Raw genomic sequence first — 922,746 nt, 5'->3', positions numbered from 1 at the left:
CATTCGCGAGGAGCTGGCCAGACGCCGGATCTCCCGGCAGGCGCTGGCCGAGCAGGCCAAGCTTAGTCTGTCGACGCTGGAGAAGGTTTTAGGCGGCCGCCGGCCGTTCACCTTGGCGACGACGGTCCGGCTCGAGCAGGCGCTGGGTGTGTCCTTGCGCAAGAGCGCCGCCGTGGTGACGCCTCCCGCCGCAAACGACGTCGCGCCCGACAGCCTCGGCTCCTATGCGCATCGCGCGGTGACCTGGCTCGAGGACGTCTACATCACGCTGCGCCCGTCCTTCGGCGACAAGGATGCGATCTTCGCCTACCGCACCGAGATCGTCTGGGAGCCGAAAGTCCCCTCGTTGGTGTTCCGCGAGGGCGAGCGTACCGATACCGCCTATGAGCACACCGGCGAGGTCGCCGTTCCCCATCAGTCCGGCTTCATCTATCTCGTCATCATCAAGCATGGTCAGCACCGTGTGATCACGGTGTCGCGGCCGACGGTCGCCGGCGAGATGTACGGCATCATCTCGACGCTCCGCGCCGGCCCCGGCTCGCAGCTGACGCCGATCGCCGCGCCCATCGCCTATGTGCCGATCAGGAACATTCCAAAACCGTCTTTGGGACGCGTCGCGCCCGGCGATGCCAACTATGAGCTGTACCGAAAGCACCTGCGTCGCACGGTGGAAGAGCCGTTCGCGCTGTTCCTGCCGGCCTAGGTTCACCCGCGGATAAAGAGATGGCGGCCTCGCGGCCGCCATCTTTCGTGCGCGGACCATGCGTCGCGAGCTAGCCGCTCGGGTCGGCGCTGATGATGTCGCCGAACAGCTCCCACTGGCCCTTCTTGAACCGCCACATCTTGAGCTGCTCGATCGGCGCGAAGTCCGTGGACGAGGTGTTGATCTTGATGCCGGGGATCAGCGTGTCGGGGACGAAGTCCTTCAGGCTGGCAGCCTGCTTCATCACGTTCTCACGGGTCAGATTGTCGCCGGACTGCTTCAGCACCTGCACCATTGTCTGGGCCGCAGCATAGGCGTAAACCAGATTTGCGTCGGAGATGTTTGCGCCGGGCATGTACTTGTCGATGAAGGTCATGAATTTCTTCATGCCCTCGTCGTCCTTCCACTGCGGATCCGAGGCATCCTTCAGATAGCCGGCCGACAGCACGCCTTCGGATGCCTCGAGGCCGGCCGGCTTCATCACCGCGCCGATCGACACCGAAACGTCGGTCATCAGGTGCATCGGCTTCCACTCGAGCTCCGCGATCTTCTTGATGGCTTGAGCTGCGAATTTAGGAGTCGCGATGTTGACGAAGACATCGGCGCCGGTGCCCTTGAGCTTGACGATATGGGCGTCGATCGAGGGCTCCGAGGTCTCGTAGCTCTCTTCGGCCACGATCATCTTCGACGCCTTGTCACCGAACACGTCCTTGATGCCGGCGAGGTAGTCCTTGCCGAAATCGTCGTTGGCATAAAAGATCGCGACCTTCGCGTCCGGCTTCTCCTTCAGAATGTATTTTGCGAAGATCTGGGCCTCGACCCGGTAGCTGGGCTGGAAGCCCATGGTCCATGGAAAATTCTTCGGGTCGTTCCACTTGCTGGCGCCGGTGGCGAGGAACAGCTGCGGTACCTTCTTGGTGTTGTGATATTTCTGCACGGCGGTCTGGGTCGGCGTGCCCAGCGCGTTGAACACCAGGAACACCTCGTCGCTCTCGATCAGCTTGCGGACCTGCTCCACGGTCTTCGGCGGTGAATAGCCGTCGTCATAGGAAATCCAGTTGATCTTGCGACCGTTGATGCCGCCCTGGTCGTTGATCATCTTGAAATAGGCTTCCTCGGTCTTGCCGATGATGCCGTAGGCGGACGCAGGCCCCGAATAGGCCTCGACATTTCCGATCTTGATCTCGGTGTCGGTGACGCCGGTATCGTATTTCTTCTGCGCCTGGGCGCCCTGGACCGAGAGCAATGTCAGGGCGGCAGCCGCGGCGAGCAGGGAGAGTTTCTTGTTCTTCATGGAAATTCCTTGGGGTTTCTTGTTGGCTGGGGCAGGCACTTCAAAAAGGAAAAAGCGCCCGCAAGGGGCGCTTCGATCAGGCGATGGCGACTTTCCTGTCGACCTCCGAGGCGACGGAGAATTCCTTGCGCAAGGTCGGCTTGTGGATCTTGCCGGTGGCGTTGCGCGGTAGCGCATCGACGAAGCGGATCTGGCGCGGACATTTGAAGCGGGCCAGATTGGCCGCGCAATGCGCGAACACATCCGCCTCGGTCAGCCGCTGGCCCTGTTTGACGGCGACGATGGCAAGGCCGACCTCGCCCCATTGCGGATCGGGAATGCCGATCACGGCGGCTTCCGCGATCGCGGTGAGCTGGTGCAGGACGTTCTCGACCTCGGCCGGATAGACGTTCTCGCCGCCGGAAATGTACATGTCCTTCCAGCGGTCGACGATGTAGTAGAAGCCTTCCTCATCGACGCGGGTCGCATCGCCGGTATGCAGCCAGCCGTCGGTGAAGGAGGTCTTGTTCGCCTCCGGCCTGTTCCAGTAGCCCGGCGTGATGTTCGGCCCGCGAACCCAGAGTTCGCCGAGCTCGCCGACATCGGCATCGCTGCCGTCGGGCCGCACGATGCGTACCTCCGTGTGCAGCACGGGCTTGCCGGCGGAGCCTGCCTTGCGTGCCGCATCCTCGCGATCGAGCACCAGCACGGCCGGCGAGGTCTCGGTCATCCCGTAGCCCTGCTGCAGGGCGACGCCGCGCGCCTCCCACACCTTCAGGAGCGGCACCGGCATCGGCGCGCCGCCGACACCGCCGACGATCAGCCGGGACAGATCGGTGGTCGCGAACGCCGGATGCTGTGCCATGAACTGGTAGATCGCGGGCACGCCGAAGAACACGTTGATGCCCTGCGCGGGATCGTTGATCAGGCCGAGCGCCGTGCCGGGATCGAAGGCGCGCATGATCATGACCGTGCCGCCGGCATGCAGCACCGGATTGGTGTAGCAATTCAGCCCGCCGGTGTGGAACAGCGGCAGCACGGTGAGCAGCACCGAGGCCGGCCCGATGCAGGCGGGGCCGCCGAGATTGACGCAATTCCAGAAGGTCATGCCATGGGTGATGGTCGCGCCCTTCGGATGCCCCGTCGTGCCCGACGTGTACATGATGGTCGAGATATCATCGAGCGTGACCTCCTCGATCTGGTCGAGCGGCTTTGCGGCGGCGATGCCGGCCTCATAGCTGTCGCCCGGGCCAAGCAGCAGGCTGGTCGCGACGTTGCAGAGCTTTGCGACGCTGAGCGCGGTCTCGGCCAGATCGGTATCGTGGATCATCACCTTCGGTGCGCAGTCGGCGGTGATGAACTGGAGTTCGGGGACGGTGAGGCGGGTGTTCAGCGGCACGAAGATGGCGCCTAACCGGCCGCAGGCGAACTGCACCTCCAGCGTATCGGTCGTGTTCAGTGCCAGCACGGCGACGCGGTCGCCGCGCGAGACCTTCAACCCGTGACGCAGGAACGAGGCGAGGCGCGAGACGCGGGCGTCGAGCTGCGAATAGCTGAAGCGGCGTTCGCTCGCGAGATCGATGAGCGCGACCTTGCCGGGCGTGCGGCGGCCATGGTGGGCGATCCAGTCGTAGTAGCGAACGGCCAAAAATCCCTCCCTCGGCGGTCTTGTGCCGCCTGTATCCTCTTGCCGGGCACCATGCCCGGCGTGGCCGCGAGGGCCAGCCGGAGTTTGTGCACCACGTCTTTTTTTTGATTTGGAGTTGGCCTGCGAGGGACGAAAATCGTCTTGCGTTGAGTTGCTAGGTCGCAGGCTGCGGTGAAGCGGTTCCCCAGTCAGCCACTCTGCGCAAGTGAACGGCAAATGTTCCAGCCATGGTGGACGCGACGAATCCGCCAACAGGGCGAGACCACGATGAAGAGCCTGTTCTATACCGCCGAGCACGACGCCTTCCGCGACGTCATGCGCCGCTTCGTCGAGAAGGAGATCGGCCCGTTCGCCCATGAATGGGACGAAGCCGGCGAATTTCCGCGCGAGCTCTATCGCAAGGCCGCCGAAATCGGCCTTCTGGGACTTGGATTCCCCGAGGAATATGGCGGCATCGCCGCTGACCAGTTCATGAAGATCGTCGCCAGCCAGGAACTGGCGCGGGCCGGCGCCGGCGGCGTCAGCGCCAGCCTGATGAGCCACACCATCGGCTCGCCGCCGATCGCGCGCGCGGCGCGGACCGAGGTGAAGGCACGCGTGCTGCCGCAGGTGCTGTCGGGCGAGAAGATCTCCGCGCTCGCGATCACCGAGCCGGGCGGCGGCTCGGACGTTGCAAACCTCCGCACAAGGGCGCGGCGCGATGGCGATCACTACGTCGTGACCGGCGAAAAGACGTTCATCACCTCGGGCGTGCGCGCCGATTACCTGACCGTTGCGGTACGCACCGGCGGCGAGGGCGCCGGCGGTGTCAGCCTGCTCCTGATCGAGGGTGATACGCCCGGCCTGTCGCGAACGAAGCTGAAGAAGATGGGCTGGTGGGCCTCCGATACCGCGACGCTGCATTTCGACGACTGCCGCGTGCCGGCCGAGAATTTGATCGGCGAGCAGGGCCAGGGCTTCAAGATCATCATGCGGAACTTCAACAGCGAGCGGATGGGCATGGCGGCGAGCTGCACGGCCTTCGCCCGCGTCTGCCTCGACGAAGCGATCGCCTACGCGAAGGAACGCAAGACCTTCGGCAAGCCGCTCGCCCAGCACCAGGTCATCCGCCACAAGATCGTCGACATGGCGCAGAAGGTCGCCGCAAGCCAGGCGATGCTGGAGATGCTGGCCTGGCGGCTGGAGCAGGGCGAAAGCCCGGTCGCCGAGATCTGCATGATGAAGAACCAGGCCACGCAGACCATGGCGTTCTGCGCCTCGGAAGCCGTGCAGATCTTTGGCGGTGCCGGCTTCATGCGCGGCATCAAGGCCGAGCGCATCTACCGCGAGGTCAAGGTCAACGCCATCGGCGGTGGCACCGAGGAGATCATGAAGGATCTGGCATCGCGGCAGATGGGGTTGTGACAACCGTCGTCCCGGGGCGCGCGAAGCGCGAACCCGGGACCTCGAGATGAGTCCAACAATATCGAGATTCCGGGTTCACCCGCGTTGCGGGTGCCCCGGAATGACGAAGGGGATAAAATGCTATTCACCGCCGACCACGACGACATCCGCCGCTCCCTGCAGAAATTCATCGCGAACGAGATCAATCCTCACGTCGATGAATGGGAGAAGGCCGACATCTTCCCGGCGCATGAGCTGTTCAAGAAGATGGGCAGTCTCGGCTTCCTCGGCCTGAACAAGCCGGTCGAGTTCGGCGGCTCGGGCCTCGACTACTCCTACGCGCTGATGATGGCTGAGGAGCTCGGCGCCATCACCTGCGGCGGCGTGCCGATGGCGATCGGGGTGCAGACCGACATGGCGACGCCGGCATTGGCGCGATTCGGCTCGGACGAGGTGCGGCGCGAGTTCCTGGCGCCGTCGATCTCCGGTGACTACGTCGCCTGCATCGGCGTCTCCGAGCCCGGCGCGGGCTCGGACGTCGCCTCGATCAAGACCGCTGCGCGCGCCGACGGCGACGATTACGTCATCAATGGCGGCAAGATGTGGATCACCAACGGCACCCAGGCCGACTGGATCTGCCTGCTCGCCAACACCGGCGAGGGGCCGGTTCACCGCAACAAGTCGCTGATCTGCGTGCCCATGAAGAGCAAGGGCGTCACCGTCGCACGCAAGCTCGACAAGTTGGGCATGCGCTCGTCCGACACCGCGCAGATTTTCTTCGACAATGTCCGCGTGCCCAAGCGCAACCGGATCGGCGAGGAGGGCAAGGGTTTTACCTACCAGATGATCCAATTCCAGGAGGAGCGGCTCTGGGGCGCGGCGGCCTGTTTGAAGGCGCACGAATACATCATCGACCAGACCATCGAGTACACCCGCAACCGCAAGGCCTTCGGCCACAGCATCCTCGACAACCAGGTCGTGCACTTCAAGCTCGCGGAGATGCAGACCGAGGTCGAGCTGTTGCGCGCGCTGATCTATCGCGCCGGCGAGCAGCTGGTCGCCGGCGAGGACGTGACGCGGCTTGCGACCATGGCCAAGCTCAAGGCCGGCCGGCTCGGCCGCGAGCTCACCGACGCCTGCTTGCAATATTGGGGCGGAATGGGCTTTACCAACGAGACGCCGGTCAGCCGTGCCTATCGCGACAGCCGCCTGACCTCGATCGGAGGTGGCGCCGACGAGGTCATGCTGATGGTCCTGTGCAAGATGATGGGTACGCTGCCCGGCAGCCATAAAGTTTGAGCATGATCTTGTCGGAAAACCGCTTCACACTTTTCCGGATCATGCTCTAGGGGAAATGCATCATGATCACGCTCTATCATTGCGACGCCGCGCGCTCGTTCCGTCCGCTCTGGATGCTGGAGGAGATGGGGCTGCCGTACGAGTTGAAGATGCTGCCGTTCCCGCCGCGCGTCTTCGCCAAGGATTATCTTGCGCTCAATCCGCTCGGCACCATTCCCTTCATGATCGACGGCGAGACCAGGATGACCGAGTCGTCCGGCATCTGCCACTATCTCGGCATCAAATATGGCCCGACGCCTCTGATGGTCGGGCCTGAGGATCCCGCCTATGGCGCGTTCCTGAACTGGATGTATTTTTCCGATGCCACGTTAACCTTCCCGCAGACGCTGGTGCTCAGATACACCCAGCTCGAGCCGGAGGAGCGCCGCAATCCGCAGGTCGCCACCGATTACGCAAAGTGGTTCCTGGGACGGCTGCGCGCCGTTGAGGCAGCGACCGCGAATGCCGAAACCTTGTGCGCCGGCCGCTTCACCGCCGCTGATATTGTCATCGGTTATGCGCTGCGCCTCGCCGATAGTATCGGCCTCGCCAAGGACTTCGGGCCAAATGTCGCAGCCTATTGGGCCCGCCTGCAGCAGCGCGACGGCTTCAAGCGCGCCGTTGCTGCGGAGCAAAAGGCCGGCAAGGAACAGAATATTGCGCCGCGCGTGAGGGCGTAGTGGTCGTCCCGGCGAAGGCCGGGACCCATACTCCCAGGGAGATGTTTTGCGAAGACTGGTCATTCAGGACAGGGTTCACCCGCATCGATAGACCGCGCGGTATGGGTCCCGGCCTTCGCCGGGACGACGAAAGTGATGGTTCCGGGCGCGGCTCCTTGCTCCCGGAATGGTAATTTTTTGCGCGTCCATGACAGCGCTATCCCGTCGTGACAGCGCCCAAATTTCCGCTAAGGTGACCTCCGTCCGCAGCGGCCAGAGAGCCGCGCGAGGAGGAGCCCAATGGAATATAACGGTCGCGAATCCGACCATCTGATGCTGATCACGCCGGAGCGGGTGTTTTATGCGGGCCTGCTCGGTCGCCCCCGCAAGCGGACGCCCGGCTGTTGCCATGTCTACGTGGCGGTGAAGGGCAATCTGCACCTGACCATCGACGACGCCCTCGCCACCTGCGAGCTGTTCGTCACCTTGCCGAACCAGCGGCATTCCATCGCCAGCGACTACCGCACTGCGATCAGCGTGACGCTCGAGCCCGAGAGCATGCCGGATGGCGTCATCGAGGCCCTGGCCGAGCGGCTGACCGGACCCGATCGCGCGGTCTACGCCCGCAAGATTCTCGCCGCCTACGCGCTGCTGCGCCAGCGCCGCTATGGCGACATCACCACCGCCGAGTTCGACGAGATGTGCTTTGGCGAGGCGCTGCCGCGCCGCGTGCTCGACCCGCGCGTGATGCGCGCGGTGGCCCGCATCGAGCGCTTCTCCGGCGAGCCTGTCACGGCGGACACCTGCGCCACCGAGGCGGGCCTCTCCGCCTCGCGTTTCCTTCACCTGTTCAAGGAAGAGACCGGCATCTCGTTCCGCTCCTTCCGGGCCTGGAAGCGCGCGCGGCATCTGCTGCACTTCGCCAACCAGGACCTCAACCTCGCCCATCTCGCGCAGGACATCGGCTATCCCGATTCCACGCATTTCAGCCACTCGATCCGCCGCTTCTACGGCCTGAAGCCGCGCGCGATCTTCGTCGGCTCGCGCGATCTTGCGATCTATCGCAGCACCGAGACGGTGCGGCTGGCTGAGGCGAGCTAGCTCCGCTCTCGTAGGGTGGGTTAGCCGAAGGCGTAACCCACCACTTATGCCTCTGCGGAAACCAAAGAGGTGGGTTACGCCAGCGGACTGCACTTCGTGCAGCCGCGGGCTAACCCACCCTACGATTCCTCATTTTCTTCAGCTTCTCCGCGCAAGAAGCCGCATGTCGCGCGTCACATGATCGCAAGCGTTGAATTCTCAACGTGCGAGACATTTTTGGCATGAGCGACAAGGCCGTCATCACCTGCGCGCTGAACGGCGTGCTCACCGACCCGAAGCAGCACAACGTGCCGGTGACGCCCGAGCAGATGGCGCGCGAGGCCAGGGCTGCGTTCGATGCCGGCGCGTCCATCATGCATATCCACCTGCGCCAGCAGGCGCCGGGCAAGGGGCACCTGCCGTCCTGGGAGGTCGCGGTCAGCAAGGAGATCCAGCAGGCGATCCGCGAAGCCTGTCCCGGCGTCATCATCAATCACACCTCGGGCGTGTCGGGGCCGAATTACAGCGGCGCGCTCGACTGCATCCGCGAGACCAGGCCGGAGATCGCCGCCTGCAACGCCGGCTCGCTGAATTACCTGAAGGTGAAGGCCGACAACAATTGGGCGTGGCCGCCGATGATGTTCGACAACGCGGTCGAGAAGGTGAAGGACTATCTCGACGTCATGAACGCCGTGGGCACCATCCCCGAATTCGAATGCTTCGACGTCGGCATCGTCCGCTGCGTCGGCATGTACCACCAGGTCGGCATGTACAAGGGCCCGCTCGAATATAATTTCGTGATGGGCGTCGCCTCCGGCATGCCTGCCGATCCCGAGCTGCTGCCGATCCTGATCAAGCTGAAGCGCCCCGAGGCGCACTTCCAGGTCACCGCCATCGGCCGCGAAGAAATCTGGCCGCTGCATCAGCGCTGTGCCGAGCTCGGCGGTCATTTGCGCACCGGTCTCGAGGACACCTTCTATCTCGCCGACGGCAAGAAGGTGACCTCGAACGGCCAGCTCATCGAAGCCGTCGCCGCCTGCGCAAGGCGCGCCGGCCGCGAGATCGCGAGTCCCGCTGAGGCGCGGAAGATCTTTGGGACGAATCGCTGAATGTAGCCCCAGCCGTCATTGCGAGCGAAGCGTAGCAATCCAGAGTGCATCCGCGGAAACAGACTGGATTGCTTCGTCGCTTCGCTCCTCGCAATGACGGGTAGGATAGAGTCATGTCCATTCTCGAAAACACCATTTCCCCCGGCAGCGCCGGCTACCACGCCAACCGCGACGGCATGCTCGCGCTGATCGACCGCATGCGCGCGCTGGAAGAGCGCACGCGTACGGCATCCGCCGCGGCGAAGGACCGCTTCCACAAGCGCGGGCAGCTACTGCCGCGCGAGCGCGTCGCGCTGGTGCTCGATCCCGGTGCGTCCTTCATCGAGCTGTCGACGCTCGCCGGCTACATGTTCGACGTGCCCGATCCCAACAAGAGCGTGCCGGGTGGCGGCGTCATCGCCGGCATCGGCTTCGTCTCCGGCATCCGCTGCATGGTCAGCGCCAGTGATTCCGGCATCGACGCCGGCGCGCTGCAACCTTATGGCCTGGATAAGACGCTGCGGGTGCAGGAGCTCGCGCTGGAGAACAAGCTACCTTATGTCCAGCTCGTCGAAAGCGCCGGTGCCAACCTCCTGCGCTACCGCGTCGAGGATTTTGTCCGTGGCGGCAACATCTTCCGCAATCTCGCGCGGCTCTCGGCGGCGGGGCTGCCGGTCGTCACCGTCACGCACGGCTCCTCGACCGCGGGCGGCGCCTACCAGACTGGTCTCTCCGACTACATCGTCATGGTCCGCGGCCGGACCCGCGCCTTTCTTGCCGGGCCGCCGCTGCTGAAGGCCGCGACCGGCGAGATCGCGACCGAGGAAGAGCTCGGCGGCGCCGAGATGCACACGCAGATCTCGGGCCTCGGCGATTATCTCGCCGAGGACGATCGCGACGCATTGCGCATCGCGCGCGAGATCATGGCGGCGATGGAATGGGAGCGGCCGGGCCGGGCGGCTCCAGAGTTCAAGCCGCCGCGCTACGACCAGGACGAGCTGCTCGGCATCATGCCGATGGACCACAAGCGCCCCGTCGACATGAAGCAGGTGATCGCCCGCATCGTCGACGATTCCGACTTCACCGAGATGGCGCCGAATTACGGTTCGGCCACGGTATGCGGCCATGCCCGCATCGAGGGCCAGGCGATCGGCATCATCACCAACAACGGCCCGCTCGATCCCGCCGGTGCCAACAAGGCGACGCATTTCATCCAGGCCTGCTGCCAGACCCGCACGCCGATCCTCTATCTCAACAACACCACCGGCTACATGGTCGGCAAGGCCTATGAGGAAGCCGGCATGATCAAGCACGGCTCGAAGATGATCCAGGCGGTGACCTCGGCGACGGTGCCGCAAATCACCATCTATTGCGGCGCCTCGTTCGGCGCCGGCAATTACGGCATGTGCGGCCGCGGTTTCCATCCGCGCTTCTGCTTCTCCTGGCCCAACGCCAAGACCGCCGTGATGGGCGGCGAGCAGGCCGCCGAGACCATGGCGATCGTGACCGAGGCCGCCGCGGCCCGCCGCGGCAAGCCGATCGAGAAGAACAGGCTGGACGCCATGAAGGCTGAGATCATCGGCGTGTTCGACGGCCAGATGGATGTGTTCTCGACCAGCGCGCGCGTGCTCGACGACGGCGTGATCGATCCGCGCGATACCCGCGCGGTTCTCTCCGAGGTGCTCGCGATCTGCCGTGAGGGCGATGCACGGGCGCCTCAGCGCATGCAGTTCTCGGTGGCCCGCCCATGAGGAACGGATCAGTGCATCATCGGCCGTTCTTCAAGGTTTTGGTCGCCAATCGCGGCGAGATCGCATTGCGCGTGATGCGCAGCGCGCGGCGGCTCGGCTTGGGCGTCGTTGCGGTCTATTCCGATGCGGATCGCGATGCGCTTCACGTGAAGCAAGCCAATCAGGCCGTACGCATCGGCGAAGCTTTGCCGGCCCAATCCTATCTCAACATCCCCGCGATCATCGCCGCGGCCAAGGCGAGCGGCGCCGATGCGGTGCATCCCGGCTATGGCTTCCTCGCGGAGAACGAAGACTTCGCGCAAGCCTGCAAGGATGCCGGCCTCGTCTTCATCGGCCCGTCGCCACAGGCGATCGAGGCGATGGGCAACAAGGCCGGCGCCAAGGAGATCATGAAGAAGGCCGGCGTGCCCTGCGTGCCCGGCTATCAAGGCGCCGATCAGGGCGACGTGGTCATGCTCGCGGAAGCCAAAACAATCGGCTTTCCCGTGATGATCAAGGCGGTCGCCGGTGGCGGCGGACGTGGCATGCGGCTCGTCGCCGATGCGGCGTCGTTCCCCGACGCGCTGCGCAGCGCGCGGTCGGAAGCGAAGGCAGCGTTCGGCGATCCCACGGTCATCCTCGAACGCGCCATCCAGAATCCCCGGCACATCGAGATCCAGGTGTTCGGCGACAGCCACGGCAATGCCATCCATCTCGGCGAGCGCGACTGCTCGGTGCAGCGGCGCCACCAGAAGCTGATCGAGGAGGCGCCGTCCCCCGCGGTCACGCCCGAGCTGCGTGCAAAGATGGGCGAGGTCGCGGTATCAGCAGTGAAGGCGCTGCGCTATGAGGGCGCTGGTACGCTGGAGTTCCTGCTCGACGAAAGCGGCGAGTTCTACTTCATGGAGATGAACACCCGTCTCCAGGTCGAGCATCCCGTGACCGAGGCGATCACCGGGCTCGATCTCGTCGAGCTGCAGCTGCGTATTGCGCGCGGCGAGCCGTTGCCGGTGAAGCAGCAGGACATCCGCTTCACTGGCCATGCCATCGAGGTGCGGCTCTGCTCGGAAGACGCCGCGCAGGATTTCATGCCGCAGTCCGGCCGCATGGCGCGCTGGCAGGTGCCTGACAGCATTCGCGTCGAGCACGCGCTGCAATCGGGCTCGGAGATCCCGCCGTTCTACGATTCCATGATCGCCAAGGTGATCAGCCATGGCGCGAATCGCGAGGAGGCGAGGGGCCGGCTGATCGTCGGCCTCGAGCAACTCACCGCGTTCGGTGTCACCACCAACCAGGCGTTCCTGATGTCCTGCCTGCGCCATCCCGGCTTCGCCAGGGGCGAGGCGACGACGGCCTTCATCGGCGCGCACCGCGACGAGCTGCTGGCACCGCGCGCGAACGCCGCATTCGACATGGCGCTGGCGGGCCTGCTGCTCTACGTCACCAACCCCCGCGCCCCGTCATGGCAAAGCGGGCGGAGCCTCGCCGCCGCCTTTCCGCTTCCGGCGAAGATCGAAATCGCCGGCCACGCGCACGAGCTCGACGTCACGCGCGAGCGTGATGGCAGCTACACCGTCGCCACCGACGGCCGGCAAGACAAGTTCGAGATTGACCAGCTCGATCCCGACGCGATCCGCTTCCGCCACGACGGTGTCATGGACAGCGCCAAATTCCTGCGCGACGGCGACCGGCTCCACCTCCAGCACCGCGGCATTCCGCTCGCCGTCACCGATCTCACCCTCGCCGCGCCGAAAGCGGCGGCAGCGAATGGCGGCGACGGCAAGGTCCGCGCCGCCATGAACGGCCGCGTCGTCGCTGTCCTCGTCAAGCCGGGCGACCGCGTCACCGCCGGCCAGCCGGTGCTGACGCTGGAAGCGATGAAGATGGAGCACGTCCACAAGGCCGGTATCGATGGCGTGATCGCCGCGATCGACGTTGCCGAGGGCGAGCAGGTCACGACGGGCCGGATCGTCGCGGAGATCGGGGCCGGGTAAGCGCGGCGCAAATGCGGTATCGTAGGGTGGGCAAAGGCGCAAAGCGCCGTGCCCACGAAAGGCCAGCGATCCTATGCGCGGGATCGTGGGCACGCTCCGCTTTGCTCACCCTACGGCACCTCCCTCGGTCGCGAGATCCGGAACTCAAATGATTTCAATGAGGTACATCTCGGGAAGTGTCAGTCGCGGCCTCTATTGAACAATGTTCATTTACATGATAGTAATGAACTATGTTCAATTTAGCTGGAGCCGAGCATGTTGCGTGCAAATGATCCCGCCCAAGCGAGCGATGCCATACTCCGCCCGGTGTCCCGCCATTTCTCGCTGGGCGCCCCGCAGCTCCGCGAAAGATATCTGGCAGCGGCACTCTTCGTCCTCACCCTGGCAGCGCTGTTCGGGCCGGCATTACCCGCCGCCGCGTGGCACATCCCGCACTTCGTCGACAGCCGCCCCTGGCTGGGTGTCCCCAACGCCGGCGACGTGCTGAGCAATCTTGCCTTCCTCGCGATGGGCGTCTGGGGCTCGGAGCGGCTGCGCGGCCGCAATGATGCACCTGTAGGCGCAAGTTGGTTCTTCGTGGGACTGATCCTCACCTGCCTCGGCTCCGGCTTCTATCATCTGGACCCCGACATGCCGCAGCGGCTCGTGGCCGACCGTCTCGGCATGGCGGTGGCGTTCGCGGGCTTCCTCGGCATCGCGGCCAGCGAGCGCATCAGCACGCGTGCAGGCGAGGCGGTGCTGGTGCTGATGATGGTCGCGGGCCTGCTCGCGGCCTGGGTGGCGCGCGTGAATCTCACGCCATGGGTGGTCGTGCAGTTCGGCGGTATGGCACTCGCCATGGGACTGGCGTTGACGCGCCCCCGGCCCGGTGCGCTTGGCGTGCCGCTCGGTGGCGTGATTGTCTTCTACGTGCTGGCCAAGCTTTTCGAGCTCGGCGACGCGACCATCTTCGAAGCGACCGGACATATCGTCTCGGGCCACACGCTCAAGCACCTCGCCGCCGCGCTGGCGGCCTGGCCGGTGATCCGGGCGTTGCGCGATCGTAGGGTGGGTTAGCGCAGCGTAACCCACCACTTCTGTCACCGCGGAGACCAAAGAGGTGGGGTACGCCCCGCGAACTGCGCGATGCGCAGTTCGCAGAGCTAACCCACCCTACGCAGTCGCGTTGCTTCGCCCCGTCCCCTCATTGAGCAAGCACGCCACCTGATGCCCGTCGCCTGCATCCAGCAACGCCGGCCGCTCCGTCTTGCACCGCTCCATCGCGAACCGGCAGCGCGTGTGGAATGCGCAGCCTGACGGCGGATTGACCGGGCTCGGCACATCGCCATCGACCAGCGGTGCGAGCTTCTTCGCGAGCGGGTTGGCGATCGGCACCGAAGCGAGCAGGGCCTGCGTGTAGGGATGCCTGGGATTGCGGAACAGCTCGTCCTTGTCGGCGATCTCGACGATGCGGCCGAGATACATCACGGCGACGCGGTGGCTGATATGCGCGACCACGGCAAGGTCGTGCGCGATGAAGAGATAGGAGAAGCCATGCTGGCGCTGCAGGTCGATCAGGAGGTTGATGACCTGCGCCTGGATCGAGACGTCGAGCGCGGACACCGGCTCGTCGCAGACGATCAAGCGCGGCTCGAGCGCGAGCGCGCGTGCGATGCAGATACGCTGGCGCTGGCCGCCCGAAAACTGATGCGGGAAATTTTGCATCTGGTCGGGCCGCAGGCCCACTTGCTCGAACAGCCTCGCGACGCGCGTCTCCAGCTCCTTGCCGCTTGCAAGCCCGTGCACGACCAGCGGCTCGCCGACGATGTCGCCCGCGGTCATGCGCGGGTTGAGCGAGGCAAAGGGATCCTGGAACACGATCTGCATCGAGCGGCGGTGCGGGCGCAGCGCCGTCTTCGAGAGGTGTGTGATGTTCTCGCCGTCGAGACGAATTTCTCCGGAGGTCGGCTCGACCAGCCGCAGCACGCTGCGCGCCACCGTCGACTTGCCGCAGCCGGACTCGCCGACGAGGCCCAGCGTCTCGCCGGCGCCAAGCGAGAACGAGACACCGTCAACCGCATGCACGGTGCCGACCTGCCGGCGCAGCACGCCGGCCCGCACCGGGTAGTGCTTTTTGAGGTCGGTGACTTCGAGCAGCGCCTCGCTCATGCCACCTCCGCCACTTCTTCCGCCCGCCAGCACGCCGCGAGATGGCCGCCGCCCCAATCGGCGAGCGGTGGATATTCGGCCTCACAGCGCTTGATCGCGAGCTTGCAGCGCGGCGCGAAGGCGCAGCCCTTCGGCAGCCGCACCAGCGAGGGAACGGTGCCCGGAATTTCGTTGAGCCGCGCTTGCACGGGAACGCCGGAGGCCGGCACGGCGGGGATCGAGGCCATCAGGCCGCGCGTATAGGGATGCTTTGGTGCTGCGAACAACGCTTCGACGCTGGCTTCCTCGACTTTACGCCCCGCATACATCACGATCACGCGCTGCGCAGTCTGCGCGACCACGCCGAGATCGTGCGTGATGAGGACGAGGCCGGTGCCGAGCTCCTTCTGGAGGTCGAGGATCAGCGCCAGAATCTGCGCCTGGATGGTGACGTCGAGCGCAGTTGTCGGCTCGTCCGCGATCAGCAGCGCCGGCCGGCACGCCAGCGCCATCGCGATCATCGCGCGCTGGCGCATGCCGCCGGACAGCTGATGCGGATATTCGCGCGCACGCCGCGCCGGCTCGGGGATGCGCACCAGCCGCAGCATCTCCACGGCGATGCCCTGCGCTTCCTGCGACGAGATGTTCCGGTGCAGCCGCACGGCCTCGACGATCTGGTCGCCGATCCGCATCACCGGATTGAGCGAGGTCATCGGTTCCTGGAAGATCATGGAGATGCGATTGCCCCTGACGGCCCGCATCTGCGCTTCATCCAGCGCCAGCAGGTCGGTGCCTTCGAGCGTCACGGAGCCGCCGACGATGCGGCCGGGCGGATCGGGCACGAGCCGCATCAGGGACAGCGCAGTGACGCTCTTGCCGCAGCCGGATTCGCCGACGATTGCCAGCGTCTCGCCGCGCTTCACGGTGAAGGAGACGTCGTCCACCGCTTTGAACAGGCCGGAGTTGGTGAAGAACACGGTCTTCAGGTTCTTCACCTCGAGCACGATGTCGGATTTCTGTGCCATCAGCCGCGCTGCCGGGGATCGAGGATGTCGCGCAGGGCGTCACCGAACAAATTGGCGCCGAATACGGCGAGGCTGATCGCGATGCCGGGGAAGATCACCAGCCACGGCGCGGTGCGGACGTATTCGGCGGCGGATTCGGACAGCATGCGGCCCCATGACGGATAAGGCTCGGGAATGCCGAGGCCGAGGAAGGAGAGCGAGGCTTCGGTCAGGATGGTCGAGCCGAGCTGGGCGGTGGCGAGCACGATCAGCGGTGCCAGCGTGTTCGGCAGCACGTGGCGGAGCGCGATGCGCATCTCGCTCATGCCGATCGACTTGGCGGCTTCGACGAACGGCTGCTCGCGCAGCGCCAGCGTGTTGGCCCGGATGACGCGCGACACCGTCGGAATCAGCGGAATAGCGATGGCGATGATGACATTCGGCAGTGTCGGGCCGAGGGCCGCCGTCATGATCAGGGCAAGCACCAGCAACGGCAGCGCCTGGAGCACGTCGGAGACGCGCTGGAACACCAGATCGACCCAGCCGGAGAGATAACCGGAGGTGAGCCCGACGATGACGCCGATCGTGCCGCCAAGCGCGGTCGAGCCGATGCCGACGGCCAACGAAATGCGCGCGCCGTGGATGATGCGGCTGAACACGTCGCGGCCGAAGGAATCCGTCCCCATCCAGTGCGCCAGACTCGGGCGCGCCAGCGCGCGGGCCGAATCGACCGTGAGGGGATCATAGCGCGCGATGAAATCGGCGAAGATGGCCGTGAGCACGAACACCGTCATGATCACGAGCCCGGCCGCGCCCAGCACATGCCGCTGCGCCATGAACAGCACGCGCCGCCACCCGCCGGTCGCATGCGCCCCGGCCCGCCTCAGTTCAACCTCGAAGTCGATCGCGGCCAAGCTGGTCTCCTAATCCGTGTACCTGATGCGCGGATCGAACACCGCGTAGAGCATGTCGACGGTGAAATTCGCGAACACCACCACGACCGCGATGAACATCACGAGGTTCTGCACGATCGGATAGTCGCGCCAGCGGATCGCCTCGACCAGGAAGCGCGCGACGCCGGGGATGTTGAACACGGTCTCGGTGACGATCAGGCCGCCGATCAGGAACGCCGCCTCGATGCCGATCACGGTGATGACGGGCAGGATCGCGTTCTTCAGCGCGTGATGATAGTTCACCGCTGCATCCGATGCGCCCTTCGCGCGCGCGGTGCGGATATAGTCCTGCCGCAGCACCTCCAGCATCGAGGAGCGCGTGATGCGCATGGTCAGCGCCGCGCTGCGGAAGCCGACGGCGGCGGCCGGCACCGCGTAGGTCGCGAACGCCTCGAGCCAGGTCTTGGGATTGGGATTGAAGATCGGGATCTGGCCGAACATCGCCACCGCAGCGGTGAGGATGAGCAGGCCGAGCCAGAACGAGGGCAGCGACAATCCGCTGAGGCTGACGACGCGCAGCGCGTAGTCCAGCCGCGTGCCCTGCTTCACGGCACTGATGACGCCTAGGGGAATGCCGATCGATGCCGAGAACAACAGCGCCAGCCCCGCGAGCCGCGCCGTGATCGGAATCCGCGGCAAAATCTCCTGCAGCGCGGGCTTCTCCGACACATAGGAGTAGCCGAAATCACCGCGCAGAAAACCGCTGATCCAGTGCCAATATTGCACGATCAGCGGTCGGTCGATGCCGAGCTCTTTCTCCAGGTTGGCCTTGTCGGCGGGATCGACATAGCCGGCCGCGGCGAACAGGATGTCGACGATGTTGCCGGGCACGATGCGCAGCAGGAAGAAGATGACGACCGAGATCCCGAACAGGGTCACGAGCATCAGGAACAGGCGCCGCACCAGATAGGCAAACATCCTTTCGCCTCCTGCCGAACCCGTCAGCCGCCCGCGCTACTTGTCCATCCAGACATCCTCGTAGCGGTAGCCATTATACGAGCTGTTCGACATCACGGTCACGCCCTTGACGTAGGGCTGCCAGCAGGTGCCGGTGCGGGCGTGGAAGATGATCGGGCGCGCCACGTCCTCCTGCAGCTTCTTGTCGATGTCCCACACCAGTTTCTTGCGTTTGGCGATATCGGTCTCCTGCGACTGCACGTCGAACAGCTTCTCGATCTCCTTGTTGCAGTAGTTGGTGTAGTTGCGCTCGGAGCCGCAGGAATAGTTCTCGTAGAAGGACTGGTCGGGATCGTCGACGGCGTTGCCGGTCAGGTTGAGCCCGAGCATGTAGTCCTTGCGCGCGATCTTCGGGAACCAGTTCGCGGTCTCGACCACGTCGAGCTCACCGTCGATGTAGATGCTCTTGAGCTGGTCGATCAGGATCACCGCGGGATCGCGATAGACCGGGATGTTGCGGGTCGAGATCTTGACGGCGAGGTGCTTGTCCGGCCCGTAACCGGCCTTCTGCATCAGCTTTTTCGCCTCCTCGCGGTTGGCCTTCACGTCGGGGCCGTAGCCGGGAATGGTTTCGAGCATCTCCTTCGGCATGCCCCACAGCCCGTTCGGCGGCGGCAGCAGCGTGCCGCCGACATCGCCCTGGCCCTCGAACATGATCGAGATGAACGCCTTGCGATCGAGCGCCAGCGCCATGGCGCGGCGGATGTCGATATTGTCGAACGGCGGCGCGCTCGAATTGACGATGATGTTGGTGGCGACATTGTTGGGCTCGACCACGCAGACCGCGTTCGGCGCCTGCGACTTCACGTCCTTCAAAAGCGGAATGCTCACCTCGGTCGGGAACGTCATATCGAACTTGCCGGCGACGAAGGCGAGGATCGCGGTCGAGCGGTTCGGGATGATGGTGAACTCGATGCCGTCGAGATAGGGCCGGCCCTCGCGCCAGTAATCCGTGTTGCGCGTCAGCTTGATCGATTCATTTGCCCTGAACTCGACGAATTTGAACGGGCCGGTGCCGATCGGATGCGTGCGCATGTCGCCCGGCGAGACGTGGCAGGGATAAACCGGCGTGTAGCCGGAGGCGAGCAGCGCCAGCAGCGAGGGCTGCGGCCGCTTCAGGTTGAACGAGACCTCGAAATCGCCGTTGGTCGAGATGTCGTTGACCTGCTCGTACCAGGTCTTGCGCGGGTTCTGCCGGAACTTCTGCTGCGCCTTGCCCATCAGCATGTCGAAGGTGCATTTGACGTCGGCCGAGGTGAACGGCTTGCCGTCGTGCCATTTGACGCCCTGGCGCAGCTTGAAGGTCAGGGTCTTGTTGTCGCCCGCCCAGGCCCAGCTCTCGGCGAGTTCCGGAATGATGTTGTCCATCCTGTTCTGCGCCTCGTCCTGCTTGTAGATGACGAGGTTGTTGAACACGGGCATGAAGGGAACATTGAGCGAGTAGGTCGCGCCTTCATGGATCGAGGCATTGCCGGGGCTGTCGCGATGATACATCCGCAGGATACCGCCCTGCTTAGGCTGGCCGGCGAATGCAATGGTCGAAAACGCTAGCAAAGATAGCGCCGCCGTCGCGGCGAGCGCCCGCACGCTCCGCATCCTCGTCCTCCCTGGACATTAGTCTCTTGGGCCTTTTCCGGCCTGTTTGTCAGGACGATAGCGAGGCAGGTGCAGCGAGGCAACGGGCAAGGGCAGCCGCGCTCTCGGCAATTCGGATGACGTAAGGCCGCAGGTTTCACTCTCTCACAATGTGAGAGTGCAGGTGCGAAGGGGATGGTTCCTGGGTGGACGCTGCCAAGCTGTGTCGACAAACACAGCTGTCGGGATTGGCAGCGCCCACGCCCGATAGTTCACGCGGTATGGGTCCCGGCCTGCGCCGGGACGACACTGAGTGTTGTCGCGCCAGCCTGCGTCACCTCACACAATCCGCGACGTCTTGTTCCCCCAATACCGATCCCGCAGCAGCCGCTTGTACAGCTTGCCGGTCGGCAGCCGCGGCAGTTCCTTTTCGAAGTCCACCGAGCGCGGCACCTTCTGCCGCGACAGCGACTGGCCGCAGAACGCGATCAGCTCTTCTGCGAGCGCCTCGTTCGGCATCACGCCCGGCAGCGGCTGCACCACCGCCTTCACCTCTTCGCCGAGATCGGGATTGGGCACGCCGAACACCGCGGCATCGGCGACCTTCGGGTGGGTGATCAGCAAATTCTCGCATTCCTGCGGATAGATGTTCACCCCGCCGGAGATGATCATGAAGGTGGCGCGGTCGGTCAGATACAGGAAGCGGTCGGCGTCGACATAGCCGACGTCGCCGACCGTGCTCATGCTGCCATCGGCCGAGCGCGCCTCCTTGGTCTTCTCCGGATCGTTGAAATATTCGAACGGCGATCCCGTCTTGAACCACACTTGCCCGGGCGTCCCGGTCGGGCACGGATTCATGTTCTCATCGAGGATATGGAGGTCGCCGAGCAGCACCTTGCCGACGGTGCCGCGATGCGCCAGCCATTCCTCGCTGTTGCAGGCGGTGAAGCCGAGACCTTCGGTGGCGCCGTAATATTCGTGGATGATCGGCCCCCACCATTTGATGATGTCGTCCTTGACCAGGGCCGGGCAGGGCGCCGCGGCATGGATCGCGATCTCCAGCGAGGACAAATCGTAGCGGTTACGCACCTCCTCCGGCAGCTTCAGCATCCGCGAGAACATCGTCGGCACCAGCTGGGTGTGGGTGATGCCCCATTGCTCGACGAGCTGCAGATATCGCTCGGGATCGAAGCTCTCCATGATGATCACGGTGCCGCCCATGCGGATCGTGAGATTGACGGCAGCCTGCGGCGCCGAGTGGTAGAGCGGCGCCGGCGAGAGGTAGACCATGCCCTCGCGGTAGTGCCACAGCTTGGTCAGGAAATCGAACAGCGGCAGATTGTGCTTTGGCGGCTCCTCCGGCAGCGGCCGCAAGATGCCCTTCGGCCGTCCCGTCGTGCCCGACGAATAGAGCATCGCCGTGCCGAGCCATTCGTCCGCAATCGGCGTCTTCGGCATATCGGCAGTGACATCCGCGAGACCGACGATGCGCTCGCTCTCTCCTGGACCATCGGCGACGATGCAGAGCTTGACCTCGGGGCAAGCCTTGATCGCCTCGCGCGCGATGTCGAGCTTCGCTGCCGACGTGATCAGGATCTTCGACTGGCTGTTGACGAGGAGATAGGCGAGCTCGCCCGGCGTCAGGAAGGAGTTGATGCAGGTGTAGTACAGCCCGGACCGCTCGCCCGCGCCGCAGGCCTCGAGATAGCGGGCATTGTTCTCCATGAAGATCGAGTAGTGGTCGAGCCGCTTCAGGCCGTGATTGCGGAACAGATGCGCGAGGCGATTGCTGCGTGCTTCCAGCTCGCGATAGGTGACGGCCTCGCCGGTCGCCGCCATGATGAAGGCGGGCTGCAGCGGACGCAGGCGGGCATGGTGACCAGTGTACATCTATCCTCCGGCTTGGATCATGCGGCGAGAAACAGGATTTCCTTGATGTCGGCGGGGCCGTCGATCTTGCGCGGGTTGCGCGGAATCCAGTTCGTGCGCATGGCCTGCTCGGCGATTCCGTCGAAATGCTCCGGCAAGACGCGCACGTCCGCGAGGCTGCGCGGCATGCCGAGGGAGCGGATAAAGGCATCGAGCACGTCGGCGGCATCGTGGCCGGGAAAGCCCATCGCGGCGGCGACGATCATCTGCCGCTCGGCATTGTCGCGCCCATTCCAGCGCATCACCGCCGGCAGCATGACGCAGGAGGTGTGGCCGTGCGGCACGCCGAAGGCCGCGCCCAGCACGTAGCCGATGCCGTGGCTCGCGCCCATCGGCACGCCGGCGGCGAGCGCGCCCATCGACAGCCAGGTTCCGATCTGCGCATCCATGCGTGCGTCGAGATCGGATGGATCGGCCTTCACCCGCGGCAACGCATCGGCAAGCATGGCAAGTCCCTTGACCGATTGCGCATCGGCGTAAGGATGCGTCTCGCGCGAGCAGATCGCCTCGACGCAATGGTCGACGGCGCGGATGCCGGTGGAGAGAAACAGCCATTCCGGCGTGTGCACGGTGATCGCGGGGTCGAGGATGGTCGCGCGCGGAACGGTGAGCGGATGCCGCAGCATCTGCTTCACGTTGGTGCTGCGGTCGGTGACGCCGGCGATCGATGAGAACTCGCCGCCGGCAATCGTGGTCGGCACGCTGACCTGGCGTACTGTCGGCGCATTCATCTCGGGCGCGACACCCTTGTGGACGCGGATGCGCTCGATCCCGTCGATCGTGTCGATGCCGTTGGCAAGGCAAAGCTGCACCGCCTTGGCCCCATCAGTGATCGACCCGCCGCCGACGGTGACGATCAGATCGGCGCCCACCTCGCGCGCCGCGCGAGTGGCTGCGATCACCGCCTCGCGCGGCGTGTGCGCCGGCATGGCGTCGAACAGGCCGGCGCAGCGGGAACCCAAAGCTCGCTTGATCTTCTCGATTTCGTCGGTCTGCCGGTTCAGCGTCCCTGAGACCATCAGGAAGGCGCGGCGCGCACCCAACCGGTCCATCTGCGCCACGATCGCGCCGGCCGCCGGATGGCCGAACACGACCTCCTCGATCGCGCCGTAAACGACACGTCCCTGGTACACGCCTGTCCTCCCCGGACAATTCGTCTTGTTTTGTAAGGAGAAGTCTAGCCGAGCGCCCGCTGCCCGTCATGCGCGAAGACGCTGGCCCGTTTCCCTACCCTCCCCTGGAGGGGGAGGGTCGATCGCGCGAAGCGCGAGCGGGGTGGGGTGATCTCTCCACACGAACAGTGCCCGAGTGGAGAGATCACCCCACCCCGCATCGCATTCCGCGCGCTCCATGCGTTGCGACCCTCCCCCTCCAGGGGAGGGTGGCAGCGCAGCGCGAGAATCATGCGCGCCATTCATGAGCCCCGCGCATAAGTCCAATCGAGTCTTGCCCACTAATCGGTGCGCGCGCGGCCGGCTAACTCCCCTGTCAACCCGCCATCCGGCCAGGGCGCTCGTGCGGGCATTGCGCGCGCATTGGTCTTGAAGTGTTCATCATTGCCGCCCATCCTGTGGGGCCCGCGCGAAGGCGAACACCCTGCTTTTTCCGCGGTTTTTTGAGTGAGGACCTGGGATGACTGGACCGGACGGAAGCGAGCGATTTGTCAAAAAGCACGATTTCGTTCAGATGCGGCATTACGCAATAGCGGGCGTCCTCGCGGCTTCATTCGCCCTCGCCGGTTGCGGACAGCCGACCTCGCAGGCCGCCGCGCCGCCGCCCGCGCCGGTGACGGTCGCCCAGCCGGTCAAGCGCACCGTCACCGATTGGGATGAGTTCACCGGCCGCTTCGAGGCGGTCGAGGAGGTCCAGGTGCGCCCGCGCGTCGGCGGCTTCGTCAATTCCGTCGAATTCCAGGACGGCGCCATCGTGCGTCAGGGCGATCTGCTCTACGTGATCGACCCGCGCCCGTTCGAGGCGGTGGCCGAACAGGCCGACGGCCAGCTCTCCGACGCCCGCGCCAAGGTCGAGCTTGCCAAGCGCGAGCTCGACCGCGGGCTCAACCTGGTCCAGACCAGTGCGGTCTCCGAGCAGGCCGTCGACCAGCGCCGCCAAGCCTTGCAGGCCGCGCACGCTGCGGAGACGCAGGCCGCGGGTGCGCTGAAGGCCGCGCGGCTCAATATCGAGTTCACGCATGTAACCGCGCCGCTCACCGGCCGCGTCAGCCGCCATCTCGTCAGCCCCGGCAATCTCGTGCAGGGCAGCGATACCGGCACCTCGACGCTGCTCACCTCGATCGTCGCGCTCGACCCGATCTACGTCTATTTCGACATGGATGAGGCGACCTTCATCAAATACAGCAAATTGTGGTTCGCAGGTAAGCGCCCGAGCTCGCGCGATACGGCAAACCCGGTGCAGGTGACTCTCGCCGGCGAGACCAAGCCTTCGCATGAAGGCACCATCAACTTCCTCGACAACCGCCTCGACGTCTCCACCGGGACGCTGCGCAGCCGCGCTGTCATCAAGAACACCGATCTGTCGATCCTGCCCGGCCAGTTCGGTCGCGTCCGCCTGATCGGCAGCGCGCCCTACGAGGCGCTGCTGATCCCCGACGTCGCCGTTGCGACGGACCAGTCCCGCAAGATCGTGTTCGTGGTCAAGCCGGATGACACGGTCGAAGCGCGCCCCGTCGTGCTCGGGCCGCTCGACGAAGGCCTGCGCGTGATCCGCGAAGGCCTGAAGGCGGACGATCGCGTCATCGTCAACGGCATCCAGCGCGCCCGCGTCGGCGCCAAGGTCGCTCCGCAGACCGCGCAAGCCCCGGCTGGTGGCAAGTCATGAATCTCGGCCGTCTCTCCATCAATCAGCCCATCCTGGCGATGGTGCTGTCGATCGTGCTCTTGATCGTCGGCGCGCTCGCCTACACCACCTTGCCGGTCTCCGAATATCCGCAGGTGGTGCCGCCCACCGTCGTCGTCACCACGCAATATCCCGGCGCCTCCGCGCAGACCGTGTCCGACACGGTCGCCGCTCCCATCGAGCAGGAGATCAACGGCGTCGAGGACATGCTGTATCTCTACAGCCAGGCGACCTCGAACGGCCAGCTCACCATCACCGTCACCTTCAAGCTCGGCACCGATCTCGACAAGGCCCAGGTGCTGGTGCAGAACCGCGTCGCGATCGCGCAGCCGCGCCTGCCGGAAGAAGTCCAGCGCAACGGCGTCACCACGCGCAAGAACTCGCCCGACATCCTGATGGTCGTGTTCATGCTGTCGCCCGACGACACGTTCGACCAGCTCTACATCTCCAACTATGCGTTGCTCCAGGTCCGCGACCAGCTCTTGCGCATCGACGGCGTCGGCGACATCCAGATCTTCGGCGCCCGTGACTATTCGATGCGGCTGTGGCTCGATCCCGACCGCATCGCCAATCTCGGCCTGACCTCCACCGAGGTGCTGGCGGCGATCCGTGCCCAGAACGTGCAGATCGCGGGCGGACAGATCGCCGAGCCGCCGATCGCCGACCGCGCCTTCCAGCCGAACCTGACGTTCACCGGGCGGCTCAAGGACCAGAGGCAGTTCGAGGACATCCTGATCAAGGCCGGCTCCGACGGCCGCACGGTGCGGCTGCGCGACGTCGCCCGTATCGAGCTCGGTGCGCTCGCTTACTCCACCAACAGCTTCCTGCTGCGCAAATCGGCGGTGGCCATGCTGGTGACGCAGCGGCCCGGCTCGAACGCGCTCGCGACCGCGAAGCACATCTCCGACACCATGACGAAGTTGAAGGAGAGCTTTCCGAAGGGCCTCGACTACAATATCGGCTACAACCCGACCGAGTTCATCGCGCAGTCGGTCCACGAGCTGATCAAGACCATCTACGAGGCGATGCTGCTCGTGGTCATCGTCGTGCTGGTATTCCTGCAGGGCTGGCGGCCGGCGATCATTCCGATCATCGCGATCCCGGTCTCGCTGGTCGGCACTTTCGCGGTGATGGCGGCACTCGGCTTCTCCATCAACAATCTCACGCTGTTCGGCCTCGTGCTTGCGGTCGGTATCGTGGTCGACGACGCCATCGTCGTGGTCGAGAACGTCGAGCGTCATCTCGAGCACGGCCTGAGCCGGCGCGATGCCGCGCTCAAGACCATGGAGGAGGTCGGCGGCGCGCTGGTCTCGATTGCGCTGGTGCTATGCGCGGTGTTCGTGCCGACCGCGTTCATCGGCGGCATTTCCGGGCAGTTTTTCCAGCAATTTGCCGTCACCATTGCGGTCGCGACCGCGATCTCCTGCTTCTGCTCGCTGACGCTGTCGCCGGCGCTGGCCTCGCAGATCCTCACCCCGCATGAGGAGAAGCGGCCGCCGGCGAGCTGGAATGTCATCGCGCGGGCGTGGGGTGCCTTCACCGGCGTGTTCAACCGCGTGTTCGACCGGCTCTCGCACGGCTATGCCGGCCTTGCCAATTTCGTGATCCGGCATTCGGTGGTGATGCTCCTTATCTACGTCGTGCTGATCGGCAGCGCCGGTTGGCTGATCGTGACCACGCCGCAAGGCTTCATCCCGGCGCAGGATCGCGGCTACGTCATCATCTCCGTGCAATTGCCGGGCGCGGCTTCGCTGGCGCGCACCACGGAAGTCGTGCGCGAGATCGAGCGGATCTCGCTGGATACGCCCGGCATCGTCCGCGTCGCCGCCTTCGCCGGCTTCTCCGGTGCGACGCGCACGCAGGCCGGCAACGCGGCGGCGCTGTTCCCGGTGTTCGACGAGCCCGAGGTGCGGATCAAGAAGGGATTGACTGCGAACGCCATCACGGTCGAGCTGCGCAAGCGCCTGTCCGCGATCCAGGGCGCCTTCATTATCGTGATTCCGCCGCCGGCCGTGCCTGGCATCGGCACCGGCGGCGGCTTCACCATCCGCATCCAGGACCGTCAGGGCCGAGGGCCTGAGCTGCTCGCCGCGGCCACCGACGAGCTTGTCGCCGCGGCGCGCAAATCGCCGTCGCTGCTCGGCCCCACGGTGTTCTCGCCATTCTCGGCCAACACGCCGCAACTCTTCGTCGACATCGACCGCACCAAGGCGCAGAAGCTCGGTGTGCCCATCGCCAACATCAACGACACGATCCAGACCTATTTCGGATCGACCTATGTCAACGACTTCAACCTGTTCGGCCGCACCTACCACGTCACCGCGCAGGCTGATTTCCCGTTCCGGAAAGAGCCAAGCGACCTCTCGCGCCTGCGCACGCGCAACGCCTCCGGCGACATGGTGATGCTCGGCAGCGTGGTCGAGTTCAAGGACGTCTCGGGCCCGGACCGCGTTGCGCGCTACAATCTCTATGCGGCGTCCGAGCTGCAGGGCGAGCCGGCGCCGGGCACCAGCTCGACCACCGCGCTCAACACCATCAAGAAGCTCGCCGACGACACTCTGCCGAGCGGCTTCACCTTCGAATGGACGGATCTGTCCTATCAGCAGATCACCGGCGGCAATGCCGGCCTGCTCGTGTTCCCGATCTGCGTGCTGTTCGTCTATCTCGTGCTCGCCGCACAATATGGCAGCTGGACCCTGCCGTTCGCGGTGATCCTGATCGTGCCGATGTGCCTGCTGGCGGCCACCATCGGCGTCCGCATCATGGGACAGGACGTCAACATCCTGACCCAGATCGGCTTCGTCGTGCTGGTGGGACTGGCGGCGAAGAACGCGATCCTGATCGTCGAGTTCGCGCGCGACATCGAGAACGAAGGCAAGCCGCGGCTGGAGGCCGTGATCGAAGCCTGCCGCTTGCGCCTGCGGCCGATCCTGATGACCTCCTTCGCCTTCATCCTCGGCGTGTTGCCGCTGGTGATCTCGACCGGCTCCGGCTCCGAGATGCGCCAGGCCGTCGGCGTCGCCGTGTTCTTCGGTATGATCGGCGTCACCCTGTTCGGGCTTCTGTTCACCCCGATCTTCTATGTGGTGGTGCGGAACCTCGCCGAGGGGCGGCGGGACAAGAAACCGGAGGTGGTGGCTCCTTAAGTGCAAGTGGTGGCCACCGGCATATCCTCACTCGGCGCTGTCGTCCCCGCGCAGGCGGGGACCCATAACCACAGGGCGGAGTTTGGGGCGAAGCTGGTAACTCCTAGTCTTCGTCAAACCTCTCCCTGTGGTTATGGGTCCCGGGCTCGCGCTGCGCGCGCCCCGGGACGACAGCCGTTGTTTGGCCGGTCGCCCTTCATACTAACGACCAACATGCAATGGGTGGGCACGCGCGGGGTTCTTCCCTAATATCCGCGCGATTTCAAAACAGAACACTGCTGGGAGCTAACAGAATGAAATCACCCCTTTTGGCCGCCGTCGCAACCTCGGCCCTGCTGCTGGCAGCGCCGGCCTCTGCGCAAGGCGTCAAGATCGGCATCCTCAACGACCAGTCCGGCGTCTATGCCGATTACGGCGGCAAATGGTCGGTCGAAGCGGCCAAGATGGCGATCGAGGATTTTGGCGGCGAGGTGCTCGGCCACAAGATCGAGCTCGTCACCGCGGACCACCAGAACAAGCCTGACCTCGCAAGCTCGATCGCGCGGCGCTGGTACGACGTCGAGAACGTCGACATGATCACGGAGCTGACGACCTCATCGGTCGCGCTCGCGATCCACGAGCTCTCCAAGGAAAAGAAGAAGGTCGACATCGTCGTCGGCGCGGCAACCTCGCGCCTCACCGGTGACGCGTGCCAGCCCTACGGCTTCCACTGGGCCTACGACACCCGCGCGCTCGGCGTCGGCACCGGCGGCGCGCTGACCAAGGCCGGCGGCGACACCTGGTTCTTCCTCACCGCCGACTACGCCTTCGGCTACGCGCTGGAGAAGGACACCAGCGAGATCGTCGCCGCCAATGGCGGCAAGGTGGTCGGCTCGGTGCGCGTGCCGCTCAACTCGTCGGACTTCTCCTCCTTCCTGCTGCAGGCGCAGAGCTCGAAGGCGAAGATCGTCGGCCTCGCCAATGCGGGCCTCGACACCACCAATTCGATCAAGCAGGCGTCCGAATTCGGCATCGTCGCCAGCGGCCAGAAACTCGCCGGCCTCTTGATGACGCTCGCCGAGGTGAACGGCCTCGGCCTGCAGGCCGCGCAAGGCCTGGTGCTGACCGAGGGCTATTACTGGGATCTCAACGACAAGACCCGCAATCTCGGCGAACGCTTCCTCAAGCGCACCGGCCGGATGCCGAGCATGATCCACGCCGGCACCTATTCGGCGACGCTGAGCTACCTGAAGGCGGTCAAGGCCGCCGGCACCAAGGATCCGGAGGCCGTCGCCAAGAAGCTGAAGGAACTCCCGGTCAACGATGACTTCGCGCAGGGCGGCAAGGTGCTCGAGAACGGCCGCATGGTCCACGACATGTATCTGTTCGAAGTCAAGAAGCCCTCGGAGTCGAAGAAGCCCTGGGACTATTACAAGCTGCTCGCCACCGTCCCCGGCGACAAGGCCTTCTTCACCGCCAAGGAAAGCGGCTGCCCGCTGACGAAGTAGGTCGGTGGGCCAAAGCTAGCGCCACAAACTCCAATGTCGTCCCGGCCTAGCGCGCAATTGCGCGCGGGGGCCGGGACCCATAACCCCAGGGAGAAGTTGTGGCGCGAGCTGGCAACTCAGAGCCTTCGCCAAATTAAATCCTGTGGCTATGGGTCCCGGCCTTCGCCGGGACGACGGCGGAATGTGTGGTGACATCGTTGCCTCACACCAACCGCAACACCACCGCGCCCAGCGCCCCCGCCCACAGCGCAATCGCGGCCAGCGCCTGGATCGCAAAGCCCGGGCCGCGTTTTGCGGCGGCCTGCGAATACCCGATGAAATAGACCATGCGGCCGATGATCCACACCGCGCCGATCGCCGCTGCAATGACATCGCTGATATAGATCGCGAACAGCCAGAGCGCCGGCAGGACAATCGGCATCCATTCCAGCGTATTCGCCTGGATGCGGAAGGCGCGCTCGAAATCCGGATGCCCCGATGTCGCCGGCACCTTGATCCCCGTCCTCGACCGCGCGCGCGAGACGTTGATGGTGACGAAGAAATAAAACGCGATCGCCAGCAGCGTGACGAGGGCGGTGAGGTGATACATCGCGAATTTCCCCAGAGCGTTTTCGAGCGAAGTGGATACCGGTTCGCGTAAAGAAAACGCGTCAAAACTGGAATCCAGACCGCGCCTCAATACCCGGTCAGCTCGAGATAGCCAACGCCGTCATGCGTGCCGGCAAAGCTGATCGGCCCTTCCCAATAGGAGAAGCCAGTCCCCATCCAGGCGTTCGGATTGAGCGGCTTGCACAGGATCGAGAACGAGCGCGAGGGGATCGCGATCTGCCACTCCACCGGCAGCTTGCGCCCCGCAACCTCCGCTGTTGCCTTAGGCATCATCTGGATATCGCCACCCGCAATCATCTGCGTCTCACCCGTGGCGCTGATCCAGTTGCCGAACGGATAATCTTTGCCATCCTTCTGCCGCAGCCGGTACAGCATCAGCTTGTCGCCGGATGCAAGATGCAGCGACAGCCAGTCCCAGCCGGTCTGGTCGGCGTCGAGCGGTTGGCTGCTCCATTCGCGGTCCATCCAGGCCTGGCCTGTGACATCGACCGGCTTGTCATCGATGCTGAGCGTGCCGCGCGCGCGGTAGAACGGCTGGCTGTAATAGTACGACGCTTGTCCGCGCTCCGACTTGCGGCTGTAGCCGCGATCGCCCTGGAGCACCACCGGACGATCGGCCTCCAGCGTCAGCGCGTAGCTGAAGTCGGTGCCGGAAGCTTTCAGCGTCAGCGGTGCCAGCGTGCGATCGTCAGTCCGCTCAGATCCCTTCATCTCCCAATCGTCGATCCAGGCCGCAAACGGCTTTGCCGTGACGCCGGCCTGCCCAATGCCGCCGCGCGAAAACACTTCGCTGAAGCGATGCGTGCCGGCGCGCGTCACCGCCGCATGCGCCATCCAGATCTGCTGATTGGCCCAGCCCTCGCCCTGCGGCCCCGGCTGGGCCGCCTGGCGAAACAGCGTCCATTGCAGGCCGCAGGCCGCGCCGCTGCTGTCGACGAGGTTCGCCGTGAGATACCACCACTCAATGCGAAACTCCGGATGCGGGCCGTGATCCCCAGGGAAGTCGAACGTCTTTCCCGGCGTAACCTTCGCGAATCCATCGGCGGTCACGCCGAGCCCGGCATATCCTTGCGCCCTCGCACGGTGTGCAACAGCGAGTGCGGCGATGCCACCGGCAAAGGCGCGCCGCGAGATTTTGTCAGCGCTCATTGGCAAACACCTTGACGAGGTTCGCCGGCTGCATCCGCGCCAACCGTAGCATCGGCAGCAGCGCGGCAAGCAGGGAGGCCAGCAGCGCGACCGCGACCAGCTCCACCAGCTGCAGCGGAAACACGTGGAACGGCAGCCGCCAGCCGAACGCTTTCACGTTCACGATCGCAATCAGGCACCACGCCACCAACAGTCCGAGCGGCACGGCCAGCAGCGCCGTGAACAGCGCGACCGACAGCGTCTTGGTCAATTCGATCGCGGCGAGGCGCGGCCGCGTCAAGCCGATCGCCCACAGCGGGGCAAGCTGCGGCAGCCGGGAATTCGCCAGCGTCAGCAGGCTGGTCAGCAGCGCGATGCCGGCGACGCCGAGCGTGAACGCATTGAGGGCCGAGGTCACCGCAAAGGTGCGGTTGAAGATGCGGATCGATTCCGCCTTCACCGTCGCCTGGTCGGCGACGCTGCGGTCGTCGAGCGCAAACTGCTTCTGCAACGCCGCGATCAGGCCGGGGATCTTGTCGTGCGCGACGATCAGGCCGATCCGTGTCTGCGGCGTCTGCGGAAAATGCCGAATCAGCGCCGCGACATTGACGGCGAGCTGGCCCTTTGGATTGCCGTAATCGGCATAGATGCCGACGATGTCGAGCTCCCAGGTCCCGCCCGGTGCCGGCACCTCGATCACGTCGCCGACGCGGACGTTGAGGCGGCGGCTCAGCTGCTCGCTGATGAAGGCGGCATTGCCCGGTACGAGTTGCGTCCATGCGCGCGGCGCGGTCTCCAGCAGAGGCCAGCGCTCGCGATAGAGCGCGTGATCGGGCAGGCCGAGCAGCTCCACCGGCTGGCCCTGAACTTGAGTCTCGGCGCGCCCGCCCGACAGGATCGCCTGCACGTCGCTGCGCTCCTTCAGCCAGTTTCGGATCGCGACGCCTTGCGCGTTATCGGAGGCGCTGATGTAGACGTCGGCCGCGAGCCGCCCGTTGAGCCAGCCGATGAAGGTGCGGCTGAAGGTTTCCACCATGGTGGACACCCCGACATTGACGGCGAGCGCCAGTAGCAGTGCCATCAGCGCAAGCGACAGCCCCGAGAGCTGCTGCCGGCTGTCCGCCCAGAACCACAGCGCGATCGGCCCGCGCGCGCTGCGCTGGCCCAGGAGCAGGATGATGTCGAGGAACGCCGGCAGGATCAGCGCAGCGCCAAGCATCAGCGCTGCCAGCACGCCAAAGCCCGCAATCAGCGACACGCCGTAATGAAGCAGCAGCAGCGCGACCGCGAACACGGCGCAGGCGGCACCGCTTTGCAGGATCAGCCAGCGGCGCTGCCGCTGCTGCCAGGCACGCGGTTGCGCCGTCGCCAGCACTGGCATCCTGATCGCCTTGATCAGGCTGGTCGCCGCCGCAACCAGCGCGCCGGCAACGCTGATGCCGATGCCGGCGAGCCACCATTCGCCGTGCAAGCTGAGCTGTCCCGGGATCTGCGCGCCATAGAGCCCGCGCAGCGAGGCCGCGACATCGGGCAACAATGCGGCCGCGATGAAATAGCCGCAGACGAGCCCGATCAGGCCTGCGACCAGCGCCAGCGCCACCAGCTCGATCACCAGCACGGTGTTGACCAGCCTTGCCGAGGCGCCGCAGGCCCGCAATGTGCGCAGCATCGGCAGCCGCTGCTCGAAGGCAAGGCCCACGGCCGAATTGACGATGAAGAGGCCGACGAAGAACGAGAGCAGGCCGAAAGCGGTGAGGTTGAGATGGAAACTGTCGGTGAGACGCTCCAGCTCCGTCTCTGCATTCGGCTCGACCCGCTGCAATTGCTCGCCGACGACGCTCGCGAGCGGCAACGGCCTGCCCTTCGGCTTGCCGATCAAGAGCCGCGAGACCTGATCCGGCTTGTTCAGCAGTCGCTGTGCCACGCCGATATCGACCACCAGCACGTCGGGCACCAGCTGCGGCAGCACGCGCAGCGGCGGCAGTTTTGCGCCGCTGCTGATTGGAGGTGTCGCGCCTTCCGTTTCCTGCAAATCGCTCAGCGTCTCCTTCGCCACCAATGTCTGGCCGGGAGGCGCAACAAAGCTGCGCAAATCCGAGGCACCAAGGCGCGGCGCATTGCCGACATCGACCGGCAGCGTCACGGGCTCGATGCCGAGCAGCCGCACCGAACGTCCGCCCACCTGGACGCGTCCCTCCAGTACCGGTGACACCGGCCAGCCGGCGCGGCGGAGTTTTACGAACAGCTCCTGCGGGAACGTCGCTGCGTTGGGCGCCACCAGCATCGCCGTGCGCACGCCGCCGAAGGTCGCCGCGGCGCGGTCATAGGCGTTGCGGGCCTGCTGGTTGATGGCCTGCACGCCGCTCCACAGCGCGGTCGCCGCGATCAGCCCGATCAGCAGCGTCGCGAACTGCATCCCGTGGCGCCGCCAATGGCTCAGGAGCACCGCGAGCACCCAGAGCGCGCGCCTCATGCGATTCGTCCCGCGTGCAAGGTGAGGTGCCGGTCGAGCGTTGCGGCCAGATGCAGGCTGTGCGTCACCATCAGGAAGCCGCAGCCGGTGCGCGTGACGAGGTCGCGCGTCAGCGCCAGCACGTCCTCGGCGGTGTCCTCATCGAGATTGCCGGTCGGCTCGTCCGCGAGCAGCAGCGACGGCTTCGTCGCCAGCGCCCGGCCGATCGCGACGCGCTGCTGCTGGCCGCCTGACAATTGCTCGGGATAACGCTTGAGCAGGCCGCCGAGCCCGAGCCGCTCGGCCAGCTCCTTGCTCCAGGCCGCGTCGTGCCGGCCGGCGATCCGCGCCTGGAAGGCCAGATTGTCGGCGACCGACAGGCTCGGGATCAGGTTGAACTGCTGGAAAACCAGGCCGATCCGGTCGCGCCGGAGCTCTGCGCGCCCCGCGTCCGACAGCTTGGTGACCTCGACGTCCTCCAGCCGGATCGAGCCGCCATCGGCGGCGTCCAGCCCCGCAATCAGGTGCAGCAGCGTGCTCTTGCCGCTGCCGGATTCCCCGGTCAGCGCGACGCGTTCGCCGGCCCTGAGGTCGAGGTCGACGCCGCGCAGCACGTGGACCGGCTCGCCGGCCGAGGAGAAGGTCTTTGAGAGGTTTCGGATGCTCAGCAAGATCAATGCGCCGTACGGAATTTAACTCAATGCTGCGTAGCACACCTGTCGTGGAATTGCCGGGGTTGCGTTGGCTTTCAAGCCGTTGTTAGCTCCCAAGACGGCCAAATCAAAAAGTGCCGACAATAAAGACATACGGGGAGAATGATGAGCGCTCAGGGAACGCCCGAAATGGGCAGGACGGCAGGGGACTCCAAGGGTTTGGCAAAGCCAACGCCAAAGGGCGCCTGGACCGTTACATTTCTCCTCTTTCTCTTCATGGTGGTGAACTTCGCGGACAAGATCGTCGTCGGTCTCGCCGGCGTGCCGATCATGACCGACATGAAGCTCAGCGCCGAGCAATTCGGCCTGCTCGGGTCGTCGTTCTTCTTCCTGTTCTCGATCTCGGCCATCGTGGTCGGCTTCATCGTCAACAAGGTGCCGACGCGCTGGGTGCTGTTGACGCTGGCGGTGATCTGGGCGCTGGCGCAGTTCCCGATGGTCGGCACCGTCTCCTTCACCACGCTCCTGATCTGCCGCATCGTGCTGGGCGCCGGCGAAGGTCCGGCCTTCTCGGTTGCCGCGCATGCGATCTACAAATGGTTCCCCGACGAGAAGCGCACGCTGCCGACCGCGATCCTGTCGCAAGGCTCGGCCTTCGGCGTCATCCTGGCGGTGCCGGCGCTGAACTGGGTCATCGTCAACCACTCCTGGCACTACGCCTTCGGCGCGCTCGGCGTCGTCGGCCTGATCTGGGTCGCGGCATGGCTCGCGCTCGGCAAGGAAGGCCCGCTGGAGGACACGCAGGTTCTCGCCGTCACCGAGCCGAAGATTCCCTATGTGCAGCTCCTGACCTCGCGCACCTTCCTCGGCTGCGTGATCGCGACGTTCGGCGCCTATTGGGCGCTGTCGCTCGGCCTCACCTGGTTCACGCCCTTCATCGTCAAGGGGCTCGGCTTCTCGCAGAGCCAGGCCGGCTTCATCTCGATCCTGCCCTGGGTGTTCGGTGCCACCATCGTCATCCTCACCGGATGGATCTCGCAGGTGATGATGGCGCGCGGCTACACCACGCGTATCTCGCGCGGCGTGCTCGGCTCCGTGCCGCTGATCATCGGCGGCCTGATCCTCGCCACGATGGGGCATGTCGAGGGCGCCGGCCTGCAGATCGCATCGCTCGTCGTCGGCTCCGGCCTGTGCGGCGCGATCTATGTCGTCTGCCCGCCGATGCTCGGCGAGTTCACCCCGGCCTCGCAGCGCGGCGCGGTGATCGCCATCTACGGCGCGCTCTACACGCTCTCGGGCATCATCGCGCCCAGTGTGATGGGCACCGTGATCCAGCGCTCCGGCAGCATGCTCGACGGCTACCTGACCGGCTTCACCATCAACGCGGTGGTGATGGTCGGCTCCGGCGTCATCGGCCTGCTGCTGCTCTGGCCGAACACGGAAAAGGCGAGGTTGACCCGTGGTGCGGCAGCGCAAGGAGCGCCGTTGAAAGGCGCGGTGTCGCCGACGTAAGGGGCGCTTAAGAAGCCTGCCACAAACACAATCGTCGTCCCGGCGAAGGCCGGGACCCATACGCCGCAGCAATCGTTTTGCGAAGACTCGGAGTTACGAGCTTCGCCCCAAACCACTCCCTGTGGTTATGGGTCCCGGCCTTCGCCGGGACGACACTGAAAGTGAGGCGCGGCTTTCGCGCCTCACATGTATCCCACAGCCCTAGCTCGCCACCCCCTGCGCCCCCCGAATCAACTTCCCCGGCCGCCGCCCCGTCGCCTCGCCATGCCGCCGCGTCACGACGCCCGACACGATCGTCGCCTCATAGCCGTCGACATCCTGCAACAGCCTGCGACCGCCGACCGGCAGGTCGTAATGCACCTTCGGCGGATGCAGGTGCAGCCGATCGTAGTCGATCAAGTTGACGTCGGCCTTGTAGCCCGGCGCGATCAGCCCGCGATCGGTGAGGCCGACCGACAAGGCCGTCTTGCGCGACTGCGCGGCGACTACGAACGGGATCGACAGCTTCTCGCCGCGCGTGCGGTCGCGCGTCCAGTGCGTCAGCAGATAGGTCGGGAAGCTCGCATCGCAGATGATGCCGCAATGCGCGCCGCCGTCGGACAGGCCCGGTACCGATTGCGGATCGATCAGCATTTCGCGCGTCGCATCGAGATTGCCGTCGGAATAGTTGAGGAAGGGCACGTAGAGCATGCCGCGGCCCTCGTCCGAGAGCATCGCGTCGTAAGCGAGCTCTTCCGGCTGCCTTCCCTGCTTGCGCGCCTGCGGTCCCAGCGCGTTCTCCGGCGGCTGCTCGTAATCGGGGGGATCGCCGAGCAAAAACATCTTGTCGTAGTTGGGCCGGAAGAACAGCGGATCGTCGGTCGCGGTCGCCGTCTCACTGAGGATCGCCTTGCGCACCTCACTCTGATGCAGCCGCGCCAGCCTCTCCCCAAGCGGCAGATGCGCGATCGCCTTGTAGCTCGGATGGGTCTGGAACGGATTGCGCGACAGTTCGAGCCCGAGCAGCAGGCCCACAGGGCGCGCCGCAATCTGCGCAGTAATGGAGAGGCCGCGCTTGGCCGCCGCATTGATCTCGTCCAGCGTCTGGCGCCAGCGATTTGGCGATTTGTCGTTCTGCGTGATCGAGAACGAGATTGGACACTTCGTTGAGTCCGCAACCCGCAGCATCATCGGCAAATCTTCGTGAATGGTGGAGAGGTCGAGCACGAATTGCAGCACGCTGCGGCCCTGCCGGTGCATGGCGCCGGCAATCGCGGTGAGCTCGTCCTCGCCGGCCTTCAGGGTCGGCGTGAAATCGCCGGTCGAGGTGCGGTGGTTGAGTGTGCGCGAGGTCGAGAAGCCGAGCGCGCCGGAGCGCACCGCCTCGCCCGCGAGCCTGGCCATCGCCGCGTTGTCTTCCGCCGTCGAGGGATCGCGGCGCGCGCCGCGCTCGCCCATGACATAGACCCGCAGCGCCGCATGCGGCAGCTGCGCGCCGACATCGATGTCGAAATCGCGCCTGGAGAGCCAGTCCATGTAATCGGGAAAGCTCTCCCAGGCCCAGGGAATGCCGGCGCTCAAGACCGGCTCGGGAATGTCCTCGACGCCTTCCATGAGCTGGATCAGCCGGGTGTGGTCGGCCGGCTTGCACGGCGCGAAGCCGACGCCGCAATTGCCCATGATCGCGGTGGTGACGCCGTTCTGCGAGGACGGCGTGATGTCCTGACTCCAGGTGACCTGCCCGTCGTAATGGGTGTGCACGTCCACGAAGCCCGGCGTCACCAGTTTTCCGCGCGCGTCGATCTCTTCTTGTCCCTTCGCAGAGACCTTGCCGACCTCGCTGATCCTGCCGCCGGTGATGGCGACATCAGCCTCGAACAGCTCGCCGCCGCCGCCGTCCGCAACAGTGCCGCCGCGGATCACGAGATCAGGGGTGCTCATGGTGTTTCTTCCCGTTTTGTTGTTTGTTTTGTCGTCCCGGCGAAGGCCGGGACCCATAGCCACAGGATTGAGTTTGGCGAAGACTGGCAATGACCAGCTCGCGCACAACTGCCTTGGTGAGTATGGGTCCCGGCCTTCGCCGGGACGACACCTGAATTTCTAACTACGCCTTGGCTTGCGCCCGCCGCTCCGTGAACGGAGAAAGCACCACCGTCGCCAGCATGAAGATCACCGACGCGCCGAACACCCAATGCGGCGCGCTCTGGTCCATGATCCAGCCGAACAGCAGCGGTGAGACGATGCCGCCGAGATTGAAGCCGGTGGAGACGATGCCGAAGGCGCGGCCCGCAGCGCCGGCAGGCGCGGCATTGCGCACCAGCATGTCCCGCGACGGCGCGATCACGCCGGAGAGGAAGCCTGCCGTCGCCATCGCGGCGGTCAGGGCCCAGCCGGGCAGCGCGACCAGCGCGATCAGCAGCACGAGTGCTGCGTTCACGGCAAAACAGGCGGCGGCGACATAGCCGTGGCGCTCGGTGTGGTCGGCGAGGAAGCCGCCGGCGAGCACGCCCGCGGCGCTGCAGCCGAGGAACGCGGTCAGCATGACGTTGGCCGAGGAGTAGGAGGCGCCATAACCGCTCATCAGCGCGACCACGCCGAAATTGTTGATGCCGGCGACCGACAGGCTGAGCAGCATGAACAGCACGGTCAGCATCATCAGCGCCGGCGTGACGACGGCCTGCTTCGGCGCGTTGTCCGCGCCGGGCTTCTTCTTGTGCGCGCCGGCATCGGGAATGTTCATGGCGATCAGCAGCAACGCCACCAGCACGGCGATCGCCCCCGACGCGATCAAAGCACCGGTGCCGCCTGATATCGTGACGAGCGCTGCGACGATCGCCGGTGCCACCGCGCCGCCGAGAAAACCCGCAAAGGTGTGAACCGAGAAGGCGCGGCCCATCCGCGCCTCGTCCATGTGCTCGGCCAGGATGGCGTAATCGGCGGGGTGATAGACGCTGTTGGCGAGCCCGAGCAGCACGGCGCAGGCGATCAGCGAGGCGTAACTCAGATGCAGGCCGAGCAGGATCAGCGCAAAGCCGCCGAGCGTCAGCCCGGCCAGCAGGATCTTGCGCGCGCCAAAATGGTCGACGAGATAGCCGGTCGGCGCCTGCGTCAGGCCGGACACCACCGCGAACACGGTCAGCGACAAGCCGAGCTCGATATAGCCGACGCCGAGCTTCTCCTTCAGGAACGGGAACAGCATCGGCAGGACCAGCAGATGGAAATGGCTGACCCAATGCGCGATCGAGATCCCCGTCAGCGTGCGCAGCGCATTGTCCGCCTTGCCTTGTTGCGGTGCGGCGAGAACGTCGACCATTGCAGTTCCGTTTCACTCCCGATGGACGGGCAAACTATCGGGGAGGGCGGTTATTTGTCCATGAACGCAGGCGCATGGCAGGTAGCGCGGGCGGGGCTCCCGTCGTCCTGGTGAAAGCCAGGACCCATTACCCCAGGGAGCCGTTTGGCGGAGGAACGTCGTCCGGTACTGCGACCGATCAAGATCGAGAGATCACGCGGTATGGGTCCTGGCTTTCGCCAGGACGACGGTTGAGAGCGTGCCAGAGCCGAGCCCCTCACAACGGCTCGTCATCCGCCCCATATCGATCACGCTTCGGCGTTGCGATGTCGCCGTCCTCGTAATCGTCGTCGTCGATGGCGCGCGGCGGCGGTGGCTTCTTCGCCTTGTCGTCCGCTGATTTGGGCGGCTCGCCCGGCTTGGCGGTCTTGTTGGCAGTCTTGGCCATGGCTGGTCCCGGATGGTGATGCTGCATCCGAATCTACCTGCACAATATGTGCGGTTCCTGACTTATCTCAAGGGACGCGACGAGACCGTCAGTGCACGATCGGCCCGCCCGCCTTCTTCCAGGCATCGATGCCGCCGGCGATATGGGCGGTGTTGAGCAGGCCAGCGTCCTTGGCAGCCGCGACCGCCATCGCCGAGCGTTCGCCGAAGGCGCAGAAGAACACCACGCGGCGCCCCGTGGCGGCCGCGACCTCGCGCAGCATGCCGCCGGGCTTGAGGCTCTCCTCGACCGAGGGATAGGGCGTGTGCAGCGCGCCTTCGAGCATGCCGTGCTTCATCCGCTCATTGGTCTCGCGCAGATCCACCAGCAGGATGTCGGGCCGGTGGAGCGAGCGGATCGCCTCGACCGCGCTGAGCGCGCGGCCCTCCTTCTCCAGTTCCTCCTGATGCAGGCCGACCCGCATGTTGGCGGGCACGGCCACGTCCATCATCTTCGGGTTGGGCAGCTTCAGGTTCGCCATCAGCTCGATATATTCGTCGACCGAGCGCACCTGGAGCCGCGGGTTGTAGCGCTTCTCCTCGCCGATGGTGGAGACGGTGTCGCCCTTGTAGTCATGCGCCGGAAACACCATCGTCTCGTCGGGTAGCTTGAGCAGGCGATTGAAGATCGACTCGTACTGCGCGCGCGACGAGCCGTTCTGGAAATCGGTGCGGCCGGTGCCGCGGATCAGTAGCGTGTCGCCAGTGAAGACGCGGTCGCCCATCAAATAGGAATAGGAATCGTCGGTGTGGCCCGGCGTGTACATCACGTCGAGCGACAGGCCCTCGATCGTCACCTTGTCGCCGTCCGCGACCCGCATCGCCACTACGTCGGCCTTGGTCTGGTCGCCCATCACGGTCATGCAATGAGTGCGGTCGCGCAACTCGCCGAGTCCGGTGACGTGGTCGGCATGCAGATGCGTGTCGACTGCCTTGACCAGCTTGAGGTCGAGCTCGCGCAGCAGCTGGCAATAGCGATCGACCTTCTCCAGCACGGGATCAAGGATCAGCGCCTCGCCGCCGGGGCGGCTGGCGAGGACGTAGCTGTAGGTGCCCGAAACGCTGTCGAAGAGCTGGCGGAAGATCATGGCAGGACCCGGCTTGGAACTGATGTCCAAGATTCTACTACGGCATGGGTCGGAAAGAGAAGCAATTCACTGTGTGAATGGTAATATTTGGAAGATTTTTATTCCCCGCGAAGCGAGGACAGGCGCCACACACTCAGTGTCGTCCCGGCGCAGGCCGGGACCCATACCGCGTTATCCTTCGGGAGGGGCGGTGAGAGTACCGAACGACGGATCTTCGCCAAACTCCTGCCTGGGAGTATGGGTCCCGGCCTTCGCCGGGACGACAGCGGAGGGTGTAGCCAAGACTACGGCCGCACCACCGTGTACCCGTTCTCCGCCAGGAACAGGATCTGCCCGACCCCCACCTGCACCGGCGTCGCGCCCGGGATGAACTCCGGCCGCTTGCCGGTCTCGCGCTCGAGCGTGTCCACCGTGTTGAGGCAGATGTCGAAGCGCACGCCCTGGGCGATCAGGCTTTCGACCTGCTTGCGGCGCTCGCTGCCAGCGAGCAGCAAATCGATGCCGGGGCCGAACGCCACCACCTCGATCGCGACCTTGTCGGGATCGTAGGCCTTCAGCAGATTGTTGGCGACGCTCAGCACCAGCGCCTGCTTTTTCGCATCGCCGTCGGAGAGCTGGAGCACGATCTTGTGCTCGGCGAACGGCTTGTCCTGGGGCGGCACCTGCTGCGCCGACGCCGGCAGCATCGCGGCCCAGCCCAGCAGCGCCAGCAGCATCGCGCGAAGCGCCTGCAACCGCATCATTCTATCCCGCAATGCCCGGGTTGCCGTCGACACCTTTCAGCGCGATGCCGGTGCCGAGCCGCTCCTGAAGCATCCGGCCCGAGCGCAGATATTTGCCGACGACGTCCCACACCGGTGCGCCCTGCCGGCCGTTGACCGAGGCCCAGCCTGCCACCTTGTAGCGGTGGCTGGCGCTGATCGCCTTGCCGCCATCGAGCCTCAGCTCCGAGATGCGGCTGCCGATCGCATCCGTCGGCGTGCAGGTGTAGCTGAGCCCGCCGGCGCGCACCATGTCGCCGCCCTGCTGGTAATAGGGATCGGCGTTGAAGAGATTGTCGCAGACATCTTCCAGCACGGTCTTGATCTCTGCGCCGGTCATCTCCTGCACGTAGGTCTCGGGATAGGTGATCGCGGTTTCCGCGAGCAGATCCTCCATGGTCAGCGCCTGGCCCGACAGCGCGGTGACGCCCCAGCGGAAGCCCGGCGACAGCGCGATCTCGGCATCGAGCTCGGTGCGCAGCGCGGTGCAGATCACCTCGTCCATGGGGCCGGTGAAATTGCCGCGGCGATAGAGCAGGCGGTCGGGCGTCGCGATCTTCTCCGACCAGTCGGAGACATGCGGCGCGCGAACCCGTCCGATCAGCTCGGCCATCGCTGGATCGGGCTTCAGGAGCTCCGAATAGACCGGCAACAGGCGATACCTGACGTCGCTGACCTTGCCCTTGTCGAGCGCGAGATCGAGCACGCCCAAAAATTTTCCGTTGGAGCCGGCATTGGTGACCAGCGTGGTGCCGCCCGCGTTCTTCACGGCGATCGGCTGCGGCACGGCATCATGGGTGTGTCCGCCGAGGATGACGTCGATGCCGCTGACGCGGCTGGCGAGCTTGAGGTCGACGTCCATGCCGTTGTGCGACAGCAGGATGACGGCATCGACCTTGTCGGTGCCGCGCAAGGCATCGACATGCTTCTGCAGCTCCTCCTCGCGGATGCCGAAGGTCCAGTCCGGCGTGAAGCGCTTGGGATGCGCGATCGGGACGTAAGGGAAGGCCTGGCCGACGATCGCGACGCGATGACCGCCGAGCTCCTTGATGAAAGAGGGCTTGAACACGCGCCCGGTCGCGGGGTCGAAGGCGCGGGCGTCGTTGAACGCGGCTTCCTCGGTCAGGAACACGTTCTGCGCCAGAAATTCGCCCTTGAAGCGCTCGAGATTGTCGCGCAGCACCTGCTCGCCATAGGTGAATTCCCAATGCCCGGTCATCGCCTCGATGCCGAGCAGATTGGCGACCTCCACCATGTCGCGGCCCTGCATGACGTTGGCGAGCCCGGTGCCCTGCCAGAGGTCGCCGCCGTCGACGAGCAGCGAATCCTTCTCGCCGACATCGCCGCGCAGGCGGTCGACCAGGGTCTTCAGATGGGCAAAGCCGCCGAGCTTGCCGAAGCGGCCCGCGGACTTCTCGAACTCGAAGCAGGTGAAGGCATAGGCATCGGCGCTGTCGGGCCTGATGCCGAACCGTTCCAGGAAGGCGCGTCCGACCAGATGCGGCGGCCGTCCCGCCATCTCACCGATGCCGATATTGACGCTGGGTTCGCGGAAATAGACCGGGTTGAGCTGCGCATGCGCGTCGGTGATGTGCAGGATCCGCGCATTGCCGAACCGTTCGAGCTCGTAAATGCTTGCGGTCTCAGTGCCGCGCGCAAGCCGGGGCAGGCTGAGCGATGCGGCGGCAAGACCTGCCCCCTTCAGGAAATCGCGGCGGCGGATGGCCATCTCGAATCTCGAATTCTCCGCGCCCCTTCAACGACGGTCCGACAGTTCCAATAGGCCCAGTCTAGCGGATTTCCATCGCCTTCCAGGCTTCTTTTTCGGACGTCGCCTGGAAGATCGACGCCTTCGCCAGCGCTTCGGCTTCCTTGGCTGCGGCCAGCGCGCGGTCGAAATCGCCGCCGTCGGCCGCCTTCTTGGCGGCTGCCAGCGCAGATACGGTCACGGTCCACTGGTTGCGCATGCCGGCTGCCTCCTTGGAGGCGGCCTCGGCGGCGGCATAGGCCGCCTTGTAGTCCGCCTCGTTTGCCGCGCGCGCGGATGGCGCAAGGCTCAGGGCGACCAGCATGGCGAGAGGAAGTGACAGCTTCATGGCCGCGCTCCCGGTCCCGAAATCGGCAGGCCGTTGGCGACGTAGGACAGGAAATATTCGACGTCGCGATATTCATCCGCCTGCGGCTCCAGCGGAACCGCGCGGGTCTGGCTGTTGCAGGTGACGAAGCGGCGGCTGGTCGTGCCCATGCCGCTCCATTCGGAGCGGTAGATCGGCATCGCGTTCAAGATGCCGAGCGCCGGCGCCAGGATCTCGGCGCGGATGCGCTCGCCCGGGCTCTGCACATGGCAGCTCGCGCAGGAGAAATTCATCTGGCCGCGGCGTGTGTAGAAATAGCGCTTGCCGTTCTCGAACGCCGCGAGCGCACGGGGATCATCGGGGATCTTGATGTCCATCAGCTTGCCGCGCGAGGTGTAGGCCATGTAGGCGGTCAGTGAGGCCATCTCGTCCTTGACGTAGGAGTAGGGTGCTTCGCCATTGGCCTCGCGGCAGCGGTTGAGCGCGAGCTCCAGCGTGACGACCTTGCCTTCCTTCTCGTCAAAATAGGGATAGTTCTGGCGGATGCCGATGCCGCCGTTCGGGAAACAGTCGGCATAGGACTTGCCGTTCTTGAACGGGGTCGAGAACATCTCCTTGCCGGCATCGAGCGCGAACTCGTAAGGTGGGAATTCCTCCTTCTCCTGCCACTGCCGCTTCATGTCCTCGTTCATGGAATAAGGACCGTTGACGAAATCCTCGTGCTTCACGTTCGGAAACTTCTGGAAGAAGAAATTCTGAAACGCTTTTGCGTCGGCGACAGGGTCGACCTTGTCGGCCGCAACCACGCCTGCAGAAGTCAGCACGAACGCGACCAGCGCGGCGCTGAGCGGGCCAAGCAGGAGGGGGATGCGGGGCTTCATCACGCGATCTTCGCGGAGATCGTGTCCGAGCCGCCCTTGTTGTCGGTCCAGGAGATCTTGAGCTCGTCGCCCTTCTTCGCGCCCTTGAAGCTGAACTTGACATAGGGGTCCTTGGAGACCGCGGTGCCCCAATCGGCGACGAACACGTCCTTGCCGTTACATTCGAACTTCAGCTGCTGGATGAAATGCGCAGGGATCACCTCGCCCTTGGAATCCTTGACGAGGCCGGTGTCCATGGGGTGCTGGATCAGCGCCTGCACCTCGGTGATGTCGCCGTTGGATGTTGCGCGCACGCGAATGCTGGATGCCATGTCGAACTGCCTCGCTTAACCGCCGCACCCGCCGACGGTGACCTTCACTTCCTTGGTCGCACTGTAGAGCTTGCCGTCGGCTTCCACGATCGCGGTCACGTTGGTGGTCTTGGCCATCTTCAGCCGGTTGGCAACACCAGGCAGCGTGCCATCAGGAATTTTGTAGGAAGCGGCCAGCGCGAACGGGTTCTCGGCGACGAAGAACGAGATCGAGGTCACCTTGTCGAGCGTCGTCGTCACCGAGATCGGCACCACGCCGCCATTCTCGGCAATCTCGGGAGCGTCGAGCTTGACCTTGTCCGAGGGCTCGGCGGTCTTGCCGTAGAGCGCCTTGATCGCGTCCGCCTCGTTCTTCAGCTTGAACGCCTCGTCCGGATATTTGTCGTTGGCTGCGGCGTGCGCGGGTGCGGCTGTGAACGGCAGATTGCCGAGGCCGAGCAGCGCGACGGAGGCCGCGCCCTGAAGGATCAGGCGCCGCGTCGGATGAGGGCCGGTGGTCGTGGTCATCTCGGGTCTCCTGGGCCGCCGGCCGTTACAGGGTCTGCAGGAAATCAACGATCGCGCTGATCTCCTGTTCGGTCAAAATCCGGTTCCGGCCGAACGGCGGCATCATGGTCTGGGGATTGCGCTTGGTCTCGTCGAAGATGATCGCCACCAGCTCGTTGCGATCAGGGTATTTTGATTTGATGTCCTTCAGCTCGGGGCCGATCGTTCCCGGCAGGTCGCCGCCCTTGATGACGTGGCAGGTCAGGCAATTGCCCTTGCCGCGGTCGAAGGCGAGCTTTTGGCCCTCAGTCACGGCGGATTGCGCCCGCGCCGGGCTGGCGAGGCCGGCGGCGATGGCCAGCAGGATGAACAGGACGGGCGTCCGGACAAGAGCGGTCAAGGCGTCATTCCGAGGCGTTATGGCGATGATCTCGATCGCGGAAATAGGAGCGTTCCAAAGCACAAAGGGCCGCCCCTGACAATCAGGACTATGCACGCGGCTAAATGGAGTTAATATCTTCCGCATTGCAACTGAAGAGATTATTTGTTCGGTCGATTTGGCCCCAGGAGTCCCCAGGCGTTAAGATCGTGGGTGCGGGCCGGCTGTTTCGAGGCGTTTGGGCGCTCATCCTGTTTTCATCGCGTTCTCGTTTTTTCAAGGGGACCTCACTTGGCTGAATATGTCGTCGAATTTGGCAGGGACGGCGGACGGGTCGAGCCCGACGGCCGGCTCGATGCGCCGGCCTTTCATCGCAATCACGAGCCGATCTGGGCGGCGCTGGAGAAGCATCTGGCTGGGCTGACCGGCAATGTGGTCGAGGTCGGCAGCGGAACCGGCCAGCACGTGGTCCATTTTGCCCGGCATACGCCCGGCCTGATCTGGTGGCCCAGCGATCTCAACCAGCGGCATGTGAAGAGCATCGAGGCCTGGCGCGTCCATTCGGGCCTGCAGAACATCCGCTCGCCGTTGCGGATCGACCTTACCGATCCCGACTGGTGCCCGGAGATGAAGAGCGGACAGGGGCCGAGCAGCCTTGCCGCCGTGTTCTGCGCCAATGTCATCCACATCGCGCCGTGGACCGTGGCCGAAGGCCTGTTCGCCGGCGCCGGACGATACCTGCGCGCCGACGGCAAGCTGTTCCTCTATGGCCCGTTCAAGCGCGACGGCAAGCACACCGCGCTCAGCAACGCCGTGTTCGACACCTCGTTGCGCGAAGGCAATCCCGACTGGGGCGTGCGCGACATCGGCGACGTCGAGAAGCTGGCGAAGGCGGCAGGCCTTCGCCTCGTCGACACGATCGAGATGCCCGCGAACAATCTGACGCTGGTGTTTGCGCGAAGCTGAGGAGGCGGCGCGCTCCCTCCCCCGCTTGCGGGGGGGGGTTGGGGAGAGGGTGCTTCCGCAAGCGAGAACCCCCAAGAGGAGAAAGCCCTCACCCGCCGCGCGGGACGATGCTGCGCATCGCCCGGGCGCGTCGACCTCTCCCGCAAGCGGGAGAGGTAACTCATCCCGCATGCCGTGCGACGAATTCGGAAATGAGAGCTGTCGTCTCTGCCGGGCGCTCCAGGCTCGGCAGATGCGCTACGCCGGGCATTTCACGCCCTTCCGCGCCCGGCACGACCGCGGCGACAGCGGTCCTGAACGTAGGGGAAGTCGAGGTCGCCCCACGTTACGAGTGTCGGCACGGCGACATCGCCGAGCCGGTCGAAGAAGGGCCGAATGTCGACATCCGTTCCGAACGGCGGCGAGCGAAGCGCGATGCCGTTCATGTCGAGGAACAGATCGCGCGCGGGACCTGTGACGCGGCCTTCGTTCGCCAGCGCTCCATCCAGCAGGAGGCGCGCCTTCAACGCGTTCAACCGATCGAGATCGCCGGATGCCTCCGCCTCTTTCGATTGCGCCATCAGACTTGCGATGTCGGGCGTGTAGGTCGGATCCGGCGCGCCGGCGACATTGGGGGCGATCAGGACGAGCGCACGAACGCGCGACTTGTGACGGATGGCGGCATCGAGTGCGATGCGGCCGCCGAGGGAGCAGCCGACGAGAATTGCGGGCTTGCCGTCTGCGGTCGCCTCCAGCACCGCCATCAGGTCCGACAGGGCGGAAAAGTTTTCCGGCTCGGCACACGTTTCGCCGAACCCGCGCCGGTCATAGGCGATCGCCTTGTGGGTGGCGCCGATCGCATCCAGTTGGGCGCGCCACATGCGCCGGTCGCACACATTGGCATGAAGAAAGACAATTGCGGTGCCGTCGCCCACGATTTCGGTCGCGAGCCTGGCGCGACCAGACGCAATGAATGGCATGTTCGTCCCCTCAGCCTTCGCCGTCCTTCCAGCCGATCTTCTCTTTCAAGAACCGGAAGCCGAGCACCTCGAAACCGGCGCGCTCCCTGTTGTCCTTGCCGTAGCCATGGCCGCCTGCGGCCGGCTCGTAGAACCAGGCCTCATGGCCCATCGCCTGGAGCTTGGCCGCCATCTTGCGCGCATGGCCGGGGTGGACGCGGTCGTCGCGCCGCGTCGTCGCGATCAGGATCGGCGGATAGGCCTGGCCGGCGTTGACGTTGTGATAGGCGGAGTAGGTCTTCAGCCACTCCCACTCCTCCGGCTTGTCGGGATCGCCATATTCCGCGATCCAGCTCGCGCCGGCGAGCAGCTTTGTGTAGCGGCGCATGTCGATCAGCGGGATGGTGCAGAACAATGCGCCGAAGCGCTCGGGGTAGCGCACCAGCATGTTGGTGATGAGAATGCCGCCGTTCGATCCGCCTTGCGCGGCGATGCGCTTCGCGCTCGTCACGCCGCGGCGGACGAGGTCGGCGGCGACGGCCGCGAAATCGTCATGCGACAGCTTCTTGCCGGCGAGGCGCCCGGCATCGTGCCAGCGCGTGCCGAACTCGCCGCCGCCGCGCAGATTCGCCTGCACCGTGGTGCCGCCGCGCTCCAGCCACAGCTTGCCGAGCGAGGCGTTGTAGTACGGCTTCACGGCGACGGCGAAGCCGCCATAGGCGCTCATGAAGACCGGCGCATCGCCGGTCTCTTTTGCGGGGCCGGTCAGCACATAGGGAATGCGCTCGCCGTCAACAGAGATCGCCTCGTGCTGCGTCACGACGAGGCCGTCGGCGGTGAACGTCTTCGGCGCCTGCTTCAGCACGGTCGGGCTTGCGACGCCGCGCGCGATCAGCAGCAGCGACGGCGGCGTCAGCGGGTCCTGCACATTGGCGAGCAGATCGCCGTTGCTTTCGGACGGATGCCGATCGAGCGCCCAGACGTCGACGACGCCGATCTGCGGCAGGCCGGGAAGCGTCTCGCGGCTCCAGCCCGTAGCGGATGGCGTCCAGATCTCGAATTGCGGTTTGAGTTCGTCGAGAATCGACAGCACCAGCTTTCCTGCGGCCCAGAACAGGCCTTGCAAGGCGCGCCGCGGCGCAGGCTCGAACAGGACGACAAAATCGCGGCTGCCGGCGAGGAACGCGGAGAGCGAGATGCCGAGCACGGTGTCGGTGGCATAGGCGCGGCCTCCGGCCGTCCAGTCCTTGCGCAGCTTGATCGCGAACCAGTCGCCATGCGCCTGCATCCAGACGCCGGTCGGCAGGTCGAGCTTCGTCATCGTGCCGGCGGCATCGCGCAGCCAGATGGCGTGATTGAAGAAGTCGATCTGGTCGATGATCCAGGTGCGCGGCGCAGGTCCCGTGTCATCGACGCCGCCGTAGATCACCATGTGATCGTCCGTGGTCTCCGCGATCACCTCGGCCTGTTCGACCTTCTGGCCGCGCCGCCACAGGCGAACCGTTCGCGCATATCCCGAGCTCGTCGCCATGTCATTGCCATGGGCGCTCGACAGCAGCAGCGTGTCGGCATCGAGCCAGTCGACGCCGCCCTTGGCCTCCGGCAGCCTAAAGCCGTCCGCAACGAAGCTCCTGGTGGCGAGGTCGAACTCCCGCAGGGTGACGGCGTCGCTGCCGCCACGCGACAGGCTCAGGATGGCGCGCGAGCTGCCGGGCATCGTGGCGATCCCGCTCAGCAGCCAGTCCTCGCCTTCCTTTGCCGCGAGCTGGTCGATATCCAGCATGGTCTCCCACACTGGTGCGGCTTTGCGAAATTCCGCCAGCGTCGTTCGCCGCCACAGGCCGCGCGGATTGCCGGCGTCCTTCCAGAGATTGTGCAGGTCGGTGCCGCGGCGGCTGACATAGGGAATGTTGTCGGGACGATCATAGATCGCCGCGAGGGTATCGCGATCGCGCGCGAAGGCCGCGCCGCCGAACGCTTGAAGCGTCAGCTCGTTCTGCCGCTCGACGAAATCGAGCGCCTGCCTGCCTTCGATCTCCTCCAGCCACAGCCAGGGATCGTCGTCGGGAGCGCTGAGCGTGGGCCTGTCGTCGACGGACATGAACGAAACTCCGTAAAATTCGCGGCGGATAGGATTTGATCGAGCGCAAGCCGTCAAGGGCGCGCGTCGCTATCATCCAACTGATTGCGTCAGAGGCATGGCCCGCGCCCGTTTGCGTCGGTTGCCCGTCCTTCCGCGCCCCTCCATAGTGCCGGGAATCAACAAGGCCCTCGAAAGCCTCAAATGCCCTTGGGGCGGAAGTGCCGATGCTGGACGTAACTGCAGCCAATGAGATCGCCGCCGATGCCCGCGTGCGTGCCAATGTGGTGCGCCTTGCCGCCGCGCAGGCGCTGACCGGCGCCAACTCGGCGGTCATTTTCGCCACCGGCGCGATCGTCGGCGCCACGCTTGCGCCCGACATGTCGTTCGCCACCGTGCCGATCTCGATGTATGTGGTGGGGCTTGCCGCCGGCACGCTGCCGACCGGCGCGATCTCGCGCCGCTTCGGCCGCCGCGCCGCCTTCATCACCGGCACGGGTCTCGGTACGTTCACCGGCTTGCTCGGCTCGTTCGCGATCCTGCGCGGCTCGTTCGCGCTGTTTTGTCTGGCGACCTTCCTCGGCGGCCTCTACGGCGCCGTTGCACAGTCCTATCGCTTCGCGGCCGCCGATGGCGCCAGCGCGGCGTATCGCCCCAAGGCGGTGTCCTGGGTCATGGCCGGCGGCGTGTTCGCCGGCGTGCTCGGTCCGCAGCTCGTGCAATGGACCATGGACGTCTGGCAGCCTTATCTGTTCGCCTTCAGCTTCCTGGTGCAGGCCGCCGTAGCCTTGGTCGCGATGGGCATCGTCGCCGGCGTCGATATGCCGAGGCCCGCTCCCGCCGATCTGCATGGCGGCCGGCCGCTGCTCACCATCGTCAGCCAGCCGCGCTTCATCGCGGCGGCGCTGTGCGGCGTGATCGCCTATCCCATGATGAATCTGGTGATGACCTCGGCGCCGCTCGCCATGAAGATGTGCGGCCTCAGCCTTTCCGATTCCAATTTCGGCATTCAGTGGCACATCGTCGCGATGTACGGTCCGAGCTTCTTCACCGGCGCGTTGATCGCCCGCTTCGGCGCGCCGAAGATCGTCGCCGCCGGCCTCCTGCTGGAAGCGGGCGCCGCCACCATCGGCCTCTCCGGCATCACGGCGATGCATTTCTGGGCCACGCTGATTGTGCTCGGTGTCGGCTGGAATTTCTCCTTCATCGGCGCCTCCGCGCTGGTACTGGAGACGCACCGCCCGCAGGAGCGCAACAAGGTCCAGGCCTTCAACGATTTCCTGGTGTTCGGCATGATGGCCATCGGCTCGTTCTCCTCCGGGCAATTGCTCGCCAATTACGGCTGGTCCGCGGTGAACATGGTGGTGTTCCCGCCTGTTATGCTCGGCCTTGCCGTGCTCTCGCTGGTCTCCTGGGCGAAGCGCCGCAAGGCGCGGCTCGAGGCGGCGATGGGTGAGTTCCCCGACGCGGTCTAGATTGGCGGGAGGCTGTCAGCAGTGTCGATGCTTCGATCGCCGTCGAAGTGATTTTCGGAAGTCGCGTTGTTACATGATGCTCGTCATCGACAGGCGAGCGTGAAACCAGGCGCTTGCGGGGGAACCTCAAGGAGAAGCGCAAATGCTCGACAACCCCCGCCATACGGTTCCCGTCGACGAATCCTCGCTCCGCTACGAAGGCTGGCGCATCGTCGCGGTCTGCTTCCTGCTCGCCACCTTCGGCTGGGGGCTCGGCTTCTACGGCCAGAGCGTCTATGTCGCCGAGCTGCAGCGCGCGCGGGGCTGGCCGGCCTCGCTGATCTCCTCCGGCACGACGTTCTTCTATCTGTTCGGCGCGCTGCTGGTCGTCTTCGTCGGCGAAGCCGTGCGAAAATACGGTCCGCGGCTCAGCCTGATCGCCGGCACGCTGGCGATGGCGGCCGCCGCGGTCGCGATCGGCGCAGTGCGCGAGCCCTGGCAGCTCTATCTCGCCGACGCCGTGCTCGCCTTCGGCTGGGCCGGTACCAGCCTTGCCATGATCACCAACACGATCAGCCTGTGGTTCGACCAAAAGCGCGGCATGGCGATCAGCCTCGCGCTCAACGGCGCCAGCTTCGGCGGCATCGTCGGTGTGCCGCTGCTGGTGACGCTGATCGGTCATGTCGGCTTCGCCAGCGCGATGTACGCTGCCGCCGGCGCCATGCTGGTGCTGCTCGTGCCGGTGATCCTGCTTCTCGTCGGCCGCCCGCCCGATCTTCACGGCTGGCAGGCGGCGGCGAAGGAGAAGCCGCAATCGTCGACGCAGATCCGCGCCTGGGCGCTGCGCGACGTCGGCTTCCTCACGGTGACCATTGCCTTCGCCCTGGTGCTGTTCGCGCAGGTCGGCTTCATCGTGCACCTGATCTCGTTCCTCGATCCCGTGATCGGTCGCGAGCGCGCCGCGGTTGCCGTCGCAGTGCTGACCGCGATGGCGGTGGTCGGCCGCGTGCTGTTCTCGCTGGTGATCGACCGCCTCAACCAGCGCCTCGCATCGGCGCTCTCGTTCCTCAGCCAGGCCGCAGCGCTCCTCGTCGTCATCAACCTGCACAACGACTATGTGCTGATCGCGGCCTGCGCGGTGTTCGGCTTCTCGGTCGGCAATCTCATCACGCTGCCGTCGCTGATCGTCCAGCAGGAGTTCGACAGTGCTTCGTTCGGCGTGCTGATCAGCCTCAACACCGCGATCAACCAGGTGACCTATGCGTTCGGCCCGGGCGTTGTCGGGGCCTTGCGCGATTGGTCCGGTGGCTACGTGCTGCCATTCTATCTCTGCATCGCGCTGGAGGTGGTGGCGGCCGCGCTGATCATGGTGCGGGGGAAGCCCAAAGCGAAGCTCTCGTAGGGTGGGCAAAGGCGCAAAGCGCCGTGCCCACGCATCTGTCTCTATATCGCGAGATTTGGTGGGCACGCTCCGCTTTGCCCACCCTACGGCATCGCGCCTGGCGCCGTCGCGACACCGCCTCAACACACTCCGTCATTGCGAGCGCAGCGAAGCAATCCAGACTGCCTCCGCGGCAAGATTCTGGATTGCTTCGCTGCGCTCGCAATGACGAGGAGAGAGCGGAGTTTAACCCTCCCGCTGCCGCAACAACGCCTCCACATCCAGCCGCTTGGTGAACATCGCGAGCTTGCCATCCGGCCCGAACGGCCATTGTTCGCGCGGCTTGTCCCAATACAGCTCCACGCCGTTCTGGTCCGGATCGCGCAAGTACAGCGCCTCGCTGACGCCGTGGTCGCTCGCGCCGTCCAGCGCAATCCCTGCCGTGAGCACCCGGTGCAGCGCATCCGCCAGCGCGGGGCGCGTCGGATAGAGGATCGCAGTGTGGAACAGGCCCGTCGTGCCCGGCGGCGGCGGCGAGCCGCCCTTGCTCTCCCAGGTGTTGAGCCCGATGTGGTGATGATAGCCGCCGGCCGAGATGAAGGCCGCGCCCGAGCCCATCCGCTGCATCAGCTCGAAGCCGAGCACGCCGCAATAGAAGCCGAGCGCACGATCGAGATCGGCGACCTTGAGATGGACGTGGCCGATCCTTGTGCCGGCGGCGACGGCCTGGGTTTGCGACATGGGAATGCTCCGTTGAAACCATCCACATAAGGCCGGCTCCGGGGCCGCGCTACGGGCTGATCCCGAAACCCATCGTTTCCGAACGGGAGACTAAGCGAGCTCCGACACCTCGCCCTCGGGCAGGCCGAATTCAAACGTGTTCAGCGTCATCGACACCAGCGTGTAATAGCCGCACAGCCCGATCACCTCGACGACGCCGCGTTCGCCGAGCAGCTTCACCGCCTCATCATACAAACCCTTCTCGACGCCGTGTCCTTCATGCAGCGACTTCGCGACGTCGTAGATCATCTTCCCCTTGGCATCGTCGAAGTCGGGCGTGCGGCGATCGCGGATGGCGTCGATGATCTCAGGGTCCATGCCGCCGGCGAGGGCCAGGCGCTTATGCGCATACCATTCGTAATGCGCGGTCCAGTGCCGCGCCGTCACCAGGATCGCGATCTCCGAGAGCTTTGCCGGGAAGATCGTGTCGAAGCGCAGCACCTCGCCGAGCCGCGTCGCGTGGCGCGCCATCTCCGGGCTGCCGAGCCAGGCCATCATCGGAGCCGGCGGCTTGCCGCGCTTGCCGGCAATCGACTCGTCATAGGTCTGCCGCTGGCTCTCGTTCATTTCGCCAGGCGAAAGAAGTTTCAGGCGCATTCTGGTTTCCTCTTTGTTTTCAAGCACCGCCATGGCGGCGACTATAGCCGAATGCGGCTCGCGGAAGTGGTTGAATTCCGCAGGAGCTTGGCCCAGAGTCGCACCCAACAAGTCGATTTTGAGTGATGGAAACGACCAATGACTGACTCTCAAACCAGCGATTCTGAAACCGCCGATCTCGAAACATTCCGCGTTGAGACGCGCGCCTGGCTGGAAGCCAATTGCCCGCCGGAGATGCGCAAGCCCGCAACGTCGGACGCCGACGTGTTCTGGGGTGGGCGCAACGCAAAGTTCTCGTCCGAGCCGCAGCGCATCTGGTTCGAGCGCATGCGCGACAAGGGCTGGACCGTGCCGGACTGGCCGAAGGAGTATGGCGGCGGTGGCCTCAGCGCTGCCGAGCACAAGGTGCTGCGCGCCGAGATGGCCAGGATGGGCGCGCGGCCGCCGCTGTCGAGCTTCGGCATCTGGATGCTCGGGCCGGCTTTGCTCAAGTATGGCAATGAGGCGCAGAAAAAGGAGCATCTACCAAAAATCGCCGCGGGCGAAATTCGGTGGTGCCAGGGCTATTCCGAGCCGAACGCCGGCTCCGATCTCGCCTCGCTCCAGACCCGCGCCGAGAGCGACGGCGATGATTTCCTCATCACGGGCTCGAAGATCTGGACGTCCTACGCCAATTACGCCGACTGGATCTTCTGTCTCGTCCGCACCGATCCCGCGGCGAAGAAGCACGACGGCATCAGCTTCATCCTGTTCGACATGACCTCGAAGGGCGTCTCGACCAAGCCGATCCTGCTGATCTCCGGCTACTCGCCGTTCTGCGAGACCTTCTTCGACGGCGTCCGCGTGCCGAAGTCGCATGTGGTCGGCACCGTCAACCGCGGCTGGGACGTCGCAAAATATCTGCTCCAGCACGAGCGCGCGATGATCTCAGGGATGGGCGAGCGCGGCGTCGGCCGTCCGCTCGGCCAGATCGCGGCGGATTCCGTCGGCTCGGATGCGCTGGGGCGGCTCGATGATGCCATGCTACGCGGCCAGATCGCGAGCTTCGACGTCGACGAGGCCGCGCTCGCGGCCTGCGCCGAGCGCGCGGTCGATCTCGCCAAGGCGGGGCAGGCGCATCCGGCGTTCTCCTCGGCGATGAAATATTACGGCACCGAGCTCAACAAGCGCCGCTACGAGATCCTGATGTCGGCCGGCGGCGTCGATGCGCTGGAATGGGAGAGCGAGCGCTCGAAGCAGGGCGCCCGCCCGCGCGCCTGGCTGCGCACCAAGGCCAACTCGATCGAGGGCGGCACCACGGAGGTGATGCTCGGCATCGTCGCCAAGCGCATCCTGGATCTGCCGGGGGCGTGAGGCACGCTCTCACAACCCGTCATTCCGGGGCGCCGCGATAGCGGCGAGCCCGGAATCCATAACCACCAGTCGGGAGTATGGATTCCGGGCCTGCGCCTGCGGCGCATCCCTGAATGACGAAGAAGATAGATTTCGAATCGGAAGCAAAGCACATGGCCCTCGTCCTCACCGAAGAACAATCGATGCTCCGCGACTCCGCGCGCGGGCTGATCAGCGACAAGGCGCCGGTGTCGCACCTGCGCCATCTGCGCGACTCCAAGGATCCCACCGGCTTCTCGAAAGAGCTGTGGCAATCCTTCGCCGAGATGGGCTTCGCCGGCCTGCTCGTGCCGGAAGAATTCGGCGGCAGCGGCCTCGGCTTCATGGAAGCCGGTGTGCTCATGGAGGAGATCGGCCGCACCTTGATGCCGTCGCCCTTCCTCGCCACCAGCGTGGTGGCGGCCTCCGCGCTGAACCGCGGCGGCAGCGCCGCGCAGAAGTCGGAATACCTGCCGAAGATTGCAAACGGCTCGCTGCTCTCGACGCTGGCCATCGACGAGGGTGCCAAGCATCGGCCGCTGCAGACCAGCCTGCAGGCCGTGCGCGCCGGCAACGGCTTTAAACTGTCCGGCGCCAAGGCACTGGTCGTCGACGGCCATGTCGCTGACTTGCTCATCGTCGCCGCACGCACCGCAGGCGCGGCCGGCGAGCGCGACGGCCTGACGCTGTTCCTGGTCAACCCCAAGGCCAAGGGCGTTGCGATCGAGCGCACCATCATGGTCGACGCCCACAACGCGGCGCGGATCGAGCTTGCCAATGTCGAGGTTACCGCCGACAGCGTGCTCGGCGAGGTCGATCAGGCAGCCAGCCTGCTCGACGGCGTGCTCGACATCGGCCGCGGCGCGGTCGCCGCCGAGATGGTCGGCCTCAGCGACGAGGTCTTTGGCCGCACCGTCGAGTACCTCAAGAGCAGAAAACAGTTCGGCAAGCTGATCGGCGAATTCCAGGCGCTGCAGCACCGCGCCGCCGAGCTCTATGTCGACATCGAGATCACCCGCGCCGCCACCATGAAGGCGCTTCAGGCGCTGGATGCGGATGTGGTCAGGGCCGCCTCAGCCGTCGCCGTGGCTAAGGCGCGCGCCGGCACCACCGCCACCCGCGCGGTGCAGGAAGGCGTGCAGATGCATGGCGGCATGGGCATGACCGACCAGTTCGACATCGGCTTCTTCATGAAGCGCGCAAGGGTGTGCGAGGAGCTGTTCGGCGATGCGAACTACCACACCGAGCAACTGGCGCGCGCGCGGGGGTATTGAGGTCGGGGCGGGGAGAGCGCGTAGCCCGGATGAGCGCAGCGACATCCGGGAATGCCGCGGGCGGTGGTCCCGCATATCGCTTCGCTCATGCGGGCTACGGCGGTAACGCGAGCAGCGCGCCTCATCCTCGGTGTCGTCCCTTCGCCGGGACGACACCGGAGAAAACCCCTACCGCATCGGCGGCGCGTACTGCACACCGCCCGCGTTCCACAGCTGGTTCATGCCGCGCGGGATCTTCAGCTTGGACTTCTCGCCGATGTTGCGCTCGTACATCTCGCCGTAATTGCCGACGGTGCGGATGATGCGGACGACCCAGTCCTTGGTGAGGCCGAGCTGCTCGCCGTAATTGCCCTCGGTGCCGACGAGGCGCATCACTTCCGGCTTTTTCGACTTCAGGGCCTCGTCGATGTTCTCCGAGGAAACACCGAGCTCCTCGGCGTTGATCATGGCGTAGAGCGTCCACTTCACGATCATCATCCAGTCGTCGTCGCGCTGGCGCACGACCGGGGCGAGCGGCTCCTTGGAGATCATGTCCGGCAGGATCATGTGCTCGCCGGGCTTCGACAGGTTCAGCCGCAGCGCGTAGAGCTGGGAGACGTCGGCTGAGAGCGTATCGCACTTGCCGGTGTCGTAAGCCTTCACCACGTCGTCGAGCTTGTCGAACTTCACCTCTTCATACTTCATGTTGTTGGCACGGAAGTAATCCGCGACGTTGAGCGCCGTCGTGGTCCCGGTCTGCACGCAGACCTTGCTGCCGGTCAGGTCCAGCGAGGTTTCCTTGTTGCGCGAACGCGGCAGCATGAAGCCCGCGCCGTCGTAATAGGCGACCGCCGGGAAATAGAGGTCGTAGTCGAGCTCGCGCGCCATGCTCCAGGTCGAGTTGCGCGAGAGGATGTCCACCTTCCGGCTCTGCAGCTCCTTGAAGCGCTCGCTGGCGTCGAGCGCGACGAACTTCGCCTTGTTCGGATCGTTGAAGATCGCCGCCGCCACCGCGCGGCAGAAATCGACGTCGAAGCCGGTCCAATTGCCCTTGTCGTCGGGGATCGAGAAGCCCGGCAGGCCCTTGTTGACGCCGCACAGCACCTCGCCGCGGCGAACCGTGCGCTTCAGGGTGCGGGTGTCGTAGAACTCGTAGATGATGGCGAGGACGCCGACCAGTACGGCGACCGCGAGCCCGATCAGCAGGCCGCCTCGAAAAGTGCGCATGATGTCTCTCTCTCTCGAAATAATCGGGAAAAGGAAATGGGAGGGGGCAGAGCATGATCGGTGCGATCATGCTCGAATCATAGCCCTTAGAGTTCGGGCTTCTGCCGGATCACGACCTTGGTGCCGACAGGGACGCGATCGTAGAGATCGGCGACGTCGTTGTTGACGAGACGGAAGCAGCCCGAGGACACCTTGGTGCCGATCGTGTCGGGCCGGTTGGTGCCGTGGATGCGGTAGACCGTGGTGCCGAGATACATCGCGCGGGCGCCCAGCGGATTGCCGGGGCCGCCGGCCATGAAGCGCGGCAGATAGGGCTGGCGCTGGATCATCTCCGCCGGCGGCGTCCAGTCCGGCCATTCCTTCTTGTTGGTGATGGTCACCAGCCCCTGCCACTGGAAACCGTCACGGCCGACGCCGATGCCGTAGCGGATCGCGCGGCCGCCGGGCTGCACCAGGTAGAGATGCCGTTCGGCGGTCGAGACGATGATCGTGCCCGGCGCTTCAGTGGTGCGGAAGTAGACGACCTGCTTCTGCCATTCCGGCTCGAGTTGATAGGCGTCGTCGGCGATCAGGCCCGGCTCGTCGCCGCGGTCCGGCTGCTGGGCGGAGGCGTATGAGGTGGTCAGAACCAGGCTCAGGGCCGTGATGAACGCCCCGGTCAGGCGACGATAATCCGTCATTTCAAGCTCTCCCCGCTGCCACAGCGCAAATCATTCGGAACCATCAAATCTCAGGGGCATGTTCATGGCAAGTTAATGGCGCGCGCGGCTGATATGTCACGAGAATGCTTTGGTTTTTTGACGGGCCGGGGCAATGCCACAAACAGGGGATGGCGCGAAAAGCTTAGACCGGTACCGCCGTGGTGGTGGGCTCCCTCTCCCGCTTGCGGGAGAGGGTTGGGGAGAGGGTGCTTCCGCAATGGGACACTCCCCAAGAAGAAAGAGCCCTCACCCGGCGCTACGCGCCGACCTCTCCCGCAAGCGGGAGAGGCTCAGACCGAACTCGCGGTGAGATCAACTTCGACAATTGGCGCTAGATGCCAGCTAGATCTTGTTGCTCTCCGGCGCGATCCCGAGCCGCCGCACGATTTCGGTCCCGACGGCGCGGGCCTCGAGCCGCGAGCCGATCCGGGGGCTGCGAAAGCGTCGCCCCGAGCGCAGGCGGATCGTGACGATGCAGTGCTCGTCCTCAGAACGACCGCGGCGGTCGACGGTGATCGTCTTCACCTCGTGTCCCCTGATGTGATCCGTGCGCGGCGTGCCGTCGCCCCACAGGCGCTCGACGCGGATATCGCCCTGCCGGATCACCCAGAATGCGCCGGTTGCGAGGTTGGCGTATCTGTAGACCGCGAACGCCGCGAGCGCGCCGAGCGGCAGCAGCAGGATATCGACATGGCTGGGCGGCCATCCGCGCCAGAGCTTGTAGGCGTAGGGCACGGCGGACAACGCGATGGCGATCAACGCGACGATGCGGATGTCCCGCGCGGAAAACGCCTCGAGCGGCTCGCCCAGATGCATCTCGGGATTGCTGGCATCGAGCGGATTGCTGGGGGCCTCGACATTGGGGACGTCGAACTGCGCGGCGATGCGTGCCACGGTGTCATGAACATGCGTGACGTCGGAGATCGGTGGCGACGTCAGGCGTTCTCCCGAGACAAGCGTGAACACGAGTTGGAAGCGGGCCTTCACCCGCTTGCTGCCGGGAACCTGCAGTCCGCTGATCTCGTCCTTGGTGACGATCCGCGTCTGCAGTTTCCCGAAGGGACGCTGATGCCCGATCAGGATCTCGTGAGCCGTGATGATCCACACCACCGCCGGCGCCATCATGATGCCGACGACGAACCCGGCTCCCACCAGCAGTGCCACCACCGAGATGACGATCTCCAGGGTGTCGCGCGTGAACAGGCCCGGCGTGAAGCACAGCGCGACGGCCGCCGCAAAGGCGGACATGACCAGCCGCTGCGCGATCGAGGAGCCTTCACGAAGGCGAATGTCGGTGCTGGTGTGCGCGTCGGCCATTGCGGGCGGCTGATTCCGATGGCGCGAAACTCCACGGACGGGTCCGTGGAGTCAAGCAACAAGGTGTTAGGCGAAACCAGCCGCGCGATGCCGACGGCACTAGCTGCTGGCGTTCAGCAGCCTTGCCACGGTGCGGTCGATCTCGTCGTAGCGGCCTTCGCCGGCGTGCTGGAACACGATCTTGCCGCTCTGGTCGATGATGTATTGCGCCGGCCAATACTGGTTCTGGTAAGCGTTCCAGGTCCTGGAATCGTTGTCCTGCGCCACCGGATAGGTGATGCCGTGGCGCTTCAGCGCGGCCTGCACGTTGGAGGCCGAGCGCTCGAACGGGAATTCCGGCGTGTGCACGCCGACCACGACGAGACCCCGGTCCTTGTACTTGGCGTAGAGGTCGGTGACGTGCGGCAGCGTGTTGACGCAGTTGACGCAGCCATAGGTCCAGAAGTCGACCAGCACGACCTTGCCGCGCAGGTCGGAAAGGCTCAGCGGCTTCGAGTTGAACCAGTTGGTGATGCCGGTGAAGTCGGGCGCGGTCTGCTGGCTCGCGGCGGCGGTGACGATGGGCGTCGCGCGCGCGGCCTCGTCGCAGATGCCGGGGATGACGGCGCCGGTGACGGTGATGCCGATCAGTGCAGCAGACATTGCGAGCAGTTTGAGAGTCATGGAAGCGTCCTCCGGTGAAGTTCTGGTGGATGATCACAGGCCGATCTGGCCGGTGGGATAGAAGCCGGTGAGCCACGCCACGATCAGCGTGTCGTACTGGAAATAGGCGGCGACCGCGAAGGCGATCACGACGACGCCAAAGCCCTGCTGCAGGCGCGGCGAGATGCGCGCGAGGCTGCGCACGCGCGTGGTCGCGGCCTGTCCGCCATAGGCTATTCCCAGCATCGGGATCGCGGCACCGATGGCGTAGGCGACCAGCAGCGTGCCGGCCCAGGCAAGGTTCTTCGAGGTCGCCACCAGCGTCAGGATCGAGCCGAGCACGGGGCCTGCACAGGGCGTCCAGACCAGGCCGAGCGTGGTGCCCAGCACAAGCCCGCCGAGCGCGCCCTCGCGCTGCACGCCGCTCGAGCTGCCGAGATCGAGCCAGCCATTGAGCCGGATCGACAGCCACTCGAACGGCGCCGGCCACAGCATCAGCAGGCCGAAGCCGAGCAGCAGGATCGACGCCGCCTCGCGCAGCACGTTCGGATCGAAATCGAACAGGCGCGTCAGCGCACCGAGCAGCAGCGCGACCGCGGAGAACGAGACGACGAAGCCGAGCGCGATCATCGCGGGCCGCAAGTGCCCCGCGCGCCCGATCGAGGCGCCGAGCAAGATCGGCAGCATCGGCAGCGTGCAGGGCGCGGCGATGGTGAGGATGCCGGCAAGGACGGCGAAGAGAAGCTCGAGCATGGCGCACTCGTGATGGAGGTCACGAGGCAGTTCGGAACGGATGCGTCAGGCGTTACGTGGCGTCACGGCTTCGTGACGAAGTGGGGACGTCGTCGAGACGGCAGTGCGCTCCCTCCCCCGCCCGCGGGGGAGGGCTGGGGAGAGGGTGTATCCACAACGGGGCAATCCCCCAGAGGAAAGAACCCTCACCCGCCGCACTCTGCGAGTGCGTCGGCCTCTCCCGCAAGCGGGAGAGGCGGGAGCCCGCGGTCAGAGCCTGAGCCCCAAACACAAAACGACCCGGACGGGGGCATCGTCCGGGTCGCTGGAGGTCTTGGGAGGTTTAACGAAACCGTATGTGAGCTTTATAGGGGGGAAGTTTTTCCGCCTGATGTTGTCGTTTGTTTCAATTGTTTCATCGGCGGTAACGCTTCCGTGTCCAGGGATAGGGCCGAAATTGAGGTTCTATCCCTTTGAAATCATTGTCCTTACGCGGCGAAACGGTCGACGCCGGCGCCCTTAAGCAAATCGGCGAGTTGCTTGCGGGCGTAGAACATCCGGGTCTTCACCGTGCTCTGGGGGATGCCGATGATCTGCCCGACCTCCTCCACCGACTTCTCGTGGTAGTAGACGAGGTTGATGATCTCGCGATGCGCGGGCGACAGCTTGGCGACGCAGGCGCGCAGGATGGCGCTGGTGTCGCTGCGGTCGAGCGAGGTCTCCGGCGTATCGCAATCATCGGGGATCTGGCGCACGTCCTCCTGGTCGATGTCCTCGAAGCGGCGCTGGCGCATCGCGGTCAGCGCCTTGAAGCGGGCGATCGAGAGCAGCCAGGTCGAGACCTGCGAGCGGCCCTGGAATTGGCCGGCGGTGCGCCACACGTCGAGGAACACCTGGCTGACCAGATCTTCCGCCGTGGTGGCGTCGCGCACGATGCGCAGGATGAAACGGTAGACCCGCACATTGTGCCGGCAATACAGGATGTGCATCGCGGTCCGGTTGCCGTCGGCAATGCTTTCGAGAAGCATGTCGTCCGAAGTCGCCTGAGCGGCAATGATGCTCTGGCTGGCCTGGGCGTTGATGGCGATGACGTTCGGCATGGACTTGGCTCCCCGTAGCGCCGCAACCGAGCGGCGTTTCCTTGGACCAAAGTGTTAATCAGCCACCGTTTCGGGACGTCTGCGCGAAAAGCGGAAAATGGTTTCGTGCGCCGCCAAATTGTTTCGTCGGACAGGGCGCGACGAAACATTCGGGGCAAAAAGTCGTGGAATTTCAATATACGGGAAATACGGGGTGGGGGATTTTGACGCGGACGGAGCCGAGGGGAACGTATTTCGGGGGATTGCGTTCGGTCGGGCCGCGCCCACCACTGTCGTCCCGGGGCGCGCGCAGCGCGAGCCCGGGACCCATAGCCACAGGATGCAGTTTGACGAAGACTCGGAGTTGCCGGCTCGGCGTCATAACCACTCCCTGTGGTTATGGGTCCCGGGCTCGCTTCGCGCCCCGGGACGACGGCGGTGGGTGCGGCCCGCGCCCCTACGCCTTCTCGCCCCCCGGCGAGAACAGATAGCCGCCGCCGCGGATGGTGCGGATCACGGCGGGCTTGGCCGGATCGGGCTCGATCTTGCGGCGGATGCGCATGATGCGCAGATCGACCGCGCGGTCGAAGGCTTCGGCGTCGCGCGCATTGGCGAGCTCCAGCAGGCGCTCGCGCGACAGCACGCGCTTGGGATTGGCCGCGAACACCTTGAGCAGCCCGAATTCGGATGCGGTCAGCGGATGCTCGTTGCCCTCGTCGTCGCGCAGTGCCTGCGCTTCGAGGTCGAGCCATTTGGTGCCGAAGCGCACCAGCTGGTCCTTGTCGGATTTCGCCGCGGCCTCTGCCGCGGCGGCCTTCACCGGCGTGCTCCGCCGCAGCACCGAGCGGATGCGCGCCATCAATTCGCGCAGCTCGCAGGGCTTTGCCACGTAGTCGTCGGCGCCGAGCTCGAGGCCGACGACGCGGTCGATCGGGCTCGCGGTCGCCGTCAGCATGATCACGGGCACGTTGATGCGGCTCTTGAGGTCGCGGATGATCGAGAGCCCGTCTTCCTCGGGCATGTTGAGATCGAGCACGACGAGATCGGGCATGCCGCCCTGGATCGCGGCGCGGAGCGACTTGCCGCCGTCGCACAGCGTCACGGTGAAGCCGTGCATCTTGAGGTAATCGCCGACCATCTCCCGGGCCGGGGCCTCGTCGTCGACAATCATGATGTGCTGGCTTTGGGTCATGGTCTCTAGATCACGGCATCTCGGTCGCAGGGAGGGTGATGGTGAAGGTCGAGCCCTTGCCGGGGCCGTCGCTGTCGGCGGTCACCTCGCCGCCGTGCATGTCGATGATACGCTTGACGATGGATAACCCAAGCCCCGTCGAGCTCTCGCCGGCGGTCGGCTTGGCGGACAGTCGCTGGAACCGGCCGAACAGGCGGCCGAGATCCTCCGGCGACAGGCCGGCGCCCTCGTCGCTGACGCGGACGATGGTGTCGCTGCCCTCATGGAGGACCGCAACGCCGATCTTGCCGCCGATTGGCGAGTATTTGATGGCGTTGCTGATGAGATTGTCGATCGCCTCGCGGATGCGGTCGGTGTCGCACATGGTGACGATGTTGGGCGGCGCGGTGACGCTGATCGCCTGCTGCTTGTTGACGGCGAGCGGCTGGTTGGCCTCGGCGACCTCCTTCACCAGCGCCGCGACGTCGACCGGCTCGCGGCGGATGGTGATGTCGAAGGCATCCGCCATCGCATCCGAGATCAGATGGTCGACCATCGTGGTCAGGCGCTTGGTGGCGTCGCGGATGTGGTCGACCTGGGCGACCACGCCGCTTGCCGACGCGCCGGTCGAGATCAGCTCCTTCAGCATCTCGGTGCGGCCGAGAATGACGCCGAGCGGGTTCTTCAGGTCGTGCGCGACGGTGCCCAGGATCTCATTCTTGAAGCCGTTGGCGCGCTGCAGCCGCAGCCATTGCGCCGACAGGCGGCGGTTGGCCTGCATCAGGGCGCGGGTGCGCTGGGCGACGCGGTCTTCCAGCTGGGTGTTGGCGTCCTGGAGCTGCTGATAGAGGATGACGTTGTCGAAGGCGATCGAGAGCCTTGAGGAGAAGATCTCGACCAGCGAGCGGTCGGTCTCCGACAGCTCGCGCTCGGCCTGCAGCAGCACCACCACCTCGCGGCCGGAGCCGGTGCGCAAATAGATCACGCTGCGATGGTCGGCGAATTCGTTCTTGCGGCGCTGGAACGCGGCCTCCACCATCTCGCGCAGCTCGGGGTCGAGCGCCTTCGACGACGTGGTGCCGATGAAGCGGCTGTAGCAGCCGCTGCCGGCGAGCACCGACAGCTCGGGGTCGATGCCGCCATTGTCGCGCAGGACCAGTATACCGGCGCAGTCGACATTGAGCAGCGAGGCGAGCTGGGTCAGCACGCCCTCGGCGAGCCGCTGCATCGACTTGAAGTCGTACAGCGTGGACGCCGCGTCGATGATGATCTCGAGCCCGCGCCGCGTCTGCACCATGCGCTCGAGCTGCTGATAGGAGCGCAGCGCCGCGGTCAGCGAGGTGAACAGCTTGTCGGCGGTCAGCTCGGTCTTGGCCTTGTAGTCGTTGATGTCGTACTGCACGATCACGCGCCGCTCGGGCGCCTGGCCGGGCTGGCCGGTGCGCAGGATGATGCGCACGGTCTCGTTCCTGATCTCGTTGCGGATGAACTCGACCAGCTCGAGCCCGGCCACATCCGTCTCCATGATGACGTCGAGCAGCACCGCGGCGATGTCGCTGTGCGCGGCCATCAGCTTGCGGCCTTCGGCGGCGGAATAGGCGGAGAGGATCTCCAGGCTCTGGCCGTTGAGGCTGTAGTCGGACAGCGCGAAACGGGTGCCGTCATGCACGGCCGGATCGTCGTCGATGACGGCGATCTTCCATTTCCGTGCGTTCTGGTCCTCCGACGCGGTACCGGTGTCGTCGATCAGGTGGAGGACATCGTCCTGTTCGGCCATTGAGAAGTCCCGTCAATCTCTGTGCTTTGCGCGCCGCCCTTGGCGACCCGGGGCATGATAATGCGAAAAGTGGTGCCTTGTCCCAGCTTGGATTCCAGCATCATGCGACCGCCGAGCTGCTGGGTGACGAGGTTATAGACGATATGAAGCCCGAGTCCCGTGCCACCTTCATTGCGCCGGGTGGTAAAGAATGGGTCAAAGGCCTGGCGCTGCACGTCCGGGGTCATGCCGGCCCCGTCGTCGGTGAAGATGATCTCGATGTCGTCGGCCCCGCGCGGCCGCGCCGAGATCGTTATGGTGCCGGCGCGCCCGTCGGCGAAGGCATGGTTGGCGGCGTTGAGGAAGAGGTTGGTCAGGATCTGGCCGTAGGAGCCGGGATAGCCGTCCAGCAGCAGCCCCTCGGGCACGTCGACCTCGAGCGTGATCGGCGAGCGCTTCAGCACCGGCCTTAAGCTCGCGATGATCTGGTCGGTGGCTTCGCTCAATGAGAACTGCCGCCGCTCGGCATGGGAGCGGTCGACCGCGACCTGCTTGAACGACTGGATCAGCTCGCCGGCGCGGGTGAGGTTGGCGACGAGCTGCTGCGAGGCGTCGCGCGAGGACTGCACGAACTCCTCCAGCTGCGAGCGGCGCAGGCCGCCGTCGCCCCTGAGCTGGGCCTCGAAGATCTCGGTCCGCCGGGCAAAGCTGGAGGCGACCGTCAGGCTGATGCCGATGGGGTTGTTGACCTCGTGGGCGACGCCGGCGACGAGACCGCCGAGCGCAGCGAGCCGCTCGGCATCGATCAGGTTCTGCTGTGCGGTATTGAGCTCGAGCAGCGCGCTCTCGGCCTTCTCCTTGGAGGCGCGCAGCTCGTCCTCGGTCTCGCGCTTGGCGATGGCGTTCTCGCGGAACACCTCCACCGCGCGTGCCATGGCGCCGACCTCGTCACGTGCCTTGGTGCCCTGCACCTCGCGGTCGAGGTTGCCGAGCGTGATCGCGCGCATCGCCGCCATGATCTGCTGCAGCGGCAGCCGGATCGACAGCGCGATCAGCACGCCGGCGGTGAGAATGATGCCGAGGAAGATCACCGCGATCGACAGCACCCGCCGCGAGATATCGGCCAGCGTGCGGTCGAAGGTCTCCTGCGCCTTCTGCTCGCGCTGGCGCATCTTGGTGGAGAGATCGTCGATGGCGCCGATCGCCTCGGCCTGGCTGGCGTCGATGGAGTTGCGCAAGAGCTCGGTGCGGCTCGTCAGCTGCTCGGAGAGTTTTGCGAAGCCCTCGCGTAAGGACGCGGTGCGGGCGCCGAGCCGTTGCAGCGCCATGCGCTGGAGATCGTTGTCGGCGAGATCGATCATGACGGGAATGGTCTTCTCGATCGTCTCGGTATGGCGGCGCGCATCGTCGGCGGCGCCCGCCGACTGCGACAGATAGTAGGAATTGGCCGCGACCAGCATCGCCGTGAAGGCCTCGCGCGACTTGCCGAGCGAGGGCCAGATCAGCGCGTCGCGATGTCCGGTGGCGCCCTCGATGATGGAATAGAGCCCGGCCATGTCCCTGGCCGGGCCCTGCACCTGGTCCTCATAGGTCTTCGCGATCGTGGCCTGCACGCTGCGCAGCTCGCCGAAGCCGTTGAGGAAGCGCTCGGTGGTGCGCTCCAGCTCCTCGACCGAGCCCGACAGCATCGGGTCCTTGGCGGCGCGGTTGCTCAGCGTGCCCAGCACCGCCTCGCGCAGCAACAGGATCTCGGCGAACAGGTCCGGGCTCGGCTGGTTGATGTAGCGGTGGATCAGATTGTGCAGCCGTCCGGTCTCGCTCTCGAGCAGCGCCAGGATGCGGTCGGATTCGCGCACCTGGCGCACGTCGTCCCAGGCCGAGCCCAGCACCAGCGAGCCGTTCCAGATCAGCGCCACCAGCACCACCACGACGGCGGAGTTCAGCGCCGCGATCGACAGGATGCGCCAGCGGATCGGGACGGCCCGGAGCGCGCCGACGAGCCGCGCGCGCAGCCGCCCGATCGGGCCGGGCGGCCTGTCTGCGTTCTCGCTGTGTCCAAGCGCGGGCAACGGGCCTCACTCCACCTTGCGAATGCGTTCGATCAGTATGGCCGCGGCGGGATCCTGGGCGGCCCTGGTGTAGATCGCGGCCATGGCGTCCTCGAACGGCTTGCGGTCGATATCCCTGACGATGCTGACGCCGGCCGCTTGCGCCTTGCGCTGCGATTGCCCCTCGAGGTCGCGCCACTTCTCGCGCATGAACCGGCTGGAGCGCCGCGCAGCCTCCCGGAAGATGGTCTGGTCCTCCGCCGAGAGGCTGCGCCAGGCCTTGAGCGAGATCACCAGCACCTCCGGGCTCATCGTGTGCTCGGTCAGCGTGTAGTGCCCGGCGTGCTTGTAATGGTCGGTCGTCACGAAGGATGGCCAGTTGTTTTCGGCGCCGTCGATCAGGTGATTGGCAAGCCCGGTGAGCACCTGCCCATAGGGCATCTCGACCGGTTCGGCGCCGAGCGAGCGGATCATCTGGCTCATCAACTCCGACTGCTGCACCCGGATCCGCAGGCCCCGGAGGTCTTCGATGTTCCGGATAGGGCGGACACCGTTGTAGATCGACCGTGCCCCGGAATCGTAGAAGCAGAGCCCGACGAAGCCGTAGGGCTCGAAACTGTTCAGGATCTCGCCGCCGATCGGCCCGTCCAGCACGTTCTGCATGTGCTCGATGGACCGGAACAGGAACGGCATGGCGAGCACGTTCATGGCCGGAACGAAATTGCCGATCAGAGCGACATTGGTCCGGTTGAGGTCGATCGCGCCGGCCCGGGTCTGCTCGATGGTCTCCTTCTCCTCGCCGAGCTGGCGGGAGTGGAACACCTTGACCTCGTGCCGGCCGCCGGTGCGCTCGGCGATCAGGGCGCCCATGTAGCGCAGCGCCTGCACGGTCGGGTAATCCTCGGTCTGGGTGTCGGCGGCGCGGAATTCGCGCGCAATGGCGTCCGTCGCGCAGAGCGCGAGCAAAAGCGCGACGAAAACCACCCCGGTCCGCGAGAGTTCGGCACGGCTCAACACTGGCACACTCAGCCCCTTAGTGGTGGAGTCTATGGCGGGAGCAAAAGGTTCAACGCAATCTAGCAGATGGTTAAGGGAAGGCCATCCCGCGCCGGGCCCGCGGGCTGATTGTGCGGCGCGGCCGCCTCTCATTCCCGGTTGAAACCGTAAATGCCGCGCCTTAAGCAGGAGCAGCCGCCTTTCGTCGTGCGACACGGGAAGAGCCATCGTGACGTCAGCATCGCGCCTTTTGCAGATCCTCGCCGTCTTCGCTTTGGTCGCGCTGGCCGCGCCCGCGCGCGCCGCCACCGACATTGCGCTGTGGCACGCGATGTCCGGCGAGCTCGGCCGGCAGCTGGACAAGCTCGCCGCCGACTTCAACGCCTCGCAGCCGGATTACCGCATCGTGCCGGCTTACAAGGGCAGCTACACCGAGACGGTGACCGCCGCGATCTTCGCCTTCCGCTCGCGCAGCCAGCCCGCCATCGTCCAGGTCAACGAGGTCGCCACCGCCACCATGACCGCGGCCAAGGGCGCGATCTATCCGGTGTTCAGCCTGATGCGGGACCAGGGCGAGCCGTTCTCGCTCAACGACTACCTTCCCGCGGTCTCCGGCTACTACACCGACGCGGCCGGCAATCTCTTGTCGTTCCCGTTCAATTCCTCGACGCCGATCCTGTACTACAACAAGACCATGTTCCGCGACGCCGGCCTCGATCCGGAGGCGCCGCCGAAGACCTGGCCCGAGCTCGGGCTAGCTGCCAAACGCCTGCGCGACCGCGGTGCGCCGTGCGGCTTCACCACGTCCTGGCCGTCCTGGATCCACGTCGAGAATTTTTCCGCCTTCCACAACCTGCCGCTCGCAACCCGCACCAACGGCTTTGCCGGCCTCGATGCCGAGCTGACCATCAACAATCCCGTCATCGTCAAGCACGTCGCCCAGCTCGCCGAGTGGCAGAAGAGCAAGCTGTTCGACTATGGCGGCCGCGGCCAGTCCGCCGAGCCGCGCTTCCAGAACGGCGAATGCGGCATGTTCATCGGCTCCTCGGCGACGCGTGCCGACATCAAGGCGAATTCGAAATTCGAGATCGGCTACGGCATGATGCCGTACTGGCCCGACGTGAAGGACGCGCCGCAGAACTCGATCATCGGCGGCGCCACGCTGTGGGTGCTGCGCGACCGGCCGCGCGAGGAATACAAGGGCGTGGCGCGGTTCTTCGCCTATCTGTCGCAGCCCGGCGTGCAGGCGGCCTGGCACCAGAACACCGGCTATTTGCCTGTTACCCGCGCCGCCTTCGAGCTGACGCGAGCGCAGGGCTTCTACCAGCGCAATCCGGGCTCGGCGATCTCGTTCGAGGAGATCACGCTGCATCCGCCGACGGAGAACTCGAAGGGCATCCGGCTCGGCTCCTTCGTCCTGATCCGCGGCGTGATCGAGGACGAGCTGGAGCAGGCCTTTACCGGCCAGAAGAGCGCGCAAGGAGCGCTCGATTCCGCGGTCGAGCGCGGCAACAAGCTGCTGCGCCAGTTCGAGCGCGCCAGCCCGGAGCGGTAAAGGCGTGTTGCGATCAGAAATCGCTGTAACCGCGAGCGCAGTGCGCTCCCTCCCCCGCCTGCGGGGGAGGGTAGGGGAGAGGGTGTCTCCGCAATGGGGCACTCCCCAAGAGGAGAGAACCCTCACCCGCGCCTTCGGCGCGACCTCTCCCGCAAGCGGGAGAGGCGCACCGCCTGCTTCGCGCGAATGACTATCGTTCCATCGCAAAAGTTGCCGGCTTTCGCCGACGTAGAGAGCTTTCGCGCCTTCCGCGCCGATCCCCCGCAATGGCTTCCGATCGCGCTCGGCATCGCGCGTAGCCATGGTCTCGACGTTGGCGCGCCGCACGTCTTTGCGACCGGCACCAATCTCGTGGTCGGCCTCGGTGAGCGGCTGATCCTGAAGATTTTTCCGCCGCTGCTCCGCTCGCAATTCCTCTCCGAGCGCAGTTCGCTGACGCAACTCGCCGGCCGGCTGTCCTTGCCGATCCCCGAGATCGTCGCGGAAGGGGTGCGTGACGGCTGGCCCTATCTCGTCATCACCCGCCTTGCCGGCACGCTCGGCTCGGAGGTGTGGCCGTCCCTGGCGGAAGACCAGAAGGAGCGCGTGCTGCGCCAGATCGGCGAGACCATCGCATCGGTGCAGCGCGCCCCGCTCGGACCGCTCGCACATATCGAGCCGCGCTGGGCCGATTTTATGCGCGCCCAGATGCAGGGCTGTCGCGCGCGACATGAACGCCTGGGTCTCGCGCCGAAGTTTCTCGAAGGCCTCGACGATCTCCTGCGCGATGCGGTCGCGCTGATTCCGATGGACGCGCCGCCGGTGATCCTGACCGGCGAATACATCCCCGAGAATTTCCTGCTCGCCTGCGATGACGGCACATGGTCGCTCAAAGGCCTGTTCGACTTCGGCGACGTGCGCGCCGGCTGGCGCGACTACGACCTGCTCGGCCCCGGCGCCTTCATGGCGGCGGGCCGGCCGGGGAGGGTGAAGAGCCTGCTCGAAGGCTTTGGCTATACGAAGCCGGACTATGCGCTCAAGCGCCGCCTGATGGCCCTGATGCTGCTGCACCAGGCGAGCGATCTCAACAGCCACATCTGCATCGAGGGCTGGCAGGAGAGGACGGATGATCTGGTTGAGCTGCAGGACTTGATCTGGGCGGAGTGACGACCCCAGCCGTCATTGCGAGCGCAGCGAAGCAATCCAGACTATCTCGGCGGAAAGATTCTGGATTGCTTCGCTGCGCTCGCAATGACGAGGTTGAGGCAGAGAGCCTGGATCTTCTCGCGCGCCTCGCAAATTGGTGACAAATCAGGCTGCTGAATAAAGCGGCCTATTATATAATCAAAATCGGAGCTTTGTATGCAAACCTCGAGGCTACTCGAAAAGATCCCCGCGGCTAAATCTCAATTATATGATTACAAATCAACTGCTTAGGCGTGGTGTAAGCTTCCCTTAAGCCTTGGCACGAACCTTGCGAATCCAGTTCCAACCAGAAACTTTTGTGTTGGAGCGATTTCATGAAGCGCCGCGATTTCCTCAAGTCCGTTTCCGGATTGGCCGCAGGCGCGGCGCTTCCGGCCATGCCGTCCGTGATCTCCTCCGCCAGGGCCGATGCGCGCTCGGAGACGCTGCTGATCGTCTCGGAAGGCGGCCCCAACAATCTCGACATCCACGGCGTCGGCACCAACGTGCCCGGCTATGAGGTGTCCTGGAATTGCTACGACCGGCTGATCAGCCACGAGATGAAGAGCGGCCCCGGTGGCGTGCCCTATTACGACCGCGACAAATTCAAGGGCGAGCTCGCCGAGGACTTCAAGATCGACGACATGTCGGTCACCTTCAAGCTGAAGAAGAACGCCAAATTCCACGACGGCGCGCCGGTCACCGCGAAAGACGTGAAATGGTCGCTCGACCGCGCCGTCAGCGTCGGCGGCTTCCCGACCTTCCAGATGAGCGCGGGCTCGCTCACGAAGCCCGAGCAGTTCGTCGTGGTCGACGATGCCACCGTGCGCGTCGATTTCGCCAAGAAGGACCGTCTGACGATTCCCGATCTCGCGGTCATCGTCCCCTGCATCGTCAATTCCGAGCTGGTGAAGAAGAATGCCAGCGAGAAGGATCCCTGGGGTCTGGAGTTCACTAAACAGCAGACCGCGGGCTCCGGCGCCTACAAGGTGACCAAGTGGACTGCCGGCACCGAAGTGATCATGGAGCGCAACGAGGATTGGGTCGGCGGTCCGCTGCCCAAGATCAAGCGCGTGATCTGGCGCATGGTGCCGCAGGCCGGCAACCGCCGCGCGCTCTTGGAGCGCGGCGATGCCGACATCTCCTATGAGCTGCCGTTCAAGGACTTCCAGGAGATGAAGGCGAACGGCAAGCTCAACGTGGTGTCGCTGCCGTTCTCCAACGGCATCCAGTATATCGGCATGAACGTCACCAAGCCGCCGTTCGACAATGTCAAGGTGCGGCAGGCGATCGCCTATGCGCTGCCGTACCAAAAGATCATGGACGCCGTGCTGTTCGGCCTCGGCAATCCCATGTTCGGCGCGGCCAAGGACAAGGCGACCGAGGTCGCCTGGCCGCAGCCGCACAAATACAACACCGACATGGAGAAGGCGAAGGCGCTGCTCACGGAAGCCGGCTACGCCAACGGCTTCGAGACCACGATCTCGTTCGATCTCAACTTCGCAGGGGTCAACGAGCCGCTCTGCGTGCTGGTGCAGGAGAGCCTCGCCCAGCTCGGCATCAAGACCACCATCAACAAGGTGCCCGGCGCCAACTGGCGCACCGAACTCAACAAGAAGGAGATGCCGCTCTTCACCAACGTGTTCTCGGGCTGGCTCGATTACCCCGAGTACTTCTTCTACTGGTGCTATCACGGCAACAATTCCGTCTTCAACACCATGAGCTACAAGTCGGCGGAGATGGACAAGCTGATCGACGGCGCGCGCACCGCCGCCGCGACCGGCGACACCGCGACCTACGACACCGACGTGAAGGGCTTCGTCGACCTCGCCTACGCCGACGTCCCGCGCATCCCGCTCTACCAGCCCTTCGTCAACGTCGCGATGCAGAAGAACATCAGCGGCTACCAATACTGGTTCCACCGGAGGCTCGACTATCGCGCGATGGCGAAGGGGTGAGACATGATTGGCGCGAGCGATATGTCCGCGTCTTTCTGGGCATCGTGGTCGAGTGAGGTGAGCACGCTCTGCAGGCTCCCTCCCCCCTTGCGGGGGAGGGTTGGGGAGAGGGGTAGCCACGAACTCAGACCTCTCCCGGGGCCACCCCTCTCCCTAGCCCTCCCCCGCAAGGGGGGAGGGAACGCAGCAACGCTCGCGGCTAGCAGCGTGCCCAACACGCGCACGAGGAACTCATCATGCTGACCATGATCGGCAAGCGCCTGATGTTTGCGATTCCCTCGCTGATCGGCGTCGTCATCGTCACCTTCCTGCTGACGCGTGCGCTGCCCGGTGATCCCGCCGCGTACTTCGCCGGCCCCGCGGCGACGAAGGAAGCCGTCGAGCAGATCCGGAAAAAACTCGGCCTCGACAGGCCGCTGATCGAGCAGTTCTTCCGCTACACCAACGACCTCGCCCATGGCGATTTCGGCAATTCGCTGACGACGGGCCAGCCGGTCGCCGCCGAGATCCGCAACCGCCTGCCGGCTTCCGCCGAACTGACACTGCTCGGCCTCATCGTCTCGATCGTCATCGCCATTCCGCTTGGTGTGCTGGCGGCGACACGACCGGGGTCATGGGTCGACCATCTCTGTCGTGTCACGACGACGGCCGGCGTGTCGCTGCCGGTGTTTTTCACCGGCCTCGTGCTGGTCTATGTCTTCTATTTCCGCCTCGGCTGGTCGCCCGCGCCGCTCGGCCGCCTCGACGTGTTCTACAGTGCGCCGCCGACAATCACCGGCTTCTATCTGATCGACACCCTGATCGCGCGTGACCTCGAGGCGTTCCGCTCGGCGCTGAGCCAGCTCATCCTGCCCGCAACGACGCTCGCGATCTTCTCGCTGGCGCCGATCGCGCGCATGACGCGCGCGTCCATGCTGGCGGTGCTCGCCTCCGAATTCGTTCGCACCGCGCGCGCCAGCGGCCTGTCGCCGGCGACCGTCATCGTCACCTATGCCTTCCGCAACGCGATGCTGCCGGTCATCACCACGCTCAGCATGGTGTTCTCGTTCCTCCTGGGCGCCAACGTGCTGGTCGAGAAAGTGTTCGCCTGGCCCGGCATCGGCTCCTACGCAGTGGAAGCGCTGATCTCGTCGGACTTCGCACCGGTGCAGGGCTTCGTGTTGACCATGGCGGTGATGTACGTGCTGCTCAATCTCGTGATCGACATTCTCTATGGCGTGATCGACCCGCGCGTGCGGCTGGAGGGCTAGCGCATGATGATCGCGTCTGGTTTCAGCCGTGCGGATGGTGCGCTCCCTCCCCCGCTCGCGGGGGAGGGCTGGGGAGAGGGTGTCTCCGCAATCGATAGCCCCCAAGAGGAGAGAGCCCTCACCCGCGCCTTCGGCGCGACCTCTCCCGCAAGCGGGAGAGGTGAAGCAAGCTCCCGGCTCGTCGATTCGTCCCAACTTCATGAAGCTCCAGGAGTGAAACCATGAGCTCCGTTGCGCCTGCTGTTGAACCCGTCGGTCCCGCACGCACTTCGGGACTGGTCGCGATCCTCGAACAGACCCGCTACGTTCTCAGCGAGAACAAGGTCACCGGCTTCGCCTTCGCGCTGCTGATCGTGATCCTGATCGCCGCGATCTTCGGCCCCTATGTGGTGCCGTATGATCCGCTCGCCTCCGACACGGCGGCGGCACTGAAGCCACCCTCGGCCGCGCACTGGTTCGGCACCGACCAGTTGGGCCGCGACATCTTCAGCCGTGTCGTGGTCGCGACGCGGCTCGATACGTTCATCGCCATCGCCTCGGTCGTGCTGGTGTTCCTGATGGGCGGCCTTGCCGGCATCGCCGCAGGCTATTTCGGCGGCTGGACCGATCGCATCGTCGGCCGCATCGCCGACACCATCATGGCGTTCCCGCTGTTCGTGCTGGCCATGGGCATCGTCGCCGCGCTCGGCAACACCGTGCAGAACATCATCCTCGCCACCGCGATCGTGAACTTCCCGCTCTATGCCCGCGTCGCGCGCGCCGAGGCCAATGTCCGCCGCAATGCCGGCTTCGTGCAGGCCGCGCGGCTCTCGGGCAACGGCGAATTCCGCATCCTGCTGGTGCACATCCTGCCGAACATCATGCCGATCATGATCGTGCAGATGTCGCTGACCATGGGCTACGCCATCCTCAATGCCGCGGGCCTGTCCTTCATCGGCCTCGGCGTCCGTCCGCCGACGGCGGAATGGGGCATCATGGTCGCCGAAGGCGCCGGCTTCATGGTCTCGGGCGAATGGTGGATCGCGCTGTTCCCGGGCCTTGCCCTGATGATCGCCGTGTTCTGCTTCAACCTCCTCGGCGACGGCCTGCGCGACATCGTCGACCCCCAACGGAGGACGTGATGGCTGTTCCCGGGTCGAAATTCATCAGTGAAATCAATCCCTTTCTACTGTGTATGGGGTTGTTTTCGACCTTTTTGATTGGCAGGCACCGATGACCGCCCAGCCGCTCCTCGACGTCCAGGACCTCACGGTTGAATTCACCACCCGCCGCGGCATCGTCAAGGCGGTGCAGCACGTCAACATCTCAGTCGCCAAGGGCGAGACGCTGGCGATCGTCGGCGAGTCCGGCTCCGGCAAGTCGGTGACCTCCTACGCCGTGATGCGCATCCTCGACCGCGCCGGCAAGATCGCCGAGGGTTCGGTGATGTTCTCCGGCATCGACGTGAAGGCTGCGACCGAAGACCAGATGCGCGACCTGCGTGGCCGCGAAGTCTCGATGATCTTCCAGAACCCGCGTGCGGCACTGAATCCGATCCGCAAAGTCGGCGACCAGATCGAGGACGTCTTGCGCACCCATGTGCAGCAGGCCCAGGTCGCCGACCACGGCGAGAAAGCGATCGAAGCGCTGGAGCAGGTCAAGATCGCCCGCCCGCGCGAGCGCTACCACGCCTATCCGTTCGAGCTCTCCGGCGGCATGTGCCAGCGCGTCGTCATCGCGCTCGCGCTCGCCTGCAATCCGCAGCTGCTGATCGCGGATGAACCGACGACGGGTCTCGACGTCACTACGCAGAAGGCGGTGATGGACCTGATCGTCGAACTGACAAAACGCCGTGCGATGTCCACCATCCTGATCACGCACGATCTCGGCCTTGCCGCCGCCTATTGCGACCGCGTCGTGGTGATGGAGAAGGGCCGGGTGGTCGAGACCGCCAAGGCCGCCGACATCTTTGCGAGCCCGCAGCACCCCTACACCAAGAAGCTGATGCGCGCGACGCCGCGGCTTGGTGTGAGCCTGCGCGATCTGTTGCCGGAAGAGGAGATCGCGTCTCCGTCCGCATCCGTCATGGCCGGGCCTGAGCCGGCCATCCATCACGCCTCGCAAGATGGCGCGAAGAGCGAGACGCCCCTCCTCCTCATCGACAAGCTCGTCAAGGAATATCCCCGCCAGGGCGCCACCGCTGTGCTCGGCAAGCTGTTCAGCCGCAAGCCGCCGGTCGAGCCGGACGTGTTCCGCGCCGTCGACGGCATCAGCTTCACGATCGGCCATGGCGAGAGCGTCGGCTTGGTCGGCGAATCCGGCTGCGGCAAATCGACCACGTCGATGATGGTGATGCGGCTGCTCGACCAGACCTCCGGCCTGATCCAGTTCGACGGCGAGGACATCGGCGGCATCCAGCCGGCCGCGTTTGCCCGCCTGCCGCAGCGCAGCCGCATCCAGATGGTGTTCCAGGATCCGACTGACAGCCTCAACCCGCGCTTCACCGCCGCGCGCGCCATCGCCGACCCGATCATGCAGCTCGGCGACATCAAGGGGCGCGACGCGCTCCGCGCCCGCTGCGAGGAACTGGCGACCATGGTCGGTCTGCCGCACAATCTGCTCGACCGCTTCCCGCACCAGCTATCCGGCGGCCAGAAGGCCCGCGTCGGCATTGCCAGAGCGATCGCGCTGCATCCCAAGCTGGTCATCCTGGACGAGCCGACCGCGGCGCTCGACGTCTCGGTGCAGGCCGTCGTGCTGAACCTGCTGCAGGATCTCAAGGCGCGGCTAGGTATGAGCTACCTGTTTGTCTCTCATGATTTGAATGTGGTGCGCTTGTTGTGCGATCGTGTCATTGTGATGCGGACGGGGCGGATCGTCGAGGAAGGCTCTTCCGAGCAGGTCCTCAGCGATCCCCAGGACGACTACACCAAGGAGCTGCTGACGGCGATTCCGCATCCGCCGTTGCCGGTGCACTGAGAGACTGTTTGGGAGCGTGATGGCCGAGCCGCTGGACGATTATATCGACGCCGTATCGAAAGCGCTGGCGCTGCCGGTCGAGGAGGCCTTCAGGCCAGCGGTCCGCGCCAATCTCGAAGTGTCGCTGCGGCTCGCCCGCCTCGTCGATGAATTCGCGCTGCCGGACGAGACCGAGCCGGCGCCGATCTTCACCGCCTGACGCTGCCATGACCGCCAAGCCAGAGATGAAGGCTGCCGACATCGCGAAAGCGGTGGCCGGCGGCCAATTGTCCGCGCTCGCCGCCACTGAAGCCGCGCTCGCGCGGATCAAGCAGCACGACACGGTCCTCAACGCCTTCACCGACGTCACCGCCGAGCGCGCCCGTGCCAAAGCGCGCGCGATCGATGCCGACATCGCCGCGGGCAAGAAAGTCGGCCCGCTCGCCGGCGTGCCCTTCGCGGTGAAGAACCTCTTTGACGTCGCTGGCCTCTCGACGCGCGCAGGCTCGAAGATCAACCGTGACCTCGCGCCGGCCAAGCGCGATGCGACCCTGATTGAACGCATGGAAGCCGCCGGCGCCGTCCTCGTCGGCGCGCTCAACATGGGCGAATACGCCTACGACTTCACCGGTGAGAACATCCATGACGGCCCCTCGCGCAATCCGCATGACACGACGCGGATGAGCGGCGGCTCCTCCGGCGGCTCGGGCAGCGCCGTCGGCGGCGCGCTGGTGCCGATTGCGCTCGGCTCCGACACCAACGGCTCGATCCGCGTGCCGGCCTCGTTCTGCGGCATCTTTGGCCTGAAGCCGACCTACGGCCGGCTGTCGCGGGCGCGCTCATTCCCGTTCGTGGCGAGCCTCGATCATCTCGGCCCGTTCGCGCGCTCGGTCACCGATCTCGCGCTGGCCTATGACGCGATGCAGGGAGCGGATGCAGACGACGGCGCCTGCACCACGCGCGGGTTGGAGCCGACGCTGCCGCTGCTCGCCAACCCGATCTCAGCCCTGCGCGTCGCGATCGCCGGCGGTCACTTCCAGAAGAATGTGTTTCCGGAAGCCGTCGAAGCCGTCAGCCGTGTTGCCAAGGCGCTGGGTGCAACGCAAGTGGTCGATGTCCCCGAAGCATCGCGCGCCCGCGCGGCGGCTTATGTGATCACCACCACCGAAGGCGCCTCGCTGCATCTCGACCGCCTGCGCAAGCGCCCGAACGATTTCGATCCGGCCGTGCGCGACCGGTTGATCGCGGGGGCGATGGTGCCTGCGCCGATGGTCGATCGCGCGCAAAAATTCCGCCGCTGGTATCGCGCGCAACTCGCCGAGATCTTCAGATCGGTCGACGTTCTGATCGCGCCGGCGACGCCGTGCACCGCGCCAAAACTCGGCCAGGTCAATTTCAATCTCGACGGCGTTGAATTGCCGGTGCGTGCCAATATCGGCATCCACACCCAGCCGATCTCCTTCATCGGCCTGCCGGTCGTTGCCGTGCCGGTGCCGCTCGAGCCAATGCCGATCGGCGTGCAGATCATTGCCGCGCCCTGGCGCGAGGATATTGCGCTGCGTGTCGCATATGCCCTGGAACAGATGGGCGTCGTATCCGCGCCCGCGCCGAGAGGATTCTGAAATGGAGATCGATCTCCCCGAGGTGATCGCGGAAGTCAAAGCCGCGTTCGAGCGCTATGAGCAGGCCCTCGTCAGCAACGACGTCGCCGTGCTGGGCGAACTGTTCCGCAACGACCCCCGCACCCTGCGCTACGGCATCGGCGAGAACCTCTACGGCTACGAGGCGATCTCCGGATTCCGTGCCGGCCGCTCGCCGGTCGGCCTGAATCGCCGCACCGCGAAAACCGTCATCACCAGCTATGGCCGCGACGCGGCCGTGGCCTCCACCTTGTTCTATCGCGACACGGCGCCCGGCAAGGTCGGCCGGCAGATGCAGACGTGGATTCGTTTCCCGGAGGGCTGGCGTGTCGTCGCTGCCCATGTCAGCATCATCGACGAGCCGAAAGAGACCTGACCGAATGACGCTTGACGATCTTCCGCCCGGGACACTGCCGGCCGAGCCGGTGGTGCCCCGCGTCGACCGGGCACTGCCGTCGGTGCAGAAGGTCACGCGCGCCGAGGAGCTGCGTCTTCAGCTTGCCGACGAGATCGTGCGTGGAACCCTGGCGCCAGGCTCGCCGCTGGACGAGACCGACATCGCGCGGCGCTTCAGCGTGTCGCGAACCCCGGTGCGTGAGGCGCTGCGGCAACTGGTGGCGAGCGGCCTGGTCGAGGCGCGGCCCCATCGCGGCGCGGTGGTCGCGCAGCCCTCGATCGACCGTTTGAAAAGCATGTTCGAGGCGATGGCCGAGCTCGAGGCGCTGTGCGCCGGCCTTGCCGCCGAGCGCATGTCCCCCGCCGAGCGCCATGCGCTCGAGGCCGTCCACGAAGAGCTGCGGCTCTTGAGCTACGCCGGCAATCCCGAGCGCTTCCACGAGGTCAACGAGCGCTTCCACAACACGATCTATGCGGGCTCGCAGAACGGCTACATCGCCGAGATCACGCTGGCGACGCGCGTGCGCGTACAGCCGTTCCGCCGCGCCCAGTTCCGCAACCTCGGCCGCCTCGCCAAGTCGCAGGCCGAGCACGACCGCGTCGTCGTCGCCATCATGCGCGGCGACAAGCAGGGCGCCGCCGCCGCGATGCGCGCGCATATCGAATTGGTGCGCGGGGAGTATGAGATCTACGCGGTGTCGGTGTAGGGCCGCACGCGCGGTGCCGTAGGGTGGGCAAAGGCGCAAAGCGCCGTGCCCACCATCCCTTAATTGATGGTGATGGTGGGCACGCTTCGCTTTGCCCACCCTACGAGACCTAGGCCGTGGCCGCTTCCGCCATGAACTTCCGCCAGCCGCCGTACGCGGTGATATCTCGCGCCTCGCCCAGCACCTCCGGCTCGACGAGAAATCCCTTCACGCTGCGGCCGTCGGCGAGTCTGATCGTGCCGATCGCCATCGGCGCGGGAATCGCGTTGACGAACTTGCCGAAGGCGGACGACGACAGCGACCAGATCTCCAGCTCGATCGACGCGCCCTTGCCGGCTTCCACGCGCAGCAGGCCCGGCTTCGGCGGCGTGGTCTGAAGCGCGTAGAGCTTGTAGTCCGGCGCCGTCTTTGTCGCCTCGATCAGCTTTCCGCTCAACGCCTTCAACTCGCCGTTCAGCGCCATCCCGGACAGATGCGCGCCGACCACTGCGATTGGAATCTCGTCGACGCTGCCTGCAGGGAGCGGGGCGAGCGCAGACTGCGCGACGCCGTTTGCACCAACTGTCAGCTTCGTATCCGCATGGAACACTCGGCCGATGCTCGCAAGCAGCGCATCGCGTCCGGCCGGCGCGAGCAGCGTGATGCCGAACGGTACGCCGTCGCTGCGCATTGATGCCGGCACCGCGAGGCCGCAGAGGTCGAGCAGATTCACAAAGTTGGTGTAGGTGCCGAGCCGGCTGTTGAGCTCGATCGGATTGGCGAGCACCTGCGCGGTCGTATAGGCCGTCGGGGCAGTCGGCAGCACCAGCGCGTCGATGTTCGCAAACGTGCGCTCGGCGATCTTGCGCAGGCCCTGCAGGCGATAGAGCGCGGAGAAGGTCTCCGCCGCGGTCAGCCGCGCGCCGGCCGCAGTGATCTCGCGTGTGACTGAATGGATTGCGTCAGGCGCGGACGCCAGCAGATTCTTGATCACGAGATAGCGCTCGGCGACCCAGGGACCTTCATACAGCAGCCGCGCCGTCTCGTAGAACGGCTCGAGGTCGAACTCGACCAGATCAGCGCCAAGCGCGGTCCAGCGCTTCAGCGCATCGCCGTAAGCAGCTTCCGCCTTCTTGTCGCCGAAGAAGATCAGCTGTCCGTTGCGCGGTACGCCGAGGCGCAAATTCGCAGGGAACGGCGTAAGCGCGCCAAGCGGCCGGTCGCGCGAAAAGGGATCGGCCTGGTCGGGGCCGGCCATCACCGACAGCGCGAGCGCAGAGTCGTCCACCGTCAAGGCGAACACCGAGATGCAGTCGAGCGTGCGACAGGCCGGCACGAGGCCCGCGGTCGAGATCATGCCGAGGCTCGGCTTCAGCCCGACAATGTTGTTGAGCATCGCCGGCACGCGACCCGAGCCGGCAGTGTCCGTGCCGAGCGACAGTGGGACCAGCCCGGCGCCGACGGCGCTCGCCGATCCCGAGCTCGATCCGCCGGGAATGAGGTCTTCGCGAATTGAATTCCTGGGGATGCCATAAGGCGAGCGCACGCCGACGAGGCCGGTTGCGAACTGGTCGAGATTGGTCTTGCCGATGATGATGGCGCCCGCCGCGCGCAGGCGCTCCACGGCGGTGGAGTCATGCGTCGGGGTGTAGGAGAAGGCGGGACAAGCGGCGGTGGTCGGAAAGCCCAGCGCGTCGATATTGTCCTTCACCGCGACCGGCACGCCATAGAGCGGCAGGCTGGCCGCATCCGCGCGGGCGGCGAGCTTCTCGGCTTCGGCGATCGCATCCTTCTCGTCGCGCAGGCTGATGAACACGGCCGGATCGTTGTGGTCGCGGATGCGCTGGTAGGTCCGTGCGATCGTCTCTGCCGGCGTCATCGTCCCCGCGCGATGCGCGGCCACAATCGCGGCGATCGTTTCAGGCTGCTCAGCCCCCATGGCGTCCAAACTCCGGCAACATGCTTCACCCGGATTGAAGCAAGCGATGTGCCATTGTGTACAGAATCCGGGCAGAGCGCGTGCGCCGGATATTATCGTGGGATCAGTGAGTTGGGGGATATTTCGGCGGCACGGCAGGTGGCCGTGCCAGCGCCCTGTTACGGGCATCTGCATAAATATTGGGCGGGTTGGATCAGGTGAAGCCCGCGAGGATCCGAAGCAGCTGCTCCCGGTTCTCCTTGCCGATCTTGGCCTCGACATTTCGCTCGTGCTCGGCCGCCAGCCGCTTGAACTTCGCCAGCGCGGTGGCGCCCTGCGCGGTGAGGTGCAGCGCATGGGAGCGCCGGTCCGCCTTCGACTTGACCCGCTTCACGAGCTTGCGCTGTTCGAGGCTGTCGAGCAGGTGCACCAGCCGCGCGCGCTCGATGCCGAGGCGCTTTGCCACCGCCATCTGCGAGAGGCCGGGATTGGCGCCGATCACCGTCAGCACCGAATATTGCGTCGGTCGGATGTCGACATCGCCGAGCGTTCTGATGAAGTCCTGGAAGATCCAGATCTGGAAACGCCGCACCGCATAGCCCGCGTGGCCGACCAATGCGTCGAGGCCGATCTCCTCGGCGTCATTGCGCCGCACTGCGCCGTTGGTGGATCGTTTGCGCGGGGACGTCTGGGCTGCACTGGCTGTCACGTGGTGTCTCCTGCCGCGCAACCCTAGCGCCCGCCGGCGTCGAAGGAAAGATTGTTGTTGACGACAACAATTGTCATGCCCGACATTATGGCCAAAGCGGTCCGGAACGAGGCTGCGGCCGACCCGGCCTTCCGGGCGAGGAGGAAACCATGACAACCGCACCACGCGGTGACGCGTCAGATCTGTTCGCTGCGCCGAAAACCGTCGCCGACCATCGCGCCGACGGCAGCATCGTGTTGCGCTCGCCGGAACCCTTGCGCGAGAGCGCCCGCTGCATCGGGGACTGGCTGGAGCATTTTGCGCGGCAGACGCCCGGCAAGATCTTCCTCGCCGAGCGCGGCAATATTGAAGCGCCATGGACCACCGTCACCTACGCGCAGGCGCTGCGGCAGGTGCGCGGGGCGGCGTCATGGATCCTCGCGCAAGGCCTCAGCGCGGACCGCCCGCTCGCGATCCTCTCCGACAACAGCATCGACCACGCGCTGCTCGCGCTGGCCGCCCAGCATGTCGGCGTGCCATCGGCGGCGATCTCGCCAGCCTATTCGCTGATGTCGAAAGATTTCGACAAGCTCAAGAGCATGATCGCGCTGCTGGAGCCGGGCGCGATCTATGTCTCCGCGACCAAGCCGTTTGCGGCCGCGCTGGCTGCGATCAAGCCGCTGCACAAGGCGCAGGTCATCAGCGGCAATGCCGATGACGCCGATGTGCTCGCGTTCCGCAGCATCGCGGCAACGCCCGAGACCCCCGACGTCGCAAGGGCCTTCGCCGCAGTGACGCCGGATACGATCGCAAAATTCCTGTTCACCTCGGGCTCGACCGGTACGCCGAAAGCCGTCATCAACACCCAGCGCATGCTGACCTCGAGCCAGCAGGCCAAGGCGCAGACCTGGACCTTCCTCGATCAGGCGCGCGGCGATCTCGTCATTCTCGACTGGCTACCCTGGAGCCATACGTTCGGCGCCAATCACAATTTCAACCTCGTGCTGCGCAATGGCGGCTCGCTCTATATCGACGGCGGCAAGCCCGCGCCCGGCCTGTTTGCGACGTCGCTTGCCAATCTGAAAAGCGTGATGCCGACGGTCTATTTCAACGTGCCGCGCGGTTTCGACATGTTGATCGCGGCGCTGCGCGGTGAAGAAGATCTGCGCCGCCGCTTCTTCAGCGAGGTGAAGTTCGCCTTCTATGCCGGCGCGGCGCTGCCGCAGAATCTCTGGGACGCTCTCGAAGAGCTCTCCGTCGAGACCGTCGGCCGTGCGCTGCCGATGGTCTCGGCCTGGGGCTCGACCGAAACCTCGCCGCTCGCCACCGATTGTCATTTCCTCGCCGAGCGCTCCGGCAATATCGGGGTGCCCATTCCCGGCACCGAGCTGAAGCTCGTCCCGTCAGGCGACAAGCTGGAGGTGCGCGTGCGCGGCCCCAACGTCACGCCGGGCTACTGGAAGGCGCCCGAGCTCACCAAGCAGGCGTTCGACGAGGAGGGGTTTTATCTCATCGGCGATGCGGTGAAGCTTGCCGATAGCGCGCGGCCGGAGCGCGGCCTGTTCTTCGACGGCCGCGTCGCGGAGGACTTCAAGCTCAATTCCGGCACCTGGGTCAGTGTCGGCACGCTGCGCGTTGCCGGCATCGCCGCGCTGGCGCCGCTCGCGCAGGACATCGTCGTGTCGGGTCACGGCGGCGACGAGGTGCGCTTCCTGGTGTTTCCGAACATCGCGGCCTGCCGCGCCCATGCCGACCTGCCCGAGACGGCAGCGGTGAGCGATGTGCTGGGGCATGCCAAGGTCCGCAGCGCGATCGCGCAGGGTCTCGCAAAGCTGAAGCAGCAGAGCGCAAACTCCTCCGGCCATGCCGCACGCGCGCTTCTGCTCGCCGAGCCGCCATCGGTCGACGGCGGCGAGATCACCGACAAGGGCTACATCAACCAGCGCGCGGTGTTGACGCGGCGGGCGGATGCGGTGACGCGGCTGAATGATGATGCGTCGGCGGAGTGGATCGAGCTGTAAAGGGTAGAGGCTCTCTCCGTTCAAAGGCCCTCGTGCCCCGGACGCAGCGCAGCACGAAGTGATGCGCTGCAGAGCCGGGGCCCATTTGTCCTCGTGGGCGCTCCAGCCGGGACACGAGAGCTTCCAACCAACTAAGCCAGCCACCCTGTCGCATTATCGTGCCGATTCTTTTGTTGCCTAAGCAACTAATTTGTGCGAACCGTTCCAGACGAGGACGACGGCGGAGGAACTGTCGCGTCCGATCTCGGAGGAAACAATGCTCGGCAGGAATGGTGCCGCGGGCAAACGCGGGCGCATGCCTGAAGACGTCAGCACGACGCGCCCGCGGCGCGGCGCGTCAGCTGTAGCTGCTGTCGGTCACGGCGCCGAGATTCTCGTGCAGCCGGCGAAGCAGGTCGATCAGCACCTCGCGCTCGTCCTTGCTCAGGCAGGACAACAGGCGCCGCTCGCGCTCGAACGCCGCCACGATCACCTTGTCATGCGTGGCGCGGCCCCTTGCCGTCAGCGCGATCGAATGGGTGCGGCCGTCGTTGGGATCGGTGCGGATCGAGATCAGCCCGCGCTTCTCGAGACCCGCGAGCGTCCGGCTCACCGGGCCCTTGTCGAAGCCGATGACGTGGCAGATGCGCGAGGCGGGAATGCCGGGCTCGATCGCCAGCAGCGACATGATCCGCCATTCCGTGACGTTGACGCCGAACTGCTTCTGGTAGAACGCGGTCGCGCTGTTCGAAAGCTTGTTGGCAATGAAGGTGATGAACGCCGGTACGTAACGCTCGAGGTCGAGCGTCGGCCCCGCATCCGTGGGCGCGGGCTTCTGGCGGGCTCTGGTCGAGGACGGCGGCATATCGGGTTTCTGACTCGCGGCGTGCCGAAAGACCTAAGGGCAAGCGCCGCCCTTTCACAAGATCAAAATGAGGGAGGACTTCAATGAGCGCACCCGGCTCCGCCGTATCGGGCGTCCCGCATCTCGACGTCGATCCCTTCGACATGAAGTTTTTTGCCGACCCCTATCCCACGCATCAGCTGCTGCGGGAGGCGGGGCCGGTGGTCTATCTCGACAAGTGGAAGGTCTACGGCGTGGCGCGCTATGCCGAGGTCCATGCCGTGCTGAACGATCCCGCCACCTTCTGCTCCAGCCGCGGCGTCGGCCTGTCCGACTTCAAGAAGGAGACGCCGTGGCGGCCGCCGAGCCTGATCCTGGAGGCCGATCCGCCTGCGCACACCCGCACCCGCGCCGTGCTGTCAAAAGTGCTGTCGCCGACGGTGATGAAGCAGGTGCGCGACCGTTTTGCCGCCGCGGCGGAGGAACGGGTAGACGCGCTGATCGACAAGCGCAGCTTCGATGCAATCACAGACCTCGCCGAGGCCTATCCGCTGTCGATCTTTCCCGATGCGCTCGGGCTGAAGGCGGAAGGCCGCGAGCATCTCATTCCCTATGCCAGCGTCGTATTCAACGCCTTCGGCCCGCCCAACCAGCTGCGCCAGGAGGCGATCGAACGTTCGATGCCGCACCAGGCTTATGTCGCCGAGCAATGCCAGCGCGAGAACCTTGCGCCCGGCGGCTTTGGCGCCTGCATTCATGCACAGGCCGACGAGGGCGCCATCACGGCCACGGAGGCCCCGCTATTGGTGCGCTCGCTGCTGTCGGCGGGCCTCGATACCACCGTCAACGGCATCGGCGCGGCGGTCTATTGTCTCGCGCGCTTCTCCGATCAGTGGCAGCGCCTGCGCAATGATCTCTCGCTGGCGCGCGGTGCCTTCGAGGAGGCGGTGCGGTTCGAGAGTCCGGTGCAGACCTTCTTCCGCACCACCACGCGCGAGGTCGAGCTGTCAGGCGCGCGGATCGGCGAGGGCGAGAAGGTGCTGATGTTCCTCGCCGCCGCCAATCGCGATCCCAGGCGCTGGGACAGTCCTGACAATTACGACATCACCCGCCGCACCTCCGGCCATGTCGGCTTCGGCTCCGGCATCCACATGTGCGTCGGCCAGCTCGTCGCCCGCCTCGAAGGCGAGGTGATGCTGACGGCGCTGGCGCGGCGCATCGCGAAGATCGAGATCACGGGCGAGCCGAAGCGCCGCTTCAACAACACGCTGCGCGGGCTCGACAGCCTGCCTGTCACCATCACCCCGGCCTGACGAGGAGTCTTGATGCCCGCCATCACCTTCATTCATTCCGACGGCAAGTCCGACCGCATCGAGACCTCGCGCGGCGAGAGCGCCATGCAGGCCGCGACCCGCCACGGCCTCGACGGCATTTTGGCCGAATGCGGCGGCAATGCCATGTGCGCGACCTGCCACGTCTATGTCGACGAGATCTGGCTCGCGCGCCTGCCTGCGGTCACCGATGACGAGGACGCGCTGCTCGACGGCACCGCCGCCGAGCGGCGTCCGAACAGCCGGCTGTCCTGCCAGATCCACATCACGCCCGAACTCGACGGGCTGGTGCTGAAATTGCCGGAGCGGCAGGTCTGAATTTCGATGTGCCGGCAACGACCGGCAGCCAACAAACAGGGGAGGGAATGATGAAGCATCTGAAGTGGACGCTCGCGCTGGCCGCGAGCCTGGTGACCGGTGCGGCGAATGCCGAGATCTCGGATAACGTCGTGCGCATCGGCGTGCTCAACGATATCTCGGGCATCTTCCAGGACACCAATGGCATGGGTTCGGTCGAGGCCGCGCGCATGGCGGCGGAGGATTTCAACGGCGGGGCTAAGGGCATCAAGGTCGAGATCGTCTATGCCGATCACCAGAACAAGGCCGACGTCGGCAATGCCATCGCGCGCAAATGGCTCGACGTCGAGGGCGTCGATGCCATCGTCGATGTGCCGAATTCGGCCGTCGGCCTCTCCATCAACACGCTGCTGCGCGACAGCCGCATGACCTTCCTGGCCTCGTCCACGGCAAGCTCGGATCTCACCGGCAAGGCCTGCTCGCCCAACACCATCCAGTGGGTCAACGACACCTGGGCGACCGGCAACACCACGGCAGCCGCCATGGTCTCGCGCGGCGGCAAGGACTGGTACTTCCTCACGGTCGACTTCGCGCTCGGCAAGGGCATCGAGTCGGAAGCGCAGAAATACATCGAGACGCATGGCGGCAAGGTGATCGGCTCGTCAAAACATCCGCTCGGCACTTCCGATTTCGCGTCCTTCCTGTTGCAGGCGCAGAGCTCGAAGGCGCAAGTGATCGGGCTGGCCAACGCCGGAGGCGACACCATCAATGCGGTGAAGCAGGCCGCCGAGTTCGGCATCCAGCAGAGCGGGCAGAAGCTCGTCGCCTTCCTGCTCTTCATCAACGATGTCCACGGCATGGGCATCAAGGTCGCGCAGGGCCTCCAGCTCATGGAAGCCTTTTACTGGGACATGAACGACGATACCCGCGCGTTCGCCAAGCGTTTTGCCGCACGGCCCGGCATGAACGGCAAGATGCCGAGCGGCAATCAGGCCGGCGTTTATGCTTCCACGCTCGCCTATCTCAATGCGGTTGCGGCCACTGGCAGCGACAATGCCAAGGACGCCGTGCCCGAGATGAAGAAGTTCAAAGGCAAGGACAAGCTGTTCGGCGACACCACGATCCGCCGGGACGGCCGCGTCGTGCATCCGATGTACCTGTTCGAGGTGAAGAAGCCGGAGGAGTCGAAATATCCGTATGACTATTACAAGCTGGTCTCGACGATCCCGGCGGACCAGGCGTTCCGTCCGCTGGCGGAGGGCGGGTGCGAGCTGGTGAAGTAGGGGCTCTTCGCCTCTCCCCGCGTGCGGGGAGAGGCCGACGCGCTCCGAGCGATGCGGAGCATCGTCCGGTGCGTGGCGGGTGAGGGGGAGCTTCCGCGAGTCAGATGTTTGCGGGAACGTCGATCTTTCGACACGTCATTGCGAGCGCAGCGAAGCAATCCAGAATCCCTCCGCGGAAAGACTCTGGATTGCTTCGCTGCGCTCGCAATGGCGATGCGGAAATATCGATGAACTCCACTCTCACTGTCTCCGCGGAGAGATGCCCCTCACCCCAACCCTCTCCCCGTAAGAACGGGGAGAGGGGGAAGAGGCGGCCTACACCACTTTGCTCGACCCCTGCGTGATCAACCGCGCCGCTCGCTGGTCTCGCGAGTAGATCCAGAGCCAGCTCAGGGCGACGCTGAGACGGTGGCGGAGGCCGATCAGGAAGTAGATGTGGGCGATGCCCCAGATCCACCATGCGATGGTGCCGCGCAGCTTGACCTTGCCGAAATCGATGATCGCGAGCCGCTTGCCGATCTGCGCGAGGTTGCCGGAATGCTTGTAGCGGAACGGACCCGTCGCAGCGCCGCGCAGGCGCGCCTTGATGGTTTCGGCGACATGTCGGCCCTGCTGCTTGGCGGCCGGTGCGATGCCGGGCACCGGCTTGCCGTCCCAGGCGTTGATGCTGACGGTGTCGCCGATCGCGAAGATCTCGGGATGGCCTGGGATCGTCAGGTCGGCCTCGACCTGCACACGCCCGGCGCGATCGGCCGGCGCGCCCAGCCATTCGGCCGCGGGCGAGGCGCGTACGCCGGCGGCCCAGATCCTGGTCTTTGCCTCGAGCAGCTTGCCGCCGAACACGACGCCCTCGCGGTTGATCTCGGTGACGGCCTGTCCCAGCACGACCTCGACGCCGATCTTTTCCAGCGAGGCCTGCGCGTAAGCCGACAGCTCGTCGGGAAAGCCGGCGAGCACGCGCGGGCCGGCCTCGATCAGCACCACGCGCGCCTTGTGGGTGTCGATGTTGCGGAAGTCGGCGGGCAGGGTGTGATGCGCCATCTCGGCGATGGTGCCGGCGAGCTCGACGCCGGTCGGGCCGGCGCCGACGATGACGAAGGTCAATCGCGCGGCGCGCCGCTTCGGATCGGTCTCGCGCTCAGCGCGCTCGAACGCCACCAGGATGTGCCGGCGCAAGGTGGTCGCATCCTCCAGCGTCTTCAGCCCCGGCGCCCATGCCTCCCATTCGTCATGGCCGAAATAGGCGTGCCGCGCGCCGGTCGCGAGCACCAGCGTGTCGTAGGGCACCTCGCTGCCGTCGTCGATCAGCACGCAGCGCCGCTCGGCATCGACGCCGCTCACGGTGGCAAACAGCGTCGTCACCTCGCGCCGGTCACGCATCAAATGCCGGATCGGCCAGGCGATCTCGCTGGTCGCGAGCGAGGCAGTCGCGACCTGGTAGAGCAGCGGCTGAAACAGGTGGTGGTTGCGGCGGTCGATCAGCGTGATCTCGACCGGCGCACCCGCAAGTCGGTAGGTCGCCTCCAGCCCGCCGAAGCCGGCTCCGACGATGACGACGCGATGGGGATTTGTGGCCATGATGCACCCTCGAATCTCGCTGCTGCTCACCTTCATTTAAGTGCGGATCGGACGCCGCGGTCCAATAGCCGTCATCAATCGCCGCATAGGCCGGATGTATCGATCTGGCGCGAAAAAGCGCCGCAGGCTTGACCCGGCCTTGGCCGAAGTAAGTAGCATTATATTTCTTGCCATCCTCGATTGGGGCGAAATATGGTGCAGGGGCAGGCGCTGAGCCATTGGCGGCTCGACAGATTTTGCGTTCAATAGAGACAGACCCGGGGCGGCGATCACCCCGTTTCCGGGATCAATAATAAGGAGGGGAGTGGTTATGAGGACGGCATTCTGGCTGGCGGGCGCAGCGGCGCTGGTGCTGGCGAGCCCGGCATTCGCCGGCGACACCATCAAGATCGGTTTCGTCTCGACCTTCAGCGGCCCGACCGCCGTGATCGGCAACGACATGCGCAATTCCTTCGAGCTCGCGCTAGATCATCTCGGCCGCAAGATGGACGGCAAGCCGGTCGAGGTGATCTACGAGGATGACGGCCAGAAGCCCGATGTCGGCAAGCAGAAGACCGAGAAGCTGGTGCAGTCCGACAAGGTCGACTTCATCGTCGGCTACATCTGGTCGAACGTGCTCTTGGCCTCGCTCAAGACCGCCGTGGATTCGAAGACCTTCCTGATCTCGGCCAATGCCGGGCCGTCGCAGCTCGCCGGCGAGCTCTGCTCGCCTTACGTGTTCTCGACCTCGTGGCAAAACGACCAGACCCCGCAGGCCATGGGCCTCTACATGAACCAGAAGGGCGTCAAGAGCGTCTTCCTGATCGGGCCGAACTACGCGGCCGGCAAGGATATGCTCGCGGGCCTCAAGAACACCTTCAAGGGTGAGATCAAGGGCGAGGAATACACGGTCTGGCCGAGCCAGCTCGACTTCTCGGCCGAGCTCTCCAAGGCCCGCGCTTCCGGCGCCGAGTCGATCTTCGTGTTCTATCCCGGTGCCGCCGGCGTGCAGTTCCTCAATCAATATGCGCAAGCCGGGCTGAAGAGCACGATGCCGCTCTACACCGCCTTCACCGTCGACGAGCTGTCGCTGCCGCTGCAGAAGGAGAACGCGTTAGGGGTGCCCGGCGCGCAGGAATGGGTGAATGACCTGCCCAACGAGCAGAACAAGCGCTTCGTCGCCGACTACCGCAAGAAGTACACCGGCCTGCGTCCGACCTATTACGGTGCCCAGACCTATGACGCCGCCCAGCTCATCAACAGCGCTGTGGTTGCGGTGAAGGGCGACACCAGCAAGAAGGACGCGATGAAGGCCGAGATGGAGAAGGCCAACTTCAAGTCGCTGCGCGGCGCGTTCAAATACGGCAACAATCACATCCCGGTGCAGAGCTTCTATCTCCAGGACGTGGTCAAGGATGCCGATGGCCAGCTCGCGCTGAAGACGGTCGCGACGATCGTCGAGAACGACCAGGATCGCTTCCACGACAAGTGCGCGATGAAGTGAGCTGATGCTTCTTCCTCTCCCCGCATCCGCCTACGCTAAAGCTTCGGCGGACAAGCGCGGGGAGAGGCGAAGGCCTAGACCCTTGGCATGCTGACGGGGCGCACCTCGCGGGCCTGCGCTGCCAGCCTGATGCCGGCATTAGCGGCGCCAAAGCCCTGATAATTCCTGCGCTCGACGATCTCGAAGAAGAAGCGCTCGTCGAAGATGTGGGTGTAGACCTGGAAGAACTCGCTGTCGCCGTCGCGGTCGTAGAGGATGTGGTTGGCGCGCAGCTGCGCCATCAGCTCCGGAGCGAGGTCGTATTTGGCTTCGATGTCGTCGTAGTAGTTGTCGGGGATATCCAGGAAATCGGCGCCGCGCTTGCGCATCGCGGCGACGGTGGCAAAGATGTCCCGGCACGAGAACGCAACGTGCTGCACGCCTGAGCCAAAAAACTCCGAGATGAAGCGCGCCGGCAGGGTGCGGTTGGCGGAGGAGCCGTTGAGCACGAAGCGCAGGCTCTGGTCGGCGTTGATGATGGCCTGGCTCTGCACGAGGCCTCTGGGGTCGGCGATCTCCATCTGCGGCAGGCGCTTCAGGTCGAGGATGCCGGTGTAGAACAAGAGCCAGGACAGCATCTCGTCGTAAGGCATCGACTGCGCGATGTGGTCGACGGCGAGCAGGGCATCGGCGCTTGCGTCGCTCGGCACAGGTTCGAAATCGGTATCCCAGTTCTTGCCGGCCTGATCGAGGAAATAAAGCAGGCTGCCGCCGACGCCGTGGATCGCGGGGATCTCGAGCTCGCCCGGCCCGACCGGCTGGTAGAAGGTGCGCGCTTTCAGCGTCTCGGCCCGCTGCATGGCGAGGCCGGCATTGTCGACGTCGAGCGCGATCGCGCAGACGCCGGGGCCATGCGTCACGTAATGCGAATGTGCAAAGCCGTCGGTCTCGCAATTGATGACGAGCTCGATCTGGCCCTGCGACCAGCGCTCCACCGCCTTGCTGCGGTGCTTGCCGCTCCTGCGGAAGCCGAGCTGTGAAAACAGCCGGGCAAGCTCGCCCGCCTTGCTCTCGTTGACGGCAAACTCGATGAACCCCGTGCCGCGGCTCTTCGCCTTCGGCGCCAGCGGCTCGCCGGCAAATTTGGGCCAGTCCGGCACCAGCTGGTCTTCCAGCAGGATCAGCGAACGCAGGCCGTCGACCGCGGTCTGCGCGGCCGAGCCCGCGCGGAACTGGTCGTTGAAGATCTCCAGCGACAGCGGCCCGGCATAGCCGGTCGCCGCAATCGCTTGCATGAACTCGCCGACCGGCAGGTCGCCCTGGCCGGGGAAGGAGCGGAAGTGCCGGCTCCATGAGAGAATGTCGAGCTCGAGCTTCGGCGCGTCGGCGAGCTGGACCAGGAAGATCTTGTCGCCGGGAATCGAGGCCATGGCGCGGGTCGGAAAGCCCGGCGCCAGCGCATGAAAGCTGTCGAGGATGACGCCGATCGCGGGATGATCGGCGCGGCGCACGATCTCCCAGGCATCGCGGTAGTCGTTGACGTGGCGGCCCCAGGCCAGCGCCTCGTAGCCGACGCGCAGGCCACGTTTCGCAGCGCGCTCGCCGAGCTCGCGAAAATCGTCCGCGGCGCGGTCGATGCCGCCGAGCGAGGCGGGCGACACGTTGGAGCAGATCAGCAAGAGATCGGTGCCGAGCTCCTGCATCAGATCGAACTTGCGCTCCGCGCGGGCGAAATTGCGCGTGCGCTGCGGCTCCGGCATGCCCTCGAAATCGCGGAACGGCTGGAACGCGCAGATCTCGAGATTGAGGTCCTTGCACAGCTTTGCGATGTCGCGTGGACCTGCGCCGAACGACAGCAGATCGTTCTCGAAGATCTCGACGGCGTTGAAGCCGGCGGCGGCGATGGCGCGGAGCTTTTCGTCCAGCGCCCCCGAGAGAGAGACGGTCGCGATCGAGCGCTTGTTCATGCTGCCTGCTCCATGATCCGCCCCGGTGAAATTGTCTGGCCCGTGCGCGCAGCCTCGCTGACGGCTTCGACGACGGCGAGCGTTCCCATCGCGTCCTCGGCCGTGATCAACGGCTGCTCCTCGCCCCTGATCACCGCGCAGAAATGCCGGAGCTGCTCCACCAGTGGATCGAACGCCGGCGGCGCAATGGTCTCGCGCGACAGCGGCGCGTACCAGCCGGGCTGTTGCGCATAGGACCACAGTTCCATATTCGGCACGGAGAGCGATCCTCCTGTGCCGGAGAAGATGTAGCAGGGCTGATCCTGCCTGGGATAAGCGGGATTCTCTCCCGAGGAGAGCTCCCAGCTCCACGGCGCCGGCGTCGCATCCGACACGGTCACCGTCCCCAGCGCGCCACTCGCAAAGCGCAGCAGCAGCGCGGCGGTGTCCTCGACGGCGAAGCCCCGAACCTTGTTCGAGGTCAGCGCCTGCACCTCGGTGATCTCGCCGCAGATGAAGCGGAGGTTGTCGATGTCGTGGATGAGGTTGATGAGCAGCGGTCCGCCGCCTTGCTCGCGCCGCCACGCCACCTCGAAATAGTCGTCGGGCTTTTTGAGCAGCCACAGACCGACCACGGCGGTGAGCTGGCCGAGCTTGCCGGTCGTCACGGCCTCGCGCGCGGACTTGATGATCGGATTGTGCCGGCGGTGATGGCCGACCAGCATCGGCACACCGGTGCGCTTGACCGCGGCGCAGAGGCGCTGTGCGGTGGCAACCGTCTCCGTCACCGGCTTTTCGATCAGTGCCGGCACCCCCGCCGCCGCGCAATCGAGCGCCATCGGCAGGTGCAGCGTGTTGGGTGAGGCGATGACGAGGCCGTCGGGCTTCTCCTGCTCCAGCAGCGCGTGGTGGTCTGCATAACAGGCCACCTTGCGGGCTTGCGCATACTCCCTCGCAGCAGCCGAGGGGTCGGCAATGCCTGCGAGCTCGCAGTCCTGTGAGGCCTCGATCAGCTCGATATGGCGGCGACCGATCAGGCCGGCGCCGGCGACCGCAATGCGCATTGGCGCGCTCATGCCGCACTCTCCTCCATGGTGCCCCCCAGGAACAGTTGCCCGATGCGGGGATCATTCAGGATGCGCTCCGCCTTGTCGACCATGCGGGTCTGGCCGAGCTCGAGCACGATGCCGATGTCGGAGATCTCCAGCGCCGAGCGCGCATTCTGCTCGATCATCAGGATGGTGACGCCGCGGTCGCGCAAGCTCCTGAGGATGTCGAACGTCTGCTGCACCATCAGGGGCGACAGGCCGATCGAGGGCTCGTCGATCAGCACGAGCTTCGGTTCGAGCAGCAGCGATCGGGCGATCTCGAGCTGCTTCTGCTCGCCGCCGGAGAGCGTCGATGCCTGCTGTGCCGACTTGCGGCGCAGCGCCGGAAACAGATCGAGGGCTGCCTCGATCCGTTTGGGCAGGTCGATACCTTTCCCGGCCGAGACCCCGCCAAGCTCGATGTTGCTGCGGACAGAGAGCTCCGGGAAAATATTGCGGCCCTGCGGCACGTAGCAGATGCCGGCATTGAGCAGCGCGCGCTGGCTCAAGTTGGTGACATCGCGATTCGCGAAAGTGATCTTGCCTTCGCGCAGCTTGAGCAGGCCGAAGATCGCCTTGAACACGGTGGATTTGCCGGCGCCGTTGGGGCCGATGATGGTGGTGATGGTCGCCGGCGGCACCGAGAATGCGGTGCCGTTCAAGATCGTCATCTTGCCGTAGCCACCGACGAGATTGTGAACCGAGAGGATCGGATCGCTCATGGTCGGTCCCTCAATGCCCTAGGTAAGCTTCGATCACGGCGGGGTTCTTGCGGACCTCGTCGGGGCGTCCCATCGCCAGCACCTTGCCTTCCGCCATCACCATCACGCGCGAGCACAGCGACATCACGAACTCCATGTTGTGCTCGATCACGACGAAGGTGGCGTTCTTCTCGCGGTTGATCGCGACCAGGCGTTCCTTCAGGTCCGTCAGCATCGACGGGTTGACGCCGCCGGCGGGCTCGTCGAGCAGCACCAGGCGCGGTCCGCCCATGAACGCCATGGCGGCATCGAGCAGTTTTTGCTGGCCATAGGAGAGGCCGCCGGCGGGCTCGTCGGCGAGATGGTCAAGCTTGAAGAAGCCGATCATCTGGTTGGCTGCGCCCGTCAGCCCTGCATCGGAGCGGCCGACCAGGCGCGAGGCCATGTTGCCCTGGTGCTCCTGCCCGGCGAGAATCAGGTTCTCGCGCACCGAGAGTTTGGGGAAGACCTGCAGGAGCTGGAAGGTGCGGCTGACCCCGAGCTTGTTGAGCTCGGACGGGCGCAGGCCGGTGACGACCTGTCCGTCGAGCTTCACCTCGCCGCCCGATGGCGTCAGCTGGCCGAGGATGCAGTTGAACAGCGTGGACTTGCCGCAGCCGTTTGGGCCGATCAGGCCGAGGATCTCGCCCTCGCGCACATCGAAGCTGACGCCGTTGACTGCGTGAATGCCGCCAAAGCTCTTCTTGATGTCGGTGACTTCGAGGACCGCGCTCATTGCACCGTCTCCAGGCGCGACTTGGCGACGGCGCGCAGCGCAGAGGCCGCCTTCGTGCGCCGCGCCGCCATGTAGCGATCGAGGATTCCCAGAATGCCGGTCGGCGACCAGATCAGCAGCAGCATCACGGCCACCGCGTAGAGCATCAGGTAATAGCCTTCAGTGAAGCGCAGCCATTCCGGCAGCAGCACCGCGATCATCGCGCCGAGAAAGGGGCCGAAATAGAAGCCGGCGCCGCCGACGATCACCATCATCAGCAGATCGAGCGAGAGCGACAGGTTGAAGGGAACAGGGTCGATATATTGCGTCAGCGGCGCATAGAGCGCGCCGGCGACGCCGCCGAGCGCCGAGCCGATCGCGAACGCCATCAGCGTGTAACGCCGCGTGTCGATGCCGAGCGACTGGGCGCGCAAGGGATTCTCGCGCAGCGCCATGAAGGCGCGGCCCCAGGGCGAGCGGATCAGCCACCACACCGCCAGCGACACGAGTCCGAGCGAGCCGAGGCAGACATAGTAGAACGGCAGCGGCCTGTTGGTGGCGAAGCCGAAGATGTGAGGACGTGGAATGTTGGAGATGCCGTAGATGCCGCCGGTGAGCCAGCTCTCGTTGCGGAACACCAGGAAGGCGAGGGTGGAGAAGGCGAGCGTGACGAAGGCGAGGTAGTGGTGCTGCACGCGCAGCGCGGGGTAGCCGAGCACCCAGCCGACCGCGAAGCTCAACGCGATCGCGACCAGGATCGCGGCCGGCAGCGGCCAGCCATGGGTGGTCATGATCGCGGCGGCATAGGCACCGATGCCGACGAAGGCGCCCTGCGCCAGCGAGACCTGGCCGGCATAGCCGAGCGTGAGGTTCAGCCCCATCGCAGCGATGCTCATCACCGCCCATTGGCTCAGGATGAACAGGCCGTAGCGGTTGAAGTTCATGGGGACGACGATCAGCGCGGCGATGACGGCAAGGCCGAGCGCGATCTTCAACGGTCTGGCGAAGCCGCTCATACGGTGCGCTCCTCGGCGCGGCCGAGCAAGCCCTGCGGCCGGAACAGGATGACGGCGATCAGGAAGATCATCGGCACGGCGGCGCGGTACTGCGTCGAGACATAGGCGGCCGCGAGATTGTCGAGCACGCCGATCAGGAGGCCGCCGGCAATCGCACCGCGCACCTGGTTGAAGCCGCCGACGATCGCCGCGATGAAGGCGGCCTGGCCCAGCACCTCGCCAGAGGAGAATTTTGCGAGGTAGATCGGCGTGATCAGCAGCGAGGCCAGCGCGACCAGGAAGGCGTTGATCAGGAAGGTCAGGAGGATCATGCGTTCGACGGGGACGCCGATGATGCGCGCCACCGTCGGGTTCTGCGCCGCCGCCTGCATCTGGTGGCCGAGCGAGGTGCGGTTCAAGAGCGTGGTCAGGCCGAAGACCGCAAGGATGGCGACGACGAGGACGCCGATGCTTTGCAGCGAGACGGCATGGCCGAGGATGGAGATATCGCCGGTCGGCACGATCGACGGGAAGGGCGAGGCCTCCGCGCTGAAGAACTGCTTGACGGCTTCCTTGATGCCGATGGCGAGCGCCATGGTCGCGATCGCCAGCGGCAGCACGCCATGACGCATCATCGGGTCGACCAGCAGCATCTTGAAGGCAAGGCCGAGCAGGATCATCGACATGAGGATGCCGAGGATGATCGCGAGCCAGAACGGCGCGCCCGCATGCATCGCCGCCAGCATCAGGAACGCCGGCAGCATCACGAACTCGCCTTGCGCGAAATTGATGGTCTGCGAGGTCTGCCACAGCAACGTGAAGCCGACCGCGACCAGCGCATAGATCGCGCCGGTGGCAAGTCCCGCGACCAGAAGATCGAACAGATTGGACATTTTCCCCTCTCGTGTCCCTCGTTCCGTTCTGTCGTCTCCCTCTCCCCGTTCTCCTTCTTCTCCCTCTCCCCGTTCTTACGGGGAGAGGGTTGGGGTGAGGGGCTGTCTCCGCGAACTCGATTGTCACCGTGATCGCGGAAGCGGCCCCTCACCCCGCCCTCTCCCCGCGAAGGGCGGGGAGAGGGAGACGAAAGATCTCTCCCCGCGAAGAGCGGGACGAGGGAGAAGGGCGGCGCCTCACTTCACCTTAGGCAGAACCTGCTTCACGACCTGCTTGCCTTCGACCACCTCGACCAGAAAGCTCTGGCGGTCGATGTCGCCGGTGTCGCTGAAGGTGACGTCCATCAAAATGCCCGGCTCGTCCGCGGCCTTGATGGTGAGACCGTGAAGCGTGTCGGCGAACTTCTTCGGATCGACCTTGCCCATCTTCTCGGTGGTGGCCTTCACCATGTAGACGGCAAGGTAACCCTTCAGGCCGTTATGGTCAGGGACGTAATTGTACTTCTTGGAAAACTTTTCGCGGAACGCCTTGATCAGATCGACCGGCGCGTCGGTGGTGAGGCCGACATGGCCGCGCGCGCCGTTGGCGGCATCGCCGGCGAGCTCGATCACCTTCTGGCCGATCAGCGTGGTCTCGCCCATCAGCGGCGCGGTGACGCCCTGGCGCTTCAGCTCTTTCAGGATGCGCGCGCTCTCTTCCTCGTTGAGATAGACGAACACGGCGTCGGGATTGGCGGCTTTGATCTTGCCGACGTCGGCGGCGAAATCGGCCTGGCCCGCTTCGGTCGACAGATCGGCAACCACCTTGGAGCCGAGCCGGTCGAGCTCCTTCACGACGACGTCGCGGCCGCCGCGGCCAAAGTCATTGTTGACCCAGACCACCGCGACGGTCTTCGCCTTCATCTCGTCGTGAATGTATTTTGCGACCTTCGGCATCGACGATTGCTGGCCGAACGAGGTGCGGAACAGGAACTTGTTGCCGGCCTGAGTCAGCTCGGCGGCTTCGCCGCCCATGATCTGCGCGATGCCGGCTTCGGCCGCGAGCGGCGCGGTCACCTTCACCGAGCCGGAATAGCCCGGCCCGAGCAGCACATAGGGCTCGGCGTCGAGCGCTTTCTGCACCTGGGCGCGTGCCACGCCGGGGTTGGATTGCGAGTCGGCGTGAGTGACCTCGAGCTTGCGGCCGAGCACGCCGCCCTTGGCGTTGATCTCCTCGATCGCGAGATCGATGCCGTTCTTCCAGTTGGTGCCGACGGTGGCGCCGCCACCCGAGAGCTCGGCGACGTCGGCAAGCTTGATGGCCTGGGCGTGGACGCCGGTTGCAGTCGCGAAGGCAAGCAGGGCGCCCGCCAGAATGGTCGATTTCATGGTCTCTCCTCCCATTGTCGTTGATGTTGTCCGCGGCCTTGTGTCCGGCCGCTTCCGTTACGCTGCGTGATAGGCCGAGCTTCGTGCCGCCATCACCTCGTCGAATGCCTCTCCCATGACTTCGGTCGATGGGGCAAGGCCGGTGAACAGTTCGAACGCGTCGGCGGCCTGGTAGATCGCAAGTTCACGCCCGGTCATGATCCGCGCGCCCTTGGCCCGCGCCGCGGCCAGCAGCGGCGTGATCAGCGGCGAGTACACGGCGTCGGCGACCCACAGGTTTTCGCGCAGCAGCGAGGCTGGGACCGGGGTGTCCCGGTTCGGCAGCATGCCGACCGGCGTGCCGTTGACGAGGCCGGTTGCGCCGGCAAGCGCGTCTTCCACGCTCGTAGCCACCCGCGCGCCGCCATGCCGGGCCAGCAGCGCGGCGAGTTTTTCGGCGCGCGCCGGCTCGCTGTCGAAGATCCGGAGGTCGGTCACTTTCAGGCTCGCCAGCGCAAAGGCGATCGCCTTGCCGACGCCGCCGGTGCCGATCACGGCCACTGCATTTCCGGAAGACGCCAGCAGCGGTGCGACGGCGCGGGCAAAGCCGGTCGTGTCGGTGTTGTGGCCGATCAGCCGGCCGTCTCTCACGACGACGGTGTTGACCGCCGCCATGGTCGCAGCAGTCGGCGCCAGCTCGTCGAGCAGCGGCACCACGGCCTCCTTGTAGGGAAAGGTGACGTTGACGCCGGCAAAGCCGAGCCGCCGCACGCCCTCAAGCATCATGGCGAGACCGGCCGCATCGGCGCCGGCCACCTCGATCAGCTGGTAATGGCCGCGCAGGCCGAGCGCTTCGGCGGCGCGCTCATGCATGGCAGGGGAGGCGGAATGCGCGATCGGCGCGCCGATCAGGCCGGTGAGGAGCTTCTTGCTGGCGGCATATCCGCGCTTCGACATGGTTCGCTATCGTCTCGTTGGGAGCGTTCGGTCCCGGCCATTAGCGGGGAAATCCGCACAATTCCAAGGGGCCTCCGAGGGGGACGATAGACTTTCCCCCGCCTAACACAATTACGCTTTTGTCCTGCAAACCTAACATCATGTTATTTCTTCCGCGCGCGCCCGGCGGCCGCCTTGCCGTTGCCGCGGGACGGCTCGACCGCGCGCATCTCGGCGCGGAGGGATTCGATGAAGTACTCGACGTGAAGCGACAGCGGCGCGCCGCGCTTCACCGCGATATAGGTGTCGAACCGCGTCGGCTCGGTGATCTTCAACAGCTCGATGCCGGGATAGCCGCCATGGGCCACGGTGAACTGGTCGATGATGGCGATGCCGAGGCCCGCCTTCACCAGCGCGCAGACCGTGGTGCCGAAGCGGGCGCGGATGGTGATGTTGTAGTCGAGCCGGTTGCGCGCAAAGATCCCGGCCATGATCCGGCCGTAGGGATCGTTTGGATCGATACCGATCAGCGGATAGCGGGTGATCTCGGCGGCTGAGACCTGCTTGCGGCCGGCGAGCTCGTGGCCCGGCGGCACGATGCAATAGAGTTCGCCTGAGGCGAGCGGCAGGAAGTCGAGCCCGGAATGCTCCAGCCGGTAGCTCATCGCCACGCACTCGCCGCGGCCGAGCAGGAGATAGTCGATGGCCTCCTCGAGCTTGAGGATGTTGATGTCGATGCCGAGATCGGGATAGCGGCGCCGGACGCGCTCGATCGCGCGCGGCACCATCACCTGCGAGATGCTCGGCACCGAGCCGATGCGCAATTCCGAGAGGCCGCCGCGGCCGATCTTGGAGATGATCTCGGAGAGATCGTCGACCTTCTTGTAGACGCCGTTGATCTGCTCGAAAATGTTCTCGGCTTCCGGCGTCGGGAAGTAGCGGCCGTTCTGGCGCTGGAAGAAGCGGATGCCGAGCGAGCGCTCGGTGTATTTGACGAGGCGGCTGATCCCCGGCGCCGAGACGTTGAGCAGCTTCGCCGCGCCGCCAATGGTGCCCGTCACCATCACGGCACGGATCACTTCAACCTGGCGCAGCGTCATCATGGTCTTGAAATGTCCTTGGCATCCGAAAAACGATCGTGGCGGCGATCATCTCATGAGAGCCGTGCTGTCATCCAGCGGCAAGTGTGTCGATGTAGGGAGGAGGCTAAGTCTCTCTCGTGTCCCGGACGCGCTGCAACGCGTTTAGCGTTGCGGCGCAGAGCCGGGACCCAGAAGGCCAGAGAGGAAGTTGCGGATGGATGGGCCCCGGCTCTGCAGCGCATCGTCGAAGAGACGCTGCGCTGCGTCCGGGGCACGCAAGCGCGGCCGGTTTATCACCCTCTCCGCAAGGGGTGAAGGAAGCCCAACTTCTCTTTCAGAGTGTTTCGACTAAAATCTGCGCGTTCAGATGGAAGGGCGTCCTCGCGCGATCTGTTGCGTCGGCTTCGCTTGCTGCAACTGCGTTTTAGCTCGCAGGGCCCTCGGGCAAAATGTTGCCCGCCAACTTCGCGCGCTCGCTCTGCAGCACCTCGCGCGCGAACTCGATGATCTTCTGCTTGTTTGCCGTTTCGCGCACGGCGAAAAACACGCGGTTCAATTCCAGGCCGAGCACGCTGTTGAGGGCGATGTTCTCGTCGTCCATCGTGATTTTCCCGCTTTATACGCCTTTAGGTGTAACTTGACGTCACTTCTTCCACAAGTAGATTAAAGCCTTGGAGCAGGTCGCTACCGGTAAACTACGGGACCAGCGAATTGAGGCAGCCCTCGAATACGTGCTATACCTGCCGGTGTGGGTCAGGGAATGCACCGATGTCCGCCGTAGACTATGGCCGGGAGGCGCTCGACTTCATTGAAGGTCTTGGGGCTTATCGCAAGGTCCCAGACGCCATGAATGCGCTTGAAGTCGCCTTCGGTCGCTTCGGCTTCGAAACCATCATCGTGACGGGGCTGCCGAATCCCGATCAGCGCTTTGCGCAGATGGTGCTCGCCAAGCGCTGGCCCGCGGGCTGGTTCAGCCTGTACACCCAGAAAAATTACGATCGCGTCGACCCGGTGGTGCGGCTGTGCCGGCAATCGGTCAACCCGTTCGAGTGGTCGGAAGCCCCCTATGATGCCGAACTCGAGCCTGACGCGGCCGAGGTGATGAACCGCGCCGGCGATTTTCGCATGTCGCGCGGCTTCATCGTGCCGATCCACGGGCTCACCGGCTATGAAGCCGCGGTGTCGCTCGGCGGCGTTCATCTCGACCTCAATCCCCGCAGCAAGCCGGCGCTGCACCTGATGGCGATGTATGGCTTCGACCACATCCGCCGTCTGCTCGAGCCGGCGCCATATCCCTCGACGCGGCTCACCCCGCGCGAGCGCGAGGTGATCTCGTGGGCCTCGCAGGGCAAGTCGGCCTGGGAGATCGGCGAGATCCTGCACATCACGCAGCGCACGGCCGAGGAGCATCTTGCAACCGCCGCGCGCAAGCTCGGCGCGGTCAACCGCACGCATGCAGTGGCGCTGGCGATTCGCGGCAAAATCATCAATCCGTAAGCGACGTACTGGGAAATTTCCCAATATCGAACCTGCGTCTTTTGGCAGATTCTTTCCCCCATTGAGGCTGAATGGGGGTTTTCATGATTCACGCAATTTCCGCAGTCAATCGCCACCTTTACGAGGACGTGCTCGAACAACATTTCAGGCTGCGCCACGATATCTTCGTCGAGGAGCGGCGGTGGGAGACACTGCGCCGGCCCGATGGCCGCGAGATCGATTCCTATGACGACGAGGATACCGTCTATCTGCTTGCGCTGGAGGGCCGGCGTGTCGTCGGCGGCCATCGGCTCTACCCGACGACCAAGCCTTCGATGATGAGCGAGGTCTTCCCGCATTTGGCCGCGGTGCGCGGTTGTCCCGCAGATCCCTTGATCTGGGAGTGGTCACGCTACTTCGTCGTCCGCGACCGCCGCGACGGCGCGCTCAACCTGCAACTGATGGCGGCGGTGCAGGAGTTCTGCCTCAATCAGGGAATCGCGCAGGTCAGCGCGATCATGGAAACCTGGTGGTTGCCGCGCTTCCACGAAGCCGGCTTCGTCGTGACGCCGCTCGGCCTGCCGGCCCTGGTGGAGAACGCGTGGACCATGGCGGCCACCATCGACATTCGTCGGCAGACGCTCGATGCCCTGCATGATCGCATCGGCATGGCTTCGGTCGTGCAGCAGGACGGCCCGCTTCTGGACGCCGTCGCCCGTGCCAACCTCTGCGGTCTTGCTGCCGCGCAACGAAAGAGCGCCTGAGATGTCGAACATGATGCGGGACAGCCAGATCATGGCGCAAACCCAGGACGAGAACCTCGGCTACATGTCCGACATGGCGCTCGAGCTGGCGCAGATGGCGGAAGACTCCGGACTGACGACGCTCGCCTATCTGTTCCGGATGGCGGCGCTGGAGGCTTCGACCGTCAACAGCGTGCTCGCCGAGCCGGAGGATTTTCCTCAGCAGATGACGTCGCACTAGACGCATCCTTGCTTCATTCAACGACGTTCGCACCCTCTCCCCGGTCGGGGGGAGGGTGATGTCATTTGGGTGCGGCAGCTTGCCCCATCCTGCGCGGCAGCCTTTTTGCATTGCGAGGCGCGCCTCGGTCTCATGTGCCGGGATGCAACAAAGTGCATGTTTGGTGTCGAATCGCTCTTGCCTCGGAACGATACTGCCATTACCCATTTTTCCGCCTTGATGAGGCAGGGGGAGCTCTTTCACTGATGGCGACTGTGTTCGAACATCGGCGCGCGTCCGTATGCGCCTGAAAGAGTTTTGATGCTGCTCGTCGTCGAACAGTTTTTGAACGGATTGCAGTTCGGCCTGCTGCTGTTCCTGCTCGCCGCCGGCCTGACGCTGGTGTTCGGGATCATGGATCTCGTCAACCTCGCGCACGGCTCGCTCTACATGATGGGCGCCTATTTCGCCGCGACCTTCGCGGCCTGGACCGGCAGCTTCCTGCTGGGTGCGCTGATGGCGTTAGGGGCCACGCTGGTGCTCGGCATCGTGCTCGAGGTGACGGCGCTGCGGCATCTCTACGGGCGAGACCATCTCGACCACGTGCTGGCGACGTTCGGCCTGATCCTGTTCTTCAATGAAGCCGTGCGGCTGATCTGGGGCCCGGCCGGCCTCGCGCTGCCGCTGCCGGCCTGGCTCACCGTGCCGGTGCCGATCCTGCCCGGCATTCACTATCCCGCCTATCGGCTTGCCATCATCGCCGTGGCGCTGCTGGTCGCGCTCTTGCTCTATCTCGGCGTGATGCGCACCCGCATCGGCATGCTGATCCGCGCCGGCGCCTCCAACCGCGAGATGATCGGCGCGCTCGGCATCAACATCAAGCTGCTCTACACGCTGGTGTTCGGCTTGGGGGCCGCACTCGCCGGGCTGGCTGGCCTTATGCAGGCGCCGATTCTCACCGTGCAGATCGGCATGGGCGAGAACATTTTGATTCTCGCCTTCGTCATCATCGTGATCGGCGGCATCGGCTCGATCCGCGGCGCGTTCCTGGCCGCGATCTTCGTCGGCATGATCGACACGCTCGGCCGCGCCTTCCTGCCCAATCTGCTGCGGCAGGTGTTGAGCGGCGCCGCGGCCTCCACCGCCGCGCCCGCGCTGTCCTCCATGCTGATCTATCTCCTGATGGCGATCGTGCTGGTGGTGCGGCCGGAGGGGCTGTTTCCGGCCAACCGTCGATGAAGAGTTTGAGCGTGAGCAAGGCCGTCACGGCCCTGATGCTGGCGGGCCTCGTGCTGCTGCCGCTCTATTCGTCGTTGTCCGGCAACATCTTCATCATGACACTGTTCACCCGCATCGTCATCCTGGCGCTGGCGGCGGCGAGCCTCAACCTCATCATGGGTTTTGGCGGCATGATGAGCTTTGGTCACGCTGCCTATCTCGGCATCGGCGGCTACGCCGTCGGCATGCTGGCGCAGGAAGGGGTTGGTTCCGGCTTCATCCAGTTCCCGGTCGCGCTCGCGGCGTCCGCGATCTATGCGCTCGTGATCGGCGCGCTCTCCTTGCGCACCCGCGGCGTCTATTTCATCATGATCACCCTGGCCTTCGCGCAGATGGCCTACTACGTCGCCTCGGGTCTGGCGCGCTATGGCGGCGATGACGGCCTCACCGTCTACAAGCGCAGCGATTTCTCCGGGCTGATCAACCTGTCGGACCGCACGCAGTTCTATTATCTCTGCCTCGCCTGCCTCTTTGGCGTGATCTTCCTGATCTGGCGCATCGTCAATTCGCGCTTCGGCCTCGTCGTGCAGGGGCTGCGCTCCAACGAGCAGCGCATGCAGGCGATCGGCTTTCCCGCAAAACGCTACCAGCTGGTCTGCTTCGTCATATCCGGCACGATGTGCGGCCTCGCCGGCGCGCTGCTCGCCAACAACACCGACTTCGTCAGCCCGGCCGTGATGTACTGGACGCGTTCCGGCGATCTCATGGTGATGGTGATCCTCGGCGGCATGGGCACGCTGTTCGGCCCGATCATGGGCGCGGTGGTGTTCCTGCTGCTGGAAGAGTTCCTGTCGCAGATCACCGAATATTGGGCGCTGATCATGGGGCCGCTGCTGCTGCTGATCGTGCTGTTCGGCCGTGGCGGCATCATGGGCATGCTTGGGAGGGCTGGCCGTGGCTGAACCCTTGCTCCGCGTCGAAAAGCTGGTGCGCCGTTTCGGCGGCATCGTTGCGACCGACAACGTCTCGCTCGACGTCGCGGCCGGCGAGCTGCATGCCATCATCGGCCCGAACGGCGCCGGCAAGACCACGCTGATCAGCCAGCTCACCGGGCACCTCGAGCCGCATTCCGGCAGCGTCTCGCTGGCGGGGCGCGACATCACCTATTTGCCGGCCTATCGGCGCTGCGCGCTGGGACTTGCGCGCTCGTTCCAGATCACCTCGCTGCTGCTTGACTTCACCGCCGCGGACAATGTCGCGCTCGCCGCGCAGGCGCATGCCGGGACCTCGTTCCGCTTCTTCGCCAATGCGCGCAAGGAGAAGGGTCTGCGCGATGCCGCGCACGCCGCGCTCGACCGTGTCGGTCTCGGCCATCGCGCCGATGTCGTGGTGAACAGGCTCAGCCATGGCGAGCGGCGCGAGCTCGAGCTTGCGGTCGCGCTCGCGAGCAAACCGAAGCTGTTGCTGCTCGACGAGCCCATGGCCGGGCTTGGTGTGACCGAATCGCAGCGCATGGTGAAACTGCTTCAGGAGCTGCGCAAAGAGGTCTCGATCGTGCTGGTCGAACACGACATGCCTGCGGTGTTCGCGCTGGCCGACCGCATCTCGGTGCTGGTCTATGGCCGCGTCATCGCCTCCGGCGATCCGGCCGCGATCCGCGCCAATGACGAGGTCAAGCGCGCCTATCTCGGCGATCAGCATGTGGTGACGCATCATGGCTGACACGCTGCTCGAGGTCGACGGCATCGAGACCTGCTACGGCCTGTCCCAGGTGCTGTTCGGCCTGTCGCTGTCGATCAGCTCGGGCGAGATGGTGTCGCTGATGGGGCGCAACGGCATGGGCAAGACCACGACCATCCGCTCCATCATGGGCCTGACCCCGGCGCGATCAGGCGCGATCCGTTTCGCCGGCGCCGAGGTGCGGCAGCTTCCGTCCTACCGAATTGCAAAACTCGGCGTCGGCCTGGTTCCGGAGGGGCGGCAGATCTTCCCGAACCTCACCGTCCGCGAAAATCTTGTCGCCGCCGCCGCTGACCGTTTCGGCAGCCCTAATCCATGGACGCTGGCCGCGATCTACTCCTTGTTCCCGCGGCTCGCCGAGCGCGCCGCCAACATGGGCAACCAACTCTCCGGCGGCGAGCAGCAGATGCTTGCGATCGGCCGCGCGCTGATGACCAATCCGAAGCTGCTGATCCTGGATGAAGCGACCGAAGGCCTCGCGCCGCTGATCCGCGAAGAAATCTGGAACTGCCTGTCTCTGCTGAAGAGCCGCGGACAGTCGATCCTCGTCGTCGACAAGAACGTCGACCATCTCGCCCGCATCTGCGACCGCCACTACATCATCGAGCGCGGCAAGACGGTGTGGAGCGGCACGTCCAGCGAGCTGATGGCCGAGCCGGATCTGCAGCACAAATATTTGGGTATTTGAGCCCCACTCCAGCAGCGTCGTCATTGCGAGCGCAGCGAAGCAATCCAGAGTCTTTCCGCAGAGGGATTCTGGATTGCTTCGCTGCGCTCGCAATGACGGAAGAGATAGACGAGATCTCTCACCAATAAATCCCATGCCGATGCAGCTCGCGGATCACGCGGGCCTCGGTGGAGGGCTGGCGGCGCTTGGCTTTGGCCGTTTCAGTCGCGCTCCTCGTCACCGGTGCGGTCGTTGGCGAAGCTGGCGCTGCGGTGGTCGGGGTTGCCGCTGTTGTGGGAGCGGGAGCCGCCACCGGGGCTGTCGACGCCGGCGCGGTCGTTGCCGTCTGGACATTCGGAGCCTGCGCTGCCCGGGGGCCTGGGTCGCCTGCGGCGGGACAGGTGCCGTCGTGGCCGGCTGCTCCGCCTGCTGGTTCGCACTGCTGGCTGCCAGGCTCAGGCTGCGCGAACCGCCGGCATAGGCCTCTGTTGCGAGCAGCGAGATCGCTGCGATCAGGATCAGCTTGCGCATGGCAAACTCCGTCATCTGGTCAATCCGTCTTACCCAATTCGCGAGCTACCTGTGGCTAGCGCGCGAGGCGGTGCAGGCCGATCTCGATCAGGGTGGCCCGGCAGGACAGGCGATAGATCAGGCTCACCAATTGACCCCACATGACCGAACTCCGTTGTTGATCACGAAGGGACTCTAGCCCCGTCGTCTTTCCAGCGGTTTTCGCCGGGCGACGTAAATGGCTTCGTCGGACGGCGGCGGCATGTCGTCGGAACGGGCGGGACGAAGTCGTCTCACAGGGCTGTGAGGGGCGGGGGCTGCGGAGCGATAGCCGTGTTGAGCGAACCAGACGATGTCCGTTGCGATCACCCCATATCAGAGGTAGTAAGGGCCGGGGGTCTTCGCGGAAGATCATTTGGGAAAATGTCACCGCGCGAGCATGACATCGCAACCTGACGGGAATTCTCATCGTCTGCGCTGGAGAGCCGGCCTGTTGCTGCTCGTCGTCCTGCCTTTCCTCCCGGAATTGGTGATATTGCTCACCTCTCTCTTCGCCGGTCTGTCGGGATGCCGGCCCGCCAGCGATGCTGGCTGTCCGATCGGCAATTCTGCGGCGGAGATCATCCGTCATGCGCTGGATGCCGGTTTTGTGGTGGGCTCCCGCTTTGGCGACGGCCTCGCCGTGTTGTGGCTCGCGGCCTGCTGCTGGCTGATCACGCTGGGGTGGGCCCGGTTATGGTCCCGATTGCTGCTGGCGTTTGCGGTCAGTCTCGTCTGCGCATTCGTCCCCTATTTCGGCCCGATGCTTTCGATCAGCCATCTCGTCAATCCCAAATGCTCACCCAACGAGGGAGGCGTGGGTGACTGCATCGTCTATGGCGGCGATGTCGGCGGCGTGGCGCACCAAGTGGTCGGCCTGGGCTGGAGGATTCTCGAGGGCGCTCCGATCGCGATCGGGATATTCGTTGTCTATGCCGTCGTCGCGGTGGTCACCGATCTGCGTGCGAGGAGGCAGGCTCTCCGGTCCCCAGCTGATTCTCTTGACCGGCCTCCCGCTTAGCCGGTCTTCACGCGATATTGCCAAAAAAGGGCGGCTATGGTCTCATGCAGCCATAGATTGTCGTTATATATTTGGAGACGTTGCCATGCGGTTTCGTTTCGCAGCATTTCGGGTCATTTTTGCCAGCGCGGGTGCCGCCATCTGGCTTTCGTCGGTTCAGACCGCCGCGGCTCAGTCCAACGATCCCGACATTCTGGCAGCCTATGCCTACAGATATGCGGACTATTACCTGCCTTATGCCATCCAGTCGTCCACGGCCTACAAGCCGGTCGGCATACTGAACACGATGCGTGATGCCGGCCTCGGCGAGGAAGTCGATTACGCGGTCCAGAATGCGATTCCGGCCACGCAGGAAGATCTCAGGGGATACGCGCGGAAGATATTCAAGCCGTGGCGCTATCAGTTCGGCAGCGAATCTTACCTCACTTGCCTCGATCCGGCGGACGAAGCCTGCAAGGCAGCTTACGCTAGGCGCGGCTGGGATTTTGGCAGCGGCCCGACATACCAGGTATGGGCTCGGACGCGTGCGGCTGCGCGCAGCTCCTGCAGCGAAGTTAGCATTGCGTTCCGCGGCACCGTCGGGCTTTCCGGAGGCGACTGGTACTCCAATCTCAGCCGGTTCGGTTCGCCCTACGACGACTATTATAAGCAGCTCCAGCGCAACGTGGACACGATCATGAAGCAGATCCAGAATCTGGACTGCTACAAGCGGGCTGCCAGGAAGCCGCAGATCGTTTCGACGGGGCACTCGCTTGGTGCAGGCCTCGCGCAGTTCGTCGCGCTTGCGACCAGGTCCGGCGGTCCTCGGATCGCCAAGGTGCTCGCGTTCGATCCATCCCCTGTGACCGGCGCGCACCTCGTCAACAAGCTGCTTCTGACCGAAAACGTCCAGGGCCTCGTCATCGACCGCGTCTATGAGACCGGAGAAGTCCTGTCATATGCCCGCGCCGCCGTTCAGGAATATCCGCAGGCAAGGTCACGCTGCAATCCGCAGGTGCGAACGGTCGAGGTCAAGGCTGCACGTGGTTCGTCCATCGGACTGCATGGAATCGAGCTGCTCGCGACCAACCTTGCGGACCTCACCTACAACGAAGGCAATTCGTTGGGGTACCGCGCGCCGGTCACGCTGGTTGGTGGCTGCGACGTCATCTATCGTCCCGATACGGACGAGCAGTTGATCGTGCGCGGCGGCAACCAGCGAGAAGTCGGGTTGCGACGCGTTTACGCGCGAGGTGCCGGCCGGCTCGTCGCTACGAATCAGGCCAATCCAGCGCTGCGCGCAGGCGTGACACGGGCCGGCTTCCGCCAGCCGAATGGTGAGCCGGGGACCCGCATGGGGTCCGGCCCGACCGCCACTGCGTTCGCCCTTGCGGCCGGAGGCGTACCCAGCTTCACGCCGCTGCCTCGTGCAGAATGACGGGAGCTGATTGCTGACTCAGAACATCTCGAAATATTCGCGATGCTCCCAGTCGGTGACCTCGGCCAGGAAGCGGTCGATCTCGGCGTTCTTGATGTGGGTGTAGTAGTCGACGAACTCAGCACCGAACTTTTCGCGGAAGAACGGGTCGTCCTTCAGTGCGGCGACCGCATCGCGCAAGCTCTTCGGCAGCAACGGCGCCTTGGTCTCGTAGGGCGTGTCGGCCGAGGGGCCGGGATCGAGCTTGCGGTCGACGCCGTCGAGGCCAGAGAGAATCTGCGAGGCCATGTAGAGGTAGGGATTGGCGGCGGGCTCGCCGATCCGATTCTCCACGCGCGTGGCGGCATCGTTGGCGCCGCCGAGCACGCGGATCATCACGCCGCGATTGTCGCGGCCCCAGATCGCGCGGTCCGGCGCCAGCGAATATGAGCGGTAGCGCTTGTAGCCGTTGATGGTCGGCGTGGTGAACACGGTGGACGCGCGGGCGTGGTCGAGCAGGCCCGCGAGGTAGGACTTGCCGAAGGCGCTGAGGGGCTCGCTGCCGTCTTTCGCCATGAACTGGTTCTCAGCCGTCGCACGCGAGACGATCGACTGGTGCAGATGCCAGCCGCTTGCGAACACGTTCGGCAGTTTCGGCCGGCACATGAAGGTGGCGTGATAGCCGTGGCGGCGGGCGATCTGCTTCACGGCGCTGCGGAACAGCACCATGTTGTCGGCGGGCTCCAGGCCTTTTCTCGGCGCGAAGGTGAATTCGCACTGGCTCGGCCCGAACTCGACTTCGACCGAGCGTAGCGGCAACCCCAGCGCAACGACATCGCGTCGAAGAATCTCCAGCACCGGCTCCATCTGATCGAAGCGCTGTTCGGTGAGATATTGATAGCCTTGGCTGAGCAGGCTCACCGACGGCGGCGTGCCCGGCTGTCCCGCGTCCTCCGCGCGCATATGCGGGTCGTCGAGCCTGAAGATGTGGAATTCGACCTCGAGCCCCGCGACGAAATCGTAGCCGCGCGCGCCGAGCCCATCGAGCACGCGCTTGTAGAGCCCGCGCGTCGCGAAAGGCACGGGACGGCCGTCGTTGAAATAAAGGTCGCAGAGCACCCAGCCCGTGGTTGGCGCCCAGGGCAGCACGCGAAACGTGGTGGGATCGGCAACCATCAGCACATCAGCCGCGCCCTCCATCTCCTTCATGCCGAACCCGCCGCCCGATGTGAACACCGGAAACACCGTGCGGTGCGAGGTGTCTTTCGCCAGCATGGTCGTGGTGATGGAGCAGCCGCTCTCCAGCGAGGCGATCGCTTCCGACGCGATGATGGTCTTGCCGCGCAAAATGCCGTGCTGATCGGGGAAGGCGAGGCGGATGACCTCGAGGTTCCTGTCTTCGACGATGCGACGCATGCGCACCGCGGCGTCCTTCTGCTCATCCGACCACAGCGCATGGCGCGCGACGAAAGTCACTTTGCTACTCCTTCAGTCGTGAGGCGCGAAGCATGCGCCACATTCTCCGTCATTGCGAGGAGCTCTTGCGACGAAGCAATCCAGAGTCCCTCCGGAGAGGCAGTCTGGATTGCTTCGCTGCGCTCGCAATGACAAGGATAGGCCGTCACCCTTACTCCGCCGCCGTCAGCCGGTGCACGTTGTCCGCGATCTCCTTCGGCACCGGCGCGGTCCACGGTGCGCCGCGGCGGCGCTTGACGTCGACCTCCATCCAGTAGGTCTCCCAGCCCCGCGTCGGCCCGATGCCGTCCATGGTCGCCGGCCCCTGGATGCTGCGCGCATTGGCCTCGTCCAGGAACAGCATCGGCTTCTCGCCGCCGGAAACCTTCTCGATCTCCTGCCGCAGCAGGCGGCGATATTGCACGATCGCCTTGTCGCTCGAACCGAGATGCTCCTTGGTGCGGTCCTGGATCGCGCCCATCGATTCCACCGCCCACTGGTCGTGGACGTTGATGTCGGTGCCCATGCCGGTATAGGTCGCGGTCTGCTGCTCGTGCGGATCGAAACCGTAATCGTTGCTGCGGTTCTTGCGCGAGACGTAGTCGGGCAGCTCATAGAGCTCGAGCCGCTGGTCGCGCATCTTCTGCTTGTCGACCGGGTTGGTGTAGCTGGTGAAGATCGCGTACCAGTAGCAGTTCTCGTCGTCGACAGGGACGTGCCACTGCGTGATCGTCATCTCCGTGCTCATGGGAATGACGAAGCCGTGCGGAAACAGCTGGTTGGTGACGCGCACATGGGTGCGCTCCTCGTCGATCTCGCGCAGCGCGATCAGCCGCAGGCCATATTCGGTGTGCTCGACATTGATGATCGGCCGGTCGTATTCGCGCAGGATCTTCGTCATCGGCAGGTCGGAGCCGGCGGAGGCGCCGCGGAACTGCTTGCCATAGGCGGTCGAGGTGTCCTCGTCCTCAAAGAAGCGATGCAGATAGGAGGCGTGGGCGGGATCGATGCCGACTTCGAGCGCCTGCAGCCAGTTGCAAGCCATGTGGCCCTTGAACGCGAAAGTGTGCGTGCCGGGCGCGACGAAGCAGTCGATCTCCGGGAATGCGGGCGGCTCACCCTCGCCGAGATAGGCCCAGAGGATGCCGCTCTTCTCCACCACGGGATAGGAGCGCTGGCGGATGTTCCGGCAGAGCTTTGAATCCTTCGGCTCGGCGGGCGTCTCGATGCACTGGCCGGTGGCGTCGAACAGCCAGCCATGGAAGGCGCAGCGCAGGCCGCCATGCTCGAGCCGTCCGAAGGCGAGGTCGGCGCCGCGATGTGCGCAGTGGCGGTCGATCAGCCCGTAGCGTCCGGTCTCGTCGCGGAACAGCACCAGATTCTCGCCGAGAAGCCTGACGGGACGGATCGGCCGCGCGCCCTCCAGCTCGTCGACCAACGCCGCCGGCTGCCAGTAGCTCCGCATCAGCTTTCCGCAGGGGTCCTTCGGCCCGGTGCGGGTGATCAGGTCGTTCTGCTCCTGGCTCATCATGGCGAGTGCATCCTTTGTGGAGTGGCGTTTGTTCGCCTATTGAACGAATGGGCGAATTATGACATGCCTTGGAAAGGCAGCAAGCACTATTTTGCAGGATTGTCCCTGAGACCATGCCCAAGCTGAAGCGGAGTGAGACTGACGAGCGGGCGACGGATTTCGTCGAGGCCCTCGACCGCGGCCTGCGCCTGCTTCAATGCTTCGGCACGACCGCAGGCCCGATGACGCTGAGCGATCTTGCCCGCGCTGCCGATCTTCCGCGCGCGACGGCGCGGCGCATGCTGTTCACGCTCCAGCGTGGTGGTTTCGTCAGTGGCGACGGAAAACTGTTCTCGCTGACGCCGCATGTGCTGACGCTGGCGGCGTCGTACCTGCGCTCCAGCCAGCTCGTCACGGTGCTGCAACCGGTGCTCGATCGCGTCGCGACTGCGGCGAACGAAATCTCCTCGCTCGCGCTGCTCGACGGCGACGACGTCGTGTTCGTTGCGCGCAGCAGCCCGGCGCGCATGTTTTCGGGTGGGCTGGAAATCGGCTACCGCCTGCCGGCCTTCTGCACCTCGGTCGGCCGCGCCATGCTCGGCCGGCTCGACGATGCCGATCTCACCGCGCGCCTGACGGCGATGAAGCGGGAGGCGCTGACGCCGCAGACGGTGACAGACCCGAAGGCGCTGCTCGCGCGCATCACCGCCGACCGTGCGCTGGGCTATGCGCTGGTCGACCGCGAGGCTGAGCCGCATTTCCGCTCGATCTCGGTCCCCGTCCGCCGCTACGATGGCGTGATCGTCGCCGCCATCAACATGGGCGCCCATGTCGACCGCGTGCCGGCGCAGGAACTGATCGACCGCTTCCTGCCGCTGCTGCGTGAGGGGGCGGAAGCGGTGCGATCGCAGCTGCTGTAGCCCCCGTAGCCCGGGTGGGCCAACGGGTCGGCGCGAAGCGCCGCCCGATGACAGGCTCCGTGATACCCGGGAAGCGGTCGCGAGACCCGGATGTCGCTTCGCTCATCCGGGCTACGGGACTATAATGCGCTCCACACAAGACTAGGGAGCACGCCATGCAACACACCATGGTTCCCAGTGATCGCGTGCAGCACGTCACCGTCTATGGTTGTGACGGGACGAAGCTCGGCACGATCGAGCGGTTGATGCTCGACAAGGTGAGCGGAACGGTCGCCTACGCCGTGATCAAGACCGGCGGCCTGCTCGGCACTCATCACCATTATCCGGTGCAGTGGAGCGCGCTGAAATATGATCCGGCCCGCCAGGCCTTCCAGGTCGAGCTGACGTCGGAGCAATTGAGCAGCGGCCCCTGCGAGTTCGATGGCGAGGAGTTCGATTGGGGCGACCGCTCGCGGCCCTACCAGCATCCGAATTACTGGTCGATCTAGCGGTGCGGCAGTTTGTAGCCCGGATGGAGCGCAGCGAAATCCGGGATCTCACGGCAGGCGAGACCTTCCCGGATTGCGCTTCGCTCCATCCGGGCTACGGGCCATCACCGGTTGCGCATCCAGTCGGCGAGGCCTGATATCGCGCTATCGAGATCCTTCCGCGCGGCGCTGTCTGTCACCGTCTCCTCCATCGCGCCACGCATGCAGAGCATCCACGCATCGCGCTCGGCGTCCCCGATGGCAAAGCCGATATGGCGCTGTCGCAGCCGCGGGTGTCCCTTCTCGGGGGTAAAGAGCCGCGGGCCGCCGGTCCATTCGGTGAGATAGCGCTTCAGCACGTCCCGGATCAGGCCGAGGTCGGCCGCATGCATGGCGCGGATGATTTTCGCTTCCGGCAGCGTGTCCATGCGGTCGTAGAAGCGGTCGACGAGACGATCGATCGTGGCGCTGCCACCGATCCGCTCGAACATGGAGATTGCGACGTCGCTATCGGTCATCATGGATCCCAGGGCTTGCTATTGGGCGTTGATATAGTGGCATCGCGACGCGCCTACAAACTCTACTGTCGTCCCGGCGAAGGCCGGGACCCATAACCACAGGGAGAAGTTTTGCGAAGGCTAGTCGTTCGGGATTGGCAGCGCGCGCAATCGATGGATCACGCGGTATGGGTCCCGGCGTTCGCCGGGACGACGGCGGAGTGTGCCGCGAGAGATTGCCCTACAGCGCCACACTGCGCAGCCCGAAGCTACGGGCTTCGTTCTGCAGCACCGGCCGCACCGCATCGATCAGGCGCGCCGCCGCGGCATCGACCGACAGTCCTGCCGTATCCACCACTGCGGTTGCGCGCGAATACAGCGGCTCGCGGCTGAGCAGGATGTTGCGCAGCTCCGTCATCGCCGAGCGATCATCCGCCATCGGGCGCAGGTCGCCCTGGCGGCGCACGCGGGCCATGTGCTCCTCGGGCTCGGCCTTCAGCCAGATCGTGTAGAAAGACGACAGGATCTGGTCGAAGGTCAAGGGCTCGGAGACGATGCCGCCGCCGGTCGCCAGCACCATCAGCTCGTTGCGCGCGAGCAGTTGCTGCAGCGCCGCCTGCTCCATACGGCGAAAGCCTTCCTGGCCGTAGAGCGCAATGATCTCGGCGACCGAGAGCCCGTTCTGCTGCTCGACCTCCTTGTTGAGCTCGACAAAGCTCCAGCCGATCTTCTTCGCCAACATCCGCCCAAGCGTCGACTTGCCGGCGCCGCGCAGGCCGATCAGCGCGATGCCGCAGAACGGCGCGCGTCGCGGCGCGGACGCGCTGCCGCCAGTGAGCAGATCCTTTGCCTGCGCGATCTGCGCCGGCGTCGCCTTGCGCAAGAGGTCGCGAAACATCTGCCAGTCCGGCGTCGGGTCGGTTGAGGGAAGCAGGTCTTCGAGATGCGCGCCCATCGCGCCGGAGACGCGGCGCAGCAGCACGATGGAGACGTTGCCCTTGCCGCTCTCGAGCTGCGCGATATAGCGCTCCGAAATCCCCGATACCTTGGCGAGCACTTTTCGCGACATGCCGCGCAGCGCGCGCATGGTGCGCACACGCTGGCCGAGCTGTTCAAGGAAGCGGGATTCGGCGTCGGGACTGTCGGTCATGAGCCTTCTTTGCAGGTGTCCTGCGGCGCGTTTTAATGAAACATAGTGCCTGCTGGCATTGACAGCAAGCCGCCGGAGTGTCTTTCTATGAATTATAATTCTAAATTCGGGAGAGATGTCCGTGAGCGAGGGATCCTATAACGCGGTGACCTGGCTGCTCGACCGTAACGTCGAGGAGGGGCGTGGCAACAAGCTCGTCTTCGACGACACCGTTTCGCGGCTCAGCTATGGCGAGCTCCAGCAACAGACCCGGCGCGCCGCCAACATGCTGCGCCGGCTCGGCGTCCGCCGCGAGGAGCGCGTGGCGATGATCATGCTGGATACGGTCGACTTCCCGATCGTGTTCCTGGGTGCGATCCGCGCCGGCATCGTGCCGGTGCCGCTCAACACGCTGCTGACGGCGGATCAGTACGCCTACATCCTCGCCGACTGCCGCGCGCGGGTGCTGTTCGTGTCGGAGGCGCTGTATCCGGTCATCAAGGACGTCGTCGGCCGCATGCCGGATCTCGAGCATGTCGTGGTGTCCGGCGCCAAGCAGAACGGTCACAAGCAACTAGCTGAAGAGATCGCAGGCGAGAGCGACCAGTTCACCACCGCCGCGACGCACCCCGATGAGCCCGCGTTCTGGCTCTACTCGTCGGGCTCGACCGGCATGCCCAAGGGCGTGCGCCATCTGCATTCGAATCTTCAGGCCACCGCGGACACCTACGCCAAACAGGTGCTCGGCATCCGCGAGAGCGACGTGTGCCTGTCCGCCGCAAAACTGTTCTTCGCCTATGGCCTCGGCAACGCGCTGACCTTTCCGATGTCGGTCGGCGCCAGCGTGATCCTCAACAGCGAGCGGCCGACGCCGGCGCGCATGTTCGACCTGATGAACCGCTACAACCCCTCGATCTTCTACGGCGTGCCGACGCTGTTCGCGGCCATGCTCAACGACGAGACCATGAAGAGCGAGCGCGGCGGCGGCGTCTTGCGCATCTGCACCTCCGCCGGCGAGGCACTGCCGGAATCCGTCGGCAACAACTGGAAGGCGCGGTTCGGCGTCGACATCCTCGATGGCGTCGGCTCGACCGAGCTGCTGCACATCTTCCTGTCGAACGCGCCCGGCGACATCAAATACGGCTCGTCCGGCAAGCCGGTGCCGGGCTACGCGGTGCGGCTCGTCAACGAGGCCGGCCAGGACGTGGCGGATGGTGAGGTCGGTGAGCTCCTGGTCGATGCGCCCTCGGCCGGCGAGGGCTACTGGAACCAGCGACACAAGAGCCGCCGCACCTTCGAGGGACCGTGGACCCGCACCGGTGACAAATACATCCGCGACGCGGATGGGCGCTACACCTTCTGCGGCCGCGCCGACGACATGTTCAAGGTCTCCGGCATCTGGGTCTCGCCCTTCGAGGTCGAGAGCGCGCTGATCACGCATCCGGCAGTGCTGGAAGCCGCCGTCGTGCCCGAGGCCGATCCGGAAGGACTCTTGAAGCCGAAGGCCTTCGTCGTGCTGCGCCCCGGTGCGAAGACGACGGAGCTGCAGGAGACGCTGAAGGAGCACGTCAAGCAGAAGATCGGCCCGTGGAAATATCCGCGCTGGATCGACGTGGTGGAGTCCCTGCCGAAAACGGCAACGGGGAAGATCCAGCGGTTCAAGCTGCGGGAAGGGACGAATTGAGTGTGCGAACTGCACTTGCTTACCCTCCCCTGGAGGGGGAGGGTCGGCACGCGATCGAGCGCAGCGAGATGCGTGACGGGGTGGGGTGATCTCTCCACGCGGGCACTGCATCTGCGGAGAGACTGTCACCCCACCCCGCTTCACATCTTGCTACGCTCGCTGTGAATCGACCCTCCCCCTCCAGGGGAGGGTGGGCATCTCGGCCTTGGCTAGGAATGGGACTTCGACCATGACCAACCTCACCCCCACCGGCTTCCTCAGCATCGGCAGTGCCAGCCTCGAATACAAATGGCTCGCGCCGCTGGCCGCCGACGCACCCATCGTCGTGATGCTGCATGAAGGCCTCGGCTCGGTCGGCCTCTGGGGCGACTTCCCGGAAAAACTCCAGCAGGCGACCGGCGCCGGCATCTTCGTCTATTCGCGTGCGGGCTACGGCCAGTCGAGCCCGGTCACGCTGCCGCGGCCGCTCGATTACATGCAGCGCGAGGCGCTGGACGTGCTGCCGAAGCTGCTCGACGCGATTCAGTTCAAGCGCGGCCTGTTGCTCGGCCATTCCGACGGCGCCTCGATCGCGACGATCTATGCCGGCGCGCATCAGGATCATCGCCTGAGCGGCCTTGTGCTGATCGCACCGCATTTCATCGTCGAGGACATCTCGGTGAAGTCCATCGCCGCGATCAAGACGGCTTACGAGACGACCGACCTGAAGCCAAAGCTCGCGCGCTGGCACAAGGACGTCGACAACGCCTTCCATGGCTGGAACGGGGCCTGGCTCGATCCAAAATTCCGCGACTGGGACATCTCGGAATATCTCGCCTACATCCGCGTTCCCGTCATGGTCCTGCAAGGTGCAGGCGACCAATATGGGACATTGCGCCAGGTCGAAATTGCGCAGGAAGAGTGCTATTGTCCGGTCGATTTTAAAGTCATTTCAGACGCGGGCCATTCCCCGCATCGTGAAGCGCCGGGGGCGACGCTTGACGCGATTGAGCAATTTGCAAGAGCGGCCCTGCGCGACGACCAGGGACTTCAGGGACACGCCGCATGACTATGCGGAGGCACATCTGTGAATGTGCCTTCACATGCAAGCGGTCCGCTGCCGTGGCCGCGATGGGCCTACGTGCCGGGCGAGACCGGCGGCGTTGACGCCGATTACGAGACGCTTCGTCTGGCAAAGGCGCTGGTACCCTCGGCCTTCCGCGGCTACGTGCCGGCGCGGCATCCGGCGCTGCGCTACGGGCTCGCGCTCAACGACCGCGGCTATTTCTGGGAATCGCAGGAGGTGCTGGAGGCCGTGTGGGCCGCAGCGCCGCAAGGCGGCCGCGAGCGCATTCTGCTGCGCGCCTGCATCCACATCGCCAACGCGAATCTGCGGCTGCGGATGCAGAGGCTGCACTCGGCCGCGCGGCTGTTCGGTGATGCGCAGGCCGAGCTGCGGGCGCTGAGCACGCGCAAGGCGGCCGCCGGCGGCGACGGCTTTGTCGAGAGCTTTCCGATTCCGGCGCTGACCGCGCTGCTGCAGGCCAAGCTCGGCCGTCCCCAGCTCTCCAAGGCCGACTGGATTGCGCTTGGCGCTATCGTGCGGTCCTAGCAATCCGCATGAAACAAAGTGCATGCATGAGCGGTTAAGGGCTAGACGCCTTCCAAAAGATGCACTATTGTGCATCTAAAGGTAAACGCCAGAACGCATAATCAAGCTCAAGGGTGGCCCATGGCCGGGGAAGATCGGCGCCTCGCAGGCGGCGCGACATTCATCGATTTCCAGACCGAACCGTCCCGCTACAAGCACTGGAAGCTCGCGGTCGACGGCGATGTCGCGACGCTGACCATGGACGTCGACGAGAATGGCGGCCTGTTCGAGGGCTATCAGCTCAAGCTGAATTCCTATGACCTCGGCGTCGACATCGAGCTCGCCGACGTGGTCCAGCGGCTGCGCTTCGAGCACCCGGAAGTGAAGGTCGTGGTGATGCGCTCCGCCAAGAACCGCGTGTTCTGCGCCGGCGCCAACATCCGCATGCTCGCGGGCTCCACCCATGCCCACAAGGTCAACTTCTGCAAGTTCACCAACGAGACTCGCAACGGCATGGAGGATTCGTCCGAGAATTCCGGCCAGCGCTTCATCACGGTCGTGAACGGCTCGGCCGCCGGCGGCGGCTATGAGCTGGCGCTCGCGACCGACCACATCATCCTCGCCGATGACGGCTCGTCTGCTGTCGCGCTGCCCGAAGTGCCGCTGCTCGCGGTGCTGCCGGGCACAGGCGGCCTCACCCGCGTCGTTGACAAGCGCAAGGTGCGCCGCGACCACGCCGACTTCTTCTGCACCATCGAGGAAGGCGTGAAGGGCAAGCGCGCCGTGCAGTGGCGTCTCGTCGACGAGATCGCGCCGAACTCGAAGCTGGAAGGCAAGATCGCCGAGCGTGCCAAGGAGTTCGCGGCGGCCTCGAAGCGCAAGGGCACCGGCAAGGGCATTGCGCTTTCCCCGCTCAAGCGCATCATAGGCGAGAGCGGTATCCAATACGGCTTCGTCAGCGTCGACATCGACCGCGCCGCTCGCATCGCCACCATCTCGATCAAGGCCCCCGAGGCCGCGCCGCCCGCCGACATCGACGGCATGATGGCGCAGGGCGCTTCGTTCTGGCCGCTCCAGGTCGCGCGCGAGATCGACGACGCCATCCTGCATCTGCGCATCAACGAGCTCGAGATCGCGATGCTGGTGTTCAAGAGCCATGGCGACCGCGCCCATGTGCTCGCGCACGACGCCTTCCTCGAAGCCAACAAGGCGCACTGGCTGGTCAACGAAATCAGGCATTACTGGAAGCGTGTGCTGAAGCGCATCGACGTCACCTCGCGCACGCTGGTGACGCTGGTCGAGCCCGGCTCCTGCTTTGCCGGCACGCTGGCCGAGCTCGTCTTCGCCGCCGACCGCTCCTACATGCTGATCGGCACGCGCCAGGGCGACAACCGTCCGCCGCCGTCGATCGAGCTCTCCGCGATGAATTTCGGTCCGTACCCGATGAGCCACGGGCTGACCCGGCTGGAATCGCGCTTCCAGGCCGATCCCTCCGACGTCGAGCGCGCCGAAGCAACGCTCGGCACCGCCCTCGATGCCGAGCAGGCGGAAGAGCTCGGCCTCGTCACCTTCGCGCTCGACGACATCGACTGGGACGACGAGGTCCGCGTGTTCCTCGAGGAGCGCGCCAGCTTCTCGCCCGACAGCCTCACCGGCATGGAAGCGAGCCTGCGCTTCGTTGGTCCCGAGACGATGGAATCAAAGATCTTCGCCCGCCTCACCGCCTGGCAGAACTGGATCTTCCAGCGCCCCAACGCGGTCGGCGAGGAAGGCGCGCTGCGCCGCTACGGCAGCGGCCAGAAGCCGAAATTCGATATGACGCGGGTTTAACGATCTTCGTGTCCCGGGCGCGGCGCAGCGCGAAGCGGTGCGACGCAGAACCGGGACCCACACAGACCGAGCAATAGGTCCCGGCTCAGCAGTGCAGCACTTCGCGCCGCACTGCGTCCGGGACAAGAGAGCGCAAGGAGCACGGCCATGAACATGAACATCATGAACGTCGACTACTCGACCAAGATTCCCAACAACGTGAATCTCGCCGAAGATCGCCAGGTGCTCAAGGCCCTCGAAGGCTGGCATCCCGGCTACATGGACTGGTGGAGCGACATGGGGCCGGAAGGTTTCCAGGAATCGCTGGTCTATCTGCGCACCGCTTACTCCGTCGATCCGCGCGGCTGGGCCAAGTTCGACTATGTTCGCATGCCCGACTATCGCTGGGGCATTCTCCTTGCTCCCCAGGAAGAAAATCGCGTCGTTCCCTTCGGCGAGCATTATGGCGAGCCGGCCTGGCAGGAAGTCCCCGGCGAGCACCGCGCCATGCTGCGCCGCCTGATCGTGATCCAGGGCGACACCGAGCCGGCCTCGGTCGAGCAGCAGCGCCATCTCGGCAAGACCGCGCCCTCGCTCTACGACATGCGCAATTTGTTCCAGGTCAATGTCGAGGAAGGCCGCCATCTCTGGGCGATGGTCTATTTGCTGCAGAAGTATTTTGGCCGCGACGGACGTGAAGAAGCGGATGATTTGCTGCGCCGCCGCTCCGGCGATGCCGACGCGCCGCGCATGCTGGGCGCCTTCAACGAGGCGACGCCGGACTGGCTGTCCTTCTTCATGTTCACCTATTTCACCGACCGCGACGGCAAGATGCAGTTGCACTCGCTGGCGCAGTCGGGCTTCGATCCGCTCTCGCGCACCTGCCGCTTCATGCTGACGGAAGAAGCGCACCACATGTTCGTCGGCGAGACCGGGATCACCCGCGTCGTGCAGCGCACCTGCGACGCCATGCGCGAAGCCGGCATCACCGATCCCACCGACATCGCCAAGGTCCGCGCGCTCGGCGTGATCGATCTGCCGACCATCCAGAAGAAGCTGAACCTGCACTATACGTTGTCGCTCGACCTGTTCGGCTCGGAGGTCTCGACCAACGCGGCCAACGCCTTCAACGCCGGCATCAAGGGGCGCTATCACGAGACCCAGATCGAGGACGATCACCAACTCAAGAACTCCACCTATCCGGTGCTCAAGCTGATCAACGGCGAGGTCAAGCTGGTCGACGAGCCGGCACTGACCGCGCTCAACATGCGCCTGCGCGACGATTACAGCCAGGACTGCGTCAAGGGCATGCTGCGCTGGAACAAGGTGATCTCAACCGCGGGCTACGATTTCAAGCTGACCCTGCCCAACGTCGCCTTCCACCGCCACATCGGCGAGTTCAAGGACGTGCATGCCACGCCCGACGGCATCCTGATCGACGATGCGACCTGGGCGAAGCGCAAGGACGAATGGCTGCCCTCGACTGCCGACGGCGACTTCATCACCTCGCTGATGCAGCCCGTCACCGAAACCGGCAAGTTCGCGTCCTGGATCTCGCCGCCGAAGGTGGGCATCGACAACAAGCCGGGTGACTTCGAGTACGTGAAGATCGAGTCGTAGGCGGTCCTTCACCTCTCCCCGCTTGCGGGGAGAGGTCGGATCACATCGTAGATGTGATCCGGGTGAGGGGGTACAGGTGCGGCGACAATCTCCCGTGGGGAGAGAAGCCCCTCACCCCAACCCTCTCCCCGCAAGAGCGGGGCGAGGGAGCGCACCGTCCGCGCCGCAAACAGCGCGCCGCCTACCCCGCGATCTCCAGCCCGGCATTCGCATACACCACGCCGCCGTCGACGGCGATGGTGTTGCCGACCACGTAATCGCCCGCGCGCGAGGCGAGATAGATTGCGACGCCCGCCATATCCTCGTCGGTGCCGATCCGCCGTGCCGGAATGCGCTTGGCGACCTCGTCCGCATGATCGCGTGCGGCGCGGTTCATGTCGGATTTGAATGCGCCCGGCGCGATCGCGGTGACGTTGATGTTGTCCTTGATCAGCTTCGTCGCCATGCGCCGCGTCAGGTGGATCACGGCGGCCTTGCTGGCGGCGTAGGAGTAGGTCTCGCTCGGATTGACGAAGATGCCGTCGACGGAAGCGATATTGATCACCTTTGCCGGACGTTCTGCGCTGGCGGCCGCGCGCAGCGGCTTGGCCAGCGCCTTGGTCAGGAAGAACAGCGACTTGACGTTGAGGTCCATCACCTTGTCCCAGCCGCTCTCGGGGAATTCGTCGAACTCCGCGCCCCAGGCAGCGCCGGCATTGTTCACGAGGATGTCGAGCTTCGGCTCCAGCTTGGCGATCTCGGAGGCCAACTTGTTGCAGCCTTCGACGGTGGAGATGTCGATCGGCAACGCGATGCATTCGCCGTCATATTGCGCGGTGAGCTCTTGCGCGGTTGCCTCGCACGGTCCCGCCTTGCGCGCAGTGATGTAGACCTTCGAAGCCCCGGCGCTGAGGTATCCCGCCGCGATCATCTTGCCGATGCCGCGCGAGCCTCCGGTCACGAGCGCGACGCGGCCTTTGAGCGAGAACAGATCGTTGAACATGGTTCCTCCCTTGGTTGCCGTCCGTTGTGGGCGGGGCGGGGAGGGAGTCAATCCATCGTCGTCCTGGCCTTCGCCAGGACGACGGCTGAGGGTGTGGCGATAGCGGAGGCGATTAAGCCGCCGCGATCCGGCGAAAGCCGTTCCACATCGCCGTTGCTGCGCCCGAGGTCAGCACCGGCAAAATCCGCGTGTCCTGGTAGTTGCCGTTGAGCGAGACGCGCGGCAGCGCAGTCATGTGGCCGGCGTTCTCGGCGAACAGCATGCCGGGCCGCGTCGTCACCGCGGTCTTGAATCCGGCGGAAGCGGCAAGCGCAAATTCACGCTCGCCCGCGGCGTCGCGGTCACCATAGGGATAGGCGAAATGCAGCACGGGACGCTCCAGCGCCCGCTCGATCCGCATGCGGCTCACGGCCATCTCCTGCGCGGCGATCTCTTCCGCCTGCTTGGCGAGATTGCAATGGCTGATGGTGTGCGCGCCGATCGTGACCAGCGGATCGGCGGCGAACCTCTTCATCTCGTCCCAGGACAGGCAGAGGCTGCGGCACAGCGCTTCCATGTCGACACCGTGCCTGGTGCAGAGCGCCGCGATCTCGCGGGCCAGATCATGCTCGCCGGGCAGCGCGCGCAGCCAGTCGTGCAGGCGGTCGAACGTCGCCTGCTTCGCCGCCGGCGTCGTCGCATCGAGCCGTAGCGCGGAATGGCCGATCTCGACCTCGATCTGCTCGGCCCTGGCGATCACGGCCTCCAGCGCGGTCCACCACAGCCGTCCGGTGCCTTCTGCGAAATCGCTGGCGACATAGACCGCCAGAGGCGCGTCAAATTCGCGCAGCACCGGCAGTGCATAGTCCAGATTGTCGCGATAGCCATCGTCGAGCGTGAAGGCGGCGAAGCGGCGGTCGAACCGGCCCTGCACCAGCCGCTCATGCAGCTCGTCCATGCTGACGATGTCGATGTCGCGCGTGCGCAGATGGCTCAGCGTGGCGCGCAGGAACTCAGGGGTGACTTCGAGATGCCGGTTCGGCTGGAACGCGTCCTCGCGGGCGGGCCTCACGTGATGCAGCATGAAAATGGCGCCGACGCCCGAGAGCAGTGGACGCAGCAGATGGTGCGCACCACTGAAGTAGAGCGCCCCCAGCCCGGCGCGGATCACGTTGTTGCGGAGTTGTTTCATTGCAGGCTGGCCGACCCCCGGGCATTCCGCCCTCAACTCTAAGGAAGGACCCTTGAAGAAAAAGTTATTCCAATTGTCCACGCGGGGCCCTCGGAAGGGCACGATTTCCGGTTTGACAGCCCGCCAAGGGTTTGTTTTGTCTCCGGTTCCAGAGTTCGGGTCGTCGAATGCAGAAGCTTTTCAGGTGGGCCAGCAAATGGTGGCCGGGGTTGATTCCCCTGGTCGTCATGTGGGGATTTGCGGCCTGGAATAATACCTTGCCGGTCGAGGCGGATTTGTCCGCCCGCAGCTCGGCGGCGCTAAAGGATACCGTTCTGGACAAGACCCGGATCGCGGTGGACGGCCGCGACGTCAGTCTGGCCGCGGACGCCTTTTCCGAGGAGGGGCGTCGCGATGCGGTGATGGCGGTCGAGCTCGTCCCGGGCGTGCGCCTGGTCGACGACCGGACCCGCCTCGTTCCCGAGGCCAAACCCTTCGTCTGGAATGCCGAGCGCGACGTGGTGCGGGTGACGCTGTCGGGTTCCGCCCCCCTGCCGTCGATGAAGGCCCGCCTGACCGAGGCGGCGCGCAAGGAGGTCGGCGGCGTCGAGGTGGCCGATCAGATGGGTCTTGCACGCGGCGCGCCGCCGCGTTTCGAGGCGGCCGCGATGCTGCTGCTCGACCAGATCGGCAAGCTCAAGGACGGCAAGATCACGATATCAGATACCAAGGTCAATCTGTCGGGCATGGCGCGCGAGCTCGGCGGTCGCGAGGCGATCGCGGCCGCGCTGAAGAATCTTCCCGAGGGGTTCTCGATCGCCGCGAACGAGATCAAGGCGCCGCCCTACATCTTCCAGGCCTACAAGGATCCGGTTGCCGCAACCGTGACGCTGACCGGCTACGTCCCCGACAACAATGTCCACGGGGCGATCGCCACCAGCGCGTCGCGAAAGTTCTTCGGCGAGAAGGTCGTCGACAATCTCAAGGCCAGCATCGGCGCGCCCGCCTCGTTCAACCCCGCCGTGGTCGCGGCGCTCGGGGCGCTGTCGCGGCTGTCGACCGGCACGCTCGTCGTCTCCGACCGCGAGGTGAAGCTGTCGGGCGATGCGCTCTATGAAGGCGCCGCCAACGACATCCGCGCCGGCCTCGGCAAGGATTTTCCCAAGACCTGGCAGTACAAGCCGGAGATCACAGTGAAGCCGGCGCCGGGCCCGGTCGACGGCACGGTCTGCCAGCAATTGTTCTCCGAGCTTCTTGGCAAGGGCAAGATCCGCTTCGCGGCCAAGCGCGCCGACATCGATCCGGACTCCGCCGGCATCCTCGATCATCTGATCGAGACGGCACTGCGCTGCCCTAACGCCAATATCGAGGTTGCAGGTCACACCGATGCCGACGGCGAGGATTCCTTCAACCAGGCGCTCTCCGAGAAGCGGGCGCAGGCGGTGATCGACTACCTGGTCAAGGCTGGCCTGCCCGCCAGCCGTTTCAGCGCGGTCGGCTATGGCGCGACGCAGCCCGTCGCCGGCAACGACACCGATGACGGCAAGGCCCAGAACCGCCGCATCGAATTTCTGGTGAGGTGACGATGCCCTATCTCGTCTCGTTCCATATGGGCTGGCTGATCGGTTCGGTGCTGCTGGGCTTCTGCATGGGCTGGATTTCGGTGGTCCAGCGCGGCAACGGCACCTCGAAGGTCACCGCGCGCTGGCTCGCCTTGCTCGCCGCGGGCCTGGTCGCGGCCTCGTTTGCCCATGTCGTTCCCGGCCGCTTCGGCTACTGGCTCGACCTCGGCCTGATCATGTTCGCCTGCTACCTCGTCGGCTGCACCATCGGCGCCTGGCTGCGCGACCGGGTGGTCGCGCGGACCGCGCCGCCGGCCTGAGACGTCGGTTCGCCCGGACAGCCCCTCGACATCGCGTAAATCGCCCGGCTGGCACGACAATCGTCGAAGCGCGATGTCACGCTTGACAATAATACGTACTCATGCCCAAGCCCTCGCTCAAAGACGCCATCCTCCACGCCGGCCTGAAGGTCATGTTCCGCACCGGCTATCACGGCACCAGCGTGCGCGACGTCACCGCTGCTGCGGGCGCGCCGCAGGGGTCCTTCACCAACCATTTCCGCTCCAAGGAGGCGTTCGCCTCGGAGGTGCTCGACCGCTATTTCGACGTCACAAGAGGGCTGGTCGCCGAAGCGCTAGAGGACGCCTCGCTGACGCCGCGCGCGCGGCTGCGGCGCTACCTCGACATCATCACCGGCCGTCTGGAGGCCGATGGCTATGGCCGCGGCTGCCTGATCGGCGATCTCAGCCTGGAGGCATCAGGCAGCAGCGAACTGCTGCGTGTGCGTCTCACAGAAATCTTTGCGGAGTGGCGTGCGCCCTTCGCCGCCTGCATCGCCGATGCACAGACACGCGGGGAGATCGCATCCGATTTCGAGCCCGAGGAGCTCGCCGACTTCCTGCTCGCGTCCTGGCAGGGCGCGATCCTGCGCATGAAGGTCGACCGCAATCCCAACGCGCTCGAACGCTTCAAGACCATCGCCTTCAAAACCGTGTTCAAGGAGATGACATGAGCAAGCCAGCCGAGATCGAAATCCGAAACGCATCAATCCTGGGAAGCAGCATGGCCTATCGCGAGACGGGCGCGAAGGATGCGCCGATCGCGCTATTCCTGCACGGCAATCCGACGTCCTCGCACATCTGGCGCAACATCCTGCCGCTGGTGGCGCCGGTCGCGCATTGTGTCGCGCCCGACCTGATCGGCTTCGGTCAATCCGGCAAGCCCGACATCGCCTATCGCTTCTTCGATCACGTCCGCTATCTCGATGCGCTGATCGACGGGCTCGGCGTCTCCTCGGCCTATCTCGTCGCGCAGGACTGGGGCACAGCGCTCGCCTTTCATCTCGCCGCGCGCCGGCCGGACTTCGTGCGCGGCCTTGCCTTCATGGAGTTCATCCGGCCGATGCCGACCTGGCAGGACTTTCACCACACCGAGGTCGCGGAGGAGCAGGACCACGCCGAGGCGGCGAGGGCTGCGTTCCGCAAATTCAGGACGCCGGGCGAGGGCGAGGCCATGATCCTCGAGGCCAACGCATTCGTTGAACGCGTGCTGCCCGGTGGCATCGTGCGCAAGCTCAGCGACGATGAGATGGGGCCCTATCGCGCGCCATTCACGACGCCGGAGAGCCGCCGTCCCGTTCTCGCCTTTCCCCGCGAGCTGCCGATCGCAGGCGAGCCTGCCGACGTCTACGCGACGCTGCAATCCGCGCATGCCGCGCTCGCTGCCTCGTCCTATCCAAAACTGCTGTTCTCGGGCACGCCCGGTGCACTCGTCGCTCCGGAATTCGCCGAGCGGTTCGCTCGCTCGCTGAAGCATTGCGCGCATGTACATCTCGGAGCCGGGCTGCACTTCCTCCAGGAGGATCATCCCGAGGCGATCGGCCGCTCCGTCGCCGGCTGGATTGCCGGGATCGAGGCAGTGCGTCCGCAGCTTGCGGCGTGACGGAGACGACCTTCTGAACCTCTCCCGCTTGCCGGAGAGGTCGGCATTCGGCGGCCAGTTGGCCGCCGTTCTGGAACAAGCCGAGGTCTCTCCTCTTGGGGATTCTCGATTTCGGAGACACCCCAACCCTCTCCCGCAAGCGGGAGAGGGAGTGCACCTCCGCCGTGGCGTGGGCTAATTTCCGGAATCGGAATGCTGCGCTGCAGTGCACCAGCAAGCCCCGTGCACAACGCGGCCCTTCGCCCCTCTTTCAACAGGCCGGCGCGGCCCATAGATTGATTTCGGCTTAAGGCGTGAAGGAACATTGTGCGGCCGAAATCATCAAAACTTCATGGCGACTGCGCAGGATTGCCACGGAGATTCGCGTCAAGCCTTGCCGCCGAAAGCGCCAAACCGTGCACCGGGAGCTCGCAACCTGCCTAAAACATTGAATGCACGTGTTTTTGTTCGAATTGCCGAATTCCACTCCGCGCCGAAACGCGCTAGTGGAGAGGCGGGGGGCATGCGCGATGCCGGAGCCGGCGGTGAGGGGCCGTCGAGCGCCTGTGCGTCGTTCGCCCATTCGCCGGCCGTCCTGGCCGCTGAAGTGTTGTTCGAGGTCTAGATGCTGGAAGCCATACGCAGGGCGATGACGTTTCTGCGCCAGAAGCAAATCCTGCATAAGCTTGGCGTTGTGATCAGCGTCGCGGTCATCGGCATCGCTTGCTATGTGCTCTACCACATGCTGCGCGGCATCGATGTCAACGAGGTCCTCGAAGCGATCAAGAGCACCGAGCCGAGCCAGATTGCGATGGCCGCGCTGTTCGTCGCTGCCGGCTATTTCACCCTGACCTTCTACGACCTGTTCGCCACGCGCGCGATCGGTCACGCCCACGTGCCCTACCGCATCAACGCGCTTGCCGCCTTCACCAGCTATTCGATCGGCCACAATGTCGGCGCCAGCGTCTTCACCGGCGGCGCGGTGCGGTATCGCATCTATTCGGCCTACGGGCTGAACGCGATCGATGTCGCCAAGATCTGCTTCCTCGCCGGCCTGACCTTCTGGCTCGGCAATGCCGCCGTGCTCGGCCTCGGCATCTCCTACCATCCGGAGGCGGCCGCCTCGATCGACCAGCTTCCGCCCTGGCTGAACCGGACGCTGGCGCTGATGATCATCATGGCGCTTGTCGCCTATGTGGTCTGGGTCTGGACCCAGCCGCGCGTGGTCGGCCGCGGGCCCTGGACCGTGGTGCTGCCGGGCGGACCGCTGACGCTGCTCCAGATCGCGATCGGCATCATCGACCTCGGCTTCTGCGCGCTGGCGATGTACGTGCTGGTGCCGGACGAGCCCAATCTCGGCTTCGTCGTGGTCGCGGTGATCTTCGTCTCGGCCACCCTGCTCGGCTTTGCCAGCCACTCGCCCGGGGGCCTCGGCGTGTTCGACGCCGCCATGCTGGTCGGCCTCTGGCAGATGGACCGGGAAGAGCTCCTCGGCGGCATGCTCCTGTTCCGCGTGCTCTATTATCTGTCCCCCTTCGTCATATCTGTAATCTTGCTGACGTTTCGCGAAGTTATAATCGGTGCCCGATCGAAGCGCTTGCAACAGGCGGCGCTCAAGCTCGACCCCGGCCCGGCGCCTGAAGCCGCCTATGTGAGAGAGCGCAGCGACGGCGGCGTCTGACCGGCGCCAAGCCTTTAAGATAAGGCCCCTAAGACAAGGCCGTTAGGACACGTCCTCCAGGAGAAGCCCGCCCGATGGCGATTGACGCCCCTTCTTCTCCCGCTGCCCAGCCCTGGTCCGACCGGCTGCGGCACTCGACCATCATCCTGATCGCCGCGGCGCTGGCGCTGTCGGTGGTGGTCTCGCTCGGGGAATTGTCGGCGCTGCACGCCATTGCCGTGTTCCTCTGCATCGCCGCCGCGGCGCTGATCCCTTGGCGACTGCACGATCCCGCCGCCTCGCGCGACGATGTCAGGCGCATCAACCCGGTCGAGAGCGCCGCGGTGGCCGCGGTCGTCGCCGGCATGCCGGATCCGGCCGTGCTGCTCGACCGCGCCGGCCGCGTCATCCATCTCAATGCCGCAGCCGCCCAGCTCGCGCCGGCGCTGCGGCGGAATGAGCTTGCCCAGTTCGCGCTGCGCTCGCCGGAGATCATCACGGCGCTGCGCGAGTCGATCGCAACCACGGAGCCGCGGCGCGCGACCTATCTCGACCACGTCCCGGTCGATCGCTGGATGGAGCTGATCATCACGCCGGTGCCGGTGCCGACCTCGTTCGGCGGCGCCGACAAATGCATGCTGATGACGTTCCACGACCAGACGCCGCTGCGCCGGGTCGAGGAGATGCGCGCCGACTTCGTCGCCAATGCCAGCCACGAGCTGCGTACGCCGCTCGCCGCGCTGTCGGGCTTCATCGACACGCTGCAGGGCCAGGCCAAGGACGATCCCAAGGCGCGGGAACGCTTCCTCGGCATCATGCACAACCAGGCCACCCGCATGGCGCGCCTGATCGACGATCTGCTCTCGCTGTCGCGGGTCGAGCTGTCGGCCCATGTCCGGCCCGACACCCTGGTCGACCTCTTGCCGATCATCCGCCAGGTCGCCGACGGGCTGGAGCCGCTGGCGCGCGAACGTCAGGTCGAGGTCGAGATCCATCTGCCGGAGCCGCCGGTGATGATCGCGGGCGACCGCGAGGAGCTGCTCCGCCTGTTCGAGAACCTGATCGAAAATGCGCTCAAATACGGCGCCTCGGGCGGACGCGTCATCGTGTCGCTGACATCAAGCGCCGCCGCTGATGGAACTCAGGAAATCCGGGTCATGGTCCGCGATTTCGGCCCCGGCATCGCGCCCGAGCACCTGCCGCGGCTGACCGAGCGGTTCTACCGGGTCGACGTCGGCGACAGCCGTTCGCAGGGCGGCACCGGGCTCGGATTATCGCTGGTGAAACATATTCTTAACCGTCATCGCGGCCGGCTTTTGATCGAAAGCGTGCCCCGGCAGGGGGCTACCTTTACCGCCTGTTTTCCCCAGGCGAAGCCCCCGGTTCAGATCTGAAACTCAAGCGATTTCAATCGCTTGGTGGTGTCATCCGACTGTCACGAAACCTTCGTAAAAGCACAGCCGACCGCTCCTAAAGGGGCGGGCGCGGGGAGCGCGATCGGGCGCGGATGGCGCTTCGCTCCCCTGTATGGAGACCAGCATGAATTTCATCAAAACGATCGTCGCTGCCGGCTTGGTCGCCGCAACGACGACGGCGGCCTTTGCTGCCGATATCACGGGTGCCGGTGCGACCTTCCCGTTCCCGATCTATTCCAAGTGGGCTGACGCCTACAAGAAGGAGACCGGCAACGGTCTGAACTACCAGTCGATCGGCTCGGGCGGCGGCATCAAGCAGATCCAGGCCAAGACCGTGACCTTCGGCGCCAGCGATGCGCCCCTCAAGGCCGAGCAGCTCGAGAAGGACGGTCTCGTCCAGTGGCCGATGGTGATGGGCGCCATCGTTCCCGTCGTCAACATCGAAGGCGTGAAGCCCGGCGAGATGGTGTTCGACGGCGAGACGCTGGCCAGCATCTATCTCGGCAAGATCACCAAGTGGGACGACGCCGCGATCAAGAAGCTCAATCCGAATGTGAAGCTGCCGTCGGAAGCCATCACCGTGGTTCGCCGCTCGGACGGTTCGGGCACCACTTTCAACTTCACCAACTACCTGGCCAAGGCCAGCGCGGACTGGAAGAGCAAGGTCGGCGAGGGCACCGCGGTCGAGTGGCCGGTCGGCGTCGGTGCCAAGGGCAACGAAGGCGTGTCGGGCAACATCAGCCAGACCAAGAACTCGATCGGCTACGTCGAGTACGCCTATGCCAAGCAGAACAAGCTGACCTACACCGGTCTCGTCAACAAGGCCGGCAAGCCGGTGCAGCCGACCGTCGAGGCCTTCCAGGCGGCCGCCTCCAACGCCGACTGGGCCAAGGCGCCCGGCTACTACGTCATCCTGACCGACCAGCCCGGCGACAAGTCCTGGCCGATCACCGCGGCGACCTTCATCCTCATGCACAAGGAAGCCACCGATAAGGCGGCCTCGCAGGAAGCCATCAAGTTCTTCCGCTGGGCCTTCAAGAACGGCGGCAAGGCGGCTGAAGAGCTCGACTACATCCCGATGCCCGAAGGCGTCGTGACCCTGATCGAGAAGACCTGGGCTGCCGAGATCAAGAGCTAAGTAGAGCTCTCGTGTCCCGGACGCGGTGCGGCATGAAATGCCGCTCCGCCGAGCCGGGACCCACAAGCACTAGGCCCCGGATCAGCGGCGCATCGCTTCGCGCTGCACCGCATCCGGGGCACGGGACCGCCACCAACAACAAGCGTATAGAAATAACGGGTACAGGGGATCGGCGTGGCTGAGATGGCTGTCGAGAGCAACGTAATTGATGCCGCCGGACCGTATGATCGCGCCAAGGCCTTGAGCGCGTTCAAGCTCGGCGATCTCACTTTCTACTGGATCACGCGGCTGTCCGCGATTTCGGTGCTGCTGATCCTCGGCGGCATCATCATCTCGCTGATCGTCGGCGCCTTCCCGGCGATGAAGGAGTACGGCATCTCCTTCCTGTGGACGCAACGCTGGGCGCCGTCGGCCGATCCGCCCGTGCTCGGTGCCCTCGGGCCGATGTACGGCACGCTCGTCACCTCCTTCATCGCGATGCTGATCGCCATCCCGGTTGGTCTGGGCATTGCGATCTTCCTCACCGAGCTGTGCCCGCAATGGCTGCGCCGCCCGATCGGCATGGCGGTCGAGCTGCTCGCCGGCATCCCCTCGATCATCTACGGCATGTGGGGCTTCTTCGTGCTGGGCCCGTTCCTGGCCAACACGTTCCAGCCCTTCATGATCAAGATCTTTGACGGCGTTCCTGTGCTCGGAGCGATCTTCGCTGGTCCCCCGTCCTATCTCAGCCTGTTCAATGCGGCGCTGATCCTCGCCATCATGGTGCTGCCCTTCATCACCTCGATCTCGGTCGACGTGTTCAAGACCGTGCCGCCGGTGCTGAAGGAAGCCGCCTACGGCGTCGGCTGCACCACTTGGGAAGTCGTCCGCAGTGTGGTGATCCCCTACACCCGCGTCGGCATCATCGGCGGCGTCATGCTGGCGCTGGGCCGCGCGCTCGGCGAGACCATGGCGGTGACCTTCATCATAGGCAACTCGTTCCGGATATCGTCCTCGATCTTCGCGCCCGGCACGACGATCTCGGCGGCGATCGCATCCGAGTTCGCCGAGAGCGACGGCCTGCACCAGTCCGGCCTGATCCTGCTCGGCCTCTTGCTGTTCGTGCTGACGTTCTTCGTGCTCGCGGCCGCGCGGCTGATGCTGCTGCGTCTGGAAAAGAAGGCGGGGAAGTGACATGAACCCGATCTACGTACGTCGCCGCCGCAAGGACATCATCGTCCGCGGGCTCTGCATCGGTGCCGCCGCTTTCGGCGTCACCTGGCTCGCGCTGATCCTGATGACCCTGCTCTACAACGGGCTGGCAGGCCTGAACCTCGAGATATTCGTCGCGGACACGCCGCCTCCGGGCTCGACCGAAGGCGGTCTGCGCAATGCGATCGTCGGTTCGATCATCATGACCGTGATCGGCGTCGGCATCGGCGCGCCGCTCGGCCTGTTCGCCGGCACCTATCTCGCCGAATACGGCCGCAACGACCGCCTGACCTCGGTGATCCGCTTCATCAACGACATCCTGCTCTCGGCGCCCTCGATCATCATCGGCCTGTTCATCTACGGTGCGGTGGTGGTGCCGATGCGCGGATTCTCGGCGATTGCGGGCGCGCTCGCGCTCGCCGTCATCGTCATCCCGGTGGTGTTGCGCACGACCGAGGACATGCTGCTGCTGGTGCCGAACGCGCTGCGCGAGGCGGCCTCCGCGCTTGGCCTGCCGCGCTCGCTGGTGATCAAGCGTATCGCTTATCGTGCGGCCCGCTCGGGTCTCATCACCGGCGTGCTGCTTGCCACCGCCCGCGTCGCCGGCGAGACCGCGCCGCTGCTCTTCACCGCGCTGTCGAACCAGTTCTTCAGCCTCGGCCTGAACAAGACGATGGCGAACCTGCCGGTCACCATCAACAACTTCGTGCAGAGCCCCTACGCCTATTGGAAGCAGCTCGCCTGGAGCGGCGCGCTGCTGATCACGATCACCGTGCTTGCCCTGAACATTGGCGCGCGCATCCTCGGCGCCGAGAGGACTGCAAAATGACCGATCTTTCCGTATCCGTGAGTTCCAACGCCCATCTGGCCTCACAGCAGCCGCTGCCGGAAGCGCCCGCAAAGGTGACGGTGCGCAACCTCAACTTCTATTACGGCGAGCACCACGCGCTGAAGAACATCAACCTGACGCTCGGCGCCAACCGCGTCACGGCGTTCATCGGCCCGTCGGGCTGCGGCAAGTCGACCCTGCTGCGCATCTTCAACCGGATGTACGACCTCTATCCGGGCCAGCGCGTCACCGGTCAGCTGATGCTCGACCAGACCAACATCCTCGACCCCAAGCTGGACCTGAACCTGCTGCGCGCCCGCGTCGGCATGGTGTTCCAGAAGCCGACGCCGTTCCCGATGACGATCTACGAGAACATCGCCTTCGGCATCCGCCTCTACGAGAAGATCTCGAAGTCCGAGATGGACGACCGCGTCGAGAAGGCGCTGCGCGGGGGCGCGCTGTGGAACGAGGTCAAGGACAAGCTCAACGCCTCGGGCCTGTCGCTCTCCGGCGGCCAGCAGCAGCGCCTCTGCATCGCCCGCACCGTCGCGGTGCGGCCTGAGGTGATCTTGTTCGACGAGCCCTGCTCGGCGCTCGATCCGATCTCGACCGCCAAGGTCGAGGAGCTGATCCAGGAACTGTCCGAGAACTACACGATCGCGATCGTCACCCACAACATGCAGCAGGCGGCGCGCGTCTCCGACAAGACCGCCTTCATGTATCTCGGCGAGCTGATCGAGTTCGACGACACCAGCAAGATCTTCACGTCGCCGAGCGACCGGCGCACGCAGGACTACATCACCGGCCGGTTCGGCTGAGGAGACGCGACATGGCTTCTGAACATACCGCAAAGGCCTTCGACACCGACCTCCAGGAGCTCACCCGCCTGGTCGCCGAGATGGGCGGCATCGCCGAGCGCATGATCGTCGATTCCGTCGACGCGCTGATCCGCCGCGACGTCGCGCTCGGCCAGCGCGTCGTCACCATCGACGCCGAGCTCGATGCGCTGCAAAAGAAGATCGAGGAGCGCGCTGTGCTCACCATCGCCCGCCGCCAGCCGATGGCGGTGGATCTGCGCGAGATCGTCGGCGCCATGCGCGTTGCGACCGATCTCGAGCGCATCGGCGACCTCGCCAAGAACATGGGCAAGCGCGTCGCCGCGCTCGATGCCGACTTCCATCCGCTGAAACTGTTCCGCGGCCTGGAGCACATGACCGACCTCGTGCAGCAGCAGGTCAAGTCGGTGCTTGACGCCTATGCCGCGCACGATCTGCCGGCGGCGATGGCGGTGTGGAAGGGCGACGAGGAAGTCGACGCCATCTGCACCTCGCTGTTCCGCGAGCTCCTCACCTACATGATGGAGGATCCGCGCAACATCTCGTTCTGCATCCATCTGATGTTCTGCGCCAAGAACATCGAGCGGATCGGCGACCACGCCACCAACATCGCCGAGACCGTGTTCTACATGATCGAGGGCCAGGCCATCACCGACAAGCGGCCGAAGGGCGACATGACGACCTTCGCCACGACGGTCCCGAATACCTGAAGACTTAAGGAGCGACGACAACCATGGGCGCACGCATTATGGTGGTTGAGGACGAGGAAGCTCTCACCGAGCTTCTCCGCTACAACCTCGAAGGCGACGGCTATGACGTCGAGACGGTGATGCGCGGCGACGATGCCGACACCCGCCTCAAGGAGCACATCCCCGACCTGATCGTGCTCGACTGGATGCTGCCGGGCCTCTCGGGCATCGAGCTGTGTCGGCGGCTGCGCACCCGTCCCGAGACCAAGCAGCTTCCCATCATCATGCTCACCGCGCGCGGCGAGGAGAGCGAGCGGGTGCGCGGGCTTGCGACCGGCGCCGACGACTACATCGTCAAGCCGTTCTCGGTGCCGGAGCTGCTGGCGCGCGTGAAGGGCCTCCTGCGGCGCGCGAGCCCTGAGCGGCTCGCCACCGTGCTCGCCTACGGCGACATCGAGCTCGATCGCGACAAGCGCCGCGTCGCGCGCTCGGGCCGGCCGATCGATCTCGGCCCGACCGAATATCGCCTGTTGGAGTTCTTCCTGGAGCATCCCGGCCGCGTGTTCTCGCGCGAGCAGCTGCTCGACAGCGTCTGGGGCCGCGACATCTACATCGATGAGCGCACCGTCGATGTCCATATCGGCCGCCTGCGCAAGCTGCTCAATCTCGGCCGCGAGCAGGACCCGATCCGCACCGTCCGCGGCGCCGGCTATGCGCTCGACGATCGCTTTGCGAAGGCGGAGCAGACGTAAGCTGGTTTAGAGAGCTGCCGCCACAACATCGGTGTCGTCCCGGACAAGCGTGAGCGCAGATACGGGACCCATAACCACAGAGCGTAGTTGTTGCGCGAAAGGGTAACTCCGAGTCCCCGTAACCACATCTTGCGGTGGCTATGGGTCCCGGATCTGCGCGCGCTTGGGGCGCGCTTGTCCGGGACGACATCGGGTATTGAGCCGTCATCGTGTGACGGCTGCTTCTTGATCTCAGAACAAACTCAGCGCGTGCCAGGCTTCGCCGGTGCGCGACGGCGGTCCGCCGCGGGCTGATACGCCACGCGCGAGTGCTGGGCGCAGTAGGGCAGGCCCGATAGCGCCTTGCCGCCGCAGAAGAAGAAATCCGGGCTCGAGGGATCGCCGACCGGCCAGTGGCAGGTCGCCTCGTTCAGCTCGAGCAGCGACAGCCGCTGGCTCATCGGCACCACGTTGTCGTAGGTCACGGGTTCAGCCTCGACCTCGACCTCGAAGGCCTGCGCCAGCGCGGTGTTGCCGCGTGCGATGGGGCGGCTGACCCGCATCATGTGCTGAGCCGGACGCGCCTTGCGCGGCCGGGGAGCTGCCGATGAGGGGCTCTTGGCGCGGCCGGACAGGCCGAGCCTGTGCACCTTGCCGATCACGGCATTACGGGTCACGTTGCCGAGCTCGGCTGCGATCTGGCTGGCCGACAATCCGGCCTCCCAGAGCTTTTTCAGCTGCTCGACGCGATCGTCGGACCAGGTCAAAACCGTCATTGCACCCTTTCCCTCGCCGTGCGGCTGCCGTCCTGGCGCCTTGCGGCGAATGCCTAAGCCTCGAAAAACCCGTGCCGCCAGAATCCCTTAAGGCTCGCCGGGCGTAACCAGAACGCCCGAACGTTTACGCCGGTACATGAGGACTTAGAGGATCAGAACTGCTGCACGAGATGTCGTATCTGACAAGCCAAACGCTACAATATGGCGTGACTCACGCGCAAGAGTCAGCCGACTCGCTTCCACATGTTCCGTGGCAAAAACCCCGCAAATCCGGCACCGCAAGACTACGGATTCAGCGTTTCGCGGGGCTTTCGGGCGGCATTGACACCCGTTCTACCCGGCATAAGATAGTGTCACGTGCCGCCCTTAAAAGGCGGCACGTTTCGTTTTCCGGGCCGGTCAATGGTGCGCTGCGTGAGCGCGTTCAGGCCGTCCGCAACATCAAGTGATCGTCATGACTAACAGCGCCGCGCCGCATTTGCTCCCCGTTTTCGCCAGGGCCGACCTCGGTTTCGAGCGCGGCGAAGGCTGCTGGCTGATCGCGACCAATGGCGAGCGCTATCTCGATTTCACCTCGGGCGTCGCGGTGAACGCGCTCGGCCACGCCCATCCCGCGCTGGTCAAGGCGCTGCAGGAGCAGGCGACCAAGCTCTGGCACATGTCGAACCTGTTCCAGAGCCCGGACGGCGAGAAACTCGCCGCGCGTCTGTGCCAGGAAAGCTTTGCGGACTTCGTGTTCTTCTGCAATTCCGGCGCCGAAGCGCTGGAAGGCGTGATCAAGCTGGTCCGCCATCATCACTTCTCCAAGGGCCAACCGGAGCGCTACCGCATCATCACCTTCGAGGGCGCCTTCCATGGTCGTACGCTGGCGACGCTGGCCGCGACGGGATCTGCAAAATATCTCGAAGGGTTCGGTCCGCCGATGGACGGGTTCGACCAGGTCCCGCACGGTGACATCGAAGCCGTGAAGAAGGCGATCGGTCCGCAGACTGCCGGCATCCTGGTCGAGCCGATCCAGGGTGAGGGCGGCGTGCGCTCGTCGACGCCCGCCTTCCTCAAGGCGCTGCGCCAACTTTGCGACGAGAAGGGCCTGCTGCTCGCCTTCGACGAGGTGCAGACCGGCATGGGCCGCACCGGCGATCTCTTCGCCCATCGGCGCACGGGCGTTACACCCGATGTGATGTCGCTCGCCAAGGCGCTCGGCGGTGGCTTCCCGATCGGCGCGGTGCTGGCGACCGCGGAGGCGGCGGCCGGCATGGGCCCCGGCTCGCACGGCTCGACCTTCGGCGGCAATCCGCTGGCGATCTCGGCTGCCAATGCCGTGCTCGACGTCATGCTCAAGCCTGGCTTCTTCGACCACGTGCAGAAGATGTCGCTGCTGCTCAAGCAGAAGCTCGCCTCCGTGATCGATCGTCACCCTGACGTCGTCAGCGAGGTGCGTGGCGAGGGCCTCTTGATCGGCATCAAGGCCGTGGTGCCCTCGGGCGATCTCGTTGCGGCCCTGCGCAATGAAAAACTTCTGACGGTCGGCGCCGGCGACAATGTCGTGCGCTTCCTGCCGCCCTTGATCGTCACCGAAGCCGAGATCGAGGACAGCGTCGTGCGGCTGGAGCGCGCCTGCGCTGCGATCTCGTCCAGCCAGACCAAGCGGGCGGCAAGCTGATGAGCAAGTCGCCGAAGCACTTCCTGGATATCAACGAGCTGCCGTTGTCGGAGCTCAAGAGCATGCTCGACGCCTCCTCCGCCATGAAGGCGAAGCAGAAGGCGCATCAGCCGGTTAAGCCGCTCGAAGGCAAGACGCTGGCGATGATCTTCGAGCGTCCCTCGACGCGCACCCGCGTCTCGTTCGACGTCGCCATGCGCCAGCTCGGCGGCGAGCCCATCATGCTCACCGGCGCCGAGATGCAGCTCGGCCGCGGCGAGACCATCGCCGACACCGCACGCGTGCTGTCGCGCTATGTCGATGCCATCATGATCCGCATCCTCAACCATGATGCGCTGCTGGAGCTTGCGGCGAATGCGACCGTGCCGGTCATCAACGGCCTGACGCGGCGCTCGCATCCCTGCCAGGTGATGGCGGACCTCCTCACCTATCAGGAGCATCGCGGCCCGATCGAGGGCCGGACGGTGGCCTGGACCGGCGACGACAACAACGTGCTGGCGTCCTGGGCACATGCCGCCGAGCGCTTCAAATTCCAGCTCAATGTCGCAACGCCCCCGGAGCTCGCGCCGAAGAAGGCGATGCGCGACTTCATCAAGGCCACCGGTGCGCCGATTGTGCTCGGCACCGATCCCGAGGCCGCCGTGAAGGGCGCCGATTGCGTCGTTACCGACACCTGGGTGTCGATGGGCGACAAGGAAGGCGAGCACCGCCACAACGTGCTCAAGCCCTACCAGGTCAATTCGAAGCTGATGTCGCTGGCCAAGCCCGACGCGCTGTTCATGCACTGCCTGCCCGCCCATCGCGGCGAGGAGGTCACAGACGAGGTGATCGACGGCCCGCAATCGGTCGTGTTCGACGAGGCCGAAAACCGCCTGCACGCGCAGAAGGGCATTTTGGCCTGGTGCTTCGACGCGGTGAAGTGATTCAGTTGTCGTCCCGGCCTAGTGCGCAATTGCGCACGGGGGCCGGGACCCATAACCACGAATATCGGTTTGGCGAAGACCGCGGGCCTCCGCTTGCCCGCCACAAGAGAGATCACGCGGTATGGGTCCCGGCCTTCGCCGGGACGACACCTAATTTGCGGTATCGTTGTGCAATCATAGCGACCTCCGGAACACTCCCCCCTTCCATTCCCCGCTCTCCGACCCCAGATAAAGCGCCATGGTTTTCCAATCCCCTGACATGAAAACCGGGCCTGAAGGCCCGGTTCGCGCGCCATCCGCCGTTCCGGTCGACGACGCCGTGCTGCCCTACGAGGTCGACGCGCTCGACGTGCGCGGCCGCCTGGTGCGGCTTGGCCCTGCGCTCGACGACATCCTGACCAAGCACGATTATCCCGCGCCCGTCGGCAAGCTGCTCGGCGAGGCCATCGTGCTGGCGACGCTGCTCGGCTCGGCGCTGAAATTCGAGGGCCGCTTCATCCTCCAAGCCCAGACCGACGGTCCGGTGTCGTTCCTGGTCGTCGACTACAAGGCACCGGATCATCTGCGCGCCTATGCCCGCTACGACGCCTCGCGCCTCGGCACGGCGAACGATTCCGGCACGCTGCTCGGCCGCGGCCATCTCGCCATGACCATCGACCAGGGTCCCGACATGAGCCGCTACCAGGGCCTGGTCGCGCTCGATGGCGGCAGCCTGGAAGACGCCGCCCACGAATATTTCCTGCGCTCCGAGCAGATCCCGACCAAGGTGCGTCTTGCGGTCGGCGAGGAGTGGCGCAGTAGCGACGGCGGCAAGCATCGCTGGCGTGCCGGCGGCATGCTGATGCAGTTTTTGCCGAAGGCGCCGGAGCGCGCGCGGCAGGCGGATCTGCATCCCGGCGATGCACCCGACGGCGCCGAGGTGCACAGCGTTGCCGAGGACGACGCCTGGGTCGAGGCGCGCTCGCTGATCGAGACCGTCGAGGACGTCGAGCTGATCGATCCCGAGCTCTCCGGCGAGCGGCTGCTCTATCGCCTCTTTCACGAGCGCGGCGTGCGCGTGTTCAATCCGCTGTCCCTGAAGGCGCAATGCTCCTGCTCGCGCGACGCAGTCGCGTCCATGCTGAAGAGCTTCTCGCCCGACGACCGCGCTGCGATGGTCAAAGACGACAAGGTCGTCGTTACCTGCGAGTTCTGCTCGTCAGTCTACCAGTTCACGCCGCACGAGGCGGGCGTGGAGAACGCGTAGCAGGGCGGTGCCGTAGCCCGGGTGAGCGAAGCGATACCCGGGAATCCGCTCGCAAAGATCCCGGATGTCGCTTCGCTCATCCGGGCTACGAACTATCACCGTCACCCTGAGGTGCTCGCCTCTTCGGCGAGCCTCGAAGGGCGACGGCCCGGCTGCATCGGGGCCGTTCATCCTTCGAGGTCTCCAAGCGGCGCGGTGCGCCGCATGGCTCGCACGTCAGGATGACGGGTTTAGCAGAGCGCATTGCACGCAATTGGGCAGGTTGAGCCGTGGAGTAACGGCACCGCCAGCGTGCCCCTAGTTCAACACCCGCTTATTGTCCGGGCTGTCCAGCGAGAACGTCGGCACGTCGATCTCGAAGCGCTCGCCGGTTTCGCTGACCATCTGGTAGCGGCCGGTCATGAAGCCGGAGGCGGTCGTGAGCGGCACGCCGGAGGTGTATTCGAACCGCTCGCCGGGGGCGAGCGTCGGCTGCTCGCCGACCACGCCCTCGCCCTTGACCTCCTGCTGGCGGCCGGTGGCGTCGGTGATGATCCAGTGCCGCGTCTTGAGCTGTACGGTCTCATCGCCGGAATTGGTGATGACGATGGTGTACGACCAGAAATAGCGGGAGCGGTCGGCCGACGACTGCTCCGGGACAAAGTTCGGCTCGACGGTCACTTCGATCTGGCGGGTCACGGCGCGGTACATGGCTGCCATCATACCGAAATCCGGCGCCGGAACCAAACCCCGGCGGCAGTTTTGGCGACATCGTGCCGCCAGAATTGGCGAGGAAGTACTCCCCCAAGGGAAGACTCCCTAAGGGAAGACACCCCCATGTGATCCGGCCGCTTTGCGAGATGACGGCTGGACCGGTACACTCCTTCAACGTCGCGATTTGGGTGAGGGTTTTTAGGCCCCGATGACCATTGCCGACCAAGTGACGGGATCGACCATCGCGGGAACCGCCAAACCTGCGGAGCCGCGTGCGGCCGCCATCACGCTGCCCGCCATCGGCGAGCGCGAGCTCCGCCTTGACCTGTTCCGCGGGCTGGCGCTGTGGCTGATCTTCATCGACCATCTGCCGACGAGCCTGCTGACCTGGTTCACGATCCGCAATTACGGCTTCAGCGACGCCACCGAGATCTTCATCTTCATCTCCGGCTACACCGCCGCCTTCGTCTATGGCCGCGCGATGCTGGAGGGCGGCGTCGTCATCGCCACCGCGCGCATCCTGCGGCGGGTCTGGCAGATCTATGTCGCGCACGTCTTCCTGTTCACGATCTTCCTCGCCGAAATCTCCTATGTGGCGACCAGATTCGAGAACCCGCTCTACACCGAAGAGATGGGGATCATGGACTTCCTCAAGCAGCCCGACGTCACCATCGTGCAGGCGCTGCTGCTGCGTTTCCGTCCCGTCAACATGGACGTGCTGCCGCTGTATATCGTCCTGATGCTGGCGCTGCCCGTGATCCTGTGGTCGATGCGGTGGAAGCCCGACGTCACGCTCGGCCTTTCCGTCGTGCTCTACGCGGTGACCTGGGAATACGATCTCTACTTCTCCGCCTATCCGAACGGCTTCTGGGCCTTCAATCCGCTGGCCTGGCAGTTGCTCTTCGTCTTCGGTGCATGGTGTGCGCTCGGAGGTGCGCGGCGCATGTCGCGTATTTTAGCGTCGCCGGTAACGATGTGGATCTCGATCGCCTATATCGTGGCGGCGTTCTACGTGACGCTGACCTGGTATCTGCCGCAGCTGTCCCATCTGATGCCGAAGCGGCTCGAGCAGTGGATGTATCCGATCGACAAGACCGATCTCGACGTTCTGCGTTTCACGCATTTCCTGGCGCTGGCCGCGCTCACCGTGCGCTTCCTGCCGCGCGACTGGCCGGGTCTGAAATCGCAGTGGCTGCGGCCGCTGATCCTGTGCGGCCAGCATTCGCTCGAGATCTTCTGCCTCGGCGTCTTCCTCGCCTTCGCCGGTCATTTCATCCTGGCCGAGGTCTCCGGCGGCGCAGCCATGCATGCGCTGATTAGTCTCTCCGGAATCCTGATCATGTGGGGCGTTGCATGGGTGATTTCGTGGTACAAACGCGTGGCTGACAAGAGCGGTGCGAAAACCAAAAACGCCGTCGGCAACGCCGATCTGGCGGGAGGGGGCTGATGAAGGCGAAGGTTCTCCTGAGCCTGATCCTGCTATGCGGTGGCCTCGCCGCGCCCCAGGCGCGCGCGGGCGATGCTGCGCCTGCCGCGCCGGCCGTGCCCGCAGCCTGCGAATTGCCGTCCTATCTGCTCACCAGCGAAAGCCAGCTTCCCAAGGTCGCCGAGGCCGTCAAATCAGGCAAACCGCTGGAAATCCTGGTCATCGGCAGCCGCTCGACCACGATTCCGGCCTCGGAGGATGCGTCCTATCCGGCGCGCATGCAGGCCATCCTGAAGGACAAGCTGCCGCCGTCGGAGGCCGTGCACGTCTCCGTAGAAATACAGAGCAAGAAAACGGCAGAGGAGGCCGCCACCACCTTCGTTAAGCTGATGGAAGCAAAAAGGCCTACTTTGGTCATCTGGCAGACCGGGACCGTGGATGCTATCCGAGCCATCGATCCCGACGATTTTCGCGGTGCTGTGACCGAAGGGGTTGCCGCGCTGCAAAATGCAGGGGCTGATGTCGTGTTGATGAACTTGCAGTACAGCCCGCGGACCGAGACCATGATCTCGGTGCCACCCTATCTCGACAATATGCGGGTGGTGGCGCAGGAGCATGACATTCCGCTGTTCGACCGTTTCGCGATCATGCGGCAGTGGAATGACCAGGGTCAGTTCGACCTGTTCAGCCCGTCCCGCGGGCCGGAGCTGGCGAAACAGGTCCATGATTGCCTTGGCCGGGCGTTGGCACAATTTGTGTTTGACGCAGCCCATCTGGGGCCGGCCCAGCAGCAAAATTGAGGTCTAGCGTTAATGAGTTCTCTCCGCCCTTTTTTCCCGACGGCATCGCTGGCTGCGACCGCAGCGGCAGCGCTGCTGTTGCTGACGCCGGCGTCGCAGTCGCGCGCGCAGGCACAGGCCGCGCAGGCGACGCAAGCACCGGCGCAAACCGCTAATCCCGCTCCCGCTCCCGCTTCGCGTTCCCAGACCACGGTCGCCGTGACGTCCCCCGAGCAGCGCGGCATCACCTCGCGCGCCATCGACAAGGTGAAGCAGGTCGCGAAATCCGCCGGTGACATCTTCAGCCGCGTGCCTTGCCTGCCGCCGAAGGGCGGCTCGAAGGCGATGGGCTCGCTGCCGCATGTCGCTGCCAAGCTCGTCGCCGGCAAGCCCGTCGTGATCGTCGCATTCGGCTCGTCGTCGACCGCCGGCTATGGCGCAAGCTCGCCCGATTTCAACTATCCGAACCGTCTCGCCACGCAGCTGCGCCGGCACTATCCGACCGCCGACATTACTGTCGTCAATGCCGGCGTCGGCGGCGAGGACGCGCCCGAGATGATGAAGCGCCTTCAGACGCAGGTGATCGACGTGCATCCAGACATGGTGATCTGGCAGGTCGGCACCAACGCCGTGCTGCGCAATCTCGATCCAGGTGATACCGCCAAGCTCGTCGAGGACGGTATCTCCCGCATCCAGGCCGCCGGCGGCGCCGACATCGTGCTGGTCGATCCGCAATATTCGCCGGCCGTCAATCAGCGCGCCGAGAGCGCCGGCAAGATGATCAAGCTGCTCGGCAAGGTCGCTGAGCTCCGTAAGGTCGGCATCTTCCCGCGCTTCGAGGTGATGCGCGACTGGCACGAGAACCAGTCGATCCCGGTCGAGAGCTTCGTGATCGCCGACGGCCTGCACATGAACGATTGGGGCTACGCCTGCTTCGCCCAGCTGCTCGGCGACGACATCATCCGCTCCGTCGGCCAGATCAAGTTAGGGGTGAACGTGCCGGCGGATGTGCGGACGTATCGGCCGATGTAGCAAGGTGCCGTAGGGTGGGCAAAGGCGCAAAGCGCCGTGCCCACCATCGCTCAGTGATACGAAGGAAGAAGACGTGGGCACGCTTTCGCTTTGCCCACCCTACGAGACCGCCGTCGCCTCACGCCTTCTCCAGCGCCGCCGTCAGATCCTCGATCAGATCATCCGCGTGCTCCAGCCCCGCCGAGAAGCGGATGAAGCCCTCGCTGATGCCGAGCGCGGCACGGTCTTCCGGCTTGAGGCGCTGATGCGTCGTGGTCGCCGGATGCGTGACGAGACTCTTGGCGTCGCCGAGATTGTTCGAGATCTTCGCAAGCTTGAGCTCGTTCAGCACGCGGAACGCGGCCGCCTTGCCGCCCTTCACCTCGAAGCCGACCAGCGTCGAGCCGCCGCGCATCTGCTTCTTCACCAGCGCCGCCTGCGGATGATCGGCGCGGCCAGGATAGACCAATCGCGAAATCTTCGGATGACTCGCCAGCACTTCGGCGACGCGGCCCGCGGTGTCGGTCTGCGCGCGCACGCGCACGCCCAGCGTCTCCAGGCCCTTGAGCAGGACCCAGGCGTTGAACGGCGAGATCGACGGGCCGGTCTGGCGCATGAAATTATGCAGGTGCTCGGCGATGAAGGCTTCCGATGACAGGATGATGCCGCCCAGACACCGGCCCTGGCCGTCGATGTGCTTGGTCGCGGAATAGACGACGACGTCGGCGCCCAGCGCGAGCGGGCTCTGCCAGATCGGGGTTGCGAACACGTTGTCGACGACGAGCCGCGCGCCGCCGCCGTGCGCGATCTCGGCGATGCCGGGAATGTCGAGCACATCCAACGTCGGGTTGGTTGGGCTCTCCAGGAAGAACGTCTTGGTATTGGGCCTCAAGGCCCGCTGCCACTGGTCGAGATCGGCCCCGTCGACCAGCGTGGTCTCGATGCCGTAGCGCGGGAGCAGGTCCTGAATCACGTAGAGGCACGAGCCGAACAGCGCGCGCGAGGCGACCACGTGATCGCCGGCTTTCAGCGGCGCCAGGATCGCGGTCGTCACCGCGGCCATGCCGGTTGCCGCCGAGCGGGCCGCTTCGGCGCCCTCGAGCTCGATCATGCGGCGCTCGAACATCGCAATGGTCGGGTTGGAGTAGCGCGAATAGATGAAGCCGGGGTCCTCGCCCTTGAACCGCGCCTCGCACTCCTCGGCGCTGTTGTAGACATAGCCTTGCGTCAAAAACAGCGCCTCCGACGTCTCGCCATATTGCGAGCGCAGGGTGCCGGAATGGACGAGGCGGGTTTCGGGGCGGTAAGTGGCAGGCGACTTCGACATAGGACCCTCCGACATGACCGTTTCGTCGAAAACGGTCACAAAAAAACCGGCCTGGACAAATCCACGGGCCGGGATCACAGAGGTCCCCGGCCTGTTTAGCGACTTATTTAACGTGGCTGCAAGCCGGCCGGCTCAAATCACCACGGGATAAGTGATGCTCATATTCCGCAATGGCCTTTCCGTCAAGGCGTCCATCGGATAGCCGTAAAAGGCTAGTATTTCCCGCATGTCCGGATGCGTTTGACCCCTGACGAGGACCCCCGGTTGAGCTTCACGATCGCCGCCGACGCCAATGGTATCCTGCCCGACCGCATGATCGCGGCGATGGCGAAGGCAGGTCTCATCCTGCCCGCATACGATTTCGTCGAAAGCCAGATCCAGCCGGCCAGCCTCGATCTGCGTCTCGGCGACATCGCCTATCGCGTCCGTGCCAGCTTCCTGCCGGGGCCGGGCGCCACGGTGGCCGAGCGCATCGACGAATTGAAGCTGCACGAGTTCAGCCTTGCCGACGGCGCGGTGCTGGAGACCAACTGCGTCTACATCGTGCCGCTGCTCGAGAGCCTGGCGCTGCCGCCCGAAATCGTCGCAGCGGCAAATCCGAAAAGTTCGACCGGCCGGCTCGACGTCTTCACCCGCGTCATCGCCGACGGCACCCGCCGCTTCGACATGATCGGCGCCGGCTATCACGGCCCGCTCTATGCCGAGATCAGCCCGAAGACGTTTCCGGTGCTGGTGCGCGAGGGCTCGCGCCTCAGCCAAGTGCGCTTCCGCACCGGCGACGCGATCCTCAACGCCGACGAGCTCGATGCGCTGCACGCCACCGAGCGCCTCGTCGACATCGACGATGCCGATCTCTCCGGCGGCGTCGCCGTCTCGGTCGATCTCTCCGGCGAGAAAGCCAACGGCTTCGTCGGCTACCGCGCCAAGCGCCACACTGGCGTCGTCGACGTCGATCGCCGCGCCGGCTACGCGGTGGAGGATTTCTGGGAGCCCATCTCGGCCCGTCCCGATGGCAGCCTGATCCTGGATCCCGGCGAGTTCTACATCCTCGCCTCGAAAGAAGCGGTGCAGGTGCCGCCCGATTACGCCGCGGAGATGGTGCCGTTCGATCCCTTGGTCGGCGAATTCCGCGTGCACTATGCCGGCTTCTTCGATCCCGGCTTCGGCTATGCCGGTGCGGGCGGGCTAGGATCGCGCGCGGTGCTCGAAGTGCGCTCGCGCGAGGTGCCGTTCATCCTCGAGCACGGCCAGATCGTCGGCCGCCTCGTCTACGAGAAGATGCTCGCCCGGCCTGACGCGATGTACGGCCAGCGCATCGGGTCCAACTACCAGGCGCAGGGCCTCAAACTATCGAAGCATTTTCGGGTGTAGCCGCCCATCACCGGGAATCTGCGTGAAGGCTGACGCAGCGCAGGTTGGACGGGAGGTGGATCGTCGAACGGCCCGCCTGAAGTCTCGCCTGGCGCCTTATCGTCCCAGCGCCAGCAACGTACGCGCCGCGACATCGGCGCTCAATCCCCAGACGATTGCGCTCAGATAGTCCGTCACTGGATTGGCGCCGAATGTTTGCGAGCCGTTGAGATAGATCGCCTCGAAGCCGATGAACGCGACGAGCAAGATGGCGGCGAACTTCAGGAACACCTGAAGCTTTGGCGCAACCTTCGCGCGGAATGCCACTAGCTGTTGCTGAAGCCGGGATCCCGGCGACAGTTGCTGCGCCTGAGCCTTCGGGCGCGGGCCTGCGACGTCGTCGGCGGCCTGGTCCTGGTCGTTCGCCGGTAATGTCTCAGCGGCGAGCAAGGCTGTCTCGATGGACGCCACCGTCGGACGTATGTCCTCGACGTCGCTCAACCCCAAGATGCTTCCCCTCAGCGCAGAGATGCGGGCCAGGATTCCATTATTTCGGAGGGTTTCGGCGCGGTCGCTGAGCCGGACCAGTCGCTCTGTCAATGCGATGCGCGCGTCGGCGGCGGTCGCGAGCGTAAGAATTGCGTCGAACTGGCCGCTCAGAAATTTCGTTCTCAAGTCGTCGAGGGTCGGTCCAAGCCATTCCCTGAAGTCCGCCCGGACTGTTTGCGCGCGTGCTTCGATCTCGAAGATCCTGTTCTGAGCCGAGACGATCTTGCTGCCGCGTTCATTGGACCACTTGGCAAGATGGCCGAGCAGAACGCCGATCAAGACCAGGAACAGAACAGTCCAGGGATTGCTGCGGACCGAAATATCCACCGGGAGCAGCAGCCGGCGCTGCCCCCCGTTCAGGACGATCTCGCCTGTGCCGGTATATTTGCCCGGTGCGGAAGCTGAAGTATCGACCGAAAGCACCGCACCTTGCTTGGTGGGTCGAAGCTCGGCCGTCCCGATCAGCGGTCCCTGGCCTCCTTCCGCCATCAACTGCACGCTGCCACTCGTCCCCGTCACCTCCACGCCTTCGGGCAGTCCCGGGATGGTTATCGGAAAGCTCCCCTCCGCCGGACGTTGGGCAAGCAATGCAGACCAGGGGAGGACCGCCGACGCGGAAGTCATCGGCTTGCTCAACGTGGCTGGCTGCATCGCGATCGGCTGCGCCGCGGGAAATTGGACGGTAAGTTTCAGTTTGATCGTTTCAGTCGGCTGGCCATTGACGCGGACCGCGATCTCTCCGGAAAAGATGCCGTATCGGGACGGGAGCGAGTTGATCGCGATTTCAAAGGCTGAGATGCCCGTCACTTCGGTCTTCGGCGGAGCCAGCGGAGTGATGCGGACTTGCCCGCCATCGATCAAAGCCGCTGGAAGGCCTGCCGGGGCCGAGCGTGCCAGATCCGTGGTGACAAACTGGATGGTCGGCGTGCCTGTCGTTTGAAACCGGATGGTCCGCGTTTCGCTCTGCTTGCCGGACTCGCCGACGATCTCGATCGGTGATGCTCCCAGAAATTGGGCAGTGCCATCCGAAGCCGCCGCGACATATTGTGCATCGCCCCAAGCGCACGACAGAGCAACCAATGCTGTTCGGTAGAACCCGCCCATGAGGCCCCTCATCAATGGCGACACCACGGCATAGTATGTAGTAGAATGAGCCGTGGCGCACAACCAAAGAGAGCGCCATGTTAGAATCCATCATTTCCTTCAAACGAGGTAATATTGCGATGGCGCCTCCATTCAAGCAGCTGCAACCGACCGAATTCGTGCACGTTGTCCAGCAGTTCGGCTGGCAGCCTGCGAAAACTCTTATTCACATGCATCATACTTGGCGGCCGAACCATAGCCAGTATCACGGGGTCGGCTCGATTCAGGCGATGTACGACTATCACGTCAACACCAACCACTGGTCCGACATTGCCCAGCACGTGTCGCTTGCGCCAGACGGGACAATCTGGACGGGCCGCCCCTGGAACATGTCACCCGCCAGTGCAGTTGGCTACAACAGCTCGCGCGTTTTCATGTTCGAGACGATCGGCGATTTCGACCAAGGCAAGGATCCGTTGACGGGTGCCCAACTCGACACAGTCGTCCTCGTTATCGCGACGCTGATGAAGAAGTTCGATCTGAGTGCATCGGCGTTGAAATTCCACAACGAGATGTCCACCAAGAGCTGTCCGGGAAGCGCGGTATCCAAGCAGGACATTCTCGACAAGGTCGGCGAATTCATAAATGCTGGCGGAAGCAATGACGTGGCGTCGGTGCTGTCGGAAACGCGCCGGGCGGAAATCTTCGAGGCGATCGGGGCCGGTGCCGCGCAGGCGGATGCGATGCCGGAGGATGCCGGAGAATTGCCTGAGCACGATCCGGCCTACGAGGCGGCGATCTTGAACTCGCTGCCGCGGTAGAACGATCTGTTGCGACATCGGGACGCATCGTCGCGCGCGATGCGCTCCCCTGGAGCATTGATGTACCGTGGAAATCACCGGGACCCTGCGCGTGACTGATCGTGGCGAAGTCGGCGCTTTGCGCGGCATCGTCCGGCTTGAAGATGTGACGCTTGCTGATGCGCGTTCCCGGGTGATCGCGACGGGACCGATCGTGTTGCAACAGGGAGAGGACGAAGGTCGTTTCAGCATATCGATCCCCGACGACATCGAGCGGCGGGCGCAGTACATCTTGAGCGCGCGCTTGGAAGGAGAGCACCTGCAAACCGGACGGGCATGCGTGTTCGGAACCGTCGTTGCTTATCCGTGGCAGCCGCATGATCCGCCGCAAGACCATCTGATTGTTGCACGGCGCTGGACGCGTCAATCTAATTGAGAAGAAGTGGCGGGCTGCATGCCCAGGTTGCGCGTCATCCGAAATCGGTCTAGTGTCGGGGGCGCTGAAATTTGAAGGGCGCAGAGCATAATTTGAAAAAAGAGGTTGTCCCGTGGCTGATAATGCGGAGTTTGTTTCGGGCACTCAGGTGAAGACCGCCTTCGTGAAGATTCACGGTGCTGGTGTCCGTCCAGTGCTCTATGTCGAGATCGACGGGCGGGCGCGCGCCGAGGGCTGCATCGATCTGGGTCCGACACAGGAGGTCGAGGCCACCTCCAGCCAAATTCGCGAGAACGCCGCCGCGACTGCGGCCGGCTTCCAGACGTTCGGTGTCGGCATCAAGGAGCTGCGCTTTCGTTGGCCGGACAAGACCGTGCCCTACACGATCGCCCCCAACTTGCCGAACCAGGATCGGGTGACGGATGCCATTGCTCATTGGCACGAAAAGACCAAGATCAAGTTCGTCAAGCGAACCAACGAGACGGATTTCGTGACATTTCGGCCGGGCAGCGGGTGCTCATCCTCGGTCGGCAGGCAGGAAGGGCAGCAGTTTGTCACGCTCGGGCCGGACTGCACGACGGGCAATTGCATCCATGAGATTGGCCACACCGTCGGATTGTGGCACGAGCAGAGCCGGCGGGACCGCGATCTGTTCGTCCAGGTTCATCTGGAGAACGTGATGCCCGGCATGGAGCACAATTTCACCCAGCATCTGAACGACGGCATCGACCTCGGGGGGTACGACTACGCCTCGATCATGCACTACCCGAAGAACGCATTTTCCAAGGATGGAAGCGCGACCATCGAGCCCGTCTTTGGTCAACCCGAGATCGGTCAGAGGCTCGGCTTGAGTGTCGGAGATATCGAGGCGGTCGAGAAATTGTATCCCTAGCGCGAGGCGGCCGCGACAATGTCGCGGCCGCCGACGCGGTCAGCAGCTAAAGCATGATCCGGAAAAGTGCGAAGCGGTTTTCCGGAAAGATCATGCGCAAACAACAACCTAAAGCGCGATGATGATTCATCCAAATCTCATCGCGCTTTAGTTCTGCTCGGACGGAAGGCGGAGCAGCGTGAACACCTGATTGGCGTCGACCTTCAATGCGACGTTCGTCACCGACTCGTACATCTGGCGTGCCTCGGCATCCTTTTCGCTGAAGGAGTAGAGGCCTTGCTGCAGGTGCTGCACGCCGGCGATAAAGAACGGAATTCCCTTTCCGTAGGCCTTCTTCAGGCTGGTGAGCGCCTCATCGAGTTCTGACTTCGATCGGGCCGTTTTCAGCAGGTACGCGGCCTGAATGACGTTTCCATCCGGCAGCCAGGCAAATTGCGACAACAGCCCAAGCCACTGCGTCCACTGCTCGCGATTGCTATCGGCCAAGCCGGCGATGGCAACGTAGCCTGCTGCGCAAGCCGCGAGCGGATTTCGCTTGTCTGCGAGCAGGGAATTGATCAAGCCGGTTTGACTGGCCTCGGCCAGTACGGTGGACGCGCTGCCGATCTTGTTGCTGTTGAGATACATCAGCAGGCCGCCGAGGCTCGGATCCTGGACCACGACGGTCGTCCGGCCGGCTGCTGACGCGCCTGCCTCGCGCAGGACTTCGATTGTCACGGGGGTCTTGTCCGGGTCCGGCTCGAACGCCCATGGAATCGGAAGCAGGATGACGTCGACGCCATCGCCGCGCCGCATCGCAGCCAGGCAACGAAGCGGCAGCGCCCCGCGGGGTGTCCCGACGATGCTCTTTTGATAATCAGACTGAGTAACCTGCCAGAGGCTCAGCGCGCGATCATCCTTGCGCACGAACGAGCAACCCGGATAGGGCGATGCAGATTTCCGCCATTCGGTCCATGCCGCATGGGAGCGTAGCGTGCTCCACAGCGCGGTCCCATCGGACGGGTTCGCCTGCAGGAGCTCGAAATCCGCGGTCGTGGGCTCTGCTGTGGCATTAGCTTCGGCCGGGTCGTCTCCGGCCGCCGGCGCTGCGGACGCTCCTTCAAGCAGCGCCTTGACCCGCACGTGGAGTTGCCGGAGATGGCCGGCGGCCCATCCGATGACCGTTGGACTGATGTCGATCCTGACATCCTTGGACTTGGCCGCCTTGGAAATTTTCCCCGCAATATCCTTCAGGAATTCTTCGTATTCCTTTTCAGACGGTACGTTCCCCGCGAGCCGCTGCCAACTCAACCACTCGTGGGGCGAAGCCGCGGGCTCGAACACGACGGGGACTTCCGCCGCGTTGTCTGAGACCTCCTGGGTCTTCGACATCACCTCGCCGGAGGGAAGTCGCGCCTCGATCCGGTAAGTCCCGGGCGGAACGTCCACCCGCCGAAAGCCCGTTGCGCCAGCCGGTATGACCACTTCCTGCTCGAACGGTGCCTCCGGAAACTTCCCTTGAAAATCCTTTATCTGCAGCACGTCGGCGACGACGCCCAGTTCGAGGTCCGTGCCAAGGTTCTTCTTGTCGAGCCTGATGTCTAAGCGTCCCATGTCGAGACCTTCAGTAGCACGTTGGAGAACGTGGGCCAGACGACCTCGGTGACTTCGGCGAGCTTGTTACCCGCGATCTGACTTGCGCGGAACACGTATTCGCCGGGTGACAACATCGTGAGGCGATCGCTGATCGTCCGTGGCGGCGGCGCACCGCGAAGCGCGGAAATCACGGCGTTGGCGCGATGTGCCTCGTCGTCCAGCCCGACATAGACCGGTATTTCAGGGTCATTCGCCAGTTTGCGAAGGCGGATCCTGGCGGTTCTGTTGGCGTCGGCGTTCTGCTGGAGACTTCCTGCTCCGACGAGTGCCTGGTTCTGGAGATCGGTCAGCGCTTCAACCATTCGATGAGTCGTAACGTACCAGTCCTGTCCTTCCTTTTTCGCGCTTGCGCCTCTCAGGGCAAGGATGAAGGCGCTGGCGCACAGGCTCGGCTCGTCGGGCCGGCCGAGCGCCTTGCGGTCGATTTCGGTGGAGAACACCGGACATTGCTGCATCGGCTCGTTGATGCCAAGTCGGATATCCCGATCGACGGCGAAGATGCGTTGACCGCCCTGTTGATTCCACTCGGCGATCTCGGGGGTTGAACGGCACGCGTCGAACAGCAGGAACTGGGTGCTTGGTATGCGGCATTCGAGCCCCAGCACGAAATTCGTATAGTTCAATGCGCCGCTCATGGGGTCGTTCTTGTCCTGCCCATAATCTCGCATCAAATAGAGATTCTGCGTTCCACCACTGAGCCCGTGACCGCAGAAATAAAGGATGACGCGGCTTTTCGGATCAACGTCGGCCCGCTCGATCCATGCCGCGATCGCATCGCTGACGTCCTTGATTGTCCCGTTCGGTACAATCCGCAGTCCGAGGTTGCCCTTATCGAAGGAGGCCGGTTGAGGCTCCGAGAGGACGAGGGAAACGCTTGCCAGCGGCAGTTCGCTGCAGTCGAAATGTTGGATAAACCAGGTGGCAATTGCCCTGGCCGAAACAGGCGGCGAACTGAGCTGTTCCAGGTCGAGGTGGTGCTTGGTGAGCGGACCGCTGCCGCCCTTCAAATAATCATAAGTGCCGATGCCGATTGCGATGACGTGGGTCCCCGGTCGTCCGCCCAAGTCAACCTGATGCACCAGCGCCGTATCAGCGGGCATGCGCGATCATCTCTAATTTCAAAGGTCATGGCCGGTCGGCGGACCGCCGCCAAGATAATAGTGAGCTTAAAGTACCCGCGCCAGTTGAGTTCTTATGCCTGCGAATGTCAATCCTACGATGCGGTCAGACGCCCCATCCATCGAGATCGGGCCATCGTCGCCCCAGGGTGGCAGGCCCGACACCGGCTCGCCACCCCTCGTTTCGGTCACGTAACGGCACTCAGGTAGACATTCCATCCGAGTTGAGCGTCAAGGGCGGGCGTGTAGATCCCGTCACTGCGATTGCCCAGTGATCGCTGCTTCGCGTGCAGGGCTTCGGCCGTCGCTGGACCCAAATCGCCGTCGTTGGATTGCCCAAGCTGCGCCTGCAGCGCAGCCACTCGCGGGCTCGTCGATCCGAATCGAAGCCTGCGCATTGCGCGGACCTCGGGATCGGCGAGAGAAAGATTGCGCCGGCGCGCGTCGGACGCTTGCAGGGCTTCCTGTCCGGTCAGCAGCACATAAATAAAGGGCTTTCCGGGATCGCCGTCGCCATCGGTCAACCCCGCCGAGCGGCGGAATCTCGCCCAAGGTCCGGAATGGGCCCCGGATGAGGTCGCGCTGCCAACGACCACCTGACACCCGAACGATGAAAACCAGCTCGTCTCGCTGGAGAACGACGGATGGATGTTGTCGCCTGGAGCCGTCTTGTGCACCTTATCGGTGCTCTCGTAGATCAGGTCATCTTCGGACCGGCGAACGATCACGATGCGCTTTTCGGATATGGATTTGCGCAGCAGGAAGCAGCCAGGTCGGCCGTTATGCTCCCCGCAAATGTACCGATAAAAGCCGGTGGCAAGCAGGTTGCCTGACTCCTGCGTCTGGAACCAGGATACAACCGCCTCTGCATTCGGAACAGTGGACGCCGGATACACTGCAATCTTGCCAAGTTGCCGATCCCAAACGCCCATCACGCATCGGATTTCGTGATGGTTGGGCCTGAGGTTCTTCAGAATGACCTCATCGCGCCAGCTGCCATCGCTGCTCGATCCGCCTTGCACGATCCCCGCACCGCGCAAGCCGAACAGAACGGGCGTGCCGCCGGAATCCTGCACAGGAAAATCGTTGAGGGTGCAAAGCAATTCCAGATCCGCGGCCGTGAACGAGAACTGCATGCCGACCGGCAGGCCCGCGCCGAGATGCGCGTAGTCGCATGAGCTGGCATCCGAAGCCCAGGAGACGCCGGATTCGCGATCGACTCTGCGCGCCGCGGCGTCTGCGGTTTCTCCATTCCGTCGAAGGGCAATCGCGTCCTCCGTGCGATCGACCCAAAAATCCTCATCGCTTGGCTCGGCCGCGACCACGTAAGTCGCGTCGGCCATCGTGTCGAAGACGTTGCGATATTCCTCGAACAGGTCGAGGACCTTCGCCACATAGTTTGGATTTGCGGACGGGGGCGCCCAGATCGGCCCGATGAAATTGATGAAAGCTTCGGGAGTGGCGGCGTGCTGCCGCCACCCATGATAGCTCGGATGACGATCCAATCGAAGCCAGTAGCCGGCGACAAAGTTCTGAAGCGATGCGAATGCGCAATAAAACTCGCCGCCATCATGCGCATTGTACCATACTTTACTGGCGACGTCGCTCATGAACGGGCGCCACTTCATTCCCGCGAAATTGAGATGATTCTTCGCGAGTAGAGAGGCGCCATGACCCGACTCGAGGGCCCATTGGGCGAAGGTGATCGCTTTCAGATGCGGATGCTCGATGCTCATTGCGGCATAGGCCGCGCGCAGCGAGTCCCAAAGGCCGGTGTCCGCGGGCGCGTCCGCCGTAACGGCGTCGGCCGACGGCACGGGCAGGCCGACGAAGGTTGCAAAAGCGTTCACGACCGCCTCGGCGAGACCGTCCTTGCGGGCAATCCCCAGGGAGGCATCTTCCATATTCGAGCCGAAGAACGGCTCGATCAGGGCCGACGGTTGCACTTCATTGGTCAGGCTGAGCACGCCGCGCCCTTCGACGTTGGCGTCTTTCAGTCCGCGATCGAGCGTGCCGGTACGGCCATAAAGGGCGACCATTCGGTCCTGTAGCGCTCGCGCCCACGGACGCGAACCTTGCCGTCCGAACAGCGTTTCGCTTCCGCGCGCGGTGGGCCCCGCGGAGTTGAAATGAAGCTCGATCGAGGCCTGTGGTTTCCACTCCGCGGCAAGACGATACGCCTCGCGAATACCGACGCCGCCATTCTCCCGGCGACGAAATGTCTTGACGCGAATCTGGCGCGTGTTCGCAATGGCCTCAATTCGTGCGGCAAGATCCTCGTTCCAGAAGTATTCGGCGCGCCCCTGCTCAGCCGTGCTCGGAAAAGGAGGCGACAGCCCGATTGCGCCCTTGTCCGTACCTTCCGAGCTGTGGCCGATGATGATCGCAAGTCCCTGCGGCGCGGCGTCCGCCGCCGGCGCATCGTCATCTGACGGCGCCGGCGCATCGGGGGCGCTCGACAGGCCTTGCAGATCCGACATGAGCTCGTCCAGATACCGCCTGCGTTGCGATATCTCGACAGCGAGCATCTCTGCATCTGGTGCGACGTCGCTCGCCGCTGTTTCCTTCGCAATCAGTTCCTGCCGTAGCCGGGCGATCAAATCTCGCAGTTCATAAATATCGGCTTCGCGTGACATGGCTAATGCTCCAAATTAAAACCGCCCCCCGCAACCTCGTAGACGGCAATGCTATCACAAATTGTGTGACAGGAAATAGATGCATTCGCGGCTGCGTCGAAAGGCGCGCCTGATCTGACGGCAGTTCGGGAATGTGACGCTGTCGCCGTCGAGGACGTCGTCGGCCGGACAGGGCATGCGGCTGAGGCGGTCTTTCCTCTCTCAATTGCGTTCTATTCCCTGCAATGACACACTCGATCGCAACAACGATCGGGAGTGAACATGACCACCGCGCTGGACACCGCGCACGAAGCCCAATGGAAGCGCTGGCGCGCGGTCGCCGATCTCTATCACGCTTACTTCACGGGACTCATCCTCACCGTCGTCACGCGCCGCGGCACGGCGGATGCGGCGGAGTTCGTTTTCCGCGTCTTCCGCCGTCAGCAGCAGGAGCGCTTCCTGCCGGGCTTGCAAAAGCTCGGGCTCAGCCACCTGCCGCCGGCGGTGGCTGCTGCGCAATATCACTATCTCTCCAACTGGATCGGCGGCGTCCACGTCGAATACATGTATGAGAGCGACCGCAAAGCCTGGATCCGCTATCCGCCGCCGCGCTGGATCTGGAAGGGCACCGCGATCTGCGGCGTGCCGGGCGAGGTCTCACGCGCGATGCTGCGCGGCTGGCACGCCAACAACGGTGTCGCGCTCGGCGATCTCCGCCTTGGCTTCGTCTGCACCAAGCAGAGCGTCGACGGCCAGGACGGGCTCGAAGGTTACTACCACCAGTACGACCATCCCCTCGAGCTGGACCAGCGCCTGGTGTTCGCGCGGCATCTGGAGGCGCCGCTGTTCGACGCCAAGACCGCACCGGCATTGCCGGTTGAGAGCTGGCCGAAACCGCGGCTTGAAAAGGCCTATCGCAACTACGCGATGGAATATGTCCGCACCGCCGCGCCCGTGATGGTGCAGCTGTTCGGTCCCGAGGACGCAGGCTACCTCCTGCACCTCACCGGCAAGCTGATCGGCATGCAATATTTCGACGAGGTCGCCGCGGCGCTGTCGATGACCCGCGGCGGCGCGGGCGAGTTCGCATCGTTCCTGAACGCGCTGTTTGCTGCGCAGGATGATGCGGCCGAGATGGCGCGGTCCGAAGGCACATTCGTAATCCGCCAGCAGAGCTGGAAGCTGATGGACGACGTCGCCGACTATCACCGCGCCTGCGCAAAGGTGCTGGAGGGATTGTTCGAAGGCCTTGCCGCCGGATGCGGCCGGCACATCGGCGTGCATCTGCGTCCGACCCCGGGTGGTCGCCCGCCGCTGGTATGGGCGATCGAATAAACGCCAGCGGCGCGGCGGGTTTCGCCTCTCCCCGCAAGCGGGGAGAGGGAGAAATTGAATTCCACCTCTTGAAATGCGCTGCCGCAGGGCACGCCTGCACCTAGCGCAGGAGGAATCGGCAATCGCCGTGCTAACAAGCCCCTGCCGCGCCCCGCGCGCGAAGGAATTGATTGGCACACCAAGTGATTGCCGCGCCGCAAATGGCGCCTGCGTCCGGGGGAGGACATGTCCGACATCGCCGAGATCCCGGTCGATGAGCAAGAGCGTCCGCTGCCGCCGCCCCCGCGTCCCGTGAGGAGCGCGCTGGTGGACGGGCCGATCCTGCGCACGCTGCTCTCCCTTGCCTGGCCGAACGTGATCGCGCTGTCGGCCGGCACCTGTACGGTGATCGCGGAGACCTCCTATATCGGCCGGCTCGGCGTCGAGGCGCTGGCCGCCATGGCGCTGGTGTTTCCGACAGTGATCCTGACCATGACCATGTCCGGCGGTGCCATGGGCGGCGCGGTGGCATCCGCCATCGCACGCGCGCTCGGCGCCGGTGACCGCGACCGGGCCGGCACGCTCGCGGTGCATGCGATGCTGATCGGCATCAGCTTCGGCCTCGTCTTCATGCTGGGCATGCAGATCTTCGGGCCCAGGGTGCTCGAAATGCTCGGCGGCCGCGGCGATGTGCTGACGCATGCGATCGCCTACACGCAGGTGTTTTTCGGGGGCGCCGTGCTGCCCTGGCTGCTCAACACCATGGCGGGCATCTTGCGCGGCACCGGCAACATGAAGCTGCCGTCGTTCCTCATCCTCAACTCCGCGGCCTGGCAGATCGTGCTCGGCGGCACGCTCGGCCTCGGGCTCGGCCCGGTGCCGCAGCTCGGCATGCGCGGCGTCGCGGCCGGCGCGCTGATCGCCTACACCATGAACATCGGCATCATGGGCTGGTACCTGTTCTCCGGCCGCGCGCGGATCGCATTGAGGCTGCGCGGCCTGCGCATCCAATGGGCGATGTTCTTCGACATCCTCAAGGTCGGTGCCATCGCCTGCTTCTCCCCGCTGCAATCGGTGCTGACGATCTCGATCTTCACCCACATGCTGGCGAAGTTCGGCACCGCGATCCTCGCCGGCTACGGCGTCGGCGCGCGGCTGGAATTTTTGCTGACCTCGATCGCGTTCTCGTTCGGCATTGCCTGCGTGCCGATGGTCGGGATGGCGATCGGCGCGGGCCGCATCGCGCGGGCCCGGCGCATCGCCTGGATCGCCAGTGCCGCGGCTTTCGTGGCCGTCGGTGCGCCGGCATGCCTCGTTGCGATCTTCCCCGATCTCTGGGTCAACATCTTCACCGACAGCGCGGCCGTGCGCGCGGCGAGCCACCAATATCTCTCGACGGTCGGGCCGTTCTACGCGTTCTTCGGCCTCGCAACGACGATGTATTTCTCCTCGCAAGGCGCGGCGAAGGTGATCGGCCCGGTGCTGGCGCAGACCGCGCGGCTGATCTACATCTCGGCGGTCGGCTGGTGGCTGCGGACGCACGAGGCCACCGCGCAGAGCTTCTTCTGGCTGGCCGCGAGCTCGATGGTCGTGCTCGGCCTGCTGTCCTGCTCGAGCGTCGTGCTGACGCGCTGGGGCCCACGCGAGGGCAAGCCCGCGATCACGCCGGCTCTGTCGGGCGCGGCCGATTAGGACACGTTCGCCGGATTTTTGTTTCTAGATGTTTCCGTCGGCTGCCTGGCAATGAAGGGTAACCGAAGCGGTGCCATGCCGAAGGCTCCGCGCCAGCTCCTGGCGACAATTTCGCCGCGAGTTCATCAGCACGGAAAGCCACCATGACCTCGATTTCGGCGCTCTCCTCCCACCATCGCCACTCATCGCCGTTGCAGCGATTGCAGGACGAACTGCAGGGGGAAGTCAGTTCCGGCGCGGTCAGCTCCTCCGATCAGACGGCGCTGTCGTCCGCGCTCAGCGACATCGATTCCGCCCTGCAATCGAGCAGCGCGAGCGATCAATCCAGCGGCAGCAGATTATCTCCTGACGCGTTCACGTCGAAGATCGACGATCTCATCCAGCAGGAAGTCTCGAACGGCAAGCTGACCGACGAGCAGGCGACCGAGCTGCAAGGCGTGTTCAAGGCGGCGTTCTCTCACGGTCCGGGTGGACCTGGCGGAGCAGGTGGACCGCCGCCCGGGCCGCCGCCGGATGGCGGCGCTTCGGCCAGCAGTACCGACAGTTCGTCGAGCCGCAATCCGCTGGTGGATTTGCTTCAGCAATTCCTGCAGTCGCTGACGAGCTCGCTGACGGATTCGACCTCGTCCAGCACGACGGGATCGAGCGACACGACGACCGCGGGCAGCGCGGATGGTTCGCCAAGCAGCGCGTCGGCGACGGAGCTGCTGCAGCAATTCCTTCAATCACTGAAAGACTCGCTCGCGGATTCGACCTACAGCGCGAAGGGATCAGGCGATACGACGAACGCGGGTGACCCTTCGCTGTCCGGCGTCCTGCTCAACGACCGCATCTGAAACCGGCGGCGCCCCATCCGCCGGCTAGGTGCAACCATCCTTCGTCCCCCGCGAAGGGTGGTTGCCTCGTTGCCAGAGCTGCCGACCCGCGTCAGCGATGCCTGTGACGGCGATGGCTGCCGCCGCCGACATTGGCGAGCCGCATCAGTTGCGGGATCATCGCCATCATGTCGCCGCCGCCCATGCCGCCGAGCCCGGTCGGCATATAGCCGCCTCCGCCTATCGACGCGTAGCCGCCGTAGTTCGGAGCGCCAAAGCCGCCGCCGAGATTGCCGCCGCCCATCATGCCGCCGAGCCCGCCGCCGCCGTTCTCCATCATGCGGCTCATCATCGGGCCCATGGTCTGCATCAGCATGGCGAAGCGGCGCTTGCCCATCTTCGCCTTCATCATCTCCAGCATCGGCGCCATCTGGGTCATCATGTCCTCGCCGCCGGCACCTCCGCCGCCGAGGAACTGCGCCTTTGCCGGCACGCTCGACATCGAAAACAGCAGCAGCACGGCGGCTGCCTGACAGATCACCTTGTCCGCACCTCTCATGGCATGCTCCTCGCGTGCGTGGCGCCGCCGGGAGAGCGGGGCCAACCGGACGCACGCGGGCATGGTTACGGATGGCGAGGGCGCGGCTCTGTGAAAAACATCACGCAAGCGAGCATGATCCGGACCCGCAGGGCCGCGTTAGCGCAAAGTGTGCAGCGGTTTTCCGAAAAGATCATGCTCAAATAGAGAGCTACGCAGGCGGGAATGCCCTGTGGATCGCGGCGACGGCCTCCTTCGTCTGGCCCTGGACGTAGGCCGAAAGCTCGTTCGGCAGCATGTCGATGATCCAGACCAGCCGGCACCGTGCATCGCCCTCGGCGATCACCTGCACAGAGGCGCTGTAATGCTTCAGCCGCTCATTGTTGATCGCATAGACGAGACGCTGCCGCGCATCGTCGCAATCGACCAGCACCTCGCGCGCGACGGAGCCGTTGGCGAAGGTGACGATGCGCGCATCGCCGTCGAGCGTGCACGCCGTGACGAAACCCGGCGCCAGCCGCTGCGGCAGCGCGCCGAAATCGCGCACGGCGTCCCAGACGTCGCGCGCGGGGACGGGGAGGGGGATGTCGTTGTGGATGGAGGCCATGGGAGTTTCCTTGATTTCGATAGGTCGTCGCCACAAACACCGTCATTGCGAGCGCAGCGAAGCAATCCAGTGATGTTTCCGCGGAAGCAGTCTGGATTGCTTCGTCGCAAGAGCTCCTCGCAATGACGGAGCGAGTGGCTAGAGCTCACACACAAACCGCCTCGACATTGTTGCCATCAGGATCGATCAAAAACGCCGCGTAATAAGTCGGGCTGTAATCCTTACGCGGCCCGGCGCCGCCATTGTCGCGGCCGCCGCTCTTCAGCCCTTCGCTGTGGAACGCCTTGACCGCGTCATGATCCCCGGCGCGAAACGCGATATGCGCGCCATCGGCTTTCCGGCCCTTGTTCAGATGCAGCCACAGCCCCGGCTCACCCTTCGGCCCGAACCCGGCATAGCCGTCGCCGCTGGAGCACAGGACGTAGCCGAGCGGCGCCAGCACCGCGGTGTAGAAGCGCGTGGCGGCGTCGAGGTCGGCAACGCGCAATCCGATGTGGTCGTACATGATCGTCTCCATTGCAAAGCGCGCCGCAACTGGCGCGCGCCGGAGACGACCCTAGTCAGTTGAGGGCAACCCGCTCTTGGAGAATCTTGCGCATCCCCTTCGAGGCCTGCCGGAACTTGGTCGGCGACACGCCGGCGGCGCGATGAAAAGTGCGGACGAAATTGGAGAGGTCGCCGAAGCCGACGTCATAGGCGATGTCGGTGACGGCGATGTCGTCCTCAGTGAGCTTGCGCGCGGCATGGCGCAGCCGCGAGCGCACCAGGTATTGATGCGGGGTGACGCCAAGCACGGCCGAGAACAGCCGCAGGAAATGGAACGGGCTGAGGCCGGCCTGCTTTGCTGCCTGTTCGAGGTCGAGCTCGGCATGCGAATTGTCGTCGATCCACAGCGCGGCTTCGACGGCACGGCGGCGGTCTCGCGCGGTCGGCGTGGCCGGCTTGCGCGCCTTGCCCGAAACCGCGTCGATGAAACGGCCCGCAAGAATTTGCCCGATCTCGTCGAGACCCAGGTCGCTGTTGCCATCTGCTGCCGTCTGGGCGAGCTCCCCCAGCACCATCAGCTCGGGCAGCGGCGGTGTCGCGCCGACCCGCCAGATCTCGCGCCGCCCGCCGAGGGCATCGACCAGGTCCTCGCTGAAGAAGAAGCCGAGGCAGACGTCGCCGCTGACATGCTCGTGCGTGCAGGTGTATTCCTCGCCGGGGGCGCCGATCAGCATCGAGCCCGCCACCAGCTCGAAGAAGCCGGCGCGGCAATGGCAGCCAAAACTGCCCGAGCGGACATAGGCGATGGAATGCCCGGTGCGGCACTCGGCAAATGGCGTATCGTCCGGTCCCGCATCGCAGCGAAACTCGGAGACGGTGATCGATCGGGTCGTCAGCAGCGTGGTGGCATCCATGCCACCTATCTAGGTAGACGGCCTCGTCGGAGCAACGGGCAGCAGCACCTCGAACAGCGTCTTGCTGGCGACCGGCTGGGCGCCCTCCAGCGACAGCAGCCGCCGCTTGGAGATCACCCCGCCGTAAGGCGAGATCCGGCCGGTGTAATTGCCGGCCTCCAGTACGCGGTGGCAGGGCACGATCAGCATGTAGGGATTTTTCGCAATCGCCTGCGCCACCGAATGCGCGGCGCCTGAGGCGCCAAGTGCCTTGGCGATCTCGTGATAGGTGCGCGTCTCCCCGCGCGGGATCGTGCAGGTGTATTCATAGACCCGCCGGTTGAAGCCGGGCACGCCGCCGGCATCCAGGCTAACGTCGGAAAAATCGGGATCGTTGCCCTGCAGCAGGCCCACGATGCCCTCGATTGCAAGCTCGGTATTGAGCGGAGGCTGCTGCTCGCGCGCCTCGGGATGAGCCTGGAAAATCCGGCGGCGGGTGTCGATCTCCCGCGCCTCCGGCAATTGCACGGCGACCACGCCGGTGCTGCTCCAGATGATGCCGCAACGGCCTATCGCTGTGTCGAATATCGTGTAGCCACGCCCCACCATGCACACGCCCCACTCAGTGCACGCTTTTCCCCGACGGGTCGATCATAACACCGCCACAATCCGGCGCACCCAAAATCTTATCAGGACGTTAACAACTGTCCGGGCAGACGCGCCAAATCGCTTGGCGGGAGGCGCCGTCTCGGCTAATCAGGATGGGCGCGAGCAGCGCACAAGCGGGCGTAGTTCAATGGTAGAACGGCAGCTTCCCAAGCTGCATACGAGGGTTCGATTCCCTTCGCCCGCTCCATCCCAAAAATCCGCATTGATACAAGACGTTATGTGGCTTTCGAGGGACCTAAATTATTTCACGTAGCCTAACGCTGTACAACACGCGTACAAATTTAGTGCGGATTCTGCGGTGGAACGTTGTCTCAGCTCCGAAGACTTCGAGCATTTGCTTATCAGGCCGAGCGCGTCGAACGCTGGCTGGAAGCGCAACGAACCACAAGTTCGGGCCGAAACGTCGAAAGGCTTCACCATCCTCGGGCCGTACGGCATCAATGTTCGAACTTCGCTCGCACTGAGCGACATGACGGCATCATGGATACGGAACGACCGCCGCGCAGCGGTTAGACCGGCAATCGGGTTGGAAAGAAGTAAAGTCAGTCCATCATCATCGAAGGTTGGTAACTCTTATTGCCGCGCCGATCGAAATCGTACTCGTAGACGACGCAAGGCGCGATCGCCTGGTGCTGCTGGCCGAGATAGAAGAGCAACGCGTTCGGCGCAGCCGCGAAGATGTGCGCGACAATATCGATGTCGTTGCCCTTGAGCGCGCGTAGATGGTTTGCGATCGACTCGGCAAGCGCCGCCGCGTGGCCGCCACCGAGCACGCTGCGCTGGCTCGGACCCAACGCAAATTCGATGAGTCGGCCGACCCTCGGCAGCGACGCGAGGCAAAAAGCGCGTGCGGCTGCCTCCGCGGACCGCGCGACGCTGATCACTATCGCAATCTCCGGTCCGTCGCCGAACACGTGCTCATCGATCTGAAACTCTGGCGCCCCGTTCTCAGACTCGTCATCGGCACGCCACAGGGCGGATCCTCCGCGGAAACCTTTCTGAACGAGTTCGACCGACACGCCCGACTTCAAATTCAGTACCGAACCGGCGATGAAGGCGACCGATGCATGGGCGTCGAGAATAAGTCGCAGCTTCGGGCGCTGGACGACCTTCGCGCGCAGGAAGCGATCGACCTGTGGACGGATGTCGCGCTGCCAGTCGAGATCGTCGCGGAGATAGCGCTGTTGGAACGAGTCGGTCAGCACCAGCGTGTTGTCCGGCGAGGCACCGACGATGTCCGCCGCGGGTCCGAGGAACGACCGCACGGCGACCGGCAGATGCGGATCTCCTGCGGCCACCACTTCGGCCAGCATGGATTCGTCCTTGCAAAGCTGCCGGAAGGTCTCACGAGTAAACGAATTGAGGCCGCGCTTCTTGAGCGCACGGGCGAGTTCGTCGAGCCGGAAGTCGGAGTTGGTGGGCATCGTTGTGATGACCCCGACCGTCCTAGCGCGCAGGACGATCTGCTCCTTCAGTTCCTCGAGCGAACGATACCCTTCGAAGATGCGGAAGCCAGTCAGGACCTCGCGGAGCGCATCGTTGTCGGCGAGGCCGAGGTGCTCGCGCCACAGTTTGCGGACCTTACCCATCCTGCTGCCGTCGGTCTTCGTCCCGTCGAACAGCTTCTCGACGATTAGTGACCGGTCGATGCCCGATACGAGATAGCCAAGCGGATCATCGTCCCTGATGCGGTAAGTGGTGAGGAAGGAGAAGCAGGCGCCGCGACCAGCCTTCTTCCGCGCTTCAGCGAGGCGCTGGAGGATGGAGAACGTCTTCGCGCCTATGAAGTCGGGATCGACGAGGTCCTCGTAGCCGAAGCGGCCGCCGGTCTCGACGTGCCACTTCACCTGGTGGTAGTCGGCGGTGATGCGTTCGGGTCCCGATCGCACCACCGCCGGATCGTAGCGGACGACGACGTCGTCGAAAGCCTTGGGGCCATCGGCCTCAAAGGCCACTTCGACGATGCACGAGGTGTCGTCCAGCAAATTGAGCGCGTTCTCCCAGAAGACGCGCGCCTGATAATTATCGCCGTGCCATCTCGGCAACACCGCGTCAGCCATGTCTTGCTCCCGGATGGTGCTTCATGATGGGCTCACGAGACCGGAAACTTGGGGCCGAACAGCGCGCGCCAGGCCTTGAGCGAGTCGCCCTGGCGGCCCTTGCGGGCGAGATCGATGGCGAAGGCGGCTTCGCCCTCGGCCGCGCGCAGCAGGTCGCGCGCACGCTGCTTGCGCGCCTGATTCATGCCGTCGCTGATCGGCGGCCCCAGCCCCGCCGGGTCCGGCCAGTTGTCGAAGACCCGGTCGGCCAGCGTGGCGAAGAAGGCTTGGATCTCCCGGTCGAAGCTGCCGCCGAAGCCGCCGTGCAGCACCTCCAGCGCCATGACCTCGATCAGGAAGGACGGCTTGACCGGCTTCTCGCCGTGCTTCGGATTGTTGTTCCAGTATTTGACCATGCGGACGAGACCCTTCCATTCGCTGGAGTAGGCCTGATGGGCCGCCGTCGCCTTCTCGGCATGCGTCTTCGGGTTCGTCCTGATCCATTTGCCGAGGTCCTTGTCGGGGATCTCGTAGTCGTCGCCGGCGACGAAGGCCGGCACCGCGTCCACGCTCATGATCCGGTAGTCGGTGTTGTCGTCGGCGTCGACATGCACGCCGAAGTCGATGTTGATCGACCGGCCCTGCTTCTTGACCGCCTTCGCGCCGTACTTGTCGACCAGCGCGTCGTTGAAGTCGCCGAGAACCACCGACGGTTCCTTGTCGCGGTAGTCGTGCTTGTTCGGGTTCAGCACGAAGAAGATGTCGACGTCCTTGAGCGGCTTCGTCTTGGTCCACCGCGCGTAGGAGCCGGTGAGGAAGTCGTTGCTGATCGAGAACTTGGTGTCGAGGTACTCGCGCACTTCCTTCTCGCGCGACGAGGCGTTGTCCTGCTCGCGCTGGTTCAGCTCGAGCTTGCTCTTGAATTTGCGGAAAGCTTCGTTGGTCGTCAGCATCAAGGCCTCCTCAGGTACGACGTGCTGCCGCTGAGGCTGCCGTGGCCGATGGTGGTGCCGAGGCTGTGCCGCACCATGCCCTCCGTGGAGCGCGCCGCGGCCTTGCTCCAGCCGGCGATATCCTGGCGCCCCGGCTTCGTGTTCAGACGCAGTTCGTATTTCGCTTCGCTCGGCGCCAGGCCGGCCTTGCGGATCGCGTATTTCAACTGTTCGGTGTCGGTCCAGAAGCTGCCGTCGCCGCCGTTCCAAGCGTAGGAGATCTCGATGCTCCATTGGAAAAGGAGCACGCCCGTGCGCGGATGGTAGATGTCGAGCATGACCCGCTCGAGGTCGCCGGAGCGGAGCCAGCCATCGACCCCGCGCATGTGCAGATCCCAGTCGTTCACGAACTCGGAGGGGTCCAAGCCGCTGAGGCGGATGATGTCCTTCAAGCTCTTGAGGATATTCTCGGCCACGTAGGTGACCGAGTGAGTGTGCGAGTAGACGTTTACGGCGACGGCGGTCATGATTCGCGCAATCCCTTCAGGTCGGGGACGAGCGAAAGCCGGGCCGTGGCCGTGGCCGGTTCGTCCTGGTCGGCGGCAACCGGCGCGTCGAGTTCGCGCACCGTGACTCTGGTTCCGTGCTTCTTCAGCGCCCGCTGCACCCAGTCGAGCTCGTCGGCATGGCAGGGGAGGGAGACGGCCCAGTCGCCCTTCAAGGCGTCGTAACCGAGCGCGGCTTCGTTGGCGTCCGAACCGTCGACCGCATCGTCGTCGAAGAGGCAATAGACGCGGGTGCGCGGGCCGTCGCAGGTGGCCACGATGGCATGATCCTTCGGCGAGCGGTCCGAGATGATGCTGGCTGCGATGCCGGCGACTGCCGTCAGCTCCTTGCGGGCGGAATGCGTGGCGCCGGGTGCGAGCACGTCCACGATCGCGCTCCAGGTCGAGAGGGCGTCGCGGGCGGGGGTGGCGGCGAAGGTGCGGCGGGAGACGGTGCTCATGGTCAACGCTCCGCCGCCGAACGCGCGGCGTTCGCGGCCTTGGCCGCCGCGAGGATCTGCGCGAGGGTGACATTCTCCGGATGCAGCGCCGTCTCCGGATCGGTCGCGAGCGCGCTGGCGACCATCTTGCGGATGGCGCGGCCGTCGAGCCCGACGCAGGCGGCGGCGCACTCCGCGAAGCCGGGCGCACTGGCGAGTCTGGCGACCGCGGGATAGGTCGCACTGAGCCCGGTCAGGCAGTCCTTGAGGATCTGCGCGCAGGCCTCCTTCGAGGGGAGCGGAATCTCGACGATCAGGTCGCAGCGTGACGTAAACGCGCCGTCCACCGCACGCGGGAAGTTGCTGGTCGCGACGAACAGCAGGTTCGGATAACGCTCCGCGAGCGCGTCGAGTTGGACCAGGACCGCGTCGGTGGCGCGGTGCACGTCCACCGGATTGGCGTCCATGCTCAGCTTCGCGCGGTCCACGGCGAGCGTCTCGACTTCGTCGAGCAGGACCACGACCGGTCCCTCGGCCGCGGCTTCGGCGATGGCCTGGCCGAACAGTTCAGTGACCGCGCGCTGGCTCTTGCCGAGGGAGGAGCTTGCGAGCTGATGCGGCTCGACCTCCATCAGGCGGAACTTGCCGCCGGGAAACGCCTTGGCAACGCGGTGGGCGAGGCCGCGGGCCAGCGAAGTCTTTCCGGTGCCGGGCGGCCCCACCAGCAGGATGACGCCATGCAGAGGCAGCACGGTCCGCGAGACCTTTTCACGGACGGTGAAATTCAGGATCGCCTGGGCCGTGAGTTTGTCCTTGATCCTGGCGTCGAGGACAATCGAGCTCCAGAGGACGCCGAGCTGGTCGTTCGGGAGGGGAAGGATCCGCTGAACGCCCTTAGGCAGTTCGATTTCAGCGGGAGGAACCTTGAACTGGGCCGTCACGTGAACCTCCGCTGTTATTTCTTGTTCGGACGCTGGGTCAGCGCCGAGCCCGCCGCGGCCTTCGCGACTTTGCTGCTCTTGGGGTCCCGGAGGACCTTGGAAGCGGCGCTAGCCGCCTTTTTGCTGGTGACTTCCTGATTCGATCTGCGCTTCGCCATTGTGTTTCCTCATGTTTTGCGCCCGTCTCTATTGACGGGAGGTTCGTCAATGGGGATACTAACTACACGAGAATAGTTTTGATGTCCATATAGTTTCGATATGTATCGACATCAGGAGGTCGAGTTCGATGACAGAAGGCGCTGCGGTATTAAGGTGGGGGGTCGAACGGCGGCTCGAATTCATAGAGTTTCGGTTGTTCTGGGAGGGGGGGGTCAATCGCGCGGACATTATCGAGATGTTTGATGTCTCCGTCCCGCAGGCGTCGAAAGATCTGACGCTCTACCAGGAGCGCGCGCCGCAGAATGCGATCTACGACAAGAGAGCCAAGCGCTACGTCGCAAGCCCGCAATTCGCGCCGGTTTTCCTTAAGCCGGATCCGGACAACTATCTGTCACGCCTGCGCGCAATCGCTGAGGGCCTTACCGAACCTGGCCAGTCGTGGATTGCCAATCCGCCGCACATGGATATCGCACTGACTCCACGACGCGAGGTCGATCCAATGGTGCTGCGAGCAGTCATCGATGCGGTCCGCGAGAACCGCTCTATTGAAATCTACTACCAGTCAATGAACCCCGAGCGTGACAATGCGATATGGCGCCGAATGACGCCCCATGCTTTCGGCTATGACGGGCTTCGTTGGCACGCGCGGGCATTTTGTCACCTCGCCAACAAGTACAAGGATTTTCTGCTGCCGCGGATACTCGAAACCAGGGATGCTGGCGAACCGGGGGGCGGCGACGTCGGCGACGATCTGTGGCGAGACATCTTCGACGTGGAGATTGGACCGCATCCGGCGTTAACCGCGAACCAACAAGCTGTTGTCGCCAAGGACTACGGCATGACGGGTGGATGCGCGATATTGAAGGTGCGCTATGCAATGCTGTTTTATGTGTTGAAGCGGCTTGGGTTGTTGGGGGATGCCACCAAAGCAAGTCCGAAGACGCAGCATATCGTTGTGCTCAACCGTGAAGCGACGGAAGCTGCACTGGAGCGGGCTGAACTTCAGCTTTGATGCTGGGAGTTTCTGCAGGATATTGCAGGAGATAGCGACGAAATTCTCATGCCGAGCAGCTTCCGCTCAAGGTGAGCCAGGCTGCCTTGGGAGGGAGCGTCGCAGCAAAACTACGGATTGATTAGGCCCCTATCAAGCCGATGGTATTAGTTGGATGCTCGTCTCTAAGTTGCTAGAGATCGGGATGGGCATTGGGGGCCAGCCAAATGAATAATGACCAAAGCGTCTACGACGTATTGCAACCCACCATTCAAGTTCCGCTTCTAGCAACTCCAAGCTGGGTGGCGACCAATATCGGAAACATCCAGCCTTCCGACATTCGCCACATCTCGGAAAAGTGCCGCAACCTTATTGCCGACTGGCCCGAAGGAAAGCTCGACCACACCAGATTCGTTGAGCAGGCTCACCGCGCGTTGGGCATTCCGGGAGGGATTCGCCTACTCAACACGGCTCAAAAAAAGAGAAAGCTGTTTGAGCCAATTTTTGATAGAGCCATCGAAGTCCTGCGTCAGGCCAGTCGGCTCAAAGAGTTCAAAGCGCGGGCCTCGCGGCCAGGCGCAAAGGATGAAGACGTTACAATCTTCATCGCCGAGATCCTGATCGCAAAGGAAGAGGCGGAGCTGCTCAAGGATTTTACCTTGGCCGCAGTGTTGCGTGGCCGATTGAGCGCCGAGGCTATAACTTGGAACGACGATACCGAGGTCTGGCACGATATACTGAGGTATGCACGTGACTATCAAACGCAACGATCGGCAAAGTCCGTTTCCGAGGCAAGTGAGGGCGGTAACGCTATCGATTCCGTTGTCGATGTCGCGCAGGAAGATGAAGCAGCCGAGATTTGCACAATCGAGGACGTCGAGTTCTCTTGGTTTCAAGAGCTGGCCTGGTTCGCAGACCTAACGGGCGCCGAGAAGCCCGATATTGCATTCGCGACGAACCTTCTCGAGCGAGCAAACGCGCTCCTTGCTCGTGCGAAGCAACACAGCGAGCTGAAGGTTAGCGCTGATCTTAAGGTTCAGCTTGCATTCAAGGCCCTCCTCGCTGTCGTTCCAGATCCGGACGCAGCGGAAGGTGCGTTCGACAAGCCATTGCTCAACTCATGGCTGAAGCTGTCGAGCGAGCGCAGATTTTCCGATGAACAGGCGTCGGAAATTGCCTTGATCGTGGCCAAGATTGGCGCGTTGGCAGACGAATGGAAGCAGCAGCGAGCAGCCTATGAGGCCGCTGTGCGAGAGTATCTGGCTGCCGCCGTGACTCGCCGTGCCGAACTAGATGGTCCGATGCGCGATGGCCAAAGTCGCTTGGTGGAAATTGCGAATGGCAGTGCGGCGCTTACCGAGCAGCTCGGTGCGATTGTTGTTCCCCAAGGCGAGCCGGTTTCGCCTTTTTCGACCGAAGCAGAGACGGCTCCTGTCGAGGCTTCAGAAGATGAACCGTCGGAAGCTCAGCCGCTCAAGTCGATGAAAGACGTCGAAGATCAGCCAGGTGTGGCGGCCCTGGTGGGCCCGATAGAGCCCCCGCCGTCTGATGCGACCCCTGAACTGGTCCTGCAGGGCTGGAGCGCCCTCAACGAGCTCAGTGCGCGAGGACGCCACGCGCTGGCAAGCCAGCTAGCCGAAGCGCTAAAGGAACTGTATCCGAGCTCCGTCGAGGATGTTGATCTGGATGTCTACAAACTTCTCGCGCTCACGACTGCGGCGCAAGAAGTCGTCGACGTGCCACCAGAGCCAGTAATGAGCTGCTGCCTCGCCCTTGCGGCTCATACGCTGGACATCCATTGGCACGCTGGCTCAAGGGAGCGGGCCACGCTCCTGTATCTGCTGTCGGGCTTGCTTTTTCCGGCGTTGTTTATGCCAGCATCAACGGCACGAAATGCCGTCAAGCGCCATATTCGAGGAAAGTTTGGGTCCGCCGCACCGCTGCACAGGCTCGTAGAGCACTTGTCGGAAGCAGATCGATACAGCACGATGTTGGTCCCCGAGAGCCTGTCCAAGGCTGATCAGCAAGAGTTCTGGAGAAAGCGCCTGGCGACGCTGCAAGCAACAGCCGCCGACTGGAAGAATAACGAAGAGATCTATCACGGCTTCGGCAATTTCAGGCCGGCTGAAATTGCGTGGAACGCTATAATGGACACGAACCGAGGCTTCATCGGGAAGGTTATGCGGGCCTTCGCGGGGACGGGCGAGCGAGCCGCTGAACAGCTCAGGCTCACAATCGGAATTCTTCGCCAGAACAACATTGATGATCTTATCGAACAGAGCGGAGCGCCTAAGCTTGCTCACCGGCTTGAGGGGCGCGCCCGAAGCAACCTTCTACACAATCTATCGGCATCTACTGCTTTTCTCGAAAGGTGCCTGCGACATCTGCAAAGAGCGCCGGCCAAATCGAGTGGAAGTGTTAGCTCCGGGGTGGATGGTTTCACCGGGATGCTTCGGGAGCACCTGCTTCAGGCTCAGGGCTTTCTGAAGCTACACAATGCCGAGACGAATGTCGAGCGAGCCGCCTTGCGTGTTGCTCGGAGTGCGATTGATCGACTCGTGCGGATGTTCGATGAGTACAATCCGCCGACTTTGGACGTGCCGCTGGACAGGTGGCTTGGACGGGAACTACTCCTGATTCCAACCCTTCGTTTCTCAGGCGGCTGGGATCCCGATCCGAATGACAAGCAGGCGCTGATAGAGGGCGCCATTAAATTAGCGGAGCGCGGGCCGGAGCCGTTGCTCGAGCAGTTCGATCGAGCCTTTCAGGAACATATGGTTGCCGGGTCCCATATTCCGACAGGACGAATCATCAACGAGCTCGAGACGCTCGGTATGTCCAAAGCCGAACTGTCCCTCAAGCATACGCGACGCGACGAGGATGTACGTGATCTGCGTGGAGAGTTAGGCGGGCTGCAAGCAACGGCTCGGGACCACATCAATATGGCCATCGCGCTCAATGTCATCAATGACGTGGAAAAAAGAGCGCTTGAAACCCGAGTTCGCGGAATTCGAGTGGATCGATTGCCAATTATGGACATGAAATCCGACGACATCCTTGAGCAACAAAAGGGGCGCGGCAGCATCGCGGCGGACTTTCCCGCCGCCAGGGACACGCTTGTGGGGGTGGAACAGCAATTAGACGAAAAGTTCGAAACCGTACGCGCCCAGCTCAAAGAGAGTGTCGAGAAGTTGGCATCCGATGGGCTTGCAAAGCCGGTTGCGGTCGACAGGATCAACAAGCTTCTCGAAGCCAAGGACATCATTACCGCAAACGAATATCTGCGGCTGCTGCGCGACGGAGAGGATCTTCCCAGAGACTCGCGCGCGAATGCCACTCTATTCGACTACATGAATGGCTTCTTGCCAAACCTAGAACGCGAGTTTAGCTCAAACCGACAGAAAATCATCGATACCGCCTTGGCGGTTTTGAAGCGGGAGGCCGATCCAATTCCAGGCCTATTCGAGCTCGGCTCTATGACGGCTGCCCAGCGTGAAGACGCGACTCGAATGCTCGAAGCTTGGTGCGACATTCGCACGTCAAACGATATTGCATCTGCAATCGAGCGATTGTTCGTGGGCGGCTTGAGCTTCGATGTCAAACAAGTAGACGACCTGAAGGGGACAGGTAGATCATTCCGCTACTACCTTTCCTCCTCTCGCCTTTTGGTGCCAGATGGGTTCCTCGTTCCCCTGTTTGGATCCGAAGCTAACGGCAACTATCTCGTCGAAGTGCTCAGGGGGCAGCTCAAGACGATCGAGCTGTTCCAGCATATGCAGGGCGACGCCGCTAAACAGCGCGCCACATTCCATCTATATACGAGCATTCTTGGTTATGCCGATCGAGTGGAGCTCGCACATCGAGCGCATAATCATGGCTACCAGAGCATCGCTGTCGACGACGCATTGATTGCCTATCTTGCCTTCATTCAAGGAGACAGGCTGGCGGCATTTTTCAATATTTCCAGCGCGTTCATTCGCTACAATCCGTACAACGAAATCACGCCACTGCCTCCCGAGATGTTCTACGGCCGTGCGGAACAAAGACGTGAGATACTTGCTCGCCGAGGAGGAAGTCTGGTGTTCGGCGGCCGGCGTTTGGGTAAGTCGTCATTATTGCGCGACGTTGAACGGAAAGAGCACAAGCCACACGAAGATGTCTATGTGAAGTGCATCGATATCAATGATATCGGACAGACGAATGAATATGCGTCGCGATTTTGGCAAAGGCTGGCTTCCGAGCTTCGCGATGCCGGGGTCAGCGTTCAGCCCGGCAGTATTTCGGATGATGACGTTGTCGACGATATTCGGAAGTTCTTGTCGGGAAAGAGCTCGCGACAAATCATTCTGATGCTCGATGAGACCGATGTTTTTCTTCTGGCGGAAGAAGAAAATAAATACCGCAATGTTGTGCGGCTAAGACAGCTTCTCGAAGGGACGGAAGGTCGCTTCAAAGTAGTCATGGCCGGTCTTCATAATGTCCAACGGACCGCGACTACCCCCAATCAAAGCCTCGGTCATTTGGGAACGCCGATTTGTATCGGACCGTTCGTGGACAAGGACAGAAACGAAGGTCTTAGGCTCGTAACCGAGCCGTTGGCGGCATTAGGTTTCGAATTTCAATCCTCTACTCTGCCGCTTCGAATTCTTTCGCAGACGAATTACTATCCGGCATTGGTCCAACTCTATTGTCGCGAATTGCTGAATCACCTGTTGAAGACCAACAAGCAAGATCGCGGAGGTCCCCCTTTCGTGATCGTTAGCGAGGATTTGGAAGCGGCCTACAAGAATCAGACGCTTAGCGAAGAGATAAACAAGCGCTTCCGGCTGAGCCTGGATCTCGACGATAGGTACAAGCTGATTACGCTCGTAATAACGAATGCTGCGATAGAGCAGACCGGATTCGGTGCCGTCGCTCCTCCCATGAAGCCGGATGAGGTTGGACGGCTTTGCCTAGGATGGGCTCCAAAGCTTTTTGAGAATCGGACGCCCGGAGCGTTTCTCGCGCTTCTTGAGGAGCTCGTCGGTCTCGGCGTGCTGTCACAGCAGGGTAGAGAAGGTTTTGTGCTGAGATCTCCCAACTTGGTCACAATGCTTGGTTCCAAGGATTCGATCAGCGAAGAATTGTTGCAGTTTGAGAGTCGCGAGCCGCTCAATCGCGATCGGAGTACGCAGCGCCGCATGCTCGATGTTACTCGTGGAGTGCCGTCGCCTCTGACGCCGGCCCAAGAGTACCGCCTCATGGAGGCAGACTCGTCTCGTATTTCGATTGTTATTGCGAGTCCGGCAACCGGACTAGACAACGTGGAGCGAGCACTCCAGTCGATCCGGCCCGATAGTTCAGTCGAGGTCATGCGTGTGCGAAACGTCGACGAGTTGCTGCGAAAGGCCGCAGGCCGGGGACGTTCTTCACTCGCCGAAACTCGTGTCGCTCTCGTTCCGAACACAATTTCTTGGGACATGTCGTGGGTTCGGCGCGCAAACGCTTCTGCTGACGAACTTCGCGAACGAAACGTGCGAATTGTCTTCGTGGGTGCCGCGGCTCAGGCGCGGATTCTGGCCGAGCAACCCAACCTGAGCGACGAAGTCGGACTCGAATCGGTAGAGCTTTGGTCCGAAAGCACGTTCCGTTCATATCTTTTGGAACGAGAGCGGCGGGATTGCGATATCCCGGGGCTTCGCACTCAGCTGCTTGAGGCGGCCGGTTATTCCGGCGAGGGAGTGTACCGCTTAGTGAATTCGCTGCAAGAGCGAGGCGAAAATGTCGATATCGCGGCAGATGAGGTAAAGAAGTATCTCGCTCGCCGTCCGGGACTGTTGAGCAACTTTGGCGTCTTGCCAGATCTAGAGCCGATATTTGTTTCAATTGCTGGTTGGTCGCCGATCAGCGAAGGCGATCTAAAGGTGATTGTTGACGAGGAGTTCGCTGGAAAAGCGCCGATGTCCCTCGATGGCTTGGTCCGATATGGCAACTGGATGGGCGCGCTTTTCCAAATAGGATCCAGAATCTCCGTCAATCCGCTCGTTAAGGATCAGCTGAGCCGCCATGCAGACTGAGCTGGGGCGAATATGGTGGGCCCTCCCGGGCCCACATAGCTTTATTTCAGACGTCGTGGATGCTCTTGAAGAGGGCCGCTCCATTATCTTGGCGTTGCCCTCTACGGCTCCAACGGGCTTGCACGGGCATTTAATTGCAAATGTCGATCTGCGCGGGACCTTGGAGTGGAAGACGGTAGATCTCTCTGGTGCGGGCAGAGTAGCGCAGATATTGGCGAACGAACTCATTCCATTGGCGCGACGGCCACCCAGAGCATTCGCCAATGACATTGTCCTTGATCCCGGACTCCAAGCTACGGTCGTCCAACTCACCGGTATTGAACAAGGGGGGAGGTTCAAGGAGTTTGTAGCTTTCCTTGCCGAGTTCCTCAGTTGTGTTCGCAAGTCAGCTCGGTCGAAGCGCGCGACGCCGCGTTTGCTGTTCGATTTGCCCAAGGCGCTCTTGCGAAATCCCCAGATCGGATCGGACATTGACACGATCCGGCTCTTCGAATGGGCTGGGCGAGTGCGACCGTCCGATATGCAGCTCTACGTCTCTACTCGAATGCAAGGAAGGAGTGGACTCGGGCCAACTAACCTACTCGAACGAATCGTCGTCGAGTTTGCCGGCTGGGATTCTAATTTGGCTGACGAACTGTCGAAATGGTCCTCCACCGATCTATTGCACCCTCTCGTCGGATTACAAAAGCTCGCCAGAAATAGGGATATGCGAGGGCTTTCCTGGCAGGCAGGTACCCAGGACATGTTTGGGGCACGCAGTCTTTCTCACATTCTCTATCATGTCGCGACTGAAGATCATGAAGAGATCACAAAGCGGCTTTGGCGCGCCCACGTCTCGGAAGTGTTCCCTTGGCTTGAGGAAATGAGGGCGCATCTCATCGATCGTTTTCGTAGCGCCATCAGGCTGCCCCATGTGCTTCAGAACGACGAAATCATACACGACGCAGATCTTCTCGAAATCGGACAACTCCATTGGAATCTACGGCACTTGGCGCGGCTTCCTGATGAGCGGCTAACGCTGGTAAACTTATGTAAACTTGCTCGCAATGATTTGGCTCACAGACGTCCTGTCGAGACCAACAGACTACAGTTGCTCGACCACGAGTGGAAACAAGCTCTAGGTAGATAAAACGACGCACTGCGCGGAGTGCTATCACCCGCTTGACCAGGCCTTGCCAGGTCCTGCAATCTGCGGTTTTAACGGGAGTGGGACTCCATTGACATCAGTAAGGCAGAGGCTTCTCGCGGATCGGAAGGCGTTGCTCGACCTGGGCACGCGCAATCGGCTGATCAACATCCCGCTGAGAACGAAGAATATTCGCGCCATCGAGATCGTTGACGAGAAGACGTCCGAGGTGTTTCGCCTCTTGGCGGAGGGCAAACGCTTCACCTTCCTGCCAACCGATCAGGCCTCCGCGGACAACTCGGTTTCGAACGCACTGCCGCAGCCGGCTGAAACAGGACTTCAAGCACGCCACACCGACAAGCGCCTCCAAACGAAGCTGTCGCCCGAGGCGCTACAAAAGCGTCTCTTGGATATTTGGTATGACGCACGGACCCTCGAGGAGGAGCAGGGCGTCAACATCCTCTACCTCGCTCTCGGGCTCCTGAGGTGGTTCGAAGACGATAAGTCCGAGGTTGAGCGCCTCGCGCCCATTGTCCTGTTACCAGTACGTCTAGAGCGCAGCAGCGCTGCCGACCGCTTTCATCTGGTATCGAGATCGGAGCCGCCTTCGCCGAATTTGTCGTTACAGGCAAAGATGGACGGCGAGTTCGGTCTCAAGATCGACGACTTCGGTGACGAGGACGAAGTGGATATCGCTGGCTACCTGGCCGGCATCGCTGAGACCGTTTCCGGCAAATCGAGATGGGAAGTTCGTCCCGATGCCATGGTTCTTGGCTTCTTCTCGTTCTCCAAATTCCTCATGTACCGGGACTTGGATCCAGAGAATTGGCCAGCCGACGGATCGTTGGATCTGCATCCTTCGATAGAAGGGCTCTTGCAGGACGGATTTGAAGCTCCCGAGCCAATCGTTGCGGACGATGGCAAGATCGACCCGATCATTCTTCCCGTCGCAATGAATCATGTGATCGACGCCGACTCATCCCAAACCGTTGCGATCGAGGAAGTAGCGCGCGGTCGCCACTTGGTCATCAAAGGACCGCCTGGCACGGGTAAGTCCCAAACGATCACGAACATCATTGCCGCTGCGGCCGCGCAGGGACGCACCGTATTGTTCGTGGCGGAGAAAATGGCCGCACTCGACGTCGTGCACCGCCGCCTAAGAGACTCGGGCCTGTCGTCGCTCGCATTGGAGCTTCACTCAAGCAAGGCGAACAAGCGCGTACTGCTCGAGGAGTTAAAGCGTGCTCGAGCCGGATCCGCTCCGGCTCCGCGAGGGGAAGCCACGCTGATCCAGCGGCTGACGGACAGCCGTGACAAGCTGAATGCGCATGCCGATATGATGCATCGAGCTCACGAACCGAGTGGGCTGACCCCGTTCCGTTTGTTGGGGCATCTGCTCGGCATCCGGGACTCTTCTGGGAAGCCCAACTTTGCTTTGGATACTCCTGAAGCATGGACGCCGCTGGACTATGAAACGCGGCGAGAGCTAGTTTGTGAGCTTGCCGAAAGGATTGCCTCAGATGGTCCTTCGCCTCAGCACCCTTGGCGGGGAGTGGGGCGAGATGCCCTTGATCCGAGCGAGATGCAGAACTTGCGCGACGCGATCGATGGGCTCGCAACGAGTCTCATGAGCCTCGTTGTCTGCGCGGAACGTGCGAGCAGTTTGTTCGGGGTGTCAGTCCCGGGAACCTTCGGTGAGATGGCAAGGTTGCTTAAGATTGCGCAGGCAACCGCAGCCATGCCGGAATGCGATCGCGGAGCGTTCGGCGGCGCGGCCTGGGCGCGCGCCGAGGATGTCGCTGAAATCGTGGAAAAAGGCGAACGCTTCTCCAGACTTCGCAGTACCTTCGATGCGGCATTCGTTGAGTCTGCCTGGGCAGCATCACTCGATCAATGTCGGGCGACTGTCGCGGCGAAAGGCCGGTCGTGGTTTCGGATACTTAGCTCTCGCTATCGCGAGCAGATTTCGCTGTTGAAGTCGTATCTCAAGGTCCCGCTGCCGAAGAACGTGGAGCAGCGTCTTCTGCTGATCGATGGCCTCATTTCGGCGCAACTCGCGAGGCGATCTTTCGAGGAGCTCCAAGAGGCAGGCCAAGCGGCCTTTGGTACATATTGGCGTAAGGATAAGTCCGACTGGGCGAAACTTGGTGCCCTCACCTCTTGGTGGTGCGCTTTCCCAAAGGAAGGGCTTCCGGAGGATGGGCGCGAGCGGATAACTGGCCTGACGCTGACGACTGAAGATAGGAGCTCTTTCGCTTCGTTCCAGGAAAGCTTCGAGGCTGCTAGGTCTAGCCTCGCTTATTTGACTAGCTCGCTTCAACTGGACTTGCATCGCATTCCGCTCGAAGCGGGCGACGGCATGTCTGTCGGGGCTCTCGTCGAAACTGTGACGGGATGGCGGAAATCTCCTGAACGGATCACGCGATGGATTGCGTTCATGGACCGAGTCCGACATGCGCGGGAAAGTGGTCTGGGCTCGCTGGCCGAGGGCATTCTCGATGGTTCACTTTCAGAAGCCACGCTGCTCGCGACCTTCGAAAGATCGTATTTTGAGGCCATGCGGAGCGTGAGTTTCGCAAATAATCCCGACCTCAGACGTTTCGATGGCGAAGTTCATGGGCGCCTTGTCGAGAGCTTTCGCAAGCTCGATATGGAACGTATGCGGCTCGCGCGCGATCAGATTGCACATGAACATGCGTCGGGCCTGCCGCGAAACGGAGGCGGTATTGGTGCATTAGGCGTTTTGAACGGTGAAATCGCGAAGAAGCGGAATCATCTTCCAATCAGGCAGCTGCTCGAACGCGCCGCTCCCGTTATCCAGCAGATCAAGCCGATCTTTCTGATGAGCCCGCTCTCGGTAGCTCAATTCCTGAAGCCTGGCTCAATCTCGTTCGATCTCCTTGTTGTAGACGAGGCATCGCAGATTGAGCCCGTAGATGCCCTCGGTGCTGTCGCACGATGCCGACAGATGGTCGTCGTCGGTGATGAACGACAGTTACCTCCGACGCGGTTCTTCGCGAAACTAACGGGCAACGACGAGGAGAGGGACGAGGACGAAGACGTCACCTTCCAAGCGAAGGATGCCGAGAGCATCCTGGACCTGTGTCTTGCAAAGGGGCTACCGCATCGGATGCTTAATTGGCATTACCGCAGCAAGCATCAGTCCCTTATCGCGGTGTCGAATAAACAGTTCTATGAAAGCCGCCTCTTCATCGTGCCGAGTCCGTATGATGCGGTCGCCGGGATGGGGCTGAAGTTCAACTACAATCCTGATGCCCACTACGATCGCGGGAACACTCGAGCGAACCCGAGAGAGGCCCGAATCGTCGCCGAAGCCGTAGTTAGCCATGCTCGCGAGACCCCCAACAGAAGCTTGGGCGTTGCAACGTTCTCCGTAGCACAGCGTCAAGCAATCCAGAATGAACTCGAACTCTTAAGGCGCGAAGACCCGGACACCGAGGATTTCTTCGGGCGAAGCACGAGCGAACCGTTTTTTGTAAAGAACTTAGAGAACATTCAGGGCGATGAACGCGATGTGATCTTCATCTCCCTTGGGTACGGTAGGACAAAGGAAGGCTTCATTTCCATGAGCTTCGGTCCTTTGAACTCGGATGGGGGCGAACGTCGTCTGAACGTCTTGATCTCGCGTGCCAAGCTGCGCTGCGAAGTCTTCTCGTCGATTACCGGCGACGACATTGACCTCTCGCGTGCGAAGGGGCGCGGCGTAGCGGCCCTCAAGATGTTTCTTTCATTTGCGCAAACGGGAAGGCTCGGTCTCGCGGAGGAGACCGGTCGAGATGCTGACTCGATCTTCGAAGAGCAAGTGGCAGCTGCCATTGCTAATTTGGGTTACGACGTGAAGAATCAAATCGGGACAGCCGGTTTCTTTGTGGATTTGGCCGTGGCCGATCCGGAGAAGCCCGGGCGCTTTGTGCTCGGAATCGAATGTGATGGTGCGCAATACCATTCATCTCGCTCTGCGAGGGACAGGGATCGCCTGAGGCAGAACGTTCTTGAGGCGCATGGGTGGGTCCTGCATAGGATTTGGTCTACCGACTGGTTCCTTCGGCCGGAAGAGGAGACCGCAAAGGTCGTGCGCGCCATTGAAGCCGCGAAAGTCCATTGGCGCGAGGCCGATGAACGGGCCGCCGATTCCGTTTCTGCAGTCCCCATTCGCTTTACGGCGCATGAGGAGGATGATGTCGATGTGGTCGTGGCGGAGGTCGCGACCGAAAAGGCGGATATTCCTTCTTACGAAGAGGCGAAGTTTTCGGTCAACCGCCAACGAGAGCCACACGAAACCCCGCTTCTCGAAATGACGAAGTACGTTGTCCGCGTCGTTTCCGTTGAAGGACCCATCCACGAGGCGGAGATCGTAGTGCGCATCCGATCGTTGTGGGGACTGGCACGAGCCGGAAGCCGTATCCGCGACGCCGTATTGGCTGCACTGAAGGCCGCGAAGCGCAAGGGCGAGCTGGTCGGTGGTCCATTCTATTCCTTGCCTGACCAACAAATCGTCGTCCGGGACCGAGGCGAAACCGGCTCTAACACCCTGCGGAAGCCCGAATACCTCCCGCCTGCGGAGGTGAAGCTCGCAATCACTCAGGTGGTGGCCGAAAACTTCGGTGCCGCGCAAGACGAGCTCGTTCAGGCAGTCGCTCGGTTATTTGGCTTTGGCTCCACAAGTGCTCAACTACGCGAAGTCGTCGAGGGCGCGGTCGCTGAACTCCTCGACTCTGGCCAGCTGCGGCTAGACGGCCGCATGATTTCGCGTGTCCCCGTCGAATCGATCTCGCCGTGAGTTCAGGTAAGCTAACCAGACTTAACATGGGCACGCCGCTCATCCGTATTCCCGGCGACGTGGGAGGACATCATGATCTGGGGCAAAAAGTCGGGCGCGCCGCCGGCGGTTCCACCGCCGCCCGCTATTCCTGAGAAGCCCGAACGATCGCCAGACCAAATTATCTCGGAAATGCTCAGGGCCTATCAGGAGCATTTTTATGAGACGGCGAAAGGCGCACCGAATGAGAACGCTGCGCAAGCGAAGAGGACTGTCGAGCGCGCTCGTCGCGTCATTTCCGATAGCCGCATAGGGTATTCGATTTGCTGTCTCATTGGAGAGGTGAAGCATGGCCGGCGTGGATTAAAAACGGCAACCTCCCTACGCCGCCTTCCTTCCCTGCGACGAATATCTTCGGCGACATTGAAGCGGTCGACGGATACCCGCCTCATAGGAAGGTCATCGTTCACTTCACTTATTCGGGCATTCCATTCACTCTTATTTTCGTCGATGAGGGTACCTCGCCGTATTCCAGCGACGGCACACGCTACGGCAAGGCAGAATTTCTCGTTGCCAGCGATCGAGTACTCGGCATCGATATTTCGGCGAAGTACGACCCAAATTGGGATTCGTGGACATTCTCAGATGTGTTTGCGTTTTCGCCTGGCGATTGGATGAAGTACCTCGTTGAAATCGCGGCGCTCATTGACGCGCACCAGACGCGCAGGCATGACGGCTTCTTTGATGACGACGCCATTCGGCGCGCTTCTCAGATCAAACTTTAGATGGCCTACAGTAACATTCGCACGGTTGCTCGTTCGCTACGGCGGTCTGCCGCCTCAGCGCGCTCTGCCAAGCAAGGTTTCGGCAGTTCGACTAGCGCAAGCTGGCACCACGATGGAGGTAGCCGCCACCGGCCTGGTCACCGGGCCGGGCCCGATGGATCCTCCATCTCCCGTGCCTCGAGTTCGGGGCAAACCTATGTCTATCGATGCACGGTTTGTAGAAAACTGTTTGAGCGCAAGAGCCAGGATTCCACTCTGAGGCCACACAAGAACCCGACAGGATTCCAGTGCTACGGCACTTATGGGACGTATGTCCGGACGAAATACTAATTCGGTGTTACGGGGCCTTGTTTGGACCTTCGCCGGGGCCACAAGCCCGTCGAAGTATCAACGAACTACCTGGACGCCCAATCGACGCGACCGGACGTCATGTAGACAATCGCGCCACGACGGGAGCCGATTGCCTCGAGGTAGCGCTCGAGTTGCTGTCTGTAGGTTGCCCGATCGGCTTCCTTCGGAGCGACGTCACTTTTCCAATCGAAGACGACGACACGGCCATCTTCGTCCTGTGCGACGGCGTCCGCGCGCCCGGACACCAGATGATCGAGATCTCCTAAAGCGGCGGCGTGGATCGGGACTTCCGCGACGAGGCTGCTCCGAAATGGCTTGATCTCCGGTAGCTGCAAGGTCCTCAGAGCGGTGGTGGCAAGCTCGGCTAGATCGAGAGAGGCGCCCGATTGCGACATCGACGAAAGCTGGTCTCGCAATAGCGCCGCGCGCGCAGCCGCGGCATCTTGGCTCTCCTCCAGCTCGCCGGTGATCAGTTCTTCCATCAATTTGTGCAGAAGAATGCCGCGGACCCGCCCGCCCTCCAAAACGAGCGCGGGACTGAGTGGTCCCTCTTCGGCTGTTTCCGCAGGGAGGCGTTCGGTTACCACGTCCGGATCCCCGTCGCTCGGCGTGATCCATCGGATGCGCGGTGAAGCTTCGAGCCGCGACTGCTCCTCGGCGAATATTTCCGAGCTTTGGTGGTTTGCGATGGCGAGTGGTGCGACGATCGGGGTCCGAGGAAGGCGAGCGACGTCCAACTCGGGGACCGAGTCCAACTTAAAATCCAACAGCTTCGCCCAGGAAGCATCGTTGCTCCAGGTGAAATCCGGGATGATCAACGACTCCATCGCCCTCGTGCACGCCACGTAGAGAAGGCGCAGGTTCTCGTTTCGCTTTTCGGTCTCCTCGGCCAGCAAGGCGTCTCCGAGGCTCGGGGGCACGACCTGGCCCAACGCCCAATGCAGGCTTTCGTCCCGGCGCCGATAGACGAAAGTCTCGGCTCTGCGGGGCATCGACGCCCGGTTGATCGGGATGACGACCGGCCACTCGAGCCCCTTGCTGCTGTGAACGGTGACGATCTCGATGGACTGGCCGTCGGCTTCAACCATTCCCTCAGGCGAGCCGGATCCGCTCGACCAGTCGTCGTCGATGTCTCTGGCAAACTGTAGGAAGCCGCGCACGCGATAGCTCCGCGCACGCTCGACCAGCCCGTCGATGTTGGCGAGCGACCTCGCTGCCTGATCGGCACTGCGTGCCGCAACGATGGCGCGCACGCGCAGCCGTTCGATCGCCTCGGCGAGGATCAGCGCGGGCGTGGTGCCACCGATCCGAACTCGGAGATCGCGCAGCACGCTCAGCACCTCGCGCGCGACGGGGTGATGGACGGCGCCCGGGTCGGTCCCCAAAGAGAGTCCGACGATCTCCTCCCGATCGTCAGTCGGCGGGAGACTAGCGGTTATGTCCAAGAGCTCCTGCTCGGTCAGTCCAACCAGCGGCCCTCGCAGCAATGCCCCGAGCGCTAGAGTATCGCGCGCGTCGGCCAAGGCGCGGACCAGCGCCACCAGATCCTGCGCCTCCTGCCTCCTGAAGAGGTTTTTGCCCGCTTGCGAGGCGAAGGGCAGGCCGGCTTCCTCCAGCGCTCTCTCGTATCTCCACAGGTCGGTCGAAACGGGCGTGAGCAGCGCGATGTCGCCCGGGCCGAGCCGCCTGGTCTCGCCATCGTTAAGTCTCAATTCGACATTGCCGATCAGGCGCGCGCAGACTTCGGCGACGGCACGGGCCTCCTCGTCCCGCGAACCGTCGACTCGCGTCTCCGGCGGCAGATGCACAGACACCTTGGCTACGCAAGGCAAGCCATGCGCAGCTTCCGTCCGCGTGCTCCGAAGGGGAACGTAACCGGCTTCCTGAGAGGATAGCCGCTCCTCGAAGCAGCGGTTGATGTGGTCGAGAATCTGGCCGCGCGATCGAAAGTTTGCCGTCACCCGCAGAATGTTGTCGGGAAGCTGAACCTCGATGGCTTGTCGCACCGTCAGATAGGTCGCAAGATCCGCGCCCCTGAAGCGATAGATCGCCTGCTTCGGATCCCCGACGATGAAAAGATGCCCGGGTCGCAACGATCTCAGGTGCCACGCGGTGGACTCCTCGCCCGAGCCGCACAGCAGGAACATGATTTGCGCTTGAACTGGGTCGGTATCTTGAAATTCGTCGACAAGGATACGGCTGAACCGCTCGCTGGCGGTGTTGCGCACGACTTGATAGTCGCACAGCACGTCACGGCACGTGAACAGTAGGTCGTCGAAATCCAGAACGGCCGCACGCCTCTTGAAGGCCGCGTATTCGGCGAGCACCTCGTCGAGCTCCGCGGAGAATGTTCCGATGATCGCGGTAGCGATCCGGCCCATCAGGGCGCCGTACGCGCTACGGCAGTGTGCGTAGTACTCCTCTGCCTGGTGGGCCAGGCGATCGCCGGCCTCGCGTCCGGCAGCTTTCCGCCATATGGCGCGTCGCTTGTAGTCGCGAAGGTCGAAGGAGCCCTTGCGCATGATCGGCAGCCACGCCGGGTGAGCCAACGCCCAGAGCCGTTCGAAGTCGGGCAGAGGATCAAAGCCTCCTCGAAAGTGCGTGACGAGTGTCTCGAGAGAGACGATGTCCGGATCCGCCTCGGGTGGCACGTCGACGTGATCGCACCAGCGGCGGAACTCGCGTACGCTTTCGGCGAAATCGACGTCGGCAGTCGGGTCCAGATCCGGGAGCAGTGGCCGCGCAGCGCGATAGCGTCGCCGGAAGCGCGCGAAGCTCCGCAAGAGTTCTTCGGCGCCAATGGGGTCTCTTCGCGCGATCGATGCGATGGGATCATCGCTCGCAGAAACCGTTGTGTCGAGTCGGGCGCGAAACCATCCGTCGAAGATTGCATCAAATGCGAAATCGGCCTGATCGGCATCCAGAACCTCAGCGCCCGGGTCGATCGCTGCCTCGACGGAATAGGTGCGGAGCAGATCGTGGCAGAAGCCGTGGATTGTCCCGCACGTCAGCTCGTCGAGCCGCTCGGATGCGGCGCGCAGCACCGCCTTCTGATCCGCGGTCGGTCCATCCGGAAGGCCCAGTCGGAGTTCGTGTGGGACGTTACCGGCGAGGATGCAGTCTAGATACCAGGCGATGCGCTGACGTAGTTCGCCTGCCGCAAGCTCGGTAAACGTGATCGCGGCGATCGAGCGCGGATCTGCGCCGGCGGCGAGGAGCATCACAACGCGACCAGCCAAGAGCGAGGTCTTGCCGGTCCCCGCGGCGGCTTCGACCAGTAAGCAGGAATCCAGCTCGACGAGAGCCCTCTGCCGGGCGACGTCGTCGACCTGACCCGTCATGGCTTGCTCCAGAAACGGGCCAGGCTCTCACCGGCCTTGTTGTAGGCAATGAGCTTGCGCCTTTCGTAGCCGGGAGACGCCGGTAGAGCCAGTCGCAGATCGTTCGATCGGTCGAAAGCGAGCCGGCCCGGTACGGTCGCACCGCGCAGGAGCATGGCGACGGCGACATTGATGAATTCTGCGATTTGCTCGATGGCGGCGTCCAGATCCTGGAGCCTGAGAACCAACGTCTCGCCACCGAGATAGAGCAGCCTGGCGACGATCTGCGGATCTTCCTTCAGCAACTGGCGGCACGCGAGACCGTACAGCGCGCGTTGTAGCTCGGAGCCGCCTCCGATCACGATGCGGCCGGCGTTCCTCGGAGGTGCGCTCGTCTTGTAGTCAGTGACGCGGACGGCGGAATGGTCGCTCCGCAGGTCCAGACGATCGATGGTGCCACGTAAGGTGATCGGCGTTCCCGGCACCGCGACCGGGATTCTCGGATCCCAAGGCAGCTCACGCTCGACGGCGAAATCCTCGGGCTGACCGAAGGGGACTTCGGTCCAGCTGCGGGTCCCGGTATCCGAGATATCCTTGCGCAGCAGGCCGACCGACGCCAAGGAGGCGCCGAAGTCGACGGTGTTACTCCACAAGAGAAGCGGAGGCACGTGGCCTTCGAGAGGCCAGCTTTCGCGCACCGTGCGCGCGGCCTCGCGGAGGGCGAATTCGATCTCCTCGTCCGACGCCCGAGCGTAGCCAGGTTGGGGTTCTAGCGCGTCGACCGCGCGCCGAAGCAGTTCATGCACCAGCTTGCCGAATTCGTCGGGCGCTATCGTGAGTGGCTGCTCGCGATCGCGCGGGGTCCTCCACCCGAGACCATAGCGCCAGATGAAGCCCAGCGGATCGCGCAACAATCTCTGCAACGACGTCGGAGATTGCACGCGCCCTATCGCCTTCACGACGATCGGATGGTCGGCGCCGAACTGACCATCGTTTGGCGTGAGCTGCCCAAGATGCCAATTGCGCCAGCACCTATCGGCCGATGCGATCCTGTCGACCTTCGCAGCTTCGTCCGGGCGGGCCATCAGCCGGTCTGACTCGCTCCAGGCGTGCTCCGGCACGCTCGCCCTCGAGAGCGGCGTCTCGCGAGCGTTCTGCAGCAGCGGACTTCGGCCGAGGCGGGCACCCAGCGCACTCCGGCGGCTGCGCGACAAGACGATGCCCTTCGAAGTACCTTCGAGGATCACGCGAAAATGCCTGCGATCGGCCTTCGCGACCGGGTCGGCGTCGAATTCGTCCGTCGACAGAACATGATCGGGCACGATTGAATCGTTCCCCGAGTGTCGGGGCCAACTCCTGTTCGTCAGTCCCGGCAGACGGACGTGCGCGCGCGGCGCGGCCGAGAGATCGCGCGCGGTGCACCAGACGATCGAGTCGGCGGCGTCGTTTTCGGACGCGAACCGCGCATTCTCCAAAGAAAGCTCGATCGCTTCGGGCGGTGCGCTCCGCAGGGCCGCTTCCCAAAGCTGCAGAGCGCGCGAGCGCAGGAAATGGTCTGCAGCGCTCTTCGCCGCCGAGATTCCCTTCGCCAGCACTTCGAGGAGAGGCAGGACTGTCTGCGCGCCGGCCAGGGAGGGGTCCTTCAGCGCGGCCGCGGAAATAGCTCGCCGCCAATCTTCCGGGCGCGCCAACGTCGCTCCATGGGGAAGAGACGCGAGCCATCGCTGCGGAAGCGCGTCGAGAGACGTGCCTTGGCCGCGGCACAGGGAAATAAGCCGTCGCATCCGCTGCTGGTTCAGGCCGTGCAACAGGACGTCGGCGAGCGCCGCGCACCGCTGGCCGTCCCGCGTCGATAGCGCGGGAATCCCGTGCGGGAAATGCAGGTTCAGTCCTGCGTCGGCGGCCAAGGCGCAGAAATGGTCGTCCCAGGATACTGTGCCGGCCGAAGCGATCGCGATCTCGTGCGGCCTTGCCGCACCTGACACAATCAGACAACGCGCCCAGCGCAGCGCTTCGACGACCTCATGGTGCGGATCGGCGCAGGAGATGGCGGTTATCGTGGGCTCCCGATCGGATGTCGCCGGTCGGATGATGGTCCCCGCGAACCACTGCGTCTCGGCATGTCTGGGCGCATGCCATTCGACCGGAACCTCCTTCGCGAGCGCGTCGATCAAGGGACGCCAGACCGGTGCCACAAAGGAAAGACCTTCGATGGTCACCGGACCGACCGTGCGTGCGGCGTAATGGATCCGCCCGAGCGCTGCATTCCGCAGATCGTGCGGCGCCAGCATCGCTACCGGCAGATGTCGTCGGATACGTTCTTCGATCAGAGCTAACTCGCCGAGCCGGATATTCTCCGCGTAAGCTTCCGCGCGGAGATCTATGTCGGCATCCCACAGCTTGCGGAGGCTCCTCGATAGGGCCCGGGTCATGCCCGGAAGGTGCCGGACGCTCTCCAGTTCGCCGAAGCCGCCCTCCGCGAGCGCATCCTGGACCGCGAGATCGAGATGTTCCGGCGTGATCGGCGTCGTGAAGCCGCCGGCCAGCCTCGCAGCGAGCAGCGGTAGCGTCCAGATTTGAAGGCCGCAATCGCTTTCGCGCGCTGCAGCCGCGCGGCGCATCTGAAACGCGAGCGCTCCCCCAACGACGACAGTTCGCACCCGAAACGTGACGTCCACCATGGCATCTCCTTGCCTTGTCACCTTCCGCCAAAATGCAGTGAATTTGCAACCGCCCTCCAACTTGCGATGCTGATTTGGATCCGATCCACGCCCCGGACCATGATGCAGGATTCGGGATCATCGCGCCGAACGACATTCAACTCGTACGCAGCGGCGAGGGAGCTAGCGCACGTAGCCTCAACCGGACGATCGGGCCAGATCAATGTCTGTCGATGACCGTGCCCTGGTCGACATGGACGACCAGATCGGATGGATGGACCATCCGCGACGTATGGTCGATAGGCGGTTCAGGACGCGCCTGTCCCGGGCAAGCTGACGAGCGTCCTTATTGCGCAAAGTCTGGATTGGCTCAAAGGGGATCGGATGTCTGACGAGGGGCTCATCGCTTGGCGCGAGCGGTTCGGCGGAGCGTCCGCCTTCGCGATGCCTCATTGCACGGCGGCTTAGATCGCTTCTGCTCTTTGTCGACGTGGTACTTGCGGAACGCGCGAACGGCGGCGACATGTTGGCCGGCTGAAAAGCCCGTCGAGATGACGCGTCGCCCGTCCATGATGTGCCAGGACTCTCCGCCGTTTTCGTCGCTGCGCACGGACATCACCAGAAATTTGGGTTTCTGACGTCTCGTCATGATCCATTCCTCTCACCAGATCCACTGGCCCGTTGGTTACGTTATCGCTTTCTAGACCGACTAGCCGGGGGCATTGAGTCAAGGCGATGCCATTAGGGGAGCGGGGAAAACTCCGGACGGCCCCGGTTGCAGGCGGCGAGTGCCGCGAAAAGTCGTCCGCCAAGAGGAGGCGCACGGACTCAGGAAAGGTGGGTTGGCGAAATAGGTGCACAGAATACGTCATAGCGTATTTCATACGTTATAGCGTGTTTTGCTGGCCCGTACGAAATGCATCATCCTGCCGGATGAAGCGGCGAAATCCGGCCCACACAAAGCGGCTGCTTGCACGCAATTTGCGACAGCATCGCCTGCAAAAGTCCTGGTCGCAATATGACCTTGCCGACGCTTCGCGCCTGCGCCAGGCGCTGATCAGCGGGCTCGAAGCCGGAACGGCAAATCCGACATTGCAGTCGCTGGACAGGATCGCGATCGCACTCGGTCTCGAGCTCGCAGAATTGATGACGCCGCCCGGGAAGGTCCTGGTGGACATGCCAAAGAGGGAGCCCGAAGTGCCGGCCCAGGAACGCCTGGGCAAGAAGAAAAGGCGCGGGCTTGCTAGCTCCGACCGCCAATGAGTGACCGTCTTCGGTGAGACTGGCAATCGCGCCCCGGCACTTTTCAGGAGCCTTATCCCGAGCCGGCCTTGATCGCTTCAGCGGCGCCGGCAGGAAGGCGTCGATCTCGGCATCGGATCAGGCTGATGGTGCCGGGCCTCGACTTCAGGAAGTCGGATGGATTTGCTATCATCTGGACGGCTGCAATACGCGGAGAAGTCGCCATGACCACCGGGCCGGAACTCTTCCGGGAATAATGCTGTCGCCTGAGACGGGCGAGATTCTGACCCATGGCGTGCGGCCATTTACGGTCACCTATAAGGGGCGAAGCTTCACCGTGGATCTGCCGGGCTACTATCCGCGTGGGGATGGCGACGGCGTGCATGTCGGTGACGACATGGCTGTAGTCGACCGTGCTCCAGACGCTCGCTGTCTCGACCAATGGTCATGCCCGCAATGATTAGAGCGAAGACGAAAGCGCAAGGTAGTGGCGCAGGGCGTCGCGGACGACGAAGAGGACGCCCCGGCAAAAGCAGTCGCATCGGCCCGGGAATGCCTCACCACGGCGCTGGGGAAGCTGCTGCCCTAGGACGGCTGGATCGGTGCGCCCGAGCGTGCCTTAGGCCGCGTCCAGCCGTTGGTCGGGCGGCGCCTGCGCCATGCCGTTGGTCGGGCAGCGCCTGCGCCATCTTGACTACTGCTTGATCGGTTCAGCGCGACGTAACCCTGCCAATCTTCTTTCCGAGCATTTTCAACCGAGAATTTTCGGGAACTACAATCTGGCCTGCTTGGGGCTTGATCAGATCAAAATGTCCGTACCTATCAACCAACACGAAGATTTCTCCCGCCACGGCCGTTCGGGCGGACGTGTCGACGATAATACGGTCGGCACGGTTCAAACCTTCCACCTCCAACCCGGGCGCCACGATGATGGTTGCCGGCAAAGACCCGCCGAGGACCTCTGCGACATACCGGTGGGGAAACGACCACATGTGTTCTTGAGGTGCATCTGCCAGACTGCCAGACGCGAGGCCCCGGAACAGATGCCGTCCCGCAATCTCCGGAACCATATCTGCCTTGGGCGTCTTCTGGGCGGCGGACCGGACCGGCGGAACGACCTTCCGGACCTCAGCAGTCGCGCCGATCGCGGGCAGCAGGTGGCTCAGGTTCGCCAGGGCGACTTTGTCGGACTCGCCGTATGTATCGATGATCGATGGCAATTGCCGCTCGATCTCCGGCGGGTAGCCCGACGGTAGGGCACCTGTTGTCAACCATTCCGGGCTCACGCGAAACGCTTCGGCGTACAGTCGCGCCATTTTGTCGGAAATAGAATTCTGGCCGGTCTCGTGCGCGCTGAGGGTGGTGCGCATCAACCCCGTTGCCTTAGCCGCGTCGGTAGTTGAGCGGAACCCCGCCAAGCGCCGCGCGAGCCGAAGCCGGCGGCAGGATGAAGCAGCGGGATCGTTCTTGGCCCGCTCCGCCTTGCGCTCCATCTTGTTTCGGAACAGGGCTTCTCGGACCGGGTCCACGGTCGGCCCGTCGCCGATTGCCCGGAGCAGCCATTGAGCGTTAACCTTGAAAGCAGAAGCATAGATTTTGGCAGTCTCATCGTGCAGATAGCGGGTAGCAGTCTCGTGGGCGCAGTAGGTCGCGGCCGACCACCCGAAGTGGAGCGCGGCCGCGCGGCCCGACTTAAAGCCGGCCTGCTTCCGGGCGGCCTGCAACCGGTTCGCCATTGATGGGTCGCCGAGATAGGCCCCGCTCATTCGTCGCTTTCTCCTGGCGCGACGTTTAGCAGATTGGCCATCGGCAGTGAGCGGATTGAAGGGTCTTCCAACGGGAAGATGCGAGTTCGTTTGCTGCGGTCCGATCACGATCGATCTCCCGCCAAAAACCAACCAAATAGCTCATAAATCATTGATTTTCCTAACCTCACGTGTATTCACCGGTGAATCCGTGAGGTTAGGAAATGATCGATTTTGCTGGGTTTTTGGCCCGTGGGGCTTGCTCCAAAACGGTCTGAACGGGCCTGATATGAGATGATCTCGGCACCAATTGGCTACCAAGATTTCGACTGTCACAAAACTGTCATAAATTGATTTAGTGCCTGCACTGCAGGGGTTTCTTGAGTGCAGGCGCGCCTGCGGACCTTGATCTCAGCCGTCTTTATGATGGTCGCCCGAGCGCTGACGCGCGGAACTGGCTCGAACGCCATCTGGGACGAGCCGGCCGCCAGGTTGTCCGACCGGACCACCGACCGTCGAACCCTTGGCCGTCAATGTGCGAGATCACGAGGAAGGCCCGGCACCTCGGGGATGCCACCGGGCAAGGACGAGCCACCATCACCCGTGAAGCGGATGACACGGATCCTCGATCGGATGGGTAGGAGGTGCGGGCCTCTCGACTCGTAGTTTTACCGCTGCCAGTGTCGCTATCCAGCTTTCGGGATCATCGCCAACTCGCCTCGGTCGACTTCGACGGCAATGGATGCCGATTTAGGACGGCCGCTGCGGCCGTCCTAGAGAGGCTCGATAAAGGATGGTCAATGGCCGGGCCCGCCGACACCGTAGGACGCCGGCCTGAGAACGCCGAGCGGCTATTGCTTCCTTCGACGCGGGCGGAACGACGGTCTACGAATGCCAGCCTGCTTCATCGCTCGCAGTAGTTCGTCCGTGTTGGCCAACACCCCGCGCTCATCGCGCAACCAGACGACTATCTCCTTGTACGTGGCAGCTGGCCGGACCTTGAAGAACTCTCCGAGAGCATATTCATGGCCAACAAGTAAATGCTGCTGTGGCTTAATCAGATCGAGTTTGCGCAGAAACTTTTGGATCGCAGTGTCGGACACCGCGACACCGTGTTCGCTACGGAGCAACGTGGCGAGCGCGAAGGCATCGTGATCCGGATTTTGTGAGAGCTTTTCGCGCAACAGGGGCTCATATTTGGCGAGGTTGGGGCCTCGGGGCGCTGTCGGCAGCTTGATGTCTTCCTTCGTTGCGAACTTCCGGATTGACGAGCGCGTGAGGGCCACCCCGTGCTCTTTGAGCATCCAGGCCTGCAAATCACCTCCGTCCGAATCTGGAGCTGCGCGCATGCGCGCAGCAAGAATCTTCTGGACCGATACCGTTCGCAAGGTGAGGAGGGTCGATGCAGCGGAGGAGTTTCCGTCCCGAACGTCGTAGATGTATTTAGTGTTGATGCCGTAGTGTGCGGCGATTTCCTTCGGCTTCTTTCCTGACGACAATGCCGTTTGCACCGCCTGCCGCAGTTCGAGCGGATAGGACGTCCCGGGGACCTTCAGTGCGGCATCGAGATCGTTCCTTGCCTCACGCGACAAACGCGGAAAGTGTGGATCGGCATGCAGGCGCGCGGCGGGGCCCGGCCACTTGAGCATACCGCGATCGAACTTCCCTACGGGATGGGTCTCCTCAAGGAAGCAGAGCTTGGCGCGCAAATCGGTCGGAGGGTCCGGCTCCATCCAAAACCGTTGGAGGCGGCCAGTCAGGGCACGAGCCATGATATCCTCGCCCGAACGGGCCCATCCTTCGAACGCCTGATGGAGGGCCATTCCAAGGCTCTTGCACGGAAAACCGTGATTCTTCGTCATCCACGCGAATTGTCCCAGTATCCCGTTCACGATTATCGGATTGCCGTTGCGATCCACGAAGAGATGGTCGACGCCAGCGCGGCGCTTTGCTGCCTTTCGATAGCGTTCGATGACGACCTTGGCGATCGCCAGGACGGGCATCGTTCTCGGTGCGCGGTGATGACCACCGGACAATTCGACCTCGTCTTGATGGCCATTCAGCCATTGCGAGCATTCGATGCGAGTGATTTCAGCCATAGTGGCTCCGCAGCACACAATCATCGCGCAAAGCGCGGGGCCGCGAAGCCCGATGGCTTCCTCGGTGCCGGGTTGTCGCCAAATCACCGGATCGAAGAGGTCGAGCAGGTCCTCCTTTGCGAAGATGCCCGTCCGGATGAAATGCGGGGCGATCAGTCCCGTCAGCGGATACATTGAGGTGATGCCGATCGTTGGGAATAGCCCGCGCGATAGCGGATGGGGAGAAAATTTCGCCGCATCCGGAGGGATGCGGCCATTGAGTGCGCGCCGAAGCCGATGCCGCTGGCGAAAGTTCTCGCTACTTCTGCCGCGCACGACCCTTGAAGGGGCGGTCGTACGGCCGAACCCGGTCGTCGGGAGCCGGATCATGATGGTGGATGTTGCGCAACTTCCGGCGCGAGACGCGGTCGTTGAATTCGCTCATCGCGCTAACACGGCTGTCCCGACCCCAGTGCACATAATGGCTCAGCAGCGTTTCGGCCGTCGTGCCGAGCATCTGCTCCGCGGCTGCCAACGAGATACCGCGCTGATACGCCCAGCTGACGGCGGTGTGCTTCAGCGAATGGACCGTCACGTCGCGCGAGACGCCCGCGTCGTTGCAGAGCTTGCGGAACTGGATGTTCAGGTAGCTCTCATAGTTGCCGCCGACCGAGGGCCGGATCAGATACTTGTGCACGGGCTCCTTGCTGATAGTGCCGTCCGGCAGGATATAGCCGTCCTCGCGCCCCCATGCGCGGATGAGGTACTTCAAATCCTCCACGATTTCGGTGGAGGGGCGGGCTTTCAACGTGTCGATCTCGGCGAGTCCGCGGCGGTGGATCCAGCCGTCTCCTTCGGCATCCGCGACGACGCAGGGGAGCTTCATCCGGCTGCCCCACGCCAGCGACAGCATCACGTCGTGCCGGGTCCCGGTGCGGATGATGAAGCGGATTAGTCGCGCAAGGTGCTTACGCTTGGCCACGTTTTCGGGGGCGACCCTGCGGGTCGTCACGACCGTTCCATCGGGACGGACGATGTCCTTCGTCATCCACTCGCCGCGCTCGTAGTCCCACTTGTAGCCCTTGCATGCGAGGAGCAGACGAGCGACCTCCTGCCGGCGCAGCCAACGTGCCGGGTTCTTCGGACCTGGCTTCGGCACGTGGATGTTGAGCACCCAGAAACAACCGTGGCGTTCGGGATACGATCGCACGGCGTACCTCAGCAGCCGCAGCAGCTGGGTAGCGGTGGTCTCGGGATTCTTCCGGAGGATGTGCGGGTTGGCATCGTAGAACGCGTTGCGTTCGTCGATGTACTGGTTCTTAAAATCAATCGACATCTGCATTCGGTATTCGGAAAGCGTTTTGTCTCCGAAGAAGCGGTTCAAGATGACCGACTGATATTCGACCGCGGCGGCGCGGCGGCGCTGGCCGCGGGTCTTGGCCGACTTGTGGACGTTGTCGACGTGGTCCGCGATGATGGTCGCGAACTTGAGCGAACCGGGCAGAACACGGCCGAGCAGTTCGTTGAGCTTACGCGCCTTGTGGCCCTCGAGATACCGCTGCGCACGGGCCGGCTGGTCCTCGCGGATGCCCGTGCTTATGGCGCCGTCGCGATCGACCACGTAGTAAATGCCGAGCTTCTTGCGGCGCTTGCTCTTCTGCGAACGGCGAGGCGCCCGCAATTCGAGGCGGGCCTCGAGCGCCGCGGTACCACCTTCTGCGCCGCGGTTAAGCGCCGAAGCAAAATCAAGCAGCGGGTTCTCGCTACCACGTAGTTCCGTGGTCTTGCGAGCGGGACGGATTTTCATAAGTTCTCTCCTATTGTTGCAATGTGACTGTAAATCGCTCGTGTCGATTGCCATCCAAAGACCTTTCTGACAATGACGGCTGAGCTAGCGGCACTGTGGATTGCGGGGACAGCAGGAGCCTCTCAGGCTCCGAACCGAAGGGCGCGGGCGTCCGGATTCTGCACTTTCGATCGGTTTTCCAAGTACTTGGAGGCCCGTCGTCGGAGGGGGCGGTCCTCTGGCGCTCTCCGACTAGCCGCGATTGATGCGTGCGGAGGAGGCGAAGAGAGGCGGTGATGCCGAAGACCCCGCCTCCGTCGCGTCGGCGGACGCCCGCGATTCGACGGATCTTGGCGTACAGACGTGAAGCGCACTCAGTGCCCGCTTTGTGGTGAAAAGCTTTCGCGCGATCTCGGAAACCGGCAAGCGGCCGTCGCGGACTGCTGTTCTCAGCGTGTCCTCGCTCAAGGGCCCGTCCGGCCAGAACAGCGCCGCCGCCTCGCTAAGCGTCATCAGTTCGTCTTCGTTCCAGGTGGCCGGATCCGGACGGGCGCAAACGCGCGCCGGTGGCGTACCCTTATGCTGCGTCATCTGAATCTCCCGAATGATCGTAAACTGGTTGGATTTCGCCTTCGCGAATACTGTGGACCCTCGCAGGATCATGGCTGGCCCGAGGCTTGCGGCGGCCGCCGCTGGCGATGCCAGTCTTTCCGCGAGACCTTGCCAGCTGGTGGTGATGCGCAAGCCAGGATTCGGCCAGTCCTGTCCGCTTGATGCGCGCAAGGTGCATGCGTCGGAGCGCATGCGACAGCACCAGCGCGGCGCTCGCGTTCTCGAATGCGCAGTTGAGAAGTAGACTCATTGCCAGATCGACGCGCCCCGAGATTCGAAACGGTGGCCTGAGGCGCAGCACGATGCCGACCACGGCGCCAGCATCGCCCGCGATGGCCGCCTGCCATTCAGGGAAGATCGACCCAATCTTCGAGATACCGTTTGCAAGATTCGCGCGCCGCCGCCGATCAAAGGCGTTCGGCGGCAGTTGGCGCCAATAGCTGAAAGCGTCTTCTGCGCCCGGTCGCCGATCACGGCGACCTTGCCCTCGCGCGTGTTGCTTGTGTTTTTGTTGCATCAGATAAGCTCCTTGTCGGTGACGCCGTAATCGAAAACTCGAGCCACGCCGGGCCTCGCCATGCCACGCCGGGTCACGCCCCGCCACGCGAGGTGGAAGACTAGTTCGCGTCAATCTCCTCGACGCGGAAGCGGCCGAACTCGGGACGGTTGTCACCAAGTCCGTGCGGTCCCGCCAGGCGGAAGAACTCGATCAACTCGGCGCGGTTGACCATCGAGGGCAGGTAGGTGGCGCTGACGCGCGCGCTCCAGTCCGGAAAGCACGGACGCGTTCGCACCGTGAGCGCGTCACGCACGCGCACCATCTGGCGATGGCGAAAGCGCTGGTCCGTCCACAGGTCTGACAGCGCGGTCGGCCCGTCGTAGTCGAGCAGAGCCGGCCCGTCCGCCAGGAACGAGGCCTTGGCGACATTGCCCTTCTTTCGGCGCTTGGCGCCGTCCACCAGCACGGCCTTGAGGCAATGCGGTGGCAGGCATGGCCGACCATCGGCGAGCCACAATCCGCCACGCCACTCCAATTCTGCGATGCGCTCGTAGTCCGCATCCGTCTTCACGCGTTTGGAGGTGATAGCGGCAATCGACTTCGTCAGCGCATCAAGCGGATCAGCAAGCCTTGCGGAGTGCATCAGCATGGGACCGACCCCTACGAGTTTCAATGCGATACGTTCGACGCTCATGTGATGTCTCCTTCATCGAACAGAGGTTGTGCGAAATGCACCCAGGCGTCCTTTGCCTCCGGAAGGGCGGCGCTCGCGTAGCGGCGCGCCCGCAGCATCGACGTCACGCCGAGATGGCATTCGCTGCAGAGCGCGATGAGATCACCGTCGATTTCATGGCCCAGACGCTCATAGGTCCGATGATGGACCTCGATCCTTGCGCCGGTCACCGCCGCGTTGGGACACAGTCTGCAGGCAAAGTTTGCGGCCACGAGTTCACGCAAGCGCGCCGGATTGTTGCGCCAGGCCGCGCTCGTCATGTAGGCGATGTAATCCATCAGGCCCTAGGGCAGCCCGGTGCCAACGTCTGCGCGCACCGACGCTCACTTGCACATCGGATGCTTCGTCAGGAGCTCCCTGATCGCCGCGCGGCCGAGATATCCCGTTACTTCCAGTCGGCCCGCAACGGCTTCGACGGTATCCCGATTGTCCGTGATCAGGCGTCGCGCACGCTCCATGCAGCGATCGAGACGCTGCCTGATCAGACGGGTCACCGCGATGTCAGAGGGAAGAAACTCGGTTGCGTGCTTTGGAAAATGCACCACGCCAAACGCGCCAAAACCGAACCGCAGCTCGATATCAATCGCGGCCTGTGTTGCCCGTGAGAAGTCGCAATCCTCACCGATGCCGCTGCCGGCTGTCGCGCCGGGCCGCCCAAGGATTATCTCCTCGGCGGCGCGGCCGCCCAACAGCGCGGTGATGTAGTTTTCAATGCCGCTCTCGGTTTGCGAATTGGCGCGTGAGATATCGAGGACAGTGGCGCCGCCGCGATCCAGGATCGCCAATGTCTTGGCCTCGAAGACGTCCAGGGCGTGACCAACCACCAGATGTCCGGCCTCGTGGACGGCGCAGGCCCGTCGGGTAACGTCGGGCATGACGTCGCGCCCCGACCTGATCTCGGTCAGAAGATCATCGATGATGAGATCGCGGCGCTGGCGCCGCGCGCGTGATTTCGCGCGTCGCACCCAGGCTTCGACATCAGCCCCGGTCTTGCCAGCCGCGACCAGAGCTGCCGGCATCAGGTCAACGTCAGAAAGTGCCTCTGGTCCGAGATGGAAGCGAAAGATTAGGGCGAGCGTCTCGATATCGGGCAGCTCGATCTCGATCGTACGATCCAGCCGGCCGGCGCGTTTGACGGCGGGGTCGACGTGGTGCGGATGGTTGGTGGCCGCGATCACCACCACGCCGGGTCTGTCCTCGATGCCGGACAGCATCTCGAGCAGTAGATTGACGATCTGCGTCCAATATTCACGATAGTCCGAGCCAAGGGTTTCCCGGTTCGAGATACCGTCGATCTCATCAATAAACAGGATGCAGGGCGCAAGCCGTCGTGCGTGCTCGAACGATTTCTTGATCGCGGCCAGCGTGCCCGAAAGGTAAGCGGACGCATTCCAATCGGCGACCGAGGTGGCGACCAGCGCGACTTGAGCGGATTTTGCCAGCGCGCGGGCAAATTGCGTCTTGCCGACGCCTGGGGGGCCGGCGAGCAACAATCCTTTCTCGACGCAGTCCCAGGGAAGCCTGCCGGCCCTATATTCGCGCAGGTCGTTGACCAGATCGAGCCCCCATTCTCGCGCGCTGCCATAACCCGGAAGGTCCTCCAAACCCGGGCCTCGATGATCAAAATAGGATTTGGTCGCGACGGTCCTCTCGAGGCGCTCGACGCAGTCATCCGGATCACGGTCGGTTCGGATGGCCAGTGTGAGATCCGCGAACTCGATCGCGCGCACCAGTTGCTCGTCGATAGGCGCGATGGGGGGCGACCGGTCACGGCTTCGATCACCAACGCGATGGCCGAGGTGTCGAGCGCGGCGAGCGCAAGATGATGGTCGGATGCGCGGAGCAGGTCGCGCGGTAGGTGGCGGCGCGGATCGGGCGCGACCCCGAACACGGGGGCGCCCGCGTGCAGGGCTTCCGCCACGACGTCGTTGCCGCGCTCGGCCTTGTGCTCGGTTGCCGTGCCATCCCTGGCGATGAGCAGGACCGGACGGGCGTGACGATCCTCGAAGGTCCGCTCGTCACACACTTTTGCCCCGCTCCCGAACGCACATGTCTTTAAGACCTGCCCGACCAGTGAAACGGCCTCGGAGCCCAAAACCGCGAGCGATACGACCGGCGAGCCGCGCCGCAGTTCTCGCGTCAGCCCCTCGATCGGCTCGATGGTGCGCGCGACGAGAATTGCTGCCGCTGCAAGATCAGCCCGGATCGAGGACCGCGGGTCGGTTGCCGGCTTGCTCGATAGTTCGTCGATCAGCCGCTCGATCGGATCGGTAGGGTCACCGCTGCGCAGCAGTGGCTTCGAGGCGGTGCACGCCTCCACAGCCAGCATGTCCAGATATGCGCGGCCGAGCAGGTCGCGTGGGCGCTGCAGATGCAGGTTCATATGTCGCTCCCGGTCCTAATGTGGACAAGTGTTTGGCCGGCCAACATCGGCTGGCGCTTCACAAACGAAGCCTTGCGGCGGACCGGCGTACCGGCCCGCGATGTTGGGGCCTCCACGGTTGAGCCTAGATGGAGCGCACCATCGTCTGCGGCCCGAGGGGGCCTTCGCGAACGTCGAGTTCGAGGAGGCCTTCGCAACTCAAGGCGCAGACGGCCGCAACGAGATTGCAGCTCACCGGTGCACGCTGGCGGAGTTCGTGGATCTGCTGCGGGCCGTCGTCGCATAGTGCCGCCCCGATCCTCAATCGGTCGTGGATCGGGACCTGGAAGTGCTCGTAGGACCAGACTTCATGCACGTTGGAGTAGATTGGTTCGCGCCGGACGTCGGCCGCGTCACGCTCCAGAAGCCGTAAGCCGCTCGCCGCGAGCTGTTCGGCGAGGACTGCGGATGAGGCTTGCGATCTCTGGGGCCGGACCTGGCACACGTTGAGCAGGAATTCGCCGTCGATTTTGTGTAGCACCACGCCGGTCAGCGCGGGCGGCTTACCATAAGGGTTCGGGGCCGCCCGATAGTGGATCGCGCGAACCGTCGGATCAAGGCTCGCCTCCCTGAGCGCGTCACGCTGCAGGAGACTTTCGAGGGGAACGGCGACGGTGCACTTCGGGCCGAAAAAAAGCGGCTGGGTTGCCTTGCGAAGGACTTGCTTGCGGACGACTTGACGTTGCGGGAAAGGATGACCGTGTTCGGGACGGCGATGATCGATGAACATGGGACGCTCCTGCTTTTTGGTTGACCAATCGAAGCAACGCGTGCGGCGCGGATCGAAAGGCGCACAAAGCTTGTCGCGATCGCTCGTGAGCGTCGCGGCGGCAGCGAACGTAAGGAACAAGCGCGTGATTGCGAAGGTAACAAGAAGGCTTCACACTGCCGGTGAAGAGCGGTCCGCAGGCCGCTGTTGCGGTGGCCAATAGTTCGGGGACGGCGGTTGGCCCGATGGCTGAAGTAATGTGATACGTTATATAGTATCCTAAAAAATTACGCCGAAGATATGGCGGCGGACTCTATCGCGACAAAAAATGCGGCCTACGACGCCGCGGGCTAGGAACGACGCGGAAGCCGGACGAAGCCGCCCCGGTTGCAGCCGAGTAACTCGCAGCGGGCTCGATAGTGGGCTTCAGCCTCGTTCCGGTCGCGCTGCAGGCGGTAGAGGTCGTCGTCCTCGATCTCAACCGACGGCTTCGAATGCACCGCCCGGACGATCCGGCTTTCGGAGGGAACAACACGCAGGCGTCACGCAAAAGCGAAGTTTTCCAACCTCCTCGACGCACTTTTGAAGGCGCGGGCGCTGGCGAGATGGCCTGCGGCGTGGGCAACCCGTGTCCAGAGATCGTCGGAAGGTCTAACGCCGCGCACGATCCCGCGTTGCATGGCGACGACATCACCCCTGTTCGACACTACGATGTCCGCATCAAATCGGAGTTGGTCGATCACACGGCCGTTTTCACTGACGACAACCTCGATCACGGAGTCCTCTGGGTCAAAGGGGTGGAGTGGGTGCATAGGCGCGCCGCATCCGCCTTTCCTCTCTGGCGTGTCATTAGACATGTGGATACGTTATAAAGTGTCAATACCACAAAAATGGCGGATCTGGTCATGGTAATGGACGGACGGCCTTGGCCTCTGGGGCGAACAGGGCGTCCAGATCGACCTGAAGGGCGATCGCGATCTTCAGTAGCGAGTCCAGGGTCACGTTCGCTTCGCCGAGCTCGATCTGGCTGACTAAGGCCTGTCGGACACCGGCGCGATCGGCCAGATCACGCTGACTCATCCGCGAGCTACGACGCAGCTGTCTGATCCGGCGGGCCAGACGGTCCCGGAGCACGGACTGAGTCTTGAGGAAGGATTCGGATATGGCCACGTCCGCTCCGGACTTCTATCCAATGGGCGCAGGCGACGCTATACCTAGTGTGCCATCCGGGGCGTCGCGATTCCAGCCCTCCGGGTAGCCAAGGATTCGAGGTCTGCCCGCAAAATACGGGAAAACAGAAATCGTATTGATGGTTGCCGACTGTGCGTCAGGCGTCGCACCGCCTCGCTCGAGGAGCGATTCAGCGGGGCGGCAAATGAACTTCAGAGGAAACACATGGACGAAACGGACCTACGCCGATGCTCTGGCCGCGATCGATACCGCAACCAATAAGGTGATCGCCAACGTGCCGATCGGCCAGGCGCCGCAGGCGATCGCCTATGTGCCGAATGCCGTGCCCGATCCCGATGACCGCCAGAACCTGCAGACCCTCGGCGTTGCCAGGCAGGTCGTGCACCTTACGTTGGCGCCGAAGGAAGGAGCGAAGGGCGGCAAGGCGCCGACGAGCGTGTCGCTGTTCGATCAAGGCCTGATCCAGATCCTGCAGGCCTCGGCCACGGGACTTGAGCCGAAGCAGAAGTATGTGCTGGCTCTCGCTGAGCATGAAGATGGCTGCGGCTCGTTGCAGCCGTTGGCAGCCTTCATGACCAATCCGGCTGGATCTGCTATCGTCAATGCCGCAGGCCCAATCCGCAGATCGTCGACCAGACGTCCAGGACGGACAAGCGATACCTGGTCATTGTGTCAGGCGAAGTGGCGAAGCCGGGCGAGCCTGTCCAGGTGGAGGCGCGCTGAGCGCGGCGGAGCAACGGGCAGCGCTCGTCCTGATCACCATCTTGCGTGTGGAGGGCACCATAACGCTGTCCTCCAGAGACGGATTGAACACAGAACGCGCAAACGAAATGGCTTCGTGCGCGTTGCCGGCCATCGACGTCAGGGAGCGCAAATGAAGGCCACTGGACGAGGTCCCGTGCCTGCAAACTGAAGACGTTTTAGACGAAGTGGGATACTATACTGTCCAAGGGTTGGCAGTAATGGCCGCGCAGGCCAGAAGTCTGGGTTTTTCGCTCGTGTTTGCGACCCAAGATATCCCGGCGATGCTTCGCAATGACGACAAGGAAGCGAAGTCGATGATCGCCAATACGACCACCAAAATCTTCATGCGGGTCGAGGAAACGGAGATGACGGCAAAGCTCGCCGTAGACTCCGCCGGCAAGGGAAGCTTCGCCCGGGTGGGGGGCTTTGCCGCCAAGTCGGGAGAGTTCGCGACCCCCTACCTGGACAACATGGAAGCGCGCTTCGAGGAGCAGGAGCGCATCACGGTGCGCAATCTGCGCGCGCTCGGCGTCGGCGAGGCCTACGTCACCTGGCGCGACAGCGTGTTCAAGGTGAAGACCTTCCACGCTCACCCCGAGGGTGAATACGGCATCGACCTGAAACAGCTGCAGCTCCGCGCCAACCACTTCCTCGCCTTCACTAAGCCGACCAAGGAAGAGGTCAAGAAGATCGGCGTTCTGGTCGACGTCGCTGAGCGTCTCGACGATCCACGGTTCGCCCAGATCATCGAGAAGCGGGCCAAGGATGAGCGTGCCGCGATCGTCAAATTGGCTAACGAGAGGCGGGATCCCACGAGCTTGCGCAACGAGATTTCGGCCGGCTCGGTGGCCTTTCTGCGCGCAGCGTATGGCAACGGAAGGAGGGCAAGCTCGACCGATCTGGTCACCGCCGGTGCCGTCTCGATTGCAACCATCTGTCAGGCGATGCAAAAGCAAGGCGACAAGTTCGCTCACGAAGTCCGGGCTGTACAGGGCTTGTCGACGGCCGGCCCGGCTCGGTCCGGACGAGCCCGAGCTCCATCCTTGGCTCCGGGGTTGGTTAATCCGGCCTCCCGGCCAACTCCGCGTTCGCCCGACCTGCCGCCCGTGTTCGAGGCGCTGCGGATCAAGGTCCCGACCGCACCACCGCCACCGGACGCATTCGACGACGATCGGGATGATGAGCCACCGGGGCCGGATGACGACTGCGAGGAGAACCAGACGGTGTCCCTAGCCTCCGCCCTGGAGTCCTTCGGTTCGCCCGAAGCCCGGCGCGAAGCGGTCAACTCGGGAGCGCCGTCCCGGATGAAGGAGGTCGAGCACGGTATCTCGGTCGACAACGTCGCTACGACATGGCCAAAAAAATGCAGAGCAACGAGACGACGCTGCATTTCCTGGCCGCGCTCGACTTCGAGGGAGAGCCCGGGGCGGACGCCGTAGACGCTGCACTCGACGAGGCCGCAACCGGAGCTGATGAAACCCTGTCGCCGCTAGCGAGTCCGCCGACCGAGGTCACGGCCGCCGATCTCGAGCGCGCGGACATCGCGTCGGCGCGGGCGGCGCAATGGATCGATCGCGCGGAATGTCCTAGGCCTTCCGCCGCGTCGGCGGCACCGGAGGAGTTCGAGAAGCATCTTGAGGCCGGCAACGTCGATGCGATGACCGGGGCCTTCCTGGCGGACCTGCTCGAAGACTAATAGTTGGTCGTGTCATCGACTAAAGATCAAAAGGCAAGACTCTGACCGACATGAGGGCGCTTGTTCGAAAAGGCGGAGGAAATGGTCTGTCACGCAAGCGAGCTTGCGGCTGACGTAGTAGCTCACTGTGCGTCTGAAGGCCCGATCGTCGGCCCGAGGCCAAGGAGCTTCCCAACGGCGCCATCGTCGCCACGCTCGACAAGGTCCAAACCGATCTCCTCCAGAAGATCGCAGCCGCTGGTAAAAGTATCGAGACCGCCGTGAAGGACGCAGTTAAAACGATTGAGACGATAAAGACGGAATGGACGCCGAAGCATACGGCCACCAACGAACTCTATCAAAAGACGCTGAGAGAATTGAAAGCCGCGGGGCACGACGCCGGCAAGTTCGTGCAATACAAGGATCAACTTGAGCGGTTACACGCCTGCGGCACCGGGCATAGTTCGTCCCCTATGGCGCCGCTAAACTCCTGAAATCATTTGATCCAAAATGGATATGGGCGAGGTCCGAAGGGGGGTTACCAGGTAGAGTATGCTCCCCTAAAGCCGCATGCGCCAACGACCGCAAAAATGCAGTCAAAATGGGCCTTTCCAGGATCCTTTGGCAATCGAACAGGCTGGCGATGCTGGCGGCGAGTACCATCCCTGAGCTCGACAATGCGCGCTTGATCAATTGCGACATGTGACACATGCTAGGCGATACATGACGCGAGGACTACTATGACTGCAGCGGCCGAGAAATCGGCTTCAAAGGGGCCAAGCACTGATCTGCAGAAAGTGGCCGATTTGCTCGGCGGGCCGCGTATTCTGTCGCGTCGCATCACAAGCAACCTCGACGCCCACGAACTGCTGCTGAACGGCCTGCCAGGCTCCGCGCTGATCCACTTCGTCCGTCACCTTCTCTTCATTCAAACGGACTCGCTGGAAAACGCCTTCGGAATGAGCCTTCGCACCTTTCAGCGACGTAAGGACGCTCCGAACAAGCCGCTCAGCCGGGCGCAAAGTGGGCGGACTTGGAAGTTTGCTGAAATCCTGACCAAGGCCACGGACGTGTTCGGTTCGCAGGAAGAGGCAGAGCAGTGGCTCGAGCGTCCGGCCATCGGTCTTGACCAGCGCCGCCCGATCGACCTGCTTGCCACTCCAGCAGGCATCGAGCTCGTTGAACAATACCTCACACGCCTCGCACACGGCGTCTATGCATGACTGCGGCGCCAGTCGAAGTGCGTCCCCTAATCCCCCTGCAAGTCGTTGGAATCGCATGCGCTGACTTTCTCGCGTCGATGCGAATGTTGACGGCTGCCGAGCAAAGTACGCCCCCTATCGAAAGTCATGCTCCCGATTGACCTAAGCCGCAACACTTCCACTCGCGGAAATCAGCAAATCCGCCGGAATATGGAAACGTTCGCGCAGACGCTTCACCATCGTCATGCTCAATTCGCGCTTGCCGGACATGACCTCACTGACGCGACTCGCAGTGCCCAGAAGCGGCACAAGATCAGCGCGCGTCAAACCATGTTGCTCCACCAGATAGGTCAGCAAATCGGGCAACGGCGGCGCTTTGCGCGGCCAGCGCGCGCGTTCATACGCCTCGATAAGGCGAGCCTGCGCCACCATGCGCGCTCGATCGGCAGCCTCGTTAGATTGCATCAGCTTGCCGACAAGCGCCTTGGCCGCCTCATGATCGGCCTGGTTCTGGATAATTATCAATGTTGCCTTCATCACACCGTCTCCGCGTCCACCTTGTCATAGTCTTCATGACTGCCGAAAAAGCGGATCATCAACACACCATCACGATATTGAACCATGGCGATCAGGCGGTAGTCATTGGCCTTGATGTTGAACACCACACGTCCGCCTTTCAGGATGCTCGCCTTGGGATGCGATCGCTTCACCTGTTGCGGCGTCCGCCAGTCCGAAGCCTCGGCAATCGCCAGCCATGCCCTGTATTGAGCGCGCGCCGCATCGATGCCCCGATGACCAGAGCGCTCGGCAAAATAGCGCTCAACAATGTTCGTGCCGATCACCAGCATGAAAGGATACTACCGTCGATTTCCCAAAAATGGAAGAGGGTATTTCCATTTTTGGGAAAATCATGTCGCCCGCCGATAGCAAGATCGTCTTGCACTCGGGCTAATTCACGATTCGTTCGGTTCTCACTATTCGATCACCGTTTTCCCGCGCGAAGTTCGCAGGTAGCGAAGACTCTCGCGCGTACGCGAATCTCACGACACCGTCCCGTTCAATTGAGGACGCCCGGCGTCACATTCGCGCCATGGCGGTTCGTCAGGAATCATTCGTCAGGAATCAAATGTCTATAACCCGCGGTGAAAAAAGCCGTTCGGACTGAGACATTAAGCGCTGCCTCCACTGTCTTCCTTCTCACCGGTCGCCACGATTTTGAGGGCACCGTCTGGCATCGGACGCTGCAACGCCTTCGCGTCGTCCCAGGAGGCGCGCATCCAAACGTCGTACTCTTCGGCCGTGGTGAGGATCACTGGCATCGCTTTTGGATGCACGCGTTCCACTTCGATGTTCGGCTTACAGGTCAGGAAGCCGAATATATCGGCTGTGACCTCGCCTTCCTTCGCCTTGCGCACCGAAGTCCAGTTCGTCCAGATGCCTCCGAACGCGAGCAGCGGACGGCTCTCATCCGTAGCAAACCACACCGGCACCTTCTTGCCGTCGATGGTGTCGTATTCGCTGAAGCTGGTGAACGGCACCAGACAGCGATTGTCTGGGCCGAGCCACCGCTTCCAATGCTTGCTGCTGGTGTTGCGGATGTTGGTCGTGCCGCTGTCCGGCTCCATCCGCAGCAGCTCTTTGAAGTCCACCGTCTTGCCCGTGGCTTCTAGTTTCTCTGCGCGTTTCCTCGTCGCATCCATGAGCGCCTGCGCCGACGAAGGCATGCCCCAACGTGCCATCACGAGCTCGCGTCCCTCGGCCCCGTTGCGAACGATCGGCGCTCGGTAGTCCGGGAAGATGCCCGGCATCGACGGCAGGTTTCCGACGCGGCTGTTCAGCGCCCCGAACAAGCGGCGGATCGCATCTACATTTTTGGTCATCGAATAGAGATTGCACACAGTCAGGTCTCCGGAACGGCTAGGCGGGAGCGCGATGCGAGTTGCAGAAGGGTAGCTGAAGGCCGGCGACCTGCTTTGCTACATTTGCTGCAGCGGAGGCGGCTCGCCAAGTCATGGACGAATGTGGTCGGTGGATGGCGCAGCGCCGCTAGGTCGACGTCTCGCCGGGTTTTGCACCGCGAGCACTCGATCTCAAGCCAGGCGTAACCGCCGTTGATGGCCTGATCGACGGTCGGCGATGGGTCGATCGGTCCTCCGTCGGCCCACATCTTCTCATTCCACGATTCGCAAAGCAGCTTGTCGGCCTGTCGGATGAGGGTCTCGCCCTTGGCGCGGGCTTCGGCAGACTGGCCAGCGAGAATCGTCGTCATCGTGCGCGCTCTGCCCAATTCCTTGGTGAGCGCCTTGCGGTCGCCGCCGCTGAGCGGCGTCGGGTGATGCTTCGGTGCCATGGCAGCATCCAGTTCCGGCCGCGCCGGCGACTACTCGAACGTAGGCCAGCAGCCGTCTTCCTCGTGGCGCCCGGTCCGCTGCGTGCAGGTGTGGTCCAAGAGTCGCCGCCCGACATCCTTCCAGAGCGCCTCCCGACCATAGAGGCGGACGGCATCGACCTTCTGAATCTCGACGATCCTGGCGCAGCGCCGGCATCCCACCCTCAGAATATGTTGAGGAATTTGGCTCAGCCGCAGGGCCCCTCCGGAGGGTCCCGACCTGCTCTCTGCGCGAGGGTCGTCCAGAAGCGCCTGCCAGTATTCCGGCGGCAGATCAGCTTCCGGAGCCAATCCGGGCTCCCGAGGCACGTTTCTGCCGACGAAAGCGGCCATCTTATCCATCTCCTTCGGGTTCGGCATGCGCCAGCTCACGGGTCGGTCCGTCATGCCTTAATAGAACATAACAGGAACAAAAGAGTCGATAGCCGGCGTGAAAAATATCCTCTTGGGGGCCCGTCCATGCTGTCGGAACCATGCCCTGTCGTTCGTCTTGAATCCGAGCCGTCCCGAACTGGAGTTCTGCGTAACATGGCCCCGAGAGCCAACTGGAAAGGCTTCTTGCGTCTGTCGCTCGTCACCTGCCCGGTGGCTCTCTACCCGGCGACATCGGAATCCGAAAAGATCTCGTTCAATCAGCTCAATCGAGCGACCGGTCACCGGATCAAGTACGTGAAGGTCGACGCCGATACCGGTGACGAGGTCGCGAACGAGGACATCGTCAAAGGCTACGAACTCGACAAAGGACAGTACATCGAGGTCACCAAGGAGGAGCTCGAGGAGCTGGCGCTGGAGTCGACGCGGACCATCGAGATCGACGAGTTCGTCGACAAGGCAGACATCGACCCGCGCTATCTGATCCGTCCGTACTACCTGCGACCCGACGGCAAGGTCGGTCACGACGCCTTCGCGGTGATCAGGGAGACCATCCGGGAGATGGACAAGGTGGCGATCGGCCGCGTGGTTCTCACCAACCGCGAGCACATTATTGCGCTCGAGCCAATGGACAAAGGCCTGGTCGGCACGCTGCTGCGCTATCCGTATGAAGTTCGCAGCGAGCAGGAGTATTTCGACGAGATCCAGGACGTCAAAGTCACCAAGGACATGCTCGACCTCGCAAGGCACATCGTCAACCAGAAGACGGGCACGTTCGACCCCGACAAATTCGAGGATCACTACGAGACCGCGCTGGTCGACCTGATCAACCAGAAGCGCGCAGGCAAGACCATCCGCCCGAAGGAGCGGCCCAAAGGCGAAAACGTGGTCGATCTGATGGAGGCGCTACGTCAGAGCGTCGGTCGGGAGGGAGCACCGGCGAAGGCGGCAAAGCCCGCTAAGAAGCGGCGCAACGCGACGGTGGCCCAGAAGGAGATGTTGATGTCGATCCAAGGCAAGAAGCCGGCGAAAGAAGCGGCGGCGAAAAGGCCCGCGGCGGGCCAGCGCCGGAAGTCGGCTTAGACCTTGATGTCCGGGGCTCCGGCGGTGCATCAGGAAGCCGCGCCCAACGCGCGATGGGGTGCTTCGACCGGACGCATCGATGACCTTCACGATCGGCATCATCTCGGATACGCACGGCCTGCTTAGGCCGGAGGCTGTTCGCTTGCTGGCTCAAGTCGACCACATTATTCACGGCGGCGACATCGGCGATCCCGACATCATCACAGCGCTGCGGAGACTTGCCCCCGTAACGGCGATCAGGGGGAACATAGATACTGGCGAGTGGGCCACCGAATTTGCCGAAACCGAGTTCGTACGGCTTGCCGGACGGCCGTTCTACGTTCTGCACGACCTCAACGCGATGCGGATCGATCCCGTAGCTGAAGGCATCGATGTCATCGTTTCTGGCCACTCTCACATTGCGAAAATCAACACCGTAGACGCTGTGCTCTACGTGAATCCCGGCAGTGCCGGACGTCGCCGCTTCAAGCTGCCAATCACGCTTGCGCGCCTCGAAATCACGCCCGCCGGTCTGAAACCGATCATCCACGATCTTGAAGTTGGATAAAGCCACGCCGCTCGCACGTTCAGACAGGCGAAACTTTCGGTGCCGTTCCGGCGACCTGGGCGTCGAGCCAACCGTGGACCGATAGACGCGGTTCGGGCTTCATGCGCCTCGCATGCAACCAAATTTCCGTGTCGACTTCGCTCTCGTGGAACCGAGCCTCAATGTGACAGGATGCCCTCATTGTTTTGACATATTGTCACATTACTGATGACGAAGTGGCAAATTGGATTTCCTGTGATGACACACATTCAGCTAGCTGAAATCCTGACCTTCCTTGGTCTCGATCTGGCCGAGGCGGCGCAACTGATGGGGGTTTCGACGCGAACGCTTCGGCGATGGTTGGAGGGTGAGGAAATCCCTGGTCCCGCCCAAGCCGCCCTTCGTGCATGGCACCAACTCCACTCGCGGCATTTAGCCTGGAAGCCGGACGCGATTTCCATCTTCGAGAACGATCAAGCCCAACTTGAGCGGGCGCGACTGCATGCGCGGGAGGTGAGCGGGCTTATCAAAGCAGTCGAGGCTCGTGGTGGGCCAAAAAATCCTTGGTCAGTCAATATCGCGAAGGGCGCCGCAACGTTCGGGCCCTTTGAGATCGGCTTTTATCATCTGCAAAACGGAGGCTTCTCACTCAGCGGCTACCGCCGCAAAGACAGCTCGCCGGATCTCGTACGCGACAAGCCTTATCTGGAAGACGCCGCTTACAGCATCGGCATGGCTTTCTCAAAGGCCGCTGAAAGCCAGGCCGCTTTGCGGAACGTTGCGGAGTACGTCCGAAAGCATTCGACCGCGTTTGTCGTCGATGGTCCGCAGCGTCTTTCGGCCACGGAGTCCAAGCGCCGCCAGCGGGATATCGAACTAGTCGCCAGCAAAATCGACGATCTGGCAGATCTGTCTGGCAAGGGCAATGCGAACCATCTCCAGTTCGAGGAACTCCTGAACCAACTTCACGACCTCGGGTTCTTTCCAACGATCGAGCTGGTATCGGCCGTTGCGAAGTCCATGGTCTAACCAATTGCGGGGAATCGAGTGATGGTTAGAGATCTCGGCACTAGGGGAGAAAACGCATTCCTCAGTTGGTGTGAGCCCGAAGGCTTTCACGCGCAGAAATCACAAGTCGACCGCCTCGGGTGGGATTTCTTGCTTGAGAAAGAGCCTGTGCGGGGGAAAGACCGACCTCCCGACTCGCAAAACGACCTCCCGAAATTTCTGATCCAAATTAAAGCGACCGAGAAGAGTTCTGAGCCTCCCAGGATCAAGCTTTCTGCGCTCAAACTGTGCATCAGCGTGGGGTCCCGACGCCGATCGGCATGATAAGCCACTGACATCATTGATCCGGGCGGGGTCATTTCAGCGCGCCGATTCACATCCCAGGGGCATGCAGCCAGACGTCGTACTCTTCGGTCGTCGTCAGGGTCACCTTCATTGCCTTCGGATGGATGCAGCCTACCAGGCATTCGATACCGGCCGTTGTGATCGCCGCGGCGCTTCTTCGCTGCTTGACCTATTTAGTTCGGATCCAAACGGACGTGCCCGGCTCAAGGCCTGCCGGCTCTGTCTCCGGGTCGAGGCGCAGGCGAAGCGTGTTGCGGTCATGATCGCCAATGACCCGCTCGGCCTGCCAGGTGGCAAAGACTCCGAGCGGCCGCAGTTCGTTAACGACGGATCTCATCACGCCGTCGGCACCGTTCCGCATCACACTCACCGTTTCTCCTATCGTGAGGCGCTTGAGATGATCTTCGCGCACATTGAAGGAGAGCCACTGCTTGCCCGCCGCCTCGACCATCAGGATCGGCTGGCCGGCGCGAACGTTCTCGCCCACCTCGGCGGCGATGACGCTGACCGTGCCGTCTGCGGGAGAGCGCAGCACCATCTTGTTGAGCCGGCGCTCGAGCACGGTGACGGCGGCGGCCGCGGCCTGCACCTGCGCATCGGCAATGGCGCGCTCCTCCCGGGTCGGACCCGCCACCGCCGCATCGTAATTGGCCTGGGCCTCCGCGACGTCGGCACGTGCTGTCGCTACGTCGTTTTCGGCCTGGTCGAGCGACTGCTGCGATTCGAAGCTTTGCCGTGCGAGCGTGCTGGTCCGCGTGAGCTGCGCCTGCACATAGTCGAGGCGGGCGCCTGCCTTGGCGATGGCGGCCTTCAGGGAATCGACCTGTTCGCGGCGGATGCCGGCATAGACGTTGTTACGGCTTGCGACGGCGGACGCGAACGCGGCACGCGCCTGGTCCGCCTGCGCCGTCAACTCAACTGCCGAGAGCCGCGCAACGACGTCGCCTCCCTTCACATGGGCGCCTTTCTCGACCGCGATCGAGGCGAGCTGGCCGTTGACCTCCGGCTCCACCCTGACCTCGGTCGCCCGCACGACGCCGACGATGGCCGCGGGCAGTTCGGAGTGACGCGTGGCATAGATCAGTGCGGCCGCGACGAGCGCGAGCGGAATTGCGAGGAAGGCGGCAGCTCTAACGTTGGGCATGTCCCTGTCCTCTCTTGACGGCAAATGCCGAGATCACCGCGAGCGCGAAATAGCCGAGCGCCAGGCACCACAATGCGAGCCAGTCATGCGCAACCTCCCAGATGCCAGCCCCTAGCTGGTTGATGCGCACGAGGCCGTCGATCGCGGAGTCGGCCGGGAACAACCGGCCAAACGCAAGGGCGACGTCCGGGATCGCTTCGCGTGGCCACGCAAAGCCGGCCATGAAGAACTGCGGCAGGCTGGTCGCCAGCAGCAGAATGGTTGCGTTCTCCGGCCGCGTGAACCAGGCTCCGACGGCCTGACCCATGAAACTCGTCGCCAGTAGGAAGACGCTCGCGAACGCGAGGATTTGCGGAAGGTGGCCGAGCGTCGAAAAACCGTAGATGCGGGGCAGCACGATGACGTAGAGCGCGAGCGCAGGAAGATAGACGGTCAGATGCGCGATGCCGCGGCCGAGCACGCCGGCAAAGGCTGAGCCTCCCGCCGCCAGCGCAGTGCCAGTCAACATCGCCGCGCCGATCAGCAAGGTCTGCTGCAGGATCAGGATGAACGCCGCCGGAACGACGTAGCTCGCATAGCCGCCTACAGGGTTGAAGATCGGCTGCAGCAGCACATCGGCCGGGCTCGAGCTCGCGAGCTTCGCCTTGACGAGGCTTCCATCGGAGCGCGCGCCGCGCGAAACGAGCTCGGACGCCAAGGTTCCGATGGCGGTGGCGACGCCGCTGGCGCTCGATCTGAAGATGAACAGATAGGTTGCATCGGCGTAGACTGGGACGTGGGCGGTGATGCCCTTGAGCACATCGCGCTCGGTGTTGGGCGGAATCTCGACGGCGGCAAAAGCCTGCCCGCGATCGATTGCGTTGCGCGCTTCGGCAAGCGTTCGGGCGCGAACCGTCACGCTCAAGGCGCCGCTCGCATCCAGTGTCTCGACGATTTGCCGGCTGAGATCACTGAGATCGTTGTCGACGACCGCGATGGGAAGCTTACGAAGGATCTGGTTCAGATAGGGTTGTGGATAGTAGATGCCGTAGACCAGGGGAGCGAGAAACAGCAGGCTGAAGGCGCTCCGCGTTCGCAGCACGCGGCGCCACTCTGCCTTGAAGGCACCGCCGATGCCCGCTGGCGCTTCTTCTGTTTCGGTCGGCTCGGTAGTTCGCGCCGTTGCAAACCAGCCCTTACGGGTGACGTTGGCCATGCGCAGCCATGCGAGGCCGGCAAAGAGCAGAGCGAGACCGGCAAGTGCGGCGAAGGGAATGGCGGAATCGGCGATCGGCAATCCCCGTGCGGCCTGTCCGAGCAGGACAGCCATGTACCAGCGCAGCGGCAGGATCGAACTCCAGGTCTGCGCAAAGGCATTCATGCCGATGGTGGGAAAGCCGACGCCTGCGTAACCGAATGCAGGAGAGGCGATCAGACCTGCAAGTCCCAATCCGGTCGCGAGATCACCGACCAGAAGCTGGAGCAGGGCGCCAAGCGACAGATAGGCAATGATCAGCAGCGAGGCCGCGGCGCTCATCAACGGCAGGTCGCCCTTGAAGGGGATTTCAAGCACACCCTCGAGGAATAGCGGCTCGGCCAGCACGATCAGAAAGAAGATGCAGAACAGCGGTGCGAGCTTACCGGCGAGCGCGACGAGCGGATCTCCGCCGGCGCTCTCGAGCCAGGCTCGCACGTCGCGGCGGCGGAATTCGGAGCCGACCGAATACCCGGCGGCAAGCGTGATCACGACATGAATGATGGTCGGCAGCAGGGCGCGCAGCAGAAACTGCGCATAGTTCTTTTGCGGATTGACCAGCGCCATGGTCTCCGCCTTGAGCGTTCCCAAGGACGCCGGTGCAGGCGCAGCGCGGCTGGCGGGAGCGGCCACTGCCGCCGCGGCGGAGAGCGAATCGCTCAGGCCCGAAGACGCGATGCCGGACGGGGTCAGGAACTGCTGGTTGTAGAAACCGAAGACCTGCGGGCGGCGCGCGGCCTGCAGGTCGCGCTCGAAATTCGGTGGGATATAGACGGCCGAAATCGATCTGCCGGAGCGTATGTCCTGCACGGCCGTGGAGAGTGTGCCGGAGCGGTCGACGATCTTCAGGCTCGGAGACGCCGCGACATATTCCGCGAGGGCACGCGAGGCGTCCGACTTGTCCTCGTCGACGACTGTCACCCCGAGCCCGCGAATGACTGGGTGACTGAAGACGGTCGTGAGAACCACGAACGCAAAGAGAGGCACGCCGAAGATCAGGAGCAGCGCGACGCGATCGTGAAACAGCCAGCGGCACTCGCGGCGCGCGACCAGCAGGAATCCGGGCTTTGGCGCCGATGTCATTGCCGCGACCGCCAGTCAAGATAGGCGCTCATTCCAGGCCTGAGCTCGGGTACCGGCTGGACCGGGTAGGCGCGGATCGAAAACGTCCGCAAATCGAAATCGCCGGACGCACGCGTGGCGCGCCAGCTTGCATATTCGCCCTTGGTTGCGATGAGCTTGACCTCGACCGTGACGCGTCGATCGTTGAGGGCAGGTACCCGGACGTCGAAGTGGTCACCGACCTTGAGGCCTTTGACGAGATCCTCGCGAAGGTCGAAATGAATCCAGACGTCGGCGAGATCGATTAATGTCACGAGCGGCACGCCCGGGGATACATACTCACCAGGCTCGATATTGCGCTGGTAGACCTGGGAAGCGACCGGAGCGTAGACAACAAGTTGATCGATGACGGACTGGACGCTTTGGATATCGGCGTTGGCCTTCTCGACATTGGCCTTCGCGATCGCCCGTTCTTCTTTCGTGTAGCCGTTGACCGCCTGCTCGTAGGCCGACTTCGCTTGGTCGACTGCGCGCTCGCTTTCATGCAGCGCATCGGTCACTTGGTCGAGGCGGGCTTGCGGCGCATTGCCTTGCTCGGTCAGGGTATGCGTGCGGTCGAAGGTCTTCTGAGCCAGCACCAGCGCTGCCTGCGCGCGCTCCATTTCCGCCTTACGCGCGATGATGGTCTCGACGCGCGTTCCGACCAGGACGTTGGCGAGTTGGGCATCCGCAACAGCCTTTGCCGCTCGCATCTGCTCGTGTTTGGCCACTGTCTCGGGATTGTCGATCCGCACCAGGACCGCGCTCGCAGGAACGTTCTGGCCGCGTTGGACGGGTATCTCCTTGACCCTGCCATCGACACGGGCCGCGATGTCCAGTCGCGTTGCATCGGCTTCGCCCTGCACCAGCAGCGGTTCCGGTCGCAAGAGATAGAAGGCCGAAAGCGCCACGACGCCGATTGCGACGAGGCCGACGATGATCGACGGCACCCCTGTCGGACTGCGCACGGCCTCCGCCTTTGCCTCGCTTGGCGTGCTCTGCTCTTTGTCATCTACGGACGGCATGTCCATGCCAAACGTCCTTCCGCTACAGCAGTGGCTGTTTCTCTGTCGTTGCCGTCAGGCCGCAAGCCTCGGGATCTTGCCGGCTTGCAAGGCGCGATGAATCGTCACCGCACCTGTTCGTGTCCGACTTCCGGCATGACGGCGCCATTCTCCATCGCCTGGCTCGGTGCAACCTTCCTGGAGACCGAGAGATTGATGTCGGAGATTCCGGTGTTGTCCTGGAGCATCTTCCAAGGGGCCTGGACGAGCCTGGTCTTCAGCTCAGGCGCGCGGCCGGTGCGGATGGTCCCGATGATCGAGGCGATCGGCGAAGGGTTTTCCGCGACGTAGGCGTGACCTCGCGGATAGGTCAAAAAGATCGAGTGGACCAAATTCGCCGGAACCTGATTGGTGGTCGTATGGATGCGAACCAGCTCGGCAGCTATGAACTCCCGCTGCTCGGCGGACAGCAAGCCATCCGGTGTCGTAACCGTGTAGAGCGGCATGCGCTATTTCCTCGTGGTCCCGGCACGCATCGATCGCGCGACGGGAGAACCCTCATCTCTCGGGGATCAAACACCAGGGAGATTCCCTCAGCTTGGACGTCCTTGTCGCGGCTAGGCTAATATTGCGATCGAGTCTTAGGCGATTAGCTTCGCCTGGCCGTCCAGTACCCCGAGCAGCGCGCAGATCCGGAATAGCCGCTCCAGAGCCCCTGACCGGCTTCGCCGGAAAGCCGACCGATGCCGGAGGCGTATTTGTCATGAACGGTGACCGATGCGCGGACCGCACCAGATCGCGCGACATTGCCCCTGAACTTGACGAGGTTCGGATGCGTCACGATCCCATCGGAAATGTTGACCGAGAAGCTGCAGCTCTGATCGCAGGTACCGTTCTGTGTCACGAAGACGAGATCTCAGGCGCCGTCGAAGTTCGAGCGAGCCTGGGCACCGGAATTCATGACCACGAGACAACCAACAACTGCCATCCAGCGCACGAGCTTCATCATAAGGCCTCCAAATTGATGGCGCTTGGTCCAATTCGCCAATCGGCCCGCAGACTATTGGAAGCGTGCGACGGCGGGATTGTCGAAGTCTGCTGCAATGATGGGGGATTCCGCTCGGCTTCATCGAGAGCCGAGGATCAACTCAGTGACATCTGCGCCGCGCTGGAATGGAGCGTCGGGCCCCGCGGCGATCGCGAGATAGCCCGACGACTGGCGAACGTCGCTGCCATTCTTGGTCAGTCGCCTGAGCGAGCTGCCACGGCGTCAGATCCAGGTACTGAGGAAATACTCGACTGGCCCAGAGCCGGCGAGCGGCTCGTGTCGCCGCAATTGGCTACAAATCCGCGCAAACCTCTCCAAGCCTGATCTCCTGGCGACGTGCATGCTCGGGCCGAAAATGGTCGTGGAAGGTGACGCCATGAGCGGCGATCGGGATGGTGCTTACACGACCCGTGCCGCCCTGCACGGCCGCGGTGGCGAGGTGTGGAGATGGTGAGGGAGAACTTGCTCTGATCAGCGCATTCTCGCCCGACAGGCGACCGGTCACAGGGCATTGCGCCGGCCGCATTCGAAGTGTCAATTTCGTCAAACAGGTGCTTCCCGACATGAACGACCGATTCAAACGAGGCCAGCGTTGGCTGGCGTCCCTCAGGCGAGGACGCCTGCGTCTGGCCTTGTTGAGCGTTGTGGCCGCTCCTCTTCCCTCCCTTGCGCAGGGGACGCCGGAGGAGCGACGGGCGTGTACACCCGATGTGTTCCGTCTTTGCAGTGCCTTCATCCCTGACGCCGATGACATAACGTTATGTCTCAGGCAGAGACAGCGGGAGCTCAGCGACGCATGTCGCCAGGTAATCGGGGCAGGGATGAGCTCATCCGACGGCGGAACGGTCGAAGGGCGGCGGCGCAGTCCAAGATAGGACGGGCGGCGCGTGCCGGACCGTGTCGAAGGATCGCTATTCGGCGCTCGTGACGCGGCAAGAACGTCCTCTGCACCGCAATACGGTTCAAGATGCGACCGGACAGCCGCGATATCGGGGGCCGGCCGGGAGCGCTTGGGTCCGAAGCGAACGCAGTGCTTGCGGTCATAGCTGACGACTTAGCGCGTAGGCTACATTGAAGGGCGAGAGCCGCCGCGCCTCGGCCAAAGCTTCGCCCACCCGCAACCGCCCTTCATTGATGCGACCTGTGCAGACGAGTGCTCGGTAGTAGTACAGTCGAACGGAGACGTACGGGTCTTCTGGCGAAGGTACGAAGGCGCGAAGCGCCGGATCCCACAAGGAAATGGCGTCTTCGCAATGGGTGCATGCGTCAGCGAATCTACCGGAAGCGGAACAAAAGACCCCGCTCGCATGGAAACCGCAATGCTTCCATTTTCGGATCATTGCGGAGCTGGCCCTGATGGCGCAGCCCTTCGGCGAGCGATTCCGCTTGGTCGAGTTCGGCTCGCACGTAACGGTAGACAAATTGGCCCCAGAGGACCGGTCCAAGTTGTGCTGGTCGGTTTAATTCCTCACAAAGTTGGCGGGCGCGGGCATAGGCCTCGCCAGGCTCGTCTGCGGAATATCCCTTGATCGTTGCGAGCGCGTGCCCGAGCTCGATCCGCAGGTCAAGCTCGCGCTCCTGGCGCGCCGGGCCGTCGGGCAGGCCTGGCAACAGGTCGAGGCCCTTGCGGAGCTGCGCCACCGCCTCGGTCATCGCCCATCGGGCGATGGCTTGCCTTCCAGCCTTCAGCCAATAGTCGACGGCCCTCTCGATGAACTCGGAACTCCGCTTCGGCATAATGGCGCGCCAGGACCTCAGGCTGTGCCTCCCCGATCTCCGGGAATTGCCTTTCCATGGTCGCAGCGATGCGGCCGTGGAGCTGCTGGCGGCGGCTTCTCAGCAGAGTGTCGTACGCAGCATCCTGAACGAGCGCATGCTTGAAGGTGTACTCCACATCTAGTGTCGTGCCTCGAGGAAAGATCAGCTCCGCGGCGACCAGTTTGGCGAGTGCATCGTCGAGCTGCCGCGGCGGCATTTCCGCAACAGCGCAGCCGCACGACGGCCATGCCCCTAGGGTCGTGGAACATGAGGTCGCCGATGCCGGCACGGTCCGACAGCGGGCCCTACGACCATCTGCTCCGATTGCGACGACATCAGGCGCGCGTTCTTCGACCACGATCGCTTGGAGAGCTTTAGTTGCGTTGAGCGGTCCAGTACCCTGAACAGCGCGAACTTCCCGAATAGCCGCTCCATGTCCCGCGGCCGGTATGGCTCGAAAGCCGACCTGAGCCGGATGCATGCTTTTCGTGGACCGTCACCGAAGCGCGAGCGGCGCCCGACCGTGCCACGTAGCCTCTGAACTTCACCAGATTTGGATGGGTGATGATTCCGTCGGTGATGTTGACGGAGAAGTCATAGGTTGGGTCGCACGAACCTCTCTGCGTCACGAAGAGGAGGTCCCAGGAGCCGTCGTAGGCAGAAACAGCCTGCGCCGCGGAGGTCAGGGCAACAAGGGAGAATGCGGCGGTCATGCAGAGCAAGGAATGTTTCATCGTCATATCTCCGAAGTCTGGTCGGCTTTGTCGGGGATATATGGGATTGAAACGCTGGAGGCTTGTTCAAAACTGCTTCAATCGTTGGCGATCGATCATACCTCGATCTGATCGCGACCACATCTTGGGACGATAGCTTCGCGACACCCCTCACCTCATCCTGAAACCGGACTGGTGGCTCGGGCCCAACAAAGAGAGGGACAAGCATGGCACTATCATTCAGATCGATCGTCGTATCCACTCTGGTACGCGCAGTTGCTTACGCCACGATCGCAACGCCGGCTTCGGCGCACACCTACAAATACTTCCGTAGGGACGTTACGTCATTCATGGAGCCCTGCAGCTTTGACACTCTGGCCCAGAGTCACGCTATGTCCTCGCGGTGGCGATTGCTATCGTGATCCGCTCTTGAGCGATGCGATCGGCTCCTGTGTTCACACGCCGAATCGCGCCCTTACGCGGCTGTGCCGAGCAAGAGTAACCGAGCCTCCGCTGCCACCAGGATAGCGTATTGCCGCACCCGCGACCCTTGCCCGGTGGCGGGCGCTGTGTTTTCTGATTCGAGCGCGCAGCGCGTATGTCAAAGGCGCCCTAGAACTCGTTGCAGGCAGTTCGCCAACGTCTCCGCCTCAAGCGGTTTGCGAAGAAAGCAACACGCTCCGCTGGACATCGCTTTTTCCTCGATGCCAGGTTCGGCGCGGGCGGTGATCATGATCACCGGCAGCGAGCCGTGGAGCGCGCTGAGCTCGCGCTTCAGTTCAAAGCCGTTCATTCCGGGCATCTGAATATCGGTAATGGCGCAGGCATATGCTTCGAGATTGCTCGATGCGAGAAAATCCTCGGCCGACGCAAAGTCGCGCACGTCGTAGCCCAGCGAGCGAACGAGGCCAACCAATGCCTCGCGCATGGAGGCGTCGTCGTCGATGATCGAAATCAGCTGATCGGCCATTCGCTGGTCTCCTTGCGAGGTGGCCGCCGGGCGTAGCACATATACATAGGTGAGCGTTCTCAACGTGTCCTGTTCTTCAACGTATCCGCCATGCGGACCAGATCCGCCAGCGAGCGGGCTCCCATCTTGCGCATCGCCGCGCCGCGATGGATTTTGACCGTCACTTCGCTCAAACCAAGTTCGCCAGCGATCTGCTTGTTCATCCTGCCCGCTGTCACAAGGGCCATCACTTCGCGCTCCCGCGGAGATAGCGTTGTATAGCGATCGGCAATGGCGATCGTCTGGCCCACGGCGGCCCGCCGGGTCAGGTCCCGATTGATCGCTGCCGTCACCGCGTCGATCATGTCCTGATCGCGAAACGGTTTAGGCAAGAAATCGACCGCGCCTGCTTTCATGGCTCGAACCGACATCGGAATGTCGCCGTGTCCGGTCATGAGGATCACGGGCAAGTTTATGCCAAGTCCGGCCAGCCCTTCCTGGAAGTCCAGCCCGTTGGTTCCGGGCAGCCGGATGTCCAGAACGATGCACCCCGGAGAGTCCAGGCCGTCCGACTTCAGGAAATCCTGGGTTGAACCGTAGGTTCGCGCCTCCAGTCCCACAGAGCGGAGCAGGCTTTCGAGCCCGCTGCGCATCTCCGCATCGTCATCGACGATGTGCACGACGGGAAGCTCCTCTGGCGCGTTGGGCATACGTGGATCCGGGCAAGTGAGAGTACGTTTCCTTAGCACGGCCAGGCCATCAAGATCATCACACCAAGGTATGATCGAGTGGAGGCCTGCTGTCCTCCGGCCACCCGCGGCGCGGGCTCAGACCTTGGTGTGATGCGCTCAGACGCATGCACGATTGGCGTTGTTTGGGACTGCAGCCATCCTTGACATCGACCAAGGCGACGGACTTCGCATCGGTAAGTCAGCGCCAGGTAAGCGGCACAAGATACAGGAGCGGCTGATGTTGAGAGCGATGGACGACCTGGACAGCGAAGGTTTCGGGCATTCTATTCTGCCGGTCATCCTCCAGGCGGAATCTGAATTGTCGGTGCCGCAACTGCTGCCGTCCGGCACGATGGTGTCGACGGGATTTGCTCGTGGCGGACTGCCTCCCAGGGTGCTGCGGCGGATTCGCGAGCATATCGAGGGCCACATCGACCAGCGGATTACCGTGGAGTTTCTGGCCGGACTGGCAAAACTGTCGGTCTGTTACTTCGTGCGGGCCTTCAAGCAGTCCATGGGCATCACGCCTCACGACTACCTGATCCGCCAGCGCGTGGAGAGGACCAAGCGGCTGCTCGCCGGCACCGACATGCCGCTGTCCCAAGTCGCACTTGCCGCGGGCTTTGCGGACCAGAGCCACTTTGCCCGGCGCTTTCGTCAGCACGTCGGAATGTCGCCGCGCGATTATCGGTGGTCGAGTCCCTAGCCGGCAGCCGCCGACGCATCGTCCTGCTGCAGGACAGGGAGACGGATCTCGAACAGGGCTCCCGATTGCTTGCCGGATGTCGCGGAGATAGATCCTCCGTGGCTCTCCACGATCGACCGGCTGATCGAGAGTCCCATCCCCATCCCGTCGGCTTTCGTCGTATGGAAGGCGCTAAAGAGATGGTCGGCCATCTTTGGATCGATTCCGGTTCCGGTGTCCTCGATCTCCAGGACGGCCATTCGGGAATTCGACTGCCCATATGACGTCCTGGACGTGATGGACAGACGCCTTGTCCTGCCTTCGATCTGCGACATCGCGTGTATGGCGTTGACGACGACATTGATGACGACTTGCGCAAGCTGCACACGATCGCCAAGCACGAACGGGGCGGGCGCCTGAAGATCAAGCCTGAGCGCCACATCATTGTTATGCATCTCGCGCTCTACGAGCGGGATAACGTCGGTAACGATGTCGTTCAAGGTGAGGGCCGTATGGGACGGATTGCTCTTGCTCGCCAGGGCGCGAAGGCGGGCAATGACCTCACTCGCACGTCGCCCGTTGCCGATCATCCGCTCGACCGCTCGGCGAACTTCTTCAAGATTTGGTTCGTCGCGCAAGAGCCACCGCAAGCCGGCTTCGCCGTTGGTTACGATGGCCGCGAGCGGCTGGTTGACCTCGTGCGCAATCGACGCGGTCAATTCGCCGAGTGTGCTGACACGGGTGACGTGCTCCAATTGACTACGTGCATTATACAGCGCGTCTTCCGCGCGCTTCTGCTCCGTGATGTCGCTGTTGGTCTCCATGGTGGCGACCGGGCGTCCCAGTTCGTCCCGTTGTACTGCCCAACGGCTGGCAACCCATATTTCACTGCCATCGCGTCGGGTGTGAATGAGTTCACCTTGCCAGCGGCCGGGATCATTTGGCTGCTCGAGTTGACCGGTCGACGGTGGATGCTTTGTCTTCAGCAAAGTGTCGACGTTCTGCCCGAGCGCCTCTTTTGAGGGCCAGCCGTAGAGCTCCTCGGCGCCGGCGTTCCAATAGGTAATGATATCGTTTCGATCCCGCACGAAGATGGCATCATGGGTCAAATCGAGAAGGGCTGCCTGGGCGATCAGGTTTTCCGCGGCTTCCCGGTTTCTCAGCGCGGCTACTGTTGATACGCCGATCGCGCAGAGGCCGATCAACGCGCGCAGCGCTGGTCCGCTTCCCAAGGACTCCCCGTGAACGATCGCATAGCTCAGAACAGTCAGCAGGATGCAGACGGCGGAGACAAGCATGATGCCGCGCCGACCGAGGAAATCCGCTGAAGCAATGACTACGACGGCGTACAGCACCGCGATCGCGATCTCGAGCGGCGCGAAGGTGTCGAATGCGAAAACGACCGCCACGCCAAAAAGCATGAGGGCGACTGGGAGGCCGGTTGGCCTGTTTATGATTCGAGATAGTCGGTCCGGCATCGGTCGATCGGTAGCGTTCTGAGAGTCTGCCTACGGGCGGAGCATCCAGTGTACTGGGGGACGGCCGGCGGCCGTTTGTCCTTGCACGCTTCTAATTGCACGTTCGTGCTGCAACTCGTCGCGTTTGGGCGAGCCACGACATCAAACAGCAAGAATCTTCAAATTATCGCATGGCTTTTCAAGTTATGGAACTCCTCTGCCCAAGCATTCGGCGCAATAGCTCCGGCGTTGCGAGCTTGGAATCGGCCAGCGTGACCGCCGCAGGGGAAGGCCGCCGACCCGAAAATTCACGAACACTCTTCTCCTAACCGCAAGAACAGACAAGCCGACGCAAGGCGAAGAAATCAATTGCGGTGCGCTTCGATCAAGTTGCCGAAGCGACCACCGCCGTTGCGTCGGAGCGTGCGGTCCCCCTCGCTCCGTTGAGAGGCCTCCTTGGGTCCCCCTCCCAAGGAGGCCCTCTGTCGGGACGCGAAGGAGGAGCGATGCGTTCCGAATAATCGTGCGGCGCTTCGTTTAGGAAAGATCGCAGATGGTGATACCGCTTCACATATGGGGACATGCGCTGCGCATCTTGCTAGCGGCGGTAACCGCGCTCTATGTAGCGTTCTGGCTGCAACTCGGCGGCGCATCGTCGGCCGCGGTCACCGTCGCCATCCTGGCGCAGCCCACGCGCGGTGCGGCATTGTCAAAAGCCGTCAACCGGATTGCCGCGACATTCATCGGCGCCGCGATGTCAATCGTGATTGCCGGCCTCTTCCCGGGCGAGCGCGTCGGCCTGCTTGCCGCTTTCATCCTCTGGATATGCATTTGCGTTTTCGTCGGAAGCTACTTCCGCGGCTTTCGCGCCTATGCCGCCGTGTTGTCCGGCTACACCGTTGCGATCATTACGGTCGTCAATATCGACACCCCGCAAAGGGTGTTTACCACCATGACCGATCGTGTGGCCGCGATCACGATCGGCATCCTTTGCGTGACGCTCATCAACGATCTCTTCGGTTCGCCGCCCGTGTGGCACGGGCTGGATCGCCGGATAACCCAGGCCTGGCAGGATGCGCGTGGCTGGGCGCGCGACGTGTTGGCCGGAGCCGAGGACAATCCGGAAAGGGCGGCGCTGTTGCTGGCGCAGATTACCGGCTTGAGGGATGAGGTGGATATCGTCGCTCACGATATGGCGGATGGAAGACACCGGGCTGCTGGTGCGCGCAGCGCGTTGCTGGCACTGGTCGAGATTGTGCAGCAGGTTCGATTGCTGAGCTTGCACGGGCGCGGCGATCTCTTGGCCATAACCATACGGAACCAGTGCCTGGCCGCGCTCGATACCGGTCGATCGCAGGCACTGACGTTTCTTGCCATGCTGCGCGATTCCGAACTGTCGCGCCCCGACGTCAGCATCGCCGCGGTCGGGCAGATACAGCAGGCCGTTCGCTGCGTGGAGGCAATGGATCAGCTCGATGACGGACGGTCGTCCCTGCGTGAAGGCCGCGTGCCGGCTCGCGACGTGCGGTTGCCCCATCGCAAGGAATTCTTCTTTGCCCTGCGAAACGCGATGCGTATCGGAGCGGCAGTGTCGGTCGGAGCGCTGTTGCTCGTACTTGCCGGCTGGCCGGATACGATTGTGGTTTTGACGATCACTGCAATCCTGTGTGCCTTGAGCACGACGATGCCAGATCCATCGAAATTCACGGTGGCTACGATGGTCGCCTTCGTGCTCGCGGCCGTCAGCGCCGATATCGTCCGTTTCTATGCGCTTACGGGGTCACAGGACTTCATCAGGCTTGCGATTTCGATCGCACCGGTGATGATTTTTGGCTGCCTTCTGAGCGTCAATCCGAAGATCGCCGGCATCGGGGCGATCATGAACATCATTTTTCTGGTCCTGTTGGCACCGTCCAACCCGCAATCGTTCAACCCGCTCAGCTTCTTCTCCCAATGCATGTTCGTGGCGCTTGCCCTCGCCATCGTGTTTCTGGCCTCCCGCCTTGTGTGGCCGGTATCGGAGCTCGACAGGCAATGGGCCGTCGTCAAGGCGACGAAGCGAACGCTGGCGGCGTCTTCGGCGGGCAGCGGAGCGTACAGCCTGCCGGCGCTGAGCATCGCGCAATCCACGCGAATTTCCGAATACGTCGCTGCAACGACCGGCAAACGCGGGTCGCATCGGGAACTGCTGAGAGCGCTTCTCTCGACCAACGACCTGGCACTCGCGTCGGTTGCGGCCCGCGTTCATCTGGAGCAGTCGGACGATCCGGCGATCCGCGCCAAGCTTGCTCCGCTGCAACGCGCTCTCCGGTCCGGGAATAGCCGGAGAGTCTACGCTGGCGCGCGATCGATTCTTCGACGTGTGCGGGAAGGTGGGGCCGAACTGCAGGAGGCGCTGCTGTCCGCGACAACCGACTTATGGTCTGCCGGCCTGGTACTGGAGCGGGAGGGGCGCAGGATCCGGCATTTCTCCAGCCGCGGCTTCATGGGCAAAGGAGAGGGGCAATGAGCTTGGCGTCAGCGGGAAGAAAGCGCGTCGTGATCAGCGTTTTCCGATATCTCACGACCGGGGTGCTCGTCGTGGCGGCGCTCGTCGCCGCGCGCTATGGCTGGCACCTCTACGTGACCTCGCCATGGACGCGCGACGGCATGGTCCGCGTGCAGGTCGCGAACGTGGCGCCGCAGATTTCCGGCCAGATCGTCGAGGTGCTGACGCATGACAACCAGCATGTCCACAGGGGAGACATCCTCTACGTCATCGAGAAGTTCGATTTCGAAGTTGCGCTGGAAAACGCGAAAGCAACCATTCTGACCCGCGAGGCCGACCTCGAGGTCAAGCGAGGGCAGAACGCCCGACGGGCGGCCCTCAGCACATTGTCGACCTCGATCGAGACCAAGCAAATCTTCGACGGCAACGAAAAGATGGCGGAGGCCGCCCTTGCCAGCGCCAAGGCCGCGCTCTCCCAGGCTGAGATCAATCTTCAGAGGACGGAGGTTCGCTCGCCCGTCGACGGCTATGTCACGAACCTCCTGATGCGGGTCGGCGACTATGCGCGGGCCGGCACGCCCAACGTTTCAGTGATCGATGAAAATTCCTACTGGATTGACGCCTATTTCGAGGAGACCAAGCTTGTCAATGTCCACGTCGGGGACGAGGTCGAGGCGGGTCTGCTCGGATATGACGCGTCGGTCGCGGGCACGATCGAAAGCATCACGGGCGGCATCAGTGCGGCGAACGCAGCAAACAGCACGCAGGGATTGCCGAACGTCGATCCAATATTCACCTGGGTTCGTCTGGCAAAGCGTATACCGGTACGGATCAGGATAAGCCACGTTCCCCAGGGTATGCCACTCATCGCGGGAATGACCTGCAACGTTTCCGTTGTCGGAGCCAAACCGGCAGCGGCACCGAAACCCGATCAGGGAATCTTCGATCGACTCATTAGCCGACTTGGGTGAAGCCGATGCATGCGCCAAGGGACATTGATCTTGGAGGTGTTTTGGTTGATCCCTTCGTGAGATACCTGTTCTTCGCCCTGGTCATCCTGATCGTCGTCCGGTTTGTCATCGGGCGCCTCGGATTGCGCTCGATGTTCGCCAATCCGCCCCTTGCGGAGGCGGGTCTCTACGTGTGCATCCTCGTGAGCCTGATGGCATATTGGCTGTGAACGCCAGTCGCGGCGTGCCCGGATCATCCATTTGATATTGTTGAGGTTATCTCTTGTTGCGCCGCAATTAATGATTCAGAACGCTACTTAACAAGCTAAACCGGATGGTTTGCACCATGCTTCTCTCGGGCTGGGACGCACGTCGAGGGATTGACCATGGAAGAGTCTCAAAGCACCGCGCAGCAATTTTGGCCGACTGGTCCCGAGTTCAGCTACCTGGCCGGAAGCCTCGCCGAGCTCCTCGACGTGGCCAGGCGGGAATTTGAGCACGATCGCGAGGTTGCGAAGGCGTCGCTGGCCGCCGCTTCGACCATTTTGCAGTCTGAGATCGAGCGTCACTCGGGTGCAAAACGGTCCAGGGCCGCCGGACTGGTCGGCTGGCAGATCACGCGGGTACGAATCTTCATCGATAAAAATCTGCATCGGACCATTCATACGCGAGACCTCAGTGCTGTCGCGAGGCGAAGCCCCGCACACTTCTCGCGGTCTTTTAAGCTGACCTTTGGGGAACCGCCACATGCCTATGTGGTCAAGAGACGATTGGAGAAGGCCTGCCATCTGATGATGACCAGCCCGGATTCGCTGAGTGAAATCGCGCTGCGCGTTGGATTTTCGGATCAGGCGCATCTATGCAGACTGTTCAGGCAGGCCTTTGGGCAAAGTCCAGCCAGTTGGCGACGCGAATTTGAGGTGCAGTAGAGAGGTCGACATCGGTCCGCCTCCATGGGTGTGCGCGTGGCCGATCCCGAGCGGGATTATCTTCGCGATGACGGTGGGCTTGATCTTACCGCGACTGCTGTTCGAGCACTCTTTGCCGGCGCCTGAATGAAGCGACAAGAATGTTCTAAGGAACGCAGCACCGTTCAATAGCCGTTGTGAACGATCCGATAAGAACGAATGGCTGGGACAACGATCGGGTGCATCATTGAGCACAGTTCTGACCAAATCCTTCCCGCCGGAAAAACCGGCAGAAGCCAAGGCCGCTCTCCGCAAGAGGCGTGTCGTCATCGCCGGCGGGGGATTTGCCGGCATCGCGGCAGCGCGCGCGCTGAAGCATTCCGACATCGAGATCCTGCTGGTCGACCGGCGCAATCACCATATCTTCCAGCCGCTGCTGTACCAGGTCGCAACCGCGGTGCTGGCGCCTGCCGAGATTGCCGCGCCGTTCCGCCAGCTCGAGGCGAAGCAAAAAAATCTCAGCGTGTTGTTGGCCGAGGTCACTGGCATCAATGCGGCGGCTCGCACGATCGAGGCGACAATTCCAGGCGCCGGCAGCCGCAAGATCGAGTACGACTTTCTCGTTGTGGCCGCCGGCATGCGCCCGAGCTATTTCGGACATGATGAGTTTGCCCGGTTCGCACCGGGGCTGAAGAACCTCAACGATGCCGAGACCATCCGAACCAAGATCCTGGGCGCCTTCGAACTGGCCGAATCGACCAGCGACGAGGAGGAACGCGCACGCCAGATGACGTTCGTGCTCGTGGGTGCCGGCCCGACCGGCGTCGAGCTGGCCGCCTCGATCGCCCAGCTGGTTTCGGTGACGCTGCGCAGGAATTTTCGCAACATCGATCCCGCCAAGAGCCGGATCCTGTTGCTGGATGGTGGGACGCGGGTCCTTCCGACCTTTGCCGAATCGCTTTCCAGAAAGGTCGCCAAGCGGCTGAAGAAGCTCGGCGTCGAAGTCATGAACGGGGTGAAGGTCGAGAAAGTCGACGAACAGGGCGTGATTGCTGCCGGCGAACGGATTGCGAGCGCTACGGTGCTCTGGACCGCCGGCGTTGCCGCTTCACCGGTTGTGAAGATGCTCGGCACCACCATGGACAGGGCTGGACGCGCCCTGGTCGGTCCCTTCCTGGAGCTCCCTGAGTCACCTGACGTCTTTGTGGTGGGCGATGCCGCCGCGATGACCCAGGACGGTCATCCCGTGCCCGGCGTGGCGCAAGCTGCGATCCAGCAGGGACGCTTTGTAGGGCGGTTGATTGCCCGCCGGGTCAGGGGACGCAAGGAAGGCCGTCCCTTCCGCTATCGGAGCAAGGGCAACATGGCGGTGGTCGGCAAGAACTTCGCCATCCTTGAGGCCGGCTGGCTTCGCACCGGCGGCTTCCTGACCTGGCTGGTCTGGGCCGCGTTGCACGTGCTGTCGCTGCCGCAGCTGCAGAACCGGTTCCGGGTTCAGACGCAATGGTTTTGGTCGTATGTCACCGGACAGCGCAGCTCGCGCCTGATCTCGGAGGCGCCTCGGCCGCCGGCGTCCCGCTAGCTATCGGCGAGGGGGGCCGTGGAAGCTTCGATCACCTCCGCCTTGGCCGCGCTGGCTGGCACCACGATCGGCGGCTTGACGAGCGTGATCGCCAACTGGCTGAACCAGAAGAATCAGGTTCGCGCCCAGTGGCTGCACTACGAGAGGAACCGGCGGCAGGTCCTTTACCGGGATTTCATCGAGGAAGCCTCGAAATGCTACATCGACGCCCTCCAGCACGATGAAGCCGACATTTCCGGTCTTGTCGGCCTCTATGCGAAGCTGAGCCGGATGCGCGTCTCGTCCTCGCAGCCGGTCGTGCATTGTGCAGAGGGGATCGCTCGAAAGATTCTCAACACCTATCTGGAGCCGGACAAGAGCTTCGTTGAGCTGCGCGACATGGCGATCAACGGTTCGATCGACCTACTGCGCGAATTCAGCAATGCCTGTCGCAAGGAATTCGACGAGTTGCGCGCCAGAGAGTTTTGAATCCCGGCCATTCCAGACCAAACAAAATGCGGGCCCGCCGGGGGAGGCGATCCCGCAATCAAACCAGCACTTGCATGGTCAAGCGATGATGACAGATTTGGTCTTCGTGAAGTCCGGCGCACGCTTCTCCATGAACGCCGTCAGCGCTTCCTTGGCGTCGGCCGAGCGGACCTGCGCGCTGAACTCCTCGTTCTCGGCCTTCATTGCCGCCAGGATCTGCTGACGGAACGGCTGCCTGATCTGGCGCTTGCTGGCTTGCAGGGCGCCGGCGGGCTTGGCGGCCAGCTTATGTGCCGTCGCCGTCGCCACGGACAGGAGATCCTGATCCGGGACGACCTGGGTGGCGAGACCCAACTCCAGGGCACGCCTGGCATCGTAGCGCGCCCCCAGCATCACCAGCTCGGCGGCGCGCAGATGTCCGACCCTGGCCGGAACGATCGAGCTCGAGCCGAACTCCGGCACTAGGGCGAGATTGATGAAAGGCATCTGGAATTTCGTGCTTTCGCCGGCATAGATGAAGTCACAATGGAGCAGCATGGTGGTGCCGCCGCCGATGGCGGCGCCGTGGACCGCCGCGACGATCGGTTTGTCAAAGTCGATCAGCGCGTGCATGAGCTGCGATTGCGGAGACTCTCCCGGGCCTGGCGGCTTCTTCAGGAAGTCCTCGATGTCGTTGCCCGCGCAGAAGGCGTCTCCGGCGCCATGCCAGAGCACGACCCGGGTGACCTCGTCCCTGGCTGCCTCCTTCAGAATGTCAGCGAGGGCCACGTACATGCCCGAGGTCATCGCGTTCAGCTTTTTCGGACGGTTCAATTGGATGCGTAGGACGCTTGCGTCGCGCTCATGGAGGATGTCACTTATGTGGCCTCCTGTTCAGAGCTGATAGTTGGCGGATGACGATGCGAACTCAGGGGCGGGTGCGCTCGACCCAGCTTGCAAATGCTTCCATGAACTGCCCCAGGAATTTCCGGGTGCCGTCATTGACGAACTCGCCGCGTTCGTCGAACAGCTTGTCCGCATGGCCGATATAGGCTTCGGGCTGTTGCAGGATCGGCACGTTCAGGAACACGAGCGACTGCCTCAGATGGTGATTGGCGCCGAAGGCCCCGATCGCGCTCGGAGAACAACTGACAATCGCGCCGGGCTTGCGGTCCCATACGCTGCTGCCATACGGCCTGGAACCAACATCCAGGGCATTCTTGAGCGCGGCCGGCACCGAGCGGTTATACTCGGGGGTGACGAACAGAACCGCGTCCGCCGACTTGATGCGCTGGCGAAACGAGGTCCATTGCGCAGGCGGATTTGGGTCGAGATCCTGATTGTAGAGCGGCAGTTGCCCGATCTCGACAATGTCGAGTTTCATCGAAGGCGGTGAAAGCGACATCAGCACCTTCGCCATCATTCCGTTGATCGAATTGCCCCGCAGGCTTCCGACCAACACGGATACGCTCGCCGATCTTGCCATAGTCGTTCTCCAGGATAGCGTGATGAAGCTGTGGCTACGCCACCTGTTGCTTAGGCTTCGGGATGGCGCCGCCCGCACGCAGGGCGTCGATTTCCGCCGCGGCAAATCCAAGCTGGCGCAACACCTGCTCGTTGTGCTCTCCGATGTCGGGAGCGCGCTTCGCCGGCACCTTGGTGACACCATGGACCTGGATCGGGCTGCTGATCGTCGACGTCAGCTTGCCGCCGGCGCCTTCGAGCGGGACGATGATGTCATTGGCACGAAGCTGTGGGTCGTTCACGACCTCCTGCGGACCGCGCACCGCGCCGAATGTGACGTGCACGCCGTTGAAGACCTCGTACCAGTGCGCCATCGGCTTCGAGCAGAAGATTTCGTCCAGAATGGCCGTGAGTTCCGGCATATTCGCCATCAGCTTCTTGGGATCGGCGAACCGCGGGTCGGTCAGCAGATCTGTGCGACCGAGGGCCTTCATGACGGCGGCCAGCTTGTCGGGCGTGACGATCAGCACGAACCAGGTACCATCCTGGGCGCGGTACACGTTCATCGCGGCATTGGCCGGATGAGTGCGGTCGTGCAGCCCGAAGAATTTGGCATCGCACAGTGCGGCCTGGATCGACACGCTCGCGGACCATACGCCTTCAGCGAGCAGCGAAGTCGTGACGTGGGCTCCCTCGCCGGTACGCTCGCGACGATAGAGTGCGGTGACGATCGCGGAATAGAGCCCGACGGCGGTGGCGTTGTCGCCGCTGCCCGCCACCGGCCAGGTCGGCGGCGCGCCGGCGTCGCGCGTGAGCGACAGAAGGCCGCTGCGCGCCCAGTAGGACGTGATGTCGAAGCCGGGAAGATCGGCATCCGGCCCCTTGTCGCCGAACCCTGAGATATCGGCATAGATGAGGCGAGGATTCCACTGCACCACATCCTGATATTCGAGCTTCAGTCGCGCACGCGCCGGATGAGGCGTGTTCACGACGAGCACGTCGGCCCATTTGACCAGCTTTTCCAGCACCTGATGCGCCGCTGGGGATTTCAGGTCGAGCGCGATGCCGCGCTTGTTGCGATTGGCCAGATGCCAGGGATAGGCGTCCTCCGCGACCGGCTGCGGCGGAAGATGATTGGCATGCCGCCAGAGCTCGCCGCTCGGCGGCTCCACCTTGATGACGTCGGCGCCGAAGTCGGACAGGATCACGGCGGCGCTCGGACCTGCAATGAAGCTTGCGAGATCCACCACCTTTAGTCCGGAAAAGATGTTGTCGGTCGGCATTGTTGTCTCCTCAGTATTGAAGTTCGGGTACGAGTGAAACGCGACGATGATCGTCGTTGAGCTTTTCCAGCGTCTTGGATATCCAGCCGAGCAGGCGTTTGTGGACCTCGTACCGGTTGATCTCGTTCAGCATCTCGTGTCGACCGCCTGGATAGGCGTCGATAGCGATGTCGCGCAGCCCGGCATCGGCATAGCGGCTTATCAACGTGTGGATTCCGCGCAGGTGCTGTCCAATGGGGTCTTCGTCGCCGCAGATCAGATAAATCGGCAAATCGCGGCGCACTCTGCGGAGCGCGGCCGGATCGTGCAATTGCGGTGCAGCGCCGAGCAAGGATGCAAGAGAGGCGGCGCTGAGGTCTGCAAAGCAGAGGGGATCCGCCAGGAACGCATCGACGGTTGCCCGGTCGCGGCTCAGCCAGTCAAAGGGCGTGCGCGCTGGTTCGAATGCCGCGTTGAGCAGGTTGTTGCCTGCGGGCGGCAGCAGCGCGCTGCGTGCCAGCCGGTCGAGCGCCCCCGATCCCGAGAGGATCAGGCCGTCAATCTCGTCGCTGTGATCGATGACGTATCTCTGCGCCGCGAACGATCCCATGTTGTGCCCCAGAAGCAGCAGCGGGAGGTCGGGATTTTCTTCTCGGGCGAGCTCGGCCAGGCGGGCCATGTCCTGCACGAGCAGCTCGAAGCCGCCTGTGCCAAACTCTCCTAATCGCGCGTCGGCCGAGCGGCCGTGGCCGCGATGATCGTTGGCGTAGACAATGAGACCAGATGCAACAAGGATATCGATGGTGTCGGCATAGCGCCCAATATGCTCGCCCATTCCGTGGGCGATCTGTACCACGGCGCGGGCCTGGACACGGCTCTCCCAGCGCGTGCAGGCGATGCACAGTCCGTCCGAGCTGGTCAGCCGGAATCGCTCCATTGGAGTCGGGTTAGGAAGAGACGTTGCCATGTTAATGCTCGATCTCGCCTGCGGTTGAGAGTTCAGCGACCGTGAAACTGCGGCGCACGTTTCTCGAGGAAGGCGGAGGTGCCTTCCTTCTTGTCTTCCGTTGCCGCGCAGATACCGAAATAAGACGCTTCGAGCGCAAAGCCTTCGGCCTGGCTGGTCTCCATTCCCTTGTTGGCCGCCTCCAGCGAGAACTTCACGGCGATCGGCGCGTTGGCAGATATCTGCTTCAGGATCGCCTCGGCGCGCGCGATCAGATTGGCCGCCGGCACAACTTCGTTGACGAGGCCGATGCGATGGGCTTCCTGGGCCGAGATGGTCTCGCCGGTGAGGATCAACTGCAGCGCGCGGCCCTTGCCGACCAGGCGCGGCAGGCGCTGCGTGCCGCCGCCGCCGGGCAACAGGCCGAGCTTCACCTCGGGCTGCCCGAACTTGGCGTGATCCGCGGCAATCCGGATAGTGCATGCCATCGCCGTCTCACAGCCGCCGCCGAGCGCAAAGCCGTTGATCGCCGCGATCACCGGCTTGCCCAGCGTTTCGATCAGATCGAGCACGCCTTGGCCGAAGCGACTTGATTCCTCAGCGTCAAAGGCGTCGACATGCGCAAGCTCGCTGATGTCAGCGCCGGCAATGAAGGCTTTGTCGCCGGCGCCGGTGAGGATGACTCCATGCACGGAGGCATCGGCCTTGGCATCCTCGAAGACGGTCTTCAGATCCGTCCAGGTCGGCGTATTCAACGCGTTGAGCACCTTCGGACGGTTGAGGGTGACATAGGCGATGCCGTTCTTCCTCTCGTAGAGCACGTTTGCAAGCGCCGAGACGTCGGCCATTGTTCTCTCCTGTATTGCGATGAGTAGGAGGCGGGCGGAGGTCCGCCCGCCTGGCGTTGCGATCAGACAAACGCGCTGATGCCAGTGATCGCCTTGCCGACGATCAGGTTCTGCATCTGATAGGTGCCCTCGTAGGAATAGAGCGCCTCGGCGTCAGCAAAGAAGCGGCCGATGTTGTAGTCGGCGATGATGCCGTTGCCGCCGAACACCTCGCGGCCCCAGGCGACGGTCTCGCGCGATTTTGCCGTGCAGAACGCCTTTGCCAGCGCAGCCTGGTGATCGCCAAGCTTGCCTTCGTCATCGAGCTGCGCCAGGCGCAGCATCAGGCATTGGCACGCCGTGACATTGCCGAGCATCTTGGCGAGCAGGTCCTGGATCAGCTGGAACGAGGCGATTGGCTTGCCGAACTGCAGGCGCTCCTGCGCGTATTTCAGCGTCGTCTCGAACGCGCCCATCTGGATGCCGGTCGAAGCCCAGCCCACCATGTATCGCGTCATGCGCAGAACGCGGGCAGTATCGCGGAACGAGTTGCCGCCCTGCAGCCGATTGGCTTCGGGAACGTGAACGTCCTTCAGCGTGATCTGTCCGTTCTGCACCACCTTCAGCGCGATCTTGTGCTCCATCTTCTCGACGCTGAAGCCGGGGGTCGATTTGTTTTCGACGATGAACCCTTTCACCTGGTTGTCGGCGACGTCGCGCGCCCAGATGATCGAGACGTCGCACCAGGGCGAGTTGCCGATCCAGCGCTTCTGGCCGTTGAGAACCCAGGTGTCGCCCTCGCGCTTCGCGGTCGTGGTGAGGCCGCCACCCGTGCCGGAGCCGACCAGCGGCTCGGTCAGGCCGAAGCATCCGATCTTCTCCCAGCGCGCCATCGCCGGAAGCCACTTCTGCTTCTGCTCCTCCGAGCCGTCGAGATAGATCGAGCCCATGGCAAGGCCGCTATGCACGCCGAAGAAGGTGCCGATGGACGCGTCGACGCGCGCCAGCTCCATCGCGACATAGCCGAACAGCTTCTGGCTGCCCCCGGCGCAGCCATAGCCCTCGAAGCCGAGCCCGCCGATTCCGAGTTCCTTGAACGAAGGCAGCAACTCGAACGGAAACGCATCGTCGGACCAGTACTTGTTGACGATGGGCTTGACCTTCGATTCCATGAAGGCACGCACCTTCTTCACCAGCGCCAGCTCCTCGGCGGTCAGGAGCTCGACGAGCTGATAGAAGTCACCGTTCGGTACCGGAAGCGCCTTCGGCGCGTCCGTCTTTCGGGCTGCAGTCGCTGTGGTCATGTCGGTTCTCCCTGAATGAAGCGGATGATGATCTCCGCGAACAATCTGCTGCGGAAGCGGTCGGCATTCTTGAAGCAGCTTGCGGTCCCGGGGACATTCTTGCGCAGTTGTCTGCTCACGCTTCCGCGTTTTGCCGGCGCGCAAAAAAGCCCCGAAGGGCGCTGGCCGTTCGGGGCTCTGATCTGCAACGGTCGGGTCTTAGAGAGCGCGCTCTTTCAGTCGCGGGGCGCTCGCCTGCTCGACTCTTTTGCGGAGCTCGATAAGGCCCAGCAGAACCTCGTCCCGCTCCGCTTCCAGCTCGCTGATCGAGCGCGAGCCGACCTCGGCGTGGACGCCGTCGATCAGCTTTTTCTGCACCTCCGGCCTCAGTTGCGGCGAGCCCAGCACTTTCCACCATGCCGTCATGGGGCCGGTGAACTGCTGGAAGAAATGCTCGATGCCACCCTGGCCGCCGCCGAGATGATTGAGCATCAATTGGCCCATGATGCCCCAGCGCAGGCCCGGTCCCCAGCTCAACGCGGTGTCGACATCGGCGGCGCTGACCACGCCGTCGGCGACGAGATGGTAGACCTCGCGGGCGAGCGCGGCCTGCAAGCGGTTCGCGACATGCCCGGGGACCTCCTTGTTGAGACGCACGGTCTTCTTGCCGAGGTCCGTGTAGAAGGCGGCGGCGCGCTGGATCGTGCTTTCCGACGTCTTCGCGCCGCCGACGATCTCGACCAGCGGAACCAGATGCGGCGGATTGAAGGGATGGCCGATCACGCAGCGTTCGGGGTGTTTCTCGCAAGCCGCCTGGATTTCGCTCATGGTCAGGCCCGAGGAGCTCGAGGCAATGATGACGTCGGCGGGCAGCAGATCGTCGAGCTGCCGATAGAGCGTCCGCTTGAAGTCGATCTTCTCCGGCCCGTTCTCCTGGACCAGGTCGGCGTCCTTCACGGCGGACGCAAGCGCGGCAGTGAAGGTCAGCTTGTTCTGGGACGCGCCGGACGCGAGGCCTAACCGTTGCAGCGCCGGCCAGGCCGCTGCAACAAAGCGCTTCAAAGCCGCTTCCGCGTCCGGCGCAACGTCGGTTGCCACAACCTCAAGTCCGTTCGCGAGGAAAAGCGCGGTCCAGCTTGCGCCGATAACTCCGGTGCCGATGATGGCGACGCGGCGGATGGGTTTGGTCTTCGACATATCACTTCTCCTTTGGGATTTCGGCATAGGCGATGCCGGTGAGGTTGCCCTGGGCGTACAGGAAGTTGCGCTCGCCGGATCCGTCGAGGCGCGCGGAGTAGACCGAGCCGGCGAAGTCGGTGACAAACATGCGGTCGCCGGGCACGTCGAGGGCGATACCGATGCCTTCCATCAGATGCGTCACGACGATCTCGGGCTCAGCCGGCTTGTCGTCGATGGACGCGCGGTTCACGGTGTTTCCGCGCGGCGGATCGCCACGGTCGGTCCAGTACATGACGCGGTTCTCGTGATCGAGCTCGAGGTCGATCGGCTCCGGAAGCCGGTCGAAGAAAACCTCGATGTCGGAGCGGTTGGCCGGCGTCTGCCCGGCGGGGATTTCGAGATTGGCGCGGAAGATGACGCCACGGCCCGCATTGTCGGGGCCCTTTTGCGACCAATAGATCTTCCGGTGCTTGGGATCGATCGAGAGCCCGACGCACCATTTGGTCGGATCGCGCGCGTCGGCATCGCCGCGCCCCGCTTCGATCAGCGTCTCGAGCTGCGATCCATCGAGGTTGCTACGCATGACGCGCATGCCCTCGCGGTCGCACCAATAGAGCTTGCCGGACTGCTTTTCGAGGATGATCTGCTTTGGGGTGTGGGTCTCGCCGACCGGGACGATGACCTTGCGGTTCTTGCCATCGAGATCGGCGCGCTCAACTGACCCGTCGTTGAGGTTGGGAATCCCCATATTGGTCCAATAGATGTGACCATGCTCGACGTCGACGACGATGCCGTCGGGCAGATGACATCCCGTCACGATCGTCTTGCGGTCGGAACCGTCGGTGTTCATCGCGTGAATGTTCCCGGCGTTCAGCTCGAGAACGAAGAGGCGAGGGGTCGTTGCTTGCGCGTTGGCGCTTTTGACGACGCTCAAGGCCGTTTTTGGCATGGTTCACCTTTGTGCTTTCCTCATCCGAAGCGAGGTCGATCTCGCTCCGGTCTTGACTGTGACGCAGCGGCTGGTCGCCTTATTGAATGGGATTGCCGTCGCCGGGATGGTCTTGCTTTGCTTTTCGCCGCGCACCGGAAATGAACGCGGGTTTTCGCTGCGAAAGGTGTGCGGAAGTGAAGACCTGCAGCTAGATCCAGGACGACAGAAGCGGAAAGAGAATCGTTGGCCCAACCTTTCGAAAATGAATGCCCACGGCGGCTGCCTAGCCGCCGCACTTTGTTGCCAGCAGGTCGTTGAAGGTGTCGATCTCCAGGTCGAGTGCGCTGACGCTCGCACCGCCCGGGCATCCAGCAGCCGCCTGACGGGTCGTTACCGACTCATAGAAGGAAGCTGCGTAGGCGCGGCATGCGGTTTCACGATCGGTGGCATTGCTGAATTGACTGCGGACGGCCGACCAGTGCGTCCGCATGGTGGCAATTGTGGACGGCGCCGCGCATTGCGAAGCGGCGGCAGGGAGGGGGGAGGCATTGAGTGCTGCTGAAGCTAGTACAATGGCAAGCCGGATCATCATGGGGCAGCTCCATCATTGAGGGATGCTGCGATGCTATGGCCTCGACGAATTTGTCGCGTGAACGTCTTTGCTGGTATTGGAACAGGTTTGTTGGAATGAGAGATCCGGGACGACGTCCGTGCGCTTCAGGCGTCGTCCCGACATAGCTCGCAATGGCGTCTCAGCGCTGCATATGAAGATCCATGATCTCCGGCGCCATCATCATGTTGTCGTTCAGGTCCGCCATGATCAGAAGCGATCCGACAACGACGAGCAGAACGATGAGCACGCCAAAGGCGAGCGCCATCACGTTGTTGGTGTTGTCGGGGCCGGTGGTGACGTGAAGGAAAAATACCAGATGAATCCCCATCTGCGCGATCGCCAGCACGATCAGGCCGAGCGCGACGCCGGGCGGCCAGAGCAGCGAGGTATTGGCAACCCAGAACGACATGGCCGTGAGGATTGCCGCCAGCGCCAATCCAATGTTGTAGACGAGTGCGCCGGAGGACGTGCCGCGTTCCACATCCGGTAGTGCCGACGCATCACCAGGTGCGCGATCATACTGCGTGTCGGTCATGAAACGACTCCCATCAGATAGACGACCGTGAACAGCCAGACCCAGACGATATCGAGGGCGTGCCAGAACAGCGAGAAGCAGAGCAGGCGACGTTCGACGTTCGGACGAAAGCCCTTGATAGCAACCTGGGCCATCATCACCGCCAGCCAGACCAGGCCGGCGGTAACATGCAGTCCGTGACAGCCGACCACGGCGAAGAAGGCGGAGAGGAAGGCGCTGCGTTGCGGGCCGGCGCCGATCGCAATCATGCCGGCGAACTCCCGTAATTCCAATGCCAGGAACGCGGCCCCGAGGGCGAAGGTGACGAGGGCCGCCAGATAGGTGAGGCCAAAGCGCTGCGATTCGATGGCGAGCGACATCCGTCCGCAGGTGTAGCTCGAGGCTAAAAGACAGGCGGTTTCAATCGCGACGGCACGCTGATTGAACAGCTGCGCGCCGGTCGGACCGCCTGCGGTCGCCTGTACGAGCACCGCGTATCCGGCAAACAGCGCCGCAAACATCACGATGTCGCTCAGCAGGAAGATCCAGAAGCCGTAGCCGACCACGATCCGCTTGGTGGCCGGACCAGCTTCGCTTGCGCTCAGCCGTGCCTCGTGCCGAACGTCTCCATCAACTGCAACAGCGATGTTCATGCCGCAATCTCCGTCGAATTCGCCTGTTCGAAATGCGCGATCTGATCGGGTGGGACTTCCGTCTCGTCTTCATCGCGGAACGCGAAGGCGAGCATGGTCAGGAAGATTCCGATCGCTCCAACCCCGGCCATCCACCAGATATGCCAGATCAGGGCAAAGCCGCTGATGACGGCGAAGAATGCGATGACGAAGCCGGCCGGGCTGCTCTTTGGCATCTCGATCGGCTCGAACCCGCCCTGCTTCGCCGGCTGGGGCTCATGCGAGCGTTCGCGCTGCTTCATGTTCCAGAACGCGTCGAGGCTCGTGACCTTTGGCAGCACCGCGAAATTCCAGGCCGGCGGCGGCGAGGCCGTCGCCCATTCCAGGGTGCGGCCGTCCCACGGGTCCGCGCTCGCCTGCAGCTGTTCGCGATTGCGGATCGAGACCACGAGCTGCACCACTTGGCAAACGATGCCCGCTAGAATGACGGCCGCGCCCACTGCCGCAGCGATCAGCCACGGCTGCCAGCTGACGACGTCGTAATGCTGCATGCGACGGGTCATGCCCAACAGGCCCAGCCAGTAGAGCGGCATGAACGCGAGATAGAAGCCGATCAGCCAGCACCAGAACGAAGCCGCGCCCCATCGCTCGTCGAGCTTGAAGCCGAATGCCTTGGGGAACCAGTAATTATAGCCCGCCATCAGGCCGAACACGACGCCGCCGATGATGACGTTGTGGAAGTGGGCGATCAGGAACAGGCTGTTATGCAGCTGGAAGTCGGCGGGAGGCACGGCCATCAGGACGCCAGTCATGCCGCCGATCACGAACGTCACCATGAAGCCGATCGACCACAGGATCGGAACGGTGAAGCGGACGCGGCCGCCATACATCGTGAACAGCCAGTTGAAGACCTTCACGCCGGTCGGCACCGCGATGATCATCGTCATCACGCCGAAGAAGCCGTTGACGTTGGCGCCGGCGCCCATGGTGAAGAAGTGGTGCAGCCAGACGAAGAATGACAGCACACAGATAGCCATCGTCGCGGCGACCATGGAGCGGTAGCCGAACAAGGGTTTCCCGGAGAAGGTCGACACCACCTCGGAAAAGATGCCGAACGCCGGCAAGACCAGGATGTAGACCTCCGGATGGCCCCAGACCCAGAACAGGTTGACGTACATCATCGCATTGCCGCCGGCATCGGTCGTGAAGAAATGGAATCCGAGGTAGCGATCGAGCAGCAGCATCGCGAACGTTGCCGTCAGGACCGGGAACGCCGCGACGATGAGCAGATTCGAAGCGAGCGCCGTCCAGCAGAACACGGGCATGCGCATCAGGCTCATCCCGGGCGCCCGCGTCTTCAGGATCGTGGCAACGAAGTTTATTCCCGTCATCAACGTGCCCACACCCGAGATCTGCAGCGCCCAGAGATAGTAGTCGACGCCGACGCCGGGCGAGAATTGCAGCTCACTGAGCGGCGGATAGGCGACCCAACCGGTTTTCGCGAACTCGCCGACCGCGAGCGAGATGTTGGTCAGCAGGATGCCCGACGCGGTCAGCCCGAGGGCGACCGAGTTCAGGGTGGGAAAGGCCATGTCGCGGACGCCGAGCTGAAGCGGCACCGCGAAATTCATCATGCCGATCACGAATGGCATCGCCATGAAGAAGATCATGATCGTGCCATGCGCCGAGAAGATCTGGTCGAAATGCTCCGGCGGCAAATATCCTTGCGCGCCGCCTGCGGCAAGAGCCTGCTGCGCCCGCATCATGAGGGCGTCGGCAAATCCGCGCAACAGCATGATCAGCGCCAGAATAATGTACATGACGCCGATGCGCTTGTGGTCGACCGAAGTGATCCACTCCCGCCAGAGATAGGGCACATAGCCCTTGAGGGTGACCCACGACAGGATGGATACGATGACCAGGACCATGCCGCCCGAAGCGCCCATGATGATGGGCTGGTCCAGGGGAATCGCGCTCCAGTCGAGCTTGCCAAGTAGACTCATTTTTCTGCCCTCATTGAGGTGGGATAGCTGCGGCACAACGCATCGTCAGACTGTTGCGTTTGGGAAACCTGGATCGTGTCGAACAGGCCGGGAACGACCGTGCGATAGGTGAACGGCGTCGTCGCAGCACTTGGCTTGACCAGCTCCGCATATGTCGCGGCATTCAATTCGGGCCCGACGCTGCGCGTTGCGTCCACCCATTCCGAGAACTTTTCGGCTGCCACGGCGTCGACGTTGAAGTACATGTCCGAAAAGCCGTCGCCGCTGAATTGCGCGGACATTCCGCGGTAGCTGCCCGGCTGGTCGGCCTGCAGGTGAAGGCGCGTCACCATTCCGGCCATGGTGTAGATCTGGCTGCCAAGCTGCGGCACGAAGAAGCTGTTCATCACGCCGGAAGACGTCAGTTCGAAACTGACCGGCGTGCCCACGGGGATCGCCAGATAGTTGACACTGGCGATGCCCTGGTCGGGATAGATGAACAGCCACTTCCAGTCGAGCGAAGCGACCTGGACTCGCAATGGCTTCACTGTGGACACGATGGGCTTGCGCGGGCTGACATCGTGCGAGCCGACCCAGGCGACACCGCCGACCAGAAACACCGTCATCGCCGGAATCGACCAGACCAGCATCTCGAGACGGCCGGAGTAGGTGAAATCCGGCCGATAGCGCGCACGCGTGTTCGATGCGCGAAACCAGTAGGCAACGCCTAGCGTAGCGACGATCGTCGGGATCACGATCGCCAGCATGATGCCGAGCGAGTTGAACAGGATTTGCCGCTCGGCGATGGCAATAGGCCCTTTGGGATCGAGCACGCCGTCGCAGCCGCCCAGTGTCGCGGCACCCAATAGGACCGCGGCCAGTAAACCGTATCGCATATCAGACCTCGCCTGCGCTGATGTTGAGAAAAGGGGATGCGCTGCGAACCGAGCCCTGCAGGTGCTCGGCATGCACCCATCCGACGATGCGGCCGCCGTGCCTGGACGAGAAGGAACTGCCGCCCTGGTCGATCAGGAGCGCCGCAAACAGCACGAACAGATAAGAGATGGAAAATACGAACAGCCTGTGAGCGGCGCGGCGATCCGGCCCGGTGCTGCTGTTCAGTCTGACTGCGAGCAGGAGGAAGATCGCCCCACAGATTGCGGCAATCGCGCCATACGCGATGCCAGCAAATTCCAGCACAAAGGGGAGCTCCGAGGCGACGGCTAGCAAGCCGCTGTAGATCAGGATCTGTCGCGTCGTGGCCTGCCATCCCGCGACAACCGGCAGCATCGGCACGCCGGCGCGCTCATAATCCTCGTTCCGGTTGAGCGCCAGCGCCCAGAAGTGGGCCGGCGTCCACAGGAAGATGATGAGAAACAGCGTAAGGGATTCGAGCCCGATCTCCCCTGTCGCCGCGGCCCAGCCGATGACGGGTGGCAGCGCGCCGGCGGCGCCGCCGATGACGATGTTCTGTGGTGTGGACCGCTTCAGCCACGCCGTGTACACGACGGCGTAAAAGAGAATGGTCCCGGCCAGCAGCGCAGCGGCCACGAGGTTCGTGGCGAGCGCGAGGGCTGCGACCGCGACGACGGCAAGGGCGGCACCAAAGACAAGCGCTTCGATCTTCGAGACCCTGCCGCAGGGGATTGGCCGCATCGCGGTCCGCGCCATTACAGCATCGATATCGGCGTCGTACCACATATTGAGCGCACCGGAGGCGCCGGCGCCGGCAGCGATGGCGAGAACCGCAGCAAGGGCTTCGAGGGGATCGAGATCGCCGTGCGCACAGGTCAATCCGACGACTGCGGTGAAGACGGCGAGCAGCATCACCCTTGGTTTGCCGAGCTCGAGGAAGTCAGACAAACGCCAGCGCTCGGTGAAACGATCCGCGCAATAAGGTGCGGAAACAGCCGGCCTGTGGCGAAGCGGACCAGCGATGATCTTGACGTTCATGGCGCTTGCTCCGGGTTCATCGGAAACGGGATGCGTTCGCGAACGGCAGACAACCGTCGCTTTCAAGAAGATTTTTCGAAGAGTTCATCGTTTCGCACCTGCCGACACGCTCTCGCTCAGAGCTCGGCGGCAATGTGATGCGAATGCTGGCTCCGATCTTGGATGAGATTGCCGCGGCTGGAACGGCTTTGCGTTCCGGAAGGACTCGCAAGTCACTTGACCAGAGGGCGATCCTCTTGCGTGGCGGTGCGCGGAAGATCTGGGTTCCGATGCATCCTTCGTCGTCCCAAGCGGACTTGCCGGGCATGGACCTCCGTTTGGTCCAAGGCGATCACTGGCCGTGCGTCTTTCTCGCCATTCCTAGTGCAGGCGGAGGATACGTACTGAGGATGACGCAACCGTAGAACGGTGTTTTATTTCCGAGGCTTAGCCGGTAAGATTGAGGGAAGCACACCTGTCCGCAGCGGACCGGGCCTGGCCTTCACTCTCTTGTCCTTTCATAACTAAGAAGTATTCGCCTTGCAGTCCGCAATTCCAACGAACGGCCCCCGCACTCAGGAGGTCGTTTCCTTCGGGCCATTTCGCTTGTTTCCCTCGGAGCGAGTTCTCAAGAGGGCCGACGAGACGGTCAAGCTTGGCAGCCGTGCGTTCGATATCCTGCTCGCTCTGGTTCAGAATGCGGGTGAAGTGGTCGGCCAAAGAGAGCTGATCGCCAAGGTTTGGCCCGGGATTTTTGTGGAAGAGGTCACCCTACGGGTCCACCTCACGGCGTTGCGAAAGGCCCTCGATATCGGCGAGGGCGGCGAGCGGTACCTCACGAATGTGCCGGGCCGCGGTTATTGCTTCGTTGCGCCGACGTCGCGGGAAATGGTTGGTTTGCCGACCGCCGATGAATTTCCTGAAGGCCACTACCCTCTGCCACCGGCGCTCGGGCAGATAGTAGGGCGCGACGAGATCGTCAGCGAAATCTGTCACAAGCTGACGAGCGAGCGGTTCGTGACCGTGGTCGGACCAGGCGGGCTGGGCAAGACGACGGTGGCGCTATCCGTCGCGCGCACATTGCTGCCCGAATTTTTTGGCGCCGTCTGCTTCGTGGAACTGAGCCCGGTCGCCGATCCGCGGCTGTTGGCGCCAGCCGTCGTGTCGGCCTTCGGCCTGCCGGTGCAGTCCGGCGATCCGATACCGGGATTGGTTGGCCATTTGCATGGCAAGCCCATCCTGCTGATTCTTGACGGCTCCGAACATCTTGTTTCGGAGGCGGCGGCCCTGTCGGAGAGGCTTTTTGCGGCGCTGCCGCAGCTTCATCTTCTGGTGACCAGCCGGGAAGTCCTGCGCGTCGGCGACGAAAATGTCTACCGCCTTTCCCCCCTCGAAACTCCGCCCGATAGCGCCAGCCTGACGGCCGCGGAGTTGCTCGGCTTCCCCGCGGTGAAACTGTTCGTGCAGCGCGCGACGACGAGCGGCGGGCAGATCAATCTGGCAGAGCACGACGTGAGGATCGCCGGCAATATTTGTCGCAAGCTGGGCGGCAACGCACTTGCCATCGAACTGGCGGCGGGGCGCGTCGGCGCCTACGGCCTGCAGGAGATTGCAAGGTTGCTCGACAGCGAATTTGCGTTGCGCTGGCCGGGACGCCGGACCGCTCCGCCGCGTCATCAGACACTGGGCGCGACCCTCGACTGGAGTTACAATTTGTTGTCGGAGGTGGAGCGCACGGTTCTGCGGCGCCTGTCCGTATTCGTCACGGGCTTCACGCACGAAGCCGCGCAGCAGGTCGCAGGAGGCCCAGGGATCGGGGCGGAAGAGGTGTTCGACGCCGTTGGCGGGCTACTGATGAAATCGCTGGCCTCAGCCGACACCACGGGATCGGTCGCGCGTTATCGGCTGCTGGATACGACGCGTACCTATGCCGCGCTGAAATTAGCCGATGCCGGAGAGCTTGACCAATTCCGTCGCGCGCATGCGCAATACTATTGTGCATTGTTGAAGAGAGCGAATGAGGCGGATTTGCCGACGGACGAGCGGCGCGCCCTCGTCACGCATCTCGACGACATCCGCGCCGCGTTGCATTGGGCGTTTGGAAATTGCGGCGATCCGAGCATTGGCGTCGATCTGACGAGCCATGCAAGCTCAATCTGGCTGAGCAAAGCCTTGTTTGCCGAATGCCGAGACTGGACAATCCGGGCCGCCGCGGTTGCGCCCAACCGAGAGGACGGCAAGGCGACGGATCAGCAGATCGTGATTCATCTGGCGCTTGCGAGCTCCCAGTTGTTCACGACGAGCTTCTCGGTGGAGGCGATGGTCGCCTGGACCAGGACGCTGGAAAACACCGTTCGCGAAACGCAGGGCAAATTGATACTGCGTTACCTGGCATCTTGGGGAGGGAGTATCCGTACCCGCTACGATGAGGCGCTCGAACTTGCGCAACGTTGTGCCGAAGATGCGAAGAAGCTGTCTGATCCAGGTCCGACCGCTCTGGCGGAGTGGATGCTGGGGCATTCTCTGCATCATCTCGGCAGGCTGGCAGAGTCGCGAGCGCATCTTGAGCGCTCGCTTGCTGTCGACACGGAGAAGGCGCGACTCGCGCAGGTCAATGCGATCGGCTACGACCGTCGCGTTGATACGCTCGGCAATCTCGCAAGCACGCTGTGGCTGCAGGGATTTCCCGAGCAAGCCGAGTCGACGGGGGCATGCATGCTCGAGGCGGCAAGGCCGCTTCAATTCGCAATGCCGCTCAGCGTGGCGATGACATGGGCCAGCTTCCACGGGTACCTGTCGGGTACCGACATCGACGCCGTCGAGCACGACATTGTCGAACTGATCGAGCACGCCAGAACCCACTTGATAAAACCGCAGGTGGGAATTGGGAATTGCCTTCTGGCACTGTGCCAGACGAAGCGGAATCAGTTCGACGCGGCGATGCCGCTGGCGAGCGAAGGGCTGCGGCAGCTGGCCGAAATGCAATATGAAGTGTTCGTTCCTCTCATCCTGGCTCATCTCAGTGAGTCCGCAATCGCAGCGGGTCGCCGTGCTGACGCTGTATCGCTGATGGCCCAGCTCGCAGGCAGGGATCTCAACAGGGAGCATTGGTGTACGGCCGAGGTCCTGCGGGTGAAAGCACTGCTCGCGCTATTGGACAACCGCGCCGATGCGGCAGCCGCTCTCTTCCTGCAATCGGCGACACTGGCCCGCAAGCAAGGAGCGCTCGCCTGGGAACTGCGGACCACGATGAGTCTCGCCCGACTGAAGGCCAATCAGGGCAACCCAGGCGAGGGCAAAAAGCTGCTGGAAGAGGTGTATAATAGGTTCACAGAAGGTTTTGAAACTGTTGATCTTCTTGCGGCACGGCGCTTGCTCGGCGAGTTGGCTCGATGAAAATTCATAGCCATCTGCGCCCTAGGTGACCCGCTCGGTCGCTCCCATCGCTGCTCCCGGCGCCGGCGCTTTCGCGGCAAACCAGTCGACAATCTTCGCTGAGTCGGTCGTAAGTGACCCATCTGCGACATCCCGCTAGGTCCCCTTTGCGCCGCCGTCTGAGGGCATGGTCCGCTCGAGCCGATTAATCCGTTTCCTGAGAGAGTTGCTCGGCGACCAGAGTGACCGCCTCGATCGCCTGCTCACCGTTATCGAGAACGATAAGAAGCTTTAAATTAACTGCAAATCTCAAGGATGTCGCGATGGCTTCCGCAAAATGACGCGGATCGGTCAAGCTTCCCAAGTCCGCCAAGGGGACTTGTCCACGGCCAGCGAAGGGGACGAGGGTGCCGACGAACGAGTAGCCCCGTCCCTTGATGTTTGCAATGTACTGGTTGCCAAATTGGCCGTCACCAAGTGCCTTGCGGATCGCGGCTACGTGGACTCGCAGGGTCCCCTCCGCTACGGTCACGTCTGACCAGACGTGATCGATGAGCTCTCGCTTCGCTATGACCTTCCCCGCGCGGTCGGCAAGATAGATCAAGATATCCAGTGCTCGAGCGCCGAGGGGAAGTGCGCGACCGTCGCGTCGAAGCACCCTCTCGCCAACCGAAAGTTCGAAAGGGCCGAACCTCAGCTTCCTGTGAATTATGGCACCATGCATGTGTCAGCCAAACGATGGATCTTCTCGGTCCCGTATGGGTATCGTCGGTCCACAAACGCCGCAATCGTGCGCGCGTAAAGTTGGCCCCAACGAAGCTCGTAGTCTTTCTCCACCTTTGGAAAGCACGAGCTAAACCTTGGTATAGCTCAATCACCCTCAACGCGGAGTTGAGACGAACCGCTGCCCGCTGCGACCATGACGGACAGGAGCAGCGTGCGCCGGCGCGACCGTCCTGCGATGCACGTCTAGTCGCTGAAGCGTGTTGCGCCAACACCAGTCAGTTGATAACGGGTAGGTCTTATAGTTCGCGCCTCTGCGATGCCGGCCTGAATTGAGTTGCATCGCCAACGGCCAGCGGAGGCGACCTGTCGCGTACCCAGCGGCCAACCGATGCAACGCAGGCAAACTAAGGCGCGCCTCTATTTCTCTTTGCGCGATCTAGCGCGGTCTCAATACAGTTCAGGAGGTCGCTCTCATCGAACGGCTTGGGCAAATAGCAGATGACGCCGGCTTGAAGTGCGCGGGCACGAATATCATCGCTCGGATATGCAGTTATCAGTATGGTGGGGATTTTTTTACCCGACAAAGATAAAGTGTTGTGCAGATCAAGGCCACTCATCTTGGGCATGTCGAAGTCGACAACCAAGCAGCCGGTGCGGCTCAGTTCGGGTGAGCGCAAGAACTCCTCTCCGGACGAAAATGCCTGGGCGACCAATCCTATCGAACGCATCAAAACTTCGATTGCGTTGCCAACCGCCTCGTCGTCGTCGACTATAGCAACAATTGGTCCGCTATTTGGCACTTGGTAAGACCATTAAGCCGCGAGACTCTCTCCTATCCAGCCTAGTCGCAACCGCTGCGTGCTTCGATTATACAAATGTATAGGAACTCGACGATTGGCTTCGGCGGATCGGAAATTTGCGGTCCATGTAGCACGCTGCGTCACAGGCACCCCCTAGCCCCTGTTAGCTCACAAGCGCCCCTCCAGCTTGGACTGCGCTGGAGGGGCAAGGAGGCCCCCAGGGAGTGATTGGCGTCGAGGGAGGAGACTTCACCGTAACGGCACGCATTGGGGCTCACTATTGATCTAGCGTAAGGATCGAGTCCCAAATAGGAATGTGAGCACTACACGAAGGTTGTGCGGGGCGTAGTCGGTTCGTCGTGGTGGGCAGCGGCACCTGCGCAAAACACTGATCGACTTCACCGGCCGGTCTGCCGATGGCTGCGATCCGTCGGAACCAAATTGGGCTGGTCGTCCCCCTATCGCGCGCGCGATAATCTGGCTATGCTCCATGGCGGACTGGCAAGCTTATGCGCATGTCAACGAGGAACATGTGGTAGAGCAACCGCCAACAGTAATGGTCATCGACGATGATCCGGGAGTGCGGGACTCATTAGGCAAGCTGCTTCGATCGGCGGGCTTTCGGGTCAGCCTACTCGGTTCGGTGAGCGAATTTCTAGACGCGGATCCGCCAGAAGGCCCCACTTGCCTGGTGCTTGACGTGCGGCTTCCCGGCCAGAGCGGACTCGAACTGCAGCGCGAACTAGCAGGTGCCAAAAGGCAGCTGCCAATCATCTTCATTACCGGACATGGTGACATTCCAATGTCGGTGCAGGCGATGAAGGGGGGCGCAATCGAATTCCTAACAAAGCCGTTCCGAGAGCAGGATTTGCTTGAAGCGATTCAGCTCGGTCATGCTCGCGATCGAGCGCGGCTTGCGCAGGAACGAGCTATGGCAGAGCTGAAAGTTCGTTTCGAAACGTTGACGCCGCGGGAGCGCGAGGTCATGGCGTTCGTGGTGAGCGGGCGGTTAAACAAGCAGATCGCAGACGACCTCGGCGTAAGCGAAATCACGGTAAAGGTTCATCGTGGCCAAGTCATGCGTAAGATGCGGGCATCGTCCTTGCCTGACCTGACGCGCATGGCCGACCAATTGCAACTGACGCCGACAAAACCGCGTAGCCCGGGTCGCGTTGCCTAGCGCGGACGCTCAGCCTGCATCTTCCGTAATGGTCCCATTGCGTCTCACCACCGATGATCAGGGTGCCTGCTAAGACTCGGCGGCTGCCACGTCTTGGATCCGAAGCGGCATTTACTCACGATGCGGCGGCCGGATGAGCAGGCACAACGAAGCGAAAAACAGCGCCACGTGGCACGTTAGGGCTCGCCCACAATCGTCCGCCGTGAGCTTCCATAATCGACCGGCAGATCGACAGCCCAAGCCCCAGACCGCCCGATTTCGTGGTATAGAAGGCCTCGAAAACGTGCTCGAGAGTCTTCGGTGCGAAGCCTGGACCTGAATCTCGGACCTCGACTGACACGCCATCCGGTTCGTTACCGGTGCTGATGAGCAATTCCCGTTCCTCTTCGCCGATGTCGCGCATCGCTTCCATGGCATTGATGATCAAGTTAAGCAGCACCTGTTGCAGCTGGACCCGATCTCCCTGGACACGCGGCAAGCCCTCCGCTAACTGCGTCCGCACCGAGACGCTATTGTTTGCGGCCTCCGCGCGGGTGAGAGCAATAACCTCGAGGATGGCATCGTTGATCGCTACGGCGTCCTTTCGTGCGGGCACCTTCTTAATCAGCGCGCGGATTCGCGCGACGACCTCGCCTGCGCGATTCCCCTCCTTGACAATAAGAGAGAGCGCGTCATCCACCTCGCGAAAATTCGGTGGCTCCGCGCTTAGGAAACGCCGAGCGGCTAACGCGTATGTGACTGCCGCTGTGATCGGCTGGTTCACTTCATGGGTGATCGAGGCCGAGAGCTGACCCGTGGTGGCGACACGGTTGGCGTGCGCCAGCTGCATCTGGACGTCGCGATAGCGGCGCTCGCTGTCGCGTGCTTCGGCTTCCGCCCGCCTGCGCTCGGTGATGTCGTTGAAAAGGATTCCGACGAGTCTGCGCTTGGGGTCTTCGACCCGGAAGGCGTAAACGTCGTACCAGCGTCCGAGTTGTTTGGCTTCATTTTCAAAGCGCATCGGCTCGCCCGTGAGGGCAATTCTGCCGTAAATCTCGAACCAATGTTCTTCGTGCTGTGGCGCGATTTCGCGCATCCGTCTGCCGGCAGCATTCTTGATTCCCGTTTGTCGCTCAAACGACGGGTTGGTTTGCAAAAAACGATAATCGACCGGCCTTTCGTTCTGGTCAAACAAAACGTCAATCGTGCAAAAACCCTCGTCAATCGATTCGAACAACATGCGGTAATTCTGTTCCGACTCGCGCAATTCCACCTCGGCGCGCTTGGGCCCGGTCTGATCCAGCACGAAGCCGATTCCTTGGTCCCGTGTCTCGTCGAACGCGGTGACGCCGATCAGGACGGGGATGCGGCTGCCGTCCTTACGGAAGTACTCCTTTTCGAATGGCTGCGCGGTTCCGCTCGCCTTCAGCTCTGCCATCGTCCGTGCGTCGCGCTCGCGCCATTCCGGCGGAGTCAGATCTGTCCGATTGACACGCCCTGCGGCGAGGTCCCAACGGTCATATCCCACCATGCGCAGGAACGCGTCATTGGCTTCGATAATCTGACCGTCGATGTTCCAGATGATGATCCCGATAATGTTAGCGTCAACCAGGTGCCGGATCTTCGCTTCGCGTTCTGTCAGCTCGCGGTTGGCATGCGCAAGCGCCAATCTGCGTTGCTTCTCGGATTCGAAGAGGCGCGCGTTTTCGATGGCGATCACCGCCTGGTCGGCGAAGGTCTCGAGAAGCGCGATCTGTTGGTCGGAGAACGGTCGGACCTCCATTCGCCGTACTAGAATTATTCCAACGGGGGTACCTTCGCGCAACAACGGCGTCCCAAGCGTGGTGCGGTGGCCCTCGCGTTTTGCGTTACTGCTGCCCACCGGGTACTCGCCCTCCTCTGCGGCGAGATCATGGACATGAATGGTCCGACGATCGCATGCGGCCCGTCCGGTCACCGTGTCTCGGTTTACGGGAACGCCCTGATAGGCATGGATAACCACTGGAATTTCCCCGTATGAAGCTACCAACCGAAGAAGGTTGTCCTCCAGGCGGAAGATCTCCACATTGTTCGCGTCGCACAGGCGCGCGGCATTTTCGGCCACTGCGTCCAGCACCGACTGAATCGGCGAGTTCGAGATGAGGCGCAGCATCTCAGAGGTGGCAGCTTGTTGCTTCTCGCGCTCCGCGACGTCGCGATACAAGTGCGCATTCTCCAATGCGATCGCGGCCTGCGACGCGAGTAGCTTTAGGACCGATATCCGGGTGGGCGCGAAGACGCGAGGGGTCAGGTTATTTTCGAGGTAGAGCGCGCCGATGAATTTAGCTTGATTCAGCAACGGCAGGCAAAGAATGGACCGGGCCTGGCGCTGACGGATATAGGAATCCGCGCTAAACGGAGACTCGGCCGCGGCATCATCTAGAATAACACTCTCGCGTGCGCGCATGACGTAGTGCAGCACAGACTCGGGCAGCACGCGCTCGGTCACAGCCTCGTCGACCAGACGTACGGTCACCGTATCGCCGCTGGTCGTGGCTTCCGCCTCAATTCGAGGCGCTTGCCCGCACGGCAAAATCAACAGCGCTCGCTCGGCACCTGCCTGCACCACTGCAGTACGCATGACCGTGTCGATCAGATTTTCTAGCACAATCTCACTTGAGACGGCTTGCGACACCTTAATCACCGTCGCGAGGTCAAGATGTTCGACGGGCGTCCCGATGGTGCTCATCGGACCAGGGACTACCTCATTCTCCCGCAGGTGCGGATACGTTTCGTCGAGTTTCCGTACCTTCCCATTAGCACCCCAACTTAGGTAGCAGCGCCGGGCGTTTCGCTGATATGCTTCAGCAATTGTCTGAAAGCCGCGCGCCGCGCAAAACCGGGCGGCGTGTTCGTGGACCAAGCCCTCATTCTGGATGAAACCGTGTTCGCGCGACAGTCTAATGGCCTCTTCATAGAGGCGCATCGCGTCCAGCTCCCGCCCTTCAAGGCGCGCAATCTCGGCACCTACCAATGCGGCGCGATTTGCGAAAGTTGTAGGGCAGTTCTCTGCCCACACCGCGAGTTGCCTGTGATGAGCGGCCAGCGCTTCCAAATGCTGACACCGCTCCTCGGGCGAGGTCGAATCGCAATGCGCCGCCCGAGCGAGCGCTCCATAAAAGTGGTACTCGGCCAACTCAAATTGGGTTGGAATCGTCCAGAGCAGCAATGCTACTTTCGATACAGCCGTGATGGCAGATGCCGCGTCGTTGGCGTAGACGCTCGCTTGCAGCCTGCGAATCCAATAATAGCTCGCGCCAATGGCCAGCTCTGGATTGTTCTCCAGGCGTCGCTCGAAATGGCTCTCTTCGAATTCCGCGTCATTGAAGGAGTTGAAGTCCAGCGTCAGTCCGCGGAGCATCCGGATCAGCCCGAGCTGCCCGGTGATGCAATCGCTGGCGAGACCGAACCGTAGTTTCCGCGCGAAGTCGAGACCGTGGTCGGCCTCTCGCTCGACTTCACTGAGCAAGTCTCCGGCAGCAATACGGTTTGTAATCACGTCGATACGGCTATAGGCCGCATAAGAAAGATCACCAGCAACCAGCGCCGCATCAAAGGCCCGCCCCAGGAAGGCGTGAGATATCTGCAAGGGCTCAGTCCAGTGAGCGACATGGACGGCAAACACCAGGTAGACGCGAGCCCTATAGCGGACGAGTCCATGCTTCTCGACCAAGTCCAGGCCAAGCCTGCCAAAGCGGGCCCCTCCTTGGTATTCTCCGAAATGGGTGCCCAGGACGCCCCCCAGCCACACATAGGCGAGGCATGATCCGTCGCTGTTGCCGTACTCCAGGCTGAAGGTCGCCATCCGACTGACGATCAGCCGGAACAAATTCAAATCAGTGAACAAGGCTGGCGACGTGAGCACGGTTAGCACGTCCATGGTGGCGCACCGATCCGGATCCCTCATCGGCGGTAAGTCAACCAGTGCTTCAATCGAGCCAGCGCCCAGCCGCGGCCATAATCGATCATAGTCCAGGCGAACGTCCTCCGTCGTTGGATGGGCCGACCACTTGCCGTCGACGCGGCACAGATACTCCAAGCCGACCCGGACGGCGTCGTCGCTCTGGTCCAAGGTCGTGTAAAGATTGATGCGCACGCAGGTAACGGCAGCAGAATCAATTGTGTTCTGTGCGCGAATTGACAGCATGGCGAGCCGTTCTTCCGCTGACGCCAACTCCCCGGTCAGGTATTCGCACTCGGCCCAATTGATCTCGAGGTCGAAGGTGAGCTGGTAGCACTGCTCCCAACCATTCTCCCCCAGCAGCACCCGCCCGCCGGCAAAATACCGCAGGCCTGCGGCGTAGGCGGTGGCCGCCTTGGCACGCTTACCTGCCATGAGATTGAACGTGGCGACCTGCTCACACTCCGGCTCTGTGCTGATCAGCGCCGCGCCACGGTTGAACTGGTTCACAATGTCGAAGATGTTCTCTTCGAGGTGCTCCGGTGGGGTGCGCGCGGCAAGTAATCGGCCAATGCGAAGATGTGCCATGGCCCTCTTGTCCTCGACGATGAGCGCATAGGCAGCCTCCTGGACGCGATCGTGGAGGAATGCGTACGTGCTGCCCGAACGAAGGACGAGGCCGGCTCGAACAGCTTCCCACAACGCTGCGTTTGTCGCTTCTTCGCTCGCGTCGTGAACCAGCGCAAGCGTCTCCGACTCGGCAGCATTCCCCAGGCAAGCCAACTGGCCGAGAACCTTCTGAGTCGTTTGCGGCAGACGGCTCAGCTTCGCCACCATGAAATCTGCGACGTTGTCGGTATAAGCCTTGGCGCGAATGCTGTTCAGGTCCCAGGACCATCGCCCATCACCATAATCGAATGTGAGCAAACCCTCCTCGACAAGTACAGAAATCAACTGATTGGCGAAGAATGGATTGCCCTCCGTCTTCTCATGGATCAGTTCTGCCAGCGCGGTGACGCGCTCGGGTTCGCAGTGAAGAGCATCCCCAATCAACCGTCCCAGGTCTTCACGGGCGAGAGGCGCAAGGATAATTTCGTGCACGACCGCGCCCGCCTTGCGGATCGCTTCGAGCTTGCTGATCAGAGGATGGGCGGAATTGACCTCGTTGTCCCGGTAGGCCCCGATCAACATTAGATGTTGCACGTCCGGCTGGGTCAACAAATCCTCCAGCAGGTCCAGCGTTGCCGAGTCGAGCCATTGCAGATCGTCGAGGAACAGCGGCAGCGGGTGCTCCGGCCGAGCGAACACGGCGAGAAAGCGCCGGAAAGCCAGCTGAAAGCGGCGTTGCGCGTCATGGGGCGGCAGCTCAGGGACCGGTGGCTGGTCGCCGACGATGAGCTTCAGCTCCGGAACCAGGTCTACGATAAGCCGCCCGTTCGGGCCTAATGCTTCGCGAAAAGCCTCGCGCCATACAGCCAACTCTAAATCGCTCTTGCTAAGCAGTGGTCGGATCAAGCTCTGAAAGGCTTGCGCCAGGGTCGAATAGGGGATGTCGCGCTTGTACTGGTCGAACTTGCCTGATGCGAAGATTCCGTGCCGTTGAACAAGCACTCTATGCAGTTCATTGACGACCGAGGATTTTCCGATGCCGGAATATCCCGAGACGAGCACCAGCTCCGCCGCGCCGTTGTTGACTATGCGATCGAAGCAGGCGAGCAAGGTTTCTATCTCGCGCGCCCTTCCGTACAGCTTCTCGGGAAGCAGCAGCCGATCGGGCGCGTCGTGTTCGCCAAGCGCAAAGGGATCGATGCGCCCTTTACGCTCCTGTTCAGCAAGACAGTGCCGAAGATCACTCTCGACGCCAGCTGCCGTCTGGTAGCGCTCCTCGGCGGTCTTCGCGAGCAGCTTCATGATGATCTCGGAGACCGGAGCGGGGATCTTCTCAGACCGTTCACTGGGCGGCAGCGGCTTTCTGGCGATATGGCAGTGCACCCACTCCATGGGATTGGCGGCCATGAACGGCAGGGAGCCCGTGAGCATCTGGTAGAACGTGACGCCGAGCGCGTAGAGGTCGCTGCGGGAATCGATCGAGCGATTCATCCGTCCGGTTTGTTCGGGCGCCATGTAAGCGAGTGTACCGGCGATAGTCTCCGGTGGGTCAGGCGCCTGTCGCTCACGCGGCACGCGTGATGCGATCCCGAATCCAGTAAGGCGCACCTGCCTGTCCGCGCAGTTCACCATGATATTGGCGGGCTTTATGTCCTTATGCAGCAGGCCTCGCCGATGAAGTTTGCCGAGAGCCACAGTGATGTGGATCGCCAGGCGCAGGAAGTGGTCCGTCTCCAAAGGCGCGCCGAGCAATCGCTCGAGCGGCTCGCCGCCGGGATCCTCGAGCACCAACATGATCCGGCCGCCCTCACGAATCAACTCGAGTGGACGCACCGCCCACGCCCCGTCCAGCTCCTCCTTCAATCCATATTCGTGAGCGAGGCGATCGAGGGTGGCAGGGGAGGGAAGTTCCGCTGCAGGCAACACGACCAGCACGGGGCGATCAGCGTCGGCGCGGCCAATGCTTCCGTAGAACACACGTTCGCCGTCCTCCCACAAGATTTGGAGGTCACCATTCCCCCTTGTGCCGAACAGAGTGGACGGATTCAACTGCCGGACTCCACTATCACGCGGGTCGCAAGTCGTCATCCCGCGCGCTGGCACGCTCTATCGGCGACCGTGCAGCCGGATAGGCGAGCACTGCCGCCTGCCCCGAAAATTTGGCGCCTTACCAAATCAACTGTCAACCGAAACCTTTACCAGTGGATCGGGACGCCGACCGGATTAGATGCCTTTTTTCGCGAAACCCGCAGTGCTCCCGGTATCGCGCCAAAAAAGCTGACCGAGGAGCAGATCAATGAGATTGCGGGAAAGTATGCGACGCAGTTCAAATAGTTCGTCTTCATGCAAGTCTACCGCGACTTGATCAACCGGTGATCGAGTGACACGGGCACTTGGTGTGCGGCGCGTGGGGCCCCTTGTGGCCCTTCGCGTCATTTCGCGGCGATGCAGCGCTTCGGTCGCTTTCGGAGCGGAGCAGACATCAGCCGGCGGCAGCACCGGTTGGCTCAGTCGAGAATGGCCCGTTGCGGAAGTCGTCGGCCTTAACGGCGAGCCCCATAAACCTTCGTATCGTTCCGTTACCCCTTTAGATGCCGGACGATTACCTACGTTCAATTGAGCCGCTGATCGCGATCGTCTTAGGCTGCACGTGCTGGAAAAGCGCACCAGGCTCATGAAGTGCGACGGTGAAAAAAGGATGATCGACGAACAGCGAGGATAGTACCAAGAGGAGACTCCAATGCCCGACTGCTCCGAAAGTCTTAGATCTGGCGGTGCCGCGCGATGCGCAGTTTGTGATGGCAAGTTTGGTCTCGTCCGGCACTACTCGTGGCGAACCCCGCTTTGTTCCAAGAAGTGCGTCGATCGCTTCAGAATTCGCAGGGAAAGTGACCGCAATTGGGTGGGTTGGCTCCAAATCGCCTTTGATCATCTGCCCGAGAACCGCGCGAGGGCTTTATGACGATCCAGATCTCACAACGAGGCAAGGAATATATAGAGACAGCACAGACTTTGCTCCGCGCTGCCAAAACCATGACCGACGCAGCGATTGCGGGTCAGCTTAAGGCCTTTGCCGACGACTACCAGCGGCGAGCTGAAAGAGCTTCGCATGTTGATGCGGAAGGATGAATTTCCTGACTGCACAGAGAGATGCCGGGACTGAGTGTGAGATGAACAATCACTTTTGGCATGCAACGCTCGTTGTATTCACTGTCATGTCGTCGATTTCTACAATCGGTCACGCTCGCGCCCACGATTATCGGCACCCTGAGTTGAACAGTTGGTATGAGAGCTTGCACAGCGGCAAAGGGCCCTGCTGCGATGGCAGCGATGCGAAGCGCGTTGATGACGCCGATTGGGAAACTAAGGATGGTCACTATCGCGTACGCATGGATGGCGAGTGGGTTGATGTTCCGAACGACGCTGTCGTGGATGGGCCGAACCGCACTGGCCGTACCATGGTCTGGCCTTACTACCTAAATGGTCACCCGAAGGCGCGCTGCTTCATGCCTGGGAGCATGGGCTGATCGCGAGCGCACGGCGATCAGCAGCTCCTGCCCACTAGCTCCAACTCGTCCGATGCCGTGTATTGCTTCGCATAAGGAGGCGCCAAAATGACAAGTGGAAGGTGGAACAGCCGCAACAGGATCACCAAGGAAATTCGCGAGCAAATCCTGTATGCTTATTTAGGCGATCCCATCAAAGGAACCGAACTTGCGATGAGCAACGGACTAACGGCCGCATACGCCTACAAGCTGGCTTATGAGCGCGGGTTATTGCCGACTCGCGATGAGAAGCTGCTTGGGCGAAGCCATTCAGCGCGATTGGCATCAACATGATTGTCCTCACGCTAAGAACAAAGGCAATGCCTTGAGGCCACCAGAGCCTAGTGTGGCAGCCGGGCGGCCAAGAGTTGGCGGACGTCCATCACCGCACAGGGACTAGTTAGCGCTGGCGACGACTGGTCGGTTGGCAACGTCTAGGTAGGTGGGAAGGCTGAACTCAAAAATCGCGCCACGTGGCACGTTTGGGCTCGCCCACAATCGTCCGTTATGCGCTTCGATAATCGACCGGCAGATCGAGAGCCCAAGCCCCAAACCGCTCGGTTTCGTGGTGTAGAAAGCCTCGAACACGCGCTCAAGAGCCGCCGGCGCGAAGCCTGGACCTGAATCTCGCACCTCGACTGACACCCCGTCCGGTTCGTTACGGGTGCTGATGAGCAATTCTCGTTCTTCTTCGCCCACATCGCGCATTGCTTCCATGGCATTGATGATCAAGTTAAGCAGCACCTGTTGCAGCTGGACCCGATCTCCCTGGACACGCGGCAAGCCCTCCGCCAACTGCGTCCGCACCGAGACGCTATTGTTTGCGGCCTCCGCACGGGTGAGAGCAATAACCTCGAGGATGGCATCGTTGATCGCTACGGCGTCCTTTCGTATGGGTGCCTTCTTAATGAGCGCGCGGATTCGCCCGACGACCTCGCCGGCGCGATTGCCCTCCTTGACAATCAGAGAGAGCGCGTCATCCGCTTCATGAAAATTTGGCGGCTCCGCGCTTAGGAAACGCCGAGCGGCCAACGCGTACGTTACTGCTGCGGTGATCGGCTGGTTCACTTCATGCGCGATTGATGATGTCAGCTGTCCCATCGTTGCCACGCGATTGGCGTGCACGAGTTCCAACTGTGCCTCTCGGTATCGCTGCTCATTTTCGCGAGCTTGCGCCTCTACTGTCCGCAATGCTTCTTCAGCGCGTTTGCGCTCCGTCACATCGATCTGAGTAGTGACAATCTCGACAAGTTCTCCGCTTGCGGCGAAGGCAGGCCGGCCGAATACTTCGAGGTATTTGATCGTTCCATCGGGAAGCACGATTCTGTACGTGATCGAGTAGTCTCTTTTCTCGCTCACCGCGCGTTGAACTTCTGCGAGTAGTCGGCCCCGGTCGTCGGGGTGGATTCGTTGGAACACGGCTTCGCGGCTCGGAACACCTTCCGCCGGGTCAAACCCCCAGATGCGGTACGTCTCCTCCGAACCATAGAGAATCGCCGTCTCGTTGAACGCCGATACACCGCTGTGACTCAGCCTCTGTGCCTCCGCCAGATAGGCTTCGCTGCGGCGTAGCCGGTCTTCGGCCTTCTTGCCTTCATCGATGTCAACAGACAGGCCATACCACTGGATGATGCGTCCCTGCCGATCGCGCAGAGGCTCTCCGCGAGAATCGTGCCAACGAAACTCCCCGTCCGCCCGACGGAGACGGGTCACGCGTTGGTACGAAGTGCCGGTCTGAATTGCGTGCGAGAAAGCCCTCGCACTTTCCGGAAGGTCGTCAGGGTGCAGAAATGCGTGCCAGCCACCTTGCTTGAGATCCTCAACTCGCAGGCCGCTATAGTCCAACGTGCGCTGATTGATATGGGTCGGTTCGCCGTTGGGGTCCAGTGACCAGAGCAAGCCTGGCACTGTTTCGATGATTTCACGGAGCTTGTATTCGCTCTCCCGCAATGCTTCCTCGGCCCGTCTGCGCTCCGTCACGTCGATGCCCGTGACGACAATCTCCAGAAGCTCTCCGCTTGCCGAAAACACAGGATTGTTAGTTGCTTCGAGGTGTTTGATCGTTCCATTGGGCAATATGATTCTGAACTCGTTCACAAAGCTTATCTTTTCGCGCACGCCGTGCTCGATGTTTTCGTTCACCCTGTCTCGGTCGTCTGGGTGAATCCGTTGCCACACCGCTTCGCGGCTCGGAATGCCTTGCGGCGGATCAAACCCCCAGATGCGGGAAGCCTCCTCGGACCAATAAAGAATTTCCGTGTCGTTATAGGCCGCGGAACCGGTGTGGCTCAGCCTCTGTGCTTCCGCCAAATATCCCTCGCTCCGCTGTAAATCGGCGGTCCGTTCCACCACTTTGGCCTCGAGCTCTTCGCGGGCCTGACGAAGCTCTTGCTCTGCCCGTCGTCGCACGGCGCTGACCCAACCGACAGCCAAGGCGCAAGATGTGCAAACGGCTAGATAAACGAGATCAGCATAGCTAATTGGGCTCAAGGAAAACGAGGGACGTAGGAAGAAGTAATTAAGGCTGAGGACTGAAAGGACAATTGCGAGCGCACCTGGCCCGGCTCCCGCGTACCAAACGGTCGCGGCGACTGCGAACAAGAACGGCGTCAACTTGACCTCGAAACGTCGCAACAGGAAGAAATCCAACCCGATCGCGATTGTTACGGACAGAACTGCAATGCCGTACCGGAAAGTCGTCGGCATGGGTGTTGGCGCTGAAGGGTCCCGATGTACCATGGCTTGCCTCATTCGTGAGCCAGCCGACCAACGAGGAGTTAAACGCGAAATGGGATAAAACGGCGTATCGTGGGGTGGTCGGAAGCTTCCACTTCTCCACTGAAGGAGTGATACGCCCTGACGAACACTAACGTTTTCCAGCTCTCCCAAAAAGGAACTTTTTGAAGGCCCGCTGACCGAGGTCTTGCGCAGCGGCGCGCGAGCGCTTCTTGAGCAGGGCGTCGAGGCTGAAGTGCAGGGAAGAATGCACCGGCGCGAGAAACGAACTGACTTCCGGTGATGGCCGATCGCTAACCCGGCGCCGTCGTGATTTACAGCGTGCCGGGTCTGCGCCACTACAATCCGATCGGCTGGGTGCATGGCGGCTATGCCGCGATCCTCCTGGATTCCGCGATGGGGCTCGCAGTGCAGAGCACGCTGCCCGCGGGCACCACGCTGGAATTCAAGATCTCATTCGTGCGCGGCATGAGCGAGACGCGCGGCGTGATCCGCACCGAGGGCCGCGTGCTCAACGCCGGTCGCCGCGTCGCCACCGCCGAGGCGCGCATCACCGATGCAAGGGATCGGCTGCTTGCGCATGCGACGACGACGTGCCTTGTGTTCGAAGTTCCGAAGGGGAGCGCGAAAGGTTGACGTTGAATTGGAGGGTAGGCAGGGCAACTCTTAGGCCGCCGGCGCCAGGAACGTCAGAGCTTGCGTAGCCGAGCTGCGGCCGATTACGTTCGCCACAAAGCCCAGCGTCTACGACCAGGCTGTCCTTACCTTCATGAAAAAGCATTAGCGCGGTCGTTTGCTAAGGCTGACACGTCAGGGCTTACCAGACGTTCACCTGTTCGGCGGAAGTAGCCGAGCGGGCCAAAGCCTTGGCCGCGTCGGCATGTGACGCTTTCTCGGCACGCCGCTCATAGTCCTCGGCCAGGGCCCTGAGCTGAGCCGCAATCGCGCAGTCGGTCATGGTCCGGGCGCTGCGGAGCAAGGTCTGTGCTGTTTCCAGATATGCCTTGCCTCGTCGTGAGATCTCGAATGTCATGATACCCTCGCGCGGTTCTCCGCCAACGGGTTCAGGGCGATCCGGAACCACGGCAGCCAGCTGCGGTCGCTTTCCCGGCGTGCTCTGAAGCGATCGACGCACTTTTGCGAACAAAGCGGCGTGCGCCACGAATAATGCCGGACGAGACCAAACTTGCCGTCACAGACCGCACATCGCGCGGCACCAGCAGTCCTGGGGCATTCCGGACGGCTCTGCATTGTGGTCTCCTTCCGTTCGTCGATGATCCTTTTCCCACTGTCGCATCGGATGAGCCGATGCGCTTTCCCATGCATGTACACTAGGGCGATCGAGATCACAGTCTCAATCACCCCTTCGTAAAGCTCCGATCATCTGAAGAAGTCACAGAACCATACGTACGTGTGGTGTCACTCAACGCCGGGGCGGTGCGGAGCGAGAGCTCTTCTCGCCTCTTCATTGCGCTCCAATTGACCTGGAGGAGATCGAGCCACCGCGCAGCATTGCGCAGTTGCAGACTGTTCTCGGCAAATGTGTACAATCAGAAAGAGGTGACCGGTCGCAGGGTGGTGGCGTCGCGATCCGCCCTTTCCCCCTTGATCGGCGCAAGCGTGGCACAAGGCCTGACGAGCGCCGGTCCTCCCCCGATACGCTCTGAGCCTCGCGGCCGTTCTGGCCGCGGCTCCCACCAGGTCGACTTCTGGCCGATGGCGGTTTGCCATCGGCCCTTTTTTTCGTCGCCGGCATATCTCTCGGAAACCGATAACGCCTGTCCGCGCCTATGGCGTTGATGTTTGGCTGCGCAAAAGCCAGAAATTGTTCGGGGCGAACCCTATGACTGCTGGGTCAGGCCAGCGACGCGTCTACGCGCAGGCGCGCGAATCGCTCGGCGAACCGCTCCTATGCCATCCTCAACATCGCGCTCGGGCGAGTCGAAAAACCGCGGCCCTCGTCTGATCGAGGTCGTTCTGTAGTCGTACGGACGGTGCAATCGGCTACTCGCGGCTTGCCGTCTTGCCGCCAAGCGCCTGCGTTGCGTTGGCCGCGCTGGCGAGCAGGGCTTTCACCTGATCGCTTGAGGGCTCTATCGTCATCGAGGCCCGCGTTCCTGCCAGACTAAGGGTGAACCGGACATCGCCATTCCAGTCCAGCACCGGAGCTGCAATGGAGACATAGCCGGTCAGGTCGGAGCGGACGATTGTCGTGTAGCCCTTTCGCTTCAGCTCGCGGCTTGCGTCGTCCCTGAATTTTCCTGCGTCGACTTTGCCGCCGAACACAGAATCCCATTCCTGCGCGATCAGATGCGCCGTTAGGTTCGGTGCCAGCCGTGCGGCGTAGATCTTGCCGGCTGCGGAGCTTAGCATCGGGATCAGTCCGGTCCGAAACTCAAACGCGCCACGCTGATCGCCGTCCTGCTTGAACAGGCTGAGCGGGCCGTCGTCGGTCCATGTGGTGACGGCCGCGCTTCGCCGCGTGATGTCGCGCAGATTGGTGACCTCGCGACGGACGATCTCGAAACCGTCGATCTGCTGGATCGCGCTGACGCCGAGCGAGAGCGCCGCAGGCCCGAGGCGATAGTGGCCAGGCTTCTCGTCCGCAGCGGCGAGCCCGATCCTAACGAGGCTCACGAGATAGTTATTCGCGGCGCTCGCCGTCAGATCCGCCAGCGGCGCGATGTCCTTGAGAGCCATCGCCTGCTGGCTCGTTTGCATAACGCTCAGAATCCGAAAGGCAATTTCCACCGACTGAATGCCGCGGCGCGGCTTCTTCTCCTGCATCTACTTCCTTCGACCGGTTCAACGAATTGAGATTGACACAAACAAAAGCCGCGAGCACTATACAACTATAACACATAAGTTCAACTATATTGAATATCTACGGAGGGACACGAAAATGCCCCTTGGTGCGATCCGCAGCGTCTACACAGTCGCCAACGATATGGATCTCATGCAGGCCTTCTACGCCGAGGCGCTGGAGCTTCCGCTGGCTTTCCGGGAACGCGACAATTGGTGCCAGTTCAAGGCCGGGCAGCTCGCGTTCGCGTTGAGCTCACCATCCGAAGCGGCCACGGGCGCCCGCGGGAGCGTGGTCGTTTTCGGCGCGACCGACATCGCTGCGATCGCGCAGCGGATCGAGCGGCTCGGCGGGCTGCACCTGTCGAACCGCGACATGGGTTCGCACGGCAGCGTCGCGACGTTCGCCGACCCCGAGAACAACCTGTTCCAGATCCACGTCCGGCAAGGCGGCTAGATACCGCCAAGCGTCAGCAGTTCATCCCAACAAGGATACTCACCATGAAATTCGGTGTCTTCGATCAGAACGACCGCTCCGGTCTTCCGCTGGCAGAGCAGTACGAGAACCGGCTTGTGCTTGCCGAGCTCTACGATCGGCTCGGCTTCCACTGCTTCCATATGAGCGAGCACCACGGCACTCCGCTCAGCACGACGCCGTCTCCCAGCGTGTGGATTGCCGCTCTGTCGCAGCGGACCAGGAGGTTGCGGCTGTGTCCGCTGGTCTATCTGCTGCCGACCTACAATCCGGCGCGCCTCTACGAAGAGATCTGCATGCTCGATCATCTGAGCGGCGGGCGGTTCGAGTTCGGGATTGGGCGCGGCGCCTCGCCGCATGAGCTCGACGCGCTCGGGATCGACTCCACGAAGGCAGCGAAGATGTATGCGGAGGCCTTCGATACGATCCAGCGCTGCGCCGCGCAGGATTCCGTCACGACGACGGGAGAGTTCTGGAACCTGAACGACTATGCGGTGGAAATGAAGCCGCTGCAGCGGCCACTTCCGCCGATGTGGTACGCGGTCGGCTCGCCAGACTCGGTGGTCTGGCCGGCCCGCAACGGCGTGAACGTGGTCTGCGGCGGCCAGGTCTCGCGCGTGCGGGCGATTTCGGATCGCTACCGCGAGGAGATGGTTGCGGCCGGTCTGCAGGGCAGGGGCGCGCCGCTGATCGGTGTCAATCGCTACATCATCGTCGGCGAGACCGACCGCGACGCCCACGAGCTGGGTCGGAAAGCCTGGCCGGCGTTCTACGAGCACTTCATCAAGCTCTGGCGCAAGCACGGGACGCAGCCGGTCAACGCGAAGCTGCCGCCCTCGTTCGACCAGCTCGTCGAATCCGGCCATGCGATCTCCGGTTCGGCTCGAACGGTCACGCAAGTTCTGTCCGATCAGGTTGCGCTCGGCGGGCTGAACTATGTGATCGGAAGCTTCATGTTCGGGACCATGCCGCACGCCGAGGCCGCGGCTTCGGTCCGCCGCTTCGCAGAGAGCGTCATGCCCGCGGTGAAGGCGGCCGAAGCAGTCGCCGCATGAGCGCACAAGACGTGTAAGCGCAAGGAGGTGGAAATGTCTGATGCTCCTACGTTCGACAGCCGCGATCTGCGGCGCGTGCTCGGAACGTTTGTCACCGGCGTAACCGTGGTGACCACGACGGATGACGAGGGCAGATTCCACGGCGTGACGGCCAATTCCTTTAGCTCGGTGTCGCTCGATCCGCCGCTGGTTCTCTGGAGCCAGGCGGTTGGGAGTCACAGCCACCCGGCGTTCTTCGAGGCCGAACGTTTTGCCGTGAACATCCTTGCCGAGGACCAGATCGAGCTGTCAAAGCGGTTCGCGAAATCCTCGCATGACAAGTTCGCCGGCATCGATGTCGATCTCGGTTCGGGCGGCGTGCCGCTGCTCCGCGATTGCAGCGCCAGGCTGCAGTGCCGGGTCGTGTCCCGGGTGCCCGGCGGCGACCACACGATCTATGTCGGCGAGGTGCTTGCGATCGATCAATCGGAAAGGAAGCCGCTCGTTTTCGGCAACGGTCGATATCTGCTGGCAGATCCCCACGATTTGGCCGACACCAAACTGTCAGCCGATCGCAAGCAGATCCAACTCACCGCGATGCGGCTCGGCACGCGTGCGATCGAGCGCCTGGTCAGGCGGTTCGACGAGACCATGGCGCTTGCCGTCTGGGGTGCCCACGGTCCGACGATCACCCATTGGGAGCCGGCAACCGCTCCGGTGAGCGAAGCGCTTCCCGTCGGCTTGATCCTTCCGGTCACATCGACAGCAACTGGTCTCGCCTTTGCCGCACACCTTGCTCCCGAAGCCATCGCCCAGACGGCCTTGCCGGGGCAGGCTGCGGCGTCCGGAGAGGACGATTGGAACGAGCGCCTCGCGGAAGTGCGCCGGCAAGGGCTCGCCAGACAGGGGTTGGAGACCTTCTACCGCAGCGAGACCCTCATCAACGCCCTCAGCGCGCCCGTGCTCGATGCAGATGGCCGCGCGGTGCTGGCCCTGACCGCAGTAGGCGAGGCGAGCCGGTTTCGCGCCGATCTTGACGGGGAATTCGCCCGCGCCTTGCGCGAGACAGCGCAAGACGTGTCGCAACGGCTCGGCTATGAGGCCGCCAATTCTCACGAGCCGGCCGAGCGCCTCGCGCTTGTGGTTGGAGCTTGAGCGATGGCCGAATTGTCACCACTCGATGCCAAACTGCTTGCGCAGGATCTGCCCGCGCTTGCGCTGGCGGACGTTGTGTCTTCGGTCTTCTCTGGGCAGCGAGGCCAGCTGGAATATCGCGCCGCCGGAGAGCCAAACAAGCCCGTAGCGCTGATGCTTCACGGACTTGGCTCCAGTTCGGCCGGATACCGCGCCCAATTCGCCGGCTTATCGCGTGATTTTCACGTCATCGCCTGGAATGCTCCTGGCTTCGGAGACAGCTCACAGATCCAGGGGCAGGACGCCGGCATCGAGGACTACGCAAACGCGCTGGAAGGTTTGCTGCGTGCGCTCGGCATACGACGGCTGGCGATTCTAGTCGGCAGCTCCTGGGGGAGCGTCGTCGCGTTGGCCTTCGCGCGACGCTATCCTGCGCTGATCGGCAGCCTGCTTCTTTCGGCGCCCAACGTCGCCAGGGGCCACATCACCGGCGAGGCCCGCGATGCCGAGCTCAATGCGTGGCTGCGCATGGCGGATGTTGACATCCTGGCGTCACGCGCTGCGGTCGCGAACAGGCTGGTCGCGCCCGATGCGCCGACTCAGGTCAGGCAGCTTGTCGAGCGCTTGCGCGACGGGATGACGACCGACGGCTGGCGTCAGGCGATCCGGTCGCTGTTTACGGTCTACACGCCCGAAATCATTCCAGAGGTCAGGTGCCCCATTGCCATCCTCTCCGGCACTCTCGACCAGGTCGCGCCATATCGCGATCACGCCGAGCGGCTCCTCGCTGCGGCACCCTGGTCGACATCGCAACTGTTCGAGGATTACGGGCACATTCTCAAGCTCGAAGCTCCCTCGAAATTCAACGCGGTCGTCCGCGAGATCGCAGCTTAGGTAAGAAGAAAGCAGGTGCGACTGCACCGGGGAAGGAAACATGGACGCTGAACAGGAAGCAGAGCGGCCCAATCCGGGTCATTGGTGGTTGGTGAGCGTCCTCTGTCTCGTGAATGCCGTTGCGTTCATCGATCGCGCGGCGCTGCCGCTGCTAGTGCAGCCGATCAAGCGCGACCTGCAAATATCGGACACGTTGATGAGCTTCCTGATCGGGGCGGCATTTATCATCACCTACGCCGTCGGAGGCTGGTTCGTCGGCATGCTCGTCGATCGCTTTCCGCGCAGGCGGATCCGTGGCAACGCGGCACAACCATCAAGCGCTTGCGCACGTCGTCGCCCAGCGCGTCGCTGAAGGCGCCCCGCGCCGCCTTGATCAGCAGCGGCACCGCGCTGAATTTGTAGAGCATGTCGCTTGTCAGGGATGCATTCCATCCCCGTTTTCTCGGCTTAAGACGTTCATTGCGATCATAGTGGGGCACTTGTAGCCAGCATGCCAGCAAAGGAAAAGGCAGATATGGCGCTTCCGCGGCATCGACTGCCGATGGCCTGTCCGCAAAAAGCAATGAATTGACCGCAAACGAGCGCCGTAAATCAAAGTCCGAACGGATATGTATCCGGGACAGCGCTGCGACGATGCTCGGGACCCAAATGTGTCACCGCGTGTGTCTCGTCAAACCACAGCAACGCGTTGAACTGTTGAGACAAGGAGGCCTCGGTATAATGGCTTTGTAGTTCGGTGTCCGGTCGATAGATCACGCCGATAAAACGTTCCAGGCGCGGTTCGAGCAAGCGACGGCGAAGAGCCTCCTCGCGGCTGAATTCGATCAAGCCGCGCGTCGCACCGGCGTCGTGAAACAGCCGCTCAAAGCTGTCTGGTCGAGACGGCCGAACCGGCATCACTTCCATCTCGGCGTCCCACTCTGAGGCTGCTGCCACCGTGCCGGTATGTGTGCTTAATCCGATCAGCGACGCCGCTTCACCGACTTTCTCCCGACAGAGCTGGCCGATGTTGAGCTCGTTGCGGACCGCGCCCATGCCGGTGAAACGCGCATCGCCGATATGGGAATTGTGCGCCCAGACCACGGCCTTGGATTGGGGGCCATGTGCGTCAAGGATATGACCTAGCGTCTCGAACATATGCGTATCCCGTAGATTCCAGGACTCCGCGCCGCCGTAATACATGATCCGGTAGTAGCGCTCCGCGGACGCGATCAACCGGGCGTTCTGCGCAGCATCCAGGAAGCTGTCTGGATCGTCCGCCGCATAGTCGAGCTGCTTCTTCAGAATATCCTGGCACTGCCGAACCACCGCCGCCTCGCATTTCCGGTAGCGCTCGGTCAGGACCGCGCGGCCATAGGTCGAAGGCTCGCGCTGCCACGGCGTCAGGCAGCCGTAGCGTTCGCGCGCCACCGCTGCCGATTGAGGATCGATCTTATCGAGGTAAGTGAGAACGGCCGCGATCGAATCGCGCATGTTGTAAATGTCGAGCCCGAAGAACCCGGCTCGATCGGTTGCCGCCATTCGTTCATTGTGACCGCGCATCCAGTCAACGAAGGCGGCGACATCCGTATTTCGCCACATCCAGGTCGGAAAGCGTTCGAACGGCGTCTGGTTTAACGTTCCACGCTGCGTTCGACCGCGAACGTAACGGTCGATCGCTGCGGCGTCGGGCCAATCCGCTTCCACGGCGACGATCGTAAATCCGTGTTTCTCAATCAGCCGGCGCGTAATCGCAGCGCGCGCCTGGTAGAACTCCGACGTGCCGTGACTGGCTTCGCCCAGCAAGACGATGCGCGACTGTCCGAAGCGATCGAACAACACACCGAATGCAGGATCGTCGAAGGCAGGCAACGATTCGATAGTAGCACGGATCATGTTTGTCAGCGATCGCAACCGCGTGTGACCGGGGACGTGGTTGCTGGCCGAGCGCGTGCCATCCTCGGCCCATCCTTGCTCGCCGATCAACGGCACGAAGCGGACGGCCCCGAAGGTCTCTTCATCGTAATCAGTCTGGCTGCGCCGCGTAATACGGAGCAGCGATTGTTCGTCCTCGAAATTGCCGACGGGAATGACGAGGTGGCCGCCGACGGCCAACTGGCGCTTAAGCGCGTCGGGCACAGAGGGGCCGCCGGCAGCGACCAGGATCGCGTCGAATGGCGCCTCATCGGCCAGGCCGCGGGTGCCGTCGCCGGTATGGACAATGCAATTCCCATATCCGAGCGCAATCAGCCGCTGCGCTGCGATTCTGGCCAAGGCGCCATGTCGCTCGATGGTGTGAACCGTCTTGGCAAGCCGAGAGGCAATTGCGGCAGCATAGCCTGAGCCGGTACCGACCTCGAGCACCTTGTCCGTCGGCTTCAGCTCGGCCGCCTCGGTCATCAGCGCGACAATGTAGGGCTGCGAGATGGTCTGGTTGTTTGCGATCGGCAGTGCGCCGTCCTCGTAGGCAAATTCCTCAAAGCCGGATTCCACGAACCGCTCCCGCGGAACCTGCCGCATAGCCTCCAACACGCGACGATCACGGATACCGCGGCGCGCGAGCTGAACGTCAACCATCCGGTCGCGAAGATCTGAAAAATCACTCATGCGACCCGTCCATCGAAAATGCCGCTGCACAAGCCAATCAGGACGTACGAAACCAGTTCCTCCTTTATGGCTGGACCGCACCCTGCGACCGCTGGTTCCCTCCACGAACTCGTACTGATCGCCCGCGTTTAAGAGGTGGTTCGACCAATACTGTTCCGCAACATGGCCGGTATAACTCGTTCGACTGATTGCGGCGGGATTCCAAGCTCGGGAAATCCTGGCATTCCCACCGACGCTATGTTGTCGATCTGCATCAACTCCACCTGATTCCGCGTGATGGGTGGTCTTGGAAGCAGCTCAGAAATCCATCCCGCCACATGCCAAGCAGTAAACGGTACCGGAATGAGCATGGGGCTGCGGCCGGCTGCGTGGGCGACGGTTTTGAGAAGCTCTTCGTATGTGTAGATGCGAGGACCAGCGCATTCATACGTGATTGCGTTCGTTTCGGTTCTCAGAAGCGCTCGTGTGATCGCGCCGGCCACGTCGTCAACGTAGGCCGGCTGCAATCTCGTCAATCCGCGGCCGAACATCGGATAAATCGGATATCGGCGGAGCAGCTTGAGGATAATGGTGAGAAACGCGTCGTCCGGGCCGAACATTACCGCCGGTCGAACCAGCGTGGCCTCAGAAAATACTGCGCGGACGGCGAGCTCGCCTTCGCCACGCTTGCGAATATAGAGGGACGGCGAAGCGGCGTCAGAGCCGATTCCGGAAATGTGGATGAGCCGCTTGACGCCAGCTCGATGTGCCTGGGCCGCCAATCGCCGGGCTGATTCCACATGCACGGAATGGAAGGTCTCCTGTCCGTGTTCAACATAGAGGCTGACCGTGTTGATAGCGCCGTATGCCCCATGAACAGCAGCGGCTATCGAACCCTCGTCGCGCAGATCGACGCCCACAGATTGGAGGCGTAGATCGTCGTGACCAAAAAGCTGTCTGCCTCGCTCGGGATGCCTTGATGCAATCCGAACGAAAAACTCAGGCGCCCGGAGCAGGTATTGAACAATGCGGCGACCGAGAAACCCCGTTCCACCAAACACCGTAACAAGGCGATTATTTGTGGCCGACATGACGCAACTCGTATGAGACCGTCTCACGCAGGCATGGCCAGCGGAGACCGCAGGCTCGTCGGTCGTTTATTCTAACGAGAGCGGCCCCGAGCAACGGCAGTCCGTTTCATCTCACCTTCCTCGAGGAAGGCGCGTGCAATGCCGGCCGCGCATAGCCGGTTGACATGTTCGCCCGCAGCTCGTTGAGCTGCAGCTCGAGGGAGCCGTCGCGTGGAGCCGACAAGTGGGAGTGCACCAAGCATCCGGCGGAAAAGTCCATCGACACACCGCGACCGTTGCCTGGCGTCGACCCGAATACTATCGAGGGCCAGCTCACGGGTGGGGGCTGGTTTTCCGAATGGGTCGCCAAGTGACGGGCGATCGTGGAAGGTCCCCGAACTCGGACGAGGCGTAGTCCCGGCCTTCCGGGGTGATGATATGAACGTCGTAGCAGCCTGTCTTAGCAAGCTCCTTGGCTTTCGTGAGGGCCGCTTCGGCGGTCTTCCTCCGGTGCGCGAGCTCGCCGTGCTTGCACATGCCTTTGACGGTGAAACTCATTTCTTCTTCTTCTTTTTGTTCTTTTTCATGGTATCTGCCTGGGCTCGGAATGCCTCGGCCAAGGTCTTCATCTGATTTGCCACAAAGGCATCAGCAGCGCGTGCGGCTGCCTTTTCGGCCACCTCAGCCTGCTTGCGGATGTCCTTTACAGCTCCCATAGGAGCTTAATTTGGAGGCCACAGTGTTGTTCCGCCTTATAGTCTCAATTCAGAGCTGACCGACCTTGGTGCGCCCCGATCAGGATCGAGCACTGGCGCCGTCGTCTCGCCGGCGAACAGCTTGGACGTCGCTCCAAGCACCGTGAGAAGGCGCTGCAGCGGGGCGCAGATGGCGGCATGCGCAACCCAGTCCGCCCGGCGCCGATCGAGAGCGATGCCGTGGCGGGCATAGATCTGGGCCTGTGGTAACGGCAGATGATCGGCATATTTGGACACTAGACCTGGGCGACGGTTGTCTCCAGTCCGCCCTCATCAACCGGGCCGGAGCCTCGGCCTACAGACGCCATCTTCGCCGACGCGGCAGGCATTTGGGACGCCGGGTAACCACAACCGCGGAACTGGGCCGGCACCATGCCAGTCCCTCGCTCCTGTCCTCGCCGATCCCGTGCAGGTCGCCCTTGCCCCACAGACAGGTCCTATCATCGATGTCGACCATGACCTCGATCCGCGGCAGTCCGCCGGCAGTGCTCCGCCGCTTGCGCACCAGTTCGGTCCGGCCTTGCGGCGCTGTCTCGTCCTGACCGGTCTCGGCAGAAGCTGCGACATACTCGACGTCCTCGAGCCCCAGCACATTTGTTCCTCAGGAAGCGTTCCGCCTTCCGACCAAAGCGATGATGCTGCAAACAGCCGCTCGCTCTCGTACCGCTCGGCAAACAGACGCGTGCCCGCGTCGCGTCAGATTGTGGGAGAGGGCGTCTCGTCTTCAGGGCCATTGCGCTTCCGCTCCTCGCGCTCTCTTATGTACTTCAAATTCGCTTCGCGGCTTACCTTCCGCGATCTGATCACCTTCGCAACGTCTTCCGGCACGGGACGAGCAACGCCAGATGGCATGGTGCGCCATCCGTTGCGGCGTTTGGCGTAGTGAGCGCTTGCTGTCGCCGTGGTCTTATGTCCCGCAGTTGCCGCCACCTCTTCGGGTGACATCCAGGACTTGGCGTTGGCCATGCCGATATGCCGCGTCGAATATGGCGCCACTCGCCTTATGCCGATCTCCTTGCACGCAGTTCGCCTGCTCATCCGCTCGGTCGGCGCCAAACTCTTCTTCCTGCCAAAATACTCGCCCGACCTGAACCCGATCGAACAGGTCTTTGCTAAGCTCAAGCACCTGCTCCGCAAAGCTGCCGCGCGAACCGTCGATGCGGTCTGCGCTGCAATCGGCCACGCACTCGATGCCTTCACCTCCGAGGAATGCTCCAACTACCTCAAAAATTCAGGTTATCGAACTTAATGCCATCACGCTTTAGAAGTGGATTAAAGGCCGGGTGTCGCCTCAAATCTGACAGTGGAACTGGCTGACTCGGCCGACCTTTGGCAGGCGCATGTTCGGACTATGTTCTAGTGCGCCATGATCGACCGTCCCGCGAGCTGGCGCATGCCAAAACCCGAGCAGATCGAAAAGCTGGCCGCTAGCATCGGCAGAAAGGCCCCAACGACGCCTTGGCTCCGGACGACGACCTGTCGTCCGAATATTGGGAAGCCCTCCTGAATGATGTGTGCGACGACGCCAGCGGGTGGCCGGAAGCCCGCCTCTCGGTCACCTTCCGAACGACCTCCTGCACCCAGCTCGGACCGGCACTGCGACATATGCGTCAGTCTTATTAACCAGCGCTATTTCGATCCGCTGCGCACACGCTGCGGCACGGACCCGAGCGCCCGCAAGCGGTGTTCGACCAAGGCAAGGAAGTCGGCTGCGATCATCGATGGATTTCGATCGGCGGAATGAAATACGCCGATCTCGTAGGGGACAACAGGTTCGAACGGCCGAATCACAACGCCCGGACCGAATGAATCGGCAGTCCACGGATCGATCACCGACACCGCGCTTCCGGCCGCCACCACGGCACAGATCGACGCGAACAATTCAGCCTCGCCGACCTGATTGAATTCCGCCCCGGCATCCGCGAATGCCTTGGCGATCAAATGGTAGCTGGCGCGTTCGCGGCTGATGGCAAAGAATGGCAGGCCCGAAAGGAGATTCGGCGTGATGACTTTGTGGGCGGCCAGTGCGTGCCCCTTGGGCAGCACCGCGACGCAGGGCAGTCGATATTTGAAGGTTTTGATGCCCTGATAGTCAATCGGCAACTCCGCCAATCCGACGTCGTAGATTTGCGACGGAAACAGGCTTCGAACAATCTCAGAATTTCTGGTTATGAGTCGAACCGCGACGCCGGAATGGTCTTTCAGAAACTCGGCGATCAGGTTCGGCAGCAGCGAAATTCCGGCGCTCGGATGGGACGCGATCACCAGCCGGCCGAGCTTTCCTTTGCGAATATTTTCAACGGCTTGATCGAGGAATGAGATGTTGCCCAGCGCCCTGGCCACGTCCTCGTAAAACGACAGTCCCTCGTTGGTCGGTTTGAGCCGCCCGCCGGAGCGATCGAACAGCCGGAACCCGATCATCTCCTCTAACCGTCCGATCTGGGCGCTCACTGCCGGCTGGGTCACGCCCAGCATGATTGCCGTTTGCGTGACGGATCGGGTTTCGACCACGGCCTTGAATGCCTCTAGCAGCTTAAAATCCATTTGCATAAATTTTGGTTATTGCGTTTGTGGGGTACAAGTGTTGAGCTATTGCCGGGTCGGGTTGCCCTCTACGGTGTCACTTTTACAAATCCATAGCGAATAGTTTTTGCGATCCAAGCGTCAGGAGACACGCGTTGTCCGCATTGATGGAAGCCGACCGGCTCGGCAAGCGCTTCGGCGCCGTCAACGTGCTGTGCGGCATTTCCCTCTCGCTGGAGCCAAAGGAAGTCGTCTCGGTAATTGGCCCGAGCGGGTCCGGGAAGACCACCCTGCTGCGCTGCCTTGCTTTGCTGGAGCAGCCGTCCGAAGGCTCCATTCGCGTCAACGGCCGCACCGTGTCGCAGGCCGCGAGCACATCCGAAATCCGGCGCAACGCCCGGGCAGTGCGCGCCGAAGTCGGCATGGTGTTTCAGCACTTCAACCTGTGGCCGCACAAATCGGTACTCGGCAACATCATGGAAGCGCCGATGCGCGTGAAAGGCCTCACACGCGAGACCGCCGTCGCGGAGGGCGAAGCGTTGCTGAGGAAAGTCGGGCTTTCCGACAAGCGCGACGTCTATCCGGCGCGGCTGTCGGGCGGCCAACAGCAGCGCGTCGCCATCGCCCGCGCGCTGGCGATGAACCCGCAAATCCTGCTGTTTGACGAACCGACCTCGGCGCTCGATCCCGAACTGCGCGGCGAAGTTCTCGCCGTGATGCGCGCGCTCGCCGAGGAGGGGATGACCATGCTCGTCGTCACCCATGAAATGGGCTTCGCGCGCACAGTCGGCACGCGACTGATCTTCATGGATCAAGGCAGCGTGGTGGAGGACCGGGAGCCCGACGCGTTCTTCGCCAATCCCGCCAGCGAACGCGCCCGTAAATTTCTCGACATTCTGGACATATGACAACTGGAGACCAACCGTGCTGTCGCTATCCAAACTCTCGCTGCTCGCTCGCGCCGCCGCCATAGGCCTCGCCGTCTGCATGGCAGCGTCACCCGGCAACGCCCAGCAAATCCAGTCGCGTCTGTTCGACGTCACCAAGAACAAGAAGCTGCGGGTATGCATGTATCCCCTGTACTACGCCATTTCGTTCCGCGATCCGAAGACTAACGAGCTAAGCGGCCTCGATATCGATCTCGCGAAGGAGTTCGCCAAGGAGCTAAGCGCCGAACTGCAATTCGTCGAATCCGCCTTCGGAACGTTCGTCGCTGACCTTCAGTCCAACAAATGCGAGATCGGCATGTTTGCGCTGGGCGCCACATTGAAGCGCGCCCAGGCCGTCGAGTTCTCCAAGCCATACATGCTCGCCAGCGTGTTCGCGGTCGCAAAAAACGGCGGCAGGGTCAAGGAATGGGCCGACCTCGACAAGCCCGGAATCAAGATCGCGGTACTGCTGGGCAGTTACATCGAGAACGTTGCCAAGACCTACTTCAAGCAGGCTACCATCGTTTCGATCCAGCCGCCGACCACGCGTGAAGCTGAATTAGCGGCCGGTCGAGCCGATGCCATCCTGGTCGACTATCCGACCGTGCTGCGCGCCAAGCAGGAATTCGACTGGGCCATCAGCATCGACCCGCCGGAAAAGCTGGCGCCCACGCTCGTGGCCTACGCGGTCTTACCCGGCGATCAAATCTGGCTGAACTACATCAACCTGTTCGTCGATACCATCAAGCTCGATGGACGGCTGATGACGATTGCCAAGAAATACAAGCTCGACGGCAGCATCGCTCCTTAAACACCGGGCATTAGCTCCATGGGTTATCAGTTTCGCTGGGACGTGATCCCGGCAAACATCGAGTTTCTGATGTCGGGGATGCAGCTCACGCTGGTCATCTCCGCCGTCACCCTGATCCTGGCGATGGCCGGCGGCCTTCTGATCGCGTCGCTGGACATGTCGAAATACCGGGCGTTGCGACTCCTTGGGCTCGGGTTCGGCGAAATCATTCGCAACACGCCGATCTTGGTGCAACTGCTTTGGGCCTATTATGTGCTGCCGATCGTGTTCGGCTTTCAGATCGAGGCGCTGCCAGCCGCGATCATCGGGCTATCGGTCTATTCGTCCGCCTTCATCTCGGAGGTCTACCGGGCGGGCATTCAGGCGGTGCCGCAGGGGCACCGGGAAGCCGCGCAGGTGCTCGGACTTTCGCCGCTGCAATCTTTCGTTCGGATCATCCTGCCGCAGGCGATCCGCCTCACGCTGCCGCCGCTCGCCGCAAATTTCGTCCAACTGATCAAATATTCGTCGCTGGCGTCGGTGATCTCGGTCAGCGAAATCACGCGCCGCGGCATGGAGCTTTCCGCCACGGCATTCCGCCCACTCGAAATCTTTACCTTCATCGCCGTGGTTTATTTCGTCATTTGCTGGCCGCTGGCGATGGCTATTCGTTTCTGGGAGCGCCGTCTTGCAAGCCGTTGAATCCAATAACGCCACCATCGAGCAACTGATCGTCGACGCCATTTCGGACCAGACCGATCGCCTGATCGAGATGTCGCGCAGACTAGTCAACGCAGCGTCGCCGAACCCGCCAGGTGACGTGGCGCAAGCGGCAGACGTCGCCGAACAATTGCTGCTGGCTATTCCCGGAATGGAGGTCGAACGCGTCATCACCGCGCCCGGCATCGTCAATCTGATTGGCCGCCTGTCCGCCAACAGGCCGGGCCGACGTCTCGTCTTCAACGGACACCTCGACACCTTTCCCATTGGTGAAGATCTGGGGTGGACCGTTCCGCCGCTCGACGGCACGGTCAGGGACGGCCTTCTGTTCGGCCGCGGCGTCTCCGACATGAAGGGCGGTATCGCCGCGTCGCTGCTGGCGGTCCGGGCTCTCAGCGCCCACCGTGACGCATGGGCCGGCGAGGTCGTGGTGACGCTGGCCGGCGACGAGGAGACCATGGGCTCGCTGGGTACACGTCACCTACTCGAACATTTTCCGCATGCCCTCGGCGACGCGATGATTTCCGGCGACGTCGGATCGCCGATGGTGGTGCGGTTCGGCGAAAAGGGATTGTTGTGGGTCGAGATCGAAGCCGAGGGCTCGCCGGCTCACGGCGCGCATGTCCACAAGGGCGTCAACGCGATCGACAGGCTGCGCGCGGCGCTCGACGTTCTCAAGCAGCTCGAAGCGCTGGAGACCAACGAGCCGCCGATGGTTGCCGCCGCGATCCAGGCGGCCGAACCGATCTCCGAACCACTGTCAGGCGTCGGTGAGGCCAGCGTGCTTCGCAAGGTCACTGTGAACATCGGCGTGATCGAAGGCGGCGTTTCGCCGAATCTGATTCCCACGCGCGCCGTTGCCAAAGCCGACATCCGTTTGCCGGTAGGCCTGAACACCGCGGATGTCGAAACGTTGCTCCGCGAACGGCTCGCCACGCTTCCCGGGGTGCAGATGCGCGTGGTGCAGAAATACGAGCCAAGCTTCACCGATCCGTCGCATGAAATCGTCGAGATCATCGTTCAGACAGCGGAACAGATCCTTCAACAAAAGCCTGCAGCCAATATGCGCGTGGGCGCCTCCGACGCACGGCTTTACCGCATGTATGGCATTCCGTCGGTGGTGTTCGGCCCGACGCCTTATAATATGGGCGGCCCAGACGAACACATTCGTGTCGACGAACTCATTAGCATTGCCAAAGTTCACGCCTTGGCGGCGTTGCGCTATCTATCAGTCTGAGGATGCGGCTGGACGACTTCAAGCTTTCGAACATCAAATTCATCAAATGTGATGTTGAAGGTCACGAGTTAAGCGTCTTCACCGGTGCGCAGCGTCTCATCGAGACACATCGTCCAGTGGTACAATTCGAGAGCCTTTTAGCAGATGCCAACAATCTATTCTCGTTCTTCGAGAAACTCGGTTATCTCGGTACGATGTTTCTGGACAACGAATACCTTCCGTACTCAACGGGCTGGCAGGTCCCGCACCCGAAATTCGGGTTCGATGGGCATCGCGATTTCCTCTTTTTTCCAAAGACAGCAATCGGAACGACAATTCCCCTCGCACTATATCGACGATTGGAAGCCTCAACTACAGCACAACACTGAATAGGTGACGGCAGTGGCGCCAAGACCGCAACCTGCTGACTAAAACATCCCGCCGACGCAAGTTCTCGCCATCGTTGCCTCAGCGTTTTGTCGTCGCTCCCTATTCGGTGGCCTATTGACACCCCGGAGGCTGCCGCGCGGAGGTTGCTTGAGCTTCCCACCGGCATCGAGCCGGTCCAGGACGGCCGAATCCATATCGAAAAGATCAATGCGCCGTTCATGTTTATGCTTTGGCGGCAAAGGCAGCGAGTTTGGCGCAGGTCTCCGGTACGCCATGGATCGAGCTGCACGAAAGCGGAACCTAGGTGAGGCTGCTTTCAGCTTCCATCGAGTAGACCAAATCGGCCCCGTGCCGCCTGGAGGTCCGCACCGAATCCACAGCACAGGGCCGAGAGGTCTGCTCAGGTCAGCCGGAGGCAGACGCCCCATGATGCGCAACATCGCCCTCGTGTGCACTAAGACAAAAGGTGGATCAAAAGGCCCCGGCCGTGAAAGGGAGCATGGGGCCGGGGCCGCTGGAGGCTTGGACCTTGGGGGAGGCCAAGCGTTTAGAGACTAGGAAAAACCAGCAATTTGCTCTGTTCGCTTCCGCACATTAGCTATACGGTTCCTACCGCGGAACGGAGTAACTGCAATGAAAGACATGCAGGCTCAGTTGGAAAAGCTGCGCACGGACGCAGCTGAATGCGCCCTCATCCGCGACCTGGCAACCGATCCCAAGAAGCGAGAGCTATTCACCCGGCTGGCGGATCACCTGAGCGTGCTGGCCGCCGAGGTCGAGCGTGCGGTTGCTGAGAGTGCGCAAACTCCGCTCCCCGACTGACGTTTGATGTTGCGGGAACTTTCGGCAATTTGGCATACGGATCATTCCCTCAATTGAGGAGGTGGCCTTGAACCGGGAGCTACGGGAATTTCGCAGGTTGGAGCTGGCTTGCCGCGAGCACGCGGCCATCGCTCCCCTGGAGATCGAGCGTGATGCTCTTCTGAAGGTGGCTGAGGATTACCGGAGGGCTATAGAAGCCCTACGAAAACCGCCAGCCGTCGCCGACGACCCGTAGCTCTCTCAAGGTCGAAGGCGCACCGGCGCACACTGCGGGCCTCTCGGCCTTTACCTCTTCAGCCGTTTCGCGTGAGCAGCCAGCCACTGCTAATTGCGCTTCCTGCGATCGGTCCTCCACACCTACGACGCGCACTACTCGCGCGCGGACCGCGGCCCTCGTTTTCTTGTCCACCTGGTCCGCTCTCCCGCACCAGCCGGGCAACTCTGCGGGGGCCCTCCCACACCTCTACAGCGGGGTGCGCATCCAAAAATTTCTCTGCTCGTTCTTTGCGGTCTTTGTCCGTCGGGCAATTGATTTCGTAAACTGGTACCACGCTTCGTACCACAATCTTCGCCGTCCGCTTCCAAGGATTCGAATACGATCCTCAGATATTCCAAGGCGTTACGCGAGGGTGCCATTGTACGCGTCCGGTGATGGCCCCTGGTTAGGCCGTCTTGAGCGGATGGCTGACCGCGCTTATGCGGCGTGAGCGACGTTCTGAGGTCGCCAATTCCAGGGCATGAGTTCTTGGATGCGCTTGGCAGGGTGATCCGGCAGGCGCGCCAGCACGTCGGCAAGCCAAGCCTGTGGGTCGATGTCATTGAGCTTGGCGGTGGCGATGAGGCTGTAGACGGCAGCCGCGCGCCGACCGCCCTCATCAGACCCGGCGAAGGTCCAATTTCTTCGCCCCACGGCGACCGCCCGTAGCTCACGCTCAGCAGCATTGTTCGACATGCAAAGCCGTCCGTCATCAAGGAAGCGGCTAAATGCATCCCAGCGGGTGAGGCAGTAATTGATTGCTTTGGTCGTGTCGTTGTTCCTGGAGAGCTTGGCGCGCTGCTCGCGCAACCACGCCTCCAGCTCGACGATTAGGGACGGCTACGCTCCTGGCGCACACGCAAACGCTCCTGCGCAGCAAGACCGTTGATCTCGCGCTCGATGGCGAACAGAACATCGACACGCCTGACCGCCTCGGCCGCGATCGGCGCCTTGCTGAGCCGCGCGAGATCAAAGAACTTGCGCCTGCCGGCGCCCAGCACGCGGCCTCGATGATTGGGCCGCCCTTGCGATCGGCCTCGTAAAGCCTGCCAAAGCCGGCGTAGGCGTCGACCTGCATCAGCCCGGTATAGCCCGCCAGATGCTGCTCTGGATGCGCACCGCCACGATCGGGCGAGTAGAAGAACACGGCCGCCGGCGGATCCGGGCCGGCCAACGGACGGTCGTCGCGCACGTAGGTCCAGAGCCGGCCGGTCCGGGTCTTGCCCTTGGCCAGGACCGGCACCGTGGTGTCATCCGCGTGGATGCGCTCTGCGGCGAAGACGTGGCTCCGGATCGCATCTACCAGAGGCATCAGGGTTGCCGCGGAGGCACCTACCCAGTCCGCGAGCGTCGATACGTCGAGGTCGATGCCTTCACGCTGGTAGACGTCGCTCTGACGATTGAGCGGCAGGTGCAGGCCGTACTTGGCAAACAGAACATGGGCCAGCAGCTTGGGCCCTGCACGCCCACGCGCAATCGGATGCGAGGGGGCCAGCGGCGGGGTACGTACTTCTTCTTCAACGATTGGGACCGCTATCAGCAGTTCGGCATCCTGCTTTTCGCGCGTTATGACGGCGCCCGGTACACCTTAGTTGCCGTCAATTTCGGCGATACCGACCGGACCGTCCCGTTCTGGTTTCCGATGGCCGGGGATTACGTCGAAGAGCTGCATGGAGGCGCGCTCGATCTGAAGAACGTACCTTCGCTTCAGCGAGTCTGGCTGGACATTCCGTCGCACTACGGCCGGATCTGGACTCTAATGTAGGCTTTAGGCATACGGCTGCTGGTCCTAAGGATCAGGCGACGATTCCGCCACTGGCGGATCACGGCCTATACGGTCGCATCTTTCGTCGTCATCGCGTTGCCGGCAGTGGCGCAGCCAAGCACAACCTCGTCAACGCTCCCAGCCACAGACCAAAGCAATCGCTCCTCGCAAAACAGTGTAGCCGAGCAAGACTTGATCAGGAAGCTGGAGGGCGCGGGCTACACGCAGGTGCGTGACATCAAGTCAACCGCCGAAGGGATATCGGTGAAGGCGACGAAAGACGGCACGGAGGTATACCTTGTCGCCGATAGCAGCGGTAAATTCCGGGAGCGGTAGGCGGGGGCGGAGATAATTTTGTCTACCAAGCCCCTCGAAATCATCTGGCTTGTTGCGATCGTCCGCCGAACATCGACAGAGGAAAGCCGAACGTTAGACCCGCGCGTAATTCGTTCACCGGATGGCCATTTGTGAGCGCATGACGCAGCCCGACATCGAAGCTCAGATTGTCACGAACCTGCCAAATGAGACCGATCAAACCCGATATCGTTTTCGTTTTGGCAAATTCATTTTCGTAAAAGACTTCGGCGACCGGACGGACCACCCATTTCGACGGACCCTCAACGATGGTGCCAACAAAAACGTCGCCATGATGTTCGCGGGTCAACGCCATCTCGCCATTCAAGTGGATGGTTCCCCAATCCCACCGGTGCGAGATGATGCCCGCCAGGCTGGCGCCGACGCCCGAATTGCCGGTGCTATCCGGAAGCAGGACGCCAAATTCGGTCGCAATACTCGGGCCGCTCTTGTCCTGCAGGCTTCCGGGCTGCAGGACATGTTTGAGGAATGCGCCTGCCGCGGTCAGGCTGGTGGGCCCTTGCGGCGAGAGCGGTCTCTGGCCCTGGCCTTCGAACACGGCTTCCCACCCCTCGCTCAATCCGAAATTGAAGACCGTTGCCGGCGCGACGAGAGTGGTGGTTCCTTGGTCACGTAGCCGTCCGGCCGGCTGCAGTTCAATTTCCACCTCTCCCGGAGCGGCCACGGCGGCATCGGTTCCGTCGAAAGGGCGATAAGCCAAAGCTGGGGCGGACCATACCGCGACGCCGAATACGACAGCTGATCCCGAAGCGATCCATCCGGGGCATAGGCGTTGCCAAAATTCGCGGCATGCGGACATGTGCTTGTCTCGCGGCTATCGAACTAGGGGACTGGTTGGAACACCCAGACTGCTGCCGGTGCTTCTCCGCGTGCCCGGGCGGCGACTAGCAGACGATCAAGTTCGGGCACAAAGAGCGACGTGCGCGCCCCCGAAATTGTCGGAATGCGGCTGATCCGGCGATAGGTCGCGTCCTTTGGCTCCAGAACGTCGAGGAATCCCGCCCCGCAGCTGACGTACACGCGGTCGCGCTTCGGATCTACGAACACGTCGTCGGCATCGCCGCAGGTCTCGATGGTTGCGACGAGCTTGCCGTCCGTCATCGAGAAAACGCCAAGCTCCGCGGGGGCGCGAAAGATCACAAGCACCCGGCCGCGAATCTGGTCGAGCGCCATCGGGAAGTTGGCGCCCCGATCGGATACTGGCCATTCTCCGATCTGCTGTTGCGAGGCGCGGTCAACGACCGCGATACCATGGGCATCGGGAACGTTGACAAAGATTTGGCTGGTATCCGGATCGATCTGGAAGGCTTCGGGGTGAGCCTTGACCGGAATGTCGCCAATCTTGCTGTGGGTCGCAGGATCGATAATTGCCAACGCCCCGCTGCCATATCCGATGAAGATCCAATTGCTCGCCGGATCAATACGGATATTGTCGGCGTCGCTACCAAGCTCGATTTGTCCCGCGGGCCTGAAGTCGTTTCCTTCGAACAATCGCACCGATCCGTCTCCGGCATTGGCGACATAGAGCGTGTCGGTCGACGGTTCGTAGCCGACGCCTTGGGGCTCCTTTAGTCCTGGAATCCTGCGGCTCAATTTGCGATTTACGAGATCGACAATTCCGACACTATCGTTGCCTAACTCAGCAACGAAGAGACGTTGTCTCTTCAAATCGATGGCCATGTGATCGATGCGGCCACGCACGTCGCCCAGCACAATTTTGGTCTCAAATTGAAGCGGGCTTGTATCCGCCGGCTGGGCACGGGCTACGGCGTTAACCAGCATCACAATGCTGGCTAACACCGTCAAGGTTGTCCGAAGCGAATTTAACATCGCCACACCATTCCCGAGGGACGAACGGCGTCTATTTGCCGATGCGTTGCCCAGTGCAGAGCGCCGCTAATCCAGGGGCTGTTGCACAGTTTTCATTTGTTCACCGTCGAGGAAGGCAATCGAAACAACGGGACGCCCGTCTTTCAGGCTGGGCACCGCACTTACCACCCGGGCTTTGGGTGACTGCGCCACGGCCTTGTCGATCGTTTCCTTCAACGTGGTCTTTGCCTTAGCCATCGCCGCGCTCTGCGATTTGGCCGCAGCGAGGTCGTCTCCCTCGGTGATTGGCTCGGCCTTCATCACCTTGGCATTCGCATGGTCGACCAGCACCTCCGAGAACTTGCCGTCCTTTGCGGTATAGACCGAAAGCTGGAGCTTACCCTCGTCGACCTCGAATTTGGCCGAGATCGGTTGGCCCTCCTGTTCGCCGACCGCCAGACCCTGCTGCAGGTCGATCTTCGCAGTGGTCAACAGCTTGATGAGCCTCTCCTGACCTTCGTCATCATCGTCGTCTGCAAACGTAGCGTTATGATCGGCGAAGCCGATCAAGGCAGCCAATCCAAGCACCGTCGCGCCGCCAGTCACTAGCAACATCTTTCTTCGGGTCATGCTGACCTCCTTCGGTGGGTTGTTATCGCCCCATTTTGCCTACCTCGATTCAGAACTTCGTCATGACCCACGTGGGCTGCAGCAGCGGAAACGCGATCAGGCCGACGACGGCCGTTGCGGCAATCAGGAGCGGATTGCTGACTTTCCAGCGGAACAGAACAGCGAGCGAGACGAGCCCGATCAAGGCGGTGAGCCAATCACCGACGGCGATCCGTCCCAAGAGGATGCAGGCTCCCAGAATCGTTCCGATCGCTGCTGCATAGGCGCCCTTGACAAATCCCTGCACGTTGGGATTTCCACGATGACGTGCGAGCAGTGGCGCTGCTATCAGCACCAGCAGAAACGATGGAAGAAAAATGCCGATCGTCGAGACGAGCGAGCCCCAGAATCCCGCGACGAGATAGCCGACAAAGGTCGCGGTGATCACGACCGGTCCCGGGCTGATCATGCCGATGGCAACCGCGATCAGGAACTGACGTTGATCCAGCCAGCCAAACTGTTGGACGAGTCCTTGTTCGAGGAACGGCACGATCACGAGACCGCTGCCGAAGGTGAGGGAGCCCGCCTTGAGGAAGAACAGCAAGAGCTTGCCGAGAATTGAGCTCGAGGCGGTGGGTGCGAGTTGTGCGAGAACCGGCGCCACGGTTACCGAGAGCGCTGGTGGCGTTCGCTTGAACAGGCTGCCGTAATACAGAATGCTAATGATGCCTGCGCCAATGAACAGCAGCGCCACTTCGGCTTGAAGGATAACCGTAACGGCAAGGCAGACCGCCGCGATCGCCCATTGCAACCAGTCTTCCATGCCAAGCTTGGCCAGCCGGTAGCAGGAATGCAGGATCAGCGCGATAACCGCCGGGCTCACGCCATAGAAGATGGCGGTTACCGGCTGCAGATCGCCGAGATAGACATAGAGAGCGCCCAGTGCGGCGACGATGACGAAGTTCGGCAGGATGAAAGCCCAGCCACCTGCCCAGGCTCCCCAGAACCCGCCACGGAGATAGGAAACGTAGATGCCAACCTGGATCGCGAGAGGTCCGGGAAGCGACTGGCAGATCGCGATTGACTCCCGCATCTGCTCCTTGGTGAGCCATTTGCGCTCATCGACAAGCTCGCGCTCCATCTGTCCCACAAGCGCAACCGGTCCGCCGAAGCCGAGAAAGCCGAGGCGCAGGAAGTACCGCACCAACTCGCGGATCCGGCCGCTCGGAAATGTCGTTGTAGTCGTCGTCATGTCATGCCCCGCCCGTTGTGATGTCTCGAATTTCGCCCTTGCCGTCGGCTCGTCGCAGGACCGACCGGCTGATGCTGGTCGGCAGTGGCAGCGGATTTTCGAGCCTGCCGACGAGGGGCAACACGAGCAGGAAATGCAGGAAGTAGTACGCTGCGCCCATTCGGCCGAGAAACAGCCAGGTTCCCTCCGGTGGCTTTCCACCTGCGTAGGTGAGGAGTACGCAGTCAGCCACCAGGATCCAGAAAAAGACGCGGAAAACCGGCCGGAAGCGGGCCGAACGGACCGGGCTCGTATCGAGCCACGGCACTGCGAACAGCACCAAGATTGACGCGGCCATGGCGGACACGCCAAGCAGCTTGTTCGGAATTGATTTCAGGATCGAGTAAAACGGCAGGAGGTACCACTCCGGCACGATTTCCGCTGGGGTCACGCCCGGATTAGCTGGAATCGAATTGTCGGGATTGAGCAGCGCGCTCGGTTCATAGAACACGAACCATCCAAATACGATCAGGAAAACTGCAAGGCCCAACAGATCCTTGATCGTGTAGTAGGGATGGAACGGAACTGTGTCCGGGGATTCCGTGGTATCGATGCCATCCGGATTGTTGGAGCCGAATCGATGTAGCGCGACGAGGTGCAGGAGTACGACCGCAACGATCACGAACGGCAGCAGATAGTGCAGCGCGTAGAACCGATTGAGTGTGGCATCGCCGACCCCAAATCCACCCAGCAACCAGGTGACGATACTGTCACCAACGATCGGGATAGCGGAGAATAGATTGGTAATCACGGTCGCACCCCAGAAGCTCATCTGGCCCCAGGGCAAGGTGTAGCCGAAGAATGCAGTCGCCATCATCAGAACGAGAATGAGGACACCCATCATCCAGAGCAGTTCGCGCGGCGCCTTGTATGACCCATAGTAAAATCCGCGAAAGATATGGATGTAGACGGCCGCAAAGAACATCGATGCGCCCGTGGTGTGCACATATCGGATCAGCCAGCCGTAATTCACGTCGCGCATGATGTGCTCGACGGAATTGAAGGCGCCCCCGAAGGTCGGAACATAATGCATCGCGAGCATGATGCCGGTCATGATCATGATTACCAGCACGATGCCCGCAAGCGATCCAAAATTCCAAAGGTAGTTCAAATTCATCGGCGTCGGATATTCGTGCAGCTCGTGGTGCAGGAACGTGAAGATCGGAATTCGAAAATCGATCCAGCGGATGACAGGATTCGAAAACTCTGTACTGCTCATGGCGCGATTTTCGGTGTCTTGCGTCGTCATCTAAAGTTCCGCTCAGTTGCGATCAGTTGGTGTCTGGAGAATACCGTCAATGCTCAAGCCCAAACCAGTCGGCTTCATCTCAATGCGATTCCCCGAGAGCGACACTTCGTAACAACCATCTTCCGGGTCGTTGAAATAAACACAGAGCTCGTTCTTCTCGATTTCCCATTTGCCGACTCGCTTCTTTCCATCTGCATAGCTTCTTAACGTGCCGTCACGATCGTAGGCGTCACGCCAATGCACTTCGTCAGTGAGTTCCATCCCGGCGATCTTTGTGCGGATTTGACTGCCCGAAAGTGTTTGTACGCTTTCGGCCGCGACGGATCCGATCGTGGACGAGAGCGAGCTTATTGCTATGACAGCGAATACAGACAATTTCTTCATGGTTGTGCGAAATCCCAAGCAAAGCAGCGTTTCACGACTTCTTCCCGCAGGACTTCATGCACATCTTGTACTCGGATTTGCAGGTCGGTCCGGCATAGTTCTTCATGCACGCTGCTTGCTGTTCGCCGCATACCTTGCAGCTTGTTTGAGCTTGGGCGGCATCGTTGGCGCTGCAAATGCAAGCGAGCGTCAGCAGCGTGATCGCAAAGACCTTCATGATTGTCCCCTTGGTGTTGGAATGGTGAATCCTGACTCTTCGTACTAGCGGTCTTGTCGAGTGCAGCGCGCATTCCTTTGGCCAGCTTCAAGGCGTCGTCAGTGTCCCCATGCATCGGCTTGAATGCGACCCAGCCACCAAGCGCAAGAGCCGGCTTGATGTTGACTCCGTCGAGCGTGACAGTGAGATCGGTGCGCGGAAAGCCGTAGCGATGGACGTCACCCGACACGGCGGGCTTCCTGCCGAAGGCGTCGTCGACCTTATGCCATTCGATTTCCTGAGCCATTGCGCCAGCAGTTAGGGTAACCGCGAAAGTTGAAACCATCATCCAAAGCCAAGTGCGCGTTTTTCGGTACTCCTTGGTTGGGTTGATTGCCCCGTTCTCGTTCTTGCCCGCGTAATTTGTAGTCAATTCGCCCTATGCTTCTCGACAGTTGCATCGAAGGTCTCTTGATCCTTGTTCGCTCGCATCCTGATATTGGCCCCGGACATCCAGACTTCATTGCAGTCGGGCGCCGGCAGGTTTGGATTCGACATGCAGAGCTTGTTGTTCTGGATTTTCCAGGTCCCGGTCCACGTCTGGCCCTGCTCGCCGCTTATGAGAACGCCGTCGGGCCGCAGATAGATGACCCAGTGGGAGCCATCGGTAATATTCCTGCCGATCACCCTTGCGCGGATTTCCTTTTCACCAAGCGGTTTGAATGTTTCGTCCGCGTGCGCAGTCCATCCACAAACCGTCGCAGGCAACAGAATTGTCAGCGCAAGGATTTGTGCCGTTCGGAAGCTCATGACCGGACTCCGTCGTAAGCGTGCCGCATCGGCAGACAATTGCGCGGCTGATCGTCCAGCACGTGGCTATGGATCGCAGTCACATCGATTGCGTTCGCCCGCCCTCTGGCGCCAATGAGTTGATCAAGCTGTGCTGAGGCGAGTTCGACGGCCGCCGCAGGGCCGGAGGTGGCTGGTGTCACCAGCGGCATCTTGCTTACGGCCAGGGCATCATGAATAACAGCCGCCGTCTTGGCAGGGTCGCCATGGCCGCCGATATGCATGTGGAAGGTCGCGGGGTTCGCGTGCAGGTGGTTGTGCACGGCAGTCGGCACGCCCTCGATGTTCATCGCCGAGAAGGCAACGACGCCTGCCCAAAATGCGATCGACAGAACCCCTGCAAATTTCGCCGAAGACGGTGTTCCTACCTCCAACGTCAACGCATGCGCGTAGGCAAATCGGTTATAGAGCGCGGCATTGACCAAGCCGAGACCAATCAAGATGATCTTCGGTACGAAATAGGTGCGGCTTCCGACCGAAACTGGGTCATAAAGAAAAAGAAGAACGCCGCTAACCATTGCAATGCCAAAGATGGTGTAGAGCCATGGCATAATATCGGCCGAGAACGCTTTGAGCTTGGCTGCAGATCTCACGCCAATGAGACGCAAATCGAAAAGCACGATGCCACCAAAGAATGCGGCCGTGGAAAGTATGTGCGTCATTCGCAGCAGATAATGCCAAGGCTGCACAGCAAAGTGAAATGTGGAGTTATCAAGCGCAATGAGCACCGTGGACGGGAGCCGCACCGCGTCGAGAAAGCTGGGATCGATCATGAAAGGTCTCGTCGCTAGTAGGCGCCACCTGCTGAGGCGTGGGCATTTCGAAGACTGTACGGGTGTCTCCGACCCTGCCCACGACCAGCGCCGTGTCTCATCGATGTTGTGGAAGAACATGTTCGTTGATGCGGTCGCCCGCGTCAGTTACTTCGGGGCAACGATCGTCGGGCTCCTCGAGATAGAAGGCAGAGGTCGTCCTTCTCGACGCCCATGTGCAGATTTCATCGTTCCCATCGAGATGCCACGCAAGGCAGACGTTAGCTTTCGCGGCTGTACTGATCATACAGCTTCGCAGCGTTGTCCCAACGGATTGCTTCCATATAGATGTCGACATAGCGCGCGGCCGCCGCACCGTAGTCCATGTGATAGGCGTGTTCGTACATGTCGAGCACCAGCACCGGCCGGCCGCCGGCAAGCGTCGTGGTGTGGTCCGCCGCCCATTGATTGACCAGGCGTTTGTCGCGCGGCGAGTAGGACAGGATGACCCAGCCGGAGCCGCCGCCCTCTGCCTTGCCCATTGCGGCAAATTCCGTGCGCCAGCGCTCGAGGCTGCCGAAATCGCGGGCGATAGCCTCCGCCAGCGAGCCGCTCGCGCCGGCGCCGCCACCGAGTCCGTCGAAATATATCTCATGCAGCATCATCGAGTTCGCAGCGATCAACTCTTCTCGCTTCAGGCCGTTGATCATGAAATTCGGCGCTTTGGCGAAATCGAGCTCGGCCAGCTGCGCGCCTATCGCGTTGAGGCGCTTTACGGCGCCAACGTAGTTGTTTTCATAATGGCTCACGAGAACCTTCTCCGAGATTCCCTTGATCGATTTCGGATCGAGTGACAGGGGTTTTGCTTGATATGGCATTGCTTTTGCTCCGCTCGGTTGGTTGGTTTGGGCGAATGCTGGGCTCGCCGCCAGCGTTGCTGTTGATGCAGCGGCGGCAACGAGTCCCGCTCCCTGAATGAAGCTTCGGCGTTCGGTTTTGATGGTCATGGGAATCTCCTTGGGTTGACGTGTCCCCGAAAGGTGCGCGGGGCGGATGACTGGTTCGTTGTGGACTCATGGCAAGGGTGCGACGTCGCAGGTCACAGACGCGATAGCGAAGAGCACGCCAAGGAAGCGTGCTTGCCTCCTCATGGGGTCGCTTTTCGGTAGCACCGTCAGGCTCCCGCGGCGTGCGCCGGCCAGTTGTGCGTCTCGGCTTGCAGAGAGCGGCACCAGGTGTAGAGCGCGTCGTAGATGACCATGCCGTGCTTCAGCATTTCGTGGTCGTCCGGGAAGTTTGCGGAGAGGCCGAGCGAGATCGCGAACAGGCCGCCGCATTGAGGGCTCAGATCGTGCCGCGAGGTGTCGGCACCCCGAACGATGGTTGCCAGATGATCGAGCGCCGGATCCTTGATCTCGTAGATGCGCTGGATGGTATCGAACGAGCAGCGTTCGCCCTCATGCGTGAATTCCACGCCGTCGATGTCGTAGGGGATCCCACCGGTTTGTTGGGCAATCGCAACGACCTGATCCTTGGGGACGTAGATGAACTCTGCATTGGGATCGATGAAGCGGCGGATCAGCCAAGGGCAGGCAATGCGGTCGATCTTCGGGTGTTCTCGCGTGACCCACTTGCTCGGGGTAGGCCCGATGTTGCGGCGGGTCGGCAATCCCTGCTCGGTCCAGTCGGCGATGCCGCCTTCCAGAAAATCCGCCTCCATGCCCATGAGGCGCAATGCAGCGGCCACGCCCTGGCTGACTTCACGTCCGTGAATGCAGTAGGTGACGATCTGGCGACCGCCCGGCAAGTCAGTTCGCCATTGCTCGACGTGATCCGGCGAGCGATGAAACGCTTCGGCCACAAGCGTTTCGGCACTGGCAAAGTCTGCGTCGCGCCGCACGTCGACGATGATCGGCGCCGCTTCGGAGCCGAGCAGTGCGTAGAGCGCATCTGGTGAAATGGAATTTTTACGGTCGTCCATGCGCAAATCTCCTCGACATAGTCGAGTGCTGCGCAGCGCTTGGACCGTGGTCTCAAGGGGAGACTGCATTTTCCCCTTCGCATCTACTAATTTGGCCACGAGGCAAAAGCAAGAGCAACGACTACCGACGACTGATTGGCCTCGGGTCGTTCGTGGCGATTTTCAGCAGCAAACTCGCGTACTCAAGGGCGTTCGAGTGGAGCATCACAAATTCGTGCGGGAATTAGGCCGCTACGTTCGCGGGGACTTGTCATGAGCGGTTCGGAACCTTCACGGGCCGAGGCGACTTAGAGCGGCTGCTTGCTCAGAACTCTATTACCGAGGCAACAAACTCACTCAGGGTCGCGGCCGAACAGGAGGCAGGCATGAAAACGGTTTACGGAATTGTCGCGGAGATGCGCCTTTGGTCCTTGGTACTGGCCGCCGCGATGCTGGTTGAGATGGCTGGAATCGCCAATGCAGCCGACGAGACCATCAAGGAAAAGGCGGCGGTATGCACCCCCTGTCACGGTGAAGCGGGAATCTCCGGCACCGAAAACATTCCGTCGCTGGCGGGGCAACCCGATCCCTTCTTGCAGTGGCAACTGGTCTTCTTCCGCAGCGGCTCCCGGAAGAACGAGGTCATGCAGCCGATGGCCGAGCAACTCAACAATGAGGACGTTCGCAATCTCGGCGCCTATTTTGCCTCGCTGACGCCGCCGAAAGCCTCGTCACCTGACGATAACCCTGATTTATCCAAGAAAGGTGCGGAGGCGGCCGCAGGACGGCGTTGCGCGTCATGCCACGGCGATACGTTCGCCGGAACGAAGGCGGTTGCGCGTCTCGCCGGCCAGCGCGAGGAATACCTGGTCAAGGCGCTGCATGACTACAAGTCGAGCTTGCGAGTCGGCGGCGGCGTGGCGGCTATGGCGGATGTCGCCTATCCCCTGAGCGAAGAGGAAATCACCGCGCTCGCGCACTATCTGGCGCATCTGTAGTCTTCATCTTGAGCAGCTTATTCCGCACTAATCGGTCACTCACAACACTGTCGCACCTGACCATCACAATTTCTGCAGTGTGGCTTGGCGCCGTGGACAGAGGTGCAAGCACCCAGCGGAACGTGGACATGTCATGCGACACCGCTACGTTTGCACAGACGCAGTTGCGGCCAGCGGAAGGAATCCTCCTCAACACGTTGCATGACTGCGTCTTCAGCGCGCGGTCGTGCATTCTACAAGACCTAAGTGCACGATCTGTCTGCACCACAAATTGGATTTCAGGAACGTGAAATTAGATTTACTTGAGAAGACCGCATTTGATTGCCATGTTGGATCGTCATCTACCGTCGGGGCCCGCAGACTCCCGGCATTCTAAGACGGCTCGCCGTCCAAGTTCTGCTCGCCGCTCGAGGTCGTTGAACCTTGAGGGCTGAGCTTTTGGACAGAAGAATGAGCCGTATTTCTCCGAAATGTCCCTCTCGTTTCCATTGGCGCCGTCGAGGCGCGCTCCGCGCGGTGAAATCGGCTGAGGCGTCACGATGAGCTTGGTGTCGTTAACATTGCGACGGCCGATCTCGCTTTTGACGATGGTCGTAGCCGTTGCATTGATGGGCTTTCTGGCGGTCGATCGCATGGCCCGCGACATCTTTCCCGACCTCGGTGTGCCTACCATCTACGTCGCGCAGCCTTATGGCGGCCTTGATCCGGCGCAGATGGAAGGGTTCATCACAAACTATTACGAATACCATTTCCTCTACATTACCGGCATCGAGCATGTCGAAAGCAAATCGATCCAGGGCGTAGCGCTGATCAAGCTCCAATTCCATCCCGGCACCGACATGGCCCAGGCGCTGGCCGAGACCGTTAGCTATGTGGACCGCGCGCGCTCCTTTATGCCGACCGGGACCGTTCCGCCGTTCGTGGTCCGGTTCGATGCTGGCGGCGTGCCCGTCGGCGACCTCGTCTTCTCCAGCAAGACGAAAACAGTCGCCGAGCTTCAGGACGCGGCGCTCTTCAAGGTGCGCCCATTGTTCGCGACCTTGCCAGGCGTGTCGGCACCGCCGCCCTTCGGCTCGAGCCAGCGCACCATCCTCGTTCGCGTAGATCCCGACAAGCTGCGTTCCTACAACATGTCGCCCGACGAGGTGGTGCATGCATTGGCCGCCGGCAACACGGTCAGCCCATCGGGTAACGTCCGCATCGGCGACCTCTTGCCGATGGTGCCGGTCAACTCCGTTGTCGGGGATTACAAGGGCCTGAACAACATTCCCATCCGCTCGAAGGGAACGCAGACGATCTTCATACGCGACGTCGGATCGGTCGAAGACGGCGCCGACATCCAGACCGGCTACGCGCTGCTGAATGGACGACGCACGGTCTACATTCCCGTAACCAAACGGGCGGACGCCTCGACACTCGCGGTCGTCCAGGCCGTCAAAGCCAACTTGCCACGCTTCCAATCCGTACTGCCTGATGATGTTGAGGTCAGTTACCAGTTCGACCAGTCCCCTTACGTGACGCGCGCCATTCAGGGCCTGTTTGTCGAAGGCGCTCTCGGCGCGGTGCTCACCGGCCTCATGGTGCTGTTGTTTCTGCGGGATTGGCGCAGTTCGCTCGTCGTGGTCCTGAACATTCCGCTCGCGATCCTCGCTTCGGTGACGGCGCTCTGGGTGTCGGGTCAGACGATTAACATCATGACCCTGGGCGGGTTGGCGTTGGCTGTCGGTATCCTGGTCGACGAGGCGACAGTCACCATCGAGAACATCCACACCCGCCTTGCCGATGGCCGCAGCCTTGCCCGTGCCGCGAGCGAGGCCACGGCCGAGACGACGCTGCCGCGGTTCGTGGCCATGCTCTGCATTCTGGCGGTGTTCATTCCCGCCTTCTTCATGACCGGCGCTGCGCACAACCTGTTCGTACCGTTAGCCTTGGCCGTCGGCTTCTCGATGGTGGGATCGTATCTGCTTTCGAGTACCTTTGTCCCGGTAATGTCGGTCTGGATGCTGCGCAATCCGAGCACGCATTCCAAGCCGCAAGAGAGGTTTTTCGATCGGCTGCGTGCCAAGTACGATCGGTTTGCGCGCGCCGTCATGAAACGGCGGCGCATCGTGGTGCTTTCCTATCTCATCATCAGCGGCGCAATCATTCTCCTGGTCGGCAGCTCTCTCGGCACCGAGATCTTTCCAATCGTGGATACCGGCCAGCTCCAATTGCATCTGCGGGCTCCGGCGGGAACACGCATCGAGCGCACCGAGCAGATCGCGCTGCAGACCCTCGACGCGATCAAGCGCGAGGTCGGGCCGAACAATGTGGAAATCAGCCTTGGTTTTGTCGGCACGCAGCCGCCCAATTATCCTATCAATACGATTTATCTCTGGAGTTCCGGCTCCGAGGAAGCGGTGCTGCAGGTGCAGCTCAAGCGCGGCGCCGGGATCGGCATCGAGGATTTGAAGGAGCGGCTGCGTCAGAAATTGCCTCAGGCATTACCGGGGGTACGCTTCTCATTCGAGCCAAGCGACATCGTCAGCCGGGTGATGAGCTTCGGCGCGCCGACACCGATCGAAGTGGCGGTGAGCGGGCCTAACCTTGCCGACAGCCGCCAATACGCCGAAAAACTTCGATCGAAACTGGCACAGGTGTCGACGTTGCGAGACCTGGGATTCGAGCAGGAACTCGACTACCCGACCGTAAAGGTGACGGTAGACCGCGAGCGAGCGGGCGTTTTGGGAGTGACGACAGATGACGTGGCAAAATCGGTGGTCGCAGGCACGTCATCCAGCCGTTATACCTCCGCGAATTATTGGGCCGATCCCAAAAGCGGCATTGGCTATCAGGTGCAGGTCGAGATCCCCGAGCACCAGATGAATTCCCTGGAGGAGGTAAAGAACCTCCCCATCGCTCGTCGGTCGGGCGGACAGATCGACCTCCGCAATGTTGCCGGCGTTACCGACAGCACAGCACTCGGCGAATATGACCGCTACAACATGCAGCGCATGCTGACGCTGAGCGCAAACGTCTCGGGCGAGGATCTCGGACGCGCGGCAGCGCGCGTGCAGCAGGCTATCAAGGATACGGGAAAACCGCCCGATCGGGTGAATGTAACCGTGCGCGGGCAAGTCCAGCCGATGGCGGAGATGTTCGGGGGCCTGCGTCTGGGGCTCTTGATGGCGGTCGGTGTCATCCTTCTGGTACTGGCAGCCAATTTCCAATCGGTCCGGCTTTCACTGGCGGTCGGGTTGACGATTCCCGCCGTCATCGCCGGGGTCGTACTGGTGCTTTGGCTCACCCACACCACGCTGAATATCCAATCCTTCATGGGCGCGATCATGGCGATCGGCGTCGCGGTGGCAAACGCCATCCTGCTCGTGACCTTCGCTGAGCGCACCCGGGTCGAGGGCCGCGAACCCTGGGAAGCAGCAATAGAGGGCGCACGAAGTCGTCTGCGTCCGATCCTGATGACAAGTTTCGCGATGCTGGCCGGGATGATGCCAATGGCGCTGGGCCTGGGCGAAGGCGGAGAGCAAAGTGCCCCGCTTGGGCGGGCGGTGATCGGCGGTCTCCTCGGCGCGACTTGCGCCACGCTCATCATCCTGCCGCCGATCTTGGCCACGCTGCAGTCGCGGCGTGCCCCAATTTCCGCGTCGCTCGATCCCGACGACCCTCATAGCCGCTATTTCGAGCCGGAGCCGCGGCTCGCCTCGGTGTCGGATGGTGGCGACGGACGCGCAGAGCACCATGCTCACGCGGCGGAATAAGCGAGCAGCCGAAACAGAATTCAGAGGCGCAACACCATGAATATCATGAGTCAAACGGGCATCAAGGCCGTGGCAGTCGTCATCGGCGTCGGCGCAGCAGGCATCGCTGCCGATTGGCGCTTGGCGGCATCGCCATCACCATCGCTCGTGAGTCCGTGGAAGCCGGATAACCTGCCGCGGGTCGAGGTTGTGCGTCCGCGCCGCGCCACAGTGGCCCAGCGTCTCCAGACCAACGCCACGCTTGAAGCCTTTGAGGAAACGGATCTCTTCGCCAAGGTCTCAGGATACCTGTCCGATGTCCGCGTCGATATCGGAGATCACGTCAAGGCGGGTCAAGTGCTCGCGGTAATCGACATTCCCGAAATGAAGCAGGAACTTGCCGAGGCCAAGGCCGAGCTCGAATCGAAGCGAAGTTCGCTGGAGAGCGCGCGCCGGCAACTGGATCACAACAAGGCGGACGTAGCGCTTCAGACCGCCCTGGCGAAAGACCGGGAGCAACTGGGTGAAGGACGGCAGTTCATCAGCGACCGGACCCTCGATCAGGTGCACGCCAATGCTGATATCGCCAAGGCCGATCTCGGCGTTGCAGAGGCGAACCGCGACATCGCGGCGAACCAGGTCGACGTCGCCGCCGCGACGGTCGAGAAGATAAAGACGCTGCTCGCCTACACGCAGATCGTGGCACCTTTCGATGGCGTAGTGGCCCGGCGCCAGGTGAACCGGGGCGATTTGGTCCAGGCCGCCACGGCCACGCGGGCGACGCCGTCCGCAGGATCACTTTTCACGGTGCAGCGGATCGACGCGATCCGGGTGTTCTGCGACGTTCCCGAGAACGTACCTCACGTTCACATCGGCGATCCGGCCATCGTCAGGCCGGCTGGCTTCGACGGTACGCCGTTCATCGGCAAGGTAACCCGCTTCTCCCTGCGCCTCGATCCCGACACCCGCAACATGCGTACCGAGATCGATCTATCCAACCCCAATGAACGGCTTTATCCGGGCACGTATGCAGAGGTGTCGCTGGAAATGAACCGGCGGCCCGATGCGCTTACCGTACCCACCACCGCTGTAGGTTCGGATGGCGAAGGCAACTTCGTTTACACCATCATTGACAATCGGATCACACGCCTCGCCGTCAAGACTGGCCTCATCGATAACGGTCGCATCGAGGTGACTGCGGGCCTATCGGAGGAGACACCGGTGTTGGCAAGTACTAAGAGCGTGCCGCCACAGAGAACGGCGGTTCGCCCGCAGGTGGTCCGCGAGAACTCCTAGCTGGCTAAAGATATGACACCGGCATCATAGTTCCGGGCCACGTCGCACGAGATGAACTTCTTGCCGGACGACATGACGATACGGCGAACGCCACCCGGACCGTTGAGTCCGAGCCTCGCAACGCGTCTACCTTCCAGACACCTTGGCCCGCTTTATCGCGGTTTTGTTTGAGTACGCGCGGGCCGCCCCAGCGCAGGCGCGGCGCGAATTCGGCGCGGAGCACATCGACACAGTCGTATCGACACGTGTCGGCGCCCCTTGGAACAAGGAAATGTCTGTCGATCGGTGTCCATGCGCAAGCTCCACGAGGGTCGGGTGTTATGACCGAACTACGTTCGTGGTGACTATCACCTCAGAGAACCAAAAGCGCTCCCGAAATGAAGAGAAGCGCGAGGACAACCTTCCGAAAAGTCGTTTCGTTGATGCTGCCGAATAGCTTGAGTTTGCGGAAGCTGGCCGGGAAGGAGAAGTTCGTTTCTTCGGTGAGGTCGATGTTTCGGCTAACAACATGCGCCGCGCCATAGTGCGGATCGCCAGTCGGTTTAGCCGTGTCCATTTTTGTTACGAGGCCGGTCCGACTGGCTATGGTCTTGATCCGGTCGCTCGGCCACGAATGCAGGGTGGTGGCACCATCGCTGCTCCCTGCGTCCGGCCTGTGACGGGCGCATCGCCCTGCATCTTCGTCTGGTTCCAATCCGTGCCTGTCTCATGCACGCTCAGATTCAAAGCGGTTGCGGAACCGAAAGTCCGAGTGATTGTGGTCTTACACAAGCTATTGCCCGTGCCTGATCAGCACGTCTCGGCAAGTCGGATGCAGCCTGGTACGATTCTCCTTCAGGCAGGCCAGAATGGTAAAATCGCCTTGATCCATCCACTTGCGGCAGAGCCGCTGAACATCGGGAGTGCAAGCCTTCTCGTCCTGATCGGTGCCAGCGTGCTGAGCGAGGCTTCCGGTCGATAGGCTCAAGAGCATCGCAAGGGACAGCAGAATTGTTTTCATTCTCGTTTCCTTCCTTTTAGTCGGCTGGCCCCACGGACGGTCGACAGCCGAAATACCGCTTCATTCCATGACCATCGCATGGTCGCTGCTTCCCTCCGGCGCGGCACGCCGCAGCAACAGCACGAGGGGGAGGGCGCACAGCGAGAGGATCATCATCAGCTTGAAGTCGTCGATGTAGCTGATGATGGAAGCCTGGTTCTGGATGACCTGATCGAGGGCGGCCCGGCCCGAGGCGGTCCACGGACTCCACGCGTGCGCGATGACGCTGCTCCTGAACCCGGGATTCACCGCCGTGACATGGCTTCCGATGATGGCGTGGTTGATTTGGCCATTCCTGATCAAAAGATACGAAACGACGGAGATTCCGACACTGGAGCCGACGTTACGTGAGAGGTTGTACAGGCCGGTTGCGTCGGCCCGCTGCTCCGGGGCAAGCGTGGCAAAGGTGACCGTGGTGAGCGGGACAAAAAGAAATCCGAGCCCTGCGCCCTGGATGAACCCGGTCACCGCGATCGTCCATCGCGACACGTTCGGAGTCCAGCCGGTCATGTCGTACATGGCCCACGCCGTCAGCAGCAGGCCGATCAAAAGAAGCACCCTGGTATCAATCCGCCCCATCAGCTTGCCGACCACAAACATGCAGACCATCGTCCCCAACCCACGCGGTCCCATGACGAGCCCGGCCGTGACGACGGGGTACCCCATCAGCGTCTGCAGATAGGGCGTCATCAGCGCCAGCGACGCCAGATAGGTGATGCCGACGATGAAAATGAACAGCATTCCCACCGTGAAGTTGCGGTCGAGGAACAGCCTCGGATTGACGAAGGAATCGCCGGCCGTGAAGGTGTGGACGAGGAAGACGTAAAGGGCCGATGCCGCGACGACGGCCTCGATCAGGATCTCGAAGGAGGAAAACCAGTCGAGTTGCGCACCCCGGTCCAGGAAGACCTGCATCGCCGCGATGGCGATACTCAGGCTGCCAAATCCGATCCAATCGAGCTTGGCGGCCGCGCTGGTTTTGGTTTCCCGCAGAAAGAACGAGATGCCAGCAAAGGCGAGCGCACCAAGCGGCACGTTGATGTAAAAGACCCAGCGCCAGGTGTAATGGTCCGTCAACCAGCCGCCGATCACCGGACCGAGCACCGGCCCGACCATCACGGACACGCCGAACAGCGCCATCGCCGATCCCCGTTCTTCAGGGGTATAGATGTCGAGCAGGATCGATTGCGACACCGGCACCAGCGCCGCGCCAAAGAAGCCTTGCAGCAGCCGGAACGCCACGATCTGGACCAGCGACTGTGCGATGCCGCACAGCACGGACGCGATAACAAAGCCGGTAACCGCCGCCATGAGGACCCGCCGGCGGCCGAATTTGTTGGCGAGGAACCCGGACGGCGGCGTCATGATCGCTGCCGCCACAATATAGGAGGTCAGCACCCAGTTGATCTGATCTGCGCTTGCCGAAACGCTTCCCTGCATGTAGGGGAGAGCCACGTTGGCGATCGTGGTGTCCAGCGCCTGCATGATCACGGCGAGGATCACGCACGCGGTAATGGCGGGCCGGTTGATCGGCCGAGCCTCGGCTGCGGCTGCCTCAGTCATGTTTGTCTCCCGATGATCCGAAGAGATCGGTCATGAAACCCGGCAGGCCGCGTTCGTGTCCGGTGTCGACGTTCAATTCCACGCTCATGCCGACGCGCAACGACGGCTTGTCGGGCGCATTGTTGACCCGGATGCGCATCGGAATGCGCTGGACAACCTTGACCCAATTGCCGCTAGTATTTTCAGCTGGAAGCAGCGAAAAGCTCGATGCCGACGCCGGGCTTATGCTGTCGACCGTGCCGGCCCATCGCTCACCGGGGTAGCTATCGACGTCGACCGTGACCTTCTGTCCAGGCTTGACATAGGTCAGTTCCGTTTCCTTTGGACTGGCTTGAACCCAGACATGATCGGTCGACACGATATTGAATGCGGTTGCCGCGGCAGCGAGATACTGGCCGGGCTGCAACGACGGCACATTGGTTACAATGCCGGCGAAGGGTGCCTTCACGGTGGTATGCGCGAGCTGACGCGCGGCCTCGTCGCGGGCGGCCAACGCGTCTTTGTAGCGCGGATGATCCTCGATCGGTGCATCCGGATTGCCGTTTAGGTTTGCGGCGATGCCGGCAAGCTGCGCTTCCAGCGAGGCCAGCTTTTGCTGCGATGCCTGCAACGTATTGCGGGCCGCGTCGAAAGTCGCCCGTGGGGTGAAGTCGTTGGTGATCAACTGCTGCTGGCGCTTAAAGTTGACGTTGTTGAAATCGACGTCGATCTTCGCCTGCTCGACCTGGGTCTGCATGTTGCGATAGCTGGCCTGCAGTGCAAGGAGATCGTTGCGCGTAGTCCCGATCTGGGCTTCTGCGCGATCCAGCGCCAGCCGGAACGGCAGATCGTCAAGTTTGAACAGCACCTCACCCTTTGCGACCTGCTGATTGTCGTGAACCTGGACCTCTGTAGCGATCCCGGAAACGTCGGTCGATAGCCCGACCGTGTCGGCCTGGACATAGGCATTGTCGGTCGACATGACCGCGCCGCCCGTCACGTAGAGATAGCCGCCAGCGATCAGTGCCACCGGCAACAGCGCAAAGATCACAATCCGCTTGCGGGATCTTTTCGGGACGACCGACGCAGGCAACTGATGAGGTTCGCCTGACCACTCGCGCCCACTCGGACGCCCTTTCGCGGCCGGCTCGGCAGCTGCGTCAGTATCTGGAGCGTCCCGTGCCTCCGGCGGATGGCACATCAAGGGATGGACCCTGTCCTGCGTGCCTCGTGAACCGCCTTCGGGGACAGGCTTTTCGGCGCCGTGCGGTTTCGGACTTGCTTGGCCGGTACTAACCATGACCTGCTCGCTTCTGCTTTTCCACCGATGAGCAGCACGCTTCGGTGAGGTTGAATTTCAAGATCTTCAGGGTATCCAGCAGGCGCAAACCCTCCGCCTCGGACAAGCCGGCCAATGCCTCGCGGCGGGCTACCTCGCCGAGCTTACGCGCCTGCATCAGCTTTAGCCGGCCTGCCGGTGCAAGCCGGAGGATCCAGACGCGCCGGTCGGACGGATGCGGATGTCGTTCGATCAGTTCGCAGGCCTCCAACTTGTCCAGGATGCGCGAAAGCGTGATCGGCTCCACGTCGAGGAGTTCCGCTAATCCGCTTTGGTTAACGCCTTCGTTCTGATCGAGATACGCCAGCGCCTGCCATTGCGATCGCGTTAGCCCGGATTCACGGGAAATCTGCTCGAACCTCTTCCTGAGCAGCCGCGCGACTTCGTGCAGCAGAAAACCGAGCGTGGGGGATCCGACTTCCATAGCCAAAACTCCTACGTAAGCTTATGATAAGCTTGCTTATGAAAATGATAAGCTTGCTTATGAAAAGGGCAAGCGCGCGACCCCTGCAAACACACCATCGTGAAAGGACGGTCACTAGGGCGGTAGCTTCGGCACGGCGCGGTCCGCGAACTTGAAATACAAGGAGACCGGGGAATCTGTTGACGTCCGGGCGACAATTGAGTGCTGCCCGTATGGCAATGCCGGCGAAGCAATCCTGGATCCACTTCACAGTCAGCATCCGAATTGCCCAGATCGCGCGAATTCGGCGCCCACCTGAGCGCGAAAATACGCCCACGATCAGCGGAATGCGCAGTAAACCCACATGGCCGTTTTGGCCTCAGGGCGACCACTTCCGGTCCACCACATGACCGGACCATTTCAGGCCCGACTCGGCGTTCGGGCTAAGCGCCCAACCGAATGTGCCGGCTATTTCCGAAACTCAAGATATGCCAATCCTGAAGAATCATGCTCAGTCGTCGTCCGGCTGAGGCACGACCGGAGGTTCGACGGTCGGTCCTCTTCCTCTTCATCAGGATCCCGGGGTGACTGAAGATGCTAGACCCACCCGCCACGCACCACTAGGTCGAATCGGCGTGGTCCTCACGTCGCGGGATGTCGAAGCAATTTCAGGCCTTCCTTTGCCGTGCAAATGGCACGAGCAGCAATCCCAGGAGCGCCACGCAAGCAAGGAAGGCCCACGCTTCATTGGTGCTCAGAGCCAAGGAAGCCTTCTCAACCATAGGACGGACAAATGCCACGGTACGCGCATCAGGCGGCCCCGGAAGCCTGCTTGCGAACAATTCTGGACTTAGTCCGATCGCCTGCGCCGCCGTCACGTCACCTGCAAGCAGGCGGTCGCGGAGATCGTCCGCATGCACAATGGTTCGCCCGTAAAGGATCGTATCGACGAGCGCGATACCGATCGCGCCGCCAAGATTCCGCATCAGATTGAACAGGCCGCTCGCGTCTGGTACCTGCGCTTCAGACAATGTGCCCAGCGCCAGCCGGGTTGGCGGCAGAAGACAAAACATGATCGCGACGCCTCGCACGACCTGAGGCCAGAACATCTCGTCGAAATCAGCAAGACGGGTCTGAAAGGCGCTCATTCCAAGGCCTAGCGCAAACAGCGAGAAGCCTATGCCGGTCAGCCACCGGGCGCCGACGCGACTTTCCAGTGCAGCTGCGAAAGGAGCTGTCACCAGCTGTGCAACACCGGTCACCAGCATGATAAAGCCGATTTCGAATGCATTGTGGCTGCGGACAAACGCCAGGAAGACCGGCATCAGATAGACCGATCCAAACAAGCCGACACCGAGACAGAAGCTCAGCGCGCAACCGACCGCGAACGAGCTCTCTTTCAGGGTAGAAAGCTCTACGACTGGATATGCAGCTCGCAATGTTCGGTGCACGAAAAGGGCGATGCAGGCGGCGCCGCCGAGAAATAGCCCGGCGCAATACGGAGATGACCATCCGAAGCGGGGTGCATCCATAAGTCCTATCTCGAGGCTTGCAAGACCTGTTGCCATCGAGACAAGCGAAACGCCGTCGAGCTTCACCAGATCGGCGAGACGGATCGCTCCGCGTGGCAGCAGGAACGGCGTCACTGCTGCCGCGACCAACCCGGGAACGATATTGATCAGGAATAGCCAGTGCCATGAATAGGTTTGTGTGATCCAGCCCCCGACAACGGGTCCAACCGTTGGTGCGAGGACGGCGACCACGCCGCCGACTGTTGTTGCAACGGAATGGAGGCGAACCGGAAACAGCAGAAACACGGCCGAGAAAACCGCCGGGATCAGCGTCCCCCCGGCAAACCCCTGCACCACGCGGAAAGCGATCAGCATCCCGAACCCGGCGCTGAAGGCGCAGCCCACCGAAGCGACCGTGAACAGCATGATGGCTGCGACGAACAGCCAACGTAACGTCAGCACACGCGTCAACAGGCCAGTCAGTGGTATCGCGACAATTTCGGCGATCAGGTATGCGGTCTGGATCCAGCTCATCGCGTCAGGCGAAATTCCAAGTGCGTTCTGGATTGTCGGCAACGATGTGGCGACGACCTGAATATCGAGAATGGCCATGAACATTCCAAGGCACATCAACAGGAAGCCCAGCCAGGTGGCGGTGCTCGGAGTTTCCTTTCGGGATCCTTGATTGCTCATTGGACGGCGCGAGATGGCCGCTCGTGCACGACGGAGAGCGCTCGTGCTTCAGCGCGAATGCGGATGCTAAGCACGACCGCATTCAGGATCGTGAAGATCAGCGCTATCAGGGGCAGGCGGAGCGCCACTGGGAGAATGGCGATCTCTGCTGTGACCACAGCGTAATTGGGATGTGAAAAATATCGGTAGGGACCAGCCGAGATCAATGTTTCGCCCGGCACCACCATGATGCGTGTCGTCCATCTTGGGCCAAGTATGGCGATCACCCAGAGGCGAAGACCCTGCAGAACGATGAACAGTCCGAGCGCAACAAAGTTGACCGGTTGATCGCGCCCATACGCCCACAACGCGATGAGCCAGGCCGTGTGTAGCGCGACCACCAGCGGATAATGCCCTGCCGCCGTCTCGATGGCGCCGCGTGCCAGAAGCTTGCCAGTATTGTAGCGGGCCAGAACAAGTTCGCCGACACGCTGCAGCGTGACTAAGGCGAGAATGGCAGCAGCAAGGCTCATGCCGCGTGCTGCAATGCGACGCAGCTTGCGGTGAAGCCTGGTCCGAGCGAGGTCAGGAGTGATCTAGGTGGAAGGCCGCGCGCCCGGGCGCGTTCGAGCACAAACAACACCGTCGGAGCTGACATATTTCCGAAATCGGCAAGAACGCTGCGTTCATGGTCAAGCGCGCCCTGATTGAGGACCAGAGCGGTCTCCAGCGCGAGCACAACCTTGGTGCCGCCTGGATGGCATATGAAGCGATCGATGTTGCCAATCGAAAGATCCATCAAAGCGAGAATTCCGCTGATGGCCGGATTCATATTGGTCCTGACAAAATCCGGAATGGTTCGCTGAAAGATTACCCCGAACCCTTCCGGATCAATCTTCCATCCCATGACGTCCAGCGTGTCCGGCCAGAGATGCTCGCCGGTCCCCGTGATGCGCGTCGCGCCACCATCGCCCGCCCGCAGCACGACGGCGGCGGCGCCGTCGCCGAACAGGCTGGCGGCAACGATGTTTGCCTTGGTCAACTCGTCGTGACGAACGGCCAGCGTGCAAAGCTCAATCGCGACGAGGAGCACGTTGGTGCCGGGCCGTGCTCGCGCCAGCCGCGATGCAATCGAGAGGCCTGTTACACCGCCCGCGCAGCCCAGCCCGAATACCGGTACGCGCGATACATCGGATCGGAATCCAATCTTCCCGGCGACGCGGGCCTCGAGGCTCGGCGTTGCGATCCCCGTCGAGCAAACCGTGACAACGGTATCGATATCGCTTGCTGTCAGCGCAGCCCGTTCGATTGCCTTACGTGCGACATCGATGAACAGAGCTTCTGCTCCTTCCAGAAAGGCCACGGTACGTTCCGGCCAGCCACGCTGTTCGAAATACCACTCGATCGGTTTGACGCCGTAGCGGTTGATGACGCCGGTATTTGCGAAAATGCTGGAGAGAGTGTCGAACTCGGGATAGCGATGGCTGAGGATGTTCCGGGCCGCCGCCAGCACCTGCTCTTGATGAAGCAAATGCGGGGGAACTGACGTCGCCAATGACAGCAAAGCGGCCGCGTGTTTCATGTATTGCTCCTACCTCAACGCCAATGTTCTTGAAGCAACCGCCCGTGCCAGTACCTCGGCAACTCGATATCAATTGGGCTCTTCGCTTCGATGTTAAGTGAGTGGTGCCACAGCGGGGTCGGCGGCCTGCCTCGCTCCTTGGCGGACTTCGAAGGTCGCTGACACCTTCGATGCCCGGTCAACAATCACTTGTAAAAGATGTAGTCGGCCGTGTAAGCGACACGCTGCTCTGTTCCGGCCTTCGGACACGCGCCAGTCGGCCCGACACCCCCAGAGGTGTTGACTCGTTGGACGAAGTGCGCGCCGCCAAGGACCCCGGATCCCGAGGATTGCGTCGACAATAGCAGCCAGGGAATCGCGCCCGCCTTCGGAGCGGGTTCGTTTGCTAAAACCTTGCCGACGGCCTTCGAGCCATCTAGAGCTTCCCAGGTCGGACCGGCATAGTGCTTGGCGAACAGTCGGCCCCTCGCGTCGATAAGCTCGGCCTCAGGGGCCTCGAAATCCCATTCGTTTGCGCTCCCTTTTGCGCTGCAGACGTATATCTGAACGCCCTTGGCCGCGTACTTGCCGACCAGCGGGCCTTTCCCCACGGGTGCAAGCTTGGCCGGAATATCCTGAGCGATTGCGGAACCCGCGAAAAGCGCAAGAGCAACGAGGGTGAATAGCGAGCGGATAAACATGGAGATGCCCTTAGCGCAAGTGCAGACTGATTGATGATGGAGACTGAGAGGTCTAGTGTGTTCGTATTCCGGCGGTCGCGCCCGTGATGAGGCCGTCCGATCTCGGATACGATGCCTCTGGCTTCTTCAGAAGCGATGCACTGAATGATGTCCCCGCCGCGCACGGCCGCGTGCCATTCGATCGCCCGTGTTCGATGGTTATCCCTCACATCGGCGGCGTGATGCCGTCACGACCGACCAAAACGCGCTTCGAGGATAGCGTGCCGTCGCTCTGCTTGGCGACGAACGCAATGATCTTGGCGCCAGCCTTCAGTTCACTCTTGGCGCCGTCCACAAAATTGACGATCGGCGTATCTGGTGAAACGACAACAGTCTTTTCGCCGTCCTTGTATTTGACCGAGAGAGACTTGCCGTCGTTAGCATCGACTTCCTGCGCGACCGTCGCGTTTGTCATGGTGCTGCTCGGGCGTAAGTCATATTGGCGAAAACCCTCAGCAGTGCCGCGCGCCGATTCAGGAAAAATGTGGATTGCGATCGCTTTCTGGCTACCGTCGGCCTGGGGCATTCCGGTTATGCCGATGTAGGAGCCGGGCTTCACGTCGGCGAGCGTGGTCTTGACGAGACCAGTCACGACAACGTCACTCGCCATGGCGATCTTCTGCGTGGATCCGTCGCGCGCGGTGACAGTGAGGTTATTGCCATCGACGTTTCCGATGGTTCCGCGGATACGCGATGGTCCCTGCTGCTGCGCGGCGGCGGGGGACACATTCAGCAGGGCGCACGTGACTGTGACGGCAAGTAGCTTGGCAGTGGTGTCTGGCATTGAATGACTTTCCGTAGGGATGGGGAGGCGACGTTTGGTTAACCCTTGTCCTGAATCGATATTCCGCGTTCACGCACTCGTGCGATATTCAGGCGGCACCGCAGGGGTCAAGAGTCATTTGGATTGGCTTGGAGGCTTTCAGCTGTGTTTCATTCCAGAGGCGCCGGGCCTGGGCCGTGGCAGCTTGAGGTCGAGCCGCTCGTTTTGGCTGCGGACCGAAGAGTGACGGGCTCGCCGTTACTTTTGTAGAATACAGATTAGCCATAGCATGTAAGCGTCCTTCGCCGGGGTTTCGTTGTTTGGGACTGCGCTTTCGCCGCGACACGTCGTCGAAGAAGTCGTGCGCGAGAGCGTTCGCCTTAAGCAGGCTGTCCGCCGGTGGCTTCCAGGATCAACCGGCTGATCTCGTCGGGGTGAGAGATCAGCGAGAGATGGCTGGCCTTCACCTCGATGGTCTTGGCACCCATGCGCTTGGCCATGAAGCGTTCGAGATCGGGATTGATTGTACGGTCTTCCGTGGACACGGCATAGAAACTCGGCTTCGACCGCCAGGCCGCTTGAGTCGTCCTGCCCGTGAGCAAGGCCTTGTGGAACGGCTGCTGGACCGCGCAGAGGACCTTCGCTTCCGCTTCCGGCAGGTCGCCTGCGAAATCCCGCAAGAAGGCTGCCTCGGTGAGACGTCCTTCATCGCCGTCAAAGACAATGCCGGCGGACGCCGGTGGTGTTGGAAACGTTTTGGCCAATGCCGTGTAATCCTCGTCCGCATCCGGCGCGCGCGCCGCCACATAGACAAGAGCCGACACGTTTGGATGCATGCCGGCCTCCGTGACGATCATTCCGGAGAAGGAATGCCCAACCAGCACCGTCGGACCATCCTGCCGCGCCAGCACGCGCTGCGCCGAGGCTACCGCGTCAGGCAGCGTTGTCAGGGGGTTTTGCACGGCCGTGGCATTGAGCCCCGCTGCCTGCAATCGTGCAAGCACTTCGGACCAGCTTGACCCATCGGCGAACAGCCCGTGTACAAGGACGACGTTTCGGGCCTTCGGCGCGGGCTGCGCTGCTGCTGCGGCGCCCTGGACAAGAGTGCTTGCCGCCCCCGCAGCCACCATGCTCACGAATGTGCGTCGATTCAATGGATACTTTGGCCGAAGATCGTCTTGGTTGACCATGGAAGTGTCCTTTCAAAGGTTGGAGTTGGCTACTGGAAGAGTTTGAGTTGGCTATTTGGGAATTGCCGCAAGCATGCCGGCAACAATGGTCATTGTCGCAACATCGTCATCGCTACTCCGTGAAGGCCTTTTCGCAGGACTCCTCTTCCGCATCTATATTCTGAAGGAGGAGCCGTGTTGTTACGCGGTGTCACGGCGTTGTGATTCCGCCGGACTTCGAGTCGGCCGCCGAGATATGCTTCGAGGCCCAACAGCCCGTCGATATCCGTAGAACCGATGACGAGTCCATCATTCAAAAGCCTCATGATTTCTCTCAATTCGGCGAAATTGATCCGTGCGCTCTCGACGGTTCCAGTCAGAACCTTGAACGGCAAAACGAGACGTCCCCAGCCTGTGTCGCGTGGATCAAACGCCAGATGCCGAGTGCCAACGGTGTGGCGCCGCCGTCGGGTGCGGCCACGACCACAACATTAATGGCCGCCATGATATCGGCGATCTTCGCACGCGCGGTGTTGCTGTCAAACAGGTTGCGGATGATGGCAAACGTCATCGCTGTGCTCGCTGCGCCGACGCCCTGAAGGAGGCGGCCCGCCAGCAACACCGGAAACGATGGGGCGAGTGTGCAGGTGAGGCTACTGATGACGAACAGCGTGACGGCAACGGGATTGCTCGCCAGGCAACCGTAGCTTTGGGCTATTGACCGCGTCGACTCCAGGGGCCTTCGCTCCACAAACGCGTAAGCGGTTCTTCATCGGTGTGGATCCCTGGAGGCAACTTTGTAAGCAGGCATTGCGCGTTGCGATTAATCCGGCCCGCGGGCCTCAGCGCAAGATAGCGCCGAGGCCGGCAGTGATCGCAGCGTGATCGATTTTTGGTCTTCAACGAACGACTACAGACCGCCACGACGATCTACGACAGTCCATCAACCGCAGACTTGAACGGGTTCCTGACGCCAGCCTTGTTTTGTGTGAACGCGTCGATGAACCACGTGGCAGCTGCCGTTGTCACTGTACGTGTCGTTATAGGCGTATGGATAATAACCGTACCCATACGGATAATCATAAGCATGGTCGTCATAATCGTATGGGAATAAGCCGAATTCGCGGCCGCGGAAACCACGACCATGGAATCCACCGCCGTGGAAAATGCCAGCCACCCCGGTATGGAAGCCGCCACCCCCGCCACCGTGAAAACCTCCGCCACCGAAGCCGCCACCATGGAAACCGCCACCACCAAAGCCACCACCGTGGCCGCCGCCAGAGCCGCCGCTCATACCGCCACCTCCGTGGCCGCCACCACCGCCACCTCCGCCGCCACGCGCCAATGCCATTGTCGGCGCAGCCAGGCCAACGGACGCGACTGCCAATAACGCGATAATTGTCTTACGCACCATAACCATTCTCCGTCAGAGAGATCGCTCCCAGCCGCGATGCTCTTCGCAGGTGGCGTTGGCCTTGAAGAAGCGCTACGAACCTTGACGAGCTCGTTACTGCCGGTTGCGAGTCCGTTGCTCAACTCTACGCGAGACTCTGCGCGAGCCGTGCCTGGGTAAATTTAAAGTCAGGAATCTAAATTCAAAGTCAGAATGAGGTGTGCGCGGATCGCGCACAACGCATTTAGACGACTCCGCTGTTGCAGACCTAACCTGATTTAGACTCTCCCGACAAAAAAGCTGCTGCTCGGCATACGGCTCGCCTCTGCATCCCGCCGTTCCATCTAGCGTCGTCCACAAAGGACGACGCGCGCTATTGTCACTCATAGTCAAACCGCATCACGCACGACTGATAGTGACTTGTATCGGGCGCCACAGGAAAGAGATGAGGGCTCCTAAGCCGGGCTCATCCTTCAACCCAGAGCCAAGGTCAACACGCCAAATAGAGGTCAAGCATGTCGAAACAGGTTCGTGACCATCTAGCTTCCCTTCGCGCCGGGCTATTGAACCATCCCATCTACGCGGAGGTTTCTTCTGTCGACGATCTGCGGCGGTTCATGGAAGATCATGTCTTCGCGGTCTGGGATTTCATGTCGCTGCTGAAGCGGCTGCAGCAAGACCTGACATGCACAAGAGTGCCGTGGTTTCCTGCAGACAATGCGCGGGCTGCGCGCCTGATCAATGACATCGTGATTGGTGAGGAGACCGATATCGATTTGGATGGCTCCTATGTCAGCCACCTCGATCTTTACCTCCGTGCCATGGCCGACGTCGGAGCCAGCACCCGCCAATTTGAAGCGTTTCGTTCGCTGGCGCGCGTCGGTACGTCGGTTGAAGGGGGGATGGTGCGGACCGGCGTGCCGCCTCATGTCCGAGCCTTTGTTGCGCATACGATGACGCTGGCCCAGTCGGGGTCGACGGAAGAGGTCTTGGCCGCATTCTTTTATGGTCGCGAAGACATTATCCCCGAAATGTTTAGCAGACTTCAAAAGACGCTCCCTGGCATTAAGCACGACAAGGATCGCTTGCGTCATTTCGTCTACTACATCGAGCGGCACATCGAGCTCGATGGCGACAGTCACGGTCCAATGGGGAGGGAACTGCTCGAAGGCCTGGTCGCGGAGTCGCCGCAGAGAAACGAACGTGCGCTGCGCGCCGCGTGTAACAGCATCCAGGCCCGGATCGAGCTTTGGAATGGCACATTAAGCACCCTTCGAGCCGCGCGCGCCGCGTGAAGGCTGCGTCCGAACTGTAAGCCGCCGGACAGCCGATAGGCGGAGTTCGGCGGCTTAAGCGGATCGACGCCGAACCGTCGACCGTTCCCTGCGCTTGGGCACGGTCGGATTTGAAGGTCGGATCTGGCTCGAGTTCTTGGCGACCAGTTGAAGGCCCGCTGACGTCCGTAATGCATGCTCAGATTCAAAGCGGATTGCAGAACCGAAACCAGATTGATTGCGGACTCACACGACTATTGCCGGCGGCTGATCAGCACATCTCGGCAAGGCGGATGCAGCCTGGTACCATGTTCCTTCGGGCAGGCCAGAATTGTAAAATCGCCTTGATCCATCCACTTGCGACAGAACCGCTGAACATCGTGGATGCAAGCCTTCTCGTCCTGGTCGGTGCCAGCGTGCTGAGCAACGGCTTCGGTCGACAGGTTCGCGAGCAACGCGAGGGCCAGGAGAAATTTATTCATTTGCGTTTCCTTCCCTCACGGGCGACTCAAGTCAGGGAGGAAACGTAGGTGAGATCTAGTCGCGCGGCTGACAATCGCGCGTCGTATCGGACTACTGGTCGGTGCAGCTGTTCTGGTCCCCCTGATCGGCTTCGTCCTGCAGCTCATTATTTGCATGCCGCGATGGTTGAGGAACGCCAGTCGGCAATGCGCAATGAGGTGTCAACCGTTATCTCTATGCTGCAGCCTCTTGTGGAGAATGGGGCTTCCGGCAAGTTGTCGGAGGCCGAGGCTAAAGAGAGAGGGCCAAGGCGTTGTTGCGTCCGATCCGCTACAGCGACGGCTACTACTTCTTCGTCTTCAACGAGAATGGCGTGACGGAGGTCATGGGACCGAAGCCCGAGTTCGAAGGCAAATTACGGATGGACGCGGTGGACGCGAATGGCGTCCGCTACAATTGTGACATGTTCGATGCGGCCAAGCGAGGCGGCGATTTCGTTCGCTTTGCCTTCCCGCGCGCCGGCGAGACAGAGCCGAAGCCCAAGATCGGCTATGCCGCCAAGGTATCAGCCTGGCACTGGGTGGTTGGCACTGGTGTCTATGTCGATGACATCGAAGCGATCTTCATGTCGCGGGTCCGGGAGACCCTGCTGGGCGTCGGCGTGCTCATGATCATGCTCGCCGCTTGCGCCTGGCCGATCGCCCGCGGCATCGTTCTGCTTCTGCGCACGATGACGGGGCTCATGGTACGGCTCGCGACCGGAGACACCAAGGTGACGAATCCGGCCGATCGTGGCGACGAGCTCGGGGACATGGCCAAAGCGGTCGAGGTGTTTCGTGACAACATGATTGATGCTGGACGTGTCAAGGCCGAGCAGGAGCAGCAGAAGCAGCGGGCAGAGGTCGACAAGTCGGCAGCGTTGCACAAAATGGCTGATGAGTTGGAGCGCGGCGTGCTGGCCCAGCGCGACAGCCAGGCGGTCTCGGCAGGCAGATGCGCAATACCGCGCACGGTATGTCAGCCACAGCTCAAGAAACAGACCGGGAGGCGACGACCGTAGCCGGCGCCTCGGAGCAGGCGCCGGCCAATGTTCAGGCAGTTGCGGCGGCGACGGAAGAGCTGAGCTCCTCGACTACCGAGATCAGCCGCCAGGTCAACGAATCCGCCCAGGTCGCCGGCCGTGCGGTCGAGGAGGCGACGCGCACCGATGCGGCGGTCCAGGTTCTGTCCGACGCAGCGGAAAAGAGCGGCGCGGTAGTCAAGCTGATCTGCGACATCGCCAGCCAGACCAATCACCTGGCGCTCAACGCCACGATCGAGGCAGCGCGTGGCGGCGAGGCCGGCAGAGGCTTCGCCGTCGTTGCATCGCAGGTGAAGAGCTTGGCTAGCCGGACGGCGCGTGCCACCGAGGAGATCGCCGCCCAGGTCGTAGCCATGCAGGGCGTCACCAACGAAACGTTGGGCGCCATACAGAAGATCACCGGCATCATCGGTACGATCGGGGAGATCTCAACGGCCATCGCATCGGCCGTCGAGCAGCAGGGTGCAGCGACCTAGGAGATCAGTCGCAACGTCCAGCAAGCGGCACGCGGCACGGGCGACGTCTCGAACAACATCGTTGGTGTCAACCATGCCGCCTCCGACACCGGCGCTGCCGCGGGCATGGTACTGGACTCGGCCGAGGAACTGGTCGGCAAGTAGATACAATGCGCGCGAATGTTGGCGCCTTCCTGTCGCGGATCCGCGCAGCTTAAGGTCGGCGAGGCTATTCGGGACAGTCACAAGCGTGCATCGAGGCGGTTCCGAAGATCGGGGCGCTCCCCGAGGGAGTGCAACTTAGCTAGACTAGTGATTTGGACGCGCCTGTGGTGAAATTTTGGGGTAGGCTGAAGGAGCTGGTGCTCTACGGAGCAACCGAGTCAGGAGGCACCCATGAACGTTGCGGCTTGGCTGCACGGTTTGGGATTGGGGCAGTACGAGCAGGCGTTCCGCGAGAACGACATCGACGCCGAGGTTCTTGCCCACCTGACCGCCGACGATCTGATCGGGGTTGGCGTCACCTCGGTCGGCCACCGCCGCAAACTGATTGCCGCGATCGCAGCGTTGCGTGATGCAGCAGCGCTGACGCCCCTTTCTGTCCCGGGCGCGCCGGCCTCGATATCGGTGGTGGCTTCGCCGCTGCCGGAGGCTGAGCGGCGGCAGGTGACAGTGCTCTTCGCAGATCTCGCCGGCTATACGAAGCTCGCCGACGAACTTGATGCAGAAGAAGTCCACGCCCTACTCGGAAGCTTCTTCGACCTTGCCGATGCAAGCGTCGCCGATCACGGCGGAGTTGTCGACAAGCACATCGGCGATTGCGTAATGGCGGTATTCGGGGCTCCGCTGGCCCATGGCAACGACCCAGAGCGATGCGTCCGGGCTGCCCTCGAAATCGGGCGCCGCGTGCCCTTGCTTGCGGCCGAGCTCGGCCGCCCTATTGGGGTACACATCGGCATTGCCAGCGGCGAGGTTATTGCGAGCGGCACTGGGAGCGCGCGCCACCTTGAATACACGGTGACCGGCGACTCCGTGAACCTCGCCTCGCGTCTGACGGATAAGGCGGCCACGGGCGAGATCCTCATTTCGGATTCAGTCCACAGGGCACTCGCCGAACGGGTCGACTGCTCCGAGGTCGGCGAGCTCGCCATCAAAGGCCTCGCGAAGCCCGTCAGGGCGTGGCGACTGCGCGCCTTTCGCGAGCCGGCCCGTTCGGAGCGTCAAGTCTTTGTTGGACGGCAACGCGAACTGCAGCAGCTCGAAGCAGCGCTGGCCCACTGCCGGAGCACGAGACACGGCGGCACTATCTACATTCACGGGGAAGCCGGAATCGGCAAAACCCGTCTGATTGAGCAGTTCCAGGTAAAGGCCGAGCGAGCGAACTTCGCCTGTCACAGCGGGCTGGTGCTCGACTTCGGAATGGGCTCAGGCCAAGACGCAATCCGCTCGCTCGTCCGTAGCCTGCTCGGCCTGATGGGCGAGAGCAGCCAAGAAGAGATCGACGCAGCGGCTGAAAAGGCCCTCAAGGATGGCATGCTTGCTGATGAGCGGCGGGTGTACCTGAACGACCTCCTGAATGTGCCGCAATCGACCGAGCTGCGTACGCTCTATGATGCGATGAACAACGCGGCCCGCAACCGCGGCAAGCGGGCGACGGTCGCCGAGCTAGTCACCCGCGCGAGTGGCCGTCGTCCTCGGCTTCTCGTGATTGAGGATCTGCACTGGGCTGACCAGATGACTCTCGATCATGCAGCGAACCTTTCCGAGACAATTCCTGGGTGTCCGGCGCTTCTCGTTATGACCTCGCGGCTCGAGCCCGACGCGTTCCGTGAGCTCCGGCGCGCGACGATCGCCGACCAGCCGATCGTGACGATCGAACTCGGCTCCCTCCCGCCGCGTGAAGCCAACAGACTCGCCGCTGCCTATCTCGACACACTCGGCGAGATCGCCCAGCGCTGCGTCGAACGGGCCGCCGGCAATCCGCTGTTTCTGGAGCAACTGTTGCGGCATGCCGAGGACAGCGCCGAGGGCACCATCCCGGGGTCGATCCGAAGTTTAGTACAGGCTCGCTTGGATCGGCTCGCGTTGCCCGACAAACGAGCGCTGCAAGCGGCCTCAGTTCTCGGCCAGCGCTTTACTGCCGAAGCGTTGGCAACCCTGCTCGACCAGCCGGGGTTGAACTGCGCGAACTTAGTGCGACACCGCCTCTTGCGCCCGCAAGGTGATCAGTTCCTCTTCGCCCACGCGCTAATCCACGCGGGCGTCTACGACACCCTGCTCAGGAGGCGGCGCCGCGAGTTGCACCGGCGGGCGGCAGATTGGTTCAAGAGCCGTGACCTAACCTTGTGTGCACAGCATCTCGATCGAGGCGATGACGACGGCGCTCCCCGAGCCTACCTGGAAGCGGCCCGGGCGGAAGCGGCCGAGTACCGGGTCGAACGGGCCCGGCGACTTGTCGAGCGCGGGCTTGCCTTGGCGAAGAAGCGGGCCGATGTGAGTGCACTATCCCTGCTCTGGGGTGAGATCCTGCATGACTTCGGTTCAATCGCAGAATCGATTGCTGCTTTTGAGCAGGCCTTAGCAGTCGCCGATGTTGACATCGAGCGATGTCGAGCCTGGCTTGGGCTCGCCGCCGGCCTGCGATTGACGGATCGTTTCGATGAGGCCTTTGCAATGCTGAACAAGGCCGCGGCCGCGGCCGCTATCGACGACCTCGCGGGGCGAGCGCGGATCCACCATCTGCGCGGCAATCTTCACTTCCCCCTCGGAAGACTCGTCGAGTGCCTGCAGGAGCATGAGCTTGCGCTCGATTGCGCCCAAAGAGCCAATTCGCCAGAGATGCAGGCGCGTGCTCTTGGCGGCTTGGGCGATGCCGAATACGCGCGCGGTCGGATGGCCAGTGCCCATCGGCACTTCAGCCGGTGCGCGGAGCTGTCGCGCGCGTCCGGCGCCGGGCGCATCGAAGTCGCCAATCTCAGCATGGTCGCGCATACCCAAGTGTATCTCAATGATTTCTCCGACGCGCTCGCGACGACCCAGATGGCGGTCGAGTTGGCGGCGCGGGTCGGGCATCAGCGGGCGGAAATCATCGCCCACATCGCGGCGTGCACCGTGTTTCGCACGACCGGCGAGTTTGCACGTGTGAAGATGCATGCCGAGCGGGCCCTGATCCTCGCTCGGCAGCTTGGCGCCAAAAGGTTCGAGGCGACCAGCCTCCGCGATCTGGCCATGGTCGCTCGCGCGGAAGCGAGTAGGACGGAGGCGATCGAGGTTCTGCACCGTGCCTTGGCGATCAGCCGCGAAGCTGGGCTCAACTTCGCGGGCCCGTGGATCCTCGGCTACCTTGCGGTGATGACCGAGGATCCGATTGAACGTGATGCGGCGCTGACGGAAGGCGAGGAGATTCTCCGCAAAGGCGCGGTGGGCCACAATCATTTGTGGTTCTTTCGCTACGCGATCGACGCGTCGCTAGACTCTGAGGATTGGGACGGCGCGGAGCGTTATAGTGCGGCGCTCGAGGATTATACGCGGCCAGAACCGTTGCCTTGGGCCAACTTCTTCGTCCGATATGGACGCGCTCTCGGTGCATATGGTCGCTGCCAACCCGGACAGGATACGACCAGCAACCTTGCCAACCTGGTAGTCGAGGCCGAGCGCCTTGGCATCGGTCCGGCGCTTGCGACCTTGCGCTACCGCACCAGAAGCGTGAGGTGATTGTAGACCGGGCTTTCTAACGGAGGACCGCTCCAAATCAAGAGCGTCATTCCTGCGGGGCAGATCTTGCGATCGATAACGACGCGCGCAGAACCCCGATTCTGCAAGTCGGGCAGGTCCGCTTCGGGGTCAGTCGCGGCGATTTCGCCATGTCCGCCTTACGTCCGCTTCGCCTCCATAGCGACCGGACACCAGACATCGTCCGCGGTCTCAAACGGGCCATAACCGGAAATCCCGGAACGGATATACGTCTTCCGGTTCCTCTCCATTGCGACTGGTCGAGGGCCATCCCCTGATCGGCAGCATACTTGCCACCGGACGTTGGCCCAGCCGAGACTTGGCACGCTGGACGGCGAGCAGGGAACGGGTCATCGAAGGTCGCCCGCCGGTAGTCTTCTCGACCTGCGCCGCGCTGTTCTGCCTCGCCAGCACTCCGCTGCTGCCGCTTTACCCGCAAGGTAGATTGGGACAGACTGACTTTGCAAATGGGTGACTGGCGGTGCGAGCCAGAGGCTTTGCTCCATCGCTCTGGAGTGGGAGCGTCAGCATGCCCGATTGGCCGAACGAACGGGACCGACCCAGTCGCGGCACTGAAAGCGTCCGCATCGCTCTGGCGCGGCTTGGCCCCCAGACACAGCAAGTGCAAACCAGTGGGAGTTCAGCGACGACATTGACGTCGCGTTTTCTCCCGGTTATTTGCGCCGCCATTGCGGTTGGAATCTTCGTCGCTGACACTGTTACCCCCGCTGAGATCGCTTTCGGCGTGCTGTACGTCGGCGTTGTGCTGCCAGCGGCAAGGTTTCTTCAGTGGCGTGGTGTTGTACTCGCGACATTGGGATGCATGGCGCTGACGGTACTAAGCCATGTTCTGTCGCCGCACGAGCAATCGCTAAGCATCGCTGTTGCAAACAGACTTATCAGCCTTGTAACGATCGGCGTTGCCGGTTTCATCGCCGTACAAGGCCAATTCAGAGAACTGGTGCTGCGCGAGCAGGCCAGCCTCCTCGACCTCACCCACGACACCATCTTTGTGCGCGATATGGACGACGTCATCGTTTACTGGAATCGTGGCGCCGAGGAACTGTATGGATGGAAGAAAGCGGAAGCCATCGGTAACGTCACTCACCAGCTCCTGCAGACGGTCTTTCCCGTGCCACTTGAAGAGATCACGGCGGGGTTGCTCCGCACGGGCCGCTGGCAAGGTGAACTCGTCCACACGAAGAAAGACGGCACACCGGCGATGGTGGCGAGCAGGTGGTCTCTGCAACGGGACGCGCGTGGCCATCCCGCCGCGACCTTGGAGACCAATAACGACATCACCGAGCGCAAGCGGGTGGAGGATCTGACCGGGCAGGTGTTCGAGAGTTCACCTGACGGAATCGCCGTCATTGGTCGAGACTACCGGTTTCAGCGCGTCAACCCGGTGTACGAGCGGATTTGGCAAATACGGGCCGACGGGTTCGTCGGGCAGCACGTTGGGGATCTGCTGGGTACCGAGTTTTTTGAGCAGGAGGTCAAACCGTATTTGGACCGCTGTCTCACAGGAGAGGGCGTCAGCTTCGCGGGATGGTTTGCCTATCCGGTCGGCCGCCGTTACCGGGTCGTGTCCTATTGGCCGCTGCGGCTCCATTCGGAGCAGGTCGAGGCCGCGCTCGCGATTGTTCGTGACCTCACCGAACATGCGCTGGCCTCCGAAGCCTTGCAAGCGGCGCAGGCTGAGCTCGCGCATGTCAATCGCGTCACTACGATGGGCCAACTGACGGCCTCGATCGCCCATGAGGTGAACCAACCGATCGCCGCCGTGGTCACCAACGCAGACGCCGCCTTGAACTGGCTGAACGCTCAGCCGCCCAACCTGGACCAGGTCCGGGAGATCCTCGGCCAAATCGCTAATGACGGCAACCGAGCTGGCGACGTCATCGGCCGGATCCGCACCCTTATCAAGAAGGCGCCGCCGCGCAGGGGTCGGTTCGACCTCAATGAAGCCATCCTCGAGGTCATCGCGCTGGCCCGCAGCGAGGTTCTGAAGCATGGCGTCTCGCTGCAAACCGGGCTCGCGACCGGCCTGCCGGCGGTGGACGGCGACCGCGTCCAACTCCAACAGGTCATCCTCAACCTGATCCTCAATGCGGTCGAGGCCATGAGCGGCGTCGACGAGGGAGCACGGGAGGTGCTGATCAGCACAGAGGCGGATGCCGCGGGCGGCGTGCTCGCCACCGTGCGCGATTCTGGTATGGGGCTGGACCAGAACGATGCGGACCGCCTGTTCGAAGCCTTCTACACGACCAAGCCGGAGGGCATGGGCATGGGCCTGGCCATTTGCCGTTCAATCATCGCCGCTCACGGCGGGCGGCTGTGGGCGACCGCCAATGAACCTCGCGGCGCGGTGCTTCAGTTCACCCTACCTCCAGAATCGGACGAGACAGCTCGCGCGGAGCCCACCGACCGTGCGCCGGTGGTGTGAGGTTGCAGGTTGGGGTCGAAACGAGTCCGTTCTCGGTGGCGGCCGATGTCCCAGCTGCGATCGCCAGAATTGTCGGGTAGGGGAGTGGCCCGGCCGTGCTCCTGCCCCCGCCAGCGATAAGCTGGCCAGGGGCCAATACCGCGATCGCCGTGATCGGCATCGATATCGGCAAGACTCGTTCCACGTCGTGGGCCACGATACGCGCGGCGCCATCGTGCTGCGGCAAAAGTGGTCGCGTGGCCAAGTGGAAGCCCGGCTCGCCAATATACCGCCTTGCCTGATCGGCATGGAAGCCTGCGTCGGCGCACATCACATGAGCCGCAAACTCGCATCGCTTGGTCACGACGCCAGGTTGATGCCGCCAAATATGTCCGCCCTTATAGCAGAGGACAGAAGAACGACTTCAATGATGCCGAAGCGATTGCCGAAGCCGCGCAGCGCCCGACGATGAAGTTCGTGGCGACCAAGACTGTGGAGCAACTGGATCTGCAGGCGCTGCATCGGGTGCGCGAGCGGCTGGTGCGCAACGCACCGGCATCATCAACTAGATACGCGCCTTCATGCTGGAACGCGGGATCGCCGTACGCTAGGGTATCGTCTTCCTGCGCACGGAACTGCCCACCATCCTTGCGACGCGCACCGATGCTCTGTCGCCACGCATGTTGCGTGTCATCGAGGAGTTGGCAGGTGACTGGCGCCGGCTGGATCAGCGCATCGATGGCCTCTCCAGCGAGATCGAAGCACTGGCCCGTCAAGATCAGGCATGTTCGCGCCTGATGACGGTGCCTGGCATCGGGCCGCTCATTTCGAGCGCCATGGTGGCCGTGATCGGCACGGGAGACGTCTTCTCCAAAGGCCGCGACTTCGGCGCCTGGCTCGGGCTGGACCTAGGCAGATATCGACGGGAGACCGCACGATCCTCGGCAAAATCTCCAGGCGCGGCCATCGCTACCTGCGCGTTCTGTTCGTGCAGGCGGCATGGGTCGTGCTGGTCAGGATAAGAACCAGGAACGTTACGGGCTCAAATCCTGGATCGACGCCGCCAAGAGGCTGTTGCACCACAACGTGCTGGCGATCGCGCTCGCCAACAAGCTCGCCCGGATCGCCTGGGCGGTGCTGAGGACGCGCCTTCGAGCTGACGAGGACCGACGATGCAGGCGTCGTCCGACCCGCTTGATTCTCGCGCCCTGCTCGGCGCGGTCAAGGCGCAGCCTGGCAACGCCGGAGCCAGCGTTCTGCGGGCCGGGACAAAGGGACGGTCCTTGGCTCGAACGAAGGAACTGCGAGACAGGAGGAGCAAGCGATGACATAACCCTATCAACAGTTTCCAGCCGAGGTCTGCGAGAGGATGAGACGAGATCGAGGTTCGGTCTTCCCGGGGCATGCGAACCCTGGTGACCCAAATGGCCCCGTCAAGGCTTGTCCGGTAATGAGAACGCACGCGCGCTGATATCCATGATGGCCCGGAGCAAATGCTCCAATCAAAGGCCGGAGACATTGATGCAAGACCACTCACCGCCAACTCGGCGAAACCACTTGCAACGCACGGCCGGACCATACAAGGTCAGTTCAAGGCTTTGGAAGAAGCAGGTCTGTCTGGCGCAGAATTGGAGTCCATCAGCAGCGGCTATGCCAAACGCCTCATTCCGCGACTTCGAAGCTAGAGAGCAAGCGCGGCGGTCGCTAAGGTCCTTTGCACCCAGCCCGCGATCAGCAGGAATGACAGGATTTGGGCAGCGGGACTACCATGCTTTCTTCTGCCTCCCTTCCGTCTGCTGAGGCAATATCCTGCTCATGGCAAGGCATGTCGGGCCACGCGAACGATACCAATGCGGCGTCAGGTAAAACCCGGAAGGTCCAGACCGTATCTGGTCGGGCCCTTCTGATGGAGAAAAAGGCCGGAAACTGGAGCATTCTCGAACCCGAACCGGCGTGCTCTATGGAGGAATATTTGCCCATTTCGCACGACGACATCGTCGATCCCGTGTTGTATTCGGACGAAGACCGACTGCATCGGATGCTGTCCGAGCTACGCCACACCGATCCCGTGCGCTGGACAGAGCCGTCGAACTATCGGCCGTTCTGGGCGCTGACCAAACATCCCGACGTCACGGAAGTGGAGCGACAGAGCTCACAATTCATCGTCGGACCGCGCAATCGGCTTGTCACCGTCGAAGAAGAGGAGCGGGTCAGGGCCAAGACCGGCGGAAAGCCGCTGATGCGAACCCTCCCGACCATGGACGACCCGGACCATCGCAAGTACCGGAACGTGAGCCGTCGCTGGTTCCAGCCTGGCAGCCTCCAGGCCCTGGAGCCCCAACTGGCATCGCTGTCGAGGGAATACGTGGACTTGATAGAGGCGGCCAATGGCGAAATCGATTTCGTGCGGCAGGTGAGCGTTTGGTTTCCACTCCGGGTCATCATGCTCATTCTCGGCTTGCCTGAGCAGGATGCCGAGATGATGCATCGACTGACCAGCCAGCTGTTCAGCCCTCACGATCCGGACACCGCACGCCAAACCGACGGTCACGCGATCGCCGAGGCCGGCGCCGAACTGTTTGCCTATTACAGGGACGTGCTAGAGGAACGGAGAAAGAATCCGCGCGGCGATCTCGCCTCCGAAATTGCAAATGCGACAGTCGATGGCGCGCCAATCAATGACCATGAGGCGCTGTCCTACTTTGTCTCGATTACGGCCGCTGGTCACGAGACGACTGCAGGGGCAATTGCGGGAGGCATTCACGCCCTTTCGGTGAACCCGGACCAGTACAGATTGATTCGGTCAAACCCCAACCTCCTGCCGAAGGCGATCGAAGAGATCCTGAGATATGTATCCCCGGTTCGAAGCTTTATTCGGGTGGCCGTGAACGATTACGAACTTCGCGGCAGGCAGATAAAGCGCGGCCAGTCGGTCCTGATGATCTATCCGTCCGCCAATCGGGACGAAGAGGTCTTCGAGAATCCACACGCGTTCAATGTTGAGAGATCAAGCAACGAGCATATCGCCTTCGGCTTTGGCCCGCATGTGTGCATCGGGCTGGCGCTCGCCCGGCTGGAAATGAAACATTTCCTGAAGGAGTTCGCGACCCGCATCAATCATGTCGAACTCACCGAGCCGGCCATCTGGGTGAAGAACAACTTTCTTGGCGGCCCGAAATACATGAAAGTGAACTGCGCCTTTGCGAATTGACCGCCGACCGGGGCGGTTGCCATGAAAGAACCGGCTGCTGTATTGCTGGGCGACGCCACAGGCATTGGACGGCGGATTGCGCGCTCGTCAGTGCACAAAACTCCTCGTGCTGGCCGGCGCCCTCGACGGTCAACCAGGGCGGCCGCGGGCGATTTACAGATCCGATGTAGCCTGTTGATCTATATAGCGCTCTCTCGGGTATTTTTTACAGCTAAGTTCTTGATGTGTATTAGACAGCACGAGACTCTTAATCAGCGGGTCCCAGGTTCGAGCCCTGGTGCGCCCACCAAGCTTTTCAATAGCTTGGAGGTTGGTAGCGGTCGTCATTCCGACAGACGTGTCGTGTCTATTCCGACAAACCGGCTGCCTTTGTTCTTTCCTCTCGCTGTTTCTTCGTGCCGGAAATTAGCTGTTTCCGCCCGTGCTTCGCATAGCTCGGTACTGGTCGCGATAAACGTTGACGCTCCACCGTGGATGGTCGTTTTTGCGAGGATCCGTGAGGTTCGAGACCTCGTAGGGAAGAGCTATAGGGACGCGACGTGCGGCCTAAGCAGACAGCGCAACAGACCAACCTACAGGGGGGCAATTTTGGACGCCGATCCCCCGGCTTAGGGGGCAATATTGCAGGCCCAATGACACGCCGGGCCGGGATGTGAAGTAAAAATCGGATAAAAGTCGCAGAACAGGAGGGGCAGGGTTCCATCGATCGCAACAGGCGACGTCTGCTGCTATCGCTGCGGCAAAAACAGATCCGAATTGCGCGCCTTCGCTGAACTGACGGAATAGTTCCCGGTGCGCCAGTGTTGGAGCCCGGCTGACTGCCGGGAAAATCAGCAAAGGCTCGGCATCGCTGCGGAGCCTTCTGTTGAGTTCTGAATGTCGGACTTAGAAGTCCATACCACCCATACCACCCATGCCGCCGCCTCCCGGAGGCATGCTACCCGCACCGGTGTTCTTCTTTGGCACTTCGGCCACCATGGCTTCGGTGGTGATCAGGAGCGCTGCGACGGACGCCGCGTTCTGGATTGCCACACGAACCACCTTGGTCGGATCGATGATGCCCTTGGAGACCAGATTGCCGTATTCGCCGGTCTGCGAATCGAAGCCGTAGGCGTACTGATCCTTTTCGAGGATCTTGCCGACGATAACCGAGCCATCCTCGCCGGCGTTGATCGCGATCTGGCGAGCGGGAGCCGACAGCGCCTTGCGCACGATCTCGACGCCGGTCTTCTGGTCATCATTTTTGGTGCGAATGCCCTTGAGATGCTCGGAAGCACGGAGCAGCGCAACGCCGCCGCCCGGCAGGATGCCTTCCTCGACAGCCGCGCGGGTCGCATGCATCGCGTCATCAACGCGGTCCTTGCGCTCCTTCACCTCGACCTCGGTCGCGCCGCCGACGCGGATCACCGCGACGCCGCCCGCCAGCTTGGCGAGACGCTCCTGGAGCTTCTCACGATCGTAGTCCGAGGTAGTCTCCTCGATCTGCGCCTTGATTTGCGCCACGCGCGCCTCGATGTCGGCCTTCTTACCGGCGCCGCTGACGATTGTGGTGTTCTCCTTGTCGATCATCACCTTCTTGGCGCGACCGAGCATGTTGAGCGTAACGTTCTCGAGCTTGATGCCGAGGTCCTCCGAGATCGCCTGGCCGCCGGTCAGGATCGCGATGTCCTGCAGCATGGCCTTGCGGCGATCGCCGAAGCCCGGAGCCTTGACGGCCGCGACCTTCAGGCCACCGCGCAGGCGGTTCACGACCAGGGTCGCGAGCGCTTCGCCTTCGACGTCTTCGGCGATAATGATAAGCGGCTTACCGCTCTGCACCACGGCTTCCAACAAGGGAAGCAATTCATTCAATTGAGATAGCTTTTTCTCATTGATCAGGACGTATGCATCATCCATTTCAACGCGCATCTTTTCGGCGTTGGTGACGAAGTAGGGCGAGATGTAGCCGCGGTCGAACTGCATGCCCTCGACAACCTCGAGTTCGGTCTCGAGCGACTTGGCTTCCTCAACGGTGATGACACCCTCGTTGCCGACCTTCTTCATGGCGTCGGAGATGAACTTGCCGATCTCCGCATCGCCGTTGGCCGAGATCGTGCCGACCTGGGCGATCTCTTCGTTCGAGGTGACCTTCTTGGAGTTCTTGACGAGGTCGGCGACCACGGCTTCCACAGCCATGTCGATACCGCGCTTCAGGTCCATCGGATTCATGCCCGCGGCAACTGACTTGGCGCCTTCACGGACGATCGCAGCCGCCAGCACGGTCGCAGTGGTGGTGCCATCGCCGGCCGCGTCAGCGGACTTGGAGGCGACTTCGCGAACCATCTGGGCGCCCATGTTCTCGAACTTGTCGTCGAGCTCGATCTCCTTGGCGACGGTGACGCCGTCCTTGGTGATGCGGGGAGCGCCGAACGACTTGTCGAGCACGACGTTGCGGCCCTTCGGACCGAGCGTGACCTTTACCGCGTTGGCGAGGACGTCGACGCCGCGCAGCATCTTGTCGCGCGCTTCAACCGAGAATTTGACTTCTTTGGCTGCCATCTGGAATCTTCCTTGGATGATGTTTGACTGGAGGGAGGAGAGGGGCTCTTAAGCCGCCTTCTTCTTGGACTCGGTGACCTCGAGAACGCCCATCACGTCGCTCTCCTTCATGATCAGGAGGTCCTGGCCGTCGATCTTGACCTCGGTGCCGGACCACTTGCCGAACAGCACGCGGTCGCCGACCTTCAGGTCGATCGGGATCAGCTTGCCGGCCTCGTCGCGCCCACCGGGGCCGACGGCGACGATTTCGCCCTGGGAGGGCTTTTCCTTGGCAGTGTCGGGAATGATGATGCCGCCAGCGGTCTTCTCTTCTGCGTCGATGCGCTTGACCACGACGCGGTCGTGAAGCGGACGGAATTTCATGGTCTCCTCCTATTTTTCAGTTGCGTTTATTTTGGATGAAATAGCAATCGAAGCCAGCGAGTGCTAATCGCTCCGAAAATAAGCTGGCCTGGCCGGCATACAAGACAACGCCGCGAAGGATTGTGAAAACTTCTGCACCCAAGGACATACGGGCCGTTAGCACGTGCGGTAAGCCATTGTTACAGCCTGAAAGACCCGCTGAATGCCGGGGACGGCTGAAATCGAGCAAAGGTTATCTGTGACTGATGCTCTGCAAAATTGGCGAGCGGACGGTCCCAGTGCCAATTTACTCACCTGACATGCTGCCTGTGGCTGATTGTACATGCCAGCGGTATCCCACACGGATGCCGTCTTGCCTAACCCTTGCAAGCCGTTCATTTCAGAAATATGCACGGTTCTTGCGCAGCAATTCCGGCGGAAGCATCCTGTCGCGGTGCAGCGGCAAGAGTCGGTGTCCCATTACGGTGCCGGATAAGCCGCGAACGCGAAGCACCTCGACAAGCCGCAGTTGCATGACTACCGATCTGCCAGACCAGTGTCCCGAGGAATGAACGTGACGAAGTCGACCGCGCGCAAGGCCAAATCCACAACAAACGTCCTGCGCATGGCTGTGGCAGAGGCGCCGAAGCGCCTCCGGTCGGATGGTAACGTCACTGAAACGACCTATCGGAAGCTTCTGGACTTGATTGAATCGCGGCAGCTTATGCCGGGCGAGGTCATCGAGGAGCGACGGCTTGCGCTTCGCCTCAAGGTGTCGCGCACGCCGCTACGTGCCGGGATCAGCCGTCTGCTCGGCGAGGGCAGGCTGGAGCAGCTTTCGAATGGCTCGGTGATCGTGCGCAACATCGGCATCGCCGAGCTCCTCGAGTTGATTCATCTGCGCCTCATTCTGGAAAGCGAGGCGGCCTCGCTTGCTGCAACGCGTATCAGCCTTGATGTGCTGCAACCGATCAAGGCCAGCCTGGAGAAGATCCTGGCCACCGCCGAGGTCACCAAAGCTAAGCACTGGACGCTGGATGACGAGATTCACGACCAGATTGCGAGCCACTGCGGCAACCGCTCTCTCGCCACACTGATCGGAGAGACCCGCCGCAAGATCAGGATGTGCAATGTGGAGCGCCGTCCCGAGCGGTTGTTGCCCGCGTGTCGCGAACATCTCGCGATCGTCGATGCCATCATCAAGCGAGACGCAGTAGTGGCGCGCCAGGCGATGATCCAGCATCTGACCAACGTCCGGCAGGGGATGTTGGAAACGTTCGGGATTTTCTTGCCCGACAGTCACGGCTGAACGCTGCTGCTGTCAGGTCGCCGACCTGTGCTGGGCTGTTCGGGCTCCGCCGCATTCCGTCCCGGCCCCTCATTCACGATTGCTGCCCTGCGAAGAGGTCACGGCTCGCGCCCTTGACACGGCGGTACCTCTAAGCTCCAATGGTATACCACTGGTATTACCCCGGCCGGTGAGTGTCGTCTGCATCGTTGGCTGTATCCGAGCTTCAATGAACCATTCTCCTTCGTACATAGTGTCGCTCGAGCCGCTGTCCGTTGAGGCCTTTGGTCCTTTCGGCGACGTTGTCTCGCGCCCGACCGGTGAGCGACGGCGTTACCTTCCGACGATGCTGAACCGTGCGGACGAGGCGCAAACATTCTCGCTGTGGATCAGCGGCGCGGCCGCGGTCGGAAAGCTCCCGCTGCGTCTGATCACGCTGGAGCGGCATCCTTATTCGGCGCAGACCTTCGTGCCGCTCGGTTCCGCGCGCTATCTCGCCATCGTCTGCGCAGCGACGCCCGACGGCGGTCCCGACCTGGCGACGCTGCGCGGATTCATCGCCGGTCCCGACCAGATCGTTACCTACGCGCGCAATGTGTGGCATCATCCGATGACGGTGCTTGACGCCCCGATGGAATTCGCGGTGGCGATGGGCGTGACCGGCCAGCAGAACGATGACGTTTTCTTCGGTCTCGATGCCACCGTCACCATCGTTATGCCTTCGGCAAGTTCGTAGAGGGTAATGGTCATGACCGCGCAAACGGACCAGGATCGCGATTTCGTCGGCTATGGACGCAATCCGCCGGATCCGAGATGGCCCGGTGCCGCTCGCATCGCGCTCAACATCTGCATCAATTACGAGGAAGGATCGGAGGCTTCGTTCGCCGATGGCGACGGCGTTACCGAGGCGGCGCTGACGGAGGGTGGCGGGGGAGGCTTTGAAGGGCGCGATCTCGCTGCGGAATCCATGTTCGAGTATGGCAGCCGCGTCGGTTTCTGGCGGTTGATCCGGTTACTCGCCGAGCGCGGCATGACGGCCACCGTCATGGGCTGTGCCCTCGCGCTGGAGCGCAATCCGGAGGCGGCCGCTGCGATCCGCGAGCTTGGATACGATGTGTGCGCTCATGGCTGGCGCTGGGAGCGGCATCAACATCTAGGCGAGGACGAGGAGCGCGAGCGGATCCGCAGGACAGTGGCAAGCCTCGCCCGGACGACCGGCGAGCGACCGCTCGGTTGGTATTGCCGCTACGGCGCCGGAGTGAACACCCGCCGGCTGGTGGCCGAGGAGGGAGGCTTCCTCTACGATTCCGACGCCTACAATGACGAGTTGCCGTACTGGACCACGGTGGTCGGAAAGCCCCACCTGGTCGTCCCCTATGGTCTTGTCAACAACGACGCCAAGTTCATCCGTGGCGCGATGACGACCGCCGACGATTTCTTCGTCTATCTGAAAGACGCTTTCGACATGCTCTATGCCGAAGGCGCGACCGCGCCGAAGATGATGTCTGTCGGCCTCCACACCCGGATCGTTGGCCATCCAGGCAGGGCTGCGGGCCTGGCCCGCTTTCTTGACCACGTTGCCACGCGTGACGCGGTGTGGGTGTGCCGACGCCTCGACATTGCCCGGCATTGGATTGCCACCCATCCCGCACAGCCCAGAAAGTCTTGATCCATGGAAGGACCCGACCGATGACGCTCCGATCGAAGCTTCTTGCAATCACGCTGCTCGTGGCCGGGGTCCAGGCCGCGGGCTGGATCGAGGCTCATGCCCAGGAGGCAGATCACCCGTCCGACAAGCCGCTGGTTGTCGCGTCCGATTTCGGTGTCGCACCGTGGATGGTGCGAGGCGCGAACGGTCCTGAAGGCTTCGGTGTGGATCTGATCAACGAGATCAGTAAAGAGCTTGGCCGTCCGAAGGTCGAGATCGTGGATATCAACTTCTCCGGGCTATTTGCGGCTTTGTTTGCCAAGCGGGTCGAATTCCTGGTCAACCCGCTGAATCTGACCGCCGAACGCTCCGAGCGGATGCTCTATACCGAACCGCTATTCACGACCGGAAACGGGTTTCTGGTTCGCGCCGCCGACGAGATGAAGAGTTTTGACGATCTCAAGGGCAAGGCGGTGGCAGTGAACCGCGGCACCATCTCGGACACCTGGGCAACGGCGAATGCAGAGAAGTACGGATTCGAGGTGCAGCGCTATGACACCTTTCCGGACAGCGTGCAGGCCGTTCTGACTCGGCGCGCATTCACTGCGCTGAACGAAATTCCCACGACCGTGTATGCCGCCAGTCAGAACAAGGCGATCAAGGTTGGCTACAAGGACTTCAACGGGCGCAACTTTGCCTATGCGTTCCGTCTGGAGGACGCCGAATATCGCAACAAGGTCGAGAACGTGATCGAATGCATGAAGCTCGACGGGCGGTTGCGCAAGCTGCACGAGAAGTGGTACGGGGCCGCTCCGGATGCCGGCTCGGCAATCGAGACAGTGTATTTCGGCTACGGGCCTCCCGGCTTCAAGGGCTTCGAACCCGCCGCCCACATTCCGGCCTGCAAGACGTAGCCGGGGCACCACAGCCGGGCCGCAAGAGCGGTCCGGCCGCCACACGGTGACAGCCGATGGACCGTATTCTCGAGTACTATTTCAACCCGAAGGTCATCGCGCTCGCGTTTCCGGACGTGCTGGCGGGCTTTCGGGTGACCGTTGCCGTCGCGCTGCTGATCATCGTGTTCGGCATCGCGACGGGGCTGCTGCTGGCGCTGCTGCGTTGTGCCAACCTGCGGCCATTGAATGCGTTGATCGTTGTTTACGTGGACGTACTGCGGACGCTGCCGCAACTCGTCATCATCGTGTTCATCTATTTCGGCCTGCCGTATGTGGGGCTCACCCTTTCGCCTTTCGTGACCACGGTGCTGTCGCTGGCGATGGTGCTGTCGGCGTTCAGCAGTGAGATATTCTGGTCGGCTATCATGGCGGTGCCCCGCGGACAGTGGGATGCCGCGAGCGCTCTCGGGTTTGGGCGGGTTCGGACGTTGCTGCAGATCATCCTGCCCCAGGCCTTCCGGCTGTCGGTGCCGCTTCTGACCAACCGGGCGATCTCGATCAGCAAGGGCACCGCGCTGGGCACCGCGGTGTCGTTGCCGGAGACGCTGGGGCAGGCGCAGAGCGTAACTGCGATGGTCGCAAATCCCTCGCCACTGACGCTCGCCGCGGCCTTCTACCTGCTGTTCTTTCTTCCGCTCGTGGTCGCCAGCCGCTGGATCGAGTGGCGATCAGCGCAGGGACGTTGAGAAGACCATGCAAGCGCTGCTAGACAATTTTGCCGATGTCGACGCACTGATGCGGGTCTATCCGCTACTGCTGCAGGGTGTGCTTTACACCATCGCGCTGGCGCTGGTGGCTCTGCCGCTCGGCCTCCTGCTAGGCCTGTCCATCGCCGTGGCCTACAGCTTCCATCATCGCTGGCTGAACGTTGCCCTGCTGGTCTATATCGATCTCTTCCGGGCGTTTCCGGTGGTCGTGCTGCTGATTCTGGTGTTCTACGGCCTGCCGTTCCTCGGGTTGACCCTGGGCGGATTTGCTGCCGCCGTTCTCGCGATCGTGCTCAACAACTCCGGCTACTATGGTGAGATTTTTCGCGCGGGCATCGAGTCCGTGCCCCGCGGTCAGTACGAGGCGGCGCGCGCGTTGGGCTTCAAGCCGTTGCATGTCGTGCTCTACATCGTCCTGCCGCAGGCCGTCCGCAATTTGCTGGCGCCGCTGGCCAGCAATTCACTGGAGCTCGTCAAGACCACCTCGATCGGCGCGCTGGTCGCCTTGCCCGAGCTTCTGCGCTCGGCGCGTGTCGCTCAGGAGCAGACCTATAATCCGACGCCGCTGATGGCGGCTGCGGTGATCTTCTTCGTCCTGCTGTATCCGATTGCGCGTTGGGTTGCGCGTCTGGAGCGGCAGGCCCTCGCGGCACGGTAAGCCATGGCCACGCTGATCACGGGTGGTGCCGGATTCGTCGGGCTTGCGCTAGCAGAGCGTCTGCTGGCGGCAGGTCAGCGCGTCGTGCTGTTCGACCTGCCCGCGGCTCCGACGGAGTTGCTCGCGCGAACCGAGCTTGCGGGCGCGGTGTATGTCAGCGGCGATGTTACAAGCCGGGCCGATCTCGACGCGGCGCTCGCGGCCGCGTCGATCGACCGCGTGGTGCACGCGGCCGCAGTGACACCGAACGAGCAGCGCGAGCGCAAGGACGCGCGCCGGATCGTCGACATCAATATCGGGGGCACCGTCAACCTGATGGAGCGCGCGATCGCGCATGGCGGAATTCGACGTATCGTTGTGGTGAGCTCCGTGGCCGTCTACGGGTTTTCTGCACCTGCCCCCTCAGGCTGTTTTGAGGAGGAGATCAGTCATCCGGCGCCAGCCGCACTCTACGGTATCAGCAAGCTTGCGGCGGAACAGGCGGCGATCAGGATCGCGCATCTCCACGGCTGTGACACGCGGATCGTCCGGCTTGGGCCGGTTTATGGTCCCTGGGAATGGCCGACCCAGGTGCGCGATGCGATCAGCCCGCACCACCAGGTCCTGCAGGCGCTCAGGTCTGGCCACGAAGCAGTGCTGCCGCGCGCGATGCGTGCCGACTGGATCTACTCGCGCGATGCCGCCGCCGCTATCGCTGCGGTCGCCATCGATGCGGCCCTGGGCCATGCGATCTATCACGTCGGTGGCGGTTGCCTGTCAGATCTGCAGGACTGGTGCCGCGCGCTGGCAGCCCGGTTTCCGGATTTCCGTTGGCGGTACGCCGCATCGGGCGAAACCTCCGGCATTGTTTACAACCTGCTTGCCGATCGCGCGCCGTTGAGCATCGCGCGACTTGCCCGCGACACCGGCTTCAGTCCAGCCTTTCCGGTCAACGAGGCGGCCGCTGACTATTTATCTTGGATGGAACTTAACGGCAGGGCTTCCGGGGGAGCATGATGACCGGGCGACTACTTGGCAAATCGATCGTGATCACAGGGGCATCGTCCGGCATTGGGCGCGCGATCGCCTTCCGCTTTGCCGCCGAAGGTGCACGGCTGGTGCTCGCCGATGTCACCACTGATGTGCGTGAAGGTGGTGCTCCGACTATCGATCGGCTCCGGGCGGTCGGGCGCGAGGCAGAGTTCATTCGCACCGACGTGTCGTCCGAAAGCGAAACTCAAAAGGCGGTTGCGCTGGCTGTGGAGAGGTTCGGGCGGCTCGATGGTCTAGTCAACAATGCAGCCATCGGCATTGGCAAGCCCTTGCTCGAGACCAGCGTTGACGAGTGGAACCGTGCCTTTGCGGTCAATCTCACCGGCGTATTCTTGATGAGCAAGGCTGGTGTCACCGCAATGCTGAGACAGGAGGCGCGCAACGGCGTGCGCGGCCGTATTGTCAATATCTCGTCTCAGCACGGCATGATCGCCTGTCCGGAGGATATCGCCTACGGCACTTCGAAGGCCGGCGTCGTCTACATCACCCGGCAAATCGCCGCCGATTATGCGCGGGATCATGTCATCTGCAATGCGGTGGCGCCCGGCAAGATCGTGACGGGCAAGCCGGGACGCGCCGCAGAAGCGCGATGGATGGACTATTCACGCAGCCGCACGCCGCTGCCGCGCCTGGGCGTGCCCGACGACGTCGCTTCGGCAGCGCTTTTTCTGGCCTCGGACGATGCAACCTTCATCACCGGTGAGAACATTCTCGTCGATGGCGGCTGGATGGCCGCGTGAGTTCTGGAGATCTCGATGATGAGCAAGCCTGATTTGACAGTTGCCGCCGTGGCCGCGCCGATCATCGAGATGACTGGAGTGAGCAAGTGGTACGGTAGCACTCAAGTGCTGAAGGGAATTAATTTCCGCGTCGCGCGCGGCGAGCGCGTGGTGGTCTGCGGTCCGTCTGGGTCCGGAAAATCGACCATGATCCGCTGCATCAACAGGCTCGAGGAACACCGCGACGGCAAGATCATCGTCAATGGCGTTGAACTCGATCACACCACGAAAAATGTGGACGTGGTGCGCCGCGATGTCGGAATGGTGTTCCAGCAGTTTAACCTGTTTCCGCATCTCACCGTGCTGCAGAATTTGATGATCGCGCCGGTCAAGATCCGCAAGGTGCCAAAGCCGGAAGCCGAAGCGACGGCACGGCAGTATCTGGCGCGGGTTCGGATCGCCGAGCATGCGGACAAGTATCCAAGCCAGCTCTCGGGCGGACAGCAGCAACGCGTTGCGATTGCGCGGGCGCTCTGCATGAAGCCGAAGGTCATGCTGTTCGACGAGCCGACGTCGGCTCTGGACCCGGAGATGGTCCAGGAGGTACTCGACGTGATGGTCTCACTCGCGCGCGAAGGGATGACGATGGTGTGTGTAACCCACGAGATGGGCTTTGCCCGAAGCGTTGCGGACAGAGTGGTGTTCATGGACGCTGGCGTGATTATAGAAGAGGGCCTGCCTCACCAGTTCTTCTCGGATCCTAAGCACGAGCGCACCCGCGCGTTCCTGAAGCAAATCATGCACTAGGGCTGAGTCGCACAGTTGGATGAGGCCGAGGGGAAAAGGTTGGGGGAGGTGTGATGGCGTCTATGGCGATGGGGCGATCGCGTCGATTATTGGAACCGGTCTCGCCGCCAGAGCGGAATAGTAGGCCAACCATGCGTTGGTTCTTAAATCGATCTGCATCCGGTATTTGCGTTAACTTCCCATCCTTCCGTTCTGAATAGCGCTAATGATTGAAGAACTAAATCTCGAAGATTGGGCCTGGCAACTTTCGACCGAGGTGTACCGCCTCAATCTGTACAGCCACCTTACGGGACAAGCGGAGCTAAATCGATTATCGGTCACCCAAGAAGAGTTGGCTGGAGCAATCCGCGACAGTTTCACTCAAGTGAACGAGGCCGCCTACCGCGAAATCGTCAAGTTGGCGACGGAGGCGGCACTCGAGACCTACGATCGGGTCGTATCGTCCACCGTCAAACGGTCGCGCGCCCGGCTACGCAGCTGAACTTACCTCTTTGCTCGCTCGGAAAATCCCAGGCTCAACTCGATAGCGCACCTTGCGATTGCTGCGTGTCGCGGCCGGTTAAAGATTGACACTCTCAGCGGTGCCCTTAATGTATAGACATATTATCGGGAACCCGCCATGCCGCCGATCTATATTTCCTATTTGAACCGCCTCGATATCGAGGAAGTGAAGATCACCGACGAGGAGATTCTTACGGCGATCGAGACCAGCCTGGCGGCGCAGGGCCGCGGCAACACCGTCATCGAGCCGCGCGTCCATCTGGAGCCTGGCGTTGCCAACGGCCACTTCAACGTGCTGCGCGGAGCGATCAAGGCGCCGATCGACCGGGCCGGCATCAAGGTCGTCGGCGACTTTGTCGACAACTACAAGCAGGGCCTGCATTCAGAACTGGGCATCCTGGCGCTCTTCGATCCCTCCAACGGAGCGCCGAAGGCGATCATGGATGCCAGTGGCATCACCGACATGCGCACCGGCGCGGTCACCGCGATCGGCGCAAAATACCTCGCCCGCAAGAACTCCAGGGTGCTCGGCCATATCGGCGCGCGCGGTACCGCCTACTGGAACGTGCGGCTGCTCGATCACCTCTTCGATTTCGACGAGATCCGAGTCCATTCGCGGCGCGAGGAAAGCCGCAACAGCTTTGCCGAGAGGCTCAGCCAGGATCTCGGCAAGAAGGTCGTCGCGACCGAGAACTGGCAATCCTGCGTCGAGGGCGCGGACATTGTGGTCGAGGCCTCGCGCCTCGACAAGCCGACGCCAATGCTCAAGACCGAATGGATCAAGAAGGGTGCGTTCGTGGTTCCCTACGGCACGATGAGTGCGATCGAACTGTCGCTGACCGACATTATGAGCAAGCTCGTGGTCGACGATTGGGGGCAGTGCAAAGGCGGCAAGTTCGGCAGCCTCCGCGCCCATGTCGAGGCCGGCAAGCTGTCGGAGAAGACGCTTCACGCCGAGCTCGGCCAGATTGTTGCTGGGCTGAAACCGGGGCGGCAGAGCGATGACGAGACCAATCTGCTCTGGCATCGCGGATTGTCGCTTTCCGATATCGCCCTGGGCCATGCCATGCTTGAAAAGGCCGAGTGGATCGGCGTCGGCCAGCGTCTACGCTTTGCATGACCAGCCAGCCGTCAAGGCCGCGATACATCGCAAATGCGCGGATGTACTCGCCGGTGCCTGCGGCGGCCGCTGCGTGGAAGGAGCTATTCGCCTGGCTTGCGCGAGAGAGCGGCGTTGACCTCGACGTGATCGATCACGCATTCCCGCTCGCGCTCTCCGATCTCTGGGCACAAAGGGATCTCGGCGTCGCCTTCATGTGCGGATTTCCGTTCATGCTCGCAAGCAACCGTCCGCGGCAGGTTGCGGCGCCCGTTCCCCGCGGCCCTCTCTATGGCGGGAAACCGGTCTATGCGACCCGGCTCGTCGTCGGCGCGAACTCTCACTTTCAATCGATCGAGGACACTTTCGGCGGCCGGCTTGGCTATACCGTCCCCGACTCGCATTCCGGATACAATGCGCTCCGTCATCATCTGCTGCCGTATTTTCAGAAGCATGGATCGAAACTGTATCGGCAAAGCGTCGGGCCACTGACAACACCGCGCCGGGTCATCGAGGCGCTTTTGGCCGGCGATATCGATGTCGGGCCGCTCGACAGCTATGCGCTGGACTTGATGCTGCGCCACGACCCGACGCTCACCTCGCAAATTCGAGTCGTCGCAACGACGGACCTCGCGCCGATCCCGTTCCTGGTCGCGGCGGCTGATTGTCCCGACGAGATAGTCACCAGATTGCGGGCGACGCTTCTGACGTTTGCCACCGCGCCAGCCTGCGCGCCCTTGCGCGATCAGCTCTGTCTCGACGCCTTCGTGTCCATCGACGTCGCCGGCTACGATCTCATGCTGCGCTGGGACGCCGAGGCGCGCGGCGCCGGCTACGCGCAGCCCTGCTGAGCTGAGCACCGCCCTTACTTCGCCTTCGCGCCGTCGACGAAGAAGTTGGTCCACAGATCGTCTTTCGTCGCCATGGCATCGAACTCCTTGCCGAAATTGTTGCCGACTTCCTTGTTGAAGGTCAGCGCGTTCTTCATGCCGTCGACGTCGATCTTGCCGAGGTCGGCCACACCGTTGCTCATGCTCTTGACCGCCGAGGTGATCGCCTGGGGATCAGCCTTGGCGAAGAACTGCTTTTGAATCGCGTCGGCCGTCTCGGCCGGCTTCTCCAGCACGGCTTTGCTGGCGGCCTGCATCGCCACGACCGTCTTGTTGATGAGCTCCGATGCTGCCGGGCTGATCGGCTTCTTCGCAACCAGCACGAGGTAAGGCTGCCTGGCGAGCAGCGGGAATTCATCCCCCATCGACACGAGAACGACGCCGCTACCCGCCTTCTCCGAGAGAAAACCTTCGGGCGGAGACAGCACGTAGGCATCGATACGCTTGGCTTCGAGCGCCGCCTGGATCGCAACGGGACTGCCGATCTGCGCCACCTTGATGTCGTTCTTCGGGTCCAGGCCGCCCTGTCCGGCGAGCCAGCGCGCCGCGGCCTCCTGGGCGCCGGCCAGCGCGGTGGCGCCGAACGTCGCACCTTTCAGCGCAGCGAGGCGCTTCTGCATTGGATCGGTGGGCTTCACGCCGGTGCGCTCGAGAAAATCCTTGGAGACAACGAGTTGCAGCGTCACCTTCGACATCAAGGAGTAGACGATCTCAAAAGGCTGGCCCTTCGCGGCCGCGCGCAGCATCGAATCCGGGCCGACTGCGGCAAGATCGATATCACCAGCATCGAGCGCCGCCAGCGCCGAGGCGTCGCCGCCCGGCAATGCCGCAACCGTGGCGGTGAGGCCTTGCGGCTTGAACGTGTCGAGTGCGCGCCCCGACCAGATCGGCAGGAAGCTCAGCGTCGGTGCGCCCAGGCCAATCTTTACGGCCTGCTGGGCTTCGGCCAAGCTGGGCAATAATGCGATCACCGCAGTGAGTGTGGCGATTCGCGCCCAATTCATCGTCACGCGCATTGCACCGTCCTCTTTGGTTCAGGCATCGATTGGGCCGGAGCCCGAAAATCTTCGCCAGCGCAGCAGCCGGCGCTCGATCGCGCCGGCGATCAGGTTGGCGATCGTGACGAAGCCGAGCAGGATCACGATCCCGGCGAACACGCCGGCAGGATCGTAGGTCGAGGACGCCTCGTGGATGAAAAGGCCGAGCCCCTGGATCGATGACGTGAACTCGCCGACGATCACGCCGATCACGCTGTAGGGAATTGCAAGTCGCATTCCGAGCATGACGAAGGGCGCGGCGGCAGGCAGGAACACGTGATAGGTCAATTGGCGCTGATTGGCGCCCATCACTAGCGTCAGATTGACGAGCTCGCGGTCGACGCTGCGAACGCCGGCGAACACGTTGTAGAAGACCAGGAAGAACACCATGATCGAGGCGAGCGCGACCTTCGACCCGATGCCGATGCCGAACCAGATGATGAACAACGGCGCCAGCGCGATCTTGGGGATGCCGTAGAACGCCATCACGTAGGGCTCGAAGATCCGCGCCAGCCGCGGCGAGCGACCGAGCGCATAGCCCGCGAACACGCCGCCGGCGACGCCGATGACGTAGCCGAGCACGAGCTCCTGCCCGGTGGTCCACAGATGCGGGTAAATTTCTCCGGAGGCGAACAGCTCGCAAAGGCGCGCGATGACCGCTGTCGGCTTGCTGACGTAGATCTCCTTGATCAGCCGGCCGGAGGCCCATTGCCAGAAGATTAGGAGGGCGATGCCCGGCAGCAGCTTGACCACTACCTGCAGTGCTTTCGAGCCGATCGCAGTCAGTCTGTTCGACGCAGTCGACGACCGGTAGGCAACATCGTCGATTGCGTTTTGCTCGTTCAATGGATCTGTCCCACTTGAATTTGGGAACGGAATTCAGTCCAAACCGCGTCATAGGCGGCGTCAAAGTTCGGATTTTTGAATGGCTCGAACATGTTGCGCGGGCGCGGCAGATCAATCGCGATGTTCGCCAGCAGCTTTGACGGTCGCTGGCTCAGCACGACGACATTGTCGGCGAGCAGAACGGCTTCGGTGATGTCATGCGTGACGAAGATGACCGTGGCGCCGGCTTTCATCGACAAGGTCTGCAGGTCGCTCTGCATCACCATGCGCGTCTGCGCATCGAGCGCGCCGAATGGCTCGTCCATCAGGATGACACCAGGCCGATAGACGAGAGTGCGCGCGATCGATCCGCGCTTCTGCATGCCGCCGGAGAGCTGGCTGGGAAAGTGCTGCTCGAAACCTGACAGGCCGACCGAGCGGAGAACGTCGACCACGCGCTTCTGCCGCTCGGGCGCGGAGACACCGCGCAGGACCAATGGCAATTCGACGTTCTCGAAAAGCGTCTTCCAAGGCAGCAATTGCGCCTGCTGCGGCACAAACCCGACGTCGGTGTTGACGGACGTCACCTTGTGGCCCAGATGATGGACCGAGCCGCGCGTCGGAAACAGCAGGCCGGCGGCCATTTGGAGCAGCGTGCTCTTGCCGCAGCCGCTGGGCCCGATCACTGCGATGAACTTGCCCTGATTGGCCTCGAAGCTGATCCCGTCTAACACCCGCATTGGTGTGCGCTGCCCGGGCGAGGGAAAGTCCTGTCCAATGCCATCGAACACCAGCACACGATCGTCCATGCCGTCCAACCCTCGATCTGACTTGTATATACATATTTCAAGCCGCCGGAATGAGCAAGCCAGGGGCATGGCACGGTTTTGGGGCAATTTGGTTCGGGACGCAGCGCAGGTCCCGTCCGAGAGTTGAACGAGGACATCGTCAAAGGATACGAACTCGAGAAGGGCCGATTCATCGAGGTTCGCCAACTGGCTCGCCGACCAAGCGCACTGCAACCGCCGCTGCACAGGTCGGGAGCCTTCCATGGGAACAGAGCTCACTGTCCAGCATGCCAGGCTGCCCCGGCGTCGGGAGCGCGAGCTCCGGGCTGCGCAGTACGTCCGGATGTCGACGGATCGTCAGCAATATTCGATCGCAAACCAGATGGCTGTCATCGCCGCCTACGCAGCCGAGCATCGGCTCACGATCGTGCGCACATATATCGATGAGGGCATCAGCGGATTGAGGATCAACAACCGACTGGGGCTCATCGGTCTGATCGACGACGTTCAATCGGGAGCCGCCGATTTCGGGAATGTCCTGGTGCGTGACGTCAGTCGCTGGGGTCGGTTTCAGGACACAGACGAGAGCGCGTATTACGAGTTCATCTGCAAGTTGGCTGGTGTGAAGGTGCTCTATTGCGCCGAGGTCTTCGAGAACGACGGAAGCCCGATGTCGGGCCTCTGGAAGAACATGAAGCGCCTGATGGCAGCGGAGGACAGCCGAAATCAGTCGGCGAAGGTTTTTGCGGGGCAGAGCCGAATTGCAGGGCTTGGCTATTGGGTGGGCGGTCGGCCTGGCTTCGCGCTGCGCAGAGAGCTGATCGACGCAACTGGCAAGTCAAGGGGATTTCTCGAACATGGCCAGCAAAAGGCCTTGCAGACTGACAGGGTCTTGCTGCGGGCCGGGCCACCCGACGAAATCGCGATCGTGCGATGGATATTCGAGAGCTTCGTCGGCGGGAAGGAGGAGACCGCTATCGCCCGCGAGCTGAACGCGAGAGGAGTTACCAACCATCGCCGCGTTCCGTGGAATCTTCAGATGATCGGACGCATCCTTCGCAACGAGAATTACACGGGCAACACGGTCTACTGCCGGACATCGAACTACCTGCGAGCGCGCCGTGTCATCAACGCCAAGGCCAAATGGATACGAGGGGTTGACGCACTTGAGAAGATTGTGCCGCGGAACGTCTTTAATGCCGCTCAACGAATTATTGAGCGACGACTACGGCAACGACTGTCCTCGGATGAGCTGCTCAAGAAACTGCGCGTTCTTCAGCACCGGCTAGGCAATCTGTCTCACAATGCGATCAATCGAGTAAAGGGAGCCCCCAGCGCCGACTTGTACGAGCGGAGGTTCGGTAGCCTTCGTAACGCCTATGCCCTGATCGGCTACGTTCCGAATGGCGACTACAGCTACCTGGACACGCGCGGCGAGCGTGCCTGATCAAGCAGCTGGCTGCCGAGATCATCGGCCGCGTGCCGGGCGTGGGTCCTGATCTCATCGCGGAGCGAGCCGGTGGCTGCATGGCCGTGAAAGATGGGTCTTTCGTATCGCTACGCGTGGTCCGATCCTGGAAACATTCTCAAAGGCATTGCCGTGGACACTGCGGCGTGGCTCGAAGGCCCGTCCTGGTCTCGCGGTCGTGGTCAGGTTGGATGAGCAGAACCGCCAGCCCGTGGACTTCATCTTAACGTCTATGGCCGGCCTTCCGGAGCGTCCGCTGATCATGACCGAGGCGGTCGTGAAAAAGCGATATCAGCTCAGGTTCAAGAGTGCAGCGGAACTAATTCATGAGTTAAAGCGGAAGCTGGCCCGCGAACCGCGGCTTTCCTCCCATTGACAGTCATCGATCCCTGCGATGCGATGAGATCGAGCAGCTGGTGCCCGCCATCGCAGGGCGCGCACAGGTCGAGACAGCGCCGTTCGACGGTCTGCAGCGGCCAGATGCTTTAGCTTTCTGCTCAGTTGAGTCCTCTGATGCGGCGCTTGCGTTGCCGCGGCATCGGACTGCGCAAATGCCCCGCCGAGGCGGGGCACAGTTCGTCCGGTCGTCACCGGAAAACGTCTGTACTGCGTTTGACGAAGCATCACCTTGCAAGGATTCGCTCGTTGCGTCTGCACGCGAGCAGGCTTGTACTAGGTACACGTTTCTGGTACACGATGCGAACATCGGGCGTCCGTAACAGGCTGATTTTTCTGCGGATTCTGGCATCTGCCGTTGGGTGGCAGAGAGTCCCACTCTCTCTGGCTCCGCAGCGTTTACCAGCGCACCCAGCTCGCGCGCTTTGCAGTCGGGATCGAACATGGCTTCCTTCGCCTGACGTACTCTTCGAAGATCAGCTGCGTTCGAGGCCCTCGAACGCACTTCGTCGGCCGGAGTGTCCAGCAGAGCCGCCTGCTCGATCCTTCTTGGGATTACTTCCGCGAGGCAAAGCTCTGCGTGCTATCGACTAGCTCGCATTGTAACGGATGGCCGGGGGATCGTCGCGCCCCCAAGAGGGCCCCGGTAAGCCCGGTAATTGCGAGCTTGATCTGCCATTCCCTTCAGATCGCTAATCGAATCCTTGGGCCATTCGAGGATTGGTTTAAGGCTGGCTCCAAGCCGACAGAGATGGTACAGTTCGTTGGTACAGTGAATTTCCGGCGACTGACAAAAAGCCCCTATTTTGAAGCGCTTTTGGTGGGTTTGAAGGAGTCCCTCCCTCTCCGGCAACGATTTTCAGAAGAAGTCCTAACTCGCACCGAGCGATATACTCTAGGGTGCATTTCGGTCCATCTCGTGTTAAAATCGCGACGGCCTTTTCTGGGCAGGACCGTGCGTGAGGTGATCCAATGGGAACGCTCCGGCGCACTCTGCGGCTCGGCATTGAAGGGATGTTTGGATACCCTTGGGCGTTGGTCGCCACTTCGGCATTTGCGGCGTTGGTCGCCATAATGGCGAACGCTGGCGCCGAGTATCTCTACTTGACCAACAACGCTAGGCTCACCCACGAGCGGCTCATCAAGGATATTCAAGACGGTAATATCGATACTCGAAATCTTAGCCCTGACGCGCAACGCTCCGTGAAGGATATGGCTCGAGCGATCCGCGACCTCACCGCAGGCAAGCCAATCAAAGTATGCCAAACTCTGGAGCTGGAGTATCCTGGCGGACGTCACTTCGCGTTCGATACTCACCACGACGGCACTATGATTAGTTGGGTCGTTCAACTGAGCCGATCGCCAGAAGAGGTGCTGCATCTCACAAGCTGGCCGATTCCCCCAGATAAGAAGCCGGGTCCCCCCGCAATCTTACCTATGCCTACGGCCGAATCGCGCGTGTTGCCTCCCGTTGAATTGGGTTGCGGTCCGTTGGTGATCCGTCCGCCGTCCGATAAGGAGCGAGAGATCTGCCAAAAGTACCCCAAAATGTGCTGATTGGTCAGCGCAGACTTAGCAGGCGCGCATTCTTGGCTGGTAGCCTTTGCCTTTGCTGCTCTAAGCCAGGTCGCACCGCCCGGAGCCGCGTGCGTTCCGGCTGCCTATTGTACGGCACTGATCCAGGGCAAGCGCAGGACGCGCTACCTGGACTTGCAAGAATGGATTTCAGTCAGGACCATGAGAATGGGTTGATTTGGGTACTGAAGCAATTGTCGGATGTTCTCGATTTAAATCCAGCATTCGGCATGTATGACGACGATGAGCGTAACCCCAACGCAGCTGCTAGTTGGAAGGTGCTGTTGCCCGCAACCGCTGGCGCCGCGGTCTCAGGCGGAACAGTCGCTGTCGGACGCCAACTCGTGAAGGTGCTGAAGGAAAGACCGGTGAACCTTGGCTCCGCGCTAACAGCCATCTGCGCTCACGAATATGGTCATATACTGCAATTCAAGTTTATTTATGCTGACCTGGCGAAGTTGCCGAGCGCTGGCGTCAGAACTGAGCTCCATGCGGATTTTGTTTGCGGATACTTTGGCGCGTTTCGCAAGCAGGTTCAGCCAACTTACGATGCGGCCACGCAGGCCGAAACACAGTTTCGTCTAGGCGATGGCAAGTACAAGCGGGTCAGTCACGGTACACCTGACCAACGGGGCGACGCTGTCTATCAGGGTTTCCTCCTTGGTCTTGAGGGCAAGTTGGACCCGAAGGACCTCTCCGCAAGAGGTCTCGAATACGTGCGCGGTCTGAAGCTCTGAGCGGTGTGGCTGGCCTGTCTAATTGGGAGTCAGTACCTCCCTTAGGAAGGGCGCAGCGGATTTCTCGTTGAGTTGCCTCACCTTTCCAGCGGAATTGGTCTCCTTCCCTGTGACATTCAACTCGCTGCTCATGGAAAAGAGGCCGTCCTCGGCCAGGCGCTCGATATCGGCGAGATCCAAGTTTTCGGACTCAATCTTCTTCTTCGCCTGCTGCATTTCATCTACGTCGGGAACTGGCCGCGCCTCCACCGTGGCTTTCAAGGGAGGACTTCCAGCCCCACAATTAAACCCGATCGGACATGATATCGTCTTGTCGACCACCCATTTCGGGCCAAACCGGTAAACAGCAAAGTACATGATCTTTGCCTGCAAGACGGGGACTTTGTCGGCGATCATGGCGTCGTAAAACGTCCTGTGGACGAGTTTCCAGTCGCGGCTCTTAAGATCGCAATAGACGTCATGGATGATGGCCGCACCCACATAGTCTCCAGTGAACGGCGATCCAATGATACTCCAAAGGGGCCAAGGTATACTAGCGCCATCGGTCCGGTATCCTCTCGGGGCCTTCCAGGTCTCCCCCTGCTTGTCGATAAAGTATAAATCGTCCAACAGTTCCCAGCGGTTGGTATCGATTTTGCCAATCTTCGGCGTTCCCTCGAATTTCTGCGCGCCAGCAAGACTTCCAAACAGAGAAAGAAGCAGAGCGGCAGCACTCCCGACACGGATTAGACGGTAGGCCATCGATATTTCTCCTCATTGAGGGCGCCGATCTTTACCACGGCCACTGTGCGTTTTCATTTGATCGCGGAGAGTCATTCCGGTTCAGTAAACTTTCGGTACGCAATGCCATCGACCAAGGTGTGTTGCCCAAGCCGATTTAGTTCTATCAACACGTTGAGGGGCGGCATCGCCCAACAAGGGCGGCAGCATCTTGCCTCTCAATCTCTCATTGTAACATTCCGACAGGAACTCCTTGAGGACCGCAGCCACAATAGCCGCCAGGCGGGCCCATTGAAGGGATGATGCAGTAAGCCATGGGATGTGGTCCGTACCGGCACACGTTGCTAAAGCGTGGCGGTGGAGGCGGTGTAGGAGGCTGCACAGCTAATGGAGGCGGAGATGGAGGTGGCGTAGCAGTGCCCTGTTGGGAAGCAGAGAACCTGCTCTGCACATCGTAAGCTGGGTTTTCGAGAGAGTTCGAACTCCTGGCATAATCAGCCGCGAACGCATTCACTCCCAACGCTCTGAACTGCTGAACGTGAACCATTTCATGGGCCCACACTGAAAGATCTGATGCGACCTGTGCATTCTTGAAGACTATAGTATCGATCAAACAGATGGCTTCAGCAGTGCCGTACGTCAGGGTGGCATTAGCTAGATTAATTGCACCGCCATCTCCTATTTTCCATCTCACGTTATTGAACAGATCGTCGCTAAACCATCCTTGGAGCGCCTGCCTCACTTCCGGCGGAACGGGCTGGGCGGTTGGCCATGATGAATTGCGAGACTGCTGAATCCACTGCGCGAGAGTAGGTCCGGAGTACACATCGGCCGTATACCTCAGTCTGATCTGATCGAGATCGCGGCCCATCTGTCGTGGGTCCATGCGAGTTACGCCGTTAAAGATGGCCGTCGCAACCTGACTCCCCAAGTTCAAAGCAGCCTGCGGGCTGGGAGATGCGGGTGAATTTCCCGGAGCCCCGGGAGCTGTCGGTATGCCGCTTGGTACGCCGGGAGGTTTCGGTAAGTTCGATAGGCCGGGAAGGCTTGGTGGTGGCGGCAGGCTGGGAGGTGAGGGTACCCGAATGCCCGTGCCCGGAATTTGAAACTGAGCGACCCCTTCGGAATAGATAGTCAAAACCAAGGTCAAGGTAGTGATAAAGAGACTTCGGCTCGCGTAACTCATGCGCAGCCCCCCTCCCAATCATTGCCGTGAACTCCCCTTCTACGGCTTCTGCCGGCCTACAGAAGGTGAACTGCATCACACGTTCGCCAAAAATTTTGCGAGATTGGGAGATTGCACTTCTTGAGCCATACTGGGCTTGCCGACCACAAGGTGGTATACAGCGCTGGTCACAAACTTTCGCCGCCTCTTTCGAAACGCCAAATTCGAAAGCATTTTAGGTGCTCGCGGCTGATACCTTACGGCGTCCGCTGGCATCGAAGGCGCGCAAGTTCTCGAGTTCGTCTCGTGCTAACGGAAACAAAATCCAGCGATTTCAAGTTCCGACCAAGCCAATCTAGCGTAGTCGGACATCATGGATATGAGAAGGTAAGCGGCGCGTGCCAACTCCACGACAACCGAAGCAATCTCCAGACCAGAGCGTTCTCCCTGGAATTCGGACCTGCGGTGACCGAAATAGCCCCCCGGCGCAGTCTCCGCGGAAGCGCGGCGCCAACCAAGTGATTGCGACGATACCGCTAACTGCGTACGACTAATCTACAACGTTGGCTGAAGCTTGTCTGGCGCGACAGGGATATTCGTCTGCGTCGTATACAGTGTGGCCACGTCCGTTGCGAGCGACATGTAATCGTCGTAAGCTGTTTGGCTGGCGGGCACGACTGCTAATTGCAGATTTGCCGGAAGGATGCCGTTATTTGCTGTGATTGCCGATGCTCTGAATTTCTTCTCTGCCTGTCGGAGGTCGTCGATCGATTTGTTGAGGTCGGCCATGGATGTCGGCGTCACTAGCTTGCCGCCGATGTAGACGACTTGGCTAAGGCCAAGGATGCCGAGTAACGTTTGCGGGATTTCAAATGACGAAAGTTGAGTGACGCCGCCGATGATGAGCGCGCCGGCGACGACGAGGCTGAAGATGAAGCTTTGATAGCGATAGACGTCGAACTCTCCGTCGGTCGTGAAGAGGTCGCGCCAGTGGGCATCAATGTTATTCGGGTTGAAGGTTGACGACAGCCACTGCTTGCGCAGGAGCCAGGCCTTGTTTTCGGGCGAGAGAGTTGTTCTGGAGTTATCGGCACCTTTGGCCACGGTCGAACCGACGCCAGCAATGCCAAGAAGTAGCAGGACGGTGCTTGAGATGTCTGTCAGCACGCCGGTGCGAAGGAGGAAGTAGGTGATCAGACCGAAGACAATCAGGGAGAACATAACGATTTGGAGCTTGCCGAGACTTGCGCGCCCGTCCGCGCCGGCGCTCATTGCGATCGGATCGAGATAACCATACCAACGAGGGGGACAGCTTGTTCGGAAGGCGAAGGCAGCGATCAGGTAGCCCAGAATCACACTCAACCACGCCAACCCCGAACTGTAGATTGCAGGGCTCACTCTGACGGTCGTCTCCGAGACCTTAAAGGGAGAGCCACCCTGGCAAGTGAAGATGTAGAGTTGGGCCTGCTTCCAAGGGGCATCGATCACGTCCGGAAAACGCAAGTTGACGATCGTTCGGTCCTTTCTCATCAAGCCCTTTTTGATGAGAGTATCTGTATCGGCCGCCTGACGGATCCTGACGTCAGTCCTGTCGAGGATGACGGGGGATGCCGTTCCTATGTCGAGAGCTCCGAAGTAATAGTCGCCCTCCGCGAACGGTTCGTCGAGGCCAACGTCAACCGTCCCTCCGGTGGGAAGCAAGAACGTGTCCATGATAATTCTGCCACCGATCTGCCGCCGCTTGTTGAGCAGTTCGGAGCTGGCATCCTCCTCGGTGATACAGACGTCGCGAGGATCGTATTTCTTTTTTGCAGGCTGAACTGGCTGCTTTCCGGGCGCGGCTTCGGTGGGGGCGGGATTGGCTGCGGTCTGGCCATTTTGTGGTGCGGCGCCTTGAGCAAACGCACCAAGACCAAACAGAACTACGAAAAGAAAGACGCCCGAGGACAGGGTCCAGCGCGATCGCATTTTGCCGCTCCAGCCTTTGAAATTTTTGCAGGATTGAAATTGCCCTGCACCTAAGCGGGACTTGATTGTACTCGTATGGTTTCAATCAGATGTGGCTTCAAACCATTCTTGGCGATGAAGACCGGCTGGTACGGATCGTTGCGGGCCTGCGGACATTCCGGATTTGCGATCCAGTCGTCGCGATGAGGGACGTCGTCCAGTCCAACCGCGAAGATATCGACGGTGTCTCCCTCGATGCGAAGCCTTAAGAAGTTGTTGTACCGACCGAGTCGTAGAGCGCTGAAGGCATCATTCCGATTCATCCGCATCCATCGGCACGTGATGAGAAGGTTGAGGCCAAACAGGGTGCTACCCACAAGGAAACCAACAACCCCCATCTCTACCGCCAGGCGGATGAGCCAAAGCCATACGTCAAACCATTGGCCGGGAAAGAGTGGAGTCGCTTCGTTCCAAAGCCTGAAGAGGTGTCCGGATGTGATGACGGCGGTCGCTTGCGCCAGTGAGTGAATCGCGCTGCTGATCAGGACACCAGGACCCGAGGATTTCTCCTGGTTAATGGCGTAGCCCATCAGAGCCCATGCGAAGACAGCCGTAACAATGATGCGGACGTCCCATTCATCGCGAAGCGAGATTGCTAGTCCGCAGAGACCATAAATTGCTCCCATCAGGAGCGAGAAATCCCAGTTCTTGAAGGCGAAGAAGACGTTTCGCCACACAAGCCGCTGGCAAATGCGCTTCGAGGGATAGCAGGCAGGTTCCTCAGGCGTGTCCTTCTTGACGGAAGGAATTGCGCCAAGCTGAAGGTTCTTCTTCGTTGTTTGCCAATCGAGAGAGACGTTCTTCTCGAGGTGATGGGTTGGATGCAAGAAGGCGCCGCCGCCGCCCGATGTGATGAACTGCGTTCCATCAGTAGCCTGGTAGCGGCTATAATGATGGGTGTCGCCCGAAAGAAGGATGGGCACGGTGTGGCCCTTTGATGTGCCGTCAGATTTCCGCGCACCGAGCGCGAGGCCAACCGCGAAATCCGTGATACTCCACGACTTGCTATTCGTATCGGTGTAGAGCCAGCCCGGTTCAGCGCTGCACATGATAATCTTGGATTTGTCGGGCATGTTGGCGCGATACGACTGAAGTAGTCGGCTTGCGGCTGATCCATATCATCGGCGAGCTGGATGTCGGTCGCCCAGAGCCACCAGGCGTCTGTCAGTTGGATCGCGAAATAGCTGCGGCGTTGCTGGCTACGCCAACTGCCAAGATGCCAATGTTTCTCTCGGCAGAAGAGCGCTAGGAAAAGGTCCAGGCCGTCGTACCAGTCATGATTACCGGGAATCGCGAACACCGGGACGCCGTCGTCCGAATGGCGGTTGGGGTCGGGAGAAGCCCAAGCATAAGGTTGCCGCAGCTGGTTGGTATAGGCCTGTCGGCTTGCTTTCGGATAAAGCTCGTCACCCCCCATCACGAGAAGCTGGCCACGCGGCAGTTTTTGATTTCCGGCAGCTAGTTCTTTTCTCGCGAGCAAGGAGGCCATCGCGTACGTACTGTCGAAGCCATCGCCAAGATCTGCGACGAAATCGAACCAGACCACGCCGTCATGTTCTGACGCCAACTTTTCTTTGAGAGCCGTGGCGCGTCTAATGTGTTCAGCAACGGGAACCGTATCCAAGGCGGCTATCATGAGGCGGCGATCGGCGTAGCGGCCGAAGATCGACGACAGGATCACGTTTTTAAGCAAAGCTAAAAGGAGGCCAGGACTGAACCAGTGAGCCATGCGCGGAAAGCGCTCGTAGTCGTTCAGTGGCTTTACGGCCATCCAAATTGCTCCCTTTGAAAGCTCTAAATCAACCGGGCAACCGTAGCCCACCAAAGCGGACATGCAACCATGGATGGCATCATTTCCACAGAGGTTGCACAGCTTTTCGCGATAGCTGTGCGCTTGGATGCCCTTCGCATTGCATCGCGACCCGGCACTCTAGGGCCGGCTCAACGCTGCGTAAGTGATCTCGGAGCTTCTTAGAGATGTTTCGAAGCTAGGCGCTATGTGCCTTTGCCGTGTTCGGAGGTCGACTCGGGGCTCGCAGTAGCTGCCGGCGCGTGGGCCCTCTCTTCGAGTTCGCGAAGGACCTTGCTAAGCGCGTGCTGCTTCTGCTCGTCGTGGTCTGGTTCGGCCTTCTCTAGTCCCGAACGCTTTTCATCCTCGCGCTTCTGCGCTTCCTTTTCCCAATAGGCCTTCAACCCACTTAACCGCTCTTGGTGATGGTCCGGAATTCTGTTGAAGGCGGGGTCGGGGTTTCCGACGATGTAAGGCGTGAAGCAGTACGCTCCGTTCTCCTTGATGAACTCTTGGCAAAACGCCAACACAGCGTCGGTATTGAGAGGTAGCTTGCCGTTCAGCGCGTCTTCGGTCTCCTCGAGTTTTTGAGACGGCCGCATGTCAATCCAGAACACAGGATAGGGTAGACCACCAAACACCCCCTTCAGCGCATGCCGGCCTTCGAAAAAGAATCGAGCCGTATCGTACTTGTATTCGTGAGGCTGCGTTCGGACGGCGTGAACAAGGATGAACGCAAGCTCCACGGAGATCACGAGGCGCCGTGTTGTAGAGAGCTGCGACAGACGAAAACCTGTGTCGATCGCTGGGCCGATAAAATCTCTCGTGAGATTGGCATTTGGCTGCTGCTTGTAGTATTCGCTCAGGAGCGACAGGTTGCTGTAGACCTCATCATCATCTTCGTCTTCCGCCTCGCGCAACCCTTGGACCGAAGAACGAAAAATAACCTCCGCGTTGTGGACAGGAAATCCAGCGATCCATGCGGTAGTTTTGAGATCGAGTGATTTGAACTGCTCTTTGAGACGAACTCGGTACGAGGCGACTGTCTTAATCCACGCGTTCAACGTGGTGAGCGCTTCTCGGTGATCGTTCAAGAGCTTTGTGTATATAAGCTCGTCGCCCACACTCTTCCAAAGCTCTGGCGGTCGGCCCGTCGGCCAGCCAACCTCGTTTGAAAGATCGACACACACTGCCCATTCCTTAGCGAATGTCCGCTCTATTCCTCTGTAAAATTGTGCGATCGGAGAGAACCAGGGCTCCGCCGGCGGCGGATCGATCCCATCGCGAGTGCTTTTATCCAATTGTCTGTCTTTCGCCGCTTGCTTAAACGCGGTCGAGCCGACGATATCGACGCTCAGAAACAGGCGAAGAGCCGAGCTGAACGGGCCGGCGTCTGACACGAGGCCAATTACCTCACGCCGACAAATTCAGCGCGAATACGAGCCGCATCGACGGAGACTCCGAACTCGTCTGCTAGCAGAGGGATAACGCCCTTTAGCGCACGATAGCGCTCCGCGAACTGTTCTGTAGGCATGAGAAAGCCCGCAGCAAACCAGTTGGCCTCCCATTCAACCCGACCGGAGCCATAGCGTTGTGCCTCGAGACGTTCGATCTGCGCTCCATTCTGTCGCGCGTACAGATAATGCAGCACGTAGTGACCGAGTTCGTGAGCGATCGTGAAGCGATCTCGAGCGGGGCCGGTGTGGGCCGCTAGAAAAATCTCAAAGCGAGCTGGCCCCTCGACACGTATCGAGCCTGATGGAATCCTGTTGAAGTCGAGTACGTTTTGGATGTGAATTGTACCGCCCATCTTTTCCACAATGGGCGTCAATGACGTGCCCGGCCGATACCCGAAATGGGTGGCTACCTGAGACGCAAAGCTGTCGACTGCGGCCTTGGACAACCCGCACTCGTAGGGTGCGCTGTAGTGCATTGAAAAAGGGCCTTTGATCGAATCAAACTTGCCTAACATCAATTCTCGCCTAGAAATAGTAAATTCCTGAGAAATGGCAATGGTTTCAACCGTTCGTGCCACGGCTTTTTTTGCCGTGGATGTCGCGGGGCGCGCTGACGGTTTACCTCAATATGAGCCGCCCATCGGGATTATGGGATGACATCACCGCCGGCCCGATTGCGGCTGCTGCCCCCGCGTCCATGCGAGTGATACCTGGGTCAAGCAGCCATAAGAGGCCGTCGAGGCGTCTGGACAGCTCGGAGTTTCCGGCGCTCCTTCTCGCACGCGGCCATGAGCGTTTTGACCCAAAGTGCCATACCCTCAGACTTCAAATCGATTTTCTGGGATTGGCTGTAGTGTTGTTCGGTTACGGGCGCCAATCGCTCGCGTTCACTAATGCTAGAGTAGGTCATCTTGTGCCCCAAGATGGCGGTGGCGGCTCCTCCCAATCTGTTATCTTCAAGGAATGTTGCCATCGCTCTTCTGATGTCGTGAGGCGTAAAGGGACGTATGCCGTATTCCTTGAAAAGGTCGGGACGCGTTTTCTTCGGTTTCGGTTTGGGTCCCGGTTTCCCTCTACGCGCGGGCTTTTGCCGGACGGTGTGGTCGTAGACGCGTCCCTGGAGCCTATATATGAGCAGATTGAGCGCGGCCGGTGTAACCCGTTTCTTCGGATCTCTTCCCGGAAACATCCAAGGAGAGTTTCCCCCAGCTTCCTTTTGATAGCTCTGCAGCACCTTCATGGCCTCGGGAGGTATCGGGATCGAATGCGGTCGCCCGCCGTCCCGGCCACCTTTCATTTCATCGGAGGTCCAGTTTGCGATCTTCCATCCGCGCAGTTTGCGGTGTGTCTTCGTAGCATCGAAGAGGCGATCAAGGCGCAATTGGAGGAAGGCGCCTGTTCGTTGCGCGGTAAGTGCCACGCCCCATAGTGCTCCCAGTGTCCCAGGATAGGTATCGTGCTCGCCGTCAGCTAGATGCCTGTACTCATCTGCCAGGATCAACGTGCGTGCGATCTCGCTGATGGTCGGAGTGTGCGTGCGTTGCTCCGTTTTGTACTCGAACGACCAGCGGGTCCACCATTCCGCTTGTACTTCGTCCAATCCAGACGCAGTGGCGTGGAATTTCCAGGCCCACGTGAGCATTCGTTTCGATTGGGTCAATGCACGATGCACCGCTGAGGGTGCGTGATTTAAATTAATCCGGTCGCGTACCAGTTCGAGATCGCGGAGCCGAATCTCGCTAACAAGTTTGTCGTTGATCGAGGCAAACTCCGGCAACGTCAGGTAATGCTCGTACTGCTCGCGGTACTTCGCCTTTAGCCTGGGCTTTTGATACTCGAGGAATTTCTGAGTAAGTGCCTTCCAAGTCCAAGTAATGCCACTGTCGCCGATGCGCTTGCGGTACGCGATCAGCGAGGTCTCATCGGCGTATGTATCTGCAATCTCGGCGTGACCGGTTGGATCCTTGTATTTGCTGCCGATCGATAGTCGTACCAAGGTATCAGCAAATTCTCGCAGGTTGCGCTTTCGGCCCGCGGCCAGATGTATCTGATTGGCAATGTACCTTGCTGTATCGAGGTCAAGCTTGCCGCCAGCTGTCTCCTGGTCGAAGCTCGATGCCACCAAACCAAGACGCAGTGTTAGCTCGCGACGGCGCACATACCAGACAGCTTTGCCAGGGGTAATCCTGATAGTCAGACCCACTGTCTTCTGGTCTCGCCATTCGGCGACCTTCCCGACAATGGCTTTGCTTGTGCTGTAGGAAAGAGCGCTCTGAACGTCGAAGTCGGTGAGGCATTTCACCTCTCGCTCGTAATTGCTTTTTTCTGGCACCGAAAACCCCGTACAACGATCGTACAAAAACAGCTGTGGGAGAGGCGCTCAAAACGTGGTCGGCGCTTATCCCTTAGAATAGCAGAAAGTATCGTATTTTCAATGTGTTATGATGCCATGAACGGAGCGCGTAAAGGTTTAGGAATCGTTTTCCCAAGCTGCATACGAGGGTTCGATTCCCTTCGCCCGCTCCAAAACCCTTTAAAACAAGGGGTTTCTGCACAGGGTACGTCCTTGGAATGAGCTGCGTTTCTAGCTTGTTGTGGACATCTCACTCGCTGAAATGATTGTGATTTTCGGGTCCTTACGAGCACGATTCTAGAGCCAGTTTGAGCCAAAAATCGCTGTCCCCCGTGGGCACGTTGCGCGTTTTGCGATCCGTGATTCAATGAAGTGCATTAGAAGCCAATGACATCGAACTATGTCAGACAACAGCGGGGCCATAACCCCCAACACAATCGGCGAACTCCGCGTTCGCACTACCTTTAATCCCAGCGCCAGTGGCGATGTGGATGTCATCAAGCGGCGCACGGCTGAATTGATTAATCTGTGCGATCACCTCAAACCCAAAGACGCCCGCTTGGTGGCTTTGGCCCAGACAGCCTACGAAGAGGCCGCGATGTGGGCAGTGAAGGCCGCGACCGCATAGCAACACCAGTTGTGCGCGTGTAAACTCCTCCGATTGCTCGGGGGAGTTTTTTCATTGGCCAAGGCTAGTCGATCGCCCGCTCCAAAACCTTAGGGCGTTCCAGCGAGAACCCTTTTACAGCGGTCTCTTGCAGCTTTTGTTCGCGCTCCACCCGAGCTAAGCTGTCGGAGGCTCCAGCGATAGTGCCGAAGGCGCCGAGCGAAGGGGGGAACTGTGGAAGATGAAGTCTCCTCAAACGAGCCTACGTCGGATGACGGGCCAAACGCGCGAATGGTTCGTTATTGGAACAGTTCCGCGACAGCGCCATGGGTCACTCTTCAGGACCGGCTGGACGCGCTTCTCGGACCAGCTGGCGATGCGGCTATTAGGGAGGCAAACCCGAAGAGCGCAGAACACGTTCTCGATGTCGGCTGCGGCTGTGGGGGATCGACGCTGGAATTTGCGCGCCTTGTGGGCAAACTCGGTCACGTAACTGGCGTAGACATTTCGGACCAAATGCTCGCACGGGCTAGAGAGCGTGTTGTCGAAAAAGGATTCGCGCAAGTAACGCTGGCTGTCGCGGATGCAGGCTCCTTTGCCTTCGAGCCAGCGAGTTTTGATCACATATACTCTCGTTTGGGCATTATGTTTTTTGGTGCCCCGGTTGCCGCGTTCGCCAATCTCCGATCCGCTTTGAAGACATCAGGAAGAATGACGTTCTTGTGCTGTCGAACCGCCGCGGAAAACACCTACATTTCGACAGCAGTACAAGCGGCACGGCCGCTTTTGCCGAACGATGCGGTGCCAATACCCGGACCGGACGAGCCCGGCATGTTCTCGCTTGCGAACCCATCACGTGTTCAGGATATTTTAGGTCGTGCTGGATTTCGTCAAATCGAGTTGCGCCGCCACGACGAGCGTATGCGGCTTGGTGGACCGGGCGAAGCTATCGAAGCTGCAAATTTTTCATTGCAGTTCGGACCACTGACACGGGTTCTCAATGACTTGAAGCCTGCGGCGAGAGAAGCTTTGATTTCGGCCGTTGCAAATGCTTATCGACAGATCGATGGCCCCGAAGGGATTGTACTCCAAGGTGCATTTTGGATTGTTACTGCACGTCCCTAAGCACTCGCTTCGGTGTGAAAACCAAATAGCTCTTATCGCGAAACGTTCCCGGTATTCGTCTAGCTTGCGGTCGCCCCCTTCGTGACCGTCATGCTGGACGGAGTGGACCCCAAAAAAAGGATCGGCTGGTTTTTGCCGTATGGAAAATTTAATTCGGAGTTGGATCTTACCGCACCACCAATCCCCGCATAGCGCGGAGCCAAAAAAGAGCCAAATCCGTGTAACCCATTGACGTATTTGGGTGCCAAAAATGATTCCCAAGCTGCATACGAGGGCTCGATTCCCTTCGCCCGCTCCAGACCCTCCACCTCGGCCCGATCGGCCCTCTGGTGTTGCGGCCTGAATTCTCCCCGCGGCTTTGAACCGGCGCGCAACGAGCGGCACGTTGAGCCGATGTCCTCCTGCGCTTAATCCATTGCGCTTAGCACGAACTGCAGTCTGTCGGCAGACCGGCGCGGAGTTCATGTTTCGGGTTCGGGCGCCGCCCACGCAAATCCGCACGCAGCATCAACGGGTCGGCTCAAGGGCCGGATCGAGATCGAACGAGTTGCACCGCATGTAGAGCGCAAGACCCAGAGGGGAGATGGTCCATGCCTGATGCACGAATCCATATCGTCACAGCCATGATTGCCACATTCGCAATCAGCTCGGCATATCCCATGACCTCGATGCAACAGCAGCAGGGCTCTGTGAGCGCGGCGCGCACCATGGTCCCGAAGAAGCAAGCCACGGCCCGCCCGGACAAGCCGGCGGCGCATCGGCTCGTGATCCAGGTCAACCAGAACGATTCCGCCGTGATGAATCTGGCGCTCAACAACGCAACCAACGTGCTCGACTACTACCGCAAGAAGGGCGAGGAAGCCGATGTCGAGATCGTGGCGTTTGGTCCCGGGCTGCACATGCTGCGCAAGGACACGACGCCGGTCGCCGATCGCATTCACGCCATGACCGAGCTCGCCTTCCCGAGCAAGATCCGCTTCGCCGCATGCGGCGTGACCAGGGAAGGGATGGAAAAGAAGGAAGGCAAGCCGCTGGAGCTGCTGCCGGAGGCGTCCATGGTGCCCTCGGGCGTCGTCCACATGATGGAGCTGCAGGAGAAGGGCTGGAGCTACGTCCGGCCATAGACATAGGAGGCCGCGATGATGCGCAAGCTGCTGTTCATACTGGCCTTGTCGCTGCTCGAGCTGCCTGCTTCCGCGCAAAATGCCAACAGGGCCGGTGCTGAAAAGCGGTCCGCTGAGCGTTCCGCACCCGCACCGGCGCGCGGGAGTCACGCCGCGCGCCCCGTTCAACCGCGAAGCGCGGAAGCGGAGGTGAGGGATCGCATCAACGCGGGCTCGGTCGGTCTCGCCGCCGGATTGCTGGAAGGCGCGCCGCTCCGCTTCGCCACCGAGATCTCGCGCGTCGTCAACGAGGGCGGAAAGGTGAACGTGCTTCCGATCGTGACGCGCGGACCGACCGAGAACGTCAACGATCTGCTCTATCTCAAGGGGGTCGACGTCGCGATCATCAACAGCGATTCGCTCGACGAGTACCGCGCTCAGGTGCCCGAGATCGGAAACCGTATCGTCCACGTGATGAACCTGTTTCCGTCGGAGCTGCACATCTTCGCGCGTCCGGAGATCAATTCGCTCGCCGATCTCGCGGGCAGGAAGGTGAACTTCAACACGCAGGGCACCGCCGCCGCCTATTCGGGGCCGCTCATTTTCAGCCGCCTCGGCATCGAGGTCGAGAAGACCTTCGTGCCTCACCCGCTTGCACTCGAGCAGATGCGCAAGGGCGAGATGGCGGCCGTGGTCTTCGTCACCTCCAAGCCGGTCGACGCATTCGTGAAGCGCAAATGGGACGAGGGATTCAAGTTCCTGCCGGTGCCGTTTGGTCCGGGATTGATCGACTATTACGTGCCCGCCTCGCTGACCTCGGCCGACTATCCGGCGCTCGTGCCGGCGGGCCAGACGGTCGAGACGATCGCGGTGCCGACGGTTCTGGTTGCGTATAACTGGACCCCAGGTTCGCCGCGCCATGACCGTGTGACGGCCTTCGTGAACGAACTGTTCGGCAGGCTCGACGAGCTGCGCGTGTCCGGCTTCGATCCGAAATGGAAGGATGCCGATCCCTCTGCCAGCGTTCCCGGATTGCAGCGCCTGAAGGCGGCCGAGAGCTGGCGGGATCCCCAGATGGCCAATCGGACGGCGCGTCCATGAGGCGGCTCGCCGCTCTCCTGTTCGCCATGATCGAGATCGCGGAAGCCCACGGTCAATCCGCGTCCAGCACCTTGAAGGGCCTCGACCAATGTTTCGCGCAGACACGCAACGCTGAAGCCGCCTGCGATCAGGCCGGCAGCGACACTGCGGCTCGGCTTGGCTGCAGGTTGAAGGCGCACAGTGCGGAGAAACAATGCCTCGATAATCTGTTCGCCAACAAGGACGAGGCCCGGCAGTCCGGCGATGTGCCTGCGAAGCCGCGCGCCCGCATGCCGCTCGCGCCGACCGCATCCGAGCCGCCGCCAGTGGCGGCACACCCCGATCGAGACGATCCGACCGCAGCACTTCCGGCCGCAAGAGGATGGCTGATCAGCGAGACCACGTCCCCGCGGGACTTCTCGCCGCTCTTCGTGGCCAAGCTGTATGCGCTTCCACCCATTGCTGCCGACGCGCCGCAGACGCTGGTCCTGCGCTGCCGGAACCAGCGGACCGAGATGTCCCTCGGCGCCAACGGCGTCTGGCGCGCCTCGCGCGGTGGTGACGTCGAGGTCGTGATGTCCTCCGATCTGCCGGCGGCAAGATCGCTACGCTGGCGGTTGGCGGTCGATGGCCGCACCGCCTCCGTGGCGGACGACCCGGTCGATCTGGTGCGCGCGCTCGACGGTGGGCGGATGTCGATCGCCGTGACCGACGGTGCGGGGCGCACCATCAGCGCAACCTTCGACCTCGCCGGCATCGACATCGTCCGCGCCAGGCTTGCGAATGCCTGCCGTTGGCCGAATGCGACGGTCGAATCGCGGGGGCGGTGACGGCATCCGGCTTACAGGGCTCGAACGTCTTCCGGGCGCATCGAACGCCTTTCGACGATTCGATCAATGCCCTTGGCGCCAAGGACGAGGCAGCCTTCAGAGCGACCACAGCGGCTAAACTTTGTTCACTTGTTGGTCGGAGACGAAGCAAGACGCATGGATGCTGATTGCCCGAGCATGCGTGTTGTCGTTTGGGTCATACCGGAATCCATGCACCATCATTCGCAGATTTGCAGCGATGACGCATCGCGCGACATCAAGCGTTCGTCATCCAGGGGCACTAAACTTGCTTTGATCAGCGGTCTGGTCGGCAGCGACTTATTGGCGCCGCGTTTTTGTTTCTGATCATCGAACAAAACATTCGGACCCGGCCTGTTGCCGGGCAAACGGAGGCATTGATGACAAACTCGGCACCTGTTTTCACCGCTGGCGGTGGCAGCGACGATGCGTTCACGCGCGTGTCGACCAGCGCAACCGGGGCGCAGGCGGATGGCGCGAGTGTCCAGGCCGTGTTCTCGCCCGACGGCACGAAAGTGGCGTTCGCATCCTATGCCGACAATCTGGTGCCCGGCGATACCAACGGTGCACCCGACGTCTTCGTGAAGGACCTTTCGACCGGGGCGATCACGCTCGTGTCGACCGATGCCAGCGGGGTTCAGCTGGGTGGCTACCAGCCGATTTTTTCGCCCGATGGCACCAAGTTGGCGTTCGCAACGGGCGCCGACATCTTCGTGAAGGACCTGGCCACCGGTGCCGTCACGCGCGTGTCGACCAGTGCCAGCGGGGAACAGGCGGACGGCATCCAGACCACCAATCCAATATTCTCGCCTGACGGCACCAAGGTTGCGTTCCTTTCCGATGCCGACAATCTCGTGCCGGATGATACCGACCACCTGCGCGACATCTTTATCAAGGACCTCACCACTGGCGCGATAACGCTCATAGCGCCCAATCCATACAATGGAGGACCCGGCAACGGCGGCGATGAGAATGGCTTTACCTTCCCCCCCTCGTTCTCGCCCGATGGCACCAAGATCGTGTTCGGGTCGAATACAGGATTTGGCGACACCACCGAGATCTACATCAAGGACCTTTCCACCGGGACCACGACACTGGTGTCGGTCAGCGCCAGCGGCGCTCGCGGGGATCACGGCAGCTTCGACCCGGTGTTCTCGCCAGACGGCACCAAGGTGGCGTTCTATACCTTTGCCGAAACTCTTGTGCCGGGTAGTAACAACAACCGAATCGGTAACATCGTCATTAAGGATCTGACCACAGGCGCGGTCACGCTGGTATCGACCGATGCCGACGGAGTCCCGCAGAACAACGGCGAAGCCCAGAAACCCGTATTCTCGCCTGATGGCACCAAGATTGCGTTCTATTCCAGTGCCACCAATCTCGTGCCGGGTGGCCATGGCGATCAGGTCATCTTTGTGAAGGACCTGGTCACCGGCGCCATCACGGCCGTCTCGACCAATGGGGGCCTGCCGTGGGAAATCGGAGGCGGCAGCCGGCTTCCCGTATTCTCGCCTGATGGCACCAAGGTGGCATTCGAGTCTTTAACCAGCATTCTGGTGCCGGGCGATACCAACAAAACCTACGACATCTTTGTGAGAGATCTTACTACGTCTTCCTTCACCGCAGCGAAGCTGACGGACAATGGCGCTGCCCATGTTTCGACATCGCAGGCGGGTTTCTTTGCCGGTACCGACAGGATCGCGGTGGCACCGCAAGACGGCAATCTCGGCACACTCACGGCCACCGCCGACGCTGCCGATGGCAAGGTGACGTGGACCTATGATGTCTCTCATGCCAACATCGCTCCGCTCGCGGCCGGACAGACCCATACCGACATCTTCATCTTGGCCCTCGGCGGCTTCTACGGGGCACAGAGCGTCACCGTGACGCTGACAGGAATCGATGATGCGCCCGTGATCAGCTCGGGCACGACGGCAAGCTTCGCGGAGAATGGCTCTGGTGTCGCCTACCACATCGCGGCGACCGATGTGGACAGTCCCGCGCTGACCTATTCGCTGTCCGGCACTGACGCGGCTCTGTTCGACGTGTCGGCGACGGGCGATGTGACGTTCAAGTCCGCGCCGGACTTCGAGGCGCCGCAAGACGCGAGCCACGACAACGTCTATGACGTCACCGTCGCGGTCAGCGACGGCACGGAAATCACGACAAAGAACGTCGCGATCACGGTCACTGACGTGAATGACACCAGCGGCGGCGGTAGCGTTCTGACTGTCACCGGCTCGACCGGCTTCACGTCGATTGACCGGGCCACGATCAATATCAGCGTGACCGGCAATTTGCACGAGACCGGCAGCGCCGGTATCATCAGCAACAGCACGATCAACAATCTCGGTTTACTGAGCGAAACCCAGGCGACGCTCGCCTTCGTGAACGATACGATCTTCGGCGGTTCCCTCGGTGCGATCGTCGCCAATGGCGGCACCATCACCTTCGACAACGTGCATCTGGACGGGACGTCGCTGGATGCGACATCAGGCGGACTCATCATATCCGTTGCAGGCAGCGCCAATAGCTTCAACAACGTGACGCTCAAGGCTGGCGCCGTGTTTGACGACAGTGCCGCAAGCGATCTGAATGTCAGCGGCACGCTGAACAACGGCGGTAAGATCGAGCTCTTCAATTTTGCGAAAGTCATCCTGACCGGCGACGCCACGGTCATCGGCAATGGCGAGATCAAGCTCGATCCGGGCTCCCTAATCCTGAACAGTGGTGCACATCACACGCTCGACCTTGAGGGCGGCACGATCGACGGCGCCGGCACGATCGGAAACGGAGATCACAGCCTCACTTTGGATATCGGCGTCTCCGGCACGCTCGAGGCGAACGGGTCCCAGCCGCTCAGCGTGAACACCGGCAATTCGGTCACCAGCAGCGGCCTGATCGAAGCCGTGCACGGCTCGCTCGATTTCGACGACGCCGTTTTCAACACCTTTGGAACGATCACCGCCGATCAGGGCGGCACGATTGATTTCGGGAGTGGCCTGACCAATGGCGGCATCGTCAATGTGCACGCCGGCGGCGAGGTGGATGTCTCGGGCAACCTCGTCAACAACGGCACTGTCCTGGATGGTGGCGTGCTCAAGGTCGATCATTTGAGCGGGGCTGGAGCCATCAACGTCAACAACGGGACATTGGTGGTCACCGGTAATCTGAGCACCAATGTCGTTCTGACGGGGACGGATACATTTGTCTTTGGCCCCAATGCAAAGCAGACATCCGGTGTCATCTCGAACTATACGCCGGGCACGACGCTGGTGCTGGATGGCTTCGACACCAAGGTGAACGCGGCCTTCGACGCTCAGACCAATATTTTGACGCTGACCGATGCGGATCATCATGCGATGACACTTCACCTCGCGCCCGGGTCCTTGATCCCGCAGGTCCACGGCGCGGCACCGGATTTTCTGGTCTAGCGAATTTCCACGGAACGCTCTGCCGAGCCCGCCATGTCCAGGCGGGCTGCGGCAAGACGCCGGGGAATTTGCCGCCCAAACATTCTAATATATTAGCTCCTGGCTCCCGGCACACGCGGCTCGCCCGGCTTAAGCTTCTCTCGCCCTGATGGGTGCGGTCCTCGTGTCGGGCAATGTTTGGATGAAGACCATGGACCAGCAGAAACTCGACCGTGCGATCGGTCGTCGCTTGAAGACGTTGAGGACGCAGGCGGGCATGACGTTGAATGAACTCGCAGGCCGCTCCGGTGTCAGCCGGGCCATGATCGGGCGGGTGGAGCGGGCGCAGAGCAGTGCGACGGCAGCGCTGCTCAACAAGCTCTGCGCGGCGCTCGACGTCACGCTCAGCGACGTCGTCGCGCTCGCCGAGAAGCCGCCGGAACGCCTGGTGCGGCTGGCGGACCAGCCGCACTGGCGCGACCCCGACAGCGGCTACCGCCGGCGTCATGCCTCGCCGCCGGATGCGGCCAGCGGCATCGAGATCATCGTCGTCGACCTGCCCGCCGGCGCGCGCGTCTCCTACAGCCCCTGGGGCCGTAACGCCTTCACCCAGCAGCTCCTGATGCTGGAGGGCGCGGTCTGCGTGCATATCGACGCCAAGACCGTGCGCCTGCGCGACGGCGACTGTCTCGACTTCGACGTGATGCGCGCGGTGACCTTCGAGAACGAGACCAGGCAGGACGCGCGCTACGTCATCATCACGCGGCGCGGCACCTCTTACGGGAAGATGTGATGCCGCTGATCGTGCGGGACGCCACGCTCGAGGATGCCGCCGACATCTTGGCCATCTACAATTACGCCGCGGTCAACACCACGGCGGTCTGGACCGACGGCCCGGCCGACCTCGCCTCGCGGCGCGCCTGGATGGGCGCGCGGCAACAGGCCGGCTATCCCGTGCTGGTCGCGATGAAGGGCAGGGACGTCGTCGGCTTCGCCTCGTTCGGCGATTTCCGCCCCTTTCCCGGCTATCGCCACACGGTGGAGAATTCGGTCTATGTCGGCGAGCGGCATCACCGGCTCGGCGTCGGCCGCTGCCTAATGGCGACGCTGATCGAGCGCGCCACCGCGCTCGACAAGCACGCCATGATCGCGGGCATCGAGGCCGCCAACGCCGCCTCGATCGCCTTGCATGCATCGCTCGGCTTCGCCGAGGTCGGACGCATGCCGGAGGTCGGCTGCAAGTTCGGCCGCTGGCTCGACCTCGTCTTCATGCAGAAGCAGCTTGCAAGCGGAGTGCGGCCGTGACGATGCAAATCCGCGCCGGCGACACCTTCGATCCCCGCGTCATCGCGCTGCTCGATCATCACGTCACGGCGGCTCGGGCGCAGACCGCGCCGGGCAGCGCGCATGCGCTCGATCTCGCAGGCCTTCGCGCCAGCGACGTCGCGTTCTGGACCGGCTGGGACGGCGAGACGCTGGTCGCCACCGGCGCGCTGAAGGCGCTCTCGGCCGGCCACGGCGAGGTGAAGTCGATGCACACGCTGCAGACCACGCGGCGGCGCGGCTATGGCGGCCAAATGCTCCGTCACATCATCACCAAGGCCCGCGCGCGCGGCCTGCAGCGGCTCAGCCTCGAGACCGGCTCATGGGATTATTTCAAGCCGGCGCATGCGCTCTACCAGGCGCACGGTTTTGTGCTCTGCGGCCCGTTCGAGGGTTATGCCGAAGATCCCAACAGCCTGTTCCTGACGCTGGATCTGACCGGCGGGTAGTTCCGGCCCGGCGCAACCGGGGGCCGAAAATGCCGACCTGCGCCTCCTGCCCCTCAAAATGAGTTGCGTACCTCAAAACACCTCTGCTAGCCTTCAGCCATGGCCGAGACGCTCACCACCGCCGCGCTCACGCTGAAGGACATCGCCCGCGAGGCCGGCGTCAGCCTCGCGACGGTCGATCGCGTGCTGCACAACCGGCCGGGCGTGCGGGCGGACACGGTCCGGCGCGTCCGGGAAGCGATCGAGCGCAATTCCTTTCAGCCGCATGTGGCGGCCGCGGAACTCGCCCGCGGCCGCGCCCGCCGCTTTGCTTTCGTGATGCCGTCGGGGCCGAACCCGTTCATGCAGCAGATCGAAGCCTATCTCGGCGAGATGTCAGGCTGGCTCTCGGCCCGTCGCCTCGGCGTCGAGATGATTGCCACCGACGTGTTCGACGCCTCCGTGCTGGCCGCCTCGCTGGAGGCGCTGTCCGGCGATTACGACGGTGTCGCCGTGGTCGCGCTGGATCATCCCACCGTCCGTGCCGCCATCAACGACCTCGTCGACGCCGGCACCAAGATCGTGACGTTGGTCTCGGACGTGCCGTCCTCGCGCCGCCACCATTATGTCGGCATCGACAACATCGCCGCGGGCCGCACCGCCGGCGCGCTGGTCGGGCGGCTGGTCGGCGGGCGCTCGGGCAAGGTCGCGATCGTCGCGGGATCGCAGGGCCTGCGCGACCACGCCGAGCGCATCTTCGGCTTCAACCAGGTGATGGCGAGTGAATTCCCTGGTCTCAGCGTGCTGCCGGTGCTGGAAGGGCGCGACGAGGACGCGCGCTCGGAGCAGCTGCTGGCACGGCTGCTGGGCAGGCATGCTGACATTGTCGGCCTATATAACGTCGGCGCCGGCACGCAGGGTGTCGCCCAAGCGTTGAACAACAAAGCGTTGAGCGAGGCCGGCCGCGACAAGGTCGTGTTTGTCGGGCACGACGTCACCGCGCTGACGCGCCGGCTGCTGCTCCAGGGCGTAATGGATGCCGCGATCTCGCAGAATCCGGGACATGAGGCGCGGGCCGCCGTGCGCGTGCTGCTCGCGCTCGCCCGCGGCGAGCCGATCCTGCGCGAGCAGGAGAAGATCAGGATCGACATCGTGATGCGGGACAATCTGCCCTAGCGGCAGCTGGATATGGAGACGGCCCGTTGCGGGGAAGGCGGCATCAAGCCCGCACACCGCGACAGACAAAAGGGAGGGTGGTGTGTATCTCGGACTGGACATCGGCACGTCCGGTGTGAAGGCGGTTCTCGTGAACGAAGCCGGCGCGGTGATCGCGACGGCGGCGCGCGAGCTCGCGCTGTCGCATCCGGCGCCGCTGTGGTCCGAGCAGGATCCCGACGCCTGGGTCGAGGGCGCGATCGGCGCGGTCGACGACCTCGCCGGCCGCCATCCGCGCGAGATCGCGCGGGTCGCCGGCATCGGCCTCTCAGGCCAGATGCATGGCGCGACGCTGCTCGGCGAGGACGGACGGCCGCTGCGTCCCGCGATCCTCTGGAACGACGGCCGTTCGCAGGCCGAATGCGCCATGCTGGAGCGGCGCTGTCCGTCGCTGCACGCCATCGCCGGCAATCTGGCGATGCCCGGCTTCACCGCGCCAAAGCTGTTTTGGGTCGCGCGCCATGAGCCGGAAATATTCAAGCGCGTCGCCAAGGTGCTGCTGCCGAAGGCCTATGTCCGCTACCGCCTGACCGGCGAGATGGTCGAGGACATGTCGGACGCATCAGGCACGCTGTGGCTCGATGTCGGCGAGCGCCGCTGGTCGGCCCTGCTGCTGCATGCGACCGGCCTCGATCTGCATCACATGCCGCGCCTCGTCGAAGGCAGCGCGGTCAGCGCGGTGCTTGCGCCGGAATACGCGCAGCGCTGGGGCATGGCGAAAGACGTCGTCGTCGCCGGCGGCGCCGGCGATAACGCGGCAAGTGCGATCGGGCTCGGCGCCATCGCACCGGGCGATGCGTTCCTGTCGCTCGGCACCTCCGGCGTCGTGTTCCGTGTCACCGATCGGTTCGCGCCGGCACCGGCGTCAGCCGTGCATGCCTTCTGCCACGCGCTGCCCGGCCTCTGGCACCAGATGGGCGTGATGCTGTCGGCCGCGGCCTCGCTCGCCTGGCTGTCCGACGTGATGGAGACGTCGGCAGCCGCGCTTCTCGCGCCGCTTGGGGAGCGCGTCGACGGGCCGAGCCCCATCAAATTCCTGCCTTATCTCGATGGCGAACGCACGCCGCACAACGATGCCGCCGCCAGCGGCGCCTTCGTCGGCCTGCGCGGTGCGACCGGCCGTAACCAGATCGTCCAGGCCGTACTCGAAGGCGTCGCTTTCGCCGCGCGCGACAATCTCGCGGCACTGAGTGCGGCGAGCGGACCGATCAGCGAAGTCGATCTCGTCGGCGGCGGCTCGCGTTCGCCATTGTGGGCCCAGATCTGCGCCGACGTGCTCGGCATTCCCGTCCACCGCGTCGAGGAGGGCGAGGTCGGGGCTGCGCTCGGCGCCGCACGGCTCGGCCGGCTCGCCGCGACCGGCGAAGATCCGGCCAAGATCTGCACCCGTCCGCGCCGGCTCGCGAGCTTCGCGCCCCGCGCATCCGTGACCGCCGCCTATGACGAAGTCTATCGTCGCTGGCGCGCGCTTTATCCCGCATTGAAGGAGATGTCTTAAGTGAACGCGCCAGCCAAATTCTTCGATGCAACGACGCCCGTCGCCTTCGCCGGCAAGGATGCGGCGAACACGCATGCCTTCCGCTGGTACGACAAGGACCGCCTCGTCCACGGCCGCAGGCTCGAGGATCACTTGCGCTTTGCGGTCTGCTATTGGCATTCGCTGTGCTGGCCGGGCGGCGATCCCTTCGGCGGCGAAACGTTCCTGCGGCCCTGGCACCACGGCACCGACGCGATGGCGATGGCCCGCGCCAAGGCCGATGTCGCCTTCGAGCTGTTCCGCCTGCTGGACGTGCCCTTCTTCACCTTCCACGACGTCGACGCGGCGCCGGAAGGGGATTCGCTCAGCGAATCCGTCGCCAATCTCAACGCGATTGCCGATCTGTTCGAACAGAAGATGGCCTCCGCAAAGGTCCGCCTGCTCTGGGGCACTGCCAATTTGTTCACGCATCGCCGCTACATGGCGGGCGCCGCGACCAACCCGGACCCCGACATCTTCACCTATGCCGCCGGCCAGGTCCGCGCCGCGCTCGAGGTGACGCACCGCCTCGGCGGCCAGAACTATGTGCTGTGGGGCGGGCGCGAGGGTTATGAGACGCTGCTCAACACCGATCTCAAGCGCGAGCTGGACCAGCTCGGCCGCTTCGTCTCGCTCGTGGTCGAGCACAAGCACAAGATCGGTTTCAAGGGCCCGATCCTGATCGAGCCGAAGCCGAAGGAGCCGACCAAGCATCAATACGACTTCGATGTCGCCACCTGCTACGGCTTCCTCGAACGCTACGACCTGCTCAAGGACGTCAAGCTCAACATCGAGCAGAACCACGCCATCCTCGCTGGCCACTCCTTCCATCACGAGGTCGCGCTGGCCGAGGCGCTCGGCGTGTTCGGCTCGCTCGACATCAACCGCGGCGACGATCTGCTCGGCTGGGACACCGACCAGTTCGCGATGAACGTCGGTGAGCTCGCGCTGGTGTTCCACGAGATCCTGAACCGCGGCGGCTTCACCTCGGGCGGGCTCAATTTCGACGCCAAGATCCGTCGCCAGTCGATCGACCCCGATGATCTCATCCATGCCCATGTCGGCTCGATGGATGCCTGCGCGCGCGCCTTCCTCGCCGCCGCCGATATGCTCGATGCCGGCGCGCTCACCACGCCGATCGCCACGCGCTACGACGGATGGGCCGGTCCTGAAGGCCGCGCCATTCTCGGCGGCCAGCGCTCCCTCGCCGATCTCGCCGACCGCGCGATGAGCCCCGGCTTCGATCCGCAGCCGCGCTCGGGCCGGCAGGAATATCTGGAATCCCTCGTCAACCGCTACGTCTGAGGAACGCCGCTGATGGCAAGCGCTGAAGCAACGCCGGTCCTCGAGCTCACCGGCATCGGCAAGGAGTTCGGCGCGATACGCGCGCTGCACGACGTCGACATGCAGGTCTTCCCGGGCGAGGTGGTCGGCCTGATGGGCGACAACGGCGCCGGCAAGTCGACGCTGGTCAAGATCATCGCCGGCAATTTCCGCCCCTCGCACGGCGAGATGCGCTTTGCCGGCAGCGCGGTCCATTTCAACCGGCCCGTCGACGCCCGTGCCGTCGGCATCGAGGTGGTCTACCAGGACCTCGCGCTATCGGACAATCTGACCGCCGCGGCCAACGTCTTTCTCGGCCGCGAGCTGAAGCGCAAGTTCGGCCCCATCGCGCTGCTCGACCACAAGGCAATGGCGGCGCGCGCGCTGGAATTGTTCGGCGAGCTGCGCTCGGAGACGCGGCCCGACGATCTCGTCAAGCAGATGTCGGGCGGCCAGCGCCAGGCCGTCGCGATCGCGCGGACACGGCTCTCCAATGCGCGGCTGGTGATGATGGACGAGCCGACCGCCGCGATCTCGGTCCGCCAGGTCGAGCAGGTGCTCGGCCTGATCCACCGGCTGAAGGAGCAGGGCGTCGCCGTGATGCTGATCTCGCATCGCATGCCCGACGTGTTCGCGGTGTGCGACCGCGTCATCGTCATGCGCCGCGGCGAGAAGCGGGCCGACAAGCCGATCCACGAGACCTCGCCGGAGGAAGTCACCGCTCTCATCACCGGCGCGAAGGAGGCGGCGTGATGGCCATGCCCATGGAATCCCCGATCAGCTTCACCAATGTCGGCAAGATCAGGTGGTGGCAGCGCGGCATCTTCGCCTCCCAGACCGGCTACGTCCTGCTGGCGCTGGCGGTGCTGCTGGTGATCATGCATTTCGCCAGCCCGTATTTCTTCACCCAAGGCAACATCCAGAACGTGGCGAAGAACTTCTCGTTCATCGCCATTGCCACGCTCGGCGTCACCTTCGTGATCATCATCGGCGGTATCGACCTCTCGGTCGGCTCGATGATGTGCTTCTCGGCCATGATCACCTCGATGGTGATGACCGAGCTGTCGACGCCGGGCGGGCTCGGCGCCTCGCTGTTCGTGCACATGGCGGCCGACGGCAAGACCGTGCTCGCCAACGTGCCCGGCCTGATCCTGCTGGTCTCGATCCTCGCCGGCCTCGGCGTCGCGCTGATCGCCGGCCTCGTCAACGGCTTCTGCATCGCCGTGCTCGGCCTGTCGCCCTTCGTCACCACGCTCGGCATGCTCTCGATCGTGCGCGGGCTCGGCTATGTCGTCTCCAATGGCCGCGGCAGTTTTCCGGGCGGGCCCGATGCCGATTATTTCTATGCGCTCACCTCCGGCGACGTGCTCGGCGTGCCCGCGCCTTTCATCTATCTCGTGATCCTCGCACTGACGATGGCCGTGGTGCTGCACCACACCTCGTTCGGCCGCCACGTCTTCGCGCTCGGCGGCAACGAGAAGGCGGCGGAGCTGACCGGCATCCCGGTGGTGCGGGTGAAGATCGAGGTCTATGTGATCTGCGCGCTCGCCGCGGGGCTCCAGGGCATCATCATCTCCGGCTGGCTCGGATCGGCGCCGGCCAACATGGCGACCTCCTACGAGCTCAACGTGATCGCGGCCGCCGTGATCGGCGGCGCCAATCTCGCCGGCGGCATCGGCGGCCCGCTCGGGGCCATCGTCGGCTGCGTGCTGCTGGAAGTGATCCGCAACGGCCTCGTGCTGGCGCAGGTCTCCTCCTACTGGCAGCAGACGCTGGTGGGCGTGATCATCATCCTGGCCGTGCTGGTCGATCGCATCCGCTCGCGGATGACCTGACGTGACGTCGCTTCGGGAAGGCAACGAAAATGCCGCCTGTCCGCTTCCCGGACGCTTTTGAGGGGATGGGCACCAAACAAGGGTGGAGGAGACAATGAGGAAACTGCTTCTGGCCGGTATCGCCGTTGCGATGATGGCAACGCCGGCATTTGCCGCGAACTACCGCTTCGTGATCGTGCCCAAGGCGATGAACAATCCGTTCTTCGACTTTGCGCGCGACGGCTGCCTGAAGCGCGCCAAGGAGCTCGGCAACATCGAGTGCATCTACAAGGGGCCGGTCGAGCACGAGCCGGCGACGCAGGCGCAGATCATCCAGGACTTCGTCACCCAGAAGGTCGACGGCCTCGCCATCTCGGTCGCCGACGTCGCGGCCATGACCAAATCGATCGAGGCGGCGACCGCGGCCGGCATTCCCGTCATCACCTTCGATGCGGATGCGCCGGGCTCCAAGCGCATCGCCTATATCGGCACCAACAACAAGGAGTTCGGCGTCGCGCTCGGCAAGGAATTGCTGAAGCTGCGGCCCGACGGCGGCAAATACGCGATGGTCTCGGGCGGTCCCGGCGCCAAGAATCTCGCCGAGCGCGTCGACGGCGTGCGCGAGGCCCTGAAGGGCTCGAAATGGACCGAGGTCGCGGGCTCCCCGACCTTCTGCAACGACGATCCCGCGCTCGCGGTCCAGCAGATGACGGACATGCGCACCGCAACGCCCGATCTCGCCGCCATCGTGCCCATCGGCGGCTGGCCGATGTTCGCTCCTGAAGGCTTCAAGGCCTTCGCCTCCAGGAACAAGAAGGACATCGATTCCGGCAAGTTCACGCTGGTCGTCGCCGACACGCTGAAGATGCAGCTCGAGCTGCTGCGTGACGGCTATGCCAATGCGCTGGTCGGCCAGCGTCCGTTCGAGATGGGCGAGAAGGCGATGGACACGCTGCTCGCCATCAAGAAGGGCGAGAAGGTGCCGGAGATCGTCTACACCGGCCTCGATCTCGTCACCAAGGACAACGTCGCGCAGATGCTGAAGTAGGAGCGCCGCCAGCCCCGCGCTCCTGCGTGCCTCTCCCGCTTGCGCTTGCCGCAAGCGGGAGAGATGATGTTTGGACTGCTGGAATGAAGACTGTAAGGCGATGGGAATGAAACGCTCGCGGCTCGGCTCTCTCGACGTCACCTCAATCGGCCTCGGCTCCGCACCGCTCGGCGGGCTGTTTGCGCCTGTCAGCGATGCCGATGCGGAGGCGACACTGGCAAGAGCCTGGGCGCTCGGCGTCCGCTTCTTCGACACCGCGCCGCTCTACGGCTTTGGCCTCGCAGAACAGCGGCTTGGCGCCTTCCTGCGGCAACAACCGCGCGAGTCCTATGCCATCTCGACCAAGGTCGGCCGCCTGCTGCGCGCCCCCGATGGCGGCGCCGCCGAGGACGAACACTACAAGGGCACGCCGCGCGAGCGGCCGGTGTTCGATTTCAGCTATGACGGTGTGATGCGCTCGGTCGAGGAGAGCCTTGCCCGCCTCGGGCTCGACCGCGTCGACGTCCTGCTCGTGCACGATCCCGACGATCACTATGACCAGGCCGTCGCCGGTGCCTTCCGCGCGCTCCAGCGCCTGCGCAGTGACGGCACCGTCAAGGCGATCGGCGCCGGCATGAACCAGTCGGAGATGCCGGTGCGCTTCGCCGAGGCCGTACCCGTCGACTGCTTCCTGCTCGCCGGGCGCTACACGCTGCTCGACCAGGGCGCGCTGGATGCGCTGTTTCCAGTCTGTCAGGCCGGGAATATCGGCATCCTGCTCGGCGGCATCTACAACAGCGGCATCCTGGCCAATCCGCACGCGGGCGCGAAGTTCAATTATCAGGATGCCGATGCGGCGCTCGTCGCGCGCGCGCTCGCGCTCGACGAGCTCTGCCGCAAGCACGGCACCGAGCTGAAAGCCGCCGCGCTGCAGTTCTGCATGGCCCATCCGGCGGTGACCGTTGCGGTGATGGGCGCGCGTAATGCCGCCGAGGTCGCCGACAACATCGCGATGTCGGAAAAGACAGTGCCGGCGGCGTTCTGGCAGGAGCTGCGCGCGCGAAACCTCGTCGACGCGCGGGCGCCGCTGCCCGGTGGAGCTTAAGGCATGATCATCGACGCCCATCAGCATTTCTGGGATCCCGCACGCGCCGACTATCCCTGGATGGACGCGCCCGAGCTGGCACCGATCCGCCGTGCCTTCGGCCCCGCCGATCTCGCGCCGCTGCTAGAGGCGAACGGCATCGACGCCAGCATCGTCGTGCAGTGCCGCTCCGCCCTGGAGGAGACCGAGGAATTCTTGCGGATCGCGCATGCGACCCCATCGGTGATCGGCGTCGTCGGCTGGGTGGATCTGACCGACAGCGACCTCGGCGACACGCTCGACCGGTTGTGGGCGCTGCCCGGTGGCGACAAGCTGGTCGGCATCCGCCACCAGGTCCACGATGAGCTTGATGCGGATTGGCTGCTGCGCGAAGACGTCCAGCGCGGCCTCACCGCGGTGTTCGCCCGCGATCTCGCCTACGACTTCCTCGTCCGCACCCGCGAGCTACCCGCCGCGATCGCAACCGCGCAGGCCTTCCCGCAAGCGCGCTTTGTCCTCGATCACGCCGCCAAGCCGCCGATCGCCGATGGCGGCAGCGACGAATGGACCGACCGCATCACAGCGTTAGCCGCTTGCGGCAATGTCTGGTGCAAGATCTCCGGGTTGGCGACGGAGGCGACGTGGGACGATTGGGATGCAGAGCGACTGCTGCCGTTCGTGGCGCACGCGGCGAAGAATTTTGGCGAGGACCGCCTGATCTTCGGCTCGGACTGGCCGGTGTGCCTGCTTGCCGGCAGCTACGGCGACATCAAGCGCGCGCTGGAGGCGTGTCTGGCGAAGCTCGGGCCGAATGTGCGTGAGAAGGCGTTCGGGGTGAATGCGGAGGCGGCGTATCGGCTAGTGGAATGAGCCGAGCAAGAGCCTAAACACAGGTGTCGTCCCGGCGCAGGCCGGGACCCATAACCCCAGGGAGTAGTTTTGCGAAGATTAGTCGTTTGGTACTCCCACCGCGCGTAATAGATGAATCACGCGGTATGGGTCCCGGCCTGCGCCGGGACGACGACGGAGTTTGAGGGAACGCTGTGGCTCACGCCCCCGCAGGCACCTGGTCCAGAAACCCCGTCACGCTCCTGATCCGCCCGTCCTTCAGCACGGCAAAGTCCGTCCCCTTGATCGGGCTGTCGACGCCGTCAGGACCGAGCCCCCACGAAAAGCGCACATGGTCGCCGTAGCCGTTGGGCTCGCCGATCAGCTTGAACCTGAAATCGGGAAAGCGCTGCTGCACGCCCGCGATCAGCGCGTCGATGCCATCGGGGCCGTCGCCCTTCATCAGCGGATCGACATAGCTCGCATCCGCCGTCCAGGTCTCGCTCAGCAGCTCGCGCCGGCGGCTCGTCGTGCGCTCGTTCCAGAGATCGATATAGCAGTGGGCGATGGCGGTGTGGTCGGTCATGTTGCTCTCCTTCGATGACGCCGTGTCCGGCTGTCCCTCACTATCGAAGGTTTGCGCGCGCTGATCGATTACCTCGGAGGTCATCGGCAGGTGCAAAAAAAATGAAGCGCGATGATGGCCTCATCGCGCTTCATTCGGATGTGTATTGCTTGGCGAAGGTTACTTCGCTGCCGTCACCATGATCTCGACGGTGTATTGCGGGGCCGCCAGCTTGGCTTCGACGGTGGCGCGGGCCGGGGTGTTGCCGGACGAGACCCAGGCGTCCCACACCGCGTTCATCTCGCCGAAGGTCTTCATGTCGGTGATGTAGATCGTGGCCGAGAGCAGCTTCGACTTGTCGGTGCCGGCCTTGGCGAGATGGCCGTCGATGGTCTTCAGGATGTCCTGGGTCTGCTTGGTCACGCTTTCGCCGGCGGCGTTGCTGGCGACGACACCGGCGAGATAGACGGTGTTGCCGTGCACGACGACCTGGCTCATGCGCGGGCCGGTTTCAAAACGCTGAATGCTCATTTGGGATCTCCTGGTGGAATGGCGGCCCTGTCTAGCGCAGCAGCCTGCGCCGTGCCACCCCGGGCACGCATGCGTTGCGAGGCACGCATGCGTTACCTCCGACGCATGCGTCACGGAAACCGGCTGAAAAACGTCCAGATTGTCTCGGCGCCGTCGATGTCGCCGTTCTGCGGGCCGAGCAGGCTGGCCGCAACTCTCGGGAAGCGGGCATCGGGCGAGAACCCGGGCATGCGATGACCGCCATGGTTGATGCGATAGAGCACGACGTCGTGCCCGGTCGGGCAGCGCGAGGTGATCTGCGTGACCGTGGACTGGTCCGCGGGATTCTTGTCAGGCAGATCGACGGTGGCCGCATCGTCTGACTCGCAGCCATTGAGCTTGCGCCAGAATTCCAGCGTCTCGTCGGTCGACCAGAACCCGTCTGCGGCAAAATAGCTCGATCCGCGGCCGCCGGCGTAGGGGACCAGCGGGTCGGCCGTGCCGTTCATGAGCAATATCGGCAGCGGCCGCGACGGATGGCACGTGACCGCGGCCTCATCGGTGAGGTTCATGACCACGCTGGCGCCGGCGGCGAACAGATCGGCGCGCGCACAGAGAAGCGTCATCGCCATGGCGCCGCCATTGGAGATGCCAGCGACATAGACGCGCTTCGGGTCAGCGGTGCCGTTCGCCAGCAGCTTCTCGACGAGCTTTGTGATGAAGGCGATGTCGTCGGTGCCGTCGGGCGGGCCGCGGAGTGCGGGTCCCGCTTTGGTCCGCGCATCGGCCCAGGCATGGTTAAGGCCATCAGGGAATGCCACGGCAAAGCCTTCACGTTTTGCGACCTGCGGCCACGCCGTCCGCGCGATCATGTCGGCGCCGCGCTGGGTCTTGCCATGCAGCACGACCACCAGCGGCACGAGTCTCTTCGCCGGCAGTTGCAAGGTGTAGGAGCGCTTCACACCGTTGACGTCGATGACGTCGGCGGATGCGACCGAGGCGGCGGTCAATGCCGCAACAAACATCCCGATCTGCATCCACCGCCGCATGATCTATCCCACCGCTTTCGCCGCCGCACGGCCGGCATTGCGGCCCGAGAACAGGCAGCCGCCGAGGAAGGTGCCCTCCAGCGAACGATAGCCGTGCACGCCGCCGCCGCCGAAGCCCGCGGCTTCGCCGACCGCATAGAGGCCGGGAATGACGCTGCCCTCGCTGCCGAACACGCGCGAGTCGAGATCGGTCTCGAAACCGCCCAGCGTCTTGCGGGTGAGAATGTTGAGCTTCACCGCGATCAGCGGCCCCTGCGCGGGATCGAGGATGCGGTGCGGTGAGGCGGTGCGGATCAGCCTGTCGCCGATATAGCGCCGCGCATTGTGGATGTTCATGACCTGCGCATCCTTGACGTAAGGATTGGCGATCTCGCGGTCGCGCGCCTCGATCTGCATTTTGATGTGCTCGAGCCTGAGCAGGTCGTTGCCGGCAAGCTTGTTCATCTCCGCCACAAGGTCCTCGATTCTGTCGCGCACGATGAAGTCGACACCATGGCTTTTGAAGGCCTCGACCGGCGCGGGGGCGCCCTTGTTGGTGGCGCGGCGCAAGGTCATGCGCCAGCTCTTGCCGGTGAGATCGGGATTCTGCTCCGAACCCGACAGTGCAAATTCCTTCTTGATGATGCTCTGGGTCAGGATGAACCAGGAATAATCATATCCGGTCGACATGATGTATTTGAGCTGGCCGAGCGTGTCGGAGCCGGGGAACAGCGGCGCCGGCAATCGTGTGCCTGTTGCATCGAACCACATCGACGAAGGCCCGGGCAGGATGCGGATGCCGTGGCGTGGCCAGATCGGTGACCAGTTCTGGATGCCTTCGACATAATGCCACATGCGGTCGCGGTTGATCAGCCGCGCGCCGGTCTTTTCGGTGATGCCGATCATGCGGCCGTCGACATGTTCGGGCACGCCGGAGATCATGAACTTCGGCGGCTCACCGAGCCGCTTCGGCCAGTTCGCCCGCACCAGCTCATGATTGCCGCCGATGCCGCCGGACGCCACGATCACGGCCTGCGCCTTCAGCGCGAACTCGCCGACGACATTGCGCGACGAACTCTTGCCGCGCTCCACATTGTCGGGCGCTAGGACGGCGCCGCTGACGCCATCCACGGTGCCGTTGGTGATGGTGAGCGCATCGACGCGGTGACGGAACTTGAAGGTGAGGCGGCCGCTCTTCATCGCCTCGCGCGCGCGGCGCTCGAACGGCTCGACGATGCCGGGCCCGGTGCCCCAGGTGACGTGGAAGCGCGGCACCGAATTGCCGTGGCCCATCGCGTCATAGCCGCCGCGCTCGGCCCAGCCGACCACGGGAAAGATGCGATGGCCCATCGCGCGCAGCCAGTCGCGTTTCTCGCCGGCAGCGAAGGCGACATAGGCCTCGGCCCATTTGCGCGGCCAAAAGTCCTCGTCGCGGTCGAAGCCGGCGGTGCCGAGCCAGTCCTGCATCGCGAGCTCGAACGAGTCCTTGATGCCGAGCCGGCGCTGCTCCGGCGAATCGACCAGGAACAATCCGCCGAACGACCAGAACGCCTGGCCACCGATCGACTGCTCGCCTTCCTGGTCCACCACGATCACGCGCTTGCCCGCATCCGCAATCTCGGTCGCGGCGACGAGGCCCGACAGTCCCGCGCCGACGACGATGACGTCTGTTTCCTCAGCCATGCGCTTCCCCCTCCATGAGTTCCCCTGTAGTTGCCCGGATTGAAGCCAGCGGTCGTAACTGAGATCAAGGGCGTGGCGCGTAAGACCTCGTTAACTTGTTCCACTTTGGGATAGAGACCGGCCGGGTGCAGCGCCGACGCAACACTGGATTTGAATTTGTTTTGATCAAGCCGGCCTGCCTAGACAAAACCTTGGTTACGACGGACGCTAGCACTGCATCACCACCTGACACGCAGATTCGAATTCGACTGGGGCGGGGGACAATGAAGTTTCTGACGGGGTTGCTTGCGGCGGTTCTCTTGATCGCGGGCATGGGGGCTTCTCACGCGGTGGTTCGGATCGCGGATGACCGCGGTGGCCGGATTGGAACCTACGTCGACAGATACCAGGACCTCAGGCAATCGGGCGAGACCGTCATCATCGACGGCCTCTGCGCCTCGGCCTGCACCATCGTCCTCGGCGCCATCCCGCACGACCGCATCTGCGTGACCTCGAGCGCCACGCTCGGCTTCCACGCCGCCTGGGATTTCGGCGCCAATGGCCGCGCCATCACCAATCCCGAAGCGACCCAGATGCTCTATGCGATGTATCCGTCGCAGGTGAAGCGCTGGATCGCGCAGCGCGGCGGCCTGACCCCGCATATGCTGTTCCTGAGGGGCAAGCAGCTGCAGGCCATGTACAAGCCCTGCTACATGGACGCCCAGGCTTCGGCGATCAGGCCGGCACGCCGGACCCTCCCGCAACCGGAGCAGGTCGAGTCGGCCCGGGGCCAGCTGCTTCACTGACACCACAGGCATGACGGGATCGTTGAGCCCGTCAGCGGCGCCTTGTCCGCCGGCGGTGCCTTTGCCTGCTGGCAGCGCCTTGCCCGCCGGCGGGCTAAAGCCTATCTGAAAGCCTGGGAACCGGGGCCTTCGCCCCCAAATTTGTCATGGCTCAACCACTGCACCCGGGACATCCGTTACAGGACAATTCGTCCACTGCCGGCCGGACGCCGTCCGTGCTGCTGTTGGCGGGCGCCGGTGTCGGCGGGCTGGTCGTGATCGGCGCGCTGGCGCTGTGGTTCCACTACGGCAGCCAGGTGTTCTTCGAAATGATCAGGACCGGCTTCGCCGCCTGCTTCTGACCCCGACAGGAAGTTTTCCGCCTATGAGTTCCGCCGCCCGTCCGCTGGTGATCGCGACCGCCTTTGCAGCAAGCCTCGTCCTCGGGCTCCTGATCATGTTCTGGGCCATGGGCGGGGTCAGCAAGGTGGCGCAGCCCGCGGCGATCGGCGGCCCGTTCCAGCTCACCGACCAGAACGGCAAGGCCGTCACCGACAAGAGCCTGAAGGGCAAGCCGACCCTGATCTTCTTCGGCTACACCCATTGCCCGGATGTCTGCCCGACCTCGCTGTTCGAGATCTCGGAGGTGCTGCGGGCGATGGGCAAGGACGCCGACAAGGTCAACGCCGTCTTCATCTCGGTCGATCCCGAGCGCGACACGCCGGCGACGATGAAGGACTATCTGTCGAGCTTCGATCCGCATCTGGCGGGCCTGTCCGGCGACCCCGCCGAGACCGCCAAGGTGATCACCTCCTACCGGGTCTATGCCAAGAAGGTCCCGACCAAGGACGGCGACTACACCATGGACCACACCGCGCTGATCTATCTGATGGACCGCGACGGCCGGTTCGTCTCGCCGTTCAACCTGAAGCGGACGCCGGAAGAGGCTGCGACCGACCTGAAGCGGTATCTCTAGGCTTCACCCTGGCCATAATCGGCGCTCGCGTTCCCGGGTGGATGGTCTATAAGGCCCTCTGATCCCAACGAAATTCATTACTTTCGGCCGATGGCTCCATCGCAACAGGCGAAATCGTTCAAATCTGTCCGTGGCTTGCTGGCTGGGCTGGCCGCCGGCCTCTGCCTGCTCGCTGGCCTCTCCGGCGCCAACGCCCAGGCCCCGGCCAAGCAGCCCCCGGCGGGGCCCCAGGCCACGCCGCAAGTTGCGCCCCAGGCGGCCCCCCAGGCCGTGCCCGGGTTCTGGGACCCGCGCCGGCGCCCGGAGCGGCCGGACCTGTCGCGCCTGACCGTGATCCGCTTCCTGACCGAGACCGACTATCCGCCGTTCAACTACACCGGCGCCGACGGCAACCCGGCCGGCTTCAACGTCGATCTCGCCCGCGCGCTGTGCGACGAGATCAAGGTCACCTGCACGGTGCAGATGCGGCGCTTCGAGACGCTGGTCGACGCGCTCACCTCCAACCGGGGCGATGCCATCATCGCCTCGATGGCGGTGAGCCCGCAGCTGCGCGCCCGCGTCGATTTCACCGATCCCTACTACCGCGTGCCGGCGCGCTTCGCCTCGCGCAAGGATGCGGTGATGCCGGAGATCCGCCCCGAATATCTCGAAGGCAAGAAGGTCGGCGTCATCGCGGGCTCCGCGCATGAGGCGTATCTCAAGGCGATGTTCACCGACGCCGAGCTGCACCCCTATCCGAGCGACGACGCGATGCGCGCCGCGCTTCGCAAGGGCGAGGTCGACTTCATCTTCGGCGACGCCATCTCGCTCGCGTTCTGGATCAACGGCACGGATTCCGGCGATTGCTGCGCCTTCTCCGGCGGCCCCTTCGTCGAGAGCCGCTTCTTCGGCGAAGGCATCGGCATCGCCGTCCGCAAGGGCAACGACGTGCTGCGCCAGGCCCTGAACTGGGCCCTGTTCCGCGTCTGGGAAAAAGGCCGCTACACCGATCTGTGGCTGCGCTATTTCTCGGTGAGCCCGTTCTAGCTACTTCGCTGCTCCCTCCGCCGTCATTGCGAGGAGCCCTTGCGACGAAGCAATCCAGACTGTTTCCGAGGAAAGATTCTGGATTGCTTCGCGGAGCCTGTCATCGGGCCGCGCTATGCGCGGACCCGGTGGCTCGCAATGACGGTGCAAGAGGCTACACCGCCCACCAAATTGCATTCTGCCCGGAAATCGCTATTTTCCGCGGCCCGGAGGCCCCTTGATGTCCGTTATCGATCCCAGCATGAGCCCGAGCGACCTGCGTGCGCTCGCCGAACAATCCAACGCCTGGCCGTTCGAGCAGGCAAAGGCCATTGTCGCGCGGCTGAAGAAAAGCCCGAAGGACGAGGTGCTGTTCGAGACCGGCTACGGCCCGTCAGGCCTGCCGCATATCGGCACGTTCGGCGAGGTCGCGCGCACCTCGATGGTGCGCCACGCCTTCCGCGTGCTCACCGAGGACAAGATCAAGACGCGCCTGCTCGCGTTCTCCGACGACATGGACGGGTTTCGCAAGGTGCCCGACAACGTCCCCAACAAGGAGATGCTGGCCGCGCATCTCGGCAAGCCGCTGACGCGGGTGCCGGATCCGTTCTCCAACGAGTACCCCTCGTTCGGCCACCACAACAATGCGCGGCTGCGCGCCTTCCTCGATCATTTCGGCTTCGACTACGAGTTCGCGAGCTCGACCGACTACTACACGTCCGGCCGTTTCGACGCGACGCTGCTGAAGATGCTCGCTGCCTACGACAACGTCATGGCGATCATCCTGCCGACGCTGGGGCCCGATCGCCGCGCGACCTATTCGCCGTTCCTGCCGATCAGCAAGACCACCGGCGTGGTGCTCCAAGTGCCGATGATCCGCCGCGACGTCGCCGCCGGCACCGTGACCTATGTCGATCCTGATACCAACCAGGAAGTTGAAACGCCTGTCACCGGCGGAAATGTAAAATGCCAGTGGAAGGCCGATTGGGCGATGCGCTGGGTCGCGCTCGGCGTCGACTATGAGATGGCCGGCAAGGACCTGATCGATTCCGTGAAGCTCTCCGGCGCTATCGCCAAGGCGCTCGGCGCTACGCCGCCCGAAGGCTTCAATTACGAGCTCTTCCTCGACGAGCAGGGCCAGAAGATCTCGAAGTCCAAGGGCAACGGCCTCACCATCGACGAATGGCTGCGCTATGCCTCGCCGGAATCGCTGTCGCTGTTCATGTACCGCGAGCCGAAGGCGGCCAAGCGGCTGTATTTCGACGTCATCCCGCGCAACGTCGACGACTACCAGCAGTTCATCGACGGTTTTGCCAGGCAGGACGGCAAGCAGCAGCTCGGCAATCCGGTCTGGCACATCCACAACGGCAAGCCGCCGCAGGGCGACATGCCCGTCACCTTCCAGCTGCTCTTGACGCTGGTGTCGTCGTCGAACGCGGAGAACGCCGAGACGCTGTGGGGCTTCATCGGCCGCTATCGTCCCGGCGTGAGCCCGCAGACGCATCCGAAGCTCGACGCCATGGTCGGCTACGCCATCAACTATTATCGCGACTTCGTCGCGCCGACGAAGCAGTTCCGCGTGCCGACCGACACGGAGCGCGCCGCGCTTCAGGACCTGCGCGATGCGCTCTCGCAGCTTCCGCCGGAGGCGTCCGCGGAAGACATCCAGAACGTCGTCTACGAGATCGGCCGCCGCGAGCCGTTCCTCGACCAGGTCAAGAAGGGCAAGGACGGCCGCCCCGGCGTCACGCTCGACTGGTTCAACATGCTCTACCAGGTCCTGCTCGGCCAGGAGAAGGGCCCGCGCTTCGGCTCCTTCGTCGCGGTGTACGGCGTGCAGAACGCGGTCAACATGATCGACGGCGCGCTGGCAAGGAGCGCGTAGACCCGACTCTCTCCCCGACGTCGTCCCGGCCTTCGCCGGGACGACGAGTTACCCCCTCAAATCGACCGCAGCACGTAACGCCGGTTATCCTTCTGCACCGGGCGCGCGTTCATCGGGTAGAGCTTTGCGAAGGCGGCGACGTCGGCGGCCGACACCTGGATCGGCGTGGTCAGCAGCAGCCATTCCACCACTTCCGAGCAGGGCGGCGTCGTCAGCGAGCCGGGATAGCGGTAATAGCCGAGCTTCGTTGGCAGCATGGCGAGCGGATCGATGCTCGCATCCGCCTTCACCGCGGGGCCTTCCGTTGCCGGCATGGTCTTGATGATCTTGCCGAAGGCCGGGTTCGGCTTGCCCTCCGCCATCAGCACGCCGACCACGGCGAGCCCGCCGGCATCGTTGCGGTGGACGAAATGCGCCTCCATCGGAAAATTCTTGCCGCCGATCATGTGCTCGCTCGGCCGGTGGAAGTGCACCTGGAGCAGCTTGTATTTGACGTCGCCGAGAAGAAGCGTGCTGCCCTCGGCGAAGTTGAGCTGGATCGTGTGCCCGTTGTTGACGATGGTGTCGGCAGTCCTGCCCCAGTTCAGCTTCAGCGCGGGCAATTGAGACTTCACCGTCGTCTCGATGTCGATCGGCGATTGTTGCAGGCCGACCGTGCAGGCCTTGTTGGCTGCATCGAGGTCGCCCCATTTGCCCGGACCGCCGGCGCCTTCATAGCTCCAATGCACGCCTTCGGCGGCGAAGGCCGGCTTGCACACCGGACAAAGCGCAAGACCCGCGAGTGCTTTCAATGCGTGACGGCGATTCATCGTAGTCCCCCTCAGATCAATTCGATCGGCAATTTCGCGCGCAACCTAGGTGAGAGGACCGGTGAGTCGCAATGGCAATCGCACGTTGAATCTATTGGCTCGCCCACACGATCCTTGCGATCCAGGCGACCTCGCCCGTCGCCATCGTGCGCTCGGCCTGCGCGGCATCGAGCGGCTGCAATTCCAGCGACTTTGTCGTGCGGCGCTTCAGGGTTGCGATCGTCACCTCGCCCGCTCGGGTCTTCACCACGACACGGTCGCCCTTGCGGATCGCTGTGCCCGGTGAGACCAGGATGACGTCGCCGTCGCGGTAGGTGGGCGCAAGTGCATCGCCCGCGATCTCCAGTGCAAACGTCTGGCTGTCCTCGACCGTGGGAAGCGCGACTTCGGTCCAGCCCTTGCCCGACGGAAGGCCGGACTCGTCGAAGGCGCCGCTCGCACTGGCCAGCGCAAGGCCGAGCAGCGGCACCGATCGTCCGTCGCCTGTCTCGTCGTCGACCAGCCTTGCAAAGGTGTCGATGGAGTCGCCGGTCGCCGCCAGCGCTTTTGCGATCGATTCGGTCGAGGGCCAGCGCTCGCGGCCATCAGGGGTGACGCGCTTGGACCTGTTGAAGGTGGTGGGGTCGAGCCCGGCGCGCTTGGCAAGGCCGGACGGCGACAGGCCGGCGCGCGCCGCGAGCCGATCCAGCGCGACCCAGATCTGGTCGTGAGTCAGCATCCTCTGCGCTTTGGCCTGTCTGACCATGGAAGGTCCAGCCCGTCGCAACTCAGGAAAACTGTCCTCAAATCAACCGGTTTTCCGTTTTTCGCGCAAGGGGTGATGCGAAAGCGGTTGTCGGGCGGAGGGAATACAAGTGCGTGGCAAGGAAAACGCGTCAAAACGGGAATCTGACGGCCCGTCCCGATTTCATCGGGACGGAACAGGCGCTAAGTCTTGAGTTCGGAAGGAGCGGCCTTTACGGTCGCGCCGGGGTTTCAGGGACCCCAATAGACGAAAAAACCCAAGAGACTCAAAGAGCTGTCTCAAAGGGCAAACAGGGCTGCGTAAGCGGTGGTCAAGATCTACAAAATCTGTCCGGCCTCGGCCTGGCGCGAGGCGGAACGGCACGGCGTGTACCAGGGCAGCGCGGACGATTCGCGCGACGGCTTCATTCATTTCTCGACGGCCGCCCAGGTTCCCGAAACCCTGCGCAAGCACTTCGCCGGGCAGCGGGCGCTGTTCCTGGTCGAGGTCGACGGCGATGCGCTGGGCAGCGAGCTGCGCTGGGAGCGCTCGCGCAATGAGGAGCTGTTTCCGCACCTCTATGGCGAGCTCGATCTCGGCGCTGTCATCTCGGTGCTGAACCTCAACATGCGCTCCGACGGCAGCCACGATGTTCCGGAGCTCGCGCCGTGATCCGCGCTTTCGACGCCTTCTCGCTGCCGGTGCTGCGCTGGCTCGATCCGGAGGATGCGCATCGCCTGGCGATCCAGGGCCTGCGCTTCCTGCCGCCGGTCAAGCCGCGCGCTGACGATCCCAAGCTTGCGGTCCGCGCCTTCGGCCTCAATTTCCCAAATCCGATCGGCATGGCCGCAGGGTTCGACAAGAGTGCCGAGGTGCCGGATGCGCTGCTGCGGCTCGGTTTCGGCTTCGTCGAGATCGGCTCGGTGACGCCGAAGCCGCAAGCCGGCAATCCGCGGCCGCGCCTGTTCCGGCTCGAGCGCGACGAAGCCGTCATCAACCGCATGGGTTTCAACAATGACGGCGCGGACGTCGCGTTGCGACGGCTCGCCGCCCGCGCGCAGCACGGCGGCATCGTCGGCGTCAATGTCGGTGCCAACAAGGATTCGCCGGACCGCGTTGCCGACTACGTCAAGCTGATCGAGACCTTTGCGCCGGTCGCGAGCTATTTCACCGTCAACGTCTCCTCGCCGAACACGCCGGGCCTGCGTAACTTGCAGGAAGGCGCGCTGCTCGACGACCTCCTCGCGCGGGTGATCGATGCGCGCGAGCGTGTCAGGCAGAAGGCCGGCGACACGCCGGTGCTGCTCAAGATCGCGCCTGACTTGAGCCTCGGCCAGCTCGACGATGTCGTGCAGGTCGCGCGCTCGCGCAAGGTCGACGGCATGATCGTGTCGAACACGACGATCGCGCGGCCGAGCACGCTGCGCGAGGAGACGCGGGCCAAGGAGCAGGGCGGCCTGTCAGGCCGGCCGCTGTTCCGCCTCTCGACGCGGATGGTCGCGGAGACCTATGTGCGGGTCGAAGGCGCGTTCCCCCTGGTCGGCGTCGGCGGCGTCGATTCCGGCGGTGCGGCGCTGACCAAGATCCGCGCCGGCGCCAGCCTGATCCAGCTCTATTCGTCGCTGGTCTACAAGGGCCTCGGCCTCGTCGAGGAGATCAAGCGCGATCTCACCTCGACATTGCTGCGCACGGGCCGCGATTCGCTTTCCGAAATCTTGGGCTCCGATGCGGCGACGCTGACCGCGGAAGACTGGCCGGGGATGTAGCTCTCGTGCCCCGGACGCAGCGCAGCGCGCCGCCTTCGGCGTGATGCGGCTGCAGAGCCGGGGCCCATGTGATAACGCTCTGGGTCCCCGCTCTGCGCAGCAGCGTTTCACGCTGCAGCGCGCCCGGGACACGCCTGTCATTGCAGGCCCCGTAGCCCGGATGGAGCGTAGCGTAATCCGGGAGTCTGTCCGCGGGCACGAGAACCCCGGATTTCGCTGCGCTCCATCCGGGCTACGATTCTTCTACGGCTTCGCGAACGTCGCCCGATACAGCGCCGGATACCTTGCGCCCTGCAAACCACCACGCGCAACGTAGAACGCGATCAGCGCGCACCACAGCCCGGCATTGCCGAACGACTGCAGCGACAGCCAGACGCCGAAGAAGATCGCGAGCGATATCAGCATCAGGTTGCGCATCTCGCGCGCCCAGGTCGCGCCGACAAAGATACCGTCGAAGCCGAACGCGAACACGCCGGGGATGGGCGCAAGCACGATGAACGGCAGGAAATCGCGCGCGGCGCGGCGGACGTCCTCGCTCGCCGTCATGAAATTGATGATATCAGGCCCGAACAGCGCGAACAGCACCGCGACGACCAGCGCGAAGCCGAGTCCCCACAGCAGCACCAGCCGGGTCGAATTCGAGAAGCCATTCGCATCGCGCGCGCCAAAGGTGCGGCCGCAGAGCTGCTGGGCCGCATTGGCGAGGCCGTCGAGGAAGAAGGCGCTGACCAGGAGGAAATTGTTGAGCACGGAGTTCGCGGCAAGCGTGACGTCGCCGGCGCGCGCGCCCTTGGCGGTGAAGAACAGGAATACGGCGATCAGCGCCGCGGTGCGGATCAGGATGTCGGTGTTGACCGCCAGCAGCCGCATCAGCTTTGCGCGATCGAACAGCGTTGCGCGGGGCACTTTGAAGCCGCCGGCGGCATGGCGATGGCAGACGATCACGCCGAGCACGAATCCGATTGTCTCCGACAGCAGTGCCGCGATCGCCGCGCCCGCGATGCCGGTGTCGTAGACCAGCACCAGCAAAATCGTCGCCGCCATGTTGATGAGGTTGATGACGACCTGCAGCAGCAGCGCCGGATTGGCGCGGGCCTGTCCCACCAGCCAGCCGAGGATGACGTAATTGGCGAAGGCGAAGGGCGACGACCAGATCCGGATCATGAAATAGGTCTTTGCCGCCCGCGTCACGCCTGCGCTGCCGCCCATCAGGTCGAACAGCACGGCAGCCAGCGGCAATTGCAGCGCGATCAGCGCCGCGCCGATCAGGCCGGCGACGATGAAGCCGCGCACCAGGATCACGGTCTGCTCGCGCGTCTCGCCCGCGCCGAGTGCCTGCGCGGTGAAGGCCAGCGTGCTCATGCGCAGGAAGCCGAACAGCCAGAACAGGCAATCGAAGATCACGGAAGCCATTGCGACGCCGCCGAGCAGGGCGGCATCGTCGAGCCGGCCGATCGCGGTGGTCGAGACCACGCCGATCAGCGGCGTCGTGAGGTTCGCGACCATCGCGGGACCGGCGATAGCGAACACCTGGCGGGAGCCGATTTTGAGTTGAACAGGCGCGTGCATGTCAGAACACGAGCACCATGCCGTCTTCGGCGGCGAGGTGCGGCACGTCGTCCAGGCGCGACAGCATGTCGTCGCTCATATGGGTGAGGACGAGGCGTTTTGCGCCGATTGCTGGCAAATGCTGTTCCAAGGTCTTCAAGCTGAGATGGTTCTTGACCACCTTCTCGTACATATAGGCTTCGGCGATGAAAAGGTCCGCGCCATGCGCCAGCGGAATGAGCGTCTCCGTCCATTCGGTGTCGGCGCTGTAGGCGAGCGTGCGGCCCTCGGCCTCGACGCGGTAGGCGAGGAAGGGACCGCCGGATTCGCCGTGCACGACGGGGTAGGGTGTCACGGTCACCCCGTCGAAGCTTCGGACCTGCCCGGGCGTAAGCTCGACGACGTCGAGCTCGAAGCGCTGTTTTGTCTGCGAGGAATGCTCGAACAGCGCTTCCATCACCTGGACGAGCCGCGTCTCGATGCCTTGCGGGCCCGCGATCGTCAGCGGCCGCGTCCGCCGCGAGAATTGCGCGTCGAGCAGGACAAACGGCAGGCCGGCAAAATGGTCGCCGTGGAAATGCGTGATGAGAACGAGATCGATGTCGCCCCGCTCGATCTCGAGCCGCTTCAGCGCCGGCAGGGCCGACGCACCGCAATCGATCAGGAAGTTGGCCGCGCGCCCCGAGACATGGAAGCAGGTGTTGAGCCTGCCGCCGGAGCCGAAGGCGTCGCCGCAGCCGACGAAACGCAGTTGCATCGGCTGCGCACTCCCTGAATCACGTACTTACCGGCCGCGCGGCGCGCCGAACACGCGCGAGAGCAGCCAGATCGGGATCACGATGACCGCGCCGAGCAGGAAGTAGCGCCACAGCCAGTTGATGGTATCGAAGCCGAGATCCCACAGACGCTGGAACAACAGGCGGATGCTGTAGATGATATTCCAGGGATCGAAGCCGATCGCGGCGAGCACGACGCCGACCAGGATCGAGAGCAGGACCAGGCGGAACGCGACCGCCAGCGGCGAGCCGCCGAGAAAGCGGTTCAGGCCGTCGCTGCGGCCGGCCGGCAAATCTCTGACGTCTTGGACCATCGCAAACTCCTCGGGCGGATTCGACCCCATTATAGGGCACGGCGGGGGACATGGGGAACCCGTGGCGGGGCGTCAATCGGGTTACGGGAGTTTAATTCGGGCGGTGCGAACCGCGGGCTGGCTGCAACCTCTCCCGCTTGCGGGAGAGGTCGCGCCGAAGGCGCGGGTGAGGGCTCTCGCCTCTGGGGGAGTGTCCCAATGTGGAGACACCCTCTCCCCAACCCTCTCCCGCAAGCGGGAGAGGGAGCGCACCTGTTTACACCTCAATCTCCGCCGGCTCCGCTTTCAACATCCTCTCCAGCGTCTCCAGCCGATCCGCCTCCCGCGGCGGCTTGTCCCAGCGCAGGCGGCTGATGCGGGGAAAGCGCATGGCGATGCCGGACTTGTGCCGCGGCGAGCGCTGCAGGCCTTCGAAGGCGACCTCCAGCACCAGCCCCTTGTCGCCCTCGTGCACGACATGGCGCACGGGACCGAATTTTTCGGTGGTGTTGCGGCGGACGAAGCGGTCGATCTGCAACAGCTCCTCGTCGGTGAAGCCGAAATAGGCTTTGCCGACCGGCACCAGCTCGTCGCCGGCATTGCCTGAGGTCCAGACGCCAAAGGTGTAGTCGGAATAATAGGACGAGCGCTTGCCGTGGCCGCGCTGCGCATACATCAGCACGGCATCGATGATGTGCGGATCGCGCTTCCATTTCCACCACTGGCCCTTCGGCCGCCCCGGCAGATAAGGCGCATCGCGCCTCTTCAGCATCACGCCCTCGACGGCGTCCGCGTCCTCGCCGGCGCCGGCACTCGCGGGATCGGCGCGCGCCGCGGTCAGCGCCTCCCAGCTCGCGAAGGGAACGGTGGGCGACAGATCGATGCGGGGATCGCCAAGCTTCCTGACGAATGTCTCCAGCCGTTCGCGCCGCTCCGCGAACGGCAGCTCGCGCAGATCATTCTCGTCATCACCGAGCAGATCGTAGGCGCGCAGGTGAATCGGAAACTCCTTGATCAGCTTCGGCGAGACGACTTTGCGGTTGAGGCGCTGTTGCAGGACGTTGAAACTCTGCACGCGGCCTTCACGCAGGATCAGCAGCTCGCCGTCGATCGCGCCTGGCAGCCGCAGCGACGGAACGAGATCCGGAAAGCTGCCGGTGATGTCCTCGCCGGTGCGCGAATAGAGCCGCGCCGTGATGTGGCCGCGCTCGTCCCGGCCGGCGACCGCCTGCACGCGGATACCGTCCCATTTCCATTCGGCGATGTAGTCGGCGGGATCGAGTGCAGCGAAATCCGCATCCTCGATTGCATGCGCCAGCATCACCGGCCGGAACGGCGCGGGATCGCGATTGACAGGCTTTTCGCCGCGGCCTTCCAGCCAGGCGAACAGGTCGAGATAAGGTGGGCTGAGTCCCGGCCAGATCAGCTCGATCTCGTGCGGATCCTTGTCGCCGAGCGCGGCGGCCGCAGTCTTGGCGAGGCGCGCGGAGATACCGATCCGCAGCGCCCCGGTAACGAGCTTCAGGAGGGCCCAGCGGCCGGTCTCGTCGAGCTCGTCGAGCCAGCGTTCGAGCTGCTTCGGCAACTCGGTCTTGCCGAGCGTGCGCAGCGTGGTGACGACCTCGGTGAGGGTTGGGGGAGGCGGATTGTTGTGGGCGGCGAGTTCGGCCTTCGGCCACATCAGCGCCACCGTCTCCGAGAGATCGCCGACATAGTCATAGCTCAACCCGAACAGCACCTCATCGGTTCGCGCCGCGATCAGATCGCGGATCAGCGCCGGCTTGGCGTGCTTGAAGCTGAGCGCGCCGGTCAGCGCGGCCAGCGCATAGCCGCGGTCGGGATCGCCGACCTCGCGGAAATAGCCGGTGATCAGCCGCAGCTTGTTGTTGCGGCCGGGCTCGTAGGCGAGGCGGTCGAGCAATTCGGCGAAGCGGTTCATGCCTCAGTCTCGCCGGCGTCAGGCGTCTCGCTCTCCTCCTCGTCGCCGTAGCCGACGAGATCGAGCGGCTGCGCCTTCAGGCCTTTGCTCCGGCACCAATGCACCAGCGCATCTTCCTGGCCGTGGGTGACCCAGATCTCGCCGGCGCCGGTCGCCGCGATGGTCGTGGTGAGACCATCCCAATCGGCATGATCGGAGATCACCAAAGGCAATTCGACGCCGCCCTGCCGCGCCCGGGCGCGCACGCGCATCCAGCCCGAGGCGAAGGCGGTGACCGGGTCGGGAAAGCGCCGGGCCCAGATATCCGACGTGGCCGACGGTGGTGCCAGCGTGATGGTGCCGGCCAGCGCTGCCTTCTTCATGCCGGCCGCCGGCCTGAGCTCACCCAGTTCGATCCCGCGGCTCTGGTAGTAGGACGTGATCTTCTCCATCGCGCCATGCAGATAGATCGGCGCGTCATAGCCGGCCCGCCGCAGCAGCGCGATCACGCGCTGTGCCTTGCCGAGCGAGTAGGCGCCGACGAGGTGCGCGCGCTCCGGAAACAGCGCGACCGAGGCCAGCAGCTTCTTCACCTCGTCGCTCGCATCGCCATGCCGGAACACCGGCAGGCCGAACGTCGCCTCGGTGATGAAGACGTCGCAGGGCACCAGCTCGAATGGCGTGCAGGTCGGATCTAGCGCGTCCTTGTAGTCGCCGGAGGCGACGATGCAGGTGTCCTTGCACGTCACAGCGATCTGCGCCGAGCCCAGCACGTGGCCGGCCGGGTGGAATTTCACGCGGACGTCGCCGAGGCGGATCTCCTCGCCATAGCGGATGACTTGCGTCGAGCCGGCAAAGTTCTCGCCATAGCGCAGCCGCATCATGTCGAGCGTTTCCTGCGTCGCCAGCACCGCGCCATGGCCGGCGCGGGCATGGTCGGAATGGCCGTGGGTGATCACGGCCCGCTCGACGGGGCGGACAGGGTCGATATGGAAGCCGCCGGGCTTGCAGCACAGGCCGGCAGCAGCTGGCAGCAGGATCTCTTGCGGACGCATGGACGTCATATAGGCAGCGGTGCCCCGATATTCACCCGTCACGCGCAGGCTTGCCGTCTCCGCTAGGCTTCGCCGGCCCGATGGTGTAAAAGCCCGCCGAAGCCATTTGGCGGAGGCGGGACCCGCGCATCCATCGCCCTAAACAGTTCCTTTTTTGATGGATTGCCGGGTCAGGCCCGGCAATGACGAGTGTTGGTTCCTCAATGCCGCTCCGCCTGTTCCTGACCTCCGGCGATCTCATGGCCGACCGCCGTTTCGAGTTCGCGCGCGACCTCCAGCTCAAGGGCGATCTGCCCGCCGCCGCGGACCTGATCGAGCAGGCGATCGAGCTCGCACCTGATTTCACCTCGGCCTGGTTCACGCTCGGCGAGATCCGTCAGCAGCTCGGCGAGCGCGACAAGGCCATCGCGGCGTTCCGCAAGGCGCGCGAGTCCGACCCCGAAGACCAGCACGGCGCCGGCCTGCATCTGATGCGGCTCGGCGATGCGCAAGTTGCGGAGATGCCCAAGGCCTATGTCCAGGCGCTGTTCGATCAATACGCGCCGCGCTTCGAGCACGCGCTGATCAACGATCTCGGCTATCGCGCCCCCGCGCTGATCTTCAAGGCGGTGCTGGCCGCGCGCGTCACCGCGAAGAAGCCGGCCTTCTTCAAGCGCACCATCGATCTCGGCTGCGGCACCGGGCTTGCAGCCGCCGCCTTCGCCAAGCAGGTCGACCATTTCATCGGCATCGACCTGTCGCCCGGCATGATCAAGGAAGCGCGCGCGACGAACCTCTATGCCGAGCTCGAAGTTGCCGACATGATCGAGGGCCTGCGCACGAAGAGTGACGGATGCGCGAACCTCGTCGTCGCCGCGGACGCGTTCGTCTATCTCTCCGACCTCGCGCCGGTGCTGACCGAAGCCGAACGCGTGCTCGTGTCAGGCGGCGTGCTCGCCTTCACGCTGGAGACGCATGACGGCACCGGCATCGTGCTCGGCGAAGGCCTGCGCTATGCCCATTCGGCGGAATATGTCCGCGGTGCCATCGCGAAAGCCGGGCTCAAGCTGTTGACGCTGGAGCCGGCCTCGCCGCGCAACGAGAACAACGAGCCGGTGCGCGGTCTCGTCGTCGTCGCCGAGAAAACTTGAGTCTAGGCGCTAATTTACGCTGATTTGAGCGTCATTGCGTCGCAAAGCGACGACTTCCTACTTGCGAGCCGAGCTGCGATGTCAGCACAATGCGCGCATCAGGGAGAAACAAATAATGACAAAGAATCCATCGCGGCGCGATTTCAGCGCCGGTGCGCTCGCCACCATTGCAGCATCCACATTGCCCGCGCCCTACGTCTGGGCCGCGGAGAAGAAATACGATGCGGGTGCCAGCGACACCGAGATCAAGATCGGGCAGACCGTGCCGCATTCCGGCCCCGGCTCGCTCTACGGCGTGCTCGGGCGCGTCGGCGAAGCCTATTTCCAGATGCTGAACGAGAAGGGCGGCATCAACGGACGCAAGGTCAAGTTCCTCACCATGGACGACGCCTACAGCGCGCCGAAATGCGTCGAGGCGACGCGGCGCCTCGTCGAGCAGGAGGAAGTTCTCGCGCTCTACGGCTCGCTCGGCACCGCGCCGCAGACCGCCGTGCACAAATACCTGAACTCCAAGGGCGTGCCGCAGCTCCTGCTCAACACCGGCGCGTCGAAGTGGAACAACCCGAAAGAGTTCAAATGGACCATGGCGGGCCTGCCGCTCTATCCGACCGAGGCGCGCATCCTGGCGCGGCACGTCGTCGCCGTGAAGCCGAATGCGAAGATCGGCATCCTCTACCAGAACGACGATTTCGGCCGCGACTTCCTCGGTCCCTTCAAGAAGGTGCTGGCGGATGCCGGCGGCACGGCGCAGGTGATCATGGAGCAGACCTACGATCTCACCGAGCCGACCGTCGATTCCCAGCTCATCAATCTCTCCAAGTCGGGCGCCGACGTCTTCTACAACATCTCGACCGGCAAGGCCTCGTCGCAGTCGATCCGCAAAGTGGCCGAGCTCGGCTGGAAGCCGCTGCAGCTTCTGTCCGCAGGCTCCACGGGCCGCTCGATCCTCAACGCCCCCGGCCTTGAGAACGCCACCGGCAACGTCGCCATCCGCTACAACAAGGAGGTCGGCCTGCCCAAATGGGAGAAGGACCCCGACGTGATGGCGTTCGAGGAGCTGCGCAAGAAGTACACGCCGGCCATCGACCCCGACAACACCATCGCCTTTGCCGGATACGGCCAGGCCGTGACCATGGGCGAGATCCTGCGCCGCTGCGGCGACGACCTCACCCGCGCCAACGTCTTGAAGCAGGCGTCCACGCTCGCCGGCTTCCACTCGCCCTATTTCCTCGACGGCGTCACCTACAGCTACACCCCCGAGGACTACACGCCGATGAAGACGCTGTTCATCTCCACCTTTACCGGCAAGGATTGGGACATCTCCGACAAGCCGATGTCGGAGTAGGGACTCTCGGCAATCGAGATGCCGTAGGGTGGGCAAAGCGAAGCGTGCCCACCACCTTTTCCGGTCAGAGAGAGATGGTGGGCACGGCGCGATGCGCCTTTGCCCACCCTACGGGAGCTCGTCGTGGCTCCCACCCCCTCGACGAACCCACCCCCACGGCTTACCTCTTATGCCGTGCCGCCCCGCATCCTCAAAATCCCGGCCGAGCCGGCCACGCTGCTGCCCGACCGCTTCAACGCGTGGTTCGCGGCCCGCGGCTGGTCGCCGCGTGAGCATCAGCTCGCGCTGCTGGAGAAGGCACGCGAGGACGCCAGCGCGCTCCTGATCGCGCCGACCGGCGCCGGCAAAACGCTGGCCGGGTTTCTGCCGACGCTGGTGGAGCTGTCGACGCCGACGGTCGAGCGCAACGCCGGCGCCAAGCAAAACCTCGTCTCCACCGGTCGTTCCGTGCAGCGCGCCGGCGGCCTGCACACCCTCTACATCTCGCCGCTGAAGGCGCTCGCCGTCGACATCGCGCGCAACCTCGAGCGCCCCGTTGCCGAGATGGGCCTGCCGATCAAGATCGAGACCCGCACCGGCGACACGCCGGTGTCGCGGCGCCAGCGCCAGCGGCGCTATCCGCCCGACATCCTGCTGACGACGCCGGAACAGCTCGCGCTGCTGCTGTCCTCCGACGACGCGCCGTTCCTGTTCTCCTCCTTGAAGCGCATCGTGCTCGACGAGCTGCACGCGCTGGTCACGTCCAAGCGCGGCGATCTGCTCTCGCTCGGCCTTGCGCGGCTGTGGCGCCTCGCGCCGCAGATGCGCGCGATTGGCCTGTCGGCGACGGTGGCCGAGCCGGAGCAGCTGGCGCGCTTCCTGGTGCCGCAGGCTGAAGGTAAGGAAGTCGCCGCCGACATCGTCGTCGCCGGCGGCGCCGCGCCGCCGGAGGTCGAGATGCTGGACACGCGCGAGCGGCTGCCCTGGGCCGGCCACAGTGCGCGCCATGCGCTCCCCGAGATCTACGAGCTGATCAAGGCCAACAAGACCACGCTGGTCTTCGTCAACACCCGCAGCCAGGCCGAGATGCTGTTCCAGAATCTCTGGAGCATGAACGACGATGGCCTCGCGATCGCGCTGCATCACGGCTCGCTCGACGTCGCCCAGCGCCGCAAGGTCGAGGACGCGATGTCGGCGGGACGCCTGCGCGGCGTGGTCTGCACCTCCTCGCTCGACCTCGGCGTCGACTGGGGCGACGTCGATCTCGTCGTCAATATCGGTGCGCCCAAGGGCTCCTCGCGCCTGATGCAGCGCATCGGCCGCGCCAATCACCGCCTCGACGAAGCCTCGCGCGCGGTGCTGGTGCCGGCCAACCGCTTCGAGGTGCTGGAATGCCGCGTCGCCATCGACGCCATCGCCGAGAATGCGCAGGACACGCCGCCGCTGCGTACCGGCGCGCTCGACGTGCTCGCCCAGCACGTGCTCGGCTGCGCCTGCGGCGAGCCGTTCTTCAGCGACGAGCTCTACAAGGAGGTCCGCACCGCCGCGCCCTACGCAAACCTGTCGCGGCAGGATTTCGACGACGTCGTCGATTTCGTGGCGTCCGGCGGCTATGCGCTGAAGACCTATGAGCGCTTCGCCCGCATCAAGCAGGACAAGGAGGGCCGCTGGCGCGTCGCCAATCCGAAGGTGCGGCAGAGCTACCGGATGAATGTCGGCACCATCGTCGAGGACGACATGCTCAAGGTTCGCCTGGTGCGCTCGCGCGGCGGCGGTGCGGGAAAAGCAGGCGGATCGACCGGTGTGATCGCGCGCGGCGGCCGGTTGCTCGGCGAGATCGAGGAAGCTTTCATCGAGGGCCTCAGCCCCGGCGACACCTTCGTGTTCAGCGGCGAGGTGGTGCGCTACGAAACCCTGGTCGAGGACCAGGTCTATGTCTCGCGCGCGAACGACAAGGATCCGAAGGTGCCGTCCTATATGGGCGGCAAGTTTCCGCTCTCGACCTATCTTGCCGAGCGGGTGCGCCGCCTGCTCGACGACGGCCGCGCGTGGGGCGGCTTGCCGGAGCAGGTGCGCGACTGGCTCTCGCTGCAAAAGGATGTCTCGCGCGTGCCCGCGGTGCGCGAGCTTCTCGTTGAGAGCTTTCCGCGCGCCAACAAGCATTATCTGGTCTGCTATCCCTTCGAGGGGCGTCTCGCGCACCAGACGCTCGGCATGCTGCTGACGCGCCGGCTGGAGCGCTCCCGCGCGCGGCCGCTCGGCTTCGTCGCCAACGAATATGCGGTGGCGATCTGGGGGCTCGGCGATCTCTCCTTCATGATCCGCGACGGCCGGATCGACCTCAACGCGCTGTTCGACCCCGACATGCTCGGCGACGATCTCGAAGCCTGGCTCGCCGAATCCGCGCTGATGAAGCGCACCTTCCGCAACTGCGCCATCATCTCCGGCCTGATCGCGCGCCGCCACACCGGAGAGGAGAAGAGCCGCCGCCAGGTGCTGTTCTCGACCGACCTCGTCTACGACGTGCTGCGCAAGCACCAGGCCGATCACGTCCTGCTGCGCGCCGCGCGCGCCGATGCCGCCACCGGCCTGCTCGATCTGCGCCGCCTGGGGGACATGCTCGCCCGCATCCACGGCCGTATCACGCACCGGGAACTCGACCGTGTCTCCCCGCTCGCCGTCCCCGTGATGCTGGAAATCGGCCGCGAGTCAGTTTATGGCGAAGCTGCAGACGAGCTGTTGGCGGAAGCCGCCGACGAGCTGGTCAAAGAGGCGATGGATAGAAGCGGGTAGGACGTGACGGCAGGCGCGCTGGTTTCAGGAGATGACGAGGACATGCGCGTTTCCAGAGTCACCATCAGCGATGTGACCTTCGCGGCCGATCTCTCGGGCGCGCTGTACTGGGAAGAGCAGCGCCTGCTCGTCGTCTCCGACCTGCATCTCGAAAAAGGTTCGAGCTTCGCCACCCGCGGCGTGCTGCTGCCGCCCTACGATACCATCGCGACGCTTGGCCGGCTCGCTGCTGTCATCTCCCGCCATGATCCTCGCGTGATCATCGCGCTCGGCGACAGTTTTCACGATCGCACCGCGCATGAGCGCCTGTCAGCCGCGGACCGCGACACTGTGGCCGCGCTCCAGAGCGGCCGTGACTGGATCTGGATCTCGGGCAATCACGATCCGATGCTGCCGCGCGATCTCGGCGGCACCATTGCCGACGAGGTCGCGATCGGGCCGATCACCTTCCGTCACGAGCCGACCGGCGCGCATGGCGAGATCGCCGGGCATCTGCATCCGAAGGCCCGCATCTCCGCGCGCGGAAGGTCGATGGAGCGCCGCTGCTTCGCCAGTGACGGAATGCGCGCCGTGATGCCGGCCTTCGGCGCCTATGCCGGCGGCCTCAGCATCCGCGATGAAGCGTTCGCAAAAATCTTTCCGAAGAACGGATTTGTCGCGCATCTCCTTGGCGACCGCCGCGTCCACGCGATTGCCGCGTCGCGGTGTTATTGAAACGACGCTTCGTAGGGTGGGTTAGCCCCGCAGATGCGCGAAGCGCATCTGCGCGGCGTAACCCACCGCTATGTTTATCCGCGGAGACAGAAGAGGTGGGTTACGCCTTCGGCTAACCCACCCTACGCATTCGCGTCACGCCGCCTTCGCCTGCACGTTCTCGCAGAACTCCGCCAGCCGGTCCGCGAGCCGCAGCGTCGCGGGGCTCGCGCCCGGCGAGGCCATCAGCGCCACTTCCGTCTTGTTGATAGGCGCAAAGCCGTCCTTCGCCGTCAGCACGCGGTGATCGGACTGGATCGACATCTCGGACAGGATGCTCAGCCCCATGCCGGCGGCGACCGCGGCCTGGATGCCGGCGAGGCTCGACGACGAATAGGACATGTGCCAGGCGCGGCCGGCGGTCTCCAGCGCGTGGATGGCGCCGGCGCGGTAGAGGCAGCCGGTCGGAAAGCCGATCAGCGGCACCGATGGCGCGTCGACGTCGATCGGGTGGCTCTTGCTGGTGACCCAGTGCACCTGCTCCGGCCACACCGCGATCGCGCCCTTCTCGCCGGCCGCGCGCTTGTAGAGTGCGAGATCGAGCTCGCCGCGTTCGAGATCGCGGGCGAGGTTCTTGCTCTGGTCGGCACGCACGTCGAGCCGCAGGCCAGGGTGCGAGCGCGAGAACGTGCCCAGCAATTTCGCCAGCCGATACGCGGCAAAGTCCTCGGGGATGCCGAGCCGGATCGCGCCTTCGCCGCCCGGCTGGCGCAGCACGTCGCGCGCTTCCTCCGCAAGCGACAGCAGCCGCCGCGCATAGGACAATAGCCGCTCGCCGGCTTCAGTGGGGCGGACATCCTTGCCGTCGCGATGCAGCAGCACCTGGCCGACATCCTCCTCCAGCCGCTTGATCTGCTGGCTCACGGTCGATTGCGTGCGGTGGACGCGCTCGCCGGCGCGGGTGAAGCCGCCGGCCTCGACCACCGAGACGAAGCTGCGCAGAAGCTCGAGATCGAGCATTGGCTCCCTCCATTCGAAAATCCACTGATGGGAAGTTAATCATTTAATTTCCAAATGGCAAGCCGCGTCCCTAGATCGAGGGTCAGGAGAATGCCCTCATGTCGCTCGCCACCTCGCTTCCCGCTCCGCGCAGCCGCTTCAACACGCTGCCGCTCGCCATCGGCCTGTTCTGCCTGCTCTGGAGCTATGCCTTCGTCGCCGGCAAGATCGGCGTCACCCATTGCCCGCCGCTGATCCTGCTCGCCGCGCGCTTCTCGCTCGCCGGCATCCTGATCCTGGGCGCGACGCTGATCCGTGGCGAGGCCTGGTCGCTGTCCTGGCGCGACGTCGCGATCTTCGCGGTGCTCGGCATCGCCAACAACGCGCTCTATCTCGGGCTCGGCTACACCGGGCTGCAATCGGTCTCGGCCGGTCTCGGCGGCCTGATCGTCTCGGCCAATCCGGTGTTCACGGCGGCGCTCGCAACGCTGCTGCTCGGCGAAGGCATGACCTGGCGCAAGGCGGCTGGCCTTCTGCTCGGCGTCATCGGCGTGACCGCGATCGTCTGGCATCGCCTGTCGGTCGGCACCGACTCTGCTCACGGCATCGTCTTCACGCTGGCTTCGCTGGCCTCGATCGTCGCCGGCACGATTTTGTTCAAGCTGCTGGCGCCCAAAGGTTCCCTGTGGATCGGCAACGGCGTGCAGAACCTCGCCGCCGGCATCGTGCTGACGCCGGTCGCGCTGACCTTCGCCGACATCCACGCGATCGACTTCACGCCGAGCCTGATCGGCGCCTTCGCCTTCCTCGTGCTCGGCGGCTCGATCCTCGCCTATTGGCTCTGGTTTCACCTGCTGAAAGTGTGCGGCGCCACCGCCGCCAGCGCCTATCACTTCCTGATGCCGCCGCTCGGCATGCTGTTCGCGTACATCGTGCTCGGCGAGCATGTCGAGGCGCGCGACCTGCTCGGGATCATTCCGGTCGCGCTCGGCATTTATCTCGTGACGCGGCCGGCGAAGGCGGGGGCGTAAGAGGAGTTCCCATGCCCATTTCCATCACGTTGATCGGCGGCCCCACCGCGCTGATCGAGATCGACGGATTTCGCCTGCTCACCGATCCCACCTTCGATGCGCCCGGCGCCTACCAGCTGCCGCATGTGAAGCTGGAGAAGACGATCGGTCCCGCGATGAAGGCCGATGCGATCGGTCCGATCGATGCGGTGCTGCTCAGCCACGACCAGCATTCGGACAATCTCGACAATTCCGGCCGCGACTATCTGCTGAAAGCGCCGCGCGCATTGACGACGGAAGCCGGCGCAAAGCGTCTCGGCGGCCGTGTCGAGGGGCTCGCGCCCTGGGCGACCGCGCATCTGAAGGACGACGATGGTCATTCGCTGACTATCACCGCGACGCCGGCGCGCCATGGCCCGGCCGGTATCGAGCCGCTGTCGGGCGACGTCATCGGCTTCGTGGTGCAGTCGAGCCGCAAGGATACGCGTCCCATCTATATCAGCGGGGACACCACCTGGTTCGACGGCGTTGCTGAAGTGGCGCGCCGCTTCAAATGCGGCGTGGTGCTGCCGTTCGCGGGCGCTGCGCAAACCCGCGGACCGTTCCACCTCACCATGGACACCAACGACACCATCGAAACCGCGCGTGCATTCCCCGATGCGATGATCGTGCCCGTGCACACCGAAGGTTGGGCGCATTTCCGCCAGAACGGCGAGGATCTGCGCAAAACGTTCGATGCGCTCGGCTTCGGGACAAGGTTGCGATTGCTGGAGCCGGGCGTGCCGACGGTGATCGAGGCGCCGTGATCGCGCTACATCGTCATTGCGAGCGCAGCGAAGCAATCCAGTCCGCTACCGCGGAGAGACTCTGGATTGCTTCGCTTCGCTCGCAATGACGGAGTACGCGGCTAGTCTTTTCTGAACACGATCGACGCCATCCAGCCCGTCATCAGCGCCATCGCCACCGTGGCGAGGCCGTAGACGAACCCGTTCTGCCTTGCCGTCGTCGCGACGAACTGCTCGAAGCCGACCTTGACGATCTCGAAGGCGGTCTCGGTCTTGGTAACAAGCGCGCCGTTCGCGAACAGCTTGATCTCGACCTCATAGGTGCCGATCGGCACCTCCGCCGGCAGCGGAATGCCGGTGCGGAAAAGTGTCGGCGTCAGGAACGTCACCGCGCTCGGATCTTCGCGATAGAGCCCGCGCTGGGTGCGCAGGCGGATGAAGGCCGAGCGGAACGCGTCGTTCGGCACCACGTCGGCAAAGTCGCCGCTGACCCGCTGCGTCAGCCGCACGTTGTTCAGGCCGATCTGCTGCCGCCGCGCGATCTCAGGCGAGGTGATGGCATCGAACGGGCGGTTGGCGAACAGCGCCAGATAGCTCGGCACCTGCAGGAACTGCCGGTAGTCGGTGTTGATCCAGATGCCGAAGGTGCGTTCTTTCCGCCGCGTCACCATGTCGGCGCGCGGGCCCATCACGGTGACCACGAGATCGTAGGCGGTGCGGTCGGCGGGCGTGGTCGCGTCCTTCTCCACCGAGCCGAACAGCACCAGCTCCTCGCCGGAATAATTCGGCGTCACCGTGACGCGATGATTGGAGACCGACACGATCAGCCGCTCGGCACGCGCGACTGAACCGAGCAGCAGGACCAGAAGGAGGGCGAGGAGCGTGCGCATCATGTGCCCACTCCCAGCTCGCGGATGGTGAAGAGGTCCGCAGGTTGGATCACGAGTTCAATTGCGAAGCGGACGCCGACCGAGAGGATCAAGAGACCCAGCAGCAGCCGAAGCTGCTCGCCGCGGATCTTCTGACCGGCCCGCGCGCCGAACTGCGCGCCGGTGACGCCGCCGACCATCAGGATCAGCGCCAGTACGGCGTCGACCAGGTGATTGGTCACCGCGTGCAGCATGGTCGCGACCAGCATGGTGACGAGGGTGAGGACCATCGAGGTCCCGATCATCGTCGAGGTCGGCACCCTCAAGAGATAGATCATGATCGGCACCAGGATGAAGCCGCCGCCGATGCCCATGATGGCGCCGATGAAGCCGATCACGGTGCCGACGATCAGCACGGGGATGACCGAAAGATAGATCTTCGAGCGCTTGAACCGCATCTTCAGCGGCAGGCCGTGGATCCAGTTGTGCGTGCGCCGCGGCGGCACCGCGCCGCGCCGGGTCCGCATCAGGGCGCGCAGGCCCTCGGAGAACATCAGGCTGCCGACGGTGGTGAGCAGCACGACGTAGGACAGCGCGATCATCAGATCGAGCTGGCCGAGCGCGCGCAGCTGCGTGAAGGTCCACACCCCGAGCGCCGTCCCGGTCACGCCGCCGCATAAGAGAACACTCGCCAGTGCCGGATCGATCGCGCGTCGCCGCCAATAGGTCAGCGCGCCGGAAAACGAGGAGGCCGCGATGTGGCTCGCCACGGAAGCAACCGCAACGGCCGGCGTGATGCCGATGAAGATCAAAAGCGGCGTCATCAGGAAGCCGCCGCCGATTCCGAACATGCCGGAGACGAAGCCGACCGCCGCGCCCATCGCCAGCACCAGGAAGACGTTGACCGGAAGATCGGCGATCGGGAGATAGAGCTGCATCGAGCCTGGTCCGGCGGACGATCAAAGACTGCGGAATGCTCGCGCAGGACGAGCGATTGCCGCGTTCCTCACATAGCCGAAAACGCCGCGCCGCGGGACAACGAATTGAACACGGCGCGGCGTTTTTCGCAACAAACCTGTGCCCTGAGCCGAATTCAAGGCACTGCATCTGCGGCTTCTTTTGCCTGGAAATAGCCCGGCCCGGTTACGGCTCGCGCGAACGGCGTGCCTCCATACACACCTGAACAGCGATGCGGGCGGCGAAGGTCGCGCTAATCGCAGCCAGTGATGCGCCGGACCGCCTTTGTGTACTTCAGGTGAAGCGAGCTGTTAGCCGTGTCCGAAGCGGCATTACGACCCAGCATGCGATCCGAGTCCAGGCATGTCTGGATGTCTTGCTGGATGTGCGAGCACGACCCCAGGGCGTTCTTCTCGGCCTCTTCCTTCGACATTCCAAATCCAACAAACGTCTGTACACGACCGGCCTCGGTGTCGACCGCCGATACAAGAGTGATTTCCGAAATGTAGTAAGACGAGCACGAGGCGGCGAGAGCCTCGGTGGACGTACCCGGCATTCCCAGCCAGAGGACGACCAGCGCGGCCGTCTTCATGTTGGTTCTCTGGTTTGGACAAAGATCGTCTTGCCTGCGGGACCAGTTGAGAACGCCCATCTTTGTGCTCCATTATGGCACCCGAACTGGCGATTGCCGCCATCGAAAGGGGTCCGAAGCGTTGATGCAGATCAACAGCCGAGCATTGTCAGCCCGGGACCATAACCGAGGTAGAGGGACGTGAACGCAGCCTGATCCGCATCGTCCTGACGAAAAGGCCGGGTGACAAGATGAACGAGAATGTCGTCGCTCTTCTCAACCCCATCAAAACGATCAGGGCGCACAAGATCCTGAGTGTCGCGTTTTTGGCTCTCGCGCTGACGTTGATAGCGGTCGTCAACTCATTTCGGTTTTCACCAGATCCGAGCGGAGATGCAAGTTTCATCAACCGCGCCCAGCAGAAGTCCGTACCGGGAATCAAGGTGAGTGCGAGCGCACTCGGAGCGGATGAGAGCGAAAGGAGCTTTGGTGAAAATCTGGCCGGCTACAACATTCAACCCGTCTGGCTGTCGATCGAGAACGAGACCGATGAGGCATTGGCGCTTCTCCCGGTCACCATGGATCCCGATTATTATTCTGCCTATGAGGTCTCCTACAGATTCCACGGCGCTCTGTCATGGTTCGCCAACCGCGCCCGTAACGAATTCTTTCTCAAGCGCCAGATGCCGAGCGAGCTTGCGCCGCACAGCAAGACGACAGGCTTCGTCTACGGGGTTCTGGATGCCGGCATCAAATATGCGCACATCATGATCGTCGGGAAGAGCCGCGTGGAGAGCTTCGACCTTGCGCTGTCGGTTCCAGGGCCGCCGTTTGTCGGCACCAATATTCGGGCCGAGAAACTCTATCCCGGCACGAAGATCGAGGAACTCGATCTTTCGTCATTGCGGGAGAGATTTGCAAACTTCGCCTGCTGTACCAAAGGGCCTGAGGGGAAACGTGATGGTGATCCGCTCAATCTCGTCATCATCGAAAGCAAGCAAGACCCCATCGTCCCTCTTATTGCCCGCGGATGGCACCTTGCCAGACAGCTCGATTTTGCAAGCGCGATCGAGACCGCGCGCGCCTTCCTGCTTCGAGATCCGTATCAGACGTCGCCCGTGAGCCCGCTTTACGTGTTCGGCCGCAGGGAAGACGTCGTCGTTCAGAAAGCCCGGTCCACCATCAATGAGCGCATTCACGCCCGATTTTGGCTGACGCCGTACACCTTCGAGAATCGAAGGGTGTGGGTCGGCCATGTGAGCCGGGATCTTGGTGTCCGCCTGACCGATCAGACATGGAATTTGACCACGCACAAGATCGCGCCCGACGTCGATTTCGATCGGGCCTATTTTCTTCAGGATCTCATCATGTCCGGATTCAGCGAGCGATTCGGTTACGTCAATGGCGTCGGAGCCGCACCACCATCCGCGCCGCGTGCAAATCTGACAGGCGACCCCTATTACACCGATGGATTGCGCGCGGTCATATTCCTGTCGAATCAAATAACGCCGCTCGGCAAGATCGACAGGCTTGCCTGGGAAACGCCGCCGTAGTGCGAGGGACCCTGTTCGCGGAGCGCTATCGCATCGCGCTTCAATGCGCCGCAGAGGCCGAGCGCTTGGCGGCGACCGGCTTCGGCGCGGGCTTCGCGCTTGCCTGCGGCGCGCTGTCCCAGCCGCCGTTCGGTGTCGCGACGTTGACGGCATCATCAGGCTGCGGCTCGGCGCTGAAAGTCTGGATCGCGAGCTTGGCGGCGGCGAGCGACTGCGGGTCGAGGCGCTTGGCGACGTCGTCGCGCTTGCCGGCCGCGTCCGCATCGCCCTGCGCGGCCGCGAGGCTGAACCATTTGTAGGATTCGGCGAGGTTCTGCTCGACGCCGATGCCGCGGGCATAGAGGATGCCGAGGTTGAACTGGCTGTCGGCCACGCCGCGATCGGCGGCCTTGCGGAACCACTGCGCCGCGCTCTTGTAATTGGCGCCGCGTCCGCCGCCGTCGGCATCGAGCACCGCGAGATTGTGCATCGCCTTGGCGTTGCCGCGCTCGGCGGCCTGGGTGTAGTAGCGGCGGGCGATGTCGGCGTCCTTCTTCACGCCGAGACCCTTTTCGTAGAGCGTGCCGAGGCGGAAGGTCGCGGGCACCACGCCGGCCTGCGCCGCGCGGTCGTACCACTTCGCCGCTTCGTCGTAATTCGTGGCGACGCCCTTGCCTTCCGCAAAGCGCAAGCCGATCTCGTAGGCTGCGGTCGCATCGCCCTTCATCGCAGCGGTGCGCAGGGCCGGGCCGCCGATGCCGTCAGGCAGCTTCTCGCTCGGCGGCACCTGGATGAGGCCGAGCCGCGCACGGCTGCTGCCCGACAGCGCGCCGGTGATGTCGCTGCTCGCAGCAGGCGGCACCGTCGCGGCAGGCGCCTGCGGGATTTCAACCGAGGCCGCGCTGCCGGAATTCGCGGGCTGCGTCGGCGCGGCATTGTTCTGCGATTGCCGGCCGATCGGCGTCGGCGAGGTCATCGATGGCGTGATCTGCTCGGGCGCGGCTGGCTTGGTCTCGACCGGCGGTGGCGCGGCCTGCGGTGCCGGTTGGCTCGGAATATCCTGCATCGCCTGCGGCGCGGGCGGCGTGCTGCCGCCCTCGAGCAGGTTCATCGCCATCTTGAAGGTGCCGAGCACGATCACGACCACGCTGGCGCCGACCAGCAGCGAGCGGATTTTTGAGGTGATGGTCGAGCCGCCTTCCTGGCCCTTCTCCTTGGCGCGGGCGATCGCGGCCTTGGCGCCACGGGCCGGCTTCTCGGGCGGCTGCGCGGCGGCAGCTTGCGCCGCGCGGCGCGCGGCCGCGATGAAGCTCGACGACGACACCGGCTCTTTCGGTGCGGCGGGGATTTCGCTGATCGCGCTTTCGGAGGCGGCGATGCGCTCCGAGGGCGTGGCGACGCGGCCGCCCGGCCGCGTGCCCGGCTCGAGCGGATGATCCGGCGGCAATTCCGGCGCGATCGCAGCGCGCGCGGGCGCCGTATGCGGCTCCAGAATCTCGCTGATCGCGCGCGGCGGAACAGGCGGTGGTGTCGGCATCGGCGGCGGCGCGGCGGGCGCAGCGGCATGGAATTCGCGCGGTGCGGCAACGAAGGCGGAGTGCGGCGGCTGCTGTTGCATGGCGGCCGGGTTCGGCAGCTCGGGCTTCGGATCGTATTTCGGCTGCTGCGGTGCTTGCGGCCGCGGCTCGCGCGCCATCGGCGCGGGCTCCATCGGCGCGGCCATCGGCATCGCGGCGGGCATCGGCATCGGCTGCGGCGCAGGGGCCGGCGGCGCGCTGCGCACCGCGCGCAGATCGCCCTCGATCATGGAGAGCCGATCGACGACGTGGCCGAGTGCGCTGTGGACGGCGTCGAGCGAGTCCTGGGTGCTGCGGTTGGTCTCGGCCTGGCTGAAGCGGATGTCGGAGAGCTCGCGCTTGACGAGATCGACCACGCCCGAATCGACTGGCGGCGCGGAGCTGCGGCTCTCGGCGAGCGCCGAATAGGTCGCCTGCTGCCGCTCCAGGTGGCGGAGGATGTCGTGCAGGCCGTCCTCGACGCGGCTCAAGTTGCCGTTGCGCGGATCGGCGGCGGCCTCGATCCGCTCCAAGAGATACGAGACCCGCTGTTCGAGATGCGCGAAGGTCGAGGCGGAATCGTTGCCGACCTGCATGCGGTCGAAGCGGTCCGACAGCGCGCGGATCGCGGCTTCCAGATGCTCGGTGCTCTCGGACGGCTGCGGCCGTTCGCGGGTTTCGAGCGCGGCGGTGAGCGCGGCGATGCGCTGCTCCAGCACAGCAAAGCTGTCGCTGTGGCCGGATGCGCGGGTGATCTGGTCGACCTTGGACGAGAGCAGCTGCACGTCCTCGGACAGCCGGGCCAGAGCCTCGTTGGAGGCGACATTGGAGACGATGCCGCGCAGCGCGGCGATCGCGCCTTCGAGCTGGCGCACCGTCGAGGGATCGTCATTGGCGCGCAGGATCAGGTCGAGCTTGGCGCCGAGATTGCGGATCGCCTCGTCATAGCCGGTGAGCTGCTCGGCCGGCGTCAGCGTGCGCAGCACCTGCTTGATGTCGGACAGCGCGCGCTCGATGCCTGACAGCACCTGGCCGTCGGTGCCGTTGGAGCGGGTCTCGTCGATGCGCCGATGCAGCGAGCGGATCTCGTTCTCGATCGATTCGATCGCGCGCCGCGGCATCGCTTCGGTGATGGCGGCGCGAATTTCGGCAAGCTCGCTGCGGAAGGCATTGATCGCCTGCTCGGTATTGTCCGGCCGCTGCAGCGCTTCGATCTGGCTCGTGATCTTGAGCAGATGGCGCTCGAGCGCCGAGAAATCCGGCCCTGCTTGCGGTGGCGGCGGAGCGTAGGCAGGCGCGTGCGGCGCCATTGGTGCCATGGTCGGCGCGTAATGCGCTGCGGGCGCAATCGACGGTGCGGCGCGTGGCGGCATCTGCCTGGGCGCAAAACCGTCGAGCTCGCTCTGGCGCGCGGTGATCTCGGCGACGGCGACGTCGAACGATGCGGGGCTCAGGGGTGGTGAGCTGCGATAGACTTGAGCTGCCGCGCGCTCGACTGCATCGGCCTGGCGCTGGCGCGCTTCAACGGGCGATGGGGCAGGGGCTGGCCGCGGCGCCTGTTGTTGCTGCGGACGGGAGATTTGCGACAGGCGCGCGTCGAGCCGCGAGATCGCGTCGTTGAGCTGGCGCGCGACGCCCTGCTCGCGCGAAACATCTCTTTCGCGAGAAGAGTCTTGGCGCGGCGCGGGCTTTGAGATCCGTTCGATCTGCTGGGTGATCGCGTCGAGCCGCTGGTGGATGTCGGCGACTTCGCGGCTCTCCTGACTCGGCACGTGCTGCGGACGTTGATCCTGACGCTGGTCGTAAGGTCCGCGAAAGTTCGGCGGCGCAGTCTCGCCGAGCGTGGAGTTGAGCCAATCGTTGAGCGACATGCCCGCGCGACGCGCAGCAGCTTCGGCCCGCTCCCTCACGGATGGATCGATGCCGTCAACACTCCACGATACGCGCGAATTCATGACTCTGTCCGGTTCCGACTCCGGCGCCCCACCCGGCGCCTCCAGCCTCCCCACGCGTGCCGGTTGCAAAGACAATCGAATTTGGCGCGGGTCGTCTGCCTCGAAAACCGACTTTTTCCTGTTACGGTAAATAACGGGTTAAGGAATGCGGCGCGGGTGTCTTAAAGTTGGGCGGCGGGAACCGGGGAGCATGCGCCGCGAAGGTGCGTAGCCCGGATGGAGCGCAGCGCAATCCGGGGCCAGCGGTTCTCGGGGCGAAGACCCCGGATTACGCTGCGCTCCATCCGGGCTACAGACCGGCGCTTTCCCTCAGCCCTTCCCCTCGCGCTTGCCATCCTCCAGCGCCACCACCGTGCCCTTGCCGCTCATCGCCGACAGGGCCTCGAGCGCCTCCTCGCAAAAATCGGCCACCATCTGCTCGTGCCGCGCGCCGAGCTGAAGCAGGAGGAGGTTGCCGAGGTCGAGCCGGCCTTCCGCCGTGCCGTCCGGAAAGCGCTTCTTCAGGATACGCTCGTAATTGGCGTGGCGGTCGCGATGGTGCTCCAGGCGGGCCATCAGATCGGTCCGCATCGGCTCGATGTCGATGCTGTCGAGCGCATGCAGCCTCACCAGCAGGTCGTCCTTGATCGAGGGCGGCGTGCTCGGCCGCGCGGCCCAGTGCCGCAGCGCTGTTCGGCCTTCGGGAGTGAGCGTATAGATAAGTTTATTGGGTTTGCCTGACTGCACGACCTCACGGCCCTGGATGTAGCCGCGGTCGCGCAGCTTGGAGAGCTCGCGATAGATCTGCTGGTGGTCGGCCTTCCAGAAGAAGCCGATCGAGGAATCGAACGTCTTGGCGAGCTCGTAGCCCGTCATCGGCCGTTCCGTCAGGCATGCGAGGATTGCGTCGCCCAGTGCCATGACTGGCCTCCTTGTTCGACCTTGACCAACTCGCTTGACTTTATGCGCATCGGCGCATATGCGTCAATGTGCATATGAGGCGGCTTGAGGGGAGGGCCAAAGACCCCACCCGAAAACCCAGCGAAATCAAGCTGGGCGCTACTGTGCATGGGGTTGTTTTCGCGTTTTTTTGCCAAGGCTCCTGGACACCCCTTTAGGGAGGGACCCGAGAATGACCGGCCTCGATTCCTGGTACGCCTACATGAAGTCTCATGACCGCGCCGCGCTCTGGGACCTCCTGCATCCTGACGCCGTGTTCGAAAGCCCCGTCGTGCATTCGCCGCAGCGCGGCCGCGACATCACCTTCAAATACCTCTCCAGCGCCGAGAAGGTGCTCGGCGGTCCCGGCTTCACCTATGTCGGCGAGTGGAAGAGCGCCGATGGCGCCGTGCTCGAGTTCAAGAATGTCATCGACGGCATCGAGATCAACGGCGTCGACATCATCACCTTCGATACCGAGGGGCGCATCACCCATTTCAAGGTGATGGTGCGGCCGCTCAAGGCGATCAACATGCTGCACCGCCTGATGGCGGAGCAGCTTGCCGCCACCCAATCATAAGCCCAACATCATCCCTTCAAGCCCCATGCCGGGAGAACGCAATGCCGATCTATAAAGCCCCCGTCGAAGACGTGAACTTCCTGCTCAACGACGTCTTCCAGATCGATCGCTACGACAATCTGCCGGGCTTCTCCGATGCGTCGAGCGACGTGCGCGAGGCGATCCTGGGCGAGGCCGCCAAGCTCTCGGAAGAGGTGCTGCAGCCGTTGAACCGCGTCGGCGATCTCGAAGGCTGCAAGCGCGCCGATGACGGCAGCGTCACCACGCCGAAGGGCTTCAAGGACGCGTTCAAGCAGGTCGCCGAAGGCGGCTGGCTGGGTCTTTCGGCTCCGACCGAGTTCGGCGGGCAGGGGCTGCCGGTGACGCTGTCCCAGGCGGTCAACGAATTCCAGATCTCCGCCAACATGGCGTTCTCGATGTATGGCGGCCTCACCATGGGTGCGACTGCGGCGCTCTTGGTGCACGGTACGCCCGAGCAGAAGCAGACCTACGTGCCGAAGATGATCGCGGGCGAGTGGACCGGCACCATGAACCTGACCGAGCCGCATTGCGGCACCGATCTCGGCATGCTCCGCACCAAGGCGGTGCGGCAGGCCGACGGCAGCTTCAAGATCACCGGCACCAAGATCTTCATCTCGGCCGGCGAGCACGACCTCGCCGACAACATCATCCACCTCGTGCTCGCCCGCATCGAGGGCGCACCGGCCGGCATCAAGGGCGTGTCGCTGTTCGTGGTGCCGAAATTCCTGGTGAACGCCGACGGTTCGGTCGGCGCACGCAATGGCGTCGTCTGCGGCTCGATCGAGCACAAGATGGGCATCCACGGCAATTCCACCTGTGTGATGAACTACGACAACGCCACCGGCTGGCTGATCGGCGAAGAGAACAAGGGCATGCAGGGCATGTTCGTGATGATGAACGAGGCCAGGCTCGGTGTCGCCGTGCAGGGCCTCGCGCAGTCCGAAGTGGCCTATCAGAACGCGGTCGCCTACGCCCGCGAGCGCATCCAGGGCCGCGCGCTCACCGGCGCCAAGGCGCCGGACAAGCAGGCCGACCCGATCATCGTGCATCCCGACGTGCGCCGTACGCTGCTCTCGATCCGCGCATTCAACGAGGCCGCGCGCGCCTTCGTGATGTGGACCGCGCTGAAGAGCGACGTCGCCCACCGCTCGGAGGGCCCGAAGGACCGCCAGGCCGCCGACGACCACATGGGCCTGATGACGCCGGTGCTGAAGGGTTTCCTCACCGACTACGGCTTTGCCAACGCGGTGCAGGCGCAGCAGATGTATGGCGGCCACGGCTACATCGCCGAGCAGGGCATGGAGCAGTTCGTGCGCGATGCGCGTATCGCCATGATCTATGAAGGCGCCAACGGCATCCAGGCGCTCGACCTCGTCGGCCGCAAGCTGCCGCGCGACGGCGGCCGCGCCATCATGGCCTTCTTCGGCGAGGTCATGGCCTTCGCCAAGGAGAACGGCGGCGACGAGGCGATGAAGCCGTTCATCGCCCCGCTCTCGGCCTCGCTCGGCCATCTCCAGCAGGCCACGACCTGGCTGATGCAGAACGCGATGATGAAGCCGGACAATGCGGGTGCTGCCGCTACCGATTACCTGCACCTCTTCGGCTTCGTCGCGCTCGGCTACATGTGGGCGAAGATGGCGAAGGTGACGAACGCCAAGATTGCCGAGAGCGGGGCGACGCCCTATCTCTCGACCAAGCTCGTCACCGGCCGCTTCTTCATGGAGCGCATGCTGCCGGAGACCGCGGCCAATCTCGCGCGCATCCAGTCCGGCTGCGCCACCATCATGGAACTGCCGGCGGAAGCGTTCTGAGGAGTTTCGATGTCTGCAGCAGACGCGATCGTTGCGGAGTTTCGCGCCTTCGGCGCCGGGCTCCGCCGCGACAAGTTCTGCGCGCGCTCTGCCCTCGACATCGTCGACCGCTGCGAGTCTCGCGGCGTCGGCATCCTCGGCATCGAGGGTTTCTACCTCACGGACACCACGACCGTCCCTCAACTCGATCACATCCTCGACCTGAGTTCGGGGATGAAGGCTTACGACACCGCGCGGCAATTCCTTCGCCACGGCGAAGGGCTGCCGCTGTTCTACGAATTCACGTTCCAGGATTGATCCCGATCGCGTCGCGGTCGTCACCAATAACTGCAATCAGGAGGCTCCCATGGCAGATGCCTATATCTACGACCACGTCCGCACCCCGCGCGGCCGCGGCAAGCCGGACGGCGCGCTGCACGAAGTGACCGCGCTGGCGCTCGCCACCGTGCCGCTGAAGGCGCTGAAGGACCGCAACAACCTGCCGGAAGACTCGGTCGACGACGTTGTGCTCGGTGTGGTCGATCCGGTCGGCGAAGCCGGCTCCGACATCGCGCGCTTCGCCGCGCTGAAGGCCGGCCTCGGCGAAGCCGTTCCCGGCGTGCAGATCAGCCGCTTCTGCGCCTCCGGCCTCGACGCCGTGAACTTCGCAGCCGCCCAGGTGATGAGCGGCCAGCATGAGCTGGTGATCGGCGGCGGCGCCGAATCGATGAGCCGCGTCGGCATCGGCGCTTCCGGCGGCGCCTGGCCGATGGACCCCTCGATGGCGGTGCCGGCCTATTTCATGCCGCAGGGCGTCTCGGCCGATCTGATCGCGACCAAGTACGGTTTCTCGCGCGACGACGTCGACGCCTATGCGGTGCAGAGCCAGCAGCGCGCGGGCAAGGCCTGGGACGAGGGCCGCTTCAACAAGTCGGTCGTGCCGGTGAAGGACATCAACGGCCTCACCATCCTCGCCAAGGACGAGCACATGCGTCCCTCGACCACGATGCAGTCGCTGGCGCAGCTGCAGCCGTCGTTCACGATGATGGCGCAGATGGGCGGCTTCGACGGCGTCGCGGTGCAGTCGCACCCGGAGATCGAGCGCGTCAACTACGTGCATCACGCCGGCAACTCCTCGGGCATCGTCGACGGCGCCGGTGCCGTACTGCTCGGCAGCAAGGAGGCGGGTGCCAAGTACGGGCTGAAGCCGCGCGCAAAGATCCGTGCGTTCGCCAACATCGGCTCGGAGCCGGCGATGATGCTGACCGGCCCGGTCGACGTCACCGAGAAGCTGTTCGCGCGTTCCGGCATGAAGAAGTCGGACATCGACCTGTTCGAGCTCAACGAGGCCTTTGCCTCCGTCGTGCTGCGCTACATCCAGGCCTTCGACATCGACAACGCCAAGATCAACGTCAATGGCGGCGCCATCGCGCTCGGTCATCCGTTAGGGGCGACCGGCGCGATGATCCTCGGCACCGTGCTCGACGAGCTCGAGCGCACCAACAAGTCCACGGCCCTCGTCACGCTGTGCATCGGCGGCGGCATGGGCACCGCGACCATTATCGAGCGGGTGTAACGAGCTGCCGTAGGGTGGGTTAGCCGAAGGCGTAACCCACCATTCCACGGCGAGAGAAGTGGTGGGTTACGCTTCGCTAACCCACCCTACGAGATCTCAAGTCAACCGCCGCGCCGAAGACTGGCTGCGGCACCGAGGAGCAACCACCATGTCGTACAAGAACTTCAAGGTTGAGACCGATTCCGACGGCATCGCGCTCGTCACCTGGGACATCCCGGGCCGTTCGATGAACGTGCTCGACGAGACCTCGACCAGCGAGCTCGACGCGATCGTCAAGGCGACCACTGCCGATGCCGCCGTGAAGGGCGTCGTCATCACCTCCGCCAAGGAAGCATTCTGCGCCGGCGCCGACCTGTCGATGCTCGAAGGCATGAATCAGGCCTACGCAAAAGTCTTCAAGGAGCAGGGCGAGACCGCTGCGAACCAGATGCTGTTCGACCAGAGCCGCCGCTTCTCGCAGGTGCTGCGCTCGATCGAGACGTCAGGCAAGCCGTGGGCGGCCGCGATCAACGGCCTCGCGCTCGGCGGCGGCTTCGAGATCACGCTGTGCTGCCACTATCGCGTGGCGGCCGAGAATCCCAAGACCCGCCTCGGCCTGCCCGAGGTCAAGGTCGGCCTGTTCCCCGGCGCCGGCGGTACGCAGCGCGTGCCGCGCCTGGTGCCGCCGCAGGACGCCATGACGATCCTGCTCAAGGGCGATCCGGTCACCGTCGACAAGGCGAAACAACTCAATCTGATCCACGCCATCGTTCCCGCCGCCGACCTCATCAAGGCCGCGAAGGAGTGGATCAAGGGCGGCGGCAAGGCCGTCGCGCCCTGGGACGAGAAGGGCTTCAAGCTGCCGGGCGGTCCGGTATTCTCCAAGGCCGGCATGATGATGTTCCCGGCCGGCAACGCGATCTATCGCCGCGAGACCTACGACAACTATCCGGCCGCGCGCGCGATCATGAGCTGCGTCTATGAGGGCCTGCAGCTGCCGATCGACGCCGCGTTGCGGGTCGAGTCGCGCTACTTCACCTCGGTGCTGCGCTCCAAGGAAGCGGCCGCGATGATCCGCAGCCTGTTCCTCTCCATGCAGGAGCTCAACAAGGGCGCGCGCCGTCCGAAGGACGTAGCCCCAACCAAGGTGAAGAAGATCGCGGTGATCGGCGCCGGCTTCATGGGCGCGAGCGTCGGCTACGTCTCGGCCCGCGCCGGCCTCGACGTCGTCCTGATCGACCGCGACCAGGAGAGCGCCGACAAGGGCAAGGCGCATGCGCAGAAGGTGATCGAGGAGCAGATCAAGAAGGGCCGCGCCAAGCCCGCGGATGCAGAAGCGCTGCTCGCGCGCATCACCCCGACTGCGGACTATACGGCGCTGAAGGACGTCGACCTCGTCATCGAGGCCGTGTTCGAGGACCGCAAGGTCAAGGCGGAGACCTTCGCCAAGGCGCAGGAACACCTGAAGCCGGACGTGATCTTCGCGTCGAACACCTCGACGCTGCCGATCACCTCGCTGGCCGAGAGCTTCAAGGACCAGGGCAAGTTCGTCGGCATCCACTTCTTCTCGCCGGTCGAGAAGATGATGCTGGTCGAGATCATCCTCGGCAAGAACACCGGCGACGTCGCGCTGGCGACCGCGCTCGACTACGTCCGCCAGATCGGCAAGACGCCGATCGTGGTCAACGACTCCAGAGGCTTCTTCGCCAATCGCTGCGTCGGCCGCTACGTCGCCGAAGGCAACGAGATGTTCCTCGAAGGCGTGCCGCCGGCGATGATCGAGAACTGCGCCAAGATGGCCGGCATGCCGGTCGGCCCGCTCTCGCTCTCGGATGAAGTCGCGCTCGACCTCGGCCTCAAGATCATGAAGGCGACGGAAGCCGATCTCGGCCCCAACGCCATCAATCCCGATCAGAAGAAGCTGATGATCGAGATGGTCGAGAAGCAGGGCCGCCTCGGCCGCAAGAACAGCAAGGGCTTCTACGACTACCCCGAGAAGGGCAAGGGCTCGAAAAGCCTGTGGCCGGGCCTCTCCGCGCTGCAGCCGAAGCAACTCGACCCCGATACGCTCGATATCGAGGAGCTGAAGCAGCGCTTCCTGGTGGTGCAGGCGGTGGAAGCCGCGCGCACGGTGGAGGACAACGTCATCACCGATCCGCGCGAGGCGGATGTCGGCTCGATCCTCGGCTTCGGCTTCGCGCCGTTCACCGGCGGCACGCTGTCCTATATCGACTTCATGGGCACGAAGAAGTTCGTCGAGCTCTGCCACAAGCTGGAAGCGAAGTACGGCTCGCGCTTCACCCCGCCGAAGCTGCTCGAGGAGATGGCCGCGAAGGGGGAAACCTTCTACGGGCGGTTCGCGCCGAAGAAGGCGGCAGCCTGATCTGATCTTTGGCTCGTAGCCCGGATGGAGCGTAAGCGAAATCCGGGACAATCTCGCCGCATGCAAAGACCCGGATTGCGCTTCGCTCCATCCGGGCTACGCGAAAACAATAAAAGGCCGGATCATCGATCCGGCCTTTTTCTTTTGCGCATCCTCACGGTTGAATCCAATTTGTTCCAGGTTGTGGAACCGCTCACAGAATCGGGATAGGAACCATGCCAGAGTCCCCGCTGCCGCGGCGTCGCGCAATTGTCATAGGCGCGCCAAAGCGGCGCCGTTCTTTTGCTTGGCCCTGGCACTAGTCTTGCTGCGGGTCAGGGTCACGAATCGCGTTGGGGCACTTGCCGATCTTCTCGGCAAGCCGAAGACGAAAAGAAAGTTGTCCTTGATGAACTCCTTGGTGCTGCGGAAGACCGCGCTCGGTCGCGATCTTGCCGCTAAACATGCTGTTGCGTCCGCAACTGGTCGAATCTCATCGCAGCAGAAGCCGGCGCGCCTGCGCCGCAAGGGCCCGGCGCTCTGGGCCGCGCTGGTGCTACTTGTACTAGCGACGGATTTTTTTCTCGCCTATCTCGCCTGGCTCGCCGTCGACCTCGTCATGCGGTGAGACCGCGCGAGCGTGCAGCAGATACGACGCCGCGAAATAGGCGAGCTGGGAGACGGCAAGACATATGGCGATGACGGTCACGCCCCCCACCATCCCGAAATCGTACACACGAAGAACGATCGCTGACACAATTGCGATCAACGGCGAGATCATGACCAGCGCCCAGATCCTGAAAACGCGACCGGTCGCAATTCCCAGCAACGCACTTGCAACGATCAGGACGATGGCAATCGTCAACTTCGACCTCGGTCAGAGTGCAAATATTCTTCAATCAACGCGTCAAGCTCGCCCGCTTTCCGGGTGCTGACAAGACAGCACCACTTACATTTGGCGAACAGTAGTTCATAAGTCTAATCAAGGTACGATGATCCGGCGCCATGGGCCTGCGCCGTGCTGCAGCAGATCGTTGATCCGGCGCTTTTACTTGCCGTCCCCGAACGGCGAGAACGCGCGGCCCGAGACCGAATCGTCGGCCAGGCTGGCTTTCCAAGTGCCTTCATCGCCCTTGCCAATGCTGACCACGAAACGCCAGCCATTCTGGTTGGTGAAGACGATGCCCGTTCCGCCCTTCACTTTGGCGTAGCTGCACGGATATTCGGTCGGCCGGTCCGGAAAGACGATCTTTCCTTCCTTGCTCTCGAACACCGCCGATGTGATCTGCGGATGGACTATGAAGATGCAGCTGCGCTCCGGCGCGACCGGTGTCGACAAGCCGAGCATCGCGAGCGGCGCGCCGGCGGCGGTCATGAGGACGATCATGTTCATGGGGCAACAGTCTCGCGGAGATGATTCTTCGACGCGGCTGCAGATCGAATGGTTCACAATGAAAAAAGGCCGGATCCTCGATCCGGCCTTTCGCCTGTTGCGTCTTGCGGGCGCCTACTTCGCCTGTGCGAGGCCTTCCTTCTTCAGCGCCTCCTGTACCTGCGGACGCGCGGCGACGCGGGCCTTGTAGGCGGCAAGGTTCGGCATCGCGGTGAAGTCGAACTTCATCCGGTCGGCCCAGGTCAGCATCGTGAAGAGATATCCGTCGGCCACCGTGAACTGCTTGCCCATCAGGTAGTCGCGGTCGGCGAGCTGGCTGTCGATGTATTTCAGCTTGCCCATGACACGATCCCTGAAAAAGGCCTTGGCCTCGTCGTTCAGGGCGGGGGCGAACATCGGGCCAAAACTCTTGTGCACCTCGGAGGTGAGGAAGTTCAGCCATTCGAGCAGCTTGTAGCGCTCGGCGCTGCCATGGGCCGGCGCCAGCGCCTTGGCAGCTGCCTGATCGGCGATCATCTGGACAATCACCGGGCCTTCGGTCACGATCTCACCGCTGTCGAGGCCCAGCGCAGGGACCTGGCCCTTGGGGTTCAGCTTCAGATAATCCTCACCATTTTCGAGCTTCTTGGCCCGGATATCGACCTTGACCAGCTCGTAGGGCAGGCCGGCTTCCAGGAGCGCGATGTGGGGGGACAGGGAGCAGGCCCCGGGCGAATAATAGAGCTTCATGGAATTTCCTCCTCTTGACGCTTGGCTGCGGCGAAGGAACGCCTACATGCACCTGCATGCAATAGTCAAGATTGATGCAGGTGCATCGAATGAGGTAAGAGACGGGCGACGATCTTGAGCGGGACCATGAAACGCAAACCATCGACCGAGGCAACCTCCGCCTGGATCCGCCTGATGCGGGTGCAGAGCCGCGTGCTCGACTGCGTCGAGCAGGACCTGAAGAAGGCGGGATTCCCGCCGCTGGCCTGGTATGACGCGCTGCTCGAGCTGTCGCGCGCGCCGAGCGGAGAGCTGCGGCCGGTGGAACTCGAACGGCAGATGCTGATCCCACAATACTCCACCTCGCGCCTGATCGACCGCCTGGTCGACGAGGGGCTCGCCTCCCGGCGCGAATGCAAGATCGACAAGCGCGGCCAGTTCGTGGAGATTACCGAAGCCGGCCGCGAACTGCAGAAGCGGATGTGGGGCGCCTATTCGGCCGCGATCGAGAAATATGTCGGCTCGAAGCTCTCCGATGCCGATGCCGTCAAGCTCAGCGGTCTGCTCGACCGGCTGGGCTGCTCGTGCGGCGAGATGAAGCTGCCGCCCGTCGCCAACGTCAACGAAACCACGCCGTCGCGATGATCACGCGGCAAACCAGCACGTCCGCGCACCCGGTGGTTCGCGGACGATCCCATTCACCCCGCGCGCATTCGGTCGAAGCGCCTTTGATTTAGAGTTTGATATGGCGCGAGACCAGATCGATATGACGCCGCTGCAGTCGCGTGACGAGCTCGTCGCGTGGTTCGAGGCCGGCTGCAAGGACCCGTCCGAATTCCGCTTGGGTACCGAGCACGAGAAGACGCCGTTCACGCTCGAAGGCCACCGTCCGGTGCCCTATGAGGGCGCCCGCGGCATCGGCGCGCTGCTCGAAGGCATGAAGCTTCTGCTCGGCTGGGAGCCGATCATGGAGAGGGGCAATATCATCGGCCTCTACGACGTCACCGGCGGCGGCGCGATCTCGCTCGAGCCGGGCGGACAGTTCGAGCTCTCCGGCGCACCGGTCGAGAACGTGCACCAGACCCAGAGCGAGCTGATGGCGCACCTCGCCCAGGTGCGCGAGATCGCAACGCCGCTCGGCATCGGCTTCCTCGGTCTCGGCATGACGCCGTCCTGGTCGCGCTCCGACATCCCGGTGATGCCCAAGGGCCGCTACAAGATCATGACCAACTACATGCCGAAGGTCGGCCAGTACGGCCTCGACATGATGTACCGGACCTGCACGGTGCAGACCAATCTCGACTTCTCCTCCGAAGCCGACATGGTCAAGAAGCTGCGCGTGTCGCTCGCGCTGCAGCCGGTCGCAACCGCCCTGTTCGCCAACTCGCCGTTCACCGAGGGCAGGCCGAACGGCTTCCTCTCCTTCCGCTCCGAGATCTGGCGCGACACCGACAATGCGCGCGCGGGCATGATGCCGTGGGCGTTCGAGGACGGCATGGGTTTTGAGCGCTATGTCGACTACGCGCTCGACGTGCCCATGTATTTCGTCAAGCGCGGCGAGGAGTACATCGACGTCTCGGGCTCCTCGTTCCGCGCCTTCTTCGACGGCCGCAACAACAATCTTCCCGGCGAGCGTCCGACGCTGTCGGACTGGGCCAACCATCTCTCGACGATCTTCCCGGAGGTGCGGCTCAAGCGCTATCTCGAGATGCGCGGCTCCGACGGCGGACCGTGGGGCCGTCTGCCGGCGCTGCCGGCGTTCTGGGTCGGACTGCTCTATGACGATGTGTCGCTCGATGCTGCATGGGACATGGTGAAGCACTGGAGCGCGCATGAGCGCCAGGCCCTGCGCGACGACGTGCCGCGCTTCGGCTTCAAGGCGCGGATCAAGGACCGCTATCTGTTCGAGATCGCCAAGGATTGCCTCGTTCTGGCACATGCCGGCCTGCGTCGGCGCGGCCGGATCGACCAGCTCGGACGCGACGAGACCCGGCATCTCGAGCCGCTCGACCGCATCATCGATTCCGGCCGGACGCCGGCCGAGGAGATGCTCGAGAAGTTTAACGGTCCCTGGAAGGGCTCGGTGGAACCGGCCTACGCGGAATACGCGTTCTAATTCGATACGCGACGACCAGGATTTAGGCCGTTCATCGCCCATACAGGTTTGCGGCGATCAAATGATCGGCTGAAAAAACCTGAGCGTCGTCAATAACTCGAAAGCTGTTCCGATGGGGAAGGGCCGCCTGCCTGGGGCCGTCATGGCAAGCGTCGTGGTGTGCGTCACGCTGCTTTCGCTCGTGTTCGCGGGCGTGCCGGCGCGCGCCCAGACGGCGTTCGACCGGCCCGGCGGCGACTATTTCAGCACGCCGGTCACGTCGGGTGATCCCGAGGATTGCGCGCTGCTGTGCGAGCGCGACCGTCGTTGCCGCTCGTGGAGCTTCAGCTATCCCGACATCGACGGTGCCGCGGCGGTGTGCTGGCTCAAGAACACCGTGCCGGCGCGCGTGCCCGGCAGCTGCTGCATCTCCGGCGTCCGCGGCGCCGGCGTGATCGAGCCGCGCGTCGAAGGCGTGGAGACGACGATCGACCGGCCCGGTGGCGATTTGCGCAATTTCGAGCTCAAGGATGGCGAAAGCGTAGAGGCCTGCAAGGCCGCCTGCACCGCCGACAACAAATGCCGCGCCTTTACTTACGCCCGCCCCGGCTACACCGGCCGCGAAGCACGCTGCTTCCTGAAAAAGGAAATCAAGCCGCCGCGCCGGAAGGCGGGGTTCACCTCGGGCGTGGTGAGATAGCGCACAGCTCTCACCGCCGTCATTGCTGTCGTAGGGTGGGCAAAGGCGTAAAGCGCCGTGCCCACGATCTTTCAACCATTGCGCGAGGTGGTGGGCACGCTTCGCTTTGCCCACCCTACGAGATCTCACTCTGCCGCAATCACCGTGAGCTCCGGCCATAGCGCTTTCCATCGCCCGGCCTTCACCGCGTAATTCGCCGCTGAAAAATTCGGTCCTGGATTCGGCCGCGCGATCAGCCCTGCGACATCGCCGAAGCCGTGTGGCGCGTAGACCTCATAGCCATCACCCGCGCGCCTGACCCCGACTTGCGTGTTCTGCGTGAGGAAGCGGTCGATGCCCTCGGTCGAGCTTCTCAGGGGCGGATAGGGCAGGCCGTGCTTGCCGGGATACCACAGGTGCACGCGCGCCTGGTTGCGGATCTCGACCTTGACGCCGAGATGCGCCAGCCGCTCATGTAGCTTGCGGATCACCGCATCCTCAGCTTCCCACGAGGTGTCAGGGTCGAAATAGAACGCGTCGTAGTCGGCAATGCCGTGATCGATGGCGCGGCCGGTGAGCACATTCCATACGGTCTGCACCAGGCATCCCGAGACCAGCCATGCATCGGGCAGCGCGAGACGGTGGAGTTCGTCGATGATCGCTGCGTTGTTGGGATTGCGCAGGGCGAGAGCGAGAAATTCGCCTTTGCCCACCCTACGATTCCGTCAATGCACCGCGGTGAAGAACCGCGCGAGCCTGAAGCCGGACAGCCAGGTCCATACCGGCTGGCTGCGCATGCCGAGATCCCAGGAGCCGACCACGGCATCCGCACGCCCGATCAGATTGTCGATCGGCAGGAGGCCGACGCCACCGGAGCGCAGCGGCACGCGGCTGTCGGCGGAGTTGTCGCGGTTGTCGCCGAGCACGAAGAGGTGGCCGGGCGGCACCGTCACCTCCTGCGTGTTGTCGAGCGGGCCGTTGTCGCGCATCTTGAAGATCAGGTGAGAGACGCCGTTCGGCAGGGTCTCGACATAGCGATAGGCCGGCTCGCTGCCGCCATTGTCGTCCTCGGCTGAGCCAACGCCGTCGGGCTTCAGCTCGGCGGGGCGGTCGTTGATGAAGAGCTGGCCCTGCCGCATCTGGATGCGGTCGCCGGGCAAGCCGACGACGCGCTTGACCCAGGCCTGGGAGCGATCGCCGGGCCAGCGGAACACCACGACGTCGCCCTGCTTCGGCGTTTCCGCGAAGACGCGGCCGCTCTCGGGCAGGTTGATCTGGATCGGCAGCGACGAGGTGCCGTAGCCATAGGGGAATTTCGAGGCGAGCAGCGCGTCGCCGATCAGCAGCGTCGGCTCCATCGAGCCCGACGGCACGTAGAACGGCTCGGCGAGCGCGCCCTTGGCGATGAAAACGGCGGCAACAATGCCGGCGAGCTGAACGATCTGCCCACCCCAGCCGCTGCTCTTGCGCTTGGCGGGGACGGTTACCTTCTCGACACTCATGCGCCTGTTCCACCCACGGTGATGCGTTCCATCAGAAGCGACGGCTGGCCGACGCCGACAGGCACGCCCTGGCCGTTCTTGCCGCAGGTGCCGATGCCGGTGTCGAGCGCCAGGTCGTTGCCGATCATGCGGATGCGATGCAAATCGGTCGGCCCGTTGCCGATCAGCATCGCGCCCTTCAGGGGCGCGCCGATCTTGCCGTTCTCGATCTTGTAGGCTTCGGTGCACTGGAACACGTATTTGCCCGAGGTGATGTCGACCTGGCCGCCGCCGAAATTCGCGGCGAACACGCCGTTCTTGACGGAGGCGAGAATTTCGGCCGGATCGCGGTCGCCCGCGAGCATGTAGGTGTTGGTCATGCGCGGCATCGGCACATGGGCGTAGCCCTGGCGGCGGCCGTTGCCGGTCGGCTTCATGTTCATGAGGCGCGCGTTCTGGCGGTCCTGCATGTAGCCGACCAGGACGCCGTCCTCAATCAGCACAGTCCGGTTGGTCGGCGTGCCCTCGTCGTCGATCGAGAGCGAGCCGCGGCGCGAGGCAATGGTGCCGTCGTCGACCACAGTGACGCCCTTGGCCGCGACCTGCTGGCCCATCAGGCCGGCGAAGGCCGAGGTCTTCTTGCGGTTGAAGTCGCCTTCGAGGCCGTGGCCGACCGCTTCATGCAGCATCACGCCGGGCCAGCCGGCGCCCAGCACAACGTCCATCTCGCCGGCGGGCGCCGGAATCGATTCCAGATTGACGAGGGCTTCGCGCAGCGCGCCGTCGGCGGCATCACGCCAGTTCTTGCTCTCGATGAATTCGGCATAACCGGCGCGGCCGCCATAGCCCTTGCTGCCGCTCTCCTGGCGGTCGCCCTGGCCGGCGACGACGGAGATGTTGACGCGTACCAGCGGGCGGATGTCGCGATAGCTCTCGCCGTCGGGTCGCAGGATCTCGACAACCTGCCAGGTCGCGCCAAGGCTGACGCTGACCTGCCGCACCCGCGGATCCTTGTCGCGCAAATAGGCGTCGATCTCGGCCAGCAGCTTGACCTTGGTCTCGAAGCCGGGCGCATCGAGCGGATTGTCGTCGCTATAAAGCCGCACGTTGGTATGCGCCGGCGGAGCCGCAAAGCTGCCCGAATAGCCGCCGCGCACGGCGGCGACCGCGTCGGCGGCGCGAATCAGCGCCGGCAGCGACACGTCGGAGGAATGCGCGTAACCCACCGCGTCGTCCTTGACGGCGCGAAGGCCAAAACCCTGCGAGGTGTCGTAGGTCGCCTGCTTCAGCCGCCCATTGTCGAACATCAGCGCTTCGGTCTGGCTGTATTCCAGGAACAATTCGCCGTCGTCGGCGCCGGCGAGCCCGCGCGCGACCTCGTTGCGAACCTGGTCGCGGTCGAGATTGGCACGGTCGAGCAGGGAGGTTGTGGCGGGGTTGGTCATCGATCACCCATTGTCGGAGAGATGTCGGGCAAGATAATGGCTTCGGGATCGTTCGGCGAGGGGGCGGTGCGTCACATTACCGAAACGACATGATTGAAATCATTGCCACATCCGAAGCGCAGGTCGAAAGCTTCCATCGCGCGCTCGACACCGTCGCACGGGAGCGGCGCTACCTGGCCTTTCTCGAGGCGCCGCCGCTGGAGGCGACGCGCAGCTTCGTGCTCGACATGATCGGGCAGGCGAGTTCAGTCCATCACCGTCACCCTGAGGTGGCCGCTTCTTCAGCGGCCCTCGAAGGGCGACGGCCCGGCTGGCAGCTCGGCCGTTCATCCTTCGAGGCTCGCACGGCAGCGCTATCGCGCTGCCGAACTCGCGCCTCAGGATGACGGGATTGGCAGTGTGATGTCCGAAGGTGTTCGAGAAAGCCCTACGGCAGCTTGTCATAGCCCTCGCCGAGCCCGTTCAGGCTGAGCGGGAAGCCGATGCCTTCTTCCGGGGTCTCGAAGATGATGAAGGTGGCGGTCTTGGCGTTGCGGAGCTGACCGAGCAGCTTGTCGTCCATGACCACCTCGGCGACGCAGCCATTGGGCAGGCAGCGGACGAAGCCGGCGCGGCCGACGTCCTGGTTGTCGAGCTTCAGCCCGAGGCCGGAGGGCAGGAGGACGCCGAGCGGGGCCACCACGCGCATCAGGCGGCTCTTCTGGTCGGCGGTCTTGAGCACGATCACGGTCAGGCCGGCATTGGAGCGGTCTTCGGCCACCACGCTCTGGATCAGGGCGCATTGCTCGGTCTGGGCGCCCGGCGGGGTGTCGCAGCGGATCTGCCAGTCGCCATGGACGGAGCGCACCGCGCCCTGCGCATGGGCGAGGCCCGGAAGTGCCAGGACAACGACCGCACCCAGCAGGGCTGCCAGAGCCGTGAGGCCGTTAGCCTGCCTCTTAGCCAGCCTTGCCATGCATCTCGAAAGCCCCATCGGGGTCGGTCCCTCTGCTCGCTTGGGTCGCTTGCGCGGGTGGACTGATACGGAAATGACGGCGTCTTGAAGGCAATTCCCAAGCAAATTCCGCGCCGCCGAGGCCGCCACCGCCGGCACGAATCAGGTTCCTGTGCGGCCGTTCGCAAGTGCCTACAGCGGGCAATTCCGCTGTCAAGCCGCGGCATCCCGGGAAACGGTATTTTTGTCTGATCTTACTAGGAAATATCTTGCGGGTGATCGCTTCCAGACGGTGCTCAAGACTGCATTGCGATAGATCAAGAATTATGGTTTGAGAGGCTTGATTTCGGCGTTCTAGCGATCTGGCCCCAATTCCTCTTAGAGGTATTCTTGAGCGGCGGTTTGTCAGACGGGCGGATCGAATAAGCGTTTCCCGGAAATAGGGGAATGCACTTGGGGTGATTTCGTAAGGGGAGCGCGAACGGCATGAGGATGTCGATGGGCCGGGTAGGCCGGCATATGCTGGGATTGGCCGTTGCTGGCCTGACGCTGGCGACGGGCGGCGCGGCATTCGCCGAGCTTGGGCAGCCGGCGCCGTGGGAGTGGACGCTCCAGCAGTCCGGCTCGCCGGTGATGGACAACATCGTCTGGTTCCACAACTTCCTGTTCGTGCTGATCACGCTGATCACGCTGTTCGTCCTGGCGCTGCTGATCATCGTGGTCATCAAGTTCAACGCGAGGGCCAATCCGGTGCCGTCGCGGACCACCCACAACACGCTGATCGAGGTGGTGTGGACCCTGGTTCCGGTGCTGATCCTGGTCGGCATCGCGGTGCCGTCGTTCCGCCTGCTGTTCCTGGAGCTCGACATTCCGAAGGCGGACCTGACCATCAAGGCGACCGGCAAGCAGTGGTACTGGTCCTACGCCTATCCCGACAACGGCAAGTTCGAGTTCGACTCGCTGATGGCCCAGGACAAGCAGCCCCGCCTGCTCGGCGTCGACAACGAGATGGTGGTGCCGGTCAACAAGGTGATTCGCGTTCAGGTGACCGGTGCAGACGTCATCCATGCCTTCGCGCTGCCGGCGTTCGGCGTCAAGATCGACGCCATCCCGGGCCGGCTGAACGAGACCTGGTTCAAGGCCGCCAAGACCGGCATGTTCTACGGCCAATGCTCGGAGCTCTGCGGCAAGGATCACGCCTTCATGCCGATCGCGATCCGCGTGGTCAGTGACCAGGAGTTCGCCTCCTGGGTCGAGACGGCGAAGAAGAAGTTCGCGAGCGGCGGCACCAGCACCTACGCCTCCGCGGCCGGCCCGACGCAGTAAGCGCCGGGTCGAGGCTCGAGGGGACCGAAAGCGAGATAAAAGGGCGGGACCTCCAAAGGTCCGATTGGGACGCAAGGCAGGATTTGAAAATGGCAACGAGCGCAGCGGCACACGGCGATCACGCGCAAGACCACGGACATGACCACGAGCACGCCCATCCGACCGGATGGCGGCGCTACGTCTATTCGACCAACCACAAGGACATCGGCACGATGTACCTGATCTTCGCGGTCATCGCCGGCATCATCGGTGCCGCGATGTCGATCGCGATCCGGGCCGAGCTGATGTATCCGGGCGTGCAGATCTTCCACGAGACGCACACCTACAACGTCTTCGTGACCTCGCACGGCCTGATCATGATCTTCTTCATGGTCATGCCCGCGATGATCGGCGGCTTCGGCAACTGGTTCGTGCCGCTGATGATCGGCGCGCCCGACATGGCGTTCCCGCGCATGAACAACATCTCGTTCTGGCTGCTGCCGGCCTCCTTCGCGCTGCTCTTGATGTCGACCTTCGTCGAGGGCGAGCCGGGTGCCAACGGCGTCGGCGCCGGCTGGACCATGTACGTTCCGCTGTCGAGCTCCGGCCATCCGGGCCCGGCCGTCGACTTCGCGATCCTGTCGCTGCATTTGGCGGGCGCCTCGTCGATCCTCGGCGCCATCAACTTCATCACCACGATCTTCAACATGCGCGCGCCGGGCATGACCCTGCACAAGATGCCGCTGTTCGTGTGGTCGATCCTGGTGACGGTGTTCCTGCTGCTGCTGTCGCTGCCGGTGCTCGCCGGTGCGATCACCATGCTGCTCACCGACCGCAATTTCGGCACGACGTTCTTCGCGCCCGACGGCGGCGGCGATCCCGTGCTGTTCCAGCACCTGTTCTGGTTCTTCGGTCACCCCGAGGTGTACATCCTGATCCTGCCGGCCTTCGGCATGATCAGCCAGATCGTCTCGACCTTCTCGCGCAAGCCCGTGTTCGGCTATCTCGGCATGGCCTACGCCATGGTCGCGATCGGCGGCATCGGCTTCGTGGTGTGGGCGCACCACATGTACACGGTCGGCATGTCCTCGGCGACGCAGGCCTATTTCGTCGCCGCCACGATGGTGATCGCGGTTCCGACCGGCGTAAAAATCTTCTCGTGGATCGCCACGATGTGGGGCGGCTCGATCGAATTCCGCGCCCCGATGATCTGGGCGGTGGGCTTCATCTTCCTGTTCACGGTCGGCGGCGTCACCGGCGTCGTGCTGGCGAACGCGGGCGTCGACCGCGTGCTGCAGGAGACCTATTACGTCGTCGCGCACTTCCACTACGTGCTGTCGCTCGGCGCCGTGTTCGGGATCTTTGCCGGCTGGTACTACTGGTTCCCGAAGATGTCGGGCTACATGTACAATGAGACGCTGGCGAAGGCGCACTTCTGGGTCACCTTCATCGGCGTCAACCTGGTGTTCTTCCCGCAGCACTTCCTCGGCCTGTCGGGCATGCCGCGCCGCTACGTTGACTATCCCGACGCGTTCGCCGGCTGGAACCTGGTCTCGTCGGTCGGCTCCTACATCTCCGGCTTCGGCGTGCTGATCTTCCTCTACTGCGTGCTCGACGCCTTCATGAAGAAGGTGCCGGCGGGCGACAATCCGTGGGGTGCGGGTGCGACCACGCTGGAGTGGACGCTGCCTTCGCCGCCGCCCTTCCACCAGTTCGAAGTGCTGCCCCGCGTGCAGTGATCGATCTCCCGCGGCGCCCGTGACGGGCGCCGCGGCTCTATAACGAAGCGAGTTGAATTAAGTGTCCGTCCTCGACCACAACGCCGTCGACATCAATCCCCGCATCTCCGAAGCGGAGGTTGCCGACTACATCGCGCTGCTCAAGCCGCGGGTGATGTCGCTGGTGATCTTCACCGCGCTGGTCGGGATGGCGATGGCGCCCGGGCATTTCCACCCGGTGCTGGCCATCACCTCGCTGCTCTGTATCGCCGTCGGCGCCGGTGCCTCCGGCGCGCTCAACATGGCGCTCGAAGGCGACATCGACGCCAAGATGTCGCGTACGGCGAACCGGCCGATCCCGCGCGGCCGCATCACCCGTCCCGAGGCGATGGCCTTCGGCATCACGCTCGCCTTCTTCTCGGTGATGACGCTCGGCATCCTCGTCAACTGGATCGCGGGCGCGCTGCTCGCCTTCACCATCTTCTTCTACGTCGTGATCTATACGATGTGGCTGAAGCGCTGGACCGCGCAGAACATCGTGATCGGCGGCGCCGCCGGTGCGCTGCCGCCGGTGGTGGCCTGGGCCGCGGTCACGGGCACGGTCGACGTCGAGCCGCTGCTGCTGTTCGCCATCATCTTCTTCTGGACCCCGCCGCATTTCTGGGCGCTGGCGCTGTTCCGCTCCGACGATTATGCGCGCGCCGGCATCCCGATGCTGCCCAACGTCGCCGGCCCCGACGCGACGCGTCTGCAGATCCTGCTCTACACCATCGTGCTGATCGCGGTTGCCGCCGCGCCCTGGGCGCTCGGCTATTTCGACGCCGTCTATGGCGTGGTCTCGCTGATCCTCGGCGCCGGCATGCTGGTGCTCGCCATCAACGTCTATATGCGCCGCGAGCGCAGCCAGTCGCTGCGCGCGACCCGAAAACTGTTCGCTTTCTCGATCCTGTATCTGTTCGCGCTGTTTGCGACCTTGCTGGCCGAGGTCGTGTATCGGGCGCTTGCTCCGATGGTTGGGGGCGCATGAGGCAGGAATGGCTGACAAACCCGAGCCAGATGGAATCGTCCTCACCGAGGCGCAGAAGAAGAGCCGTCGTCAGCGCTCCATTGCCATTGCTCTGGCGCTCGGCGTGCTCGTGGTGCTGTTCTTCGCCGTCACCATGGTCAAGGGACCGGCAGTGCTAGTCCGGCCGATGTAGGAAACATGGATCACGAGCCGACCATATCGCGGGATCAGAGCCGGACGGCCACCAAAGGCCGGTTCGGTGGTCTTGGCCGCGACGCGCTGGTCGCCTCGATCTGTGGCGGCGTGGTCGCGTTGATGGTCGGCGCCTCCTACGCGGCGGTGCCGTTCTACAACTGGTTCTGCCGCGCCACCGGCTTCAACGGCACGACGCAAGTCGCGACCTCCGCACCGGCCACCGGGCCGATCGCACGGAAGATCGCGGTGCGCTTCGATTCCAACGTCGCGCCCGGCCTGCCCTGGAAGTTCGAGCCTGAGCAGAACGAGATCGAGGTCAATATCGGCCAGGTCGTGACCGTTTTCTACACGGTGACCAACCAGGCCGCGCGCACCACCGCAGGGCAAGCCGCCTACAACGTCGCGCCGCTGACGGTCGGCTCCTACTTCCAGAAGATCAACTGCTTCTGCTTCACCGAGCAGACCATGGCGCCGGGCGAGAAGCGCGAGATGCCGGTCGTGTTCTACGTCGATCCGTCGATCGCCGACGATCACGAGAACGACGGGCTTGGCACGATCACGCTGTCCTACACGTTCTATCCGGTGAAGGATCCGGTGGTGAAGCCGCTGGCATCGGGCGAAGCCGACAAACGCAAGGGAAATCTCTGACCGCCGGGCTCACGCCCGGCAGGTTGGAAACAAGGGGATAAGTGCCTGATAGGCACGGGATTGAGGAGAGAGACGGAAATGGCTACGGCGCAAGGCAAGCATCACGACTATCACCTCGTCGATCCCTCTCCGTGGCCGGCGGTCGGCTCGCTCTCGGCCTTCATCATGGCGGTCGGCGCGATCGCCTGGATGCATCACATGTTCGCAGCCGCCCCGATCGTGTTCGGCGTCGGCACCGTCGGCGTGCTCTACACCATGGCGAGCTGGTGGGGCGACGTGATCAAGGAAGCCCAGTACAAGGGCGACCACACCCGCGTCGTGCAGCTGCATCACCGCTACGGCATGATCCTGTTCATCGCCTCCGAGGTGATGTTCTTCGTGGCTTGGTTCTGGGCCTATTTCAACGCGGCGCTGTTTCCGGCCGATGCCGTCCACGCCACCCGCGATGCGGTGTTCGGCTGCGGCCTCGGCACCCAGGCCGGCGCCTGCGCGGTGCCCGGCACCTGGCCGCCGAAGGGCATCGAGACCTTCGATCCCTGGCACCTGCCGCTCCTCAACACGCTGATCCTGCTGACGTCGGGCACCACCGTGACCTGGGCCCACCACGCGCTGCTCGAGAACGATCGCCAGGGCCTGAAGTACGGCCTGATCCTCACCGTCGTGCTCGGCGCGCTCTTCACCTGCGTGCAGGCCTATGAGTACAGCCACGCGGCGTTCTCCTTCGCCGGCAACGTCTATGGCGCGACCTTCTTCATGGCGACCGGCTTCCACGGCTTCCACGTGCTGGTCGGCACCATCTTCCTGATCGTGTGTCTTGCGCGCGCCTATGCCGGCCACTTCACGCCGAAGCAGCATCTCGGTTTCGAGTTCGCCGCCTGGTACTGGCACTTCGTCGACGTGGTCTGGCTGTTCCTGTTCCTCTGCATCTATGTGTGGGGTCACGGTGCCGAGGCCATGGCTCACGGCGCGCACTGAGCTGTGATGGATTGATTGGAAAGGGCGGCCGCAGGGCCGCCCTTTCGCTTTCCGGCCGCCGCAAGATTCCGCGGGAAATGTGATAAAGTACGCCATCATGAACGATACCGCCGGTCCATCCGAGCCCCAAACCACCGTCATGCAAAGCGCGATGCGCGGGCTTGCCTGCAAATGTCCGCGCTGCGGCCAGGGCAAGCTCTATGCGGGCTTCCTGACCCTCGCCCCCGCTTGCGACCGCTGCGGTCTCGACTATGCCTTCATCGATTCCGGTGACGGACCGGCGATCTTCATCATCATGCTGGCCGGCGCCATCGTGGTCGGCTGCGCGCTCGTCGTCGAGGTCAAGTACCAGCCGCCGTTCTGGCTGCATGCGGTGCTCTGGCTGCCGCTGATCCTCGCCACCACGCTGCTGCCGCTCCGCTCCATGAAGTCGCTGCTGATCGCGCTGCAATTCCACCACAAGGCGGCGCCGGGCCGGCTGATCGACCGCGCGAAATGAGAGAGACTGCGCGCAAGCCTCGCGTGGCCGGCTTCGCGCTGTTCACGCTGGTCCTGACCGCTTCCTTCGTCGCGCTCGGCATCTGGCAATTGCAGCGGCGGACCGCCAAGCACGAGCTGATCGCGGCGCTCACCGAGCGTCTGGCGGCGGCCCCCGTTGCGCTGCCGCCGGCTGCACAATGGGCGGCGCTGAATCCCGCCCGCGATGAATTCCGCCGTGTCAGCTTCACCGCGACCTATGCTCCGCTGCCTGACGCGATGGTCTATTCGTCCGGCTCGGCCGTCCGCAAGGACGCTTCGGGTCCCGGCACCTGGGCCTTCCTGCCGGCGCGGCTTGCGACCGGCGAGATGGTCGTGATCGATGCGGGCTTCATCGAGAACACGATGCAGGACCGCAGCGTCGAGGACCGTGCGGTGAAGAAGCTCGTCACCGGGCAGGCGGTCGCGCTCACCGGCTATCTCCGCTTCCCCGAGGCTCCAGGCTGGATGACGCCGGCGGAGAACCGCGACAAGCGGCTCTGGTTCGTGCGCGATCATCTCGCGATCGCAAGCGCGCTCGGCTGGGGAGCGGTGGCACCGATCTACGTCGACCTGGAGCAGCCGGCGCCCGAGAACGGCATTCCGCGTCCAGGGCCGCTCGACGTGCATCTGAAGGACGATCACCTGCAATACGCCGTCACCTGGTTCACGCTCGCAGGAGCGGTACTGATCGCGTTCGGCGTTTGGGTGAGAGCGCGGCGCGAAAGTTAACGATGCCCGTAGGTTCCCGGACGGAACCCGGAATCGTCCGGGGTTTATTATTCGGTGTGGATTCACGAGTGTGATCCTAAGCCGCGTTCGAGTTTGTCGCGGCAGACAGGGAATGCGGCGTGAGCGATTTCGATCAGATGGGAATTGTCGTCGACTGGGTGGATGCCTGCAGGAGCGGCGACCTTGCGATGTTGCTCGACCTCTATGCGGATGATGCGGAGGTCGAGTGCACGTGCAACGGCACGCAGCATTATCATCGCGGCCGGCGCGAGCTCGAAAGCTACTGGGGGTCGCGGCTCAGCGCCTACCTGGCGGCGGGTTTCGGGCTGGAGGAGATCGAGCCGGCGCCGAATGGCGTCGATCTCGAATATTCCGTCGCCGGCGCACTGCGTATTCACGCCTCGTTTCGTTTCAGCCCCGAAGGCAAGATCTACAGCACGCTGTGCACGCCATCGCGGCAGAACGCGCATGACGGCTGCGCGTGCTGATTTGGCGTCACACGGGCGCGTCTCGCGCCTTCTCTGCGGGCAGGTGGCAGCGTACATAGGTGCGGTCGTCCGCGCGCAACAATGACAGCGACCCGCTGAGCGCGCGCACGCGCTCATGCATGCCGGTCAGGCCGCGGCCGAACAAATTGCCCTCGGGAAATCCGCCGCCGTCGTCGGAGACCTCGATGACGAGCGCCTCGCCCAGGATAGCCGCCTGCACATCGGCATTGCTCGCTCCGGCATGGCGCAGCACGTTGGTCAGCGCCTCCTGGATCACGCGATAGACGGTCTGGGCCAGCGTTCCGTCGATCGCGTTGAGGCTGGGATCAATCGCGGCCGTCAGGCCGATATGCGGTGCCTGCTTGCGAAAGTTCCGAAGCAGCGTCTGCACGCTCGTCTCCAGCCCCAATTCCTCGATGTAGAGCGGGCGCAGCCGGTCGAGGATGCGGCGGTTGGTCTGCTGCAGCGCCTCGACCGATTGCAGCACCTCCTCCGCCGAATTGCCGAGATTTCCTGCCGGTGGGGAGGCCTCGATCAGCGAGATCGTGCCGGCGCGGATGCTGAACAGCAGCGGGCCGAGCTCGTCGTGCAGCTCGCGGGCGAGATCGCGCCGCTCGTCGTCCTGGAGTGACACCAGACGGTGCAACAGGTCGCGATTGTCCTGGCTCAACTGTGCGAGCGTTTCGGACAGGGCGTTCGCCGCCTCGCAGCTGCGCCGGATCTCCGGCGGGCCTCCGACCGGGATCGGCGTCGCGTAGTCGCCGCGCCGTATGCGTGTCAGTCCTTCGCCGAGATGTTGCAGCGGGCGCACCACCGATCCCGCGAAGAGATAGGCGATGGTGCCGGTGAGCACCATCAGCACGACGATAAGGCTGGTCAGCGCGAGGAAGCCGACCCACTTCTCGAACAGGTCGGCCGACAGGTCCGGCACGAACACGATGTCGCCGACATGCCTGCCGTCAATGACGACCGGCGATGCAGCGTCGAGGTCCGGCATGGTCAAGAGGTTGAGAAACCACTGTGGAACAGCCTGGAGGTTGCGCAGGCCGTCCTTCACGATGGGAATGGGACCCGCCTCCACTGCGCGGAATTGGATATCGGAGGAGATGTCCAGGGATTGGACAAAGGCCTGAAGCGTCTTCTGCGGATCGTCCGAGGCGCGCAGGGCGTTGTTGAGCGCGGTGGCGATCGTTCTGGTCGAACGTCGAGCCGGCTCGTTCTCGTCGGCCAGTTGACCGGTTGCAAATACCTGCAGCAATATGCCGCCCAGGACCAGCGCCGCGAGAAAACCTGCGCCGAGCGGAAGAAACAGTTGCGTCCTGAAGGAAAGTCGTTGCCACATTAGGTCAATTCTAACGCGCATCGGCGTGATTTGCTCTTTCCATTTGTTCCCGCCGGTCTATGAGTCGCAAAACAAGAGAGCGCGCGATGCAAGATATTGCCAAGCCGGCGACCCGGATCCTCATTGTCGACGACCACCCCGTGGTGCTGTCCGGCTGCCGCACCCTGTTTGCCTCCGACCAATCGATCCGGATCGAAGAGGCCAGCGACGCCAAATCCGGTCACCGTGCCTATGTCAGCAAGCGGCCCGACGTCACCGTGATCGACATCAGCCTGCCCGATGTCTCCGGCTTCGAGCTTATGCGACGCATACGCAAGGACGATCCCGAGGCCAAGATCATCATGTTCAGCATGAACGACGATCCGGCCTTCGTGGTGCGGGCGGTCGAGCTTGGCGCCCAGGGCTATGTCTCCAAGGGCGACGATCCCCGGATCCTGCTGAAAGCGGTGCGAAAGGTGGTGGCGGGCGACAATTTCATCTCGCCGCAGCTCGCGGAAGCCGTGACATTCTCGGGTGCCGCGATCAAGGCCAATCCGGCCTCTCAGATGACGCCGCGGGAGCTGGAGATCCTCCGCCTGCTCGGTCGCGGCGACAAGATCGTCGAGGTCGCCGAGGCGCTCGGCATCTCCTACAAGACCGTCGCCAACACCACCTCGCTGCTCAAGCAGAAGCTTGGCGCCAAGAACCATTCCGACCTGATCCGGATCGCCGTGGAAATCGGGATGGGCTGACCCTGCCGCCAGCGACCGAACCGGCTGCTCCAGGATGCGCCGGTTCGGCCGACGGATCGGCGCCTTCGCCGGCCGGGCAATGCATGGCCGGCAGCGGACGCCATCCGCCGACACAATGGGCCGAAGCGGCGTTCGTTCCGGCCTTGATCGGAATTTCAGGAAAACCCGGCAAAAGGCATTTCTTGATCTGCTCGTATCTGGGGCAGCGGCATTCGCGTGCACCGGGAGAAATAGGAACATTTGCCGACATGCGCGGTTTTGCCCTTGACGATTTCGTGACAGGCGACGAAAGCTTGCGCCAACAGTTTTAGCGGGCAGGCGCCCCGGACGAGCCAAACCGGTCTGCACATATCAACGACAGACCTTCCAAGAGAGGGCTGCGGCATCGCCGCAGCCCTCTTCGTTTGAATGGCCCAGGCGGGAAGCGGTTTCCCGATGCCGCAAAACACTTTATGGTGGCCCGAAGCCTCTGGCTGTTGACAAGTAATTTCGTAAAATCAAAGGCTTACGGATCTGGCTCAGGCTCGGCCGGCCTTTGGAGGGCAGTTTGACTCGTTATATCTCGACCCGGGGCGAGGCCCCTGAACTCGGCTTCTGCGACGTGATGCTGACCGGGCTTGCCCGTGATGGCGGCCTGTATGTCCCGGCAACGTGGCCTCAGCTCCCGGCCGAGACGATCGCCGGCTTCTTCGGCCGCCCCTATTGGGAGGTCGCGGTCGACGTGATCCGTCCCTTCGCCGGCGGCGAGATCTCCGATGCCGAGCTCGGCCGCATGGCGAACGAGGCCTATGCCACCTTCCGCCATCCCGCCGTGGTGCCGCTGCGCCAGATGTCGCCGCACCAGTTCGTGCTGGAGCTGTTCCACGGCCCGACGCTGGCCTTCAAGGACGTGGCGATGCAGCTGATCTCGCGGCTGATGGACCATGTGCTCGAAAAGCGCGGTCAGCGCACCACCATCGTGGTCGCCACCTCCGGCGACACCGGCGGCGCTGCGGTCGAAGCCTTCGCGGGCCTCGAGAATGTCGACCTCATCGTGCTGTTCCCGCACAAGCGCATCTCCGAGGTGCAGCAGCGGATGATGACGACGACGGGCGCGGCCAACGTCCATGCGCTCGCCATTGAAGGCACCTTCGACGATTGCCAGGCGCTCGTGAAGGGCATGTTCAACAACCATCGCTTCCGCGATGCGACCTCGCTCTCCGGCGTCAACTCCATCAACTGGGCCCGCATCGTCGCCCAGGTGGTCTACTACTTCACCTCGGCCGTCGCCGTCGGTGCGCCGGCGCGCGCGGTGGATTTCGTGGTGCCGACCGGCAATTTCGGCGACATCTTCGCCGGCTACGTCGCCAAGCGCATGGGCCTGCCGGTGCGCACCCTGCGCATCGCCGCCAACGTCAACGACATCCTGGCGCGCACGCTGAAGACCGGCATCTACGAGGTGCGCGAGGTGCACGCCACGGCGTCGCCGTCGATGGACATCCAGATCTCCTCGAATTTCGAGCGGCTGCTGTTCGAGGCCGGCCGGCGCGATGCCGCCGGCGTGCGCCGTCTGATGGATTCGCTGAAGCAGTCCGGGCGCTTCGTGCTGCCTGACGCAACGCTGGCCGCGATCCGCGAGGAGTTCGACGCCGGACGCGCCGACGAGACCGAGACCGCGGCCGCGATCCGCGCCGCCTGGCGCGAGGCGGGCGAGCTGGTCGACCCCCATACCGCGGTGGCGCTCGCCGTCGCCGACCGCGACACCACCGACACCAGGGTGCCGAGCATCGTGCTCTCCACCGCCCATCCGGCCAAATTCCCCGATGCGGTCGAAGCCGCCTGCGGCCAGCGGCCGCAACTGCCGGCCTGGCTCGATGGTCTCATGACCAAATCCGAACACATGAAGGTGATGAAGAACGATCAGTCCGAGGTTGAGCGGTTCGTGCTGTCGGTCAGCCGCGCCGCAAAGCAGGGAGTTGCCGGATGAGCGTCGAGATTTCCAAGCTTGCGTCCGGCCTCACCGTCGTCACCGACAAGATGCCTCATCTCGAGACTGCCGCGCTCGGTGTCTGGGCCGGCGTCGGCGGACGCGACGAGAAGCCGAACGAGCACGGCATCTCGCATCTCTTGGAACACATGGCGTTCAAGGGCACGACGAAGCGCTCCTCGCGCGAGATCGTCGAGGAGATCGAGGCGGTCGGCGGCGACCTCAATGCCGGCACCTCGACCGAGACCACGTCCTATTATGCGCGGGTGCTGAAGGCCGACGTGCCGCTCGCGCTCGACGTGCTCGCCGACATCCTGGCCAATCCCGCCTTCGAGCCGGACGAGCTGGAGCGCGAGAAGAACGTCATCGTGCAGGAGATCGGCGCCGCGCAGGACACGCCCGACGACGTCGTGTTCGAGCATCTCAACGAGCTCTGCTATCCCGACCAGCCGATGGGCCGCTCGCTGCTCGGCACCGCGAAGACGCTGCGCAGCTTCAACCGCGACATGCTGCGCGGCTATCTGTCGACGCATTATCGCGGCCCCGACATGGTGGTGGCCGCCGCCGGCGCGGTCGATCACGCCCAGGTGGTCGCCGAGGTCGAGCAGCGCTTTGCGAGCTTCGAGGCGACGCCGGGCCCGAAGCCGCAACCCGCCCAGTTCGGCAAGGGCGGCGCCAAGGTGGTGCATCGCGAGCTCGAGCAGGCGCATCTGACGCTGGCGCTGGAGGGCGTGCCGCAGAACGATTTGTCGCTATTTTCGCTTCAAGTTTTCACCAACGTCCTCGGCGGCGGAATGTCGTCGCGGCTGTTCCAGGAGGTGCGCGAGAAGCGTGGCCTCTGCTACTCGATCTATTCGTTCCACGCGCCCTATAGCGACACCGGCTTCTTCGGCCTCTACACTGGTACCGATCCGGCCGACGCGCCGGAGATGATGGAGGTCGTGGTCGACATCATGAACGAGTCCGTGGAGACGCTGACCGAGGCCGAGATCGCGCGCGCCAAGGCGCAGATGAAGGCAGGGCTGCTGATGGCGCTGGAGAGCTGCTCGTCCCGCGCCGAGCAGCTCGCCCGGCACGTGCTCGCTTATGGCCGGCCGCAGACGGTGCAGGAACTGGTGGCCCGGATCGACGCCGTCAGCGTCGAATCGACCCGGGACGCGGCGCGTGCGCTGCTTTCGCGCAGCCGCCCTGCAGTTGTCGCATTGGGCAGCGGCAGGGGTCTGGACACGGCGGTGTCTTTTGCGGAAGGATTGACCCGGGCACGTGCCAAGGCGCGGCTGCATTAGGAGCCGCGCGAGGGAGCACCCGCCCCGGGAAGCATCACCATGGCCCTCTTTCGCCTGCCATCCAGTGGACCCGCCGCCCTCGCTCCGCGCGGCAACGGTCTGTTGCTGCGCGCGCCGCAGATGTCGGATTTCCTGCAATGGGCTCACCTGCGCGAGACCAGCCGCGACTATCTCACGCCCTGGGAGCCGATCTGGCCGTCGGACGATCTGACCCGCTCCGGCTTTCGGCGCCGTCTGCGGCGCTATTCCGAGGACATCGTCGCGGACCGTTCCTACCCCTTCCTGATCTTCCGTGAGCTCGACGGCGCCATGGTCGGCGGCATCACGCTCGCCAATGTCCGGCGCGGCATCGTGCAGGCCGGTACCATCGGCTATTGGATCGGCCAGCCCCATGCTCATCGCGGCTACATGACGGCCGCGCTGCGGGTGCTGCTGCCGACGCTGTTCGGCGAGCTCAATCTGCACCGGGTCGAGGCCGCCTGCATCCCCACCAACGCGCCGTCGATCCGGGTGCTGGAGAAATGCGGCTTCTCCCGCGAGGGCCTTGCACGCCGCTATCTCTGCATCAACGGGGTCTGGCAGGACCACCTGCTGTTCGGCCTGCTGCACGAGGATTTCCGCGGCTGAGCCGCCCGATTCGTGCGGCGCAAATCCCCTTTTTGCTGCCTTGGGTTCGCCGATTTTGGCGATATAACCCGCAAGGCCGGCCGATCGGCCGGAACATTGTCATGGAGTATGGGCGTCGATGGTGAAGGAGCTTCGGTCTTCGCGGACTACGTTGCGGCGGGGGACGGCGGTCGCGCTGGCGTTGTCGGTTGTGCTCGCCTCAGTCTCGCCGGTGGCGGCCCAGTCGCTGAGCGACCGCTTCAAGAGCCTGTTCGGCGGCAAGTCGGACGAGCAGCCCGCCCAGCCCAAGCCGGCGCCCGCGCCCGGCCAGCCCGCGGCCGACGACGACGTCGATTGCCCGCAGGTCACGGTGCGCGCCGGAGCCTCCACCTACGCGGTCGGCGCCGGCGGCAAGCCAGCCACCGGCAATGAGGTGCGTTTCCAGGCCACGATCACCAAGATGGCGCGTGAATGCATCCGCAGCGGCGGGGACATCACGGCCCGGATCGGCATCCAGGGGCGCGTCATCGCCGGTCCTGCCGGTGCGCCTGCCACGGTCGAGGTTCCCCTGCGCGTCGCCGTGGTGCAGGGCGGCGTCGGCGAGAAGGTGATCGCCTCCAAGGCCTACCGGACCACGGTCGAGATGTCGGAGGGCGGCAGCGTGCCCTTCACCATGGTCATCGAGGATCTGGTCTATCCGGTGCCGTCGGCTGCGACCGCCGATTCCTACATCTTCTACGTCGGCTTCGACCCGCAGGCGCTCTCGCCCGAGCCGAAGGCGCGCAAGAAGAAGTAGGCGGCGAATTCGGCTCTGTAAGGCGCGCGTGGCTTACGCGAAATACCGTGTCAGGATCCCGCGATATACCTTCGTCAGCTTCTCCAGATCCGTGACGGGCACGCGCTCGTCGACCTGGTGCATGGTCTGGCCGACCAGGCCGAATTCGATCACCGGGCAATAGCTCGAGATGAAGCGCGCGTCCGACGTGCCGCCCGAGGTCGACAGCTCGGGCCTGCGTCCCGTCACCTCCTCGATCGCGGACACCGCGAGGTCGGTGAAGGGGCCGGGCTTGGTCACGAACACATTCGAGTTCGACGGCTCCCAGACGATGCGGGCTTTGATGCGGTTGCCGCAAGCCTTGGCGAGACGCGCCTCGACCAGCTCGCGCAGGCTCGCCTGGGTGTGGTTGTCGTTGTAGCGGATGTTGAATTTTGCGCGGGCCTCGCCGGGGATGACGTTGGAGGCCTTGTTGCCGACGTCCACTGAAGTGAATTCGAGATTGGAGGCCTGGAACTGGGCGCTGCCATGGTCGAGCGGCTCGTCGGAGATCGCCACGATCAGCCGCGAAATATCGGGCACCGGGTTGGCCGCGCGGTGCGGATAGGCGACATGGCCCTGCACGCCATCGACATACAGCGTGCCGGACTGCGAGCCGCGGCGGCCGACCTTGATGGTGTCGCCGAGCGTCTCGACATTGGAGGGCTCGCCCAGCACGCAATGGTCGAATTTCTCGCCGAGCTCGGCAGCCCATTTGAGCAGCTTGATGGTGCCGTTGATGGAGACGTCTTCCTCGTCGCCGGTGATCAGGAACGAGATCGAGCCCGCACCGTCTGCGCGCGGCTTGCCGTCATTCGCGGCGAGATGCTCCAGCACCGCGGCGACCGAGCAGGCGATGCCGCCCTTCATGTCGACTGCGCCGCGGCCATGCAGCACGCCGTTCTTCACCTCGCCGGAGAACGCGCCGACGCTCCAGGCGCTCTCATCGCCCGGCGGCACCACGTCGGTATGGCCGGCAAAGGTGATGTGCGGGCCCTCGGTGCCGATGCGCGCGTAGAGATTGTCGACGTCGGCGGTGCCTTCCTCGCTGAAGGTCACGCGGTGACAGGTGAAGCCGGCGGCGCCGAGGGCTTTTTCGAGCACCCCCAGCGCACCGGCGTCGGCCGGGGTTACCGAAGGGCAGCGGATGAGATCGCGGGCAATCGAGAGAGCATCGGTCATGCGCCCCGCTTAACATGCATGCCGCCGGGTGGGCTAGCACTGGGCGGGACAATTTCGATCTCGTGGCTCTGGTCCCAGCTTTTCGCAGGGGGCGCGGAGGATGACGAACTGTCCTCGATCTCAAGAAGCGGATCGGGGCCGAAGCGGTTGTGGCCCGAGGTGCCGGGGCGGCAGAACATTTCCACGAGGCCCCACACCCATAGGATGGAGAAGGGCAGGCTGAGCGGAAGCATCCAGCTTGACTTGGGCAGCAGGTCCGCGAACTGGCCGAACAGGCCGGGCAGGAAGAAGAACGGAACGATCCACCAGCCGCTCCTGTCGCGGTCGTGCAGCCGCTTGATCGCCGTCGCGAGATAGATCCAGAAGAACAGCGCCATGCCGGATGTCTTGAGGATCGCGGTCGCGAGATCGGCGGATGCCAGCGGGTGGGAGGCGCGGGGATCGACCAGCGTGAAGAGGCCGTCGAGACCGAAGTCGAAATCGAGCTCGATGCCGAGCTTCAGGGTGGATCTGGTCCCTGCGAGGATCCCGATGACTTGACCGGCGATCTCCAGCACGCCCGCCAGCAGCGCGACGATCAGCAGCGCCTGCCACAGCAGCGCGCGGTTGATGCGGCCGTCGAAGCGGAACAGGTACCAGGTCCAGTCCATGCGAAAGGCTCCGGGCGGGAGGCGCCGCCCGGAAATTGGTCGCGATGGCAGGAGGGTGGGTTCGATCTCTACCAGACCCGTCATCCTGAGGTGCGAGGCCTACGGTGCAGAGCACCGTAGGCGGAGCCTCGAAGGATGTACGGCCGGGATGTAGCGACTAGCCGGGCCGTCGCCCTTCGAGGGCCGCCGACGAGGCGGCCACCTCAGGGTGACGGGGATAGATTTGGGTTCGCGGCGCGAACTCAATCCCGCAGCAGCTCGTTGATGCTGGTCTTCGACCGCGTGCGCTCGTCGACGCGCTTGACGATGACGGCGCAAGCCGTGCTCGGGCCGATCTGGCCGTTCTTCATCGGCTTGCCGGGCAGCGCGCCGGGCACCACCACCGAATACTCGGGTACTTCACCCATGAAGACCTCGCCGGTCTCGCGGTCGACGATCTTGGTCGAGGCGCCCAGGAACACGCCCATCGCCAGCACCGCGCCCTTGCGCACGATCACGCCTTCGGCGACTTCCGAGCGCGCGCCGATGAAGCAGTCGTCCTCGATGATCACGGGCTCGGCCTGCAGCGGTTCGAGCACGCCGCCGATGCCGGCGCCGCCGGAGATGTGCACGCGCTTGCCGATCTGCGCGCAGGAGCCGACGGTGGCCCAGGTGTCGACCATGGTGCTCTCATCGACATAGGCGCCGAGATTGACGAAGGACGGCATCAGCACGACGTTCTTGGCGATGAAGGCCGAGCGGCGGACGACGGCGCCCGGCACCGCGCGAAAACCGGCATCGCGAAAACGGTTCGGGCCCCAGCCCTCGAACTTCGAGGGCACCTTGTCCCACCAGCTCGCCTTGCCGGGACCGCCACCAATGACGTCCATGTCGTTGAGGCGGAACGACAGCAGCACGGCCTTCTTCAGCCACTGATTGACCTTCCACTTGCCGTCCGCGCCGCGCTCGGCAACGCGCGCCTCGCCCTTGTCCAGGGTCTCCAGCGCCTGGTCCACGGCCTCGCGCACCTCGCCCTTGGTCGAGGTCGAGATGCCGTCACGGGCGTCGAAGGCGCTGTTGATGGTGGATTCGAGGGCGGACAGGGACATCGGGATTTCCTCTTCAGATCGGGAATTTTGATGGGATTGAGGCGCTTTTTCGGGATTTGGAGGGGCGGAGTCAAGGCATACTCCGCCGTCGTCCCGGGGCGCGCGAAGCGCGAGCCCGGGACCCATAGCCACAGGCAGGTGTTTGGCAAAGACTCGGAGTTACCAATCCGGCGCTACAACCACGTCCTGTGGTTATGGGTCCCGGGCTCGCTTCGCGCCCCGGGACGACAGCGGTTATTTGGGCGACAGCTTCGCCAAAAATCCCGCCAGATCGTCCGTGACATGGTCGACATGGGCCGCATCGCGGCCCTCCAGCTCCCAGTCCTCGCGCACCACCTCTTTCGTGCCATCAGGCACCACCAGCACGGTGGTCATGCCGAGCTCGTGCGGGACGGTGAGGTTGCGGGCGAGGTCCTCGAACATCGCGGCGCGGGTCGGATCGACCGCATGGTCCACGAGGAATTTCCGGTAGGTCTGCGGCGCCGGCTTCGGTTCGAACTCGGCGGCGATGATGTCGAACACGCCGTCGAAATGGCCGGCGAAGCCGAGCCGCGCCAGCACCGCATCGACATGGTCGACCGAGCCGTTGGTCAGGATCAGTTTTCGCCCCGGCAGCTTTGCGATGGCCGCGCCGAGTGCAGGATTCGGCTCCAGCGGCGAGTGGTCGATCTTGTGGACGTAAGCGAGGTAGTCGTCGGCGCGGACGCCATGCAGGGTCATCATGCCGCGCATGGTGGTGCCGAAGCGGCGGTAATAGTCCTTCTGGATATTGCGCGCTTCCGCAGGGCTGACGTTCAGCCAGTTGCACACGAACTCGCCGATTCTGGCATCGACCTGCTGCCACAGATTGACGTGATGCGGATACAGCGTGTTGTCGAGGTCGAACACCCAGGTGTCGACGTGGGAGAAGGTGCGGGGTTGGTTCATCTCAAATCTCTCAACGCGTCGTCCCGGCGAAGGCCGGGACCCATACCCACAGGGAGCAGTTTGGCGAAGACTGGATAACTACTAGCTCGCGCCATAACCGGATCCTGTGGTTATGGGTCCCGGCCTTCGCCGGGACGACGGCGGAGTTTGTAGCGTGCACATTCCGATCACATCATCAAAAATCACGGCACCGCAAACCGCAGCGTCCTGCCGCCACTCGACATGTCCACCGCGCCAAAGCCCGCCGCCGCAAAACCGCGCGCGGCGCAATCGGTCTGCTCTACGGTCTCGAACTTGGTCTCGCGCGTGCAGAGCTGCTTGTCGCCGCCCCAGTTCAGCGGCCTGTCCTTCTGCTTGATCGCGCGGTTGTCGGCATCGACCGCTTCGGCGAAGCTGAAGATCTGCTTCGGCTGGCCGCTCACGTCGGGGTGCAGGCACTTGCCGGGATCGATGCGGTACCAGCCGCGGCTGGTCACGGACTTGCCGTCGTCGGTGGCGATCGCCGCCATCACCTTGTGCGGCGTGTCGTTGCACCAGGTGAGGCCGCTTGCCGACGGCGTCTGCGTCGCATCGACCATGGTCTTGAAGAAATTTTGCGACGACACCGTGTCGGAGGACAGCCCGCGGCTCTTCAGGAACGCAGCCAGCGCGGCTTGCGTCTTCGGCCCGTCGACGCCGTCGATGGCGCCGACGTCGTAACCGATGATCACCAGCAGCCGCTGGATGCCGGCGAGCCTTGCCTGCTCGTCGTCATATTCGGAATCCTCCGCGAGATAGGTGACGAGATTGCCGTCGTCGCCTTGCGTCGGCGTCACCTGCGTGAAGGGGACCTGCGTCTGGCCGCTGCGGCATTGCCGCGCGGCGGCGATGACGAAATTGTCCTGCGCCACGCACAGCATGTCCCTGCCGTTCTGCGGGATCGGGGAGGCGCCATAGATGCCGAGCGCGCGGGCGTTGAGCAGGATGCGGTCTGCGGTGAGCGTGCCCTGCACCACCACGCGGCAGGTGGCGGGATCGATCCTGAACCAGCCGCGCGTCGCGGTCGCCGCCTTGTCGTCGATGCCGATCGCGGCTTCGACGACATAGGACATGCGGTTGCAGATCTTGAGGTCGGCGAAGGCGGGGGCGGAGGAGAAGAAGAACGAGACGACCGCCGCCGGCAGCGTCATCAGGAGGCGCGTGAGGGGCGAGCGGCGGGGTCTTACCCCCGTCATTCCGGGATGGTCCGAAGGACCAGACCCGGAATCTCGAGATTCTCCGGTGCGCAATTGCGCACCGTAATTCGCCCTTCGGGTGCTCCGGAATGACTGTCCAAGGCGAGAGCTGTGAATGCCCGGGGCCAGTCCAGCCATGGCGCCGTCCCTCGTCCGCTCGTCCCTCACTTGTGGATCAGCGTCCCCGTGCCCTGGTTTGTGAACAGCTCGAGCAGCACCGCGTGCTGCATCTTGCCGTCGATGATGACGACGCCCTCGACGCCCTGTTCGAGCGCGTAGATGCAGGTCTCGACCTTCGGGATCATGCCGCCGGAGATGGTGCCGTCGGCGATCAGCTTTCGCGCGTCCTTCACCGACAGATCGGGAATGAGCTTCTTGGACTTGTCGAGCACGCCGGGGACGTCGGTGAGCAGCAGCAGGCGCTTGGCCTTCAGCGCGCCGGCGATGGCGCCGGCAAAGGTGTCGCCATTGACGTTCAGCGTCTGGCCGTCATGCGACGTGGCAAGCGGTGCCAGCACCGGGATCAGCTCGTAGCCGATCAGCTGGTTGAGCAAAGTGAGGTCGACCTTCTCGGGGTCGCCGACGAAGCCGAGATCAACCACTTTCTCGATATGCGAATCCGGATCGACCATGGTGCGCGTCGTCTTCGACGCCTTCACCATGTTGCCGTCCTTACCGCAGAGGCCGACGGCCTTGCCGCCGGCGTCGTTGATGTAGCCGACGATCTGCTTGTTGACGGAGCCGGCCAGCACCATCTCGACGACCTCGATGGTCGCGGCGTCGGTGATGCGCAGGCCAGCTGCGAATTCCGAGACGATGCCGAGGCGCTTGAGCATGGTCGCGATCTGCGGCCCGCCGCCATGCACCACCACCGGGTTGATGGCGGTCTGCTCGAGCAGGACGATGTCGCGGGCAAAATTCTTCGCGGTCTCCTCGTCGCCCATGGCATGGCCGCCATATTTGATGACGATGGTTTCCTCGTCATATTGCTGCATGTGCGGGAGCGCTTCGGACAGGATGCGGGCCTGGTCGAGCGGGGAGATGTCGGTCATGTCAAGGTCTCGCTGGCGGGACTGTCGGTGCGCGTTCTATCCGATTGGCGGGCAGGGCGCAAAGCGTGACTGCCATGCCGCTCTCGCGTCCCGGACGCGGTGCGGCCTTGTAGCCCGGATGGAGCGCAGCGAAATCCGGGGCCGGTGTCCGCGGTAAGAACCCCGGATTGCGCTGCGCTCCATCCGGGCTACGGGTTCAGCGCTTCGCCACCACCGCCGCGAGCGTCACCGCCAGCCAGCTCGCAATCATCACCGTCCCCCCGGTCGGTGCCGCCATGGGAAACAGCGAATGGCCGGCAAACTGCCGCAAGCTGAGATCGCCCGCGAACAGCGCGGCGCCGATCACGAAGCCGGACGCCGCAACGAGCCCAATTCCGCCGTGCAGAAGGCCGCGCGCGAGCAATGCCACACCTGCAAGTATGGCCGTTGCATGAAACAGCAGCATGGCGCTTGCGGAGGCGAGCCGGCTGGCGTCAGCGCCGTGGGCAGACGCCGCGGCGAGCGCGACGCCGGCGGCGCCCATCAAGCCGGCAAGCCCGATCAGGAGGCGGTGCGCCATGATCACGAGGTCCGCTCTTCCAGCAGCTTCGCCATCGCGGCACGCAGCTCGGCCATGCCGGTCGCGCTCCGCGACGAGGTCGCGAGCACGTTCGGGAACGCGGCCGGATGTTTGGCCAGTGCCGCCTCGGTCTCGGCGATGCGCGAAGCAAGCTCGGAAGCCTTCACCTGGTCGGCCTTGGTCAGCACGATCTGGTAGCTGACGGCGGAGCGGTCGAGCGTCTTCAGGATTTCCAGATCGACGTCCTTGAGGCCATGCCGGGCGTCGATCAGCACATAGACGCGCGCGAGGCTGGCGCGGCCGAGGAGGAATGTGTGGATCAGCTCGGTCCAGGATGCGACCTGGCTCTTCGGCGCCTTGGCATAGCCATAGCCGGGCATGTCGACGAGGCGCAGGTCCTTCTTCCCGGGGACCTCGAAGAAGATCAGCTCCTGGGTGCGGCCCGGCGTATGCGAGGTGCGCGCCAGCGCGTTGCGCCCCGTGAGCGCGTTGATCAGGCTGGACTTGCCGACATTGGAGCGGCCGGCAAAGGCGATCTCGAGCCCGTCCATCGGCGGCAGCGTCGCAATCGACGGCGAGGCCCAGATGAACTGCCAGTCGCGCGCGAACAGCTTGCGCCCGGCCTCGATCAGCTTCGCATCTTTGTCGTCGGTCATGCGAAGCTCGCTGTTTCCCCGCGTCATTGCGAGCGAAGCGAAGCAATCCAGAAATGCATCCGCGGAGGGATTCTGGATTGCTTCGTCGCTTCGCTCCTCGCAATGACGATTACGTCGCCTTCTTCGCGAACGTCGCCTTGAGATTGTCGAACAGCTCCACCTTCACGCCGTTGCGGCGCATGATGTAGCTCTGCTGGATCACCGAGAGCAGGTTGTTCCAGGCCCAGTAGATCACGAGACCCGCCGGGAAGCCCGCCAGCATGAAGGTGAAGATCAGCGGCATCCAGTTGAAGATGATCTGCTGCGTCGGATCCGGCGGCGTCGGGTTCAGCTTCATCTGGAACCACATCGTGATGCCCATGATGATCGGCCAGATGCCGAGCGCGAGGTAATGGCCGAACACCGGAATCGTGGTCGGATCGAACGGGATCAGCCCGAACAGGTTGAACAGATTGGTCGGATCCGGCGCCGAGAGGTCGTGGATCCAGCCATAGAACTTCGCGTGCCGCATCTCGATGGTGACGAACAGCACCTTGTAGAGCGAGAAGAACACCGGGATCTGGATCACCACGGGAAGACAGCCGGCGACCGGGTTGATCTTCTCCTTGCGGTAGATCTCCATCATCTCCTGCTGCTGCTTCACCTTGTCGTCGGGATAGCGCTCCTTGAGCGCCTGAAGCTGCGGCTGGATCGACTTCATCTTCGCCATCGAGGCGTAGGACTTGTTCGCCAGCGGGAAGAACAGCAGCTTCACGATCACGGTCACGAGCAGGATCGAGATGCCGAAATTGCCGAAGAAGCGATAGAAGAAGTCGAGGCCGAGGAACATCGGCTTGGTGATGAAGTAGAACCAGCCCCAGTCGATCATCAGGTCGAAATGGTTGAGGCCGAGCTCCTTGTTGTAGCCGCCGAGGCCGGCGAACGGGAATACGCCGACCACGCCCGCTTCCTTGGCGCCGGCGAACAGCCGCGCATTCGCCGTCGCGGTGCCGCCGATCGCGACGGTGACGGGATCGAGCAGATAGTCGGTCTGGTAGGTGTGGAGGTTGCCGGACGGGTTCGACGAGAAGCGCGCCTGCAGCTGCGCATTGGTATCGGGCAGCAGCGCCGAGGCCCAGTACTTGTCGGTGATGCCGAGCCAGCCATTGGTGACCTTGAAGTCGACCTTCTTGGCTTCGTCGATCTTCTTGTAGGCGTATTCCTGCAGGCCCTGGTCGCCGAGATAGCCGATCAGGCCTTCATGCAGGATGTAGTAGCCCGAGACCTGCGGCGCGCCGTGGCGCGAGATCAGCGCGAACGGATAGAGCGTGACCGGCGCGTTGCCGACATTGCTCACCTCGTCCTTGATGGTGAAGAGATAGTGGTCGTCGACCGCAATGGTGCGGCGGAAGGTGAGGCCGTCGCCATTGTCCCATTTCAGCACCACCGGCGTCGTCGGCGTCAGGCTGCCGCTGCCGTCCTGCTGCCAGACGGTCTGGGCATCCGGCATCTTCGCCGTCACGCCCGTCGCGGCCACCCAGCCGAACTCGGCGTAATAGGGCTCCGCCGTGCCCGAGGGCGAATAGAGGATGATCGGCGGCGATTTCGGGTCGACCGTTTCGCGGAATTGCACCAGCGCGATGTCGTCGATGCGGCCGCCCTTGAGCGAGATGCTGCCGGCGATCCGCGGGGTGTCGATCTTGACGCGCGGGCTGGCCGCGATCGCGGTCTCGCGGGCAACGACCGGCTGGGCCTGCTGGCTCGCGCCCGGCGTCGACGGCTGCGCGGCGCCGCCCGTCTGCGGCGTCGAGCCCGGCGTCGCGGAAGCGGTCGGCTGCGGCGTGGTCTTCTGGAGCTCGGCCTGCGCCTGCTGCTGGGCGCGCTGCTTCTCCATCTGCGGCACGTTGTAGAAATATTGCCAGGCGATCAGGACGAGGCCCGACAGAATGACGGCGAGGATGGTATTGCGATTGTCGGTCATCTCTAATGTCTCGTCATCAATCCGGTTTGCGGCTGGCAAGGGCAGCGCCCGGCTTTTCGCCGCGCCCCTTCGCAGGTCCCTTGTGGGACCCCTTGGGCGTATGCCGCGCGGGCTTCGAGAAGGCTATGCGCAGATCGTCGAGCATGGTGGCGAAGTCGCGCGAGAGCGCGTCCCTTCGGCCGACCAGGACATAGTCATGATGGGGCTGCATCGATACCGGATCGAGCCGCTTCACCAATTCGCGAAGCCGGCGCCGGATGCGATTGCGCTCGGGGGCGTTGCCGTTCTTTTTGGTGACGGTGAAACCGATCCGGATCGGGCCAAAGTCGTCGCGGCGGCGGCTTTGCAGGACAAACGCGGGACTATTCGCCCGCGCGCCATTGGCAACGGCGAGGAAATCCGCCCGCTGCCTCAGCCGATCCATGATGAAATCCCAAAAAGGGGGTCCGGCTCAGGCGCTCAGACGCTTGCGGCCGCGGGCGCGGCGGGCGGCGAGAACCTTGCGGCCGCCGGCAGTGGCGAGGCGGGCACGGAAGCCGTGACGGCGCTTGCGCACCAGTTTGCTGGGTTGATAAGTCCGCTTCACGGGTTTTTCTCCGCTGACCGGGCAATTTGCCTGTAGAATTGATGGTAAAGTCCGGAAGATGCGGCCCAAAACGGGCCCTTTTCGGCCCCAAGAGAGCCGCTCCCGGCGTCACACCGGGTCATCGCGGACAATTCGCGCGGCTTATAAGGGAGCGTCTTGTTTTCGTCAACGCCGCACAAGCGCACGATTCCGGTGAATATCACTGTTTGTGCGGGGTTTTTAACCGGTGAGGTAGCGACTCGCCGGATCAGCACCTACATCCCACCTCGGCATATTAGCGATCCGTAATTTGACCGGGCCGGGGGCGGGCCGCATCCTTCATCCGCCAGATCGTTCACCGGGCAAATCAGCGAGGGCGAATTTCGTGGCAGAGACAGACCTCCGGCCGATCCAGGATACGGATCAGCAGGACCCGCCCGCGGCGCGGCCGCGTGGGCCTGCGGGGCTTGGGCTGTCGGGCAAGCTGCTGCTGCTGACCGTCCCCCTGGTGATGATCGCCGCGATCCTGCTCTACGTGCCTGCCATCGCCAACTTCTGGGTCAACCGGCTCAACGACCGTGTCGCGGCCGCCAACACGGCGGCGCTGGTGCTCGACGCTGCGCCGCTCGGCATGGTCCCCGATTCGCTCTCGCGCGAAATCCTGAAGAGCATCAATGCCCGCGCCGTCGCCATCAAGATGGGCCAGCAGCGCCGGCTGCTCGCCAGCGACAATCTGCCTGCTACGATCGGGCACGACGTCGACCTGCGCGACATGACCGTGTGGGAGGCGATCACCGGCTCCTTCCAGATGATGCTGGAGACCGGCAACCAGGCCATTCGCGTCGTCGGCCCCGGCGTCGGCAACGCCCAGTTCGTCGAGATCGTGACCGACGAATTGCCGCTGCGGCAGGCGATGTACCGTTTCTCCCGCAATGTCGTCGTGGTCGCGCTGATCATCGGGGTCCTGACCGCGGGCCTCGTCTATCTCGCGCTCCATTATCTCTTCGTGCGGCCGATGCGGCGGCTGACCGCAAGCCTGGTCGGCTTCCACGAGAACCCGGAAAGCTCGGCGGGAATCATCGTGCCGAGCCAGCGCAGCGACGAGATCGGCGTCGCCGAGCGCGAATTGTCCGACATGCAGCGCGACCTGATGTCGATGCTGAATCAGAAGAGCCGGCTCGCCGCGCTCGGCCTTGCGGTATCCAAGATCAACCACGATTTGCGCAACCTGCTGGCCTCGGCCCAGCTCCTGTCGGACCAGCTCGCCAGCGTGCCCGACCCGCGGGTGCAGCGCTTTGCGCCGAAGCTTGTGCGCTCGCTCGAGCGCGCCATCGCCTTCTGCCAGTCGACACTGTCCTATGGCCGCGCCCAGGAGGCCGCACCCGACCGCCGCATGATTTTGATCGAGCCTGTGGTGCTGGAGGTGCGTGAGACCGCGGGCCTTGCCAGCGACGCCTCGATCGCCTGGGTTGCCGCGATCGAGCGCGGGCTCGCGGTCGATGCCGACCCCGACCAGCTGTTCCGCGTGCTGCTCAACCTCGTCCGCAACGCCGCCCAGGCGCTGGAAAGCCACGCGAGCGGCGATGGCGGGGCGCAGCAGATCCGGATCACCGGAAAGCGCGAGGGCGCCGTCGCCATCCTGGAGGTCTCCGACACCGGTCCCGGCGTGCCCCAGAAGACCAGGGAGCACCTGTTCGAGGCCTTCCAGACCTCCGGCCGCCCCGGCGGCAGCGGCCTCGGCCTTGCCATCGCCGCCGAGCTCGTCCGCGCCCATGGCGGCGACATCCACCTCGTCGAGGGCACCATCGGCGCCACCTTCCGGATCGTCATCCCCGACCGCCCCGTGGAACTCCTCTCCATCCGCAACGAGCGGCAAAGGGCGTAGGTCGGCCAGCGGCCGACTGAACCCGTCATTCCGGGACGGCCCAAAGGGCCGGGCCCGGAATCCATAACCCCGGCTGGTGGTTATGGATTCCGGGCTCGCGACTTCGTCGCGCCCCGGAATGACGGCCAGGAAGGTGGAAATACGCGAAAATCTCCCTATCCCGGACCTTGCCAATCGGGGCAAGAGCGGTTAGTCAGAGCGCTCTTTCGCACCCCTCCGGCGCTGTCCGGAGGCTGCGTGTGGGCCAAGCCCGCACCATCAGCGAAAAACGCGCCCGTAGCTCAGCTGGATAGAGCATCAGACTACGAATCTGAGGGTCGGACGTTCGAATCGTTCCGGGCGCGCCATTTTTATCTTGCTTCTGAGCGGTCGGTAGGTCGGCAGCGCTCTCCTCGGGTGCGGCGTCCGCTTGCCTTGAGCGAGGACGACCAGTCCGCTGCCTCTCGGTCCCGGACTGTCGTAGCGCTACGCCGGTCGAGTGGATCGAACGGAAAGTCGGCGGGCACCAGATCACCTTGTCGATGAAGGAGGTGGTCGCGTGCCCAGCGGAGCAGAGGTTGCGGGTGTCACTCTGGTGATCAGTGCCCTCGTCCTGAACAGCTTTCAACCGACGGCGCGAGCAATTCCGGGATGATCGAAAAGGCCGCTATCGAAGGTATCCGAACCGCCCCGGGACAGCCGGGAGGACAGCCGGTCGCGGTAGGCGCCTTTGGGTCAAGCCGGCCTTCACCATCGGGACGCGCTCGATGAACTGGGCAAACTTGGTTATCGCGTCAGCCGGCGGGCATGGTTCCCCCTGGCTGTTTAGGACCTTGGTTCCCTCTGCTGCTGCTTAGGACCTTTAGGGCGCGGCGAGCGTTGAGGCGATAGCGCCGGGGCAGGACCGCGAACCCCGGAGTTCGGATCATGAGCACGATCCCTGCGGACCTTGAAAGAAAGTTCGAACAACGGTGGGCCGCCAGATTGGCGCGGTCCATTCCACCGCCATTTGCGCGCCCCGCCTGTCCGATGTGCAAGGCCCAGATGATGCTCGTCAGCATCGAGCCAGAAAGCCCAAGCGTGGACTTGCACATGTTTCGATGCGCTGTCTGCAATCACATACTTACGACCTTCGCAGCGCATGAAGATCCCAGACATTCCAAGGGCCGCTGGCTGCAAGGCGATTTGCGCCCACCGAAGTAACCCGCGCTCCAAGTCGTGACCGAAGGCGAGACGCCGCGGCTGCCGGAAGGTTTCAGGGTCGAGTTCGACAAGGATGGTTGGCGGACTCGCATGAGGCGGCGATATCCTCAATGCATCCGCCGCTCTGACTGATCTTCACTAATCCGCCGGCCGGCTATGGCATGACCATGTCCGATGACTGGACCAAACGAGCGACGAACATCCTTCGAGAACTTCATGCTGCTGAGACGGAGCTAATCGGCAGGGGTGTTATCCTGACCGACGGTAAGGCGGGGACGGTTGATCACGTCTTCCTTGACGAGGTGCACGGGCTCCGGATCTCGATCGGTGGCCACGACGGCAAGTGGCCGATTTCGACTGTGAAGCTTTTAGACTCCGGTTCCACCGGATAGCGCAGGCAGTCGATCCCGGGATTGATCAAGGTAACCTAACCGGACCACCCTGCGAAATAGGGGAGACAGCCGGCGATGACGAGCAGCAGAAGGATCGTAGGCCGTCGCAGATTGGTTGGCTGGAGCGAGTAATCGGCCATCGCATCACAGTGCGACAGCGAAGCAATAGTGCCCAACTTCATCGGCCGTGGCGCGCCATTTCGGTACAGAGGGCTGAATTGGCTGCCACCGAATTATGTGCGCAGCCGAACCACTAAGCCGGCTTGCACAGCGCCTGCCCTTTCCGATTGATAATTTTGAATGCTCGTATCAGCGGTGCCGCAGACCGCCATGCACATTCGGAGAGTGGGCCGAGATCAGGTTCTTGTGCTTCCGGGCCGCCGCTTCGGCCTCGCGAGCAAGTCGTTCAGCCTTTAACCTCTCGCGGTTTGCATGAAACGCCGCTTGGATGCGTTCATACTCGGATATCGCTACTTTGGCATCGGTTTCCTTGAAGACCCTTTGCGCCTCACGTTGGGCGGCAGTGGGCGGCTTCCATCCGTAATCTTTATGAGCGGTCATTCCCTCCTCCTTCGGTGATAGCCGTAGGGGCTTGTTGGGTCCGACCGTCAAAGTCTCTTCCTGTTTTTCAGTTACCGCAATCGAATATTGCGCCAGTCGTTCCCGCGCCGATCGCGCGCAAACGCCGCATCAGCCGCCGACAGCCGCACGCGGAACTTGCTGCCGGTTGCCACGGCAATTGTGGCCTTTGCTGCGCCTCCCGTGGTTTACGGGATCCTTGTCGCGACGTTGGGCCGGTTCTGCTTGAGCCAGGCGACGGCCTCGGGTCCATCGACGACGCACTCGAAGGTTTCCCAGGTCGGGTCCTCCAGGGATTCCGATTGCAGTCGCTTCGCCGCATACTCGACGAGATCGTGCAGGCCTTCGTATCCCCGTCGGTGCTCGAGGGACTCTGCAATCGCCTTGCTGGTCCATCCTCGCTCGGCCAAATCGATGATGCTCGGAGCATCAGCCTCGCTGAACCACGGCGTGGCATCGAACTCGATGCAGCGGACATTGTCGGCGGTATGGCAAGTGGCGTGGATCATTGGATTCCTCCGTCCTGCGCTAAAGCATGATCCGGAAAAGTGCGAAGCGGTTTTCCGAAGAGATCATGCTCAAACATCAACCTAAAGCGCGATGACGGCTCATCCAAATCTCATCGCGCTTTAGCATTGCACGTCTCTCGCATGCCCTCAGGCTTTGACCAGGTCTCCCAGCAGGTTCGCCGCCACCATCAGCTTCGCTAGCGTCAGGCCGCCGGCGGCAATCTCCTCGACCGTACGGCGGATGCGCGTTGCCTCGGGATGAGCTGCAAGCCAGGTCTCCGCCGCCTGCTGACCGGATTGGCCGATGGTCAGCATATCTGCGGCCAGGCGTCTTTCGGCAGCCGCGATCAGGTCGATGGCGCGGTCGATGGCGAGGCGCTCGAAATGATCGCTTGCCGGCACGTTGCGTGCAGCGGCGGTGATGCGGTCGAGACGGAAATTGGCCTCGGCGGCAAAGAACGTCGCGGCGGCGTCACCGATGCTGCGGCTGGTGCGCTCGGCGACCGTCACGATGTCGGGCGCCGAGACCAGGGCGTCGAGGTCGGCCAGGTCGCCGGCGAGTCCGATCGGGACGCCGGCATCGATCAGGTCCTGCCGACGCTTGCTGCGCGCGGCCTGCAGGTCCGGTGGTAGGGCGTTGTCGAGCGAGGCTGCGACCTCGCGGACGGCAGGGCCAAACCGGGCGATCACTGCACTGAGACCGTCCTTGAAATCGACATTGCGCACGTACCAGACCATGCGGGAGAGCAGGAGATCCTGAATCGCCGCGTAGAGGCCGAGCTGCAACTGTCCGTCGATGAGGCTGTCGAGCGCGTCGATCCCGTCATTGAGCCGCCTGAGCTCGTAGATCGCGTCCACCGCCACCTGGGCCATGACGATGGTCGAGATATCGGCGTCGGTCTCGTCGGTCAGGCGTACGATGCAGGCCGGCCCCCCGCGGTTGATCACGGCATTGACGAGACTGGTCGCGATGATCTCGCGTCGGAGGCGATGGAGCTCGACCGCGGCCGGGAATTTGTCGGGAACCTCGCGCGGAAAATACAGGGACAGTCTGCGGGCGAGATAAGGATCGTCAGGCACGCCGGTTTCGAGCAGGTCGCTGTAGAGTGTCAGCTTGGCATAGGCGAGCAACACGGCAAGCTCGGGCCGTGTCAGGGCTTGGCCGCGTCGTGTGCGCTCGGCGATCGCGGCGTCGTCAGGCAGGAATTCGACGGCGCGGCTGAGCAGGCTGCGTTGCTCGAGCGACTGCATCAGGCGCGTGAGGAAGCCGGTCTCCGCCATGCCCTTGCGTTCGGCGAGCGAGAGCGCCAGCGTCTGCAGATAGTTGTTGCGCAGGACCAGCGTACCGACTTCGCCGGTCATCGCGGCAAGCAGGGTGTTGCGGTCGGCCGGGCTGAGGCGTCCCTCGCGCTCGGGGCGCGCCAATGCGATCTTGATGTTGACCTCGACGTCGGACGTGTTCACGCCGGCCGAATTGTCGATCGCGTCGGTGTTGAGCTTGACGCCCTTCTGCGCTGCTTCGATGCGCCCGCGCTGGGTGACGCCGAGATTGGCGCCTTCGCCGATCACCCTGGCGCGAACGTCGGTCCCGGTGATGCGGATCGGATCGTTGGCGCGGTCGCCGGCCTGATCGTCGCTTTCCGAGGAGGAGCGGATATAGGTGCCGATGCCGCCGAACCACAACAGGTCCGCGCGCGCCTTCAGGATCGCCGTCATCACCTCGAAGGGCGTGGCCTGCTCCTTGTCGAGATCGAGCAGGGCGCGCACTTCAGGTGCGAGCGGGATCGCCTTGAGCGAGCGCGAGAACACGCCACCGCCCTGCGATATCAGCGATTTGTTGTAGTCCTGCCAGCTCGATCGCGGCAGGTCGAACAGGCGCTTGCGCTCGGTGAAGCTGATCGCCGGGTCGGGGGAGGGATCGATGAAGATGTCGCGGTGATCGAACGCCGCAACGAGCTTCGTCGCCGGCGAGAGCAGCAGGCCGTTGCCGAAGACGTCGCCGGACATGTCGCCGACGCCGACCACGGTGAAAGGCATGGTCTGGATGTCGGTGCCGAGCTCGCGGAAATGGCGCTTGACCGCCTCCCAGGCGCCGCGCGCCGTGATCCCCATCTTCTTGTGGTCGTAGCCCTGGCTGCCGCCGGAGGCGAAGGCATCGCCGAGCCAATGGTTCTTCTCGGCCGAGATCGCGTTGGCGACGTCGGAGAAGGTGGCGGTGCCCTTGTCGGCGGCGACGACCAGATAGGGATCGTCGCCGTCATGCCGCACGGTCAAGTCGGGCGGCACCACGATGTCGCCGTCGAGATTGTCGGTGAGTTCGAGCAGCGAGCGCACGAAGATGCGATAGGCTTCGGTGCCCTCCGCGAGCCACGCCTCGCGATCGGAGGGCGGCGGCAGGCGCTTGGGCACGAAGCCGCCCTTGGCGCCGACCGGCACGATCACGGCGTTCTTGACCTGCTGCGCTTTCACGAGGCCGAGGATCTCGGTGCGGAAATCCTGCGGCCGATCGGACCAGCGCAAGCCACCGCGCGCAACCTTGCCGAAGCGCAGGTGAATGCCTTCGACACGCGGTGAATAGACGAAAATCTCGTAGAGCGGTCGGGGAGGGGGCAGATCCTCGATCTTGCGCGCGTCGAACTTGAAGGAGATCACCGGGCGCGGATGTCCGTCCTCGCCGATCTGCCACAGATTGGTGCGGATGGTCGCCTGCACCAGATTGGTGAAACGGCGCAGGATGCGGTCTTCATCGAGCGAGGCGACGGATTTGAGCTGCTCCTCGATCTCGGCAAGGAGAGTTATCTCGCGCGCCGAACGCTCGCGATCGGTCAGGACGAGGCGCGGATCGCGGCGGGCCTGGAACAGCGCGACGAGGTTGGCTGTGATCGCGGCGTTCTTGCGCAAGGTCTCCCACATATAATCCTGGGTGAACGGTGCGCGGATCTGGTGCAGATAGCGCGACAGCGCCCGGATGGTCGAGATTTCCCGCCACCCCAAGGCCGTGCGCAGGATCAAGGCATTGTACCCGTCGGATTCGGCGCGATCGGTGACCACCGCCATGATCGAGGCCTCCAGGCGATGGCTGAAGTCCCGGCTGATCTCGATCGGCTGGCCGTCGCTGGTCTCGATCGTCATGTCGTGCAGCCAGACCGGCTCGGGCCTGTTGCCGGGCACGATCTGATAGGTGCGTTCGTTGACCACGCGCAGGCCGTGATTTTCGATCACCGGCACGCGGTAGGACAGCGACAGCGGCGCGGCATCCGAAAACACCTTCAGGCCGAAGCGCTTGGGATCATCCTCCTCGAAGCGGTGAACCGAAATCGTCACCGGGCGGGCCGGTGTGAGCTTCTCGACGGTGGCGATATCGGCGACCGCCTGTTCTGCCGTGGCAGCCTCGGTATAGCCGCCGCTGAAGGCCTGAGCGTAGCGATTTGCGAGCATGCGCGCCCGCATGCCGTCGGTCGACGCAGCCAGCGCCGCCTTCAGCTTGTCGGCCCAGGTCGCGGCAATGGCGCTGATCCCGGCTTCCAGCGTGGCGCGCTCGACGGCGGGAGTCTTACCTTCATAGCGTCCGATGATGTAGTGGACGCGCGCCAATGCTCCTTCGGGGAAGGACACGTAGGAGGCCGACAGTGCCCCCTTGTAGCTCTGCGACAGGAAGGCGCCGACGCGCATGCGCACGTCGGTGTCGTATTTGTCGCGCGGAATGAAGACGAGGATGGAAACGAAGCGATCGAACTTGTCGACCCGCGCCAGCGCGCGGACGCGGGGGCGCTCATAGAGGATCAGGATCTCCATGACGAAATCGAAGAGGGTGTCGACGTCGATCTGGAAAAGTTCGTCGCGCGGATATTCCTCGAGAATATGCTGGAGAGCCTTGCCGGAATGGCTGTTCGGGTCGAAGCCGGCGCGCTGGAGCACCCGCGATACCTTGTGGCGAACATAGGGGATCTGTCGTGCCGAGCGCGTATAGGCACCCGAGGTGAACAGGCCGACGACACGCAATTCGCCCTCGAGCCGGCCGTCGGGCGTATAGAGCTTGATGCCGACGTAATCCATCCGGATGCGGCGATGAACCCGGCTGCTCACATTGGCCTTGATGACGATGAGCAGGGTCGGTTCGCGCATGAACTCGCGAATCTCCGGCGTCATCACCACCATTTCGCTGCCGCGGCGCAGGACCTTCACATCGGGATCGCGGAGGATACCGAGGCCCTCGGCGGTCGTGATGTCGTCCGACGCATCGCGGCCGGGCGAGAAGCGATATTCGCGCACGCCGAGGAAGGTGAAATTGTCCGCGCACAGCCATTGCAGGAACTGGTTGGCCTCGGCGACCTCGTCGATCGGCAGCGGCGGCGGATTGGACGAGAACGTCTTGACCGCGTCCTCGACCCGGTCGCGCATGGCGCGCCAGTCCACGACGCAGGCGCGCACGTCGCCGAGCGTCCTGGTGAGGCCGTCAATCAGCCTCTCGCGGTCCGCGTCGGCGTCCAGGCGGGTGATGTGGAGGTGAATCAGGCTCTCTCGCGCGCCCTTTGCCCCTTCCGGCAGTGCCTCGCCGTAGAAGCGCAGGAGCTTGCCCTGGTCATCGCGCTCCACCGCGATGATGGGGTGAGCGACGAGGGTGACTTCGATGCCCTGCTCGGTGAGCTCCGCCATGGTGGAATCGAACAGGAAGGGCATGTTGTCGTTGAGGATTTCGAGCACGGAGATCTCGCGCCCGTCCGGCATCTGCGGATTGACGACGCGGACATCGGCGCGCCCCGCCGTGCGCCGCTGCACATGCTCCCAGGCTTGCTCCGCCAGGAAGGCAAGCGAGGAGGCATCGTGACTGGCGAGATCCTCGACATTGGTGAAGGCGAACAGAAGCTCGGCAAAGCTGCCGGGGGCCTTGCCCGGCTGCACGCTTCCTGCTGCTTCGCGGATCAGAGTTGCCCGGGCCTTGTCGTCACGCCAAGCCATAGCGTCCTCCATCTCCCAGCCGACGAGCCGCAATGACGGTCGGGCATTGTTCTTGGAGTGCGCCTCTTCGAGCGCATCTTCTCAACCGCGTTTCAGTCGCCTCGGCGACATCATCGGTCTTGCGGCCTTCACGATATTAGCATTCTGCGGCCGTCATGGCGCGGGAAGTTGCGAGGCGCGCTTGGGGGCGGAAAATCGATGCCGACGACCATCGCGTCATTGGTGCTCTGCAAAATGACGAGGAATTTCAATTGTATATGAGTTCGTGATTTTGTTCTGAATGGCGCGCCATTTCAGGCACCGAGGCGAACCCGGAGTGCCCATCTTTATCGGCCGTGGCGCGTCACTTAGACTGGGTACTCGCCAGAGACGCCTGGACATGTCGGTGAATATGGAGATGACCCATGAAACTCGCGCATGACGGCATCCAGCTGTCGTTCGACATCGCCGGGGCGGGACCGCTTCAATTCCTGTTCGTCCATGGCCTGCGCGGGGATCGCACCCATTTTGCGCCGCAAATGGAATATTTCGCCCGTCAAGGTCGGGCGTTGAATGCCGAGCTGCGGGGACATGGCGAGAGCGACAAGCCGCAACAGGTGTATTCGATCGAAGGCTTCGCCGACGATCTCGTCTGGCTGTGCAACCGACAGCAGATCACGAAGCCGGTCATCGTGGGTCAAAGCATGGGCGGCAACATGGCGCTCGAAATCGCCGCCCGCTATCCGGACTTTCCTGCAGGCCTGGTGCTGCTCGATTCAGGGGTGCTCTTCCCTGCCTCGGCAGGGACGGTGTTTACAGGGTATCTGGAGGGCTTGAAGGGTGCGGATTTTGCGGACGAGGTCCGGAAAATCGTGGCGGACTCCTGTCTGCCGACCGACAGATGCCGCGCCCATGTCGAACAGACCTTTCTGGCGACGCCACAGCACGTGCTGGTATCCACGTTTACAAGTCTGTTCCCCTGGGATGTGCATCGGGCGCGTGAGTGCGCGCAGGCGTGCCGGGTCCCGGTGCTCTACATCGAAGCGGCCCATCGGCTCGCGGATCTGGATCGTTTTGCGGCGCTGTGCCCGCAACTGGTCACGGCCAAAGCCGTCGGCTCCGGGCATTTCCTGTCGCTGGAAGTGCCGGAGCAGATCAACCCGATGATCGACCGGTTTATCTCGCTCTACGTGCGAAGACCCGGGTAAGCTTCGTCGCGGCGGGATAGCCGTGCGCGGGTCGGCGAGATTCATCATAGCGCCACGGCGAATCAATAGTGCACACCTTCATTGGCCGTGGCGCGTCATTTGCGGTAGTAAGTTGTCCCATGCGTACGATCGACCGTCTGATCTCCTGCCTCATTCTGTTCCTTGCCATCGCAGCCGTTCCGGTGCTTCCCGTGCACGCGGCGGAAAGCTGCCCGTTCATCAGCGCCCAGCAGCTCGCCGGTGCGATGCCGGCGCTCAAATGGTCGCTGATTTCAAATCAGGACGGCCGCGGCTGCATCTACCAGGCCGGGCGCGGCGACACGATGATGCTGTCCGTGTTCCGCAATCCCGACAAGGACCGCGCCAGGGAATTGTACGCGACCTTCGTCAAGACGCTCAGTGAGCGCATGCCGCTTAACGCGGTGTCCGGGATCGGCGACGAAGGCCAGGGCGGAACGACCGCCGCCGGCGCAGAGCGCCAGGAGGCCTCGGTCGTCGCCTTGTCCGGCGATTACATTCTGCAGATCACCGTCTATCCGATCGGCCGGCGTGCCGACGATGCGCTGCTCCGACCGCTCACCGAAGCCGCGCGCGTCGCCATCGCCAGCGTGAGCAGGAGCAGCGAGCGGTTCGGCAATTGCGAGTGGCTCACGGCCGCCGATGCCGACGGCTTTCTCGACAACAGCACGCTGACGGTGCAGCGGACCGGCGCGGGCAGCTGCATGATGTTCGATCGCGAGGCCAACACCATGACCGTCGCGGTAATCGACATCTCGCGCAACACCGTCATGGGCATGATGAAACGCACGGGCCCGTGCCAGCACGTGGCGATCCCCGAGCTCGGCAGTGAAGCGTTCGGCGAGCATTCCTGCACCAAGGGTAACGGCAACGCCGTCACCATCTATGTCTGGAAGAACGGCAGGCAGGCCTCGATCCTGTTCGCGCCGGTCAAGCCGCATCCGGAGTCCGGCTCGGTCGAGCGCCTGAAGGCGGTCGCCGGGCGCGTCTATGGAAAACTGTAACGGTCTGCGGATCGGAGACGTCAGCGACGCCGTTTTCGATGGCGTCGTAGAGGCGCTTGAGTTTGGCTTCCGCTTCGGCCGCACGCTCGCGCAATTCGGCGATATGCGTCGTTCGGCGCTCGGCGCGCTCTTTTCGATGGAGGACGGCCAATAGGATTTGCTCGAGACGCCTGTCGGTCCTCAATGGCGGCGTAAACCCAACTCGGGGACAATATTCGCATCCATGTAGACCCGGGTCGGGCGATCAGCTATCCGAAGAAGCGTTGTGGAGGTTGATGGATGTCAGGCAGGACCTGGACCAACATCGTTGAAAGCAATGTCCTCTCCTACGGAGAGATCGTTCTGGGTATCGATCCCTATCTTCCGGACGTCCCCGCCGAGTTCGAACCAGACGATGGCGGCAATGATTGGCTGGTGCGCTATCTCGATTTCATCCTTTCAGCCACCATCGGACGAATCGGTTTCGTCAAATTCCAGTCAGCGTATTTCGAGGCCTACGGCCTTGCCGGATTGAGTGCCCTGTCGTTTGCGATGAAGCGGGCACGTGCGGCCGGCATGGGTGTCATTCTTGATGCCAAGCGGGGAGATATTGGATCGACCGCAGCCGCCTATGCGCGCGCTTATCTCACGCCGGCAGACGCTGGGGGCAGCGGTGATTTTGAGGCTGATTGCTTGACCATCAATCCCATGATGGGTCCCGATACGTTGGAGCCATTCCTCGAATGCGTTCGCAGATTTGGCAAAGGCCTGTTCGTTTTGTGCCGCACGTCCAATCCCGGTGCCGGTTGGCTGCAGGATCGAATGACAGGCAATCGCTTTGTTTCAGATCGGCTCGCCGATTTGATTACGACAATTGGCAGGGATTGCGAGCAGGACTCACGCCTCAGTCCCGTCGGAGCAGTGATCGGAACGACGGCTCCACAGGAAGGAAAGCGGCTCCGCCTGCTGCTGCCAAACGCAATCATACTTGCTCCCGGGCTCGGGCCGCAGGGAGGAGACCCCGCGGCGCTGAACGCACTGCGCGGTTCCCGGCCGGGAGATCTTCTGGTGCCGGTCTCTCGCGGCCTGTTGCGAGCGGAGGACCGTTCTATTTCCCTCGGTGACTATGAAATCCTCATCAACACGCGTCTCGACCAACTGAAGGCGACGATTGCTGCAGTGCCCAGCCTTAGTGCGACCGCTTGACGTCCGTCCGGCCGGCCGTGCGTGCCTCGTCATTCAAAACAGGCTGGCGCTTATGGCATAATATGCCATGCCTCATGAATTCAACCGGGGGCGCCGCTCGGCCAACCGCCGCGTGTGACCGTCGTTCCGATCGCGGTTTCGGCCTCCACGTCAACGGCTCGCCAGTACCTCCTTGCACTTGGCCGCAAAGGCGTTGAGGTACGAGCCGATCTCGTTCGCCAGCGCATCGGACCGGTCGACATTCTGCAGGCTCATGTTGAGTGCGTAGACCGGAAGCCCGTCCAGCACGATCGGCGTTGCGACGGCAAGAACGGCGGGTTGCCACGACACCGCGCAATAGCCGTCGCGCTCGACGGAGGCGATCGATCTCCTGACGTCGGCAAGCAGCGCCTTCGTGGCAGCAGTGCAGCGCCGTTTGAACAGTTTCAGCAACCGCTCGCGCTCGGTCTCTGCAATGCCGGCGAGGTATGCGCGACCGAGCGACGTCAATTCCATCGGGACCTGCTGGCCGGCGACCACGTTGCGCAGCGCCGCGCGCGGGCTGTAGCGGATCGATTCGAGGTAGACCATCATGGTTCGATCCGCGGTAGCTAACCCGACGTTCAGCCGGCGCTTGGCCGATTCTGCCCGCATCATCGGGCCGATCGCGTTGAGCACGGGTGATCCCGTTCGCATGGCGTGGCCGATGCTGATGACGGATGCGGCAAGGCGGTAGGCCCGCTCGGCGCGGACTTCGTCGAGCATCCCGGAATTGACCAGCGTCCGTGTCAGCCGGCTGACCGTCGATCGCGGCAAGCCAGTTCGCTCCGCAATCTCGCCGTTGCCCAGCGTGTCGACGCCGGGCCGGAACGCCCTGAGTATCTCGATGCCTCTTTCGAGCGAGCGGTTGCCATCGACCCCGCCCGCATATCTGCGCGCCTGCGCCAAACCAGCCTCCTTACGCATTTCCACTAAGTGGAATTAAGGGGATGTTCGGGCGGGTGCAAGCCGCTATAGGCACCGGAAAGAAGAATGCCTGGCTACGCACGGGCTCGACGAGGAAACGGCAGCGCCTGAAATCGGCATTCGGGAGCCTGCGCGGATTCTTGCGATATCCGCGATGCGTGGCGGTGATCGATCCGACGCCAACTACGGAGCGTGCCATGCCCTATCAGCTCATCGAATTTTCCGTCGAAGCCGGCGTTGCGACCATCGCATTCAACCGCCCGGAACGGCGCAACGCCATGAGCGACGAGATGCGCGCCGAGTTCGCCGGCGCGCTCGAAACCGTGTCGCGCGACAAGGCGATCAAGGCCCTGGTGCTGACGGGACGCGGCAACGCCTTCTGCGCCGGCGGCGACATCAGCGGCATGAAGCGCCGGCTCGAGGCGCCGCAGGGGGAAGTCGCATTCAACGGTTGGAGCCGGCAGCAGGGCGTGCATCACGTGCAATCGCTGCTGCTGGGCCTGCCGAAGCCGACCATCGCCGCCGTCAACGGCGCCGCGGCCGGCCTCGGTGCCGACACGGCGCTCGCCTGCGACTTCGTCATGGGCACGGAACGATCGAAGTTCACCTGGTCCTACATCAAGCGCGGCTTGATCCCCGACGGCGGCGGCCTGTATTTCCTGCCGCGCCGGGTCGGGCTTCCCAGGGCAAAGGAGCTGATCTTCACCGGGCGCGTGGTCGAAGCAGACGAAGCGCTCGCGCTCGGCATCGTCGATCGCAAGGTGGCGGCGGCCGAGCTGCTGCCGGCTGCGCAGACCTGGGCGGCCGAGCTGGCTCAGGGGTCTCCCACCGCGCTGGCGCTGGGCAAGAAGATCCTGAATGAGACCTTCGAGCATTCCGCGCACGACATCTTCAATCTCGGCAGCCAGGCGCAGGCCATCTGCTACACCAGCGCAGAGCACCGCGATGCCGTGACGGCGTTCCTCGCGCAATCCTCGTCGAAGGATTGAGCGATGAACGCGATCGAACGCCTGATCCGGCCACGCAGCATTGCAATCATCGGCGCGTCCGCAGACCCGAGCAAGACGTCGGGGCGGCCGGTGTCCTATCTTAGGAAGCACGGCTTTGCCGGTGCGATCTATCCCGTCAATCCGAAGGTCGCAGAAATCGGCGGTCTCAAATGTTACGCCGACGTTGCTTCTCTGCCTGATGTGCCTGATGTCGGCATTGTCCTGCTCGGCGCGGAGCGGGCGCACATCGCGGTGCGCGAATTGTCGGAGCGCGGCACTGCGGCGGCGATCGTTCTCGCCAGCGGCTTCACCGAAACCGGGGCGGAAGGCGCCGCGCGCCAGCAGCAGCTCATGCAAGCCGCCGGATCCATGCGCCTGCTCGGGCCGAACACGATTGGCCTCGTCAATCTCACCGACAATATCGTGCTGTCTGCGTCCGGCGCGCTGGCGATGGACCACTTCCCGGCAGGCCCGATCGGGCTGGTCTCGCAAAGCGGCGGCATTCTCGGTGCCGTGCTGTCGCGCGCCGCGGCGCGCGGGGTCGGGCTGTCCAAGCTGGTGTCGACCAGCAACGAAGCCGATCTCGAACTCGCCGACTTCATCGACTTTCTCGCCGACGACGGCGCGACCAGGGTCATTGCGCTCTACATCGAGGCGATCCGCAATCCATCCCGCTTCCGCGAGGCGGTGCTCAGGGCGCGGCGCGCCGGCAAGCCCGTCGTCGCCTTCAAGATCGGGCGATCGGAGGCGGGTGCAAAGGCGGCCGTCTCGCACACGGGGGCGCTTGCGGGCTCCGACCGCATGTATGACGCCTTGTTCAGGCAGCTCGGCGTGATCCGCGCGAAGACGTTCGAAGACCTGCTCGACATTCCCGCAGCCCTTTCGGCGGGACGGAAGCTCTCCGGCAGGCGCGTGGCGATCCTCACCTCGACCGGCGGCGCCGGCACGATCGTGTCCGACAGCCTGGGCATCGCAGGCTTTGCGACGCCCGCACCCGATGCGGAAACCGCCGCGCAATTGCGCAGCCTCCAGTCGGGATCGCACGCCATGCTCGACCGCAATCCGATCGACGTGACGCTGGCCGGCCTGCAGCCGGATCTGCTGCGCGCCGCCATCCGCATCCTGTTCGCAAGCCCCTCCTACGATGCGCTGGTCGTCATTGCCGGCTCGTCCGCCGTGGGATCGCCGGCCCTGCTGGCCGATGCCATCCACGACTGCCTGCCGCTCAGCGACAAGCCCGTCATTGCCTATGTCAGTCCCTACGCGCCCGACGTGGTCTCCGTCCTCACCCGGCAAGGCGTCCCGGCCTACACGTCCGCCGAGAGCTGCGCCGCTGCCCTCGACGGACTTCTGCAGGCCGGACTACCGGAACAGGTCCAGACATCCGGCTCGACCAAGACAGGAGTCGATATCAGCGAATTCCCGGCGGGATCGCTGGACGAGGCGCAGGCCAAGGCGCTGTTCGCCTGTTTTGGTGTTTCCATCGCTGCAGAGAAGGTGGTCGCAACGCCCCAGGAAGCGGAGCAGGCCGCGCGAGACTTCGGCGGCCGGGTCGTGCTCAAGATTCTCTCGCGCGAGATCGCGCACAAGAGCGACGTCGGCGGCGTCGCGGTCAATCTGACGGCCGAGACGATTGGCGGCCGCCTGGCGGCGATGGCCGACGAGGTCGCGCTCAGGACCGGGAAGCGGCCCGACCAATTCCTGGTTCAGGAGATGATTTCAAGCGGCGTCGAGATCATTCTCGGCATGCATCGGGATCCCCTGGGCGTGGCGATCCTGCTCGGAATGGGTGGTGTCGCCGCCGAGCTGTTCAAGGACACGACGATGCGGCTGCTTCCGCCGCAAGGCGGTCTCAGCCTGGCCGAGGCTCGCGCGATGGCGCGCGATCTCGTCACCTGGCCGTTGCTGGATGGTTTTCGGGGCCGGCCGAAATGCGATGTCGAGGCGCTCGCTGCCGCGGTCGTCGATTTCTCGCGCATGGTTGCGCAGCTCGGCGATCGCCTCGTCGAGGCCGAGATCAATCCGGTCTTCGTGCTGCCGGCGGGCCAGGGTGTGAAGGCGGCCGACGGATTGGTCGTTCTCAATGTCTGAACAAAACCGGATGGAGCTCCAGATGGCCATTGGCGAAATCATCAATCACGACGGCGCTTGCGGGAAGGGTTTTGCCGTGCGGCGCTGGCTGAACCTCGCCATCCTCGCCTGCGCCGTCTTGCCGGTCGTCGCGGGGCTTGGTGTTGCGCCGGCGCGGGCCGAGTATCCCGAAAAGATCATCAAGATCGTGGTGCCGTTCGCAGCGGGTGGCGGGACCGACATCATCGCGCGAACGACGGCGCAGGAAATCCAGACGGATCTCGGCAAATCCGTCATCATCGAGAACAAGCCGGGCGCCGGGACCATCATCGGAACCCAGACGGTGGCAACGAGCGAGCCCGATGGCTATTCGCTGCTGATGGCGACCTTCGCGCACGCGGTCAATCCGAGCCTGTACAACAAGCTGCCGTTCGATCCGCACAAGGATTTTGCGGCGGTCTCGCTGATCGCGCGATCCTTCAATATCGTCGTCGTCAACCCGGCTTCCAAAATCAATTCGATCGCCGATCTGATCACTGAAGCCAGGGCCAACCCGGGCAAGCTGAATTTCGGGACGTTCGGCACCGGCACCTCGGCCCATCTCGCCGGCGAGCTGTTCAACGCCATGGCGAAGGTCAAGATGACGGCGGTGCCCTACAAGGGCGCGGCGCCTGCGATCAGCGATCTCCTGGGCGGGCAGATCGACGTGATGTTCACCACCGTGGCCAGCGCGGCCTCGCTGGTGGCTGCGGGTCAGCTCCGGGCGCTCGCCGTCACGTCCGCCGAGCGTTCGGCCGCGTTCCCGCAATTGCCTGCTGTCGCCGAGGCCGGGGTGCCCGGCTACGCCGCCGAGTCCTGGTACGGATTGTACGCGCCGGCCAAGACGCCCGCTCCGGTGATTGCGCGCCTCAATCAGGCGGTCGCAAAGGCCGCCAAGTCTGGTGCCTTCAAGCAGCTTGAGGCCAACGAGGGCCTCATCATGGTCGGCAGCGCGCCGGACGAGCTCGACCGCTATGTCCAGCAGGAGGAGGACCGCTGGCGCAAGCTGGTCAAGGACGCGAACATCGAGGTGCAGTAGCAGGCGGATGCGTCGTCCATTTCCGGTCATTGATCTGAAACAACGATGGCCTGCGGCGAAAGTGCTAGGGTTGAGTCGCGATTCGCGGCCTGAGACACTCTCAGCGCGTGACGGAATCCGAGGGCTCAATGGGACGACTGCTGAATATTGTGACGCCACTGCATACTGCGACCAAGCGCGACTACATGGGCCGCATGAACGACGACAAGATCAGCTGCTCGCTGAAGGCGCGGGAATACGAGGCCGATTACTGGGATGGCGACCGCCGCTTCGGCTATGGCGGCTACCGCTTCATCGAAGGGCGCTGGGCCCCGGTCGCCAAGGCGCTGATCGAGACCTACGGCCTGAAGGACGGCTCGAGCGTGCTCGACGTCGGCTGCGGCAAGGGCTTTCTGCTGTACGAGATGCAGAAGATCCTGCCGGGGTTGAAGGTCACCGGCTTCGACATCTCGAAGCATGGTCTTGCGCATGCGCACGAGCAGGTGAGGCCGTATCTGTTCAACTATCGTGCCCAGGACGTCTATCCCTATGGCGACGACAGTTTCGACCTCGTCATCTCGCTCGGTACCCTGCACAATCTCAGGCTCTACGAGCTCGATGCCGCGCTCAAGGAGATCGAGCGGGTCGGCAAGGACAAATACGTCATGGTCGAGGGCTACCGGAACGTCGCCGAGCTGCACAACCTCGAATGCTGGGCGCTGACGGCGGAATCCATCCTGCACACCTCGGAATGGATCTGGCTGTACGAAAAGCTCGGCTACACCGGCGACTACGAATTCATCTATTTCGAGTGACCGGGCGCGCCTCATGGATATCAAGACTGCAAAGGCTGCGATTCTCGTCGAATCGGGCAAGCCGCTGATCGTCGACGAGTTCACCCTGCCGGATACGCTCGAGCACGGCCAGGTGCTCGCACATGTGCATACCTCGAGCATCTGCGGCGCGCAGATCAACGAGATCGACGCCGTCAAGGGCGTCGACAAGTTCCTGCCGCATCTGTTGGGGCATGAAGCGCTCGCGACCATCGTCGAGACCGGGCCCGGCGTCGTCTCCTGCAAGGAGGGCGACACCGTCGTGATGCACTGGCGGCCGGGCAAGGGCATCCAGTCCAACACGCCGGTCTATTCCTGGCGCGGCAAGCGCCTCAATGCGGGCTGGGTCACCACCTTCAACGACTATGCCGTGGTGTCGGAGAATCGCGTCACGCCGGTCCCCGCCTCGATCGACCGCACCAGTGCGCCGCTGCTCGGCTGCGCGGTGACGACCGCGCTCGGCGTCGTCAACAACGATGCGCAGATTGCCATCGGCGAAGCCGTGGTTGTGTTCGGCGTCGGCGGAGTCGGCCTGAACATCGTGCAATTCGCCGCGATGGTCGGCGCTCATCCGGTCATCGCGATCGACCGCCTCGACAACAAGCTGGAGATGGCGAAGCAGTTCGGCGCCACCCATACCGTCAACTCCGATGCGGTGGAGGACGTCGCCGCCGCGGTTCGCGCCATCACGGGGGCTGACGGACCCGACAAGGTCGTCGAGACCACCGGCGTCAGGAGACTGATCGAGCTCGCCTACGAGGTCACCGCCAAGAAAGGCCGCTGCATCCTCGTCGGCGTTCCCCGCGAGAAGGTCGAGATCTACACGCTGCCCCTGCACTTCGATAAGGTGCTGAAGGGCTCGGAAGGCGGGCAATGCCAGCCGGCGCGCGATATCCCGCGTCTCGTCCGCCTCGACGAGGCCGGCAAGGTCAGTTACCGCGGCATCGTCACGCACGAGTTCGCGCTCGACGACGTCAATGACGCGCTGGATCTGATGCGGAGCGGCGAGTCGGGGCGAATCCTGTTGAACATCAGCTGAGCACTGCGGCCGCTTCTTTGCATCGGTAATCATCCCATGCGCAGGCTCCTGCCTGCGCATGGGATTCAGCGCAGCCCCTGTTCGTCGATCAGAATGCGGTGGATCTCGATCCGCTCCGGCAGCTCGATCAGGAATTCCGGGTCGCGTGCGAGATGGTGGACCTTGCCCGGCGCTCCCTTGGTGAACGCCGTCATCGCCGCGACGTCCGCCCAATATGAGATGGTCGTGAACCATGTTTCCTGGTCGCGGTCCTCGCGCAACTGCTGTACGCCCAGGGCTGTCTCCAGCAGCGGCGGAATCCCTTCGGCCTGCAGATAAGCCTGGTAGGCGTCGGCGACATCGCGGCGGGTACGGCCGCGCCAGATGCGCGCAATAGTCGGCTTGGTCGGCATGAGAGGCTCCCTTCCGACACTCAATGCCTCACTGCGGATACGGTTCGGCGACTCCGGTGCCGTGTTTCGTCGCAGCCTCGAAGATGTCGATGCGAGATGAATCGTCAGCGCCGGCGCGCGAGGAACTTCCGATTTTTCCCGGCGTTGAATGGCGGCTCGCACAAGGAGCGGGTCCGCACGATGAAGAACCTTTCCAACGTCGCATTTCCTCCCGAGGTGATCGAATTGATGACCGCCGCACTGGAAGCTGCGGTTGCGACCCTGCCGGAGCCAGTGCATTCCGCGCATGTCAATGCACTCGCCGAGTCCATCCTGCGCACGGCGGGTTCGGGTGAACGTGACCCCGCCACCCTGCGGAGGATCGCCCTGATGGAGTTGCAATTGGCGCCGCGCCATTGATGAGGCCGACATGAAGATTGCAGCTGCCGTGATCGTTGCACTCTGTGCGGCATCGTCCGTCGCCCGGGCGGAGAGCTGGACCACCTACCGGATCGCGGAATCCGGAACGGCGGTCGACATTCCAGTTTCGATTTTCAGCGAGCCGGCCGGGAAGCCTGACGGATACGGCGAGCGGTTTCGCACGTCGGACGGCCGCGCCGATCTGACGGTGCAGGCCGTTCCCGATCAAGGCCTCTCGCCGGCCGAGTTCCTGGCCAGGAAGAGTCCGCCGCCTGGCATCATCTATAAACGGATCACGCCTGGGTTCTTCGTGGTCTCCAGCCTCAAGCGCGACGCGATCTGGTATGACCGCTGCAACTTCTCACGGGGCTACGTTCACTGCGTGCTGATCAACTATCCCGCGGCGGAGAAGCGGCAATGGGACCGCATCCTGACGCGCATCAGCCACAGCCTGAGCGGCGGCTGAACGGGCTGGCGACACAAAGGCTGCCCGAGCAAGTCGGGCAGCAGGTCGTGAGGAATAGAGCGTTGCCGCGCGAAGCAAATATCGGCTCGCGAGAGAAACCGGGCGCGCCACATGACGGCGCGGCCGGGGCAGCTGCTCAGGTTTCGGCCGCGATCACCTGCCGACGCTGACCCACTCCTGCGCCTTCTTCCGCCATTCCCCGTCGAAGCGGGCGGGGAGATCTTTGGCTGCGTCCCGTGAGAGAAGTTGGTCGATGGCGGATGTCCTGATCTCGTCGATCTCGGGAATGTCGGTGTATCCGAGGTTGGCGAGCCGCTTGCCGAAAGGCGGATGGGTCGAATCGGGATCATGCTCGCGGCTCAAACCCGCGACGGCAGCGGCGGCCATCGGCTCCGGCGCCCTGATATCCGCGAGCTGCTTGACGATCCGTTCGAAAGGCGGCCGCGGCGCATTGATTGCGCCCAGCACCTCTTTTTCCAGAGGGGCGAACACGAGATCGATGAGACGCGTTCCGCAGGCTTCCATCAGCACCAGCGCACGCGCGGTTTCGCCGAGGCCAACCTGCTCGGCCGCACCGAGATCGGCGCCCAGCTCGTTCTCCCGCGATAGCGCGCGATATTCCTTCTCGAGCCATTCGAGCATGGAATGGAGCAGCGCCCGAACAATGCGCCCGGTGATGGTCCACTCCGGATCGGCGTAGAGGAAGACATTCTCCGAAGCCGCGATGAAATCCGCGAGGTTGATGCTTCCCGAGGTGTGCCGAAGCTGGGCGTGCGCCACCTCATGGGCAACGACGGCGCGAATCGCGCGCTCGTCCAGAACGATGAGCATCGGCAAGCCGACGGTCATCGTGACGTGTTGCCCGAATAGTCCGGCGTACCGGCTCACTTCGCCGATCGAGGCGTTGAACTCAGTGTTGATCAGCAGGGTGCGGCGCGATCGGGCGAAGTTGCGATCGAGCTCCCTCCACATCGCCCAAAGGCCTGGAGCGATCGCCTCGTCGGCCTCAAAATCCCGATGCTTGCGCGAGGGCAGGAGCAGGAGCCCGATCGTGAGCGCCAGCGCGCCCAGGAAAATGGAGAACACGACAGGCGCCGTGACCAGCGCGGTGATCGTGTAGCGGTCCATCGCCACCAGCCAAACGGCCAGGATCACGCAAGCCAGCGCGACGGCCGGAAGCACGGCGTAGCGACCGAGGCGCAGGATGATGTTCAGGATGAAACGTTTCATCCGCGTCTTGAGTCGTCCGGCTCAGGCCTTGCCGCACGAGCCTGTGCTCTGACGCAAGCTGGCGACATCGGCGCGGCCCTGGCTTTCCGTGACCTGGATCAGCGTGATTGCGCCGGGCGTCACGATTCCCATCTGCGGCTGGGCGGAAAGATAGGTGGTGCTGCCGGCGCGCAAATCGAGGCTCAATTTCTCGCTTCCCTGCCCGAACAGATTGCTGCTCAGCGGCAGATTGTTGACGGCGACCTCGTGCCGGCCCGGAGGCAGGTCGCACGACACGAAACCCGCAGCCTGGCTGCCGCCAATCACGCGTCCGTCGACGGCGTAGTTGGGCATGACCGCAAATCCCAGGGCCGACGAGCGATAGACCACCAAGCGTGCCGTATTTGACTTGACGTTGTCAGTCAGAGCCGCGCCACCCAGCTGCCCCGATGCGCACCCCGCAAGCAACATGGCCACGGCAAAGATCCCCACCACCCCACGCATTCCAGCCTCAAATCGATTCCAATTGTCCCCGGGGACATCATTGAACTGGGTGGTGGTTGAAGTCAATCACGACCAAAGGTCGATCAGCATGGCCCGCCTTACCGCCACCCCAGCGCCGGCGCCACATGTTTGAGGATCGCCTCGATCGCATGCGCGCAATAGGCAACGCCGAGCTGGTTCGGAATCGTCAGCAGCAACGTATCCGCTTCCGCAATGGCCTCGTCCTGCCGCAGCTGCTCGATCAGCACATCCGGCTCGGCCGCATAACTCCGGCCGAAGATCGCGCGCGTGCGCGGGTCGATGAAGCCGATCTGGTCCTCGCCGCCGCGCTCGCCGCCGAAATAGGCGCGGTCGCGATCGTCCATCAGCGCGAAAATGCTGCGGCTCACGGACACGCGCGGTTCGCGGCTGTGGCCGGCTTCCTTCCAGGCGGCGCGATAGCTACGGATCTGCGTGGCCTGCTGCACGTGAAAGGCTTCGCCGGTCTCATCGTTCTTCAGCGTCGAGCTCTGCAGGTTCATGCCGAGCTGCGCCGCCCACACCGCGGTCGCGTTCGAGCCGGCGCCCCACCAGATCCGCTCGCGCAGGCCTTGTGCATGCGGCTCGATGCGCAGGAGCCCCGGCGGATTCGGAAACATCGGCTGCGGATTGGGTTCGGCAAATCCTTCGCCGCGCAGGAGGTCGAGGAAGACCTCGGCGTGGCGCCGGCCCATGTCGGCATCGCTCTGGCCCTCGGCCGGCCGATACCCGAAATAGCGCCAGCCGTCGATCACCTGCTCGGGCGAGCCGCGGCTGATGCCGAGCTGCAGCCTGCCGCCGGCGATGAGGTCGGCGGAGCCGGCGTCCTCCACCATGTAGAGCGGGTTCTCGTAGCGCATGTCGATCACTGCCGTGCCGATCTCGATCCTGCTCGTCCTCGCACCGACGGCCGCGAGCAGCGGAAAGGGCGAGGCCAGCTGCCGCGCGAAATGATGGACGCGGAAATAGGCGCCGTCAGCGCCGAGCTGTTCGGCCGCAACCGCAAGCTCGATCGATTGCAGGAGCGTGTCGCTGGCAGAGCGGGTCTGCGATTGCGGCGAGGGCGTCCAGTGCCCGAAGGAGAGGAATCCGATCTTTTTCATGAAGACAAGGTAAGCATGATCGCAAATGTTTGCGATAGGTCGGCTGGAGGAAAGTTGGGCAACGTGGAAAGGCGTTCACTCGCAAGTGCTGCTCTTGGGGGAAACAGAGCAGACGACGCCGCCATTTCTCATTCTGCCCACGAAGCGGGCGTGACAATATTGCGACCGCGCCCGGCGGTCACAATAGTTCTCCTATTGGCAGCGGCATTCTGCGTCAGTGTCAGCAAGCCCTAAAGGTGGGGCGGCACCCACGTCGCCATGAATAGCGGCTGTCACAACGGTTGCACCTCCATAGAAAGCCGTTGTTACAAATAGTCCTGGTGACGCAGTAGTTCTTGTACGCCGCAGGCGATTGCGCCGAGGCAGAGACAATGCTGAGCGCAAGTGCTCCGACACTCATGGTCGCCGCGAGGGCGGCGAGAGCAAATGATTTCGCCAAAGTCGTCATGGTCCGTAACTCCCTGAAGCCCGTACCGTCGTCGCCCCGGCCCATGTCCGCGCCCTGGCGAACAACCCAAGGTTATATACCATGGCACATTCTCTGGTTGCGCGACAATGGCTTCAAGCTACCGGGGCGACGGTCCTTGCGCGATTGAAACCAGCTATATGCGAACCGGGCCGCATGCACCGCGCGGGCGCGCGTAGAAGCGACGAACATTTCGGTATTCTGTCAGCTCTGGGAGGAGTTCGCGGGTGCGGGCTTTGCGTGAAGCGGCGTATCGTCGGGGCCAGTGGCTTGCTTGGGATCGTCGGCGGCGCGCCATTGCCTCGGTGTCATTCCGGTCCAGCGCTTGAAGGCGTGGGTGAACGCGCTGACTTCTCCGTAGCCGAGCAGCCAGGCGGTCTGCGAAATAGGCAGTTCATCGTTCTTCAGATAGCTCTTGGCGAGGTCGATCTTCATCTCGTCGAGGATGCCGCTGAAGGTCAGTCCCTCCAGAGCGAGGCGCCGCACCAGCGTGCGATGGCTCATGCCCAGGCGGCGGGCGATCTCTTCGACCCGTGCCTCACGATGCGGGAGCAATGGGGCGATTGCATTCTCGACGCTCGATCTGAGCGGGACTCCGCCGGATTTCCGGTGTGCGAGTGCCTGCTCGCAATACGTCACCAGCAAATCGTTCAGATAGTGATCGGCACTTTCGATCGGCATCGGCCCCACGGATACCGGGAAAGCGATCTCGTCGACATCGGACCCGAACTCGATTTCGCACCCCAGGAACGACCTGACCTCTGCGGGCGTCGTTCGACGGCGATGCACCATTTTGAGTCGGCTCGGGATCAGGCGGCGATTGGTCAGGGTGCGGTTCATGCGAATGATTGAGGTCAGCCAGAATTCGATCTGGTGCTGGTCCGAGCGCCGTTCCACACCGACATATTTCAGCGTGATCGTCATCTCTTTCGCGGCGAATCGCAGCGAAATCCCCTCGTTGGCGAGACGGCAATAGCGCTCGGCCTTTGCCAAGGCTTCGGCGATCGTCCCGGAGGATGCTGCCACGTAATAGAGCAGGCCAATTTCACGAAGGTCGAAGTCTCGTGCCAGGTGGAAGCCGAGGCTGTCGTCCTGCAACGCCTCGGCCCCAAGTTCCAGAAACCTGATCTGGCTCTCGGCGCTCAGGCGCGCCTTGCGATCCTCGATCTGCTTGAGAGTCAGTCCGGCCCTGGACAGCAGACTGTCCGCCTCGATGCCGGCGTCCTGCAGGCGTGCCCATACCAGGCGGGCGATTCCGCCGGTCGCACTGGGCATTGTTTCAAAATGGGGCGAATGGGCAGCCGGCACACCGAACCCTTTCGTCGTTGCCGCTGCGGGCCTCGCTCTTTGGGCTCGCCTATCGTGATGGCGGCATGAAAAATCAACTTATTGGCTCACGATAACAAGAAACCGGGAGGCGTGTGACTTAAATCGCTTGTCTGCCCCCGAGACTGGTCTTGCGTTCTCGGGGCAGCCCCTTTCCCCGAAAGCTACGATGGCCTTGATGTCCAGCAGTGACGGCGTCGCGCCGCCCATCAACGTGAAGATTTTACGAGGTTACGGAACGTTGCTCGGAATTCCCCATATCGCCCATGGCTCCCGGACGGTTGCGCTCGAGCGGGTCGGGGATTGCGAGATCAGCATGTTCGAAGCGCTTGGGGCAGGCTTGCCCGAGAGCCCGTTGTTCTGGATAGAGCTGTTCGATCTCAGCGTTCATGCGTCGCTCGACAGTCGCGGCTGTCACAACATGCGCGATGCGGTCGCAGCGTTCGAGGACTTTGCTTCGCGAGCGAGCCGTTTGGCGGAAGCGCCGCTTTGTGCAGACAGCGAAACGGTAGGCTGACAATCGCCGCGCAGACCGCCAGCTCCCGGCAAAGCCGTGCAGCTGATTGGCCTCAGGCATACGCCACCCAGCCGCGGAAGGCGAAGCCGGTGTAGAACAGCGTCGGCTCGGAGAAACCGGCCTCGCGCAAGATCACCTCGTCGTGAGCGGGCGCCAGAATTTGCAGATGGTTGCTGACGGCATCCTGTGCGGCCGCGGCCTGCTCCGGCTCGACGCCGGATGCGGCCAGGAACGCTGAGTACCGCGCCAGCCACAGCGGACGTTCCTTCTCTCCATCGGGCGCGCTCAGATGCGCGACCACGAACGGTGCGCGCGGTTTGAGCCGGCGGCGGACCTCCGAGGCGATCCGGCGTCGTTCGGCGACATCCACGAAATGGAGGGTCAAGAGGCAGGTGGCGCCGTCGAACGGTCCCTCCGGGGCATCATCGATGTAGCCTTGGTGAAAGCGCGCACGTGGTGCGAGTTCTCCCAGAGTCTGCCCGGCCAGCGCCAGCATCGGCCCAGAGGGGTCGACGCCGTCGAAGCGCCAACCGGGATGCGCCTGTGCAAAGGCTTTGAGCTCCAGGCCGCCGCCCGCGCCGAGGACGAGCACCTGCCCATCGCTGGGGACGCTTTCGGCCAGCAGAATTGACGCCATGGACTGCATGGCGTCATAGCCCGGCACGAACCGCCGTGGCCCTTTGGTATATCGAGCCACGAATTGCGGATCCGAGAATGCAGCTTGAATGTCGGTCATGATGTTGTCCCGGTGAATGGAGCCGTTCACGCGCCATGCGCGCTGATGTGGTGGATCTTTCGAGACCCGAGCCGCTTGCGCAAATCATCGCCCAGCATCGCCAGCGTCACCTCGCCGAGGCGCGCCAGCAGCAGCGCTTCGGCGTCGTGAAAGGCCTGATCGAGCGCGGCATTGACGGCCTGCTCGACGAGACAGCCCGGCGCCTCGGTCCGGTTACCCATCGCCAGCAGCGACGGACTGCCGAGCGCGGTGTAGACGTCGCGCAGCGTCACCTTCGAAAGATCGCAAGCAAGCCGCCAGCCGCCGCCGTGCCCCTTCTCGGAGCGGACGTAACCAAGCTCCCGCAGGCCCGCCATGATGCGGCGGATCACCACCGGATTGGTGTCCATCGCCTTCGCCAGCGTCTCGGACGTGTAGGGGCCAGGCTGCTGCGCCATGTGCAGCAGCACATGGAGTACGCCGGATAGTCGACTGTCGCGTTTCATGTAACTTTATATGTTACATGATGGCGCCGCGGTCAAGCGGTTTGCGCCCTCACTGATCGTGGAAGCAGGATTGGCTTCAGGCGCGGGTCGAGCGCGGCGTTACGGTGCACGTCCGTGGGGATCGATTGCCACGTCCAATCGCCGATCTGCGGCGCCGGGTCTTGGTTCGGCGCATCTTGACGTGGGGTGAGGTCCTGGCGTGTCGGTCGGAGAGGCAGTTCTTCGGTCAAGTCAGAACATTTTTTCGGGACATTCGCCGGTGATTTCGGCAAAGATTGCCGCTTGCGAAGGCCTCGGGATCATCGACCAGCTGTGGACCATAACCCTGACGACGAGCGGCAAGTCGCGGACCAACGTCGCAGCCTGTTGGGGCTCGCGGCGATGGCTCTCATCGTAGGCGCAGCGACTGGATGTGTCGGGGCGATCTTCCGGCTTTTGCTCGTGCGTGCGGATGGTCTGCGCGATGAGATGATCGCCTGGGCCCATGGCCACGCAATCTGGGGGTGCTTGACCGTCGTCGACGCTTGCGCCGTCGCAACCCTGGTTGCCGCGTGGATGGTGCGGCAATTCTCGCCACACGCTTCGGGCAGCGGCATTCCGCATGTCGAAGCTGTCCTGCGCGAAGAGATCCCACCGGCTCCGTTTGGTCTGGTGCCGGTGAAGTTCTTCGGCGGAATACTGGCGATCGGCTCCGGACTGGCGCTGGGCCGTGAGGGGCCGACCGTCCAGATGGGCGCCGGTATCGCGGTTTTCGCCGCGCGCCTCTGCCAACTCTGTTGGGCGGATGCCCGGGTGCTGCTGGCGGCTGGCGCCGGCGCCGGCCTTGCAACGGCCTTCAATGCGCCGATTGCCGGGCTCGTGTTTGTGCTGGAGGAACTGGTGCAGAGGTTCGAGCACCGTGTTGCCGTCGCTGCCCTTGCCGCGCTGGCAACGGCGATCCCGGTCGCACGGCTGCTGCTCGGTGACGCGCCCGACTTCGAGGTCGCGCCGCTGAGCTATCCCAGGGCCGAGTCCGCCCCGCTGTTCCTGGCTCTGGGTGGCATCGCGGGTCTGCTGGCCGTCGCCTACAATCGCACCCTGCTCGCGACCATCGCAGTTCGCGATCGATTTGGACGGCTGCCGATCGAGCTCCGCGCCGGATTGATCGGCGCAAGCGTCGGCATATTGGCCTGGTTCGCGCCCGAACTGGTCGGTGGCGGAGATCAGATCACGCAGCGCGCGTTGATCGGCCACGAGAATGCGGGGATCCTGGGATTCGCATTCCTGATCCGGTTCGGGCTCGGCGCTCTCTCATACGCGGCCGGCACGCCCGGCGGGCTGTTCGCACCCTTGCTCGTGCTGGGAGCCCAGTCCGGGTTGCTGTTCGGAGAGGCTTGCCGCGTTGCGTTCCCGGCGCTGTCGATCCAGCCGGAAGCATTTGCATTGGTGGGCATGGCCGCTCTCTTCACCGGCGTCGTGCGCGCGCCGGTGACCGGCATCGTTCTCGTCGCCGAAATGACCGGTAACGTGACCATGCTGATGCCGATGCTGGGCGCCTGCTTCATGGCGATGCTGCTACCCATGCTGCTGGGCAATGCACCGATCTACGATTCCCTGCGCGAGCATACGCTGCGCCTGGAGCGGCAAATCAGACAGAGCTGAGATCGGTGTCATCCCCGACTACGCCGCTGCGCGCGCAATGCTTCGGGCGTCCGGCTTCTTCAAGCGGAAATTCTGTTCGTGAGCCGTGTTTCGCGTCCGCATCGCAACAAATTCCACCTGGTGCCTCGATGTCGGCCGTGAGGAGTGAACGGGACGCCACTTTGACCGGAGCGAACGGGCCCGATTGACCCACAGCGGGCCCGATTACGAAGGGTAAAGCTGTCTAAATGCGATCTCGGAGATCGCGACCGCGTTGGTAACGCCGGTAGCTTCAATCTCAATGACTTTGCGGGCGACTATTTCGCAAATCGGATCGTTGCGATCCACCAGGTTAAGCTTGCGTAGCGTCCGGTTGAAGGCGAGTTCAAGAACGTGCCGCTGCTCTGGCGTCAAATTGATATTCGCAGAAATGAGCGGGTTGATTGGCAAGGCGCTGCTCCTTCTCCTAAAGGTGGGGAAGCGCAACTGGCGACCTCATCACCGATAAATGACTCTCCTGGTTGACGGCTCAATCATTGAAACTTCGAGAGACATATGGAGTTTAACCGGCGAGGAGCACACCGACGTATCAGGTGATACGGGTCTCGAACATAATCTGGAGTGCTATGGACCCCCATGAGACACTAATACGGAACTTGAAAGAGCATTCCCGGCTCCGGAGTGACGATATTGCGGAGATCTGCAATTTCTCGTTTGTGACCAAAGAGCTGTCGCCCGATCAGGACTTTATTCGCCAGGGAGACCAGCCGAAGCACGCGGTTCTGGTCGTGTCGGGAATGGTCGGCCGATATCACCTGCTGAAAGGAGGGCGTCGACAATACTTGTCCTTTCACATGTCGGGCGATCTGCCCGATGCACAGGGATTGTTCATCGAAAGAATGGACCATGCGCTTTGCTCAATTGGTCCTGCGCGCGTGGCCTTCATACCGCACCAACAAATATTGGGTGCCTTCGAACGACGCCCCTCGCTGGGTATCGCCATCTGGAGAGAAACTCTGCTGGACGCCGCGATCTTCCGGGAAGCAATCACGAACAACAGCGCGAGATCAAGGCCGACCCGAATGGCGCATTTGTTCTGCGAAGTATTCTATCGGGCACGCCTCTCCCAGCTCAACAAGGGGAACAGGTGCTCGATCCCATTGACGTTGCCCCAGCTTGGGGAGACGCTCGCCATGGCAATCGCGTCGGTCAACCGCGCTCTTCAACAGTTGCGTTCTTCTGGTAGCATGGATTTCCGCGAGGGCGAGTTGATCGTTCTAAACTGGCGCGAGCTCCAACGGCTTGGTGAGTTCAATCCAGATTACTTGCATATGAAGAAGCCGCTAACAGGTTGAACCAGTTGCGGGCCAGCCCTCAGCGGAAGTCGCTGCTGCGCACACGCGTAGTCCGGCGTCGCTGCTGTTGATCTAAGTCAATTATCAGCCATCCTTTGGCTCCACACTACTACGGTCGTCCTCTCCCTCCCGATCCTTCAGAACGCCTCCTGAAGGTTCGGCGACCGAAGTGAGAGATTGCTCATGATAACGATCCCGGAACTGACGTCCCAGGCGCTCGGTGCGTTCCTGATCTCGGAGACAAGCGGTCGCTTCGGCTCGTCCCACGCCAGCTTGCCGGAATTGCTCCCCTATGCAGCAAAGCTGGCTCTGGAATGTATCGGTAACAGCGATGCACTCTACCACAACGTCGAGCACACCTTGCTGGTCACGCTGGTGGGGCACGACATCCTGATCGGGCGCTCCCTTCTTAGGCCAACGACGGCTGGCGACTATGCTCACTTCATCCTGGCGTGCCTGCTTCACGACATTGGCTACGTTCGGGGAATAGTTCACGGAGACCAGGACGGTGCCTATGTGGTTGATGGTACCGGCCGAACGGTTGAGTTGCCGATCGGCTCCTCCGATGCAGCGCTTGCGCCCTATCATGTCGACCGCTCAAAATTATTCGCCGTGGAGCGTCTTGACGCAGTTGACGAAATTGACGCTGCTCGCGTTGCCCAAGCCATCGAATACACTCGTTTTCCTTATGCAGACGCATCAGCGAACGAACTCAAGGATGATCTTGACGAAGAGGAAGGTTTGTTGCTTCGCGCCGCCGACCTGATCGGTCAGCTCGGCGATCCGAACTACATGAAGAAATCAAATGCGCTGTTCTACGAGTTCGAGGAGATAGGACTCAACAAATCGCTCGGATACGCCACGCCCGCGGACGTGGTGTACAAATATCCTCAGTTCTACTGGACCAAGGCCGCACCGCACATCCAAACTGCCATCCGCTATTTGAATGTAACCTCGAGCGGAAGACAATGGATCAGCAGTCTCTATGGTAATGTCCTTCGCGCTGAGCGAGAGGTCGGACTTTCTGGTCCGGAGCTGTAGGCGAATACTGTGATTTCGGGTTGATCCCGATCAATTCTCCGACGCTCAGAACTGACGATAGCTGACATAGCCGGTGGCTCCAGTCGCGTCCCGGTGTTCGGCGCGTCTGCTCCTGCCCGAATGCGAAGTTCGGGCGACGTCCTCAGTTGTCGGCTTATCGGGGTAGACCGGAAGCAACCGGCCGACCTTCCAGACGGCGCTCATGATCCGAAGCCGACATTGGTCGGCGAGGGCGCCCAAAATTGAAAAAAGGCCGCTGGCAATATGTCCAGCGGCCTCCGCTCTTAACGTGGTTTGCCGCCGGGTGGCGCCCGGACTAGAGATCGATGCTAACAGCGATGTTACGGCCCTGTAGTTCGGCAATCTTCAACCCGTCAGCCATCACCTGCGCGAACTCCGGGTCCTTTGCCACGGCCTCCTGCACTTTGCCGTAGACCTCCCAATTGGCGTAGCGCGTCGTAACCAGCAACTCTCCTGCCCAATGGCCAGTGTGGAAACGGGACAGCCGAAGAAATTCGGCGCCGTGTTTTTCGAAGATTTTCTTCGCCCGCCCGACAACCTTGGTCATTTCCTCGGGCTTGTCGGTTTTGAAGCGAGTGAATTGAACGATCGGCATGGGACTACCTCCTTAGCGATGTAAATGTCCAAGAGGCATGCATCGAGTGACCTTTGGGAGCGAACCCCAATGCAATCTCGATGAAGGTTTGTCTTCATCGATTGATTTTGGTTCAGGATTCGCAAGAGACAGTAACGCTGCCGCATCTCGGCTCACATCGTTACTGGCTAAAACCGGTGGGCCGATATCAAGACCTGAGCTGTTCGGGCGTGTAGAGCAGCTCACATCACGCGAGGACTTGCCAGGTCGCCATGCTCTTTATCAACTTTGAGAAGCCGCATCGTCTGCGCCCGCAAGGCATCGCCAGTATTGACGATAACGATCCTCTGCTGTCGGAGTACGCTGAGGCGCAACTGGTCGTCCGGGTGAGCGTGACTGAATTTTTCGTAACTGCCCGCCCACGCTATGTACACCGATACAAAAAGATACAACCGTCAGAATTTGTGCCTCGCTCGACATGCGAAACGCCTTTGGCCCCCTGGAAGCGTGTCGATGATACACAGGCCTCTTTACCCGCGAAGGACCGCGCTCGCGTCGAGCGAGAAGGCAATCTGCTCTCGCGAGCAGAGTATGAAAAGTACCTCAGTGACGTTGGGAGCCGCGAGACTTAAGCCGCGTGACTGACGATACGAGAACGTAGGGCACGACCGCCGATGAGATGATCGAGTAAAGGCATTTTGCTGCACTGCATGAGTCCGAAAATGGCCCTTAGCCGGAGTCGATTGAGCGCTTGTCATATCGGCTGTCAGGGGCAAACTGGACGCCGATCCAACTTGGTCTCCACCGCTGCTTATGACCCGAAACGGACATTGCCTCTAGCCCAAGGGTTATTCAGCATGCTTTGATGGATCTGCCAAAAGCGAACGTCGGGGCAAGCAAATGCGGTACCTAGTATTGGGTGCGGGCGGCACCGGTGGCTATTTCGGCGGCCGCCTCGCCGAGAGCGGAGCTGATGTTACGTTTCTCGTCCGCGACGGGCGGCGCAAGAGTCTTTCCGAGCAAGGGTTGCGGATCGAGAGCCCGTTCGGGGACGCACAAATAGCAGTGAAGACAGTGGTCGCGGCAGAGGTGGCGCCGGTCTATGACGCGGTGATCCTGACCTGCAAGTCATATGATCTCGATGCTGCAGTTGCGGCAATCGCACCCGCCGTAGCGTCGAACGGCTATGTCCTTCCATTCCTGAACGGCATTGCGCATATCGACGTCCTGAATGAGAAATTTGGCCGGCACCGTGTGCTCGGTGGCACGGCAAAGATACAGGCGACGATCATGCCGGATGGCGCGATCCGGCAGTTCAACGACTGGCGAACGCTTACCTTTGGCGAGCAATCGGGGGAGATGACGGAACGCGTGAGAGCATTGGCCGCGCTGTTCGAGCCTGCGAAGGGAGTGGAGGTCTTCGTGGTCGCCGATATCGTTCAGCGAATGTGGGAAAAGCTGGTTCACCTTTCGACCGCAGCCACCATGACCTGCCTGATGCGGGCAAATGTCGGCGAGATTGTCCGCACCCCTTATGGTCGTGAGCTTTTTTTGGATCAGCTTCGCTGTGGCGCTGCGATCGCTGCGGCCAACGGCCACGCGCCCAGCACGGCTTTCATGAAATCGTGGGAGGAAACGTTCTCCCAGCAGGACTCGCAGTATTCGACGTCGATGCTGCGCGACATCGAACGGGGCGGGCTGACGGAGGTGGAGCACATCCTCGGCTTCATGCTGGGCAAGGCGGAGCAAGCGAAGATACCGTGCAACACGCTGTTACTCGCCTACACCAACGTCAAGGCTTTCGAGCAACGGCGCGCCGCAGGGCGCTTATCCTGATTGCTTTACCGATGTCCGGTTCTGGCCCCAAGCTGACTTCCAGAGGCGAACCGGCCATGTCCGGCTTCGAAGTCAGAACGGCCATGGCCTGCTTCAGGAGCTGATCGATTGATGAGTGCACGCCTTGGCGCATCCGGAGTCACTGGGTACGCCGCAGGGTGCTGATTGCCGGGAAGCATTCCTTCCAACGCGTCGAACGGGCGCGTAACGGCCTGCGCGCGGGACGCGGTGTGAAGCTCGAGGATAACGATGCGGGCGGAGACCGGGCTCGCTCTATCCCACATGCCCGATCATGCCATCATGCGCCTGTTTTGCCCGACGGCGCAACGATCGTTTGCTCGACGGGTCAAACGTCTTCGCAGGACGTCTAAACCATTGATCCCGCTAGGGCCGGCTACTGTGCATGGGGTTGTTTTCGAATATTTTTGTTTGGGAGGCACGAAAGCATCGGGCTCTCATCCGCTACTTCATCACCCGCAGGCCTTTGGTCGTGAACCGCTGCGTCTTGCCGCCGGGACGAACGGGGCGCTTCGTGCCGGCGGCCTTGCCGGTGCCGGGCGGCTGGTGCGCGGGGACGAGCTGGTGGGGCTGCGAGCCGATCAGGTCGCGGCGGCCCATCTCGATCAAGGCCTCGCGCAGCACCGGCCAGTTGTCGGGATCGTGGTAGCGCAAAAACGCCTTGTGCAGGCGACGCTGGCGCAGGCCCTTGATCGCCTCGACCTTGTCGCTGCCGCCGTGGCGCACGCCGCGCAGCGGATTGACGCCGGTGTGGTACATCGCGGTCGCGGTCGCCATCGGCGAGGGCAGGAAGGTCTGCACCTGATCGGCGCGGTAGCGGTTCTTCTTCAGCCACAGCGCGAGGTTCATCATGTCCTCGTCGGTCGTGCCCGGATGCGCCGCGATGAAATAGGGGATCAGGTAATATTTCTTGCCGGCCTTTTCAGCCGCTTCATCGAACATCCGCTTGAACTTGTTGTAGGCGCCGATGCCGGGCTTCATCATCTTGTCGAGCGGACCGCGCTCGGTATGCTCGGGCGCGATCTTGAGATAGCCGCCGACGTGATGGGTGACGAGCTCCTTGATGTACTCCGGGCTCTCGACCGCGAGGTCGTAGCGCACGCCCGAGGCGACCATCACCTTCTTGATGCCTTTGGTCTCGCGCACCTTGCGATAGAGGCGGATCAGGTCGTCATGCGAGGTGTTGAGGTTCGGGCAGATCTCCGGGAAGACGCAGGACGGCCGGCGGCATGCCGCCTCGACCTTCGGGTCCTTGCAGGCCATCCGGTACATGTTGGCGGTGGGGCCGCCGATGTCGGAGATCACGCCGGTGAAGCCCGGCGTCTTGTCGCGGATGCGCTCGATCTCGCGCAGGATCGAGCCTTCCGACCGGTTCTGGATGATGCGGCCCTCGTGCTCGGTGATCGAGCAGAAGGTGCAGCCGCCGAAGCAGCCGCGCATGATCGTCACCGAGAATTTGATCATGTCCCACGCCGGGATCTTGGCATCGCCGTAGGACGGATGCGGCGCGCGCGCGTAAGGCAGGTCGTAGACCGCGTCCATCTCGTCGGAGGTAAGCGGGATCGGCGGCGGGTTGAGCCAGAGGTCGCGATCGCCATGACGCTGCACCAGCGGCCGCGCGTTGCCGGGATTGCTCTCCCGGTGCAGCACGCGTGAGGCGCGGGCATAGGCTTCCTTGTCCTGCTCGACCTGCTCCAGTGCCGGCAGCCGGATCACGGTCGCGCCCTTCTGGCGCGTTGCGCCCTCGTCGGCGGAATCGAGGTCGTCGGCGTGCAGCTCGGCGTAATCCGCAGGCACCTTGCGGAACAGCGCGACGCCCCTGATGTCGTCGAGCTCGCGCGGCGCTTCGCCGGCCGCGAGCCGCTGCGCCACCTCGACGACGGCGCGCTCGGCATTGCCGTAAAGCAGGAGGTCCGCCTTGGCGTCGGCCAGCACCGAGCGGCGCACCTTGTCGGACCAGTAGTCGTAATGCGCGATCCGGCGCAGCGAGGCCTCGATGCCGCCGAGCACGATCGGCACGTCCTTGAACGCCTCGCGGCAGCGCTGGGCGTAGACGACGGTGCAGCGGTCCGGCCGCTTGCCGCCTTCGCCGCCGGCGGTATAGGCATCGTCGCTGCGGATGCGGCGGTCCGCGGTGTAGCGGTTCACCATGGAATCCATGTTGCCGCCGGTGACGCCGAAGAACACCTTTGGTTTGCCGAGCGCCTTGAACGGCTCGGCCGAATGCCAGTCGGGCTGGGAGATGATGCCGACCCTGAATCCTTGCGCCTCCAGCAGGCGGCCGATGATGGCCATGCCGAAGCTGGGATGATCGACATAGGCATCCCCCGTCACCAGCACGATGTCGCAGGCATCCCAGCCGAGCGCGTCCATCTCGGCGCGGCTCATGGGAAGGAACGGCGCGGGCTTGCGCGGCCGGGCCTGGGCCATCAGGGGCTTTTCGGCGGTGATGATCTGGGTGTCCATGGCGGATACGCATAGGACTCCGGGGCCGCGAATACAACCGGCCGCTATGCCGCGTTCGCTGATTAAGGTTCCCGGTGACGCATAATTCAGCAGCACAGGCCGCGCCGGCGGCCCGGCTCGGCTCTGTGACGCCGTCCACATACCGGCCGGCCGCGCCGCGTCATCCTGCTCCCGGTTTCAAGGGAGAAGGTCCATGTTTCTGATCGACGCGTTGCTGGTCCTGGCGATGTTGTTCTTCCTGCTGCTGCCGGTCACCGATCGCAGGACGGTGCACATGAGGCTCTGCGCGTTCTTCGCATTGCTGGCTGTCTTCGCAGTTTCGATCGCCCATACCCCCATCGCGCCGATGCAACTTGCAGGCACCGTCCTGACGCATTGAGTGTCGCAATCGTCACATCTGCCAGCATTGTGGTTCACTCGCAGGAACCAACCGCCCTCGCGAACATTCTGACCCTGGCGCCTGCGCGAGCCCCCGCTCGCGCGCGCCTCGACAATTCCGGCACAGCGCCGCTGGCCGGATTTCTGCCCCGATGCTCGCTTCGGGGCGAGGGGGGCTTGTGAGCACGGTCATAGAGAACTTGCTGGCGCGAAAGCAGAAGCTCGTGGAGGAACTCGAGAAGGCGCAGGTCGTCCAGGATCGCGACAGGATCGAGCACCAGCTCGAGCAGATCAACACCGCGCTGGACTTCCTGGACAGGCCAGGATCGAGGGACGGGCAGTAGGCGCGCTCATTCCGCCCTCAGCGCTTCCACCTTCAACGCCTCCACCTTCAACGCCTTGGCATAGACCACGCCCGAATTGGTGATGTGCGTCGTCATCAGCTGTTCGAAAGCGGCGAACTCGCCGCGCGCGAACAGGGCCAGCAGCTTGCGGTGCTCGTCGAAGGACGTGCGAGTGCGCACGTCGATCGGCGAGGTCAAATTGGTGCGGAGCGCGGCGACGCGGCCCGAGACGAGCTGGTAGGATTCGATGAGGTAATTGTTGCCGCAATGGGCGAACAGCGCCTCGTGGAACGCTGCGTCGGCGCGGCCATAGGCGATGTTGTCCCTGGCCGCGACGGCAGGCTCCATCGCCGCGATCGCATCGCTCATCGCGGCGATCGCACTGTTGCGATCATGGCGAAAGGCCAGCTCGGCCGCCTTGGGCTCGAGCGCGATGCGGAAGGTGCAGAGCGCGGTGATGTCGTCCGCGCTCGGCGTGAACACGAAGCTGCCGACCTGCGGGCGGATCACCACGAGCCCCTGCGCCTGCAGCTGGCCCATGGCCTCGCGCACCGGCGTGCGGCTGACGCCGAAGGAGTTCGCCACCATCTCTTCCGAGATCGCTGCACCCAGCGCGAACTCGCCGTCGATGATGGCCTGCCGCAGCCGCTGCATCACCCGCTGCGACAGCGATTTCGGCGTATCGAGCTTGAGCGTTCGCATGCGCGCTCCCGCTCAGATCACCTTGCCGGGATTGAGCAGATGATCCGGATCGAGCGCCGCCTTCAGCGTCCGCATCAGCGCGATCTCGGCCTCGCTGCGGGCATGCCCCAGCCATTTCTTCTTCAGGGTGCCGATGCCGTGCTCGGCGGAGACGCTGCCGCCCATCTCGCGGACGAGACCATAGATGATCGTGTCCATCTCCTCCTTTGGCTGCTGCTCGACCGTGAGGCCGGTGACCCAGGAGACCAGATGCAGATTGCCGTCGCCGATATGGCCGTAATAGACGCTCTCGCAGCCCTTGATGCCGGAAGCCAAGCCCGCCTTGCAGCGCGTGACGAACTCGTCCATCCGCGACACCGCAAGCCCGATGTCGTAGGAGATGTGCGGGCCGAGCACCTGGCCGAACTCGGCGCAGATGTCGCGCACGCGCCAGAAGCTCTGCGTCTGCGCCAGCGACTGCGCCACGGCGGCATCGGCCAGCAGCCCGCGCTCCATCAGCTCCTCGAGCCAGCTCTGGAAGCGCGGCGCATCGACGCTCTCGTCGGTGCCTTGCGCCTCCACCAGCACGTAGAGACCGTGGCCTGCCGCGACCGGCGGCTTGACGCCGGCGCGATTCGTGATGACGTCCCAATAGTCCGGCCACATCACCTCGAAGGCCGACAGCAGCGGGCCGAGCCCCGAACGCGCGGCATCGAGCAGCGCGATCACCGCCGCATAATCCTTCAGCGCGCAGAGCGCCGCCATGGTCGAGCGCGGCTTGGGAAACAGCTTCAGCACCACGCGGGTGATGATGCCGAGCGTGCCTTCCGAGCCGATGAACAGATGCTTCAGATCGTAGCCGGCATTGTTCTTCATCAGCTTGTTGAGATTGGTGATGATGGTGCCGTCCGGCAGCACCACTTCGAGGCCGAGCACCAGCTCGCGCGTCATGCCGTAGCGGATCACGCGATTGCCGCCGGCATTGGTGGAGAGATTGCCGCCAATGGCGCACGAGCCGCGCGAGCCGAGGTCGAGCGGAAAGAAGAAGCCGGCCTCGTCGGCGGCCTTCTGGATCGTCTCCAGCGGCGTGCCCGCCTTCACGGTCATCGTCATCGACGCGCGATCGACCTCCTCGATGCCGGTCATGCGCTCCAGCGAGATCGCGACCCAGCCGGCTTCGGGCGATGCGCCGCGGCACAGTCCGGTCAATCCGCCCTGCGGCACGAACGGCAGGCGCGCCTGCCGGCAGGCGTGAATCGCATCGGCAACGCCTTGCGCATCGGTCGGACGGATCACCGCGCGCGGCGTCTGCGGCAGGCTCGCGCTCCAGTCGTTGCAATTGCGCGTCGGCACGTCCGCGCCAACAAGCACGGCCGCCGTGCCGAGCCGTTCGCGCAGCGCGCCGAGCAGTTGGTCGGGTCGTTCGACGGGGGTCACCATGTTCATGCGAGGCCTCCTTAAGGATTTGGCTGCGCCTCATGCGCACCGCGACGATGGAAAGGGTTTGCGCCCGTCTTGTATGTAAGGTACAAGATGAAAAGTAAAGCAAAAACATGGCCCCGTCCGGCTGAGAAGATCGTTATGGATCAGAGGCTTAGCCGGCGGCCGCAGCAAAGGGTGGTGTAATGACGGAGGCGATTCGCGGGTTCTGGGTGGCGTCGGCGACGCCGCTGGCGACGGACGGCAGCGTGGACTCCGCAAAGCTCGCTGCGCACGCCAGGCAGCTCTTCAGCAAGGGCGTCGATGGCGTCGTGCTGTTTGGCACCACCGGCGAAGGCACCTCGTTCAATGCCGCCGAACGTATTGCGACCATCGAGGCGCTGCTCAAGAACGGCATCGCTGCGGACCGCATCGGCATCGGCGGCGGCTTCCCCGCCATCACCGACAGCATCGCGCTGACGCGCGCCGTGCTCGGCCTCGGCGTGCGTCACGTGCTGCTGTTGCCGCCTTACTTCGATCGCAACGCCACACCCGAGGGCATCGAGGATGCCTTTGCCGCGATCATCGACGGCGTCGCCGACGATCGGCTGCGCGCGTCCCTCTATCACATCCCGCAGGTCTCGGGCGTCGCGATCCCGACGACAGTCGCCGCAAGCCTGCGCAAGCGCTACGGCAAGGTGGTCGCGGGCCTGAAGGACTCCAGCGGCGACTTCAAGCAGTTCCAGGCGTTCCGCGCTGCCGCGCCAGAGCTCGCCATCACCGTCGGTAACGAAGCCGATATCACCCGCGCGATCGCCGCCGGCGGCGCCGGCACCATCTGCGGCATGGCCAATGTCGTGCCCGAGCTGGTGAAGGGCATGGTTGACGGTAAGGACGTCGAAGCGCGCATGCAGGCCGCGATCGATGTCGTGGTGAAGACGCCATCCCTGGTCGCGACATTGAAGGCGATCCTCGCGGCGCAGACGGGTGATGCCGGCTGGCTGCGCGTGCGCCCGCCGCTCCGCGCCCTGTCCGACGGCAGCGCGTTCAAGCGCAAGCTCGACGAGTTGATCGCTCCCGCCATCGCGTGAGATCGCGCAACATTGCGACATGCTCGCTGCGAGCTCTCGCGCAGCGTGTCGCAATTGCTGCGAGATCAATCGGAGATTGATGCTCGGCGCTCCTCTGCGCTTAGAACGATTCAACACTAGAGCGATTCAAGCTCCGCTACGGTTCTCCTCGATCCCGGCGACTGTTACACGCGCACACTTCAACGTTCTTGACTTGAAGTGGAATGAAAGTGCGTGCCTTCGTGGATGGCCAGCGCGACAGCGGCCATCGAACTCGTGCCGGCAAGAGCCGTGCAGGTCTTCTCATCGGTGCAGCGGTGCTGCTCATTGAATATCCCACCAACACGGCGAGCGCGCAGGCGCAATCGACACTACCGCCGGTGACGGTGGAAGCGCCGGCGCCGCGGTCGAAGCCGGCACGTGCATCGGAGGGGGCACCACGCCGCACGCAAGCCGCCGCGCGCCAGCGCAGTCGCAATGCCACGGCCGCGCCCGCGGTGCCGACGCTCTCGGAGCGCGCCGCCGCGGAAGCTGCCGCGCAACAGGCCGCAAAGCTCGGTTACCGCGCGATGCCGAGCGCGACAACGTTGCGCAGCGGCGCCTCGCCGCTCGACACGTCGCAGTCCGTCAACATCGTGCCGGCGCAGGTGTTAAAGGATCAGCTCCCGCGCAACATCGACGATGCGCTCATCAACATCTCCGGCATCACCCAGACCAACACGCTCGCCGGAACCCAGGACGCCGTCATTCGCCGCGGCTTCGGCGACAACCGCGACGGCTCGATCATGCGTAATGGCATGCCGCTGGTGCAGGGCCGCAGCCTCAATGCCGCGGTCGAAAGCGTCGAGGTGCTGAAAGGGCCTGCCTCGCTGCTCTACGGCATCATGGACCCCGGCGGCATCGTCAACACCATCAGCAAGCGTCCGGAGCTCTATCAGCACGGCTCGGTCACGCTGCTCGGCTCGACCTACGCCAACAACCGGAACGGCGCCGACGGCACGCTCGACATCACCGGTCCGATCGGCGATGGCGGTCTTGCCTATCGCTTCATCGGCTACGGCGTCAGCGAAGACTATTGGCGCAATTTCGGCCGCCACAGGGAAATGCTGGTGAACCCGTCGCTGGCCTGGTACGGCGAGACCACGACGGTCCAGCTCACCTATGAGCATCGCGAATTCATCTATCCGTTCGACCGCGGAACGGCCTTCGTCAACGGCGCTCCGCTGGCAATTCCGAAGACCCGCCGGCTCGACGAGCCCTTCAACAACATGTGGGGCACCTCGGACCTGATACAGGGCTCGGTCGAGCAGAAGCTCGACGACAATTGGAAGGTCACGGCAGCCTACAGCTACAACACCGAGACCTACAGCGCCAATCAGCTGCGCATCACCAACGTCAATGCCAAAACCGGCATCGAGACCCGCAGCAACGACGGCACCCGGAACTCGCTAAGCAACGCCAGTTACGGCACCTCTTATCTGCAGGGTGACGTCTGGGTGGGCGGCTTCCGCAACGAGATTCTGTTCGGCGGCGAGGCGCTGTATCGTACCATCGATCGCCACGACCTGATCCGCCAGGCGACCCCGAGTTTCAATTTCTACAACCCGGTCTACGGGCTGGTTACACCCGGCACGACCGTTTCGGGGGTCGACAGCGAGCAGACCGACAAGCTCGGCACCCGCAGCTTTTTCGCCCAAGACACATTCCACGTGACCAACTGGCTGTCCGTGGTCGGCGGCCTGCGTTGGATGGAATATGAGCAGCTTGCCGGAAAGGGCCGGCCGAACTTCATCACGAACACGAATCTGGCGGGCGACAAGGTGCTGCCGCTCGGCGGCATCATCTTCAAGCTGAACGATCAGCTCTCGTACTACGTGAGCTATACGCAGTCGCTGAAGCCGACTTCGACCATCGCGCCTTTTTCCGGTGCTCCCACTGGTTTCGTCGTCGACTCCACGATTGCGCCCGAAGAGGGAACGCAATGGGAGACCGGCGTCAAATTCGACGTCAACAAGCGGTTGTCCGGCACTTTGGCGATCTACGACATCGAGAAGAAGAACGTGCTGGTCCGCGACGATCTCGGCAACAACAACATTGCGATGCGGACGTCCGCGAAGGCGCGGTCGCGTGGCGTCGAATTGGACGTGACCGGCAAGCTGACCGACGATTGGAGCATAATCGGAAGTTACGGCTACACCGATGCGCGTCTGGTCGGCGATCCCATCAACGGTGACGCCAAGCTCCTGAATGCCGCGATGAACACGGCCTCGCTCTATCTCGTCTACGATTTCGGCGACAAGCTGCCCGGACGCCTGCGGCTCGGCGGCGGCGCGCACTATGTCGGTGACCGCCCGGGCGACTCCGCCAACACGTTCTTCTTGCCGGCCTATACCGTCGCAGACATCTTTGCGACCTACGACACCAAAATCGACAATCTGCCGGTGACCTATCAGTTCAACGTCAAGAACCTGTTCGACAAGGTCTACTATACGTCCACCACCGGAAGTGCCTTGAATGTCGCAATCGGCGATGCGCGCCGCGTGTCGCTGTCGGCGACGGTGAAGTTCTAGCCATGGCAGCGCGGCTGGGCCACACCATCAAGGCTGCCCTGTTCCAGGTCCATTCCATTGCGGGCCTGGTGCTCGCGCTGCTGCTTGCTCTGATCGCGCTGACCGGCGCGGTCATGAGTTTCGAGGACGAGATCGTCGATCATCTCAACGCCGGCATCATGCATGTCGCGCCGCGCGAGATGCCGGCACTGATGCCGGACGAACTGGTTGCCCGGCTGAAGGCAGGACAGGATCTCGGCGCGGTCTCGGCGGTGACGCTGTCCAGCGATCCGGCCGCGACGGTGCGTGTTCGCTTCGCGCGCGATGAGCAGGGCACGCGGCCGACGTCGCTCTATGTGGATCCCTTTGACGCCCATGTGCTGGGCTCGCCGCGCGGCGAAGAATTCTTCGCGACCGTGCGCAGGCTGCATCGCTGGCTGCTGATCCCCGGCGACGCCAAGGGATGGGGGCGGCAGATCACGGGCTTTGTCGCGCTCGGCCTGATCGTCATGCTGGTGTCGGGCCTCGTGCTGCGCTGGCCGCGCCGCGCCAGCAGCGTGAAGATGTGGCTCAAGCCCAACCTCGGTCTGAGCGGGCGCGGCCTGCACCGGTCGCTGCATGCGATCATCGGCACCTGGGTTCTTCCGGTCTATCTGGCGATGACGCTCACGGGCCTGTGGTACGCGTTCGACTGGTACAAGGACGGCGTCGTCTGGTTGCTGGCACGCCCGGAGGTCAGTGCTGCGAGGATGCAGCCCAAGATGCCCTCGAAGGCTTCGCGTGCGGCCGGCCATCCCGAGCAAGCCCGGCCGATCGGATTCGATCAGGCATGGACGACGTTCCAACGCGAGGAGGGCGGCCGCTTCTCCAGGGCCTTGCTGACGCTGCCGGCCGGCCCGGGCACGGTGATGCGGATCCGGTCGTGGGCGAAGGGCATGACGCTCGAGGCCACGCGCGACGAGTTTCGTATCGACGCCGTCACCGGTCAGTTGGTTTCCGCGGAGCGCTATGTCGACAAGACGTTCGGCGAGAAGACAATCGCGGCCATCTACGACATCCATCGCGGCGCGATCCTGGGGTGGCCGGGCAAGCTCGCGTTCATGATTGCCGCGGGCTTGATGCCGCTGTTCCTGGTCACCGGCATTTTGCTTTACCTCTCGCGCCGCAAGCTGCGGCGGCCCGCACAACCGCCGCTCGGGCATCTCGTTCCCGGCGAGTGAGCCGTCGCGCAGGCTAGCCAACACGCTCGCAATCGTTCAAAAGCCCATGGCACGTCCTCCTCAGGGTTCACGCCATGAAGCTTCCCACCGTCACCCCCGCCGATATCCGCCGCGCGCTGCTTCTGCGCGAGGAAATCGCGCTGCTCGATCTCAGATATGAGGCCGCCTTTGCCACCGGCCATCCGCTGTTCGCCGCCAACATGGCCGCGGACCGGATCGCGATCGAGGCCGAGGTGCGGCTGCCGCGCAAGGACGTGGCGATCGTGCTCTATGATGACGGTGAAGGACTGGTCGCGACCGGCGGCGAACGCCTTGCGGCGCTCGGCTACAGCAATATCAGTGGGCTCGAGGGCGGGCTGACGGCCTGGCGCGATGCGGGCTATCAAATGTTCGAGGACGTCAATTCCTATTCGAAGGCGTTCGGCGAGCTGGTCGAGGCGCGCCGCCATACGCCTTCGCTCAGTGCCGACGAGGTGGCAAAGCTGATCGCTGAGAAGGCCAACATTGCCATCCTCGACGTTCGCCGTTTCGACGAATATGCGACCATGAACATTCCAGGCTCGGTCAGCGTGCCTGGCGCGGAGCTGGTGCTGCGGGCAGGGCAGGCCGCGCCCGACCCTGAAACCACCATCATCGTCAATTGCGCCGGCCGCACCCGCTCGATCATCGGCACGCAGTCGCTGATCAATGCCGGTGTGCCGAACAAGGTGCGCGCGCTGCGCAACGGCACGATCGGCTGGACGCTGGCGCGGCACGCGCTCAATCACGGTGCCGACAGGCGCGGCGCCATCGGATCGTTCGAGGGCGGCCCGGCCAATGCCCGCGACGTCGCCTATCGCGCCGGTGTCCGCCACATCGGCGCGATAGAGATGATGGCGCTGCTCGCGGAGACCGATCGCACGCTCTATCGCTTCGACGTGCGCGACGCCGCGGAATATGCGGCCGGCCATCTCCCAGGCTTCCGTCACTATCCCGGCGGCCAGCTGGTCCAGGAGACCGACATGGCCGCGCCGGTGCGCGGCGCGCGCATTGTCCTGACCGACGACAAAAGCGTGCGCGCCGACATGACGGCATCCTGGCTCGCGCAGATGGGCTGGGAGGTCTATGTGCTTGAGGGCGGCTATGACGCCGCGCTGGACGTCGGCCCGCCGCTGGTGCTGCCAAAACCTGATCCGGCCCACCGCTACCGCCGTCCCTATGAGGGCACCGACGTCGCACAAGCCGCGATGCAGGCCTATCTCGATTGGGAATACGGCCTCGTCGAGCAACTCCGCCTTGACGGCACGCACGGGTTTTATGTGATTTGACGCGCGTGATCCGCGCGCTCCGCGTCAATACTCCATGACCGTCACCCTGAGGTGGCCGCTTCTTAGCGGCCCTCGAAGGGCGACGGCCCGGCTGGGGCCGTTCATCCTTCGAGGCTCCCGGCGCGATGCTGGGCATCGCGCCACTCGCACCTCAGGATGACGGGACGGCCGCTCTGAGCGTGGGAATGACGGAGCTGGTGGGATGCCAAGCACACCCGTCGCCCCCGCCATCTTCTCCCCGTATCCGACCCCTATTGTGCTTTGCACCGTCTGCGGTCTATGAGCTGCGGCAAAGCCGCCATTTCAGGAGATACTATGCCAGCCCCAGGCCAAAGCCCTGAGCGGAGCGCGAAGGCGCTGCTGCTCGAAGGCGTCAATGACAGCGCCGTGGACCTGTTCAGGAGCGCGGGTTTCACCAATGTCGAGCGGCTCACCAAGGCGCTGGACGGCGAGGATCTGCGCCGGGCGCTCAAGGGCGTGTCGCTGCTCGGCATCCGCTCGCGCACCCAGATCACCGACGACGTGCTCGCCGCCGCCGATGGGCTGCTCGCGGTCGGCTGTTTCAGCGTCGGGACCAACCAGGTCGATCTCCTGGCGGCGCGCAAGCGCGGTATTCCCGTGTTCAACGCACCGTTCTCAAACACGCGCAGCGTTGCCGAGCTCGTGATCGGCGAGATCGTGATGCTGCTGCGGCAGATCTTTCCGCGCTCGGTGTCCGCCCATGACGGCGGCTGGGACAAGTCCGCGGCCGGCAGCCGCGAGGTGCGCGGCCGCACCCTCGGCATCGTCGGCTACGGCAATATCGGCTCGCAGCTCTCGACCCTGGCCGAAGCCATGGGCATGCGCGTGATCTTCTATGATCGCACCGACAAGCTGCGCCATGGCAACACCGAGCCGGTCGAAAAGCTCGAAGAGCTCTTGGCGCAGAGCGACGTCGTCAGCCTGCACGTGCCGGAGACGCCGGAGACCGCCGGCATGATCGGCGAGAAGGAGCTGCGGGCGATGAAGCCGGGCTCGTTCCTGATCAACAACAGCCGCGGCACCGTGGTTGATCTCGATGCGCTGGCGCGCGCCTTGGGCGACGGTCACATCGCCGGCGCCGCCATCGACGTGTTTCCGGTCGAGCCGTCCTCGAATTCGGAGCGATTCAGGAGCCCGGTGCAGGGCCTTAACAACGTCATCCTCACGCCGCATGTCGGAGGCTCGACCGAGGAGGCACAGGAGCGCATCGGCGGCGAGGTCGCACGCAAGCTGGTCGATTATTTCATCACCGGTTCGACCATGGGCGCGGTGAACTTCCCGGAAGTGCAGCTGCACCTGCGTCCCTCCGGCGCGCGCTTCAGCCACGTCCATCGCAACGTGCCGGGCATGCTGCGGCGTCTGAACGAGGTATTCCTCCAGCGCGACATCAACATCGCCGCGCAATACCTGGAGACCGCCGGCGACCTCGGCTACGTCGTGCTCGATGCCGATCTCGGCGGCCAGGATTCGGGCGAATTGCTCCAGCAGATCCGCGCTCTCGACGGCACGGTCGGCGCAAGGCTGGTATTCGAGCACTAAAAGCGTTTTCGAGCGAAGTGGATACCGGTTCGCGTCAAGAAAACGCGTCCAACTGGAAACTAGGCTCCACGTTCCGGTTGCATCTTGTGGCAACTGCTCTCACACTGCGGTCGAATTCGACGTGGTCGAAAATCGCGTCGCATTTGAGCTTCAGTTGCGTGAGTGTCCGCCATGGAACGCGACGCCGTACTGATTGATCTCGCGCTTCAGGGCGGCGGTTCGCACGGCGCCTTCTCCTGGGGCGTGCTCGACCGTCTCCTTGAAGAGAAATGGCTGGAGATCGCCGCAATCTCCGGAACCTCCGCAGGCGCAATGAATGCGGCGGTGCTGGCGGACGGCTGGACCGCCGGCGGCGCCGAGGGCGCGCGTGAGGCGCTCGAACAATACTGGCGTCGTGTTTCGAAGGCCGCGGCTCTCAGTCCGCTGCAACGCTCGCCGCTCGACCGCTTGATGGGGCGCTGGACCCTCGATACGTCGCCCTTCTACATCCTCACCGATTTGATGTCGCGCGTGCTGTCGCCCTACGATCTCAATCCCACCGGCTACAATCCGCTGCGCGCGGTGCTGGCCGAGAGCATCGATTTCGAACGCCTCGTGCGCTCGCCGATCCAGCTGTTCATCACCGCGACGCGGGTGCGCACCGGGCGCGGCCGTATCTTCCGCAACGCGGAGATCACGGCCGATGTGCTGCTGGCATCGGCCTGCCTGCCGACCATGTTCCGCGCCATCGAGATCGACGGCGAGCCCTATTGGGACGGCGGTTTCGCCGGCAACCCGACGATCACGCCGCTGGTCCGCGAGAGCGACGCGCACGACACCATCCTCGTCCAGATCAATCCGACCGAGCGGCTGGAGGAACCGCGGACGGCTGCGGAGATCCTCAACCGGCTCAACGAAATCTCGTTCAACTCGCCGCTGATGAAGGAGCTGCGCATGATCGCGCTGCTGCGCCAGGCGGCGGATCCCGGCAGCGGCGAGGGCGCGCGCTGGGCGAAGATGCGCACACACCGGATCAAGAGCGACATGCTGGCGAAGTTCGGCGCCTCGTCAAAGCTCAACGCGGAATGGGAATTCGTCTCGATGCTGCGCGCCGAGGGGCGTATGGCCGCAGACGCGTTTCTCGGCGAGCATGGTGCCGACATCGGGCGGCGATCGACCGCCGATCTCGACGTCCTGCTGACGGAGTGCTGAGGCATGGGTCTCCTCGGCCTCCTCGTCGGGCTCGGCCTGCTCGTCCTGTTCGCCTTCCGCGGCTGGAGCGTGCTTCTGCTCGCGCCGTTCGCGGCCCTCGTTGCCGCGCTGTTCGGCGGTGAGCCGCTGCTCGCCAACCTGACCCAGGTGTTCATGGTGAACGCAGCGGGATTCCTGGCGCAGTTCTTCCCGATCTTCCTGCTTGGTGCCGTCTTCGGCAAGCTGATGGATGACAGCGGAGCGGTGACGTCGGTCGCAGGCTTCATGGCGGAGCGCCTCGGCGAGCAGCGCGTGATTCTGGCGGTCGTGCTCGCCGGCGCGCTGGTCACCTATGGCGGCGTCAGCCTGTTCGTCGCGTTCTTCGTCATCGTTCCCATGGCCCGTTCGCTGTTTCGCGCGGCTTCGATCCCGCGCCGTCTGATTCCGGCGGCGATCGTGCTGGGAACGTCGACCTTCACGATGTCGGCCCTGCCGGGCACGCCGTCGATCCAGAATGCGATCCCGATGCCGTTCTTCGGCACGACGCCGTTTGCCGCGCCGGGCCTCGGCATCATCGCCTCGCTCATCATGCTCGGCGCCGGATTGTGGTGGCTGCACCGTGCCGAAGCTGCGGCGCGCCGTGCCGGGGAGGGTTATGGCGACGATGCCGACGGTGCGATCGAGCAGGCCGCCGCCGACGAGCTCGTGCGCGAACGCGCGACGACCGCCCGCGAGTTCGATCCGGCGGAGCTCCAGCACGGTCATCGCAGCGACCGGCCTTCGCCCGTGCTGAACGCCATCGCGCCGCTGGTCGTCGTCGTCACCGTGAATCTGGTGATGTCGCTCGTGGTGCTGCCGCGGCTCGATGTCAGCTATCTCGCCGAGCAACGCTTTGGCGACACGACGCTCGCAGCCGTCGCGGGCGTGTGGTCGGTCGCGGTCGCGCTGGCGGCGGCCATCGCCACCACCATCGCGCTGAACTGGGCGCGCCTGCCGGCGCTGCGCAGGACCATGGATGCCGGGGCCAATGCGTCGGTCCTGCCTGCGTTCAGCGTCGCCAGCCTCGTCGGCTTCGGCGCGGTCGTCGCCGCGCTGCCGGCGTTCACGATCGTGCGCGACTGGGTGCTGGCGATCCAGGGCGGACCGCTGGTCTCGCTTGCCGTCGCGACCAATATCCTGGCCGCGCTGACCGGCTCGGCGTCGGGCGGTCTGACCATCGCCCTCGAGGCTCTCGGTCCGACCTATGTCGAACTTGCCGCGCGGACCGGCATCGACCTTGCGCTGATGCATCGCGTGGCGGTGATCGGCGCGGGGACCCTCGACATCCTGCCGCACAATGGTGCTGTGGTCAGCCTGCTCGCGATCTGCGGCCTGACCCATCGCGACAGCTATTTCGACATCGTCATGGTGGGCATCGTGACCTCGCTCCTGGCGCTGGTGGCTGTGATCGCCCTGGGCAACGCGCTGGGCTCGTTCTGACGGAAAGCCGGCGTCGGCGATTGACGAACGGGCGAAGGTTGCATTGAATGCGGCCAACTTTCGAACGCAACAGAACAAGCCGGGTGGAAACGATGAGGCGAAACAGAGCGAAGCTGTGTGCATGGCTCATGGGCACGGCGGCCGCAATGAGCGCGAGCAGCGTATCGGCGGTGACGCTGGCGGAGGATGCCGAGACGGTCTGCAAGGGGCTGGTCGGCGGCACCGATGCCGTGAAGATCGATGCCACGACGTTTCAGGCGCCATCGCAACTCGCTGTTGCCGAGCGCGGCCCGACGCCGTCGGGGCGCATCACCCCCGCCAACCCCGGATTCTGCAAGGTGCTCGGCCATATCGATCCGGTCGATCCCAAGGCGCCGCCGATCAAATTCCAGGTCAACCTGCCCGTCGAATGGAACGGGCGCTCGGTGCAATATGGCGGCGGCGGCTTCAACGGCGTGCTGATCACCGGGCTTGCGCTGCCGCCGGCCTATCCCTTCGACAAGCCGTCGCCGCTCGCGCGCGGTTTTGTGACCTACGGCACCGACTCAGGCCACGAGACAAAGCCGGGCGAGCTGCCGCAGCTATTCGCATTGAATGACGAAGCCTTCGAGAATTTTGCCCACCGCGCCTACAAGAAGGTGCGCGACGCGGCCGTGACGCTGATGGAGCGCGCTTACGGCAAGAAGCCGGAGAAGATGTATTTCATGGGCTCGTCCGAGGGCGGCCGCGAAGGCCTCACCATGGCGCAGCGCTACCCTGATGATTTCGACGGCATCTTCGCCCGCGTGCCCGTCATCAACTGGGTCGGCCTGCAGCATGCCGGCACCCGGTCAGGTCTCGTGACCATGGGCGAGGGCTGGATCAACCCGGCGCAGGTCAAGCTCGTCGGCGAGGCCGTGCGCGCGGCGTGCGACAAGGCTGACGGTTCCGACGATGCGCTGGTGCAGGATCCCGTCACCTGCAAGGCAGTGTTCAAAGTCGAGACGCTGCGCTGCGGGGCCGGCAAGAGTGGCGATCAGTGTCTCACCGATCCTCAGATCAAGGCGATCAACACGCTGCATGCGACCTACAAATTCCCGTTCGTGCTCGCCAACGGCCTCGACGACTATCCGGGCTGGGGCGTGTCGGGGGAGGACACGCCGGCGGCCGGCCCGACCGGCGGCTGGGTGTCGTGGTGGCTCGGCACCGCGCCGCCGGCGCAGCCGCCCGCGCCCAACAACGGCATCGCCTGGATCTATGGCGCCGGCGGCATTCAATATGTGTTCGCGCGTGACCCCAAGCTCGACGTCACCACCTACAAACCCGAGGACCACAAGGCGCGGCTGCTCGAGGTCTCCAGCCTGATGGATTCGACGAATCCCGATCTCAGCCGCTTTCGCGAGCGCAAGGGCAAGCTGATCATCCTCGAGCACATGGCCGACTATGCGCAAAGCCCCTATGCCGGCATCCGCTATTTCGAGAGCGTCGAGCGCTTGATGGGGACGGCGACGGCGGCGCAGTTCGCGCGGCTCTACACCGCGCCCGGTGTCGATCATGTCGGCTCCGGGGCGCCCGCCAATGTCGACATGCTCAGCGTGCTGGTCGACTGGGTCGAGAAGGACCAGGCGCCCGGCGACTTGGAGGTCACCGAGCAGAAGGTCGAGGCGCCGTCGTTTGCGGTAGCCCGGTCGCTGCCGCTGTGCCGCTGGCCGGCCTGGCCACACTACAAGTCGGGACCGGTGACGGAGGCGTCGAGCTATTTCTGCGCGCAGTGAGACGGCTCTTCACCTCTCCCCGCTTGCGGGGAGAGGTCGGATTGCTCCCGGCGATGCGAAGCATCGTCCGGCGCAATCCGGGTGAGGGGGGGTACAGGTCTCTCGATAGATCTCACGTGTGGAGAGAGCCCCTCACCCCGACCCTCTCAGCGCGAGCGAAGTTCGTCGCGGCCCCGTAAGAACGGGGAGAGGGAGAGGAAGCGCGCCTAATGCGCACCACCTCCACCCGCCGCCTTCACCCGCCGCGTCAGCAGCACTGCGATCGCGGCGAGCACCAGCACCACGCCGATCACGGCAAAGGTGTCGGAATAGCCCATCACCAGCGCCTGGCGCTTCACGGTCTTGCCGAGCGCGATGATGGCCTGCTCGCGTGCGGCATTGGGGTCGGGGACGCCGTGGGCCATGAAGTAATTGGTCATCTGGGCGATCCGATCACGGACCTCCTCGCGGCCGAGCGTGACCGAATGGCCGATGATGTTGGAGTGGAACTGCTCGCGCTTGGTGACGATGGTCGCCAGCACCGCGGTGCCGATGGCGCCGCCGAGGTTGCGCATCATGTTGGAGATGCCGGAGGCGGCGGGCGCATCCTGCGGCGCGACGCTGCCGAGGCTGAGCGCCGAGAGCGGCGCGAGCGTCAAGGCCTGGCCCACGGCACGCACCACGTTGGGGATGAAGAACTGGTCGCCGGAATAGTCGAGCGACATCTCGATATTCAGGAAGGAGCTCGCAGCGAACAGCAGCAGGCCAACGGTTGCGATATAGCGGGCGTCGAAACGCTGCATCAGCTTCGGCACCAGCGGAATCAGCAAAAGCTGCGGCAGGCCGGTCCAGGCCAGCACGTTGCCGATCTGCTCGGCATTGTAGCCCTGCACCTGGCCGAGATAGGCCGGCAGCAGATAGACCGAGCCGAACAGCGCGAAGCCGAGGAACACCGCCGCGACCGTGCCGATGCCGAAATTCCACTGCGTCAAGAGGCGCAGACGCAGCAGCGGCTTCTCGACCACGAGCTCGATATAGATAAAGAGCGACAGGCTGATCGCGGCGATGACTGCGAGCCGTACGATGAAGGGCGAGCCGAACCAGTCGTCCTTGTTGCCTTCCTCGAGCACGGCCTGAAGCGAGGCAAGGCCAATCGCCATGGTCGCGATGCCGAACCAGTCGCCTTCACGCAGCAGACCGAGATTCGTCGGCTGGCGCTCCAGGGTGAAGAAGAGGATGGTCACCATGATGGCGGTGGGCAGCACGTTGACATAGAAGATGGTCTGCCAGCCGTAATTCTCGGTGAGATAGCCGCCGATGGTCGGGCCGATCGCGGGCGCAAACGTCACCGCGAGCGAGAACATGGCAAGGCCGATCGGCTGCTGGCCCTTCGGCAGCTTGGTGAAGACCAGCGTGAACGCCATCGGGATCAGCACGCCGCCGAAGAAGCCCTGAAAACCGCGCATCGCGATCATCGAGGGCAGGTCGTGGGTGAAGGCACAGGCGACCGAGAACGCGGCGAACAGCGACGCGAAGCTCAGCATGATGTTGCGGAACGAGAATACCCGCGACAGGTAGTCGGTCAGCGGGATGACGATGATCTCGCCGATCAGGTAGGACGTCGAGATCCAGGATCCGTTGTCGGCGCCGGTGCCGATGCCGCCCTCGATGTTGAGCAGCGAGGCGTTGGTGATCTGGATGTTCAGGATGGCCATGAAGGCGCCGATCATCGCCGCGAACACGGCGATCCAGATCGTGGCGCTGGCCCGATTGGGGTCGGCAGCAACGCGCTCAGGCGTCGCGGCCGGAATTGCTTGTGCTGGCGTCGATATTGAGAGGCTGTTTGACATGGCACGACCCTCCGGAAACAGGTTTTGCTTTGGGCGTCGCTGCCGCCTGGGCGGTCGGCGCTGAGCGCGTTGCGATCGTCGGGATCACGGACATGCCGGGCCGCAGCGCGATCGCGGGCGCGGTCTCGGCGTCCAGCGCGATCTTCACGGGAATGCGCTGCACGATCTTGGTGAAATTGCCGGTGGCGTTGTCAGGCGGTAGCAGCGCGAACTCCTAGCCGCTGGCCGGCGCGATGGAATCGACATGGCCGTGCACGAGCTGGCCCGGGAACGTGTCGATCTCGATCTCGACGCTCTGTCCGGCGCGGACATGGGTGAGCTGGGTCTCCTTGAAATTGGCGACTACATAGGCGCCCGTGGCCGGCACGATCGACATCAGCTGCGTGCCCGCCTGCACGAACTGGCCGACGCGCAAGGTGCGGTTGCCGACGACGCCGTCGATTGGCGAGACGATCGTGGTGTAGCCGAGATTGAGCTCCGCCTGCTGCTGGACCGCAGCTGCGCGCGCGGCGGCGGCCTTGGCCTGCACGATCTCGGCCTTGAGGAGATCGACCTGCTTCTGTGCGGAGACGAGGTTGGCGTTGTCGCGCGCGATCGCGGCGTCCGCACCGGCATCGCGCGCCTGCGCCTGCTGCGCATTCTGCACGCTGCCATAGCCGGTCCTGGCAAGATCCGTGTAGCGCCTGTTCTCCTGCTGGGCGAAGGTCTTCGCGGCGGTGTCGACATCGATGGTCGCCTTCGCGGCTGCGATCACCGCTTCCTGAACCTCGAGCTGGGCCTCCTTGCTGACGACCGTCGCGTTCGCCGCCTGCACGTCGGCCTTGGCCTGATCGAGCGCGACGCGGAAGTCGCGGTCGTCGATCCGGGCCAGCACCTGGCCGGTCTTCACATGCTCGTTATCGCCGACCAGAACGCGGTCGAGATAGCCGCTGACCTTCGGCGCGATGGTGGTGTTGTCGGCCTTCACATAGGCGTCATCGGTGGAGACGAGGTATTGGCCGACGGTCCAGTAATCGTAGCCGTACCAGCCCGCGCCGGCGAGGGCGGCAGCGGCCACGCCCGCCAGCAACAGCTTGCGAAGGTTCAGCTTTCGGCGCGGGGCGGGGACCGGCGCTGGGGGCAGAATGCCTTCGGGCGGGCTGGTCGGCACCACGATGGTTTCACTCTTGGACGGGTTGGTGTGCACGGTCATGGCCGGCTCCCTGAATTAGGAAACTTGACGATTTCCAAAATAGGACTAGCTTGGGGAGAGTCAATGGAATGACAGGCATCATCTAAAAACATGGCTCAGGCAAAACCGTCATCAGAAAGCCGCCCGCGCGGGCGGCCGCCGGTACGCAGCGACGACGAGACGAAGCGGATCGTCATCGAGGCGGCACGGCACGCCTTCGCCGTCGATGGCTACGCAGCAACCAGCACCGAAGAGCTGGCGCGCGGCGCCGGCATCTCCACCAAGACTCTCTATCGGCTGTTCCCGGGCAAGGCCGCGCTGTTCGAGGCGATGTGCGCGGACCGGCTCGACCGGTTGCTGTCCGACGTCAATCTTCAGGCCAACAACCAGGCCGATATCGAAACCAGCCTGGCTGCCGTGCTTGTCGCCTGTGCCGATCTCGCGCTCGATCCAGAGGTTGTGGCGCTGCAGCGTATGGTGCTGCAGCAGTCAGCCACGTTTCCCGAGCTTGCCGCGAATTTCTACAGGGACGGCATCGCCCGTACAGCGGCGGCGCTCGCGGGCTGGCTCCGCGATCAAGTCAAGAAGAAGCGCATCGCACTCGATAACGTCGATGAAGCCGCCGGGATGATGATCGGCATGATGGTCTCAGCGCCGCAGCGCGCGGCGATCTACGCCAGCCTTGCACTGCCCTCGCGCAAGGAGATCGAGAGGCGGGCGAAGGTATGCGCCGCAATTCTGCTCGACGGCTGTCGCGGGCCGTCGTCGGGCAGTTAGCTCCGGCAGGTTTTGACAATCGGCCAGCGCTCGGTTATATGCTTCGCATGCGAAATAAATCGTCCGAGGCGAGGCATCACCGGCTGATCTACCTGCTCAACGTCGCGCAACGCCGGTTGCAACGCTGGATGGCAGCGCAGCCGTCGAGCGAGGTGACGCCGGCGCAGGCCGGCCTGCTGTTCATCCTCGGCAAGCAGGATGGCGTGCTGATGGGCGAGGCGGGCGCAGCGCTCGACATGGGACCGGCCGGCATCTCCGGGCTTGTGGATCGCACGGCAGCCGCGAGGCTGGTCGAGCGCCGGGCCGATCGCGAGGACGGACGCGCTTTTCGCGTGTGGCTGACGCCGAAGGGGCGCGCCGCGCTGGCGCAGGCGAAGACCGACGCGGCCAGGATCAACGCGGCGCTGACGGACGGATTTACCGCTGCGGAGATCGACATCGTCGCGCGCTGGCTGACGAGTGTTCAGGACAAGTTTCCAAGAGACCCAGAGGAATAAGGAGAGAGCAATGACCGAGCATGTGCGAGTTGAGAACGACAACGGAATTCTCACACTTACGCTGGCGCGCCCCGACAAGAAGAACGCGCTGACCGATGCGATGTACGGCAAGCTCGCCGATACCATCGAATTCGCCGAGTTCGATCCGTCCGCCCGCGTGATCCTGATCCGGGGCGAGGGCGACATGTTCACCGCCGGCAACGATGTCGGCGAGTTCGCGGCGGTCGCATCCGGCAAGTCGGAAGGCAGCCGCAATGTCATCCGCTTCATCCAGTCGCTGGCGCGCTGCACCCGGCCGCTGGTCGCGGCCGTGCAGGGCCGCGCTGTCGGCGTCGGCACCACGATGCTGCTGCATTGCGACCTCGTCGTGCTCGCCGATAACGCGCAATTGTCGACGCCCTTCGTTAGCCTCGCCCTCGTGCCGGAAGCCGCGTCCAGCCTCTTGATGCCGGCGCGCATCGGCTATGCGCGCGCCTATGAGATGTTCGCGCTCGGCGAGACCGTGCCGGCGAAGGCCGCGCTGGAATGGGGCCTCGCCAACCGCGTCGTCCCGCTCGACAGGCTCGATGCCGAGGCGCTCGCGCTGACGCAGCGACTCGCCCGCCAGCCGGCCGGCGCGCTCACCGCCACCAAGAAGCTGATGCGCAACGGCGAAGCGCTGGTCGCGCAGATGCAGGCGGAAGGCGAGCAGTTCGCGCAGCGCCTGCGCACGGCCGAGGCACGTGAAGCTTTCACGGCGTTCGCCGAGCGCCGCGCGCCGGATTTCACGAAGGTTGCGTAATGGAACCTGGCCGCGTGGACGTGCGGCAGGCCGGAAAGCTGGCATTTGACTACAACCTTAACGAAACATTGGCATGTCGCGATGCAAGGTGGCCGCTATCGACGAATAGGCCCCCTTGCTCATGGCAATTCTTAAGAAATCGGTAAGCACGCTGCTTCTGGTGCTGATGGCGCTCCTGGCTGCCGGTGCGCTGACCAGCACCGCGATCCAGATGGTCGGCGCCTTCGGCCGCTATAGCGAGAGCCTGGAAACGGCCCGCCTCGCGGCCGCGGACAAGGCGATCTTCCATGGCGTCCTGGCGCTTCGCAACAATCGCGGCGACGCCCAGAGTGCCATCCTTGGCGAGGACGATCCCAAGGCAAAACTCGCCGAGGCCGAGAAGGCCGAGCAGTCCGGCTATGACGGCATCATCGCCGCGCTCGCGACCGTCGATTTCGTGCGTCGCGATGAGCTCGCCAGCACGCTGAAGCAGCGCTGGAACGACGCCGCGCCGCAGTTCCAGCTGTTCTACGACGAAGCCAAGCGTCCGCGCGCCGAGCGCAAGATCGAGCGGACCAATTCCTGGTACGATGCCGTCACCAAGGTCATCGACACCGCGAACCTCGCGTCCGCCGCGGTGTCGAACCGCGCCTGGATGAACGATCCCTACATCGCCCGCATGATCCAGGTCCGCCGCTTCGCCTGGCAGGTGCGCGACCGCTATGGCATCCACTGCTCGTCGCTTCGCTCGAACGTCAACAGCAGCAAGCCGCTCGACGACGCCCAGAAGCGCTCGGTGGCGCAGTGGGATGGCACCATCACGTCCGGCTGGGCAGGCATGGCGGAGCTGCTGGCTGCGCCCGATGTGACGGCTGAGCTGGTGACGGCTGCGTCGGACGCGAAGGCCAAGACCGACGGCGTTCTCAAGCAGATCAACGACCTCACCAGGAATTTCGACGGCAGCGGCAAGCCCGCGATGTCCGCCTCGGAATGGAATGTGCTGTGCCAGTCCCCGTTCGCGCCCATCGTCGCCATCGCGAACAAGGCCCTCGACCAGTCGATCGCGCGCGCGGAGACGATCCAGGCCAAGGCCCTCACCAATCTCGTGGTGCAATCGCTCGCGTTCCTGCTGGCGCTCGCCGTGACCTTGGCCGGCGTCTATGTGGTGCGCAGCCGCCTGATGCGGCCGGTGCGCGCCATTCTGGACGCCATCGCGCGGATCGGCGCGCGCGATTATGCGACACCGGTTCCGCAGTCCAAGTATCCCGACGAGTTCGGCACCATGGCGGCAGCGCTCGAAAGCCTGCGCGAAAGCGCGGCGACCGCCGAGCGTCTCGGCCAGGAGCGCGAATCGCAGCAGGCGCTGCAGCTCGCCCGCTCCGGCACGGTGGATGCGGCGTGCCGCAGCTTCGACGACACCGTGCAGGCCGTCATTCACAGCGTTGCGGCGTCGGCCAAGGAGCTCGATACGACGGCAACGGGCGTGCGCTCGCTGGTTGCGGAATCCAGCAGCCAGACCGCGGCGGTGTCCTCCGCGGCCGAGCAGGCCACCAACAATCTCGAGACCATCGCGGCCGCGACCGAGGAGCTCTCGGCCTCCGTCGGTGAGATTTCCGCGCAGGTGCAGTCGAGCGCCCGCGAGGCCCGCGATGCCGTGGCGCAGGCCGAGCAGACCAATGCGACGGTCGAGATCCTCGACCAGACCGCGAGCCGCATCAGCGAAGTCGTGAAGATGATCCACGCCATCGCCGGCCAGACCAACCTGCTGGCCCTGAACGCCACCATCGAGGCCGCGCGCGCGGGCGAGGCCGGCCGCGGCTTTGCCGTGGTCGCCGGCGAGGTCAAGAGCCTCGCCGCGCAGACGGCGACGGCGACCGAAGAGATCTCTCGCCAGGTCGAGGAGATCCAGGGCGCGACCGGCCAGGCGGTGACCGCGATCCGCGCCATCGGCGGCGCCATCAGCGGCATCGATGAGAAGATGACGGCGATTGCCGCCGCCGTCGAGCAGCAGCGCGCCGCCACCACCGAGATCTCGCGCAATTTCCAGCAGGCCGCCCAAGGCACCCGCGAGGTCACCGACACCATCGGCAGCGTCGCGAGGCTCAACCAGGAGACCGGCAACGCCGGCACGGTGCTGTCGGAATCCGTGAAGAACATGTCGGCCGATGCCGATCGTCTCCGCGTCGCGGTCGAGGGTTTCCTCGGCGCGGTGAAGACCGCGTAATTTCGCTCATCCTCCATCCTGACGTCGCGCGGCCATTGCCGCCGGTCCGCGCGGCGGGTACATGTGTGCCGCCGCGCCCCGTATGCGGCGACAGACGTAAGACACCTCAGGGATGGAGAGTTCGATGCCGGTCACCCCACACAAGGCCCAGCGCCCCTATCGCGGCGTGTTCCCGGTCGCGCCCACCATCTTCGACGAGCGCGGCGAGCTCGACCTCGAGGGCCAGCGTCGCTGCATCGACTTCATGATCGACGCCGGCTCGCACGGAATCTGTATTCTCGCCAACTTCTCCGAGCAGTTCGTGCTCACCGATGCCGAGCGCGAGACCGTGATGCATGCGGTGCTGGAACAGGTCGCGGGCCGGGTTCCCGTCATCGTCACCACCACCCATTTCAGCTCCGCCGTCTGCGCCGCGCGCAGCAAGCAGGCCGAAGCCGCCGGTGCTGCCATGGTGATGGTGATGCCGCCCTATCATGGCGCGACCTTCCGCGTCCCCGAGAAGGGCATCGTCGAATTCTTCAAGGTGCTTTCGGGCGCGATCAACATTCCCATCATGATCCAGGATGCGCCGGTCGCCGGCACGCCGCTGTCGGTCGAGCTGCTGGCGCGGCTGGCGCGCGAATTCTCCAACATCCGCTATTTCAAGATCGAGGTTCCCGGCGCGGCTGCAAAGCTCCGCAGCCTGATCGAAGCGGGCGGCAAGGACATCGAGGGCCCCTGGGACGGCGAGGAGGCGATCACGCTGCTCGCCGACCTCGACGCCGGAGCCACCGGCGCCATGACCGGCGGCGGCTATCCCGACGGCATCCGCCAGATCATCGATCCCTATTTCGCCGGCGACCGCGAAAAGGCGAAAGCCGCCTATGAACGCTGGCTGCCGCTGATCAACTACGAGAACCGCCAATGCGGCCTGATCGCCTGCAAGGTGATGATGCAGGCCGGCGGCGTGATCAAATCGGAGGCCGTGCGCCATCCCTTGCAGCCGCTGCATCCGGCGACGCGGGCCGGGCTATTGGAGCTCGCCAAGGAGCGCGATGCGCTGGCGCTGCGGTGGGGGAAGTAGGTCTCTCCCCGTCATTGCGAGGAGCGAAGCGACGAAGCAATCCAGACTGTTTCCGCGGAGAAAAGCCTGGATTGCTTCGCTTCGCTCGCAATGACGGGGGACGCCCATTTCGCCCGAAGGCGTCGAATTAGCGCGGTCCGGGCCGTTTCCCGCAGCTCTGCGATGGCATATTGTACGCTTGCCGACCAGGCCACGGAGCATCTCAAGACATCGCGCAACATTTCTTCATTATGCCGCTATCCCGAGCCAGGTTGGAGCGAACCGATAGAACAGGGAGGCAGTGCCATGACGATGAGGCCGGATCCGACCTTTCACGCATCGCCCAAGCTTGCGATGGAAGCACCTGCGGAGAACTTTGCCTACACCTTGCTGCTCAGTCCGGATTTCTCGAAGCCGGACGCTCTCGCGGTCATCGACGTCAAGCCGGGATCGCCGACCTATAGCCAGATCGTTCACACCGTGACGATGCCCAACAAGGGCGACGAGTTTCATCATTTCGGCTGGAATGCCTGCTCCTCCGCCTTGTCGCCTCTCGCCGGACACGCCTTCGTCGAACGGCGCTATCTCATCATTCCCGGGCTGCGCTCGTCGCGGATCTACATCATCGATACCAAGCCCGATCCGACCCAAGCCAAGATCCACAAGATCATCGAACCGGAGGAGGTCTTCAAGAAGACCGGCTACTCGCGGCCGCATACCATCCATTGCGGACCGGACGGCATCTATGTGAGCACGCTGGGCGGCGGCGGTAAGGACGGCACCAACGGACCGCCAGGCGTCTTCATCATGGATTGCGAGACGTTCGAGGTCCTTGGACGATGGGAGATCGACCGTGGTCCGCAGACACTGCATTATGATTTCTGGTGGAATCTGCCGCGCGATTACATGGTGACCAGCGAATGGGCGTTGCCGCCGCAGTTCGAGAACGGGATCGTCCCGGAAGATCTGCTGTCGAATAAATATGGCCATCGTCTCCACTTCTGGGATCTTCGCGCCCGGCGCAACGTCCAGACCATCGACCTCGGGGCCAATCATCAGATGGCGCTGGAGGTGCGACCGGCGCACGATCCGGTTCGCGAGTACGGCTTCGTCGGCGTCGTGGTCGACACCACCAACCTCGAAGCATCGATCTGGACCTGGTGGCGCGAGGGTGGAAAATTCCATGCCGAAAAGACGGCGACGATCCCTCCCGAACCCGCGCCCAAGGAGAAGCTCCCGCCACTGCTTCAGGGATTTGGGGCCGTGCCGCCGCTCGTGACCGACATCGATCTGTCGATGGACGACCGGTTTCTCTATGTCTCGTGCTGGGGCACGGGTGAGATGCGCCAGTACGACGTCAGTGATCCCAGAAAGCCGAAGCTTGCGGGCTCGGTCCATATCGGCGGCATAGCGCGCCGCACCCCGCATCCAAATGGCAAGGCCTTTGCGGCGGGTCCGCAGATGGTCGAGATCAGCCGCGACGGCAGGCGCGTGTACTGGACCAATTCACTCTATTCCACCTGGGACGACCAGTTCTATCCCGATGGCGTTCCGGGCGTGGAGGTCATGGCCAATGTCGGCCGCAACGGCGGCCTCGAGCTCGACAAGGACTATTTCGTGAGCTTCCCGGACGGCTATCGCGCGCACCAGATCAGGCTCGAGGGCGGCGACTGTTCGACGGACTCCTTTTGCTACCCGTCGGTCTAGATTGGACGCATGCGAGCCCGGCCCTCGGCTGGCTGTGGCTCGCGCTTATTGCGAGCGGCCTCTACCACGGCGTCAATCCGGGCATGGGATGGCCGCTCGCCGTTTCGGCCGGGCTCCTGGACAAGAGCCCGCGCGCGCTCTTCCGTGCATTGTGGGCCCTGGCGGCGGGGCATCTCCTGGCAACACTTCTCGTGCTGCTGCCATTCGCGCTCCTGCTCGTGCTGGCCGAATGGCAGCGTCCGATCCAGATCGGCGCGAGCCTTCTCGTCATCGGCTTTGGCGTCTATCGGCTGATCGACCGGCGTCATCCGCGCACGCTGGCACGAATTCCGCCGACGCAATTGGCGCTCTGGTCGTTTGCCGTCGCCATTGCGCACGGCGCCGCGCTGATGCTCGTGCCGATCTATCTCGGGCTCTGCCAGGCCTCCGAGCTCGATGCCGGCCACGAGGCCGCCGGCGCGCTGATGAAGCCAAGTCTTTTGAAGTCAAGTCTGGGGATGGCTGTGCTGGTGTCCCTGGTGCACGTGACCGCCATGGTCGGCGCCGGCGGGTGTCTGGCGTGGCTGGTGTACCGCCATCTGGGATTGAAGTTCGTCTCGCGGAGCTGGTTCAATCTGGATGCAGTCTGGGCGGCCAGTCTCGTTCTGGTCGGCGCGGTGGCGCTCGCCTTCAATCTTGCGAGCTGGCGCTAGGCTGAGAATGTCTCCCCAACGTCATTGCGAGCCACCGGGTCCGCGCGAAGCGCGGCCCGATGACAGGCTCCGCGAAGCAATCCAGACTCTCCTTCTGGAAACAGTCTGGATTGCTTCGTCGCTTCGCTCCTCGCAATGACGGAGGAAGTGCTGACTATCTTACTAACGCCCACTCGCCGATGATGCGAAAGCGCGCCCTGGCGTCATCCTGCCTGAACAGCGCGATGCGGTCGACCGTCAGCGCATCGAGCCTCAAGCGTGCAAACCGCTCCCGCAGCATCTGCAGAATCGACCCGCGCCGCTCCGCATCCAGTCGCCCCGTCAGCGTCATGTGGAAGCGGAATTCTTCCATCACGTAAGGATAGCCCCAGCGGTCGAGATAGTCGCGCTGCCGCTCGCTCAGCTTGTCCGGCTTGCGCCGCGCGCGATCTTCCGCCGTCAGTGGCGCACGAAAGGCGTCGAAGTCGCGGACGCTATCGGTGGCGAGGTCTTGCAGCGATTCGACCGGCTCGGCCGGAATGACGGCGATGAAACCGCTGATGGCATCGACGACGGGGCGGATCACCGGGACCGGCCGCGCCTTGCTCGTGAAGGCGGCGCAGGCGGCCATCAGCTCGGCTTCGGACTTGCCAGGCGCCAGCGCCATCGGCGCCTTCAGCGTGGCGTGAAAGCCATATTTGCGGGGATCGGCGCTGACGTCGCGCCAGTCCGGTGCGACATGCAGTGCTTGCCGCGGAAACGGCAGCTCGTCACCGGTATAGGCATCATAGCCGAGCAGTTCGGCGCCGAAGCGGGAGAGGGCGCTGTCGCTGCCGGCGGCAAAATAGATCGCGTAGCGGGGAAAACCTGTCATCGCCTCAGCATAACCAATTTAGGCCGCGACGATAGCTTCGCGCGGCGCAGCCGCCGCGCTGAGCAGCCGCGTCGCATCGGTGAGATGCACGAGCTTTCCGCCTGAGATCACCGCGACGAGCCGCGGCCGCAACGGCACGCTGTCGTCGACCAGCAGAATATCGGCGCGGCGCCCTTCGGCGAGCTGGCCGCGATCGGTGAGGCCGGTCGCGCGTGCGGGGCCGGCGGAGACCAGATCCCAGGCCTTGGTCAGCGGCAGCACGCCGTCGGCGGCGAGACGGAAGGCGGCGAGCAGCTGTGCGGGATAGTAGTAATCCGACGCCAGCACCGAGCAGAGCCCTTTTGCAATCATGTCGGATGCCCGGGTCCAGCCGGTGTGGCTGCCGCCGCGCACGACGTTCGGCGCGCCGTAGACGATGGCATCGCCGTGGCTTGCCGCTGCGCGCGCCGTCTCTTCGTTGATCGGGAATTCCGCGATGTCAGCGCCCAGCTCGCGAAACTCCTGGCGCATCGCCGGCGTCGCATCGTCATGCGAGAGCATGCGCACTTCGGCTCCGCGGGCTGCGGCGGCGAGCCTCGAAACCGAAGCCGGCACCTCGGCGGCCCGTGCGACCACGCGCTCGACCAGCTTGTCAAAATCCTCAGCTGACAGCCCGGTGCGCTCCACCATGCGGTTGCGCTTGCGCGGCTTGGCCATGTCGGCCACGGTACCGTCCATGTGGTCGTTGAAGGCGAACAGGTCGACGCGGCCCTCGCTGAGCCATTGTGCGATCTCGTCCTCCGCGTCGAGATTGTAGGTCTCATGCCGCAGATGGAAGCGGGTGTCGGCGGCGAATTGCGGGCGCTGCCGCTCGATCGCCTCCATCAGGCCGCGCGCGTTGTCGGCGCTGCGCAGGCCCGGCTCCCACGAGCAGGTCGTGGCGTGAAACACCGTGGTGATGCCGTTGCTGATGGCCTGCCGGTCGCTGTCGGCGAGCGCGACGTCGATCGGGAAGTCGACCCCGGCGCGCGGCATCATCTGCCGCTCGAAGGCATCGCCGTGCAGATCGACGATGCCGGGCAGCACCAGCAGGTTGCGCGCATCGATTGCGAGCCGCGCGCGGCCGCCGGAGGCGTCCACCTCGACAATATCGATACCAGAGACGCTCAGCGATGTTTCGACGATCTCGGTGCCGATCAGGGCCCGGCCGCCTTCAAGGAAAATGTCTGTCACGCGATTGCGCTTTTCTTGCTGCTGCGAGGGGAGCTTGCCCGTGCTTCATACGTGGCGAGGAAATCTTCAATCCCGAGCTTGCGGAAATGGGGCAGGGCTTCACGCAATTTGTCGTGATCCCAGTCCCACCAGGCGAGCCTTGCGAGCCGTCCGGCGATCTCTTCCGAGAACCGCCGCCGCACGATCCGCGCCGGATTGCCGGCGACGATGGTGTAGGCCGGCACGTCCTTGGTGACGATGGCGCCGGCTGCGATCACCGCGCCGGTGCCGATGTTGCGGCCCGGCAGCACGATCGCGCCATGGCCGATCCAGACATCGTGGCCAATATGAACGTGATGCTGGCGCCGCCAGTCGAAGAACTCGGTGTCGTCGCTCTCGCCTTCGAAATAGGCGCTGGAGCGATAGGTGAAATGCGCCTGCGTCGCGCGGTGCATCGGATGATTGCCGGGATTGATGCGCGTCATCGCCGCGATCGAGCAGAATTTTCCGATGGTCGTGTAGGTGATCTGCGAATCGTTCACGACGTAGGAGTAATCGCCCATCGTGACCTCGTGCAGGATCGTCCGCGCGCCGACCTCGGTGTACGCGCCGAGCCTGGTCTCATGCAGCTTCGCGGACGCGTCGATGGTCGGTTGGACCGAAAGCACCTTGCCGGCCATGTTGCGTCCGAACGTTCGAGGGCGGGCGTTCCTCTTCGAGTGGCTTGATGACAATGTCATGACGCAGCGATGACAGGGGATGAGGTGTGTAGGATCGCCGCAGCGCAACGTGCGTGTCACACAAGTGTCAAGCGTCGGCGTTAGCGGTTGGCTCCAGCTACTCTGGAGCTCCTGTATGCTGGTGGTTGAAGGTCTGACGTGCCGCTTTGGTGCAAAAGCCGCGGTGGACGACGCTTCGTTTCAAATCTCCCCCGGCGGTTTCGTCGGTGTGATCGGACGTTCCGGCGCCGGCAAGTCGACGCTGCTCCGGACCATCAACCGCCTGGTGACGCCGACGCAAGGGCGCATCCTGTTCGACGGCACCGACGTCACCGCGCTGCGCGGCAAGGAATTGCGTCAGTGGCGCGCCCGCTCGGCGATGATCTTCCAGCAGTTCAACCTGGTTGGCCGGCTCGACGTTCTCACCAACGTCCTGATGGGACGGCTGGCGACGATGCCGGCCTGGCGCTCGCTGTCGCAGATCTGGCCCGAGCAGGACAAGGCGCTGGCGATGTCCGCGCTCGAGCAGTTCGACATTGCCTCGCTCGCCGCCCAGCGCGCCGACCAGCTCTCCGGCGGTCAGCAGCAGCGCGTCGCGATCGCCCGCGCGCTGGTGCAGCAGCCCGACATCATCCTCGCCGATGAGCCGATCGCCTCGCTCGATCCGCGCAACACCAAGATCGTGATGGACGCGCTGCTGCGCATCAACAAGCACTTCGGTATCACCGTGCTCTGTAACCTGCATTCGCTCGATCTCGCCCGCACCTATTGCGACCGCCTGATCGGCATGGCCGCCGGCCGCGTGGTGTTCGACGGCGCACCGTCCGCGCTGACCGATCACGTCGCGCGCGAGCTCTACGATCTCGAAGCCGCCGACGTCATGGGCGGCATGCCTGTCCCGGCGCCCGAGGGCGTGCCGGCGCTCGGAACCGCCGCGGCCGCCTGAGCCGCGTCGCACCTGTTCAATTGCCAGTTTTGCGTCAACCGACCCCAACCGATGAAGAGGGTATCATGATCACTCGCAGATTAATCCTTGCCGGCGCCGCCGCGCTCGCCTTCACCGCCTCCGCGTCCGCCGAGGACTGGAAGGCCAAATATTCCGAGCTGACCTTCGCCGTCGTCCCGGCCGAGAACGCCTCGGGCGTCACCGAGCGCTGGGCGCCGTTCGTGAGCTATCTCTCCAAGGAGCTGGGCGTGAAGGTCACGCTGCGCATCGCCAACGACTACGCCGCGGTCATCGAAGGCCAGCGCGCCGGCAACATCCACATCGCCAGCTACGGCTCGGCCTCGTTCGCGCGCGCCCGCCTGACCGGCGTCAAGACCGACGCCTTCGCCAACGACATCAACGCCGACGGCTCGACCGGCTACTATTCGGTGTTCTTCGTCAAGGCGAGCAGCGCCTACAAGAAGGTCGATGACCTCAAGGGCAAGAACCTCGGTCTCGTCGACCCGAACTCGACCTCTGGCAACAACGTGCCGCGCTTCGAGCTCGACAAGATGGGCATCCCGGATGCCGACGGCTATTTCAGCAAGGTCGTGTTCACCGGCAGCCACGAGAACGCGATGCTGGCGCTGGCGCAGGGCACGGTCGACGTCGCCGCCAACCAGTGGACCAGCGACGACGATTCCACGCTGGCTCAGATGCTGACCAAGGGCATGCTGAAGAACGCCGATGGTTCGGCGATGAAGAAGGACGACTTCCGCATCATCCACAAGTCGGCGCCGATCATCAACGGCCCCTATGCCTACAATGCCGACCTGCCGGAAGATGCCAAGGCCGCCATCGCCAAGGCGTTCTTCGATGCGCCGGCCAAGGACAAGGCGGCGTTCGACCGTCTCTCCGACGGCCAGAAGAAGGGTTTTCATCCCGCCACCACCAAGGACTGGGATGGCACGATCGAGCTGATCAAGTTCGTCGATGCACTGCGTAAGAAGAAGGCGTCCTGAGCTTTTGGGACGAGCTACTCGAGCCGGGTCGATGGACCCGGCTCTTTCTCTTTCTTGAACCACCACGCGCCCTGACCAGATGACCGTCGCGGTTTCCATCCTCCCCGAGCAGCAACTGGCCGCGCTGAACGCCGCCTATCGTCAGGCGGTCTCGCGCAGGCGGCTTCGTCTCCTGGTGGGAGCCGCGATCTTTGCCGCCGCGCTGGTTCTCGCCGCGATCGGCGCCGAAGTGAATCTGCGCACGCTGTTCACCTATTTCGGCAACTTCGTCAGCTATTTCGACCGCATCCTCACGCTCGACAGCGGCCAGCGGGTCTGGACCGATGTCGGCGAGTGGCTGTGGGGCTGGCGCAAATGGCTGAAGATGCTGGGTGAGACGCTGCTCATCAGCTATGTCGGCACGCTGATCGGCGCGACCTTCGCCTTCGCCCTCAACTTCTTCGCGGCTGAAAACACCTCGCCGTCACCCTGGCTGCGCTTCACGGTGCGGCGCCTGCTCGAATTCGCCCGCACCGTCCCCGGCATCGTGTTCGCCCTGGTCTTTGTGATTGCCTTCGGCCTGGGGCCAATGGCGGGCGTGCTGGCGATTGCAATCCACTCCACCGGCGCGCTCGGAAAACTGTTCTCGGAGATCGTCGAGAATGCCGACATGAAGCCGGTCGAGGGCATTCGCTCGACAGGGGCCAGCTGGCTTTCCTGCATGCGTTTTGCCATCGTGCCGCAGGTGACTGCGGGCTATGCCAGCTACGCCCTGCTGCGCTTCGAGATCAACGTCCGCGAAGCCTCCGTGATGGGCTTCGTCGGCGCCGGCGGCATCGGCCAGGAGCTCGTCGTCGCCATTCGCAAGTTCTACTACTCCGACGTCAGCGCCATCCTGCTCACCATCATCGTCACCGTCTTCATCATCGACATCACCACCGGCTGGCTGCGCGGCCGCCTGTTCGGCAAGGAGGCGCGGACGTGACGCCGCAGGAGGTCGATCCGCGCCAGATGCGCGCCCGCTACCCCGATGTGTTCGACCGCCCGGCCTCGGCGCGGCTCGCGATGCCCGCGATGATCGTCGCGGCGTTCGCGATCCTGATTTATGGTCTCGTCGATCTCGATTTCTCCCCGTCGCGCTTCTTCGCCGGCCTCAGCCAGCTCGGCTGGATCAGCCTGATGATGATCCCGCCGGATCCAGGCTCCTCGCTGCCGATCTACCTGAAGGCGCTGGGCGAGACGCTCTCGATCGCGCTGCTCGGCACCACGCTGGCGGCGGTGTTTGCACTGCCGGTGAGCCTGCTGGCGGCGCGCAACATCGTGCCGTCCAACATCCTGCGCTTCCCGATCCGCCGCTTCCTCGATTCGATCCGCGGTGTCGACACGCTGATCTGGGCGCTGGTCTGGATCAACGTCGTCGGCCTCGGCCCGTTCGCCGGCGTGCTCGCCATCGCCGTGTCGGATTTCGGCGCGTTCGGAAAACTGTTCTCGGAGGCGATCGAGGGCGCCGACCAGAAGCAGGTCGAAGGCATCCGCGCTTCCGGCGGCAGCGCGCTGCACGAGATCCGCTTCGGCCTGTTGCCGCAGGTCCTGCCCGTGATCGCCGGCCAGGTGCTCTATTTCATCGAATCGAACACGCGCTCGGCCACCATCATCGGCATCGTCGGCGCCGGCGGCATCGGCCTCCAGCTCGCCGAGCAGATCCGCGTGCTGGAATGGCAGAAGGTGTCGTTCCTGATCCTGATGATCCTGGTCGCCGTCGCCGCGATCGATTTCATCTCGGGCAAGCTGCGCTTTGCGATCATTGGGCGAAGGGCCGTCGCCTGATCACAGGTGCCGTTGGGTGGGCAAAGCGAAGCGTGCCCACCACTTCTAACGATCGAGAAAGTTCGTGGGCACGGCGCGAAGTGCGCCTTTGCCCACCCTACGGCCCCGGTTTCGTGGAGGAGAGCCCCCTACGATTCCACCAGGAACTCCACCCGCTCCGCGGCGAACCGCGAATGCTTCGTCACCAGCGGCTTGCCGGCGAGATCGTGGTCGGTGGCATCGACCACGAGGATCGGCCGCCCCAGCGGCAGATCGAGCCGCGCGGCGTCGGTGGCATCGACGATGCCGGCGGTGATCCGGGTCGCGCCGCGGCGATAGTCGCGGACGCCGTAATGCTCGAGCAGCTTGGTCATCGAGCGCGTCGCGGCAAACACCTCGCCTGCGCCCGGAAACAATTCGGCTGACAGCCAGGTCGTGGAGACGCAGATGGGCGTGCGATCGGCGAGGCGGATCGCCTCGATCCGCACGAGCGGCGCACCGGTCTTCAGTCCCAGCTCCCGCGCCAGCTCACGCGTCGCGACGTCATTGGTCGCCTCGATCGGCCGGCCATGCGGCTCGCGGCCCTCGGCGCCGACGATCTCGGAAAAGCGCGTGCGCGAGCGCAAGGGATAAGCGAGCTTCTGTGCCTCCACATAGGTTCCGCTGCCGCGCTCGGCGCGCACCAGGCCCCGCTCGGCAAGGGCCGCGAGCGCGCGGCGCACGGTGTGGCGGTTCACGCGATAGGTTTCGGCGATCTCCATCTCGCCCGGCAGCTTGTCGCCGGCGGCGAAGCGGCCGTCGGCGATGCCGCGCTCGATGCCGTCGGCAACGAGGCGCCACAGCGCGACGCCCGAAGAGGCTGTGTCCTGCATGCTCATGTCGTCGGCCAAGCTAGCCCAGAAATCACACCTTTGTCACGAAACAGTCATGGCGCTCCCGTATGAAGTTGTCTATTATCATAGACAACTTCAATTCGGCAAGTTCTGTCAAGGCTCGGTGGATCCGGTGACCCAGCACAATACCCAGCAAGCCCAGCGCAAGGCCGCCATGGCCGTGCTGGCGCACGCGGAGGCGGGCGAGATCGCCGCTCGCCTCCGCGATCTCGCTCTGCCGGCTCATCAGGATCTGCGTGCGCCGGAGAACGGTCTCGTGATGCTGCGTGGCCGGGTCGGCGGCGACGGCGCCCCGTTCAATCTCGGCGAGGCCACGGTGTCGCGCGCGGCGGTGCGGCTTGCGAGCGGCGAGGTTGGTTTCGGCTACACGCTCGGACGCGACGGTGAAAAGGCGCGGCTGATCGCGCTGTGCGACGCGCTGGTGCAGTCCCGTGATTTCGGTGCAGCCGTCGAGCGCAGCGTTATCGCGCCGTTGCGCGAGCAGCTTATGGTCAGGCGGACGCGGGCGGCGGAAGAGACCGCCGCGACGAAGGTTGATTTCTACACCATGGTGCGCGGTGAGGGGTGAGATCATGACCACGATTGCGGAACTGCCGCCAGGCTTCGCCGACAAGGTGCTGTCGGCGCAATCGACCTTTCGTTCGGTCATGGACGCGATGGCGCGGCCGGGCTCGGTCCAGCGCATCGTGCCGATGGCCGGAGCGCCCGGCGTGATGATGCGGGGCACCGCGGCGATCGCACTGACGCTGTTCGACCACGACACGCCGCTCTGGCTCGATGCGCGGATGGCGGAAAGCTCGGACGTGACGAAGTGGCTCAAATTCCACACCGGCGCGCCGGTCGTGCAGGATTCATCGGTCGCTTCATTTGCGCTCATCAGCGACGGCGGTGCGCTGCCCGCGCTCGAGCGCTTCGCGCTCGGCACGAGCGAGTATCCGGACCGCTCGACCACGGTGATCATCCAGGTCGACAGCCTGAACTCCGGGCGCAGCTTCGAGTTGCGCGGCCCCGGCATCGACGGGGTGGCGGCGCTGCATGCGTCGATCAAGCCTTTCGACCTGTTCGAGCGCCTGCGTATGAACGAAGCGCTGTTTCCGCGCGGCATCGACGTGGTGCTGGTCGCCGATGACGCCGTGGTCGCGATCCCGCGCACCACGCGCGTCGTGAGCAAGGGAAGCTAGAAGCATGTATGTCGCAGTCAAAGGCGGCGAACGCGCCATCGAGAACGCCCATCGCCTGCTCGCACATAAGCGGCGCGGCGATCAGGGCGTTGCGGAAATCTCGCTCGACCAGATCTCGGAGCAGCTCGGCCTCGCGGTCGATCGCGTCATGAGCGAGGGCTCGCTCTATGACCGCGAGCTTGCGGCGCTCGCGATCAAGCAGGCACGCGGCGATTTGATCGAGGCGATCTTCCTGGTCCGCGCCTTCCGCGCCACCCTGCCGCGCTTCGGCACCAGCGAGCCGGTCGACACCGGCGCCATGCGGGTGCAGCGTCGGGTGTCGGCGACCTTCAAGGACATTCCCGGCGGCCAGATCCTCGGGCCGACCTTCGACTACACGCACCGTCTGCTCGATCCCTCGCTCGCCGAAGGGTTTGTGCCGGAGGTGCCGGCGGCGGCTGAAGCCTCCACCGCGCCGACACCGCGCGTCACCGACATTCTCGGCCGCGACGGGCTGATTGAATCCTCGCCGGAGGCAGAGGACGGCGCCGCCGTCGGCGATCTCACCCGCGAGCCGCTGAATTTTCCGGCCGACCGCGACCTGCGCCTGCAAAACCTTGCGCGTGGTGACGAAGGCTTTCTGCTCGCGATGGGCTACTCCACGCAGCGCGGCTATGGCCGCAACCATCCCTTCGTCGGCGAGATTCGCTTTGGTGAGGTCGAGGTCGAATTCGCGGCCGAGGACGTCGGCTTCGCCGTGCCGCTCGGCGCGATCGAGCTCACCGAGTGCCAGATGGTCAACCAGTTCAAGGGTTCTGCGACGGAAGCGCCATGCTTCACCCGCGGCTATGGCCTCGCCTTCGGCCAGAGTGAGCGCAAGACCATGTCGATGGCGCTGGTCGATCGCGCGCTGCGTGCTCGCGAGCTCGGCGAAGAGGCGCTCGCCCCCGCGCAAGACGAGGAATTCGTGATGTCGCATTCCGACAACGTCCAGGCGACCGGCTTCGTCGAGCACCTGAAGCTGCCGCACTATGTCGACTTCCAGTCCGAGCTCGGCCTGCTGCGCAAGCTGCGTCAGGAGTTTGCCGAGGCCAATGCGCCCGATGCCATGAAGGAGGCCGCGGAATGAACGCGCCCGCCTACAACTTCGCCTATCTCGACGAGCAGACCAAGCGGATGATCCGCCGCGCGATCCTGAAGGCGATCGCGATCCCCGGCTATCAGGTGCCGTTCGCCAGCCGCGAGATGCCGATGCCCTATGGCTGGGGCACCGGCGGCGTGCAGGTGACGGCCGCGATCCTCGGACCCCAGGACGTGCTGAAGGTGATCGACCAGGGCTCCGACGACACCACCAATGCGATCTCGATCCGCAAGTTCTTCGCCAAGACCGCCGGCGTTGCGACGACGACGGCGACGGACGAGGCAACGGTTATCCAGACCCGTCACCGCATCCCGGAGACGGCGCTGCACGCAAATCAGGTGCTGGTCTATCAGGTGCCGATCCCGGAACCCCTGCGCTTCCTCGAGCCGCGCGAGACCGAGACGCGGCGCATGCATGCGCTCGCCGAGTACGGCCTGATGCATGTGAAGCTCTATGAGGACATCGCCCGCTTCGGCCACATCGCCACAGCCTACGCCTATCCGGTCAAGGTCAACGCGCGCTACGTGATGGACCCGTCGCCGACGCCGAAGTTCGACAACCCCAAGATGGACAATTGCCCGGCGCTGCAATTGTTCGGCGCCGGCCGCGAGAAGCGCATCTATGCGATTCCGCCTTACACGCAGGTGGTGTCGCTCGATTTCGAGGACCACCCGTTCGAGCCCTACCGCTTCAATGCGCCCTGCGCGCTGTGCGGCGCGGAAAACTCCTACCTCGACGAGATCGTCACCGACGACAAGGGCGGGCGCATGTTCGTCTGCTCGGACACCGACTATTGCGAGGGACGTCAGGCCGCCGGCCATCACGGCAGCCTCAGCGCCGCGCCGTACAAGGAGAAGGCGGGCTCACATGGTTGATCTCGATACGTCCGACAACGACCAGCCGCTGTTGGTCGCCGAGTCCTTGAGCAAGTCGTTCGGCCGCATCGCCGCCTGCCGCGAGGTGTCGTTCTCGCTCTATCCGGGCGAGGTGCTGGCGATCGTCGGCGAATCCGGCTCGGGGAAGTCGACGCTGCTGCAAATGCTGTCGGGCCAGCTTGCGCCGAGCGCGGGCCATGTCTCGTATCGCATGCGCGACGGCGTCACCCGCGACCTCGCGACGCTGGGCGAAGCCGAGCGGCGCTTCCTGTTCCGCACCGATTGGGGTTTTGTCCATCAGGATCCCGCGCAGGGCCTGCGCATGGCGGTCTCGGCCGGGGCCAATGTCGGCGAGCGGCTGATGGCGGTCGGCTGGAATCACTACGGCCGAATCCGCGACACCGCGTCCGACTGGCTCACCCGCGTCGAGATCGATACCGCGCGCATCGACGATGCGCCGCGCACCTATTCCGGCGGCATGCGCCAGCGCCTCCAGATCGCACGCAACCTCGTCACCGAACCGCGGCTTGTGTTCATGGACGAGCCGACCGGCGGCCTTGACGTATCGGTGCAGGCCCGCCTGCTCGACCTCCTGCGCAGCCTCGTCGCCGAGCTGAACCTCGCCGTCATCATCGTCACCCACGATCTCGCGGTGGCGCGCCTCTTGTCGCACCGTGTGATGGTGATGAAGGGCGGCCGCGTCATCGAGACCGGCCTCACCGACCAGGTGCTCGACGATCCGCGCGAGCCGTATACGCAACTCCTCGTCTCCTCGATTTTGCCGCCATGAGCATTCCAATGACCGCCATGATCGACATCACCGACGCCGGCAAGACCTTTACGATGCACCTGCAGGGCGGCATCGAGCTGCCCGTCGTCAGCGGCGTGACCTTCGACGTCAACCCCGGCGAATGCGTCGTGCTCTCTGGACCCTCGGGCGCCGGCAAATCCTCGATCCTGAAGATGATCTTCGGCAATTACCGCTGCGATAGCGGCCGCATCGGCATCCGCCACCGCGGCGCAGTGGTCGATCTCGCCACCGCGGAGCCGCGGCAGGTCCTCAATATCCGCCGCGCCACCATCGGCTATGTCAGCCAGTTCCTGCGCGCGGTGCCGCGGGTTGCGACTATCGACGTCGTCGCCGAGCCGCTGATCGTCAACGGCATGGCTCGCGCCGATGCGCAAGCTCGCGCCGGCAGCCTGCTGCATCGTCTCAACATCCCAGAGCGGCTCTGGCAGCTTCCGCCCGCGACCTTCTCCGGCGGCGAGCAGCAGCGCGTGAACATCGCGCGCGGCTTCATCTCCGACCTGCCGATCCTGCTGCTGGACGAGCCGACCGCATCGCTCGATGCCGCCAACCGCACTGTGGTGGTCGAGCTGGTTGCCGAGAAGAAACGCCAGGGCGTTGCCATGGTGGCCATTGTCCATGACGACGAAATCCGTCATCTGATTGCCGACCGTATCGTTGACGTCACCAGCTTTGCCGCCGCCGCCTGAAGGACATGGAAATGAAGCCGAAGGACACATTGATTGCCAACGCCAGGATCGTCCTGGCCGACCGGGTGATCGAACAGGGCTGGCTCGCGCTTGCCGGTGGACGCATCGCAGAGATCGGCGATGGGACTGCACCCGCGGGCGCCGAGGATGCCGGCGGCGATTTGATCATGCCCGGCCTGATCGAGCTCCACACCGACCATCTCGAGGCACATTACGTGCCGCGGCCAAAGGTGTTCTGGAATCCGGTCGCCGCCGTGATCTCCTATGACGGCCAGCTCGCGACCTCGGGCATCACCACCGTGTTCGACTCGCTTCGGGTCTGGCGCGAGGACGGCGCCGAGGAGGTCGATGGCCGCGCCGGCGTGCTCGCCGCCGCCATCACCACCGCGCGCGAGGCCAGCCTGCTGCGCGCCGACCACTTCCTGCACCTGCGCTGCGAAATCCCGATGCCGAGCGTGGTGGAGGAAGCCAAGGAGCTGATCGACCGTCCCGACGTCAAGCTGATGTCGCTGATGGACCATACGCCCGGCCAGCGCCAGTTCCGCGACGAGGTCAAGCTGCGCGACTATTATCGCGGCAAGGGCGGCGGCAAGACCGATGCCGAGCTCGACGAGCTGTTCGCAAAGCGCTTCGAATATCAGAGGCTTTATGCCGCGGCCAACATGCGCGAGATCGTGGCGCTGGCCCATGAGTACAGGATCCCTCTGGCCAGCCACGACGACACCACCGAGGAGAACGTCGCGGACGCCGTGCGCGATCGCGTGTCGGTGGCGGAATTCCCGACCACGCTGGAGGCTGCGCGCGGCCTGCACCAGGCCGGCATCGACATCCTGATGGGCGCGCCCAACGTCGTGCGTGGCGGCTCGCATTCCGGCAACATCGCCGCCGTCGATCTCGCGCGCGAAGGCCTGCTCGACATCCTGTCGTCGGATTACATCCCGTCGAGCCTGCTGATGGCCGCGCTGCAATTGCCGGAGCATGTGCCCGCGATCAGCCTTCCGGCGGCGGTTCGCACCGTGACGAAGGCGCCCGCCGAGGCGGTCGGCCTCACCGACCGCGGCGAGGTCGCGACCGGCAAGCGCGCCGATTTGATCCGCGTGCATGTCGCAGGCCACGTTCCCGTGGTCCGCAGCGTCTGGCGCGAAGGATACCGCGTCGCATGAGCGAGATCGCGACCACGACGCAGGATGAAGCGGGTGCGACCGGCCCCGGCCGGCTCGTGCTCGTGGTCGGCCCCAGCGGCGCCGGCAAGGATACCTTGCTGCGGCTGGCGCAAGCGGCCTGCAGCGACGATCCCGACATCGTCTTCCCGCGCCGTGTCGTCACGCGCGCCTCCTCCGCCGACGAGGACAATATCGCGATGGGCCAGGACGACTTCCGCCGCGCGCGCGAGCACGGCGACTTCGCCGTGCACTGGGAGGCGCATGGGCATTCCTATGCGCTGCCGCTCGAGATCAACGACGACATCCGTGCGGGCCGCGCGGTCGTCGCGAATGTCTCACGCACCGTGATTGCCGCGCTGCGCCGGGCCTATGCCAATGTCGTGGTGGTCGCGATCACGGCGCCGCCGGATGTGCTGGCACAGCGGCTCGCCGCGCGCGCCCGGCACAGCGACGGCAACATCGCGGAGCGGCTGTCGCGCAGCGTCGACGATGCGTCGGCGCAGGCCGATGTCACCATCCTCAACGCCGGCAGCGCGGAGTATCACAGCCGCCAGCTGGTGCGCGTGATCAGGAATGAAGGCTGGCACGAATAGCTGGCGCAACAAGGAGAGCGTGGAAGATGACGGTGATCGAAACGGTCGAACAGCTTGAAGCCATCTACGGCGTCACCAATGACGCCTCGACCGTGAAAGTCGCCGACCACGTCACCCCGCTCTACCGCATCTTCATCGAGAAGGCGCCGTTCGCCGCGCTCGCCACCATCGGGCCCGAGGGCATCGATTGCTCGCCGCGCGGTGATCTCCCCGGCTTCGTCCGCATTCACGACCCCAGGACGCTGATGCTGCCGGACCGCCGCGGCAACAACCGGGTCGATTCCCTGCGCAACATCGTGCGCGATCCCCGGGTGTCGCTGATGTTCCTGATCCCCGGCTCCGGCAACGCGGTGCGCGCCAACGGCCGGGCGCATCTCTCTGTTGATCCGGAGCTGCTGGCCTCGTTCAAGGTCGAGGGCAAGGCGCCGCGCAGCGTCATGGTGATGAACGTGGATGAAATCTACTTCCAGTGCGCCCGCGCCATCGTTCGCTCCGATCTCTGGAACCCCGACAAGCGCGTCGATCCCAAGACACTGCCGACCCCGGGCCAGATCCTCGCCGAGATGAGCCAGAACAAGGTCGGCGGCGCGGAGTACGATCGGATCTGGCCTGAGCGTGCCGCCGCGACGATGTGGTGAGGGTCCGCGCCCTCTCGTCTCCCTCGCCCCGCTCTTGCGGGGAGAGGGCGGGGTGAGGGGCCTCTCTCGACACGTGAGATCGTCGTGGGACCTGTACCCCCTCACCCAGATCGCAAGAGCGATCCGACCTCTCCCCGCAAGCGGGGAGAGGTGAAGGAAGCCGCCGCCCCTAATTAAACGCCATCCCCCCGCTCAGCGCGATGGTCTGCCCGGTCATGTAGGCATTGTCGACCAGCAGCATCACCGCTTTCGCCACCTCATCCGCCGTGCCGAAGCGGCCGAGCGGGATGCGGCTGGCGAGCTGGGGCTGGCCGCTCATCATGTCGGTCTCGATCAGCGACGGCGCCACCGCATTGACGGTGATGCCTTCCTTCACCAGCCGCGCCGCATAGCCTCGCGTGAGGCCCTCCATGCCGGCCTTGGATGCATTGTAGTGCGGGCCGATCGAGCCGGCACCGCGCGCCGCGCCCGAGGAGATGTTGATGATGCGGCCCCATGTCCTTGATCGCATCGACGGCAGCACCGCCTGCGTGCACAGGAACACCGATTTTAAATTGACCAGGATGGTGCGGTCGAAATCATCCTCGGTGAGATCGTCGACGCCGCGCGTGATCGCGATGCCGGCGTTGTTGACGAGAATATCGACCGGCCCCAGCCCGGCCGTGACGCGCTCGACCATTTCGGCCACGGCTTCGGCTTGCGAGACGTCGGCGGCGACGACGATGGCGCGGCCGCCCTGCTTGCCGATCTCGCCTGCGAGCTGTTCGGCCTGGCCGATTCTCTCGCGGCAGTTGATCGCGACCGCTGCACCTGCTTCGGCCAGCGCACGACAGACGGCGGCGCCAATTCCGCGCGAGCCGCCGGTCACGATCGCTGTGCGCCCCTTCAGAGCATCCGCCATGCCTAAAACCTCCCAAATCATCGGCCGTCCGGTTGCTCGAAGCGTATCATGCTTGACGCCCGCGCGCGTTGAACTCATCGCGAGATGAATCCGTCTGTCAGCGCTTGCGGCGAGAGAAGCGCCCGAGCGCGCCGGTCCCAAATATGGATAGCCATTTCATTGACCAATCGCGCCAACCGCTCGATATTCGGAGCAGTAGAGACTGCTCCGCGAGCTTGAAACCGCGATATGAGAATCGACCACCAGCGCAATCAGAACGACATGCAGGCATGCATGACGCGGCGCTGTTTCTCGGCGGCAACAGGCGCCTTTTGTTGTTGCTGACCGCCTCCTAGCAACACCTCACACCGCAAATCCCAAGACAGGAACGCCGAATTTCGGCGAATGAGCAGTCATGTCCCAGACCCAGTCGAACGCCTACATTATCGAGATCCACGACCGCGCCGCCGGCATCATCACGAGAGATGATCGCGGCTTCCGGTTCTTTTCCTCCGAGCGCCTGTTCGACAGCCTCGAAGGCCGCCAGTTCCGTTCGGCCCGCGAGGCCGAGCGCGCCGCCCGTGCCGTGTTCTCCGAGCGTAGCCGTCGCGCGAGCTCGCAACTCTTCGCCAACTGATCCCACCAAAAGGACCGAGTCATGATCACCCGACGACACATCCTTGCAACGACGCTCCTGCTCGCGACCAGTCTGGCTGCACCCGCGCGCGCCGAGGACAAGCCGGCGGAAATCCGCATCGGCACGCAGAAGGGCGGTTTCTTCCCGGCAGTGCGCCAGCGCCAGACACTGGAAAACGCGTTCAAGCCTCTGGGCATCGAGATCAAGTGGGTCGATTTCCAGTTCGGTCCGCCGCTGCTGGAAGCCATCAATGTCGGCAGCGTCGATTTCGGCTATGTCGGCGACTCTCCACCGATCTTCGCGCAGGCCGGCGGCGCCAAGATCCGCTACGTCGCCGCGGTGAAATCGGACGGCAACACCCAGGCGATCATCGTGCCGAAGGACTCGACCATCAAGACGTTGGCCGATCTCAAGGGCAAGCGCGTCGCCTTCGGCAAGGGATCGAGCGCGCATAATCTCCTGGTCGCGGCGCTCGAAAAAGCCGGCCTCTCCTGGTCCGACATCACGCCGGCGCCGCTCGCGCCGGCCGATGCGACCGCCGCCTTCGTCAAGGGTTCGGTCGATGCCTGGTCGATCTGGGATCCGTATCTCGCGCTCGCCGAATTGAAGGAGCACGCGCGCGTCATCGCTTTCGACAAGGACGTGCACAAGCCGAATGCGTTCTACATCGCCAACACGGATTTCGTGGAGAAGTATCCGGCGCTGGTCGCGAAGCTCAACACGACCTTCGCGTCCGAAGGCGTCTGGGCCAACGAACACCACGAGGACGTCGCCAAAGCGCAGGCGGACGCGACCGGCGTTGACATCGAGGCCGTCAGGCGTTTCGTGGATCGCTCCAACTTCCGCGTCGTGCCGCTGGATGCCGAAATTGCCGCCAGCCAGCAGGCCGTCGCCGACCGTTTCGCAAAGCTCGGCCTGATCCCGAAGCCGGTCAACATCTCCGACATCGTCTGGAAATGGACGCCGGGCTCGTGAACCGGCGCGACTGATCAGCTCCGGCGGCGCGCCCTGGTGCGTGCCGCCTTCTTTGCGGCGGCGGAGCGGACCTTCGATCCCTTGGTGTGGCTCGCTTTCCGCGCGGCGGCTGAGCGTGACGCTGCGGTTCGCCGGCTTGCAGCCCGCTTGGCCTGCTTCGACAGCGCGCCGCGCGATGCGGTCGACCGCGGCTCCTTCTTCAGGACGTTCTCGACGGCGCGCGACACTTTCGGCCGACGCTTCGGCGTGCGCTTGCCCTGGCCGACCTCATAGGCGTATTTGGCGCTGCGGCGCGTCGCCTTCCTGGTGCGTCCCTTGCGCGGTGGCGGCAGATCGACACCGGCGCGGCGCGCCTCGGAAAGGCCGATGGCGATGGCCTGCTTGGTCGAGCGCGCGCCGTGCTTGCCCTTCCTGATCCTGTCGATCTCGTCCTTGACGAATTCGCCGGCCTGCGTGCTGGCCGACTTGCCGGCGCGCTTGTCCTGCCTGGCTTTACGAATGACTTCCTGTCTTGGCATGGTCGAGTTCCCCTTCTTGATTCAGAGGGATGTCTGACCGCAACGCGCAAGGCGGGAGATCGATCCGCTTAGTTCCTCAGCGCCGCCAGCAGCTCATCCGGGCGTTCGGCCATGATCATGTGGCCGGCGCCGGGCACCACGACGGTCTTCGCATGCGGGATCGCGGCCGCAAGCGCCTTGCCGGCCTTGGCCGGCGTCATCATGTCCCGTTCGCCGAGAATGAGCGTCGTCGGCACTTTCACGCTTGCCGCAGCGGGAAGCGCATTCGCGTAGGCATTGCAGGCCGACAAATCCCTGAACAGCACGCCCGGCTCGCAAGCCTTCAGCACGGCCTGCGCGCCGCCATGCATCCACAGACCCGGCGCGAGGCTGCCGCCGAGTTCCGCGTTGAAGCCGAGGCCCCAGATCGCGACCATGTCGTTGGCATCCTGCGAATTGGCCTCGGCGGCTTTCAACAGATCCGGGCCGACCGTCATGGTTGCGGCGGTGCCGATCAGGCTGAGCGCAGAGACCTTGTCGGGGTGCCGCGCGGCGGTCTCCAGCGAGATCAGCGACCCCATGGAGTGGCCGATCAGATGCGCCTTCGCAGCTCCCGCCGCATCGAGCAGCGCCGCCGTCCAGTCGGCCATCTCTGCGATGCTGCCGAGCGAAGGGCCCGCCGAGCGGCCGTGGCCGGGCAGGTCGGGCGCGAGAACGGAAAAACCGTGATGGGCGAACCAGCGCGTATGCAGTGCCCAGGTCGAATGATCGAAGCCGGCACCATGGATGAAGACGACCGCGGGCAGGGACTTGTCGAAGTCGCGGCCCCCGGTTGCGACAAACACATCGGTGCCGTTGACGGAAAGCTTCATGGTGTCAGGCCTTTTGCGAGATGCGCAGCGCTTGGTTGAGGTCGTCGATGATGTCGGAGGCGGTCTCGATGCCGACCGAGAGCCGCACCAGCTCTTCGCCGATGCCGGCAGCCTTGAGCTGCTCGGCGTCCATCTGCTGATGCGTGGTCGAGGCGGGGTGGATCACCAGCGTCTTGGCATCGCCGACATTGGCGAGATGGCTGATCATGCGCAGGGATCCGATGAACTTGCGGCCCGCGGGCCGGCCACCCTTGATGCCGAAGGAGACGATCGAGCCGGCGCCGCGCGGCAGCAGCGTCTTGGCGAGCTGGTAGTCGGTGTGGTCCTCGAGCGAGGGATGCAGCACCCAGTCCACGGCCTTGTTGGATTTCAGCGCCTCCAGCACCAGTTGCGTGTTCTGCATGTGGCGGTCCATGCGCACGCCCAGCGTCTCGACGCCCTGCAAGAGCTGGAATGCGTTGGTCGGCGACAGGCAGGCGCCGAAATCGCGCAGGCCCTCGGTGCGCGCGCGCATGATGAAGGCCGCGGTGCCGAACTGCTCGTCGAAGACGATGCCGTGATAACCGCCATAGGGCTCGGTCAGCACGCCGAACTTGCCCGATGCGCGCCAGTCGAAGCTGCCGCCGTCGATGAGGGCGCCGCCGATCGCGATGCCGTGGCCACCGATCCATTTGGTCGCCGAATGCATCACGATGTCCGCCCCAAGCTCGATCGGGCGGCTCAGATAGGGCGTGGCAAAGGTGTTGTCGATCAGCAGAGGAATCTTTGCCTCATGCGCGATCGCCGCGACCTTGGGAATGTCGAGCACCTCGAGGCCAGGGTTGCCGATGGTCTCGCCGATCACGAGCTTCGTGTTCCGCTTGATCGCGGCGCGAAACGCATCGAGATCGCGCGGCTTCACGAAGGTCGTGGTGATGCCGAAGCGCGGCAGCGTATGGGCTAGCAGATTGATGGTGCCGCCATAGAGTGAGCTCGACGCCACGATGTGGTCGCCGGCGCTCAGCAGCGTGGCGATGGCCAGATGCATCGCCGCCTGGCCGCTCGCCGTGCAGATCGCGCCAACGCCGCCTTCCAGCGCCGCGAGCCGCTCCTCCAGCACGCCGGTGGTCGGATTGGAGATGCGCGTATAGATGTGGCCGGCGCGCTCCAGGTTGAACAGCGCGGCGGCGTGGTCGGAATCCTGGAACACGTAGGACGTGGTCTGGTAAATCGGCACCGCGCGGGCACCGGTCGTGGGATCCGGATGCTGGCCCGCATGCAGGCTCAGGGTCTCGAAGGCAGGCGGCTTTGGCGCGGGCATGCGTGGCCTCGTTGGTCGGTCGGCGATGGCGGCCGTTGTGCCATAAAATGAAACGGCACGTCAGCCCATTGACAGCGTCTTGTGCGGCGCGCAGCCGTGACATGATTGAGGCGAGCTCTCTCTGCATCGCCGGTGTGCTCCCTCGCCCCGTTCTTACGGGGAGAGGGTTGGGGTGAGGGGCTCTCTCCGCGATCACGGTGGCAGTTGGACTCGCAGAGGCTCCCCTCACCCGGAATTCAAGCTTCGCTCGAATTCCGGCCTCTCCCCGCGCGCGGAGAGAGGCGAAGCTAGCCGCCGATGGCTTGCTCGATCGCGCGCGCCTCCCGCAACAAAATCTCCGCGACCTCCTGCTCGCGCCGAGGTCCGAGCCTCGTGCGAACGGCGGAGACGGTCATTGCCGCGGCGGGCTGCCCGTCCGGGGTCTTGATCCACGTCGAGATCGATTTCGTGCCCTGCACGAGGCCGATCTCCCTCATGCCGTATCCCAGCCGTCGCGCGGCGGTGACTTCGCCGAGCACCGTCGCGACATCGGTCCGGTAGGCCTCGAACCGCTTCTCATTGGCCGCGACGATCTTTCGCGCCTCCTGCGCCGGCATCGCGGCCAGGATGGCGACGCCTGCGCTGGAGACGCCGAGCGGCCGGCGCGCGCCGACCTCGATCGACAGCACCTGGATCGGATAGACGCCGATCCTGCGGTCGACGCACAGCGTGTCGTTGCCGGTGCGCACGGTCAGGAACAGCGTGTCGCCGATCGCGGCGGATGCACGTTGCAGCGAGGGATTGGCAGCGATCAGCAGCCGCGATGGCCGGGGACGCGCCAGCGCGAGCTCCGGCACCTGGTTGCCGATGGCATAGCGGCCGGTGCGCGCGTGCCGTTCCACGATGCCTTCCTCGATCAGCACATGGACGATGCGATGCACGGTCGGACGGGTGAGGCCGGTGGTCCGCACCACCTCGGCCAATGGCACACCGTCCTCACGGCCTGCGGCAAGAATACGCAGCACCGCGAGCGCGCGCCGGATCGCCTGCGCGCCCTGCCGCGGTTCCATGGCGTTGCGGGTCAATCTGGTTCTGTCCATAATATGGACAAGAACGCCACAATTCACTCGACAGGTAAAGTGCGCATCTGGAGATTGCGCCGCGATCGGGATGCCGTGCGCGACGTCATCGGCACTCGATACTGGAATTGGAAGCGCTGCTGGGAGGTTAACATGAGATTAATCTGGATTGCCATCGCTGCTGCAGCCGCGATGCTGGCAGGTCCCGCGTCGGGCGAGCAATGGCCGACGCGCAACGTCAAGCTGATCGTGCCTTACCCGGCCGGCGGCAATGTCGACAGCGCGGCGCGCATCATCGCCGACAAGCTCCAGGAAAAGCTCGGCCAGCCCTTCATCATCGAGAACAAGGCCGGCGCCGGCGGCATGATCGCGGGCGAGGCATTCGCGAAGTCGGCGCCCGACGGGTACACGCTGTTCGTCGGCGCCAACGGCCCGGTGCTGTTCGCGACCGAGATCAACAAGCGCGAAGCCTATAACTGGAAGAAGGATTTCCTTCCCATCTCGACCATCTCGATGACGCCGCTGGTGCTCGAGGTGCATCCGCCGGTGCAGGCCAGCAACTTCAAGGAATTCATCGACCTCGCCAAGCGCGAGCCCGGCAAACTGACCATGGCCTCGCCCGGCCCGGGCACCACCAACCATCTGCTCAGCGAGCTGATGCAGTCGAACCTCGACCTGCAATGGGTGACCGCGCACTATCGCGGCAATGCGCCAGCGGTCAACGATCTGCTCGGGGGCCAGGTGCAGTTCGCATTCGATCAGCTCACGGTCAGCCTCCAGCACATCAAGGCCGGCCTGTTCCGCGCACTGGCCGTCACCAGCCCGCATCGCCTGAAGTCGTTGCCTGACGTGCCGACCTTCGTCGAGCTTGGCTACAAGGACTTCGATGGCCAGACCTTCACCGGCCTGTTCGCGCCGGCAGGCACGCCGGCGCCGGTCGTGGACAAGCTGCACGAGACGCTGATCGCGATCCTGAAAGACCCCGGCGTCGTCGACAAGTTCGAAAAACTCGGCGGTGAAGCAACGGCGATGACGCCCGCGGAGTTCAGGGCTTATCTCGAGCGCGAGGACGCCAAGTGGATCCCGGTCGTGCGCAAGGCCAACATCAGGGCTGAATGATCGATGCGGATTGACCCCACCGAGCTCGGCGCCGAGCGCATCTACCGCCTGATGACCGGCATCGTGGTGCCGCGTCCGATCGCCTGGGTCACGAGCCTGTCGAGCAAGGGTGTGCTCAACCTCGCCCCGTTCAGCGCCTTCACCTTCGTCTCGCAGAAGCCGCCGATGCTCGCCATCAGCGTCGGCCGCAAGGGCGCCGACTACAAGGACACCGCGCACAACATCCTCGACACCGAGGAATATGTGATCCACATCGCCGATACACCCCTGATGAATGCGGTGCACGACAGCTCGGTCGAGCATCCGCCTGAGATCAGCGAGATCGAGCATCTCGGGCTGGAGACGCTGCCCTGCGAGCGCATCAAGGTGCCGCGGCTTAGCGCTGCACCCGTCGCGATGGAGTGCCGCTTCCGCCAGTGCCTCGAATTCGGCGACGCCAAGAGCCGGCTCATCGTCGGCGAGGTCGTGATGTTCCATTTGCGCGACGGTCTCGTGAACGACGGCAAGGTCGAAACCAAAGCGCTCGACCCGATCGCGCGCATCGGCGGGCCGCGCTACGCCCGCCTCGGCGAGATCGTGACGCTGAACACCGTCTTCCAGACTCCCAAATCGAAAGACTGAGCGCGCGGGCCCGTCGCGGGCCAGGCCGCCTCAAGATCATCGGAGGAAATCACAATGCGACTCCTGAGCTATCTCCTGGACGGCGAGCCGCGCTATGGCGCGGCGGTTGACGGCGGCGTGGTCGATCTGACCAAACGGATCGGCCGCGACTATTCGGACGTGAAGGCGCTGATCGCGGCCAACGCGCTGGCCGATGCGCAGGAGGCTATCGCCGGACAGAAGCCGGATCATGCGCTGGACAAGCTCGTCCTGCTGCCGCCGGTGCTGGCGCCGGAAAAGCTCTGGTGCATCGGCGTCAACTATGCCGAGCGCAATGCGGAATATAAGGACAATTCGGACCTGCCCAAATATCCCAGCCTGTTCGTGCGCAGCATGTCCTCGATGACCGGCTCCGGCCAGCCGCTGGAGAAGCCGAAGGTTTCGGAGCAGCTCGACTATGAAGGCGAGCTCGTCATCGTGATCGGGCAGGGCGGCCGACACATCCCGCGCGAGAAGGCTTGGTCGCACATCTTCGGCATGACTCTGTGCAACGAGGGCACGATCCGCGACTGGCTGCGCCACGGCAAGTTCAACGTCACGCAAGGCAAGAATTTCGATCGCTCCGGCAGCATCGGCCCGTGGATCGTCACGGCGGACGAGCTCGATCCGCGCGGACCGCATGACATCATGACGCGCGTCAACGGCGAGGTGCGGCAGCAGGACACCACCGAGCGGCTGATGTTCCCGTTCGATTTCATCATCTCCTATCTCTCGACCTTCGCGACGCTGAAGCCCGGCGACATGATCGTCACGGGCACGCCGACGGGCGCCGGCGCGCGCTTCGATCCGCCGCGCTGGCTGAAAATCGGCGACGTCGTCGAGGTCGAGTCGAGCCGCATCGGCGTGCTGCGCAACACCGTCGCGGCGGAGCAATAAGTTATGCTGGACGCCGCTACGATCGAACGCCTTGCCGCACGCCTCGATGAAGCCGAGCGCACCAAGACGCGGATCCCGATGTTCTCGAAAGAGTATCCGGACTTCAGCATCGAGGATGCCTACGCGGTCCAGCGCACCTGGACAAAGCTTCAGCTCGGCCGCGGCCGCGTCATCAGGGGTCACAAGATCGGGCTGACCTCGAAGGCGATGCAGAACGCGGTCGGCATCAACGAACCCGATTACGGCGTGCTGTTCGCCGACATGTTCTATGCCGATGCCACGCCGATCCCGTTCGACCGCTTCCACGCGCCGCGGATCGAGGTCGAGCTCGCCTTCGTGCTGAAGGCACCGCTGCGCGGGCCCGATTGCACCATCTTCGACGTGCTCAACGCCACCGACTACGTCACGCCCGCGCTGGAAATCCTGGAAACGCGCATGCATCGCGTCGATCCCGAGACCGGCAAGACGCGCAAGGTGATGGATACGATCTCGGACAATGCGGCCAACGCTGCGCTGGTGCTTGGCGGCCGGCCGATCCGCCCGATGGATGCCGATCTGCGATGGATCGGCGCGCTCTTGTTCCGCAACGGCGAGGTCGAGGAGACCGGCCTTGCCGCCGGCGTGCTCAACCATCCCGCCAACGGCATTGCCTGGCTCGCCAACCGCCTCGCGCCGCATGACGAATATCTCGCCGCCGGCGAGGTGGTGCTGGCGGGATCGTTCACGCGTCCGGTCGACATCCGCCGCGGCGACACATTCCACGCCGACTACGGCGCCTTCGGCTCGGTGTCGTGCCAATTCGTCTGAAGCAACAATAAGCAGGGAACGCACCATGACGGGTCACACGCGGCGCAAGAGCATCCATATCGGCGGCTTCAAGCACGTCAATCCGATTCCGAACGCCTGCCGCATCGGCAATCTCGTGATGTCGGGCGTCATCCTCGGCCGCGACCCCGCGACCAATGCGATGCCCGAGAGCCTCGACGCCCAATGCGCCAACATGTTCGCGCATATGAAGGCAACGGTGGAAGCCGCCGGCGGCACCACCGACGACATCATCAAGATGACGGTGTGGCTGAAGGACCGCTCGCAGCGCGGCCCGGTCAATGTCGAGTGGCTGAAGATGTTTCCGGACGAGCATTCGCGCCCGGCGCGCCACGCGCTGCCGATGGACAATATGGATGGCGGGGCGCTGGTGCAGTGCGACTTCACCGCCGTGATCGACTGAGGAGTTTTGCGCATGCCGACCTATCTGCCGTTCGATCCCAATCCGCGCCGCCCGGTGAAGGCGCCGCCGCCAAAGACCATCGACAGCCAGTTCCACGTGCTGGGGCCGATCGACAAATATCCGGAGCGCCCCGGCGCCGCCTATCGAATGCCGACCGCGACCTGGGAAGCGGCGCTGCGCATGCACAAGACGCTCGGCATCGAGCGCGGCATCATCGTGCAGACCACGACCTACGGCGCCGACCATGCCGTCGTGCTCGACGGCCTCGCCGCGATGGGCCCGAACTATCGCGGCTGCGCCAATGCGCTGGTGTTCGCCGAGGCGAGCGACTCCTATCTTTCCAAGCTGCATGATGCCGGCGTGCGCGGCGCGCGTTTCAGCTTCCGTCAGGAGCTTGGCGCCGTGCTCTCGGATGCCGACTTCGCCCGCGCCATCGCGCGCATCCGCGAGCTCGGCTGGTACGTCAAGATCCAGCCGGAGAAGGACGGCATCATGTCGAGCGTCGCCAAGTACGAGAACCTCGACGTCCCCGTGCTGATCGACCACATGGCGCGCCCCGACCCCGAGGCCGGCAGGAACGATCCGAATCTCCGCAAGATGCTGGAGCTGCTGGCCAAGGGCAATTTCTGGGTCATGCTGTCGCTCGGCGAGAAGACCTCGAAGGCCGGCGCACCCTATGACGACGTCATCCCGATCGCGCGCGCCTATATCGAGGCCGCCCCCGACCGCTGCGTCTGGGCCAGCGACTGGCCGCACCCGGTCTCCGTCAAGCAGCCGCCGAACGATGCCGATCTGCTCGAGCTGATGTACCGCTACGCGCCCGACCAGGCCGAGCTGGAAAAGATCCTGGTGCACAATCCGGCCAAGCTGTTCGGCTTTCCGGACTAGTCGGGGCGTTCACGATCGGAGGCGCATGTTGAGGGTCTCGGCACGACGAAGGCTGCACCGCCAGTTTTGGCTGTGTGCGGCGCTTGCCCTCATCGGAGCCATTGTCTCCGCCGGGACCGCGGCCGCCGGCAGCGACAGCGACAGCTTCTCGCCCGTGACGGCATGTGATCGGCTCCAGTCGGAGACTGGTCCGGCGATGCGCATCAGCGAAGCTCAGCCGCGTCCGTCGGCCGGTGGACTGCCCGCGCATTGCGAAGTGATCGCCTATCTGGACGAGCGCACCGGCGTCGACGGCCAGAAATTCGCCATCGGCCTGCATCTCAGATTGCCGGAGGCGTGGAACGGCCGCTTCGTGTTCCAGGGGCAGGGAGGCACTGACGGCGTTCTCGGCAACGGAGATGCGCTGCCCGGCGGCGGACAGCCGAGTGCGCTCAACCAGGGATACGCGACGGTCACGACCGATGCCGGGCACAGTAATGCGCCGGGCCCACTCGGCGGCGCCAGCTTCGGCCTCGACCCGCAGGCGCGGATCGATTTCGGCTATCGCGCCGACGATGTCGTGACGCGGCGGGCCAGGCAATTCATCCAGGCCTATTACGGCCGCTTGCCGACATACTCTTATTTCCTGGGCTGCTCCAACGGCGGGCGGCACGGAATGGTGCTCACGCAGCGCTTCCCGGAGCACTTCGATGGGGTCGCCGCCGGTGCCCCGGCTTTTCGAATGCCGGAGAAGGGACTTGCAGGAGCCGCCTCGACGCAAGGCTTCGCGGCGATTGCGCCGAAAGCTCCGGATGGCCGCCCCATTCTGGCGGAGGCGCTGTCGAGGGCGGATATGGAATTGCTCTCCAAGGCGGTCGTTCAGTCCTGCGATGAAGCCGACGGACTTGCCGACGGCATCATCGATAATGTGCCCGCCTGTCGCTTTTCGCCGCGCACGCTGCAATGTCCCGCCGAGAAGACCGCGAGCTGTCTCTCCGGCGCCCAGGTCGCAGCGCTCGAAAACTATTTCGAGGGGCCGACCACGGCACAAGGCCGCCGGATCTACGCGCCCTATCCATACGACTCCGGAATTGCCACGGAGGGATGGCGGCGCTGGATTCTGGGCACCGCGCCCGACAGCCGCGTCAACGCCTTCAACGTGTCCTTTGGCGCGACCCTGGCATATCTCTACATGACCCCACCCCATTCGCCGCTGGCGAGTGAAGCGGAGGCCGTTTACGACTTCTACCGCACTGTGGATGTCACGGCCGCCCATGCCGGGATTTTCGGCACGAGCGCTGCGATGCCGGAATCCTCCGTGCAGACGATCTCCGCAAATTCAGTCGATCTCTCCGCGTTCCGTCAGCGGCGCGGCAAGCTGCTGCTCTATCACGGCGTCAGCGATCCCACGTTCTCGGCGCTGGATACGCTGGACTGGTACAAGCGGCTCGCGAATGCCGCAGGCGGAGAGAAGGAGACGGCCAAATTCGCCCGCCTCTTCCTCGTGCCCGGCATGAACCATTGCTCGGGAGGCCCTGCCACCGATAGCTTCGACGTGTTGACACCACTAGTGGCCTGGGTCGAGCAGGGCCGCGCGCCGGAGCGCATCGAGGCGCGCGCCGGCGCGACGACGCCCTGGCCGGGGCGCAGCCGGCCGTTGTGCCCCTATTCTCGCCAGGCTCGCTATCTCGGCAGCGGCAGCATCGAGACGGCCGAGAGCTTCGTCTGCACCGCCCCGTAGCGCGATCAGGGCGAGATGATCCGGTCGCGCATGGCGATCATCACGGCCTGCGTGCGGGTGGTCGCGCCGAGCTTCTTGCAGCAGCTCTTGACGTGCGCCTTCACGGTGCGCGCCGAGATCGTCAAGGCGTCGGCAATCTCCTCGGTGGATCGCCCGATCGCGGCCAGCGTCAGCACCTCGCACTCACGCATTGACAGCGCGAGTGTTCGTGCCTCGGGCCGGCCGCGCAGTGCCAGCGCGCGGTCGAAGGCATAAAGCGCCATGAGATGCAGAGCCGGCAAATCACGCTCCGGCAGATCGATTTCGCGGCCGCCGAAGAACACCTGACCGATGCGGTTGGCGGGTGAAGCGATAGGGACCATCACGCCGTCGCGCAGCCCGAAGTCGCGGGCGCGGCGGACCAGTTCGACCGCGCGCGGCTCCCGGGTCGGATCGAACGGCGCTTCCCTGAACCATCGGAACGGGCGCAGCGTCGTCTTGCAGTAGCGCAGCGCCGGATCGTCCCAGACGAACTGCTCGGTGGAATACATATCCAGAAAGCCGGGCGGCAGCCGATGGGCGAGAACGGCCTCGCGCGGGACTTCGGTCGAGAGCGGGGCGACATAGGCGCAGCAGAACTGGTCGGGGCCGTACTGGCCGAGCATGCGTCCCATTGCGTCCAGGACACTCGCGGTGTCGGACAGCCTTTCGACGGTCTCGATGAACTCGAATGCGCGGCTGCGGATCACATCCATCGTCGATCCTCCGATCGGGCCTTGAGGGATCGGCGCTACACTACCCTTCTATGTCCCGAGTTTAGGACAGCATTGCGGGGCCTGCAATCTCACGCATGTTCCAGCCGGAGCCTGGTTCAGCGATTGGGCGACGCCGCCAGGCGGTCGCGCACCTCGGCTGCGATCTCGAACGAGCGCAGCCGCGCGGCGTGGTCGTAGATCTGCCCCGTCGTCATCAATTCGTCCGCGCCGGTCTCAAGGATCAGTGCCTTCAGCTTCTCTTCGACGACGCTGGGCGAGCCGACCGCGGAGCAGGACAGCGACTGGCCGACGCCGGCCTTCTCGGCCGGCGACCACAGCGCGTCCATGTCGTCCACCGGTGGCGGCAGCGGACCGGGCGTGCCGCGGCGTAAGTTGATGAACTGTTGCTGCAGCGAGGAGAACATCCGCTGCGCTTCCGCATCGGTGTCCGCGGCGAACACGTTGACGCCGACCATCGCATAGGGCTTGTCGAGCTGCACTGAGGGCTCGAAGCGCGCGCGATATTCGCGCAGCGCCGGCATCATCATCTGCGGCGCGAAATGCGAGGCGAACGCGAAGGGCAGGCCGAGCATGGCCGCAAGCTGCGCGCCAAAGGTGCTCGAGCCCAGGATCCAGAGCGGCACCTTGGTCCCCATGCCGGGCACGGCGCGGATCGCCTGGTTCGGCTGCACATCGCCGAGCAGCGCCTGCAATTCCAGCACGTCATGCGGAAAGTTCTCGGACGTGGTGGCGAGGTCGCGTCGCAGCGCCCGCGCGGTGAACTGGTCCGTGCCCGGCGCCCGCCCGAGCCCGAGATCGATCCGTCCGGGATAGAGCGACTCCAGCGTGCCGAACTGCTCGGCGATGACCAGCGGCGAATGGTTCGGCAGCATGATCCCGCCGGATCCGACGCGGATCGTCTTCGTCCCGCCCGCGACGTGCCCGATCACCACCGACGTCGCCGCACTCGCGATGCCCGTCATGTTGTGATGCTCGGCCAGCCAGAACCGCTTGAAGCCCCATTTCTCCGCGTGTTGGGCGAGATCAAGCGAGTTGCGAAACGCCTGCGACGCATCGCCGCCCTGACGGATGGGAGCGAGGTCGAGCACGGAGAAGGGGATCATGCGAGGATACCGGTGAGGGGCGCAAGGCGCCGGGCCTCCATATGTAATACCGTCCGGCCCGAATGTTAGCGTTGCGGTGTCGGTTCAACACGGGCGCAATTGTGCCATTCGAAATTGTCGCGGGTGACCGGCGAACCGCCCAGACAACGTTTTTGACCCAGCGGGCTTTCAGCGTGGGCTTGACTTACGTCAACATTCGAACCCAGGCTTTCCAACATTGGTTGCTTCGATGTCCTTCTGGAGAGGTATCATGGCCGATCCGACCAAGCTCTCGGTTGAGAAAGCGCTCGAAAAGATACGTCAGCGCGACGAGCCGAAATCAGAGAATTCACGCCTCGATGAAAAAACCGACGCTCTCAATGAAGAGATCAAACGCATGAGAGCACAAAGGCTCCGCCTTGAACGACAGGGCAAGCGCAGCTGAATAGCGCGTAGGATGGGTAGAGCACTTGCGAAACCCATCATGTTTCGTCATCGAGCAAAGCTGTTTCGCTTCGCTCTACCCATCCTACTCAGCTGTCTGAGCGGCCCGCACGCCCGTTCACAACACTGTTATTGCGACCTGTTGCGTCCTTTGTCCCAACTGGGCGTTTTGCACCTGTTGTTGTACCCTTGGCGGAGCCATTGCACGGCCGCCGGGAGGAACTGACATGACCGTTGTCGTACTCAATCGCCGCAACCTCCTCGCCGCCGGCGGCTCCGTTCTTGCAACCGGAATTCTGGCCGCAGGCGTGCCCGGGCTCCTGCTGCCCGCCCGCGCGGACGGCCTCGTGCCGACCGAGTCGATGTCGGGCGGGGCGAACAACTACCGCAAGGGCGCGGCGATCGTGGACCGGATCGGCAAGGGCGGCTTCTGGATGAGCGGCACCGTCCGGCGCGCCGGCGACGGCGCGCCGCTGGCCGGACAGCGCATCCAGATCTGGGCGCATACGGTCGAAGGTCAGGAGCACGAGCCGCAGAGTCACGGCGCCACGCTCACCGACAAGGACGGCAAGTTCCGGCTCGAGATGCCGCAGATCATTCCGATCTTCGGCCAGCCGCATGGTCACCTCGCCTATGACAGCGGTGAGTTCAAGACCGTCTTCCTGCGCCCGGTGATGCGGAGCGCGAAGGAGACCAGCCTCGAGGCGCACTTCGTCCTGCAGCCGGCCTGACCGGGCCAGCGAATGACGCGGTGGAAATTGGCGCGGGTGATCCTGATCTGGGCCGCTCTTGCCTTGGCCGTCGGCGTGCCGATCGCGCTTGCTGCGGCAAGCGAGCAGCTCGCATGGCGCGGTCCAATTTACATCCTCGCCGGATTTGCCGGCATCGTTGCCCTCGGCCTCGTGCTGGTTCAGCCGCTACTGATCGGCGGCTACCTGCCGGGATTGTCGGCCTATCGCGGACGGCGCGTCCATCACTGGATCGGCGGCGCGCTGGCCCTTGCGATCGTGATCCATGTCGCCGGCCTCTGGATCACCAGCCCACCAGATATGATCGATGCCCTGTCCTACACATCGCCGACGCCGTTCTCCCCCTTTGGCGTGACCGCCATGTGGGCGATCTTCATCGTTGCGCTGCTGGCGCTGCTGCGTCGGCGCCTGGGATTGCGGCCGCGAACCTGGCGCTTCGTCCATATGCCGCTCGCGATCGTCATCGTCGCAGGCAGCGTCGTTCATTGCCTGCTGATCGAGGGCACGATGGAGACGATCTCGAAGGCGGCGCTGTGTGCGCTCGTCCTCGCGGCGACCATGAAAGTCATGATTGACCTCCAGGTGTGGCGAAAGCGAAGGGCGCTGCGCGGAGAGAGCATTGCGCGGCAGTGACCGCGCCGACCGGGTCACATCCGAGACTTTCCCGCTTTCCTCCTTTGTGCGCAGAATGGCGCGCGAAGGGTCGTCATCGGGCCGGGAGGATCTCGACATGCCAGAGCAGACAATTCACTTCGACGACGGTGCCGCCTACGAGCAGATGATGGGAATCTGCAGCCGGTCCGCCGGCGAGATATTCCTTGATTTGCGCGCGCACACGCGATCACAGGGCACCGGCCCGGATAGTTCGTAGCCCGGATGGAGCGAAGCGCAATCCGGGATGATTGCGTTCGCGGCCGATGGTCCCGGATTACGCTCACGCACCATCCGGGCTACGCGACTTTCAAGCAATGCCGGGCGCTGTCAGCGCCAATCTGCTTTGCTTGCCGCAAGTAGCGACGGGGCGTATCCTCGCGCGATGACTGTCACGGCCCCCGATCTGAAAGCGTTCCTGCTGGCGACGCCGTTCTTCGGCGGTCTTCCGGATCCGAGCCTCGACCTCCTGATCTCGATGCTGGTCGAGTGCCGCTTCGATGCCGGAGCAACCGTCGTGGCCGAGGGCGAGCCGGGACGCTCGATGTTCATCGTCAAGTCCGGACGGCTGGCGGTGAGCAAACGCACGAATTCAGGGAGCGTCGTCCCGATTTCCCGTCTGGCGCCTGGTGATTTCTTCGGTGAGATGACGCTGATCGAAATGCAAAATCGCTCGGCCACGGTGGTCACGGAGAGCCCGACCGTGCTGTACGAGCTGACGGCCCGAAAGCTCTACGCCTGCTACAAGGCCGATATCCACGCCTATGTGATCGTCCTGCAGAACATCAATCGCGAGCTGTGCCGACGGCTGCGCCGCTCCGACGATCGCTTCGCCGCACATCAGGTGGGCGACGGCAATTGACCGTGCTAGCGCGTAGGATGGGTAGAGCACTTGCGAAACCCATCACGTTTCGTCACGAGCGACATGCTGATGGGTTTCGCTTCGCTCTACCCATCCTACGGGCTTTGCTCGGCCCGTCCTGCGAGCTGGAAGTCACGACTTGTCGTGCGCGTACTTCTCCAGGAGCAGCCGATTATATTCATCTCTCACGGCTCTCTTCGAGACATGCCCTTTTCGGTCCTTGGCAATCCTCAGAAGATCAGGATCAGTCGGGGCCCGTGACTTCCGCCTGAATCTCGCAAAGAGTGGGGTCGTAGGCGCCGACGTCCTTCCAAACAGCCCGTCAAACCATCCCATTATGTCCTCCCGGACAGACCGCGAGACATGAGATTATCACTATGGAGGGCAAACGGACAGTGCGACTGTATCTTCTCGAAAAGATCGCCAACGTATGGTCCGCAATGGGGCAGGCCTTGAGCGACGCAGCTCGAATGTCGGTAAGGGGGGCCACGGTTCGGGCGTGTCGATGCGCTGCAACTTCTTGCTTCGCTGGTGCGCTAAATTTATTCTAGGTTGTGGTGCAGGGGTGCGTCGAATTGCGGGAATGCAACGCTCATGATCTTTCACATCTGCTCACCCACACGATGGGACGTAGCGAAGAGTAGCGAATACCGCTCTCCGTCGTTCGACACCGAGGGCTTCATCCATTGTTCAACGTCCGATCAAGTCGTTGAAGTCGCCAATTATCTGTTCCGTGGGCAACGCGGTCTCGTTTTGCTGGTCATCGATCCCGATCGCGTGACGTCGCCCATTCGGTACGAGGATGCAGGGAACGGCAAGCTTTACCCGCACATCTATGGGCCTCTCAATCCAAGCGCCGTTGTCACAGTCGAGCCTTTTGAACCAGGCGCGAACGGAACGTTCGAGCTATCGTGGCGCTCCATGTGACGCGTCCGCGGCAATGCCCGCGACGGTTCAGCCCGTAGGATGGGTAGAGCACTTGCGCAACCCATCATGTTTCGTCACCGAGCGACGCTGATGGGTTTCGCTTCGCTCTACCCATCCTACGAGCTACGACCTGCAAGTCCGCTGAAGCGGGCGTGATCGCTCGTAATCCAGCCGCGTATGCTCAGGACTTGGCCAGAGATCCGGACGTCCAGGGGAAGCCTGGCTCGGCTACAGCAGCGCCATCGAGTGCAGCGAGTTTCTGTGAAAGCCGAAAGCAACCAAGCCGGTCAGAAGCAGCACAGTCCCAGTCACGATCAGGCAAAACGCAAACACTATCGGAGCCCCTGGTTCGTCATGAATGAGAAGACGATAATAGATAAAATTTTACCGACAATCGAAAGGAAGAATTAACCTTACCTGCGCAGCGGAGCCTCGGCAATCAGGTCTTTGGGAGCTGTCGTCGGGCCTGTGTTCTCCATGCAGGTCAATTTGCCCGTCGGGCAAAACACCCGCTTCCCGCGCGAAACCCGTCAATACCCCGCAGCAAAAATATTCCGCTTTACCGAAATTCGGATTTGCGGCAATATCGCGCCATCCTGGTCCCCGGAGAGGGGCGATCGTACGTCGTAACGAACGTGGATCGGGGTGCGGTGGACGCGGCTGCGTCGGGCACGGGAAGCGGGGCCAGGGCGAGATGAACCTCGTGAGGTCTTGCTCCGTGCGGACGGACGGCGCAGTTGCGTACGGCAAAACCATGTGGTCCTGACCGTCGTTGCTACGGTCAAGCCTTGCGGAGATGTTTTGAGGCTCAACCGGGCCTGGAGACATCGCCAATTCGCGAGGTGACGGAGGCCAGAAGGAACTCGGCTCCGGGGAGAGCAGGCATAAGCCGTCAAACCATCGCGCAGGGAAGGCCGTGTGTTGGGCTTCACCTGTATGCCGCTGTGCAAGTTTTCTGCGTATGCCTTCGCACAGTGGACCGTGGGTGCCAGCCGGCACCCGGCCTTCCCTGCGCCCTCTTCACAGAGGAGGGCGAAAGAGAAGAGCAAAACTCGGGCGTCAGATGCCGCGAGAACGCTGATTCATGTCTGATTGAACGAAGAGAATGGTGCTGCCAGACAGGATTGAACTGTCGACCTCTCCATTACCAATGGAGTGCTCTACCACTGAGCTACGGCAGCATGTGCTGGGATCAGAATCGGCCGCTACAGGGGCCTACCAAGCGGGCCGATATCTGCCACAAGCCCCCCTCCTGTGCAAGCTTGCTAGCCCCGTCAAAACGAGAAAATCGGGCCGATATCGGGGCCAAAATGCCCGTTTTCGCTTGAAACGGCTGACTTTCCGCCGATTAGGGGGCGATATCCCGCCCAACTGGCCAGTTGGCCTGGGGGGCGGATTCGATCCATTTCGAGTTTCGCACGATCGGATCGCGCTCGCCTCTTGAGCTGCCATGTTCGTTGGGCATGTTATGGCCGATCGCTGCGATGGACTTTTGATGACTGACCGGAACGACAAGAGCACGAGCCAGAATTCGCAACAGGGCCGGGGATCCCGGGACGACCGGCTGAAATCGGCGCTGCGCGAAAACCTGAAGCGGCGGAAGCTGCAGGCGCGCGAGCGCGCCGCAATCACCGAGCCCTCGCAGAACGACGAAGGTTCCCTAAATGAGGGGACCGCCGGCAAGACCGGCGCTTGAAGGCCGGTAGCTGGATTTTTGGAATGAGCGGGAATGACGATGGTGCAGGACGAGGTGCAACGAACCGACCGGGAGGCGCAGATGGCGCAGTTCACGCGTCCCGAGCAGACCTTTCCGACGCTGACACAAGTCGAGATCGAGCGTCTGCGCCATTTCGGCGAGCTCAGGCACTATAAGGACGGTGAGTTTCTGTTCGAGACCGGCAAGCCCGGGCCCGGCATGTTCGTGGTGCTGGCGGGCCACGTCGCCATCGCCCAGCGCGACGGTCTCGGTCACGTCACCCCGGTGATCGATCAGGGACCGGGGCAATTTCTGGCCGAGCTCGGCCAGCTCTCGGGCCGGCCGGCGCTGGTCGACGGCCGCGCCGAGGGCGATGTCGAGGTGCTGCTCGTCCCGCCGGACCGGCTGCGCGCGCTGCTGGTGGCCGAGGCCGAGCTTGGCGAGCGCATCATGCGCGCGCTGATTCTGCGCCGGGTCAATCTGATCCAGGGCGGCATCGGCGGCCCCGTGCTGATCGGGCCATCGAACTCCGCCGGCGTGGTGCGCCTGCAGGGCTTTCTAACCCGCAACGGTCAGCCGCATCATCTGCTCGATCCCGACAGCGAGCACGACGCCGCCGAGCTGATCGCGCGCTATTCGCCGAAGCCGGAAGATTGGCCGCTCGTCGTCACGGCCGGCGGCACGGTGCTGCGCAATCCCAGCGAGACCGAGCTCGGCCGCGCCATCGGCATGATCGGCGGGGCCAAGGACGACCGCATCTACGACGTCGCGATCGTCGGCTGCGGACCGGCAGGGCTGGCGACCGCGGTCTACGCGGCCTCCGAAGGTCTCTCGGTCGCGGTCGTCGACACCCGCGCCTTCGGCGGTCAGGCCGGCGCCAGCGCGCGCATCGAGAATTATCTGGGTTTCCCGACCGGCATCTCCGGCCAGGCGCTGGCGGGCCGCGCCTTCACCCAGGCGCAGAAGTTCGGCGCCGACATCATGATTCCGATGTCGGTGAGCTCGTTGGATTGCTCGCGCAGTGGCGGCACCTTCGCGCTGGCGTTGGATTGCGGCGACACCTTGCGCTCGCGCGCGGTGGTGGTTGCGAGCGGCGCGCGCTATCGCCGGCCCGATATCGCGAATCTCGACAAGTTCGAGGGCCGCGGCGTCTGGTACTGGGCCTCCCCGGTCGAGGCGAAACTCTGCGCCGGCGAGGAGGTGGCGCTGGTCGGCGCCGGCAATTCGGCGGGCCAGGCCGCGGTGTTCCTGTCGGGCCACGCAAAGAAGGTGCTGATGATCATCCGCGGCGGCGGCCTGGGCGCCAGCATGTCGCGCTATCTCATCGAGCGCATCGAAGCGACGCCGAACATCGAATTGATGTTCAACACCGAGATCACCGCGCTCGAAGGCGACGAGACCTCGCTGCTGCGGCGCATCCGCTGGAAGAGCCGCCTGTCGGCCGATGAGGATGAAGCCGACATCCGCAATCTCTTCCTGTTCGTCGGTGCCGATCCCGCCACGTCTTGGCTCGACGGCTGCGGCGTGACGCTCGATCGCGGCGGCTTCGTCGTGACGGGCGCGCAGTCCGAGCTGAACCAGGGCAAGCTGGTGGCGCCGCTCGAAACCTCGGTGCCCGGCGTCTACGCCGTCGGCGATGTCCGCTCCGGCTCGGTCAAGCGCGTCGGCGGTGCCATCGGCGAAGGCGCCCAGGTCGTGGCCTCCCTGCACGGCTATCTCGGCGACGCCGCAAAACCGGCGCTTTAGTCAAGGAGAAGGCAAGGGAATGGCAAGCCGAATCCGGCTTGCCATCTTGCTGCGTCCCACAGACTATCGTCTCGTCGCGAGGCCAATCGCGCGTGGAAAAACAAGGATTCCCAAGGGAGGACTCAATGGCTGAAATCGTCGTGCTGTACAAAACACCCAAGGACGCTGCCGCCTTCGACAAATACTATGCCGAGACCCACATCCCGCTCGCCAAGAAGCTTCCCGGCCTGAAGAAATACGCCGTCAGCAAGGGGCCGGTCGCATCTCCCGCAGGTCCCTCCGGAATCCATCTCGTCGCCATCCTCACCTTCGACAGCGTGGCCGACATCCAGGCGGCATTCGCCAGTCCCGAAGGCAAGGCGACCGGCGCCGACGTGCCGAAATTCGCCAGCGGTGGCGCCGATTTGCTGATCTTCGACACCAAGGACGTGTGAGGGATCGATTCAACTTTCGTCGAAAGCCTGTCGTCCTTTGCGACAGCGCTGCAAAAAATCCAGCCATGCGTTTGTCGATTCGCACGATGACGCATGGCTGTGCGCAAGCCTGTGACATTGCGTGTGTAGCCATCCAATGAGGACCGTAATACCATCTAGCTGTTTCCCCATGGAGAGAGTGAGATGTTTGGATTGAGCCTGTCTGCCATTACACTGATCCATGTCGTCATCAGCCTGATCGCGATCGTCGCCGGCTTCGTCGTGATGTTCGGCCTGCTCGGCTCGAAGTCGATGCCCGGCCTCACCGCGATCTTCCTGCTGTTCACCATTCTCACCAGCGCCACCGGCTTCCTGTTTCCGTTCAAGGAGCTGCTGCCCTCGCACATCATCGGCATCATCTCGCTGGTGCTGCTCGCGATCGCCTGCTTCGCGCTCTACGGCATGAATCTCTCCGGGGTCTGGCGTCCGGTCTACATCGTGACCGCGATGATCTCGCTTTATTTCAACGTCTTCGTGCTGGTGATCCAGTCGTTCCTGAAAGTGCCGGCGCTCGCCGCGCTCGCGCCTGCCGTGCCGCCGGCGCCGCCCTCCGGTCCGGTGTTCGCCGTGGTGCAGGGCATCGTGCTGGTGTTTTTCGTCGTGCTCACGATCGGCGCCTGGCGCCGCTACAAGCCGATGACGTTTGCTTGAACGCACGTTTCAGGTCGGTGCGCGGCATCGACCTCGTGATATCGCACAACCATCTCCGGTTCGCCGGCTCGCGCTTTTGCGAGTCCCGGATTGATTCTCACTGAAGGAGCCATTCATGCCCACCATCACCACCAAGGACGGTGTCGAAATCTTCTACAAGGACTGGGGCTCGGGGCAGCCGATCGTGTTCAGCCATGGCTGGCCGCTGTCGGCCGACGACTGGGACGCGCAGATGATGTACTTCGTCACGCGCGGCTATCGCGTCATCGCCCATGACCGCCGTGGCCACGGCCGCTCGGCGCAGGTCGCCGACGGTCACGACATGGATCACTACGCCGACGATCTCGCTGCGCTTACCGCGCATCTCGATCTGAAGAACGCCATCCATGTCGGCCACTCCACCGGCGGCGGTGAGGTCGTGCACTACATCGCCCGTCACAGCGAGAGTCGGATCGCGAAGGCTGCGATCCTCTCAGCGGTGCCGCCGCTGATGGTGCAGACCGCGGCCAATCCCGGCGGCCTGCCGAAGAGCGTGTTCGATGATTTCCAGGCCCAGCTCGCCGCCGGCCGCTCCGCATTTTACCGTGATATCGCGGCGGGCCCGTTCTACGGCTACAACCGCCCCGGCGCAAAACCACTGGAAGCGGTGATCGAGAACTGGTGGCGCCAGGGCATGATGGGCGGCGCCAAAGCGCATTACGACGGCATCGTCGCGTTCTCGCAGACCGACTTCACCGAGGATCTGAAGAAGATCAACGTCCCCGTGCTGGTGATGCATGGCGACGACGACCAGATCGTGCCCTATGCCGACTCCGCGCCGCTCTCGGCCAAGCTGCTCAAGAAGGGCATCCTGAAAACCTACAAGGGTTTTCCGCACGGCATGCCGACCACCCATGCCGAAACGATCAACGCCGACCTGCTGGCGTTTTTCAAGGAGTGAAGCGGCGAGACAGGTGAGGTGCTCTCTCCGCGAGCCCGGATTCGTAGGGTGGGCAAAGGCGCACTTGCGCCGTGCCCACCATCGATCCAGCCCGGCCACGGAGGCGGTGGGCACGCTTCGCTTTGCCCACCCTACGATACTCGCGATTGAATTCGCGGATCGCCCCCTCTCACAAGGGGGAAAGGAAGAGAACACTCACTTCAATATCGCCCTGATCGCGTCGAACGTTCGCTTCACGAACGCCTCCGGCTTTTCGCGTACACCCTCGCCGATCCAGCTCTCGCCGCCGACGCGCATCGCGCCGGTCGAGATCATCGCGACGAGCCGCGCCTTCAGCTGGTCCGATTTGTTTCTCGCACGCCGCGCCAGCCCTTCCGCCAGCGCGCGCTCGAGCTTCTCGTACTTGAGCTGGTCGCGCGCCTGTAGCGCAGGATTGTCGCGCTTGAGCCGCGACATTGCGGCGGCTTCCGCGGGATCGATCCGCTTGACCGCCGCTGCGATCGCGTTCTCCGCCGCTGTCAGCATCGATTCCTCCGCAGGCCGTGCCAGGATCTCGATGACCAGCGCGGCCGCGGCGTCCTCCTGCCAGGCGGAGACGACGTCCTCCTTCGACGCGAAGTAGTGGAAGAAGCTGCGGCGCGAGACGTCGGCAGCTGCCGCGATGTCGTCGATGGTGGTGGCCTCGAAGCCGCGCTCCAGGAACAGCGCCATCGCTGCGCGGGTCAGCCGCTCACGAGTCTCCTGCTGCTTGCGCTGGCGCAGGCCGGCGGAGGGCGGCGATTTTGCCGCCGCTGACAATGGCTTGGCGCCTTTCCTGACCGCTTTCGAAGCCTTCAAATCATTTCACCTCTTGCAAAGTTGCACTCAGTGCACATTTAGACCCGTCGCGGGCTTTTTGTAAGGCCGAACGGAGACACGGCATGACCGACTGGACCACGGCAGACATTCCCTCCCTCAGCGGCATGACCGCGGTCGTGACCGGCGCCACCGGCGGGCTCGGTTATGAGACCGCGATGGCGCTGGCGGGCGCCGGTGCCATTGTCATACTCACCGGGCGCAGCGACGCAAAGGGCCTGCGGGCGATCGAGGGCATTTGCGAGCGGTTTCCCAACGCCTTGATCGCCTATGAGCATCTCGACCTCGCCAGCCTCGCCTCCGTCGCCGATTTCGCCAGGCGCTTTGCCGCCGGCAACGAGCAGCTCGATCTCCTCGTCAACAATGCCGGCGTGATGGCGCTGCCGAAGCGGCAGCAGACGGCGGACGGTTTCGAGATGCAGCTCGGCACCAACTATCTCGGCCATTACGCGCTGACGGCGCATCTGCTGCCGCAGCTTCGCCGCGCTAAGGCGCCGCGTGTCGTCAATCTCTCCAGCCTTGCGCACCGCTCCGGCGCGATCAATTTCGACGATCTGCAAGGCAAGCATTCCTATCGTCCCTGGCGGGCCTATTGCCAGTCCAAGCTCGCGATGCTGATGTTTGCGCTGGAGTTGCAGCGCCGCAGCCTCGCCGCCGGCTGGGGTGTGACGAGCCTTGCCGCGCATCCCGGCTATGCGCGGACCGATCTCATTTCGAACGGGCCGGGCGCCAACACATTCCAGTGGCGGGTCGGCCGGTTGCTGCAGCCGCTGATGAGCCAGTCCGCGGCCGAAGGCGCGTTGCCGACGCTGTTCGCGGCGGCCTCGCCCGGTGCTGAACCGGGCGGCTATTACGGTCCGAACGGATTCTACGAACTGAAGGGGACGCCCGCGCCCGCGAGGATCATGCCGCAGGCGAAGGACTTTGCCGCGGCTGCGATGCTGTGGGATGTCTCGGCAACGCTGACCGGTGTATCCTTCGACGATATCGCGGTCGCCGCATGAGCCGCGACGTCCTTGGGGACGCCCGATGCGCGTGATCATCTTCGGTGCGACCGGCATGGTCGGGCAGGGCGTCTTGCGCGAGTGCCTGATCGATCCCGGCATCAGTCGCGTGCTCGTGGTCGGCCGCAGCCCGACCGGCGTGCGCGACGCCAAGTTCGCCGAGATCATCCACGATGACTTCCTGAATTATTCAGCGATCGAAGCCGAGCTCACAGGCTTCGACGCCTGCTTTTTCTGCCTCGGCGTCTCCTCGATCGGCATGAGCGAGGAGCGCTACCGCCACCTCACCTACGACCTCACGCTCGCGGCCGCGACGACGCTGGCGCGGCTCAATCCGCAGATGACTTTCACCTATGTCACCGGCGCCGGCACCGATTCCACCGAGCACGGGACGCGGATGTGGGCCCGGGTCAAGGGCAAGACCGAGAACGATCTCCTCAAGCTGCCGTTCAAGGGCGCCTACATGTTCCGGCCCGGCGCAATTCAGCCACTGCACGGCGCCCGTTCCAAGACCGCCTGGGTGCAGGCCGTGTATACCGCAACCTGGCCGCTCTGGTCGGTGCTGCGCCGGATTTCGCCCAGGCTCGTCACCTCGACCGAGCAGATGGGCCGCGCCATGATCCATGTTGCCCGGGAAGGGTATCCGCGGAAGGTGCTGGAAATGGAGGATATCAATAGCATCTAGCCGGCCGGCCCGTTAGTTGTGAGGAAATTTCGGCGCCTGCGCGCGTTGAGCCCCGTCCGCCCTGAAGGAGAAGCGCCGGCGATGTCTCCCCAGCTCAAAATGATCGCGCTCGATGCCGACGATCTCGCTGTGATCTCGGCCCATGTCCAGGATGCCCGCGTGCAGGCCTCGGACATCATCTGGCGGCAGGGCGAGAAGCGCCTGGTGGTCGGCATGAGTCGGCTGGACTGGGAGCAGACCCTGGACGGCGAGACCGAGCCGCGCCGGCTGGTCGCCGCGCTCCGCTTCGACCGCGTGCTCGCCTGCAAATCGCGCAATATCGATTTGGGCGCGCTGGACAAGGTTCTGGACCTCGTCGGCATCGAGTTTCACCCCCAGGACGGTCGCGCCGAGGAGCCCGGCGGCAGCGCCCTCCTGCTGTTCGCCCAGGGCGGCGCCATCCGCCTCGACGTCGAATGCCTGGAATGCGAGCTGACGGATCTGGGGGCGGACGACCTGGGGACGGGCGTGGAGGTCGAAGGGGAGGGGTGAGGGATGGAATGTCGTACGCCACCCCGGCCGTCGTCCTGGCGAAAGCCAGGACCCATTACCCCAACTTGTTGTAATTGAAGCAGGATGTGGCCCCAACCCACTCTCTCACGACCGCCGGTGGTAATGGGTCCTGGCTTTCGCCAGGACGACATCGAAGCAGGATGACGACCGATGACGACGACACCTTCCAAGGGTTGACGGCGGGGGGCCGCCGCGCCATTGAGCAGGGGGCCTTGTGACGCCAATCCGCCCCAAAGACCAGCCGGAAGCCAAGCCAAAATGCCCGTCCGTCTCGACCGCAGCAGCGCCGATTTCGACCAGCGATTCGCGGCCTTCCTCGCCGCCAAGCGCGAGGTTTCGGCCGACGTGGAGGCCGCCGCGCGCGCCATCGTCGACGATGTGGCGAGGCGCGGCGACGCGGCGCTGCTCGAGGCCACCGCCAAGTTCGATCGGCTGAAGCTGGATGCATCCGGTCTGCGCGTCACCGCTGCCGAGATCGATGCTGCGGTGAAGATTTGCGATGCCCCGACGCTGGACGCGCTCAAGCTCGCGCGCGACCGCATCGAGACCTACCATCGCCGCCAGCTGCCGAAGGACGAGCGCTTCACCGATCCGCTCGGCGTCGAGCTCGGCTGGCGCTACACCGCGATCGAATCTGCCGGCCTCTACGTCCCTGGCGGCACTGCGGCTTATCCGTCGTCGGTGCTGATGAATGCGGTGCCCGCAAAGGTCGCCGGCGTTGCGCGCCTCGTGATGGTGGTGCCTTCGCCCGACGGCAAGCTCAATCCGCTGGTGCTGGCCGCAGCCCAACTCGGCGGCGTCACCGAGATCTACCGTGTCGGCGGCGCGCAGGCCGTGGCCGCGCTCGCGCACGGCACCGCGACCATCGCGCCGGTCGCAAAAATCGTCGGCCCCGGCAATGCCTATGTCGCCGCCGCAAAACGGCTGGTGTTCGGCAAGGTCGGCATCGACATGATCGCCGGTCCGTCCGAGGTGCTGGTGATTGCCGACGACACCGGCAACGCCGACTGGATCGCCGCTGATCTCTTGGCGCAGGCCGAGCACGATGCCAGCGCGCAATCGATCCTGATCACCGATTCGGCGCGGCTTGCGGCCGATGTCGAAAAGGCCGTCGAGGCGCAGCTGAAGACGCTGCCGCGCGCGGCGATCGCGGGCAGCTCGTGGGCCGATTTCGGCGCCATCATCATGGTGAAGAACCTCACTGAGGCCATTCCGCTCGCGGATGCGATCGCGGCCGAGCATCTCGAGATCATGACCGTTGATCCCGATGCGCTCGCCGCGAAGATCCGCAACGCCGGCGCGGTGTTTCTCGGGGCCCATACGCCCGAGGCGATCGGCGATTATGTCGGCGGCTCCAACCACGTGCTGCCGACGGCGCGCTCGGCGCGATTCTCCTCGGGCCTCGGGGTCGCCGACTTCATGAAGCGCACCTCGATCCTGAAATGCGGCCCGGATCAGCTCCGCGCGCTGGGACCGGCCGCGATGACGCTCGGCAAGGCGGAGGGGCTGGATGCTCATTCGCGCTCGATTGGATTGCGCCTCAATCTGTCATGACAAAGCCGCCCGAACAGGACGACTCCAGCAATCGCATCGTCGCGGTCACCCTCGACGAGGACTCGATCGGCCGTTCCGGGCCGGACATCGAGCACGAGCGTGCGATCGCGATCTACGATCTGATCGAGCAGAACCTGTTCGCGCCCGATGGCGCCGACGGGAAGGGGCCGTTCACGCTGCATATCGGCATCACCGGCAACCGCCTGATGTTCGACATCCGCAGCGAGGACGGCACGCCCGTGGTCGCGCATCTCTTGTCGCTGACGCCGTTCCGGCGGATCGTGAAAGACTATTTCATGATCTGCGACAGCTACTACCAGGCGATCCGCACCGCGACGCCGGACAAGATCGAGGCCATCGACATGGGCCGCCGCGGCATCCATGACGAGGGATCGCGCACGCTGCAGGAGCGGCTGAAGGGCAAGGTGCGGATCGATTTCGAGACCTCGCGCCGGCTGTTCACGCTCATTACCGTCCTTCATTGGAAAGGCTAAACGCGGATGGCTGCGCCCCCACGCGCACGCGATCCGCAATCGGTGCTGTTCGCCTGTGCGATGAACAGCGTGCGCTCTCCGATGGCCGAGAGCCTGCTGCAGCACATGTTTCCGCAGGGCCTCTACGTGAAGTCCGCCGGTGCCAGGAAGGGTGAGCTGGATCCCTTCGCGGTCGCCGTGATGGGTGAGCTCGGTCAGGACATCTCTGGCCACAAGCCGCAGACCTTCGAGGAGCTGGAGGACTGGGAGGGGCTGAATTTCGACCTGATCATCACGCTGTCGCCGGAGGCGCACCACAAGGCGCTGGAGCTGACCCGCACGCTCGCCGCCGATGTCGAATACTGGCCGACCCAGGATCCCACCACCATCGAGGGCAGCCGCGACCAGAAGCTCGCCGCCTATCGCGAGGTCTGCGACCAGCTCCTGCTGCGCATCCGCCGCCGGTTTGCCAAGGTCGGCGCGGCGAGCGGCTAGCATCCGGCAGGCGTAACACCCGCGTCACAGGGCGCAGGCACACCGTGTCGGAAACCTCGAATCAGCAAAGTCCGGGTTCCCGGGTTGTGAAATCAGCCCCCTTCCGATAGGTTCCGCGCGCAATTCACCCCTGCCTCATCCCCCAAATCACCTGATGCTCGGCCGCCCCAAATTCGTACTTGCCTCCGGTTCGCCGCGACGCCTGTCGCTGCTCAACCAGGCCGGCATCGAGCCGGACGCACTCCGGCCGGCCGACGTCGACGAGACGCCGAGGCGGGGCGAGCTGCCGCGCGCCTGCGCCAATCGGCTCGCGCGCGCCAAGGCCGATGCGGCGCTCAAATCGGTGCAGCTCGACGACGAGCTGCGCGGCTCCTTCATCCTCTCCGCCGATACCGTGGTGGCGGTCGGCCGCCGCATCCTGCCCAAGGCCAATCTCGTCGATGAGGCCGCGCAATGCCTGCGGCTGCTGTCGGGCCGCAACCATCGCGTCTACACCGCGATCTGCCTCGTCACCCCGCGCGAGGCCTTCCGTCAGCGCCTGGTCGAGACCCGCGTCCGCTTCAAGCGCCTCTCGGAGGACGACATCCAGGCCTATATCGGCTCCGGCGAATGGCGCGGCAAAGCCGGCGGCTACGCCGTGCAGGGCATCGCCGGCTCCTTCGTGGTCAAGATGGTGGGCTCCTACTCCAACGTGGTCGGCCTGCCGCTCTACGAGACCACGACGCTGCTGGGCGGCGAAGGCTTCCCGATCCGCTTCGGCTGGCTCAACTCCACCGCGGTGTGACCGCCAGGTTCGCGCCGACAAAAATCTCGAAAACAACCCCATGCACAGTAGAATGGTCCGGCCGGGTCCGGACCCGCGGCCCGTGTGCCGCTGCGCCAGGAACCCGTTCGCCGACAGGCGTTTGAACTCCCTCACCCCGTGTAAGCTGCGCACCTCATGGACGACCAGGTCAACAAGCCCGCCGGGCCGCTCAAAACCTGCCCGATCTGCGGCAAGCCGCAGGCGCAGGCCACCCGCCCCTTCTGCTCCTCGCGCTGCCGCGACGTCGATCTGAACCGTTGGCTGAAAGGCTCCTACGTCATCCCCGGCCGCGACGACGAGGTGGATGATGTTGAATAGTCAAATAATTTCAATGATTTAAAGGAGTGGCCAATGCGCCGCGCGCCAGCCGCGGCCAGCCCGCCCCACCTTGTGCACAGCCGGGCCGCGCCCCGCGAAGCCAAAGGCGAAGCGTGGGTGGACAGGCAGCTCTCGGCCCACTATAAACCGCCCGCTCGATGGGCTTTGGCCCCTCTTTGGAGCACGCCCAGGTAGCTCAGTTGGTAGAGCATGCGACTGAAAATCGCAGTGTCGGTGGTTCGATTCCGCCCCTGGGCACCATCTCCCCACCATTCAGTATAAAACCACGAGCCGTTGCAGAGCTCCCGCAGGCCTATTCGGTCCCCGATCGGCTCTGCGGCGGTGTCGTTGCCGACGCCTCAGCGGATAGCAGCCTGCCGCTCCGCTCCGTGTCGCCTGGGCGCCACTTCGACCGCCGACGCCAAAAGGGTCGGCTGGAGCAGGACCGTGAACTCTTCGAGCGATACCGGCGGAGAGAAAATATAACCTTGCGCCATGGTCGCGCCGTTTTCGGCCGCGAACCGAAGGTCTTCGGCCGTTTCGATGCCTTCTACGACCGTTTCGAACCCCAATTCGTCCGCAAGTCCGAGCGCCAGGCGAAGGATCGTCTGCTTCTCGCGGTCTTCCGCGACACCCGCGACGAGCGTGCGATCGAGCTTCACGGCGTCGAAGGGGAGCCTCGCCATCGTCGAAAGATTCGAATAGCCGGCTCCGAAATCGTCCATTGCGAAGCGTATGCCCAATTGCCTGAGCAGGCTTATTCTCTCGCGCACGACATCAGGATTGCGCATCGCGACCGACTCTGTGACCTCGATCTCGAGGTGTGACGGCGGGAAGTCGGCCTTGCGAACGGTCGTGACGATATCCTTGATGAACAGCGGGTCCTCGATTTCCGTCGCCGCGACGTTTACGGCGAGCACGAGGTTTGAGCCGGCCCGGATCAAGCCCCCGATTTCGGCGAGCGCGCGCCTGAGCACAAAGCGGTCGATCTCCATGATGAGGCCGATCTCTTCCGCGATCTTGATGAAGCGCTGAGGAGGAATGTTGCCCTCCTTCGGATGATGCCAGCGCGCCAGCGCCTCCACCCCGACGATGCGGCCATCCACGCAGGACACCTTGGGCTGGTAATGGACGATGAGCTCTTCATTGCGGATCGCCAAGGCGAGATCGGTTTCGAGCGCATGCCGGGCACGCGCGACCTCTGCGAGATCCGGGGTGAAGAACGCGTGGGTATTGCGTCCCGAGCTCTTCGCGACGTACATCGCAAGGTCGGCGCGGATCAGGAGATCGTCATAGGTCGTGCCGTGGGTGGGCCAGATCGCAACGCCGATGCTGACGCCGATGGTCGCATGGTTGCTCTGGAGCTTGAACGAAACCTGCAGCGTCTCGATCATCTCGCGGGCACAGAGGCTCGCGGCCTCGACCGTCTTCACCCCGGCGATGATGGCGACGAACTCGTCGCCCCCGACCCGGGCGAGCAGACTTTTGCCGGCAGCGACCTTGGACGTCAGCAAATTGCTCAAGCGCTCGGCCACCATCTTGAGCAGCTCGTCGCCAGCCTTGTGCCCGAAAGTGTCGTTGATGGATTTGAAGCCATCGAGGTCGAGGAAGAACAGCGCTCCATCTTCTTCAGCGTCGATGAGCGTCGGCGCATCGAGGCGCATCTTCTCCCGATTGGGAATGCGGCTCACCGTATCGTAGAAAGCGAGCTGACGAATTCTTCGCGTGCTGGCCCGCAAATGCGTCAGCATTCGCTCGAATGCGAGGCCGAGGCCGCGAACCTCGCCGATGCCCGTTGCGCGGAACGGAACGTCGAGATTGCCTCCCGCGATTTCCTGGGCGGTCTTGGCGAGCGCCGAAAGTCCTTTCGTGAAGTGCCTTACGGCGACCAATAGCGCGACGACCAAGGCACCGAGCGCCAGCGCCGCGGATGCCAGGAACTGCCACATCAGCGAACGGGTATGGGCGGCGCCGATCTGGAACATCTGATCGCGTGTCGTCGTCACGAGCGATGCGCTCGCGAACGTACACACCTTGAGCGTCGCCTCATATTCGACACAGCGCGCGACGTAGTTGCCGTCATCCGAGCGCTGCAGCCCGCCCAAACGCGTCCTGGCGCTGCTGAATTTCACCCCTTCAGGCCCCGCGGAAGACACGATCTCGTTGTCTCCCGTGATGATGACCACGCCGGCATTAGCCAGCGAAGTGAAGTTCTCGAGAGTCCCCTCCGTCCGCCCGAGCGGTCGGATGGCGACAAGCGCTCCGATGAGGTCGCCGAAGTCGTCGAACACGGGCTCGATTGCGGTGTGCGCTATGGTGCGGCGCTTCGGCAGGCCAAGCGCCGACAATTCACCCAATTTGAGCTCATAGGTGCCCTCCTCACCCCGCGGGTGCGAGCGGCTATTGTGCTTGAGGATCGACCTGAGATTGACAGAGAGGTCGGTCCCCTCGATCGCCCCGTTCAGCGCGAGGAGGTCGAGGGGCGTGTTGGCACCGATCACGCGGCCGGTTTCGTCGAAGGCGATCAGCCTTTCGAAGCCGGAGGTCGAAGCAACGATGCTGAGCAGCTCGCGGATCGTCACATCGTTGTTCGAGGCGACCGCCTTGGCGACATCGGCGCGCTGAGCGATCTGACGCAGGCGCGATGCGGTTTCCGCGCCGAGAACTTCGATTCGCGCGCGCGCCAACTGCGCCTCGCCGTCGAGGCGATGAGCGAGCTGGTCTTCTGAGAGTTCACCCAGTGCCGCAGCCTGGTGCCCCAGTTGCTGCTGCAGGCGGAGCGCCGTCAAGCCACCGATGAGGCCGAGCCCGAGCACGCCGGTCGCGAGCACGACGGCAACAAGGCGCATGGCGATAGACGAGGGGAATCCTGGAACCCCGGACGGAACGGCCCAACGACGCCAGCGGGGCGGCGCCTTCGATGCCTTCGCCATATCGGTGTCAGTCGCCACCACTGCCAGCACCCTGAACTTGCGGGGACCGATCAAATGTCGCTCACTGAGGCCCCCACTGACTTGTCTTCCAGGCGCCGAATTTAGGCGAGTGAAACCCACTAAATCGTCTATTTCTCGTCTATTTGTGCCTAGTTAATTACCAATTGGTTTTTCGAACCCATCAGATTGTGTGCTTTCACTTTCTGTTCGCCACGCTGATGATTCCAAAAGGCACGGCGTTGCGACAACAGAAGGTTTAGGTTTCTTTGCCAGATTGTGCACCTCGTGGTTCGAAGGGGTCTGCAATGGCATTTTCGAGGATAATGGCAGCCCTTTTGGGCCTTTGCCTTGCGGTGGTGAATGCCGCTGGCGCCGAAACGCGAAAGCTCGACATCGTCGGGACCGGAGACGGCATCGATGTCCTGCGGGCCATCGCCGCGAGCTTCATGCAGCAGGAAGGATCGGCACACGTCGAGGTCCCGCCGAGCATCGGTTCTGGCGGAGGCATCGCGGCCGTGGGGTCCGGTAAGGCGATCTTAGGGCGCGTCGCACGCCGCCTGACCGACGCCGAAGCGGCTTCCGGGATCGTCTACAAGGAGATCGCCCGCCTGCCCTCAGCTTTCATCGTCCATCCCGGCTGCGGAGTGAGTGCCGTCACAAGCGCGCAGCTCGTTGCGATCTATTCGGGCCGCCTTGCGAACTGGAAGGAGCTGGGCGGCGCCGATATGCGCATCCGCGTCGTGCGGCGCGAGGACCAGGACAGCACTCTCACCGTGCTACGGGCCAGCATGCCCGGCTGGCATGATCTCGAGATCACCGAGAAATCGAAGATTGCAACGACCACACAGGAAGCGATCGAGACGGTTCGCGATGTTCAAGGCGCGATCGGCTTCGGTCCTTTCTCGCGGCCGTTGGAACAGGGGCTCACGGTGCTTCGCGTGGACGGCCACTACCCGACGGACGCGGATTACCCCTCGAGCGTGGTGCTGGCGCTGATCTATTTGAAGACGTTGCAGGATCCGGACGCCCTGGCCTTTTTACGCTTTGCCGATGCGCAGAAGGCGGCCGACGTCATCACCAGCCTCGGTAGTCTGCCCGTCAAGCCGTGAGGCGCCGGGGCTCGGCGGCCGCCGGCGCTGCTGAACTCGGCATTGGCTCACAGACCGGGGCGCTGAGGCTGCTCCCGGCTTCGCCATAGACGGGTGACTTTGTCCATCAGCGATGGGGTTTGAGAGCTCGGCAGGAAAGGATCGGCGTAGCATTGCGCATTGGCCGAGTGCGCCTTGTTCTTCACGATCTCGACGAGACCAACGGGGCCGGCGACGTAGACCGTATCCTCCAGCCCAAGCAGGGGCAGGTAGTGGGATGGGCGCCCGGGCCTGACCGGCAGGGTAGACCCGACCTCCGTCGTCGCAATGACGTCGCGGACACCGTCGTCGATCAGCCACTGCAACGAGGGAAGCATATAGAGATTATCGACATCCCGGCTGCCGGCGACGACCGCCATCTCGCGGTTGCGCTGGGTCGAGCGCGCCGAGCGGGCGAGCGCCCAGATCGGGGCCCAGCCTGCTCCGCCGGCGACCAGCACCAGCGGCCCCTCGCCCTGTCGCAGATAGGCTTGTCCGAAGGGGCCTTGCACATGCGCCGCATGGCCTAGCCTGATGGCTTTGCCGAGCTGTCCCGACACGGTGCCGTCAGGCAGGCACCGGATGTGGAAGACGAGTTCGACTTGCTTGAAGGAACCATCGAGCCTGAAGGTCGGGCTGAACTCGCGCGCAGGATAGCCGGAAAACTTGACGCGCACATATTGGCCCGGCCGAAACTCGAGCGGCGCTGAGGTCGTCAGCACGACTTCGGCGATCTCCGACGAGAGCTGGTTGATCTCGGTGACGGCGCCCGCCCGCTTCACCGGTAGCGGCAATTCTTCGAATTCGATCTCGGCATCGCCTGCGACCGCTGCCTGGCAGGCGAGCACAGTCCGGCCATGGCCCGAGCCGCCGTCATCGACCGAGCCCGAAACGACCGTCACCCGGCAGCTCTGACATTGTCCCGATCTGCAGTCGTGTGGAACGAGAATCGAGCCGCCGAGCGCCGCGTCGATCAGGCTTTCGCCGGCGCGGGCTTCGACGGGCTTGCCGTTGATGACGAGCCGACAATGCCTCTTCATCGCGAGGCCTCTAGGCGCTGCGAATGTGGGCGAGCAGGCCGTTGCTCGCCGACCCAGAATGCGATGCGCGGGTGAGGGCGACGCCAGGCTTCAGCAGAGCCGCACCGCAGTAGCCTCCGGTCGAGCCCGTCGCCCGTCATGAGACGCCTATTTCTCCGACACGACACGCACCGGACGGTTATGACTCGCATGCCGCGTCTGTGTATGGTCGAAGACAGCGACCCACATGTAGAGATCGCGGCTTGGCACGAAGGCTTTGTCATATCTGCCATCGCTTTTCATGTTGCGCGTCAGCTCGAGCGTCCAATGTCCGTTGCTCCATTTTGAAACCCCGGCGACATTGGCTCGCTCTCCTTCGGTGTCGCCGGCAATAATCACGCCGGGCAGGATCGTGCCGACGGGAATCCTCGCGTCGGCCTCTGGAGTGTAGGGTTCGCTCTCCCAGTCGAACATGTACCAGCGGCCGTTCTCGTCGTCGCTGCTGTTGGGATCAAGATCGAATTTGCCGAGGGCTGCGACTTGCGCCTTCAAGTCCTTGGGAAGCCGCAGAACCGTGACGGGCCCTTTGTCGTCCCGGTGGATGAACTTGAAGTTATACGAATAAAGAGAGCGGCCAGGCTTATTCCAATAGCCGCCCTGATAGCGGGCATCGTAATTCTGCTCGTCCAGGGTCGGGGCGTAGGGCGGGCCGATATATTGGCTGTCGACGCGCCCGAGCATGCCCCCACGCGATGCCTTCCACTGCCACATGTCTATGTAGCTGCCATCCGTCGTGTGGTGGAAGCCCCGGCCGTTGATCGGCATCGGTTTGCCGGGCAGCGGGTTGGCGCCGAGACCCGTCGCGCCTGCGCCGCCGAGCGATGGATTATCCGAGAAAATGACCGCCAGTTTATCCTCGTAGAAGTCGGAGGCGTCTTGCAGACCCGCACGCTCGTCGAGGGCGTGCCAGCCATCCTCTTGCTTGATGATCGGAATGCGGCGGAGGGAACGCGTGGGATCCTCCCAGCGGAAGGCAAAATAGATCTTCTGCCCGTCGTGCAGGGCGCGCACCTCCACGAGCGATTCGCCCGGTCCGCCGAGATTGGCACCTTGCTGCGTGCGGATGAAGACGGGGAGCGCGCGCGACCAGGCGGGATCTCCCATGGCGCCGTCGAGCTTGGGCGCGGCGCTCACCCGCGCGATGACGAGCGTATCGCGCGTCGCCCAGTCGAGTCCGGCGACGCCGCACGCGACTGCCACCCCGATTGCAGCGGCGACCAGAAGAGGCCTCGGCCGCACGGCCTTCGTGATCGCGAGCGGCGTCGGCCGAAACACCCGGAAAATCTGCTGCCAGCCGCCATAGAGATAATGCGCGACGACATGCGCGAAGATATAGACGAGCCCGACGAAGGCGGCGGTCGAGTGGAGATAAGCCCACCAGCCGCCATAGCCGAGATACATCATGACGCCCGTCCCCGTGAGGAAGATCACGAGCGCATAGACGAACCAGTGCAGGAAGACGTTGACGGCTCCCCACTTGAGGCGAGCCGGGGCGCGCATCGCGAGGATCCGAGTCTTCTTGGGGCTGTTGCGCTCGACGAGGCCGCTGCGCGCGAGGTAGGCGACGTAGGCCGACGCGCAGAAGAAGACGGCGAGCCCGGCGAGGAAATGCCAGGAAAAGATCTCGCCCTGCGGCAGGACCGGAGCGAGCCATTTCGAGAAGGGGGCGTGCAGCGCGTCCGCTGCGATGCGTATGCCGGTAACGAGGCATATGACGAACGCGATCGCGATCGCCCAATGGAGAATGATCGTCCCGACATCCGTGCGTGGCGGGCTTTCTCGAGTCTTTGTCTGAGCGAGGCGTTTCTCGGTCAAGGCATCGGCGTTCGTTCGAGCGGCAACTTCGTTCATGGCACAAAGCTTACCCACGGTAAACCAGCAGTTGCGCCGGAAAGGCTGCGAAGCATTGGGGATTTGGCGAGATGGGCGTGGTCGCCGAGGAAGCCAAGGCGACCGGCAACGATCATTATCCCAATCAATGCGGTCGGCCACAACGAGCCGCCCTCAGGGCCCGCGCCAGTCTCGAAGTCTGGTCTCTAATCCTGCTTAGCTCTGGTGCTGGGCAGCTCGGAGCGCGGCCGTTGCGCGGGTCGCCGTTGGGAAGACGTCGGTCGCCGATGCTCCCGCGCAACTTGAATTTATATAGTAATTTCAATTATATACGAATTCTTGGTTTTGTTCTGACTGGCGCACAGCTTGTTCGCTGAATCTCCCCAATCCTCGGTGAAGCCGAACGACGGCCGCGAGCCCCGCCCCGCTTGCGCGTTCACCGGTCCATTCTGACAGCCGGACCATCGCGCAGCTCGCTCCTGAACCCGATCTCGCCCGCCCATTCCTGGCACTCCGCTTGCTCAGTCAGGACCAATCTAGGCCCCAGCAGAGGTGGCCGTTTCAGGTTGAGGCAAGCTATGCAGGAAGTGTCCCGTTCTGGTGCTGGTGAACTCCAACTCGATGCGTTGATTGCGGATTTGTGGTGGCGTGTTCGGCTGCTGAACACCGACATTCTCGAGGAAGAAGCGAAAACCGGGGTGTTCGACGTGAATCAGCCGACCTATCCGCTGCTCGCGGCCAATCTTCGCGCGCGACGCGACAATCTGGTGTCGACGATCGGCGTGCTCGAGCAGCGTGCGAAATCAATGTCGGAAGCGGCTTGAGCGTGGTCTTCGGCTGAGGGCCGCGATCCGCGGCCCTCATTCCCGCAACCGCCCGCGCGATGCACGCACATTCCCTGTGCGGGGCCGCCGGTATCATCGGATTGTCATCGCCCGGTCAATGAATGCTGCTCCTTTCGCCGCGCTTCGCGGAGAGAGTGGACATGCATCCGATCAAGACAATTTTTTCCGACCGCCGGTCGATCCTGAAGGGCCTCGCGGCCGCAGCCGTCGCGCCGCTGGCGGCGCCGGCTCTTGCCGCCGAGGGCCTGCCGCCGCAACTGAGCGGACCTGTGGCCGCAATCGCCACCGACAAGGCCTATTGGACGGCCGTGAAGGGGCTCTATGCCGTGACGCCTGACGTCGTCAATCTGGAGAACGGCTTCTGGGGCATCATGGCCGAGCCGGTGAGGCGCGAGTTCATCCGCCTGTCCGACATGGTCAACTATCAGAACACCTATTATGCGCGGCAGCGCGCGGGCGCGGATTTCGAGGCCGTGCGGGACAAGGTGGCGGCGGCGCTTGGAGCTGCGCCGGAGGAGATCGCGCTCACCCGCGGTGCGACCGAAGCGCTGCAGCTGCTCATCAGCGGCTACAACAGGCTGAAGCCCGGCGACAGCGTGCTCTACGCCGACCTCGATTATGATTCGATGCAGTACGCCATGAACGCGCTGAAGGCGCGCCGCGGCGTCGACGTGGTCAAGTTCGATGTGCCGGAGCCGGCCACCCGTCAGGGCGTGCTCGACGCCTATGCCCGCGCGCTCGAGGCCAATCCGAAGACCAGGCTTCTGCTCCTCACCCACGTCAGTCACCGCACCGGCCTCATCATGCCGGTCGCCGAGATCGCGCGCATGGCCAAGGCGAAGGGTATCGACGTCATCCTCGATGCCGCTCATTCCTGGGGACAGATGGACTTCAGGGTAAGCGAGCTCGAGGTCGATTTTGTCGGCTTCAACCTGCACAAATGGATCGGCGCCCCGGTCGGCGTCGGCTTCCTCTACATCAAGAAGGACCGCCTCGCCGCCATCGACCGCGACCTCGGCGACGAGGACTTCCCGGAAACCGACATCCGCTCGCGGGTGCACACCGGCACGGTCAATTTTGCGACGGTGCTGACGGTGCCCACGGCGGTCGAGCTTCATCAGCAGATTGGCGCTGCGGCGAAACAGGCGCGCCTGCGCTATCTGCGCGACTACTGGGTCAGCCGCAGCAGGGGCTTCAAGGACCTCGAGATCCTGACGCCTGATGAGGCCGGCCTGTATGGTGCGATCACGTCCTTCCGCCTCGCCGGCAAGACGAGCAAGGCCGACAACGACGCCATCGTGGCGAAGCTCAGGGACACGCATAAGGTCCTGACGGTTCGCCGGGCGGGCGTTGCCAAGGGCCAGTGCATCCGCGTGACGCCGGCGCTCTACACCGATGAGGCCGATCTCGACCGCTTCGTCGAGGCGCTTGCGGCCATCACGGGGACGAAGACCGGCTGAAGCGGCGCGATCGATTCAGCCAGCTGCGGTATTTTTCACGTCAGGTTGCATAGTTATTCCATGCAACGTCAATTGACGCGTAGTATCCTTCCGTGCGCGGGGATGGAATTGGCCGTCCCCGCCTCTGGAAGGACATGGCCATGACGCTGTCATCACGCTTCATTGCGGGTCCCGCTCTCGCCGTCTCTTCGATTGGACTGCTGTTGTGCGCTCTTGGCGGCACGGCAATGTCTCAACCGACACCTGCGGACACCCAGATTCCCGGCGTCACGGTCGATGCGCCGAAGCACGCTGTGCGGCCACACCGGCCGGCACACGCTGTGACAGCGCGCCGTTCCGCCTTCCGCACCTCGTCAGTGATTTCGACGGCATCGGCTGCCCCGATGTCGGATGCCGTCAAGCTTGCCAAGCTCGAGCGCGAGACGGGCAGTTGCGTCGGCGGTTGCCAATCGAGCTTCAAGACGGCCGACAAGCCCTGGGTCGGCTGCAACGCCTCGGGCGGTGTGTACTCAGCCACGTGCCGTAACGTCGGCAACTACAAGAGTTACGACGAGTGCAAGGAGGCCGGACGCGTCACCGGCTGGCGATCAGGCGAGACCTCGGCGTATTGCAGCAGCGTAGCGTTGGCGACCGGCTGGCGTTGAAATAATTTGCGGCTGCAGTTGTTGGGGCCAGTGTCCACTCAAGTAGCCCGGATGAGCGAAGCGACATCCGGGTCTTGTCCAGGTCTTGTCGGCTACCGTTCCCGCATATCGCTTCGCTCATGCGGGCAACGAGCTGGCTCATGCTCCTCAATGGCGCTAGTCCCGCGTCGCGGCCTACTGTGCCACCTTGGTGAGGTTCGCAAGACTCGCCGCCAGCTCATCGCTCCGGAATGGCTTTGTCAGCCGCGACAAATCCGGCGTGATGCCTTCGTTGTTGGCGTAGCCTGAGACGACGAGGATCTGGAGCTCGGGATACTGGCTGCGCAGCGCGCGGCCGAGGTCTGTGCCGCTCATGCCCGGCATGAGATGGTCGGTGACGAGCAGGTTCGGCCGTAGGCCCTCCCTGACGCGTTGAAGGGCGTCTTCCGCCGAGGTCGCCTCGACGACCCTGTAGCCGAGCTCGCTCAGCATCTCGGCGGTGCTCATGCGCACCAGCGGTTCGTCGTCCACCAGCAGCGCCGTGCCGGCGGGAAGCGGCTGCAGTTTCGGCTGAGGGACGCTGTCGATCGCGCCCGCGGTCACCTGACTCACCGGCAGCCATAACTCCACGGTCGTCCCGGCCCCCACGGCACTCCTGATCGTAAGCGCGCCGCCGAGCTGGGACGCAAGGCCGTGGACCATCGAAAGCCCGAGACCGGTGCCTTGTCCGACACCCTTGGTCGAGAAGAACGGCTCGACCGCGTGCGCCAGTGTGTCCTCGTCCATGCCGATGCCGGTATCGGCGACCGAGATGCAGACATAGCTGCCCGGCATCAGTCCCGATGTGTGTGCGCGCTCGACCGTGCGGGCCTTGGCCGAGATGCGCAACTTGCCGCCGTCGGGCATGGCGTCCCGTGCATTCACGCTGAGGTTCAGGATCGCCATCTCGACCTGATTGGGATCGGCCATCGCCTCGGGAAGCCCTTCCGGCGCGTCCACCGTCACCTGGATCTGCGGTCCGGTCGTGCTCGAGATCAGGTCGCCCATCTCGGCGACGAGCCGGCCGATATCGACCGGCACGGCCTGCAGCGGTTGCCGGCGCGCAAAGGCGAGAAGGCGCTGAACCAGCGTCTTGGCGCGCTCGGCCGCCTGCGCTGCGCCGGCGATCAGGCGGTGCTCGCGCTCGCTGCCGATGCCCCTGCGCTGGAACCTGTCGAGCAGGCCGACGATCGGTGTGAGAAGATTGTTGAAGTCGTGCGCGACGCCGCCGGTGAGCTGGCCCATGGCCTCCATCTTCTGGGCCTGGCGCAGCGCCTCCTCCGCCTGTGCGAGACGCGCCTGCTCCTCCAGGCGATCGGTCACGTCCGTCCCGGTCAGGAACGCTCCGGTCCGCGTGCCGTCCGGCGCGCGCAGCGCCTCGAACTTCATCTCGTAGACGCGGCGGTCGAAGCGGGGATCGCCGAATTCCTCGATCGTGGTGAAGGCTTCGCCGCCCAGCGCGCGGCTCCAGATCGCGATGGCCGCAGCGAGATGCTCCGGCCGGTCGGCGAGGAATTCGTGCAGGGAATCGCCGACCCTCGGCCGCTTGCCGTAGATGCGCTGATAGGCATCGGCGCAGGACGCGTTGATGGCGAGCCAGCGGTAATCGAGATCGAGGGCCTGAATCTGCCCGTCGGTGGTTTCCACGATCGTGGCAAGCAGGTGCCGCTCGGCGGTGCGTTCGGCGACGCGCTGTTCGAGCGTGGCATTGAGCTCCCTGTAGCGCGCTTCGCTGGCCCGCAGCTGGGTCTCGCCGAGAACACGCTCGGTAGTCTCGGAGACGATGCAGAGGACGCCGCCGACCGAGCCATCGTCATCCGGTATGGCCGAATAGGACACGTCCCAGTAACTCGTCTCGCCGTAACCGTGACGCTCGACGTAGAAGGGGCGGTCCTTTGCGGCGAACGTTGTCCGCGTTCGGCGGACGCCGGCCAGCAGCGGTTCGAGATCGTCCCACAGCTCTCCCCAATTCTCGATCGCCGGGCGGCCGAGGGCGCGGGGATGATTGGCGCCGATGCCCGGCGCATAGGCATCATTGTAGAGCGCGACAAAATCGGGCCCCCAGAACAGAACGATCTGGGCTTGCGCCGCCAGCAGCATGCCGACCGTCGTCTTGAGGGCCTGTGACCAATGATTGGGGGGGCCGAGCGGCGAGTCCGACCAGTCGAGGGCGCGCATCATCGTGCCCAGCTCGCCGCCATCGGCGAGGAAGCGTGCATCAGTTGACTGCCGAGCGGCTTTCTCAGACAGCACCGAACTCCTCGCGACGCGTGACATGGGCATCCTTGCCCAACCGAGCCCGGATTTCGAAGACTCGACGGCCGACAACGTCCGGCGCGGCTTCTGGTTCCGTCCCAGTAGTTTTGCGCTGGCCTTGTGCTATTGCTGCCTCCCGCAACGACGCGAGGTTCCCATGCTCCCCATTCCCGCCGACATCTTCACCGAGCCCGAGGACGTCTCGCCCGACGCTCTCGCCAATCTCGGCCCGCTTCGCCGACTTGCCGGCACTTGGCAGGCGGACAAGGGCATCGACATCAATCCGAAGGCGGACGGGCCGGAGCGGCGGACCTTCATCGAGCGTATCAGGATGGACCCGATCGATCCGCAAGCGAACGGGCCGCAGCTGTTGTATGGCTTGCGTTATCACATCCACATCAACACGCCGGAAGAAGACATCACCTTCCACGACCAGGTCGGCTACTGGCTGTGGGAGCCCGCGACCGGGCTGATCATGCAGACGCTGGCGATCCCGCGCGGGCAGGTGCTGCTGGCCTCGGGCAAGGCCGCGCCTGATGACCGCAATATCTCCGTCACCGCCAAGCGCGGCGATACCGCTTACGGGATCTGCTCGACCGACTTCCTGGAACAGGCCTTCCGCACGGATTCCTATCGCTGCGACATCACCTTCAACGACGATGGAAGCTGGACCTATCTGATCCAGACCGAGTTGTTCGTCCGCGGCGCGCCGTTCAATCATCACGACACCAACACGCTCCAGCTCATAGCGCCGCCGAAGCTCAATCCGCTCGCGGTGATCGTCAACGATCGCGCCAAAGCCGACGGCGGCGGCGGAACGGCGGCGTGAGCGTCATCCGGAGATTTGCATGAAGCCGTATGTGATTTGCCTGATGCATTCGAGCCTGGACGGCCGCACGCATCCCAGCCGCTGGCGTCCGAAGGGCGCGGGCACGGACTGGTTCGAGAAGATCCATGAGGAGCTCGGCGGCGATGCCTGGGTGATCGGCCGCGTCACCGGCTCCGAGTTCGCCAAGGGCAAGCCCTATCCCGCGATGTCGGGCGAGACGTTTCCGCGTCAGAACTGGTTCGCGCGGCGCGACGCTAAAACCTACGGCGTCGTGCTCGACGCCCAGGGCAAGATCGGCTGGGGCCGTTCCGACATCGGTGGCGATCCGATCGTGGTGGTGCTGACCGAGAGCGTGCCGGATTCGCATCTTGCGGGGCTGCGCGGCGAGGGCGTGTCCTACATCTTCGCCGGCAAGTCCGAGATCGACCTGGCGCTGGCGCTCGACATCCTCAACCGCGAACTCGGCGTAAAGCGGCTGCTGGTGGAGGGCGGCGGCGTCGCCAATGGCGCCTTCCTGCGCGCCGGTCTGATCGACGAATTCAATCTGATCCTCAGTCCCGCGATCGACGGCGCCAAGGGCGCACCGTTCGTGTTCGACTCGACGGAAGCGGATAGCGACAAGCGCGCGCCGCTTGCTGCGATGACGCTGGAGAGCATGCGGGAGCTCGGCGGCGGCGTCCTGCTGCTGCGCTATCTGATCAAGAACGATCCGCAAGGCGTGGCCGGGTAAAGCGCCGCCATGCCTGATATGCCAGAGCACATTGTCATCGTCGGCGCCGGCGCGGCCGGCCTGATGGCGGCGCGTGCGCTCGTGCGCGCCGGCAAGAGAGTAACCATTCTCGAAGCGCGCGAGCGCTGCGGCGGTCGCATCCATCCACTGCCGGCATCGGAGTTCGGCTATCCCGCCGATGGCGGTGCCGAATTCATCCATGGCGAGGCGCCGGTCACGCGCACTTTGCTGCGCGAGGCGGGGCTGTCGCTTCGGGAGATCGAGGGCACGCAATGGAGCTTTGACGGCACACGGCTCTCGCGCGAAGAGCGGCACGATCCGCATGAGGCGGAGCTGCATGCCGTGCTCGGGGCGTTGAAGGACGATCTCACCGTCGCCGATTTCCTGCGGCGGTACTTTGCCGGACCAAAATACGACCGGCTGCGCCATTCCATCGAGCGCATGGTCGAAGGTTACGATGCGGCCGATCCGGCGCGCGCCTCCATCCTGGCGCTGCGCGAGGAATGGATGGACGGCGGGCATCACGCCCAGGCGCGCATCGTCGGCGGCTATGGCGCACTGATCGAATTCCTGGCGGCCGAATGCCGTGGGCATGGCGCCGCGATCCGCTTCGGCTGCGTGGTGTCGGCCGTCGAAGAGGCGGGCGGCGCGCTTGTCGTCCGTTGCGCCAATGGCGAGGTGCACGGCTGCGATCGCGTGATCGTCACCGTTCCACTGCCGCTGCTGCGGGACATCGCTCTGCCCGCGGCTGCGCGGATGAAGGCCGCTGCCGCCGACGACATCGGCTTCGGCAGCGTGATCAAGATCCTGCTGCGCTTCGCGCGGCCATGGTGGCGCGAGCGCAAGCCGGAGCTCGCCGATATGACCTTCCTGTTGTCGGAGCAGGCCATTCCGGTGTGGTGGACGCGCTATCCGGACGCGCGTGCCGTGCTTACCGGCTGGTTCGGCGGCCCGCGAACGGCGCAGCTGTCGCATCTCGATTCGCAAGGATTGGTCGACGCTGGCCTGGACTCGCTCGCCGCGATCTTCAGCCTGCCCCGTGAGGACGTCGCGCGCGAGCTCGTCGCGGCGGCGGCGACCAACTGGACGCATGACCCTTTCGCCCGCGGCGCCTATTCCTGGGCGACGCCGCGCACGCGCGATGCGCAGGCGATTCTCGCGCGCGCCGATGGTGCCGTGCTGTTCTCGGGCGAAGCGCTCTATCGCGGCCGCGACATGGGCACGGTCGAGGCCGCGCTGGTGAGCGGGCTGGCGACGGCGGAGATGATGTTGCGCGGATGAAAAAGGCCCGCGCATGCGCGGGCCTTTCGTTCGTCCGTGCCGGCCAGTTTACCAGCGGCTGCCGCCAAAGCCGAAGGTGACGCTGGGACCGCCGCTGTAATAGCCGTACGGTCCGCCGCCATAATAGCCATGGTGCCGCGGGTAATAGCCGTAGTTCCGGTAGTGCGGACGATAATAGCCGTGGTTGTGATGGCGCCAGTGATGATGGCGGTGGCCATGATGGTGCCGATGCTGCGCGCTGATGTCGGTCGGCGCGTTCTGCTTCGCGCTCGTGCTGTTGGCCGCGTTCGCCGCCGATCCGCCGGCCAGCGCCGCAGCTCCGATGGCTATCACGGCAATGAGATACTTCATGTCGTCACTCCAGTTGAATGTCGTGTGACAACACATGGGTGCTGGCTGCGTTCCGGCCAGTGCGGGCGTCGAAACGACGCAGCGCGCGATGTCGGACTGGTAATGATGATCGCGCGTCGTGAGATTTATTGTCGCATCGTCTGCGTTGATCGCATTGTTGCCATCACTTCGCCGCGAATGATGCGACGACCTCGTCCGTCGTGACGATGCGCGCGAATTCGCCGTTGAGATTCGACAGCGTCATCGCGTGGATCTCCTCGGCGGAATGCGCGTCACCATCGGGTCCGATCCGCTCGAACGTCCAGGTCGCATCGCGCACCAGATGCGCATCGAAGCCGAGATTGCCGGCCATCCGCGTCGTCGTCTCGACGCAATGATTGGTGGTGGCGCCGCAGATGACGAGTGTGGTGATGCCAGCCTCGCGCAGGCGCGTTTCGAGATCCGTGCCGATGAAGGCGCTGTTGACACGCTTGACGATGACGGGCTCGCCGTTCTGCTCGCGCGCCTCGTCCTTGACGGCATAGCCGGAGCGCGACGGCAGAAACGACGAATTCGGCTTCGTGCCCTCGTGGCGGATGTGGAAGATCGGCGCGCGGTTCGTCCTGAACGCTGCGAGCAGTTCGGCGATGCGCGCCACGGCTTCAGGATTGTTGCGCCGTTTGCCGGCCGCCTCCCATTCGTCGAACGCGCGCTGGACGTCGACGACGATGAGAGCGGGGAGGGGCGTGGGCATGGTGGGGCGGGCTCGGTTGGCTTGTTGCGCCGACTATGCGCAGCGATCGACAGGACGCAATGCCAATCTTCCCTCGTTTCGCGACGTGTCCTGTAGCCCGGATGAGCGAAGCGATATCCGGGACGACTGCTCCCGCATGTCGCTGCGCTCATGCGGGCTACGGGACCACTTCCTACGGATGCGGATCGGGAAAGCCGTGCCGCTCTGAGAGCGCGGCGAGGATCGCGTCCTTGTCGGCGATGAAAGCGCGGCCCTGATGGCTGCCGGTCTGGTGCCGCGATGTCGCGCCATCGGCGAGCACGAGCAGCGGCAGCGACTGGTTCTGTTCGCCGACCAATTCGATTACGGCCTGCCGCGGCCGTGGCCAGGCGATGCGCTCGACGTCGAGCTTTTCGGCCAGTGCCGGAAACGAGGCGAGCACGCCCTCCATCAGTGCGCAATGCCAGCAATAGAAGCGTTGGCCCGGATAGGCCGGGTCCTCGAAGCCGGGGCGCAGCAGGAACAGGCGGTCGCGCGTCATGGGTCGCTCCGAGGTTGATCGCTACTGCGGCGCTGCCAGCGGCAGGCTGACGTGAAAGACGGCGCCCCCTGACGGGGCATTTTCAGCCCAGATGCGGCCGCCATGCGCCTCGACGATGGTATGCGCGATCGAGAGGCCTATGCCCATGCCTTGCGCCTTGGTCGTGAAGAACGGCTTGAAGATCTCGCTCACTTTCTCCGCGAGGATGCCGTGACCTGCGTCGGCAATGGAGACAAGGGCCAAGTTGCCCTCAGTGAGACTGGTTCGTCCGACCACGCGGCGCCGCTCGTCCGGGAGATGGGCCACAGCCTCCATGCCGTTCATGACGATGTTCAGGATGGCCTGCTGGAGCTGCACCTTGTCGCCTTTCACGCGGATGTCCGCGGGCGACGGCTGTGACAGGAGCTCGACATCGTGGGTCAGGGCCTGCACGGAGAGGAATCGAAACACCTCGCCGACGGTGGCATTGAGGTCAAGCTCGCGCCGTTCGGTCGGGTCTCGTTTCAGAAACGAGCGCAGCCGGCCGATGACTTCGGCGGCCCGCTGATCGTCACGGCGGATGTGGTCCAATATGTCCCTGACTTCGCCGAGGTCCGGCGCCGACTTCCGTAATATCTGCTGGGCCGTCTCGGCATTGATCATAATGGCGGCGAGCGGCTGGTTCAGCTCGTGTGCGAGCGAGACGGACATCTCTCCCGCGGTGGCGCGACGGTTCATGTGGGCGAGCTCCGACATGCGCTGGCGCGCCTCGACCTCGGCCACGAAGCGCAAGCGTCGCTCGCGCAGCAGAATGGTGATCATCAGCGCCTGCACCAGCACCACGCCCGCGATGATGATGGAGTGCCAGTAATACTGCGCCCAGAAGCTCGGTTCGCGGAAACGTACCTCGCTGCCGGGGGGCAGATTGACCTCGTCCACATTCCAGCGCTTCAACTGCCGCCAGTCGAAGATCGGCTTCACGTTGTTGCCGCTGAACGGAACGATGCTCGACGGCGCTTCGCCGTCGAGCATCCGCATCGCCACCTCGCCGGCTTCCCGTCCGATGATCTCGGGCAGCAGCAGGAAGCCGCCCACGCCCGAGCGCCCGAGGAACGTATCTGATGTGATGATGATCGGGCGGTTCGCGCTCTCGGCGACGCGTGCGAGCGCCGAGGCGGGGGAATAATAGGTGCCTTCGCCGTCGGAATACATCGCCGAGGTCAGGATCGCAGAGCGTGCGGGCAGGGAGGCGACGTGGCTGCGGACCTCACGCAGCACCGCGCCGGACAGATCGGTGACTTCGAGATCGGGCATCTCGGCCGCGAAGTCCTGTTTCCAATGCCCGTAGGTTAGTGGATTCTTCCAGGCCTCGCCCACGAGGACGACATGGGTCAGGTCGGGAACGATGGCGCGCGCTGCGGTCAAGAGCTGTGCCGGTCTCACCCTTGCGAAGACGGCTGTCGTGTTGGGCAGGAATAGCGCGCGCGTCTCGGGCAGATCGGGCACGAAGCCGTAAACGACGGGCGCGGCGGGCCAGATGTCCTGCTTGCGCGCTTGAAGGAATTTCGCCGATGTCACGCCGATCGAAACGATGACGTCGATCGGCCGCTGCGCATATTTGGTCTTGAGATGACCGACCAGACTCTCTTCGTAGCCCGGTCCCGGGAAGCGGGCGAGATCGAGGCTTTCGCCGTAGATCACCGTGTGACCCCTGCCGTTCTGCTTCGCGGCGGCGCGGATACCGGCAAAGATCTCGGAATAGAAGGGCGAGCGAAAGTCGGCTTCTTCCAGCACCAGGATCGAACGCTGCCGTGGGCCGTCGGCTGCGATGCATTCACGCGACAGGCTTGCGAGCAGGCAGACGATCAGGATGCGCACGAGCCCGGTGATCATACGCATTGCTGGACTCTCGGCCCCCCGGCTCCAGTTGCAATCGGGCCTCCTCGATGAGGACGCGCGCGCGAGCATACCCGCCTGGTCCGGAGTTTCAAATGGAAGGATGCACGCCCGCTTCGCTGCCGGGCAGGGCGGGACGAAGTGCCGCTACTTGAACGGGTCCTGGATCGACGGCGACGATTGCCGGATGCGGCGCACACTCACCGGCGTACCGTCGGAGACGAACAGCAGTTCATATCGGCGGCCTTCGCTGTCGGTCGCCGAGCAGGTCACGTCGTTCACCTTCCTGGCAGCGAAGTTACCGGTCTGGCGGCAAATGCCGGTGGAGGCCTGTTCGGCAGGTACCGGCAGTCCGTCGACCTTGGGCCGGTCCTTGGAGTTGAGCAGCATGCGGTCGATCGGCAGCTCGTAGGAATTATCGTCAGCGCGCTTGCCGTTCTCGCCGGAGAACGACACGACGTGGTTTTCGTCGCTGGGGTCGTCGACGGCGACCGCGAAATTGACCCGGCCCGTGTCGCCATGGGCGTAGGCGACCGTCGTGCAGGCGAAGGTGCGGCCCGCGACCTTCAGCGTCTTGCACTGGCCGGACATCAGCGCCAGCAGGTCGATCAGGGCGTTCTGCTGCGCCGGTGGGTTGTTGACTGGAATGGGCTTGGAATCTTTGGCGAAACAAGGGCTTGCCGAAGCTGCAAGGGAGGCGACGAGGGTTGCTGCGAGGACCGGTCGGCAGAGGCGCATCGTCAGGCTCGTATGCCAGGGGACGCTGGAGGTCCGCTTCATAACCATCGAACCGCAAATTGGTTGCGATCCCGTTCGCGCTGCCGAGTCCGTCTGGAATACCACCGCACCATCCCTGGCGATTCGTCCAAATCGCCCCACCATCCCGCCGGGCACTTGCCGTCAGGCCGGTGTTTTTTTCGTGGCAGACCTAACTCATCGTCGCCTGCCAGCGCGTATCGCGCAGGGAGGGGCGGCGGTGCAGGCGGGTGTCGAGCAGGGTGCGCGCGCGAGGGACGTCGCCGCTGCGCATCAGCGCGACGATGAAGGTATCCTCGATCAGCTCGCGCTGGGCGTGGCTGCCGCCGATGCGGACGACCTCGCTGAGGACGGGCGCGAGCATTTGCACGCAGGCCGGATAGTCCTCGTCGGCAAAGGCGGCCAGCGCGCGGCAGATCGCGGGGACCACGGGACCGGCGGGCAGCTTGCCCTCGGCGAGGCGTTGCTCGATGACGGCAAGCCGCGCCGCCAGCGCCTCATTGTTTTGCGTTGCCGCAGCGAACAGCGCCATGTGGACGTCGGCGAACGGCAGGCTCGATTTTGGAAATAGTTTTTGCGCGGCCGTGTCGGCTTCCAGCCACAACGCTCTGGGCACGGCGTGGCCGTAGGCGGACAGGCGCCAGAGCAGCGAGGCGCCGTCAGTGACGACGTTGAGCGGCGGCGCCTGCGTGGCGGAAGGCTGGAGCACGTCGGCATAGATCTTGAGCGCGCGTGCTGCGTCGCCATGCTCGAGCGCGCCGAGCGCCTGGTGCCACAGGATATGGCCGTGCAGGATGCCGGCGCGGTCGTAAGAGGGGATCCAGTCGTCGACGAGACGATCAGCTTCCTCGATCGAGCCGTCCTCGAACATCGCATGCAGCACCGCATGCGCGGCGTGAGCGTTGGTGCGGCGGAGGTTGAAGCCACGCTCGGTGACGGCGCGGCCGCGCGCGACATCGCCATTCTCCGTCATCGCCCAGCCGGACATGGTGAGAAACCACCAGTCCTCGCCATAGTGCCGTGCGACCCGCTCGCACAGCTGATGCCGCGCGCGATCGTGATCGGCCATGCCCGAGAACGCGAACAGGCCGAAGGCGCCGAGCGGCAGCGACAGCACCACGGCATCGCGCGGCCAGGCGTCGACGTGCTTCAACATCGTCGCGATCGCTTCGGGCAGCCGCCCCTCGATCGCCAGCGCCAGTGTCTCGACATGCGAGCGCTCGCGCTCCGTGCCGCGCCTGGCAACGAACTCGCGCGCCAGCGCCGCCTTCTGCCGCGCGAGATCGCCCTGCTGGTAGAAGGCGTGCACGCGGCCGCGGGCAATGTGAGCAAGCGCGAAGCCCGGATCAGCCGCAATCGCCCGCTCCAGCGTCTCGGCCGTACCGGTCCAGCCGGAGAGCATGAGGTCGATGCCCTCGCGATAGGCGGATGCCGCCTCGACCGAGGAGGTAGACAGCGGAAGACCGTAGCGATCTTCAAGCGGCATCATCGTCTCCCGCTGTTAGCTCGTCCGCGCGCGGCGGCCCTCGATCGGATAGGCCGGATCGTTGTAGCCCGGCGTCGAGGGATGGCCCGGCACGACCAGTCGGTCGATCAGCGCCTCGTCCTCCGCCGTGAACCGATAGTCGAGTGCGCGGACATAGTCGTCCCACTGCTGCTCGGTGCGGGGACCGGCGATGATGGAGGTCACGAACGCCGAGTTCAGCACCCAGGCGACCGCGAACTGGCCGGCGGTAGTGCCTTTCTTCTCGGCGTGAGTCTTGATCTCCTGCGCAAGCTGGAGCGATTCCGGTCGCCACTCGGTCTGCATCATGCGGGTGTCGTTGCGGCCCGCGCGCGTCTCCTTGTCCGGGGCGGCATCCGGCTTGTACTTGCCGGTGAGCACGCCGCGCGCCAGCGGGCTGTAGGGCACGATACCGAGGCCGTAATAGGCGCAGGCCGGAAAATGCTCGACCTCGGGCATGCGGTTCATCGCGTTGTAATAGGGCTGGCTCACCGCGGGCCGGTCGATGCCGAGCCGGTCGCAGATGTTGCAGATCTCGGCGACGCGCCAGGCGCGGTAGTTGGAGACGCCGAAATAGCGCACCTTGCCTGATCGGATCAGGTCGCCGATCGCGCGCACCGTCTCTTCCAGCGGCGTCGCATGGTCTTCCTTGTGCAGATAGTAGATGTCGATGTGATTGGTGCCGAGGCGCATCAGGCTTTCGTCCGCGGCCTGCAACACCCAGCGCCGCGACAGGCCGCCACGGTTGGGATCATCGCCCATAGGATTGGCGAGCTTTGTGGCGAGCACCCAGGCATTGCGGTTGCCGGCGATGGCGCGTCCCACGACCTCTTCGGATGCGCCCTTCGAATAGGCGTCTGCGGTGTCGATGAAATTGATGCCTGCACCGTGCGCCTTGTCGATGATCCGCTTCGAGGCAGCTTCATCGGTCGGCCCGCCGAACATCATGGTGCCGAGACAAATCGGCGAGACTTTCAGGCCGGAGCGGCCGAGCTGGCGGTAGTCCATGGGCTATCCTCGATGCTTCTTGTCGCGCCAGCATAGCCGCCCGGTTCCGTCATTGCGAGCGCAGCGAAGCAATCCAGAGATGCGTCCGCGGAGAGATTCCTGGATTGCTTCGCTGCGCTCGCAATGACGGGGAGAGGGAGGCACCTCCTCTCGTCGTCCCGGACAAGCGCAGCGAAGCGGAGCGCAGATCCGGGACCCATACGCCGCAGCAAGAGTTTTGCGAAGACTCGGAGTTGCCTATTTCGCGCCACTCCACTCCCTGTGGTTATGGGTCCCTGCGTTCGCAGGGACGACGGCGGAGTTTGTGGCGCGCGGAGTAGGCCGCCTGACAACGGCGGCCTACTCCGGCCCCTTCAAGATCTTGAACACGCCATTCGCCATCACGATGCAGCGGTCGTCCACCGTCACCTCGGTGCTCATGAAGATCAGGCTGCGGGTCGAGCGCACCACGCGCGGGCGGGAGATCAGGATGTCGCCGATCTGGCCGGCCTCGACGAAATGGGTGTCGAGCTGCACAGTCGCCATGAATTCCTTGCCGGAGGTGTAGCGGGCGGTCATGCCGCAGGTGCGGTCGGCGAAGGTCATCATCACGCCGCCCTGAACCATGCCGCGGCGGTTATGGTGCTTGTCTTCGGTGGCGAGTGCGAATTCGTAGTGGCCGTCGACCTTGCGCTCCCACAACGGGCCGATCAAGTGCATGAAGCCGGTGGTATCGAGGATGCTCCAGCCCTCTGATTTGAGCCTTGCGGCGGCCTTGTTGGTCATCTCGTCGTCCATTCCTGTGCGGGCCTTCGATCTCATTTCATCGGGGCCGGACGTGGTGTAGTCAAGCATGATGAGACCGTTCGACGATGCCACACGGCGGAATATCGCGGCTGCCTGCGCGGCCTTCACGCGTCTGCCGGAGCATGACACTGCGCCGGCGCTGAAGCGCGCCGCGGTGGCGGTCGCGCTGACCGCAGCGGGCGAGGGCGACGACACCGCGTTCCTGCTGACGCTGCGCGCATCGCATTTGCGCGCCCATCGCGGCCAATGGGCGCTGCCGGGCGGGCGTTGCGATGCCGGCGAGACGCCGGTCGAGGCGGCGTTGCGCGAACTCGACGAGGAGCTCGGCCTTCGCCTCACCGGCGCTGATGTGCTCGGCACGCTGGACGACTATCCGACCCGCTCCGGTTATCTGATCACCCCGGTCGTGATCTGGACCGCGGGCAGCGCTGCGATCCGGCCGAACCCCGAAGAGGTCGCTTCGGTTCATCGCATCGCGCTTGCCACGATCGAGCGCGAAGAGGCCTTCGACTTCGTCGCGATCCCCGAGAGCGCGCGCCGCGTGATCCGCTTCCATCATCAAATGAGCCTGATCCACGCGCCGACTGCGGCGCTGATCTACCAGTTCCGCGAGGTGCTGGCGGGGCGGCAGACCCGCGTGGCCGAGCTGGAACAGCCGGTGTTCGCCTGGAAGTGACGATGGTAAACGGCACGTTAACGTGACGGTTACCGGATGCCTGCTAAGAGGGCAGCATGCATCAATCGATTCGAAAAAGCCTGGTTGCGGTTCCACTCACGCTCGTTCTGCTCGCGCCCGCCGCGCGTGGCGGCGAGGCCGACACGCTGCCGCCTTCCGTCGCCAATGCCAACGCCCAGCTGCTGTCGCAGTTCTTCGCGCAAGGCGGCGCCTCGCCCGCCGTGCTCGAATATCGCCGCAAGCTGCAGGAATATCAGGCGGCGCGCGCCGCCTTCGACGAGGAAGCCGGCGCCTATTGGAGCCAGATCTCCGAGAAGCGGAAAGGCCGCAACGCCAAGCGGCGCAGCGGGCAACAAGTGACGCTCGACGATTACGTGCTGGAGCATCCGCCGCTCTATACCGGGCCGAAACGGCCGGTGAATCCGGAGCCCGAGGAAACGCCGGAACGACCGACCAAGAAGCCGATTCCCGTCGTCGCCGACCTGCTGCGCGCGGCGCAGGAGCTCTACCAGTTCACGCCGCAGCGGGCGTCCAGCGAGGTCGAGTTCAAGCGCGCCTATGCGCGCTACGCGCTCGCCTCGGGGCTGACGCGCGAGCAGGCGGTGCGGGTCTATTCGTTCGAGACCGGCGGCACCGGCAGCTACGACGTGCAGGCGGGCATCGAGCATGGCGGCAAGCGCGCGATCTCGACGGCGATGGGCTATAACCAGCTGCTCACCACCAACAGCGTCGAGCTGCTCGCCGAGCAGGGTCACGAATTCATCCGTGCGCTCTCCGACAAGGTGGCGCGGACCTCGGGGCCTGCGCGCCAGGCGGTCGAGCACAAGCTCGCCGTGCTCAAGAAGATGGTGGCGCATGCGAAGTCGGTGCCCGACACCTGGTCGGAGCACGAAAAGATCGGCAACACCGCACAGGGCTGGGCCATGCATGCGATGGTGCTCGACGTCGACATCGGACCGATGCTGCAGACCCACAAGCTGCTCACCTCGGTGCTGTTCGCGCGCGCCAAGGGTTACAGCCGTCCGCTCACCGCGGCCGAGCTCGAGATGATGAACCTCACCGGGGACGGCACCGGCCTCGACATGGTGACCATGCCGCAGGCGATGCGCGAGCAGGTGCCGACCTCGAACTTCTTCCAGCGCGGCGGCTACGAGCGCAACCCGGTCGCAATCCGCCACAACACGGTGGCGAAGCTGCTCGCGGTGACGGACACGCGGATGGACTCGAACAGCAACAACGCCGGCGCGAGGGAATTGGCGGCGGCGTTTTAGGGCTCGGTGTCCTCCCGGCGAAGGCCGGGACCCATAACCACAGGGCGCTGTTTGGCGAAGACTTGCTGTCCGGTACTCCTACCTCCCGCAATCCGACAGATCACGCGGTATGGGTCCCGGCCTTCGCCGGGACGACAGCGAGTATGTGACGGGCGGCCTGCCCCTACTGATCCGGCCCGAACTTGAACTTGCCGTCGCCTTCCAGATACGGGCCGCTGCGCATGTAGAGCTGGCCGTTGTGGCCGATGAAGAACAGCGTGCCCTTCGGCACCTTCTTGGCGCCCTTCAAGAGCTCGCCGGCATTGCTGGTGCCCATCTTGTAGGAAAAGGTCTTGCCCTCCTTGTCATAGGCGTAGCCCGTGTCGGGCTTGAGCTCCCAGGGCGTCGCCGGGGCTTGCGCCAATGCGGGTGCTGCGAATGCCGCGAGCGCGGCTGCGATTGCAAATGTCTTCGTTGAAAATGCCATGTTTCCATCCTCCCCATCCTCGGGGTGCCCGGCTTGAACAAATCACGAACGGTCTTTTCCGGTCAATTCGCGAAAGCGCCGTGGTGCATTCACGTCTGGCCCAGCAGTTTGTGATTTTCCCTTCGTCCCCTCGCGACTATGTTCCGCTTTCCGTCTAGAACGCAATTCGACAAAAATATTGGTGGGGATGATTCGAATGAACCATGTCATTAAAGCCTGCTCGGCTGCCGCGCTGCTGCTCACGGCGCTGGCGCCCGCCGCCCGGGCCGATGATTACCAGCTCAGCCACAACCAGCGGATTTCCTGCAGCCGCGGCCTTGCCCCGGGCAAGCTGAACACGGCGACCTGCAAGTCCTACACCTACCTCTTCAACACCAAGACCTCGGAATATTTCCGCTGCCAGGTCTCCCTGGCGCTGACGCGGGATAACAAGGAGGTCATCAACGTCCAGACCGACGGCGGCTGCACCAAGAAGCCGCGCATCTTCGAAACCGACGGCAAGTATGATTTCGACGCCACCGAGACCGAGCCGCCGAACACCAATTCGTTCTTCGGTCCCGGCGGTTACTCGGTCTGGGCCGCCGACGTCACCACGCAGAAGGTGCGCGGCTGCATCATCATCTCCTCCGGCCTTGGCTCCGACATCTCCAAGTGCCTGGACATGACGTTCCAGTGACCGTTTGACGGTGCGCTCCCTCCCCCGCTTGCGGGGGAGGGTTGGGGAGAGGGTGTTGCCGCAACGGGAGACCCCCTAGAGGTGAGAACCCTCACCCGGCGCTACGCGCCGACCTCTCCCGCAAGCGGGAGAGGTTGCACCGAGCCTGCGGCATGAGCATCTGCTCATCATCTCTCCTGCGCCACCTCGCCGCACCCGCCGGTTCCCCAAAAGCCCTGCGGGAACGGCCGTTTACCGCAGTCCTGTTTTGCCTTTTGGATGGGTTGACCCGCATCCCCTGTCCGGCCAATTTCGCCGCCGGTTTGGGGAGTACAAAAATCATGAAACGGACGTTCTTCGGCGTGGCCGCGGCTCTTGCTCTGGCGGCGTCGGCACCTTGCGCGCATGCGCAATCCTTCATCAACGTGCTGACCGGCGGCACCTCCGGGGTCTACTATCCGCTCGGGGTCGCGATCGGGAAGATCTACGGCGACAAGATTCCGAACGTGAAGACGCAGGTGCAGGCCACCAAGGCGTCGGTCGAGAATTTGATCCTGCTGCAGCAGGGCCGCGGCGAGCTGGCGTTCACGCTGGGTGACTCGCTGAAAGCGGCCTGGGACGGCGAGGAGGAGGCGGGCTTCAAGAGCAAGCTCGACAAGCTCCGGACCATTGGCGCGATCTATCCGAACTACATCCAGATCGTCGCGACCGCCGAGAGCGGCATCAAGACGCTGGCCGACCTCAAGGGCAAGAGCCTGTCGGTCGGCGCGCCGAAGTCGGGCACGGAGCTGAATTCCCGCGCGATCCTGGCCGCCGCAGGGATGAGCTACAAGGATCTCGGCAAGGTCGAATATCTGCCGTTCGCCGAATCCGTCGATCTCATGAAGAACCGCCAGCTGGGTGCGACGCTGCAATCGGCCGGCCTCGGCGTCGCCTCGCTGAAGGATCTCTCGACCTCGAGCCCGATCATTGTGGTGTCGGTGCCGAAGGAGACCGTGGACAAGATCGGCCCGCCCTTCATCTCGGCGACCATTCCCGCCAACACCTATACCGGCCAGGACAAGGACGTGCCGACCGCGGCCGTGGTCAACTATCTCGTGACCAGCTCCGCCGTCTCCGACGACCTCGCCTATCAAATGACAAAGCTGGTCTACGAGTCGCTGCCGGAATTGCAGAATGCGCATGCGGCGGGCAAGGAGATCAAGCTCGAGACGGCCGCCACCGGCAGCCCGGTTCCGCTGCACCCCGGCGCGATCCGCTATTACAAGGAAAAAGGGCTGATCAAGTAATTCTCCCTCCGTCGTCATTCCGGGATGGTCCGAAGGACCAGACCCGGAATCTCGAGATTCCGGGTTCGATGCTCCGGGCCGCTACGCGGTCCCGTCGCATCGCCCCGGAATGACGGAGCGAGAGTGGATGCCCGGGGCATAGGCGAGCGGAAGCGACGCCGTCCTTTGGACGGCTATGCCCGGGCATGACGTATTCAGGGTGCAGCGCGAATGCTGTAGGAACGCCCCATCAGGGCGCGGGGACATATCGATGTTGCAGGCTGAGGGCACTCAAGAGCCCATCAAGGTCGAGTTCGACAATTTCGAGCACGGTTTTCCGGAGGGTTTTGGTCCGGGCTGGTGGGGCCAGCTCGCCTACTGGATCGGCATCGCTTTTGCCACGTTCCAGCTCTATGTCGCCGCCTTCAACTATCTGCCGAGCCAGGTGGTGCGCGGCGTCCATGTCGGCTTCCTCGTCCTGCTCACCTTCGGTCTGATCGCCAACTTCACCGCGAAGAGCAATTTCGGCCGTGCGCTCGGCTGGGTGATCGGCGGCGCCGGATTCTTTTGTGGCCTCTACCAGTGGATCTTCTATGCCGACCTGATCGCGCGCGACGGTGATCCGACGAAGCTCGACCTCGCGGTGGGCACGCTGCTCGCCGTGCTGATCTTCGAGGGCACGCGGCGCCTGATGGGCGCGGCGCTGCCGCTGATGTGCGGCGCCTGCCTGCTCTACTGGTTCTTCGGCCAGTACCTGCCGTCGCCGCTCAATCATCGCGGCTATGATTTCGACCAGATCGTCACGCATCTGTCGTTCGGCACCGAAGGTTTCTACGGCGTGCCGATCTACGTCTCGGCGACCTACATCTTCCTGTTCATCCTGTTCGGCTCGTTCCTGGAGCGCGCCGGGATGATCCAACTCTTCACCGACGTCTCGCTCGGCCTGTTCGGCAGGACCCGCGGCGGCCCGGCGAAGGTCGCCGTGTTCGCCTCGGGCATGATGGGCACGATCTCCGGCTCGGGTGTCGCCAACGTCGTCACCGTCGGCCAGTTCACGATCCCCCTGATGATCAAGTTCGGCTATCGCCGCGCCTTCGCGGCGGGCGTCGAAGCCACGGCATCGATGGGCGGCCAGATCATGCCGCCGGTGATGGGCGCAGTCGCCTTCATCATGGCGGAGACGCTCGGCGTCCAATATTCGGAGATCGTGAAGGCGGCCGCGATTCCCGCGATCCTCTACTTCGCGTCCGCGTTCTGGATGGTGCACCTCGAAGCCGGCAAGCATGGTCTCGTCGGCATGAAGCGCTCGGAGATCCCGAGCGCCTGGAGGGCGCTGGTGACGCGCTGGTATCTCGTGCTGCCGCTCGCGGCCCTCGTCTACATGCTGTTCGAAGGCTTTACGCCGCTCTATGCCGGCAGCATGGGCCTCGCGCTCACGGTGACGCTGATCCTCGGCACCGCCATCACGACGGGCGCCTCCTCGATGGTGATCCGCACCATCTTCTGGGTCGGGCTCGCGCTGGTCGTCGCGGCGCTGTCGCGCGACGGCCTCCAGATCGTGCCGGTCGCAAGCGTCGTCGTCGGGCTGATCGTCATCACGGCGTTCGTGCGCGGCGGGTTCAAGGCCTTGCGCGAGTGCCGCGATGCGCTCGCCGAGAGCGCAAAATCCGCCATCACGGTCGGCATGGCCTGCGCCATCGTCGGCGTCATCATCGGCATGATGTCGCAGACCGGCGTCGGCACCATCTTCGGCGGCTGGGTGATCGGGCTCGGCGAGAAGAGCCTGTTCCTGGCGCTGATCATGACCATGCTGCTATCGATTCTGCTCGGCACCGGCATTCCGACCATCCCGACCTACATCATCACCGCTGCGCTTGCCGCGCCGGCGCTGGCGAAGCTCGGCGTGCCGCTGATCGCAAGCCACATGTTTGCGTTCTACTACGGCATCATGGCCGACCTCTCGCCGCCGGTGGCGCTGGCTGCGCTCGCGGCGGCGCCGATCGCCAAGGAGAATCCCGACAAGATCGGGTGGGAGGCGATGCGCATCGCGCTCGCCGGCTACGTCATCCCCTTCATCTTCGTCTATTCGCCGGCGTTGATGCTGCAGGCCGGCGATCCCATGGCGGCAAAACTCGGCTTCTACGGCGCGGTGGCGCTCGCAACCGTCAAGGCACTGGTGGCGATCGGCCTGTTCGGCATGGTCGCGATCGGCTTCCTGTTCACGAAGCTGACGATCGTCGAACGCCTGGTTGCGCTCGGCGCCGCGTTCTGCCTGCTCGGCGACTTCGCGTTCAGCGACACCGCCGGCTTCGTGCTCTCCGCCGCGCTCGTGCTGTGGCAATGGCGACAGCGTCCGCCGGCGCCGGTCGAGGCCGTGTGATCCTCTGCTTCGCAACAGCCGGGGCTACGAAGGCGCTGGCGCTGTCCGCCTTCACGCTCGCATGGACGCATTCAATCGCGAAGGTCGAGTGGCAGGAGGACTGGCGGGTGACGCCGGCCGGCCTCGAACTGGTGCAGGCCCGCGTCAAGGGCACCGGGCCCGGCATGGAGCCGCCGCCCGAGGCGCGCCTCGTCAATGGCTGGTTTCAATGGCGGCCGCAGCATGCGCCGATGCCGGAGGTGGTGCTGGGAAATTCCGGCGCGGCGGGGGAATGGCGGCTATGCCACGAGGGCACGTGCCGGACGTTGTCGGAGATTGTCGGCCATCCCATTGGTGCTAACGTCACGACGATGAAGATTTGCAAGGATCTGTAGCCCGGATGAGCGACGCGATATCCGGGAACGGTCCCCCCGGATATCGCTTCGCTCATCCGGGCTACAAGAACACGGGAGACACGCGATGGATCGGCTCAAGGGCAAGGTTGCGATGGTGGTGGGCGCCGGCTCGATCGGACCGGGCTGGGGCAACGGCAAGGCGACCGCGGTGACCTTTGCGCGCGAGGGCGCGCAGGTGTTTTGCGTCGACCGCAACGGTGCCGCGGCCGAGGAGACCGCCAAGATCATCACGGGTGAGGGCGGCAAGGCGACCGCGTTCACGGCCGACGTCTCGCGTCCCGCCGAGATCGAGGCGATGGTCGCAGCGTGCCTGAAGGCCTGTGGCCGCATCGACGTGCTCGACAACAATGTCGGCATCGCCGAGATGGGCAGCGTGGTCGAGGTCACCGAGGAAAGCTGGGACCGTGTCTTCAGCGTCAACCTCAAGAGCGCCTATTTCGCCATGAAGCACGTCATCCCCGTGATGGTGAAGCAGGGCGGCGGCTCGATCATCAACATCTCCTCGATCGCCTCGATCCGCCATGTCGGGATTTCCTATGTCAGCTACAACGCCAGCAAAGCGGCGATGAACCAGCTCACCCGCTCCACCGCGATCGAGTTCGCGAAGAACCATGTGCGCGTGAATGCAATCCTGCCCGGCCTGATGAAGACGCCGATGGTCGAGCATTCCGCCGGACTTGCGAACAGCTACGCCAAGGGCGATGTCGAAGCGATGTGGCGCGCCCGTGATGCGCAGGTGCCGATGGGGCACATGGGCGAGGCATGGGATGTCGCCAATGCCGCGCTGTTCCTGGCGTCGGACGAGTCGAAATATGTGACGGGAATCGAGCTGGTGGTGGACGGCGGGATTACATGCAAGGCGGGGGCGTAAGCGCCGCCTCCTACTCCGCTGTCGTCCCGGCGAAGGCCGGGACCCATAACCACAGGAAGTGATTTGGCGAAGGCTGGTGGCTCCAGCCTTCTTCAGCAACGGACATCGGGAGTATGGGTCCCGGCTTTCGCCGGGACGACATCATCACTGCGCCAGCGCCAGGATCCCGCCGGCAAATGCATGCCACGCGGCCGTCTCGCTGACCGGCCAATTCAGCACCTTCACCGCCAGCAGCGCGAGCGTGCCGTAAATGTAGACCGGATGCACCCGGCCCTCGGCGCGCCAGTCGCGCACCATGGCGACGACGAGTAGCAGCGAGGCAACGACCGCCGGCGCGATCGTCACGGGCACCGGGGGCGGACCGGGCGGTCCCGGAGGCGCGAGGAAGGTCAGGAACCAGCGGGCGATCGCGGCGTCGAGGATCGAGACCGCGGCGAGCAGCATCAGGCGCTTGTGAATCTCGGGCTTGCGCGTGTTCATGATGGCGAGCACGAAGACAATTGCGAAGAACGCAATCCCGCTCATCGGCACGATCGAGAACGAGATGCCCGCGTCGGTCTGTCCGAGTGCGGCCGCGTGCTTCATTGACGTCACCGAGGCGAGGAAGCCGAAGATCGTCATCGCGGTCGCGAGCGACACGCCGACAATGCCGAGCGAGCGGTGATTGACCACGCGGCCCGAGGCCGCGAGCCAGGTCTGGAGCACGAAATAGAGCGACCAGGTGAAGAACAACAGTCCGTGAAAATGAATCACGGGGTTTGCGGAGAACGTCCGGTGGACGAGCGGCACCCAGTAGGTCGGCGCGAAACCGAGAAAGGCCGTCGCCGCGCAGGCCAGGGCCATGTGGAAATAAAAATTTCGTGCAGGCGACGCATCACGCGCGCGTACACGACGGTCGTCGATCAGGGTTGTCATCAAGGATGAGTCTGGAGGGGCGGCGTTTGGTTCAATCCCCATCGTCGTCCCGGCGCAGGCCGGGACCCATAACCACAGGATCGTGTTTGGCGAAGACTCGGAGTTCGGGATCAGCACCGTCCATTGCGGATGTATCTCGCGGTATGGGTCCCGGCCTGCGCCGGGACGACGACGGAGTTTGTAGCTACCGCGAGATCATCAGCCCCCCGCGCTCAATTCCGCGCGATCGAGCTCTTCCTCGAGCCGGTGAAACGCGTCGTCGCCGATCACCTCGGTGGTGCGCAGGTCGAAGATGGATTTGCGCGCGGCCTCGATGGCGCGGCGGCGCAGGGGATCGGCGGGCAATTCGCCGCTCGCGATGCCGGCATTCGGATCGGTCTCGGTCTGCATCAGGATGGCGCGATATTCGAGCCGCAGGATTTCCGCCTCTTCCGACGGATCGCTCTCGATCGCATCGAGCGCTGCGCGATAGGCGACGGCGCGACCGCGCGCGACCTCGATGCCGACGGGATCGTCGTCCTTGAGGTCGAAGGCTAGGATCAGCGGCCGCAGCGTCAGGCCCTGGATGATGAGCGATCCCAGCACCACCGCAAAGGCGATGAAGACGATGAAGTCGCGATAGGGAAAATTCTCCGGCAGCGCAAAGGCGGTGGCGAGCGTGACCAGGCCGCGCATGCCGCACCAGGAGATGATGAGGCCGCCTTTCGGCGAGGCGACCTGTTTTGGATCCTTGGGATGGTAGAGGTTATGCGCGATCAGCACGCGCAGCGTCGTGCGGTAGAACGTCACCCAGAACAGGCGCACCAGGACCACCGTGAGCAGGATCCAGGCCGCAGCCACACAATATTCCCAGCGCACGTCGGCATCGAGCCGCGTCCAGATCGGCCGCATCTGCATACCGATCAGCATGAAGGCGAGCACGTTGAGCACGAACACCGTCGTCTCCCACACCGCATAGGACGGCACCCGCAGCCGTGCCGGCATGCGCGCCGGCGCGGTGCGCGCGAGGGCGATGGCGTAGATCACGATGGTGAGGATGCCGGACAGGCCGAGATGCTCGGCACCGATCCAGATCATGAAGGTGGTGGCGAACTGGACGATGATCGCGCTCGGGGCTTCCGTCACGCGCTCCATCATGGGCGCGATGATGCGTGCTGCGGCAAGGCCGGCGATGACGCTGCCGACCAGCGCCAGCGCCATGGTCGGCGCGACCTGGCTCCAGGTCAGATGCTCGGTGGCGACCGCGCCGACGGCGATGCGGTAGATCAGGAGCGCGCTCGCATCGTTGAGCAGGCTCTCGCCCTCCAGCACCTTCACCATGCGGTGGGGCAGCTTCACCTGGCTCAGGATCGCGACCGCGGCGGCGGCATCCGGCGGCGCCACGATGGCGCCGAGTGCAACCGCAGCGGCCCAGGGCATATCAGGCATCAACCGGTGCGCGACGAAGGCGACGCCGGCCGTGGTCAGGCCGACCGCGGCCACGACCAGAGTCGAGACCGGAACCCAGTTGTTGCGCAGATCCCGCAGCGAGGTGTCGAAGGCGGCATCGAGCAGCACCGGTGCGACAAAAAGCGCCAAGGCCAGGTCCGGCTCCAACGTCCAGGTTGGGCTCGACGGCACGAAGGCGATCAGGGCGCCGCCGATGGCGAGAAAGGTCGGATAGGGGACCTTGATCCGCCGCGCCAGCGCCGATAAGGCAACGGCGCCGAGCAGCAATGCGATGATCCATTCGAATGTCGACACGATAGTCCCCGAAACCGATTTGGGCGGTGCCACAAGCTAGCACCAATCCGGCCGTATGATGGATAATGCGGCCCCAAGGCAAGAGTGAAGCAAGACCTTCCGACTGCGACAAGCATGCGTTTTCAAAAACTCATCCAATGGTCAGCTGCCGCAGCGCTCTCGGCGCTTCCGATCGGCGCGGTCCATGCTGCGACCGGCGGCGAGCCGGCGGCCGTCACGCAGGTTGATATCGCACCGTGCCTCGCGGCCACCGCGGCCGACGACATCGACAAGGCGAATTCCGCGTGCGCGGCCGTGATCGACAACGAGAAGACGGCGAAGGCGGACCTGGTCAAGGCATTGATCGCGCGGGGTGCGCTGTATGCGCGGCACGACCAGATCGATCGCGCAATCGCCGACGACAGCCGCGCTCTTTTGCTCGATCCCACGCTCGCCGATATCTTCAACGCCCGTGGCGAGCTCTGGCTGAAGAAGGACGACAAGCCCAAGGCAGTGCAGGATTTCGGTGCCGCGCTCAAGATCGATCCAAACCACGAGAAGGCCAAGGCCAATCACAAGGCGATGGCGCGCGAGCTCGAGCGCATCGGCGCGCAGATGGCGGTCGCCGGCAAGCCCAGCTTCAACTGCGCCCGCGCGGCCAGGGCTGTCGAGAAGGCGATCTGCGGCAATCGCGAGCTCGCCGATCTCGACCGCGAGATCTATGGGTCGCATCTGCGCGCTGTCCGCGAGGCTCAGAGCCCGGCGGAGGCGCGCAAGATCCAGCGCGAGCAGGACGCCTTCGTCGCCCGCCGCAACGCCGAATTCGGGCGGCCGGGGTACGACCTGAAAAAGGCGATGCAGGAGCGCTTGCAACAGATCAACGGCGTGGACGGATATTGATGCCGCGCTTGTCCTTTCCCGCCTGCGGCCGCGTTTTGGGGCGAGATATTAGACCCTCATGGTGAGGAGCTCGCCAAAGCGGGCACTCCGGACGATGCTGCGCATCGCCGGGCGAACCATGCAAGCCGAGCTCATCCGGCAGTCTCCCACTGTCATGCGTTCCCGCCCGCGGCGGGGAGGAGAGCCCGCCGTTTTGAACCTGATGCCGGATGGCGGCGACAATGGGGAAAGCCCTTGTCCTGGAGTCCAAAGCCATGTGCGGCATGTCCCGTTCCGCGCAAATGTCCTCGTTTGCCAAAATCTCGCTCCGCGCCCTCTTCCTCGGCGCGGCTATGGGCCTGACCCTCATCGGTCCGGCTTCTGCCGGCACGGATTGCGTGCCGGGCAGCAAGGCTGCTCCCGCGGAACTGATCTCCGCGTGCGGCGCCATCATCGACCAGACGGCGAATCCGGCGTCTGAACGCTCCATGGCGCTCGTCGCTCGCGCCGAAGCCAATGCGCGAACCTCCGGAGGCCAGTCGCAGGCGCTGCGCGATCTGGACCGCGCCATCGCCCTCGACGGCAAGAACGCAAAGGCCTGGCGCGTGCGCGGCAACCTCTTGCGCGAGGCCGGCGGCGACCTCAATCGGGCCGCGGCGGATCTGACCAAGGCGATCGAGATCGATCCGCAGGATGCGGAAGCTTTCGAGCTGCGCGGCGTCGTCTACACCAACCAGCATCGCTTCGACCGCGCCATTGCAGACTACGACCAGGCCATCAAGCTGAAGGCGGATTCCGCCCAGGCCTGGTCCGACCGCGGCGCGACCTTCTATCTGCGCGGCGACTACGACAAGGCTGTCGCTGACCTCAGCGAGGCGCTACGGCTCGATCCGAACCGGGCGCGCAGTTACACCAACCGCGGCGCCGCCTACAAGAAGCTCGGCGAGCTCGACAAGGCGATCGCAGACGACAGCGAGGCGATCCGGCTCGATCCAAAGGTGCCGGAGTATTTCGACAACCGCGGCCTCACCTATGCCGCGATGAAGGAGTACGACAAGGCGATCGCCGATTACGATCAGGCGATCCGTCTCGAGCAGCGGGTGAACTTCCTGACCAACCGCGGCGACTCCTACCAGTTCAAGGGCGAACTCGGTGCTGCGCTGTCGGACTACAATGACGCGCTGAAGCTCGATCCGAATTTTGCCAAGACCTACAACAATCGCGCCGTGCTCTACAAGAAGATGGGCGAGCGCAAGAAGGCGCTGGCCGACTACGAGGCGACGTTGCGGCTCGATCCCGCCAATGAGAACGCGCTCAACGGCCGCCGCGCGATGATCGCCGAGATCGCAAAATTCGGCGGCGAGCCGTCCCGTGTGCTGAACGCCGCCGCCAGCGATCCGTCGTTCGACTGTGCCTCCGCCAAGCGCGAGGTCGAGAAGGTGATCTGCGCCGATCCGCAGCTCGGCGTGCTCGACCGCCAGATCGCCGAGGCCTATGAGCGCGTGCTGAAAGCGGCGAGCAAGCGCTCGGCGGATGGCCTGCGCAAGTCCCAGCGCGATTTCCTCGTCACGCGCGATGCGAGCTTCCGTCGCCCCGACTACGATCTGAAAAAGATCATGCAGGAGCGATTGCAGAAGCTGAACGCAATGGAGAGCTGAGAGGCGAAGGAGCCGAAGCCTTGCGGCTGGCTCCGTACCTCTCCCGCTTGCGGGAGAGGTCGACGCGCTCGGAGAGCGCGGCGGGTGAGGGCTCTCTCCCTCTTGGGGACCTTCATGAGTCCTCACAATCCCAACGCGGAGGCACCCCCACCCCGACCCTCCCCCGCAAGCGGGAGAGGGAGCCGACTGCCGATGCCGCGCAAGCTCCACACCTCTTCCCAAAGCCCATCCTTTTCGGCTTGAACCGCGGCTCGTTCCCGGGAAAATAGCCCTCAAGCAAGGCCGGCAATTGATCCTGGTCATGGCGGGACGCCTGTCCTGCCACAAGGGTCAGGGCCAGGCCATAAAGGGAACGGGAGCGCGGGAATGAATGTCCAGGGGAAGAGTCTCTATCACGAGGTCCATGCGCGCTCGCTGGCCGACCCCGAGGGCTTCTGGGCCGAGGCGGCCAAGGAGATCGACTGGATCGAGCCGCCCAAAAAGATCTTCGACCCCTCGCAAGGACCCTATGGCCGCTGGTTCATCGGCGGCGTGGTCAACACCTGCTACAACGCGCTCGACCGCCATGTCGAACGCGGCCGCGCCGACCAGGTCGCGCTGATCCATGATTCGCCGCTGACGGGCTCGATTACCAAATTGACCTATGCCGAGCTCCTCGGCGAGGTGCAGGCGCTTGGCGCCATCATGCAGGATTTCGGTGTCACCAAGGGCGACCGCGTCATCCTCTACATGCCGATGGTGACGGAGGCGGTGGTCGCGATGCTTGCCTGCGCACGCATCGGTGCGGTGCACTCGGTGGTGTTCGGCGGCTTTGCCGCAAAGGAACTCGCCACCCGCATCGACGATGCGCAGCCGAAGCTCATTCTCTCGGCGAGCTGCGGCATCGAGCCCGGCCGGATCGTGCAGTACAAGCCGCTGCTCGACGAGGCGATCAAGCTTGCCGGCAGCAAGCCGAAGGCCTGTATCGTGCTGCAGCGTCCGCAGCTCACCTGTGATCTCACGCCCGGCCGCGACTATGATTGGGCAAGTCTGCGCCGCAAGGCGATCAACGACGGCAAGAAGGCGCCTTGCGTGCCGGTTGCCGCCACCGATCCGCTCTACATCCTCTACACCTCGGGCACGACGGGCATTCCCAAGGGCGTCGTGCGCGACAATGGCGGCCATCTGGTTGCGGTGAAATGGTCGATGTTCAACCTCTATGGCGTCAAGCCGGGCGAGGTCTGGTGGTGCGGTTCCGACATCGGCTGGGTGGTCGGCCACAGCTACATCGTCTATGGTCCGCTGCTGCATGGCGCGACATCGATCATGTACGAGGGCAAGCCGGTCGGCACACCCGATGCCGGCGCGTTCTGGCGCGTCATCAGCGAGCACAAGGCGGTCGCCTTGTTCACCGCGCCGACCGCGTTCCGGGCGATCCGGAAAGAGGATCCGGACGGGAAGTTCATCCGGCAATATGACCTGTCGAAATTCCGCACGCTGTTCCTCGCCGGCGAGCGCGCCGATCCGCCGACGGTGGAATGGGCGGAGCAGCAGCTGAAGGTGCCCGTCATCGACCATTGGTGGCAGACCGAGACCGGCTGGTGCATCGCCGGCAATCCGGTCGGCCTCGGCATGCTGCCGGTGAAGCACGGCTCGCCGACGGTGCCGATGCCGGGCTATCAGGTCGATGTCGTCGATGAAGCGGCCAAGCCGGTTGGCCCCAACACCATGGGCTCGATCGTCATCAAGCTGCCGATGCCGCCGGGCTGCCTGCCGACGCTGTGGAATCAGGACGCTCGTTTCGAGGAAGCTTACCTCAGCGAATTCCCCGGCTACTACAAGACCTCCGACGCCGGCTACAAGGACGAGGACGGCTACGTCTTCGTCATGGGCCGCACCGACGACATCATCAATGTCGCCGGCCATCGCCTCTCGACCGGCGGCATGGAGGAGATCCTGGCCTCGCATCCCGACGTCGCCGAATGCGCCGTGCTCGGCGTCAAGGACGCGATCAAGGGCGAGGTGCCCTGCGGCTTCCTGGTGCTCAAGGCCGGCGTGAAGCGCGCCCCCGCCGAGATCGAGAAGGAGATCGTTGCGCTGGTGCGCGACCGGCTCGGTCCGGTCGCCGCCTTCAAGCTCGCCATCACCGTGGGCCGCCTGCCCAAGACGCGCTCCGGCAAGATCCTGCGCGGCACCATCAAGAAGATCGCCGACGGCGAGGCGTGGACCATGCCGGCGACGATCGAAGATCCCAAGGTGCTGGACGAGATCGGCGAGGCGCTGAAGGGGAGGGTGTGAGGTTGCTCGCTGGGCGTTATGGATCCTGCCCGCAGCCTTGAACTGATGACGATCCGACCCGAGACTGACACTTCGTGCCAGCGGTGGTTTCGGTTGCCACGGTCAGGGCTACCGCGAAGCAAATCAGCGCGCCCAGTTTGGAGAAAATTGATCTTGGTATCATCGTAAATCTCCTGATCGACTATTGGAGACAGGCCGTGGCCGAGTTGAACAACGTGACTTGGCTTGGCATAGCCGCCGGCGTGAACGGTTTCTGAATTTCGACCGTTCCAGATTCCGACTTCAGGATTCCGAACGCTGTGAACTGAATACAACCCTGTCCGAGCGCGGCAAGCTCCGCATCGGTCAATTGCTTCTCCAGATTGCTTTGGTTGGAAATCGCGTAAGGGCCAAGCATGAGATCGTACTGGCCTTGTCCGGCAGCAATTGCATCCTTCTTTCTGACGCCGATATAAACAGCGTACTTGTTTTTGATCGCCGGAGCCACATAGAGCGAGCTGTCGAGATGGTTCTCTTCGAATCCGAAGGCGATCTTCTTGTGCTCAGGCTCGAATTCCCAGTCTGTAAATCGAACCCGCGTTAAGTCGTTCTTCAATATCGATTGGCTAAAGGCAGCCAGCACGATGGGCCCCTGCGAAAGGAAAAATTCCAAGAAGGCGCCGACGACGAGGAAGGTGAGCGCTGCGCGGCGGAAGTTGCCTATGGCAGCCAGGAACAGAGGGCGCGGCTCTGCAGGATTGCCATCCTTGGTCTTGAGAGCCTGTTCGTTCTTTAGCAATTGAAACGAGAGCAGCAAAAATGCGAGGCTCGCTCCGATCGCGCCTAGTCTGACTAGGTCAAGCAAACTATTCATTGGGATCTCGGAATAAAGACGTTTTTAAAGCCGCATCTTGGCAGTTACTCCAAGGCGTTGCAACTACTGATGGTGAATGGTGCGCGGCGCTCAGCAACGCTGGATTGGTTGGGGTGAGCGTACCGGGGAACTGAAAGCCGCGGAGTAGTGGGTGTCCGCCTTCGCGGGGCATGACGCCCTGGGGGCTTGAATAGGCCGCATTTTTCCGCTCAACCCTCACCATGAGGATGAAGGGCCTGCTATGAATTCGAAGCCGTTTCTCGCGATTGTGTTTGTGGGCCTCGCTCTCTCCGCCTGCTCCGCGCGCTACCAGACGCCGGTGGCGGTGGGCGGTGACGATGACGACGCGGTGTGCCAGAGCCGCGGCTACGCCCAGGGTTCGCCGGAATACGTGGCCTGCCGCAAGGATCGCGACGTTCAGCGCAACGCCGCCACCGCGCGCGCCGATCGCCGCCAGCGCGATCTCGGCGAGTACATGTTGAACAATCCACAGCGGCCGTAGGCGCAGCTCGGTCCGTAGCCCGGATGCATTGCTGACGAAACAAAAACGCGGCAGGTTTTCCTGCCGCGTTTTGCTTTGTGCTCAATCGCAAACTAAGAGCGGAGCCTTACTCCTCCTCTTCGTCCTGCTTCTTGCCGCCGAGCGTCTTCAGCTTGGCGAACACGGCATCGACGTTGAGGTCGTCGCTCGATCGCTCGGCCGGCTCGAACTCGTCCTTCTTGGTGGTCTCGGAGGCCGGCAGCAAGGTGGCGCCGCCATAGGCCGCGTCGATCGGCTTTTCCTTGGCCGCGCGCTGCACTTCGAAATCCAGCTCGATCTGCGAGCAGAGGCCGAGGGTGACGGGGTCGATCGGGGTCAGCTGGGACGTATTCCAGTGGGTGCGGTCGCGGACGCTGGCGATGGTGCTCTTGGTGGTGCCGACGAGGCGCATGATCTGGGCGTCCTTGAGCTCCGGATGGCTGCGCAGCAGCCAGAGGATCGCGCTCGGGCGCTCATGGCGGCGGGAGACCGGGGTATAGCGCGGGCCCTTGCGCTTGGGCTGCGGCGGCAGCACCACCTTGCTCTCCTGCAGGCGGAGCCGGTAATCCGGGTTCTTCTCGCCCTTCTCGATCTCCTCGCGGGTCAGCTGGCCGTTGGAGAGGGGGTCCATGCCCTTGATGCCCTGGGCGGCGTCGCCGTCCGCGATGGCGCGCACCTCGAGGGGATGCATCTTGGTGAAATCGGCGACCTGGTCGAAGGTCAGCGCGGTGTTGTCGAGCAGCCAGACGGCGGTCGCCTTGGGCATCAGAGGTGCGTTGCTCATGGCAAATCTCCTTTGTGCTTCGCCCACCCCTCTGGAGGCGAAACCGGTGGTCATCAGCGATGACAGGGAATTCGCGCTATATAAGCCCGGAGGGGCTGGCCACGCAATGGTTCTGCTATAGATAGTGCCTTGACAGCGCCCGAAAGGGGGCCCAATTCCCTCTGCAGTCCCGTAAGCCCGTACCTAAGCCCTATTCATCCATTCGACCGCTTCCCGCCCATTTGGCGAGGTGATTCGGTCCCGAGATCGCCCAATGTCAGCCAAACCAGACCTTAAGATCGTGCTTTGTTCTCCCCGCGGCTTCTGTGCCGGGGTGGTCCGGGCGATCGACACCGTGGAACGGGCGCTCGATAAGTACGGCGCCCCCGTCTATGTTCGCCATGAGATTGTACACAACAAGTACGTCGTCGATGGGTTGAAAAAGAAGGGCGCCATCTTCGTCGAGGAACTGGCCGAAATCCCAGAAAATACCACCGCGCCGGTGGTGTTCTCGGCCCATGGCGTGCCGAAATCGGTTCCGGCCGACGCCCAGTCCCGCAACCTGTTCTCGCTGGATGCGACCTGCCCGCTGGTGACCAAGGTCCACCGCGAGGCCGCGATCCACTTCAAGCGCGGCCGCGAGATCTTCCTGATCGGCCATTCCCATCACCCCGAGGTGGTCGGCACGCTCGGCCAGCTCCCCGTCGGCGCGGTCACCCTGATCGAGACCGCCGAGGACGCCAAGACCATCAATCCGAAGGACCCCGATAACCTCGCCTTCGTGACCCAGACCACGCTGTCGATCGACGACACCGCGGAGATCGTGGCGCTGCTCAAGGAGCGCTTCCCGAACATCAACGGACCGCACAAGGAAGACATCTGCTACGCCACCACCAACCGCCAGCTCGCGGTGAAGAAGGTGGCGCCGGTGGTGGACGCCTTGATCGTGGTCGGCGCGCCGAACTCGTCGAACTCGCAACGCCTGCGCGAGGTCGCCGAGCGCGAGGGCTGCAGGATCGCGGTGCTGGCGCAGCGCGCCACCGACATCGACTGGGACAAGTTCGGCAACATCGCGAGCCTCGGCATCACCGCGGGCGCCTCCGCGCCGGAAGTGATCGTCGAAGAAATCATGGACGCCTTCGCCGAGCGCTACACGCTGCATGTGGAGACGGTCTCGGCCGCGGAGGAGAACGAGTTCTTCCCGCTGCCGCGTCAGGTGCGCCCCGAAGCTGCCGCCGAGTAGACCCTTATGGCGGTCTACACCGACGTCGCCGCCGACGAACTTGCGGATTTCCTGAAACAATACGATCTCGGCGAATTGCTCTCCTACAAGGGCATCGCCGAGGGCGTCGAGAACTCCAACTTCCTGCTGCATACCAGCCAGGGGTCGTTCATCCTCACGCTCTATGAGAAGCGCGTGGCGAAGAACGATCTGCCGTTCTTCCTCGCGCTGATGACGCATCTGGCCGAGCACGGCGTCAATTGCCCGCTGCCCGTGAAGGGACGGGACGGCGAAGCGCTGCGCGAATTGTCGGGCCGCCCCGCCGCGATCATCACCTTTCTCGAAGGCGTCTGGCCGCGCAAGCCGAACGCGACCCATTGCGCCGGCGTCGGCGAGGGGTTGGCCCGGATGCATCTGGCCGGCGCAAATTTCGCGGTTCGGCGCGCCAATGCGCTGTCGGTTGCGGGCTGGCGGCCGCTGTTCGACGCGGCGTCGAGCCGGGCCGACGAGGTGCAGCCCGGCCTGCGTGCGTTTCTCGCCGCCGAGCTCGATCATCTCGCGAGCGGGATCTGGCCGACCAACCTGCCGGAGGGCGTGATCCACGCCGACCTCTTCAACGACAACGTCTTCTTCCTCGGCGACAAGCTCTCCGGCATCATCGACTTCACCTTCGCCTGCAACGACATGCTGGCCTATGACGTCGCGATCTGCCTCAACGCCTGGTGCTTCGAGCCGGATCACTCCTTCAACGTCACCAAGGCGCGCGCCTTCCTCAATGCCTATGGCCGCGTGCGCAAGCTGTCGGAGGCGGAAGAGGCGGCGCTGCCGCTGCTTGCTCGCGGTGCTGCGATCCGCTTCCTGCTGACGCGGCTGGTGGATTGGCTCAACGTGCCGCCCGGCGCGCTGGTCAAGCCGAAGGATCCGCTGGAATATGTCCGCAAGCTGCGCTTCCATCAGAGCGTATCGAGCGTGCGCGATTACGGGCTGATGCCATCAGGATTGGTCGCGTGAGCGAAAAGCCCGTCGTCACGATCTATACCGACGGCGCCTGCTCGGGGAATCCCGGGCCCGGCGGCTGGGGCGCGATCCTGAAGTTCGGCGACAAGGAGAAGGAGCTGAACGGCGGCGAGCGCCACACCACCAACAACCAGATGGAGTTGATGGCGGCGATCTCCGCGCTCGAGGCGCTGAAGAAGCCATGCACGGTCGATCTGTACACCGACAGCCAGTATGTCCGGCAGGGCATCACCGGCTGGATCTTCGGCTGGAAGCGCAACGGCTGGCGCACCGCCGACAAGAAGCCGGTGAAGAATGTCGAGCTATGGCAGCGCCTCGACGCCGCCTTGAAGCAGCACGAGGTGCGCTGGCACTGGGTCAAGGGCCACGCCGGCCACCCCGAGAACGAGCGCGCCGATCAGCTCGCGCGCGACGGGATCGCGAAGGCGCGGTTGCAGCAGCGGGTGGCGGAGTAGGACGCGGCGCATTTCGCTTGTGTCACCGCCTCGCACCCCAATCCCCGCGGTCATCCCGGCGAAGGCCGGGATCCATAACCACAGGGTCGAGTTTGGCGAAGACTCGTGGTTACCAGCTCGTGCCGCAACTCCACCCTGGGGGTATGGGTCCCGGCCTTCGCCGGGACGACAACGAGAGCGCGGCTAGAAGCGACGGCAGTTTCGTAGGGTGGGCAAAGCGAAGCGTGCCCACGGCTTTTTTCAATCTAGGACAGATGGTGGGCACGGCGCTGGCGCGCCTTTGCCCACCCTACTGCACTTCCGCCGTGGCTCAGAGCTGCCCGAGCAGCGTATCGCCGCCGGAGACCTCGACCTTGCCGGGCATGGCCTCGAGGTTCAGCTTCTTCACCACGCCGTCCTCGACTAGCATCGAATAGCGCTTGGAGCGGATGCCGAGGCCGTTGGCGGAGGCATCTAACTCCATGCCGATCGCTTTGGCGAACTCGGCATTGCCGTCGGCGAGGAAGATCGCCTCGTCGCGCTGGTCGGTGTCGCGCTTCCAGGCGTTCATGACGAAGGCGTCGTTGACCGAGACGATCGCGATGGTGTCGACGCCCTTGTCCTTCATGGCATAGGCGTTGAGGAAGATGCTCGGCAGATGCATCTTGTGGCAGGTGCCCGTGTAGGCGCCGGGCACGGCGAACAGCGCCACCTTCTTGCCCTTGAAGATATCGTCGGTGGTCTTCACCTGCGGGCCATCCGCCGTCATCACGCGGAATTTCGCCTCGGGCAGCTTGTCGCCAGTCTGGATCGCCATCGTCAGTCTCCCTGAAAATCGGTCCCGCTTTTTAGACCGGGCGGCGGGCCTGCACAATATTGCCGGCGGGGAAAGCGACGTGGGCCGGGGCCCTTCACCGTGATGTCATCAGCCCGCAAATCCGCCGCCGTCGAGGAAGGCCTGTTCTTCCTCGGTGGTGTCGCGGCCAAGGATGCGGTTGCGGTGGGGGAAGCGGCCGAACCGCTCGATGATGTCGGCGTGCTCCCGGGCGTATTTCTGGTTCTCGGTATTGTCGGTGTTCGCAAACAGCGCGACGCAGTGCAACTGGTCGGGCAGGTGCTCCGAATGCATGAAGGGCATGTAGAGGAATTCGAGCAGGATGGGATCGATCCTGCGGTCGACGCCCCGCGCGATGGCGCGGCGGGCGACATCGCGTGCCAAGGCGTCGCTGGCAAAGGCTTGCCGAGTGCCGCGAAACATGTTGCGGGGAAACTGGTCGAGCACGATGACGAGCGTGAGCGCGCCGTCGTCGCTGTCTTCCCATGACGAGAGTTCGCCGGCGACGGCCTTCTGCCAGAGCGCGGCAAAACGGTGTCGCACGTCCGCGTCGAAGGCGTCATTGCGCTCGTACCAGCGTTCGTGGCCGGCCTCTCGCCAGAAGGCGAGAACGCCTGCCGGCGTGATGTCGCGGGCGTCGGTCATGAACGGGAGGCGCGCGCTACGCCGCCTCCGCCTTCTTCTCGTCCCGAAGCTGCCGGCGCAGGATCTTGCCGACATTGGTCTTCGGCAGGTCGGTGCGGAATTCGATGTGCTTGGGCACCTTGTAGCCGGTGAGCTGCTCCTGACAGAACTTGATCACGGCTTCGGCGGTGAGGTTCGGGTCCTTCTTCACGACGAACGCCTTCACCGCCTCGCCGGATTTGGAATCGGGGATGCCGATCACGGCGCATTCGAGCACGCCGGGATGGCTCGCGATCACTTCCTCGATCTCGTTGGGATAGACGTTGAAGCCGGAGACCAGGATCATGTCCTTCTTGCGATCGACGATCTTGGTGTAGCCCTTCTCGTCCATGATGCCGATGTCGCCGGTGCGGAAATAGCCGTCCGCCGTCATCACCTTGGCGGTCTCCTCCGGCCTGTTCCAGTAGCCCGACATCACCTGCGGGCCCTTGGCGCAGATCTCGCCCGCCTGGCCGAGCGGGACTTCGTTGCCGTCGTCATCGCGGATCGAGATGTAGGTCGAGGGCACGGGAATGCCGATCGATCCCGAGAATTCGGTGGTGGTCGCGGGGTTGCAGGTGAGCGTCGGCGAGGTCTCGGACAGGCCGTAGCCTTCGGCGATGAAGCAGCCGGTCACCGCCTTCCACTGCTCGGCGACGGAGCGCTGCACCGCCATGCCGCCGCCGTTGGAGATCTTCAGCTTGGAGAAGTCGAGCTTCTTGAAATCCGGGTGGTGCATCAGGCCGTTGTAGAGCGTGTTGACGGCCGGGAAGCTGTTGACCTGGTACTTTGCCAGCTCCTTGACGAAGCCGGCGATGTCGCGCGGATTGGGGATCAGCAGATTGCAGCCGCCGGCGCGCACCGCGAGCAGATAGCAGGCCGTCAGCGCAAAGATGTGATAGAGCGGCAGCGCGCAGACGATCATGAGCTGCTCGACATGCGGCGGCTGCGCCAGCGCCGGCTGGAGCCAGGCGTCGTTCTGCAGAACGTTGGCGACGATGTTGCGGTGGACCAGGGTCGCGCCCTTGGAGACGCCGGTCGTGCCGCCGGTATATTGCAGGAAGGCGACGTCGCCCGGCGACAGCTTTGGCTTGTTGAAGGCCAGAGAGCGGCCGGACGACAGCGCGTCGTTGAACGACACCGCGCCCGGCAGCGACCAGGCCGGGACCATCTTCTTGACGCGGCGGACGACGAGATTGACGATCACGCCCTTGAAGCCGAGCAGGTCGCCCATGCTGGCGACGATGACGTGCTTCACCGGCGTCCTCGCGATCACCTGCTCGACGGTGTGCGCAAAATTCTCCAGCACGATGATGGCTTCGGCGCCGGAATCCTTGAGCTGGTGCTCGAGCTCGCGCGGGGTGTAGAGCGGGTTGACGTTGACGACGGCAAAGCCTGCGCGCAGCACCGCGGCGGTCGCGACCGGATATTGCAGCACGTTCGGCATCATGATGGCGACGCGCGCGCCGCGCTGCAGCCCGCGGCCTTGCAAGTACGCGGCGAGCGCGACCGACATCTGGTCGAGGTCGCGATAGCTGATCGACTTGTCCATGCAGATGAACGCTTTGCGGTCGGCGAACTTGGTGAAGCTCTCCTCCAAGAGGTCGACCAGCGATGCGTATTGCGTCGGCTCGATATCAGCAGGCACGCCGGGCGGATATTGCTTGAGCCAGATGCGCTCCATGGAAAACTCCCCTCAATTTACCAGAGCCCGTTGTGTCTCGGGCTTGCCTCGTTGCCGCCAGTATCGAGCCTGCCGCAACGGGTGGCAAGCCGTCGTGGCTTAGGGCAAAGGTCGGAGAGTGGCTACTGGAATCGTCGCAAAACCGCGCTTCCCGCAGGTGCGAAGCGCGGGCCGCGGTTTTAGCCTCGCGGGGGCGTTAACTGTTGTTGGCCGGCTTGGCCGGAGGCTTGGTTGCGGCCTTGGGCTTGGCGGGCTTCGCCGCCTGATCGCCATTCGCCGCGGGCTTTGCCGCCGCATCGGGCTTGGCCGCGGCATGCTTGGTCCCAGCCGGCTTGGCTGCGGTCTTGCCGTCGGTCGGTTTGGCATCCGGCTTTGCCGCTGCCGTCTTCGCCGCTGCCGTCTTCGCGTCCTTCGGCTTATCGGCGGGCTTGTCGGCTGCATCAGGCTTCTTGGCGACGCGCGACTTCTTGCCACGCGGTTTTGGCGTCGCCTGCTGGTCGGCATCGGCCGCGACCGCGGCGATCAGGGCGGTGCCGGTACGGGTCGGGCCGGTATAGACCAGCACGGGCTCGGTCGCCGCCGGCGCCGAGGCCATCAGCTCGGAGGCCTTCATCAAGGGCGGCTGGAGGCCGGCCGTAAAGAACGTCACCTGGGCTTCGCCGCCGGTGGCTGAGGCGGATCCTGATGTGCCGCCATTGGCTGCGATCAGCGCGTCGTCGTCGTCGCTCGCCGGCCGCTTGCGATGACCGCCGCACATCTCGTCGCGCAGGTTCGGCGGCGAGGCATCGACCGGCACCAGCTTGTCGACGGTGCCGAGCGAGGGGCGGAGCCAGGTGAGACCGTCCTGGCTGAAGCCGCGCTCGAGCAACTGCGCCGCCTTCACCGCGCGCGCGGTGCCGGAGTTTGCACCCAGCACCACCGCGATCAACCGGCGGCCGTTGCGCGTCGCTGACGCCACGAGATTATAGCCGGAGGCGCAGATGAAGCCGGTCTTGAAACCGTCGGCGCCGGGATAGCGGCCGATCAGCTTGTTGAAATTGCCGGTGGTGCGCTTGCCGAAACGGATCGCCGGAATGTGCACGAAATATTCGTATTCGGGCAGATCGCGCAGGAACGAGCGGGCGAGAATGCCGAGGTCGCGGGCCGAAGTGATCTGGCCGTCGGCGGGCAGGCCGTTCGGATTGACGTAGCTCGTCTGCGTCATGCCGAGCTTCTGCGCCGTGTCGTTCATCATCGCGGAGAAGCCGTCGATCGAACCGCCGACGCCTTCGGCGAGCACCACGGCCATGTCGTTCGCCGACTTCACCATCATCATCTTCAGCGCATTGTCGACCGTGAGCTGTGTTCCCGGACGGAACCCCATCTTCGAGGGCGACTGCGAGGCGGCCGTCGGCGACACCGTGAGCAGCGTGTCGAGCGTGAGCCTGCCGTCCTTCACCGCCTTCAGCGTCACGTAGGCTGTCATGATCTTGGTGACGGAGGCCGGATACCAGGGAATGGTCGCGTTGTCCGCCTGCAGCACCTTGCCGCTATCGGCCTCGATCAGCAGCAGCGCTTCAGCGCTCGCCGCGCGCGGCGCGAGCAGCACGACACATGCGAAGGCCGCAGCGAACAGGTTGAACAGGGATTTGCGAAGCAGCGGGCGAAGGGCGTGCACTATCCGATTCCGGTCCTTGGAGATCCGCCTGATACGGGCGGTTCTCGTGATCTGAGTTTCGGGTTCTGAAATCCGGCGCCGCCGCTTGCGGCGTCGCAAACCTATACCGGCTCGTGCGTCGAGAATAGGGGCTTCGGGTGGGTATTCCGCAAGGAAGTAGGCCGAATTTCGACGGTCCTCTCGGGACTTGCTAGGGGGATTTGACAGCTGTCGCGGCAGCCTCGGCGGCCGTCACGCTGGCCCGCGCGTTCTCCTGGACCATGAACTGGGCCTTGGCCATCTCGGCAAAATGGCCGCCTTTGGCCACGAGTTCATCGAAAGTTCCGGTTTCGATCACGCGTCCATTCTCGAACACCAGGATCCGCGTGGCGTTGCGGATGGTGGAGAGGCGATGGGCGATCACGAAGGTGGTACGGCCCTTCATCACTTCGTCGAGAGCAGCGTTCACCTTGACCTCGGTGACGGCGTCGAGCGCGGAGGTGGCCTCGTCCAGGATCAGGATCGGCGGATCCTTCAGCAGCGCGCGGGCGATCGAGAGGCGCTGGCGCTCGCCGCCGGAGAGCATGCGGCCGCGCTCGCCGGCATTGGTCGTGAAGCCGCCGCTGCGCTCGATGAAATCGAGCGCCTGCGCGCGCTCGGCGGCCTTGCGCATCTCGACCTCGGTTGCATCCGGCTTGCCGACGCGCAAATTCTCCTCGATCGAGCGGTTGAACAGCAGCGCTTCCTGGAACACGACGCCGATGTTTCGCCGCAGCGAGGTCAGCGTCACGCCGCGGACGTCCATGCCGTCGATCTTGATGAAGCCGGATTGCGGATCGAAGGCGCGGTGCAAGAGCGCGATCGCGGTGGATTTGCCGGCGCCGGTCGGCCCGACCAGCGCGATGGTCTGGCCGGGCAGTGCGGTGAAGGTGAGGTCCTCGATCGCCGGCCGCTTGCCGTCATAGGAGAAGGTGACGTCGTTGAACTCGACGAGGCCGGACAGCCGGCCGGCATCGATCGCGTCGGGCCGGTCGTGGACGGCGGGCACGGCGTCGAGCACGTTGAAGAACTCACGCAGGCGCGGCGCCTCCATGAAGACGTTATTGATGAAGCTCACGACCTGCTCGAGTTTCTGGATCAGCATCGTCGCAAAGCTCACGAACATCACGATCTCGCCGACCGAGGTCAGCCCCTGGTCGTGCAGGGCGATGCCGAGGGTGAAGATCGCGAGCACAGTGATGGTGGTCGAGGCCCGCGTGATCACGGTGACGAGCGCCCACCAGGACAGCACCGGCATCTGCGCGGCCAGCAGCTCGTCGGCGACGGAGCGCAGCCCCTTCACCTCGGATTCGACGCGGACGAAGCTCTGCACCAGCGCGACGTTACCGAGCGCGTCGGAGGCGCGCGCGGAGAGCTCGCTGTAGTGCTCCTCGACCTCCATCTGCATGCCGAAGGTCTTGCGCACCACGAAGGTCGTCAGCGCGGTGAAGACGACGCAGAGCACGAACAGCAGGATCGCGAGCCGCCAGTTCAGGTACAGCGACAGCGGCAGCAGCACCACGACCGAGAGGATCGCGGCGAAATGCTCGCGGAAGAAGCCGAGCCACAGCCGCCACAGCGCATCGGTGCCGTTGAGCATCACCTTCATCAGCCGGCCCGAATGGGTGCCGGAGTGGAAGGTCAGCGGCAGCTGCAGGATGTGCTCGAAATAGTCGGTCAGCACCGCCTGACGCTGGCGGTGCGAGAGCCGGTCGGCCTGCAGGGCGACGAGCGCGCTGCAGGCGATGGTGAACAGCCCGAACGCCACCCAGGCGGCCAGGAACGGCCAGGCCGAGCTCGAGCCGGCAACGGTCTTGCCTGAGAGCACGTCGACGATCCGGCCGAACAGCACGGGTTCCGCGAATTGCGAGGCGGCGAGCAGGAGGTTGGCGACCGCGAGCAGCCAGCCCAGCCGTGCCTCCTTGCCGAGTAGCTCGAGAACGCGGGAATAGAGACGGAGAATGGACATGCGGACTGGCAACTTGGCAGCTAATGGAGTCCGTATTCTAAGCCGGGATCACCCGCGAGATACAGCGGAAGCTTTGGTTTTTGCTCAATTGACGAGCCGGCTCTCGACCGGCGGCAGGAACCGGTCATCGAAGATGTCGCCCGCCGCCGGCCGCTTGCGGAATTTGAAGTCCTGGGCGATCTGGTCGATCGAGCGCTCCAGGCGCGCCGGATCGATTCCGCCGAGGCCGTTGCGCCTGACCTCGTCGGTCAGGATGTTGTCGACGAGCACGGTGCGCAGGCGCTCAAGCTCGAGCTCGCGGTCGCCATCCTCGATGCGGCTTGCAGCCTCGTCCGCCGCGCGCGCCGGCTCTTTGACCGTTGCGTTGATGCCGCCGATCAGGGCGCGGACGAAACCCTTCGCGACGTCCGGCTTCGCCGCGGCGAAGGCGGGATTGGCCACCACGGCAAAGCCATAGGCTTCGCAACCATAGTCGGCATATCGCAGCACGACGAGATCGCCGCCGGGCACGCCGCGGTCGCGCAGGTTCACCGCCGACAGATGGCTGAAGCCGGCGACGGCATCGACCTGTCCTGCGGACAGGATCGGCTCTCGCACCGCGGCGCTGATCTTGTGAAATTTCACGCGCGAAGCGTTGATGTTGTTCTGCTGCGCCAGCGCCGGCCACAGCCGCATCGACAGATCGCCGTCGGCGACGCCGACGGTCTTGCCGTCGAGGTCGGGCAGGATGTGGATGCCGCGGCTCCTGCGCGCGACGATCGCGTAGGGCGCGCGGTTGAACAGCACGAACACCGCCCTGATCGGCGCCGCATCGTCCTTGTCACGGAAGCGGATCAGCTCGTTGATATCGACCAATGCGAGCTCGCTGTCGCCCCTGGCGACGCGCGTGAGCGCCTCCGGCGATCCGGGCGCGGTGTTGAACGACACGTTGAGATGCTCGGCGCCGAACTTGCCGTCTTTCGCGGCAAGGAAGAATGGCGCCATGCTGGCATCGACGGGACGGTCGAACGTGAAGTGGATCGCCGTGGAGGGAGCGGCGCTCTCGGCCGCTGTGGCCTCGCGCGCCGTCAACGCGGCGAGCGAGATAGCAAGGGCCAGCAGGCCGCGAAGGACGATCGTCTTGAATCCTGACATCAACTGCGCCGGTCCCGCATTGTTGTGGTTTGTGACGCTCGCAGCGCCGGCCGGCGACGACCGTGCGCGCGCCAACATGAACGGCGGATGAGCGGCGGTTGCGTCACGATCACGCAACCCCGTTCAGCTTGTGTTGGGGTTGGGGAACCCAACATGGGATGCGGGTGTTTGAGAGACATGAGCCTGTCTCAAGGCACCATTCAAGGTCCCAAGGAGGGTCCAGGACATGTTTGACAGATTTTCGAGCCTTACCGGCCGTAAAGCCGTCCTCGCGACGGCTGCCGTGCTGGCGCTGACCGCGGTCGCTCCGACGGCCTCCTACGCAGGCGGCCGCCACTGGCGTGGCGGTGGTGGCGGTGCTGCTGCCGCCGCGGCTTTCGCAGCCATTGGTACCGGTCTCGCCATCGCTGCGACCCGCGACGCGTATGCCTATGACTACGGTCCGGGCTACGGCTATTACGGCGGTCCCGCCTATTACAGTGCCCCGGCCTACGGTCCCTATTACGGCCCGGGCCCGAACTACCAGTATCAGCGCTACGGCGGCACCGCGCCCTCGGAGCTCTGTGGCCAAGGCTACTTCACGAACTGCTACTAGGCTTGCCGGCCCCCTTGGCTACCAAAGGTTGACCAAAACAGGCCGTCGCGCTTGTCGCGCCGGCCTGTTTTTTGCTTTTATCGCCGGGCGTTAACGTGCTCGCCATTGGTTTAGAGTAGTTTTGAGTACCATGAGTGATTCGCTTGAGCGGCTATATCTGGCTGTGCTCGCGGCCAGAGATCTTGATCCGGCAACATCGCGTACGGCCCGGCTGTTTCAGCGCGGCCCCTCCAAAATGGCGAAGAAGCTGGCCGAAGAGGCCATCGAAGTCGTGATCGATGCGGTCAACGGCGACAGCGAGGCCGTGATCCGGGAAAGCGCCGACCTGCTCTACAATCTGACCGTGCTGTGGGCCTCGGCAGGCGTGCGCCCCGAGGACGTCTGGCGCGAGATGACGCGGCGGGAAGACATGCTCGGCATTGCCGAAAAGTTGCCGAAATCGCCGATGAAGCTGCCCAAAGTCGCGTCACCGCGCGTGGCCGCCAGGCGGCCAATTGTCGCGCTCGAGAGCCGCGCTGCGCGCAAGCGCCACTAAAACCTTCATAAAACTCGCGATGGACAAATCCGTCCCATGGTGCTTCATCGCGGCGCCATGCTGAAACGTATCTACGACTGGTGCATCGACGCCGCCCACAAGCCCTACGCGCTCTGGATCATGGGAGCCGTGGCTTTCGCAGAAAGCTCCTTCTTTCCGGTTCCGCCGGATGTGATGCTGATCCCGATGTCACTGGCGCGCCCGCAGCGCGCCTGGGTCTATGCCGCGGTCTGCACGATCACATCGGTGCTCGGCGGCCTCCTTGGCTACGCCATCGGCGCGCTGCTGTTCGACTCTGTCGGTCACTGGCTGATCCAGGTCTACGGCCTTGGCGACAAGGTCGAGGCCTTCCGCGCCTCCTATGCCGAGTGGGGCGCGGTGATCATCCTGCTCAAGGGGCTGACGCCGATCCCCTACAAGCTCGTCACCATCACCTCGGGCTTTGCCGGCTATAATCTCGTTCTCTTCACCCTGTGCTCGATCGTCGCGCGCGGCGGACGCTTCTTCATCGTGGCGATCCTGCTCAACCGCTATGGCGACTGGATCCGGCACAAGCTCGAGGAGCATCTCGGATTGTGGGTGGCGATCGGCGCCATCGTGCTGGTGCTCGGCTTCGTGGTGGCGGTCAAGCTGATCTAAACAGCCACGCTTTGCCCGCGCGCCGGCTTCGGCTACGGTTGCCGCCATGATGGTTCGATCCGGCAATCCGGCCGTGCGGCTAGGGACGCTGATATCAGCAGTGGCGCTGATCCTGCTCAATGCCGGCGAGGCAGGATGGCCGCAATCCCGGCCGCCGTCGCTCGGCCTGCAGGAGCCGGAGCCGCAGGCCGCGCCGCCGATGCCCGCTTCATCGGCGCCGCCGGCGGGCGAGGAGAATCCCGGGCTGATCAACGAAATGGGCAAGCTGTTCGACAAGCTGCCTTCGATCCTGCCGCCGATCAAAAGCCCGAGCGAAACCATGAATGACCTGTCGCGGCTGGCCACGCCCTCGACCATGGTGTCGGGACGCGTGGTCTGCCCGGTCTCGTCGAATGGTGCGCCCGACTGCAAGCAGGCGGCCGACCAGCTCTGCCAGGGCAAGGGTTACAAGGAAGGCAAGAGCCTGAATGCCGACTCCGCCGAGAAATGCTCGGCCAAGGTCCTCATCCCAGGCAGGCAGCGTAAACCGGACGACTGCCGCACCGATACTTTCGTGACCAGCGCGCTGTGCCAGAATTGACGTGATGGCCCGCGCGCGTGCAACAAGGAGCGCCCATGAGCCGTACGGAGCAGGATTTCCTCGGACAGCGTGAGATCGCCGACGACATCTATTACGGCGTCCAGACCATCCGGGGGAAGGAGAACTTCCACATCACCGGCATTCCGATGAACCAGGAGCCTTACTTCGTGAAGGCGCTTGGTTACGTGAAGAAGGCCGCCGCGATGGCCAACCGCGACCTCGGCGCGATCGACGCCAAGGTGGCGGATGCGATCATCCTCGGCTGCGACCGCGTCATCGCCGGCGACATGATGGACCAGTTCGTCACCGACTTCATCCAGGGCGGCGCCGGCACCTCGACCAACATGAACGCCAACGAGGTGATCGCCAACCTCGCGCTGGAATCGCTCGGCTTCAACAAGGGCGACTATCAGCACGTCAGCCCCAACGATCACGTCAATTACGGCCAGTCGACCAACGACACCTATCCGACCGCCTTCCGCCTTGCGCTGATCCTGCGGCTCGAGAGCTACATGACGGCGCTGCGGCAGCTCCAGGAAGCCTTCTTCGCCAAGGGGCGCGAGTTCGATCGCGTGCTGAAGATGGGCCGCACGCATCTGCAGGACGCGGTGCCGATGTCGCTCGGTGCCGAATTCCGGGGCTGGGGCACCACGATCGGTGAGGAGGTCGATCGCATCTCCGAGGCGCGCGCGCTGCTGCGCGAGATCAATCTCGGCGCCACCGCGATCGGCACCTCCGTGACAGCCGCGGTCGGCTATCCCAAGCTCGCGGTCCGGCACCTCAGCGCGCTCACCGGCGTCGACTTCATTCTCGCCGGCGATCTCGTCGAGGCGACCTCGGATACCGGCGCTTATGTGCAATTGTCCGGTGTGCTGAAGCGCACGGCGAGCAAGCTGACCAAGATCTGCAACGACATCCGCCTGCTCGCCTCCGGCCCGCGCGCCGGCTTCAACGAGATCAACCTGCCGCAGCTTCAGCCGGGCTCCTCGATCATGCCGGGCAAGGTCAATCCGGTCATTCCCGAGGTCGTCAACCAGACCAGCTTCCTGGTCATCGGCCTCGACACCACGGTGACGCTGGCGGCAAGCGCCGGCCAGCTCCAGCTCAACGTGATGGAGCCGGTGATCTCGTTCGCGCTGTTCTTCTCGATCCGCACCATGGAGCGCGCGGTCAACAGCCTGCGCGAGAACTGCGTCGTCGGCATCACCGCCAACGAGGACCACACCCGCAACATGGTGCTGAACTCGCTCGGCATCGTCACGGTGCTGAAGCCGCTGCTCGGCTACAAGCAGTGCGCCGAGATCGCGCGCGAGGGTTACAAGAGCGGCAAGTCGCTGCACCAGATCGTGGTGGTCGAGCGCAAGCTGCTGACGCAGGAGAAGTGGGACGAGATGTTCTCGTTCGAGCGGCTGATCAACCCGGATTTGATTGGGTAGCTGTTGGCTATGCACCACTCTCGCCTCGTCATTGCGAGGAGCTCTTGCGACGAAGCAATCCAGACTGTCTCCGCGGATACATTTCTGGATTGCTTCGCTTCGCTCGCAATGACGGACGGATAGACCTAGGAGGCTCGAATTCCGCTGCTTGGAATTGCGGTAACGGCATCCGCCGCGGCGCCAAAACGCAATACTTGACAGTGGAAAGATTGCCTTGTTGGTATGGCTCCCAACTTCAGTTTGACCGCCAGAAGAGGATCGTTCCGCAATGTCCATGCCTGCCTTGTTCAAGGGACGCCTGTCGATCCCCGTGATCGGCTCGCCGCTCTTCATCATCTCGGTGCCCGATCTCGTGATCGCGCAATGCAAGGCGGGTGTGGTCGGCTCGTTTCCGGCGCTGAACGCGCGGCCGCCGGAGCTGCTCGACGAATGGTTGGCGCGGATCACGGAAGAGCTCGCGGCCTATGACCGCGCGCATCCCGACAAGCCGTCGGCGCCGTTCGCGGTCAACCAGATCGTGCACAAGTCGAACAACCGGCTCGATCACGACATGCAGCTCTGCGCCAAGTACAAGGTGCCGATGATCATCTCTTCGCTCGGTGCGCGCGAGGAGCTGAACCAGGCCGTGCACGGCTGGGGCGGCATCGTCTTCCACGACGTGATCAACCAGAAATTCGCGCACAAGGCGATCGAGAAGGGCGCCGACGGCCTGATCCTGGTCGCGGCCGGCGCCGGCGGTCATGCCGGCACGATCTCGCCGCTGGCTTTCGTTGCAGAGACGCGCAAGTGGTTCGACGGCCCGATCGCGCTGTCGGGCGCCATCGGCAACGGCAAGGCGATCCGCGCCGCGCGCATCCTAGGGGCCGACTTCGCCTATATCGGCTCGGCCTTCATCGCGACCAAGGAGGCCAACGCGGTCGAGAAGTACAAGGAGATGATCGCGGGCTCGACGGCCGACGACATCGTCTATTCCAACCTCTTCACCGGCGTGCACGGCAACTATCTGAAGCCCTCGATCCTCGCCGCCGGCATGGATCCGGAAAACCTGCCGACGTCCGATCCCTCCAAGATGAACTTCGGCACCGACGCCTCCGGCGAGCGCGCCAAGCCGAAGGCCTGGAAGGAGATCTGGGGCTCGGGCCAGGGCATCGGCAGCGTCGAGGGCATCGTTCCCGCCGCCGAGATGATCGCGCGCTTCAAGAAGGAATACGAGGAAGCGGTCGATCCGCCGTTGTGAGGATTGTCGTCCCGGCGCAGGCCGGGACCCATACCCACTGCAAAGCGTGGGTGCGGGGACTCGGAGTTATCGCTTTGTTGCAACGACTCCTTCCTGTGGTTATGGGTCCCGGCCTGCGCCGGGACGACACCTTTTGCTGAGCTGACAGCATCTCAGCCAACAGAGATCTGCACCATGCCCCCCATCTACCGCGTCGACGGCAACAGCGTCGTCACCAGCCCGGACGCTGCCGGTCCCTGGGACCGGCGCATGCAGCACGGCTCGGCGCCGGCATCGCTGGTGACATGGGCGGCCGAGCGTATTCCGACGCCTGCCCCGATGGACATCGCGCGCGTCACCATCGATCTGATGCGGCCGGTGCCGGTGGCGCCGCTCACGATTGCGACCGAAGTGCTCCGCGAGGGCCGTAAGATCCAGCTCTGCGAGATCAAGCTGCTCGCCGACGGCGTGCAGGTGGTCGGCGCCACCGTGCTCAAGGTCAGACGCCAGGCGCAGGCGCTGCCGGATGAGGTCAAGGACCTGCCGGTCACGTTACCGTCTCCGGAGGACTCGCTGGTGGAGGACGGTCACGCCGCCACCAGTCCGTTCGTGCGGTCGGTCTCGATGCGCGCCGCGCGCGGCCGCTTCGGCCAGGCCGGCGCCGGCGCGATCTGGTTTCGTGTCGACCATCCCCTGATCGAGGGCGAGGCCATCTCGCAGGCAATGCGCGCCGTGGTCGCCGCCGACTTTTCCAACGGCACCGCCTCGACGCTCGATTTCCGCGCCTGGACCTACATCAACGCCGATCTCACCGTGAGCTTTGCGCGCCAGCCGGTCGGCGAGTGGATCCTGCTCGACGGCGACTCCTGGATCGGCCCTGACGGCGCGGGTCTTGCGATGTCGCGGCTTGCCGATCGGCAGGGCTATTTCGGCCGCGCGGTGCAGAGCCTTGTGATCGAGAGGCGGTGAGCATGACGGCTTCCGCCGTGCTCAGGCCGGAAGCCAATTGAATGGCAGCTTCCGCCGCCGCGGAAGGGATGCCCTGGTCGCGAACCTCTTCTTGTCCGGAGGCCTCTTGTTCGACGCCAGCGTCCTGCCAGTTCACATACCGTAGAAGATCTTGATCTCCCACAGCACCACGATGATAGCCGTGATCAACGTGATCGCGGCGACTGCACTTTCCAAGGAAGCGACTCTCATTTGATACTCCGCTTCCCAGCCCCATCTGCGGTCTAGTTGATTCCCTGATTCGCCCGCAATCGCTCGGCCGGCGCGGGCGCACACTCCGTCGTCCGATGTGGTGCCGGAGCCACAACGGCACCGTAGAATTCCGGGGTATCTACCCCACCATCCGGTCCCGTCCGCTCCAGAAGCCTGCACGCAGTACCTTCTTGTCGACCTTGCCGACGCCGGTCATCGGCAGCTGCTCGACGAACTGGATCTGCTTGGGCGCATGCGCCGAGCGCCTTTTCGCGTCTTCACGAGGTTGAAAGCAGTGCGATCGGGATAGCGTGACAGTGCCCGTAGCGTCTGCGCGCAAGTCGGCGACGATGCGTGGAGCGGATCGGGCATGTGTCTCCTCGTTGCTTTGTCATCGGCTTCTAACGTGCCAATGTTTGCCGCAACGCTAGCACAGGGAATGCGGGAGGAAACGACAAAGCCCGCGCGAGGGAGGCATGCGTGACGTCAGAGCGACTGCAACGTTTCGGCGATCGTCTCGCCCTGCCGCTGATCGCAGCGCCGATGTTTCTGGTGTCGGGCGTCGAGCTCATGGTCGCGGCCTGCCGCAGCGGCGTGATCGGCAGCTTCCCCACTGCGAATTGCCGCAGCACGGAACAGCTCGACGCATGGCTCACTGAGATCGAAGCGCAGCTGCTGCAGCACGAACGACAGACCGGCCGCAAGGCCGCGCCGCTCTGCCCGAACCTGATCGTGCACCGCTCCAACGTTCGGCTGGAGCAGGATCTCGCGGCGCTGCTGCGGCACAAGCCGGAGATCGTGATCACCTCGGTCGGCTCGCCGTCGCCAGTCTTGAAGCCGCTGCACGACGCCGGCGCGCTGGTGTTCGCGGACGTCGCCTCGATCCGCCATGCCGAACGCGCGGCGGAAGCGGGGGCGGACGGGCTCGTCCTGCTGACCGCAGGCGCGGGCGGACAGACCGGCTGGCTCAATCCGTTCGCCTTCGTCCGCGCGGTGCGCGCATTCTTCGACGGCATCATCGTGCTCGCGGGCGGCATCAGCGATGGCCGCGCGCTGCATGCGGCCGAGGTGCTCGGCTGCGATCTCGGCTACATGGGCACGAAATTCATCGCCACGCGCGAGAGCATGGCCGACGACCGTTACAAGCGGATGCTGGTCGAGAGCAGCGCCGACGACATCCTGCTCACCACCGCGTTCACGGGACTTCAGACCAGCATGCTGAAGCCGTCGATCATCGCTGCGGGTCTCGATCCTGACGATTTGCCGGCGCGCGGCGCGATCGACATCGCTGAGGATATCGACGTCGCCGCGCGCGAGAGCCGGCCCAAGCGCTGGCGCGACATCTGGAGCGGCGGGCACTCCACGTCGGGCGTCACCGATGTGCTCGGGGTCGATGATCTCGTCGCGCGGACGATCGCGGAATACCGCGAGGCAGGCGGGCGGTAAGCTCTTCGCCTCTCCCCGCGTGCGGGGAGAGGCCGGATCGCATCGCTCACAGTTAATCCCGCATACCTCAAAATCCCTTCATTTAACGGCGGATTAACCATCGCCCGCCAAGAATCCCCCTCAAGGCCGCCAATCAGGACCGAGAGGGACAGGCGATGGACTTCGAGTTTCTCAACACCAAGACGGCGGCATCGCTGGACGAGATCCGCGTCCGCGTCGCCCATGCGCTGGCCCGCCACCCGCTGTGCCGCAATGTGCGCTTCGACATCGTCAGCGTCCCTCGCACCCGTCGCGGCGGCAACTGGACGGTGACGCTGCAATCGGTCGAGCCGCGCGCGGTCTGGGAGGCCTCCGAGATCGTCGCCGACATCCAGGATGCCTATGATCTGGCGATAGCTGCTTGATTTTCTTGGTGTTTTCGGCGGTGTCGCCGCAGTCCGCGCGATTGCCGCCGCGATGGCACGGTTAGGCCTTAATTACCGCCCAGTTTCCGGGCACTGATCACGTGGACTTGAAGTTGTGGGCGCGGAGGGACGTTTGTCCAAAGCCATCACCATCGTTGTGCTGACGTGTTTCCTCGTCCTTGGCGCCGCCACCACCGCTATTCTCGGCCGTGACAGCGTGCCCAGCGCCGAGATGATCACCGAAGCCCCGCCGGCGAAGCCGCTTGCCACCAATCGTGCCGCCAAGGCCGATCGTTTGGTTCCGACACTCGCTCTGGCCTCGGCCGCGATCGAGCCGGTCCAGGTGCCCGCCGACAAGCTCGCGCAGGCGCCGGTTCTGACCGATCAGCTGCGCCAGGCCTTTGCCGCTGCGACGCCGTCGGATTTCCCGATGCCAAAAGCAAATGCGCATGAGGCGCCCGCGGCGGCTGAAGTTCCAGCCGTCGAGGTCCCGGTCAAGCCGAAAGTCGCCGCCAAGCCGCAGCCGCAGAAATCCTATTCGCTGCTCTCCGACGTCCAGATTTCGGGAATCAAGGATCGCCTGAAGCTGTCGTCGTCGCAGGAATATTACTGGCCTTCGGTGGAGACCGCGCTGCGCAACGTCGCGCGCAGGATCCAGGCGAACAAATTGTCGAATCCGAACGCGCCGCCCAGCGCGCAGATCGATCCGAATTGCGACGAGGTGCAGCAGTTGAAGTCGGCCGCGATGCCGCTGCTGTTCCAGCTGCGCGATGACCAGAAAGAGGAAGTGCGCAAGCTCGCCCGCCTCATCGGGCTCGAGAAGGTCGCGCAGCAGATCTGACACTCGGGGTTTCCTTTCAGGAACCCGCGGGTATCAGGAACATCTGGCAATCCCCACGCGTTGCCCGCCCCAAGAGAGGGAGTGGATCAATGCGCGCCTCGACAGCCTATTTCGTCGGTGCCGGAACGATTGTTGTCGCTATTGCCATAGGCCTCGGCGGCGGCATCGTCGCCGGCAACATCATGAATCCGATCGCGCCCAAGCAAGGGCCGGACACCAGCAAGATGGCGCAGCGCGCGGAAGCCGTCGGCGCGCCAGCCCAGACCAATGCACCGTCGGAGCGCGTGCAATATCTCACCGGCTCGCAAGCCTTCGGCACGATCATCGCGGCGCCGGCGCAGGCCGAAGCAAAGCCTGAAGCCGCAAAGCCCGACACGCAGACCACTCAGGCGAATGCTGAACCACCAGCGCCCAAGCCTTCGCAAGCGGCCGCGGTTGAGCCGCCCAAGCCGGCATCGCCGCCGCAAGCTGCGAAACCCGTCGAGCAACAGGCTTCGACAGAGCCGTCCTCCTCACCTGACAACGCCTATGCCAAGGCCAGGGATGCCGACGTCAAGCGTGCCGCGTCGGAGCGGCGCCGAGCCGAACGCCGCGAGCGTTGGGCGGAACGTCACCGCTATGACTCTCGCGAGCCACGCGGCATGCGCGACCGCACCGATTGGGACGACGTGGCGCGCAACATCCGCCAAGATTCTGATGCACGCGACTATGCGGGCCGGTCGCGCGGCGGCGTCCCGCAGATCAGGCTGTTTGGCTCTGACGACGACGACTAGCTGCTGTCGTCAGCCCAGGATCGCCGCCGCTGCGCATTCGGCAATCAGGATCGTCGGCGTCTGGATATTGCCGGAGATCATGATCGGGATCACCGAGGCGTCGGCGACATGCAGGCCGTCGAGGCCGCGCACCTGCAACCGCTGCGGATCGACGACGGCCAGATCGTCCGTGCCCATGCGGCAGGTCGAGGCGGCATGATAGAGCGTCGTGCAATGGCCGCGGATGTAGTCGGCGATCTCGGCGTCGCTGACAGCTTCCGCGCTGGGCGTGATCTCCCCCTCGATCATCTCCTTCAGCGGCGATTGCGCGGCGATGCGGCGGTTGATGCGCACGCCCTCGATCATGGTCGCGATGTCGCTGCCGCTCGCACCCGATGCGAAATAGCCGGGGTCGATCGCGGGATGTTCGATCGGATCGGCCGAGCGCAGCATGATCCGGCCGCGGCTGTTCGGCCGCTGCAACGTCGCATGCAGGGTGATGCCGGATTTCGACGACAGGAAGCGGACATAGTCGCGGTGCGGGCTGATCGCGCCGTAGAGCTGCAGGTCCGGCTCGACGTCGGGGCGGCTTCGCACATGCGCGCCGGCGGCGACCCAGGGCGAGGTGCGCGGACCGCTGCGGCTGGTTTCCCACTCGGCAAGGCTTGCGGCCAGGCTCTCCTCGGTCCAGGCGCCGACGCCGATCTTCTCCTTCGTATAGAAGGTGACGGGAATGTTGATGTGATCCTGGAGATCACGGCCGACGCCGGGCAGATCGTGCACGACATCCACGCCGACCGCTTTCAATTCGTCGGCCGGACCCACGCCTGACAGCAGCAACTGTTGCGCCGAGCCGATGGCGCCGGAGGCGAGCACCACTTCGGTGGTGGCGAAGGCGCTCTTCGGCTGCCCATTCTCGAGATATTCGACGCCGATCGCGCGGGAGCGCTCGATGATGATGCGGGTGACAAGCGCACCTGTCTTCAGCGTGAGATTGGCGCGCGTCAGTGCCGGACGTAAATAAGCCTTGCCGGTGCCGAAACGCTCGCCGTCCTTGATGACGAACTGGAAGAGGCCCGCGCCTTCCTGGGTGGCGCCGTTGAAGTCGGGATTGTGCGGCAGCCCCGCAGCCCCTGCTGCCTCCAGCCATTTCAGCTCGTTCGGGTCGACATAAGGAACGTCCGCCACGTGCAGCGGACCGCGCGTGCCATGGAAGGGATCGTCGGTGAAGCGCGCATTGCTCTCGAAGGCGATGAATTTCGGCAGCACGTCGCGCCAGGCCCAGCCTGCGCAGCCAGCCCGCGCCCAGCCGTCATAGTCGGACGGCAGGCCACGGATATAGATCATCGCGTTCATCGCGCCGGAGCCGCCGACCATCTTGCCGCGCGGCCAGAAGATGCGCCGGCCGCGGCAGCCCGCCTGCGGCTCGGTGTAATAGCCCCAGTCGACCGCTGTGTTGAACATCGTCGGCCAGTCCGAGGGAATGTCGGACGCGAGCGGCGCAGCCCGGCCGGCTTCCAGCACCAGCACCTTGCGGTGCCGATCGGCCGACAGCCGGTTGGCCAGCACACAGCCGGCCGAGCCGGCGCCTACGATAATGGTGTCGTACATTGAAGCGCACTCCGCAGACATTCACGTCGCGGAGTGCTTGCAAGATTTGTGCTTTGGGAGAGGTCGGAGTTTGCTCACCCTCCCCTGGAGGGGGAGGGTCGATCGCGCGCAGCGCGAGCGGGGTGGGGTGACGGTCTCTCCGCAGCGATCAATGCCCGAGTGGATAGATCACCCCACCCCGCTGCGCATTTCGCTTCGCTGCATGCGCAGCGACCCTCCCCCTCCAGGGGAGGGTGAAACATACGCCGCGTCTAGCCCCCGTGTGCTTCCACGACCTTGCGGCAGCCGTCCGAAAGCTTCGACTTGTTCTCGCGCAGGCAGGCGTTCATCTGCGGCGGTTTGCCGATGTGCTCGGCGCAGAACTTGCTGGCATCGCTGCGGCAGGCCATCTGCTCCTGTGGCGTCGGACCGGATTGCGCTGCGGCGGGCAGGATGGTGGCGGCAAGGAGCAGCGCGGCGAGAGCTGAAATCTTCATAAAGCACCTCTTTGGGATTGTCGGTGGTCCCGTTCGGGATCAAGCGGGCCGGACCATCCCGCGAAGGCCTGGTGCCGGTCCATGCCATGTTCATGGCATCGGCGCGTCGCCTCGGCCGCCACACCCCCATCTTCATGGCATGTATCCGCGCGCCGTCTTTTGTCATTCAGACTGCACGTCGGCTGCGAGACCCGGTGAATTGCATCGGGCGCCGAACGGGAAGCAGGAGAGCAAGATGTCGAAAAGAGCGGGAGCGCTGAGCGCCGGGCTGACGGTCATGGTGCTGGCGGGTGCGGCGATGGTGTCGCTGGGCACGAGCCCGGCGCAGGCCGTGGTCTATTGCAAGACCGTCGGCGTGCCCAAGGGCTGCGTGGTGCGGCCGACGGCGGCGGTGGTGGTTGCACCGGGAGCCCCGGTTGCGGCGGCTGCGGTCGCGACACCCGGTGTCGGTGCGCCCGGCGTTGGCGTTCGTGCGGGAACGCCGATGAATCGCGGCGGTCCGGTCAATCGCGTGGGCGTGCGCTGACGATCTCGTTCCATTGAGTTGATTGCATCGTTTCGGGCAAAGGAGCCCCAGCGGACGAACCCCCCCGTCCTCCGCAGGCAAAACACTCCGGCCCGTTCCCTCTCTCCGTGCGTCCCACACGTTCGGGGAGGGGGCTTTTCAGCCGCCAGCCGCGTCGCTGTCGGGAAAGACTTGCGGCAATTGCAGCCGCACCCGCGTTCCCGAGGCATTCGAGGCCAGATTGAGCACTGCGCCACAGCGCGCGGCGCGGCTTCTCATATTGCGCAAGCCCCGTGCGGTCTGGCTCGCGCCGGCGGTCTCGCCGTTGCCCGAGAGCGCAAAACCACAACCGTCGTCGGTCACGCTGATCACGCCATACGGTCCCTCGCCTCCGTCGAGTGTCTCGATGGTCACCGCGATGTTGCGCGCCTGCGCATGCTTGACGGCATTGGTCACGGCTTCGTCGAGGATGCGCACGATCTGGATCACGTGCCATGGCCTGAGCTCGGGATGCAGCGGCAGGCCCTGCGGCGTCGCCACGCGCCAGTCGAGCGCGATGTCGTGCGGTCGCAACTGTGCCGTCGCGCGCTCGCGCCAGGAGCCGAGCGCGAGCATGAGGTCGCCGCCGATGTCGTCCATGGAGTCGATGACGAGGCGCAGATCCTTCAGTGCCGCGCGGGCAGCGTCCGTGATGGTCGCGCCCTCATGGCCGCGCTCGGAGAGCGCGACGATGCTGACGAGCTGGCCGCCGAGGCCGTCATGGAGGTCGCGCATCAGGCGGGTGCGCTCATTGGCGAGCGCGGCCGCGCGGGCGCGCTCCTCCTCGCGGGCGAAGCTCGCCTTCAGTCGCTCCTCGGCCTCGCGTACGCGCGTCACGAGCTGGCCGGCAAAGCTGTCGACCTGATTCAGCGCACGGGCGAAGCGCCAGGTCAGCCCGGCGCCGATCGCGACCAGCATCGCCGAATAGGACAGGCGCGAGACGAAGATGCGTTCGTTGGTCACGATCTCGAACACCGACAGCATGTCGTGGACCCAGCAGGTCAGCACGATGGTCACCGCGCAGCCGATCGTGAAGCTCGCCGCGTCCTGCCGCCGCACCACCGCGGTCGCGGTCACGCAGGCCATCAGGAACAGGCAGATCCCGACCGTGGGGATGCCGAGCGTGAGAAACAGAATGCGCGGCAACGGCGGACCGGCGATCACCCCGACCACGAACACGATGAGGCCCGGAGCGAAGAGCAGCGCGCCGTAACGCGGCCAGCGCCAACCGAAGAACAGCACGCCGAACATGACGATCAGCGCGCTCTCGGTCGGCGCCGACGCGAGCAGGACCGCAGCAAGCCGCGACGTGGTGATCGGCGGCACCGGCGGTGGGACGAAGGCCTGCACGACGCCGAGCACCATCGCCACCGCCAGCACGCCGTAAACCGGTTCGCGCCGCCGCATCAGCCACATGATGGCGAGGATGACGGCGAGGATCGACTGCCACGCTGAGAACACCACCTGTAGCGTCACGAACAGCAGCGTGCGCGTTTCAAAGGCCGGCCGCAGGGCGGTGTCGGGGCCGACATAGACGGTGTCGAGAAAGCCCTTCAACGGCCCCCATACGAACAGCCGCACCGTGATCTCATTGCTGCCGTCGCGCAGCAGGGAAGCCGGGATCAGCGCGATCTGCGGCGTGTTGCGGTCCGGCCGGTTGGCGTTGGCGTCGCGGCGGGAGTCGAGCACGACGACGCCGTTGACGGCGATCTCCACCGCGTTGCTGAAGCGCGGCAGGAACACCGACCATCCCGATGCGGCTTGGTCGCGCTGGAACGTGAAGGCGCCGGTATAGAGTGGCGGATCGGCCAGCGAATAGCGCGACGAGGTGAAGTGCGGCAAGGTGACCGGGCGCGTCGCGCCGTCCTCGCGCAGGGAAAATCCGCTCACCGCGAAATCGTCGGGGTCGCTGGGCTGGAGCAGCCGCAGCCCGAGGATGGTCGCGATCACGATCAGCGCCTGGAGCAGCAGATACGGCACGAGGCGCGACGCGATCAGCCGGCGCCGCGGACGCGTGGGTGCCTTCACCGCGATCTCGCTCACAGCTTGATCAGGCCCTGCTGCACCGCCTCGAACACCGCTTCGCTGCGCGTGTGCACCTCGAGCTTGCGATAGATGTTCTTGATGTGCCCGGGCACGGTCTGCCTGGACAGGCCGAGATGGCTCGCGATCTCGGCGTAGCTGAAACCTTTCGCGATGCCCCAGAGGATGTCGATCTCGCGTGGCGTCAGCTTTGCCGTGTTGAGCACGGGCCCCGGCGACGGCTCGGCCGAGCTCTGCGCGGCACCTTGCGTCCGGCGGACGATGAACCGGGCGATCGAGGCCGAGATCGGGGAATGGCCAGCGACCAGATCGCGCACGGTGGTGGCGATGTCGGTGGGGAAGGCGTCCTTGAGCAGATAGCCGGTGGCGCCGACCGTGATCGCCGAGATCACGCTCTCCTCGTCGCCGAGCGCCGAGATCACCATGATCTCGGTGTCGGGAAAGCGCTGCCGGATCTCGCGGATCAGCTCGACGCCATGGCCGTCGGGAAGCCTGAGATCGGTGAGCAGCACGCGCGGGGCCGCTTCGGCCAGCGCCGAGCGCGCCTCCGCCAGCGTGCCGGCGCTGCGCACCTCGTAGCCGGCCTTGACCAGCGCGTCCTGCAGCCGCCAGCAGGTCGGCGCATCGTCCTCGACGAGGAGGATGGTGATGACTTCACCCGTCTCGCCCTGTTCGCTCATGTTCGTGGTCCCGCACCACGTGTCCCCCGCGGCGCAAGGCCAAGCTTAGCCGCAGCGTGGGGAGCGCGACACCCATAATCATGGGGGCGCGATCAGAGGATTTGGCGTCCGGGTAGGCGCCTACTGCTTCGCCAGAGCCGGTTTATCGTTTGGCGTGGGCGGACTTGGCAGTCGCTGCACGACGATGCGCGCGGTACCGGCATTGTTCTTGTAGAATTGATCGTATGGCCCCTGGATTGCGTCGAGCTTCGCCGGGCGCAATCCGGCCGGCAGCAGGGTCGGATAAATCTGGACGGCGTCGTTGACGTAGAAGAACAGATCGCCGGCGTCGGGCGCAACGAATTCCGCAACCAGCCGTCCCGACAGATTCTCCCCCTCCCAGATCGTGCGCGCCGCAGGGTCTTTCGGCACTGGCTCGAAATCGGCGAGCTTGCCGACCGCGAGCTTGAGCGGATTGTCGTTCGGAAGTGCCTTGTATTCCTCGGTATCGTCGAGCCGGATGGGATATCGGCCCTTGCTCTTGTCGGCATCGTCCTCGGCTGGAACGGTCGGATGCATGCGTCGTGGCAGTTCGTCGGCCGGCATGACGTTGACGGCCTCAAGCGGGATATCGCTCATTCCCTTCGCGCCGATGCGAACGACGGGCTGGAACCAGTCGGCGCCGAACAGACGGAGGGTCGGCAAGGCGAGGTAATGACGCACGAAATAGGTCTTGAAGCCGTTTGTCCCGCTCATGATGGTGCGGTCGAACCAGGGATCTTCGATCTGAATCCAGACGCGATATTTGCGCCCCTTCTCGACCGCAAGGCCGCTCCACCAGCAGAATTCGTTCGTTGCGAACCGGCCGCGCGCATCGGTCGGCTCGTCGGACACCGGCTTTCCTGGGTCACGCCCGGACGCTGCGCAAATATTTCCGGTCGCGGTGCGGGCTGTGAAGATGCTGGTCGATCCGATGAGCAGTGCAGAGTAAAAGATGATGAACAGGAAGATCGCGGGCAGCACGAGCCTGGCGAACAGCCAGCGGGCCGGCCCGGCATTCAGCCGCATCCATCGCGCAAAGCCCAGCAACAGACCCGGATCGTCGGCATGCTGCTGCCGGCTTGCCATGCGGCGTGGCTCGCTCCAGGCCAGCCGCGCGCGCTCCTGGATGGCGTCGCGCAGCACCGTGTTCCTGCGCCAGATCAAATAGGTGAGGATCAGGACGAGCGAGGTGGCGAACGGGTAGTACAGCGCGATGTCCAGCCACGGTGCGGCATAGGATGGCAGCACGTTCCTGACCAGATTGGCGAGCGGACCAAGGACGCCGCCGACGAGCCAGTCGATGGTGGCGGCGATGCGCAGAAAGAGGGTGCCTTGCAGGCCGTTGTCCTTCGACACCCCTATCAGACTGCGCGCCGCCCACGGCCAGACGGCGATCACGCCGACCATGAACAGCAGCGAGAAATAGGCGACGCGCCGCCACCACACGGTGTCGCGCGTGAGCCTCGCCATTTCGGGGCTGGGCACGTTCATCAGCGTGAAGGCTTCGGCCTCCGTCTCGCGCCGCGGACCCTGGGCCTTGACGAGATAGGCCTGCTTCATGTCTTCGTGCGTGGCGTCCGCCATCAGGTTCAGCTTGCGGCCATCAGGCATCAGTGCAAGTGAGTCCGCCGGAAGCATGATCGGCGCGTAGGCGTCGCAGCCGAACAGCATGCGTTCGATGACGGCGAAGTGCACGACCGGCAGTCCGCCATTGACCTCGCCGGCGAGAACCGGGCGCGGCCCATAGCGGTAGAGCACCGCGGCGCCGCTGCGCGAATCGTGCATCGGTCCGATCGCCGATTGATATTCCTCGAAGTGCTCGATCTCGCCGTCCTGAAACCGGAGCCTGCCGCTGAGCCGATCGGCCATCCAGACCAGCGGCACGAACGACAGCGTGGATTCCGGATAGCCGCCGCCGACGTCGGAGTGGACGCCGGCGAACCACACCTCCTCGACCGTCTGGCCGGCCGCCAGATGGCTCTGGTCGATCCGCAGCGGATGGAAGGTGGTGCGCTCGTCGTCCAGCGCCAGCGCATGACAGATGTGCTTCACCTTGCGCGAGGGCCGGTGATTGCGGAACGAGATCGGCCAGATCGCCCAGTCGATCGCGACGCGCAGTTCCTCGATCGGGACGCCGAAGGCCTCGACCGTGTCGAACAGCCCGAGGAATTCGATGTCGATGTCCTCGCGACCGTTCATCGCCGCGCGGACGTCGGCATAGGAGCGGTGCCCGCAGATCGAATGATAGAGATAGAGCAGCACATCGCGGATCAGGCGCGTGATCCAGATCGTCGGCAGGCTCTTTTTCAACGGCACGGTGTCGCGGCGGTATTCCCGCCACGCGGCCATCGCGTTGCGCTCCATCTCCTCGTGCGACACGGGGATGCCCTTGATCTCCGCGGGCACGAGGCCCTGGCTCGCGATCATGGACGCCAGCGTGCGCGCGGTGAAGGCGCCGCGGCTGAAGCCGAAGATGTAGATCTCATCGCCGGGGCGCCAATTCCAGCACAGGAAGCGGTAGAGCTTGCGGACGTTGGAGGGCACGCCGAAACCGGTGGCGCCGTCGAGGGCTGCGAGCGGCGCCCAGCCGGCGGTGCCCACGCCCTTGATGTAGTGGGAGATCTGGTCCGGCTGGGTGTGGTCGAGCGCCTCGTAGAGACGCCAGACGCTGGATTCCTGGGTCGTGAATGCATTGCCCGTACCGTCGGCGAACAGCACCAGCTTGCGTTTTGCCGGGGTGGTGTCTGTCGCGCCGCCGGTATTGATGTCGCGATGAGGGTGTTCCGGTCTGGCACTATCAATATTCGGCGCGCCACGTGACATGGGCTTCTCCGGCAATTCCGTGGGAAAGCGCTTCAGGCCCGAGTCGGGCTGCATTCCCCCTGATTCAATCAATGGTTGCGTCATGAAATAAGATGTATTCTGTACACAATCCCGCTGAGGTAGCAAGCGGGAACGTGCCGACACACCGCGGTCGGACCTACGGAACGTCGGTCGCGGCCAGCTCTTCAGTTTCAGCGAATAGGGAACGGGGAGATGACGGCTGCGCCAAGCTTGTCCTAGAGAACGTCCACCCGCGGCGGCGGATAACGCCGCGCCAGGGTCGACAGCGGCAGGTGCCGTTCGCCTTCCGGCAGCTCCAAATACGCCAGCACCTGCGGCCGCTTCCAGTCGCCGATGCCGAAATCCATCGTCATCCATTTCTGCGGCTCGGGACCTTCGAGGCCCCGGACCCAGACGAAATAGCGGGGGAGACCGTCGGCGTCCGCTTCCGTCGTGCGTCTTCTGGCCATCAAAGCTGCTCGCTGCATCACCATCCGTTGCGGTAGGATATAGGTATCGGTTCGCTGAAGTCGAACTCCCGGCTGCGGCTCTTGCAAGTCCGGACCGGTTGGTTAATGCGCGGCCAGAAGATATGAACGAAGCCACGATCGATCGCTGGGGTGAAGCCTCTAAAGTCACGAAAAAGCTGGTCGGCTCGTGGTCCTTCAACCGGGTCATCGAAGGCCAGGCCACGATGCAGGGTATCGCGACCTTCGCGCCACTCGACAGGGAGCGGTTGGCCTATCGCGAGCAGGGACAACTGAAGCTCGCGAACGGCACCATTGTGCAGGCCGAACGCGAATACGTCTTCAGCCACAGCGACGGAGGATTCAAGGTCTTCTTCAGGGAAGATCCACCGCGGCTGTTTCACGAGATTTCACTGTCCGTATCCTCCGGAGGAGAGTTGAGCGGATACGCGCGCCATCTCTGCAGGCGCGACGAGTATCGGTCGGCCTACATGTTCCTGCCGGATGGAACGTTCGTCGTCCGTCATGTGGCGTCGGGTCCAAGCAAGGACTACACGATGAACACGACCTATACCCGCCTGTCGTGATCAAGCCGGCGCGGCAGCCTCGCCTCACTGCCAGAGCTGGCTCTCCGCCACGCGGTTGATGTCGGCGAGCCTGCGGTCAGCGTCGGCATTCAGATCGATGCTCGCGACCAGCGTCAGCAGGCGGTGATAAGCGCTGTCGGCGACCTCGACCGGCAGCGGGGCCTCGTCATAGGCCTCGACATAGCTGCCGACGAGACTGCTCAGCAGGCGGCAGAGGCCGCGCTGGGCAGGATCGTCCCGGCCGAGCGTATCGAGCTTCTGCTGAAATGTCCGGAAGGTACGCAGGCCATGGTGCTGTTCGGAAAGCCACGCGTGCAGGTCGTTCATGTGAGCTCCTTCGAGTGAGAAGAAGCTACCGGCTTATACAGTGGGGATGTGACGATTGCTAGTGGAGGGGGGATCAACTGTGCTGAGACGATCCGCCTTCGCCAAGGCTTCGGCGGGACAGCCCTCGCCGCTTCGCTGCGATGGTGCGGAGCCCGGCTCGCCCAGCCGTAGCTGCGAAGCAGCGAAGGCTGGTGCCCCTGGCCGGCAGCCACCTATTCCCGTAACTATCTGAATTTAAGGTGATTTTATTTGTCAATTGCTGCCGATACCAGCAGAAATACCAGCAAGATGACGCGCGGTGTTAGCCGACAAAAATAAAACAGCAGGATCTGGCAGCGGGCACGCCTATGCCGTTCCGGACTCCACAATCGCCCTCGACCGGAATCGAACCCGGAATATCCAAAGTGAAGTGCAGCTACCCACCGCCCGGCGACCATTGCAAAATCGAATGCTTGAAACCGAACGCGAGGACCTTGCGCGGCGCTTCTCCGCCGTCATCAATCACATCGCGTACGTCCGATCCCCAGTACGTGAAGGGCTTTAGCGCGTCGAGGTTCTTAATAGCTGTCTGTGCATATTCGCGCCGAAACGCCCGTTCGTCCGCCACCCTGGTAACGTCCGCATAGTCTGGATTGATTTCGGCGTAAAGAAACATGCTTTGCAGAGCTCTTCTCACGCCCCGCCCAACCATATCATTCACATCTCTAGACTGAATCAAGTCCGCCACAGCGAAAACTCCATTCAGGAAAGTATAGACTCGGGTAAGCGGATGCGGATGAGCCTGATCATCGAGCACTTTCTTTGTCTCGCTATGCCAAAAATCGCCGAGGGGTTGCAAAAGTCAGAAGTACGATCCGGGTTTCCAGATCGAAGTTGGTTCGCAGGACGGAATCAAGCGGATCAGCATCCTGAATGACGTCAAAGACCCCACATAGCCGCCGCGCGAAAATCAGCCTCCATCTCTAAGCTCGCAGGGGCTCAATGTCCAAGTTCGCTTCAAACCGCCTCACTTCGTTGAACACACAGAATCGGCCTTCAGCATGCGCTGCTTCCGCCAAAGCGCAATGACCATTCATGGCACTTGAGCGAGACCGCCGCCAATTTCCTCGAATAAGTGCTGGCCGGAGATGCGCTCACGCTTTGCCGCCCCGACAATCAGGCTTCGCACATAGTCAGGATCGGGCCGGCTGGCCCGCTCATTGCGCACTTTCTGCCACCATAAGGCAGCAAGGGCCGCCACGTGTGGCGCTGCCTGACTGGTCCCTGTCATTGCGCCATAGCGGCCACCCGGAAGGGCGGACCGGATAGCAACGCCAGGGGCACAGAGATCGACGCCTGTATTTGAGAAGGGCGCGAGATCAAAAAGATCGCCGACGCCCTTGGACACTGCTCCAACTGAAAGAACCTTCTCGGCCACGGCCGGTAGGGTAGCGCCGATTCGATACGGCGGCTGGCTATCGCCGTGACTGTCGTTGCCGGCGGCCGCGACGACCAGAGCGGAACGGCTCGCGGCGCCTGCGCTGACGACCTGCCCAATTAGGCGATCGAAGAAACGCGTATAGTCGCGGTAGTCGTTGAGGGCCGCAACGAGCGCCGCGTCTTGCGGCAAGCCAGCATCGCGCAATGCGCTGGCGTGGCCGAGAAAGTCGAGTCCGACAGACAGCGAGATGACGTCCGCACCGCTGTTTACCGCCCAATTCAGCGCCTGCTGGAGTTGGTCCGTCGTTGTGGTGAAATTACGATCGGCGATCTTGCCGATGAGAACACTGGTGATCCCAGTTGCGAGGCCAATGCGTTCGTCATTTACCGTGCGGCCAAATATAATTCCGGCGCAGTGGGTGCCGTGCCCGACGCTATCAATGAGGCCGGTTCCGGTGAAATCTTTGTAATTGCGCTCGTTGATAAGACCGTCGAACGCCGGGTGTTTGGGATCGATTCCGGTGTCAAGCACGGCGACGCAGACCCCCTCTCCAGCCAAACCAAGTTGGCCCGCGCCGACAGCGGCGATGCCCCAGGCCTGACCTTCGCCCGCATTTGAGCCAGGCGCGACTTGCGGGATGAGCCGGACCGGCATCCTTGGTACGCGCAACGTCTGCCGTCCGGCCACGCGGATGCGATCAGCTTCTTCAGCGTCGAGTAGTCTCACAGTTGTTGTCGTGACGCTGGCGCTCGCCTTCGACGCCGCCAACGGGTCTAGGGCCAGCCCAGCGCGACGCATTCGACGGGAGGCCGGCTGAGCCGTCGTCGTCTCGAAAATTGCGTAACGTACTTCTGTCATCTTGGGGTTATCCATGCTATGCACAATCTAACATTGTTTCCGGAGGAACGCGATGACCGTTGACGTAGTCGTCTTCGTCCCAGGAATATGTGGTAGCGTTCTCAAAGACGGCGACACTACTATCTGGCCGGGGACGCCGGCCAATGCGGTATTCCAGAGTTATCCTGATGCATACGTGGACATACTCGCAACGAGTACAACCGTCCGGGCCACGGATGTCCTGCGTAGCGTGCCGCTCACGGTCTTTGGCGTGCCGGTGTATCACGTGGATGGATATGGCAAAGCATTGCGTTCGCTCGAGGGGATGGGATTCAACGAGGTGGGGGGAAGCCTTGTCCCCTTCGCTTATGATTGGCGAGCTGACGTGCGGATATCCGCTGCGGCGTTGCACGCGCGGCTCTCTCAACCTGATCTTGGCGGCAAGCATGTCGCCATAGTTGCCCACTCGATGGGCGGGCTGGTGACCCGGTACGCGCTTGAAAGGATCGGGATGCCCGGCGGCACGCAAGTTGACCTCGTAGCGCTGGTCGCGTCGCCCCACCTTGGGGCTCCCGTGGCACTGCAGAACGTGTTAGGTCTCCGGCCCGAGTTATTTCTCTCCGCCAGTCAGTGCCGAACAGTGTTGCGGAATCCGCAGTTTCCTTCGGCCTACCAGCTCCTGCCGCGGCCTGGGGTTCCGGCGCTGCTAGCCGCAAACGCGCAGTCCGCATTCCTGATTAAGAATCCATTCGACGCCGCGGTCGCGGGACAGTTCGGCTTGGTTCAGGGGAGCATCGACGCTGCAACCGCGCTAGCGGCCGAGCTCTCGTTCATCGGCCCGGGCTTCCAGCCGCCCTGTCGCTACGTAGCCATCGCTGGAAACGCACAAAAGACGGTAGTAGCCAACTATCAGCAGGCAGAGGGTGCAAACGCGGTGGAAGAGGAGACTTCCGGCGACGGGACGGTACCACTCTGGAGCGCCGCTCCACCTGGAATTCCGGTCCGCTACGTCGCGGCGACACACGGCGACATATTCAAGGATAGCGACACGGAAGCGATGCTGCGGGCCGTTTTGCGTCCCGGCACGCCGGGTGCGAGGCTATTCAGCCTCGGAGCCGGGCCACCCCCGGCGCTTTCGGTGCAGGCTATCAACACGTCCGTGCCTCCCGGGGTCAACTTCATCGTCTCCATCGTGGCTGACCGGCCAACCGGGACGGTGGATGCCTCCATCTTGGTCGAGCGCGCTTTCGCCGGTGACCGAATTGAGAGCCATGAAGTCCCGGTGCGCTACGTTGGAGGGCCTATCCGGACGATCCCGCTTGAGTTCACAGCCCCGCAGGATCGCTCCATACTGAAGTTCACTGTGCGGCCGAATGACGCCGCCGCCGCTACGGGAGATCCGGCCACGGTACTGGTGGTCAACTGAGCCTGATTGACAGGGTGACGTGGTGTCGGGACTCGGAGGAACAACCCGTGTCCCAGACATGCGCGGGCATCCAGGAATACCTACACTTGCGCGTCCAAGCTTGGTCGCTACGGAGCCTAGCTCGCGCTCGGAAATTATCTAATCAAGTTGGCCCCTTCGCACGAGACTAACGCGACTCTGCTAGCTTAAACACCAACTAACGTGAACCCGGCCCAATAATAGGGATCCTTGTACGGCGCGAGCTCCGGCACGGAATTGACGTGATCGCTAAGCGCCGCTTGTGAAGCCGCCGCCAGAGCCTCGGAAGGGCTTGTAGAATACTGGCCGCAAAGTTTCGCCAGATCCTCATTTGTTTGCGTTCTGAGCCATTCCTGAGCCGAAGCAAGCGCCTCGGCCGGAGATAACTTCTCCTGCAAGTGAAGATGATAAAATTGTTGCATGAGCAGCATCGTTGAAGCGTCATCGACAGGCCAAAGAGTGCTAGCGATCGCTGGAGCACCGGCGAGCAAAAACGCCGAGCTGAGGCCGAGATACTCATCAGGAGAGCGGCTCAGGGTAAGTCCGGACTCGCACGCGGATAGTACGACAAGTCGAGCCGCGTACAGATCTAGACTGGCAATAATCTGGCCGAAAGTCAGTCGCTGATCTTTTTCAAGTTGAAGATATGACGCCATAGGATCGAAGGGCTCATACACGGCGTGACATGCAAAGTGCAGATAGTTATACCCCGCCACCCAGCGCTCTAACACGCTCATCCACGCCAAGTGATGGGTCAAGGCCATGCGCTCATTGGGACCGAACAAGGCGAGGATGATTTCGCCTTCCGCGCGAGCGTATTCGAGGTCGCCACTCGGGTCGAGGACTGCCAAGATAGATGGATCCGGCGAAACCGTCTCGGCAGTACCGGTGTCATAAGATATTTGGTACTCCTCGTCCGAAACGAACGACGACGTGAGCGGACTCGTCAGTACCGTCCGGGGATTTCCCTTGGACCTTGAGCTCTCCTTCGACCGCGCGCGACACGCTCTAAGCAAATTGATACTTGGGCAGAACGAAATTACATGGCTGTCGAGAGGATATCTTCTTTTCCACCCCTCGTCCTTGCATGCCGCCTTCCACGGCAGGAGGCCAAGTCCTGAAGAGGGAACAATTATCAGCGGCGCTCGTTCGCAGATTCCTAGACTATTTATGCATTCGTAAATCTTCTCGATAAACATATCCCAGATGATTGCGCCTGTGCGCTCGATCTTCTCCTGCCAATCTTGCTGGGTGACTTCTTCGAAGCGATCCATCCAGCCCGGTTCCGCTCCTCTAGCTCCGTGCAGGATCCTCCGCACCTTGTCGAGCGTCAAACCTGGCAACTCCACGAAGTGTTCTTTGGTGAGTGTATTCTGCTGATGAGGAATTACGAACGCGCCACCACCCTTAGCCGTTGTCAAAGTCACGACTATCGCTCCCTTTTCTGGTACGAGGTCGACGACTGACTCCCATGACAAAACTGTAGGTTCCTCCACGCCCGACTCTGCCCTTGCCGTCTCCACTAAACCTGCGAGGTGCACGTGCGCCAGTCGCAATTCCTCTCGCAATACATCGTCACTTAATCTATCGCCGTCTGTGGCATTCATTTCCTCCTCCCGGCGAAGTATCAGCGTACAAGCTCGCCGGATCTCTTGTCTCTTCTCGTCGTCAAGCGCGCTCGTTGCAAGCGCAGTCACTCCCGAGATGGGATTTATGAATCTGGTTTTTCCCTGATCAAGTCTTAATATCGCGTCGGTATAACGCTCCAACCGAACCAAGGCGTATGCGTCATTTGAAAAGACGTGAAAAAAATCGTCGATGAGTAGATGCAGATCTTTCAAGGCGAAAGTGATGTTGATCAGCTCGCCAACAAGATCAATCGCGCGATCGTACGCCGCGTGTGCCGACGCCCACGCATTTTGCTCGAAGTGAATATCACCGAGATCCCGATACAAAATGGCTGCTTTGCGCGAATCCTTTGCGGGATCTATCAACGCAACGGCGCTTTCAAGAGAAGACACGGCGTTGCGATAGAACTCACGGTCACCGGCTTCGAGGCGATCCCGATAAATGGTGGCTAGCGTTGCATACATGTCGGGACGCTGGGACGCCGTTTCAGGCAGGTCGAGCCTCGACCTCAACCAGGTGGCAGCGAGTGCCGCACTTTGGGTCCGATTAGGAAATTCACGGCCGCAGTAGGTGCCATTTGGGGACACCGGGCCGAGCCGTGCACATAGCTCCAATCGAACCCAGTTCAGGTAGCCGCCGCGGGGCTCGTCGGCTTCCCGGAAGGCCTGTTCGATGCGAACCTGCAGCAGATGAGTGACGTTCGATACGAGTTCAATTCTGGAATGCTGGCTGGGAAGGTTGCGGTTGAACCACCCCGCACACTCGTCCAGGCGTTCACTCGGTCCGCTGAGCAGATAATCGACCATGATTTGGGCGCCGGCGTTTATCCGGGCTCCCGGCGAGGTGCGACGAGCTGCCTCAAGCATTGCAGTATTGATGTCTAAAGCACGGTTAACATGCGTCACACCAAGTAAGCTTGACGTGGTCCAAAGACGAACAGTGCCGTCTGCCGACGCAGAGATCAGGAGCTCACCCGTCGGCGAGAATGCTAAATCGTGGACAGTTCCGTCGTGCTCTCCGATGTTCGCACGACAGGCATCCGTCTCAGGATCCCACAAGCAAATGCGGCTATCACTGGCGCCAGATGCCAAAAGAGAAGATGTCGGAGAAAAACAAATCGCGCCGATCCAAGCAGTGTGGCCAACCATCGTTCGATCTAGGGGCGGCTCTGCCAAGTGATGATCAGTTTTGAGGACCGCAATTTCATATTTGTCAGGAACCAATATCGGAATAAGCCGCGCAGGCAACCAAAGGCCGGTTTGCAGATGAAGCGACAAAGCTAGCAGGCTGCCGGACTTATCCGAACGGCATTTGTAAATGATTGATTTCGGAAAACTGGATTTGTATTTGAACGAGAGGGTCCGTGCGCTCAGAAAATACACGTCTCCGCCGGTGCCAGACACCACTAGAGTATCGCCGCTGTCTATGAAACATAAATCCAGAAGACGCTCTTGTGAAAGGGTGACCTCGACCATTAAGCCGCCGCGACGATTCCACAGCCGCAACAGGCCGCGGTTTCCCGCGGTATATACCAGCTCCTGATCTGGGGAAAAAACGGCGGTTTCGATTTCTGGATGTTCGTATATGGCACCACTTTCGCCCGAAGCCACGTTTATCAATCGCGCCTGCGTCTTGAGCGCAACGAGCAGGGAGGCGCTGTCATCCGAAAAGGCAATCGCATAAATGCTGTCGCCATAAGTCTCATTCAGCTGGGTCGATCTGGCGCGAAGACTCTTTATCTTTAGCTCACCGTTTCGAGCGCCCCAAGCGACAAGCTCGCCGGACGGGGAGAAGCAGGTTGAATAAATAGGACCGGCAGTCTTTTCAATTATTTCTCCCAAACCCATTGCGAATTCTCCCAATACGAGTATCGGAACCCTTGTGCAGCCTTGATGCACCCGGTTTCCTGCAGTCGATCCCTCGGAGTGCGCGAGCCATCGGCTGCATCAGCCATGAGGGTATGCCCTGACCACACGTCGGCCCGAGCGAGAAATGGATTGGGCGCCGTCGATTTCTGGTCGCACAGCGCCTTATCGTGCCCACAAGAATGCATCGACGAGTGCACTTCGTTCGCAAAAGCAATAAAGTCTTTGGCTTCAAATTCGAGGTAGCATTCGCCGCCAGTCCGCGCTCGAACACCACGTCGCAAGGCAGAAAATCGACCGTTGCACGTCGAAATAAACGCTATCATACGTTGATAAGCAGTCAAGTGAGACCGTAATTCCGTCTGGTCTGCGGACGTAAAGGTGAGGAGGTCACCATGCTGAGCCTTCCGACACACATCTCCCAACAATGCCGTGATTGCCAGGAGCGTAACGAGGTAACCTGCTGGGTGTTGGTGGACGGCGGAACAAGGCCAGATCTAATCGGTCGAATAATCCGCGGTAGCTTGCAGGAAGTTGCGTGTCCTCGCTGCTCCCAAATTCATAGGCTGGAGTTGCCGGTACTCGTCTTTCGACAGGAAACATCGCCGACACTGGTGTTTTCGCCATCACGAGCAATGAACGATGCGGAGAATAGTAGCAGACGGGATCAGCTTATTCGCATTCTCAAGACGCAAATTGAAACCTTTGAACTCAGGGCTGGCCCCGACGGCAAGCGCAACGCGCCGCTCGGCTACAAGTGGCAGGCGAGTTGGGCGGAGTCAATCGCGACCGTTGGCCGGGCCGAGTTAGGGCTTTATCTATCTCAATCACTTGAGCGGGAGAAGCTTGGTCTGATTCATTTTCGGGAGCGCGGCGATGTCCAGCGAGCGGTTGACGCTGCAAGATCCATCGTAGAGACGACGCGCAGCTATTTTGGGTCGGACGATCTCGAGTACGCCACAGCCCTCAATAACTTCGGTGTCGTTCTTAATGAAGCGGGGCTATTCGCTGACGCTGCGTCCGCCCATCGCGAAGCGCTAAACATTATCAGAAGTTCGTAGAGGCGGAAACGGCTCTCAAGGAGTGTCTCGATATTCGCGAACGCGAGTTGGGTCTTGATCATCCCGACGTCGCGGTCACTCTCAACAATCAGGGTGCGCTCTTCCGGCGAACTAAGCGGTTCGCAGAAGCCTCAAGAAGCTATAATCGCAGCCTGAGCATTCTCAGCCGCATGCTGCCCGCTGGTCATCCGTATCTAGCAGGATTGCGCAACAACCTGGCAATTTTGCAAACTGAACTTCGCAATGCAGAAGCTGCCAGCGACCATGCGCGCGTCGCTGCTGCGGCCACTCGAACCGCTTTTGGCGAAACCAATCCGTACGTCGCGAAGGCTCTGCTGTCGCAAGCCGGCTCGGATATCCTTGCCGAAAGATTCGATGAAGCCGAAACAGCAGCAAAGGAAGCGCTCACGATCGCTCGTAGCGCATATGGCGAACTTCATAATGAAGTAATTAACGCGATCAATATGCTTTCGGTTGTCTACAACGCGTCTGGTAGGCAGGAAGAAGCGATCATAGCTCTGGAGAACGCACTCGCTCTTGCGCTGAAAGTATTTGGACCGGATCACGTTCGGACGGGTACGATCTACAGAAATCTTGGCTGCACATCATTTGACTTGGGAGACAAGGTCGCCGCATTGAATGCCCTCCGCAAGGCAGACGACATTCTCGACAAATCGTTGCGTCACGTGCTGTCGATTTCTGACGAGCCGCAAAGGATGCTCCATCTTGTCGATGCACGATCGCAGATGTGCATTCATCTGTCCGTACTGATTGCTATGGAGCCACTCGGTCGGTGGATTTCTAGCGAAGCCATGCGCCTTGTCTTGCGACGAAAACTAATTGGTCTGGACTACGCCTATGTACATCTACACAGTCTGAACGCCCGCTCAGGCGATTATAAGCAAGCCCGGTGGCGCGAGCTTCAACTCGCAATCGCGCAAATACAAGTCGCGGGAACTCCGACGGATACCCAGACAGTCGAGCCACTCGCCGCGATGATGACGGAATTTGCCCAGTTGGACCGCGAGATCATCTATGAGATTCCTAGTCAGGCTTGGGCAAACCTGATCGCAAATGTGAATGTGGAGGACATCCAAAACACTTTAGGCGCTCGGTCGGCCCTCATCGAGTTCGTTCAATACGAGCGGTATGTGCCGAGGACAACGGGAAGCAAGGGTGCCCGCGCAGCCGGCGCGATGTGTTATCTAGCGTTTGTAGTGAAGCAGGGGATGTCCGGCGTTGTATGGGCAGCCGATCTTGGCGAGGTAAGCGAGATAGACACTCTCATCGAGCGTTATCGAACGGTGCTTCAAGGCTGCGACGGCCTCATTGTCGACGAGCTGCCTATGAGCACCAATGCAACGGTGACAGCTGAAGTTACGTTGGGTGCACGTTTGCGTCAGCTGATTTTTGGGTCGCTTTTAGAGCCTTTGGAAGGCATCGACGATCTCATAGTTGCAGCCGATGGCGCGCTCTCGAGAATTCCGTTTTCTATTCTTCCCGATGAGGATGGATGTCGTCTGGGGGACGTCTGTGGGATCAGTTATGTAGGATGCGGACGTGATTTGATACGGCGCGCGGTCGAACCGGAGGCGACCCGGGCAGTTTCACTGGTCGTAGCGGACCCTGATTACGATTATGGACTGTTCTCAGAGGGGCAGAGCTCCAAACCTGTAGATAAATTCTTCACGCCGCTTCCAGGCACGCGAGAGGAAGGGCAGGCGATCGCAGAAATGTTGGGCGTGAACGCTCTGTTCGGTGTCGATGCGAGAAAGGACACCCTGCTTTCGCAAAAGCATCCTTGGATACTCCATCTCGCAACTCACGGCTTTTATTTTGAGATGACCAAACCGGATGAGTTCGAGCGCTGGGTTCAGACCTCTCATGATCGCTCTCTCGAGACTGCGAGCGACCGGCTAGCCGGGCTCTCAAATCCGCTTCTTCGTTCCGGCATAGCACTTGCTGGGGCGAATGTTGGGCTTTCCAATGATCCGAGGTCGAGCAGCGGCGGACTGCTTACGGCCGCCGAAGTCATGGTTCTTGATCTACGTGGGACAGAAATGGTCGTCCTATCGGCCTGTGAAACGGGCCTTGGAGACAGTTTCTTAGGAGAAGGGATGTTTGGACTCCACCGGTCTTTCCTATTTGCCGGAGCGAAAAGCGTTGTGGTCAGCCTTTGGCCGGTGCCCGATGCCGAAACCTGTGATCTGATGCAGGAATTTTATCGCCTGTTGCTTACAGGCGCGCCGCGCGTCGAAGCTCTTCGCAGAGCTCAGGAGACGGTACGGGCGCGGCAACCTGACCCAGCAATTTGGGGAGGGTTCATTCTCCAAGGCGAACGAAGGCCTCTGCAGCACCTCGTTGCGTCTTAGAATCGTTCTGGCCACCTCGATGCGCCGACATGGCAAGCAGGCCAGAATGGGCGTGCCCATCTTGCCGCAGTCGAGCTATCGAGATGCGCGAGCTGCAATTCGACGACATCGCCATCCCATGCCTTGGCATCGCAAATCTCCTCGTGATGAGACAAGGTCGAAAACGTGGTGCGGAAGCCGTGCGCGCAACGGTCGGTCTTAGTGTCGATGCCGAATGCCGCAAGCGCTTGTTTAGCGTGTTATTCGACTTTGGCACATACTGGACAAAGCGCGGCGGGATCATGGACCACGATATTAGCCCAAGCGGCAACTACGCCTCTCGCCCGACGGCGTGGACCCCTACTCAACGAGGAGGGCGGGCTTGACCGCGATGTAGTGGGAGCCCAACTCGCCCACGATACGGAGAAAAAAGCGCCGACGGCGTCACGGGTGGTTCGACGCCAGCGGCCTAGCTTGCTCTCGTTTCGAGCCTCGGCAGTGAAGCGTGATATTCGTCCACGCTGTCGAGGTCGATCAGGGTCTTGCCCCCCATCTTGTAAGCCCTGATGCTCTCGTCGGCGATCAGCTCGTAAGCCTTCGTCTTTCCGAATCTGCCATAACGGCAACCGTCCTTGAACTCGACGAGCCGGCGCCGCTTGTTGTTATCATTGTCAACCATCGTTCCTGCATGTGCTTCGATAATCTCTGCCACGATCGGATTAAGCCCCATCGAGCTACGTGGGCATCTCCATGCCGAGCCCAACTATCCGGGATCTATTGAACTTTATCGCCCACGGTGCCGAGCAAAAAGGCATTCGCATGCCGCCGCTAACTCCTGCGCGCTCTGGCGTGCAAATTGGACAAATCGGAAGCGCTGTTGGCAAGCTCGTAACCCATCCTTATGCTCACACCGAACTGGGTACTAGGTGCATTTCTGGTGCGACACTGGTGCAGTAACGCGTGCTCGTGCAGAAGAGACGAGTAAGATCTTCATCGCGGGACTCTCTCACATGATACATCCTGCGGAACAACTTTACCCTCTCAAGGCTGAAACAGGGGTTCGATTCCCCTAGGGAGCGCCAAATACTTCAATGACTTAGACTGAGGCCGGAAAAGTTGTCGAATATCCGTTGAATAAGCGTCGACGGACGTTGGCGACCCCCGACACACTAATTCACTGATCCGACCACGCAGGTTCGCGCGCATAGATCTGACAACTCCGTTCCACAGCGATATGCTATCCGCCTCCAAGCACGCGTAGTGTTCGCATCTGGTTGGCCGCACTCCATGCGTTGAATGCGCGATGTTTACCGTGCCGCGAATGAAGGCTTCTGCATTTTCGGCGGTGCAACTGAGTTCGGACTCGGTCCAGAGGAAGACCGCGCCCGCGACAGCGATCGGGAATATCATTTTGTTAGGCTCGGCGATCCGAGCTTGCTGGCACTTCGCCGGTGAAGGTCGACGGCGACGCGGATTCATTTTTGATCGCGTCACGCCGCGCCGCGACCAAGCAGGACCTCGGTGATCCACACCAGGACGACTCACTCGCACGTCATCACCGGATAAAGGAAGGCAGGGACTTGTTGGGAAGAATTGGTAACGCCTTCGCGAGCAGCGGGACTTGAGCCTGCACTTAGATTGTTACGCGCGGCAGGCTATCGATCACCTTCGTACTGCTTTCGATCGCGTTGTTGCGCTTCGGTAACCGTGCGGTCTATTTGACCGAACGCGAGCGTTTAACTTAGCAAGGTGTGATCGTCTCGACAGACTGTGCGATGCTGCGCCGCAAGCTCACTGCGCAGATCGGCGGCCTAGCATGCTCTTGTTTTGCCCCCCGGCAGCGAAACGCGATATTCTTCCACGCTGTCGAGGTCGATCAGCGTCTTGCCTCCCATCTTGTAGGCCCGGATCCTGTCGTGGGCGATCAGCTCGTAAGCCTTAGTCTTTCCGAATTTGCCATAGCGGCAACCGTCCTTGAATTCGACGAGCCGGCGTCGCTGGTATCATCGTTGTCAACCATGGTTCCTGCATGTGCTTCGGTGAACTCCGCCACAACGTGGTCACGCTCCGCTGAGCGAGATTTCATTTCCTAGGCACGGGTAGTGTCGACGTGGGCTCACCAAGAAGGCGCTGCTTTTGTGGCAGTTTGACGAGGATTCTGCCGGCTCGTTTCGATGCCATCTTCAAACAAAAGGCTTCTGATCCCACCGCCAATTGCTGCGCGCGGTGGCGAACAAATCTGACAGACTGGGAGCGCAGTTCGTAGCCGCAGGTGCGCCTTTCACTACGGATATGAGGGGCGGACGTTCGAATCGTTCCGGACGCGCTCCTTGCAGAACAATCGCTTTCAAGGTTTGCCCTCCTGATTGTTTGTCCGAAAACTCAGGCGGCGCCTCGTCCTGTCACTCGATTGCAGACATTCTTGAAACGTTCTAGAAGCTCGACTCTAGGGACCGCTATGAAGAAGGCCACGCCGAAGAAGAAAGCCCCTGTTCAGCTCACTGCGGGAACCGGCTTCCGCAACGAGAACTGCATTGCTGCGCGCTTTCTTCTCGATCTTTTGGCCGGGACTAACAGGCTCGGCGTGGATTTCGGCAAAATCGACCGCGTGAGGTGGCAAGGGCGAGACCTGGGCTGGCTTGCAGACGATCTTGTCATCGAGTGCTCGGCTTCCACCGGCAAGCGTTCCGCCGGCATTTCGATCAAAAGCGATCGGCAAGTTACCGGCGCGGGCTTCCCTCCGGATTTCGTCCTCACCGCATGGGCGCAATGGTTCGGCGTCAAGACTGAGCGTGTCCTTTGCGGGAGCGATGATGCGGTTGTGCTGATGGTCGGCAGCTTGTCGCATGATATCGAAAACGCCTGGTCGAACCTAATCAGCGACGCTCTGATCACGACGCCCGACCGCATACTCGCCCGGCTCGCCGAGTCCGACGCCGACGACGGTTCCCAATCCTCGGCATTGCAGCGGGCGTTATTCGCCAGCCTGCGTTGTCCCGATGAGCTTCGTAACGAAGGCGAGTCCAGCGATATTACCGCTCTGCAACTCCTTTGCCATGTGCGATTGATCCGCTTCGACTTCGAGGCCACGCCGTCGCGCGATCACGATCACGCACTTCGAGATTGCCAAAATGTTTTGCGGTCCGGCGATGCTGAAGAGGCCAAGGGCATTTGGTCTCGCCTTGTTGCCATTGCAGACGCCCACCGGGCAGGCGGATCGCTCGACCTCGAGGGCTTGCTTACGGAGCTGCGTGACGAATTCGACCTGCGCGATCATCCGGACTATCGGCGTGACTGGGAAATCTTGAACGGCTCAAGCCGGGAGCTTATGGTCGATATTCGCAGCCAGGTTTCTGGCTTGCCTCCGCTACCTCGCGATGAAGCCCGCGCCAAGGTGCTCGATTGCCTCAACCGGGACCGCGCGTGCTTTCTCGTTGGCGAGTCCGGAAGCGGGAAGTCCGCCCTGGCGAAGAAAATCGGCGAGACGGATTACGGCCGGTGCATATGGTTTGCCGAGGCCACGATCGACAGCGATACCGAGGCTGCATTCGAGCGCGATATCGGTATCGCTCATCCACTTTGCGAGATTCTGTTCGTCTCGCCCGAGCCCTGCTTGATCGTATTCGACAGCTTCGAACGCTACTCGACGCGCGCGCAACGCCTCGCGCACCGCTGGATGCAGGCGCTACTCGCCGAAAATGGCCCCAAGCACATCCATGTTCTGATCACGAGCCAGATCGAGCCTGCGCCCAAACTCATCCGGAGCTTTATCGAGGCGGGCCTGCCACCGGCCCTGCATCGTACGACGGAACTCGATCTGCCATCGGCCGACGACGTCCAAGGCCTTGTCGCGCCGATCTCGGAGTTGCAATGGGCATCGTTGCGGCCAGAGCTTCGCCCCTTGTTGACGAACCTCAAAGTCCTGGACTGGCTGGTCGCGGCGGCGCGCAGCGGGAAGGCGATCAATCCAGCGTCGATCATTGGCGTCAGCTATCTGGTGGACGCGCTCTGGGAGCGCTGGGTCGAAGGCGATGCCAATCAGCTTGGCCGCTCACAGCTGCTAATGCGGCTCGGCACGCTCGAAGGCGACACGCTTCTCGCCAGCGTGCCGCGCATGCAGCTGGAGCAAAGTGAGCAGGCTGCGCTGGGGGGCCTGACTGTTTCGGACCTTGTCCGCATCCGCGACCAGCGGGTGCGATTTACGCACGACATGCTTGGCGACTGGGCCCGCCTGAACGTGCTGATCGGTGAGCCGGGCCTTTCCGCTCCATCTGTTCGCACCCGTGCGAAGCTGCCGCGCTGGCATCGCGCCATGCGCCTCTTTGGACAGCGGCTTCTCGAACAGGCCGACGACGGCCCTGAGCGCTGGCGACAAGCGGTCGAGGGTTTGGAAGATGGCACCGAGGAAGGCGCGATTATCCGCGATCAACTCGTCGAGGCGCTGTTCCTTGCCACGAATGCAGTCGCACTGCTCCAGCGCAGCTGGGAGTCCCTGACGTCAAATCGTGGTCGCCTTCTCGCGCTGATGCTTGAGCGATTCATGTTTGCCGCGACGTTGCCCGATCCGAGGATCGGCGCATTGTTGTCCACGACAGACGGAACGGGCGAGTGGGACCATCTGTTCCGGCTGCCGTATTGGCCTTACTGGGGGCCGATGCTGACCGTGCTTCACGCGCATCGCGATGAGGTTGCGCGGCTTGTCCCGCATGCGGTTTGCCAAGCTTTGCGCGCTGTGGCTCAAGTCGGTCCCGATCGAGCTGAGCGAGGGGCAGCCGATGCCCTGGCGCAAGGAGGCGGCCGAACTGGCCTTGGCCATTGGCCGCGAAGTCCAGGCTCTTAACGCCGAGGACAACTATCATTCCGACCGCCACGACAAGGTTGTGTACGAGGCCGTATTGTCCGCCGCGCCAGAGTTGCCGGATGAAGTCGCGCAGCTTTGTCTTGAACTCGCGGAGCGACGCGATCTCGACCCGGCCATAAGCGCTCGCGTCGAGCGGGCGCATGAACGGCGTCGTGAAGAACGACGCCAATTTCTTGCGGCGAATCCGGAACGACGAGACAGGCGGGAACGGCTCCCTCCAGCTTGGCCTCGCGGAGAACGGCGTACCCCTTGGCCCGATGGCCCGCGCGATAGCGTTCAGAATGCTTTTCAAGATGCGTGTCTTGACACCGGGGCCTTTCCGGCGCTCGCGCGCGCCAGACCGGACGTGGCGCTTGAGGTATTGTTGGCGGTCTGCATCGAATCTCCGCAAGAGGAGGGCCTCGGTCGCAGCTCAATGCGTGAAACCGGCCTCGACTACCGCAATGATCACGACCCGCCTTTGTACTGTCGGGGGCCTTTCCTTCAGTTTCTCCAACTCGCCCCGGATCAAGGACTGTCTTTCGCGCTGCGGCTCCTCAATTTTGCGACCCGGCGGTTTTGTGAAGACCATGGCCTCACGGTTCGCATCGGAAGCGAAGCCCGCCTCTGGTGCGGCGATCCGAACGTCTTCCGGTGGCATCATGATTGGCCGGTCCCGTCTGGTTCGACGATTCATAGCGTGCTGATGGCCGTGGAGCGGTGGCTCTATGAGAAGATCGACCGCGGTGAGGATGTCGATCCGTGGATCAACCGCATCCTGAAGGAGAGCGAGTCGCTTGCCTTCGCCGGCCTTCTCTTCGATGTCGGCAAATACCGTCCGGAGCTATTCGCCGGTGTCCTGAGGCCGCTTCTCCAAAACTGGCTGTTTCTCGATTGGGACCGCCAAATAGTCACGCTGCGGAGATCGGGTGGTTCCGATCCTATGGGCCTCTGGTCGTACCAGCCCCGTGCCATGATCGAGCTCGGCCGGGCGTGGTATCGAATGCCCCATCGGCAAGACATGTTGCTTTATATCGGCGGCGGCATCGTCGAAACGCTGGTCACCAATGAAGCAGAGCGGCCCTTCCTCGCGCAGTTGCGGTCGGGTTGGGTTTCCGACCTCAACGGCGAGGAACCGCAGGAAGTCCTTCAGCTCCTGAGCGAGCGTCTCAACCCCGACAATTACACCTTCGAGACGCGCGACGGAAAGCGCGTGGCCGCCACCTTCGACTGGTCGGACGCGGTCAAGCAGAAGAATCATGAAGACCTTCAGCGCATCGCCACCGACCAGACAATCACCAGCTTTCCGTTCCAGATACGGCAATTCCTCGATTCAGACGAGCGTTTCTCGCAGAACCAGCTCCCGCAGTTTTGGGAGTTTGTCCAGGGCCTTGAAGACGTCTCGCCGCGGCTTGCCAATGACGGCGATCCGCTGCATCACATCGAGGACTTGCTCTGCGGCGCTATCGCCGCACTGGTCGTCAAACATCACGACTGGCTCACGGCCGATCCAGAACGCATGGCTTGGTGCCGCAGCAAACTCGAGTCCGTGCTCGGTCAGCCGCCAACTCCGCTCAGGTTCGACTCGGCTGAAGCCGACGGTGACCAGAAATGGGCTTCCTTCGCAGGCGAGGCTGGTGTCGCGCTCCTCGCACGAGACCGCGACGACCCCTTAGCCCGCCGCCTCGTGGCAGCTAGCGTCCTCTCGTTCCACTACAGCACGACACGCCGAACTCTGATCCGCGCTTCTCAACGCCGGGAACAACTCGGCGAAGACTTCGATCGCATGCTCTGCTTGGCGCTGCGGTGGGCCGGCGAGCGCCCTGCTCACAACATGGCGCAGAGGCTCAGGAGCGATACCGACGCCGAGGACGATCACGCCGGCAAAGAGCCGCTGATTACAGAATTTGTCGAAGCGCGGTTATCGACGGTGCTGCCCGATATCCTCGAATTGAGTGCGCAGGCCGAGCGGGAGATGGAAGCCATTCGCACGCGCCAATTCCCTGAAATGGCGCGTAAGCGTCGCCGCGAGACCAGCACGCACCGCCCAGGCAGTGAAATCGAGATCCTTCATCGCGGACGGCTCAGCGTGGACACTCGCGTGCTTTCGGCGGCATTCGCTTGGCTGGACCTCAAGGCGGCGCGGCCAGACGAGAGGGCCAAGTGGCTTGGGCTCGTTCGGAAGTTTCTCGACATCACGCTGGGCCTGATCCCCGAGATCAACGATCCACGGCGGCAGCGGACCGAGGATCACCCGGACGAGTTCGATGCCTGGGTCTACGGCGTTGTGGCCCGAACAATTCCCAGCATGACTGCTGCCGAAGGCCATCGCACGTTGTGGCAGCCCATCCTCGACCGTGGCCCGCCAACCCACCAATGGATCGAACGCTTCTTCTGGGAATGGTTCACGGTCGGTGTCCGAGCCGCGCAGACCCCCGAACGCTTCACAGAGATCTGGAGCGTGATGATTGAGCATGCCCTGCAAAGCGCGGCATGGGACCCCGCGACAGGCCGGTCCTATGAGCTAGACGACGCCGTTTTCTGGCTCCTCGGCCTCGGGACCAGGATCAACAAGATCGGCGAAAGGCCAGAATTCGCAGCCGCGCTTTCTGGCGTGGAAGGTCTGCTCGCGAGGGCTGCCGACCGGTGGTTCAAGAAGTCGAGACTGGTTTCCGGTTTTCTCTACTGGCTCATGCAGCCCGCAGCCGTCGGTCTGCTTGTTCCCGCAATCAGATGGCTGGCGCCGGTTATCCCGACCTTCGATTCCTATGACTGGCGGGATGGCCTTGAAGGAAATCTGATCCCGTTCCTGCGGGCCTGTTGGGAGCGTAAAGGCCAGCAGATTTCGGCCGATCCCGATCTTGAGCGGGATTTTCGCGCGTTGCTGGCAACCGTCGTTTCCCGGGGGAGTCATGCCGCCATCGCGCTTCGGGATCATGTGGTCGGTTCGGCGACCGCTTGAGCATGGCAATGCAGGCCTCTGATTCCGGACAAAGGATGCGCATGGATATCCTTCAGAGATGCCGAACGGAAATTCCTCGAGAAGCTGAGCACCCACAACTGGGTCGGCAGTCATCGAGCGGGAGTTCAGGGACGGCCTTATCATCGCCGCCGAAGACGGCGGACACCGCCACATCATCGCGCAAATGGTGTGCACGTGAAATCTTCCCGAACCCACTCGTCGCCGGTCGGAAATGGATTTGGTGCGGCTACGTCTGCTTGAGGTTGAGCGTCGGCCATATCATTCTTGTGGAGCTAAGCGGAAGAAAACGGGATTCGGCCGTGCATGATTATGCGTGCCGCAAGGCGATCCCTCAGCATCGGCCGAAGTTGCCGTTGCATTTGGTAACCTGCTGATATTACAAAATGAATCGTGATGTCCAAGGAATGCTTCGCTCGGCGAGGTCTCGTCATGACCGATGACAATCCAGAACGCAAGATTGAACGGCGGCTCAATGAAGCCAAACTGTGGCCCCTGAGCTCGTATGGATGGGTTGATGAAAATACGGCCGATCCGGATTTTATCGGTCATGCCATGTGGCAAGTCGAGCCGCCGGTTAGCGACGAGCGGTTCTTTTGGACGCATTCGACTCGAGACGGTGTGCCACCGCCTCCTGCACCATGCGAGCGGCAGCAATCCCTTATGGTATCCGGCACCGATTTCGAGGGAGTGATGGCCTGGGCGCGGCTGTCAATCGGTTTTGTGCTTAGCCAGGTATCGTTGGTGCAAGGGAAGACATTCAGCGACGAAACGATTTTCGAGCTGCACCGGGTTAGTGCATTGATTTATCTCTCGACGGCATCAGATCGCATGCGTGATTTCTTCATCATGGCGGTGTTCGACAAGACACGCGATCGGTATGATCGGCAAGGGCAATTCCGCAACGTACCGCGAGGCAGGTTCAAGACGGCGTTCGTAGAAGCGCTCCAATTGCTAAGCGGGCGGCAGGACGTCGCGTCGAGTTTATCGACGCTTCTGCCCCTAGCGGAGCAGGTCGAAGAATTACGAAAGCGGCGGAATGAAATGATCCATGAGCTTGCAACCGACGCAGCTCGCCGCGAGCGGAGGGACCTTGCAAAGCCTTTGACGAAAGCGGCACTCGATCTGGATTTTAATATGCTTCAGGAGGTGGCGAGCAACCATCGCCGTCTGCAGAAGGAGCGCCTTGGTGCGGTGATCGAGGAGCTATGTCGGTGGTATAAGTTGCTTGTCAAGCTGAGCAACGAGGCCTTTATCGTAGAGAATCGGTTGCGCAAGTAAGCCCGGCTACAAAGCGGACTGCCGGGAAAAAACGTTCAATAATGCTTCGACGAGCACGGCCACCGGCGCGACGGCATTGCCTTCAATAAGAAACCCGCACTCAAGATTCATTTCGCGCGAACGGTAGAGGAAATTGGCGGAACCGACATAAGCGGCGGCGCCATCCGCCAATACGATCTTGGCGTGAAAAGTTTCGGTGTAGGACTGGCCATTAGCGAAGTTGCTGGCAAGTGAATAGTCAAAAATCTGGCTTGCAGAGCGTCGCAGGCGCTCTCCCTGCGGCCCACAAGCATCGATCTGAGTAGTTCCACGAAGGACCAGTGTCTTGTTGGCAGCTTGAGTAGCTTCGAATAGATCTGCGGCCCATCCCGCGCCAGCACTATCGATATATGGGGTTATAATCGCCAGTCGTTGACGAGCGCGCCGAGCAAGGTGAAGAAACGCGTCTTTTGTGTCAGTAAGGGTCGTGAAGGAAGCTCCCGCGAGCTTTTGCAATTGCTCGCCAACACGGCTTGGCTCGGGCGGTAAGGTCACCACAAAACGGGCTTTGGCCGATGGAGCGATCAGGGAATCAGTCATGAGCCAGACCCGGATCGAAGAAGCCAACCAGAGGCGGGCTGCCCTGCGGCTCCCAATTTGGCGCGGGCCCTCCTTTAAGGGCTGAGCGCGAAAGGAGCTGATTGCCGCCAAGGCATGTCACCTCCGACACCATGATACAAGCTGGACAAGCCCCGCCGCGCGTGTCACACAGCGATCCTGAGCCGCACCTCAAAAGCCTTTGATCGAGCAACCGATGCAGAAAGTCCTGCGCGTGGTTACGCCACATGGCGGAGATGTTGCCGAGGTCAGGCGTCATGCCCTTTCGGTACACAGCAAAGGCAAGATCAGCCGGAAAGATATGCTCACCAAGTCCGTCGCGATCAAGGCCAGAAACATCGGCGAGCGCGTGCATCACTTGGTGGGCTAAGCTGTGTAGCAGCAAATAAATGAATGCTGTGATCGAGCGTGGTGGCTGCCCGCGACCTTCGCGCTCCTTGAACTCGTCGAGGAACGCGCCGAAATCGGCGTAATTTTCGAGATAAATGGCGCCAAGCGTTTTTCCTGGCTCGTTGTCGGCGCCTGGTATGCCGTTCGCGACAAGCCAGCGCCCTACCCGGTTTTCGTCGATCTTGAAATAGAGAGCCTCGTTCCGCTGTTGTGTAACGTAGATCGGCCGACGGCTGTTCGGAAGCTCGGGAAAAGCATTCAGCCTGACTGGCATCGGAACGGCCCGTCCGTTGAACTCGCGATGATAGATCGGGGTTGAAGAAACGCGCGTGAATCCAAAACTGAATTCGCAAATCGGTAGGCCCCGAATGAGCACAATCTGATCGAGGCCGATGCGTCGAAAAAGATTCCGTGTTGCAGTCTGATATTGGCCCAATCGGACTGGGTCGCCGACAGCATCACAGATGAGCCGGTCTGGCTCCATGACGTCGATGGATTCGTGCTGTGCGTGTCGCTCGTGAATGTGCTCGGCAAGAAAGCGGTCATGTTCGATGGTCAGCCGAATGGGATCAAAGCGCCGTGCCCATTCACGTCGTTGCGCTACTGCGGCAGCAAGCGCTTGGCTCTGCACCTGGCCACGCTCGACGATGCCCGAGGTGTACCATGCCTCTCTGATCGCTTCGGCCTCGCGCAACAGTGTGTCTGCGCGATCCGTTTGGCCCCGGCCGGCTGCCCGCTCGGCCATTTCGCGGTGATCCATATAGTCATCCCACTCAGCGATACGGCCAGCCGCGTCTAAAGCTGCTCGGACTTGCTCATCGGACGGCAGGGCAAAGGGGATGCGATGGATTTCGGCTAACCGCTGCAGCAGATCAGCTTGACGTTGTGGGAGCAAGAGTTCGACGACCCGACGATCGCGAAATTCGATGAATGTACCCTTCTGCGGATAGAACGCAGAATTGGCACGGTAGGAAACCGGCAACATGTTGACTTCAATGCGCTCGAAGTTCCGCCCGGTATTCTGTCGCTCCCGCTCAAGGAGTTCCAAAGTTAGAGGATCGGGCTGCTTCAGGTCGCGATGCGACTTGCAGCTTTCGCAGACGAAGTGCCAATCGGAGAAGACCGGCGCTTGGCTGTTCAGGGAGAAGTCTTGCCCGCCGCAGGTGCACGTTGTCAGTCGCGTGACACGCCGGCGGTTTGGATCGAAATTATTGCGGTATGGACTAAGTGGTTCAAGATGTCCGGACCAATGGACATAGACGACATCAATTTGTGACCATCGAGCCTCGTGGTTACCGCATCGAGCGGGCAGAGGATGGTGTGCCTGATCGGCAATAGTGTCGTACTGGCGGACGCGACCGCATACCCCACACCGATAGACAAGGGGGTAAGGGATATAGCCCATGGTGCCAGGATCGCAGAGCTGGAAGATCCGTCCCCAATCGCGGTCAACAATCTGGGCGTTACGGTCGTAGAAGACATCATCGAGAATGAGTTCGATCGGGACGGCCACAGGGGCTCTTAGGTCGGTTGCTCGGGCGAACCACGTCGAGGCGATTTCCTTCATGCCATCGAAGATTAGAAGCCGTGCAGCGTCGGAAACCTGGGCCTCGCCGCGATCGATGGGCACAGCTCTGCAAATTCCCTTGGCACCTTCCCACGTGAAAAGGACGCCGGGCGCGTAGGTCGTCGCGAGTTGCGTGCGCGATCGAAACATCACCGGAGGCCGTTGGCGACGTTCTCCATCGGCCTCATCATCACCACGCGGCTGTGGTACAGCCGGGCGTGGTCGGTTGCGCCAGTCTCTCGGCCGGTTTCCCTGATTTCGTCCGCCATTTGTCATCAGGGTGTCCTCGCCGGTGCATCGACATCGGTCTCAGCAACGCTACCCCGCTGCTGGCGAATAGCACGCATGACCCGGACCAAGTCGTCTTGGTCGATCGTTCGACGGCCTTGCGTGATGCGCGCGTCGAAGCTGGCCGCTGCGATCACGCCAGCTTCATCCACATCCCGCAAGGAAGTCATGGGTGGCCTGAATGCGGCGGCCGAGTCTTCCCAGTACTCGTATAGCCGCAACGGGGTGTCGAAGTTCCGTACACTGGATACGAAGCGTGCGATCTCTTGCTCCACGAGTGCCCGGTACAATTCCGAGTAGATTGGACGGCCGAGCGCGTCCTCCCCTCGTCCTTGAAAACCAATCGCGCGCAGCACGAAGTTACCCAACTCTGCCGCGAGGCCAGCTGGATCGGTACGGATGAGTGTCCGAATCGGGCTGATGGTTTCAAAACAATCCGTACGAGCTTTTGCCGCGTCGGGGGCGCGAACGAAGGACTGAATCTCGCGCATGACAGCCCATGTCTGAATCAACGAGGCCATCACGCGGCGGATCGCATTTTCGGCCCAGCGCTCGACGGCAGGCGGTGCAATCATCCGCTCAAGGAAGCGATGGAAAATGTCGTGGGTTTCCACGACATACCGGTCGCGCCTGCTTTGCGGTATTGGCACCAGCATCACGAAGCCGACATGCGTTCTCCCAACGCGGCTTGATGCCTGTATATATTCGGCAATATCCGAGGGTAGGCCGGCGAAGAACATGCTGTTGAAGCGGTCAACGTCAACGCCGTGGCTGATGGCGGAGGTCGCAACGACGCTCCGGAGCTGCGTATCGAGTGGCGGATAAGGCTGACCAGGATTCCCGGCCTCTGCCTCCACCATAATTTCCTGGATCTCCTTCATGTCGATTCCACCCGAAATGAGCCGGCTCACGAATCCATCAAGCGGTTGGTGCCGCGTACGATGGCGGAGCCGTACCGCAGCATCCAAGGCATCCATAACCTGGTCTCCGCCCTTCTTATTGGTCACGTAAGCCAAAGTGATGCGATGAAGGTCGATGAGTGCGAAAAGATCGTTCTCGCGGCCAGCCTGCAGTGCCCTGCGGATCGCGTCTCTGCGCCAAGCACTCCCTTCGTCGTTTCCTTGGGAGCTTGCCAAATCGTCGGCCGTCGCTTGTCGTGTCGCGGGATCAAGCGAGCGACGCCAAACGTCGGTGATGATCGAGTGGTAGGCACTCAAAACGGCTACGGCGGTCACGGTGTGCGTGGCATCGTTAGTCATCAGCGACACAAATAGCCGCATCCACGGTGAGGTTCGCTCGGGTATGTCGTAGAGTGGAAGGGTCTGTTCGAGTGCCGCGCGTGCTAAATTCTCCGCGGGGGCCGGAGCGGGCTCCGCAAAGAATGATCGATAAATATCGGGGCCCGGACAGGGAAAGCGAAGCGGAAGGCGTTGATAAAGGACTTCGAGCTGCCGATCGGGATTCGAGATGGTGGCTGTGGCCGCAATGACTTTCGGGGTCCGAGGACGACCGGTGCCGCTTCCCTGCTGAACGCGGGACACATTTAGTTCCCCACCGGCCAGCTGGTCGATCTCGGTGAACACTTCTTCGAGCAAGCTGTCGAAGAGGCCGCTGAAAGTGCCGAGGCTCTCTTGGAGGAGATGTGCTTCGTCCTGAATGATGAGCGATGGGAACGGGTCGAAGAAAACCCGCTGCCCCTGGCGAAAGGCGGGAAAGACCGGTTGATAACCATCGCCCGTAAGCCATGCAGAGATATCGCCCTCGTTGGCAGGCGACGTAAGATGGCCGGTGGGACCGATGCCACGCGCCAACCCGAACATTCCAATAAGCTGCCGGATGGTGGTCGTCCGCTGACCAAGCATCGCAAGTTTGTCGATCGTTCCAAGAACGATCGAGGGCGATCTTGCGTAGATTGTGTCGTCAGTCAGCAGGAAAGGTAGTGGCGTCCGGGTGGTGTGCGCGCGGTTGAAAATGCACCGCGAGTCGAAGCAGACAATGCCCAACCGCCGCGCCGTGGTGCCTTCGCTTTCAAAGCGCCGTAAGCCGGTCGCGCCGCCGCAACAAGGGCAATGTGGGACCTTATTGAAGGCGGCGCGGAATTCGCGGTAGCGCGCGGCGGCACGCTGCGCTTCGGGATCGATTACGTTAGCCCCTTCTTCAAGCTGCTGGTCATCTGGATGGTCGGCATCATCTGTGCGCGGCACGATCGCAGGCACGTAGGAATAACGATTGGGCGTGTTATTGCCACCGACCCAAAAACCGATCTCGAATGGCCAGCCACCAATGCCGCGATTGGTGCGTACAAGCTCGGCCGCGGTCACAAGGCGCAAGAGTCGTTGCCCTTGCTGGAGGGTGAGCAAACGGAGCGGATAGCGGATCATCGCCGTGACGCCGCGGGATTTACCGCGAAGCCGGTCGAGGAACATTGCGAAAATCAATGTTCCATAGAACGCTTCTGATTTTCCACCACCTGTGGGGAAATAAAGGAGGCTGGCTGCCGCTTCATCGAGCAGAGGATCGAACGAATCCCGGTACTCTTCCATGCGTGAGGCGAATGTCGGAACATGCGCCAGAATGAAGGCGAGCTGAAAGAGCCGCCATCCTCTTCTCGGATCGCCGTTATCGCGATTGAGGAAGCTTTCGTTCATCATCAACCAGGCGCGGTAAGGCGCCGCGCGGCGTTCCAAGGTCGCGCGCTGCGAAGCGCTAGCCGATGGCAGGGCGCGATAGGCCTCATGCGACTGGCTAAGTAAGCGAATGCCGCGCTCGATATATCCCGCTTCGCGGCGCTGATCCCGCAGGTCCTGTTCAAGGCGAGCACTTTCAATGTTCGCTTCAGCCGGAGTTAATCCTTCGCGTACGGCTGTTCTTAGCCTCGTCTCTTCCTGAGCAATCCAGGCTATGTAAGCTTGGGGAATGGCCAGGAGATCTGCGACGTCGCGGTTCTCTGCGGCCAGATCGGCGAAGGCAACAGGCGCATTGGGGGCACGAGGGACAATCCGGGGTTGGACGAACCGAGGTGACCATGTCGTGCGTAACGTCAGAACATCGCCCGTCTGCAGGCTCGCAACGCCGCAATTCAAGCCAATAGCGGCATAGTGCATGAAATGCCGGAAGCGATACGAGGGTTCAACGCGATCTAACCGTAATGGCTGGTGGACCCCAGTCGGTAAAGTAACGCCAAGCTGCGTGACAAAGATGACCTCGCAGCGCGTGAGTGCGTCGCGACGTGAAAGCTCGGGAGAACTATTGTCGAGCATCACGCGCACCGCAACTCGCGTGGGATCAACAAAGTCAGGCGTTCGGTCGAGTTGAAGGGCCACGCCGCCGATGGCTGGGAGCACGTCAGGTAGAGACGGAGGCGTTTGAGCTGCGCGACACCTAAACGCATTCCAAGCAGCTTCCGAGATGACATCCTGTGGCTGGACCCGAACGTCACGCCAGATTTGGGCCAATCCTTCGGGGGAGGTGATCCAATCGGTGACTTGTCGAAGTGCGCTATCGCGCATCGTTCGCGAATAGTCGCCGACCTGCGTTGCTAACTGGGTGGCATCCGTCTGGAATTGCCAAACCAAAGGAGCAAAGGTTAGATCAATCCTGCGCCACTTGGGGGGAGCGGCTACGGGTTCCATGAGCGCAAACGGAACCGATCGGCCACGCTGCAGGAGGCGGCCGATGCGAAGCTGGGCATTTTGATCGTCCGCCCCGTCGGCCTGCACATCTTGAGGTCCTGGGTTGGGGACTGGAAGGTTCGCTGCATCCGGGCCATTGACGTTCAGTAGCGATTCGTCACCCGGTTCAAGCTCGATGCCTTGCTCGTGATAGGCTTGCCGCCGAACCTCTTCGAGGATCGCTTGCCGCTGTTGATATATGCGTTGGCGCTGCTCGGGATTGAGATTGGGCCAATCGGGCGTTGCGACGCGGGCGGCCGTAAAGCGCTCGGTACGCAGTTGGCGGAAGCGATTGTCAATCGCGTCCTGGACAGCGCGGCGCAGCTTGAAATCGACATCGAGCCCAAGCGCTTCATCGGCCAGCTCGTGCCAGTCAGGAAGCACGCGTATGTAGACGGAGAATGACGGGGCTATAGTCGATTGCCCAGCCGCCTGAGCGCTGATGTGAAAGTCGAGGCCTGAAGCGGCAATGCGAATATCGGAGGTCTCATCATCCTGGCCAGTGGGATCGAAGCGTGGCAACAATTGACCGGACACGATGGCGCGCCGGGGCGATCTCCCGTAAAGAATGCGGCCTTCGTTATCGCTTCCCGACACGCGCGCAATCGTCAAGTTAACGAGGGCGTTGCAGACGCCCTCCTTGAGCTCTTGCGAAATGGATGACAAATGCGCTGCGCTAAGCCCGATCACGTTCGCCTCGGTGTTCAGTCTTTTCCTTCACCACGGCGACGAAATCCTGAGCTGCGGCCTTTAGTCGGCGAATTTCCCGTGCGCGTTCTGGATTGCCCGACTGTGCAGCGTAAGTATCGATGAGGATCGTTCGATAAGCTTCGTGGAAACTAAGGGCAGCGCGGAGCCGGCTCGTCCGCTGGGCGATTACCGCCCATATCCAAAAGTGAGCGGCGATCGCTTCGCTGATGCCGAGTGCCGCCATGAAGGCCATGAATGTCGGTCGCTCGCGCGGTGCATGGGGCACCACGTCGTGCAACGGAACGCATAACTGGTCGTGGAGGTCGATCCAATAACTGGCACGCTGAACTGTGACGGTGGGAAGACCCATTGCGGTGACTAAGGAGACGAGCCGGTCGTGATCGGACGCTCCTTGAAGTCTGGAGAAACGGTCCAGGACCATACGGTGATAGTCGCGTATCTCTTCGGCCGCCCGGACGGTGATATTGAGCATGGGGCGAGCCATTTCCAGGAAGGCGTCGCCGATGACGCAAACGCGTTCGCCCACGTCAACGTCTTTCGCTTCGCACTCTGTGAAAATCGGGACGGCGCGCGAGTGATCGAGGAGAATGAGCTTGGTGCCGGGCCGCGCTATGATGACCTGATCCCCGGAGAAGCGCAGCCGGATCGTTGGTTGATTGGGGCGTACATTTCCGGCGAGATTGACCACGCTGCTCGCAGGAAACTCGACATCCTCGTCCAGTGCTCCTTGGATGGGATCGACCCCGCCGCCCTCACGGTGCACGGCTTTACCCGCCTTCTCCACGAAGGCGGAGACGCGTTTATGGATCGCAGATAATTCTGGATAGGCCAGAAGGCGTGAGCCGTCCCGTGCGGCGCTCGCAAGCGTATCGCTGTCGGCGAGGATTATGAGGCTGTCGGGAAGCCAGGGACGAGCTAACAGCGCAAGAATTTGCGAACGCGTCGGTGCGACGCAGATCAGGGTCTTTATCTGGTTTCGTTCGGTCGTGCGCAGTGTCGCCAAGTCGTCGAAGGACTCCTTATCGAGGAAAAGCAGCATGTTCTTTTCAATTCGGGCATCGATGTTCGCGCCGATCTCTTCATCTCTGCGGAGAACGAAGGAGGCAAAATCGCTGAGCATATCGTTGCGAAACAAGATGGCGGTACGCGAACTCGCGCGCTCAAATCGTTTCACGACATCACGCAACAGGGGCGCCATTGGCGTAAGCTGCGAGGTGTTGGCCCAAACCAGTTCTACGCTCGCGCAGAGGTCTGTGAGCTCGGCATGATGATGCTGCGCCCAAGAGCCAATGTTGGCCTTGGTTTCGGCGATTACGCTACCAGCGCGATACGAGGCCAGAAGGTCCGCCGCCGCCCAGCTGCCGGCTTCCATTTCAACATAGGCGGAAAAGTCCCTTCGCGAACCAGGCAAGGAGGCGCACCGCCGCAGGATGCCGCTTAGCCGGTACAATAGTTCGGTCGCAACACCGTCCCCAAGATCGGAAGCTGCGCGAGCGTTTGCCCGAATTCTTCGCAAAAGCGTTTCGACGTCACCTGAAAAGCCGATCGCATCCTGTTTAATGACGGGCTTGTAGTCGATAGCTGCTGAATTGTTCGAGACGACAAGATCGGACGCCTGAGCAAAGATAATGTCGGATGGCGCCGGCTTCGAACGGCTCTTGCCGGATGTCGCGCTGCGAAGGGTTTCAAACCGAAGCTTGTCGAATGTCCAAGGATCATCCGTAAGAGCGAGTATGGCGACGGCTCCGACATTTCGGTCCAGCTCTGACAAGAAGCTTTTAACGCGGGATTCCCAGTCGCGTCCGAGCCGATTGCGTCCGGTTCGAGCAAGGTCGAGGAACACGATATCGAGCTGTTTAGGCATTGATTTGAGCGACGCCGCGATGTTGTCGCTGGCCCTCAATCCGAACAGGTAGAACTTGGCGTTTTCCGGGTTGTCGGCGTCGCCAGAGCGGCTGATCTTCAACAAGTCGGTCTTGGACTTTACATGCCACAGAAGTGGCTTCCGGCCATCGCCTCCGGTGCAAGGTCCATATGGCAGCATTTCGTCAAGGCACGGATGCTGGAATTCGTCGTAGGTATTCCCATCAAGCGCTTTGCCGGTGAGTGTCTTGGCGCGTGCGAGAGCCTTGTGATAGTCGGCCAACGCGCGGTCTTCGCCTTGACGCATCCCGCGTACTTGGTGTTGCGTGTGCAGGCGGCCGAGGGCGTCCTTGTCGACGTAGAGTTTTCGAAGCGGCCGATGAACGCTGCTGGCGTAGGGAAATATCCGCGAGCACTGCGATGAGTCTACAGCCTGTCCTTCAGCGCAACGGGTGAAGTCATAATGAGCGACGGCGTTTGGAAGGTCTATGAGTTTACTTGGCAGATGGATGCGACCCTGTTCTGGAACCGTTTCCTGGGCCGCTGGCTGCGTGGCACGGAGTTTCATTATCCCGAGCGGCCGGAGAACTTGCCGGTGCTGAAGCCGCCTCAGAACTGGCCGAAATTCAATCCCCGCAATCTGCGGTAATCGCTGGTACCCAACACCATGATCAAACGCCGAGTCCTTGTATGGATGCTCCTGTTGCTATCGAGCACGGCCCTTGCCGACAGCTTTGTCGGTCAGGCCAGCGTCATTGACGGTGACACGTTGGAAATTCATGGAACGCGGATCCGCCTTTGGGGTGTGGATGCTCCGGAGAGCACTCAGCTATGCCGCGGTGAGGACAGCTTGCAATACCGCTGTGGTTCGAAGGCTGCGAGCGATCTCGACGCTTACATTGCCAGGCGCCCCGTCAACTGTACCCCGCTCAGCCTCGACCGGTATGGTCGCACGGTCGCGACCTGTTCGGTGGCAGGCAGGGACCTCGGGGAATGGCTTGTGCGTAACGGTCTGGCGCTGGATTGGCCTCAATACTCGAAAGGCAGATATCACGAAGCTCAGCGCGAAGCTGAGCGCGCGGGTGAGGGGATGTGGAAGGGTAGCTACATCGAGCCGTGGCTCTATCGTACATGCATCCGCGCCAGCGGAAACCCGTCTGCGTGTTCGGACGATGCAAATTCCCATCCTTGATGGGGATTCAGTGCGAGGCGTCAATCTAAAACGTGCGATGACCGGTCACCGCGTTTTTGCGGGCGGCTCTAGTCTAGCGCGGTTCAGGCGACTCACGCTACGTCATCATTCCCAATACCTCGCTGCACAATGAGAATGAAATGGTTGCTGCCACCCGTGAACTGCCGGCTTCTGGTTATGCACTTGAAGTAGACGGCCGACTCAAAGCCGAATTTGCAACTAGAGACGGTGCCAGGGCGGGTGGAGTAGAACTAAAGAAACGCTTTCCCAGGATCTATGACGCGCAGACGAATGCGCGCGAGGAAATTTAGGTCCTCCGACTGCTGGTTCTCCCGCTTGCGCGCGCGGCTTCCGCCGCACCGGGCTCTCGTGAACCGAGCCGCTTTGCGTCTCGGCCGTGCGGCTTCGATCCCTCGCGCAAGAGCATTGGTACTCCTCGCCGGGGGCACTCGGGAAAGGGGCTCGCCTGCGGCGATCGCTATCACTGCCTCGTTCCCGGGTGCCGCTATTGAACCGGTCTCGTCGCTGCACTCGGACCCGCGTGTCCCTTCGGGTCGCTATGCTCACGCTCTCCGGGTGCCATTTTGCGTTTAGGCGATGCGCCTCTGGCGCACGCCTGGTTGGGCCTGCGGCCCTAAGTCAGATTGCGCAAAGGGCTGAGAGTAAGAGTGCGGGCTGGGTTTTTCCGTGACGGGTTACAAGCTGCGAGAGAGGCTCGCGGCGCCCGTCGCAGAGAACCGCGATGCCAAACTCTACTGTTGGTGCGTGCGCCGGCCAAGACCGCGCGAACCTCTATAACGAAATCACCGACAAGATCATTGCCGAGCTTGAGGCCGGGCGCGTCCCATGGGTACAGCCCTGGGGTACGGCCGCGGCGAAAGCGCCGCTGGCCATGCCGAAAAACGCGTCGACCGACCGGCAATACAGTGGCGTCAACATCCTCATCCTCTGGGGAGCCGTGATCGAGCGCGGATTTGCCGGTCAAAGTTGGCTCACCTTCCGTCAGGCGCTCTCGCTCGGCGGCCACGTTCGCAAGGGAGAGCGCGGCACCACTGTTGTCTACGCGGATCGTTTCGTGCCGAATGACGAAAAGCGACGTGCCGCCGAGACCGGCGAAGATGCGCAGGCGATTCCATTCCTGAAGCGATTTACCGTTTTCAACACCGATCAGTGCGACGATCTGCCCGACGGCATCGCCACCGCTGCGCCGCCTCCGCCGCCTGGCCTCATCGAACCCACGGTCGACGCCCTGATCAAGGCCAGCGGAATTCCATTTCGAATTGGTGGAGACCGCGCATTCTATGCCACAGCCGAAGACTATGTTCAGGTCCCGCCGCCGCAGGCCTATTTCGAACCCATCAACTGGCACCGCACGGTTCTGCATGAACTGTCATTATGCCGTAAGTCGGATTATGCCGCATGGCCGAGTTTGGCGGCGGTTACGCCTGCTCTTGGCCATGCGGCGGTTCGGCATAATCAGAGCGCTTCGAGGAAGGCGAGCAGTTCGTCGCTGGGACGATACCGCCCGGGATGCATTTCTGGACTGGCGACCTGCGAGAGTGCCTTTTCCTTCAGCCTCATGTCGGCGTGGATATAGATCTGTGTTGTTTCCACGGACTCGTGCCCGAGCCATAGCGCGATCACGGATTGGTCAACGCCGTGATGGAGCAGCTCCATCGCCGTACTATGGCGCAGCGTGTGCGGCGTGACGCGTTTGCCAGCGAGGCGCTGGCAGGCTCGCGATGCCGCTAGGCAATGCTTGCCAACCAGATGTTCCAAAGCATCACGGCTGAGCCGCTCGCCCCGGATCGATGGGAACAATGGTCCGTCGCTGTCAAGGCGTTCGCCTATCCAGGCCTGGATCAGCTTGGCCGTGTCACGACGAAGAGGCGTGCTGCGTTCTTTCCGCCCCTTGCCGATGCACCGGATATGAGCCCCCGTGCCGAGGATCACGTCCTTGCAGCGCAGGTGGATCAATTCGGACGCCCGCAACCCGGTCTGAAGTGCAAGCACCAGCAGGACGTGATCACGCCGGCCCACCCACGTCTTTCGATCCGGCGCGGCCAGCAGCGCCGCTATCTCCTCAGCATCAAGGAACGTCACGCTCCGCTTCACGTACCGCTTGTTCGGCATTGAGAGAATGCGCTGGCAATGAAGAAGGCAGCTCGGGTCGGTCAATGCAACGTAGCGGAAGAACGAGCGGATAGCGGCAAGACGCGTATTGCGGGTGCGTGCCGTGTTGCCTCGCGCCGTTTCCACATGGGTCAGGAAGTCGGCGACAAGATCAGCGTCGAGATCTTCGATCGTCAGTTTCGTGGGTGGCTTTCCACGCCGTGAACTTGCATACCGGATCAGCAACCTAAATGTATCGCGGTAGCCAGCGACGGTATGGCGGCTCGCTTCCATCTGCGTGCCGAGCCGATCGGTGAAGAAGCGCTGGATCAGCGCGGGGAAGTTGGTCGCCTTCATCGGGTTTCCGCCTCCACTGCCGCGCCTGTTATCCGAGCGGAGGCCAGCTCCAGCAGTTCCGGGACCGCTTCGAGATACCAATAGGTATGGGCGGGGTTCGCATGACCAAGCCATGTCGTGAGCTTGATCATCTCGCGGCCGACGTCTTTGCCCGACCGATACCAGCTCAGCATGGTACGCACCGCGAAGGTATGGCGAAGATCGTGGATGCGTGGTCCACGGCCGTGCCGAAGATAAAGCTGCGGCTCTCGCAGCCCGATCTGCTGGCATACATGCGCGAAGTTGTACCGCGCACCGCAATCGCCAAGACGATGCCCCTCGCAGGTCACGAAGAGTGCTTCCGGCCTGCGCCCGAGCAGTCGGTCCCGCTCGCGGCCGTAGCTTTCCAGCCGCTGCACGACGCTTGGGTCCAGCGGCAGCAACCGTTCCTTGCCGAGCTTGCCCTGCCGGACATGAAGCACGCCGGATTCGACATCGAGATCGGCAGGGTCGAGACCGAGAGCTTCGCCGATCCGAAGTCCGGTCACGGCGACAAGGCCGAAGAGCGTCGAGCACGTCAGGCCACGCATGCCGTAGACCGATGGCAGAGTCCGCGCATGCTCGATGATCGCAACGATTTCGGCCTCACTATAAATATATGGATGCACGCGTTGAACGCGACCGGGCACCAGTCCCCGGGGCGGGGCTTCATGCTTGGGGTCTATGCCATGCAACCATTCGGCAAATTGGCGAGCTACTCTGAAGCGTGTTGCCCGGGTTCCGGTACTGGCAGAGGACAAGCTCTCGAGCCAGCGCATGATCAGGTTGGTATTGACGTACTTCATTTCATCGCGGTCGGCGAAGATAGCGAAGCGACGTAGTATCCGCTCATCCGTGCTCAGATCGGCGCCGAGCTGTCTTCTGACGGTCAGGTAGCGGTCGAGTTCGGCAAGGAAGCTCATCGTGCCACCTCCGCGACCGGCCAAGGCTGGGCGATGGAACGCAGGCCATCCGTGTCAAGCTTCGCGTAGATCATCGTCGTCGCCCGCGATCGATGCCGCAGCAGATCGCCGATCTCTTCCAACGAGGCGCCGGCGCGAACCATGTTCGTCGCCAGGCTGTGGCGCAGAACATGCGATCCCACGTAGGGTGTCGGCGGCTTCACGCCCGTCGCCGCGAACGCCTCCTTCAATATGGCGTTGATGACCTGGCTGTCCTTGAACGGGCGGTTTGGCGCCCGATGCGTCACGAACAGCGTGCGCGTGCGCGTGGTCGTTGAGGTTCGCTCCTCCTGTAGATATCGGATGATCGCTTCGCCGACGTCTGGCGGGATCGGCAGCCGGTCATGGCGCTGCCCTTTTCCACGAACGAGAAGCTCGCCCGAGCGCCAATCGATGTCATCCAGTTGGATAGCGATAACCTCCGGCGCGCGCAGGCCAAGGCGGGCCATCAGCAGCAGCATTGCGTAATCGCGTGCGCCGTGCCGCGGATTGGTGCGCACCGAGGCCAGAACAGCCTCCACCTCATCAAGCGACAGATAGCGAGGGAGCCTTGCGCCCCAAGGTTTGTGGGCCCTGGGGACGCAGAGCGACAAATTTGTCGTCGTGAGGCCCTGTGCGAACAGATACTGGAAGAAGCTGCGAAGATGAGTTGCCGGTGTCTTATCGCGGAATGGGCGCTTGCGTGAGAGAAGGTGCTCCATGAACGCCACGACATCCCGGGCGTTAAGCGCCGGCAGATCGAGCACATGGTCGCCGAAGCGATGATGGAGAAAGCGATCCGCGAACCGGAGCACGTGATAGACGGAGCGAGGGCTGAGGCCGCGCTGCCGCAGAAGATAGGTTTCGAAGTTGCTCAGCAGTTCGTGACGTTCGGCCTGCGAAGGCGTAAGCGGTGGTCGGCTCGCCACTCCTATCTCGATGAGATGCAGGACGAACAGCCTGGCAAGATTGGGAACCTTGATCTGGCTCTTCGGTGTGATCGGCAACCGCCGCCCCAGCGCGACAGCAAGGTCTGGCGTCAACGTCGACGGCACAATGCTCTCGGCTTCGAGCAAGCGGCCGAAGCGTCGAAGCAGGTAGCGATAGTTCGCCAAGGTCTCTGGCTTGTAGTTCCTTGAAGAAAGACTTTCCTCGAATGATACGAAGTAGGGATCGAGGCAGGTAATCTTGTCGGATATTTCCATTTCTTGTGCTCCATGTTGTTGGAGCAACAAACTTCCCATCAAAACCTCGATATGTAACTAGCCATCGGCGTTCCCGCGCTGAGGATCAGCGCAAGTGGCAGGGCCGCCGCTTACAGAAAGCCCGATGTGCCGCAAAAGTCGGTCGCAAATCGCCGACTTTCGCGATGGATTTTTGCGACACGAATTCTCTTTAGATTTGAGGGGGCTTAGATTTGAGGGGGCGATCTGCCGTGAAACTTAGGATTTTTGCGACGCCGCGGCAATCGCCTGAAGTAGTTTCGCTGTGCTGTAACCGATATCTTCCCGCGTCAATCCCATGCGCAGGATCACCAGTTTACGCGAGGGGATGATCGCGATCACCTGACGCAGGTGCCCTTGCATCATGAACGTGTCGGCTGGAAGTCGGAATCCCTGGCCCGGCCCCAACCAAAGCTGTCCGCGACCGTAGACCGGGCCATGTCCCTCTTCGGAAACCAGCACAGGCGAGCGCATGTAATCGACGAAGCCCGCCGGCAAAAGCTGTTCGCCGTTCCACTCTCCGTTCAGGCGCAGGAATTCGCCGAAACGCACCCAATCATGCGCATTAGCGAAGAGAAAAGCTTCACCAAGGAATGTACCTGAAGGGTCGGCTTCGAGAACGGCGCTGGTCATGCCCAAAGGCTTGAACAATCGCTCCTGCGGATAAGCTCGCGCGTCCGCTCCAACCGCGTTCTGCCAGAGCCGGGCCAATAGGACGGATGACCCCCCGGCATAGTTGAACTTCGTTCCAGGCGGGGCGACGAGCGGTCGATCCCTCGCGAAGGCCGCTGCATCCTTTGCGAGATTCTCCAACCCGTCAGGGTCGGGAGAATCGCCAGCTTCACTCCATTTCAATCCGCTCGTCATGGCCATCAAATCGGCCACGGAAATGTCCGCACGCGCGTCGCCGGCCCACTGCGGAAATAAGTTCTGTCGATCGAGCGAAAGCTTTCCGTCCTTGATCGCCATGCCGGCCAGGGCAGCGTTTACGGTCTTCGTCATCGACCAGCCCTGCAAGGGCGTCGAAGCGCTAAACCCTTCGCCATAGGTTTCAGCGACGATGCGCCCGTCCTGAACCACGACGATCGCGCGCATGCCGGGCCCTTGGAGAGCCGGATCGTTCAGCGCTGCCAGCAAACGCTTGTCTTCGGACAATTGCACCCTCTCGCCGGCCGGCCAGAGCGCATCAGGCTTTGCCGGACGTGAAGGCGGCGCGGCGCGATCGGGGATTTCGTCCTTCGAGACCAGCGTGCAACCGCGTCCGTCCTCATATTGGGCGTCGCGTTTGGCGAAGAGGCCGCGAAATGCCACTTCGACACGCTGGTTGGCGGGGTCCACCGAGATTTTCAGACGGTTGGCGACATGAGGGAGCGCAAACGCTACATCGCTTCCAATGACGGAGGCCGCGTCGCGTTTGGCAATGAAGACGTTCGAACAAACCATTTTTGCCGCAACGGCCGATGCCGATAGAAGTCCATCGGGCGGGCTGAAGGTTAGCCAGCCGATTATCCCCGAAATCCCAATCATTGTAATTGCAACAACAAAAAGGAATAGTTTCTGGACGCGCCGCATATTTCCCGACCTTCCAATATCCTAAAAGAACTGTCGCGAAATTCCCGATTAAAGCGACGATTTTGAATCCGACTTCAGCTACGTTGCAGAATAGCGAATTTTGCAACGGCTTCAATGTCAGCAAAGAAAGGCCTCTCGGAACGATTATGCGTTTCGTATAGTTGGCGCGATTATGCCGACTGTCAGCGCATTGACGACGTCCAATTCCAACGGCCTTCTCGAAAATTCGGCATAATCCGGCTTACGGCATAATGGCCATTATGCCGATATCGGCATAACGGTCATGCGACTGGGCATCCCTCGCGCCTCAACCGCGACCAGAGTGGATCCTACGGTACGAAGAAATATGCCTTCGAAGAACTGGTCGCCGAGTTGAGCTCCGCGTTCAGCTGCGCGTCGCTCGGGATCGTCCCGACCGTGCGCCATGCCGACTATATCGGCTCCTGGCTCGAAGTCCTCCGCGAAGACAATCGGGCCATCGTGCGTGCCGCTTCGCAGGCGAGTAAGGCCGCAGACTATTTGCTCGACTTCGTTCCAGGGTCCATTCAGCCCGCGTTGCTGGACTCGGTTGTTGCCGGTCACAAGGCTGCGTGATGCTCGGCCTCGTGGCCGCGCGAGAGTGAGAGGAGGTGAGGCTGTTCGCGACGGGTTGGAAGCCGAGAGAGAGTCTTTCGGCCGCCCGTCGTGGAGAGCCAAAATGACGAAAGCCGTCCAAAAGATCACGCTGTCGCCTTCCCGGAACATTCCGTTCAACAAGCTCGTACTCAGCCAGTCGAACGTTCGCCGCGTCAAGGCCGGTGTCTCGATCGAGCAGCTCGCCGAGAGCATCGCGCAGCGTACGCTTCTGCAAAGTCTGAGTGTCCGAGCCGTCGTTGATGCAGATGGCAACGAGACCGGCATGTTCGAGGTGCCGGCGGGTGGCAGGCGCTATCGCGCTCTGGAACTCCTGGTGAAACAGAAGCGGATGTCCAAGACGCAGGCGGTGCCGTGCGTCGTTCGCGAGGGGGGCATCGCTGAAGACGATTCGGTGGCAGAGAACGACGAGCGGGTCGGCCTGCATCCGCTCGATCAGTTTCGGGCCTTCCAGACGCTCCGCGATCTCGGCATGAGCGAGGAAGACATTGCCGCGCGCCATTTCGTAAACTCTGCGATCGTCAAGCAGCGCCTGCGCCTGGCGTCGGTCTCGCCGAAGTTGCATGAGGTCTATGCCGAGGACGGCATGACGCTTGAGCAGCTCATGGCGTTCTCAGTCACTGCGGATCACGCCCGCCAGGAGCAAGTCTGGGAGAACGTCAGCCGTTCCGGCTATGACGAGCCTTACCAGATCCGCCGGCTGCTCACCGAGAACACCGTGCGCGGTTCCGATCGCCGGGCGCAGTTTGTGGGCCTCGATAAATATCAGCACGCGGGTGGCGGCGTTCTGCGGGATTTGTTCGAGCACGACGACGGCGGCTGGCTTCAGGACGTCGTGTTGCTCGACCGCCTCGTAACCGAAAAGCTCAAAGCCGAAGCTGAGACGATTGCTGCCGAAGGCTGGAAGTGGATCTCAGTCGCCGTAGAGTTCTCCTACGGCCACACTCAAGGCCTGCGAGAAATCGAAGGCAAACCTGTCGATCTCTCGCCTGAGGAACAGGCCACCATCGATGCCCTGAATGCCGAGCAGGCCAAGCTTGAAACCGATTACCAGGATGCCGACGAATTGCCCCAAGAGGTCGATCAGCGTCTCGGCGAAATCGAGTTGGCGCTGGCGGCGTTCGAAGATCGGCCGATGCTCTACGATCCGACCGAGATTGCCCGAGCTGGTGTTTTCATCAGCATCGATTCCGAAGGACGCCTTTCGGTGGACCGGGGTTACGTCCGTCCGGAGGACGAGGCCCCGACAACTGATCCTGATGTCGAGCAGGGCGCCGATGCGTCGTCGACCGAAGGTCAAGAAGAGAGCCCTTCCGTCCAGCGCACGGTGATCGCGGTTGCGAGTAGTGCTCCTGATGCTGAAGAGGATGATGAGGACGCCGCCAGGCCTCTGCCGGATCGGCTGATCACCGAGTTGACGGCGCATCGCACACTGGCGTTGCGGGATGCGTTGGCAGAAAACCCTGCGATCGCGTTTCAGGCGGTGCTGCACAACTTTGTGCTGACGGCCTTTTACCGGTTCGCATCGTCCGAAAGCTGTCTCGAGATTGGTCTTCGCACACCGACCTTTCCCGCTCAAGCTCCGGGGCTGAGGGAAAGCGTCTCCGCCAAAGCTGTCGAGACGCGGCATGAGGCCTGGAAGGCACGGTTGCCGAAGAGCGAGAACGATCTCTGGGAGGCGCTGACGGCTCTCGACGGTGGTGCACAGGCGTCGCTGTTCGCCCACTGTGCATCATTTGCCGTCAACGCCGTCTATGAGCCGGCCAACCGCTACAATCAGGGCCGTGTCTCCGCTCAGGGTGTCCGCACGCGTCTCGACCAAGCTGATGTGCTGGCGCGCGCCGTCGCGCTCGACATGGTGCAGGCTGGCTGGCGACCGACCGTCGACAACTATCTCGGCCGGGTCACCAAGCCGCGCATTCTAGAGGCGGTGCGGGAAGCCAGGGACGAGTCGTCGGCACAACTGATCGACCACTTGAAGAAGGCCGACATGGCCAAGGAGGCCGAGCGTCTTCTCGATGGCTCGGGCTGGTTGCCGGAGCCGCTGCGTCTCGTCGATCCCGCTGCGGTGCCAGTGGGGCAGAAGGGCGAAGCGGGCTCGCTGCCCGAATTTCTCGCCGACGGGGAGGATCAGGAGAACGCCAGCGACGAGGATCCACAACAGTTGGACGCGGCTGAGTGACGTCACGGTGCGGGATGGCTCCGGCTGTCCTGTGTTGGTCGGAGACCGGTGCACTGCGCCGGTCCCGATTTTTTTGCCGAGGTCTGAGAGGCAGAGGTGGGCCGGGAAGGGTTTGAATCGCCGTGTCTTAAGGAGAGCGCGCGGCGGCTCGACCCGTTCCTGCTCTCCGAAAGAAATCCAGCCATGACCGAATCTCTCGCGGGCGGCGCTGCTGCCGCGCCGTTCTCGATGCGTGCCGCTGCCACCCTCACCTCTGCCGCCCTCAAGGCCGCCCGACAGATATTGACCGATCTGGAGCGCGGCCGTCGCATCGATGCCGCCGTCCTCCGTGGTGCCATGGAGGCCGCCTTCGGCGCCTCGGACGCGTCCGGCGCCTGGAACTGGAAGACCGCCTATGACGTCTGCGAGGCGGCAACCGTTCTCTTCCTTCGTAAGTTCGGCCCGGCCATGCGCACCAAGGCGGGCTCGACGGCCGCAATGTTGCCAATGTTGGCGAAAATCACGAGCTGTCTGCCGACCCATACGCGGCGTTCCGAGGACAGTCAGGCGTTTCAGCAATTCTCGACACCGATCCCGCTTGGCTTCGCCGCCTGCACCGCAGCCGGTATTACGCCTGCCGACCGCGTTCTGGAGCCGTCTGCGGGGACAGGCTTGCTCGCCATCTTTGCCGAGCTCGCCGGCGGCTCTTTGATGCTGAACGAATTCGCCGAAGGCCGCGCGGCGTTGCTCGATCACCTGTTTGCCAAGGTGAAGGTTACGCGGTTCGACGCCGCGCAGATCGATGATCACCTCGATGCGAGCGTCGTGCCGAGCGTCGTCCTGATGAATCCGCCGTTCTCCGCGGTGGCGAATGTCGATCGACGGATGGCGGATGCCGCTTTCCGGCACATCGCTTCGGCGCTCGCGCGTCTTTGCGACGGTGGGCGCCTCGTCGCCATCGCTGGCGCGGGCCTTGCGCCGGAAAACCCGGCGTGGGCTGATGCCTTTGTTCGCCTCCAGGAGCGCGGGCGGGTCGTGTTTTCTGCCGCGATCGACGGCGCGGTCTACGCCAAGCACGGCACTCAGACCGACACGAGGCTGCTCGTCATCGACAAGTGTCCCGCCGCCGATCCGAAGGCTTTTCCCGCTTCGCCAGGCATCGCCGGCGATGTCGCCACCTTGCTCAATTGGATAACCCAGCATGTGCCTCCGAGGCTGCCAGTCGCCGCGCCGGACGTAGCCGACATCGCTAGTCGCCCTGCAATGTCCCGGTCGACCGGCTTCACCATTGCACCAAGCCCGTCGTCCACTTCAGGGAGCGCGCCAGAAGGTGTGGAGCTTGCGTATGAGACCGTCGAATGGTCCCCGCCGGAAGGCGCCCGCATCACGGATGCTCTTTATGAGGAGTACGGATTGCAGTCGATCCGTATTCCCGGATCATCCGCGCATCCGACCAAGCTCGTGCAGTCCGCCGCGATGGCGTCCGTTGCGCCGCCGAAGCCGTCTTACCGGTCGCACCTGCCTTCGGATCTGATGGCAGATGGAATCCTGTCGGACGCCCAGCTCGAGAGCATCATTTATGCTGGCGAAGCACATTCTGATTTTCTCGCGGGCTCCTGGACCGTCGACGCGACCTTTGATCTGGTGGCGGCCGCGCGCGATGACGCAGAGAACGCCGTTCGCTTTCGTCGCGGCTGGTTCTTGGGCGATGGCACCGGCGCGGGCAAGGGGCGGCAGGTCGCTGGCATCCTGCTCGACAACTGGCTCAAGGGCCGCCGCCGGGCGGTCTGGATCAGTAAATCCGACAAGCTGATCGAAGATGCGCAGCGCGACTGGTCCGCGCTCGGCATGGAGCGGCTGCTCGTGACGCCTCTGTCCCGGTTTCGCCAGGGCACGCCGATCCGGCTTTCGGAAGGCATCCTTTTTGCCACCTACGCTACGCTACGCACCGACGAGCGTGGCGAGAAGCTTTCGCGTGTCGGGCAGATCGTTGAATGGTTGGGCTCCGACTTCGACGGAGTGATCGTCTTCGACGAGAGCCATGCCATGCAGAATGCAGTCGGGGGCAAGGGCGAGCGCGGCGACCAGGCCGCCTCTCAGCAGGGGCGTGCGGGCCTGAGGCTCCAGCACGCCTTGCCCAATGCTCGCGTGGTTTATGTATCGGCGACAGGCGCAACCACGGTCCACAACCTCGCTTATGCCCAACGCCTCGGCCTGTGGGGTGGTGCCGACTTCCCGTTCGCCACACGTGCCGAGTTCGTCGAAGCGATCGAGGAGGGCGGTGTCGCGGCGATGGAGGTGCTGGCACGCGACCTCAAGGCCCTCGGTCTCTACGCGGCCCGCTCGCTCTCTTACACGGACGTCCAGTACGATCTCGTCGAGCACCAGCTTACGCCGGAGCAGGTCCGCATCTACGATGCCTATGCCGGTGCGTTCAGCGTCATCCATAACAACCTTGATGCTGCGATGCGGGCCGCCAACATCACCGGCGCAACGGGAACGCTGAACGGGCAGGCCAAATCTACGGCACGCTCTGCCTTCGAAAGCGCGAAGCAGCGCTTCTTCGGCCACCTCCTGACCTCGATGAAGACGCCATCGCTGATCCGATCGATCGAGCACGATCTTGAGGCTGGACACGCCGCGGTCATCCAGATCGTGTCGACGGGAGAAGCCCTGATGGAGCGCCGGCTCGCCGAGATCCCGACTGAAGAATGGGGCGACGTCCAGGTCGACATCACCCCGCGCGAGTATGTCCTCAACTATCTCGCTCATTCCTTTCCGGTCCAGCTCTACGAGCCCTTTACCGACTCGGAGGGCAACCTCTGCTCTCGGCCTGTCTATCGCGATGGCCAGCCGGTTGAGAGCCGGGAAGCCGTGGCACGACGCGGCCGCCTCATCGAAAAACTCGCCTCGCTGCCTCCGGTACCCGGCGCGCTGGATCAAATCGTACAGCGTTTCGGCACCGACATGGTCGCCGAAGTGACCGGCCGCTCGCGCCGTATCATTCGCAAGGGCGACCGGCTGATCGTCGAAAACCGAGCCGGCTCGGCCAACCTCGCCGAGACCTCCGCCTTCATGGATGACGTCAAGCGCATCCTCGTATTCTCCGATGCGGGTGGCACGGGGAGAAGCTACCATGCCGAACTGTCGGCCCGGAATCGCCGCTTGCGGGTCCATTACCTGCTCGAGCCGGGTTGGAAGGCCGACGCCGCGATTCAGGGCCTCGGCCGCACCAACCGGACCAATCAGGCGCAACCACCGCTGTTTCGTCCCATCGCGACCGATGTGAAGGCCGAAAAGCGCTTTCTCAGCACCATTGCCCGCCGGCTCGACACGTTGGGAGCCATTACGCGCGGCCAGCGCCAGACCGGAGGGCAGGGCCTGTTCAGGCCCGAGGACAATCTCGAAAGCCAGTACGGACGTGACGCGTTGCGCCAACTCTACACGCTGCTGGTGCGAGGCAAGGTCGACGGATGCTCGCTCGAAGCGTTCGAGGATGCGACCGGCCTGAAGCTCATGGACGCCAACGGGCTCAGGGATGATCTGCCGCCGATCACGACCTTCCTGAACAGGTTGTTGGCGCTCACCATCGAGCTGCAGAATGTCCTGTTCACCGCCTTCGAGCAGCTCTTGACCACTCGAATCGAAGGTGCAGTCGCGTCGGGCACCTATGACCTCGGGCTGGAAACGCTCCGGGCTGAAAGCTTTGTCGTCACCGACCGGCGAACGATCTATGTCCATCCGGGGACTGGCGCCGAGACCCGGCTGCTCACGATCACCCAGCGCCAGCGCAATCATCCTGTGAACCTGGATGACGCTCTCGATCGCCTTTCCGATCGTCGCGCTGTCCTGCTGATCAATGAGCGCTCGGGACGAGCCGCCGTGCAGGTCCCAACAGCGAGCGTCATGCTCGACGACGGCGAGATCGAGCGCCGCGTCTGCCTGATCCGGCCGATGGAACAGCACAGGGTGTCCCTGACCATGATGGCGGAGAGCCATTGGGGCGATGCGGACCGTGAACGCTTCGCCGCAGCCTGGCTGGCGGAACTTGCCGAGGTGCCTGAATTCACGGAAAGCACGATCCACGTCGTAGCCGGCTTGCTGTTACCCATCTGGAAACGCCTGCCCAACGAATCGACCCGCGTTTATCGGCTCCAAACCGATGCGGGCGAACGCATCATCGGCCGCAAGGTTTCTGCCGCGTGGGTCGCAAACGCCATTTCGGTGGACGCGCTCGCGCTGTCACCGGACGCTGCTTTTGCCGCGGTGATGGAGGGACGCACCGTCCTCGACCTCGCGGAGGGGCTCCAGCTTCGCCGCGTCCGGGTGATGGGCGCATGGCGCATCGAGTTGTCCGGATTCAACGACACGATGCGCGATCGTCTCCGCGCTTACGGCCTCTTTGGGGAGATCATCTCCTGGAAGCTGCGCATGTTCGTACCCACGGACGCGAGCGGCATTGAGGTTCTGTCGAGGGTGCTCGACACCTATCCGGTTACGGGCGTCAGTGAGCGGGAGGCCGCGTAATGTCCGGCGATGTCTCAGAGCTGGCACGCCGCCTCGCGCGCGAGGCCGAGGCGGTGTGCCGACACTATCTCCCCAATGGTAAGCGGGCGGGGCGGTACTGGGTGGTTGGCGACGTCCACAACACCCCGGGCCGCTCGTTATTTGTGCGGCTCCAGGAATCGCCGAAGGGTCCAGCCGGCAAGTGGACCGATGCCGCGACTGGGGAACATGGCGATCTCCTCGACATCATCCGCGAAAGTCTCGCCCTGCGAGACTTCCGAGAGGTCGCCGAGGAAGCGAGGCGCTTTCTGAAGCTGCCTCGTTCTGAGGAGCAATCACTCCCGAGACCCGTTCGTCCAGTCGTGCCGGCCGGATCGCAAGAAGCCGCCCGTCGACTTTATGCGATATCCGGTCCCATCGAACGGACGTTGGTGGAAACGTATTTGCAACGTCGTGGAATAAGCCAAATCCACCATGGTGGTAGCCTGCGCTTCCACCCACGTTGCTACTACCGACCGGACGAGCATTTGCCGACTGAAACCTGGCCGGCGATGATAGGTTCTGTCACGGATCTCGAAGGACGGATCACCGGCGTGCATCGCACCTGGCTCGATCCAGACGGCTTTGATCGCGTGCGGCTCGGCAAGGCTCCAATCGAAACACCACGACGGGCTATGGGCGACCTGCTCGGCAACGCTGTTCGCTTCGGCGTGGTGGACGACGTGCTCGCCGCCGGCGAAGGAATCGAGACCATGCTTTCATTGCGTTACGTGTTGCCGACTATGCCTATGGTTGCGGCGCTCTCGGCCAATCACCTCGCAGCCATGTTGCTGCCGTCTGGCCTGCGTCGGCTCTATATCGCCCGCGACGCAGATGCGGCCGGAGATGCCGTGCAGGCTACTCTGATCCAGCGCGCGGAAAACGCCGGCGTTGAAGCGATTGCATTGTCGCCCCGGCAGGGCGACTTCAACGAAGATCTGCACATCTTCGGCCTCGAGGCCCTCCGAGCAGCCTTGCTACTGCAACTCGTCCCAGAAGACGTCGTCCGCTTCCTGCATTCGTCGATGGCAACCGCGGAATAGCCCCGGCCATTCGATGGGCGTCGACAGGTCGGTCGCGGTGCGGCCACTGCCGGAAGAGGACGCGACCACGGCCTTCTAGAGGGCGATCGGACCGCAACCGGACCGGGCCGGCAATGGCTACGTCCGGCTATTTTCCGCCGCGCGCCGGCGATGCGCATACATAACAGCCATCAAACCGGCGCGCTTTGCATCGCGAAGCAAAATAGCCGGTCTTCGCCATCCTCCGCTGCCGCTTCGGCCCTTGCGGGTTCTGGCCCGTTCCGCCCGCCGTCTGAGTGATCGCCACGAAGGCCGCGATGGTCGCGGCCGATCCGGCAAAGGGTCCTTCCAATGACCGACCACGACGAGATCGAACCGCCGCACGCCTCTTCTCCAACGGACCACGTCCTCACCGAGCTACAGCTCTTTGGCTACCATCCGTTCGACGACCAGCCTGACCCGCGACCGCTTCCCGAAGGCAAGATGATCGCTGGGGCTGTCGCCGACATCTTCGACGCCCTGGTCGCGACGTTGAGCGACACGCGGCTCGAACCCGACCTTGACGATCTGCTCTGGTCGACCGTCAACCTGTTCCATCGTGCCGTTGACCGCATTGAGCGCCACCTCGACGACAACGAACAAGCGCAGCAGAAAAGCCAGCGCGAGCAGAACGGCTCCGAGGTCAGATCGGTTGAACTCGAGCGCCTGACTGTCGAAGGCATCACCTTGATCGAGCGCCGCAGCTGCCTGGAGCTCTTCCGCGACCAGGCCATCGAGCGGTTTGAGACCCACACCGGCTCATTCTGGCGCCCCCGATCGGGATCGTTGGTCAACCACCGCAAGCTCACCGCAGCGATGATCGACTCCCGCGACTTCATCGCAGCCAAGCGCCGTGCTGAGACCGAGGTCTTGTTGCCGCCAGGACCGAAGGTCGCACTCACCGGAGGACTCGACTTCAATGACCACCACCTCATCTGGGACCGCCTCGACAAGGTTCACGCCAAGCATCCCGACATGGTCCTGCTCCACGGCGGCTCCCCGAAGGGAGCCGAACTGAACGCGTCCAAATGGGCGACGACCCGCAAGGTACCTCAAATCGCGTTCAAGCCCGACTGGACGAAACATGCCAAGGCTGCGCCCTTCAAGCGCAACGACACCATGCTCGAACTTCTGCCGATCGGCGTCATGCACTTCCCGGGCACGGGAATCCAGGACAACCTCGCCGACAAAGCGAAGCGGCTCGGCATCCCGGTCTGGAGGTTCGGCGGCGCGTGAGTGCCGTCCCTTCGCCGTCGGCCATCGAAGCGGAGTTGCACGCGCCGCAACTCCGCCTCGTTTCGATTTTAGGTCTGAGGTTCGCGCCGTGGTGGTGGTGGAAGGCGCGACCGCTAGACCTATGCACATGGAGCCACCACCATGCTCGCCCTTGGGCTTGTTCTCAACACACTCGGAATTGGCTTGTTCTGCTGGGCGATCTTTGCGCTCGCTGTGTATGCCCTGCCGTTTTTCGTCGCACTGAGTATCGGGATGAAGGCGTTGCAGAGCGGCGCCGGCGTCGCTGGCGCGCTGCTTATCGCAACGGCGGGCGGTGCGCTGACGCTCGTGCTCGGCCAGGTCGGCGTTGCCGTTGCTCGGTCGCTGGCCTTGCGCATCGCGATCGCGACAGCATTCACTATTCCCGCCGCCGTCGCCGGCTATCATGTGGTGTTCGCCCTGCCCCAGATCGGCGCGCCTTCGCTGGCGTGGCGTGAGATCTTCGCTTCCCTGGGCGCGGTCTGTGTTGGCGGCACAGCGTGGACGCGCTTGATCGTTCTTGCGGAGTCCCACCAGTTCGAACTGGCTGGTGTGGCGGAGAAACCGGCACCACCAGTTATTCCGGCCGCCAAGCGCGAGGGATGATTGTTCACCAAACGCTCTGGTGTCATAAGTGATTGAAATAAACCGGGAATGCCATGAATAGCTGTAGTGGGGGACGGCTATTGGGGTCTGTTTGAGATGCCCCATCGTGATCGTCACGCGTGATCACCTGTGTGCTCGGCGAGTCGCTTTGACGCACGTCAACCGGGTGGACAGCGACATGGCGCGATCCCGGCTTCGATGCCGCCGGATCAATCAAGGTGTGGCAGCGCACGCCTCCGCCGACCTGGAAAGATTGTTCGGTCGGCGCGGCGTGCGTCGGCAACAGCAGCGGTGTTTTCGTAAATCTGGCCGCCGGCAATTTTTCCATCACGCATCTCAAATCGGGCGAGGAAATCACTATCGGCGATCTTCGCGGTCTTGCGGTGCCGCAAGCGGAAATGACCTTCGACGAAGACTGCCGGAATCGGTAAATCGTGTGGTCTCGTAAGCGAGCAGTTCGTACTCGGAGAAGAGAAGCCTCGTCAGGCGTTGATACCCCTCGCGGCCCTTATGTTCATAGCCCGCCCAAGGGATCGCGGCGCGCAGTTCGTCATTGCAGGCGCAGGAGACCACAATGCGGAAGTCGGGATGCACGTAGTCGCAAAAGGCGTCATCCAGATCGCCTCATCGTTGCGCGTTGAAGAAGCCCTTCGTGGCTATGATGTTTGGCTTGTCGGGCATGGTGTTATTGCCTCTGTCTCATCACGGATTGTCCGGTGATCAGGCGTCCGGCTTGGCTGCAACGCGTGACAATGCCAATAGAGGCGCTGCCGAACCCCTCGCTGCGTATCATCTTTGTCGCCGCCAGGATGCTCATCCTCAGGCTCGTTTGAGGCCGCGGCTTGCTTGCCGCGAATGACGTAGAATGACAGTTGTTTGCATATTGATAATTCCGTCGGAAAGTTACAGACTGTTGTAATGGCGACAACAATAGATTTCTTGGAGATGCGGGCCTTCATCGCCGTGGTGACTGAAGGGTCTTTCACCGCCGCAGCGGAACGCCTCGAAACGGATAAGGCGCGGGTGAGCCGCGTTGTGCGGCGAATGGAAGAGAAGCTCGGCGCGCGGCTTTTGAACCGGTCGACCCGGCATCTCAGCGTGACGGAAGTCGGGCGCGATTATTTCGAACGCGCCTCGTCGATTCTAGCGGCTGCCGAAGCCGCCGAAGCCGCAGTGGCGCAACGGATCCAAGAACCGAAGGGGCGCCTGAAGGTTACCGCTGGGGCTGAATTTGGGACGATGCGGGTCGATGGCTGGATTGCTGAATTTTTACGCAAGTGGCCGAAGGTCACCGTCGAAACGGAGTACACGAACCGTCTCGTCGATATCATTCATGAAGGTGTCGATGTGGCGATTCGCATCGGCCCGTTGGAGGACTCGGAGCTTTCGGCTCGCAGGCTGGGAGAGTTGACCTACGGTTTGTATGCTTCCCCGGATTATCTGAGGAGCGCCGCGTCTATCCGCAAGGTCGATGATCTAAAGCGGCACGACCTCATCATGCATGCGCCGCGCGGTCGCCCGGGCTGGACCTTGGTGAATGGTGAGAAGACTGAGAAGGTGTGGCACGCACCCCGTTGCGCCCTCGATAACACCATGGCCGCCAGGAACCTGGCGCTGTCGGGTCTGGGGATCGTGCAGCTTCCAAGATACATGGCCGAGCCGCATGTGGCCGAAGGCGGCCTTGCCAGGGTCCTGCCGGGTTGGGCGCGTATCCCCGTGCCGGTCCACGCTGTCTTTGCTTCGACGCGCTATATGGATCCGAAGGTGCGGGGTTTTGTCGACGTCTGCCGCGATGGCTTCAGGAGTGATGTCGAAGGCTTGAGTTGAGACGATCTGCTGCGCCGCATGCGTTGGGCTCTAACGGCGTGAAGCCATTCTGTCGTCAACGGGCGTCGTAGCGATCTGGTCATGGCGCTTGCCTTTCGAGCGACCTGTGTCGCTCGCGGACGAGCGTGCCTGCACTGCTGGCGATTGTCGGTTCGGAGGACAACAGTGTGTTGCCCGTGGCCCGACTGTTAACTCCTCGATCAAATCCATAACTTCGCTCGTGTCGCTTGTTGCGGCGCTCGCCCTCGAAGGGCGCGCGAGACAGTGCGGGCGCACGAATCCTGTCGGCGGCCACCGCCCCTATGAAGAAAGACATCGTAGATGACACAAACAATCGGAATCATCGGCTCCGGCCTCGTCGGCAAGGCTGTCGCTCATCTCGCCATCGCGGCGGGCTATAACGTCGTGATCAGCAATTCGCGCGGCCCGGAAACCATCTCCGGGCTCGTCAAGGACCTCGGCCCCCGTGCCCGTGCCGGAACCGTCGAAGACGCGATCGTCGCCGGCGACATCGTCACCATCTCGATTCCGATCGCCGCGTTCGAGCAGCTGCCGGGCGACAAGTTCGCAGGGAAGGTCGTCCTCGACCAGACGAACTACTACCCCGGCCTTGGCGACTTCCGCCGTGATGATCTGGACCAGGGCGAGCTCACCTCTAGCGAACTCATCGCGCGCCAGCTCAAGGGCGCCAAGGTCGTCAAGGGCCTCCACAACCTCAGCTGGATCCACATGCAGGCAAACGCCGCCCCCAAGGGCGATGCAAACCGCACCACGTTGCCGATCGCCGGCGACGACGCAGGCGCCAAGCAGGCCGTGACCACCTTCCTCGACGACATCGGCTTCGACGTCATCGATGCTGGTTCGCTCGCCGATAGCTGGCGCATCGAGCCCAGCACGGACATCTACTTCTGGCGCTACGCCCCCGAGGTGCCGCTCGACGCCACCGACGAGGAGACCCGCCGTAAGTATCAGCAGCCGGGCAAGCCGCTGTCGCGCGAAGAGGCGCGCAAGCTCGTCGACGAGGCCGTGCGCCCGTCGCCGATCGGCGGGACTTTCGAAGGTATGCCGCAAATCCACGTCACTCTGTTCTTCGAGCAAGCCAGCGCCGACACCGTCAAGAAGTGACCTCCTGCCGGGCGCCCCCGTTCGTGGGCGTCCGGCTATTGGACGGGGGGCTTATTGCCCCGCCAGGCTGCACACATCAGGAGCTAGAGCGATGCAAGACCATCTCACCCCTTTTCCTCGAGGCGATGCACGAGGGCGACGTCGGGCGCGCGAGCGCGCATCTTTCCGAGACCGTCGAACTCAACAGCCCGATCCTTCCCACGCCGTTCAAGGGGCGGGCCAGTGTGGCCGGCGTCCTCGCCGAACTGCTCTCCACGATCGACGCCTTCGAGCCGAGGATGATGATGCGCGACGGTGCCGACGTCATCGCCGTCCTCACGATCCGGTTCGAGGACCATGTGATCGACGCCTTCGACCACGTCCGCCTGGGTAAGGACGGCCGCATCGAGACCATGACCATCGCGTGGCGCCCGCTGCCCGCCGTCGTCGCGGTCCAGCAGCGGCTGGTCCCGAAGCTGGGCGGAAAGGCGATGCGTCTCGTTCCAATCGAACAGTAGGCACACCAGATCCATTCCGCGGGCAGCGGCCGGGCGGACGCCCGGATGCTCGCGTGCCTCGATAAGCAGGCCTAACGCGGCGCGAGACTTGCTCACCGCGAGCGAACAGGAAGGAACATGACATGCAAGGTGAAAGAAGGCCAGGTCCCGACCATCCGATCACCATCGCTCCGGCGGGGGAGAGGGTCGTCGTCAAGCTGGATGGTACCGTCCTCGCCGACAGCCGCGACGCCCTCATCCTCAAGGAGGCGAGCCTCAATCCGGTCTACTACATCCCGCGCGCCGACGCGGCGATGAGCGGACTCAGCCCGAGCGACACCAGCACCCACTGCCCATACAAGGGCGACGCCAGGCTATTTCAGCGCGCGAAGTGGCGCCGCCAAGGATGTCGCCTGGTCTTACGAGGACCCTTTCGACCACATGCTGATCATTAAGGGATATCTCGCGTTTTACCCGGACCGCGTCGATACCATCGAAACAATGCCCCGCGATTGAATGCTGGATCATCGAACCAGCAAATCAGCCGGATTCTGTTGTTGTTCCGATGACAACAGTGCGCCAAAACTTAACCCATTGATGTCGGAGACATAGGGTTCGCGCCGGTTGATTAGTTCAAGTGGCGCGTGACAGATGTTGTCCATGACATCAACATTGTCCATGACATCAACAATCGGTTTTTCAGAAATGCAGGTCTTCGTCGCAGTGGTGATGGAGGAGTCCTTCACCGCTGCGGCCGATCGCCTCGAGACTGACAAGGCTCGGGTGAGCCGCATCGTGCAACGGATCGAGGAAAAGCTCGGCGCGAAGCTGCTGAACAGATCGACCCGCCGGCTCAGCGTGACGGAAGTGGGAAGGGACTATTTCGAACGCGCCTCCTCGATCCTTGCTGCGGCAGAGGCGGCCCAAGCCGCGGTCGCCCAGCAGAGCCAGGAATCCAAGGGCCGTCTTAAGATTACAGCGACACCAGAGTTCGGCACCACGCGGGTCGACAACTGGATCGCCGCCTATTTGTCGAAGTGGCCGAAGGTCACGGTGGAAGCGGTATACTCCATTCGGTTCGTTGATATCATTCATGAGGGAATCGATGTCGCGATCCGCATCGGCACCTTGCAAGATTCTGATCTGTCGGCCCGCAAGCTTGGAGAGATAACTTACGGTCTCTATGCCGCGCCTGGATATTTGAAGGACGGCGCGGCGCTCCGCACCGTCGACGATTTGAAGCGCCACGACCTCATTATGAAGACGTCCGGCGGCCGTGCAAGCTGGACCCTTGTCAATGGCCACGCAACAGAGAAGGTTTCGCAGACGCCACGCTGCGCACTCGATAACATCGTTGCCGCCAAGAACCTGACCGTGTCCGGTTTGGGAGTGGCACAACTTCCGCGGTTCATGGCTGAGCCACATGTGGCGGAGGGAAGCTTGGTCAGGGTTTTGCCGGGTTGGGCAAGCATACCGATGCCGGTCCACGCCGTTTTTGCCTCCACGCGCTACATGGATCCGAAGGTGCGTGGCTTCGTTGATCTTTGCCGCGATGCTTTCGGGGATGGTAGTGACGAAAGCCTACGCTGAGGCGAGCCGACCATAGCAGTGGTCGTGCTCGGGCATCGACAACTAGAACCGCCGGTGGATCGCGCCGAAACCTGTAGCTCGTGCAGTTCGGAGACGGACGACCCGCTTGCCCGCCGGCGCCGCTGAGGTCAGACAGCCAGCCTCGTACCTCGCTTAAGCTCAGAATTGCGCGCCAGAGAATCTCCGCGACCGAGCACCCGTTCACCATTGTTGCTCGCACGAACAACAGACTGAGGTTTGTCGGGCATCTAATCTATCCCCGAGCGATATCCTACGTTCCAACCGACCCGCGCCGCGAGGAAGCGCGAACGTTGAAGTGAATAGGATATCTAATGAAGATCGGAATCTTAAACGCCGGCAATGTCGGCAGTCGTCTGGCAAGAGCCTGGGCCGCCGCAGGCCATGAACTCGTTATCGCGAAGGACGGTGAGGACCGGAAAATCGCACCATTACTTGCGGAACTGGGCGACAAGGCTCGGCTCGGCACGATCCGCGAGGCTGCGGAATTCGGCGAGGCTGTTCTTTTCTCCGTTTACTGGCCCCGGGTGGAAGCGATCGTGAGCGAGGTTGGCGACGCGCTCGACGGCAAAGTCGTGATCGAAACCATGAACCCGCTCGGCGTCACTGCCGACTTCGTGCACTTCCATGATCTGGAATTCATGCGCGACAGCTCGACCGCGGAAGATCTGCAACGGCGGTTGCCGAAGGGTCGTATCGTCAAGGCGTTCAACCTGATGGCGGCTCCGGCGCTCGAAGCGGCGGCTTGGTCAGCATCGCCATTGCAGCCCAACATCTTCTACGTAACCGACGACGCCGCGGCCGGGGAGGTCACGCGGGGTCTGATCGTTGACGCTGGGTTTAAGCCCGTCAATGCCGGCCCACTCAGCGGTGCCCGGCAGCTCGAACAGGTTGGCGTGCTCCTGCATCACGTCGCAGACCACGAGTATGGCGGCGACGCTGACCTCGTCCGCCTGGCTCTCACGGTGGTCGAGGCAAGTCCCGGCCCGATCATGCGCGAACGTATCGCCTGAACCGGCGCGCCAGCTCATCCGCAAACTCACTGAAATCGCAGTTCGCTTTACGAAGGGAAACTTTAATGGCGCAAACGCTTAATGGGAAAACCGCTCTCGTGACCGGAGCGTCACGCGGCATCGGCGGGGCGATCGCCGAGCGGCTCGCGGCCGACGGCGCGACCGTGGCTATCACCTACAATGCAAGCAGCGCGGGCGCTGAGGAAGCGGTGGCAGCCATCGAGAAGGTGGGCGGCACCGCTTTTACGCTGCACGCAGACCTCGCCGACGCCGGGTCTATTCCGGGCTTGTTCGATGAGCTCGACCGCGAGCTTACGGAACGGAAAGGCAGCAAGACGCTCGACATTCTCGTCAATAATGCGGGCAATTCGGGTTGGGGCGGTCTATCGGATGCAACGCCGGACGCTTGGGACACCATGGTTGCGTGCACGCGCGGGCGCCGTTCTTCATGGTCCAGTCGGCGCTGAGCCGTCTCTCCGATGGCGGACGCATCATCAACATTTCGTCGGGCCTTTCCACACGTCCGCAACCGATGGTGCCGATCTATTCCATGGCTAAGGCGGCTATCAACAATCTCACCCATGCACTCGCGATGGAGCTTGGGCCGCGCGGGATCACGGTGAACGCCGTGGCGCCGGGCTGGACGCGAACAGACATGAACGCTGCCGTCCGAGAGAATGCCAACATCGTGAAGGCCATTGAAGCCGACACGGCGTTCGGCCGCTTCGGTGAAACCTCGGACATCGCCGCGGTCGTGGCTTTCCTAGCTTCGGATGAAAGCCGGTGGATCACCGGGCAGGTGATCGAAGCGAGTGGCGGCTACAGGCTCTGATCGCCGTACAGCGCAGCATCCGGAGTGTCCCGGCACTGACGCTCACAGAGCGCCTGTGCCGGACACTATCCTACACCCGAAGACGTCACCTCAACCATTCCATAGCTTCGGAGACCGCTGATGAAGATTGGAATCATAGGATCTGGGGAAATCGGCGGCTCGCTGGCTCGCCGGTTGTCGAAGTTGGGTCACAAGGTCTTCATCGCCAACTCGCGCGGTCCTGAATCGCTTGCAGATCTCACCGCTGAGACCGGCGCCACGGCGGTAACCGCCAATGAGGCGGCGCGCAGCGGCGAGGTCGTCTTCGTTGCGATACCGGTGTGGAAGATTGTCGAACTGCCGAAGAACCTCTTCGACGGCGTCAGTCCCGATGTTGCCGTCGTAGACACCGGAAATTATTATCCCCGGGAGCGCGATGGCCGGATCGATGCAATCGAAGAGGGCGTGGCTGAAAGCCGCTGGGTGGCAAACCTGCTTGGACGACCAGTGCTGAAAGCTATCAACAACCTGCACTGGCGCAGTCTTCTTGATGGGGGCAAGCCAGCGGGCACGCCGGGGCGTATCGCATTGCCGGTTTCCGGCGATAATGAGACCCACAAAGCGATGGTCATCGGGCTCTTCGACCAACTGGGATTTGACGGTGCCGACGCCGGTCAGCTTGACGAGTCCTGGCGTCAACAGCCAGGCACGCCGGTATATGCCGCCAATCTCGATGCAGAGGGCGTCCGCAAAGCACTTGCTGAAGCCAGTCCTGAGCGAAGGCCGGAATTTCGTGCAGTGCCCAACAGCAGCATCGGCAAGCCTTAGGAGGTCCAATGGACACGCAGCTTGCGGGTAGAGCCGCATTGGTAACCGGGGCCAGCCAAGGTATCGGCGAAGCGATTGCACGAGCCTTGCACGCCAAAGGCGCCAAGAATTGCCATTCAGCAGGATCTCGTAGATCGGAGCAATGAACGAGACTTGATCGGGTTGTGAGCGGGGCGGGGCAGTTGCTCCTCCTTCAGGGCCTTGACCAAGCTGCCATTTCGGCCGGCCCACTAAGCCGTAGCGGAGCCGCAGTGTTTCGATCATTTCTTCAGAGACGATATCGCCCATTGCAGCAGATTGTTTCTCTTTCTGCGCCGAATCGTTCCCACCTCTTGTTCAGCACAGCCGAGATAGGCCACGACTTCTCCCTTAAGATTGCGGTTCAGCACGCGACGCACCTGGCCTCGTTGATGGCTTGATCTGGCCGAAGACCGGCGTCGCCTCGATCGTCTGAGCCGCAACGCCGTTGATGCGACTTTCTTCCCCTGGGCTTCGCCCATTCCTCGCGAGGCAAGAAAGTCGCCACAACGGCGTCCTCCGCTGCGCTCCGGCCCGTGCGGGTGCGTCGCCGATCGTCCTCGGCCCTAGATCGCCATCGAGGCCGCGGTGGTCGCGGGCTCGAAACACAACAGGAGAAGTGACATGGCTAACATCGGTTCTTTCAAGAAGGTCGGCAACGATTTCCAGGGCGAGATCGTCACCCTGAGCCTACAAGCAAAGGGCGTCCGCATCGTCGCCGAGACGAGCCGCTCCAATGACAACGCCCCCAGCCACCGCATCTACGTGGGCCGGGCCGAGATCGGGGCCGCCTGGTCGAAGCGCTCCGAAGAGGGCCGCGACTATCTCTCGCTCAAGCTCGATGATCCCTCGTTCAATGCGCCGATCTACGCAAACCTGTTCGATGATGAGGGCGGTGAAGGCTACACGCTCCTCTGGTCGCGGCCACGCAAGAACGGCGAGTAAGAGCGCTCAATCACGCCCCGTCCGAACAGATCGGACGGGGCTTCTTGAGAGCCTGCCCGCAGTCTTCACGTCGTGTATCTAGGCGTGCAGCCCTTGCTCAGTATACCGGGGCATACAAAGTGGAAGAGACCAACAAAGCGATCCACGTTAACTGGGGCGCTAGCGTGCTCCTCGCATAGCAACATGGACCACACCTCGCCCGCCTGTGAAAGTGCGCCCCTGTCTAACGGAGGTCCGCTCATCGCGGCGGAGCGGACCATATTTGCTCAATCTGAGTTTTTCGCATTGTGACCCACAAGCGACACTATCGAGCTTCAATCTGACGACCTTCCAGACCACTGGTCAGAATGACTACGATGCGACCAAAGGAGCACCGATGAGACGGCGCGAACTCCGAACGCCGGTCGATTGTTGATCCAGGTAGCGCCGGCATCGCTACGTAGTCGCACGATGCCGGCATTCACGTTGGTCGGCGACCTTCTTGTGCGTCAGAGGTCCGGGTGCAGGTCCCGCACGGTGCTCACGCTTTCGAGCAGCGACGCAAGATGCAGGATGGTCGACTCGGCGAGCCAGCTTCCGACGAGCTGCACGCTGATCGGCAATCGTTCCTTGCTGGTGCCGAACCGCATCGACAGTCCGGGCAGGCCAGTGACGTTGAGGGGCGCGGTCGCGCCCTGGAGGTAGGTGGCGTCCACCTTCTGACCGTTGATGAGGAACTCCACAACGCCATGTTTGTGGGCGGGGATCGGCAGTACCGGGGTGATCAGCGCGTCGTATGTCTTGAAATACTCGGCGTAGCCGTCACGCAGCCGCTCCGCCGCCTGCTCCGCGTCGATGTAGTCCTTCATGGACGTGTCAGGCAGCGAGAGCATGGTCTTGGACATCTTGTACATCTCGTCCTCATGGCCGGCCGTCGCCTCGGCGAACGCGGGCTTCATCTCCATCACATGGAGGCGGTTGAACACGTCGAGGGCGAAATCGCGCTCCAGCGCCGGGATGCTCACCTGCTCAACGAATACGCCGACGTCCTTCAGGGCCTCGGCCGCGGCCTTAACGGTCGCCGCCACCTCGGGATCGATTGGCCCGAAGCCGGGTCCGACCATCCAGCCCACGCGGAGTTGGCGGTATGGCTGGCGGCCGATGCCCGCATCGAACTGGCCAATGCTGGTGGCAAACGCGTCCTGGCCGTCAGGCCCGGCCAGTTGCGAGAAGGCGAGCGCGATGTCGCGAACCGAGCGGGCCATCGGCCCGACATGCCAGAATCGGCGCGGCGCGCGCGGCCAGATGCCGGTCATGGGTACGCGGCCATGGGTCGCCTTCATTGAGGTGATGCCGGTTTGCGCGGCCGGGCCGCGCACGGAGATTGCGAGGTCGGTGCCGAGACCGATCGGCGACATGCTCGCCGCAATAGCCGCCGATTCACCGCCGCTCGAACCGCCCGGAGTGCGGGTCACGTCCCAAGGGTTGTTCGATCGGCCGGAGAGCAGGTTATCGCTCTCGATCCAGTAGGAGAACTCGGGAAGGTTGGTCTTCCCCAGCAGGATGCTGCCTGCCTTTTTGAGTCGCGCGACGCTCGTCGCGTCGACGTCGGGAACGCGCCCCTTGAAGATCGGCGAGCCGCGCTGGGTTGCCACGTCCGCAGTGTCGATCGAGTCTTTCACAGTGAAGGGGACACCGTGCAGCGGGCCGAGTTCATCGCCCGCCAACACCGCGGCCTCCGCCGCCATTGCGGCTTTGAGCGCACCGTCCGCGAGCGTGACGATCGCGTTGATCTTCGGGTTCACCGCCGCGACGCGATCCAGGTGCGCCTGCACGACCTCGACCGGCGAGACCTCCTTGGTGCGGATCAGCTCGGCCAGCTTGGTTGCGTCGGAAAAAATGATCTCTTTGGTCACGGCTGTATCCCTACTGTTCGGTGGGCGGCAGGTCCTACCTGCCACTTGGTAGGTTGCACTTAGGTCTTTATTTTTCTCGGTCAAGTCCCTATCTGTCACTTGGTAGGTAGTTCCCAATGAATTGGTTCCTGGTGAAGCGGCAAGGCACTGAAATGAGTTCAAGTTCCAAGGAAGCCATCCTGGCGGCAGCCAGACAGACCGCGCAGGCGCATGGCTACAGCGGCTTGAGTTTCCGCGATCTCGCGGACCAAGTGGGCATCAAGGCCGCGAGCATCTACCATCATTTCCCGAGCAAGGCTGAACTCGGCGCAGCGGTCGCGAGGCGCTATTGGGAAGATACGGCTGCGGATCTGGATGCCATCTCGTCCGAATTCGCGGATCCGCTGCGCCGTCTACAAGAATATCCCAGCATCTTCCGAAGATCGCTCGAGAGCGGCAACCGTTTGTGCCTCTGCAGCTTCATGTCCGCCGAATATGACGACCTGCCGGCGGAGGTGCAGAAGGAGGTCCAAGCCTTCGCTGACGTCAACGTCGTGTGGCTTAGCAGAAATCTTGTCGCGACGGGTTTGGTCGGACGCAAGGAGAGCGAAGCCCGAGCCCGCTCGATCTTCGCGGCGGTTGCGGGTGCACAACTCATGGCACGGAGTCGCTCGGACATCTCTCTCTTCGATGCACTCATCGATGGCTATCGAGCGGCCGGTCTCCTGCCGCGCGGAAAGCAAGGATCTCGTCGGGCATAGAGCCCGCGCGTCAGATCTACATGTCGGCTCTTGGCCCAACCCGGAAGTCAGGCAAGCTCGGCTGTTTGCGCTGCTGTCGGGGGGAGAAGCGGACATAGCGGGGGGGCGTCTAATGAGTACACGCCCTAGTCGCGCGTCCGCGAGCTGCGTCCCTGACGGGCTCGAATACAATAGAAAGTCTACCGTATTCTACGAGGCAAAAAGGACGGGTGGACGTAAAGACTTGCTGGTAATTGGCTTCTGCTTACACGATCAAACCCGGTAAACTCCACCCCACGGCAGGGTCGAACACCGGTTTTCTCCGATATCAACCGACTGTGCCACTGATTGATCGCGTTTCAGAGCGGACAGTCAGGTCGAAATGCAGTCGGTCTCTTTTCCACGAGAGCCGCAAGGCCTTCCTTCACTTCCGGTCCAGCAAAGCCCATGAATTCAAGCGCCAACGAAGCATCGAACAACGGCCCGGCCTGGCGCAGCCAGTTGTTGAGCGCGTATTTCGTCCAGCGAATGGCGCTGGGGGGCCTGCAGCAAGACGGCCTGCGACTTCGACCGCCTTGGCGTCCAGTTCGTCGTCTTCGCAGCACATCGATACGACGCCGATCCGCTCCGCCTCTTCGCCCAGAAGCTGATCGCACAGCAACAGATAGTATTTTGCCTTCGCCATTCCACACAACAGCGGCCACACCATCGCCGCGTGATCGCCTGCGGCTAAGCCTAGCTTCGTATGCCCATCGATGATGCGCGCCGTCTTGGTGACGATGGAAACGTCCGCGAGCAAGCCGCAAGCGAGACCGGCGCCGACCGCAGGTCCCCTGATTGCGCTGACGATGGGCTTGGAACAGTTGATGACGTTGTAGACTATGTCTCGGGCTTCCTTCCAGTTCCGGATGCGCGTGTTGTGATCGTCGATGATACGCTCCATCATCGCGAAATCGCCACCCGCTGAGAACGCCTTGCCGGCACCGGTCAGGATGACGGCTGAGACGGCCGGGTCGCTGTCGATGTCCCGCCAAACCATACCGAGCTCGCCGTGCATCTTCTCATCGGCAGAGTTCATCTTGCCGTTCGACATCGTCACCCGCAAGACCCGCGGCTGGGGCCAGTCAAATTGAAGCCTCGCATACTTGGCGTAGCGATTGTCCGGCCCGACAGCAAACGTCTCATCGTTCATACGTCGCTCCCTATTCGCGATGATCACCACCGCTCAGCTCCCCGATCACATTAGCGAACGCGCCGATCCCGAGAATCGCCGCGCTCAGAACGAACGAATTCACTCTTTTCCAGCTCCAACTAGCGCGTCCGGTTCCTTGCGGAGATCGAGGCATGGGTAATATCTCCTATCTGGATGCCAGACTTTGAGGGCCAGCGTAGCATCCGGGGATCGGCCGGATGCCACGCAGTTGGTTGAAGTCCGGCGGGCCTCAATTTTCTCCGTAATAGGTCCCGAAGTATTTGACGGGGGACCAACTCGGAAGGGCCGCGGGAAGTTTTGGAGATAGCGCACTATAGTCCTGCTTACCAAAAACAACCCTTCCGTCCATGATAGTCAGGACAGAGGAAACCGATTTGATCTGATCCTCCGGTACGGAAAAGTAATCTCTATCGAGAATAACGAAATCCGCGAGATTTCCCGGGGCGATCAAGCCCATTTCGGATTCGGTGTTCATGAACCATGCTGCACCATTGGTGAACAGTTTAAGCGCTTCGGCACGGGAGAGACGATTGTCTTTCGCAAGGATTTCCGATCCGGACACGGACTTGCCAGTCACCATCCAGCTTATGCCGATCCAAGGGTTGAACGAGGCTGCACGAAAGGCGTCGGTGCTCATGGCCAGCGGGATCCCGCTGTCCACCAGCATCCGCAGACGCGGGGTCTGCAGAGCCACTTCGCGACCGTGGCTTTGAATGAAAGCATCTCCGTGCAGCGCCATCTTGTGGTCGAGGGCAATGCCGCCGCCTAGTTTTTTTACCCGTTCGATGTTTTCCGGGCTTATCGTCTCTGCGTGTTCGATGCTCCATCGCAGGCCGTCGAGCGGTATCTCTTCGTTGAGCTTTTCCAGAGCATCGAGAAACGGGGTAATGTTCTCGTTGTAACTGATGTGCTCGCGGAACGGCATGCGTCGCTCGACCAGCTTCCTTACGTCCTGCTCGACCAGGCGCCTCATCTTCTCGGGATCGACTACGATCGCCGGACGATCGAAGTTTTCGTGATCGTGCACTTCCGCCTGCAGCACCTCGCCGGCGCCACGGTATTCATGGCCATGTGCCAGTGCAGGATACAGATTCTGACCGGGGCTAATCGGCGCCGTTTTCGTGATAGCATCCAGCTGTGCATCCACCATATTCACAGGGTGGCTGCCGTCGCCGAGTTGCAGGACGACGAACGGCATGCGCACGTTTAGACGGTGCTCTCGAGCAAGCCGGTCCACGATCTCCGCGGCCCTGGGGTATCCCCACCTGCTACCGTTATCGACGATCGAGGTGACGCCGAACCGGTTCAGACCATGGATGCTATAGACCAACGAACTCACTTCTTCGTCGGGCGTCAACTGGGGAACCATGGTCTCCAAGGCAACGAAAGTCCAGGTGTTGCCGTAGACCACGCCCGTGGGCCTGCTGTTGCTGTCTTTTTCAAATTCGGTGTCCGGCAATCTAGGGAACCGATCCGTGCTGACGCCGAGGGTTTCGATGGCCTGCTTGTTCAAGAAGGCGCGGTTGTAAGCATACTGCACGATGAGGGGCCGGTCGGACACGGCCTTGCCCAGTTCTTCCAGCGTAGGAAATCGGTTTTCCTCGAATTGATAGGGTGACCAACCTCCGATCACCTTGACCCATTGCCCCTTTGGAGTGCGAGCGGCCTGCTCGCTCAGCATGGCCAGCGCCCGCTTGAGCGTCGGAACGCCGTCCCACCGAATATTGTAAATGTAACCGCTGTCGTTGAGCACGTGGATATGGGCATCGATGATTCCAGGTATAAGCCTTCGGCTCCGCCCGTCGATGACCTTGGTCTCGGAATTTTTTAGACCAAGAATTTCCGCATTGGATCCGACGGAATAGATGCGGCCTTTCTTCACGGCCAGGGCCGATGCTTCGGGCTGTCCTCGATTGCCGGTGGAGATTTTCGCGTTGAAAACGATCAGGTCGGCGCCCGGATCATCTTGCTTGGTCTGTGCGTGGCTCGCAGACAACGACAGAACCATCGCAAATGCGGTTAATGTTCTTCTGATCACGTTACCCCCGTTCGGCGGCTTCTAAGTCGGCTGGCCCCGCTTGACGGCGTCCGTCATTGCAAGTTCCTCACCGCAGGAAGCGGGATGCCGTGCATCGACGTCCATGGTTTGCCGATCGCAATTCACCGCGATCAGCCCATCCAAGCCTCGATGCGCTACGCCCTATTCCATGCGCTGAAAGTGCCGTCCGAAGCCTCGCGCCGTCGTCAAAAGTTGGCTTGCTGTAAGACATACGTCCTCATGACGTTGCCGAGATCGGCGGTACCATCGCCTTTCGTGCGCGGGTAGTTACCCGTCGTGGCACACTGTGTCTCGGAATTGGGAACGGACCGGCAACCGACGCTGCAAACTAACGCAAAGCCGCATACGTCAAAGGGCGCGGATCCTGGAGCGCCTGCTCCGCGCATGCTTTCCGTGAGAACTCTTCGCCGTAGCCGTCCTCGAGCCTGGCTCGCTATCGACAGGCATCAGACGCCCGGAATGGAGCGCGCTTCTCACTCGACTCCGCGATATGCACGAAATGCAGAATTTCGCTTTTCGCTTTTGGCGTCTCAGCTTTTGCGACGCAGCGTCTCAAATTGCTGACCTACCGCGAGGCAGCCGAGAGTGACAAGAAAGGCCGTCCTCATCCGGAAGCGCGGACCACGCGGCGATGTTTGGGATGTCGCCGCTGCGGCCCCGGCAGCAAGAACATAGCCCATCCTACTCATGATCCTCACTTGCCGATGAAGTTGACCTACTTTTGTCTCGTGTGCGCGTCCGCGATCGTTGCAACGACCTCTCTCGCACGGGCGCAGGCCAGAAATGACGTGGAGCGAGCGCCCACGCTGACGAACGAGCGGTACTTGGAAGATTGGTCCTATCTCGCGGACCCATCCAAGCGGACCGGTCATTGGACAGAACCGTTCAAGTACATTCGATTGGACGATAGCGGAGCGGCCTACCTCTCGACGGGCCTGGAAGCCCGCTCACGCTACGAGGGATATACCAACATTGGTTGGGGATCGGCACCGAACGATGCCTATATCTGGAACAGGTTCATGCCTTATGCCAATCTGCATTCAGGACAAGTCAGGTTCTTCGTGCAGCCGATCGTCTCCGGAATCACCGGAACCGATCGCGTTCTGACGCCTGCAGACACGACCGGCGCCGACATGCTGCAGGCGTTCGGCGAGATTGATTTCAAGCTCGGGGTCGGCACCACGGTGAGTACCTCCGCTGGTCGAAAAATGATCTCGCTCGGAGCCGGCCGTTTCACAGATACCCGCTACGGTCCCAACATTCCGCGGGCCTTTGACGCGGTCGACGCGATTCTGACGGCGCCGACCCGGCAGGTCACCCTGATATATGCCCGGCCGGTTGATAATTACCCGAGAGATTTCGATGATCGTACATCGAGCCAAAAGTCGTTCTGGGGTACATACGCAACTCAGTGGCTGAACGAGAACCGGTCGATCGGTTTCGATGTCTACTACCTCGGTTTGTTGGACCGCGAAGCAGTCTTCGACCAGGGTAGCGGCAGGGAGCTGGTGCATACTTTCGGCACGAGGTTGTTCGGAGACACAGGCGCATGGTTTTGGAATTTCGAAGGCGCCGTGCAAACAGGCACTTTCGGATATAACCGCGTGGCAGCATGGGGTGTCGGCGGCGAATTCGGTTATCGTTTCCTTCAGGCGCCCCTCCAACCCGAAGTCCGGCTTACCACCGACGTCATTTCGGGCGATAGAAACCCGGATGACCACGAACTCGGGACGTTCAACCCACTTTTCCCGCGGGGCAAATATTTCGGCGCACTTTCTCCAATCGGACCGCGCAACCTCGTCCAGCTGCGGCCGACGATTACGGTCTATCCAAAAAGGGAGATCGCGGTCTCCCTCACCGGCGGCGCCTACTGGCGGCAAAGCACGACTGACGGAATCTACGGGATCGCGGGAAACCTCGTACGAAGCAGCAAAGGCAGCGACGCCCGCTTCATCGGAAATCTCCTGGAATTCTCGGTTGGCTGGCAAGCCACGGCTGAACTCAACCTGTCGGCGTCGTTGAGCGCGTTCGAACCTGGACGCTTCATAGCGGACACCGGACCTGCGCGTACCATAACGATGATTGCGTTCATGTCGAACTTCAGGTTCTAGCAAAGGATGCGATCCATCTTGCACAACTTCGTACGGCGTTCCGAAAACGGCGACACAGTTTGGCAAACTCTCCGACTAGTTCGCCGACTGGGAGCAACATAAGGTCTCGCCCGCATCAAATCGAACCATAAGGGCGACACAAGCTCATGAAAAAACTCGCAAAGTCCACGCATACTGCGGCCGACGCTGCTTCGGTCCAATCTCACATCGAAAAGGTACTGCAAGCCTACGAAAAGGCATTGAATGCATCGGATACGGGCGCGGTCTTGACCCTATTCGCGCCAGACGGCGTGTTTATGGCCCCGAACAATCCCTCGACCGTCGGCGCCGATGCAATCCGGGCCGCCTACAATGGCATCTTCCAGACGATCACCTTCGATACCGAGCTGACCGTCGAGGAAGTCGTGCAGGTCGCTCCTAATTGGGCTTTCGTCCGAACGAGTTCGAATGGGCACGTAACCGTGAAGGCGATCAATCAACGTGTGCCCGATGCCAACCACGAACTCTTCATCTTCCAGAGAGGCGAGAAAGGCCGTGATGACGCGTGGAAGATCGCGCGCTACTCCTTCGCGACGACGCTCCCACTTCCTCGATAATCGGCCTGCGCACGATGCACGGCATGCAAAACGATGCCGATGGAGTGATCTGAGCGGAATCGATCCCCCACACTCCGCTGCGTCCCTCATCGTGCGACACAGCGACACGCATCTAGCGCTACCACGTCGACAAGGAGGCCGACAGTCTCATGCGAACGATAGGCTGTCGGTTTCCTCGGCAAGGATTTCACGATTGTTCCGTCACGCTCGCATCCGTCGACAAGATTGAGAACTAATTGCATGATTGAGATGATCATCGAGCAACGTCGCCGCGATCTCGGCGGGGGCTTCGAAGTCGGCAGAGTGCTGCCTTTTACGAAACGGCGCATGGTTGGACCTTTCATCTTCTTCGACCATTTAGGACCGGTCGATCTGGCACCCGGCGTCGATCGTAGCGTAGACGCCCGGCCACATCCGCACATCGGCCTTTCCACGGTGACCTACCTCTTCGCCGGCGAAGTCGTGCACCGCGACAGTCTCGGATATGAACAGGTGATAAGGCCTCAGGAGGTCAATTGGATGGTGGCGGGGAGGGGCATCACACACAGCGAGCGAATGGAGCGCGCGCGTGCGCAGGGCGATCGTCTGCACGGCTTGCAAGCCTGGGTCGCACTTCCGAAGGAGTATGAGGAGGAAGCTCCGGCGTTCTCCCATTACTCCGAAGGGCAATTGCCGAAATGGAACGAAGCAGGTGTCGTCGGCCAGTTGATCGCCGGAAACGCCTACGGCCTAACGGCCGCCCCCCAAACCCATTCTCCATTATTCTATGCTCATCTCGACATGGAGCCGGGCTCGACCGCGGAAATTCCTGACGGCCACAAGGAGCGTGCGATTTATGTGGCGACCGGCGCTGTGGAATTGGCAGGATCGCGTTACGAAGCCGGGCGGATGCTCGTACTGAACCGCTCCGCTTCTCGTCTGCGGGCGTTGCAACATTCCGCGGTGATGGTTCTGGGCGGTGAGCCGGTCGGCGAACGGTTCGTCTACTGGAATTTTGTGTCGTCTTCGAAGGACAGGCTGGCCCAAGCGGCTTCGGACTGGAAGGCAGGAAAGATGAAATTGCCTGATGCCGACGATGCAGAATGCATACCTCTGCCGGAATGACCAGCTCTGCCCTCTGCCGATATGATCGATCAGCGTATCCATGCATCTATCAGGCCAGGTGCCTACCGTCATCGATGAACCCAGCCTCAATGGTCTTTGCCCAGCTCACAACAACTGGCTGAACCGTCGATATCGATAACACTTCAAAGCTATACGAGAAAAGACTCGGCTTCGCCGCCGGCGGCGCGAGATCATTCTTCCACGGCACGTACAGCTACTCTTGAGTCAGCTATCGTCAGGTCGACCACTCGGGCTTTGCTCCCCCGTCGCGTGCTGCTCCTGTCCAAAGCATTCGATAAGCAACTCAGTTAGCAAACGTATCTTCCGCGACGGCTGTTGCTGCCCTGGTGGCCGAACGACGTAGATTGCGGCGGGAGCGATCGGATAGCGTGTCATGACCGGTACGAGCGCCCCTGAAGCAAGATGCTCCGTCATAAGCCCGTCCGGAAGTACGGCAACGCCTATTCCCGCTAGAGCTGCGGCTACCAGAGCCACTCCATTGTCCGCTTTGAATCTGCCACGTGGATTGATCGAAATAGTTTCGTCACCACTTACAACGTGCCACGCCTCGGTCCCCTGCATCAGGGCCTCGTGATTGAGAAGCTCCTCGGGGGTCTCCGGCGCTCCGTACTTTTCTATATAGTCCGGGCTCGCGACGAATCGTCCTTGGATCGGGCCGACTCGGCGCGCGAGCAAATTCGAGTCCGGCATGCGGCCAACACGAACTGCGCAATCGAAGCCCTCTGCGATCAAATCCACAAACCTGTCGCTATAGCTCGTCTGAATGTGCAATTGCGGGTGGCGCCGCGCCATTTCCGCGAAAACCGGAGCAAAGTGGATCGGGCCGAACGACAACGGAGCGGCGATGCGCAGTCGACCGAGAAGATTGCCCGCGGGCAAGATCGTCTCCTTTGCCTGATCGATCTCAGCGCAAACCCTGGACGCGTAGTCCCGAAACGTAATCCCGGCCTCCGTTAGACCGGCACCACGCGTCGTACGAGCCATTAGTTGAACACCTAAACTGTCTTCCAGTCGCGCGAGTCGTCTGCTTACAACAGACTTGGAAACGCCAAGCCTGTTCGCAGCGGGCGTGATGCCACCCGCGTCGGCAACTTCAACAAAAGTACGCAAGTCTTCGATTTCCACAGCGATAGTCCGTTCCTGGTTGCACGACAGAGTCTTTCTTTAGCTAGTACTAGCGCAAGCAGACGCGTAACTCGGTTCTCAATAATGCGACACAGTGTATCAAAATAATGATCGTGACGTACGCCTATAACGGCGAAGATCGTGCGCCTAGCCGTGAACCTCCGCTCATCTGAAGCCAAGAATGCCGATAACGCGGCAATCTCGCCCGATTTCAGCGAGGGAGTTCCGACAACTAATTAAGGTTGTTGATCGGCCAGCACGAGCACAGACCGTCCAAGTTGTAACGCGACGGAAGGGCCGCTGAAGAGCACCATTGACCGTACCACACCAAAGTGCCGATGTTGGCAAATCCAGGACACAGCGTTCCTGGTGAGTGAACTATCGGCTGGGGCTCAACCAAGTTAGCTTACCTCGACTCTACGACGCTCGCCTCGTTGCGCCGAGGGTGACCACCTTCCACCTATGCTTCTGGCAACGTCTTTTGGTTGATTTCGGTTGGCTTTCGGCAAGCGATGATCGTGATGAAACGTTGGTTGTCGCTGCTGATCCGTGACGCGCTGACAAGCTGTCTACATCACGGCCATATGGGGATCGATTTGAGCACGCAGCGGCGGTGGTTGGTTTGCTGCACGACGGCAGCGCTGATCATGATCTTCGCCGTCGAGCTCGGTGGCTGTGCGCGCCGACCAGGGCCTTCGGTGCTTTCCAGGGCGAGATCGTCAGCAAGCCAAGGGCGTCCGCATCGCCGCCGAGACGAACCGCTCCAACGACAACGCCCCTAGCCACCGCATCTACGTGGGCCGGGCCGAGATCGGGGCCGCCTGGTCGAAGCGGTCCGAGGAGGGCCGGGACTACCTCTCGCTCAAGCTCGACGACCCCTCCTTCAACGCTCCAATCTAGGCGAACCTGTTCGATGACGAAGGCGGAGAAGGCTACAATCTCTTGTGGTCGCGGCCGCGCAAGACCGGCGAGTAAGAGCGCCCCACCAAGCCCCGTCCGGTCCGCCGGGCGGGGCGCTTCGCGGCAGGCCTGAGGCGGCCTACGATTTGCTAAGCCGCGCAGCCTTTTTGAGCAGGTCCCCCGGTTCGACCCCCAATGCTTCAGCAATTTGCCCGAGCACGGTGACGCTTGCTGATACGTCGCCGCGCTCGATGGCGCCGACGTAACGGGCGGTTAAACCCGCGCGCTCGGCCAGTTCCTCCTGCGTCATTTGTAGATCGTGGCGTTTCCGACGCAGGTTCACAGCCATGATCTCTTTGAGATCCATGGTGATATGGGAACTGAGCCGGAACGATCGTTCTAGGAACGATCGTTCCTATTCGTGTCCGAACATGCTATCGACTGTGGCTGCGGCACGTGCGCGACCGAGCTCGGCCGCCGATCTACCGAACGACTATCCAGGATTCCAACGGCAACGGAGTCTGGATTGCGACCAAACCATGGCGTAGCTTATAGGCGTTCTAAAAGCGGGTATGATGCAGAAGCCATCCCTAGATCCAAACATAGCTGACACCGCGCCGAACGAGCCGACGTTGACGGCCTATGACGAACAGCATGTCGTAACGTACATGCGCCTTCTGCAGGCCGAAGGTGAGGGGGCCGACTGGCGCGAAGTGGCTCGAGTGGTCTTGCATATGGACCCCGACCGAGAGCCGGACCGTGCGCGGCGCGCATATCAGAGTCATCTTGCTCGCGCCAAATGGGTCACTGAGCAAGGGCGACTCTTGCGTGGCTCCGGCTCGGAATAGAAGAAAATCGCCGGGTGACGACTTGCAGGCAGAACGGTTTTCTTTTGATAGCGAGTGGTCATTCCGGTGCACCACGTGGTGCCAAACTAGGGGCTTCCTACAACTGCCTCGTTCATACCTATTGCGCCGCAATCGTTGTTAGCTGTGTGCAATGGGGCGGAAGCAATGCCTGAATACGACTGGCGGTCGCCGGAATCCTACAAGAGCCTACAAGAAGCGGAAGTCACCGACATCGCCTGGGAATGTCTCCGCCGCAATGCCGACTATCGGCGTGAGTACGAGGTGATGATTGCGAACAGTCCGAACGGCGAAGTGACTGACGAATTCAGGAGGAAATGGGGCATCTGCTTTCGCCCATGACCCGCAGAGGTCTTTCGACGAGCAGACGATCTTTTGGGCGCCTGAGGTTCTAGCCACGGTCGTTCCGGTGACGGTTGCCTCGACGGCCGATCTCGGGTCGGCGTCTCAGCCTCTGCTTGACCTTACAGTTGGCCAGGTGCGCCGCGCCGTCGACGGCTGGCATGCCGTGTTGCACATCGGTGCGGTAGATCATCGTGTTTGGTCTAAAGAGCCGCCGGTGCTTGGCGCGTCATATGCGGCCGATCTGCCGTTTGACGGTGATTTCGACGCGCGTGCGTATGCAGCTCGCCGGCTGTGGCGCGCGATGAATGGACGCGCGCCGGGGCTTGCATTTCATCAATTATCTAAACAGCGGCGCCAACGCCTGAGCGCGGCGATCCGCGCGCTCGATGCGCATAGCGCTGGCGGCAGTTATCGCGTTGTCGCCGAAGCGCTGTTCGACAAAAAACGCATCCCCGATCGTGGTTGGAAGACGCATGATCTGCGCAATCGAACAATCCGACTGGTGCAAGGCGGCCTCGCGTTGATGCGCGGTGGTTACCGCAAACTCCTGCGGCCCGGGCGCAGGGACGAGTAGCGCAGTCCCCAAGGGGTGCCGAAAATAGCATCCCCAACATTCGGCATCCCCCTCCGAGATCCTGCTGCTCCATGATGACCGCACACACGCCGGCCTAGCCAAGCGTAGTGCGCTGTCCTCCTGGAGTTCTCCAATGCCCGATCCGATGGCCGGTCTTCCCCCGCGCTTCCTGCGTACACCTGAGGCCGCGCGCTATCTTGGCCTGTCCGGTCGCACGCTCGAGAAGCACCGCACGTACGGTACTGGACCGACGTATCGGAAGATCGGCGGACGTGTTGTCTACGCCGTCGATGATCTGAAAGCATGGGCCGACCGCGGCGCCAAGACATCGACGTCCGATCCCGGCAAGGGAACGGTGCTGCCGGCCAAGAAGCATCCCGCGCTGCGCCCGTATGCGGGCCAGGAACGACGCTGATCGCCGTGCGAGAGCAGTGACCATGCGGCGCAAACACCATTCCGAGCGCGAGCAGCTTGAGCTCTTTCGCGCTTTGCCCGGTGATCTCGCGCCGCGCGATGCGCAGGATCTGATGGCATACCCGTTCTTCTCGCTGGCAAAGACCAAGCGCACCGCGCCGATCGACTTCCGTGCCGGTGCAATCGCCATTCGGGTCGAAGCCGTGCCGGAACACGGCATGGCGACCATCTGGGATGCAGACGTTCTGATCTGGGCCGCCTCGCAGATCGTCGAAGCACGTGACGCCGGCCTGAAGACGTCGCGCCTGATGGCTGCGACGCCTTATGAGATCCTAACGTTTGTCGGGCGCGGGACGAGCGCCCGCGACTATGACCGGCTGAAGGCCGGTCTCGACAGACTTCAGTCAACGACTGTGCTGACGTCGATCCGACAGCCGGCAGAACGGCGGCGGCATCGCTTCTCCTGGATCAACGAGTGGAAGGAGACGGCCGATGCAAATGGTCGTCCATTTGGACGCGAATTGATTCTGCCTGATTGGTTCTATGCCGGCGTCATCGACGACGCGCTCGTGCTGACGATCGACCGGGCTTATTTCGATCTGACAGGCGGCCTTGAGCGGTGGCTCTACCGGCTCGTGCGCAAGCACGGTGGACGCCAGGATGGCGGCTGGAGTTTTGATCTTCTGCACCTCCATGCCAAGTCCGGCATCCTTTCGCCGCTCAAGCATTTTGCTTACGACGTTCGTCAGATCGTCCAGCGTCAGACATTGCCCGGCTATCAGCTCGTGCTCACGCGCGATCCTGATGGCACCGAGCGGCTGAACTTCGCGCCTACGCCTGTCGATCCCTTAACGGCACGCCTGCGCCGGCGCGGTCTCATTCCAAATTCGGAGGACAACCTGTGAATCAGCTCGTGCTATCGGGGACCGCAACCATCGTGCTATCGGGGACCCGATCCTCGTGCTATCGGGGACCGAAATCGAGCTTAAGAGCTTGTTTCTCCGCGCTTTCCAGCTGCTCTAACTTTACTAACATACTGACACTAACTTCTTGTTGTGAATCAGTACGTTGTGAACAAGTCGGCCGCGCGTGCTTTGAGGATGCCTCATGCATCCACTCTCTCACGCGCAAAGCTTCGCTGCAATACGATTGTTGTTGCCAATGCACGCGCGCCAACGCGATCGCGCGCAAGTCTGCGCGATCACTGACGTCAACATCATCGCCTGATGCGCGTCACATCCTTTTGCGGCCGCTCGCTCGTCGAGGAGAACTCGCTAACATCCGTGGTTGGCACGATTGCCACCACAAGCCGGAATCTGAGGAATGGGCGGTCAGGCTAACCAGCGCCGTGCTTGATGGCTTCAAACGCCGTCATGAAGCCGCCGGCAAGAAAAGTTGCGATCTCACCCAAAACCCCGTCCCCTCGGGAGACGCCGCTCCGCCGTGGCGGAAGGAGAAGGCGCGCGTGGAAGCGGCCGCGTCGCGGAGGCCCTTACATCGCCGCAGCGGCCCGGCCGCGCTTGCCGCCGGCGCCAAACCGGAAAGTGGTGCCACTGATCCAGATCTTGTGCAGCAGCACCGCGAGCGCGCGCGCCACCGCGGTTGCCGCGCGCTTCAGACCCTTTTTCCTGGCAAGCCGCAGGCCCCAGAGCCGCAGCTTAAAATTCTTCGGAATGCGCGTGAGCATCGCGATCGCGGCCTCGTACAGCATCGCCCGCGTCAGCTCGTCGCCGCATTTGGAGATGCTGCCGATGCGGTCGGTCTGTCCGGATTGGTATCGCCGCGGCGTCAAGCCAAAATGCGCGCCGACGTTGGTCGACTTCTTGAATCGCGCCGCGTCATCGACAGTTGCGCGGAATGTCAGCGCCACGAGCGCGCCGACACCGGGCACGGTCATCATCCGCCGCACCGCATTGTCGCTGCGCGCCGCCGCCAGCGCCAGGCGCTGCAGTTTTGCAAGCTGCAGCCGCATCGCAGCCCGGGCGTCCAAGAGCGGTGTGACGATGGCTTCCAGCTCCTTCTTCCCGGCCATGATTTCGCGCACCCGCGCGTCAAAACGTCCGACCGAGAACTCTCCGACCTTGAGACCGAACGGCCGCAGCAGGCCACGGATCATGTTCTCCATATCCAGCACCTTGCCGAGCATCGCTTTGCGCCCGACCAGCAGCGCCCGCAGCGTTTGCGCGGCTTCCGACTTGACGTGGACCGCACGGAACCAGCCGGTCCGCATCATCTGCGCCATGCCCCTGGCGTCGTTGCGATCGGTCTTGTTCAGCATCGCGTTCAGCGCCGCCTTGGCGTGGCGGGTCTCGATGCAGATCACCGGGAGGCCCTTTTCGCTGAGTGCCGTGAACAGCCAGGCGCTGTACGAGAACGCCTCCAGCCCGACGCGTTTGAGGTGGATGTCCCATTCCGCCAAAAACAGCTCGATCGCATCCGGATCGGTCTCGAGCTTCGCTTCCCGGACCACCTTGCCCTCGCCGTCCACCACGCAAATGTTCGTCGCCTCCAGCGACACGTCGAGCCCTGCATAGAAGTCCATCGTTCGCCTCCGCTGCCGACCGCCGGACCGCCCCATGCGTTCCGTTCGCGAATCGTTGTGAAGCATTTTCGCAGCAGCACGGCCGGCGAGGGGGCACCGGTCAGTACCCCGGCTAACCAGAAATCCTTCGGATTTCTTCTAACGGACCGGGCCGCAAAGCGCATGGGAGGTGGCCGGCAAAGCCGGCCCGTCCGTCCTGCTGGCCTTCGCAAGCCGTACACGCACTTCCCCGCCGCCAAAGCGAACGGCTCCCAGTCTGAGCGTAGGGGAGCCGCGGCATGAGCGATCTCACGGAAGTGGAAGTTCTGTGGCTCGAGAAGCGCATTGAAAACCGGATTCGGTTCGGTCGCCTTGTCAAGGAACGGAAGCTTGATCCCCACCGGCGTGTCCTGTCATTTGCACCCGGCAGCATCTTTGCCTTCGTCCGTTGGACCTCGAACGACTTTGGGACGAACATTTCGCGGATCGACATCCTGCGGGCGGTCGCTCCGGGACAGCGCTGCTCGACCGTTCCTTATGTGACACCCGGCGGTGAGATTCTGTTGCGGCTGTCAGGTTGGCCGAAGGTCGAGCGCGTGCTGCAAATGACCGATGCCGTCGAGGCACTCGGCATCGATCCAGCTGATGTCGCGCCTGATCATTGGCACCACGTTCATAACCGCCTGTCCGTCAACGAAAACCCACGCCCGTATACGAAAGCGCGTCATCAGGCCTGGCTTCATCGCCAAAAGGTGATGCGATGAATGGCCGCCTGATGATGCTGGCCATGTCGATTTGGGTTGTTGCTGCGCTCGTCGCGACGATCATCCTGGAGCCGCTTCCGCTTTACATCTGGAATGCATCCGCGAGCGTGCCGATCGGTCTCTACCGCCTCCGACCGGCGGACCAATTCCAAGTCACCGAATTGGTCGCCGTGCAGCCGCCGGAGCAGCTCGCGACCTTCCTCGACCTTAACGGCTATTTGCCCCTTGGCGTCCCCATGCTGAAGCGCGTGCTCGCTCTTCCGGGGCAGAGTGTTTGCAGAACCGGCCGTGCGATTTCGGTCGACGACGTGGCGGTGGGCGAGGCCAGGGATCACGACGGACGAGGCAGGCCGCTGCCGAAATGGCAGGGTTGCCGCGTCGTCGGCGACGGCGAGCTGTTTCTCATGAACTGGCAGTCGGACGACTCTCTTGACGGTCGGTATTTTGGATTTCTTCCGGCATCTAGCGTGATCGGCCGTGCGATGCCGGTGTGGACCTGGGAGGAGTGATCGTGCCTGTTCGACATATTCGTCCCGCGATTCCTCTGTTCGATCGATTGCGGGTCCGTTCCTCCGTCTCGATCGATGTCTGCAAGGCTGGCGCGAGCCCGACCGCGTGCTGGGGTCGGTTGGGCACGCGCGTTTGTGCTGTCGTGCCCCTGATGCTTCTGCTGACCGCGTGTGGCAGTGCTGCTTCCGCCCAGAGCGGATCAGCCGCCCAGCCGGCGATCAGTCAGAACGCTCACTCATTTGCCAGCTTCATCAATGAAGCCTCACAACGCTTTGCGATCGCGCCGAACTGGATCCGATCAGTCCAAAGCATTGAGAGTGCTGGTGACGTGCACGCCAGATCGCCAAAAGGCGCAATGGGCCTGATGCAAATCATGCCGGCGACTTGGGCGGAACTGCGCGAGCGTTACAATCTCGGGAACGACCCCTACGACCCGCACGACAACATTCTGGCGGGCACGGCGTACTTGCGCGAACTGCTGGATCGGTATGGCTCGCCTGGCGTGTTTGCTGCGTACAACGCAGGACCCTCTCGCTATGAGGAGCATCTCGCAGGCCGCTCTCTGCCAGACGAGACGCGAGCATACGTCGCAAGGCTTGCAAACCTGCTTGCCATCGAACTGCCGGCGAGGTGGACGTCCAGCCGACAGTCATCAGCAGCAGCGACGCTGTTCGTCACGCGATCCGATCTCATGAAAACGCGCGATCGGTTGCCGGCGCTCACGCCGTCCAGTCGTGTCATGACCGCAATTTCAGGGCCCGATGTTTCGCACGTGGTTCCCCGACCTGTTGGCGTGTTCGTCCCTCGATCGGAGTCGGAGGTATCGCAATGACCAAGTGGGCGGGTTCGCAAGGTGACGGCGTATGGGCGATGCCTTCGGCCCACGCTCTACTCGTCGCTTCGCTCCTCACCGAGCCACCCTTCGGGTGTCTCGGCCCTTCGGGTAACGATCGCTATCGCAAGCGCCCGCAAACAGTCGGGGGCGGGCGGAGGACTACGACGGCAGGACGGCCGCCCGTAATCGGTCTGCGCCGGGACTTGCGGCGGCCGAGCAAGTGGTCTGCGCGATGAATAACCCGCAAACTGCGCCGCCTCAGCAACGCGGGAGGCGTGTGATGGAATTCTTTTGTGGCCTGGATGTCGGCATGGACGAGACGGCAATCTGCGTGGTGGATGACAAGGGGCAGGTAGCGCTGGAGGTTGCGGTGGTGACCGATCCGGATGCGATCAAGACAGCACTGAAGCCGTATCTCGGCCGGCTGCGCCGCCTCGGCCACGAGGCGGGGTCGCTGTCGCCCTGGCTGCATCCGGAATTGCTCAAGCTCGGCCTGCCGGTGATCTGTCTGGAGACCTTCCACGTGCGCGCCGCGCTCAAGGCGCAGCGCAACAAGACCGACCGGACGGACGCGCTCGGCCTAGCGCATTTGATGCGCACCGGCTGGTTCCGCAAGGCGCATATCAAGAGCGAAGCGTGCTACCGGCTGCGGCTATTGCTGACGCACCGGCGCAATCTGAAGCGCAAGTTTCTCGATCTGGAGAACGCGATTCGGCATTCGCTGAAGGTGTTTGGCATTCGCCTGAGTCATGTTGGCCGCGGCGGATTCGCGCAGGCCGTGCGCGAGGCGGTGGCGGGCGATGCGCTGGTCAGCGAGCTGATCGATGCCATGCTGAACGCGCGCGCCGCGCTGTGGAAGGAGTACTGCTGCTGCACGATCTCGTGGTCAAGCTGGTGGCGAGCCATGAATTGTGCCGGCGCTTCATGCAGATTCCCGGCGTCGGGCCGGTGGCTGCCCTGAGCTTCATGACAGCGGTTGATGATCCGCCGCGCTTCAAAAGGTCGCGCGATGTGGCGGCCTATTTTGGCCTGACGTCGCGGCGCTGGCAGTCCGGCTCGTCGATCGACGTGCAGGGGCGGATCAGCAAGGCCGGCGATGCCGACGTGCGGCGGGCGCTCTATGAGGCGGCCAGCGCGTTGCTGACCCGATTTAAGCGCAAGGACAAAGTCAAGACCTGGGGGCTTGCGATCGCCAAACGCACGAGCCATCGCAAGGCGACCGTTGCGGTGGCACGCAAGCTTGCGGTGATCATGCATGCGATGTGGATCGACGGCACATTTTATTGTGGCGATCCGGCTGCATCCCAAGCGGACGTGAGCGCACGTGCCGCCGCCAAGGAACGCAAGCTGCTCGGAGCCCATGCATGACTAAACGCGATCCGATTGCAGATCAATGACCCGATCAGCGTAGTAGTATTTTGAACACGGAGCTCCGCGACAGCGGAAGAGACCTGGTGCAGATCAACGACGACGGAACGCACGCTATCTTGCCTGTGGCCACGCACGTGACGTGCAGCCTGGACCACGCCGGAGTGCCTGTGATGTGGCTCCGTCATGCCGAGGGAAAATTGCGACGCGACGGCATCCCCGCTGCCTTGCTGCAGCGACCTTACGCCGTCGATGAGCGCGGAAGAGTGCACGGCGCACCGGGACTCGCGGCTGTTGTGGCGCATCGCGTTCAAGCGTGGCGCAGAGGGCCTTGTCGCAAAAGAGAAAGGAAGCGAGAATGGGTGAGATCAAGCGGACGAGACGACCGATTAAGAGGGCGAGATAAAAGGGGCTCGCCGGTCGAACCGCAAGCCATTGACATGGCTTGTGTTCTGGCGTGCCGGTCGGTCGGGGCGCGTGCCGCGCCTTGCGCTTTGAACAATGTGATCAAGGGCATTTTCGGCACTGTAGCTGTTTTAATGCTGTTAGAGGCTCGGCCATGACCGCCGGCGATAGCGATCTGCGCATTCGGCCCGGGCGTATCCGCAGCACCCGCGCGCCGACGCCCAAGAGCTTCATCAACCAAGTGCTGCGTGCCGCGAAGAAGGCCGGTCACACTTCTGGTCAGGTGGCGGCCGGCAGGCGTTCTGCGTTCTACGGACGTTCGACGTTCGGCCGCGGCCGGCTCGCTTTTAATCGCAGCCGGTTGTTCAGTCGGACACGGCGCGTCGTGGTGAAGGCGCGCGTCGTTCGCCACAAGGGACGAGCCTTCCGTTCAGCACCACTGATCGCCCATCTCTCATACTTGAAGCGCGATGGGGTGACCCGGAGCGGCGAGAGGGCCGAGATTTTCGACGCTGGCGGCGACCGGGCTGATGGTGCGGCTTTCGCTGAACGTTGCAAGGACGACCGGCATCATTTCCGGTTCATCGTCTCGCCAGAGGGCGCCGGCGACATGACCGACCTCAAGGCCTTCACCCGCGATCTCGCCAAGCAGATGGAGACCGATCTCGGCACGCGGCTTGATTGGGTGGCTGTCGATCATTGGAACACCGACAACCCCCATGTTCATCTTCTCGTTCGGGGAGTAGATGAGGAAGGGACGGATCTCGTGATCTCCCGCGACTACATCAGCCAGGGCCTGCGCTCACGCGCCGAGGAACTGGTCGCCATCGAACTGGGACCAAAACCAGAGCACGAGATCCGCAATTCGCTGGAGACGGAAGTTACGGCGGAGCGATGGACGCGGCTCGATCGGGAGATCCGGCTGGCGGCCGATGCGACCGGCTATATCGATCTTCGCCCAGAGAATCCCGGCAAGTCCGATCCTGAGATCAGGCGTTTGATGATCGGTCGCCTTCAGCACCTGGAGAAGATGGGCCTTGCTGCATCCGCCGCGCCCGGGGAGTGGATGGTCGGGCTGGAAGCCGAGCGCAGCTTGCGCGACCTCGGCATGCGCGGCGACATCATCAAGACCATGCACCGCGCCTTCACCGAGCGCGGAGAAGCTCGCGGCATTTCCGACTACGTCATCGAGGGTGAACAGCCGACATCTCAGATCATCGGACGACTGGTCGACCGAGGACTGCATGACGAACTGACCGGCGAGGCCTACGCCCTGATCGATGGGACAGATGGACGAGCGCACCACGTGCGCTTTCGAGGCCTAGAGGCTTTCGAACATGCTCCGCCGGCGGGCGGTATCGTTGAAGTCCGACGCTTCGGTCAAGCCGGCGATCCGCGGCCAACCGTAGTGCTCGCAACCCGTTCCGATCTCGATCTCCGTGAGCAGATCACTGCGAGAGGGGCCACCTGGCTCGACCACAGGCTGGTTGACCGAGATCCCATGCCGCTCGCGATGGTTGGCTTCGGCCGAGAGACCCGCAACGCCATGGAAGCGCGCGCCGAGCATCTGGTTCAGGAAGGTCTGGCGCGACGGCAGGGACAGCGCGTCATTCTGCAGCGCGACCTCCTGAACACGTTGCGCCGACGCGAGCTGGACGAGGTGGCTTCAAAAGTCTCGGCCGACACCAGCCTGCCTCATGTGAACGTCGCGTCCGGGGAGCATGTGGCGGGCACGTACCGCCATCGGCTGACGCTCAGCTCGGGGCGCTTCGCCATGATCGACAACGGGCTCGGCTTCCAGCTCGTGCCCTGGTCGCGCGAGCTCGAAAAGAGGCTCGGCCAGCACGTCACCGGCGTCATAAAGGACGGCGGCGGTGTCGAATGGGCCTTTGGTCGAAAGCGCGACCTCGGCCTCTAGCAATCTCTCCAATTCAGTTGCGGAAGGGCGTTCGAGATGTCCGGAACCAAAATCCTCTGGGGACAAGTGATCGTTGTCGGCCTGATCGTTTTAGTGGCCATCTGGGGGGCATCTGAGTGGACGGCTTGGCGGCTCGCCTGGCAGCCGGAGCTTGGGCGACCCTGGTTTGAGCTGTTCGGCTTCAAAATCTATTACCCACCGGTCTTCTTCTGGTGGTGGTTCGTCTACGACGCCTATGCGCCGCAGGTCTTTGTCGAGGGTGCCTTCATCGCGGCGTCGGGGACCGTCGTCTCGATCGCGGCGGCGATCGGCATGTCGGTGTGGCGGGCGCGCGAGGCCAAGAACGTCGAGACTTATGGCTCGGCGCGCTGGGCTGATGCCGAAGAGGTTCGAGCGGCCGGACTTCTCGGTCCGGATGGTGTGGTGCTGGGCAAGCTAGAAAACGACTACCTGCGCCATGACGGGCCGGAGCACGTCTTGTGCTTTGCGCCCACTCGGTCCGGCAAGGGGGTGGGCTTGGTCGTTCCTTCGTTGCTGGCCTGGCCGGACTCGGCCATCGTGCACGACATCAAAGGTGAGAACTGGCAACTGACGGCCGGCTTTCGCTCGCGACATGGCCGCGTACTGTTGTTCGACCCGACCAACCCGAAATCCTCAGCTTACAATCCGCTGCTCGAGGTCCGGCGCGGGGAATGGGAGGTTCGTGACGTCCAGAACGTCGCCGACGTCCTGGTCGACCCCGAAGGCTCACTCGACAAGCGGAACCATTGGGAGAAGACCAGTCATTCGCTCCTGGTCGGCGCCATCCTCCATGTCCTCTATGCCGAGGCGGACAAGACGTTGGCCGGCGTGGCCGGCTTTCTGTCCGACCCGAAGCGGCCGATCGAAGCGACGCTGAAAGCGATGATGACAACGCTGCATCTTGGCGAACGCGGCGCTCATCCCGTGGTTGCGTCGACCGCGCGCGAACTCCTCAACAAGTCCGAGAATGAGCGCTCTGGCGTCCTGTCCACCGCGATGTCGTTTCTCGGGCTCTACCGTGATCCCGTCGTGGCCCGGGTGACCTGCCGTTGCGACTGGCGGATCGCCGATTTGATCGCAGATAGCCGCCCTACGACGCTGTATCTTGTGGTGCCTCCCTCGGATATCTCACGGACCAAGCCCCTGATCCGCCTGGTGCTGAACCAGATCGGCCGACGCCTGACCGAGGACTTGCACGCCCGTGACCGCCGGCATCGAGTCCTGATGATGCTCGACGAGTTCCCAGCGCTCGGGCGGCTTGATTTCTTCGAGTCTGCGCTCGCCTTCATGGCGGGGTACGGCCTTAAGAGTTTTCTGATCGCGCAATCGCTCAATCAGATCGAGAAGGCCTACGGGCCCAACAACGCCATCCTCGACAACTGTCACGTCCGCGTCAGCTTCGCGACCAACGACGAGCGGACCGCCAAGCGGGTGTCTGACGCGCTGGGCACCGCGACGGAAATGCGCGCGATGAAGAACTACGCCGGGCACAGGTTGAACCCATGGCTTGGGCACCTGATGGTCTCACGGCAGGAGACTGCGAGGCCGCTGCTGACCCCGGGCGAGGTCATGCAGCTTCCGCCAATAGACGAGATCGTCATGGTGGCGGGCACGCCGCCGATCCGCGCGAAGAAGGTCCGCTACTACGAGGATCGGCGATTCACCGAGCGGGTTCTACCGCCGCCCAATCCGGCGAAGGCCGGTCGATCATCGCGAACGGACGGATGGTCAGCGCTCGGAACGCCGAAGCTGCCGGGAGGTCCAACTGACAAAACCGCTAGGTCGAGGAAGACACCGCGAACAGTGGTCTTCGGCGAGAGCCCGAACTGCCCGACCACGTGGCAATCGTCAAGGAGACGACCGAGCCGACACCGGCAGAGGAGTTTGCAGTTGTTCTTGACGACGATGAGGACGCGGTCCGTCAGTCCCGGCTCTTGCGACAACAGATGCGAGGTGTGGCCCGTCAAGCCGCACTCGACCCGAATGACGGCATGGAGCTCTGAGGCATCATGCGCGACCGGATGAATGTGTATTTCCCGCCGGAGCTTCTGAAGCAGATCTCGGAACTCGCCGATCGCAAGAAGCTTTCTCGTTCTGCGATCGTGGAGGCGGCGGTTGCTTCGTTTCTGTCACCGGACGGAGCGGACAGGCGGGAGGCAGCATTTACTCGGCGCTTGGATCTGCTGTCGCGTCAAATGCAGAGGTTAGAGCGCGACGTCGCTCTGACGGCGGAGACCCTGGCCCTCTTCATCCGGTTCTGGTTGACGATCACACCACCGTTGCCAAACGACGCGCAGGCGGCCGCGCAAGCAAAGGGCAGGGAGCGCTTTGAAGGATTTGTCGAGGTGCTCGGGCGCCGTTTGCAAAAAGGGCAAAGCTTTCTGCGCGAAATCCCAGAAGATATCCGCCGTCAGGAATCGGCCGAAGAAACCTGATTGAACCAGTAGAAAGACCCTTTCGCCGGTCCTTCTTTTTCTACGCCAGCCTACGACCGCAGCAGTTCAGCCGATCTGACAAAAAGCTGGACGCGCTATCGGCTCGCACGAGCTGAGAGCAAAAGGGGCCAGCATGCAAATCTCAACAACATGGCGTCGAATCGCGTTCGTTTTTCTCCCTTTCGCTGCCGGATACTATCTTTCGTATCTGTTTCGAACGATCAACGCTTTGATCGCCAGTCGTCTCAGCTCGGATACTGGGCTTGGGACTGCCGACCTCGGGTTGCTTACGTCGGTCTATTTCCTTGTCTTCGCGGCGGCTCAGATCCCCATCGGCATTTTGCTGGACCGCTTTGGTACGCGTCGCGTCCAGAGTGTTCTACTCTTGATTGCCGCGGCGGGCGCCGGACTGTTCGCGGTATCGACCAGCTTTCTGTCATTCTTGATCGCGCGTGGAATGATTGGGCTTGGCGTCGCGGCGGCGCTGACGGCAGGGCTGAAGTCCATCATCCTTTGGTTCCCCAGGGAACGAGTCGCCTTGCTTAACGGCTACATGATCATGCTGGGATCGCTCGGAGCGGTGACCGCTACGGCTCCCCTTGAACACCTACTCGCCTGGATGGGCTGGAGGCAACTCTTTGAGATCCTGGCGGCCGCTACCGGTGCCACGGCCATTTTTATCTATGTCGTGGTGCCCGAACGAGGCAATGTCCCATCGATAGCGTCAACCCCCACGACGCTAAGCTCTGTTTTTGGAGATCGGCGCTTCTGGCGAATGGCCCCGTTGTCGGCGGCTTGTATTGGATCGGCCTGGTCCCTGCAGGGATTGTGGGCATCGCCATGGCTGACCGACGTGGAGGGGCTTGATCGCGCAAGTCTCGTCAGACAGCTTTTCATGATGTCGATCGTACTTAGCGGTGGTGCCTGGTTATTCGGTATGACGGTCCATTGCATCAAACGAAGGGGAATAGGGGCGGAGACAATATTGGCGCTGGTTGCAGTTCTGTTCATCGCAGCTGAGTTTGCCTTGATCCTGCGAACGCCTCTGCCATCCATCTTGCCTTGGTCTGTTGTCGCAATTGTCGGAACGGCAACCGTGGTCAGCTTCGCGGTGATAGCAGATTACTTTCCGCCCGAGCTTGCCGGTCGTGCCAACGGCGCCTTGAACGTTTTGCACTTTGGTTGGGCGTTTCTAGCACAATACGCGACAGGTCTGAGTCTGGAGCAATGGTCTGCGAATGATGGCCATAGGCCCGTCCAAGCCTATCAAGTCGCGTTCGGTTTCAACGTAGCACTGCAGATCGCGGCGTTCGTCTGGTTCGCGATGCCCTGGCGCCGATCAATCGCTTCGTGGATGAGTTCAATCCTCTTCTTCAAGCCGGCTGATGTTTCCTACGCTGTCGAGTCAGTTGGGTTGTATGAGGATTCAGTCATCCTGCTGCCCGCGGATGACGATGCGGAGTGGTGAGCAGCAACTCGCAGCGAACGGATACGATTAAGTAGCCGTCAAATATCGGTTCTCAGTCATTCTTTTTGTACGCCAGCCTACGATCACCGAAAGCGCTTGTTGCGCCAAGTCCATTGGTCGCTTTTCTAATTGTCCCCATCTGAGGGCGATCTTTGGGCGTCCTCATTCGTGGGGGCGAACCGTGGCAATCCATTCTATTCAATCGGAAGCGAGTTCGCGCGGTGCGCGAATGCTGCGCAGCGCGCTTGGCTCGGCGGTTGCGGGCTACCTCGAGGATGAAACGATCATCGAGGTAATGCTCAACCCAGATGGGCGGCTGTGGGTCGACCGGTTGTCGAATGGCCTGATCGACACAGGCGAAACTCTGTCCGCAGCGGATGGCGAACGCATTGTTCGCCTGGTAGCGCATCACGTCGGTGCCGAGGTGCATGCCGGTTCGCCACGGATCTCGGCCGAATTGCCTGGGACCGGCGAGCGCTTCGAAGGTCTTTTGCCTCCGGTCGTTGCAGCACCGACCTTTGCTATCCGCAAGCCCGCCGTCGCAGTGTTTACGCTCGACGACTACGCCGCGACGGGGATCATGACCTCGGAGCAGGCCAGGACCCTGAAGGATGCGGTCGCCGCACGGAGGAATATCCTCGTCGCCGGCGGGACATCGACCGGCAAGACAACCTTGACGAACGCGCTCCTGGCCGAGGTCGCGAAGAGCTCCGATCGGGTCGTGCTGATCGAAGATACGCGCGAGCTGCAGTGCAAGGCACCCAATCTCGTCGCTTTGCGGACAAAGGATGGTGTGGCCACGCTATCGGACCTCGTTCGGTCCTCGTTGCGACTGCGTCCCGATCGTATCCCGATTGGAGAGGTCCGCGGTGCCGAGGCGCTCGACCTGCTCAAGGCCTGGGGCACCGGTCACCCCGGGGGCATCGGCACTATCCATGCGGGCAGCGCGCTCGGAGCGCTGCGGCGGCTGGAGCAACTCATCCAGGAAGCCGTCATCACGGTTCCGCGTGCCCTGATCGCCGAGACCATCAACATTATCCCCGTGCTGGCGGGGCGCGGTGCTGACCGTCGCCTCGCTGAGCTCGCCCTGGTCTCGGGCCTTGGCGCCGCCGGCGACTACAGCCTTTCAACAGCAGGAGACTGACATGTGTCAGCAATTTCCCTTTCTTCGAGGTGCATCGTTGGCAGCCTTCAGCACGGTGCTTTTGGGAGCGGCGCCGGCATGGGCGGCTGGCTCGAACATGCCGTGGGAGCAGCCACTCAATCAGATCTTGCAGTCGGTCGAAGGTCCGGTCGCTAAGATAATCGCCGTCATCATCATCGTGGTGACCGGGCTCACGCTCGCGTTCGGGGACTCGTCAGGTGGTTTCCGCAGGCTGATCCAGATCGTGTTCGGTCTGTCGATCGCGTTTGCCGCCTCAAGCTTCTTCCTGTCGTTCTTCTCCTTCGGCGGCGGCGTGGTGATCTGATGGATGATCAGGTGGCAGGCTTTGTCGTGCCCGTTCATCGCGCGCTCACTGAGCCAATCCTGATGGGCGGCGCGCCGCGATCGGTTGCGATCGTGAACGGCACGCTTGCGGCAGCCCTTGGGCTCGGACTTCGGCTGTGGATTGCCGGTCTTGTCCTCTGGTTCATCGGCCATATGGCCGCCGTCTGGGCCGCCAAGCGCGATCCCGCCTTCGTCGATGTGGTGCGCCGACATCTGCGCATTCCCAGCCATCTCAACGTCTAAGATCTCGGTCATGATGAACCTTGCCGAATATCGCCATTTCAACGCCCGTCTTGCCGACTTTCTGCCCTGGGCAGCCTTGGTCGACGAGGGAATCATCCTCAACAAAGACGGTTCGTTCCAGCGGACGGCGAAGTTCCGTGGGCCTGACCTCGACAGCGCGGTACCGGCCGAACTTGTCGGCGTCGCCGGTCGCCTGAATAACGCCTTGCGTCGCCTGGGATCGGGCTGGGCCGTCTTCGTCGAGGCGCAGCGTCATTTTGCGGGGGCCTACCCGCCTAGCTCCTTTCCGGATGTCGCGTCTGCGCTGGTCGATGCGGAACGCAGAGCTCAGTTCGAGGAGGCGGGTGCTCATTATGAGTCCAGCTACTTCCTGACCTTCCTCTATCTGCCTCCAGAGGAAGGGGCCGCCAGGGCAGAGCAACTGCTTTACGAGGGGCGCGACCGCGCCGTCGGAGCCGACGCGCGCGAGATCCTCCAGGGGTTTATCGACCAAACGAACCGCGTGCTTCAACTCGTCGAAGGATTCATGCCGGAATGCATCTGGCTAGATGATCAGGACACGCTGACCTACCTGCATTCGACGATCTCGACCAAGCGTCATCGCGTTCGGGTGCCAGAAATTCCGATGTACATCGATGCGCTTTTGGCGGACCAGCCGCTGACCGGCGGGCTCGAGCCGATACTGGGTTCGGCCAATGTGCGGGTGCTGACTATTGTCGGCTTCCCGGGCACCACGACGCCGGGGATCCTAGACGACCTAAATCGTCTGGCGTTTTCGTATCGCTGGTCAACCCGGGCGATCATGCTCGACAAGACCGACGCCACAAAGCTGTTGACCAAAATTCGTCGCCAGTGGTTCGCAAAGAGAAAGTCTATCGGCGCCATCCTCAAGGAGGTCATGACCAACGAGGCGTCGACGCTGCTCGATACCGACGCTCACAACAAAGCTATCGACGCCGACGCGGCGTTGCAGGAGCTCGGGTCGGATCAGATCGGACAAGCCTTTGTCACGGCAACCATTACCATCTGGGACCGCGATCCCAATGCGGCCGACGAAAAGCTACGGTTGGTCGAGAAGGTCATTCAGGGGCGCGATTTCACCTGCATGATCGAGACGGTGAACGCCGTCGAAGCTTGGCTCGGCAGTCTGCCGGGGCATGTCTATGCAAATGTGAGGCAGCCGCCGGTATCGACACTCAACCTCGCCCATATGATTCCGATGTCGGCCGTGTGGGCCGGCGAAGCCAGGGACCTGCACTTGAAGGGTCCGCCTCTTCTGTTTGGCAAGACCGAGGGATCAACACCGTTCCGATTCTCGCTCCACGTCGGTGACGTCGGCCATACCCTTGTGGTCGGACCGACGGGGGCTGGCAAGTCCGTACTGCTCGCTCTGATGGCACTGCAATTCCGCCGTTACCCGAACTCTCAAGTCTTTGCATTCGATTTCGGTGGTTCAATCCGGGCGGCCGCGCTCGCCATAGGGGGCGACTGGCATGATCTCGGCGGCGCGCTGTCCGACGGAAGCGAAAACCCCGTTGCGCTGCAGCCGCTGGCCTGGATCGATGATGCTTCCGAGCGCGGATGGGCCACGGAATGGATCTGCGCGATCCTGGCACGGGAAAAGGTCGAGATCACCCCGGAGGTCAAGGATCATTTGTGGTCAGCGCTGACATCTCTCGCCTCGGCCCCGAGGGAGGAACGCACCCTCACGGGCCTGTCAGTCCTGTTGCAATCGCACTCCCTAAAACGCGCCTTGCAACCCTATTGCCTGGGCGGATCCTCTGGCCGGTTGCTTGATGCCGAATTCGAGCGTCTCGGTGAGGCATCGGTCCAGGCGTTTGAGACCGAAGGCTTGATCGGAACGAGTGCTGCGCCGGCCGTGCTGGCGTATCTCTTCCATCGTATTGGGGACCGTCTCGATGGCCGGCCGACGCTCCTTATTGTCGATGAGGGTTGGCTTGCCCTCGATGATGAGGATTTTGCCGGTCAGCTCCGGGAATGGCTAAAGACGCTTCGGAAGAAGAACGCGTCCGTCATCTTCGCCACCCAGTCGCTTTCTGACATCGATGGGTCCGCAATCGCGCCGGCAATCATCGAAAGCTGCCCGACCCGCCTGTTGCTGCCGAACGAACGCGCGATCGAACCGCAAATCACTGCCATCTATCGCCGCTTCGGCCTCAATGACCGCCAGATCGAGCTACTGAGCAGGGCCACGCCGAAGCGCGACTACTACTGTCAATCCCGTCGTGGCAACCGGATGTTCGAACTCGGGCTCGGTGAGGTTGCGCTCGCATTCACCGCGGCGTCGTCGAAGACAGACCAGGCTGCCATCGCGCAGCTCCTCGCCGAACACGGACCTGACGGCTTCGTGCCGGCCTGGCTCCAGCACCGTGGCGTCGCTTGGGCCCTAGACCTGATCCCCAATCTCGTCAATCTGGAGAAATCGCTATGAAGCCTCTTGGTCTATTGGCGGCCGCTAGCGCCATCTCTCTCCTGCTTGGCGTCACGGTGCCCGCACGGGCGCTGATCGTCTTCGATCCCAACAACTACGTTCAGAACGTCCTGACTGCCGCACGAGAGCTGCAGCAGATCAACAATCAGATCACCTCGTTGCAGAACGAGGCGCAGATGCTGATCAACCAAGCGAAGAACCTGGCTAACCTGCCGTATTCCTCGCTGCAGCAACTGCAATCCTCGATCCAGCGCACCCAGCAATTGCTCGCCCAGGCGCAGCGCATCGCCTACGACGTCCAGCAGATTGATCGCGCCTTCTCGACGAGCTACGCGCCAGCTACTCGTAGCCAGTCCAGCCAAATGCTTGTCACAAACGCGCAATCGCGGTGGCAAAATACGTACGCGGCAACGCAAGACGCGCTCCGGGTTCAGGCCGGAATCGTCGGCAACCTCGATACCAATCGCATCCAAACGTCCGCACTTGTAACGTCAAGCCAAAGTGCCGGCGGCGCCCTGCAGGCAACTCAAGCCGGCAACCAGATCCTCGCGCTTCAAGCGCAACAGCTTGCCGATCTCACGGCGGCCGTGGCGGCGCAGGGTAGGGCGCAGAGCCTCGAAGCCGCTCAGCGCGCCTCAGCCCAGGATCTGGGGCGAGAGCAGCTCAGACGATTCCTGACGCCAGGACAGGGCTATCAATCCTCGAACGTGCAGATGTTCCATTGATGACCGATGTAAAGGCATTCAGGGCGCTCTCGCTGCTTACGACAATCGGCCTAGTGGCCGTCGCCGCCTGCACGATCCAACTCCGTGGTGGAGACGATTCTCCGCCGGCACCAAAGGCAGAGCAGACGACCTCCGACCTCGCGCGCTGCCGCGTCGTCGCTCCAGAGGAAACGGCAAGCTACCGCCATTGCCAGCAGGTTTGGTCCGAAAACCGGCGCCGCTTTTTTGGCAAGAAGAACGGTCCCGCAGATGCTGGCCAAAGCGATTCCACCACGGGCCTAGCGCCCGCCCCCAAGGATCAGAGCCGAATCCCACAAGGATATCCACCGCTGGCGATACCTGACACGAGCAAGTCATGACCGGTACGGGGATCATTGACCAGTTCCTGGAAACGTTCACACGTTATATCGACAACGGCTTCGGGCTGCTCGGTAGCGATGTTGGGTATCTCGCAGCGACCCTTGCCGCGATCGACATCACGCTCGCCGCGTTGTTCTGGAGTTGGGGAACGGACGAGGACATCATAGCGCGCCTCGTCAAGAAGACGCTCTTCGTCGGGGTCTTTGCCTACCTTATCGGCAACTGGAATAGCCTGGCGCGTATCATGTTCGAGAGCTTTGCCGGACTTGGGCTGAAAGCGTCTGGCTCAAGTCTCTCCGCGGCAGATTTCCTGCGACCGGGAAGGATCGCCCAAGTCGGACTCGACGCCGGTCGACCGCTGCTCGATTCCATTTCTAACCTAATGGGCTACATCAGTTTTTTCGAGAATTTCGTCCAGATCGTCGTTCTCCTGTTCGCCTGGGGCGTGGTGCTGCTCGCTTTCTTCATTCTGTCGATCCAGCTCTTCGTCACCCTGATTGAATTCAAGCTTACGACGCTGGCCGGCTTCGTGCTCATTCCCTTTGGCCTGTTTGGCAAGACCGCCTTTGCGGCGGAGCGGATTTTGGGCAACGTTATATCTTCAGGGATCAAGGTCCTCGTCCTGGCCGTCATCGTTGGCATCGGCTCGACCCTGTTCTCGCAGTTCACCTCTGGTTTCGGCGGCGCGCAGCCGACCATTGAAGACGCGATGACCCTGGTGCTTGCGGCGCTCTCTTTGCTGGGCCTCGGTATCTTCGGTCCGGGTATCGCAAACGGCCTAGTATCGGGCGGACCCCAACTCGGCGCTGGTGCCGCGATTGGAACAGGCCTTGCGGCCGGCGGCCTTGTTGCGGTAGGCGCAGGTGTCGCCGCCGGCGGTGCTGGTTTCGCTGGCGGCGCGATTGCAGGCGCCGCGCGCGGTAGCGGCACTGTCATTAGCGGAGCATCAGCCGCCTATCGAAGCGGCGGCCTTGCTGGCGTCGCGGAGGCCGGCGCCTCGGCTGCGATGAGTCCTTTGCGCCGAGCAGCGGCTGCCTTCGGGGGTGGCCAAGCCGGCGAGCAGGCCACGAGCACCTCGGCCGAAGGGCAGCCCGATTGGGTTCGCCGCATGAAGCGTGCTCAGACCATTCGGCACGGTGCCTCGGCTGCTGGCCACGCCGTCCGCTCGGGCGATCATGGTGGCAGTGGTTCCTCCGTTGACTTGTCCGAACGAGAGCGCTGAGGCGGACCAGTGCACCTCCGCCGCACGGCGCGCCTCAAATCCTTCCATCCCACGACTTGAAAGCGATCACTCGATATCAGGGTCAACCATCGATGTTCAAACGACCATCAGTTCACTACGGGCGCATGCCCGAGCCGATTACGCCTTATCAAAAGGCGGCGCAAGTGTGGGACGAACGCATTGGATCAGCGCGGGTGCAAGCCAAGAACTGGCGCCTGATGGCGTTCGGCTGCTTGATGATGTCGGCCGTCTCGCTGGCAGCCTTGTCTGGCAATCTAACCAGGGATCGATCACGCCTTGGGTGGTAGAAGTCGATCATCTCGGCCAGGCCCAAAGGGTTGCGCCCGCCAACATCGACTATCGACCAACCGATGCGCAGATCGCTTACCATCTGGCGCGCTTTATCGAGGATGTCAGAGGTCTGCCAGCCGACGGCATCGTTCTGCGCCAAAACTGGCTCCGTGCCTATGATTTTACGACCGATCGCGGCGCCGCTGCGCTCAACGACTACGCGCGCAACAATGATCCCTTTGCCAAGCTGGGTAAGGAGCAAATCTCCGTCGACGTATCGAGCGTCATTCGCGCTTCGTCAGAAAGCTTTCGGGTCGCGTGGACCCAGCGCGTCTACGACAACGGCGCGTTGAGTTCGATCGAGCGTTGGACGGCCATTCTCACCATCGTAATCGAAACGCCGCGCGATGCCGAACGCCTGCGCAAGAATCCCCTCGGCGTCTACGTCCGCGCCATCAACTGGTCGAAGGAGTTGAGTCAGTGAACGATATGACGTTAGAAGTATCTACGAAGCGTTGCATCCAACATCGTAGGCTCTATTCGGCTCGGCGCGAGTTCGTGAACTCGAAACGTGCATTTTTGTTCGCTCTCCTGCTTAGTTCGTCGGTGCTTGGCGGGTGCGCGACCTACATTCCGCCGGAGATCAGCTATGACGCTGAAGTTCCTCCGTTGCCGGCGCCTCCTGTGGCTCTCGACGACAAGCCAAGACCCCTTCACGTTCCACCCCTCTGGAAGCCAGCACTCGGCGGTAAGTCAGTAGGGAAGGAAGACGCGGAGCCGGTGAGCCGGGTTGAGACGGCAAACAGCGCGGCCCGTGTTGAGCCGCGCAAGCGGGGGTATTTCAACGCAGCCCAAATCTACGCCTACAGTCCCGGAGCGCTCTATCAGATTTACGCCGCACCGGGGCAAATAACGGATATCGCGCTCGAGGAGGGAGAACAGTTGACGGGATCAGGACCGATCGCGGCCGGAGATACCGTACGCTGGATCGTGGGCGATACCGAGAGCGGGACCGGGGACACACGGCGCGTCCATATCCTGGTCAAGCCGACGCGAGCTTCGATCGAGACCAACCTCGTGGTCAATACTGACCGGCGCACCTACCTAATCGAGCTCCGCTCCCGCGAGCGGCCTTACATGCCCTCCGTTGCTTGGTACTATCCAGAAACTGTACGGGAACGATCGCGCTCGGTCGCTCTGAAGCCCGTCCTTCCGGAGCCGCCGCAGCGCATCTCCCGCTATGCCATCGAAGGGGACAGTCCTCCCTGGCGGCCGCTCGCCGCATATGACGATGGCCGCAAGGTCTACATCGAATTTCCGGCAGGGATCGTGCAAGGCGAGATGCCTCCGCTCTTCGTCATTGGTCCAGACGGCAAGAGCGAGCTGGTCAACTATCGCGCTTACGCCAACGTATTGATCGTCGATCGGCTGTTTGCTGCCGCCGAACTGCGGCTTGGCGGCGAGCATCAGCAGAAGGTCAGGATTGTCAGGACTGATGGGAGGCCGTCGACATGAACGCCCGGAATGCAAACGATGACGAGCAAGCAGTTCCCTCGGAGACACAAGGCGAGCAGTCCGAAAGTTTCCGCCTGAGAGCAGAGCATCCGCGCGTGATGCGGTTGTCGCGGAAGGTCTTAGCCGGCGGGAGCGCGGTTGCCCTGCTTGTCGTTGGCGGAGCGGTGCTGTGGTCGCTACAGAACAATCGCGCACGTAATCAAGCGGCCGATGGACTTTACAGTACCGACCACCACAATGTGGCCGACGGCATAACGACGCTGCCGAAGGACTATACTGGCGTCCCGCGCCAGTCGATCCCGCAGCTTGGTCCGCCGCTCCCCGGGGACCTCGGTCGACCGATCCTCGCCGCTCAAGGTCAGTTGCCGACGAGCGGCGCTGATCCGGACCAGCAGCGGCGGGGCCAAGAGACCGAAGCTGCTCGCATCAGTCATCTATTCGCTTCGACCAATGGAAGTGAAGTACGTCCGCCCGTCGCTGCGGCTGTTGGAAGTGACCGCGCTGTGCCATCGAATGCAGCGGGGACCGGCGATGACGGATCCGCGCAAAACGGTCAAGACCGAAAGCTTGCCTTTGTGAGCGGTTCTGTGGATCGCCGCACGGTCAGTTCTGACCGTATCGCCAGGCCCTCTTCACCCTACATCGTGCAGGCCGGAACTGTGATTCCGGGAGCTCTGATCACAGGGATTAGATCGGATCTTCCAGGCCAAATCACCGCGCAAGTGACCGAAAACGTATACGACACGCCCACCGGTCGGTTCTTGTTAGTGCCCCAAGGAGCGCGCCTAATCGGGGTCTATGATAGCCAAGTCACTTTCGGCCAGTCGCGCGTTCTGCTCGTTTGGACCCGACTGATCATGCCGAATGGACGTTCAATCGTTCTCGAGCGGCAGCCTGGCGCTGATACTGCCGGATATGCAGGCCTCGAAGATCAGGTCGAAAATCACTGGGGTGAACTGTTCAAGGCTGCGGCACTATCGACGTTTCTGGCGGTCGGGACCGAATTGGGTGCCGGCTCGGATACCAACAGCAACGACAGCGCAATCATCCAGGCATTGCGACACGGCGCCTCCGACTCACTGAATCAAACCGGACAGCAGGTCGTTCGCCGCAGTCTCAGTATCCAGCCTACTCTGACTGTGCGACCTGGATTCCCGGTTCGTGTTCTTGTCAATCATGACCTCATACTTACGCCCTACAGAGGGTGACAACATGCCAAAACTCAAAATTGGAGAGCTTCCAGACGACAAGCCGGTCAAAGTGAGTACGGAGCTGCCTGCGGCCGTGCATCGTGATCTCATTGCATATGCAGAAGCGCTTACGCGTCAGGGTGGTCAAGTGGTTGATCCGACTAAGCTCATCGCTCCCATGTTGGCGCGCTTTATGGCCACGGATCGAGGATTTTCTAAACTGAAACGTGAAGGCCACGTACCGGCCGCTGGCGAAGGACAGTGATGCTCAAGGTTTCCGAAACTGTTGGTCGACGCTAAATCTAGGCGCTGCCGAGCTGGCGCCAAGAGCCGAGATATCTTGTCGGAAAGGTGTGTTCGCGCCCGATACAACTCCGATTACCAGGTTTTCTCAGTTTTCAGACGCGAGGTGTTGGGTGCCGACTGCAGTTATTTGGTCGCCTTCAAGCGCGTTACACTGCTCCGGCCATCGACGCTGACAGGCACGTCACCCTCGACCGTGGCCCGCCGTACGACGCGATGCTGGTCCCCGTAATCGTTGACCGCGTAATGCTGCGTTGCGCGGTTGTCCCATATTGCAATATCGCCCTCTATCCAGTTCCAGCGCACAGTGTTTTCGGGCGCGGTGATGTGAGATTGGAAAAGATCGAACAACTTTTGTCCGTCGTATTTGCCGATCCCTACAAAGTGCTTCACCAAGGCGCCGAGCACTAGCGTCCGCTCGCCTGTTTCGGGGTGGACGCGCACAACGGGATGCTCGGTCTCAAAAACCGTTCTGGTGAACACCTCGTCAAAGTGCTTCTTGTCGACCTCGCGGACACGCGCGATCCCGGCGTAATCGAAAACGTTGCTGTGAACGGCCCATAGGCCGTCGGCAAGCCGTTGTAGAGGCGGCGGCAGACCAAGATAAGCGGCAGCTGTGTTCGACCACACCGTGTCGCCTCCGAACCTTGGCATTACAACGGCCCGCAGGACCAAAATCTTGGGATAGGCGTCGGCGAAGGTCCCATCCGCATGCCAAACGTCTGCGCGACCGCCGCCGCGAGAGGAGTCCAGTTCGAGGAGCGACGCCATCCCCTTGGTGGCACCGAGCATCGGATGCGGCACTAACTTTCCCAGACGAGCGGCAAAGCGCTCCTGCTCGGCGTCATTGAGATGTCCTTGATTACGGAAGAAGATCACCTTGTGCTCGAGCAATAAGCTGTTGATCGCAGCGATCGCGTGATCCGGTAGATCGCCTGATAGCTTGATATTTTTGATTTCGGCGCCGATGCGCGCTGCACGTTTCACCACATCGGTGCTCGGAATGACGCCACCGATCAAAGCCGTTGTGCTCATGTTGCTTTTGTAAGCCCTTACAGTTTTTCTCTCTCTCGCCTCTCGGAGCGAATGATCTTCAGCAAGCATCGTGCCAAGCGAAAGACGACCAGGTATCGCCAATAGCACCGAACGAATATGGTATTTGGCGCGAGTCATAGAAGCCGATGGTTGGACCGAGTGACGAAAGAACTCGATCATCGAACTTCCACTTCTAATGTCGAACTGTGAAGCCGAAGCGGAGAGCAGGAGGCGCCAACCCGGAACATCTTCAGTTATACATTTGTAATCATTCAATTGCGTTGAAAAACAATGCTTCTGTAGAATTGGTAAACTTCATGCGAGATTGTGCCTCTGTCAGAATACGGACAAGTGTCTACAGCGCGGTAAGCTCGAGCTGACTGTTCGGTTAGTAAATGTGGCGAGGTAATTATATTGCCCAGGTTAATCTCTCTACTAATGCCGCTGGAGCGTGTGAGAGCTGCAGATGTAATGTCCATCGGCGCTGTTGGCCACGGTCATGCACATTATCGTTTCAGTCCTGAGCCAGGATAAGAGCTGCAACTTCCTGGTCCTGTGCCAGTTTGCTCGCCGCTAGGCCGGTGGCGACACCAACGCGATCAGGCGTAGGGCGGTTTTGGCTCATCTTGCGCTTGCCTTCTACCATAGTGATCGGGATGCGCACGCCGACGATTTCACGCAACTGGACGGCAATGAAATCCACGGGAGCATCGCTGACGGCCCAGGGCGTCGCACGTGACATCTCATGGATATTCGTCAGACGCGTCACGATCTCAAGCAGGCGTTTAGGATCCTCGAAGAACTCAATCGGCCCATGGGCGTGGACCGCGATGTAATTCCATGTAGGCACCACGCGTTCAGTTTGACGCTTGCTTGGATACCAGGATGGTGTCACATAAGCCTCTGCGCCACTAAAGATCGCCAGAGCTTCTCCAATCGGGGCCGTGCGCCATTGCGGATTGCCCTTCGCCAAGTGCCCGTACAGCGCGCCGTGTTTGCCTTCGCTCTCATCGAGGAAGAGCGGAAGAGGCGTCGCAAGTGGCCCATCTGATGTCGCTGTGATCAGGTTGGCCAATCGGGCGCAGCGGATTGTCGCTCGAATGCTCTCGAGGTCGTAATCTCGAAAGTGGGCTGGTATGTACATAGAGGGTCTCCGGTGGCTGTCGTCCAGATAAAACCCAAGTCAAGAAGCTAGAAAACCGCCAGTTTCAGTAGCTCGCGTAGAGGTGCTCCGCCTTCTCTCTTGACGTGAAGTTTTCGGATTGTCTGGGACGTGACCTGCCACTAAGTATTTGTTCCAGAAGGCCTGGATCGTAGCGCAACTGTATCGCAACATTTCTCGTTCTGCCGCCGGTCCGACAGACTTTGAGACGATAACCGTAGCCATCCAGCGTACTGGCTCTGACTTACTCGAAGTTCGACGGATGTCTAGCACTTTGATTGGAGAGGATCTCACAGTTCTGCTTCAGAAAGTCGGTTTGAAGCTCAGGAGCCTCGGTGATCGCGCAAACGCGCCCGCAAGGACCTACCAAGAATGGTCGGTCGCACTGTTACGGAAAGTTAGTTATACTGTCGCTCTCAACGAGGGGGATCCGTGCCTTACAGTATTAGGTGTCATCGAACGGGGTTTAGCCGGAGGCATTTTTCGGTTCAAAGTGTGAGCGCAAGAGAAGCCCTGTGTAAGTCGGAGTGTCTTGAGAGATCGGGAGTAGACATAGACTATATTGATACTCCCTCAGGCGGACGTGTCGACCTCCGCACGCTCCGGAAGCTGGCTGAGACGGAGGGCGGCTTCGAACAAGAAATTACCAGCCAATGATGGTGATCATACCTGCGCCTTCAGCAAAATACTCAAACATTTGAGCTCGCACCTACGAAGCCCTGTCACTTCAAAGCTGGCGCCTTCACGTTTCGATGCGATAGTACCCGGTGCATCGAGCGCGATGGTCTGCACCGGGGTCGTGTCGGTTTCGGCCTGGAATCTCCGAGGCACTTCTTCGGATACCAGTGGGCCGGCCAATTTGGGTTGTCTCGAATACGCGCATCGTTGCCCTCTCTAGCATCCATCAACTTCGCGCAGATTCCACCATGCACAATAACTAATAAGACGAGCGGCTGCCATGAACGATGGACATTGATTTGGTTCACTCTCAAGAGCGCGGCTACTCAAGCGAGTTCAGTGTTGCGAGCTGCCTCGCACTGCCACCGAAGCAGTGTCCCCTGCCGTTAAGATTGTTTCGTCGAGAAGATGCTGCGCATTTCAGGATGCGTTTAGAAGACCGTTCACAGTCTTCAAGCCGAGCCCGTCTCACGGCAGGATGCATGATCCGACGAAGCAGCCTAATCTGCACAGTAGGCGACCGTTGTTGAGCCACGAGCCTACGACAGCTTTCCGGGCCGGCAGCCTCAAGCCGAGACCTTACTCGCCATAGCGAAGTACGTGCAGATTGCCGAGTGACGCGCACGTGGGGTGCGGCGCGGTTTTGGTCCGGCGCAAACGATCCATGCTTGCTTGGGCCTGCCAGTCCAGCTTCGCGAACTGTCCTAGACATGCACTAGTTCCGGCGCTTGACCTTGCGCAGCACTTAGCTAGCCGAGGCGCCGCGCTGACATAAAGAGGATTTGCCGTCAGGGCCTGTGAAACAGGCAGTGTGAGTTTTCTTTGGGAGGAGTTCCTGGTTCATAGTAGCCAGCGGGAGCGAAGATAAAACAGAAATCCGGACCGGGCAAAGCACCGGCAGAACAAGTTGTAAAAAGACATTAGGCGAGAAAGCCGGCCGGCATTATTCGGCGGAAGAGAGGATCCGCATGGTGCTGTGCGCGGAATGGAGAACATCTCGAGATCTGCCGCCCAGAAGGCATTGCCGCCTCGATGTATTACAGCTGGTTCAAGGAGTCTGACGACGGACGTCAGCTCTCAAACGAATGTCGACAACTTGACCCTGCAGCCCGCTACGAAGTCCCTGCTGAACCTCCAATTCTCAATTCGGCACGGCCCTTGCTTGGTTAGGGGTACCATCACGTATTGCTCCAGATACGGCGATGTTAGGGGCGGGCTCGGCGTCGCGAGCGTCTGGTCCGCCCCGCCGATTTGCTGCGGCTTGCGAATCCGGTGCCCAAGCGGCCATGCCATAGCCTTGAACACACGTTAGATCAGAGATGCAGACTGGAACGGTAGTCTCCTACAGCGTTGAGAAGGGCTGGGGCTTCATCAGACCCGACAACTGCGACGGCATGGATTTGTTCGTGCACATTTCGGACCTTTGCGACTGCGCAGGCGCTGATCTGGCGCCGGGGACGCGCGTGTCTTTCGATCGTCGCTTCAACAAACGCCGCTCGAAGTACAGAGCCGCCGAGGTCAGAGTAATCAATTGAGATGCCGTATTTTCTGAAGCACGCGTTGCTTATCATTTGATATCGGAAAGGCGATGCAGGAGCGCGTCCCTTGCAGGGCGCATTAAAATTGACCGCTTCCTCTCTGTACGTTCAGGTCGATCTTCAGAAGAATCTTGCCCACTCCAAGACTCCTTTTGCGTAGTGACGTGCCACCTGGATGCCGTGAGCAATCCTGGTCAAAATCGTTCAATGAAGCATCGAAGATGTTGGACAATTTTAGGACGTCGGGGTCATCTGACGGCAGCGTTTCGGCACGGAACTCGTAGAAATACGATCGTCCCCAAACAACCGAAACTGGACGCCCCGCGCCGATGGATCATACATGGATTCGGCGACGCCCGCGGTGACGCTCAGCGTAGTGCAATCGACGATCTTGACGAGATCCTAGCCACGCCGCGTGTATTGGCCATCGGTATGTCCCAGACATGCCAACAACGCGGCGTTGAGCGTAGCGAAGATCAGACACGAACAGGCTATGGACGATGCGCGCTTTCACTTACTCGCTCTCGACATTAAGTTCGGCCAGCCGCTGATCGAGTTCTCGGATCGAATTAACTACCTCGAGGCCGAACTCGCGCCAGCCCGCGACGGAGTCTTCGTCGGGAGTCCTACAATGAGGCGCCTTTGCTGGGTGCAAGTGCGCAGCACCTCCAGCGCTTTGATGTCACCGTGATTGTTTCAGATCTCGCAGGAGAGCCAGATTTCGGCTGCGCGATTGGGGGTACTGGACGCGTTATCTTCACCGGCGGCCCGATCGCACAATTCCGTCGGTTTCTTACGCGCTACGGGCTCTGATGCTGCTGCCCTCACGACTCTTTGCCGCTTTCCACGGCCTTTTGTCGCCGTACTTGACGCCGATTTCGTTTCGCAGGCGCCGCTTTCAGAATCGGGTTCCGCCTTACCGTCGTTCCGTTGCTCAATCCGGCGAAATGGTATTGGCGCGCGCTTCTCCTGGCAGCGGCTGCCATCTCAGCGCCATGTGGTTTGGCGCTTCGCCGATACGCTGGTGCCACTCGGCTGAACTGCGGGCGCGCTTCCTCATGCGGACTTAATGGAGCGGACGTTGGCACTGTTTAACGAGCCGAGCGTTGTCGAGTTGAAGAGTCGCATGCTCGAAGCGCTACTGTGCCGTCCTCGTCCCTCGTCCCTCGTCCATTGCGACTCGAAATCAACCCGGACCTGACGCCTTATCGTGGAGGAATAAGGTGATCTGTTGCCGTACTCGAGCGCTCGTTCCTATCGACGAACAGATGCTCTTCAGATCGTCCCAGAGCTAGTTGGGGGATCAAGTCGGGCTGGAGGACAGGCGCAGTCCGCCCCTGCCATAACTTGCGGGATCGACGATGCTTGAAAGTAGAGATCCAAGACAGCGCGTCGGCCAAGTCGGCAGCGTCCTTCATCAAAAGCCCCGTGAAGATGACGTTGCCCTGGCGTGCGGCCTGCCCGGTCACGACGCCGATCACAGTCCATCCGAACCCATCGCGTCAGACCGCGTAGCGAGCTATCGATCGCGTTTTACCACTGTGCGTTTAGCCGACGCGGCGCTATGGGATGCTTGTCACTCAGACAAGTCTCGCGGATACCCATCTTTGTAGGATCGCCAGCCCACGGCCAATGACATCTCGCGTTTGCCAACTCTTCTGCTGCTATGACTTGCGAGATATACTGGCCTAAAACCTGGCCCATCAAACAGGAGGGCGCATCCTCCCGGCACGATGTTGATCTCGGCTAGCCCGGCGTAGGTTTCATACCTCCATTGCCTAGCTAACTACCGGGTTAACCCCTTTGATATTGACGGCAACGCGGGTGCGACTCGGCGCCTTTCCTCAAGAGAACTCGACGCTGTCCCTGCCGCGCCCACGCTGCCGGTGAAGTTAGCCCCGACGTGACTCGGCGCTTGTGCTGGTCCGAAAAAGCGCTGTCCCTACCACGCCCCACTAACTTCAGTGGCCAACCTTGCCATAACAACGCTAACCACCTCGCCTTCGCGGGAGTGTCTCAAGCTCCCACAGGCCGCGGAATTGTAGCGCCAAGAGCGATCAAGGGACGCCTACCAGGATTGGTGGCTGGCCTACGGGGTAAAGGCGCACTATCGGTGTGGTAATGGCCGCACGAGATGGGCACATGCACATCAACACGATTGCCCGCCAAGCTTGGGCAACTACGGGCGCTCACCTCAGCCACGTAGAAACGGACCCCGAGCATATCTGGCGAGCATGCAGACAAGCCGGCACTACAATCGTGGTGATACAGGCGTGGCGTGTGCGATGCTACGAGCCGCATGCAGGTTGACGACGTGCTCAAGCTTTAACTCAGTGAGCTGCTGCCGGTTTAATGGACACCGGGGTCAGCTAAACCCGTCTTGCGCCCGAACTTAACCGGGCTGACATAGGCGTGGTGGAGTAGTCCCTGCGAGGTCTTGTTGCAAAATCTTTCAGTTTAGCTGAACACGTTGGCGCGGGCCTCGTCTGGTTCTGTAGATCTTTCCTGCCGTCCGTTCGGTCTTGAGAAGAGAAGACGCTCTCCGTGGCCGCATCGTCCCACACTTCCCGGAACGGCTCATGCTGCAAAGGATGCCATGGTCGGCCATCAGGCGCTAGAACTGCTCGCTCGTGTGCCGGCGCACCAGTCGGGTGCTTCGCGATTATGGATGATACCTGGGCGACCACGCTACTTTCAAGCCGCCACCAAATATCGCTGGCCGACGCATTCCTCGGGATCGCGACAGCAACTGACGCCGCATGGCCGGCGCCACGGGCAAGTCCTCATCAGTTCGGAGAGGTCGCCGGGCCCAAAGATATCCATTTGGCCCTGTTTAGACTACGCACCCTCACGATCAGCAAACAACATTGGGAAAACGGCCATAAACTGGCTCCAAGGCTGCAAGCCAATCCCGCTGTCGAACGTGTTTTGCACCCAGCACCAGTTCCCCAAGCTTCGGTGGACATCAATGCCAATCACCCGTCGCATTCGCAAATCCTTCCAGACACGATGAGCCGAGAACTTAGGGCTGGTCGCCTCTGACACGCCGAGAGTGCGATCCGTAGTTGTCGTGTCGCCAGCAGCTCCCGTCAGGTCATTTGGAACCGAGAGTTTTTAGGCGCGAGCAGCCTTTTCGGAGTTGTGCTGAAGCGATGCCGCGCGCTCAGCTAGCGAGCGCAGCAGGGACAGCGTGGGGTTCTCACTCACTCGAGGCGCCGAGGCACGTCCGCGCTGCTCCGGAGGCGACATGGTGCATCGACAGCTAGGAATCCAAGCCGAGGCACCGGAAGCACGGTGCGGGCAGCCCGATATACACACGACACATGCAGGCCGCATTGATATCACGCGGGCTGCGCTGCAGGATCAGCCGGTTCCACAGCCCGCAGAAGCTGGTGAGCGATTTCGGGCTCAACCCGCGGCTGCGGCTGTCGAGACTGGGAGCTGCCCATCACGGCCGCATCAGTAAGATCGGCCGCAGTTATGCGCGCGCCATGCTGGTCGAGGCGGCCTTGGCTGCGCCCTAGGCACCCCGGTCCACTGCATGCGTTTGGTACTGCCGGTTCTGGCCGCGGCGGGCGATCTTAGCGATAGGCCATCGCACGCAGGTTAACTCCAGGGCCGCACGCACATCTCACAGGTTGTCCGTCACGGTCTGGGTGAGTCCTAGTGGCTCCAAGATTTCGTTGGCATAGGAGCAGCTTCGGCTATGCCAACGTATAGCTTTCGAAGGAATTCCTCCGCCGGCATTTATGAGGAGGACACGATCACTGGGTAGCCGAGGCGACGCTATGGGAGGCCATACAGTTGATCACACTTAAATCTGTTCAGATAAGTTTTCGTCATCCGGATTGGGACTGTACTGCGCATTCCAGAACACGAACGCCGAGATCGCAGAGCAAGCTTGGCAATGCGCTCGGCACGGAAAAGGTTGGCCGGGGCTGGCGGACAGTTCTTCTCTAGAACCGCATGAATTCAGGGCTAAGAGGTTAATTTGAAGGCGGCTCTCCGCTCTCCTCGCTGGACCAGACGGGAAGATGAACTGTTGCGCGAGCTTGTTGATGCAGGCGCGCCTGTGGAATCCATTTGCGAAACGCTCAATAGGCCCGAGCCGGAACTTCGGAGGCGTGGCTACTACATTGGCCTACCAAGGAAATGGTTTAAGCGAAGAGTCGCCCTCTGACGTTGAGGCCGCGCTCGACTGCGATCCTGGTGTTGGCAAAGTAAGGCGAGGCCGCCTCTTTCATTCAGCAAAAAAGGCGACGTCGACTTCCGGGCCCTCCGGCATACGACGATGGTAAGCGCGCATTTTGGCGCGCGGCTATGCGCTCACTCGGCCGCTGGCACGATCTGACGCCGGGCTGGCTTGATTGAGCCCGGCGATCGAACGTCAGCATCTTCGTCGACCCCACTCAGTTCGGACTGAACGAGGATCTCAGCACCTACACGCCCGATTTCTTGCAGGATGAGGGACTGTGCCGCGACGCCGATGTTGCGTTCCTCTTTGCGCCGGATGCACAGGAAGTTTATTCGAGTCATTTCGAGACGTTAATTGAACCGGGCGACCTCGCCAAACCTCTGTGCGGAGCCTTCAGGCCTGGACATTTTCGCGGTGTCGCGACTGTCGTATGCCAGTTGTTGAACATGGTGCAGCCCGACGTGCTGTTTTGTTGCCCGAAGGATTTTCAGCAATGCGCAGTCGTGCGTCGCATGGCGATTGATCTCAATCGCCCAATCGAGCTCGTCACCGTACCGACCGTTCGCGAGCAGGATGGGCTCGCGATGAGCCGTCGCAACCGGTATCTCGGAAGAAGGTCAGCGGGCCCTTGCGTTCAATCGTGGACTCTCCGCCGCGCTCGATGAATTCCGCCCGGGAGAAAGGCTAATTGCGATCGCCAATGCATTTAGAGACTGTTGACCGACTCCAGTATCTTGAACTTCTGGACGGTGACACGCTCAACGCCGCCCACAGTCCACGGCGACGCCCCGCGGCGCTTTGTGCAGCAGCCTACGTTGGATCGCCCGGCTGATCGACAACGTAATACTGGCGTTGCGCAACCCCGTAGCGCACTGCGTAGCCAACATTACGCAGCATATTGAGCTGGAAGAAGTGCTCAACCCAACCGTTCCGACCGTCTTGGTACCAAGGACGAACTCCGAGCAGACGTTGTTCAGCGAGTTAGCGATGCGAGAGGGGGGCTTGCGGAATATTGTAGGATCGAGAACTTTGCGTCTGGCAAGGTCACAAGTTTCGCGGGTCTGCGATCAGCGAGCGTTTCGACAAACCTTGGTATAGTGTTTTGCAGCCCATTCAATATTGCCCACTTACCTTTGTAGAGTTGAGCACCCGTCAGGTCGTTTGTACTTTCGATCGCGAACCCGGATCATTCGATCGACGGGCGGCGCGAAGCCCGAAGTGACGCCTTGCTAGAAGTCGTTGCGTTCCAATCAGGTGTGAGGACGAACATCTTGAGTCTGACCGTTGGCCGGCTGCACGCAAAAAGACTAGGGGGCTGTGTCTTAAAAAGGTGCCCACGATTCGAGATCGCGATGAGTGATCAGAACAGCGCAACCAACCTGCATTCAAGCGACGAAGGTGAAGAAGCGGAGGATTGGGCACGCTATGCTCCGCAACGTGTGAGTCCTTAGAGTAGCCGATAATGCTTCCCTCATATTACGGGCTTTAGCGCAGTCGCCGCATTGATAATCATTGCTGTACCGCAATTTGCTGGCGTAGTTGCATCCCCCTCTGGAAATGCGAGTCGAGATGGCGTTTACCGAGCTTTTCATCAAACGTCCGGTATTGTCTATTGTCGTCAGTCTCCTGATCTTGCTGGTCGGCTTTCGCGCGGCCACTGTGCTGCCGATCCGGCAATATCCCAAGCTGTCTAATACGGTCGTCAATATCACGACTTCCTATCCTGGCGCCTCCGCCGACATGATCCAGGGGTTCATCACGACTCCCCTGGAGCAGGCAGTCGCTTCCGCCGAGGGCGTCGACTACATCAGTTCCTCGTCGGTGCTCGGTACCTCGTCGATCCAAGTTTACATCAAGCTGAATTTTGATCCCAACGAGGCGCTCACCGAGGTGCTCTCCAAGGTCAACTCAGTCAAATATTTGATCCCAAAGGAATCAAACGATCCGGTCGTCACCAAATCGACCGGTCAGGCCACCGCTGTCATGTATATCGCGTTCTCCAGCGAGGAATTGACGGCAAGCGCGATCTCCGACTACCTCTCGCGCGTCGTGCAACCCGTTATGTCAACCGTCGATGGTGTCGCAGCGGCAGACATCCTGGGCGGTCAGAGTTTTGCGATGCGGCTATGGCTCGATCCTGTGAAAATGGCGGGGCACGGCGTGTCGCCGGCTGAAGTTTCGGCTGCAATCGCCGCTAACAACTTCCAGGCCGCAGCCGGCCAGACCAAGGGCAATTTCACTATCTCCGATGTCACTGCAAACACGGATCTGCGGAGTGTCGATGACTTCAAGCGCATGATCGTCAAAGCCAATGACGGCGGCTTTGTGCGCATGGAAGACATTGCCGTAGTCGAGCTTGCCGCGCAGACCGCAGACATCAGCGTCGCCATGAACGGCGAGCACGCGGTCTTTATCGGCGTTCAGGCGAGCCCGCAAGGCAATCCGCTAAACATAGTGCGAGGCGTTCAGGCCCTGTTTCCCGACATCGAGCGTAACTTGCCGCCGTCACTGAAGATGAAAGTTGCCTACGACTCCACCAAGTTCATTCAATCATCGATCGATGAAGTGGAGACGACGCTCATTGAGGCCGTCGTTGTCGTGGTGGTGGTGATCTTCCTATTCCTGGCCTCGCTGCGGTCGGTCATCATTCCTGTAGTCACTATTCCTTTGTCGCTCGTTGGTGTCTGCAGCATGATGCTGGCGCTCGGGTTTTCATTGAATCTCCTGACCCTTCTTGCCATGGTTCTCGCGATCGGTCTCGTGGTCGACGACGCGATCGTGGTGGTGGAGAATATTCATCGCCATTTAGAAGAAGGTGCGCCGCCTGTCCAAGCTGCTACGAGGGGCGCGCGAGAGATCGTCGGCCCCGTTGTATCCATGACGATTACCTTGGCTGCTGTATATGCCCCAATCGGATTTCTCGGCGGCCTCACCGGTGCGCTGTTCCGCGAGTTCGCGTTTACGCTAGCCGGAGCGGTAATCGTGTCGGGCGTGATCGCTTTGACGCTGTCGCCGATGATGTGCTCGCTCTTCCTGCAGCGCGCTGAGGAGGGGCGGGTCGCAAGAGTTGTGAACCGCGGGTTCGGCGCCATGACACGATGGTACGGCCGCAAGCTCGACCGCTCGCTCGACTATCGTCCGATTACCGGGCTGTTTGCGCTGACCATGTTGGGCCTCGTCGGCTTTCTCTATATGAATATTTCCAAGGAACTCGCACCCGAGGAGGATCAAGGTATCGTTTTCGCTCTAATCAAGGCCCCGAAATACGCCAATATCGACTACCTCGACTACTACGGGAGCAAGCTTGAGAAGGCGTTACAGAAATTTTCCGAGACTGATTTGAGTTTCGTGCTCAATGGCATTAGCGGCCAGCAGAGTGGCATGGCCGGCATGTTGCTCAAGCCATGGGACGAGCGCAAGCGCTCATCGAGCGCCCTACAGTCCCTTGTCCAAGCCGAGCTGTCGAAAATCGAAGGGATTAACGCGTTTGCCTTTAGCTTGCCGCCACTTCCTGGCGGCTCTGGTGGCCTACCAGTGCAGATGGTGATCAATTCGACGCTTGGCTTCCAATCTGTCTACGAGCAAATGTCGAAGCTGAAGGATGCCGCGCGCAAGAGCGGCCTGTTCATGGTGAGCGACTCCGACCTCGAGTTCAACCAGCCGGTGGTACGAATCAAGGTTGATCGATCCAAGGCCAACGAGCTTGGCATCACCATGCAGACCATCGGTAGCGCGCTCGCCACCTTACTTGGCGGTAACTACGTCAATCGCTTCAATCTGCAGGGGCGCTCCTACCAGGTGATCCCGCAGGTGCCACGTGAGGAACGCCTGGCGCCGCAAGCAATCGGGAGCTATTATGTGAAGGCTGCGACGGGGGCGATGCTCCCGCTGTCTACCGTAGTTTCCATCGAGACTGCGACCGATCCGAACGCGCTCACCCACTACAATCAGCTCAACTGCGCGACCTTTCAGGCTGTGCCGATGCCCGGCGTCACGATCGGTCAGGCTGTGGACTTCCTCGAAGCCGAGGCAAACAAACTGCCCACGGGTTTCAGCCACGACTTTCTCGCCGACGCCCGGCAATATGTGCACGAGGGCAACCAACTGGCGATTACCTTTTCTTTTGCAATCATCATCATCTTCTTGGTGCTTGCGGCGCAGTTCGAAAGTCTGCGCGATCCCTTCATCATCATGATCAGCGTGCCGATGGCAATCGTCGGCGCCTTGATCCCGCCATTCTTTGGCTGGGCGACTATGAACATCTACACCCAGGTCGGATTGTTGACACTGGTCGGGTTGATTTCCAAGCACGGCATCCTAATGGTTGAGTTCGCCAATGAGCTGCAGCTCAAAAAGGGGCTTGACCGTCGCTCAGCTATAGAAATTGCCGCGCGCGTCCGACTGCGTCCAATCTTGATGACTACGGCGGCGATGGTCACGGGCTTCATACCCTTGTTGACTGCAACGGGAGCTGGCGCCGCGAGCCGCTTCTCGATCGGGCTCGTGCTCGTCGCTGGCATGTCTGTCGGCACGCTGTTCACGCTCTTCGTGCTGCCGGCGGTCTATGTTGCTATCGCGTCCGATCACCGTGCCGATGCAAGCTCCGGCCGCGCGAAGATTGCCGCCGAGCTCGACCTCACCGGCGCTGCTGATGCCCAGCTGGCCAAGCAATGACGATAGATTCAAGCCAGTTCGCTCGGTGTGGTGAGCGGAGGAGCCTGCGACCGGTTCCGCTGGGGAGGAGAGAGTTGATGCTCGCCTGATAAAAATGGCTTCGTCCTCCACCGAACGAGAGGTGAACTTTGGCTTCTTGGGTCCTGTCTTCAGATCACTGACGGAGCCAGGTCTCTTCCACTTGGCGACCGAGTTGGGATTGATCCCGTAGCGCTTAGTCTCTAGCCAGCGCTCTTAAGCTCTCTTGACTGTTTTGTATTACTCGACGGACCGCCTTCGCCGTGCTGGCGCAGCCGTGTAAAACTTGTCCCATAGCTTCCTTCGAATCGTGCGATAAGGTTGCACCATCAAAGCCCGGGACTAAACATCTAGCGAACCTGACCCCGCCGTAAGCGCGCCGCAGGCAAGCGGACGACGATCTGGCTGTCCGTGATGTCGACGACTTCCTTGCGCTTCCTCCCGTCATCGTACCGCAATTCGAACGTCACTCCCGATGCAGATGGGGCAAAGGGCTCAGGCGTAAGGCTGATCCGCCCCTCCCCCAAATTTAGAATGATCGGTCGATCCGCCCGGAATCGGGCGTCGAGCAGGACCAAGTCCAATCGGAGAGACTGGAGGCGCACGTTGAGCCGTCGCCGCACGCCATCACGTGGCCAGATATGCAGGGTGTGAGCGAACGTCTCGATGGTGCCACCGTAACAAACCTGCCCAAAGATGGGATCGTCGGCAACGATCGTCGCGGCAGCGCGGACCGCCCCACAAAATCCCAGGTCGATCTCGCACGAGTAATACCACGATCCACGGTGATGCGGCTGACCGAGCCATGTGGTCCCGCTCGGCGCCGGCTCGAAGCCGCCACCGGCCGCGCCGTCATTCTCCTCGCCCGGATACCAATAGCCATGACCGGCCGACGCAGGACCGCTGTTCAGCAAAGCCCACGCGCTGAGTTGTGACGCATAGCCGAGACGAAGGAGCGGATGCGGGTCGTCTGCATCGTTCAGCGCATGATCAAGCAGCGCCCAGCCACCCATCTGCGCCATGTAAGTCAGCGTATAGGCGTCGCCCGCAGTGCGGCGATAATCGCTGCCCAAGTAGTAATAAGCAGGTTCCAGCCAGCCACGGCAGAACAGATTTGCAGCGATCTGACGCTCCGCGAAGGCACGCGCTGTCGCCTTCGAAACCCCCATGGCGACAGGATCGTCAAGGGCCGAGCGCGCCAGTGCCTGCGTTGATTCGAAGCCTGTGGAATCGAATGGATATTCAGACTTGAACAGGTCCGTCTTCGGATCGACGAAGGCGCGCACCTTACGCGCCCAGTGCGCCTCCAATGTCGCCGCCTCGTGCGTCAAGCCCGCCGTCGTGAGCGCCGAAACCAGTTCGGGGATGACACATTCGTTGGTGCAGCCGATGCGGTAGGCAGACCACATCACCACGCGCATCGGCACCGTGAACATGGCCAGCGCCGTACCGTAGGCGCGTACCAAATAATCTCGTGCGCTCTGGCGGGTGGGTATCGCGGGATGGTCACGCGCGATGCGGTGCATGGCCAAATACATCGCGAAGATGTGCGGATAGTCATAAGGCCGCCAGATATGCAGGCGACCCTTTGGGCCGGGATCGCGGCTTTCCCTGTTCTGCTTCCAATCGGGTATGCCGTAGAGGCCGTAGGCGTATGCCTCCTGTGTGGTACGTTGCAGCCCGCCCCAGACGAATGTATCTATATACCGATCCAGCGCCGCTACTTCCGCCACATCAGGATGCTCGGCATTCTTGGTCGCGAGGTAAGCGGGCTTGCTCAGCCCGGGATCGTCGCACGTCACCTCGTAGATGCGCCAGCCCTTGATCCGGTCGTAATTGTCCGGGCCAAGCAGGACCTGCGTCTCCATATTCCACTCGCCAAACAAACTGTCGTACCATTTGGAAGGGTCACGATGCTGCCGCTTCACGATGAAGGTTGCGCGCTTCTTCATCATCGTCTCGACGGGCTCGGTAGCGAAGAATTCAAGAAAGGTCTGGCGCGCACCAGGCTGGTGCAGGATCAGCCGGTTCTCGCCCAATCGCGAAAACCGGACCCGCCACAGTTGCCTGCCAGCCCGATCCGGCAACCGTTGCACCACCGTGTCGTCGGTAAATTCCGCTTCGATTCGCTCCACCGGAATGGAGGACGCGAGCGCGATGTCGACATGCAGGTCGTTGGGAACCGTCATGCCGGGCATTACTTCCACGTCCACCAGACCGGCGTTCGCGATGGCCCTGCGCGCCGCCTCGTAATCGGCAACCCACTGGAAGCGGAGACGGTAATGCCGTTGCTCGGCCGGCGACAGGGACAGGGAATGGGTCGGCTGTCGCCAGCGAGTCCCGCCCGCCACTGCCTCGCCGGCGGCCGCCCCACCCAAGATGTAGGCGCACCACGTCCCACTGGCTTCGGCCGAATCCTTGTGGACATCCCAATATTCCAGTGACGTGTCCGCGTCCGGTAAGAGCATGAGGAAGGGACCGGTGCTGTTGCCGCGAATCCAGAAGATGTGCGATCCATGCCCCGAGACGAAGCTGTGCTTCAAAACAGCCACCGATACCGGTTGCCCTGCCGGAAATTCGGTGTTCATCGGCATGGGCAAATAGAGGTCGCCAACCTCCACGCTCGCCATGGCGTCGTTCCGCAGCGTGATCTCCCACGTCAATCCAGCCTCGTCGACTGCGAGGCGGGTCGTGAGAAGGACACCGGCATCACGGGCGGCTAGTTCAAGGGCCGCGCTTTGCATCGGCTTCGTTGCATCAACGCTGGTTCGAAGCGTATGCCACTCGGAACCGGCACGGCGAACTCTAGCGTGAGCCGTCCCCAGCACGGCTCCAGGCAGAACATAATCCGTGTCATACGCATCGTTACGATAACGCAACGAGGTAATGCCGTCTTGTGTGCACCCAACGACGAAGGGAGAGTCGGCCGCCTCCAACACCATGGCAACGTTGCGCTGCGGCCGATTGGGTGTAGGCACCATAACGCCCCCGAACAACGCGCTACCCAAGAAGCTACTGCCCAACAGCATCGTACGACGCGTATACGTCCGGGCTTTAGACATGCCTTTGGTCTTCGTCAACTACCGTATCCGGTATCGCTACATACGGATGATCAAGGCGTGCCGTTTCCCGCCGTAAACGTCAACGCGACAAAGCGACATACGTTCTCAAGTACCCAGCGTTCGGTCGGCACCGCTTCGGCACCATCGGTCCTGATGGTGCCCTCGGACACCAGACCTTGCACGCAAGGAGGCCAAGCTGCTCTGGGTCTGGTTGCCAATGGCAAAGACGCGGTCGACGACAAAGCCACGGCGCGCCTGAGGCGCCCATATAAGGACCATGATCCCAGCTTCAATCCAATCACGCTGAAGCCACCAAGGAGGTCGATCATCGAATCCCCCTGGGCGATCGTCTTGCCATCCGCGCTCAACTGGGAGGCAAAATTGATCGTTACGTGAGGTCAGCTAGGATGGTCGTTCACCGCCGATTGATACGTATGATCGGCCCGTTATCGGGAACAGGCAGATCACTCGGGTGCCGTCCGTCGCTGTCGGCCCGATACGCCCGGTACGCCAGCCGAATCCCGTCCTCGAGCGAGGTCGTGGCGCGCCAGCCGAGCCCGGACAGCCGCCCGACGTCGAGCAGCTTGCGCGGCGTGCCGTCCGGGCGCGACGCGTCGAAGCTGATCTCACCGCGAAAACCGACGGCGGCCGCCACCATGAGTGCTAACTCGGCGATGCTGATGTCCTCGCCGGTACCGATATTCACCAATTCCGGCGAGGAATAGGTCTTCATCAGATGGATACAGGCGTCGGCGAGATCGTCGACGTAGAGAAATTCCCGGCGCGGCGTGCCGGTGCCCCACACCACCACGTTGCCGCCGCCCGAAATCTTGGCCTCGTGGAAGCGGCGGATCAGCGCGGCAATGACGTGGCTGTATTCGGGGTGATAATTGTCGCCGGGGCCGTAGAGATTGGTCGGCATCACGCTTATGAAATCGGCGCCGTACTGGCTGCGATAGGCCTCGGCCATCTTGAGGCCGGCGATCTTGGCGATGGCATAGGGTTCGTTGGTCGGCTCCAGCGGGCCCGCCAACATCGAATCCTCTCGCAGCGGCTGCGGCGCCAGGCGCGGATAAATGCAGGAGGAGCCGAAGAACATCAGCTTCTCGCATCTAGTGGCATGGGCCGCCTGGATCACGTTGCTCGATATCGCCAGATTGTCGTAGAGAAACTCGGCGCGCAGTGTGTTGTTGGCGACGATGCCGCCAACCTTAGCGGCGGCGAGGAACACGGCCTGCGGCCGCTTCGCGGCAAACCAGGCATTCACCGCGGCCTGGTCGCGCAGGTCGACCTCGCTCCGCGACACCGTCAAGAGATCGGCCTGTTCGCGCGCCAGCCGACGCATCAGCGCCGCGCCGACCATGCCGCGATGGCCTGCGACGAAAACCCTCTTGCCCTTCAGCTCAAACGCCGTGCTTGCCATCGGCTGCGTCCTGCCTCGCTTGGACGAGATCGCTGGCGACCATTTCCTTCACCAATTGCGAGAACGGCGTCTTCGGCGCCCAGCCGAGTTTCGCGCGCGCCTTGCTGGCGTCGCCGATCAGGAGATCAACCTCGGTCGGACGGAAATAGGTCGGATCGATCTGCACCAAGGTCTTGCCAGACGTCTTGTCGACGCCGACCTCCTCGATGCCCTTGCCGCGCCATTCGATGCTGCGTCCGACCTCGGCAAACGCCAACTCGACGAACTCCCGGACCGACCGCGTCTCGCCGGTCGCTAGCACGAAGTCACCGGGCTCGTCGACCTGCAGGATCCTGTGCATGCCCTCGATATAGTCGCGAGCATGGCCCCAGTCGCGCTTGGCGTCGAGATTGCCGAGATAAAGCTTGTTCTCGAGGCCGACCTCGATGGCGGCGACAGCGCGCGTGATCTTGCGCGTCACGAACGTCTCGCCGCGAATCGGACTCTCATGATTGAACAGGATGCCGTTGCTGGCGAACATGCCATACGCCTCACGGTAGTTCACCGTGATCCAGTAGCCATAGAGCTTGGCGACGCCATAAGGCGAACGCGGATAGAATGGCGTGGTTTCCCTCTGCGGCACCTCTTGCACGAGCCCGTAAAGCTCCGAAGTCGAGGCCTGGTAGAACCGTGTCTCATTTTCCATGCCGAGGATGCGGATCGCTTCCAAAAGGCGCAGCACGCCGATCGCATCGGCATTGGCGGTGTATTCCGCGCTCTCGAAACTGACCTGAACGTGGCTCTGGGCGGCCAGGTTATAGATCTCTGTCGGCCGGATCTGCTGTACCAGCCGTATCAGATTGGTCGAATCCGTCATGTCGCCATAGTGCATCAGGAACCGCACGTCGCCGGCATGCAGATCTTGATAGAGATGATCGACGCGCGCGGTGTTGAATGAGGACGACCGGCGCTTGATCCCATGCACGGTGTAGCCGAGACCGAGCAAATACTCGGTGAGATATGCGCCGTCCTGCCCGGTGACGCCGGTAATCAGCGCAACGCGCCGCTTTGAATCCTGAGCCGCCATGGTCTCCCTTAGTTACGTCGTAAAGAGCCCCGCTGTGAAGCACCATTGCGAAGCCGTTTCTCGAAAAATCTAGATGCGCACGCGCGCTCCACCCGCAATTAAAGGAAAGCGATCGTTAGCTCCAGTCATACACATCATGCAGGAATGCACACCATATACATTGATTTATAATTGGACTGAAGGATGCCAACACATTCAGCTTCAAAAAATGGAGCCACTAACCCTCGCAACGCGATGATCCCAAGCAGGCGAGATGGATGGCAAACGACGTTACGCGTGCTCCGCAACGGTCTGTGCTCCTTATCTATCCTCAGGCGCATGTATGCATTCTCGTGGTGGTCTCGTCATTGCGAAGAGCGCCGAGTTGAGGCCGCAGTCGTCAATGCATTTCTTGGAATGACGGCATGCAAGCCAGCACCAGTCAAGCCTGCGCATCTGGTCGCAGTCTACAAAGCGCTGTTAACTTCCGAACAGAACACGCAGTCTTAGCGGTCGACTCATCAACCATGATCAGCGCTGTTGCCAATATCCAATTCGTGGCAGGAAGTGGACGACCGACAAGACAAAATGAGAAAGAGTAACAAACGTTGGTATAGATCGTGGAACGTTTAGATATCCAGAGCTTACGTTCGTACAATGGAGCTTCGACGTTAATCCTTTTACCTTGACCGCGCGTAAGTTGGCCTAGGTCCGAGTATGATAAGTCTCTTAAACCCGCGCGGGAAAAATGTCTCCAGTAAGACAGGACAATTCAAGCTAGAGCTGCTGCGCAGTTTGTACTCGATCGGCAATCAAAAGCGGAATGTGGCCGGGCGAAGCGATGATGGCTGAAGGAGGTCTAACTCACGCTTGCGAATGCGGCGGCGATACAGGCCGCCGCGAAAAAGCCCGAGCTTGACACCTCTTACCATCGGGCAAGCGAATTTCATGATCGGATTCCTGTAGGGGGACCTCGGACTCCTTGAACTTGGGCTGCATTGATCGATATGTGTGGAATTGTTGGCATTTTGGGGCGTGGTCCGGTCGTTGGCCAGTTGGTCGCGTCGCTCAAGCGATTGGAATATCGTGGCTATGACTCCGCAGGCCTCGCGACCCTCGAAGGTCTCCGTATCGAGCGCCGCCGCGCTGAAGGTAAGTTGAGAAACCTTGAAGAGCAGCTGCGCTATTATCCGCCGTTGGGTCATACCGGCATCGGTCATACCCGCTGGGCGACTCACGGAAAGCCGACCGAGAGCAATGCTCACCCGCATGCGACGGAAAATGTCGCGGTTGTTCATAACGGGATCATTGAGAATTTCCGCGAGCTGCGAGCCGAACTGGAGCGGAATGGAGCCCATTTTAACTCAGAGACAGACACGGAGGTGGTGGCGCATCTCGTCGAATCTTATCTCAAGAGGGGCTACTCGCCGCGGGATGCGGTACAGGCGTCGCTGCCACGACTGCGCGGTGCGTTCGCGCTGGCATTCCTTTTCAAAGCTCACGACGATCTTTTGATCGGTGCGCGTAAGGGGTCCCCCCTTGCGATCGGACATGGTGACGGCGAAGTGTATCTAGGATCGGACGCGATCGCGCTCGCGCCTCTTACCGACACCATCACCTATCTTGAAGACGGCGACTGGGCCGTGCTTACGCGCACGATGTGCGTGATTTATAGCGCGGACGGATCTGTCGTCCAGCGGGAAACATCAAAGTCTGGCGTATCGTCACTCCTCGTGGACAAAGCGAATTATCGCCACTTCATGGCCAAGGAAATCCACGAGCAGCCGATAGTGGCCGGCAAGACATTGGCGCATTATCTCGATATGGCCGCCAAGCGCGTCGTCCTGCCGGTCACATTGCCGTTCGACTTTAAAACCATTCAGCGTATCTCAATTACCGCGTGCGGCACTGCAAGCTATGCCGGGCACATCGCCAAATACTGGTTCGAGCGGCTGGCGCGCTTGCCTGTCGAGATCGATGTAGCGTCCGAGTTCCGCTACAGGGAGGCGCCTTTGCGCCGGGGCGATCTCGCGATCGTCATCTCGCAGTCGGGCGAAACCGCTGACACGCTAGCTGCACTGCAATATGCCAAGAACCAGGGCGTGCACACGATATCTGTGGTCAACGTCGCAACGTCGACGATTGCGCGCGAGAGCGAATCCGTTCTGCCGACGCTGGCGGGGCCGGAAATCGGCGTCGCCTCCACCAAGGCATTCATCTGCCAGCTGATGGTATTAGCGGCGCTTGCCGTCGCAGCAGGCAAAGAGCGCGGTAAGGTGTCTGAGATCGATGAAACGAGGCTCGTGCGTGAGCTTATCGAAGTGCCGCGGTTGATTGCTGCGGCGCTGTTGATCGAGCCGCAGATCGAGAAGCTCGCGCGTTCTATCGCCGATTCAAGGGACGTGCTCTATGTCGGTCGTGGCACATCGGCCCCCTTGGCGTTGGAGGGCGCACTCAAGCTGAAGGAAATTGCCTATATCCACTCAGAAGGTTATGCCGCCGGCGAGCTCAAGCACGGACCGATCGCACTGATCGATGAGGCCGTGCCTGTGGTGGTGATCGCACCTTATGATGATGTCTTCGAGAAGACCGTCTCGAATATGCAAGAAGTTGCGGCTCGAGGCGGCAAAATCATCCTGATCACCGATTCGAAGGGTGCTTTGGAAGCGGCGGTGGACACACTCATGACCATTGTGCTGCCTGAGATGGTCGCAAGCTTTACGCCGATGGTCTATGCCATTCCGATTCAACTCTTGGCTTACCATACCGCTCTCGTAAGGGGCGCGGACGTGGATCAGCCGCGTAACCTAGCAAAATCGGTGACTGTGGAATGAGGCTACAGTGTTATATCGGACCTTGAGGGCACTAATGGCCTGGGCGAGCTCAGAAAGAGAACGATCCCTGTATCAATAGGTCAATCATAGACCGATCAGCTCGATGAGCAGAATCAGCCCTGCTTGCGTCATCATCGTCAACCGACTAACGTAATGGGAGCGAGCGTTACCTTCCTGCCGTTCGAGCGGAACGAACGGTCGATAACAAGTGGGATTACGGACAATTGGAAGATCGAAGTCGGCTCTCGGTTACCCAGCCCGCGATCTGCTTTGCAGGGCCAAGTCAGCCTGAAGCTCGGTTTACAAAAGATACTCTCTAACTCATCCTCCCACCTCGCCGATGTCGACGACCAAGTCGGCGCACAACGGCTTCGGGCCGCTCCGGCCCAGCTTATTCACTGGCGGCGCATACGTGCGACAACTTACTTTTCCCGATTGCCAGCATTCGCGCGATGTCGGGCACGTCGAGCATGCATCTCGCCCCGGGACGATTGCTTAGGATTAGCAGTCCAGTGTGTCTCTTCGATCGCGCGTGGCAGCGGTTCACGCAATCTGGTTGGGCCACACGCGCCACCGCGGCCCTCCGGCCTGATACGTGTCATCAAATGGATTGTTAGATACCTGACATTCCCGCGCAAGGTCGAGGGCCCAAAACCACGTGCAGGGGCCGCCGCACCGGAAGGGCGCGGCGCCCCTGGCCTATATGTGGCAGGCGAGTACTATTGACCACCATCTGATCCAGCGACAGTCACCCGCTCGTATAGCAGGATCGATTAGCCTTGCGACGACGTGGGATTAGTACGACTGCCAAATCCGGTTGATGGGCCAGCGATCGCATCGGGTTGCTAACGCGGAGCTGCAGATCGGGTTGCCAGAAGAACCGGTCCTCATAATCGGCATGGGAATTGCTGTCGTCCCCCTCGTCGAACGACTGCTGTCAACGCACCGTCCGGGAGTGCGGCGCCTGGGTAGCCTCACCATTTCTATCGTTTGAACCCTCGCACCGAGACTACAAGTGTGCAGCCGCAGATCTCAGAGCCACGACCTTAACGACGCAATCGTGGTGAGGTGGCTTACTAGGCTCCGTTCGCCACACGCCAAGGAGGAACGAGATGAGTGATCGGAACGCGGCCGAAGTCGATCTTCACAATCTAGAAGTCTTGGATCCGCTGATTGGGCAATGCCAGCAACTGGTCAGGGAAGTGGCAATTCCCTACCAATGGGAGGTGCTAAACGATCGGAATCCTGAGGCGATACCGAGCCACGCGGTAGAGAACTTCCGTGTTGCGGCCGGACGTGCGAGGGGCGAGTTCCATGGCATGGTTTTTCAGGATAGTGACGTCGCAAAATGGCTTGAGGCGGCTGCATGGTCGCTATGCCAGACACCAAATCCAGACCTGGAGAAAGCCGCCGATGAGCTGATTGAATTGATGGCGGACGCCCAATGTGGCGACGGCTATCTCAACACCTATTTCATACTGAACGCGCCTCAGGAGCGCTGGACCAACCTAGCGGAGTGCCACGAACTATATTGCGCGGGCCACTTGATTGAAGCAGGTGTCGCGTTCTTTCAGGCAACTGGCAAACGGCGATTGCTGGAGGTCGTTTGCAGGCTTGCTGACCACCTCGGCACAGTTTTCGGCCCAGAGCGCGATCAGTTGCACGGCTACGATGGCCATCCGGAAATCGAACTTGCGTTGGCACGCCTCTACGAAGCGACAAAGGAGCGGCGATATCTCACACTAGCCAATTATTTCGTGGAGCAACGCGGCACGGAGCCGCACTTCTACGACATTGAGTACGAGAAGCGCCAGCAATCCCGCGCCGCCAAATCCGTCGGCACGCCTTGGATGATAAAAAACAAAGCGTATAGCCAAGCGCACTTGCCGCTCTCGGAGCAGCGGACTGCAACAGGTCATGCAGTTCGTTTTGCATACCTAATGACGGCAGTAGCTCATCTCGCGCGTCTGCGCCAGAACGAGCAGCAGCGCCAAACTTGCCTACGGCTATGGCAAAACACGGTCCAACGCCAGCTCTATATTACCGGAGCCATCGGCTCGCAAGGTGCCGGCGAAGCGTTCAGCAGCGATTACGATTTGCCGAATGATACGGCGTACGCGGAAAGTTGCGCGTCGATTGGCTTGATGATGTTTGCGCGCCGTATGCTGGAGTTGGAACTGGACAGTCGCTATGCCGACGTGATGGAGCGAGCGCTCTACAATACCGTTCTCGGCAGTATCGCGTTCGACGGGCGTCACTATTTTTATGTTAACCCGCTCGAAGTGCATCCAAAAACGCTGAAGTCTAATGGCATCTACAATCATGTCTCGCCGGTGCGACGACCTTGGTTTGGCTGCGCCTGCTGTCCACCGAACATCGCACGGCTTTTCACATCGATTGGTCATTACATCTACACGCCCAGCACCGATGCGCTCTATGTAAATCTCTACGTTGGTAATAGAGTAGCAATATCCGTCGACGGACATGCGCTGCGGTTGCTCATAAGCGGCAGCTATCCCTGGAGAGAAGAGGTGGAAATTGCCGTCGAATCTGCGCCGCCAATTGCCCACACGCTCGCCCTGCGCCTGCCAGAATGGTGCAGCGTGCCGCAGGCGAGCCTGAACGGCGAGCCTGTGAATTGCGAGCCGCGCAAGGGCTATTTGCACATCAGCCGAACGTGGCAGCAGGGAGATCGCGTCAAATTATCGCTGCCGATGCAAGTGCGTCGCGTATACGGCCATCCACAACTTCGCAATTTGGCCGGCAAGGTGGCCATCCAGCGTGGCCCCTTAATTTATTGTCTGGAGGAGGCCGACAACGGGACCGAGTTACACAACCTTTGGCTTCACTCAGACAGCCGGTTTTCCCTTATGGAAGGATCTGGTCTCTTTAACGGCAAGATTTTGCTGCAGGCCGACGGGGCGCGGTTGCAACACACGCATTCTGAAGAAACGGCGCTTTATAACTACGACAAAGTGCCTGGACAGCTAGAACCGCAGCGGCTGACATTCATTCCGTGGTTCAGCTGGGGTAACCGCGGCGAAGGCGAAATGCGGATTTGGATAAACGAGCGCTGACGCCGGACGCGCGGGTCGCGCTTCCACGAGTCGACGTTAGACGGCCTTTTCTGGCACAGGCGATATCGTTGGTCAAAGTCTGGAAATCGGCCAATCTATGGAAGGCGGTGCGCGAGCTCCACTGGAACGTTGAAAAAAATCGAATATGAAGCGGCGCGGCCCGAAAGAGTACGATCCGATTGGGTCAGCAGGTCAATCAGCAATCGGCCCAATTCCCAATAAAGGAGCTTCCTCGGAGGTGTTCGCGGCCTCTCATCAAACCTGATGAATGCCGATGGCACGAGCGTGCCGCCGTGTCGTTGGAAGCCCTAACGTGAGGGCGGCCACGTCAGGTTTTGGTAAGCCAGGCTTCCTATCAGCGCTGCTGGGCCTAACAGGCCTAAACTAGATGCGGAAATGTATGTCCGACGGGAGCACCAATCGCCATGTATAATCGGATCAATGGCTCGTCCTACTTCCAATCCTCTGACTTTGCCGAAATTGATGAGCAAATGGACGCAGACATCTTTGCGGATGCGTTCGCGAGTATGCGCTTAGCCGAATCTGGTTCCAGTAGCAGTTCATCTTCGGCAACAAGACCGTATTCGCTCGTCTCAACCCCTCCCATAATAGAGTTCAAAAATCGTCAGTTATTCCGAAAAGCCGCGGAGGCCTATCATGGTGACGAAATCATGAAAATCGCCGACAACCCCCAAGAGTATTCCGACTTCGTGTCCGGCAAGGCAAGGCGAACTGCAGAAGTTGCCAAAGACTACGGGCGAACCCGAGATTCCGAGAATGCGCGATACTTCAGCTACCAATTGGGCAACAAGAGTGTCGGACTTCTAAGAACGGAAGGCGGCGACAGCATGACCGAGTTCGACGTCAAAAGGTGGAAGAAGCTATTTCCTGGACGCCAAGGGACTACCTCTACTGTGGATCTTCAAGTCGTTCATCCGCTTGTCGAGAACGCTGGCGATATCCTGCTCGAGCACCAGCTTCGACTAGACGGAAAACAGCCGCTGCTCAATTTGCGTCCGGCTAATTCGGAAGCAAGAGCCCGTGCGGCAAAGATGGGATTCGTCGAGGTTGACGCCGACAACATGGTTCTCGACCCAGAGAAGTCAGACAAGTGGGTAAGGAATAGCGATGGCGAATGGCAGCGCAAAGGTACTGCTGCGCTGTATCTTTCCAAAGCTGACGACAGTGAGGGTAGTGATACCGAGATCTCAGCGAGCCCCTCAACATACGACTATGAGGATGATTTTATGTGACAATGGGATCACCGTTGGCCCGATGCAGTAGACCAATCTAGCGTGCTCCGGGCTCCTCTGTGTTGGAGAGCTCCTCTGAGTTGGCTCAGAATACTGTCCCCAGAGTGCTCCTTTGCTTAGCGGTTGCTGATCTGTTTGAGTCTTGGAAGTAGGGGCTCACTGCGCAAGGCAATCGTGACAATGCTCGCTGCGGCGAGGACCTGCATGGGGTGCCGCCAAAGTGCGCCCGGCCGCCAAGGGGCCGGGCGTGTTGTGCCGAGCCGTTGGACGGCTTGGAGCCAGAAGTCGTCTACAGATGACGCCTACGAAGTAGTAAGGGCGTGGGCGCCTGCCGTGAGTGGTGGGTAAGGAAATGCACAGCGAAGCGGCGCCCGATGGGCAAGACGGCTGGCGTGCGTCAACGGACATAACGACGCCGAGAGCACGATCATCGTTCAGGGCGCTTTCACCAGAAAAGCCTCAACAGAAGACGCGAGACGGTTGTCCTGGGTGAAGCTCCGTTATCATCGTCACTGCAGTCGGCTGCGAACAGCCAATCTCTTGCTTTGTCGATCGCTCTCGGCCAGCTCCGCTCTGCAATGGAATATATAGAAACGATCCAGGCGAGTTAAGAAGGGCTTAGGGTCGTCGATTGCTTTAGATGAGCATTACGTTGAACGTCGATCCGCAGAATGAGTCGAGCTGGCGTGCCCTTCCAGCACTCGCAGCCATAAGGTTGTTCTGCACCAATGTTGCCGCCCGACGATGGTCGCTAAAGTATCGACAAGGCGACAATTGGCCTCTCGCTCACTTGGTCTTAGAGCAAGTAGCATCTTTGACTCGAAGAGGTTGATCGGCGGCGAGATCGACGCGTGGAGCGTTTAGATCGGACATCAACCCAAGCCGCAGGTTGATTGCATCAGATGTCGCGCCGGCCGTCATACGCGTTCAGTGCGGTGTCGAGGCATTCGATTAACGCTTGTCCTGCAAAGGGTTTGGCGAGGAAGCCAATCGCGCCGGCGCCCAGCGCTGACGCGCGCACGCGGTCGTTGGGGAAAGCAGTGATGAAAATGAATGGCGCGTCGTAACCACGTGTCCGCATCTCTGCCAACAGCTCCAAGCCGCTCATAGCCGACATCTGCACATCGGTAATGACACAGGATGTCTCGTCCAATTGCGGGGACCTCAGGAGTTCCTCGGCCGACGCAAATATTTGGGCGATGTAGCCACGCGATCTCAAAAGATTCTCTGTCGCCGCACGGACTGAGGCGTCGTCGTCAACGACGGAAATCAAAGGCGTGGACAAGACGAGCCCTCCTGACGCGGGAATAGCGGCTGCAAGCATTAGCCACCTTCGGCGAAAAGTGGGCTCGACTGATGAAATTGTAAAATCATACTTGGGTTTGTTCAGGACGATTAGCGCGAATTCCCAGCGTCTCAGTCATCCTGATCAAGTCGGCCAGCGACCGTGCACGCATTTTTTTCATTACGTGTCCTCGGTAGATCTTGACCGTAATCTCGGCGAGCCCAAGCTCGGCGGCTACCTGCTTGTTCATCAGGCCGGCAGCGACCAGTTTCATCACCGCCTGCTCGCGCGGGCTTAAGGTCTCAAATAGAGACTGCAGGTTCGCGACCGTCTGCTGAGCCTCCCGTCTTTTGCGATCGCGTTCGGTCGCCGCAACCACGGCATCAAGCAGTTCCTGATCGCGAAACGGTTTGCTGAGAAAATCGACCGCTCCTTCCTTCATGGCCCTGACGGTCATGGGAATGTCGCCATGGCCCGTAATGAAAATGATTGGAATATGTATGTTCAACCTCGCTAGCTCGGTCTGGTAGTCAAGGCCGCTCAAGCCTGGCAGCCGGACATCAAGAACTAGACAGCTAATAACGTCCGGGATTGTGCTCTGCAGCATTTCGCGGGCCGATCCGAATGCAATGACGTCTAACCCTACCGATTGAAAAAGGTTCGTAAGCGAGCGACGCATGGAGATGTCATCCTCGACGACGAAGACGATCGCCTTTGTCGAGGCCTTGGCGTTGCTGCCTTCACCTGGCGTGTCAAATCGTCCTGTCACGAGACGGCCTCCTTATGCAGCGGCAGGGCGAACTGGAAGGTCGCGCCCGGTCCATCTTTGTGGACCATTGACAGCCGTCCGCCATGAGCTTCCACGATCGACCGGCAGATCGAAAGACCCATTCCAAGACCACTCGATTTGGTGGTGAAGAAGGGATCCAAGAGGCGGTCCGCGTCGTTCTCGGCGACGCCGACGCCGCAATCGGTCACGGCAATCTGGACGTGCCCCAGATCGTCTTTTGACGATTGAATCAGCAGTTCGCGCGTCCGGTCTGTAACCGCGTCCATGGCTTCGATTCCGTTCATCACCAGATTGATGATCACCTGTTGTAGCTGAATCCGGTCGCCGAGGATCGTAGGCAGCCCTGCGGCCAACTCGGTTCGTAACGTCACTCGGTGGCTCACCAGCTCTCGTGTTACCAGCGCAATGACGTCCTTAACGACCTCATTGATATCGAGCGGCACCATCTCAATCTCGCCTTTCTTCGCGAGTGCGCGAACACGACGGATCACCTCGCTTGCCCGGATTGCGTCTTCGATGATCCACTCCACCGAAGAGCGCGCGGCGGAAAGATTAGGAGCTTCGCGATCCATCCAACCGAGGCAGGCATCGGCGTTGCTGATAATAGCGGCGAGTGGCTGGTTTATTTCGTGGGCGATGGAAGTCGTCAGCTCTCCTAACGTCGTTACACGCGTCACATGCGCAAGCTCCGCCTGTGCCTTTCGTAGTTCTTGTTCGGCTTGATCGGCGCGAATGGTGGCGGTGATGTCAGTGCTGACGCCACGGTAGCCGAGAAAATTGCCCTTTCCATCGAAAAAAGGCTTGCCACTCGTGCGGACGTAGATCGGAGATCCTGTCCGATTCACGGTACGGTAGACGAGATCTCGAAACGGAAGATGGGCTTCCAACGTCGCCCGATGCTGCCGCCACTTCTCGGGTTCCTCTTCGACGTCGCAGGCAATGTCCCAGCGAAGAAGGCCCATCAATCCTGTCGCCAAGATTCCCGCAGCGCTGGTGTGCTCGGACAAGTGAGTGACCTGATGATCCGGCCCAGTCTCCCAGAGCCAGTCGGAAGCTGTCTCGGCGTAGTCGCGAAAGCGCTGCTCGCTTTCGCGCAGCGCAGCAAGTGTGTTTTCCAGGCGTTCCCTAGCTGCGTGTTGCTCGGTGACATCCATATGTGTTCCGATCAGCTCGCTGACGTTACCATCGCTGCCGACCACCACGTGCGCAACGGAGTGTATGCGTCTTATCCCGCCATCTGGTAGAAGGATACGAAAATCATACTCGAACCGCTCCGCCTCGTGTTCAATCGCCTGGCGCTGCACCTCCTGTAGCCGCGGCAAGTCCTCGGGATGGATGCGCGATCGAATGGTCTCTATCGATACCGGCTCTTGTGGGCTAAAGCCAAACAGACGATCGACCTCGGCGGAGCGATATACGAAATCTCGACGGTAGACGTCCCAGGACCAACTGCCCGTGTGACTGAGATGCTGGGCTTCGGCCAGATAGGCCTCGCTCCGGCGCAGCTGCTGTTCTGCTCGCCTCGCCGCTGTAACATCCGTAGCTGCTCCAACAAACTCGATGTCACCAGAGGCTGTCCTCGTCGCTCGTGCCTGCGCATGAATGTGCTTTACCGAGCCGTCCGGTAGCAGAAGCCGGTATTCGTGCTCGAAATCGCTCGGGTCTCGCATCGCGCGATCGATAATTTCTCTAACCGAAGCCCTATCATCTGGATGAGTGCGCTCAACGACGAGCTGCGGTCCCGGTGGCACTGTCTGAGGATCTAATTGGAAAATCCGAAATGTTTCCTTTGACCAGAAGGCCTCGCCCGTAGTGGGGTTCCAGCTGAAGCTTCCCGTGTGACTCAACTCCTGCGCCTGGGCTAAATGTGCTTCGCTCCGCTGCAGGGCAAGTTCGGTCCGCCTTCGCTGCGTGATATCTTCGCAGGCGATAAGGATAATGGGCTGCTCATTCGCCCAGAGCATGGCTTTGGCGTTTTCACGTACCCACAACACCGAGCCGTCCTTCCTGACTTTCTGGACGTCCCACGTGCGCGTTTGTCCGATATCCTCAAGGCACGTCCGAACGCATTCGCGAACGAACGCGCGATCCGCCTCGAGAAATACGTCCAGCACCGATCGACCGATCAGTTCAGCGCGAGCATAGCCGAGTTGTGTCGCGCCGAGCGTATTGACGTTGAGGACAGTGCCGGCTTCATCGACCATGAAATACATGGCCGGATTGTGCTCGAAGATGGCGCGCCACCGTCTTTCGCGATCCTCCAAATCGGCCGCACTCCGCTGAAGCTTGGCCGCAACCACACGCGCAGCCTCTCTTTCCTGGCGCAGCTTTCCGATCAGGTGCGCTCCGACAATCGAGGCAATAAAGAATGCAACAACCACCGGCAAATCTTGGGGGTCATCGATTCGCAGGCTGAACGCCGGCGGCGCAAAGTAGTAAGCGAGAGCAGCGATGGCTACGATGCAAAGCGCGGACGACGCGATGAAGCTGCCCATCAACGAAAACAGCAATACCACTAACAAATAGGCGAACGCCGTCGCGGCGAAATGCGCGTAAAGGTACAAGCAAGACAGTGTTACAACCGCCAGCGTTATGGAGCCGAAGGTGAACTGAGTGGCTGAGCGTTTTAAACTGCTGATCTGGCTACGCATTTTGATACCGTCCGGCCTGTTCTCCGGCGGGAGAGCTATAACATTTTAGGCAAAAATGGGGCAATACTCGGCACCAGCACCCGCTGTGAGCGGTTCCGAGATCGATTGCTTGCTGAACTAAGCACGCGCGAAGAAAAAACGCATCACAGACATACGTATAGCTGTCCTAAACCTTTCAATATGGCGCGCTGACACGCCTGGAATGGAAGCTGAGATGTCTGCTTTCCTCCGCTGCCGATAACCTCCGGGCAGGCGCTTGAGGTTGCAGCCGAGGACAACCCCCTTGCGCCGGCCGGACGAGGACAGCGGCTGCAGTTTGGTCAAGACGTTGAACCGAAACAATCAGGCGCGCCTCGCCAAACCGGAAAGATCAGGGACAAGCTGCCGGACGATTCATCTCGCCGTTACGATCGGTATGCGGAAGAAAGCGCAATCGTCATGTGCCGAGATACGAAGGTGAAGTTACCCGACTGCCTTGTATGCCTTAGGGCCATTACGCCTAGGTGAGAGGACTTGTCTCCGGTTAGCCGGTGAGCGCGCGCCAACGACGCCGAACCGACACTAGCCGTGTGCGAGCCGCCATGGCTCCGTCGAGGTACCATCTAATCCATGCTGATCACACCCATCACGATTTAATGCGGCAGCGCGGACCGTAACAAGGGATGACGAGTTGCTCAGCAAGATCGCTACCACGTCGTTGGTTGGGCGAGGTCAGTGCAATGACCGCGCACATTGGCAATTGTAGGCGGACCAACACCTAGGTCGTCAGGTGCACCGTTCTGTCGCAGTCCCATTATCTGGGACGGCAAAATGTTGCAGAAACGTTCAGATGGCCGGGAGCTTGACAGCTAAAGACGCCCTTGAAAATGACTGTTAAAAATCTCCTACTCTTTTGCTCGGGTGGCAGCTTTTCAGGGTGGCTGCCGGGACGCGACGCGGAGCAAGGGCCTGCGCACTGGAATCATCGTGCGTCGATAGTGGTGGAAACGTTGCGCTGGTTGAGCCGAGCCTGCAGCGTCGCGTGCTCGAGCTCGTCCTCCCACCAGGATATGAACACGGCGGCGATGCCATTGCCGGTGATGTTAGTAAGGGCGCGCACCTCGCTCATGAACTTATCGATTGAAAACACGATTGCCATGCCCGGCACCAGCGCTGGGTTGACCACCGACAACGTCGCAGCGAGCGTGATGAAGCCCGCGCCGGTGACGCCGCTTGCTCCCTTCGACGTTAGCATTGCAACGAGCAGGATCGTGAGCTGCTGGCCAAAGGTGAGCTCGACCCCGAGTGCCTGGGCAATGAACAATGTCGCAAGTGTCATATAGATATTGGTGCCGTCGAGGTTGAAGGAGTAGCCAGTTGGCACAACTAGGCCGACCACGGGCTTGGAGCAGCCCAGCCGTTCGAGCTTCTCCATTAATTGCGGCAGCGCGCTTTCAGAGGACGAAGTGCCGAGCACGATCAGTATCTCGTCCTTGATATAGACAATGAACTTGAAGATTGAAAAGCCGACGAGGCGCGCGATCAAACCGAGCACCACCACGACAAATAGCGCCGCAGTCGCGTAAAACAGCGCGATCAGAGCGATCAAATTGCCGAGTGCTGCCGGCCCGAACTTGCCGACGGTGAAGGCCATGGCGCCGAAGGCGCCGATCGGAGCCGCTTTCATGATGATAGCGATTACGCCGAACACCGCGTGCGCGACGTCGTCGATCATGCCGCGCAGCCGCTCCCCACGCTTTCCCAGCGCCATCAACGAAAAGCCGAATAGAATCGCGAACAAGAGAACCTGCAGAACATCGCCACGAGCGAAGGCGCCGACCATGGTGTCGGGAATGATGTTGAGAAAGAAATCGACGGTCTTCGAGGCTTCCGCCTGCTTCACGTAATTGGCGACCGCCGCAGCATCCGGCTTGACCGCAAGGCCATGGCCGATTTGGACCAGATTGCCCATAACAAGGCCCAACAGCAAGGCAAAGCTGGAGACGATCTCGAAATAGACCAGCGCCTTGACGCCGACGCGTCCGACTTTCTTCGCATCCTGAATATGCGCAATACCGGATGTGACGGTGCAGAAAATAATCGGCGCGATCACCATCTTGATGAGCTTGATAAATCCGTCACCGAGCGCCTTGACCCAGTCGTTGGTCGCGACGGACGGCCATAGGCAGCCGACCATGGCGCCAATCATGATCGCAATCAGCACCTGCACGTAGAGAATCTTATACCAAGTTTGCGGCGCGCGCGCTGGCGCCGCAGTTGACATGGTGGTCATGACGCTTCCTTCCCGAATATGCTCGAGTGTGAGCCGCCGCGTCTTTGAGAGGCGACAGCGTCATACGAGACTCATTTTCAGCCGTGTGCGATTGAAGACGGTTCCGAGAGTCGGCGCGTCGTTCCAAAGGCAGGCGAGTTGCGTTTATCCTTTCTCTTAAGCAAGATCTGCACCAGATGCCAAAATGCGCAGACTAAGCAGTGGCGGACAAACCGTCTGTCTCCGGCGGCATCGGTTTGAGTGCTCGGACCGCGTTCGCAAGGTCGAACAAAAAAGGTCCAGCGTGACTCCTAACTTGATCGGCTGGGCGCATTAGCGGAGTCACGTCTGGGCCGCGAAGCCCTAGCGTGATCGATATGCGCCGACTGCTGAGATGGATGCAACAGTACGTGACATCGGTAAAATTCATAGTTTGGATTGTAGGCATTTACGCGATGGAAGCCTGGCTTAGGAACTCGATTGCGCGGAAGAATCTTTGATCGATGCACTGCATTGTCGCCAACGGCAAAGCTCGTTCGCGACGGGGCATTGTCTCCAGGCCTGTGCTAGCGATGCGCATTAAGCAGACGGCCTTCGCTCTCGGCTCCTCGTGCCTTTTGTCGCGTCGCAGAAGCAGCGTTACGATGATTTCTCAGCTAGATCGTTCCCGTTACTGCCAAACGGCAGTCTTGCTGAGATCCGTTGCATTGCCAGCGTGGCGAGTGCGGCGGTTGAGCCATCGACGAATCAAACAGGCATCATGAGGGCGTCAAAAAAGCTACCCCTTCGTTGCGGGGCGTGTCGCTGTCTGCTCGGGAACAAAAATGCCTGAAATCTGATAGGGCGTTAGGTTCACGCCACATTGATGTGGGCGTCTATGCGAATTTCGGACGTTGAGCATAGAGCGCGCGACAGTTCGCACGCGGCACAGGAATTGCTGATGACGAACGAGGAGCTTCCGCCGTCAGATAGATGGAAGTGGCCCAGTCGCAGGAGTTGCCGATGAGTATTGCGATGCTGCTGTTGCTCGCAGAAGCGACGCGCGTGAATGTGGCGGCCGCCACGAAGTGCCGCGCGACTAAAGGGCGATCTGCGCCACATCGCTGGATGAGCCGGACGTGCAGGCGATCACTGTGCCGACACGGCGACCTGCTCGGACTGTTGGGCTGACCCACATGGATGTCTTTTCGGCAGAGATTTCGCAATCGGTTGCGCTCACGATTGAGCTCGCCAGCGTGACGACCGTGATCCTCCTCCTGATTGGTGTGCCCCTCGCTTGGTGGCTGGCGCGCTCAAGGACTCTTTTGAGCGAGGCGGTGGCGACGATGATCGCCCTACCGCTAGTGCTACCGCCGACGGCTCTCGGTTTTTGCGTACTCGTGTTGCTCGGCCCAAACGGACCGGGTGGCGTTCTCGCCTCTTTGTGGGGCGAGCGCACGCTCGCTTTTACCTTCGCGGGAATCGTGATCGGATCGGTCCTCTCGGCGCTGCCGTTGGTGGTGCAACCGATCCGTAACGCCTTTGTTGCGATAGGCGATCGCCCATTGAAAGCTACGGGACGCGTTTCGTCGTTGTATACCTTCATTACCATCAGCGGGCCGCTGGCGCGACTGGAGTTTGTTAAAGCCGCCGTGGTTGGCTTCTCTCATACGATCGGCACATTCGGCGTCGTGATGATGATCGGCGGCAACATTCCTGGGCGCACCAAGGTGTTGTCAGCCTACGTCGTAGACTACGTCCAAGCGTCGCGCTGGCGCGAGGCGAGTGTGATTGCCGGCGGTATGGTGATGTTCGCGTTTGCGGCGATCTTCACCTTAGCCCTCATCGACAAATACTGTGCCAAGAGAGGCATTGAACCGTCTTAGGCTTGCCGGTCGGACATATCCGATCACGACCGATGAGCGAATCTATCCATCCTTGCGAGGCTACAATGAAAAAGCTTGTTACGGCCGCGGCGGCTGCTGGAATCGGCTTCAATTCAGTGCACTCCGCGCCTCTGCCTGAAGCGACGGCCGATGATGTTGGCGTTTCTCAGCAGCGCCTCGCCAAGCTAGACGAGTTCTTCGCTCGCGAGATCGCGAGTAAACGCGTGCCGGGCGCGGTGGTTGCAATCGCCAGAGACGGCAAGCTGATCCACTACAAGGCGTACGGGCAACTCGATCCTGCGAAAGGAAAATCGATGCCGCTCGATGCGATGTTCGCGCTTGCGTCTATGACCAAACCGATGGTGGCCGTTGCCGGGCTTATCCTCATGGAGCAAGGTCACCTGCCTCTACAGGCGAGGCTTACGGATTACTACCCGGAATTCGCAAACATGAAGGTGGGAGTGCCGCTGCCAGACGGCTCATTAGAATTTCAAACGCAGAGTTCTCCGATCTACATCCACGATCTATATCGCCACACATCTGGGCTGACCTATGGCGCGCCCCCCGACAGCTCAGACCAAGTGGCGCGTCTCTATCCCGATTTCGCCGCTCCGCCACTAAGGGGCGATAAGCAGGCGTTCATCGAAGCCATTACCAAGCTGCCGCTAGCGCACCAACCGGGGACGGAATTCGAATACGGCTTCTCGACCGATGTGCTGGGAGCTGTCGTGGAACAGGTCAGCGAACGACGATTGGGCGACTATCTGGCCAGCAACCTTTGGAAGCCGACCGGAATGCAGGATGCCACTTTCCATTTGTCGGAATCGCAACGCGAGCATCCATTTCCAGACGACCCGCTGACAGGAAAGCCACAAGAAATCGAGCTCCTCGAAATTCCGACGAAATTTGACTGCGGGGGAGCCTGCGCATTTGCGACAGTCGGTGACTACGTGCGCTTTGGACAAATGCTGCTCAACGGCGGGGAGCTCGATGGGCAGCGCATTCTCGGTCCGAAGACGGTGCGCCACATGATCTCCGACCACCTCGGGCCAGAGATCAAGAATAAGGTCGCCAATGTGGAGCCGCACCGTGCCGGCTTCGGCTTCGGGCTCGGAGTGGCCGTACGCATAAACGAGGGTCTCTCGGCGGTTCCGGGCAATCCAGGTGAGTTCACCTGGACCGGCGCCTACGGGACACAATTTTTCTGCGACCCAAAGGAGCATCTCGTCGTGGTGGTCGGAACGGCAGCGCCCGGAGAAATCCGGAAGTATTACCGCGAACAGGTCCAGTATATCGTCTATGCTGCAATAATCCGATAATCCGCTTCCCGTCGAAAGGCGCGATCAACCGTTTTGTTTTGTGGTAGACAGTGTTGCTGCTATCCATCGATGTCGACTGAAAGCCGGCGCCGTCACCTGCTATCCGGGTCGGCGGAATCGCGCTAGTGCTTCAATAACGAGCTCACCTCCGCTATCGCGAAGACGCTCTTGCAAGCGGGTTGGTGTCGCCATGCGCCAAGACGATCGCGCATTGCTATCGATCGGCTCGCGCGATGAACGTTCCTGTGATAGCTCTGAACGTCCAGGCTCTCGCCCAAGATACTGCAGCGATGCGGTGCGGCGCGCCCCTTTGAATCGAACGCAGATCGGATCGATCAGACCTAAAAAGCGAACGCTGCGTGCGCATCGGGGCTCACATTGCGGCTTCTCTTCGTCGCTCGACAGCCGCTCTGGGTGCGGGCTGCTTGCGCAGTTGCGACTACGAGTTGGCTTTAACGCCCCATTGGTCAGCAATCGGCAAGTCTGATTGAGACTGGGGGCCAGTGCGGTCCCCGTCAACTGCACCCATTCTATTCAACAGTCGGCATGCCGCGTCAGTGTCGCGGTCGTGCAAGAGCGAGCATGACATGGTCACCGTGCAGTGGTGAACCATCGTGCTGCTCTGTTGAAGTGCTCACATCGACGTCCAAAACCCGACACGAATAGCATGACAGATCAATGGCGCGGGTTGTGGCTCGCTGGCTGGTTTCGACTGTCCGCAAAGCCAGAAGCGGTGGCGTGCCATCTGTCGCGTGTTTCGGTTCGCTGGCTTGTTTCTTGCTAAACGTCAGTAATTCGTTACGGCCGACGACCCTCACATGGAAGGCTTAATGGGTGGTGCAACAGAAACGTTTTACAGCGTGATCAGACGTCAGGGTATCACGCGTCGTAGTTTCCACAAATTCTGCAGTTTGACTGCCGCGAGCTTGGGACTTAGTCCGCTCGCCGCAGTCAGTATTGCCAATGCCCTGGAGACCAAACCGCGTGTGCCCGTCATCTGGCTGCACGGGCTCGAGTGCACCTGCTGCTCGGAAAGCTTTATCCGCTCGGCCCATCCCTTGATCAAGGACGCGCTGCTGTCGATGATATCGCTCGACTATGACGATACAATCATGGCGGCGGCAGGACACCAGGCCGAAGCCATCCTGGAGGAAACTCGTGCCAAGTACAAAGGCAGGTATGTGCTCGCCGTCGAAGGCAATCCGCCGCTGAACGAGGGTGGCATGTTCTGCATTGACGGCGGCAAGCCGTTCGTTGAAAAGCTCAGGTCCATGGCGGAAGAGTCCGTGGCGGTCATCGCTTGGGGCACGTGCGCGTCCTGGGGATGCGTGCAAGCGGCCAAGCCCAATCCGACGGGCGCGGTGCCGATCCATAAGGTGATCACTAACAAGCCGATCATCAAGGTGCCAGGGTGCCCTCCTATCGCAGAGATCATGAGTGGCCTCGTGACATTTATGACCACGTTCGGAAAGCTTCCGGAGCTCGATCGCCATGGGCGTCCAAGTATGTTCTATTCCGAGCGGATTCACGACAAGTGCTATCGGCGTTCCCATTTCGACGCTGGCCAATTCGTCGAAAAGTGGGACGATAAGTACGCACGCAAGGGCTATTGCCTGTACAAGATGGGCTGCAAGGGGCCCACCACCTACAATGCCTGTTCTGCCATTCGGTGGAACGGCGGCATTTCATTTCCGATTCAATCCGGCCACGGCTGCTTCGGCTGCTCCGAAGACGGCTTCTGGGATAAGGGGTCATTTTACGACCGCCTCACAACCATCAAGGAGTTCGGCATCGAGGCGAACGCCGACCAGATCGGCATGGCCGCTGCCGGCGCAGTTGGGCTAACCGTCGCTGCCCACGCGGCGGTCACCGCCGCGAAGCGGTTGACCCACAACCGGGATCGCGCAGCCCACAAAAGCAAACCGAGTTGAGGAGAGGGCGACGGTGGCCGTCCAGACACCGAATGGGTTCAATCTCGATCGTTCCGGCAGGCGAATCGTCATCGATCCGCTGACGCGGATCGAAGGCCACCTGCGTGTCGAAGCAAATCTCGATTCAGACAATGTGATCCGCAATGCGGTCTCCAGCGGGACGATGTGGCGTGGCATCGAAGTTATCCTGCGCGGGCGCGATCCGCGCGACGCCTGGGCGTTCACCGAGCGGATTTGCGGTGTATGCACCGGCACCCATGCGCTCACCTCTGTGCGCGCGGTTGAAAATGCACTAGGAATCGCGATTCCGGAGAATGCCAATTCGATCCGCAACATCATGCAGTTGTGCCTGCTCGTGCATGATCACCTCGTACATTTCTATCACCTGCACGCGCTGGATTGGGTCGACGTGGTCTCCGCGCTCAAGGCTGATCCCAAGTCGACTTCCGCGCTCGCGCAGTCTATCTCGCCTTGGCCGCTGTCGTCCCCTGGCTATTTTAAGGATTTGCAGATCCGGCTCAACAAATTCTTCGGATCAGGGCAACTCGGTCCGTTCAAGAACGGCTATTGGGGGCATCCGGCCTACAAGCTGCCACCGGAAGCGAACCTGATGGCTGTAGCGCATTATCTGGAAGCGCTCGACTTCCAGAAGGAGATCGTCAAGATCCAAGCTATCTATGGTGGCAAGAACCCGCATCCGAATTGGCTGGTCGGCGGCGTGCCCTGCGCGATCAACATCGACGGAACTGGTGCGGTGGGTGCGATCAATATGGAGCGATTGAACATCGTGTCCTCGATCGTCGACCGTTCGATCGAGTTTGTCGAACAGGTCTACCTGCCCGACATTGCCGCGATCTGCTCGTTCTATAAGGACTGGCTCCATGGTGGCGGACTTTCGAGCAAAAGCGTGATGTCCTATGGCGACATCCCCGAAAACGCAAATGACTGTTCCGCCAAAAGCCTCAAGCTGCCGCGCGGGGTCATTCTTGGTGGCAATCTCAAGGAGATACTGCCGATCGACCATGGTGATCCCGAGCAGATCCAGGAATTCGTCGCGCATTCATGGTATAAATACCCCAGCGATTGCTGTGGACTGCATCCCTGGGACGGTATCACCGAGCCTAGTTTTGAACTTGGGCCAAAACTCAAAGGCAGCAAGACAGATATCAAGGAACTCGACGAGGGCGGCAAGTATTCCTGGATCAAAGCGCCGCGCTGGCGCGGCCACGCCGTGGAGGTCGGGCCGTTAGCGCGATACATCATCGGGTATGCGCAAAACAAAACCGAGTTCAAGGAGCCCGCCGAGAGACTGCTCAAGGGGCTCAATCTTCCCTTGACTGCGCTGTTCTCAACGCTTGGCCGTACTGCGGCGCGGGCGCTCGAATGCCAGTGGGCGGCGCATCAGATGCGTTATTTTCAGGATAAGCTGGTAGTCCACATCAAGGCGGGCAATACGGCAACTGCCGATGTCAGCAGGTGGAAGCCGGAAACCTGGCGCAAGGAGGCCAAGGGCTATGGGTTCACTGAGGCGCCGCGCGGTGCGCTTGGGCACTGGATCAAGATCAAGGACGCCAAGATCGACAATTATCAATGTGTTGTGCCGACGACGTGGAACGGATCTCCTCGCGATCCCAAGGGCAATATTGGCGCTTTTGAAGCCTCCCTGATCGGTACCCCGATGGCCGATCCGCAGCGGCCCCTGGAGATCTTGCGTACGATCCATTCCTTTGATCCGTGCTTGGCTTGCTCGACCCACGTGATGAGTCCTGAGGGCCAGGAAATGGCTTCAGTCAATGTTCGTTAGGGGCAAGCCGGACAGGGCTCGGAAGCTCCTTGCCGCCGTCGATCCGGCACCGACTGAACGCTGCATCGACGGTGGCATCGCCTGCGCGCCGGTGCGACTGTGGCATTGGGTCAATGCCGCGGCCATTCTGATACTGAGTTTAACCGGCTATCTCATTGGAACCGGGACACCGGCGATGTCGGGGGAGGCAACCGGCAATTTCCTGTTCGGCTATATCCGCTTTGCTCATTTATCGGCGGGATATGTGCTCAGTATCGGCTTTCTTCTGCGGATCTACTGGGCTTTAAAGGGAAATGCGCATACCATGCAGATCTTTTGGGTGCCGCTCTGGCGCAGCTGCTTTTGGCGCGAGGTGTACCAGGAGATTCGCTCGTATGCGTTCCTTACAGTTGAGCCCGAGAGGCGCGTCGGGCGCAACCGTCTCGCTCAGCTCGCAATGTTCTTCATGTTTACGCAGACGATCACGTTCATGGTCGTCACAGGGTTTGCACTTTATGGGCAAGGTGCAGGTACTGACAGCTGGCAGTACAAGCTGTTCAGCTGGGTATTTTCAATTTGGCCGAACAGTCAGGACGTCCATACCTGGCATCATCTCGGCCTGTGGGTGATCGTGACCTTTGCGCTGGTCCACATCTACGCGGTGATCCGGGAAGACACATGTCGCCCAGGAGCATCTGATCTATAATTTCGGGTGAGCGCGGGTTTCGCGATTGACTGGGAGGCGGATGCTGGCTCCGGAGAACAAGAAGAGGATTCTGGTGCTCGGCATCGGCAATATCTTGTGGGCCGATGAGGGATTCGGCGTGCGGGTGGTCGAGGAGTTTCATCGCCGCTACGCCATCGATGACAACGTTATCGTCCTCGATGGCGGCACACAGGGGCTCTACCTCGTCAGTTTTCTCGAGCAGGCCGATTGCCTGATCGTGTTCGATGCGATCGACTATGGATTGCCGCCCGGGCAGTTGAAGCTTGTGCGAGATGACGAAGTGCCAAAATTTACCGCCGCCAAGAAGATGAGCCTGCATCAGACCGGCTTTCAGGAGGTCTTGAGTGCGGCCGACCTGCTTGGCCGGCGCCCGCGAGAGCTCGCTCTCATCGGCTGTCAGCCGCTGGACCTGGAGCATTGGGGCGGTCCGCTGACCGCCCCGGTACGCTTTCAAATTGCGCCTGCGATTGAACTAGCTTGCAAACTCCTGGCGCAGTGGGAATCGCCGGCAAAACCGCGGACCGCGCCGCTGCCTGCATCAGAACGACTGTTAGAGAACAATATCGACCATGCAAATTATGAGATGAGGGCGCAGCCGATCTAGCGGCCCGCGACTGACCATGTGCCTTGGCTTGCCGATGACGATTCTCGAGACCGACAGCATTACGGCGCTGTGCAAGTATGGCGATGAACAGCGGCGAGTCTCAGTCATGCTGCTCTCCGACGCCGTGGTCGGCGCAAAGGTGCTCGTTCATATCGACAGCGCGGTGCGGCTTTTGGACGAAAATGAAGCAAGGCTGATCTCGGAAGCACTTGACGGGCTTGAGGCCAGCCTCAACGGCCAGGACTGCGATCGTTTTTTTGCAGACTTGATTGGTCATGAGCCGCAATTGCCGGAGCACCTACGCTAGCGGTTCCGCTTGCGGATATTGCGCCCACTGCGCTTGCTCACACATCGGCTTCCAGTCGCACGTAACCTTTGCGTGGAAAATGTCAGGCGCTTCGAGTCTTTGGTTCGAGTGGGACTCGCGGACAGACAATGGTTGGCATGCGCCTTGCTAATAGCCTGGTAGCAGAACCGAACATTTACAGAAGGCGTGTGATGAAATTGCAGCCGGCGCAGCATGGTTTTGCGCGGTCCGCTCCGCCCGAGGTGGGGGGCGTCAGCGTCGATGCGCGCCTAGTCGCGCACGTTCCCATGAGGGCGGCCGTGATGCCGCAGTCGGTGGCCGATCCCGTATATTTGCTCCGGATCGTCAAGCCCGCGTTCTTCCGTCCTGAAATGGTCAACGCATTTCGGCGGCGCATTCAAGGCACAGTGCCTGCGGTCGCCGTTGGTGGCGAACTGGTCGGCCGGCTCGGCCTGCGCGGCCCGTCGAGCCTGAGCCTGCGCCGTCGGCAGGGTACACTCCGCGTGATCGGCAGGAGACCGGTCCGTTTGGTCACGATCGACCGCATTTCGGTACAGATCGTTCGGTCACACGCCGGCAGCACCTGTGTCGGCAAGGGCTCTCGAGAAAGCCAACGGAACATCGCATGATGAAGACAGCGCTCCGCGTTGTATCGGACGGCACCGAGCGGGTGGCGAGCAAGCTTGTCACGGACTCTGGAAGTCTCGATGTATTCCATAGCGGGTCGACGAGTGCGCTCGCCAGCGGCTGGCGCGATGGCGACGAGCTTGCAAGGAACTATCCGAATGCCACCGCGCTGTTATCGAATGCCGCTGCTGCCGTTGGCGGCCAGAGAAGCGGCGCTCGGACGCAACAGTACGGACTCGCGAATCTCAGCGATCCCGAGCGCAAGCTGATTGGCGAAGTGCTCGGAGAAGGTGAGGTTGCTGGCGTGGTTGCGCTGCCAGATGGCACTTTGGCGCAAATCCGGGAGTCCGTGCTTGCGGGAATCTGGCGCGTGCGCATCGGGACCGATCCGGCGCACGAATATGTTGAGGTCGGGGCGATTCCGCAGATTGTCCGGAGCGCCGCAAGTGACCTGACGTCCGCCGATATCGTAATCGGCGCGGCGCCGGACGGCGCGATGAACGTGCAACCGTTGCTCGCGGAAATACGCGAGCGGTCGCGCGTCTGGCGGTTTGGCATGCGCGCGCATGTCATCAATCTCACGTTGCTGCCGATGAGCGTTATCGATCTGGCATTCCTGCAGCACAGCGTGGGCAATGGCCCGGTCCAACTCATCTTCCGCGGTTACGGCACGTGCCGAGTGCAGGCGACCGGGATCAGGAATGTCTGGTCGGTGCAGTTCTTCAATTCTACGGACAATATCATCCTTGATACGCTGGAGGTCGGCGGCGTGCCGATTGTTGCGTTGGCTGCCGACGAAGATTTCCAGGACTCTGCCGAACGCATGCACGAAATGATTAAGGCGTACTTCACATGAAGAGCTTGGAGAACATTCGGCATTGGGTGGGATCCCATAGACAGCGCGTGTGCAGCGACCGCCGGCATATCTTGCGCAGGATGTTGGCGGAGCGGTGCGCATGAGCTTCGTTGCCCGCAGCAAAATCGATGTCACCGTGTCGCTTGCTGCCGACGTAGTCGCCGCGGTCGAGATCCTGCCGCGAGTCCGGCCGCCGCTGGCGCGGCTGTTCGCCGGCAAACTGGCCTCGTCGCTGCTCAATGTGCTGCCGCGGCTCTTCGCGCTGTGTGCCGCTGCGCAGCAAACCGCACTGCTGTCCGCGATCGAGACGGCGCGCGACGAAGCGATCACCAGCACAACAAAACAGCATCGTATTGAGCTTATCGTTACCGAGCGCATCGCGGAATTGCTACGGAGCCTCTTTGTCGGACATCTTACGCAAGACATCGCCAGTGCGGCGGCAATCCGCTTCCTGAGGCGGGAAATGTCAGCGCTAGTCGGCACCGCACAGCCACCCTGGGGCTCCGCTCAACGCGAAGCAACAGCGCGGATTGTGGCTGCGCTAGCTGCGCTCGGCATGCCGAATGAGGGGGGCGCGCTGAGGTCCGGTAGCCCATTGGCGCTTCGCATTGCAGCGCTTAACGAGATCGACCTGAAGTCAATTCCGGCGGAGCACTCGTTCCTGTCCGTTGCCGACGACCGCAACATCATTAAACGGCTGCTCGTGGATGACGCGACATTTTGCTATTGTCCCGATCTTGACGGACATGCGCCTGAGACGGGTCCATGGGCGCGCCAAATGACGCGTGATCGACTCTCGCCGAGCCCATCCGGTGCGGCCGAGCGGCTGAAAGCCAGAATTGTGGAAATTCTCCGGCTATGCGCCTGGCTCAAGGCCGGTGCTCATATCGAGTCGGCGGAGCATGGGATTATCGAAAGATATAAGCTAGGGCCCGGCCGTGCAGCGGCCGCGGTCGAATGCGCCAGGGGGCGTCTCTACCACGCGGTTGAGCTTGATCCTCAGGGCCGGATATCCCGCTTCGAATTCCTTGCGCCGACGGAGTGGAATTTCCACCAGCGCGGACCGCTTGTCCGCAGCCTGCAGGGCGCGGTGCTGACGGCGAGACGACATCGGGATTCAGTTCATGCGGTGATTGCATCGCTCGATCCGTGCGTCGGGTTCACCCTCAATTTTCGCGAAGTTGGCGATGCATGAAATGGCGATTTGTCTTGGCATCATTCAAATCGTCGAGGAGGAGGTACGTCATCGATCGTTTTCGCGGGTGCGGAGCGTCTGTCTAGAGATGGGAGCGCTGAGTCATGCCGCGCCTGAAGCGATCAGGTTCTGTTTTGCTGTCGTTGCAACGCGGACCGTTGCCGAGGGCGCTGTCCTTAACATCGTCGAGCTTCCAGGCGTCGCCTGGTGCATGAGCTGTTCGAAGAGCGTCGAAATTGCACGGCGCGGTGAGTGCTGTCCTCGCTGCGGCAGCTATCAGTTGCAGGTAACCACGGGCGAACAGATGCGCGTGAAAGAGCTGGAGATCGATTGATGTGTACCGTTTGCGGCTGCACTGACGGGACGCCGTCGACCGCACGCGCCAAGGCGCACGATGCGGAGAGCCACGCGCGTTACTATGCTGATATGCAGGACGATTTCGCTCGCCGTTACCATCCGCATGGCGACCAAGGCCTGCAGCGTTCATACGATGCTCGCGAGAGTCATAGTCACGATGATCGCTTTGCCCATCACCAGGCTCATGGCGGGCAGGCGCCGCTGAGCGGCGGCGCCGGGCCGGCTGGCTTGAAGGTCGCGGGCATGAGCAGAGAGCGGGTCATTCAGATCGAGCGCGACATTCTTGGCAAGAATAATGGGATTGCGGCGGAAAACCGTGCGCTCTTCGCAGCCGATGACCTGCTTGTATTTAATCTTGTGTCCAGTCCTGGTGCAGGTAAAACGACGCTGCTTGTCCGCGCCGTGTCCGAGCTCAAGCGCAGCCGCCCGGTCGGGGTCATCGAAGGAGACCAGCAGACCTCGAACGATGCCGAACGCATTCGGGCCGCCGGCGTGCCGTCCGTTCAAGTCAACACCGGCAAGGGTTGCCATCTCGATGCTGCAATGATTGGCGAGGCTCATCGGCGCTTGCCGCGGCTCACTGGCGGCATTCTCTTCATCGAGAACGTCGGTAATCTGGTCTGTCCCGCAGCCTTCGATCTTGGTGAGGCCTGCAAGATCGTAGTTTTGTCGATTACCGAAGGTGAAGACAAGCCGCTCAAATATCCTGATATGTTTGCCGCTTCTTCGCTCATGGTGATCAACAAGATTGATCTGGCCCCGCTGCTTGAGTTCGATTTGGGTAAGACGATCGAATACGCCAGACGCGTCAATCCAAAGATCGACGTGCTTGTAGTTTCGGCTCGTACCGGCGAGGGTTTTGGCGCGCTCTACGCCTGGATCGATAGACAGGCGAGGCATCAGAGGCACGTCGTAGAGGACACAAGGCGATGAACGCCGCAGCCACCTGCGACCGAACACGGCTACGCGTGCGCGTGAGTGGGGCCGTGCAAGGGGTCGGCTTTCGTCCTTACGTCTATGGACTCGCTATGCGGTACGGATTGGCGGGATTTGTCATCAATGGCCCCGAGGGCGTTACGATCGAGGTCGAGGGTCATCGGGTCTCAGAGTTTGTCGCCATGTTGCCGCTCGAGGCGCCGCCATTGGCACGCATCGACCACATCTGCGTTCGGGAGACTGCGGCGCTCGCGGCGAAAGACTTTTCGATCGGCACGAGCGAAGGCGGCAAATTGTCAACGCAGATCGTCGCTGATGCTGCCGCCTGCCAGCAATGTCTCAGTGAGCTGTTCGATCCAGAAAATCGGCATTACCTTTACCCCTTCATCAGTTGCTGCCATTGCGGCCCACGCTACACCGTCGCCGAACGGCTTCCGTACGATCGCCGCAACACCGTGATGAGGGTTTTTAGGCTGTGCGCCGCCTGCGCGGCTGAATATGGCGATCCGGCGAGCCGTAGGTTTCATGCGGAGGCGATCGCGTGTCCGGCATGCGGTCCTCGGCTAAGCCATGAGATCAGCGCCATTGTCGCGGCAATCGCTGGGGGACAAATCGTGGCGATAAAGGGGCTGGGCGGATACCAGCTGCTTTGCGATGCGCGTAACCAGGACGCGGTGCAGCGTTTGCGCAGGAGAAAGCAGCGCCCTCAGAAGCCGTTCGCGGTTATGGTCGATTCCATAGAGCGAGTCAGCGAGATCGCGGAGGCGAACGCGCCCGAGCTTGCGCTGCTCGAATGCGCAGCGCGTCCCATCGTCCTTCTGCCTTCGCGAAACAATCTGGCGCCCGCCATAGCTCCTGGCTTGTCACGTGTGGGTGTCATACTGCCTGTAGTGCCGCTGCATCACCTCATCTTTCACGCGCTTCGCTCGGCAGGAGCATGTGCGGGGGCCGCCCCGGTCATCGTCGCCACCAGTGCCAATCTTTGCGGCGAACCGCTCCTGATCGACAACGCGCAGGCGCTGCGCCGGCTCAAGGGGATCGCCGACGTTATCGTGACCCATGATCGCGATATCCTGACGCGTGCTGATGACTCCGTGGTGTCGGTGGTGGCTGGCCGGCCGCAATTCATTCGTCGTGCCCGTGGCTATGTTCCCGAACCGATCCGGCTTGCGAGGTCTGTACCGCCCGTGCTCGGAGTCGGGGGCGCGCTGAAATCCACCATCACCATCACGCGGGACAACCAAGCGTTCGTCTCCCAGCATATTGGCGATCTGGATACGGCCGAAGGCATTCGTGCGTTCGAGGAGACGATCCGACACCTCACATCGAGCCTTGACGTGGAGCCTGTCGTCGTCGCCCATGATCTGCATCCCGATATGGCTTCCACCCGGTTTGCGGAAGCAAATGGCCGCGAGCTGGTGGCTGTCCAGCATCACCACGCACACGCTGCCGCAGTGATCGCCGAGCATGGTCATGCGGGACCTGCGCTTGCCCTGGTGCTCGATGGCCATGGCTTTGGTTCCGACGGCGGTAACTGGGGTGGCGAACTATTGTTGTGTGAAGGGCCGAGGTGCCGACGCATCGGGCACTTAGCGCCGCTGCAAATGCCTGGTGGAGATCGTGCAGCTCGCGAGCCGTGGCGCATGGCGAGCGCAGTACTACACGGGCTCGGCCGGGGTAATGAAATCGGGCCGCGCTTTGCGGCGCAACGGCAGGCTAGATGTGTCTCGGCCATGCTCGATCAGCCGGGCGGGCCCACCACCACCAGTGCGGGCCGGTTGTTCGACGCGGCAGCGGCGCTGCTGGGGATTGCGAGTTTGCAGAGCTATGAGGGCGAAGCGGCGATGAAGCTCGAGGCGCTGGTGCGGCGGACTGCGATTATCGAAGCCGGCTGGACGATCGATGGCTGCGTGCTGTCGCTTCGTCCGATGTTTGCGCGGCTGATTGCAGATGACATTGACGCCGTAGGCGGAGCCGGGCTTTTTCATGGCACTTTTGCCGCCGCCTGCGTTGACTGGGTCACCCGCTCCGCGCGGACAACCGGCGTTAATACTGTCGTTCTGGGCGGCGGCTGCTTCCTTAACGCGGTGCTGGCGGAGGAAATCCCGCGCGGTTGCAGCGCTGCCGGCCTTACCCCGCTCGTGCCACGGCGGGTGCCGCCCAATGATGGCGGTTTGAGCCTTGGCCAGGCCTGGATTGCCGCTCTGCAGATTGCTCAACAGTCGTCCGCCAGGGGAGGAACAGCCTGATATGTGTCTTTCAGTGCCGGCAAAGATTGCGAAAATTCTTCCCAACGACATGGCCACGGTGTCCATCGACGGCATCAGCCTGGAGATATCGATTGCTCTCGTCGACGAGCTCGAGGTCGGCGATTGCGTCCTTGTCCATGTCGGCTATGCGCTGGCCAAGATCGATCCGACGGAAGCCAAGCGCACGCTGCAGCTCCTGCAGGAGCTAGGCGGCGCAGGAGAACGCCGATCGTGAAATATGCCGACGAATTTCGCGACCAGGCCATCGCGCAGAGAATCGCGCGTGCGATTGGCGCCGAGGTCAGTTCGCAAAGAGCCTATCGGTTCATGGAATTCTGCGGCGGACACACTCATGCGATCTCCCGCTACGGCCTGGAGGATCTGTTGCCCGCGAACGTTCGCATGATCCACGGGCCCGGTTGTCCCGTCTGCGTTCTGCCCGCCAGCCGAATTGATATGGCGATCCGGCTCGTCGACCGACCAGAGGTCACTCTGTGCGTCTACGGCGACCTGTTGCGCGCGCCTGGGTCGCAAGGACAGTCCCTGTTGCGAGCCAAAGCGCTCGGCGCAGACATTCGGATGGTCTACTCGACGCTCGACGCTATCCGGCTCGCCGAACAGGCACCAAGCCGCGAGGTGGTCTTCTTTGCCATTGGATTTGAGACCACGACGCCTCCGACGGCGGTGATGATCCGAATTGCCGAGAGGAAGCGGCTGGAGGGGCTCAGCGTGTTCTGCAACCACGTGCTTACACCCTCTGCGATGCACAGCATTCTCGAGAACCCCAAAATCCGCGACACCGGCGGGATTCCAATCGACGGCTTCATCGGGCCTGCACATGTCAGCACCATTATTGGTACGCAGCCTTACGAGCCTCTGGCGGAACAATTCGGCAAGCCCATCGTGATCGCGGGATTCGAGCCGCTCGATGTGATGCAAGCGATCCTGATGCTGGTGCGGCAGGTGAACGAAGATCGCTACGAGGTGGAGAACCAATACAGTCGTGCGGTAACGCGCGAGGGCAATCGGCGCGCCAAGGAGGAGGTATCGCAGATATTCGAACCGCGCGAGCAGTTTGAATGGCGAGGGCTCGGACTCGTACCCAACAGCGGACTGAAGCTGAAGCGGGCTTACGCGCAATTCGACGCCGAGACGCGTTTTGCGATCCACGACCTGCGTGTCGCAGACAATCCGGCATGCGAGTGCTGCGCGATCTTGCGTGGCGCCAAGCGGCCGGTCGAGTGTAAGCTGTTTGGAACCGTCTGCACGCCGGAAACTCCCATAGGGTCCTGCATGGTGTCATCAGAAGGCGCTTGTGCGGCGTATTGGACCTACGGCCGAGTTCGCGATGAACAGTTGAGGCGGCCGTCATGAGCGTAAAGGTTTATCAACGCAAGCTCGACGTCGAGAACGGACGCGTCGATCTTTCCCATGGATCCGGGGGCCGCGCTATGGCACAGCTGATCTCCGGCCTTTTTCACCAAGCCTTTGGTAATGAATGGCTCGCCCGCTGCAATGATCAGTCGGCCTTTGACGTTGCGGAAGGCAGGATGGTGATGACGACCGACGGCTACGTGGTTTCCCCGCTGTTCTTTCCTGGCGGCAATATCGGGTCACTGGCTGTGCACGGCACGATCAATGATGTCGCGATGTCCGGCGCGCGTCCCCTCTATCTGTCGGCCAGTTTTATCATCGAGGAGGGCTTCCGGTTTTCGGATCTGAAGGCAATCGCGGATTCGATGGGCGCGGCAGCGCGCGCGGCTGGCGTTTACATCATTGCCGGAGACACCAAGGTCGTCGAGCGCGGCAAGGCGGATGGTTTGTTCATCTCTACGACCGGCATCGGGATTGTGGCCGATGGGCTCGATCTCTCCGCCGACAAGGCAAGGGTCGGGGACCGTGTGCTGGTGTCCGGTAGCCTCGGCGATCATGGGGTGGCGATCATGTCAAAACGTCAGAACGTCGCTTTTCAAACCGAGGTGGTCTCGGATTCCGCAGCGTTGCATAATCTCGTAGCGGTCATGGTTGCCGCCGGCGGTAGCAGCATCCGGGTGATGCGCGACCCCACGCGGGGTGGGCTCGCCGCGACCCTCAACGAGATTGCGCATCAATCCGACCTCGGGTTCCGTCTGCAGGAAACATCCATTCCGGTGAAGCCCGCGGTTGCAGCTACCTGCGAGCTCCTTGGCCTCGATCCGATCCATGTCGCCAATGAGGGCAAGCTCGTTGCGATCGTCGCGCCTGATTTGGCAGATGCCGTGCTTGCAGCCATGAAGGCGCATCCGCTCGGGTCGGATGCAGCTGATATTGGCGAGGCGGTGGCTGACGATCGGAAATTTGTGCAGATGGCAACCTGTTTCGGCGGCCGGCGAATCGTTGATTGGTTGTGGGGCGAACAATTGCCTCGGATCTGTTGAACACATTGCTCATCGTCAATTTTTTTGGAAACCAAATTTATGATCAATGGTCATTAGCCAAGAACCATCAGCTTTGGAAACGATCCCTTCTATGGGCAAGCCTACCCAACCGGCAGACTGCGACTCCGCTTTTTAAGAAGTTTCGGCGAGGCTGGATTTCGGTTGTTAGCTTTTCCACGAGCCGAGAACGCAATTCGAAAGTTCATCGCGATCACGCATTTTCGACGGTTAAGCTCAGCGAGCATGGCCACACGATCCGCTCGGCGACCGGTGGGTTTGAAATCCTGCGCAGCCTGCCAAATATCGCTGAATTTCTGCGTCATTTTGGCGGCTGCGTCGCAATATCCCTGCTCGCTTCCGATTAGAAAGGCGCTCCAGGCAGGGAGTTTTCAAATGAAGGTCGGAGTCCCCAAGGAAATCAAGGCGCACGAATATCGCGTGGGCCTTACCCCGGGAGCTGTCCGCGAATACGTGGCAGCGGGCCACCGCGTGATGATCGAGAGCAATGCCGGCGCTGGCATTTGTGCAACCGACGACGATTATCGCAATGCTGGCGCAACGATTCTAACTTCCGCAGTTGAGGTATTCGCATCGAGCGAGATGATCGTAAAAGTTAAGGAGCCTCAGCCGTCCGAATGGTGTCAGCTGCGGGAAAATCAGATCCTTTTCACTTATCTGCATCTGGCCCCCGACCCTGATCAGGCCAAGGGCCTCATGAAATCTGGATGCACCGCGATCGCCTATGAGACCGTAACTGATGCGCATGGTAGTCTTCCGCTGCTGGCGCCGATGAGCGAGGTCGCGGGTAGGCTTGCGATCGAAGCGGCGGGTAGCGCCCTGAAGCGGAGTGCAGGCGGACGAGGGCTGTTGATCGGTGGGGTGCCCGGTGTTCAGCCTGCCCGAATCGTGGTGATCGGAGGTGGCGTCGTTGGTACGCACGCGGCACGTATGGCGGTCGGTCTGGGCGCAGAAGTGACCATCATCGACCGTTCGGTGCGCCGGCTTCGCGAGCTGGACGAGCTCTTCGAAGGACGCGTTCGCACCAAATTTTCGACTATCGAGTCCGTGGAGGAAGAGGTATTTGCAGCGGATGTGGTGATTGGTGCGGTGCTCGTTCCAGGTGCGAGCGCGCCGAAACTGGTCCGCCGGAGCATGCTGAGCTCGATGCGCAAGAGGGGGGTGCTCGTGGACGTCGCTATCGATCAGGGCGGCTGCTTTGAGACATCGCACCCAACCACTCACGCTGATCCTACTTACGAAGTGGATGGCGTCATTCATTATTGCGTCGCCAATATGCCCGGGGCTGTACCGCTGACCTCGAGCCAGGCACTGAATAACGCGACGCTGCCGTTTGGTTTGGCTCTGGCCAACAAGGGTTTTTCCGCCGTTCTCGAAAATCCGCATTTGCGCGCGGGCCTCAACGTCCATCGGGGCCGACTAACTTACAAAGCGGTGGCCGAAAGCCTCGGGCTGCCCTTCTCACCGATCGAACAGGCTGCGGCCTGATCCCAGAGGCCCTGATGGGCGTTTCCTCCCTGACTTAGGCCACCCCTCGGGGTGGCTTTTTTTTGGCTCCATCGATCTGCTGACCGCCGTCGGCATTTATTTGGAACGCGGAGCGAAGCGAAGGATCACCAGACGAACGCCTGGCTTCAGTCGCCCGCACGATGCAAGACAATGTACGTTCGCCCATACAGCGCATATTAATGCCGGTTTTGCCAAGTAATCCAAGGCAATTGAGAATGTGCCCCGCGGGTCCGCAGGGGACCCGCAATCACGGAGCGACTTTATCTGGCGCGATCGCCGCTGGCTGTGGAACGCCGACCGGACCGGCGATGACTGCGCGGGTGGTTTTATCGCGGTGCGGTCGCCCAAGCCGCCGCTGTCCCGATGAGTGGAACCAACAAGGTGCGGCTTGGGGTCGACCTGACACACCGGCGGAAAACTTTGTGAACTCGCGCGGCGTATCGATCCTAGCCGCGGCACGGCGGCCTTAGGATGCATTGCAGACTGGCGAAGGCGGTTCACCTGATTGCTGACTGCCGAGAGATCGACCATGCGCAAACCACGGCATCGAGATCAAGCTGCTGTCATGCGCGTTGTAGGAATTGCGACACCGTGTCGAGGCGGCGACTTGCGTTATCGAAAATAGCCCAGACAAATCAAGGTTAACTGTCTGGCACAAGACTTGAAGGCAAGAAACTGTCGCGCAACTTTTGCTCATGGAATTGCAGTGATGGCCTACAAGATAATCGCATCCCAGTGCACCGTCTGCGGTGCGTGTGAGTTCGAATGTCCCAATGCCGCGATCAGCCTGAAGAACGATATATATGTGATCAATCCGAGCCAGTGTACGCAATGTGAGGGGCATTTTGACGCGCCGCAATGCGCCGTCGTTTGCCCGGTGCCTGATACCTGCGTGCCGGCATAGGTGGGGGTAACCGATGAGAGGAGCTCCGGCGCGAAACATGATGAAGACGCTATCGTCAGCCGCCGTCTTTTGGATCCATCTCCTGTTTCTCTCACTCGCTGGCCCCGAGTTGGCGGCGACTTGCGCGATTCGCTCAGAGAGATTGCGACGCTATCCTCGCCGGCGGGAGTTGTCGTTGCGCGAGTGGAGCGGGCAATGGTAGCTCTACAAGAGACGGTCGAGCGCGTGAAGCGCATCGACGTCGACCAGTATCGTTATGGGTTTGAGACCCTGATCGATTCCGAGAAGGCCCCCAAGGGGCTGTCGGAAGAGACCGTAAAATTCATCTCGCAGAAGAAGAACGAGCCCGCCTGGATGCTCCAGTGGCGGCTGGAAGCCTATCGGCGCTGGCTGACCATGACCGAGCCGACCTGGGCGCGCGTCAATTATCCCAAGATCGACTTCCAGGACATCTACTACTACGCGGCGCCGAAGCCGAAGAAGGCGGTCACCTCGCTCGACGAGATCGATCCGGAGATCCTGAAGACCTACGAGAAGCTCGGCATCCCCTTGCGGGAAGTCGCCATGCTCGAAGGCATCGAGCCGAAGTTGGGCGAGGAAGATCCGGCCCGCCGCAAGATCGCGGTCGATGCTGTCTTCGATTCGGTCTCGGTTGCGACCACGTTCAAGGCGGAGCTGAAGAAGGCCGGCGTGATCTTCATGCCGATCTCGGAGGCGATCCGCGAGCACCCTGAACTGGTGCAGAAGTATCTGGGCTCGGTGGTTCCGACCTCCGACAATTTCTACGCGACGCTGAACTCGGCGGTGTTCTCCGACGGCTCGTTCGTCTATGTGCCGCCGGGCGTGCGCTGCCCGATGGAGCTGTCGACCTATTTCCGCATCAACGAGCGCAACACCGGCCAGTTCGAGCGCACGCTGATCATCGCCGACAAGGGCTCCTACGTCTCCTATCTCGAAGGCTGCACCGCACCGCAGCGCGACGAGAACCAGCTGCACGCGGCCGTGGTCGAACTGGTCGCGCTGGACGATGCCGAGATCAAGTACTCGACGGTGCAGAACTGGTATCCCGGCAATTCGGAAGGCAAGGGCGGCATCTACAATTTCGTCACCAAGCGTGGCGACTGCCGCGGTGCCAACTCCAAGATCTCCTGGACCCAGGTCGAGACCGGATCTGCGATCACTTGGAAATATCCGAGCTGCATCCTGCGCGGCGACAATTCGCGCGGCGAGTTCTACTCGATCGCGATCTCGAACGGCTTCCAGCAGGTCGACTCGGGCACCAAGATGATCCATCTCGGCAAGAACACCTCAAGCCGGATCATCTCCAAGGGCATCGCCGCCGGCAAGTCGCAGAACACCTATCGCGGCCTCGTCACGGCGCACCGCAAAGCCACCGGCGCGCGCAACTTCACCGCCTGCGACTCGCTGCTGATCGGCGACAAATGCGGTGCGCACACGGTGCCGTACATCGAGGCCAAGAACTCCTCGGCAACGTTCGAGCACGAGGCGACGACCTCGAAGATCTCGGAGGACGTGCTGTTCTACTGCATCCAGCGCGGGCTTTCGCAGGAAGAAGCCGTCGGCCTCGTCGTCAACGGCTTCGTCAAGCAAGTTCTGCAAAGACTTCCGATGGAGTTCGCAGTGGAGGCGCAGAAGCTAATCGCGATCTCGCTCGACGGATCCGTCGGATAACCAAACCTCCCGCGAGCCCCCTCGAATGCGGCTCGCCACATGATGCATTTCAGGGGTCAGATCAGAATGGCGCTACTCGAAATCCGAGATTTGCATGTTGGTGTCGAAGACCGCGAAATCATTCGCGGCCTGCATCTTAGCGTCCATGCCGGTGAAGTGCACGCGATCATGGGGCCGAACGGCTCCGGCAAGTCGACGCTCTCGCACGTCATCGCCGGCAAGCCCGGCTATGAGGTCACCGACGGGCAGATCCTGTTCAAGGGCGAGGACCTCCTGGAGATGGAGCCGGACGAGCGTGCCGCCAAGGGCGTGTTCCTGGCGTTCCAGTATCCAGTCGAGATCCCCGGCGTGACCACCATGAACTTTCTGCGGGCGGCACTGAACGCCCAGCGCAAGGCGCGCGACCAACAGGAATTCTCCACCCCCGCATTTCTGAAAAGAGTCCGCGAGGTTGCCGGTTCGCTCAACATTCCCCAGGACATGATCAAGCGCGGCGTCAATGTCGGCTTCTCCGGCGGCGAGAAAAAGCGCAACGAAATTTTACAAATGGCGTTGTTCGAGCCGGGTCTGTGCATCCTTGACGAGATCGATTCCGGCCTCGACATCGACGCGCTGCGTATCGTCGCCAGCGGCATCAACGCCTTACGTTCGCCGGAACGGGCGATGATCGTGATCACCCACTATCGGCGGCTTCTCGACCATATCGTGCCGGACATTGTGCACGTGATGTCGAAAGGGCGGGTCATGAAGAGCGGCGGCAAGGAACTCGCGCTGGAGCTCGAGGCTTGTGGCTACGCCCAATTCGAAGACGCGGCCTGACGGCTCTAGGGATTTCCCGATGAAGCAGGTTTTGGTCAAAGCCGACGCTGAGCGTGCAATGGGCAATGTTTTCGCTGCGGCGCGTGGACGGCTGCCCGGTGCGGGCCCTGTCCCCCAAATCCGGGAGAGGGCATTCGAGATCTACGAGCGTACCGGCCTCCCGCATCGGCGCATGGAGGATTGGAAATACACAGATCTGCGCGCCCTGATCGGCGAGGTACTGCCGCTCGCTCCGCGACCCGATGCGGAGGCGCTGGTGCGCGCAAAGGTCTCGGTCAAGCAAGTGGCTGCCGATCAGGCGGTCAAACTGGTTTTGGTGGATGGCATATTCGCGCCGGAGCTATCCGATCTCGGCAACCTGGAAAACGAAGTCGTTGTGCGGTCGCTGCGAGAGGTTCTGGAGAATTCGGCCACTGGGGCCATGGCCGGTCTGGTGCTGTCGACGACGAGCGATCCGGCGATCTCGCTCAATGCCGCGATGGCGACAGATGGCTTGGTGATTACGGTCGCCGACGGCAATGCGCTGGAGCGTCCAATCCAAATCGTTCACGTCGCAACCGGACTGTCGGTGTCCACCTTTACACGCTGCTATCTGCAGCTCGGTAAAGGAGCGCATGCGGCCATCGTGGAAAGTTTCGTCCCGGCTGAACGCGCGAGCGGCTATCAAGCCAACGATGCGATAATCGCCCTGGTTGGTGACGAGGCGAGCCTTTCGTATTTCCGCGTGGCAGCTGCTGCCTCTGACGCCGTAAATATCTCGTCGGCGATCATCGCAGTCGGCGCCAGGGCCAAGCTCGACCTCTTCAGTATGACCTGCAGCGGCTCCATCAGCCGCTATCAGGAATTCATCACGCTGGCCGGCGAGGGAACCAAGCTCTCGGCGAATGGGATTAATCTCATCAGGGATAGGCTCCACGCGGACACAACGATCGTGGTCGACCACGCGATGCCACATTGCACCAGTCGAGAGAAGTTCCGCGCGGTCGTAGACGATTGCGGTCGCTCGGTGTTTCAAGGCCGAATTATCGTTCGTCCCGCCGCCCGGAACACGGATGCCACCCTGACGACGCGAGCGTTGCTCCTATCCGACCAGGGCGAGGTCGACAATAAGCCGGAGCTTGAAATCTTGGCTGACGACGTGACCTGCGGCCACGGAGCGACATCGGGTGCGCTGGACGACACACTCGTATTCTATCTGCGCGCCCGGGGGCTACCAGAGAAGGATGCGCAGATGTTGTTGATTAAAGCGTTCATTGGCGAGTCGATTGAGGAGATCACTTCCGAGAATCTGCGCGATTTTGTGACGGCGCAAGCTGAACACTGGCTGCAGGCCGGGCGATGAGCGCACATCCCGCCGTGAGCAATGGCAGTTACGAGGTCGACCGTCTGCGTAAAGACTTTCCTGCGCTCGCTATGACGGTGTACGGCAAGCCGCTTGTTTACCTCGATAACGCTGCATCCGCGCAAAAGCCCACCGCGGTGCTTGACCGTATGATGCAGGTGTACTCCAGCGAATATGCCAACGTTCATCGCGGCTTGCACTACCTCGCTAACGCGGCGACAGAGGCGTATGAAGACGCCCGTACCAAGGTGGCGCGGTTTGTGAACGCGCATTTAAACGAAGAGATCATCTTCACCCGGAGCGCCACGGAGGCAATCAATCTGGTGGCCCAGACTTTTGGCCGTGAACGCATTACCCCGGGTGATGAGATCGTTCTCTCGATTATGGAACACCATTCCAACATTGTGCCATGGCACCTTCTCAGGGAACGACTCGGTGCAGTGATCAAATGGGCCCCAGTGGATGATGACGGAAACTTTTTGCTCGATGATTTTGAGCGACTGCTGACCCCGCGCACCAAGATGATTGCAATCACGCAGATGTCGAACGTGCTCGGCACGGTATTGCCGGTGAAAGATGTGGTGAGGATCTCGCATGCTCGTGGTATCCCGGTGCTGGTCGATGGCTCGCAAGGATGCGTCCATCTGAGCGCCGACGTCTGCGACATTGACTGCGATTTCTACGTCATGACGGGCCACAAACTCTATGGTCCGACGGGGATCGGTGTGCTCTACGGCAAATCTGAGCATCTGGCATGGATGCCGCCCTTCAATGGCGGCGGGGAGATGATCCGCGAGGTCTCGCGTTCCGGCGTCATTTATGGTGATCCGCCACATCGGTTCGAAGCGGGTACGCCGCCGATCGTCGAAGCCATCGGTTTGGGGGCGGCTATCGATTACATCAATTCAATAGGCAAGGCGCAGATCCGCAGGCACGAGAGCGTATTGCTCGCTTACGCGCAGGAGAGGCTGGCGGACATCAACTTCGTGCGCATGATCGGGACCCCGGCCGAGAAGGGGCCGATCATTTCCTTTGATATGAAGGGTGCGCATGCCCATGATATTGCCACCGTCGTCGACCGCGCTGGTGTAGCGATGCGGGCCGGGGCCCACTGTGCGATGCCGCTGCTCAAGCGCTTCGGCGTGCTAGCGACGTGCCGTGCGTCCCTCGGACTTTACAATACACGTGAAGAAATTGATGTGCTTGTGCGTGCGCTGATCAAGGCGCGGCAGCTATTCTCGTGATTGGCGAGCCTACGACTCCAGGTGGCGAGGCAGCTCGCATTGAGATCTGGAGCATGCGGTAATGCACCTCATCGTCTACGCAGCACGTAAGCACCTGCAGATCTCAGCAGGCATAGATAGCATTGGCAAGCCTGTGTAGGCCGGCCAGCCTTCCAGTTCGGCCCGGCGAGCGCGATTGCGGAGCGTTGCGATCGCGGACACGTTCGAGAATTGGGCGGGCAATTTCACCCATAACTAGCCCTTGTTCCATTTCGAACAGCGCCAAACCAAGAGTTCTCTGCCCTAAGCGTGATGTCGGGTTCGCAACAATACCCACTGTCACTGCACGAGGTGCGCTAAGTGATCTTGATTGCTCTGTTTTTTGTGCTCGCGAGACGCTGGCATGCTGGTTGCAAAAGTCTTGGTCAAGAAGCCGCCCCCGCAACAGCTAACCTTTGAAGGACATCAGATGAGTCTCGCCACGACCCAGAGCATCGCAGAAATCAGGGCTCGCAACAAAGAGCTGATCGAGGAGGTGCTGAAGGTCTATCCGGAGAAAACCGCGAAACGGCGTGCCAAGCACCTCAACGTTCACCAAGCCGGCAAGTCAGACTGCGGGGTCAAGTCCAACGTTAAATCCATACCTGGCGTGATGACGATCAGAGGCTGCGCCTATGCAGGGTCAAAGGGGGTGGTCTGGGGACCGATCAAGGACATGGTCCATATCAGCCATGGCCCGGTCGGCTGCGGTCAGTATTCGTGGGGCTCGCGACGCAACTACTATGTAGGCACGACGGGCGTCGATAGTTTCGTGACCCTACAGTTCACCTCCGACTTCCAGGAAAAGGATATCGTATTCGGTGGCGACAAAAAGCTGGCCAAAATTCTTGACGAAATCCAGGAGCTGTTTCCACTTAACAACGGCATCACGATCCAATCGGAATGCCCGATAGGATTGATCGGTGACGACATCGAAGCCGTGTCAAGAGCGAAATCCAAGGAATATGGCGGCAAGACCATCGTGCCGGTCCGTTGTGAGGGCTTTCGGGGGGTGTCGCAGTCACTAGGCCACCACATTGCCAACGACGCGGTGCGCGATTGGATTTTCGACCAGCCCGAGTCGGATAGCAAACCAAGGTTTGACCCGACGCCGTACGATGTCGCGATCATCGGAGACTACAATATCGGCGGCGACGCCTGGTCATCACGAATTCTGCTGGAGGAGATGGGCCTGCGGGTGATCGCGCAGTGGTCCGGCGACGGTTCACTGGCTGAGCTCGAGGCAACGCCCAAGGCAAAGCTCAACATTCTGCATTGCTACCGTTCAATGAACTACATCTCACGCCACATGGAAGAGAAGTTCGGTATCCCGTGGTGCGAGTACAACTTCTTCGGACCTTCGAAGATCGCCGAGTCTCTGCGCAAGATTGCCGGCTATTTCGACGATAAGATTAAGGAAGGCGCCGAGCGGGTGATTGAAAAGTACCAGCCGCTGGTGAACGCCGTGATCGCAAAGTATCGCCCACGCCTGGAGGGCAAGACGGTAATGCTGTACGTCGGCGGGCTCCGTCCGCGTCATGTGATTGGTGCCTACGAGGACCTCGGGATGGAAGTCATTGGCACCGGATACGAGTTCGGTCACAACGACGACTATCAGCGCACAGCTCAGCATTACGTAAAGGACAGCACGCTCATCTACGATGACGTCAATGGCTATGAGTTCGAGCGCTTCGTCGAAAGGCTCCAGCCTGACCTCGTCGGCTCCGGTATCAAGGAAAAGTACGTCTTCCAAAAGATGGGTGTGCCGTTCCGGCAGATGCACTCCTGGGACTATTCGGGCCCATATCACGGCTATGACGGCTTTGCGATCTTTGCTCGCGATATGGACATGGCGATCAACTCGCCGGTGTGGAAGAAAACGAAGGCTCCCTGGAAGGAAGCTTCGAGGACCAAGCTCCTGGCTGCAGAATAAACCAACTCATCTCGCTCTCTGGGAAAGCCGGGGCGACACCAATCTCGATAGTGAAGGATTTCAACAATGGCGCAGAGTGCCGAACACGTGCTCGATCATCTCGAGCTGTTCCGCGGTCCAGAATACCAGCAGATGCTGGCCAAGAAAAAGATATTCGAGAATCCTCGCGATCCCGCGGAGGTAGAACGTATCAAGGAATGGACGAAAACGTCCGAATATCGCGAAAAGAACTTTGCGCGGGAGGCGCTAGCGGTAAATCCGGCCAAGGCATGCCAGCCGCTTGGCGCCGTATTCGCCTCTGTTGGCTTTGAGGGCACGCTGCCCTTCGTCCACGGCTCGCAAGGTTGCGTGGCTTATTACCGCAGCCATCTGTCGCGGCACTTCAAGGAGCCTAGCTCCTGCGTCTCCTCGTCGATGACGGAAGACGCTGCTGTATTCGGCGGCCTGAACAACATGATCGACGGGCTCGCGAACAGCTACAACATGTATAAACCCAAGATGATTGCGGTCTCGACGACCTGCATGGCCGAGGTGATCGGCGATGACCTCAACGCCTTCATCAAGACGTCGAAAGAAAAAGGCTCGGTTCCGGCAGACTTCGACGTGCCATTCGCCCACACGCCGGCGTTCGTCGGCAGCCACGTTACCGGTTATGACAATGCGCTCAAGGGCATTCTAGAGCATTTTTGGGACGGTAAGGCCGGAACAGCGCCGAAGCTGGAGCGCAAGCAGAACGGGGCGATCAACATCATTGGTGGGTTCGATGGCTATACCGTCGGAAACCTTCGCGAGATCAAGCGCATCTTGGCGCTAATGGACATCCAGCACACGATTCTAGCGGACAATTCTGAAGTTTTCGATACTCCGACAGATGGCGACTTCCGGATGTATGACGGAGGCACGACCCTGGAAGATGCGGCCAACGCGGTTCACGCCAAGGCGACAATCTCCATGCAGCAGTGGTGCACCGAAAAAACGCTGCCATTCGTGGCTGAGCATGGACAGGACGTCGTATCCTTCAACTACCCCGTGGGCCTATCCGCAACGGATGACTTTATCCTGGCGCTGTCACGCATCAGCGGCAAGGAGATTCCCGAGCAACTCGCGCGAGAACGTGGCCGCCTGGTCGACGCGATCGCTGACTCCAGCGCGCATATCCATGGCAAGAAGTTCGCGATCTATGGCGATCCGGATCTTTGCTATGGGTTGGCTGCGTTTCTGCTCGAACTCGGCGCCGAACCGACCCATGTGCTATCCACCAACGGCAACAAGGCGTGGCACGAAAAAATGCAGATGCTGCTTGCAAGCTCGCCATTTGGGCAGGGCTGCCAAGCCTATCCGGGCCGAGATCTCTGGCACATGCGCTCACTCCTGTTCACCGAGCCAGTCGATTTTCTGATTGGCAACACCTATGGCAAGTATCTGGAGCGCGATACTGGAACGCCACTGATCCGCATCGGCTTTCCGGTTTTTGATCGGCATCATCATCACCGCTCCCCCCTATGGGGCTATCAGGGCGGCTTGAATGTGCTGGTGAAGATCCTGGACAAGATCTTCGATGAGATCGACAAGAAGACAAACGTTCTTGGCAAAACTGACTACAGTTTCGACATCATTCGTTAATGAGCGACCGTGCGCGTGCCATCGCCAAAGCACTTGACGATGGCACGAGCACACGAGGGTTGACCATGCAATTAGTTTCCGCTGAGAGGAAAACGGGATGAATTCACTAGCGGCCACGCTCCAGAATATTTTCGACGAGCCGGGCTGCGCCAAGAACGGCAGTAAGTCGGAGGCTGAACGCAAGAACGGCTGCACCAAACAGCTGCAGCCGGGTAGCGCTGCCGGCGGCTGCGCCTTCGATGGCGCCAAGATTGCGTTGCAGCCGTTCACCGACGTCGCTCACTTGGTGCATGGTCCGATCGCGTGCGAAGGCAATTCCTGGGACAATCGCGGCGCGGCGTCGTCCGGCGCGAATCTGTGGCGTACCGCATTTACAACCGATTTGAGCGAAACCGATATTGTATTTGGAGGCGAGAAGCGGCTCTGCAAAGCGATCAAGGAGATCATCGAGAAGTGCGACCCGCCCGCCATCTTCGTCTATCAAACCTGCATCCCGGCGATGATCGGCGACGACATCAACGCAGTCTGTAAGGCAGCATCTCAAAGATTCGCAAAGCCGGTGATCCCGATCAATTCGCCGGGCTTCGTCGGCTCGAAGAACCTCGGTAACAAGCTCGCCGGCGAGGCATTGCTAGAGTATGTGATCGGGACGCAAGAACCGGACTATACCACGCCGTACGACATCAACCTGATCGGGGAATACAACCTTTCGGGAGAGCTCTGGCAAGTGAAGCCATTGCTAGACGAGCTTGGAATACGGATTCTCTCCTGTATCTCCGGAGACGGCAAATATCGCGAGGTCGCGTCATCTCATCGCGCGCGGGCGGCGATGTTGGTGTGCTCAAAGTCCATGATCAACGTCGCACGCAAGATGGAGCAACGCTACAGGATCCCGTTCTTCGAGGGGTCGTTCTACGGTATTCAAGATTCGAGCGAATCGCTGCGTCAGCTTGCCCGCTTATTGGTTGAGCGCGGCGCCCCGACAGATCTGCTCGGCCGCACTGAAGCGGTGATCGCGCGCGAGGAAGCGTGGGCATGGGCTGCGATAGAGCCGTACAAGCCACGATTCGAAGGCAAGAAGGCCTTGTTGATTACCGGCGGCGTCAAGTCATGGTCGGTCGTTGCGGCGCTCCAAGAAGCAGGGCTTGAGTTAGTCGGAACCAGCGTCAAGAAATCAACCAGGAAGGACAAGGAGCGCATCAAGGAGCTAATGGGGCAGGATGCCCACATGATCGAGGACATGACGCCGCGCGAAATGTATAAGATGTTGAAGGACGCAAAAGCGGACATCATGCTATCGGGCGGCAAGTCGCAGTTCGTCGCGCTGAAAGCGGTGATGCCCTGGCTCGATATCAACCAGGAGCGTTGCCACGCCTATATGGGCTATGTCGGAATGGTCAAGCTGGTGGAGGAGATCGATAAGTCGCTCTCCAGTCCGATGTGGGAGCAGCTACGTCGACCGGCACCATGGGACGCATTGGCCAAGGCGAAGGAGCAGGTGCAATCGCCGATGGCCGCGATCGCCTGCAATCCGGCGCTCGCCGAAACTGAGCGCCGCGCGACGAAGATCTGCGTGTGTAACACGGTCGATCTGGGCACGATTGAGGATGCAATCTACGCGCACGGCCTGAAGAGCGTCGCAGCGGTCAGAGAGCATACCAATGCGGTCGGTGGCTGCTGCCAAAGACGCATCGAAGATATCTTGGTTTCCGAGCCATCTGCCCGGCGACAGGCCGCAGAATAGGGAGGCGTCATGGCAATCGTCACGGCGCCGACAAAAGCCTGCGCTGTCAACCCGCTGAAGATGAGTCAGCCGATCGGCGGCGCATTCGCCTTCATGGGGCTGCGCGGGGCGATGCCGCTTCTGCATGGCTCCCAGGGGTGCACATCCTTCGGTCTCACGCTCTTTGTCCGGCATTTCAAAGAGGCAGTACCGCTGCAGACCACCGCGATGAGCGAAGTCGCGACCGTACTCGGTGGCTATGAGAATCTCGAGCAGGCGATACTGAACATCTATAACCGTACCAAGCCAAAGATCATCGGAATCTGCTCGACCGGCGTCACCGAGACCAACGGCGACGATGTGGATGCCTACCTCAAGCTAATCCGGAGCAGTCATCCGCGACTCGCAAAGTTGCCACTGGTGTATGTCTCGACGCCTGATTTCAAGGGCGCGTTCCAGGACGGCTGGGAGAGGGCTGTGGCGCGCATTGTGGAGGTGCTGGTGGAGCCCAACGCCAACGGCCTGCGGGATCCATCGAAGGTGAATGTTCTGCCGGGATGTCACCTCACGCCCGGCGACCTTGATGAACTCCGTGTCATACTGGAGGATTTCGGGTTGTGCCCGTCCTTCCTCCCTGATCTCGCGAGATCGCTCGATGGACATATCCCCGATGAGTTTACGCCAACGACCATCGGCGGCATCGGCGTCGACGAAATTGCGGGCATGGGCAGCGCCGGCTGGACCATCGCGATCGGCGCGCAGATGCAGCGCGCGGCAGAGGTCATGCAGGGCAAGACCGGCGTGCCTTTTCGTGTCTTCGAGCGTCTGCGCGGCCTGTATCCGAACGACGAATTCATGACGTTCTTGAGCGACATCAGCGGCCGCCCTATACCGTTGAAATATCGGCGCCAGCGCGGTCAGCTCGCCGATGCAATGCTGGACGCGCACTTCCATCTTGGCGGCCGCAAAGTTGCGATCGGCGCTGAGCCAGACCTCCTGTTGGATCTGTCCTGCATGCTGCATGACATGGGCGCGCAGGTGACCGCGGCCGTGACGACTACTCAGTCGGGTGTGATCGAGCGGATCAAGACCAAGGAGGTACTCATTGGCGATCTCGAGGATCTGGAAGCGCTTGCCAAAACGAAGCATTGCGACCTGCTGATCACGCATTCGCATGGCAGGCAAGCGGCGGCTCGGCTGAAAGTCCCGTTCCATCGTGCGGGTTTTCCGATGTTCGACCGACTTGGAGCGGGACACCAACTATCCGTAGGTTACCGTGGTACCCGCAATCTGATCTTCGATATCGCCAATCTCGTGATCGCGCACCGTGAGGAGAACGATCGGCCTACGCCCGATAGATGGCGGACTGCGGCCGGATCGCCGCGATGCTCGGGGCATCGCAGTTCCACCGGCGCAGCTGAGAGGTCAAGTGCATGAAGGTCGCGTTTGCCACTCAGGACCTGAAACGCGTCGATGCCCATTTTGGTTGGGCAAAGAATATCGCAATCTACGATGTCACGCCTGGCGGTCACGTGTTTCTCAAGGCGATTGAGTTTGAGGGCGATCTTAAGGAAGATGGCAACGACGACAAGTTGGCGCCGAAGATCGAGGCGATCAAGGATTGCGCGATTCTTTATGTCGCCGCCATTGGCGGTGCCGGGGCTGCGCGAGTGGTGGCCAACAAGATCCACCCTATCAAGGTGAACAGGCCAGAAAGCATTCTGGTGTTGCTCGAGAAACTCGAGCGCGTACTGAAGGGCACGCCACCTCCCTGGCTACGCAAGGCTATGGCAAAAGACCGACGGCGAACCTTCGAGTTCGACGAATGAGGTGATATGACCGCAAAACGAGAGCAGCAGGGGAACGCCGTTGACGCGCCGTTCCTGACGGAGTTGGTCAAGGTTTGGCGTGTTCAGGATACCAATGGAGTCTGTGAGGCGAAGAGCGATATCGAGCTGCTCGAACTCTATATTCTGGACAAGGAGAAACGGCGCGCATTGCCGATCATCGGTGATCCTGATCCCAATACGCTGTGGCGGCTTAAGCTGTTCTTCGATGCGGTCGCACTCTCGATCGAGAGAGAGACCGGCGTGATGACCCAGCCGATTCTGGATCTGCATCATGAAGGCGCCGCGCGCATGGTGCTCGTCTCAGGCCGTCTGATCGCCGTAAACAAGCAGCTGCGCGATGTGCATCGCTTCGGATTCGATAATTTGGTAAAGCTCGCGCAGCAGGGCGACAAATGTGTCAGCGATGGAATCGACCTAATTCGGAAATTTCCGGACGTGGCGAACTATTGGGGATATTCATGAGCGATCGTGAAACACTGAAGGCAGAACTAAAGAAGTTGTCCGTCAAGGCGACACAAGCCAAGATGGATCTGCACGACCTTTCGGAAGAATTGCCTCTCAACTGGACGTCGATCATGGTGGTGGCGCAGAAGGCGCACAACGCCTATGCCGAACTGGAGCGCAAGAGCCGTGATCTGAAGGCGGTGGAAAATACCTAAAGGAGGCCCAAGCCATGACATTTGAAGCGCGCGATGGACGCGAATGGACGCCAGAATATCTGGTCTCGATCAATAGTAAGAAGTGCATCGGCTGCGGCCGCTGTTTCAAGGTGTGCGGTCGAGATGTCATGACTTTGAAAGGAATCAACGAGGAAGGCGAACTTGTCGACCTCGACAATGACGAGGACGATGAGATCGAAAAGAAGATTATGGTTCTGAACGATCAGGGTGCCTGTATCGGCTGCGGTGCGTGCGCCAGGGTTTGCCCGGCGGACTGCCAGACCCACGTTTCGGCCGCAGCGGCAGCTGCATGAGCGCGAAAGTCTCTCTCTCTCTCTCTCTCTCTCTCTCTCTCTCTCTCTCTCGCATTGTTGCGGCAGCAGCAGGTGGGATATCGAGGGGCCAGATTGTGATCAGGACCCGCCAACCGATTGGTGACCAGCGGCTATGGGTGACTCGCGGGCGGATTGCAGCCGCGTCGGAGTGCCGGCGGATGCCACGGTCAGGTTGTGGTCAGCTAGATTGCATATTCTCGCCGCGAGCTTGCGCGGCACGAGCTCGAAGGCGTGCAATTTTGCCGATAGGAGAGCGATCTGATGTACAACAGAATCGTTGGCTCATCCAGCCAGTCCACAAGCGCTAGTCAAGCTGAGGAATGGGGAGAAGCGGGAGATAGTCCCCGCTTTGCGGAAGCAGTTGCAGGTATGGAGCCCGGTGGTTCGTCATCTGAAACGGCAGCGCGATACTCTCTGGTCTCCGAACCGCCCATTAAAGAGATCAAGACCCGAGATGGCTTCATGAAAGAAGTAAAGAGGTTTTTGGCCGATGACATCAGGCACATTGCCGAGCACCCAGAAGAGTACTCGGATTTCGTGTCCGAGAAAGCTGAGCGCGCGGCAACGGTTGCTGGAAGTTACGTCAACACCTACGATGATCCAGATAAGCCGGCGAAGTTTTACAGGTATAAGTTGGGCGACGAAACTGTCGGGCTTTTACGAGTCGGAGGTCCCGCGCGGATTAAAGACGACAGCGGCCGTTTCAAGGAACAGTTTGGGCGCAACGATATCACGTCCGTAGTAGATCTTCGGGTTACTCATCCGCTGGTCGAGAACGCGGGCGATATCTTGCTGGAACATCAGCTGCGACAGGACCGCGATCGTCCGTTGGTCTTGTCACGTCCTGCCGTAGAAGAGGTAGAGCCCCGTCTAGCGGAAATGGGTTTTGTACACATGGGCCGTAACTACTGGGTGCTTGATCCTAAGCAGCACCCCGAAGTGTGGGAGAAGAACGAGAACAACGAGTGGCAGCGGGTCGGCAAGCCTACGAAGTATCTTTCGAAAGCTGAGGGCAGTGGTATCGATAGTGAGGGCAGTGATTCCGAGGGAACGTTCGAGACGGATTCCTCAGACGATAACGCTTCATATTACTTGGAGCGCGCCCTGCGTAAGGGGCTCCGTATGGACTAAGGTGGCTGTAACAGAAGCAGCGGGCCAGAAATAACGGACATTTCGCCATTCCACGCGCGGGCGTAAAGGTCTTCACCAAAAGGGGGCGCACGCGCGCCGCGTGCGCCCCCTTGCTTACTGAAAGCGATCGCTCAACTTTCGGCGACGGCACCTGCGATGTCGCGATGGGATACGCCCATCGCAGGGCATGTACGGGGCCTTCCGCAGCGTGCGATGAGCGAATAGCGAAGACCAGCCACCGAGTTTAGCCCTCCGGCAAATGGTCCAGAAAGGCTGGAGCGCGAAAGCTGTAGCTGCGCAGCCAAGCATCGAAAGGGCAGAAAGGCTCAATGCTCGTGCGAATTGCTCTAACTGTGCCCCCGCCAATGAGGTGCGCTGCAACGTGAAGCTTGGGCGTTGTATTGCCGGAAACACGAGCCGTTCCGGCACTTGTACGGTTCTTGCACGGTTGATTGCACGGCGACAATGAAGAACGTCTTGCAATGTACGAGCGATAAATGCAGCCAGATGCGATCTATGCGGTTTGCGGCTTTAACGACATTCCGAGCCGCGAGGCCATGGGATTTCATCTTATAGTCGTCGATGATGACGGCAATCACCGCCCGTGGTCTATCATTGTGGTGCGCTGGGGCAAAAAGGTGCTTGGCTATGTCAATAAATGCCCGCACAACAGCGTCAATTTGGATTGGGAGCGGAACCAATTCCTCGATCCATACGGCACCCGACTGATCTGCGGCAAACACGGTTCTACCTTCGAACTCGGCACTGGGCGGTGCGTCGAAGGTCCGTGTAAGGGTAGAGCGCTCACGCCGATCGCCCTGACAGTTCTGGATGGTGATATCTGTGTCGTCGGCGTGCGCCTTGTTGAAGATGATGCGGCCCAAAACGAATGAACCGCGCTTAGACTGGCCGGTTCTCGTTACGGTTTCTCACCGGTTCCATCCTCTTCAGGCCGTCCTCGTAGGAGATCTCGTCGTAGGCCAGATCGAGTTTCTTTGCTTCATCGAGCAGGTAATCGAGCTTGCCGCCCGCATCCAGCTTCTTGATGTCATCCTTATTGATCCCGACCAGGTCCATCATCTCCTTCCAAACCGTGGATTCATCGCACGGTAGGACGCGGAAGGTAATACCATCGAGCTTGGTTTGGTATTTCGCCAGCAAGTCTATGTTGTTACAGAACATGAAGTAACTGCCATCTGGGCTCAACGCGCCATCGAGCACGGTTGCGACGTCAGCAAGATAGGCGAATGAGTGCAGGTAGCCGGCCAGCACCGGAATGGTGCCTTCTCCCTCCTGCGCGATCGTCAAAACCTGCTCAATCGAATAGTCCGGCGGCCGTTTCTCGTCCGCAACTTGAGCCTGGAATTTTAGTGCGATGTCGCCGCGAAAACCGAACCGGCCCGTCTTGGTCGTCCCGCCTTTGAGTACGGCATTGAGCAGGCGGCCCTCGCTCTCAAGTCTGCCGAGTGCGGTGTTCTCGATTGCAGTCATTAATTCGTCCTCGATCTAAGCTCTTCACCGACGCGTTGGCCGGTGCCCGACGCGATGCAAATTGCCTGCCGTCGCATGCGTCGCTGTCCCGAGCGTAGCTTAGAAAGAAAACGCGTCGAGGGGCTGCACCTAGTTCTGTCAGGAACCCAACACCGGTTCCAAAGCCAACAGGCGCGATTCGAAAAAGTGCGCATCATCAAGCGTCTGCGCGCTGGCACGTGACTTGCCCTTAGCAGCTAGATCCAAGCTGATGAGGGAAAGCCGTGATCAACCTGACGGACAGCGCAGTGAATGCAATCAAGAGCGCGATTTCATCGTCGGCGCGCCCGATCAGCGGTCTACGCGTCATGATCGAAGCAGGCGGCTGCAACGGATTCAAATACAAGATGGGCCTGGCCGAGGAACCGAAGTCTGACGACACCGTGATCGAATGCGACGGGCTGAAGGTGTTCGTAGATAAAAAGAGCCGTGAGCATCTGGTAGGCACGACCATCGATTTCGTGATGGCACTGGAGAGTTCTGGCTTTACCTTTCACAACCCCACCGCGAACTGCTCCTGCGGAAAATCTTTCAGCTGATGAAAAAATCGTTCAGCTGATGAGGAGGAGACATCGAAGCATGCCGGCCGAACCAGAACAACTGAGGCAATCGTTATCCACTGCGACAGACCGAGAGCGTCGCATTAGCGGCGTAATCGAAGAGATCCGATCCAATCTGCAACGCGACGGTGTCGACTGCCACCTGATCGGGATCGATGACAGCAGGGTCATGGTTAGGTGGACCGTTGCCTGCACGTTGTGCAAGCTTTCGGGGATGACGCTGAAAGGCATTCAGGCGCGGCTGGTCGATAAACTCGGCGAATTGGTTCGCCTGATCCCCGTTGCTGCTGTAGGCGAGGCAGTGGATTGAGCGGAAATCGAGTTCCGATTTACCTCGATAACAATGCAACGACGCGGACCGATCCATCCGTCGTGCAAGCCATGTTGCCGTTCTTCACCGAGCAATTCGGCAATGCCTCGTCCACGCATGGCTTTGGCAGCGAGGTCGCGGTCGCTGTGAGGCAGGCCCGGCGTAGCTTGCGGGGCCTGCTAGGGAACGCACATGATCATGAAATCGTTTTTACCTCGGGGGGGACCGAGGCCAATAATGCCGCGGTCCTCTCTGCGCTTGCGACGCAGGAAGACCGCGACGAGATCGTCGCCACCTCGGTCGAGCACCCTGCCGTTCTTGCGCTAACCCAGCAATTGGCGACAAGAGGAGTCAAGACGCACATCGTACCTGTAGATTCCCGCGGCCGGCTCGACATCGAGGCGTTTCGCCGCGCGCTCGGGCCACGCACAGCGATTGCCTCGGTTATGTGGGCGAACAACGAGACCGGAACGATGTTTCCTGTGGAGTTTCTGGCAGGGTTGAGCCGTGAGGCGGGCGCGCTGTTTCACACCGATGCAGTCCAGGCCATCGGTAAGGTGCGAGTGAACCTAAAGGACAGTGCGATCGATATGCTGTCGCTGTCCGGGCACAAACTGCACGGCCCCAAGGGGATCGGCGCGCTATATTTGCGCAAAGGGACAAAATTCCGGCCGCTGATCTGCGGCGGATCACAGGAACGAGGGCGCCGCGGCGGGACCGAGAATATTCCCGGCATTGTCGGCCTGGGAAAGGCTGCCGAGCTTGCGGCGGAGCGGCTCGAACCGGAGCGCGTTCGCATTGGCGGGTTGCGCGATCGGCTTGAGCAGGGAATTTTACACAATGGCGAGTGCGTTGCGCTCGGCGATATCGGCAATCGATTAGCGAACACGGCCCTCATTGCCTTCGATCATCTTGAAGGCGAAGCCATCGCGCACCATCTCAATCTGGCGGACATTGCCGTGTCCCTCGGATCAGCCTGCAATTCCGGCTCAATGCAGCCATCGCATGTTCTGCGTGCCATGGACGTGCCGGCGTGCCGGATCCGTGGCGCGGTGCGCTTTTCTCTGTCGCGTGAAACCTCCTTCGCGGAGGTCGATGAGGTCGTGTGCGCAGTGTCCGAAATCGTGGCTCGCCTGCGCGCCACCTCCTGCGTCACAGCCAGGGAGTTGACCTCGTGAAAATCATGATCCGCCGGTCTCCGGATGCGGGCCTGTCGATCTACGTGCCAAAAAAGGATCTCGAAGAGCCAATCGTGGAATCCGAGCACGAAACGCTATGGGGCGGCTGGATCAAAGTAGCTAATGGCTGGGTACTCGATTTGCCCGAGATGGCGAGCGACACACGGCTACCGATTACAATCAACGCTAAAAAACGGGGCGAGAACGGGGACGATCCGTGAAAGGCGCCCCCGCAGATCGACTTTGTCGATGCGGCCGATACAAAAGCCACGCTCGTGGACACCGCTGCCGCCCTGAAGGCCGCGAGCATTGTTTCCCACCTCGGTCCTGGCCTCGCCGAATTGTGCAGATCCGATATGCCGACCACACCGGAGGCGTTGGCCGGCTTCTTCGAGCGAGGTTGCGCTGCCGCGGCGGGCTAGGGCAATGCGTGGGCGTCGGCGCAACATGTCGAGATTAACAAAGATCGCTCCAGTGACGGCATTGATGACGCAGGCTTTCGCTCGGCCAGTCGAGCCGACGCTATCGCTGCCAGTCATGGTCGACGTCTGGTGTTATGCCGCCGGCGCTCGGTAAGCGCGATCGATGGGGCGAGGTGCAAGGTATCACCGTATCACCCGCGTCGGCATTGGCGAAAATTGCTGGTATCGCTTTTACGATCTACTTGGCCGAGAGATCGGCAGTGCCGTGACCGTCAGCTGGGCGACGGGCGTGCTGTACAAGTCGCATGGCAGCGTGCAGCCGGCCAACAACTTCCTTATCTCCAACGCGGACTACGTCGAGGGCGTTGACCGAAATCGACATTCATCATCAAGGTGAACCGGAGAGACCTTTCTCTTGATCGGCTGTCGCTTAACGAACAGCTGTTGCCTAGCTATGCGAGGCAGATCATCGAGCGCGCGGCCCACACCCACTATGCCATCGTTGATCCGGACGCGCTCTCTCGCAACGAGCTCCGCTTTCTACCCGAGCAAGGCCTGACACCGCTTGCGATTGGGCTCCGTTGCACGGTTGAGATACTGCTCACCCATTGGTAGCCTTGCGAAACTGGGATCCCCCAGCTCGTATTGGGATTGTGAGAGCCCCAACGCGAGAGAACCCGTTCAGATGGGGCCGGGTTCCGGCGAGCTTAGCGCGAGAATGAATACGCAAGCCATGGAGCTCTGCGTGAGAATGACGACGTATCTGTCGCATCATCAACAAGTGCATCATTGCTGTTCTTTCATGCGCCAGCGACGATCGTTTCCGCTAACTCTTTGGCGTATGGCTGCAATTTTCGTCGTCCCCGCCATGGCATGCAAGTTGCTACTCAGCTCCTTGAGGCTCGCTCGCGGATGGTCCTGGGTGGCCGATGATGCGTGCAGGGAAAAATTTAAGATGAATGCGGTCGTGGAACGCGGAAAGCATGTCAAAGCTGCAGTGGATAACGGCAGGATGATGCAGTCCGCCGCCTGCCGCGCTTCGGCCAAGTCCGCGCAGGCGAGCTGCGGCTCGGAGGCAGGCCAAGGCGATCTGCCAACCGAAATCTGGGAAAAGGTCAAGAACCACCCCTGCTACAGCGAAGAAGCGCATCATCATTACGCCCGCATGCATGTCGCGGTCGCGCCTGCCTGCAACATCCAGTGCAATTACTGCAACCGAAAATACGACTGCGCCAACGAATCGCGTCCAGGTGTGGTGAGCGAGAAGCTCACCCCTGAGCAGGCGGTTAGAAAAGTGCTTGCGGTCGCGACCACCATTCCGCAGATGACAGTGCTTGGCATCGCTGGTCCCGGCGATCCCTTGGCCAATCCAACAAAGACGTTCAAGACGTTCGAGCTGGTTGCCGAGGCGGCTCCCGACATCAAGCTGTGTCTGTCAACCAACGGACTGGCTCTGCCGGACCATATTGATACCATCGCCAGGTCGAAAATTGACCACGTCACCATCACCATTAACATGATCGATCCCGAAATCGGCGCCAAGATCTATCCGTGGATCTTCTTCAACCACAAGCGCTATACCGGCATTGACGCGGCAAGGATACTCACCGATCGCCAGCTGCAAGGTCTCGAGATGCTTAGCGAACGAGGTATCCTGTGCAAGGTCAACTCGGTGCTGATCCCAAACATCAACGATGACCACCTGATCGAGGTCAACAAGGCGGTGAAGTCGCGCGGTGCCTTCCTTCACAATATCATGCCGCTGATCTCCGCGCCCGAGCACGGCACAGTATTTGGCCTCAACGGTCAGCGCGGACCGACGGCGCAAGAATTGAAGGCGCTGCAAGATGCTTGTGAAGGAGAAATAAAAATGATGCGGCATTGTCGCCAGTGCCGCGCCGATGCGGTCGGGCTACTCGGGGAGGACCGCAGGGCAGAGTTCACCACCGATCAGGTCATGAAAATGGACGTCCAATATGACCTAGAGATGCGCAGGGCATATCAGGTCAGGGTAGAGCATGAGTGCGCCGCTAAAGTCGCGGCCGCCCAAAATGAGCGCGCGGAATTTGCTGGACAGATGAGCGCGATCACTCTTCTAGTTGCCGTCGCAACCAAGGGCTCGGGGTTGATCAACGAGCACTTTGGGCATGCAAAGGAATTCCAGGTCTACGAACTTTCTACATCCGGCGCCAAATTCGTCGGCCACCGCCGCGTGGACGTTTACTGCCAGGGCGGTTATGGCGAGGAGGACAGGCTTTCCGCCATCATGCGTGGCATCCGTGACTGCCATGCGGTCTTCGTCTCCAAGATCGGCGGCTGCCCGAAAAGTAATCTGATCAAGGCGGGAATCGAGCCGGTCGATCAATACGCCCATGAGTTCATTGAGAAGTCCGCGATCGCCTGGTTCAGATCCTATCTGGACAAGGTGAAACGCGGGGAGATCCAGCACGTGCAGCGTGGTGACACCGCGAGCCGGCAAGGATCTCTGATCTCTGCAGGGTAAGGGGGAATATGTGCCATTCAAGATCATCGCCTCGCAGTGTACGAGCTGCTCGGCCTGCGAACCCTTATGCCCGAACGTTGCTATCTCGGAGAAGGGGGGCAGCTTTGTCATTGAAGCTGCGAAATGCACTGAATGTGTTGGTCATTTCGACGAGCCGCAATGTGCCGCCGCCTGTCCGGTCGACAATACCTGCGTGGTTGACACGTCCTTGCCTCGCTACCAGCCGCCAACCTAAAGCGTGACCCCCATGAACGGCCTCCGAAGAGCTGGTGCTGAGAACGTCGCAAGCGTCGTGCTGCGCGTTGGCGGCGACGGCAGCACGGCCCTGGCGGCATTTCATCCTGCGCGGCTGCCCAAAGGCGCTTCGCGAGTCCGAGAGTGGCCTTCCCACCCAGCGCTGCTATCGTCGATGAGACTGACCAGGCCGCGCGAACATGAAGTGATGCAGGATCTCGCCTGCTGTGGGCGAGGCGACTCTCTACATCTCTACGAAGAAGCGATGCAGGAGGAGCGGTACATGAACAGCATTGTTCGCGACAGCGACGTCGTCGAGCTCAGCGACCCGCCTGCCTTCAGCTTTGGCCAAAAGCTGCGAGCCAATCGCACCATCCGCAATGATGGCACCTATCGCGGCAAAGAGATTGGCGAGGTCTTAGTCAAGAAGGGGGAGGTGGGTTACGTCATCTCGATCGGCACGTTCCTGCAGCAATTCTACATCTACGGCGTTGAGTTTCTGGAAAGCGGCTACTGCGTTGGCATGAAGCGCAAGGAACTAGAGCCGGTGCACGCCTGCGAGGAGATTGATGATCTGCCGTTACCGGAGGAGTCATGATTCAGCCCGGCTTTCCGAAATATCGGCGGGGCTAGCGGGTCAAAACCGCAGTCGACCTCATCAACGACCACTCACATCCCGATGCGGAGCCCGAGGGAGTCTTACTTGCTGCCGGAGCGACCGGCGAGATCATCAACGTCGCGATCCATACCGAAGCGAACGTGCCGATCTATATTGTCGATTTTGGTGAGCAGATGCTCATCGGCTGTCTTGAAGAAGAAATCGCAGTGCTCTGAACGGAGGCTTCACCATGAATGCCGCGTTGATGAGAACGGTAAGGGCCGGGCTGGTGCCTCACCCCAACGAGCTCGATCGCAAACGGATCGAGCGCGGCTTGAGCTCACGCAAGCGCTATCTCTACGTCTCGCCGAACGTGACGCCGGTGAGGAGCGGCTACCTCGTCGAGAGCCCCTGTTGCTCGCGCAACATCGATAAGGATGGCGCTCTCATCGATGTCGCACTAATCCATTATGATGCCGTGAGCGGGATATGGAAGCTATTTCGCAAGAACCACGCGCGAGGAATCTGGGAATTCTACAGCCTTTACCATCGGTTGACTTCTGCAATCGACGAATTGAATGCGGATCCGGAGCGTCTGTTCTGGCAATGAGACCCGCCTTTGATGAGTCATAGAGGAGCCACGATGGCGCTCACCCCGGAGGAACTGATCGAAATCGAGCGGCTGCTTGCAGCCGATGGCGCCGAGATGCGTCCGTTTGTCGAGCTGCGGCGCCGCTTTCCGCAGCTTGCTTGGGTGCGCTGTGATGCGTCGGACGTGGCGGATCAGCCGTTCCGGCAGTTTCCGCGTTTCGACCTTCATCTGATCGATGGATCGGATCATTGCGTGCAGATTACGGCCGATCCGACGCGGGCGACCGGCATCGTATTGGCCAAAAGGATGTTGGGCGGTGAGCACTGAACGAGCAGAGCATCCGCTTGATGGCGCGCACACTGCGGAGGAGAATACATCATTTATTCCACTGTCCGATCCCGATATCGCCTTCGCCGAGCTCTCTGCCGTGGAAATGCTGCTGTGTTCGCCGCAAATCTCCAACGGACGGATCACTGAGGCGTTTGAGCAAGCTTTCGCCGCCCATCTTGGCCGCAAATATGCTGTTGCGGTCTCGAGTGGTACCAGGCGCGACGCCATTATCGATGATCTGCGCGGCGCAAAGGTTGAATCAGCCGCCTATAGCCAACCGCTGCACCTGCAACACCACTACTTTGACTTCGGCTATCGGCGTGGCGATTTCCTGGTTACGGAAAAAATAGCCGATCGTGCTCTGGCGCTTCCGTTTCACCCCCATCTCACGAACAAGCAGATCGAGTTTATCGTCGAGACCGTGAAAGATGCGTCGATCAACGTAGGAGCGGGTGCAGCGAGTTACTGAGATGCTCGTCATCCACGACACGGAAGAACGAGGATTGAATGGCGAATCGTAATTGTTGTCATCGCTACAGATGAGCAAGCGGACCGAGCATACGTCGTTTGTGGCAGCTTTGCCTGGCGCGATCGTGATCCACACAACTGCGGGAGCACGCCGGATGCCCTGGAGGCATGCACTCGTCTTAAGTCCACAAGAGTGTTCCAAGCGAGCGCGAAGAAGACCTGCTCGATGGTAAAAAGCCGCCGCGTCTAAGGCGCGGCTTGAGGCCCACGCGCCAAGGTGCCCGAGTCGAGATCGTCTGGTGTCAGCTCGGGATCTTTGGAGTGACCAAAACAGGGGAGCGGTATGAACTCGCAAGAAGTCATCATCCACGTCCGCTTCGGTCCGAACGGCAGGGTGATCCAGATCAGTGAGCGTCCGGCGAAGCTCACGCCGAACCAATGGTTTGATGTCCTCAACGTCCGTGCCAGCTCGGCTTATCGGCCGCTCGCTTGTGGCCGCGGAATTTTTCGGCTGAGCCGGACTGCAATCGAAGCCTTCAAGCAGGAAACTGCGAGGCCGGGATTAGCGAACGGAGAATCGGCGACCTGATGAGCGATCAGATCGAGGTTTTTGTCGTCTGTCCGGCCGATGCCATCGAGCGGAGTGGCCCATGGGCTTTAGCCTGTCGCGGATCGACGGCAGGGGCGAGAGCCGGCCGTTTCCAATTATTGTGGTGCGCACCTTCGGCAACGACTATTTTGGTTACGTCAATCGTTGTCCGCATGAGAGCGTCGGGCTCAAGATCGGCTCCGGTGTGCTTTTCTCGGCGGACCGCGCCTTTCTCAGATGCGGCCGGCACGGTGCAAAATTCGAGATCGACACTGGGATGTGCATCGACGGCCCCTGCGATGGACAATCCCTTGCGCCTGTAGCGCTCGCCGTGATCGAAGATGACGTCTGCCTGTGCGGCGTCAAGCTGCTCGAGGACGATCGGTTTGCCGACCGTTTTGGGGACAGCGACGAAACCATGGATATCACGATCCATCCGGACCAAGGGTCCTATCGCATTGTTGTGCTCCAGTGCCTGAGGCGCTTTGCCCTCGGATGAGGCCATTGTACTCGTGAGCGTTGGCAGATGCGTGTCACAGCTTTTGATTTGTGAGACAGAACGGGCACCTCGTCGCATTGCGGCCTTGCACTCCGCGACCTCCGCAGCACCAACAAGCTGCTCTTGCGCTGGCTCATCAAGCGAGCCGGCAGGCGGGGCATGCTTCCTACGACCGGCGGTATGTTTTAGCGGGAAATGCCCTCGGCGGCTGGAAGTTCGCCGAGGGCATCGTCTGGGCTTGAGGGATGGAGGGACCCAGACTGACAGGATCGTTTGGGGAGGAGGAATGACGATCCTGTGTCAGAAGTCTCTGGCCGGCCGCCGCAGCTGGCGTTATTGCCTCGTAGCAACTGCCATGCCAAACCTCCGTTCGTGCGACGCCCTTAGCTGATTGCGCCACTATCGTCAGCTGGGCTTAGGAGCAAATGCATATGAGCAGGTGCTCGTTGTTCGTCCCCCTAGTTGCCGCTGCAAGCGCGTCTTGTATCGCGTGAAGCGTGGGCCCATTCTGGGACCGCTGTGTTGTCGGTTTACCTTCCTGCGAATCGGGGTTGCGGCCGGCTTGTCTGCAGCCTCAAAAATGGCTTAGCGATCATCGCTGGCTCGTTGGGCTCTTGCGACAGGCGCTATCTGTTGAGCAAATGATAGATCGGCAGCGACGGAACGCTGCGGCCGCTTCAGCGCTAAAAAGATGCTGTGGGCTCGGCGCGGTCAATGCGGCCAGCCCTCGCCCCCTTTGCAGAACAGAGCGCCCGATTCACTGCGCGATCGTCGAGCCCTCACTAGGCGGCTTGAGGGGTATGAAGATCGCTGCTCATTCCAAGATATGATAGCGGAAGAGGTGGGCAAAATAACCGACATTGTCAGTTTTGCTGCGTACGAACTTGCAGAAGGTTGAGGCTGGAGGTCAAACGCCATGCGAGGTTTGTCGTGTCCGAAACAGAAGCGAACGACGTTGTCGTAACCTCGGCAATAATTGTGAGTCGCGCCGAGCAAAGCAAGAGATCGTTGCACAAACGAACGTTACGCATCTGGTGTGCAACTTGCTTTGGAGAATTTGGATGGTGAGCAAGTGATGCAGGAGTAGAAAGATCGCCATGAGGGCAGAAGAGGTTGGAATTGATCAAGGAGGCTGCTCCGGACGCGAAAGTATCTATCGCTGAACTTCAGCGACGACAATCACTATGGCGCCCACTCATTTCATCTGCTTTGGCAAGCGCGAGTGGGAATCAGTAGCATCAATTGTTCGATGCGGCGTTTAATCGTAAGAGATTGTTGGGGGGAGCGCTGTGCTCGCACCTTGTCTCTTCTCAGATGAAGCCCATTGATCACAGGATAGGCGCATGAACCTAGAAACCGAATTCGAGCTTCCTCAACTTTATAGGCATCACGTCTTTGCCTGCAACACGCAGCGTCCGCCAACTCATCCGCACGGCAGCTGTGGAGCCTCCGGCGCGCAAGCCCTGTGGGATCGAATGGGCAAGGCAGTCGAAGCGCAAGGCCTCAACGATATTGGCTTGACGATGGCAGGCTGCCTCGGCTTTTGTAACTCTGGTCCTTTGATGGTCATCTATCCCGATGGAGTGTGGTATCGCGCGACCACGCCTGAGGACGTTGACGAAATCGTAAACTCCCACCTCAAGCAGGGCAAACGTGTCGACCGCCTTGTGATGGTGCTAAAGCGAAGCTAGGGACTTCGCTTACGGGCCACGTGCACGGGCTAGCAAGCATTGATGGCTTGTCCGCCCATGAGCTGCCGCTCGGAGCTCGGATCGTCTGAGGGGAGCGGATGCCTCATGCTCAGGGTCTGCGAACAGCAGTCATTGACCTTGGCGCGGCGTGCCGCCTTTTTCTCAGGCTCAATCGACAATGGCGCCTTTTGCAACGCGGACTAAACAAAAATATGAACACATGCTGGGCCGATCTGTTTGCGTACCGTCACTTCATGCCGCGCGATCCGTAGCTCACAGCGAGAGCAATGCTGCGAATGGCTCTCCCCGTCTCGTGAGATGACGCGTCCTTCGCGTCATCTCGCTCCCTGCTTGCACTGCGGAGGTTAAGGGAAACGCTCGATGAACTCGCCGCGTCCGGAATGATCAAACGGATTCCCCTCTCTGGTCCTGTTCTCGTGTCAGAACTTGTAAGTGACGCCGCCGCTGACGAGCCATGGATCGATATTGGCGCGCCCGGTGACGGCAATTGCATTGTTTACGGTCGCGGAGTACTCCGGCCGCAGCCACAGCTTCTTCACGTCAAAGTTGAGGCCCCAGTGGCGATCAAGCATGTAATCGAATCCGAATTGGACCGCCGCGCCGAATTGGTTACTGATGTGCAAATCCGTCACGGCAAGACCGGCGAGCGACGTATTGGCTGCCGATTGGTTGAAGAATGCCGTGTAGTTGATGCCCGCGCCGATATACGGCTTGAGCGCGCCGAAATCGGTGAAGTGATATTGCAGGGTCAGTGTTGGCGGCAACAGCCAGGCTTTGCCGATATCGAGCCCAGTGAGCGCGCCATTGCCGCTGATATGATGGCGGGTCACGCCGAGAATGAGTTCGGCGGCAACGTTTTTTGTAAAGAAATAGGTGATGTCGAGCTCGGGTACGGCTTGATTGCTGATCGAAAGCCCAGAACTTGGTGACGACAGCGAGGGCGCCCCGGCGATGCTAACTGAGCTGCCTGCGGTATCCGGCAAAACGCCAAGCACGCGCAGGCGGATCATCCATGGGTTGAAGGGTTCGATCGGAGGCGCTTTATAGTAGACCGGCGCCCGACCCAGATCCGCAGCCTGTACCGAAATGCTGGCCAACGAGGTCGCGAGCGCGAGGAGCGATGCCCTCGTCAGAACTGTCCTTTGTCTCATCGAATTCTCCATTCCAAAATTCGCGCGAAGAGCCGCGCGAGATCTCTGTCACACACGAGGTATGGCGGAGGATTTGATGCCGATCAAAATGGAAGCGGTCAGAGCGCAATTATGCCGCTAAGTTGCATAAGGATCACGGCCGCGAATCCTGGAGTGTCTGTTCTGATCGTTATTCAATTGAAGAAAGCCGAGTTTCTTCAAGAAACCGCCTCTCGGCCTGGTGCTCTCTGATCGAAATCCAGGCCGCGGATGTCATGTGCGATAAAGGCGGCAACTGTCGCGGCCTCTCGCAAGGGCGAGAATCGCGGCATTCGAGCGCAATATGGGCGATGCCCTCGCACACGGAGCAGCCACTCGCGCGGGTCATCTCACCGGAAGTCCGTATCGCCCATTGAAGGAAGCCGGAAGTAGGAAACGTCAGATTTGGCTTTTTTGATGGACTGGGGGACGCTCCTTCGCCTCCTCACGTCTGCGGACAACGCGTGCGGTTTTGCTTCGTGCAAGCATCCATCGAGATCATCTTGCGTGTTGCCGCCCAGCAGCGACAGCACGGGCTCATGATCGAATCCGGCACATCGTGCCCCGTCTACGTCGATCAGCGGTCGTCGTACAGGAGCGGATCGCTCACCATCAATGCGAGTGCGCTGCCGCGTCGATAGTATCGGCATTGACTTCGCCTGACTTGATACCCGCTGCAGCTCGGTTGAACCAGGAGGCGACGGGCATATTGCCGAAGAAGCCGCGTAATTCCTCCGCATCCCGTGGCCCCTTCAAGATGTCTTGGGCGATCACGTCGTGTCCGGCGGACTGCAGCGCTTGAATCTGACCCGCGTTAGTGGCGCAGCCGGGCTTCTGATAGAAGATGATTGTCGCCACGGCATACCTATGTGGGCGTGCTGAGCTGAACGATTGGCACGGCGCGGATACTTCGGTAGCCTGTTCAATTTCTTGCCGACCATCTCCAAAGTCAACGCACCAAGCGCCGTACCACGTATGCATCCTCGCCGCTGGTGCGCCAGGTTTTGGGCCCGACCGGCATATTCACTGTCGTCAAATCGGAGCAAGTTCCGTTCCACACCTGAAGGCATCGGAACAGGTCCCGCCGAATCAGCTTTTCGCGTTGATGGTTGTGCCCGTTGTCGGTTTTCTGACAGCCGCGCAGATCCTGTTACATCCAAAACAGGCAGGGTCTTACTCACCGGCTAGTTGGTTTTCAGAAACGTAATCAGAAGCTTGAGGAGCGCGGTCAAGCGCTGGCACGGCGGTTGCTAATAAGCGGCAGCAACACTGAGTGAGGGCTGAGTGCACGCCGACGCGTAAGACGAGCGATGTGCTCCTTCCCTTGAACCCGTGTGCCCCCGTTTCTGAGAAAGAAACAAGCTCGCGCGCAAGAAGCGCAACTTTTGGCAAATCGGTTGATGGAGAGCAACATGTCTTCACTGAGACAAATCGCGTTCTACGGAAAGGGCGGCATCGGCAAGTCGACCACTTCGCAGAACACGCTGGCGGCGCTGGCCGAGATGGGTCAGAAAATTCTGATTGTAGGGTGCGACCCGAAAGCGGACTCGACCCGCTTGATTCTGCACGCCAAGGCACAAGACACGATTTTGAGCCTTGCAGCGAGCGCTGGCAGCGTTGAAGACCTCGAGCTCGAGGACGTAATGAAGGTGGGCTACAAGGACATTCGCTGCGTGGAGTCCGGTGGTCCTGAGCCGGGTGTCGGCTGCGCCGGCCGCGGCGTCATCACCTCGATCAATTTCCTGGAGGAGAACGGCGCCTACGAGAACATTGACTATGTCTCATACGACGTGCTCGGCGACGTCGTTTGCGGTGGCTTTGCGATGCCAATCCGCGAGAACAAGGCGCAGGAAATCTATATCGTGATGTCCGGTGAGATGATGGCGATGTATGCCGCGAACAACATTTCCAAGGGCATCTTGAAATACGCGAACTCTGGCGGCGTACGGCTGGGCGGTCTGATCTGCAATGAGCGGCAGACCGACAAGGAGCTGGAACTGGCGGAAGCGTTGGCCAAAAAGCTAGGCACTCAGCTGATCTACTTCGTGCCCCGCGACAACGTGGTGCAGCATGCCGAGTTGCGCCGCATGACGGTGCTCGAATATGCACCCGATTCCAAGCAGGCCGATCACTATCGCAATCTTGCGACCAAGGTGCACAACAATGGCGGCAAAGGCATCATCCCGACCCCGATCTCCATGGACGAGCTCGAGGACATGCTGATGGAGCATGGCATTATGAAGCCTGTGGACGAATCCGTCATCGGCAAGACCGCCGCCGAACTCGCGGCCTCGTAAGGGTCGCGAGTCGCGGCCTTGTGCAGGCGCGCGACGGATGCCGGTCTCCCTCACCGCCCATCCCGGGGAGGCCGGCATTCTGATGATCGACCCTGACCAAAACCCGGATGTGGCGGGGGCAAACCTGACTATTGTGGAAACCCGCAGAATCATGTCCGAAGCGAACTTCCTTCAGTTGATGGCTGCTTGTGCCGATGATGCCAACAGCCGGATGCATAGGGGAATTGCAACCTACCGTCTACTCACCGGTGTGCCTCCTGCAGATGCCGATATTATCATTGACAGCAATCTGGATCGCCATGTCCTGGCGTCTATCCTGGCGGCTGCAACAATGGATGGTGGCTCCCTTCCCGAGAAGGCCGGCCTATCCGCCCTTGAACTGGCGGCCTTGCTGGAGCAGTACTTTCCCTCGCTTGAGATCAAGCTCGCGGAGCAGCTCTCGGTTTTCAAGTGCGAAGAGGACGAAGAGATTGCAATGCTGCGCGATCTCTTGCTTAAGCAGCGCTCGACGGAAGGGGATATCGGCCACTGGCTGGCTGCGATGATAGCGCGGCGCGCCATGGAGCCGGGCCATCTGTGGGAAGCTCTCGGCTTGCGCAATCGCGGCGAACTCTCTCGGCTGCTGAGCCGCCATTTCGCTCCGCTCGCCGCGCGCAATTTCAACAATATGCGCTGGAAGCGCTTCTTCTACCGCATGCTTTGTGAGAATGAAGGCCTCGTGATGTGCACAACACCCGTGTGCACGCAATGTGTCGACTTCAACCTCTGCTTCGGCGAAGAAAGCGGTGAGAGCCGGATGGCCGAGCGCCGGCGCGATTTTCTGTTGCAGGCGGCTCGGCCGATCGTTGCTGGCGACTGGCCATCTGAACCGCCACATGGGTCCGCGATCGCCCCGTCATCCGAGAAAGCCTCGCCGGATTTGGTAAGCCGCGCGGGAGGTTGCGGGCGCGGCTGACGCCGTTTCGATGCGAGCGAGTGACCATGTGTGCAAGGCGGCGGCGGGCCCCAAGTGTTCCGCGACAATTCTCGATATCCCGGCGCGCCGCAATTGCATTTGCGTTCGAAATCGGCGTGGCAACAGGCAAGGCGTCCGCTTCATGAGCCTGTCGCATTTGCGACAATCCATTTGCTGAAGAAGGTCGAGGACCGAAGCGTTAGCTTCGTCAGTGGGTTGCCTGGGACGACGGGCTGGCATGCTGGTTGCTGAAGCTTAGCTACGCTAAACAATGAGGAGCTCTCGCGTGATTGCCGCCTGCACCGCCAAATCGTCCTGGTCCGACCAGGTGCGCGCCAAGCCTATCGTGCTCAACGACACGACATTACGCGACGGCGAGCAGGCACCTGGCGTTGCGTTCACCACAGAGGAAAAGCTGGCGATCGCCCAGGCGCTGGCGCGGGCCGGAGTCACGGAGATCGAGGCGGGAACGCCGGCGATGGGCAGCGAGGAGATCGCCGCCATCCGCGCCATTGTCGAAGCAGATCTTCCGCTCACCACCATAGGCTGGTGCCGGATGCGGGAATCGGATGTCGACGCGGCGATCGAAGCAAAGGTGTCCATGATCAATATGTCGATCCCGACCTCCGACGTTCAGATCGCGGCCAAGCTAGGTGGACATCGCGACCTGGCGCTGGAACGGGTGAAGCGAGAGGTAGGCTATGCCTGTGAGCACGGACTTGAGGTCGCCGTCGGTGGTGAGGACTCCTCCCGCGCCGACATCGATTTTCTCATCAGACTGATGGCAACCGCAAAAGCCGCGGGCGCGCGTCGCTTTCGTATTGCAGATACGCTCAGCGTGCTCGATCCCGACGCAACCTACGCGCTGGTCAGGAGTTTGCGTGCGACCACCGATCTCGAACTCGAATTTCACGGTCACAATGATCTCGGACTCGCAACCGCCAACACGCTCTCCGCCATCAAGGCTGGCGCGAGCCACGCCTCAGTGACCGTCATCGGGCTGGGCGAGCGGGCCGGGAACGCACCGCTAGAGGAAATCGCGGTCGCACTCAAGCAGCTCTATGGGCGCGAAACCGGCGTCATACTCCCGCAGCTCGAGAACGTCGCCGCGGTGGTAGCAGCCGCGGCCGCACGTGCGATTCCTATGAACAAGGCGATCGTCGGAGAGCATGTATTTACGCACGAATCCGGCATTCATGTCGATGGCCTTTTGAAGGATCAACGCACCTATCAATCGCTTGATCCCATTTTGCTTGGCCGCTGCAACCGCTTTGTGATCGGCAAGCATTCCGGACTCGCGGCGATCACCGCGTTACTCGATGAACTGAAGCTCGTCGCCAGCGCCGATCAAGCCAGACAGATCCTGTCGCAAGTCCGCAAATATGCCATCGAGCACAAGCTGCCGGTTGAGCGCGAAACGGTGGCGGCGATCTGGCGCGACGTGTGCGGATGCCTGGCAACCCACCCCGCGTGAAAAGCCGTGTCCAGCAGCGTCTGGGTCGGCCAGTCGCAACAGACGCGCCGCAAGGATGGCGTCCGAGGTCGCTGATGGGCACGAACGGCGTCCAGCTTTCGCACGTCAGATTCCCTGGCGCGAACTCACCTCCAGATCTTACTTCCCATTCCGCCATACATGCTGTGATCTCCTACCCAATGGCGAGCCGTCTCCGGACTGCCAATCGGCGTCTTCTCGCGCGGCTGATCTCCGGTCCGGCGACCGTCCTGACGAGCGTCAACCTCGATCGTGGTTTGGCCATTGTTCCCGGATCTTCATCGGGGCTGACGTCGTCACCGGTGGACCTGTCGATCTGGGCTCTGGGCAGCGAAGTTGAGGGTACCGCTTTCCTGGGTCTGGCTTTGGCGATGCGCACCAGCTGTGCGAGGCGTGACGGCGGCAGTCAACAGGCGCCACCCCATCTCATTGTCCGAAGGAGAATTTTCGATGATCAATCCATCCCCGGCAGCCGGTATCCTGGATCGGCTCAGCAAGGCCTCGTCGGCAGAGGATTTTTTTTCGCTGCTTGGCGTCGATTACGACCCTAAAATCGTGAATGTCGCGCGCCTTCACATCTTAAAGCGCATGGGACAATATTTTGCCAAAGAGCAATTTACTGGTGCCGCAGAGTCGGAAATCAGAGCTCGATGCAAGGCGATGCTGGAGCAGGCCTATGCCGATTTCGTGGCATCGTCACCGATCGACCAGCGAGTGTTCAAGGTTTTGAAGGATGCCGTCGCAGACCCTAAGAAGGCCGCGGCCTTTGTCCCGTTGAGCGAGCTGAAGTGATCTCGCGCTCCACTGCAAGCAAGGTTTGCCCGACGGGGCGCGGTGGCAACCCGATGTGGGGCCTTCGTCGTTATCAGGGTCAACTCTCTGCAGCGATCACCCGAGCGGCGCCTGTCGTATTCCCGACCCATGTATGGACTGGTCGTGTCCACGGTATCAGCGGCAATTTCAAGTGTCTGCCAAACCATTACTTTCGACAGACTTTCAATGGTTTTTGCAACTGGTACGACACTTGCTGTTGTCCTGCCGATCCGATCATCGATGTCGACCGATGGTAGTCGTCCGTGATGAGAGTGAAGGAAGACCCATGATGCTGCTTTTAGTGCCTGCCGAGCGCTGCGCCATCATCTCGTGGCCTACGATCGCGCCAAGTCCGTTCGAAACGGTCTTTGACGCGATCGAAGCTCCGTATCGACGGTGAGATGGTGGTCAATGGATAAGTCGTCCGTTCGCGCTATACCTGGAGAGGGTATGCACAGCACTGTCCACATCAAACCGGCTCCCGATTCCGCTCAGATTTGTATCCATCTCATGGCGGATAGCAACATGCGTCAGGAAGAGGGCCAGCGTCGGTCCATACGGGTTGTTGGCACTGGAGGCTCGGCATGGATTGCGTGACAGGTACGCTGACAAGATCGACCTCGTCGTCACAGTCAATGTGGAGCCGCTGGGCCGAAAGTGAGGCGCAGGTATTGCGCAGCGAACGGACTAGCCAACTCAGGCATGAAAGCGACCGGTCAGAATCACCGCGGCGCCTTGGCCGCCGCGGTGGCGCTCGTCGAATCCGGCGCGCAAGAGAGTCCAGTGTGGAAGACCTCTCCAAATTCGGCCGGACCGGTACGTCTATCGCGACGACGCGTCTTGTTGGGCCGCCGGGTCGGACCAAGAAGACGAGGCAGAAGCAGCAGGCCACTTGCTGACCAAAAGTGATCTTCAGTGAACGAAGCTAAAAAGCAAACCTGTGGCGCGGGGCGCATCTACCTTTGAGGGAAATTTAGAGTATGAGCAATGTCACCAAAACGGTCCTGCCGGCGGCGGCCGGCCGCGCAGTAGCCAAAAAAGAACTGCCGGAGCACTTCAAGGCGTACAAGCACGTCTGGGTCTTCGTCGAGCTGGAGCGCAGCCAGGTTCATCCTGTTTCCTGGGAGCTCATGGGTGCGGGGCGCAGGCTTGCCGATAGGCTAAAGGTGAATCTTGCCGCTGTCGTTATCGGTCCGGAGGGGCAGCACACACGTAACGCCGCGCTTGAAGCTTTTTGCTATGGCGCCGATTTGGCCTATCTCGTGAGCGATAATGTTTTGTCAGATTACCGCAACGAATCCTATACCAAAGCGCTAACCGAACTCGTCAACGCCTACAAGCCCGAGATACTACTGTTGGGGGCGACGACGCTCGGCCGCGATCTCGCAGGTTCCGTGGCGACGACCCTGTCGACGGGGCTCACTGCCGACTGCACCGCGCTGGACGTCGACGCCGATGGTTCGCTTGCGGCAACGCGTCCGACCTTTGGCGGCTCGCTGCTCTGCACGATCTATACCTTGAATTATCGACCGCAAATGGCAACCGTCCGCCCGCGGGTCATGCCGATGCCTGAGCGTGTCGTACGCGATGCTGCTCGTATCATCGTCCATCCGCTCGGCCTTGTCGAAGACGATATTGTCACAAAAGTATTGTCGTTCCTACCCGACCGCGATGCAGAAACCTCCAATCTGGCCTATGCCGATGTCGTGGTTGCGGGCGGCCTGGGCCTGGGATCGCCTGAGAACTTTCGGCTGGTGCGCGAGCTTGCAACTCTGCTTGGCGCTGAATATGGCTGCTCGCGTCCTCTGGTGCAGAAGGGGTGGGTTACGTCTGACCGGCAAATCGGCCAGACGGGCAAAACCATCCGGCCAAAACTCTATATTGCCGCCGGCATTTCCGGTGCGATCCAGCACCGGGTTGGCGTGGAGGGCGCGGATCTGATCGTCGCCGTCAATACTGACAAGAACGCTCCGATCTTCGACTTCGCCCATCTCGCGATCGTCAGTGACGCCATCCAATTGCTACCGGCGCTGACGGCCGCATTTCGCGCCCGGCTTTTGCCGAATTCGCGCGCCCGGATCGCGGTCTAGAGGAGATGATGATGATTGAGGAGAGATTCGATGCGATCGTGGTCGGAGCCGGTATGGCCGGCAACGCGGCGGCATTGACCATGGCCAAACGCGGCATGAAAGTGCTGCAGCTCGAGCGGGGCGAATATCCTGGATCGAAGAATGTGCAGGGCGCCATCCTCTATGCCGACATGATGGAAAAGCTGGTCCCCGAGTTTCGACAGGAGGCGCCCCTCGAGCGTCACCTGATTGAGCAGCGGTTCTGGATGATGGACGATCGCTCCCATGTCGGCATGCATTACCGTTCAGACGACTTCAACGAGGAACGGCCGAACCGTTACACGATTATACGGGCCCAGTTTGACAAATGGTTCTCTTCCAAGGTGCGGGAGGCTGGCGCGACCGTGCTGTGCGAGACGACCGTCACCGAGCTCGTCCGGGACGAGTGTGAAAGGATCGTCGGTGTTCGTACAGATCGCCGAGACGGCGAAATACATGCCGACGTCATCGTGCTGGCTGAGGGGGTCAATGGTCTGCTCGGGACGCGCGCGGGCCTGCGCGCGCGGCCGAGACCCGACAACGTCGCGCTCGCGGTGAAGGAGATGCACTTCTTGCCTCGCGAGACTATCGAGGCGCGCTTCAATCTCAAGGGCGATGAAGGCGTCGTGATCGAGGCGGCCGGTACCATTTCCCGCGGCATGACCGGGATGGGCTTCATCTATGCCAACAAAGAGTGCATTTCGCTCGGCATCGGTTGTCTCGTTGCCGACTTCCAGCGCACGGGCCAGACGCCCTACGGCCTTCTCGATCAATTCAAGAGGCATCCCTCTGTGGCGCCCCTGATAGCAGGGTCCGAAGTCAAGGAATATTCGGCGCATCTCATTCCTGAAGGCGGGTACAAGTCGATCCCGCAGCTTTATGGCGAAGGCTGGGTCGTAGTGGGCGATGCGGCCCAACTCAACAATGCCATTCATCGAGAGGGCTCCAATCTCGCCATGACTTCCGGCCGCATCGCCGCCGAAGCGATAGGTTTGGTGAAATCGCGCGGCGAGCCGATGAGTGCGACAAATCTGGCGATCTACAAGAAGATGCTGGACGACTCCTTCGTCATCAAAGATCTCAAGAAGTACAAGGATTTGCCGCCCCTGATGCACACGCACTCACAAAACTTCTTTCTCACCTATCCGCAGCTCATCTCCAAGGCGATGCAAAACTTTGTGCGCGTCGATGGGACGCCCAAGGCTGAGAAGGAAAAGGCGACCCTGAAATCCTTTGCCAAGGCGAGGTCATGGACAGGTCTGTTCGGCGATGCTTATCGTTTTGCACGGGCCTGGCGCTGACCGCGACAGCGTGAAGGCCAACAATGGAAGGTGAAAGCATGAATGTCGAACCCCAAATGCGCGTCGAAGACAAGCTGTATTACAACCGCTATCTTGTCGACATCGGTCATCCTCACGTCAAGGTCCGTGCGCACACGACGCCATCACCGCAGCTACTTGCACTTTTGAAAGCCTGCCCCGCGCGATGTTATGAGCTCAATGACGACGGCCAAGTCGAGATAACAGTTGACGGCTGCATCGAGTGCGGTACCTGCCGCGTGATCGCCGAGCCCACCGGCGATATCGAATGGAGCCATCCGCGCGGCGGATACGGGGTGCTGTTCAAGTTCGGGTGATCGTGTAACAAAGGGCCGTGGTGCGATCGAGCGTTAGGCGACAGGATCTCACAGCATGTGTGTTGGCGCATTCCGCGTCAGTTGCACGGAGCCTCGAATTCGAGCAAGACGCTCTTCATGCGGATGCTGCGCAAGAGGTGACTTGCAGATGTCCCGCTCATTCGGGAGCCGCGAAGGACTGGTTGTGGAGTCACTGAGTGGCGCCACAACGCAGTCGCTCGGATGGCAGAAGGATCAGCCCCTCGCCTGAGAGGGGTCGGGTCCAGCGGCCTCGATTGCGATCGCCACTGACTGCATGATTGCGGCAAAGCGCACGGCGGTCTGGATCACTTCGGAACTGACGCCCGCGACTCTCAGTGTCTTCTCATGGGCATCGATGCAAGCACCGCAGCCGTTTATGGCGGAGACCGCAAGCGACCACAGCTCGAAATCGGACTTGTCGACGCCCGGATTGCCGATCACGTTCATACGAAGCCTTGGCGGCATCGTCTTGTATTTCGGGTTGGAAACGAGGTGAGCGAAACGGTAGTAGACGTTGTTCATTGCCATCACGGAGGCTGCGGCTTTTGCTGCGGCGATCGCCACAGATGTCATCACGGCGGCGGCAGCCGATTCAACCGCTGCGATCAGGGCTGCATTGCGGGTCGCCATCGCGCTCGCAAGCAGCAGCCCGTATTTTTGCTGTGGCGAAAGCGTCTCATCGGCCACCAGGGAGGTCAAGTTAAGCCTGACGTCCTTCGCGAAATCGGGAATGCTGTCGCTTAGTTGTTCGATCGACGACATGCTGCCTCAAGCAACCTTCAAGGTTTCGCCGCCGATTTCGCGGTTGCAGGGACAGAGCTCGTCGGTTTGCAGCGCGTCCAAAACGCGGAGCGTGTCCTTAGGGCTGCGGCCGACACTGAGATTGGTCGCATAGACGTGCTGGATTGTATTTTGGGGGTCAACAATGAAGGTGTAACGATAGGCAACCCCTTCGGGTGAACGCACGCCAAGACCATCGACGAGCGTTCCCTTTGTGTCGGCAAACTGCCAGATTGGCAGATTGTGCAGGTCGACATGTGAACGCCGCCAAGCGAGCTTGCAGAACTCGTTGTCAGTCGAACCACCGAGTACAACCGCATCGCGGTCGGCGAATTCTTTGGAAAGCCGGGCAAACTCAGCGATCTCTGTCGGGCAGACGAAGGTAAAATCCTTGGGATAGAAGAAGATGATCTTCCATTTGTCTGCAAAGCTCGCTTCGGTCAGCGTCTCGAATGCACTCTGTCCTCCTTCTTCCTGCGCTTGGAAACCGGGCTTCACGCCTGTGACTTCGAAGGGCGGCAACTGACTTCCAATTCCGAGCATGCTGTCCTCACAAATTTGCTTTTTGTAGATCGTGACTTCACTGATGAAGCAAGCTATATGCCATCCGTTCTTGCGAGCGGATTCCAGTGGCGTTAATACAGGCATGCTCGCGCGCCGGCTGATCAACGCTAAGTTATGAAATCAGTAGCCAAGCGCTTCGCTCCAACGATTCACTATCACAAGGCAGCAGCGTGCCAACGCCCTCTGAGGGTTCCCCAGTCGGCAAGGCAGTTTCTTCGGAACGCTGTCAGGACTGGTACGCCTCGGGTGATCGCGTCAACGAATTCGGTGCGCAGGCCCCCGCGAGCTGCTTCTTGTTTGGCGAATCTGTTGATCATAAGGAGATCGATCTTGTTGCGAAGTGCCTGAGAGACGACAGCTGCGGCCTTGGCAAGCCCATCTCTGTCGAGATGACGGACATAGCTCCGCTGCCGTGTGGCCGGGAATCGGGATCTCTTGTCCCGGCGCAACGTCGATTGCGAGCATGACGTGCGTGACATTTGCGCGCCTCGAGTGTCGCTGCACGATGCCGTCCATGCGAGGCCTTGCTGCGCGATATCCTGAGCGAAATCGGCGAGTAGCGTATCGACATCGTCTTTTGCACGGTAACACTTGCCCCCACACTATTCGGATCTACCTCATCCAGATTATCGATCACGGCTGGAATCCTGTTGATGTGTTTCGCGTATCAGGGCATAGCTGTTGAACGTTCTCATGAGGGTTGTGGCGCGCGTTGCAAGCACGGCTCGGCAGCCGCGAGCGGAACGGCGCGCGCGACCTCGGCGAATATGTCCGCTCCATTGCTGAGCCGTAACGCATCAAAGGACCGGCGCGTGATGCGCGCCAAAAGCGGCACGCCAGAACGGCCAGTTTCAACAGTCAGAACCAAGGTGACCTCAGCCTCGTCGAACGGCAGAGAGGCTTTGATGCGTGCCGGAAATACGTTGAGGATAGAGCTTGCACGCGGGCGCTCACACGCGACGCTGACGTCGCCGGCTGCGATGCGGACCCGCAGCTGCGCCCCCGGTCTAAGCGGCACTCCAGGTATCAGAAGGCGTGCCCCGGAGCATGATCAGCCCATAGCGTCAGTCATAGCCGCCGACCACGGTATCAAGGCAGACTGTCGCGTCGCGGCGCCGGGCAGGCGCCGGATCGCTCTGAACGACATTGAGCGGCCCGGCCGCAGTCACGACGCCATCTTTCATCATGACAAGATGATCGGCAAAACGCTCAATATCAGCGATGTCATAGCTGATGTAGATCATCGGCACTAGGAGCGTTTCCCGCAGGCGCTCAAGAAATGGCAGGATCTCGCATTTGGCGGAGCGGTCGAGCACAATGAGCGGATCATCCAGCAAAAGCAGCCTAGGCTGTCTTAAGAGCGCGCCGCCAAGCGCAAGTCGCTGTCGCTCTGCCGCGGAAAGATGCGATGGCGAACGCTCGAGCAGCGGCCTCAAGGCGAGCAATTCGACCACACCATCAAAATCGATCAGTGTCGGTGTCGATTTTGACGCGTTATATAGAAGGGTGCGCCGTACAGACCAAAGAGAAAAATAAGTTGGTAGCTAGAACACATATGCGACGGGACGTAGATGAGACAGCCGAAATGTCGCCTCATCCTGCCAAATCTCTCCATCGACCGCACAAAATGCGTTCGGCAGACGCTGCACGCCTGCGATGCAGCGCGCGAGTGTGGTCTTGCCGCACCCGGGCGGACCAAAAATCGCTGTGACGCCTTTGGCTGGTATGCTGAATTGCGCATCTAGCGGAATGTTTGCGAGAGATCCGTTGAACGCAACCTCTATATAGCCCGTTTTTGCTTTTCTCATGAACCTGCGCCGGTGCGGTATCTTCCGATCCAAGTCACGAGCACAATCACTGCAATGAAGATCATGACCATGCCTCCGACAATCCTGTCCGTGCCGCTCCAGCACGGCGTCTCTGCTCGCTTGAGGGCATAAGGTGCGGCGGCGAACTGCAGAACGGTGTTGAGACCAGGGGCTTCTTGAGCATCTCCCAGCCGCGAGGATTGTGACAATCGCACGCTGCCCGGTGCGCTTGCCAATGAGACATCGCGCCTTCTAGCAACGCGACGTTTTAGCCTGCTTGGCAGAGCCGAAGGCTTCTGCGGAATGTCCAAATGGCGCGGCTTGAGAGGTTTGACGGTAAACATGTCGGCTCACGCCAGAGCTGAATACTGGCTCGGGATCGGAAATCCGCATCAAGCATCCCACAGTGTTGGTAGCCGATTTGAAGCTTGCGCCGGTCGCCATAGTCGTGGGCTCTGCATTCTCGAGTGCGAGCAGTATCAAAGCCAGATCGATCAGGATGAACCGGATAGGAACTCCGGCTCCGCCGTCGCAACTGGTTGATCCCTACCCAGCAATCCGCGTGCCGTTTCAATGAATATCTGCCCGTCTAAGGGCCGGGGAGGCTTTGTATCGGTCTCCAGCCGGCCTAAATCGCCGCATGTTATTGTAGGGCTTTGGACGCTCGCGTCACCAACCGCACTGCAGGAGCTACGAGATGGAAGCGAAGAAGATCGATCGCCTCTTGTATTGGACATAGTGCTTTGGCGAACATGCGGCCGTAAAACTCAATGATGCACAAGTCCATGCCATCCGATCTGGCGAACCTTCGGGTGGTGCGCGGAGGAGAAGGTCGGCTGCCCGCGCATAAAAAAAGCTGATGTGAGATGATATGCTGTGCCCCGCGAGCTACGGGAGAACGTCTTCCTGGCAGCACCGGTTGCGGGCGCATCTCAGGCGTGCAGGGCCTTTGTTGCAACGCGAGATGACCCGGGATTGAGCTGTCCAAGATGGACAATTTTACAGGCCCCTAAGGAATTCCTGCGTCAGCGACGAACGGCTTGGGGCTCGAGGCTCGCAACTACTGCCTGCTGAATGCTCCAGCTTGGACCGTGATATCGCCTGATTTCGCTGCGGCAGCGCTATCTTCCTCGGCCATCACAACGTAGCGTGTCGCTATGGTGAAGGGCTATTTGTCTAAGGAGGGCTTTGGGGTTGCAATGGTCCGCGTTAGCAGTATCGGGTAATCGATCTTTGGCAGCCGCCCGGTGAGCGAATTCAGAAACGCGACAATCTCGTCAGCTTCTTCATCACTGAGCTTTGCGCCAAGCTGAACCTCACTCATCACGCCAACCGCTTGCTTAAGACTCCAAACCTGACCAGAATGGAAGTAAGGAGGGCGCAATGCGACGTTCCGCAATGGTGCCGAGCGGAAAACGTACTCGTCCCCGAGATCCTTGGTGACGGCAAAGCGACCCTTGTCCTCCCTTGGAAGCAGGCTTTCGGCGGGCCTTTTAATTATGCCGAACGGGAAGTATTCTTGTCCACCGACGTTGATTCCGTTGTGGCAAGAGGAGCATCCCTTTGCGATGAATAGCTTTAGTCCGGCTTTCTGCTGATCAGTGAGAGCATATTCATCGCCCTCGAGGTACTGATCGAACGGGGCGGCGGGAGTAATCAAGGTCGCCTCGAAAGCCGCGATGGCCTTGGCGAAATTGTCAAAGGTAATTGGCGCCGCATCGTTGGGAAAAGCCTTACTGAACATAGCGACATAATCGGTCATCGAATTCAATGTTCTGAGCACGCGATCGGGCGTCGCATTCATTTCGACGCTGGCCTGGACAGGGCCTGCGGCCTGCGCCTTAAGATCTGCCGCGCGCCCATCCCAGAACTGCGCCACGTTGAAGACTGCGTTATAGACTGTTGGCGCACGACGTGATCCCAGCTGCCAGCGATGACCAATCGACGTCGGGCCGGCATCTACCCCACCTGTCCCAAGGTTATGACACGTGTTGCAGCTAATAACCCCGCTCGCCGATAGCCTCGGATCGAAAAACAAGAATTTGCCGAGTGTGACCTTTTCATGGGTGATAGGATTGTCCTTCAACGCTGGAACGACAGAGGGAATCGGCTTGAAAATCCGCTTGGCGGCGCTCATCAAATCCTCATTGGCGCCTGCTCCTGGCGAAACCAGAATGGCTGCGGCCACAACACTTAACCTGCCGACCCTGGAAAACTCGCGTACCGCTAATGTCCTCATGTGAAGTCTCGCTTTTCTCCTAGATCGTGGAATCGCGAATATAGCGCTCGGTCCTAGAAAGTCCTGTCGCAGTCAACGGGGAGTGGTGTCTTTCCGTGTTCCGGCTAGGCTGCAGCCAGGCTGACGCTCTGCCGGTGTTATTAGCAACCGGCGTGCCAGAGTTGCCCCGAAAGCTAGCCGCTCGGCTCAATGTCGAAGCTGCTGAGCCGGTTCAGGCAATTGCGCACCGTCAATAGCAGTAGGCCGCTTGAGGCTGTCGAATCGATGGTACGTGACAGTTGCGACAATCACCATTCCGGCCACGGTATCCTGGCCTGTCGATCCAAACCTCTGTGCTTCTCGTAAACCCATCGTACCGAACTCTTTGACTCTGAAAATCGGATCGCGAACAAAACGAGCTGCATTGACGCAGCTTGTTGCTGATCGTCTCGATGCGTGCCCTTTTGCGGCTTCAACCGTTTCAAGGCTAAGCGTCATCCACCAACATCGGTGACGTTCCTACCCCGGGGGCAGCCGGTCAGGCGTGCAGTTGTCGGGAGTTCGTCCTACTGCGCCAAATGAGGGCATGCCCGTTTCAGAACGATTCACACGCTCAAAGTGCTTGAATCGACCGTAGCGTCAGGTTGTAGGCCTTGCGAATGCAGAACGCCATACAGGTAGCCAGCATCGCCAACATGCTAAACAGCCGATCTATGTTGGACCTCCGTCTTCGCAATGAGCGTGTTATGCGTGGCGGGACGATGATTTGGGAGCTCGTAATCATTGCGGCTGCCCCCGCAACAGCGTGACCATGGCTGCCGAGGCGCCGGTAAACAGAGTACGCCCGCGGACGAAAGAGAAAGAGTTACCGATATGCGGCTTAAGACAGATTTGGTGGGTCAAGAGCGACGAATGAGCTGGATTCCCAATGCGCATCGCTGTGCAGCCGCCCTCATTGCGATCGGGATCGCGATCGCAGCGACGTGGTGCACAGGCTACGCTCGCGCGCGAGATCGGCGGGCCGAGGAAGTCTTGACCTCGTGCAGACCAGACGTGATGCGCTTCTGTGATCGCTTTACAGGGCGTAGCGATGTGGACGTGGCCATGTTTTGTCTTAGGGACAATTTCAAGAACTTGCGCGGCGAATGCCGCCGCATGATGCCAACCGCGGCGGAGAGAAACGACCGACCGAGACGGCGTCTCAACAGGCTTCCGGTCGTCCTCCATCGAGAGTGAGGCGTCCGAGCGGCAGTCGCAGATATCGACCGACAGTGAGGTGTTCCCGACTGCCGGGAGCCAGAGTTTAGCCCGCTTGGTGGCCGAAGGTCGATCTGCCTGAAGCATTGGCCTGCCGAGCCGCAGTTCATCTATTAGGGTACTGAGTTCTGTGAATCGATTCGCCTCGATCAGCGATCGATGTGCGCCCACGCGTGTTACCAGGTTGTAATGCGCTCTGAATTTCTTCGTATGCAGCGGTTGCGCTTTACTCTGAGCTGCTGCCATTCGCCGACTTTCAGGCCGTCGTGAGATTGGCATCGGCTTGCTGTAATTGGTCCGAAGGAGAATCTGCGTAAACTGTGGTGGTTACGGCCGGACGTTTGCAGAAATCCGTGCTGCCCATCTATGACGTTGTGCTCGGCAGCCAAGTATTTTCCGGCAGGCGAGTAAATCGGCTACAACTGGCAAAAGATCGCCGGAATCCTAGCGTTGGATTGTTTTTGTCGGTCTTCCTCAGCTTTCTCTGGCTGGGAATTAGCCTGGTTTTGACTGGCGGGCTCAAGGTACAGCTACAGCTAGCAAACCTCTTACCCGTCCATCGACTTCCCGAAGGAACCGCTTGATGGCGTTGCGGCGTTCTCGATGGGCGCTTCAGGGGAGTCGCTTCGCCCGGTCGTGGTGCTCTTGGCCGAATACACTTTAGGGCTCAAGGTCAAAGGAAGTGACGTCGACAAGAGCCGTTCAAAGGCAGAAAGCTGTTCAAGCAGACGCCTCTCGACGGCCTTGCGCTCCGCCCCAGGTAGGTCCCTTTTAAGAAGCCGACGGCAGCGCCAAATTTCGTTCCGCAGGCATCTGATCTCACTTAATGTATCATCAATCGAAGTCATCACAGATGTAGTTCACTTCGTCTTGGGGTACTAAGCACGGCGATCGTCATCGAGCGGCCGTTCCTTGGCTCCGCGTTCGTCCCGAATAGTTGATCCAAGAACTTGCGACTTCCCGCCCGTTCTTCGCGGGAGGCGGCGAGCAGTTGGATGTATGCAACTCTTATCAATCAATATCACCCTACACCGCGCGTGTGACGAGAAATCGAGGTAGATCCTCGCGTTTTCACGGCGCCGCGGTCGTGTGCCTTGCACAATTCCAGCGCTCCACCAGATTGTTTAGTGCGCGAACACCGTAGAGTACTTAAGTCCATGCCCGACACGCAGATGGCTCTAGCAGGAGCTGGTAACAGACAACGCATGTTCCCATGGTCGATGGCAGCGGAATGAGCAAGCGTTTGACGGCTTTGTTGCCTGTTCAGGCGCTGGGCGCGACCTGACCTAGGCCAGCAGCTCGCGACTCCGAACATAGCGATGTCGACCTCTAGCGGCCCAACCGACGTACATTGCGACCTCTGATCGTGGTCGGTCTCGCTCTAGGACGGCCATTCGCAGTCGCTTACCAATAAATAGTCGATGGGCAGAGGTGGACCTCATCAACAAAATGGGAAAGCCACGGGGCGCGATTTGAGGAAGGCCAGCCAGGCTGAGTGCGATCTACGGCTCGCGCCGGCCGATCAAAGAAACGCACGCGCCGGGATTGGATCTTGGTTCTGCAAGGCAAAATGTCGGCTAGACGCAGCGTGGAGCAAATGAGCATTCCACACAAAATCATTGCTGTCGATATCCGCTATGCATGCCTCAGCAGACCGATTTATTAACTTGAATCTGACGCTGCGACAGGTTGTAGGCTTGCTGATGCCTAAGGCCCGCTAGGCAGGCGTTGATGGCGCATCGCAAATCGAGACTGAGAGGACGCCTGCTGATTTTTCGGGTGATGGCAGGAAAGCCACTTCCATCGTCACACGGGGCGCCGGGCCAGCCATTGTCAAGTACACTGATCAATTGGAGTCGCGACAATGATGGAATGATGCAGGCAGCAGAATATGGTGACCACAGCGGTAGCCGCTATTTAGCGCACCAGCGAAAGGGCGCTGGTGAACAGCCCGCGCTCGCAGGCAGAGACTCCAACGGAATAGACGGTTCACTCCGGCCAGAGCCGACGACGGCAGCACTGATGGCCGCGCAGAGCGCTGCGGTGAAAGCACGGAGTGTCTTATGTCTTTCAAACCAGCGTCACGAGCGCGCTAGGCGAAATCGATCGCGCCGGCGACATCGTTAAATACTTAACAGGGGTGGTCACGCGCGACAGCAACTGCGCACGTCGATCGATGTCCTAGAAGGGGGCCGGCGATTGAGTCTCAATCTAGAGTTCTGCCGAGTTCCGAGGAAAGCATCCGCGCCGGAAGATCGTGGGGCTACGCCGCGACATGCAACGCGTTGAGCCGAAAGACCGGAGGCCATTCCGGCCAGGATGTTTGCCAGAGAACAGCTTCTCGAGTGTCGCAGCTTGACGGCGTTCTGATTGGGAAGGTCGAATTAGGTCCCCCATCCGTATTTGTACCATCATTCGGTCGGCACTCCAAAAGAGCGGAATGCCGCTGTGGAGCTATCAGAATCGTGCAACTCACGCAATCTGAGGCCGTGCGCCCGTGCTGAAGATAAGCGGTCCGAGCAGTGAGGTAAACGACCATCTCTCGATAGTGAGTTCAACAGGCATGACGCTGCGATGTTGAAGACGACTGTCCGTCCCAGCGACACTCTATGCGATGTGGTCGCCAAAGGACTGAACAAAAAATCAGAAGGACTAAGTATTGAGCCAGGCGGAGAATGACGTCGTCGAGCACATGCTCTCGTCATTGACGACCAGCTTGTTGCAGAATCGTATCGCGCCATCCGAGGAGCAGGTGATGCATCATTTTAGGGTAGCCTGCGAGAGAGTTGGGCTGATCGCGAGCGAGGAGATGGCAATACGTATACTGAAACGTGTTTCATGCGAGATCAACGACTCGCAGTCAATGCTCAAGTTCATTGATCGCGGCGCAGCTCGATTACACTGAGCTCGACATATAAACTCTTTCGCACCAGTGCAGATACAGCTGTCCGGTCATTCAGTGGAACGTGCACGGGTCAAGAGTCGTCTCACGGGCGCTTGCCTGTCGAGGTCTGCGACGGTAAGCCGAGGGAGGTCCGGTTCACGTGGCCGGTGTCAAAAACGCGGGGAACTCGTCATCGGAGAATTTAGCGAGCTCGTGTTGTTAACATTCGGGTGCGCGCGCGTCTCGTAGCTAAGGGCGAGCGGCGTTAGGCGCGATGGGCTGCAAGCTTTTAAGCTCAGCTATTACAACGCCGGGAGAAGTGGGGCCGCCTCGCCGCAAGCGACAGCAAGGTTACCGGCGCAAGCGCGCTGCTGCCGGCGCGCCGGCACCCGGCGTCAGTCGACCCAGCTCGACGTCATTCACCTACGGGGCGCTGAGCCTAAGGTTGAGAAATTGATGGGAACCATCCGCCATTTTGTCGCTCCGCGATCCGTCAGCTTATCGACAGCTAGCTCTCGTAACATGAACGTCCCTACTAGCTTGTAGGCTTGGCTCAATGTGCGCAGATCTGGCAGGCGAGACCAGGGTGGATTCCGATATCAACCGATCCACAAGCGAGACTTCGCCTGCGTTCGCTGCACCGTCTGCAGTTCCTCGATGGCACTCGCAGCAGCGTATTCGCGCCAGTGGTGCGTCGCGGCGTCGCTCTGTGATCTCACCTCATTGCAGTTAGCGGGTGGAGCGTCATCCATGGTGGGGGATTACGGGTTCTAAGATAAGCCGCCCCGGCAAGTTCGCTTCATTATTGCTACGGAAAAGACGACATCGATGAATGCAGAACAGCTCGGCTCTGGTACTCCTTCCGCAACTTCCGATTCGGAAGGCTCCGAACTGGGCTCTCCGGCCGCATCGCAGTGGGGAGAGGCATTGACGGACGTGCAGGCGTCCGCTACCGAGGCCGCTGCCTGGCAGGAGGAGGTGTTGACGGATTGGGCTGCCGAAGACGGGCAGGGGCAAAATGAGGATCGACAACAGGCGGTAAGTCGAACGAGGGCTTGGCGGCGCACGGGTGATCTCAATGAGCTGCTAGGTCTGTCCTCTCTGTCCCTGACCGCCTTGTCTGCGCCCGTTCTGGCCGGGGTGCGCCGCCTGAATGTCGATGGCAATCAGCTGGCCAGCCTGCCCGAACGCCTTCCATCAACGCTTCAGGAGTTGGACGCTAGCGGTAACCGTCTGACCCACCTACCCCGGCTTCCGGACGGGCTCCAGTATCTGAACGTCGAGTACAATCAGTTGACGGAGCTGCCCGAGCCTCTTCCGGCCGGGCTCGAATGGCTTAGCGCCAGCCACAACCGGCTGACCAACTTGCCTGAGACCGTCCCGCACCAGCTGTTATGGCTCGGCGCCAGCAACAATCAGCTGACCAGCGTGCCCGAGACCCTGCTGGCCGGCCTAAGCCGTGAGTCGAGCGTCAATCTTGAGAATAATCCGCTCGCCGCTTGGGTGCAGGTCGGCCTGGCAACAGCGATGCACGCCGAACACTATGCCGGCCCTCAGGTTTTCTTCTCAACCGCGGATGGAGTGGTGGAAGTTCAGCCGCGGTCCCTGCAAGAGGTTGCCGCGGACTGGCTCGAGGGCGAGCCCACGGTAGTGGCCGCTTGGCAGCACTTCGCCCATGAAGCGGGGGCCGCGGACTATGCACGCTTCCTCGACAGGCTCCGTGGCACCGTGAACTATGGCAACGAGGCGTTCCGCCAGGCGGTCGCCGAAAATTTGCGGCAGGCAGCCGTCAGGCCGCGTTTGCGCGAGCAGTATTTCGAGCTGGCTTCGGAAGCAAACGCGAGCTGCGAAGATCGCGTTACTTTGGCCTGGAACGGCATGCAGACTGCACGCCTGAACGCTGATGTCGAGGACGGCGTCTATGATGGGCGACCGGGCGAACTGCTCCAACACGGTCGCGTCATGTTTCGCTTGGAAGCGCTGGACGGAATCGCGCGCGAGAGGGTCAACTCGCTTCGTCGTGCCGATCCCAACGCGGAAGTCGATGAGATCGAGGTCTACCTCGCCTACCAGACCCAGCTGCGGGACGCGCTGGAGCTGCGGCACATCGCTCCCGACATGCGCTTCATGAACGTCTCTCATGTGACCGCGGACGATGTGGCCAGGGCCGAGGCATCGGTGCGGAACCAGGAAGCGGCGGAATTTCCGGACTATTTGGCAGCGCGCTGGCAACCATGGGAAAGCGTAGTGAGGCGCATCGCACCCGAAGACTATGCTGAAATGCAGGAGCGGCTCGTCGACGCCATGGGCGTACAGTTTCAAACCTGCTTGGATGGGCGACTGGCCGAGCATGGCCTGACAGGCGATGCCGACGCCGAGCGGGTGCTCGGCGCCCAGATCCGCAACGAGATAGCCCGCGAGATCAAAAGCGCGGTCATGCACCAGGTGCTCGGGAAACTCGGCCTTGAGCTTTGAGCGCCCTTCGACTGAAGGGACCGTCGATCTGCCTAGCTGCTCACAATGTCAAGACAGTCATCGATTCTTTCGAGGACGGGCGTGTCTGCATGCGGCATCCGGCGAATGAGCTGCCGTCAATTTCAGGTCGCGCGGTGGTGCGGACGATCACGGTAAAGATGCGCGATTAAAGCGAACATCCCGTATACCGCAGTTCCTACGTTCGCGCGTTGCGAACGCCATTGAAGTCATCGGTCAATGACCCGTTCATGGCCCGGACGAATAGATGGCGAGCAGACCGAAATCTCAAGTGGCCCTTGTACAACGTAGGCTATCGATATCCGTCCCCCGCGATCGATAGGACCATCGCAGCATCACACTCGAGTCCAGATCGCGAAACATGCTGTAATTGCGTCGGATCCATTGATGCAGCTCGGTGGACCAGTCCTTCTCGTTGCGCAGATATCCCGTGAAGGAAAAGCCAAGCCGGTCTATATATCTTTTGAGGAACAGCGGAAGTGCGGGGATCCGAATGACTCGCTCGCCATCCATCGCTTCAGGTAATCCGCCGCGCAGCACGAATTCATTTTGGACGGTGACCAGCGACGCCGGCGGAATTCGCCGGCGCAGCATCTCATAACCGCGAACGGAGATACGGTCTGCGCCCGCGACGTAGAGGATGATAGGGGCGACATAGCAGCGCGCCGTCTCCTTCATGAAGCCAATCTCCTCGCACATCTTGAAGAATTCGTCGAAGGCGTGAAAGCCTAGATCAATCACCTTGGGTACCCGATCGTGGATGATAAGAGGATCCATCAGCTGCATCTTGCCGTAAGTGTCGATCACATCCGCGGTTTCCGTGATGTTGGGGAGGTAGTCGAGCAACGACGGCTCTTTCAAGTTGACATCAAACGACAGCGCTGCGCCGTTTTTCAGTAGCAAGAACTCGCTCATGGCCCGAGCGATGAGGGTTTTACCGACCTGCGGGCTAGGAGAGCAGATAATGTAGATTGGGGTCGCTAACATAGCCAGCAGATCAATTTTGTTCCGTACAGGCCCGACCTGAGCTCGCCGAATATGCGACTACTTCTCGCCGGCCCGGGTGGCGGACTTGGCTCCGGCCAATTCCGTCAAGTTGATGCGATCAAATTCGCTCCAGACATTTGCCAGCCAGTGCCGGACATAGCCGCGCAGCACGAACGAGTTGTTCGCAGGTTCATCGTTCCGCCCCTTGTTTGCGACGAAGTCTATGAATGGGACTGATGCGACTTCCACCTGCTCATAAGCCATCTCGTTAAGCTTCGGTATGACCAACTCAGTCGCATGCTTGATGCGGTGAAAATAGGAATTATATGTCGCTTGATCCCACTGGAAGAATTGAGTGTCGTTGATGAAGTTCTTGACTAGGTAGTACTTCGCGCCGCTCATGAAGGTCGCGGTTTCCTCGATCTCGTCTAGCGAGGCGATCGATGATCCCAGGATATGGAACACGGCGAACGTTATCTGGCCAGACCGCGCCGAGTCCAGAAATCCGATGTCGCGCAAGGAAGCCAGCGCAGACGACAGCAAGCCTGCGCGAGCATCAATGACAGTGACGGAGAGCCCTGAGTTCAGGGTGTCGAAGATCTTCATCTGGTCCGCCGTCGTCGTCATGTCAACGATCTCGGTGATCTCGGGATAAAAGCGCTTCAGCGTTCCCCGCGGCGACTCGGTGTCGAATGCGCGTGTTTGCACGTTGTTGACACTGAAGTAGTCGAGCAGCGTTCGTGATACGGTGGTTTTGCCGACTCCTCCCTTGTCCGCACCTACCACAATTACAACTGGCTTCACCATGAAAATCTCCTGAGACACTCGCTATTGCCGCGCGCAAGCTGCGCAACCGGCGCGTCTCTGCTTCGAGTGCGAACATGGCAGAAAGAAGGGGCAGTGAACCTTCGATGCGAGAGCTCTGCAGCTGATGAGCATTTTTCAACATCAAGCGGGTGAGGTCCTTGAATCGGTGGACGCCGAGAATGGGGATTAATCACTGGTGCTGGTGATTTACGTGAGGTTTGTAAGCGGCTGGAACGCGCCCGGCCAAGAACCAACGGTCTGCCTGTGGTGATCGTTACGATTGCCATAGGGTATCTTTTGCAGCCAATGAAGAGGCCGAATCTTACGTAGCGTCAGATTGCGAGTGCGGGGAAGCACAATCGAGGCGGAGCTACGCGGTCCAACTATGGCTTGGCAAATCATCAAAGGTCTGCATGGTCGTCTTTTCGGCAGACAAGTACTGAGAGATGACTATGAACGACCTACTCTCGCTCTACTGAAGAATATCCGTAAGCGAGCGCTGAAAGGGTTGCTGACGCAAATAGCATGCATGCATCTGTTCGCGCCGAGGCGAGTTTATCGTCTCATGGAGAACGAGATCGAAGGGTGAGCGGGGCGCCGCTCGACGGCGCAACATCGGAGGCCAAGCGATGTCGAGGACGTTCCGTCAAAAGAAGCCGGCGCCGAGCGAATGGAAGTGGCGATCTTTGTCCTGGGCAAAGGCTTCGCCGATTACGCTACGTGGTGCGGGTCAAGAAGCATTTGCAGGGAATGAGGGATGGCCTGCCGCGTGTGCGCTCTCTGGGCCGCTTCCTTGTGCGGCGGATGGTGTACATTGCCGTTTTGAAGCGCCCACTCTGACAACCCTTTCGATTTATTGGGGCAAGCCCGCCTGAATGGGATGCGAGGTGCTCGTCTGGTCGCGCTTTAGATAGTTGGTCTGCATATTCGGCCTCGGCGTAACGCAGCTCGAGCAAAACTGAACGCGACCGGGTCTGTACTTGATTAGTGGGTTCTGCTTCCTCGCCCTGTAGATTCAGGGTGGGTACTTCGATGTGCAGAAGGACCGTTCGGTCTAGACGACAAGAAGCAGGCTCAAGATATGGCCATATCTGCCAAGGAACCAGACTGGCACGTCGCGCGAAGACGATGGACGCATCATGTGCGTCAGCCCGGCGGATTGCCCGCCCACGGACGATCTACAATCGGATCAATCGCTGGCCAAAGCGACCCCACCAAGCAGCTGTTCTTGAAGCTCTCGCCCGCTGCGGGAACGATAGCGTGACTTTGTCGATCGGCTCCGCCTCGATCGAGGCGCATCGGTCTTTTAGCGGCGGAAAGGGGAGCACAGACATGCTGTTGCCCGTTGGCGCGGTGGGCGGACGACGAAAATCCACGCGCTAGGCGCCCCTAATTGCAAACCTTACACGACGTCAGCTTGCCGACAGCTTCTACAATGAGCAATCTACTGTAATGAGAATAAACTATATACCGCCCCCTCCGACGAGCGGAGTCTGGACCAGCAGCGCGATGCGCTGGCCGGCGCTGCTCCCGAGGATACGACCAATTTTAAGGTCGCGTTAGCCGCCCAGGCACCACCTCTTCCGCTATTGACAAGAGGAAGAGTGAGCAACTGAGGCTGTACAGAGCAATCAGCAACATCAAATGTCCAGTGTGTTTCTTTGTTTTCGGATGCGAACGGACGCAACAAGGTGGGAAGTATGAGCGTAGCGCCGAGCGGCGATTGCGCCGAAAAGGGCGCTCGAGCGGCCGCATGGTAGCTGTCAAATGAGCCGCCGCCGAGGATGTGATTGGGCGTCGCTTCCGCCGTGGTCGGCAGGCTGCCAAAGGTTTTATCGAGCAGTTTGCAGAGAACTCCTGGACCAATGTCGCCGACCACCGCGATTGTGAGCGTGTCTTTTGCGATCACGCGTCGGGCATAGCCCTGGAGATCCGCGACCTCGATCTTCGGCACGCTTTCCAGCGAGCCTCCGGCTGGGCGAGCATAAGGATGATCGCTAAAGGCGACTTCGAGGAACTTGCGATGGGCCACAGACGAAGGATCGGTCGAGTCGTGCCGAAGGCGTGCAAGTACAGTTGCTCGGATCCGTTCGACATGGGCGGCGTCTAAACGCGGCGAGGTTAGCGCCATGCGTAAAAGATCGAAGGCCTCGTCCGCGTTGTCCTCGAGTGTGCGCAAGGAAACGCGGAAGTGATCTGTCGAGCGAAAACGGAGCTCAATCGCACGACGGTCGAGCCGCTTATCGAATGTCTTGAAGTCCAACTCCGCCGGAACCTTCGTTGAGCAGGCCAGCAACCATGTGGCCTACGCCAGGCTCTTGAGAGGGGTCCTGAGTCGCGCCGCCGGTGAGGCAAATTCCATCGCATTAGGATCCCACGTCGTGTGCAAGGATGGATCAGGAGAGCTTCTCAACGTGTTTTGGCGTAGACTCTTTGATGAGATAGCCGGTCACCGATCGCTTCTTGTCGAGCCATTTCCGCACAGCCTCATGCACTTGCTCTGTATCGACCGCGCGGATGCCGTCCGGCCAGCCTCGAATATCCTCGATGCATAGTCCTGTTGTCAGGCCGCGGCCATACCGGCGCGCGAGCATTGCCTGATCGTAATGGACGAAGGTTACTTGCGCGATCAACTGCGTTTTGACCCGCTTGAGGTCTTCGGTGCTCGCAGGATTACGCCCAATCTCGGCAATTATCTCGTCGATGGAGCGCTCGACCTGGCTGAGTTTGACGCCGGGTTTTGCTATGGCCCAAATCTGGAATAGCGTGGGATCGAGCGCGGCAGAGTGGTAGCTTGCTCCGGCAGTGACCGCGAGCTGCTTTTCGACCACCAGCGAGCGATAGAGATATGAGTTGACGCCGCCGCCCATCAACTGCTCTAGCACGTCAAGCACCGGACCCTCGCCGGCGGCCGCGGTGCGAGCCGACGGTACGAGGTAATAGCGGTGCAGGGCTGGGTGTTCGACGCGGGAATCGGCCAACGTCACTGTGCGCGGAGCTCCCGGCGTCGGCTCCTGCGGGCGCAGGCGCTCCAGGGGAATCGTTGGTTGCGCGAGGATGCCGCCAAACCTCTCCTTCACCATCGAGCGGATTTCCTTCGGGGCGACGTCGCCAGCGACAATTAGGATCGCGTTGTTCGGTGCATAGAACCGCTTGTAGAAGGTAAGCGCGTCATCTCGGGTAAGCTTTTCGATTTCGTGGCGCCAACCGATAATGGGGCGACCGTAGGGGTGGTTGAGGTAAAGCGCCGCCATCACCTGCTCAGCGAGCCGTTCATCTGGATGGATGGCGAGGCGCTTATTGAACTCCTCCAGCACGACGTCGCGCTCGGACAAGACGTTCTCATCTTTGAGAACGAGACCGGTCATGCGGTCGGCTTCAAATTCCATCATCTTGCCGAGGTGCTCGCGCGGCGCTTGCTGGAAGTAGCTGGTGTAGTCGAATCCGGTGAAAGCGTTGTGATTGCCGCCGGCGGGCAGCGCGGCCCTGGAAAATTCATTCGCCGGATGTTTGGAGGTGCCCTTGAACATCAGGTGTTCGAGGAAATGCGCAAGCCCCGATTTGCCAGACGGCTCGTCGGCGGAGCCAACCTTATACCAGATCATCTGAGTCACGACGGGTGTGCGATGATCCGGTATCACGATCACCTGCAGGCCGTTCTGAAGCGTGAAGCTAGTGGTCGAGCTGATCTGACCGCATTGGCAAACACGCCACCCTCTTCAGGAAGGTATAAGTCGGCGCTATCATCGGTACTATGCGCGACCGCCAGCGCGGTGGGCGTCGTCGAGTCGGAGGCCGTAGCGGCGGTACCTCCCGCCTTGGCGGTGGCCGAAATCCGGTTCTGCATGGCATCGCCTTTCGTTTTCATACGGATCCACGTTTATGGTGGACAAATCCGACGAAGCGGGGAGCCGCACGTGTTTGCCAAACACGAGCAAATGCCGGACCAATTGCCGAGGTGGCGTACTCACGGGCGCACGCACGCCGACTGGACGCAAAACAGAACCGGCGCGCACTATTCTGGCCAAAGGCTATGCAACAGAAACGCCATTTTATGACGCCCTTGGGAACAACACGTTCCATCATTGGCTGCGGGAGGTAATTGCCGACGAGGCGGTCCACTCGATGAACGCAGTTAACGCTATCCGCGCGCGGTATCGCGACCGCATTGGCCAAGTGGGCACAATTCTCGATAACCTAATCCGCGCGGCCGATAATCTACGTTATTAAGGCACCTTCGTCCTCGACTACTTCGGCGCAGTGTACTCCAAGGAGCTGCTCGCCGGCTCCCCCCTCGCGACCACGAGAAATATTACCAAGCCATTCATCGTGTAAGAGCGGAGATGTGTAACAGCGAGCCGAAAGTTGCGCCAACGTCATCTCGCCGCTCAATCCACCTTTCCTGCAACTTTTCATTCTGTCAGTTAATGCCAAGTTGTCCTGACGCGTTGTGTGCAATGTCGTGCTCACGACATGTCCACGGGTCACCTCCTCGCTAACAAGATGGCGCGCATCGTCTGGGCATTGATGGCGAGAGGCGGTACCTATCGGGCTCCGGCTGCGGCGGCCGCAGCAAAAGGCCGGACACATGTCAGTACCCGACCACGCTCCGCGCTCTTCGAAAGATTCGTCTTGCATCAACGGGGGCGTACACACATGTCCATGCTGACGCGGCAGGGACCGTGAGAGTGTGAGAAGGTCAACCGGAGAGTATGGCGCAACGGTCACGAGACAGGAATCGGGAAAACCAGATCATGGATACGGGCCTCGAGCACGCGAGGTTGAATTGGACCCGTTCCGCGAACTCCCATACGGGAGGGTGTAGCGAGAGCGGCTACGTAAGTTGTTGTTTTCCAGTGGGCGTGAGGGACGCTGGACCGCAGGCGTTCTCCGCGCCGGCAACGGCCATGAGTTCGCGCCATTGGTCGCCCAGGTCTCATCGATGAAGACGAGCCGATCCGGGTCGAGCTCGCGCTGGCTCTAACGCCGGTCTCGCGTCGAAGATGTCCGGGTGATCCTGTTCTGTGGCGTGGGCGGATTTTTGTACGCGTGATCTTGTGGCGCTCGAAGAAGCGGCAGATCGTGCCGTAGCCAAAGGGACAGGTCTTGTGGGCTCAAGTCATGGCGCAATTCCTCGATGGTGATGTCGGGCGACGCCGCGAACAGAGCCATAATCGTCGCGCGATGGGTATCAATCCGATGAGACTTGCGATCTCTGCCCTGAGCTCTTGGCTGGGCACGATGGCGACAAAGCACCGGCCCTCTTCTTCCTTCAAATCACCAATACACGGATTGCTCATTACTCCTGAGAATTCGAAAGACAGTTCAGATCACAGTCATCAGATTGGAGATTGCCAAGCCGAAACGGGCCTCGTTCCCGTTAGCTATTTCTACATTCCGCCGTCCAATCGATAAACTGAGACAACGGGGTGCAGAAGCGCCCGGATGGAGCTCTGCCGAGCCGGGTGGATGTGCTCCTTGTGGAAGACGTTCATTGTCGGTCCCGCTCATGCCGACAAGAGTCTGCCAACCATTCACGCCTTCCACTCCGCCGCTAACGGATCGAAAACGGTTTTCGAGCAAGTTCTTGCCCGGGATAGCAGGGGAGGCGATCCACACATGACCGCACCGGCCGTTATGGAAAACGTGCGCCGCTATCGCGCGATAGCTTCGTTGTGCCGTCAGTCCGCCGCATTTCGGCCAGTCCAACGGGACTCATTACTAGCGCAAGCTGCGGAATGGGAGGAATGCGCGATCGCGGAGCTCGAGAGATACTTTAATTCCTCGACCGCATGTTTTCGTTAACGGCAGCGGGCGCTTCGCAGATCCACGATCGAACAAAAAGTAAGGTTCACGAGGGAGAACGGCCGCCAGGTGATCCGGTTGCGCAAGCCAGCCCTCGTGAAATCATGTCGGCGTTGGCGCTACTGTCTTCAGCTGCGGCAAAGATACAAGCGGGCTGCTCGCGCATTTCTCCACTTGTCGCCCTGCTTGGCGGTATCAAGCGCCATCATCGAGTCACTTACCTCAGCAGAACCCAACGCTGCTGCGCGAGCTTTCGCTGGGCGATTGGATGTGTAGAGAGGACGAGCGGTTCGTCGCCATTGAGCCGGAGCTGACGTTCCAGGAGGATATCGCCTGGGTTGTTAGCCAGCGGATGAGTCACGCTGAGATCTATCGTCGAGGTGCTTTCAATACATCGAGCAAACTTAAGACTTTGAGATATCCACCACTGGCGGCTTGGAAATGAGCGACTACGGCGGGATCGCCGTCGAAGAGCGACCCGGAGTAGAATTCGATAGCGCCGGAGTCTTAGTAGAGACTATGCCCTGGAAACGTTTGACTATCAGTTCAGTACGATCCATTGTTCGTGGGTCGTCTTATTCACCCGTTGCGGATACACTTGGCGTGTGGTTGGGTTCCTGATCCTGGTTATACAGGTCGGTTTCATTGTACGAAACGAAGTCCCTTCGCGGGAATTTAACTCTTGAGCCTCGACGGCGGCTGGATAATCGGCTGGCTGTCGGTAAGCTGACAGACAGGCACTGCGATCCGCTCTTGTTCGTTGGCTGCCTCTAACGGTACGGTTCGCGCCGGCCATCCGCTTGCAGTTGTGGGACCGGATTGCGGTTCTGCGTTGTCCCTTCAAGTGCGAGCGACAGCTTGAGATTGTTGCTCAACATCGGATTTTCTGGGTCAATTGCCAGAGCTTGGCGGTATAGCCTTTGCGCCTCGTGATGGCGGCCCTCGTGATCGAGCACAACACCTTTGGCATTCAGTGCGCGCAGGTCGCCGGGTGCTGCAAGCAAGATGTTGTCGAGGACCTCAAGCGCCTCACCAGGGCTTTCACGCATCAGCAGGCCCCGCGCAAGAGGAATCGCCGCATCGACATTGTCCGGTCGTTGCTTCAGCGCATCGCGCAAAGCCTTCTCGTCAGCATCCCGACCGAGGGCGTGAGAGATGCGCTCGCGCATAGCTGGATCGACGTCCTTGCCCCCAACTAGCTCTGCCGTAGACGTCGGCTGCTGTGAAAGATCCGACGTGTGCGAGTTAGCGCAACCCGCGAGAAGCACAATGGCAAACATGGGGAGAAAAGCCGAGCACGAATGGTGACGAAAGTTACGCCAGCGCCGCAGAACATTAATCTTACATGCATTCATAAGCGACCTCACAACGCCACACCTGTGCTTGTCAGCCGGCCGCAGGGAGGAGGTCACGATGCCCGCCTGTAGGAGTCTTGCCCTTGCCAGGCGCAAGTTTGACGGAGCCAATCGGCTGGACGGTGAAATCCGAGGCGAGATCCTGATACGAGAGGACAGGTAGGTCTATTCCATTGCGGGTGAGAAAGCCGCGGACGAAGCGCCGGATATCCATCGAGCCCAGGATAACTGGCTGGTTCTGACTGCGCGCGATGCTCGAATGGATCTGGCGAAATTGTGCAAGTAGCATCTCGCTTTGCCGATCCTCCAAAACGAGGTAGGGACCGACAGCAGTCTCGCGCACCGCACCTCGCACGATATCCTCGGTCTCACGCTCGACGATAAAGGCCGCCACAACACGATGGGCATTGGCATAGCGGTGACAGATCTGCCGCTTCAGAACGGAGCGCACATATTCGGTGAGCAGTACGGCACTTTGCTCACGTTCGCTCCATTCTACAAGCGCCTCCAGAACCAAACGCGTGTTCCGGATGGGGATGCCTTCGTCCAGCAAGCGACGTAGCACATCCGCGATGCGAGGGATCGGTGTCGTGCGCAGCACCTCCTTCACCAGATCGGCATATTCCTGCTCCATCCGGCTAAGCAACTGACGTGTTTCCTGAATGCCCACCAGGCGCTGTGCATAGCGTGTCAACGTCGACTGGATGCGTAAGGCGATGATTTCGCCCGGACGGTGGTGCCCTATTCCGGCAGCTTTGAGAGCGGACGCATGGCCTTGTTCGATCCAGATCCGATTCGTGTCTGGCTCCTGCCAAAAGGGGATCCCGCTCAGTTCAATGTTCGCCACATCGTCGTTAAGCAAGAGTTGTGTCGGGTCAATGGCGCCCTCTTCCACCGGCACTCCCTCGACATCCACCCGGAATTGCGATTGGCCCAGGTGCTGTCCGCTTTGGGCGGGAATGCGTGGAATTGTGATGCCAAGATCAGCTGAAACCAGTGCCGAAACCCGTGCGACGCACTGCTCGAGTTCCCCTACGTCGATTGCCTGCATCAGACTCGGCGCTAGCAACAGCGTAATCGGAAGTGCCTGCGCGGGCACGGTTTGCTTCTGGCCTTGTGCGGAAGCGGGAGCCGAACCGGTGGGGCCGGCGCCGGCCTTGGGAGCGGTCTTGCCCTCTTGCACGCCAACCTTGAGAAAGCTGGCGGCGGAGAACAGCGCGGCCAGTATGACAAAGGGCGGCAAAGGGAAGCCAGGAACGAACCCCATCACAAGCAAGACACAGGACGCCAAGCGTAGCGCTTGTGTGCTGGCCGTAAGTTGCTTGACGATATCGGCGCCGAGATTGAGTCTGGAAGGACCGTTGACACGAGTGACAATGGTTGCGGCTGTAATTGACAGCAGCAGGGCCGGAATCTGCGAAATGAGCGCATCACCGATCGTCAGGATAGTATAATGATGCATCGCCTCCTCGAGGGACATGCCCTTGGAGAGCGATCCGATCGCGATGCCACCTAGCATGTTGATGCAGATGACTATTAGTCCGGCTATGGCATCGCCCTTCACGAATTTCATAGCGCCGTCCATCGCGCCGTGCAGTTGGCTTTCTCGCTCCAGCGCGCCGCGCCGGCTGCGGGCTTCGTGCTGATCGATATGGCCGTTGCGCAGCTCCGCGTCGATCGCCATCTGCTTGCCCGGCAGCGCATCGAGCGTGAAGCGCGCCGATACCTCCGCCACCCGTTCGGCGCCCTTGGCGAGAACCATGAACTGCACCATCGTCACGATCAGGAATATGACAATGCCGACTGCGATGTTGCCGGAGATAACGAAATCGCCGAACGTATGAATGATGCTGCCGGCATCGCCCTCGGCTAAGATCAGTCGCGTCGTTGCAACAGTAAGAGCGAGACGAAAGACGGTGGAAATCAGGATGACGCCCGGCAGGGACGAAAAGTCGAGCGGCGTGTTAAGATACAGGGCTACCATCAACAGCAATACGGCAAACCCCAGATTGAAGCCGATCAGCATATCGATCACGACAATCGGGATCGGCATGATCATCATTCCGATCGCCAGAAGAAGCATCAACGCGACCATCAAATCCGGGTGAGCCGGCGCCCGCGTGATGAGATTTCGTAGAAGGTTGGCCATGAGAAGCCTTATTGTTGTTTGATTGCAGCTGTGCTGCCCCGCAACAAAACATAGCGTTTGAAGACGGCTTGCGCTTCGGTCATGCGGCCAGCGTGGCGCAGGGCGTGGCTGCGCATCAGCATCAAGGGCAGACAGGAAGACGGTTCGTCATCCAGTTTGTCAAGCCTGTCCAATATCGACAGTGCTTCGTCACCGCGACGCTCCGAGATGAGCGCGTAGGCCAGGATGCGGAGCAGGCCGATGTCTTGAGACTGTTCGTGAGCGACCAGCCGCAACAGAGCCAGGCTCTTGGCGCTCTGTCCGCACGTAAGGTAGACATAAGAAAGCACGCAGAGCAAATCTCGCTCCGGCCCGGAGATCAGCTCGATAGCTTCCGCTTCGGAAACGATCGGCGGCTGTGTAGATGTGAAGTGTTGCACTTCGTCTGGCCCCACCATTGCTAGCCTTTGATCAAACCGTTGTGACTCTGCCGGAGCAGGATTAAACGTTGCAGCTCCAGTCGCAGAAGGGCGGCCCCTTCACGTGGCACCAAATCCTCTGGCGCGGCTGATAGCGTATCAGCCAAACGCTCCAGAAGAAGGCCGTGTTGCTCTGGACGCAGAACATGCGAATGACGTAAGCGCGGCGTCACGAAGGAGAGCAGACTGTGCGCGAGATTGGGCTCATTGAGCCAAGCGAGTTCCGAGCTGGGCTCGATCCGACCTGGCGGGGCGCGCGCCTCGTCTAGATTGATGCGCGAAACTGCATCGATCGAACTGAGCTCGAGCGCGCTCTCGATCGTGGCGTCCACCAACCGATCCAGTACGTCACTTTGGCGAGAAATTGAGGTGTGGCTCTTGTGATCATTGCCACGCGTCCGGTCAATCCCGATGGACTTGGCTCGGGAATTGACCGGCGTGATGGCAGATGCATGATGATCAACGTTTGGCTCCTGAAAAGGGGTGGCGGGCGCGACGGGATTGGGGGGTAGCCTAGTCATAACACCTTGCTTCCTTACCTCCGGCCTAAAACGCTAATAGGGTAGAGTGGCAAGCCGGCCATCCCGGCTCAGCAGAACACGCCCTTCCTCAATCCCGTAGACGGTCCATCCATTGCTCAAGAGCGCGCCGACGAAATACTTTTGACCAGCAATGACAATATAGGGGGCGCTCCCGCGCCAAACAGCTTGGACCCCAATTGCGGGAGGCGTCTTCTCTTCCTTGATAGCCACCGCATTGACGAGCGTATAAGCGCCATTGCTATTGTGATCAAACCGCTGCTGGACGTCTCGCCATGTGGCGAGCGAGGCGGGCGTAACGGAGCCATCGGCGGTGACAATGCCCGCCCCAGAGCCGACCTTGATGCCAACAAGGCCCGCTCTGTCAACCTCCTCTTGCAACCGTTCGGCAGCTGCATCGGTGGCCAGAGTATCAGGAGCGCTGAGCGCCAGCTTGGACGTATTCTCCTGGGCAGGGGACGATGGACTTGACGCCACGGTGGTATCGGTCTGGACAAAACTGGATGAGACTGCGCCAACCGCGGCAGAGCTGATCAGGACCAAAGCGAGAAAGGCGAGCGATATATGCCGGCGGTCGATGGAGCCAGCTTGCTTGTAGTCCTCGATCGTCCAGCGAATGGACATCGCCCCGGCATGCAAAACGACAGGAAGAGGCACAACAATGGATTCGTTCGGTAAAACAGTCTCGTGCCCCTCGATCCTGACGTCCCTCGCAAGGGCCTCGATCTCGATTGAATTGGAATGAGGAGTGACACGAAGATGGTGCGGTTCGAGGCCTTGTTCGACGAAAATTAAGTCAGCCTCGAGGCTGCTGCCAATCAGACACGATCCGACCCCCACTTTACTTGTCAGCCCGGAGTAACACCCCGACAACACTTCGAAATGCGGGCAATTTGGTTCATTCACGGTCGGTTTCCTGAACAGCGAACGGAACCGTACGGCAAAACCGTACGGCCCGTGCGACTTCACAGACTGAGCAGCCGGGGAAAGTGGGGCGGCGACGTCGCCCCATCTCATCCCTTACTGCACCCGCTCATCGGCCGCTTTCTTGACGGTCGAGAGCTCGGTCGAGACGACGCGAAGTTCCACATCCCTCTCAGCAGCCTTTGTGCTGGTCGCAGTCAGAGCGGCGATTTGCCGCTGGAATGCCGCCTCTCCAGCAACTTCAGCAGCCGTGGAGCCGGCTGCAGCAGTAGCGGTGCCGGCTGCCCCACCTGCAGTCGAGGTATGAGACGCACCAACCTTGTTAGACATACTATTCTCCTGTGTGCTCGAATTTCGCCGCGACGTGCGGCTCCTATTTCCTAACGTCGCAACATGCGACGTCAGGAATCCTCCTCTGTCTCGGCCATGACATCGTCGAAATGGCTCATTGCACTATTCGCAAATTGGAGAGCAACGGCTCCCAAAGCGACGCTGAACGCTTGCTGCATAGCGGCTTCTTGCGAGTTGCCGCCCGTGGACGCGCCGCCACTTACGGGAATGTTTGCATCAGGCGATCGGGCATGATCGTCGCGCTCGCCAGGCTTGTGAGATCCTTTTTCGCCGCTGCTTTTGCCGCCAGCCGCATGGAGGTCAGCATCAACGTGCCCAGCGGCGCTAGAGCTCGTAACGCGCATCGGGTTCTCCTATGTCAATTCGATCGCGCCAATGGAGGCAGTTTCCGCCCTCCACTATGCAAGTATTAGCTTTCGACAAGCTGACGAGTCGTAGAAAATGCAATGAGCCGATGGTCGATCATCCTTACCAGCTGACCGTATTTGAACAAGTTGCCCGCGAAAGCTGGAGATCAGATCGTAAGACAAACAATCGTTTGTGGAGCTTGATCGGGTGAGCACGTTGCTCATCGTTTTGAAAGCTTCAATAGCGAAATATCAAAGCCACCAGTAACAAAAGCGTTTTTGAGGCCGACGCGCTGCAATCTCGGGCTCACGTCCTTGCGATGCCTTCGAGCTCTTTCGACAATTTGCTTGCAGTCGGACGAAGCGGCACGGAGCTTGACCTGGTCGGAGCGAGACGGAAAGCCAGAGTGACGGCCGATTCAGCGGCCAAGAGCGGTGCCTCGGTCCTGGCGGGCCCACCGTCAATCGCGACCTACTTTCAGGGAGACCGAGCAGAAGTCCGACACTCGACAAAAAGCCCTTCGGACTTCTACCGCTCTAGACCAATGTGCTCTCGATCCTTGCGCAAGCGGCAGGCCGCGGGCGGCTGCGGCCGGTCTGTCGCATAGTGTTAATGCATCGCGGGTCTTGACAGGCGGCGTATACAGTCGATGTGAACTTCACAGCGGCACACTGGGTTTGAGGCCGGTGTCGAACGATCGAGTGCGGCCAACATAGTCTGTACGTAGTGAAGAGCCGAAATGAGTTGCTCGGATTCGGGGGCGGTCTCAAGTGTGCTGGTAGAGCTTGCGCGACTACTGCTCGGCAGAGAGGCCAACCGCGCGGAGGCCGCGCAAGCTCGATTAGCGCTTCCAGCATGATCCTGAGAAGATAGCGTCGCTCCGCCTAGGCGTTAGCGCCTGCAGCTTGCAAGCGCTCGGATTCGATGCGAGCCTTTAGGTTATTCAGATAATCCTCCGCATAGGACTGGGCCACCGAAACCGGCAGGTTGATGCCGGCCGTTGCGGCTTCTTGAATTGCCTGCTTTACCAAGCCTTCTCGCATTGCTAATTTGACCTCAGGCCCGGCGATGCAGCCCACCGCCTGTGCCGCAAGGCTCAGCCCGGCTTCTTCCAGCGCTTGCTTTATGTTGCCTCCACTGATGGCAGTGTGAAGAAGATTTGCAGCTTGCGCCTCGGCTTCGAGCACCATGGACGCCAGATCGGCCAATTCACCCAAGCCTGGAATGAAGCCAAGTACACCGACTGCTGTCGCGGCCCAGTCGAATATTTTAGAGCCAACTTTGAGCACGTCATTAAGTGCATGCATGAAGGCGCCACCGTTCTTTTTGGGAGACTTGATGTCGGGCTGGTCTGCCACGCCCATCGTCATGTCCGCGACCGCGTCCTGCTCGGCAGGCGTGCGGACGGCATGCGTCTTCACTTGGTGAACGGTGCGGTTCGCACCCGACATGTTGTTGAAGAACTGGTTGAAGTCGGTGTTGCTGATGTTCCCGGAATCGACCGTATGGCCGCCGCCGAAGTCGAAGAACTTATGGTGGGTTTTGTAGCCCGTAATTGCGTTGTTCATCAATCCGAACAACACAGGATCGGAGAGCAGCTGGGAGGCCGCCCTTCGCACCTTGGGCGAGAGGCTCTTATCATCGACCATGCTCGCCAGTGTTTCTCGGGTCAGATCACCCTTTCGGAAGAAAGCGTTTTGGTTCTTGCTGATCGTATTGAGTGTCTCGAGCTCGGCTTGCGTGAGATTCACCGATGATGAAGCAACCTGCAGGAAATCCTCTTTGTGGACCTTGTCGATCGAGCCACCGTACAAGTGCTTCCATTCATCCGGGTGGTCGAGGAAGTATTGAGCGGCCGCGAGGACCTGTGGCGGGCATTTGCCGGTTTTAGCTTCGCCTTCGACGATCCGCTTAAAATCCGCAAGGCTCAGGTTCTTAGGCAGGTCGTCGGAATATCGATAGAGCTCGCGCAAGGCATCGGACTGGGTCATAACCGATGGCTCGCCATTCCGGGTGCCGTCGGAAGGGATGTAGTTTTGCGTATAGCTCTTGGCCCGCTGCTCCTGGAAAACAGCAACCTGAGGATGGTGATCGGAGAAGCCGGAGAGATCACCTGCTTTGATCTTTCCGCCGCAGCGGCCGTCACCTTGCGAGCCTATCGCATAGAAGAGCTCTGGGTCCTGTTGCAGAGCCTCGATCGCCGCCTTTAGATCCGGCGGTGTGGAGGGATCGTTGGCCAAATCTCCAAGAGATTTCCAATCCAGCGGGCATTTGTCTTTATGTCGGTTCAGCACCGACACAATCTGCAGCTCGGCATCAGTCAGAGTGCCGCCGTTCCACGTAATCCTGGAGCTTTGTACGGGTGCCTCTGCAATCTTCGGCGCGCCCGCAGCGGAGGAGGGCTCCGCGGAGGACGGCTCTGGGGCCTGCTGGCATGCGTCCAGTGCGGCCTTGATCTCAGGCGGGAGGATGTTCCGCACTTCCTGCGTGAGTTCCTCCGTCAGCTGCTTGGCTGAGTCTGCAGCCGGCGGATCCTGTGCAGTGGAATGGTCATCGGCATTGTCTTTCAACGAGAAACTAGCCAGCATCGCCTCGAAGTTTGAAAGATCCCGCGCCGATGAGGGCCCGGGGGCCAGCCCGGACAAACTCGAGCTGCCGGTTAGCGATAGGTTGTTCACTGACATTATACGTCCTCTGATTTGAGATCGCACCACAAGCCGGTCATGTGGCGCAGCCCGAGAATCGCGACGAACAACGAGCAAGAAATGTCGATAGGCTTCGATGGCTCCTACCACTTTCTTCCGATTGCTCAGTACGCCCCCAGCGCTCAGTTCCGTTACCATCTACAGGCACATCGCCGTCTAGATATTCACGCCACATGGTAGGTTCGATTAGCTTTCCAAAAGCTGACGGCGCTGAGTGGTTTCAGAACGAGACGCGCAATGATGCTGTGAGAGGCGGTGGTGGGTTCTCGATATCGGAATCGCCTTGCTTGTTATGCTCGATCGCTCGCCTCCGGGCTAACTAGGGCGAATTAGCGAGGCCGAATCTGCCGCTCTGCGGATGGTCACGTCCGCTGATTCGTGAAACAACGTCGCAGGTCTCCGAAATCACCCACGCGTAGCGACCTCGCGCCTGCCCCCAACGAGAGTGTTGGCGCTTGCGTAGATGCTCGAAAGAGTCCGGCGGTGCGGACCCTATTGCCCCGACGCGGATCGAAGCTCAGCTGCACACGGCATTCTTCATGTCATCATGCTTAGCCGCTTGGCGAGTGTTCGCTTGAACCTACAGGCCAAAGGGAAGGGTCCAGCGACGGTTTGAGACGAATAAAACCTTCTTCTCGCCACTGCGGCGCGTGAGGCACACCCAGGATGGTGAACGTTGTTATTCGGACACCCCTGCTGCGCTCTGACAATGGCAGCAGTAACTTTCGAAAAGCTGACAGAGGGCATAAGCAGACGCATTGCATCTCTTCCAGGCCATCTGTTGTCATCAAGTCATTTCTTACCTGCATCGGGTGCGTGGACCTCGCCGTCTTGATGTGGTGCCTCCGGCGAAGGAACGTCATTCGGTCGTCCTTCGCGAATGACAACGCTGGAGGATCCCCGAAACAGCATCAAAACCGAATCGTGCGGCGACTTTTCGGCACCGCTCGGGTTTCGCCGTGCCTGTGCCTCCGCCGCAAGTCCTTTTACTGTTTGCTCCACAAGCGCGACAAAGCGGGGTGGACCAGAGGCGAAGACGAGGCCATCTCCCGGTACGGGTCTCACGATGTAACGCTCGTCGGAGATGTTGAGCGCATCGAGTGCCGCCTTGAACGCATCAAAGCTGATTGGACTCAAGACCAAAAGGCGGCTTTGCGCCTCATGCGCATCGGATACGTAGAGCACCAGTCCATCGTAGTACCATTGGAGATTGTAGAGATTAATCAACCGTTCGAGGAACTCTCGCGGTGGGAGATCCGGCATTCGCCCGCGAATCCGCCCCTTCACCCCGGTGCTGACATTGACTCTGATATTTAGGTTGTTGCCGAATTCCTGCAGTGCGGCCGCGAGGTCCTGATCCAGAACTGTGTAATTATAAGGCGTCGATGGCAGCGCGAGGGGAGCGCCGAGCGCCTCGACGACGCCAAAGCAAAGGAGAACACCAGCATAGATAACTTTCTTCAAGATGTGCAGCCTTGTGGATGGGATGAGCATTCCTACTATTTTTACACTTGAGAACAAGCACCGGAATTTGTCCCAAAATTTGGAAGCCGATGCTTCGTCCCAATTGGAAGCTAACCGTGATCATTAGATGACAGATGCTCGTCAGTTTTTGGTCAGCTTGCTTCTCTAGGGTGCGGCCCATTCGTGTGAACGAATGGCCCATCTCACCACGTGACAGAAATGATTTCCTCCATGTTGTTTGGCGTTACGTCGATCTCTGCCAACTCCGTAGAGTGTGCCTCCAACGGCTGTTCGCCGGCGCACGTTCAGTTTGGCGAGAGTCTTGCGCAGGTGGCCTCGAACCAAGGTGTCGGCACTTCTGTGACCGAGCACGCGCCAGCTCCATCGCTGCCGGAAGTGCAGCGCGCAGTAGCGCCGGCGAGCCCGCTAGGCGATCGCGTCCTTCAGAGCATTTCTGCAATCCACCAGGGCAAATCGTTTCCGTCGGGTGCGCTTTCGCCGACGCTCGTCGGCGAGCCTGATCCTGCTAAGATTCTGCAGCTTGGGCCGGCCGCACAACCGGTCTTGCGTGTGCGGCAAGTGGAGGTACATCCAGTGGGCCAACCGGAGGGTGCGGATCATTTCGACTCGGCGCTGGCGAACCTGCGGGATGTTTACAACGGCGTCATCCAGGCTTCGCTCATCTCCAAGGGGACAGGTGCTGTTAGTTCATCTCTGAATAAGCTTCTATCTGCGGGCTGAGTTGGTCGTTGGCTGTCTTGACGAAAGACAAGATCGGTAATGGCCGGCCCGCAAGAAAGCGGCTTGATGCTCTCGTCCTGTTGCTGCTTTTGGTGACCCTCGCCGGTTGCAAAGCTGATCTGTATACCAAAGTTCAGGAGCGTGAAGCCAACGAGATGCTTGGGCTGCTCCTGAGCAAGGGCGTCGATGCCACCCGTGTCGTCGGCAAGGATGGGACGAGCACGATTCAGGTGGAAGAAAGGCAGCTCGCCTACTCAATCGAGCTGCTGAATGACCATGGCTTGCCGCGCCAATCGTTCAAGAGCCTTGGTGAGGTGTTCAAGGGGGCGGGCCTCGTTGCCTCTCCGGTTGAGGAGCGAGCCCGCTACGTCTATGCTCTCAGTGAAGAATTGTCGCGCACGATCAACGATATCGATGGGGTTCTCTCCGCCCGTGTTCATGTCGTTCTGCCGAAGAATGATCTTTTGCGACAGGATGCAACCCCGTCCTCGGCGTCGGTTTTCATTCGACACGCCTCGAACGCGAAGCTCTCAGCCTTGCTGCCGCAGATCAAGATGCTCGTCGCCAACAGCATCGAAGGTCTATCGTACGACAAGGTGGCGGTCGTGTTCGTGCCGGTTGAGCGAGCTCAGCACGAGGTCTCCGTTGTGCCAGCGGCAGCTTCCGCCGAACCAACCAAATTCATCGCAACTCACATTGCGATCGGTGCAGGAGGTGCGCTCGCCGCGTTGGGCGTTCTCTCTTATGTGCTGCTGAGCACACGTGGGCGACAGCTTCGTCAATCCTGGCGCAAAGTGATTAATTTCGGCAGAGGTGCCAGCAAGCCAGCGGTCCAGTCCGCCGGCAAAAAACTGTCCTCCGATTCGAAATAGGCGGCAAGCAGGTCCGTATCGATGGCATCCATTGACCCAAATCATTCGCTCAACCCGCATTCCGATCGCCTGCGCGAGCTTGCCGCTTTGATTCATCCGGGCCGGTTTGCCGGCCATCTTGATGGGCGCCTGTCGTCCGCCACAGTGCTGCAGCTGCGGAAGACTCCGAGACTGCAGCAAAGACTTGTCGAATTGCTAATGGGCAGTGAGCTGGTCTCGAACGGAACCGACTGGGGTAGGGACGTTCTGCTCGGGCATGATCCGCGTCGGGCGGCCTTGCTCGCCGGCAGTATCTGGCATGCCCGTTCGGTGCTCAAGTTTGTGTCAAAGCACGACGTGGCGGTTCTGATCGAAAATATTGGCGCGGAGGCTCATGCTTTCGCAATCCGACATTTATCCAGCGCCGTCGCAACCGCATCGATTGACGATCCGCAGAAGCTCGCGAGGCAGATTGAACATGACGGATGTGCCTGCCTTGGTGCTTGGCTCAAGGACGCATCAGAGCTTGACCGTGTGCGCGTTCTTTTCCGCTTACCTGTGGGGACCACGGCCGAATACCCAGCAGCCGAACACCACAATTCAGCGGGGCAGTTACTGTCGTTGGTGGTGGCCCACTTGGCCTCGGAGGAGCCAGCGGCATGACGGCCAACGAAACAGTCTTGCAAGATAGCCCGCGGATACGGCCGCTTGGTCCGCTCATACCAGCCGCGGAACTTGGTATCTGGTACGATGCGGCGCAGACGCGCGCGCTGGCCGAGCGATATCTGCGGCAGGTTCGCAGTTGGGCAAGGAAAGCCTATCAGCAGGAGCGGGAGCGCGGCCATTGCGAAGGTCTTAGGTCAGGCTCGGACGAAATGGCACAGCTGGTCGCCCGAGCTGCTTCCGATGTGGCCCGGCGAAAAGCCGTTCTGCAACAGGAGTTGCCACAGCTTGTGATTGAGATATTGACCGGTTTGTTGGGCTCCTTTGATCCGGGTGAGATCTTGGTAAGGACCGTTCGTCACGCAATCGAGCAAAGATATGGCAGCGCAGAAGTATGCCTTCACGTGTCTCCTGTGAATGCTGATGCACTAAGGCAAGAATTCCTGGCGTTCGATGGAACGGATGGTCGGCCGAAGGTCAGAATTGATCCGGACCCAGCCGTGGGGCCTGACCAGTGCGTTCTGTGGAGTCAATTCGGCAGTGTCGATTTAGGACTTGCCGCGCAGCTCCGCACATTGCGTCTCAGCCTTAATCCATCTTCTCAGGAAAGCGATCCGTGACGACGCAACGATCAGGCCATGATCAATCGGCCCGAGAAGGAGATGTGCATGCGGCGATAGCATCTCTGCGATTCGCAGCAAAGAATGTCGATACGCGTGCCGTGCGGGGACGGATCACGCGTGCGATCGGCACCTTGCTCCATGCCGTGTTGCCGGGGGCCCGTGTTGGAGAACTTTGCCTGTTGCAGGATCACGCTTCCGGATGGTCACTTGAAGCGGAAGTCATCGGTTTGCTGCCGGACGGGGTATTGCTGACGCCCATTGGCGATCTGGTAGGCTTGTCCCACCGCGCGGAAGTGCTCCCGACCGGGCGCATGCAGGAGGTGTCAGTCGGGCCCGACCTGCTCGGTCGCGTGATCGATAGTTTCGGCCGTCCACTCGATGGCAAGGGGCCGATAAAGACGGTCCACACGTGTCCGCTCCGCGGCAAGGCGCCCAACCCGATGAGGCGGCGTGGCATCGAGCAGCCGTTCCCGCTTGGCGTTCGCGTGCTGGATGGACTTCTGACGTGTGGCAAAGGTCAGCGGATCGGAATCTATGGAGATGCCGGTTGTGGTAAGTCGACGCTGATGTCGCAAATTGTAAAAGGCGCGGTCGCAGATGTCACCGTGGTTGCGCTCATAGGAGAGCGTGGACGCGAGGTGCGCGAATTCATCGAACGTCATATTGGAGATGCCCTCGCTCGCACGATCGTTGTCGTTGAGACATCCGATCGATCGCCAATGGAGCGGGCGCAATGCGCTCATATGGCGACCGCACTCGCCGAGTATTTTCGTGATCAAGGGCTTCAGGTCGTTCTTATGATGGATTCGCTGACGCGCTTTGGCCGTGCGATGCGCGAAATCGGCCTTGCCGCAGGAGAACCTCCTACCCGGCGCGGCTTTCCTCCTTCCGTCTTTGCGCTGCTGCCTGGTCTGTTGGAGCGTGCCGGTATGGGCGAGCGGGGCTCGATCACGGCATTCTATACCGTGCTTGTCGAAGGTGACGGCACGGGCGATCCGATCGCCGAAGAGTCGCGCGGAATTCTCGATGGTCATATCATTCTTTCGCGCGCGCTGGCCTCGCGAGAGCATTTTCCCGCCATCGACGTACTGTCGAGCCGAAGTCGTGTCATGGATGCGGTCGCCTCTGGTCCACATCGCAAGGCGGCAGCCATCTTCCGCGATCTGCTCTCGCGCTACAATGAGGCTGAATTCCTGATCAAGGTCGGTGAATACAAGCCGGGCAGCGATCCGCTGACTGATCGGGCAATCGATTCAATCGAGGAACTGCGCGCATTCTTGCGCCAGGGAACGGACGAGCCGTCTAGCTTTGAGGAGACTGTTTCATGGATGTCGCGTCTGACGGCCTAAATCTCGTGCAAGCGTCGAAATTGCGGCTGGTGAAAGGCATGAGAGAGCGAAGCGCGCTTCGTGAATTGTCGAACATGGAAGCCAGGCGCCGAATTGCGGTCGAAGCGCTGCAGCGCGCGTCTAAGAATCTCGAAGGCGCGGAGAATCATCGCGCCAAGGTCGAAGCTGAACTTTATCAGGAGCTGGCGTCGCTCAAGACGATGTCCGTGACCGAGCTCGATCGTCGCTGCCAACTCGTCCTTGGGCGACTGGCAGCACAGATCGAATCGGCACGCCAGGCGCGTGAGCAGGCGCGCGTCGCGCATGAGCAGGCTCAGCGCTCAGTGAATGAGGCGCGGACCATATGGGCCAAGCGTTCGGTGGCGAGCCAGAAATGGGAAGAGATTGAGGGCGATGTCCAGCGCATTACCGCTGTCCGTTCGGAGTTTGCAGCCGAAATCGATGCCGACGACGAGCTTTTGCTCCGATATCAGGGTGGTTCGCGCAGCCAAGCGGTCGGTGGCGCGAACTGATGGCTCGTTCTCTTATGATGTCGCGAGCTGCGCCCGTGGAACCTGTCGGTAAATGCCGTGGGTGAACCGGCATTATTTCAGCCAGCGGTAAAGTTGTCGCATGGCGTGGTCTCGTGGCTCAACGAGGTCGCCGCACCACGCACGGTTCTGCAGAGCCGCCTTGGTGATAAGCCGCTATCGATCCGTATAAGCCGGCTTGTTTGGCAGGCCGAGCCATATGCCATGTCGATGCTCGACTGCGTATTTTGCGCCGGAGGCGAGACCGCTGTGTTGTCCTTGCCCCGCCCTCTCGTCGAGGCGCTGATTTCAATGGTCCAGCATGGCCTTGGTTTACCTTCCGACCCAACCCGCTCACTGCTTCTCGAACTTGCTCTGGAACCTTGGCTCGCTCGATTAGAGATCATGCTCGCGCGGAATTTGCAGCTGATCAGCATCGAAGACGCGACGGCCAAAGACCCCTATTTGGAGCTCGACGTTACTTTCGGACCGCTGGCGGCCAAGGCCCGCCTGTTCTTGTTCGCGCCACTTGACGGCCTGGTTCCGTCCCTGTTTCGTGTGTTAGGCGAGTTGATCGGCCAATTACCGCGAGACTTAGGCAAGGTTTCTTCGGAATTGCCGGTCGTGATTGCGAGAGAGATCGGCTCGGTGCGGGCGCCCGTCAGGCTTCTTCGTCAAGCACAGCCCGGCGACGCACTGCTGCCCGACGTCATTCCATTTGCCCATGGCCAGCTCATCCTCGCTGCGGACAAGTTGTGGGCACCGGCGCAGGTCGCGGGCGAGAGACTTATCCTTCGCGGACCATTCCGCCTGCAGTCCCATCCTCTAAGGTATGCAAATATGACGATACGACCCCAAGCGGAGCAAGCAACCCCGCCCTCGGATGCCGACATCGACAGTGTTGAGATCACGCTTGTGTTCGAATGCGGCCGCTGGCCCATCCCGCTGGGTACGTTGAGAAGCATCAGCGAGGGGCACGTGTTCGAGCTTGGCCGACAGCTGGACGGTCCGGTCGACATTGTCGCCAACGATCAATTGATCGGTCGCGGCGACATCGTACGGATCGGTGAAACGTTGGGCATCCGGTTACGTAGCAGGTTGGCGGTCAATGGTTGACATTCAACCGAGCATCCTTGCGCTTGTTGCGGCGACCGTCGGCCTTGGCCTGTTGACGTTCGCAGTCGTCACGACGACGGCGTTCATCAAGGTTTCCGTCGTTCTCTTCCTTATTCGCAACGCACTCGGCACTCAGTCCATACCGCCGAACATCGTTCTGTATGGCGCTGCATTGATCCTCACCGTGTTCATAGACGCCCCCGTATTCGAGCAAACATACAACCGCGTGACAGATATGCAACTTCGTTACCAAACCGCCGACGACTGGTTGACCGCCGCGAAGGAAGGCAGCGAACCGCTGCGCGCCCATCTCAAGAAGTTCACCACTGAGGAGCAGCGCACGTTCTTCCTGTCGTCGACAGAACATATCTGGTCGGAGGAGATGCGCGGCAACGCAACAGTCGATGACTTTGCGATCCTCGTGCCGTCCTTTTTGATCTCGGAGCTTAAGCGTGCGTTTGAAATCGGTTTCCTTCTCTATCTTCCGTTCATCACAATTGACCTGATTGTGACGACAATTTTGATGGCCATGGGCATGTCAATGGTGTCACCAACAATGATATCCGTTCCTTTCAAGCTTTTTCTGTTCGTCACAATCGACGGCTGGTCACGGCTCATGCACGGATTGGTCTTAAGCTACGCATCTCCGGGGAGTTAAGATGCACGAGGCCAGCATCCTCACCCACCTGAGCCGATCACTGGTCCTGTTCATGATCTGGGTTCTACCGCCGCTCCTGGCAGCCCTCGTTGCCGGATTGGGTATCGGCATCGTGCAGGCAGCAACCCAGCTCCAGGATCAAACCTTGCCGCTTACCGTGAAGCTCCTCGTCGTGGTCGCCGTGCTCGTTTTGTTTGCTCCGGTGCTGAGCGCGCCACTGATCGAGCAAGCCCAGCATATCTTCGCTGAGTTCCCCGCGCTCACAGCGAAGTATTAGTGCGCGGAACGCACGGCTGTCTAAGTGTTAGCTATAACGCGCGTTTGTCGGCCTTGATTGTGAACCACGAAAGGGCGAGTTCGTCAGCTTATCGAAAGCTGGGCTCACTACATGCGACGGATAGATATCCGAACTGTCCTGTTCGGCTCCGTGAGCCTGCCGTATTCGGAGGAAGATTGACCCCATTTAGAAGTTCCATCCATTCGATTTAGGTTTTGCTTACGAGGTGACGGAATTACCCGCTGAGACTTGTTCCTCGATGCATTGCCTAGCGAGTTGTCGAGGCAGTCATCGGGCGAACCGCTTTGATTGCAAGTGGCCCCACGATTCTGGCGTTCTGGTGAATGAGACTGTGAATGAAGGTGCCGCTCGAGACCGATCTCCATAGACTGCGAAATTGGTGGAAGCTTTGAGGCCCTCAGATCTCCAAACCGCACTGCGGCCGGTAAAACCGGAAGAAGCGTGGCTTGTAGGCCGCGCAGCGGTGCGAGTTTTCCGGTGCTCTCATCGAGTGGTCATACCTCTGCGCCAAATGGCTGTAGTAGTTTGGATGGTTGAAGTCCAAGTCATCTGCCTTTCGGGAGACCTGTCGCTCTGCAACCGCTCGGACACGAGATCTGCAGAGTTCTTGACGTCTCACATCATGGCGACGTGAGTGCGACGGTTGCCTTGGCTGAAGGAACAACGAGCTGAGCTCAAATGGATGCCGTGTCACCCACCGAGACGCAAACTCTGATTCAGACTGCTGTCGAGTTCGTCGTTGCGGCCGGACTTGGCGCGGCCCGGGCCCTCGGCATTATGCTGGTTCTTCCGGTATTCACGCGACCGCACATTAGCGGGATTATCCGGGCAAGCGCGACGGTTGTGATTGGATTGCCTTGCTTGATGCAGATCAGGAACGGCTTGCAGACACTAGATCCGGGCACCCGTATGGTTGCGGTCTCGCTCCTCAGCTTGAAGGAAATATTTATCGGCCTGCTGTTCGGTTTTCTGCTTAGTATACCACTTTGGAGCATCCAGGCGGTTGGTGACATCATTGATACCCAGCGCGGCATCTCCAGCCAGGTGGACGATCCTGCCACACGCAGTCAAGCCGCCCCGATGGGGCTCTTCCTCGGGACCGCCGCGGTTACGATCTTCGTTGTTTCAGGAGGTCTGCAGACCATGGTCAGATGCCTCTATGGAAGTTATCTGATCTGGCCCGTATATCGGCTGCTACCGTCCTTGACCCACCACGGGGCAATGGAGTTTATCGGGCTTCTCGACCATATCATGCATACGACCCTCGTGGTCGCCGGGCCCGTGCTGGCTCTGCTGCTTCTGATCGACGTATCCGTCATGCTGCTCGGGCGCTTTGCGCCGCAAATCAAGCTGAACGATCTCTCTCCGACCATCAAGAATGCCGCCTTTGGCATCATTATGGCCAGCTACGCCGTCTTCCTGATCGAATATATGGGAGCAGAGATCATTCGGTTCAACGGCGTGCTGGAGTGGCTCGAGAAGTTCTTGAAATGAGCGACACGGGCGAAGAGAAAAATCTTCCACCAAGTCACAAGAAGCTGAGGGACGCGCGTAAGAAAGGGCAGAGCCCTCGGAGTGCCGACTTTGTGACCGCGGCAAGCATTTGCGCTGGTTTCGGCTGCCTGTGCTTCAGGGCGGGCCCGATCGAAGACGGATGGCGCGAAGCCGTGCGGCTCACCGACAAGCTGCAGGAACAGCCCTTCAACAGTGCGGCCCGGCAGGCGTTGGTCGGATTGATGGACCTTTCTATAACAGCCGCGGCTCCCGTCCTAGGTGCGGCGGTTGTGGCGGCGGTTGTGGCCGGTGTCTTGGCCGGCGGCGGGCTGACGATTTCGGTTGAGCCGCTTAAACCCAGCTTTGAGAAATTGGACCCCGTCAAAGGGCTAAAGCGGATCGTCTCCCAGCGGTCGGTTGTCGAGCTTGCAAAGTCTATCGTCAAAGCTTTGGTTCTTGGCGCTACGTTCGTTTTCACTGTGCTCGCAAGTTGGAGGGCACTGGTATACTTGCCCGTGTGCGATTTGAGCTGCTTTGGTTTTGTCTTTAAAGAGCTCAAAGCGTTGATCGCGATTGCTGCGGGCGCTCTTCTGATTGGCGGCTTGGCCGATCTGCTCATTCAGCGTTGGTTGTTCTTGCGCGACATGCGCATGACGAAGAGCGAAGTCAAGCGCGAGTCCAAGGAACAGGATGGTAATCCGCAGATCAAGGGTGAACACCGTAGGCTCCGCCGGGAGTCGGCGAACGAGTCTCCGCTCGGCATCCATCGTGCGACATTGATACTGACTGGGCGAGCGACATTGATTGGGCTCCGCTACGTTCGGGGCGAGACCGGCGTCCCGGTACTGGTGTGCCGCGGCGAGGGCGCAACGGCTTCACAGTTACTGACTGAGGCGCGCGCCCAACGTCTGAGCATTGTCGAGGATCATGTGTTGGCGCGTCAGCTGATCAGAAAAGCTGCGATGGGCAAGGCCGTTCCGATGGAGTGTTTCGAGAGGGTTGCAAAGGCAGTCTTTGCCGCCGGCCTAGTTTAGCGTCACGCAAAACAGCGATGTGCGCAAATCTCTGGTCAACGACCCAACTGTCCCAGAACCTGATCTGCAGGCCGCACGATCCCAAGAAAAACGGCGCTCTCCTTGTCAGCGGCAAAGGGCGGGTCCGGCGCAGCCATGGGCGAGTGCGAGGAGATCGACCATGATCCGGCAGGCCTTCTTCTCCGGTAAGCGTTTACGCAAGTAGTCGAAGGGTCGGTTGGTAAGCCCCCCGGGGGCTTTCAATTACCCACAAATTCTCCTCCGACCATGGCGCCCAGTGCGATGTCAGTGAGGCGTGACAGCCCGCGCCACATGACCGTATTGCCGGGCGGCGGATCGCTGGCGCGGGCGAGGTAACCGCCGAGTCGGGCGATCTTGATCAGATAGTGCGAGAGCGTTTTGCGTCTTGCTTTTGGTTTATCGTTGACGAGGCGATCGAGCACGCCGATTTCAGTCGCAGTCAACGCGAGGGTTGGCGGCGCGTCTGGGGCGGAACGGTTGAGCATCGTCATCCAGAAGACCCGCCAACTCAGGATGCAAAAGAGCGAGATCAGATTGGTCAGACGCTGGGCGGTCCTGAGCTTCGGCTCCTCAGCTTTGCAGCCCGATTTGAGGATCTTGTGGAACACCTCGATCTTCCATCTCAAACCATACCATTCCAGCTTCTCAATGGCGTCGGTGCGGGAACCAACAGGCAGGTCGGTGATCAGCTTCCAATCGATCTTCTTCCTGTTTTTCGGCGTCCCGCGCTCTTCGGCATGGATCACCGTCAGGGTCAGAGCGGGATAGCGCTTCTGCTTTCCAATCGGCGGCAGGACGCGAATCTTGCGATACCTGATCTCAAGAATGGCCTGGTCGGGATCGCCGTTGCTGTCTCTGACTTCGATGCGATGGAGCCCTTTGACGGCGACCTCGTCCATTTCGTCAGCGATCGTGTGATCCCCGTCTCCAGCCAAGCGGTCGACGCAGGTCCTGATCAGCAAATGGGGTCCGATCTCCTGTGCTGCGCAGAAGAGCTCGTAGATGTCACTCTCGCGATCACCAATATGGATGCATCGTCCCGGATGATCCAAGAGTTGCGTAGACTGCTTGAGATTTTCCAACCACCGGACGCTTTCCTTTTTCTCGATGGGAACCCGGGTCGGATTGATCTTCCTTTTAAGCGCTGCCGTCCCCTTGAATTTCTTCCGGGTCCAGAACTTAACGGCCGCCAACCCCAGCGGCACACCCTCGATTGTAACTGCGAGGCTCGAATGCATGAGGATGCCGCAAACCGTGTGAGATCTGAGGCGCCCCGCCTTATCCCATCCACTGTTTATGCTCTTGGTGATGCCGATTGCTTCGGAATTTTCGCGCCGATAGCTAAATTCGGTTGTGTCATGCAGCACAAGAACGAGACCTTTTGTGGCTGCGGCGCGATCACTTGTCGATTGGAAATGGCCGGCCAGAATGTCCGCTTCGCTGACCCGGTCATTAGAGAAGAAGCGGTAGGCTGCCTTGGTATTCGCCCAATCCTGGCAGACGAGCGGAATGCTTTGTCCCATGGCGCTTCCAATCTGCGTGAGCAGCTTGCGGAATCTGTCGCCCAGCCGCGCGTCCCTAAACTCGCATCCACTAGTCTCTCGATCAATCCAACATTCACCCTCCAAGGATCGCAACCGGCCTCTTGCCGATCGATCCCTTAATGTCAGCCCCATAGAGCACCCCCTCGCGAATCAGGTGCTCAGCAAGGAATCACAAATGATTCTTTCGACTCAAGATTTCGCCGATCAGCAAATCAGGCCGAGTGGTCAAAGTTATGGGTAATTGAAAGCCCCGGGGGAACAGCTGGTCGCGGTAGACCAGGTTGAGGAGCGCCATCGGCTTGCGCGGCAAGGAATGGATCACGTGCCGATAATCGACGACCTGATCGTGCTTGCCATTGGGATGCGGCCGCCCGCGCGGCAAGGTGGGCCGATCAAGCGCGACGGCACCGTGTAGAACACCTTGCGCAAGGTGAAGCCGCCGGACGACGTCACGTGGACGATCACCTCTTCATAGTCCGACGTGCGGCGGTCCGCAGATTCTGAAGTGCCGTACGTTCACTGTCGATCCGCTTGGCGTTGCGGGCATTGCGGCGGCTGGCGATCTCATCGATGAAGCCACGATAGGCAGCGGGATCGTCGAAGTCGGCGGTGCCACGCAGCAATAGAGCGTCGCCGATCGCCCGCTTGAGATGACCATGCGAACTCTCGATCGCCCCGTTCTCATGGGCGATGCCACGATTGTTGCGGGAAGGCCGGATGCCGTAATGGGCACAGAGGTCTTCGTATCGCCGGTTAGATCGTCTTTGGCGTCGCGGTCCAGATTGCAAAAGGCGGCCGACAGGCTGTCGGTGCGATGCTCCCGTGGCGCCCCACCGAGTGACCACAAAGGCATTCTGCAGGCCTTCGGCCAGAGCGATGAAGCTCTCGCCGCCGAGCACGACCGAGCGGTACGCCCGCGATCGTGACACCCGATTCGCCCATGTTGGTGAAGTCGGACAGCGCTGACCCGGTTCGTGGGTCTGGCGGAAGATGACCTCCTGCTCCTCGCCGTGGATCGCCAGCCAGGCCCGAGCCGGCGCTCCAGCGTGCGACGGATGCCGGCGCCGAGCTCAGGATGGCGCCGGAGCAACTCCTCGAAAATCGTGATCGGCCGTACATCGGGGACGGCCTTCAGCATCGGCATCTTCTGCGACGGAAGGCGTCGATCCTTCTCGATCCGGTAAGCGGTCGAGGTGCTGAACGACGCCTTGGCGGCGGCCACGGGCGGGCTATCGGCCTGACGGTACTTCATTTAGAGCCTTCTCATTTGGTGATCCGTAAGCCTGGCACGCGAGTGATTCCTCTTGGCGGAAGAACCACTTGCATAACCACCCGGCCGCGATCACCAGTCGGCGCGGTCCGCTGTGGATCGCGCCGACGCCGGGCTCGTAACTCCGGTCGGGCTACGCCCCCCTGGTCACGAGCCCGGCATAGCCCTCTCACCATGATCGACGCTCCACTTCCATCCTGTTCGCCGCGCGGCGCGCCCGCGCCTAGAAATTGCTCGGAGACCTTCCTGGCGGTCTCGACGATATCGGCGTTGGGCGCCTTACGGCTAAGGATCGCGCCGCGCTATAGCGCCGACCGGAGCTGGCATAAGTGCAGCTGGACTAGTCAATTCTTGCGAACTGCACGCCGTCGTTGCCCGGGAGGCTCTGCAAAGCGCCAAAACTGGTCTGCCGCGCGACGATGCCATTCGGATCGGCTGGCGCATAACACCGCTTTGCTCTCTCACCGCGTCTACGCAAAGGCTAATTTTAGATTGTTTCGCGGCCATACGGAGGGTCCATGTTGACCGTTTCTTCAAAACCTCTTCAGAATGAACCATCAGGCCGAAGGCGTCCTCCGTCACCAGACCCGCAATCATATTGGTTCGCCATGGTCCACTTTGGCACGAACATTCTTTCGACTAATAAAGCGCCGGGAATAGGTGCAAAGTGGGCGAGCAGCATCTCTGACCGCAGGATGCGTCGGAGCCCATTGCGGCCGGGTTGGAACAGTAATGGCAGCCAGCGGGACCCATACTCGTTCGTGCGTTACCGGATCGCGTAACTGGGCGATCTTGTTCGTGCGAATGTCCAGCCACTCGAACGAACGACCATGGACGGCGACAAGTTGAGCCGGCCGCAGAGCAGCGAAATGATCCGCACAAGAAAGCCGTATCATTGGGACACAACCTGAGATCGATCTTGTGCGGTCGGTTTAAGATGATGCCGGTTCCTTGTTCAACTGTAGGAAAGAGGGACTTGACACTCGGCAGGTGACCACTCGACCTTCTCGCCGCTTCGATCGAATCTCTGCAGCCGATTTCTAACTGAATTGTTTACCCATTTTGGCTTGTTTGCATTCTTGGCCTGCGACTCCGATCTCGTCACTTCAGGCCTGACGATTTCGCAAATGGCGGGCCTCTTGCATCAGCTGACCCACTACTTCTTTTGGAGCCGGGCTGGTTCTTACGCGACGAGCCCCTTGGCCGCGCTCTGGCTGATGGTCCAGTTCACTATCCTGCACCTGGTGGTCTGAATCCGAACAATCGTGCGCGGGCGCCGTCGGAATGCTATGGTGATCCCGAACACCATCGCGCAATCAATGCTGCCGCCCTGTGGATGCTTTTATTTCCAGCAGAACCGTGAAAGAAGGCGCTGAGCGCCATCGATGGGAGCAATGATTCGGGATTCGCTGATACCTGCAGCGAAGCAAAAAAGCAGCATACTCGTACCAGCAAAGCCGGACGCAAACTGACAATCTGGAGAGGCTGGCGGCAGGCTGCCCTGCCGATCACGAGACCGGGAGTCGCCCGGCCCATTAGTGTGGCGCGATGGCCCGCTGTCGGATTGAGCGCTTGTGCTATGGCAATCCCAAGGTTAGCTAGCGCCTCCAGCTGCTCGGGCCCGCGCTATACGATCTCATTGCGGGACAGCTACCTGCAAGTGATCCGTTCGGACGCACGCACGGGACGGAAGAGTCGGGGCGAAGGTGAGCTGAAAGATCAGAGGCACACGGCGCGTGGCACTCGCCAGGACATTGGGTACACGCGCCGTGTGCATTCCGCAAAGCGCTCAATTAGAACGACATCGCCTACCCGCGGGATGTCTGTGCACTTCGGGCAGCAATGGCATAGCTGGGCTAGCTGACGAGAAGCTGACGACCATATCCTCGGCAGCCGCTCTTGCTTTGATCTGGCAAAGACATTGAAGAGGGGGTTTACTGGAGGGATTAGCGCTTGAAGCGACATGGAACGTCATGGCTTGCCTCGCTCGCGGTTTGGTAAAGCGCGCTCGATCACCCGAGTGTTCGCGGGGTATCATCTTTTCCCGTACCATCATGTAGAGCACAGCTTCATGTAGGTCTCGGGTGGACAGGCAATGCTGCGCGCAGCGCGACCACCGCCACATCATGCCTCGTTCCGAGCCGCTGGACCATGCCTACTACCACTGCCCAGTGTCCTTGGGGCCGTCGAGCCTCTGATCGCTGGAAGCGCCTCTTGTACGTATTCTGACGTCAAAACCTATTGCACCCATCCCGCGAACTTGAACGGAGGCGAACTCGACAAATCGAGCGGCTTGGTTGCATCATCGCTTTTGTACATTCGCCCGCTCTGGAGATGATGCGCCCACGTCTCAGGGCGGCGAAGTCTCCGGTGGGTGAACAAAGGCCATCTGGTCTTGACGCGGTTCATGTCTCAGCCTCGCTCACGAACACTCTGGCGCGCAGCTCGAGAGGCTACATCAATTCGTTGGTATGATATGGCGATGCTTAGAGAGCATATTGAAGAAATGGGCATTCGCATTTTGCAGCGGAAGGCAAGGCGACGAAACGTGCTTCATCGGGCACGATCTGATGGAGAAACCGCTCATGTCCAATGGTAGGCGCCTGCCTGACGTTGGCCGGTGAGAAACCGGTGGTCGCGCTGCACGCCCTCCGGCCGTTCCGCTGTAGCTGCCGCTAATCGTAAGCGCGCCTAACGGCCTTCTGAACGTCCTGACGTCTTCCCTGGGGCCACTTCCATTTGTGAATTGCCGCGAAGGCCTGTCAGGTTTCAGTAAGCTCGCCCGGATACAGAGCCGTTGAGGTTGGCGGGATATGGCAGGGACAGTGCTAGCGCACCAGAACGGTCGGCGCCGAGTCATGTTTCTCGTTAGCCTCATCAGCAGTGCGGATGCGGCAGGAGCCTTTCGTCAACTCAGCCCCCCGGCCGGTAGGGTCCGGACCGCGCCCGCACTGCTTCCAAATTTAAGGGGTTGATCACCGTTCTAGTAGTTATGCCCGTTCTGCCAGCTATGATCTGTCGGTCAGCTTCTTCCGCTGCTTTGGGGCTGGCTCCGCGAGGTGTGCAAGCTTAAGCGGGCGCAGATGCTGTTGGCGGTCGATGCCGGGATGAGATGACGATATCCCTTCCAGTGGGGGCGTCGGCCCCTCGAGGGTCTCCCGAACCCGTAGGCCTTTTGTTGAAGGCAATGTGGCGGCCGCCCAAAGCGAAGGGTCGTGCCGGGGCAGAGCGCGAGCTCGACGACAAGAAAGAGGCTCTTCTGGTGGCCACCGCCTGGTCTAGCTCTCCTACAAGGCGCGCGCGCTGGACACTGGAGCTGCAGGCCGACGAGACGGGTCAGATTGACGCACGAGAGCCTGTCGCGCGAGACGGCAGGGAGGCGCCTGGCCGAAAACGATTCAAGCCATGGCAGAGCACTTGATACATTCCAAAGTCGATAGGGAGGATGTCACGCGTGGAGAATGTGCTCGATTCCTACGCCGAGCCACCCAATCCGCGGCAACTGGTGGTCTGCTTCGACGAAAGCCCGGTCCAGCTCATCGGCGAGGTCCGCCCACTGGGCCAGTCTGTTCGTGGTGATCGACGTGAATCGTCCCCGCGCTAAGTGAAGCTCACCGAGCACTGGCCGCTACCGACACTTCGCCGAGTGCATGCGCGAACTCGCCGACTTGCGTTATCCCAAGGCCGATGGCGTCGTGCTCCATACTCTCGGCGCACTCTATCAGGCGTTCCCGACTGAGCAGGGTCGCAGGCTGCTGAGGGGTTTGGAGTTCCATTGCGCCTCAAAGCATACCAGTTGGCTCAACATGGTCGCGGTTGAGATCGGCCTGCTCGCCCGACAGTGTCTCGACTGGCGCATCGACAGTTATGCCCGTCTCGTCAGCGAGACCGCTCCATGGGACAACGTCGCAATGCCGAGCGCGCACGGATCTATTGGATGTTCACGACCAAAAAAGGCGCGCGCCAAATTGGGCCGTGCTCTATCCCAAGATATCTTACAGAGTGCCGAAAGCACAAAGAGTCAAAATCTGTGTCGAGAGACTAGGTGCCGATGAGCCCCTCGTTCAGCCAAATTGCGGCCGGTGAAAGAAGAACGCGGCCTCGGGGTAGGCTTTCGGCCGTGTAGGGCTCACCGTGGATCAAATAAAGGTCGTTGGGACATCACAGCTCGGCAGAAGACCTAGGCTCTGCAATATGTCGGTCTCACGACAGGCGAGGCCTCTTGGGACCGTGCGTCCAGTCGTGGCCAAACAACTCTCCCAGTTCGGGCACTTGCAGAGGTGGCTGATGGCCTGATGCCGGTGCGGCCGACGGTAGGGAAAGGTTCGGCGCCGGCGCCGAAGGAGCGGCCTCACGCCATTCGAAAGGTGCCGGCGAATCAAGCCTTGGCCCAAGACCGCCGTAGACATCTGAGGAAGTCCTCGCTGCAACAGGCGTAGCTTCACCCGGCATAGTGGACCGAGGGTGATGAACGAGTTGAACGTCGTTAGGGCCGTCCGATCCCAAGATGGCGGTGTAGCGTTCGCCGCCAATCTCGTAATTCATGATTGGATGTTCCGCAACAGGCAAGAAATCCCACTTGCCCAACGTGGACAACAACATGTCGGGAGCTAGCTGCGAGCGATGGGAAAAATCCTTGGGAACGGCGAAGGAAACATCAAAGGTGTCGCCTGCAGCGGGAGACCGCAGATGGATGAGCTGAACATCATTGGGGCCTCCCGGTCCCAACACGGCCGCATAGCGTTCACCGTGAATATCGTAGGTCTTTATCCGCTGTGCTGCATCCGGCAAGAAGCCCCAGCGGCCAAGCTTGGTGCGCATCATATCTGGCGCGGCCTGGGTGCCGTGAGAGAAATCCTCGCCAACGGTCAAAGACGCATCAAAGGTGTCGCTGGCTACGGGAAACCTCTGCTCAACGGTGGTCTGGGCCGCAGCGCCTTGGTTCATCATGCTTCCAAAGTGGTCTTCAGAGGCGGAATTCGGCTGCCGCGAGTTCGACTGCCAATTCGCGTCATCGAAAAGCTGTTCCTCGGCGAACCTTTGCAGCGGCGAGTGGGCAATTGAACCCATCGTTGGCCAGGGCACCGGTGTATCGAAGGTCGTCGCTGGCAGTAGGCCCTCTCGATCCGCGGCATCGAAAAGCGCTTCCTGAGCGACACTTTGTACCGGCGAGTGGATGATTGAACTCGTCGTTGGCCAGGGCACCGGTGTATCGAAGGTCGTCGCTGGCAGTAGGCCCTCTCGATCCGCGGCATCGAAAAGCGTTTCCTGAGCGACACTTTGTACCGGCGAGTGGATGATTGAACTCGTCATTGGCCAGGGCACTGGTGCATCGAAGGTCGCCGCCGGCAGGAGATCCTCGCGATCCGCGGCATCGAAAAGCGCTTCCTGAGCGACACTTTGCACCGGCGAGTGGAAGGTTGAACTCATCGTTGGCCAGGGCACGGGTGCATCGAAGGTCGCCGCCGGCAGGAGACCCTCGCGATCCGCGGCATCGAAAAGCGCGTCCTGAGCGACACTTTGCTCCGGCGAGTGGAAGGTTGAACTCATCGTTGGCCAGGGCACGGGTGCATCGAAGGTCGCCGTCGGCAGGAGACCCTCGCGATCCGCGGCATCGAAAAGCGCGTCCTGAGCGACACTTGGCAGCGGCGAGTGAGCGATTGAACTCATAGTTGGCGAAGGAGCCGGCGCATCGAAAGTCGTCGCCGGCAGGAGACCCTCGCGATCCGCCGCATCGAAAAGCACATTCTGGGCGACATTTTGTATAGGGGAATGGGCCGGTAACCCCATTGCATGCCCGACCTGCGGAGTATTGAACTTGGGCGGCAATGAGCCGCGCCCATCCGGAACGTTCTCCATCGGCTGCTCATCGGCCGGGCGCATGGGCGAGGGAGCGGGCGGCTGGATGACCTGGCGCGAACTACCTCCTTCGCCTAAATTGTTCTGCCGGGTAATCGCGCGATAGTGCCGGAGCCCGTTCAAGGCGGCGATGAGCGGCTTGTCCTTCGGAAATAATGTGCATGCGTGGCGAAGCAGTGTATCATCACTGAGCTTGGCAATGGACAAGGGGCGGAGCGCTGCCGCCAACTTCCGCAGACCGCTTGCATAGCCGCCGGCTGTGCTCTCGCCGATCGCTCGACAAAAACCTGCCTTGGCGACCTTTCTGATAAAACTCTCATCTTCCCTGGAAGGACGATAATGTGTTGAGAGGGGGGCAGCGTCGGCCTCAGGCTCGAGGTACTGATTGAGCATTGACAATGCCGGGGCGATGACCTTGTCCGTTGGCAGCAGCTTCCTGGCGTGACCGAGCAACGTATCGCCATCGAGCCAAGCCATTGATTTGCCAGACTTCTTCAGCAATTCAGCCAATTTGCGAAGTCGACGATCGTAAATACTCACGGTCCCAGGACTCTGTATTCCTCGCTCGAGAGCAGCGCCGGACGCTGCCTGGATGAGGCGATCGTCTTCCTCAGTGACATCATAAAGCGCCGCGTGAGGATATACGGGGCGCACCTCTCCCGCGTCTGCCAGGTGCTGTTCAAACGCCGCTTGCGGCTGCTCCACGGTCGCATCTGATGCAACGGACCCTGCATCGGCTGGGTTGATCGTGTTGAATCGGTCCATGATCAGTAGGCTCGCATCGCTCTCTCCTCATTTCGCTACTGACGTTAGCTTTCCAAAGCCTGACGTGGCCGAGCGCAAAGATAGAATAAAAGATGAATGATGGCCGACAAGTGCCTTCTCAAGAGCTGCAGCATCGCTCGTGGCGGCCAAAGAAAACGCCGATGAAAAATACGAGCATCGAGCGGGCGGCGAGCTACCGAACTCGCTCGATAGGGCATTCCACTCATCGGATGGGACGGCGATGAGGCAAAAGAGCTGCCGAGCCGCGGTACCGAACTGGAGGCTGGAAATGAGTGGCTCCCTAGCCATAACGGCGCGACGCCAATCAGCCGACGTGGACGCAATGATCGCTGATCTGCGGCCATGCGAACACCCCCACTGCGATATGCCCTTGCACGGTGTGCTGTCGCCACGCCTAAGTCACGCGCCTGGACACGCCTCATCGTAGGCTCTCTCGCTTCCGCCGTCAGGCCGATAGTCTCGGACAGGCGACGTCCGGTTACGCTTTTCCTGCAGCCTCCAGAATGATCGATGACGGCTTTCTAGAGCACGCGCACGCCACGTGGAATTTCTCAACGAGATCGAGTGGTACGGGTGAACAAGATTCGCCAACCGGTCTCGATGAGAGCCAAGCCAGTCGCTGCCGCCATGTGGCGGCCAACAAGAGGGTGCTCAATCGTGACACACAGAGTCGCGCCATGTTACGAGCGTGGTGATGACGCTCGATCGCAAAGTGTTGCACAGTGAGTTCGGATATACGCCTAAAACCCCCTATCGGAGCGGCTGCACAGTCCGTGTTGTCGTTCCAGTGGCGTCCGGCGCTGCCATTCCTGCTCCATCTTCTCCGTTGCTCTTGTTGCTCGAGGCGGAGGTACCGTAGTTGGCAAGAGGAATGGCGGCGCGATCGCCATTACTCGTGACGACGAACCGATTGTCCAGCAAGTCGAGCGGATCGTTCACCATGACTGCCAGATTATTTTTGGTCGAGCAGCCGAGCGTCGGGTCAAACGAATTGTCGTTCACGGCAGGTCCCACGATCAAAAGCGACGGACAGATCGGAAGAGTGGCTTCAAAGGTAATCGCCTCGATCCTCACGCCGGAACGGGGCGGTAGATCGACGGGGGCCGCTGACAGGCGGATGTTGTAAGGAGCAACGCCCATGGCACGGGCCTCGTGAGCCACTTGGGCAATGAGCCTGGGTGAGCCCGTGACATCCACATGGAGTGCATCCCGTCGTCCGCCACTAACATTCGCGATAAAGCTCCGCAGCTGAAGCTTCTCGGAGCCGCGAAGGCCCTGCAGCAGCAAGACACGTTTTCTCTGCTCGATTTGTATTGCTTGTTCAGCCGGCCCGGGATGGATTGAGGCACTATTTGCGCAGCCACTCAATGTTGCCCCAATAACGATCAAGTGACACAAATATCGCAAGGTCATTTGACGATCCTCATTCGATGATAAAGCCGGCCCTGCCGGTCAATCCCGGTGCGCTGGTGCGAGGCAAATCGCGGTCTCGCGGCGGCCGGGCCACCGTGTTCGTCAAAATCCGCCCCGCATCTGAGGGCGGTGCGATGCGGTCCGTTGGCGCACTCATCTTGTTCGGGTTCGATCCGGGGCGCACGATGTAGGGCGTGACAATAATGACCAGCTCGGTTTCACGTTTTTGAAATGATGAGGAACGAAACAGCGCACCCAGAATCGGGACATCGCCGAGCCAGGGAAACTCGTCGATATCAGTGTTGAAGTTGCGCCTGATAAGGCCGCCGATTGCAAAGCTCTGACCGCTGGCGAGCTCGACCACTGTGCTCGCCCGCCGAGTCGAGAGCGCAGGAACCGCCATGCCATTGATTTTGACTTCGCCTTCGCTCGACAGTTCGCTAACTTCGGGCTTCACACGGACATTGATCTGATTGTTGCTGAGCACGGTCGGGACGAATTCCAGGCTAACGCCGAACTGCCGGAATTGGACTGAAACCTGTCGATTATCCTGCATGACCGGAATCGGAAATTCGCCGCCGGCGAGAAAGCTTGCGGCTTCGCCGGACATCGCCGTCAGATTTGGCTCAGCCAGGATTGAGGCGAGGTGCTCGCTCGCGAGAGCGTCCAGAACAGCGCTGAGGTTGGCATTGCCGGCGCTAAATCCGATTCCGATTGTGCCGCCGCCGCCGGCCGGGCCGGACCCGCCCTTTTTGCCGGTAACAAGGAAAGCGCCGTTTGGGCTTGAGGCGGTGAAGTTGATATTGAGATCCTTTACGGCACTGCGGGAGACTTCTGCCACCCGTACGCTGAGATTCACCTGCAATGAGCCAGCGACCTGGATCTTGTTGACAACCAGCGCGCCCGACCCAAGAAACTGCTCAGTGACCTTCCTAGCAGTCTCGACGACATCGGGATTGGGCGCCGTACCACTAAGGATCGCCCCGCGCGGGGTATAGCTGACTTGAATCGGATAGTCGCCGACTTCGGCCTTCAGCGCCGCCCGAAGATCCTCGATCGGTTGGGTAACGATAACACGCAGCTCGGCGAGAGCCTCTCCATTGTCGTTCAGGGCGAACAGGCTCGTCCGTCCGGACTTTTTGCCAAACACGAAAATCGTGGTGTTCGAAGGCGCCTGATAATCCGCAATCGCCGGGTCGGCAATAAAAATGCTCGCAGCCGGTCCGGTCAGATGAACTGTCTTGCCCTGTGAGGAGGTAAGATTGAGCGTGCCGGCGGTGCCGGCTGGCGCAGCGCGTGTCGGTTCTCCTTTGCCATCGAGCTTTGTCTGAGCTGTGGCAGCAAGCGGAACTAGCAGAGCGACTGCGCACAGGACGTAGCAGAGGCGGGGAAAAGCGGCATACTGCGACCCGCTGGCGACCATCGACGGCTCATCAGCGCCGGCGGCATTGTTAATGACGTTCAAGGGAGTGTTGCTTTCAGGTTGGATCGGCTAGGCGGCCGATGCCGCGCCAATGAGTTCAAGGGTGTAACCGACGCCGCGCGCGGTCTTGATCCTCAGCGTTGCACCCGCCTGGCTCAAATGCGTGCGTAAGCGATAAATCCCGACTTCCAGCGCATTGGTCGAAACCTCGTCGTCAAATGCATATAAGCTGTCTTCGAGCGATGCGCGCGGAACGGTACGGCCGGCGCGGTTGAGCAGATGTTCAAGAATGCACACTTCGCGGCGCGCAATTCTGAGGATTCGACCACCGACCGAGACCTGTCGCGCGATCGGATCGAAATGCAGATTCCCGAATGTCACTACCGGAGCCGTCATTTGCGTTGACCGTCGCAAAATAGCCCTCATGCGAGCAACGAGTTCGTCGATAGACACGGGCTTGGGCAGAAAATCATCCGCGCCCGCATTGAAAATTGCAATCCGCCGTCTGAGATCATTGAGACTGCTCATCATCACGGCCGGCATTGACCGTCCCTCGCGCCGCAGCTGCTTCAGCCAGTCCAATCCGTCTCCATCGGGCAAATCCGATTCGAGCAGGACCATGTGGTAGTTCGCGCAATCGAGCGCGGCCGCCGCCTCATCCAGCGTGCGTGTCACGTCGACGGCGAAGCCGCAATTTAAGAGCGCTTCCTTCACGTCGCGGGCGAAGTCCGCATGATGATCAACCAGGAGAATTCGCATTTCATCGCCTCTCGTCCATCCACGTCAAGACCCGAGCGCTTCACGAGTGACCATGGGGCTCGAACGAACTGAGAGGCGGCTGGATTGGTGTGAATTCGAACAGCCCGAAACGAGAGGGCGGAACATGTTGACGGTCGATCAATATCTGCCGGTCCATTGTCATCGGATGGACCACGGACCCCTCGGGACTGCTTACGGCGTCGGCGCCGCTCAACATGCCGCTCATGCGAACAAGAGGGCCGATTCTGTTTGAAAGACTGGAGGCCGCGGCAGCCCGCTGACGCGTTGGTAGGCCGATCACAGCCGTTCTTGTGTGCACTGAGCCGGCCGCTGCCATGCAAATAGCGCCAGGCCGCGCAAGCGTAAGCGGCAGCGTGACAGGGCGGAGCGGCTGAGCACGGTGCTTTTGAGACGTTCGCAATTCTTGCTACCTGTCAGGAAGAGTTCACGCGAGCGGAGCGTGTGTCGCGGGGTTGTCGCAAATCCTACAATCTGACGCTAGGTGAGATTCAAGTGCTTTTGACCGCTGGTCGTAGCAGTGCTCTCGAACTCGCAAGGAGTCTTAAGCCATGACGACACGTCCTAAACCAAACTATCGAGTTGCGCGTAGCGCGTGTCCCTCTCCCCAACGTCATGAGCATTTCGTCAGTCCAATCGAAGCGTAGCTTGAGCCAAAGGCGATGACAGTGTGTGAAGGCGGTTGTTTTTACTAGCCCTTAAGGTGTGACGTCACGGTCGTGCGGTCGACCTCGTGCGTGGCAATTCAGCAGGGAGACAGTGGCGCCCCGTGATGCTTCTATGTGACGCGCAGGACCTAACCTCTGGGATGCAGGCGCCAGAGCGCGCAAGCCGATTTGACCGGCAAGGGACTAAGGATTGCCAAGCGACATTCTTGAATGCTGCCTCCATACATCACGAGCGACTATGGGGCATTTGGGCAAGAAGGGCAAAATCGATTGTTTTGATGGAACGCATCCAGGTAGCGAATAGACCATTGTGCGACGGCACGGCTTGCCGCGTGTGCGAGACTCTATTGACTTGATCTTTGATGCGATCGCGTTGGAGCTCTTGTGTTGATCTCACCATCGATGGCAGGTCGAGCTGCGGAAACGATCGATGCGCGGCCTTAGTGGCTCACGTCATTTGAACTCCCTTCCAATGTGTCGGCGGCGACTGGATCGATGCGAGGAGAGCCCGGAGCACTAGAATGAGGCTCGTGGAAGACCGAAAAATGGTGCGAGTGTGTCCTCCTCTACAGGGTCGGGTACCTCTTGGCATGTGGGCGCGCGTTAGTCCCTCGCGTAGGTCAAGGGATAGGTTGATCAGAGCCTCTGGCCAAGCCATTACCGTTGTTCGTGAAGCGGCGCCGCTGGGATGACCCTTCCTTCGGGTGTCATCTAGTCAGCATTAAGGGACTACGAGCATGACGCAGTCGCCAGTCGGCTAATCCTTACTCTCCAGTCTCCCGCTTGAAGGGATTTTCTTCGTTGGCCACTCGATAGCTTTCCAAATTGCCGCCCAGGAACAAGCGCTCTGTCTCACGAGTTGGCGTTCTGCCAAGCGGACACACATCAAATCCGCATCCGCATCGATGTTGTCGCTATCCTCCATATTCATTCCTAGGCCAATACTGCTCAGTACGTCGTCTGGCGTCCAGACCGCAGACGCCACTTCAGAAAACCTGACCTACGAGGTTGTGATGTTGGAATAGCCATCGCAGCGACTTGCGCCTCGTTGCGACAGGCTGCTTTTGTACAGGCGCGAGCGCGCGTGGTGTCTGGAATCAGACAAACGGCTTGCGAGCACGCGTCTTTAAATGTGCAATCTGCGGTACTTATCGAGGGAGAAGAGTATATGAAGTTTACTGGCCGAGCACTTCCGATCCTGTTGTCCTTGCTTTCGGCCGGGAGCGTGAGCGCGCCGGCGAGAGCCGATGAGCCCTCGCCGAAATACACCGAGGTGCTCAGTGCCCTCCAGGCGGGGAAGAATGTAAAGCTCATACTGGACATGAGCCGCTGTACCACAGCGGAGGGTGGCAAGCCTGCGTCGGCGACGCAAGCCGGTCTGGTCATCAATGCCTTCAGGGTGACCGTCCAGAACGGCATCAGCTTCGCCAATGCTCATCAAACGGTCGACAGCTCCGGACATGCCGTGACCGAGTACATCCGCCATAGCCTTAGCCGCGAAGGCAAGCTGACGGTGCGAGCCTCGAAACTTGTCGTCGGGACCACCGAACTCGTGAACCAGGGCGAATTCATCTGCGAACTGCCGGATGGGGCAAAGTTCATCTGGTAACGAAGAGCACAGAGCAGGGGGCGCTTCAAAGACCTGATTCGTTAATCGTGCGGACACCTTCGCACAGATGCCGATCCTTTCGATCGTCAGGAACGATCAGAGTGTTTTCTGACGGTCGTTTCATCGGGCGAGGATCAAGTTGCACGAACTTGCTGCTCAGGTAACTCATGAGGGCCGCCGATCTTTGGGATTGGAAGATCGGCGGTTCAGGCAGCCGTCGTATGTGGTGAAAGCCAAGGCGCTCAGTTGAACGCTTCAGATGGCTCGCCAAGGACGTCCTCACGCTGCGCCTGCCGGTCTTTGCAGCACGCGAGGATTGCCACGTTGGCGTTGATGTCAGCTCTGTTTCGGAACGAGCGCACGAAGCGGCCTCTTCGATGGATGGATCTGGCTGAAGGCCGGCTAAGAAGCCTCGATCGTCTATGGCGCAACAGCGGCGTCACAACTTTCATCCCCTGCCCGCTGCGCCGTCATTCCTCGCGAAACGAGAAAGTTCCTCCTTTGCTGTCGAGCCCCTGCCGGGGTGCGCCGTCGACCGCCTTCGGCCTGTCGATCACCATCGAGGCCGCAAGGTGCGGGCTCGGAAAACTTCAGATCAAGGAGAACTTCCATGGCGACCATCGGCACCTTCAAGACGACCGGCAACAACGAGTTCAACGGCGAAATCGTCACCCTCTCGCTGCGGGCGAGGAACGTCCGCATCGTCCCCGAGACCAGCCGCTCGGGCGACAACGCCCCCAGCCACCGGATCTATGTCGGCCGTGTGGAGATCGGCGCCGCCTGGACCAAGCGCTCCACGAGGGCCGTGACTATCTAGGTCTCAAGCTCAACGATCCGAGCTTCACTGCTCCGATCTTCGTCAACCTCTTTCACCGCCGAGGAAGGTGAGGGCTTCAGCCTGATCTGGTCCCGCCCCAGCCGTCGCAACGGCGACTGACCCGATCCAAAATTGCCTCGCCCGGTTAGTGCGGGCGGGGTACTACCTTGCGCAGGAGCCGGCCGCGATCTTGCGGCAGCGTCGCATCACGACCATGCGAGCTTCGCAGGATGGACGCACTGAGTCCCTCAAGGAGCTTCAGTCGCAAGCAACCGAGGGCGCGTCGTCGTGCTTGAGGTGTCGCTTTCGGACATTGTAACTCACCAGCCAGATCACGCCGATTGCGATCGGCACGAAGGCTGCGGTCAGGAACGAGGGCTCTACTCGCAGTCCGACATCATGCGCGCCCTTGGCAAGATAGCTAAACAAGCTGACCACATAATATCCTATCGCCCCGACCGACAATCCTTCGACCGTGCACTGCAGCCGAAGTTGCTGTCTCGCGCGCTCGTTGAGAGCCTGCAACAGGTCACGATGCTGTCGTTCGATTTCGACGTCGACACGGGTTCGCAACAGATCGGCGGCACGCGCGAGCTTGACCGACAGAGCCGCCTGACGATCCTCTACGGTCGCGCAGGTTCGCATTGCGGGCGCCATGCGACGCGCCAGAAACGACGACCAGGATGGATAACCCGAGACATCCTTGCCTTCAATGATGGACAGTCGCGATTGGACCAGCTCGTTGTAGGCCCTGCTGGCGCCGAAGCGAAACAGGCTGCCGGTCGCGCCTTTTTCGAAGGAGGCGGCCAGCGCCGTCAGCTCGGCAAGCAGATGGTTGTTGAACTGCAGCCCCTCACCGCTTTGCATTTTTTCGAGCGCCTCAACAAGACGGCGGTCGATGCGATCAACGGAAGGTGCAAGCTCAAGGGCCGCCGACAGGCCAAGCAGCGCCAGTGGACGGTAGGTCTCGATCTCCAGGAGCCGTTGCACCAGCGCTCCGAGATCGTGCGACGTCAATCCGAGGTCGCAGACGAGGATTTTCGTAAAGCCTTTTTCGTCTACGCGGAAGTCTGAGGCGGCAACGCCTGCGCCGCTCTTTGTGGCAACCATAGCCAGGCTGTTCTTGTCAAAAACCTGTTCGGCGCGCCTGGTCGGCGAGGAGTCCTGCTCCACTTCTAGCCTGATCGCGACTAGCAACTGTCCGGTCTGACGCAACGCGCGGATCAGCGATAGGACGGTACCATCAACTTTGTCAAATCGGTCTGCGGGAGAACCATTTGTGTTACTCCAGATCCAGGTGAATGTTGTGAATTCCGAATGCTGCTCCCAGCGTAGCGTAGCGGGCCCGATGACAATCTGATGAAGTTTCACCGATTGCTCAGGCGGCGGAAGATTGCGCTCGATGCAAAAATCGATAAAACGGCAGCGATCGCTTGTGGCCGCCTCACCCTGCGCAAGAAAAGCCAAGTGGATCACGCTGAATGGCGAAACAAGGCGCGTGAAAGGGCGCGCGTGCACTTCGCCGAGCACGGCGTCGCGTTGCGGATGTGGCGTGAAGGTTCGCAGATCCAATTCATCGACCATGTATTGACGCCTCTCTTCAGGGTGAGCAAGCAACGGTCAGCCGCGCGAGGCCGTGGCAAGCAGCAGCGTCTTCCGTTCCCCCAGCGGGCTGCAGACAGGCGACCTCCGGTGCGGCAACCACATTGTCGATTGACAGATCGAGGCCCAAACACGTCTGCCATCTTGCTGCGCTGCCCTGACGCGGAGAGGCGCTGCAGGATTTGGGCCAGCACTGTAGAAGGGGCACGCTCCCGTCCTTTGGCGCGATGTGGCTTTCGAAGACAGTTGGAGGCGCGTTTCAGACATGAAGCGCGCTTGTATTCTGACAGGATGCGTAGGTGGCGCAGGCCACAGCAAATTGCCTGCTTCGCACGGTGATCGCTCGCCAGGCGGCTACATTATCTGAGACGCCATGCTGTGGGCGGATTTGTCCATGCAGAGGCCGGCGACTGACCGGACCCGGACCAGTCGGGCAAGGCTTGGCCGATGGGCTGATAACGTTACGTCGCGTGAGGTTGACGTGATCACGCAGCCGGAGCGCACGCCGTCATCGTCTTTTGACGTGACATTCAGGGCAGTGCAAGCGCCGCAGCTCGACCGCAGTGAGGCAGAATGCGCGCATGGGTGGGGCGAGCGCCAGAACACCGGGTGCAGCAGTAATATCGGCATCCTGGCCGGGGGCAGATGAAGGACGATCGGCCGGCAGGTGGATCGCTCAGCGCATCGATTTTTGTCGTGCGACCGCCGCGCGAGCGGGCCGATCGCCTGATTGTGCTCCCTCCTTTTCCGCCGGAGGCACAACGATGAGCTTTGATCGAGGCCGAGCCGAGCTACAGCGCGACGGAATCTTTGCCGAGCTTGGCCATCGCCTCAAAAATTGCGCACCATCGTCCGCGCTCGGCCTAACGATTCAAGCGATTGTAGACGGTCGTGTAGGGCCATATTCACGCGGACAATCGCGTCCCCGATTGCAGCATGTGAACGATGCCGCTGATGATGCGCCGATCGTCGTCCCGCTCCAACCCCGTCAGCAGATGAGGTTCGATGCGCGCCCATTGCTTGTCATTCAGCCAAAACAGACCCTCACGCATTCTCTCGCCCCGAATCAACCACACAGGCCAGAGAATCACGTGATGCTAATCAGGTACAGACCCTAGTATGTTCATGAACAGTATGTTCATGAACAACTACTGAATGGCGGCGGGCAACATGGTAAGTTCATCCTGCCCTACAGCCACGATCTTATCAACCGAAAACCCGTTGAATCGCGCCATATCCGTATAGGCGCCCACATTCTGGAATTCAATCCAATCGCCTTCGCTCAAATCGCGTGGCAGTGAATACGAGAATCCAAGCCTGTCCATGCTGTCGCAAGTTGGGCCAAAGATGATGAAGTCCTGCCACTCCTCAGTCTGGATCGGCTGTCCCCCACGCCAAGCGCGGGTGGGGAGCAGAAAATATTGTCGGGCAGGTGAGAGCCCGCTGTAGATGCCCGCGCCGCAGTAGAGCGCCTCGCCTTTTCTTAAGATCACGCGGCAAAACAAAGAGATGCTATCGTGAACCAGTGCTCGTCCGGGTTCACACAACAGTTCAACACGCTTTAGTGCATCCGTTCCGCGCACCACTTTCGTGATCTCGGAGAGCATGCGCAAGGGAGAGTGATAGGGGAAGTTCAGATAATGGCCGGGAAAGCCGCCACCGATATCGAGCGCCGTGGGGGCCGGAGAAACAGCTTCTATAATGTCGACGGCCGTCCGAATGCCATGCAGATAGGGATCGACAACGATCGTTTGGGAACCTGGATGAAAGGACAACCCCGTGGTCCAGCGCGATTGCGCGTTGACGAGATCCTGCAGACGGCTCGCTTCGGCGGGCGAGGCACCAAACTTGCCGTTTAAGTCTATGATGGCGCACGTCGCGCTACACTTGAACCGGACGTAGATTCGTATTTCCGGATCATGCAACGGCAAGGCTTCGAGGAGCTTCCGCAGCTCGGCTTCGCAATCGATGACATAGTCGCGAACTCCCAGATCGCGGAACGTCCGTTCGATATCGCGACGAGATTTCACGGGATTCATGAACCATGAGCGGGCCCCGGGAACAGTGGAATGGACAAGGTAGGCTTCGGCCAGCGACGCCACGTCGAATCCGGCCACTCCGGCGCGAGAGACCGCGTGAAGAATTTTGGGCAACGGATTCGCCTTCACCGCATACAGCACGCGTCCCGAGAAATGCTCAGTAAATTCGCGCGTGACGGATGCAAGACGCCCCTCATTGAGCGTATAGAAGGCGTCGACTTCCGCCCTTTCCAATGACCTTACCAAGCTCATATTGGACCATTCCTCTCGCGCCAGAGGCGGAGTAGCCAGCGCCGTTGTTGCCTGCTGCGAGAGCAATGACCATGCCAGCGTTCCTCGCGCATTAAACCGCCTGGCTACGCTTTGAAACAGTTCGCCATGCGCCACGGCGCGTGATGTCTTGGATCTTACAGCTTTTGTACACGGCTGTGAAAAACCAGACAAAGATTACAGGGCCGACGCATGCGGATCATGCATCACGGCCTTAATCTCTGGTCGAAATTCGCCCTGGCCTAAGACAAGGACCAGGCTATAAACCGGGGCGGCGGTCGCCAGTTTGAAGGCCAACCAGTGTCCTGAACCAGAAGTTCGCAATATCGCATCGTGTTGTACCAGGGCGTTGTAACGGCAGAAGCGTTCGATGGAAGCAAGGATGTCATTGGCTGACTTGGTCCACCGGAACGGCTTGGGATCTGCGTTATGTCGTTCGATGAACGAGGCGATGTCTGCCAGAAGGGCGGCTACGCTGCGATAGACACCGCGCCCGATCTTCTTATCGGTAAGAAGCGCGAAGAAGCGCTCGACCTGGTTGAGCCATGACGAACTGGTCGGGGTCAGGTGCACATGCCAACGCGGCCCTTTGGCCAGCCATTTCCGGATCGGCGGCGTCTTGAGCGTTGCATAGTTATCCATGACGAGATGGACGTCGAGTTCGCCCGGTACGGCGGCCTCGACCTCGTCGAGGAACTTGCGGAACTCGGCGTCCGTAACATTTGCCGATGACCCGTCCTGTCGCAATGTCGAGCGCGGCGAACAGCGATGTGGTGCCGTGCCTTTTGTAGTCATGACTCCTTCGAGTTAGGCTGACCGGGACGCATCGGCAGCATCGGCTGACTGCGGTCCAGCGCCTGGATTTGGGACTTTTCGTCTACACACAGAACGATAGCATGTGCCGGCGGCGAGACGTAAAGGCCGACGACGTCGCGCACCTTGGCTACGAAGTTCGGATCGGTGAGAGCTTGAATGTCTCCAGCCGCTGCGGCTGGAGCCCGAAGGCTCGCCAGATGCGTTGCACCGTCGACACCGACCGGCCCTTGGCATTCGCCATGCCCCGAGAACTCCAATGAGTGGCGTTCTCTGGGCAGCTTTCCAGCGTCCTCACGATCACGGCTTCGATGCGACCATCGTCAATGGTGCGCGGTGCTCCCGAGCGCGGCTCATCGTGCAGCCCAGCCACGCGCTGCTCCACAAAGCGCCGCCGCCATTTGCCTACCGTCCCCCGCTCCAGGCCTAGCTTGGCCGCCACTTCCTTGTTCTGACCGCCTTCCGAGCAGGCCAGCGCGATCCGGGCTCTCAGAGCCAACGCCTGCGCCGTCTTTCGCCGCATTGTCAGCGACTGAAGTTCAGCACGCTCATCATCGCTCAACACCAGGGGCGCAAGTCGCTAGGCCGCCATCAGATCCTCCGTCGCTGTTGCAGCCGCCATCTCTGGCACAGCGACGCGAATCTAATGCGAATCTGCGATTGCAAACTTGTGACTCGCGACACTAGTAGGGTTAGCTGTCGAACAGCTGACCAGACTCATTGCTTGAAGAAAATTCGGGGTCCTTCCTATGACGGCGAGCCTGTTGTTCATTGCAACCCGAGTTTGGGAGACGGTGCCATCGTCGCTATCCGCTCCACGGCGGCGCCGTGTGAAGGTCCGGGAGAAGCAGCGCGGCGGAAGCGTGGCTGTCGGTGAGCAAGCGCGGCGTAGAGAAGCATGCCTGGGCCAGCTTGCATCGGCTCCGAGTGGATCTCCTTTAAATGCTCGACAAGATGCTAGCTGTGATCCGAAAAGCTGAGTCTCGCCGCAGCCGTCGGTCTCATGTCCGGCCCGGAATGGCTGAAGCTCATTGTCCTCTGTCGGGACTACTGAGGCGAGGCCTTGTGTCGGGGCGCCGGGCGCTGGCCGTAAAGCACGAGTCGGGCGTGCGGCGTCGATCCAGGCAGCCGCAACACACGGGTAATGGCTTAATGCACAACATCAAAAAGGCTGTGCAGCCGCGAGACGTTGAACTGCCAACCAGACGTGGCTGGACCACAAACGATTCGGATGCATAAAAACCGCGGCGGCAAGGACTAGCGCACGGCGCCTCAGTTCGGAAAAGAAAACGGGGCGTTGACGCTTGCAGCCGATGCGCCACACAATGCACCACAACATTGGTCGCGCCTTCAAACATATCGCCGTGCAAGCCTTTGGTGTGACCTGCAGGCGCAGCTAAAGACCTAGAGCAATCTCCGCGGTCCATCGTATCGGCCCCTCCTTCCCATCTCCGAGAACGGCGCGTTTCCGGTCAAAGTAGCGATAGATCCCAGGCACCGACGCATGAAAATTTGACTAGCATCAGTCTTCCTGGGTTGATCCAAAGCGACCAGCCGGGATGGCCCAAGTGCGCTTGCCGCTCGCGGGTTGCACTCCTGTTGCCAACGGCAGGATGGTGATGGCTTAGGTCAGAACGCCGGGGCTGCAGTCGTCCACCATGCTGGCGCGGAGCGCGTTGTCCGTGATCTTTCTCGCCGGAGATGGCCGCAGACCTCGAGGCTAGCCAGACGGTTCGAGCTGGCATTGATAAAGCTGATAGCCCGCGATTCATTATTACGAGAGGCTCGCCCGACCCGATCTGCCGGAGATACCCAACTGAGTGATTTCGTGAACGTTGATGCTCCCGATGTTTGACGCTCCAAGGCGTTTGTCTTCAAAAGTATCTGAGTCCCGTGCACATAGCGGGGCGCGCCTACGAAGGGGGGCCTCGAGGGCGAGCATTCTTGCAAAGTCGCGGTCGGTTCATCATACCGATAGAAAAAGCGAGAACATGCGGCGCCTGCAAGACAATCAAGTGAAGATCCGCAGCAATCCTCGAATGCACCAAGCGCCACGGGGTGCAAAAGAAAGCTCAGCGTCCAAGCATTGCCTTAACGAGACACCTATAATCTGGAATGTTTCATCGCATTATTAGATGGATTGGCTTGGCGCGGCCTTATTGATCGGATGTCGCTTTGCTACGGGGCAGCATGCGGTTGATCAACAATGTCTCCCAAATGTCGTGTGTTTTTGAGCGCATCAATTCATGTCCGTCGCTTTGAGCCGGCGTTGCCAATTAAAAGTCGCTCCGATCACGCAGCGCGTGTTCGGGGAGCCTGATCAGCGACCATTTGGACTAAGCGATGGACAGATAGACGTCGCAATAGAAGGGGATGCCAATAGACGATAGTAGATTGAAATACTCAACTATTGCGTTTGCGTGGTTTCCACCTCTAAAGATCCTCTAGTCGATCCTTGCTCGCCAGGTCGCGAGTCCTAACTTTCCGATCGCGAATGGGCACCAGGCTGAGAAGCAGCTGGCTTGTTGATGAATTCTGGAGCGCCGATGTGAGTGTACTCGTGTGGGATCAACTAGCCGCTGAAAATTGGCTCTCACGACGGCGTCAATCGGCAACCACCGTGATCGATGCTCTTTTGGGCTGCGCCCGCGGGCAGAACATTACAGCACGTAGCGGAGTCTTCTTCGGTGAGAGTCCTCTAACATCAGCCGACGGTTTGTTATCCATGCCTCAACTCGGCTGCCCGGCGAACATTCAGCGTGAGCTTGCGCGAAAGGGCAGGGTGGTGGCCGACATTGACTCGTCCTCAAAGCCCACCAAGTGGCTCAGAGGGCGCCGCATTTGGGGTTGTGATGTCTTCGGTTAACTCCATGCTTCATCTAGGCCTAAATCTTCATGGCGCTGGTGGCCATTCCGCCGCGTGGCGCTGGCCGGGTACCAATCCAAGCGCCTTTTTCGATATCGAGCACTACGTCCGGGCTGCGAAGGTTGCAGAGCGTGGTCTGCTGGATGCTGTATTCCTTGCCGATACTCCCGCGATAAACTTCGAAATTACGCACCAGCCACCGCTGAATGGTCTCGAACCTACCCTCGTTCTTGCGGTGATTGCACGCGAAACGCAGCGGATTGGCCTGATCGCGACCGCGTCGACGACCTACAATGAACCATACAATCTCGCTCGGCGTTTCCAATCGCTCGATGTCATCAGCCGTGGCCGCGTGGCGTGGAACGCAGTCACGACGTCGAGCCCGGCTACGGTAGCAAACTTCGGCGGTCGAGAAGTCGGGCGAGCGGATCGCTACAGACGTGCTGAGGACTTCGTTGAAACCGTTCGTGCTCTCTGGCTGAGCTGGAGCGGCCAGATGGTCATCGCCGATCAGGCCGCGGGAGTTTATGCAGATCCGAGTCAATTCCGCCTGCTCGATCCCGATACTAATAGTTTCGGCGTCCGAGGCCCACTGACGCATCCCGCTTCGCTCCAAGGTCACCCAGTCATCGTTCAGGCGGGCGGTTCGGATCCCGGACTACGGCTAGGTGCCCGCAGTGCAGATGTCGTGTTTGCGGCAGCCGGGGACTTGACGACGGCTCTGCGGGAGGCAGAGCGCCTGCGTGCGCTCTCTCGGCAATTCGGCCGCCCTGCGGCTCCGCTCATCCTGCCGGGCCTTGTCACCTGTATCGGAGGCACCGAGGAAGAAGCGGCTCGTCGTAAAGAAAAGCTTGATGGACTGATCAATCTGGAGCGCGCCATCGGCGCCCTTGCACGAAGCATGGGTGTGGCGGTCGAGAAGCTCAGCCTCGAGAGGCCAATCCCGGAGGAGATTTTGCCTGATGCAGATCATGTTCCGTTTTCTGTCGGCCACCATCGCACGATTGAAGCTCTGGCGCGTCAAGGTCGGACGGTTCGCGAGATCATCAGCAGCGTTCAAGCTTTCGGCCACCGTTTGCTTGTGGGTGCACCCGAGCAGATCGCGGATTCGATTGAGGCATGGTTCCGCGCCGGTGCGGTCGATGGTTTCAATATCATTCCGGATGTTCTGACCGATGGCACTTCAGCGTTTGTCGACAATGTGGTTCCCATCCTGCAGAAGCGCGGGCTGTTTCGCAAAGAATATCTGGGACAGACTCTGAGAGAGCATTTCGGAATTTCTGTTCCTTTCGAACCGGCGCGAGCCACAGCTAGCTCACCGCTCTGACGCGTCCTCAACACCAAATCTCTGGAGCCCGGATATGCATTTATCGAATGCGCGGTCAACGAGGCGCTTCACCGGCAAGTTTAACCGTCAAGCAAGAACAGGGGCGGCTACCCTTGTTGTACTCTTGGGCCTGTCGCAATTGTCGCCCAGCGTTCATGCTCAGGAAGGAGGAGCCGGCAGCGTAAAGCGAGGAGGAGTCATTCGTTACGGGCATTTTCAAGAGCCTGCCTGCCTGTTCGGAGGATGGGTCCAACAATGGTATCTGCAACGCCAGTATAGCGATAATCTGGTTGCTCGCACCGAGGATGGCCAGATTGTGCCATGGCTAGCCGAGTCTTGGACCATCTCGGACGATAGAAAGGTGTACACATTCGAGATTAAGCCGAATGTAAAGTTCACCGACGAGACTGCGCTCGATGCGCAGGCCATCGCTGACAATATCAACGGATGGCTCAGCAATGACCCCGATCTTCGCAATCCGACTGCCGCTCCTTATCTCGGCGATAGCTTCGAATCGGCAATGGCAATTGCTCCTCTGAGGTTGCAGGTAAAATTGAAGGTGCCGTTCCAGCCCTTGCTGAACGTGTTCGCCCAATCCTCGCAAGGCATTCTCTCGCCATCGGCACTCAAACGCGGCCTTGCGGTCAATTGCGAGAACCCTGTCGGCTCAGGTCCATTCATTGTCGACAAGTGGCACCATGGGCGAGAAGTCACCTTCCGCCGCAATCCCGACTACAATTCGGCGCCGGCCACCGCCAAACATCAGGGGCCGGCTTACGTTGAAGGGATCAGTTGGAAGTTTCTGCCAGATCAGACTGTCCGATACGGCTCGCTGATCGCGGGGGAGACCGATGCCATATACGATATTCCGGCTGTCGCATGGAAGGACGCGAACTCCCGCTTTTCAGTATTGCGGCACCTGACCGGGGGCACGCCCCTGCGTCTCGCATTGTATACGGCCCGACCCCCATTTGACGACGTGCTCGTCCGCAAGGCCTTTGCCTATTCCACTGACCGAAAGGCCTCGGTCGACACATCCTTCCTCGGCTCTTTACCGTTTGAAGGCAACGGTGCGCTAAGTCAGAGCTCGCCGGAATACCTGCCTGAACTCGGAAAGTCCTATGGGTACGATATTCGGAAGGCCAATCAGCTACTTGATCAGGCGGGTTGGACTGAGCGCAATCCTGCGGGCGTTCGTGTCAAGAACGGTAGTCCGCTCATCGTGCGCATTTCCTATTCGTACGCGTTTCTCAAGCCCGATGGCGAGCAAGCTTTGCAAGTTATCCAGCAGCAGGCAAGGGCGGCCGGTTTTGACGTACGTCTTCAACCCACCAATCCGGCTGATTTCTTCGCCGGGAGAAACCTAGGGCCCAACGATTATGAGATCGTGCTTCTTTATTGGGTTGCACCCGGCGCTGAGATATTCCGAATTTCGTGGAAGCCGGACCAGAATGGCGAGCCCAATCGCTTCAATCCATCGCGCTTCCAGGATCCGACGCTTTGGGAGCTGATCCAAAAGGCGGAACAGGATTTCAATAGCTCTGAACGTACCGCCCTTTATCAGCAGGCGGAACGGAAGATCGTGGATGAGGCACCCGTTGTTGGCCTTACCGTGCTGGACGTAACTTTGGCGACCAAGCCCAGCCTAAAAGACGTGTGGCTGGACCATGGGTCAGTGGGCGAGCCCGTCTTCTATGACGCTCATTTCGACGATAAGAAATGACACCGTGAAGGTCGCAGCCCACAATCCGCTTGTTTGGTTCGCGCGCCGTATTTTATCCGGTGTGGCCGTCGTGTGGGCTGCAGCAACGTTTACGTTCCTAGTTCAGTGTTTGATGCCCGGCGATCGCGCGCAGATCGTCATCAATGTGAGAAGTGGCGACGTCGGGCCGGCAACTGCGGCCGAGCTCGCAACGATCAATGCGAAATATGGCTTTGATCAACCGCTCGCTGTTCAATACGGGAAATACGTATTGCGACTCCTGCATGGCGATCTTGGCGAATCATACCAGCAGCATCGATCCGTCGCGGCAATCATCACAGAACAGATTGGCCCCACCATTGTTCTGGCGATCGCCGCCCTGCTGATGGCTTGGGTTATTGCGATCTTGACCACTCTGTTGATCGCCGGCAGAGACAACATATGGTTGAAGCTGCTCAGCGGCGCGCAAATCTTCTTGGCAACCGCGCCGCCTTACTGGCTAGCTACAATTCTGCTCGTCATGTTCGCGGTAAACTTGCGCATTTTTCCAGTTGTCGGAGAAAGCTCGCCGATGGGACTCGTTCTGCCAGCACTTGCTCTGGCTCTCGAATTGTCCGGCTTTTTCGGACAAGTCGTTCTAAACGAGTTCACGCGCGTGCTCGAGCAGCCCTTCGTTACGTCCGCGCGGACACGAGGTATGAGTGATTTCGGTGTCAGGCTTCACCATGTCCTACGCCATGCTGCATTGCCCGGCGTAAGCTTATCAGGCTGGGCGCTCGGCAAGCTTCTTTCGGGGGCGATTTTGATAGAAATCGTTTTCGGCCGCCAAGGGCTGGGTGGAGTTCTTGTTGCCGCAACTTCCTCGCGAGACGTTCCGGTTGTCTCGGGAGCTGTATTGATCTCTGCGGGCCTGTTCGTCACTGTTAGTGTGATTGTCGACCTAACTTATCGGATGCTCGACCCGAGGATCAAGTTGACATGAGCATGCTCGCCGAAGTCACCGTGTCTCGGCCACTCAGAGGACTCCTGGCATTCGTCCGCCATGTTCCTCTCCGAGTTGCTGCCTCCCTTATTATCATTGGCTTCTTTGCTCTCGCGGCCATGATGCCAAAGGTGCTACAGACGCACGACCCGTTCGCTATTGATTTGAGATCGTCGCTGCAGTCTCCTTCGATCGCCCATTGGTTGGGGACAGATCAATTGGGCCGGGATCTTTACTCCCGATTACTCGAGGGGGCAGGCCAATCGCTTGCTATCGGACTTGGCGCGACCGCGCTAAGCATGTCCATTGCACTCATTCTCGGCGTCGCCGCCGCACTTTCTGCTGGCGTAGTCGACAGCATCCTCAGCCGGATTGTCGACGTGCTCTTCGCAATCCCCACGCTCTTGCTCGCCCTTGTGTTCGTGACCGTTTTTGGGCCGTCGGTATTGACTGAAGTCATAGCTGTTGGAATCGGCACAGCGCCAGGCTATGCGCGCATGATCAGGGGCCAGATGCTCTCCATCAAAGGAACAGGGTATGTGGAAGCCGCCAAGGCGCTGGGCCATCCATTTGCCCGTATCGTCTGGAGGCATATTCTTCCCAACGCCATGAACCCGCTGACAGCAATGATGACGATTGGCGTGGGTCAGGCCATTATCTGGGCCTCCGGCCTTGCCTTTCTAGGGCTTGGCGTCGCTCCCCCGGCTCCTGAATGGGGCGCGCTGCTCAATGCCGGGCGCAACTATGTGATCTACGCCTGGTGGCTGGAGATCATACCCGGTCTGGCCGCGACGGCGTTTGCCCTCAGCGTCACCATCGTCGGGCGCCATATACAGGACCGTCTGGAAGGAAAAAGCTGAATGTCGCAGGTTCGTCCCAAGCCTGTCTCGCAGCAGGCAGACCTTCTCACGGTCGATTCGCTGCGTGTTTCCTTCGGGCGCGAAATCGCGGAGAAAGCGGTTGTGCGCAGTATGTCCTTCTCCCTCCGACCGGGACGGTGCCTTGCGATCGTCGGTGAGTCCGGCTCGGGTAAGAGCGTAACTGCCCGGGCTCTCGTAGGCCTAGCTGGTCGCAACGCCGATGTCCATGCACGCCAGCTGAGCTTTGACGGGACGGACCTGATCGGCCTTAACGATCGTGGCTGGCGGCGCATTCGAGGCAATGAGATTGGCTTTGTATTACAGGATGCACTCGTCGCGCTTGATCCGCTTCGCCAGATCGGCAAAGAGATCGGTGAAGGCTTGCTCCTACATGGTGCGGTATCATCACGCGAGGAACTCGCGCAGCGCGTCATTGCTCTTCTTGAGCTCGTCGGTGTCCCTGAGCCCGAGACCAAAGCCCAGCAACTGCCACATCAATTATCCGGCGGCCAGCGTCAACGGGCTCTCATCGCTGCAGCACTTGCGCTTGATCCACGCGTCCTTATCGCCGACGAGCCGACTACCGCTCTCGACGTGGCCGCGCAAGCTCATGTGCTGGCACTGCTCGAGGAGACCAAAAAACGGGGCAAGGCTCTGATACTGATCAGTCACGATCTGGCCGTGGTCTCCCGCGTGGCGGATGAGATCCTCGTCATGCAACGAGGCGAGGTTGTCGAACGCGGCACCGCCGCCGAGTTATTCAAAGATCCGCGACACCCCTACACCCGTCAGCTGCTGGACGCCGTGCCATCAGGCCGGCCGCGCGGCTCACGACTGTCACCATCGACTATTGTGCGTTCGCCTGGCCGGCAAACGCAGCCCCCCGTGCAATCGCTGCCGAAAGCTTGTCCCATCCTGCTCCAAGCGACAAGTCTGGTGAAGCACTTCAAGGGCCCGGATGGCACTCTGCGGGCGGCCGTGGACGGCGTCTCCTTCGAACTGCGATCCGGCGAGACTTTGGGCATCGTCGGTGAATCTGGATCAGGAAAGTCAACGATGGCGCGCATGATCCTGGCGCTCGACGAGCCTGACGAGGGAGCCGTTCAGTTTGCAGGCCGGCCTTGGACCACGCTCGATGAACGCGAACGCCGGGCTCGGCGCCGATCCATATCGATCATCTACCAGGATCCTCTTGGCTCGTTTGATCCACGCTGGACTGTCGGACGCATCATATCCGACAGCCTCTCGAGCGACGTTGAGACACGGCGCAAGCGGCAGGAGCGCGTTATCGAGCTGCTCGATATGGTCGGACTCTCCCAAGCCTTGCTGGACCGACGGCCGCTCGAACTCTCCGGCGGTCAGCGCCAGCGCGTTGCGATCGCCCGCGCGATCGCACCGAATCCTGCCGTAATCGTCTGCGATGAACCGGTTTCGGCGCTCGACGTCTCGATCCAGGCCCAGGTCTTGGACCTGCTCGGCGATTTGAAGGACCACCTCGGCATAAGTTATCTCTTCATCTCGCATGATCTTAGTGTTGTTCGTCATATCAGCGATCGCGTCATAGTAATGCGCCGGGGAGGAATCGTCGATAGCGGCCCTACTGAAGAGATATTTCGTAATCCACTGTCTGAATATACCAAGAGCCTTATCGCCGCCATGCCGCGTCTTGTGCGCGAGCAAGAGATCGGTCAATCATCTACGATCCTTGAAGAGGGCATCGCATGAATGCCTTCGAATTCGATCATCTATCATAAAATCTCTATCTCCGATCGCGCGGGCATTCGCTTTTGCACTGCCGATTCGGTGACGATTGCGTGCCCGTTCATCGCTCGACTAGGACAGCTGTGGCAAGGGCTCCCATTTAGATGGACGGGCGGGCGCGCGGAGCAGGGCTAGCCGAGTTCGAGCGCTCGCTAGCGCATGATGTATTTACACGGAAACATAGCCTGAGTTTTTGAAGTAGTTGGTGCACTCCGCCTCGGAGAAAAGATCGAGGAGTTCACCAACCTTCCGCCAGGTTGCCTCGACGTCACGAGGCTCTGCGGCTCGCATGAGGTGTTTGAGTTTGGCGAAGACTTGCTCGATCGGGTTGAGGTCAGGGCTGTAGGGCGGCAGGAAGATACGGTGGGCGCCTCTGGCCCGGATAGCTTGGCGAGCCGCTTTGCCCTTGTGGCTGCCAAGATTGTCGAGAACGACGATCTCGCCCGGTGCGAGGGTGGGTGCCAACACCTTCTCGACGTACAGCGTGAAGAGTTCACCATTGATAGGGCCATCAATCACCCAAGGCGCACTGATCCGATCGTGACGCAGCGCCGCGATGAAGGTCATGGTCTTCCAATGGCCGAAAGGTGCAGATGCTTGGAGGCGCTGCCCACAAGGCCCCCAGCCGCGTAGCGGCGCCATGTTGGTCTTGATCCACGTCTCGTCGATAAAAACCAACCGTGCGACATCGATCCTGCCTTGATGCGCTTTCCAGCGGGTCCGCTTACGTGCGACGTCTGGGCGATCCTGCTCGGCTGGTAGAAGCGTTTTTTTTGAAGCTGAGCCCCTCGGCGTGAACAAAAGTCCACACCGCCCGCACGTCTGTCTTAATCCCCCGTGCAGCCAGCTCCTGCGTCAGCTTGCGCAAGGTGAATGGCCCCGAGCGAATGCGTTTGCGCAGCCAGTCGGCGTTGACATCCGACAGAACCCGCTTCTTGTGCCCGCCGATCTGGCCGGGCGCCAGGCCTCCGGTATCACGCCTTAGGTTCTTCCACTTCGTCACGCAGGAGGGGCTGATCTGTAGCGCCTCTGCGATCGAACGAACCGTCTCGCCCGCGTCAGCGCGAGCCAAGGCGCGTTCACGGATGTCTTCCGAATAGGGACGCGTCATCCATGCTGGCCTCCCCCACCCAGCATGGAGTTTGAATCAGAAATCGCCCCCTCTGGGAACCCCGATTCCAGTCAAAAACAACATGCTCTAACCGTGAGGTCGGCAATCGGCAAGTGTGCGATTGCAAGTCATCGATTGCGTGCGTGCAAGGGCTCGCGGCACTTGCTCGCCGGCAAACGAGCTCGCAATTTTCGCTTTCATGATGCGAACATGGTGCGGTCTCTGACAATGAGACCGTGTTTGTCAGGTTCAAAACATTCGGCGTCAATCATTTCGTGACGCCTATTCAGCCATTGATTGCGACTGATGCCGCTGGCACGGTCATTGCTATCGAAATGATGAAATGCCGACGCACGGCGTGCAGCACTGTCAACGGTCACGGTTCCGCTCGCAAGCCGTGGGGCCATTTCGAAAAAAAGCCGAAACTCGAATTCTTCGCATTCGGCTTTACGGAGAGCGATGTGGATTTGCCTACAAGAACCGACGAACCAAATCGCAGCTTCTGGACATATCGGCACGGTCAAACGACCGCTGCGTTGTCAGTGTTGCCGGTCTCGGTGAACAATCGCAGCGAGCGGCAGTGGGGACGCATGACGAGAATTCGGCTGACGTGCTCAAGCGTTGCGGCTGCGGGAGGCCACGGACGCAATAGGTGCCTCATCGACGCATCTTCACCGATTCGCCGACGAGTTCGCCACAATACTCGCATAGCGTACGTCCAAGGACGCCCAAAAAGAGGCCAATAATGGGCCCCCTCGTAATCAGGGCAATACGGAATCGTCCACATGTCGCAAACAATCGGTGCTGATAGCGAGTGCACCGCGCATGAGGGGGCAGAGCCCTGGTCAGAGTCGAAAACCAAACTTTCATCAGATGGCGAGTTTATCCGTTACTGGAGCCGAGCTGCCGATCGGCTTCGCGCAGTGGCCGCTGTCGGGAGGCGAACGGAGGAGGCGATCAGAAGGACTGGGATTGGTTTGCAGCTATCCTCCGAGAACTTTAACGGTCACGATCTCTCAGATTTCCCGTTGCGACGCTGTACCCTCAATCGTGCGCAGCTCTACGGAGCAAAGTTGGATCGGGCAGATCTTTCTGAGGCAAACCTTATCTGCCCGGGGCTAGAAAGGGCAAGTTTCCGCGGGGCCAAGCTCGATTTTGCGTATATGCACGCGATTGCAGCGCAGGTCTGCAATTTCGATGATGCTAGTCTGCGCAGTGTAATTGATGCAACCGGCAGTCTGTTTCACGGTTGCAGCATGAAAAGGACACGCTTTGACAACGCGATGCTCAGCGGAGTTCTCGTTTACCAGTGCGACGCGAGCGATGCTGTATTTGATGGCGCGGAATTACAGGGCTCGACCATCAATGAATGCTTCCTACCTTCCGCTTCCTTCCGCTTTGCCAAGCTGAGCCAAGTCACGATCACGAAGGCGCATCTGTCGGCTTGCTCGTTCTTTCAGTCAAAGGGGGACTGTTTATCGATCGTGCGTCCCACCTCGGTCGATGGTCTTGTCCTGGAAGGCGCTCATCTTCCGTATCTGAGACTCTCGAAGGTGAGCGGCCGCATTACGGCAAGAACCCTGAGCGCTCCATTCGCTGATCTTCACCTGTCAAATCTTTCGAGTGCGGAGCTTGAGCAGGCAGACTTGACGAAGGCGCGGCTTCTCTCCGTAAGCTTGTCCAACGCGAACCTAATCGGTGCTGTGTTGGACGGTGCCTCTATTCATTCCTGTCAGCTCGATGGAGCGGACCTGTCGAGGGCATCAGGCGAAAGCATTTCGATTACGGAGAGCACAATGCGAGCTGCCAAATTGACGGGCTTTCGTGGCCGCTGTGCCTTTGTGCGCGACTGCGATCTTGAACATGCAGATCTATCCCAGGCTTACCTCTACAGGGCGATGATGACCGGTGATCCCCCGCAATCAATGGCATTGGATCACGCAAACCTGGAAGGATCCAATCTCGTTCAGGCATATCTCGCCGCGGGAATGACCGACGCCAACCTGCAGGCAACGCGCGTCGCATACGTTCGCATGAACCAATCATCCTTGCGCGACGCGAACCTGAGTGGGATATCGCCGTTCCAGGCCAGCTTCGTAAAGGTCGACTTTTCGGGTGCCAAGATAACCACATTCGAGCCACCGTTTTTTGCCGACCGATGTCCGGGACTGCAGACCGCTTTGAAGGTTGATCAGCCGCGCGAGCCATCAAGCTATCTGGCTGAATTATCATCGTTGATCAGACGGGGTCGAGAAGGGTCAACCTGACTGCTTTGGAAACCTCAAATTGGTCCGGGGCTTAGAGCAGCTTGGTGCGGTGGTCCGAGATGTGAGCGGGCTTAAAGCTTTGGGGCTCGTTGGCGTGCTCGGCCAATACGACACCTAAGGCCGACTTCTGCGGTCCGACCGATCAGACCACGGCGTCCAAAAAAACTGGAGTAAGAAAATGCATCTGGGATGTCTTTCTGCAGGCAAAGCGTTCATCCGGGAGGTGGCGAGAACAGGTCAGACTATTGGGACGGTACACACTCTGGGCGCCCTGCATCTTGGGCATGCAGAATTGATCAGAAGAGCGGCATCGGAGAATGACGTCGGGATTGTCACAGTCTATCCGAACAAGATCCAGCTTAGACCGGGTGGGAGCTACGATTTCGATTTGGACGCTGATATTGGACTTGCCCTACGTGCGGGAGCAACGGCCGTGATTTCCTCGAACGACACGGAAATGTTCCCGCCTGGCTATCGAACGTTCGTATCGCAAGGCGACTATCATTTGCGTTTAGATGGGCCTGAGGCGTACTTGAAGGAAGCCGTTACGGGGGCAATCCGCTGGATTTGTTATGCGCGACCAACTCGCAGCTACTTCGGTCTTAAGGATATCGGTCAGGCGATCCTGGTGAAGCGCGCCGTCGCAGACTTGCTTCTTGATTGTGAGATACGATTTGTGCCGACCGTGAGATACAGGAACGGAGTGCCCATTTCGTCTCGCTTGCGACGATTTAGCCGATCCGAACTCGATGAGCTTTCGTGTCTCTTCACGGCACTCAACCATTCGAGGAAAGAGATCGCCCAAGGAGCGTCGAGCGTCAAGGATCTTGTCGCCTCAGCTAAAGCTCAAATAGCGTTCCGACAGTTTAAACTCGATTTTGTTCGCATTGTTGGCGCTGATAGCTTCGAAGACCTGGAGCACGTCCAGCTCCCATTCATAATTGTGGCAGCGGCAACGGCTCATGGCCTCAGGATCTTCGATAGTATCTACGTTCCGGATCAGGATACACTCCTGAATGGTCCTCCGGATATCTGGATTGATCTGCCTGAAATCTAGCCAGACGATTATGCATATCGTGATTTTGACAAAGTCGCCACTCTACGGGGGATCGCCCCTTCGGCGCTCGCCCGCCCGATACGCACAGCGCCCGGCCGCGCCTTAACGCAGCGCCTATCTTATGACTGTGCATTCGGCTTTGCGCTGCCCCGCTGCGCACAGCCATCGTCCCACTATCGGTAAAGCTCTCGCGATCCACTGAGTAGATCGACTTGAAAAGTCAATCCGAACTGGACTGCCCAACATGATAGGGTCGGCTAGCCGCACTTTGAGATAGTCTGCTTGTGCGGCCCATCGCAGCCAAACGCCACGGCAGCTCGAAACGGTGAATCGCGACCTTTGGATCCGTAAGCTCTCGACAGCAGAAACTGCGGAGATGATATGAAAAGGCGATTGGAAGATTATCGAGCTGACGACGCTTGTGTTATCCCGCTAAGCAATCTGGATGTAAGCGAGGCCAAGCGCTTTCAAGATGACAGCATATGGAGTTGCTTCGAGCGGTTGCGAAGGGAAGATCCCGTTCACTACTGTCAAGTTAGCCCTCATGGCCCGTATTGGTCCCTGACGAAATACCGGGATATCGTAGCGGTAGACACAAACCACAAAGCATTCTCATCCGAGCAAGGTGTCACTATCGTCGACGTGCCTGTCGAGCACTGGACCCAGAGTTTCATCAAGATGGGACCTCCCCAGCACGCCGAGCAGCGCAATACCGTGAGTCCGATAGTCGGACCGGAAAACCTGCAGAGACTCGAAAGCTTGATCCGTTCTCGGGTCAGGGCGATTCTAGACGGCTTGCCGCGCAATGATGCCTTCAATTGGGTGGAGATGGTCTCCATCGAGTTGACGACGCAGATGCTCGCCACGTTGTTCGACTTTCCATTTGAGGATCGGCGGCTCCTGACCTATTGGTCAGACGTAGCTGTTGGAACTCCGAAAGCAGGACATGCAATCGACAGCTGGGACAAGCGAAGCACCATCTTGTCCGAGTGCCTGGACTATTTCACGCGACTTTGGAACGAGCGCATCAATACAGAGCCGCGCCTCGACCTGATTTCCCTGATGGCGCACTCGCCCGCCACACGCCATATGAAGCCGAGCGAGTTTCTCGGGAATCTGATTCTGCTGATCGTGGGGGGGAATGACACCACGCGCAACTCGATTACCGGCGGCCTCCTGTTTATGAGTCAGTACCCCTCCGAACTGCGAAAACTAACCGACAATCCCAAGCTGGTCTCGAGCGCCGTGTCCGAGATTATTCGATACCAGACGCCGATCGCACATATGCGCCGCACGGCCGCGACCGATAGCATCGTAGGCGGGAAACAGATCAGGAAGGGCGACAAGGTCGTTATGTGGTACATCTCCGGCAACCGGGACGAAGAGATCATTGAGAACGCCAACAGTTTCGTCATCGACCGCAAGAATGTGCGGCAGCATCTCTCGTTCGGATTCGGCATCCATCGCTGTCTTGGTCGACATCTTGCGGAACTGCAGTTGAGAGTCCTCTGGGAAGAGATTTTGGGTGCGGGACTGGAGGTCAAGGTTGTCGGCGAACCCGAGCGAATTGCGTCAAACTTCGTGCACGGCTATTCCGCTCTCCCCGTGCGGATTGCGGCCTAGGCCCTGATCGCTCCGGTCTGGCAGCCGGCACGCGGTGGGGGTGGGCCCGTCTTGAACCATCTTCGCTTCTGCAAGCAGCGATGGTTTGATCGGCGCGAAACAATTGCTGCATGTCGGGTTCTATATCAACTGGTCAGATGTTTGAAGTGCTCGTGAGGAGCGATGGTGTAGCGCGCGGACGACTTGCAAAAGGGCCTGACGCCAAAAATCCAACCGCCACGGTAACTCCGATGTCGCGTCTCCGCGCTGCCTTGGGTAGACTGGACATGAATTTGATGTTGAAGATTGTAGCGGTGGCAGCGATTTTCCTTGGAGAAGCGCTTTCGATATTCGCCGAGCTGATTGCCTCACGGCAATTTGGAAAGGCTGGCGGTGATCTGGCAATGCTGTTGCCGATGTTTCTCCTCATATCGTTCGGCATCCTCCTCGTGTTCGGATACGCGCTGGGCTACATGCATCTGAAGAATATCTGGATCATTGTCGCGATATCGGTGGGAGCTATTCTGGTAGTGGAACCGATACTCACCCTTCTGCTCTTTAGAGACGTGCCGACAGCCGGTTCGCTGATAGGGCTGATGTTCGGTGCGATGGGTGCGCTCGCTGCAATATTTCTATGAGGGTGATTTAACCGGCCTGGGCGCGGCCCGGCTTTGCGAGATGCTGAAGGCTGCGTAACGTCGATTCTGCTCAGTTCGGACGGGAAAATGTTGTTGCTGATGGCGTTCCGGCGTCTCGCCATAACCGTCTATGGCTGGTCACTTGGTAAGGTATTCGATTGAAGTCGGTCTACTCGATGGCAGGACGGTGTTGCCAGCGCAGGTCTGCCGATCGACATAGGCTAGCCATTTCTGCTTGGCCAAAATCGCCATTCAGGAGGCGAGCGCTCTCGTGGCTGCTCTCTAGCGTTTGGAATGACTTGGCCCAGATCGCGTGCACAGGCACGACATTGGGGCGGGACTATCTCGCCGGCAGGTAGTCGGGCCCCGGCCACGTCTCAGCTGATCAGATCGGCACTGATGCGGCTGTTCAGCAACACGAGGAGCTGCGATGGAAGTGGAACTCAAGGCGACATCTTCTTTCTCGGGCATCCGGATCAATGCTCTTGGTCAGCTAGTCGTCAGCTAGGCGGTCTATCCAGACAGGCTGCGCACTCTCGACTATTCGGAGATGAAGTATGAAAAGTATTGGGCGAGCTGATCCATCACAGGTGGAGGCGGCGGGCGCGGACAGAACCGGGGAGTTGAGCCGTGCGAGCCTGGAGCCTGGTCTGTTCCCTGGGGAACGCGGTCGATCCTTCGATGCCGTCGTGGAGCGGATGCGCTCTGGGCGTCAAGACAAAACCGCGGCTTCAGATGTGACGGCGCCAACGCGCAACGAGATCAAGACAGCAAAGCGAGATATGGACAGCCTGCTTGAGAAGTTTGAAACTTGCCGTGCAGCGGCCATGCAACCCTGCAACTCGCAACAGGCGCAAGGGCTGATCGATCGAGTGGTCGAAGCAGGCTCAACAGCTCTGGAGTATTACGCGAATCTGCCTGCCAACTTGGCGCGTCGTATCCTGCCCGACGATCAAGTTCGCCGGCTCCGCGATGACACGCTGGATGCGGGTAACCAATGTAACAAAGTGGCCACCCCGATCCTTTATTCACTTGAGAACAGGAGAAAGCAAGCAGAAGCCCTGCTCTACAATGTCCAAGACGCCGCTCCGCCCGACCAGCTGAGTCGCGTCGTTGCGGGCGTCGCGAACCAGTATGCTGCCTGCATGGAGTGGTGGGGAAAGAAGGCGCTGCGCTTCGAGCGGATGCAGTCAGTCTGTGCGGCTAGTGCCCACTTGCCAAGCAGCACGCCCGAGATGCGCAAGGCCGAAGAGGCCCAACTCAGGCTCAATACGGGCTGGGGGCTCAATACCAAGTGCATGTATCTGCAATCGCGGATCGCTCTCGCGCGGCTCTTGGTTGAGTCGCGAGCGAGCACGTTAGCACCACACGTGCGAGCCGCCCTCATGGACGAGGGCGGGAGGGTGCGTCTGCTCGGGACCTTTGTTGGAGATGTTTTTCCGGCATTTATTTCGACGGGCGACGCCGTTCGCGGAGGAGCGGTGCTCGACGCCGAGCACTGCGCCGTTCTGGAAGGAGTCATGGAACGCCTTTCGGAATTTGCATCCCAACTGAGCAGCATGCTTGCCCCCCTGAGGGAGGCTGGAACGGAACCTGACCTTCCGTTGCAGTTGCTGGGCGAGATCGTGGACGGTGCGTGGGTGACCGCGAACGACGTCATGCGGCTACTGGCATTGCAGCCCAAGACGGAAATGACGATTGAGCCGCCGGCTTGGGCTGCGCTACCTGAAAACACTGCCCTGCTGGGTGAAGGCACTCCAGTGCGCAGAAAGGGCAAAGCAAGGCGCGCAGAAGCCGCGGGCGAGGGGAGTTCGACCGCCAGCCCAACCCCGCCGCAACTCGTCAGGCCCGATGCCGCCAGGCCCGCGACGGGCAAGGTCATTGTGCTCTCGGATCTCGGTACAAAGAAACTCGCCACGGCGGAGGAGGCAGCCGCCTCATCCTCTGCGACCGATCACCTCGAGATGTGGCAGGCTCCGCCCGCTAGGAAAGCACTGCCGGGACTACTTGAGCGATTGGACGAGCTGCTGCAGTTCGATCTGCCGGCTCAGCAAAGGGCCGCCTCGCAAGTGCGGCAGATGAAGCCCGAGGACGCCGAATATGTCTTGGATCGCGTGATCAAGCGTTTGCAGACGCAGTCCTCCGAGATTAAGGCCTGTGTAAAGGCGCTGAAGGAGCCTCGACGAGAGGGCCTGCTCACGGCTGCGCAGGTGCCCGAAGTGCACAAAAAGATAGTCCGGCTCCAAAGGATGCGGTCCGAGGTTCAGGGACAGGAAAACTCATTGAATGACCGCAAGGCAGCAATCGCGAGCGATTGCCTGAAGACCTATGCGTTTCCATCGCAAAAATACCTTGTACAGCTACGGGAAGCAGGGGAACTGGCGTCAGTGGATCCACCTCACGCCTTGAAGGGAGAGCCAGGGACGCTGTTCGAAATCAAGCTGCAGCCCATGGCGTTGAGCAGTGGTGCGACGCCGAGGCCGATGTGGGTGCACATCCATACCAAGCGGCCGGTACATGCCTGGCAATTGGCCATGCTGGGCGATCGCGAATTCGCCGCTTGCCACGTAAAGTCCGACGAACAGCGCGGCTACAATCAGCACTGGCAGAGCGCTCGAGCCGCCGAGGGGCACGAGAATGTCGTGATCCACCGCGGCAAGCTCACCCCTGCGTTCTGTAGGTCCTTGTTGAGTACCGCGGACGGTCGTTACCCGTGGCCCCTCCTTCCCGATGCGGAGCAGATGGCTCGACTGGGAATCCAGTGAGCTGGTCGTCTTGCGGCAGTGTGAGGTTCAGTCGGGCGAGATAGTCCGCAAAGCCGCTACCCTCCCGGTCCCGCAGTGTCACCACGTGCTCGGGGCGGTCGAAGCCTTGCGGCTTGGCCTAGAGCTCAGCCGAACAAAGCCGCCGTAGTCCTTACATCAATAACTCGCTTGTCCATCTCGTCCGGAGTGTGCCGCAGGGGCCTTGGGAGCGCACTTCGTTCTCAAACCCGTGCAATTCACTGCGTCCCCGCGCGCAAGCGAAGTCCGGGGTACAATGCGCAGTATGCGAGTGCTCCGGGAAATGCGCGGACGACATTGAGTCGGAGAGAGGGCGGACCACAAACGGCTTCGCTTGTTCTTCGGCTCAATCAAGCCCGCGGAGATGTTCAAACTTATTCATTCCGTAGATAGAACCAATCACGAAAATCAATTTTACCATCGCGGGGTCGTCATATAGATCTCAGAGGACGGCTGGGCCTATACAAGAAGGACTCTCGAATGAAAAAATTGCTGTTTGTAGCTGCGAGTGTCGTCGCGCTTGCGACGGCGGCGGTACCGACTTTTGTCGCTGAAGTTGCCGCGCAACCGGTCGAAGCCAAGGTACAGGTAGCCGATACATCATATCCTGAATGCGAGGAGGACCCGTTGGATGGTATCTGCGATCTCTTCTTTTGCTTGACCGACCCCGCGTGCGTGAAGCCCTGACAACGGAAAGCAGACCAAGAACAGAATGAGGATAGAGGCCTCCTACACCGACCGCTCGTGGAGACAGCGGTCGCGTCCTCTTCGCGCCCTGCAGACGATGCAAGGCGGGCCATTTTCGGTGTTCTCTTAGGTGACAATTCGCGAGCAGGGCCACACATCGAGGTGAGACTAGTCAGGCGAGCACTGCTGACGCAGATCTTGCCCAATATAATTGGCTAACTCGGTTGCGAAGAGCACCGGGAAGGCAATCAGCGCCAAAGCCGCTGTTGCCGGGCTCATAATTCAGTCTACAAAAGACAGGTGGCCCGGCAATGGATATTCGGTTTTACAGCTAACGATGAGAATTGCTGAAGTTGGTATCTGTGAGTTCTATTGAAGCTGGCGCTGTTACCATCGATCTGGAACGCCTTCTTGTGCGGCGCGTACCATGCTGCTCTTGCAGCCGATGGCTCCAAACCCGTCTTTTGTAATGGGCCCTTCACGCCGTTTCGATTTCAGGTCTTAGGACTATCGTCCGATGGACCGCGCGCCACGATCTGATGGCTGACTGACGAAAGAGTACGCGCGCGGGGTGAACCACGCGAAATCCGGATGATGAAGTTATCCGCTGACGCTCGCCTGTAGGCGAGAGGGCCGGGATGGCGCTTAAAAAGGGTGCTTACTTGCTCTCTTTACTTAGGAGCTAAAGCTGCCGAGGCGGTTTGGGGGAATCCGGTGAGCAAGGCTCGCGAGTTTATCGATTTGGCTTAGAATGCGTTCACGCGGTCGAGCAGATCGAACGCCTGGCGCATCCCAGGATGTGGCTGAACTCACCTGGCGCAATATCGAGCGAAGGGGGATGGTATTTCGTAATCTGACTTGCACGCTGTGATCGGTGATATCTCCCGCTACATCGCAGACCGACTCAAAGCAGTGAACAAAGCTGACAGCGAATGGCGAAAAGCTACCCAGCTATAGCGGACCATTCTTCAGGAGGAAACGAACAGTTTGCGAGCCAACGCAAATTCAACAAGAAGGCGCGGTTGGACACAGGACTTCGTGCAAGCGAATGCTTCATCAAGACAACTGTTCCCCGTCTCTCAGGCCGATCTACATTGGTGCCAACGGTGTGAGGCGGCCGCGATATAGCTGGAAGGGACCCGTGATTACATCGTCCAGCGCCGTCCCATGACCCAGCCGACGAGCGGACCATGTCCCGGCTGGAGTCGTCGCCGATCGCTTTTTCACCGCGATCGCCAGATCAGAGCGGGCGCCACCTGTTCGGCGCCCGCCAATTTTGTCACAAACTCGCCACTGCACAGCAGCGCAGTGTCTGCGTCCGCCCGACAACTGCAGCGGGTTCTCTCATTTCTCTTTGCTGGCAAGGAGCGCGATCAGTTCAAGGGTTGAATGGGGCCCCAAGAGGTAGGCATCCTTATTGCACACGTTATCATGAGCTTCGTCGTGATACGTACAGCTACAGGTGGACTCGCGCACTGGTGGCTTGCCAGATCCATCAAGGTAGAGACGTGTGCGGAAAGTGTAACGCAATGTGCGCGAGCTACCTGGTCGAAATGTTCGCGCCCGGGATCGTACTCGAGACAGGGGCGAGCATGGTCAGGCAATTCACTCAAGAAAAACTGGAGCCGGTCCTCGTTCCGGCAGACGAACGCTTGACAAGCCGCGCCGTGTTGGGCGCAACGATCGGCAATATCCTAGAATTCTACGATTTCGGAACGTATAGCTTTTTCGCGATCCAGATCGGTCAGGCGTTCTTCCCGGCGCGGGACCCTTTCGCCAGCCTTATGCTGTCGCTCGCGACGTTTGGCGCGGGTTTTGTGACCAGACCGATCGGGGCCATCGTGCTCGGCTCGTACTCGGATCGAATCGGGCGCCGGCCCGCGATGACGGCCAGCTTTGCCATGATGAGCGCGGCGATACTTGTGTTGGCTGTTACGCCTTCGTATGAGACAATAGGAATTGCAGCTCCGTCATTGGCCATTTTTGCACGTTTGCTCCAGGGCTTCGCTCTCGGGGGTGAAGTCGGTCCGACTACTGCCTACTTGATGGAAGCGGCCCCGGCGCAAGCCCGCGGTCTTGCTGTCTCGTTTCAGCCTGCGAGCCAACAGATAGCTGCGACGGCCGGAGCGTTGGTTGGAGAAATACTCTCCCTCACCATGACAAGCGAGGCTCTCAATACGTACGGATGGCGGATCGCGTTTTTGCTCGGTGCCGGTACGCTGCCCTTCGGACTTTGGTTGCGGAGCGCCTTGCCCGAAACCTTGCACCGCCCCGAAGTCCCACCTTCCGTCGACCAGCCTGTAAGGAGATCGCCTGCCGCTCGCCGCATCATGAGCCTGGGATTCGTCATCTTGGCCAGTTGCACGATTATCACCTACGTCACGGGATATATGACCACCTATGCGCTGAGCACCCTGCAAGTTTCCGCGCCTCTCGCTTTTGCGACCCCGCTCGTCAGCAATACGGTAGGAATTGCTGCCGCACTGCTGGGGGGTTGGCTCGCGGACCGGGCCGGACGCCGTCACACCATGATATGGCCGCAGATCACTGCGTTGCTGATGACCTATCCGGTCTTCTCGTGGATTGCAGAGAGCCGCAGTGCACTCGCACTTCTTGGAGGCCTCGGCGCCCTCACCCTGATCGGAACGATTCCGTATAGTGCCTTCTATGTGAGTATGACCGAAGGTTTGCCCAAGAACATTCGCGGCAGCGCGTTCGCGACGATTTACGCTTTTGCGATAGCGATCTTCGGCGGCACGGCTCAACTCGTCGTCGCCTGGCTGATCCACGTAACCGGGAACGCGCTGGCTCCGGCCTGGTACATGCTTGCCGCTAGCGCAGCCGGGCTCTGTGCCATGCTTATGATGCCCGAAACCGCACCGCCGAAACTTCAGAGCGTTGCGAACAAGTGAAGCCCGTGATAGCGACGTGTTTAAAGGGCGCGGGCGCCGCCGCGAACTCAGGTTTGGCTCGGCGCGCCGGGATCGAAATAAAGCTAACTCGCCCGTCAACAAGAGCGAACGCGGGTTCCAGCGTCTAATCCACTCCGTCGTGGCAGGCTCGGTAGGGCGGTCTAATTTTCGGAGCAATCGGGGCAGGTGTCGCCGACCGAAGCCAAACCGTCACGCAGCTCGGCGAGAGCCTCCTCGGCGAGAATCTCTGCGGGGTACGAATCGGGTTAGATCGAAGGCGCGCTCGCGCGCATATGGATCGGCGCGATCCTGCATCCAGCCGTGCTTTTCGGAATCACGAATGGCGCCGGTCTCCTTCAGCAAGCAGATCGCCCACCCACGGAGCGTGCGGATTACGGGCCGACTTGCTTTCGTGCAGCACGATCACGTCTCATTGATAGCTTGATCTGCGTTTTGAAGCCGTCGCGAGGCACGCGAACACTGGCACCACTCTTGCTTGCTTCTGCGTCGCTGACGGGCAGATCTCAGTTGGAGATTTAGAATGTCTGAGTTGTCGAAGCGAAACCTTCTTGCGCTGCCCTTTGTGGCCATGATTGCGCCATTCCCGGCATCCGCGAAAGCGCCGATCTGGAGTTCGAGTGATCGATACGGCACCTATTCGCTTGATGGCTATTCCTGGAATAACGACGTATATGGCGAAGGTGCTGGCCCTCAGACGATCTCTGTACACGCGGTCGATCGATGGAGTGTGTGGTCGAACCATCCTGATAGCGGCGGCATCAAGAGCTATCCCCACGAGACGTTCAATGTTGGTAAACCGCTGAGCGCGATCAAGACCCTGACTTCAAGCTTCGATCAGAGCGTCCCGGCTCGCGGCCGTTGGAACTTCGCGTACGACATTTGGGACCGCTCGAATGCCTATGAGATAATGCTCTGGACCAATTACACCGGGAATCCCGATGGAAGCGGCGATGTCAAGCCCATTTCTTACAAGTACACCCCCACGGGGGGAGCCGCGATTCCAGTCTACACAGGCGTCGACGTGGGAGGGACGACTTGGAATGTGTTTGAAGGCTGGAACAACCACAAGGTCATCTCGTTCCTGCGCACGTCCAAGGCCAACACAGCGACCGTGGACATCAAGAGTATCCTGCAATGGATAAAGTCGAAAGAGTATTTCGGCGATATAGTCGTCGGCAGCGTCCAATATGGTGTTGAGATAACCTCAGCCCCAGGCGGCCTGAACTTCGACGTCAACCATTGGGCTGTGACCTCGAAGTGAATGCTTTGTGGCCATAGAACCCGAGCGCGGTAATCTCCGTGCGCCACGTAGTTCGCCGCTTCGACAGCGTGACGCAATGCGTTTCCGAAGCGGCTCAGTGTTGCGGCCCTTAGCACAAACCCACTGCCGCGGTTCGATCGAGCAGTTCGTGCGTCGGGTTGCCTACATTGAGCTCTACGTTGAAATTGCTCCGTGGAGGAAGGGGGGAGCCTACGGCGATCTGGGCCTGGCCGGGAAGCGATATCCGGAGGCGCCTTCAAGAACGCGCTGGTCGCGTCTTCCTCGGCGCTGCGCAACGGTCGTATCGGGAATCTGTGTCGCACTGCTTAAGTTCTTCAAGTAGTGGTCGCGAACTGGACCTTCTGGTAAGGGTGCAGCTTGATGGCGTGCCTCTCTCGCGCGTTCCGCGATCTTGCTTGTCAGTTCCTCCGTCTCGCGATCCATCTGAACTGGCGGCACCTTCGGCAAATTTGTCGATTGCTCGGCCATAGCTTTCTGTGTCTCTGCGTGCCAGGTCAGGGCGCCCGCATATCGATGCAGCCGAGGGTGTTGGCAGCTTTGTTTCCTCGCTTGAGAAGCAACGCCTTCTAGGTGTCGGAAATTTTGAGGCCTTCATCGTCTGTCGCTCCTCCCAGCTGAGAGGATTCGGCGGCGAAAACTCTAGCCAAAAATGGTCCAGTTTGACGGCCTCAGATCCCTTGAATCGCACGTAGCGTCAAGTTGTATCTCAGATGGGTGGGGACGGCCCCCGACCACGCCAAGGCTATCCAACGAGCGACAAGGATTGCGAATGTTTCACCCTTAGACTCACGCCGCAGGACTTCTGGGGTCAGCGAAAAAGCAGGGCGGTTTGAACGGCCTCAACGGCTCTTCATTAGCGATGGTGGCGGTGTTGTTCACCCGATGCAAGCCCGTTCCCCCGTTGGATGCACCTGGGAGCACCAACACGCCATTGCGCAAGTGGCGGCTTACGAATCGCCGATGCTGATCTCGTTACGAACGCGGCTGCGCCTTCAAACGCGGTCATGAGCGATCGCATTTAAGGCGGGCTAGCTTCGATCTCACAAGCGGTGAAATCCAGCGTGCCAAGCGATGCTCTTGTCGACGAGCGGAGCTGGAGCTCGCCACCGATCCAACAAACGATTAACATTTTGATGAACGAAATGGGAGCCATGATGACCGGCGAATCTTTCGTGATTTTAGACGGCGGACCGCGAGTGCGGACGCAACATCGTGAACAGCGAAACCTGCATGTTGGCGCCGACGTCGGCACCAGTGGCAGCGACGCGGCTTCTTGGGCGAGTTGCACAATCGCAGAAATGCCGCTCGATCATCGCCTCTACCCGTTCCGACCGCCTATTCCGCTTTGGACATACCCACCTCGTACTCGGCGGCAGAGCTTCGTGGCCCTGGCGGACGGCCTGCCATGGCGGTCTATCCTAGCAGCCATTTCGCCGCGGACCGGACCGCGCATGCCGTCCGGCATGAGCTATGCCAACAGGTGAGGCTCCCTTGGCCTCCTCAGTCAGGACGCTTGAACGGGCGAGTAATCATGGCTTTTGAGGCACAGCATCCAGTCTTCCAGGCCTTGCGCGAGCGTTTATTACTTGGCCATTGGCTACCCGGCACAGCCTTGAAGCCTAGCGACATTGCCGATGAGCTTCGCGTCGGAATTTCGCCCGTACGAGAGGCTTTGATACGGTTGACTGAGCGCGATGTGGTGCAAAATGTCGACCACAAGGGGTTCAACGCCAGGCCGATCGACCCACATCAAGCCATCCTGTTCTGCAATATGCTGTCGCAAATGTATGTCGATAGCATCAACGATTTCACCAAGGCGAAGCTGATTGATGAAGTGGCGGCAAGCTTCTGCAGTGAAATTAAGCCCATTTACGCAAGCAATGAGGATCCCGCCAAACTCTTCTTGAAAGTAGGCGAGTGCTATCGGCGCGCGTTGCTGGTCAAACAGCATCGCCACATTGCGGATCACGTCGCGGACGTCGTTTATGTCTACCTTTCACGCGCAATGGGAATACGTACGTACTACAGCGATTTGCTTGTCGAAAGCCAAAGTATTAGTGCGTTGATGGTCGAAGGACAGCACAAAGGCGCAGCCCGTGCCATCCAGGACTTTTTCAGACGCCGGGTCACGGAAGTTATGCGAGCACAGGCGAGGCTCTCGCGGATGCCGACCACGACAAATCTAGCACGTAGTCACGTGGACTTATCACGCCCCGGCGGTGCGTGATTGCTATGATCGTCGTGTCTGACGCGAGTTGCCGAAGTTCGTCGAAGATTCCGCGCTCGGTCTGCTCGTCCAACCCGGCCTCGTCGAGGAGCAACAGCCGGGGCCTTGCGATGAGTGCACGGGCGATCGCAAGGCGCTGCCTCGCGCCGCCGCTTAGCAATTGACCCCGCTCGCCGACGCGGTAGTCCAAACCGTCCCGCAAGGACGTCACCTTATCAGCCAGATGGACACATTCTAGGGCGCGGAACACGTCCGCATCGGAAAACGGGCGGCCCAGCAGAACGTTTTCGCGGATACTCAGATTCATCATCATAGGCTCTTGGGGCACGTAGCCTACGTGCGCCAGGTAATCTTCCGGATCGATCGTGGCCAGGTCCAGAGAGCCAACGCGTACCAGGCCGCTGTAGCCTTGATGCATTTTTAGTAGGAGTTGCATAAGCGTCGATTTGCCAGGAGGCGACTCGCTCATAACCAAACGAAAGCGCGCTGATGGAAATGGTGGGTGAGGCCGATATCGGCATAGTACGCTTGAGCATAGCGGGTCGTGCCGCTGTGGCATGGGCATCAAGCAGCGCCTGCAGCGGCCGGGCCATGCCACGCGCAACGATGATGTCCCGAATTGACATGCCGATGAGCTCGAAGGGGCGGTTCAGTTGAACGAGGATCATGCTCACCATGACGAGCCCACCTATCTCGCCTGACTGGTCATAGAGCCACGGCGAAAGCCCCAAGATCGAGGCATACTGAACGAACAAGAGGGTCGCTTGCAAAGTGCCATAGCGCAACCTGGCGCCATAGAACGAGAGCCAAGCTCGGCGCGTGGCGGCGGTCCGGCATATAACTCAGCTATCGTGAGCGCGGAACGCCCTGATCGAAATGATATTTTCGATTGCATTTCCTAAAACGTTCGAGCCCTCGTTACTCGATGCCTGCGCCTCAGCCTGATACACCTTTGTAACTCTATTGCTCTTCCACGCTATCAACACGACGACGGCGCCGTAGGCTAGAACGAACAGCTCCACAAACCAATTTTCTGCTCCACAGACGGCAAGGAACGAGAACGCAACATCGGCGACGCCGCCCATCAGCACTATCAAATAGAGCTGGATGTAGATCTTATTGGACTGGTGCCAACTCTCTACGATTACCGAAATCTTGCTCGGATTGTTTTGAACAAACAGCGATCCCTCGGCACTCACCAGAGCGTCCATGATCTTCTTGCTGGAGAGATTACGAACATCCTGTTCCAGCCTGTTCGACAGAACCGCCGTGACCTCCTGCAAGCACCGAGCAAGCGCGGCCGTAAAGGCAACAGCAACAACAAGCTGAGCGTAAGAAGCGGCGGCGCGCTGGCCAGCCGGGCGACGGCCCGTGAGAGCAGGAGCGGCCCGGCGACCGCGCTGGCAGACGCTGCAATGGTCGTGAGCAAGAAGCCCGCGACGAGATGGCGGGAAGATTGCAGGCTCGCCTTGATGATGTCCCATTGGAGCGAGGGCAAGAGCGGCTTACCCGAATTCATGAAGGTCCATCCAATCGGCAACAGCGCAGAGACGAACGAGTGCAAACGCTGAGTCGTAAGACAAATTGTCGATAGCTGAACGGAGGAGATCGCGGGAGATCAAGCCTTGCCGATACAATGCACTACGCTCGAGACGTGACACCAAGGCACCATATTCGTACCGTATTAGCATGTCGCGCCCCGCACCTTTGCCAACCCGATAGTAGATCACGTCGGGCAAGTGTTCCCGGAAGGCCTCCCGCTCAAGTGCACGATCAATTCCATTTGAGTGATGATGTCGACGAGCCGCGACGAGACCTGCCTTGATGAGCGGCCAGAACACAAACGCCTTTCGCTCTTCTACCGCAATGTCTCGTAGCGCGATGCGATTGAGCTCTGCATGACGCATGCCGAAGAACTGAAACAGTCGCGTCGTCGGCAGGTGGCGCAGGGACCTGGCGCCTGGTACGAGCTCTGCACCGAAATCCGGCCGCACTGACGCGACAGGCGACTCTGGCCGATGATCACCGAGCATATGCCGGCGTAAGTCCCGGCCGCTCCGACCGGTGATCACCTCGCGAAGAACACGCCAGACAGACGCTCGAGCCTGAATCGCAAGGCCGGCGAGCTCGCGCAATGCCTCTTGTGGCGATCGGGATTCGGCAAGCAGCTCTCTGGCCATCGTCAAGCGGCGCATTCTGAGAAATAGTTGATCGCCTCCATCTCCTGTGAGCACCAGGCGCGATCCTGCGGCCTGCGCAGCCTCGTGAAGTTGAGCCGTTGTGGGGATCGTGGCCGCTAGCTTACAAGGTCGCGGCGTTGGAGCCAGCAATTCTGACGATAGGTGGGTCATCGACGAGCGAGCATTCGTTTCGACATAGGTTGGCGCGCCGCCCACCTGCTCGGCTAGCGCGGCAAAAAAGAAGCGTTCGTCACCATTGACGTCCGTCTCTGAGTAGCTGTTCAGGAGGGAAAGGGGCTTGCCTCGATGAAGGTCGGCCGCAGCCAGCGCCACTACCGACGAATCAAGGCCCCCCGAACATTCAATACTGAAAGCACCGCCATAGCGGCGCGTTTTGTGAGCGACGCTCGCTGAGATCAATTGGCGAAAACTGGCCACGTCATCCTTGAAAGAGACCGCCGATGTGTTGAGCCTGGCTACGGCGTCCGCCAGAAGATCGACTTGCCGAAAAGTCCCACTTGAGACGATGAGCGCCGCGCCACTCAGTAGCTCAAAAATCCCACACAACCCTGTTTCCGGGGTCAACCAGGACGCGTTGCATATTAGGCCAGTCAAATAGCCAAAGTTGAAGGCGTGGCGTTGCGCCAAGGCGGCATCTGGCAGCCTCAGTCCCGCCCAGCACTCAATCTCATCATTTCTGACCTGGTAGAAGATGGAGAGTTCCGAGAAAGGGGGGCGTACGATCGCGATGCCACTTGGCGTGCGAACAATGAAAGCCGCATCGCCAGCGTACCGCTCCTGCAACATGGCGACAATCTCCGGCAGAGACGTGCCTTTGAATTGTGTTGGTTCCAATTCAGTCGGCATGCCGGTCTCGGTCTCAACAATATCGTTGAGCACCGTGATTTCTACGCGGCCGTTTACAATGATGGTGGCAAGCTCCTTCGCTGAATCCAAGAGACCGTCTACATTGAGTCTCATTTCTCGAATCTCAGGATGACGCTGTAGTCCTCCACAGCACGCTTCGCGTCGTTCAAAATAAGATCGCCAGATTGCAGCCAGGCGTGGGCTCTGAAAGGTGGCTGCTTCACACCCACGAGGAGCTCGAGCGATGCGATGTAGGGATAGAAAAACAGGTAGCCCCCTACGGAATCCTCAAGACAGCGCGGGCGGCGGAACCGAAGGTTGCGCAGATGTTGGAAGACGCTGGCGTAGTAATGGATTTCTTCGACTCCCATTGAGACCGGTGCCGTACCCCGACGCGAGGCGCATAAAAAGTCGAGTTGACGAGCGATGGTCTGGCTGCGAATGAAGCGAGCAGCATGAGCCGCACGCGCGTAGTGCCACACCAGATGGAGGGGTGGTAGAAAGGCTGGCGGTGAACTCAGGCAATCGCGCAACTTTGCCGTCGTCTCGGTTAGCCGTTCACGCTCCTCCGGACAAGCTGCAGATGTGCTCGCCATGCTGTAACGATTGGATCGCAGGTCGAGGCTGATCCAACGCCCGTTAGACCACGCATGAAATATGTCGCTCACAGCAGCGATCCCTTGCCCACCCACCGCCTCAAACTGATGGGATGGGCCCAAGCCCATCCCATCAAGACGGTCCGCGTCAATCGCACCCATCCACGAAATAATAATCGCCGGTCGTGTGTTCTGCGCGCCACGAGCCCCCAAAGCCTTTTGTGAGCTCGGTGGCGTCCCCGAGGTCCTGCACCGTGTCATTGATGGCGGTGTCATTGATAGCGGTTTCATTCATAGCGGTTGTATTCATCCACTTTCTCCAGAGTGACCGGCATATCGCCAGCGCGCGGAAGTTAGCAGCGTGATATAAAATAGGGCTTTTATTTTTTGAGTATGATGTCGATCGATTCGAAAAATAGTTTGACGTTGCGGAGAATGCGGGATTTGGGCGACGAGGCAATTAGGCGGCGCGTTTGCCGCCAGCGGCCGAAGGGACGATGAATCAATCACCTATGATCATACGTACGCCGAGTCTTCCAGGATTAGTCAGAGGGGAAGGTTTCATCGCCAGGTTTCATCAACACTCGCGTTTTACAAATTCCAATGGCGTTTACCCCAGGTCTTCCCGCACCCTAAGGTTAAATCCAGGTTGAAGTTCGCTCGGGCCTACAACAATGACCAGAAAATGAAAGCGCAACCGCGGTTCAAAACAGATGGGGTATTCGGTCCTGATCGCCTGGCCTATGCGCCGAGTAGCCCCTTTTGCCTGGCGATCATGAACCCGTTCATTTGAAAGGGAAAAACCATGATCTACGTCGGCCTGGATGTTTCCATTAATTTCTTGCGATATTCGACGGGACCGGGAAGGTTGTTCTGCGCCTTCGATTGTGGGCACCTTGAGCCTTGGACCAGTCAAGTTGAGCGGGTGGGCCTGGAAGGAGGACCGACTTCAGAATGGCTGACGCGAATTAATGGGACCGGGGCTTCCGGCCGTTAGTTTGCCCGGCAGGTAAGGCAGCGCTTTCAGCTGCTATGCCGGTGAAGACCCGACTGCAACGACGCGCGTGGAATCGTGCAGTTGTGGTTGTTTCAAGCCCGTCCATGTCAACGTGAGCGCGTTCGCGACCGTGCGCCACCACACGATGCGCGCCAAGGAATGTCTCGTCGAACAAGATGGCGCTCACTATGATCTTCAAGCTCGGCAGGTCGCCGAGAAAAGCTGGCCTCGTGTCAATGGCCACAAAAAGTTGCCGAAACTCTCACCATCTAAATTCACCGATGGAATAGAAGTCGCCAGACTGCAAACTCAATCCGCTGTCGCCTAGCCCCTTGGGGCGCCAACATTCGGCGAACGCATCAGAACACCCATCTGGCTATGTGATTGAAGAGAAGAGGTTTTGTTAAGCGGGATGCGATCCCGCGGGATATTTTGGGTTCTGTCGCGCTCGTTCGGCGATAGATTGAGCAGCAATTGTTATCAGCCAGGTGCGGGCGAGGATCCAAGGACCATCTGGCAGAGGATGGATGGATTCGATCTCGCCGGCCTTGAACACCGGGATGTGGTAGTTCGAGCGCATTGATGTGACGCGCTCGCGGGTCCAGCGATTGCCGTTACCGGACTTGAGGCCGTTGCGATTGAGGAGGCCGGCAATCAGATCGTCGCTAGCGATCAACACCAGTTGACGCACGGCTTGGACGATATCGGCAGAGGTGCTGTTGCGCTGTCCGCGCCGGCGCTTCGGCAAGCGCAAGTCGCTGTGGGCGCCCCCCACCCAAAGGACCACGAGAACGATCTCCGAGGCTGCGTCGTCGATATCGGAAACGACCTCATAGATGAGGGGCGCACAATACGCTTCTTCAGGCGGGCATCCGTCGTCGGCGCATCCCAAACCGTTTTGAGGTTCAAAGCCAGAACGCCGAGCGAGGCCGGATCAGCAAGGGGGGCGGGCATCGCCGCATCATGCATGGCGATCTTGGCCTCAACCTCCGCCGCGTGAGCGAGCACTCTGTTCCAGCGGGCTTCCAACTCACTGGCCACCAGCCGGTTCGCGGGATCAGCGGCGTCGTATTGCCGGAAAGCCCTGTCGGCGGCATAGCGCGCCGCTTCGAGGTCGCAACTGAGGGCATCGCGTACCTGATCGCGCCGTTCCCTGGCTCCCTTGGCGGCAGCGGTTGCGGCAGCGACAGCACCCGGACCGACGCCTCCAAGCAGTGCTTCCTCGATGGCGTCATGGACGCGCAGTCCGAAGGCGATGCAGTGGGCCCCGCCATTGTCCATCCAGGCGCGGCTTGCAGCGGATCAGACCGGCCAGCAGAACTGCAAGGGGAGCTGCGCGTCCGGCCTGACCATGGACCGTGTCCAAGCCCGCGCATGCCTGACCTTGCGCGATCTGATTCGTCGACATTTTGGAGGCACTCGCCTTGCGCAAGCGGAAAAAATAATCCCTTTGAGCGCTGCGGGCCTGAGCTGCCGCAATTTTCATCCATTTGTAGGCGAGAACGACATCCTGCGGAACGCCATGACCTTTGTCATACAACAGTCCGAGCACGCCTGGGCAAATGGAATTCCGGCATTCGCGGCCTGAATATATAGGCCGACGGCAGCATCGTACGCCTTTGGTGCGCCGAATCCGTTTTCGTCCATGAAACCAAGCATCGCCTGTGCTTGCGCGTTGCCGCATAAGGCAAATGGGGTGAGCTGGCGGACTGCTTTCTGATAGTCCCCATGTGCACAAGTGCTCCTTGCCGATGCAATGCCGTCTGCGCGTGTTGGCGCCAACGCGACAAGCAGAGGCATCATTTGCGCCAGCACGAACCAGATGATGTCGCGTCGAGCCAACAGCGGGATATGACAATGATCAGCGGACATTGCGGACACGCAATTCATCTGTAATGCTCGCGCCGACTGCACCGCGAAGTTTCGAACGTAGCTCCTCTGCCAGCTGATGCGCATCGCTGCCGGTCTGGATGATCTGGGGTCGAATGAAGATGATCAACTCCGTCCGCTCCCCCGTTTTTCTCTGGTGTGAAAACACATCGCCAAGGCCGGGAATCTCGTCAAGTAGCGGAATGCCGCTGCGCTTCCCATTGTGGCCTTCACTGATCAGTCCGGCCAGGACCACGGTTTGGCCGTTTGCCACAGAGACCGCGCTCTTCACCCTGCGTTGGGACACGGTCGGCGTAAGCTCGGTTGAACCGGCCGAGGATACGTGGCTGATCTCCTGTTCGATCTCGAGACTGACGTGGCCACTTGTGGTGATACGCGGCACAACGCGAAGAATAATGCCTGTGTTGCGGTAGTCGATAGTACTAACCACAGCGCCGTTTTGCGATGGATAACTCGTTTTGCTAGTCTGGACCGGAACGACATCGCCCACCTGAAGGGTTGCGGGCTGGTTGTTGGTGACAACGAGTGACGGATTGGACAACACATTGACGCTGGTCACCCCGTGCAGCGCATCGAGGATAATCGCCGGCTGTGACTCCGATCCGATCAGGAAGTTGAAGCCCGGAACGCGATTTAGCAGCGCGTTCGCTGCCATACTCACTGCGCCGCTGGTCGAAGTCGACGTAAGGATAGAGCCCTGGTCGGCCTTCAATCCAAGCTGCTTGCTAGTCAGATAGCTCTGGACACCGTAACTCAGCTCGTTCGTGAGCTTTACTTCCGCAATCGTCGCCTCGATGCCGACCTGCAGCACGGGTTGATCGAGCTTCTTCAAGGTGGAACTGATGATCCGATAGTTTTCGCGACTGGCATAGATCAAGACAGAGTTATTCACGATATCAGGGGTGATCCGTACGTTGGGCATGACCGGCGGTCCGCTCCCAGTTGGGGTATCAAGACCACCGCTGGCGTCCGTTGCGTTCGAATTCAAGCCTGATGGGAAGGAGTTACTTACGCCGTTGCCGCCCGACGTGGGGGTGGACAGGCTGGGGGACGGCGCGGACGTATTGGCCGATAGCCGTTCGGCAGCCGAAGCCGTGCGAGTGACCTCCTTATCGGTGATGTCGATCGACGTCGAGGCGCTGCCCACGAACATCTGGTTCAGCACCTTGGCCAAGTGGCGGGCGTCACTATAGCGGACACGATAGACACGAACCCCGGTTTGAGCCGAGTCTGCACGATCGAGCCGATGGATCCAAGTCGCTACGGTCTGGAGCAAAGGCGGCTTGCGCGTTACGACCATGATGGCGTTCAACCTGGAGACGACTAGAAGCTTCACAAGGTCATGACTGAGCCCGTTGTCGCCGGAATCCAAGATACTCTCGAGCTCTGCGATCAGAGGCTCTGGCGCGGAATTGCGGATGGGATAAATGCCTACCGATTGGCCTTTCATCCAGTCGACATCGAAGCTAAGGGCGGTTTCGACGGCGATTCGCCGCTCAGGTCCGGTCCCCTGGATCAGAAGCAGGTTTCGCGTGGGGTCCGCACGTACGCTTCCCGCGCGGGTTGCAAAGCTGTCCATCAGCTTGAGGATGGTTTTCGCTGCAACATATTGCAGCGGTACCACTGACACTCCATAGCCGGCTTCGGAACGACGAGCATCAGCATCGACGTGGCCGGCTCCAGTGGCGTTGCCAAGGGGCGTCACTTTGTATCCGCCCGTATCGCGTACCAGTGCAAGGCCGGAAAGTCGCAGCGCGCTCTCGAGGACGAAAACGATGTCAGATCTGGGCACCGGTCGTGCGGACGCCAGGCTGACAGTGGCCTGCTCGCGTGGATCGATGGTATAGCCGAGACCGAGAATGTCCCCGAGCATCACCTTTAGCACAGTGGCGACGGGCACGTTCTCGAAGTTCAGATCGTAGCCGGGACCGTTTGGGGTCTGCTGCGGCCGCACCTCCGTGGCTTCGGAGATCTCTGAACCCGAATAGGCGCTGCTTGCTACACCGTCTGAGTTAGGCGATGCTTGAAAAGGCGCGATCGGCTGTTCGCTGCGCGGAAGGATGTCGAGCGATCGGACTTTGTCGAGCACCTCCAAATCAGCGGGTGCTGTCGTGGGTGTGCCGTTCGTGACGATGCTACATGAAGCGAACAGAAACATTGCCGCGACAAGCAGCATGTTGCGCGCGACTCCACTGCACTGACTGCGACTTACTGGAAGACTCGCTGGATTGCTGATCCACTTAGGCTAATGATGGATGTGGCTTGGAGCTCCGCGGCAGATTTACTATCCCGCGCAGGACAGCCGGCAAGATGGGTGCGCCGATCCGCCGCGATTAGCCACTTGATCTCGATACCCAATCGTTTGAAGTTGGAGCCATTGCGCCGGAGGGCGGGTGATCTCGCCACCAAGTTTATCTTGCCCAAGCACGAGTTCGATCGCTTATGTCCGGCCGGTTCATCCTGTTATCGGTTGCCCGCCCACGTCGCCTTTGAAGTGCGGTGGAATGGATGATCTGTTTGCCCGTTGCAGTATTTGATGCGGTTGAAGTCGCTCCGCCCACATCGACGTTACTGAAGAGCCGGATGGCAAGCCTGAAGATGCGCAATGGCAAGAAGAGCTCAAAGTTGCGGCGAGCGCCCAGTTTGCGGTGTAGTTCGTCGCAGTCATTATCTTGTACCCTTTGAGTGGCCAAGCGTCATAGGCCCACGTATCCAAGTGCCGGTATAGGAAGACGTGCCGTTGGCGCTCGCCACCGGGGGGTGAAGCTCAACGCCTCTCCAAACGATGGGCCTCGTGCGGATAGCGTTTCAAGTTTTGGTTGGTTTGACCACGCGCCTCACTCGCCCGCGGTCGCCGGGGTCGAAGGCTCAGTCCGAGCGCCACAGATGTCGTCCAGAAGTAGCCGTGGCAACTCGTGAACGTTCATCGATGCGCCGCATCAGCGGCGGATGGTCGCCTGGTCAGCGACGGGTGGCGGCCCATAGGCGCTTGAGCGGACAAGACCGAGCAACTAGCAGTGCCGGCGACCAGCGGCTTTCCATGATTGTTGCGTCGTACTCGCCGCTGCCGGTCTCGAACCTGCGGGCCACCGGCTCCAGAAGTTGCTGCTTTCGTTGCCTCGGATGCAACTGATAGCGTTGCGTCAGATTGGCCTCTTGTTGCATGCCTCTGCAGTCCCCCACCGCGATGTTTGTATTCAGCGCCGCATCAATCGTTCGTCTCGTGCTCTGGGTCATTCTCCCCTCTGTCACTTTCGGCGGAGCGGCCCCAGTCAAATTAGCCAACCGGTCAGAGTCTCAGGGCCGCCCCAGCTTTAAGTCTTCAGCAAGGACTGTACCAACCCGCAGGGGCGACATGGCGCCGCTCTGAATGTCGCGTTCGCGACGGAGCTGGCGGATTATAGACCTTCGTAGTCGAACACTATCGCATTCGAGCCGATGAAGCGCGCGGCTCCCCGTCGGACGATCTGCCTAAACAACATTGCGCGCCGATGTCAGCGTCTCTCACAATTTGGCATGTGACTTGCCAGAGATGTTTGACGAGTCGACTCGGGTCCGATGCCGACCCCTGGGCGCGGATCATGTTATGTGCGGTACATCGTCAATGCAATTCATCGAGCATCTCCGGCGCATGTGTTCGGCGCACCCGGAGGGCGACGCTCAAACCGGTGAGCGGCCGACGAAAACTTGGGAGATGTTTGACCTATCGGCAGAGTCATTTGCCGACGAAGCCGCCAGCTTTTCTGGTCTCGAACGTATTACGCTGCAGGAAATGATGGCGGCCGCTCCTGCAATCGACCAGTTTTCGCCAGCCTTTCTTCGCGAAGTGGTCGCTTTTCCTCACCGCGTTTCGGATGGCACACCCGTCTTTGCCATGGCGGATCCCACCGACCAGCCCGCGCGTAGAGCCGCGGAGCTGGTGTTCGGGGGGCCGACCTCATTTAAGGTAGCTTCGATAGAGGACATTGCTATCTGTCTCGATCAGAAGCTCGGGGCTGCGGAAGAGAGGGCAGTCCGCCGTTCAGCAGCTACGCGATGACGATATCGAAAGTCTGCGCGACCTGGCGAGCGGCGCGCCCGTCGTGCGCGCGGTCACCGATCTGATCGAAAAAGCCCTCGAAATGCGCGCTAGTGACATTCATATCGAGCCGTTCTCAATGGGCCTTACGGTTCGGTTGCGGATCGATGGGCTGCTTCGTGCCATTCAGCCGCCAGCGGGTGTGCTGCCCCAGGCAGTCATCTCTCGCATCAAGATCATTGCTGGGTTGAACATTGCGGAGCGACGGCTGCCGCAAGACGGAGCTGCGCGAATTCGGGTCGGTCGCGAGATCGACGTGCGTGTTGCTATCATGCCGACGCAGTATGGCGAGTCCGCGGCTCTGCGCCTTCTGCCGAAGGACCGCTCCCAGCTTGCAGTAGACCGTCTCGGCCTTTCCGAGCGCGATGAGGCTGTTCTGCGCAGCCTGATCACGGCTCCGCACGGCATGATTGTGGTCACAGGGCCGACTGGCAGCGGCAAAACGACAACTCTCGCTACCATAATGTCCATGCTCAATGTGCCAGAACGGAAAATCCTGACGGTCGAGGACCCCGTGGAATACGACATCCCCGGGATCAATCAGTCGCAAATCAAGCCTGCCATCGGGCTTACTTTCGCGAGTGCACTCCGCTCCTTTGTTCGTCAGGATCCCGACGTGATCATGGTCGGTGAAGTCCGAGATTCGGAGACGGCGAATTTGGCCGTCCATGCCGCGCTCACGGGACATCTTGTGCTCACGACGCTGCACGCCGAAACGGCCGCGGCGGCCGTGCCGCGACTGCTTGATCTCGGTGTGGAAGGCTACCTTTTGCGATCGACTTTGCGCGGCGTCATCGCACAGCGGCTGGTGCGACAACTCTGCGAGCATTGCAAGGCGCCGACACCGTGGGGCGAGGATGAACAGAGCCAGGACACCAGAGTGAGCCGCCTCGGACTATCTGCAGGGGAAATCATGTGGCAGCCGCGGGGCTGCGCACGCTGCGGCCACAGCGGCTATCGCGGTCGGATCGGAGTATTTGAGCTCCTCGAACTCAGCAGCGGTTTGCGTGAGCTGATCGCCGATAATGCCGATGGGCTGGCAATCGATCGCGCGGCGATTGGCGAGGGGATGACGACGATGCTGGACGATGGGATTGCGAAATGCCGCGCTGCAATCACAGCTCCCGCTGAAATTCTTCGTGTTGTTGCTACACGCTGAATCAGGATTATGCCAAGTTTTCGCTATCGAGCGTTGACCGAGTTCGGAGAGATCGTTGCCGGCTCGTTGGTCGCATCGACGCAAGCAGAGGCCGAGCGCCGAATTTCATCTCTGCATCTGCTACCGATTGAAGCCGTGGAGGAGGCCCGTTCCGCGTCGGTATTTCGCCGCGCATTCTGGCCTAATCGCCCTTCATACGCGGAGGTCACGAGTTTCACGCGCGACCTTGCGCTGCTTCTGAAGGCAGGAGCGCGCCTTGATGACGCTCTTGATCTGCTGTCAGGCGATTGCGATGTCGGCCGGCTGCGGCCGGTGATTAGACGATTGCGGTTGGCCGTTCTCGGCGGCGAAAGCTTTACCGACGCAGTTTCCGCGCAACCTGATCTGTTTCCGTCAATGTATAGCACACTCATGAAGGTCGGTGAAGCCTCTGGCACGCTCAGCCAAGTCCTCGAGGTTCTCGCGGCGGAGCGTGATCGGACCGAGGCAACTCGGCGGAAGCTCAGTGATGCCATGCATTATCCAATCTTCGTTTTGCTTGCAGCGGGCTGCGTTATGCTGTTCTTCATTCTGGCTGTGTTGCCGCAATTTTCATCAGTGCTGCGCGATTTCGGCGGCCGCGCCGACCCGGCACTTGGCTTCTTCATGGAAGCCTCTGATCTGATGCGAGCTAACCGCGCTTTGCTGCTGACCTCAGGCGCGTTCGTCCTGGCCGGGGGCTGGTGGCTCATGCGGCAGACCAAGGTGCGTGCTTCGATCGTCGCTGCGCTTGCAACGCTGCCTGGAATTGGCAGAATCTTCGTCTTCCACCGCACGAGCCTGTTCTGTCGGAACTTGGGTCTGTTGTTGGAGTGTGGCGTTAATCTCACCGCAACTCAGCGCATTCTCGTCGACGTGATGTCCGTGACCTCGTCTCCTGGCCCCTGGATCGAAGCGGTTGATCGCGTTCGGCACGGCGGCAAGCTGTCGCAAGCGCTGGCAGAGTCCAACGTCCTCCCGCCCATGGCCGTTCGCATGCTACGGTTGGGCGAGGAGACCGGCGAGTTGCCGGTGCTGGCCGGCCGAATCGCGGAATTCTATGAAGCGAAACTTCAGCGCAGCCTTGATCGTGTCTTGGGAATGGTCGGGCCAGCCGCAATACTGACGATCAGTATTGTCGTGGGAGGCCTGATCGTTTCGGTCATGACGGCGCTGCTTTCCGTCACGCAGCTCGTCGACTGACGAAGCGCAGAGGAGATCAGCATGACAACAGAATGCCAGCCGGTCGCGGAACGTCGTGCATACCAATCGAGACTTATGTGGCGTATGCCAGTGGAGGCCCCCGAAGGCGAGCGCGGATTTACCTTGGTCGAGATGCTGGTTGTGATCACCATCACAGGCCTGATCATGGGGCTGATCGGGCCAAGGGTCCTCAATTATCTCGGAGAGTCCAAGGTCAAGGCAGCTAAGATCCAGTTGCAGAGCTTCGCGAGCGCACTGGACCTCTTTTATCTGGACGCGGGTCGTTATCCCACGGCATCCGAAGGGTTACGAGCCTTGGCGAGCCGGCCCGCCGGCATTACGGCCTGGAACGGCCCGTACCTGAGAGGTGGCGCGATTCCCGCCGATCCCTGGAGTACGCCTTATGTGTATCGCTCCCCGGGCGAGCGTGGGCCATACGAGATTATATCCTATGGCGCCGACGGTCAGGAGGGAGGTAGCGGCACGGCTGCCGACATCATGCTCGGTGCGCAGACGAGCGCGCGCAATGAATGATGGTCAACGCGGCTTCACATTGCTGGAAGTGGTTTGCATGCTCGCGATCACCGGAATGATCGCGGCCGTGCTATTGCCGTTCGTGCCGCGGCAGACCTCCAAGGCAAGGCTGCAGGCCTATGCTCTTGCGGCCGCCTCGATCCTGAAAGCTGACCGGGCGATGTCGATCGGCGATGGCGTCAGGGTGGATACTATGGTTGATCGGCCAGGCCGGGCCATTCGTTCGGGCGCCAGCTCTGCTGCTGTCAAGGTGCCGGACGACGTTGAATTCGAGGCGATATTGCCACGCAGCTGCAACCAACGTCCGGTCTTATCGACGATCAGTTTCTTTCCGGACGGCCTGTCCTGCGGTGGTGCGATTGTGCTCTGGCGGGCTGACCTGCGTGTCGAGATCAGGATCGACTGGCTGACTGGGAGGATTGAGGTTGTCTCTCGTTCCGTCATCAAAGACTGAAGAGAGTGACGCTGGCTTCACTCTGATAGAGATGCTGGTCGCGCTCGCGGTGCTCAGCCTGTCACTTGGGTTAATTGGCAGTGTCGTATCAACTAATATGCGTGCCGTTCGTAAGATCGAGGAGAGGGTCTCAGTCATCCAAGAGGTGAGCGCAGCTCTTGCCACCGCAATTCCCGACCGTGATCGGTTGCTACTGGGTACATTGCGCGGTGCGTCCGCCTCCGGCGAGTGGACTGTTCTGGTTGCGCCGATCGGAACGGGTTGGGACGTCGCCGCTGGTCAGGCGGGCTGGATTCCTCGCATGGTGGAGCTGCGTCTCCGTTCGGCATCGGGCGCCGTCGTCGATGTGCGCACAGTGCGACTGGCGCGGACTGCAAGATGATGTGTGCGGCATCAGAACATCGTGACGAGCGAGCCGGTTTCACCCTGATTGAGGCCCTGGCTGCGCTTGCTGTCGCGGAGCTCGTGATGTCGTTGCTCGCGACGGTGTCGTCGCAATGGTTTCCGGCGTGGAATCGCGGCGTCAATCGTGTTCAACGCGCGGAGATGCTCGGCGTGGCGCTGCGCCGAATAGCCAACGATCTTTCTGCAGCGGAGTTTGTCCCGTCCAATCGCGACCAGACGCGGCCTCTGTTTGAAGGGGGAGAGCTGGGGGTAACGTTTGTTCGCAAGGCGATTGGACCGAATGTCGGGCCCGGCCTTGACATCGTCCAGATTGGCGAAACTGCTATCAGACCCGATGTTGCGCTCGTGCGCTCGCGAACTCCCTTCACACCGTTGCCCGTTGGCGTTTCACTTTCCGAAACTCTTCATTTCACCGATCGAGTGGTACTGCTTACTCCTCCCTTCCGACTGTCCTTTGCCTATGCGGATGCGAGCCTTGCTTGGAGGCCGGATTGGCATGAGGCGGGTCGGCTTCCTGCTGCCGTTCGCTTGACTATTCTCGATCGTAGTCGGGGCGGATTAGCCATAATGTCACGGGTGGTCCGGATTCATGTAGATGCTCCGGCTGCAGCATGTATTGAAAACGAGAGGGACTGCGTTAGCTCGAGGCCGGACGAGCCGCAGCCGGGCTCGAAGGCCGCTTTCGGTGGCGCGCGGAGCGATTGATGTTGCAATCGAAAGGGCAATCGTCACGGAAGGCTGGCCCTCGGGATGGCTTCATCCTGGTGGCGGTGCTGTGGTTTCTAGCAGCCTTGGCCGCGCTCATCGTGGTATTCTCAAACTACCTTTCGAACTCGGCGCGAGTCTTGCGGATTGATGATGACGCCCTGCAAGCGGAAGCGTTGGTCGCTGCCGGCGTTGAGCTAGCAGCGTATCAGTTGCTCATGGCGAAAAGCGAAGAGCGGCCAAGGCGCGGTGGATTCAGCATCCGGATCGGCGGTGACGTTGTAACGGTCTCGTTCTTAACCGAGGCTGCCCGAGTCGATCTCAATGCCGCGCCGAAGGAGATGATCGCCAATCTCTTCAATATCCTTGGCGCTGACGCCGAAGCGGCGCAGGATTATGCCGATAGAGTGGTATCGTGGCGTACCAATCCGGTGGATAAGGCGGCTGCGCGATCGGAAGAGGCGCTTTATGCAGCGGCGGGACGTAAATATGGACCGAGGCTGGCCCCCTTCGTCCATGTCGACGAGCTACCGCTAGTGCTGGGGCCGCCATCCTGGCTGCTTGACCGAGTGATGCCGTTTGTCACCGTCTTCAGCGGCTCGCCTGGGATAGACATCTTGGCCGCCCCCGCGGAGGTGGTCGCTTCAGTTCCGGGAATGACGCCGCTAATCCTGAAGGATTTCCTCGCCTCACGAGAGGCGTTATCCACCGATCCGGCTGCTATTGCGCAGGCGCTGGTGCCCGCAAGTGCCGGGGTCATCGCGGGAAAGAGCAACGCGTGGAGATTGCGCGTGTCATTAGAGGCAGCCGATGGCCGGCGGAGGTCGTCGGTGGTTGTAATTGAATTGGGCGAGGGGAAATTGCCTTATCGAGTTCTGTCGCACGAGGACGAGGGCACGCAAACACAGGACGCGCGCGGCGCGCGCCGTGGGGCATGAAGATGGGAAGTGACATGGAAACGGCGCTTACCGCCTGGTGTGCCGTGGTGGCTAGCGCCCTTGAAGCGATGGCGAACCGTATCCACCGGCGCCGTCGGGTAAGCGCTTGCCACGACGGAGCGGATGGGCTGACGCTACAACTGCTGCAGCACTCCGCACGCAAGCTGCAGCCCGAGAATGCCCATGTTCGGCTGGCCGGCGACCATACCCTGCCGAGCAACTGGATTGGGGTCCTGCGCGGGTGCGCAATGGACATTTACCTCACCCCAAACCAAGTTCTGGTTCGGCAGCTCGACTTTCCAAAGCAGGCAGAACCATTTCTAAACGGAATGATCCGTTCACAGATCGATCGACTAACGCCCTGGCGTGCCGAACAGGCGCTCTTTGGTTTTAGTGAACCTCAGTCGGCACCCAAGGAGCGCATCGGCCTCATTCTAGCAGCAGTGTCGCGTGCCACGATAGAGCCGCTGGTCCAGTTCGCGGATCATGTCGGAGCTGCCACAGTCGCGATCCATACACACAGCGAGTTGTCCTTGCATCCGATTACGCTTTTCAGCGCAGGTCTTCGGTCGGCAATCTCCGGTCGCCGAGACCTTGCGAAGCTCCTGAGGTTTTTTCTGCTCGGCGCTGGGGCTGCGACTGCATCGGTGCTGATAGTAACCATGGTGCTCAGCACTAAAGCAGACGGAGCATTGCAAGAACTGCGCAGCACGATTGCGCGTCAGCGGGCAGCAGTCAAGGACGATCCGAGCGAGGCTGCATCAACTGCCGGCGCGCTGCTCGCTCAGCGTAAGCACACTATGCCGGCGACGGTCTTGGTTCTTGATCATCTTTCGAGCATCCTGCCCGATGGTACATATATCACCAAGTTGCGTGTCGAGGGTGATCGGCTGCAACTGATTGGTCTGACTCAGGACGCCCCGACCCTGATTCAGCTGATCGAGCAGTCACCGCAGTTCAGCCGAGCCGCATTCTTCGCACCGACAACCAGATCATCGAACGAGCCCGGCGAGCGATTTCACATCGAGGTTCATGTGAATGCCTATTTCAAGGAAAGCACATGAGGGGATCCGCTCTCTGTCGGAGGGCATTTCGGTCATCACCTGCCGCAGCCGCGTTAGGCTATGGTATCGTAGTTCTCGCTTTCCTCTGGGTAATCGCAAGCGCCATCACCGATCTACTTGCGCGATATGACCAGCTCCACGACGCTGGAGAGCTATTGGCTCAGTTCGAGGGAGGAGCGGTTCGGCCTGATCGCCGCGGCGAGCCTAATCTCACCGGGCCTGAAGGCTCGGCTTTTCTCGAAGGAAAGACTGTGACAGTTGCAGGCGCTGCACTGCTGCAAAGGGTGGTGGGCGCCGTCACAAAAACCGGGGGCAACGTTCTGTCGACCGAGGTCGAACTGCAGGGTAACCATTCGAAAGCAGGCTTCATTAGTGTGGTGACGAGTTGCGAGATCGAACAACCAGCCTTGCAGCAACTGCTCTATGATCTGGAAGCCGGTCTTCCATTCCTCTTTGTGGAGCAACTCTTGGTCGAGACGTTGACCGTCACGACCACCCCGCCAGGAAAGCTGCGCGTTTCGCTGACGGTGTCGGGCCAATGGCGGGAACGCAAATGATGCGTCCTATCGTAATGATCCTTTTAGCCGCCGTCGTATTGGCCATAACAAACCAGTCGGTCTGCGCGGCCATAGCGGCTGTGAAAAGCGAGGAAGTGACGGACGCTGATTCGTTAGGGCAGCGCGAGGGTGGGGCAGGAGTCGACAAGCCTGAGCCCTCTTCATTGACCATCAACTCGGTCTCGATGCCGAAAGAGCCGGCATCCGGTGCCAATCCCTTGTGGGGGATTCCGTTGACCCGGCTATCCGCTACCCGGGATCGTCCCATCTTCTCGCCCTCACGACGGGCGCCGGTCCTCGTGTCGACGTCGGTTGCCACTGTGCCCGTGCCTCCGCTGTCCTCCAAGAGACCGGAGAAGCCGGCGCTCTCGTTGGTTGGAACGGTTGTGGGAGGTTTCGAGAGCTTTGGGATCTTCATCAATCAGTCCAGCAAGCTGTCGCTTCGAATGAGCGTCGGCGAACAGCATGATGGCTGGGTGCTACGCGAGGTGCGAGCTCGCGAGGTGATGTTGGAAAACTCCTCCAAGAGGGCAATCATGTCTATGCCCCAGCCTGGAAAAGGAAGTGAGGGAGAGATCCAGCTATCACCCTTGAACTCGACGACCCCCAAACAGAAGCTGGGACCTCGACAACTGCAGTAGTGGTCCGATCCAACAACCGGTCCTCGAAACAAGCCTGCGTTACGTCTTACTGTCAATCTACGAAGTCGTGGAATGAAAGCGTGTTGCCTTTGCACGCTTCTCCGCTGCATGGATTCAATGCCCGAGCGCATTCGGCGAGTTGGACTCGCCTGTGCCGTGACGACGTTCTCGGCCGGATCCTTGGTAAGCGCGATAATTCGTCAAGGTCCAGGAGCTAGTCGTGAGCATGCTGTTGCTCGGGATCCCGAAAACCCCTTCGTATCCCTGAATCCCGCAATCGCCGTTGACATCAGTTTTCGTGATTATGTGACCTCTCTTGCGCCAGAGAGTTGCAGAGGCGATGCAGCAGGGCGCGTTGTTGTGCCGCTGTGAATGTCCGCTAGTATTCTGCCTGGCGGGAATAGAACATAGAGTAATTGACAGCCTAGAAAGGGATACTTGCAACACCTGTCTGCACGGCGAGCACAACGAGTAGGCCAACGACCAGAAATGGTCCGAACGGGATCGACGTTCGTGCGGTGACGTCTTGCCCGATAAAATGGAGACAGAGTACGACCAACAGCGCCGCGACGCTTGCGGCGAGCAGCAGAATCGGAAAGTCGAATGGTCCAGTCCAAAGCGTAGCGGCGGCCAGGAACTTGACGTCGCCAAGGCCGAGCCCTTGTATGCTGCGCCAACGGAAGTAGAGTTCTCTCAACAGCAGGAGCAGGGCAGCGATTATCAGGCCTTGGCTGCCCGCGATCAGTGGACCAAGAGCACCCTCCGTCGCAAACGTCCTCGCAAGTCCCAGCGCTGCGATCAAGCCGTTGATCCAATCAGGGATGATGGCATAGCGGAGATCGGTCCAGATCAGCCATCCACACGCGAACAGCAGCAGCGCGTAACAGATTGTGTCAGTCAAGTCTGTCACGAACGGTGCGGCATGACGACAACATGGAGTGGCGGCTTGCAATGCGAGCAGGGGCCACAAAGATTGACCGCGGCGATCCAGCTTCCGAGCGCCTGGGTGCCAGACCGCGCGCGTTGCCATCGGGAGTCGGTTCGGCAGAACTTAAAGGTGAGCGCCATGAGAGTAGTAATTACGATGCACATAGGCATGCTGCGAACTTAGCCGCACCGCAACCGGCATGCAATGACTGAGGCGGGACACTGCTTACACCGGTTGCCTACGATCCAAGGTGGGTGACGGTAGTCCGCGCGCACAGCGGTGTGGGAATGCGTAGCGCCGTGGCGAGCAGCAGCCAAGCAAGGATCTTCCCGTATTCATCCCCGCTGATGGCGCGTTTCGCGCTTCTTTGGATCTTCATTCGCATCTGAGGGCGAGCGGCGGTTTCGTCACACACAAACCAGCTAACCGCAGGTCGGCCTTCCTGGCTTGACCGAATAAGGGCAGTCTCGACCCAGATTCGACATCAGCGACACGGTTACTCGACCGCTCTGCAGGCCCTTGCCGGGGCCGAAGGGAATAGTTTCGTCTCGATTGGGTCCGCCTCGACAACAACAACGATCCAGGGCACTCGGAGTGCCGCATTACAATTTTCATCCTCCTCTCAGCAAGCGGCGCGTCTGGAGAATGTAGCTGGCAGCCCGATTTGCGGGGACCATCTATTGAACGCACGCGCATTTACAACGAGGCCCTGGCGTAGCCCGCTTTGTGCTCGTGTCGGACCTTGAGAATGGCGCCAGGGCTAGCTTGGTTCTCCATTTCAACAGAACTTGATGGGCGCCGGGATCCCACGGCCGGCTTTCGGTCCTGCAATTCGGTGCGCTCAGCGGCAAGGGTTGCACAGTATCTTAATAGTCGCGATTTCGTCGCTAACGCTGCAACGAATGTCGGTCACTAGCCGTGCCGATTGTCTGTTTAACCCAATATCGAGCTACGACGCACCCAGATGCTACGAAGCACGCGTAATGTTGGAATTTCGATTTGGCACGTCGCTTGCTCTGTTCGCACGACCACAGCAATTCTCGCAAAGGACATCAACTTCAGACCACTGGCGGCGAGTCACCGCTGAACGACTGGTTGTCCGGCAGCTGCTGTGACGGTGCGTAGCGCGGTTGCGTCATCAGCATGCTCATGCGTCGGCGAAAAGGAGTAGACATGAAAAGAATGAGTCGCTCAAAGACAATTCTAACTGCTTTAGCCATGTTCCTGGTGGGCAGTCCCTGTGCTCATGCACAATCCTCAAGGCTTTGGGTCGTCACTGGCGACGATGTGGCAGCTGCCGCGCAGCGGTCTCTTGCGAGCCGACAATCAGTTGCGGACGATCTCGTTGTTCCCACGTTTCAAGTAATTAACGGCATGTCGGTTGCTGACATCGCTGAAACAGACCTGGACAGATTTTCTAATTGGATGCACAGCGCATGCCCGCGCTGCGGCGGCTTCACTGTCCACGCGTCGCGCGAGGCAGCCCTCAAGGAGGTGGACAACCCAGCTTATAAGCCCGGGTTTCGCTACTTAGCTCTCCTTCCGGAGACGCTTGATCAGCAGAGTACCGTGAGCCGCGCCCTTGACCGGGTTAAGGGCGATAAGATCCTCAGCATGATCACAATGCTCCAAGGTTTCGGGACGCGACACTTCGAAACGTCCAAAGGGCAAGAAGCGGCTGAGTTTGTTCGTAGAGAGTGGGAGAGCATGGGACAGGAGCGTCCAGACTTCACGGTCGCGCTATTTTCACACCGCTGGGTTCAGAACTCGGTTATCGGAACAATCCGAGGCGCGTCCCGGCCGGATGAAGTCGTGGTGATTGGCGCGCATATCGACTCTATTAATAAGAATAAAGAGAACCGCAAAGAGAACGCGCCTGGTGCTGACGACGACGCATCCGGAGTCGCGGTCATCACAGAGGCGCTTCGTGTGCCGATGGAAACGGGATTCAAACCGCAGCGGACTATTAAGTTCATGGCCTACGCGGCCGAAGAGGCAGGGCTTCGAGGCTCCGCAGAAATCGCGGACAGGTACGCGGCCGAAAGCAAAGAAGGGCAAAAGGTAATTGCGGCCTTGCAGTTTGACATGACCGGCTTCCATTCCGGCCGAGACACCCGGGACATCTACCTGGTGAACCAATACACCAGCCCCGAACTCAATGGTTTTCTCACTAAGCTCCTAAAGGAATACAACCATTCTGGTGCTCATGCGATCACGCATGGTGAAACTAAGGGTTGCTACGCATGCTCTGATCATGCCTCGTGGACGCGAAATGGCATCCGCGCAGCCTGGCCGTTCGAGGCTCCGCTCGAAAAGAGCAATCCATACATTCACACCTCGGAGGACGTGGTCTCCAAATTGGATGCAACAAAAGCCGCCCGCTTCGCCAAACTCGCAATTGAGTTTCTGATCGAAATAGCAAAAGGCGTCGACGGTCGTGAGAGCTATCGCAACTGATGATGGGAGAGATGACATTGGATATGCAGGTTGAGCCAGATCACAGCAATTACGTTCGCTAATTTCAATGCAGCGACGCGATTAATCGAGATTGAGAAGAGTGTCATGCGTCATAACCGTATCCGCGCACTGGCGTGCTTTGTATTGAGTGCCCCGCTAGGGTCAGCTACCGCCGCCGAGATCCGTGAGGTGAACAAGGTTGTACCTCAAACCGGTCCCCTAGGTGAAATAGCTCAAGGAAAATCACCTTAGGCCTCCGTGGCCGGATTGCTCGAGCTCGATACTTCTTCGTCGCTTAAGGCGCTGCCTAACCGTTCCGGCGTCACTCTCCGCCTTGAGCAGCAGCACAACGGAATTCCCGTGTGGGGCCAGCAGATCGTTGCCGAAAGATCTGCTGATGGCACGAGAATTGTTGCCATAAGCGGAACTGCCGCTTACGATTTAGGTCCGGCCCTGACCGCGAAGATCACCAAGCAGCAGGCGCTTCAAAAAGCTAAGGAGATTGTGCTCTCCTCTTCTCCTACGCTTCGCGCGAGCAGCTACGAAAATGAAGAGGCCGATCTCGTGTATCTCGTTCAAAAGAACGGCGAGGCCCGGCTTGTGTACCGCACGTCGTTCTTTACCACTGTTCGGGACGGCATAGCAGGCCCACGCCCGACACGTCCTGTGTTGTTTATCGACGCTATCACAGGCGAGACGGTGAGTTCCTATGAAAACCTACAACACGCACAAAAAGGAACGGGGCCTGGCGGAAATGCCAAGACTGGCCAGTACGCCTATGGAAGCGAAACCGTTCCGCCCTTCGAGGTGAGCGAGCAGGGCAGCACCTGTCAAATGGATAGCCCAGATGTTTTCACCGAGCACATGAACTTCTCTGCAGTCGGTACGAACAAGCCTTTTGCGTTTAGGTGTTACAACAACGCAGGGGATGATATCAATGGCGCGTTCTCACCGCTCAATGATGCCCCAATTCTTCGGGAAGGTTGTTGTGGACATGTATAGGGACTGGTACGGCGTCAGTCCTTTGAAGCAGAAACTGCATTTGCGCTACACTTCTCCAGGAATGAGGAAAACGCATTTTGGAATGGCAGTTCAATGACGTTTGGCGATGGGAAAGCGATGTTCTACCCTCTCGTGGGCTTGGATGTTGTTGCCCATGAAGTGTCGCATGGTTTCACAGAGCAGAATTCGAGCCTCGAATATCAGTACCAGTCAGGTGGTATGAATGAGTCGTTTTCCGACATGGCAGGAGAAGCTGCCGAATCCTATTACTTCCAGAAGTATGGCGATACATTCGGAAGATCGGGGTCTGACTTGACCGTGGGGGCGGATGTTACCCAAAAAGCTGGGACGTCGTTGCGATATATGTGCGACCCGCCACAGGATGGCCACTCTATAGACCACGTCTCCAAATACGATGATCGACTGAACGTTCACTATTCCAGTGGAATTTATAACAAGGTGTTTTGTATCCTATCGAAACGCTCTGGTTGGGATATCAGAAAATCATTCCACACGTTTGTTGTCGCGAATCAAGACTACTGGACTTTGAACGCCACGTTTCAAAGTGGTGCCGAAGGGGTACTCCGGGCGGCGGAGAAACTGAAGTATGACACCAAAGATGTCGTCTTTGCATTTGATCAAGTAGGGATTAGTTGCGCTATGACTGAATCCCAGGGCGCCGGGAGCTTGCTTGCAGACAAACCGCGTTGGGTCTGTGAGTCCGGCCGGACCACTGCCGGCTCGGTAAACTGACGGCGTATGGCTTCCTAGACCAGGACCAGATCTCGTTCGGGCCGGAGGGAATCGGCGCCCTGGTGAACGAAGCATGCTTCTCGTAGTGACCTGCCACTGCATTTTCATCCAGCGGCAGTTAGAGTCTCGCGGTTTTGTACGCCAAGTGGCGCGGATGGAGCAACGGACGATCGGCGGAGCTGGTCGGGGTTGCGCAGCCGATCGTCCGTTGCGGTGAGGTGGGCGGCGTAGGCCGCGGGGGTCAGGTATTTCAGCGACGAGTGGGGACGCTGGAGATTGTAGTCGGCGACCCAGTTGGCGATCTTGGCGCGGGCGTCATCGAGATCGAAGAACAGGGTCTCGTTGAGTAGCTCATCGCGCATCCGGCCATTGAAACTCTCGACGAAGCCGTTCTGCATCGGCTTTCCCGGCGCAATGAAGTGCCAATCGATGGCTGCGTCCTTGCACCAAGCGAGCATGGCGTTGCAGGTGAATTCGGTGCCATGGTCGGACACGATCATTCCTGGCTTGCCGCGTCGCTGGACGATTGCCGTCAGTTCGCGGGCCACGCGCCGCCCCGAGATCGACGTCTCCGGAATGGCGCCCAGGCATTCCTTGGTGACGTCGTCGACGATGTTGAGGATGCGGAAGCGTCGGCCATTGGCGAACTGGTCGTGGACGAAGTCCAGCGACCAGCGCGCGTTCGGCCTCGCCTCGACCAGGATCGGGGCACGGGTCCCCACGGCCTTGCGGCGAGCCCGCCGTTTGCGGACGGTGAGCCCTTCCTCGCGGTAAAGCCGGTAGATCCGGTTGATCCCCGATGGCTCGCCCTCCCGCCGCAGCAAGACGAACAACCGGCGATAGCCGAAACGCCGCCGCTCGTTGGCGAGATCGCGCAATCGGCCACGCAGAACTGCGTCCGGCGGGCGGCTGGAGCGATAGCGGATCATCTTCCGATCCGCCCCCACAATCGAGCAGGCCCGCCGTTCCGACAGGCTCATGACGGCCTGCAGATGCGCGATCGCAGCGCGCTTGGCGGCGGGCCCTACCATTTTTTTGAAAGGAGCTCGCGAAGTGCGGCCGCATCGAGCATCTGCTCGGCCAGAAGCTTCTTCAGCTTCGCGTTCTCCTCTTCCAAGGCCCTCAGCCGCTTCGCTTCGGAAACGTCCATACCGCCGAATTTGGCCTTCCAATTGTAGATCGTCGCCTCGGAAACACCGTGCTTGCGAGCCAGGTCGGCTGTCTTCGCCCCAGCCTCATGCTCCTTCAATACCGCGATAATCTGCTCTTCCGTGAACCTTGCTCGCTTCATCTGTCCGTCCTTCTTCGGGCCGGACTCTAACTCCTTCTGGAGGAAATACGCAGTGGCAGGTCAGTAGCCAACAAGCTTGTCAGCTTTTTTGCTTCTGGGCAAGCGTTGTCACCTTCGCGGCCGGCGCCTCCACCGGCTCCTGTGCTTGGTCGTTTCGAATTGACTCAGATAGCGCGCGACGCTCCCGTCCACCGAGCACGCCGTCGCTCCATCTTCGTGCGCGTGAAGTTCGTGTCCCGGTTGTTCACGGCATTGAACTTGCTGCCATTGGTGGCGGCGCCTCATCGTTGCCAAGAAAACCTCTCTTGGCAGAGTTCGAGCAGCAAAGAGGGACGCAACGCCGACCGCTAGCTCCGCAACCTCAAAGCTCATCTCAGCCAAACCGAGCGCATCGACAAATACGTTGATCACCCGAACAGGGTCGCTCTCGTCAATGAAGTCATCGAAGTATTCGGGCTGCAGCGCCCGCTGTCCACAATCTGCTTCTTCGTGCAGCGCCTCATCAATTCCCCTGGAGAATCACAGGGGAACATAACAGCAGCCAGTGTTGTCACAGCCAGGACTCGCTGCAGACATTCGCGGAAAGGCGCGCCGGTAACGAAGTCTTAGACTGGCACAACATATGTTGAGGACTCCACGTAAGGGGACTATCAAGGTCACCGAGGGCGCGTTGGCGAGCGTGTCCCGTCGCACCGTGCACGGGATGTCTTTCGAACAAGACTCGCTACGATCCTCAAGCTCGCCGAGGCCGCCGAGAAAAGCTGCGTCGCGTTGACGGCTAAAACCAGCTGCCGAAACTCTCCCTGCGTAAGTTCACCAACGGAAACGAAGTCGCAGACCAACCCAATCCACTGCCGCTTAATCCGCTCCGGCGCCAACATTCGACGATGGCACTCTTAGCCACGATAAGTCGCACCTTGGATCGAAAAACAAGTAGTCGCAAGTCAGTTCTTCACCCGGTTGTACGTCACGGGCTGTGAAAATTCGGCAATGATCGTCTTGGTATGTGTTTGGTTGACTGCTGTGATTCATGAAGCGGGCGTTGTCGGCATTGTACTCTAAAACACCATCATCAACGTCGAGGTCTCTTGGATAGGCATGCTTGTCAAGTAAAGCTTGAAATGTTCGAGGTAAAGTGTCGTACTGTTCGGGTGTCACCGCAATGTCAACGATTGGGTTATGAATCCAAATCAATGCACCTTTAGGCAAAAGAGTAGCAGAGAAAAGTCCAATACCGCCAAACTGGTCTGGCTTCAAAATAGTTTCAACGATCAACACTGACATATCTCCCAAAGTCGCTAGCACCTGCAAGCTAGCTAACCTGAACCGTGCAATCTCCTCCATACATTGGTGGGGTAATCGCGTCGCCGTCACAATCTCGATTTTTCTTCGATCTGTGCATTCGTTTCGGCAGCGGCTGCTACTGATGAGGATCTCGGCTGTCGCTCCACGAGGAGATGCTGCAGAACTGGAGCCAGGGTTCGCCTTCCGCGGCACCGAGGTCATAGAGGTGCTGGTAAGGTGCAACAAAGTGAGATTCCCGGTAACGATCCGCGTCGATCAAGCCGGCGAGTTCGTGTCGCGCGATCTGGACCTGTGGGCCTACCAGCGCGGCGTCGCCCTGGACTTCTCGCGGCCCGGAAAGCCGACCGAACAACGCGTTCATTGAGGCCTTCAACGGCCGCTACCGGGCCGAATGCCTCAACGCGCACTGGTTCCTGTCCTTTGCGGACGCCCAGCGAAAAGTGGAGACTGAACGGCCCCATGGCGCGATGGCAATCGACCGCTGATTTTGCTGCACACCCCCGTCGGCGCAACCAGCCCGCCAACGTGACAGAGGCGCAAAACTCTAGTTCTGAGTGGTCCAAACTTCGGTCTCGCTGCAATACCGAAGCTATGTGGACGGGCTCCCAGCTTGAGATTACCCCTCGGCATCTACATTCTCGGGTGATGAATGAGCCGAACGTCGTTGGGTCCGCCCGGCCCCAGGAGGGCGGTGTAGAGCTCGCCGCGAATGTCGTATTGCTTTACCGGCTGCGCCGCGTCCGGCAAGAGGCCCCAGCGGCCGAGCATCGAGAGCATCGTGTGCGAGGCGGGTTGGGTACCGTGCGAAAAATTCTCGGGAACGGCGAATGATGCAGCATAAACCTCGCGGGTCGCGGGGGACGTCCTCTCGGCCCTGGAGGACGCCGGAGCGGCTTGCTCCATCGAACGTCCAAGCAGCGCTGGTGAGACTCGATTTGCTGGCTGCGCGCTGGACTGCGGAACGTTGTCCAGTCGAGATCCGAGAGAAATGGCAGGGCCTGGCGCATTGAGTGGGGTGCTTGGCCTCATCGCCGCCGCGGGCACGAGTAGGGCCGTGTAGCGGTCATTGTGAACGATAAAGCTGTTGGGTCGGCTGTCCAGGCTCGGCGGGATGCCGCTACCGTGAAGCGCAGCTGACGCGTGCTGGTCGCCCTGCCGGAAATTGAAGGGGCGAACGACCGCTCCTAAATTCAGGGTCTGCTGATGGCGCGCGGTTGGCTCGATAGACGATGATGGGCCGGCGTCTTGCACCATTGCCCACAGCTGATCCTGATCGTAATCTTCCTCAAGAAGGACCAATGGCGAACTGTCCGCTGGCCCGAAAGGCGACGGTGCGCCCGCGCTTTCCATCAGCACACGAGCCATTGAATTGCCCGGCTCGCTCAGCTGGCGCTCAATGGCCTCCAGTTCCGGCTGGCTTAGCGTCCTCTGCCTCTTCGCAGGCCTCAACTGCTCGCTGTAATCCTCACCCATAAAGGGCGCGTGACTTGAAAGGGGGGCGCTCCCGGTCAGTTCGTTCGGAGCCGGCTGGTAGCCGTCGCTCCAGTTGAACTGACGAACGGCTTCTCCGGGATCCGGTGCTTGGTGGTCGTGCGCGGTTGGCCTGAGAGACGATGCTAGGAGGGCTTCGCCGATCATCCCTCGCAGCGAATCCTGATCGTGACCTTCCGCACTCAGCTCGCTCGGCCAACTCGAAGCTTCCCGCGCACTCTGCTGCGTAGCGACGTGCCCGTCGCCTCTGGTGACTGCGTTTTCGGGATGAGGACCGCTGGCTCCAAATTCCGCCTCGGTGAGTCTACGGTCTTCGTCAGCCAGATGAGGAGAGTAGCGATCTGGAGACACAGGACCCCCTGCGACGGCTGTGGTATCAAGCTGCGGGACTTCATCCAAGTACGGCTCAAACTCCGCTTGCTGCTGTTGCCGTTGTGTCACCGCGGCGTTGTAAGCAGCGAAATCCCGGTCGAATGGGTTGATGCGGTTAAATGGGTCCATATCCCCTCCGTTTGAGTCGGTTCGCTATCCTGAGCAGATTCGCGCTCTGGTTCTCTCTCTATTAGGATCAGCTGTCGGCAAGCTGACGCGCCTAGAGACTCGCGTGAGCCAAATTGGCCAGCCCGGCTCCCACACTCGAGGGACGCGCCAGGATGCCGCGTCGAGCGATGCGCTCTGGCGATCAAGGCCCGCCAATGGCGCGCCGACCAACGGGCGGACGGCTGGTTTGGCATCGCAGTCGCGAAGACACTGGGCCTGTACCGACAAGCGGGATGGGCCCAAGGTCGTGGCGCTCCTCAAGAGAGGGCGGGAAACGGGCGCTTTGGTCGAGGTCGAGTGGTCCGACGAGCGCCGCAAGCCGAAGAAGTTCATTGAGGCCGCCGAGCACGATTAGGAGCGCTGGCTGCTCCAATTGCTCCAGTTGACCGGAGCAGAACCGGAGCAACTGGCGCACCTGATCTGCTCCGCTCCAGTTAAATCCCTCTAGGGGTTAACTGGAAGCGGAGCAACAGATCGGCGGTCGGAATGATTGGAGCAGAACGGGGAGTCGGAGTGAGAAAATCAACGCGGGACGGCGCTGGCGGCGTCACCTCGCAACTTTGGACTAGATCGAACCCATGTGACCAACCTGAACCTGATCGAACTGTACCTCCGCCAGTTCGCTTCGAAGTACGCTGATGCGCCCGGCGCGCAGCACCTCGTCCGAGCTGGCCCGGACGGCAAAGGCAATCCCAGCGGTCCTTCTAGCCAGCCTGACGACCAAGCTCGCCGGGCTCGTCCCCCACGTGGTCAACTGGAACTTGGAGACGCTCGCCGAGGAGATTGCAGAGGGCCATACCAACTACGGCGACGCGACCGGGTTCGCGCAGGTGCTGGTGCGGGACTTGGAGTAGCCTGAGCTGCTCGAGCTGGCGGCGAGCATGGCGGGGCGCTGGGAGCAATAGGTAGTCCGAACCGACTTCCGTCGCCCCTTGCCCCTTTAGGCAGCTTGGTGATGTAGAGCACGGCGGACAGCGGGCTCTCTCTCCAGCCACCGTAAGGCTAAACCCACAAGCTCGGTGTAAGTATCGTGCTCGTCGGCTTCCTTGGTTTGGATGTACTCAATCAATTGCTTGGTGCGCCTGTAGGCGTCACCCAATTCCCTAGACCAGAAATTAAAGCAAACATGATCGTCGAACACATCGTTCTTAACGCCGACGGCCATAAGTTCATGCAGATTTAGATAGTCTCTGATATGCCAATATCCTGGAGCGGAGACAAAATCGGCGCACGGTTTTCTCGCCTTTAGGTGGGTATCGAGCACCGCGACCGCATCGGTGAACTTCTTGTGTGAAGCGAGCGTGTCTCGATCCATCTCAGTCTTTGCGAAGAAGTCCATTGCGGCCCGCTTTCGCGCGATCTCGCGCTGACTGCTAATGGACACCATAGCTGCAATCAACGCCCCACCGGCGATCAAAGCCGTAAGCCACTGCGGAACTGTTCCCCAATCAAACATCTCGCCCTCAGATGACATATAAAAAATAGGTAATCCAACGAACAGCCAAGCGGTGAATGCAAGCAAAGTCGCGCAGACCACCTTGTCTTCGGGAGACGTTGGCATTACCGGTGCCGAAATTCTCGTCGGTCTCACGTTGTTCTCAATCCGTAGTACGTCTGCCTCGATAGTAATCTCAGCTTGTTGATGAAGGAAGCGACAAGGCCTTTGGAGTCCTCACCGACATAATCGTATCTCAGGATGAGCCCCAGTGAGGCAGCGGGTCCTGTGGCTTCGGACAATGTGGGTCTGGCTGCAATGTAACCTAATGCGGCTCGGGTGCAAGCTAGCGCGATTCCAGCATCAGCCCGGGCTTAAGCAAGGGAAGCTACTACTGCCGCTTATGCCGCTCACCGAGTCGACTTCAACTATCAAGAAAGCTACCTAGAGGCCGGAACTAGTGCCGCTGTGGGTCTTTATTGACGCTAAGACGATTTTGAGCCGCGCGACCGTGGCCAACTCAGGCACTGTCGAGGGAGAGAGTGGCGATGGCGAATGAACAGGTGCTTTCGACCGGATCGATGAGATTGAACTCAACAGTCGGCGGCGGTCATAGTTGAGTTGAGCAGGCCGATGACGAGATTACCGTTGTTTTCGCAAGCTTGGTAGGCGTTCACTTTCAGCTAACGCCAGATCAGGCGCTCAATCTTCTCGTGCCTTGGCTGTTGCCGCAGAGGATGCGGAGCGAATTCCCACATCAACCGAGGCGCGGCCCATATGTCGCATGGTCGGCCCGGAACGAGCGAAAAGCTGCAGAATTTGAGGAAATCCTGCTGCCGTCTCGCGAATACAACCACAACACTGACGGTTTATGCTAAATCCCGATCTACTGTTTCTGGTCCTGGGTGGTCTTACGCTCGGAGGCTTTGTTGGCACCCTGATTAAAGCTCTGATCGGCCGCCGGGAGCTACGCGACCGTGGATGATGCCCTCAGCAGGGCTTGAACCTACCCACGAGACGTAGAAACTCCCCGCTCTTTCCACTGAGCTAAGGGGGCTCATGACAGAGGTGAAAATCACGGCCAACCGATCGGACGAAGAAATCTGGCGCATCGAGCGCCTCGAGGAAGTCCGCGATAGTATCCTCGACGCCGCTGCCAAGGCGTTCGTGGTCGACGATTTCAAGACGGATCAGCTTCGGGCAGGGCGAGCGAAACCGATATCGTAGTGGGCGATTACGTGGTTGAAAAGCCGCCGCTCCTCATTGCCTCGGCACTGGTTCGGGCGAGCCCCTAGTTGTCGGGCTTCAGAAGGGCAAATTCCACACGAAATAGAGAAGCGCAGCAATGGCCCCCCAGAAAAGTATGCCGCGGAAGATGAAAGCGAGCGCCATGTTAATCGCCGTCCCGCCCAAGCCGCTGCGCCATGGCGATTCCATCGATCGCGTCTGCCAGTCCTTCTAAGAAAACCCCATACCATGCATCATCATCGGGAAGTTCCCACTCTCGTAGGCTGCCGACGTAACGGGTCAGAGCAATAACGCCCGCGATCGTCGTTGGCCTTGAGCGGATGAGCACATTCGCATGCTCCGCGAGAGCATGGTTCCTTTGACTGCTGATTTCGTCGGCGGCATCAAACTCGGGCCCATCGAGCTTCGCCGATACTGATAAGGCCATATCGTAATGCGCCGACAGCTCGCGATGACGCTCAATTACTACGAAGGTGAGATCCCGATCGGCTGCAGCAGTCGACTGGGTGGAAATTTCCTGCGTTGACAATGTTGGCCCCGAGCAAGTAGCGGACCTATGTTAGCATCGCGGTCATGATGATAATCAGCGTAGAGGGTCCTTCATCTGCGGTATTTCTGCTCGATCGATTGGGCATTCAGACGAGCTCACCGGCTCCATTTGGAGATCTAGACGTTTCGGGGATAAGCGCGCGCCTTACTCGCGCCGGAAATCGGCTCGGCTGCAATTGTTCCCCGCGTAAAGCTGCATATTTTGCGCGAATCAAAGATTGTTATCACGCATCGGCTGCGCTTGGATAGGCTTGCACATTTGAAAGGGGCGGACGAAATATGAAGTTGATTGCAATAGTTGCCGGTCTGTTGCTGCTCGGCGTGATCGGACAAGCAAACGCACGCGGAGGACGTGGCGGGCGCGTCAGCTACGGCGGCGGACATCACACTACCAGTCATGGCGGCAGCTATTTGGGCGGATCCGGCTCATCACACCGTGGTGGGACTTATCTCAATTCGCGAACTGGCAACCGTTACGGGACTCATCGATAACGAGCGAAGAGGCAGGACCCGAGGCGCGGCCATTCGATGGGCCTTTTAACGCGTGGGCAACAATGGAGCCGACGTTTCGGGCTGCCGCCGGTCCCGCCGACATTTTTCATCCTTATTGCGACATGCCTGAAGACGGCATCGAGGTACTGGCCTACGACTACGTTGAGGCCTTCCCAGAAAAGTTCAGGGCTTTTTGGCCGAGCGAACGCGCCCGCGCGATCTCTACGATGTCGTGAATCTTTATCGAAACGCCGATTGTCGAGCGGACAGAGTGTTGTCTCGACAAGCGGCGTCCCCTAGGGGAGTCATAAAATGATCTCAGGCTAATCGCCTGCCTCCTGGGGCGCGTGCCCAATATCGTTGTGAGGCAGAGACTTACAGTGGCGGCCTCGCGACGTAACGAAAGGAATCAAATTAGAGGCTTTCACCCGTTCTGTCGACGTAAGATAATCTGGACTTCGGCATCGCGCTTGCCGAACTGCAAGCGCGTCGAGATCAGATATATTCACTCGACCTCATGGTATTCGGCCCGGTCGAAAGCCGAGCCGAACAGCGCTGCTGCGGCGTCGTAGAGCGCGACGGTATTAACGGTTGACTGCATGGCGTACCAGGCGCGCAATGCCTCGATCGCCGATGCATGGGCTCGCAACGATTGCGCCGAGGGTTGGCAATCGAGCACCTCCAGCTTGGTTGCCTCCCGCTTCGCGCCGCTCTCGAGGATATTCCGATCGACTGTCATTTCTCCGCCTTCACCGTCCTAGTTGGTCCGCCAGAATCTATGCGCTCGCTACCAGCCAGCCAGTCTGCGCCGTATTGACGGATCATTTCGCGATGGGACCGTTTGATGAAGGCGCGCTCGACGCAAAAGCCGGCGGTGACTGAACCGGCTAGCGCTAGGCCGCACGCGACGTAATCATCCAGCAAACTCCAAATTATGTTACTGCCGGTGACGACGACAAAAGTGAGTGCCATGACGGTACTGCGAAACGCCCTAGCCATGCTTGTTCCCCAAGCCGATCAGCGAGGGATGTTAGCATTGCAACCAAGACGTTCCGCGGCGTTTAACGGGCAGGATCCGTCGTATTTCTGCTGGATCAGCTTGTGGTCGCGCGCGGCGAGACGGCCCTCAGCGGTGCGCCAGTTCGCGCGAGGGGCTCTAGAAGGCGTTCCGCGCTCATCGAACCTCTCGCCGGCTTGAACTGCCTGCGACGATGCCATGTAGCAGCAGGTCAGACGAACGACCCCAGAGAAGTGGTGGCGGACGAAGTCGAAAAGCCGGTTGCTTCGAGGAAAGCAAGATCAGACACTTCCCAACGCTGCCGGCGCAGCGCCTATCGCACCGCCGTTCGGCCAGTCGAGAGACAAGTCGTCGGTGCCATGGGAGATTCCGAAAGATCGCGGCAATGTCTCGTTATTCTGCAGCGAGCTGTCGTCTGTCTGAGGCAGCCCTCAAGAACAAGATCGCCGCGTCTGTGACGAGCGGCGCGATCAATAGAGCATTTGAACCAGCTACTGATGCAAACGCGCGAGCAGTTGGCCAGGATCGCGCCTTCTTTGCGGAGCTGGCTTCGCGGGGCCTGAACATGCGCCTGCATTGATCATCTCCTACTATGGCGCTCCGCGATGCTGCTTTCTTGACTTACCCAATGTTACCCAACTTCGGTCTGAATGGGTGCATATCGGCAGAAAATGACGGTTAGCGTTCCCAGCACTCGCGGCCCCAGATGAGGAGGGCACGTGATTTGCGGGCCAATGAGCCCCGAAGGAGGGACTAATGCCAAGGACGCCAGCCGCTTTGTGCGGCCATTCGGCTCATTTTGTCAAAACCGCTCTGATTTGCTCAACGCTCTTGGCCGGTGCGGCCGCATCTTTCGGCCACGCCAAAGCGGAGGATATCAATTGGCGCCAGTTCGAGGGCGCTTCGATTGTGTGGGCATACGACATCCATCCGTATGCTGACGCAGTCGCAGCACAGCTGCCTGAGTTCGAGAAGTTGACAGGCATCAAGGTGACGCCCGAGCTTTATCCGGACGACGCCTACTGGAATAAGCTGACCATCCAGCTGAGCACAAAGTCGCCCTCGTGGGACGTCGTGGGCACCGGGATTCAGCCGGCTTGGGATCTCGCGCCCGGTCAACTGCTCGAGCCGCTCGATCGATACCTGAACGATCCCAAGCTCACCTCGGCAAGCTATGATTACAAGGACTTCTTCCCCGCACTACGTGATGCGCTGACATGGGAGATCAAGGGCGAGCAGATCGAGGCCGGCCGGGGACAGGTGTGGGCCATCCCGCACGGTTTCGAAAACATTCAATTGTTCTACCGGAAGGACATTCTCGACAAGCACGGCATCAAGGTCCCGACGACTCCGCCGGAAATGTCCGCCGCATGCGAAAAGCTGAAATCTGCCGATCCCGGGATCACACCTCTGGGCGTGCGGGGAGTGCGCTTTTGGAGCAGCATCCACACGGCCGCAATCTCGATCGCCAAGTCCTATGGTGTGCACGACTTCGTCGTCAAGGACGGCAAGCTGGAAACCGGTCTCGATTCGCGCGAGTCGATCGCCTTCCACAAGGACTATGTGGAGATGATCAAGAAGTGCGCTGCTCCATCCTTTGCCAACGACAACTGGTATCAGGTGGTCGATGGCATCAATTCGGGCCGGACCGCGATGGCGATCGATTCCAACATGTTCGGGTTCTGGAACGACGTTGCGGGCAAGCCCGCTTCGGGCAAGATCGCATTCGCTCATCCGCTGCGCGCTCCGAATGGCAAGAATTTTGAATCGAACATCTGGATCTGGTCCCTGGCCATCAATGCTGCCTCCCAGAAAAAGGGAGCGGCCTGGCTGTTCATTCAGTGGGCGACGTCAAAGCAGGTCGAGCTGAACGGAGCCGTCGCCGGGAAGCTCGTCAACTCTCCGCGCGCTTCGACCTGGAGCGACAAGGCTTGGCTCGACTATGCGGCCAAACCCGAATTCACGAACTTCGTGGATACCTTCAAAAGCGTGCAGGACAGGGCAGCGCTCGCCTTTACGCCGCGCGTAGGGTTTGCCGAGGCAATGAACGCCTGGGCGGTCGCCATGCAGAAAATGGTCAATGGCGCGGACGTGAAGGCGACGTTGACCGACCTCGCCTCCGAGATCCGCTCTTCCATGTAAGGCGATCGGGGGGCGGCATAAGGGTTTGCCGCCCCACCACGCCCGAGTATCTTTTGAGAAGTGAGCAATGGACCTTCGAGGCACCGACGCAACCGTAACGTTACAATCATCGGCAGGCCAACTGGCGCCATCCAAAAACGAGCAGGTGCAAAGCGCCGAGGAGCATGCGCTCGACTGGTGGAGCCTTGCTGGGATTGCGCCCGCCATCATCATCCTGCTTGGATTTCTCTTTCTGTTCTTCTATGGGGTCTTTCAATCGCTGACCGATCTCAAGTTTGGTCGTCCTCTGGTTCGCTTCATTGGATTCACCAACTATGAAGTGGCGATCAAGACCCAGGATTTCTGGAATAGCGTGCGGGCGACTATGGCGTATGCCTGCTCCGCGGTGCTCGCGGAAGCGTTGTTCGGGCTTGCGCTTGCCAAATTGTTCGCAAGTGGGGTGTTCCTTGCCCGGCTGATGCGACCCGTCATTCTCCTTCCGTTGGTTCTGCCGCCAATGAGCGTCGCCTTGATGTGGACCACAATGATGGATCCGCAGAATGGAATCCTGAACTATTTGCTCTCGCTTATTGGGATCAGCCGGTTCGCATGGATTTCAGACGCCAGCACGGCGATGTTCTCGCTGGTTCTCATCGACATATGGACTTATACGCCATTTTTCGCGCTGATCATCTTCGCCGGCTTGCAGGGCATCAACGATGAGATCAGAGAAGCTGCGCGGGTCAATGGGGCGAAGGGTTGGACAACGTTCCTCCATATAGAGCTTCCGCTCATTGCGCCATACATCCTGATCGCCGCGGTATTTCGGCTGATCGAATCGCTCAATCAGTTCGACATCATCTTCGGAACGACCCAGGGCGGCCCGGGTGACAGTACTTCCGTGCTCTCGGTCCGCGCCTATATCACGGCCTTTCAAAATCTTGCCTTCGGGCGTGGTGCAGCGCTCATGGTTATCAACTGGTTGCTCGTGCTTCTCGGGACTTTGGCCATGGTGAAATTATGGCGCTCGGTCCGGCAGCGTGTCAGCTAGAGGAGGCTTGAGATGCGTTTAAATCGCTCAACGCCGGCAAGCTTGTTCCTCAATCTGCTGGTCGTTGCCTGTACGCTGATCCTGACATTTCCGCTGGTCTGGATCGTGATGATGTCGCTGAAGCAGCAGGCCGAGGTCATGACCTGGCCGCCGCGCTTCAGCTTCACGCCGACTTTCGAAAACTTCCGCGTTTTGTTCGATGCAGCCCAGGCCGGGGCAACAAGCTACGGCACCATCAAGGTTGATTTCCTGACGCCGGTCATCAATAGCGTTGCGATCTCGCTTGGTGCGGTGCTCGTTTCGCTGATCGCCGGGGTGCCTGCAGGCTACGTCCTGGCGAGGCGCGATATCCCGATGAAGGAGGACATCGCATTCTTCATTCTGGGCTTTCGCTTCGCGCCGACGCTCCTTGTCGTCATACCTCTGTTCAGTGTGTTCCAGACAGTCGGTCTTTATGACACCTATTTCGGTATGATCTGGGTCTATCAGGTCGTCACGCTGCCGATGATCATCTGGCTGAGCCGTTCATATATCGAGGACATCCCAAAGGACATTGAGGAGGCGGCGGCCATGGATGGTGCAAAACCATTCCAGGTTGTCTGGCATATCGTCCTTCCGCTTCTAAAGCCCGGCTTGATAGGCGCTTCATTGCTCATTTTCCTGCTTGCGTGGCACAACTTCGCTCTCGGCCTGATCCTCAGTTCGACGAAAGCACCGGTCACCGTCGCCCTCCTCAAGCTGCTCAATCCGGGCGTTCAGTTCTATCCGGTCATGGCTGCGGGTCTGGTGGTGACCATGATTGTGCCGGTCGTGCTGATCATCCTTGGCCAGCGTCATCTCGAACGTGGTCTTACCTTCGGGGCCGTGAAATGAGCCCGAGGCCATTGATGTTTTTTGGAACGACCAATCTCGACCTCTGTTTCAACGTCGAGCGGCTTCCAACGCCCGGTGAAAGCCTGATGGGATGCTTGAAGCGGCATGCGGGAGGCAAGGGGGCCAATCAGGCGGTCGCCGCCGCTCGATTGGGCCTTCGGCCGAGCTTTTACACCCGGCTTGGCGATGACGACGACGGTCGATCGTTGCTGCAAGCGCTGCGTGAGGCAGGTGTCGGTCTCGATGCAGTGGCGGTGTGCCCAGGGGAGATATCGGGTTCAGCTCTCGTCCTGGTCGGTGATGATGGCTCCAACATGATCGTGATAGACCCCGGAGCCAACGCAAATGTCACATCAAGCATGGTCGAAAAGGCCGCCGAATTCATTGAGCGGGACGCAATTGTCGTTGCCGAGATGGGCATGCCGGTCGGCGCCCTCAATCACCTCTTTGCAATGAAGAGCGCCAAGGGATTCGAGCTCATTTTCAATCCGGCCCCCGTGAGGGCCGGCCTATCGGCGGCGGCGTGGAGGAGTGTTGATTTCGTCACTCCAAACCAGACCGAGGCTTTCGAGCTCACCGGCGTCGAGGTGCGCGACTTCGACAGCGCCGCTCATGCGGCCGGAAAGCTCCTTGATCTCGGCCCGAGAGCAGCCCTGATCACGCTTGGCGCGCAAGGGGCCTACTACGCCGATGCTGGCGCGTCTTTTGCGCTCCGGGCATTTCCTGTGAAGGTCGTCGATACGACCGCCGCAGGCGATGCCTTCAATGGAGCCTTCGCAGCCTCTCTTGCTCAGCGGCTACCGATACGGCAAGCCGTCAAGAAGGCCCTTGCGGTGGCAGCGCTGTGTGTAACGCGACGTGGCGCGCAAAAAGCAATGCCAACCAGCGAAGCCGTCGACGAGTTTCTCAAATCTCAAACTATCCTGGAGTTGGAATGACCGAACAGTTCTCA

The 922,746-nt window shown here is 62.0% G+C and carries 790 protein-coding genes, 4 tRNA genes, 33 pseudogenes and 1 riboswitch (2 of these 828 only partly in view); of the genes and pseudogenes, 483 read left to right on the top strand and 344 right to left on the bottom strand.

Annotated elements, in window-relative coordinates:
• On the top strand, nucleotides 1–703 hold the 3' portion of the coding sequence (locus N2603_RS44020; RefSeq protein ID WP_260387117.1) for a helix-turn-helix transcriptional regulator. The gene continues 59 nt to the left of window position 1, outside the view; 703 of the gene's 762 nt are visible here — the last part of the coding sequence; its start codon lies off the left edge, out of view; it ends in the stop codon at nucleotides 701–703.
• Nucleotides 704–773: 70 nt separating this feature from the next.
• On the opposite strand, the gene N2603_RS44015 is transcribed toward N2603_RS44020, so the two are convergent.
• Nucleotides 774–1,997: an ABC transporter substrate-binding protein gene (locus tag N2603_RS44015; RefSeq protein ID WP_260387116.1), complete on the bottom strand. Its 1,224-nt coding sequence runs from the start codon at nucleotides 1,995–1,997 to the stop codon at nucleotides 774–776.
• A gap of 76 nt (nucleotides 1,998–2,073) precedes the next feature.
• Entirely contained in the window at nucleotides 2,074–3,624 is a 1,551-nt protein-coding gene (locus N2603_RS44010) for an acyl-CoA synthetase (RefSeq protein ID WP_260387115.1), read from the bottom strand.
• A gap of 267 nt (nucleotides 3,625–3,891) precedes the next feature.
• Here N2603_RS44010 and N2603_RS44005 point away from each other — a divergent pair, with 267 nt between their 5' ends.
• The 8 genes from N2603_RS44005 (at nucleotide 3,892) to N2603_RS43970 (ending at nucleotide 13,952) form a co-directional block, all read left to right on the top strand.
• Nucleotides 3,892–5,028, top strand: a complete 1,137-nt coding sequence (locus N2603_RS44005) for an acyl-CoA dehydrogenase family protein (RefSeq protein WP_260387114.1) — start codon at nucleotides 3,892–3,894, stop codon at nucleotides 5,026–5,028.
• Nucleotides 5,029–5,145: 117 nt separating this feature from the next.
• Entirely contained in the window at nucleotides 5,146–6,306 is a 1,161-nt protein-coding gene (locus N2603_RS44000) for an acyl-CoA dehydrogenase family protein (RefSeq protein ID WP_018644405.1), read from the top strand.
• Between the two features lie 62 nt (nucleotides 6,307–6,368).
• Complete coding sequence (locus N2603_RS43995; RefSeq protein ID WP_260387112.1) at nucleotides 6,369–7,025, top strand: glutathione S-transferase family protein; 657 nt, start codon at nucleotides 6,369–6,371, stop codon at nucleotides 7,023–7,025.
• Nucleotides 7,026–7,304: 279 nt separating this feature from the next.
• On the top strand, nucleotides 7,305–8,105 hold the full coding sequence (locus N2603_RS43990; RefSeq protein WP_260387111.1) for a helix-turn-helix domain-containing protein: 801 nt from the start codon (nucleotides 7,305–7,307) through the stop codon (nucleotides 8,103–8,105).
• A gap of 221 nt (nucleotides 8,106–8,326) precedes the next feature.
• On the top strand, nucleotides 8,327–9,193 hold the full coding sequence (locus N2603_RS43985; protein WP_260387110.1) for a beta-keto acid cleavage family enzyme: 867 nt from the start codon (nucleotides 8,327–8,329) through the stop codon (nucleotides 9,191–9,193).
• A 113-nt stretch (nucleotides 9,194–9,306) separates the two neighbouring features.
• Complete coding sequence (locus tag N2603_RS43980; RefSeq protein ID WP_260387109.1) at nucleotides 9,307–10,923, top strand: acyl-CoA carboxylase subunit beta; 1,617 nt, start codon at nucleotides 9,307–9,309, stop codon at nucleotides 10,921–10,923.
• The gene (locus N2603_RS43975; RefSeq protein WP_260387108.1) at nucleotides 10,920–12,896 is read left to right on the top strand and encodes an acetyl/propionyl/methylcrotonyl-CoA carboxylase subunit alpha; all 1,977 of its coding nucleotides are present in this window, start codon (nucleotides 10,920–10,922) and stop codon (nucleotides 12,894–12,896) included. Before N2603_RS43980 ends, N2603_RS43975 begins: the two co-directional genes overlap by 4 nt.
• Nucleotides 12,897–13,151: 255 nt before the next feature.
• Nucleotides 13,152–13,952: a hypothetical protein gene (locus tag N2603_RS43970; RefSeq protein WP_260387107.1), complete on the top strand. Its 801-nt coding sequence runs from the start codon at nucleotides 13,152–13,154 to the stop codon at nucleotides 13,950–13,952.
• A 96-nt stretch (nucleotides 13,953–14,048) separates the two neighbouring features.
• Here the strand turns inward: N2603_RS43970 and N2603_RS43965 are convergent, their stop codons facing one another.
• From N2603_RS43965 to N2603_RS43935, 7 genes are all read right to left on the bottom strand, one after another.
• A complete protein-coding gene (locus tag N2603_RS43965) occupies nucleotides 14,049–15,044 on the bottom strand; it encodes an ABC transporter ATP-binding protein (protein ID WP_260387106.1) in 996 nt (331 codons plus the stop codon).
• Nucleotides 15,041–16,048 (bottom strand): ABC transporter ATP-binding protein, encoded by a 1,008-nt coding sequence (locus tag N2603_RS43960; protein ID WP_260387105.1) that lies wholly within the window; start codon nucleotides 16,046–16,048, stop codon nucleotides 15,041–15,043. Before N2603_RS43960 ends, N2603_RS43965 begins: the two co-directional genes overlap by 4 nt.
• A complete protein-coding gene (locus N2603_RS43955; protein WP_260387104.1) occupies nucleotides 16,048–16,941 on the bottom strand; it encodes an ABC transporter permease in 894 nt (297 codons plus the stop codon). The genes N2603_RS43960 and N2603_RS43955 overlap by 1 nt, the downstream gene beginning before the upstream one ends.
• A gap of 9 nt (nucleotides 16,942–16,950) precedes the next feature.
• Nucleotides 16,951–17,898: an ABC transporter permease gene (locus N2603_RS43950; protein WP_018644415.1), complete on the bottom strand. Its 948-nt coding sequence runs from the start codon at nucleotides 17,896–17,898 to the stop codon at nucleotides 16,951–16,953.
• Nucleotides 17,899–17,934: 36 nt separating this feature from the next.
• On the bottom strand, nucleotides 17,935–19,533 hold the full coding sequence (locus N2603_RS43945) for an ABC transporter substrate-binding protein (RefSeq protein WP_260387103.1): 1,599 nt from the start codon (nucleotides 19,531–19,533) through the stop codon (nucleotides 17,935–17,937).
• Between the two features lie 318 nt (nucleotides 19,534–19,851).
• Nucleotides 19,852–21,402, bottom strand: coding sequence for an AMP-binding protein (locus tag N2603_RS43940; protein ID WP_260387102.1), 1,551 nt, complete (start codon nucleotides 21,400–21,402; stop codon nucleotides 19,852–19,854).
• Nucleotides 21,403–21,419: 17 nt separating this feature from the next.
• Entirely contained in the window at nucleotides 21,420–22,574 is a 1,155-nt protein-coding gene (locus tag N2603_RS43935) for an iron-containing alcohol dehydrogenase (protein ID WP_260387101.1), read from the bottom strand.
• Nucleotides 22,575–23,073: 499 nt separating this feature from the next.
• On the opposite strand from N2603_RS43935, the gene N2603_RS43930 reads away from it, so the two are divergent.
• The 3 genes from N2603_RS43930 to N2603_RS43920 all read left to right on the top strand — a co-directional run bounded on the left by N2603_RS43930 (nucleotide 23,074) and on the right by N2603_RS43920 (nucleotide 28,930).
• Nucleotides 23,074–24,279, top strand: a complete 1,206-nt coding sequence (locus tag N2603_RS43930; protein ID WP_018644419.1) for an efflux RND transporter periplasmic adaptor subunit — start codon at nucleotides 23,074–23,076, stop codon at nucleotides 24,277–24,279.
• Nucleotides 24,276–27,443: an efflux RND transporter permease subunit gene (locus N2603_RS43925; RefSeq protein WP_260387100.1), complete on the top strand. Its 3,168-nt coding sequence runs from the start codon at nucleotides 24,276–24,278 to the stop codon at nucleotides 27,441–27,443. The genes N2603_RS43930 and N2603_RS43925 overlap by 4 nt, the downstream gene beginning before the upstream one ends.
• A gap of 293 nt (nucleotides 27,444–27,736) precedes the next feature.
• Nucleotides 27,737–28,930, top strand: coding sequence for an ABC transporter substrate-binding protein (locus tag N2603_RS43920; RefSeq protein WP_260387099.1), 1,194 nt, complete (start codon nucleotides 27,737–27,739; stop codon nucleotides 28,928–28,930).
• A gap of 202 nt (nucleotides 28,931–29,132) precedes the next feature.
• On the opposite strand, the gene N2603_RS43915 is transcribed toward N2603_RS43920, so the two are convergent.
• The 4 genes from N2603_RS43915 to N2603_RS43900 form a co-directional block, all read right to left on the bottom strand.
• On the bottom strand, nucleotides 29,133–29,519 hold the full coding sequence (locus N2603_RS43915; protein WP_260387098.1) for an MAPEG family protein: 387 nt from the start codon (nucleotides 29,517–29,519) through the stop codon (nucleotides 29,133–29,135).
• Nucleotides 29,520–29,605: 86 nt separating this feature from the next.
• Nucleotides 29,606–30,688, bottom strand: a complete 1,083-nt coding sequence (locus tag N2603_RS43910; RefSeq protein ID WP_260387097.1) for a lipocalin-like domain-containing protein — start codon at nucleotides 30,686–30,688, stop codon at nucleotides 29,606–29,608.
• Nucleotides 30,678–33,140: an FtsX-like permease family protein gene (locus N2603_RS43905; protein WP_260387096.1), complete on the bottom strand. Its 2,463-nt coding sequence runs from the start codon at nucleotides 33,138–33,140 to the stop codon at nucleotides 30,678–30,680. The genes N2603_RS43910 and N2603_RS43905 overlap by 11 nt, the downstream gene beginning before the upstream one ends.
• Nucleotides 33,137–33,790 (bottom strand): ABC transporter ATP-binding protein, encoded by a 654-nt coding sequence (locus N2603_RS43900; protein WP_260387095.1) that lies wholly within the window; start codon nucleotides 33,788–33,790, stop codon nucleotides 33,137–33,139. The genes N2603_RS43905 and N2603_RS43900 overlap by 4 nt, the downstream gene beginning before the upstream one ends.
• A gap of 147 nt (nucleotides 33,791–33,937) precedes the next feature.
• Between N2603_RS43900 and N2603_RS43895 the strand changes: the two genes are divergently transcribed.
• Nucleotides 33,938–35,284, top strand: a complete 1,347-nt coding sequence (locus tag N2603_RS43895; RefSeq protein ID WP_425248968.1) for an MFS transporter — start codon at nucleotides 33,938–33,940, stop codon at nucleotides 35,282–35,284.
• Nucleotides 35,285–35,485: 201 nt separating this feature from the next.
• Here the strand turns inward: N2603_RS43895 and N2603_RS43890 are convergent, their stop codons facing one another.
• From N2603_RS43890 to soxX, 11 genes are all read right to left on the bottom strand, one after another.
• On the bottom strand, nucleotides 35,486–37,204 hold the full coding sequence (locus N2603_RS43890; RefSeq protein ID WP_260387093.1) for an N-acyl-D-amino-acid deacylase family protein: 1,719 nt from the start codon (nucleotides 37,202–37,204) through the stop codon (nucleotides 35,486–35,488).
• A 163-nt stretch (nucleotides 37,205–37,367) separates the two neighbouring features.
• Nucleotides 37,368–38,576 (bottom strand): MFS transporter, encoded by a 1,209-nt coding sequence (locus N2603_RS43885; protein ID WP_260387092.1) that lies wholly within the window; start codon nucleotides 38,574–38,576, stop codon nucleotides 37,368–37,370.
• A gap of 256 nt (nucleotides 38,577–38,832) precedes the next feature.
• Nucleotides 38,833–39,003 (bottom strand): hypothetical protein, encoded by a 171-nt coding sequence (locus N2603_RS43880; RefSeq protein WP_035666839.1) that lies wholly within the window; start codon nucleotides 39,001–39,003, stop codon nucleotides 38,833–38,835.
• Between the two features lie 88 nt (nucleotides 39,004–39,091).
• A complete protein-coding gene (locus N2603_RS43875; protein WP_026312210.1) occupies nucleotides 39,092–40,129 on the bottom strand; it encodes an MBL fold metallo-hydrolase in 1,038 nt (345 codons plus the stop codon).
• A 284-nt stretch (nucleotides 40,130–40,413) separates the two neighbouring features.
• Complete coding sequence (locus N2603_RS43870; protein WP_260387091.1) at nucleotides 40,414–40,872, bottom strand: DsrE family protein; 459 nt, start codon at nucleotides 40,870–40,872, stop codon at nucleotides 40,414–40,416.
• Between the two features lies 1 nt (nucleotide 40,873).
• On the bottom strand, nucleotides 40,874–42,619 hold the full coding sequence (gene soxB / locus N2603_RS43865) for a thiosulfohydrolase SoxB (protein ID WP_260387090.1): 1,746 nt from the start codon (nucleotides 42,617–42,619) through the stop codon (nucleotides 40,874–40,876).
• Between the two features lie 61 nt (nucleotides 42,620–42,680).
• A complete protein-coding gene (locus tag N2603_RS43860) occupies nucleotides 42,681–42,986 on the bottom strand; it encodes a hypothetical protein (RefSeq protein ID WP_260387089.1) in 306 nt (101 codons plus the stop codon).
• Complete coding sequence (gene soxA, locus N2603_RS43855; protein ID WP_260387088.1) at nucleotides 42,983–43,846, bottom strand: sulfur oxidation c-type cytochrome SoxA; 864 nt, start codon at nucleotides 43,844–43,846, stop codon at nucleotides 42,983–42,985. Before soxA ends, N2603_RS43860 begins: the two co-directional genes overlap by 4 nt.
• A complete protein-coding gene (soxZ, locus tag N2603_RS43850) occupies nucleotides 43,846–44,157 on the bottom strand; it encodes a thiosulfate oxidation carrier complex protein SoxZ (RefSeq protein WP_260387087.1) in 312 nt (103 codons plus the stop codon). Before soxZ ends, soxA begins: the two co-directional genes overlap by 1 nt.
• A 15-nt stretch (nucleotides 44,158–44,172) precedes the next feature.
• A complete protein-coding gene (gene soxY, locus N2603_RS43845) occupies nucleotides 44,173–44,664 on the bottom strand; it encodes a thiosulfate oxidation carrier protein SoxY (protein WP_260387086.1) in 492 nt (163 codons plus the stop codon).
• Nucleotides 44,665–44,689: 25 nt separating this feature from the next.
• Nucleotides 44,690–45,043 carry a sulfur oxidation c-type cytochrome SoxX gene (soxX, locus tag N2603_RS43840; RefSeq protein ID WP_018644437.1) on the bottom strand — a complete coding sequence of 118 codons (354 nt, stop codon included), beginning with the start codon at nucleotides 45,041–45,043 and terminating at the stop codon, nucleotides 44,690–44,692.
• A gap of 270 nt (nucleotides 45,044–45,313) precedes the next feature.
• On the opposite strand from soxX, the gene N2603_RS43835 reads away from it, so the two are divergent.
• On the top strand, nucleotides 45,314–45,988 hold the full coding sequence (locus N2603_RS43835; protein WP_260387085.1) for a DUF938 domain-containing protein: 675 nt from the start codon (nucleotides 45,314–45,316) through the stop codon (nucleotides 45,986–45,988).
• 251 nt (nucleotides 45,989–46,239) lie between these two features.
• On the opposite strand, the gene N2603_RS43830 is transcribed toward N2603_RS43835, so the two are convergent.
• Together N2603_RS43830 and N2603_RS43825 are read right to left on the bottom strand one after the other, a co-directional pair.
• Complete coding sequence (locus tag N2603_RS43830) at nucleotides 46,240–46,947, bottom strand: alpha/beta fold hydrolase (RefSeq protein WP_260387084.1); 708 nt, start codon at nucleotides 46,945–46,947, stop codon at nucleotides 46,240–46,242.
• A gap of 10 nt (nucleotides 46,948–46,957) precedes the next feature.
• Nucleotides 46,958–49,027, bottom strand: coding sequence for a prolyl oligopeptidase family serine peptidase (locus tag N2603_RS43825; protein ID WP_260387083.1), 2,070 nt, complete (start codon nucleotides 49,025–49,027; stop codon nucleotides 46,958–46,960).
• A gap of 206 nt (nucleotides 49,028–49,233) precedes the next feature.
• On the opposite strand from N2603_RS43825, the gene N2603_RS43820 reads away from it, so the two are divergent.
• Both N2603_RS43820 and N2603_RS43815 read left to right on the top strand, forming a co-directional pair.
• The gene (locus tag N2603_RS43820) at nucleotides 49,234–50,481 is read left to right on the top strand and encodes an MFS transporter (RefSeq protein ID WP_260387082.1); all 1,248 of its coding nucleotides are present in this window, start codon (nucleotides 49,234–49,236) and stop codon (nucleotides 50,479–50,481) included.
• 142 nt (nucleotides 50,482–50,623) lie between these two features.
• Nucleotides 50,624–51,862: an MFS transporter gene (locus N2603_RS43815; protein ID WP_260387081.1), complete on the top strand. Its 1,239-nt coding sequence runs from the start codon at nucleotides 50,624–50,626 to the stop codon at nucleotides 51,860–51,862.
• 225 nt (nucleotides 51,863–52,087) lie between these two features.
• On the opposite strand, the gene N2603_RS43810 is transcribed toward N2603_RS43815, so the two are convergent.
• Both N2603_RS43810 and N2603_RS43805 read right to left on the bottom strand, forming a co-directional pair.
• Nucleotides 52,088–52,582 carry a VOC family protein gene (locus N2603_RS43810; RefSeq protein WP_260387080.1) on the bottom strand — a complete coding sequence of 165 codons (495 nt, stop codon included), beginning with the start codon at nucleotides 52,580–52,582 and terminating at the stop codon, nucleotides 52,088–52,090.
• A gap of 90 nt (nucleotides 52,583–52,672) precedes the next feature.
• The gene (locus N2603_RS43805; RefSeq protein WP_260387079.1) at nucleotides 52,673–53,218 is read right to left on the bottom strand and encodes a carboxymuconolactone decarboxylase family protein; all 546 of its coding nucleotides are present in this window, start codon (nucleotides 53,216–53,218) and stop codon (nucleotides 52,673–52,675) included.
• A 138-nt stretch (nucleotides 53,219–53,356) separates the two neighbouring features.
• On the opposite strand from N2603_RS43805, the gene N2603_RS43800 reads away from it, so the two are divergent.
• Together N2603_RS43800 and N2603_RS43795 are read left to right on the top strand one after the other, a co-directional pair.
• A complete protein-coding gene (locus N2603_RS43800; protein ID WP_260387078.1) occupies nucleotides 53,357–54,571 on the top strand; it encodes an acyl-CoA dehydrogenase family protein in 1,215 nt (404 codons plus the stop codon).
• A 152-nt stretch (nucleotides 54,572–54,723) separates the two neighbouring features.
• Entirely contained in the window at nucleotides 54,724–55,863 is a 1,140-nt protein-coding gene (locus N2603_RS43795; protein WP_260424421.1) for an acyl-CoA dehydrogenase family protein, read from the top strand.
• A gap of 168 nt (nucleotides 55,864–56,031) precedes the next feature.
• On the opposite strand, the gene N2603_RS43790 is transcribed toward N2603_RS43795, so the two are convergent.
• From N2603_RS43790 to N2603_RS43745, 10 genes are all read right to left on the bottom strand, one after another.
• Nucleotides 56,032–57,069 carry an amino acid ABC transporter substrate-binding protein gene (locus N2603_RS43790; RefSeq protein WP_260387077.1) on the bottom strand — a complete coding sequence of 346 codons (1,038 nt, stop codon included), beginning with the start codon at nucleotides 57,067–57,069 and terminating at the stop codon, nucleotides 56,032–56,034.
• A gap of 86 nt (nucleotides 57,070–57,155) precedes the next feature.
• Nucleotides 57,156–57,749, bottom strand: a complete 594-nt coding sequence (locus N2603_RS43785) for a L,D-transpeptidase (protein ID WP_018644450.1) — start codon at nucleotides 57,747–57,749, stop codon at nucleotides 57,156–57,158.
• Between the two features lie 363 nt (nucleotides 57,750–58,112).
• On the bottom strand, nucleotides 58,113–59,087 hold the full coding sequence (locus tag N2603_RS43780; RefSeq protein ID WP_260387076.1) for a hypothetical protein: 975 nt from the start codon (nucleotides 59,085–59,087) through the stop codon (nucleotides 58,113–58,115).
• A gap of 99 nt (nucleotides 59,088–59,186) precedes the next feature.
• Nucleotides 59,187–59,750: a thioredoxin family protein gene (locus N2603_RS43775; RefSeq protein WP_260387075.1), complete on the bottom strand. Its 564-nt coding sequence runs from the start codon at nucleotides 59,748–59,750 to the stop codon at nucleotides 59,187–59,189.
• Nucleotides 59,751–59,783: 33 nt separating this feature from the next.
• Nucleotides 59,784–60,482 (bottom strand): cytochrome c biogenesis CcdA family protein, encoded by a 699-nt coding sequence (locus N2603_RS43770; RefSeq protein WP_260387074.1) that lies wholly within the window; start codon nucleotides 60,480–60,482, stop codon nucleotides 59,784–59,786.
• A gap of 467 nt (nucleotides 60,483–60,949) precedes the next feature.
• A complete protein-coding gene (locus N2603_RS43765; RefSeq protein ID WP_018644455.1) occupies nucleotides 60,950–61,561 on the bottom strand; it encodes a sigma-70 family RNA polymerase sigma factor in 612 nt (203 codons plus the stop codon).
• Nucleotides 61,562–61,997: 436 nt separating this feature from the next.
• Nucleotides 61,998–62,732, bottom strand: a complete 735-nt coding sequence (locus N2603_RS43760) for a response regulator (protein WP_018644456.1) — start codon at nucleotides 62,730–62,732, stop codon at nucleotides 61,998–62,000.
• Nucleotides 62,733–62,742: 10 nt separating this feature from the next.
• Nucleotides 62,743–64,488: an ATP-binding response regulator gene (locus N2603_RS43755; RefSeq protein ID WP_260387073.1), complete on the bottom strand. Its 1,746-nt coding sequence runs from the start codon at nucleotides 64,486–64,488 to the stop codon at nucleotides 62,743–62,745.
• Complete coding sequence (locus N2603_RS43750) at nucleotides 64,458–66,488, bottom strand: sensor histidine kinase (protein ID WP_026312215.1); 2,031 nt, start codon at nucleotides 66,486–66,488, stop codon at nucleotides 64,458–64,460. The genes N2603_RS43755 and N2603_RS43750 overlap by 31 nt, the downstream gene beginning before the upstream one ends.
• A 54-nt stretch (nucleotides 66,489–66,542) precedes the next feature.
• Nucleotides 66,543–67,538, bottom strand: a complete 996-nt coding sequence (locus N2603_RS43745) for a TRAP transporter substrate-binding protein (RefSeq protein ID WP_260387072.1) — start codon at nucleotides 67,536–67,538, stop codon at nucleotides 66,543–66,545.
• A 202-nt stretch (nucleotides 67,539–67,740) separates the two neighbouring features.
• Here N2603_RS43745 and ugpB point away from each other — a divergent pair, with 202 nt between their 5' ends.
• The 10 genes from ugpB to N2603_RS43695 all read left to right on the top strand — a co-directional run bounded on the left by ugpB (nucleotide 67,741) and on the right by N2603_RS43695 (nucleotide 79,118).
• Nucleotides 67,741–69,066 (top strand): sn-glycerol-3-phosphate ABC transporter substrate-binding protein UgpB, encoded by a 1,326-nt coding sequence (ugpB, locus tag N2603_RS43740; RefSeq protein WP_425248967.1) that lies wholly within the window; start codon nucleotides 67,741–67,743, stop codon nucleotides 69,064–69,066.
• Between the two features lie 186 nt (nucleotides 69,067–69,252).
• The gene (locus N2603_RS43735) at nucleotides 69,253–70,212 is read left to right on the top strand and encodes an aminoglycoside phosphotransferase family protein (protein ID WP_260387071.1); all 960 of its coding nucleotides are present in this window, start codon (nucleotides 69,253–69,255) and stop codon (nucleotides 70,210–70,212) included.
• Between the two features lie 353 nt (nucleotides 70,213–70,565).
• Nucleotides 70,566–72,188, top strand: a complete 1,623-nt coding sequence (locus tag N2603_RS43730) for an ABC transporter substrate-binding protein (protein ID WP_260387070.1) — start codon at nucleotides 70,566–70,568, stop codon at nucleotides 72,186–72,188.
• Between the two features lie 236 nt (nucleotides 72,189–72,424).
• Nucleotides 72,425–73,438, top strand: a complete 1,014-nt coding sequence (locus N2603_RS43725) for an ABC transporter permease (RefSeq protein WP_260387069.1) — start codon at nucleotides 72,425–72,427, stop codon at nucleotides 73,436–73,438.
• A 221-nt stretch (nucleotides 73,439–73,659) separates the two neighbouring features.
• Complete coding sequence (locus tag N2603_RS43720; RefSeq protein WP_260387068.1) at nucleotides 73,660–74,559, top strand: ABC transporter permease; 900 nt, start codon at nucleotides 73,660–73,662, stop codon at nucleotides 74,557–74,559.
• A 91-nt stretch (nucleotides 74,560–74,650) separates the two neighbouring features.
• Nucleotides 74,651–76,396, top strand: coding sequence for a dipeptide ABC transporter ATP-binding protein (locus tag N2603_RS43715; protein ID WP_260387067.1), 1,746 nt, complete (start codon nucleotides 74,651–74,653; stop codon nucleotides 76,394–76,396).
• A gap of 19 nt (nucleotides 76,397–76,415) precedes the next feature.
• Nucleotides 76,416–76,595, top strand: coding sequence for a DUF4089 domain-containing protein (locus N2603_RS43710; protein ID WP_018644466.1), 180 nt, complete (start codon nucleotides 76,416–76,418; stop codon nucleotides 76,593–76,595).
• Nucleotides 76,596–76,602: 7 nt separating this feature from the next.
• Entirely contained in the window at nucleotides 76,603–77,997 is a 1,395-nt protein-coding gene (locus tag N2603_RS43705) for an AtzE family amidohydrolase (protein WP_260387066.1), read from the top strand.
• A 1-nt stretch (nucleotide 77,998) separates the two neighbouring features.
• On the top strand, nucleotides 77,999–78,391 hold the full coding sequence (gene hpxZ, locus N2603_RS43700) for an oxalurate catabolism protein HpxZ (RefSeq protein WP_018644468.1): 393 nt from the start codon (nucleotides 77,999–78,001) through the stop codon (nucleotides 78,389–78,391).
• A 4-nt stretch (nucleotides 78,392–78,395) separates the two neighbouring features.
• A complete protein-coding gene (locus N2603_RS43695; RefSeq protein ID WP_211407793.1) occupies nucleotides 78,396–79,118 on the top strand; it encodes a GntR family transcriptional regulator in 723 nt (240 codons plus the stop codon).
• 109 nt (nucleotides 79,119–79,227) lie between these two features.
• On the opposite strand, the gene atzF is transcribed toward N2603_RS43695, so the two are convergent.
• On the bottom strand, nucleotides 79,228–81,036 hold the full coding sequence (atzF, locus tag N2603_RS43690) for an allophanate hydrolase (RefSeq protein WP_260387065.1): 1,809 nt from the start codon (nucleotides 81,034–81,036) through the stop codon (nucleotides 79,228–79,230).
• Between the two features lie 193 nt (nucleotides 81,037–81,229).
• Complete coding sequence (locus N2603_RS43685; protein ID WP_260387064.1) at nucleotides 81,230–81,724, bottom strand: MarR family winged helix-turn-helix transcriptional regulator; 495 nt, start codon at nucleotides 81,722–81,724, stop codon at nucleotides 81,230–81,232.
• A gap of 149 nt (nucleotides 81,725–81,873) precedes the next feature.
• Between N2603_RS43685 and N2603_RS43680 the strand changes: the two genes are divergently transcribed.
• Nucleotides 81,874–83,724 (top strand): feruloyl-CoA synthase, encoded by a 1,851-nt coding sequence (locus N2603_RS43680; protein ID WP_260387063.1) that lies wholly within the window; start codon nucleotides 81,874–81,876, stop codon nucleotides 83,722–83,724.
• Nucleotides 83,725–84,061: 337 nt separating this feature from the next.
• On the opposite strand, the gene N2603_RS43675 is transcribed toward N2603_RS43680, so the two are convergent.
• Complete coding sequence (locus N2603_RS43675) at nucleotides 84,062–84,568, bottom strand: MarR family winged helix-turn-helix transcriptional regulator (RefSeq protein ID WP_018644473.1); 507 nt, start codon at nucleotides 84,566–84,568, stop codon at nucleotides 84,062–84,064.
• 83 nt (nucleotides 84,569–84,651) lie between these two features.
• On the opposite strand from N2603_RS43675, the gene N2603_RS43670 reads away from it, so the two are divergent.
• Genes N2603_RS43670 through N2603_RS43660 form a run of 3 tightly spaced genes read left to right on the top strand, consistent with a single transcriptional unit; the run spans nucleotide 84,652 to nucleotide 87,458 of the window.
• Nucleotides 84,652–85,860, top strand: coding sequence for a cytochrome P450 (locus tag N2603_RS43670; protein ID WP_260387062.1), 1,209 nt, complete (start codon nucleotides 84,652–84,654; stop codon nucleotides 85,858–85,860).
• A 12-nt stretch (nucleotides 85,861–85,872) separates the two neighbouring features.
• The gene (locus tag N2603_RS43665; protein WP_260387061.1) at nucleotides 85,873–86,196 is read left to right on the top strand and encodes a 2Fe-2S iron-sulfur cluster-binding protein; all 324 of its coding nucleotides are present in this window, start codon (nucleotides 85,873–85,875) and stop codon (nucleotides 86,194–86,196) included.
• A gap of 50 nt (nucleotides 86,197–86,246) precedes the next feature.
• Nucleotides 86,247–87,458, top strand: coding sequence for an ABC transporter substrate-binding protein (locus tag N2603_RS43660; RefSeq protein ID WP_026312218.1), 1,212 nt, complete (start codon nucleotides 86,247–86,249; stop codon nucleotides 87,456–87,458).
• 315 nt (nucleotides 87,459–87,773) lie between these two features.
• On the opposite strand, the gene N2603_RS43655 is transcribed toward N2603_RS43660, so the two are convergent.
• On the bottom strand, nucleotides 87,774–89,036 hold the full coding sequence (locus tag N2603_RS43655; RefSeq protein ID WP_260387060.1) for an NAD(P)/FAD-dependent oxidoreductase: 1,263 nt from the start codon (nucleotides 89,034–89,036) through the stop codon (nucleotides 87,774–87,776).
• Nucleotides 89,037–89,346: 310 nt separating this feature from the next.
• On the opposite strand from N2603_RS43655, the gene N2603_RS43650 reads away from it, so the two are divergent.
• Nucleotides 89,347–90,519 (top strand): ABC transporter substrate-binding protein, encoded by a 1,173-nt coding sequence (locus N2603_RS43650; protein ID WP_026312219.1) that lies wholly within the window; start codon nucleotides 89,347–89,349, stop codon nucleotides 90,517–90,519.
• 74 nt (nucleotides 90,520–90,593) lie between these two features.
• On the opposite strand, the gene N2603_RS43645 is transcribed toward N2603_RS43650, so the two are convergent.
• From N2603_RS43645 to N2603_RS43600, 10 genes are all read right to left on the bottom strand, one after another.
• The gene (locus tag N2603_RS43645) at nucleotides 90,594–92,465 is read right to left on the bottom strand and encodes a bifunctional sugar phosphate isomerase/epimerase/4-hydroxyphenylpyruvate dioxygenase family protein (protein ID WP_260387059.1); all 1,872 of its coding nucleotides are present in this window, start codon (nucleotides 92,463–92,465) and stop codon (nucleotides 90,594–90,596) included.
• Nucleotides 92,462–93,520 carry a Gfo/Idh/MocA family protein gene (locus N2603_RS43640; protein ID WP_260387058.1) on the bottom strand — a complete coding sequence of 353 codons (1,059 nt, stop codon included), beginning with the start codon at nucleotides 93,518–93,520 and terminating at the stop codon, nucleotides 92,462–92,464. Before N2603_RS43640 ends, N2603_RS43645 begins: the two co-directional genes overlap by 4 nt.
• A complete protein-coding gene (locus N2603_RS43635; RefSeq protein WP_260387057.1) occupies nucleotides 93,517–94,254 on the bottom strand; it encodes an ABC transporter ATP-binding protein in 738 nt (245 codons plus the stop codon). The genes N2603_RS43640 and N2603_RS43635 overlap by 4 nt, the downstream gene beginning before the upstream one ends.
• Before the next feature lie 10 nt (nucleotides 94,255–94,264).
• Nucleotides 94,265–95,008: an ABC transporter ATP-binding protein gene (locus N2603_RS43630; protein ID WP_018644482.1), complete on the bottom strand. Its 744-nt coding sequence runs from the start codon at nucleotides 95,006–95,008 to the stop codon at nucleotides 94,265–94,267.
• Nucleotides 95,005–96,003, bottom strand: coding sequence for a branched-chain amino acid ABC transporter permease (locus N2603_RS43625; protein ID WP_260387056.1), 999 nt, complete (start codon nucleotides 96,001–96,003; stop codon nucleotides 95,005–95,007). The genes N2603_RS43630 and N2603_RS43625 overlap by 4 nt, the downstream gene beginning before the upstream one ends.
• The gene (locus tag N2603_RS43620; protein WP_260387055.1) at nucleotides 96,000–96,875 is read right to left on the bottom strand and encodes a branched-chain amino acid ABC transporter permease; all 876 of its coding nucleotides are present in this window, start codon (nucleotides 96,873–96,875) and stop codon (nucleotides 96,000–96,002) included. The genes N2603_RS43625 and N2603_RS43620 overlap by 4 nt, the downstream gene beginning before the upstream one ends.
• 237 nt (nucleotides 96,876–97,112) lie before the next feature.
• Nucleotides 97,113–98,243, bottom strand: a complete 1,131-nt coding sequence (locus tag N2603_RS43615; RefSeq protein WP_260387054.1) for an ABC transporter substrate-binding protein — start codon at nucleotides 98,241–98,243, stop codon at nucleotides 97,113–97,115.
• 57 nt (nucleotides 98,244–98,300) lie between these two features.
• Nucleotides 98,301–99,179, bottom strand: coding sequence for a shikimate dehydrogenase (locus N2603_RS43610; RefSeq protein WP_260387053.1), 879 nt, complete (start codon nucleotides 99,177–99,179; stop codon nucleotides 98,301–98,303).
• Nucleotides 99,180–99,322: 143 nt separating this feature from the next.
• Nucleotides 99,323–100,261, bottom strand: a complete 939-nt coding sequence (locus tag N2603_RS43605) for a LysR family transcriptional regulator (protein WP_260387052.1) — start codon at nucleotides 100,259–100,261, stop codon at nucleotides 99,323–99,325.
• Nucleotides 100,262–100,664: 403 nt separating this feature from the next.
• Nucleotides 100,665–100,841 carry a hypothetical protein gene (locus N2603_RS43600; protein ID WP_260387051.1) on the bottom strand — a complete coding sequence of 59 codons (177 nt, stop codon included), beginning with the start codon at nucleotides 100,839–100,841 and terminating at the stop codon, nucleotides 100,665–100,667.
• Between the two features lie 167 nt (nucleotides 100,842–101,008).
• Between N2603_RS43600 and N2603_RS43595 the strand changes: the two genes are divergently transcribed.
• The 9 genes from N2603_RS43595 (at nucleotide 101,009) to N2603_RS43555 (ending at nucleotide 109,291) form a co-directional block, all read left to right on the top strand.
• Nucleotides 101,009–101,737: a LuxR family transcriptional regulator gene (locus N2603_RS43595; protein ID WP_260387050.1), complete on the top strand. Its 729-nt coding sequence runs from the start codon at nucleotides 101,009–101,011 to the stop codon at nucleotides 101,735–101,737.
• 83 nt (nucleotides 101,738–101,820) lie between these two features.
• Nucleotides 101,821–102,480 carry an acyl-homoserine-lactone synthase gene (locus tag N2603_RS43590; RefSeq protein ID WP_026312221.1) on the top strand — a complete coding sequence of 220 codons (660 nt, stop codon included), beginning with the start codon at nucleotides 101,821–101,823 and terminating at the stop codon, nucleotides 102,478–102,480.
• A 1-nt stretch (nucleotide 102,481) separates the two neighbouring features.
• Entirely contained in the window at nucleotides 102,482–102,700 is a 219-nt protein-coding gene (locus tag N2603_RS43585; protein WP_018644490.1) for a hypothetical protein, read from the top strand.
• A gap of 300 nt (nucleotides 102,701–103,000) precedes the next feature.
• Nucleotides 103,001–103,918, top strand: coding sequence for a branched-chain amino acid ABC transporter permease (locus N2603_RS43580; RefSeq protein WP_018644491.1), 918 nt, complete (start codon nucleotides 103,001–103,003; stop codon nucleotides 103,916–103,918).
• Nucleotides 103,915–104,859: a branched-chain amino acid ABC transporter permease gene (locus N2603_RS43575; protein ID WP_018644492.1), complete on the top strand. Its 945-nt coding sequence runs from the start codon at nucleotides 103,915–103,917 to the stop codon at nucleotides 104,857–104,859. The genes N2603_RS43580 and N2603_RS43575 overlap by 4 nt, the downstream gene beginning before the upstream one ends.
• The gene (locus N2603_RS43570) at nucleotides 104,852–105,619 is read left to right on the top strand and encodes an ABC transporter ATP-binding protein (RefSeq protein WP_260387049.1); all 768 of its coding nucleotides are present in this window, start codon (nucleotides 104,852–104,854) and stop codon (nucleotides 105,617–105,619) included. The genes N2603_RS43575 and N2603_RS43570 overlap by 8 nt, the downstream gene beginning before the upstream one ends.
• On the top strand, nucleotides 105,612–106,325 hold the full coding sequence (locus N2603_RS43565) for an ABC transporter ATP-binding protein (protein ID WP_260387048.1): 714 nt from the start codon (nucleotides 105,612–105,614) through the stop codon (nucleotides 106,323–106,325). The genes N2603_RS43570 and N2603_RS43565 overlap by 8 nt, the downstream gene beginning before the upstream one ends.
• A gap of 982 nt (nucleotides 106,326–107,307) precedes the next feature.
• Nucleotides 107,308–107,874, top strand: coding sequence for a hypothetical protein (locus N2603_RS43560; protein WP_260387047.1), 567 nt, complete (start codon nucleotides 107,308–107,310; stop codon nucleotides 107,872–107,874).
• Nucleotides 107,855–109,291 carry a lipase family protein gene (locus tag N2603_RS43555; protein ID WP_260387046.1) on the top strand — a complete coding sequence of 479 codons (1,437 nt, stop codon included), beginning with the start codon at nucleotides 107,855–107,857 and terminating at the stop codon, nucleotides 109,289–109,291. The genes N2603_RS43560 and N2603_RS43555 overlap by 20 nt, the downstream gene beginning before the upstream one ends.
• A gap of 18 nt (nucleotides 109,292–109,309) precedes the next feature.
• Here N2603_RS43555 and N2603_RS43550 read toward each other — a convergent pair whose 3' ends face one another.
• Nucleotides 109,310–110,746: a glutamine synthetase family protein gene (locus N2603_RS43550; protein WP_260387045.1), complete on the bottom strand. Its 1,437-nt coding sequence runs from the start codon at nucleotides 110,744–110,746 to the stop codon at nucleotides 109,310–109,312.
• A gap of 151 nt (nucleotides 110,747–110,897) precedes the next feature.
• Entirely contained in the window at nucleotides 110,898–112,256 is a 1,359-nt protein-coding gene (locus N2603_RS43545) for an aromatic ring-hydroxylating dioxygenase subunit alpha (protein WP_260387044.1), read from the bottom strand.
• Nucleotides 112,257–112,369: 113 nt separating this feature from the next.
• Between N2603_RS43545 and N2603_RS43540 the strand changes: the two genes are divergently transcribed.
• Both N2603_RS43540 and N2603_RS43535 read left to right on the top strand, forming a co-directional pair.
• Nucleotides 112,370–113,155 (top strand): IclR family transcriptional regulator domain-containing protein, encoded by a 786-nt coding sequence (locus tag N2603_RS43540; RefSeq protein WP_260387043.1) that lies wholly within the window; start codon nucleotides 112,370–112,372, stop codon nucleotides 113,153–113,155.
• A 155-nt stretch (nucleotides 113,156–113,310) separates the two neighbouring features.
• Nucleotides 113,311–113,643 carry a PRC-barrel domain-containing protein gene (locus N2603_RS43535; RefSeq protein WP_018644500.1) on the top strand — a complete coding sequence of 111 codons (333 nt, stop codon included), beginning with the start codon at nucleotides 113,311–113,313 and terminating at the stop codon, nucleotides 113,641–113,643.
• Nucleotides 113,644–113,747: 104 nt separating this feature from the next.
• Here N2603_RS43535 and N2603_RS43530 read toward each other — a convergent pair whose 3' ends face one another.
• Together N2603_RS43530 and N2603_RS43525 are read right to left on the bottom strand one after the other, a co-directional pair.
• Nucleotides 113,748–114,140, bottom strand: a complete 393-nt coding sequence (locus tag N2603_RS43530; protein WP_260387042.1) for a group II truncated hemoglobin — start codon at nucleotides 114,138–114,140, stop codon at nucleotides 113,748–113,750.
• Nucleotides 114,141–114,360: 220 nt separating this feature from the next.
• Nucleotides 114,361–115,269, bottom strand: coding sequence for a helix-turn-helix transcriptional regulator (locus N2603_RS43525; protein ID WP_018644502.1), 909 nt, complete (start codon nucleotides 115,267–115,269; stop codon nucleotides 114,361–114,363).
• A gap of 121 nt (nucleotides 115,270–115,390) precedes the next feature.
• Between N2603_RS43525 and N2603_RS43520 the strand changes: the two genes are divergently transcribed.
• From N2603_RS43520 to boxB, 5 genes are all read left to right on the top strand, one after another.
• Nucleotides 115,391–116,932, top strand: coding sequence for a benzoate-CoA ligase family protein (locus tag N2603_RS43520; RefSeq protein WP_260387041.1), 1,542 nt, complete (start codon nucleotides 115,391–115,393; stop codon nucleotides 116,930–116,932).
• 229 nt (nucleotides 116,933–117,161) lie between these two features.
• A complete protein-coding gene (locus N2603_RS43515; RefSeq protein ID WP_260387040.1) occupies nucleotides 117,162–117,980 on the top strand; it encodes an alpha/beta fold hydrolase in 819 nt (272 codons plus the stop codon).
• Between the two features lie 18 nt (nucleotides 117,981–117,998).
• Nucleotides 117,999–118,523, top strand: coding sequence for a DUF309 domain-containing protein (locus N2603_RS43510; RefSeq protein WP_018644505.1), 525 nt, complete (start codon nucleotides 117,999–118,001; stop codon nucleotides 118,521–118,523).
• Nucleotides 118,524–118,643: 120 nt separating this feature from the next.
• Nucleotides 118,644–120,332 (top strand): 2,3-epoxybenzoyl-CoA dihydrolase, encoded by a 1,689-nt coding sequence (gene boxC / locus N2603_RS43505; RefSeq protein ID WP_260387039.1) that lies wholly within the window; start codon nucleotides 118,644–118,646, stop codon nucleotides 120,330–120,332.
• A 147-nt stretch (nucleotides 120,333–120,479) separates the two neighbouring features.
• A complete protein-coding gene (gene boxB, locus N2603_RS43500) occupies nucleotides 120,480–121,931 on the top strand; it encodes a benzoyl-CoA 2,3-epoxidase subunit BoxB (RefSeq protein ID WP_260387038.1) in 1,452 nt (483 codons plus the stop codon).
• Nucleotides 121,932–122,112: 181 nt separating this feature from the next.
• Here boxB and N2603_RS43495 read toward each other — a convergent pair whose 3' ends face one another.
• Both N2603_RS43495 and N2603_RS43490 read right to left on the bottom strand, forming a co-directional pair.
• On the bottom strand, nucleotides 122,113–122,913 hold the full coding sequence (locus N2603_RS43495; protein WP_260387037.1) for an SDR family NAD(P)-dependent oxidoreductase: 801 nt from the start codon (nucleotides 122,911–122,913) through the stop codon (nucleotides 122,113–122,115).
• Nucleotides 122,914–123,025: 112 nt separating this feature from the next.
• A complete protein-coding gene (locus tag N2603_RS43490; protein ID WP_260387036.1) occupies nucleotides 123,026–124,084 on the bottom strand; it encodes a polysaccharide deacetylase family protein in 1,059 nt (352 codons plus the stop codon).
• A gap of 167 nt (nucleotides 124,085–124,251) precedes the next feature.
• Between N2603_RS43490 and N2603_RS43485 the strand changes: the two genes are divergently transcribed.
• From N2603_RS43485 to phoB, 12 genes are all read left to right on the top strand, one after another.
• The gene (locus N2603_RS43485) at nucleotides 124,252–125,646 is read left to right on the top strand and encodes an OmpA family protein (RefSeq protein ID WP_260387035.1); all 1,395 of its coding nucleotides are present in this window, start codon (nucleotides 124,252–124,254) and stop codon (nucleotides 125,644–125,646) included.
• 2 nt (nucleotides 125,647–125,648) lie between these two features.
• Nucleotides 125,649–125,945, top strand: a complete 297-nt coding sequence (locus tag N2603_RS43480; protein WP_018644511.1) for a hypothetical protein — start codon at nucleotides 125,649–125,651, stop codon at nucleotides 125,943–125,945.
• A gap of 101 nt (nucleotides 125,946–126,046) precedes the next feature.
• Complete coding sequence (locus tag N2603_RS43475) at nucleotides 126,047–126,637, top strand: TetR/AcrR family transcriptional regulator (protein WP_260387034.1); 591 nt, start codon at nucleotides 126,047–126,049, stop codon at nucleotides 126,635–126,637.
• Entirely contained in the window at nucleotides 126,634–127,566 is a 933-nt protein-coding gene (locus N2603_RS43470) for a haloalkane dehalogenase (RefSeq protein WP_260387033.1), read from the top strand. The genes N2603_RS43475 and N2603_RS43470 overlap by 4 nt, the downstream gene beginning before the upstream one ends.
• 604 nt (nucleotides 127,567–128,170) lie before the next feature.
• Nucleotides 128,171–129,226 carry a lysylphosphatidylglycerol synthase domain-containing protein gene (locus N2603_RS43465; protein WP_260387032.1) on the top strand — a complete coding sequence of 352 codons (1,056 nt, stop codon included), beginning with the start codon at nucleotides 128,171–128,173 and terminating at the stop codon, nucleotides 129,224–129,226.
• A gap of 74 nt (nucleotides 129,227–129,300) precedes the next feature.
• Complete coding sequence (locus N2603_RS43460; RefSeq protein WP_260387031.1) at nucleotides 129,301–130,599, top strand: ATP-binding protein; 1,299 nt, start codon at nucleotides 129,301–129,303, stop codon at nucleotides 130,597–130,599.
• A gap of 145 nt (nucleotides 130,600–130,744) precedes the next feature.
• Nucleotides 130,745–131,758: a phosphate ABC transporter substrate-binding protein PstS gene (gene pstS, locus N2603_RS43455; protein WP_026312226.1), complete on the top strand. Its 1,014-nt coding sequence runs from the start codon at nucleotides 130,745–130,747 to the stop codon at nucleotides 131,756–131,758.
• A gap of 183 nt (nucleotides 131,759–131,941) precedes the next feature.
• A complete protein-coding gene (gene pstC, locus N2603_RS43450; RefSeq protein ID WP_026312227.1) occupies nucleotides 131,942–132,931 on the top strand; it encodes a phosphate ABC transporter permease subunit PstC in 990 nt (329 codons plus the stop codon).
• A 1-nt stretch (nucleotide 132,932) separates the two neighbouring features.
• Complete coding sequence (gene pstA / locus N2603_RS43445; RefSeq protein WP_018644519.1) at nucleotides 132,933–133,778, top strand: phosphate ABC transporter permease PstA; 846 nt, start codon at nucleotides 132,933–132,935, stop codon at nucleotides 133,776–133,778.
• Nucleotides 133,775–134,596 (top strand): phosphate ABC transporter ATP-binding protein PstB, encoded by an 822-nt coding sequence (gene pstB, locus N2603_RS43440; protein ID WP_018644520.1) that lies wholly within the window; start codon nucleotides 133,775–133,777, stop codon nucleotides 134,594–134,596. Before pstA ends, pstB begins: the two co-directional genes overlap by 4 nt.
• 11 nt (nucleotides 134,597–134,607) lie before the next feature.
• A complete protein-coding gene (gene phoU, locus N2603_RS43435; protein WP_018644521.1) occupies nucleotides 134,608–135,324 on the top strand; it encodes a phosphate signaling complex protein PhoU in 717 nt (238 codons plus the stop codon).
• Nucleotides 135,325–135,347: 23 nt separating this feature from the next.
• Nucleotides 135,348–136,055: a phosphate regulon transcriptional regulator PhoB gene (gene phoB / locus N2603_RS43430; protein ID WP_008143479.1), complete on the top strand. Its 708-nt coding sequence runs from the start codon at nucleotides 135,348–135,350 to the stop codon at nucleotides 136,053–136,055.
• A gap of 242 nt (nucleotides 136,056–136,297) precedes the next feature.
• Here the strand turns inward: phoB and N2603_RS43425 are convergent, their stop codons facing one another.
• Nucleotides 136,298–136,810 (bottom strand): GcrA family cell cycle regulator, encoded by a 513-nt coding sequence (locus N2603_RS43425; protein WP_018644522.1) that lies wholly within the window; start codon nucleotides 136,808–136,810, stop codon nucleotides 136,298–136,300.
• 454 nt (nucleotides 136,811–137,264) lie between these two features.
• Between N2603_RS43425 and N2603_RS43420 the strand changes: the two genes are divergently transcribed.
• The 3 genes from N2603_RS43420 to N2603_RS43410 all read left to right on the top strand — a co-directional run bounded on the left by N2603_RS43420 (nucleotide 137,265) and on the right by N2603_RS43410 (nucleotide 140,642).
• Nucleotides 137,265–138,473 carry an aspartate aminotransferase family protein gene (locus N2603_RS43420; protein ID WP_260387030.1) on the top strand — a complete coding sequence of 403 codons (1,209 nt, stop codon included), beginning with the start codon at nucleotides 137,265–137,267 and terminating at the stop codon, nucleotides 138,471–138,473.
• Nucleotides 138,473–139,396 carry an ornithine carbamoyltransferase gene (gene argF, locus N2603_RS43415; protein WP_260387029.1) on the top strand — a complete coding sequence of 308 codons (924 nt, stop codon included), beginning with the start codon at nucleotides 138,473–138,475 and terminating at the stop codon, nucleotides 139,394–139,396. The genes N2603_RS43420 and argF overlap by 1 nt, the downstream gene beginning before the upstream one ends.
• A 238-nt stretch (nucleotides 139,397–139,634) precedes the next feature.
• Nucleotides 139,635–140,642, top strand: coding sequence for an Hsp33 family molecular chaperone (locus N2603_RS43410; RefSeq protein WP_260387028.1), 1,008 nt, complete (start codon nucleotides 139,635–139,637; stop codon nucleotides 140,640–140,642).
• 297 nt (nucleotides 140,643–140,939) lie between these two features.
• Here the strand turns inward: N2603_RS43410 and apaG are convergent, their stop codons facing one another.
• Nucleotides 140,940–141,332, bottom strand: a complete 393-nt coding sequence (apaG, locus tag N2603_RS43405) for a Co2+/Mg2+ efflux protein ApaG (protein ID WP_026312282.1) — start codon at nucleotides 141,330–141,332, stop codon at nucleotides 140,940–140,942.
• A 211-nt stretch (nucleotides 141,333–141,543) separates the two neighbouring features.
• Here apaG and N2603_RS43400 point away from each other — a divergent pair, with 211 nt between their 5' ends.
• The 3 genes from N2603_RS43400 to N2603_RS43390 are packed head-to-tail and all read left to right on the top strand — an operon-like array spanning nucleotide 141,544 to nucleotide 144,572.
• A complete protein-coding gene (locus N2603_RS43400; protein ID WP_018644894.1) occupies nucleotides 141,544–142,782 on the top strand; it encodes an OpgC domain-containing protein in 1,239 nt (412 codons plus the stop codon).
• Entirely contained in the window at nucleotides 142,782–143,561 is a 780-nt protein-coding gene (locus N2603_RS43395; RefSeq protein ID WP_260387027.1) for an SGNH/GDSL hydrolase family protein, read from the top strand. The genes N2603_RS43400 and N2603_RS43395 overlap by 1 nt, the downstream gene beginning before the upstream one ends.
• 12 nt (nucleotides 143,562–143,573) lie before the next feature.
• The gene (locus tag N2603_RS43390) at nucleotides 143,574–144,572 is read left to right on the top strand and encodes an SGNH/GDSL hydrolase family protein (protein ID WP_260387026.1); all 999 of its coding nucleotides are present in this window, start codon (nucleotides 143,574–143,576) and stop codon (nucleotides 144,570–144,572) included.
• 118 nt (nucleotides 144,573–144,690) lie between these two features.
• Here the strand turns inward: N2603_RS43390 and N2603_RS43385 are convergent, their stop codons facing one another.
• Nucleotides 144,691–145,878 carry an O-succinylhomoserine sulfhydrylase gene (locus N2603_RS43385; RefSeq protein WP_260387025.1) on the bottom strand — a complete coding sequence of 396 codons (1,188 nt, stop codon included), beginning with the start codon at nucleotides 145,876–145,878 and terminating at the stop codon, nucleotides 144,691–144,693.
• Between the two features lie 74 nt (nucleotides 145,879–145,952).
• Nucleotides 145,953–146,032: riboswitch (SAM riboswitch) on the bottom strand.
• Nucleotides 146,033–146,112: 80 nt separating this feature from the next.
• Here N2603_RS43385 and N2603_RS43380 point away from each other — a divergent pair.
• On the top strand, nucleotides 146,113–147,249 hold the full coding sequence (locus N2603_RS43380) for a 2'-deoxycytidine 5'-triphosphate deaminase (RefSeq protein WP_425248966.1): 1,137 nt from the start codon (nucleotides 146,113–146,115) through the stop codon (nucleotides 147,247–147,249).
• Between the two features lie 96 nt (nucleotides 147,250–147,345).
• On the opposite strand, the gene N2603_RS43375 is transcribed toward N2603_RS43380, so the two are convergent.
• Entirely contained in the window at nucleotides 147,346–148,881 is a 1,536-nt protein-coding gene (locus N2603_RS43375; protein WP_260387023.1) for a hypothetical protein, read from the bottom strand.
• A gap of 77 nt (nucleotides 148,882–148,958) precedes the next feature.
• On the opposite strand from N2603_RS43375, the gene N2603_RS43370 reads away from it, so the two are divergent.
• From N2603_RS43370 to N2603_RS43360, 3 genes are all read left to right on the top strand, one after another.
• On the top strand, nucleotides 148,959–149,681 hold the full coding sequence (locus tag N2603_RS43370) for a peptidoglycan recognition protein family protein (RefSeq protein ID WP_260387022.1): 723 nt from the start codon (nucleotides 148,959–148,961) through the stop codon (nucleotides 149,679–149,681).
• Between the two features lie 67 nt (nucleotides 149,682–149,748).
• Nucleotides 149,749–150,096: a YbaY family lipoprotein gene (locus tag N2603_RS43365; protein WP_260387021.1), complete on the top strand. Its 348-nt coding sequence runs from the start codon at nucleotides 149,749–149,751 to the stop codon at nucleotides 150,094–150,096.
• A 112-nt stretch (nucleotides 150,097–150,208) separates the two neighbouring features.
• Nucleotides 150,209–150,988 (top strand): M12 family metallopeptidase, encoded by a 780-nt coding sequence (locus N2603_RS43360; RefSeq protein WP_260387020.1) that lies wholly within the window; start codon nucleotides 150,209–150,211, stop codon nucleotides 150,986–150,988.
• A 147-nt stretch (nucleotides 150,989–151,135) separates the two neighbouring features.
• On the opposite strand, the gene N2603_RS43355 is transcribed toward N2603_RS43360, so the two are convergent.
• The 3 genes from N2603_RS43355 to N2603_RS43345 all read right to left on the bottom strand — a co-directional run bounded on the left by N2603_RS43355 (nucleotide 151,136) and on the right by N2603_RS43345 (nucleotide 156,377).
• Nucleotides 151,136–152,581: a hypothetical protein gene (locus tag N2603_RS43355; RefSeq protein ID WP_260387019.1), complete on the bottom strand. Its 1,446-nt coding sequence runs from the start codon at nucleotides 152,579–152,581 to the stop codon at nucleotides 151,136–151,138.
• Nucleotides 152,569–153,723 (bottom strand): caspase family protein, encoded by a 1,155-nt coding sequence (locus N2603_RS43350; RefSeq protein ID WP_018644904.1) that lies wholly within the window; start codon nucleotides 153,721–153,723, stop codon nucleotides 152,569–152,571. The genes N2603_RS43355 and N2603_RS43350 overlap by 13 nt, the downstream gene beginning before the upstream one ends.
• A gap of 206 nt (nucleotides 153,724–153,929) precedes the next feature.
• Entirely contained in the window at nucleotides 153,930–156,377 is a 2,448-nt protein-coding gene (locus N2603_RS43345) for an N-acetylmuramoyl-L-alanine amidase (RefSeq protein ID WP_260387018.1), read from the bottom strand.
• A 261-nt stretch (nucleotides 156,378–156,638) separates the two neighbouring features.
• On the opposite strand from N2603_RS43345, the gene N2603_RS43340 reads away from it, so the two are divergent.
• The 3 genes from N2603_RS43340 to N2603_RS43330 all read left to right on the top strand — a co-directional run bounded on the left by N2603_RS43340 (nucleotide 156,639) and on the right by N2603_RS43330 (nucleotide 160,198).
• The gene (locus tag N2603_RS43340) at nucleotides 156,639–157,691 is read left to right on the top strand and encodes a hypothetical protein (RefSeq protein ID WP_260387017.1); all 1,053 of its coding nucleotides are present in this window, start codon (nucleotides 156,639–156,641) and stop codon (nucleotides 157,689–157,691) included.
• A gap of 225 nt (nucleotides 157,692–157,916) precedes the next feature.
• Nucleotides 157,917–159,362 carry an MATE family efflux transporter gene (locus N2603_RS43335; RefSeq protein ID WP_260387016.1) on the top strand — a complete coding sequence of 482 codons (1,446 nt, stop codon included), beginning with the start codon at nucleotides 157,917–157,919 and terminating at the stop codon, nucleotides 159,360–159,362.
• Nucleotides 159,363–159,505: 143 nt separating this feature from the next.
• A complete protein-coding gene (locus N2603_RS43330) occupies nucleotides 159,506–160,198 on the top strand; it encodes a hypothetical protein (protein ID WP_311740931.1) in 693 nt (230 codons plus the stop codon).
• Between the two features lie 91 nt (nucleotides 160,199–160,289).
• Here the strand turns inward: N2603_RS43330 and N2603_RS43325 are convergent, their stop codons facing one another.
• The 5 genes from N2603_RS43325 to N2603_RS43305 all read right to left on the bottom strand — a co-directional run bounded on the left by N2603_RS43325 (nucleotide 160,290) and on the right by N2603_RS43305 (nucleotide 163,310).
• Nucleotides 160,290–160,736, bottom strand: coding sequence for a hypothetical protein (locus N2603_RS43325; RefSeq protein ID WP_260387015.1), 447 nt, complete (start codon nucleotides 160,734–160,736; stop codon nucleotides 160,290–160,292).
• Nucleotides 160,737–160,926: 190 nt separating this feature from the next.
• A complete protein-coding gene (locus N2603_RS43320; RefSeq protein ID WP_260387014.1) occupies nucleotides 160,927–161,322 on the bottom strand; it encodes an SRPBCC family protein in 396 nt (131 codons plus the stop codon).
• A gap of 145 nt (nucleotides 161,323–161,467) precedes the next feature.
• Complete coding sequence (locus tag N2603_RS43315; protein ID WP_260387013.1) at nucleotides 161,468–161,827, bottom strand: VOC family protein; 360 nt, start codon at nucleotides 161,825–161,827, stop codon at nucleotides 161,468–161,470.
• Between the two features lie 55 nt (nucleotides 161,828–161,882).
• Nucleotides 161,883–162,722 (bottom strand): helix-turn-helix domain-containing protein, encoded by an 840-nt coding sequence (locus N2603_RS43310; protein WP_018644912.1) that lies wholly within the window; start codon nucleotides 162,720–162,722, stop codon nucleotides 161,883–161,885.
• Between the two features lie 9 nt (nucleotides 162,723–162,731).
• Nucleotides 162,732–163,310 (bottom strand): methylated-DNA--[protein]-cysteine S-methyltransferase, encoded by a 579-nt coding sequence (locus N2603_RS43305; RefSeq protein WP_260387012.1) that lies wholly within the window; start codon nucleotides 163,308–163,310, stop codon nucleotides 162,732–162,734.
• Between the two features lie 173 nt (nucleotides 163,311–163,483).
• Here N2603_RS43305 and N2603_RS43300 point away from each other — a divergent pair.
• Nucleotides 163,484–163,557, top strand: a tRNA-Gly gene (locus tag N2603_RS43300).
• Nucleotides 163,558–163,912: 355 nt separating this feature from the next.
• Here the strand turns inward: N2603_RS43300 and N2603_RS43295 are convergent.
• The 6 genes from N2603_RS43295 to N2603_RS43270 are packed head-to-tail and all read right to left on the bottom strand — an operon-like array spanning nucleotide 163,913 to nucleotide 168,425.
• The gene (locus N2603_RS43295) at nucleotides 163,913–165,430 is read right to left on the bottom strand and encodes an SAVED domain-containing protein (protein WP_260387011.1); all 1,518 of its coding nucleotides are present in this window, start codon (nucleotides 165,428–165,430) and stop codon (nucleotides 163,913–163,915) included.
• A gap of 32 nt (nucleotides 165,431–165,462) precedes the next feature.
• Nucleotides 165,463–166,362: a CBASS oligonucleotide cyclase gene (locus N2603_RS43290; RefSeq protein ID WP_260387010.1), complete on the bottom strand. Its 900-nt coding sequence runs from the start codon at nucleotides 166,360–166,362 to the stop codon at nucleotides 165,463–165,465.
• Nucleotides 166,362–166,868 carry an HORMA domain containing protein gene (locus tag N2603_RS43285; protein WP_259222897.1) on the bottom strand — a complete coding sequence of 169 codons (507 nt, stop codon included), beginning with the start codon at nucleotides 166,866–166,868 and terminating at the stop codon, nucleotides 166,362–166,364. The genes N2603_RS43290 and N2603_RS43285 overlap by 1 nt, the downstream gene beginning before the upstream one ends.
• Nucleotides 166,865–167,347, bottom strand: a complete 483-nt coding sequence (locus N2603_RS43280; RefSeq protein WP_260387009.1) for a hypothetical protein — start codon at nucleotides 167,345–167,347, stop codon at nucleotides 166,865–166,867. Before N2603_RS43280 ends, N2603_RS43285 begins: the two co-directional genes overlap by 4 nt.
• A 2-nt stretch (nucleotides 167,348–167,349) precedes the next feature.
• Complete coding sequence (locus N2603_RS43275; protein WP_260387008.1) at nucleotides 167,350–168,267, bottom strand: AAA family ATPase; 918 nt, start codon at nucleotides 168,265–168,267, stop codon at nucleotides 167,350–167,352.
• 14 nt (nucleotides 168,268–168,281) lie between these two features.
• Nucleotides 168,282–168,425, bottom strand: a complete 144-nt coding sequence (locus N2603_RS43270; RefSeq protein WP_260387007.1) for a hypothetical protein — start codon at nucleotides 168,423–168,425, stop codon at nucleotides 168,282–168,284.
• A gap of 128 nt (nucleotides 168,426–168,553) precedes the next feature.
• Here N2603_RS43270 and N2603_RS43265 point away from each other — a divergent pair, with 128 nt between their 5' ends.
• The 5 genes from N2603_RS43265 (at nucleotide 168,554) to N2603_RS43245 (ending at nucleotide 182,164) form a co-directional block, all read left to right on the top strand.
• On the top strand, nucleotides 168,554–169,438 hold the full coding sequence (locus N2603_RS43265) for a BrxR family helix-turn-helix transcriptional regulator (protein WP_260387006.1): 885 nt from the start codon (nucleotides 168,554–168,556) through the stop codon (nucleotides 169,436–169,438).
• Between the two features lie 206 nt (nucleotides 169,439–169,644).
• Nucleotides 169,645–175,473 carry a hypothetical protein gene (locus N2603_RS43260; protein ID WP_260387005.1) on the top strand — a complete coding sequence of 1,943 codons (5,829 nt, stop codon included), beginning with the start codon at nucleotides 169,645–169,647 and terminating at the stop codon, nucleotides 175,471–175,473.
• Nucleotides 175,463–176,602, top strand: coding sequence for a hypothetical protein (locus N2603_RS43255; RefSeq protein WP_260387004.1), 1,140 nt, complete (start codon nucleotides 175,463–175,465; stop codon nucleotides 176,600–176,602). Before N2603_RS43260 ends, N2603_RS43255 begins: the two co-directional genes overlap by 11 nt.
• Before the next feature lie 130 nt (nucleotides 176,603–176,732).
• Nucleotides 176,733–181,400 carry a DUF3320 domain-containing protein gene (locus N2603_RS43250; protein WP_260387003.1) on the top strand — a complete coding sequence of 1,556 codons (4,668 nt, stop codon included), beginning with the start codon at nucleotides 176,733–176,735 and terminating at the stop codon, nucleotides 181,398–181,400.
• Between the two features lie 302 nt (nucleotides 181,401–181,702).
• A complete protein-coding gene (locus N2603_RS43245) occupies nucleotides 181,703–182,164 on the top strand; it encodes a hypothetical protein (protein ID WP_260387002.1) in 462 nt (153 codons plus the stop codon).
• Nucleotides 182,165–182,559: 395 nt separating this feature from the next.
• Here N2603_RS43245 and N2603_RS43240 read toward each other — a convergent pair whose 3' ends face one another.
• The 3 genes from N2603_RS43240 to N2603_RS43230 all read right to left on the bottom strand — a co-directional run bounded on the left by N2603_RS43240 (nucleotide 182,560) and on the right by N2603_RS43230 (nucleotide 189,144).
• Entirely contained in the window at nucleotides 182,560–185,856 is a 3,297-nt protein-coding gene (locus tag N2603_RS43240) for a UvrD-helicase domain-containing protein (protein WP_260387001.1), read from the bottom strand.
• Complete coding sequence (locus tag N2603_RS43235) at nucleotides 185,853–188,516, bottom strand: PD-(D/E)XK nuclease family protein (protein ID WP_260387000.1); 2,664 nt, start codon at nucleotides 188,514–188,516, stop codon at nucleotides 185,853–185,855. Before N2603_RS43235 ends, N2603_RS43240 begins: the two co-directional genes overlap by 4 nt.
• Nucleotides 188,517–188,895: 379 nt before the next feature.
• Nucleotides 188,896–189,144: a hypothetical protein gene (locus N2603_RS43230; RefSeq protein ID WP_260386999.1), complete on the bottom strand. Its 249-nt coding sequence runs from the start codon at nucleotides 189,142–189,144 to the stop codon at nucleotides 188,896–188,898.
• A 284-nt stretch (nucleotides 189,145–189,428) separates the two neighbouring features.
• Here N2603_RS43230 and N2603_RS43225 point away from each other — a divergent pair, with 284 nt between their 5' ends.
• Nucleotides 189,429–189,758: a helix-turn-helix domain-containing protein gene (locus N2603_RS43225; RefSeq protein ID WP_260386998.1), complete on the top strand. Its 330-nt coding sequence runs from the start codon at nucleotides 189,429–189,431 to the stop codon at nucleotides 189,756–189,758.
• A 689-nt stretch (nucleotides 189,759–190,447) separates the two neighbouring features.
• Here the strand turns inward: N2603_RS43225 and N2603_RS43220 are convergent.
• The 10 genes from N2603_RS43220 to N2603_RS43175 all read right to left on the bottom strand — a co-directional run bounded on the left by N2603_RS43220 (nucleotide 190,448) and on the right by N2603_RS43175 (nucleotide 201,491).
• Nucleotides 190,448–191,503 carry a helix-turn-helix domain-containing protein gene (locus tag N2603_RS43220; protein WP_260386997.1) on the bottom strand — a complete coding sequence of 352 codons (1,056 nt, stop codon included), beginning with the start codon at nucleotides 191,501–191,503 and terminating at the stop codon, nucleotides 190,448–190,450.
• An 830-nt stretch (nucleotides 191,504–192,333) separates the two neighbouring features.
• The gene (locus N2603_RS43215; RefSeq protein WP_260386996.1) at nucleotides 192,334–193,755 is read right to left on the bottom strand and encodes a hypothetical protein; all 1,422 of its coding nucleotides are present in this window, start codon (nucleotides 193,753–193,755) and stop codon (nucleotides 192,334–192,336) included.
• Between the two features lie 124 nt (nucleotides 193,756–193,879).
• On the bottom strand, nucleotides 193,880–195,367 hold the full coding sequence (locus tag N2603_RS43210; RefSeq protein WP_260386995.1) for a site-specific integrase: 1,488 nt from the start codon (nucleotides 195,365–195,367) through the stop codon (nucleotides 193,880–193,882).
• 556 nt (nucleotides 195,368–195,923) lie between these two features.
• On the bottom strand, nucleotides 195,924–196,475 hold the full coding sequence (locus tag N2603_RS43205; protein WP_260386994.1) for a hypothetical protein: 552 nt from the start codon (nucleotides 196,473–196,475) through the stop codon (nucleotides 195,924–195,926).
• A gap of 100 nt (nucleotides 196,476–196,575) precedes the next feature.
• A complete protein-coding gene (locus N2603_RS43200; protein WP_260386993.1) occupies nucleotides 196,576–197,151 on the bottom strand; it encodes a hypothetical protein in 576 nt (191 codons plus the stop codon).
• Complete coding sequence (locus tag N2603_RS43195) at nucleotides 197,148–197,468, bottom strand: hypothetical protein (protein ID WP_260386992.1); 321 nt, start codon at nucleotides 197,466–197,468, stop codon at nucleotides 197,148–197,150. The genes N2603_RS43200 and N2603_RS43195 overlap by 4 nt, the downstream gene beginning before the upstream one ends.
• 45 nt (nucleotides 197,469–197,513) lie before the next feature.
• Entirely contained in the window at nucleotides 197,514–198,920 is a 1,407-nt protein-coding gene (locus tag N2603_RS43190; protein WP_260386991.1) for an AAA family ATPase, read from the bottom strand.
• Nucleotides 198,921–199,697: 777 nt separating this feature from the next.
• Nucleotides 199,698–200,342, bottom strand: a complete 645-nt coding sequence (locus tag N2603_RS43185) for a hypothetical protein (RefSeq protein WP_260386990.1) — start codon at nucleotides 200,340–200,342, stop codon at nucleotides 199,698–199,700.
• Between the two features lie 521 nt (nucleotides 200,343–200,863).
• Complete coding sequence (locus N2603_RS43180) at nucleotides 200,864–201,097, bottom strand: hypothetical protein (RefSeq protein WP_260386989.1); 234 nt, start codon at nucleotides 201,095–201,097, stop codon at nucleotides 200,864–200,866.
• Nucleotides 201,098–201,224: 127 nt separating this feature from the next.
• Nucleotides 201,225–201,491 carry a helix-turn-helix domain-containing protein gene (locus tag N2603_RS43175; protein WP_260386988.1) on the bottom strand — a complete coding sequence of 89 codons (267 nt, stop codon included), beginning with the start codon at nucleotides 201,489–201,491 and terminating at the stop codon, nucleotides 201,225–201,227.
• Between the two features lie 244 nt (nucleotides 201,492–201,735).
• Between N2603_RS43175 and N2603_RS43170 the strand changes: the two are divergent.
• The 5 genes and pseudogenes from N2603_RS43170 to parS form a co-directional block, all read left to right on the top strand.
• Nucleotides 201,736–202,235, top strand: a pseudogene (locus N2603_RS43170) (hypothetical protein); the annotation flags it as partial.
• 239 nt (nucleotides 202,236–202,474) lie between these two features.
• Nucleotides 202,475–203,695 carry a TraG/TraD/VirD4 family protein gene (locus tag N2603_RS43165; protein ID WP_260386987.1) on the top strand — a complete coding sequence of 407 codons (1,221 nt, stop codon included), beginning with the start codon at nucleotides 202,475–202,477 and terminating at the stop codon, nucleotides 203,693–203,695.
• Nucleotides 203,620–203,952: a hypothetical protein gene (locus tag N2603_RS43160; RefSeq protein WP_260386986.1), complete on the top strand. Its 333-nt coding sequence runs from the start codon at nucleotides 203,620–203,622 to the stop codon at nucleotides 203,950–203,952. The genes N2603_RS43165 and N2603_RS43160 overlap by 76 nt, the downstream gene beginning before the upstream one ends.
• Nucleotides 203,953–204,006: 54 nt before the next feature.
• Nucleotides 204,007–204,371, top strand: a pseudogene (locus tag N2603_RS44910) (TrlF family ATPase); the annotation flags it as partial.
• Nucleotides 204,372–204,671: 300 nt separating this feature from the next.
• On the top strand, nucleotides 204,672–205,154 hold the full coding sequence (gene parS, locus N2603_RS43150) for a type II RES/Xre toxin-antitoxin system antitoxin (RefSeq protein ID WP_260386984.1): 483 nt from the start codon (nucleotides 204,672–204,674) through the stop codon (nucleotides 205,152–205,154).
• A 141-nt stretch (nucleotides 205,155–205,295) separates the two neighbouring features.
• Here the strand turns inward: parS and N2603_RS43145 are convergent, their stop codons facing one another.
• From N2603_RS43145 to N2603_RS43125, 5 genes are all read right to left on the bottom strand, one after another.
• Complete coding sequence (locus N2603_RS43145; protein ID WP_074274398.1) at nucleotides 205,296–205,670, bottom strand: helix-turn-helix domain-containing protein; 375 nt, start codon at nucleotides 205,668–205,670, stop codon at nucleotides 205,296–205,298.
• The gene (locus N2603_RS43140) at nucleotides 205,670–205,981 is read right to left on the bottom strand and encodes a type II toxin-antitoxin system HigB family toxin (RefSeq protein ID WP_260386983.1); all 312 of its coding nucleotides are present in this window, start codon (nucleotides 205,979–205,981) and stop codon (nucleotides 205,670–205,672) included. The genes N2603_RS43145 and N2603_RS43140 overlap by 1 nt, the downstream gene beginning before the upstream one ends.
• A gap of 321 nt (nucleotides 205,982–206,302) precedes the next feature.
• On the bottom strand, nucleotides 206,303–207,031 hold the full coding sequence (locus N2603_RS43135) for an SOS response-associated peptidase (RefSeq protein ID WP_260386982.1): 729 nt from the start codon (nucleotides 207,029–207,031) through the stop codon (nucleotides 206,303–206,305).
• 2 nt (nucleotides 207,032–207,033) lie between these two features.
• A complete protein-coding gene (locus N2603_RS43130) occupies nucleotides 207,034–207,483 on the bottom strand; it encodes a hypothetical protein (protein WP_260386981.1) in 450 nt (149 codons plus the stop codon).
• A 30-nt stretch (nucleotides 207,484–207,513) separates the two neighbouring features.
• Nucleotides 207,514–207,882 carry a hypothetical protein gene (locus N2603_RS43125; protein ID WP_260386980.1) on the bottom strand — a complete coding sequence of 123 codons (369 nt, stop codon included), beginning with the start codon at nucleotides 207,880–207,882 and terminating at the stop codon, nucleotides 207,514–207,516.
• 168 nt (nucleotides 207,883–208,050) lie between these two features.
• Between N2603_RS43125 and ku the strand changes: the two genes are divergently transcribed.
• The 3 genes from ku to N2603_RS43110 all read left to right on the top strand — a co-directional run bounded on the left by ku (nucleotide 208,051) and on the right by N2603_RS43110 (nucleotide 210,532).
• On the top strand, nucleotides 208,051–208,977 hold the full coding sequence (ku, locus tag N2603_RS43120) for a non-homologous end joining protein Ku (protein WP_260386979.1): 927 nt from the start codon (nucleotides 208,051–208,053) through the stop codon (nucleotides 208,975–208,977).
• Nucleotides 208,978–209,056: 79 nt separating this feature from the next.
• Complete coding sequence (locus tag N2603_RS43115) at nucleotides 209,057–209,524, top strand: metallophosphoesterase family protein (protein WP_260386978.1); 468 nt, start codon at nucleotides 209,057–209,059, stop codon at nucleotides 209,522–209,524.
• Between the two features lie 237 nt (nucleotides 209,525–209,761).
• Complete coding sequence (locus tag N2603_RS43110) at nucleotides 209,762–210,532, top strand: helix-turn-helix domain-containing protein (RefSeq protein ID WP_260386977.1); 771 nt, start codon at nucleotides 209,762–209,764, stop codon at nucleotides 210,530–210,532.
• 493 nt (nucleotides 210,533–211,025) lie between these two features.
• Here N2603_RS43110 and N2603_RS43105 read toward each other — a convergent pair whose 3' ends face one another.
• The 4 genes from N2603_RS43105 to N2603_RS43090 all read right to left on the bottom strand — a co-directional run bounded on the left by N2603_RS43105 (nucleotide 211,026) and on the right by N2603_RS43090 (nucleotide 215,845).
• The gene (locus N2603_RS43105; protein ID WP_260386976.1) at nucleotides 211,026–212,000 is read right to left on the bottom strand and encodes an HlyD family secretion protein; all 975 of its coding nucleotides are present in this window, start codon (nucleotides 211,998–212,000) and stop codon (nucleotides 211,026–211,028) included.
• Nucleotides 211,987–214,317 carry an ABC transporter permease gene (locus N2603_RS43100; protein ID WP_260386975.1) on the bottom strand — a complete coding sequence of 777 codons (2,331 nt, stop codon included), beginning with the start codon at nucleotides 214,315–214,317 and terminating at the stop codon, nucleotides 211,987–211,989. Before N2603_RS43100 ends, N2603_RS43105 begins: the two co-directional genes overlap by 14 nt.
• The gene (locus N2603_RS43095; protein WP_260386974.1) at nucleotides 214,314–215,201 is read right to left on the bottom strand and encodes an HlyD family secretion protein; all 888 of its coding nucleotides are present in this window, start codon (nucleotides 215,199–215,201) and stop codon (nucleotides 214,314–214,316) included. The genes N2603_RS43100 and N2603_RS43095 overlap by 4 nt, the downstream gene beginning before the upstream one ends.
• 263 nt (nucleotides 215,202–215,464) lie before the next feature.
• Complete coding sequence (locus N2603_RS43090) at nucleotides 215,465–215,845, bottom strand: tautomerase family protein (protein WP_260386973.1); 381 nt, start codon at nucleotides 215,843–215,845, stop codon at nucleotides 215,465–215,467.
• Nucleotides 215,846–216,102: 257 nt separating this feature from the next.
• Between N2603_RS43090 and N2603_RS43085 the strand changes: the two genes are divergently transcribed.
• A complete protein-coding gene (locus tag N2603_RS43085) occupies nucleotides 216,103–216,711 on the top strand; it encodes a hypothetical protein (RefSeq protein ID WP_260386972.1) in 609 nt (202 codons plus the stop codon).
• 951 nt (nucleotides 216,712–217,662) lie between these two features.
• On the opposite strand, the gene N2603_RS43075 is transcribed toward N2603_RS43085, so the two are convergent.
• Entirely contained in the window at nucleotides 217,663–218,040 is a 378-nt protein-coding gene (locus N2603_RS43075; RefSeq protein ID WP_260386971.1) for a hypothetical protein, read from the bottom strand.
• A 58-nt stretch (nucleotides 218,041–218,098) separates the two neighbouring features.
• Here N2603_RS43075 and N2603_RS43070 point away from each other — a divergent pair, with 58 nt between their 5' ends.
• Nucleotides 218,099–218,287, top strand: coding sequence for a hypothetical protein (locus tag N2603_RS43070; protein WP_260386970.1), 189 nt, complete (start codon nucleotides 218,099–218,101; stop codon nucleotides 218,285–218,287).
• Between the two features lie 232 nt (nucleotides 218,288–218,519).
• Here the strand turns inward: N2603_RS43070 and N2603_RS43065 are convergent, their stop codons facing one another.
• The 3 genes from N2603_RS43065 to N2603_RS43055 form a co-directional block, all read right to left on the bottom strand.
• Complete coding sequence (locus N2603_RS43065) at nucleotides 218,520–218,879, bottom strand: hypothetical protein (RefSeq protein ID WP_260386969.1); 360 nt, start codon at nucleotides 218,877–218,879, stop codon at nucleotides 218,520–218,522.
• 580 nt (nucleotides 218,880–219,459) lie between these two features.
• Nucleotides 219,460–219,828 carry a response regulator transcription factor gene (locus N2603_RS43060; protein WP_260386968.1) on the bottom strand — a complete coding sequence of 123 codons (369 nt, stop codon included), beginning with the start codon at nucleotides 219,826–219,828 and terminating at the stop codon, nucleotides 219,460–219,462.
• A 59-nt stretch (nucleotides 219,829–219,887) separates the two neighbouring features.
• The gene (locus N2603_RS43055; protein ID WP_260386967.1) at nucleotides 219,888–220,517 is read right to left on the bottom strand and encodes a response regulator transcription factor; all 630 of its coding nucleotides are present in this window, start codon (nucleotides 220,515–220,517) and stop codon (nucleotides 219,888–219,890) included.
• Between the two features lie 271 nt (nucleotides 220,518–220,788).
• Between N2603_RS43055 and N2603_RS43050 the strand changes: the two genes are divergently transcribed.
• Nucleotides 220,789–221,244 carry a helix-turn-helix domain-containing protein gene (locus N2603_RS43050; RefSeq protein WP_260386966.1) on the top strand — a complete coding sequence of 152 codons (456 nt, stop codon included), beginning with the start codon at nucleotides 220,789–220,791 and terminating at the stop codon, nucleotides 221,242–221,244.
• Here N2603_RS43050 and N2603_RS43045 read toward each other — a convergent pair.
• Nucleotides 221,241–222,644, bottom strand: a complete 1,404-nt coding sequence (locus tag N2603_RS43045) for a two-component system sensor histidine kinase NtrB (RefSeq protein ID WP_260386965.1) — start codon at nucleotides 222,642–222,644, stop codon at nucleotides 221,241–221,243. The two genes, N2603_RS43050 and N2603_RS43045, sit on opposite strands and share 4 nt — an antisense overlap.
• A 589-nt stretch (nucleotides 222,645–223,233) precedes the next feature.
• Here N2603_RS43045 and N2603_RS43040 point away from each other — a divergent pair.
• From N2603_RS43040 to N2603_RS43015, 6 genes are all read left to right on the top strand, one after another.
• Nucleotides 223,234–225,189 carry an FUSC family protein gene (locus tag N2603_RS43040; RefSeq protein ID WP_260386964.1) on the top strand — a complete coding sequence of 652 codons (1,956 nt, stop codon included), beginning with the start codon at nucleotides 223,234–223,236 and terminating at the stop codon, nucleotides 225,187–225,189.
• A gap of 71 nt (nucleotides 225,190–225,260) precedes the next feature.
• Nucleotides 225,261–226,139 carry an efflux RND transporter periplasmic adaptor subunit gene (locus N2603_RS43035; RefSeq protein WP_425248965.1) on the top strand — a complete coding sequence of 293 codons (879 nt, stop codon included), beginning with the start codon at nucleotides 225,261–225,263 and terminating at the stop codon, nucleotides 226,137–226,139.
• 56 nt (nucleotides 226,140–226,195) lie between these two features.
• Entirely contained in the window at nucleotides 226,196–226,348 is a 153-nt protein-coding gene (locus tag N2603_RS43030; protein WP_260386963.1) for a DUF1656 domain-containing protein, read from the top strand.
• A 156-nt stretch (nucleotides 226,349–226,504) separates the two neighbouring features.
• The gene (locus N2603_RS43025; RefSeq protein WP_260386962.1) at nucleotides 226,505–227,047 is read left to right on the top strand and encodes a helix-turn-helix domain-containing protein; all 543 of its coding nucleotides are present in this window, start codon (nucleotides 226,505–226,507) and stop codon (nucleotides 227,045–227,047) included.
• 226 nt (nucleotides 227,048–227,273) lie between these two features.
• Nucleotides 227,274–228,608, top strand: a complete 1,335-nt coding sequence (locus N2603_RS43020) for an NAD(P)/FAD-dependent oxidoreductase (protein ID WP_260386961.1) — start codon at nucleotides 227,274–227,276, stop codon at nucleotides 228,606–228,608.
• A gap of 42 nt (nucleotides 228,609–228,650) precedes the next feature.
• On the top strand, nucleotides 228,651–229,076 hold the full coding sequence (locus tag N2603_RS43015) for a hypothetical protein (RefSeq protein WP_260386960.1): 426 nt from the start codon (nucleotides 228,651–228,653) through the stop codon (nucleotides 229,074–229,076).
• Between the two features lie 78 nt (nucleotides 229,077–229,154).
• On the opposite strand, the gene N2603_RS43010 is transcribed toward N2603_RS43015, so the two are convergent.
• The 14 genes from N2603_RS43010 to N2603_RS42945 form a co-directional block, all read right to left on the bottom strand.
• Nucleotides 229,155–229,889, bottom strand: coding sequence for an enoyl-CoA hydratase (locus tag N2603_RS43010; RefSeq protein WP_260386959.1), 735 nt, complete (start codon nucleotides 229,887–229,889; stop codon nucleotides 229,155–229,157).
• A gap of 94 nt (nucleotides 229,890–229,983) precedes the next feature.
• Nucleotides 229,984–230,541, bottom strand: coding sequence for an NADPH-dependent FMN reductase (locus tag N2603_RS43005; RefSeq protein ID WP_260386958.1), 558 nt, complete (start codon nucleotides 230,539–230,541; stop codon nucleotides 229,984–229,986).
• Between the two features lie 34 nt (nucleotides 230,542–230,575).
• On the bottom strand, nucleotides 230,576–231,802 hold the full coding sequence (locus N2603_RS43000) for a CaiB/BaiF CoA transferase family protein (RefSeq protein ID WP_027545709.1): 1,227 nt from the start codon (nucleotides 231,800–231,802) through the stop codon (nucleotides 230,576–230,578).
• 10 nt (nucleotides 231,803–231,812) lie between these two features.
• Nucleotides 231,813–232,748, bottom strand: coding sequence for an alpha/beta fold hydrolase (locus N2603_RS42995; RefSeq protein WP_260386957.1), 936 nt, complete (start codon nucleotides 232,746–232,748; stop codon nucleotides 231,813–231,815).
• A 32-nt stretch (nucleotides 232,749–232,780) separates the two neighbouring features.
• The gene (locus N2603_RS42990; protein ID WP_260386956.1) at nucleotides 232,781–233,575 is read right to left on the bottom strand and encodes an enoyl-CoA hydratase-related protein; all 795 of its coding nucleotides are present in this window, start codon (nucleotides 233,573–233,575) and stop codon (nucleotides 232,781–232,783) included.
• A 62-nt stretch (nucleotides 233,576–233,637) separates the two neighbouring features.
• Nucleotides 233,638–234,858, bottom strand: coding sequence for an acyl-CoA dehydrogenase family protein (locus N2603_RS42985; protein WP_260386955.1), 1,221 nt, complete (start codon nucleotides 234,856–234,858; stop codon nucleotides 233,638–233,640).
• 198 nt (nucleotides 234,859–235,056) lie between these two features.
• Nucleotides 235,057–236,034 carry a 3-hydroxyacyl-CoA dehydrogenase NAD-binding domain-containing protein gene (locus tag N2603_RS42980; RefSeq protein ID WP_260386954.1) on the bottom strand — a complete coding sequence of 326 codons (978 nt, stop codon included), beginning with the start codon at nucleotides 236,032–236,034 and terminating at the stop codon, nucleotides 235,057–235,059.
• Between the two features lies 1 nt (nucleotide 236,035).
• The gene (locus N2603_RS42975) at nucleotides 236,036–236,866 is read right to left on the bottom strand and encodes a 3-hydroxyacyl-CoA dehydrogenase (protein ID WP_260386953.1); all 831 of its coding nucleotides are present in this window, start codon (nucleotides 236,864–236,866) and stop codon (nucleotides 236,036–236,038) included.
• A gap of 364 nt (nucleotides 236,867–237,230) precedes the next feature.
• On the bottom strand, nucleotides 237,231–237,539 hold the full coding sequence (locus N2603_RS42970) for a hypothetical protein (protein WP_260386952.1): 309 nt from the start codon (nucleotides 237,537–237,539) through the stop codon (nucleotides 237,231–237,233).
• A gap of 160 nt (nucleotides 237,540–237,699) precedes the next feature.
• The gene (gene cyoD, locus N2603_RS42965) at nucleotides 237,700–238,095 is read right to left on the bottom strand and encodes a cytochrome o ubiquinol oxidase subunit IV (RefSeq protein ID WP_260386951.1); all 396 of its coding nucleotides are present in this window, start codon (nucleotides 238,093–238,095) and stop codon (nucleotides 237,700–237,702) included.
• Complete coding sequence (cyoC, locus tag N2603_RS42960; protein WP_260386950.1) at nucleotides 238,092–238,727, bottom strand: cytochrome o ubiquinol oxidase subunit III; 636 nt, start codon at nucleotides 238,725–238,727, stop codon at nucleotides 238,092–238,094. Before cyoC ends, cyoD begins: the two co-directional genes overlap by 4 nt.
• Complete coding sequence (gene cyoB / locus N2603_RS42955) at nucleotides 238,724–240,709, bottom strand: cytochrome o ubiquinol oxidase subunit I (protein ID WP_260386949.1); 1,986 nt, start codon at nucleotides 240,707–240,709, stop codon at nucleotides 238,724–238,726. Before cyoB ends, cyoC begins: the two co-directional genes overlap by 4 nt.
• Nucleotides 240,706–241,584 (bottom strand): ubiquinol oxidase subunit II, encoded by an 879-nt coding sequence (gene cyoA / locus N2603_RS42950; RefSeq protein ID WP_260386948.1) that lies wholly within the window; start codon nucleotides 241,582–241,584, stop codon nucleotides 240,706–240,708. The genes cyoB and cyoA overlap by 4 nt, the downstream gene beginning before the upstream one ends.
• Before the next feature lies 1 nt (nucleotide 241,585).
• Nucleotides 241,586–242,641, bottom strand: a complete 1,056-nt coding sequence (locus tag N2603_RS42945; protein ID WP_260386947.1) for a heme o synthase — start codon at nucleotides 242,639–242,641, stop codon at nucleotides 241,586–241,588.
• Nucleotides 242,642–243,160: 519 nt separating this feature from the next.
• Here N2603_RS42945 and N2603_RS42940 point away from each other — a divergent pair.
• Nucleotides 243,161–246,016, top strand: a complete 2,856-nt coding sequence (locus tag N2603_RS42940; RefSeq protein ID WP_260386946.1) for an ATP-binding protein — start codon at nucleotides 243,161–243,163, stop codon at nucleotides 246,014–246,016.
• A gap of 184 nt (nucleotides 246,017–246,200) precedes the next feature.
• On the opposite strand, the gene N2603_RS42935 is transcribed toward N2603_RS42940, so the two are convergent.
• Together N2603_RS42935 and N2603_RS42930 are read right to left on the bottom strand one after the other, a co-directional pair.
• Nucleotides 246,201–246,599, bottom strand: a complete 399-nt coding sequence (locus tag N2603_RS42935; protein WP_198033790.1) for a winged helix-turn-helix domain-containing protein — start codon at nucleotides 246,597–246,599, stop codon at nucleotides 246,201–246,203.
• A gap of 526 nt (nucleotides 246,600–247,125) precedes the next feature.
• The gene (locus N2603_RS42930; RefSeq protein ID WP_311741587.1) at nucleotides 247,126–247,449 is read right to left on the bottom strand and encodes a response regulator transcription factor; all 324 of its coding nucleotides are present in this window, start codon (nucleotides 247,447–247,449) and stop codon (nucleotides 247,126–247,128) included.
• Between the two features lie 604 nt (nucleotides 247,450–248,053).
• Between N2603_RS42930 and N2603_RS42925 the strand changes: the two genes are divergently transcribed.
• On the top strand, nucleotides 248,054–248,701 hold the full coding sequence (locus N2603_RS42925) for a response regulator transcription factor (protein WP_027545724.1): 648 nt from the start codon (nucleotides 248,054–248,056) through the stop codon (nucleotides 248,699–248,701).
• 115 nt (nucleotides 248,702–248,816) lie between these two features.
• Here the strand turns inward: N2603_RS42925 and N2603_RS42920 are convergent, their stop codons facing one another.
• Nucleotides 248,817–255,278, bottom strand: a complete 6,462-nt coding sequence (locus N2603_RS42920) for an AAA family ATPase (RefSeq protein ID WP_260386945.1) — start codon at nucleotides 255,276–255,278, stop codon at nucleotides 248,817–248,819.
• A 909-nt stretch (nucleotides 255,279–256,187) separates the two neighbouring features.
• On the opposite strand from N2603_RS42920, the gene N2603_RS42915 reads away from it, so the two are divergent.
• From N2603_RS42915 to N2603_RS42905, 3 genes are all read left to right on the top strand, one after another.
• Nucleotides 256,188–256,358, top strand: a complete 171-nt coding sequence (locus tag N2603_RS42915; protein ID WP_260386944.1) for a hypothetical protein — start codon at nucleotides 256,188–256,190, stop codon at nucleotides 256,356–256,358.
• Nucleotides 256,359–256,399: 41 nt separating this feature from the next.
• Nucleotides 256,400–256,756: a hypothetical protein gene (locus N2603_RS42910; protein WP_260386943.1), complete on the top strand. Its 357-nt coding sequence runs from the start codon at nucleotides 256,400–256,402 to the stop codon at nucleotides 256,754–256,756.
• A gap of 87 nt (nucleotides 256,757–256,843) precedes the next feature.
• The gene (locus tag N2603_RS42905; protein WP_260386942.1) at nucleotides 256,844–257,068 is read left to right on the top strand and encodes a hypothetical protein; all 225 of its coding nucleotides are present in this window, start codon (nucleotides 256,844–256,846) and stop codon (nucleotides 257,066–257,068) included.
• A gap of 102 nt (nucleotides 257,069–257,170) precedes the next feature.
• Here the strand turns inward: N2603_RS42905 and N2603_RS42900 are convergent, their stop codons facing one another.
• On the bottom strand, nucleotides 257,171–259,480 hold the full coding sequence (locus N2603_RS42900) for a PAS domain-containing protein (protein ID WP_260386941.1): 2,310 nt from the start codon (nucleotides 259,478–259,480) through the stop codon (nucleotides 257,171–257,173).
• Nucleotides 259,481–259,807: 327 nt separating this feature from the next.
• On the opposite strand from N2603_RS42900, the pseudogene N2603_RS42895 reads away from it, so the two are divergent.
• Nucleotides 259,808–260,146, top strand: a pseudogene (locus N2603_RS42895) (PaaI family thioesterase); the annotation flags it as partial.
• Between the two features lie 181 nt (nucleotides 260,147–260,327).
• On the opposite strand, the gene N2603_RS42890 reads toward N2603_RS42895, so the two are convergent.
• The gene (locus tag N2603_RS42890; RefSeq protein WP_027545726.1) at nucleotides 260,328–260,543 is read right to left on the bottom strand and encodes a hypothetical protein; all 216 of its coding nucleotides are present in this window, start codon (nucleotides 260,541–260,543) and stop codon (nucleotides 260,328–260,330) included.
• Nucleotides 260,544–261,514: 971 nt separating this feature from the next.
• Complete coding sequence (locus tag N2603_RS42885; protein ID WP_260386940.1) at nucleotides 261,515–262,210, bottom strand: IclR family transcriptional regulator; 696 nt, start codon at nucleotides 262,208–262,210, stop codon at nucleotides 261,515–261,517.
• Between the two features lie 256 nt (nucleotides 262,211–262,466).
• Between N2603_RS42885 and N2603_RS42880 the strand changes: the two genes are divergently transcribed.
• From N2603_RS42880 to N2603_RS42860, 5 genes are read left to right on the top strand one after another with little or no spacing between them, the layout of a single operon-like run.
• Entirely contained in the window at nucleotides 262,467–262,769 is a 303-nt protein-coding gene (locus N2603_RS42880) for a VOC family protein (RefSeq protein ID WP_260386939.1), read from the top strand.
• Between the two features lie 44 nt (nucleotides 262,770–262,813).
• Entirely contained in the window at nucleotides 262,814–263,842 is a 1,029-nt protein-coding gene (locus N2603_RS42875; RefSeq protein WP_260386938.1) for an LLM class flavin-dependent oxidoreductase, read from the top strand.
• Nucleotides 263,843–263,875: 33 nt separating this feature from the next.
• A complete protein-coding gene (locus tag N2603_RS42870) occupies nucleotides 263,876–264,976 on the top strand; it encodes a flavin reductase (RefSeq protein ID WP_260386937.1) in 1,101 nt (366 codons plus the stop codon).
• Nucleotides 264,977–264,979: 3 nt separating this feature from the next.
• Entirely contained in the window at nucleotides 264,980–265,849 is an 870-nt protein-coding gene (locus tag N2603_RS42865; protein ID WP_260386936.1) for an alpha/beta fold hydrolase, read from the top strand.
• A gap of 40 nt (nucleotides 265,850–265,889) precedes the next feature.
• The gene (locus N2603_RS42860) at nucleotides 265,890–266,201 is read left to right on the top strand and encodes an MFS transporter (protein WP_260386935.1); all 312 of its coding nucleotides are present in this window, start codon (nucleotides 265,890–265,892) and stop codon (nucleotides 266,199–266,201) included.
• Between the two features lie 239 nt (nucleotides 266,202–266,440).
• On the opposite strand, the gene N2603_RS42855 is transcribed toward N2603_RS42860, so the two are convergent.
• Both N2603_RS42855 and N2603_RS42850 read right to left on the bottom strand, forming a co-directional pair.
• Nucleotides 266,441–268,435, bottom strand: coding sequence for a protein-L-isoaspartate(D-aspartate) O-methyltransferase (locus N2603_RS42855; protein ID WP_260386934.1), 1,995 nt, complete (start codon nucleotides 268,433–268,435; stop codon nucleotides 266,441–266,443).
• Nucleotides 268,436–268,563: 128 nt separating this feature from the next.
• Nucleotides 268,564–269,505: a complex I NDUFA9 subunit family protein gene (locus N2603_RS42850; RefSeq protein ID WP_260386933.1), complete on the bottom strand. Its 942-nt coding sequence runs from the start codon at nucleotides 269,503–269,505 to the stop codon at nucleotides 268,564–268,566.
• A gap of 417 nt (nucleotides 269,506–269,922) precedes the next feature.
• Here N2603_RS42850 and N2603_RS42845 point away from each other — a divergent pair, with 417 nt between their 5' ends.
• Nucleotides 269,923–270,117, top strand: a complete 195-nt coding sequence (locus N2603_RS42845) for a hypothetical protein (RefSeq protein ID WP_260386932.1) — start codon at nucleotides 269,923–269,925, stop codon at nucleotides 270,115–270,117.
• A gap of 119 nt (nucleotides 270,118–270,236) precedes the next feature.
• On the opposite strand, the gene N2603_RS45170 is transcribed toward N2603_RS42845, so the two are convergent.
• Together N2603_RS45170 and N2603_RS42840 are read right to left on the bottom strand one after the other, a co-directional pair.
• Complete coding sequence (locus N2603_RS45170; protein WP_425248964.1) at nucleotides 270,237–270,476, bottom strand: IS66 family transposase; 240 nt, start codon at nucleotides 270,474–270,476, stop codon at nucleotides 270,237–270,239.
• A gap of 58 nt (nucleotides 270,477–270,534) precedes the next feature.
• The gene (locus N2603_RS42840) at nucleotides 270,535–270,831 is read right to left on the bottom strand and encodes a hypothetical protein (RefSeq protein WP_260386931.1); all 297 of its coding nucleotides are present in this window, start codon (nucleotides 270,829–270,831) and stop codon (nucleotides 270,535–270,537) included.
• A 429-nt stretch (nucleotides 270,832–271,260) separates the two neighbouring features.
• On the opposite strand from N2603_RS42840, the pseudogene N2603_RS42835 reads away from it, so the two are divergent.
• Nucleotides 271,261–271,488, top strand: a pseudogene (locus N2603_RS42835) (transposase); the annotation flags it as partial.
• A 380-nt stretch (nucleotides 271,489–271,868) separates the two neighbouring features.
• On the opposite strand, the gene N2603_RS42830 reads toward N2603_RS42835, so the two are convergent.
• Nucleotides 271,869–272,783 (bottom strand): LysR substrate-binding domain-containing protein, encoded by a 915-nt coding sequence (locus tag N2603_RS42830; RefSeq protein ID WP_260386930.1) that lies wholly within the window; start codon nucleotides 272,781–272,783, stop codon nucleotides 271,869–271,871.
• 146 nt (nucleotides 272,784–272,929) lie between these two features.
• Between N2603_RS42830 and N2603_RS42825 the strand changes: the two genes are divergently transcribed.
• From N2603_RS42825 to N2603_RS42795, 6 genes are all read left to right on the top strand, one after another.
• On the top strand, nucleotides 272,930–273,670 hold the full coding sequence (locus N2603_RS42825; protein ID WP_260424419.1) for an amino acid ABC transporter ATP-binding protein: 741 nt from the start codon (nucleotides 272,930–272,932) through the stop codon (nucleotides 273,668–273,670).
• A gap of 16 nt (nucleotides 273,671–273,686) precedes the next feature.
• On the top strand, nucleotides 273,687–274,502 hold the full coding sequence (locus tag N2603_RS42820) for an ABC transporter substrate-binding protein (protein WP_260386929.1): 816 nt from the start codon (nucleotides 273,687–273,689) through the stop codon (nucleotides 274,500–274,502).
• 18 nt (nucleotides 274,503–274,520) lie between these two features.
• The gene (locus N2603_RS42815) at nucleotides 274,521–275,183 is read left to right on the top strand and encodes an amino acid ABC transporter permease (RefSeq protein WP_260386928.1); all 663 of its coding nucleotides are present in this window, start codon (nucleotides 274,521–274,523) and stop codon (nucleotides 275,181–275,183) included.
• The gene (locus N2603_RS42810) at nucleotides 275,170–276,438 is read left to right on the top strand and encodes a M20/M25/M40 family metallo-hydrolase (RefSeq protein WP_260386927.1); all 1,269 of its coding nucleotides are present in this window, start codon (nucleotides 275,170–275,172) and stop codon (nucleotides 276,436–276,438) included. Before N2603_RS42815 ends, N2603_RS42810 begins: the two co-directional genes overlap by 14 nt.
• 2 nt (nucleotides 276,439–276,440) lie before the next feature.
• A complete protein-coding gene (locus tag N2603_RS42805; protein WP_260386926.1) occupies nucleotides 276,441–276,806 on the top strand; it encodes an FkbM family methyltransferase in 366 nt (121 codons plus the stop codon).
• Between the two features lie 634 nt (nucleotides 276,807–277,440).
• Nucleotides 277,441–277,629: a hypothetical protein gene (locus N2603_RS42795; protein WP_260386925.1), complete on the top strand. Its 189-nt coding sequence runs from the start codon at nucleotides 277,441–277,443 to the stop codon at nucleotides 277,627–277,629.
• Between the two features lie 694 nt (nucleotides 277,630–278,323).
• Here N2603_RS42795 and tnpC read toward each other — a convergent pair.
• A pseudogene (tnpC, locus tag N2603_RS42790) lies at nucleotides 278,324–279,401 on the bottom strand (IS66 family transposase); the annotation flags it as partial.
• Nucleotides 279,402–279,755: 354 nt separating this feature from the next.
• On the opposite strand from tnpC, the gene N2603_RS45165 reads away from it, so the two are divergent.
• Nucleotides 279,756–279,986 carry a PepSY domain-containing protein gene (locus tag N2603_RS45165; protein ID WP_260386924.1) on the top strand — a complete coding sequence of 77 codons (231 nt, stop codon included), beginning with the start codon at nucleotides 279,756–279,758 and terminating at the stop codon, nucleotides 279,984–279,986.
• Between the two features lie 40 nt (nucleotides 279,987–280,026).
• On the opposite strand, the gene N2603_RS42780 is transcribed toward N2603_RS45165, so the two are convergent.
• From N2603_RS42780 to N2603_RS42730, 11 genes and pseudogenes are all read right to left on the bottom strand, one after another.
• Nucleotides 280,027–280,824: a hypothetical protein gene (locus tag N2603_RS42780; protein WP_260386923.1), complete on the bottom strand. Its 798-nt coding sequence runs from the start codon at nucleotides 280,822–280,824 to the stop codon at nucleotides 280,027–280,029.
• Nucleotides 280,825–280,847: 23 nt separating this feature from the next.
• Nucleotides 280,848–281,825 (bottom strand): YncE family protein, encoded by a 978-nt coding sequence (locus N2603_RS42775; RefSeq protein ID WP_260424418.1) that lies wholly within the window; start codon nucleotides 281,823–281,825, stop codon nucleotides 280,848–280,850.
• A 96-nt stretch (nucleotides 281,826–281,921) separates the two neighbouring features.
• Entirely contained in the window at nucleotides 281,922–282,464 is a 543-nt protein-coding gene (locus N2603_RS42770) for a hypothetical protein (RefSeq protein ID WP_260386922.1), read from the bottom strand.
• Nucleotides 282,465–282,513: 49 nt separating this feature from the next.
• The gene (chrA, locus tag N2603_RS42765) at nucleotides 282,514–283,695 is read right to left on the bottom strand and encodes a chromate efflux transporter (protein ID WP_260386921.1); all 1,182 of its coding nucleotides are present in this window, start codon (nucleotides 283,693–283,695) and stop codon (nucleotides 282,514–282,516) included.
• Between the two features lies 1 nt (nucleotide 283,696).
• Nucleotides 283,697–284,953 (bottom strand): cytochrome b, encoded by a 1,257-nt coding sequence (locus tag N2603_RS42760; protein WP_260424417.1) that lies wholly within the window; start codon nucleotides 284,951–284,953, stop codon nucleotides 283,697–283,699.
• Between the two features lie 42 nt (nucleotides 284,954–284,995).
• Nucleotides 284,996–285,367: a hypothetical protein gene (locus N2603_RS42755; RefSeq protein ID WP_260386920.1), complete on the bottom strand. Its 372-nt coding sequence runs from the start codon at nucleotides 285,365–285,367 to the stop codon at nucleotides 284,996–284,998.
• Between the two features lie 323 nt (nucleotides 285,368–285,690).
• Nucleotides 285,691–285,912 (bottom strand): annotated as a pseudogene (locus tag N2603_RS42750) (DUF1259 domain-containing protein); the annotation flags it as partial.
• 80 nt (nucleotides 285,913–285,992) lie between these two features.
• Nucleotides 285,993–286,373 carry a hypothetical protein gene (locus tag N2603_RS42745; RefSeq protein WP_260386919.1) on the bottom strand — a complete coding sequence of 127 codons (381 nt, stop codon included), beginning with the start codon at nucleotides 286,371–286,373 and terminating at the stop codon, nucleotides 285,993–285,995.
• Complete coding sequence (locus tag N2603_RS42740) at nucleotides 286,370–287,185, bottom strand: DUF1259 domain-containing protein (RefSeq protein WP_260386918.1); 816 nt, start codon at nucleotides 287,183–287,185, stop codon at nucleotides 286,370–286,372. The genes N2603_RS42745 and N2603_RS42740 overlap by 4 nt, the downstream gene beginning before the upstream one ends.
• A gap of 260 nt (nucleotides 287,186–287,445) precedes the next feature.
• Nucleotides 287,446–288,042: a superoxide dismutase gene (locus N2603_RS42735; RefSeq protein WP_260424416.1), complete on the bottom strand. Its 597-nt coding sequence runs from the start codon at nucleotides 288,040–288,042 to the stop codon at nucleotides 287,446–287,448.
• Between the two features lie 296 nt (nucleotides 288,043–288,338).
• Entirely contained in the window at nucleotides 288,339–289,145 is an 807-nt protein-coding gene (locus N2603_RS42730; protein ID WP_260386917.1) for a chromate resistance protein ChrB domain-containing protein, read from the bottom strand.
• Between the two features lie 395 nt (nucleotides 289,146–289,540).
• On the opposite strand from N2603_RS42730, the gene N2603_RS42725 reads away from it, so the two are divergent.
• The 4 genes and pseudogenes from N2603_RS42725 to N2603_RS42710 all read left to right on the top strand — a co-directional run.
• The gene (locus N2603_RS42725; protein ID WP_260424415.1) at nucleotides 289,541–290,122 is read left to right on the top strand and encodes a c-type cytochrome; all 582 of its coding nucleotides are present in this window, start codon (nucleotides 289,541–289,543) and stop codon (nucleotides 290,120–290,122) included.
• A 539-nt stretch (nucleotides 290,123–290,661) separates the two neighbouring features.
• On the top strand, nucleotides 290,662–293,877 hold the full coding sequence (locus N2603_RS42720) for an efflux RND transporter permease subunit (RefSeq protein WP_260386916.1): 3,216 nt from the start codon (nucleotides 290,662–290,664) through the stop codon (nucleotides 293,875–293,877).
• Nucleotides 293,878–293,913: 36 nt separating this feature from the next.
• On the top strand, nucleotides 293,914–295,152 hold the full coding sequence (locus N2603_RS42715; RefSeq protein ID WP_260386915.1) for an efflux RND transporter periplasmic adaptor subunit: 1,239 nt from the start codon (nucleotides 293,914–293,916) through the stop codon (nucleotides 295,150–295,152).
• Nucleotides 295,153–295,597: 445 nt separating this feature from the next.
• Nucleotides 295,598–295,796, top strand: a pseudogene (locus tag N2603_RS42710) (IS110 family transposase); the annotation flags it as partial.
• Nucleotides 295,797–295,924: 128 nt separating this feature from the next.
• On the opposite strand, the gene N2603_RS42705 reads toward N2603_RS42710, so the two are convergent.
• The 11 genes from N2603_RS42705 to N2603_RS42655 all read right to left on the bottom strand — a co-directional run bounded on the left by N2603_RS42705 (nucleotide 295,925) and on the right by N2603_RS42655 (nucleotide 306,462).
• Nucleotides 295,925–296,152: a hypothetical protein gene (locus tag N2603_RS42705; protein ID WP_260386914.1), complete on the bottom strand. Its 228-nt coding sequence runs from the start codon at nucleotides 296,150–296,152 to the stop codon at nucleotides 295,925–295,927.
• 60 nt (nucleotides 296,153–296,212) lie between these two features.
• Complete coding sequence (locus N2603_RS42700) at nucleotides 296,213–297,754, bottom strand: DHA2 family efflux MFS transporter permease subunit (RefSeq protein ID WP_260386913.1); 1,542 nt, start codon at nucleotides 297,752–297,754, stop codon at nucleotides 296,213–296,215.
• Nucleotides 297,747–298,784: an HlyD family secretion protein gene (locus N2603_RS42695; protein ID WP_260386912.1), complete on the bottom strand. Its 1,038-nt coding sequence runs from the start codon at nucleotides 298,782–298,784 to the stop codon at nucleotides 297,747–297,749. Before N2603_RS42695 ends, N2603_RS42700 begins: the two co-directional genes overlap by 8 nt.
• A gap of 241 nt (nucleotides 298,785–299,025) precedes the next feature.
• Nucleotides 299,026–299,496, bottom strand: a complete 471-nt coding sequence (locus N2603_RS42690; protein ID WP_260386911.1) for a MarR family winged helix-turn-helix transcriptional regulator — start codon at nucleotides 299,494–299,496, stop codon at nucleotides 299,026–299,028.
• Between the two features lie 647 nt (nucleotides 299,497–300,143).
• Entirely contained in the window at nucleotides 300,144–301,679 is a 1,536-nt protein-coding gene (locus N2603_RS42685) for a DHA2 family efflux MFS transporter permease subunit (protein ID WP_425248963.1), read from the bottom strand.
• Complete coding sequence (locus N2603_RS42680) at nucleotides 301,676–302,191, bottom strand: isoprenylcysteine carboxyl methyltransferase family protein (RefSeq protein ID WP_260386910.1); 516 nt, start codon at nucleotides 302,189–302,191, stop codon at nucleotides 301,676–301,678. Before N2603_RS42680 ends, N2603_RS42685 begins: the two co-directional genes overlap by 4 nt.
• Nucleotides 302,188–303,240 carry a type III polyketide synthase gene (locus N2603_RS42675; RefSeq protein ID WP_260386909.1) on the bottom strand — a complete coding sequence of 351 codons (1,053 nt, stop codon included), beginning with the start codon at nucleotides 303,238–303,240 and terminating at the stop codon, nucleotides 302,188–302,190. The genes N2603_RS42680 and N2603_RS42675 overlap by 4 nt, the downstream gene beginning before the upstream one ends.
• 185 nt (nucleotides 303,241–303,425) lie before the next feature.
• A complete protein-coding gene (locus tag N2603_RS42670; protein WP_260386908.1) occupies nucleotides 303,426–303,920 on the bottom strand; it encodes a DUF3455 domain-containing protein in 495 nt (164 codons plus the stop codon).
• 205 nt (nucleotides 303,921–304,125) lie between these two features.
• Complete coding sequence (locus N2603_RS42665; RefSeq protein ID WP_260386907.1) at nucleotides 304,126–304,743, bottom strand: hypothetical protein; 618 nt, start codon at nucleotides 304,741–304,743, stop codon at nucleotides 304,126–304,128.
• 359 nt (nucleotides 304,744–305,102) lie between these two features.
• The gene (locus N2603_RS42660) at nucleotides 305,103–305,912 is read right to left on the bottom strand and encodes an alpha/beta fold hydrolase (RefSeq protein ID WP_260386906.1); all 810 of its coding nucleotides are present in this window, start codon (nucleotides 305,910–305,912) and stop codon (nucleotides 305,103–305,105) included.
• A gap of 355 nt (nucleotides 305,913–306,267) precedes the next feature.
• Nucleotides 306,268–306,462 carry a hypothetical protein gene (locus tag N2603_RS42655; RefSeq protein WP_260386905.1) on the bottom strand — a complete coding sequence of 65 codons (195 nt, stop codon included), beginning with the start codon at nucleotides 306,460–306,462 and terminating at the stop codon, nucleotides 306,268–306,270.
• Nucleotides 306,463–307,035: 573 nt separating this feature from the next.
• On the opposite strand from N2603_RS42655, the gene N2603_RS44850 reads away from it, so the two are divergent.
• Entirely contained in the window at nucleotides 307,036–307,281 is a 246-nt protein-coding gene (locus N2603_RS44850) for a hypothetical protein (RefSeq protein WP_311740920.1), read from the top strand.
• A 518-nt stretch (nucleotides 307,282–307,799) separates the two neighbouring features.
• Nucleotides 307,800–308,579, top strand: a complete 780-nt coding sequence (locus tag N2603_RS42645; RefSeq protein ID WP_260386903.1) for a DUF3050 domain-containing protein — start codon at nucleotides 307,800–307,802, stop codon at nucleotides 308,577–308,579.
• Nucleotides 308,580–308,812: 233 nt separating this feature from the next.
• Here N2603_RS42645 and N2603_RS42640 read toward each other — a convergent pair whose 3' ends face one another.
• A complete protein-coding gene (locus tag N2603_RS42640) occupies nucleotides 308,813–309,040 on the bottom strand; it encodes a hypothetical protein (protein WP_260386902.1) in 228 nt (75 codons plus the stop codon).
• 296 nt (nucleotides 309,041–309,336) lie between these two features.
• On the opposite strand from N2603_RS42640, the gene N2603_RS42635 reads away from it, so the two are divergent.
• The 6 genes and pseudogenes from N2603_RS42635 to N2603_RS42610 all read left to right on the top strand — a co-directional run bounded on the left by N2603_RS42635 (nucleotide 309,337) and on the right by N2603_RS42610 (nucleotide 319,924).
• Nucleotides 309,337–310,080 carry a cache domain-containing protein gene (locus tag N2603_RS42635; RefSeq protein WP_260386901.1) on the top strand — a complete coding sequence of 248 codons (744 nt, stop codon included), beginning with the start codon at nucleotides 309,337–309,339 and terminating at the stop codon, nucleotides 310,078–310,080.
• Nucleotides 310,014–310,577, top strand: coding sequence for a methyl-accepting chemotaxis protein (locus N2603_RS42630; RefSeq protein WP_260386900.1), 564 nt, complete (start codon nucleotides 310,014–310,016; stop codon nucleotides 310,575–310,577). The genes N2603_RS42635 and N2603_RS42630 overlap by 67 nt, the downstream gene beginning before the upstream one ends.
• A 375-nt stretch (nucleotides 310,578–310,952) precedes the next feature.
• Nucleotides 310,953–314,270, top strand: a complete 3,318-nt coding sequence (locus N2603_RS42625; protein WP_260386899.1) for an adenylate/guanylate cyclase domain-containing protein — start codon at nucleotides 310,953–310,955, stop codon at nucleotides 314,268–314,270.
• 547 nt (nucleotides 314,271–314,817) lie between these two features.
• Nucleotides 314,818–316,734, top strand: a complete 1,917-nt coding sequence (locus tag N2603_RS42620; protein WP_260386898.1) for a PAS domain-containing sensor histidine kinase — start codon at nucleotides 314,818–314,820, stop codon at nucleotides 316,732–316,734.
• Between the two features lie 116 nt (nucleotides 316,735–316,850).
• A pseudogene (locus N2603_RS42615) lies at nucleotides 316,851–317,911 on the top strand (IS110 family RNA-guided transposase).
• A 570-nt stretch (nucleotides 317,912–318,481) separates the two neighbouring features.
• Nucleotides 318,482–319,924, top strand: coding sequence for a cytochrome P450 (locus tag N2603_RS42610; protein WP_260386897.1), 1,443 nt, complete (start codon nucleotides 318,482–318,484; stop codon nucleotides 319,922–319,924).
• Nucleotides 319,925–320,809: 885 nt separating this feature from the next.
• Here N2603_RS42610 and groL read toward each other — a convergent pair.
• Both groL and N2603_RS42600 read right to left on the bottom strand, forming a co-directional pair.
• Nucleotides 320,810–322,462, bottom strand: coding sequence for a chaperonin GroEL (gene groL / locus N2603_RS42605; RefSeq protein WP_260386896.1), 1,653 nt, complete (start codon nucleotides 322,460–322,462; stop codon nucleotides 320,810–320,812).
• Between the two features lie 48 nt (nucleotides 322,463–322,510).
• Complete coding sequence (locus N2603_RS42600; RefSeq protein WP_260386895.1) at nucleotides 322,511–322,825, bottom strand: co-chaperone GroES; 315 nt, start codon at nucleotides 322,823–322,825, stop codon at nucleotides 322,511–322,513.
• Nucleotides 322,826–323,378: 553 nt separating this feature from the next.
• On the opposite strand from N2603_RS42600, the gene N2603_RS42595 reads away from it, so the two are divergent.
• From N2603_RS42595 to N2603_RS42540, 12 genes are all read left to right on the top strand, one after another.
• Nucleotides 323,379–324,113, top strand: coding sequence for a GntR family transcriptional regulator (locus tag N2603_RS42595; protein ID WP_260386894.1), 735 nt, complete (start codon nucleotides 323,379–323,381; stop codon nucleotides 324,111–324,113).
• 169 nt (nucleotides 324,114–324,282) lie between these two features.
• Nucleotides 324,283–324,828 (top strand): ureidoglycolate lyase, encoded by a 546-nt coding sequence (locus N2603_RS42590; RefSeq protein ID WP_260386893.1) that lies wholly within the window; start codon nucleotides 324,283–324,285, stop codon nucleotides 324,826–324,828.
• A gap of 12 nt (nucleotides 324,829–324,840) precedes the next feature.
• Nucleotides 324,841–325,761: an allantoinase PuuE gene (locus N2603_RS42585; protein ID WP_260386892.1), complete on the top strand. Its 921-nt coding sequence runs from the start codon at nucleotides 324,841–324,843 to the stop codon at nucleotides 325,759–325,761.
• 20 nt (nucleotides 325,762–325,781) lie between these two features.
• On the top strand, nucleotides 325,782–326,654 hold the full coding sequence (locus N2603_RS42580; protein WP_260386891.1) for a substrate-binding periplasmic protein: 873 nt from the start codon (nucleotides 325,782–325,784) through the stop codon (nucleotides 326,652–326,654).
• A gap of 56 nt (nucleotides 326,655–326,710) precedes the next feature.
• Complete coding sequence (locus N2603_RS42575) at nucleotides 326,711–327,382, top strand: amino acid ABC transporter permease (protein WP_260386890.1); 672 nt, start codon at nucleotides 326,711–326,713, stop codon at nucleotides 327,380–327,382.
• A 7-nt stretch (nucleotides 327,383–327,389) separates the two neighbouring features.
• The gene (locus N2603_RS42570; RefSeq protein WP_260386889.1) at nucleotides 327,390–328,061 is read left to right on the top strand and encodes an amino acid ABC transporter permease; all 672 of its coding nucleotides are present in this window, start codon (nucleotides 327,390–327,392) and stop codon (nucleotides 328,059–328,061) included.
• A gap of 3 nt (nucleotides 328,062–328,064) precedes the next feature.
• Entirely contained in the window at nucleotides 328,065–329,057 is a 993-nt protein-coding gene (locus N2603_RS42565) for an NAD-dependent epimerase/dehydratase family protein (RefSeq protein ID WP_260386888.1), read from the top strand.
• On the top strand, nucleotides 329,057–329,833 hold the full coding sequence (locus N2603_RS42560) for an SDR family NAD(P)-dependent oxidoreductase (protein ID WP_260386887.1): 777 nt from the start codon (nucleotides 329,057–329,059) through the stop codon (nucleotides 329,831–329,833). Before N2603_RS42565 ends, N2603_RS42560 begins: the two co-directional genes overlap by 1 nt.
• Before the next feature lie 15 nt (nucleotides 329,834–329,848).
• Nucleotides 329,849–330,619, top strand: a complete 771-nt coding sequence (locus N2603_RS42555) for an amino acid ABC transporter ATP-binding protein (protein ID WP_311740918.1) — start codon at nucleotides 329,849–329,851, stop codon at nucleotides 330,617–330,619.
• Between the two features lie 205 nt (nucleotides 330,620–330,824).
• Nucleotides 330,825–331,100 (top strand): hypothetical protein, encoded by a 276-nt coding sequence (locus N2603_RS42550; protein WP_260386886.1) that lies wholly within the window; start codon nucleotides 330,825–330,827, stop codon nucleotides 331,098–331,100.
• 138 nt (nucleotides 331,101–331,238) lie between these two features.
• Nucleotides 331,239–332,240 carry an ornithine cyclodeaminase family protein gene (locus N2603_RS42545; protein WP_260386885.1) on the top strand — a complete coding sequence of 334 codons (1,002 nt, stop codon included), beginning with the start codon at nucleotides 331,239–331,241 and terminating at the stop codon, nucleotides 332,238–332,240.
• A 41-nt stretch (nucleotides 332,241–332,281) separates the two neighbouring features.
• The gene (locus N2603_RS42540; protein ID WP_260386884.1) at nucleotides 332,282–333,070 is read left to right on the top strand and encodes a phosphate/phosphite/phosphonate ABC transporter substrate-binding protein; all 789 of its coding nucleotides are present in this window, start codon (nucleotides 332,282–332,284) and stop codon (nucleotides 333,068–333,070) included.
• A gap of 14 nt (nucleotides 333,071–333,084) precedes the next feature.
• Here N2603_RS42540 and N2603_RS42535 read toward each other — a convergent pair whose 3' ends face one another.
• Genes N2603_RS42535 through N2603_RS42525 form a run of 3 tightly spaced genes read right to left on the bottom strand, consistent with a single transcriptional unit; the run spans nucleotide 333,085 to nucleotide 335,966 of the window.
• Nucleotides 333,085–334,125: an ABC transporter substrate-binding protein gene (locus N2603_RS42535; RefSeq protein WP_260386883.1), complete on the bottom strand. Its 1,041-nt coding sequence runs from the start codon at nucleotides 334,123–334,125 to the stop codon at nucleotides 333,085–333,087.
• 18 nt (nucleotides 334,126–334,143) lie between these two features.
• Entirely contained in the window at nucleotides 334,144–334,992 is an 849-nt protein-coding gene (locus N2603_RS42530) for an ABC transporter permease (protein ID WP_260386882.1), read from the bottom strand.
• Entirely contained in the window at nucleotides 334,989–335,966 is a 978-nt protein-coding gene (locus N2603_RS42525) for an ABC transporter ATP-binding protein (RefSeq protein ID WP_260386881.1), read from the bottom strand. Before N2603_RS42525 ends, N2603_RS42530 begins: the two co-directional genes overlap by 4 nt.
• A gap of 55 nt (nucleotides 335,967–336,021) precedes the next feature.
• Between N2603_RS42525 and N2603_RS42520 the strand changes: the two genes are divergently transcribed.
• From N2603_RS42520 to N2603_RS42510, 3 genes are all read left to right on the top strand, one after another.
• Nucleotides 336,022–337,206 (top strand): recombinase family protein, encoded by a 1,185-nt coding sequence (locus N2603_RS42520; RefSeq protein ID WP_260386880.1) that lies wholly within the window; start codon nucleotides 336,022–336,024, stop codon nucleotides 337,204–337,206.
• Nucleotides 337,207–338,595: 1,389 nt separating this feature from the next.
• Complete coding sequence (locus tag N2603_RS42515; RefSeq protein WP_260386879.1) at nucleotides 338,596–339,180, top strand: thioredoxin domain-containing protein; 585 nt, start codon at nucleotides 338,596–338,598, stop codon at nucleotides 339,178–339,180.
• 161 nt (nucleotides 339,181–339,341) lie between these two features.
• Nucleotides 339,342–339,935, top strand: a complete 594-nt coding sequence (locus tag N2603_RS42510; protein WP_260386878.1) for a hypothetical protein — start codon at nucleotides 339,342–339,344, stop codon at nucleotides 339,933–339,935.
• Nucleotides 339,936–339,953: 18 nt separating this feature from the next.
• Here N2603_RS42510 and N2603_RS42505 read toward each other — a convergent pair whose 3' ends face one another.
• The 8 genes and pseudogenes from N2603_RS42505 to N2603_RS42475 form a co-directional block, all read right to left on the bottom strand.
• Nucleotides 339,954–340,676: a DUF1353 domain-containing protein gene (locus N2603_RS42505; protein ID WP_260386877.1), complete on the bottom strand. Its 723-nt coding sequence runs from the start codon at nucleotides 340,674–340,676 to the stop codon at nucleotides 339,954–339,956.
• Nucleotides 340,677–340,881: 205 nt separating this feature from the next.
• Nucleotides 340,882–341,526, bottom strand: a complete 645-nt coding sequence (locus N2603_RS45160; RefSeq protein ID WP_425248962.1) for an eCIS core domain-containing protein — start codon at nucleotides 341,524–341,526, stop codon at nucleotides 340,882–340,884.
• An 849-nt stretch (nucleotides 341,527–342,375) separates the two neighbouring features.
• Complete coding sequence (locus N2603_RS42500; protein WP_260386876.1) at nucleotides 342,376–343,788, bottom strand: hypothetical protein; 1,413 nt, start codon at nucleotides 343,786–343,788, stop codon at nucleotides 342,376–342,378.
• Nucleotides 343,789–343,838: 50 nt separating this feature from the next.
• Nucleotides 343,839–344,900 (bottom strand): hypothetical protein, encoded by a 1,062-nt coding sequence (locus N2603_RS42495; RefSeq protein WP_260424458.1) that lies wholly within the window; start codon nucleotides 344,898–344,900, stop codon nucleotides 343,839–343,841.
• 227 nt (nucleotides 344,901–345,127) lie between these two features.
• Nucleotides 345,128–345,316 (bottom strand): annotated as a pseudogene (locus N2603_RS42490) (metallophosphoesterase); the annotation flags it as partial.
• 506 nt (nucleotides 345,317–345,822) lie between these two features.
• Entirely contained in the window at nucleotides 345,823–347,016 is a 1,194-nt protein-coding gene (locus N2603_RS42485; RefSeq protein WP_260386875.1) for a hypothetical protein, read from the bottom strand.
• An 8-nt stretch (nucleotides 347,017–347,024) separates the two neighbouring features.
• Nucleotides 347,025–347,651 carry an ImmA/IrrE family metallo-endopeptidase gene (locus N2603_RS42480; RefSeq protein WP_260386874.1) on the bottom strand — a complete coding sequence of 209 codons (627 nt, stop codon included), beginning with the start codon at nucleotides 347,649–347,651 and terminating at the stop codon, nucleotides 347,025–347,027.
• A 137-nt stretch (nucleotides 347,652–347,788) separates the two neighbouring features.
• Nucleotides 347,789–349,405, bottom strand: a complete 1,617-nt coding sequence (locus N2603_RS42475) for a site-specific integrase (protein WP_260386873.1) — start codon at nucleotides 349,403–349,405, stop codon at nucleotides 347,789–347,791.
• A 421-nt stretch (nucleotides 349,406–349,826) separates the two neighbouring features.
• Between N2603_RS42475 and N2603_RS42470 the strand changes: the two genes are divergently transcribed.
• The 17 genes from N2603_RS42470 to N2603_RS42390 all read left to right on the top strand — a co-directional run bounded on the left by N2603_RS42470 (nucleotide 349,827) and on the right by N2603_RS42390 (nucleotide 368,202).
• Nucleotides 349,827–350,054 carry an Acb2/Tad1 domain-containing protein gene (locus N2603_RS42470; RefSeq protein WP_260386872.1) on the top strand — a complete coding sequence of 76 codons (228 nt, stop codon included), beginning with the start codon at nucleotides 349,827–349,829 and terminating at the stop codon, nucleotides 350,052–350,054.
• Between the two features lie 213 nt (nucleotides 350,055–350,267).
• Entirely contained in the window at nucleotides 350,268–351,158 is an 891-nt protein-coding gene (locus N2603_RS42465) for a class I SAM-dependent methyltransferase (RefSeq protein WP_260386871.1), read from the top strand.
• 590 nt (nucleotides 351,159–351,748) lie between these two features.
• Nucleotides 351,749–352,282, top strand: a complete 534-nt coding sequence (locus N2603_RS42460) for a DsrE family protein (protein WP_145831876.1) — start codon at nucleotides 351,749–351,751, stop codon at nucleotides 352,280–352,282.
• Between the two features lie 15 nt (nucleotides 352,283–352,297).
• Nucleotides 352,298–353,362 (top strand): TAXI family TRAP transporter solute-binding subunit, encoded by a 1,065-nt coding sequence (locus tag N2603_RS42455; RefSeq protein ID WP_260386870.1) that lies wholly within the window; start codon nucleotides 352,298–352,300, stop codon nucleotides 353,360–353,362.
• Nucleotides 353,359–354,171, top strand: coding sequence for a type VI secretion protein (locus N2603_RS42450; RefSeq protein WP_260386869.1), 813 nt, complete (start codon nucleotides 353,359–353,361; stop codon nucleotides 354,169–354,171). The genes N2603_RS42455 and N2603_RS42450 overlap by 4 nt, the downstream gene beginning before the upstream one ends.
• Nucleotides 354,172–354,569: 398 nt before the next feature.
• A complete protein-coding gene (locus N2603_RS42445) occupies nucleotides 354,570–357,623 on the top strand; it encodes a DPP IV N-terminal domain-containing protein (RefSeq protein WP_260386868.1) in 3,054 nt (1,017 codons plus the stop codon).
• A gap of 190 nt (nucleotides 357,624–357,813) precedes the next feature.
• Complete coding sequence (locus N2603_RS42440) at nucleotides 357,814–358,395, top strand: helix-turn-helix domain-containing protein (protein ID WP_183250497.1); 582 nt, start codon at nucleotides 357,814–357,816, stop codon at nucleotides 358,393–358,395.
• Nucleotides 358,395–358,907, top strand: coding sequence for a GNAT family N-acetyltransferase (locus N2603_RS42435; RefSeq protein ID WP_260386867.1), 513 nt, complete (start codon nucleotides 358,395–358,397; stop codon nucleotides 358,905–358,907). The genes N2603_RS42440 and N2603_RS42435 overlap by 1 nt, the downstream gene beginning before the upstream one ends.
• Before the next feature lie 2 nt (nucleotides 358,908–358,909).
• Nucleotides 358,910–359,374: a GNAT family N-acetyltransferase gene (locus N2603_RS42430; RefSeq protein WP_260424412.1), complete on the top strand. Its 465-nt coding sequence runs from the start codon at nucleotides 358,910–358,912 to the stop codon at nucleotides 359,372–359,374.
• A gap of 99 nt (nucleotides 359,375–359,473) precedes the next feature.
• Entirely contained in the window at nucleotides 359,474–360,529 is a 1,056-nt protein-coding gene (locus N2603_RS42425) for a LacI family DNA-binding transcriptional regulator (protein WP_260386866.1), read from the top strand.
• An 82-nt stretch (nucleotides 360,530–360,611) separates the two neighbouring features.
• The gene (gene xylB, locus N2603_RS42420; protein WP_260386865.1) at nucleotides 360,612–362,066 is read left to right on the top strand and encodes a xylulokinase; all 1,455 of its coding nucleotides are present in this window, start codon (nucleotides 360,612–360,614) and stop codon (nucleotides 362,064–362,066) included.
• The gene (xylA, locus tag N2603_RS42415) at nucleotides 362,067–363,389 is read left to right on the top strand and encodes a xylose isomerase (RefSeq protein ID WP_260386864.1); all 1,323 of its coding nucleotides are present in this window, start codon (nucleotides 362,067–362,069) and stop codon (nucleotides 363,387–363,389) included.
• Between the two features lie 12 nt (nucleotides 363,390–363,401).
• A complete protein-coding gene (locus N2603_RS42410) occupies nucleotides 363,402–364,160 on the top strand; it encodes an ATP-binding cassette domain-containing protein (protein ID WP_260386863.1) in 759 nt (252 codons plus the stop codon).
• A complete protein-coding gene (locus N2603_RS42405; protein ID WP_026312291.1) occupies nucleotides 364,160–365,242 on the top strand; it encodes an ABC transporter permease in 1,083 nt (360 codons plus the stop codon). The genes N2603_RS42410 and N2603_RS42405 overlap by 1 nt, the downstream gene beginning before the upstream one ends.
• A gap of 94 nt (nucleotides 365,243–365,336) precedes the next feature.
• Complete coding sequence (locus tag N2603_RS42400; protein ID WP_026312292.1) at nucleotides 365,337–366,269, top strand: sugar-binding protein; 933 nt, start codon at nucleotides 365,337–365,339, stop codon at nucleotides 366,267–366,269.
• A gap of 106 nt (nucleotides 366,270–366,375) precedes the next feature.
• Nucleotides 366,376–367,353 (top strand): aldo/keto reductase, encoded by a 978-nt coding sequence (locus N2603_RS42395; protein ID WP_260386862.1) that lies wholly within the window; start codon nucleotides 366,376–366,378, stop codon nucleotides 367,351–367,353.
• A gap of 3 nt (nucleotides 367,354–367,356) precedes the next feature.
• Nucleotides 367,357–368,202: an amidohydrolase family protein gene (locus N2603_RS42390; protein ID WP_260386861.1), complete on the top strand. Its 846-nt coding sequence runs from the start codon at nucleotides 367,357–367,359 to the stop codon at nucleotides 368,200–368,202.
• A gap of 178 nt (nucleotides 368,203–368,380) precedes the next feature.
• On the opposite strand, the gene N2603_RS42385 is transcribed toward N2603_RS42390, so the two are convergent.
• The 4 genes from N2603_RS42385 to N2603_RS42370 all read right to left on the bottom strand — a co-directional run bounded on the left by N2603_RS42385 (nucleotide 368,381) and on the right by N2603_RS42370 (nucleotide 371,946).
• The gene (locus N2603_RS42385; RefSeq protein WP_026312293.1) at nucleotides 368,381–368,746 is read right to left on the bottom strand and encodes a nuclear transport factor 2 family protein; all 366 of its coding nucleotides are present in this window, start codon (nucleotides 368,744–368,746) and stop codon (nucleotides 368,381–368,383) included.
• A 159-nt stretch (nucleotides 368,747–368,905) separates the two neighbouring features.
• Entirely contained in the window at nucleotides 368,906–369,256 is a 351-nt protein-coding gene (locus N2603_RS42380) for a RidA family protein (RefSeq protein ID WP_260386860.1), read from the bottom strand.
• Nucleotides 369,257–369,366: 110 nt separating this feature from the next.
• Complete coding sequence (locus N2603_RS42375) at nucleotides 369,367–370,284, bottom strand: CE1 family esterase (RefSeq protein ID WP_260386859.1); 918 nt, start codon at nucleotides 370,282–370,284, stop codon at nucleotides 369,367–369,369.
• Nucleotides 370,285–370,287: 3 nt separating this feature from the next.
• Nucleotides 370,288–371,946: an FAD-binding dehydrogenase gene (locus N2603_RS42370; RefSeq protein WP_260386858.1), complete on the bottom strand. Its 1,659-nt coding sequence runs from the start codon at nucleotides 371,944–371,946 to the stop codon at nucleotides 370,288–370,290.
• 263 nt (nucleotides 371,947–372,209) lie between these two features.
• On the opposite strand from N2603_RS42370, the gene N2603_RS42365 reads away from it, so the two are divergent.
• From N2603_RS42365 to N2603_RS42345, 5 genes are all read left to right on the top strand, one after another.
• Nucleotides 372,210–372,731, top strand: coding sequence for a hypothetical protein (locus N2603_RS42365; protein ID WP_018644934.1), 522 nt, complete (start codon nucleotides 372,210–372,212; stop codon nucleotides 372,729–372,731).
• Nucleotides 372,732–372,877: 146 nt separating this feature from the next.
• Entirely contained in the window at nucleotides 372,878–373,072 is a 195-nt protein-coding gene (locus tag N2603_RS42360; protein WP_018644935.1) for a hypothetical protein, read from the top strand.
• Between the two features lie 23 nt (nucleotides 373,073–373,095).
• Nucleotides 373,096–373,686, top strand: a complete 591-nt coding sequence (locus N2603_RS42355; RefSeq protein ID WP_018644936.1) for an SCO family protein — start codon at nucleotides 373,096–373,098, stop codon at nucleotides 373,684–373,686.
• Between the two features lie 90 nt (nucleotides 373,687–373,776).
• Nucleotides 373,777–374,712, top strand: a complete 936-nt coding sequence (locus N2603_RS42350) for a transporter substrate-binding domain-containing protein (RefSeq protein WP_018644937.1) — start codon at nucleotides 373,777–373,779, stop codon at nucleotides 374,710–374,712.
• A 220-nt stretch (nucleotides 374,713–374,932) separates the two neighbouring features.
• Nucleotides 374,933–376,576, top strand: coding sequence for a lysine--tRNA ligase (locus tag N2603_RS42345; protein ID WP_260386857.1), 1,644 nt, complete (start codon nucleotides 374,933–374,935; stop codon nucleotides 376,574–376,576).
• Between the two features lie 56 nt (nucleotides 376,577–376,632).
• On the opposite strand, the gene N2603_RS42340 is transcribed toward N2603_RS42345, so the two are convergent.
• Together N2603_RS42340 and N2603_RS42335 are read right to left on the bottom strand one after the other, a co-directional pair.
• Nucleotides 376,633–377,385 carry a carbonic anhydrase gene (locus N2603_RS42340; RefSeq protein ID WP_260386856.1) on the bottom strand — a complete coding sequence of 251 codons (753 nt, stop codon included), beginning with the start codon at nucleotides 377,383–377,385 and terminating at the stop codon, nucleotides 376,633–376,635.
• Between the two features lie 91 nt (nucleotides 377,386–377,476).
• The gene (locus tag N2603_RS42335; protein WP_260386855.1) at nucleotides 377,477–378,130 is read right to left on the bottom strand and encodes a S24 family peptidase; all 654 of its coding nucleotides are present in this window, start codon (nucleotides 378,128–378,130) and stop codon (nucleotides 377,477–377,479) included.
• A gap of 306 nt (nucleotides 378,131–378,436) precedes the next feature.
• On the opposite strand from N2603_RS42335, the gene N2603_RS42330 reads away from it, so the two are divergent.
• On the top strand, nucleotides 378,437–378,781 hold the full coding sequence (locus N2603_RS42330; RefSeq protein ID WP_018644940.1) for a DUF952 domain-containing protein: 345 nt from the start codon (nucleotides 378,437–378,439) through the stop codon (nucleotides 378,779–378,781).
• The gene (locus N2603_RS42325; RefSeq protein ID WP_260386854.1) at nucleotides 378,778–379,875 is read left to right on the top strand and encodes a quinone-dependent dihydroorotate dehydrogenase; all 1,098 of its coding nucleotides are present in this window, start codon (nucleotides 378,778–378,780) and stop codon (nucleotides 379,873–379,875) included. Before N2603_RS42330 ends, N2603_RS42325 begins: the two co-directional genes overlap by 4 nt.
• Nucleotides 379,876–380,118: 243 nt before the next feature.
• Here N2603_RS42325 and N2603_RS42320 read toward each other — a convergent pair whose 3' ends face one another.
• The 5 genes from N2603_RS42320 to N2603_RS42300 form a co-directional block, all read right to left on the bottom strand.
• A complete protein-coding gene (locus tag N2603_RS42320; RefSeq protein WP_260386853.1) occupies nucleotides 380,119–381,444 on the bottom strand; it encodes an MATE family efflux transporter in 1,326 nt (441 codons plus the stop codon).
• 1 nt (nucleotide 381,445) lies between these two features.
• Nucleotides 381,446–382,180, bottom strand: a complete 735-nt coding sequence (locus tag N2603_RS42315; RefSeq protein WP_260386852.1) for an MBL fold metallo-hydrolase — start codon at nucleotides 382,178–382,180, stop codon at nucleotides 381,446–381,448.
• 27 nt (nucleotides 382,181–382,207) lie between these two features.
• Nucleotides 382,208–382,513, bottom strand: a complete 306-nt coding sequence (locus N2603_RS42310; protein ID WP_018644944.1) for a DUF6460 domain-containing protein — start codon at nucleotides 382,511–382,513, stop codon at nucleotides 382,208–382,210.
• Between the two features lie 256 nt (nucleotides 382,514–382,769).
• Entirely contained in the window at nucleotides 382,770–384,431 is a 1,662-nt protein-coding gene (locus tag N2603_RS42305) for an ATP-dependent DNA ligase (protein ID WP_260386851.1), read from the bottom strand.
• A complete protein-coding gene (locus tag N2603_RS42300; protein ID WP_260386850.1) occupies nucleotides 384,428–385,465 on the bottom strand; it encodes a ligase-associated DNA damage response exonuclease in 1,038 nt (345 codons plus the stop codon). The genes N2603_RS42305 and N2603_RS42300 overlap by 4 nt, the downstream gene beginning before the upstream one ends.
• Nucleotides 385,466–385,668: 203 nt before the next feature.
• On the opposite strand from N2603_RS42300, the gene N2603_RS42295 reads away from it, so the two are divergent.
• From N2603_RS42295 to pdeM, 4 genes are all read left to right on the top strand, one after another.
• Nucleotides 385,669–386,595: a class I SAM-dependent DNA methyltransferase gene (locus N2603_RS42295; protein ID WP_260386849.1), complete on the top strand. Its 927-nt coding sequence runs from the start codon at nucleotides 385,669–385,671 to the stop codon at nucleotides 386,593–386,595.
• Nucleotides 386,596–386,710: 115 nt separating this feature from the next.
• Nucleotides 386,711–387,940 carry an ABC transporter substrate-binding protein gene (locus N2603_RS42290; protein ID WP_260386848.1) on the top strand — a complete coding sequence of 410 codons (1,230 nt, stop codon included), beginning with the start codon at nucleotides 386,711–386,713 and terminating at the stop codon, nucleotides 387,938–387,940.
• A gap of 174 nt (nucleotides 387,941–388,114) precedes the next feature.
• Nucleotides 388,115–390,712, top strand: coding sequence for a ligase-associated DNA damage response DEXH box helicase (locus N2603_RS42285; RefSeq protein WP_260424411.1), 2,598 nt, complete (start codon nucleotides 388,115–388,117; stop codon nucleotides 390,710–390,712).
• Between the two features lie 42 nt (nucleotides 390,713–390,754).
• Complete coding sequence (pdeM, locus tag N2603_RS42280; protein ID WP_260386847.1) at nucleotides 390,755–391,426, top strand: ligase-associated DNA damage response endonuclease PdeM; 672 nt, start codon at nucleotides 390,755–390,757, stop codon at nucleotides 391,424–391,426.
• A 135-nt stretch (nucleotides 391,427–391,561) separates the two neighbouring features.
• Here pdeM and N2603_RS42275 read toward each other — a convergent pair whose 3' ends face one another.
• On the bottom strand, nucleotides 391,562–392,425 hold the full coding sequence (locus tag N2603_RS42275) for a LysR family transcriptional regulator (protein ID WP_260386846.1): 864 nt from the start codon (nucleotides 392,423–392,425) through the stop codon (nucleotides 391,562–391,564).
• Nucleotides 392,426–392,523: 98 nt separating this feature from the next.
• Between N2603_RS42275 and N2603_RS42270 the strand changes: the two genes are divergently transcribed.
• Together N2603_RS42270 and N2603_RS42265 are read left to right on the top strand one after the other, a co-directional pair.
• Nucleotides 392,524–393,435, top strand: coding sequence for a DMT family transporter (locus N2603_RS42270; RefSeq protein ID WP_260386845.1), 912 nt, complete (start codon nucleotides 392,524–392,526; stop codon nucleotides 393,433–393,435).
• Nucleotides 393,436–393,446: 11 nt separating this feature from the next.
• Nucleotides 393,447–394,220, top strand: coding sequence for an MBL fold metallo-hydrolase (locus N2603_RS42265; protein WP_260386844.1), 774 nt, complete (start codon nucleotides 393,447–393,449; stop codon nucleotides 394,218–394,220).
• A gap of 101 nt (nucleotides 394,221–394,321) precedes the next feature.
• Here the strand turns inward: N2603_RS42265 and N2603_RS42260 are convergent, their stop codons facing one another.
• The 3 genes from N2603_RS42260 to N2603_RS42250 all read right to left on the bottom strand — a co-directional run bounded on the left by N2603_RS42260 (nucleotide 394,322) and on the right by N2603_RS42250 (nucleotide 396,617).
• Nucleotides 394,322–395,092, bottom strand: coding sequence for a TIGR02186 family protein (locus N2603_RS42260; protein ID WP_018644954.1), 771 nt, complete (start codon nucleotides 395,090–395,092; stop codon nucleotides 394,322–394,324).
• Nucleotides 395,089–396,006 (bottom strand): sulfite exporter TauE/SafE family protein, encoded by a 918-nt coding sequence (locus N2603_RS42255; protein ID WP_260386843.1) that lies wholly within the window; start codon nucleotides 396,004–396,006, stop codon nucleotides 395,089–395,091. The genes N2603_RS42260 and N2603_RS42255 overlap by 4 nt, the downstream gene beginning before the upstream one ends.
• A 272-nt stretch (nucleotides 396,007–396,278) precedes the next feature.
• The gene (locus tag N2603_RS42250; RefSeq protein WP_260386842.1) at nucleotides 396,279–396,617 is read right to left on the bottom strand and encodes a hypothetical protein; all 339 of its coding nucleotides are present in this window, start codon (nucleotides 396,615–396,617) and stop codon (nucleotides 396,279–396,281) included.
• A gap of 230 nt (nucleotides 396,618–396,847) precedes the next feature.
• Between N2603_RS42250 and N2603_RS42245 the strand changes: the two genes are divergently transcribed.
• Nucleotides 396,848–398,149 carry an LssY C-terminal domain-containing protein gene (locus N2603_RS42245; protein WP_260386841.1) on the top strand — a complete coding sequence of 434 codons (1,302 nt, stop codon included), beginning with the start codon at nucleotides 396,848–396,850 and terminating at the stop codon, nucleotides 398,147–398,149.
• Between the two features lie 40 nt (nucleotides 398,150–398,189).
• Here the strand turns inward: N2603_RS42245 and N2603_RS42240 are convergent, their stop codons facing one another.
• The gene (locus N2603_RS42240) at nucleotides 398,190–401,639 is read right to left on the bottom strand and encodes a hypothetical protein (protein ID WP_260386840.1); all 3,450 of its coding nucleotides are present in this window, start codon (nucleotides 401,637–401,639) and stop codon (nucleotides 398,190–398,192) included.
• 309 nt (nucleotides 401,640–401,948) lie between these two features.
• Nucleotides 401,949–402,539 (bottom strand): PadR family transcriptional regulator, encoded by a 591-nt coding sequence (locus tag N2603_RS42235; protein WP_260386839.1) that lies wholly within the window; start codon nucleotides 402,537–402,539, stop codon nucleotides 401,949–401,951.
• Between the two features lie 211 nt (nucleotides 402,540–402,750).
• Between N2603_RS42235 and N2603_RS42230 the strand changes: the two genes are divergently transcribed.
• The 5 genes from N2603_RS42230 (at nucleotide 402,751) to N2603_RS42210 (ending at nucleotide 408,886) form a co-directional block, all read left to right on the top strand.
• On the top strand, nucleotides 402,751–403,137 hold the full coding sequence (locus N2603_RS42230) for a nuclear transport factor 2 family protein (protein ID WP_260386838.1): 387 nt from the start codon (nucleotides 402,751–402,753) through the stop codon (nucleotides 403,135–403,137).
• A 41-nt stretch (nucleotides 403,138–403,178) separates the two neighbouring features.
• A complete protein-coding gene (locus N2603_RS42225) occupies nucleotides 403,179–404,969 on the top strand; it encodes an acyl-CoA dehydrogenase C-terminal domain-containing protein (protein WP_260386837.1) in 1,791 nt (596 codons plus the stop codon).
• Between the two features lie 9 nt (nucleotides 404,970–404,978).
• Nucleotides 404,979–405,266 carry a hypothetical protein gene (locus N2603_RS42220; protein WP_260386836.1) on the top strand — a complete coding sequence of 96 codons (288 nt, stop codon included), beginning with the start codon at nucleotides 404,979–404,981 and terminating at the stop codon, nucleotides 405,264–405,266.
• A gap of 49 nt (nucleotides 405,267–405,315) precedes the next feature.
• Nucleotides 405,316–406,524: an acetyl-CoA C-acetyltransferase gene (locus N2603_RS42215; protein WP_260386835.1), complete on the top strand. Its 1,209-nt coding sequence runs from the start codon at nucleotides 405,316–405,318 to the stop codon at nucleotides 406,522–406,524.
• A 148-nt stretch (nucleotides 406,525–406,672) separates the two neighbouring features.
• On the top strand, nucleotides 406,673–408,886 hold the full coding sequence (locus N2603_RS42210) for an FAD-dependent oxidoreductase (RefSeq protein ID WP_260386834.1): 2,214 nt from the start codon (nucleotides 406,673–406,675) through the stop codon (nucleotides 408,884–408,886).
• 544 nt (nucleotides 408,887–409,430) lie between these two features.
• Here N2603_RS42210 and N2603_RS42205 read toward each other — a convergent pair.
• From N2603_RS42205 to gstA, 3 genes are all read right to left on the bottom strand, one after another.
• Nucleotides 409,431–409,730: a hypothetical protein gene (locus N2603_RS42205; protein WP_260386833.1), complete on the bottom strand. Its 300-nt coding sequence runs from the start codon at nucleotides 409,728–409,730 to the stop codon at nucleotides 409,431–409,433.
• Nucleotides 409,731–409,913: 183 nt separating this feature from the next.
• Nucleotides 409,914–410,258 (bottom strand): hypothetical protein, encoded by a 345-nt coding sequence (locus tag N2603_RS42200; protein WP_260386832.1) that lies wholly within the window; start codon nucleotides 410,256–410,258, stop codon nucleotides 409,914–409,916.
• A gap of 114 nt (nucleotides 410,259–410,372) precedes the next feature.
• A complete protein-coding gene (gene gstA, locus N2603_RS42195) occupies nucleotides 410,373–410,987 on the bottom strand; it encodes a glutathione transferase GstA (protein ID WP_260386831.1) in 615 nt (204 codons plus the stop codon).
• Between the two features lie 126 nt (nucleotides 410,988–411,113).
• On the opposite strand from gstA, the gene N2603_RS42190 reads away from it, so the two are divergent.
• The 3 genes from N2603_RS42190 to N2603_RS42180 all read left to right on the top strand — a co-directional run bounded on the left by N2603_RS42190 (nucleotide 411,114) and on the right by N2603_RS42180 (nucleotide 413,761).
• Complete coding sequence (locus N2603_RS42190; RefSeq protein WP_260386830.1) at nucleotides 411,114–411,611, top strand: MarR family winged helix-turn-helix transcriptional regulator; 498 nt, start codon at nucleotides 411,114–411,116, stop codon at nucleotides 411,609–411,611.
• A gap of 100 nt (nucleotides 411,612–411,711) precedes the next feature.
• Nucleotides 411,712–413,082 (top strand): glutamate--cysteine ligase, encoded by a 1,371-nt coding sequence (locus tag N2603_RS42185; protein ID WP_260386829.1) that lies wholly within the window; start codon nucleotides 411,712–411,714, stop codon nucleotides 413,080–413,082.
• Nucleotides 413,083–413,194: 112 nt separating this feature from the next.
• Nucleotides 413,195–413,761, top strand: coding sequence for a PAN domain-containing protein (locus N2603_RS42180; protein WP_260386828.1), 567 nt, complete (start codon nucleotides 413,195–413,197; stop codon nucleotides 413,759–413,761).
• A gap of 125 nt (nucleotides 413,762–413,886) precedes the next feature.
• Here N2603_RS42180 and N2603_RS42175 read toward each other — a convergent pair whose 3' ends face one another.
• The 3 genes from N2603_RS42175 to tldD are packed head-to-tail and all read right to left on the bottom strand — an operon-like array spanning nucleotide 413,887 to nucleotide 416,666.
• Nucleotides 413,887–414,453 carry a nucleotidyltransferase family protein gene (locus N2603_RS42175; RefSeq protein ID WP_260386827.1) on the bottom strand — a complete coding sequence of 189 codons (567 nt, stop codon included), beginning with the start codon at nucleotides 414,451–414,453 and terminating at the stop codon, nucleotides 413,887–413,889.
• A gap of 12 nt (nucleotides 414,454–414,465) precedes the next feature.
• The gene (gene lepB, locus N2603_RS42170) at nucleotides 414,466–415,242 is read right to left on the bottom strand and encodes a signal peptidase I (protein ID WP_260386826.1); all 777 of its coding nucleotides are present in this window, start codon (nucleotides 415,240–415,242) and stop codon (nucleotides 414,466–414,468) included.
• Entirely contained in the window at nucleotides 415,239–416,666 is a 1,428-nt protein-coding gene (gene tldD, locus N2603_RS42165; RefSeq protein WP_145831882.1) for a metalloprotease TldD, read from the bottom strand. Before tldD ends, lepB begins: the two co-directional genes overlap by 4 nt.
• An 89-nt stretch (nucleotides 416,667–416,755) precedes the next feature.
• Between tldD and N2603_RS42160 the strand changes: the two genes are divergently transcribed.
• On the top strand, nucleotides 416,756–417,052 hold the full coding sequence (locus N2603_RS42160; protein ID WP_260386825.1) for a hypothetical protein: 297 nt from the start codon (nucleotides 416,756–416,758) through the stop codon (nucleotides 417,050–417,052).
• A gap of 41 nt (nucleotides 417,053–417,093) precedes the next feature.
• Here N2603_RS42160 and N2603_RS42155 read toward each other — a convergent pair whose 3' ends face one another.
• Nucleotides 417,094–417,639, bottom strand: a complete 546-nt coding sequence (locus tag N2603_RS42155; protein ID WP_260386824.1) for an invasion associated locus B family protein — start codon at nucleotides 417,637–417,639, stop codon at nucleotides 417,094–417,096.
• Between the two features lie 447 nt (nucleotides 417,640–418,086).
• On the opposite strand from N2603_RS42155, the gene coxB reads away from it, so the two are divergent.
• From coxB to N2603_RS42110, 9 genes are all read left to right on the top strand, one after another.
• Complete coding sequence (coxB, locus tag N2603_RS42150) at nucleotides 418,087–418,926, top strand: cytochrome c oxidase subunit II (protein ID WP_260386823.1); 840 nt, start codon at nucleotides 418,087–418,089, stop codon at nucleotides 418,924–418,926.
• 89 nt (nucleotides 418,927–419,015) lie between these two features.
• Nucleotides 419,016–420,644 carry a cytochrome c oxidase subunit I gene (gene ctaD / locus N2603_RS42145; RefSeq protein WP_018644975.1) on the top strand — a complete coding sequence of 543 codons (1,629 nt, stop codon included), beginning with the start codon at nucleotides 419,016–419,018 and terminating at the stop codon, nucleotides 420,642–420,644.
• 61 nt (nucleotides 420,645–420,705) lie between these two features.
• Nucleotides 420,706–421,650, top strand: coding sequence for a heme o synthase (locus N2603_RS42140; protein WP_260386822.1), 945 nt, complete (start codon nucleotides 420,706–420,708; stop codon nucleotides 421,648–421,650).
• A gap of 7 nt (nucleotides 421,651–421,657) precedes the next feature.
• On the top strand, nucleotides 421,658–421,822 hold the full coding sequence (locus tag N2603_RS42135) for a hypothetical protein (RefSeq protein ID WP_018644977.1): 165 nt from the start codon (nucleotides 421,658–421,660) through the stop codon (nucleotides 421,820–421,822).
• A 5-nt stretch (nucleotides 421,823–421,827) separates the two neighbouring features.
• Nucleotides 421,828–422,472 carry a cytochrome c oxidase assembly protein gene (locus N2603_RS42130; RefSeq protein ID WP_260386821.1) on the top strand — a complete coding sequence of 215 codons (645 nt, stop codon included), beginning with the start codon at nucleotides 421,828–421,830 and terminating at the stop codon, nucleotides 422,470–422,472.
• Nucleotides 422,473–422,550: 78 nt separating this feature from the next.
• On the top strand, nucleotides 422,551–423,447 hold the full coding sequence (locus N2603_RS42125; protein ID WP_018644979.1) for a cytochrome c oxidase subunit 3: 897 nt from the start codon (nucleotides 422,551–422,553) through the stop codon (nucleotides 423,445–423,447).
• Nucleotides 423,448–423,544: 97 nt separating this feature from the next.
• The gene (locus tag N2603_RS42120) at nucleotides 423,545–423,946 is read left to right on the top strand and encodes a DUF983 domain-containing protein (protein WP_260386820.1); all 402 of its coding nucleotides are present in this window, start codon (nucleotides 423,545–423,547) and stop codon (nucleotides 423,944–423,946) included.
• Nucleotides 423,943–424,695, top strand: a complete 753-nt coding sequence (locus N2603_RS42115) for an SURF1 family protein (protein ID WP_260386819.1) — start codon at nucleotides 423,943–423,945, stop codon at nucleotides 424,693–424,695. The genes N2603_RS42120 and N2603_RS42115 overlap by 4 nt, the downstream gene beginning before the upstream one ends.
• A gap of 119 nt (nucleotides 424,696–424,814) precedes the next feature.
• The gene (locus N2603_RS42110) at nucleotides 424,815–425,183 is read left to right on the top strand and encodes a nuclear transport factor 2 family protein (protein WP_260386818.1); all 369 of its coding nucleotides are present in this window, start codon (nucleotides 424,815–424,817) and stop codon (nucleotides 425,181–425,183) included.
• A gap of 7 nt (nucleotides 425,184–425,190) precedes the next feature.
• Here the strand turns inward: N2603_RS42110 and N2603_RS42105 are convergent, their stop codons facing one another.
• A complete protein-coding gene (locus N2603_RS42105; protein ID WP_260386817.1) occupies nucleotides 425,191–426,525 on the bottom strand; it encodes a histidine kinase in 1,335 nt (444 codons plus the stop codon).
• An 86-nt stretch (nucleotides 426,526–426,611) separates the two neighbouring features.
• Here N2603_RS42105 and N2603_RS42100 point away from each other — a divergent pair, with 86 nt between their 5' ends.
• The 6 genes from N2603_RS42100 (at nucleotide 426,612) to N2603_RS42075 (ending at nucleotide 431,910) form a co-directional block, all read left to right on the top strand.
• The gene (locus N2603_RS42100) at nucleotides 426,612–427,256 is read left to right on the top strand and encodes a response regulator transcription factor (protein ID WP_018644984.1); all 645 of its coding nucleotides are present in this window, start codon (nucleotides 426,612–426,614) and stop codon (nucleotides 427,254–427,256) included.
• 83 nt (nucleotides 427,257–427,339) lie between these two features.
• The gene (locus N2603_RS42095) at nucleotides 427,340–427,567 is read left to right on the top strand and encodes a hypothetical protein (RefSeq protein ID WP_260386816.1); all 228 of its coding nucleotides are present in this window, start codon (nucleotides 427,340–427,342) and stop codon (nucleotides 427,565–427,567) included.
• A 236-nt stretch (nucleotides 427,568–427,803) separates the two neighbouring features.
• Complete coding sequence (gene thrC, locus N2603_RS42090; RefSeq protein WP_026312582.1) at nucleotides 427,804–429,222, top strand: threonine synthase; 1,419 nt, start codon at nucleotides 427,804–427,806, stop codon at nucleotides 429,220–429,222.
• Nucleotides 429,219–430,508, top strand: a complete 1,290-nt coding sequence (locus N2603_RS42085) for a M16 family metallopeptidase (protein ID WP_260386815.1) — start codon at nucleotides 429,219–429,221, stop codon at nucleotides 430,506–430,508. The genes thrC and N2603_RS42085 overlap by 4 nt, the downstream gene beginning before the upstream one ends.
• 39 nt (nucleotides 430,509–430,547) lie before the next feature.
• The gene (locus tag N2603_RS42080; RefSeq protein WP_018646796.1) at nucleotides 430,548–431,135 is read left to right on the top strand and encodes a GNAT family N-acetyltransferase; all 588 of its coding nucleotides are present in this window, start codon (nucleotides 430,548–430,550) and stop codon (nucleotides 431,133–431,135) included.
• A gap of 118 nt (nucleotides 431,136–431,253) precedes the next feature.
• Nucleotides 431,254–431,910, top strand: coding sequence for a hypothetical protein (locus N2603_RS42075; RefSeq protein WP_260386814.1), 657 nt, complete (start codon nucleotides 431,254–431,256; stop codon nucleotides 431,908–431,910).
• 33 nt (nucleotides 431,911–431,943) lie between these two features.
• On the opposite strand, the gene dapE is transcribed toward N2603_RS42075, so the two are convergent.
• The 11 genes from dapE to rpmH all read right to left on the bottom strand — a co-directional run bounded on the left by dapE (nucleotide 431,944) and on the right by rpmH (nucleotide 441,802).
• Complete coding sequence (gene dapE, locus N2603_RS42070; RefSeq protein WP_260386813.1) at nucleotides 431,944–433,110, bottom strand: succinyl-diaminopimelate desuccinylase; 1,167 nt, start codon at nucleotides 433,108–433,110, stop codon at nucleotides 431,944–431,946.
• Complete coding sequence (locus N2603_RS42065) at nucleotides 433,107–433,760, bottom strand: DUF805 domain-containing protein (RefSeq protein WP_260386812.1); 654 nt, start codon at nucleotides 433,758–433,760, stop codon at nucleotides 433,107–433,109. Before N2603_RS42065 ends, dapE begins: the two co-directional genes overlap by 4 nt.
• A 242-nt stretch (nucleotides 433,761–434,002) precedes the next feature.
• Nucleotides 434,003–434,848 (bottom strand): 2,3,4,5-tetrahydropyridine-2,6-dicarboxylate N-succinyltransferase, encoded by an 846-nt coding sequence (gene dapD / locus N2603_RS42060; protein ID WP_018646792.1) that lies wholly within the window; start codon nucleotides 434,846–434,848, stop codon nucleotides 434,003–434,005.
• Nucleotides 434,849–435,082: 234 nt separating this feature from the next.
• Entirely contained in the window at nucleotides 435,083–435,775 is a 693-nt protein-coding gene (locus tag N2603_RS42055; RefSeq protein WP_260386811.1) for a pyrimidine 5'-nucleotidase, read from the bottom strand.
• 182 nt (nucleotides 435,776–435,957) lie between these two features.
• A complete protein-coding gene (locus tag N2603_RS42050) occupies nucleotides 435,958–436,944 on the bottom strand; it encodes a DUF1036 domain-containing protein (RefSeq protein WP_311741586.1) in 987 nt (328 codons plus the stop codon).
• A gap of 209 nt (nucleotides 436,945–437,153) precedes the next feature.
• Nucleotides 437,154–438,041, bottom strand: coding sequence for an acetylglutamate kinase (gene argB, locus N2603_RS42045; RefSeq protein ID WP_018646789.1), 888 nt, complete (start codon nucleotides 438,039–438,041; stop codon nucleotides 437,154–437,156).
• 196 nt (nucleotides 438,042–438,237) lie between these two features.
• Entirely contained in the window at nucleotides 438,238–438,600 is a 363-nt protein-coding gene (locus tag N2603_RS42040) for a DUF423 domain-containing protein (protein WP_260386809.1), read from the bottom strand.
• Between the two features lie 2 nt (nucleotides 438,601–438,602).
• A complete protein-coding gene (yihA, locus tag N2603_RS42035) occupies nucleotides 438,603–439,256 on the bottom strand; it encodes a ribosome biogenesis GTP-binding protein YihA/YsxC (RefSeq protein WP_260386808.1) in 654 nt (217 codons plus the stop codon).
• A 109-nt stretch (nucleotides 439,257–439,365) separates the two neighbouring features.
• Nucleotides 439,366–441,216 (bottom strand): membrane protein insertase YidC, encoded by a 1,851-nt coding sequence (gene yidC, locus N2603_RS42030; RefSeq protein ID WP_260386807.1) that lies wholly within the window; start codon nucleotides 441,214–441,216, stop codon nucleotides 439,366–439,368.
• A 16-nt stretch (nucleotides 441,217–441,232) separates the two neighbouring features.
• On the bottom strand, nucleotides 441,233–441,640 hold the full coding sequence (gene rnpA / locus N2603_RS42025) for a ribonuclease P protein component (RefSeq protein ID WP_018646785.1): 408 nt from the start codon (nucleotides 441,638–441,640) through the stop codon (nucleotides 441,233–441,235).
• Between the two features lie 27 nt (nucleotides 441,641–441,667).
• Complete coding sequence (gene rpmH, locus N2603_RS42020; protein WP_008542748.1) at nucleotides 441,668–441,802, bottom strand: 50S ribosomal protein L34; 135 nt, start codon at nucleotides 441,800–441,802, stop codon at nucleotides 441,668–441,670.
• A gap of 364 nt (nucleotides 441,803–442,166) precedes the next feature.
• Here rpmH and N2603_RS42015 point away from each other — a divergent pair, with 364 nt between their 5' ends.
• The 3 genes from N2603_RS42015 to N2603_RS42005 all read left to right on the top strand — a co-directional run bounded on the left by N2603_RS42015 (nucleotide 442,167) and on the right by N2603_RS42005 (nucleotide 445,240).
• Complete coding sequence (locus N2603_RS42015) at nucleotides 442,167–443,666, top strand: sensor histidine kinase (protein ID WP_260386806.1); 1,500 nt, start codon at nucleotides 442,167–442,169, stop codon at nucleotides 443,664–443,666.
• A 270-nt stretch (nucleotides 443,667–443,936) separates the two neighbouring features.
• Nucleotides 443,937–444,013 (top strand) — tRNA-Arg (locus tag N2603_RS42010).
• Nucleotides 444,014–445,009: 996 nt separating this feature from the next.
• Complete coding sequence (locus N2603_RS42005) at nucleotides 445,010–445,240, top strand: PRC-barrel domain containing protein (protein WP_260386805.1); 231 nt, start codon at nucleotides 445,010–445,012, stop codon at nucleotides 445,238–445,240.
• 309 nt (nucleotides 445,241–445,549) lie between these two features.
• Here the strand turns inward: N2603_RS42005 and N2603_RS42000 are convergent, their stop codons facing one another.
• The 3 genes from N2603_RS42000 to N2603_RS41990 all read right to left on the bottom strand — a co-directional run bounded on the left by N2603_RS42000 (nucleotide 445,550) and on the right by N2603_RS41990 (nucleotide 451,299).
• Complete coding sequence (locus tag N2603_RS42000; protein ID WP_260386804.1) at nucleotides 445,550–445,801, bottom strand: hypothetical protein; 252 nt, start codon at nucleotides 445,799–445,801, stop codon at nucleotides 445,550–445,552.
• Between the two features lie 206 nt (nucleotides 445,802–446,007).
• Entirely contained in the window at nucleotides 446,008–446,328 is a 321-nt protein-coding gene (locus N2603_RS41995; RefSeq protein WP_260386803.1) for a hypothetical protein, read from the bottom strand.
• A gap of 147 nt (nucleotides 446,329–446,475) precedes the next feature.
• Nucleotides 446,476–451,299, bottom strand: a complete 4,824-nt coding sequence (locus N2603_RS41990; protein ID WP_260386802.1) for an NAD-glutamate dehydrogenase — start codon at nucleotides 451,297–451,299, stop codon at nucleotides 446,476–446,478.
• A gap of 392 nt (nucleotides 451,300–451,691) precedes the next feature.
• Between N2603_RS41990 and N2603_RS41985 the strand changes: the two genes are divergently transcribed.
• From N2603_RS41985 to pyrF, 4 genes are all read left to right on the top strand, one after another.
• Nucleotides 451,692–452,474, top strand: coding sequence for an alpha/beta fold hydrolase (locus N2603_RS41985; RefSeq protein WP_260386801.1), 783 nt, complete (start codon nucleotides 451,692–451,694; stop codon nucleotides 452,472–452,474).
• A 119-nt stretch (nucleotides 452,475–452,593) separates the two neighbouring features.
• Complete coding sequence (locus tag N2603_RS41980; protein ID WP_260386800.1) at nucleotides 452,594–453,496, top strand: hypothetical protein; 903 nt, start codon at nucleotides 452,594–452,596, stop codon at nucleotides 453,494–453,496.
• A complete protein-coding gene (locus tag N2603_RS41975; protein WP_260386799.1) occupies nucleotides 453,483–453,650 on the top strand; it encodes a hypothetical protein in 168 nt (55 codons plus the stop codon). Before N2603_RS41980 ends, N2603_RS41975 begins: the two co-directional genes overlap by 14 nt.
• Nucleotides 453,651–453,775: 125 nt before the next feature.
• Nucleotides 453,776–454,681, top strand: a complete 906-nt coding sequence (gene pyrF, locus N2603_RS41970; protein WP_260386798.1) for an orotidine-5'-phosphate decarboxylase — start codon at nucleotides 453,776–453,778, stop codon at nucleotides 454,679–454,681.
• A 150-nt stretch (nucleotides 454,682–454,831) separates the two neighbouring features.
• Here the strand turns inward: pyrF and N2603_RS41965 are convergent, their stop codons facing one another.
• A complete protein-coding gene (locus tag N2603_RS41965) occupies nucleotides 454,832–455,608 on the bottom strand; it encodes an IclR family transcriptional regulator (protein ID WP_260386797.1) in 777 nt (258 codons plus the stop codon).
• A 215-nt stretch (nucleotides 455,609–455,823) separates the two neighbouring features.
• Here N2603_RS41965 and N2603_RS41960 point away from each other — a divergent pair, with 215 nt between their 5' ends.
• The 5 genes from N2603_RS41960 (at nucleotide 455,824) to N2603_RS41940 (ending at nucleotide 461,614) form a co-directional block, all read left to right on the top strand.
• Nucleotides 455,824–456,615, top strand: a complete 792-nt coding sequence (locus N2603_RS41960) for an enoyl-CoA hydratase/isomerase family protein (protein WP_260386796.1) — start codon at nucleotides 455,824–455,826, stop codon at nucleotides 456,613–456,615.
• A 3-nt stretch (nucleotides 456,616–456,618) separates the two neighbouring features.
• Entirely contained in the window at nucleotides 456,619–458,706 is a 2,088-nt protein-coding gene (locus N2603_RS41955; protein WP_260386795.1) for an acetate--CoA ligase family protein, read from the top strand.
• A gap of 22 nt (nucleotides 458,707–458,728) precedes the next feature.
• Entirely contained in the window at nucleotides 458,729–459,763 is a 1,035-nt protein-coding gene (locus tag N2603_RS41950; RefSeq protein ID WP_260386794.1) for a tripartite tricarboxylate transporter substrate binding protein, read from the top strand.
• Nucleotides 459,764–459,891: 128 nt separating this feature from the next.
• Entirely contained in the window at nucleotides 459,892–460,557 is a 666-nt protein-coding gene (locus tag N2603_RS41945; protein ID WP_260386793.1) for a class I SAM-dependent methyltransferase, read from the top strand.
• A gap of 13 nt (nucleotides 460,558–460,570) precedes the next feature.
• Nucleotides 460,571–461,614, top strand: a complete 1,044-nt coding sequence (locus N2603_RS41940; protein WP_260386792.1) for a zinc-binding dehydrogenase — start codon at nucleotides 460,571–460,573, stop codon at nucleotides 461,612–461,614.
• A 65-nt stretch (nucleotides 461,615–461,679) separates the two neighbouring features.
• On the opposite strand, the gene N2603_RS41935 is transcribed toward N2603_RS41940, so the two are convergent.
• Nucleotides 461,680–462,006: a hypothetical protein gene (locus N2603_RS41935; protein ID WP_260386791.1), complete on the bottom strand. Its 327-nt coding sequence runs from the start codon at nucleotides 462,004–462,006 to the stop codon at nucleotides 461,680–461,682.
• A gap of 96 nt (nucleotides 462,007–462,102) precedes the next feature.
• Between N2603_RS41935 and N2603_RS41930 the strand changes: the two genes are divergently transcribed.
• Nucleotides 462,103–462,405: a hypothetical protein gene (locus tag N2603_RS41930; RefSeq protein WP_425248961.1), complete on the top strand. Its 303-nt coding sequence runs from the start codon at nucleotides 462,103–462,105 to the stop codon at nucleotides 462,403–462,405.
• 10 nt (nucleotides 462,406–462,415) lie between these two features.
• Nucleotides 462,416–462,871, top strand: coding sequence for a hypothetical protein (locus tag N2603_RS41925; protein ID WP_260386790.1), 456 nt, complete (start codon nucleotides 462,416–462,418; stop codon nucleotides 462,869–462,871).
• Between the two features lie 153 nt (nucleotides 462,872–463,024).
• Here N2603_RS41925 and N2603_RS41920 read toward each other — a convergent pair whose 3' ends face one another.
• The 4 genes from N2603_RS41920 to N2603_RS41905 form a co-directional block, all read right to left on the bottom strand.
• Complete coding sequence (locus tag N2603_RS41920) at nucleotides 463,025–464,101, bottom strand: M48 family metallopeptidase (protein WP_260386789.1); 1,077 nt, start codon at nucleotides 464,099–464,101, stop codon at nucleotides 463,025–463,027.
• A gap of 21 nt (nucleotides 464,102–464,122) precedes the next feature.
• Complete coding sequence (locus N2603_RS41915; protein ID WP_026312577.1) at nucleotides 464,123–464,584, bottom strand: DUF2846 domain-containing protein; 462 nt, start codon at nucleotides 464,582–464,584, stop codon at nucleotides 464,123–464,125.
• A gap of 98 nt (nucleotides 464,585–464,682) precedes the next feature.
• A complete protein-coding gene (locus N2603_RS41910; RefSeq protein WP_260386788.1) occupies nucleotides 464,683–465,705 on the bottom strand; it encodes an LLM class flavin-dependent oxidoreductase in 1,023 nt (340 codons plus the stop codon).
• Nucleotides 465,706–466,375: 670 nt separating this feature from the next.
• Nucleotides 466,376–467,446: an AraC family transcriptional regulator gene (locus N2603_RS41905; RefSeq protein ID WP_260386787.1), complete on the bottom strand. Its 1,071-nt coding sequence runs from the start codon at nucleotides 467,444–467,446 to the stop codon at nucleotides 466,376–466,378.
• A gap of 229 nt (nucleotides 467,447–467,675) precedes the next feature.
• On the opposite strand from N2603_RS41905, the gene N2603_RS41900 reads away from it, so the two are divergent.
• Complete coding sequence (locus N2603_RS41900) at nucleotides 467,676–468,014, top strand: hypothetical protein (RefSeq protein ID WP_260386786.1); 339 nt, start codon at nucleotides 467,676–467,678, stop codon at nucleotides 468,012–468,014.
• 52 nt (nucleotides 468,015–468,066) lie between these two features.
• Here the strand turns inward: N2603_RS41900 and N2603_RS41895 are convergent, their stop codons facing one another.
• From N2603_RS41895 to N2603_RS41885, 3 genes are all read right to left on the bottom strand, one after another.
• Complete coding sequence (locus N2603_RS41895) at nucleotides 468,067–468,750, bottom strand: class I SAM-dependent methyltransferase (protein WP_260386785.1); 684 nt, start codon at nucleotides 468,748–468,750, stop codon at nucleotides 468,067–468,069.
• A gap of 26 nt (nucleotides 468,751–468,776) precedes the next feature.
• Complete coding sequence (locus N2603_RS41890; protein WP_260386784.1) at nucleotides 468,777–469,235, bottom strand: Rrf2 family transcriptional regulator; 459 nt, start codon at nucleotides 469,233–469,235, stop codon at nucleotides 468,777–468,779.
• 231 nt (nucleotides 469,236–469,466) lie between these two features.
• Nucleotides 469,467–469,721: a hypothetical protein gene (locus N2603_RS41885; RefSeq protein WP_260424457.1), complete on the bottom strand. Its 255-nt coding sequence runs from the start codon at nucleotides 469,719–469,721 to the stop codon at nucleotides 469,467–469,469.
• Here N2603_RS41885 and clcA point away from each other — a divergent pair.
• Nucleotides 469,617–470,876: a H(+)/Cl(-) exchange transporter ClcA gene (clcA, locus tag N2603_RS41880; RefSeq protein ID WP_260386783.1), complete on the top strand. Its 1,260-nt coding sequence runs from the start codon at nucleotides 469,617–469,619 to the stop codon at nucleotides 470,874–470,876. The two genes, N2603_RS41885 and clcA, sit on opposite strands and share 105 nt — an antisense overlap.
• Nucleotides 470,877–471,080: 204 nt before the next feature.
• Here the strand turns inward: clcA and N2603_RS41875 are convergent, their stop codons facing one another.
• Nucleotides 471,081–471,305, bottom strand: a complete 225-nt coding sequence (locus N2603_RS41875) for a hypothetical protein (protein ID WP_035667676.1) — start codon at nucleotides 471,303–471,305, stop codon at nucleotides 471,081–471,083.
• A 176-nt stretch (nucleotides 471,306–471,481) separates the two neighbouring features.
• Here N2603_RS41875 and N2603_RS41870 point away from each other — a divergent pair, with 176 nt between their 5' ends.
• Together N2603_RS41870 and N2603_RS41865 are read left to right on the top strand one after the other, a co-directional pair.
• On the top strand, nucleotides 471,482–472,210 hold the full coding sequence (locus N2603_RS41870; RefSeq protein WP_260386782.1) for a Crp/Fnr family transcriptional regulator: 729 nt from the start codon (nucleotides 471,482–471,484) through the stop codon (nucleotides 472,208–472,210).
• A 183-nt stretch (nucleotides 472,211–472,393) separates the two neighbouring features.
• Nucleotides 472,394–473,251: an HD domain-containing protein gene (locus tag N2603_RS41865; RefSeq protein WP_018646754.1), complete on the top strand. Its 858-nt coding sequence runs from the start codon at nucleotides 472,394–472,396 to the stop codon at nucleotides 473,249–473,251.
• Nucleotides 473,252–473,567: 316 nt separating this feature from the next.
• On the opposite strand, the gene N2603_RS41860 is transcribed toward N2603_RS41865, so the two are convergent.
• Nucleotides 473,568–473,867 (bottom strand): hypothetical protein, encoded by a 300-nt coding sequence (locus tag N2603_RS41860; protein WP_018642713.1) that lies wholly within the window; start codon nucleotides 473,865–473,867, stop codon nucleotides 473,568–473,570.
• A gap of 251 nt (nucleotides 473,868–474,118) precedes the next feature.
• Between N2603_RS41860 and N2603_RS41855 the strand changes: the two genes are divergently transcribed.
• Both N2603_RS41855 and N2603_RS41850 read left to right on the top strand, forming a co-directional pair.
• The gene (locus tag N2603_RS41855) at nucleotides 474,119–474,478 is read left to right on the top strand and encodes a hypothetical protein (protein WP_260386781.1); all 360 of its coding nucleotides are present in this window, start codon (nucleotides 474,119–474,121) and stop codon (nucleotides 474,476–474,478) included.
• 268 nt (nucleotides 474,479–474,746) lie between these two features.
• Entirely contained in the window at nucleotides 474,747–475,682 is a 936-nt protein-coding gene (locus N2603_RS41850; protein WP_260386780.1) for a 2-dehydropantoate 2-reductase, read from the top strand.
• 462 nt (nucleotides 475,683–476,144) lie between these two features.
• Here N2603_RS41850 and N2603_RS41845 read toward each other — a convergent pair whose 3' ends face one another.
• Nucleotides 476,145–478,166, bottom strand: a complete 2,022-nt coding sequence (locus N2603_RS41845) for a YgiQ family radical SAM protein (RefSeq protein WP_260386779.1) — start codon at nucleotides 478,164–478,166, stop codon at nucleotides 476,145–476,147.
• Between the two features lie 193 nt (nucleotides 478,167–478,359).
• On the opposite strand from N2603_RS41845, the gene N2603_RS41840 reads away from it, so the two are divergent.
• Both N2603_RS41840 and N2603_RS41835 read left to right on the top strand, forming a co-directional pair.
• Entirely contained in the window at nucleotides 478,360–478,545 is a 186-nt protein-coding gene (locus N2603_RS41840; protein ID WP_260386778.1) for a hypothetical protein, read from the top strand.
• Nucleotides 478,546–478,723: 178 nt separating this feature from the next.
• Complete coding sequence (locus N2603_RS41835) at nucleotides 478,724–478,888, top strand: hypothetical protein (RefSeq protein ID WP_167526360.1); 165 nt, start codon at nucleotides 478,724–478,726, stop codon at nucleotides 478,886–478,888.
• Nucleotides 478,889–478,894: 6 nt separating this feature from the next.
• Here N2603_RS41835 and N2603_RS41830 read toward each other — a convergent pair whose 3' ends face one another.
• Nucleotides 478,895–479,590, bottom strand: a complete 696-nt coding sequence (locus N2603_RS41830) for a GntR family transcriptional regulator (protein ID WP_260386777.1) — start codon at nucleotides 479,588–479,590, stop codon at nucleotides 478,895–478,897.
• Nucleotides 479,591–479,602: 12 nt separating this feature from the next.
• Nucleotides 479,603–481,015 (bottom strand): FAD-binding oxidoreductase, encoded by a 1,413-nt coding sequence (locus N2603_RS41825; protein WP_260386776.1) that lies wholly within the window; start codon nucleotides 481,013–481,015, stop codon nucleotides 479,603–479,605.
• Nucleotides 481,016–481,194: 179 nt separating this feature from the next.
• Between N2603_RS41825 and N2603_RS41820 the strand changes: the two genes are divergently transcribed.
• The 8 genes from N2603_RS41820 (at nucleotide 481,195) to N2603_RS41785 (ending at nucleotide 493,097) form a co-directional block, all read left to right on the top strand.
• Entirely contained in the window at nucleotides 481,195–482,079 is an 885-nt protein-coding gene (locus N2603_RS41820) for a dihydrodipicolinate synthase family protein (protein ID WP_260386775.1), read from the top strand.
• 203 nt (nucleotides 482,080–482,282) lie between these two features.
• Nucleotides 482,283–484,628: a TonB-dependent siderophore receptor gene (locus N2603_RS41815; RefSeq protein WP_260386774.1), complete on the top strand. Its 2,346-nt coding sequence runs from the start codon at nucleotides 482,283–482,285 to the stop codon at nucleotides 484,626–484,628.
• Nucleotides 484,629–484,630: 2 nt separating this feature from the next.
• Nucleotides 484,631–485,827: a PepSY-associated TM helix domain-containing protein gene (locus tag N2603_RS41810; RefSeq protein WP_260386773.1), complete on the top strand. Its 1,197-nt coding sequence runs from the start codon at nucleotides 484,631–484,633 to the stop codon at nucleotides 485,825–485,827.
• Nucleotides 485,828–485,901: 74 nt separating this feature from the next.
• Nucleotides 485,902–487,134 carry a rhodanese-like domain-containing protein gene (locus N2603_RS41805; protein WP_260386772.1) on the top strand — a complete coding sequence of 411 codons (1,233 nt, stop codon included), beginning with the start codon at nucleotides 485,902–485,904 and terminating at the stop codon, nucleotides 487,132–487,134.
• Between the two features lie 315 nt (nucleotides 487,135–487,449).
• On the top strand, nucleotides 487,450–488,694 hold the full coding sequence (gene serA, locus N2603_RS41800) for a phosphoglycerate dehydrogenase (protein ID WP_260386771.1): 1,245 nt from the start codon (nucleotides 487,450–487,452) through the stop codon (nucleotides 488,692–488,694).
• A 171-nt stretch (nucleotides 488,695–488,865) separates the two neighbouring features.
• On the top strand, nucleotides 488,866–489,885 hold the full coding sequence (locus N2603_RS41795) for a patatin-like phospholipase family protein (protein ID WP_026312516.1): 1,020 nt from the start codon (nucleotides 488,866–488,868) through the stop codon (nucleotides 489,883–489,885).
• A 3-nt stretch (nucleotides 489,886–489,888) separates the two neighbouring features.
• On the top strand, nucleotides 489,889–491,343 hold the full coding sequence (locus N2603_RS41790) for a GntP family permease (RefSeq protein ID WP_260386770.1): 1,455 nt from the start codon (nucleotides 489,889–489,891) through the stop codon (nucleotides 491,341–491,343).
• Between the two features lie 92 nt (nucleotides 491,344–491,435).
• On the top strand, nucleotides 491,436–493,097 hold the full coding sequence (locus N2603_RS41785) for a tannase/feruloyl esterase family alpha/beta hydrolase (RefSeq protein ID WP_260386769.1): 1,662 nt from the start codon (nucleotides 491,436–491,438) through the stop codon (nucleotides 493,095–493,097).
• 206 nt (nucleotides 493,098–493,303) lie between these two features.
• Here N2603_RS41785 and N2603_RS41780 read toward each other — a convergent pair whose 3' ends face one another.
• Nucleotides 493,304–494,926, bottom strand: coding sequence for an MDR family MFS transporter (locus tag N2603_RS41780; RefSeq protein WP_425248960.1), 1,623 nt, complete (start codon nucleotides 494,924–494,926; stop codon nucleotides 493,304–493,306).
• Nucleotides 494,868–496,118 (bottom strand): annotated as a pseudogene (locus N2603_RS41775) (HlyD family secretion protein). The gene N2603_RS41780 and the pseudogene N2603_RS41775 overlap by 59 nt, the downstream one beginning before the upstream one ends.
• A 90-nt stretch (nucleotides 496,119–496,208) precedes the next feature.
• Here N2603_RS41775 and N2603_RS41770 point away from each other — a divergent pair.
• From N2603_RS41770 to N2603_RS41740, 7 genes are all read left to right on the top strand, one after another.
• On the top strand, nucleotides 496,209–496,874 hold the full coding sequence (locus tag N2603_RS41770; RefSeq protein ID WP_260386768.1) for a TetR/AcrR family transcriptional regulator: 666 nt from the start codon (nucleotides 496,209–496,211) through the stop codon (nucleotides 496,872–496,874).
• 47 nt (nucleotides 496,875–496,921) lie between these two features.
• The gene (locus N2603_RS41765) at nucleotides 496,922–497,371 is read left to right on the top strand and encodes a MarR family winged helix-turn-helix transcriptional regulator (RefSeq protein ID WP_260386767.1); all 450 of its coding nucleotides are present in this window, start codon (nucleotides 496,922–496,924) and stop codon (nucleotides 497,369–497,371) included.
• Between the two features lie 10 nt (nucleotides 497,372–497,381).
• Nucleotides 497,382–498,152: an enoyl-CoA hydratase gene (locus tag N2603_RS41760; protein ID WP_260386766.1), complete on the top strand. Its 771-nt coding sequence runs from the start codon at nucleotides 497,382–497,384 to the stop codon at nucleotides 498,150–498,152.
• 121 nt (nucleotides 498,153–498,273) lie between these two features.
• Complete coding sequence (locus tag N2603_RS41755; RefSeq protein WP_260386765.1) at nucleotides 498,274–500,355, top strand: methyl-accepting chemotaxis protein; 2,082 nt, start codon at nucleotides 498,274–498,276, stop codon at nucleotides 500,353–500,355.
• 124 nt (nucleotides 500,356–500,479) lie between these two features.
• Nucleotides 500,480–501,418: a dihydrodipicolinate synthase family protein gene (locus N2603_RS41750; RefSeq protein WP_260386764.1), complete on the top strand. Its 939-nt coding sequence runs from the start codon at nucleotides 500,480–500,482 to the stop codon at nucleotides 501,416–501,418.
• Nucleotides 501,419–501,703: 285 nt separating this feature from the next.
• On the top strand, nucleotides 501,704–503,104 hold the full coding sequence (locus tag N2603_RS41745) for a selenium-binding family protein (RefSeq protein WP_260386763.1): 1,401 nt from the start codon (nucleotides 501,704–501,706) through the stop codon (nucleotides 503,102–503,104).
• An 83-nt stretch (nucleotides 503,105–503,187) separates the two neighbouring features.
• A complete protein-coding gene (locus N2603_RS41740) occupies nucleotides 503,188–503,796 on the top strand; it encodes a hypothetical protein (protein WP_260424408.1) in 609 nt (202 codons plus the stop codon).
• Between the two features lie 154 nt (nucleotides 503,797–503,950).
• On the opposite strand, the gene N2603_RS41735 is transcribed toward N2603_RS41740, so the two are convergent.
• The 3 genes from N2603_RS41735 to N2603_RS41725 are packed head-to-tail and all read right to left on the bottom strand — an operon-like array spanning nucleotide 503,951 to nucleotide 506,520.
• Nucleotides 503,951–504,649, bottom strand: a complete 699-nt coding sequence (locus N2603_RS41735) for a DUF1045 domain-containing protein (protein ID WP_260386762.1) — start codon at nucleotides 504,647–504,649, stop codon at nucleotides 503,951–503,953.
• Between the two features lie 18 nt (nucleotides 504,650–504,667).
• Nucleotides 504,668–505,861, bottom strand: coding sequence for an alpha-D-ribose 1-methylphosphonate 5-triphosphate diphosphatase (locus tag N2603_RS41730; protein ID WP_260386761.1), 1,194 nt, complete (start codon nucleotides 505,859–505,861; stop codon nucleotides 504,668–504,670).
• Nucleotides 505,858–506,520 carry an LbetaH domain-containing protein gene (locus N2603_RS41725; RefSeq protein WP_260386760.1) on the bottom strand — a complete coding sequence of 221 codons (663 nt, stop codon included), beginning with the start codon at nucleotides 506,518–506,520 and terminating at the stop codon, nucleotides 505,858–505,860. The genes N2603_RS41730 and N2603_RS41725 overlap by 4 nt, the downstream gene beginning before the upstream one ends.
• A gap of 175 nt (nucleotides 506,521–506,695) precedes the next feature.
• Between N2603_RS41725 and phnC the strand changes: the two genes are divergently transcribed.
• The 4 genes from phnC (at nucleotide 506,696) to phnE (N2603_RS41705) (ending at nucleotide 510,312) form a co-directional block, all read left to right on the top strand.
• Nucleotides 506,696–507,505 carry a phosphonate ABC transporter ATP-binding protein gene (gene phnC / locus N2603_RS41720; protein WP_018646363.1) on the top strand — a complete coding sequence of 270 codons (810 nt, stop codon included), beginning with the start codon at nucleotides 506,696–506,698 and terminating at the stop codon, nucleotides 507,503–507,505.
• 65 nt (nucleotides 507,506–507,570) lie between these two features.
• Complete coding sequence (gene phnD, locus N2603_RS41715) at nucleotides 507,571–508,506, top strand: phosphonate ABC transporter substrate-binding protein (RefSeq protein WP_260386759.1); 936 nt, start codon at nucleotides 507,571–507,573, stop codon at nucleotides 508,504–508,506.
• A 79-nt stretch (nucleotides 508,507–508,585) separates the two neighbouring features.
• Nucleotides 508,586–509,470, top strand: a complete 885-nt coding sequence (gene phnE / locus N2603_RS41710) for a phosphonate ABC transporter, permease protein PhnE (protein ID WP_260386758.1) — start codon at nucleotides 508,586–508,588, stop codon at nucleotides 509,468–509,470.
• Nucleotides 509,471–509,496: 26 nt separating this feature from the next.
• Complete coding sequence (gene phnE / locus N2603_RS41705; RefSeq protein ID WP_260424407.1) at nucleotides 509,497–510,312, top strand: phosphonate ABC transporter, permease protein PhnE; 816 nt, start codon at nucleotides 509,497–509,499, stop codon at nucleotides 510,310–510,312.
• 128 nt (nucleotides 510,313–510,440) lie between these two features.
• On the opposite strand, the gene phnF is transcribed toward phnE (N2603_RS41705), so the two are convergent.
• Entirely contained in the window at nucleotides 510,441–511,169 is a 729-nt protein-coding gene (phnF, locus tag N2603_RS41700; protein ID WP_260386757.1) for a phosphonate metabolism transcriptional regulator PhnF, read from the bottom strand.
• Nucleotides 511,170–511,287: 118 nt separating this feature from the next.
• Between phnF and phnG the strand changes: the two genes are divergently transcribed.
• The 9 genes from phnG to N2603_RS41655 are packed head-to-tail and all read left to right on the top strand — an operon-like array spanning nucleotide 511,288 to nucleotide 518,251.
• The gene (gene phnG / locus N2603_RS41695) at nucleotides 511,288–511,752 is read left to right on the top strand and encodes a phosphonate C-P lyase system protein PhnG (RefSeq protein ID WP_260424406.1); all 465 of its coding nucleotides are present in this window, start codon (nucleotides 511,288–511,290) and stop codon (nucleotides 511,750–511,752) included.
• Nucleotides 511,753–511,756: 4 nt separating this feature from the next.
• Nucleotides 511,757–512,365: a phosphonate C-P lyase system protein PhnH gene (phnH, locus tag N2603_RS41690; RefSeq protein ID WP_260386756.1), complete on the top strand. Its 609-nt coding sequence runs from the start codon at nucleotides 511,757–511,759 to the stop codon at nucleotides 512,363–512,365.
• Nucleotides 512,366–512,369: 4 nt separating this feature from the next.
• Nucleotides 512,370–513,473 carry a carbon-phosphorus lyase complex subunit gene (locus N2603_RS41685; protein WP_260386755.1) on the top strand — a complete coding sequence of 368 codons (1,104 nt, stop codon included), beginning with the start codon at nucleotides 512,370–512,372 and terminating at the stop codon, nucleotides 513,471–513,473.
• Nucleotides 513,470–514,360, top strand: a complete 891-nt coding sequence (locus tag N2603_RS41680) for an alpha-D-ribose 1-methylphosphonate 5-phosphate C-P-lyase PhnJ (RefSeq protein WP_018646371.1) — start codon at nucleotides 513,470–513,472, stop codon at nucleotides 514,358–514,360. Before N2603_RS41685 ends, N2603_RS41680 begins: the two co-directional genes overlap by 4 nt.
• The gene (phnK, locus tag N2603_RS41675; protein WP_260386754.1) at nucleotides 514,353–515,150 is read left to right on the top strand and encodes a phosphonate C-P lyase system protein PhnK; all 798 of its coding nucleotides are present in this window, start codon (nucleotides 514,353–514,355) and stop codon (nucleotides 515,148–515,150) included. The genes N2603_RS41680 and phnK overlap by 8 nt, the downstream gene beginning before the upstream one ends.
• Nucleotides 515,151–515,158: 8 nt before the next feature.
• Nucleotides 515,159–515,857 carry a phosphonate C-P lyase system protein PhnL gene (phnL, locus tag N2603_RS41670; protein ID WP_260386753.1) on the top strand — a complete coding sequence of 233 codons (699 nt, stop codon included), beginning with the start codon at nucleotides 515,159–515,161 and terminating at the stop codon, nucleotides 515,855–515,857.
• Nucleotides 515,858–515,862: 5 nt separating this feature from the next.
• Entirely contained in the window at nucleotides 515,863–517,020 is a 1,158-nt protein-coding gene (locus tag N2603_RS41665) for an alpha-D-ribose 1-methylphosphonate 5-triphosphate diphosphatase (RefSeq protein ID WP_260386752.1), read from the top strand.
• Nucleotides 517,017–517,613: a phosphonate metabolism protein/1,5-bisphosphokinase (PRPP-forming) PhnN gene (gene phnN, locus N2603_RS41660; protein WP_260386751.1), complete on the top strand. Its 597-nt coding sequence runs from the start codon at nucleotides 517,017–517,019 to the stop codon at nucleotides 517,611–517,613. The genes N2603_RS41665 and phnN overlap by 4 nt, the downstream gene beginning before the upstream one ends.
• 26 nt (nucleotides 517,614–517,639) lie before the next feature.
• On the top strand, nucleotides 517,640–518,251 hold the full coding sequence (locus tag N2603_RS41655; RefSeq protein ID WP_260386750.1) for a pyridoxamine 5'-phosphate oxidase family protein: 612 nt from the start codon (nucleotides 517,640–517,642) through the stop codon (nucleotides 518,249–518,251).
• A gap of 169 nt (nucleotides 518,252–518,420) precedes the next feature.
• Here the strand turns inward: N2603_RS41655 and N2603_RS41650 are convergent, their stop codons facing one another.
• Nucleotides 518,421–519,152 (bottom strand): SDR family NAD(P)-dependent oxidoreductase, encoded by a 732-nt coding sequence (locus tag N2603_RS41650; protein WP_260386749.1) that lies wholly within the window; start codon nucleotides 519,150–519,152, stop codon nucleotides 518,421–518,423.
• A gap of 394 nt (nucleotides 519,153–519,546) precedes the next feature.
• On the opposite strand from N2603_RS41650, the gene N2603_RS41645 reads away from it, so the two are divergent.
• Together N2603_RS41645 and N2603_RS41640 are read left to right on the top strand one after the other, a co-directional pair.
• The gene (locus tag N2603_RS41645; RefSeq protein WP_018646378.1) at nucleotides 519,547–519,768 is read left to right on the top strand and encodes a hypothetical protein; all 222 of its coding nucleotides are present in this window, start codon (nucleotides 519,547–519,549) and stop codon (nucleotides 519,766–519,768) included.
• 21 nt (nucleotides 519,769–519,789) lie between these two features.
• Entirely contained in the window at nucleotides 519,790–520,743 is a 954-nt protein-coding gene (locus N2603_RS41640; RefSeq protein ID WP_260386748.1) for an aliphatic sulfonate ABC transporter substrate-binding protein, read from the top strand.
• Between the two features lie 14 nt (nucleotides 520,744–520,757).
• Here the strand turns inward: N2603_RS41640 and N2603_RS41635 are convergent, their stop codons facing one another.
• From N2603_RS41635 to N2603_RS41620, 4 genes are all read right to left on the bottom strand, one after another.
• Nucleotides 520,758–521,261: a DUF6496 domain-containing protein gene (locus tag N2603_RS41635; protein ID WP_260386747.1), complete on the bottom strand. Its 504-nt coding sequence runs from the start codon at nucleotides 521,259–521,261 to the stop codon at nucleotides 520,758–520,760.
• Between the two features lie 68 nt (nucleotides 521,262–521,329).
• Nucleotides 521,330–522,112 carry an alpha/beta fold hydrolase gene (locus N2603_RS41630; protein WP_260386746.1) on the bottom strand — a complete coding sequence of 261 codons (783 nt, stop codon included), beginning with the start codon at nucleotides 522,110–522,112 and terminating at the stop codon, nucleotides 521,330–521,332.
• A 4-nt stretch (nucleotides 522,113–522,116) separates the two neighbouring features.
• Nucleotides 522,117–523,412, bottom strand: a complete 1,296-nt coding sequence (locus N2603_RS41625) for an O-acetylhomoserine aminocarboxypropyltransferase (protein WP_260386745.1) — start codon at nucleotides 523,410–523,412, stop codon at nucleotides 522,117–522,119.
• A 287-nt stretch (nucleotides 523,413–523,699) separates the two neighbouring features.
• Nucleotides 523,700–524,491 (bottom strand): IclR family transcriptional regulator, encoded by a 792-nt coding sequence (locus N2603_RS41620; RefSeq protein ID WP_260386744.1) that lies wholly within the window; start codon nucleotides 524,489–524,491, stop codon nucleotides 523,700–523,702.
• 132 nt (nucleotides 524,492–524,623) lie between these two features.
• Between N2603_RS41620 and N2603_RS41615 the strand changes: the two genes are divergently transcribed.
• From N2603_RS41615 to N2603_RS41585, 7 genes are read left to right on the top strand one after another with little or no spacing between them, the layout of a single operon-like run.
• Nucleotides 524,624–525,589 (top strand): Bug family tripartite tricarboxylate transporter substrate binding protein, encoded by a 966-nt coding sequence (locus N2603_RS41615; protein ID WP_260386743.1) that lies wholly within the window; start codon nucleotides 524,624–524,626, stop codon nucleotides 525,587–525,589.
• Nucleotides 525,590–525,592: 3 nt separating this feature from the next.
• Complete coding sequence (locus N2603_RS41610) at nucleotides 525,593–526,210, top strand: flavin reductase family protein (RefSeq protein ID WP_260386742.1); 618 nt, start codon at nucleotides 525,593–525,595, stop codon at nucleotides 526,208–526,210.
• A 54-nt stretch (nucleotides 526,211–526,264) separates the two neighbouring features.
• Nucleotides 526,265–527,125, top strand: a complete 861-nt coding sequence (locus N2603_RS41605) for a fumarylacetoacetate hydrolase family protein (RefSeq protein ID WP_260386741.1) — start codon at nucleotides 526,265–526,267, stop codon at nucleotides 527,123–527,125.
• A 3-nt stretch (nucleotides 527,126–527,128) separates the two neighbouring features.
• Nucleotides 527,129–527,932, top strand: coding sequence for a 2-oxo-hept-4-ene-1,7-dioate hydratase (hpaH, locus tag N2603_RS41600; protein ID WP_260386740.1), 804 nt, complete (start codon nucleotides 527,129–527,131; stop codon nucleotides 527,930–527,932).
• Between the two features lie 25 nt (nucleotides 527,933–527,957).
• Entirely contained in the window at nucleotides 527,958–528,353 is a 396-nt protein-coding gene (locus tag N2603_RS41595) for a RidA family protein (RefSeq protein WP_018646388.1), read from the top strand.
• A 12-nt stretch (nucleotides 528,354–528,365) separates the two neighbouring features.
• Nucleotides 528,366–529,241 (top strand): amidohydrolase family protein, encoded by an 876-nt coding sequence (locus N2603_RS41590; protein ID WP_260386739.1) that lies wholly within the window; start codon nucleotides 528,366–528,368, stop codon nucleotides 529,239–529,241.
• 25 nt (nucleotides 529,242–529,266) lie between these two features.
• Nucleotides 529,267–530,961: a tannase/feruloyl esterase family alpha/beta hydrolase gene (locus N2603_RS41585; protein WP_260386738.1), complete on the top strand. Its 1,695-nt coding sequence runs from the start codon at nucleotides 529,267–529,269 to the stop codon at nucleotides 530,959–530,961.
• A gap of 5 nt (nucleotides 530,962–530,966) precedes the next feature.
• Here N2603_RS41585 and N2603_RS41580 read toward each other — a convergent pair whose 3' ends face one another.
• Entirely contained in the window at nucleotides 530,967–531,695 is a 729-nt protein-coding gene (locus N2603_RS41580; protein ID WP_018646391.1) for a helix-turn-helix transcriptional regulator, read from the bottom strand.
• Nucleotides 531,696–531,811: 116 nt separating this feature from the next.
• Nucleotides 531,812–532,819: an LLM class flavin-dependent oxidoreductase gene (locus N2603_RS41575; RefSeq protein ID WP_260386737.1), complete on the bottom strand. Its 1,008-nt coding sequence runs from the start codon at nucleotides 532,817–532,819 to the stop codon at nucleotides 531,812–531,814.
• A 250-nt stretch (nucleotides 532,820–533,069) separates the two neighbouring features.
• Here N2603_RS41575 and N2603_RS41570 point away from each other — a divergent pair, with 250 nt between their 5' ends.
• The 6 genes from N2603_RS41570 (at nucleotide 533,070) to N2603_RS41545 (ending at nucleotide 536,431) form a co-directional block, all read left to right on the top strand.
• The gene (locus N2603_RS41570; protein WP_018646393.1) at nucleotides 533,070–533,243 is read left to right on the top strand and encodes a hypothetical protein; all 174 of its coding nucleotides are present in this window, start codon (nucleotides 533,070–533,072) and stop codon (nucleotides 533,241–533,243) included.
• Between the two features lie 226 nt (nucleotides 533,244–533,469).
• Nucleotides 533,470–533,973, top strand: a complete 504-nt coding sequence (locus N2603_RS41565; protein WP_018646394.1) for a peptidase associated/transthyretin-like domain-containing protein — start codon at nucleotides 533,470–533,472, stop codon at nucleotides 533,971–533,973.
• Between the two features lie 12 nt (nucleotides 533,974–533,985).
• Complete coding sequence (locus N2603_RS41560) at nucleotides 533,986–534,624, top strand: ferric reductase-like transmembrane domain-containing protein (RefSeq protein ID WP_260386736.1); 639 nt, start codon at nucleotides 533,986–533,988, stop codon at nucleotides 534,622–534,624.
• Complete coding sequence (locus N2603_RS41555; protein WP_260386735.1) at nucleotides 534,611–534,862, top strand: hypothetical protein; 252 nt, start codon at nucleotides 534,611–534,613, stop codon at nucleotides 534,860–534,862. The genes N2603_RS41560 and N2603_RS41555 overlap by 14 nt, the downstream gene beginning before the upstream one ends.
• Before the next feature lie 165 nt (nucleotides 534,863–535,027).
• Nucleotides 535,028–535,504, top strand: a complete 477-nt coding sequence (locus N2603_RS41550; protein ID WP_018646397.1) for a Crp/Fnr family transcriptional regulator — start codon at nucleotides 535,028–535,030, stop codon at nucleotides 535,502–535,504.
• Nucleotides 535,505–536,098: 594 nt separating this feature from the next.
• Nucleotides 536,099–536,431: a DUF952 domain-containing protein gene (locus N2603_RS41545; RefSeq protein ID WP_260386734.1), complete on the top strand. Its 333-nt coding sequence runs from the start codon at nucleotides 536,099–536,101 to the stop codon at nucleotides 536,429–536,431.
• A 1,106-nt stretch (nucleotides 536,432–537,537) separates the two neighbouring features.
• Here the strand turns inward: N2603_RS41545 and N2603_RS41540 are convergent.
• Nucleotides 537,538–537,612 (bottom strand) — tRNA-Thr (locus N2603_RS41540).
• Nucleotides 537,613–537,926: 314 nt separating this feature from the next.
• Here N2603_RS41540 and N2603_RS41535 point away from each other — a divergent pair.
• The 5 genes from N2603_RS41535 (at nucleotide 537,927) to N2603_RS41515 (ending at nucleotide 541,937) form a co-directional block, all read left to right on the top strand.
• Nucleotides 537,927–538,127, top strand: coding sequence for a hypothetical protein (locus N2603_RS41535; RefSeq protein ID WP_260386733.1), 201 nt, complete (start codon nucleotides 537,927–537,929; stop codon nucleotides 538,125–538,127).
• 39 nt (nucleotides 538,128–538,166) lie between these two features.
• Nucleotides 538,167–539,873 (top strand): FAD-dependent oxidoreductase, encoded by a 1,707-nt coding sequence (locus N2603_RS41530; RefSeq protein WP_260424405.1) that lies wholly within the window; start codon nucleotides 538,167–538,169, stop codon nucleotides 539,871–539,873.
• A gap of 125 nt (nucleotides 539,874–539,998) precedes the next feature.
• Nucleotides 539,999–540,307, top strand: coding sequence for an EthD family reductase (locus N2603_RS41525; RefSeq protein ID WP_035706504.1), 309 nt, complete (start codon nucleotides 539,999–540,001; stop codon nucleotides 540,305–540,307).
• 183 nt (nucleotides 540,308–540,490) lie between these two features.
• On the top strand, nucleotides 540,491–540,997 hold the full coding sequence (locus N2603_RS41520; RefSeq protein ID WP_260386732.1) for a hypothetical protein: 507 nt from the start codon (nucleotides 540,491–540,493) through the stop codon (nucleotides 540,995–540,997).
• A 115-nt stretch (nucleotides 540,998–541,112) separates the two neighbouring features.
• Nucleotides 541,113–541,937 (top strand): alpha/beta fold hydrolase, encoded by an 825-nt coding sequence (locus tag N2603_RS41515; protein WP_260386731.1) that lies wholly within the window; start codon nucleotides 541,113–541,115, stop codon nucleotides 541,935–541,937.
• A 195-nt stretch (nucleotides 541,938–542,132) separates the two neighbouring features.
• On the opposite strand, the gene N2603_RS41510 is transcribed toward N2603_RS41515, so the two are convergent.
• Entirely contained in the window at nucleotides 542,133–542,774 is a 642-nt protein-coding gene (locus tag N2603_RS41510) for a TetR/AcrR family transcriptional regulator (protein WP_018646411.1), read from the bottom strand.
• An 83-nt stretch (nucleotides 542,775–542,857) separates the two neighbouring features.
• On the opposite strand from N2603_RS41510, the gene N2603_RS41505 reads away from it, so the two are divergent.
• From N2603_RS41505 to N2603_RS41465, 9 genes are all read left to right on the top strand, one after another.
• Nucleotides 542,858–543,796 carry an SDR family oxidoreductase gene (locus tag N2603_RS41505; RefSeq protein WP_260386730.1) on the top strand — a complete coding sequence of 313 codons (939 nt, stop codon included), beginning with the start codon at nucleotides 542,858–542,860 and terminating at the stop codon, nucleotides 543,794–543,796.
• 25 nt (nucleotides 543,797–543,821) lie between these two features.
• Complete coding sequence (locus N2603_RS41500; RefSeq protein WP_260386729.1) at nucleotides 543,822–544,481, top strand: Rossmann-fold NAD(P)-binding domain-containing protein; 660 nt, start codon at nucleotides 543,822–543,824, stop codon at nucleotides 544,479–544,481.
• An 81-nt stretch (nucleotides 544,482–544,562) separates the two neighbouring features.
• On the top strand, nucleotides 544,563–545,012 hold the full coding sequence (locus N2603_RS41495) for a DUF2948 family protein (protein WP_026312525.1): 450 nt from the start codon (nucleotides 544,563–544,565) through the stop codon (nucleotides 545,010–545,012).
• 279 nt (nucleotides 545,013–545,291) lie between these two features.
• Nucleotides 545,292–546,587, top strand: a complete 1,296-nt coding sequence (gene hisD / locus N2603_RS41490) for a histidinol dehydrogenase (RefSeq protein ID WP_260386728.1) — start codon at nucleotides 545,292–545,294, stop codon at nucleotides 546,585–546,587.
• Nucleotides 546,584–547,081, top strand: coding sequence for a UPF0262 family protein (locus N2603_RS41485; protein ID WP_018646416.1), 498 nt, complete (start codon nucleotides 546,584–546,586; stop codon nucleotides 547,079–547,081). The genes hisD and N2603_RS41485 overlap by 4 nt, the downstream gene beginning before the upstream one ends.
• A gap of 6 nt (nucleotides 547,082–547,087) precedes the next feature.
• On the top strand, nucleotides 547,088–547,555 hold the full coding sequence (locus N2603_RS41480) for an arsenate-mycothiol transferase ArsC (protein ID WP_018646417.1): 468 nt from the start codon (nucleotides 547,088–547,090) through the stop codon (nucleotides 547,553–547,555).
• Between the two features lie 154 nt (nucleotides 547,556–547,709).
• Nucleotides 547,710–548,339, top strand: a complete 630-nt coding sequence (locus N2603_RS41475) for a Maf-like protein (protein WP_018646418.1) — start codon at nucleotides 547,710–547,712, stop codon at nucleotides 548,337–548,339.
• A gap of 156 nt (nucleotides 548,340–548,495) precedes the next feature.
• The gene (gene yacG / locus N2603_RS41470; RefSeq protein WP_018646419.1) at nucleotides 548,496–548,678 is read left to right on the top strand and encodes a DNA gyrase inhibitor YacG; all 183 of its coding nucleotides are present in this window, start codon (nucleotides 548,496–548,498) and stop codon (nucleotides 548,676–548,678) included.
• Nucleotides 548,679–548,863: 185 nt separating this feature from the next.
• Nucleotides 548,864–548,939: transfer RNA gene (locus N2603_RS41465), tRNA-Phe, on the top strand.
• 98 nt (nucleotides 548,940–549,037) lie between these two features.
• Here N2603_RS41465 and N2603_RS41460 read toward each other — a convergent pair.
• Nucleotides 549,038–551,527 carry a bifunctional diguanylate cyclase/phosphodiesterase gene (locus N2603_RS41460; RefSeq protein ID WP_260386727.1) on the bottom strand — a complete coding sequence of 830 codons (2,490 nt, stop codon included), beginning with the start codon at nucleotides 551,525–551,527 and terminating at the stop codon, nucleotides 549,038–549,040.
• A gap of 389 nt (nucleotides 551,528–551,916) precedes the next feature.
• Here N2603_RS41460 and N2603_RS41455 point away from each other — a divergent pair, with 389 nt between their 5' ends.
• Nucleotides 551,917–552,720: a PstS family phosphate ABC transporter substrate-binding protein gene (locus N2603_RS41455; protein WP_260386726.1), complete on the top strand. Its 804-nt coding sequence runs from the start codon at nucleotides 551,917–551,919 to the stop codon at nucleotides 552,718–552,720.
• 47 nt (nucleotides 552,721–552,767) lie between these two features.
• Here N2603_RS41455 and N2603_RS41450 read toward each other — a convergent pair whose 3' ends face one another.
• A complete protein-coding gene (locus tag N2603_RS41450; protein ID WP_260386725.1) occupies nucleotides 552,768–553,778 on the bottom strand; it encodes a 2Fe-2S iron-sulfur cluster-binding protein in 1,011 nt (336 codons plus the stop codon).
• A 147-nt stretch (nucleotides 553,779–553,925) separates the two neighbouring features.
• Entirely contained in the window at nucleotides 553,926–555,668 is a 1,743-nt protein-coding gene (locus N2603_RS41445) for an ethylbenzene dehydrogenase-related protein (protein WP_260386724.1), read from the bottom strand.
• A gap of 557 nt (nucleotides 555,669–556,225) precedes the next feature.
• Here N2603_RS41445 and N2603_RS41440 point away from each other — a divergent pair.
• The 3 genes from N2603_RS41440 to N2603_RS41430 all read left to right on the top strand — a co-directional run bounded on the left by N2603_RS41440 (nucleotide 556,226) and on the right by N2603_RS41430 (nucleotide 558,596).
• Nucleotides 556,226–556,471, top strand: a complete 246-nt coding sequence (locus N2603_RS41440; protein ID WP_211411652.1) for a hypothetical protein — start codon at nucleotides 556,226–556,228, stop codon at nucleotides 556,469–556,471.
• A gap of 161 nt (nucleotides 556,472–556,632) precedes the next feature.
• Complete coding sequence (locus N2603_RS41435; RefSeq protein ID WP_260386723.1) at nucleotides 556,633–557,952, top strand: aminotransferase class V-fold PLP-dependent enzyme; 1,320 nt, start codon at nucleotides 556,633–556,635, stop codon at nucleotides 557,950–557,952.
• Between the two features lie 140 nt (nucleotides 557,953–558,092).
• Nucleotides 558,093–558,596 carry a hypothetical protein gene (locus N2603_RS41430; RefSeq protein WP_026312528.1) on the top strand — a complete coding sequence of 168 codons (504 nt, stop codon included), beginning with the start codon at nucleotides 558,093–558,095 and terminating at the stop codon, nucleotides 558,594–558,596.
• A 174-nt stretch (nucleotides 558,597–558,770) separates the two neighbouring features.
• On the opposite strand, the gene N2603_RS41425 is transcribed toward N2603_RS41430, so the two are convergent.
• Nucleotides 558,771–560,891: a hybrid sensor histidine kinase/response regulator gene (locus N2603_RS41425; protein WP_260386722.1), complete on the bottom strand. Its 2,121-nt coding sequence runs from the start codon at nucleotides 560,889–560,891 to the stop codon at nucleotides 558,771–558,773.
• 136 nt (nucleotides 560,892–561,027) lie between these two features.
• Between N2603_RS41425 and N2603_RS41420 the strand changes: the two genes are divergently transcribed.
• The 3 genes from N2603_RS41420 to N2603_RS41410 are packed head-to-tail and all read left to right on the top strand — an operon-like array spanning nucleotide 561,028 to nucleotide 563,710.
• Nucleotides 561,028–561,699: an FABP family protein gene (locus tag N2603_RS41420; protein WP_260386721.1), complete on the top strand. Its 672-nt coding sequence runs from the start codon at nucleotides 561,028–561,030 to the stop codon at nucleotides 561,697–561,699.
• A gap of 19 nt (nucleotides 561,700–561,718) precedes the next feature.
• Nucleotides 561,719–562,429 carry a RibD family protein gene (locus tag N2603_RS41415; protein ID WP_260386720.1) on the top strand — a complete coding sequence of 237 codons (711 nt, stop codon included), beginning with the start codon at nucleotides 561,719–561,721 and terminating at the stop codon, nucleotides 562,427–562,429.
• 9 nt (nucleotides 562,430–562,438) lie between these two features.
• On the top strand, nucleotides 562,439–563,710 hold the full coding sequence (locus N2603_RS41410) for a flavin monoamine oxidase family protein (protein ID WP_260386719.1): 1,272 nt from the start codon (nucleotides 562,439–562,441) through the stop codon (nucleotides 563,708–563,710).
• Nucleotides 563,711–563,758: 48 nt separating this feature from the next.
• On the opposite strand, the gene N2603_RS41405 is transcribed toward N2603_RS41410, so the two are convergent.
• The 8 genes from N2603_RS41405 to N2603_RS41370 form a co-directional block, all read right to left on the bottom strand.
• Complete coding sequence (locus N2603_RS41405; RefSeq protein WP_260386718.1) at nucleotides 563,759–564,061, bottom strand: hypothetical protein; 303 nt, start codon at nucleotides 564,059–564,061, stop codon at nucleotides 563,759–563,761.
• Between the two features lie 163 nt (nucleotides 564,062–564,224).
• Nucleotides 564,225–564,794: a cysteine hydrolase family protein gene (locus tag N2603_RS41400; RefSeq protein ID WP_260386717.1), complete on the bottom strand. Its 570-nt coding sequence runs from the start codon at nucleotides 564,792–564,794 to the stop codon at nucleotides 564,225–564,227.
• 172 nt (nucleotides 564,795–564,966) lie between these two features.
• Nucleotides 564,967–565,314 carry a DUF3088 domain-containing protein gene (locus N2603_RS41395; RefSeq protein WP_260386716.1) on the bottom strand — a complete coding sequence of 116 codons (348 nt, stop codon included), beginning with the start codon at nucleotides 565,312–565,314 and terminating at the stop codon, nucleotides 564,967–564,969.
• A gap of 21 nt (nucleotides 565,315–565,335) precedes the next feature.
• Entirely contained in the window at nucleotides 565,336–567,192 is a 1,857-nt protein-coding gene (locus N2603_RS41390; protein WP_260386715.1) for a sensor histidine kinase, read from the bottom strand.
• A gap of 144 nt (nucleotides 567,193–567,336) precedes the next feature.
• Nucleotides 567,337–567,927 (bottom strand): hypothetical protein, encoded by a 591-nt coding sequence (locus N2603_RS41385; RefSeq protein WP_260386714.1) that lies wholly within the window; start codon nucleotides 567,925–567,927, stop codon nucleotides 567,337–567,339.
• Between the two features lie 190 nt (nucleotides 567,928–568,117).
• Nucleotides 568,118–569,431 (bottom strand): tetratricopeptide repeat protein, encoded by a 1,314-nt coding sequence (locus N2603_RS41380; protein ID WP_260386713.1) that lies wholly within the window; start codon nucleotides 569,429–569,431, stop codon nucleotides 568,118–568,120.
• Nucleotides 569,432–569,446: 15 nt separating this feature from the next.
• Complete coding sequence (locus N2603_RS41375) at nucleotides 569,447–570,457, bottom strand: aldo/keto reductase (protein WP_260386712.1); 1,011 nt, start codon at nucleotides 570,455–570,457, stop codon at nucleotides 569,447–569,449.
• A 339-nt stretch (nucleotides 570,458–570,796) separates the two neighbouring features.
• Nucleotides 570,797–571,222, bottom strand: a complete 426-nt coding sequence (locus tag N2603_RS41370) for a PaaI family thioesterase (RefSeq protein WP_260424404.1) — start codon at nucleotides 571,220–571,222, stop codon at nucleotides 570,797–570,799.
• 67 nt (nucleotides 571,223–571,289) lie between these two features.
• Here N2603_RS41370 and N2603_RS41365 point away from each other — a divergent pair, with 67 nt between their 5' ends.
• Complete coding sequence (locus N2603_RS41365) at nucleotides 571,290–571,919, top strand: NUDIX hydrolase (protein ID WP_260386711.1); 630 nt, start codon at nucleotides 571,290–571,292, stop codon at nucleotides 571,917–571,919.
• Nucleotides 571,920–571,975: 56 nt separating this feature from the next.
• Nucleotides 571,976–573,190 carry a hypothetical protein gene (locus tag N2603_RS41360; protein ID WP_260386710.1) on the top strand — a complete coding sequence of 405 codons (1,215 nt, stop codon included), beginning with the start codon at nucleotides 571,976–571,978 and terminating at the stop codon, nucleotides 573,188–573,190.
• A gap of 163 nt (nucleotides 573,191–573,353) precedes the next feature.
• On the opposite strand, the gene N2603_RS41355 is transcribed toward N2603_RS41360, so the two are convergent.
• Nucleotides 573,354–573,656 carry a hypothetical protein gene (locus N2603_RS41355; RefSeq protein WP_260386709.1) on the bottom strand — a complete coding sequence of 101 codons (303 nt, stop codon included), beginning with the start codon at nucleotides 573,654–573,656 and terminating at the stop codon, nucleotides 573,354–573,356.
• Nucleotides 573,657–573,852: 196 nt separating this feature from the next.
• Here N2603_RS41355 and N2603_RS41350 point away from each other — a divergent pair, with 196 nt between their 5' ends.
• The 5 genes from N2603_RS41350 (at nucleotide 573,853) to N2603_RS41330 (ending at nucleotide 579,225) form a co-directional block, all read left to right on the top strand.
• Entirely contained in the window at nucleotides 573,853–574,332 is a 480-nt protein-coding gene (locus tag N2603_RS41350) for a hypothetical protein (RefSeq protein ID WP_026312531.1), read from the top strand.
• Nucleotides 574,333–574,652: 320 nt separating this feature from the next.
• Entirely contained in the window at nucleotides 574,653–575,600 is a 948-nt protein-coding gene (locus tag N2603_RS41345; RefSeq protein ID WP_260386708.1) for a TAXI family TRAP transporter solute-binding subunit, read from the top strand.
• Nucleotides 575,601–575,850: 250 nt separating this feature from the next.
• Nucleotides 575,851–577,959: a TRAP transporter permease gene (locus N2603_RS41340; RefSeq protein ID WP_260386707.1), complete on the top strand. Its 2,109-nt coding sequence runs from the start codon at nucleotides 575,851–575,853 to the stop codon at nucleotides 577,957–577,959.
• Nucleotides 577,920–578,333, top strand: a complete 414-nt coding sequence (locus N2603_RS41335) for a DUF1850 domain-containing protein (RefSeq protein ID WP_260386706.1) — start codon at nucleotides 577,920–577,922, stop codon at nucleotides 578,331–578,333. Before N2603_RS41340 ends, N2603_RS41335 begins: the two co-directional genes overlap by 40 nt.
• A gap of 85 nt (nucleotides 578,334–578,418) precedes the next feature.
• Nucleotides 578,419–579,225, top strand: a complete 807-nt coding sequence (locus N2603_RS41330) for an SDR family NAD(P)-dependent oxidoreductase (RefSeq protein ID WP_260386705.1) — start codon at nucleotides 578,419–578,421, stop codon at nucleotides 579,223–579,225.
• 144 nt (nucleotides 579,226–579,369) lie between these two features.
• Here N2603_RS41330 and N2603_RS41325 read toward each other — a convergent pair whose 3' ends face one another.
• Together N2603_RS41325 and N2603_RS41320 are read right to left on the bottom strand one after the other, a co-directional pair.
• Nucleotides 579,370–580,140, bottom strand: a complete 771-nt coding sequence (locus N2603_RS41325) for a hypothetical protein (protein ID WP_260386704.1) — start codon at nucleotides 580,138–580,140, stop codon at nucleotides 579,370–579,372.
• A gap of 198 nt (nucleotides 580,141–580,338) precedes the next feature.
• Nucleotides 580,339–581,916 (bottom strand): cation:proton antiporter, encoded by a 1,578-nt coding sequence (locus N2603_RS41320; protein WP_260386703.1) that lies wholly within the window; start codon nucleotides 581,914–581,916, stop codon nucleotides 580,339–580,341.
• Between the two features lie 81 nt (nucleotides 581,917–581,997).
• Between N2603_RS41320 and N2603_RS41315 the strand changes: the two genes are divergently transcribed.
• The 3 genes from N2603_RS41315 (at nucleotide 581,998) to N2603_RS41305 (ending at nucleotide 586,676) form a co-directional block, all read left to right on the top strand.
• Nucleotides 581,998–582,762, top strand: a complete 765-nt coding sequence (locus N2603_RS41315) for a hypothetical protein (RefSeq protein ID WP_260386702.1) — start codon at nucleotides 581,998–582,000, stop codon at nucleotides 582,760–582,762.
• A 254-nt stretch (nucleotides 582,763–583,016) separates the two neighbouring features.
• On the top strand, nucleotides 583,017–584,399 hold the full coding sequence (locus tag N2603_RS41310; protein WP_260424403.1) for a tetratricopeptide repeat protein: 1,383 nt from the start codon (nucleotides 583,017–583,019) through the stop codon (nucleotides 584,397–584,399).
• A gap of 366 nt (nucleotides 584,400–584,765) precedes the next feature.
• Nucleotides 584,766–586,676, top strand: a complete 1,911-nt coding sequence (locus N2603_RS41305) for a propionyl-CoA synthetase (RefSeq protein WP_260386701.1) — start codon at nucleotides 584,766–584,768, stop codon at nucleotides 586,674–586,676.
• A 181-nt stretch (nucleotides 586,677–586,857) separates the two neighbouring features.
• Here the strand turns inward: N2603_RS41305 and N2603_RS41300 are convergent, their stop codons facing one another.
• Nucleotides 586,858–587,529: a hypothetical protein gene (locus tag N2603_RS41300; protein ID WP_260386700.1), complete on the bottom strand. Its 672-nt coding sequence runs from the start codon at nucleotides 587,527–587,529 to the stop codon at nucleotides 586,858–586,860.
• A gap of 241 nt (nucleotides 587,530–587,770) precedes the next feature.
• Between N2603_RS41300 and N2603_RS41295 the strand changes: the two genes are divergently transcribed.
• A complete protein-coding gene (locus tag N2603_RS41295; RefSeq protein ID WP_260386699.1) occupies nucleotides 587,771–588,031 on the top strand; it encodes a hypothetical protein in 261 nt (86 codons plus the stop codon).
• Between the two features lie 106 nt (nucleotides 588,032–588,137).
• Here the strand turns inward: N2603_RS41295 and N2603_RS41290 are convergent, their stop codons facing one another.
• Nucleotides 588,138–588,833: a DUF1013 domain-containing protein gene (locus N2603_RS41290; protein ID WP_026312533.1), complete on the bottom strand. Its 696-nt coding sequence runs from the start codon at nucleotides 588,831–588,833 to the stop codon at nucleotides 588,138–588,140.
• Nucleotides 588,834–589,086: 253 nt separating this feature from the next.
• Here N2603_RS41290 and ispH point away from each other — a divergent pair, with 253 nt between their 5' ends.
• The 3 genes from ispH to rnhA are packed head-to-tail and all read left to right on the top strand — an operon-like array spanning nucleotide 589,087 to nucleotide 591,506.
• On the top strand, nucleotides 589,087–590,055 hold the full coding sequence (gene ispH / locus N2603_RS41285) for a 4-hydroxy-3-methylbut-2-enyl diphosphate reductase (RefSeq protein WP_260386698.1): 969 nt from the start codon (nucleotides 589,087–589,089) through the stop codon (nucleotides 590,053–590,055).
• Nucleotides 590,056–590,061: 6 nt separating this feature from the next.
• A complete protein-coding gene (locus tag N2603_RS41280; RefSeq protein ID WP_260386697.1) occupies nucleotides 590,062–591,045 on the top strand; it encodes a homoserine kinase in 984 nt (327 codons plus the stop codon).
• Nucleotides 591,042–591,506 carry a ribonuclease HI gene (rnhA, locus tag N2603_RS41275; protein WP_260386696.1) on the top strand — a complete coding sequence of 155 codons (465 nt, stop codon included), beginning with the start codon at nucleotides 591,042–591,044 and terminating at the stop codon, nucleotides 591,504–591,506. The genes N2603_RS41280 and rnhA overlap by 4 nt, the downstream gene beginning before the upstream one ends.
• Before the next feature lie 310 nt (nucleotides 591,507–591,816).
• On the opposite strand, the gene N2603_RS41270 is transcribed toward rnhA, so the two are convergent.
• From N2603_RS41270 to N2603_RS41245, 6 genes are all read right to left on the bottom strand, one after another.
• Nucleotides 591,817–592,302 (bottom strand): peroxiredoxin, encoded by a 486-nt coding sequence (locus tag N2603_RS41270; protein WP_260386695.1) that lies wholly within the window; start codon nucleotides 592,300–592,302, stop codon nucleotides 591,817–591,819.
• Between the two features lie 108 nt (nucleotides 592,303–592,410).
• A complete protein-coding gene (locus N2603_RS41265; protein ID WP_260386694.1) occupies nucleotides 592,411–592,965 on the bottom strand; it encodes a DUF924 family protein in 555 nt (184 codons plus the stop codon).
• 16 nt (nucleotides 592,966–592,981) lie between these two features.
• Nucleotides 592,982–594,667 (bottom strand): long-chain fatty acid--CoA ligase, encoded by a 1,686-nt coding sequence (locus tag N2603_RS41260; RefSeq protein WP_260386693.1) that lies wholly within the window; start codon nucleotides 594,665–594,667, stop codon nucleotides 592,982–592,984.
• A 196-nt stretch (nucleotides 594,668–594,863) separates the two neighbouring features.
• Nucleotides 594,864–596,324, bottom strand: a complete 1,461-nt coding sequence (locus N2603_RS41255; protein WP_260386692.1) for a D-alanyl-D-alanine carboxypeptidase family protein — start codon at nucleotides 596,322–596,324, stop codon at nucleotides 594,864–594,866.
• A 190-nt stretch (nucleotides 596,325–596,514) separates the two neighbouring features.
• Nucleotides 596,515–598,311 carry a glucan ABC transporter ATP-binding protein/ permease gene (locus tag N2603_RS41250; RefSeq protein WP_260386691.1) on the bottom strand — a complete coding sequence of 599 codons (1,797 nt, stop codon included), beginning with the start codon at nucleotides 598,309–598,311 and terminating at the stop codon, nucleotides 596,515–596,517.
• 84 nt (nucleotides 598,312–598,395) lie between these two features.
• Nucleotides 598,396–599,445, bottom strand: coding sequence for an ABC transporter substrate-binding protein (locus N2603_RS41245; protein ID WP_260386690.1), 1,050 nt, complete (start codon nucleotides 599,443–599,445; stop codon nucleotides 598,396–598,398).
• A gap of 226 nt (nucleotides 599,446–599,671) precedes the next feature.
• Between N2603_RS41245 and N2603_RS41240 the strand changes: the two genes are divergently transcribed.
• The 11 genes from N2603_RS41240 to N2603_RS41190 all read left to right on the top strand — a co-directional run bounded on the left by N2603_RS41240 (nucleotide 599,672) and on the right by N2603_RS41190 (nucleotide 609,110).
• Nucleotides 599,672–600,040 carry a hypothetical protein gene (locus N2603_RS41240; protein WP_018646462.1) on the top strand — a complete coding sequence of 123 codons (369 nt, stop codon included), beginning with the start codon at nucleotides 599,672–599,674 and terminating at the stop codon, nucleotides 600,038–600,040.
• 130 nt (nucleotides 600,041–600,170) lie between these two features.
• The gene (hisE, locus tag N2603_RS41235; protein WP_018646463.1) at nucleotides 600,171–600,575 is read left to right on the top strand and encodes a phosphoribosyl-ATP diphosphatase; all 405 of its coding nucleotides are present in this window, start codon (nucleotides 600,171–600,173) and stop codon (nucleotides 600,573–600,575) included.
• Nucleotides 600,576–600,611: 36 nt separating this feature from the next.
• Nucleotides 600,612–601,214 (top strand): YqaA family protein, encoded by a 603-nt coding sequence (locus N2603_RS41230; protein ID WP_018646464.1) that lies wholly within the window; start codon nucleotides 600,612–600,614, stop codon nucleotides 601,212–601,214.
• Nucleotides 601,215–601,260: 46 nt separating this feature from the next.
• A complete protein-coding gene (locus N2603_RS41225; RefSeq protein ID WP_260386689.1) occupies nucleotides 601,261–601,794 on the top strand; it encodes a hypothetical protein in 534 nt (177 codons plus the stop codon).
• Between the two features lie 35 nt (nucleotides 601,795–601,829).
• The gene (locus tag N2603_RS41220; RefSeq protein ID WP_018646466.1) at nucleotides 601,830–603,230 is read left to right on the top strand and encodes an aspartate ammonia-lyase; all 1,401 of its coding nucleotides are present in this window, start codon (nucleotides 601,830–601,832) and stop codon (nucleotides 603,228–603,230) included.
• A 268-nt stretch (nucleotides 603,231–603,498) separates the two neighbouring features.
• The gene (locus N2603_RS41215; protein ID WP_018646467.1) at nucleotides 603,499–604,467 is read left to right on the top strand and encodes an NAD(P)H-dependent flavin oxidoreductase; all 969 of its coding nucleotides are present in this window, start codon (nucleotides 603,499–603,501) and stop codon (nucleotides 604,465–604,467) included.
• Between the two features lie 174 nt (nucleotides 604,468–604,641).
• Entirely contained in the window at nucleotides 604,642–605,415 is a 774-nt protein-coding gene (locus tag N2603_RS41210; RefSeq protein ID WP_260386688.1) for a thioesterase family protein, read from the top strand.
• A gap of 711 nt (nucleotides 605,416–606,126) precedes the next feature.
• Nucleotides 606,127–607,092 (top strand): NAD(P)H-dependent flavin oxidoreductase, encoded by a 966-nt coding sequence (locus N2603_RS41205; RefSeq protein WP_260386687.1) that lies wholly within the window; start codon nucleotides 606,127–606,129, stop codon nucleotides 607,090–607,092.
• Between the two features lie 155 nt (nucleotides 607,093–607,247).
• Nucleotides 607,248–607,496: a hypothetical protein gene (locus N2603_RS41200; RefSeq protein ID WP_260386686.1), complete on the top strand. Its 249-nt coding sequence runs from the start codon at nucleotides 607,248–607,250 to the stop codon at nucleotides 607,494–607,496.
• A 133-nt stretch (nucleotides 607,497–607,629) separates the two neighbouring features.
• Nucleotides 607,630–608,337, top strand: coding sequence for a hypothetical protein (locus N2603_RS41195; RefSeq protein WP_260386685.1), 708 nt, complete (start codon nucleotides 607,630–607,632; stop codon nucleotides 608,335–608,337).
• Between the two features lie 89 nt (nucleotides 608,338–608,426).
• Nucleotides 608,427–609,110 (top strand): hypothetical protein, encoded by a 684-nt coding sequence (locus N2603_RS41190; RefSeq protein ID WP_260386684.1) that lies wholly within the window; start codon nucleotides 608,427–608,429, stop codon nucleotides 609,108–609,110.
• A 9-nt stretch (nucleotides 609,111–609,119) separates the two neighbouring features.
• Here the strand turns inward: N2603_RS41190 and N2603_RS41185 are convergent, their stop codons facing one another.
• Together N2603_RS41185 and N2603_RS41180 are read right to left on the bottom strand one after the other, a co-directional pair.
• Nucleotides 609,120–610,700: a GMC family oxidoreductase gene (locus N2603_RS41185; RefSeq protein ID WP_260386683.1), complete on the bottom strand. Its 1,581-nt coding sequence runs from the start codon at nucleotides 610,698–610,700 to the stop codon at nucleotides 609,120–609,122.
• A 251-nt stretch (nucleotides 610,701–610,951) separates the two neighbouring features.
• Nucleotides 610,952–611,176 carry a cysteine rich repeat-containing protein gene (locus tag N2603_RS41180; RefSeq protein WP_260386682.1) on the bottom strand — a complete coding sequence of 75 codons (225 nt, stop codon included), beginning with the start codon at nucleotides 611,174–611,176 and terminating at the stop codon, nucleotides 610,952–610,954.
• A 235-nt stretch (nucleotides 611,177–611,411) separates the two neighbouring features.
• Here N2603_RS41180 and N2603_RS41175 point away from each other — a divergent pair, with 235 nt between their 5' ends.
• Nucleotides 611,412–611,702, top strand: coding sequence for a hypothetical protein (locus N2603_RS41175; protein WP_026312537.1), 291 nt, complete (start codon nucleotides 611,412–611,414; stop codon nucleotides 611,700–611,702).
• Nucleotides 611,703–611,840: 138 nt separating this feature from the next.
• Here the strand turns inward: N2603_RS41175 and N2603_RS41170 are convergent, their stop codons facing one another.
• The 4 genes from N2603_RS41170 to N2603_RS41155 all read right to left on the bottom strand — a co-directional run bounded on the left by N2603_RS41170 (nucleotide 611,841) and on the right by N2603_RS41155 (nucleotide 617,757).
• A complete protein-coding gene (locus tag N2603_RS41170; RefSeq protein ID WP_260386681.1) occupies nucleotides 611,841–613,763 on the bottom strand; it encodes a sensor histidine kinase in 1,923 nt (640 codons plus the stop codon).
• The gene (locus tag N2603_RS41165) at nucleotides 613,760–614,443 is read right to left on the bottom strand and encodes a response regulator (protein ID WP_260386680.1); all 684 of its coding nucleotides are present in this window, start codon (nucleotides 614,441–614,443) and stop codon (nucleotides 613,760–613,762) included. Before N2603_RS41165 ends, N2603_RS41170 begins: the two co-directional genes overlap by 4 nt.
• Nucleotides 614,444–614,563: 120 nt before the next feature.
• Complete coding sequence (locus tag N2603_RS41160; RefSeq protein ID WP_260386679.1) at nucleotides 614,564–617,287, bottom strand: DUF2235 domain-containing protein; 2,724 nt, start codon at nucleotides 617,285–617,287, stop codon at nucleotides 614,564–614,566.
• A 236-nt stretch (nucleotides 617,288–617,523) separates the two neighbouring features.
• A complete protein-coding gene (locus N2603_RS41155) occupies nucleotides 617,524–617,757 on the bottom strand; it encodes a hypothetical protein (RefSeq protein WP_260386678.1) in 234 nt (77 codons plus the stop codon).
• Between the two features lie 122 nt (nucleotides 617,758–617,879).
• On the opposite strand from N2603_RS41155, the gene N2603_RS41150 reads away from it, so the two are divergent.
• A complete protein-coding gene (locus N2603_RS41150) occupies nucleotides 617,880–618,341 on the top strand; it encodes a DUF6314 family protein (protein ID WP_260386676.1) in 462 nt (153 codons plus the stop codon).
• 24 nt (nucleotides 618,342–618,365) lie between these two features.
• On the opposite strand, the gene N2603_RS41145 is transcribed toward N2603_RS41150, so the two are convergent.
• The 3 genes from N2603_RS41145 to N2603_RS41135 form a co-directional block, all read right to left on the bottom strand.
• Nucleotides 618,366–618,668, bottom strand: coding sequence for a hypothetical protein (locus N2603_RS41145; protein ID WP_260386675.1), 303 nt, complete (start codon nucleotides 618,666–618,668; stop codon nucleotides 618,366–618,368).
• A gap of 415 nt (nucleotides 618,669–619,083) precedes the next feature.
• Nucleotides 619,084–619,323: a hypothetical protein gene (locus N2603_RS41140; RefSeq protein ID WP_260386674.1), complete on the bottom strand. Its 240-nt coding sequence runs from the start codon at nucleotides 619,321–619,323 to the stop codon at nucleotides 619,084–619,086.
• Nucleotides 619,324–619,740: 417 nt separating this feature from the next.
• Nucleotides 619,741–620,961, bottom strand: a complete 1,221-nt coding sequence (locus tag N2603_RS41135) for a S8 family serine peptidase (RefSeq protein WP_311740871.1) — start codon at nucleotides 620,959–620,961, stop codon at nucleotides 619,741–619,743.
• 37 nt (nucleotides 620,962–620,998) lie between these two features.
• Here N2603_RS41135 and N2603_RS41130 point away from each other — a divergent pair, with 37 nt between their 5' ends.
• Complete coding sequence (locus tag N2603_RS41130) at nucleotides 620,999–622,351, top strand: alpha/beta hydrolase (protein ID WP_260386673.1); 1,353 nt, start codon at nucleotides 620,999–621,001, stop codon at nucleotides 622,349–622,351.
• A gap of 185 nt (nucleotides 622,352–622,536) precedes the next feature.
• Here the strand turns inward: N2603_RS41130 and N2603_RS41125 are convergent, their stop codons facing one another.
• Nucleotides 622,537–625,845 (bottom strand): CHAT domain-containing protein, encoded by a 3,309-nt coding sequence (locus N2603_RS41125; RefSeq protein WP_260386672.1) that lies wholly within the window; start codon nucleotides 625,843–625,845, stop codon nucleotides 622,537–622,539.
• Between the two features lie 413 nt (nucleotides 625,846–626,258).
• Between N2603_RS41125 and N2603_RS41120 the strand changes: the two genes are divergently transcribed.
• The 3 genes from N2603_RS41120 to N2603_RS41110 all read left to right on the top strand — a co-directional run bounded on the left by N2603_RS41120 (nucleotide 626,259) and on the right by N2603_RS41110 (nucleotide 629,661).
• Nucleotides 626,259–626,924: a tetratricopeptide repeat protein gene (locus N2603_RS41120; RefSeq protein ID WP_260386671.1), complete on the top strand. Its 666-nt coding sequence runs from the start codon at nucleotides 626,259–626,261 to the stop codon at nucleotides 626,922–626,924.
• 47 nt (nucleotides 626,925–626,971) lie between these two features.
• The gene (locus N2603_RS41115) at nucleotides 626,972–629,296 is read left to right on the top strand and encodes a CHAT domain-containing protein (RefSeq protein WP_260386670.1); all 2,325 of its coding nucleotides are present in this window, start codon (nucleotides 626,972–626,974) and stop codon (nucleotides 629,294–629,296) included.
• A gap of 83 nt (nucleotides 629,297–629,379) precedes the next feature.
• Nucleotides 629,380–629,661: a hypothetical protein gene (locus tag N2603_RS41110; RefSeq protein ID WP_260386669.1), complete on the top strand. Its 282-nt coding sequence runs from the start codon at nucleotides 629,380–629,382 to the stop codon at nucleotides 629,659–629,661.
• A gap of 83 nt (nucleotides 629,662–629,744) precedes the next feature.
• On the opposite strand, the gene N2603_RS41105 is transcribed toward N2603_RS41110, so the two are convergent.
• Nucleotides 629,745–629,954, bottom strand: a complete 210-nt coding sequence (locus N2603_RS41105) for an excisionase family DNA-binding protein (protein ID WP_260386668.1) — start codon at nucleotides 629,952–629,954, stop codon at nucleotides 629,745–629,747.
• A 4,027-nt stretch (nucleotides 629,955–633,981) separates the two neighbouring features.
• On the opposite strand from N2603_RS41105, the gene N2603_RS41100 reads away from it, so the two are divergent.
• On the top strand, nucleotides 633,982–637,077 hold the full coding sequence (locus tag N2603_RS41100; protein WP_260386667.1) for a hypothetical protein: 3,096 nt from the start codon (nucleotides 633,982–633,984) through the stop codon (nucleotides 637,075–637,077).
• Nucleotides 637,078–637,527: 450 nt separating this feature from the next.
• A complete protein-coding gene (locus N2603_RS41095) occupies nucleotides 637,528–638,376 on the top strand; it encodes a hypothetical protein (protein WP_260386666.1) in 849 nt (282 codons plus the stop codon).
• Between the two features lie 6 nt (nucleotides 638,377–638,382).
• Here the strand turns inward: N2603_RS41095 and N2603_RS41090 are convergent, their stop codons facing one another.
• The 4 genes from N2603_RS41090 to N2603_RS41075 are packed head-to-tail and all read right to left on the bottom strand — an operon-like array spanning nucleotide 638,383 to nucleotide 647,746.
• The gene (locus N2603_RS41090) at nucleotides 638,383–638,955 is read right to left on the bottom strand and encodes a phospholipase D-like domain-containing protein (protein WP_260386665.1); all 573 of its coding nucleotides are present in this window, start codon (nucleotides 638,953–638,955) and stop codon (nucleotides 638,383–638,385) included.
• Nucleotides 638,948–641,206 (bottom strand): hypothetical protein, encoded by a 2,259-nt coding sequence (locus N2603_RS41085; protein WP_260386664.1) that lies wholly within the window; start codon nucleotides 641,204–641,206, stop codon nucleotides 638,948–638,950. Before N2603_RS41085 ends, N2603_RS41090 begins: the two co-directional genes overlap by 8 nt.
• Complete coding sequence (locus N2603_RS41080) at nucleotides 641,206–645,579, bottom strand: DEAD/DEAH box helicase family protein (protein WP_260386663.1); 4,374 nt, start codon at nucleotides 645,577–645,579, stop codon at nucleotides 641,206–641,208. Before N2603_RS41080 ends, N2603_RS41085 begins: the two co-directional genes overlap by 1 nt.
• Nucleotides 645,566–647,746, bottom strand: a complete 2,181-nt coding sequence (locus N2603_RS41075; RefSeq protein ID WP_260386661.1) for a hypothetical protein — start codon at nucleotides 647,744–647,746, stop codon at nucleotides 645,566–645,568. The genes N2603_RS41080 and N2603_RS41075 overlap by 14 nt, the downstream gene beginning before the upstream one ends.
• Before the next feature lie 180 nt (nucleotides 647,747–647,926).
• Between N2603_RS41075 and N2603_RS41070 the strand changes: the two genes are divergently transcribed.
• The 4 genes from N2603_RS41070 (at nucleotide 647,927) to N2603_RS41055 (ending at nucleotide 650,252) form a co-directional block, all read left to right on the top strand.
• Nucleotides 647,927–648,112, top strand: a complete 186-nt coding sequence (locus N2603_RS41070) for a hypothetical protein (RefSeq protein ID WP_260386660.1) — start codon at nucleotides 647,927–647,929, stop codon at nucleotides 648,110–648,112.
• Nucleotides 648,113–648,130: 18 nt separating this feature from the next.
• Nucleotides 648,131–648,655 (top strand): thermonuclease family protein, encoded by a 525-nt coding sequence (locus N2603_RS41065; protein ID WP_311740869.1) that lies wholly within the window; start codon nucleotides 648,131–648,133, stop codon nucleotides 648,653–648,655.
• Between the two features lie 140 nt (nucleotides 648,656–648,795).
• Nucleotides 648,796–648,966: a hypothetical protein gene (locus tag N2603_RS41060; RefSeq protein WP_260386659.1), complete on the top strand. Its 171-nt coding sequence runs from the start codon at nucleotides 648,796–648,798 to the stop codon at nucleotides 648,964–648,966.
• A gap of 431 nt (nucleotides 648,967–649,397) precedes the next feature.
• Entirely contained in the window at nucleotides 649,398–650,252 is an 855-nt protein-coding gene (locus tag N2603_RS41055; RefSeq protein ID WP_260386658.1) for an ArdC family protein, read from the top strand.
• A gap of 41 nt (nucleotides 650,253–650,293) precedes the next feature.
• On the opposite strand, the pseudogene N2603_RS41050 reads toward N2603_RS41055, so the two are convergent.
• The 4 genes and pseudogenes from N2603_RS41050 to N2603_RS41035 form a co-directional block, all read right to left on the bottom strand.
• Nucleotides 650,294–651,061 (bottom strand): annotated as a pseudogene (locus tag N2603_RS41050) (tyrosine-type recombinase/integrase); the annotation flags it as partial.
• 59 nt (nucleotides 651,062–651,120) lie between these two features.
• Entirely contained in the window at nucleotides 651,121–652,065 is a 945-nt protein-coding gene (locus tag N2603_RS41045) for a tyrosine-type recombinase/integrase (protein WP_260385882.1), read from the bottom strand.
• The gene (locus N2603_RS41040) at nucleotides 652,062–653,288 is read right to left on the bottom strand and encodes a tyrosine-type recombinase/integrase (RefSeq protein WP_260385881.1); all 1,227 of its coding nucleotides are present in this window, start codon (nucleotides 653,286–653,288) and stop codon (nucleotides 652,062–652,064) included. Before N2603_RS41040 ends, N2603_RS41045 begins: the two co-directional genes overlap by 4 nt.
• Before the next feature lie 237 nt (nucleotides 653,289–653,525).
• Nucleotides 653,526–654,878 (bottom strand): serine hydrolase domain-containing protein, encoded by a 1,353-nt coding sequence (locus N2603_RS41035; protein WP_260386657.1) that lies wholly within the window; start codon nucleotides 654,876–654,878, stop codon nucleotides 653,526–653,528.
• A gap of 276 nt (nucleotides 654,879–655,154) precedes the next feature.
• Between N2603_RS41035 and N2603_RS41030 the strand changes: the two are divergent.
• The 17 genes and pseudogenes from N2603_RS41030 to N2603_RS40950 form a co-directional block, all read left to right on the top strand.
• Nucleotides 655,155–655,472, top strand: a pseudogene (locus N2603_RS41030) (zincin-like metallopeptidase domain-containing protein); the annotation flags it as partial.
• A 103-nt stretch (nucleotides 655,473–655,575) separates the two neighbouring features.
• On the top strand, nucleotides 655,576–657,693 hold the full coding sequence (locus N2603_RS41025; RefSeq protein ID WP_260386656.1) for a ParB/RepB/Spo0J family partition protein: 2,118 nt from the start codon (nucleotides 655,576–655,578) through the stop codon (nucleotides 657,691–657,693).
• A 183-nt stretch (nucleotides 657,694–657,876) separates the two neighbouring features.
• Complete coding sequence (locus tag N2603_RS41020) at nucleotides 657,877–662,199, top strand: strawberry notch family protein (RefSeq protein ID WP_260386655.1); 4,323 nt, start codon at nucleotides 657,877–657,879, stop codon at nucleotides 662,197–662,199.
• Nucleotides 662,199–663,260, top strand: coding sequence for a DUF7146 domain-containing protein (locus N2603_RS41015; RefSeq protein WP_260386654.1), 1,062 nt, complete (start codon nucleotides 662,199–662,201; stop codon nucleotides 663,258–663,260). Before N2603_RS41020 ends, N2603_RS41015 begins: the two co-directional genes overlap by 1 nt.
• 330 nt (nucleotides 663,261–663,590) lie before the next feature.
• Nucleotides 663,591–664,514, top strand: coding sequence for a DUF2493 domain-containing protein (locus N2603_RS41010; protein ID WP_260386653.1), 924 nt, complete (start codon nucleotides 663,591–663,593; stop codon nucleotides 664,512–664,514).
• A gap of 141 nt (nucleotides 664,515–664,655) precedes the next feature.
• The gene (locus N2603_RS41005; protein WP_260386652.1) at nucleotides 664,656–665,138 is read left to right on the top strand and encodes a hypothetical protein; all 483 of its coding nucleotides are present in this window, start codon (nucleotides 664,656–664,658) and stop codon (nucleotides 665,136–665,138) included.
• Nucleotides 665,139–665,356: 218 nt separating this feature from the next.
• Nucleotides 665,357–665,569, top strand: a complete 213-nt coding sequence (locus N2603_RS41000) for a hypothetical protein (protein ID WP_260386651.1) — start codon at nucleotides 665,357–665,359, stop codon at nucleotides 665,567–665,569.
• A 514-nt stretch (nucleotides 665,570–666,083) separates the two neighbouring features.
• Complete coding sequence (locus N2603_RS40995) at nucleotides 666,084–666,965, top strand: LysR family transcriptional regulator (protein WP_260386650.1); 882 nt, start codon at nucleotides 666,084–666,086, stop codon at nucleotides 666,963–666,965.
• Nucleotides 666,966–667,286: 321 nt separating this feature from the next.
• Nucleotides 667,287–668,090, top strand: coding sequence for an NADPH-dependent F420 reductase (locus N2603_RS40990; RefSeq protein ID WP_260386649.1), 804 nt, complete (start codon nucleotides 667,287–667,289; stop codon nucleotides 668,088–668,090).
• Between the two features lie 125 nt (nucleotides 668,091–668,215).
• Nucleotides 668,216–668,587, top strand: coding sequence for a nuclear transport factor 2 family protein (locus N2603_RS40985; RefSeq protein WP_260386647.1), 372 nt, complete (start codon nucleotides 668,216–668,218; stop codon nucleotides 668,585–668,587).
• A 122-nt stretch (nucleotides 668,588–668,709) separates the two neighbouring features.
• Nucleotides 668,710–669,082, top strand: a pseudogene (locus N2603_RS40980) (DUF427 domain-containing protein).
• 144 nt (nucleotides 669,083–669,226) lie between these two features.
• On the top strand, nucleotides 669,227–670,156 hold the full coding sequence (locus tag N2603_RS40975; RefSeq protein ID WP_260386646.1) for a LysR family transcriptional regulator: 930 nt from the start codon (nucleotides 669,227–669,229) through the stop codon (nucleotides 670,154–670,156).
• A gap of 332 nt (nucleotides 670,157–670,488) precedes the next feature.
• A complete protein-coding gene (locus tag N2603_RS40970) occupies nucleotides 670,489–671,187 on the top strand; it encodes an NADPH-dependent F420 reductase (RefSeq protein ID WP_260386645.1) in 699 nt (232 codons plus the stop codon).
• 65 nt (nucleotides 671,188–671,252) lie between these two features.
• Nucleotides 671,253–672,019 (top strand): annotated as a pseudogene (locus N2603_RS40965) (SDR family NAD(P)-dependent oxidoreductase).
• Between the two features lie 120 nt (nucleotides 672,020–672,139).
• Nucleotides 672,140–672,826, top strand: a complete 687-nt coding sequence (locus N2603_RS40960) for an NADPH-dependent F420 reductase (protein WP_260386644.1) — start codon at nucleotides 672,140–672,142, stop codon at nucleotides 672,824–672,826.
• Between the two features lie 8 nt (nucleotides 672,827–672,834).
• A pseudogene (locus N2603_RS40955) lies at nucleotides 672,835–672,930 on the top strand (beta-ketoacyl-ACP reductase); the annotation flags it as partial.
• Nucleotides 672,931–673,468: 538 nt separating this feature from the next.
• On the top strand, nucleotides 673,469–673,789 hold the full coding sequence (locus N2603_RS40950; RefSeq protein WP_065728096.1) for a DUF736 domain-containing protein: 321 nt from the start codon (nucleotides 673,469–673,471) through the stop codon (nucleotides 673,787–673,789).
• A 488-nt stretch (nucleotides 673,790–674,277) separates the two neighbouring features.
• Here N2603_RS40950 and N2603_RS40945 read toward each other — a convergent pair whose 3' ends face one another.
• On the bottom strand, nucleotides 674,278–675,684 hold the full coding sequence (locus N2603_RS40945) for an amidase (protein WP_260386643.1): 1,407 nt from the start codon (nucleotides 675,682–675,684) through the stop codon (nucleotides 674,278–674,280).
• Between the two features lie 152 nt (nucleotides 675,685–675,836).
• Between N2603_RS40945 and N2603_RS40940 the strand changes: the two genes are divergently transcribed.
• Nucleotides 675,837–676,424, top strand: coding sequence for a TetR/AcrR family transcriptional regulator (locus N2603_RS40940; protein WP_260424400.1), 588 nt, complete (start codon nucleotides 675,837–675,839; stop codon nucleotides 676,422–676,424).
• A 403-nt stretch (nucleotides 676,425–676,827) separates the two neighbouring features.
• On the opposite strand, the gene N2603_RS40935 is transcribed toward N2603_RS40940, so the two are convergent.
• Nucleotides 676,828–677,595 (bottom strand): enoyl-CoA hydratase/isomerase family protein, encoded by a 768-nt coding sequence (locus N2603_RS40935; protein ID WP_260386642.1) that lies wholly within the window; start codon nucleotides 677,593–677,595, stop codon nucleotides 676,828–676,830.
• 250 nt (nucleotides 677,596–677,845) lie between these two features.
• Complete coding sequence (locus N2603_RS40930; RefSeq protein WP_311741585.1) at nucleotides 677,846–679,624, bottom strand: amidohydrolase; 1,779 nt, start codon at nucleotides 679,622–679,624, stop codon at nucleotides 677,846–677,848.
• A gap of 755 nt (nucleotides 679,625–680,379) precedes the next feature.
• Here N2603_RS40930 and N2603_RS40925 point away from each other — a divergent pair.
• The 3 genes from N2603_RS40925 to N2603_RS40915 all read left to right on the top strand — a co-directional run bounded on the left by N2603_RS40925 (nucleotide 680,380) and on the right by N2603_RS40915 (nucleotide 683,486).
• Complete coding sequence (locus N2603_RS40925) at nucleotides 680,380–681,786, top strand: alginate export family protein (protein WP_260386640.1); 1,407 nt, start codon at nucleotides 680,380–680,382, stop codon at nucleotides 681,784–681,786.
• A 146-nt stretch (nucleotides 681,787–681,932) separates the two neighbouring features.
• Nucleotides 681,933–682,382 carry a YybH family protein gene (locus N2603_RS40920; RefSeq protein ID WP_260386639.1) on the top strand — a complete coding sequence of 150 codons (450 nt, stop codon included), beginning with the start codon at nucleotides 681,933–681,935 and terminating at the stop codon, nucleotides 682,380–682,382.
• A gap of 240 nt (nucleotides 682,383–682,622) precedes the next feature.
• A complete protein-coding gene (locus N2603_RS40915) occupies nucleotides 682,623–683,486 on the top strand; it encodes a pirin family protein (protein WP_260386638.1) in 864 nt (287 codons plus the stop codon).
• A 225-nt stretch (nucleotides 683,487–683,711) separates the two neighbouring features.
• Here the strand turns inward: N2603_RS40915 and N2603_RS40910 are convergent, their stop codons facing one another.
• Nucleotides 683,712–684,632, bottom strand: a complete 921-nt coding sequence (locus N2603_RS40910; protein WP_260386637.1) for a LysR family transcriptional regulator — start codon at nucleotides 684,630–684,632, stop codon at nucleotides 683,712–683,714.
• Nucleotides 684,633–685,355: 723 nt separating this feature from the next.
• Here N2603_RS40910 and N2603_RS40905 point away from each other — a divergent pair.
• A pseudogene (locus tag N2603_RS40905) lies at nucleotides 685,356–685,607 on the top strand (DUF736 domain-containing protein); the annotation flags it as partial.
• Between the two features lie 64 nt (nucleotides 685,608–685,671).
• Here N2603_RS40905 and N2603_RS40900 read toward each other — a convergent pair.
• Nucleotides 685,672–685,899, bottom strand: a complete 228-nt coding sequence (locus N2603_RS40900) for a helix-turn-helix domain-containing protein (protein ID WP_260386636.1) — start codon at nucleotides 685,897–685,899, stop codon at nucleotides 685,672–685,674.
• Nucleotides 685,900–686,107: 208 nt separating this feature from the next.
• Here N2603_RS40900 and N2603_RS40895 point away from each other — a divergent pair, with 208 nt between their 5' ends.
• The 5 genes from N2603_RS40895 (at nucleotide 686,108) to N2603_RS40875 (ending at nucleotide 688,636) form a co-directional block, all read left to right on the top strand.
• A complete protein-coding gene (locus N2603_RS40895) occupies nucleotides 686,108–686,380 on the top strand; it encodes a DUF2285 domain-containing protein (RefSeq protein WP_260424399.1) in 273 nt (90 codons plus the stop codon).
• Nucleotides 686,381–686,545: 165 nt separating this feature from the next.
• Nucleotides 686,546–686,740 carry a transcriptional regulator domain-containing protein gene (locus N2603_RS40890; protein ID WP_260386635.1) on the top strand — a complete coding sequence of 65 codons (195 nt, stop codon included), beginning with the start codon at nucleotides 686,546–686,548 and terminating at the stop codon, nucleotides 686,738–686,740.
• Between the two features lie 67 nt (nucleotides 686,741–686,807).
• Nucleotides 686,808–687,317: a DUF2285 domain-containing protein gene (locus N2603_RS40885; protein WP_260386634.1), complete on the top strand. Its 510-nt coding sequence runs from the start codon at nucleotides 686,808–686,810 to the stop codon at nucleotides 687,315–687,317.
• Between the two features lie 133 nt (nucleotides 687,318–687,450).
• Nucleotides 687,451–687,732: a helix-turn-helix transcriptional regulator gene (locus N2603_RS40880; RefSeq protein ID WP_008561544.1), complete on the top strand. Its 282-nt coding sequence runs from the start codon at nucleotides 687,451–687,453 to the stop codon at nucleotides 687,730–687,732.
• A 22-nt stretch (nucleotides 687,733–687,754) separates the two neighbouring features.
• A complete protein-coding gene (locus N2603_RS40875; protein ID WP_260424398.1) occupies nucleotides 687,755–688,636 on the top strand; it encodes a replication initiator protein A in 882 nt (293 codons plus the stop codon).
• Between the two features lie 587 nt (nucleotides 688,637–689,223).
• On the opposite strand, the gene N2603_RS40870 is transcribed toward N2603_RS40875, so the two are convergent.
• The gene (locus N2603_RS40870) at nucleotides 689,224–690,273 is read right to left on the bottom strand and encodes an IS110 family RNA-guided transposase (RefSeq protein WP_260386633.1); all 1,050 of its coding nucleotides are present in this window, start codon (nucleotides 690,271–690,273) and stop codon (nucleotides 689,224–689,226) included.
• Between the two features lie 278 nt (nucleotides 690,274–690,551).
• On the opposite strand from N2603_RS40870, the gene N2603_RS40865 reads away from it, so the two are divergent.
• The 19 genes and pseudogenes from N2603_RS40865 to N2603_RS40770 all read left to right on the top strand — a co-directional run bounded on the left by N2603_RS40865 (nucleotide 690,552) and on the right by N2603_RS40770 (nucleotide 709,728).
• Complete coding sequence (locus N2603_RS40865) at nucleotides 690,552–691,016, top strand: DUF2840 domain-containing protein (protein WP_260386632.1); 465 nt, start codon at nucleotides 690,552–690,554, stop codon at nucleotides 691,014–691,016.
• Nucleotides 691,013–691,525 carry a S26 family signal peptidase gene (locus tag N2603_RS40860; RefSeq protein WP_260386631.1) on the top strand — a complete coding sequence of 171 codons (513 nt, stop codon included), beginning with the start codon at nucleotides 691,013–691,015 and terminating at the stop codon, nucleotides 691,523–691,525. Before N2603_RS40865 ends, N2603_RS40860 begins: the two co-directional genes overlap by 4 nt.
• 152 nt (nucleotides 691,526–691,677) lie before the next feature.
• A complete protein-coding gene (locus N2603_RS40855) occupies nucleotides 691,678–692,358 on the top strand; it encodes a lytic transglycosylase domain-containing protein (protein ID WP_425248959.1) in 681 nt (226 codons plus the stop codon).
• A 283-nt stretch (nucleotides 692,359–692,641) separates the two neighbouring features.
• A pseudogene (locus tag N2603_RS40850) lies at nucleotides 692,642–693,729 on the top strand (IS110 family RNA-guided transposase).
• 559 nt (nucleotides 693,730–694,288) lie between these two features.
• Nucleotides 694,289–696,052, top strand: a complete 1,764-nt coding sequence (locus N2603_RS40845; protein WP_260424396.1) for a relaxase/mobilization nuclease domain-containing protein — start codon at nucleotides 694,289–694,291, stop codon at nucleotides 696,050–696,052.
• Between the two features lie 36 nt (nucleotides 696,053–696,088).
• A pseudogene (locus tag N2603_RS40840) lies at nucleotides 696,089–698,076 on the top strand (conjugal transfer protein TraG).
• 6 nt (nucleotides 698,077–698,082) lie between these two features.
• A complete protein-coding gene (locus tag N2603_RS40835) occupies nucleotides 698,083–698,508 on the top strand; it encodes a ribbon-helix-helix domain-containing protein (RefSeq protein WP_260386630.1) in 426 nt (141 codons plus the stop codon).
• Nucleotides 698,509–698,641: 133 nt separating this feature from the next.
• Nucleotides 698,642–699,976, top strand: a complete 1,335-nt coding sequence (locus N2603_RS40830; protein WP_260386628.1) for an MFS transporter — start codon at nucleotides 698,642–698,644, stop codon at nucleotides 699,974–699,976.
• A 229-nt stretch (nucleotides 699,977–700,205) separates the two neighbouring features.
• Nucleotides 700,206–701,120 carry a P-type conjugative transfer ATPase TrbB gene (trbB, locus tag N2603_RS40825; protein ID WP_260386627.1) on the top strand — a complete coding sequence of 305 codons (915 nt, stop codon included), beginning with the start codon at nucleotides 700,206–700,208 and terminating at the stop codon, nucleotides 701,118–701,120.
• Nucleotide 701,121: 1 nt separating this feature from the next.
• Nucleotides 701,122–701,445 (top strand): TrbC/VirB2 family type IV secretion system protein, encoded by a 324-nt coding sequence (locus N2603_RS40820; RefSeq protein ID WP_027571461.1) that lies wholly within the window; start codon nucleotides 701,122–701,124, stop codon nucleotides 701,443–701,445.
• Nucleotides 701,445–701,708, top strand: a complete 264-nt coding sequence (locus N2603_RS40815) for a VirB3 family type IV secretion system protein (protein WP_027571460.1) — start codon at nucleotides 701,445–701,447, stop codon at nucleotides 701,706–701,708. Before N2603_RS40820 ends, N2603_RS40815 begins: the two co-directional genes overlap by 1 nt.
• Nucleotides 701,709–701,718: 10 nt before the next feature.
• Nucleotides 701,719–704,160 carry a conjugal transfer protein TrbE gene (gene trbE, locus N2603_RS40810; protein ID WP_260386626.1) on the top strand — a complete coding sequence of 814 codons (2,442 nt, stop codon included), beginning with the start codon at nucleotides 701,719–701,721 and terminating at the stop codon, nucleotides 704,158–704,160.
• Nucleotides 704,157–704,885 carry a P-type conjugative transfer protein TrbJ gene (gene trbJ / locus N2603_RS40805; RefSeq protein ID WP_197957980.1) on the top strand — a complete coding sequence of 243 codons (729 nt, stop codon included), beginning with the start codon at nucleotides 704,157–704,159 and terminating at the stop codon, nucleotides 704,883–704,885. Before trbE ends, trbJ begins: the two co-directional genes overlap by 4 nt.
• Nucleotides 704,885–705,244: a putative entry exclusion protein TrbK-alt gene (gene trbK-alt, locus N2603_RS40800; RefSeq protein ID WP_260386625.1), complete on the top strand. Its 360-nt coding sequence runs from the start codon at nucleotides 704,885–704,887 to the stop codon at nucleotides 705,242–705,244. The genes trbJ and trbK-alt overlap by 1 nt, the downstream gene beginning before the upstream one ends.
• Nucleotides 705,241–706,467, top strand: coding sequence for a P-type conjugative transfer protein TrbL (gene trbL, locus N2603_RS40795; protein WP_260386624.1), 1,227 nt, complete (start codon nucleotides 705,241–705,243; stop codon nucleotides 706,465–706,467). Before trbK-alt ends, trbL begins: the two co-directional genes overlap by 4 nt.
• A gap of 164 nt (nucleotides 706,468–706,631) precedes the next feature.
• A pseudogene (gene trbF / locus N2603_RS40785) lies at nucleotides 706,632–707,242 on the top strand (conjugal transfer protein TrbF).
• A 5-nt stretch (nucleotides 707,243–707,247) separates the two neighbouring features.
• Nucleotides 707,248–708,273 carry a P-type conjugative transfer protein TrbG gene (gene trbG, locus N2603_RS40780; RefSeq protein WP_260424395.1) on the top strand — a complete coding sequence of 342 codons (1,026 nt, stop codon included), beginning with the start codon at nucleotides 707,248–707,250 and terminating at the stop codon, nucleotides 708,271–708,273.
• Complete coding sequence (locus N2603_RS40775; protein ID WP_260386623.1) at nucleotides 708,270–709,481, top strand: TraB/TrbI/VirB10 family type IV secretion system protein; 1,212 nt, start codon at nucleotides 708,270–708,272, stop codon at nucleotides 709,479–709,481. The genes trbG and N2603_RS40775 overlap by 4 nt, the downstream gene beginning before the upstream one ends.
• Nucleotides 709,482–709,485: 4 nt before the next feature.
• Complete coding sequence (locus N2603_RS40770) at nucleotides 709,486–709,728, top strand: DUF2274 domain-containing protein (RefSeq protein ID WP_128931751.1); 243 nt, start codon at nucleotides 709,486–709,488, stop codon at nucleotides 709,726–709,728.
• A 164-nt stretch (nucleotides 709,729–709,892) separates the two neighbouring features.
• Here N2603_RS40770 and N2603_RS40765 read toward each other — a convergent pair whose 3' ends face one another.
• Both N2603_RS40765 and N2603_RS40760 read right to left on the bottom strand, forming a co-directional pair.
• Nucleotides 709,893–710,801, bottom strand: a complete 909-nt coding sequence (locus N2603_RS40765; RefSeq protein WP_260424394.1) for a TauD/TfdA dioxygenase family protein — start codon at nucleotides 710,799–710,801, stop codon at nucleotides 709,893–709,895.
• A 514-nt stretch (nucleotides 710,802–711,315) separates the two neighbouring features.
• Entirely contained in the window at nucleotides 711,316–711,945 is a 630-nt protein-coding gene (locus N2603_RS40760; protein WP_260386622.1) for an FMN-binding negative transcriptional regulator, read from the bottom strand.
• A gap of 2,015 nt (nucleotides 711,946–713,960) precedes the next feature.
• Here N2603_RS40760 and N2603_RS40755 point away from each other — a divergent pair.
• Nucleotides 713,961–714,176 carry a cold-shock protein gene (locus N2603_RS40755; RefSeq protein ID WP_260386621.1) on the top strand — a complete coding sequence of 72 codons (216 nt, stop codon included), beginning with the start codon at nucleotides 713,961–713,963 and terminating at the stop codon, nucleotides 714,174–714,176.
• Nucleotides 714,177–716,528: 2,352 nt separating this feature from the next.
• On the opposite strand, the pseudogene N2603_RS40750 reads toward N2603_RS40755, so the two are convergent.
• Nucleotides 716,529–716,817 (bottom strand): annotated as a pseudogene (locus N2603_RS40750) (IS3 family transposase); the annotation flags it as partial.
• Nucleotides 716,818–717,502: 685 nt separating this feature from the next.
• Between N2603_RS40750 and N2603_RS40745 the strand changes: the two are divergent.
• From N2603_RS40745 to N2603_RS40735, 3 genes and pseudogenes are all read left to right on the top strand, one after another.
• Nucleotides 717,503–717,703 carry a transposase gene (locus N2603_RS40745; RefSeq protein WP_260386620.1) on the top strand — a complete coding sequence of 67 codons (201 nt, stop codon included), beginning with the start codon at nucleotides 717,503–717,505 and terminating at the stop codon, nucleotides 717,701–717,703.
• 862 nt (nucleotides 717,704–718,565) lie between these two features.
• Nucleotides 718,566–719,226: pseudogene (locus tag N2603_RS40740) on the top strand (4-phosphopantoate--beta-alanine ligase); the annotation flags it as partial.
• Between the two features lie 717 nt (nucleotides 719,227–719,943).
• A complete protein-coding gene (locus N2603_RS40735) occupies nucleotides 719,944–723,048 on the top strand; it encodes an efflux RND transporter permease subunit (protein ID WP_260386619.1) in 3,105 nt (1,034 codons plus the stop codon).
• An 89-nt stretch (nucleotides 723,049–723,137) separates the two neighbouring features.
• Here the strand turns inward: N2603_RS40735 and N2603_RS40730 are convergent.
• The 4 genes and pseudogenes from N2603_RS40730 to gmd all read right to left on the bottom strand — a co-directional run.
• Nucleotides 723,138–723,361, bottom strand: a pseudogene (locus tag N2603_RS40730) (transposase); the annotation flags it as partial.
• A 55-nt stretch (nucleotides 723,362–723,416) separates the two neighbouring features.
• Complete coding sequence (locus N2603_RS40725; RefSeq protein WP_260386618.1) at nucleotides 723,417–726,146, bottom strand: DUF5695 domain-containing protein; 2,730 nt, start codon at nucleotides 726,144–726,146, stop codon at nucleotides 723,417–723,419.
• Nucleotides 726,147–726,543: 397 nt separating this feature from the next.
• A complete protein-coding gene (locus N2603_RS40720; protein ID WP_311740858.1) occupies nucleotides 726,544–727,551 on the bottom strand; it encodes a GDP-L-fucose synthase family protein in 1,008 nt (335 codons plus the stop codon).
• On the bottom strand, nucleotides 727,532–728,617 hold the full coding sequence (gmd, locus tag N2603_RS40715; protein WP_260386617.1) for a GDP-mannose 4,6-dehydratase: 1,086 nt from the start codon (nucleotides 728,615–728,617) through the stop codon (nucleotides 727,532–727,534). The genes N2603_RS40720 and gmd overlap by 20 nt, the downstream gene beginning before the upstream one ends.
• Before the next feature lie 986 nt (nucleotides 728,618–729,603).
• Between gmd and glmS the strand changes: the two genes are divergently transcribed.
• The 3 genes from glmS (at nucleotide 729,604) to N2603_RS40700 (ending at nucleotide 735,760) form a co-directional block, all read left to right on the top strand.
• Complete coding sequence (glmS, locus tag N2603_RS40710) at nucleotides 729,604–731,430, top strand: glutamine--fructose-6-phosphate transaminase (isomerizing) (RefSeq protein ID WP_260424392.1); 1,827 nt, start codon at nucleotides 729,604–729,606, stop codon at nucleotides 731,428–731,430.
• Between the two features lie 1,112 nt (nucleotides 731,431–732,542).
• Entirely contained in the window at nucleotides 732,543–734,507 is a 1,965-nt protein-coding gene (locus tag N2603_RS40705) for a glycoside hydrolase family 127 protein (RefSeq protein WP_260386616.1), read from the top strand.
• Nucleotides 734,508–734,932: 425 nt separating this feature from the next.
• Nucleotides 734,933–735,760 carry an Effector protein NopP gene (locus tag N2603_RS40700; RefSeq protein WP_260386615.1) on the top strand — a complete coding sequence of 276 codons (828 nt, stop codon included), beginning with the start codon at nucleotides 734,933–734,935 and terminating at the stop codon, nucleotides 735,758–735,760.
• 898 nt (nucleotides 735,761–736,658) lie between these two features.
• Here N2603_RS40700 and N2603_RS40695 read toward each other — a convergent pair.
• From N2603_RS40695 to dctA, 4 genes are all read right to left on the bottom strand, one after another.
• A complete protein-coding gene (locus tag N2603_RS40695) occupies nucleotides 736,659–737,084 on the bottom strand; it encodes a response regulator transcription factor (RefSeq protein ID WP_156951643.1) in 426 nt (141 codons plus the stop codon).
• 46 nt (nucleotides 737,085–737,130) lie between these two features.
• On the bottom strand, nucleotides 737,131–737,814 hold the full coding sequence (locus N2603_RS40690; protein ID WP_260386614.1) for a response regulator transcription factor: 684 nt from the start codon (nucleotides 737,812–737,814) through the stop codon (nucleotides 737,131–737,133).
• On the bottom strand, nucleotides 737,811–740,486 hold the full coding sequence (locus N2603_RS40685) for a PAS domain S-box protein (RefSeq protein WP_260386613.1): 2,676 nt from the start codon (nucleotides 740,484–740,486) through the stop codon (nucleotides 737,811–737,813). Before N2603_RS40685 ends, N2603_RS40690 begins: the two co-directional genes overlap by 4 nt.
• A 961-nt stretch (nucleotides 740,487–741,447) precedes the next feature.
• Entirely contained in the window at nucleotides 741,448–742,758 is a 1,311-nt protein-coding gene (gene dctA, locus N2603_RS40680) for a C4-dicarboxylate transporter DctA (RefSeq protein ID WP_260386612.1), read from the bottom strand.
• A gap of 1,154 nt (nucleotides 742,759–743,912) precedes the next feature.
• On the opposite strand from dctA, the gene N2603_RS40675 reads away from it, so the two are divergent.
• From N2603_RS40675 to N2603_RS40515, 33 genes are all read left to right on the top strand, one after another.
• Nucleotides 743,913–744,602, top strand: coding sequence for a molybdate ABC transporter permease subunit (locus N2603_RS40675; RefSeq protein WP_197958108.1), 690 nt, complete (start codon nucleotides 743,913–743,915; stop codon nucleotides 744,600–744,602).
• Between the two features lie 65 nt (nucleotides 744,603–744,667).
• Nucleotides 744,668–745,921 carry a serine hydrolase domain-containing protein gene (locus N2603_RS40670; RefSeq protein ID WP_260386611.1) on the top strand — a complete coding sequence of 418 codons (1,254 nt, stop codon included), beginning with the start codon at nucleotides 744,668–744,670 and terminating at the stop codon, nucleotides 745,919–745,921.
• An 830-nt stretch (nucleotides 745,922–746,751) separates the two neighbouring features.
• Nucleotides 746,752–747,852 (top strand): hydrogenase small subunit, encoded by a 1,101-nt coding sequence (locus N2603_RS40665; RefSeq protein WP_260386610.1) that lies wholly within the window; start codon nucleotides 746,752–746,754, stop codon nucleotides 747,850–747,852.
• A gap of 13 nt (nucleotides 747,853–747,865) precedes the next feature.
• Complete coding sequence (locus N2603_RS40660) at nucleotides 747,866–749,656, top strand: nickel-dependent hydrogenase large subunit (protein WP_260386609.1); 1,791 nt, start codon at nucleotides 747,866–747,868, stop codon at nucleotides 749,654–749,656.
• Nucleotides 749,646–750,341 carry a Ni/Fe-hydrogenase, b-type cytochrome subunit gene (cybH, locus tag N2603_RS40655; RefSeq protein ID WP_425248958.1) on the top strand — a complete coding sequence of 232 codons (696 nt, stop codon included), beginning with the start codon at nucleotides 749,646–749,648 and terminating at the stop codon, nucleotides 750,339–750,341. The genes N2603_RS40660 and cybH overlap by 11 nt, the downstream gene beginning before the upstream one ends.
• Before the next feature lie 40 nt (nucleotides 750,342–750,381).
• Nucleotides 750,382–750,966, top strand: coding sequence for a HyaD/HybD family hydrogenase maturation endopeptidase (locus N2603_RS40650; protein ID WP_260386608.1), 585 nt, complete (start codon nucleotides 750,382–750,384; stop codon nucleotides 750,964–750,966).
• A 16-nt stretch (nucleotides 750,967–750,982) separates the two neighbouring features.
• The gene (locus N2603_RS40645) at nucleotides 750,983–751,273 is read left to right on the top strand and encodes a HypC/HybG/HupF family hydrogenase formation chaperone (protein ID WP_260386607.1); all 291 of its coding nucleotides are present in this window, start codon (nucleotides 750,983–750,985) and stop codon (nucleotides 751,271–751,273) included.
• A 191-nt stretch (nucleotides 751,274–751,464) separates the two neighbouring features.
• The gene (locus N2603_RS40640) at nucleotides 751,465–751,902 is read left to right on the top strand and encodes a hypothetical protein (RefSeq protein WP_260386606.1); all 438 of its coding nucleotides are present in this window, start codon (nucleotides 751,465–751,467) and stop codon (nucleotides 751,900–751,902) included.
• Entirely contained in the window at nucleotides 751,902–752,756 is an 855-nt protein-coding gene (locus tag N2603_RS40635; RefSeq protein WP_260424391.1) for a hydrogenase expression/formation protein, read from the top strand. Before N2603_RS40640 ends, N2603_RS40635 begins: the two co-directional genes overlap by 1 nt.
• 100 nt (nucleotides 752,757–752,856) lie before the next feature.
• Nucleotides 752,857–753,951: a hypothetical protein gene (locus tag N2603_RS40630; RefSeq protein ID WP_260386605.1), complete on the top strand. Its 1,095-nt coding sequence runs from the start codon at nucleotides 752,857–752,859 to the stop codon at nucleotides 753,949–753,951.
• Nucleotides 753,944–754,285, top strand: a complete 342-nt coding sequence (gene hypA / locus N2603_RS40625; protein ID WP_197957958.1) for a hydrogenase maturation nickel metallochaperone HypA — start codon at nucleotides 753,944–753,946, stop codon at nucleotides 754,283–754,285. Before N2603_RS40630 ends, hypA begins: the two co-directional genes overlap by 8 nt.
• Entirely contained in the window at nucleotides 754,285–755,241 is a 957-nt protein-coding gene (hypB, locus tag N2603_RS40620) for a hydrogenase nickel incorporation protein HypB (RefSeq protein ID WP_260386604.1), read from the top strand. Before hypA ends, hypB begins: the two co-directional genes overlap by 1 nt.
• Complete coding sequence (hypF, locus tag N2603_RS40615) at nucleotides 755,238–757,493, top strand: carbamoyltransferase HypF (RefSeq protein ID WP_260386603.1); 2,256 nt, start codon at nucleotides 755,238–755,240, stop codon at nucleotides 757,491–757,493. The genes hypB and hypF overlap by 4 nt, the downstream gene beginning before the upstream one ends.
• A gap of 1 nt (nucleotide 757,494) precedes the next feature.
• Nucleotides 757,495–757,728: a HypC/HybG/HupF family hydrogenase formation chaperone gene (locus tag N2603_RS40610; RefSeq protein ID WP_197957955.1), complete on the top strand. Its 234-nt coding sequence runs from the start codon at nucleotides 757,495–757,497 to the stop codon at nucleotides 757,726–757,728.
• On the top strand, nucleotides 757,725–758,867 hold the full coding sequence (gene hypD, locus N2603_RS40605) for a hydrogenase formation protein HypD (RefSeq protein WP_260386602.1): 1,143 nt from the start codon (nucleotides 757,725–757,727) through the stop codon (nucleotides 758,865–758,867). The genes N2603_RS40610 and hypD overlap by 4 nt, the downstream gene beginning before the upstream one ends.
• Nucleotides 758,864–759,910: a hydrogenase expression/formation protein HypE gene (gene hypE, locus N2603_RS40600; protein ID WP_260386601.1), complete on the top strand. Its 1,047-nt coding sequence runs from the start codon at nucleotides 758,864–758,866 to the stop codon at nucleotides 759,908–759,910. Before hypD ends, hypE begins: the two co-directional genes overlap by 4 nt.
• On the top strand, nucleotides 759,907–760,275 hold the full coding sequence (locus tag N2603_RS40595) for a hypothetical protein (RefSeq protein ID WP_260386600.1): 369 nt from the start codon (nucleotides 759,907–759,909) through the stop codon (nucleotides 760,273–760,275). Before hypE ends, N2603_RS40595 begins: the two co-directional genes overlap by 4 nt.
• Nucleotides 760,276–760,303: 28 nt before the next feature.
• Nucleotides 760,304–761,416: an alanine dehydrogenase gene (ald, locus tag N2603_RS40590; RefSeq protein WP_260386599.1), complete on the top strand. Its 1,113-nt coding sequence runs from the start codon at nucleotides 760,304–760,306 to the stop codon at nucleotides 761,414–761,416.
• A 730-nt stretch (nucleotides 761,417–762,146) separates the two neighbouring features.
• A complete protein-coding gene (locus tag N2603_RS40585) occupies nucleotides 762,147–762,341 on the top strand; it encodes a 4Fe-4S binding protein (protein WP_260386598.1) in 195 nt (64 codons plus the stop codon).
• Nucleotides 762,342–762,536: 195 nt separating this feature from the next.
• A complete protein-coding gene (sufB, locus tag N2603_RS40580) occupies nucleotides 762,537–764,033 on the top strand; it encodes a Fe-S cluster assembly protein SufB (protein ID WP_260386597.1) in 1,497 nt (498 codons plus the stop codon).
• A gap of 66 nt (nucleotides 764,034–764,099) precedes the next feature.
• Nucleotides 764,100–764,852 (top strand): Fe-S cluster assembly ATPase SufC, encoded by a 753-nt coding sequence (gene sufC, locus N2603_RS40575; protein WP_260386596.1) that lies wholly within the window; start codon nucleotides 764,100–764,102, stop codon nucleotides 764,850–764,852.
• 19 nt (nucleotides 764,853–764,871) lie between these two features.
• A complete protein-coding gene (sufD, locus tag N2603_RS40570) occupies nucleotides 764,872–766,194 on the top strand; it encodes a Fe-S cluster assembly protein SufD (RefSeq protein WP_260386595.1) in 1,323 nt (440 codons plus the stop codon).
• A complete protein-coding gene (locus N2603_RS40565; protein WP_260386594.1) occupies nucleotides 766,191–767,438 on the top strand; it encodes a cysteine desulfurase in 1,248 nt (415 codons plus the stop codon). Before sufD ends, N2603_RS40565 begins: the two co-directional genes overlap by 4 nt.
• A 448-nt stretch (nucleotides 767,439–767,886) precedes the next feature.
• On the top strand, nucleotides 767,887–769,389 hold the full coding sequence (gene nifD / locus N2603_RS40560) for a nitrogenase molybdenum-iron protein alpha chain (protein ID WP_260424390.1): 1,503 nt from the start codon (nucleotides 767,887–767,889) through the stop codon (nucleotides 769,387–769,389).
• 66 nt (nucleotides 769,390–769,455) lie between these two features.
• The gene (gene nifK / locus N2603_RS40555; protein WP_260386593.1) at nucleotides 769,456–771,012 is read left to right on the top strand and encodes a nitrogenase molybdenum-iron protein subunit beta; all 1,557 of its coding nucleotides are present in this window, start codon (nucleotides 769,456–769,458) and stop codon (nucleotides 771,010–771,012) included.
• A gap of 97 nt (nucleotides 771,013–771,109) precedes the next feature.
• On the top strand, nucleotides 771,110–772,756 hold the full coding sequence (gene nifE / locus N2603_RS40550) for a nitrogenase iron-molybdenum cofactor biosynthesis protein NifE (protein ID WP_260386592.1): 1,647 nt from the start codon (nucleotides 771,110–771,112) through the stop codon (nucleotides 772,754–772,756).
• Nucleotides 772,757–772,765: 9 nt separating this feature from the next.
• Entirely contained in the window at nucleotides 772,766–774,172 is a 1,407-nt protein-coding gene (nifN, locus tag N2603_RS40545; protein ID WP_260386591.1) for a nitrogenase iron-molybdenum cofactor biosynthesis protein NifN, read from the top strand.
• Nucleotides 774,169–774,564: a nitrogen fixation protein NifX gene (gene nifX / locus N2603_RS40540; protein ID WP_260386590.1), complete on the top strand. Its 396-nt coding sequence runs from the start codon at nucleotides 774,169–774,171 to the stop codon at nucleotides 774,562–774,564. The genes nifN and nifX overlap by 4 nt, the downstream gene beginning before the upstream one ends.
• A 6-nt stretch (nucleotides 774,565–774,570) precedes the next feature.
• The gene (locus N2603_RS40535) at nucleotides 774,571–775,047 is read left to right on the top strand and encodes a NifX-associated nitrogen fixation protein (protein ID WP_260386589.1); all 477 of its coding nucleotides are present in this window, start codon (nucleotides 774,571–774,573) and stop codon (nucleotides 775,045–775,047) included.
• The gene (locus tag N2603_RS40530; RefSeq protein WP_260386588.1) at nucleotides 775,044–775,244 is read left to right on the top strand and encodes a CCE_0567 family metalloprotein; all 201 of its coding nucleotides are present in this window, start codon (nucleotides 775,044–775,046) and stop codon (nucleotides 775,242–775,244) included. The genes N2603_RS40535 and N2603_RS40530 overlap by 4 nt, the downstream gene beginning before the upstream one ends.
• Before the next feature lie 14 nt (nucleotides 775,245–775,258).
• On the top strand, nucleotides 775,259–775,558 hold the full coding sequence (fdxB, locus tag N2603_RS40525; RefSeq protein ID WP_260386587.1) for a ferredoxin III, nif-specific: 300 nt from the start codon (nucleotides 775,259–775,261) through the stop codon (nucleotides 775,556–775,558).
• Nucleotides 775,559–775,840: 282 nt separating this feature from the next.
• Complete coding sequence (locus N2603_RS40520; protein ID WP_260386586.1) at nucleotides 775,841–776,710, top strand: host specificity protein; 870 nt, start codon at nucleotides 775,841–775,843, stop codon at nucleotides 776,708–776,710.
• 497 nt (nucleotides 776,711–777,207) lie between these two features.
• The gene (locus tag N2603_RS40515; protein WP_260386585.1) at nucleotides 777,208–777,603 is read left to right on the top strand and encodes a Rieske (2Fe-2S) protein; all 396 of its coding nucleotides are present in this window, start codon (nucleotides 777,208–777,210) and stop codon (nucleotides 777,601–777,603) included.
• A 7-nt stretch (nucleotides 777,604–777,610) separates the two neighbouring features.
• On the opposite strand, the gene N2603_RS40510 is transcribed toward N2603_RS40515, so the two are convergent.
• Nucleotides 777,611–778,201, bottom strand: coding sequence for a hypothetical protein (locus N2603_RS40510; RefSeq protein WP_260386584.1), 591 nt, complete (start codon nucleotides 778,199–778,201; stop codon nucleotides 777,611–777,613).
• Nucleotides 778,202–778,464: 263 nt separating this feature from the next.
• Here N2603_RS40510 and N2603_RS40505 point away from each other — a divergent pair, with 263 nt between their 5' ends.
• The 13 genes and pseudogenes from N2603_RS40505 (at nucleotide 778,465) to N2603_RS40440 (ending at nucleotide 788,214) form a co-directional block, all read left to right on the top strand.
• A complete protein-coding gene (locus N2603_RS40505) occupies nucleotides 778,465–778,779 on the top strand; it encodes a HesB/IscA family protein (RefSeq protein ID WP_260386583.1) in 315 nt (104 codons plus the stop codon).
• A 40-nt stretch (nucleotides 778,780–778,819) separates the two neighbouring features.
• A complete protein-coding gene (locus tag N2603_RS40500; RefSeq protein ID WP_260386582.1) occupies nucleotides 778,820–779,110 on the top strand; it encodes a NifU family protein in 291 nt (96 codons plus the stop codon).
• The gene (nifS, locus tag N2603_RS40495) at nucleotides 779,107–780,288 is read left to right on the top strand and encodes a cysteine desulfurase NifS (protein ID WP_260386581.1); all 1,182 of its coding nucleotides are present in this window, start codon (nucleotides 779,107–779,109) and stop codon (nucleotides 780,286–780,288) included. The genes N2603_RS40500 and nifS overlap by 4 nt, the downstream gene beginning before the upstream one ends.
• Nucleotides 780,285–780,509 (top strand): putative nitrogen fixation protein NifT, encoded by a 225-nt coding sequence (gene nifT, locus N2603_RS40490; protein ID WP_027571421.1) that lies wholly within the window; start codon nucleotides 780,285–780,287, stop codon nucleotides 780,507–780,509. Before nifS ends, nifT begins: the two co-directional genes overlap by 4 nt.
• 1,156 nt (nucleotides 780,510–781,665) lie before the next feature.
• Entirely contained in the window at nucleotides 781,666–783,213 is a 1,548-nt protein-coding gene (gene nifB / locus N2603_RS40485) for a nitrogenase cofactor biosynthesis protein NifB (protein WP_260424389.1), read from the top strand.
• 10 nt (nucleotides 783,214–783,223) lie between these two features.
• Nucleotides 783,224–783,448: a 4Fe-4S binding protein gene (locus tag N2603_RS40480; RefSeq protein WP_260386580.1), complete on the top strand. Its 225-nt coding sequence runs from the start codon at nucleotides 783,224–783,226 to the stop codon at nucleotides 783,446–783,448.
• Nucleotides 783,449–783,730: 282 nt separating this feature from the next.
• Nucleotides 783,731–784,045 carry a nitrogen fixation protein NifZ gene (locus N2603_RS40475; RefSeq protein ID WP_260424388.1) on the top strand — a complete coding sequence of 105 codons (315 nt, stop codon included), beginning with the start codon at nucleotides 783,731–783,733 and terminating at the stop codon, nucleotides 784,043–784,045.
• Between the two features lie 59 nt (nucleotides 784,046–784,104).
• On the top strand, nucleotides 784,105–784,281 hold the full coding sequence (locus N2603_RS40470) for a nitrogen fixation protein NifZ (protein WP_260424387.1): 177 nt from the start codon (nucleotides 784,105–784,107) through the stop codon (nucleotides 784,279–784,281).
• Nucleotides 784,282–784,295: 14 nt separating this feature from the next.
• Complete coding sequence (locus N2603_RS40465; RefSeq protein ID WP_260386579.1) at nucleotides 784,296–784,655, top strand: DUF3024 domain-containing protein; 360 nt, start codon at nucleotides 784,296–784,298, stop codon at nucleotides 784,653–784,655.
• Nucleotides 784,656–784,688: 33 nt separating this feature from the next.
• Nucleotides 784,689–784,964, top strand: a complete 276-nt coding sequence (locus N2603_RS40460; protein WP_260386578.1) for a DUF6129 family protein — start codon at nucleotides 784,689–784,691, stop codon at nucleotides 784,962–784,964.
• A gap of 142 nt (nucleotides 784,965–785,106) precedes the next feature.
• A pseudogene (locus N2603_RS40455) lies at nucleotides 785,107–785,436 on the top strand (DegT/DnrJ/EryC1/StrS family aminotransferase); the annotation flags it as partial.
• A 584-nt stretch (nucleotides 785,437–786,020) separates the two neighbouring features.
• Nucleotides 786,021–786,523: pseudogene (locus tag N2603_RS40445) on the top strand (Rieske (2Fe-2S) protein).
• 1,343 nt (nucleotides 786,524–787,866) lie between these two features.
• Nucleotides 787,867–788,214, top strand: a complete 348-nt coding sequence (locus N2603_RS40440; protein ID WP_260386576.1) for a (2Fe-2S) ferredoxin domain-containing protein — start codon at nucleotides 787,867–787,869, stop codon at nucleotides 788,212–788,214.
• A 440-nt stretch (nucleotides 788,215–788,654) separates the two neighbouring features.
• Here N2603_RS40440 and N2603_RS40435 read toward each other — a convergent pair whose 3' ends face one another.
• Entirely contained in the window at nucleotides 788,655–789,386 is a 732-nt protein-coding gene (locus N2603_RS40435) for an OmpW/AlkL family protein (protein WP_260386575.1), read from the bottom strand.
• Between the two features lie 630 nt (nucleotides 789,387–790,016).
• On the bottom strand, nucleotides 790,017–790,262 hold the full coding sequence (locus N2603_RS44845) for a thioredoxin domain-containing protein (RefSeq protein WP_311740855.1): 246 nt from the start codon (nucleotides 790,260–790,262) through the stop codon (nucleotides 790,017–790,019).
• Nucleotides 790,263–790,816: 554 nt separating this feature from the next.
• Here N2603_RS44845 and nifH point away from each other — a divergent pair.
• From nifH to N2603_RS40395, 7 genes are all read left to right on the top strand, one after another.
• Nucleotides 790,817–791,701 carry a nitrogenase iron protein gene (nifH, locus tag N2603_RS40425; protein WP_260424386.1) on the top strand — a complete coding sequence of 295 codons (885 nt, stop codon included), beginning with the start codon at nucleotides 790,817–790,819 and terminating at the stop codon, nucleotides 791,699–791,701.
• A 151-nt stretch (nucleotides 791,702–791,852) separates the two neighbouring features.
• Complete coding sequence (locus N2603_RS40420; RefSeq protein ID WP_260424385.1) at nucleotides 791,853–792,656, top strand: nitrogen fixation protein NifQ; 804 nt, start codon at nucleotides 791,853–791,855, stop codon at nucleotides 792,654–792,656.
• Nucleotides 792,657–792,942: 286 nt separating this feature from the next.
• The gene (gene nifV / locus N2603_RS40415; protein WP_260386574.1) at nucleotides 792,943–794,130 is read left to right on the top strand and encodes a homocitrate synthase; all 1,188 of its coding nucleotides are present in this window, start codon (nucleotides 792,943–792,945) and stop codon (nucleotides 794,128–794,130) included.
• 468 nt (nucleotides 794,131–794,598) lie between these two features.
• Nucleotides 794,599–794,940 carry a nitrogenase stabilizing/protective protein NifW gene (gene nifW, locus N2603_RS40410; protein WP_260386573.1) on the top strand — a complete coding sequence of 114 codons (342 nt, stop codon included), beginning with the start codon at nucleotides 794,599–794,601 and terminating at the stop codon, nucleotides 794,938–794,940.
• A 1,001-nt stretch (nucleotides 794,941–795,941) separates the two neighbouring features.
• Complete coding sequence (locus N2603_RS40405) at nucleotides 795,942–797,051, top strand: electron transfer flavoprotein subunit alpha/FixB family protein (protein ID WP_260386572.1); 1,110 nt, start codon at nucleotides 795,942–795,944, stop codon at nucleotides 797,049–797,051.
• Nucleotides 797,052–797,062: 11 nt separating this feature from the next.
• On the top strand, nucleotides 797,063–798,370 hold the full coding sequence (locus tag N2603_RS40400; protein WP_260386571.1) for an FAD-dependent oxidoreductase: 1,308 nt from the start codon (nucleotides 797,063–797,065) through the stop codon (nucleotides 798,368–798,370).
• A gap of 38 nt (nucleotides 798,371–798,408) precedes the next feature.
• Complete coding sequence (locus N2603_RS40395) at nucleotides 798,409–798,705, top strand: ferredoxin family protein (protein WP_260424384.1); 297 nt, start codon at nucleotides 798,409–798,411, stop codon at nucleotides 798,703–798,705.
• Between the two features lie 234 nt (nucleotides 798,706–798,939).
• On the opposite strand, the gene ahpD is transcribed toward N2603_RS40395, so the two are convergent.
• The 8 genes and pseudogenes from ahpD to N2603_RS40360 form a co-directional block, all read right to left on the bottom strand.
• Nucleotides 798,940–799,488, bottom strand: coding sequence for an alkylhydroperoxidase, AhpD family (gene ahpD / locus N2603_RS40390; protein ID WP_260386570.1), 549 nt, complete (start codon nucleotides 799,486–799,488; stop codon nucleotides 798,940–798,942).
• A 6-nt stretch (nucleotides 799,489–799,494) separates the two neighbouring features.
• Nucleotides 799,495–800,049 (bottom strand): peroxiredoxin, encoded by a 555-nt coding sequence (locus tag N2603_RS40385; RefSeq protein WP_260424383.1) that lies wholly within the window; start codon nucleotides 800,047–800,049, stop codon nucleotides 799,495–799,497.
• A 176-nt stretch (nucleotides 800,050–800,225) separates the two neighbouring features.
• Nucleotides 800,226–800,606, bottom strand: coding sequence for a DUF2478 domain-containing protein (locus N2603_RS45155; RefSeq protein ID WP_425249023.1), 381 nt, complete (start codon nucleotides 800,604–800,606; stop codon nucleotides 800,226–800,228).
• 155 nt (nucleotides 800,607–800,761) lie between these two features.
• Nucleotides 800,762–801,878 (bottom strand): annotated as a pseudogene (gene modC / locus N2603_RS45150) (molybdenum ABC transporter ATP-binding protein).
• A complete protein-coding gene (locus tag N2603_RS40375; RefSeq protein WP_260386569.1) occupies nucleotides 801,875–802,222 on the bottom strand; it encodes a hypothetical protein in 348 nt (115 codons plus the stop codon). Before N2603_RS40375 ends, modC begins: the two are co-directional and overlap by 4 nt.
• Before the next feature lie 824 nt (nucleotides 802,223–803,046).
• A complete protein-coding gene (locus N2603_RS40370; RefSeq protein WP_311740850.1) occupies nucleotides 803,047–804,117 on the bottom strand; it encodes a cytochrome-c peroxidase in 1,071 nt (356 codons plus the stop codon).
• A 186-nt stretch (nucleotides 804,118–804,303) separates the two neighbouring features.
• Nucleotides 804,304–804,594, bottom strand: coding sequence for a hypothetical protein (locus N2603_RS40365; RefSeq protein ID WP_260386568.1), 291 nt, complete (start codon nucleotides 804,592–804,594; stop codon nucleotides 804,304–804,306).
• A 282-nt stretch (nucleotides 804,595–804,876) separates the two neighbouring features.
• Nucleotides 804,877–805,599: a hypothetical protein gene (locus N2603_RS40360; protein WP_260386567.1), complete on the bottom strand. Its 723-nt coding sequence runs from the start codon at nucleotides 805,597–805,599 to the stop codon at nucleotides 804,877–804,879.
• 3,466 nt (nucleotides 805,600–809,065) lie between these two features.
• Here N2603_RS40360 and N2603_RS40355 point away from each other — a divergent pair.
• Nucleotides 809,066–810,712: an NEL-type E3 ubiquitin ligase domain-containing protein gene (locus tag N2603_RS40355; RefSeq protein ID WP_260386566.1), complete on the top strand. Its 1,647-nt coding sequence runs from the start codon at nucleotides 809,066–809,068 to the stop codon at nucleotides 810,710–810,712.
• Nucleotides 810,713–810,997: 285 nt separating this feature from the next.
• Here the strand turns inward: N2603_RS40355 and N2603_RS40350 are convergent, their stop codons facing one another.
• From N2603_RS40350 to N2603_RS40335, 4 genes and pseudogenes are all read right to left on the bottom strand, one after another.
• On the bottom strand, nucleotides 810,998–811,717 hold the full coding sequence (locus tag N2603_RS40350) for a hypothetical protein (RefSeq protein ID WP_260386565.1): 720 nt from the start codon (nucleotides 811,715–811,717) through the stop codon (nucleotides 810,998–811,000).
• A gap of 57 nt (nucleotides 811,718–811,774) precedes the next feature.
• Nucleotides 811,775–812,524 (bottom strand): P-loop NTPase family protein, encoded by a 750-nt coding sequence (locus tag N2603_RS40345; RefSeq protein ID WP_260386564.1) that lies wholly within the window; start codon nucleotides 812,522–812,524, stop codon nucleotides 811,775–811,777.
• 1,444 nt (nucleotides 812,525–813,968) lie between these two features.
• Nucleotides 813,969–814,869 (bottom strand): annotated as a pseudogene (locus N2603_RS40340) (M16 family metallopeptidase); the annotation flags it as partial.
• 51 nt (nucleotides 814,870–814,920) lie between these two features.
• The gene (locus tag N2603_RS40335; protein ID WP_425249022.1) at nucleotides 814,921–816,213 is read right to left on the bottom strand and encodes a M16 family metallopeptidase; all 1,293 of its coding nucleotides are present in this window, start codon (nucleotides 816,211–816,213) and stop codon (nucleotides 814,921–814,923) included.
• A gap of 193 nt (nucleotides 816,214–816,406) precedes the next feature.
• Here N2603_RS40335 and N2603_RS40330 point away from each other — a divergent pair, with 193 nt between their 5' ends.
• Nucleotides 816,407–816,754, top strand: coding sequence for a hypothetical protein (locus N2603_RS40330; RefSeq protein ID WP_260386563.1), 348 nt, complete (start codon nucleotides 816,407–816,409; stop codon nucleotides 816,752–816,754).
• A 1,389-nt stretch (nucleotides 816,755–818,143) separates the two neighbouring features.
• On the top strand, nucleotides 818,144–818,329 hold the full coding sequence (locus N2603_RS40320; RefSeq protein WP_260424381.1) for a hypothetical protein: 186 nt from the start codon (nucleotides 818,144–818,146) through the stop codon (nucleotides 818,327–818,329).
• 770 nt (nucleotides 818,330–819,099) lie between these two features.
• On the opposite strand, the gene N2603_RS40315 is transcribed toward N2603_RS40320, so the two are convergent.
• From N2603_RS40315 to N2603_RS40275, 9 genes are all read right to left on the bottom strand, one after another.
• Nucleotides 819,100–819,498, bottom strand: a complete 399-nt coding sequence (locus N2603_RS40315; protein ID WP_260386562.1) for a tetratricopeptide repeat protein — start codon at nucleotides 819,496–819,498, stop codon at nucleotides 819,100–819,102.
• 217 nt (nucleotides 819,499–819,715) lie between these two features.
• A complete protein-coding gene (sctV, locus tag N2603_RS40310) occupies nucleotides 819,716–821,833 on the bottom strand; it encodes a type III secretion system export apparatus subunit SctV (RefSeq protein ID WP_260386561.1) in 2,118 nt (705 codons plus the stop codon).
• Between the two features lie 8 nt (nucleotides 821,834–821,841).
• Entirely contained in the window at nucleotides 821,842–822,270 is a 429-nt protein-coding gene (gene sctY, locus N2603_RS40305) for a type III secretion apparatus assembly chaperone SctY (RefSeq protein ID WP_260386560.1), read from the bottom strand.
• Nucleotides 822,271–822,272: 2 nt separating this feature from the next.
• Nucleotides 822,273–822,623 carry a hypothetical protein gene (locus tag N2603_RS40300; protein WP_260386559.1) on the bottom strand — a complete coding sequence of 117 codons (351 nt, stop codon included), beginning with the start codon at nucleotides 822,621–822,623 and terminating at the stop codon, nucleotides 822,273–822,275.
• Between the two features lie 222 nt (nucleotides 822,624–822,845).
• Nucleotides 822,846–823,736, bottom strand: a complete 891-nt coding sequence (locus tag N2603_RS40295; RefSeq protein ID WP_260386558.1) for a SctD/MshK family protein — start codon at nucleotides 823,734–823,736, stop codon at nucleotides 822,846–822,848.
• Between the two features lie 114 nt (nucleotides 823,737–823,850).
• Nucleotides 823,851–824,084 (bottom strand): nodulation protein NopA, encoded by a 234-nt coding sequence (locus tag N2603_RS40290; protein ID WP_260386557.1) that lies wholly within the window; start codon nucleotides 824,082–824,084, stop codon nucleotides 823,851–823,853.
• Between the two features lie 71 nt (nucleotides 824,085–824,155).
• Nucleotides 824,156–824,449, bottom strand: coding sequence for a hypothetical protein (locus tag N2603_RS40285; RefSeq protein ID WP_260386556.1), 294 nt, complete (start codon nucleotides 824,447–824,449; stop codon nucleotides 824,156–824,158).
• A gap of 888 nt (nucleotides 824,450–825,337) precedes the next feature.
• Complete coding sequence (locus N2603_RS40280) at nucleotides 825,338–827,137, bottom strand: HrpF/NolX family T3SS translocon protein (protein ID WP_425248957.1); 1,800 nt, start codon at nucleotides 827,135–827,137, stop codon at nucleotides 825,338–825,340.
• Nucleotides 827,138–827,950: 813 nt separating this feature from the next.
• Complete coding sequence (locus N2603_RS40275; RefSeq protein WP_260386555.1) at nucleotides 827,951–828,652, bottom strand: secretin N-terminal domain-containing protein; 702 nt, start codon at nucleotides 828,650–828,652, stop codon at nucleotides 827,951–827,953.
• 189 nt (nucleotides 828,653–828,841) lie between these two features.
• Here N2603_RS40275 and N2603_RS40270 point away from each other — a divergent pair, with 189 nt between their 5' ends.
• From N2603_RS40270 to N2603_RS40220, 11 genes are all read left to right on the top strand, one after another.
• Nucleotides 828,842–829,363 carry a nodulation protein NolB gene (locus tag N2603_RS40270; RefSeq protein ID WP_260386554.1) on the top strand — a complete coding sequence of 174 codons (522 nt, stop codon included), beginning with the start codon at nucleotides 828,842–828,844 and terminating at the stop codon, nucleotides 829,361–829,363.
• Nucleotides 829,364–829,395: 32 nt separating this feature from the next.
• The gene (gene sctJ, locus N2603_RS40265) at nucleotides 829,396–830,235 is read left to right on the top strand and encodes a type III secretion system inner membrane ring lipoprotein SctJ (RefSeq protein ID WP_425249021.1); all 840 of its coding nucleotides are present in this window, start codon (nucleotides 829,396–829,398) and stop codon (nucleotides 830,233–830,235) included.
• A 21-nt stretch (nucleotides 830,236–830,256) separates the two neighbouring features.
• Nucleotides 830,257–830,877, top strand: coding sequence for a nodulation protein NolU (locus tag N2603_RS40260; RefSeq protein ID WP_260386552.1), 621 nt, complete (start codon nucleotides 830,257–830,259; stop codon nucleotides 830,875–830,877).
• Nucleotides 830,874–831,497: a type III secretion system stator protein SctL gene (gene sctL, locus N2603_RS40255; RefSeq protein ID WP_260386551.1), complete on the top strand. Its 624-nt coding sequence runs from the start codon at nucleotides 830,874–830,876 to the stop codon at nucleotides 831,495–831,497. The genes N2603_RS40260 and sctL overlap by 4 nt, the downstream gene beginning before the upstream one ends.
• Nucleotides 831,494–832,849 carry a type III secretion system ATPase SctN gene (gene sctN / locus N2603_RS40250; RefSeq protein WP_311740846.1) on the top strand — a complete coding sequence of 452 codons (1,356 nt, stop codon included), beginning with the start codon at nucleotides 831,494–831,496 and terminating at the stop codon, nucleotides 832,847–832,849. Before sctL ends, sctN begins: the two co-directional genes overlap by 4 nt.
• Entirely contained in the window at nucleotides 832,825–833,361 is a 537-nt protein-coding gene (locus N2603_RS40245) for a hypothetical protein (protein ID WP_260386550.1), read from the top strand. The genes sctN and N2603_RS40245 overlap by 25 nt, the downstream gene beginning before the upstream one ends.
• A gap of 57 nt (nucleotides 833,362–833,418) precedes the next feature.
• Nucleotides 833,419–834,474 carry a type III secretion system cytoplasmic ring protein SctQ gene (sctQ, locus tag N2603_RS40240; RefSeq protein WP_260386549.1) on the top strand — a complete coding sequence of 352 codons (1,056 nt, stop codon included), beginning with the start codon at nucleotides 833,419–833,421 and terminating at the stop codon, nucleotides 834,472–834,474.
• Nucleotides 834,467–835,132: a type III secretion system export apparatus subunit SctR gene (sctR, locus tag N2603_RS40235; protein WP_260386548.1), complete on the top strand. Its 666-nt coding sequence runs from the start codon at nucleotides 834,467–834,469 to the stop codon at nucleotides 835,130–835,132. Before sctQ ends, sctR begins: the two co-directional genes overlap by 8 nt.
• Before the next feature lies 1 nt (nucleotide 835,133).
• Nucleotides 835,134–835,409 (top strand): EscS/YscS/HrcS family type III secretion system export apparatus protein, encoded by a 276-nt coding sequence (locus tag N2603_RS40230; RefSeq protein ID WP_260386547.1) that lies wholly within the window; start codon nucleotides 835,134–835,136, stop codon nucleotides 835,407–835,409.
• Between the two features lie 699 nt (nucleotides 835,410–836,108).
• On the top strand, nucleotides 836,109–836,924 hold the full coding sequence (sctT, locus tag N2603_RS40225) for a type III secretion system export apparatus subunit SctT (RefSeq protein ID WP_260386546.1): 816 nt from the start codon (nucleotides 836,109–836,111) through the stop codon (nucleotides 836,922–836,924).
• Nucleotides 836,921–837,958 carry an EscU/YscU/HrcU family type III secretion system export apparatus switch protein gene (locus tag N2603_RS40220; RefSeq protein ID WP_260386545.1) on the top strand — a complete coding sequence of 346 codons (1,038 nt, stop codon included), beginning with the start codon at nucleotides 836,921–836,923 and terminating at the stop codon, nucleotides 837,956–837,958. The genes sctT and N2603_RS40220 overlap by 4 nt, the downstream gene beginning before the upstream one ends.
• Before the next feature lie 239 nt (nucleotides 837,959–838,197).
• On the opposite strand, the gene N2603_RS40215 is transcribed toward N2603_RS40220, so the two are convergent.
• Nucleotides 838,198–839,655, bottom strand: coding sequence for an IS4 family transposase (locus N2603_RS40215; RefSeq protein WP_260386544.1), 1,458 nt, complete (start codon nucleotides 839,653–839,655; stop codon nucleotides 838,198–838,200).
• A gap of 118 nt (nucleotides 839,656–839,773) precedes the next feature.
• Nucleotides 839,774–840,775 (bottom strand): annotated as a pseudogene (locus N2603_RS40210) (IS21 family transposase); the annotation flags it as partial.
• Between the two features lie 3,053 nt (nucleotides 840,776–843,828).
• On the opposite strand from N2603_RS40210, the pseudogene N2603_RS45145 reads away from it, so the two are divergent.
• Nucleotides 843,829–844,848: pseudogene (locus tag N2603_RS45145) on the top strand (transposase).
• 148 nt (nucleotides 844,849–844,996) lie between these two features.
• Here N2603_RS45145 and N2603_RS40205 read toward each other — a convergent pair.
• The 4 genes from N2603_RS40205 to N2603_RS40190 all read right to left on the bottom strand — a co-directional run bounded on the left by N2603_RS40205 (nucleotide 844,997) and on the right by N2603_RS40190 (nucleotide 851,033).
• Entirely contained in the window at nucleotides 844,997–847,417 is a 2,421-nt protein-coding gene (locus N2603_RS40205; RefSeq protein ID WP_260386543.1) for a hypothetical protein, read from the bottom strand.
• A gap of 771 nt (nucleotides 847,418–848,188) precedes the next feature.
• Nucleotides 848,189–848,851 (bottom strand): CpaD family pilus assembly lipoprotein, encoded by a 663-nt coding sequence (locus tag N2603_RS40200; RefSeq protein ID WP_260386542.1) that lies wholly within the window; start codon nucleotides 848,849–848,851, stop codon nucleotides 848,189–848,191.
• A 10-nt stretch (nucleotides 848,852–848,861) separates the two neighbouring features.
• Nucleotides 848,862–850,316, bottom strand: coding sequence for a type II and III secretion system protein family protein (locus tag N2603_RS40195; RefSeq protein ID WP_260386541.1), 1,455 nt, complete (start codon nucleotides 850,314–850,316; stop codon nucleotides 848,862–848,864).
• A gap of 27 nt (nucleotides 850,317–850,343) precedes the next feature.
• Nucleotides 850,344–851,033, bottom strand: coding sequence for a response regulator (locus N2603_RS40190; RefSeq protein WP_260386540.1), 690 nt, complete (start codon nucleotides 851,031–851,033; stop codon nucleotides 850,344–850,346).
• A gap of 1,854 nt (nucleotides 851,034–852,887) precedes the next feature.
• Between N2603_RS40190 and N2603_RS40185 the strand changes: the two genes are divergently transcribed.
• Nucleotides 852,888–853,328, top strand: coding sequence for a VirK family protein (locus tag N2603_RS40185; RefSeq protein WP_260386539.1), 441 nt, complete (start codon nucleotides 852,888–852,890; stop codon nucleotides 853,326–853,328).
• 610 nt (nucleotides 853,329–853,938) lie between these two features.
• Nucleotides 853,939–854,265: pseudogene (locus tag N2603_RS40180) on the top strand (DUF736 domain-containing protein).
• Between the two features lie 138 nt (nucleotides 854,266–854,403).
• Here N2603_RS40180 and N2603_RS40175 read toward each other — a convergent pair.
• The 4 genes and pseudogenes from N2603_RS40175 to N2603_RS40160 all read right to left on the bottom strand — a co-directional run.
• A complete protein-coding gene (locus N2603_RS40175; RefSeq protein WP_260386538.1) occupies nucleotides 854,404–855,729 on the bottom strand; it encodes a DUF3422 family protein in 1,326 nt (441 codons plus the stop codon).
• 598 nt (nucleotides 855,730–856,327) lie between these two features.
• Nucleotides 856,328–856,799: pseudogene (locus tag N2603_RS40170) on the bottom strand (transposase); the annotation flags it as partial.
• Nucleotides 856,800–856,895: 96 nt separating this feature from the next.
• The gene (locus N2603_RS40165; RefSeq protein ID WP_260386537.1) at nucleotides 856,896–858,173 is read right to left on the bottom strand and encodes a type III PLP-dependent enzyme domain-containing protein; all 1,278 of its coding nucleotides are present in this window, start codon (nucleotides 858,171–858,173) and stop codon (nucleotides 856,896–856,898) included.
• 240 nt (nucleotides 858,174–858,413) lie between these two features.
• Nucleotides 858,414–859,392: pseudogene (locus tag N2603_RS40160) on the bottom strand (IS630 family transposase); the annotation flags it as partial.
• A gap of 2,329 nt (nucleotides 859,393–861,721) precedes the next feature.
• Here N2603_RS40160 and N2603_RS40155 point away from each other — a divergent pair.
• The 5 genes from N2603_RS40155 to N2603_RS40135 are packed head-to-tail and all read left to right on the top strand — an operon-like array spanning nucleotide 861,722 to nucleotide 868,331.
• A complete protein-coding gene (locus N2603_RS40155) occupies nucleotides 861,722–863,062 on the top strand; it encodes an NtaA/DmoA family FMN-dependent monooxygenase (protein ID WP_260386536.1) in 1,341 nt (446 codons plus the stop codon).
• 34 nt (nucleotides 863,063–863,096) lie between these two features.
• Nucleotides 863,097–864,785, top strand: a complete 1,689-nt coding sequence (locus N2603_RS40150) for an ABC transporter substrate-binding protein (protein ID WP_260386535.1) — start codon at nucleotides 863,097–863,099, stop codon at nucleotides 864,783–864,785.
• A 4-nt stretch (nucleotides 864,786–864,789) separates the two neighbouring features.
• Nucleotides 864,790–865,746: an ABC transporter permease gene (locus N2603_RS40145; protein WP_260386534.1), complete on the top strand. Its 957-nt coding sequence runs from the start codon at nucleotides 864,790–864,792 to the stop codon at nucleotides 865,744–865,746.
• Entirely contained in the window at nucleotides 865,743–866,606 is an 864-nt protein-coding gene (locus tag N2603_RS40140; RefSeq protein WP_260386533.1) for an ABC transporter permease, read from the top strand. The genes N2603_RS40145 and N2603_RS40140 overlap by 4 nt, the downstream gene beginning before the upstream one ends.
• Nucleotides 866,607–868,331, top strand: a complete 1,725-nt coding sequence (locus tag N2603_RS40135; RefSeq protein WP_260386532.1) for a dipeptide ABC transporter ATP-binding protein — start codon at nucleotides 866,607–866,609, stop codon at nucleotides 868,329–868,331.
• Between the two features lie 204 nt (nucleotides 868,332–868,535).
• Here N2603_RS40135 and N2603_RS40130 read toward each other — a convergent pair.
• Nucleotides 868,536–869,478, bottom strand: a protein-coding gene (locus N2603_RS40130) for an IS630 family transposase (RefSeq protein WP_260386531.1) whose coding sequence is annotated in 2 segments (ribosomal slippage) — nucleotides 868,536–869,141 and nucleotides 869,143–869,478 — 942 coding nt in all. Because the reading frame shifts where the segments join, the coding sequence is not laid out codon by codon here.
• A gap of 197 nt (nucleotides 869,479–869,675) precedes the next feature.
• Nucleotides 869,676–869,858 (bottom strand): hypothetical protein, encoded by a 183-nt coding sequence (locus tag N2603_RS40125; RefSeq protein ID WP_260386530.1) that lies wholly within the window; start codon nucleotides 869,856–869,858, stop codon nucleotides 869,676–869,678.
• A 405-nt stretch (nucleotides 869,859–870,263) separates the two neighbouring features.
• On the opposite strand from N2603_RS40125, the gene N2603_RS40120 reads away from it, so the two are divergent.
• The 9 genes from N2603_RS40120 to N2603_RS40075 all read left to right on the top strand — a co-directional run bounded on the left by N2603_RS40120 (nucleotide 870,264) and on the right by N2603_RS40075 (nucleotide 884,954).
• On the top strand, nucleotides 870,264–871,745 hold the full coding sequence (locus N2603_RS40120) for a pentapeptide repeat-containing protein (protein WP_260386529.1): 1,482 nt from the start codon (nucleotides 870,264–870,266) through the stop codon (nucleotides 871,743–871,745).
• Nucleotides 871,746–871,923: 178 nt separating this feature from the next.
• A complete protein-coding gene (locus N2603_RS40115) occupies nucleotides 871,924–872,802 on the top strand; it encodes a pantoate--beta-alanine ligase (protein ID WP_260386528.1) in 879 nt (292 codons plus the stop codon).
• 381 nt (nucleotides 872,803–873,183) lie between these two features.
• Nucleotides 873,184–874,425: a cytochrome P450 gene (locus N2603_RS40110; RefSeq protein WP_260386527.1), complete on the top strand. Its 1,242-nt coding sequence runs from the start codon at nucleotides 873,184–873,186 to the stop codon at nucleotides 874,423–874,425.
• A gap of 275 nt (nucleotides 874,426–874,700) precedes the next feature.
• Nucleotides 874,701–875,042, top strand: a complete 342-nt coding sequence (locus tag N2603_RS40105) for a hypothetical protein (RefSeq protein WP_260386526.1) — start codon at nucleotides 874,701–874,703, stop codon at nucleotides 875,040–875,042.
• A gap of 557 nt (nucleotides 875,043–875,599) precedes the next feature.
• On the top strand, nucleotides 875,600–877,807 hold the full coding sequence (locus N2603_RS40100; RefSeq protein WP_260386525.1) for a hypothetical protein: 2,208 nt from the start codon (nucleotides 875,600–875,602) through the stop codon (nucleotides 877,805–877,807).
• Between the two features lie 498 nt (nucleotides 877,808–878,305).
• Nucleotides 878,306–878,512, top strand: a complete 207-nt coding sequence (locus N2603_RS40095; protein ID WP_197957882.1) for a hypothetical protein — start codon at nucleotides 878,306–878,308, stop codon at nucleotides 878,510–878,512.
• Between the two features lie 1,592 nt (nucleotides 878,513–880,104).
• Nucleotides 880,105–881,424, top strand: coding sequence for an MFS transporter (locus N2603_RS40090; protein ID WP_260386524.1), 1,320 nt, complete (start codon nucleotides 880,105–880,107; stop codon nucleotides 881,422–881,424).
• Nucleotides 881,425–881,965: 541 nt separating this feature from the next.
• Entirely contained in the window at nucleotides 881,966–882,706 is a 741-nt protein-coding gene (locus N2603_RS40080; protein ID WP_260386523.1) for a glycoside hydrolase family 12 protein, read from the top strand.
• A 1,552-nt stretch (nucleotides 882,707–884,258) separates the two neighbouring features.
• The gene (locus tag N2603_RS40075) at nucleotides 884,259–884,954 is read left to right on the top strand and encodes a GntR family transcriptional regulator (protein WP_260386522.1); all 696 of its coding nucleotides are present in this window, start codon (nucleotides 884,259–884,261) and stop codon (nucleotides 884,952–884,954) included.
• Here the strand turns inward: N2603_RS40075 and N2603_RS45140 are convergent.
• The 9 genes from N2603_RS45140 to N2603_RS40035 all read right to left on the bottom strand — a co-directional run bounded on the left by N2603_RS45140 (nucleotide 884,863) and on the right by N2603_RS40035 (nucleotide 894,721).
• Nucleotides 884,863–885,372, bottom strand: coding sequence for an ATP-binding cassette domain-containing protein (locus N2603_RS45140; RefSeq protein ID WP_425248956.1), 510 nt, complete (start codon nucleotides 885,370–885,372; stop codon nucleotides 884,863–884,865). The two genes, N2603_RS40075 and N2603_RS45140, sit on opposite strands and share 92 nt — an antisense overlap.
• 424 nt (nucleotides 885,373–885,796) lie before the next feature.
• Nucleotides 885,797–886,438, bottom strand: a complete 642-nt coding sequence (locus N2603_RS40070) for a hypothetical protein (protein ID WP_260386521.1) — start codon at nucleotides 886,436–886,438, stop codon at nucleotides 885,797–885,799.
• A gap of 21 nt (nucleotides 886,439–886,459) precedes the next feature.
• Nucleotides 886,460–888,091, bottom strand: a complete 1,632-nt coding sequence (locus tag N2603_RS40065) for an asparagine synthase-related protein (RefSeq protein ID WP_260386520.1) — start codon at nucleotides 888,089–888,091, stop codon at nucleotides 886,460–886,462.
• Between the two features lie 20 nt (nucleotides 888,092–888,111).
• Nucleotides 888,112–888,669, bottom strand: a complete 558-nt coding sequence (locus N2603_RS40060) for a lasso peptide biosynthesis B2 protein (protein WP_260386519.1) — start codon at nucleotides 888,667–888,669, stop codon at nucleotides 888,112–888,114.
• Nucleotides 888,670–888,745: 76 nt separating this feature from the next.
• Complete coding sequence (locus N2603_RS40055) at nucleotides 888,746–888,907, bottom strand: hypothetical protein (protein WP_260386518.1); 162 nt, start codon at nucleotides 888,905–888,907, stop codon at nucleotides 888,746–888,748.
• Between the two features lie 1,090 nt (nucleotides 888,908–889,997).
• Nucleotides 889,998–890,342: a hypothetical protein gene (locus N2603_RS40050; RefSeq protein ID WP_260386517.1), complete on the bottom strand. Its 345-nt coding sequence runs from the start codon at nucleotides 890,340–890,342 to the stop codon at nucleotides 889,998–890,000.
• A 734-nt stretch (nucleotides 890,343–891,076) separates the two neighbouring features.
• On the bottom strand, nucleotides 891,077–891,466 hold the full coding sequence (locus N2603_RS40045; protein WP_311740840.1) for an SEL1-like repeat protein: 390 nt from the start codon (nucleotides 891,464–891,466) through the stop codon (nucleotides 891,077–891,079).
• Complete coding sequence (gene gspD / locus N2603_RS40040) at nucleotides 891,456–893,660, bottom strand: type II secretion system secretin GspD (RefSeq protein WP_260386516.1); 2,205 nt, start codon at nucleotides 893,658–893,660, stop codon at nucleotides 891,456–891,458. Before gspD ends, N2603_RS40045 begins: the two co-directional genes overlap by 11 nt.
• A gap of 785 nt (nucleotides 893,661–894,445) precedes the next feature.
• Nucleotides 894,446–894,721 carry a hypothetical protein gene (locus N2603_RS40035; RefSeq protein WP_260386515.1) on the bottom strand — a complete coding sequence of 92 codons (276 nt, stop codon included), beginning with the start codon at nucleotides 894,719–894,721 and terminating at the stop codon, nucleotides 894,446–894,448.
• Between the two features lie 349 nt (nucleotides 894,722–895,070).
• Between N2603_RS40035 and N2603_RS40030 the strand changes: the two are divergent.
• The 10 genes and pseudogenes from N2603_RS40030 to N2603_RS39985 all read left to right on the top strand — a co-directional run bounded on the left by N2603_RS40030 (nucleotide 895,071) and on the right by N2603_RS39985 (nucleotide 903,240).
• A pseudogene (locus N2603_RS40030) lies at nucleotides 895,071–896,721 on the top strand (GspE/PulE family protein).
• Between the two features lie 9 nt (nucleotides 896,722–896,730).
• Nucleotides 896,731–897,942 carry a type II secretion system F family protein gene (locus tag N2603_RS40025; protein WP_260386514.1) on the top strand — a complete coding sequence of 404 codons (1,212 nt, stop codon included), beginning with the start codon at nucleotides 896,731–896,733 and terminating at the stop codon, nucleotides 897,940–897,942.
• A gap of 75 nt (nucleotides 897,943–898,017) precedes the next feature.
• Nucleotides 898,018–898,476 (top strand): type II secretion system major pseudopilin GspG, encoded by a 459-nt coding sequence (gene gspG, locus N2603_RS40020; protein ID WP_260424378.1) that lies wholly within the window; start codon nucleotides 898,018–898,020, stop codon nucleotides 898,474–898,476.
• Complete coding sequence (locus N2603_RS40015; RefSeq protein WP_260386513.1) at nucleotides 898,469–898,930, top strand: prepilin-type N-terminal cleavage/methylation domain-containing protein; 462 nt, start codon at nucleotides 898,469–898,471, stop codon at nucleotides 898,928–898,930. Before gspG ends, N2603_RS40015 begins: the two co-directional genes overlap by 8 nt.
• Complete coding sequence (locus tag N2603_RS40010) at nucleotides 898,902–899,312, top strand: PulJ/GspJ family protein (protein WP_260386512.1); 411 nt, start codon at nucleotides 898,902–898,904, stop codon at nucleotides 899,310–899,312. Before N2603_RS40015 ends, N2603_RS40010 begins: the two co-directional genes overlap by 29 nt.
• An 86-nt stretch (nucleotides 899,313–899,398) precedes the next feature.
• Nucleotides 899,399–900,040, top strand: a complete 642-nt coding sequence (locus tag N2603_RS40005; protein WP_260386511.1) for a general secretion pathway protein GspJ — start codon at nucleotides 899,399–899,401, stop codon at nucleotides 900,038–900,040.
• Nucleotides 900,040–900,978, top strand: coding sequence for a type II secretion system minor pseudopilin (locus tag N2603_RS40000; protein WP_260386510.1), 939 nt, complete (start codon nucleotides 900,040–900,042; stop codon nucleotides 900,976–900,978). The genes N2603_RS40005 and N2603_RS40000 overlap by 1 nt, the downstream gene beginning before the upstream one ends.
• A gap of 2 nt (nucleotides 900,979–900,980) precedes the next feature.
• Nucleotides 900,981–902,042 carry a PilN domain-containing protein gene (locus N2603_RS39995; RefSeq protein WP_260386509.1) on the top strand — a complete coding sequence of 354 codons (1,062 nt, stop codon included), beginning with the start codon at nucleotides 900,981–900,983 and terminating at the stop codon, nucleotides 902,040–902,042.
• Nucleotides 902,039–902,599, top strand: a complete 561-nt coding sequence (gene gspM, locus N2603_RS39990) for a type II secretion system protein GspM (protein WP_260386508.1) — start codon at nucleotides 902,039–902,041, stop codon at nucleotides 902,597–902,599. Before N2603_RS39995 ends, gspM begins: the two co-directional genes overlap by 4 nt.
• Complete coding sequence (locus N2603_RS39985) at nucleotides 902,596–903,240, top strand: hypothetical protein (RefSeq protein WP_260386507.1); 645 nt, start codon at nucleotides 902,596–902,598, stop codon at nucleotides 903,238–903,240. The genes gspM and N2603_RS39985 overlap by 4 nt, the downstream gene beginning before the upstream one ends.
• A gap of 424 nt (nucleotides 903,241–903,664) precedes the next feature.
• Here the strand turns inward: N2603_RS39985 and N2603_RS39980 are convergent, their stop codons facing one another.
• Nucleotides 903,665–904,150: a prepilin peptidase gene (locus tag N2603_RS39980; protein WP_260386506.1), complete on the bottom strand. Its 486-nt coding sequence runs from the start codon at nucleotides 904,148–904,150 to the stop codon at nucleotides 903,665–903,667.
• Between the two features lie 1,191 nt (nucleotides 904,151–905,341).
• Between N2603_RS39980 and N2603_RS39975 the strand changes: the two genes are divergently transcribed.
• The 4 genes from N2603_RS39975 to N2603_RS39960 all read left to right on the top strand — a co-directional run bounded on the left by N2603_RS39975 (nucleotide 905,342) and on the right by N2603_RS39960 (nucleotide 908,380).
• Nucleotides 905,342–906,625 (top strand): M20/M25/M40 family metallo-hydrolase, encoded by a 1,284-nt coding sequence (locus N2603_RS39975; protein WP_260386505.1) that lies wholly within the window; start codon nucleotides 905,342–905,344, stop codon nucleotides 906,623–906,625.
• Nucleotides 906,626–906,655: 30 nt separating this feature from the next.
• A complete protein-coding gene (locus N2603_RS39970) occupies nucleotides 906,656–906,877 on the top strand; it encodes a hypothetical protein (protein WP_260386504.1) in 222 nt (73 codons plus the stop codon).
• Nucleotides 906,878–906,892: 15 nt separating this feature from the next.
• On the top strand, nucleotides 906,893–907,627 hold the full coding sequence (locus N2603_RS39965) for a PepSY domain-containing protein (protein ID WP_260386503.1): 735 nt from the start codon (nucleotides 906,893–906,895) through the stop codon (nucleotides 907,625–907,627).
• A gap of 93 nt (nucleotides 907,628–907,720) precedes the next feature.
• A complete protein-coding gene (locus tag N2603_RS39960) occupies nucleotides 907,721–908,380 on the top strand; it encodes a M4 family metallopeptidase (RefSeq protein WP_260386502.1) in 660 nt (219 codons plus the stop codon).
• Nucleotides 908,381–908,484: 104 nt separating this feature from the next.
• On the opposite strand, the gene N2603_RS39955 is transcribed toward N2603_RS39960, so the two are convergent.
• Together N2603_RS39955 and N2603_RS39950 are read right to left on the bottom strand one after the other, a co-directional pair.
• A protein-coding gene (locus tag N2603_RS39955) for an IS3 family transposase (protein ID WP_260386094.1) occupies nucleotides 908,485–909,671 on the bottom strand; the annotation gives its coding sequence in 2 pieces (ribosomal slippage) (nucleotides 908,485–909,419 and nucleotides 909,419–909,671; 1,188 coding nt in all).
• Between the two features lie 858 nt (nucleotides 909,672–910,529).
• Nucleotides 910,530–910,955, bottom strand: a complete 426-nt coding sequence (locus N2603_RS39950; RefSeq protein ID WP_260386501.1) for an SET domain-containing protein — start codon at nucleotides 910,953–910,955, stop codon at nucleotides 910,530–910,532.
• Nucleotides 910,956–911,139: 184 nt separating this feature from the next.
• Here N2603_RS39950 and N2603_RS39945 point away from each other — a divergent pair.
• Nucleotides 911,140–911,505: pseudogene (locus tag N2603_RS39945) on the top strand (integrase core domain-containing protein); the annotation flags it as partial.
• A gap of 101 nt (nucleotides 911,506–911,606) precedes the next feature.
• On the opposite strand, the gene N2603_RS39940 reads toward N2603_RS39945, so the two are convergent.
• The gene (locus tag N2603_RS39940; protein ID WP_260386500.1) at nucleotides 911,607–912,968 is read right to left on the bottom strand and encodes a hypothetical protein; all 1,362 of its coding nucleotides are present in this window, start codon (nucleotides 912,966–912,968) and stop codon (nucleotides 911,607–911,609) included.
• A gap of 677 nt (nucleotides 912,969–913,645) precedes the next feature.
• On the opposite strand from N2603_RS39940, the gene N2603_RS39935 reads away from it, so the two are divergent.
• Nucleotides 913,646–913,861: a hypothetical protein gene (locus N2603_RS39935; RefSeq protein ID WP_260386499.1), complete on the top strand. Its 216-nt coding sequence runs from the start codon at nucleotides 913,646–913,648 to the stop codon at nucleotides 913,859–913,861.
• Nucleotides 913,862–913,947: 86 nt separating this feature from the next.
• Here the strand turns inward: N2603_RS39935 and N2603_RS39930 are convergent, their stop codons facing one another.
• On the bottom strand, nucleotides 913,948–914,568 hold the full coding sequence (locus N2603_RS39930; protein WP_260386498.1) for a DUF4760 domain-containing protein: 621 nt from the start codon (nucleotides 914,566–914,568) through the stop codon (nucleotides 913,948–913,950).
• A gap of 933 nt (nucleotides 914,569–915,501) precedes the next feature.
• On the opposite strand from N2603_RS39930, the gene N2603_RS39925 reads away from it, so the two are divergent.
• The gene (locus tag N2603_RS39925) at nucleotides 915,502–915,669 is read left to right on the top strand and encodes a hypothetical protein (protein WP_260386497.1); all 168 of its coding nucleotides are present in this window, start codon (nucleotides 915,502–915,504) and stop codon (nucleotides 915,667–915,669) included.
• Nucleotides 915,670–915,835: 166 nt separating this feature from the next.
• Here N2603_RS39925 and N2603_RS39920 read toward each other — a convergent pair whose 3' ends face one another.
• Nucleotides 915,836–916,219: a hypothetical protein gene (locus tag N2603_RS39920; RefSeq protein WP_260386496.1), complete on the bottom strand. Its 384-nt coding sequence runs from the start codon at nucleotides 916,217–916,219 to the stop codon at nucleotides 915,836–915,838.
• Between the two features lie 574 nt (nucleotides 916,220–916,793).
• On the opposite strand from N2603_RS39920, the gene N2603_RS39915 reads away from it, so the two are divergent.
• Nucleotides 916,794–916,967, top strand: a complete 174-nt coding sequence (locus tag N2603_RS39915; protein WP_260386495.1) for a hypothetical protein — start codon at nucleotides 916,794–916,796, stop codon at nucleotides 916,965–916,967.
• Nucleotides 916,968–917,236: 269 nt separating this feature from the next.
• Here N2603_RS39915 and N2603_RS39910 read toward each other — a convergent pair whose 3' ends face one another.
• The gene (locus N2603_RS39910) at nucleotides 917,237–917,470 is read right to left on the bottom strand and encodes a hypothetical protein (protein WP_260386494.1); all 234 of its coding nucleotides are present in this window, start codon (nucleotides 917,468–917,470) and stop codon (nucleotides 917,237–917,239) included.
• A gap of 1,035 nt (nucleotides 917,471–918,505) precedes the next feature.
• Here N2603_RS39910 and N2603_RS39905 point away from each other — a divergent pair.
• The 5 genes from N2603_RS39905 to N2603_RS39885 all read left to right on the top strand — a co-directional run.
• Entirely contained in the window at nucleotides 918,506–919,891 is a 1,386-nt protein-coding gene (locus N2603_RS39905) for an ABC transporter substrate-binding protein (RefSeq protein ID WP_260386493.1), read from the top strand.
• Nucleotides 919,892–919,958: 67 nt separating this feature from the next.
• Nucleotides 919,959–920,921, top strand: a complete 963-nt coding sequence (locus N2603_RS39900; RefSeq protein ID WP_260386492.1) for a carbohydrate ABC transporter permease — start codon at nucleotides 919,959–919,961, stop codon at nucleotides 920,919–920,921.
• A gap of 12 nt (nucleotides 920,922–920,933) precedes the next feature.
• Nucleotides 920,934–921,794, top strand: coding sequence for a carbohydrate ABC transporter permease (locus tag N2603_RS39895; protein WP_260386491.1), 861 nt, complete (start codon nucleotides 920,934–920,936; stop codon nucleotides 921,792–921,794).
• Between the two features lie 14 nt (nucleotides 921,795–921,808).
• Nucleotides 921,809–922,732 (top strand): ribokinase, encoded by a 924-nt coding sequence (locus N2603_RS39890; protein WP_260386490.1) that lies wholly within the window; start codon nucleotides 921,809–921,811, stop codon nucleotides 922,730–922,732.
• Nucleotides 922,729–922,746 carry the 5' end (the start) of an SDR family NAD(P)-dependent oxidoreductase gene (locus tag N2603_RS39885; RefSeq protein WP_260386489.1) on the top strand. It continues 753 nt past the right edge of the window, so the window shows 18 of its 771 coding nt (coding positions 1–18); the start codon lies at nucleotides 922,729–922,731; its stop codon lies beyond the right edge, outside the window. Before N2603_RS39890 ends, N2603_RS39885 begins: the two co-directional genes overlap by 4 nt.

It is taken from the genome of Bradyrhizobium huanghuaihaiense, assembly GCF_025200885.1.
In the GTDB taxonomy this organism is placed as follows: domain Bacteria; phylum Pseudomonadota; class Alphaproteobacteria; order Rhizobiales; family Xanthobacteraceae; genus Bradyrhizobium; species Bradyrhizobium huanghuaihaiense.
This window is presented reverse-complemented; position numbering and strand designations above follow the sequence as displayed.

Bases quoted from the DNA above. Each gene is read 5' to 3' on its own strand.
- N2603_RS44015 (WP_260387116.1), bottom strand. From the start codon at position 1,997: ATGAAGAACAAGAAACTCTCCCTGCTCGCCGCGGCTGCCGCCCTGACA.
- N2603_RS44005 (WP_260387114.1), top strand. From the start codon at position 3,892: ATGAAGAGCCTGTTCTATACCGCCGAGCACGACGCCTTCCGCGACGTC.
- N2603_RS44000 (WP_018644405.1), top strand. From the start codon at position 5,146: ATGCTATTCACCGCCGACCACGACGACATCCGCCGCTCCCTGCAGAAA.
- N2603_RS43995 (WP_260387112.1), top strand. From the start codon at position 6,369: ATGATCACGCTCTATCATTGCGACGCCGCGCGCTCGTTCCGTCCGCTC.
- N2603_RS43990 (WP_260387111.1), top strand. From the start codon at position 7,305: ATGGAATATAACGGTCGCGAATCCGACCATCTGATGCTGATCACGCCG.
- N2603_RS43985 (WP_260387110.1), top strand. From the start codon at position 8,327: ATGAGCGACAAGGCCGTCATCACCTGCGCGCTGAACGGCGTGCTCACC.
- N2603_RS43980 (WP_260387109.1), top strand. From the start codon at position 9,307: ATGTCCATTCTCGAAAACACCATTTCCCCCGGCAGCGCCGGCTACCAC.
- N2603_RS43975 (WP_260387108.1), top strand. From the start codon at position 10,920: ATGAGGAACGGATCAGTGCATCATCGGCCGTTCTTCAAGGTTTTGGTC.
- N2603_RS43970 (WP_260387107.1), top strand. From the start codon at position 13,152: ATGTTGCGTGCAAATGATCCCGCCCAAGCGAGCGATGCCATACTCCGC.
- N2603_RS43965 (WP_260387106.1), bottom strand. From the start codon at position 15,044: ATGAGCGAGGCGCTGCTCGAAGTCACCGACCTCAAAAAGCACTACCCG.
- N2603_RS43960 (WP_260387105.1), bottom strand. From the start codon at position 16,048: ATGGCACAGAAATCCGACATCGTGCTCGAGGTGAAGAACCTGAAGACC.
- N2603_RS43950 (WP_018644415.1), bottom strand. From the start codon at position 17,898: ATGTTTGCCTATCTGGTGCGGCGCCTGTTCCTGATGCTCGTGACCCTG.
- N2603_RS43945 (WP_260387103.1), bottom strand. From the start codon at position 19,533: ATGCGGAGCGTGCGGGCGCTCGCCGCGACGGCGGCGCTATCTTTGCTA.
- N2603_RS43940 (WP_260387102.1), bottom strand. From the start codon at position 21,402: ATGTACACTGGTCACCATGCCCGCCTGCGTCCGCTGCAGCCCGCCTTC.
- N2603_RS43930 (WP_018644419.1), top strand. From the start codon at position 23,074: ATGACTGGACCGGACGGAAGCGAGCGATTTGTCAAAAAGCACGATTTC.
- N2603_RS43925 (WP_260387100.1), top strand. From the start codon at position 24,276: ATGAATCTCGGCCGTCTCTCCATCAATCAGCCCATCCTGGCGATGGTG.
- N2603_RS43920 (WP_260387099.1), top strand. From the start codon at position 27,737: ATGAAATCACCCCTTTTGGCCGCCGTCGCAACCTCGGCCCTGCTGCTG.
- N2603_RS43915 (WP_260387098.1), bottom strand. From the start codon at position 29,519: ATGTATCACCTCACCGCCCTCGTCACGCTGCTGGCGATCGCGTTTTAT.
- N2603_RS43910 (WP_260387097.1), bottom strand. From the start codon at position 30,688: ATGAGCGCTGACAAAATCTCGCGGCGCGCCTTTGCCGGTGGCATCGCC.
- N2603_RS43905 (WP_260387096.1), bottom strand. From the start codon at position 33,140: ATGAGGCGCGCGCTCTGGGTGCTCGCGGTGCTCCTGAGCCATTGGCGG.
- N2603_RS43895 (WP_425248968.1), top strand. From the start codon at position 33,938: ATGAGCGCTCAGGGAACGCCCGAAATGGGCAGGACGGCAGGGGACTCC.
- N2603_RS43890 (WP_260387093.1), bottom strand. From the start codon at position 37,204: ATGAGCACCCCTGATCTCGTGATCCGCGGCGGCACTGTTGCGGACGGC.
- N2603_RS43885 (WP_260387092.1), bottom strand. From the start codon at position 38,576: ATGGTCGACGTTCTCGCCGCACCGCAACAAGGCAAGGCGGACAATGCG.
- N2603_RS43880 (WP_035666839.1), bottom strand. From the start codon at position 39,003: ATGGCCAAGACTGCCAACAAGACCGCCAAGCCGGGCGAGCCGCCCAAA.
- N2603_RS43875 (WP_026312210.1), bottom strand. From the start codon at position 40,129: ATGATCTTCCGCCAGCTCTTCGACAGCGTTTCGGGCACCTACAGCTAC.
- N2603_RS43870 (WP_260387091.1), bottom strand. From the start codon at position 40,872: ATGATGCGGTTGCAGGCGCTTCGCGCGATGCTGCTGGCGCTGCTGGGC.
- soxB (WP_260387090.1), bottom strand. From the start codon at position 42,619: ATGGCCATCCGCCGCCGCGATTTCCTGAAGGGGGCAGGTCTTGCCGCC.
- N2603_RS43860 (WP_260387089.1), bottom strand. From the start codon at position 42,986: ATGAAGCTGTCACTTCCTCTCGCCATGCTGGTCGCCCTGAGCCTTGCG.
- soxA (WP_260387088.1), bottom strand. From the start codon at position 43,846: ATGAAGCCCCGCATCCCCCTCCTGCTTGGCCCGCTCAGCGCCGCGCTG.
- soxZ (WP_260387087.1), bottom strand. From the start codon at position 44,157: ATGGCATCCAGCATTCGCGTGCGCGCAACATCCAACGGCGACATCACC.
- soxY (WP_260387086.1), bottom strand. From the start codon at position 44,664: ATGACCACGACCACCGGCCCTCATCCGACGCGGCGCCTGATCCTTCAG.
- N2603_RS43830 (WP_260387084.1), bottom strand. From the start codon at position 46,947: ATGCCATTCATTGCGTCTGGTCGCGCCAGGCTCGCGACCGAAATCGTG.
- N2603_RS43825 (WP_260387083.1), bottom strand. From the start codon at position 49,027: ATGTCCGTCGACGACAGGCCCACGCTCAGCGCTCCCGACGACGATCCC.
- N2603_RS43820 (WP_260387082.1), top strand. From the start codon at position 49,234: ATGCTGGACGTAACTGCAGCCAATGAGATCGCCGCCGATGCCCGCGTG.
- N2603_RS43815 (WP_260387081.1), top strand. From the start codon at position 50,624: ATGCTCGACAACCCCCGCCATACGGTTCCCGTCGACGAATCCTCGCTC.
- N2603_RS43810 (WP_260387080.1), bottom strand. From the start codon at position 52,582: ATGTCGCAAACCCAGGCCGTCGCCGCCGGCACAAGGATCGGCCACGTC.
- N2603_RS43805 (WP_260387079.1), bottom strand. From the start codon at position 53,218: ATGCGCCTGAAACTTCTTTCGCCTGGCGAAATGAACGAGAGCCAGCGG.
- N2603_RS43800 (WP_260387078.1), top strand. From the start codon at position 53,357: ATGACTGACTCTCAAACCAGCGATTCTGAAACCGCCGATCTCGAAACA.
- N2603_RS43795 (WP_260424421.1), top strand. From the start codon at position 54,724: ATGGCCCTCGTCCTCACCGAAGAACAATCGATGCTCCGCGACTCCGCG.
- N2603_RS43790 (WP_260387077.1), bottom strand. From the start codon at position 57,069: ATGCGCACTTTTCGAGGCGGCCTGCTGATCGGGCTCGCGGTCGCCGTA.
- N2603_RS43785 (WP_018644450.1), bottom strand. From the start codon at position 57,749: ATGACGGATTATCGTCGCCTGACCGGGGCGTTCATCACGGCCCTGAGC.
- N2603_RS43780 (WP_260387076.1), bottom strand. From the start codon at position 59,087: ATGGCCGACGCGCACACCAGCACCGACATTCGCCTTCGTGAAGGCTCC.
- N2603_RS43775 (WP_260387075.1), bottom strand. From the start codon at position 59,750: ATGACTCTCAAACTGCTCGCAATGTCTGCTGCACTGATCGGCATCACC.
- N2603_RS43770 (WP_260387074.1), bottom strand. From the start codon at position 60,482: ATGCTCGAGCTTCTCTTCGCCGTCCTTGCCGGCATCCTCACCATCGCC.
- N2603_RS43765 (WP_018644455.1), bottom strand. From the start codon at position 61,561: ATGCCGAACGTCATCGCCATCAACGCCCAGGCCAGCCAGAGCATCATT.
- N2603_RS43760 (WP_018644456.1), bottom strand. From the start codon at position 62,732: ATGACCCAAAGCCAGCACATCATGATTGTCGACGACGAGGCCCCGGCC.
- N2603_RS43755 (WP_260387073.1), bottom strand. From the start codon at position 64,488: ATGGCCGAACAGGACGATGTCCTCCACCTGATCGACGACACCGGTACC.
- N2603_RS43735 (WP_260387071.1), top strand. From the start codon at position 69,253: ATGACTATCGTTCCATCGCAAAAGTTGCCGGCTTTCGCCGACGTAGAG.
- N2603_RS43730 (WP_260387070.1), top strand. From the start codon at position 70,566: ATGAAGCGCCGCGATTTCCTCAAGTCCGTTTCCGGATTGGCCGCAGGC.
- N2603_RS43725 (WP_260387069.1), top strand. From the start codon at position 72,425: ATGCTGACCATGATCGGCAAGCGCCTGATGTTTGCGATTCCCTCGCTG.
- N2603_RS43720 (WP_260387068.1), top strand. From the start codon at position 73,660: ATGAGCTCCGTTGCGCCTGCTGTTGAACCCGTCGGTCCCGCACGCACT.
- N2603_RS43715 (WP_260387067.1), top strand. From the start codon at position 74,651: ATGACCGCCCAGCCGCTCCTCGACGTCCAGGACCTCACGGTTGAATTC.
- N2603_RS43710 (WP_018644466.1), top strand. From the start codon at position 76,416: ATGGCCGAGCCGCTGGACGATTATATCGACGCCGTATCGAAAGCGCTG.
- N2603_RS43705 (WP_260387066.1), top strand. From the start codon at position 76,603: ATGACCGCCAAGCCAGAGATGAAGGCTGCCGACATCGCGAAAGCGGTG.
- hpxZ (WP_018644468.1), top strand. From the start codon at position 77,999: ATGGAGATCGATCTCCCCGAGGTGATCGCGGAAGTCAAAGCCGCGTTC.
- N2603_RS43695 (WP_211407793.1), top strand. From the start codon at position 78,396: ATGACGCTTGACGATCTTCCGCCCGGGACACTGCCGGCCGAGCCGGTG.
- atzF (WP_260387065.1), bottom strand. From the start codon at position 81,036: ATGGGGGCTGAGCAGCCTGAAACGATCGCCGCGATTGTGGCCGCGCAT.
- N2603_RS43680 (WP_260387063.1), top strand. From the start codon at position 81,874: ATGACAACCGCACCACGCGGTGACGCGTCAGATCTGTTCGCTGCGCCG.
- N2603_RS43675 (WP_018644473.1), bottom strand. From the start codon at position 84,568: ATGCCGCCGTCCTCGACCAGAGCCCGCCAGAAGCCCGCGCCCACGGAT.
- N2603_RS43670 (WP_260387062.1), top strand. From the start codon at position 84,652: ATGAGCGCACCCGGCTCCGCCGTATCGGGCGTCCCGCATCTCGACGTC.
- N2603_RS43665 (WP_260387061.1), top strand. From the start codon at position 85,873: ATGCCCGCCATCACCTTCATTCATTCCGACGGCAAGTCCGACCGCATC.
- N2603_RS43660 (WP_026312218.1), top strand. From the start codon at position 86,247: ATGAAGCATCTGAAGTGGACGCTCGCGCTGGCCGCGAGCCTGGTGACC.
- N2603_RS43655 (WP_260387060.1), bottom strand. From the start codon at position 89,036: ATGGCCACAAATCCCCATCGCGTCGTCATCGTCGGAGCCGGCTTCGGC.
- N2603_RS43650 (WP_026312219.1), top strand. From the start codon at position 89,347: ATGAGGACGGCATTCTGGCTGGCGGGCGCAGCGGCGCTGGTGCTGGCG.
- N2603_RS43645 (WP_260387059.1), bottom strand. From the start codon at position 92,465: ATGAACAAGCGCTCGATCGCGACCGTCTCTCTCTCGGGGGCGCTGGAC.
- N2603_RS43640 (WP_260387058.1), bottom strand. From the start codon at position 93,520: ATGAGCGCGCCAATGCGCATTGCGGTCGCCGGCGCCGGCCTGATCGGT.
- N2603_RS43635 (WP_260387057.1), bottom strand. From the start codon at position 94,254: ATGAGCGATCCGATCCTCTCGGTTCACAATCTCGTCGGTGGCTACGGC.
- N2603_RS43630 (WP_018644482.1), bottom strand. From the start codon at position 95,008: ATGAGCGCGGTCCTCGAAGTCACCGACATCAAGAAGAGCTTTGGCGGC.
- N2603_RS43625 (WP_260387056.1), bottom strand. From the start codon at position 96,003: ATGAGCGGCTTCGCCAGACCGTTGAAGATCGCGCTCGGCCTTGCCGTC.
- N2603_RS43620 (WP_260387055.1), bottom strand. From the start codon at position 96,875: ATGTCCAATCTGTTCGATCTTCTGGTCGCGGGACTTGCCACCGGCGCG.
- N2603_RS43615 (WP_260387054.1), bottom strand. From the start codon at position 98,243: ATGAAATCGACCATTCTGGCGGGCGCCCTGCTTGCCTTCGCGACTGCA.
- N2603_RS43610 (WP_260387053.1), bottom strand. From the start codon at position 99,179: ATGTCGAAGCGCGGATATGCCGCCAGCAAGAAGCTCCTCACCGGCCTG.
- N2603_RS43605 (WP_260387052.1), bottom strand. From the start codon at position 100,261: ATGATGACGCTGCGCCAGGTTGAAGTGATCCGTGCCGTGATGGTGACG.
- N2603_RS43600 (WP_260387051.1), bottom strand. From the start codon at position 100,841: ATGGACGACGAGAACATCGCCCTCAACAGCGTGCTCGGCCTGGAATTG.
- N2603_RS43595 (WP_260387050.1), top strand. From the start codon at position 101,009: ATGTCCGCCGTAGACTATGGCCGGGAGGCGCTCGACTTCATTGAAGGT.
- N2603_RS43590 (WP_026312221.1), top strand. From the start codon at position 101,821: ATGATTCACGCAATTTCCGCAGTCAATCGCCACCTTTACGAGGACGTG.
- N2603_RS43585 (WP_018644490.1), top strand. From the start codon at position 102,482: ATGTCGAACATGATGCGGGACAGCCAGATCATGGCGCAAACCCAGGAC.
- N2603_RS43580 (WP_018644491.1), top strand. From the start codon at position 103,001: ATGCTGCTCGTCGTCGAACAGTTTTTGAACGGATTGCAGTTCGGCCTG.
- N2603_RS43575 (WP_018644492.1), top strand. From the start codon at position 103,915: ATGAAGAGTTTGAGCGTGAGCAAGGCCGTCACGGCCCTGATGCTGGCG.
- N2603_RS43565 (WP_260387048.1), top strand. From the start codon at position 105,612: ATGGCTGACACGCTGCTCGAGGTCGACGGCATCGAGACCTGCTACGGC.
- N2603_RS43545 (WP_260387044.1), bottom strand. From the start codon at position 112,256: ATGATGAGCCAGGAGCAGAACGACCTGATCACCCGCACCGGGCCGAAG.
- N2603_RS43540 (WP_260387043.1), top strand. From the start codon at position 112,370: ATGCCCAAGCTGAAGCGGAGTGAGACTGACGAGCGGGCGACGGATTTC.
- N2603_RS43535 (WP_018644500.1), top strand. From the start codon at position 113,311: ATGCAACACACCATGGTTCCCAGTGATCGCGTGCAGCACGTCACCGTC.
- N2603_RS43530 (WP_260387042.1), bottom strand. From the start codon at position 114,140: ATGACCGATAGCGACGTCGCAATCTCCATGTTCGAGCGGATCGGTGGC.
- N2603_RS43525 (WP_018644502.1), bottom strand. From the start codon at position 115,269: ATGACCGACAGTCCCGACGCCGAATCCCGCTTCCTTGAACAGCTCGGC.
- N2603_RS43515 (WP_260387040.1), top strand. From the start codon at position 117,162: ATGACCAACCTCACCCCCACCGGCTTCCTCAGCATCGGCAGTGCCAGC.
- boxC (WP_260387039.1), top strand. From the start codon at position 118,644: ATGGCCGGGGAAGATCGGCGCCTCGCAGGCGGCGCGACATTCATCGAT.
- boxB (WP_260387038.1), top strand. From the start codon at position 120,480: ATGAACATGAACATCATGAACGTCGACTACTCGACCAAGATTCCCAAC.
- N2603_RS43495 (WP_260387037.1), bottom strand. From the start codon at position 122,913: ATGTTCAACGATCTGTTCTCGCTCAAAGGCCGCGTCGCGCTCGTGACC.
- N2603_RS43490 (WP_260387036.1), bottom strand. From the start codon at position 124,084: ATGAAACAACTCCGCAACAACGTGATCCGCGCCGGGCTGGGGGCGCTC.
- N2603_RS43485 (WP_260387035.1), top strand. From the start codon at position 124,252: ATGCAGAAGCTTTTCAGGTGGGCCAGCAAATGGTGGCCGGGGTTGATT.
- N2603_RS43480 (WP_018644511.1), top strand. From the start codon at position 125,649: ATGCCCTATCTCGTCTCGTTCCATATGGGCTGGCTGATCGGTTCGGTG.
- N2603_RS43475 (WP_260387034.1), top strand. From the start codon at position 126,047: ATGCCCAAGCCCTCGCTCAAAGACGCCATCCTCCACGCCGGCCTGAAG.
- N2603_RS43470 (WP_260387033.1), top strand. From the start codon at position 126,634: ATGAGCAAGCCAGCCGAGATCGAAATCCGAAACGCATCAATCCTGGGA.
- N2603_RS43465 (WP_260387032.1), top strand. From the start codon at position 128,171: ATGCTGGAAGCCATACGCAGGGCGATGACGTTTCTGCGCCAGAAGCAA.
- N2603_RS43460 (WP_260387031.1), top strand. From the start codon at position 129,301: ATGGCGATTGACGCCCCTTCTTCTCCCGCTGCCCAGCCCTGGTCCGAC.
- pstS (WP_026312226.1), top strand. From the start codon at position 130,745: ATGAATTTCATCAAAACGATCGTCGCTGCCGGCTTGGTCGCCGCAACG.
- pstC (WP_026312227.1), top strand. From the start codon at position 131,942: ATGGCTGTCGAGAGCAACGTAATTGATGCCGCCGGACCGTATGATCGC.
- pstA (WP_018644519.1), top strand. From the start codon at position 132,933: ATGAACCCGATCTACGTACGTCGCCGCCGCAAGGACATCATCGTCCGC.
- pstB (WP_018644520.1), top strand. From the start codon at position 133,775: ATGACCGATCTTTCCGTATCCGTGAGTTCCAACGCCCATCTGGCCTCA.
- phoU (WP_018644521.1), top strand. From the start codon at position 134,608: ATGGCTTCTGAACATACCGCAAAGGCCTTCGACACCGACCTCCAGGAG.
- phoB (WP_008143479.1), top strand. From the start codon at position 135,348: ATGGGCGCACGCATTATGGTGGTTGAGGACGAGGAAGCTCTCACCGAG.
- N2603_RS43425 (WP_018644522.1), bottom strand. From the start codon at position 136,810: ATGACGGTTTTGACCTGGTCCGACGATCGCGTCGAGCAGCTGAAAAAG.
- N2603_RS43420 (WP_260387030.1), top strand. From the start codon at position 137,265: ATGACTAACAGCGCCGCGCCGCATTTGCTCCCCGTTTTCGCCAGGGCC.
- argF (WP_260387029.1), top strand. From the start codon at position 138,473: ATGAGCAAGTCGCCGAAGCACTTCCTGGATATCAACGAGCTGCCGTTG.
- N2603_RS43410 (WP_260387028.1), top strand. From the start codon at position 139,635: ATGGTTTTCCAATCCCCTGACATGAAAACCGGGCCTGAAGGCCCGGTT.
- apaG (WP_026312282.1), bottom strand. From the start codon at position 141,332: ATGTACCGCGCCGTGACCCGCCAGATCGAAGTGACCGTCGAGCCGAAC.
- N2603_RS43400 (WP_018644894.1), top strand. From the start codon at position 141,544: ATGACCATTGCCGACCAAGTGACGGGATCGACCATCGCGGGAACCGCC.
- N2603_RS43395 (WP_260387027.1), top strand. From the start codon at position 142,782: ATGAAGGCGAAGGTTCTCCTGAGCCTGATCCTGCTATGCGGTGGCCTC.
- N2603_RS43390 (WP_260387026.1), top strand. From the start codon at position 143,574: ATGAGTTCTCTCCGCCCTTTTTTCCCGACGGCATCGCTGGCTGCGACC.
- N2603_RS43385 (WP_260387025.1), bottom strand. From the start codon at position 145,878: ATGTCGAAGTCGCCTGCCACTTACCGCCCCGAAACCCGCCTCGTCCAT.
- N2603_RS43380 (WP_425248966.1), top strand. From the start codon at position 146,113: ATGCGTTTGACCCCTGACGAGGACCCCCGGTTGAGCTTCACGATCGCC.
- N2603_RS43375 (WP_260387023.1), bottom strand. From the start codon at position 148,881: ATGGGCGGGTTCTACCGAACAGCATTGGTTGCTCTGTCGTGCGCTTGG.
- N2603_RS43370 (WP_260387022.1), top strand. From the start codon at position 148,959: ATGTTAGAATCCATCATTTCCTTCAAACGAGGTAATATTGCGATGGCG.
- N2603_RS43355 (WP_260387019.1), bottom strand. From the start codon at position 152,581: ATGGGACGCTTAGACATCAGGCTCGACAAGAAGAACCTTGGCACGGAC.
- N2603_RS43350 (WP_018644904.1), bottom strand. From the start codon at position 153,723: ATGCCCGCTGATACGGCGCTGGTGCATCAGGTTGACTTGGGCGGACGA.
- N2603_RS43345 (WP_260387018.1), bottom strand. From the start codon at position 156,377: ATGTCACGCGAAGCCGATATTTATGAACTGCGAGATTTGATCGCCCGG.
- N2603_RS43340 (WP_260387017.1), top strand. From the start codon at position 156,639: ATGACCACCGCGCTGGACACCGCGCACGAAGCCCAATGGAAGCGCTGG.
- N2603_RS43335 (WP_260387016.1), top strand. From the start codon at position 157,917: ATGTCCGACATCGCCGAGATCCCGGTCGATGAGCAAGAGCGTCCGCTG.
- N2603_RS43330 (WP_311740931.1), top strand. From the start codon at position 159,506: ATGACCTCGATTTCGGCGCTCTCCTCCCACCATCGCCACTCATCGCCG.
- N2603_RS43325 (WP_260387015.1), bottom strand. From the start codon at position 160,736: ATGAGAGGTGCGGACAAGGTGATCTGTCAGGCAGCCGCCGTGCTGCTG.
- N2603_RS43320 (WP_260387014.1), bottom strand. From the start codon at position 161,322: ATGGCCTCCATCCACAACGACATCCCCCTCCCCGTCCCCGCGCGCGAC.
- N2603_RS43315 (WP_260387013.1), bottom strand. From the start codon at position 161,827: ATGTACGACCACATCGGATTGCGCGTTGCCGACCTCGACGCCGCCACG.
- N2603_RS43310 (WP_018644912.1), bottom strand. From the start codon at position 162,722: ATGGATGCCACCACGCTGCTGACGACCCGATCGATCACCGTCTCCGAG.
- N2603_RS43305 (WP_260387012.1), bottom strand. From the start codon at position 163,310: ATGGTGGGGCGTGGCTACACGATATTCGACACAGCGATAGGCCGTTGC.
- N2603_RS43295 (WP_260387011.1), bottom strand. From the start codon at position 165,430: ATGGCTGACGCGGTGTTGCCGAGATGGCACGGCGATAATTATCAGGCG.
- N2603_RS43290 (WP_260387010.1), bottom strand. From the start codon at position 166,362: ATGCTGACGACCAACGAAGCTTTCCGCAAATTCAAGAGCAAGCTCGAG.
- N2603_RS43285 (WP_259222897.1), bottom strand. From the start codon at position 166,868: ATGACCGCCGTCGCCGTAAACGTCTACTCGCACACTCACTCGGTCACC.
- N2603_RS43280 (WP_260387009.1), bottom strand. From the start codon at position 167,347: ATGAGCACCGTCTCCCGCCGCACCTTCGCCGCCACCCCCGCCCGCGAC.
- N2603_RS43270 (WP_260387007.1), bottom strand. From the start codon at position 168,425: ATGGCGAAGCGCAGATCGAATCAGGAAGTCACCAGCAAAAAGGCGGCT.
- N2603_RS43265 (WP_260387006.1), top strand. From the start codon at position 168,554: ATGACAGAAGGCGCTGCGGTATTAAGGTGGGGGGTCGAACGGCGGCTC.
- N2603_RS43260 (WP_260387005.1), top strand. From the start codon at position 169,645: ATGAATAATGACCAAAGCGTCTACGACGTATTGCAACCCACCATTCAA.
- N2603_RS43255 (WP_260387004.1), top strand. From the start codon at position 175,463: ATGCAGACTGAGCTGGGGCGAATATGGTGGGCCCTCCCGGGCCCACAT.
- N2603_RS43240 (WP_260387001.1), bottom strand. From the start codon at position 185,856: ATGACGGGTCAGGTCGACGACGTCGCCCGGCAGAGGGCTCTCGTCGAG.
- N2603_RS43235 (WP_260387000.1), bottom strand. From the start codon at position 188,516: ATGGTGGACGTCACGTTTCGGGTGCGAACTGTCGTCGTTGGGGGAGCG.
- N2603_RS43230 (WP_260386999.1), bottom strand. From the start codon at position 189,144: ATGACGAGACGTCAGAAACCCAAATTTCTGGTGATGTCCGTGCGCAGC.
- N2603_RS43225 (WP_260386998.1), top strand. From the start codon at position 189,429: ATGAAGCGGCGAAATCCGGCCCACACAAAGCGGCTGCTTGCACGCAAT.
- N2603_RS43220 (WP_260386997.1), bottom strand. From the start codon at position 191,503: ATGAGCGGGGCCTATCTCGGCGACCCATCAATGGCGAACCGGTTGCAG.
- N2603_RS43215 (WP_260386996.1), bottom strand. From the start codon at position 193,755: ATGTATCCGCTGACGGGACTGATCGCCCCGCATTTCATCCGGACGGGC.
- N2603_RS43210 (WP_260386995.1), bottom strand. From the start codon at position 195,367: ATGAAAATCCGTCCCGCTCGCAAGACCACGGAACTACGTGGTAGCGAG.
- N2603_RS43205 (WP_260386994.1), bottom strand. From the start codon at position 196,475: ATGCAACAAAAACACAAGCAACACGCGCGAGGGCAAGGTCGCCGTGAT.
- N2603_RS43200 (WP_260386993.1), bottom strand. From the start codon at position 197,151: ATGAGCGTCGAACGTATCGCATTGAAACTCGTAGGGGTCGGTCCCATG.
- N2603_RS43195 (WP_260386992.1), bottom strand. From the start codon at position 197,468: ATGGATTACATCGCCTACATGACGAGCGCGGCCTGGCGCAACAATCCG.
- N2603_RS43185 (WP_260386990.1), bottom strand. From the start codon at position 200,342: ATGTTCATCGATCATCGCCGTCCCGAACACGGTCATCCTTTCCCGCAA.
- N2603_RS43165 (WP_260386987.1), top strand. From the start codon at position 202,475: ATGGCCGCGCAGGCCAGAAGTCTGGGTTTTTCGCTCGTGTTTGCGACC.
- N2603_RS43160 (WP_260386986.1), top strand. From the start codon at position 203,620: ATGCAGAGCAACGAGACGACGCTGCATTTCCTGGCCGCGCTCGACTTC.
- parS (WP_260386984.1), top strand. From the start codon at position 204,672: ATGACTGCAGCGGCCGAGAAATCGGCTTCAAAGGGGCCAAGCACTGAT.
- N2603_RS43145 (WP_074274398.1), bottom strand. From the start codon at position 205,670: ATGAAGGCAACATTGATAATTATCCAGAACCAGGCCGATCATGAGGCG.
- N2603_RS43140 (WP_260386983.1), bottom strand. From the start codon at position 205,981: ATGCTGGTGATCGGCACGAACATTGTTGAGCGCTATTTTGCCGAGCGC.
- N2603_RS43130 (WP_260386981.1), bottom strand. From the start codon at position 207,483: ATGGCACCGAAGCATCACCCGACGCCGCTCAGCGGCGGCGACCGCAAG.
- N2603_RS43125 (WP_260386980.1), bottom strand. From the start codon at position 207,882: ATGCCGAACCCGAAGGAGATGGATAAGATGGCCGCTTTCGTCGGCAGA.
- ku (WP_260386979.1), top strand. From the start codon at position 208,051: ATGGCCCCGAGAGCCAACTGGAAAGGCTTCTTGCGTCTGTCGCTCGTC.
- N2603_RS43115 (WP_260386978.1), top strand. From the start codon at position 209,057: ATGACCTTCACGATCGGCATCATCTCGGATACGCACGGCCTGCTTAGG.
- N2603_RS43110 (WP_260386977.1), top strand. From the start codon at position 209,762: ATGACACACATTCAGCTAGCTGAAATCCTGACCTTCCTTGGTCTCGAT.
- N2603_RS43105 (WP_260386976.1), bottom strand. From the start codon at position 212,000: ATGCCCAACGTTAGAGCTGCCGCCTTCCTCGCAATTCCGCTCGCGCTC.
- N2603_RS43100 (WP_260386975.1), bottom strand. From the start codon at position 214,317: ATGACATCGGCGCCAAAGCCCGGATTCCTGCTGGTCGCGCGCCGCGAG.
- N2603_RS43090 (WP_260386973.1), bottom strand. From the start codon at position 215,845: ATGCCGCTCTACACGGTTACGACACCGGATGGCTTGCTGTCCGCCGAG.
- N2603_RS43085 (WP_260386972.1), top strand. From the start codon at position 216,103: ATGAACGGTGACCGATGCGCGGACCGCACCAGATCGCGCGACATTGCC.
- N2603_RS43075 (WP_260386971.1), bottom strand. From the start codon at position 218,040: ATGACCGAGGCGGTGGCGCAGCTCCGCAAGGGCCTCGACCTGTTGCCA.
- N2603_RS43070 (WP_260386970.1), top strand. From the start codon at position 218,099: ATGAACTCGGAACTCCGCTTCGGCATAATGGCGCGCCAGGACCTCAGG.
- N2603_RS43065 (WP_260386969.1), bottom strand. From the start codon at position 218,879: ATGAAACATTCCTTGCTCTGCATGACCGCCGCATTCTCCCTTGTTGCC.
- N2603_RS43060 (WP_260386968.1), bottom strand. From the start codon at position 219,828: ATGGCCGATCAGCTGATTTCGATCATCGACGACGACGCCTCCATGCGC.
- N2603_RS43055 (WP_260386967.1), bottom strand. From the start codon at position 220,517: ATGCCCAACGCGCCAGAGGAGCTTCCCGTCGTGCACATCGTCGATGAC.
- N2603_RS43050 (WP_260386966.1), top strand. From the start codon at position 220,789: ATGGACGACCTGGACAGCGAAGGTTTCGGGCATTCTATTCTGCCGGTC.
- N2603_RS43045 (WP_260386965.1), bottom strand. From the start codon at position 222,644: ATGCTTTTTGGCGTGGCGGTCGTTTTCGCATTCGACACCTTCGCGCCG.
- N2603_RS43040 (WP_260386964.1), top strand. From the start codon at position 223,234: ATGGTGATACCGCTTCACATATGGGGACATGCGCTGCGCATCTTGCTA.
- N2603_RS43025 (WP_260386962.1), top strand. From the start codon at position 226,505: ATGGAAGAGTCTCAAAGCACCGCGCAGCAATTTTGGCCGACTGGTCCC.
- N2603_RS43005 (WP_260386958.1), bottom strand. From the start codon at position 230,541: ATGGCAAGATCGGCGAGCGTATCCGTGTTGGTCGGAAGCCTGCGGGGC.
- N2603_RS43000 (WP_027545709.1), bottom strand. From the start codon at position 231,802: ATGCCGACCGACAACATCTTTTCCGGACTAAAGGTGGTGGATCTCGCA.
- N2603_RS42995 (WP_260386957.1), bottom strand. From the start codon at position 232,748: ATGGCAACGTCTCTTCCTAACCCGACTCCAATGGAGCGATTCCGGCTG.
- N2603_RS42990 (WP_260386956.1), bottom strand. From the start codon at position 233,575: ATGGCCGACGTCTCGGCGCTTGCAAACGTGCTCTACGAGAGGAAGAAC.
- N2603_RS42985 (WP_260386955.1), bottom strand. From the start codon at position 234,858: ATGACCACAGCGACTGCAGCCCGAAAGACGGACGCGCCGAAGGCGCTT.
- N2603_RS42980 (WP_260386954.1), bottom strand. From the start codon at position 236,034: ATGTCGAAGACCAAACCCATCCGCCGCGTCGCCATCATCGGCACCGGA.
- N2603_RS42975 (WP_260386953.1), bottom strand. From the start codon at position 236,866: ATGAACACCGACGGTTCCGACCGCAAGACGATCGTGACGGGATGTCAT.
- N2603_RS42970 (WP_260386952.1), bottom strand. From the start codon at position 237,539: ATGATGATCCGGCTTGCCATTGTACTAGCTTCAGCAGCACTCAATGCC.
- cyoD (WP_260386951.1), bottom strand. From the start codon at position 238,095: ATGACCGACACGCAGTATGATCGCGCACCTGGTGATGCGTCGGCACTA.
- cyoC (WP_260386950.1), bottom strand. From the start codon at position 238,727: ATGAACATCGCTGTTGCAGTTGATGGAGACGTTCGGCACGAGGCACGG.
- cyoB (WP_260386949.1), bottom strand. From the start codon at position 240,709: ATGAGTCTACTTGGCAAGCTCGACTGGAGCGCGATTCCCCTGGACCAG.
- cyoA (WP_260386948.1), bottom strand. From the start codon at position 241,584: ATGCGATACGGTTTACTGGCCGCGGTCCTATTGGGTGCCGCGACACTG.
- N2603_RS42945 (WP_260386947.1), bottom strand. From the start codon at position 242,641: ATGAACGTCAAGATCATCGCTGGTCCGCTTCGCCACAGGCCGGCTGTT.
- N2603_RS42930 (WP_311741587.1), bottom strand. From the start codon at position 247,449: ATGCGTTCGATAGGATTGGTCGCCCAGGCATTTTCGTCCGGAGAGGAG.
- N2603_RS42915 (WP_260386944.1), top strand. From the start codon at position 256,188: ATGACGATCCAGATCTCACAACGAGGCAAGGAATATATAGAGACAGCA.
- N2603_RS42910 (WP_260386943.1), top strand. From the start codon at position 256,400: ATGAACAATCACTTTTGGCATGCAACGCTCGTTGTATTCACTGTCATG.
- N2603_RS42905 (WP_260386942.1), top strand. From the start codon at position 256,844: ATGACAAGTGGAAGGTGGAACAGCCGCAACAGGATCACCAAGGAAATT.
- N2603_RS42900 (WP_260386941.1), bottom strand. From the start codon at position 259,480: ATGCCGACGACTTTCCGGTACGGCATTGCAGTTCTGTCCGTAACAATC.
- N2603_RS42890 (WP_027545726.1), bottom strand. From the start codon at position 260,543: ATGACATTCGAGATCTCACGACGAGGCAAGGCATATCTGGAAACAGCA.
- N2603_RS42885 (WP_260386940.1), bottom strand. From the start codon at position 262,210: ATGGCTCTCAAGGACATCGCGCCGCTGGCGGATCTGACGGCGAGCGCC.
- N2603_RS42880 (WP_260386939.1), top strand. From the start codon at position 262,467: ATGCAGGCCTTCTACGCCGAGGCGCTGGAGCTTCCGCTGGCTTTCCGG.
- N2603_RS42875 (WP_260386938.1), top strand. From the start codon at position 262,814: ATGAAATTCGGTGTCTTCGATCAGAACGACCGCTCCGGTCTTCCGCTG.
- N2603_RS42870 (WP_260386937.1), top strand. From the start codon at position 263,876: ATGTCTGATGCTCCTACGTTCGACAGCCGCGATCTGCGGCGCGTGCTC.
- N2603_RS42865 (WP_260386936.1), top strand. From the start codon at position 264,980: ATGGCCGAATTGTCACCACTCGATGCCAAACTGCTTGCGCAGGATCTG.
- N2603_RS42860 (WP_260386935.1), top strand. From the start codon at position 265,890: ATGGACGCTGAACAGGAAGCAGAGCGGCCCAATCCGGGTCATTGGTGG.
- N2603_RS42855 (WP_260386934.1), bottom strand. From the start codon at position 268,435: ATGAGTGATTTTTCAGATCTTCGCGACCGGATGGTTGACGTTCAGCTC.
- N2603_RS42850 (WP_260386933.1), bottom strand. From the start codon at position 269,505: ATGTCGGCCACAAATAATCGCCTTGTTACGGTGTTTGGTGGAACGGGG.
- N2603_RS42845 (WP_260386932.1), top strand. From the start codon at position 269,923: ATGAACGTCGTAGCAGCCTGTCTTAGCAAGCTCCTTGGCTTTCGTGAG.
- N2603_RS42830 (WP_260386930.1), bottom strand. From the start codon at position 272,783: ATGGATTTTAAGCTGCTAGAGGCATTCAAGGCCGTGGTCGAAACCCGA.
- N2603_RS42825 (WP_260424419.1), top strand. From the start codon at position 272,930: ATGGAAGCCGACCGGCTCGGCAAGCGCTTCGGCGCCGTCAACGTGCTG.
- N2603_RS42815 (WP_260386928.1), top strand. From the start codon at position 274,521: ATGGGTTATCAGTTTCGCTGGGACGTGATCCCGGCAAACATCGAGTTT.
- N2603_RS42805 (WP_260386926.1), top strand. From the start codon at position 276,441: ATGCGGCTGGACGACTTCAAGCTTTCGAACATCAAATTCATCAAATGT.
- N2603_RS42795 (WP_260386925.1), top strand. From the start codon at position 277,441: ATGAAAGACATGCAGGCTCAGTTGGAAAAGCTGCGCACGGACGCAGCT.
- N2603_RS42780 (WP_260386923.1), bottom strand. From the start codon at position 280,824: ATGTCCGCATGCCGCGAATTTTGGCAACGCCTATGCCCCGGATGGATC.
- N2603_RS42770 (WP_260386922.1), bottom strand. From the start codon at position 282,464: ATGACCCGAAGAAAGATGTTGCTAGTGACTGGCGGCGCGACGGTGCTT.
- chrA (WP_260386921.1), bottom strand. From the start codon at position 283,695: ATGACGACGACTACAACGACATTTCCGAGCGGCCGGATCCGCGAGTTG.
- N2603_RS42760 (WP_260424417.1), bottom strand. From the start codon at position 284,953: ATGAGCAGTACAGAGTTTTCGAATCCTGTCATCCGCTGGATCGATTTT.
- N2603_RS42755 (WP_260386920.1), bottom strand. From the start codon at position 285,367: ATGAAGAAATTGTCTGTATTCGCTGTCATAGCAATAAGCTCGCTCTCG.
- N2603_RS42745 (WP_260386919.1), bottom strand. From the start codon at position 286,373: ATGAGCTTCCGAACGGCACAAATCCTTGCGCTGACAATTCTGTTGCCT.
- N2603_RS42740 (WP_260386918.1), bottom strand. From the start codon at position 287,185: ATGATCGATCCCAGCTTTCTCGACGCGGTGCGGCTCCCGTCCACGGTG.
- N2603_RS42735 (WP_260424416.1), bottom strand. From the start codon at position 288,042: ATGCCATATCAAGCAAAACCCCTGTCACTCGATCCGAAATCGATCAAG.
- N2603_RS42730 (WP_260386917.1), bottom strand. From the start codon at position 289,145: ATGGACGACCGTAAAAATTCCATTTCACCAGATGCGCTCTACGCACTG.
- N2603_RS42725 (WP_260424415.1), top strand. From the start codon at position 289,541: ATGCGCCTTTGGTCCTTGGTACTGGCCGCCGCGATGCTGGTTGAGATG.
- N2603_RS42720 (WP_260386916.1), top strand. From the start codon at position 290,662: ATGAGCTTGGTGTCGTTAACATTGCGACGGCCGATCTCGCTTTTGACG.
- N2603_RS42715 (WP_260386915.1), top strand. From the start codon at position 293,914: ATGAATATCATGAGTCAAACGGGCATCAAGGCCGTGGCAGTCGTCATC.
- N2603_RS42705 (WP_260386914.1), bottom strand. From the start codon at position 296,152: ATGAAAACAATTCTGCTGTCCCTTGCGATGCTCTTGAGCCTATCGACC.
- N2603_RS42700 (WP_260386913.1), bottom strand. From the start codon at position 297,754: ATGACTGAGGCAGCCGCAGCCGAGGCTCGGCCGATCAACCGGCCCGCC.
- N2603_RS42690 (WP_260386911.1), bottom strand. From the start codon at position 299,496: ATGGAAGTCGGATCCCCCACGCTCGGTTTTCTGCTGCACGAAGTCGCG.
- N2603_RS42685 (WP_425248963.1), bottom strand. From the start codon at position 301,679: ATGAGCAATCAAGGATCCCGAAAGGAAACTCCGAGCACCGCCACCTGG.
- N2603_RS42680 (WP_260386910.1), bottom strand. From the start codon at position 302,191: ATGAGCCTTGCTGCTGCCATTCTCGCCTTAGTCACGCTGCAGCGTGTC.
- N2603_RS42675 (WP_260386909.1), bottom strand. From the start codon at position 303,240: ATGAAACACGCGGCCGCTTTGCTGTCATTGGCGACGTCAGTTCCCCCG.
- N2603_RS42670 (WP_260386908.1), bottom strand. From the start codon at position 303,920: ATGTTTATCCGCTCGCTATTCACCCTCGTTGCTCTTGCGCTTTTCGCG.
- N2603_RS42665 (WP_260386907.1), bottom strand. From the start codon at position 304,743: ATGCCAGACACCACTGCCAAGCTACTTGCCGTCACAGTCACGTGCGCC.
- N2603_RS42660 (WP_260386906.1), bottom strand. From the start codon at position 305,912: ATGGTCAACCAAGACGATCTTCGGCCAAAGTATCCATTGAATCGACGC.
- N2603_RS42655 (WP_260386905.1), bottom strand. From the start codon at position 306,462: ATGACGTTTGCCATCATCCGCAACCTGTTTGACAGCAACACCGCGCGT.
- N2603_RS44850 (WP_311740920.1), top strand. From the start codon at position 307,036: ATGGAATCCACCGCCGTGGAAAATGCCAGCCACCCCGGTATGGAAGCC.
- N2603_RS42645 (WP_260386903.1), top strand. From the start codon at position 307,800: ATGTCGAAACAGGTTCGTGACCATCTAGCTTCCCTTCGCGCCGGGCTA.
- N2603_RS42640 (WP_260386902.1), bottom strand. From the start codon at position 309,040: ATGAATAAATTTCTCCTGGCCCTCGCGTTGCTCGCGAACCTGTCGACC.
- N2603_RS42630 (WP_260386900.1), top strand. From the start codon at position 310,014: ATGCGCAATACCGCGCACGGTATGTCAGCCACAGCTCAAGAAACAGAC.
- N2603_RS42625 (WP_260386899.1), top strand. From the start codon at position 310,953: ATGAACGTTGCGGCTTGGCTGCACGGTTTGGGATTGGGGCAGTACGAG.
- N2603_RS42620 (WP_260386898.1), top strand. From the start codon at position 314,818: ATGCCCGATTGGCCGAACGAACGGGACCGACCCAGTCGCGGCACTGAA.
- N2603_RS42610 (WP_260386897.1), top strand. From the start codon at position 318,482: ATGCTTTCTTCTGCCTCCCTTCCGTCTGCTGAGGCAATATCCTGCTCA.
- groL (WP_260386896.1), bottom strand. From the start codon at position 322,462: ATGGCAGCCAAAGAAGTCAAATTCTCGGTTGAAGCGCGCGACAAGATG.
- N2603_RS42600 (WP_260386895.1), bottom strand. From the start codon at position 322,825: ATGAAATTCCGTCCGCTTCACGACCGCGTCGTGGTCAAGCGCATCGAC.
- N2603_RS42585 (WP_260386892.1), top strand. From the start codon at position 324,841: ATGACCGCGCAAACGGACCAGGATCGCGATTTCGTCGGCTATGGACGC.
- N2603_RS42580 (WP_260386891.1), top strand. From the start codon at position 325,782: ATGACGCTCCGATCGAAGCTTCTTGCAATCACGCTGCTCGTGGCCGGG.
- N2603_RS42575 (WP_260386890.1), top strand. From the start codon at position 326,711: ATGGACCGTATTCTCGAGTACTATTTCAACCCGAAGGTCATCGCGCTC.
- N2603_RS42570 (WP_260386889.1), top strand. From the start codon at position 327,390: ATGCAAGCGCTGCTAGACAATTTTGCCGATGTCGACGCACTGATGCGG.
- N2603_RS42565 (WP_260386888.1), top strand. From the start codon at position 328,065: ATGGCCACGCTGATCACGGGTGGTGCCGGATTCGTCGGGCTTGCGCTA.
- N2603_RS42560 (WP_260386887.1), top strand. From the start codon at position 329,057: ATGACCGGGCGACTACTTGGCAAATCGATCGTGATCACAGGGGCATCG.
- N2603_RS42555 (WP_311740918.1), top strand. From the start codon at position 329,849: ATGATGAGCAAGCCTGATTTGACAGTTGCCGCCGTGGCCGCGCCGATC.
- N2603_RS42550 (WP_260386886.1), top strand. From the start codon at position 330,825: ATGATTGAAGAACTAAATCTCGAAGATTGGGCCTGGCAACTTTCGACC.
- N2603_RS42545 (WP_260386885.1), top strand. From the start codon at position 331,239: ATGCCGCCGATCTATATTTCCTATTTGAACCGCCTCGATATCGAGGAA.
- N2603_RS42540 (WP_260386884.1), top strand. From the start codon at position 332,282: ATGTACTCGCCGGTGCCTGCGGCGGCCGCTGCGTGGAAGGAGCTATTC.
- N2603_RS42535 (WP_260386883.1), bottom strand. From the start codon at position 334,125: ATGCGCGTGACGATGAATTGGGCGCGAATCGCCACACTCACTGCGGTG.
- N2603_RS42520 (WP_260386880.1), top strand. From the start codon at position 336,022: ATGGGAACAGAGCTCACTGTCCAGCATGCCAGGCTGCCCCGGCGTCGG.
- N2603_RS42515 (WP_260386879.1), top strand. From the start codon at position 338,596: ATGGGAACGCTCCGGCGCACTCTGCGGCTCGGCATTGAAGGGATGTTT.
- N2603_RS42510 (WP_260386878.1), top strand. From the start codon at position 339,342: ATGGATTTCAGTCAGGACCATGAGAATGGGTTGATTTGGGTACTGAAG.
- N2603_RS42505 (WP_260386877.1), bottom strand. From the start codon at position 340,676: ATGGCCTACCGTCTAATCCGTGTCGGGAGTGCTGCCGCTCTGCTTCTT.
- N2603_RS45160 (WP_425248962.1), bottom strand. From the start codon at position 341,526: ATGGGCCGCGATCTCGATCAGATCAGACTGAGGTATACGGCCGATGTG.
- N2603_RS42500 (WP_260386876.1), bottom strand. From the start codon at position 343,788: ATGCGATCGCGCTGGACCCTGTCCTCGGGCGTCTTTCTTTTCGTAGTT.
- N2603_RS42495 (WP_260424458.1), bottom strand. From the start codon at position 344,900: ATGCCCGACAAATCCAAGATTATCATGTGCAGCGCTGAACCGGGCTGG.
- N2603_RS42470 (WP_260386872.1), top strand. From the start codon at position 349,827: ATGTCAGACAACAGCGGGGCCATAACCCCCAACACAATCGGCGAACTC.
- N2603_RS42460 (WP_145831876.1), top strand. From the start codon at position 351,749: ATGCCTGATGCACGAATCCATATCGTCACAGCCATGATTGCCACATTC.
- N2603_RS42455 (WP_260386870.1), top strand. From the start codon at position 352,298: ATGATGCGCAAGCTGCTGTTCATACTGGCCTTGTCGCTGCTCGAGCTG.
- N2603_RS42450 (WP_260386869.1), top strand. From the start codon at position 353,359: ATGAGGCGGCTCGCCGCTCTCCTGTTCGCCATGATCGAGATCGCGGAA.
- N2603_RS42445 (WP_260386868.1), top strand. From the start codon at position 354,570: ATGACAAACTCGGCACCTGTTTTCACCGCTGGCGGTGGCAGCGACGAT.
- N2603_RS42440 (WP_183250497.1), top strand. From the start codon at position 357,814: ATGGACCAGCAGAAACTCGACCGTGCGATCGGTCGTCGCTTGAAGACG.
- N2603_RS42435 (WP_260386867.1), top strand. From the start codon at position 358,395: ATGCCGCTGATCGTGCGGGACGCCACGCTCGAGGATGCCGCCGACATC.
- N2603_RS42430 (WP_260424412.1), top strand. From the start codon at position 358,910: ATGCAAATCCGCGCCGGCGACACCTTCGATCCCCGCGTCATCGCGCTG.
- N2603_RS42425 (WP_260386866.1), top strand. From the start codon at position 359,474: ATGGCCGAGACGCTCACCACCGCCGCGCTCACGCTGAAGGACATCGCC.
- N2603_RS42410 (WP_260386863.1), top strand. From the start codon at position 363,402: ATGGCAAGCGCTGAAGCAACGCCGGTCCTCGAGCTCACCGGCATCGGC.
- N2603_RS42405 (WP_026312291.1), top strand. From the start codon at position 364,160: ATGGCCATGCCCATGGAATCCCCGATCAGCTTCACCAATGTCGGCAAG.
- N2603_RS42400 (WP_026312292.1), top strand. From the start codon at position 365,337: ATGAGGAAACTGCTTCTGGCCGGTATCGCCGTTGCGATGATGGCAACG.
- N2603_RS42395 (WP_260386862.1), top strand. From the start codon at position 366,376: ATGAAACGCTCGCGGCTCGGCTCTCTCGACGTCACCTCAATCGGCCTC.
- N2603_RS42390 (WP_260386861.1), top strand. From the start codon at position 367,357: ATGATCATCGACGCCCATCAGCATTTCTGGGATCCCGCACGCGCCGAC.
- N2603_RS42385 (WP_026312293.1), bottom strand. From the start codon at position 368,746: ATGACCGACCACACCGCCATCGCCCACTGCTATATCGATCTCTGGAAC.
- N2603_RS42380 (WP_260386860.1), bottom strand. From the start codon at position 369,256: ATGAGCATTCAGCGTTTTGAAACCGGCCCGCGCATGAGCCAGGTCGTC.
- N2603_RS42375 (WP_260386859.1), bottom strand. From the start codon at position 370,284: ATGCGGCGGTGGATGCAGATCGGGATGTTTGTTGCGGCATTGACCGCC.
- N2603_RS42370 (WP_260386858.1), bottom strand. From the start codon at position 371,946: ATGGCTGAGGAAACAGACGTCATCGTCGTCGGCGCGGGACTGTCGGGC.
- N2603_RS42365 (WP_018644934.1), top strand. From the start codon at position 372,210: ATGAAGTTTCTGACGGGGTTGCTTGCGGCGGTTCTCTTGATCGCGGGC.
- N2603_RS42360 (WP_018644935.1), top strand. From the start codon at position 372,878: ATGGCTCAACCACTGCACCCGGGACATCCGTTACAGGACAATTCGTCC.
- N2603_RS42355 (WP_018644936.1), top strand. From the start codon at position 373,096: ATGAGTTCCGCCGCCCGTCCGCTGGTGATCGCGACCGCCTTTGCAGCA.
- N2603_RS42350 (WP_018644937.1), top strand. From the start codon at position 373,777: ATGGCTCCATCGCAACAGGCGAAATCGTTCAAATCTGTCCGTGGCTTG.
- N2603_RS42345 (WP_260386857.1), top strand. From the start codon at position 374,933: ATGTCCGTTATCGATCCCAGCATGAGCCCGAGCGACCTGCGTGCGCTC.
- N2603_RS42340 (WP_260386856.1), bottom strand. From the start codon at position 377,385: ATGAATCGCCGTCACGCATTGAAAGCACTCGCGGGTCTTGCGCTTTGT.
- N2603_RS42335 (WP_260386855.1), bottom strand. From the start codon at position 378,130: ATGGTCAGACAGGCCAAAGCGCAGAGGATGCTGACTCACGACCAGATC.
- N2603_RS42320 (WP_260386853.1), bottom strand. From the start codon at position 381,444: ATGCACGCGCCTGTTCAACTCAAAATCGGCTCCCGCCAGGTGTTCGCT.
- N2603_RS42315 (WP_260386852.1), bottom strand. From the start codon at position 382,180: ATGCAACTGCGTTTCGTCGGCTGCGGCGACGCCTTCGGCTCCGGCGGC.
- N2603_RS42310 (WP_018644944.1), bottom strand. From the start codon at position 382,513: ATGGTCCAAGACGTCAGAGATTTGCCGGCCGGCCGCAGCGACGGCCTG.
- N2603_RS42305 (WP_260386851.1), bottom strand. From the start codon at position 384,431: ATGAACCGCTTCGCCGAATTGCTCGACCGCCTCGCCTACGAGCCCGGC.
- N2603_RS42300 (WP_260386850.1), bottom strand. From the start codon at position 385,465: ATGCGTCCGCAAGAGATCCTGCTGCCAGCTGCTGCCGGCCTGTGCTGC.
- N2603_RS42295 (WP_260386849.1), top strand. From the start codon at position 385,669: ATGCCGCTCCGCCTGTTCCTGACCTCCGGCGATCTCATGGCCGACCGC.
- N2603_RS42290 (WP_260386848.1), top strand. From the start codon at position 386,711: ATGACAAAGAATCCATCGCGGCGCGATTTCAGCGCCGGTGCGCTCGCC.
- pdeM (WP_260386847.1), top strand. From the start codon at position 390,755: ATGCGCGTTTCCAGAGTCACCATCAGCGATGTGACCTTCGCGGCCGAT.
- N2603_RS42275 (WP_260386846.1), bottom strand. From the start codon at position 392,425: ATGCTCGATCTCGAGCTTCTGCGCAGCTTCGTCTCGGTGGTCGAGGCC.
- N2603_RS42270 (WP_260386845.1), top strand. From the start codon at position 392,524: ATGTCGCTCGCCACCTCGCTTCCCGCTCCGCGCAGCCGCTTCAACACG.
- N2603_RS42265 (WP_260386844.1), top strand. From the start codon at position 393,447: ATGCCCATTTCCATCACGTTGATCGGCGGCCCCACCGCGCTGATCGAG.
- N2603_RS42260 (WP_018644954.1), bottom strand. From the start codon at position 395,092: ATGATGCGCACGCTCCTCGCCCTCCTTCTGGTCCTGCTGCTCGGTTCA.
- N2603_RS42255 (WP_260386843.1), bottom strand. From the start codon at position 396,006: ATGCAGCTCTATCTCCCGATCGCCGATCTTCCGGTCAACGTCTTCCTG.
- N2603_RS42250 (WP_260386842.1), bottom strand. From the start codon at position 396,617: ATGAAGACGGCCGCGCTGGTCGTCCTCTGGCTGGGAATGCCGGGTACG.
- N2603_RS42245 (WP_260386841.1), top strand. From the start codon at position 396,848: ATGAACGAGAATGTCGTCGCTCTTCTCAACCCCATCAAAACGATCAGG.
- N2603_RS42240 (WP_260386840.1), bottom strand. From the start codon at position 401,639: ATGAATTCGCGCGTATCGTGGAGTGTTGACGGCATCGATCCATCCGTG.
- N2603_RS42235 (WP_260386839.1), bottom strand. From the start codon at position 402,539: ATGGCACTGGGCGACGCAATCCTCGCATGCCTGACGGAACGGCCGATG.
- N2603_RS42230 (WP_260386838.1), top strand. From the start codon at position 402,751: ATGACCGGCCTCGATTCCTGGTACGCCTACATGAAGTCTCATGACCGC.
- N2603_RS42225 (WP_260386837.1), top strand. From the start codon at position 403,179: ATGCCGATCTATAAAGCCCCCGTCGAAGACGTGAACTTCCTGCTCAAC.
- N2603_RS42220 (WP_260386836.1), top strand. From the start codon at position 404,979: ATGTCTGCAGCAGACGCGATCGTTGCGGAGTTTCGCGCCTTCGGCGCC.
- N2603_RS42215 (WP_260386835.1), top strand. From the start codon at position 405,316: ATGGCAGATGCCTATATCTACGACCACGTCCGCACCCCGCGCGGCCGC.
- N2603_RS42210 (WP_260386834.1), top strand. From the start codon at position 406,673: ATGTCGTACAAGAACTTCAAGGTTGAGACCGATTCCGACGGCATCGCG.
- N2603_RS42200 (WP_260386832.1), bottom strand. From the start codon at position 410,258: ATGAACATGATCGTCCTCATGACCGCCGCCGGCGCGCCGCTCGCGATG.
- gstA (WP_260386831.1), bottom strand. From the start codon at position 410,987: ATGAAGCTCTATTATTCGCCCGGGGCCTGCTCCCTGTCCCCCCACATC.
- N2603_RS42190 (WP_260386830.1), top strand. From the start codon at position 411,114: ATGAAACGCAAACCATCGACCGAGGCAACCTCCGCCTGGATCCGCCTG.
- N2603_RS42185 (WP_260386829.1), top strand. From the start codon at position 411,712: ATGGCGCGAGACCAGATCGATATGACGCCGCTGCAGTCGCGTGACGAG.
- N2603_RS42180 (WP_260386828.1), top strand. From the start codon at position 413,195: ATGGGGAAGGGCCGCCTGCCTGGGGCCGTCATGGCAAGCGTCGTGGTG.
- lepB (WP_260386826.1), bottom strand. From the start codon at position 415,242: ATGAGTGTCGAGAAGGTAACCGTCCCCGCCAAGCGCAAGAGCAGCGGC.
- tldD (WP_145831882.1), bottom strand. From the start codon at position 416,666: ATGACCAACCCCGCCACAACCTCCCTGCTCGACCGTGCCAATCTCGAC.
- N2603_RS42160 (WP_260386825.1), top strand. From the start codon at position 416,756: ATGATTGAAATCATTGCCACATCCGAAGCGCAGGTCGAAAGCTTCCAT.
- N2603_RS42155 (WP_260386824.1), bottom strand. From the start codon at position 417,639: ATGGGGCTTTCGAGATGCATGGCAAGGCTGGCTAAGAGGCAGGCTAAC.
- coxB (WP_260386823.1), top strand. From the start codon at position 418,087: ATGAGGATGTCGATGGGCCGGGTAGGCCGGCATATGCTGGGATTGGCC.
- ctaD (WP_018644975.1), top strand. From the start codon at position 419,016: ATGGCAACGAGCGCAGCGGCACACGGCGATCACGCGCAAGACCACGGA.
- N2603_RS42135 (WP_018644977.1), top strand. From the start codon at position 421,658: ATGGCTGACAAACCCGAGCCAGATGGAATCGTCCTCACCGAGGCGCAG.
- N2603_RS42130 (WP_260386821.1), top strand. From the start codon at position 421,828: ATGGATCACGAGCCGACCATATCGCGGGATCAGAGCCGGACGGCCACC.
- N2603_RS42125 (WP_018644979.1), top strand. From the start codon at position 422,551: ATGGCTACGGCGCAAGGCAAGCATCACGACTATCACCTCGTCGATCCC.
- N2603_RS42120 (WP_260386820.1), top strand. From the start codon at position 423,545: ATGAACGATACCGCCGGTCCATCCGAGCCCCAAACCACCGTCATGCAA.
- N2603_RS42115 (WP_260386819.1), top strand. From the start codon at position 423,943: ATGAGAGAGACTGCGCGCAAGCCTCGCGTGGCCGGCTTCGCGCTGTTC.
- N2603_RS42105 (WP_260386817.1), bottom strand. From the start codon at position 426,525: ATGTGGCAACGACTTTCCTTCAGGACGCAACTGTTTCTTCCGCTCGGC.
- N2603_RS42100 (WP_018644984.1), top strand. From the start codon at position 426,612: ATGCAAGATATTGCCAAGCCGGCGACCCGGATCCTCATTGTCGACGAC.
- N2603_RS42095 (WP_260386816.1), top strand. From the start codon at position 427,340: ATGGCCGGCAGCGGACGCCATCCGCCGACACAATGGGCCGAAGCGGCG.
- N2603_RS42085 (WP_260386815.1), top strand. From the start codon at position 429,219: ATGAGCGTCGAGATTTCCAAGCTTGCGTCCGGCCTCACCGTCGTCACC.
- N2603_RS42080 (WP_018646796.1), top strand. From the start codon at position 430,548: ATGGCCCTCTTTCGCCTGCCATCCAGTGGACCCGCCGCCCTCGCTCCG.
- N2603_RS42075 (WP_260386814.1), top strand. From the start codon at position 431,254: ATGGTGAAGGAGCTTCGGTCTTCGCGGACTACGTTGCGGCGGGGGACG.
- dapE (WP_260386813.1), bottom strand. From the start codon at position 433,110: ATGACCGATGCTCTCTCGATTGCCCGCGATCTCATCCGCTGCCCTTCG.
- N2603_RS42065 (WP_260386812.1), bottom strand. From the start codon at position 433,760: ATGGACTGGACCTGGTACCTGTTCCGCTTCGACGGCCGCATCAACCGC.
- dapD (WP_018646792.1), bottom strand. From the start codon at position 434,848: ATGTCCCTGTCCGCCCTCGAATCCACCATCAACAGCGCCTTCGACGCC.
- N2603_RS42055 (WP_260386811.1), bottom strand. From the start codon at position 435,775: ATGAACCAACCCCGCACCTTCTCCCACGTCGACACCTGGGTGTTCGAC.
- N2603_RS42050 (WP_311741586.1), bottom strand. From the start codon at position 436,944: ATGACGCTGCCGGCGGCGGTCGTCTCGTTCTTCTTCTCCTCCGCCCCC.
- argB (WP_018646789.1), bottom strand. From the start codon at position 438,041: ATGACCGACATCTCCCCGCTCGACCAGGCCCGCATCCTGTCCGAAGCG.
- N2603_RS42040 (WP_260386809.1), bottom strand. From the start codon at position 438,600: ATGGCGCACCGCCTCCTGATCGGGCTTGCCGGCTTGATGGGCGCCGCC.
- yihA (WP_260386808.1), bottom strand. From the start codon at position 439,256: ATGACCGACGACAAAGATGCGAAGCTGATCGAGGCCGGGCGCAAGCTG.
- yidC (WP_260386807.1), bottom strand. From the start codon at position 441,216: ATGACCGACAATCGCAATACCATCCTCGCCGTCATTCTGTCGGGCCTC.
- rnpA (WP_018646785.1), bottom strand. From the start codon at position 441,640: ATGGATCGGCTGAGGCAGCGGGCGGATTTCCTCGCCGTTGCCAATGGC.
- N2603_RS42005 (WP_260386805.1), top strand. From the start codon at position 445,010: ATGACCATGTCCGATGACTGGACCAAACGAGCGACGAACATCCTTCGA.
- N2603_RS42000 (WP_260386804.1), bottom strand. From the start codon at position 445,801: ATGACCGCTCATAAAGATTACGGATGGAAGCCGCCCACTGCCGCCCAA.
- N2603_RS41995 (WP_260386803.1), bottom strand. From the start codon at position 446,328: ATGATCCACGCCACTTGCCATACCGCCGACAATGTCCGCTGCATCGAG.
- N2603_RS41990 (WP_260386802.1), bottom strand. From the start codon at position 451,299: ATGGAGGACGCTATGGCTTGGCGTGACGACAAGGCCCGGGCAACTCTG.
- N2603_RS41985 (WP_260386801.1), top strand. From the start codon at position 451,692: ATGAAACTCGCGCATGACGGCATCCAGCTGTCGTTCGACATCGCCGGG.
- N2603_RS41980 (WP_260386800.1), top strand. From the start codon at position 452,594: ATGCGTACGATCGACCGTCTGATCTCCTGCCTCATTCTGTTCCTTGCC.
- N2603_RS41975 (WP_260386799.1), top strand. From the start codon at position 453,483: ATGGAAAACTGTAACGGTCTGCGGATCGGAGACGTCAGCGACGCCGTT.
- pyrF (WP_260386798.1), top strand. From the start codon at position 453,776: ATGTCAGGCAGGACCTGGACCAACATCGTTGAAAGCAATGTCCTCTCC.
- N2603_RS41960 (WP_260386796.1), top strand. From the start codon at position 455,824: ATGCCCTATCAGCTCATCGAATTTTCCGTCGAAGCCGGCGTTGCGACC.
- N2603_RS41955 (WP_260386795.1), top strand. From the start codon at position 456,619: ATGAACGCGATCGAACGCCTGATCCGGCCACGCAGCATTGCAATCATC.
- N2603_RS41950 (WP_260386794.1), top strand. From the start codon at position 458,729: ATGGCCATTGGCGAAATCATCAATCACGACGGCGCTTGCGGGAAGGGT.
- N2603_RS41945 (WP_260386793.1), top strand. From the start codon at position 459,892: ATGGGACGACTGCTGAATATTGTGACGCCACTGCATACTGCGACCAAG.
- N2603_RS41940 (WP_260386792.1), top strand. From the start codon at position 460,571: ATGGATATCAAGACTGCAAAGGCTGCGATTCTCGTCGAATCGGGCAAG.
- N2603_RS41935 (WP_260386791.1), bottom strand. From the start codon at position 462,006: ATGCCGACCAAGCCGACTATTGCGCGCATCTGGCGCGGCCGTACCCGC.
- N2603_RS41930 (WP_425248961.1), top strand. From the start codon at position 462,103: ATGAATCGTCAGCGCCGGCGCGCGAGGAACTTCCGATTTTTCCCGGCG.
- N2603_RS41925 (WP_260386790.1), top strand. From the start codon at position 462,416: ATGAAGATTGCAGCTGCCGTGATCGTTGCACTCTGTGCGGCATCGTCC.
- N2603_RS41920 (WP_260386789.1), bottom strand. From the start codon at position 464,101: ATGAAACGTTTCATCCTGAACATCATCCTGCGCCTCGGTCGCTACGCC.
- N2603_RS41915 (WP_026312577.1), bottom strand. From the start codon at position 464,584: ATGCGTGGGGTGGTGGGGATCTTTGCCGTGGCCATGTTGCTTGCGGGG.
- N2603_RS41910 (WP_260386788.1), bottom strand. From the start codon at position 465,705: ATGAAAAAGATCGGATTCCTCTCCTTCGGGCACTGGACGCCCTCGCCG.
- N2603_RS41905 (WP_260386787.1), bottom strand. From the start codon at position 467,446: ATGCCCAGTGCGACCGGCGGAATCGCCCGCCTGGTATGGGCACGCCTG.
- N2603_RS41900 (WP_260386786.1), top strand. From the start codon at position 467,676: ATGTCCAGCAGTGACGGCGTCGCGCCGCCCATCAACGTGAAGATTTTA.
- N2603_RS41895 (WP_260386785.1), bottom strand. From the start codon at position 468,750: ATGACCGACATTCAAGCTGCATTCTCGGATCCGCAATTCGTGGCTCGA.
- N2603_RS41890 (WP_260386784.1), bottom strand. From the start codon at position 469,235: ATGAAACGCGACAGTCGACTATCCGGCGTACTCCATGTGCTGCTGCAC.
- clcA (WP_260386783.1), top strand. From the start codon at position 469,617: ATGGCTCTCATCGTAGGCGCAGCGACTGGATGTGTCGGGGCGATCTTC.
- N2603_RS41885 (WP_260424457.1), bottom strand. From the start codon at position 469,721: ATGGGCCCAGGCGATCATCTCATCGCGCAGACCATCCGCACGCACGAG.
- N2603_RS41870 (WP_260386782.1), top strand. From the start codon at position 471,482: ATGGACCCCCATGAGACACTAATACGGAACTTGAAAGAGCATTCCCGG.
- N2603_RS41865 (WP_018646754.1), top strand. From the start codon at position 472,394: ATGATAACGATCCCGGAACTGACGTCCCAGGCGCTCGGTGCGTTCCTG.
- N2603_RS41860 (WP_018642713.1), bottom strand. From the start codon at position 473,867: ATGCCGATCGTTCAATTCACTCGCTTCAAAACCGACAAGCCCGAGGAA.
- N2603_RS41855 (WP_260386781.1), top strand. From the start codon at position 474,119: ATGCTCTTTATCAACTTTGAGAAGCCGCATCGTCTGCGCCCGCAAGGC.
- N2603_RS41850 (WP_260386780.1), top strand. From the start codon at position 474,747: ATGCGGTACCTAGTATTGGGTGCGGGCGGCACCGGTGGCTATTTCGGC.
- N2603_RS41845 (WP_260386779.1), bottom strand. From the start codon at position 478,166: ATGGACACCCAGATCATCACCGCCGAAAAGCCCCTGATGGCCCAGGCC.
- N2603_RS41840 (WP_260386778.1), top strand. From the start codon at position 478,360: ATGTTTCTGATCGACGCGTTGCTGGTCCTGGCGATGTTGTTCTTCCTG.
- N2603_RS41830 (WP_260386777.1), bottom strand. From the start codon at position 479,590: ATGCGAACGCTCAAGCTCGATACGCCGAAATCGCTGTCGCAGCGGGTG.
- N2603_RS41825 (WP_260386776.1), bottom strand. From the start codon at position 481,015: ATGAACATGGTGACCCCCGTCGAACGACCCGACCAACTGCTCGGCGCG.
- N2603_RS41820 (WP_260386775.1), top strand. From the start codon at position 481,195: ATGACGGAGGCGATTCGCGGGTTCTGGGTGGCGTCGGCGACGCCGCTG.
- N2603_RS41815 (WP_260386774.1), top strand. From the start codon at position 482,283: ATGAAAGTGCGTGCCTTCGTGGATGGCCAGCGCGACAGCGGCCATCGA.
- N2603_RS41810 (WP_260386773.1), top strand. From the start codon at position 484,631: ATGGCAGCGCGGCTGGGCCACACCATCAAGGCTGCCCTGTTCCAGGTC.
- N2603_RS41805 (WP_260386772.1), top strand. From the start codon at position 485,902: ATGAAGCTTCCCACCGTCACCCCCGCCGATATCCGCCGCGCGCTGCTT.
- serA (WP_260386771.1), top strand. From the start codon at position 487,450: ATGCCAGCCCCAGGCCAAAGCCCTGAGCGGAGCGCGAAGGCGCTGCTG.
- N2603_RS41795 (WP_026312516.1), top strand. From the start codon at position 488,866: ATGGAACGCGACGCCGTACTGATTGATCTCGCGCTTCAGGGCGGCGGT.
- N2603_RS41790 (WP_260386770.1), top strand. From the start codon at position 489,889: ATGGGTCTCCTCGGCCTCCTCGTCGGGCTCGGCCTGCTCGTCCTGTTC.
- N2603_RS41785 (WP_260386769.1), top strand. From the start codon at position 491,436: ATGAGGCGAAACAGAGCGAAGCTGTGTGCATGGCTCATGGGCACGGCG.
- N2603_RS41780 (WP_425248960.1), bottom strand. From the start codon at position 494,926: ATGTCAAACAGCCTCTCAATATCGACGCCAGCACAAGCAATTCCGGCC.
- N2603_RS41770 (WP_260386768.1), top strand. From the start codon at position 496,209: ATGGCTCAGGCAAAACCGTCATCAGAAAGCCGCCCGCGCGGGCGGCCG.
- N2603_RS41765 (WP_260386767.1), top strand. From the start codon at position 496,922: ATGCGAAATAAATCGTCCGAGGCGAGGCATCACCGGCTGATCTACCTG.
- N2603_RS41760 (WP_260386766.1), top strand. From the start codon at position 497,382: ATGACCGAGCATGTGCGAGTTGAGAACGACAACGGAATTCTCACACTT.
- N2603_RS41755 (WP_260386765.1), top strand. From the start codon at position 498,274: ATGGCAATTCTTAAGAAATCGGTAAGCACGCTGCTTCTGGTGCTGATG.
- N2603_RS41750 (WP_260386764.1), top strand. From the start codon at position 500,480: ATGCCGGTCACCCCACACAAGGCCCAGCGCCCCTATCGCGGCGTGTTC.
- N2603_RS41745 (WP_260386763.1), top strand. From the start codon at position 501,704: ATGACGATGAGGCCGGATCCGACCTTTCACGCATCGCCCAAGCTTGCG.
- N2603_RS41740 (WP_260424408.1), top strand. From the start codon at position 503,188: ATGGGATGGCCGCTCGCCGTTTCGGCCGGGCTCCTGGACAAGAGCCCG.
- N2603_RS41735 (WP_260386762.1), bottom strand. From the start codon at position 504,649: ATGACAGGTTTTCCCCGCTACGCGATCTATTTTGCCGCCGGCAGCGAC.
- N2603_RS41725 (WP_260386760.1), bottom strand. From the start codon at position 506,520: ATGGCCGGCAAGGTGCTTTCGGTCCAACCGACCATCGACGCGTCCGCG.
- phnC (WP_018646363.1), top strand. From the start codon at position 506,696: ATGCTGGTGGTTGAAGGTCTGACGTGCCGCTTTGGTGCAAAAGCCGCG.
- phnD (WP_260386759.1), top strand. From the start codon at position 507,571: ATGATCACTCGCAGATTAATCCTTGCCGGCGCCGCCGCGCTCGCCTTC.
- phnE (WP_260386758.1), top strand. From the start codon at position 508,586: ATGACCGTCGCGGTTTCCATCCTCCCCGAGCAGCAACTGGCCGCGCTG.
- phnE (WP_260424407.1), top strand. From the start codon at position 509,497: ATGCGCGCCCGCTACCCCGATGTGTTCGACCGCCCGGCCTCGGCGCGG.
- phnF (WP_260386757.1), bottom strand. From the start codon at position 511,169: ATGAGCATGCAGGACACAGCCTCTTCGGGCGTCGCGCTGTGGCGCCTC.
- phnH (WP_260386756.1), top strand. From the start codon at position 511,757: ATGACCACGATTGCGGAACTGCCGCCAGGCTTCGCCGACAAGGTGCTG.
- N2603_RS41685 (WP_260386755.1), top strand. From the start codon at position 512,370: ATGTATGTCGCAGTCAAAGGCGGCGAACGCGCCATCGAGAACGCCCAT.
- N2603_RS41680 (WP_018646371.1), top strand. From the start codon at position 513,470: ATGAACGCGCCCGCCTACAACTTCGCCTATCTCGACGAGCAGACCAAG.
- phnK (WP_260386754.1), top strand. From the start codon at position 514,353: ATGGTTGATCTCGATACGTCCGACAACGACCAGCCGCTGTTGGTCGCC.
- phnL (WP_260386753.1), top strand. From the start codon at position 515,159: ATGACCGCCATGATCGACATCACCGACGCCGGCAAGACCTTTACGATG.
- N2603_RS41665 (WP_260386752.1), top strand. From the start codon at position 515,863: ATGGAAATGAAGCCGAAGGACACATTGATTGCCAACGCCAGGATCGTC.
- phnN (WP_260386751.1), top strand. From the start codon at position 517,017: ATGAGCGAGATCGCGACCACGACGCAGGATGAAGCGGGTGCGACCGGC.
- N2603_RS41655 (WP_260386750.1), top strand. From the start codon at position 517,640: ATGACGGTGATCGAAACGGTCGAACAGCTTGAAGCCATCTACGGCGTC.
- N2603_RS41650 (WP_260386749.1), bottom strand. From the start codon at position 519,152: ATGGCGGATGCTCTGAAGGGGCGCACAGCGATCGTGACCGGCGGCTCG.
- N2603_RS41645 (WP_018646378.1), top strand. From the start codon at position 519,547: ATGTCCCAGACCCAGTCGAACGCCTACATTATCGAGATCCACGACCGC.
- N2603_RS41640 (WP_260386748.1), top strand. From the start codon at position 519,790: ATGATCACCCGACGACACATCCTTGCAACGACGCTCCTGCTCGCGACC.
- N2603_RS41635 (WP_260386747.1), bottom strand. From the start codon at position 521,261: ATGCCAAGACAGGAAGTCATTCGTAAAGCCAGGCAGGACAAGCGCGCC.
- N2603_RS41630 (WP_260386746.1), bottom strand. From the start codon at position 522,112: ATGAAGCTTTCCGTCAACGGCACCGATGTGTTTGTCGCAACCGGGGGC.
- N2603_RS41625 (WP_260386745.1), bottom strand. From the start codon at position 523,412: ATGCCCGCGCCAAAGCCGCCTGCCTTCGAGACCCTGAGCCTGCATGCG.
- N2603_RS41620 (WP_260386744.1), bottom strand. From the start codon at position 524,491: ATGGACAGAACCAGATTGACCCGCAACGCCATGGAACCGCGGCAGGGC.
- N2603_RS41615 (WP_260386743.1), top strand. From the start codon at position 524,624: ATGAGATTAATCTGGATTGCCATCGCTGCTGCAGCCGCGATGCTGGCA.
- N2603_RS41610 (WP_260386742.1), top strand. From the start codon at position 525,593: ATGCGGATTGACCCCACCGAGCTCGGCGCCGAGCGCATCTACCGCCTG.
- N2603_RS41605 (WP_260386741.1), top strand. From the start codon at position 526,265: ATGCGACTCCTGAGCTATCTCCTGGACGGCGAGCCGCGCTATGGCGCG.
- hpaH (WP_260386740.1), top strand. From the start codon at position 527,129: ATGCTGGACGCCGCTACGATCGAACGCCTTGCCGCACGCCTCGATGAA.
- N2603_RS41595 (WP_018646388.1), top strand. From the start codon at position 527,958: ATGACGGGTCACACGCGGCGCAAGAGCATCCATATCGGCGGCTTCAAG.
- N2603_RS41590 (WP_260386739.1), top strand. From the start codon at position 528,366: ATGCCGACCTATCTGCCGTTCGATCCCAATCCGCGCCGCCCGGTGAAG.
- N2603_RS41585 (WP_260386738.1), top strand. From the start codon at position 529,267: ATGTTGAGGGTCTCGGCACGACGAAGGCTGCACCGCCAGTTTTGGCTG.
- N2603_RS41580 (WP_018646391.1), bottom strand. From the start codon at position 531,695: ATGGATGTGATCCGCAGCCGCGCATTCGAGTTCATCGAGACCGTCGAA.
- N2603_RS41575 (WP_260386737.1), bottom strand. From the start codon at position 532,819: ATGATCCCCTTCTCCGTGCTCGACCTCGCTCCCATCCGTCAGGGCGGC.
- N2603_RS41570 (WP_018646393.1), top strand. From the start codon at position 533,070: ATGGCCGATCCGACCAAGCTCTCGGTTGAGAAAGCGCTCGAAAAGATA.
- N2603_RS41565 (WP_018646394.1), top strand. From the start codon at position 533,470: ATGACCGTTGTCGTACTCAATCGCCGCAACCTCCTCGCCGCCGGCGGC.
- N2603_RS41560 (WP_260386736.1), top strand. From the start codon at position 533,986: ATGACGCGGTGGAAATTGGCGCGGGTGATCCTGATCTGGGCCGCTCTT.
- N2603_RS41550 (WP_018646397.1), top strand. From the start codon at position 535,028: ATGACTGTCACGGCCCCCGATCTGAAAGCGTTCCTGCTGGCGACGCCG.
- N2603_RS41545 (WP_260386734.1), top strand. From the start codon at position 536,099: ATGATCTTTCACATCTGCTCACCCACACGATGGGACGTAGCGAAGAGT.
- N2603_RS41535 (WP_260386733.1), top strand. From the start codon at position 537,927: ATGACTGACCGGAACGACAAGAGCACGAGCCAGAATTCGCAACAGGGC.
- N2603_RS41530 (WP_260424405.1), top strand. From the start codon at position 538,167: ATGGTGCAGGACGAGGTGCAACGAACCGACCGGGAGGCGCAGATGGCG.
- N2603_RS41525 (WP_035706504.1), top strand. From the start codon at position 539,999: ATGGCTGAAATCGTCGTGCTGTACAAAACACCCAAGGACGCTGCCGCC.
- N2603_RS41520 (WP_260386732.1), top strand. From the start codon at position 540,491: ATGTTTGGATTGAGCCTGTCTGCCATTACACTGATCCATGTCGTCATC.
- N2603_RS41515 (WP_260386731.1), top strand. From the start codon at position 541,113: ATGCCCACCATCACCACCAAGGACGGTGTCGAAATCTTCTACAAGGAC.
- N2603_RS41505 (WP_260386730.1), top strand. From the start codon at position 542,858: ATGACCGACTGGACCACGGCAGACATTCCCTCCCTCAGCGGCATGACC.
- N2603_RS41500 (WP_260386729.1), top strand. From the start codon at position 543,822: ATGCGCGTGATCATCTTCGGTGCGACCGGCATGGTCGGGCAGGGCGTC.
- N2603_RS41495 (WP_026312525.1), top strand. From the start codon at position 544,563: ATGTCTCCCCAGCTCAAAATGATCGCGCTCGATGCCGACGATCTCGCT.
- hisD (WP_260386728.1), top strand. From the start codon at position 545,292: ATGCCCGTCCGTCTCGACCGCAGCAGCGCCGATTTCGACCAGCGATTC.
- N2603_RS41485 (WP_018646416.1), top strand. From the start codon at position 546,584: ATGACAAAGCCGCCCGAACAGGACGACTCCAGCAATCGCATCGTCGCG.
- N2603_RS41480 (WP_018646417.1), top strand. From the start codon at position 547,088: ATGGCTGCGCCCCCACGCGCACGCGATCCGCAATCGGTGCTGTTCGCC.
- N2603_RS41475 (WP_018646418.1), top strand. From the start codon at position 547,710: ATGCTCGGCCGCCCCAAATTCGTACTTGCCTCCGGTTCGCCGCGACGC.
- yacG (WP_018646419.1), top strand. From the start codon at position 548,496: ATGGACGACCAGGTCAACAAGCCCGCCGGGCCGCTCAAAACCTGCCCG.
- N2603_RS41460 (WP_260386727.1), bottom strand. From the start codon at position 551,527: ATGCGCCTTGTTGCCGTCGTGCTCGCGACCGGCGTGCTCGGGCTCGGC.
- N2603_RS41455 (WP_260386726.1), top strand. From the start codon at position 551,917: ATGGCATTTTCGAGGATAATGGCAGCCCTTTTGGGCCTTTGCCTTGCG.
- N2603_RS41450 (WP_260386725.1), bottom strand. From the start codon at position 553,778: ATGAAGAGGCATTGTCGGCTCGTCATCAACGGCAAGCCCGTCGAAGCC.
- N2603_RS41445 (WP_260386724.1), bottom strand. From the start codon at position 555,668: ATGAACGAAGTTGCCGCTCGAACGAACGCCGATGCCTTGACCGAGAAA.
- N2603_RS41440 (WP_211411652.1), top strand. From the start codon at position 556,226: ATGCAGGAAGTGTCCCGTTCTGGTGCTGGTGAACTCCAACTCGATGCG.
- N2603_RS41435 (WP_260386723.1), top strand. From the start codon at position 556,633: ATGCATCCGATCAAGACAATTTTTTCCGACCGCCGGTCGATCCTGAAG.
- N2603_RS41430 (WP_026312528.1), top strand. From the start codon at position 558,093: ATGACGCTGTCATCACGCTTCATTGCGGGTCCCGCTCTCGCCGTCTCT.
- N2603_RS41425 (WP_260386722.1), bottom strand. From the start codon at position 560,891: ATGTCACGCGTCGCGAGGAGTTCGGTGCTGTCTGAGAAAGCCGCTCGG.
- N2603_RS41420 (WP_260386721.1), top strand. From the start codon at position 561,028: ATGCTCCCCATTCCCGCCGACATCTTCACCGAGCCCGAGGACGTCTCG.
- N2603_RS41415 (WP_260386720.1), top strand. From the start codon at position 561,719: ATGAAGCCGTATGTGATTTGCCTGATGCATTCGAGCCTGGACGGCCGC.
- N2603_RS41410 (WP_260386719.1), top strand. From the start codon at position 562,439: ATGCCTGATATGCCAGAGCACATTGTCATCGTCGGCGCCGGCGCGGCC.
- N2603_RS41405 (WP_260386718.1), bottom strand. From the start codon at position 564,061: ATGAAGTATCTCATTGCCGTGATAGCCATCGGAGCTGCGGCGCTGGCC.
- N2603_RS41400 (WP_260386717.1), bottom strand. From the start codon at position 564,794: ATGCCCACGCCCCTCCCCGCTCTCATCGTCGTCGACGTCCAGCGCGCG.
- N2603_RS41395 (WP_260386716.1), bottom strand. From the start codon at position 565,314: ATGACGCGCGACCGCCTGTTCCTGCTGCGCCCCGGCTTCGAGGACCCG.
- N2603_RS41390 (WP_260386715.1), bottom strand. From the start codon at position 567,192: ATGCGTATGATCACCGGGCTCGTGCGCATCCTGATCGTCTGCCTGCTC.
- N2603_RS41385 (WP_260386714.1), bottom strand. From the start codon at position 567,927: ATGCGCCTCTGCCGACCGGTCCTCGCAGCAACCCTCGTCGCCTCCCTT.
- N2603_RS41380 (WP_260386713.1), bottom strand. From the start codon at position 569,431: ATGCCGCTTGAAGATCGCTACGGTCTTCCGCTGTCTACCTCCTCGGTC.
- N2603_RS41375 (WP_260386712.1), bottom strand. From the start codon at position 570,457: ATGGACTACCGCCAGCTCGGCCGCTCCGGCCTGAAAGTCTCGCCGATT.
- N2603_RS41370 (WP_260424404.1), bottom strand. From the start codon at position 571,222: ATGACCAACAAGGCCGCCGCAAGGCTCAAATCAGAGGGCTGGAGCATC.
- N2603_RS41365 (WP_260386711.1), top strand. From the start codon at position 571,290: ATGATGAGACCGTTCGACGATGCCACACGGCGGAATATCGCGGCTGCC.
- N2603_RS41360 (WP_260386710.1), top strand. From the start codon at position 571,976: ATGCATCAATCGATTCGAAAAAGCCTGGTTGCGGTTCCACTCACGCTC.
- N2603_RS41355 (WP_260386709.1), bottom strand. From the start codon at position 573,656: ATGGCATTTTCAACGAAGACATTTGCAATCGCAGCCGCGCTCGCGGCA.
- N2603_RS41350 (WP_026312531.1), top strand. From the start codon at position 573,853: ATGAACCATGTCATTAAAGCCTGCTCGGCTGCCGCGCTGCTGCTCACG.
- N2603_RS41345 (WP_260386708.1), top strand. From the start codon at position 574,653: ATGAAACGGACGTTCTTCGGCGTGGCCGCGGCTCTTGCTCTGGCGGCG.
- N2603_RS41340 (WP_260386707.1), top strand. From the start codon at position 575,851: ATGTTGCAGGCTGAGGGCACTCAAGAGCCCATCAAGGTCGAGTTCGAC.
- N2603_RS41335 (WP_260386706.1), top strand. From the start codon at position 577,920: ATGGCGACAGCGTCCGCCGGCGCCGGTCGAGGCCGTGTGATCCTCTGC.
- N2603_RS41330 (WP_260386705.1), top strand. From the start codon at position 578,419: ATGGATCGGCTCAAGGGCAAGGTTGCGATGGTGGTGGGCGCCGGCTCG.
- N2603_RS41325 (WP_260386704.1), bottom strand. From the start codon at position 580,140: ATGACAACCCTGATCGACGACCGTCGTGTACGCGCGCGTGATGCGTCG.
- N2603_RS41315 (WP_260386702.1), top strand. From the start codon at position 581,998: ATGCGTTTTCAAAAACTCATCCAATGGTCAGCTGCCGCAGCGCTCTCG.
- N2603_RS41310 (WP_260424403.1), top strand. From the start codon at position 583,017: ATGTGCGGCATGTCCCGTTCCGCGCAAATGTCCTCGTTTGCCAAAATC.
- N2603_RS41305 (WP_260386701.1), top strand. From the start codon at position 584,766: ATGAATGTCCAGGGGAAGAGTCTCTATCACGAGGTCCATGCGCGCTCG.
- N2603_RS41300 (WP_260386700.1), bottom strand. From the start codon at position 587,529: ATGAATAGTTTGCTTGACCTAGTCAGACTAGGCGCGATCGGAGCGAGC.
- N2603_RS41295 (WP_260386699.1), top strand. From the start codon at position 587,771: ATGAATTCGAAGCCGTTTCTCGCGATTGTGTTTGTGGGCCTCGCTCTC.
- N2603_RS41290 (WP_026312533.1), bottom strand. From the start codon at position 588,833: ATGAGCAACGCACCTCTGATGCCCAAGGCGACCGCCGTCTGGCTGCTC.
- ispH (WP_260386698.1), top strand. From the start codon at position 589,087: ATGTCAGCCAAACCAGACCTTAAGATCGTGCTTTGTTCTCCCCGCGGC.
- N2603_RS41280 (WP_260386697.1), top strand. From the start codon at position 590,062: ATGGCGGTCTACACCGACGTCGCCGCCGACGAACTTGCGGATTTCCTG.
- N2603_RS41270 (WP_260386695.1), bottom strand. From the start codon at position 592,302: ATGGCGATCCAGACTGGCGACAAGCTGCCCGAGGCGAAATTCCGCGTG.
- N2603_RS41265 (WP_260386694.1), bottom strand. From the start codon at position 592,965: ATGACCGACGCCCGCGACATCACGCCGGCAGGCGTTCTCGCCTTCTGG.
- N2603_RS41260 (WP_260386693.1), bottom strand. From the start codon at position 594,667: ATGGAGCGCATCTGGCTCAAGCAATATCCGCCCGGCGTGCCTGCTGAT.
- N2603_RS41250 (WP_260386691.1), bottom strand. From the start codon at position 598,311: ATGTCCATTCTCCGTCTCTATTCCCGCGTTCTCGAGCTACTCGGCAAG.
- N2603_RS41245 (WP_260386690.1), bottom strand. From the start codon at position 599,445: ATGTCAGGATTCAAGACGATCGTCCTTCGCGGCCTGCTGGCCCTTGCT.
- N2603_RS41240 (WP_018646462.1), top strand. From the start codon at position 599,672: ATGTTTGACAGATTTTCGAGCCTTACCGGCCGTAAAGCCGTCCTCGCG.
- hisE (WP_018646463.1), top strand. From the start codon at position 600,171: ATGAGTGATTCGCTTGAGCGGCTATATCTGGCTGTGCTCGCGGCCAGA.
- N2603_RS41230 (WP_018646464.1), top strand. From the start codon at position 600,612: ATGGTGCTTCATCGCGGCGCCATGCTGAAACGTATCTACGACTGGTGC.
- N2603_RS41225 (WP_260386689.1), top strand. From the start codon at position 601,261: ATGATGGTTCGATCCGGCAATCCGGCCGTGCGGCTAGGGACGCTGATA.
- N2603_RS41220 (WP_018646466.1), top strand. From the start codon at position 601,830: ATGAGCCGTACGGAGCAGGATTTCCTCGGACAGCGTGAGATCGCCGAC.
- N2603_RS41215 (WP_018646467.1), top strand. From the start codon at position 603,499: ATGTCCATGCCTGCCTTGTTCAAGGGACGCCTGTCGATCCCCGTGATC.
- N2603_RS41210 (WP_260386688.1), top strand. From the start codon at position 604,642: ATGCCCCCCATCTACCGCGTCGACGGCAACAGCGTCGTCACCAGCCCG.
- N2603_RS41200 (WP_260386686.1), top strand. From the start codon at position 607,248: ATGGACTTCGAGTTTCTCAACACCAAGACGGCGGCATCGCTGGACGAG.
- N2603_RS41190 (WP_260386684.1), top strand. From the start codon at position 608,427: ATGCGCGCCTCGACAGCCTATTTCGTCGGTGCCGGAACGATTGTTGTC.
- N2603_RS41185 (WP_260386683.1), bottom strand. From the start codon at position 610,700: ATGTACGACACCATTATCGTAGGCGCCGGCTCGGCCGGCTGTGTGCTG.
- N2603_RS41180 (WP_260386682.1), bottom strand. From the start codon at position 611,176: ATGAAGATTTCAGCTCTCGCCGCGCTGCTCCTTGCCGCCACCATCCTG.
- N2603_RS41175 (WP_026312537.1), top strand. From the start codon at position 611,412: ATGTCGAAAAGAGCGGGAGCGCTGAGCGCCGGGCTGACGGTCATGGTG.
- N2603_RS41165 (WP_260386680.1), bottom strand. From the start codon at position 614,443: ATGAGCGAACAGGGCGAGACGGGTGAAGTCATCACCATCCTCCTCGTC.
- N2603_RS41160 (WP_260386679.1), bottom strand. From the start codon at position 617,287: ATGTCACGTGGCGCGCCGAATATTGATAGTGCCAGACCGGAACACCCT.
- N2603_RS41155 (WP_260386678.1), bottom strand. From the start codon at position 617,757: ATGGCCAGAAGACGCACGACGGAAGCGGACGCCGACGGTCTCCCCCGC.
- N2603_RS41150 (WP_260386676.1), top strand. From the start codon at position 617,880: ATGAACGAAGCCACGATCGATCGCTGGGGTGAAGCCTCTAAAGTCACG.
- N2603_RS41145 (WP_260386675.1), bottom strand. From the start codon at position 618,668: ATGAACGACCTGCACGCGTGGCTTTCCGAACAGCACCATGGCCTGCGT.
- N2603_RS41140 (WP_260386674.1), bottom strand. From the start codon at position 619,323: ATGTTTCTTTACGCCGAAATCAATCCAGACTATGCGGACGTTACCAGG.
- N2603_RS41135 (WP_311740871.1), bottom strand. From the start codon at position 620,961: ATGGATAACCCCAAGATGACAGAAGTACGTTACGCAATTTTCGAGACG.
- N2603_RS41130 (WP_260386673.1), top strand. From the start codon at position 620,999: ATGACCGTTGACGTAGTCGTCTTCGTCCCAGGAATATGTGGTAGCGTT.
- N2603_RS41125 (WP_260386672.1), bottom strand. From the start codon at position 625,845: ATGGGTTTGGGAGAAATAATTGAAAAGACTGCCGGTCCTATTTATTCA.
- N2603_RS41120 (WP_260386671.1), top strand. From the start codon at position 626,259: ATGCTGAGCCTTCCGACACACATCTCCCAACAATGCCGTGATTGCCAG.
- N2603_RS41110 (WP_260386669.1), top strand. From the start codon at position 629,380: ATGCGCGAGCTGCAATTCGACGACATCGCCATCCCATGCCTTGGCATC.
- N2603_RS41105 (WP_260386668.1), bottom strand. From the start codon at position 629,954: ATGGTTGACAATGATAACAACAAGCGGCGCCGGCTCGTCGAGTTCAAG.
- N2603_RS41100 (WP_260386667.1), top strand. From the start codon at position 633,982: ATGCGGTTTGCCAAGCTTTGCGCGCTGTGGCTCAAGTCGGTCCCGATC.
- N2603_RS41095 (WP_260386666.1), top strand. From the start codon at position 637,528: ATGACCGATGACAATCCAGAACGCAAGATTGAACGGCGGCTCAATGAA.
- N2603_RS41090 (WP_260386665.1), bottom strand. From the start codon at position 638,955: ATGACTGATTCCCTGATCGCTCCATCGGCCAAAGCCCGTTTTGTGGTG.
- N2603_RS41085 (WP_260386664.1), bottom strand. From the start codon at position 641,206: ATGACAAATGGCGGACGAAATCAGGGAAACCGGCCGAGAGACTGGCGC.
- N2603_RS41070 (WP_260386660.1), top strand. From the start codon at position 647,927: ATGAGCGACGGCGTTTGGAAGGTCTATGAGTTTACTTGGCAGATGGAT.
- N2603_RS41065 (WP_311740869.1), top strand. From the start codon at position 648,131: ATGATCAAACGCCGAGTCCTTGTATGGATGCTCCTGTTGCTATCGAGC.
- N2603_RS41060 (WP_260386659.1), top strand. From the start codon at position 648,796: ATGGTTGCTGCCACCCGTGAACTGCCGGCTTCTGGTTATGCACTTGAA.
- N2603_RS41055 (WP_260386658.1), top strand. From the start codon at position 649,398: ATGCCAAACTCTACTGTTGGTGCGTGCGCCGGCCAAGACCGCGCGAAC.
- N2603_RS41045 (WP_260385882.1), bottom strand. From the start codon at position 652,065: ATGAGCTTCCTTGCCGAACTCGACCGCTACCTGACCGTCAGAAGACAG.
- N2603_RS41040 (WP_260385881.1), bottom strand. From the start codon at position 653,288: ATGGAAATATCCGACAAGATTACCTGCCTCGATCCCTACTTCGTATCA.
- N2603_RS41035 (WP_260386657.1), bottom strand. From the start codon at position 654,878: ATGCGGCGCGTCCAGAAACTATTCCTTTTTGTTGTTGCAATTACAATG.
- N2603_RS41025 (WP_260386656.1), top strand. From the start codon at position 655,576: ATGACGAAAGCCGTCCAAAAGATCACGCTGTCGCCTTCCCGGAACATT.
- N2603_RS41020 (WP_260386655.1), top strand. From the start codon at position 657,877: ATGACCGAATCTCTCGCGGGCGGCGCTGCTGCCGCGCCGTTCTCGATG.
- N2603_RS41015 (WP_260386654.1), top strand. From the start codon at position 662,199: ATGTCCGGCGATGTCTCAGAGCTGGCACGCCGCCTCGCGCGCGAGGCC.
- N2603_RS41010 (WP_260386653.1), top strand. From the start codon at position 663,591: ATGACCGACCACGACGAGATCGAACCGCCGCACGCCTCTTCTCCAACG.
- N2603_RS41005 (WP_260386652.1), top strand. From the start codon at position 664,656: ATGCTCGCCCTTGGGCTTGTTCTCAACACACTCGGAATTGGCTTGTTC.
- N2603_RS40995 (WP_260386650.1), top strand. From the start codon at position 666,084: ATGCGGGCCTTCATCGCCGTGGTGACTGAAGGGTCTTTCACCGCCGCA.
- N2603_RS40990 (WP_260386649.1), top strand. From the start codon at position 667,287: ATGACACAAACAATCGGAATCATCGGCTCCGGCCTCGTCGGCAAGGCT.
- N2603_RS40985 (WP_260386647.1), top strand. From the start codon at position 668,216: ATGCACGAGGGCGACGTCGGGCGCGCGAGCGCGCATCTTTCCGAGACC.
- N2603_RS40975 (WP_260386646.1), top strand. From the start codon at position 669,227: ATGACATCAACATTGTCCATGACATCAACAATCGGTTTTTCAGAAATG.
- N2603_RS40970 (WP_260386645.1), top strand. From the start codon at position 670,489: ATGAAGATCGGAATCTTAAACGCCGGCAATGTCGGCAGTCGTCTGGCA.
- N2603_RS40960 (WP_260386644.1), top strand. From the start codon at position 672,140: ATGAAGATTGGAATCATAGGATCTGGGGAAATCGGCGGCTCGCTGGCT.
- N2603_RS40950 (WP_065728096.1), top strand. From the start codon at position 673,469: ATGGCTAACATCGGTTCTTTCAAGAAGGTCGGCAACGATTTCCAGGGC.
- N2603_RS40940 (WP_260424400.1), top strand. From the start codon at position 675,837: ATGAGTTCAAGTTCCAAGGAAGCCATCCTGGCGGCAGCCAGACAGACC.
- N2603_RS40935 (WP_260386642.1), bottom strand. From the start codon at position 677,595: ATGAACGATGAGACGTTTGCTGTCGGGCCGGACAATCGCTACGCCAAG.
- N2603_RS40930 (WP_311741585.1), bottom strand. From the start codon at position 679,624: ATGGTTCTGTCGTTGTCTGCGAGCCACGCACAGACCAAGCAAGATGAT.
- N2603_RS40925 (WP_260386640.1), top strand. From the start codon at position 680,380: ATGAAGTTGACCTACTTTTGTCTCGTGTGCGCGTCCGCGATCGTTGCA.
- N2603_RS40920 (WP_260386639.1), top strand. From the start codon at position 681,933: ATGAAAAAACTCGCAAAGTCCACGCATACTGCGGCCGACGCTGCTTCG.
- N2603_RS40915 (WP_260386638.1), top strand. From the start codon at position 682,623: ATGATTGAGATGATCATCGAGCAACGTCGCCGCGATCTCGGCGGGGGC.
- N2603_RS40900 (WP_260386636.1), bottom strand. From the start codon at position 685,899: ATGGATCTCAAAGAGATCATGGCTGTGAACCTGCGTCGGAAACGCCAC.
- N2603_RS40895 (WP_260424399.1), top strand. From the start codon at position 686,108: ATGCAGAAGCCATCCCTAGATCCAAACATAGCTGACACCGCGCCGAAC.
- N2603_RS40890 (WP_260386635.1), top strand. From the start codon at position 686,546: ATGCCTGAATACGACTGGCGGTCGCCGGAATCCTACAAGAGCCTACAA.
- N2603_RS40880 (WP_008561544.1), top strand. From the start codon at position 687,451: ATGCCCGATCCGATGGCCGGTCTTCCCCCGCGCTTCCTGCGTACACCT.
- N2603_RS40875 (WP_260424398.1), top strand. From the start codon at position 687,755: ATGCGGCGCAAACACCATTCCGAGCGCGAGCAGCTTGAGCTCTTTCGC.
- N2603_RS40870 (WP_260386633.1), bottom strand. From the start codon at position 690,273: ATGGACTTCTATGCAGGGCTCGACGTGTCGCTGGAGGCGACGAACATT.
- N2603_RS40865 (WP_260386632.1), top strand. From the start codon at position 690,552: ATGAGCGATCTCACGGAAGTGGAAGTTCTGTGGCTCGAGAAGCGCATT.
- N2603_RS40860 (WP_260386631.1), top strand. From the start codon at position 691,013: ATGAATGGCCGCCTGATGATGCTGGCCATGTCGATTTGGGTTGTTGCT.
- N2603_RS40855 (WP_425248959.1), top strand. From the start codon at position 691,678: ATGCTTCTGCTGACCGCGTGTGGCAGTGCTGCTTCCGCCCAGAGCGGA.
- N2603_RS40845 (WP_260424396.1), top strand. From the start codon at position 694,289: ATGACCGCCGGCGATAGCGATCTGCGCATTCGGCCCGGGCGTATCCGC.
- N2603_RS40835 (WP_260386630.1), top strand. From the start codon at position 698,083: ATGCGCGACCGGATGAATGTGTATTTCCCGCCGGAGCTTCTGAAGCAG.
- N2603_RS40830 (WP_260386628.1), top strand. From the start codon at position 698,642: ATGCAAATCTCAACAACATGGCGTCGAATCGCGTTCGTTTTTCTCCCT.
- trbB (WP_260386627.1), top strand. From the start codon at position 700,206: ATGCTGCGCAGCGCGCTTGGCTCGGCGGTTGCGGGCTACCTCGAGGAT.
- N2603_RS40820 (WP_027571461.1), top strand. From the start codon at position 701,122: ATGTGTCAGCAATTTCCCTTTCTTCGAGGTGCATCGTTGGCAGCCTTC.
- N2603_RS40815 (WP_027571460.1), top strand. From the start codon at position 701,445: ATGGATGATCAGGTGGCAGGCTTTGTCGTGCCCGTTCATCGCGCGCTC.
- trbE (WP_260386626.1), top strand. From the start codon at position 701,719: ATGATGAACCTTGCCGAATATCGCCATTTCAACGCCCGTCTTGCCGAC.
- trbJ (WP_197957980.1), top strand. From the start codon at position 704,157: ATGAAGCCTCTTGGTCTATTGGCGGCCGCTAGCGCCATCTCTCTCCTG.
- trbK-alt (WP_260386625.1), top strand. From the start codon at position 704,885: ATGACCGATGTAAAGGCATTCAGGGCGCTCTCGCTGCTTACGACAATC.
- trbL (WP_260386624.1), top strand. From the start codon at position 705,241: ATGACCGGTACGGGGATCATTGACCAGTTCCTGGAAACGTTCACACGT.
- trbG (WP_260424395.1), top strand. From the start codon at position 707,248: ATGACGTTAGAAGTATCTACGAAGCGTTGCATCCAACATCGTAGGCTC.
- N2603_RS40775 (WP_260386623.1), top strand. From the start codon at position 708,270: ATGAACGCCCGGAATGCAAACGATGACGAGCAAGCAGTTCCCTCGGAG.
- N2603_RS40770 (WP_128931751.1), top strand. From the start codon at position 709,486: ATGCCAAAACTCAAAATTGGAGAGCTTCCAGACGACAAGCCGGTCAAA.
- N2603_RS40765 (WP_260424394.1), bottom strand. From the start codon at position 710,801: ATGAGCACAACGGCTTTGATCGGTGGCGTCATTCCGAGCACCGATGTG.
- N2603_RS40760 (WP_260386622.1), bottom strand. From the start codon at position 711,945: ATGTACATACCAGCCCACTTTCGAGATTACGACCTCGAGAGCATTCGA.
- N2603_RS40755 (WP_260386621.1), top strand. From the start codon at position 713,961: ATGCAGACTGGAACGGTAGTCTCCTACAGCGTTGAGAAGGGCTGGGGC.
- N2603_RS40745 (WP_260386620.1), top strand. From the start codon at position 717,503: ATGCAGGCCGCATTGATATCACGCGGGCTGCGCTGCAGGATCAGCCGG.
- N2603_RS40735 (WP_260386619.1), top strand. From the start codon at position 719,944: ATGGCGTTTACCGAGCTTTTCATCAAACGTCCGGTATTGTCTATTGTC.
- N2603_RS40720 (WP_311740858.1), bottom strand. From the start codon at position 727,551: ATGGCAAGCACGGCGTTTGAGCTGAAGGGCAAGAGGGTTTTCGTCGCA.
- gmd (WP_260386617.1), bottom strand. From the start codon at position 728,617: ATGGCGGCTCAGGATTCAAAGCGGCGCGTTGCGCTGATTACCGGCGTC.
- glmS (WP_260424392.1), top strand. From the start codon at position 729,604: ATGTGTGGAATTGTTGGCATTTTGGGGCGTGGTCCGGTCGTTGGCCAG.
- N2603_RS40705 (WP_260386616.1), top strand. From the start codon at position 732,543: ATGAGTGATCGGAACGCGGCCGAAGTCGATCTTCACAATCTAGAAGTC.
- N2603_RS40700 (WP_260386615.1), top strand. From the start codon at position 734,933: ATGTATAATCGGATCAATGGCTCGTCCTACTTCCAATCCTCTGACTTT.
- N2603_RS40695 (WP_156951643.1), bottom strand. From the start codon at position 737,084: ATGCTTGCAGCCGCTATTCCCGCGTCAGGAGGGCTCGTCTTGTCCACG.
- N2603_RS40685 (WP_260386613.1), bottom strand. From the start codon at position 740,486: ATGCGTAGCCAGATCAGCAGTTTAAAACGCTCAGCCACTCAGTTCACC.
- dctA (WP_260386612.1), bottom strand. From the start codon at position 742,758: ATGACCACCATGTCAACTGCGGCGCCAGCGCGCGCGCCGCAAACTTGG.
- N2603_RS40675 (WP_197958108.1), top strand. From the start codon at position 743,913: ATGGATGTCTTTTCGGCAGAGATTTCGCAATCGGTTGCGCTCACGATT.
- N2603_RS40670 (WP_260386611.1), top strand. From the start codon at position 744,668: ATGAAAAAGCTTGTTACGGCCGCGGCGGCTGCTGGAATCGGCTTCAAT.
- N2603_RS40665 (WP_260386610.1), top strand. From the start codon at position 746,752: ATGGGTGGTGCAACAGAAACGTTTTACAGCGTGATCAGACGTCAGGGT.
- cybH (WP_425248958.1), top strand. From the start codon at position 749,646: ATGTTCGTTAGGGGCAAGCCGGACAGGGCTCGGAAGCTCCTTGCCGCC.
- N2603_RS40650 (WP_260386608.1), top strand. From the start codon at position 750,382: ATGCTGGCTCCGGAGAACAAGAAGAGGATTCTGGTGCTCGGCATCGGC.
- N2603_RS40645 (WP_260386607.1), top strand. From the start codon at position 750,983: ATGTGCCTTGGCTTGCCGATGACGATTCTCGAGACCGACAGCATTACG.
- N2603_RS40640 (WP_260386606.1), top strand. From the start codon at position 751,465: ATGAAATTGCAGCCGGCGCAGCATGGTTTTGCGCGGTCCGCTCCGCCC.
- N2603_RS40635 (WP_260424391.1), top strand. From the start codon at position 751,902: ATGAAGACAGCGCTCCGCGTTGTATCGGACGGCACCGAGCGGGTGGCG.
- N2603_RS40630 (WP_260386605.1), top strand. From the start codon at position 752,857: ATGAGCTTCGTTGCCCGCAGCAAAATCGATGTCACCGTGTCGCTTGCT.
- hypA (WP_197957958.1), top strand. From the start codon at position 753,944: ATGCATGAAATGGCGATTTGTCTTGGCATCATTCAAATCGTCGAGGAG.
- hypB (WP_260386604.1), top strand. From the start codon at position 754,285: ATGTGTACCGTTTGCGGCTGCACTGACGGGACGCCGTCGACCGCACGC.
- hypF (WP_260386603.1), top strand. From the start codon at position 755,238: ATGAACGCCGCAGCCACCTGCGACCGAACACGGCTACGCGTGCGCGTG.
- N2603_RS40610 (WP_197957955.1), top strand. From the start codon at position 757,495: ATGTGTCTTTCAGTGCCGGCAAAGATTGCGAAAATTCTTCCCAACGAC.
- hypE (WP_260386601.1), top strand. From the start codon at position 758,864: ATGAGCGTAAAGGTTTATCAACGCAAGCTCGACGTCGAGAACGGACGC.
- ald (WP_260386599.1), top strand. From the start codon at position 760,304: ATGAAGGTCGGAGTCCCCAAGGAAATCAAGGCGCACGAATATCGCGTG.
- N2603_RS40585 (WP_260386598.1), top strand. From the start codon at position 762,147: ATGGCCTACAAGATAATCGCATCCCAGTGCACCGTCTGCGGTGCGTGT.
- sufB (WP_260386597.1), top strand. From the start codon at position 762,537: ATGGTAGCTCTACAAGAGACGGTCGAGCGCGTGAAGCGCATCGACGTC.
- sufC (WP_260386596.1), top strand. From the start codon at position 764,100: ATGGCGCTACTCGAAATCCGAGATTTGCATGTTGGTGTCGAAGACCGC.
- sufD (WP_260386595.1), top strand. From the start codon at position 764,872: ATGAAGCAGGTTTTGGTCAAAGCCGACGCTGAGCGTGCAATGGGCAAT.
- N2603_RS40565 (WP_260386594.1), top strand. From the start codon at position 766,191: ATGAGCGCACATCCCGCCGTGAGCAATGGCAGTTACGAGGTCGACCGT.
- nifD (WP_260424390.1), top strand. From the start codon at position 767,887: ATGAGTCTCGCCACGACCCAGAGCATCGCAGAAATCAGGGCTCGCAAC.
- nifK (WP_260386593.1), top strand. From the start codon at position 769,456: ATGGCGCAGAGTGCCGAACACGTGCTCGATCATCTCGAGCTGTTCCGC.
- nifE (WP_260386592.1), top strand. From the start codon at position 771,110: ATGAATTCACTAGCGGCCACGCTCCAGAATATTTTCGACGAGCCGGGC.
- nifN (WP_260386591.1), top strand. From the start codon at position 772,766: ATGGCAATCGTCACGGCGCCGACAAAAGCCTGCGCTGTCAACCCGCTG.
- nifX (WP_260386590.1), top strand. From the start codon at position 774,169: ATGAAGGTCGCGTTTGCCACTCAGGACCTGAAACGCGTCGATGCCCAT.
- N2603_RS40535 (WP_260386589.1), top strand. From the start codon at position 774,571: ATGACCGCAAAACGAGAGCAGCAGGGGAACGCCGTTGACGCGCCGTTC.
- N2603_RS40530 (WP_260386588.1), top strand. From the start codon at position 775,044: ATGAGCGATCGTGAAACACTGAAGGCAGAACTAAAGAAGTTGTCCGTC.
- fdxB (WP_260386587.1), top strand. From the start codon at position 775,259: ATGACATTTGAAGCGCGCGATGGACGCGAATGGACGCCAGAATATCTG.
- N2603_RS40520 (WP_260386586.1), top strand. From the start codon at position 775,841: ATGTACAACAGAATCGTTGGCTCATCCAGCCAGTCCACAAGCGCTAGT.
- N2603_RS40515 (WP_260386585.1), top strand. From the start codon at position 777,208: ATGCAGCCAGATGCGATCTATGCGGTTTGCGGCTTTAACGACATTCCG.
- N2603_RS40510 (WP_260386584.1), bottom strand. From the start codon at position 778,201: ATGACTGCAATCGAGAACACCGCACTCGGCAGACTTGAGAGCGAGGGC.
- N2603_RS40500 (WP_260386582.1), top strand. From the start codon at position 778,820: ATGCCGGCCGAACCAGAACAACTGAGGCAATCGTTATCCACTGCGACA.
- nifB (WP_260424389.1), top strand. From the start codon at position 781,666: ATGAATGCGGTCGTGGAACGCGGAAAGCATGTCAAAGCTGCAGTGGAT.
- N2603_RS40475 (WP_260424388.1), top strand. From the start codon at position 783,731: ATGAACAGCATTGTTCGCGACAGCGACGTCGTCGAGCTCAGCGACCCG.
- N2603_RS40465 (WP_260386579.1), top strand. From the start codon at position 784,296: ATGAATGCCGCGTTGATGAGAACGGTAAGGGCCGGGCTGGTGCCTCAC.
- N2603_RS40460 (WP_260386578.1), top strand. From the start codon at position 784,689: ATGGCGCTCACCCCGGAGGAACTGATCGAAATCGAGCGGCTGCTTGCA.
- N2603_RS40440 (WP_260386576.1), top strand. From the start codon at position 787,867: ATGAACCTAGAAACCGAATTCGAGCTTCCTCAACTTTATAGGCATCAC.
- N2603_RS40435 (WP_260386575.1), bottom strand. From the start codon at position 789,386: ATGAGACAAAGGACAGTTCTGACGAGGGCATCGCTCCTCGCGCTCGCG.
- nifH (WP_260424386.1), top strand. From the start codon at position 790,817: ATGTCTTCACTGAGACAAATCGCGTTCTACGGAAAGGGCGGCATCGGC.
- N2603_RS40420 (WP_260424385.1), top strand. From the start codon at position 791,853: ATGTCCGAAGCGAACTTCCTTCAGTTGATGGCTGCTTGTGCCGATGAT.
- nifW (WP_260386573.1), top strand. From the start codon at position 794,599: ATGATCAATCCATCCCCGGCAGCCGGTATCCTGGATCGGCTCAGCAAG.
- N2603_RS40405 (WP_260386572.1), top strand. From the start codon at position 795,942: ATGAGCAATGTCACCAAAACGGTCCTGCCGGCGGCGGCCGGCCGCGCA.
- N2603_RS40400 (WP_260386571.1), top strand. From the start codon at position 797,063: ATGATTGAGGAGAGATTCGATGCGATCGTGGTCGGAGCCGGTATGGCC.
- N2603_RS40395 (WP_260424384.1), top strand. From the start codon at position 798,409: ATGAATGTCGAACCCCAAATGCGCGTCGAAGACAAGCTGTATTACAAC.
- ahpD (WP_260386570.1), bottom strand. From the start codon at position 799,488: ATGTCGTCGATCGAACAACTAAGCGACAGCATTCCCGATTTCGCGAAG.
- N2603_RS40385 (WP_260424383.1), bottom strand. From the start codon at position 800,049: ATGCTCGGAATTGGAAGTCAGTTGCCGCCCTTCGAAGTCACAGGCGTG.
- N2603_RS40375 (WP_260386569.1), bottom strand. From the start codon at position 802,222: ATGTTTACCGTCAAACCTCTCAAGCCGCGCCATTTGGACATTCCGCAG.
- N2603_RS40370 (WP_311740850.1), bottom strand. From the start codon at position 804,117: ATGAGGACATTAGCGGTACGCGAGTTTTCCAGGGTCGGCAGGTTAAGT.
- N2603_RS40365 (WP_260386568.1), bottom strand. From the start codon at position 804,594: ATGACGCTTAGCCTTGAAACGGTTGAAGCCGCAAAAGGGCACGCATCG.
- N2603_RS40360 (WP_260386567.1), bottom strand. From the start codon at position 805,599: ATGGCAGCAGCTCAGAGTAAAGCGCAACCGCTGCATACGAAGAAATTC.
- N2603_RS40355 (WP_260386566.1), top strand. From the start codon at position 809,066: ATGAATGCAGAACAGCTCGGCTCTGGTACTCCTTCCGCAACTTCCGAT.
- N2603_RS40350 (WP_260386565.1), bottom strand. From the start codon at position 811,717: ATGTTAGCGACCCCAATCTACATTATCTGCTCTCCTAGCCCGCAGGTC.
- N2603_RS40345 (WP_260386564.1), bottom strand. From the start codon at position 812,524: ATGGTGAAGCCAGTTGTAATTGTGGTAGGTGCGGACAAGGGAGGAGTC.
- N2603_RS40330 (WP_260386563.1), top strand. From the start codon at position 816,407: ATGGTGGACAAATCCGACGAAGCGGGGAGCCGCACGTGTTTGCCAAAC.
- N2603_RS40320 (WP_260424381.1), top strand. From the start codon at position 818,144: ATGACCGCACCGGCCGTTATGGAAAACGTGCGCCGCTATCGCGCGATA.
- N2603_RS40315 (WP_260386562.1), bottom strand. From the start codon at position 819,498: ATGCGCGAGCGCATCTCTCACGCCCTCGGTCGGGATGCTGACGAGAAG.
- sctV (WP_260386561.1), bottom strand. From the start codon at position 821,833: ATGGCCAACCTTCTACGAAATCTCATCACGCGGGCGCCGGCTCACCCG.
- sctY (WP_260386560.1), bottom strand. From the start codon at position 822,270: ATGGTGGGGCCAGACGAAGTGCAACACTTCACATCTACACAGCCGCCG.
- N2603_RS40290 (WP_260386557.1), bottom strand. From the start codon at position 824,084: ATGTCTAACAAGGTTGGTGCGTCTCATACCTCGACTGCAGGTGGGGCA.
- N2603_RS40285 (WP_260386556.1), bottom strand. From the start codon at position 824,449: ATGCGCGTTACGAGCTCTAGCGCCGCTGGGCACGTTGATGCTGACCTC.
- N2603_RS40280 (WP_425248957.1), bottom strand. From the start codon at position 827,137: ATGTCAGTGAACAACCTATCGCTAACCGGCAGCTCGAGTTTGTCCGGG.
- N2603_RS40275 (WP_260386555.1), bottom strand. From the start codon at position 828,652: ATGCTCATCCCATCCACAAGGCTGCACATCTTGAAGAAAGTTATCTAT.
- N2603_RS40270 (WP_260386554.1), top strand. From the start codon at position 828,842: ATGATTTCCTCCATGTTGTTTGGCGTTACGTCGATCTCTGCCAACTCC.
- N2603_RS40260 (WP_260386552.1), top strand. From the start codon at position 830,257: ATGGCATCCATTGACCCAAATCATTCGCTCAACCCGCATTCCGATCGC.
- sctL (WP_260386551.1), top strand. From the start codon at position 830,874: ATGACGGCCAACGAAACAGTCTTGCAAGATAGCCCGCGGATACGGCCG.
- N2603_RS40245 (WP_260386550.1), top strand. From the start codon at position 832,825: ATGGATGTCGCGTCTGACGGCCTAAATCTCGTGCAAGCGTCGAAATTG.
- sctR (WP_260386548.1), top strand. From the start codon at position 834,467: ATGGTTGACATTCAACCGAGCATCCTTGCGCTTGTTGCGGCGACCGTC.
- N2603_RS40230 (WP_260386547.1), top strand. From the start codon at position 835,134: ATGCACGAGGCCAGCATCCTCACCCACCTGAGCCGATCACTGGTCCTG.
- sctT (WP_260386546.1), top strand. From the start codon at position 836,109: ATGGATGCCGTGTCACCCACCGAGACGCAAACTCTGATTCAGACTGCT.
- N2603_RS40220 (WP_260386545.1), top strand. From the start codon at position 836,921: ATGAGCGACACGGGCGAAGAGAAAAATCTTCCACCAAGTCACAAGAAG.
- N2603_RS40215 (WP_260386544.1), bottom strand. From the start codon at position 839,655: ATGGGGCTGACATTAAGGGATCGATCGGCAAGAGGCCGGTTGCGATCC.
- N2603_RS40205 (WP_260386543.1), bottom strand. From the start codon at position 847,417: ATGGACCGATTCAACACGATCAACCCAGCCGATGCAGGGTCCGTTGCA.
- N2603_RS40200 (WP_260386542.1), bottom strand. From the start codon at position 848,851: ATGACCTTGCGATATTTGTGTCACTTGATCGTTATTGGGGCAACATTG.
- N2603_RS40190 (WP_260386540.1), bottom strand. From the start codon at position 851,033: ATGCGAATTCTCCTGGTTGATCATCATGCGGACTTCGCCCGCGACGTG.
- N2603_RS40185 (WP_260386539.1), top strand. From the start codon at position 852,888: ATGAAGTTTACTGGCCGAGCACTTCCGATCCTGTTGTCCTTGCTTTCG.
- N2603_RS40175 (WP_260386538.1), bottom strand. From the start codon at position 855,729: ATGGTCGATGAATTGGATCTGCGAACCTTCACGCCACATCCGCAACGC.
- N2603_RS40155 (WP_260386536.1), top strand. From the start codon at position 861,722: ATGTCTTCGGTTAACTCCATGCTTCATCTAGGCCTAAATCTTCATGGC.
- N2603_RS40150 (WP_260386535.1), top strand. From the start codon at position 863,097: ATGCATTTATCGAATGCGCGGTCAACGAGGCGCTTCACCGGCAAGTTT.
- N2603_RS40140 (WP_260386533.1), top strand. From the start codon at position 865,743: ATGAGCATGCTCGCCGAAGTCACCGTGTCTCGGCCACTCAGAGGACTC.
- N2603_RS40135 (WP_260386532.1), top strand. From the start codon at position 866,607: ATGTCGCAGGTTCGTCCCAAGCCTGTCTCGCAGCAGGCAGACCTTCTC.
- N2603_RS40120 (WP_260386529.1), top strand. From the start codon at position 870,264: ATGTCGCAAACAATCGGTGCTGATAGCGAGTGCACCGCGCATGAGGGG.
- N2603_RS40115 (WP_260386528.1), top strand. From the start codon at position 871,924: ATGCATCTGGGATGTCTTTCTGCAGGCAAAGCGTTCATCCGGGAGGTG.
- N2603_RS40110 (WP_260386527.1), top strand. From the start codon at position 873,184: ATGAAAAGGCGATTGGAAGATTATCGAGCTGACGACGCTTGTGTTATC.
- N2603_RS40105 (WP_260386526.1), top strand. From the start codon at position 874,701: ATGTTGAAGATTGTAGCGGTGGCAGCGATTTTCCTTGGAGAAGCGCTT.
- N2603_RS40100 (WP_260386525.1), top strand. From the start codon at position 875,600: ATGAAAAGTATTGGGCGAGCTGATCCATCACAGGTGGAGGCGGCGGGC.
- N2603_RS40095 (WP_197957882.1), top strand. From the start codon at position 878,306: ATGAAAAAATTGCTGTTTGTAGCTGCGAGTGTCGTCGCGCTTGCGACG.
- N2603_RS40090 (WP_260386524.1), top strand. From the start codon at position 880,105: ATGGTCAGGCAATTCACTCAAGAAAAACTGGAGCCGGTCCTCGTTCCG.
- N2603_RS40080 (WP_260386523.1), top strand. From the start codon at position 881,966: ATGTCTGAGTTGTCGAAGCGAAACCTTCTTGCGCTGCCCTTTGTGGCC.
- N2603_RS40075 (WP_260386522.1), top strand. From the start codon at position 884,259: ATGGCTTTTGAGGCACAGCATCCAGTCTTCCAGGCCTTGCGCGAGCGT.
- N2603_RS45140 (WP_425248956.1), bottom strand. From the start codon at position 885,372: ATGCATCAAGGCTACAGCGGCCTGGTACGCGTTGGCTCTCTGGACCTG.
- N2603_RS40070 (WP_260386521.1), bottom strand. From the start codon at position 886,438: ATGGGACATCATCAAGGCGAGCCTGCAATCTTCCCGCCATCTCGTCGC.
- N2603_RS40055 (WP_260386518.1), bottom strand. From the start codon at position 888,907: ATGAATACAACCGCTATGAATGAAACCGCTATCAATGACACCGCCATC.
- N2603_RS40045 (WP_311740840.1), bottom strand. From the start codon at position 891,466: ATGTCCGCTGATCATTGTCATATCCCGCTGTTGGCTCGACGCGACATC.
- gspD (WP_260386516.1), bottom strand. From the start codon at position 893,660: ATGCTGCTTGTCGCGGCAATGTTTCTGTTCGCTTCATGTAGCATCGTC.
- N2603_RS40035 (WP_260386515.1), bottom strand. From the start codon at position 894,721: ATGACCCAGAGCACGAGACGAACGATTGATGCGGCGCTGAATACAAAC.
- N2603_RS40025 (WP_260386514.1), top strand. From the start codon at position 896,731: ATGCCAAGTTTTCGCTATCGAGCGTTGACCGAGTTCGGAGAGATCGTT.
- gspG (WP_260424378.1), top strand. From the start codon at position 898,018: ATGTGGCGTATGCCAGTGGAGGCCCCCGAAGGCGAGCGCGGATTTACC.
- N2603_RS40015 (WP_260386513.1), top strand. From the start codon at position 898,469: ATGAATGATGGTCAACGCGGCTTCACATTGCTGGAAGTGGTTTGCATG.
- N2603_RS40005 (WP_260386511.1), top strand. From the start codon at position 899,399: ATGTCGTTGCTCGCGACGGTGTCGTCGCAATGGTTTCCGGCGTGGAAT.
- N2603_RS40000 (WP_260386510.1), top strand. From the start codon at position 900,040: ATGTTGCAATCGAAAGGGCAATCGTCACGGAAGGCTGGCCCTCGGGAT.
- N2603_RS39995 (WP_260386509.1), top strand. From the start codon at position 900,981: ATGGGAAGTGACATGGAAACGGCGCTTACCGCCTGGTGTGCCGTGGTG.
- gspM (WP_260386508.1), top strand. From the start codon at position 902,039: ATGAGGGGATCCGCTCTCTGTCGGAGGGCATTTCGGTCATCACCTGCC.
- N2603_RS39985 (WP_260386507.1), top strand. From the start codon at position 902,596: ATGATGCGTCCTATCGTAATGATCCTTTTAGCCGCCGTCGTATTGGCC.
- N2603_RS39975 (WP_260386505.1), top strand. From the start codon at position 905,342: ATGAAAAGAATGAGTCGCTCAAAGACAATTCTAACTGCTTTAGCCATG.
- N2603_RS39960 (WP_260386502.1), top strand. From the start codon at position 907,721: ATGACGTTTGGCGATGGGAAAGCGATGTTCTACCCTCTCGTGGGCTTG.
- N2603_RS39950 (WP_260386501.1), bottom strand. From the start codon at position 910,955: ATGTCAGTGTTGATCGTTGAAACTATTTTGAAGCCAGACCAGTTTGGC.
- N2603_RS39940 (WP_260386500.1), bottom strand. From the start codon at position 912,968: ATGGACCCATTTAACCGCATCAACCCATTCGACCGGGATTTCGCTGCT.
- N2603_RS39935 (WP_260386499.1), top strand. From the start codon at position 913,646: ATGCGCCCGGCGCGCAGCACCTCGTCCGAGCTGGCCCGGACGGCAAAG.
- N2603_RS39930 (WP_260386498.1), bottom strand. From the start codon at position 914,568: ATGCCAACGTCTCCCGAAGACAAGGTGGTCTGCGCGACTTTGCTTGCA.
- N2603_RS39925 (WP_260386497.1), top strand. From the start codon at position 915,502: ATGACAGAGGTGAAAATCACGGCCAACCGATCGGACGAAGAAATCTGG.
- N2603_RS39915 (WP_260386495.1), top strand. From the start codon at position 916,794: ATGGAGCCGACGTTTCGGGCTGCCGCCGGTCCCGCCGACATTTTTCAT.
- N2603_RS39910 (WP_260386494.1), bottom strand. From the start codon at position 917,470: ATGACAGTCGATCGGAATATCCTCGAGAGCGGCGCGAAGCGGGAGGCA.
- N2603_RS39905 (WP_260386493.1), top strand. From the start codon at position 918,506: ATGCCAAGGACGCCAGCCGCTTTGTGCGGCCATTCGGCTCATTTTGTC.
- N2603_RS39900 (WP_260386492.1), top strand. From the start codon at position 919,959: ATGGACCTTCGAGGCACCGACGCAACCGTAACGTTACAATCATCGGCA.
- N2603_RS39895 (WP_260386491.1), top strand. From the start codon at position 920,934: ATGCGTTTAAATCGCTCAACGCCGGCAAGCTTGTTCCTCAATCTGCTG.
- N2603_RS39890 (WP_260386490.1), top strand. From the start codon at position 921,809: ATGTTTTTTGGAACGACCAATCTCGACCTCTGTTTCAACGTCGAGCGG.